This is a genomic window from Sinorhizobium fredii USDA 257 (assembly GCF_000265205.3).
Lineage (GTDB): Bacteria > Pseudomonadota > Alphaproteobacteria > Rhizobiales > Rhizobiaceae > Sinorhizobium > Sinorhizobium fredii_B.
Window position 1 is genome coordinate 1,192,231 of record NC_018000.1, and the last position, 917,885, is coordinate 2,110,115.

A 917,885-nucleotide genomic window follows, 5' to 3' on the forward strand; every position below is an offset into this window, starting at 1 on the left:
ATTCTGCTGTGGATGCGTACCGAGCCGAACTATTCCGGCTATTACTGGGGCAGACATGTCTGCCACGGGCATACGCCGAGCAGCAGCAATCCCCGGACCGTCGGCAACAGGACCAATGTCGATTCGGGCGCAGTCTTCGGCGGCGTGCTTTCCTGCGCCGTCTTTGACGACGCCGTGCCGGGCGGGCCGATCGACTTTCTCATTGCCGGCGGCTGAGCGTCCGAGAAGAGGCGGCCAGGTAGCAAATGCCACAATCGCTCCGGCAGCACGAACCGGAGCGATTGTTTCGCGCGAATTCGGTTATGTAATGCGTCGCTCATCTCAAATTTGAGTGTTGACCGTCCACACCGAAGAACTGTAGGCACTTGACATGCGATCAAAATAGGTAGACCGGTCTACATATTGGATGGAGTGTAAGCAATGCCCGAGAAGGCGCCTGCAAGGGAACGCCTGCTGAACGCCGCAGCCGAATTGTTCTACCGCGATGGGGTTGGAGCGACAGGTATCGACACGATTACCGCGCATGCAGGCGTCGCGAAGATGAGCTTGTACAACAACTTCGCGTCCAAGACCGATCTGGTAAATGCCTACCTCCAGGCACGCCATGTCGAATGGCGGGAACTGTATCGAGAGCGCCTCAAGCATGCAAAGACACCTCGAGAGCGCGTTCTGGCGGTGTTCGATTCCTATGTTGACCACGCGGACTTGGCCTATCGGTGGGGGTTCCGCGGATGCGGGCTTCTCAACGCCGCCGCCGAACTCCCGGTCGGCGATCCCGGCCGAGCAACAGTCGCCATGCAGAAGGACGAGGCGGAGCGGCTCTTCAAGCAATATCTATCGGAAATGCACCCCACAGCGGGTGGGGTGATCGCCGAGACAGCGGAACATCTGTCGTTTTTGCTCGAGGGGGCAATGGCTCGGGCAGGCCTCGACGGACATGACGGCAGACTGAAGACAGCGCGCAAGATCGCCATCTCCGTCATGGATCAGCTATCGACCCTCCAGAACCCCGACGCCTGAACCGATGACAGACATTGCGACGTTACCCTTTCGGCGCGCCAGTCAAGTGTGGACGGTCTTCTTCGTTATCCTGCTCGAGGCGGCACTGGTGATTACCTGGAGCGCCGGTTTCGTCGGCATCCGGTTTGCGATCGACCATGCTCCGATCTTTCTGATCCTGTTTTGGCGAAGCCTGGTCTCAGGGCTGGTGTTGCTGCCCTTCGCCCTGACAGTGGGTCCGCCGATCAGGTGGAAGGATGCGCTTTCCCAGGTGCTGTTTGGTGCACTCGCCATGTCCGGGTATCTCGCGGGCTTCGCACTCGCGATCTCATTCGGCGTCCCAACCGGCCTCGTCGCCCTTATCACGGACATGCTGCCCTTGGCGGTGGCGTTCCTGTCATGGCCAATTCTCGGACAGGCCCTAACCGCACGTCAGTGGCTCGGCTCGTTGATCGGTCTGGCTGGAGTTCTGATCGCATCCGGTTGGTCCTTGGATATGGGCAATGTCCCACTCTGGGCCTACGGTCTTCCTGTGCTCGGCACGCTATCGCTTGCATTGGCAACGCTGCTGCAGAAGCGCAGCCCGACGAACACCATGCCGGTCTACCAGAGCCTCTGCATCCAATGCCTCTCGGCTGCCGCAATCTTCGCCCTGTTCGCCTGGCATGAAGGCAGAGTCTCGCCCGTCCTTGATGTTGGTTTTATCGGTGGCATTCTCTGGCTCGTGTTCGTCGCGACGTTTGGCGGTTGGAGCCTCTACTATCTTGCGCTCAGGAAATCCTCCCCTACTCGCGTCACGACGATCCTGTACTTGAGCCCGCCGGTGACGATGATCTGGGCCTGGGTGATGTTCGGGGAACCCCTTTCGTGGGCGATGGCCGGGGGATTGGGCGTTTCCCTCATCGGTATCATCATCGTGGCAAGGTCGCAGAAGGCAGTTCATGTGTAGAACGGTCCGGCAGCCGAAGAGGACCGCTTGCGCCATTGCCGACCCACCGCTGGCTGTTTTGTGGCATCTGCTACACAATTCGCCGAATACGGTTGTGCACCGGTCCGTCCGGCGATAGTTGTGCAATCCACGCGACGCGCGAGACCCTTTCTAAGGAGCCGGCTTGGATACCCTGACGACTGCGCTATTCCCGAAGAAATTCGCTGCCCTGCTGTTCGATATGGATGGCACCCTGCTCAATTCCATGGCCGTCGTCGAACGGGTCTGGGGCGCCTGGGCGGTCCGCAACGGGCTCGACCCCCTTGAGCTGATGAAATCGGTGCACGGCGTGCGTGCGTCGGACACGATCCGCAAGCTTGGCCTCGCTGTCGATCCGGACCTCGAGGCGCACGCGCTTGCGGCGGCGGAAATCGCCGACGTGGACGGCATCGTCGAAATACCCGGGGCGATCGCCTTCCTCAATTCGTTGCCGCCGGAGCGCTGGGCAATCGTCACGTCGGCGCCGCTCGAACTGGCCAAGCGCCGTCTCGCCGCAGCCGGCCTTCCCGTTCCGCACCACATGGTTACCGGTGAGGATGTCACGGCGGGCAAGCCGGATCCGCAGGGTTACCGTCTCGCCGCTCAGAGGCTCGGCGTCCGCGCCGAGGACTGCCTCGTCTTCGAAGACGCCCCGGCCGGGATACTCGCGGGTAGCTCCGCCGGCGCCGAAGTGGCCGTGATCACCGGCGCTCATGCGGCGGCAAACGGAACACCGCACCTGACATTGGAGCACTATGCGGACGTCGAGGCCCGCATCGGCGGCGACGGCTGGCTTTCGCTCCATCGACGCCGGGGCATTCGATTCTAACGAGCAGGCAAGGACACTTCCCTAACGCCACATGCCGCGCATGCGAGCCCGGACATCGACGCGCAATTGCTGCGCCTCACGATGGCCTGCCGCAGCCGAAGTGACAACAGGCCAGGCCGAGCACTCGAAGAATTGCAGAAGAGTTACGGGAATGAAGCGGCTGCGCGAGGCATAGACGTGCCGGTCGCCCTGGGCATTTTGGCCATGCGTGAAAAAGCGCTGCGGCGTGACGAGATGCAGGCTGTCCTTGGCGCGAGTCATGGCGACATAGAGCAGGCGCCGTTCCTCCTCAACCTCCGCGGTGCTGCCAACCCCGAGGTCGGAGGGTATGCAGCCGTCGACGCAATTGAGGACGAAAACGGATTTCCATTCCTGTCCCTTGGCTGAGTGGACGGTCGAGAGGATGAGATAGTCCTCATCGAGCAGTGGCACGCCCGCCTGATCGCTGGTGGCGTCCGGCGGGTCGAGCGTGAGTTCGGTCAGGAAGCGCTCGCGCGACGGATAGCCGGCGGCGATCTGCTCGAGCTGCAAGAGGTCGGCCCTGCGCATCTCGGCGTCCTCATGGATGCGCTCGAGATGCGGTTCGTACCACGCGCGGGCGATGCTGATTTCGGACGGCCAGCCGCTCCGGCCGGCCCGCAAGGTCTGCAGCATGTCGACGAAGGACGTCCAGCCATCACCCGAGCGAGGCGGGGCGGGGATTTCTGAGAGCGCCGCCAGCGGCTCCAAGTCGGCGGCGATCGCATCGAGCACACGCCCGGCCGACTGCGGACCGACGCCCGGCAGCAATTGCATCAGCCGGAATCCCGCCACCCGGTCGCGGGGATTTTGGGCGAAGCGCAAAGCCGCAAGCATGTCTTTCACATGCGCGCTGTCCAGGAATTTGAGGCCGCCGAACTTCACGAACGGAATATTGCGGCGGGTCAATTCCACTTCGAGCGAGCCGCTGTGGTGCGAGGTGCGGAAGAGCACGGCCTGTTGCTTCAGGAGCATTCCGCATTCGCGGTTCTGCAGCACCTGGTCGACGATATAGTTGGACTGATCGGCCTCGTCGCGCACGGTGACGAGCCGCGGCCGTTCGGCCGATTCCCGCTCGGTCCAGAGGTTCTTGGTGAAGCGCTCGCGGGCAAGTTCGATAACCCCATTGGCGGCAGCGAGGATCGGCCGTGTCGAGCGGTAATTCCGATCGAGCGTGATGACCTCCGCAGCGGGCGTGAACGTCGCCGGGAAATCCAGAATGTTGCGCACCGTCGCGGCGCGGAACGAATAGATCGACTGCGCGTCGTCGCCGACGACCGTAAGGCCCCGTCCTTTCGGCTTCAAAGCCATCAGGATCGAAGCCTGCAGCCGGTTGGTATCCTGATATTCGTCAACGAGCACGTGATCGAACCGCCCACCGACATCCTCGGCGAGAACGGCATCGCCCATCATCTGCGCCCAGTAGAGCAGCAGGTCGTCGTAATCGAGTACGTTCTGCGCCTGCTTCGCCTCGACATAGGCGCCGAAGAGCGCGCGCAGCTGCTTTTCCCAGGCGCTACACCAGGGAAAATTATCGCGCAGCACCTCATCGAGCGGCTGTTCCGCATTGACCGCCCGTGAATAGATGGCAAGGCAGGTTGCCTTGGTCGGGAAACGGTTTTCAGTCTTCGAGAAGCCGAGCTCGTGCCGGACGATGTTCATTAGATCGGCGCTGTCTTCCCGATCGTGAATGGTGAAATCCGGATCGACACCGATTTCCGCCGCATGTTCGCGCAGAAGCCGCGCGCCGATCCCATGAAACGTTCCCGCCCAGGCAAGCGCGTCGGAAACGGTGCCGGCTTTTCCGCCGAGCACCTGACTGCAGATGCGTTCGACCCTTCGGCCCATCTCGGCGGCCGCCCGGCGCGAGAAGGTCATCAGGAGGATACGGCGGGGATCGGCGCCATTGACGACCAGATGCGCGACCCGGTGGGCAAGCGTGTTCGTCTTGCCCGAGCCGGCACCAGCGATAATGAGAAGCGGACCAACGGTACTGACGTCCGGCCCGACACCGTATTCGACCGCACTGCGCTGGCGCTCGTTCAATTTTTCCAGATAAGCCGCGCTCATCAGCCCTCGTCCCGCCTCCAGTTGCGCTCGCGCGACGTGAACACCTGTTAAGGCTGCGGGATTGCCGCGAATCGAGCAAGAACGGATAAGGAACATAGCCGCAGTTCGACAGCCTGCAAAGCGGCGCCGCAACTGGCACGCATCATTTCGTTCGAGCGGCTTTCGCTAATGGGTGCTGGTGCGATGCGCGGCAGCACTCGCCGGCTGCTTCGCTTGCTGGCGTCGCGCGAAAGATCGGGCGTTTCTGCGCGCAACTCTCAACGCGGCCAATGTCGGCTGCCACCATCCCCTGGAAAGCGCCTCGGGCCCAGGCTCCCGGCGGGCAGGCCATGTCGCAATGAGTTCGGCAAGGGTCGGGGCGCGCCATCTTCCCCAGACATGATCGACGGTTCGGTCGGCATGAGGATAGTATTCCGCCAGCGCCGCCGCCTCGGCGACTTCGCCGGCGAGTTCGACAAAGACGATGATTCCATACTGCTTTGTTGCAACAGGACGACCTAGGGGCGGTAGATCGTCAGCGGGCAGGGGATAGCGTCGCCGGCGCCGTTCGGCGGCGCGCGCGCTCGCCGCTCTTTGGGCCTCGGAATCTTTTTGCGCCTCGCGGCGGCGTTTCCTTTCCTCGGGCTCGCTTCGTCGCGCCGCCTCCTCGATCTCGGGCCAGCGTCGCAGCAGTTCTTCGTAGGACCGGAAGGGCACGCGCCAGACCCGCAAGTCTTCGTCCCAGTGTGCCCAGGGAATTTCGCGCATCGCTTCGATCACCGATTTCGAATAGGGCGTTCGAACCCGCAGGTCATCGCCGACCTCGAGATACCGGCTGTCGATGGGCTCGAAATCATAAGCGTCGCGGCCTTTGACATCCCCATAGACGTCGTTGCGCTCGGCCTCCCGTGCCAGCCATCGTTCGATGCGACGGGCGGCCATCTTGCCCGGCACGAACCAGCTCTTGCGTTCGTCGTCCCATCGGGCGCGTGGAAACGCCTGGCGAAACCGCTCGACGGCGCTCCGGTCATAGGCGAAGGCCGCGAACTCGCCTTGTTGAGCTTCCTTTCGGCGCCTCCACTGATTGTGCGGAACCATGGCCAGTCTCCACGCTCTCGACAGTAACGTTGCGCTTGGTTGCTTTGTTCGTTTCAAGCGAGATTCCGGCAGCCACGTGCATTTCGGAGCGGTCCAATGGAACCCGCCTCGTCCTCTGCGAGTTTCCCCCTGCACTAGGAGGAACGATGCCCAAGGTCACGGACACGATCAGCTACCCCCAGCCAACGGACCGCCGGTTAGAGTGCGAGCGTGCGCTGGAAGAGGATTTTCAAGTCTTCACGAGCCTGGCGGAGGGCGCCGGTTGGTCGTGGCAAGAGATCGCGCTCGCTCTCATGGAACTTACCGAAGACTATGCCATGGCAATGAGCATGAGCACGAAAAGTGCCGAGAGCAACACCGCCCCATTCCCCGGGAACAAGACCCTGCACTGACGGCCGGGTATATTGAAGAATTGTGCGAGCCGCTCCTAGTCGCGGAAGCAAACCGTCAACAGAACAAAGCAGTGTCCGCATGATTTGCGGACACTGCTTGCCAACGTTGGGGACATTGGTTGCCGCCCCAAGAGTGGGACTGACATCCTTAAATTCATGAAGTCTACAATGGTTCCATTGCGACGGGCAGGCGCCGCCACCCTGCCGTTCTGCTGGAAGTGCGGGAAGCCGGCGATCGAGCGAGCCTGTTCTCAACGGGGCGCCCACACAGGGAAATCAGTCTTTCGGACGTATGCACAGCTTCTTCAGCATTTCGACGTCGCGAACGCCGGATTGATAGACGGAGATCAATCTTGCGGCGATTTCGTTCGCCTTCTCGCCGCTGCTGTCTACGCCCCTTTCCTCCAAGATCTGTTCGAAGATGCTGTGCAGCAGGTCCACCTCCATGGGGCCGAAAGTGCTACACCGGTCGCGAGACGTCGACATGGTTCATCTCCTCTCGACGGGGGCGGATTCGCACATCCGTAACGCCCGAGCATGTGCGGGAAACCTTCAGTGTACCCCTGATTGAGACGAAGACGAGTCACTGCAGGTAGCGGCGTTGCGGCACTGCGCAAGTACTGGTTTGCCCTCGGGAGCAGTGAAGTCTGAGCGTAGCGGACGATCGATCTGGCAATGCTAGAAGACTCCCCGCGGCTCGTCTTCCCTGCTAAGGGATGTGCCGCTGCAACCGTTTTCTCGACAAGATCAGGTGCAGTGATAGCGGCAACCTTTGAACTCTCACCACCATCCTAATTTTTGCATTAACGAAGACGGTCTAAAATCGAAGGATATGGCGAAGGACATCACGCGACTCATAGAACTCTTCGAGACCTCTCCTGTTCTCGTCGCAGCCTACGACGAGTTCGATAGGCTGCGCTACGCCAACGCGGCATTCCGATCAGCCTATTTCATCGAAGCGGATGAGAAGCCCCTCTGGCCGGACTTGATGCGGCGGAATTTCCATGCCCAACGAGGAACCGTCATTCGCGCAGGAGACTTCGAAGAATGGCTGCGATCGACCCAGTCGCGCCGCGGCAAAGTAGGTTTCAGGGCGTTTGAAACCGATCTGTTCGACGGGCGCTGGGTTTGGATGACCGAAACCGTCGAGAAAGACGGGTGGATGCTTTGCGTCGCCACCGATGTGACTGGCCTCAAGGCCAAGACGCGCACGGTACGACAGGACCGGGACCTGGCGATCAAGGCTTCCTACACCGATGAATTGACCGGGGTCGCCAACCGCCGTTTCGTGACGGCGAGAATCGGGGACATGTTGCAGCGGCACGGCGGCAACCAGGCCTCGCCAGGCTGCCTTTGCGTGCTGGACATCGACCGCTTCAAGAGCATCAACGACCAGTTCGGCCATCAAACCGGCGATTCGGTCCTGAGAGACTTCGCCATGCGCATTCACCGTCTGGTGCGGCGGACCGACTGCTTCGGAAGGGTCGGCGGCGAGGAATTCGTGCTCACCCTTCCAGCCACTCCCATTGAGCAGGCCAAGCTGATCCTCGAAAGGATGCTCGCCTCCGTCCGCAAGTCCCGTCCGCTTCAGGAGCGACCCGACTTCGGATATACGTTTTCAGCAGGCATCGCGGGCGCTCAGTCCGGCGATACGGCGCTCAGCCTCTATGCCCGGGCGGACCGGGCTCTATACATGGCCAAGCTCGCCGGCCGCGATCGCATTCACCTGGATGAATCCGATCCCAACCGATCTGCAATTGCAGGATAGCCCAGCCGGCCGGTACCGCGACCGGGACCAATCAAGCGGCGGCCTTGCCTCTTGCCCAACACACATCCGCACCGACGGCTGCCGGCCCGTTCGGTAAGTGGTCCGAATGGATTTCTGCTGGATGCCCTTCCGCGGCCATGGAAGTCAGCGGTACAGTCCTGTACGTAGATAGAAACTTCTCCGTGTTCCGCGCGTTTGCAGAGAAGTTGTTGCCCCGCCCGAAAGGATTGTTCGGGGAGGCCAGCATCACGCGCGTCCGTCACTCCGGGGACTTTCTGACGTGGAGAACCCATGACCGCCTCCGTCGACCATGCACCGGCGCAAGCCAAAGGCCTGCGCCAGTTTCTCGCCCTCACGCTTGGGTCCGTCGGCGTGGTCTACGGCGACATTGGCACCAGCCCCCTCTACGCGTTTCGCGAGGCCCTACGCCCGTTTGCAGCGGGCGGTGTCGACCGAGGAGAGATCATCGGCCTCATCTCCCTCGTCATCTGGACGCTGACGATCATCGTCACGATCAAATACGTGATCTTGCTGCTTCGCGCCGATAACAATGGCGAGGGCGGTACTTTGGCCCTCCTTGCCCTGTTGATGAAGAAGGGCACCAAGTATCCCGTACTGATGTTCTTCACCGGCATTTTCGGTGCCTCGCTGTTCATCGGTGACGCGATGATCACACCGGCGCTCTCGGTGCTCTCGGCCGTCGAGGGGCTGAAGCTTGTGACGCCCGCCCTGCACGATTACGTGCTGCCGATTTCCGTCGCGATCATGGTGCTGTTGTTTGCCGTTCAGTCGCGTGGTACCGGCGCGGTTTCGATTTTCTTCGGGCCGATTACACTCATCTGGTTTCTGGTCTTGGGCGCTGTGGGTATCGTCCATATTGGCGACGATCTGGCGATCCTGGGAGCTTTCAACCCCGTGCACGCCGTTGTTTTCTTATGGAATGCCGGTCTCGTCGGGTTCATCGTTCTTGGAGCGGTGTTCCTGACGGTCACCGGGGCAGAAGCCCTCTATGCCGATCTCGGCCACTTTGGGCGCGCGCCGATTCAGGCGGCCTGGGCCGCGGTCGTATTTCCGGCGCTGACCTTGAACTATCTCGGACAAGGCGCTTTCGTGCTGTCGCATCCCGAGGCCATTTCCGATCCATTTTTCCTGATGTTTCCGAGCTGGGCCTTGTTGCCGGTGGTGATTCTTGCCACGCTTGCGACGATCATTGCCAGCCAGTCGGTGATAACCGGAGCGTTTTCGCTGGTGCGGCAAGCGATCCATCTCGGATTCCTGCCGCGGTTCGAGATCTGCTACACCTCGGAAACGCATACGGGCCAGATTTATCTGCCTCTGGTCAACACCGCGCTCCTGACCGGCGTGCTCGTCCTCATGTTTGTATTCGGCAGTTCCGAGTCTCTCGCCCCCGCCTATGGCGTATCGATCACCGGCGCCATGCTGATCGACACGGTTCTTGCGTTCGAGTTCGTTCGCCGGCAGTGGGGCTGGGCGGTGTTGACTGCGGTTGCGATCCTGCTTCCCTTGTTCTTGCTGGAAATGGTCTTTCTCGGCGCCAACCTTTTCAAGATTCACCACGGCGGGTACGTGCCGATCCTCTTCGCCGGAACGATGATCACGATTATGTGGACCTGGCGGAGGGGCGTGGCGCTTCTGCGCGAGAAGACGGCCCGTCTGGAAGTGCCTCTCGACCAATTCATTGCCGCGGTCGAACGAAAATCCGTGCACGCTCCGGTGGAGGTGCCGGGAACGGCGATCTTCCTGACCGCCACGCCGGAGACGACCCCATCCGTTCTCCTGCACAACATCAAGCACAATCATGTGCTTCACGAGCACAATGTCATCCTGACCATCAAGACCGCCAGGGTGCCCTATGTCGCGGAGAAGGACCGCTACACGCTGACGAAGCTCTCCGATCGGTTCAGCAAGCTGGAGCTGAGATTTGGCTTCATGGACGACCAGAATGTCTCGAGGGCGCTGGCGCGCTGCCGCAAGGAGGGTTTCAAGTTCGAGATCATGTCGACGTCCTTCTATCTCGGCCGGCGCAAGCTTGTCGCGGATCCCGCCTCCGGCATGCCGAGATGGCAGGACAGGCTGTTCATAGCGATGGCGGACTCGGCGATCGATCCGACCGACTACTTCCATCTGCCCGCCAATCGCGTCGTCGAGTTGGGGGAACAGGTGATCATCTAAACGCCGAGGTCAGGGGAGAGGGCTTTCGCTGGAGATCGCCCACTTATGATCTCCCGGGTGGCGAAAGCCTCTCTTGCGTGAGCGGGGAATAGACCTTGGCGCCGGGCGTTTTATCGCCCGCGACACCCAGCACCAGATAGGCGACAATGAGGCAAACCGACAGTAGCAAGACGCCAACGGCAAAAGCCGATGAAGCCTCAGTCTCTTGGGCTTGCCAATCCTTCCTGCTGAACATGGGAGCCTCCCATAAAATGGGGAAGGGTGACCCGTCGCCGAGGACGAGTCTGGGGGTAGGTGCATCGAACGTGAGTTTTGGCCCGCTCGCCTCGCGAGTTGTTTGATAGCTCCGTCTGAAGAGCTCGGCCCCTCCGCATCAAGGCTCGCACAGCGGGCTCCATAGTCAAGGATTAGGCATGACCCGAATGGGCAAGGAAGCATAGAAATAACGGGTCATTTCATCGCGGCCGCATCCTGTGCTAAGGGTCGGACATGTCCTTGGAGCACGTGGAATGTATCGTCGCGGGAGCGGGTGTTGTCGGGCTTGCCGTCGCACGCGCCCTGGCGCTGGCCGGGCGCGAGGTAATTATCCTCGAAGCTGCCGATCGCATCGGTAGCGAAACCTCGTCGCGCAACAGCGAAGTCATCCACGCCGGTATCTATTATCCGCCGGGCAGCGTGATGGCACGCCTGTGCGTGGAGGGCAGGGGATTGCTTTATGCCTATTGCCGGGAGCGCGGCATCCCGCACAGGCAGTGCGGGAAGCTGATCGTCGCGACCTCTGAACCGGAGCTGGAACAGCTACCGGCGATCGCCGCAAAGGCGGCAAGGAATGGCGTGTCGGATCTCAGGGAGATCTCGGCTGCGGAGGCGCACTCCCTCGAACCGGCGCTTGCCGCAAACGGCGCGCTCCTGTCGCCCTCGACCGGCATCGTCGACAGTCACGCCTATATGCTGTCGCTGCTTGGCGATGCCGAGAACGCTGGGGCGGTTCTCGTTTGCAACAGCCCTGTCGAGCAGGGTCGGGCGACCCAGCGCGGCATCGTCATCGACGTCGGCGGCGCCGAACCGGTGAGCATCAGCTGCCGCCTGTTGATCAACGCTGCCGGCCTCGCCGCACCGAAGCTGGCCCGCCGCATCGACGGAATGCCGCCTGCGCTCGTGCCGAAGGAATATTTCGCGAAGGGGGATTATTTCTCGCTTGTCGGAAGGGCGCCTTTCTCGCGTCTGATCTATCCCGTTCCGGTCAAGGGAGGCTTGGGGATCCACCTGACGCTCGACCTGGCCGGCCAAGCCCGATTCGGTCCGGATATTGAATGGGTCGACACGCTGCACTATGAAGTCGATCCGGCAAAGGCCCCGCTTTTCTATGCCGGGGTGCGCCGCTATTTCCCCGACCTGAAGGATGGCGCATTGCTGCCCGCTTATTCCGGTATCCGGCCGAAAATCGTACCTCCCGAAGTGGCCAGCCAGGACTTCGTTGTTCAGGGTCCTGCCGTGCACGGCGTCCCCGGGCTGATCAACCTGTTCGGCATAGAATCGCCCGGCCTCACCGCGTCTCTGGCTCTGGCAAATCTCGTGGCAGAAGGCTGAGACGAGTTCGAATTCAGCGCCGGCCCGGAAGCGATCCGATCATTGCTGAAAACCCTGCCGAAAGGGCCGAGAGCTCATCGCCGAGCATCACAAAACTTGGCGCCAGCGACAGTGCTGTCTCCCGCAGTCTCGGGTTTGCTGCCGGAACGGCCCAGCGCTTGCCGGCGCGGGTGGCGACGGCGGCGATGTGGCGAAGATTGTCGAGATCGTCGTCCTTGGCGGCGAAGCGGGCCTGATCGATGCCGAGGCGCGGGTCGAAAGCTTCCGGCAGACACGGAACAATCGCCGCACCGAGCTCGTCGAAGACTATGTCGAACTTATCGCCGACCTTCTCGAAGATGGCGGGGAGGCCCGTCAGGTGGATATTGCCCAGCGCCTCGGCGTGGCCCAGCCGACCGTCGCCAAGATGCTGAAACGGTTGATCTCCGAGGGCTACATCCAGCAGCGCCGCTATCGCGGCATCTTTCTCACCGAGCGGGCCGGAAGCTTGCCGAACTTTGCCGCGAGCGGCACCAGATCGTCGAATCCTTCCTGTGCTCGATCGGTGTTTCGCCCGAGACAGCTCGCATCGATGCAGAGGGGATGGAGCATCCAGCCCGGAGACGCTCCAGGCATTCAAGCGCTTCCTTGCCCGGACGACCTCGTCGCGGATCATCGCACAGGGTTGATCCATCTCAACCATGATCGTCAGCCGGGGCTCGGCGGGTTTTTGCCTGATTCCCGCATTAGAGCACTTAGACCCGAGTATAGGTCGTCTGCTCCTCGTTGGTATCCGATCCGTCCTCCCGATCAATAGGCAGGTCGGGCAGCGTGCTGCTATCGTCAGCGTACATCCTCCCACGGGGCCGTTCCCCAAGCGCCAAGAATGGACGGGCGGCACCTCAAGAGGCGGAGTCGCCATGAGCAAGCCAGCAGCTATTCTTCTCGCACTCGCCATCGCTAGTCCGGCAGCGGCGCATGATGCGACGCCAACGGCGGCACAGCCTAACGGATGGACATATCCGTTCTCCTGTTGCAGCGGAATGGACTGCCGCGAAATTCGAGATCAAGCGGTTCTCGAAGGCCCCCGAGGATATGTCATCAAGCTCACTGGGGAGCTCATCATGCCACGGGATACTCGCATCAAGAGCAGCCCGGACGGGCAGTTTCACCACTGCACGGTGGCCGGCGAGCCCACCGGCCGCACCCTTTGCCTCTTCGTTCCTCCGCGCTCCTTCTAGGGATTGTGACCATGACACAGGAACTCAATCGCATCGAAATCGATCTGGCCCCGCTGCAACTTGTCTCACGGCGCATGTCCGAAGGCCGGACCACTGTACCGAGCGATCCGCTCTACATGCCGTCAGACTATCCATCACCACCGAATGCTCACGCTGAAGCGCATTTGATGACCTTTTCCGTCACGCCCCGCGAACCCATCGCGCGCCTCGGAACCCAGGCTCTGCACCTCCAGACGGGCGCGTTTACCCTGTACGTGACCGGGACGCTGTTCGGTCTTTCGTTCTACTCAATCGAACTTGTCCGCCTTGTAGAGGGCTTTGAGGAGCTTTACCGTTCGGAGCGTTCCTCGACCATACATTAAAGGGGGATTGGCGTCTTTAAAAGGGTCTCTTCGTCCGCGCTTGCATCTCGAGCTTGACCCCGCTGCTCTGTCTTGGGGCGCGCGACGGCGTATTGCTCCCGATCGCCGCGACCCACCTTCTGTCGTGCGACTTAAAAAAACATCGATCCGCTCACTCGTTCTCGGCGGCCGTCCTGCAGCGCCGCGTCTTATCGGGCGCCCAAAAGGTCGCTGTAGCGAACACGCGCGGCCGGTCGCGCAGCTTGCTTGAAATAAATAAAAGACCCCTCCCGGGAACAGGGAGGGGCTTGAAAGGGGGCCAAAAGAGAAAATGGCCCCACGGGAAGCAGTCCCGCGACCATAACATCGCACTTCCGCCATCACCATTGGCTGAAAGGATGGATTGGACACCGAGGTGGAAGGGATAACCTATACGCGGGTCCATGTGTTCTTATACGAACTTAAGAGTCTTGCGGCTTTTCAGACGCCTGCCTCAGCTTGTCCGCCATGCGGGCGAGTTCGGGCAAGGACTTGGCACGCATCTTCTGCATGACCTGGCTACGGTGGACTTTCACCGTTATTTCGCTCACTCCCAGATCGGCGGCGATCTGCTTGTTCAGCCGTCCCGCCACCACCAAAACCATCACCTCGCGCTCCCGAGGGGTCAGACTTTCGTAACTTGCATACAACGTCGCCAAGGCCTTTTCATTCTCAAGCCAAACCCGGTCGCGGGCCAGGCCGACGTGCACGGCGTCGAGTAGATCCTGATCGCGGAACGGCTTGGTCAGGAACTCGATCGCTCCCCCTTTCATCGCTTGGACGGACATGGGAATGTCGCCATGCCCGGTGATGAACACGATCGGCAGCCGAATGTTTTCCCGCGATAGCTCTCGTTGAAATTCGAGGCCGCTTTGTCCCGGCAGCCGGACGTCCAGCACGAGGCAGGTCGGCCCGTCGGGTCGACCAGATTTGAGGAAGTCGTTCACTGAGGCCAGGAGTTTCACGTCAAAGCCGACGGATCGGAGCAGGCTGCCAAGCGCCTCGCGGATGGCCGGATCATCATCTATGACGATGACAGTTGCGGGCACCTCGGTCATGTCATCGCCCCCCACGGGGAACCGGCGCTTGCGGGAGCGAGCGGTCTGCACCCGCTGAAGCCCCGGGTGAAGCCCAACCGGCAGAGCGCCGGTGACGCGATGTGGACACTCCCCTCTCTCCCTCAGCCAGTCACGAAACGAAGCCGTCTCGCACATGAGAATGCGCTCTAATCATCTCAGCCACAAGGCCCACGAGGCGATCGAGCGCCCGCCATGGCGTGGCGCCTTATGCCGGCTGACTCGCCGGCTCGCCAAATGGCAACAGCGGCCAACAATCTCTGCAACCGCAGCAGTTCACGTGTCGCAGCGACCACCGGTTTTTAAGAAGCTATGGCTGAGGCTATACCATCGTATAGCTTCCACTGCCTTTGTCGCCCTTACAGGCTGATGTAAGTTACGACCTGAGCCGCAACGCTAGATTTTTTGCAGGACGCCTATCGTGAAGTTGGAGGCGGCAGTGCCAACCAAGAAGCCTCTGATTGCGATTGTCGATGACGACCAGTCGATGCGCGAAGCTACCAAGGGCCTCATGAGGTCGCTGGGATTTGACGCCGAGGCTTTTTCATCCGCCGATGATTTCTTGAAATTTCCGCATCTCCGCCGCACGGACTGTCTGGTAACGGACATCCATATGCCCGGAATGAGTGGGCTTGATCTGCACCGTCGACTGGTTGCGTTGGGCGAGAGCATTCCAACCGTCCTGATCACCGCCTATCCGGACGAAACCGTGCGGGCGCGTGGGTTGGGTCCCGATATTATCGGCTACTTGGAAAAGCCGTTTGACGAGCAGGATCTATTGAATTGCATCCGTTCAGCGCTGGCTCGCGGGAGCGAAGGCGAAGGCGATTGACGATGACCGCTATGCCAGGCATGTCGACGATGAGACAGGGGGTGTCGGCCGGACCGACCACCTCATGGCGGCGTTTGGCCGGCCCGCTCGCCCGGCGCTGTACAAGAGGGCATGGCGTTGGTTTCCCGCGAAACAACGCTAAGAGAGAACATATCCGGTCAGGTTGAGCGGTTTCCGAGCGGTCGCAGTCGCGGCGCGATCCCAGAGGAAATCGCCGGAGAAGGCGACGTGTTCCCATCCCACCGGCGAGGTGTGGGTCAAGAGGTCGTCTGGGGCAATTTCGCCTTCTGCGCGTAGGTGCGCCACGGCGTCGGCCATATAGATAGAGTTCCAATAGACGATCGCCGCAATGACGAGGTTCAAACCTGACGCCCGGTACTGCTGGGCTTCATGGCTGCGGTCGATGACGCGCCCCTGCCGGAATGTGTAGATGGCCTGCGCCAGGGCGTGGCGTTGTTCGCCTTTGTTGAGCCCGGCGTGGCATCGGCGGCGCAGTGCCGGATTCTTTAACCAGTCAAGCATGAACAGGGTCCGCTCGACCTTGCCGATTTCCTGGAGGGCGATATCCACCTGGTTCTGACGCTCATAGGCGGCAAGCTTCCGCAACATCACCGAGGGCGCGACATGGCCGGCCTTGAGCGAGGCGACGAGCCGCATGACGTCATCCCAATGTTCGCGGATGACGTCGGCACGGATGCGTTTTCCGAGAAGCGGCGCGATCGTCTGGTAGCTCGCAGGGTGGTCGATCGGGATCAGCCGCCGGTCCGGAAAGTCGCGCAGTCTCGGGCAAAAGCGGAAGCCGAGCATGGCGCAGAGCGCAAACACATGATCGGTGGCGCCGCCGGTGTCGGTGTAATGCTCCATGATTGAGAGATTGCTCCCGTGGTGAAGCAGGCCGTCGAGGACATAAGGTGCCTCGTGCGTCGTCGCCGAAATCACCTTGACGTGATAAGGGCCATGCTGGTCGGAGACGTGAGTGTAGAAGCTGAAACCGGGATCAACGCCGTAGCGGGCGTTGATGTCACCGCCTGAGGCGCCGCGCTTTGCGCCGCGGAAGAACTGCCCGTCCGAGCTTGAAGTCGTGCCATCGCCCCAGATCCGTGCGATCGGCAGGCGATGTTGAGCGTGATGATGGTGGCGAGCGCTGCGCGATAGGTATCCTCGCGGACATAGGCATCCTGCGTCCAGATGAGCTGGTCGCGGGTCACGCCCTGGCTGGCAGCCGCCATCCGGGAGAGCCCAAGATTGGTGGCATCGGCCAGAATAGCGGCGAGAAGGGCACTCTCGTTGGGACAGCGTTCGGAGGTGCGCAGTTTGTGAAGGCCGCCATGAAGCCGGTTTCGCGAGCGACTTCATGCAGGAGTTCGGTGATGCGAATACGCGGCATTAACGCGTCAAGCCGATCGGCAAGCGCTTCTGCTTCGCAGGGGACTGCGGTCTTGACCGACGAGATCTGCAGCCGATCCTCGACAAAGCGTACGCCTTCGAGCTGGTCCCGTTTGAGGCGCTGCGCAAATTTCTTCAGCCGCCAGTCGAGCTCGCGGCCACGTTGTTGGAGCCATTCATCGGCGGCCGTGGGCAGTCCGAGGTCGGCAACGATCGGCGCGGCGGCTCGCTCCGGCAGGAGATAGCTAGAATCTTCGCTTGGCGCAAGGCGTCGATCACCCCGGCGGCGATGACTACGCCCTTGTCCGTGCCCCAGGCCGCCCTGGCGGCCGCCTCGATCATGAAGGGGATATCTGTCCTGGCCGCCCCGCGAAGCCCATACGCGCCCGCGAGCTCACGGGCGTGATCCGTCATCGTCTGTTCCCGACCCGCATAATCGGCGAGAGCGGCCGCCGGTATGTCGAGCTGCTCGGCGATGGAGGACACCAGTTCTTCGGGAAGCCCGGCGGAGCTCTGAAGAATCTGAGCGAGAGTCATGCCAGGTGGCGAAACAGCGCAAGCTGAAGGGCAACGCCGAGGCGATTGCGGTCTTCCCGCCGCAGCCGGACCTGGTCGATGTCGTGCGGCTCAAGCGTGTAGAGCCGGGCCAGGTCATCACGGTCGATCGGGATCCCCAGCAATTGTTCCCGCTCGGCTTCGCTCAGCAGTTCGTGCTTGCGCATTGGCGGTTCTCCCGGCGTCCATAAAAGGCTTCACAAGTTCATGGACAGACTGGAATAGAGAGACATATTCTGTGGACGGAATCACGGTGTTCCGATACACGCAGCTTCGGTTGTCCACAGAACGGTCGTTTCGGAGACAGGAAAATGGGGGATATTCTGGGTTACGCGCGTGTGTCCACCGGCGATCAGGATGTCGCCAGTCAGACCATGCGCCTTGAACAGGCCGGCGCCATCAAGGTCTTCACCGACGTCAAATCCGGGAAAAGCATGGACCGGCCTGGCCTGGCCGAATTGCTTGCCTATGCCCGCATGGGCGACACTCTAGCGGTCGTGCGGCTCGATCGCCTCGGGCGATCGCTGGCAGAGTTACTCGAAACGGTAAAGATGCTACGCGAGCGGAAAATCGACCTTCTTAGCCTCGAAGAGAAGATCGACACGTCATCGGCAGCCGGCGAACTCGTATTCCACGTATTCGGCGCCATAGCACATTTTGAGCGGCGGCTGATCTCGGAGCGGACGAAGGATGGCATTGCCGCCGCAAGGGTGCAGGGGAAGCGGCCAGGCCGTCAGCCCCTGGACATGAAAAAAGTTGAGGCAGCCATGAAGCTCGTCAGCACCGGAATGCCACCAGTTGAAGCCGCCAAACAGCTCGGCCTTGGTCGTTCGACCGTGTATCGCGAAATGCGCCGACTGGGTGTCAGCCGAGCTGCTTAGCGCTTGAGCACATCCGCATCCTTTTCGATTTCCTCCCTCTCAACAATCGAGAGTCAGCTCCAGTTCGTCCGGTTGTCGACGATCCCGAGAGGATCGAGATGCGCCTGGACACGCTCGGAAAGCGAAGTTGCGTCTCGACGTCATTCTCGCATGCGCCGTCGGCGACGGAGGACTTTGGTCGTGTGCGTCCTTGCACCGCCGAGCTCTTCGGCAATCACAATCTCGTTGGTGACCGTCTTCACCACGTCCGGGCCGGTTACGAACATCTAGGAGCTGTCGCGAACCATAAAGATGAAGTCAGTCATAGCGGGCGAATATACCGCGCCCCCGGTGGATGCGGGCGCCGCGGGAGTCGTTCAATCCGATGACCGGAGCCCCGTTCTCCATAAACTTGCAGATCTTCTGAGCGTGGGTCTCAGACAATGATCCGCCCAACACGGTAAAGTCCTGCGAGACGATGAGGCCTGCCGAGCGTTGATGGTCCCCCATCCCGTTACACGTACATTCAAACTCTTCGAACGATCCCTCGTCCAAGACCGCGAGGACAGAACGTGGTAAACTTTTTTGCGACAGGAGCTTGCCGTAGGCGAGCTAGCTCTACGAACGCGACGTCATCATCCGGCAAAAAGCGCTGCTGAGAGGGGTGCTTTGTTGCCGAGCAATGACGGGACAATCGAAAGTGCCACACAGCCGGCGAGGCCTGACAGAAGGCGCTTGCCCGTTTCCTTGCCAGAAATACCTGACCTGACAATGGCGACCAATGCTGGCTTCCGCATTCAAAGCGCTCCAAAAGTGGGAGAATAGCGCCATGTCAAATCGTCTTGTTTTCTCTCTGTTACTCGTCGCGATGAGCATCGTGCTGGTTTGGGCGTTTCGCCCGCCGCCTGTGATTTTCAGCGGTTATGAAGTCGCCCCCGCAGCGCAGCAACGGCCCAGCCCGAAAATCCAACCGAATGCTAGGGGCATCATTCGAACCGATGTTGATGGATATCCAAGGAGGTGTGCCGGAGCAATCGTGTCGAGGACCACCACCCTCTCGCTACGATCTTAAGTCCTCCCTAGCCCGCAAACCGTGACCATCCCACACAGATGTCGGTGGCATGTTGAACCGAGTCTGGAACGTGGCGCATGGCTGTACACTGCCTGCATAGGTGTTCCGTGGAAGCACTGTTCTCCGCGGGCCAGTTCAAGGATTGCGGCCGGAAAACTCAATTGTTCCGCCACATCTTGAATAGACCGCAATTGCCGCGCATCCTTCCAAGGTCGACTTAGGCCAGCTTGGCTTCTCGCGGCGTCAGAGACCCGACCCGCCACTTTTTCCCCTGTTCGATTGTCGTGACGGTGTGTCCTGCCGCGTGAACGCGGCGGTTCTGACGCATCCACTTTCGACAGAAGCGAGTTCGCGTGCCAGCGACGCCGGCAGTGCCTGTGTCGAAAGGAGATGACATGTTCAACCGAACGAAACACCGCACAATCCACTTCGACCGGCCTTTTTCATTGCCGGGCGTCGATGAGACGATTGCCGCTGGTGACTACGAAATCGATGACGACGAGGTGCTGATCGAGGGGCTTTCCTGGGCCGCCTATCGCCGCGTCGCCACCTTCATCAACCTGCCCGCGACGGTCGAGAACCGCTACCGCATGCGGTTGATCCAGATCGAACCCGACGACCTGGCGCGTCTGGTCGCCCTTGGCGGCGCCGAGATTTCGAACACGCCAAAACAATGAGGGCAATGACCATGTCACAACATCGCTACCCCGTAGGACTCTCCGTTCGCCTTAGGGATCGCAGTCATCTCTCGCCGCGCGCGGCGGAGACTTACCGCATCACGGCAAGGATGCCCCTGCGGGACAACACGCCCCAATATCGAATTCGCAATGAAGAGCTCGGACAGGACCGCGTCAGCGCTGAGAGCAATCTTGAACCGATCGACTGGGGCATGACCCGTAGCCGCTGAGGAGATTGCCATGACCTATGTCTTGCGCCTCAGTGTGCCAGAACTGTCCTCGCGCTCTTGTTCACCGCTAGGGTTGGTTCCCGGCTTGCTTATTGTTGGCCCACAGAAAACTATGGTGAGGGGTGACCTTGAAGGATTGAACCGCTGTGGAGACGCCCTCTCGGTCGCCGCCTGTTTCCAGTGCCCCCAAAATGTTACTGGACCGGCCCTGCCTAGCGGAGGATGATCCTTATTTGAGCTGCCCCGTATTGCGAGATTGAGAATATTAGTTCGCCCAGTTAATCTTCGTGACAAAGTCCGCGGTTTTGGCGGGCTTTGTTTTATGCGAAATTTCGGAAATAGCTTCATATTATCTTTCGCTCCTGCACCTACCAGAAGACGTCGTACAACGTAAAATAGGCGACCGCCCCGAGCGCCAATACAAACGAAGAGCGAATCAGAACTCAACCGGTCTGAAACAGTATCCAAAACTCCCGACATGCGATTTCATTGACTTTCTCCCGTGTCGTTTTTTCATCGTTTGATTATTTCGATGTTTCTCCCGGCAGGCCGTGTAGATGTGGGTCGTCCTCCTAGTGTGACCTTACAAACCACTCGAATACGCGCCGAAGGGTGCGCACCTCGGTCTCGCTCAGGGCTGCGACAATATCGTCCGGGTAGCCGCGCATCGCTTATTCCGGAGCCGCTCGGGGGGCATTGAGAGCGCGCAGCGCCCGCGCAGCATTCTTGGGGCTGAGCCCCTCCATCGTCCAGCAGCCTACCCTTGCAACCTCTCCCGTAAAGACGTGGTAGATCGTATAGGTGCCGTCTCCCTCGAAACGGCGGCCATATTGATAAAGTCGTCCGGATCTGTCGGGCGCACCGCCTTCAGACTCCCATGCACTGATCGCGAGCGCGTGCTCTTCGTGTTTGCTTTTCATCTTGTGACCCTCCTCGGGGCGTGTCGCCACTGTTCTTTAGCGAAGGGGTGCCATGCCCCATTCAATCTCCAAATCATCTTCCCCGCTGACGCGCCTTGGCATCATCGCGGATGCATACCGGGGAAATATTTGCTCGAATTCTGAGGCGTACCGACAGGCCGATAAGCCGGATCAATGGTCGGTGAGTCCAGCGCCTCTGATGAAGCGAAAGGCCGAACTGGCCCCAGAACAAAGTCCAATCTATATAAGCTGATTGAGGCTTTACTACGTTTTCTAAAAACAAGGCCACCCATGCATGAAAAAAAGCCGCTCCGTACCGGCATTGCTACATTGATGTATAATAATCTTCCGAAGAAGAATGATGTGTACCCAAAGTTATTCGTGACTTTTAATTTTGGTATATTTTCTAACAAACATTGTTGATGTCTGTTTACATTAGCTAATTTAGAGAGCACTGTAGAAAATCTGGATTGCCATTGGCTCCTGGTCGGAGCGCGGGCCCGTAACGATCCCGATAATCACCTGATTAAAGGGAATGAAACCATGACACTCGATCAAATTCTTGAACGGACAAAGCCCTACGCGATTGGTTTAGTCGTTGGGCTTATCGCCGCGCCAACCATCGGCTTCAACGCTGGATGGATTACCACTACCACTGCCAGCACCCTGGCGGCAGAGACGGCCAGAGTGGATGCGCTTGCGGGGATATGTTCAACTGCCGCAGGGCGAATGGCTACTGCCAGCAGCACCGACCTCGCAACATTGAAGGGCTACGACAACCGTGCAAAGCGCGACGAACTCGTAGCAGGCATTATGGCCGATATCCAAGTTCCAGCGGACGTCCTCGGCAAGGTCAGCACGAGTTGCAGTCGCTCACTATCCTGAAGCGCAGCGGACGCCGCGCTTTGGGCCCAACCAGAACGAAAAAAGGAGGTCGCTATGAAAAACCTCATCCCCGCCCGCTTCTATACCTACGATTTCACGCGCTTGTTCGTATCGCTTGCCTTTACTCTGGCGATTGCCGTGATTGTCTATTCGGTCCTGTTCGGAGGCATCCTGTAGTCGTCTGATCATGCGTGCGTCCGCCCTACGAAGCTGGAAAGCATCCTGGACGGACGTTCGGGGTGCAGCGCGTTGAGCAGAAGCTGGTAAGTTATCCCGACATTAGCTCTTTCAGGCGCGTAAAATGGACCTGGCAATGGATGAGTTGGTTGGGACTTTATCCATGACACAAGCTCAGGCTTTCGCCTTCGCCATTCTGATCGGCCTGATGGTCGCTTTCATATGGGGACGGCTTCGCTACGACCTCATTGCAGTTCTCGCGCTGCTTGCCGCAGTTTTCACCGGCATCGTGCCGCACAAGGCAGCGTTCTCCGGCTTCGGGGACGACATTGTCATCATTGTAGCCAGCGCGCTTGTCGTAAGCGCCGCGATTGAGCGCAGTGGTGTCATAGGGGCATTCCTCCATCGCGTCGCGCCCAGCGTGACCTCCGTGCAGGCTCAGGTTGTTATTCTCGTGACGACCGTCTCGGTTCTCTCCGTGTTCATCAAGAACATCGGCGCGCTGGCGATGATGATCCCAGTCGCATTCCAGATGGCGCGCCGGTCGAAAGCTTCCCCTTCGTCCTTTCTCATGCCGATGGCGTTCGGTTCATTGCTTGGCGGGCTCATGACCCTCATTGGCACATCGCCGAATATTGTCGTTTCCCGGATGCGCGAGGAACTGACGGGCCGACCTTTCAACATGTTCGATTTCACTCCTGTCGGCTTAGGGCTTGCCGCAGCGGGGGTAGTCTTTCTGGCGTTTGGCTACCGACTGCTTCCCTGGGGACGCGAGGCGGTCCCGACAATGGAGAAGGCGCTTAACATCAAGGACTACATGACAGAGGCACGCATTACTGCGAAGTCGACGGTTCTCGGCAAGTCGATCGGTCATTTGTCGACCTTGTTGGACGAGGAGGTCCTTGTCACCGGCCTTGTTCGCAACCGGGTCGAGCGCCTGATGCCACGGCCGGACGCCGTCCTTCGTCAGGGCGATATCGTTCTGTTGGAGGGAGACCCTCAAGCGTTGGAGCGAGGCATCAGTCGCGCCCGTCTGGAACTGGAGGGGCACGACCGCCCCACGGAAGCAAAAGGAGTCGACGAGGAGATTGCCGGAATTGAGGTAGTGATCGGCCCGAGATCGGTTTTGATCGGGCAAACCGCCAAGCGCTTGGCGCTACATGACCGTTTCAATATCAATCTTCTCGCGGTGAGCCGGAGCAGCAAGCGCTTCACCGAGCGTTTGCGCGACATCGCGTTAAGACCAGGCGACGTTCTCGTTTTGAAGGGCGATCTGGTACTTCTCCCGACCAGGCTGATGGAACTCGGTCTTCTTCCGTTGGCCGGGCGTGAGATCCGCTTGGGCAATCCGCGAAAGGGCCTGATCCCGGTGCTGGTCCTGGCTGGTGCCATGCTGCTAACGGCATTAGGCCTGCTGCCCGTTGCCACAGCCTTCTTTGCTGCTGCTGTCCTGACGGTACTGCTCGGTTCACTTTCGCTTCGGGAAGCTTACGACGCTGTCGATTGGCCCATCCTGATCATGCTCGGCGCTCTCATTCCAGTCAGCGAGTCGATCCGTACGACCGGTGGTGCTGACCTGATCGCCGGCGGCCTCGCTCAGCTCTCCACCACCTTGCCCCCCTACGGCGCGCTTGCAATGATCATGGTGGCAGCAATGGCGGCGACGCCGTTTTTGAACAATGCAGCCACCGTTCTCGTAGTTGCCCCGATCGCGGTAACGCTTGCTCAGCGCCTTGGCTACAATCCGGACGCCTTTCTGATGGCAGTCGCGGTGGGGGCGGCCTGCGATTTTCTCACGCCTGTCGGACACCAATGCAATACTTTGGTGCTGGGTCCGGGCGGTTATCGCTTCGGCGACTATTGGAAGTTGGGACTGCCGCTGTCGTTCATTGTGGTCTTGCTGGGCGTGCCTCTGATCCTGTGGTTTTGGCCGCCCGTTTAGCGCGCAAGCGTCGTTTCAATTCTGATTTCAGGTTCACCATGGCGTCGGCCTAAAGTCTGCCCGTAAGGACCAGAATGAGCAGAACGATCGCCACGACGCCGAGGACACCAATGCCGCCGTGCCCGTAACCGTAGCCATAGCCTCCGAATCGTCCACTAAACCCGCCCAAGAGAAATATTATAAGAATAATTAGAAGTATCATTCCCAAGGACATGTCTTTTCTCCATCTAGTTCTATTCGTCGCGATCGAAAAATTCACGTCCTCACCAAAATTGAGCTCGATCGCGTCTCATCCCGTCGCACTTGAAAAGATTGACAAGCAAAAGCGCCGCAATGATGGTTCATGCACCAAATAATAATATACAATATATTATGAATATTGGAATTTATATAACGCCTAACAACTAGATGTATATTGGTTGGAAACAAGCAGGCTGCCAGTCGCCGTCGCTTCGAAGCAGTCGTCTGCTGTGCGATTGCGACGAAATCTGCCCCACTTGATGTCCGTGCATGACTATGAGCGAGGTAGTTGCGATTGTCGACGAGTGTCTGGAGTAGAATCGCAAGGAACCGGAGCAGTGGTCATGAATCCTCTAAGCAGACTGGTCGAGCAGCTTCTGGGCATCGGCGCACTTGTGCTGTTGGCGATTGGTTGCGCTCTCGTCCTTTGGCCCTTCCTCTCGGCAATAATGTGGGCCGCGGTGCTTTGTTTCTCGACATGGCCTATCTACCGCCGATGTGAACGTGCTGTCGGAGGCAACCGGGCGGCTGCCGCCGCAGCTATGACGATGCTGGCCGTCTTTGTTGTGGCCGCACCGCTTGCTTTCCTCGTCACGGCGCTCGCCGACGATATAAGGAACCTGGCCGAGGGAATAACGCGCGTCCTAGAGCAGGGCCCCTCAGCTCCACCAAACTGGGTGAAAGGCCTGCCGATTGTCGGTGAGGGTGTGGCCGCTTACTGGGAAAACTTTACTCATGACGCTCCCGCCTTTATCGTTGAGCTCAAAAAACTGACCGGCCCTGTCACCGATATTGCTCTCGCTGGCGGTGCAGCTTTCGGCATCGGCCTGCTGGAACTCGCGCTAAGTATATTCATCACCTTTTTCCTGTTTCTGCACGGCCGACGCATGATCAGTTTCATGCGTCAAATCGGTGAGCGGATTGCCGGCGCTCGCGCCAGAAGGTTGCTCACGATTATTGGCATGACCGTGAAAGGTGTCGTTTACGGCATGATCGGAACCGCACTCGCCCAAGGGCTGTTGGCCGGCATCGGCTTCTGGATCGCCGGCGTGCCGCAGTCGCTATTACTGAGTTGCCTGACGTTCTTGCTCTCGTTTGTGCCTGCGGGACCGCCGTTCGTGTGGGGGCCGGTTGCACTCTGGCTTCTCATGCAGGGTTCAGTTTGGTGGGGCCTCTTCATCGCTATATGGGGCCTGCTTCTCGTCAGCAGTATTGACAACTTCCTACGACCATATCTGCTCAGCCAGAACATCAATCTGCCCGTGCTGCTCGGTCTGTTCGGGCTCGTTGGCGGTGTCCTGGCCTTTGGATTAATCGGGCTTTTTCTCGGGCCGACCCTGCTGGCGGTGGCCTACAACCTCTTTCTCGAGTGGGTTGCAACGGAACTCGAAGAGCGAATGCTATCGGCGTCGCCTTCTGTTGCGCCTGACCACTTGGAAGCCGATCCAAGGGATTGAGTTGACGGATCTCCGTTTCAGAAAAGGGTCCGGCTCGGCTGATCCTCGCAAGCGGTTCCGGCGCCACGCTCCACGCCGCTTCCTCCCGGCGCCGCTTAACAACGGGCTGGCTGCCGCCGGCTTGATACAGTCTCTGCTTTTCTCCGGCCAGATTGGCTCCCAACTTAATCAATTGATCAAAATGCGAGCCGGTCGATGTCTAAACGCCATGCTGCCGCCTTCGTTCTCCCAACGCCTCTCATCCTCTTTTTGAAGCGGATCGGCGATCGAAATAGGCGAAGAAGGCGAGGAGAACACCTTGATCTGGCGCATGAGCGAGGCTGAAAGCGCCGCTTCCGAATGAACGCCATCCTGGAAAGCTGTGATGAGATATCTCGCCGCATCCTGCCTTTTTTCTAGATGCCAAGCATTATCGATGTCAAACAGTCCTGTTGTGTCAAGTACACGCTTCAACATCTTGATGTTGAGCGAGGTAAGGTATTGCTGGGTCAAGGTGGAAGACATGCTGTCCTCCTTCAATTGGGGCATCTCGGCGGAACTCCGCGGGACCGTGAGGCGTGCGCTAAAAATTTTGGCCTTGATCACAGCATGGACCTTTCCGAGAGAATTACAATGGAAACCGGCCCACACACGCAAATCCGACGTTTTCTGGCACCCGCGCATGCGGTCCCGGTTTCGTGCTAGGATGAAGGGTAGATTGCGGTCATCCGCAAGCATCGAGGACGTCGACTGAACGGAGAGATCTGGACGGAGCAACGCCAATGAGATTGCGCGAGATGCTACCCAGTGAATGCAGCATACTCATCTCCGAGCAGCGCGTGGCCCGGCTTGGATGTTGCCGTGATAATCAATCTTATGTTGTGCCGATATACTATGTCCGAGCAGAGGGCCAAATTTTCAGTTTTTCGATGCCGGGAAGAAAGATTGAATTCATGCGGAGCAATCCGCTTGTATGCGTTGAGATCGAGCATTCCACTGATCAGCACCGATGGAAATGCGTAGTCATTGAGGGCAGGTACCACGAATGACGCGGAGAAGAAGCACGCGTGGGGCATACTGAACGTTTACAATGATTGGTGGGAACCAGGTGCCCTTAACTGGGGCGCGGATGAAAAGCCACCTCCCATTTTTTTCGCCATCAGCATAGACAAAGTGACGGGCCGTGAAGCGCTTGTGGGTTAGTTCGTTGTCAAGCTGCTAGTCAGCGAATACCTTAAACCGGATCGCCCGGAGACTATCCGAGTGCCATGTGCCAACGAACCTATTTGTTTCGATCGATGAGAAGGCCTGCCACCAGGTCGATTTGTTGCTGCTGCTGCTTTTCAATAAGGGATTTTAGTTCAATGTCACGCATCTGATCCAGCTTGTCATGCAGCGCCATGATCTCAATTTCCGCCTTCAGATTGACCTCATAGTCGTGTGCCGCATCGACCCTGTCTTTGACCGAGTGCCTATTCTGGCTCATCATGATCACGGGTGCCTGAACGGCAGCCAGCATCGATAGAATGAGATTGAGAAAGATGAAGGGATAAGGATTGAAGGCGCGGGCTGTTGCAAGTACATTCGCTCCGACCCACAGCGCGAGTACAGCGCGAAGGTGATGATGAAGGTCCACGAGCCGCCGAACTCGGCCACTTTGTCCGCCAAACGTTGTCCGGACGTCAGCTTCTCGTCAAAAGAGCGATTCGAGTCCCGCGTTATCGCGCGCCGGGCGAGATGGCGTCGAAAAACCGCGCGTTCCCGATCGGTGAGCAACTCGACCGGCCTTCCCAAATAGCGGCTCGCACTATCGGCAATCTCTTGCCGTTCGTTGATGTTCTCTTCCGTTTCCCTGGACATATCTTCCTCCATCCCGTCGTCTTAGGCGCTCGCCAATTGCAGCCTTCACCCAGTCGCCGGTTCCGCAAGGAGCAACAGTCGCATGCAGAACGGTCACTCCAAAGCTTGAACCTTCACTCCGGCAAACCTTTTCCGTCAGGTTGACAATGATCCGCGCAAGCTCAGACCAGCACGGTAAAATCGGAATTTTACTCCGCTTTCAATCAGTAATCCGGACTCCGTCGGGTTTACCCGAATGAGCTGCGCCGATGCGCCCGCGATCGCGGTTTGAACATCGCCAAGACGGGCGGCCACTATGTCGCCGGCGTCTTTCGCGAGTTGAGGGCAGTCAATCGCCGATCCAGACTATAGAACGCGGATCGGCATCCTGCTGCGGCGTGCTGGTCCTGATCGTAGCGGCCGTGCTGCCGGTCGGAACGAAGATCGGCAAGGGGCCCGCTTTCGCTATGAACCCGCCGACGGAGGGAGCTGGACTACCGTCTGCCAGGGGACGTCAGCCAGGTCAACGCAACAAAGCCGAGGGCTGCCGAGATGACGGAAGCGCCGAGGACGCCGAGCTTGACGGAATTTAGAAGCTCGGGCTCGAAGGCAAGCTCGGCAATGAATAGAGCCATGGTGAAGCCGATCCCGGCAAGCAGGCTTCCGGCTGCCAGCAGGCTCCACGGGAGCTCGTCTGGACGAGTCCCGAGGCGGAGTTTCACGGCGAGGAAACTGAAGAGCACAATGCCAACGGGCTTGCCGACCACGAAGGCGGCGACAATTGCGATCGTGAGGGGAATGTCGAAGTTTGCGTCCGCTATCGGAACGCCGGCGTTGGAGAGGGCAAAAAACGGCATGATCACGAATGCGACCCAGGGATGGAGAGCAATCTCAAGACGCTCAATCGGCGACAGTGCCTCGCGGGTCGCGACGCCTGCGCGATGGAGGTCGCTACGTGCTGCCGTGCCGCGGCTCCAATGGTCGCCGGGCGGATAGGCGCTCACGCGGTCGAGGATCGCATGGAGGCGGGTGTCGCTTACCCAGCTGCGCGCCGGCGTCATTAATCCAAGAACAACTCCGGTAAGCGTCGCGTGGACGCCCGATGCATCGAATGCCAGCCAGATGCCGCCACCTATTGCGAAATAGACAGGAATGCTGCGGATGCCCAGACGCGCGATTGCGGCTACGACGGCAAGTCCGAGGCCGGCGACTCCGAGTGCGACCCAATTCAGGGCTTCGCCATAGCCGATCGCCACGACCAGGATGGCGCCGACATCGTCGAAGATCGCAAGAGAGAGCAGGAACAGCCTTAAGCTCCCTGGTATGCGCGAACCGAGCATCGCAAGGCACCCGATGACGAAGGCCGTGTCGGTGGACATCACGGTGGTCCAGCCGCTCGCACCCGGCCCGCCGCCGACAAGCAGCGAGAACAGACCGGCCGGCACCGCCATCCCCCCAAAAGCAGCGGCGACAGGTAGTGCGGCCATACGCGGGTTGCGTAACTCCCCCAGCACCAGCTCGCGCTTCAGCTCAAGGGCGATGACGAAGAAAAAGAGCGTCATCAGACCGTCGTTGATCCAGTGCTTCAGCGAACGGGAGAGCTCAACGTCGCCAACTTTGACGCCCGCAGGCATCTCCCACAAGGCGAGAAACGACGACGACCACGCGGTGTTTGCGAGGCCTAACGCCCAGAGCGTGCTGAGCAAAAGTATAATGCCCGCCGTAGCCTCGATGCGGAGAAACCGCATGAACGGCTTGGTGAGCCGATCTGCCGGTTCCCTGGGAAGCCGTGAGAGGCTGTCATTCATGCCGTGAACCGCTCCCTGCGTTTTGATCGCGACGGGTAAATGTTCCCAGCGGCTATTGCCAGGCCGGCACCTCATAAGTCCACACCCGGAACGACTTCAGGACGTGCGGCCCGAACGAGTTGATGAGGGGGACATCGGCCGCGTCACGGCCGCGCGCAACGACGATCCGGCCGACACGCGGCGTATTGTTGCGCGGATCGAACGTGTGCCATTCATCGTCCAGGAAGACCTCGATCCAGGCACTGAAATCCATCGGGTCGACGACCGGGACGCCGATGTCGCCGAGATGACCGTTTATATAGCGTGCGGGAATGTTGAGACAGCGGCAAAGCGTGACCGCAAGATGCGCGAAGTCGCGGCAGACACCAACGCGCTCATGAAAGACTTCGAAGGCCGTCCGCGTCGACCGGGCCTGCATGTAGTCGAAGCGGATATGCTCGTGGACGAAATCGCAGATCGCTTGCACACGACCCCAACCGGGTGTGACCGCGCCGAACATGTCCCAAGCGCTCTGGCTGAGACGGTCGGTCTCGCAATAGCGGCTGCCCATGAGGTAGGCGAGGCAATCGTCCGGCAACTCCGGCACTGGGAGTTCCTGGGCGGCTGGCAGCACTTTGTCCGGTTTGCCGTCGTCCTCGATTGTGGCATCGCCCCATATCGTCAGGTCACCCGCCGGTGCGACAAGCCGCCGGCATCGGTTGCCGAAGAGATCGCGATAGGTCGACGTCGGCACAGCAGGGGCGGTGAATGTCGTTTCAGGAACCCGGATATCGGCCGCGCGATCCTCGTGGACCGACAGCAGGCATACCAACGCGGCCGGCTGCTGGAAGTTCAGCGTGATCTCATAGCCGTAGCGGATCAGCATCTGGAGCACTCTAACGGAAATCGGCGGCGGTCAGTGTGTAGAAATCGCGGCGGCCACCGGAATAGGCCTTGCGTGCGACATCGTAGATGGACAGGCGCAACGCGTCGAAAGCAGAAAGGAGCTTCGATTCCGAGATTTCCGACGTGCCCAATTCGGCATCCGCTATCACCAGTGCCTCGGCCTCGACGAAGAACCGCACCTCGAACATACCGTCATGGCCGATGAAACGGACGGCGTTTCGCTTTTCATCGAGGCTGCGGCTCGCATTCGGAAATAACAGCGTCATCCTCAGCGAGCCTCTGTTTCGCGCGACGCGGGCCGCGCTGGTGCCGATAAGCTGATCCGCTTTATCCGCCGCTCTATATAGCGGAGGTCATCGTCGACATGCGCCGGTGCACCTATGGACACGTGGTAGATCCGCCAGGGGCGATCCATTTCAATGTGGCGGCCATGTTCCATTAGCTCGGGGGCTAACGTCCCACCTTCATTTTCCCAGATGCTGATCGCAAGCGCATGTCGTCCGGCTTCAATTTCATTGCAGAGGGCGTTCATGGTGGTGGCCTTTCATCAAGATTTTCGATGGTGTCGAGCCTGCGTGAATGGATCGTGCTCCCATCACCGTCGGTGATGGTCACGCCGTCCGGACGCTGCGGCATGTCGAGCGTCCTCAAAAGCTCCAGCGCAATCTCTATCGCCTCGTCGAGATCGGCAGCTTCCGCGGTTTCGCGGCCGACGATCGCATGCGCGTCGTCCGCATCCCGAATGCGGTAGAACGCAATCACGATCTTCATCGGTCATTGGGCAGAAGGTCGTAACCGTCAGTTCCTGCCCTTGTCGAGCGAGGCGCTGCCGTTCGCAGCCGGCTTGATCTGGTTGCCGAACGTCTTTTCGATGAGAGTGGCGCCTTCATCGGCGGACGACATGCGCACCGGTTCGAGCCCGTCCTGCGTCGTCACCCGCTCATGACGTGCGCCGTCGTTTCGAATGCGGTATTGCGGCGAACCGCCGCTCTTCGGGAGCGTGCCGGTGATGTGATAGATGTCCGCCTGCAAAGCCGATCCACAATACCCGCGCTTGAGCCGAACAGCTTGACCGACGGTAAAGAGATGTGTGGCGGCGTCGCGACGGACCGGACGGCCATTGCGTTGCAGAATGTTTGTAGTGGTCATATTGCTTGTAGTCCTTTTTGGAGTGCGGCTTCGAGATCAGCCGGATTGGTCGGCATCATGTATTGCGTGGATCTTGGATGCCCCGCGGGCATTGGATGAAGGCACGAGACGTTGCCCGGCACATGGGAGGCGTCTGCGTAGTGCGACTGGTCATGACGGCGCTCCGCGCAGAAGCACACGAGGCGGCCCTGCATCCTCTGTCTGCCCAACCGAAACGAGCCGTGATCAGCGCTCGAGTGTCTGTGCCAGGTTCGAACGAAGCGACACTGCGCGTCCGATCGGCGTAAGGCATTCGCATCAAAGTTCGTGGTGAAGGGCGGGGGTCCTCTGACGCCGCGCAATTGGGCTAGTCTTATATGTGGGCCTCAAATCGCTTTTAAACAAGATCATCCGTGCACCAACGCCGTTCAGGCACTGTTCTCAGTATCCCATGCCGCCCATGCCGCCGTTACCGGCCGGCCGTGCAGATTCTCTTGAGGGAATGTCGGCGATCATCGCTTCGGCAGTGATCAGAAGTGCCGCGATTGAGCCGGCATCCTGCAAAGCGGTCCGCACGACCTTCGCCGGGTCGACGATGCCGGCTTTGATCATATCGACATAGGTCTCCGTCTGCGCGTCAAAGCCCAGGTTGTAATCCCTGCTGTCGGTGAGTTTTCCCACGACGATCGAGCCTTCGACACCGGCGTTCTCGGCGATCTGCCGGATCGGGGATTCAAGTGCCCTGAGGACGATCGAGATGCCCGCCGTGACGTCCGCATTCGCTCCGGTCAGTCCGACCAGGACCGACCTGGCGCGCAACAGGGCAACGCCACCGCCAGGAACAATGCCTTCCTCAGCCGCGGCGCGCGTGGCGTTCAGCGCATCGTCGATGCGGTCCTTCTTTTCCTTGACCTCGATTTCGGTCGCGCCGCCGACGCGGATGACCGCGACTCCGCCGGCGAGTTTCGCCAAGCGTTCCTGCAGTTTTTCCTTGTCATAGTCGGCGGTCGTCTCCTCGATCTGTGCCTTGATCTGCTGGATGCGCGCCTGGATGGTCGCTTTATCGCCGGAGCCGTCGATGATCGTGGTGGTGTCCTTCTCGATCAGCACGCGCTTGGCGTGGCCGAGCATGTCGAGCGTGACGTTCTCGAGCTTGATGCCGAGATCCTCGGAGATCAGCTGGCCGGCCGTGAGGACGGCAATGTCTTCCAGTATGGCCCTGCGGCGGTCGCCGAAGCCCGGCGCCTTGACGACCGCGACCTTCAGGCCACCGCGCAACTTGTTTACGACCAGCGTCGCCAGAACCTCGCCCTCGACATCCTCGGAGAGGATCAGCAACGGTTTGCCGCTCTGCACGACCGCCTCGAGTATCGGCAGCATCGCTTGCAAATTGCCAAGCTTCTTTTCGTGGATGAGGATGTAGGGGTCCTCCAGCTCCACGCGCATCTTCTCGGCATTGGTGACGAAATAGGGCGAGAGATAGCCGCGGTCGAATTGCATGCCCTCGACAACGTCGAGCTCGGTCTCGGCAGTCTTGGCTTCCTCGACGGTGATGGCGCCTTCATTGCCGACCTTGTCCATCGCCTTGGCGATCATCTCGCCGACTGTCGCGTCGCCATTGGCGGCGATGGTGCCGACTTGGGCAATCTCGCCCGAGGACTTGACCGCCGTGGCGCGCGCCTCGATTTCCTTGACGACAGCAGCGACACCAAGGTCGATGCCACGCTTGAGATCCATCGGGTTCATGCCGGCGGCGACGAGCTTGGCGCCTTCGCGCAGGATGGCGGCAGCGAGCACCGTCGCCGTCGTGGTGCCGTCACCGGCGAGGTCGTTGGTCCTGGAGGCCACCTCGCGCACCATCTGCGCGCCCATGTTCTCGAACTTGTCGGCCAGCTCGATTTCCTTGGCAACGGCGACGCCGTCCTTGGTGATGCGCGGCGCGCCATAGGCCTTGTCGATGACGACATTGCGGCCCTTGGGACCCAGCGTCACCTTGACGGCGTTGTTGAGCAACTCGACACCGCGCAGCATGCGATCGCGCGCATCAGTGGAGAATTTGATTTCCTTGGCAGACATTATGTTCGTCCAGTTCGGTCTCGAGATTGCGGGGTCGGAAATCGACCGTCAGGCAGCTTTCTTGGCCGCGACGGTCTTTTGGAGGCATGAGTTCGGCCTTCTTCATGATCAGAGTTCCTCGCCGTCGACCTTGACATCGGTGCCGGACCATTTGCCGAACGGGATCGGATCACCGGCCTCAACGTCGAGCGGAATCAGCTTGCCGCCTTCATTACGTGCCCCGACCAACGGCGATCACGTCGCCTTCCTGCGGCTTTTCCCCGTCAATGTCGGAACTGATGATCCCGTCCTTGGATTTGCGATCGCCTTCCGCGCGCCGGATGACGACACGGTCATGGAGTGGACGGAATTTCATAGAGATTCTTTCTGCGGCCGGCGCATAGGGCGACTGCAATCCTTATATATCACGATTGGAACTCGATTGATAGGAGTGCCAAGAAATATTATTTTACACAAGGAATAATGTTGGAAAATATAAGTCAGTAATCTCTGAACAAGACCGCCGTGAGTTCCAATAAATATACAGAGATTATATTGCGATGTCTCCCAAGTTGAACCACTACTCGACCAGATTGGCGGTCCGATCGGACAGTTTACTGCCGACGCTGCCTATGACGGAAAGCCAACCTACGACACCGTCACCAATCACAGCGCTGCTGCCGCCATCGTCATTCCGCCACGCGCCAACGCGATCGAAGCAATCGACGGTCGACCTCCCGGCCAAAGGGACCAGCATATCGCCGCAATCAGCAGAGACGGCCGGATGAAATGGCAGGCCTCCAACGATTACGGCAAACGCTCGCTGGTCGAGACCGCCATCGGGGGATACAAGTCCATCATCGGGCGACGTTTGCGGGCCCGGTCGCCTCCCGTTCAGCAGACCGAAGTCGCCATCGGCTGCGCCGTCTTAACCGAATGCTTGCCGGCGCACGCCCGAAATCCGTCCGCCGGACGGCAGCCACGGCTTAGTATGCCTCTTCAAAGATACCCATCCGCTCAAGTCCGGATCCATGCACTAAAGCCATGTCGCGGTAACTTCCCTCGGTTCTCAGCGCGACAATTACGTCGGCATCGGTCCGGTTGCGATGAGGTCATAGGGGGAAGCGGACGGGTCCATCACTCGATGGGCTGTGCGAACTCCACACGGTACGGTAAACGGCGGCCGGGATGCTTATCTCGCGTCGATGGGACCGACGCGAGCGTTCTGTGTCGCGCCCACGCCGCCCTTCCCTTTATAGAACTCAGCCATATTTACACCTTCACTGCCGGAAGGCGGTTCAAAGGGTCCTGGGGCATGTCCATAATAATCAGCATCCTGATCACGGTCCTTGTCATCGCCTTGGTGCTGTACCTCGTGCAAAAACTTCCGATTGACTCGACGATGAAGCAGATGGCTCAGATCGTCGTTGTAGTCGTCGGCATAGTCTCGTTGCTCAGCTCGCTGAACGTATTCTGATTAGGGTTTGCCACTACTCGACTCAGCCGACGCCACCGGCCGGGAGTGCTCAGGCCGCTTTCCCGCCTTTGCGGTGCGGATTGGGCGAAGGCGTCAACATACCTGCGCGCCAGCCGGGCTTGAAATTCGCAAAAGGCTCGTTGTCGAACTGCTGAACCGGCTCGCTTGAGCCGTGCTGGAGCAGTTCATTCCGGTCCTTGGTCGCTTTTGCCCGCCGCCTCCTGCCATCCGCGTCATCGCCACTCCTGCCTTGAGTTTCCCTGCGCAGCGGTTTATCGACTGCGCCGCCTTGATTATCCCATTCTTCAAGCGAATCCCTCATCCGCGCCGCGGAAGCAGGATCCGGGGTGTCTACGTCGAAACCCGCCCCGGACGACCTGCCGGTCCATTCCTCGCCGGTCGGGTGGGAGCATATTGCCTTCTCTGACGACTTCCTTTGGGATCGAGCCGAAAGGTGACTGGCAGAAAGCCGCTGATCCTGTCGATGAAGCAGCGGGCAGCGTGACGGGGTTCTGGCTTCGTTCCCCATTAGCGTTGCTTAGCGTACTTTAAACGCGCTGCCCTCTACAAGCGCTCTCGTCCGGGTCTGAAGGCAGGGCGAACTGAAATACAGCGCCCCAAGGCTCGTTCGCCCCGGCCCATAGCCGCCCCCCGTGCGCCTCGATGATCGAACGGCAGATGGCCAAGCCCATGCCCAGACCCTCCGCTTTCGTCGTATAAAACGCCTCGAACACCTGCTCCAGGCTCTGCGGCTCCAACCCGACGCCGGTGTCCTGTACTTCGACCAGCACGGCGCCGGATGTGTCGGCTCGGGACCTGATCAGCAACTCGCGTGGCCGGTCCGCCACCTTCTTCATAGATTCGATACCGTTCATCACCAGGTTCAAAATGACCTGCTGCAACTGGACCCGGTCGCCTGCAACAGGCGGGAGCTCGTGCGCCAGTTCGGTTCGCAGCAAGACGCGCTGACGGCGCACCTCCTCATGAACGAGGACTACCGACTCTTCGATGAGGCCGTTCAGGTCCACCTGCGCCGTGACGCTGGCTGTCTTCTTGAGGAGCGCGCGCACCCGGCCGATCACCTCGCCGGCCCGATGGCCGTCCCGGACGATACGCCCCAGCGTCTCGCGGGCTTCGTCGAGGTTGGGGGGCTGGGTCGCGAGCCAGCGCAGGGCGGCGTTCGCATTGGTCACCACGGCGGCCAGCGGCTGGTTGACCTCGTGGGCAATGGAGGAGGTCAGCGCGCCCATCGTCGTCACGCGTGTGACATGCGCGAGCTCCGCCTGCGCCTTCTGCAGCGCCTCCTCGGCCCGCTTTCGGTCTTCAATGTCGACGAGAAATCCATACCATTTGAGAATGTCTCCGTGCTCGTCCCGGAGCGGTACGGCACTTTCGAACCACCAGCGATATTCGCCGTCGGACGCACGACAGATACGCACCTCGGCCTCGAAGGGGCGGCCCGTGGCCAAGGACATACGCCACTTCGACATGTACTGCTCAAGGTCGTCTGGGTGAAACCGGGATTCGGGCTTCCAGTTCTCCGCAAACGATCCCTCCAGGGACAAGCCTGTGAATTCCTGCCAACGCCGATTGATGAAGTCGACACGGCCGTCGGGCAGGGCGGTCCACACCATCGCCGGAACTGTCTCGATGACCTCGCGAAGCTCCTCTTCACTCCTTCGGGCAGCCTCTTCGGCGCGCTTGCGCTCGGTGATGTCCTCGCACACGATCAGGATGACGGGTCGCTTCTTGACCACCATCGCTCTTGCCGTCTCGCGAACCCAGAGCATCGAGCCGTCCTTGCGAAACTTGCGCAGCTCCCAGCTCATGGCGCGGCCGAGATGTTCGAGACAGGTGGCCGCATGCCTCTGGACGGCGTCGCGATCCGCCTCGTGAAAGATGTCCTGTACGGGACGGTCGATCAGTTCGTCGACCGTGTAGCCGAGCTGCTCCGCCCCAAAGGGATTGACCGACACGATGGTGCCAGTCGCGTCCACCATGAAGTACATCGTCGGATTGTTCTCGAATACGGCTCTCCACTGCTCCTCGCTGTCTCGCAGTGCCCCTTCCACCCGCTTGCGTTCGGTAATGTCCTGGATTGTGCCAAACATGCTGCGCGGCCGGCCCGACGCCTCTCTTGTCAGATCGCCCTGGCTGTGGACGATGCGCACCTCGCCGGTAGGCCTCACGATTCGGTACTCCAAGTCGTACCGAGATTCGCCACGCACTGCCTTGGCCGCGGCCTGGCTCCAGAACGACCGGTCTTCCGGATGTATCCGCTCAACCGCTTCGGCAAGACTGACGACCGCGGTCGCGCGCGGTGTCAGCCCGAAGATGCGGTATGTCTCGTCCGACCAAGTGAGACAGTCGGTGCTGAGATCACGCTCCCAATAGCCAACATGGGCAACGCGTTGAGCTTCTGCGAAATTGGCTTCGCTTCGCCGCAGGCCCTCCAATGTCTCCTTGAGACGGGACGTCATGAGAGTGAACGCCTGGGCAAGCAGGCCGACTTCATCGTTCCGGCGCAGTTCGGGCACGTCTCGCCAGTCCCCCTTTGCGATCGCGTGCGCTGCCTGGGTCAGGGCAGTCAGCGGCCGTAAGGTGCGTCCAACCAGCCCTAGTCCGAGGAGGACGAAGACGCCGACGATGACAGCGCCAACGCCAATCGAGAGATAGGCTGCACGATAGACAGGCCTCAGGAAATCCGCGGCTGGCACCGCCGAGATGATGGTCCAGTCAAGAGCGCCGGGCCCCTCAACGCGATCAACCGCCGCATAGATCCGGCCGCGCTCAGGGTCACTGAAAGAAAACACATGCAGTCCCGCTGACGAGGACCCGGCGACGCCGGCGTGCCGCCCAAGATAGCGCGCGGTTTCACGAACGATGGGATCGGTTGCTTTCGACGCCTGCAGGCGCAGATGTCCGCCGTCCGCTCCGATTGTGACGGGCGACACTCCTCCGGACGCGCCGATCAAATGTCCGCTGGCGTCGATGATGAAAGCCCGCCCATTCTCGCCGATCTCGAGCGTCTGCAAGAACCTGGAAAGTTGGGCCAGGATGAGATCGATCCCGCACACCCCGACGAAGTTGCCGTTCCTGTCCAACACTGGGGCGGAGAGCGAGATGCCCAGTATCGGCTCGACGAGACCGAGATAGGGCTCGGTCCAGTACCGTTCGCCCGTCTCTTTCGCCTTCGAGTACCAGATCCTCCGACGAGCATCGAACGCGCCTTCCGACTTTCGCAAACGGCCGATCCTGCCGCTTGGCAACGCTTCGAACTCGCGCACGGCGCCGGCGCGAAAGTTATCGGTCATCAGAAACACGGAGTTCGAGTCTGCCAGTCGCCCGACCGAAACAAGCCCGCCGGCCTCGTTGCCGAAAAACATCCAGTCGATATCGGGTTCCTCGGCCAGCAATGCATGGAGCTCTCGCGCAACAGCATGCGGGTCGCTGAGTGACAGGTCGTGACGAACAAGAGCGTTGGCCAACCGCGACACCGCCTTGTCGGCACCGCGCACCAAATGATCGACGTCGCGATGCACAGCTTGCGTCACGTCTCGGATCAGGCGCTCGGACATGAACGAGACAATGGCGTTTCCCGTCCAAAACCATAGACCGGCCAGGACCAGACTTAGAACGAGAACGACGCCGGCGACAGGGAAGATCAAACGGTGTCGCAACATGATTGCCGAGTTCCCCAGGCAGCCAGATGAATATTCTATGTTACTTATATTGCTCCCATGGCTGCCCGTCGGCAATCCGCGGCTCGCCACCCGGCGCGAAAGTCCGGTGATGGGTTCAGAGTTGGCGTCGATGGAGGTAGTGAGAGGTCGCTCGTCGTGGATGATGGCGATCTTGGCGTTAGTAGTATCGACGTTCGTTTGTACTCATCTTTGACGAGGTCAATCGGCGATGAGGAGGCTGATCTGGCTCAACACAAACGATCAGCGGCCAAGTTCCATAATTTAGCTTATGCGATCTTGGTGTGTAGCGGCATTTTAGAGATGCGACATATGAGCCAGTTAGAGATGCGACAGTCGTCGCCTCTTGGGAGGCTGGTCAAACGTCAACGTTTGGAAGGAAGACTGGCGACGTGAAGCGTGGTTGAGACCATGAGCGTTCGGAGTCGTCATGTCTTGTTTGATCACCATGTCGCAGAAGGAATTGCATCGTCTTGAACTCATCCAGCGGATTCGCGGCCGCAGCCTGAGCGTCGTCCAGGCGGCCGAACTGCTCGGCCTCAGCCGCAGTCAGGTCCACCGGCTGCTGCAAGCCTATGACCTGGCCGGCGCCGACGGTCTTGTCTCGAAGAAGCGCGGCCGGCCGAGCAACCGGCGTCACAGCGAGGATTTCCGCAACCTGGTGCTCGACCTGGTGCGTGAGCATTATGCGGATTTCGGACCAACCCTGGCGGCCGAGAAGCTGCTCGAACGCCACCGGATTGCCGTCAGCAAGGAGACGCTGCGTCAGTGGATGATGGAAGCCGGCCTCTGGGTGTCGCGACGCGAGCGCAAGAAGCGGGTCTTCCAGCCGCGCGGCCGGCGCGATTGTTTCGGCGAACTCGTTCAGATCGACGGCTCGCTTCATTGGTGGTTCGAGAACCGCGGCCCCAAATGCGCCCTGCTCGTCTATATCGACGATGCCACCGGCAAGCTCTTGCATCTGCGGTTCGCCGGATCGGAGAACACCTTCGACTATCTGCACGCAACGAAGGCCTACTTGCAGCAATGGGGCAAGCCGATTGCCTTCTACAGCGACAAGCATGGCATTTTCCGCACCACCCATGCTTCCAAGAAGGACCGGACCAGCGGCCTGACGCAGTTCGGGCGGGCCCTTTATGAGCTCAACATCGACATCATCTGCGCCAATACCCCGCAGGCCAAGGGGCGGGTCGAGCGCGCCAACCAGACGCTGCAGGATCGTCTCGTCAAGGAACTGCGGCTGCGCGGCATCGACACGATCGCGGCGGCCAATGCCTATGCGCCGGAGTTCATGGCCGACTTCAATCGTCGCTTTGGCAAGGCGCCGCGCAATCCGAAGGACATGCATCGGCCGTTTGCCGCGCATGAGAACCTCGATGGCGCGATGTGCCGCAAGGAGATCCGCAAGCTGTCGCAGTCGCTGACGCTGCGCTATGACAAGGTGATGTTCATTCTCGATCCGACAGATCGTGCAGCGGCGCTGGCCGGTAAGAAGGTCATCGTTTGCGACTATCCCGACGGACGCCTCGAGATCACAGACGGGGAAGCCACCCTGCCCTACAGGACGTTCGACACGCTGCGCTCGGTGCACCGCTGCGAGGTGGTTGAGAACAAGCGCCTTGACGACATGCTTTCGATCGTGGCCGAGATGCAGGCCGGACGACAGCAACAGCGCAGCAACGGCGGGCCGCGCCGCACCGGCCAGACGGACCATATGTTCGGCATTCGCGACGGCAGCCAGAGCAACGGCTACCAAAAGCGCGGCACGAAGCCTGGCCGCAAGACGGATTTTACCAAGGATCCGGTGGTCATCGCCCGACGCCAGCAAGCCCTTGCGCAGCTGAAAGCGGCGGAGTGATCGGGATGTCCAAGCTAAAGTTTATCTTGCAGCTGGAGCCATCCGCCGCCGACCGGGCTATGCAACCCTGACCAGCTCCACCCGGTCGGCGGCTTGCGCCTTCGTACTTGGTAAATATAGCAACTTGCAAACGCAGTACTAAGGAATAAGATGGTGTCGCATTTCTAAGTTGACTACTTTGTCTCATCTTTAAATAGCTGTGACATTGTGTGTAGCGGGGGTGCATTCTATTTCCAAGTGCGACATGCCAATAAAACAATGGCTTGTCCCTTGGAGTTTTTGTATGTCGCAGTGCTATTCGCAGCTCGCCCTTCCCGATCGCCGACGTTTGCATCAGCTCATGGAACGCAAGGTTCCTGTCGGTGAGATCGCCCGGCAACTCGGGCGCCATCGCTCGACGATCTACCGCGAGCTGAAGCGCAACACCTTTCATGATGCCGAGTTTCCCGAATACAGCGGCTATTACAGTGGCATCGCCAACGACCTCTCCAAGGAGCGTCGGCGACGTCTGCGCAAGCTCAGGCGCCACCCGCAGCTGCGTGAGCTGATTATCGATCGACTGAAGGCACTTTGGTCGCCGGAGCAGATCGCCGGCCGCCTGCTTGCCGACGGTGTGAGCGCGGTCCGTGTCTGCACCGAGACGATCTACCGCTTCATCTATTGCAAGGAAGATGATGCGCGGGAGCTTTATCAGCATCTGCCGGAAGGCCGCCGTAAGCGCCGCCCACGCCGCTCCCGCAAGCCCCGCGACGGCTCGATCCCGTTTGATTGCAGGATCAGCCAACGTCCTGATTTTATTGCCGATCGCTCGCAGTTCGGACATTGGGAAGGCGATCTCCTGATCTTCCGGCGCGACCTCGGTGAAGCCAATGTCACCTCGCTGGTCGAGCGCAAAAGCCGCTACACGGTGATGATCAAGAATGGCAGCCGCCACTCTCGGCCGCTCATCGACAAGATCGTCGATGCCTTCTCACCGCTACCCGCCTTTGCCCGGCAGGGCTTCACCTTCGACCGTGGTACCGAGTTTCGCGGTTTCAGGGCTTTGGAAGATGGGATCGGCGCCAAGAGCTGGTTCTGCGATCCAAATTCACCGTGGCAGAAAGGTGCGGTCGAGAACACCAATAAGCGCATCCGCCGCTTTGTGCCGAGCGATACGGACCTATCCGCTGTCAGCCAGCAGCACCTTGTCGCCCTTGCCCACCATCTAAATTCGCTGCCCAGGAAGTGCCTGGCTATCGGACACCAGCCGAGGTGTTCATGGCGCATTTGCGCGAATGCGCGTAGTGCCCTACCCTTCACACGTCAATGTTGCACTTGGATTAGATTCCCCACCGCAAAGTTAAAGTGTCCTGTTGCTGCAATGTAAGAATGTCACTCTTCCCGCGTTTTCAATGACGTGGGAGATTGCGGATGGGATTGATTGCAATGAGCGAGCGCGACCTGCAGCGGATCGAGGTTTTGTCGAAGGTCGTCGACGGCCGGACGACGATCGTTTCGGCGGCCAATGTCCTTGCGCTGAGGCCGGCCACCGAGGTGCTGCCGACATGGTGAATGTCATCGACTATGTCGGCGATTGATTCCAGTATCCGGAGCTTCTGGTCTTCGAAAAGACCGGGCCATGCCGGATCACAATCAAGGAGCTTTATTGCGTTCATGGGTCGCCGTTCGGATCTCGCGCCACGACCGTGCCAGATTCGCACGACCTCGGAAACAAAATGTCCATCGAGGCCCGCCTACCCTTCCCTTCCTCCGATGTCATGATCAGCTCTCAAACCTAAAGCCCAAAGGCGCCCTAACGATCAGGCTTTGCACGCCCATCAATCCGCCTGATCAGGGCTGGTCGTCGCTGCAAAAGGCCATCCACCGGCTTCGCTCGACGAGCGGCGGCGCTGCTTGTTTGTGCGGGCACGGAGATCCGCCTTGCTGCAACGCACAATACTTCATCAGTAAAAGCTAATGCCCATTTATTGAGCATGTTCAAAAAGACGGATTTTCTCATTTAATTTCAATTATATGCGGCGTAATTCCCGGAACTGGCACGGCACTTGCTTTTCTATACTTGCTTCGGTCAACGGCGATTTGAAGCGAGCTCAGGCGTCGATAGCGCCTGCCAAGGACACCGGCGTCGCAAGGGCTTTGCATCCAAAGGGATTCCTCCCAGTCCCAGGAGCGCAATGTTCGAGCGGCGTTTTTTTGTCGGTTTTCGACCGGCCAACAAATTGAGGGAACGTGCGCATGACCAAGACTTCGATCGGCAGTCTCACCCGCCGCAGCCTGCTCAAGACGACCGCGACGGCCGCCATGGTCGGTGCGGCAAGGACGCTCCTTCCCACCGGGGCCTTCGCTCAGGGCGCCGGTCCGGAGACTTCAAAGGCCGTGCTCGGCTTCATCGCTCTTACCGATTCCGCCCCGCTCATCATCGCCAAGGAAAAGGGTTTCTTCGACAAGTACGGTATGACCGAGGTCGAGGTGGTGAAGCAGGCCTCCTGGGGCACGACCCGCGACAACCTGGTGCTCGGCTCGGCCGGCGCCGGAATCGATGGCGCCCATATCCTGACGCCGATGCCCTATCTCATCTCGACCGGCAAGGTGACCCAGAACAACCAGCCGCTGCCGATGGCGATCCTTGCCCGCCTTAATCTCGACGCGCAGGCGATCTCGGTCGGCGCGGCCTATGCCGATCTGAAGGTCGGCCTCGACGCCTCGGTGCTGAAAGACGCCTTCGCCAAGAAGAAGGCCGGTGGCGAGGCCGCGAAGGTCGCCATGACCTTCCCGGGCGGCACGCACGACCTCTGGATCCGCTACTGGCTCGCCGCCGCCGGCATCGACCCGGACAAGGATGTCGAGACCATCGTCGTCCCGCCGCCGCAGATGGTCGCCAACATGAAGGTCGGCACCATGGACTGTTTCTGCGTCGGCGAACCCTGGAACGAGCAACTCGTCAACCAGAAGATCGGCTACACCGCCGTCAATACTGCCGAGATCTGGGCCAAGCATCCGGAGAAGTCCTTCGCCATGCGCGCCGACTGGGTCGAGAAGAACCCGCGCGCCGCCAAGGCGCTGGTCATGGCCGTCGAGGAAGCCGCGCAGTGGTGCGACGACATGGCGAACAAGGACGAGCTCGCCAAGATCGTCGGCAAGCGCAGCTGGTTCAACGTGCCGCCCAAGGATATCGTCGATCGGTTGAAAGGCGAATACGACTACGGCAACGGCAGGGTCGTCGAGAACAGCCCGCACCTCATGAAGTTCTGGCGCGACCACGCGTCCTACCCGTTCCAGAGCCATGACGCATGGTTCCTCACCGAGAACATCCGCTGGGGCAAGCTCGCGCCGGATACGGATATCAAGGGGCTGATCGCCAAGGTCAACCGCGAGGACATCTGGCGCGAAGCGGCAAAGGACCTCGGCGCCGCCGACATCCCGGCCTCCACCTCGCGCGGGCCGGAGACCTTCTTCGACGGCAAGGTCTTCGATCCCGCAAATCCCGAAGCGTACCTGAAGAGCCTGGCAATCAGCCGCATCGCCTGATCCCGCATCGGCAGCCGGATCCCCAACCCGGCTGCCTTCGATCAAACCCGTAGGAGAACGGCATGTCCGTCACCAATCTCAAGCTCAAACCGCAGGCGACGCCGCAGACTTCGGCTCAGGTCATCGCTCTCGGGCAGACGGCGAGCCGCGGCATCGAAGGCCGCCTGTCGCGCTTTGTCACCCAGACTGTCACCAACCTCTTGCCGCTGCTCGTCACACTGACGTTCTTCACCCTTGCCTGGCAGCTCATCTGCTCGTCGCCTGAATCGAGCCTGCCGGCCCCGTCGCGCGTCCTCGAGGAAAGCTGGGAGCTGATCGCACATCCCTTCTACATCGGTCAGGGTGTCGATCAGGGTCTGTTCTGGCACGTGTTCGCTAGCCTGCAGCGCGTCGCGCTCGGCTACGCCATGGCTGCGGCGGTCGGCGTCGCGCTTGGGACGCTCGTCGGCCAGAGCGCGCTCGCGATGCGCGGCCTCGATCCGATCTTCCAGGTGCTGCGCACCGTGCCGCCGCTCGCCTGGCTGCCGCTTTCGCTCGCCGCCTTCCAGGACGGCACCCCTTCGGCAATCTTCGTCATCTTCATTACGGCGATCTGGCCGATCATCATCAACACCGCGGTCGGCATCCGCAACATTCCGCAGGATTACCAAAACGTCGCCAAGGTGCTGCGACTGAACGGCCTCGAATATTTCGGCAAGATCATGCTGCCGGCCGCTGCCCCCTACATCTTCACCGGCCTTAGGATCGGCATCGGTCTCTCCTGGCTGGCGATCGTGGCGGCCGAGATGCTGATCGGCGGCGTCGGCATCGGCTTCTTCATCTGGGACGCCTGGAACTCGTCGCTGATCAGCGACATCATCGTGGCGCTGATCTATGTCGGCATCGTCGGCTTCCTGCTCGATCGCCTCATCGCGCTGATCGGTCGCGCCATTACTCGCGGCACAGCAAGCGCCTAAAGAAAAGGAGGCCTTCCATGGCCAAGAGCTATCTTTCGCTTGAACTCATCGACAAGACCTTCGAACGCGGCGGCACGCGCACCGAAGTTCTGAAGCAGGTCTCCCTTACTGTAGACAAGGGCGAGTTCATCTCGATCATCGGCCATTCCGGCTGCGGCAAGTCGACCCTGCTCAATATCGTCGCCGGGTTGACGCAGGCGACAACCGGCGTGGTGCTGCTCGACGACAAGGTCGTCGACGCGCCGGGACCGGATCGCGCTGTCGTCTTCCAGAACCACTCGCTGCTGCCGTGGCTGACGGTCTATGAAAACGTCCGGCTCGCCGTCGACAAGGTGTTCTCTGCGAAGCGCAACAAGCAGGAACGCCATGAATGGACCATGCGCAACCTCGAGCTGGTGCAGATGGCGCATGCCGGCGACAAGCGCCCCTCTGAGATCTCCGGCGGCATGAAGCAGCGTGTCGGTATCGCGCGGGCGCTTGCCATGGAGCCGAAGGTGCTGCTTCTCGACGAACCGTTCGGCGCGCTCGACGCTTTGACCCGGGCGCATCTGCAGGACCAGGTCATGCAGATCCACGCGACGCTTGCCAATACCGTCCTGATGATCACCCATGACGTCGACGAAGCGGTCCTGCTTTCCGACCGGATCGTGATGATGACCAATGGGCCGTCGGCACGTATCGGCGAAATCCTCGATGTGCCGCTCGCCCGCCCACGCCGGCGCATCGAACTCGCCTCCGACCGAACCTATCTGAAATGTCGCGAAGCGGTGCTCAAGTTCCTCTACGAGCGCCATCGATTCGTCGAAGCTGCGGAGTGACTGCCCCGTTTTGCATGTTCCTTAAAATCGGCTTCGATTTTAAGGAACATGCAGCAGATGTCGTGAGATCAAAGGCCGTGCCTTTTAGCCCACGTGGATACCCGAAGACACCGCAGTTTCAGTCGACGCTCAATTGGCGGCGAAGCAATAGAAGAGGCCGTCCCCGCCGGTGCTCTTGAAGGCCTCTATCGTGCAGCCACCGCGCGTCGGATGTGAAGAGTTCCACGATTTGGCCGCCTCCGAGTCGTCCAAACCGGTGCGGTCGCTGTGACCAACGATTGCAGCACCCTCCGCACCGCCCATGGTCCAGTTGCCGCAGGTTTCGGCGGCAGCGGTTCCATCCGGCCTGGTGCCGGTCAGGATGTCATGGCGGTTCGGGGTGTCGCCCCGCCCGTTGATGACCTCGCCCTTTTCATTGAGCGCGGTTTGTTTGGTCAGATTGTTGTTATCGCCGTGCAGCGAGGCGACATCGTCGGCGATCTTCTCGCCCTTGGCATTGTGCCAAGGTCCCGCACCGATGCGATCCTTGGCGTTCTCGCTATCGGTGGACAGATAGGCCCGCCAGGTCTTGCCCGTTGAGCCGCCGGCGGTCGCAAGCGCGCCACAATGTGCGTCGGCGCCAGCAAGTCCGCCGAGATCGCCGCCATTGCCCGGATTCGCGCTGGTGGCAAAGAAGCTCATCGACGTGTCCTGGGCATTGGCTGAGACGACCGAACAGGCCAATAGGGTCGCAATTAGTGCCATGCGTTTCATGGCGAACCTCCCTTGGATTTCCGAGGTATCAGCGTATTGCCTGCACGGGCGAGCGTAAAATCGAATTCTCGTGAGGAAGCCGGACGCAATGCGCCTGCCGCGAGTCCTTCTCCCGCCACGTGGGCGGGTGCTGGTCGGCGCTACGTGCACCACCTCAGCTCCGTTCGAGCCGCACGACCATTGCGTCAAACGGAGCCGGCTTCCCTCTTCTCTGCCACCCACCGAGGCTGTGTGAAAACTCCCGCTCATGATAGTCTACCTCCAGTTGAGCGGGGGATTCGGCATGGCGGGTTTCATCGAGGGTAAGGATCGGCGAGAGCAGCTGTTCTTGCCGGAATGCCTCGATGATTATGTCACCGAAGACAACCCGGCCCGCGTTGTCGATGTCTTCATCGATGAGCTGGATTTGCGTGCAATGGGCTTTGCCGCCGCGGCGGCGACTGGGCGGCCGGGATATAGCCCGGCAACCATGCTGAAGCTCTACCTCTATGGCTACCTCAACCAAGTGCAGTCGAGCCGGCGGCTGGAGCGGGAGGCGGGCCGCAACGTCGAACTGATGTGGCTGATGGGTAAGCTCGCGCCCGACTTCAAAACGATCGCCGATTTCCGGCGTGACAACGGCGAAGCGATCCGTGCGGTCTGCCGCCAATTCGTGCTTCTGTGCCGCAAGATCGGCCTCATCGCGGGTGGCACGGTTGCGGTCGACGGCAGCCGATTCAAGGCGGTGAACACACGCGACAAAAACTTCACGCCTGGCGCGATCCGCCGACGTATGGAGCAGGTGGATGCCAGCATTGAGCGGTATCTGGGCATGCTCGACACGGCCGACCGGCAGGAGGATGACGTCGCACAGATGCGGGTCAGCCGGCTGAAGGAACGGCTGGACTCGCTGCGGCGGCAGATGCGCGAGTTGCAGGCGATGGAGCAAGCGGTCCAAGACGCGCCGGACCGCCAGATCTCACTGACCGATTCCGATGCGCGGGCCATGGCAACGAGCGGCAAAGGCACCGGCATGGTCGGCTACAACGTGCAAGCGGCGGTCGACGCCGAGCACCATCTGATCGTCGCGCATGAGGTCACCAATGTCGGCCACGACCGGTCCCAACTTGCCAACATGGCTCAGCAGGCCAAGGAAGCGACCGGCGTCGAGGAACTGACAGTCCTGGCCGATCGCGGCTACTTCTCCGGTGAGGAAATCGTTGCCTGCGAGGCAGTTGGAGCGACGCCGATCGTGCCCCGACCGTTAACATCCGGGGCGAAGGCGGACGGTCGTTTCGACAAGCAGGACTTCATCTATCAGCCAGAGACCGACAGCTATCGCTGCCCGGCAGGCGAACAACTGATCTGGCGCTTCACCGCGGTGGAGAAGGGTCTGATCCTCAGCCGTTACTGGTCGAGCAACTGCGGCAGCTGCGCCATCAAGGCAAAATGCACGCCGAGCAAACAGCGGCGCATCACCCGCTGGGAGCATGAGGCAGTCCTGGAGAAGATGCAGCGCAGGCTGGACGAGATGCCGGACGCGATGCGGATCAGGCGCAGCACCGTCGAGCACGTATTTGGCAGCCTCAAAGACTGGATGGGAAGAGACCACTTCCGGATGCGAAGGCTACGAAATGTCGGAACGGAAATGAGCCTCCACGTCCTCGCCTACAACATCAAGCGAGCCATCGCCGTCCTCGGCGCTCCCGCGTTGATGGGTGCAATGAGAGGGTGAGACCGTCTCGACCTCGCACGCCGCAACCTTGAAGATTCATGTCCCGCCCAAAAACGCGTTTTCACACGGCCTCCACCGGTAGAGGACGTCGGGCTCCCTCTCTTCGTTCCGGCTGCCGTCCGTCTCCTCGACTGCGACGAAGCCATGGTTCTCGTAGAAGCGCCGCGCTCCCCAGTTGCGTTGAAAGGTCCAGAGCGACAGCTCACAGGCGCCCGTCCGAGCGACCCTCAGAAGCGATGCTCCAAGACCACGACCTTGATGCGCCGGCAAAACATAGAGCTGATCGATCCATCCCGGCCGGAACGCAACGATGCCGACCAATCCATCGCCACCGAATATTCCCCAGACGGAACAGTCCTGAAATACTCTGTTCCTGAAGAACCAGCTGTCCTCTTCCGGCGTGTGGAGCCCCGCAAGCGACGGAAGGCGTTCATCGAATGAAACTCGCAGCACGCGCGCCGCTTCATCGGCGAATTCACGCCCAAGCCGCACCGGTCGAGATATATCGGCATTCATTCCACCGGCTCCACGCAAAAAGCTCAAGTTACAGGCATCGAAGGAAAGGCTTCGCAATGCTCAATCATGAATGGGAATGCGCCTCCCAACAGGATTCTACCGCCGGTGCTCGCAAGTCTAGTCCGCGGCCTTTCCGAGCGTATCGGCGACGTAGGCACCGCGTTTACCCATCGGCAACGGTTCTCCTGTGGTGGAATCGACAGCAGTCTGATGTTCGAGCTCGGCGTTGAGGAGAGCGCCTGTGATCAGGATCACCATGGAAATCCAGACCCACATCATGAAACCGACCAGCGCGCCAAGCGCGCCGTAGGTCGCATTGTAGTTCGCGAAATTTTCCAGATAGTAGGAATACAACCATGAAGCTGCCAGCCACAACAACGTGCTGAATACGGCACCCCAGTTCAGCCACCGCAGTTTCGCCCGCTCGCGGCTCGGCCCGTAGCGATAGATCAGGACAGTGCCGAGGGTGCCGAGGAGCAGAATGGCTGGCCATCTCGCCACCCTGGTCAGGATCTCGATCCAGCGATCCAACCAAAGATAGGCAAGCAAAGCCGGAATGACGCCGATCGCCACGATGAGGACGATGGCAAAGAGCAGTGCCGCAAAGGTGAAGGCGAGGCACAAGAGCGTTCTTGATACGATGCCTCTCTTCTCTTTTTCTCCATAGGCGACGTTCATGGCGTCAAACAGCGCCGAAATGCCGTTGGCCGCACTCCACAGAGAGATCAACAGGCCGCCGATAAAGCCGAGGCTGAGGGTCGATGTCTTCTGCGTGGTAAGAGCCTTCAGCTGATCCGTGATCATAGCGTAGGAGCCGGGCGGCAAGAGCTCGTCCAATACCGCCGTATGGGTTCCGATGTCGGACGGGTTCGCGATGAACCCGTAAAGCGAGACCAGCGCACCTAAAGCCGGAAACAGCGCCAGCAGAAGGTAGAAGCTGACCCCTGCCGCGATGAGGAAGACGCGCTCCTCGGAGATCTCCGACATCACCCGCCAAAATACGTCGCGCAGCCCTTTCGCCGGTATTTGTTCCGGCACGGCTGCATTGCGCCCCCTGCCCGGCTCGGCGGCTTCCAAAGTCTTTGTAAGATCGGCCTCTCTTGGGCTCATAGAGGAGCGTCCGGTGCTTTTTTCTGAGCCTCATATACCCGCGATATGCCCAACGCTCGGGAAAACTGCTTGTTCCGGTGCTTGCTCGGATTAGGTCATCCAAGGAGGCCGCGCTGCGCACCCCGACAATCCGTTTGCGGGACGCGGCAACGCTCGTTGCGGCAACGCTCGTTCAAGGGGAATGCGGACCTCTCTTCTGGATCAGTCTTGCCTTATGATGCGGACAGTATTTTCCGACAGCCTTGGCGGCGCAAAAGAGATACGGGCCGCCGCTGTTGATCGGCCAGATGCACTCGCCAGGCGACAGCTCCTCGAGGCGTTTTGCAAAGGGCAAGCGCTGCACATCATAAGCGTTTGCCGAGATGAATTCTCTCTGGTACTCGTTCATCGGTGACTTACGCGCTACATTTTTCGTCGAGCCCGACCGACCTTCCGATCAGGTTCTCGGAGATCGATGCCGCGCCCGACCTGCTGCCATCTGTCAGCCCGGAAGCAGCGTGACGACCATGACCGCGGCGACCACGGCAAGCGCAGCGATGAGCGCGATCAGTTCGATCATCATGTAACGCTGCATGTCGCGACGCATGCTACTTCCTCCACGTCGTTGTGAGGTTGAAAGTAAACGCTTTAGAACCGCAATTGTTCACGCGCGTGGGCGCACCGTTGCGCCAGCTTTCCGACGCCCAGCTAAAAGGATGCCCCTCGCCTTAGGCGAGGCGCTCATGTGGAAGGTGTACAGAACGGTTAATCGGCTGCCTCTATTCCGGGAACGGTATTGCCCGTCAACATCCGCACCAGGGCGAGCTCGCTCCTTACACCCTGCTGATAAAGGTGAATAAGCATCCTGCCTATCTTCGCACCCTCCTCACTTTCCGGCTCCAGCTCCCTAGAGGAACATGCATAGACATGAACGCGCCGGAGCATCGAGATTTCATGATCGTCAATGGCGAGATCCGAAAAGCGCATGCGCATTTCCCTTTGATCCTCCAATCAAAGAACTTTGTTGATCATCCTATGATATTGGTGCGCCATGCTCCTGATTCCAGATCTCCGTTTCATCAGCGAACGCTGTGGGCTGCCGACGGGGAACGACACGCCTGACGGACGCGTTTCCGATTGATCCTGCCGCGCGTTATCGGAGCCATCATGTCCATGAACACCCCAAAAACCCTCGATTCCGATCCAGCTCTCAACGCGTCAAGCCGCTGAGGTGCGGGATAGATGGAACGTTACGACGTAACGCTTGGACTCCTCGGGCTGGTGATCCTGCTCACCGCCTGGATTCCCATGGTCTTTCGCCGCCTGCCGCTTTCACTGCCCATCTTCTGCATCGCAATCGGCGCTCTCGCCGGACACACCATTCTTACACCGCTCGTCGATCTCGCCTCATTCGACAGCCGATTTGTCATAGAGCATATGACGGAGTTCACCGTCATCGTTGCACTGATGGGTGCCGGACTGAAGATCGATCGCCCCATCGGCCTGCACAGTTGGGTTCTCACTTGGCGGCTTCTGGGGATTGCGATGCCGTTGGGCATCGCCGTGATGGCCGCCGGCGCCTCCTTGATTCTGGGTCTTGGTGCTGCGTCGGCCATTCTGCTGGCCGCCTGTCTGGCGCCGACCGATCCGGTCCTGGCGAGCGATGTCCAGGTGGGGCCGCCGCAGACCGGGACGGAGGACGAGGTTCGGTTCGCACTCACATCCGAAGCCGGCTTGAACGACGGTCTGAGCTTCCCATTCGTCTACTTGGCAATCGCGATCGCACTCGCCTCCGATCAGCCTGATTGGTTCGCCGATTGGCTGCTCTTCGACGTTTTGTGGCGGCTCCTTGCCGGGGTGGTGATGGGGTGGATCATTGGCAAGGTGTTAGGCTTTGCCACATTTCGCCTGCCGAAAGGGGCGGCGCTCGTACGCACAGGCGACGGCTTCGTCGCATTGGGAATTACCTGCCTAGCCTACAGTCTGACAGAACTCGTCCACGGCTACGGTTTCGTTGCTGTGTTCGTCGCCGCGCTCTCCTTCCGCACCGTCGAACGACACCACGAATTTCACAAGGAACTTCACGACTTCTCCGAGCAGATCGAAAGGCTGCTGATGATGGTGCTTCTCGTCTGTTTCGGAGCTGCCGTGAGCCTTGGGCAATTCATCGCCGACCTCGATTGGCGCGTCGTCGCCTTTGCCCTGTTTGTGCTGGCGATCGCCCGACCGGCCACCGGATGGGTGAGCCTCCCGTCGACCTTGCCCAAGGGAGAAAGGGCCGCCATCGCCGTGTTCGGGATCCGCGGCCTCGGCTCGATCTATTATCTCGCATTTGCAACCGGGATGGCCCGCTTCGAGGATCTTGGCGTAATGTGGTCCGCTGTCGCCTTGATCGTGCTGATCTCCATCGTCACGCACGGGCTGACCGTCACTCCGGCGATGCGCTGGCTCGACAGGCGGCGGAGAGTCGCTGGCAAGGCCTAGCGGGTGAAGCCACAGGCCCTGTCGAAGTCCCAGAACCCCGCCGGGGGCACGCATTTGGCAGCAATGAATGCATCCCCTCGGCAGACGGTGGCGAATGACGGCCCGGCCTGCTGCCTCGTGGAACGTCTCGACCTGACGATGTTCTCGTCACACCTGCAACCTTGAACATTCGTTGCGAAAGCTCTTACCTTGTCGGAGTGGAGGCCGCAGCTGCCTCTTGTTGTGGTCCGACCGACGCACGTTCAGGTCCGCGCCGCTAAGCTGTTTAAGGAGGGACGCTTGTCATTGCTCAATGCGCTTGAAGTCGTGACCCTGTTTGTCGATGAGATCGACGGGGCAAAAGCCTTTTACCAGAAGGTTTTTGACCCGGAAGTGGTGTACCAGGATGAAGTCTCCTGTGTCCTGAAGTTCGACGGCGCCATGATCAATCTGCTTCATGCCTCGCAGGCGCCAGAGCTCGTCGAACCCTTGCCGGTGGCGCCGGTGAATTCGGGCGCGCGTGTGCTGCTCACGATCAAGGTCGCCGATGTAGACGCTGTATGCGCCAGCCTTGAAGGTCGAGGCGTGAGGCTGCTGAACGGCCCTATCGATCGCCCTTGGGGACGCCGAACCGCAGCATTTGCGGATCCCTCCGGCCATGTCTGGGAAATCGCTCAGGAACTGCGCTGAGCGACGAGCCTATCCGTCTCCCGCTTCGGCTCGTTTCGGCACGAAGCGTTGTTCTGTACGAGGACCATATGACAGATACGACGCACCAGAGCGCCCGCATGCTTGCCGGACGGTGCCTGTGCGGCGCTGTTCACTATGCCGTCACCGACGCGTTCCGTTATGCGGCAAACTGCCATTGCACGGATTGCCGGCGGACGACCGGGTCCGCCTTCAAGCCGTTTGCAGGCATCGAGCGCGAGCAATTCGCTGTGACCGAAGGGGCCGATCAACTCCGGTTCTACGGCGACGACAACGCGCACGACGCCCGCTGCGGCCAGTGCGCATCTTTTCTCTATTCGGTCGTCCGCGATGGCGCTTATGTGCATGTCGCGCTCGGCTCGCTCGCCGACGAACCGACGATCCGGCCGAGCGAGCACATTTTCGTCGGCTCGAAAGCGCCCTGGTTCACGATCACCGACGACCTGCCGCAATATTGGGCTCACGTCGCAGATGGGCCGCCGATCAATCGCTGAACGCCAAGCTGAGATCTTCGGTGCGCCGCATCCCGGATCCTGAGGGCCGCCGACATAGACAAGTAGCAGCACCCCGGTATCGAGAGTATATTTCGACGAGGAGGCACCATGCGCCGACCTCACGTATTCGCTCTCGTCCTGGCCTATGCGCTCGGCTTTCCGGTTCAAGCGGAAGTTCTGATCGGCGTCGCCGGGCCGATGACGGGAAAGCTTGCCTGGACCGGCACGCAGTTGAAGCGCGGCGCCGAAATGGCCGTCGCTCAGATCAATGCCGCCGGCGGCGTGCTCGGCCAGCAGATCCGACTGATCGTGGCGGACGATTTCTGCGATCCACAGCAGGCCGTTGCCGCCGCCCAGAAGCTGGTCGCCGACAAAGCCGTCTTCGTTGTCGGACACTACTGCTCCGGAGCGTCGATCCCCGCATCCAAGATTTACGCCAAGGCCGGCGTGTTGCAGATTTCGCCGTCCTCGACCAATCCGACGCTGACCGAGCAAGGCCACGCCAACGTCTTCCGGGTGTGCAGCCGTGACGATGCACAGGGCCTGAAGGCGGGCAATTACCTGGCCGATCACTGGGGTGACAAGAAGATCGCTATCCTTCACGACGGCACGACCTATGGCAAGGGTCTCGCCGAAGAGACGAAGAAGCAACTGAACAAGCGCGGTGTCAACGAAGCGATCTATCAAAGCTACGAGCCGGGGAAGGACGACTACTCGGCCGAGATCGCGGCCTTGCAGACGGCAGGGATCGCGGTGCTCTATCTCGGCGGCTATCATACGGAAGCAGCGCTTATGGTTCGTGCAGCGCGCGAGCGCGCCTATCCGGTGCAGGTCATCTCGGGTGACGATACGGCGACCGAGGCATTCGGCCTCATCGCCGGCCCGGCCGCCGAAGGAACCCTATTCACTTTCGTTGCCGACCCGCGTCGCAATGCCGAGGCGGCGGACGTCGTCGAGCGCTTCCGGGCCGAGAATTTCGAGCCGGACTCCTGGACATTGCACAGCTACGGCGCTGCCGAGGTGTGGGCGCAGGCGGTTCAGAAGGCGGGATCGCTCGAACCGCAGAAAGTCATCGCGGCGCTGCGCAAACATCAGTTCGATACGGTGCTCGGCCGCATCGATTTCGACGATAAGGGCGATCTCACCGTTCAGAACTGGGTGTGGTATGTTTGGAAGGGTGGCGAGTACGTGCCGCTGGAGTAACCAGCGCTGACCGCAGCAGCTCGCATTTGAGAAGAAATCCGTGCAGACGATGTTGACCGCCTCAGCCGGAGCGAGGGGTTGCCGCGATGCTTGATCGTCTCGGCATTCGCGGTCGTCTTCTGTTCGCCTTCTTCGGCATCAGTGCCTTTGCGGTGCTTTCGACCGCGGGCGCGCTGTACGCCTTCCTCCAACTGAGCCAGGTGCTCGAACGGGTAACGGAGCGCCGCGCCCCGTCCGCCCTTCTATCGCTCGAACTCTCCCGCCATGCCGAACGCGTCGCTGCCACCGCCCCGGCAGTCCTTGCTTCGACCAGCAGGGCCCGGCACAGCGAGGTGTCGGCCGCAATCGGCAGCGAGATGACGCGCCTGGAGGAACTGCTTGCTGCCCTCAAAGGAACGGCGCTCAGTTCGGCGGTCGTCACCGAAATCGAAGACGCGGCAGTGGGGCTGCGGCGCAATCTGAACGCCCTCGATGGTCTCGTCACCGCCCGCTTGGCCGCGGTCGCACGGAAGGAGGAGCTGCTGCGTCGCTTGTCGGCGACAACGAACGCCAGTCAGCGCCTCATCGCGCCAGGCATTCTCGTGATGAACTCCAAGGTCCCGCGGTGGCGGGCAGCCACGGTCGATCCAACGCTCTCACCCGAAGCGGAAGCTGCGGCGGCGAGAGATCTGGCGCGGGCGATCGCGGCCTATATTCCGCAACAGACGGCGCAGCGGGAGATCGCGGCCATCAACGACACGCTTCTGCAAGCCGCGGTCGTGCCGACATCGGGCGACCTGTCGTTGCTTTCGTTTCCCCTGCAGCGCTCGGTCGGTGCGCTGGAGGCAGTCACCCCTGAATTCGACGAGCAATTGCGCAAGCGCTTCCGCCAGCTTGTCGACGAATTCAAGGCGCTGATCGACGGCCCCGGAAGCATCCCGTATGCGCGCGGCGAAGAACTTGCAGTCCTGGCCGAGGGCGAAAAGCTGGTGGCGGAAAATGATCAGCTCTCGCGCAAGCTGACGCTTGCCGTGGACCGCCTCGTGACGGCGGCGCAAAGGGAGATCTCCGAGGCGGGCGCGGAAGCGGCGACAGTGCGGCGCTACGGCACCGGCATCGTGCTCGGCTCCGCCCTGCTCAGTCTGCTGAGTTCGATACTGATCGTCTGGCTCTATGTCGATCGCAACCTGCTTGCCCGTCTCGCAGGTCTGAGCCACAGCATGCTTTCCATTGCCGCCGGCAATCTACGGGTGGCGTTGCCGGAGACCGGCAGCGACGAGATCGGCCGGCTGGTCAAAGCGCTCCGTGTCTTCCGTGACACGGCGATCGAGTTCGAGGAGAAGAACCTCCGCGACGTCGCCGAAGCCCGCCAACGCCTGATCGATGCGATCGAAAGCATTTCCGAAGGATTCGCTCTTTACGACGGCGAGGACCGGCTTCTTCTCTGCAACAGCCGTTATCGCGAAATTCTCTATCCGGGCATGGATGATGCGGTCGTCTCCGGCACGAGTTTCGAGGCGATCATCCGCGCGGCGGCAGAACGCGGCCTGATCGAGGATGCCGTCGGGCGGGAGGACGAATGGATCGCCAAGCGGCTCGAGACGCATCGCAACCCGGCCGGGACGCTCCTCCAGAGACGCGAGCCGGATCGCTGGGTGCAGATCAGTGAACGCCGGATTTCGGGCGGCGGCACCGTGGCCGTCTATTCCGACGTAACGGAGCTGAAGCGTCGCGAGCAGGACCTTTCCGTGAAGTCGGCGGCCCTCGAAGCGCTCTCAAGCAAGCTTGCGAAATACCTCGCGCCGCAGGTCTATAGTTCGATTTTCAGCGGCCGGCAGGATGTCAGCATCGCAAGCCAGCGCAAGAAACTGACCATCTGCTTTTCCGATATCGCCGGCTTCACGGAAACGACCGACAAGATGGAATCCGAGGAACTCACCCAGCTCCTCAATCAGTACCTGACGGAAATGTCCAAAATCGCGCTCTCCTTCGGCGCTACGATCGACAAATATGTCGGTGATGCGATCCTGATGTTCTTCGGAGATCCGGAGACAAGCGGTGTAAAGGAGGACGCCATTGCCTGCGTTTCGATGGCGCTTGCAATGCAGAAGCGCATGGCCGAACTCGGTGAGGCCTGGCACAGCGCTGGAATTGAAACGCCGCTCCGCTGCCGGATCGGCATTCACACGGATTACTGCACCGTCGGCAATTTCGGCAGCGAAGACCGAATGGACTACACGATCATCGGCGGCGCCGTGAACCTCGCCGCGCGGCTGGAGCAGGAAGCGGAACCTGGATCGGTCCTCATATCCTACGAGACCTACGCGCAGGTGAAGGACGTGATCCATTGCGAGGAAGTGGGACGAGTCCGTGTCAAGGGCATAGCCTATCCGATCGCGACCTTCAGGGTCGTCGACTTCACGGTCAATGTCACCGCCGCTTGCGACGCGATCCACAAGGAGTTGCCGCATCTGAAGCTGGATGCGGAGCCCGATCTCATGTCGTCCGGCGAGCGTGAAGAAGCCGCGGCGACACTCCGCGAGGCGCTGAACAGGCTCTCTCGATAAACGGCTGTTCACCATCCAAGGAACATGTTCCATCCGACCCTTGTTGGAGCGGTACAGCTTAGGCACGCATTCTCGCCAACGACCGAAGGAGCAAGGATGAGAGTGCTTGTGGTAGGAGCTTCCGGCCTGATCGGCTCGGCCGTCTGCGCGAAGCTTCTCGAGCGCGGCATTGCAGTGGTGCGCGTGGTCCGACCGGGCTCTTCCCGGCCGTGGCCGGGCGAAACGGTGGAACTCGATCTTGCGCTCGCTATCCAGCCAGAAGACTGGCTGCCACATCTCGCAGGCATAACCGCCGTGGTGAACTGTGCAGGCACACTTCAGGATGGACCGGGCGAAGATACGGCCGGCGTCCACGTCCGCGGTCCCTCAGCCCTGTTTCATGCCTGTGAACGGGCCGGTGTCCGCCGCGTCATACACTTTTCCGCGATGGGCGTCGAAACGGCGCAACCCTCCTCATTTTCGCGCACCAAACTCGAAGGCGACGAGGCGCTGATGGCCCGCGATCTCGACTGGGTCATTCTGCGCCCCTCCGTCGTCCTCGGGCCCGGCGCCTTTGGCGCCAGTGCGCTCTTCCGGGGCCTTGCCGCCTTGCCCGTCTTGCCGCTCATGCCGAATACCGGGCTTCTTCAGGTGGTGCGCCTGGAGGATGTTGCGCGCACCGTCGAGATGTTCGTCCATCCTGGTGCCCCTAAGCGGCTGGTCCTGGAGGTCGCAGGGCCGGAGGCGCTGTCCTTCGAAGCTGTCGTGAGGGCCTATCGGCAATGGCTTGGCTGGCGCCCTGCCCGCGTCCTCAACATACCTCGTCCGCTCGCAGATCTCCTCTACAAGCTCAGCGATCTTGCCGGAGCGCTCGGCTGGCGTCCGCCGACGCGGAGCACGGCACAAAAGGAGATCACGCGCGGCGCCACGGGCGACAACCGGGCCTGGTCGGAGAACACGCAGATAGAACCGACAGCGCTCTCGGCGGCGCTGACGAGAACGCCCGTTTCGGTTCAGGAAAGATGGTTCGCCAAGCTCTACCTCCTGAAGCCGGTCATCTTTGTCGTTCTGTCGCTGTTTTGGATCAGCACCGGCGTCGTATCGCTAACGGTCGGTTACCAGATCGGCATCGACCTCATGGAGCGCACCGGCGCTGGTGTTCTCGCTGGTCCGAGCGTCATCGCCGGAGCGATCGCAGACATCGCCATCGGGCTTGCCATTGCGGTTCGTCGAACGAGCCGCGCCGGGCTCTACGGTGCCATTGGCATCTCCCTCTTCTATGCGGTGGCCGGGACGATCCTGCTTCCGGAATTGTGGCGCGAACCGCTCGGCCCGCTTATGAAGATCTGGCCGATCATTGTGCTGCACCTCGCCGCCTTAGGGATCCTGGAGGAGCGATGATGCTCTATTTCGTTCTCAAGTACCTGCACATGATCGGTGCCTCCGTGCTGTTGGGCACGGGCGCGGGAATTGCGTTCTTCATGCTTGTGGCGCATCGCACCGGTCGGGCCGAGACGATCGCTGCCGTCGCGCGTATCGTCGTTTTGGCGGATTTCCTGTTCACGGCCACCGCCGTCATCCTGCAGCCGATAACGGGGATCGCGCTTGCCTGGCATGTCGGCTATTCCCTGACGGAGGGATGGATCCTGCTGTCGGTCCTTCTGTACCTGGTCACCGGTGCATTTTGGCTGCCTGTGGTATGGATGCAGATGGAACTGCGCAGGCTCGCAGAGGTGGCCAGCAAGGCCGGCGCCCCATTGCCGAAACGATACCATCGGCTGTTTCATCTGTGGTTCGCCTTCGGCTTCCCGGCCTTCGGCGCGGTTATGGCGATTTTCTGGCTGATGATTGCCCGGCCGACTATAGGGTGGTGAGTAAAATGATGCCGCGGTTGCGCCGAGAGTGGCGGCTTCGCGGGGCAGAGCTGCATCTTGGCAGCGGTCACCGTTGACCGCGCTTTCGGGAGGAACGAATCTTATGATCGTCGTGCGCCCCGCCACGAGCGAAGAAGTGGATGCTCTTGCTCAAATTGGCCTTGCGGCCTGGTGCAAGGGGATAAAACCGCTGGTCCCGACGGAGGTTGCGATCGCGATCGCGCGGGACAATCCCTTCTTGCCATTTCTCCTGGAGATGGGATCTAACATCCTGGTGGCTGACATCGACGGCCAAGCTGCCGGGATAGGAGCCTGCGAGCAGGCGGACGATACGATCAGCGATATCTGGGTTGCTCCGGCATTCGAGGGCCGAGGTGCCGGATCGGCGCTCGTGAGGGCGCTCGAAGCACAGATTCGCGAGCGGGGACATACCGAAGCTCGCATCGAAGTGGCCGCTGCAAATGAACGAGCGCTCGAGCTCTATCAACGCCTTGGTTATCGGCAGCTTTGGAGGAAGGTCGTTCTTGATCCCGTGCTGCGAATGAAACTGGAGAAAATCGGCCTGGCGCGGCGGCTTTCATCCGTGTGAACGAGCGAGCCGGCAGCCACGGCCTGATGGCCCGCTCAAGGTTCGCCAAAGGCCTCCGCCAAATCATTGTGCGCGGTAACTGCGGCGATCTCCCCCTGTGCCATGGCGACGCCCATCTGGTTTAGACCAGTCACCACATCGCCGATCGCGTAGAAGCGCTGGATATTGGTGCGTTGATGTTGATCGGTCAGTATCCGCCCCTCCTCGTCGAGCTTGGCGCCAAGCGACCGCGCAAGCAGGGACCGAGGCCTGCAGCCAAGCGCCGAGTACACGGCCACCGCCTCCATCGCTACTCCATCCATGAATTCCAACGCAATGCGATCTTCGGGAGCGGGTCTGTGGTGGGCCAAGCGCGCTGTGCTCAGTCGAACAGGCGACTTGATATCTGCTGAACTCACGCCCTCCAGTTCGGCACCCAACGTCGCCACCGTCACGTCGTCGGTGAACGACAGCAGAAACGCGGCTTCCTTCATCGCCCGCCGGCTGTGGCCGATGACGACGACAGGAGCGCCATTGATCTCGTACCCGTCGCAGATCGGGCACAGCCTGAGATTTCCCTTTCGCACCAATTCCGTTGCATCGGGCCAGGGCGGAAGAACATCAACCAGACCTGTGGCGCAGATGATTGCACGGCCTTGGAAGGTGCGTCCGGCTGCTGTGCACCGAAAGCCGTCATCGATCGGCTCCAACCGGTCGCCACGGGCGACAACATGTTCCACGCCATATCTGCTGGCTTGATCATGCATGCGGTCAAGCAGCGCCTGGCCGGCTACGCCATCCGGAAAAGCCGGATGATTGTACGAGCGCGGGATGAGCGAAGCGCGACTCTTCCCCTCGTCGACGAGGACCACACGGCGATTGAGGCGCGCCAGATAGACGCTTGCGGCAAGACCGGCAGGACCTCCACCCAGAATGATGCAATCAAACATGAAGTTACGACGCTTTGCTCACCCAATCACTGATCTGGCGTTCCTGGCCAACTGGCGCTGTGAACGGCGCAAGTCGCCAGTTGTTCCTCGAGACCGCCCGTTCTCGCGAGATGTTGCGTAGCCCTACTCGCCGCGCCCTATTCTTGTGCGCCCGCGAGGGGCTTGAACGCGGGCGCGTTCAGAGGTTCGCCATCGACCGAGAAGTGGGAGCCATGGCATGGACAGTCCCAGCATCTTTCGAAGCCATTCCAGTGCACGACACAGCCGGCGTGGGTGCAAGTCGCGGAACGAAGATGGAGTTCGCCGCCGTCGTCGCGGAAGGCGGCAAGCTTTGTCGTGCCGCGGCGAATGAGCCCGCCATCGCCCGGCTTCAACTCATCGACCGAAGACAATTCCCCGCCGGTGAGATGTTCGGCGAGATTGGCCGGCATGGTGAGGTTTTCGGAAATGTATTCGCCAGCTGCGCCGATCGAAATACGGTTGGGCTGATAGACGCCGGCCCAGCTATTTTCGCGCCCGAGGATCAGGTCACGCAAAATAAGTGAACCAGCGACACCGTTCGACAGCCCCTCACCGGAATCGCCGGTCACCACGAAAATGTTCTCGTTTCCGGGATTGCGGCCGATATAGGCGAGGTGGTCCACCGGCTCCATGACTTGACCGGACCAGGCATGTTCCGGATCGCTCATCTGCGGGAAATGCGCCCTTGCCCACTCGGTAAGCCTCGCTATCCGCTCTGGCTGGTCGTCGGCCTTTCCCGTCTTGTGGTCCTCGCCACCGACAATCAGCCAGTCGTGCTCATCGCCCACCGGCTGCAGGCGCACATAGTGGTAGGGATCCAGCGTGTCCCAATAGAGCGCATCGACAACCGAGCCGCTTGGGACGCGGCCGGCAATGACATAGGTGCGGTATGGCGCCTGCTTCGTGTGGATCGCGATCCAGTCGTTGATCGGCGAGTTGGTCGCGATGAGCGTCGCTCGCGCGCGGATTTGATGATCGTTTTGCGTTCGCACGATCGTTTCGCCGTCCTTCTCTTCGACGCTCATGACCGGTGTGTCGGCGTAAATGCGCCCGCCCTCTCTTTGAATGCAGCGCATAAGCCCCTCGAGATACTTGAGCGGGTGGAAGCGCGCCTGATTCAGGAACCGGAGACAGCGGTACTCGCGACCGTCAGCCGCGGCCGGCATTGTATCCCAGGCGACGTCGGAGAAGCCCAGGCTGTGACAGGCGTCGATTTCCCGCTCCAAGAGAGAAACGTCGTCGTCCGAGGCAGCGAACAGATAGCCATCGATACGCCGGAAATCGCATTCTATCTCTTCGGTCTGCTGGATTTGTTCGACGCGATCGAGCGCAGCGATTTGGCTATGGAGGTAGTGCCGGGCCTCGTCACGTCCACGTATGCCGATGAGCTTGTGGTAAAAATCGTCGAGGACGGAGGCGAGGTGTGCGCTGGTTCGAGCGGTCATGCCTCGACCAATGGCGCCCCGGTCCGCGACAATCACGGATTGCCCTTGGCGGCACAGCTCATAGGCGGTCGAAAGGCCAGCGATGCCGGAACCGACCACCACCACGTCTGCCCGCTCATTGGCGGTCAGCGGTTGCGCCTGCCACTCGCGGACTGTTGCCATCCAAAGGGAAACGCTGCGTTCGGCATTCACGTTCATCAGGTCAAATCTCCTTCGAAACGAACCGCGTTCGCTGGGAAATGTTCCTCCGGTGACGAAGCGCCTGGCCTGTGTCTTGCACACCGACACCCTAAAGCACGGACCGCGTCGGACTGCCGCGCGTCGCCTGCCCCGGTTTATGCGGGTTTGAAAACAGCCTCAGTTGCACTATGCGTTCCATTAGGCGGCGGCCCGAGTGTCGATTCGTGGTCGCCGCGGAATGGATTGAGATGTGAGATGCGGGCGGAGCGAGCTCCGCATTTCTGCGTGTTTCGTGGAGTCGGGCCGTTTGAACGGAACAAGCAGAAATTCAATGTGCCGCAACGGCCTGTGTGCGTTTGAGAAGACGCGCTCCCCTGTGGGGGCAAGATTGGAGGTTGCCAGTTTGCGGTGCAGCGGCAAGGCCGTCGGATTGGTCGTTCTCGCGTTTCTGTCCCTTGCAGGCTGCACGACCCGTGAAGGAGTCCACGTTCCAACAGGCGCAACGATCGTGCCGACGGAAAACGCCCTCGTCCTGCCGCCACCAGGGGGGCCAGCGGTCTTGAACGTGGTCGAGCGGCGCTTTGGCAATGGCGTCGAGCAGGATGTCAATTTGCACACATCCGCTTCAACACCCGGACAGAATTACTTTCGCGCCACATTCTTCGAACCTACGGGTGCGGGCTTCAACCAGAAAACGGCCGCCTACTCGGCCGTTCGCGCACTGGAGATGATGCGCGAGGCGAGGCGCGCCATTCCGGGCGTTCCGCTGGCCCAATCGCCCTACTTCCTTCAGAACAACTACGGACCCTTTGGCTATGCCTTCGGGCGTGGGCGCGGCGGCGACGCTTGCCTTTATGCGTGGCAGCAAATACGTCCACCGGAAAGCCAGCGCTCTCCACTGCGGGATTACGGCACCATCCAGGTACGGCTCCGCTATTGCGCGGCCGGGGCCACGGAGAACGAACTGCTGAGTGTCGTCTACGGCTATACGATCAGCGGCACCGTCGGCGACCCGGCATGGAACCCCTACGGGGCACCACCGGCTGTCGACGCCGGGCTCGGACGAACGGGCAGTCCCATCTATCGCACGGAGATGCCGTCGGGCGACCAAGCGTCTGAACCCGAAGGGAGGAGACGAACGGAGGCGAAGGCCGTGGTTCGAACGACGACTGTGGTTGACAAACCGGACGTTATACCTCAGGCGGTCGTGACCCCGCTGCCCGCGCCGCAAGCCGAAGGAAGCCTGCCGACCCCAGCAGTTTCCACTGGCGCGGTAGGCACTGTCGTGGTTCCCCTGCCGACGTGCACACCGCTGGGAGGTACGGTCTGCCCTTAACAACCGCGCTAACTCGAGCCTGCTATGGCGCTCGACGGGTCGTCCGATCCGGCTTGTTTTTGTAAACGATCGCCAGCGGCATGAACGCCGCTGTTGGAAGGCAAATGTATGAGTAAGGTCGCTACTCTTGCCGCATGGGTCATCATATCCCTTTGCCTCGTCGCGCTCATCACGCTGCCCGTCAACCTGCAGACCCAGTTGATCGCAAGCGTGCTTGTCGTGACGTTCATGGCGCTTATCAAGCTCCTGGACGCGGGCGGCAAATGGCGGCTCATTGCGCTAGCCTTCGGTAGCGCCATGGTGCTGCGTTATGTCTATTGGCGTACGACGAGCACCTTGCCGCCGGTCAACCAGCCGGAGAATTTCATTCCGGGCTTCCTGCTTTACCTAGCGGAAATGTACAGCGTCATGATGCTCGCCCTCAGCCTCTTCGTGGTGGCCATGCCGCTTCCGCCGCGGCCATCGCGTTCCGCGACGCCGGGCAAATACCCGAAGGTCGACGTTTTCGTGCCGTCCTATAACGAGGATGCGGACCTGCTTGCCAACACGCTTGCGGCGGCCAAGGGCATGGACTATCCGGCCGATAAGCTGACGGTTTGGCTGCTCGATGACGGCGGCACCTCGCAGAAGCGCAATTCCACCAATCTCGTCGACGCCCAGCGTGCGGCCGCACGACACCGGGAACTGCAGAAACTCTGCGAGGAGCTCGGCGTGCGCTATCTCACCCGCGACCGCAACGAGCATGCGAAGGCCGGCAATCTCAACAACGGGATGCTGCATTCGAACGGCGAGTTGATCGCCGTCTTCGATGCCGACCACGCTCCGGCGCGCGACTTCCTGCTCGAAACGGTCGGCTATTTCGAGGACGATCCGCGCCTGTTCCTGGTGCAGACGCCGCATTTCTTCCTCAACCCGGATCCGCTCGAGCGCAACCTCAGGACCTTCGAGAAGATGCCGAGCGAGAACGAGATGTTCTACGGCATCATCCAGCGCGGTCTCGACAAATGGAATGCCGCCTTTTTCTGCGGCTCGGCAGCCGTACTGCGGCGCAAGGCGCTGGAGGATACGAGCGGCTTCAGCGGACTGAGCATCACCGAGGACTGCGAGACGGCACTGGCACTTCACGGGCGCGGCTGGAACAGCGTCTATGTCGACCGTCCCCTGATCGCCGGATTGCAGCCGGCGACGTTTGCAAGCTTCATCGGCCAGCGCAGCCGCTGGGCGCAGGGGATGATGCAGATCCTGATGTTCCGCTTCCCCTTGCTCAAGGGCGGCTTATCCATACCGCAGCGCCTCTGCTACATGTCGTCGACGCTGTTCTGGCTGTTTCCGTTCTCGCGGACGATCTTCCTCTTCGCGCCGCTTTTCTACCTGTTCTTCGATCTTCAGATCTTCACCGCCTCCGGCGGCGAGTTCCTCGCCTATACGCTCGTCTACATGCTCGTGAACCTGACGATGCAGAACTATCTCTACGGATCGTTCCGCTGGCCGTGGATATCCGAGCTCTACGAATATGCGCAGACCGTGCATCTGCTGCCGGCGGTCGTTTCGGTCCTGCTCAACCCGCGCAAACCGACATTCAAGGTGACGGCAAAGGACGAGTCCGTCTTTGAGAGCCGGCTTTCCGAGATCAGTCGGCCGTTCTTCGTGATCTTCGCCGTCCTCCTTGTTGCCTCGGCGCTGGCCATTTACCGGGTCTATACGGAGCCCTACAAGGCGGACATTACGCTCGTCGTCGGCGGCTGGAATCTTCTCAACCTCATCATGGCCGGCTGCGCACTCGGGGTCGTCTCCGAACGCGGCGAAAAGGCAGCCTCGCGGCGTGTGAAGGTCAGCCGGCGCTGCGAATTCTCGTTCGGCGAGCAGACATATCCCGCAACGATCGAGAACGTTTCGGCACACGGGGCGAGAGTCCAGGTCTATGGCCTTCCCACCGACGAGCTCCTCATCGATGTGAGAGGGCAGATCCGCTTCCAGCCCTATAGCGGCGACGGTACGTTCGAAACGCTGCCGGTCAAGATCAGGAATATCGAGACCGACGGCGATTTGACGATCGTCGGCTGCCGCTATCTGCCGGAAATCGCTCGCCACCATAGCCTGGTCGCCGACCTCATCTTCGCGAATTCCCAGCAGTGGAGCGAGTTTCAGCGCATGCGGCGCGGCAATCCAGGCCTGGTGCGAGGCACGCTCTGGTTCCTCTGGCTGGCCCTTTATCAGATGAGTCGCGGCCTCATCTATTTCTTCCGCAGCATAAAGTCCGAGGCGGGAGCGAACAAATGAAGCACGTGCTCGCACTCCTGATGATGTTCTTGGCCGGGTCGCAGGCGGCGGCACAGCCCTCCCCCTTCGACATGTCGGGCGAGCGCCCCGCCGAACAGCCTGCCGCGCCGCCGGTGGAAAAGGCGCCGCAAAGACGTGACGCCGAGCAAAGCTCCGGCAGCACCGAGGCGAGCGCGCCTCACCCGGCGGCCGAGCCGTTCCGGCGCTTCATCCTGCCGTTTCCGACCTTGTCGCTCGCCGGTGAAGCGGACGAGCGCGCCTGGTCCATCTATCTGACGCCGGCGCAGGCTGCAGCCGGCCGCAAACTCACCTTTGCCTATCAGAACGCGATCGTCGTTGCGCCCGAGACATCCGTCCTGTCCGTTCTGGTGAACGGCAAACTTATCGGCGAAGCACCGGTCCAGGCCGCCGACGAGCCGCACGACCGTAGCTACGACATACCGCCGGGCCTGCTGCGTACCGGGTCGAACGAGATCCGCTTCCGGGCTCGGCACCGACATCGAACCGACTGCACGATCCAGTCGACCTACGAACTCTGGACAGAGATAGCCTCCGACACCGCCTTCATCGCGTTCGAGGGGGAGCAGCCCAGAGCCTTGAGCGCGATCGAGGACATTCAGGCGATCGGTACAAACGAGAGCGGGCGAACCCAGTTTAATATCGTGGTGCCCGCTCTGGAGCAGCCGAGCCGCGTGCCGGTATTGATGCGGCTGGCTCAGGGCCTTGCCTTGCTCGGACGCATGCCGGCCCAATCGATCGTCTTTAGCCGCGACATGCCGGACCTCGACAAGCCTGGCGAACTGACGATTCTTGCCGGCACGGCAACGGAACTCCAGCCTCTCCTCCTCTCGCTGCCGGCCGAGGCGGCGACCAGCACGGTTGCCGTCTTCGCCGAATCCGAGACTGAACATGCGCCGGTTCTCGTCCTCAGCGGCCCCGACTGGGCGGCCGTAGCGGCAGCGATCGAAACGGTCACCGCGGCCACGGAGCGCCCCTCGGATATCTCGCGCGACGTCATCAAAACGGAACGCTGGCGGCTGCCGCAAACGCCGCTGATATTTTCCGGCAAGAGGCTGCGTTTTTCCGAACTGGGCGTCGCCACAAGCGAGTTTCCCGGCCGCCGGTTCCGGACGGCTCTCCAGGTGGCAATTCCTTCCGACTTTTATGCCGATGCTTATGGCGAGGCCACCATCCTCCTCGATGCGGCCTATACGGAGGTGGTGCGCCCCGGCAGCCGGATCGACGTCTACGTGAACGGCAACATAGCCACGACGGTTGCGCTCGGAGCGTCATCAGGCGGGATCCTTCGTCATCTGCCGATCAATGTGACGCTGCGGCATTTCCGTCCCGGAGCCAATCTCATTGAACTGGAAGCTGTCCTGCTGACCGAAGCCGACAAAGTATGCGCGCCCGGAACCGCCGCTTCTTCCGAGCCGCGCTTCGCCCTGTTCGACACGTCGGAATTTGCGATGCCGGATTTCGCCCGCGTCGCACGACGCCCCGATCTGGCCGCAACGTCCGGCTCGGCCTATCCCTACCGAGGCAGCGCCGATCCGGTGGCGCTCTATATCGACAGGGCCGATGCAGACACGCTTTCGGCGGCCGGCACCTTCATCGCGAGACTGGCAGTTGCCGGCGGACGGCCGATGCAGGTGGAGACGATCGCCGATCCGCTCGTCGCTGACGGCAGGCAGGCGCTGTTCATCGGCGCCATGCCGCAGCTCCCGAAGATGGTGCTGACGCAGGCCGGGATCGACACGGCCACTCAGGCGACCTGGGGGAGCGCGAAGGACGTTGCCCAGGGGCGCAACACACAGACCGCGCTCGATGAGTGGCAGACGCGCTTGAAGGGCGGTGGCTGGCGCAGCGCCATCGTCGATGTCGAGAGTTGGATCAAGGACAATTTCGACATTTCCTTGAATTCGCTGCGGCTGATACCGGAGGCCGAGGCGCCCTTCGCTCCGCCAGACACGGCGACCCTTCTGGTGGCGCAATCGGCCAATCCGGCTGAGAACGCCACCTGGACGGTGGTGGCAGCTCCCTCGCCGAAGTTGCTGCGCGAGGGCGTGGCCGCGATCGCCGACACATCCCGATGGAGTGAGATGTCCGGGCACATTGCGACCTACGAGCCAGTCGACGACAAGCTGACCACCACTCCGGCTCGTCGCTTCAGCCTGGTCGAGACGCAGCCGCGGTCCTTTTGGAACTATCGCCTGATCGCAGCGAACTGGCTGTCGACGAACATCCTCTTCTATGCGGTACTGCTCGTCAGCCTTGCAGTGATGCTCGGCCTGGCAACCGCCGTGCTGCTTGGCAAACTGGGGCGCCGACCATGAGATACCTGTTGATATTCGCGCTCCTTATGGTGGTGTTAGTCAGACCGGTCGAAGCGGATGAGAGGCAGGCAAGTGTGAAGGCCGACGCCTGGGTGGAGTACAAGTCAAAGTTCCTCGATTCGAGCGGGCGCATCCTCGACGATGCCAATGGCAATGTCAGCCACAGCGAGGGACAGGGATACGGCCTGCTCCTGTCGTTCCTGGCAAACGAACCTGCCGATTTCGAGCAGATCTGGTCCTTCACCCGTCGCGAGCTTCTGTTGCGCGACGACGGGCTGGCCGCCTGGAAATGGAGCCCGGATGTTGATCCCCATGTGACCGACGTCAACAACGCGACGGACGGCGACATCCTGATTGCATATGGTTTGGCGCTCGCTGCTGAGCGCTGGAGCCGAAGTGACTATTCGCAGGCGGCAGTCACGATCGCCAAGGCTATTCTCGACAAGACCGTCATCGATCACGGCGGGCGCACACTGCTGCTGCCCGGCGTCGCGGGGTTTTCCGCCTCTGATCGCGACGATGGCCCCGTCATCAATCCCTCCTACTGGGTCTTCGAAGCACTGCCCGTGCTCGACCGCGTGGTTCCTTCGCCGAAATGGCGGGCGCTCGGAGCGGACGGCAAGGCAATGATCCAGGCCATGAAATTCGGTCCGCAGGACATGCCGGCCGATTGGGTGAGCGCCAAAACGACACTCAAACCGGCCGCCGGATTTCCGCGCGAATTCGGTTTCAATGCCCTGCGCATACCGCTTTACGTTATGCGCGCGGAACAAGCGGACCGTGAGTTGCTGCTGAGGCTGCAACGTGGAATGTCAGGCCCGGATGGCGAGCTTGTGACCCGCGATCTCGAAACCGGGGCGGTGCGCGCGACGCTGACGGATCCCGGTTATCGGTTTATTAACCATATTCTGGCCTGTGTGCTTGAAGGCACCAAGGTGCCAGAGGACGCCAAGGCGTTCCACCCGACGCAATATTACCCTTCGACCCTGCACCTGCTGGGACTGTCTTTCGTGGAGGAAAAGCATCCGGAGTGTTTATGAAGTTTCCAGTCATAGCGTTCGCAGGAGTGACCGCGACGGTGATCGGCATCGCCGGCCTCGCCGACGGCGACCAGCTGCGCAAGGGCTTTGGAGACCTCATGGCCAGTGCCGCACCGGAGCTGGCCGCTACCTTCGGCAACGATAGCGGAAAAGCCGCCAGAGAGACCGGTTCGCGCGAGGTCGCGCAGGCGCAGACGCCGCCACAAGCAGATGCGCCTCCGGCCGATGAGCCGCCGGCGGTCGACGAATCGGCGCTGCGCTATTTCGCCAGCCAGGGCGACACTGCCCGTCTGCAGGCGGAAATTTCGCGTCTTAGAGCCCTCTATCCAAACTGGACCCCTCCGCAGGACCCCTTGGCCGTCCCTCGCAACAAGGACATACAGCTCGAATCCATGTGGCAGCTTTATTCGGAAAGCCGCTACGCGGAGGTACGCAGAGCGATTGCCGACCGGCAGACAAGAGAGGCCGGTTGGCAGCCGCCAGCCGATCTCCTCGAGCGCCTTGACGTCGCCGAGGCTCGCGCTAGGCTCATCAATGCCTCCGATCTCAAACAACATGAGACCGTCATTCAGGTCGGCGCCAACACGCCCATCCTGCTCACTTGCAGCGAGGTGGATGTGCTTTGGCGCGTTGCCGAGGCTTTTGCGGCAACGAAGCGCGACGGTCGGGCGCGCGATGCCTATCTCTACATTCTGAAGAATTGCGACAGCGAACCGGAGCGGCTCGCCACCCTGCAGAAAGCTGCTGCCGCCCTGCCCTATGCCATTGTCCAGGAACTGCTTTCCTACGAGAGACCGAACGCCTCCGGAGCGCTGGAATTCGAAAGCATCCGCGACGACCTCTCCCGTCGCTTTGTCGCCGAGGGCGAAGACGACGCAACACTCACCGTCGACCCGAAATATCTGCAGCGGCTCGAACGGCTCGTCGAGACGCAACGTATGGCGTCGGATGCGCTGCTGCTCGGCTGGTACCAACTGCGCCGCAAGAACATGAGCGCGGCGGAGCAATGGTTCCGGCGTGCGCGCGACAAGCAGGATTCCGCCTCCGCCTCGCAGGGGCTGGCGCTCACCTTGATCGACCGCAAGGCCCCGGAAGAAGCCGAGAAGGTGCTCTATCGCTGGCGCGAAGCTTCGGCCGACGCGCACGCGACCTATATGGCGGCGACCGCCAATCTGCTGGCGATCGAACCGCCGGTCGCTCTCGCCGGCGAAGTCCTCCAGCGCATAGCGCAAGAGACGATGAAGGCGCGCGACCCGGCAACGGCGCAGCAGTTCGGCTGGTATGCCCGAACGCTGGGTCAGCCGCAGACGGCCCTTCAATGGTTTTCGACGGCACTGCGCTGGAAGCCGGATGATGAGCCGTCGGCCTATGGTCTGGCGATCACCCGTCAACAGCTCGGCGACACAGCCGGCGCGGCCGAGATCCAGCGGCTTTGGGCGGGACGTTCGGAGCGGATCGCTCGCCTCGGCGAGCCGGAAAAGCCGGCGGAGGCAGGCCAGGTCCCAGGCCCCGCGGCGCAACGCGCACAGCCGATCGCACCGGAAAGTCGACGCCCGGCCGTCGATGTCGTTCGTCGTCAAACCGGTCTGCCTGCCCGCGTCGGCACTTCGCCGCGTCAACTCGTGCGAAGGCCGCTCGGGTGCCGCGAGACGCTGGACCCGAACCGGCTGCCGCCGCAGGCGGCGCTGGCGCGGGGATGGTGCCTGATGGACATGAACCGTCCCCTCGAAGCAGCCGGGGCCTTCGAGGTTGCGCTGCGCGCCTCCGCGTCTGCGGTCAGGGAAGATGCCGCCTACGGCCAGAGTCTGGCCTATCTCCGCGCCGGGCTGACCGGCAAGGCGGCCGTCGCCGCGACGAAGTCGCCGCAAAGCCGTGCGCGCGTGGCCGAACTGCAGACCGCCATACTGACCGACCGTGCGATCGCCGCCTTCGACGCCGGCCGATACCGGGAGACCCTGATATTTCTCGATCAGTTGAGGCGGATTTCCAGCGAGCGCACCGACCTGATGGTGCTGCGCGGCTATGCCCATCTAAGGCTCAACCGCTTTGCCGAGGCGAAACGCATATTCGAAGCAGCCGCCGCGACCGGCAACCGGGACGCCCGGCGAGGTCTTGCGGACGTCAATAGGGAGCAGGAGGTCTGGCCGAACAAGTAGTAGGCGGCGCCTCCGATTGCGATGCCCCTGGGCTTCCCCGCCAGCTGCCCTACTTGCTTAGCAAGGCTTCTCCCCAATGAAGGTTGCGCCATGCTCAAGTGGGCTCTTATTTTCCTCGTCATATCGCTGATTACGGGTTTTCTCGGCTTTTCCGGCGTCTCCGCCGCAACGGCAGGCATCGCCAAGATCCTCTTCTACTTGGCACTGGTCATATTCCTGATCTTCCTGATCCTTGCCCTCATGGCCGGCAGCGCCGTGGTGTAGCCTCATCTTGCCCTAGACCCCTTCGGAGAGGCACAAGGGCGGTCTGAAGGTGCGGGGCTTAGAGGATAAGATCTTGAGGTTTTCGCGGAGAGCTGGCCAGGACCAGGACCAAGCCGCCGGCCGATCGATGCAGATCGCACTCGCGCCGGGATCGGCAGCGATCGCGCAGCCTTCCCGGCTTCCGACGCTTGCCGCAACGGCCGCGACGGTTGCCGTTCTCTATTTCGCCAGCGAAGTGTTTCTTCCATTGGCGATCGCCCTTCTGCTCACCTTCGCACTGGCGCCCGTGGTTTCGCGGCTGCGGAGAGCCGGTTTGCCCCGCTCGGTCGCCGTTATCGGGACGGTCGCGACAGCCTTCCTGTTCCTCTCCGCATTCAGCGCCATCCTGGCCGTGCAGGTCAGCGAAGTTGCGCAGAACCTTCCTACCTATCAATACAACATCATCGAGAAGATCAGGGGACTGAAGGAGGCGGGATCGGAAAGCCAGATTCTCGAACGCCTAGGTCGCGTCGTGGAAAGGATCAGCACCGAAATCAGCCGTCCCAAGCCCGAAACGCGCGTATCGCCCGAGCCGCCCCCTGAGCAAAAACCGCTTCTCGTGGAGATATTTTCTCCTGAGCGCCCGATCGAAACGCTGAGGAATATCATCGATCCCCTGCTCGGGCCGCTGGCCACGGCTGGTCTGGTCATTGTCGTCGTCATCTTCATGCTTTTCGAAAGGGAGGAATTGCGCGACCGCTTCATCCGGCTGGTCGGCTATGGCGACCTGCACCGAACGACCGAAGCCCTGCAGGACGCCGGCGCGCGGGTCGGCCAGTATCTGCTCATGCAGATGGTGGTGAACATCACCTATGGGATACCGCTTGCCATCGGCCTCTGGTTGCTTGGCATACCGAATGCGGTCCTCTGGGGAATGCTCGCCATCGTGCTCCGCTTTGTCCCTTATATCGGCCCCGTCATCGCGGCAGTCCTTCCCCTCTTCCTCGCCTTCGCTGCGGCTCCCGGTTGGAGCCTGCTGGTGTGGACGGCCGCCCTGTTCATTGTCCTCGAACTCCTCAGCAACAATGTCGTCGAACCCTGGCTTTACGGTTCGCGGACCGGCCTTTCGCCGCTTGCGATCATCGTCTCCGCGATTTTCTGGGCCTGGCTCTGGGGTCCGGTTGGACTGGTGCTGTCGACGCCGCTGACAGTTTGCCTCGTGGTGCTCGGCCGCCATGTCCCGCAGTTCGAGTTCCTCGAAATCCTGTTGGGCAACGAGCCAGTGCTCGATCCCAAGGAGCGGCTCTATCAACGCTTGCTGGCCGGCGATCCGGATGAGGCGACCGACAACGCTGAAGAAATGCTCGAGGAGAAATACCTCGTCGAATTCTACGATACGGTGGCAATTCCCGCCCTGCTGCTCGCCGAACACGACCGCGCCCGCGGCGCACTCATCGATCTGCAGGCGGAGCAGATTGCCCAGAGCGCGCGAACGCTCGTCGCCAATCTCGAGGAAATCGCCAGCGAAGAGGAAGAAGAGGATGAGGAAGAAGACGCCGGCGAAGAGACCGGCGACGGAGACGATCAGACCGACGACTATGATTTGCCTCTCGGAGATGGGAAATCCGTCCTCTGCATCGGCGGACGCGGCGATCTCGACGATGTGACGGCGGCAATGCTCGCCCAGGTTATCCGCATCCAAGGAGCGGACGTGGCCTCCGCGAGCCATAAGGACCTGAAGCCGGGCACGATCCGAACCCTTCCCTTCCCGGGGCGCAACGCGATCCTCGTGAGCTTTCTCGATCAGGATTCGCTGCGTCATGCCAAGTTCATCGTGCGACGACTGAAACGCATTGCGCCGCTGGCGCGGATCGGCATCGTGCTCTGGCGGGAGGACGGTGCGTCAAGAGCCGACCTGGTCGAAGAGTTGCAGGCGGATTTTGTTGTGCCTGCAATCGCCGAGGCCGTGCGTGAGGCCCTTTCCGACGCGGTCGCCCGGCCATTGAAGGCGGTGCGGGCGAAGATTGCCCCGCGTCACCAGGCGCGCAGACGGCGGGGCTCGGCAGCAGCGAAAGCAGCTCCCGCCGACCAGGACGCGGTATAGACCGCCGCGTTTCAGATCAGGGTATCACGCAGCGCAGGCGGCCGCGTCGCGCGAGGTCGGCAGGCCGGCGGCGCGGGTTCGTTCCATCAGCGCCTCCAGTATCGCGCGGTCCTGGAATAGCTCCTGGCCAACGAGATACTCGGAGCGGTCCGCGAAGCGTCTAATCCGGCGAGGTAACCTGCTGCAGTTCGTCTGAAACCCGCCGGAAAGATGGCTCCAAAACTCAGCGAAAAGCTTAATTGAGCGCGGCCGTCTCCAGGCTTTCACACCGAAACTCGCATCCGCAGGGCAAAAAGCGTATAAAGTTCATAGCTATGTCCCGGGAGCGTCCAAACGCCCGGAACGTTCCGACAGCGCTGGAGTTCTGGGTACTCGGGGTAAGAACCTGGAGTGAAGTCATGGAACAGATGAACGCGCGCAAACTTGCAGACGAATATCTGCGTCTCGGCGGCCACCGTCGCGTGGTCATCGACGATAACGAGACGTCGATCAGGAACTGGGAGCCCGAGCCTGACGAGGCCGAGGCATTCTGGAAGACCAATGTGGAAACGCTCAGCCCTGAGCGACAGCGCGAAGTAGAGCTCCTTCTGCCGACGATCAATCGTGCCTGAGCAACGCTGTCTTCGAGGTCCTTCCTGGCAGTTGGAACCGAAAAACTTCGTTCGGAATTGTAGCTGAAGAACCGCGTGCATCGAATGCGACGGACGCGGCGGCCGGAACCATGAACATGAAAACAGCTCGGGAAGCCAATTTTGATCTGACGCTCCCTGCCGCCGGCGAATGGTGGACGCAGCACCGTGGCCTGTCGCCGGTCGTCGCGACCGCCATTCACAACGGCCACGCGATGCGCGACGCGGTGAAGCGCCTCTGTAGACTCAGCGAGGAAGAGCGCCTTCGCGAGGAGGATCCGTTTACCGAGTTCATCATCCGCGATGTGCCGAACCGGACCGTCGTTCACCGGTCGCGCTTCGAGGTCGATGTCAACCGGCCGCGCGACGGCGCGATCTATCTGCGGCCGGAACAGGCCTGGGGTCTCGACGTCTGGTCGGGCGAACTGCCCGGCGAGATCACCGATGCGTCGCTCGCCATGCACGACGAATACTATGCGATGCTGAAATCGTACCTCCGCAGCATCGAACGCTGCCACGGACGTTTCGTCGTCCTCGACGTGCACAGCTACAACCACCGCCGAACCGGTCCGAAAGCCGAGCCGGCGCTCATCGCCGAAGCGCCGGACGTCAATATCGGCACCTTTTCCATGGACCGGAGGAAATGGGCACCGGTGGTCGATAGTTTCGTGGAAGCGGTGCGGTCCTTCGACTTTCCCGGCGGACCACTCGATGTGCGGGAAAACATCGCCTTTCAGGGCCGTGGCTACCAGGCACGCTTTATCCACGAGCATTTTCCGGAAACGGGCTGCGCGATCGCTGTCGAATTCAAGAAGATCTTCATGGAGGAATGGACCGGAGAACCATTCGCCGAAACACTCGGCGCCCTCAGAAAGCTGCTCGCGTCGACGCTGCCAGTGCTCGCCGACACATTGGAGTCGGCACGATGAAACAGGCAAGCGCAGGTGTCTCTGCGGCACGGAGCAACCTGGATTGGCTGGCCGACGTGCTCGTGTCGATCGAAGAGGGCAAGGCGGTGCGGCAGGAGCTGCCGAGCGGCGGTCGCCTCCACATCGATCGGGCCCTGCCCTTTCTCTGCGTCCATGTTTCGGATGACGACCGTGCTCCCGTCGCACGCGAGATAACCCAGGCGAACGCTTCCTACCTGATCGCGCAGGACAGAGCTACCGCAGCGGCGATCGTGGAAGCCGTCGGAGCACTGCTCGAGCGCCGCTTCGGAGCGTTCATGGTGATCGAAATGGGGGAACTCGCCTCTGACGAGTTGCTCACCGACAAGGCGCCTTTCCTTCCGCCTTTCACAATCGAAGTTACGGCAGGAAAAGAGGCGCCCATCCGTGCAGCCGCACGAGCCTTCATCGCGGCCTTCGAGGCGATCCAGGTCAAGTTCCGCACGCCGCGGGTCGAAATCCGCTACTGGTCGGAAGAACGGAGAGCTGCGGGCGAAGCGCTCGATATTCCGTTCCCGTTGATGCGCGTGCGCTTTGCGCCGGTGTACCGCCAGCAGGAGTCGGACAAGATCTATCCTGAGCTTCGCGAGCGCTTGATCGCTGCCCTCTTCGATGCAGGCCTGCGCGCCTTTGCGGCATTCGCCAGCGCAACGGGGAGCCTGGCCACCTCCACGCATCGCGCCCTGGGGCGAAAGGCCTTCATCGACGCCGTCGTGCGCACCGACCGTTGCATCGACGAGGTTGCATCCACCTTCGATTTCCTGCTTGCCGTGACGCCGATAAACGCCCAGGCCGCATGGACAGAATTTACCGCAAGCGGTTGCGGCCGCGCGCCGCGATTTCTTTATCGGCCTCTGACCCTGGAGGTAGAGGCGGCGAAGCGAAAGCTTTTTTCCATTCCCTTCGAGCACCTCGAGGATCCGGTGCTTTATCAGCTTTACCGCGAGAAGCAGCAGGAGCTCGATCTCCAACTCTCGATGCTTTCTGCGCGGGAGACGGCAAAATTCACCGAATTCGGCCGTGCGCTTTACGGTCCCGTAGAGGCCGCACTGCTGCGGGCGGCAGGTGAAGTCCTCGCCCGCACCGACAAAAGCGGTACCGAGGCCGGCGGTTCCGCGTCGTCAGTCAGGGTGTGCGCCGATTGCTACTTCGTCGAACGCCGGGCGCGCGAAATGATCGCCGAATATGCGCGCCGCTGCAGTGACTTCGAGGCGCGCGTTGAAGTGCGGGACGATCTTCCTTCAGGCTTGCTCGTATCGGGCAGACGATTGCTGATCGCTCGAAGCACACTCATCCCGGTCGATCGTGTCGAGGCGATCCTCAGCCACGAGATCGGCGTTCACCTGCTCACCTATTTCAACGGCTCCGCACAGGGCCTGCGCCTCTTTCGCTCGGGTCTCGCCGGATATGAGGGCATGCAGGAAGGCCTGGCGGTCTTTGCAGAGTTTCTGTCCGGCGGAATGACGGGCGAACGACTTCGCCTGATCGCCGCGCGGGTGATTGCCTGCGCCGCCATGCTCGACGGTGCGGCTTTGCCGGAGGCCCACCGGCTTCTCATCCACGAGCACGGATTGCCGGAGACGGATGCCTTCAATGTGGTGCTGCGGGTCTACCGCGGCGGCGGCCTCGTCAAGGATGCAATCTATTTACGGGGGCTCCTGCAACTGCTGGACCATCTGGCAGATGGTGGGGTTCTCGAACCTTTCTGGATGGGAAAGATCGCGGCCTCGCACTTCGGGGTCATGCAGGAACTCAGTGCGCGCGGCCTGCTCGGCGGACCAGCGGTGCGTCCCATGTTCCTCGACCATCCGCAAGCACCGGCGCGGCTTGCGAGAGCGCGAACGGGAATGTCTCCCCTTGACCTGTTGGACAATTAGGAGCCGTCGATGCGCATCGCCTTTTTCGTCAACTCCATCGAGGGCGAGACGACCTATTATACGACGACGTCGCTGGCGCTGGCGGCACTCTCCCGCGGGCATGAGGTTTGCTACGTCACGCCCGGAGATTTCGTGCTTCGGCCGGACGATAGCCTGCTCATCCGCGCGACCACCTTGAGCGGCGCCAAACCGAAGAAGCCTGAAACGTTGCTCACGAGCCTCAAGAGCGCGCAGGAGAAGGTTACCACCATGGACATAGGCGAGATCCAGGTGCTGTTTCTTCGAAACGACCCATCCGAGGACGCTGACCGGCGCCCTTGGGCGGTCTATGTCGGCACCAATTTCGGACGGTTGGCCGCGGCTCGGGGTGTCATCGTGGTCAACGATCCGGACGGCTTGGCGCTGGCGCAGAACAAACTCTATTTTCAGGAGTTTCCGGAGACCGTTCGGCCAACGACGATGATCTCCAGGAGCATCGAGGAAATCCGCAGCTTCATCGAAGACCACCCGGACGGGGTCATCCTGAAACCGCTGCAGGGCTCCGGTGGCAAGAATGTCTTTAAGATCCAGTCCAAGGGCGAGGCCAATCTCAACCAGATCTTCGAAGCGGCGAGCGGGGCCGGATACCTGATCGCCCAGACCTATCTCCCCGACGCGGTCGGCGGCGACATCCGGCTTTTCCTGATGAACGGGCGACCGCTCGAGCGCAAGGGGGTCCATGCCGCTTTCCGCCGCGTGCCGGCGAAGGGAGACGTTCGCTCGAACATGCATGCCAGCGGCACGGCCAAACCGGCCACCGTCACGCCGCAGATACTCGCCATCGCTGAAAAACTCCGGCCCAAATTGATCAAGGACGGCATGTTTTTGGTCGGACTCGACATCGTCGGCGATCACGTCCTCGAAGCCAACGTCTTCACCCCTGGCGGGCTGCCCGAGATCGCAGCGATTCACGGCGTGGATTTCAGCGAGGACATCATCGGAGCACTGGAGGAAAAGGTACGGATCCAGCAGCTCTATCGGGGTGCCATATCCAACCGAACGCTGGCAACGCTTTGATACCCAGCGCCGTGACTACCCTCCGTAGAGTTTGAGGCGGAATTTTCCGTGGATGAACGCCGGCGCCAATAAATGTGAGTTTACAAAAGTAATATTATATGATTTTTTCTCGACAGCTGCATGGAAAGCAGCTTTCTTTGGGAGGAAATCATGAAATTCGTGAAGGCACTTGCTAGTGCAACGATCCTTGCTGCCTGCACCTTTGGCAGCGCCTCGGCCGCCGACCTCGTTGTCGGATTTTCCCAGATCGGATCGGAGTCGGGCTGGCGCGCCGCCGAGACGACGCTGACGAAGCAGCAGGCCGAACAGCGCGGCATCGACCTGAAATTCGCCGATGCGCAGCAGAAGCAGGAAAACCAGATCAAGGCGATCCGCTCCTTCATCGCCCAGGGCGTCAACGCAATCCTTCTCGCGCCGGTCGTTGCCACCGGCTGGGACGAGGTCCTGCAGGAAGCCAAGGACGCCGAAATTCCGGTGATCCTGCTCGACCGCACCGTCGACGCATCGAAGGACCTCTACCTGACGGCCGTGACCTCCGACCTCGTGCATGAAGGCAATGTCGCCGGCAAGTGGCTGGTCGATACGGTGGCCGGCAAGCCCTGCAACGTCGTCGAACTTCAGGGCACGACCGGCTCTTCGCCGGCGATCGACCGCAAGAAGGGCTTCGAAGCGGCGCTCGCTGGCAAGGACAACCTGAAGATCGTCCGCAGCCAGACCGGCGACTTCACCCGCACCAAGGGCAAGGAAGTCATGGAAAGCTTCCTGAAGGCGGAAGATGGCGGCAAGAACATCTGCGCGCTCTACGCCCATAACGACGACATGGCCGTCGGCGCCATCCAGGCGATCAAGGAAGCCGGCCTGAAGCCGGGCAAGGACATCCTCGTCGTCTCGATCGACGCCGTTCCGGATATCTTCCAGGCCATGGCCGCCGGTGAAGCCAATGCCACGGTTGAACTGACGCCGAACATGGCAGGCCCTGCCTTCGATGTGCTCGCCACCTACCTGAAGGACGGCAAGGAACCAGCCAAGTGGATCCAGACGGAATCGAAGCTGTATACCCAGGCTGACGATCCGATGAAGGTCTACGAGGAAAAGAAGGGGCTCGGTTACTGATCTCGTTTACGGCTCGCGCGGCACACCCGCGCGGGTCCCCTGTTTCGCGGCGCCGGTTTCGACCGGTCGCCGCGGAAAGAACGCCTGATCCTTGGCGAGGAATGGTGCGCATCCGTCCCAACGTGCGTTTGCGCCGCCTTCCAATGCAGAGACGGTTTCCATGCAGACCAGCAACGACAATATCCTTTCGGCCGTCCGGATCGAGAAGGGGTTTCCCGGAACGAAGGCTCTCGACAAGGTCGATTTTCACCTGCGGCGCGGCGAGGTGCATGCGCTGCTCGGGGAAAACGGCGCCGGCAAATCCACGCTCATCAAGTGCCTGACCGGCGCCTATCGGCGAGACGGTGGCAGCATCCTGCTCGACGGCGCAGAAGTCGATCCGCGCGACACCTTCGAGGCCCAGAGGCTGGGCATCGGGACCGTCTATCAGGAGGTCAACCTCCTGCCGAACCTTACGGTCGCCGAAAATCTCTTCCTCGGACGCCAGCCGCGCCGCTTCGGCATGGTCGATACGCGGACCATGAACCGCAAGGCCCGCGAACTGCTCGCCGAATACGAACTCGATCTCGATGTGACGCGGGATCTCGCGACCTATTCGGTGGCAATCCAGCAGGTCGTGGCGATCGCCCGCGCCGTCGATCTCTCCGGCAAGGTGCTGATCCTCGACGAGCCGACTGCAAGCCTTGACGCGCACGAAGTTGCAATGCTCTTCCGCATCGTCCGGCGTCTCAAGGCCCGCGGGCTCGGCATCATCTTCATCACCCACTTCCTCGAGCAGGTCTACGAGATTTCCGACCGCATCACCGTATTGCGCAACGGTCAGCTCGTCGGCACGCGCGACACGTCCGACCTCAACCGGCGCGACCTGATCGCCATGATGATCGGTCGCGAGCTCGCGGCCGAGATCCATTCCGCTCGCGCAACCACTGCCGAAGGCCGGCTGCGCTACCGCTTCAGGAATTACGGCCGCCGCGGCCGCATCAATCCATTCGATCTCGACGTTCGGGCCGGCGAGGTCGTCGGCATCGCCGGCCTGCTCGGCTCGGGACGCACGGAAACGGCCGAGGTGCTTTTCGGCGCCCACCGCGCCGACAGCGGCACTGCGGAGATCGACGGCCAAACGATCGATCTGTCGTCGCCGCGGGCGGCCATCCGCCGGAAATTCGGCTTTTGTCCGGAGGACCGCAAGACGGCCGGTATCGTCGGCGACCTGTCGGTCCGCGAAAACATTGTGCTCGCCTTGCAAGCGAGACGCGGCTGGACGCGGCCGCTCTCGCGCGCCGAGCAGAACCGGCTGGCAGACCACTATATTCGCGCGCTCGACATCCGAACTGCCGACCGCGAGAAGCCGATCAAGCTGCTCTCCGGCGGCAACCAGCAGAAGGCCATCCTCGCCCGCTGGCTTGCGACCGAACCCGAATTCCTGATCCTCGACGAGCCGACGCGCGGCATCGACGTCGGCGCGCATGCCGAGATCGTCAGGCTGATCGAGAACCTGCGCGAGAAGGGCCTGTCGCTGATCGTCATCTCATCCGAAATCGAGGAGCTGGTCTCCTACAGCACCCGGGTCGTCGTGTTGCGCGACCGCAGCCATGTCGCCGAACTCGGCGGAGACCGTATTACCGCGCATCAGATCGTCGAAGCGATTGCCGCGGCCAACGAGCGGGAGGCATCGTGACATCGACCGTCCGGACCTATCTTACCCGGCTGCTGCCGCAGCTGATTGCGCTGGCGATCATTCTCGCTGCGATTTCAATAATTTTCCCCGGTTTCCTCAACCTTCAAATTCAGAACGACCGACTGTACGGCAGCCTGATCGATATCCTCAACCGCGGCGCTCCCGTCGTATTGGTGGCGATCGGCATGACGGTCGTCATCGCCACCAAGGGCATCGACCTCTCGGTCGGGGCGGTCATGGCGATCTGCGGAGCGGTGTCCGCCTCGCTGATCACCTCCGGCCATTCACTTGCCGAGACGCTGCTCGTCACGCTTGCCGTCGGCATTCTTTGCGGCATCTGGAACGGCATACTGGTCGCCGTCCTCGATATCCAGCCGATCATCGCGACGCTGGTGCTGATGGTCGCCGGCCGCGGCATCGCCCAGCTCATCACCGAGGGCGCCATCCTCACCTTCAACGATCCCGGCCTCATCTACATCGGCAGCGGTTCCTTCGCTTGGCTGCCGATGCCGGTCATCATCTGGCTGGTCTTCGGGGTCCTGGTCGCGCTCGTCGTCCGGAAGACGGCACTCGGAATGCTGGTCGAGGCGGTGGGCGTCAACAGGCAGGCGAGCACGCTTTCGGGCGTCCTCACGCCGGTGCTGCTTGTCGCCGCCTATGTTCTTTCCGGCCTGTGCGCGGCAATCGCCGGGGTTATCGCCGCCGCCGACATCAAGGGTGCCGACGCCAACAATGCCGGGCTCTGGCTGGAGCTCGATGCAATCCTCGCGGTCGTGGTCGGTGGCACATCGCTGCTCGGCGGACGCTTCAGCATCGCCGCCTCGGTGCTCGGCGCCATCATCATCCAGTCGATCAACACCGGCATTCTGCTTTCGGGATTCCCGCCGGAATTCAACCTGATCATCAAGGCGGCAATCATCGTCTTCATCCTTGTGCTCCAGTCGCCGCGTTTCCGCGCCGCCTTCACATTCGTGAGCATTCCCCGCGCCGCCGGCAAACCGACCGAGCGAGAAGCAAAATGAAGCAGAAATATCTTCCGCTTACGGCAACGATCTTGATCTTCCTTCTGAGCTACGCCCTCTGCGTCGCGCAGTACCCGAACATGCTTTCGACGCGGGTGATCGGCAACCTCCTGACCGACAACGCCTTCCTGGGCATTGCCGCCGTCGGTATGACCTTCGTCATTCTTTCGGGCGGCATCGACCTCTCAATCGGTTCCGTCATCGCCTTCACCGGGGTCTTCTTGGCGGTGGTTCTGGAACACACCAGCATGCATCCGCTTGCGGCCTTCGTTTTGGTGCTCGCGATCACGACACTCTTCGGAGCATTGATGGGGGCGATCATCCATTATCTCGAAATGCCGGCCTTCATCGTCACGCTTGCCGGCATGTTCCTCGCCCGCGGCATGGCCTTCGTGCTGTCGATCGATTCCATCCCGATCAAGCATCCGTTCTATGCGACGCTGAAAGGCCTCTATTACAAGCTGCCGGGCGGAGGGCGGATCACCGTCATCGGCGGTTTGATGCTGCTCATCTTCGCCGCTGGCATTCTCATCGCCCACCGGACCCGTTTCGGCACGAATGTCTACGCGCTTGGCGGCGGCACTGCGACGGCGAAACTCATGGGCGTGCCGGTCGCCAGGACGACGGTCAGCATCTACGCGCTTTCGGGACTGCTTGCGGGTCTCTCCGGCATCGTCTTCTCGCTCTATACGTCGGCTGGCTATTCTCTTGCGGCCGTCGGCGTCGAACTCGATGCAATCACCGCGGTTGTCATCGGCGGAACGCTTTTGACCGGCGGGTCCGGCTTCGTCGCCGGGACATTGGTCGGCATCTTCATCCAGGGCCTCATCCAAACCTACATAACCTTTGACGGCACGCTTTCGAGTTGGTGGACCAAGATCCTGATCGGCCTGCTTCTCTTTGCCTTCATCCTTCTGCAGAAGGGGATCATCCGCCTGTCCCGCCCAGAACGGCAGCACGCATGACGAGGTGGAGGGCCGCCTAGATGCCGTCGTCGGGTTTCGGCAATCAGCCGGGCAAGAGGACCAGCCACCGGCTCGTCGTCGACGAGCTTGGCCAGGCGATGGTCTCCGGCCAGTTTGCCGTCGGCGAGACGCTTCCCGGCGACACCGACTTAGCCGCGCGCTTCAACGTCTCCCGCACGGTCCTGCGAGAGGCAATGAAGACGCTCGCCGCCAAGGGCCTTGTCGTGGCGCGGGCGCGGATCGGCACGCGCGTCATGCCGCGGGCCAACTGGAACCTGTTCGACGGCGATGTGCTCACCTGGCATTTCAATTCCGGCGTCGACGAGGAATTCCTGCGCCATGTCAGCGAAGTGCGCCTCGCGCTCGAGCCCTATGCCGCAAGCCTTGCCGCCCGCCGCGCGACAGATGCGGATATTGCCTGGATGATGCGGCTTGCCGTAGCCATGGCAGACGCCGGTCACAGCGGCCAGACTCTCGCGAAAGCCGACCTCGATTTTCACCTGCGCCTGCTGGAGGCCTCGCTCAATCCGTTCATGCGGTCTGTCGGCAGCTTGATCGAGGCCGCGCTTGTCGGCGTCTTCAGGCTCACCAGCCCGTCGGCGGATGACAGCGAAATCGACCGGGTCGCCATGGCACATATCCGCATCGTCGAGGAGATCGGCCGCCGCAACGAGCAAGGCGCGCGCAGCGCCATGGAACACGTTATCCGGGTCGGACAGGAACGGCTGATCTTGAATCTGAGGGCGCGAGAGTCGTCCTCATAAACTCTGCAGGCTTGGTCGCCGCGCCCGTGTCGGCAAGGCCGCGAAGACCGGCGCCCTTTCCGCCTCGATCCGATTCCCCGTCGCCGCATCGAACAAATGCAGTTGCTTCGGATCGATCGCAAGGCCGATGACGTCGCCGCTTTTCACCTCGCCGCGTCCGGTCTCGACCACGGTCAGTTCAGGCTGCGTCGCCGAGGTGACGTAAGTGGCAGAGCCGGTCGACTCGACGACGCCGACGGGGATATCGAAAGCCCCCTCGCCGGCGGCGACGATCCTCACATGCTCCGGGCGGATGCCGACCGTGACGGCGAGACCGGGCGGCAGACGAGTGGCAAGCGCCAGCCTGGCCCGCGTCCTGTCAAAATCGAGGATCACGTCTGCCCCTCCCTCACCGACGACAGCCGGGATGAAATTCATTGCCGGCGAACCGATGAAGCCTGCGACGAACCTGTTGGCAGGTTTGTCATAGAGGTCGAGCGGCCGTCCCTGTTGCTCGATGACGCCGTCGCGCATGACGACGACGTGGTCGGCCATGGTCATCGCCTCGATCTGGTCGTGCGTCACATAGACCGAAGTGGCGCGCAGCCGATCGTGTAGCGCCCGGATCTCCTTGCGCATGTGCACGCGAAGTGCGGCGTCGAGATTCGAAAGCGGCTCGTCGAACAGGAAGGCCTTCGGATGGCGGATAATGGCGCGGCTCATCGCCACCCGCTGGCGCTGGCCGCCGGACAGTTCGCGCGGATAGCGTTTCATCAGATGCGAGAGGCCTGTGGTCGCGGCCACTTCTTCGGCAGCCTTGCGCGCCTCCGCCTTCTTCACGCCGCGGATGCGCAGGCTGTAGGTGAGGTTCTCCTCGACGGTCATATGCGGGTAAAGCGCGTAGGACTGGAAGACCATCGCGACATCCCGCTTGCGCGGCGGGACATTGTTCATCAGGGCACCGGCAATCTTCATCTCGCCGGCGCTGATCTTCTCGAGGCCCGCGAGCGAGCGAAGCAGCGTGGACTTGCCGCAGCCGGAGGGACCGACGAGGGCGACGAAGGTCCCTTCTTCAATCGCGAGGTTGATGTCCTTCAGCGCGTGGAACGCACCATAGTATTTGTTGACGCCGTTGAGCTCGATCTGAAGGGTCATTTGAGGGCTCCCGATGTGAGGCCGGAAACGATGCGGCGCTGCAAGAGGACGAAGGCTGCGAGAACGGGCGTCACGTAGATCGTCGCGTAAGCCATGATGTTGTTCCATTCATTGGTGTTCGGCCCCATGAAGGAGTTGAGGCCGACGCTTGCGGGCTGCAACTCGACCGCCTGGATCATCGATTTCGAATAGACGAATTCGCCAAATGCCTGCATGAAGATCAGGATGGCGCTGACCAGGATGCCGTTTCTCGCAAGTGGCAGGACAATATTGAAGAAGGCGCCGATGCGCGAATTGCCGTCGACGAGGGCCGCCTCTTCGAGCTCCATCGGGACACTCATGAAGGTCGCCCTGACGAGCACGACGAAGAAGGGCATGCTCTTTGCGGCGATCGCCAGGATGACGGCGAACCGAGGCGTGTCGAGCAGGCCGAATTGCGAGAAGCCGACGAAGATCGGAGTCACCATCAGCGAGGCGGGCAGCACCTGAAGCATCAGGATCAGGAACAGCCCGACATCTACCCAGACATTGCGGTAGCGCGCCAGTGCATAGGCGCAGCCGACGCCGAGCACCGCGATGAGCGAGACGGCGCCGGAGGCGATGACCAGCGAGTTCCAGAGATAGCGTCCCATGTTGCGGCTTTGCCAGACGTATTCGTAGATTCCCCATTGCGGTTCGCTCGGCAAGAACTTCGGTGGTGTCGCGAACATCGCCGATCCGGTCTTCAGCGCGGTGATGTACATCCAGTAGAGCGGGAACAGGTAGATGGCCGCGAGCACGAGCGCGACGGCGAACATCAGCCGATTGCGGAAGGTGTCACTCATCCTCGGACCTCGTGGCGGGTGGAGCGCACATAGACGACGGAAGCGAGCATCACGAAGACGATCATGATCACCGAGATCGTTGCGCCCTTAGCGAAATCATATTGGCGGAAGGAGAGGTCCCAGGCCCAATATTGCGTAACGTTGGACGAGTTGTTCGGTCCGCCGGAGGTGATCGCGGCGAACAGGTCGAACTGCTGCAGGGTAAAGATCAGGCCGAGCGCGATGATCGCGCCGATCGTCGAGCGCATCATCGGCAAGGTAATCGTCCAGAAACGTTGCAGCGCGTTGGCTCCATCGAGCTCCGCCGCCTCGAAGAGATCCTTCGGTATGCCCGAAAGCCCGACCGAAAGCAGGATCATGTTGAACGAGGTACCGAGCCAGATATTGGCGATAATTACCGCCCAGAGCGAATAGTTCGGATCGGAGCGCCAGAAGATATTGCCGTCGGTGACACCGATTTCCCGCAGGAAGAAGTTGAGGACCCCGAAATCGCCGGAGAGGATCCAGTTCCAGATCGCGCCAACAACGAGGCCCGGCATCACCCAGGAGACGAGAAAGAGGCCGCGCAGCCAGGAAGCGCCCGGAAAATTCATCCAGAAGAACAGGGCAAGGCCGAAGCCGATGACGAATTGGCCGGCAATCGAGGCGCCGACGAAAAGCGCCGTATTAAGGAGAATTGGGCGGGTTTCGGGCTGCGAGAAGAGGTCTACATAATTCTTCAAGCCGACGAACGGCCGCGAGAAGCTGCCGAGGCTGAACATGTCGACCTCCTGGAGGCTCATCACCACGTTGTAGACGAGCGGCAGCCCGGACATGATGAACAGGAAGGCGAGCGGCAACAGGACGAGACCGATGTCGAAACCTTTGCCGTCCGTCACGCTGGCTAGAATTCTCTTCATGGGCGATCCCTGCAGGCGATCCCGGCCGCGGCCGGAGATCGCCTCTCTCGGGAGGAAATTCAGGCGGATGTAAGAACCCGCCGGTGAATGGCGTCGCCGGCTTGCACCCGACGCCTTCTCAGCCTAGGACCGCCTTGATCTTCTCGGCCGCCTGATCCAGCGCTTCCTTGGAACTCATCTGGCCGGTCAGGGCCGCCTGAATAGCGTCCTGGATCGCTTTCGAAATCTTCGGCCATTCCGGATGCGGGCCGCGGGGCTTGGCATATTTCAGCTGCTCCACGAAGACCTTGAGAGCGGCATCCTTCAACGGCACGCCGGCCGGCGGGATGGAGATGTCGGAGCGGGCCGGCAACTGGCCGAAATCCTTGAACATCCGGTCGTCCTGCGAGACGAAATATTCCAGCACCTTGAAGGCCTCCTGCGGGTTCTCGGTGTTCGAGAAGATCGCCCAGTTGAAATCCCCCATCGCCGAGGAGCGTTCCGCGCCCGCTTGCGGCACGGGGAGCAAGGCGACACCCCAATCGAACTTCGCCTCCTTGAGCATGCGATCGAGTTCCCAGGGACCGGAGATCGCCATTGCGGCATTGCCGGAATTGAAGGTACCGGTCGAATCCCATTGGCCGCGCGTCAGCGAATCCGGCGAGGCGAGCTTCTCGTCGAGGATCGTCTTCCAGATGTCGAGCGCCTTGACCGCACCTTCGGAATTGATGTGGTCGTAGCTGCCACCCGCCATCTGCGCCCAGGGCAGGAACTGGAAGGTGCCCTCCTCGTTCGCCTTGGCCGAAAAAGCGAGACCGTAGACATTCGCGGCCGGGTCCGTCAGCTTGCGCGCCGCCTCGACGAGTTCGTCCCAGGTCTGCGGCGGCTTGTTGGGATCAAGACCCTTCGCCTTGAACAGGTCCTTGTTGTAGTACAGGGCGATGGTATTTGTCGCCTTCGGGATGCCGTAATATTTGCCGTCCCACGTCACGGAGGCGAGCGGTCCGGGAAAGTAGTTCTCCGGCTTCACCACCGAGGATTTCGAAATCATGTCGGTGAGGTCGAGAAAGGCGCCGCGCGAGGAAAACAGCGCGTGCTCCGGATTGTCTACGGCGATGATGTCCGGTGCTTGGCCGGTCGAATAGGCGCGCATCGCCTCGCTGACCACGTCGTCGAACTGTATCTGCCGATATTCGACTTTAATTCCTGTGTTGAGCTTGTTGAAATCGTTGATCAAGTTCGGCGCTGGCTGAATATCTCTGTCGAGCGACCAGACACTGATCGTCACGTCTTCCGCGCTTGCGGAAAAAGCCGGCAACGAAAGGCTGGCAAGGGCGAATGCGCCCAGCATTGCATATCTGCTGATACCCATGGACTCCTCCTCTCATGGTTCTCCCGCAGCCGGCATCCTCCATGCCGGCCGTCAGGCATGTCACGTCTCAAGCAGGGTCGACGACGAAGTCACCTCCCCGGCAGGTCTTCAGATAGTTGAGCGCATGCACCTGGCCGGTCATTTCGAGCGCGTCGCGATAGACCGGATCGTGCCAGCCTTCGATGTCGATCGAGCCGGACCAGCCGGCGAGCCTCAGCTCGGAAATGATGTCGGTCCAGTTGCTGTCGCCGAAACCCGGCGTGCGCATGAAGACGAATTTCTCCTTGCCGAAGATGCCGTGCTCGCGGATGACGTCCCAGCGGATCGTCGCGTCCTTGCCGTGCACGTGGAAAATCTTGTCTGCCCATTTGCGGATCTGCGGCAGCGGATCGATGAGATAGACCATCTGGTGGCACGGCTCCCACTCGAGCCCGATGTGATCGTCCGGCGTCTCGTTGAAGATCAGCTCCCAGGCGTCGGGATTGTGGGCGATGTTCCAGTCGCCAGTCGCCCAGTTGCCGTCCATGGCGCAGTTCTCGAAGGCGATCTTCACGCCCTTGTCGGCGGCACGCGCGGCGAGCTCTCGCCAGACCTTGCGGTAACGCGGCAGGCTGTCGGTAAGCGGCCGGTTGCGGATGCGGCCGGTAAAGCCCGCGACACAGGTCGCGCCGAAATGGTGGGCATTGTCGATGCAGTCCTTCCAGCCCTGAAGCGTCTGCAGGTCGATATCGGTCTCCTCGAGCGGATTGCCGAACATGCCGAGGGTTGAGATGGTGATGTCACGGCCGCCGATCGCCTCGCGGCAGCGCTTGCCGAGTTCGGCAAGGTTCTGCCCGTTGGTGGTCTGCCAGAAGAACGGCTCGAAGCTTTCGAAGCCCAGGTCGGCGATCTCGGCGATGCGTTTCGCCGCCTCGCCCTTGGTGGCGCTGACCATTGTGCCGATGCGGATGGACTTGGCGGGATTGCTCATCGGATGCCCCGTTCAGATTGTCACGCGTTGCCGGGTACGGGCGCTCTCGATCGCCGCGAACACCATGGCAAGGCTGTTGATATTGTCGTCGCTCGCCGTCTCCGGCTTCTGCCCGCTGCGGATAGCCGCGACAAAATCGGCAATGACGCTGGCGTGGCCGTGCGTTTGCCGCGGGTCGGCGGGCTCCGGAATTTCGAGCGGAACCGGTTCGCGCAGCAGGCCGTCGCCATCGGCGACCGTATTGGCACGAAAGCTTTCAGCGCCGTCCCAAAGCAGGGTGCCTCGCGTTCCGGTGATACGCCACGCGCTCTCCCAGCTCGTATTGGCGCCCTCGGCGCACCAGGAGCCGCGATAGGTGAACGTGACGCTATCCGAGAGCTCGAAGATAGCGGTCGCGGCTGCGCCGTGCCGATACCAGGAGCCGCGCGGGTTCTCCTCATGGCAATAGACGGCGAGCGGCTTCTTGTCGGCGATGAAGCGGGCGGCATCGAAGGTGTGGATCGCCATATCCAGAAGCAGCACATTGTCCATCTCTTCGCGGAAGCCGCCGAAATGCGCACCGACGAAGAAGTCGCAATGAATGCCGGTCAGTTCCCCGAGCCCACCCTCTTCCACGAAACGGCGGATGCGCCGGACGCCGGAAATGAAGCGGCGGTTCTGCACCACCGCGTGCAACCTGCCCGCCTCGTCGGCGAGGCGGATCAACTCCCGGCCGGCATCGAGCGAAGCGGCCATCGGCTTTTCGCTGAGCACGTGGCAGCCATGCCTGAACCCGGTGGCGACCACGTTACGACGGGCGGCCGGTACGACAATGTCGAAAAGAATGTCGGGCGTCGTTTCGGCAAGCACCGCGTCGAGATCGGATCCGATAACGACTTTCCCGAGGTCGAACTCGGCAGCTAGCGCGAGGGCGACCTCCGGCTTCACGTCGACAAGGCCAACGATCGCGATCGCCGCCTGAAGGTCGGGGTCCGCGGCGATCGCCTTCACCCACCCTCTGGCCATGGCTCCGCACCCGCACAGAACAGCGCGCAAGATCACGATTCTCCTCCCACAAACCTACGATTTCGCCTTGCTTCGGCGGCCGTAAACGTTTACGGAACTATGCGGAGTTTCCGAAACATGTCAATAGGGAATTCGGAACCGCGCGTGGGCAGAGGAGGAAACGCTCCGAAATGAAGGGCATTCGGCGGCTTGCGCAGCATCTCGACATCTCGATCGGAACGGTCTCCCGAGCACTGAACGGTCGTCCCGACGTCAACGAAGAGACGCGCAAGCGGGTGCTGGCGGCCGCCCAGGAACTCGGCTATGTGCCGAACCAGTCGGGGCGAAGCCTGCGCCAGGGTACGACCAACATCATCGGCTTCATGATGCAGACCGGCGCGGAGATCACCGGTCAGGGCGATACCTTCTTCATGAGTGTCTTCGATGGGGTCCAGGCCGTCTTCGCCAGGCACAAGCTCGATCTCGTCGCCCTGCTCTGCTCATCGCAGGAGGACCCGGCCGACTACCTGCGCCGCGTCGTGGCCCGCGGCTTTGCCGACGGGGTGATCCTTTCCGCCACGCAACGGCACGATCCCCGTGTCGAACTGCTTTCCGAGCGCAACATTCCCTTCGTCACCCTCGGCCGAACCCTGACCGATGCCGGCCAGCCCTGGCTCGACCTCGATTTCGAGGGCATGGCGCAGGCTTCGATCGATCGGCTCGTCGCGCGCGGGCATCGCCGCATCGCCATCACGCGGCCGCACGACGACGTCAACCTCGGCTATGTCTTCGTCGAACGTTGCCGCGAGGCACTGGCGGCGCACGGCCTCTCCCTCGATGAGGACCTGATCTTTCGTTCAACTCCCAACGAAGCCGGCGGATATGAGATCGGCCGCGACATTCTGGCACTCAACGAGCGTCCGACCGCAATCGTCCTGATCAACGAAACGATCGCGATCGGCTTTTACCGAGCCCTGTCGGAGGTCGGCGTCCGACCCGGGCGCGATATCGCGGTCATCGGGCGCTACAGCCCGCATGCCCAGTTCCTCTCGCCGTCACTCACCTGCTTCCGGCTGTCGCTGCGTGACCTCGGCGTTGCGCTCGCCGAAACGCTGCTGTCGACCATGCCCGCCTTCAGGCATCACTATCCGCACACGACGTCGAGCAGGCTCTGGCCAATGGAACTCGTCGAAGGCGCAAGCGATGCTCTCGACGCCAGCATTGAGTAGCCAAGCGGCCCGCCTGCAATTACAGATTGTTTTCTATCATGCGCAGCCGGCAAGACGTTAATTCGCCAGATTTGAAATGTAACGCCGGCTGATGCGGATCATTTTTGATGATCCAGCCGTTTGTAAGCATCAATGAACGTTGCCCGCCCCGAGCCCTGTCTCGCGTTGAGAGAATTGGCGGCCGTCCTTTGTCGATCACGATGTTCCGCGTTGGTTCGACCGAAATCGAGAAAGTAATTCGATTCCAAACCATTAGCGCGGATTTCGAATGTAGTGTCTTCTCTTTCGACTTCCGCTGTAGAAGGAGATCGCAATGCGCGGATTTTTCTTTTTGCTGGTCGGATTGTCGATAAACACCTTTGCTTATGCTCATGATGCGCCGAGCGGCTGGAAATATCCGAACTCCTGCTGCTCGAATTTCGACTGCCGTCACGTCAACCAGACGGCGGTAAGCGAACGCCCGCAGGGCTACATCATCAACGCGACCGGCGAGGTCCTTCCTTATTCCGACAGACGAGTGCGCATATCGCCGGACGGCGAATATCATTGGTGCTCGGCGGCGGGCGAAGACCACGGAAGAACGATCTGTCTGTTTGTCCCGGCGAGAGCCTACTGAGAGCTCCGAGCACCTATCCGACGAGTCAGAAATACATCGTCATGACGATGTCCTGATCGAAGTCGCCGAAACCCTTGCCGAAGATGTTCAGTCCGCCGGGGTTTTCGGCCTTTTCATCGATGCCGATGCGGAAGCGAATGGAATGGTGGTCGGCGATGCCGAGCGACGTGATCGTTTGGGTCGACACCAGGGCGCCGTCGATCCAGGTGCCCCGGTCGTCGATGCTCCAGGTCTTGAGCTTGCCATATTGAGAGCCGCTGAGTTTCCACCAGGCCGGTGAATAGAGGCCGCGGCGGTCGCCGTAATCGCCGGGCGAAGTCCAGTGACCGGCCTTGATGCCATTGATCCAGATCGAGATATCGGAAGGCCAGTTGGCGTTGGTGGCAGGTGTTTCGGAACTCAGTTCGGCGGAGAATTCTATTCTGCGGACCGGTCGCCCGGTTACCTTGGCGTTGTTCGGAAACTTGTATTCCACATAACCGCGCGTGAACCAGAGGAGGGCCGCCTGCATGCGCTGCGGATCGAGAAAGACCTCCTGGACATCGAGCATGCCGATGACATTGTTGACGGAGCAAAGGCCGCAAGGCGCTTCCGCTTCGAATTCCGTGAAAAGGCCGATCGGCATGCTGACAGTCACCACCTCGTCCGAACGGCTGGTCCGATCGTCGAACCGGATCAGGATCTCGCCATAGATGCTCGAGCAGAGCTTCTGGTTACCCTTGGACGCCTTCATCGTATGCGTCTGGATGAGGCCGGCGCTTTCCAGCGCCTTGAGGTTCGTCGCGGTCGTCGACTGCGGCAGACCCATATGGGCCGCGATATCGTTGACGTTCAGCGGCCCCTTCTGGCGCAACAGATTGAGAATTTCGATCCGCGTCGCGGAACCCAGCGCCTGGACAACCTCGACATCCTTGATCGGGTCCACTGTTAGAAGCTTCGTCTCCATTCTCTGCTATTGCTGCTCCGGTTCAGGCGCTGGCCGATCCCTGTAGATAACACGCCGATCCGCCAATTGTCGCATTGTTTTCATTTCGGAAACGACGCCGACGAGCCATGTCGCATGCGCCGAAAACCAGCTTCATCCCTTTATGCCCGACGACAGCATCAGCGCCTGCGTCACCCGTTTTTGAAACAGGAGATAGGCAAGCGCGACCGGCATTGCCGCGAGAATGGCGACTGCCATGTCGCGCGCATACTTCACGCCAAAGGCATCGTCGACCTGGGTGATGCCGACGGTGACGGTCATCATCTCTTCCGAATTCGTCACCAGGAAGGGCCAGAGAAAGGCGTTCCAGGCCATGATGTAGGTGATGATCGCAAGCGCCGTGGTGATGCCCCAGTTGAGCGGCAGGTAAAGCCGGAACAGGATCTGGAAATCGCCGCATCCGTCGAGCTTCGCCGCCTCGCGCAGCTCCTTCGGCACGGAGTCGAAGAACTGCTTGTAGACGATCACCACCACGGGAATGATCAGCTGCGGCAGGATGATGCCGCCCCAACTGTTGATCAGCCCGAAACGATACATCAGCACGAATTGCGAAACGACGAGCGCCTGCGAGGGAACCATGAAGCTCGCGAGAATGATGCCGTAGAGGAGCCCCCGCCCGGGAAAGACGATCTGCGACAGCGCATAGGCGCACATTACACTGATCAGGATGACGATGATCGTGACGCTCACCGAGGTGACGAGCGAGTTCACGTACCAGGCCGCAAGATTGGTCTCGAACAGGGCGAAATAATAGGCCGAGAAGTTGAAGACATCCGGAATGAAGGTCGTCTTGGAGACGACCTCGTGCTCAGCTTTGACGGAGGTCACGACCGCCCAATAGATCGGGAAAGCCCACATGCAGGCGACGGACAGCGTGAGTGCCAGAAGCAGGATATTGCCAATGCTCTTGCGTTGCATAACCTAGCGTCCCCTAACGCGCAGAAGCTGATACTGCAGCACCGAAACGGTGACGATGATCAGGAACAGGAAGACCGCCACCGCCGAACCGAGACCGCCATGGTTCAGGCGGAATGCCTCGCGATAGACGAGTTGCAGCAGTACATAGGTCGAGTTGAACGGACCGCCTTCCGTCATCAGGTAGACCTGATCGAAGATCTTGAGCTGCAGGATGAGCTGTAGCGTGAGCACGAGGGCGGTAACGGGCCAGATCAGCGGCCAGGTGATACGCTGGAAGCATTGCCAGCGCGTCGCGCCGTCGAGCGTTGCCGCCTCGTAGTAATCCGCCGGAATGTTGCGCAAACCGGCAATGAAGAGCAGCAGGTTGAAACCGTTGGTCCACCAGATTGTGACCAGCGCCACCATCGGCATCGCCCAGATGGGATCGCGGAAAACGCTGATGCGCCGGCCGGTGAAGAACTCGATCAGATATTGGGCGATGCCGAATTGCTGATCGAGCACCCACTCCCAGATCTGCGTGACTACCGACACCGGCAGGATATACGGTAGGAAGAACAGGACCAGCACGAGGCTTTGCAGCCAGCCCTTGAGGCGGATGACCATCAGCGCCAGGCCAAGACCGATCAGCGTGTTCGGCACGACGGTCAGCACGACGAAATAGCCGGTATTCCACACCGACGTGAAGAAGAGTTTCTGATTGAGCAGTTTGGCGTAGTTGTCGAAGCCGACCCACCGGCCTTCGCCGATCAGCGGCGCGTCGGTGAAGCTCAAGGCGAACATATTGTAAACCGGATAGGCAAAAACCGTCAGGTAGGTGATCACGAACGGCGCGATCATCAGAACGGCGGTCAGCCCCTTGCTCCGTCTCTCTTTCATCAACACCGCAACCGTCCTCCACTGCCGCCGGCAAGACCGACCGGGGCTCGCCCGATCGGTCTCGCGCACCATCGGCCCTACATCTGACTCTTCAGTTCCTCGCGCAGCTGCTCGATGGCATCCTGCGGGTCGAGCTGGCCGTTCAGGGCGGGCACGATGAAGTTCTGCGTTGCCTCGTAGATCGGCCCACCGACGCCGGCGAGCGGCGAAACGGGGTCGAAGACAGCGGTGTCGGCGAGCTTGGCATAGGTTGCATTCGGTTGCATCGCCTTGAACTCGGCGCTTTCGGTCACCGGCTTGTAGGCCGGGATATGTCCGGCGCCTGCCCAGGCGAGGCTATGCTCGTTCATCCAGGCGACGATCTCGAGCACGGCCTTGAGTTTTTCCGGCGCAATCGGCCTAGCTTCGCTGTTCGGCACGGCAAAGGCATGCGAGTCCGCCCAGGTCGCCTGTTGCCCCATCAGTACCGGAATTTGCACGGCGCCCCATTCGAAGCCGAGATTGCCGGTCTTGGCGAGGTCCACCATCGTCGGCACTTCCCAGACGCCGTTGATGTGCATCGCCGCCTTGCCCGAGGTGAAGAGCGCGATCGAGGCCTCGTAGGAAATCAGCTGCGGCGAATATCCCGACGACACCCAATTGGCCATCGTCGTCAAGGCCTTCACCCCGGCATCGCCCGGCAGGATCTCGTCGCCTTCGATGAATTTGCCGCCCTGCTGGGAAAGCAAGGTGTAGAACACCCGCCACATCGAACCGCCCTCGTCCGTGTGCAGCGAAAGCGGATATTGGACCTTGCCGGTCGCCTTGATGTTTTCGAGCGCGGCGTTGAAATTCTCCAGACCCTCGAGCCCCTTCGGCAGCCCGTCCTCGCCCAGCAGGCCGGCCTCTTTCAGGATTGTCTTGTTGTAGTAGAGAACGATGGAATGAACGTCGAAGGGAATGCCGTAGACCTTGCCGTCGGCCGTCGCCGACTCCCAGCTCGCCTCGACATAGTTCTCCTTCTTGATGCCCGCCGCGGTGAGCTCCTCCGGCGCGAGAGGCCGCAGGATTCCCGACGGGATCGCCAACGGAAAGCGCGACAGGTGATAGGTCATGACGTCCGGCTGCTGGCCGACGGCCGCCGAGGTCTGGATCTTGCTGTAGAACGGAACGCCCCATTCGAGCGTCGTCGCCTTGATCTTGATGTCGGGATGGGTGTCGTTGAACTCCTTGATCAGCGCCTTCATGCGAACACCGTCGCCGCCGCTCAAGAAATCCCACCAGGTGATATCGGTCTGCGCATAGGCGGCTGCGGAAGGCAGGATCGCCAGGGCACTCGCAACGGCAAGTCTCAGTAGCTTTTTCACGTCTCTCTCCTCCTTTTCATGCCCAGTCTGGCGGCTCACGCCGCATTGAAGTCTGGCGGCTCATGCCGCATTGCTCATCGCCCGGACTCCTCCTGTCCGAACGACACGCCGCACTATTGGTGCCGCGCGTGTTCGCTGTGTATCTGATTTTCGGATATCAACGCAGGCGTTCACCCCGCTGGCTGAAGGCGAACATCTCCTTGGGGGCGAGGCTCAGGCGGATCGCCTGCTTGGGATGCGGCCGCTCTTCGCCGCGGCATTCAACGGTCATCTCCGCGCCCGTCGCCGTCAGCGCATGCAGGTAGCCGATTCCACCCAGTTCCTCGATGAACTCCGCCGTCGCCTTGAGAGGGACGCCTCCCTCCCTGTCACCAAGCGCGATATGTTCCGGTCTTACGCCCAGGAATATTCCCTCGCCCAGGGGAACACCGGCTCGCGCCGGAACGTCGAAGGGAACGCCGGGAGCATCCTCAAGCTCGACCGTCAGCTGGCCGGCCGCTGCAGACGTGACCCGCGCCTTCAGGAAGTTCATGGCCGGGGAACCGATGAAGCCCGCGACGAACATGTTGTCGGGATTGCGATAGAGTTCGAGCGGCGCGCCGACCTGCTGGACAATGCCCGCCTTCAGGACGACGATCTTGTCTGCGAGCGTCATCGCCTCGACCTGGTCATGGGTGACGTAGATCATCGTTGCGCCGATCTGGCGATGCAGGCGGGCGATTTCCATGCGCATCTTCACCCGGAGCTCTGCATCGAGATTGGACAGCGGCTCGTCAAACAGGAAGACGCGCGGCTCGCGGACGATCGCCCGGCCGATCGCCACACGCTGGCGCTGTCCGCCGGAAAGCTGGTTCGGCTTGTGGCTCAGATAATCTTGAAGCCTGAGGATATCCGCCGCAGCCCTGACTTTCGCCTCGATCTCCGCCTTGGGACGCCGGGCAATCGAGAGACTGAAGGCCATGTTGTCGAAGACGGAGAGATGCGGGTAGAGCGCATAGGACTGGAAGACCATGGCGACGCCACGCTTCGACGCCTCCCTTCGGGTGACATCCTCGGCCTCGATCCTGATCTGTCCGCCAGTCGTCTCCTCTAGCCCGGCGATCATGCGCAAGAGCGTCGATTTCCCGCAGCCGGACGGGCCGACGAAAACGGCGAACTCGCCCTGCTCTATCTCGATGTCGACATCATGGATCACTTTCACGGCGCCGAACGACTTGCAGACGCCGGTCAATTTGATTCCGGACATTGAACCTCCCCGATGGTTACGTCAGGTCCAGGGCAGTTCCTCCAACCGACCCGGGCCAAAGCCGGCTCATGCCGAAGCGATGGACAACAGAACGAAATGATAGGATCTCGGCGGCAGCGATCCGACGAGGGAGCCGGCCTCGTCGACCGCAAGCTCCCTCCCCGGTTTGGGCACGATCCGGTTCTGATCGCCGACCGAATTGCTCGCCTTGAGGTCGTCTCCCTCAAGCATGTGATGCTCAAGAATCCTGGCCTGCTTGAAGCCTTGAAGATCGAGCGTGATGCCAAGCGGCTCGTCGAGGCTGCGATTGACGGCAAAGACCGCGATCGACTTCCCATCGTCCTGCAGCACTGCGGAAAGATCCAGGAACGGCACGTCCTGCGCCACATCGCAGTCGTAAGTGGGACCCGAGGTCGATACGTTGAGCGCCGTACCGCGGCCGTATTTCGAGGCATATTGCAGCGGATAGTAGATCGACTGCCGCCAGGCCGGCCCGCCGGCCTTTGTCATGATCGGTGCGATGACGTTGACGAGCTGCGCCATGCAGGCGATCTTGACGCGGTCGGAGCGGCGAATGAAGACGTTGAGCAATGAGCCCACGAAGATCGCATCCTCGAGATTGTAGAGCTCCTCGAGCAGCGGCGGCGCCTCTGGCCAATCCCAGCTGGCGATCCTTTCACCATCCTCCTTGCGATTGTGATACCAGACATTCCACTCGTCGAAGCAGATCTTCACATCGCGTTTCGAGCGCTTCTTGGCCTTGATGTAATCGATGACGCCGCCGATCGTGACGATGTAGCGGTCGAGGTCGATCGCCTTGGCGTAGTAGTTGAGGGTGTCCTGCTCCTCGTTGCCGAAGTATTTGTGCAAGGAGATGTAGTCGACGCTGTCGTAGCTGGCGTCGAGAACTGTCGCCTCCCATTCCGGGTAGGTCTTCATCTTGTCGTTCGATGAGCCGCAGACCACGGTCTCGAGGGTCTTGTCGAAATATTTGAAGGCCTTGCTCACCTCGTTGGCGAGATGGCCATATTCCGCGGCGCTCTTGTGCCCCACTTGCCAAGGACCGTCCATTTCGTTGCCGAGGCACCAGATGCGGACGTTGTGCGGGTCCTTGTAGCCGTGCTTGGCGCGCAGGTCGCTCCAGAAGGTGCCGCCCGGATGGTTGCAGTATTCGAGGAAGTTGCGCGCGTCATCCAGGCCCCGCGAACCGAGATTCATGGCGAGCATCATTTCAGTGCCCGCCAGCTTCGCCCAATCGGCAAACTCGTTGACGCCGACCTGGTTGGTCTCACGCGTCCGCCAGGCGAGGTCGAGGCGCACGGGACGTTCGGCTTTCGGACCGATGCCATCCTCCCAGCGATAGGCGGAGACGAAGTTACCGCCCGGATAGCGCACGATCGGCATGTCGAGATCGCGAACCAGCCCCAGAACATCCGACCGAAAGCCCTGCTCATCCGACTTCTCGTGTCCGGGTTCGTAGACACCGGTGTAGACGGCCCGGCCCATATGCTCGAGGAAGGAACCGTAGACGCGCTTGTCGATGGTCGAGATGGTGTATTCGCGGTTGACGGTCGCTTTCGCTCGCATGGGTTTCCTCGTTCATTGAATTCGATTTTCTGCGAAGCTATCCTGTATGATTTTTCATTTCAACTATTTTGTTTTATATCGTTATTTGTGATATAAAAACCGCGATAGGCGAGTTTCGCGAGCCGCTGCGGAACGATCCCGCTGGCAATTGATTGTCCAGATATCCTCGTGTGCGCTGGCCGCGTCGCACTTCGTCAATCGAGGCGATGTGAAAGCAGCCGCTGGCGGCGTACAGTCGATCTCGGCATAATTTGCCGACGGCGCTATGAAGCGCCGGAACTGGAGGGCAGGCACGGCAGGAGCGTTTCGCACATGGGTTGGTCCTTCAGGATTGGAACGATCGCCGGGACGGCACTTCGCGTGCACGTGACCTTCGCGCTGCTCCTCGTCTGGATATGGGTGATGCACTATAGAGCGGGCGGCACGGCCGCCGCGCTAGAAGGCATCGCATTCGTCCTGGCCGTCTTCGCCTGCGTCATTCTGCACGAATTCGGCCATATCGCCGCGGCGCGCCAATTCGGCATCAAGACGCCGGATATTACTTTGCTTCCGATCGGCGGCGTCGCCCGGCTTGAACGCATGCCGGAGGAGCCGGGGGCGGAGTTCGTGATTGCGATCGCCGGACCGCTGGTCAACGTGGCGATCGCCGGCGTCATCATTCTCTTCCTCAGGACCTCCGTCGGAATGGAGCAGCTTGCCGGCATCGAGGACCCGCATATGAGCTTTCTGTCGCGGCTCGCCGGAGTGAATATCTTTCTGGTGCTTTTCAACATGATCCCGGCCTTCCCCATGGATGGCGGCCGCGTCCTGCGTGCCGCGCTTGCCTCGCGCTTGAGCTGGTCGCGCGCCACGCAGATCGCTGCCATGATCGGCCAAGGTCTCGCCTTCGTCTTCGGTTTCGTCGGCCTGTTCTACAATCCGCTGCTGATCTTCATCGCAATCTTCGTCTATCTGGCAGCGACTGCTGAAGCGCAGAATGCCCAAATCCGCGAGGTCTCCGGCAGCGTTCTCGTGAGCGACGTGATGATTACCGAATTCGCGACGCTCGATCGGACTGCAAGTATCGACGAGGCCATCGAAGCCCTGCTCGCGACGACGCAGCGCGAGTTCCCCGTCGTCGATGCCTTCGGCCATTTCGAGGGCCTGCTCACGCGAAACGATATGATCCGGACCTTGAAGGAGAAGGGTGCGGCAACGCCGGTCGTCCAGGTGATGCGCCGTGACGTGCCAAGGATTCACTACCGCAAGCGCCTGGAGGAAAGCCTGCGGCTCATGCAGGAGGCGAGTTCGCCCGCAGTCGCGGTCGTAGACAGCATGGACCGTCTTGTCGGACTGATGACGCATGAAACCATTGGGGAAATGATGATGGTGCGCGCGGCCGCGGACGGCAGGTTCCGCTTCGGCCACTTGCGGCGACCCAAGCCCGAAAGCCGCACCTGAGCAATCCGCAACGCGCTACTGCATGTTTCCTCAAATCGTAGCCGATTTAAGGACAAAAATACGCAGCAATCCAAGAATGCCACGCTGTAGGCTAGTTGGTCCCCGCAGGTAGGCGAGGCGCCAGGAAGGCTACGCATATAAAGACAAAACCGATCAACTTCGCGGCGGCCACCGTCATGTGGCCGGCCTCCCAGCGGAGCCGTACGGCGGCGAAATCCGGCGGAATGGGACCGGGTTTCCAAGTCGCCAGTATCGCATTGGCCGGCGCGACGATCGTGAACCACGCGGCCAGGCCGGCGGCGAGCAGAACCGCGCCGCCCAGTGCGAACCAGAATGCCGGCCTCTCATTTGCGAGAAGATAGGTCAACAAGAAGGCGATCAGAATGGATCCGACGTCGAGCGGTGCGCCGACTTTCGCGAACAGGGCGAACTGGCCATTGAAGACCGTCGCCTCCCGCCAGAGTTCCGGTGACCATACGGTGAGCCGCGGCGGCGCTTCGAGGACGTGAGCGAAGGAAGGACCCAAACTCAAAGCGGAGAGAAGGAGCGACGCGAACGCTGTCAGGTAAAGGACCATGACTTCAATCCTCTAGTTCAAATCTCTGCTGCGAACCCGAAACCTCATCGCGCCATGGTTGTTCCGAGAAGAGGTCCCAGAACGCCCTGGATGACCCCTTCACGGAATGTTGTTGAAGGGAGCCTCGATCCGGGGGCGGCTTTGCGGGTACTCTTGGCCGGAAACGGAAACATGGTTTCGAGAAGTGAAGACGTTCGGCCCCCTGCCCTTCGCGCTCCTGCTCTTCCTCGCACCGGCCGAGGGCTTCGCTCTGGATATGCCTCGTTCCGGCCATGCGGTGTTTGATCGCGCCGTCGAGCTCGTCGTCGATAATTTCTATGACGCATCCGCGCTCGATCGTTTCAGCGCCGCGGTCCGCAAGCAAATGGAGGATGACCGCGGGTCGCTGACAGCCAAGAGCCCGGAGGATCGTGTCGACGCGGCGGTCGAGAGCGTGCTCGCCAGCCTCGGCGTGTCGCATACCGGCCGCTTCACCTCCGACACGATCGACTATTACGAACTGGCCGACATATTCCGCTTCGCCATCCGCAGCGATATCAAACGGCTGTTCCCGCCGGACGGCGAGGTTCGTTATGCCGGGATCGGCATGGTCACCCGGCACGAAGACGGGCTGCATTTCGCCAGCGATGTCTATGATGGGGCGCCTGCCGACCGGGCAGGTATCCGGGTGGGCGACGAGATCCTCTCGGTAGACGGCCTGCCTTACCGCGAGATCGCATCTTTCCGGGACAAGGTCGGGCGCACCGTCGACGTCCGGCTGCGCCGGCATCGGGAGGCACCGCCAATCACCGTCACGGTCGCCGTCGAGCGGCTGCAGCCGCTGCGCACCTTCGAGAAGGCGATCGAGAGCAGCATCGCAGTCACCGGACCGGAGGGGCGGCGCATCGGCTATCTCCGCCTCTGGACCCTCTCCACCCGCGACGGTCTGGACATCGTCGCCCGCGAGCTCGCCAGCGGCCGCCTCAAGGACGCCGATGGCGTCGTCGTCGACCTGCGCGGGCGCTGGGGCGGCGGCCCGCCGGACGCGGCAGACCTTTTCGTCGGCGGGGTGCCGACATTCCGGCTGATCTCGCGGGACGGCAAGGACATGCTTGGCACCGTGCGCTGGCGCCGGCCGGTGGTGGCGATCATCGATGAAGGATCGAGAAGCGGCCTCGAACTCTTCGCTCATGCCCTGAAGGTGAATGGCATACCGCTTGTCGGCTCACGTACGGCCGGCGCCCTGCTCGCCGGCCGGGCCTTTCTTCTTCCCGATGACAGCCTCCTGGAAGTGGCGGTCTCGGATGCGGTCATCGACGATGGTCTGCGCCTGGAAGGTCGCGGCGTCGAACCGGACATCACCGTGCCCTTCAGCCTGCCCTATGCGGACGGGCGCGATCCGCAGGTCGACGCCGCGATGGAGGAGATGCAGCGCATTCTCGCCAAGGGCTGATGTGGCTCCGCCATCCGTAGAGCCGCTATTCGCTCTGACGGAAACTGCGGATGCGATCGAACAGTACGGCGAGCACCGTCGCGCCGCCGATGAAGGTCCCCTGCCAGAAGGCGTTGATGCCGAGCAGGCCGAGACTGTTGCGGATCACCTCGATCAGCGCCGCGCCGATCAAGGCGCCGGAAGCGGTGCCGAGCCCACCCGCCAGGTTGGCGCCGCCGATGACCGCCGCGGCGATGACCTGAAGCTCCATACCGGCGCCGATATTGGTGGTGACGGCGCCGAGCCAGCCGGTCTGGATGATGCCGGCAACGCCCGCCGAAAGCGCCGAAATCATGTAGACGGTAACCTTGATCCGGCGGACCGGAACGCCGGTCAGCGTCGCGGCGTGCTCGTTGCCGCCGATCGCAAAGACGTAGCGGCCGAACTTCGTCCAGCGCAGAACGAAGCCGGTGAGAAGCGCAAGCACAATCATGTAGATCACCGGATTGGCGATCCCGAAGAACCAGGCACCGCCGCCGAGCGCCAGGAGCGTGTCGTGATCCGGGCCGAACTGGAAGACGACGGTGTTGTTGGAGGCGACCATTGCGAGGCTTCGGGCGATCGACAGCATGCCGAGCGTGATGACGAAGGGTGGAAAACCAAGATAGGCGATCATGACACCGTTGAAACCACCGATGAGGAGGGCCGTGCCGATCGAAGCGGCAATGCCGACCTCGATGCTGTAGCCGGCATTCATGACCACCGCGAGTACCATGCTACAGAGACACAGGACCGAGCCGACCGACAGGTCGATGCCGCCGGTGATGATCACCAGCGTCATCCCGAGGGCAATGATCGCCACGAAGGTGAAGTTGCGGGTGATGTTGTAGAGGTTCTTCGGCGTCGCGAAAGTGTCCGTCGCGACGGACAGGAAGAGGCAGGCCAGAATGACGGCGATCAGCACCCAGAACGTCTGACTGGACAGAACCGAGGTGACCCAGCTCTGCTGTCTCTGCCCGATCGCCCGATCCAAGGTAATTGCCATGACCGACCTTCGCTTTCCCCGCGCTGTCTTGATTATACCTGTTCGATCGCGCCGGTGATCAGACCGGTGACCTCTTCCGGTGAACTTGCCGCAATCGCCTTGTCGGCAACCTTTCGGCCGCGCCGCATCACGATGACACGATCGGCAACGTCGAAGACGTCCGGCATGCGGTGACTGATCAGCACCACCGCGATGCCACGGTCGCGCAAATGGCGGATCAGATTCAGCACTTCGGCCACCTGGCGGACGGAGATTGCCGCAGTGGGTTCGTCCATCAGCACGATCTTCGCTTCCGAGAGCATGGTGCGGGCGATCGCCACCGCCTGCCGCTGACCGCCGGACATCTGCTTGACCAGATCGCGTGGGCGGGTCTCCGACTTCAGCTCCATGAAGATCTCACCGGCGCGCCGGTACATCGACTTGTAGTCGAGAACGCGCAACGGACCGACTCCGCGGCGCAATTCACGTCCGAGAAATACGTTCGCCGCCGCAGTCAGATTGTTGCAGAGCGCCAGGTCCTGGTAGACAATCTCGATGCCATGCTGGCGCGCTTCGATGGGGCGATGCATGACAAGTTCGGCACCGTTCAGACGCATGGTCCCGTGGCTCGGTCGATAGTTGCCGGCGATCATCTTGACGAGAGTGGACTTGCCGGCGCCATTGTCGCCCATGAGGCCGACGACCTCGCCGGCCTGAAGCGCAAACGAAACGTCGTTGACCGCCTGGATGGCGCCAAAATGCTTGGAAATATTGGCGAGCTCGAGAACCGCCACGCTAGCCTCCCGATACCTGAATACCGCCGTGCCCGGGTCTCCTCCCCCAGGTTAATGCGATTCCATTTACGCAAATGCGCGGAACAGCGTCAATCGTCCTACAAATAAAGACGTATATGCGCGCGAACGCATATTGTATTACAAATATTCGTTGACGCGCGAAGCGCGCGGATATTACCTATCAGCAGGAGGAGAGCATGCTGATCCTTGTCACCGGGGCAACGGGCAAGGTCGGACAGCATCTCATCGCTGGGCTGCTTGACGATCCTCGTTTTCCCAAGGCGCGCATCCGTGCGCTTTGCCACAACCGCCTGCGTGCCGAAACAGACCGTGTCGAAGTGGTCCGCGGAACGATCGCCGAGCGCGACGTCGCCGCCCGGGCGCTCGCCGGGGTAACGCATGTCGTCCATCTCGCCACCTGCAAGGAAACTCCAGACAGCGTCATGGACGTAACGGTCAAGGGGTTGTTCTGGCTGCTCGAGGAATTCCGCGCCAGCGAGACCGCCCGCCAGTTCATCCTCATCGGCGGCGACGCCGGCGTCGGCCATTTCCACTATCGGCACGACGGGCCTGTCACCGAGGCGACGCCGCATCGGGCCTATCCGGGCTGCTACGCCCTGTCAAAGGTCCTCGAAGAGGTGATGCTGGAGCAGTATGGCATTCAGTACGGCCTCAACGGCTGCTGCCTGCGGGCGCCATGGATCATGGAGAAGGATGATCTCAGGTTTTCTCTGTCCTTCGGCGACGATGTGTTCGGCGGCCCGGTCTGGAAGGACCTCGTTCCGGAAGCCGACGCGAGACGCTATGCGATGGACGGCACGGTGCCGTTGCTGCTCGACGCCGACGGGCGACCGCTAAAGCGCAACTTCGTCCATGTCGACGATCTTGTCTCGGCGATACTGGCGGCGATCGATCATCCCCGGGCGGTTCGGCAACTCTTCAACATCTCGATGGATCGACCGGTCGATTATGGCGACGTCGCCGCCTACCTCGCCCGCACGCGCGGTCTTGGCTCCGTCAACATTCCGAGCCGCTTCCATTCCAACTGGATGGACAACAGCAAGGCCAAATATCTGCTGGGCTGGCAACCCGGCTACGATCTCGAGAAGCTTATAGATTCGGCCTGGCAATACGAGCGCTCGGAGGAGAATCCGCGCATCGTCTGGTATCCGGGCTGATTGGTGTCGCGGACACGGGGTGTCCGTGCGTTGCAAGGGAGGAAAGCATGAGGAAGGCATTATTGCTAGCCGCAGCCGTCCTGGCGTTCAGCGCCGGAACCGCTCTGGCCCAGAAGAAGCAGCTTGTCATTGTCGTGAAAGGCCTCGATAACCCGTTCTTCGAGGCGATCAACCAGGGCTGCCAGAAGTGGAACAAGGAAAACCCGGATTCGGAATACGAATGCTTCTACACCGGCCCTGCCTCTACATCCGACGAGGCCGGTGAGGCGCAGATCGTCCAGGACATGCTGGGCAAGGCGGATACGGCGGCGATCGCCATCTCGCCCTCAAACGCCAAGCTCATCGCCCAGACACTCAAGACCGCGAATCCGACAGTCCCGGTCATGACGCTCGATGCGGATCTCGCAGCCGAAGATTCGGCGCTGCGCAAGACCTATCTCGGTACGGACAATTACCTGATGGGGTACCGCATCGGCGAGTACATCAAGAAGGGCAAGCCGAATGGCGGCAAGATCTGCACCATCGAAGGCAATCCCGGCGCCGACAATATCCTGCGCCGCGCCCAGGGCATGCGCGACGCGCTGACGGGTCAAAAGGGGCTGACGGAGCTCAAGGGCGAAGGCGGCTGGACGGAAGTTGCCGGCTGCCCGGTCTTCACCAATGACGACGGCGCCAAGGGCGTGCAGGCAATGACCGACATTCTTGCCGCCAATCCCGACCTCGATGCCTTTGGCATCATGGGCGGGTGGCCGCTATTCGGCGCGCCACAGCCTTACCGCGACCTGTTCAAGCCGATGGCCGACCAGATCGCCAAGAATGAATTCGTGATCGGTGCTGCCGATACGATCGGCGACGAGGTGGCAATCGCCAAAGAGGGTCTGGTGACCGCCCTCGTCGGGCAGCGTCCCTTCGAGATGGGCTACAAGGCGCCATCGGTGATGATGGACCTGATCGCCGGGAAACCGGTCGAGGATCCGGTCTTTACCGGTCTCGACGAATGCACCAAGGACACGGTGGACACCTGCATCCAGAAATAGAGCTTAAGAGGGAGGCCGGCGGCGTGACGTCGGCCTCCCTAAGCCCGCTCAGATCTGCCAGTCGGCGTCCAGCTGATAGGCCTTGATATAGTCGATCTTCATCTGAGACCCGTCGACGAGCCCGTCACTCGGCGTGCCGGCGATACCCCCGACCGCCAGGTTGACGAGCATGTACATCGGGTCGTGCATGTCCGAGGGTGTGTCGGCACGGGCAATCGCCGCATCGTCGAAGTACCAGACAATCTCGTCCTCGGTCCAAAGCACGCCGTATTTGTGGAAGCCGCTGGTGTCAGGCACCTTCACTGCGCTCGCGATGCTGGTCTGCGAGCCGGTCTCGTTGGAATGCACGGTGGCGATGATGGTATTCGGATCCTGCCCGCGCATCTCGACGACGTCCAGTTCCGGTGGCCAGGAGCCATCGGCGGGCAGAAGCCAGAAGGCCGGCCATACGCCCTGGTCGTCCGGCATGTCGGCGCGGACTTCGAAATAGCCGTAGGTCTGGGCAAAGGACGAATGGGTCGTGAGCAATCCGGACGTGTAATCATAGCCATTAATTTGGGCTTGGATGGCTTCGGACGCCGGCGCGGCCTTGATCGTCAGAACGCCATTGCTGACGGAAAACGGGTTGGCGGAAGCGGTCGGCTGGTAGGTCGGATTGATATACCATTGCAGTTCGCCGTTTCCGGAAAGCGTGCTTCCCTTCTCCGGCGCCCACCAGAACTTTGGATCCCAGACGCCGCTATCGCCGCTACGCAGCTGAAGCGTGTTGAACTCGTCCGAGAAAGTCTGCGTCAGCGCGGAGCGATCGAGGCTCAGCCGAAACTGGTGCGCCTGCAACTGATCGGCAGTGGTGTTGGCGAACACCAGGCTCTCGCCGTCTGCCAAAGCGAGGCGCAAATTCGACCCCTCCTGGCTCGCATTGGCCAGAATCTGCTGGAAGGAGGTAAACCCATAGCCGTCCAGACGAACGGTGTCGTCGAAGTTGAAATCGGTAATAAGGTCCGTGCCATTGCCGCGCGCGAACACGAAGGTGTCGGCGCCACCTGCGCCGATCAGCACATCGTTGCCGCCGCCGCCATCGAGCGTCTGGGTTCCCGAGCCGCCCTTAATGATGTTGTCCGTGTCATTGCCGAAGGCAAACCGGCCGCTGCCGGTGACGGTCAGGTTCTCGAAATTCTGCGGAAGCGTGTAGCTCATCCACGTATTTATCGTATCGACACCCTCGCCTGCCGCCTCAGAGGCCCGATTGATCCCAGAATAGAGATAGTAGATGTCGTCACCCTTGCCGCCGATCATGGTGACATTGACGGAACTGTCGCCCCACATGGAATCATTGCCGGCGGTCCCATAGAGCGTAGGCCCCGATCCGGTTGCGGAAAACCAGGCCGTCGAGCTTCCGCTGTAATAGAGCGGCTTGCCCACGGCATTCAGCACAGTTCTGCTCATCGCATCTCTCCAGGTTTGATTGGACTCCTCCTCCGCAAGGCCCAAGGGCCATACCCTCCGCGGCGAACCTACCACCAGCGGTGGGGCTCCACACCCCTACGTCTTTTAGGGCGTTTTGGAACAATGCTCCGATCAGCGGCGTTGTCTGGCGTTATGCGGCGCGCGGAGGGAACTATGTGCAGTGCGGAGACGCTGCCCAAAATCGCTTTGGGCGATCTTAGTATCTTGCGGTCATCGGATTTTCGTGCAGCACTCGATGCACTGGCCGTGGCCGTCTACACGACGGATGCGGACGGCTTCGTCACCTATTGCAACCCAGCCGCAGTCAGTCTCGCGGGGCGCGAGCCGGAACTCGGCCAAGACCGCTGGTGCGTTAGCTGGAAGCTTCGCCGGCCCGATGGCACACCGCTGCCGCACGACGAATGCCCGATGGCAATGGCGCTGAAAGGGCGACAGCCCATCCGGGGAGAGGAACTGGTGGCGGTTCGCCCCGACGGGTCGACCGCGTTGCTCCTCCCGCATCCGACACCGATCTTCGACGAGTCTGGTGAACTTACCGGCGCGGTCAATCTCCTCGTCGACATCACCGACCACAAGAGCGCAGAAAAGGACTCCCGCTATCTGGCCGCAATTGTCGAATCCTCGGACGACGCCATCGTCGCCAAGGATTTGAACGGCATCATTACGAGTTGGAACAAGGGTGCCGAACGGCTGTTCGGATATACGGCCGACGAAGTCGTGGGCAAGTCGATCACCATTCTCATGCCGCCGGGTTATGAGAACGAGGAGCCCAACATCCTCAGGCGCATCCGCTGCGGCGAGCGCATCGATCACTACCAGACGACGCGCCGCCGCAAAGACGGCAGTCTCGTCGATATTTCGCTGACAGTCTCGCCGGTCCGAGACGCTCTGGGGCGGATTGTCGGCGCGTCCAAGATCGCCCGCGATATCACCGAACAACGGCAAGCCAGCGAGACGCTGGCGGCGCGTTTGCGCGAACAGGCGGCGCTCTACCGCCTCACCGAGAGGCTGCACCGGGCCCAGGACATCTCAGAGGTCTACGAGGCGGCGCTGGATGCCATTCAGGGCGCGCTCTGCTGCCACCGGGCCTCCATTCTGCTTTTCGAAAGCTCCGCAAAGATGCACTTCGTCGCCTGGCGCGGTCTTTCGGCTGAGTATCGGAACGCCGTTGACGGGCACTCTCCCTGGACGTGCGAGGAGCGGGACCCGGAGCCCATCTTCCTCCAAGACGTTGCACAAGCTGAGGCCCTGACCGCCCTTAGGCCGACCATCGAGGCGGAAGGTATCGCAGCACTCGGCTTCATCCCACTCGTCGCAGAAGGCAGGCTCATCGGCAAGTTCATGACCTATTATGATCTGCCGCATGCTTTCACCGACAACGAGATCGACCTGGCATTGACGATCGCCCGGCAGCTCGGCTTCAGCATTCAACGTATGCGAGCCGACGAGGCGCGTTGTCTTGCGGAGCAGCAGTTGCGGCGCAACGAGGCAAACGAACGGGCACGCGCCGCCGAATTGATGGCAATCATGGAGGCCGTGCCGGCCTCCATCTGGATCTCACGGACGCCCGATTGCCGTGTCATCAGCGGCAACCGAGCCGCCTATGAGCTCCTTCGGCAGCGACCCGACACGAACCTGTCGCTGTCGGCCGCGCCCGGCGAGCGCCCCGACAGCTTCCGTGTCTTCTCCATGGGAAAGATGCTATCGCCCGACGAGCTCCCGGTGCAGCGTGCGGCGCGCGGCGAGGTCGTGCCGAACTTCGAGGAAGAAGTCCGCTTCGAAGACGGGACGTCGCGTCACCTGTTCGGGAATGCGACGCCGCTGCGGGACGCCGCCGGCGACGTGATCGGCGCGGTGGCGGCATCGGTGGACATTACCGAGCGCAAGCAGGCCGAAGAAGCGCTGCAGGAGAGCGAACGCCGGCTGCAAATCGCCCTCGGCGCCGGCCGGATGGGGGCTTGGGAATGGAACATTGGCACCGGCAAGGTCGTATGGTCGCCGGGCCTCGAGGCGCTTCATCATCTCGAACCGGGAACTTTCGGTGGTACGCTTGACGATTTCAAACGGGACATACATCCCGATGACCTTTGCCTCGTCGAACTGGAGATCGCCAGGGCGATGGAGTCCCGCCAGGATTATCATGTCGTCTACCGGATCAGGCTCCCTGACAGAAAGATCCGCTGGATGGAGGCGTTCGGGCAGTTTTCGCCTCACGGTGCCGCGAAGCCAAGCAAGCTGGCCGGCGTCTGCATGGATATCACCGAGCGCAAGGAAGCCGAGTCGCAGCGCAACCTCCTGGTCGCCGAGCTCAGCCATCGCGTCAAGAACACACTTGCAATCGTAAGCTCGATCGCGCGCCAGTCCTTCTCCACCAATCCGGATGTGCATGACGCGCATCGGTCGTTCGATGCCCGCATCAGGGCCCTGGCGCAAACGCATACGCGTCTCGCCGAAGCAAGCTGGTCAGGCGTCTCGTTGGAAACCGTGCTTTTCGACGAGTTGGCTCCCTATCATGATGACGGCAAGAACAACGTGATGCTCTCGGGCCCGCAAACGATGCTGCCGCCGAAATACGCCCTGACCCTCGGCATGGCGGCCCACGAACTAGCCACCAACGCCGCGAAGCATGGTGCGCTTTCCGCGAAGGCTGGCAGCGTCCGCATAGAATGGTCGGCGGACCGGGAATCCGATCGGCTCAAAATCCGCTGGAGCGAATCGGGCGGCCCGGTCGTCGTCGCCCCGAAACGCAACGGTTTTGGCCGCCTGCTGCTGGAACGCGTGCTGGCCTCCGACCTTGGCGGCGAAGTCCAACTCGAATTCGCGCCGCAAGGCCTGGTCTGCATGATCGATGTCCCCTACCCTCGCGAACCCTTCCCATGACAGCCACGCAGCCATGTCGGGTCTTCGTCGTCGAAGACGAATTTCTGGTGGCACTGCAAATCGAGGACGATCTGATTGCCGCCGGATATTTGGTGGTCGGCCCGTTCACCAGCCTCAGCACATCGATCGCTGCCTCGCGCGCCGAGAGGTTTGACGTGGCGACACTGGACCTCAACCTGCGCGGCGAGTTGGTCTACCCGCTCGTCGACGAGCTGCTCGAACGCCGGGTACCAGTCCTGCTTTTGACCGGCTATGCCGTGTCGGATCTGCCGGAGCGCTTTCGCTCCCTGCCGCGCCTGACCAAGCCATTCGACGGCAGCGAGCTCATCAGCAGAGTCAGAAGCCTTGTTCCCGCTGCATGAGCCCCGGTAGGAAGCTTGCGTCGAACAGTTCGCGCGCATAGCTGTCATGGGCGACGCCGTGCTGCAGGTCGTTCTTCGTCAGTTCGTCAACGAATATCCCGTCCTTCATCACAAGCACCCGATCGCACATGTGGGCAACGACGGCGAGATCGTGACTGACCAGCACGAATGTCAGGCTCCGCTCCTCGCGCTGGTCCGCCAACAGGTTGAGGACTTCGGCCTGGATCGAAACGTCGAGCGCGGAGGTTGGCTCGTCGAGCAGCAGGATCGGCGGGGAGAGGATCAGGGCTCGGGCGATCGCCACGCGCTGCCGCTGGCCGCCGGAGAGCTCGTGCGGGAAACGATTGGCGAAGTCGGCCGGTAGACCCACCTGCCGCAAGGCCTGCAGCACCCTCTGCCGATCGTCGCGATATCCCATCGCCTTCAAGGGCTCGGCAAGCGCCATGCCGATGCGGTGGCGCGGATGGAGCGAACCGTAAGGGTCCTGAAACACCATCTGCGCCAGTTTGAGCTCTTCGCGTCCGCGGACCTTTTCGACTTCGCGCCCTTCGAACCAGATGCGCCCTGTCCAGCCGCGTTCAAGCCCGGCCAGGGAACGCAGGAGCGTGGACTTGCCGCAGCCGGACTCCCCGACGATGCCGAGGGTCTCGCCCCGCGCCACCGAAAGACTGACCTCCCTCACGACGTGATGGCGGTTCTCGCCGTGGCCGAAGGCGACATCGAGCTTCTCGACCCTGATCACGCTATCTTCTCCCCGATGCTGTCGAGCGCCTGGCGGTCCATAATGGCGAGCCGCCGCACGGGATGCCGCGCGTCCGGCATGGCCGCGATGAGGGCCTGGGTGTAAGGATGCTGCGCCTTGTCCAGGCTGGTCAGTTCCTCGACGATCCGGCCGCGATACATGACGATGATCCTGTCGCAGAAGCTCGCGACCATCCGGATGTCGTGGCTGATGAGGATAAGGCCGGAATTGTTCTCGCGCACCAGTTCGTCGAGCAGAAGGAGGACGTCCTTGCGCACGCTGACGTCCAGTGCGGAGGTCGGTTCGTCGGCGATAACGAGTTTCGGCCGCGCGATCAGCATCATCGCGATCATGACGCGTTGGCCCATGCCGCCCGAGATCTGGTGCGGATATTGCCGCATCACCCGGTCGGGATCGCCGATCCGCACCCGGATCAGCATGTCGCGCGCCGCCTTGAGCGCGGCCTTGCCCTTGAGACCGAGATGCAGCCGGGCCGACTCGGCGATCTGCTTGCCGATCGGCACCACAGGGTTCAGCGAATAGCGCGGATCCTGCATGATCAGCGCCATGTCCTGCCCGCGCAGCCGGTCCATCTGCCGCTCCGTCTTGCGGAGGATCTCCTCGCCGCAGAAGGCCATCTTCCCGGCGGTCACCCCGGCCTTGGGCGGCAGGAGCCGCATGATTGCCCGGCCGGTCGTCGACTTGCCGGAGCCGGATTCGCCGACGATGCCGACGCGCTCGCGACCAACGTCGAAGCTGACATCGGTGACGGCTGCAATCGCGTCTCGGCCGAAGCGAACGTTCAGGTCGCGGATGGAAAGGATCGGCGAAGCGTCACGATCGGGCATGGCGTGGGTCCATGATGTCGCGGAGCGTATCTCCAACGACGTTGAAGGCGAGGCTCGTCAGCAGGATGGCAATGCCCGGCATCACCGCCACCCACCAGAAATCGAGCATGAACTTGCGGCCGCTCGAGATCATGGCACCCCATTCCGGCGCCGGTGGCTGGGCTCCAAGGCCGAGGAAGCCGAGCGACGCCGCCGTCAGGATGATGCCGGCCATGTTGAGCGTGAGGCGCACGATGACGGAGGGCACGCACATCGGAGCGATGTAAACGAAGAGGATCCTGAGCGGGCTCGCTCCATAGAGACGCGCGGCCGCGACGTAATCGGCGTTGCGGACCACCAGCGCCTCGGCTCGGGCAAGACGGGCGATCGGCGGCCAGGCGGTGAGCGATATCGCGATGATCGCCGTCGAAAGGCTGGCACCGAGCGCCGCTGCGAAGGCAAGTGCCAGGATCAGCGACGGGAAGGACAGCACGATATCGGTGGCGCGCATCAGAATCGCGTCGGTCCGCCCGCCGAAGAAGCCGGAGACGATGCCGATGACCAGCCCGATCGGCCCGACAATGATCGAGACGAAGAAGATCGTCTGGATAGTGATGCGGGAGCCGTAGAGAAGACGGCTAAAGATGTCGCGCCCGAACTCGTCGGTTCCTGCGAGATGCGCGAGGCTCGGCGGCTGCAGCGCGTTCGACAGCGCTTGGGCGGTTGGATCATAGGGGGCGATCAGCGGCGCGAAGGCGGCCACCACCAGGAGCAAGCCGATAGTTGCGAAACCGACAAGACCGAGCGGCTCTTCGGCAAGCTTGCCGACGGCGCGACGGAGAGCGGAAAGCATGCGCGCCATAATGCCCGGCGAACGCAGCATCTCGGCATCGGTCTGGATCGCGTCACTCATCGCGCCACCTCCCGGGTCCGCGGATCAAGAACTGCATAGGAGATGTCCGCAATGAAGTTGAGCAGCATGAAGACGAATCCGACGATGATGGTTGCCGCCAGCACGGCGTTCATATCCCCGATCATCAGCGCGTTCGTCATGTATTGGCCGATCCCCGGCCAGGAGAAGACGATCTCCGTCACCACCGCTCCCTCGAGAAGATTGCCATAGGAAATAGCGAGCACGGTGATGAGCTGGACCGCTATGTTCGGCAGCACATGGTGCGCGACCGTGCGGGCCGGTCCCGCACCCTTGGCACGCGCGGCGATGACGTAGTCCTGGCTCAACTGCTCCAGCGTGAAGCTGCGGGTCATGCGGGTGATGTAGGCCATCGCCATGTAGGCGAGGATGGCGGCCGGCAGGATGATGTGCGAAAGGGCGTTCCAGAAAATCTCGGTTTCGCCGACCAGAAGACTGTCGACCAGGAGCATGCCGGTGACCGGTTCGACCATGCCTTCGTAGAAGACGTCGATCCGGCCCGGGCCGCCGACCCAGTTGAGCGTCGCATAGAAGATCACCAGTCCGACAATCCCGAACCAGAAGACAGGAATGGAATGGCCAACCAGAGCCACTACGCGGGCGAACTTGTCGATGAAGCTGTCCCGGAACAGCGCGGCCGCCAGTCCCAAGGGCACGCCGACGACAGCCGAGATGATGATCGCCAGCGTCGCCAGCTCGAAGGTTGCCGGAAAAGCCTGCAGCATGTCGCTGGCGACCGAGTTGCCAGTGAGAATGGCCTGACCGAAGTCGCCCTGGAACAGGCCCTTAAGATAGATGAAGAACTGCTGGTAGAGCGGCAGGTCGAGGCCGAGCCGCACGCGCATCGCCTCGTAGGCGGCCGGATCCGCCAGCTCGCCGACGATCGCGCCGACCGGATCGGCCGGCAGGACACGGCCGATGACGAAGGTGACGCAGAGCAGGATGAACAGGCTGACGATGAGGTGCAGGACGCGCCGTGCCAGCTCGATTGCGGTGAGTTCCTTCATGGCCGTGCCCCGACGCCGTTAGTCGGACGTCTTGGTGACGCCTTCGAGGCGCGTCAGCTGGTTCGGATGGCCGACGTAGTCCTTGACCCGCGCATTGACGACGATCGGCTCGAAGCGCTCGAAGAGCGGCAGCACCGCCGGCTTCAGCTCCACGAACTTTTGCTGCATCTCGACATAGAGTTCGCCGCGTTTTTTCGCGTCCGGCTCGAGCGACGCCTTGGCCGTCAGCGCTGTCAGCTCCGGAATGTCCCAGGCCGAGCGCCAGACGAAATTGCCGGCGTTGTTCGCTTCCTTCGAATTGTCCGGATTGCTGGAGAACTGTTCCATGGAGCCGAGCACGTTGGGCATGTAGGCGCCCGTCTGAGGAATGAGCAGGTCGAAATTGCGGGCCCGGTGATCGGCGATGATGTCCGAGCCGTTGCCCTGCTGGATGTCGATCTTGATCCCGACCTGGCCGAGCGAGCCCTGGATGGCGGTCGCAAGGTCGATGCGCGGCGTTTGCGCAATCGTCTTCAGCGTCAGCGAAAAGCCGTCCGGATAGCCCGCCTCCGCCAGCAGCGCCTTGGCCTTCGCTGCATCGAAGTGCCAGTCTGGATTGGGGACGGCATATTCGTAATCTTCCGGCACCGGCACGTTACGGACCCGGCCATAGGGCCCCATGATCGTCTGCTCTATGCCCTTGTAGTCGATGCTGTAGGCGATCGCCTCGCGCACCTTGGGATTGGCCAGATATTCGTTGCCGGCATTCATCGACAGAACGTAGAAACCGCCGGTCGGCACCCGCTGGACCTCGAAGCCCTGCTGGCTTTCGAAGGTCTTCAGGTCCGCCGCGCTGAGGGCGCTGGCGACATCGATGTCGCCGCGCTCGAGCATGAGGCGCTCCACCTGGCTCTCCGGCACGTGACGCACGATGACGCGACGCATATGCGGAGCGCCGCCCACATAATCCGCGTTCGCCTCGAGAATGACCATTTCATTGGGCGTCCAGCGCTTCAGCGTGAAGGGGCCGGAGCCTGCCGAATTGGTACGCAGCCAGGCGTTGCCGTAGTCGTTGTTTTCGACGTGGTTCTTGACCTCGATGCTGTCGACAACGCTCGCGACATTCATCGCCAGCCGGTAGAGCAGCAGTTCCGCGGTGGTTTCACCGGAAAGGTCGATGCGCACCGTCTTCGGGTCCACCGCTCTGACGAGCTTGTCAACATTGTCGGCCTTGTAGCCGATGCGCTTGAAATTGGCCGCCGCCGCCTGATCCATCTTGAGCAGTCGCGCCAGCGAATAGACCACATCGTCGGCCGTAACCGGGTTGCCGGAGGCGAAAGTCGCCTCGCGTAGATGGAAGGTGATGCCCTTGTCATCGATCTCCCAGCTCTCGGCGAGTTGCGGCAGGATCTTGCGGGACCTGTCCGTCTTCACCAGCCGGTCATAGAGATTGGACATGATCTCGATGGCCTTCGCTTCGGTCGCCTGCTGCGGATCGAGCGACAGAACCTGGGCAAGCGACGTGCCGATGACCAATTGGTCGTCGGGAGTTGCAGCGTTTACGCTCGGCGCAGCGAAGCCCAGGACGATTGCCGCGGCCCCTGCAATGAGGCCCTTCGAAAAATGCTTCATTGAATCTCCTCCCTGACTTAATATAGAAGACGTATTATGTCGCTCCTATGTCATATGATGACTTAGCGAAATTCGGCGGCATTGGCAAGCGCCTTACGACTGCGGGTGTGAAAAAGCAGGGTACATGACGAGGGGACGATGACGGGCGGAAGACAGCGACTGGCGCAGCAGGTGATCGACGAGTTGCGCCGGCAGATCGAAGCCGGCCGATTGAAGGAGGGCGACCAGCTGCCGACCGAGCCGCAATTGGAGGCGAACTTCGGCGTGAGCCGCACGGTGGTGCGCGAAGCGATCGCCGACCTGCGCGCCGCCGGCTATGTCCGCCCCATCCAGGGCAAGGGCGTCTTTGTCAGCGATCCCAAAGCGAACCAGCGCTTTACGCTGACCCCCGTGGAGATAAGAAGCATCCCGGAAACCCTTGAACTCCTCGAGTTCAGGCTGGCCACCGAGAGCGAGGCCGCGGCGATTGCCGCCTATCGCCGGACTGCCGAACAGGAAGCGGCCATCGCCGCCGCCAACAGAAAGATGGCTCAATTGATCGACGAGGGGAAGCCAACTGTCGAGGCCGATTTCGAATTCCACATGGCAATCGCCGCTGCCACCAACAACCGATTCTACCTGGATGTCATGCGGCAATTCGGGCCGCGCGCCATTCCCCGTAGCCAGGTCACGACGCTGCCCGAAGCCGCAGACAAGGCCTATCTGCTTAGTGTCCACGCGGAGCACGGCGAAATTCTCTCGGCCATTGAGGACCAGAATCCCGAACGTGCCAGGCAAGCGATGCGCAACCATATCATCGGCAGCCAGCGCCGCTATCGGCGTCTCGCCGAGCAATAATCCGCTCGACAGCTCTAGCAAATTCATATTATGTCATATGACATCTTGGAATTGGCATGGAAGGAGGTCTGTCCGTGTATGTAGGAACGCAGGTCGCTGCCCGCGACGACGAGGATTACCGGGTCTACGCCCAGCTTGGCGTCAAGAACATCTGCGCCGATCCGCCGGGTCCACCGGCAAGCTGGACCCTGGAAGACCTTGAAAGGCACCGCGACCATGTCGAGAGCTTCGGCCTGGTGCTCGACATGGTTCAGCTTCCCCTGCCCTCGAAACCCATCGAGAAAGCCTCCTATCCCGACATCCTGCTGGCAGGACCGGAGCGCGACCGCCAGATCGACGCCGTCTGCCGCATGATCGAGAACTGCGCCCGGGCCGGCATTCCGTCGGCAAAGTACAATCTGAACCTGATCGGCATTCCCCGCAGCGAAATGGAGCGCGGCCGCGGCGGCTCGATGAACGAAGCCTTTCGCTGGGAGCGAGTCGACCAGAGCGCCGCGCCGGGACTTGCCGGCGTGCTGTCGGAGGACGAGAACTGGGAGCGCATCGACTATTTCCTGGAACGGGTCGTGCCGGTTGCGACAAGCAACCGGGTGCGCATCGCCTGCCATCCGCACGATCCCTACACGCCGCCCGGCTATCGCGGCGTGACGCGCGTTCTAGGGACGGTCGAAGGTCTGAAGAAGTTCGTACAGATGCACGAGAGCCCCTATCATGGCCTGAATTTCTGCCAGGGCTCGATCGGCGAGATGCTGGACAATCCGCGTGAGGAGATCGACGAGATCATCCGCTGGTTCGGCACGCGCGGCAAGATCTTCAACGTGCACTTCCGCAACATCAGTGGCGGCAAGCTATCCTTCATGGAAACCTTCCCCGAGGAAGGCGACATGGATATGGTGCGCTCGCTGAAGATCTATCGCGAGGTCGGATACCAATATATGGTGATGCCCGACCACGTCCCGACGATCAGCGGCCGCGACCCGACCGGCGTCGCCTTCGCCTTTTGCTACGGTTATATCGCGGCGCTCATCCAATCGCTTTCCGCCTCATAAGTTGCAAGCCGTCCCAAGCTCATTCCCAAGCGGCATTCTCGGGAACGGCTCTTCCGACCGGCAGATAGCGTCCCCTATTTTGGAGATGCACGATGCGGCGTTCCCTGCTGACACAAGCGTTCCTTCGTGATAATATGGTATCCCATAATACGTCGCGAGCGGAAAGGGAACGTCCCATGAGCGTGTCTGATCAGCCGATGCGGGTTCTTCGTCCGGAGAAGACACTTCGCGAGCTTGCGCTGGAAAAGATGCGCGACGCTATCGTCAACATGCATTTCAGGGCGGGCGAACGGCTTGTCGAGCGCGACCTGTGCGATCAGCTCGGCGTAAGCCGGACGATCGTCCGCGAAGTGCTGCGCCATCTGGAATCGGAAGGCCTTGTCGCCATCCAACCGAATCGCGGCCCGATCGTCGCCGAGACCACCCCGGAAGAAGCCCGGCAGATCTACGAAATCCGCGGCGTGCTCGAAGGCATCGCTGCCAAGGCCTGTGCCACGCAAAAGGACCCGCGCGTGGTGGCCGAGCTCGAGCGCATCCTTGCGCGCATCCGGGCAGCCTATGCCGCAAATGAGCTGCCCGCGGTCCTCACCGCCACGACGGATTTCTACCGCACGCTGTTCGAAAATTCCGGACGCCATGTCGCCTGGGGTATCGTCAATTCGATCACGGCAAGGATCAATCATTTGCGGTCGATGACGATCAAGACACCCGACCGCAACAAGCAAGGGCCGGCCCAGATGCAGAAGATCATCGACGCGATCAAGGCCGGCGATGGCGCGGCGGCCTACGAGGCGGCCAACGTGCATGTCACAAATGCCGCGGCGATTGCCGAGGCGCTTCTGGCCGAGCAGCAAGGCGGGAACAGAGGATAGAGCGATAACTGAGCTGATTGGGTTGTTGCTGAGACCACCGGCTATTACGGCAGTAACATCTCGGCCCACCCGGGTTGCACCCCTCTGCCTGCCGGGCATCTCCCCCACAAGGGGGGAGATCAGCGAGCGGCGAGCTCCCCCATCCCTTTTTCTCGAAGGAGTTAACCTCATCGCAGCAATGGGCCCTGGCGCACAGCGGTCCCACCTCCGCAATCCCCCCTGTGAGCCCACAAGGGGAATGGCCGGCAAGGCAGAGGGAGGTGTTAACACCCGCTTTCCGGAATTTCCGCCTTTTTAGCAGAAGACGTGCGCCGTCGCCGGATCGAAGCCAAGCCAGACGCTATCACCGCGGTTGAGGCTGGAAATCGCCTCATGACCGAACGGAAGGCGGACCGCCAGAGCGTCACCCTTCGCAGTCTGAGTCGCGACATGAATGTTGTTGCCGAGAAAGGTGATGTCGCTCACCGTGACGGGAACCGCGGTCGAGCCGCCCGGCGCCGATCTCGTCAGGCTCAGGCGTTCCGGTCGCAGCATCAGCGCCGCCTTGCCTCCGGGGACCGGCCGGCCATGAACCGGTACGTTTGGAATGACCGTCGCTCCGGCCAGCGCGATATCCGCCTTGCCATTTGCGGCCGTCACCAGATCGCAGGGCAGGAAATCGCTATCGCCGATGAATTCGGCGACGAAGCGGGTCGTCGGATTAGCATAGAGTTCCGGCCCCGTGCCGATCTGGTCGATGATACCCTTCGAAAAGACGGCGATCCGATCGGAGAGCCGCAACGCCTCCTCCTGGTCATGCGTGACATAGAGGACCGTCACTTCCGTCTGCTGGTGGATGCGGCGGATCTCGTGCTGGATCTCCTCGCGCAGTTTCTTGTCGAGGGCGGAAAGCGGCTCGTCCATCAACAGCAGCGGCGGGTCGTAGGCAAGCGCGCGCGCCAGCGCGACGCGCTGCTGCTGTCCGCCGGACATCTGCGCCGGCTTGCGGTCCTCGAAGCCTTCGAGCCGCACGAGCTTCAGCATGTCGCGCACCTTGGCGTCGACCTCCGCCTTTGGAAGCCGCCTGACCTTCAGCGGGAAGGCAATGTTCTCGCCGACGGAGAGATGCGGAAAAAGCGTATAACGCTGGAAAACCATGCCGATATTGCGCTTGTGCGACGGCGTCGACAGCAGTGACTGGCCGTTCAGCACGATGTCGCCGCGGGTCGGATCCTCGAAACCGGCGAGAATATAGAGCGTCGTGCTCTTTCCCGATCCGGATGGCCCGAGAAAGGTCAGGAATTCACCCTGCGCCACGTCGAGATTGACGTCGTGGACGGCGGTAACGGGTCCGTATTCCTTGCGGATGCCGCGGATTTGCAGGAAGGGTTTGCTCATGATTTCAATCCTTTGCGAACGAGGGCGACAAGCACCATCAAGAGCACGGTGAGCAGGATGAGAAGGGTGGAGGCGGCGGCGACGACAGGCGTCAGGTCCTGCCGCAAGGTCGCCCAGACCTTGACGGGAAGCGTCTGCAGCGTCGGGCTCGCCATGAAGATTGCGACGACCACTTCGTCCCATGAGGTGAGAAACGAGAAGATCGCCGCCGAGAAGATGCCGTGGCTGATGGCCGGCAGCGTCACGCGGATTTTCGCCTCGAATGGGGACGCACCGCACAGCACGGCGGCGTCCTCGATCGATTTGTCGAATCCCTCGAGCGCATTGGTGATCGACAGGATCGAGAAGGGCAGTGCCAGCACCAGATGGGAAATGACGAAGCCCGACAGCGTGCCGTTGAGGCCGATTTGCAGGAAAAAGGCGTAGAGCGCCACGGCGAGAACGACGACGGGCAGGATCATCGGCGTCAGGAACAGGGCTTTCAGCGCCTCGCGAAACATGAAGCGCGCGCGCGTCAGCCCAAAGGAAGTGACGAGCCCGAGGAGGACCGAAAGAACCGTGACGATGATTGCGATCTGGAAGCTCGTCCAGGCGGACTCCAGCCAGCGCGGATCGGCGAGAAGCTCCCGGTACCATTGGAGCGTCCAGCCGGGCGGCGGAAAAATCAGCCATTGCGACGAGCCGAAGGACAGCGCCGCGATGAACAGGATGGGCAGGAGCAGGAAGGCGGCTGTCAGCACCGTGATGCCGATCAGAACCAGCTTCCACCAGCCGAGACGATCGAAATTCAGGAGCATGTCAGCGTCCTCCCATCCGGTCTGTGCCGAAGAAGCGGAGCTGCACCGCATAGAGCGCCAGGGTGACGACCAGCAGCACCAGGGCCGCAGCACCACCCATGCCCCAGTTGACGAGCGACTGGACGAATTGCGCGATGAGTTCGGCCAGCATCATGTTCGCCGTGCCGCCGAGCAGCGCCGGGGTGACAAAGTAGCCGAGCGACATGACGAAGACCATCAGCGCGCCGGCCGCCATTCCGGGCATCGCCAGCGGCAGGAGAACGCGCACGAGCGCCTGCCAGCGGTTGGCGCCGCAGAGCGCCGCCGCCTGCAGGATAGCCGGATCGATCTTCCTGATGACGCCATAGAGGGGCAGGATGACGAAGGGCAGCATGATGTAGGTCATGCCGATCGTCACGCCCGTCAGATTGTTGACGAGCGGAAGCGGTGTGTCGATGAGGCCCAGACCGACCAGCAGCTTGTTGACGACGCCGGTGCGCTGCAACAGCACCATCCAGGCATAGGTGCGCGCCAGCAGGTTGGTCCACATCGACAGAAGCAGGATGGCGAAGATCACCGAAGCGAAGCGGCTCGGCATCACCGCTAGCGCCCAAGCGACGGGAAAGCCGATGACCAGCGAGACGAAGGTGACCAGGCCGGAAACCAGGAACGTGTTCGCGAATATCTTGAGATAGGTGGAGGAGCCCAGCAGTTCGGCATAGTTTCCGAAGCCCGGCACGGGCTCCGAGACGCTGCGCGCCAACAGAATGGCGACCGGCACGACGAAAAAAAGGACCAGCAGGCCGAGCGCCGGCAAGGTCAGATCGAAGTCCGTGAGCGTCAGGCGTGCAGGGACGTTCGATCCTGCCGCCTTCGCGTCGGTGCGCGACAACATGGCTGTCTCTCCCATTAGCGGGCACGAGGGACGCTCCTCGCGCCCTCACGCCAGATCGGCGGCAAGGACGCCTGGCGCCCTCCCCGCCTTTTCTGTTTATTTCGCTTGCCAGGCGTACCAGCGCTCGCCGATCGCGTCGCGGTTCTCCGCCCAATAGTTCATGTCGGCATTGACCTGACTCGCCGTCTGCGCATCCGGCAGCGATTTCGCCAGTTCCGCGTCCATCAGCTTCGGGGATTCGAGATTGATGGGCGCGTAGCCGGTGGCCTTGGCGAGATCGGCTTGCGCCTGGGCAGACGTGGCGAGCGCGATGAACTGCATCGCTGCTTCCTTATTCTTCGCGCCCTTGGGCACGACGAGCGAGTCGGCGGCGGTGATGTTCTGCTCCCAGGAGGTCTCGACATTGATGCCGCTCTGCGCCAGCGCCGTCATGCGGCCGTTCCAGACACTGCCGAAGGGCGCCTCAGCGGAAGCGAGCAGCTGCTGCGACTGCGCTCCGCCAGACCACCAGATGATGTCCGGCTTGATCGTGTCGAGCTTTTTGAAAGCGCGGTCGAGATCGAGCGGATAGAGCTTGTCGGCAGGCACGCCGTCGGCAAGCAGGGCCGCCTCGATGACACCCGGCGCCGACCACTTGTAGAAGGCGCGCTTGCCAGGGAACTTCTCCGTGTCGAAGAGATCCGCCCAAGTCTTCGGGCAGGCGTCGACCGCATCCTTGTTGCAGCCGATCACGAAGGAATAATAGAAGCTGCCGACCGAATAGTCGGTGACGAAGCGCGGGTCGAGCTTAGACTTGTCGATCACCGAGAAATCCAGCTTCTCCAGCAGGCCGTTCTTGCCGGCCTGAGCGGCGTAGTCGCCCTCGACATCGACGACGTCCCAGGTGACGGCGGCCGCCTCGACCATGGCCTTGAGCTTGCCGTAGTCGGTCGGTCCGTCCTGAAGCACGTTGATGCCGGTCTTTTCGGTGAATTTCTCGGCCCAGGCGATCTTCTGCGCGTCCTGCGTCGTGCCGCCCCAGCTCGAAAAGACAAGATCCGCGGCCGTCGCCGGCATTGCTGTTGCAATTGTCGCGGCAGTGGCCGCCAAAACGAATATCTTCTTCATGTTCCCTTGCTCCGTGGTCCGGTTTTGCTTGGTTGTTCTATGACGCGCTGCCGCCTGTCGGCGAAAAGCGCGCCGCCTTCATGATCTTGTTCTCCGCGACTTCTATGAGGTCGCGTATCTTGGGGAGGAACGCCCGCCAATCCGGGTCTCCCATGAGTGCAGCGCGACGCCTCTCGCGATCGTCGAGGCTCACATAGGCCCAGATGTGGACGATCTCGTTGATCGGCCCGATCTCGGAGAAGAAGTAGGCGACGAGTTCGCCGAGATGCTTCGTCTGGATGGCGATGCCCTCTTCCTCGACCACCTTCAGGTAGGCGGGAATCGCGCCGTTCTTCAGCCGATAGGTGCGGATCTCGTAGAACATCGCCGTCACCGCATCACGAAGGGATCGGGGATGGGCTCGTCCGACGTCCTGAGCCAGACGGTCTTCGTCCTTGTGTAGTCGAGGGCGGCGGCCATGCCGCCCTCGCGGCCGTGACCGGAAAGCCCGAACCCGCCGAAGGGCGCGATCGGCGACACTGCCCGGTAAGTGTTGACCCAGACGATCCCGGCGCGGATCCCCTTCATCAGGCGGTGCGCCCTGGTGAGATTCTGCGTGAAGACCCCCGCCGCTAGGCCGTAGCTGCTATTGTTGGCGAGGGCGAGCGCCTCCGCTTCCGTTTCGAAGGACAGCACCGAAAGGACGGGTCCGAAAAATTCCTCCTCGAGCGAGGGCGAGGCGCTGCCGTCGCAATCGAGAATGCTCGGCCGATAATAGTAACCGGCACCTTCGGGTGCGTTGCCGCCCGTGATCAATTTGGCGCCGGCGGCGAGCGAGCGCGCGACCAGCGCCTCGATATGGTCGCGTTGACGCCGTGTCGCGAGTGGCCCGACTTCCGTCGCCATGTCGAGCGGGCTGCCGATGCGGACCGCTTCCGCCTTTGCTTTGAGGATTTCCAGGAAGTGATCCTTGACGCTTTTCTCGACGATCAGCCGCGAACCGGCGACGCAGCTCTGGCCGGTCGCGGCAAAGATGCCTGCGACCTGGGCATTGGCCGCACTCTCGAGATCGGCGTCCGCGAAGACGATGAAGGGGGACTTTCCGCCGAGCTCGAGCGAGGTCGAGGCGAGGTTCTCTGCCGAATTGCGCACCACATGACGCGCCGTTTCCGGCCCCCCGGTAAAGGCGATATGATCCACCTTGGGGTGACGGCTGAGCGCGGCGCCGCAGGAGGGGCCGAAACCGGTGATGATGTTGACGACGCCGGCCGGAAAGCCCGCCTGGTCGATGAGCCGGGCAAATTCGAGGAGCGGCGCCGGCCCGTCCTCCGAGGCCTTCACCACCATGGTGCAGCCGGCAGCCAGGGCCGGGCCGATCTTCACCGCCGACAGGAACAGCTGGCTGTTCCAGGGCACGACCATGGCGACGATGCCGATCGGTTCGCGGCGCAGCCAGACATCCATGTCCGGCTTGTCGATCGGCAGATAGGAACCCTCGATCTTGTCGGCGATCCCGGCATAATAGCGATAATACTCGGCGACATAAGCGATCTGCGCCGAAGTCTCGCGGATGATCTTGCCCGTGTCCCGCGTCTCCAGTTCAGCAAGTTTCTGGGCGTTCTCGGCGACGAGATCGCCGAGCTTGTAGAGAAGCTTGCCTCGCTGCGTGGCGGTCAGTTTGGACCACGGCCCTTCGTAAAGAGCGTTATGCGCGGCCTCGACGGCGCGATCGACATCGGCTTCCCGCGCCTCCGGCATCTCCGCCCAGGCGGCGCCGGTCGCCGGGTCGATGCTTTCGAACCGGGCTTCGCCATCTGAAAATTCGCCACCGATGTAAGACTGGAACCGCTGCATGTGCCCTACTCCGCAAATGCCGGCATGACCTCGGCGATGAAGCGCTCGAGCGAGGCCTTCTTGCGCTCGAAGCTCATGCCCGTATCGATCCAGAAGGAATATTCGTCGTAGCCCAACGCCTCGTAGGCCTTCAGCCGAGCGATCACCTGATCGGCAGTTCCGACGGCGAGGTTCTTGCGCATCACCTCCGGTGAGACGATGGCGTTTTCCGCCATCTCCTCTTCGGTGATGGTTTCGATGAGGCCCTGTCGGATCGGCCTTTCGTTTTTGAACCAGGCAAAGAAGTAGTTGTAATAGACGCTGAGCTCCTTGGCCGCCTGCTCGAGATCGGCTTCGTCGGTGCCTACATAGGCATGCTGCAGCAGCATGATCTTCGGGCGCTCGATCTCCGGCTTCTTGGCGCAGGCCGCCTCGAAGCGCTCCATCAGGCTGGCGATCTCGCCGTCGCCGTTCCAGAGCGGCGTGACCTGCACGTTGCAGCCGTTGGCGACCGCGAATTCATGGCTGTTGGGGTCGCGCGCCGCAACCCAGATCGGCGGATGCGGCTCCTGCACGGGCTTCGGCGCCGAGGTCGTCGACGGAAACGTCCAGAACTCGCTCTCATGCGCGTAGTCGCCTTCCCAAAGCCCCTTTATGGCAGGAATGAGCTCGCGCATCCGCTGGCCGGCGCCCCAGGCGTCGAGCCCGGGGGCGAGCCGATCGTACTCGAAACTGTAGGCGCCACGGGCGATGCCGATATCGAGCCTGCCCTCGGTGATAATGTCGGTCATCGCTGCTTCGCCGGCGAGCTTGATCGGATGCCAGAATGGCGCAATCACCGTGCCGGTACCGAGCCGGACATTCTTCGTGCGGCGGGCGAGATCGGCGAGGCTGAGGAACGGATTGGGCGCGATGGTGAAACTCATGCCGTGATGCTCGCCGGTCCAGATGGCCGAGAAGCCGCCACGGTCGGCGATCTCGCAGAGCTGGATGAACTCGCGGTAGAGGCTCTCGTCCGTCTGCCCGGGGTTGAGGCGCTCGAGATGCACAAAAAGCGAGAATTTCATGGGTCAGGCCTTTCTGGCGAAGGGGTGAACCTTGCCCTGTTTCTCATCGCCGACATAAACGCCGAAATTGCCCAGCGCGCTCTCGGCTGCAAAGCGCCTCAAGAGATCGGCGGTGGCCGGATTGTCCATGTTGTCGAGCGGCAATTCCGCAAGGGGAACAAAGCGTCCGGCCTGGGTTTCGCCGGGTTCGGCGCCGGCGCGATAGACGATGTGCTGGTGACCGGTCGTCTTGTTGTCGTAGACCGAATAGAGAAAGCCGACCTCGATCGCCAATCCCGTCGTGGCCGTCAGATAGTCCTGCAGCACCGCCAGTGCCTCACCGCCCTTGAGGGCCATTTGCGGCAGGCGCCAGCGGCCGTCGGCCTCCGGGATCAGCAGGACCGCGCCGTCGCGCTCGACGACGGCGGCAATCAGCGGGGCGCCCTCGGCGGCGGCCGAGACCGCCTTGCCGGACAGGCCCGGCGTGATGTAGCTGCCGCGCGCAAAGCCGAGCCCGGCCATGGCGCCGTTCTCGAAGGCCTCCACGCGGCCGATCAGGATGGCGTGGTCGCCTGCGTCGACAATCTCGTTCAGCGAACAATCGAACCAGGCGCTGACGCCGGCCAGGATCGGCGCACCATGCGGACCGCGCTTCCATTCGACCGCCGCGAACCGATCCTCCACCGGTTTGGCAAAGGTGTTGGACACGGCTATCTGCTTTTCCGAAAGAACGTTGACCGCAAAACCATTGGCTGATGTCATCGTCGCGAAATTGCGTGAGGTCTTGGCGATGCAGACGAGCAGAAGCGGCGGGTCGATCGACACCGATGCGAAGGAGTTCGCGGTAAAACCGATCGGATTTCCGGACGCGTCGTTCGCCGTGACGACCGTCACCCCGGTCATGAATGACCCGAAAGCGTCGCGCAGTGTGCGCGGGTCACAAGAAGCTGCTGTCATGACTTCTCCCCTTCCCTTGAGAGCCAGTCCGCGAGAATCGCATTGACCGTATCCGGCGCCGTCAGATTGACCATGTGGCGGTGCCCTTCGATGATATGCGCCCGGCCGCACGGCGCCGCGACGGCCATGGCAAGCGCCATTTCCGGCGTCGAGTTCGGGTCCTCCGAACCGGTCAGGAACAAGGCCGGACAACGCACCTGGGGCCAGCGCGCAGCGTAAACATTGTCGCCATGCGCAAAGGCATTATAGGCGGTCGCATAGCCTTCAGGGTCGACCGTCTGCAGCCAGCTTCGCGTCAACTCATAGAACGGCGCAGTTTCGCTGCCCTCGCCGAACCAGCGCTTCAGCGGCCCATCGACATCGGCCGCACGCTCGCCGATCGTCAGGGCCCGGGCGATGACGGCTGCCTTGGCATCAGCGTCGCGTAGGTAGACGCCATTGAGAAGCGCCACGCGGCGGATGCGTGCACCAAATGTGGCCGCCGCACCGCCAGCGATCAGCGCGCCCATCGAATGGCCGGCGAGATTGACGCGGTCCAGCTTCAGATCGTCAAGAAGGACGCCCAGCCAGGCGACGAAATCCTCGAGCTTCGCGTCAGCATCCAGCCTGTCGCTCTCACCATGTCCGGGCATGTCGACGGCAATGACGCGGTGCCGGGCGGACAGGGCGACAACCTGCGGCGTCCAGGCTTCGAGCCGCATGCCGACCCCGTGGATGAGGACAAGCGGTTCGCCATGACCGATCTCCACATAGGCGGTACCATGCGCCGTTCGAGCTCGCCTGGCACCGAGACCCGTGAATTCTGTTCGCTCAGATTGAAGCATCGTCGTGGTCCAGGACTACGGCGTCAAACGCCGGCCGGGTTGGCGACATCCTGCCCGAGATCCTTAAGATCCTGGTAGCGGTCGCCAATGCGGTGATGCGGACGTCCGCCCACCGAGGCGCCAAGCGCAACGACGATCTCGTTTGCCGCCGGCGCATCGGCGACGGAGGTCTGGATGGTCAGGTAGTGCGAGCGACGCCCTTCATCATTCTTGTCCATGAGCGGGATCATCAAGGCGGCGTTTGCCGGACCGCGTGTATTGCAGAAGGCGAGGTAGGATTTGGCGCCGACGGCTTGGCGGTAATGATTGCCGAAGCGCAGCGTGTGGATCAGCGCCGATGCATGCTCGACCTCGCCGTCGAGACCGACGATCGCCGATTTTCCATAAGCCTCGACCGCCTCGCCCGACCCGACCGCGTCGATGATCATCCTCGTCAGTAGTTCACCAAGAACCGGCGCAGCGGCATGAATTTCCGGCTTCAGGTTCTCGACATAGCCGGCGCCGGCCCAGGGGTTCTTCACCACGGCTATGGCCGAATAGAGCTTCAGCGGCACGGGCGCAGTCTTTCCGCCTTCGATCAGCGTCGTCTCCACCTGCAGCAGCGTCTTACGGATTTCGATGGGCATCGCCGTCTCCTCAATCTCTATTACATAGTATGGTATGCCATAATACTGCCAAGTCAAGGGGCGTTTTGAGGATGCAGAAGGCGAGGAAATTCAGCGTCATGAAATGAAAAACCCCGCTCGGGGGCCGAGCAGGGGCTGTCGATTGGTGGAATTTTTTTTTGAAGCTTCAGCCCATCCGTTCCGAAGCGTAGGATCCCGGGCTCGGCGGGAAGACCACGACGCGGTTGCCGTTGATGAAGCAGCGGTGGTGGATATGGGCATGGACGGCGCGGGCCAGCACCTGGCTTTCGACGTCGCGGCCGATCGACACGTAGTCCTCGGCCGACTGCGCATGGGTGATGCGGGCGATGTCCTGCTCGATGATCGGCCCCTCGTCGAGGTCGGCGGTGACGTAATGCGCCGTCGCGCCGATCAGCTTGACGCCGCGCTCATAGGCCTGCTTGTAGGGGTTGGCGCCCTTGAACGACGGCAGGAACGAGTGGTGGATGTTGATGATCCGCCCCGACATCTTCTTGCAGAGCGCATCCGACAGGACCTGCATGTAGCGGGCCAGCACGATCAGCTCGGCACCGGTCTGCTCGACGAGCTCCAGCAGCTGGGCTTCGGCCTTCGGCTTGTTCTCCTTCGTCACCTTGATGCAGTGGAAGGGGATGTCGTGGTTGACGACGACCTTCTGGTAGTCGAAGTGGTTGGAGACGACGCCGACGATGTCGATCGGCAGAGCGCCGATCTTCCAGCGGTAGAGCAGGTCGTTCAAGCAATGGCCGAAACGCGACACCATCAGCAGCACCTTGGTGCGCTCTGACTGGTCATGGAGCGCCGTTTCCATCGCGAATTTCGCGGCAATCGGCTTCAGCCCTTCCTCGATAGCGGCGCGACCGACGCCTTCCTCCGAGATGAAGCTGATGCGCATGAAGAACAGGCCGGTTTGGAGATCGTCGAACTGCGAGCTGTCGATGATGTTGCAGCTCTGTTCAGCGAGATAGCCGGAAAGCGCCGCAACGATGCCGCGGGTGGATTTGCAGGTGACCGTCAAAACGTAAGTGTGCATCATTCGTCCTTGCTGTCGCGTCTGTAGGCGCTCGGCCCATTGCATGTTCCCTAGATCGCAGCCAATCTAAGGATAAAACATGCAGCAATTCAAAGTCCAACAGCGACCTTTATGCGCCTGATAAGACGCGCGGCGCTGTAACTATCACCTTGCAGGAAGCGCCGTCTGCTCCTGTGCGTCGATCTCCTTGAGAAAATCCTCCAACTCGCCCGGCGCTATGCCGACCAGATGCGCCTTTTCCGGATAGGCGCGGGATCGTACATCCTCGGCATATTCGCGGAAAGCGACGATGCGCTCCTGCTGCAGCCGTTCGAATTCGGCGGCAAAGTCGCGGTAGACCTTGGCATGGCGCGGATAGTGGCCGCGATTCTGCCCGAGCACGTCTTCGGCAAATAGATATTGCGCATCACATCCGGTACCCGCGCCCATGGAGAGCATCAGCAGCGACGTGCGCTGCGAGATCGCGGTTGCGACTTCGGCGGGCACGACCTCGATCTCGGCCGCGAAGGCGCCTGCCTCTTCGAGCGCCTTGACCTGGCGCCAGATCTCGAGCGCGCTTTGCGCCGTCTTGCCGACGGCCCTGAAGCCGCCGGTCCAGGTCGCCTTGGACGGGATCAGCCCGACATGACCGCAGACCGGAATGCCTTCCTCGCGAAGCCGCCTGACCGTCGAAAGACCGGCGGCACAATAGACGGCATCGCCGCCGGCCCGCATCGCCTGGAACGCGCCGCGCAGATAGTCCTCGGCGGTGACGAAGTCGCCATATTCCAGGCCCGGAAAGGCGAAGACCGTAGGCGCCGCCTCGCGGAATTGCGGCCCGAGCAGCGCCGGCGGAACGGATACGAGGTCGATACCGGCCTTCTCGGCGGCTTCTGCCTCCTCCAGCGTCACGACGCGCAGCATGGTGAGTTGCCTCTTGCCCTTGATCGACAAGAGATCGGCAACGGTCGGTCGACGGTGTTTCATGGAAATCTCCGGATGAATGCTTGAAAAGCGCGAACTCGGGCGGGTTTCAGGCCGCCAGCAGCTTCTTGAGCTTGGTTTCAGGCGAGGACAGCGCCGCCGGGTCGGGCCTGCTGCCCGCGGCGATCAGCATTTCCGCAAGGCGAATGTCGCGGGCGACCGCATTGCCTGGCCCGATGCCGCTCGCGGCGATCAGCCGGCCCTCGCCGTCGAGGTGGAACAGAATGAAAGCGTCGTCGGTGAGCTGGCGCCGGACGGTCGTCGCGGCGCCATCGGCGAGGCCGGCGATCTGCAGGGTCAGTTCGTATTGATCCGACCAGAACCACGGTACGCTTGCGAGAGGCTCGGCCGCGCCCATCAGATTGGCCGCAGCGAGCGCTCCCTGCTCCTGTGCATTGCGCCAAGCTTCGAGCCGCACCCGCCGACCGTCATAGTGCGAGAGGGGAAAGGAACAGCAGTCGCCGGCTGCATAGATGTCGGGGTCCGATGTCCGGAGCGTCTCGTCGACAGCAATGCCGTTTTCGATCAAAATCCCGGCAGCCTCTGCAAGTTCCGTATTCGGGATCGCTCCGATGCCGACGACAATGAGATCGGCGGGCATACAGGCGCCCTCGGCGAAGACGACGCGCGCGCCATCATCATCCGCCTCGAGCGTCGCGATGCGGGCGCCGCAAACGATCTCGACGCCTTCCTGCCGGTGCCGCTCGGCAACGACGGCTGCGATCTCCTCCGGAACGCTGCGAGAAAGGACGCGCGGCAAGCCCTCGATGAGCACGACATCGGCGCCGAGCTTGCGGGCCGTCGCAGCAAGTTCGAGACCGACAAAGCCTCCGCCGATGATGGCGAGCTTTCGCCCGGGCCAAAGGGCGGCCCGGATCGCCAGAGCGTCGGCGTGGGTCCGGAGCATCCGGATGCGCTCGGCGTTCCCGCACACGCCTGGAAGGGCGCGTGGCCGGGCGCCGGTCGCAAGCAGCAGCCGATCGTAGTCAATCGTGCGACCCTCCGCGAGCCTGACAACCTTCTGCTCACGGTCGATCGCCTCAACCGGGACGCTCGTCAGTACGGCAATTCGAGCCTCCTCGTAGCGCGGGGCGTCGGCCACCAATTTCGGCGGCTCGGCGCCGACGAGCCCGTGCTTGGAAAGCGGCGGCCGCTCATAGGGGAGATGCGGCTCGGCGCCAATCAGCGTGATTTCGCCCTGGAAACCTTTCTCCCTGAGGGCAAAGGCCGCCCTCGCGCCGCATTCGCCGGCGCCGACGATAACGATATGGCTCATGTTCTCCTCCCCTCGCGGCTGAAGCGTCGGGCCGCGTGCTCAGGAAATCGCAATGAAGACGCTGCCGGCCTCGAGCTTGACCGGATAGGTCTTCAGATTGACGCAGACGGGAGCACCTTTGGCCTGGCCGGTCTTGTAATTGAAGCGGCCGTTGTGCTTCGGACATTCGATGATGTCGTCCATCACCAGGCCGTCGGCAAGGTGGATGTGCTCATGCGTGCAGAGACCGTCGGTGGCGAAATATTCGTCATCGGGACTGCGGTAGACGGCAAACGTACGGCCTTCGTGATCGAAGCGGATGACGTCTTCTTCATCGATATCGTCGGCGGCGCAGACCTCGACCCAGTTCGAGCTCATTGGTTTCCTCCATTCGATGCAGTGAATGCGATTTCCGGCTTTTCGTCGCGCCTACTCGGCGGCGACCGGCTCGCTGTGGAACTCTTCGCGATAGGGCTTCGCCGTCGGCGGAAGTTCGCGCTTCAGGAAATAGTCCTCGTTGCACAATTGCCGAAGAAAGGCCGGGATCATCTCGCGATAGCCGTCGAGGATCGACGGATTGGCCGCGGGCAGGTCGTGCTTGATCATCGCGTGCAGCTTCGGCAGCGCGTGATAGGGCACCATCGGGAACATGTGATGTTCGACGTGATAGTTCATGTTCCAGTAGATGAAGCGGCTCACCGGATTCATATGGACCGTGCGGCTGTTCAGCCGGTGGTCGGTGACGTTGTCGGCGAGGCCGCCATGCTGCAGAAGGCCCGTCAGCACGTGATGCCAGGCGCCGTAAAGCCGCGGCAGGCCGATCAGCATCAGGGGCACGATGGAGCCGAGATAGATCGACAGACCGATGGTCGCGACATGGATGGCGAGCCAGATGCGGGCGACGAGGATCGCCTTCGGCCGCTCCATCTCCGGAATGAAGGTCTTTTCCGCGGCGCTGATGACGCCTAAGGCGTTCCGCACCATGTCGATGACGGCATACCAGACATCGATGATACCGAAGAAATTGAGAACGAGACGGAGAAGATCCGGCGGCCGCATGACGGCGATTTCCGGATCGCGGCCGACGATGACAGTGTCCGTGTGGTGGCGGGTGTGACTCCAGCGCCAGGTCACCGGGTTGCGCATGATCATGAAGCAGGCGATCTGATAGACGGCGTCGTTCATCCACATCGTCTTGAAGGCCGTGCCGTGGCCGCATTCATGCCAGCGGCTATCGGAGGCCGAGCCGTAGAGGACGCCATAGGCGAGGAAAAACGGCACGGCGAACCAAGTGCCCCAGAAATAGATGCCGAGGCCGCCGAAGAGAACCATGCTGCCGAGCCAGATCGAAGTATCGCGGATGGCGGGACCATCCTCGCGCTTCATCAGTTCCTTCATCTGCTTGCGCGGAACCTCGGTATGGTACCACTCGGCCGCGGCAAGGCCGTTCGCCACTGCCGCCTGGGCATCGCGGCCCAGCAGGCTGTAATCCCGTTTCGTCGGAACCGTCGTCATCCCTGCCTCCCGAGGCGCGCTCCGTTTGCGCTTCCATCTGATGCGAAGAGAATAAGTTGACTTTTGACAGCTCTCAAGGCAGTCATGATATATTCTCTCAAAACACATCAGAAAGACGACCTCATCAATGAGGTAATGCTGTCAGGGAGGCGCCAAATGAGCAGCAGGCCAACGATCGCGGATCTGGCGCGCGCCGCGGGGGTTAGCGTTGCGACGGTGGACCGCGTCCTGAACGGGCGTCACCCGGTGCGCGAGGAAACGGCACGGCGCGTCTATGACGCGGCAAAGGCGATCGGCTATCACGCCGTCGGCCTGCTGCGGCAGCGCGTCTTCGAGGACCTGCCGCAATACCGGCTTGGCTTTCTCTTGCAGAAGCCGCAGCAAGCGTTCTATCAGGCGGTCGCGAAGGAAATGGAGAATGCGGCGTTGACGCTGACCAACGTCCGTGTCGTTCCGCAGGTCGACTTCGTTGCCAATTCCACCCCCGCAGGGATTACCGAGAAACTCAAGGCAATGGCAGCGCGCAATCAGGCGATCGCCTTCGTCGCCCCTGACTATCCGGCCGTGACGGCCGCGGTCGAGGATCTGAAGCAGCGCGGCGTTCCGACTTTCTCGTTACTCTCCGATTTCGCGTCCGGCGTACGCGAAGGCTATATCGGCCTGAACAATCAAAAGGTCGGGCGAACCGCCGCCTGGATGATCGCCAGGGCGGCGGGCCGGCCGGGCAAGGTTGCTGCCTTTATCGGCAGCCACCGCTTCCTCGGCCACGAACTGCGCGAGATCGCCTTTCGCTCCTATTTTCGCGAGAAGGCGCCCGAGTTCGAGGTGTTGGACACGATGGTGAACCTCGACACCGCCGAAATCACCCATGAGGCGACGCTCGACCTCCTGAAGCGTCACCCGGACCTTCTCGGCTTCTACGTCTGCGGCGGCGGCATGGAGGGAGCGATTTCGGCGATCCGCGAGGAGAAGCTCGTGGGCAAGCTGCTCGTCGTCGTCAACGAGCTGACGCCGGAGTCACGCGCAGCCCTTGCCGACGAGGCGGTGATCATGGCGGTGGCCACGCCGGTCCAGTCCCTGGCGCGAGAGACGATCAAACTGATGATCGGCGCCATCGACCGGGGCACCGCCGGCGTACCCGGACAGACCATCCTGCCCTTCGACATCTTCACGCCGGAGAATATCTAGCGCCCCATGGCATCCTGCTTTTCCTACCGAAATTTTCCGGTCAAATGATCTCAGGGTGACTGTTCTCTCCCTCGGCAAAAAGCTAAGACATCACAACCGATAGGCGAGTCAAACGCCAAGACTCGGAAACTATCATGCTGGGTCCACCGGAAGCATCACACGGCGGAGCGGCGCATAGGAGAGGGTAAGAATGGCAACCTTGAATTTCTTTTTTCCGGGAGGGAAGTATCCGCAGAGCTATACGCCGGCGATACCGGGGTTCGTGGGCTTCAATCCGCAATTTGGCGACCTGGCCGATCTCACGACCGCCACGCTCATAAGCAAATCCTCGACACAGATCCGTTTTCAGCTCGACAACGGCCTCAAACTGGCGATCACAGGCTCCGGCTTCACCTTCAACGCAGCCGGCCAGGCTACCGGCGGAACGATCACAAAGTTCGACCTGTTCCAGAACAATGGCACCACGCTCGTCCAATCGCTGACCGGGCTCAGCCTGTCTCTGGTTCTCTTCGAAGACGCGGCCGACGCTTACGACCCCTTGGGCTTGGAGCAATGGCTGCTGAGCCGCAACGACACCATCAACGGCTCCGCCGGCAATGAGGACATGTACGGCTTCGGCGGCAATGACGTACTCAAGGGAAACGGCGGCGATGATTATATGGAAGGTGGAGCGGGCAAGGACACCTATGACGGCGGCAGCGGATTTGACGAGGTGAGTTTTGACGATGCCTACTGGAATGCCAATGCGTTCAAAGGAATCGTGCTCGACGCAGCGGCCAAGACAGTCACTGATCCATATGGGAACAGCGAAACCTTCGCGAATATCGAAGCTTTCAGAGGAACGCAGTTTGCCGACAGCATGAAGGGTTCGTCCCTCGGCGAGGCGTTCATCGGTCTCGGCGGACGCGACACGATTGATGGAGGCGGTGGCTTCGATTTCGTGGGCTATCAGCGCGATGCGGACTTCGGCGGCACGGCCGGCGTAACCGTCAATCTCTCCACCGGCGTAGCCACCGACGGCTTTCGCAAGCAGGACAAGCTTATCAGTATCGAGGGTGTGCGCGGCACGAACTTTGCCGACAGCCTGACGGGCAGCTCGGTCGCCAACATCCTAAGAGGAGAAGGAGGCAACGATCTCCTCGCCGGCGCTCTTGGAAACGACACCTTGCTCGGCGGCGGCGGAAAGGACGCGTTCCTTTTCAACTCAACGCTGAGCGCCTCCAATGTCGACTTGATAGACGATTACAGCGTCGCCGATGATACGATCCGTCTAGAGAATGCGATCTTCACCGCAATCACCGGAACCGGAACACTGACCGCGGCGCAGTTCGTGAAGAACACCGGTGGAACGGCGGCGGACTCCAGCGACCGGATCATCTACGAGACGGATACCGGGATGCTGTACTACGACAGCAACGGCAGCGCGTCCGGGGGGCGGATACATTTCGCCACCATCGACCCGAATCTTGCGCTGACATTCGCGGATTTCTTCGTTGTTTGACCCCAATGGGCGGCGTTCCTACGGCCGCCCCATAGTTCGCCTCGATCAGCAGTTTTTCGGATCGCCCGCAGCCGAACAGCGAGGCCCGTCCTTCGGCTTGGGAACATCGCCCTGCCCCCTCACGTTGTAAGTCACGCCGCCAGCGGACAAATGCAGGCGAGGCTTCATGAGGAGGTTGCGTGGGCAGATCCGTGAACGAAAAACGAAATGGTGCCCCGCTCATCCATGGTGCCGACGATCTGCCGTCGGTCACGGTCGACGATTACAATATGGGACTTCGTTCCGGCGACGGCTTCCTAGGCGACAGGGCCAACAAATTCGCCTTTCAGGAAAAGCTCGGTGCCTGGCGCAAGCGCGTGCGCAAGGGCGGTGAAGACCCGCTCGGCAAGACGCCGACCGGCGACCTGTCGAAAAAGCAGATCGATGCATTCCTGCTCGGCGACGACAAGGAGGCGGCCGCCCTGGTCATGGGAGCTGTCGACGAATTTGCAGGCGAACTCGCCGTCGTTCTCGGGAAATTCCTGCAGCAGAAGAGCTGGAAGAATACCGAGCGGGTGGTGATCGGCGGCGGCTTCCGTGGGAGCGCCGTCGGTGAACTGGCAATCGCCCGGGCGATGGTGCTCTTGAAGGCCGACGGTCTCAAGATAGAGCTCGCTCCGATTGTCCATCATCCGGATGACGCGGGACTTATCGGCGCCGCCCACCTCATGCCGAGTTGGATGCTGAAGGGACACAAGGCCATGCTCGCCATCGATATCGGCGGCACCAATGTTCGAGTGGGCATCGTCGAACTGCGCTTGAAGGAAGAAACGGACCTCTCAAGGGCCAAGGTCTGGAAGTCGGCCATCTGGCGCCATGCGGATGACAAGCCTAATCGGAGCGCGACGATCGATCGTCTCATCACCATGATCGATAAGCTGGTTGCCAAGGCGGACAAGGCGGGGCTGGCGCCGGCACCGGTGATAGGCGTGGCCTGCCCCGGCGTCATCAATGCCGACGGATCGATCCTGCGCGGCGGACAGAACTTGCCGGGCGGCAACTGGGAAAGCGAGCACTTCAACCTGCCCGTCGTCCTCAAGAAGGCCATTCCTCAAATCGGCGAAGAGGAAACCTTCGTGATCATGCACAACGACGCCGTCGTTCAGGGGCTCTCGCAGATACCCTTCATGCAGGACGTCTCGGGCTGGGGAATTCTGACGATCGGCACGGGCCTCGGCAACGCTCACTTCAGCAACAAACCGGAAAATCGCAATGCCACCTGAGCCGCGCTGCCGTTGCCTTTCCGGCAGGGGCTCCTAGCTACCGAAATGACAACTTCTTGAAGGGATCGCACTGGATGAACCGGAATGGCCTCTATCTCATCATCGCTGTTCTTGCCGTGGTTGCGATTGGACTGGGCATCTATGTCTACCGCGAGGAAAACAAGCCAGGCGTGGAGATCAAGATCGGCGAGCAAGGTCTTTCGGTAGAGGAGAATTGAGGACACTCGTTGCCGTGTGAACTTTGGCAAGTCGTCGCTTGCCGCGCGGCCCTCCTTTCCCGCGAAGCTATTTTGAGGGGAAGAACTCCCAACGCCGTACCGTCTCTGGCACTCTCTGCCCGTGCTCTTACTGCGGATTAGCTTGTGGGCGATGCTTCGGCGTTCAGTTGAACGTATGCAGCTTTATTTTCAAACTGCCGTCGCTTTGCCGCTCGAAGACATGTGTGGCAACTCCGCCCCATGGTTGATCTTTGCCCTCGGCATCCTTGCCCTTGGCTGACCACTTTGCTGCCCCGTAGATCAATTTGTCGTCACCATCAGCCCTTATCACCTCGAGCTTGTGACCGGTCGCGCCGCTGCCGAAGATGCCGCTGAAGAACTTTTCAACCCCAGCAGGTCCTTCGATCACATCATGACTCGGGGGAAGGAGAAGTGCGTCCTCAGTATAGAAGGTGGCAACTGCCTTGGCGTCTCCCTTTCCGAATGCCTCGTCCCAAGCTGTGTAGGCGGCCCTGACATCGTCTTCGAGAGGACCGCCCTGAACCTCCATTGACGAAATCAGAATGGAGCATGCTGCAAGCGCAACTCGCCAACCAACGCGTGTCGTTGACATGGCCTTCCTCCTTTACTTGTTGTTATGCTCCTGCTGCCTAAGTATATCACGGCTAGTGTAGTACATATATCTTCTTGCTATTCGAACTCGGAGCGAGGCGATGAAGGCTGATAGTCGACAGGCGATCTTCAGCCATTGGACTATCCAATCCCGGCGCGGTTATCCCCGTAGGGGAAGTCGACTCGGGGCGAGCCGCTGAGTGTGCCCTCACCACCCATGCCAAATATCTGATTTACCGATACCGCCTTTCAGGTTGTTGGCGGTCATCACCGCTGGGACTTCGCCAGCGCCTGTTGTGGTAGTGTCGCGGTGTTCGATGCTGCGCGACTCGCGACGCTAGAGCCTCTTGCATTTTTATCTCATGCGCTGGAGCCGCCATGTTCGACCTGATCATTCGAAACGCCAATCTTCCGGACGGTCGCAACGGCATCGACATCGGCATCAGAGATGACAGGATCGCCGAGGTGACGACAAGGATCGGAGCGACGGCCAAGGAGGAAATCGACTCGACCGGCCGGCTCGTCACGCCGCCCTTTGTCGATCCGCACTTTCACATGGATGCGACGCTGTCGCTGGGGCTGCCGCGCATGAACCGCTCCGGCACGCTGCTCGAAGGCATCGCGCTTTGGGGCGAACTGCGTCCGACCTTGACGCGCGAGGCGCTGGTCGAGCGGGCGCTGCGCTATTGCGATCTCGCAGTCTCGCAGGGACTTCTCCACATTCGCAGCCATGTGGATGTCAGCGATCCGCGGCTGGTGACCGTCGAAGCGCTGCTCGAGGTCCGCGACAGCGTGGCGTCCTATATCGACCTGCAGCTCGTTGCGTTTCCGCAGGACGGCTATTACCGCTCGCCGGGTGCCGTCGAGGCCCTGAACCGGGCGCTCGACATGGGCGTCGACATCGTCGGCGGCATTCCGCATTTCGAGCGCACCATGAGCGACGGGGCGGCGTCGGTGGAAGCGCTCTGCCGGATCGCCGCCGAACGCGGATTGCCCGTCGACATGCACTGCGACGAGACGGACGATCCGATGTCGCGCCATATCGAGACGCTGGCCGCGCAGACGATCCGTTTCGGCCTTCAAGGGCGGGTTGCGGGATCGCATCTCACCTCGATGCATTCGATGGACAATTACTACGTCTCGAAGCTCATCCCGCTGATGGCCGAGGCTCGGATCAACGTCATTCCCAACCCGCTGATCAACATCATGCTGCAGGGCCGGCACGATACCTACCCGAAGCGTCGCGGCCTGACGCGTGTGCGCGAACTGATGGACGCCGGCCTCAACGTCTCCTTTGGCCATGACTGCGTGATGGATCCCTGGTACTCGATGGGCTCGGGCGACATGCTCGAAGTCGGGCACATGGCGATCCACGTCGCCCAGATGGCCGGCATCGAGGACAAGCGGAAGGTCTTCGATGCGTTGACCGTCAATTCGGCGAAGACGATGGGTCTGGCGGGCTATGGTCTCGAGAAGGGCTGCAATGCCGATCTCGTCATCCTTCAGGCGTGCGATCCGCAGGAAGCCCTGCGGCTGAAGCCGAACCGTCTTGCCGTGATCCGCCGCGGCAAGGTCATCGCCCGCACGCCGCCGCGCGTCAGCGAGTTGCGGATCGACGGCCGACCCTCAAGCGTGGACGGCTCCGAATACGCACCGAACTTCGGGGGCTGACCTTCTCTTCCATCGGTGTTGCCCATCGCGAGGCTGCGGGGGCGCGCTGTCTACTGCGCGGCCGCCCGTCTCGGCGAACCTGCCACCAGCCGCGCATAGGCGATCGCCGAAAGCATGTTGACGTGGTTTGCCTTGCCGGTTCCGGCGATATCGAAGGCCGTTCCATGATCCACGGATACGCGGTCGATCGGCAGTCCCAGCGACACGTTCACCGCCGTGTCGAAGGCGACGAGTTTGATCGGAATGTGGCCCTGATCGTGATACTGCGCCACGACGAGATCGAAAGCGCCGTTATAGGCACGCGCGAAGACCGTATCGGCGGAGATCGGGCCGGTGACGTCGATGCCCTTGGCCCTCGCCTGCTCGACGGCGGGCGCCAGGAAGCGCGTATCCTCGTCGCCGAAAAGGCCGTTTTCGCCGCAATGCGGATTGAGACCGGCAACGGCAATGCGCGGCTTGCGGCCGATCCGCATGAAATGGTTGTGGCCGGCCTCGATCGTCGCCAGCACCCGCTCGACCGTCGCCCGCTCGATGGCGCCGCGGAGCGACACATGGGTGGAGACGTGGATGGTGTTGAGCCGCTCGGACGCAAGCAGCATGAACGAGCTCTTCGAGCCGGTCAGGTGCGCAAGAAGGCCGGTGTGGCCATCGAAATGATGCCCGGCGAGGTTCATCGCCTCCTTGTTGATCGGCGCGGTGACGATGCAATCGGCCTCGCCCACCTGCGCCATCTCGACAGCGCGACGGATATAGCGCACCGAGGCCTCGCCGGCCGTGGCGCTCACCTTGCCGATCTCCGGCAAGGAAACGTCGATCGACACCTCCTCGACCAGAACGGCACCGTCCATCGGTCGCGTTGCGAAGTCTACAGCCGCCGATGTCGCACGCTTGGCCCGCTCCAGCGCCTCGATATTGCCTACGACGGTGAAGTTCGCGAGCTCCTTGCGCGGCAGTGACGCTAGCGCCTTGGCGATCACCTCCGGCCCGACGCCGGCCGGATCGCCGAGCGTGATTGCGACGCGGGTGTCCTTGCCCATGCTTTCCTCCCCGTTCGGCGTGCTAGTAGGCCGCCTCGTAGATTGCGAGAATATCGGCGCGCGACAGATCGCGCGGATTGTTGTCGAGCAGTCGCCGGATGGCGAAGGCATCGTCGGCCATCGTGCCAAGGTCGTTGGCGAGCACGCCGAGCTGGCGCAGCTTCATTTCTATGCCGAGCGAGGCGCAGAACCCATGCGCCGCATCGAACACCGAGTCGACGTCCTCAGAGGCCGGCAGGCCCAGCGCCTCGAGCACCGCCCTCGTCTTTTCAGGCACGGCGGGGGTGTTGAAGGCAAGCACATGCGGAAAGATCAGCGCATTGGCGGCACCATGGGCGACATGCCAGCGCGTGCCGAGCGGATAGGCGAGCGCATGGCCACCGGCCGTATTCACCGGCCCGAGGCAATAGCCGCCGTAGAGCGAGGCGAGCGACAGCCCGGCACGGGCCTCCGCATCGTTGCCATCACGGACGGTGCGCGCCAAATAGCGGCCGACGAGCCGCACGCCTTCAATCGCATAGATATCAATGGCTGGATGCGCCTTCCGGTTGGTGAAGGCTTCGACGCAATGCGCGAGCGCGTCCACGCCCGTCGCGGCCGTGACCTTCGGCGGCACGGTGAAAGTGAGCGCCGGGTCGATGACGGCGATGTCGGCGAGCATGTGGATGCTTTCGACGGCGAGCTTGGCCTTCGTTTCCGGGTCGGTGACGAGAGCCCGAATACCGGCTTCGCTGCCGGTTCCAGAGGTCGTCGGCACCTGGGCAAGCGCGACTTCCCGCTGCCCGACAACTTTGCCTGCGCCGACGACATCGGTGAGCCGCTGCGATGAGCCGGACAGGACGGCCGCGAGCTTGGCAAGATCCATGGCGCTACCGCCACCCAAGCCGACGATCAGATCGGCCTTGGCACCTTCCGCGGCCGAAAGCACGCGATCGAGGTCGGTCGTATCCGGCTCGGCCTTGACGTCGCCATAGACGGTCACCTCGCCGGTAAGCCCGAGAACTTCGCTGCGCGTCGCATTGAAAGCGTCGGAAATCACCAGAACGCGCCGGTATCCCTTGCTCTCGGCCCAGGCGCCGAGCCTCGGCGCAACGCCGGTGCCGAACTCGATCAGAGCCGGCCTCACCATGGAAATGGGCCTATCCAGATTGCTCATCCGATCGATCCTCCCTGAACTCGACGACGCGAAGCGCGCTAAGATGTAAAGTTGTTATACTTCATGTTATCAAATGGCAAGAGCAGCGACGGAGATTTTGTCCCATGATACGTCATATCCTGCACCTTCGAATTCAACGGAGACGCGAAGGCGATTGTGATTATATCGTTGTAAACAATGATCATATTGGCGACGGTATCGCTGCGGCCGGCGACGATTCAACGGTTAACTGAACCAAACTCCGGCGGACGCGGCTGACGCCGTTACACTTGTCAAGTCGCGCCGTCGGGCTGCGGCCAACCGGGGTCAGCTAGCTCTTTCGAGAAAGTCCGGATCCAATCGGACGTATTTGATCGCCCGTCGGAAATAGGTGTAAGCGACGTGCAGCCGGCCTTCCGCGTCTTCGACAATGGACGGATAGGAGAATTCGCGATTGAGCGAATCCTTCGAGTTGTTGCTGAGGCAATAGCCATCGCCGGTATCGAGGTCGATGCGGCGCGGGAATGTCCGGCCGCCGTCGGTCGAAAACGCAAGACTGAGCGGCGCACGGGGCACCCCCCAGACGGCCGGGCGGGCGGAGGCGACTGCTTCAGCGGAACCGCTGTCCCCCTCGCCCTCGATCTCGTCATAAAGCGAGTGACGGCGCGCATCCGACATCGACGCATTGCTGTGGTTGTAAACCATAGCAATGGCGCCATTTTTCATGCGGATCGCCTGGATCGACGAATTGTTGTTCGGCAGGTCCACCGGCTCCGGGGCTGTCCAGTGCGTCCCCGCATCGCTCGATTGACTTCTGAGCACATGGGTGGCGAAGCGGTTGCGGTAGAAAGCGACCAGCGCGCCGTTCTCGACCGGGACGATACTCATATGGACCGCGCCGGTGCTGTCCGGCACCTCCGCCATCGTCCAGGCCTTGCCCTGGTCGCGCGAGATCAGCACGGCGGCGCGATCAATGGCACCGGTCCAGCGTCGGCCCGCCTCGCCCATACAGCGAAAGATCGGCAGCAGCCAGTCGCCTGCACCATTCACGATGATCGGCTGGCGTACGAAAGTGCCTGGAATGTCGCAAAGCACTTCGGTCGGACCGAAGGACTTGCCGCCATCCTCGGAAATGCGGCGCTTGACCACCGCGCCGTCCTGGTGTCCCGAGGTCTGCGAGGTAAAGAGCAGCCAGACGCGGCCGTCCGGCGCCGTAAAGATCAACGGGTTTTGCTCGGACTTCTGCGGGTCGTCCGACATCTTCTCCGGGTTGGTCCAGCGGCGCGCGCCGGGTTCCAGCCGCGACATGTAAACCGAGATATCACCCATGCCTTCCATCGTTCCGCCGAACCAGACGCATGTCAGCGTGCCATCCGGTAGGAAAGAGAGGTTGGCGGCGTGGTTTTGCACGCAGGGTGATGGAAGGTAGGCGTCGTAACGGCCAGGCTCGGTCGGGCTCGGGACCATCTCGCCCGTCATCCGGGACGGAACCTCGTGCGGTTCCAGTGCGGTATAGGCCATCCGATCCTCCCTTAATCCAATGCCGCAAATTTCGCGGCAAGATCGGCGCGCTCGCTGTCGTTCAGCGGCATGAGCGGCGCGCGCGTCCGAAACCATGCGTCCTCGCCGCGCTTCAAGGCAACCATCGCCTTGACCGTCGGGATCTGCACATAGGAATTCGACAGCGTGCGATAGGCGTTGATACGCGCCTGCGCCGCTTCGACCTCGGCCGCCCTTGCCGCGTCCGAGACGTGATCGAAGATCAGCCGGAGGCAATCGGCGACGAGATTGGACGTTGCGGTGATGCAGCCCGCGCCTCCGGCCTTCAGCAGCGGCAGAAGCAGGGGATCGGCGCCGGCGAGTACGGAAAAATTCGGCAGTTCCGCAACAAGCGCCTGCATGTTGGCGAAGTCGCCGGAGGAATCCTTGATGCCGACGATCGTCTCGGGAAAGGCCGACGCAAGCCGCTTGATGAGGGGGAACGACAGCGGAATGCCGGAGACCTGCGGGATGTGATAGAGGATCACCTTCAACCGACTATCCGAGATCTTTTCAACGATTTGCGAATAGGCTGCATAGACGCCCTCGTCGCTGACCTCCTTGTAGTAGAAGGGCGGAAGCATCACGACTTTCGTCACCCCGAGCGATAGCGCATGTTTCGTCAGCGCCACCGTTTCCGGTATGGCGGCAACGCCGGTGCCGGGCATCAGCCGATCGGCGGCAATGCCGGCCGCAAGGGCGCTCTCCAATATCGCTCTGCGCTCGTCCTGCGAAAACGAATTGGCCTCCCCGGTCGTGCCGAGCAGGGCAATTCCGTGGCAGCCATCGTCAAGCAGCTTGCCGCAATGATCCGCAAAAAGCGCGAGATCCGGATCGCCGTTCTCCTTGAGCGGCGTCGCCGCCGCGCAGTAGACACCGGCCACCACATGTTTTCCGTGCATCTCTACCTCCTCCGCTGTCGCGGGATGCGCTGCCGGCCTCCCAAATTTGTCAGCCGCCGTCCTCGGGACCGCATTTGGCGGTCCCATGGCGCCCTATATCGCCGCCTTTTGTGTTTGACATTGGCCTTGTTGTCAATATTGAATTCCGAATACCAATTTTTACCTCGCAACAAATGTTTGATTTACTTGCACTATTTTTCAGGACCGATCTCGACGGCGAAAGCCGATGCAATTTTTGTTGACATATTTACAATACGGGTGAAGTCTAAGGCCAATCAGAGCGCTACATATCCGGGGAGAGCGGAGGCGCTCGGTTTCACGCACGGGAGGAAGAAATGAACAAACGGAACGATCTCGACTCCGCAATGACGGGCATCTCGCGGCGCGATGCCCTCAAGCTCGGCCTCGGTGCCACCGTGGCCCTGACGATCGCCGGCATGAATGCGCGCATTGTCCTGGCGCAGGAAGGCCAGGTGCTGAAGGTTGCCAACCCCGCCTTCAATCAGGACTGGTCGCCGCTGCGTGGCGGCGGTGTTCCCTATCGCTGGAATTCGATCTGGTGGGCCTCGCCGATGTTCTTCGACAGCGAGGGCAAGATCCACCCCTATGTCTTTACCAGCTGGGAAGGCTCCGAAGGCGACAAGGTCTGGACCTTCAAGATCGATCCGAAGGCAACTTTCTCCGATGGCAGCAAGATCACCGCCGAGGACGTCAAGGGTTCCTGGAACGTCTCGGCTATGCCGAACACCAAGAGCCAGCGCGCCGATCAGGTGTTGAGCAAGGTCGCGGGCTTTGCGGAAGTGAGCGGCGGCACCGCCAAAGAAATTTCCGGCATCGCGACGCCCGATGAAGGGACCGTCGTCGTGACGCTCAGCGAAGCGGACCCGATCTTCTTCATGCGTCTCGCCAACCACATCGCGCCGATCACCAAGGCCGAGCAGTCGCGTGGCGAAGATGGCGAGGAGATCGCCGACTGGTACACGCCGGACAGTGGCGCCGTCTATTCCGGGCCGTTCAAGCTGACCGCGATCGACATCGACGCCGGCACCCTGACCTTCGAACCCAACGAGAATTTCTTCGGCCCGAAGCCGAAGCTGGCCCGCATCGAGATCAGTTCGATCGAGGACAACGTCACGGCGACGTCGCTGTTGAAATCCGGGGAGTTCAACGCGCATACGGAGCTCGTCACCTCGACGATCATCCAGGACCTCGGGCCGGAATTCGCCTCCGGCCCGATCATCCCGACGAGCCAGCATTTCTGGTTTAACACGGCGCGCAAGCCGATGGACGATCCGAAGGTCCGCGAGGCGCTGATCCGCGCCGTCGATCGCGACGGCCTGATGAAGGCCTCCTTCCCCGATGGCCCGCACAAGAAGACCGACCAGATCCTGAACTCCGTGCCCGGCGCCGACAATTCCGGCTTCGAGCCATATCCCTACGATCCGGAAGGCGCCAAGAAGCTGCTTGCCGAGTCGAGCTATGGCGGACCGGAGAAACTGCCGAAGCTGCTCTTTGTCGGTGTCTCCGGCCCGGCGATCGAAGCGGCTGCACAGTTCATCGCCGAGCAATGGCGCCAGAACCTCGGCATTTCCGCCGTCGACATGAAGCCGCAACAGGACGCCTATGCCGGTCCCGACCAGAATGCGGTGCAGATTTTCCGCGACGACGTCGGCACCCGCGTGCCGGATGCCGCCTCCTACCTGCAGGGCTCGATCGCCTCGACGTCCTCGAACGCCCAGAACAAGCTCGGCGGCTACAAGAACGACAAGGTCGACAGCCTTCTGAAGGAAGCATCGACCAAGGCGGCCGATGATCCGCAACGTGTGGCACTCGCCCAGGAAGCCCAGAAGGCGTTCCGCGACGACTGGGCCTTCATCCCCTGGTATGCTCAGGCGATGTCGCGCTGGGCCACCGCCGAGGTCAAGGGCATCGACAAGAACCTCGACTGGCAAGTGGCAAAGCCGTGGGAGATTTCGGTCGGCTGAAATGGCCGGCTGCTGTCGAACTTAACCGGGAAACCTCGCGCGAAGGCCCTGGGGCCTTCGCGCTCGAGTAAGCGCATAGGCCGCGAGCTTCGTCTTCCGTAGCGATCCTCGCGTTAAACGGCCGGCACAATGACGCCCTTGGGGCCGGCTCAGGCAAAGCATGACGTCCGGCAGCCACCATGGCGGGGCTGACCGGCACCATGCGGGAGGAACAAGCGACATGCTGCGTTACGTCGCGACACGGTTTGCCATCTGGATACCATCCGTTCTGCTGGTGATGATGGCCGTCTATGCACTAGCCTTTTATGGCGCCGGCGACCCGATCAAGCTGATCTTCCTGCGTGCCCCGGGCGACGTCGCCTATAACCCGGAACGCATCGAGGCGATCCGCGAAAGCGCCGGCCTCAACAAACCTTTCATCGAGCAGTTCGGCTACTACGTCTGGAACCTGATCCAGGGTGATTTCGGGAATTCGCTCAGCTCCGGGCGCTCCGTCTGGGCGATGATCAAGGCCGCAGCGCCGGTCTCCTTCAAGCTGGCGCTCTGTGCCATCGTGCTCACCGCACTCGTTGCAATTCCGCTCGGCATGATCGCGGCGCTCAATCAGAACCGCCGCCTCGACTACATCATTCTCGGCTCGGCCCTCTTCCTCTGGGCCATCCCCGCCTATGTCGCAGGGCCGCTGCTGATGGTCGGCCTCATCGTTCTGCTCCCCGACGCCAAGATCCCCTATGGCTGGGGCGGCGCCTTCGACATCCGCATCATCCTGCCCTTGATCGTGCTTTCCTTCCAGCCGATCGCCCTCATCATCCGCCAGACGCGCGCCGCGGTCATCGAGGTACTTTCCGAAGATTTCGTCCGCACCGCGCGGGCAAAGGGCGTGCCGGAGATCGTCGTCGCGATCAAGCATATCCTCAGGCCGGTGCTGACGCCGGTCGTCACCCAGCTCGGTCTCATCATGATCACCATCGTCAACGGCGCGATCTTCGTGGAACTCGTCTTCGGCCTTCCGGGCCTCGGCCGCCTGACCGTCAAGGCGCTGACCAATTCCGATTATCCGGTGATCCTGGCGATCACCCTCATCGGCTCGTTCCTGGTGATGATCTCCAACCTGCTGGTCGACATCCTCTATCCGCTGCTCGACCCGCGCGCCGTCGATGCCCGGAGGAGCCGCTGACATGTCCGTCGTTCAAGCCCCGCCCGCCCCTCTCCTCGACGAAACGCCGGTCAGCCTGTGGCGCGATGCCTGGTACCGGCTGAAGCGAAACCGTCTGGCGATCTTCGGCCTCTGCGTCATCGTGCTGCTCGCCTTCGTCGCCCTGTTCGGCCCGTACCTGACGCCCTACGACTTCCTCGGGCAGGATCTCGAGGCGCGCAATCAGGCGCCGTCGCTCGCCCACCTCTTCGGTACCGACGATCTCGGCCGCGACGTCTTCAGCCGCGTCGTCTACGGTACGAGAACCGCCTTTCTCGTTGCTGTGGTGGTAACGACCATCGCGGTTGTGCTGGGGACGGTGCTCGGCGCGGTCGCCGGTTTCTTCGGCAATCCGTTCGACCGGGTGATTATGTGGCTGACCGACGTGACCATGTCGGTGCCGAACCTGCTCCTCGTGGTCGTGATCAACGCGTCGCTGAAGACGCCGATCGCCCAGTGGATGGAGGCGCGCTATCTCGAAACCCTCAATCCCTTCTATCGCGAGACGGTGTGGATCGATTTCCTTCTGGTCTTCGGCTCCATGGCGCTGATTTCCTGGCCGCCCTATGCGCGCCTGGTGCGCGCCCAGGTGCTGTCGATCCGCAGCCGCCCCTATATCACCGCCGCCCAGGCACTCGGCCTTTCCAACCGCATCATCCTGACGCGTTATGTGATCCCCAACGCGCTCGGGCCGCTGATCGTCGCCGTCAGCGCCGGCCTCGGTACTGCAATGGTGCTCGAAAGCGCCTTCTCGTTCCTCGGCGTCGGCGTCAATCCGCCGACCCCGAGTTGGGGCAACATGATTTCGGATGGCTTGCGCGTCTGGCAGCACTACCCGCATCTGCTTGCGGCACCCGCGGCCGTTCTCGGTCTCGCATCCGTCGCCTTCTCTTTCCTCGGCGACGGCCTCAACGATGCTCTGAACCCGCGAGGCAGCAAATGATGAGTGCGAAAACGGAAAATCGCCTGCTCGACATCAAAGGGCTGACGATCGAAATCGAGACGCGGAGCGGCCCCGCGGTCATCGTCGACGGTATCGACCTTCACGTCGACAAGGGCGAGACGCTCGGCGTCGTCGGCGAGTCCGGCTGCGGCAAGAGCCTCACCATGCTGAGCCTGATGCGGCTGTTGCCCAACAAGATCCGGGTCGCCAAGGGCGAAGCGCAGTTCGACGGTCGTGACTTGCAGACGATGTCGAATCGGGAGCTCAGGAAGGTGCGTGGCGGCGACATCGGCTTCGTCTTCCAGGACCCGATGACCTCGCTCAATCCGGTGATGCGGATCGGCGACCAGCTTGCCGAACCGCTGATTTATCATCGTGGCATGAGCAGACGAGACGCGCGCAAAAGAGCGATCGAACTGCTGCGCCTGGTCGGCATTCCCGGGCCCGAAGAGCGCATCCAGGCCTATCCGCACGAATTATCCGGCGGCATGCGCCAGCGGGTGATGATCGCCATCGGTCTTGCCTGCGAGCCGAAGCTCTTGATCGCCGACGAACCGACAACGGCGCTCGACGTGACCATCCAGGCGCAGATCGTCGATCTGGTGAAGGGCCTGCGCGAAAAGCTCGGCATGTCGGTGGTCTGGATCACCCACGACCTGGCGCTGATTGCCGGCCTCGTCGATCGCGTCGTCGTACTTTACGCTGGCACCGTCGTCGAGGATGCACCGGTCGACGAGCTCTATGCCAATCCGCGTCACCCCTATACGCGCGGGCTGCTCGCCTCTATCCCGAAGCTCTCCGATCAGCCGGCATCGCGTCTGAACTCGATCGGCGGGACACCGCCGGAACCTGGCCGCAGGCCCGAGGGCTGTCCCTTCGCGCCGCGCTGTCCGCTGGCCATGGATGTCTGTCGCACGCATGTGCCGAAGCTCGAGCCCATCTCAGCCGCGGGCAGCCACCGGGCCGCCTGCTTTGCCGTCGAAAAAGCCCGGGAGGCCGCCTGATGGGTGCTCAGCCACTTCTGAAGATCGAAAACCTGGTGAAGCACTTCCACGTCCGGCTCGGCGCCTTCGGTGAACGGTCGGCGACCGTGCACGCCCTCGACGACATCAGCCTCGATATTCTCGAGGGCGAGACCTTGAGCCTCGTCGGCGAATCCGGCTGTGGCAAGTCCACCACCGGCTTCACCATCCTCAACCTGCACCGGGCGACGTCCGGCAAGGTTCTCTACAAGGGCCAGGACCTGACCGCACTCGACGAGAAGCGGATGCGGCCATTCCGGCGCGATCTGCAGATCGTCTTCCAGGATCCCTATTCGACGCTCAATCCGCGCATGACGGTCGGCGAAGCGATCGGCGAGCCGATCCTCTTCCACAAACTCGCGACCAAGGCCGAACTCGAGAAAAAGGTCGCGGCACTGCTCACCGATGTCGGCCTGCCGCCGCGCTTTGCCTCGCGCTATCCGCACGAGCTTTCCGGCGGTCAGCGCCAGCGCGTGGTGATCGCCCGGGCGCTAGCCTGCCAGCCGAAATTCATCGTCTGCGACGAGGCGATCTCGGCCCTTGATGTGTCGATCCAGGCCCAGATCATCAACCTGCTCCTCGATCTGCAGGAGAAATACGGGCTCACCTACCTATTCATCGCCCACGACCTGGCTGTCGTGCGGCACATCTCGACACGCGTCGGCGTCATGTATCTCGGGCGCTTAGCAGAGCTTGCCAGCCGCGACGAGCTCTTCGAGACGCCTCTCCACCCCTATACGAAGGCGCTGCTTTCGGCCGTGCCGGAGACCGATCCGGAGCATGAGCGCAGCCGCAAGCGGCAGATCCTCGAAGGCGACGTGCCGAGCCCGCTCGCGCCGCCCTTGGGTTGTCGCTTCCATACGCGTTGCCCGATCGCCATGGAGGTCTGCAGCCGGGTGGTTCCGAAGTGGAAGGAGGCGCGTCCGGGGCATCTCGTCGCCTGCCACGCCGTGAACGGCGAATAGAGCCATGGCCATTCGCGTCGCCATCGTTGCCGATGACCTGACGGGCGCCCTCGATACCGGAACGCCCTTCGTCGAGGCGGGGCTGAGCGTGGCCGTAGCGCTCGACGTCGGTGCGATTGAGGCAACGATTGCGACGGGCGCGGAGGTGGTCGTCGTCAATACGGTGTCACGCGCGCTCGATCCCCTCCAGGCTGCAGACCGCGTCAGGCAGGCAACGGCCGCCCTTTGCCGCCCCTCGCCCGAATTCGTCCTGAAGAAGATCGACTCGCGGCTCAAGGGCAATGTCGCGGCCGAGAGCGCAGCGCTCGCCCTTGCTTTCGGCCGCCACCGCTTGGCTGTCGCTCCTGCCGTGCCCGACCAGCGACGCTACACCCGCGAAGCCCACGTCGTCGGCTTCGGCATCGCCGAACCGCTGCCGATAGCGCCGCTCTTCTCCGGTCCCGCATTGGACGTTGAGATCGCCGACGCGGCCTCTGACGAAGACCTTGATGGCATAGTCGAAAGCCTTGACTGGTCTTTGACGATCGCGGTCGGGGCACGCGGCCTCGGGCGCGCGCTTGCCCGGCGGCTCGCCCGGCACGCGTCGCCGACACCTTTCGAACCTTCGGAGCGGACGCTCTTTGCCTTTGGATCGCGCGACCCGATCACCGAAGCGCAGATGGCGGTGCTTCTCGAGAGCGACCTGATTGCCAGTCACTGCAATGCACCGGCAGGCGACGTGCCGGCCGACGGCGATCCGGCACGGCTGCCAATGCTTCTGAGATGTACGGGCGCGTTGACCGACCCATCGGAGATTGTGGCGAAACGCTTTGCCAAGGGCGTTTCGCGCATCGTCGCCGCCACCATGCCAGACATGCTGATGATGGGCGGCGGCGACACGGCCTATGCTATCCTGCGGTCGCTGGGTGCTGGCGTCCTTTTGCCGAAGAGCGAGATCGAGGCCGGCATCCCCTGGTTCGAGACAGTGCGCCCGAACGGCGGCCGGATGCGCTGCGCGGTAAAGTCGGGGGGCTTCGGCAATGCGCAATCTCTGCTAAAGGTTTTGCAGGATGCGCCGGATTTGCGGTACGTCGGGCGATGAACAGGATGGATAAGAGAATGGCGGAGAATGTCGGCGTTGGCCAGGAGGCGGCAGCCGAAGCGAAAACCGAACGCGGCAAGTCGGTGAAACTCGTCGACCGCGTCTTCGACCAGTTGCACGAGCGGATTCGCACCGGCAACTACGCGCCGGACTCGCGGCTTCCGGGCGAACACGAACTCGCATCGATGCTGGGCGTTTCCCGCCCCGTCGTGCGCGATGCGCTCGGCCGCCTGCGCGAACAGGGCATGATCTATTCGCGTCAGGGCGCCGGCACCTTCGTCAGCGCCCAGGTCTCGGCCGCCGCCCAGCTTGCCTATTCACCCGTCAAATCGATCGCCGATATCCAGCGTTGTTATGAATTCCGCCTGACGATCGAGCCCGCCGCCGCCTACTATGCCGCCCAGCGACGCGACGAGGCGGCGATCGCAAGAATCGCGGCGGCGCTTGCCGAACTGCGCGAGGCGACCAGCCATCAGTTGCACCGCACGGACGCCGATTTCCTCTTTCACAAAGCGGTCGCCGAAGCGGCGAACAACCACTACTACACAGCCTCGCTCGAAGCCTTGAGAGCCCACATCGCCGTGGGCATGCACCTTCATGGCCTGTCGCTGATGGGTCCGCGGCCCGGCCTTGAGCAGGTCTACGAGGAACACCGCCAGATCTACCGCGCCGTTCAAGAGGGCCGCGCCGAAGACGCTCGCGAGCTGATGCGCAAACACCTCGAAGGTTCGCGCGATCGGCTCTTCGAGGGCAGGGTCCTCGATCTTTCCTTTTAGGCAAGAAGAAACTCAGCGAACGAAAAAGCCCGGCACAGAAGTGCCGGGCAAGAAGCAGGGTTTTGGCAATCCCTGCGGGGAAGCTAGGTTTGGCGGAGTTCGCGGATGCCGGCGGCTGCGGTCGATCAGTCCTGATCCTCCAGCCGCCCCACCCTTCGGAGCCTATCGCCCATAGGCACCGGCCGGCGCACCCTCGACGGCGCGCCGCTTGAACTGGCGGATCGACGCGTTCATCCAAATCATCGAGATCGCGACGATCGCGAAGAGCAGCATGAAACAGCTCGACCAGAGGCCGGTCCAGTCCTTGAGGAAGCCGAAGGCGACCGGCAGGATGAAGCCGCCGAGGCCGCCCATCATGCCGACGACGCCGCCGACCGCGCCGACATGCTCCGGATAATAGGCGGGAATGTGCTTGTAGACGGCCGCCTTGCCGAGACTCATGACGAAGCCGAGCACGAAGGTGACGCCGACGAAGACGACCGGAGTGATCTGGAGCAAGGTGCCGCCCTCAGGCACGGAGAGAATGAGCGTTGCCACGGCGGACACGGCGAACATCGCATACATGATCTTGCGCGCGCCGATCCTGTCGGAAAGCGCGCCGCCATAAGCGCGGAAAATGCTGCCGGGAATGGAGTAGGCCGCGGCGATCATGCCCGCCGTCTCGATGTTGAAACCGTAAACGCCAACCAGGTAACGCGGCAGCCAGAGCGCCAGGGCAACGAAGCCGCCGAAAGCGAAGAAGTAGTAAAGCGAGAAGCGCCAGACCTGGACATTCCTGAGCGGGGCGAATTCGCTGAGGAAGCTCCTGCGCGGCTGGTTCACCTCGCGGCGGGCGCGGAACTTCGGGTCGTCCTCGGTCGTGAACCAGAAGACGATTGCGGTGAGCAAGAGCACGGCCGCCCAAACCTCTGCAACCATTTGCCAGCCGAATGCAACGAGAACGAACGGCGCCAGGAACTTGGTCACCGCCGCACCGACATTGCCGGCACCGAAGATGCCGAGTGCCGTACCCTGCTTTTCCGGCGGGAAGAACGGCGAGACATAGGCGACGCCGACGGCGAAGGAGCCGCCCGCAAGGCCGACGCCGAGGCCGGCGAGCAGCATCTCGGGAAAGGTCGTTGCATGGGCAAGGAGGAAGGTCGAGAGTGCGGCCGCCACCATGGTGACCGTATAGACTAGCCGACCGCCATAGCGGTTGGTCCAGATACCTAGCACGATGCGGATCAGCGAGCCGGTGAGGATTGGCATGCCGATCAGAAGACCGAACTGCGCTTCGCTGAGGCCAAGCTCCTGCTTGATGCGCACGCCGATGATCGAAAAAATCGTCCACACGGCAAAACAGATGGTGAAGGCGGTCGTCGAGACCCACAGGGCGCGCGCCTGTTGCTTTGCTGTAATCTTCTGTGTCTCGTGAACAGCGGACATAGCTTCTCCCGGCGCAACAGCGCCATTCGATCGTTGATCCTGGAAATGCCCCGAACAAAGCGCCTCGCTTGATCAGCGATTGGCGCTTCCACCGTGCTTAAGCAACTTTGCTTCTGGTGCGCGACATTGGGCACCGCCGGCGACCTGCTCGGGCTTGGTTTTACGAACGCAAGTGACGTGCCAACTGAAGACTTCCCGGAAAATAAACGAATTCAAATAATTGCACTGCGAGGCAGCCAAGGCCCGCGGTTGATGTGCTCAAATATTAGTCCGCCACACCAGCCGTGATGAATTAATGGGCATGAACTAGGAGCCCATCTGCATTTAGGTTCGGCGCAGCCAGTTTGCGCCTTGCAATGAGAGGCCGGACCGAAGTGCAGACCTTGTTCGGTCTGCCGGACGGGCAGGCGCTTATGGCGGTCTGCCCGGCAAAATCGGTACAAAATACGCGACGAATATCCAGGCTGCGCTGCAACACTCACCGTTCGAGCGCGGGAAAGTAATTTAGTAACCTTTATAATGGATTACGTGCATTTAAGTCATGTGCATGCTTTGGTTGCAAGACCTTGCAGGCATCGATGGCGAACGAACGCGACCACTGCCGCGCGAATGACTCGATCGGTACTTCTCACAGCTTTACCGGACAGGGGACATGACGACTTCCTGGATTTCGTTTGACAGGAGGATCGGATGAACCGAATTTCAATTTCTCTCAAAGCGTCGCTCGTCGGCGCCTTCGCCTTGCTGCTGCTGCTGCTTGTCGGGCAGGGCCTCTTTGCTCTGTCACTCGTCGGCGGGGTCTATCAGGACGTCGGGACTCTGGCGACCCGCTGGGTGCCCAGCGTCGACATCACCAACAAGATCAACACGGCCATTTCTGACCTTCGCGGCTCGCAAAACCGCCATATTGTGAACCGCACCGACGCCGGCATGAAGCGCGCCGACGAGGCAATCGCCGCCGACCTCAAGAAGCTCGTCGAGAGAATGAAGATCTATGACGGGCTGGTTTCCGGATCGGAAGAGCGCGCGCTCTACGGCAAGTTCAAGGACGTGCTCGCCACCTATCTGAAGCAGCATGACGAGCTGATCGCGATGTCCCGCGCCGGCAAGAAAGACGAGGCCGGGGAGTTCCTGACAAGCGCCATGCGTCAGAGCTATAATGAACTGGATAAGCTCGCCGACGGCTTCCGCGATATCAATCTTGCCGGCGCGAAACAGAGCTACTTAGATAGTACGGCCGATTTCGCCAGCGCCCGCCTCACGACATTCGTGCTGCTCGGCATCGCCTGCCTTTCCGGACTCGGCGCCATGGCCTTTGCAATCGTTGGCATCTCGCGGCCGATCAATCGCACGACCGAGGTGATGCGCACGCTTTCTGACGGCGATCTCTCGGTCGAGATCCCCTTCACCGACCGGACCAACGAAATCGGCGAGATGGCGCGGGCCGTCGAGGTGTTCAAGCAGAACGGCATCAAGGTTCGCGAGCTGAACGCCCAGGAAGCGGCGCTGCAGGCGAAAAGCGCCGACCTGCAGTCGAGCATCGGTCAGGTCGTCTCGGCGGCGGTTGCCGGCGACTTCACCAAGCGCATCAGCAAGGCCTATGAAAACGCCGATCTCGACCGCTTCGCTGCCCAGGTCAACGAGCTCATCACCTCCGTCGACCGCGGCGTTGCGGAGACCCGCCGCGTCATCGCGGCGCTGGCCAAGGGTGATCTGACCGAAACGATGCGCGGCGAGTTCCAAGGCGCCTTCGGCGAGCTCAAGGACAACGTCAATCAGACGATGACGAATCTGCGCTCGGTGCTCGGTGAGGTACGCACCGCGATCGACACGATCAATGGCGGCGCCGGCGAGATGCGCATTGCCTCGGGCGACCTCTCGAAGCGCACCGAGCAGCAGGCCGCCTCCCTGGAAGAAACCTCCTCGGCGCTGGAGGAGATCACCGCCGCGGTGAAGAGCTCGACCGAGCGGGCGCTCGAGGCAAGCCACATGGTCGACGAGGCGCGGAAAAGCACCGAGCAGTCGAGCGCCGTCGTCAAGGATGCGGTCTCGGCGATGGGCAAGATCGAGCAGGCTTCCGGCGAAATCGGCCAGATCATCAACGTCATCGACGAGATCGCCTTCCAGACCAATCTCCTGGCGCTCAATGCCGGCGTCGAGGCGGCGCGCGCCGGCGAGGCCGGCAAGGGCTTCGCCGTCGTTGCCCAGGAGGTGCGCGAGCTGGCACAGCGCTCGGCCAATGCCGCGAAGGACATCAAGGCGCTAATCTCGCGTTCGGGCGAGCAAGTCGGCGCTGGGGTGAAGCTGGTGACGGCGACCGGCGCGGCGCTGACCCTCATCGAGAGCCATGTGATTAAGGTCAACGAGCACGTGCATTCGATCGCGACTGCCGCGCGCGAGCAGTCGACTGGACTGTCGGAGGTCAGCACGGCGGTCAACCAGATGGACCAGGTGACGCAGCAGAATGCGGCGATGGTGGAGGAATCGACGGCGGCGACTAACCGACTGGCCGACGAGGCGGCGAACCTCGCCCGACTGATCGCCCGCTTCCAGCTCGAAATCGGCGCAGCACCGCGCGCTGCCGGCGCCGGCACGCGGCCAGTCGCCTCACCCGCTCGGGCCCTCACCCGTAAGCTCGCCGGCGCCTTCGGCGGCCGTGCGGCAACAGCCGCCGCCGCGGATTGGGAGGAGTTCTGACCGGGGGGCCGTCTCTTTCCGGAAGGCAGGGCAACCAGCAATTCTGCACGATAGTCGATCCACGGGTCCACGAAGGGGCAGCGGCAACGCCGTTGCCCCTTCGCCGAGAACCGGCTGTTGCCCTCGGGAATCGCAACGAAACCGCCAAGCGCCTGCAGCAGGCCGAAAACGATGCCGAAGGCGAGAAGTCTGCGTAGGAAAGACTCGCCGCGAGGGTATCGGCGCTCGCGCCAACGCTTCTAGATAAAAACGCCTTCTAGATAAAATGGAATTACCAGATGGACCGCTAAGGCGAAGGCGAGGCCGAGCGGAACCGCCGCCGCGAATACCGTGCTCGCAGCCGCCGAGGCGGCAGAGTGGCGGCCAGCGCCAAGGTGACGGGCCAGCAAGGTGGCGAGACCGAAACCCAGCCCCTGCCCCACGGCCGAGACCGTGAGGAAAAGCGGCATGACGAGGCTGACGCCTGCGAGCGCCTCCGGTCCGAGAGCGCCGACGAAGAGACCTTTGATCGTATGGTGCCCGGCACTCGCGGTAAGTGGCTTTCCGAGCGGAGGTGATGACGGTCGCACCCGACCTCGCGTGGAGGGGAGGACCAGGCATCGAACACTCAGCTGGCCCGGTCGGGAACCGCTCGCGCGCGATTTCGTTCTCCCTTGTGACAAACGGAGTGTTGTACGATGTTCACCCGAAATGATCGCCAAACGCCTGAAAAGCGGGCCTCAGTCAGCTTCCCCATCGGGGTCCTGCTGCTCGCCATTTGCGCCATCTTCGTCTACCTGACGATCGGCGGCGGCCTCTTGGAGGACGGAACCGACGCGGTTGTCTACACGCCGCAGGTCGCAGACACGACCGGTAGGTGAATAGCCTGGGTGCGAAGGTCCGACAAACGGTCGCGCGTCACCATCAGGCAAATCATTTCTGTAGGAACAATCGCAAGAACAGTGGGTTGTGCCGTCATATCAGGAGTTCCAGACGATGACACCCGACCCTCTTGGCCCCGGCCCCGGCCCCGGCCCCGGACCGGGAATAATCCCGCCCAATCCGGTCCCGCCGCTCGGCATTCCCGATCCGCCGACAAAAGAGCCGCAACCGGACAAGCTTCCCGACGAAGAGCCCGGTAAGCCTCCACGGGAAACGGAAGAACCTCCAAACGCGACCGAAAAAACCGGCGGTTTCCTGTAAGTCATCCGCTGTTGCAAGCGTGCGCGCTGACAAGACACCAGCCCGTTCCGGGGTCGCATCAATACAAGCGGCGATAGACGCTTGGGAACGAAGAGCATCGGCGGCAGTTAGGTGCGCCAAAAGCCAAGGGACGCCGACATGTTCAAGGCATGGAACGAATGCGTCATCGTGGATTTACCCGCTCTCGACGGTGTCCAGATCGTCTGGACACCGGCTGAAGCGGCAAGATTGCTCAGCGAGCATTGGCCGGTTACCCACGGGCGCGCCTACAACACTGCCCTTAACGCCTGTACCGATGCCATGCTGGGAACGGCCTCAGACGATCAGGCGCGGCGGACCTTTATCGCCGCGGTCGAGGAGGCGAAAATCAGGATGATGCGGTGAGCCCACCACGCGCGGGCCGCCGCCCGCGCCAGAACCATCAACGCTCGTCGTCCGTCACCTTCGGGGGAACGCGGCCGGTATGGTGGACAGGATTGTCCTTTCCGCCTGCTTCAGTCGGCTTCTCGCGCCGCTCCGCAGTTCCGCTTCTGGCCGGCGGCTCGTCAGCCTGCTTGGTGCCGGACTCCTGAGCCTGATCTGACAAGGGTTTCGGCTCCACGGGCATCTCCTTCAAATCCGGCTTCCACGTCGGAGACGGCATCGGTTGATTTGTGAGCTCGTCGCGCTTGGGATTGCTCATCGTCGTGATCCTCCTGCTCAGAGATTGAACCCCCGGCCCGCCCGAAGGTTCCTTGGCGCCGTCGGGCGTCTCGCAGATGGAACCTATCTTTTGACAAGTCCGTTCGGGTGGCGCCAAACTGCTCACAAAGGAGCGATTTCACGTGGCGAAGGACGTTTCGGCCGAGGTAAGAGAAGCTCCAGATCAATTGCTGACGGCGCGACGCTCGCGGGCATTCGTCATCCTTGTCGCGATCGCGGCCGGAATCGTCGTCTGCTACCTGTTGGCCCTGCCCTTCCTGCCTGCCCTGACCTGGGCCTTGGTCCTTGCGATCATGTTCCACCCGCTTCACCGGCGGATCTCGAAGGACCTGCGCTATCCGGAAATCGCCGCCGCCGCGACCGTGGCAATCGCCGCTTTCATTGTCGCCGTGCCACTCACCTTGATTGCCGAGCGGCTGGTCAATGAGGCTGCCAGAGGCGCGCAGATCGTCGCGGAAGCGCTGAGGACCGGGAGTTGGCGCGATACCATCGCGAGCTATCCGCGCCTCGGGCTGGTCCTGCTCTGGATCGAAACCCAGCTTGACCTTGCCGGCCTCGCAGGCAATGCCGCAACACTGCTTACCAATTTCAGTGCGTCCCTCGTCCGCCGCTCGGTGGCGCAGATCGTCGATGTCGTCCTGACGTTCTACTTCCTGTTCTATTTCCTGCGCGACGGGCGCGAAGCCTTGAACATGCTCAAGAACTACTCTCCTCTGGCCTCCGCAGAGATGAACAAGCTGTTCCTTCGCGTCAGCGAAACGGTCCATGCGATCGTTTTCGGAACCTTCGCCGTGGCGGTCGTGCAGGGGATGTTGGGCGGTCTGATGTTCTGGCTGCTTGGCCTGCCGTCGCCGCTGCTCTGGGGTCTGGCCATGGGCCTGCTGGCGATGGTGCCGGTTCTCGGCGCCTTCATCGTCTGGGTTCCGGCCGCGCTGTCGCTCGCCTTGACCGGTGAATGGGGCAAGGCGTTGATCCTGACAGTCTGGGGAGCCGGCGTGGTCGCGACGGTGGACAATCTGCTCTATCCGATGTTCGTCGGAGATCGGCTGAAGCTGCACACGGTGTTGGCATTCATGAGCATGATCGGCGGTATCATCGTTTTCGGGCCGGCGGGATTGGTGATCGGGCCGGTGATCTTCACGATGACACTGCTGTTGCTCGACATCTGGCGCGCGCACAACAAAGAAACCGACATATAGTCAATCGCCGCATCGTCCATGTCAGCTTCGCTACCGCAGAACTGCGGTTGCGTCGTTGCCATGGAGTTGCTCCGCCCTCCGCGCGCCTCCTTTGGCAGGCGGCTCGATTTCCAGCTCCACCAGGATCGGGAGATGATCGGATGCGACCCGCGCCAGCGCACTGCTGTGCACCTTGCACCCGCCCACGCCTATCCCTTTGCCGACGAAGACGTGATCGAGCCGCAGGAGCGGCAGTCGGGAGGGGAAGGTTGGGCGCGGCTTGGCATTCGACTGGAGTTGCACGTCCTTCATATGCGCGGCCAACAGCTTGTAGGCGGCCGAGCGTGCAATGGCGTTGAGGTCGCCCGCCAGGATCACCCGCGAGTCCGCCTGCGCAATTCCGCCGAGCCAGCCGGGGCCGAGCAAGGTCGTTGCCTGACGGACCCGTTCCGAACCGCGCAGCCCGAGATGCGTGACGATGACCTGAAGCGTGACGTCAGCGAGCTCGATCTCCACCCAGAGCGCACCGCGCGGCTCTCCGGACGACGGCAGCACGCCCGCCTTGACCAGGCGCATCGGCAAGGCCGTCAGTACCGCATCGCCGTACCGCTCGTCTTTCAGGTGAAGGGCGGGATGAAAATGCGCCTCCATGTTGAGGTGCGTGGCGATCATATGCGCCTGGTCCACGCCGCCGCTGCGAGCACGGCCGACGTCCACCTCCTGCAGGGCGATGATGTCGGGCCGGCATTCGCTGATGACCGCGGCGATGCGCGCCGGGTCGAGCTTTCGGTCGGTCCCGAAGCAGCTGTGGACGTTGTAAGTCAGGAAACGTAGCGGTCGAGGCATGATCCAGTTTCGGCCCTGTCTTGCCGTTCGGGAACACGCGAGACCTGCTTTTCGTTCCGATGGACGGGCACAGGAACGAGGCCGATGCCGAAGAAAATCATTGCCAGACTATTTATAGTCGCTGCCATTGGCGTCGCTGCCTGGCTGATCTACCGGACACTCCGCCAATATACGTTCGACGAAATCGTCCGCTCCGTCCTGCAGATCCCCCTTGCGCATCTGTTGGCGGGGATCGCCTTCGTGTTCCTCTCCTATTTCTGCCTGACGCTGTTCGACACGCTCGCGGTGCGCTATGTCCGTCAGAAGCTCCCCTATCGTCACGTGGCGCTCGCCTCCTTCACCAGCCTGTCGATCGGCCACAATGTCGGCGTCGCAGCCCTGAGCAGCGGGGCGGTGCGATACCGATTCTATTCACGCTGGGGATTGAGCGTCGAGCAGGTCGCGAAAATCATTCTCTTCTGCGGCGTCACCGTCGGCCTCGGGCTCATGACCCTTGCCGGTCTTTGTTGCCTGATCATGCCGGGGAGCGTCGCGCAAATCATCGGCTTATCGGAAAGCGGCGCTCTATTTCTCGGCATCACCTGCCTCGCCGGCGCGATCGGCTATGTGACGCTCTCCGGTTTCTTGCGCGGTTCGCTTCGCCTGTTCCGCTGGTCGTTCGAAATGCCGCCGCTCACGATTGCCGCCGGCCAGGTCATCGTCGGCACCGCCAACTTCCTTTGCGTCAGCGCCTGCCTGCACCAACTGGTGCTCGCGTTCGGAAACGCCGGCTTCTTCGAAACCGCGACGGCCTATGTCGGCGCCAATCTGACGGCGCTCGTCAGCCACGTCCCGGGCGGCATCGGTGTGCTAGAGGCAACGATTGCCTTTTTGCTCGGGCAGTCTGCGAGCATCGGCGCACTGATCGCTTTCAGGGCGATCTATTTTTTCCTGCCGCTGCCGCTCGGCTTAATTTCGCTGTCGATCGCGGAGTTGCGTCGCTGGGACAATGCAAGGAGCCTGGAAAGCAAGGCGAAAAGCTGAGCGACCCAGCGCCTGAGCAGGGCGCGGGTACGATGGAAGGGCCTGACCGGACTGTGCGGATCGACGATGTCGGTGGCCCAGACAAGAGCCGTCGCACCCTGGTTTTCGATCCCGTCGAAAGCCCGCAGACCGCGCTGACCCGTGCTCAGCCCGTCGACGACGGCGACGAGAGAACCGGTTTCCTGCAACATCCGTTCGACCTTGCTCGGCTCGACGTCGAGATGCTCCGCCAGGAGCGCGTTGCGCATGCCTGCGATCGCGGCACTTTGCTCCTCGTTCGCCGCCTCCACGGCGACGTCGCACTCCGTGTCGAACCCTTCCGAGCGATGGTTGAAGTTCGATGAGCCGACACGGAGGAACCGCTGGTCGATAACGACCACTTTGGAATGAATAATGACCTCCTGTTCCGAGCCGTCCGCTGCCGGGACGACAGGGTAGACGACCCGCAGCCTGCCATGGCGATCAGTCTGCTTCAGCCGCCGGATGAGGCGGTCGCGATTGCCGCCCATCACCACCCTTTCGAGAAAGCCATGCGAGCTGCGGGTGGTAACGACGATGATCTCCGGACCGTCGGGCTCCTGCAGTCGCTGGCCCAGCAGCTTACCGATCCGATGCGAGGCAAAATACTGGTTCTCGATGTAGATGTGGCGCCGGGCGCTGCGCAAAGCATCGAGACTGAGCCGCAGCGCCTCCTGTCGGCCCCGTCTTTTGCCGAATCCCGGCTCGGTGCGGGCGATGGCAATCCGGCAATCCGTCAGAACCGGCTCAATGCCGCGCGGCCATGCGACCGCCGTTGAACTTGGAGCGCTTATGGCTTCGCCGACCGAGGACTTCCAGCGGGAGCGGCAGAGATCTCCGATCGCTCGGCTCGCCTCCCCTTCCAGCAGCACCTGGATGTCATGCACCGGATCGTAGGCATTTCCGTCCGGATCGCGGCGCAGGTCATTCTCGGCCAGATGATCCGGCGTATCCCAGCGCCGCGCGGTCAGATCCATGCCGCCGGCGAAAGCGATGCGGTCGTCGATCGACACGAGCTTCTGGTGATGGGAGCCGCGCAGTGCACGGTGGCTGGCGAACCGAAGCTCGATCTGGGAATGCGAAGCCCATTCCTGCCTGCGAAACAACCGCAGCGACTTTCCCGAATAGATCGGCCCCATCGCCCAAATCAGGATTTGAATTCTAAGCTTCGGCTTTTGCGCCACCAACCGCTCCAGCTTCGTGCCGAGCGCCTCGGCGTCCGGATCGTCCGGACGCAGCTTGATGCGTGGATCGAAATCCCATCCGGTGATCCAGACCTGCTCTTCCGCCTGTTCGAGCACTCGATCGAGACAGGCATAATAGGCGGCCCCGTCGATGAGGAAGGACACCCGCTCGGCGGGCGCGCTGCGCCAGATATTCTTCGCTTCTCTGATGATCGGTCGGCGTGCCCGGCGCCATCGGTTGGGCGGGCTTCCGGTGAAAGCGGTCTTCCAGGCCAAGCTTTTTTTCCCATCGGTGGCGACTGCAAAAAGAATCCATTTCAACCGAGATTGTTCCCGTTGCACCTTCGCGGAACAAAGCTCGCGCGAATGGTGTTGTGCCGCAAGAGATGTCAAACCGACCCGCCATGCCTCTGCCCAACGCGACATACCGGCTGCAATTTCGAAACGGGATGGACTTCGAGAAGGCCGTTGCGTTGATCCCGCATCTCGCCGGGCTCGGCATCTCTCATCTTTATGCCTCGCCGATATTTTCCGCGGTTCGCGGCTCGACGCACGGCTACGACATCGTTGACTTCGACGAGATCGATCCCGTTTTGGGCGGCCTCGACGGATTTCGCCGGCTCGCCAGCGAGCTGAAAGCCCATGGGCTTGGGGTCATCCTGGACATCGTGCCGAACCACATGGCCGCGCATTTCGAGAACCGCTGGTGGCACAGCGTCGTCGAATGGGGCCGGTCGAGCGGCTTCGCCGGTCATTTCGACATCGACTGGCGGCAGCCGCTCACCCTGCCATTCCTGGGCGGGAGCTTCGAGGAGGAGCTCGCGGCTGGAAAGATACGGCCGGCATTCGACCGCGACCGGAACTGCCTGGCCTTCTCCTATCATGACGCGCTCTATCCTCTCAATCCGGGCTCCTATCCGGTCGTTCTTGAAAATTGCAGTCCCGCTCTCGACAGGCTTATCGCCGTCGCCAACAGAGCGGAACCGAGCGATGCGGCAGCCTTTCGCGCCGGGATAGCCTCGGCCGTGGAGATGCCCTCGGTCGCAGCCGCCCTGGACGAGCATCTCCAACGCGTCACCGCCGACAGGCCGTTCTTAGAGCGGCTGCACCAGATGCAATCCTGGCGGCTCACAAGCTGGATAACCGCACGGGACAATCTCAGCTACCGGAGGTTCTTCGAGATAGCCGGCCTAGTCGGGCTGCGCGTCGAAGATCCGGCCGTCTTCGAGGCCACCCATCGATGCGCCCTTGGTCTCGTCGAGGCCGGTATGGTCGATGGGCTCCGGGTGGATCACATCGACGGGCTTGCCGATCCCGAGGATTATCTTCATCGGCTGCGTGAGCGCGCCGGCGAGCACACATATCTCATCGTTGAGAAGATATTGGAAGCCAGCGAGCTACTGCCGGAGAACTGGCCGGTCGATGGTACCACCGGCTACGAGTTCATTTCGACTCTCGCCGAGCTCCTCACCGACGAGCCTTCCAAGCTTTGGAACGACGGCCACCGATCCGCGACGAAGATGGCCGTCACCGCATGCAAGCTCCAGGTGCTGCGCCACAATTTCAACACTGAAGTCAAAAGGCTCGCCGGACTTGCGGCTTGCCTGCCGGACGATGATGCTCCATCGACCGACGACAAACGGATGGCCGAGGCCATCCGTTTGTTGATCGCGGCGATGCCTGTCTACAGGACCTATCTCAGCGGTCGCGGCGCAAGCGAGCGCGACCGGCAGATACTCGGCGAGATCGCGTCCCAGGCGCGCGCTGCCGCACCGGAGGTCGGCGCTGAGATCGCTACGATCGTGGCTCGCCTGAAGTCGATTGACGGCTGCGCGGATCGACAACTGGCGGCCCAGTTCCGGACGCGCTTTCAACAGTTGAGCGGCGCCGTCATGGCCAAGGCGGTCGAGGATACGTTCTTCTATCGCCGAGGCGACTATCTCGCCGCGAACGAGGTGGGGGCTGCGGCCGACTGGACACCGCGTGGCGTCGACCGCTTTCATGAGAGGATGCGGGAGCGCGCCAGCAAAAGCCCCAGCGGCTTGTCGGCGACATCGACCCATGATACGAAGCGTGGCGAGGACGCACGTGCCCGGCTCCATGTGATCAGCGAGGCGCCAGAGCTCTGGGCCGCCGCAGTTGCCCGCTGGCGCGACATGAACCGCGCTCGCCATCAGCAGGGAGCCGACGCGCCGGAAGCATCGGTCGAGCAGTTCCTGTACCAGAGCCTGCTCGGCACCTGGCCCCTCGAGCCGCTGAGTGACCCTAAGGATCTCGCCTTCTTGCAAGAGCGCATGTCGAACTTTGCCGTAAAGGCGCTCCGCGAGGCCAAACTGAGGACGAGCTGGGACTCGCCCGACGAGCAATATGAAGCGGCGGTCACCGCATTTCTGCGCGACATGCTCGATTGGCGGCACCGAGAGTTTCTCGACGACTTCGAGAAAACGGCCAAACCGTTTGTCCATGCCGGGCTGATCAACAGCCTTTCGCAAACGCTGGTGAAACTGACTGCGCCGGGCATTCCGGACATTTATCAAGACAGCGAGCGCCTCGATCTCTCGCTGGTCGATCCCGACAACCGCCGCGCTTTCTCACCGCGGCCCTCGCTGTCCGAACTGCCGCAACGGCCGACGATCCGCGACTTCGAAGACTGCAAGCAGGCCCTGATCGGGCTTTGCCTGAACTATCGCCGCGGCAGGGGTGCGGAGCTCCTGGCGAAGGGCGGATATCTCCCCCTGGACGTCCAAGGCCCCGCCGGCCGACACGCGGCTGCCTTCATGCGCTGCGCGCAGGATGGTCTTTCCGTCACCGTGGTCCCGCGGCTTGTCTTCCGCCACCTTGATGGGGACAGCCTGTTCCTGCCCGCCGGCCTTTGGCAAGACACCCATCTCCTCTGGCCCGAAGACCGTGCGCCCACACGATTGCGGAACCTCGCAACCGGTGAAACCGTCGAGCCTCGGCACAGCATCCCAATGAGGGAACTTCTCGGCAGCTTCCCCGTCGCGTTCCTCTTTCCGGAATGATCCTGGCCGGACTCTCAGCGAACCCGGCGGAACCAGTCCTGCTTCTGCAGGGCCTTGATCCGGTCCAGATCGAAGTCGGCGAGTACGAGCTCCGGCTGCGGTCCGCTCGTGGCGAGGACCTTGCCCAACGGATCGACGGCAAATGACCGCCCGTCATCCTTGGGCGCCGGATAGTTCGCTACGGCCACGCCAAGGACGGACTGGAAAGCTAACGCCCGCACCCCTGCGACGCGCACGTCCCCGATCGCCGGATCGTCGACCAGCGGACAGCTGTTCGGAACGAGAATGAGCTCGGCGCCGTCTCGCACGAGGTCCGAAGCGACGTCCGGAAACTCCCGATCCATGCAGATCGTGATGCCGATAGCGACCTCTCCGGCAGCCGTACTAAGCCGGGCTACCCTCGAGCTCTCGCCGGCGGCGCAGGCCTCTTCCGGAATGTCGAAAAAGCAGATGTGCCGCTTCCTCTGGTGGAGGAGCACGTCGCCATTGCTGTCGATCAGGACGGCCGAGTTGAAAGGCTTAGGGTCGCCGCACTCGAGAAAGGTCGCCACGACCGCCAGGCCGTTGCTGCGCGCCGCCTGCCGGAAACGCTCCACATAGGAGCCGTCGATCGGCACCGCCGCTTCGATCCAAGCCCGCCGGGCGGCCTCGTCTTCCGGATCGAAGCGGCTGTACCCGTTGGAAAACATTTCCGGAAAGACGACGATGTCGGCGCCTCTTGCGGCTGCCGACGCGAAGAGTGCGTCGACATCCACATCATTCGTCACCTGCGCCATCGCGACACGAAGGGACTTGCCTGCCAACGGAATTCTCCCAGTGACCATTTAAACCAGCAGGCATCTAGGGGCTGTTCGGGCAGAATCAACGCTCAGACCCCTATGCTGCGCCTCGTGGCCAGAACAAAGAGCGCGCTGGCAAGCGTTGCGGCGGCACAATAGCTGATGGCGCCAAGCGGTCCGAGGCCGTCGACGAAGAGACCACCCAGAACGGCTCCGCCGGCAATCGCCACCTGAAAGGTCGCGACGATCAGACCGCCAGTGCTCTCCGCATGGTCCGGCGCGGCACGCACCATCCAGGTCTGGACGGCCACCGGCAAGGCCCCGAAGGCGAAACCCCAGAGGGTCACCGCGCCGGCCGAAACGAGGTCATTCGAACCGAAGACCACTAATGCCAGCGCCATGGCCGCGATGAGAAGGGTGCCGAGGCTGACGGCGGCCGTGATGCTGCGCTCGATGATCAGGCCGCCTGCAAGATTGCCGAAGAAGCCGCCAACGCCGTAGGCGAGCAGGATCAGCGAGATCGCCTCGATGCCAAGGGCAGGCACTCTTTCCAGGAAAGGGCGCACATAGGTGAAGCCGGCGAAGTGACCGGAGACGAAGAGCAGGACGGTCACGATACCGATGCTGATGCTCGGCCGGCGCAAGAGGTCGAACAGGAGCTTGAGGCTCGGCGCCGATTGCGGCGGCAGCCGCGGCACGCTTGCCATCTGCACGAGCAGGGTGACGGCGCCAAGTGCTGCCGCTACCAGGAAGGTGACGCGCCAGCCCCAGAGGTCGCCGATATAGGCGCCGAGGGGCGCGGCGCAGACCGTCGCGAGCGAGACGCCGGTGAAGATGATCGACATGGCGCGCGGCACGAGACGCATCGGTACGAGGCGCAGCGCAATCGCCGCCATCATCGACCAGAAGCCGCCAAGCCCGATCCCGAGGATGACCCGAGCGGCAAGCAGCATGGTGAGATTGGTGGCGAATGCCGCCAGCAGGCTGGAGAGGATCAGGGCAAGGGTGAAGCCCCACAGAACAAGCCGGCGATCGAAGCCGCGGGTGACGATCGCGATGGTTGGTGCTGCGATGGCGCCGACAACGGCGGTCGCCGTGACCGTCTGTCCCGCCGTGCCGTCGCTGATGCCGAGATCGGCCGCCATCGGGGTCAGGATGCTCGCAGGCAGGAACTCTGCGGTCACGAGTCCGAACACGCCGAGCGCCAGTGAAATGACGCCGGCCCAGGCCGGCTCGCTGCGTTCGTCGGTCGCATCCGCCACAAGGGACGCATCGATGCTTGTCGCTATGTCTGTCATGGGGAATCTCCAACAATCCGGGTCCTTCGTTAGATAAGCCGTGACGTCATGGACATTCCATGTTAGAAATTCCGGAATGCTTGATCATTCGTCCAAATTTCCGGCCGCAACCGCGGACGATTCCCTCACGGAGATGCTACGAGGCCTGCGCCTCGACGGCGTCGATTACGGCCGCTGCGAATTGGCGGCGCCCTGGGGAATCCGTTTCCCGCCACAGGAGGCGGCGCGGTTCCACTTCATCTGCGGCGCCTGCTGGCTGCGTGTTCCGGGTGGTGAGTGGATCGAATTGAAACGCGGCGACGCGGTGCTGCTGCCGCGCGGGATCGAACATGCGCTGGCGAGCGCGCCGGGTGAGCCTCTATCGCCGCTCGAAGCCTATTCCGTCCGCGAGGTCTGCCACTGCGTTTACGACGTCTGCGGAGGCGGGCGGGGCGAGACGACGATCCTGTTCTGCGGCAGCCTGACATTCAACGTCGATGCCATGCACCCCCTCTTGCGCATGATGCCCGACGTGATGCGCATCGATGCGCTGACCGCCAGCGAGCCGGCGATCCCGCACCTGCTCGACGCGATGGCGCGTGAAGTGGGTGCAAGCCGCGTCGGCTCGGGCGGCGTGCTGGCGCGCCTCGCCGATGTGCTCGCCGCCCTGATCATCCGCTCCTGGGTGGAGCACGGATGCGGCGACACGAGCGGCTGGATGGCCGCGGTCCGCCATCCGGCCATCGGCCGCGTCATCGCCGCCATTCATCTCGATCCCGAAAAGAATTGGACGGTGGATTTGCTCGCCAAGGTGATGGGCGCCTCGCGATCCGGCTTTGCCCAGCAGTTCCATTCCGTGGTCGGCGAAACGCCGGCGCGCTACCTGACGCAGGTGCGCATGCATCAGGCGCGGCAGTGGCTCAGCCGCGATCGGATGCGGATCTCGGTGGCGGCGCGGCGCTTGGGCTATGACTCGGAGGCGGCTTTCAGCCGCGCTTTCAAGCGCGTCATCGGCGTTCCGCCCAGCCACTATCGCGGCGCCGAGGAGCCCAAGATCGGTATCGGAAGCGACCGGTAAATCCGTAAACGCAAACACCCGGCATTGCTGCCGGGCGTCAACGCCGCACCGCACGAGGGAGGATCACGAGCGATGCGGAAACGGAGCTCTATTTACCGGCGTCGAGGCGATCGATTGCCTGGACATTGCCGGCCGAAGGGCCGTGCGGATCGAATTCGGAGGCGAGCCAGGTATCGACGATCGATTTCGCCAGCTCCGGGCCGATCACCCGCGCCCCCATGGTGATGATCTGCGCGTTGTTGGACTTCGCCGCGCGCTCGGCCGAATAGGTGTCGTGGGTAAGTGCCGCTCGAATGCCGGGCACCTTGTTGGCGGAGATGCAGACGCCGATGCCGGTGCCGCAGATCAGGATGCCGCGGTCGTTCTCGCCGGCCGTGATCGTCTTTGCGACTTGCTCCGACAGGTCCGCGTAGTAACCCGCCTGGCTCAGATCCTTGATCTCGACGTCACTCCGCGCGGCGAGATGCGCGGCGATGACGTCGAGCAACGGCTTGCCTGCACTATCGGCTCCGATCACGATTTTCATGGGGTTTCCTTTCCGCACTTGTTTTAATCCCTCAGCTGGTCAGATCGCGCCGGCGACACGCTTCAGAATGTCGAGATAGCCACCGACCTCCCAGGCGGAGCGGCCGATGAAGAGGCCGTCGATATAGGGCTGGGCCATCAGTTCCTCGCAGTTGCCGGGATTGACGCTGCCGCCGTAGAGCACCGGCACAGCGACGCCGAGCGCGGCCTCGGCCACCTCGGCAATCCGCCTGTGGCGGGCGTCGGCATAATCGGCGGTCGCCGGGATGCCGTTGACGCCGATCGCCCAGACGGGCTCGTAGGCCAGCAGGATCGACGCCCGCTTCGCGTCACCATCAAGGAAGGCGAACGCTCCTTCCACCTGACGCTTCAAGACCGCATCCGCCTCGCCCGCCTCCCGCTCAGTGAGCGTCTCGCCGATGCAGATCAGCGGAACGAGACCGTGCCTGACGGCCGCCGCCGTCTTGAGACCGACGGTGCGATCGGTCTCGCCGAAGTGTTCGCGGCGCTCGCTGTGACCGAGTTCGACGAGATCGAGGCCGCAATCCTTCAGCATTAAAGGAGAAATCTCGCCGGTCCAGGCGCCGGCATCCTCCCAATGCATGTTCTGCGCGCCGACCTTGACGCTCGTCGCCTTCAGTCGCTGCTTGACCTCGCGGACCGTGGTAAAGGGCGGAATAACGAAACGCTGGATGCGCAGGTCGCGCTCCGCGTCGGCCGCCGCCAGGCCATCGGCGAAGGTCAGCGCCTCCGCAAGCGTCTTGTTCATCTTCCAACTGGTGCCGACCCAGAGCCGCGATTTGCTCATGCCTCTTCCACCATTTTCCGATTGCTGACTGTGATGAGCTTGACACCGGCATCGCCGAGCGCTGCAGCGTCGCCTTCCGAGACCTCGCTGCCGGTCAGCACCACATCGAAGACGTCGAGCCCGGTCAGGAAATGCCGGGCCGAGCGCCCGAACTTGCCGTGATCGACGAGCAGGTATTTGCGCGTCGCCGATTTCACCATCTGCCGCTTGGTCTGCACGACCTCCTGGTCCTGGTGGAAGGCGGTCGCGCCTTCGATTGCGGAGCTCGACAGGAAGGCGACGTCGGCGCGCAGCGAGCGCAGCGCCTCCTCGGTGACGATTCCAAAGAAGCCGTTGAATTTCTTGCTGTACTGGCCACCGAGCGCGATCAGGCTGATGCCCGGGGCGCCCGATAGTTCGGCAATGACGCCGAGATTGTTGGTGATGACGGTGAGCGGGCGGATGTCCTTGAGACAAGCGGCAATCGCACCGGCGGTGGAACTATCGTCGATGATGACGCTCTGGCCGGGTTCGATCAGCGTCGCCGCATGCTCGGCAATACGCCGCTTCTCGGCCGTGGCGATCTTCTCGCGATAGCGGAAATCGCTTTCGAACTGCGAGCTCGACTGGATCGACGCACCGCCATGGACCTTGCGCAACAAGCCGCCCTGCTCGAGATCGTCGAGATCGCGATGCACCGTCATCTTGCTGACGCCAAAACGAATGGCGAGGTCTTCGACGGAGGCCGTTCCCGCCTCCATCAAAACGTCCATGATCGCCTGTCGCCTGGCTTCCAGTTTCACTGCCATCGTCCTCTTCGGTACGGACCTGCCTCCGTAACCTAAGCAGGAAATAACATACCGATGTGATTTTTCAACTCACGATTTGATATTTTGTTACATTTCAATGTGATTTTTATCGCCGGGTTACCCCCGTATCGATGTAAGGTTCCCAGAATTCCACCGACTCGCGGATCATCTCGACCACCCGGTGATCCGTCGGTTCGCGTTCGCGAAACGAAAGTTCGAGGCAGATCTCGTTGTCCGTCCCGCCCCCCCTTCTGACGGCATCAAGCAGCCGCTCGGGCGTGATGCGGCCATCCTTGTTGTAGGCGGCTGTAAAGGGCCAATGGCCGCCCTTGTTCATCGACGACTGCTTGATGTGGATGATCGGCGATTGCCGCGGAAAGGCTTCCGCCCAGGCATAGGGATCGATGTCGGCCGGGTTGTTCGACGTCACGTCGCCATGGTCGATATCGACCATCATCTTCATCGGGATCGGCAGCTCGGCCCGCGCGAGACGGCGGTCGAGCTCACGGCAGGCCTCGATCGTATGGCCGAATTCGCGGCCGACCGACATCGGTTCCCAGAAGACATAGGAGAGGCCAGCCGCCTTGGCGTGCTCTGCCACCTCGCGCCAGCAGTCGATGGCGATCGCCATCAGGTCCTCGCGCCGCACCGGATCGTCGTAGTCCCTCAGGGTGAAGATCGCGAACTGCGTACCGATGCCGGAAGCGCCGAGCTCGGCCGAGATGTCGGCGAAGGTCTTGAACCAGTCGACATAGTAGCGTCGCACATCCGGGTCGGGATGGCCAAAATGGTTGAGCCGGCCATAGGGGCCCGTCATCCCGGAGGTGATCTTAACGCCGGTGCGGGCGAGTGCGGCTCGGAATTGCCGGGTCACCTTGCTGACCGTCGCCGCCGGCCAGCCCGGATTGACGAATTCGTGAGTGAGTTGCACATAGCCGATTCGGATCTTCTCGGCGATGGTGTCGATCAGGTCGTCCGGCTCGGCGAAGCGGTTGACGAGGGGATTGGTGTTGAGCGACAGCGTGAAGGCCATGGCCGGTCTCCTGGCTACCAGAGAAATTGCGGGAGAATGAAATCGGGCATGGCAGCGTGCTCGGCGAAGAGCCGCCGGCGCTCATCCTCCGACTGGTGCTCGAGAATGCCGGTGGCGACCAGCACCGAACCGAACCCGGCGGCGGCCGCACCGGCGATGTCATGCTCGACGCTGTCGCCGATAGCGCAGACCCGCGCCGGATCGGGCCGACCGAGGAAATCGAGCGCGAAGTCGTAGATGTCGGGGAACGGCTTGCCGATCCAGCGGACCTTGCCGCCGAGCCCTTCATAGCGTTCGGCGATGCGCCCGGCGCCGAAGGCCAGACCGGTCCTCGTCAGCATCAGCTTGTCCGGGTTTGTGCAGAGGCAGGGGACACCGCGCCGCGCCGCGGGTCGAAGCAGGTCCTCGTAATGGACAAGCGGGTGGACGTCGCCCTCGCTTCCCGCAAGCAGCACGATATCGGCCTCCTCGCCGCTCTCGGTCCGGACGAGATCGAGGCCCTTCAGCGGCGACAAGTCGCCGTCGCGGCTGATCAGCAGGCATTTACGCGTCTTGCCCTCTGCGGCCGCCCCTTCCCACTTCAGGAGCTGCCAGGCGACCTCCCCCGACGTCAGGAACCAGTCCCAGCTGCCGGGCTCGAAGCCAAGTTCTGCCAGGCGGCGGTCGTTTTCCGCCGAGCGCTTGCCGGAATTCGATAGGATGATGACCCGCTTGCCAGCCTGCTTGAGGCGGACAAGCGTCTCGGCGGCACCCGGATAAGGTTCGCGTCCGTCTCTCAAGACGCCGAACTGGTCGACCAGGAAGGCATCATAGCTGTCGGCGATCGCCGACATGCCGGGGATTGTGCGGATGGCGCTCATAGCACGCCCGCCTCCCTTGCGCCGGAAAGCGCAAGCCGCGCCGTGCCGGTGGCCGCCTCCTCGGAGCGCGCCGGCGGGAACGGTACGCCGAGTTTGCGCGCGCGGATCGCCGTCCAGGCCGGGTTCCTGGCGCCGCCGCCGACGGTGCGGACTGAGCGAAGGCGGGGGCTGCCGAGCGATACGAGCCGCTCATAGGCGAGGCTCTCGACCCCGGCGATCCCCTCGAAGATCGCCTTCAAGAATTCCCCGTCGTCGGCCGGGCGCGGCGTCATGCGCGGCATAAGCTTGGGATCGGCGATCGGAAAGCGTTCACCGGGTTTCGTCAAGGGGTAGAAATCGAGCCCCGTCTCCGTATTGGGATCGATCGGCGCCGAAAGTTCGGCGATCCGCTCGGCGCTGAAATGCGCGGCAAGCACCGCGCCGCCCGTGTTGGAGGCACCGCCGGCAAGCCACATGTCGCCGATCCGGTGGCTGTAGAGCCCATAGTCCGGGGCAAACAGCGGCCTGTCCGACAGCATCTTCACCGTCAAGGTCGTGCCGAGCGCGCTGACGCCGTCGCCCGGCTTGTCGGCGCCGGTGGCCAGGAATGAGGCGCAGCCGTCCGTTGTCCCGGCAACGACAACCGTATCGCCCGGCAGTCCGAAGGCTTCCGCCGCCGCCGGCGAGATCGTCGCAACGGGCGCGCCGGCCGGCATGACGTCCGGCAGCAGTTCGGTCCTCGCACCGGTGTGGGCGAGCCAGTCAGGCCAGCATCGGCTGACCGGATCGTAGCCGCTCTTCAGCGCATTGTTCTCGTCGGTAACGTCGTAGAGGCCGGTAAAATGCCCGGCCAGCCAATCCGCCTGGTGGATCACACGGAAGATGCCGGGGAGCGGTTGAAACGCCAGCAGCTTCGCGAGGCCGGAGGTTGGGCCATGCGCGGCGCTTTCCTTTGGAGCATGCGCGGCAATGCTGTCGAGGATGGCAAGGTCGGCGATCGGATCGTTATACATCAGTGGCGTCGCGAGCGGCGCTCCGTCAACGCTGACCGGCAGCATCGTGCCGGAGGTGCCGTCAATGCTGATCGCACGCACGCGCGCCGGATCGATCGCCGCGAGCGTCTCCAGAAGGGCCGCCTGCAGAGCCTTCCACCAACCGAGCGGATCACGATGGTCGGAGGAGAAGGCGGCAAGTTTGGCGGTGCCCGACGCGACGATCTCGCTGACGCCGTCCATCGCAACGGCGCGGACGCCGGACGTGCCGACATCGATGCCGAGGACGAGTCTGCCTTCCCCGCTCATTGCAGCACCTGCCCGGCCCGGTTCAGCTGCTGGCGGTATTTCTCCGCATCCCAGCCGAGCAGCTCGGCATTCTCCGCGTCCGTCAGATAACGCAGTCGCGCGTTTGCCGGAATGCGCGAGGCTACATCCGAGAGGCAGCGCGCCATGGCGAGCGCGCCGGCGGAGGCGTCCTTGAGGACCAGTACGCCCTTGCCCGGAAAAAGAAGAACCGGCGGCAGGGTCTCTCCGGCGCCGCGAAAACGCTCCTCGAGCGAAAGCGCCGTATCCTCCGGAGCGGCGATCACCGACCCCTTGCCGAGAAAGATCACATGATCGGGATAGAGGCTACCGCCGGCAGCAATCCTGCAGCTCTCGAGATCGGTTGCGGCGTCGTGCAGTCTTGCGTCTTCGGGGAGGCGATAGGCGCTGTTGACGGCAAGGCGCGACAGCGTGGGCAGATCGGCAGCCGGAGCCGTGCGGACGAGCCCGGCAAAACGATCCGAGACGTCGACAAGAAGAAGCGCTGCATCCTCGATCGTATCGCCGGCAACCGCAAGCCCGTGATTGCCGAGCACCAGCACGGAGGTGTCCGCGTCGATCCGTTCGCCGATCGCCCTGGCGAGCGGCAGGCCAGGACGGGCATAGGGAACGAAGGCATGAGGAATGCCGGCAAGCCTTTCGGCCGCGATGGCCGCAGCATTGGTCTGCACCGCGGCTGCGATCGTCGCGACGCAATGAACGTGGAGCACCACCTTCTGCGGCATCAGCGCGTGCACCGTGGTCTCGATCGACGGCCTGAGTCCGGAAGGGTTGAGCGCCTCGATGACGAAATCCTGGGCCTTCTCCGCCGCCGGATCGTCCTGCTCCAGGGCGTCGAGCAACGGGTCGAGCGCGACCGGCACCATAATATCGCGCTTACTGGCCTCGGCTAGCCAGAGGCCCGAAGCCTTGATCCAGAGGGTGTCGCCCTCCTTGATCGAGGTGTTGCCGCCCGCGCCCTGGACGAGCTCCGGATCGGCGCCGATGCGAGCTGATAGATCCAGAAGCGCTTCGAATTCGGAGCTTCGCAACATCGCCTGCCCCTTTCTCATGCTGCTGCCTGCTGGCCCTCGAGCCAGCCGGCGAAGGCCCGCTTTTCGGCTTCGCTCATATGAAGGCCATGTTTCGTGCGGCGCTCGAGCAGATCTTCCGCCGTACGCGCCCATTCGGTGTCGATCAGGAAGCGGGCTTCGCGCTCGCGGAAAAGCCGGCTGAAGGCCGTGCCGAGCTCCTCGATCGAGGTGGCGCCGCCGATCAACGCGTGTGTCCGCGTGCCGTAGAGCCGGGCATAGTGCTTGGCGAGATCGGCAGGCAGCCAGCGATAGCGGGCGCGAAGCTCGCCGAGGAACTGGTCAAAATCCGCATCCGCCATGTCGCCGCCGGGCAAGTGGGCACCCGCCGTCCAGGCCGGCCCGATCTTTGAAAAGAATGGCTTCAGCCGCTCCAGCGCATGTTCGGAGAGTTTGCGGAAGGTGGTGATCTTGCCGCCGAAGACGGAAAGCAGCGGTGCCTCTCCATTTGCCGCATCCAGCTCGAAAATATAGTCGCGCGTCACCGCCGAAGGGTTCTGGGCATTGTCGTCATAGAGCGGCCTGACCCCGGAGAAGCTCTGGATGATGTCCGTATCGGTGAGCTGCTGCTTGAAATAGCGGTTCACCGACTTCAGCAGGTAGGCGATCTCGCCGGCATCGGCCGCGACGTCCTCCGGCCGTCCCTCGTAGGGAATGTCGGTAGTTCCGATCAGTGCCAGATCGTTCTGATAGGGATTGACGAAGATGACGCGCTTGTCGGGATTCTGGACGAGATAGGCCTGCCGCCCCTCCCAGAACTTCGGCACGACGATATGGCTGCCCTTGACGAGCCGAACGCTGCGGCGCGAGTTGAGCCCGGCGACCCGGCCGATCACGTCGTTGACCCAGGGGCCGGCGGTGTTGACAATGCAGCGCGCCTTGACCTCGGTCTTGGCGCCGGTCTTTGCATCGGTCAGCTCGACATGCCAGAGATCGCCGCGGCGGCGGATGCTGGTACAGGCGGTGCGCGTCAGGACCCGGGCACCCCTCTTCGCTGCATCGAGCGCGTTCGAGACGACAAGCCTGGCGTCGTCCACCCAACAGTCGGAATATTCGAATGCCTTGCCATAGGCCGGCTGGACCGGAGCGCCTTCCGGCGCGGTCCTGAGGTCGAGCGTCCGGGTGCCCGGCAAGCGCTTGCGGCCGCCGAGATGGTCGTAGAGGAACAGGCCGAGGCGGACGAGCCAGGCTGGGCGGTCGACCGGATTATGCGGCAGCACGAAGCGCATTGGCCAGATGATGTGCGGCGCCGATTCCAGGAGCACCTCGCGCTCGATCAGCGCCTCGCGTACCAGCCGGAACTCGTAATATTCGAGATAGCGCAAGCCGCCATGCACGAGCTTTCCGGATCGCGAGCTGGTACCCTGGGCAAGATCGTCCTTCTCGCAAAGCAGGACGGAGAGCCCCCGCCCCGCCGCGTCGCGGGCAATGCCCGCGCCGTTGATGCCGCCGCCGATGACGAAAAGATCGTATGTCCCGGTGTCGCTCATCGCCGCCCTCAACACGGATTGACCGGCGGCAGGCCGGCGATGTAGCGGCGCACCTCTTCCGCCGCCATTTCGGCTGCATAGGTGACGGTTCGGACCGAAGCACCTGCGATGTGCGGCGTCAGGGTGACGTTGGGGAGCTTCAGCAACGGCCAGTCTTCCGGCACCGGCTCGACCGCGAAGGTCTCCAGCATGGCGCTCGAAAGGTGGCCGCTGACAAGGTTTTCATGGAGCGCCTCATAGTCGCAAAGCGGCCCGCGTGCGGTGTTCACGAAGATCGCCCCCGGCTTCATCTTCGCGAAGGTCTCCGAGTTCATCATGTTCCGCGTTTCTGCGGTGACGCGCGGATGCAGAGTCACCACGTCCGATCGCGCCAGCAGGTCGTCGAGCGAAACGTGCTCGACACCGGCATTGCGGTCCTCGGCGCTGAGCTGCACATAGGGATCATGGACGAGCACCCTGGTGCCGAAGGCGCGCAGCAGTCTGACAACCTTGGTGCCGATGTTGCCGTAGCCGATGACGCCGACGGTCATCTCCGAAAGCTCCCGCCCGGTGCGGTCGGCGCGATAGAGATCGCCGCGCCATTCGCCTCGCCTCAGCGCCTCGTGGCCCACCCGGATCAGCCGCGTCTCGGCCAGGATGGCGCCGATCGTGAACTCCGCCACCGCACTCGCATTGCGGCCGGGCGTATTGACGACCCGTACGCCTGCATCGCGGGCGGCATTCATGTCGATATTGACCGGACCGCCGCGCGAGACGGCGACGAGCTTCAAGTTCGGCAGTTGCGAAAGCATCGCCCGCGACACGGGCGCAAGCTGCGTGACCAGGATTTCGGAGTCGCCGATGAAATCGACGATTTCGTTCGGCTTGCCGAGATATTCCTTCAGTCCATCCATGCCCTCGATCGCATAGCCATGTTCCATCGCCACGTCCGGCCAGGGCTGTTCGAGGGTGCGGATCTCATGCCCGTCGCCGCAGGCCGCGACGATCTTGTCGCGGAACACATCCGGCAGCATGAACCGGTCGCCGATGATGGCTATCTTCTTCATTTCGGTCTTTCCTGTTGATCTGCCGATCCGGCCGCGTGGGAGAGCGCGTGCCAGACTGGCCTGAGCGCGAGGCGCGACTGCTGGTAGGCGGGGAAAAGCGCGTCATAGCGACGGACGAGCGCCGCGTCGGCCGGTTCGGCCGGTCGCTGGTGCGGCCGCACCCACTCGCCGACGCAATCGGCCATCGAAGGATAGATGCCGAGCGAAACGGCGGCGATCATCGCCACGCCCGCGGCACCCGCCTCTTCGCGTTCGCTGGTCTGGATGCTGGCGCCCAACGCACCGCCGAGGATGCGGCGCAAAGAGGCGCTCCGCGCCGCCCCGCCGGTCAGGCGAATGCATTCGGGCAGCGGCCCCATTTCGGCGTAACAATCGCGGGCCGCAAGGGCGAGGCCGTCAAAGACGGCGCGCACCATGTCGCCGAAGCCGTGGGTGCTGGACAGCCCCACGAAGGAGGCGCGCGCCGAGGCGTCGACGAAGGGCCCCCGCTCGCCGGCTTCGGAAATATAGGGCTCGAAAAGAAGCGGCGTGCCCTTCGCTTCCTGCAGCCAGCCATCCACATGCGCCAACAACTCGCCCTTGGACTTCTCGACCCCCATTCCCTTGAGCACGCCGCCGGCGATCGAAAGGATCCAGTCGATATTGAGCGTCGCCGCCATGTTCGACTGCATCTGCGTATAGGTGTTCGGGATCGGCATGCACATCGTGTAGCCGGTCAGGTCCCGGTTGAGCCGAACGTCATCGGCGCTCGTCGCCAGGCGCATATGCATGCCGGTCGAGCCGATAATCGAACAGCCGGCGTCGGTCCCCGGGTCATAGAGCCCGGCGCCGAGCGCCGTGCACACCACGTCGACATAACCGAGCACCACGGGCGTCCCGGCCGGGAGGCCGGTCGCCGACGCGGCGGCCTGCGACAGCGGATGATGCGATGTTGCGCCATCGACAATTTCCGGCAGCAGGTGCTTGAGACTTTCTAGGCCGAGAAAGGAAATCACCGCATCGCAATATTGGCGCGTGCGGAAATCGCCGAAGGTGAAGTTCGCCTCCGATGGATCGGTGGCGCGCTTGCCCGTGAGGTTGAAATAGAGCCAGTCCTTGCAGTGGAAGGCCGTGGTCGCGCCGGCAAGCATCTCCGGCGCATTGTCCTTCATCCAGCGCAATTGCGGCCCCTGCTGGCAGGCGGCGAGTCCGGAGCCGGTGCGCGAGAACCGCTCGACATCGCCGCTGTCGCCACGCAGCCGCTCGACCGTCTCGCTCGCACGTGCGTCGAGCCAGAGCCAGCCCTTGCCGACCGGCTCGCCGACGCTGTCGATCATCCAGGTGCCGTCTCCCTGACCGGTCACCGCGATCGCAGCAACACGGCCAGGGAGGTTCTCGATCCTGGTCGAAAGCTCGACCAGGGTTTTCACGGTATCCGTCCAGGTGCGGCGCAGGTCCTGGACGCTGCCGGTGCGCCCCACCGCCTCATAGCTGTTCGGAACGGCTGCCATGGCGATCTGCCGACCGCCGAGGTCGAAAGCCACCGACTTGATGACCGACGTCCCCGCATCGATGCCGATCAGGATGTCGCGCATCAGGCGAGCTCCTCTCCATGCGAGATCGCCATACCGCTGTCGCCATCGAAGACGTGGAGGCTCGCCGGTTCGAGGCGGATTCCGATCGGCTGCCCGACCTCGAGATTTGTCCGATCGTGCTCGACCAGGACCAAGGTGCCGCCGGCGAAATCCGCGGCGATATGCGTCTGGTCGCCAAGCCACTGATTGACGGCGACGCGGCCGGTGACACCGTCGGGACTGCGCTTGACCGCATAGGGCCTGACGCCGAGAACCACCCGCTGGCGTTTTGTCAGCGCGTCGCGGACAGCATGCGAGAAATCGGAAGCCGCGTAGTCGAGCCGGATACCGTCCTTGAGCCCAAAGGCAAGGCGGCTTTCGGAGGCCGTGACGCTCGCCTCGAAGATGTTCATCGGCGGTTCGCCGACGAAGGTACCGGTGAAGAGATTGGCCGGCCGCTCCTTGATCCGCTGCGGCGTGTCGAACTGCTGCAGCACGCCGCCTTCCATGACGGCGATGCTGTCGGCAAGCGCATTTGCTTCGGTCTGGTCGTGCGTGACGAGAATGGCGGTCAGGCCGCGTTCCTTGATGTAGTGCTTGATGCGACCGCGCAGCACGGCGCGCAATTGCGGCTCGAGCTGCCCCATCGGTTCGTCCAGCAGGTGCAGGCTCGCGTCGCGGATCAATGCCCGCCCCAGCGAGGCGCGCTGCTGCTGGCCACCGGAGATCGAGCTCGGATAGCGGCCGAGTATATCCTCGATCTCGAGCAGCTTGGCGATGCTCGCCACCTTCTCATCGACAGTGCTGTGCGACAGCTTCGAAGCCTTGAGCGCGAAGGCGATGTTTTCCCGCACGGTCAGCGGCGGATAGAGCGAATAGCCTTCGAACGCCATTGCCACATTGCGGCGAACCGGCGGGAATGTCTGGATCTCGCGGCCGCCAAGCGAGATCTTGCCGCGCGACACCGCCTCGAAGCCGGCGATCATCCGCAAGGTCGAGGTCTTGCCGCAGCCGGACGAGCCAAGGAGCGCGATGATCTCGCCCTTTCTGACATTCATGCTGAGTTTCTTGACGGCGTGGACGCCGTAATCGATCGGGCCGTAGAACTTGTCGACGTCCTTCAACAAAAGCGCGATGTCGCTCATGCCGCTTCTCCATTGCGCTTGGAGGCAACCTCCGATGGCCGCATCAGCCGGCCGCTTTCCTTGTCGAACAGCAGGGTCGCCCGGCTGTTGACGGCAAGGTGCGCGGGTCCGGCCACCGGGCCCGGCGTTCCGGCCGGACGCGAGACAAGGATTTCCCGGCCGCGCGCGGTCAGCGTCAGGGTCACGGTCTTCTCGTTCAGCGGCGTTTCCGCCTCCACCCTGACGGGGATCGCACCCGGCGCCGAGGCTTCGGTGAAGGCGATGCTTTCCGGCCGGATGCCGAGGACGCACGATTTGCCGACGATTTCCGCCCCGAAGCCTGGCAGGCGGAGGCGGACGCCGGAGAGTTCCGCGAAGGCGCCGTCAGGGCCGCGCTGCGGCACGACGTCGAGCAGATTGATCGTCGGGTCGCCGAACAGCCGGGCGATCTCGATCTCCGCCGGCGTGTTGTATATGTCCGCCGGTGTGCCGACCTGGCGCAGGCGTCCCTCAAACAAGACGGCGATCCGGTCGCCGAGCGCCATCGCTTCCTTGTAGTCCTGGGTGACGTAGATGACCGTCGCGCCCTGCGCGGCGAGAAGCCGGGGCAGTTCCAGGCGCATCTCGAACCGCAGCTTGGCATCAACGTTGCGCAAAGGGTCATCGAGCAGCAGCAGCGGCGGCGAGCCGACCAGCGCGCGGGCAAGCGCCGTGCGCTGCTTCTGCCCGTTGGAAAGCGCCTTCGGATGGTGAGTGAGCACGTGGTCAATCTTCAGGAGCTTCGCCACCTTCTCGACCCCGGCAGCGATCGCCTCCTTCGACGACCTGCGAGCCGTCAGTGCGCTGGCGATATTGTCGAAGGCGCTCATATGCGGGAACAGCGCGAAGTTCTGGAAGGCCATGCCAACGCCGCGATGCTCCGCATCGACGTCCGTCATGTCCTCGCCGCCAATCAGCACCCGGCCCGCGTCCGGATCGATGACGCCGGCGACGAGCCTCAGAAGCACCGTCTTGCCGGCACCGGACGGGCCGAAGAGCACCAGCCGCTCGCCATCGCCGACATCGAGCGAGAGGTCGTCGAGGACCGTCTGGCTCTTGTAGCGCTTGACGATGTTCTTCAGTTGCAGGGTGGTCATATGCGATTATCCCTTCACCGCACCGAGCGACAGGCCCTCGACGAGGTAGCGCTGGGCGTAGAGTGCGAGAGCAAGCGTCGGCGTGATCGACAGCACGATGGCCGCGGCGATCTGGCCGTATTGGATGCCCGAGGCGGTGACGAAGGCAAGCGCGCCGACCGTCACCGGCTGTTTGTCAGCCGATGCCAGCACCAGTGCGAAGACGAAATTGTTCCAGGCGAAGATGAAGGCGAGCAGGCCGGCCGCCGCGATCCCCGGCCCCGCCAGCGGCAGGGCGATCTTGCGGAAGGTCGCGAACCAGGAATGGCCGGCGATGCGATAGGCATATTCGACATCGGCCGAGATGTCCTCGAAATAGCCGCGCACGATCCAGAGGATGAGCGGCAGGCAGATCAGCTGGTAGACCCAGATGAGGCCGAAATAGGTGTTCGAGAGACCGAGCCACTGGAAATATTGGGTCAGCGGCAGCAGCACGAGCAGAGGCGGTGCGAAGCGGAAGGAGAGCAGCGTGAAAGCGATGTCCTCCGAACCCCTGAACTTGTGCCGCGCGAAAGCGTAGGCGGCGGGTACGCCGAGGAGCAGCGCCACGGCAACTGAGACGACGGAGAGGAATACCGAGTTCCCGAGGTTGCGCATGAAGGCGATGTCGAGCGTTCCGGCGGCGGTCTGCAGCCTGCCGGTGATCAATGCCGCATAATTGTCGAGTGTCGGCGTGAAGACTACCGATGGCGGTATCCTGAGAATCGTCTCGTTTGTCTGGAAGGACATCAGCAGGATCCAGACGATCGGGAACATGAAGAAGACGACGACCAACGTCAGGGCGACGCCGCGCAGGGCCCGTTCGAGCGGAGACATGGTTTCCATCTTGACCTCCTACGCCTCGCCGCGGGCGCGTTCGCGCAGCCGTAGCCAGTTCTTGATAAAGACGTTCGACAGCGCGTAGGTAATCGCCCACAGGATGATCAGCAGCGCGGCGGAGCGGCCGACATTGGTCGACTGGAAGAAGTTGAGATAGGCCTCGACCTGGAAGACGGTCAGCGTATCACCCGGGCCACCCTGGGTCATCGCATAGATGATGTCGAACTGCTGGATCGAGTCGAGCAGCCGGAAGAGCGTCGCCGTCAGGATATAGGGCGTCAACATCGGCAGGGTGATGCGGAAGAAGACGAAGGTGCGCGGTACGCCGTCGAGCGCCGCCGCCTCGAAGGGCTGGGTCGGCAGCGAGCGCAGGCCGGCCAGCAACAGGATCATGATGAAGGGCGTGTAGACCCAGATATCGACGAGTACGACGGTCAGGAGCGCCGTGTCCGGTGAGGATGCCCAGCGGAAGTTCTCCAGTCCGATCAGACTGGCGAAATAGCTCAGGATCCCGAAGCCGGGATTGGTCATCAGCTTCCACATCAGCGCTGCCAGCGCCGGTGCCGTCATCAGCGGCAGCAGCAGCATGATCGAGATGAAGTTGTTCACGGTCGAGCGCCGCTGCAGGAGCAGCGCGATGCCGAGGCCGAGCAGAAGCTCCAGGATCACCGTGGTGCCGGCATAGAGCAGCGACACCCTGAGCGTGTTCCAGAAGCCCGGATCGGTGAAGAAATTCAGATAGTTCTCACCCCAGTTGAACTGGCGTGCCCAGGGCTGGCTCAGCCGGTAGCGCTGGAAGGAATAGACCACCGCCGAGAAAAACGGGATCAGGATGCCGATGCAGACGAGAAGCGCCGGCAGGGAAAGCACATAGGGCAGAACCCTCTTGCTGATCCTGAACCCGCGGGTCCTAGCCCCGGGTTGCGTCACTGAAGCCATGGCCAGCTCCGTTCAATTGCTTGTCGATGGCGATGAAGGGGCCGGCCGCGGCCGGCGCAGCCAGGCCCCCTCCTCGTATGCCCGGTTAACGTCAGTGGACCAGTCCGCCCAGGGACAGACCGGCATCGCCGCAATCAGCCGAGACCAGCTTCCGCAAGCTGCCGGTTGATGCTTTCGGCGAGCTTGTCGAGGCCCTCGTCGACCGGCACTTCCTTCGCCACCATCTTCTGGAGCGTCGCCGCCCATTCGGTGGTGAGGTCGAAGAACAAAGGCTGGGCGGTGAAGTGGATCTTGGCGCCCGGCGCGGAAATGTCGTGCATCTCGACATAGCCCGGATAGCTCTTCTTCAGCCGTTCGCGGAAGATCTCGTCCTTCCAGACGGAAGCCCGAACCGGATTGACGAAATCCATCTTGGTCGCGCCGAAGATCGCGTGCTCGAGGCCGCTCGCCCATTGCAGGAAGTACCAGGCCGCATCCTTGTCCTTGGAGAAGTTGGACATCGACAGCGACCAGATCCAGATGTTCGGCGTCGGTGCCGATGCGGCCGGATTGGCGGCGAAGGGCGCATAGGCGAGCTTGCCGGCCATCTTGTTATCGCCGCCGTTCATGAAATAGCCGAGAATGTCGGCGTCGTAGATCATGGCGGAGGCGCCGGCGCCGAGGTCGGTGCCGACCTGATACCAAGTATAGGTCGACCAGTCCTTCGGGCCGCTTTCCTGGATCATCTGCACCCACTTGGCGTGGAAGGCTTTCGACTCCGGCGTGTTCATCGCGGCCGATAGCTTGCCGTCGGCCGAAACGTTCAGGTCCTTCTGGCCGAAGTTCGCGTAGCCGGAGAGGAAGCCCGGATGGATGGTGGCCCAGGAACGCGAGCCGCGCACGCCGATGCCATAGACGCCACCACCGACGTCCTTGGTGAGCTTTGCGGCGGTCGTCAGCAGTTCATCGAGGTTCTTCGGAACACCGACCCCGACCTTGTCGAACATCTCCTTGTTGTAGGAGAGGTTGTTCTGCTCATAGCCCCACGGAATGCACCATTGCTTGGCGTCTTCCGAACCGAGCGCGCCGCCCGGCTGGCCGTTCCAGGCGCAGGATGCCTTGACGCCCGGCAGGAAATCGTCCCAGCCATATTGCGGGTTGGTCTTCGACGCATCCTTGATCCACTCGTTGAGGTCGGTGATCCAGCCGGCCGGACCGTAGGTCCAGGTCATGTAGGCACCGGTCATGAAGGCATCGTATTCCGTCGAGCTCGATGAGAGCGCCGCCGTCACCTTGTCGAAATAGACGTCCTCCGGGAAGACGTCGTAGGTGACCTCCATGCCTGTCAGGTCCTTGAAGGCCCGCAGGTTGGCGATCATAGCGTCGGCATAGGGATGCTTGTTCAAGAGCAGCTTCACCGACTTGCCGGAATGCGCCTTCCAGTCGAAGTCGGCGGCAAGCGCCTCGGTCGACATCATGTTGAACAAAGTCCCTGCGGTGCCGGCCGTCAGACCTGCCGCACCCAGGCCCTTCAGCAGGCCGCGGCGGTCCACCTCCCCGCGCAGGAATGCGCTTATGAGGTCTTTCTCCTTTTCATACATCTGTTCTCTCCTCCGTTGCGGGTAAGAATGCTCCGCTGAGCTGACCGGCTACCCGACCGGCATTGCCTCCCGGCCGCGGTGGTTTCCTCCCCTTACCGCGGCCTCAAATGTTGCCCGCTAGACGGCGAGCGCTTGCGCCGTTCGCTCGTCGGTGATGAGCCCGTTCAGGAGCCCGCTTTCGAGCACGGCACGGATCGCCCGTGCCTTGATCCTGCCGCCGGCGACCGCCACGGTGCGGCGGTACCGCAAGTCCTCCCGGCCGAGCGTGAAGGTGCGGTTGGAAAGCGCCGTCTCGATCGGCCTGCCCTTCGCGTCGAAGAAGTGACCGAGCAGTTCGCCCATGGCGCCGCTTTGCTGGATGTCCTCGATTTCGCTCATCTCGATCATGCCAGTCGCGACCAGCGATGCCTCGCGCTCGGCCGTGCCGATACCGACCATCAACAAATCGGCCGACTTCGCCAGTTCGAAGACCTCGCGAACGCCCCGCTGGCTGAAGAGCACGTCGCGGTCCTCCACCGTGTTGGCGAAGAACGGCACCGGCATCACATAGGCTTCCGCACCGGTGCGTTCCGCCAGACGGTGGATCACGTCGTGCGGATTGGCCGAGAATTTGCGCGTCAGGCCGCCGAGCAGGGAGACGAAGCGCGTGTTGTTGCTGGCGGTGCGCGGCAGGTATTCGACGCAGGCGGCAAGCGTTCGCCCGTGGCCGACACCGATCAGCGCCGTCTCGCCGCGCTCGATCTCCCGCCTCAAAAACTGTGCCCCCGATATGCCGAGCGCCTTCAACGGCAGGTCGTCGCTGTCGAAATCCGGCACCACCTCGCAGTAGTCGAGACCGTAGCGGCCGGAAAGCCTCTGCTCGAGCTCGACGCATTCGGAAACGTCGCCATCGATATAGACCTTCACCAGGCCTTCCTGATTAGCCCTCATGATCAAGCGGTGGGCTTTCAACGAGGTCAGGCCCAGGCGCTTGGCGACTTCCGCCTGCGTCAACCCGCCGGCGTAATGCAGCCAGGCAGCTCGCGTCGCCATGCTTGCCTCATCATCTCGAACCGCCAATCCCCCGATGATCGCCATTGCTCCACCCGATGCTGCGCCGCGTGATAATTTTTGCATTGCATGATATTTTTATCGCCTTCTGAAAGAAATTTCATGTTCTGCAAAAAATGTCAACAGCCGGAGAGTTGCAGGAGCCGGTTACGAACAATGGCCGGTCTATGCCTTAGCGAATGCCCGATGGAGGAGCATTCCAGTGGACACTGGAAAATCCGCCGCTTAGTCCCGCCGCGGATAATCGAACTCAGACGGTCGTGAGCAGGGTGACGTGCAGTACCTCGATGCTGAAGAGCTGGGTGTCGCAACGGACGACACAACGAAGCAGTGTCGCCCGTCGAAGTGGACCGGACCGCGGCGATCGTCGATCTGCTACGGGCCGCGCGGAAACGTCACTCCCGAAGCGCTTCGCGGACACGCTCCCGGGCGGCGTCGTGCGCTTCCAGTGCGGCAGCACCCGTCCTATCCATCGCTTCCTGTGCCGTCCCGATTGCGTCGCCGACCGCAGCATTCGTCTTCGCGGCTAGGCTGCTGCGCATTTCGTCCGCCGCCTCGCCCATGGCTTCGTCCTCGGTGTCCGTGTGGGGCAGCGCCGCCCCGATCGCCGCGCCGACGGCGAAGGCAAGCGCCCCGCCGACGAGCGGCTGATCGCGGAAATGCTGGAGGATCGCCGCATTCAAACGTGCGCCCTGATCTTCCAGCGATCGGCCGGCCGACTGTACGCTGCCAGCGAGAGACCTGCCGGTCTCCGCAATGGAGTCGGACATGCGGCTCGCCGAAGCACTCACCTGTTGCCATGTCCTGGACGCCCAACCGGAGGCCTCGTCGAACAGGGCACCGGTCTCGTCCCTTATGTCTTCGATCTGCTTGCCGGCTGCGTCGGCAAAGCCGCGATAGACCTTGCCGCTCTGGTCGACGAAATGACCGGCGCGGCGCCCGGCAGCATCCGTCATCGCCCTGAAGCGATTGCCGCTTTCATCGGCGAACTGGCTGTAGCGCTCGCCGAAGCTCTCCTCGACCGGACCGGTTCGTTTCACCGAACCCGCGACTGTCGCGAGCGGATACTCGTCAGCGGCATTGTCCGTGAATCGTGGCGCGCGTGAGCCCGGATTGGCGAGCAGCCAGGCGAGGCTTACCCCCATCAGCGCCACGGGTAGGGGATTTGCCTTCAGTGCCACGCCGAGATTGCTCAGATATTCAGCGCCGCCGCTCGTCTTGGCATAGTCGAGCACCTCGTCCATCAGTTGGCCCGGCGACATGCGCTCCTGGATGGCGTGGAGCTTTTCCTCGATCCGCTGGCGATCGGCCTCGATCTCTCGCTGCAGTTCGGCGGCCGAGTGCGTGTGGGAATAATCGTTCATTGCACTCTCTCCTTAACAACGTCGATGTCGCGCTGCAGCGAACTGGCCGTTCTCTCGAACTTGAGACTGCTGCCCCGCAACGTCGAGAGACTGCGCGAGATCATCGCCCAAGCGAGGAGTGCGATTGCGACGCCTATGACGACAGCCGACAAGGCATCCGCGTTTGGTTCGGTCACGCCCTGTGCGACGAGAAAGGCGGCCAATCCCTGGACGGCCGCGCTCAACAGCACGCCGATGGCACCGATCGCGAAGATCAAGCCGATGAGAAGCGTCTCCAGGCTGCCTATCGCCCGGTTCACATTCTCGGATGCCTCGGCCTTGGCCAGATCGATTTCCTTGCGGAAGAGTCCAGATATGTCCGCCACCAGCCCGGTCATGAGTTCCGACAGGGGGCGGTCGTCCCGATGATTAGCCATTGCGCCGATCCTCCTCAAAATTCCACCCGCCTTCACCGGGTTTGTTGCTTGCCGATGGCGATGGCGACGGCGACGATGGTTGGGAAACGCTCCGCCTGCTGCGGCGATGAGCCGAGGCCGTCAGAAAGCGACTGGCGGCCAATCCGGCGATCGCCGCCATGCCCAGAAAGGCGAGCGGCTGTTTTCGGCCGAAGTCTTCCGCCATTCCGGCAATGTCGCTGAGGTCGCGACCCTCGATGTCGCGCGCGAAACCTTGCAGCGAACTGCCCATCTGTTTGGCATATCGGCCGAGCGCCCTTTGGTCCGTCTGTTCGAGTTCGCCACCGACTTTCTCAAGGGCCATGGCGACGCCGCTCAGTTGGCGTGCCGTCAGGTTTTTCTCGTCCTCGGCGATTCGGCTGACAGCTTCCTTCGCTTCTTCTGTCCGCTCATCGGCAAATTGCCGGAGCTCATCCAGATCCTCGCGCACGGCTTGCTGCAGCGACCGGTCCGTGGCGCCCTCGGCTCCGCTTGATCCCGCGCCAGGCTGACTGCCGGCACGTTCCGGCGTCGTTGCAGGCCAACTGGGTTGGTCACCCAGACCGCGGCCGCTTGTCTCATTGTTCATTTTGGCTCCTCCCGTCGCGAAACGCGACTGTTTATGTCATTCAAACCAGCCACTTGCAGCCTTGTTCCATAGAGGCAAGGTGAGGTGCGCAGCCGGCGCCGTTCCACGCCTGGGTGGCGCCAGTGCAGTGGCCATCGGCTGGTCAAAAATGATCTGGCGCTCTCGTTATCCTGGGCGCTCACTTATTTCCCCGAGGGCCGGAACAAAATTCGGAGGCTGTTGTTAACGAACATTCGCGGGCGCCCGCGGGGCCCCGGCGCGCGTGCCAAGGGAAGCGCCATGTCTTCTGCGATCGTCGACCCTCCGGTCCCCGAGCCGCCCGAATATTCGGTTGCGGCATCCACTTCCCTGCAGGAGCGGCGCCCGAACACCTTGAAGCATGGTGATACCTTCGCCGTGTTCGACCACAACGGCGATGCCTATTGCGGATCTGGCAGCCCCGAAGGGGTGTTTCATCGCGATACCCGCCATCTCTCCCATCTTGCCGTGACGATCAATGGCACTCGACCATTGCTCCTCTCCTCGACGCTCAGAGACGACAACGCGACGTTGACCTGCGACCTCACCAATCCCGACTTTCTGGACGAGAGTGGCGCTGTCGCCCTTGCCCATGATTCGATCCATCTCAGGCGATCCCGCTTTCTCTGGAATGGCACCTGCTACGAACGGATTTTGGTGCGCAACTTTCACGAGAGGCCGCAGCAGATAGAAATCAGGCTGGCCTTTGCGGCCGATTTTGCGGATTTGTTCGAGGTCCGCGGCAAGCAGCGCAAGCTGCGCGGGCAGATGCATCCGCCGACAACCAAGCGGGGCGAGGTTCATCTCTCCTATACTGGTCTCGACGGTCAGAAGCGGACGACCCGCCTCGGCTTCGATCCGCCGCCCTCGCATCTGTCGGCAGCCGAAGCGGTTTACGAGATCGGTCTTACACCGGGTCAAAGCCGAACGCTGTTTTTGGAGATCAATTGCCAGCGTGAGCCGGCGATCACGATCGGTCACAGGTCGTTCTTCTTTGCGCTGAGGGATGCTAGGCGGGCCCTGCGCTCATCATCGGGACGGGCGGCGTCGATCGTGAGTTCGAACGAAGTCTTCAATGAGGTCGTCCGCCGCAGCATATCCGACCTCTATATGCTGATCACCGACACCAACGAGGGGCCCTATCCCTATGCGGGGATTCCCTGGTTCAGCACGGTGTTCGGCCGCGACGCGATCATCGCCGCAATCGAAACCCTGTGGCTCGATCCGGAGATTGCGCGAGGCGTTCTCGCGCATCTCGCCGCCAACCAGGCGACGGATTTCGACCCCCTGTCGGATGCCGAGCCAGGCAAGATCCTGCACGAGGTTCGCTTCGGCGAGATGGCCGAATTACGGGAAGTGCCGTTCCGCCGCTATTATGGCAGCGTCGATTCGACGCCGCTTTTCGTGATGCTGGCCGGACAGTACCTGCAGCGTACGGGCGACATCGCAACGATCCGGACGATTTGGCCGAATATCGAGGCTGCGTTGAAATGGATCGATGACCACGGCGATCGCGATGGCGACGGCTTCGTCGAATACGGCCGCCGGACCGAGGAGGGGCTCATCAACCAAGGCTGGAAGGACAGCCACGACTCCGTCTTCCACGCGGACGGGACGCTCGCCAGAGGGCCGATCGCCATTGTGGAGGTACAGGCCTATGTCTACGGCGCCTGGGAGGCAGCCTCGAGGATGCTCCGGGTTCTGGGTCAAGAGGATCGGGCCATAGAGTTCACCCGCCGGGCCGACGATCTGCGGCATCGTTTCGACTCGGTCTTCTTCGATGCCGAGCTCGGCACCTATGTGCTCGCCCTCGACGGCGACAAGCAGCCCTGCCGAGTCCGCTCCTCCAATGCCGGCCACGCCCTGCTCACCGGACTTGCCATTCCGGAGCGGGCCGAAGTGGTCGCAAAAACGCTGATGTCCGGCGCCTCGTTTTCGGGCTGGGGAATCCGCACCGTGCCGGTCACCGAAAGACGTTTCAATCCGATGAGCTACCACAATGGCTCGGTTTGGCCGCATGACAACGCGCTGATCGCACTCGGTCTGGCACGTTACGGCTACCGCCAGCAGGCCGGCCGGATCTTCGAGGGCCTGTTTGCCGCCTCGACTTATATCGAGCTGCGCCGCCTTCCGGAACTCTTCTGCGGTTTTCCGCGCCAGCGCGCCCAGGGCCCGACCTTCTACCCGGTCGCCTGCAGCCCACAGGCATGGGCCGCTGCAGCGCCCCTGTCGCTGATCCAGTCCTGCCTCGGAATTGAATTCTATACGAAGCAGATGCAGATCACTTTTGACACGCCCTACCTGCCCGATTTCATCGAGGAGCTCGAAATCGGGAACCTGCAGATCGGCTCTGGTTCCGTCGACGTTGCGGCAAACCGTTCCGGCACACGGGTCGTCATCGACGTCATCGAACGGCGCGGACATGTGCGCGTCGTAACGCTCATTTGACTGACCAAATCGTGGGTGCGGGCGGCGTAGTGATTTTTGATGTGGCGGGGCAGAATGCGGAGCCCGGAGGCTTTCCGCCCTTCGGACGAAGGGCGGAGCTCGCGCGGGCGAGGAAAAGCTTGAGCGCCTTTCACCCGCAGGCGCTTCACTTTTAGAAGCGATCAGCGCGTGCGCGCCACTTTCTTCGGCGAGGGCAGAAGGCCTTCCCGCTGCAGTTTCTTGCGCGCAAGCTTGCGCGTGCGGCGAACGGCCTCGGCCTTTTCGCGAGCACGTTTTTCGGAGGGCTTTTCGTAGGCGCTGCGCATCTTCATTTCGCGGAAGACGCCTTCGCGTTGCATCTTCTTCTTGAGAACGCGGAGAGCTTGGTCGACGTTATTGTCTCTGACGAGTACCTGCAAAATACATCCTTTCCGTGTCGATGAGGTTACTACATGATCCCGTCAATAGAACCGACGGGTGGCAATTCAAAATGCTACAGCGACCTTGGCGGGGTTACCGACCACGTTGGCGCTGAGGGCAGGCATTTCACTTGGCTGTCCTGACGCGCAACGGCTTGAGCCAGGGCTTGCCTGCGACCGCTGCCGCCGGACTGTGTGCCTTGGCCGGCAAGGCCGTTTCCGAAGCATCGATATCGTGTTCGAAGATGCGACGTTCAAAGGTCTCGGTACCAAACCGGACGCGATACTGCGCTTCTCCGTGTTCGGCTGCGGGCAGAATGCCGACGATGCGGCAGGTCCTGTTGGCGGCCAACGTGCGCACAAGGTCGGCCTTCAACACGACCGTATCGCCAACATTGTAGATGTTCCGGCTCATCGCATCTCCTTCGTCTGTGCCCTTCGGGGCACAAGCAAAAAAGGCCGGGCGTTACCCCGACCTCCTCTTGAGCGCCGCGCGTCCTTTTCGAACACGCAAGGCGCTCCGTCATTCAAACGCTCCCTGCCAGTACATCCGTGGTCAGCGGAGGCGAATGACGAATTATGCAGCTCGCAGATTGTCTGCCGAGCTCTTGCCGGACCTGTTGTCGCGGACGATGTCGTAGGTAACTTTCTGACCTTCGACGAGCGAGCGCAGTCCTGCTCGTTCAACGGCGGAGATGTGGACGAATACGTCCGTCGAGCCGTCGTCGGGCTGGATGAAACCGAAACCCTTGGTGCTGTTGAACCACTTTACGGTGCCTGAACTCATAACAATTTCCTTTCAATGATGAGATTACGGGCAAATAATCACCCGAGTGGATCGATATTTGAAAGGAAATCTGACGAAGCGCTTCGGCGCGTAGACAAAGGTCACAAGCAATGTTCGACGCGGTATATATAGACGCTGCCTTGAGATATGCAATGGCAAAACCAAATTTAATGGCCCAACTCGTCTGGGCATTACAGAAATGACAAACAAGCCGCTGTTTCTAAATCAGAAATTATGTCTCCCGGAAATAGCGGAAGTGGCGAATTGCGGCTCGCCGTCTCCCTTTGCACTCAGTCGACGACGGGGTGAAGCCGGTTCGCTTCGCCACGCAGAAGCAGTGCCTTTACTTCTAGGGCAACGAAAACCGCATGCTCCGTCACCTGAGGCAGACCCATCAATTCACCGAAGGTGCCACGCGCCAGCGGCCCGGCGATGAAAAGGTTCGGCTCCACACGCCGGTCGGCGCCAACGGCCCGAGCGTGAAGATCGCAGGCGATCCCAAGTCCGGTTTCGCAAACGGTGAGCACCCCTCCCTTCTCGAGGCCAGCCAGGAAAGGCTGGGACTTCAGGATCCCGCCATGGGCCGGGCCGGTGGTCACGACGATCGCGTCCACGATAATGCTGCGCAATGCGTCTAGACCCCGCTGCCTGAGGTCGACCCTGATCTCCCCGCCATCGATCGTAGCCGATGCTACCGAGGCGGAAAGAATTTCGAGCCGGCCATTCTCGATCGCCTGGTCAAGCACATCCTCGACCTGCGGTGCTATCCGAAACCGATGCACGTCCCAATAGACCCGCGCCAAACGGGCGATGCGGCGACGCTCGACGACTGGCAGGGCCTGCCAGATCTGCTGGCCCTGCGCCCGAACGGCATCGATGACCGGGTGCCAGCTCAACCCCCGTTGCCGGGCGACCCGCAGCGTCCGGCGAATGCGGCGGAGAAGCTCGGAGGCGCGGGTGACCGGCTCGGAGACGAAGTCGCCGAACGGGTCTTGCACGACGGCCGGATGACCGCGGGACCGCAAGCCGCGCCGCGATATGGAGATGACCGGACCGCGGTGGCCTCTTTCGGTGAGAGCGGCGACCACGTCTGCCGCCGTTAGACCGTTGCCGACGACCAGGACCCGATCTGCCGGCGCGATCCCATCCAGAGCATTGGTCCTGGTCGAATCGGCAACCAGTTTTGGAATAGACGAAATCGGCAGCAATGCCTTCGGCAGCGACGGCGGCGGATGGGAGACCGCAAGAACGACGATGTCGGCGACGAGCACCTCCGCATCCTCCGCAAGGATCGTCCATCGGACTTGAGATCGCTTGACGCCGAGCACCCGCTTGCGCCGATGCTCGATCAGCCCGCCCGCAAGACAAGGAGCGAGCTCGGCCGCGACATAGTCGCCGAACACCGATCGGCGCGGATAGGCTACGCCCTCGGCGCTGCAGGCGACCGGATCGGTGGCGAGCGTGTCAGCCCGGACCAGATAGTCTGCAAAGCTTTCCGGCTCGTCCGGATAGAGACTCATCTTGAAGGCCGGCACATTGATGCGATGCGCAGGCTCCGCCGTGTCATAGGCAAGACCAGCACCGAGCCTGGCGCGCGGTTCGAAGACGACGATACGCGCCCGACGCTCCGCGCCCAGATTGCGTGTGAGATGTAGTGCAACGGCGGCGCCGCTGAAGCCACCTCCGATGATCGCCACGATCGGTAAGGGCCTGAATTTTCGCATGCCGCACCCTCGCAGTTCTCCGGCGCTCGAAGCGCGGTCGGACGGGTGGAACGCTAGCGTGCCACGGGCGGCCAAAGGCGCAATGCCAGCCTCGCATGCGGTGCGGCCGAAGGAAAGATGTCGCACGCGTCTCTGCAGCGATCGCCGATCGCGCCTACGATCGGGCCTCGCCCCGCAAGATCGAGGCGATCGCTCCGGCGACGGCTTGCGCCTGCACCCGGATATCCGGCACCGCGGTGATCTCCCAGAACTGGCCGGCCGTCAATGCGCCAACGGCATACAGGCCGGGCTGCGGCTCCTCGTTTCGGCCAAGGACGCGCGAGGCCGCGTCGACGGAAAGACCGAGACCGAGCGCGTCTGGTGTGATCAGCCCCTGCCGCTGCATGTGCTGCAGCAGCGGCGAATGGGCGACGCCGGCGCGCTCCATGCCGGTGCAGTTGACGATCCAATCCGCATTGAAGGAAAGGTGCCGGCCGCTTTGCCTCTCCCTGTAGCTGACCGACGCCCCGCGCGCGTCCTCCTCGATCGCCTCGAGAAAGCCGGCGTGAACTGTGACGATGCCGTCTTTCCGCAAGGCATCGAAACGCGCGGCGACTTCCGGGGCGATGCGGTGGCGATGGGCGTTCCACCAGGCAAGGCCATGGCGCAGAAACCGGGCGCGCTGGTCTCTCGTCAACGACTGCCAGAGCCCTTGCGTGATCGGCCGCAGGCCATCCATCAGGCCACGCCAGTCTGCTGCGAACCTGCCGGCGAAAGCCGGAAAGCAGGGCGCTGATGCCGCGCGATGGCGCAAGCCCAGTTTGGAGAGCCGGCGAGCGCTCGCCGGCCGGCGCATGCGCACGCGGCAAGAGGCCCCGGCGCGACAGCACGCGAATGGGACCGCGATGGCCGTGAACCCTGAGTGCAAGCACCTGGTCGATCATCGTCAAACCTGAGCCGAGAATACAGATCCGGTCTCCACGGCCGACTTTCGAAAGCCAACTCAGCCGCCAGGGGTTGCGCACGATCCGCCTTTCCGCGCCAGCTTCGATTTTGCCGCGATCGAGCGGCAGGTCGGCATTGCCGACCCCGAGACAAAGCACAACGTTACGCGCCCTCAGCTCAGCGCCATTGTTGAGATGAAAGACCATCCCCGTGTCGTTGCATTGGACGCAATTCGTCACCTTTGCCTTTACGAAATCGAAGCGGGCGCGTCGATCGTCATCGCGCAACAGCGCGGCCAGCCGGTCGCGCAGATAGAGACCGTAATCTCCGCGCGATGCAAAACCGTCGGCTGTCGCCTGCCGCCCGTGCCGTTCAAGCCATTGGACGAAATCGTCCGGCTCCTCCGGAAAAACGCTCATGCGACCGGCGGGCACATTCAGACGGTGGACATAGAACTCCGTCCGATAGGCGGTTCCACGCCCGAAGCCGGGATCGTCGCCGACGACTGTTATCGAAGCGGAGGGCGGCAACAGCCGAAGAAGGTGGATCGTTACGGCGATCGCCGAAAATCCCGAACCGACGACAGCGACATCGTAGAGCAAGAGCGCCTCCTGATGGTTGTCACCATTTTTCCAGGCGCGCGAACGCCTCTGTGCGCGCCATAATACAATGACCGGTGCAGCAGAGTATATCTACAGAAAATATCAAATTGAAGCCGCACGGAGTCGAAAACTGTCCTACACGTTAGGCCAGCGTCTTCCGATGCGAACCGATCAGCGTTAACGCGCCAGCCACCCGCCGTCGAGGGCGAGCACCTGCCCGGTCACATAGCCGCTCGCAGGCGAAGCAAAGAACAGAACGGCAGTGCTGAGATCGCTCGGCTCGCCCCATCGGCCGCAGGGAATGCGCTCGAGGATCGCCCGGAAGCGCTCCGGATCGTTGCGCAGCGCTTCGGTGTTGTCGGTCGCCATATACCCCGGCGCGATCGCGTTGACGGTAATTCCCTTGGCAGCCAGTTCGTTGGCCATGAGCTTGGTCAGCCCGGCTACGCCATGTTTGGAGGCCGTGTAGGAGGCGACGCGGATCCCGCCCTGGAAGGAGAGCAGCGAGGCGATATTGACGATCCGCCCCTGGACGCCCCGGTCGAGCATATGCCGGACGACCGCTTGAGAGAGCACGAAGGTGCTCTTCAAATTGATGTTGAGGACGTCGTCCCAATCCTCTTCCGTGAAGTCGGTGAAGTCGGAGCGGCGGATCTGCCCGGCATTGTTGATCAGGATGTCGACCGTCGCGCCGACTTCAACGAGGCGGGCAAACATCTCCGGGATGTCGCGCGGATTGGTGAGATCGTAGACGACCTCTTCAAATCGCCGCCCGAGCGCCTCGACCGCGCGGCGCGTCTCGGGCATTGCCTGCGACCCCAGCCCGATGATATCGGCGCCGGCGGAAGCAAGCGCCAGGGCCAGCCCCTGCCCCAGGCCGGTGCGCGCGCCGGTAACCAGGGCACGCTTGCCGGAAAGGTCGAAAAGGCCGGCGCCCGCGGTCATCGGATATCTCCCATCGGCACGAAATCCATGTCCTTGAAGGACTTGTTGTCGCCCGCCATGCTCCAGATGAACGCATAGGACGAGGTGCCGGCGCCGCAATGGACCGACCAGGGCGGCGAGATGACCGCCTGTTCGTTCCTGACGATCAGATGGCCCGTCGCTTCCGGCCGGCCCATCAGGTGAACCACGAAAGCGTCCTGCGGCACTTCGAAATAGAGGTAGGCCTCCATCCGCCGATCATGCGTATGCGCCGGCATGGTGTTCCAGACGCTGCCCGGTTCGAGGCGCGTCATGCCCATCAGCAATTGGCAGCTCGGCATGACATCCGGGTGGAAATATTGGTAAAGCGTCCGCTTGTTCGAGGTCTGCCCGTCGCCGAGATTGAGCTCGATCGCTTCCGTCTTGCGGATATGCCGGGCCGGAAAGGCGGCGTGCGCAGGCGCGCTGTTGATGTAGAACTTGGCAGGCGCCGAAGCATCGGCGCTTTCGAAGTAGACATCCCTGGTCCCCATGCCGAGGTAGAGCGCGTCTTGGAAGCCGACTTCGAAAACCGCGTCGTCCGCTCGGACGATCCCCGGACCGCCGATGTTGATCAGCCCCAGTTCGCGTCGTTCCAGAAGGAATTCGCCACCGACGACGCAGGCCATGTCCTCGCCGAGGCTGATCGCCTCCCGGTCCGGCATAACGCCGATAAGGAGAAGGCGATCGTAATGGGTATAGACGGCGTTCGCGCTTCCCGGCGTAAACAGTTCCTCGATCAGGAAGTTCTGCCGCAACGCGCTCCCGCTCATTGCTTCCGACTGCGAATAATGAACCGCATGGCGAACAGTTATGGACGACTGCATGGCATTCCTCTTCTTCTTGCCTTGATCGCGGGGACGACGCGCCCGCCGATCGGGCGCGTCGTCCAGAGCCTGGGAGGGCTTAGTCAGAATGGCGCTTACTGCGATGCCCGGGCCTCGTTGATCTTGCGCACGTCATCCTCCAGGACCTTGTAGGTTTCCTCGAGAGACAATTCGCCGACGATCAGCTGGCTCATGCGCTGCACGATCTGCTGATACATCGCCGATCCGCCCTTCTGGCGCTCGAAGTCGCGCGCGGCCTGCGGCACGTTCTTCCTGTTGTCGAGGAATACCGCCATGGCGGACTTGGCGTTCTCGCTCGAAAGCTTGTACTGCGGGTCCTTGATCTCGGCGCCGGTCAGGATGACATAGTTTTCGGCGATCTCCCGCTGGATCTTCTCGGAGCCGAGAAACTCGATGAACTCGGCCACCGCCTCGGGATGCTTGGTCCGCTTGAAGCCGACGATCGCCGTGGCACCGGGCATGGCGTAGCATCCGACCTCGCCGCAGGGCGCATTGATCGCCGTCCAATCGAAGGCATCGCCGATCTTCGTCTGGAACGGATTGACCATCCAGTTGCCAGCCAGATAGGTCACGACGTTGCCGTTGACGAACTCGTCACCCATGTTCTTGTACTGCGATCCGCCGGCCGCGCCCCACATCTCCTTGGGGAAACTGCCGTCCTGGGTCCAGGCATAGACGTCAGCGATATATTTCTTGGCCGCCTCGTCCGGGAAGCCGAACTTGCCGTCCTTCACGTAGGTCGAACCGTAGGAGAAGGCCGCGCCCGAGAAGCGGTGGCCCGAGCGGTCCATGGTGAACGGTATCTGCACGCCCGTCGCCTTTGCGACCCGCCCCGAGGCTTCGACGATCTCCTTCAGCGTCGCCTTCGGCCCTGGCAGGGGCTCGCCGGCCTGCTCGAACAGCGTCTTGTTGACGAAGGGCAGATTGAGCGTCTGCGACGCCACATAACCATTGATCGAATTCGGCTCGTTGATCGCCGGCAGGCGCAGCTGCTCGAGGCTTGCGCCGTGGAGCGTGGCGTAAGCTTCCGGATCCTTCATGTAGGGACGCATGTCCAGGTAATAGGGCGCAAGCTGCCAATCGGTGATCTTGGCGAGATCAGGGCCCTCGCCGACCGCAAGCTGCACCGGCAGCTGCTTGGCGACGGCGTCATAGCCGGACGACACGAAATTCACCTTCACGTCCGGATGGGTGCTCTCGAATTCCTTGCTGAGCTCGGCCATGCGCTGGACATAGCCCTGGTCGTCATCCGTGAACAGGAATGTGATCGTCTTTGTTTCGGCCTGAGCCGAGGCCACGCCGACGAAGCTGGCGATTACTAGTGCACTGACGCCCGAAAGGAGCTTCGGCATGCTCATCCTCCCTTATGAAAACATTTTCATTAAATCGAACCGGAACTCCTCTCCCAAGTCGATTTTCATGTTTTTGCGACTTGACAGCGCAAACGTCAAGCTGTTTGTTCGCGGAAACTTCACGGCGAGGTGCTTTCCGCGCCGTTCTGGCAATAATGAAAACATTTTCATACGATCGACGGGAGGCGGTCTATGTTGGGCAATTCTCCGATCGAGACAGTGTCTCTTGATCCGACCTATGAGGTCGCAAAGGGCGAGACGGTCACCGCCTGGATTGTGTCCGACCTGATCAGCTCCGGCTTCCCCGGCACCGCGGCGCCGGCGGAGGATCGCGTCAACTACCGCTTCATCAACGGCTTCGTCGATGTGGGCGACCTGCCCTGCCGCAAGGCCTTCTGGGCCGAGATGGTCGGCCGCGCGATCGAACCGGAATGCGACTGGCCGGCGGCGCGTCTGAATCTGCCGGGGTCGAACCGCCGCGTCGAGTTCACCGGCTTCTGGCATGTGCCGACCCATATCCGCCGGTGGCTGAAAGGCACCTTCCGATCGGAAGCCCCGCGCCGGCTTCACCTCAGGCTCCGGACCTGCGGCGGCGTGCGCATCTGGGTGAACGGCGTGGAGCAGGTGCGCTTCGAGCCTTTCCGCCGCAATGTCGAAAGCACGTCCGACGTGACGCTCGAGCTTCAACCCGGCGACAACGAGATCCTGCTGCACACGGAGGATCTCGCCGAAAGGGACACGATCTGGTTCTTCGAGCTCGAGCTCCTGGACGAGGCGCCGCTGACGGTCACCCTGCCGGTTCCCCTCGACAGCGATGAGGTCGGCCGCCTTGCATCACTCGTGCGCGACGTCCGGCCGAGCCGCGACGTCTTCGTCGGGTCGGCGCTCGAACTGGTCTTCGACGCCCCGCCCGGACGCGATCTTCCGCTTGTCGTCGAAGTCTATAGCCATGGCCACGACCGGGCCGTTCTGGCGCGCGCCGCGGCGACCCTCGGTGCAGCCGAGACGCGGCTTGCCATCCCGGAAATGCTCGGCATTCCCGACGGCTATCACGGCGTACGGCTGACGATCGGATCCGGCGCAGGCACCGTCACCCGGGTCGTCGACTCGGCTTTCCTCGGCCGGCTTTCGCCGGACACCGCCGCCGTGAGCATCGCGGCGCGAAAGCGGGCGGCCCTCGATTTCGGTGCACGTTGCGGCGCAGAGCGCATCGGCCGGGCCCTCGCGATGGTCGCCGCCGGCAGCGACGACAGGACAACGATCGATCGGATCATCTCGGCGACGCTGATGTCGATCGACCGCCGCGAGGATTGCTCCGACTTCGTCCTGGTGCCGCTGCTCTGGCTCGTCCGCGCCTATGGCGAGCGTCTTGGTCCGGAGACGGTCGGGAAGATCCGGGCAGCGGTCCTCGGCTACCGCTACTGGGTGGACGAGCCCGGCAACGACGTCATGTGGTTCTGGAGCGAGAACCATGTGCTGTGCTTCCATGCAAGCCAGTTGCTCGCCGGCGATTTCCTGCCGGACGCCGTCTTCGAGACTTCGGGGCGGACCGGACGCGAGCAGGCGGCGCTCGCCAAGGCACGGCTTCGTCGATGGTTCGACAGCGTCAAAGCGCATGGCTTGGCGGAATGGAACTCGGCCGCCTATTACCCGATCGACTTTATCGGCCTTCTGGCACTCGAGCATTGGGCCGAGCCGGAGCTTGCGGGCCGTGCCCGGCACCAGCTCAATCTGATCTTCGAAATGATCGCGCTGCATACGCTCGCCGGCGTGCCGGCGGGCTCGCAGGGGCGTGCCTACGACAAGGAATTGCGCGCCGGACCGCTAACCGAGCTCGCGCCCTTCGCCGAGGTCGCCTACGGTGAAGGTTGGCTGAACGGCGGAGTCGCCTCGCTGCCGATGTTCTGCTGCTCGAACTACATCCCGCCGGCCCATCTTGCTCGGCTGGCGCGGCTGGAGGCCGGCCGTGCCATCGAGGCGCGATACGCCCAGGGGCTGGATGCCGGCAAGCTCGTTCTCTTCAAGAACGAGGCTGCACAGCTTTCCACCGTCGTCGACCACAAGACCGGCCAGAAGGGGCACCAGCAGCACGTCATGGACATCCGCCTCGCCGGCCATCCGATGGCGCGGCTCTGGGTCAACCATCCGGGTGAGGACGACCCCTGGGGTACCCAGCGGCCCTCCTATTGGGCAGGCAGCGGCATCCTTCCGCGTGTCGCCCAGCACCGCGATTTGGCGCTGATGATCTTCGACACGCAGGACCACCGCAACGGCTGGACGCACGCTTATCTCGGACGCGACGGTCTCGACGGCATTCTGATCGAAGGCAATTGGCTGATCGTTCGCTCGGGCGCCGGCTTCGCCGCCCTTCACGCCACCAACGGCATCGCGATGGTCACGAAGGGTGCCACGGCCGGACGGGAGCTCCGCTCCGAGGGACGTCTCTGCGGCTGGATCGGCACTGTCGGCTGCGGCAGCGACAACGATTTCGCACGTTTCCGCGAGAGGATCCGCTCGACCGTTGTAGTCTTCGACCGCGATCGACGCGCGCTCTCGGTCACCCCTCCGGATCGGCCGGCGTTGCGGCTCGCCTATGACGGCGCCTTCTCGCTCGGCGGGGAGCCGCTGGTCTTCGACCACGAGCAACCGAAGCCCGAAATCACGTTCGACAGCGCCCGTGTCGCAGACCCGGGCAGACCGCCTCTTTTATTCATGAGTGGACCATGCAGATGAACCAGATCAGCATCGAACGATCGACGCTCAAAACCCAAATCGACAAGGTCGCGGCCGCCTTCAGCCGTTTGAAGGGCATCAAGGAAGGCCTCGTCGGCGCGGATCATGCCGGCGGCATCCAGTTCGACGAATGGGACTGGGAAGTCGGCGTCGGTCTCTATGGCTTCCTGCGCCGTGCGATCGCCACCGGTGACCGCAAGGCCATCGACGATCTCGTCGCCTGGTATGCCTGGCAGATCGAACGCGGCCTGCCACCGCGCCAGATCAACAGCTCCGCGCCGATGCTGCCGCTTGTGATCCTGACCGAGCATGTCGACCGCCCGAATTTTCGCGCGCTCGTTGAGGACTGGGCCGACTGGCTCGTCAACAGCCTGCCCAAGACCGAGGACGGCGGCTTCCAGCACGTGGTCAAGGAGCGGCTGAACGATGGCGAGCTCTGGGACGACACGCTGTTCATGGCCTGCCTGTTCCTCGCCCGCGCCGGGGTCATCTGCGATCGCCGCGACTGGATCGACGAGGCGGTCTACCAGTTCATGATCCACACGCGCTATCTCTCCGACCCCGCCACCGGCCTCTGGTATCACGGCTGGACATTCAACGGCCGCCACAACTTCGCCAAGGCCTTCTGGGCGCGGGGCAATGCCTGGATCACCGTGGCGATTCCCGAGCTCTTCGAGCTCGTGCCCTCGCTCAACCCGAGCGACAGGCGTTTCCTCTCCAATGTGCTTGCCAGTCAGGTCCGCGCGCTCAAGCGCCATCAGCGTGACGACGGGATGTTCCACACGCTCGTCAACGATCCCACCTCGCCCGTCGAGACGTCCGCCACCGCGGGCATCGCCTACGGCATCCTGCGCGGCATCGAAGCCGGCATCCTGAGCAAGAACGATCGTGTTCATGCCGAAAGGGCGCTGATGGCGGTGCTCGGGCAGATCGATGCGGAAGGCGTCGTGCAGGGTGTCTCGGACGGAACGCCGATGGGCCACGACCTCGACTTTTACCGGCGCATCCCCAACCTGCCGACCCCCTATGGCCAGGCGTTGACCATGCTGCTGCTGATCGACGTCCTCCTCGAGGGGGATGCGAAGCCGTGACGACGCCGCAGGAAATCGGCATAGAGGCAACCGGCCGCGACGCGACCGCCGAGATCCAGTCGGCGATCGATCAGGCCTCCGTGCGCGGCGGGGGCCGCGTATCGCTTCTGGCGGGCGAGCATGTGGCAGGCGGACTTGTCCTCAAAAGCGGCGTCGAACTGCATCTCGCCTTGGACGCCGTGCTTCGCCCCATTCCCGACTACGAGGCCTATCGCGACACGACCGTCAGCGTCATCGCCGAAAAATCCAACAGGGGGATGATCGTCGCCCGCAGCGCCGAAAACCTGCGGATCACCGGCCCTGGCAAGATCGAGGCGGGCGGCGAGCATTTCATCAGGGGCGACGACCCGGACGTCGGCACCTTCATCCCGGCGGAGTTCCGGCCGCGGGTGATTGTCTTCGAAGGCTGCCGAAATGTCGATCTTGACGGGCTTGAGGTGACCGGCTCGCCGATGTGGACCCTGCATCTTGCCGATTGCGAGGACGTCGTCATCCGCAACGTCACGATCGCGAACGACCGACGGCTGCCGAACACCGATGGCATGGTTCTCGACGCCTGCCGCCTCGTGCTGATCGAGGATTGCGTGATTTGGACGGCCGACGACGGCATCTGCCTGAAGACGAGCGCCGGGCCGGACGGCAAGGCGATCGGGTCCTGCGAGGATGTGACGGTGCGCCGTTGCACGGTCTCGAGTCTCAGCTGCGCACTGAAACTGGGCACGGAATCCCACGGCGATTTCCGCAACGTCGTCTTCGAGGATTGCCAGGTCAGAGAGTCCAATCGAGGGCTTGGAGTGTTCTCGCGCGACGGCGGCCAAATGAAAAACATCCGTTTCTCGCGGATCGAGGTCGATTGCCACGAGACCCTCGACGGTTTCTGGGGCTCCGGCGAGGCGCTGACCGTAACGGTTGTCGACCGGCGTCCGGAGCGCCGGGCGGGTGCCGTCGAGAACCTGCTCGTGGAAGAGATCAGCGGCCGCATGGAAGGCGCGATCAACCTCGTCTCCACCTCCGAAGCCGGCATCCACAATGTCGCGCTTCGCGCAATCACGATCACTCAGGAGCCCGGGCCACTCGGCACCGGCCTTCGCTACGATCTGCGGCCGACCTTCGCGGACATCGCCCCAATCACCGAGGCGGCGGGGCGTGCCAATGCCTGGACGCGCGGCGCCGACGGCCGGATCGTCGGCCTTCTGGACTATCCGGGCGGTATGCCCGCGATCTACCTGAAAGGCGTCGAGGGGCTGATTGCGCAGGATGTGGCGGTCAAGCGTCCGGCGCCTCGGCCGTCAGGCTGGAATGCAACGGATATCGTCGAAGAGACAAACTAACTGAACGGGACGGGAGAAGTGCGGCGCGCTTATCGCCCGCATCCCGCTCCAACGTCTTAGACTCGATTACGTCCATGATTTTCGGTCGAACCGACCCAAACCATGGTGACCTACCGGGAGCAAGCGATGGGCGATCTCAAGCTTACGAATCTCAACAAGTCGTTCGGCGCGGTTGACGTCCTGCACGACGTAAACCTGCAGATCGACAATGGCGAATTCGTCGTCTTCGTCGGTCCCTCGGGCTGCGGCAAGTCGACCCTGTTGCGCATCATCGCCGGTCTCGAGGACGTCACTTCCGGGTCGATCGCCATCGCCGGACGGGATGTCAGCGTGTTTTCGCCGGCCGAGCGAAAGATCGCCATGGTTTTCCAATCCTATGCCCTCTACCCGCATATGAGCGTGCGCAAGAACCTCGCCTTCGGCCTCGAGAACCTCAAGTTCAAGCGGGCAGAGATCGACGCGAGGATCGCGGAAGCCGCCCGCATGCTGGCAATCGAGCCCTATCTCGACCGCAGGCCGAAGCAGCTTTCCGGCGGGCAGCGCCAGCGCGTGGCGATCGGCCGGGCGATCGTGCGTGACCCGGACATCTTCCTCTTCGACGAACCGCTCTCCAATCTCGACGCGGCGCTTCGCGTCCAGACCCGCGCCGAGATCACCAAGCTGCGTCGCGCGATGAAGACGACGATGATCTACGTCACCCACGACCAGGTCGAGGCAATGACCATGGCCGACAAGATCGTCGTGCTCAGGGCCGGCCGCATCGAGCAGGTGGGAACGCCGCTCGAGCTCTTCGATCATCCGCGTAATCTCTTCGTCGCGGGCTTCCTCGGCTCGCCGCGGATGAACATCCTCAAGGGCGGGATCGTGATCGGCGACGATCGCAGCGTGTTGGTCGATGTCGGCTACGGCACCCTGCTCAGGAGCGACGTCGATCCCGCCACCGTCAGCGCGGGACAGGAGGTCCTTGCCGGCGTCCGGCCCGCGCATTTCGCCCTTTCCGACGGCGAAGGCCTGCCGTTCGAGGTCCAGTATCACGAGAGCCTCGGGACGGAGACCTACATCTATGGCAACTTCCAGGGGCAGGCGGAGCAGATCATCGTCCATCGGGCCGGCCATTTTGCGCCCTCGCCCGGTGCCGTTCTGAAGATCATGCCGCTCGAGGACCGCCTGCATGTCTTCGATCCGGCTAGCGAGCTCGCGTTCGCCCGCACCGGGCGCGGGAGGGCCTGACCATGGCTCGGGCGACAGGACTAGCGGACCGCGCACTCGACCTCGCCATGGCGCTCTTCGAAGCGCCGATCAACGCCGTCGAGCGGCTGATCGGCAAGGGACGGATGCCCTATGTCTTCCTCGCGCCGAACCTGGTGCTCTTCGGCATCTTCACCTTCCTGCCGATCGCCATCGCCATCGGCTACGCATTCACCGGCGGTACCGAGCTCCTGATCTCGGACCGACCCTTCGTCGGCCTCGAGAATTTCCGCAAGCTCTTGACCTGCGACAGCTACCTCGTGCCAGGAAGCTGCGAGGAATCGCTCTTCTGGACGGCGATCTGGAACACGCTCTGGTTCGTCGGCTTCAATGTCGCCGCCACCCTTCTCGTCGCCCTCGTCACGGCTCTGATCCTCAATCGGGCGATCGCCGCGCGCGGCTTCTTCCGGGCGATGTTCTTCTATCCGGTTCTGCTGTCGCCCGTGGTCATCGGCCTGATCTGGAAATGGTTCCTGGACCGCAACGGGCTGCTCAATGTCTTTCTGCAGATGCTCGGCGTGCCGCCGGAAATTTTTCTCCTCGACGTCGGCTGGTCGCGCTTCTTCGTGGTCGTCGTCTCGGTCTGGTTCCACATGGGCTTCTACACGCTGATCCTGCTTGCCGGCCTGCAGGCGATCCCCAAGGACCTCTACGAGGCGGCGGCGATCGACGCGGCCACGCCGTCTCGCACGCTGTTCCGGATAACCCTGCCCTTGCTCGGCCCGAGCCTGCTCGTCGTGCTGCTCCTCTTGATGATCCGCTCGGTGCAGATCTTCGACGAGGCCTGGGTGCTGACCAATGGAGGCGGCCCCGGCACCGCGAATACGTTCCTCGTCCAATACATCTACCAGATGGCCTTTGCCGGCGACCTCAGGCTGTTCGGCCTCGCGTCGGCCGCCTCCGTCCTCATGGGGCTGGTGCTTCTGGTGCTCACCCTGGTGCAGCTGCGCCTGGGCAAGAAGGTGGAGTCCTGATCATGTCCGGCAATGTCAGCGCCATCGGCTTTTTCACCCGCACCCGGCGCGCCGGCCGGATCGACATCACCGACATCCTCTCCTGGCTGTGGCTGATCGGCGGAACGGTCGCCGTGCTCGTGCCGGTCCTCTGGGCCGGCATGTCCTCGCTCAAACCGGAGGCGGAGATCACCCGCTTTCCGCCGACGCTGCTGCCGCGCGCCGCCGTGCAGGTGGAGGTTCAGGGCTTCGACAAGCCCTTGAGCCTCTGGAACGTCACGGCCGATGACGAGACCCGGGAAATGGCCATGGTCCGCCGCATCGGGCTCAAGGCACAGATGGTCGATCCGCAAAATCCCGGCAAGCCGGTCAGCGTCGACACCAGGACAATTTCACCGGTCCAGCGGCTGACGGTCGCGACGGAGAACTACACGGATCCCCTGACCCGCTTCAGCTTCCTGACCTTCCTCAAGAACTCGGTCTTCGTCACCTTCGTCGCCACGCTGCTGACGCTGATCGTCAACGCGCTGGCGGCCTTCGCCCTGTCGAAATACCGCTTCCGCGGCGATAAGACCATTTTCGTGCTGATCATCTCGACGCTGATGATCCCGCTGACGGTGGTGATGGTGCCGGCCTATCTCGTCATCGTCGGCGTCGGCCTCGTCGACAATCTCTGGGGGGTGATCATCCCGACGGTCGCCTCGCCGACCGGCGTGTTCCTACTCAGGCAATACATGCTCACCATTCCGGACGAGCTGATCGAAGCGGCGCGGGTCGATGCGGCAAGCGAGTTCCGCATCTTCTGGCGCATCGTTCTGCCGCTGACCGCCCCGGCGCTCGCGGTTCTGGCGATCTTCTCGGTGCTTTGGCGGTGGAACGACTTCCTCTGGCCGTTGATCGTCTTGAGCAGCCGCGAGAACTTCACCCTCCAGGTTGGGCTCAATGCCTTCCAGGGCGAGTTCTCGGTGCAGTGGCACTATATTCTCGCCATGACCTTCCTGAGCCTTGTCCCGGTGACATTGGTGTTCCTGTTCCTGCAGCGCTACATCACGACCGGCATCGCCGGCACGGGCATGAAATAAGGATTACGCCCTGAGCCTCGGGGGCGCCGCGATGCTGCCCCTCAGGATCAGCCGGCAACCGAGCTCGAGCCGATGGGCCGGGCGCAGCGGATCGTTGGCGATCAGACGTTGCTCGAGCAGCGAGAGCGCCGCCGCACCCAGGCGGTCGGCCGGCATCTGGATGGTGCTGAGCGGCGGCGCGCTGAACTCTCCCGGCACGATGTCGTCGAAACCGAGCACCGAAACATCCTCCGGCACGCGGATGCCGGCTTCGGTGAGCGCCTCGAGGCAACCAAGCGCCAGATTGTCGGCGGCACAGAAGATCGCCGTGGCGCCCCTCAGCTTGTCGTCCGCCTTCAAGAGAGCGCGGATCACCTGCTCGCCATGCCGTGGCTCGTAGCTTTCCGCGACCACGACCATATTCTCCGGCGCCGGCAGGCCGGCAGCCAGATGGGCATCGACATAGCCGTCGTAACGCCGCCGGATCGTCGTGCGCCCCTGCCATGTCAGGTGCAGAATGCGGCGGTGACCGAGCGAGAGCAAATGCTCGGTGCCGAGCCTCGCCCCGAAACGGTTTTCCACCGTCACGGTATCGACCAGCATCGAGGGGTCTTCACCGTTGAGGATGACCATCGGCTTGACGAGCGTCGAAAGCGCCCGGATGAGTTCCGGTCTGTCGTCGTTCAGGACGAGGATGCCGTCGACATTCTCGTCCTCCGCTGCCGCGCGCACCTCGGATGGATCGAGGCGCGTGCTGGCGCTGACGAAAGGGACGATGCGGATCCCTCGCCTCTCGCATTCGCGCCGCACCCCATTGAGGATCGTCCAGCTCACCATGTTGAGGTCGCTCTGCGGCGCCGCGTCGCTCGTCAGGGCGAGCAGAACGATGCGCACGGTCGCGATCGTCGCCTTTTTCCGCCGGCTTTCGAGATAACCGAGCCGGCGTGCGGATTCGAGGACCCGCTCGCGCACCTCGACAGTCAGCGGCGCGGTGCCATTCAGGGCATGCGACGCCGTACTGAGCGAGACCCCCGCCTCACGCGCCACGTCCTTGAGATTGGTTTTTCGCTCCACGATCCGACCCGTCCACCGTCCTGCCCTGCTGCATGCACTTGCCTTGGATCTTTTAGGCCGGTGCCCCCACGGTTCCTTCCGAAACCGCACCCTGCAGATTGTGGAGGCGAGCGTAGAGACCGTCCGGCCGCCGTGCAAGTTCCTCGTGCGACCCCTCCTCGATGACGGTGCCGTCCTTCATGACGACGATCTTGTCGGCGTTGACGACGGTCGACAGCCGGTGGGCGATGACGATCACGGTGCGCCCGCTCATCGCCTGTTCGAGGGCCTTTTGCACGGCTGCCTCGGACTCGGTGTCAAGCGCCGAGGTCGCCTCGTCGAGCAGCAGGATCGGCGCGTTGCGGACCAGCGCACGGGCGATCGACAGCCGCTGGCGCTGGCCGCCGGAAAGGGTGATCCCATGTTCGCCGACCGGGGTGTCGTAGCCCTCAGGCTGCGCCAGGATGAAGTCATGCGCATAGGCGAGGCGGGCGGCCTCCTCGATCTCGGCGTCGGTGGCGTCCGGCCGGCCGTAGCGGATGTTGTCGCGGATCGAGCCTTCGAAGAGATACGGCTGCTGCGAGACATAGGCGAGGCCGTTGCGCAGCGACTGCTTGGTGACGCCGGCAATATCCTGGCCGTCGATGAGGATCTGCCCGGACAGCGGATCGTAGAAGCGCGGGATGAGGCTGATGATCGTCGACTTGCCGGCCCCCGACGGGCCGACCAGCGCCGTCGTCTTGCCGCCTTCGGCACGGAAGCTGACGCCTTTGAGGATCTCCTCGCCGTTGCCATAGGCGAAGCGCACGTCGCGCAGTTCGACCGTCGCCTCGCCGAGCTTCAGCTCGGTGGCGTCGGGGCGGTCGCGCTGATGCGGAACCGTGTCGAGGATTTCGTAAATCATCCGGGCGTTGACGGCGGCGCGCTCCAGCGACACCTGCAGCCGCGCCAGGCGGCGCGCCGGGTCATAGGCCATCAGCAGCGCGGTGACGAAGGCGAAGAACGCGCCCGGCGGCACGTTGCCGTAGATCGAGCGGAAGGCGGAATAGGCGAGCACGCTGGAGATCGCCAGGCCGGCGAAGGTCTCCGTCATCGGCGCGGTGCGCTCGCTCAGCCGTGCGATGCGGTTGGCACGGTTCTCGGCCCGCTCGATGATCGTCTCGACCTTGCGGCGCAGTTCGTTCTCCATCGTGAAGGCCTTGACGATGGTGATCCCCTGGATGGTCTCCTGCATCGCGCCGAGAACGCGGCTGTTGACCTCGACCGCCTCGCGGGTCGCCAGCCGCAAGCGCTTGGAAATATAGCGCAGGCCGAGCAGCAGCGGCGGCGCGACGAAGAACACGATCAGCGACAGCAGCCAGTCCTTGCTGAACATGACGCCGACCAGGCCGACCAGGGTCAGGAAGTCCCTGGCGATCGAGGTGACCGTCATATTGAGCACGTTGCGGATGCCGCTGACGTTCTGGCTGATCGTCGCGGCAAGCTGTGCCGAGCGATGCTCGTGGAAATAGCCGCCACTGAGCGCCATCAGATGCGCATAAAGCCGGCGCTGATAGCGCGCCACGATGTTGTTGCCGATCTTCGAGAGCGCCACCGCCTGGCCGTAGGTCGCCAGGCCGCGCAGCACGAAGGCGGCGAAGATGGCGCCGCAGATGGCCAGGACGATATCGGCCCGCCGGTTGCCGAAGGCCTCGTTGATCCAGGTTTCCATGATCCAGGCCGTGAAACCCGTCGTGGCCGCCACGACGACGAGACAGGCGATGGCAAAGGCGTAGCCGCGGATGTGGTCGCGGCCGTTTTCGGCGATGACGCGTCGCAGGATTCCGGTGATCGTCTCGGAGTCGACCGCGTCATGCTTTCGATTCTTGACGTTCAATACGCCCCTACCTGTATCGATCCGCGGCCCGCAGTGCGCGACGCCGCCCGTTAGGCTCTATAGGGCTCTGCCGTCTTTTTGGCGAGCCTGAACGGCAGCCGATTCGCCAGCTTTCTCAGCGGCGTCCCTCAGTTGCAACACCGTCTCGCGGCGCGAGGCAGGCCGTTTTTCCGCCAACGCTGGACAGGCCTGCCGTATCGGCGAGCGGCTCTACGGGCTGCCAACATTGATAAGCGGCGGTGATGTTTAGGTCTTCACGCCCGCCGTGAAAGGAGACCGGGTTGCGGCGAGAGAGCTCTCAATTGAGCTCGCCGGTCGGCCGGCCGCTGGTACGGTGCGAGCGCGGCGCGGACACTTTCCTCTCCACACACCGCGGCGGGATGCGCCAGAATTCCGGCAAGCTTCGTGAGCAATTTCGCGCGCATCCGCCCGAGCTTTGCATCGTTCGCGCGGCGGCTGAAGGCGAACACCCGCAGAAAGCTCTTTTCTCCGGTACCATCGACGCAGACGAGTTCCTCGAAACCTCGGCGATCGGTGACGACGAAATTGCCGGGATTTACATCCATCATCACGATGTGGAGTCGACAGAAGCTTTCGAAGAGCTCGTCGATCATCTTGAGATGTCTTGCGGTCAACTGGCCCGAAAACGCCAATTCCCTCAGGGTGGGAGCCAGCTCCCCGTTGCCCTTGGTGATCTTTTCCACAAGCAGACCGAGACCGTAATCGGTATGAGCGAAACCGAATATCCTCGGTATGGGAAGTTCGACGCCATCGGCAAGGGAGAACTTTCTCGCCTGCTCAAGGAACTCATCGACCTCCCGTTGAAACGTCCGATACGCCCCGAAGCGCTTGAACCTGTTGAGGAAACGGAGCCCCCGCTTCGATTGGCGCGCGCCACCCTCTCCCCTCGATTCCGGCTTCAGAACCTTGATCAGAACATTGGGATAGAGCTGGTGAGCGAAGATGCTGCGCTGATGTCCCGCGGCGCATTGGCGCCAACCCGCAAGTTCGATCCTGCCGTCGAACATCTTCCTCTCCCGGATTGTGACAGTTTTATTACAGAACAGTGTCGCGGGACAGAATTCAATAAAGCCGTGCTCTCCGGATTTATTTCTACCGTGCATAGTATGTTGTAGTTGCAGTTTTGCCACTACGTCGAGCCGCCTAAATCGATCGTGCAGAGCTGCAGACGATCGTCACCATACTGCCGGCGGCGGGCGGCCGGCACCGAAGGAGGTTGACACGCCCGTTTGCAGATGAGAACATATAGTGAACAAATCGGAGGCTCCTATGACCCCTACGCAAGAAGTTATCGAGCGTGCAATGGCGGCAGTCGCCGCTGTCCGTCGGCAACGGGAACGTGATCAGGAGCGGCGCCGGCAAACGTTCGGACGTATTCAGCTGGGACTTCCGCTGCCTACGCTCAAGCGCGGCGTGCAGCTGTCACTGCAACTGGAAAAGCGCCCGCAGCGCGGTGGCACTGGCCCAAGCTAGGCGGTGCGCGTTCGCCCGAAGGCGCGCAGCATCAGGTTTACGGAAACCGCCACCTTGTCGATATCCGGAACATCCTGGGAATAATTTCCGGTATAGAGCTTGATGATCATCTTGTCGCGCTCGAAACCGCGCAAATCGAAATAGAGATGCAGGTAGTAGCGCCGCTTGTCGCCGGAACGGCTGATGTCGCCGCGCCGCTGGGTCACCTGCTTGAGCTCTGTCTGAAGCGGCGCGAAGCCTTCGAGGTTCAAGGTGACGTGGGTGGACTTGAACCGCACTTCGCTTGGAACCGCCACCACCGCCTTGTCGAGCGAAAGGCTCATCAGGCGTCCCGTGCTGCCGTCGACCTCCGCGGCTTCATCGAGCTTGAAGGCCTGGAGGAGCCGGCGCGGCTTCTCGAAGCAGATCAACGAGGCGATGATGAGCACGACGATGTTGATGCCCGACCAAAGCGCAGCAATCGTCGAGAACGACCCCTCGATATGCGCGGTCTCCGGGACGATATTGACCAGCAGCCCAGCCGCCGTGACGACGATGAAGGCGGCGATCCAGATAAAGGTATAGACATCGAAGAGGTTTGCCTCGTTGCCGCTGCCCTTGGGGGTCACCTTGAAGGGTTTTCCGAACGGCCGCACCAGGCTCGAAAGTACCGTCGGCAGCATGCGAAAGGTCGCGAAAGTGCCGACGGCGGTGGAGACCAGCGGCAGGTAGCGGGTCGGTGCCAGCCAGAGCATCAGCAGGAAATAGGCGGTCAGCAGCGGCACCTGGTTCGAAACGTAGTCGGCGACACCGGTGAAATAGAGCGGCAGGGCGCCGGACCAGAGATAGACGATCGGCACCAAGAGCACGGCGAAGCGAACCAGATATTGCACCAGCCAGGACATCGGCAGGAACATGATGCGCTGGAAGAGGGAGAGGCCCGGCCCGCGCAAGGGACCGTTATGCAGGTAGAGCGTCTGGATTCCACCCTGGCACCAGCGTTCACGCTGGACGAAATAGCCGGTCAGGTTCTCGGCTGCCAGGCCCATCGACAGGCGTTCGTTGAGATAGCGGGTCTTGTAACCCTTGTTGAGCATCGAAAGCGTCGTCAGCAGGTCTTCGGTAATCGACTCGGTCGGGAAGCCGCCGATCGTATCGACTGCCCTGCGGCGCGCGATAGAGCAGGAACCACAGCAGAAACTCACGTCCCAACCGTCGCGGCTCGGCGCGATCTCATCGAAGAACAGCCGCTGTTCATCCGGCCATATATTCTCAAGACCAAGATTGGATTGCACCGGATCGACATTGAAGAAATGCTGCGGCGTCTGCACGATGCCAATGCGCTCGTCCAGGAAGAACGGCAAGGTGCGTCGCAGGAAGTGGCGATAGGGGACGAAGTCCGCGTCGAAGACGGCGATGAAGTCACCGGAGCTGACCCGCAAGCCATTGTTCATGTTGCCGGCCTTGGCATGGGCATTGTCTCTGCGCGTCACATGGATCGCGCCCCGCCCTTCACAAAAGGTCCTGAGCCAGTCGCGCCTTCCGTCGTCGAGCACATAGACCCTGAGCTTGTCTTTCGGATAGTCGAGCGCCAGCGCTCCGACGATCGTTCGTTCCAGCACGTCGAGCGGTTCGTTATAGGTTGGTATGAAGATGTCGACGCTTGGTAGTTCGCTCTCCGGCCGCGCGAAGAACGCCCGCGCAAGCTCGTCCGCCTCGACGCTGCGGTCGATATAGCGGCTCATCAAAATGAGGAACAGCACGACCTCGGAGAAGGCGAGGAGCTCGACGATGAAAACGAACCAGACCCAATAGAAATTGGCGCCATCATTCGGATAGGGGAGAACGGTTTCGGTGAAACGCCAAACCATGTAGCGCAGTGCCACGGCCGCGACGAAAGCACAGGTAATCGACCGCGCCCAGCTTTGATGACGCGACCAATTTGATGGTCCGAGCAGGAAGAAGGCGATGACCAGCAAGGTCGGCGCCAGTGCTAAAAGAGATTGAACCACAGGCCTTCAAACCACCGCGTCAGACGGAAATTGCGTTTGGAGAAGCGCACCTGCGCCGTTCGTCCCACCTGGCAGAAATTGGCGAAGTCGGTGTTGAGCACCGATGGTGTCAGCGCGACGCGGATTCGTGCACTGCGCTCGTCGGTTTCCGGCTCATTGGCGGCAAGCGAATCTTTCTCAACGACCGCGGAACTGCCCTTGACCGCTTGTACCCGGCCTTTGAAGACATCTCCGCGACCGAATAGCCGGACCTCCGCTTCGCGGCCGGGATAGATCTCATCATAGTCGACCTCAGGTACGAGAATATCGACGAACAGTTCGCGGCAGTCGAGGATGCGCACCATCTCGTTGTTCAAAATGACGTTGGAGCCGCTGACAACATTCCTGCTCCAAACGACGCCGCTGAACGGCGAAGGAACCGTTGCCGACTCGAGGTTGCGGACGCGCTTCTCCTCCACATTCATCTGCTGTGCGGTCTGAATTGCCCGCGTCTCGTTCTCGGCAATGCGGGTATTGAGATCGTTGATGCGAACGATCACATCGTCCTGGCGCTGCCGGGAATAGGGCACGTCATTCTGGCCGTCTCCCATGACGAAAATGCCCTGTCGGACAGCATCGAGGCGCTGCTGCAGCAAGTCGACAGTCAGGTTGCTGATCTCGACCTCGCCGCCCGCTGCGGCGCCGGCGGCCTCGGCCGCCTCCACCATCTTGCGCGTGAAGATCCCCTTCGCCTCCAGTTCCTGCCGACGGTCGAGGTCAACCTTTGCCACCACGTCCTGTGCGCGAGATACCTCAACACGCTTCTGGAGAATTTGCAGCTCCCGCTGGAGGCTGGCAATGGTGGCACCCTGGAAGACGCCCATCCGTTGGGCGAGTTCGTCGCGCATCCGGGTGAGTTCGTCGCGCTCCCGGCGCAGCGCCGAGACGCGCTCGACCGCCGTGCCATGCTCGGCGCGAAGCGACGCAAGGACGGAGCGGTTGACCCGCTCGTTGCGAATGGCCGCGATGGCTTCGCCTTCCGCCACAGGCGTGCCGATCCTCGGCGGCGGCTTGAAGATTTCGCCATCGATAGGCGCATTGATGATCGCAAAGCGGGCATTGACGGTTCCATCCAGGCTGGTATAGCCGGTCAAGTCGGGCAGCAGAACGGCAATGGCAAGCGCCAGGAGCAGAATGCCGACCGATATACGCGTAATACGATGGTTCAGGATCACCTTGGCCGTCCCTACTCACTGCCCTGACCCGATTTCCCGCACTGACGCGGGTGAACACTCCATCGGCCTGCCTGGGCGCAACTCGCCGGCACGATTCACCCCATGTTGCCACCCGCCAGAATTTATCGTCATTCAGCGTTGAACAACCCTCAAATTTGCAGGTTTTGGTAGTGCGAACATAAAAAAGCCAATGTAGGCCCCGCATGACCGAACGCTTTTTCGACCCATGTCGCCAACGCAAGCGCCTTCAGAAAACGGTTGCTCGTCAAGCGCGCGGCATTGACCAGGAAAATCGCCGCGATAACTTTCTGAACGAAGGGTTGAACTGGCCGACAAAACTAAGTGGGGATTGTGGCCGGTAGCAGCACCTTCAAGCGAGCGCAAATACAAAGGCAACGGAGGCCGGCATGCCTGACATGGATGCGACGAAGTCTGCCTCATCTTCGGCCGAGAGCGACTTTCTCGCCCATACAGAAGAGCTCGTCTCCTTTTACGACGAGAGCTTCCATCTCGTCGACTGCTCGGCGAAACACAGGAAAGCCTATGGGGTCGACACGCTCGTCGAGGCGACCCTGTGGCACGTCTACCCGGAACTACTGGGTCCCAAGACCAAGGCCGCGATCGATTTCGTCGCGGCAAACGGTATTCCGCGCAGCATCGAGATCACCGACGCAAGAGGGCGCGTCCAACGCACCCTGGTCGTCTTTCGCACCGAGCGCGGCATCGGCGTCGCGGAAGCTCAAAGCGACTCCACTTGCCGCGAGACGTCCACCCAAAGCGAGAGCGATCGCGCCCTCCTGCTTCACCAGGCGACCCATGACGTTTTGACCGGACTGCCGAACCGAAGGCAGTTCAGCGACCAGTTGCGGGCCGCGCTGCCGGTGCCGAACGGCGCCAAGCTGGCGCTCATGCAGATCGATCTCGACGACTTCAAGCCGATCAACGACACGCTCGGGCACGGCGCCGGCGACATGGTCCTCAAGATGGCGGCGGAACGGATCAAGGGCGTGCTCAGGGAGCGTGAGCTTGCCTATCGGCTGGCCGGCGACGAATTCGCCGTCATTCAGTGGAAGCTTGACCAGCCAAGGGAGGCGGAGCGCCTTGCCGAGGCAATCGTCAACGCTTTCAAGGAGCCGTTCACCATCGACGGCATCAACCTGTTCGTCGGAGCGAGCGTCGGCATCGGCATCGCCCCGGCGGACGGAAACGAAATCGAACAGTTGATGAAAGCCGCCGACATCGCGCTCTACGCGGCGAAGAAGGATGGCCGCGGTCGGGCAAGGACATTTACCCGTTCGATGCTGATCGTGCTCGAGCAGCGCGAAATGCTGCGTCGCAGTCTGCGCAGCGCCCTGCAGGAGGGGCAGTTCTTCATCGAATACCAACCCTTCGTGAAGCCGCGCGCGTCGGTTGTCGGCTTCGAGGCGCTGCTGCGGTGGCGCCATCCGCTGGTCGGCATCATCCCTCCAAGCGTCTTCATTCCGATGGCCGAAGCCGACGGGCTGATGAGCGAGATCGGCCAGTGGATGCTGGAACAGGCCTGCCGGGCCGCCATGACCTGGCCGCCTCATTTCACAATTGCGGTCAACCTCTCGCCGGCGGAATTCCTGCACGAAGGCCTCACCGATCGCGTCGCCCAGATCCTCGATCTGACCGGGATCCGCGCCGACCGGCTCGAACTGGAAATCACCGAGTCGGTGCTCCTCGAACGCACCATCAACAATCTCGATACGCTCAACACCTTGAGCCTGCTTGGCGTTCAGATTTCTCTCGATGACTTCGGCACCTACTACTCCTCGCTGAGCTACCTGAAGAACTTCCCGTTCGATACGATCAAGATCGACCAGTATTTCATCAAGGATCTTGAACATGACGAAAAGAGCCAGACGATCGTTCGGTCGATAATCGCGCTCGCCCACGGGCTGGGCATGGACGTTACGGCCGAGGGCGTGGAGACGGAAGGCCAGGCCGCCTGGCTTCAGAAGGAGGGCTGCGACCGTCTGCAGGGCTACTTCCTGGGCTTCCCGCTACCCGCGGCAGCGATCGGCGATTTCCTGCGCAAGTCGGGGGCCATCCCCCTGGCGGGTGCTCTCAGGACCTGACGGGCTCGAAATAGCCGGAGAGTCTGGCCATCGCAGCCGGTCGGATATAGTCATGGGAGTGAGCGAATCAGGATTCGCTCATACAGTCGGAGAAAGCAGCATGAACGCAGCCCAAAGGCAGTCAGCGGAAACGAAGTTCGAGCCCCTGCTCCAGTTCGAGATGGAGATGGGAACCTTCCTGTCCGATTGGCACCATTGCGATCAGTTGTCGACTTACATGGCGCGGATGATCAGTCACAACCGGACCGATCCGTTGCGACATTCGAACTTTTTCTCCTCCGCGCTCAACGAACTCCTGGAGGTATCGTTTCGCGGCGGCTTGCCGGAGGGCCGCATCGGCTGCGCCGTCTATCGGCATGGTCCAAAGGAGCGTGTGAAACTCTCCTTTCCCTGCCCGCCCGGCCAGCGACAGTTCTTCCGCGAGGCGGTCGCGAAAACCCATCGGAACGACGCATACGCGCGTTACCTGGACGCTCTTTCAACCGATCTTGGCCCAAGTCGGGAAGCCATCCTGTTGGATCTGGCGATCAATTTCGATGCCGAGATTCGTCTCGAAGAAGAAGGCCCCCCGACGATCACCATCATTGTGGATCTCCCCCTTGAAGTAATTGTGAGTTGAGTACGGCAATGCTTGCAGCGCCCTTTCAGGCAGAATTCGACGCCAACAGCCAGGAGTTCTCCTTTGCCGGCGTCATCCGTCCGCGCTCCGTCGACGAGATCGCTCACAGCATTTCGACGTTCAGGAACGCCATCGAAGAGGCCCGCGGCGTCCTCTACATCAATGTGAAGCGCCTCGCGCAGATGAACAATACGGCCTTCCACGCCTTTTCGCGCGTGGTCCTGGACGCCTGCCGCGCGCGTTCCGATATCCGCTTCGTCGTCGTCACGTCGAGCGTCGTCGGCTGGACCGAACGGATGTTCCGGCATCTCGGCAAGATCGAACCGCAGATCACCGTCGAGGTCTACGATTCGAAGTTCTATCCAGGTCAGAGCTTCGTCGAGGACACCAGCTTCATTCCGATCCTGCGCACGCAAACCAAAATGACCTGGCGCCACGAGCGCAAGATCCTGCCGCGCCACGGCATGCGCCCGGGAATCGTCATGGCCGACATCTGCTGCGGCATCGGCGACTTCGCGGTGCTGGTGCGCAAAGAATTCCAGCCGGCACGCATCGTCGCGCTCGACCACTCCAAGGCAAGCCTTGCCTATGCCCGCGACGTCGCGAAGAATTTCGGCATCTCGGATATCGAATATTCCTATGGCGACGCATCCGAGATGCTGCTCGAGGACAATCAGTTCGACCTGGTGACCTGCCGCCATTCGCTGCAGATCTTCAACCAGCCGGACCTGCTGTTGAAGGAGCTCTACCGGATTTGCAAGCCCGGTGGACGCGTGTACATCACCAACGAGAAGAATTCGCACTGCCTTGGCGAACCGCGAGCGCAGAGCATTCAATGGACCTATAATGAGGTTGCCAAGCTGTTCAGCCATTTCGAGATGGATGTGGAACTCGGGCCGAAGAGCCGCCGCTATCTCGCCGATGCCGGATTCGATGACATCCGCGTCGAATCCTTCATGGTCACCAATCTCGACGGGGACCCGCAGGACTTCGCCGACATCATAACCGCTTGGGAGAATGTCTATGCCGGCGAGATGGCCGTGAAGCGCGGCGACCCTCCGGAATTCATCGAGCGCTTCCGCCAGGGCTTCCGCGATCACATCTTCGCGGCCCTCCACCCCAAGGGCTACGCTGGCTGGCCGATCTGGGCAGCATCGGGGCGCAAGCCGCTATGAAGCCGTTCGACCAAGGGACCACCCGCCTCGGGTTGCGCTCGTTCCGCGCCAAGTTCATCCTTGTCGTCGGCGGGGCCGTGCTCTTCGATCTGCTCGTCACCGGCGGCCTTGCGCTCTGGAACGTGCAGAGGCTTTCGCGCGACGCGACCGCACAGGTCGGCCAAGGGCTGGAGCAGGCCAATCAGGACTACATCCGTTCCTATGCGGAAACGACGGCTGCTCGCGTCAACCTGCTTCTCAACCAGGTGCACTCCGACGTCGGCACGCTGGCGGGCGTGCTCCAGGCGCAGATCGACCGTCCCGTCAGGAAGTCCCAGATCGGCGAAGCGATGGCACGGGGCGCCCCCGGCACCGTGACCGTCACCTATGACGAAAAAGGCGGATGGGCCCAGAACCGGCCGGGCCCCCTTTCGGTCGTCAGCGTCTGGGGATATCTGCTCGATGCCAACCACGCCCCCTTGCCAGAGGTCCAGACGGACATTGAGAACAGCGCGGTCCTTGACCTGGTCGCTCCGAGCCTGCTGGCCAACGGTCAATCCAAGCTGCAGATGTACTATATCGGCCCGAAGGAGCGGCCGATCTTCCGAACGGCCCCCTATACGGATCAGGCCCAGACATTCGACCGCTTGTATCCCGGTCATAACCAGGCCGAGTTCTGGCCGTTTTTTTTCCCCGGTCTCTACGAATCGTGGGAGCAATGGGCCAAGAACCCCGCGTCTCGTCCGGTGAACAGCGACATCACGCAGACGGCGCCCTATACGGATGCGATCACCGGCAAGCTGATCGTCAGCTTCTTCCAGCCCTTGTGGTCGCGCGACCGTGACCGGGTAGCCGGTGCCGCAGGCGCCGATATCACCCTCGACCAACTGGCAGAGATCGTCGAGAACGTCCGGGTCGCCGACAATGGCTTCGGCTTCCTCACCATGTCAGACGGCAATGTCGTCGCCATCAACCCGGTCGGCGAAAAGGTGATCGGCCTCCAGTCGTCGAGCGACACCAGCAGCCAGGGGGTGACGGGTCTCGATCGCTCGCTGCGCAACAGCGCACAAGCCGCAATCGCCAAGTTGCCGCTGGATCAGGACGGCCTGTTGCAGCATGTCCTGCTCGATGAAAACGGCGAGAAGGTGCCCTATCTCGTCGTCCTGAAACAGCTGCAGCCGTCGAACTTGTGGGTCTCCGGCCCAGTTCGTCGTGAATCAATGTTGCTCGGCGTCGTCGTGCCGGAGCGTGAAATCTACGCTTCGCTCTTCGCCGCGCAGGCCGGCATTACGAAAGCGACGAACAGGATCCTGATCTACCAGGTCCTGGCGCTGCTCGTGTCGCTGCTCTTCGTCACCTCGGCCGTTTTCGCCATATCGAAGCGCATCACCGGCGGCATCAGCGCGCTCGCCGACGCGGCCCGGCGCATCCAGACCAAGGACTATTCCGTCCGGGTGGATATTCCGACGCGCGACGAAGTAGGGGAAGCGGGCGCCGCCTTCAACCGCATGGCCGAGCAGATCAGCTACCATACCGAGAATCTGGAGCAGCTTGTCGAGGACCGGACGAAGGAGATCGAAGAGGCAAACCTGCAGATCTCGGCGCTCAACGAGCAGTTGCGCAGCGAGAACGTGCGCCTCGGCGCCGAGCTGGACGTCGCCCGCCGAATCCAGATGATGGTCCTGCCGAAAGCGGCTGAACTCGAGGAAATTGCCAACCTCGATATTGCCGCCTACATGCGGCCCGCCGACGAAGTCGGTGGCGACTATTATGACGTGCTGAGGGACGGAGAGCGGCTGAAGATCGGCATCGGCGACGTGACCGGTCACGGCCTGGAAAGCGGCGTCCTGATGTTGATGGTTCAATCGGTGGCCCGCGCGTTGCAGGAGGCCGGCGACATGGATCCGTCGCAGTTCCTCAACCGGGTGAACCGCGCCCTTTACAAGAACATCGTCAGAACCAACGCGAACAAACATCTCTCCCTTGCCTTCCTGGACTATGACGGAACCCGTCTGATGCTTTCCGGCCAGCATGAGGAACTGATCGTGGTGCGGGGCGCCGGGAGCGTCGAGCGGATCGACACGCTCGACCTCGGCCTGCCGATTGGCTTGGAGCCTGATATCTCGCCCTTCGTAGCAACCCAGGAGGTCGCCTTTGCCCAAGGCGACATGGTCATTCTCCACACTGACGGCGTGACCGAGGCGGAGGGGCCGAACGGAGAGCTCTTCGGTATCGAGAGGCTTTGCGAAAGCGCTCGTCGTCGCCACGGCCAGAGCGCTGAGGACGTCAAAGCGGGAATTCTCGAGGATCTGATGGCGCATATCGGCACACAGAAGATCCACGATGATATAACAGTCGTAGTGATGAGACACAGGTAGGCGGATGACGACCTTATATGGAATGGCAGACTTGGCCGTCGGTACGGGCGAAAACGTGACGACGCTTCGGCTGTTCGAAGGACCGTTGGACCTGAGCTGGAAGCATTGCGCGATGACCTCGGATTTCGTCGCCGAGTTCGTCGCGCTGCGTTATCGGACATCCCGCAACCTTTATAAGGAGGTGCGGCACAATATCGGCTATCTGACGAACGAGCTCATCGAAAATGCGGTGAAGTTCCGAGCCTCGGGCGAAATCGTTGTCGAGGCCGCGGTCGCGTCCAATGCCTTTCGTGCTAAGGTCTCCAATTTCGTCGACAAGGAAACGGCGCAACGCTTCCAGCATCTGCTCTCCGAGATCACAACGGGGGATCCGGGCGAGCTTCTAATAAAACGGATTGAAGAGAATGCATCAGGCGCGAGCCCCAGCGGCTCGGGACTTGGCCTCCTGACACTCATGAGCGATTATGGCGCTCATTTTGCCTGGGTTTTCGGATCCGGCGAACAGGAGAGCCGGATCCCGCTGGAGACCTATGCATCGATCACAGTCCCCGAACCCTCGAATTGATGGCAGCGAAAACCATGGAAATCAAGGAAGAAGAGTACCGCGTTTGGTCGGAGGGCAAGGACATCTACTTCGATGGGACCATGCGGCTGCCGAGCACGGAGGCCTATGCTCCGATTTATTCCTTGGTGATGAGCATTCTCGAAGCCGAACCGGACCGCCTCACAGTCGACGTCACCGGCTTGCAGTTTCTCAATTCGTCCGGCATCAATCTGCTTGCCAAACTGACGATCGAGGCGCGCAAGAGGCCGAACATTCAGTTCACCGTGCGCGGAAGCTCGGAGTTCCCCTGGCAATCCAAGTCGCTGCCGAACCTCAAGAAGCTGCATCCGGGCATTGATCTTCGGCTCGGCTGAAATCGGGCCGCGCGATTGCGCCGCACATCATTCCCAATCAGACCAGCTTGGACTCACAGCCTCGACGCGCCGTCAGTTGCCGAGCGTCTTCAGCCAGTCGCCTATCGTCGATCCTCGGTGCCGCTCGACCGGAGCGGCCGGTGCGACAGGGCGCTCCGCTGCCGCGGCCTTTCGGATTTCCCGCGGGCTCACCCCGAATTCGTGGCTGAAGGCGCGGGTGAAATTGGCGGCGACGTCGAAACCGGCAGCCTCGGCGATCTCGGCGATCGGCCGGCTGTCGGCCGAATCGCTGAGCGCCGCATGCGCCTGCTGGAGCCGACGCCTGCGGATATAGTTGAGAACACCACCGCTCGCTTCGAACAGTTGGTAGAGCCGGGTGCGCGAGATGCCGATCGCTCGGGCAATAGCATCCGGCGTCAGATCGGCCGAATGCAGGTTGAGATGAATATATCGATGCGCCCGCTCCATCATTCCCTTGTTCGTCTGTTGCCCCGCGGCATCTGGCTTCGCCGACGAGGCGACGCAAGCGACGACCATGTCGTGCACAGTGCGGACGATCCGCGGTATCTCCTCCGCCGTCAGACGATCGAGGCGCGGCTCGACGCCGTCGATGTAGTTGATCAATAGGTCGGCCAGATTGCCCGACAATACCAGATTGTTGGTTTCGCCGAGCACGGCGGCGTCGTCGGCGAAAAGCTCGTAGGGCATGAACAGCAGAACGGCGTCCGCTGCTGTCGTCCGGCCGCGAAACGGATAGCCGAGCGAGCGGAACACCAGCCTGTCGGGCCCGTTCTCAGCAACTCGGCGATCGACTTCCGTCCAGGTCATGCCGCTGCGAAGCAGTTCCACATACCAGTGGTCGATCGGGCTGGCGCGCAGCATCGCCTGCGGGCGCAGGTAGCTGTGGCCCGGAACCCGCTGTTGAACGATGAGCAGATTGCCGCAATGCCATGCGGTCTGCTCAGCGACAAACCCGTCCTCCGGCGGAACGTTGTCCGGCAATCTGACCTCGACCAGGGACGCCATGTGGGCTCGCCAGGTCTGAAACTGCGCCGCCGGTGGCAGCTCACGCGTCGAGAAATGCAAGGGTGTCAGCGCCGCCAGCGCGTCCGATCGCGGGATAGGCTGAACCGAGGGCTCACGCGGCCAACGGCGGCGTTCCGACTGCGCCTGCGTCGCAGGCGCCCCGGCATGATCCTCTTCCGACTCGGCCCCCGTAGAACGATCACGCATACAGACTCTCCCGCCCTCGAATGCAGGCGATTACACGTTCTGGGCGTGGCTACCTACACAGCCGCATCGATGTATGGCGTCGTGCGGAGCCCACTCAGCACTTAGCAGAGCCTAGTTCTACGCCATTTTTAGTAGAAATGCACGGTCCGATAATTATCGGGATTGCAGGATAATGACAATCGCCCCGGTCAGTTGTAATCATACACTCATAGACAACGCCAAGTATTGAGTAAGGGCGCTGTTAATATCTTGGTTGTATATAATTTTTATTACCAAATCATACTGTCCCACTGGGTTGTTTACTGCAATGCATGTTTTAAGTTTTTGGGGCCACTTATGCATTATATGAAAAATGTACTCAGCGGTAATTTAGATAAATTTGTAGAAAAAGATAAAGTATTGCGTGTTCCGGGCATCCCGAAACGGATTCTGGTAACTGGCGGCGCAGGTTTCCTCGGGTCACATCTTTGCGAACTGCTTCTCGAGGCAGGACACGAGGTCATCTGCGCCGACAATTTCTCGACCGGGTTGCGCCGGAATATCGAGCCTCTGAAGCGCTTCGACCGCTTCAGTCTCGTTGCCCACGACATCGTGCAACCGATCGACCTTGAGGTCGACGAAATCTACAATCTCGCCTGCCCGGCATCGCCGCCGCATTACCAAGCCGATCCCATTCATACGACCAAGACGTGTGTGCTCGGCAGCCTCAATATGCTTGAGCTTGCGGCACGCTACGGCGCGCGAATCCTCCAGGCCTCGACGTCGGAAGTTTACGGCGATCCGCAGGTCCACCCGCAGGTGGAGAGCTACTGGGGCAACGTCAATCCCTTCGGCCCTCGCTCCTGCTACGACGAAGGAAAGCGTTGCGCGGAGACCCTGTTCTTCGATTTCCACAAAGCTCATCAGGTTGCGATCAAGGTGGTCCGCATCTTCAACACCTATGGCCCGCGGATGCGCCCGGATGACGGCCGCGTCGTCTCGAACTTCATCGTCCAGGCACTCAAGGGCGAAGACATCACGATCTACGGCGATGGTTCGCAGACCCGCTCCTTCTGTTTCGTCGATGATTTGATCGACGGCTTCATTCGCGTCATGGCCTCTCCGGCATCGCTCACCGGGCCGATCAATCTCGGCAATCCTGGCGAATTCACGATCGGCGAACTCGCCGAACAGGTGATCGAACTGACCGGCTCGCGATCGAAGATCGCATATCGGCCGCTACCGGTCGACGACCCACGCCAGCGCCGCCCTGATATTTCCCTTGCCGAACGGGAGCTGGGCTGGCGTCCCGAGGTCGAGCTTGCAGCGGGCCTTGTTCGGACGATCGACCATTTTGAAGTGCTTCTCACGCAATCGGACGAATTCATGGAGGTCGCGTAATGACCGCGCCACGCATTCTGGTGACCGGCGGCGCCGGCTATATCGGCAGCCATACCGCAAAGCTCCTTCGACTGGAGGGTTTCGAGCCCGTCACCTATGACAATCTGACGACCGGCAACCGCTCGTCGGTACGCTGGGGACCGTTCATCGAGGGGGATATCCTCGACTCCGCGCATCTCATCGAGGTCATCGAGCACTATGCGCCGGACGCGGTGATCCATTTCGCTGCATCGGCCTATGTCGGCGAATCCGTCGCCAATCCCGCGAAATACTACCACAACAATGTCTGCGGGACGTTGTCGCTGCTCGACGCCTGCAGGCGAACAGGGCTTGGAAGAGTGATTTTCTCTTCGAGCTGCGCCACCTATGGCGTGCCGGCCGTGCTGCCGATCGACGAGGCGATGCCGCAGCAACCGATCAACCCCTATGGCAGAACGAAGCTGATCGCCGAACACATGCTGTCCGACTACGCTGCGGCCTTCGGCCTCTCCTATGTGGCGCTGCGCTATTTCAACGCCTGCGGAGCCGATCCGGAGGGTGACCTCGGCGAGTGGCACGAGCCGGAGACGCATCTCATTCCGCGGGCGCTGATGGCCGCAGCCGGCCGGATCGGCAAGCTCGAAGTCTTCGGCGACGATTACGACACCACCGACGGCACCTGCGTGCGCGACTACATCCACGTCGCCGACCTCGCGCAGGCGCATGTGCTCGCCTACCGGCATCTTGCCGAGGGCGGCAGCAACCTTGCCCTCAACCTCGGGTCCGGCCGCGGATTTTCGGTCCGCGAGGTCCTGAGCACGATCGGCGAAGTCACCGGACGGGATGTCCCGGTGGCGATCCGCCCCCGTCGGGCCGGCGACCCGCCGATCCTCTACGCCGATGCGAAGCTTGCTCGCGAGGTGCTGGGCTTCTCACCGCAATATTCCGACCTCAAGACCATCGTGCGCACCGCTGCCCCATTCTTCGGTCTGGAGGCGCGCCCGTGACCCACCCGTTCACCAGGAACACCACAGGCTTCGGCGACACGGCCGACGAACCGCTGCTGGTGCCAGTCCTGACCGGATATCGCCGGGCCGAGTATCTTGTCGGGGCGGCCGCCTGGCTCGCCGCACTCGCCTATCTCTGGGTCTGGTGGCTGGAGCCACGCCATCACTGGGACCTCTTCGGAAGCCTCATGGTGACCGCCGTGCTCGCCTGGATAACCCTCCTGCCCGGCTATTTCATCGCCGTCTTCTATCGCGCCAGGAAGCCGAACGGTCCCTTGCGGCTGCCGGCTGCCAGCCGCGTCGCCATGGTCGTCACCAAGGTGGCCTCCGAACCCTTTGGTGTCGTGGCCGAGACGCTCAACGCAATGCTCGCCCAGGACGTGCCGCACGACACCTGGCTTGCCGACGAAGACCCTTCTCGCGAAACGCTCGACTGGTGCGGCAGGCACGGCGTCTTCGTTTCCACCCGCAATGGCCGCGCCGATTATCATCGCACCACCTGGCCGCGGCGCACCCGCTGCAAGGAAGGCAACCTCGCCTTCTTCTATGACCACTACGGTTACGACCGCTACGACTTCGTCGCCCAGCTCGACGCCGACCATGTTCCGGAGCCCGGCTACCTCTTCCAGATGCTGCGTCCCTTCGCCGACCCGAAGGTGGGCTATGTATCGGCGCCGAGCCTATGCGACAGGAACGCCGCCGAGAGCTGGTCGGCGCGCGGAAGGCTCTGTGCCGAGGCGAGCATGCACGGCGCGCTCCAGGCCGGCTACAATGGCGGTCTGGCCCCGCTCTGCATCGGCTCGCACTACGCCGTTCGCACGGCGGCCCTGAAGGAGATCGGCGGTCTCGGTCCCGAGCTTGCGGAAGACCATTCGACGACCCTGATGATGAACGCGGCCGGCTGGCGGGGCGTGCATGCCCTCGAGGCGATCGCCCATGGCGACGGGCCGCGCACCTTCGGCGACCTGGTCACGCAGGAATTCCAGTGGTCGCGCAGCCTGGTCATGCTGCTGCTGCAATACACCCCCGGCCTCGTCGGGAAGCTGCCGCTCCGCCTCAGGTTGCAGTTCCTGTTTTCTCAGCTCTGGTATCCGCTTTTTGCGCTATTCATGGCGCTGATGTTCGCGATGCCGGTCGTGGCCCTTGTCCGCGGCGAAAGCCTCGTCGACGTCACCTACCCGGACTTCCTGGCGCATTTCGCACCGCTTTCGATCGTCTTGATCCTGATGGCCTATCGCTGGCGGGCAACCGGGACTTTCCGGCCATGCGACGCGAAGATCCTGAGCTGGGAATGCATGCTCTTCCTCTTTGCCCGCTGGCCGTGGGCGCTGATCGGGACATTGGCTGCAGTCCGAGACTGGCTCACCGGATCCTTCGTGGATTTCCGCGTCACCCCGAAGGGCACTTCGGAAGTCGACCCGCTGCCCTTGCGCGTCCTCGTACCCTATGTCGGCCTCGCGCTCGCAGCGGTCCTTCCGGTCCTCTTTATCGGCGATGTCGGCGAGGCCAAGGGCTTTTATCTCTTTGCGATCATGAACTCCGGGACCTATTGCCTGCTCCTGATCGTCATCGTCCTCCGGCATGGACGGGAGAACAGGATCGCCGCGGCACCGCGCTTCTATCGTCCGGCGATGGCGGCAGGACTCCTGTCGCTCGTCATCCTGCCCGGCATCGCAACCGCCGAGCACGGCAGGGACAGCCTTGAAGCGCTCTCCTGGGGATCGGATCACATTCGGCTCTTCGAGGAGCGCTACTCGGTGGCGGGTGCAGGCGGAGCGACCTCGCGCAAGACCGTGTTCCGGCCGCAATGGATCTTTCTGCCGGAGGATCAGCCGCATGCGGAGGACAGGCCATGACAGGACGAATTCGACTGCGCCGGTTCGGCTCGGCCTCGCAAGGCTCGCCGAACCAAAACCAGGAAACACACAGCAGATGGAGGAATAAGATGGACAGGACATCAAGGACAATCGGCTTCGCCATTGCCGGGCTCATGCTTTCAGGCGCCGTTCTGGCGGCGAGCCTGCCCGGTGGCCCTGCCGAAAATACTGCTGAAACAAAGCAGAAGCGGCCGATCCTCACCCAGGACTCGATCACCTTCGGCGCCTATGATCCGCAGGGAGATTTCTCGGAGCGTTCAGCTTCCCGGATTGAGCATCTCTTCTTGCCCTGGGAAGACGTCGATCTCAGCACTTTGAACGCAGCCGATGAATATGCCCATGCGCGCGGACGTACGCTGATGATCACCATCGAACCCTGGTCGTGGTCGCCCAAATGGCGCCTGTCGTCGCGGGGGCTGCTCAAGAGCATCCTCGGCGGGGAACGGGACCGGAACATGGCCGCGGTCTGCTCGACCGCGGCTACCCTCAAGAGCCCGGTCATCATCCGCTGGGGGCAGGAAATGGACGAGACGGATAACCAGTTCTCCTGGGCGCACTGGCAAGGCAAGGATTTCGCCGCGGCCTTTCGGCGGATAGTGAAGGTCTGCCGCGCGCATCTAACGACCGCGAAGTTCATGTGGTCGCCGAAGGGCAATGAGGGGCTCGACGCATTTTATCCCGGTGACGACGTCGTTGATATCATCGGACTCTCGGTGTTCGGCTATCAGAGATACGACCGCGACAAGACCGGCCGCGACCAGGGCTTCGTCGAGCGGCTCGCGCCAGGCTATGAGCGCGTCAAGAATTACGGCAAGCCGATCATGGTCGCCGAACTCGGCTATGAAGGCGACGTCTCCTATGTGGGGAGCTGGGCCCAAAGCGTCGCGAAACGGCACGCTGAGTTCCCGGCGCTCACCGCCGTCGTCTACTTCAACGATCGAGAGATCTATGACTGGCCGGACGGCTACGGCCGGCCGGACTGGCGCGTCGCACTTCAAACAACCGATCGATAACCATAGTTTAGAAAGGACTAAGATATGTCGACATTCCGCCCATTGCTCCTGACAGTCGCCTTTGTCCGCAGCATCGGTGCCGCCGTAGTGGCACGTGTTCATGCGTGGGCGGACGCCGAACTCGCCACGCTGCGTCGCGGCAACCATGTGGGCGACCGACTGGAGGCGATCCGGATCAGGATCGGCGAGTGACCCGCACCACGCCCGCCGTGCATCTTTTCCGTACCAGGTCGCTGTCGCTCTTCGAAATACTGCATGTTATCCTTGGATCGCCTGCGATTTAAGGAAGCATGCAGTAGGAGTTGCGCATTCCCGAGGCCGACGCATAATCCGGCTCCGCAGATGAGCCCCGGCCCCGGCGCGCAACTCCGCCCTTATCTCAGGAAGCAGCTGGATGTCCGTCCGAACCCGCTCGGCGTGCAGATATAAGGGGCGCGACCGAGATAGGTGGTGCGCACCAGTTTGACCGCCCGCTGGGTGACGGCGACCTGCTTGTTCCTGACCGGCTTCTTGCCCGGCACCGCATAGCCGACCTGCTTGTTCAGCGAAGCGGTCTTGATGCTCTGGTCGGTCGTGGCGGAGCATCCCGTAAGCGTCGCTGCCACGAGCACGGCAAACGCGCACCGCACGACCTTACCGCGGTTCCCGTATGTCCCGGACGAAATCTTCCCTTGCGCTTGCACGGCTCGAACTCCCTTTAGACCTGATGGGGAGCACGGTATCCGCGAGGCTTTAAGTCGCCGTGCAGAAAATACTTACAACTCGAGCGATCCGGCCGAAAACCGGCCGCTCATATTCTCACGCTTCCACGGCCCGAGGGCTAGACGCGGCGGCCGTTCGCATCGACGACGACTTCGCCGTCCTCTTTTGCGAACGCGCCCTGCTGCCCTTGCGGCAGGATGTCCAACACCGTTTCCGACGGGCGGCACAGTCTTACCCCGAGCGGCGAGACGACGATCGGCCGATTGATCAGGATTGGATCCTCCAGCATCGCGTCGAGGAGTTGTTCTTCGGTCAGGGCCGGATCGGAGAGCCCGAGTTCCGCAAAGGGCGTTCCCTTCTCCCGCAGCAGGTCGCGAGCCGACAGGCCCATCCGCGCAATCAACTGCTGAAGCAGGGCGCGGCTCGGCGGCGTCTTCAGATATTCAATGACGTGCGGTTCGACCCCGGCGTTGCGGATCATCGCCAGCGTATTGCGAGACGTGCCGCAGGCAGGATTGTGATAGATGACGATATCGACAGGATTGTTCATGCGACGTCGGGCCTCTTCGAAGTTCCGCTTTCCTATCGCCCGATTGCCGCCGAGCTTGGCAGCGAGTCTCGATCGCTCAAGACCTCGACGGGAAATGCCGCGAAGGCAGCATGCGGAGGTTCATGTAGCGCAGCCTGCCGGCGAATGCGAGACGCTTCTTGATTCTGCGCAGGCGCCGGCGCAGGCGGGGCCACAATGGCACCCTTGTCGCAGGAAGTCAGGCCGCGACGCCAACCGTGTAGCTTGCCTGCAGCACCCCACCGTCGAGCTTTTCGAAATCGAAAATGAAACGCGCCGCATTGCTCGATGAGAACACCGTATCGCCGCCGTTCATAGTGGCGCGCACTGGTCGCGCCGCATAGTCCGGGTGGCCCTGATAGACGAGGTCGCTCAAGGCATCGTCGAAGAGAAGCTGGCTGACCAGCAGTTCGCGGTCGCCGAGAAGAACGCGCAGGTGGATATGGACGGCACGGCTCGGATACCAGCCGGGATAGACGGTGAGGAAGCTGACGACGCCATTGGCATCGCTGATCTGCCGGCCGCGCAGGAAGCTCGTGCCCCTCGCCACGGCGTCATCGGCATTGCACATTGCCGCCGCCTCGCCCGAATAGACGCCGCGGACGTCCGCATGCCATATCTCGACATCCGCTCCCTCGACCAGCTTGCAAGTCGAAGCCTCGACGAGGCGAAGGCTGATACGGGTCGGCAGTCCCGCCACGCCATCGGTCACGTCGCTGCGGATCGGCACATCGTTGGTGTGGCAGGGCCCGAGCGTCTGGGCGAGCGTCGCGATGCATTGGGGCTCGGCGCGGAAGATCGGCTCCGGCAATGCGCTGGAAATCCCCGCCGTGCCGCCTGCGCGAAAGTCGGACACCCTCCAGTCGAAGCTGTGGCGCGATATGGGCGCGCCGCCGCCACCGCTGCCGCGCGCCACGAAGACGGCACCCGCTCCGGCCAGCAGCGCGCCGCCGCCGAGAATGATGGTTCTTCGTTTCATAGGCATCGGAGCGCTCCGTTCATCGTGTCGAGGTGCGACCGACTGATAGCGTAATCCGGTCTCAGACCGAAGTTACGCTTTTGTAATGCCAAAACGAAGAGGCCACGCTCCGACGGACGTCACCGGCGGCCGCCGGAAGCCGAGGCTTGCGCCGCAAATCGCGGAGCGGACTGGTCCTCGAAAAGGTCTGGCATCAGATCGGCAAGCCGGATGAGCATGCCGCTCTGTGCGCTCTTGAGCGCGGCGATGCCACAGAGAACCGAAAGGGCGCCCGCCCGTGCACCGGCCCGCTGCCCGAGCGGATCGGTGATGCCGGGCTTGAAGATCATGTTGCGCATGCGGTCATCGCCGCCGTAGTGACCGCCCGAGGAATGCGGCACCTTGATGCGCTCGACGGCCGGCTGGCCCTTCGGGAAGTTGCGAACGAGCAGGATGACATCCTCCGGCGGCGTCTCCCAGGGCTGGTCCTCGTATTGACGCAGCTCGATCCTGCCCTTCGTGCCGTTGAAGGCGATGTGGTGACCCTCGATCGGCTGGAAGGTGTTCAGCGAATAGGAGACGTGGACGTCGTTGCGGTAGCGGATGTTCGCGACCATCGTGTCGGGAACGTCGATGTCCTCGCGGAAGACGCATCCGTCGCGGAAATAGCCGTCGATCTCGGCGGGCTGTTCGTAAAGCGCGTCGAGGAATGGATCGGCTCCGATGTCCAGATAGAAATCGCAGCTTTCCTTGTGGGGACAGAGCTTGCAGCGCGGGCCGCGGAAAAGGCCCTTGCGCCCGTACACCTGCAGCTCGGCAAAGGCGCTGACCGTGTCCGGCTCGCTGTCGAGATACCAGTTCAGAAGGTCGAAATGATGCGTCGCCTTGTGGACGAAGAGGCTGCCCGAGCGGTCCGTGTAGGCGTGCCAGCGGCGGAAATAGTCGGCCCCGTGGTGGGTATCGAGATACCAGTGGAAGTCGACCGAGGTGACGCGGCCGATTTCGCCGGCGTTGAGTACTTCCTTGATCCGTGCCGCCGTCGGCGCGAAACGGTAATTGAAGGACACATCCACCCGCCGCCCTGTGCGCTTCTCCGCATCGAGAATACGGCGGATCTTCTCGACCGTCGTCGCCATCGGCTTTTCGGTGATGACGTCGGCGCCGGATTCGAGCGCCCTGACGACGATATCGTCATGCGTGTCGTCCGGGGTGCAGACGATCACCAGATCCGGCCGCGTCTCGGCCAGCATCGTGTCGACATCACCATAGATCGGCGCATTGCTGGCGATCATCGTGCGGGCACGCTCAGCACGCAACGCGTTTGTATCGGCTATGGCGACGAGATCGACGAAGCCGCGCCACCCGGCGAGAAGATCCTTGCCCCACATGGTGGTGCCGCGGTTGCCGGTGCCGACCAGCGCAAAACGACGTTTGTCATCCATCATCTCTCACGCAATCCTGTCTGGAGTCGCGCCGCGCGACCGGCGGCAAAAAGAACAACATGTAAATTTAGAATACATGTTACCGATCGATACACGAGGAAGTCAACCCGGATGCGTACCAAAGCGATCCCTTGCTTGTAAGAAGTATATCCGAGTTGGTCATCTCAGCAGCAGTTTCGGAAGCGCTCGACGCAGGTGGCGATGACCTCCTCGGCCGGGCGTTTCCACCAGTTCTCGGCCGAGAAGATCTCGACTTCCTGAGCGCCAAAAAAGCCCGCCGCCTCGATCTGGCCGCGGATGCCGTTGAGATCGATGACGCCGTCCCCCATCATACCGCGGTCGGTCAGCATGTCCCTGGTCGGGACCAGCCAGTCGCAGATGTGATGGGCGAGGATCGCCTTCAAGCGGCCCGCCCGGGCGATCTGGTTGGCGAGATCGGGATCCCACCAGACATGGTAGACGTCGATCGCGACGCCGACGCCTGGACCCAGTCTTTCGCAGATATCGAGCGCCTGGCCGAGCGTGTTCACGCAGGCCCGGTCGGCCGCATACATCGGATGGAGCGGCTCGATCGCCAGCGGCACGCCCGCGGCGCGCGCGTGCGGCAGAACGGCAGCGATTCCCTCCTCGACCATCCGGCGCGCCCGGTCGATGTCCCTGGAGCCACCGGGCAGGCCGCCGACGACGAGGACCAGGCAGTCGGCGCCGAGCGCCGCCGCTTCGTCAATCGCACGCCTGTTGTCGTCGAGCGCCTTCTCGCGCCCGAGAGCCTCCTCCGCCGGAAAGAAGCCGCCGCGGCAGAGACCGGTCAGTTTCAGTCCGTTGGAACGGACGATGCGTGCGGCCTCGTCGAGACCGATCGCCGCCACTTGGTCGCGCCAGGGCGCAATCGCCGTGATGCCGTGCTTCAAACAGACATCCACGGCTTCGGCAAAGCCGCATTGCTCGCGGATCGTCGCCAGATTGATCGAAAGACCCTCGACCTGCATGATGTTCTCCTCCCGGTTTTGTCAGCCTGCCATCGACGCCCAGTCCGGCTCGACCGCGGAGCCAAGGCCAGTCGCCCGCAAGACGGATGCAAAGGTGATTTCGCCGTTCCGGACGGCGAGACGCGCACGTCCGGCGGCGTTCTCGTAAAGATCGCCATGGGCGGCAAGGTAGGCGGCCTGCTCCGCCCTCGGCGCCCGGGCCATGCCGTCGACATAGTGATGGCCGTTGCGCTCGATATGCCCGGCGCCGATGAGCGCTGCCAGCACGAGGTCCTGCTGAAGGCCGAGGCCGGCCTGGGTCGTCAGGTCCTCGGCGGACATGAAATAGCGGGCGTTTCCGGCCTCGCCGTTCCATTTATCGACGCGGGCGCGGTTGATCAGCGACCGGTAGAAGCCCTTGCAGGACTTCGACGAGATGCCGGCATAGCCGAGTTCGCGGGCCCGCAGGAAGGATCCGATGTCGCCGTCGGATTCGTCGATCTCGAGCGGCAGGCGCGCGGCGATCGCAGCGACCGATTTCGACAGCGCTTCCGCACGCGCGATCGGCTGTTCGAAGAACAGAGCGGAGGCCCGCAATCTTGTCAGGCGCGGCTCTTTCTCGATCCGGTCGAGAAGGTCGGCGACGACCTCGCCGTTTTCGAACTGCTCGTTGCCGTCGAGCGTCACCCTATACTCTTCGGGGATGCGATCGAGCACCGCGGCGATCGCAACCAGACGCTCGGCGTCTTCGGCGGGGCGGCCGGAAACCTTGATTTTGAAAGTGCGGTGGCCGTAGGCGGCGATCACCTGGTCCAGCGACTGCGGCAGCCCATCCTCGAGCCGCTGCCCGGGCCCCAGCTCGGATGCGCTCAAGGCGTCCGCAAGGCCGACCGTATGGCGGACGGCAAGCGTCGACGAGGAGCCCAAGCGCGAAAGGAAGCGGGTAAGATCGAAGCCGCCAAGATCGGGCGCTGTGGCATCGGTGATCCCGAGCAGATTGCCGGTTACCGCCTCCACAGCGCCAATGCCGTTCGTCCGGCAGAGGGCATCGATGATGGCGCGGTTGACAAGGGCCAGCCCGTAGGAGGCGACAAGGCCGGGCAGACCATGTCTTGCTGCAGCCCAATGATGATCCGCCTCGGCGGCGGCGTGCAGACCGAAAGCCGTGTTCGCTTTGAGCGATCGCAATCCCTCGATCGCCAGGCGAAGCGACCGACGGAGTTGCTCGACATTGTCGTCCGGCGACAGTGCCGGGTTCTTGTCGAACCATTTCGGCATCATCATCTCGCCCGACCAGCCGGCGGCAGAGCGGCCTCGCTCGTCCTCGATCCGGACCCGGACGAAAGCCTGCGGCGCGCGCTCGACGCGCGCCACGCCGAAGCGGAAGGCAAAGCGGAAATCGACCGGCCGCTCGAAAAACTCCGCTTCAACGAGCTTGACGCGAGGGGCTTCCGTCATGGCCGCGCCTCACGCCACGCCATGGACTGCGAGCACGCGATTCATGCGCGAGATCGCGACGTCCGGATCGGCGAGCGCCCCGGCCCTGTCCGCCAGCCGGAAGAGTTCGGCAAGATGGGCAAGCGAGCGCGCGCTCTGCTGGCCGCCGATCATCGCGAAGTGGTCCTGCAATCCGTTTAGATAGGCGAGGAAGACGACGCCCGTCTTGTAGAAGCGCGTCGGCGCCTTGAAGATATGCCGCGACAGCGGCACGGTCGGCTCGAGCAATTCGAAGAACGCGCCGTTCCGCCCTTCGCCCAGTGTCTCCAGCGCGGCCGAGGCCACGGGCGCAATCGCATCGAAGATGCCGAGCAGCGCATCCGAATGGCCTTCCTCGTCGCCGGCGATGAGTTCGGCATAGTTGAAGTCGTCGCCCGTATACATGCGCACGCCCTGCGGCAATTGCCGCCGCATGACGATCTCCTTCTCCTTCGAAAGCAGCGAGATCTTGATGCCGTCGACCTTTTCGGCATGCGCCGCGATGACTGCCAGACAGGTCTTCATCGCCTCCCTATGGTCGGCATTGCCCCAATAGCCTTCGAGGGCCCGATCGAACATCTCGCCGAGCCAGTGGATGATCACCGGCTCCTTTACCTGCGAGAGAATCCGGTCATAGACGCGGACATAGTCGTCCGGACTGCTGGCGGCGGCGGCGAGCGCCCGGCTCGCCATCAGGATGACCCGGCCGTTCTCCGCCTCGATCGCTTCGATCTGGCTCTCATAGGCCCTGACGATCTCGTCGATCGTGACCTCCGGGCCGGGTGCGAGATGGTCGGTGCCGGCGCCGCAGGCGATCAGCGCGCCGGGGCGGCTGCGTGCTTCAGCGAGCGCCCGGCGGATGAGCTCGCGCGCCTCAGGCCAGCCAAGCCCCATGCCGCGCTGGGCCGTGTCCATCGCTTCCGCCACCCCGAGGCCTAAATCCCAGAGGCGATGGCGGAAGGCGAGCGTCCGCTCCCAGTCGATCGCCGGCGTCAGCCACGGGTCGTTGTCGGCGAGCGGATCAGCGACCACGTGCGCGGCTGCGAAGGCGACCCGCGGGAAGGCAGCCGCCTCTCGCTTCCTGAGGGGAACCGGCCGGCCGGTGAGCTCGTAGCGGGCCAGCCTGCCTTCTAGGGGAAGATCGATGCTCGCCATGGCTTAGAACTCCAGTGCCGGTACGTCGAACCAGCGGCGCTCGGCCCAGGACTTCAGACCCAGCTCGGCGAGCTGGACGCCCTTGGCGCCGGCCTCCAGCCCGTAGGGCCAGGGCGCGTCCTCGGCGACGTGGCGCAAAAACATTTCCCATTGGGCCTTGAAGCCGTTGTCGAAAACCTGCGTGTCCGGCACCTCGTCCCAGGTATTGTAGAAATCGATCGTTTGCGGCTGGTCGGGATTCCAGACCGGCTTCGGCGTGTTGACGCGGTGCTGGGTCCAGCATTTCGTCAGCCCGGCGACGGCCGAGCCATGCGTCCCGTCGACCTGGAAGGTGACGAGATCGTCGCGGCGCACCCTGACCGTCCAGGAGGAATTGATCTGCGCGATCACGCCGCCTTCGAGCTCGAAGGTCGCATAGGCCGCATCGTCCGTGTCGCAATCATATGTCCGGCCCTCTTCGTCGACGCGGTTCGGGATATGGGTGGCGCCAAGGCAGGAGACGGCGCGGACTTCGCCGAAGAGATTGTCGAGCACGTAGCGCCAGTGGCAGAGCATATCGAGAATAATGCCGCCGCCGTCACCCTTGCGGTAGTTCCACGACGGACGCTGGGCCGGCACGCCCCAATCGCCTTCGAAGACCCAATAGCCGAACTCGCCGCGCACCGAGAGGATCTTTCCGAAAAAGCCGGAATCCTTGAGCAGCGCCAGCTTGCGCAGGCCGGGAAGGAACAATTTGTCCTGCACCACGCCGTGCTTCAGGCCGGAGGCGCGGGCCTTGCGCGCCAGCTTGACGGCGATCTTCAGATCATCGGAAATCGGCTTCTCGCAATAGACGTGCTTGCCGGCGTCGAGCGCCCTGCCGATCAGCTCGGCGCGCATCAGCGTCGTGCCGGCATCGAAGAAGATCTGATCGTTAGGATCGGCAAGAGCGGAGTCGAGGTCGGTCGACCAGCGGGCAATGTTATGGCGCTTCGCCAGTTGTTCCATCTTGTCGCGGTTGCGCCCGACGATGATCGGATCGATTTCCAGTCGTTCGCCGGACTTGAGCGTGATCCCGCCCTGGTCGCGAATGGCCAATATCGAGCGCACCAGGTGCTGGTTGTAGCCCATGCGGCCGGTGACGCCGTGCAAAATGATCCCCAAACGTGGCATGCGGTATCCTCCCTGACAGGCCTCGTGGGAGCGGACCAGCCCTCCCAAGCCAGTAACTAAACGGTTACTTTGTGACAGAGATAAATCCTACTTGTCAACATTAAAAACGACATGACAGCGATTCAGCGGCGAATGGAGGCCAGAGTGACCTGGACGATGTGCCGCTTCCAGGCGTCGAGATTGGCCTCATCCATGAGGTCGCGGCCGAAAATCGTCGTCAGCGTATGCTGATTGGAGAGGTAGAAATAGCCGAGCGCGGCGATCGTCAGGTAGACGTTCAACGGATCGGCATCGACCCGGAACAGGCCCTTCGCCTTGCCTCGATCAAGCAGGTCGGCGAGCTTGTCGATGAAGTGCGAATGCAGTTCCTTGAGCCGCGTCGACTGGCGCAGCCACCGGGCCCGATGCAGGTTCTCGGTACCGAGCAGACTCAGAAACTCCGGATGCTCGAGGAAGTACTTCCAGGTGAACATGGCCAGCTCCGCCACCCCCTGCTCAGGAGACAAATCGCTGAGGTTCAAGGATTTTTCGGCTGTTCGGATGCCGATATAGGCCTCCTCGAGAACAGCAAGGTAGAGTTGCTCCTTGTCGCCGAAATAGTGGTAGAGCATCCGCTTGTTGGTGCCGGCCCGCTCGGCGATCGCATCGACGCGCGCGCCGCCGATGCCGTTCTCCGCGAACTCGACCGTTGCAGCCGCAAGGATCGACGCGCGCGTGCGCTCGGGATCGCGCTGCGCGGCCCGCTCCGCCCGTCCGCCATTGCCCGCTTTTCTAGCCTTTCCTTCCGCCTGCAGCTTGTCCATATCCGCCACCTCCGGCACCACTTGCCATCCATGGCAATCGATGCGACATTGTAAAAAAATCTTACAAGATAATGATACCATCGCACACAACTGCTTGACAGGACCATTGCTTGTCCATAACTTGTAACCAATTAGTTATTTGTTGCAAGAGGACGACATCACGGAACGTTGTGGAGGCGTTCCGGAGGGAGGAGGAACAGATGACAATGCGCATGACGAGACGCAACGTGCTCGCCGGAGGGGCGGCACTTCTTTCATATTCCATGCTGGCATCGAGCGCGCTTTCCCAGGAAGCACGGCTGCGGATGCTCTGGTGGGGCTCGCAGGCCCGCGCCGACCGCACCAACAAGGTCAACCAGCTCTTTCAATCGGAAAATCCCGGAGTCGCAATCAACGGCGAGTTCCTCGGCTGGAGCGACTACTGGCCGCGGCTTGCGACCCAGGTCGCCGGCCGCAATGCGCCAGACATCATCCAGATGGACTATCGCTACATCGTCGAATATGCCCGGCGCGGCGCACTTGCACCGCTCAACGATTATCTCGGCTCCGTGCTGAAGGTCGAGGATTTCGACCAGGTGCAGATCGAGGGCGGCAGTGTCGACGGCAAGCTCTACGGCATCAGCCTGGGCGCGAACTCGGCAACGATGCTGGTCAATACGGTCGCCTTCGAGGAAGCCGGCGTCGAGCTGCCTACCCCCTCGACCACCTGGGACGAGATGGCCCGGATCGGCGCCGAGATCACCAAGGCCGGCAAGCGCAAGGGCTATTTCGGCCTGTCGGACGGCAGCGGCGTCGAGCCGCTACTTGAAAACTGGCTTCGTCAGCGCGGCAAGGCGCTTTTCACCGCCGAGGGCAAGATCGCCTATGACGCGAACGACGCGGCCGAATGGTTCTCCATGTGGGCGGCTATGCGCGAGGCGAAGGCCTGCGTGCCGCCGGATATCCAGGCGCTCGACCAATTCAATGTCGAGACGAGCCCGTTGTCACTCGGAAAGGCGGCAACATCCTATGCCCACTCCAACCAGCTGGTCGCCTATCAGGGCATCAACAAGGACAAGCTGGCGCTCCGGAGCCACCCGCTGATCGGCAAGGACGCGAAAGGCGGCCACTACCGCAAGCCGTCGATGTTCTTCTCGGTCTCGGCACAGACCAAGGATCCGGAGCTCGGCGCCAAATACGTCAACTTCTTCGTGACGAACCCCAACGCCGCCGAAGTCCTCGGCGTCGAGCGCGGCGTGCCGGAATCAAAGGCCGTGCGCGAGGCACTGGCACCGACGCTCGACGAGCTCGGCCGCGCCGCACTCGACTACGTCTCCGGTCTTGGCCCGCTCGCCGGTCTCCTGCCGCCGCCGCCGCCTTCCGGTGCCGGCGAGGCGGAGCTTGCGCTGCGCACCGTCGCCGAACAGGTAGGTTTCGGCCAGCTCGATGTGAAGCAGGGCGGCGAGACCCTGGTGAACGAGGTCACCCAGATCCTGTCGCGAGGATGAGGAGCATGGCTGCCGTGCAGGATTCCGCTGTAGCTATCGGTGCGGGCGCCAGGAGGCGCCCCGCCGCCCAGGGCCGCTTAGCCGCCCTCTGGACGAACCACGGCGCCGGCTACATGTTCCTGTTGCCGTGGCTCGTCGGCTTCTTCGGGCTGACGCTCGGACCTGCCGTCGCCTCGCTCTATCTGTCCTTCACCAGCTTCGACCTGATCCGCTCTCCGGAATGGGTCGGGGCCGCCAATTACGTCCGCATCGCCACGGCCGACCCGAAATTTGCCGCCTCGCTCAAGGTGACCTTTCTCTATGTGGTGTTGTCGGTCCCCTTCAAGCTCGCCTTCGCGCTGTTCGTCGCCATCCTTCTCGATCGCGGCGTCAAGGGCCTCACCGTCTATCGCGCCATATTCTACCTGCCGTCGCTGCTTGGCGGCAGCGTGGCGATCGCCGTGCTCTGGCGGCAGCTCTTTGCCGGCGACGGCCTGATCAACAGCCTGCTCGCTCAGTTCGGCATCGAGGGCCCGAGCTGGATCTCGCATCCGGACTATTCGATCTGGACCCTGGTCGTCCTCAGCGTCTGGCAGTTCGGTTCGCCGATGATCATCTTCCTCGCCGGCCTTCGCCAGATCCCGACCGACATGTACGAAGCGGCGAGCCTCGACGGGGCATCCAAGTTCCGGCAGTTCTACAAGATCACCCTGCCGCTACTCACCCCGGTCATCTTCTTCAATGCGGTAGTGCAGACGATCGAGGCCTTCAAGGCCTTCACGCCGGCTTTCATCATCTCCGGCGGCACCGGCGGACCTATCAATTCGACGCTGTTCTACACGCTCTATCTCTACCAGGAAGCCTTCGGGAACTTCCGCATGGGCTATGCCTCGGCGCTCGCCTGGATCCTCGTGCTGATAATCGGGCTGTTCACGGCCTTCTCGTTCCTGACCTCTCGTTACTGGGTGCATTACGATGACTGACGCGACCATGAGCTCGATCACCGCGCCGCCCCCACCGCCGGCCGGTCGCCGCAGCGCCCTCGGCTCCGTGCTCATCCATGCCGGACTGATTGCGGCGTCCTTTGCCATGCTCTATCCGCTCTTGTGGATGGTCTCGGCATCGGTCCGGCCGGAGGACGAGATCTTCGCCTCGACGACGCTCTGGCCTTCGTCGGTGGATTTTGCCTCCTATGTGCGTGGCTGGTTCGGCCTCGACGTCAGCTTCGGACGGTTCTCCTGGAACTCGCTGGTCATCGCGGGCCTGACGGTGATCGGCAATGTCGTCGCCTGCTCGCTCGCGGCTTACGCCTTTGCGCGGCTTCGCTTCGCCGGCCGCAATTTCTGGTTCGCGATGATGCTCGGAACGATGATGATCCCCTATCACGTCACGCTCATCCCGCAATACGTCCTCTTCCTCGATCTCGGCTGGGTCAACACTATCCTGCCGCTGGTCGTGCCGAAGTTCCTGGCAAGCGACGCCTTCTTCATCTTCCTGATGGTGCAGTTCTTCCGCGGCATTCCGCGCGAGCTCGATGAGGCGGCGATGATGGACGGCTGCGGCCCCTGGCGCATCTACTGGAAGATCATGCTGCCGCTTTCGCTGCCGGTTCTCGCGACGGCGGCGATCTTCTCCTTCATCTGGACCTGGGACGATTTTTTCGGGCCGCTGATCTACCTGAACGACATGAACACCTACACGATCCAGCTGGGCTTGAGGACCTTCGTCGATTCAAGCAGCACCTCCGACTGGGGCGGCCTCTTCGCCATGTCGACGCTGTCGCTCGTGCCGGTGTTCTTCTTCTTCCTGTTCTTCCAGCGCCTGCTGATCGAAGGCATCGCCACCACCGGCATGAAACGCTGACCGACGGAGTTCAAACATCATCATGACCGAATTGCGTTTCGCCGCCGTCGGCCTCAACCACAACCATATCTACGGCCAGGTGAATTGCCTCGTCCGGGCCGGCGCCCGCCTCGTCGGCTTCCACGAGCCGGACGATGTGCTGGCCGCGGAATTTGCCGGCATTTACAAAGATGTGCCACGCCTCGCCACGCTCCAGCAAATCCTCGAGGACGAGAGCATCAGCCTCATTACTTCAGCGGCGGTCTCGGCCGAGCGGGCGGAATTGGCGATCCGTGCCATGCAGCACGGCAAGGACATTCTCGTCGACAAGCCGGGAATGACGAGCCTCGACCAGCTGGCGAAAGTCCGCCGGGTCCAGGCCGAGACCGGGCGGATCTTTTCGATCCTCTATTCGGAGCATTTCGAGAGCCCGGCAACCGTCAAGGCCGGCGAACTCGTCGCTGCCGGCGCGATCGGCGAGGTCGTGCACCTTGTCGGCCTCGGGCCGCACCGGCTGCGGAAGGAGACCCGCCCCGACTGGTTCTTCCGCCGCTCCGATTACGGCGGCATCCTCGTCGACATCGCCTCGCATCAATGCGAGCAATTCCTGTTCTTCACTGGCGCCAGCGATGCGACCATCCTTTCGGCGAGCGTCGACAACCGCAGCATTCCCGACAAGCCGGAGCTACAGGATACCGGCAACATCCATCTTGCGACGGCGAGCGCCACCGGCACGATCCATGTGAACTGGCTCACCCCGCGCGGCATGCCGACCTGGGGCGACGGCCGGCTCTTTATCGTCGGCACGACCGGTACGATCGAGGTGCGCAAGACCGTCGATCTCGCCGGCCGCGGCGCGGGAAACCACCTCTTCCTCGCCGATCGGGGCGGCGTCGAGCACATCGACTGCGCGAGCGTCGAGCTGCCCTTCGGCCCCCAGCTCCTCGCTGACATCCGCGACAGAACCGAAACCGCCATGCCACAGGAGCGCTGCTTCAAGGCCATGGAGCTGGCGCTTCGCGCCCAGGCAATCGCCGAACAGAACCGGGAAAAGAACTGACATGAGCGTAAAGACAGTTGCCATCATCGGCTGCGGTATCGGACGGTTGCACATGATCGAGGGCTACCTGCCGCATCCGGACAAATTCCGCGTCAAGGCCATCTGCGATCTCAACGTCGAGCGGCTGAACGAATTCGGCGACGAGTTCGGCATCGAGCAGCGCACCACCTCCTTCACAGAAGTGCTTGCCGACGAGACGATCGACATCATCGATATCTGCACCCCGCCCGGCATTCACCTCGAGCAGGTGGTCGCGGCCCTTGCCGCAGGCAAGCACGTCATCTGCGAAAAGCCGCTGACCGGTTCGCTCGCCGGCGTCGACAAGATCATCGAAGCCGAGAGAAGCGCCCGAGGCGTGCTGATGCCGATCTTCCAGTATCGCTATGGCGACGGCATCGAAAAGGCGAAGCGGATCATCGAGGCCGGCATTGCCGGCAAGCCCTATGTCGGCTCGGTCGAGACCTTCTGGCTGCGCAAGCCGGAATATTACTCGGTCCCCTGGCGCGGAAAATGGGAAACGGAGCTTGGCGGCGTGCTGGTCACCCACGCGCTGCATCTCCACGACATGCTGCTGCACCTCCTCGGCCCCGTCTCGAAAGTGTTCGGCCGCGTCGCGACGCGCGTCAACGATATCGAGGTCGAGGATTGCGCGTCGGCAAGCCTGCTCATGCAGAATGGCGCCTTCGTGTCGCTCTCCTGCACGCTCGGCTCGCAGGAGCAGATCAGCCGGCTGCGGCTGCATTTCGAGAATGTCACCTTCGAGAGCAGTCACGAACCCTATACGCCAGGCAAGGATCCCTGGAAGATCATCGCGGCCAACGAGGCGGTCCAGGCGCAGATTGACGAGGTCATCGGCAATTGGCAGCCGGTCTCGCCCCGCTTCACCACCCAGATGGCCCATTTCCACGCCCACTTGAACGGCGCGGCTCCGCTCCCGGTGACGACCAAGGACGCCCGGCGGGCCCTGGAACTGGTCACGGCGATCTATCAGTCGGCGGATACGGGGCGGGAAATATCGCTGCCGATCGGGCCGGACAGTCCAAAATACGCCGATTGGCGCGCCAACACGCGATAAGCGAAGGCGAGGGAGGAATTCGAAATGGCAACCAGCGTCGTTCTTCAGAAAGTCGAGAAACGCTATGGCGCGCTCGACGTGATCCACGGCATCGATCTTACCATCGATCCCGGCGAGTTCGCCGTCTTCGTCGGTCCGTCCGGCTGCGGCAAATCCACCTTGCTCAGGATGATCGCCGGGCTCGAGGAGATCACCGGCGGCACGCTGATGCTCGACAACGACCGGATGAACGAGGTGGCGCCCGCCCGGCGCGGCATCGCCATGGTGTTCCAGTCCTACGCGCTTTATCCGCACATGTCGGTCTACAAGAATCTTGCCTTCGGCCTCGAGACGGCGGGATACAAGAGGACCGAGATCGAGCCGAAGGTGCGCCGCGCCGCCGAAATCCTGCAGATCGAAAAGCTCCTCGACCGCAAGCCGAAGGCGCTTTCTGGCGGGCAGCGCCAGCGTGTGGCGATCGGCCGGGCGATCGTCCGCGAGCCGCGCATCTTCCTCTTCGACGAGCCGCTCTCCAACCTCGACGCGGAACTGCGCGTGCAGATGCGCGTCGAGATCTCCAGGCTCCACCGCGATCTCGGCAATACGATGATCTACGTGACCCACGACCAGGTGGAAGCCATGACCATGGCTGACAAGATCGTCGTGCTGAACTCCGGCCGCATCGAGCAGGTCGGCGCTCCGCTCGATCTGTACAACAACCCGGTCAATCGCTTCGTCGCCGGCTTCATCGGCAGCCCGAAGATGAACTTCCTCAAGGCGCGGATCGGCGGCGTATCGGAAAACGAAACGGCAGTCGAAGTCTGCGGCGGCACGATCCGCCTGCCGCGGCACCTCAGCGGGGCAACGCCGGGACAAGAGGTCACCTTCGGCATTCGCCCCGAGCATCTCGCGGCCCGCGACAGCGGCATCGCGCTTGCTGCCGTCAATGTTGAGCTCGTGGAAAACCTCGGCGGCGAGACCATGCTCTACGGCATCACCCCCGATAGCCAGCAGCTGACCATAGCGCTCGAAGGCCAGCAGAAGGTCGAGCGCGGCGCTAATCTCTCCGTCTATTTCGAGCCCGCCCGCTGCCACGTCTTCGGCGCGGATGGCAGGGCGATGTAGGGTGGTAACGGCTCTGCGATCGGTGCGATAAAAATTGCCAATGTGAGGCGATCCGACGAGAGCGGCCGAGGGTGCAGGACCGATTTGCGAACAAGTCAGCGGACCAGTCTCGCTATGGTCGTGGAGATTGAAGAAGAAAAAGCCGCACTTCCGATCGGCGTAATTTGCAAGCTCGAGCTAGGCCGAGCTTTTTTGTTGCTCGCGGCGCTGCGGCTGTAGCTCGAGTGGAAGACCTTGAATTGCGTAGCGCGACAGCGATGAGGTGCACGGTTGTCTGTGCTTGCCGGCTTTGCCCAGTTGATACTCGAGCTTCGCCGCCAGTCCCGATCGTGAGTCGACACCCGCCAGGAACAGTTTCGTTACAAGCAAAGCGGCCGTGTTAAAGAATCGCGGATCATCGACAAGGACGCTGGCGTCGTAGCCAGCCTCGTCTAAGACTGACTGCATCATCTTCGTGATATGTAGCGTACGATGGAAGGCATGGCCTGCTCCTTTGTTGGGCCCGGGTGTCTAGCCCTCAGCAGTACGGCCGTGAAATCTGCTACTTGTGATTGCACCTTGCGCCTTTGTCATGGAAATAGCAACCGCCTCCGGGTTCATTTGTGAGGCGGGCCTAGCCACCGATTTGGCGAAACACGGCATGGTTCAAGAAACCGGAATCGCCCCTCTACAGTGCATACGTCTTTCAGACGCACAAAGCACGGCTCTCGGAGACGAGTACTGCTCCGTAAACAAGCATCGACCAGACGATTAGAGGATGCTGCTTCCGGACAGGGAGGAATAGGCAACCACAGCAATTGCGAGAATAAGCGCAAGCCAGACGAGCGGGCGCGTGTAATCATAAGTCTGGAAGCTGGCGGGAATGAAGTTTTTCACAAGAAACCTCCTAAGTGTTTGGGTACTTGAAGCGCAGCGACGCTGCGCGCCTTCCGGATAAGAGCGACTGCAGTTCGGGCTGAACTTGCCGAGAGACCCGCCGGAACTTGATCTATCAGGTGGATTATCGGGATCGTTGCAGGCCGGCGCTCAGACCGGAGGCCCTTGGCAATCAGGATATTTCACCCTGCGCCTTAAAATAATTAATGTAAACAGGGGAATACACTAAGAGCGAAATATATTTCTTAACTATCCAGCCGAATGTTCGCATCGCAAAGCTTTTCTCTCTGAGAGATATTTTATCTTTGTATATATTTACGGCCGCTATCCCATATTTTTTCAGGACGACCGCGGATTTAAATCGAAAAGAATCTCACCACAGCCACAATCATGATATACAAATAGAGCATCGTTCTAAGGCCAGCTTGGCTTTTTGCTTCGTAAGAAGCTGCAGACCCGCCAAACTCACCGATCCTCGATCCTGAATATCTGCAAGGGCAAAGGAGCCGGAGGTTCCGTCGTGCGAAGGAGCCAGGTCGGCTGCTCCCTGGACTGGAGCCAACCCAGCCAATTTTGGCTGAACCTCGCAAACTGCGTTCGCGACAGGAAGGAGGCAACATGTTTGCCCGGACCAAACACCGAAGAGTGCATTTCACGGGGCCCTTCTGGATTCCAGATCTCAGCGAGATGGTGCCTCCCGGCGACTACGACGTCGATGAGGACGAGGAGTTGATCGAAGGTATATCCTGGCTGGCTTATCGCCGGGTAGCGACCTTTATTAGGCTGCCGGCCACGGCCGAGAACAAATTTCGAATGCGTCTGTTGGCAATCGCTCCCGAGGAGCTTGAACGTCTCATCGCGGTCGATCGTCACAGAGCCGCAATCTCACCGTCACCCAAATCGTAAGGCGACAATCAATGCGCAACCATCGATTCCCAATCGGTCTGTCAGTTCGGCTTAAGGGTCGAGAATATATTTCGCCTCGCGCGGCGGAGACCTATCGTATCACCGCCAAACTCCCGTTGAGGGACGACTCGCCTCAATATCGCATCCGCAATGATGAACTCGGGCAAGAACGCGTGAGCACTGAAGACAATCTGGAGCCAATCGAATGGGGCGTGACGCCCCTTCACTAAAGGAACCCTTGCCGCACAGGCGAGCCGCCCGTAGGAGGCCATAAGATGAATAGCCAGCACGAAGAGCACGCGCTTGCCATCAGCGTCTGGGAATCGGAAGGTGGGGCCCCCAATAGATCTGGACGGCGTTATCAATATGGTCGCCGTTTCGAGGGAAACCGGACTTATACGATCTATCACGTCTTCACGGGAGAAGCTGCAGAGATAGGCCTTTGGAGGATGGTGGGACTGAGCCCCAGAAATGCAGCGCGAGCGCTGCGCATTCTCAATAACCCACAACAGGCTTCAGATTAGCAATGCGCGGGTATTCGAACGATATCGTTGCAGCTCTGAGCGAGGCCGAAGTGAACGCTCTGCGGACCGTATACGAAACCGTTTGTACCGAATTCGGAATTCGCCGAACGGGGCCACGGTTCAGGGGCTTGCAAATTTTCTGATGGCCGAGTTTCCGGTTCTATCCATTGGACGAAGACACGCTGCTCGCGGCCGCGCCGGCGTTCTGCCTCAGTCAGGAGCAGGCAACCGGGGCAAGGATACGTGAGCTCATCTGAGAGAGACAGCTCCAGATCCGCCCTCTGCTGCGAGAACGACAACAGCAGAAATGAGAGAACTCCATGAAATCGGATATTGGAAATTTCGGATGCGGTTTCAGGCCGGTTGAGTTCCTGATCCGCTTCTATCTCGTGATGGCCCGTGCGGCACCCAGCCACCTTCGAAAGACGGCGCTAATTTAAGATAGGCGATCTCACTGCGCTGCGTTAGAATCGACCCGGACCGCCGATCTGCCAGTCCGGAGATGGCGCATCCCTAGTGGCAACTCTATGAAACAGAGACTAGCTGCAGTCCTGGCGGCCGATATGGCAGGCTATAGCCGGCTGATGGAGACCGACGAAGCAGGCACGATCGCCCGCCTCAGAACGCACCGTATTGAATTGATCGATCCCGCCATCGCAAAGAACGAGGGCCGGATCATCAAGACGACGGGCGACGGCATGCTGGTTGAATTCCAGAGTGTGACCGACGCAGTGAAATGCGCCGTGGAGATTCAGCAGCGCATGAAGCGGCGCAATTCGGACGTGCCTCCGGATCGGCGGATCGAATTCAGGATCGGCATCAATCTCGGCGACATCATTTTCGACGACGACGATATTTTCGGCGACGGCGTGAATATCGCCGCCCGCATCGAGCAACTGGCCGATGTGGGCGGCATCTGCGTCACGGCTGCGGTGGCGACGCAGATTGCCGACCGACTCGAAGTTCCCATCGAGGATTTGGGCGAGAAGACGCTGAAGAATATCAGCCGTCCTGTGCATCTTTATCGTATCGGGATCGAGGGCTCCGCCCTGCCTGCTCCGCAAGAGAAGGACGCGAAGCGAGCCGTCTCCAAGCCCTCGATCGTCGTGCTACCGTTCGACAACATGAGCGGCGATCCCGAGCAGGAGTTTTTCGCGGATGGTTTGACCGAGGATATCATCACCGAGCTGTCCCGCCGTCATGAGCTCTTCGTCATCTCGCGCAACTCCAGCTTCGTCTACAAGAACCAGCCCGTGAACGTGCGCGAAGTGGCCGAGAAGCTTGGGGCGCAATATCTGGTGGAGGGCAGCGTCCGGAAGATCGGCGACCGGGTGCGCGTCACGGTCCAACTCATCGACGCGGCCACCGATGCCCATGTCTGGGCCGACAAATACGACCGAAGATTGGACGACATTTTCGCCATCCAGGATGAGGTGACGGCGGCGATAGCGGCCACGCTCCCAGGGCGTCTCGAGGCGGCCCAGCGAGACCAACTCGCCCGCACGAAGCCGGGGAACATGGCCGCCTACGAATGTGCCCTCACAGCCAAGGTGCTGCACCACCGGAACACCCTCGCAGACAATGAGCAGGCCCAGGCCCTGATAGCCAGAGCACTCGCACTCGATCCGGGCTATGCGCATGCGCATGCCTGGCGGGCCTGCATCCTTGGGCAGGCGTGGGTGCACGGCTGGTGCGAGGACAAGGACGCGGTTTGGGCCGAAATCGTTGCCGAGCTGGAACGGGCGCTGGCGCTCGACGATAACGACGCCGACGTGCATCGCATCCTCGCCGCCGTGAACGTCAACAACAACGAGCTGACGACTGCACGTTATCACCAGGAGCGCGCCCTTGCGCTCAACCCCAATTACGACCTGGTGGTCGTCCAGCAGGGCGAGCTGTTGACGTGGCTCGGCCGGCCGGAAGAAGGGGTCGAGTGGATTCGCAAGGCCATGCGGCTCAATCCTCATCATCCGGAACGTTTCTGGAGCCACCTCGGAAAGGCACATTTCTCCGCGCGGAGGTACGGCGAAGCGATCGAGGCATTCATGCACCTTTCGGTGATGGACCACGTCCAGCACGCTTTCGTTGCCGCCTGCTACGGCTGGCTCGGCGACGACATTGCCGCCGCTGCGCATATGAAAAAGGTCAGAGCGCTCGCCCCCGACTTCGACCTCGAATCCTTCCTCGCCACGTTGCACTACGTCCAGGAATCCGACACGCAGCACATCCGCGACGGGCTTGTCAAAGCCGGTGCGGACGCCGGCTTGTCAGCGACGGGCGACATCGCGGCGCGATAGAGCCTTCTCAGACGAAGTCGAAGACCCGGCATCACGCCGCTGTCACGAATTCGTTTCAGGCGGCGGGGCGATGTAGGGCGGCTGCGCAATTCAAGGGGCGGATGAGGACGCCATCAAAGGATCCTCGCGAACCGCCTCGACGAGGAAGTCGAGGGCGACCCTGACGCGCAGCGGCAAGTTCCGTCGCGATGGATAGACGACATTGATCGGCAGGCGGGTCGGCGGAAAATCCGGCATCACGTTCACCAGCCTGCCTGCCTCCATGTCGGGGCATGCTAGGATATGGGAAAGCACCGCAAGGCCGCTGCCCGCCAGCGTCGCGCGATGGACGGCCAGCGCATTGTTGGCGATCAGCCGAGGCGCAATCCGTACGGCAACCTCCTCCGCCCCGCTGGAAAACGACCAGGTACGACCGTCGCCGGCCCGGCTGTAGCAGATGCATTCATGGGCACTGAGATCGTTGGGCTCTTCCGGTGCAATTCGTCCCTTTAGGTAGGAAGGCGCTGCGACGAGAAAGGCAGTCGTCCAACCGATCCGGCGGCACATCAGGCTGCTGTCTGCAATCGGTCCAAGGCGCACCTCGAGATCAATTCCTTCCCCAACCAGATCCGACGGTTCTTCACGGAAGATCAATTCGACGGAAAGCCCCGGATGGCCGGCAAGCAGCCCCGCGAGGCGATCGCTCACATAGAGCCCGAGCGGCGCGGGAAGAGTGAGCCGTACTTTCCCTGATGCCATTGCTCCTTCGCTACAGCTGGTCTCTCCGAGGGAGTCGACTGCTTCGACGACCCTGAGCGCCATCGGGATGATTTGCTCGCCTTCGACCGTCAACGCCACTGCGCTGGTCGTGCGATGCAGAAGGCGTGTGTTCAGATGCGCTTCCAGCGCCGACACCTGCCGGGACACGGCCGGCTGCGTCAGATTGAGGTCGACCGCCGCTGCGGAAAACGAACCGGTCTCCGCTACCCGCAGAAAGGTTCGCAGCGCGGATACGATGTCCATCCTCAACCCCCATGCTTTTTCCGAATAAGGCTTATGTCGCGGGCCTAGGCAGGAACGGCTTTACTGTCCAGATAATACGGATATCTTTTATCCATAAGGATATCAAATATCCTTAATTAAGGAGAGAAAAATGAACCAGCGCCTGAACTACGCCCAGCAATCGCCGGAGCTTTTCAAGAAGCTCTCTGAACTCAGCATGGTCCTGAAAGACAGTGTCATCGAGCATACGATCCAGGATCTCGTTCATATCCGGGCATCGCAGCTAAACGGCTGCGGATTTTGCCTCGACATGCATGTGAAGGAAGCTAAAATCCACGGCGAAAGCGAGTTGCGTCTTTACCACGTTGCAATCTGGCGGGAGTCGAATCTCTTCGTCCCGCGTGAACGCGCTGCACTTGCCTGGACCGAAGCCGTAACGAGGCTGCCCGATGGCGGCATCCCCGACGAACTCTACGAGCGGGTGCGTGGTCAGCTTTCAGAGAAGGATATCTCGGACCTGACTTTCTCGGTCATGGTCATCAATGCCTGGAACCGCGCCAGCATCGCCTTCAGGACCATGCCCGGTTCCGCTGACAAGCTCTACGGCCTCGACAAGGCCGGCCTGAACTAGGTCCTCGCGCTTTCGCTCCACCAATGCGGCGCGAGAACGGCTGCCGTAAACGGAGAAGTCCTATGAAAATCGTCATCATTGGCGGAACCGGCCTCATGGTTCCAAGACAGTCGACCGCCTGGGCAAGCAGGGTCACGAGGTGATCGCCGCCTCGCCAAACACAGGCGTCAACACCATCACCGGCGAAGGCCTGGCCGAGGCGCTTGCCGGCACTGACGTGGTGATCGACCTCGCCAACTCGCCGTCCTTCGAGGACAAGGCGGTCATGGAATTCTTCGAGACCTCTGGCCGCAACCTGCTTGCGGCGGAAAAGGTTGCCGGGGTCAAGCACCACATCGCCCTTTCGGTCGTCGGCACGGAACGCCTGCAGGAGAGTGGCTACTTCCTCGCCAAACTTGCCCAGGAAAGACTGATCAAGGACTCCGACATTCCCTACACGATCGTTCACTCGACGCAGTTCATGGAGTTCCTTGCCGGTATTGCCCAGTCCGGCACGGTCGGCGACACGGTGCACCTGTCCCCGGCCTTCGTGCAGCCGATCGCCTCCGACGATGTGGCGGATGCCATGGCAGCCGTTGCCCTCGCTCAGCCCGTCAATGGCACGATCGAGATTGCCGGGCCCGAGCGGTCGCGGCTCAGCGACCTTGTCGGTCGCTATCTCAAAGCGATGGGCGACGCCCGCAAGGTCGAGCCTGATCCGGAGGCACGCTATTTCGGTGCCCGGCTGGAGGATGGCTCGCTCGTTTCCGACAACAATCCGCGCCTTGGCCGGATCACTTTCGAGCAGTGGTTCGCCACGTCCGCGCGGAAATAGAGCAATTCCAGGAAGAGTGTGCAGCGGTTTTCCGCCCGGAATTTCGGGATTTCGAAGACCTGGAGCAGGTCAGTGTTTCAGTGAAGCATGAACCGCTCCAGACCGCTGCCCCGATGCGCGAGAACCCACGAAAGGATTTTCGAAATGATCAAATCGATCGTAGCCACATTTGCCGTCACGGCAACGTTGTTCGGCACCGCCGCAGCCCAGCACGCCGGCCAGGAGGCTAAAGTCACGGTCGTCTATGAGCACGAGCTGCCGAACGTTCCGGGCAAGAGCATGAAGGTCGTTCTGGTCGAGTATGGTCCGGGTGGATCTTCCGAGGCCCATACCCATCCGGATTCCGCCTTCATCTATGCAAGGGTACTGGAAGGCGCCATCCGCAGCCAGGTCAATGACGGCCCGGTGACGGTCTATAAGGCCGGGGAAAGCTGGTCCGAGGTGCCGGGCGACCGCCACAGCGTCAGCGAAAACGACAGCACCACAAATCCTGCTAGACTGCTGGCCGTGTTTGTGGTCGACACCGGTGAGACGGAACTGGTCCTTCCCATGAAGTAGTGGACGCAGGCCGGGTGACATTCGCGTGCCCGGCCCTGCCCCCGTGAGGGACGAGTAGCCAACGGAACGAGAAACCATTGCCAGCGAGCCCTGCCATGTCCGATCAACTTTCGCTGCCCTTCCTCCTGATCAACCTTCTTGGGATTGCCGGCATCATCGTTTGGCATCTGCAGGGGCGCGGCCGCCCGACCGCCCGGTTGATCGTCCAGATCCTGTTCTTTGCCGCCATGACCGCCATACTCGGCTTCAGCGGAATCCTGCCGCACCGGGTGGACGAGACACATCTGAGCGGGTTGGCAGCATTTCTCGCTATGTCTGCAAGGGTCCTCTGGTGGACGCATCTCGCTTGGGCGACCATCGGATTTGTGCGCATCTACATCGTTCTGGACCGACGGCCGAGGGAAGCGCGTCTGTTTCAGGATCTGATCATTGGCGTCGTCTATCTCGGTGTGGCGCTGTCGATCATGGGCTTCGTCTTCGGTGCGCCCATCGGCACGCTGACCGCAACCTCTGGCGTGGTCGCCATTATCCTGGGCCTTGCGCTGCAGAACACGCTTGGCGACCTGTTCTCGGGCGTCGCGCTGACGCTTGGGCGGCCCTTCGCCATCGGCGACTGGATCCAGCTCGACGACGGCACCGAAGGACGTGTCGTCGAAAACAACTGGCGCTCCACGCATCTGCTCACGCTCGCAAACAACGTCGTGGTCCTGCCGAACAGCGTACTGGCAAAGGTTGGGCTGACCAACCTCAGTCGTCCCGACGAGACACATCAGGTCTTCGTGACCGTTCGTATCGCGGCAACGCATATGCCGCACTTTGTCGAGGAGGTCCTGCGAACCGCGCTAGAAGGCTGCGAGCGGATCGTCCAGGATCCACCGCCAAGCGTCGGTCTCAAGGCGATCGACGCGGTGGCGATCGAGGCGGAGCTCCTGTTTCGCGTGGTCGGCCCGGCCAACCGGACGCCGGCGAGAAATGAAGTGATCGATCGGGTGGATCGTCACTGCAAGGAGAGCGGTCTGTCGTTCGCAATGCCGCCCCAGAGTTATCTCTACGCGCTCACTGGCCCCGGCAAACAGCCGCAGGCGGCCATGCATTCACGCTCATCCGGCACGCTCTAACACCCATTCGAAGCTGCTTTTCCAAAGCTCCGCCGGAATCTCCTTCGCCAAGGTTTCGGCAAGATCGGACAGCCGGACGCTGCGGAGCTTTTCGCGCCATGCTTCGTCGGCCTCCCACATCACACGCGCCACCGCGCAAGGCGCGCTTTCGCAATAGTCTTGCGGGCGGCACGGGTTGTTTGCCCGGATATTGTTGCAGACGAAGGTGCGTGCCTTGCCCTCCACCGCCTCGACGATATCGAGGAATGTCAGCTCGGCCGGTGTCCTGGCCAGGCGATAGCCACCCGAGGGACCCAGCGTCGTATGGACAAGCCCCGCCTGCGACAGGCTCTGCAGAGCCTTGGACAGATATTCCTTCGGCACACCATGAAACTCGGCAAGCGCCTTGGTCGACAGATAGCGGCCCTCGGGCAGGCCGGCGAGGATAGCGCAGCAATGCAGTGCCCATTCCACTTGGCTTTTCAGTATCATAGATGCATTACCGGATCATGCGGAACAGCTATTACGGATAACAGATATCCCTATTTGTCGATTGTGTAAACACGCTCTACGCATATCATAGGTTGCATTCGGTCCACGCATGCTGAGCGGCAAATACGGCTCCAGGCAAAGCGGAGACGTTGATGAAGCGACACTCGGAAAATGACGGGGCGTTGAAGCCCAAGAGTTCGAGGCTCTACCCACCGCCCTTTCCACCCCGAACGTCCTTTCGAGCGACGGTTCGGCGTTTGCCGAATTTCGATCGGGTGACCGAGGAGCGCTTGATTGGACGAGGTCTGCGGACTTACCTTGAACGTTCCACGAGCCTGCCCCAGCGCGCAGCCGAGGTGGAAGGCTCGGCGAGACAGAGGGAGGTTCATCATGAGAATTGCATTTCTAGTTGCAGTCGGCTGGATCGGATCCTCCGGGATCGCCTCCTTTGCTTCGGCAGAGGATGCGCACACGCTGGTCACTCCCGATGACGCCAAGTGGGCCCCGGCCCCCAAAATGCTTCCTGCCGGAGCAGAAACAGCGGTCTTGTTCGGCGACCCCACCAAGGAAGGTTTGTTTGCGCTTCGGCTCAAAGTGCCTTCGGGCTATGTGGTCGCACCGCACACGCATCCTGCGGATGAAGTGGTCACCGTCATATCGGGGACCATCAAATTTGGAATGGGCGAAGCGGCCGATCGGAGCGCTGCCAAGGCACTGCCTGTAGGAAGTTTCTTCGCATTGCCGCCCGGCATGGCGCATTTCGCTTACTTCGACGAAGAGACTGTCGTCCAAATTACCACCAATGGCCCGTGGGGCATCAAATATGTCAGTCCGGCGGACGATCCTCAAAAGTCGCAATAACCAGTGGCGGCACGGTAGGCCAACTGCCCCGCCACCGCGCGGGCGCGGCATGACAGCGCCGTGCGTCATTTCGGACGCGGCCAAAGGAACTGACGGCAAAAACGATCTGTCACCGTTGCGAGGCTGCTGAGGGAGCAGTCAGCGGAGAAAAAATCGCCGTGCATGTCACATTGGCCGGATCCTGTCTCGTCATGGTGTCGTAACCAACAAAGGAAAGCCACCATGACCGCCAAACTTGATCCTTTGGCCGCTGCCCCTTCCCTCATGAAGAACTGGATGAGCACATCGATGGCCGTCGCTTCGAGCCTCGAGCCTACGCTTATCGAACTGGTCAAGATCCGCGCATCGCAGATCAACGCCTGCGCCAACTGCATCAACATGCACACGGCGGAGGCCCGTGCGAAGGGCGAGACCGAGCAGCGGATCTATCTGTTGTCGGCCTGGCGCGAGGCCCCGTGCTATACGGATCGCGAACGCGCCGCGCTCGGGTGGACAGAGGCCCTGACGCGGCTGTCGGAAGGACATACGCATCAAACAGCCTATCAGGCCCTGAAGGCGCATTTCACGGAGGAGGAGCAGGTGAAGCTCACGCTGATGATCAATGTCATCAACGGCTGGAACCGCATCGCGGTCGGCTTCGGTCTGTGGGTCGATCCGGCAGCGGCAGCGGCCGCCGCCAAGGCGGTCGCCTGATGGCGGGCGCCGGGCACGAAGATGCCGCACTGAGCTTCGATCCGCTGCGTCCGAAGCTCATGCGCGTCGCCTATCGTATGCTCGGCTCCGGCGCCGACGCCGAGGACATTGTGCAGGAGGCCTTCATCCGCTGGATGGGGGCCGACCGCGTTGCCGTGCGAGAGCCGGAGGCCTTCCTGCGTCGTACGGTGACTCGGCTCTGCCTCGATCAGCTGAAATCGGCACGGCGCCAGCGCGAGACTTATGTGGGGCCCTGGCTACCCGATCCCGTCGTCGAGGAAGAAGAAGACCAAGACGTCACGCTGCCGCTGATGCTGGCACTGGAGCGCCTCTCGCCGCTCGAGCGCGCGGCCTTCCTGCTGCATGACGTGTTCGGACTGGCATTCGAGGAGGTGGCGGCGACCATCCAGCGCGACCCGGCTGCCTGCCGGCAGCTCGCCACCCGCGCGCGCACCCATGTCCGCGAGGCGCGACCTCGCTTCCGTGTCGAGAAGGAGCGTGGCATCGAGCTCGCCAAGGCATTCTTCACCGCATCGCGCAGCGGAGACATGAAGGCGCTCGGTGCCATGCTGGCGGCCGATGTCAGCATCCATTCCGACGGCGGCGGCAAGCGCCCGGCGGCCATGCAGCCGGTCATCGGATTCGATGCGGTGATGAAGGTGCACGAATATCTGGCGGTTCTGTTTCAGAAGAACGGCTCGAATCTGGTACGTGCCGGCTTTGTCAACGGACTGCCCGGTTTCGTCACGCTGGAAGCCGATGGTGAACTCCAGACGACGGCACTCGAAATCGAGGACGGAAAAGTCGCCGCGATCTATGTGGTGCGCAACCCCGACAAGCTCAGGCACCTGCACTAGATCATTTCATTATTTGAATGAATGAAGTGATCCAACCCTTTGAAACTACGCAATTCCAGACGGAGAACCGTTACACACTTTTCCTGGAATTGCTTTAGGCTGTGGGGCGAGTTCAGAAGAACTGCGGGGAAACATGGACCCGGCCGACGCATATCATCGGCCGGTCACTCAAATCAAATTTCGGCAGGCAGGAAGTCCGAAACCGGCACCTGAAGGGCTATGGCGATTCGCTTCAGTTTTGCCGGATTGTTGTCCATGCCGCTTTCAATTTCGCTAATTTCAGCATTGGCGAGACCACAGGTGACGGCGAGATCCTCGATGCTGTAGCCAACGGCTTCACGAGCGGCCCGGACGCGAGCGGCGATATCGCCGCCGAGTATGGCAGAGGCGCTGTGGCCAATGCTGGAGGGTGAAATGGACATAAATGTCTCCTTCTCTTGGCATGAAATTCTAGCGAATTCGCGGTTGAGTGCGGGTGACACGCGCCTTGGGACAAGCGGTAACGTTTTATGTCAATGTTGTAACATGAACAAGCCGAAATGACCGGTGCTGCTACGATTGCGCTCCCAAGGCGATCACAGTAGCGATGCCGCGCACCCCCAATAGGCAGCAAAACCTGTTTCCATGGGGGCCGGTTGCCCGTAAACTGGCTGCATGGTTGTTACTGATTTGGCTGCATTTCAGCACCTACGGATATTCAGTCGTATTTTTGCCTTGAACGGGCTGCCGCCCGCCCCTGAATGCGGGCATTTGATCGGCAGTCTCCGACCGTCCCGACTTTTACAGGATGTGCAATTGCCGACGATCCTGGAGCGGGGCATTGACCTCGTTGATTCGGTATCGCTGCGAGCCTGCGTCCACTGCAGGACCGACCGAGATCGCAAAAACCCTGAACCGTCTGTTGGTGCGTCGTGCTTGCCGATCAGTCCGGCGTACCGACCGTCGGGTTAGGCCCGACAGGCTGTGCCCCTCGAAGGGAGGAACTGACGATGAAGAAACCGCCCGGCAAGAAGACCGCGCCCCGATCGCCGGCCGCACCGCCAGAGGGCAGCAGCATCTGGCAGCAGTTCGACATGATGCGGCGTGCCTTCGTCGCCTCGCCGCTTCTGAAGCCGATCCTGTGGCTGACGGCCGGCAGCTTCACCGTCATCGTCGTCACCGCGATCGGGCAGATCATCCTCAACCGCTGGTACAGGCCTTTCTTCGACGCGATCGAACGGCGCGACCTCAATGCCTTTTTCTATCAACTCATGCTGTTCCTCGTCATTGCCGGCGTTCTCCTGGTGTTCAACGTCACCCAACAGTGGCTCAACCAGATGGTGCGCCTGAAGCTGCGTGAAGGATTGACATTGGACCTGATCGGCCAATGGATGCGGCCGCGGCGCGCCTTTCGGCTCGCAAATGCGGGCACAATCGGCGTCAATCCCGATCAGCGAATGCAGGAGGACGCCGGCCACCTCGCCGATCTCACTACCAGCCTCGGCTTCGGCCTTCTGCAATCGTCGATCTTGCTCATCTCCTTCGTCGGCGTCCTGTGGTCGCTCTCAGCCGGCTTCGCCTTCCAGATCGGCGACAGATCCCTGGAGATCCCCGGCTACATGGTCTGGGCGGCGATCCTCTACGCCGGCTCGGCCTCCTGGCTGAGCTGGCTGGTCGGACGCCCCCTGATCCACTTGAACGGCGAGCGCTATGCGCGGGAGGCCGATCTGCGCTTCTCGATGATGCACGCCAACGAGCATATCGACGGCATTTCGCTTGCGGGCGGCGAGGCGGGAGAGCGCCGGCGGCTGGAACTCGATCTCGCCGCGGTGCTCAGCGCCATGCGCAACATATTCCGCGCCGAAATCAACCTTGGCTGGGTTCAGGACGGCTATGGCTGGGTCACGGTCGTGGCGCCCATCCTCGTCGCCGCGCCCGTCTATTTCGCCGGGAACATCAGCTTCGGCGGCCTGATGATGGCGGTCGGCGCCTTCAACCAGGTCCACACGTCGCTCAAATGGTTCGTCGCCAATGTCAGTGCCATCACCGACTGGCGGGCAACACTGCTGCGCGTCGCCGCCTTCCGCCGCGCGCTGATCGTGGCGGACACCCTGCACGACAAGGAAAAGCGGATAGAATTCGTCGAAAACGACAGAGGCAGCCTGACATTCGACAATCTCGAGGTGGTCTCGCCGTCGGGACGAACGAGGCTCGCCGAGCCCCATATCGAGATCGCCGTCGGGCAGCGCGTCATCATCAGCGGCGATCCACGCGCGGGCAAGACATTGCTCTTCCGGGCCCTTGCCGGTCTCTGGCCTTGGGGCAGCGGACGCGTCGGTCTGCCCGCCGACGATGACGTCGCCTTCATACCGCGCGACCCCTATTTCCCGCGCGGCCGGCTGCGCAATGCGCTGGCCTACCCTCGCCCCGAAGGCTTTGCCGACTCGGAGATTGTCGCCGCCCTCTCGAAAGTCGGTCTCGACCATCTTGCGACATCGCTCGACCGCGAGGCCAGGTGGGAGCGCGAACTCAGCGACGACGATCAGCGCCTCTTGGCTTTCGCTCGGCTGCTCCTGCAACGGCCGCGCTGGGTAATCATCGATGAAGCGCTCGAGACCATGGACAGCGATGCACTGAAGCTGGCGCTGTCGATCTTCGAGACCGACCTCAAGGAAACGGCAGTCGTCAAGATCGGCCGCACGCCACGCAATGGCGCGCTGTTCTCACGCGTCATCCATCTCGTCAAGGATGCCGAAGGCCCGGCGTTGAAACCGGTCCCCCTCGACGCAGGCGTGCCAGAGTTGGAAATGGCGGGGTCGAGCGCGCCTTGATTGCTCGCGGCTACACGCCGCGCCTGTTGCCCCAGATCAGCACGTGCAGTTGCGGCAGCACGCGCGCCTCGAACCATTTGTCCGCGATGACCTTCTCGACCAGCCAGCGCATCCGCTCCGTCACGCCCTCGATGTCGATCGGCGCATCATCGTCATCCGGCGGTGGCGGTGTGTGGTTGCCCGGCTGCAGATAAATCGGCAATTGCGGATGGCGGGCCGCCGCCGCCCGTGCATAGGCGTAATCGGCCTCGTCGAAGACGACGATCTTAATCACTGTCTGCGGCTTGCCCCCAACCATCCGAAGACAGGCGTCGAATGCCTCCCAATCCGTCTCCATGCCGCTCGAGGGCGGTTTCGGGCTCAACACCAGCATGTCGAGTTCGGCGAACCAGTCGCGGGCGACCGAGCCTTGTGTCTCCAGGGCGAAACGGTAGCCTTCCCGATGACCGCGGGCGATCAGCTCCCCGAACGGCTGGATCGCCGGATTGCCGCCGGAAAGCGACACCGTCAAAGGCATGCCTCCGGAAAGCCGGGTGACTTCGCTCCAGACTTCCTCTGTCGTCATCGACCCCCACTCATCGCGATACGCGCTGTCGACGGCGTGCAGGCTATCGCACCAGGAACAGCGGTAATCACAGCCGCCGGTGCGGACGAATACCGTCGGCAGGCCGATCAGCGCGCCCTCGCCCTGGATCGTCGGGCCGAAGATCTCGCTGACGCGGATCTCGGCGGGTCGCATGCCGGTCATGGCCGATATTCCGCCCAGGTCTTCGCCGTCTCGCTGACCCGCACCGCCGTCGTCTCCGGCAGCCGCGCCTTGCACCATTCATAGAAATGCTGCGCCAGGCATTCCGCCGTCACCCGGTCATGACCGAGCACGTCGTTCAGGTGGCGGTGGTCGAAGGCCTCGTCGATATAGTGCTTCAGCGGGGCAAGCTCGTGATAGTCGCGCACGAAGCCGTGCTCGTTGAGCGTTGCGGCCGAAAGCTCCACTTCGACGACATAGTTGTGCCCGTGCAGCCTTGCGCACTGATGCTCGGGCGGCAGGCTCTTCAACTGGTGCGAGGCGGAGAAGTGGAATTCCTTGGTGATGCGGAACATCAGCTCACCTCCTCGGCGGCGAAGGCGCGCGTGGCCGCGACCCAGAAATCCGGATCCTCATATTCTGTCGGGTCGGCGACGCCGGCGAGGTGAAAAGCTTCCCGCCGCTCGACGCAGGTGCCGCAGCGGCCGCAATGGCGCGTGCCGCCTTTATAGCAGGACCAGGTCTCGGCAAAGGGCGTGCCGTGTTTCGCGCCGTCAGCGACAATGTCGGCCTTCGATACGTTGACATAGGGCGTGTGGAGGGTGACGTCGGCATATCCTTCCAGCGCATGATTCTGCATTGTCTGGAAGGCATTGATGAAGCCCGGCCGACAGTCGGGATAGATGAAGTGGTCGCCGCCATGCACGGCGGCCGCGACCGCATCGGCCTTGCGGGCCGCCGCGACGCCGAAGGCGATCGCCAGCATGATCGCGTTGCGGTTCGGCACGACCGTCGCCTTCATCATCTCTTCCGCATAATGGCCGTCCGGCACATCGACGTCGTCGGTCAGTGCCGAACCGGTCAGATGGCGGCCGATCTCGCGAATGTCGATGATCTGGTGCGGCACGCCGAGGCGCTCGGCACAGGCGGCGGCGAAGTCCAGTTCCTTGCGGTGCCGCTGGCCGTAGTCGAACGACAGCAGGCCGAGAAGCTCATCTTCCGCCGCGATCCTGTGCGCAAGCGAAACGGAGTCCAATCCGCCGGAGCAGATTACGATGGTTTTCATGACAGGTGTCCTTGTTTTGACCGGGTAGGCTGCGACCGGAGTGTTACCTGCCGGCCTTTTAGAGCCTTTCATGCCCAAATGAAAGGGATGTTTGGAAAGACACAAAGGTTGTCACTGCTCCCCTGAAATTGGACAATCACCAATGAGTGCAGTGATACTGAGCGAGGCCCGAGACCTTTCCCCAGGCTGCTTCGTTCTTCTGCTACACAGGCGACAATCAGCGATTGCTTGGCTATAGTTGCCCTCGACTGATGGACACAGGCGCTGCCACGCCACGTCCGCGAGGCACGTTAAGGTCGTTGTCGCATATCGAGTTTTTGCGTCGTTCGGATGTATGGGAGGTATATGTCGGTTTTCGGTCTCAGGCCCAGCAATGGCGTGGTGCTTGCCGCGATCCTGGTGCTGGCGGCCCTGTTCCGTTTGCATGACGTGCAGCAGCCACTGGTCGATGCCTTCAGTTGGCGCGAGGCCAGCACGGCGATGATGGCCGACAACTTCTTCCAGCGGAGCTGGAACATCTTCTTTCCGGAGGTGAGCTGGACCGGGCCGGGGCCTGCCTATCAGGGTCGCGAGCTTCAGGTGATATCTTATATCACCGCCCTGCTCTATGCCGTATTCGGTTGGGACGAGGTGCTGGGGCGGCTCGTCGCCATCGCCTTCGGCGTCTGGGGCGTCTTCGCACTGCACCGGCTGATCGAGCGCATCTGGGGCACGGCCCACTCCCATGCCGGCGCCTTCCTGCTGGCGATCATGCCCGGCTCGGTGATGATCGACCGCTCGTTCCTGCCAGACCCGGCGATGCTGTCGCTGGTGATAACAGGCGCATGGCTCTATGTGGCCTATCTGCAGAACGACCGCTTACCGCTCCTCGTTGCCGCCGGGCTGATCACCACCATCGGCGTGCTCGCCAAGCTGCCGGGGATCGCGGTCGTCGTGCCGATGACCTATGCGACCTTTCTCATCCTGCACCGGAGAGGCAAGCTCAGCCTTCGCCGCATCCTGCAGATCCTGCCCGTCGCACTTATCGCCGGCGCGCTCATTCTCGGCTACTATCGCTGGGCCCACTATGTCGGCACCAACTATCCGCCCTATCACATCGCCGGCAGCGGCTACCTCTGGAGCGATGGGCTCGCCAAGTTTTTCAGCGAGGCCTTTTACATTCCGGCAACTTGGAAGATCGCCAGCAACTGGCTCTTCACCCTGCCCGTAGTGATGCTTGCGGGGATCGCGCTCTTGACCGCACCACCGACGGCGAATGACCCGACGCCCGTCCGCGCGCCTTGGTTCTTCCATGTCTGGCTCGCCGGCGCGGCGCTCGTCTATTTCTTCGCCGCGCGCGAGATCAAGACCAATCCCTGGAACTTCCATATCTTCAACGTGCCGATGGCCGCACTTGCCGGGCGCGGGCTGATCCTGTTGATCGGCATAGGCGGCGAGCAGGCGGGGGGTATCCGGTCGCGCGCGCTGCGCTTGGCGGCGATCGCAGCCGTCGTCATCATCGGCGGCAGCATCCCGGGGCTCACGCTGATGAAGACGCCCTATGCCGATTCCGGCTACAAGCTCGGCACACGGCTCAGCGAACTCAGCCAACCCGGCGATCTCGTCATCACCGCCACGCCCACGATCGGCGATCCGGTGGCGATCTATTACAGTCGCCGCCGCGGCTGGGTTTTCCCGCCGGGCGGCGGTGACAACGATTGGTCGATGCTGATCGAGGACGAGGACGCGATCCGGGCGCTGGAGGCGCTGCGCGCCCAGAAGGCGACCTGGTTCGGCATCACCAAAAATGCGCGCGACATGCAGCGGCGCAAGCTCATCGAATACAACAGGGGGCTGATTGCCCATCTCGACGGGACTGCCGAGCGCGTCGTCGATGATGACACGATGCTGATCTACCACCTGGCTCCTCGCGTCGATGCCGCGTCGAATTGAGGGAAGGCTCCGGTTTCGACTGAATTGCAGCCGCGAGCTTGCGACGTTCGACGCGCGGCTTAACTTGGCCCCTCACCCAAGATGCAATTCCAGGAGAAGTGGAAATGGTTCCCCCCGGAACCGCGTCGCTCTAAGCGGTCGGGGCATTTCATTTATGAATGGCCGGCCGCGCAAGAAAATTCCTCTTACCCGGCCGGCGGTGCGGTTGCGACGAGCCTCACTCAGCCGTCGCTGAGCACGAGCCCTTTGGTCAGTTCCAGTGCCTGCCTTTCGAAGAGGCTCCGGTAGATGCCGCCCTTGAGGCGGATGAGCGTGTCGTGATCGCCCTCCTCCGCGATGCGGCCCCGATCGAAGACCAGCAGGCGGTCGAGTGCCCGCACGGTCGACAGCCGATGCGCGATCACCAGCGTCGTGCGGCCGGTCATCAGCCGTTCCATAGCCCTCTGGATCAGTACCTCGGATTCCGAATCGAGGCTCGACGTCGCCTCGTCGAGGATCAGGATCGGCGCATCCGCCAGGAAAGCCCGGGCGATGGCGACGCGCTGACGCTCGCCGCCGGAAAGCTTGACGCCGCGTTCGCCCACCAGTGTCGCATAGCTCTTCGGCAGGGCCGTAATGAAATCGTGCGCGCTCGCAAGACGTGCGGCCTCCTCGACCTCGTGCTGCGTCGCGCCGGGGCGCCCATAGGCGATGTTCTCGGCGAGCGAGCGGTGAAACAGCACCGGCTCCTGCTGGACGATGGCGATCTGCTGGCGCAGCGAGGCCTGCGTGACGCCGGCAATATCCTGCCCGTCGATGCGGATCTCGCCCGACTTCACGTCGTGGAGCCGCTGGATCAGCTTGACGAACGTCGTCTTGCCCGAGCCGGAATGGCCGACAAGGCCGACCCGCTCGCCGGGGCGGATCATGACCGAAAACCCGTCATAGAGGGGCGACCGATGGGCTCCGTAGTGGAAGGTCACATTTCGGAACTCGATCTTGCCGTCGGTGATCTGGATCGGCCGGGCAGCGGCGCGGTCTTCGATCCCAAGCGGCTGGGCGTGGATGGCAACAAGCTCCTCCATGTCGTTCACCGAACGCTGCAGGTTGCGGATGTGCATGCCCACCTCGCGCAGATAGCCCTGCAGGATGAAGAAGGCGGTGAGCACGAAGGTGATGTCGCCGGCGCTGACCTTGCCCTCGGCCCAGAGCATCAGCGCAAGACCGAAGATCGCGGCGCGCAGGACGAGGAGCATCGCGCCTTGCGCCGTACCATTGAGTGTCGCGCGCGACCAGGTGCGGTCGGTCCGGTTTTCCCACTTGCGCAGCACCCGGGCGAGTCGGGCGTCCTCGCGTTTCTCCGCCCCGAAGCCCTTGACGACGACGTTGCAGCTCACCGCGTCGGCGAGCGCGCCGCCAAGACGCGTGTCCCAACTATTGGCAAGGCTTGCCATCGGCGCGACATAGCCGAGCGAGAGCGACAGCGTAACCGCGATGAAGAGGACGGAGCCAAGTCCGACGATCGCGCCCATGATTGGCCAGTGCCAGGTCATCAACGCCGTCGAGCCGATGAGCATGACGATCGAGGGGAACAGGGCGACGAGCAGCGTATCATTGAAGAGGTCCAGCGCCCACATGCCGCGCGTGACCTTGCGCACGGTCGAACCGGCGAAGCTGTTGGCATGCCAGTCGCTGGAAAGCCGCTGAATGTGATGGAAGGCGCCGGCGGCGATGTCGGACATCATCACGAGCGTGAGGCGCACGATGCTCATGAAGGCGACATGTCTCAGGACGATGGCGCCGAGCGACAGGACCAGCAGGATCAGGAAAGCCGAGACCGCGGCATTCCAGGCGATCGCGTCGGTGGCCGCACCGGATACCACCGCATCGACCAGCCGACCGGAATAGAGCGGCGTCAGCACATCGGCCAGCGTGGACAGCAGCACGACGCCGAGAATGCCTGCAAGCCGCACCGGCTGCTTCTTCCAGTGCGCCCAGGAAAAACGGAAAACATTGCGGAAGGCGCGATCACGCGCCGCAAAACGAGTAAACGCCATATGACTTGCCCGGTGGCAACGCACCGGCCTCAACATCTGATCAGCAAGGGATGCCGCCCGGGAAGAATGCGCGTGCGACATTGATGGAACGGCGCCGTCTCCGAAAAAGGAGGGGCCGGACGGTCTGGGATCCGTCATGCAATCAGGAAGCGCAGGCGCTTCCGTTCACGAGGTCAGGATCGTGGACCGCCCCGTAGGGAGAAGCAATAGCCTGTCATCGTAACCTCCCTGTTCTGATTGCTGGAGGACCGCTTATAGTTGAAGTCGTCTTCCGTGCCAAGCGTCAATATTGCATTCGTCGCGATGCCACGGCAAAGTGCTGCATGTCTGCCACAGTTGCGGCGCCTTCGCCGATGCGATCCCGAAGCGAACCACCGTTCGGCGTTGTCTGAAGCGCCATCTTTTGCAGAACTTTCACACTGTGTTGGAAAATCGCCGCTATTGGTTGCGAAGCCTAATGCCGTTCCATTCCATTTTCTGAAGTCATTCCCTGAGGTTGCCCAGTGCAGAACAACAACATCCTCGTCGTCGGCGGTGCCGGCTATATCGGCTCCCACACCTGCCTCCGACTGGCCGAGAAGGGCTATACCCCCGTCGTTTTCGACAACCTTTCCAACGGACACGAGGAATTCGTCCGGTGGGGCGTGCTGGAGAAAGGCGATATCCGTGATCGGCGGCGCCTCGACGATGTGCTGGCCCGCCATCAGCCACGCGCCGTCCTGCATTTTGCCGCCATGATCGAGGTCGGCGAATCGGTCAAGGATCCGGTCGCCTTCTACGACAACAACGTCATCGGAACGCTGACCCTGCTGTCGGCAACGCTTGCCGCCGGCATCGAAGCTTTCGTCTTCTCGTCCACCTGCGCCACCTATGGCCTGCCCGACAGCGTACCTATGGACGAAACGCACAAGCAGGCTCCGATCAATCCCTATGGTCGGACCAAGTGGGTCTGCGAGCAGGCGCTCAAGGACTACGGCCTCTACAAGGGCCTGCGGTCGGTGATCCTGCGCTATTTCAACGCTGCCGGCGCCGATTTCGAGGGCCGCATCGGCGAATGGCATGAGCCGGAGACCCACGCGATCCCGCTGGCGATCGACGCGGCGCTCGGGCGACGCGAAGGCTTCAAGGTCTTCGGAACGGACTATGAGACGCGCGACGGTACCTGCGTGCGCGACTATATCCACGTCCTCGACCTCGCCGATGCGCATGTGCGCGCCGTCGACTACCTGCTCGAGGGAGGCGACAGCGTCGAACTCAATCTCGGCACCGGCACGGGGACGACCGTGAAAGAATTGCTCGCGGCCATCGAAAAGGTCTCCAAGCGACCGTTCGAAGTTGACTATGTCGGACGCCGCGAGGGCGACTCGACGACGCTCGTCGCCAACAACGACAAGGCCCGACAAGTGCTCGGCTGGGAGCCGCAATACGACCTGGCGGCAATCACCGCGTCGGCCTGGAACTGGCATTCGCGCCGAAACGGTTGAGCTCCGACTCGCCGGGCCTAAAGCGGGATGAGGAAAAGTGTGTGCGGTTTTCCGCCCGCATCCCGCTCTAACTTCTTGGAATGGATCCGGATTTTGATCGACCCGACCAAAATCCGGATCTATTCGGCAGCAGGCCCGGCGACAGCGACTGCTGGAGGCGGCGTCCGCCCTCGCTGAAGCAGCGGGCGCTCGAGAAACAAATAGGCCGCGATACCGAGAAGCGTCCCCGCCACGATCCCGAGGGACATCGAAATTGCCGGGTGGATGCCGAGCATGTTCGCTGCCTTGGCGACGACCGAGATCGCGAAGCTGTGCCACAGATAGATCGAATAGGAAGCGTTGCCGAGCAGGCTCGGCAGGTTCAGCATCGGCACCCGGCCGGTTGCCTCGATCGACAGCGCTCCTAGAACCAGCAGGACCCCCAGCGGCCCGGTCGTCCGTTCATCGAAGGGAAGATGAAGGGATCCGATCAGTGCGAAGCCGCCAAGCGAGCAGGCGATCAAAAAAGAACCGATCGCGGGCCGCGGAACCCTCCGTCTCAGCCAGAACTCGCCGAGGATCATGCCGGCGACGAATTCGAGGATGATCGGCCGCGTGTACGTCAGCCACAGGGCATTCTCGACGGGCACAAGCAGTCCGATCGCCGCCAGCGCCACGAACAGACCGGCTATGGCCGGCAGGCGCCATTGGCGCGGCAGCAGCAGAGAGACGGCGAACACGCCATAGAAAAGCATCTCGAAATTCAGCGTCCAGCCCTGCACGAGCACGGGCCAGATCTCGCCGCTGCTCGGCGAACGGGTCGGGATGAAGAACAACGACGCCAGGACATGGTCGACGGTCAGCACCATGTTGGGAAAAAGCCCTGCCAGCGCGCCGGCAACCATGACGGCTGTCGCAAACCAGTAGACGGGGACGATGCGGCGGATGCGCTCCCACATGAATTTCGCCGGGGTCGCAGGCCGTCGATCGCTGATGACCCACATGATGAAGCCACTAATGACGAAGAAGACGTCAACGCCGGCCGCACCGATTGCAAAATGGTGGCCGGTCTTCTCTGCGGCATGAAAGATCACGACCGCGAGCGCTGCCGCCGCCCGAAGATACTGGATCGCCCGGATCGTTCCCATCGCCCCCTCTGACCGTGATATCACATGCTGAGCCGCGGCCGATAGGCCGCCGCATGCCCGTCGCCTGGCCAAAGCCAGGCCACCGCCTGTCGGCGGCGTGCGATCGTCAATTTCCCTGCAGTGAAATACAGCAGGAACGACCCGACATGGTACGGGTTCATCACGTCGATCTCGACAAAGGAGCGAATGAAAAGCAGCATCGCGATGCCGAACAGCACCATGGCTTCCGCATCACGATCTTCGGACAGCAGGCGGTTCAATTGCCCGAACACCGCCGTGAGCAGCAACATGGTGAGCAGAAGGAGCCCAACCAATCCCGTTTCGACGGCGGCCTCAATATAGGTGTTGTGGAAGTGGAAGCCGGAGCGCGCAGTGATGTAGAACTCTTCCCACAGGCGCTCCGCTTCGGAAAATCCCTGCACCCAATAGGCCTGATAGCCGATGCCGAAGATAGGGGAAGCCTGTGCCGCTTCGATACCTTGCTGCCACAGATAGGTGCGTCCGGTGAGCGTCGAATCCTTGCCGAATGCGCCAAGGACGAGATCGGTGGCACCGGCATAGATCAGTGCCACGGCGGCAATGCTGCCGAACGCCGCCAGGCCGACGAAGAGACCTTTTCGGCTCGCGGGCCTGAGCGCGGTGATCGCCCGCATGCCGACGCAGAGCCCAAGGATCACGACCGTCGTCAGCACCGACGTGGCCGATTGCGAGGCAAGCAGCGAATAGGCGGCGATTGCTCCCGCGCCCGCCGCGGCCGTCCGCCAAACGCCTCGTTCGCCCAGGACGAAGATAGCCATGAAGGCGAAATAGATGCCGAGCGAGGCATAGAAGCCCAACTGGTTCTTGGAAGCGAATGCGCCGACGAAGCTGAACGTGCCGTCGAGCGGGTCGTAGTGGTAGACGCCGAAAAGCAGCGAGTAGACGAGCACGATGGCGACGCCCGCAATGGCACCGCGGCAAAGCGTGCGGATGTCGATCACCCGCATGGCAATGAGCGCGCAGACAATTTGGCTCAAATACTGGATTCCGGTGCGCAGTGTCACGCCGGGCGCGGCCGACCAGAACATCGAAAGGCAGGCAAGGATCACAAAGGCGAATATCCAGAGACACTTGCCGTAATTGCCCAGCACTCTCCGGTAATCGACGAGAACGAGCGGCAGCCACAGTCCGTAATAGAGAAGGACGGAAACCGGCCCGAACCGGGTCGAGTAGGCGAAGACGAACAGCGAAAGGGCAACGGCCGCGGTGCCGTAAAGCCCGTTCGCGTCAGGATCTATGAGGCTCGCCTTCCGGATCCTCATGCACTCACCGCATCGCAACTGCGGCATTGACCTTGATCACGTCACCGGGAAGCACCGGCGTGGTCTCGGTCGCCGCGATCTCCGTCGACTTTCCGTCCTGTTCGCGGATGATCGAATAGGTGATGTTCTCAGCCTGCTCATCCAGCTGCGCCGCCTCGGCCGATTGCATAAGCGCCTCGGTCATCAGGTCCCGGCTGGTGCCGAGCTTCAGCGTGAGCGTGTCGAGCTCGGCCTCGGTGTTCTGCAGTTCCTGGGCGAGTTGCGCATCCCAGTCATTGCGCAGATTGGATTCGTCCTGTGTCGCCTTGCTGATGTCCTGCTTGGCCTTGAGCGAGGTCGTATCGATGTCGAGAAGCTGCGACTGCACGTCCGCAACCCGCTGTTCGAGGGAGAGCTTGCGCTGGCTCAGGGCCAGGCCCTTCTCGGCAAGGCTGTCGACCTTCTCCAGGTCCTCCGTCGCGAGCTCGAACTGGCGCTGTTGCGTTTCGGACTTCTTTGCCAGCGAATCGATCTCGCTCTGCAGCAGGGACTTGAGATCCGCCAGGGCGGCGAGCTGGCGTTCCTGCCGCTTGTCGCGCGATACCATCAGCGCCGTCTCGCTTTCGAGCAGCTTGTCCACCGCGGGAACGTTCTTGAGCTCCTCCGGCAGCGTGATCTTGTCTTGATTGGCGATTTCCGCCTGAAGGCGGGCTCGACGGATGAGCAGCCGGTTGCGCTCAGAGACCTGGACGGAGGAATCGCCATTCGCAGCAATATAGTCGCGGGCAAAGCGCTGGCCGCTCTCGGCCCGACGCAACCCGCCGCCAAGGCTGATCGCCTTGAGGACCGTCAGATTGGGAGCGTAAGGATACTCGCCCGGAGTTTCGACCTCTCCGTAAAGATAGACCGGGCGGTACTGTGCCATCTCGACCGAGGCGGTCGGCCGGTCGCGAAGCCCGAAGAGCTTCTGCATCTTGATGCCGATATCTTCCGCAACCTCCGTCGTCGTCCGGCCCGAAGCCTGCAGATCGCCGACGAAAGGCAGCGACACGTTGCCCGAGGCGCCGACCGTGTATTCACCACTGACAGCCGACCAATCCCGGACCGCCCCCTCGGCGGTCTGCCATTCGGCAACGCGGATCCGCAATTTGTCCATGACGCCTAGCCTATAGTCGTCCGCCCGGGCCATGGCCGCACCGGACAGGAAAAGCGCCGCGCAGAGTGCGAGGCGGGCGAAATGGAAAAGCTTGCGGGAGCCGGCAGGCGCCCCAGGAACTCTGATCAATTGCATATGGATTACCCGTTGCTTGACGTCGTGCTCAACCGCGAGCGGGCGTCAAGGTTTCAGTAGCTGCCGCGGGAGAGGCAGACGGCGGGGATAGTTTTGAAGACGATGACAAGGTCGGCGAGGAGCGACCAGTTCTGGACATAATGCGTATCGAAGGCCACCCGGGTGGCGTAGGACACATCGTTGCGGCCGCTGATCTGCCAAAGGCCGGTCAGGCCAGGACGCGAGCGCAGATAGAATTCCGCCGCCGAATCGTAGAGCTCCAGCTCATCTTCGACCACTGGACGCGGGCCGACGATGCTCATCTCACCACGAATGATGTTGAGGAGCTGGGGCAGTTCATCGAGGCTGAGCTTGCGCAGTACGCTTCCGACGACGGTGACACGCGGATCGTCTTGCAGCTTGCGGGTCGCGCGCCATTCTTCGTAGGCGGCAGGGTTCGACTTGAAGAACTCCTGCAGAACCCGATCGCCATTTTCCATCATCGTGCGGAACTTGAGGCACTTGAAGGTCTGGCCGTTATGGCCGATTCGGCGATGGCCGTAGAAAATGCTGCCGCCATCCGAGAGCTTCACCAGCGCCATGATAAGCAGGAAAAGCGGACTGAGGGCGATGAGTGCCAGAATGGCGGTAAGAATGTCGAAGCTTCGCTTGGATATCCCGCCGATCGGCCGGATCGCACCGGTCTCCTGGGGAATAAAAAAGCCGTACTGGCCGAGCGAGTCGCGGACTTCATAGAGGTGACTCCATTTACGTTGGCGATTGTCGGTCCCGAGGGACGGGGCGTCATCTAGCGCGAGTGTATGGTGAGAATTTGTTTTTTGAAGGCGGAATGATGGCAGCACCCATGCGCAGTGCCGCAAGGCGTCTTGGCGGCTGTGCCGCTGTGACACTATTACCAATTCTTAAGTATACGGATTGGAGAACACGCCTAAGATAGATTGGCGTGGCATCACCACATTCAAACATCGGCGCACGTCCATTATTTGCGATACCTAAAGTATTGTATTTGACGCATCAATTTTTCACTCACGACGACGGCGACTATCTATGGGTACGATTAGACAAGCCCCAAATTCCTCGCTTTTGTTGCATTGCATCAATTTATTGCACCGCACATATTCTCCACCATCCGCCCGGTCGCCTGTAACAAAAGTTGATCGGGAAAAATGGCACTGACAAAGACAAAAATCGCAACAATCAGAACGCGTTCGCATTTTCCCCTGTGAATTTAGGGGCCGCGGGAGCGAGTCATCTTGACCCTCGGATTTCGCGGAAAAATAATCCCCTAAATCTGTCGAACATATCGTTGATTGTATCGTTAACCCTCAGACCCATTCGAATTGCTCCGTCTACCTAAAGATGACGGAAAGCTTTTCCGGTTAGGAGCTGTAGCCACAAAGTTGCATTTTGCAGGTTGAAGAGACAAGCGACCGCTAATATAGTGAGAACAGGAGCGAGGGCGGGAGTGCGATGACGGTTCCATCAGAAAACCAGAAAGCGGGGTAGGCAATGTTTGCACCACGCTTCGTCTTGAGCATGTTCGGCGCGTTGGCGGCGTTTGCCATCGCAACCTATTTCCTTACCGGGTCGCTCGCCTCCACGGCCATCCAGACGCTGCTTTGTGCCGTTCTGATACAGGTCGGATATTTTCTCGCCGTGCTTTTCCTGGTGTGGAGAGAGGCGCGCGAGCGCCGAAAGTTACACCTCGGCAAACTACCGGCAGATTCAATGAATGACGAAAAGCAGGCGAGCAAGATTTCTCTGCGCCGGCTGAACCGACCGCCCCACTTCAATTCCTGACCCAGGATCTCTCGGCCCATTTCGCACCTGCGAAAAATTCTTGCCCTTTGACGCGTTTGCGACATGATCGCGATGCATGTTCCCACGTGCCCGCTCCGGCACAATGCGTTCTTCCAGGCGCACAAGGTCGCTGGGGCACATTGAATCGCTGCATGTTTTTTCCTCAGATCGGCTCCCATCGAAGGAAACCATGCGGCAGGACCCGCGCAACAAGACGCATCCGATGACTTGCTGGAGGCCCTTATATGACCGCAGCCGCGCCGACGAATGTCTGCATTATCATTGCCGCCAAGAACGCCGCCGACACGATCGCCAGGGCCATCGTCTCTGCGCTCGCCGAACCGGAGGTCGCCGAAGTCGTCGTTATCGACGACGGCTCGGCCGATGATACCGCAGCCGTCGCTCGCGCCTCAGCCGACGGCAGCGGACGTTTGAATGTCGTCCGCTTCGAAGAGAACCGCGGGCCGGCCGCAGCCCGCAACCACGCGATCGCTGTCTCGAAATCTCCGCTTCTCGGCGTCCTGGATGCGGACGACTTCTTCTTCCCGGGGCGGATGCGCCAATTGCTTGCGCAGGACGACTGGGATTTCGTAGCCGACAACATTGCTTTCATCGATGCTGGACAGGCGACCGGCGCAGAGCGGAAGATCGACCGCTTCGCGCCCAGCCCTCGCCTTCTCGACCTCGTCGGTTTTGTTGAAGGCAATATATCCCGGCGCGGCGTACGGCGTGGCGAAATCGGCTTCCTGAAGCCGCTGATGCGGCGTTCGTTCCTGGACGAATTCGACCTCCGCTATAATGAGACATTGCGCCTCGGCGAGGACTTCGACCTCTATGCCAGAGCGCTCGCGCGCGGCGCGCGATACAAAATCATCCATAGCTGCGGTTATGCGGCGGTGGTGCGGGGCGATTCCTTGAGCGGCAAGCACCGAACGATCGACTTGCGGCGTCTCTACGAAGCCGATCGCGCCATTCTCGCCGAGGCCCACTTGAGCGGCAATGCCGCCGCAGCGATGCGGCGGCATGAACGCCACATTCGCGGCCGCTACGAATTGCGGCACTTCCTGGATCTCAAGCGCAATCAGGGAATCGTCAGTGCATTCGCCTATGCCCTGGCACACCCGGGCGCCCTCCCCGCTATCGTCGGCGGAATCGTCGGCGACAAGACCGAGCACCTTCGACGTACCCGGTCGCCCGCTCCGGTGGCGCTCGGCGGAACGGGCGATGTCCGCTACCTCCTCGACGGCCTTGCCTTGGATCGAGCGGAATAACGCACAACTGTGGAAGCGGGAAAAGGCCGCGGGTCGGCAGCTCGCGACTCTCACCCCTCCGCGTCGCCGCGATCCGACCGATCCTGTTGCGCCGGCGGGCAGCAGGAACGCTTTTCTGCGCGCAGCGTTACCCCGGCATGGTCAACAACTACCGGGATATCGAAATGAAAGGCATTGTTCTCTGGCTGATGGGTGTTCCCCTGATTGTCATCGTCCTGCTCTACATGTTCGTCTTTTGATCTCAAACCCAGTGGGATGACTTGCCGAACGGAACTGAAGGGGCTGACGCCCCTTCAGCGGCTACTGCGAATATCCACTGGTCTCGAGCGCCTCCCCTAGTTTTTCAAGGATGCGAACCGCAATCCGCCTGAGCTAAGTTCATGCCCAGAACAGGGGCTGGATGGACGCATGGTCGGCAGTCGGATGACCGCAAAGACCCTCACCCGAGGACGCTCCCGCCCGCAAGCAGGAAGAGTATCGCCGTCGTTTCCGACGAGGCCGGTTACGATAGCCCTTGTTCTGCTGAGCACGATGGGCGATGCCGCAGGGGTGGGGTCGATCATCGGCAACGCCTTCGTCATTGATGGCGATACTATTGAAATTGCAGGCGAGCGCATCCAACTTTACGGGGTGGATGCACCGGAAGATTGGCAGTTCTGCCTCGACGAAACCGGAGCAGACTATCGGTGCGGCAAGGAATCGTCGCTGGCTCTGGACGCATTTCTGTCGGCATCGCGCCCCACCCGCTGCGAATTCGCCGGCCGCGACCGTCACGGTCGTTATCTCGGCACATGCTTCCGAGTGGACGGGAGAGACGTCAACCGCTGGCTGGTTGAATCCGGCCATGCAATAAATCGTGAAAACCACGACAGAGGGCTGTACGCCGCCGCACAGGAAATGGCACGATCGCTCCGAGCCGGAATGTGGCGAGGGCAATCCAGAATAGACGGATCCCGGAGCGTTGCGGAAGAGTAAACCGAGGGTTTTCCTCGCTAGGTGGCAAGTGAGAGTCAATGATCGTCGAGTTCTGGGTATTATGCGCCATCGCGACCGCGGTCGTCGCTGCGGTTAGGGGTGGACACAGTCTTCTGTGGCTGCTGATCGGTTGCGTTCTGGGCCCGGTAGGCCTGCTGGCAGCAATCCTGAAGCCTTCTCTTAAATCGAAAGAACCGATCGTCGCGGCAGAGCGTCAGGCTGAACTCGACGAACTGAAGAAGCCCCTCCGGGAGAGCAATCCCCACACGATCTCGGCCAGGCCCAAGGACGAATAAGCCGGTCGAAAATTCGTCTCCGGCGAGACGGTTTCACGTGTTCGCAAAAAACCCGCCGATCACGCGGCGGGCTTGCTTTGGTACTGAAAGCACTAAAGTATGCAGCCACTATTGCCGTAGGCGCGGAATATTTCCAGTAACATTTTAGGGGCTTTCTAACCTCGGAGCCGTGGCGCGCTCGGCAATCGTCGCCGCAGGAAGGCCTTCACGCGCCGGGCCTTCTGTTCGACAAGCAGTCGAGAATGCGAATCGATTTATCTCGTGTCGCAGCAGCCCCGACAGGAAAGCCTCGCCTCATCCTTGCCGCATTTCCCCTTGGCAGTTGCCGAAAGGCCGGTTCCACACCGGGAAAACCTTGTCCGTTTAGGAAAATTCACAGCCTCTGCGCACAACCCGTAATTGCCCCCAAATTTTGCGGGGCACACTTTTCGCAACATGCGAGGAAACAGGGATTTATCCTGGATGGCCGCCGCATGCAGATGCGGGCTCGTTGTCGAAAACTTCGCCGCTTGGGTGCGGTGCAGCATGGCTTCCCTCAATTTTCTGCTGCACCGCCATATTTTCTCTTTGCAAATGCCCTAGTTTATTCGCCGTGAGCTTAAGTTTGCTCCGTTGAAACGGCGCTGCGAAGCGCCGCCCGATAGGAGTGACCGATATCGTAAGTATGGGCGCTTATGTCTCGACGCAGATCGACCTCGTGCGCGTTGCGCTGCTCTGGGGCGCCGCATTCGCGCGCCGTCTCCACAATCCTCAGTCGAGCCTCGCTCGGGCCTTGATGATCCCCCCGGACCGAATTCGCAGCAAAGGCAGCAAGACAATGAAATCCGACCACTATGGGCGCCTGTGGTGCCTCGCCCTTGTCACGGCACTTCCCCTCACTTGCAGCGTGAGCAGCGCCACGGCGCAGGAGGGTGCCAACGGTGCCTCCTTCATGGATGACTTCGACAAGCTGGACAGCAAGATCTGGTACGTCTCGGATGGATGGGACAACGGCGCCCATCAGAACTGCACCTGGTCGAAGAAGCAGGTGAAGGTCGTCGACGGGATACTCGAACTGGGCTTCGAGGAGCGCAAGGAAGGCAAGCGCAATTTCGCCTGCGGCGAGATCCAGACGCGCAAGCGCTTCGGCTACGGCACTTACGAGGCGAGGGTCAAGGCGGCCGACGGTTCGGGCCTCAACTCGGCCTTCTTCACCTATATCGGCCCGACCGACAAGAAGCCGCATGACGAGATCGATTTCGAGGTGCTCGGCAAGAATACCGCGAAAGTGCAGATCAACCAGTATGTGTCGGCGAAGGGTGGCAACGAGTTTCTGGCCGATGTGCCGGGCGGCGCCAACCAGGGCTTCAACGACTATGCCTTCGTCTGGGAGAAGGACCGGCTACGCTACTACATCAACGGCGAGTTGGTCCACGAAGTCAACGATCCCGCCAAGATACCACCCAACGCGCAAAAAATCTTTTTCAGCCTGTGGGGAACGGACACGCTCAGCGATTGGATGGGCACCTTCTCCTACAAGGAGCCCACCAAGCTCCAGGTCGATCGGGTCGCCTTCACGGCCCCTGGCGACGAGTGCCAGTTCGCCGAGTCGGTCGCCTGCCGACTGGATTGACCGCAATCTGAGCAATTGACCATTTAGCGAGCAACTGCAACATCATGTTGCGCTGCACAAAAAACTGAATTAAGCTCGGCCCGGGCTGAGCAGGGAAACGGATGTTTTCATGCTGCAGATACTTTACCTGGCACAGGATCTTGCCGACCCCGCCGTGCGGCGCAGGACGCTGACGCTGGTCGCCGGCGGTGCCAATGTCACGCTGGCGGGCTTCCGCCGCAGCGGCAATCCGCTCGCGACGGTGAGCGGCCTCGAGCCGATCGAGCTCGGAACGACGGCGGACGGCCGCTTCGCGCAGCGGGTCGGCGCCGTCGCCTCAGCCTGCCTGTCGCTGAAGAGCAGGCTTGGACATCTTCGCAAGCCTGACCTGATCATCGCCCGCAACCTCGAAATGCTGGCTGTCGCGAAACGCGCCGTCACGCTCTTCGGCGGTGATGTTCCGATCGTCTACGAGTGCCTCGACATACACCGGCTGATGCTGCGCAGGGATATGGTCGGGCGGGCGCTGCGCGCTGCCGAAGCGCGCCTCGGGCGGGACGCCCGTTGGCTGATCACCAGTTCGCCGGCCTTCATCGAGCATTACTTCCGCCCTCTTTCGGGCATCGAGGCGGCGCCAATGCTGCTCGAGAACAAAGTCCTTGAACTCGACGGGAGCACGCTTCCGGCGGCTGTCCCCGCACAATATCCGCCGCCTGGCGCGCCTTGGAAGATCGGTTGGTTCGGCGCGCTGCGCTGCCGCAAGTCACTTGGTCTCCTCGCCGAATTTTCCCGCAAGATGGAAGGCCGCTACGAGGTCGTTCTGCGCGGTAGGCCGGCCTATTCGGAATTCAGGGATTTCGACGGCTTCGTGCAAAACGAGCCCTTCATGCGGCTTGGCGGCGCCTATCGCAATCCGGAGGACCTCGCCGAGATCTATGGCGACGTCCACTTCACCTGGGCGATCGATTTCTTCGAGGAAGGCCAGAATTCCTCCTGGCTGCTGCCCAACCGGCTCTACGAAGGATGTCGTCATACCCGCATCCCGATCGCCATGAAAGGCACCGAGACTGCGCGCTTTCTCGCCGTGCGCGGCATCGGTCTTGTGCTTGAGGAGGCCAATGCCGACAACCTCGCTGCGCTTTTGGGCTCGATGACGCCTGACCACTTTGCCGAGGCCGCCGATCGCATCGCCAGGTGCCATCCGGCCACCTGGGTGTTCGATCGGTCGGATTGCGAGACACTGGTTCGACGGCTGGCGACGCTCACCGCCGATGCACCGCAAACGATCATTCCAGCCGCTGCCCTTGCGGAAGCCCGTCACAACGAAAGTGGATTGCTATGACCGCGGACAGTCCGGCATCGACATCAAGCCTCATCGTCATACCCTGCCTCAATGAAGCGCTGCATATCGAGGCGCTCATCGAGAAGCTGCGTCCCTCGCTTGGTGTCCTCGATGCGAACGTCGTCATCGCCGACGGCGGCAGTACCGACGGCACGCGCGAGATCGCTCGCCGCCTTTCAGAAGAGGATCCGCGCGTCCTGTTCCTCGACAATCCGAAGCGAATCCAGAGCGCTGCCGTCAATCGGGCCGTCGCCGAGTTGGGGTCCGGGTTCGACTACCTGATCCGCATCGATGCGCATGCGAGCTACCCGGACGATTATTGCGAGCGTCTCGTGGAGGACGCGCTCGCAACCGGAGCCGACTCGGTCGTCGTCGCCATGCAGACCGAAGGTTTCAGCACCTTCCAGAAAGCGACGGCCTACGCCCAGAATTCCAAGCTCGGCAATGGCGGCTCCAAACACCGCACGGGTGCTGCCGGTCACTGGGCCGAGCACGGCCATCATGCCCTGATGCGCATTGCCGCCTTTACGGCGGTCGGGGGGTATGACGAGTCCTTCAGCCACAATGAAGATGCCGAACTGGACTATCGCCTGGCAAAAGCCGGCTACCGCATCTGGATGACCGACAGGACCAGCATGGTCTACTATCCGCGCACCCGGATCGTGCCGCTGTTCAAGCAGTATTTCGGCTATGGCCGCGGCCGGGCGAAGAATATCCTCAAGCACCGCGCCATGCCCGGCCTCCGGCAGATGCTGCCGCTTGGCGTAGCGCCCGTCGCGTTCGGCGCGCTTCTTGCCATCGTCAACTGGGCGGCGATCGTCCCCTTCGGTGTCTGGGCAGCGGCATGCCTCGGCTACGGCGTCTGGATGGCGGTCGGCCAGCGCAACCCCTACGGGCCGCTCGCGGCGATCTCGGCCATGGTCATGCATCTGGCCTGGTCCGCCGGCTTCTGGCGGGAGATTCTCGATGTCCGGCGGCGGGTGGCGGGATGAGCGCGACCCTTCAGATCGACATCGGCATCTGCACGTTCCGGCGGCCCGAACTCGCCGCGACGCTGCGATCGCTCGCGGCAATGACCGTACCCGCAAGGGCCACACTCCGCGTCATTATTGCCGACAACGACGCCACGCCGAGCGCCCGGGCGCTCGTCGAGGAGCTGCGGCCGGAGATGCCGTTCGACATCACCTATTTCCATTGCCCGGCCTCGAACATCTCGATCGCCCGCAACGCCTGTCTCGACAACAGCACCGGCGACCTGCTCGCCTTCATCGACGACGATGAGACCGCCTCGAGCGACTGGCTGGTGCGCCTCCTCGAAGAGGCGCAGGCGACCGGCGCGGACGCAGTTCTCGGCCCGGTCCGGGCCCACTACGCGCCCTCGGCCCCCGCCTGGATGCGCCGTGGCGATTTCCACTCGACATCGCCGGTCTGGGTCAAGGGCGAAATCCGCACCGGCTATACCTGCAACGTCCTGCTCAGGCCCAAGGCTCCGTCGCTCCATGGCCGCCGCTTCAAGCTTTCGCTCGGCCGGAGCGGAGGCGAGGACACGGACTTCTTTACCGGCATGCATGAAGCCGGCGGAACGATCGCCTTTGCCGAAGATGCCTGGGTATATGAGCCGGTGCCGGAAAGCCGGGCCTCGCTTGCCTGGCTTGCCAAGCGCCGTTTCCGCTCCGGCCAGACCCACGGTCGGCTGCTGACGGAAAATGCGCGCGGCGGCCAGCCCCTCAACCTTGCGCTCGCCGCCTCGAAGGCTGCCTTTTGTACATTCGCAGCGGTTCTTTGCCTGCCCTCGCCTGTCCGGCGAAATCGCTATGCGCTGCGCGCCGTCCTGCATGCCGGCGTGATCAGCGGTCTCCTCGGGCATAAGGCGCTCGAGCAATATGGAGCGGCCGAGGTGACCTCCCAATGAGCGCGCCCATCAACGAATCTATGAACGAGCTTACCCCGGACGTCACATTCGTCGTTGCCGCCTACAATGCCGCCGACACGATCACTCGTGCCGTCGCCAGTGCCCTTGCCCAGGAGGGCGTCGCGGTCGAGGTGATCGTCGTCGACGATTGCTCCTCGGATGCGACCGCCGCTCTGGTCACGGCGATCGACGACCCTAGAGTCCGGCTCATTGCGCTCGAACGCAACCGCGGTCCGGGCGGGGCCCGCAATGCGGGCTTCGAGGCGGCACGCGGCCGATGGATCGCCGTTCTCGATTCCGATGACACGGTGCGCCCCGGACGGCTGGCGCGCATGATTGCGCGTGCCGAAGCGACCGGAGCGCAGATCGTCGTCGACAATCTCGACGTGCTGTCGCTCGACGGCAGCAATGTCCGGATGTTCGAGGACGCCGAGCTCGAGGCGCTGCCCGAACTGACGCTGCCGGCCTTTATCGAGTCGAATGTGATTTTCCGCTCCGAACACAATTTCGGCTACATGAAGCCGGTGTTCCAGCGCCGCTTCCTCGCCGAACATGGCCTTTCCTTCGACGAGTCGCTGAGGATCGGCGAAGACTACATCCTGCTTGCATCGGCGCTTGCCTGCGGCGGGCGCTGCGCCGTCGAGCCCTCGACCGGCTACACCTACCACATCCGCGAGGGCTCGATCTCGCGGGTGCTGAAGCTCGAGCACATCGACGCGATGATGGCGGCCGACGAGACGTTCCTGCACCGTTACGCGCTCGATCCGCTGTCGCAAAGGATGCAGCGCAAGCGTGCGCGCGGATTTCGCCAAGCGCGCTCGTTTCTTCTCCTCATCGAGCACCTGAAATTGAGATCGTTGGCTGGAGCGCTGAAGACCGCGCTCGCCGACCCGCTTGCGCTTCGGCATCTCAGGATGCCGATCGCCGCGCGATTGCGCCGCCTGGCGGCGCGGGCGCCGCAACCCGCCCCGATCACGGTGTCGGCTGAACGATCCCCGCTGGGCAATGATCCTCACACAAGCAAAGGATAACAAAATGGACCGCATCAGGACCGTCAGGAAAGCAGTGATCCCGGTCGCAGGAAACGGAACGAGGTTCCTTCCCGCGACAAAGGCCGTGCCGAAGGAAATGTTGACGATCGTCGATCGCCCCGTCGTCCAATACGCGGTCGACGAGGCGCGTCAGGCCGGCATCGAGCACATCGTCTTCGTCACCAGCCGCAACAAGCAGGTGATCGAGGACCATTTCGACGACTCGCCCGAACTTATCTCGTCGCTGTCGCGCTCGGGCAAGAACGCGCAAATCTCCGAGCTCGAAGCCATGTTGCCGGCGGCCGGCTCGGTCAGCTTCACGCGCCAGCAGGCGCCGCTCGGCCTTGGCCACGCCGTCTGGTGCGCGCGCGACCTGATCGGCGACGAGCCCTTCGCATTGCTGCTGCCGGATATGGTGTCCTTCGGGGCGCGCGGCTGCATGGCCGGACTCATGGACCTCTATCGCGAGGTCGGCGGCAACGTCGTCGCGGTCGAGCAGTGTGCACCCGAAGAGGCGTCGAAATATGGTATCGTCGGCAAGGGAGAAACCGTGCGCCACGGTTTCTCGGTGTCCGAGATGGTGGAAAAGCCGCCGGCGGGCCAGGCGCCGTCCAACTATTATCTCAACGGCCGCTATATCCTGCAGCCGGAGATCTTCTCCATTCTCGCGCACCAGACGCGCGGTGCCGGCAACGAAATCCAGCTGACCGACGGCATGCTGACGCTTTCGGCGTCCCAGTCCTTCCACGCCCATCCCTATGAAGGCCGCACCTTCGACTGCGGCTCGAAGCAGGGCTTCATCGAGGCCAATGTCGCCTTCGCGCTCGCCCGCGCCGATATCGGCGACATCGTGTTCGAATCCGTTCGTGAGATCGTCCTGTCTCACGAAAGCCGCATCCGGGCGGCATAAGCGCAAACCTTCGGCGGCCGAAAACGGCCGCCGAAGCTGCAGCGCCGCGCGTCTGATCAGGCGCGCAAAGGCCGCAGCACTTTGAAAGACTGCATATTTTTAAGAATATGCAGGAGGACCGGAGAAAAAGATGAACAGAACGGCCCCCATGAAACAGAGAAGTGTACCCTTGAGCGTTGTGCCTCGCGAAGAGCAGTCGGACGGCTTTATCGATCTCGACCGTCTGCTGGCTGTCGTCGTCCGCAGGGCAAGGCTCGTTGCGGCTTTTGTGGTGCTCTTCATTCTGCTGGGGGCCGCGTACCTCTCGTTCGCGACACCATTCTACACCTCGCTGACACAGATCCTCCTCGACGACAACCTGTCGAAATACGCCGAGGAAGAACCGGTGCCGACGAACAGCCAGATGCTCGACACACAGATTGCCAGCGCGGTCGAGATCCTGAAATCCGGGGAACTTGCGCTGCGCGTGGTCGACAAGCTCAACCTTTCGGAGAACGATACGCTCGTCAATCCGCCCCGATCCCCCGCCACCGTCGTCAAGGATTGGCTGAAGACGGCGACCGGTCTCTTTTCCGGCGGCCCGGGTGTCTCCGAGGAAGCGGCGCGAAACGGTCGCCGGCTGAAGGCCGCCGCCCTCCTGCAGCAATCGCTCTATGTGGAACGCGTCGGCCGCAGTTCGGTGATTGCGCTGTCCTATCGCTCGAGCGATCAGCAGCTTGCTCGAAATGTCGTCAGTACCTATGCCGCCGCCTATCTGACGGACCAGCTGAACGCCAACTTCGAAGCGACGGAACGGGCCTCGGTGTGGCTGCAGGAGCGGCTTGCCGATCTTCGGCAGCGCTCGCAGGCGGCCGCTCTCGAGGTCGAACAATTCCGCAGCGCGAACGGGCTGACCGCCGCGCGCGGCGAACTGATGTCCGAACAGCAACTCTCCGATCTAAACAGTCAGTTGATCGTCGCCCAGGCGGACACGGCCAGCGCCTCGGCGCGGTACGAGCAGTTCAAGTCGATCATCGATCAAGGGCAGGACGCCGGCGTCAACAATGCCACCATCTCTCCCAAGGAGGGTGACAATTCGGTGATCCGCGATCTCAGGACGCGTTATCTCGCCATCGGCAAGCGCGAGCAGGAGGTCGCCCAGAATTTCGGCGAGGACCACCCGCAGGCGGTGTCGCTCAGGGCCGAGAAGAGTGACATCGGACGGCAGATCTACCAGGAACTGCAGCAACTGACAGCAAGCTACAAGAACGAGTTCGAAGTCGCGCGCTCGCGCGAGGCCTCGCTGCGCAAGAGCATCGAGGGAATCACCGGCAAAAACTCCGACGCCAGCAAGTCGCTCGTGCAGTTGCGGGAGTTGGAGCAGAAGTCGGCGGCGCTGAAGACGCTCTATGAATCCTATCTCGGCCGCTATGAACAGGCGACCCAGCAGCAGTCCTTCCCGATCGCCAAGGCACGCGTTATTTCCGAGGCCGGCGTCCCGACCGCACCGTCGAGCCCAAAGAAGACCATGACGTTGGCACTTTCGGCCGTGCTCGGCCTGATGGTCGGCGGCGCCTATGCCGCGTTCCTCGAGTTCCGCGAAAGAACCTTCCGTCTCGAGGGTGAAGTGCGTTCCGTGCTCGGGCACCGCTCGCTCGGCTACGTTCCGCTCATCGGCACGCGGACGAAGAAAACGACAGAGCTGGTACGCGCCCGCTTCGGATCGGACCGGCAGCCGCACGATCCATCCCATGAGGCCACCCCATTCCAGCGTCTCTCTCGCGTCGTGCTCGACGCACCGCGATCCGCCTTCGCGGAAACGTTCCGGAATGCCAAGCTCGCCTGCGATCATATGCTGCCGGGCAACGAGAGCCGCGTCATCGCGATTGTCTCCGCCCTTCCGGACGAGGGCAAGTCGATCGTCGCCGCGAATTTCGCGGCACTCTTGGCCTCGAGCGGCAAGCGGACCCTGCTGATCGACGCCGACATCCGCAAGCCGGGGCTCACCCAGATGATCACGCCCGCCCCGCGCACGGGGTTGGTCGAGACGCTCACGGGAGAGGCGACCTGGCCTGCCGGCGTCAAGGTGGATCAGCGTACGAAGCTCGCGATTCTGCCGGCCGGCGGCGGAGCGGCGGATCGCAGGCACCAGAGCAATGAGTTGCTCGCCTCCCCGGCCATGGCGGGGCTCATCGAGAATGCCCGCAACTCCTTCGACTACGTCGTGGTCGATCTCGCCGCCCTTGCTCCCGTCGTCGACGCGAAGGCCTTCACGCCGCTCGCCGACGGCGTCCTCTTCGTCGTCGAATGGGGCCGTACGCCATCGAGGCTCGTTCGGGACCTGCTCAATTCCGAGCCGCAGATCGATGCGAAGGTCCTCGGCGTGATCCTCAACAAGACCGATATGGACGAACTCGAGAAATATAGCGATTTCGGCGGGGCGGAAAAATATCGGCACCGCTACGGCAAGTATTATATCGAGCAGGGTATCACCGACAACCGACACACTGCCGCTTGACCAACGGACAAGTGGCCGTCGGATGGCGGCCGCCATACCTGCGGTCGAGGCGAATGAGCCAGGTAGCGACCTTTACTGCCTCACCGAGGCCACCATTCATGAAAATGGTGGACCGGTCCCCGCCCCTCTCCCACCTTCAGCCTGTCGGCGGCGGAGATCGCCGCGTGCAGATAGGTCTTCGCGGCGCCTGCCGCCTCGGCGAGTGACTGCCCCATGGCAAGACCGGCGGCGATGGCGGCCGAGAGCGTACAGCCGGTGCCGTGATCGTTACGTGTCTCGACGCGCCTGGCGGGGAACCGGATGAGCCCAACGCCATCGAAGAACAGATCGGTGGCGTCGCTGCCCTTCCGATGCCCTCCCTTGATCAACACAGAGCTAGCGCCCGACCTCATCAGCGCTTCGGCCTGGCGGGCCATCTCGGCTTCGTCCTCAGCAATCGGGCGGCCGGTGAGAAGTGCCGCTTCCGGCAGATTGGGCGTGACGACGATGGCCAGTGGCAGAAGCTCCTGCGCGAGCGCGGCCATGGCATCCGGCTGCAGCAACGGGTCGCCGGAGGTTGCAACCATCACCGGGTCGACGACCGCTTTTCTGTCGAAGCGGCGCAATCCTTCGGCGATGGCGATGATGGTCTCCCGGCGCGAGACCATGCCGATCTTGACCGCCTTCACGTCGAGATCGGAAAAGACCGCGTCGATCTGTGCGGCCACGATATCTGGCGAGACGTCCTCGACGGCGATCACACCCTTGGTATTCTGAGCCGTGATCGCCGTAACGACGCTGGCGCCGTAGACGCCAAGGGCCGAAAAGGTCTTGAGATCGGCCTGGATACCGGCCCCGCCGCCAGAATCCGATCCGGCAATCGTGAGGGCGATCGACGGGAAGGTAGAATGAGGCAGCATTGTCGATCTCCCAATTGGAGACCCAGGTGAAGGCGAAGACGTCGTGAGGGAAGCCTCTTTCCGTTCCTACGCCGGCATGACCCGGATCAGGTTCAAGGGTCCGGCTTACCGCCGTCTCAGCGCCGCTCGGCGCTCCCCTCGGAATGGCGGCATTCTATGCGGCAGCGGTGCTGCGGTGTCAACGTGGATATCGACTACCGATGCTTGCGGCCGAGCCTGAAATCGCCAAGAGGAAGATTTTTCTCCGAATCCTCAAAATCACGCTGCGGCTATTTCCCTTAAGGCCCGCGATCGCGCGTTTCCTCCTCGAAAACTCCGTTGTTTGCGCTATCCTTGGGCATTCCCGCCGACCCGAAAGGAGCAAGCCATGAGCCTCCGCATCAACGAAACCGCCCCTGATTTCACCGCCGAGACGACGCAGGGCACGATCAATTTCCATGAATGGATCGGCGACGGCTGGGCCGTCCTCTTCTCGCATCCGAAGAATTTCACGCCCGTCTGCACCACCGAACTCGGCGCCATGGCCGGGATCGAAGGCGAATTCCGCAAGCGCGGCGTCAAGATCATCGGCATTTCGGTCGATCCGGTCGACAGCCACGCGAAATGGAAGAACGACATCAAGGTCGCAACCGGCTTCGATGTCGAATATCCGCTGATCGGCGACCGGGATCTGAAGATCGCCAAGCTCTACGACATGCTGCCGGCCGGCGCCGGCGACACGTCCGAGGGCCGCACCCCGGCCGACAATGCCACCGTGCGCTCGGTCTATGTCATTGGACCGGACAAGAAGATCAAACTGATCCTCACCTATCCGATGACCACCGGCCGCAACTTCAACGAAATCCTGCGCGCCATCGATTCCATCCAGCTCACCGCCAAGCACCAGGTCGCAACGCCGGCAAACTGGAAACAAGGCGAGGACGTCATCATCACGGCGGCCGTATCCAACGAGGACGCAATTCAGCGCTTCGGCTCGTTCGATACCGTACTGCCCTATCTTAGGAAGACCAAGCAGCCGACCGCCTGAGGCTGTTCCGCGCACGCCGGTCGAACCGACAATCGCGAAAGGCTCGTTCAGCCTTTCGCGACTTCCCGTGATCCAGCCACCCGACATCGGCTCGCCGCAGCCGTGGTATCAATCGGTTTTCACCGCGCTTACGATCTCCGCCAGAACGCCATGCAATGCGTCGCGATATCCGTTGCGCGCCGAGGGGCCGCTCTCCTCGGACGTCATGACGACGGTGAGCTTCAGCGCCGGGACGATGTAGAGCATCTGGCCACCGTAGCCCCAGGCGAAGTGAACGGTCTCGCCGCCGATCTGCCGGGCGAACCAGCCATAGCCGTAGGCGTCGCCGGAAAAGTAGGAGTTCGTGCGCGGTTGCCACGAAAGATCGATCCAGTCTGCCGGAACGACTTGCCGTCCATCGGCCGTCCGACCGCCTTTGCGGTATAGCTCACCGAAGGCGAGCAGTGATCTTGCGCTCATCGCCATCTGGTTGCCGCCGAGATAGATGCCCTGCGGATCGCGTTCCCAGGCGCCGATCCTGAAGCCCTGAACCGGGCCGAGCCAATCGCGCGCGAGCGCGAGCGTCGACTTGCCGCCAACCTTCGTCAGGATCGCCGAAAGCAGATGCGTGGACGCCGTCGAGTAGAGCATCCGGCCGCCCGGTTCGTCGGCGAAGGGCTGTGCGAGCGCGAAACGGACCCAGTTGCGGCTCGACACCCAACGGCCGTAATTCGGGCCCGACAGGCGGCCAAGTCCGGCCTGCATGGAAAGCAGGTTTCCGATCGTGATGTCGTTGACCCGCGGGTCCGCCGACGAGGGCAGATCTTCCTTCAGAAGCGGCGCGATCTTCTGCTCAGGGCCGTCGAGAAGACCCTTGTCGATCGCGATTCCGACGAGTGCCGAAATGATCGATTTCGATGCGGATTTGATATTGGTCGACTCGCCCGGCGCGTGGCCGCGATAGCCCTGTTCGGCGATTGTTTCACCGTCACGCGCGACGATGACTGTCTTCAGGGGTCTCAGCTCGTCTCGGTCGGCAAGCCCCTTCAGCAGTTCCGGAACCGCAGCGGGCTGTTCGGCCGCAGCGGACGAAAGCGAAAGCAAGAGCGATAGGACGACGGCCATCAACCTGATCATGCTTCCGCACCTAATGCGAACAGGCGGTGAAATCATCACACGCGCCCACAACTCACGACGAATTGAAAGGGTTTCTCTCCGCGACCCAGCCCCACCCGTCCTGCCATTTTCAGGCACGATGGGTGGCGAGCAAGCCAATGACCTCTTCATCGGTCAACTGCTCGAAATCACGATAGAAGTAGCCGATCGCGCCCAACATCCGCGGTTGAATCGGACACACGACTTCATCCGCCTCCTTCTCCAGCTCGGCGATGGCACTGGGCGGTGCGACCGACACCGCGACGACGATTTTCGCGGGCATCCGCGCCTTGAGCCCGGCCACGGCGGCCCGTATGGTCGCGCCGGTCGCAATCCCGTCATCGACGACGATGGCGACGCGCCCGGCGATCTCCAGCGGTGCGCGGCCGGCGAAGTATCGAGGCGGCGGCGTTCGATGTCGGCGAGCTCCCTCTGACAGATGGCGTCGAACTCGGCGTCCGAAATCCCGGCAAGGCGGATCGTCTCCTCGTTGCGGACGACCGCCGGCCTGCTGCCGTCGATGACCGCGCCCATGGCGAGTTCCGGCTGCCACGGGACGCCGATCTTGCGCACCAACAGGAGATCGAGCGGAGCGCCGAGTTGGCGCGCAACCTCCACCGCAGCGGGCACGCCTCCGCGGGGCAGGGCCAGTACGACGGCCTCCTGCCCGCGGTAGGCATCTAGGGCCTTCGCCAATTCCTTTCCCGCTTCCGAGCGATCCGAGAAACGCACGGGCCGTGTCTCCCTTCCTGTTCGAGTTTCGTGCCGCGCAGCCGCTGTCGAGGCACTGCTGAAGCAGAGATAACCGCGCCGTTCGCTTCGAAGTTCCGGATTTGGCGGCTGTGATCACCGCAAGTTGAGCCGTCCATCGGGGCGCTGCTCCAGGACTGTTCCGAACCGACCGCTCTCACGGGCAAGCGTTTCGCTGATCCATTCCAGGTCCGATCCGGAGGGATCGACAAGGCTGAAGCCGTGAGCCTGCAACGGCACGATCTCCAGGGCCAAGAGATCGCCAGCCTGATCGATGTCGGCGAAGTACATCAGGCGCAGATCGCTCCTGAATTCCGCATAGCCGGAGATCCCCTCGTAGTCGTTGATGAAATCGCCGCAGCCATAGAGGATAAGACGGTTGCGGTAGAGTTCGATCGCCTTGGCGTGATGCGAGGAGTGTCCGTGAACGATCGAGACATCCGCTTCGTCGATGAGCGCGTGCGCGAAGTCTCGCTGGGCGGCAGGCACGTCATGGCCCCAGTTTGGACCCCAGTGGATCGATACGACCACCACGTCGTGCGGCCTCTTGATGTGGCGGATATGTTCGGCGAAGCCACTTGTGTGGAGCGGGTCGAGAGAGGGCAGGAAATTCACACCTGCCCTGCCCTCACTAGCCGCCCAGCTTGGAGGCACGCCGCTTGTCGGGGTCGCGAGCGCGAATAGCAGGAGGCGCCCCTCGGTACCGATATCGAAGGCCGCCGGCTTACGGGCCTCGTCGAGGTCGCGTCCAGCGCCGGCTGTCACGATCCGCAAGCGCTCCAGCGTTACCAATGTGTCGAAAAGCCCGGCCGTGCCCCAATCCAGAATGTGGTTGTTGGCGAGCACGCAACAGTCGACGCCGAAGGCAGCAAGACAGGAGGCGTTTTCCGGACTCATGCGATAGTTGATGCCCTTTGGAACATGGTCCTCGCTGCGGGTGATGGCCGTTTCGAGATTGATGAGGCGGAGGTCCGGCTGGGCGCGAGCGCATTCGTCAAGCGCTACGCCCCACACCAGAGCCGGGTCCATCGGCGCAGGTATCGGACCGTTTGCCTTCTCCGCCAGGCGGACATAGTCGCGCGCCGAGCGAATATAGCTCTCGTACAGGATCGGATCGCATGGAGCGGGCAGGACCTGATCGATGCCCCGTCCGGTCATGACGTCGCCGCACAGGAAGACGCGGATCGTGCCCTCCCTTGTGCGTGAGTCGGAGAAAAGCTGGCTGGTCGTGCTCATGCTTGCCGACCTCTCTGCGCGCCATTCTACGAAGCTCGCCCCGGCAAGGAAAGGTCGCTCGACCGCGCGCGATTTCAATGCGCGGCCGATGGCCCGAGAGCCACGCCTAGTCGAACTTCCCGCGAGCATCTGCCTGACCCAGGACCCAATATCCCGATGCCTTGACCCAACTCAGCGGATAGCCTCGCTCGTCGACAATATGCCAGCGGATTGACCGGGTCACGGCCGCCTCGGCGGCGATCCAGACGAAGGTTCCCGGCTCGATGTCGATCGTCTTGACGGCGGCGAGAAGCGCCTCGGGATCCGCGGCCCGGGAGAGCGGTCGATGGACCCAGAGCGCAACATAGTCCGCCCGGGTTTCAAATCTCTGATGTTCCTCCGGCCCTGTCACCGCTGCGATGCTGGTGATGCGCCTACCGGCGGCTGCCTCTTCGATCCGCCGGCCGATCGCCGGCAGCGCCGTCTCGTCGCCGATCAGCAGCCATCGTTCCACGTCGGGCGAGACCACCGCCGATCCGCGTGGTCCGGCGACCTCGAGCCTGTCACCCAGCTGCGCCCAAAGCGCCCACAGCGTTGCCGGGCCGGCGTCATGAACGACAAAGTCAATCGCAAGTGTGCGTGAACGTGCATCATAGCGTCATGGCGTATAGTCGCGCCGCTCAGCCTCCCCGGAAGAGGACGGCACAAGGATCTTGACGTGGTCGTCAGGCGACAGGCTCCGGAAGTCCGCGAGATCATCACCGGTCAAGTTGACCCGCAGCATGCCTGGGGTGAGTTGAACGACGCTCGTGACCGTCAGAAGTCGCCGCTTCAGTTCATGACGGACACGCTCGATGCGAGGTGCGGCAGATACGGATGCTGAATCAACGGGAACACCCATAGCATCGCGCTGGACCGTGGCGGCGAAAACACGCCCGGGGTTAAATCGAGGCTCCTTTGCCTCTTCTAACGGCACCCTGCACAACATTTGCGCAGACATCAGAGGCGACAGGCATCTCATGAGGAAAAGTGACCGGCAGCCCCATCTTTCCGCTTGTAAAGCCCTGTGTCGTTGCATAATCGCGCGCCAACCAAACCATAAAGCGATGGCGACAGACGGTAGCCACTTCGACTGCGGCGCGATCGTGAGCTATCGGGCCATCGCGGCGGTGCCACGGGGAGGATGCGACGGGTTGCATATCTTCATTTCTCTTTGGGAAATTGGCGATGCAAGGGCAAAGGCAGGGAATGAAACTCTCATATCTGGGCAGCGACGCCGAGGAACTGTCGGATGTTCTGACGCGCTGCATTGGACCCGTCAGGGTGCAAAGGCCGCTGAACACGGATTTCTCCTATAGCTATGAGTTCGTCGCCGCCGGCCGCGTTGCCTTCAGCCGCGTGACGTCGCAGGGCAGTCTGAGTATAGGCCAGAAGGACGAGGTGCCTAAGCTCCTCATATTGCTCCCCCTGCACGGCTCCGCCTGCGTGAAGATAGGGCGAAATGAGAGCCTGATTTCCAAACCGGGCCAGGCAGCGATCCTCGACGGCAACAGACTGTCCGAACTGCAGATCGAGGGAGACCGCAGCCACCTATCGCTTGTCATCGACCAGGAAGACATTTTCCACCGCCTTCGTGGCGGACTGGAACGGCCGGTCTATGGTTCGCTCGACTTCGTGCCCGAACTCGACCTTGCAGATGGGGCGGGCCAGATCATCTTGAGGCTGTCACAGATCATGGCGGCTTCCCTCGGGGCGGAACCCGCGATGCGTGACATGCCCAACGCGCTTTCCTATCTCTCCGGAAGCATCGTTAACCTGCTGGTCGATACGGTGCCGCATCGGTTCTCGGCGGCCTTGAGCCAGGGCGAGTGGCTGCCGTCCCCAAAGCACGTCAAACGTGCTGTCGACTTCATGCACGCCAATCTCTGTGCGCCAATTTCGATGACCGACATCGCAGGGGCGGCCGGCATCGGCGTTCGGTCTCTGCAGGAGGGCTTCAAGCGGTTCAAGGGCACGTCGCCGATCAGCTATCTCGCCCAACTGCGAATGGAAGCGGCCCACCGCGACCTTCGACAAGCGGATCAAAGGGTCTCCGTGGCGGAGATTGCCCGCAAATGGGGTTTCAGGCATATGGGTCGTTTCGCGACCGAATACCGGAAATGCTATGGGTGCCCGCCTTCCGAAGCGCGAAAAGGACGACCGCACGCGTTGGAGCCGGGAGAATAAGACATAGGCGGCGCGGCTAAGCCGCACCGCCCAAAGACCGACTTTTCCCTGCGTGCACGGATCGGCATGATCAGTGATAGCCCGCATTGCCTGTAAAGAGATCATTCAGCTTGTAGGCCACCTCGGTCCGGTTCGTTGCCTTCAGCTTTTTCATGATGTTGCGAATATGGACCTTTACGGTGCTTTCGCGAAGATTGAGCTCATAGGCGATGATCTTGTTCGCCTTGCCCTTGCGAAGCGCTTGGACGACTTCCGCTTGCCGAAGCGTGAACATGCCGGCCATCGGCTGGGCTTCCGGCCTTTCCGTCTCGATCAGATGCCGTACGGCGAGAACGCTGCTGGCCGGCAGGAAGATTCCGCCTGCTACCGCCAATCCGATCGCTTCGATGCAAACCTCCACACCAACGGACGTAGGGATATATCCGCGCGCACCGCATTCGAGCACCCGCAAGATCTGGCCGAGATCATCGATGTCGGACAGGACGACGACCGGGAGCGGCCGGAACTCGGCGGCAAGCTTTGCGATCTCGGCCGCGACATCGGCGACTTTGCGGGCGCCGATATTGAGGAGAACGGCTCCGACTGACGGGCAGGTGCCCTTCTTCTCTCGCCATTCATCGACAGAACCGAAGGCGCCGACTTCCATACCAAGACCATGGGTGGTCAGGGTCCTCGCCAGGCATTCTCGGTCCAGCGCCCTGCTATCGAGGACAAGTAGACAGCGTTTGTCCACCCCCTCCGTCTGCTGCATTTCGCCGTCGCTGGCACGATGTGTGAGGCTGTTGGAGCCGCTCGGCTCCTGCGCAAATGCCGGCGTTTTCTCAAATCTTGAAATTGAAGAAGCCATTGCAAATCCCCTTAAACATATGGTCCCAATGGAGGCAAATTCCTCAGACCGAGCGTTCTTCTAGAAAATACTCTGAATACTACTTTATAATTAATACTTTTGGCGTCACCCTTTTGGAATAACCTTCTTTTAGACACTGAGTTATCAAAAATATACATGTAATACACGATAGTCTAGTAGAACACCCCCAAAAAAATGAAGGGATGCACACGAAGATCGCGCCGCCGCGTCAATGGCGCAACGATAGCCGACTGGCTCGTGGCGCGACCACGGGGTTCCCGGCCGACCAAAGTGATCCCCTAAAGGCGTGGGCGACCGGATAGAGACGGTTCCTGGCGGAGCAAAATGGGAAGGCAGTCTCTCCCCTCGAATGAGCAGTACCACGACATCCACCCCCCGACCTTCAGGCGGAGCTTCGGATTAAGAGACGCAGTGCGGCTTTTGACAATTGACGAAATGAGAGGATGCCTACCGCCTTCGAAGGCTGACCGGGTATCTGCCGATCCACCTTTCGTGGTACCCACAGCCGAGACTCGGACGCAGCAGGCGGCCGGTGCTCCGGCGTTGGCGCCGTCGGGCTCCGACAGGGACGTGCTCAGATCGTGGAGCGGAACTCCTTGAGCGCCGATGATTTCCGGTCCTGAAAGTTGCGGTACCTGGCCGCTGCCTCAGTTCGGTTATGAGCACCCAGCTTGGTGATGATGTTGTGCAAATGGATCTTCACGGTGTGTTCCGACAACCGAAATTCAGCCGCAATGAGCTTGTTCTGCAGCCCGCGTGAAACCATCTCGAGAATCTGCAGTTCGCGAGCCGTCAACTCGGCAACGCCATCGCCCTCAATCCGCGCGCCCGCGGAAACCCCGTTATGGGACGGCAACGGGGGGCCGCTTCTGCTTGCCTGAAGCATGAGCTCGGGCGGAAAATACGCGCCGCCGCAAAGCATCAGCCGGATCACCGACAGCCATACATCAAGCTTGACGTTCATAGGCAGCATGCCACGGACCAGGGGCGACCCCAGAATCTCGGCGAAGGACGAATTCTGGCCATGTCCATGCGGCTCGATGACGGCCGTAAGAGATTGCGGATGCAAGCGCAAAATTCGTGTCGAGGCTCCCTCAACGTCCTTCATCAGGCCGATGTCGACAAGAAGCAACGACACCGGATGCGAGAAGGTCCGGCATGCCGCATCGACATCGTCGACCTGTTCGACGAGCACCCATGGAAATTCGCGTTCCGTCGCCTCGATCAACCGCTCCGAAACACTTCCGGCGCTCGATACGATCAGAATGACGCGTCGGGGCTCGGCCCGCCGTTTTCCGTATGCAAACGCCCCGGCCCCAATCTCACCCCGCTCAGCCACGTTTCGCAAAGCCATACCCCTCACTCGCTCTATCGATCGGCAACTGCTGGTCGATTGAACCTGCGCAAATCACGTCGCTTCGGCGAACTCTAGCCCACGGCGCGCCCAGTCGCGACGACGCAAAAGGTGTGAGCTATCCGTTGAAAGGTTACCAGGCGGCGGAGCTTTGCCCTGCTCTGCTTCATCCAAATGAACGAGACAGTACCGCGGCGACATCCATCCTGTGAAGCCCTGGGACGTTCCGCAAGCCGCAGATAGGACGGAGAGCGGCGAGGTGCCGCGGATTTTAACAAGCCTGCTGATGTGGGATGAGAACGTGAAAGTCTAGTTGATCAGGACTTCAAATGCTTGGCTTCATCGGTTTCGCCACGCGGCGAGATTGGCGACGCTCGCGAATTACTATCCCGAAACGCCGGTAGACTTGACGCACTCGAGCCCAGTGACCGGATTTATTGACCATCGCCCGCAGGAGTGGAGCCCTGGAATTTACTTGACGACATACGGAGCGATCGACCTGCGATGGTAATTCGCCTTCACGCTTCGAAAGCCTTCTTTAAAAGAGCGTAGCTGCCCAAGGTACCATCTGCCACTCGTGCTGGCCGTGAACTGCGCCCCTGGAAAGCGGAGGGGCATCAAGGATGCGCAAAGCTGCACCGAAAGAGGTACGTACTTTCCCATTTAATTGCTTCAATAGTACGCATTTTTCTGCACTATTCACAGTGTTGCAAATGAATGATACTTGTTTTCGTGATTATTGCCATCTTATTTAGGAATTTTTCATCACGCTCCTTCTGCAGTAGTCAATGCTTTATTGTGATTTTATTTAAGACTTTTTTCGAGGCGAGTGTGGTTAACGAAACAGGCGCATTAAGCAAATCTGCAAGACGCAAGCCCCTCAACCGTAGCCGAGGTTTGACGAGTTGCCGAGGGCTACGGCCATGAACTCACCGAGCCCGGAAGATGGCGGCGGAGCCCCAACCAAGCCTGCTCACGAGGGCACTGGCGACGAACCCCGCGCTACGGAAACAGAAGCGCGGTCGCCGCAAGAGCGGCACCTTGTCATCATCGACGGGCGAGCTCTCTGGCGCGACAGCCTGGCGCGAAACATCGCCGCCGACAATCCCGGCTGGTCTATTCTGACGTTCGAGTCCTCCGAGGTATGGAGGCGGCAACGCGAGGAAGACACGCCGCCGGCGGCAATCCTGTTGAACATTGCGGACAAGAGGATCGATGATCCGGCTGTTGAACAAGAAATCACGATACTCGCATCCGAGTTCGCTCCGGCTCCGGTGATCGTCCTGTCGGACAGGGACGATCTGACACAGATCGTGAAAGCACTGGAATGCGGAGCAAAGGGGTATATTCCTTCTTCTGTGGGCGTGGATGTCTGTATCGAGGCCATCTCGCTTTCGCTCGCGGGCGGCATCTTCGTTCCGGCGAGAAGTGTGTTCGCGATGCGTCACCTGTTTGAACCCGGGGGCGCCGCCGAGCGGCCACTGGCTGGTTTGTTCACCGAGCGCCAGGCGGAGGTGGTGGAGGCGCTGCGGCGTGGAAAGGCGAACAAGGTCATCGCTTACGAGCTCAACCTTCGGGAAAGTACGGTAAAGGTTCACGTCCGCAATATCATGAAGAAGATCAAGGCGGCCAATAGGACCGAGGTCGCCTACAAGATCAACGATCTACTCCCCGATTATCCCTCGGTCGAGAAACCGTCGAGCACTGCCGGTGTTGATCCCGACAAGAGGCGCCGCGACTAGATTTTGCATGCGGGCGCTCAGCCTCGCCTTCGCGCGAACGAGCTGCTGTGCATATTGGTAGCGAATGCCGCATCGGTTTCCGCCATGGCCTCCCACAATGGCGCGCGCGGCGCCCCGTGCGTCCGTCAGGGCAGCACTCGCTTCTTGGACAAAACCACAAATGGTGACGGCCGCCGCATCCACTACTAGATAGTTACTTGCAAGTATTGCCTCCATCTAGAGATGTTCCGCGCCGACTGGCCAAGAAGCACGCGCCGTAAAGCAAGTTCGCTTGCAGGTAGATTGCCTCGTCGGCTTCCGGAAACTCAATATCCGCTGCGCGCAAATTCTGTCCGTATGACGCCGAGATGTCTTTGCCGTGCGATATTTTTGTGGAGCTTTAATTCTCCCGGAAGGACGAATAGCGCCGTGCGATTCTTCATTCGCAGAGAATAGCGTGGGCGGGATAGCTTCATGCACCGGGGAAGTGGAAGATACGGTAGCGCGGCAGCGGCGGCCGACGGCCCATTTCAGGTTTGCCCTGTGGTCAGCCCGCCCCCGCCGAGGGAGGGAAGCAGCGAAGTGGACAGGATTTCTATTGCAGCCACGTCGTTTCGCGGCTTCGATCCGGACGAACTCGCAGCCGTCCTGTCCACGCCCGCTTCCCCAATCAAGGTCGAGAGGCTGAGCGGTGAAGCTCTTTCGTTTGACTGCGAATTCTTTTCGACGGGGACGATATCATTCGGCAGCTGCGCCTATGAAGGCGAATTGGAGTGCAAACGGCAGGCGGCAAGCGACAAGCTGCTGATTTTTCTGCCGACACGAGGAGCCGCCCTGTTTGAACCCAGCGGCAGGGAAATCTGGTCGCGGCCCGGCCAGGGAACGATCGTCGATGGGGCGCGCAACGAAAGCGTCCGGCTATATGGTCCCCGTCGACACCTCACCTTGTTCATCGATCACCGCAAGATCGCCAACCATCTGATCAACATGCTGGAGCGGACGATCAGCGGCAATCTCGAATTCCACCCGCATATCGATCTCACCGCGGGACCAGGGCTGGCCCTGGCACAACTTGTCGAAACTACATGCAGCGGTCTGCGGGGTGACGCCCCCCTGCGGCAATCCCCCTTGGCTCTTGCGTCGCTCGGCGATGCGGTAACCCACCTCATACTGGAAGCCGCACCGCACCGCTACTCGGACCAGCTGTCCAGCCCCGTACCCCTGCCGGCGCCGCGACATGTGAAATGGGCGATCGATTTCATGCATGCGCACATCGCGGAGCCGATCACCATGGCTGATATTGCTGCGGCGGCGAAGGTGAGCGTCCGCACCCTGCAGCAGGGATTTCGACAGTTCCGCCTGACCACGCCCATGGCTTATCTGCATGAATTGCGATTGACCGCCGCCCACCAGGATCTCATGAACACACATGAGGCCCAAAGCGTCGCCGACATCGCGCTGAAATGGGGATTCACCCATCTTGGCCGGTTTGCAGCCGACTACAGGAAGCGCTTTGGCCTGTTGCCTTCGCAAACGATGCGAAGCGGCAAGCGCTGAAGGTCGAAAGGATGGCCGTCCGGACTCCTGAAGAAAGCGGTGACATCACTCGACCTGGACAGAAAGCTCGCCTGACACCAGCCTGTTACCAAAGGAACCCACACTACTTAGAGCGGTCGATAGACAGGAATGGCGCCAATTCGGTGCGCCAGCAATCGAACGAAGAACCTGCCGATGACGCCCGAACGTTTTGCCGAATGTCTCGCCAGTTTGAGATGGACGACGATCGATCTCACATCCGCGCTCCAGTGCCAGCTTTCGTGGGTCGAGGCCATGGAAAGCGGTCAGGCAGAAATTCCTGAGGACCTGGCGCGCTGGCTGGAAGGCCTTGCCAGGTGCCATGAGGCCGCGGGGATTCCGACCGGCTACCGCGACGTTGCGCATTTTTGACATGAGGCGCGCGCGTCGGCCATGCTTGATGAGCCTCCCACGCCGCCTCCCGTCCAGGTTTAACCGACCCGCGCGCCCGTGGCGTCGAAATACCGCCTACGCTCGGAGGGCACCGACAGCCATACCGTCGATCCTGACGGAATGTCGTCGCCTTCCCGCAATTCCACCACGACATTCTGCGCATCGCCGAGCCTGCAATAGACATAGCGCGTGCCCCCGAGATATTCGGTGAACTCCACGGTCGCCTGCACCGCATCAGGTCCGCCGGCGACGATCCGGGTATGTTCGGGCCGCATGCCGAAGACGATCCGTTCGCCGGCTCGAAGCGAGTCCAGGCGGGCCTCGATCTCACAGCCGGCAACCCGCACCTTTCCCGAGCCGCTCCATTCTGCATCCAAGAGGTTCATGCGTGGCGAGCCGATGAAGCCGGCGACGAAGGTGTTGACGGGGTTCTCGTAGACCTCGCGCGGCGTGCCGGTCTGCTCGATCCTCCCGTCACGCAGGATGACGATCTGGTCGGCGAGCGTCATCGCCTCCGTCTGGTCATGCGTCACATAGATCATCGTGTTGCCGAGTTCGCGATGCAGCCGGGCGATCTCGACACGCATCGAGACGCGCAGTTCGGCATCTAGGTTTGAGAGCGGCTCGTCGAACAGGAAGACGTCAGGCTTGCGGACGATCGCCCGGCCGATTGCCACGCGTTGGCGCTGGCCGCCCGACAATTGGCCCGGCCGCCGGTCGAGCAGGTGATCGATCTTGAGGATTTCGGCGGCTTGCCCGACGCGCCGCTCGATTTCCGCGCGGTCGGTCCGCGCCAACTTCAGTCCGAATGCGAGGTTGTCGCGCACGCTCATATGCGGATAAAGCGCATAGGACTGGAAGACCATGGCGATGCCGCGCTCGGAGGGGTCGAGATCCGTAACATCGCGCCCCCTGATGGCGATTTCCCCGTCGCTTACCTCCTCGAGCCCGGCGATCATGCGCAACAGCGTCGATTTTCCGCAGCCCGACGGACCGACGAACACGGTGAAATCGCCGTCCCTGATCGTCAGATCGATGCCGTGAACGACCTGCAGCGCGCCGAAGCTCTTGCGCACTCCGTTGAGTGCCACACCGATCCTATCCCGTTCCGTCATCTAGCCGCCACACTTCTCGGCTTGCAGCCAGACGAGCATTTCGCCCGGTGCGCGATTGTCCCAGAGGTGGTAGGGCACCAGGCGCAGCCGCGCGGGGCGCCTTGCCGCCGGCGTCGGGCGATAGAGCGCGGCCCCCCAGTCCGCCGTATCCTCGCGCTCGACCGGCAGTTCGACGGCGACCGCACCCTCGAGGTCCTCCAGGGTCGTCGACGTCGTTTCAGGCAGATCCTCCGGCACGACGATGGCGTTGAGATCGCCGCCATTATCGATCTCCTCGGCACAATAGACCAGAGGCCCGCGCAACAGTGCAATGCGGCCGGCATCCTGCCGGACCTTTGGATTGGCGAATTGCGGACGCAGTTTCAGCGGCAAGTCAATCGAAACCGCGTCGCCATCGGACCATTCGCGCTCGATGCGAGCATAGCCGTCCAGCGTGACGTGTTCGAGGTCGATACCGCTTCCATTTACCGAGATGCTGGCGCCGTCGGCCCATTCCGGAATGCGCAAGGACAGGGCGAATTGCCTCGGCTCTTCGAGTTCGAGCCGGATCGAAACCGCACCCTCCCACGGATAGTTGGTGACCTGCCGCAACGTGACGTTCGAGCCGTCCAGTTCCAGCCGCGCCGTGCTCTCCCCATAGAGATGCACCGCGATTTCGTCGGTCGCCACACCGTACATGTAGGCGCCTACCGAGGCGACAAGCCGGGCAATGTTCGGCGGGCAACAGGGGCAATTGTGCCATCTCCAACGATGATGCTTGCCGGTGCTCTCCAGTGGATTGTCATAGAAGAAGGTCTTGCCGTCGAGCGAAAGGCCGCTGAGCGCCCCGTTGTAGAGCGCCTGTTCCATGATGTCGGCAAAGCGCCGGTTCGGTCCGCGTCCGAGCATGCGGCTCGCCCAGAAGACCAGGGCGACCGAGGCGCAGGTCTCGGCATAGGCGGTGTCGTTCGGCAGGTCGTAATAGTCGGTGAAGCCTTCATTTCTGGCTGAAGGGCCGATGCCGCCCGTCACATACATCTGCTTGGTCGTCAGGTCGTCCCAGAGCGTTTCGAGCGCGTCGGTGAGCGTGTCGTCCTTATACTCGGTCGCCAGATCGGCCATGCCGGAATACATGTACATAGCGCGCACCGCGTGGCCGACGACCTTCTTCTGCTGGCGCACCGGCTCATGGGATTGGCTATACTCGTGGGTCTTATGCACGTAATCCTTCGGTGAACGCCCATCGCGGATCGCCTCTTCCGTGAAGAAGTGCGGCTCCTGGCCACGCTCGTCGATGAAGAACTTCGAAAGATCGAGATACTTCGTCTCGCCGGTCACGCGCGCCAGCTTGACGAGCGCAAGCTCGATCTCCTGGTGACCGCAATAACCGGGAATCTGCCCTTCGCCGTGGCCGAATATGTCGATCATGTAGTCGGCAAAACGGCACATCACGTCGAGCAGCTTGCTTTTTCCGGTCGCCTGGAAATAGGCGACTGCCGCCTCGATCAGGTGCCCGGCGCAATAGAGCTCGTGGTGATCGCGCAGGTTGGTCCAGCGCCGATCCGGCTGCACCCTCTGGAACCAGGTATTCAGATAGCCGTCCTTATCCTGCAGCCGTTCATACATGTCGATGATCTCATCGGCCCTGGCCTCCAGCCGCGGATTGGGCTTGCGATAGAGCGAGTAGGCAATGGTTTCGATCGACTTCGCCAGGTCGCTGTCCCAGAACATCTGTGTCGTTCCGCCCCAGGACTGAATGGGGATGACGATGCCGGGGTTGGGATGATTGACGTCGACGGCGCGCAGCATTCCCGCTTCGACGCAGCGGTCAAGCAGGATCTCGGCCGTGGCATTGCAGACGGCATCCTGCCACTTGCCCCAGAATCCCCCGACCCGGACATCCGGAACGGCCACGGGCCTGAACTGACGGTCCTTCTTACTCATGATGTGCCTTTCTCTCGTTATTTGACCGCGCCGGCCATCAGCCCGCGCATGTAATAGCGTTGCAGCAGTAGGAAGACGATGAGGCAGGGTACCACCATGACGGCGACCCCCGCTTGTACGGCGCCCCAGTTGATGGTCCCTAGACGGCCGGCGCGCACGGCCATCATCAGGACCGGCAGCGTGTAGTTTTCGTTGCTCGAGAGCAGCACCAGGGCGGCGAGGAACTCGTTCCAGGCATTGAGGAACGCAAAGATCGACACCGTAGCGACGCCGGGCATCACCAAAGGCAACAGCACCCGCACCAGCAGCTTCAGGTCGCGCGCGCCGTCGATGCGAGCCGCCTCTTCGATCTCCTTCGGCACGGCGTCGAAGGCGTTGCGCATCATGAAGACCGAGAACGGCAGCTGCAGCGTGACATAGACGAGCATCAGGCCGAACAGCGAATTGTTGAGTCCCAGCCGCGCCAGGATGATGAAGAGCGGTGTCAGGATCGACTGGAACGGGATCATCAGCGTCGCGATGATCAGCACGAACAGCGCGTTCTTCAACGGAAAGCGGTAGCGCGAGAAGCCATAGCCGGCAAGCACGCTGACGACGACGGTCAAGACCACAGTCCCGAGCGACACCACCAGCGAATTCATCGTGTGCTGCAGGACGCCGGAGCCGAAGCCGTCGAGGATGCGATAGGCATCGAAGCTGATGCCCGAGACCGGCCATGGCGGCAGCGGCGGCAAGCCGGATTCGCTGCTCGGCCGAAACGATGCCAAGAAGCCGATGACGAACGGCGCCAGGAAGAAGAAGGCCGTGCCGATGCCGATCCCGTGATAGGCGATCCGATCGCGCAGCGCCTTGCGGGCGCGGAGTTCGCGGCGCGTCCTCATGGCCTCTCATCCCCCACTTTGAGCAGCCAGAGCTGGAAGATGCTGATGGCGACGAGGATGGCGAGCAACGCGATCGAAAGTGCCGCGCCGTAGCCCAGATTGAAGGACACGAAGGACTGGATGAAGATGTAATAGACGACGGAAATCATCCGGTTTTGCGGACCGCCGCTGGTCATGATGTAGAACTGGTCGAAGGCAAGGATGGAGCCGGTCACCGACAGGATCAGCGCCAGTGCCATGGTTCGTCGCATCAGCGGCAGGGTCAGATAGCGGAAGCGTTGCCACCGGCGGGCGCCGTCGATACGGGCGGCCTCCGTCAGTTCCGCCGGTATCGCCTGGAGCCCTGTCAGCAGGATGATCATGGTGAAGCCGGCAATCTTCCAGACAACCATGACAATGATGGTCAAGAAGGCCGTATCGAAACCGGCAAGCAGGTTGATGCGGCCATTGGTCAGCCCGAGCCATTGCATAAGCGGGGCAAAGAGGCCGCTGTCGACATTGGCGAGCCAAACCCAGAGCAGCGAGGCCGAGGCCAGCCCCACGACGACCGGCAGAAAGATGATCGTTCGATAGGCGGGAACCAGCGGCCGCTGTTTTTCGACGAAAATCGCCAGCGGAAAGGCCACGGCGAAGATCGCGAGGGTGACGATGATCGTATAATGTGCCGTAAAGCCGAGCGCCGTCATGAAGCGTGCGTCGCTTACCATGCGCACATAGTTGCCGAAGCCGATCCAGGCCGGCTTTCCGAGCAATGGCCATTTGTGCAGGCTCATCCAGACGGTGAAGAGCACCGGCAGGACAAAGAATACCGTGACCAGCGCCATCGCGGGCGCGATGTAGAGTAGGCCGCGCCAGCCGGAACGCTTCCTCTTCCTGCGACGCGGCGACGGGGATGCGATGCCCGAGATCGTCATAAGTGATTTCTTCGGTCCTGTTGCGGGTGCTGGAAGGGCAAGGCGCCCTTCCAGCGTTAAAGGCTACTGGCCCGCGTCGATAATCGACTGCATCTCGGATTGCGCATTCGAGAAGGCGCCGTCGACGTCCTCGCCGTAGATCGCCGCATTGATGAAGGTGGCCCAAGGGCCGTTCGAGCTGTTGATCAGGTCGTTGAACTGCAGCGTATAGGGCGTCTTTGCGACTGCGATGGCATCGATGCCGACCTTGAGGCGCGGATCCAACCCTTCGAGAACCTCACCGGCGATGTCGCCGCGAGTCGGCAGGCTGCCGTATTTCGCCATGATCTTCTGGCCCTCCATCGAATAGGTGAATTCGAGGAACTTCTTGACCGTCTCCAGCTTCGGCGTTCCCTTGGTGACGACGAAGTTGTCGCCGCCGGCAAACGACGAGGGCTTGCCGTCGACGCCCGGGATCAGCGTGACGCCGAAGTCGATCTCCGGATGCTGGGTGACGAGCGTGCCTATGGCGAACGCACCGATGCTCTGCTGGCCGATCTTGCCGTTTGTGAAGGTCAGGAAATTGACGCCGTTGTCGCTCGCAGAACCAGCGGGAACCGTGTCCTTGGCGACGAGATTGCGGTAGATGTCGATCGCCTTGCGCATCTGAGGCGTGTCGAGCGTCGCCTTCTTGCTGTCGGCAGAGAGGATGTCTACCCCCGCCCCCCAGACCAGCGGCGTGAAGGTGAAGATCATGCAGCCGCCGCAGCCGCCGCCGGAGAAGTAGAAGCCGTAGGTGTCGCCGCCGAGCGCGCGGATCTTCTCGGCGTTGGCCGTAATCTCCTCCCAGGTCTTCGGCGCTTTTTCCGGATCGAGGCCGGCCTTGCGGTAGAGCTCCTTGTTCCAGGCGAGGATCGAGGTCTCGACCGAAAGCGGCAGACCGTAGATCTTGTCCTCATAGGTCCCGAGCTTGACATGCGACGGCGAGAGCGCGTTGAAATAAGGGAGCGATTTCGCCCATTCGCTCAGGTCTTCCAGCTGCCCGGCGGCGGCGAAGGCCGGCGTGTAGATCAGGTCGAGCGATAGCGCATCCGGCGCCTGTCCGCCGGCGATAGCGGTGGCGTATTTCTGCACAAGCTCGGAAAAGGGAACTTCGGTCAGTTCCACCTTGTCCTCACCGGCAGCATTGTAGGCCGTGACGACTTCCTTGAAGGAGTCGCCGATGCCGGAGCGAACCCACATGCTGATCATTTCGGCAGAAGCAACGGAGAGCCCCAGCCCGTAGGCGAGCGTCGTTGCGGCAAGCAATCTCTTCAACACTGTCCATTCCTCCTCTTGACTGGAGCCGCATACACGCGAGCTCCCTCCTCCTCGTTCAGTCGCACTCGGTCAGCCGTGCTTAGGCAGGCGTACCGGCCCCACCACAAGATTGCCGGACCACAAGCTTGCAGGGCAGCTTGCGCAAGCCCGGCTGGGCCGTCCTACCCTCTGCAAGGGCAAGCACCATCAACCCGGCCTCCCTGCCGAGTTCCTTCAAATTCATGTCGATCGTCGTCAGGGGCGGGCGCGTCTGCTCGGCAAGGATTTCCCAATTGTCGAAGCCGATGACGGAGACGTCGTCCGGGACCTTGACGCCGCGCTCTCGAAGCGCGTCGATCACGCCGCGAGCAATCTGGTCGTTACCGCAGAAGATGCCGTCCGGCAGCCTTTCACCGGCGTTCCACAGTTCGGCGATGGCCTCGTGGCCCCAGCGCTCGGACCAGACGCCGTAAAGGACGGGCGCATCCCCGCCCGCCTCCTTCGCGAAGGCGCAGGCGCGCTCGCGCACGGAAACGAAATCCTCAGGCCCGGTGATATGCACCAGGCTGCGACGGCCGATCTTCTTGAGCCAGGCCGCGGCAAGAGCCGCGCCGTGGGCATCGTCGGCCGTGAATGTCACGCTTTCCGGCGCCCCGGCAGTAAAGGCATAGACGACTGGCACCGGCAGGCCAGCGAGATCGACCGGGAGAGACCTGTCGATCCGCTTGCCTGTCGCGATGATGCCGTCCACCTGCTTGTCCAGCATGGCATCGACATGGACCTTGCCGAGGGCGGGATCGTCTTCGATTGCACAGAGGAAGACCGAGACGCCGTGGTCGACCAACGCCTCCGAAACCCCCGCCATGACGGGCAGGGTGAAACGGCCATAGGTGTCATTGGTTAGGAGACCGATGGTGAACGACCGGCTGGAGAGCAGCCCCCGCGCCAGCGCGTTCGGCCGGAAGCCGATTTCGGCGGCCATCCGTTTGATCCGCGCCCGCGTCTCGGCGGCCATGCGGCCGTTGTCGTTCAACGCCTTCGACACTGTCGAGACGCTGACGCCCGCCACTCGCGCCAGATCGTGAATCGTCACGCGCCCGCTTCTGGATCGCTGTGTCGTCAAATCGGTCTCCCACCCAAAGCGTGTTTGAGAAAACCTTTTCGCAGGGACGATGTCAATATGAGAAAACGTTTTCTCGCATTACTGACATTGTTGAGTTTCCTCAGCGATCGTAGTGAATACCCGACAGTAAACTTCGTTGCGCCGCCTGCTTTCCGCTCCCGCCCACCACGCACCACATATCGGCGCAAGGCACTGTCGGCCCGGGATGGTTCGCGCTCCGACGCTTCATCGCCGCAAAGCGAAATCGTTGCGAACTGGTGGTTGGGCCTTTCCTTCCGCTTTCACTCCCATAGGTAAAGCTTCGTAAGCCAACGCAACGGAGCGGAAATACATGTCCTTACTGATCAGCGTGCTTGTGACATTTCTCGTCGTCATCCTGGTGCTTTACCTCGTCAACCGGCTTCCGCTGGACGGACGCACCAAGCAAATCGTCCAAGCCATCGTGATCATTATCGGCGTCTTGTCGTTGCTGAGATATCTCGCGGTATTCTAGCTTGGTCGCCCTTTGGCCCGAACAACCAGTCGGGGGCCCGCGAGTTCGGATCGGTGTCCGTCGCCCGTCCAATTTTGACTTCCGTATCGCGTGTCGCTCGGGCGAACGACACCGCAGAAAACACTGTCGCAGTTCGCCAACGCCACTCGCAATAAATGGAATCAAGCAATTGGGTTGCGAATCACCCTGTTCAAGGGTGATTATGGGCTGTGTTCACTGATCTCTGATTGCAAAGCAGACTGGCCGCTCCAATAATCGAGTCGAGACCGTCAATCAAAGATGGTCTCCAGTGTCGGAGGAACTATTCAATGAACAGAAACGTGATCATCGGTATCATAGTGGTCGCGATTGTCATCCTCGCGGTAATTTTCCTGATGCCGGGTGGCACCGAACAGACAGCCGAAACGCCCCCGGCGCCGGCCCCAACAGAACCCGCGCCTGCGCCTGCGGCACCAGAACCCGCACCCGCAACGCCCGCGCCCGCGACACCGGAACCCACTACTCCGGCGCCTACTACGCCCACGCCTACTACGCCCACGCCTACTACGCCCGCGCCTACTACGCCCGCGCAATAGACCGCCGGGCTACCGTTCTGGAAGCCTCGCGCCCGCTAGGGCGCGAGTGCTTGTTTCTTTGCTTGATCTGCCAGAGGACAAGAGAGTTGCGCTTGCGTCGCCGATGTCGTCGCGAGCGGTGCTACGCTGCGATCTGTCAGTCCGTCACGGCGTGGATGCCCAGCATATGGACGGTCTCCGCCGGCCGCTCTGTTTCGACGGGGTAATCCTCGATGCTGCCGCCCCTTCCCCACCGTGCGGCAAGGTTCATCAGTTCTTCCTGTTCCTTCCTGAGCCGATGCCAGGCAAGGATATCGTCGGCATGGGCGGCGTTCAGCCGCGGATCGTAGAAGCGGTCGATTCCTTCACCGGCATCCTTGCGGGCGGCCTCCATCCGCTGCTTCAACGCGTTCGCCTCGTCCTTCAACAGAAAATAGCGGCGCATCACGGCAATCAGCGCAAGATCGTTCGGACTGGCGTTCAAGAGCGTTCCTCCGCGTTGTTGCTGACAACCATTTCGCCGGGAGGCATTCCCGGCTCGCCGTGGCCTTCGCCCGAAACTGTGACGCTTTTCCGGCAAAAAATGCAGAAGCAACATCTCTCTCGCATGGACCCAGGATGACTTCGGCATCACGCCAGCGGATCCGGCGGGAGAAGGCGACGCCGGCACTTTCCGCCTTGACCTGTGCAGTGGCAAGCATAGGCGCGCGTGCGGGATCGCCATGCCTTGGGGTAAAACAAAGACGGCCCGGCATGGATTGCCGGGCCGTCCCATTCCTATAGTGGCGATCGAACCTACGCGCGCAGCCGCCCGCCCGCCAAAGTCTCCCCTTGCGCCTCGCGCCGGTTGTGGCGAATCGACGACCAGAGCGAAAGGCCGATGAGACCCGCGCCGCCAAGTCCGGTGATGACCTCGGGAATATGCATAAACGTCTGGAAATACATCACCACCGAGAGGATCAGGATCGCATAGAAGGCGCCATGCTCCAGGTAACGATATTGGCTGAGCGTTCCCTTTTCGACCAGCATCACGGTCATCGAGCGGACATACATCGCGCCGATGCCGAGGCCGATAGCGATGATGAACAGGTTCTGGGTCAGGGCGAAGGCGCCGATGACACCGTCAAAGGAGAAGCTGGCATCGAGCACTTCCAGATAGAGGAAGGCGCCGAAGCCGCCTCTAGCCGCAGCGCTCATGGTCTGCTCCGTGGCGTCCAGCAGGCCGCCGACGATCTCGACGATGAGGAACGTCAGCAGCCCGTAAACGGCCGCATGTACGAAGGCGACCGCCTCATCTCCCTCGAGCAAGGTCGAGAAGCCGAGAATAAGCGCCAGCACAAAGGCGATCTCGACGCCCCTGATGGTCGCAAAGCGCGCCACCTTGCGCTCGAGCCAGGCGATCCAGTGCACGTCTTTCTCATGGTCGAAGAAATAATTGAGACCGACCATCATCAGGAACGTTCCGCCGAAAGCGGCGATCGGCAGATGCGCATCGTGCATGATGCGGGCATATTCCTCTGGGCGGGCCGCAGCGAGGATGACCGCATCGATCGGGCCGATATTTGCCGCGATCACCACGATCAATAGCGGAAAGACGATGCGCATGCCGAAGACAGCGATGATGATACCCCAGGTGAGGAACCGCTGCTGCCAGACCGGCGTCATGTCCTTGAGCTTGTTGGCGTTGACGATGGCATTGTCAAAAGACAAGGAGATTTCGAGAACAGCGAGCACGGCACAGACGAAGAAGACCGTCATCATGCCGCTGAGGGTACCGGTCGATTGCCAACCGACCCAGGCGCCGAGAACGAGACCGGCAGCCGTAGTGAGAAAGGCCCACTTGAAGTAATCAAGTGTGCCTGTTTGCGAGCGCGACTGTGTCATTGGCGAACCTCCCCTGCCCGCGAGCTCGTCGCCTTTGCGAAAGGGAGATTGTTGGAAACAAAAGAACGCACGGCCGAACGGCTACATGCGTGGAGCATAAGTTGAATTGTCATGGTAGCGTTTTTCCGCCGGCTGATTTGCTGGCGGTACCGACATCACGAGAGCGCCGTAAAAACTCTCGCCAGAGGGGCCCGGCACCAATGTTCCTCCCGCGATCCGATGTCTGAGAGCGGGAGCGTTTCTTTACTTAGCGAGATCGGGCTTCGCGTCAAGAGTTCACCTTCGTCTCTCGCACGCGCACGGGGCGTGTTATCGCCATTTGCGCGGGAACCAAAAGCCGGCTCCAACAGTTTGATTTCCAGCGGTAAACCAGTGGCGAGGCAAGGCATCATGCACTGTTTCTGGTGGGAAAAGAGCGTCGAATTGGAGCTCGGTGAAACGGGCGGATATCGCGCCGTGAAGAGTACGCGGGAGGCCGTCGAATGCCTGCTGTTGCGTTGGCCGCAGCGCGATGGCCACGCGCTTGCCGCCGCCAAACGGACTTGCCTCCAGGCACTGGACGGCAAGATCAAGACCGAGAAAGCCCGCCGGGCCTTCATCAAGGCGGCGGAGGAGGCCCACATCTCGATTCGCAGTCAATAGAAGCGCATAGTCTCAGGCGCTACGTGTAAGAGCGTCGAAATAGGCAGTTCGTGACGCCGAGGAGCACCTGCAGCGCCGCGCGTCTAAACGCACAAAGGCTCTTCAAATGTTCCTTATCCTTGGATCGGCTCCGGTTTAAAAACATGCAGGAGGGGCGAAAGGACGCCATGCTTGAGATTCCATGGAACGAGCCCGTCAACCTCAACATGCTGGACGGCAAGTGCCGCACCGTCATTGGGCCGCTCGACGCGATGAAATGCCTGCAAAGCGAATGGCCGGTGCGGCATGGTGCCTATTACGGCTGCGCCGTGCGTGCATGCAACGCGGCGCTGAGGCACCGGAAGAGACCCGAGGACGCCCGCGCCGCTTTCCTTGCCGCTTCCCGCGAGGCCTTCCTGACGATCGTCACCGGGACGGGGCAGGACAGCGGTGGCAATGCACATCGGCGCGTGGAGTGAACGTGGCCGCGCGGTATGGGCCGCCTTCTCCTGCCCCCGATCTCCTTGCTGAGGACGCGATCGCCACATCGATCCGGGAACTCTTTTTTGGTTTCAGGCATTTACAGCGAGGCGACGTGAAGCGGTTTGCCGCTTCGGCACCGGAACAATTCGATGATCATCGCAATGCATGGGACGGGTCTCTCGCATGGTGAACAACTTCAGCAGATTCTCCACGGCGGTCGCAGAATATTCCGGCAGGCCGGTCACTTTTGTGATCGCGGTTGCAACGGTCGCTCTCTGGGGCATGACCGGACCGTTCTTCGATTTTTCCGAGACATGGCAGCTCATCATCAACACCGGCACGACGATCGTGACCTTTCTGATGGTCTTCGTTCTCCAGAATTCGCAGAATCGCGACGGCACCGCGCTCCAGGCGAAGCTGGATGAGCTTATCCTGACGAGTGAGGCCGAAAACCGTTTCATCGGCATTGAAAAACTCGATGATCGGGAGTTGAAGCGCCTCAGCGAAATCTTGAGGGAGCACGCGGCGAGCGAGGACGATCAGGCGCTGCACAGGAAGATATCCAAGGCAGCCGGGCGAAGGCCGCGACGGGCCGAAGCCCGGTAGCCGGCGGGCCTAGGGCCTGTTGAGATTCATCTGGAGTTTATGACGGCTGCTGCGAGATGGATGATGGCGTTGAAGCTCTGGTCGGTTTTGTCGGCGCGCATGGCGATGCGCTTGAATTCCTTGAGCTTGCAGAAGAAGTTCTCGATGACATGACGCCATCTGTACATCTCGGCGTCGAACTGCAGTGGCTTGGCGCGGCGCGGATGCTGGGAGATGACAACCTTGGCGCCGCGTTCGTCGAGGTCGGCGATGATGGTGTTGCTGTCGAAGGCCTTGTCGGCGATCAGCGCGCCGAAAGCGACGCCGTCAATGAGCGGCGGCACGCCGACGGTATCAAAGCGGTGGCCGGGCAGCAGGACGAAGCGGACAAGGTTGCCGAGCGCGTCGGTCAGCGCGAGGATTTTGGTAGTCATGCCGCCCTTGGAGCGGCCTATGGCCTGGCTCTGAGTCCCCCTTTTGCGCCTTGGCCGTGGCGGTGGACCTTGATGATGGTGGCGTCGACCATGGCGTATTCCATGTCGGGCTCGTCCGAGCAGGCCTCGAAAAGCCGCACGAAAACATCGGCCTTGACCCAACCACGGTATCGCTTGAAGACGGTGTTCCAGTTGCCGAAGAAGACGGGAAGATCACGCCACGGACTGCCGGTACGCACCACCCACAGTACCGCTTCGATGAACCGTCGGTTATCGCTGCCGCTTCGCCCGGGGTCCGTCGGCTTGCCCAGACAGTGCGGCTCCATCTTCGCCCATTGGGCGTCAGTCAATACGAATCGTTCATCCGAAGCTTGAATCATAAACAAGCCGCGGCGGGAATCCTGAATCTCAACAGGCCTTAGTCGGTGGAACTAAAGACAACACGTGGCCGTTTGCCTGAAAGGCAAAGCACCACAGGAAACGCAAACCGGCTTCCGCTCGGTCGATGATGTCAACATTCGACCCGCGCCTGGAAGCGCGACCAGGAGGATAAGCATATGCACGTTGTCGGCACGCAGGTTATTCCGGAACAGGGCGGCAGGGCCGGTTTTACGGTTGAATTCGTCGGTGAGGGAGGTGAGATCGTATCGGTATCCCTACGCAACGACGCCTGCCGCAGCCTCAACCGCATGAATGCGGTGGAGCGGGCGAAGGAGGTGATGATGGAACTCGCCACTACCGAGACCACCGCTCTCGAGAACGGCGAGGCTCCGGAAGGCCAACCGAATATGCGCCGCAGCGCTCGCTTCAACAAGGATACCGACGAGATGGAACGACAGCTCGACGAGGGGCTCGAGGACAGCTTCCCGGCCAGCGATCCCGTTTCGGTGACGGCTTCCACGATTCCGACCGACCGCGCGAAAAAGCACTAGCCATGGTCGGCCGCTCGTCTGTCGCGCTCGTCACCGGCGCGGGATCCGGCATCGGCAGGGCTACGGCACTCATGCTCGCCGCAAGAGGCACCAAAGTAGGCCTGCTGGGGCGTACGCGGCCCGAACTCGACCAGGTTGCCGCCCAAATCAGCGCCGAGGGCGGGCAGGCGCTCGTCCTTGAGGCAGACGTTTCCGAGGAGACGCCGATGCGCGAAGCGGTGGACGAACTCGTCTCCGCGTTCGGTGGTCTAGACATCGTCGTCGCAAATGCCGGCATCAACGGCGTTTGGGCGCCAATCGACGATCTGAAGCCGTTCGAATGGGACGAGACGATTGCCGTCAATCTGCGCGGCACCTTTCTCACCCTGCACACGACGGTCCCTCATCTGAAACAAAACGGCGGCGGCGCCATTGTGGTCGTCTCTTCGATCAACGGGACACGGACCTTCACGACGCCGGGCGCCACAGCCTACACGGCCACCAAGGCCGCCCAGGTCGCCATGGTCCAGCAACTGGCTCTGGAGCTGGCAAAGCACCAGATCCGGGTCAATGCCGTCTGCCCGGGGGAAATCGACACCAGCATCGCAGAGAATACGAGCCTGCGCCACGAGCAGGAAACCGCGATACCGGTCGAGTGGCCGGATGGACAGGTTCCGATTACCGGCGGCGAGCCCGGACGCAGCGAGGACGTCGCAGAAGTCATCCGCTTCCTCGTCTCGGACAATGCGCGGCACATAACCGGCAGCCCTGTCTGGGTCGACGGCGGCCAGGGGCTGCTGCGCTAGAGTCCCGCCACACTACTGCAGTTTCCTTAAAATTGTTGCCGATTTAAAACATGCAGCAATTCAAAGTGCTACAGTTGTCCAAAAAGAAGCCCCGCCGGGGTGGCGGGGCCATTATCCGCATCAGCACTATGGAACGCCCGGATCCGTAGGGGCTTGCGGAGAGGGAACTATTCCGCGCGTTCCGGTGGCCAAACCGGAAGCGCACCGAATTGTTCCCGGCAATGGGAAATAATTGTGGTCTCTGTTAGCGGACAAGTGGCAGCACAGGGACCGGACGAAGGAATCGTTAACCATCTTGCCGATAGAGCTTTCCCGGAAGGCGAGCGCGGGGTGATTCGATGGAAGTTGAAGTAAGCGAGCGGACGAGTGTGTTCAAAGCCGGCGGGATCGTCGCATTTCCGCTCGAGGCGCGCGCCGGCGAGATCGATCGCTGCGCGCGGGAGCTCGATCGGCTCCATGGAAACGCCGCTCTGCAATTCTGGAAAGCAGAGTGCCGGAAGCTTGCTGATGAGCTCGCGCAGTTTGGCCTGGGGGAAAACGAAATCCGGAGCCAGGTCCTCGCGTTCCAGGCGGAAGTCCAGGCCGCCATCGCGCGCCGTTACGAGCCGCCTGCCGCCGGGCGAAACCGTTCCGACAGCAGGACATGATGATCATCGACAGGATTGCCTGAAACGCCCGATCGCGCGCCTTCATTCACCTGTCCAGCTATGGACGGCGAACTGGGCCTCCTCGGCCGCCTTGATGAAGGCGGCGCGTGCGACATCCGGCTCGTCCTGCCCGTCGATGACGCGGTCACAGGCGGCAAGTGCCGCGCTTCTGGCGCCCCCGTCGCCATTCGGTAATGGCCAATGGTTCTTGAGGCAAAGAAACGCATCGCGTGTGCTTTGCACACGAAGCACGCGGTTGGGTGCCTCCAGGATCACCGCTTCACTCCACAGTCGGTCCTGCGTCAGGCCGGGCATGGCGACATTCCTTCAAGCTGCTCGTTTGCCGGTTCCTGGCGGGACATGCCGTCAAGCACGAGGCCGCCGAGTTCCGGGCTCACGCGAATGATGTCCGCCAGCGCGATGATACCGGCAGCGTGGCGCTTTTCGTCTACCACAACGAGCTGCCGTATCCTCAGATCGTGCATCTTCTGAGCGGCGAGCAGGATGCTGTCTCCTTCTTCGCAGGATTCAGCCGCCACCGTCATGAATTCGAACACCGCCGTCGATGTCGATCGTCCTTGGGAAACGACCGAGGTAAGGATGTCGCGATCGGTTACGATCCCGAGGATCGTCCCCACCCCCGGAACCTCCACCGGCAATGCGCCCACTCCGGTCTCCTTCATCAACCGCGCCACGGACTGTGCCGTGTCCGTCGGCGAGACTGTATAGATCTGGCGAGACATCACGTCGCGGACGCGAATCGCCTTTTCCTCATGGCCGGCCATCTATGAGGCTCCTACCGTTGACCGAGGCCGGCACCGCGATTTCTTCGTCTGGCGATTTCTTTAGCGTGAGATCGACCTGGCGTGGCACGGTGACCTGGGGTTGCCATGAGTTCCGTGGCGCCTTCTTAGTAGGATTTGGATTTTCAGGCGGCCGGGCAAACCTCGGACGCATTTTCTTCGCTCGTTGTCGCACGATTCAATCCCTTCTGTTGACGTGGACCTGCGCGGCTGAAACCGCGGGCTTGTTGTTAACGCGCGAACAGAGAGTGCGGTTCCCCACAAATTGCTCGGCTTTGCTGACTACGCCGTTCGAGGAGCGTCTGGATCCAGCGCAGCTCGCATCGCAGCGGCCCGCAGGATGGCGGTAATCTCCGCCGTCATCGCGTTTTGTCTCGCGAAGGCCTCAGAGGGAACGATCCCCGGATCTTCTTCATGATCCTGGACGATGCGGGTCTCGTCGAGGACGCGGTTGATCTCCGGCCACACATCCTCGTGGCGCGCGAGAGCCGAGAGGACGGCAATCAGAATTTCCCGGTGGGCTGCCAGCTGAAATTCCCCATTCTGCATCGTCGCCTCCCGCAATAACGTGAAAGGACAAGAAAAGCGGCATGGAGGCAGTTCCGCCATGCCGCGCTCTTCGAATTATTGGACAACCTCCACTACGGCGCGCGTCTTAGGATTGATGATCACGCGCTTCTCGTTCACGATCGCATAGGCAAAATCCGGCTGCTCGGGAATCGTATGGATCTCGACGGTTTCCGGCAGGGGCTGTCCAACGACGATCTCCCCCTCAAAAGTCACGGACGGCGTCTTCTGCTCCATTACATAGGTTCTGACCTCGCCCGGCAGCACAACGGTCGTTTGAGCGATCGCCGATACGGGGAGCATGAGGGCGGCACAAATCAAGGCAAACTTCTTCATGGTTTTCTCCTTCCTAAGGCCTACCCAACCGGGAGCGACGGCATTTGGTTCCCGCGGGCGTTTTGGCCGTTGACGCGCCAAACAGGGAGGTCCGTGACCTCGGCTGAGGCGGAGAGACGCAGAAGAAGCGGCAGAATGCGCTGGCGGACGGGCGATATCAACGCAGTGCCGGTGTCAACCGCCGTGAATTGTCCGCCTTCTAGGAACCAAAACCGCGGACAGGCATTTTCCTTCGCGTCACCAAAAATACTCACGGCCAGAAGGGCGATAGTCGATATGCCTGCCACCGCCGGTCACGCGTCGCAGCAATCACCACACATTGAAGAGCAGGTCGTCGACCTGATACCGGCATTGCGGGCCTTTGCCCGGACTTTCACGTCGGCGTCATTCGAGGCTGACGATCTGGTGCAGGAAACCCTGCTTCGCGCCCTGCGCAGCATCGATCAGTTCGCGCCGGGTACGAGCCTCAAGTCCTGGCTGTTCACGATCATGCGCAATGCTTTCCGCACGCAATACAAGATCCGCACGCGCGAAGGCCCGGGAAGCACCAACTGTGCGGAATTGCCGATCCCGACAGCTCCCTCCCAGGAGTGGTGTGTGCTCAACGGCGAGCTTCGGACGGCCTTGGGTTGTCTTTCTCCCGAGCACCGCGAAGTTCTGGTGCTCGTTGCCGGTTTCGGCATGAGCTACAAAGAGGCAGCCGACATTTGCGATTGCGCAATCGGAACGATCAAGAGCCGACTAAGCCGCGCTCGCGATGAATTGACCGTGCAAATGCACGGGAACCCCTTGAACTAGAGGATGGTTGCGCACCTACAGCCGCGCGTCCAGACGCGCAAAGGTCGCTGTAGCACTTTGAATTTCTGCATGTATCCTTGATCGGCGACGATATAAGGATATATGCAGTAGGCCCGGTCACTTCCTGCGCGCGTTGAGCGCTTCCTGCAACTGCTGCGCCAGTTCAAGCAGACGTTGCGGCACCGCCTCCTTCTCGATCTTGCCCAACAGGAATGCGATCCGCTCCTCGACGGCCATGTCTGCGTCCGCATCTGCACGGGCTTTGGGTTCGCTCATTCGTCCGTCCTTCTTACCGGGGTGCCAAACTTAAAATATGGTCCGCGGTTCCTGGTGTAAATCACCAAAACGAAGCCGACACGAAAACCCTATCCCCTTGAATTCGGAACGTCTTTGCCGCCAGCGGCGTAGACGGTCCTTCACCCTCCGAAGGTTCGCGGCGCTTGAATGGGAGCAGCAAATTGGGCTCCTTTGCGGCGCCTTCAAGACTTCGAAACGTGTTCCTTCTTGCCCTTGCGCTTGGTCGACGCCATTTCCTCGAGCTCCTTCTCGCTCATGGACTCGGCCATGCCCTTGGAGGCTCCCTTGAGTTCACTTTTCTTCATGTCGCCGCGCTTGGCCGCGAGTGCGGCGCCGGCTGCCTTTTGCTGTGCCTTCGATTTTGCAGGCATCTCTCTTCCTCCGCTCAAGCGACGGCACGGCCCGGAAGACCCGCCGATCTTGCGACATTCCGCTCCGGCTATCGATGATATCGAGGCCCTCGGAACCGGCGAGATCGAATTATGTTCCGCGACCGGTGACTGGCTTAGGAGATGTTTTATTCGCGCTCGGTGAGGCTCGTCGCCAGGATCTTGTCTATCCGTCTGCCGTCCATGTCGACGATCTCGAACCGCCAGCCATCGAACTCGAAACACTCGCCGGCATCAGGCAGATGCCCGAGGATGTGCAGCGCGAAACCTGCGATCGTGTGATAGCCGCCATCCTGCGGCCGCTCGTGCAGCTTCAGCCTGTCAAAAGCGTCATGGGCCGGCATCATGCCGTCGATCAGCAGAGACCCGTCCTCGCGTTCTACCACCGCCCGCTCTTCCGCCTCCAGATCCGGCAGCTCGCCGGCGATCGCCTCCAGGAGGTCCGTCTGCGTGACGATCCCTTCGAGGCTTCCATATTCGTCGACGATCGTTGCGAGGCGAACAGGCGCGGACTTGAACCGCTCGAGAACGCGGAAGACCGGCGTTGCCTCGTGCAGGATCAACGGTTCGCGAATGACGCCGAAGAGGTTCACCGACTTGCCGTCGAGCAATTGATCGAGCAGGTCCTTCTTCAGCACCATGCCGATCGGCTCGTCGATATTGCCCCTGCCGATCAGCAATTGCTCGTGCCGACAATCCCGGATCGTCCTGAGAACATCCGCCGGCGGATCGTCGGCATCGATCCAGTCGACGTCGACGCGCGGCGTCATGAAATCGGAAATACGGCGATCGCCAATGCTGAAGATGCGTTGCACAAGTTCCTGCTGGGCTTCATCGAGGAGCCCGGCTTGATGGCTTTCCGCAACGATGAGCTTCAGTTCCGCGGGCGAGTGCAGCGAGGCCTCACCCGCTCCCGGACTCAAGCCAGCGAGGCGCAGCACGAAATTGCCAAGGCCATTCAGCACGAGGATTGCCGGTCGGAGCAGAAACAGGAACAGACCAAGCGGCCGGACGACTGCAAGCGCCGTACCCTCACTGCGCTGCAGCGCCAGGCTCTTCGGCGCCAATTCACCGAGCACGATATGAAGCGCGGTGATGATCACGAAGGCGATCACCGAGGCGATGGCATGCGATCCGGCCACGGCCCAGAACTGCGGCAGCACCGCCAGCAAGGGTTCGATCAGATGGGCGAGCGCCGGCTCGCCGATCCATCCGAGGGCGAGCGACGAGATGGTGATGCCGAGCTGCGTCGCGGCGAGATTTGCGTCCAGATTGTCGACGGCGTGCCGAAGCGCGCTCGCATTCATGCGTTTCTGCGTCACCAGTTCCGCGACGCGGCTGCGCCGGACCGAGACCAGCGAGAATTCGGCCGCGACGAAGAACCCGTTCGCGGCCACGAGCAAGAACACCGCCATGATTCCGAAGAAATCGAACAGGCTACTGTCAGGGTTCGGCATGTTCTCCTCTCGGCCCGAGCGGCCAGCCGTTTTCACCGAACAGGGAGTTTAACACGCTGTTTAGGCGGGCATGCCGTCAAATCGCCAAGCACAACACCTCTCTCCGAAACCTCGCAAGGTGCGGCCAAGGCGAATGCCCATCGGAGCCGATGTCCTGACCCTAGTCGTTATTGATCTCGAGCGTCTTGCTGAAGATCAGCGCGGCGATCGTGCAGAGCGCGCCGGAAAGCAGATAGTAACCTGCAAAACTCAAACCGAAACGGCTGGTCAGACCCAGCGCCACCAGCGGCGCGAAGCCCGCACCGATCAGCCACGACAGGTCCGAGGTGAGCGCGGCACCGGTGTAACGATAGGCCCTGCCGAAGCGCGACGCGACAGCACCGGCCGCCTGGCCAAAAGAAAGGCCGAGGAGGCTGAAGCCGACGATCACGAAGGCATTCCTGCCGGTGGCACCGGCCTCGAGCAGCATCGGGGCGATAAAGCTGAAAATCGCGATCAACACGGCGCAGACGCCGAGGTGGTAACGGCGGCCGATGCGATCCGCGACGAGCCCCGAGGCGACGATGGCCAGGATCCCGCAGATCGCGCCCAGGAACTGCACGATCAGGAACGAGCTCGCGCCATGATCCGTGTAGATCTCCACCCAGCCGAGTGGAAACACGGTGACGAGATGGAAGAGCGCAAAGCTGGCAAGCGGCACGAAGGCCCCGATGAGCACGTTGCGCCCATGCAGTCGCAGCACTTCGGTGACCTGCCTTGCCTGCAACTCGTGCTCTTCCAGCAAGGTCCCGAATTCCTTCGTCATCACAAGGCGCAGCCGCGTAAAGAGCGCCACGACATTGATCGCGAAGGCGACGAAGAACGGGTAGCGCCATCCCCAGCTGAGGAAATCGGCCTCGGAAAGCGACATCAGGAAAAAGGCAAAGAGCGCACTTGCCAGCATGAAGCCGATCGGTGCACCGAGTTGCGGGATCATCGCGTACCAGCCGCGGTGGTGCTGCGGGGCGTTGAGCGCGAGCAGCGAAGCGAGACCGTCCCAGGCGCCGCCGAGTGCGAATCCCTGCCCCAGCCGAAAGATCGCCAGCAGGAGTATCGACCACGCCCCGAGCGTTTCATAGCCCGGAAGGAAAGCGATCGAAGCGGTCGAGCCGCCGAGAAGGAAGAGCGCGATCGTCAGTTTGACGCCGCGGCCGTAGGTCCGGTCGATCGCCATGAAAACAAGGGAGCCGACCGGCCGGGCGATGAAGGCCAGCGCGAAGATGGCGAAGGAATAAAGCGTCGCGGTCAGCCGGTCGGGTGCGAAGGGAAAGAAAAGCTGCGGGAAGACGACGACCGAGGCAATGCCATAGACGAAGAAGTCGAAGAATTCGGCGGCACGCCCGATAACGACGCCGATCGCGATGTTACCCGCCGATACCGGCCTATCGTCGTGAATGCGCCGCGCGTCACGCTCCATCGAAGAAGACGACGGGCCTAGGGACTGTTGCGTCACACTGCTCATGAAAGGCCTCCCACCACTCGGAGCCGCTTTGCCCGGCGCCCCTCAGAGGGGATGTTGATCAATCATCCGATCATATCAAGTGTTGAATTGCGAAATTGCGGCTTGCCGTAGTAAAAATTCCGCTCTTCCGGGACAGACTAACCGGCAGCCGACGTACCCCGACTTCACGCCGCAATGCACAAGATTGCTGCGGTGCGACTAAAAACCTCATACCGTTCGAACCACTCCTACTTTAGTCGCAGGGCGGTCGTCATCAGAAAGGGCTCAGAGTCGTGCCAGCATTTCTGAAGTTTATCCGCCGCATCACCCTTTTGCCGCCGCTCTTGCTGCTTGCGGGCTGTGACTTGGTGGTCATGGCTCCCTCCGGCGACGTCGCCGCGCAGCAGCGCGATCTCATCGTCATATCGACGGTCCTCATGCTGCTGATCATCGTGCCGGTGATCTTCCTCACGCTTTTCTTCGCGTGGCGCTATCGCGGCTCGAACACGACCGCAACTTACGATCCCGATTGGCATCATTCGACGGCGCTCGAAGTGGTGATCTGGTCGGCGCCGCTCACCATCATCATTGCGCTCGGCGCCGTCACCTGGATCAGCACGCACAAGCTCGACCCCTACCGCCCGCTCGATCGGCTGGATTCCGAGCGCGCCGTGCCGGCGGACGTCAAGCCGCTCACCGTCGAGGTCGTGGCGCTCGACTGGAAATGGCTGTTCTTCTATCCCGAGCAGGGGATCGCGACGGTCAACGAGCTCGCAGCACCTGTGGACGTACCGGTCAAGTTCAAGATCACCGCCTCCTCGATGATGAACTCGTTCTATATCCCGGCGCTTGCCGGCCAGATCTACGCAATGCCGGGCATGGAGACGAAGCTTCACGCGGTGATCAACAAGCCGGGCGACTATGAGGGCTTCTCTGCCAACTATAGCGGCGACGGTTTCTCGCACATGCGCTTCAAGTTTTACGGGGTCGACCGGCAGGGTTTCGACGACTGGGTGGCGCGCGTGAAGGCGCAAGGCACCGCGCTCAACCGTGACGCCTATTTGAAGCTCGAAAAGCCGAGCGAGCGGGAACCGGTCCGTTACTTCGCCACTGTCGAGGCGGGCCTGTACGAGGCGATCCTCAACCTGTGCGCTACGCCGGGCAAGATGTGCATGCATGAAATGATGCACATCGATGCGATGGGCGGCGGCGGCAAGGAGAGTGCCGGGAACCGAGAAAAACTCGAATACGACAACAGGCACGCCCTCGAAGAGGGAGCTGGTGCCGCGACTTTTCCGGCCACGGGAACGCCCGCGCGCAGCCAGGAGGAACCGCAGGGTACCAACGGCGCCAACGAACCGATGCAGCACGACATGCCCGGGATGGGAGGACACGAGGGACACTCGACCCCGGGCATGCACGAGGGCGGCGATCCGGCACCGGCGCAGCTCAGAAATTGAACGCTGGCGCGCTAGCGTCGCAAAGACACCAACGAACGGGTTTTTCCATGTTCTCCGATCCAGATCTCCTGAAGTTCGTCTTTGGCCGACTGACCCTCGAGGCGATCCCCTATCACGAGCCGATCCTCGTCGCGACATTCCTCGCCGTCGCCGTCGGCGGCATCGCGCTCGTCGGTCTGATCACCTATTACCGGTTCTGGGGAGCGCTCTGGCGCGACTGGCTGACCAGCGTCGACCACAAGAAGATCGGCATCATGTATGTCATCCTGGCGCTGGTGATGCTTTTGCGCGGCTTCGCCGACGCGATCATGATGCGCCTGCAGCAGGCAATGGCCTTCGGCGGCTCGGAGGGCTACCTGCCGCCGCATCACTACGACCAGATCTTCACCGCACATGGCGTCATCATGATCTTCTTCATGGCCATGCCGTTCGTCACCGGGCTGATGAACTTCGTCGTGCCGCTGCAGATCGGCGCCCGCGACGTGTCCTTCCCGTTCCTCAACAATTTCAGTTTCTGGATGACGACCGCCGGGGCGATCATCATCATGCTGTCGCTCTTCGTCGGCGAATTCGCCCGCACCGGCTGGCTCGCCTATCCGCCGCTCTCCGGCGCCGACTATAGTCCGGGCGTCGGCGTCGATTATTACATTTGGGGACTGCAGGTCGCCGGCATCGGCACGACGCTGTCCGGCATCAATCTCATCGCCACCATCGTGAAGATGCGCGCGCCGGGCATGACGATGATGAAGATGCCGGTCTTCACCTGGACGTCGCTATGCACCAACGTGCTGATCGTCGCGACCTTTCCGGTTCTGACGGCGACGCTCGCGCTGCTGTCGCTCGACCGCTATGTCGGCACGAACTTCTTCACCAACGACCTCGGCGGCAATCCGATGATGTATGTGAACCTCATCTGGATCTGGGGCCACCCGGAGGTCTACATCCTCGTTCTCCCAGCCTTCGGCATCTTCTCGGAAGTCGTCGCTACCTTCTGCGGCAAGCGGCTCTTCGGCTACGCCTCGATGGTCTATGCGACGGTCGTCATCACCATCCTCTCCTATATCGTCTGGCTGCATCACTTCTTCACCATGGGCTCGGGCGCCAGCGTCAACGCCTTCTTCGGCATCACGACGATGATCATCTCGATCCCGACCGGCGCGAAGATGTTCAACTGGCTCTTCACCATGTATCGCGGCCGCATCCGCTACGAGGTGCCGATGCTGTGGACGGTCGGCTTCATGGTGACCTTCGTCATCGGCGGCATGACCGGCGTCCTGCTCGCCGTGCCGCCGGCCGATTTCGTGCTGCACAACTCGCTGTTCCTCATCGCCCATTTCCACAACGTCATCATCGGCGGCGTGGTCTTCGGGCTGATGGCCGGCGTCGTCTACTGGTTCCCGAAGGCCTTCGGCTTCAGGCTCGATCCGTTCTGGGGCAAGATGTCCTTCTGGTTCTGGCTGATCGGCTTCTACTTCGCCTTCATGCCGCTCTACGTGCTCGGCCTGATGGGCGTCACCCGCCGCGTCAGCCAGTTCGAGGATCCGTCGCTGCAGATCTGGTTCCTAATCGCCGCCTTCGGCGCCTTCCTGATCGCGCTCGGCATCCTGTCCATGCTCATCCAGCTCGTCGTCAGTTTCGTCAAGCGCGAGGAATTGCGCGACACGACGGGCGATCCGTGGGATGCCCGCACGCTCGAATGGTCGACCTCTTCGCCGCCGCCGGACTACAATTTCGCCTTCACGCCTGTCGTCCACGACCAGGATTCCTGGTGGGACATGAAGAAGCGCGGCCACAGCCGTCCGCTCGCCGGCTTCAAGCCGATCCACATGCCGAAGAACACCGGCACCGGCGTCATCCTCGGCGCGATCAGCGTCGCCTTCGCCTTCGGGATGATCTGGTATATGTGGTGGCTCGCCGGGCTCTCCTTCCTCGCCATGATCGCGATCGCGATCGGCCACACCTTCAACTACGACCGCGACTTCTATATCCCGGCCGAGGTTGTCGTCGAAACGGAGGGCAAGCGCACCGAAATGCTTGCCAGCGAGGTGGTAGGACCATGACCGAGCTTACCGACCACGCCCTACACGAAGGCCAGGCGCCGACCTTCTACCTGCAGGAAGAGCATCATCCTGAAGGGAGCACGATGCTCGGCTTCTGGCTCTACCTGATGAGCGACTGCCTGATCTTCGCAGTGCTCTTCGCCACACACGCCGTCCTCGGCCGCAACTATGCCGCCGGCCCGTCGCCGGCCGACCTCTTCGACCTGCCGCTCGTCGCCGTGAACACCTCGATGCTGCTCTTCTCGTCGATCACCTATGGCTTCGCCATGCTGGAAATGGAGAAGGCCAACAGGAAGGCGACGCTTGTCTGGATGGCCGTCACCGCCCTATTCGGGATCGCCTTCGTCGGGCTCGAACTCTACGAGTTTGCGCACATGATCCACGAAGGCGCCGGGCCGCAGCGCAGCGCCTTTTTGTCTTCCTTCTTCACGCTCGTCGGCACCCACGGCATTCACGTGACGTCGGGCATCGTCTGGATGTTCGTGCTGATGGCTCAGGTGACAAAACATGGCCTGATCCTGGAGAACAAGCGCCGGTTGATGTGCCTGTCGATGTTCTGGCACTTCCTCGACGTGGTGTGGATCGGCGTCTTTTCCTTCGTCTATCTGATGGGAGTTCTCGGATGAGCACGCACGCACCTTCGCATGAGGATGCATTTGAGGCCCATCATGGCCATAGCCACGGCCACGAGGCCGGTCACGGTACGCTCAAAAGCTATATGACCGGCTTCGTCCTCTCCGTCATCCTGACCGCCATTCCCTTCTGGCTGGTGATGGCCGACGTCCTTGACAGTCCGGTCCTGACCGCGGTCATCATCATGGCGCTCGGCGCCGTCCAGATCGTCGTGCACATGATCTTCTTCCTGCACATGAACACCCGATCGGAAGGTGGCTGGACGATGATGGCGCTGATCTTCACCATCGTCCTCGTCGCCATTGCGTTATCCGGCTCGATCTGGGTCATGCATCATCTCAACGTGAACATGATGTCCATGAGCCCGGAGATGATGAAGAACATGCCGTGACAAAGCGGCTTCAGCTTCGCCCCTCACCCCAGCCCTCTCCCCGCGAGCGGGGAGAGGGGACAAGAACGGCGCGGCATATCCCTTCTCCCCGCCTGCGGGGAGAAGGTGGCGGCAGCCAGTTGAGGGGCGGCACTGATCCAAGCCGCATGCATTTTGACCTCCCCTTTTCAGTCGGCGACACGCAATGAGCAATCCCGAAACCGCGCCTCCCTCGCGCTCCCGGCTGTCGCTCGCGATCCTCAGCGTTATCGGACTTCTTCTGATCGTCGGTCTGCTGGCACTCGGCACATGGCAGGTCAAACGTCACTACTGGAAACTCGATCTGATCGCCCGGGTCGAGGAACGCATCCATGCAGCGCCCGTCCCCCCACCGTCTCGAAACGACTGGGCGAATGTCGGCGCGGCGCGCGACGAATACCGACGAGTGCGGGCCCGTGGCCACTTCCTTCACGACAAGGAAACGCTGGTCTATGCCGCGACCGAACTCGGCGCCGGATACTGGGTGATGACGCCGCTGGCGCTCGACGATGGCCCGACCGTGCTCGTCAATCGCGGCTTCGTGCCGACGGAGAAGCGCGCCCCGGCGACTCGGTCACAGGGGCAAATATCGGGCGAGACGGAGATCATCGGCCTCATCCGGATGGACGAGCCGGAAGGCTCTCTGCTGCGTTCGAACAAGCCTCAGGAGGAGCGCTGGTACTCCCGCGACGTCGGCGCAATCGCCGCGGCGCGCGGCCTTTCCGACGTGGCGCCCTACTTCATCGATGCCGATGCCACGCGCAACCGTGGCGGCCTTCCGGTCGGCGGGCTGACGCGCGTCGTCTTTTCCAACAACCACCTCGTCTATGCGATTACCTGGTACTGCCTGGCTGCAATGGTCGGCGGTACGATGATCCTTGTCTGGCGGTCCGGGCGAAACGGCCATGCGGAAGGCTAAGCCGCCCGCATCAAGCCTCGAACGTCAATTGACGGAATTGAGGGTCATCGACGTGCCGGCGGCCGCAACGTTCAGTCCGAGCTGCCCGGTAACGCTGACCGTCTGGAGATGGATGGAACCGGAGGTGCCGCCGACGAGCACATTGGCGCCCACGCCGGCGCCGATGGTTGCCTCGGCGGTCGCGCCCTTGTAGAGCCCGCTGAGGGACCCGTGGTGGTAACCGGCCGTCGGCGCGAATACCGCCCAGAGCAGCCGGCTGCGCATGGTAAAGCCGATATCGACGCCGAGCTTGCGTATCTCGCCGGTATAGCGATCTTCGATCTCATCGCCGCCGAGCGAGCGGAAGACGCATTCGATCTCCTTCGACGAGCCTAAAACATAGCCGGCGCCACCGCCGATATCGCATTCGAGATAACCGATCTTGACGCCGTCCTGGTCGTCCAGCACGGGCGGCGGCGCGGGCTCCCGGTAGGGCGTAAGGTCGGCCGCATGGGCAGTCATGCCGGCGAGAGACAGCGACGCTGCGGAAAGAGCCGCGACAAGATTCGTTTTCATGCAAACTCCCTTCTCGGACCGGCGGCCAGGCTCGCCAATCCGACAATACATTCAGCAATTGGTGGCCCGCATCGCACAAGATGGACGACGCGCGCGTGTAAGACCGCGGCACAGTTCAACTCCATTGAGACAATTCGGGGGCGTGTTTGTGGCCGTCACCAGCTTTTTGCGTGTATCTATTGCGGCCCGAAGCGCGTACGTCTTCCCGGGAAAGCTTCTATCCCCCGTTCACAAGATCGAGGATGAGCTGGTGAATATTGCCGCCGTTGCTGAGTTCCACGCGGTCGAAATCTCGGCTCTGCTGGCGCTGCGCATTGGAGAGCGCCCCGAGTCGCTTCGTCATCTCCTTCTTGATCTTGCGGCATTGCGGGTCGCCGGGAACCGTGAGCCCCACGGTGGCGGCCTCGATCTTTCTCACCATCTCCTTGATGAACTCGCCATGCACCAGTTCGTGCTTGTGCACGCCGGCGATGAAGGCTTCCCAATGTTCCCCGGTGGCGCCCGGCAAGGGCTTGGCCGGTTTCGGTAGGGTGTAGGTGATGGCAAGCTTCGGCAGCGCCGAAACGAGAACGCAGGCATCGCCCTGAGCCTCGTATTTTCGCGACCAGGTGAGCTTGAAACTCGTATGCGCGATGGCGCGCGTCGGTCCGAGCTTCGGACCGCGCTCACCGATCGAGGCATAGAGTTCCGGACCGGATTGGCCGGCGATTGTGTAGCTCTGCACCTTCTCGACTGCCTGCCAGTCCGCATTGGCTGCCGACGGTTGAAATGCCAGACAGGCAAGTAGATGAAAAAATCGACGGCCTCTCGTCACGCGAATATCCCCGACCGACCTCAGTTGATTGCGGCCGGAAACTAATGGGCACGCGTCTGGCTTTCAATGACCGATTTCGCGCCAGCCGCTCAAACGCTGCTCAAGAGAAGGCTGGTTTCGCTGTTGGCCACGCCATCGATCATCCGCACCTCGCGCAGGATGCGGTCGAATTCGGAAAGGTTCGCGGCGCGTATATTTGCAACCAGATCCCAATTGCCGTTGGTCGTATGCAGCGAGTGGATTTCGGGGATGCCGCGCAGCTTGCGGATGACCTGGGTCGTCGATTTCCCGACGACCTCGATCATCATCACCGCCTGTACGGTGTTGAGGTCGTAGTCCTCGCGGATGCGCACGGTGAACCCCATCAGCGTTCCGGTTTCGGTCAGCCGGTCCAGCCGGTTCTGCACCGTGCCGCGCGCGACGCCGAGCGCGTCAGACAACTTCGACAGCGAAGCGCGGCCGTCGACGCGCAGGTGAGCGATGATCCGGCGGTCCAGATCATCCGGCGTATACTTCGCAATGCCCGTAGCTCTCGATGTCATAGTAAAATTGTTCAATCTAGCTGACAAAACTGATCAATCTCGTGACGAAAATAGCACAGCTTTGCGCTTTCGACCAGCAGCGCCTGTCAGTACCCTTCTAAGATGTTCAGCACATGCAGGAGGAACCTCATTGCTCTCACCGCTCCCGTCCGCCAAGGCCATGGTGCCCTTCGTCAGCGTCGAGAACATGATGCACCTCGTCCACCACCTCGGTATCGAGATCGTTTTGGCGGAGCTCACGGATGCGATCGAGACGGATTTCCGCCGATGGGAGAGTTTCGACAAGACCCCGCGCGTCGCCAGCCATTCGCGTGACGGCGTGATCGAGTTGATGCCGACCTCCGACGGCGCCGTGTACAGCTTCAAATATGTCAACGGCCATCCGAAGAACATCGTCAACGGGCTCCAGACCGTTACCGCCTTCGGCTTGCTTGCCGAGGTTTCAACCGGCTATCCGGTGCTGCTCACGGAAATGACGCTGTTGACGGCGCTCAGAACGGCCGCGACCTCGGCGATGGCGGCGCGCCACCTGGCGCCGAAGGGCGCACGCACCATGGCAATGATCGGAAACGGCGCCCAGGCCGAGTTCCAGGCGCTGGCGATGAAGGCCGTCTGCGGCATCGACACCATTCGCCTTTACGACATCGATCCTCGCGCGACCGAGAAGACGGCACTGAACCTCGCGGGCTCCGGCCTCGAGATCGTCTCCTGCCCCTCTGCGCAAATGGCGATCGAGGGTGCGGAGATCATCACCACCTGCACGGCCGACAAGCAGTTCGCGACCATCCTCACCGACAACATGGTCGGCGCCGGTGTCCATATCAACGCGATCGGCGGCGACTGCCCCGGCAAGACGGAGTTGCACCACGACATCCTGCTCCGCTCGGACGTCTTTGTCGAATATCCGCCGCAGACCCGCATCGAAGGCGAGATCCAACAGATGGCGCGGGATTTTCCCGTGACCGAGCTCTGGAAGGTCGTCACAGGCGCAGCGGAGGGCCGGCGCGATGCGAGGCAGATCACGCTCTTCGACAGCGTCGGCTTCGCCATCGAAGATTTTTCGGCGCTCCGTTACGTGCGCGAGCGGCTGTCCGGCACCGACTTCTATCAGAATCTCGACATGATCGCCGATCCGGATGATCCGCGCGATCTGTTCGGAATGCTGCAGCGCGCGAAATAAGCGGCAATTGCTCCACTATTCCATTCAGGCTGCCACCGCGGTTGTGATGGTGCGGCAGCAAGCCGGATCGCCGACAAGGCGGCGGGGGATCGTCGCCCCGCTGGAGCGCTCCGGCCGGCGGGTGACCGGCATTACTGCCTCTTGAGCCGCGCCAGGGCCTCTGCCGCCTCCTTGCTCAATGGATGGTCCGGATGGCGGCGGATGAAGCGCTCATAGGCTTCCACCGTATTCTCCGCCTTCACCCGCTCGAATTCCGCCCGGACGGCCGCCTCATGATCCGGAGGCTCCTGCATGTCCACTCCTCTTGCCTTTGTCGTTCCTGATGCAGTAGGAGCGGAGAATACTGCTGCCAGAATCATCGCGGCAAAATACGGCACCACTCTCAGGAACGGCACGATTCTCTCCAATCTTATTGAACTCGTTACAGTAATCGTAGGCATTCGGAGCCTAACGTCGCCGGCACGATCTGCGCTTTTTGGAGCCGAGGCAACGGCCCTGCGCTCTTATGATAGGAATTTGGCATGAGCGGCACCGGTAAGACCGTCAAGACTTTGAAAACCACCGGCAACACTCTGATCGACGGAGTGCTGTCGGGCTATGCCTGGACGGGAACCATCACCTATGCCTTTCCCACGTCGCGCAGCAGCTACAGCTACAGCGGAGAGAAGGACAACGGCTTTGCAGCAGTTTCCCAGGCACAGATAAACGCCGCGCTCTTCGCGATGGAGCAAAGCTTCGGTTCGGCCGCCAATGACGGTTTTTCCGTCGAGGGCTTCACCAATGCCAATTTCACCTCCGGAGGCGCATCCAGCGCGACGGTCCGGTTTGCGCAGTCGAACGAGCCGGACACTGCGTGGGCTTACCTGCCGGGCGGCTATGCTCAGGCTGGCGACATTTGGTTCGGCACCACCTATGCCGGCACGGTTGCCGATAATCGCAAACCGGTCGCCGGAAACTACGCGTGGCACACGCTGCTGCACGAACTCGGCCATGCACTTGGCCTGAAGCACGGGCACGAGGTAGAGGGAGCCTTCAAGGCTCTGCCTTCCCAATACGACTCGATCGAATATTCGATCATGACCTACCGGGGCTATGTCGGGGGCTCCGGCTACTACTATGAACAATACGGCGCGCCGCAGACCTTCATGATGGCTGACATCGCCGCCCTGCAGGAAATGTACGGCGCCGATTTCACTACCAATAGCGGCGACACGGTCTACAAATGGACGCCCGGCAGCGGCGCCACACTCGTGAACGGAGCAGTCGGCATAGCACCGGGCGCCAACCGCATCTTCGCCACGATTTGGGATGGCGGCGGCAACGATACCTACGATCTCTCTGCCTATGCAACGGGCCTCAAGATCGACTTGCGGCCCGGCAAGGCCTCGACTTTCAGCATCGACCAGCTCGCCTGGCTCGGCGGCGGCTCCAACAAGGGCTTCGCCGCGGGCAATATCTTCAATGCCCTGCTCTACCATGGCGATGCGCGCTCTCTAATCGAGAACGTCAAAGGGGGGTCGGCGGGTGACACGATCACCGGCAATCAGGCAGCGAACGCTCTATGGGGCTATAGCGGCAACGATGTGCTCAGCGGGGAGTCCGGCAATGACTCGCTCTACGGGGGGGCCGGGGCGGACAAGGTCTATGGCGGCAACGGCAACGACGCCCTCTATGCCGAGTCGAATAATGACGTGCTCTACGGCGGCAGCGGCGCGGACAAGTTGACCGGGGGTAGCGGCGCCGACACGTTCCAGTTCAAGGCATCGTCGGAAAGCACCGTTGCCGGCTCAGGCCGCGACACGATCTACGACTTCCTCGCCTCTGAATCCGACCGTATCGACCTTTCCGCCATCGACGCCGACACGACCACGACCGGCAATCAGGGTTTCACCTTTGTCGGAACCGCCGCCTTCAGCGGCAAAAAGGGCGAACTTCGTTACGACCGAGCGTCCTCCGACAGCTATATCTATGGCGACGTGAACGGCGACAAGAAGGCCGACTTCGCCATCCACCTCGATGACGCGGTTACCCTGCAGAAGGGCTATTTCATCCTCTAGCGGGAGGGATAGCTCGCATTCAACTACCGCGGCGTGGCGAAACCTCCTCGGCGTCGCGGCCGAGTGAAAGTATTTTAACGAGGCGCTCCGAAGTCGCTCTGTAGCGCTCTGCGCTGCTGATCCCGCGAGGGAGCGAGGTTGTTCCCTCGCGGGGAGCAGCATTCTTTTTCGCTGATCTTCAGATCTCGCGAACGCTAATCGAAACTTTGCTTTTCCATTCTCCGCCGACACGGGACTGGCCTTGTGCAGGAGCGCACGAGTTGGGCTGCGATTGACAACTGTCGCCCTCCGGATTATGAGTGACGAAATAGGAAATTCGTCAATCATAATCCGGAATGCGAGCCCATGACCGAACCGGCAGACAGCAGCATCGACGCGACCAGGCAGGAAAACATTGCGCGGATCCTTGAATCCGCCGAGCGGCTTTTCCGGCACTACGGCTACACCAAGACGAATGTGGCCGATATTGCCCGTGATCTCGACATGTCGCCCGCCAATATCTACCGCTTCTTCGCCTCGAAGACGGAGATCCACCAGGCACTTTGCGACCGCATGCTCGCGGCGAGCTATCAGCAGGCCTATGAGATATCCCGCCTCGCCTTAAGCCCCTCCGAGCGCCTGAGGCGCTATGTGCACGGGCAGCACCAGATGACGGTGGAGACCATGCTGGACGAGCAGAAGGTCCATGAGATGGTCGTCGTGGCGATCGAGCGGGACTGGCACGTCATCGAGAAACACATCGACCGCCTCGACAAGCTTCTTGCCGGCATTATTCGCGAGGGCATCGAGGCCGGCGAATTCGCCGAACAAGATCCGGAAGTTGCTGCCCGATGCTTCGGTGCGAGCATTGTCACCCTCTGTCACCCGCAGATCGTCGCCCAGTGTCTTGCCAAGGACAATCGCCCGACCCCGGACGAGCTGATCGAATTCGCCATCAAAGCGCTGAAGAAATAAGAGCGGCGCCGCCGCCAAATACCGGATCAGGAGTCCGAACGATGTTTTCACCGAGAGCTTACAACCGGCCGCTCTTTGCCCGTGTCCTGGCCCTGATCTCGCTTACCGCCGTCCTCTCCGGCTGCGCGGAGGAAAAGGCGGAAACGAAGGAGATCATTCGGCCCGTCAAGGTGATAGAGATCGCCGGCATGGGTGAGGCCCGCCAGCTCGACTATTCCGGTGTGGTGAGGGCACGCACCGAGATGACTCTCGGCTTCCGTGTGGCCGGCAAGATCACCGAGCGCCTCGTCAATGTCGGCGACCGGGTGAAGCCGGGCGATCTCCTCGCTCGCATCGATCCGACCGACTACCAACTGACCGTAAATAGCGCCGAGGCAACCCTCTTCGCCGCCGAAAAGCAGGTGCAGACGACTTCGCTGACCAAGGCTCGGGCCGAGCAACTCTTCACCAAATCATTCTCCTCAAAGGCCGAGCTCGACCAGGCGACTCTCCTCTATGATCAGGCGGTTTCCACGCGCGACGCGGCCGCCTCGAGCCTCAGCCAGGCGAAGAACCAGGTCGCCTATGGGAATCTCAAGTCGGACCAGATCGGCATCGTGACGGCGATCAATGCCGACATCGGCCAGGTCGTCGGCGCCGGTACGGCGGTCGTAACCGTCGCAGTCGACGGCGAGAAGGAAATCGAAGTTGCCGTTCCGGAAATGGATATTGCCGAATTCAAACCCGGCAAGACGGTAAAGGCGCGTTTCTGGTCCAACGACATGCTCACCCTCGACGGCCATGTTCGGGAAGTCTCCGGCAGTGCAGAACGGCAATCCCGGACTTTCTTGGTTCGCATCAGCCTGCCCAACGATCCGCGAGTCTTGCTCGGCATGACCGCAACCGTCGAGGCGGCTGCCGCCAGTTCCGAACCCCTCGTCGCCATTCCCCTGAGCGCGCTTGCGCAGAAGGACGGCAGGGACATCGTCTGGGTGGTCGATCGCAGCGCCTCGACCGTCCATGCCCGCCCCATCGGGCTCGCCGATTACGCCGGCGATCAGGTGCGCATCGCCGTCGGGTTGCGACCGGGCGATCTCGTCGTCGCAGCCGGCACGCAGTTCATGGCCGAAGACCTGAGGGTCAAGCTGCCCCTCGCCGAGCAGCAGTCCGCCCGCGCCGAAACGCGCGAAATCCTCCGCTAAGACCAATCAGCAGAACGGAAATACGCCGATGCAAGCCTCCACCGGGGAGAAGAAACCGTTCAATCTGTCGCGCTGGGCGATCGGTCATCCGAGCATCGCGCGTTTCCTGTTCGGGCTGATCATTATCACCGGCGCGCTCGGTCTCGTTCGCATGGGGCAGCGCGAAGATCCGGAATTCACCTTCCGCACCATGGTCGTGCAGGCCGTCTGGCCCGGCGCCTCGATCCAGGAGATGCAGGACCAGGTCGTCAACAAGATCGAGCGCAAGCTGCAGGAAACGCCGCATCTCGATTTCGTCCGCTCCTACACGCGCGCCGGCAGCGCCATCATCACCGTTCAGATCGAGGGCGATACGAACGCCGACGACGTTGCCGATGCCTTTTACCAGGTGCGCAAGAAAGTGGGGGACATTGCCAACGAACTGCCGGACGGCGTACTCGGTCCGTATTTCAACGACGAGTTCGGCGATACCTTCATCACGCTCCACGCGATCAGCGGCGATGGCTACAGCTATCCCGAACTGAAGCGTTTCGCGACCGAGGGCCGCGACATGCTCCTGACGACGACGGGTGTCGAGAAGGTCGTCATCCTCGGCGACCAGCCGCAGAAGATCTATATCGATGTTTCCTCCAAGCTGCTCGCCGCCCGCGGGCTGACGCTCAATGACCTGCGCAACGCCGTCGCCGGCCAGAACAATGTCGATCCGGCCGGTACCGTCGAGACGGGCCCCCGCTCGGTTCGCATCTCCGTCGACGGCGATGTCAGGCGTGCCGAGGATATCCGCGAACTGAGGCTGCGCGCCGGCAATGAGACGATCCGGCTTGCCGACATCGCGACCGTCACCGCCGGTCTTGAAGACCCCTATTCGCGCAAATTCCGCTTCAACGGCCACGACAGCGTTCAGATCGGCGTCGTGATGGCCAAGGGACACAAGGTTACCGACGTTGGCAAGGCGGTGGAGGCGACCTACGAGCGCTTCGAGTCCGCCCTTCCCTACGGCGTCTCGGTCGAACAGATCTCCAACCAGCCGGAGGTGGTGACCGAGGCGATCAGCGAATTCAGCCACGCGCTCGTCGAGGCATTGATCATCGTGCTCGTCGTCTCCTTCCTGTCGATCGGCTGGCGCTCTGGTCTGGTGATCGCCATCGCCATCCCGCTGGTGCTCGCCGCCACCTTCGCGATCATGTACGAGCTCGGCATCGACCTGCAGCGCATCTCGCTCGGGGCACTGATCATCGCGCTTGGCCTGCTCGTCGACGACGCGATGATCGTTGTGGAAATGATGGAGCGGAAGCTCGAGGAAGGGCTGGTGAAAATCGAGGCGGCGAGCTTTGCCTATTCCTCCACCGCCTTTCCGATGCTGACGGGCACGCTGATCACCACGGCCGGCTTCATTCCTGTCGGCTTCGCCGAATCGACCGCCGGCGAATATGTCCGTTCTCTCTTCTACGTCGTCGGCATCGCGCTCGTCGTGTCATGGTTCGTGGCCGTCTATTTCACTCCCTGGCTCGGCTACATGATCCTGAAGCAGCGCCACCACGCCGGCACCCACCACGATGCGTTCGACACCCGCTTCTACCGGCGCCTCAGGGCGACCGTCGGCTGGGCGGTGCGCCACCGCGTCATCGTGCTCGTGATGACGCTCGCAACCTTCATGGCGAGCCTCTGGGCGTTCCAGTTCATTCCGAAGAACTTCTTCCCGCAGTCCTCGCGGCCGGAGATTCTGGTCGATCTCTGGCTCCCGGAGGGCACGAGCATCGAGGAAGTCGAAAGGCAGGCCAAGGCGCTCGAGGCGCGCATGATGGGCGACGAGGACAAGCGCTTCATCGCCACCTATATCGGCGAAGGCATACCGCGCTTCTTCCTGCCGCTCGACCAGCAGCTCCGCAATCCCAACTTCGCGCAACTCCTCGTGATGGCGAAGGACGAGACGGCCCGCGAAAGGCTGATCGTCAAGTTGCGGACGATCCTTGCCGCAGATTTTCCGTCGATCCGCGCCAAGGTCGACCGCCTCTTCCTTGGCCCTCCGACCGGCTGGCCAGTGCAGATCCGGGTGATGGGGCCGGATCGCCAGGAGGTGCGCCGCATCGCCGATCAGGTGAAGACGAAGTTCCGCGAGAATCCGCTGCTCGGCGCGATCCATGACGACTGGCTGGAGCCCGTGCCGGCGATGAAGCTGGTGATCGACCAGGACCGCGCCCGCGCCCTCGGCGTCACCTCGCAGCGCATCCGCCAGATGCTGCAGGCGGCGATGTCCGGCGCTCCGCTCGACGATTTCCGCGATGGCGAAGAGACTGTCTCGATCGTAGCGCGAGAGCCGGACGGCAATCGCCAGCTGCTTTCGGCCGTCAACTCGGTCTATGTGCCGACGGATTTCGGCAGCTTCGTGCCTGTGTCGCAGGTTGCCAAGGTGGTTCCGGTCATGGAGCAGGGTATCGAATGGCGACGCGATCGCTTGCCGACCATCACCGTGCGCGCAACGCTGCCGGACGGCATCCAGCCGAACGACGTGACCCAGCAGATCTACAACGAATTGCAGGGTCTCAGGGACGGTCTTTCTCCCAGCTACATGGTCGAGATCCAGGGCGGGGCAGAAGACAGTGCCGAGAGCCAGGCGTCGATCGCAGCAAAGGCGCCGATCATGCTGCTCGTCATCGTCATCCTGCTGATGGCGCAGCTCCAGCACTTCGGCAAGTCGATGCTGGTGCTCGCAACCGGGCCGCTCGGCATCATCGGTGCGGCTGCGGCCTTGCTCATCAGCGGCGCCCCGTTCGGCTTCGTCGCCATCCTCGGCGTCATCGCGCTGCTCGGCATCATCATCCGCAACTCGATCATCCTCGTCGACCAGATCGACCAGGACATTGCGGCGGGGATGGAGCGCTCCGAGGCGATCATCGGCGCTGCGGTACGGCGCTTCCGGCCGATCGTGCTGACGGCGCTGACCGCCGTGCTCGCGCTGATCCCGATCTCGCGCGGCGTGTTCTGGGGACCGCTTGCCTATGCGATGATGGGCGGCATCCTCGTTGCGACCGTGCTGACGATCCTGGTGCTGCCGGCCGGCTACGCACTGTTCTTCGGCAAGGAGCCCAAGGCGCGCGAACCGGAGGGCGAGGCCGCCGAGCCGCGGCAGGAGGCGGCCGAGGATCGCGCCGCCTACCCCGCACCTATTGCCGCCGAATGACCTGTACTGTCATCGGCTCCGCGGCGCTTGGAGCGGGATGAGGAAACGTGTGCGCGGTTTTCCGCCCGCATTCCGCACCAACGTCTACTGCATGTCTTCTCAATCGGCGACGATTTAGAAGACATGCAGTAGGATCGAAAAGCCTGACTTGCGGCGCGCATCTTCGATCGCGCCTTGAAGCCGGACAAAGTGCAATCGGCCGCAGCCGGTGGCCCTTACTCTTCGAAGGCCATTGCCGGGGTCGGTGCGGCGTCCGTGGCGACCAAGGCCTTGACGAGCGCCACGATCTTGCGCCGGACCTGCGGGTCGCTGAGCCGGGCAAAGGCGCGATTGAGTGCCACGCCCTCCTCGGTGGCAAGGAACTGCAGCATCTCATCGCTGGAGGTCACCGCGGCATTCTGCTCCGAGCCATTCAAGCTTTCGGGACCGCCTTCGAAGAAATAGGACACCGAAACGCTCAGGACCTCGGCGGCACGCTGGAGACGGCTCGCACCGACGCGGTTCAGGCCCTTTTCGTATTTCTGCACCTGCTGGAAACTGACGTCGAGCGCCTCGCCGAGCTTTGTTTGACTCCAATCCAAAGCCAATCGGCGCAAGCGGATGCGATTGCCTACATGGATGTCGATCGCACGGGGTTCTTTCTTGTTCGGTCTGGCCTGCATTCGTTCTTGTTCCCACCTTTTTGCGGCGTTGCGTTCAATGACGCAAGTGCCGTGATTTCCCCGCACGACACCACGCTCAGTAGAAGCCAGCGCCGCCGGGAGTAGTTTTCAACTTAAATTCACGACTTCCTTGAATATGTCGGACGGCTTACAAAAGACATATGGAAACAAGCTCTCCAGTATCCGCATAGCGCATGGCCTATCCCGAAGACGACGCTTTCCGTCTGCGAGGATTAGTTCGCTGGTCGCCATCGATGCTCTCTGCACAGGCATGAACATTGCGGCTCGCCGATTGGCCAGCCAAAGTGAGTCGGCTCGGCTGCGCTATCAGTCGCCCGCCACGGTCCGCGACGCCGCTGCTTGGATCGCTACGATGCTACGGTTGATTTTGAACTTTACGAACTTGGCCGAAAACGGTCGATCGATGGTGCACGCTGGCGCGGCCGGCGGAATCTTGCACGCCCTTCACGTTCGAGTACCCGCAACCTGTGAGCGAAAAGTTCTCCTCCTGGGCGACGCGCTCAGCAATTCTTGCGAAATCCGGCTTCGTTTTTCGTTTTTTGGATATCCGGCTTCATATAACCGTTTACGGCAAAGCTAATATACGCTTATTTGTACGACAATTGCGGGCGCGGAGAGCACCCTTGAAAGGGAGGTGGCGTGAACCTGATACGTGAAAATGTAACCCAAGGCGCTACCCTGCAGGGCGCCGAGGCTTTTTCGGGACTTTGATGAGGTACGTCCCTCATCGCCCGGCATTCCGCATCGTCAAAGCAGATGCCGACGAAATGTCCGAGCATTATGCAAGAACATTGTCACCCGCCAAGGTTGAACCCTTGGACGGAGTCGGTCCTATCTCGGTCGAGGACCGGCACTATTCTGCCGGGCCTTTCAGCATCTGGGCGGGCATGTGCCATTCGGGCATGAAAGTCACGTTCTCGCAGCCCTCCGACGCCTTCGTGCTCTACTTGCCGCATTCGAGCACCATGGAGATCGACGTCGGCCGCAAACGGCTTCTGTCGACCCCGGGAACCGCCATGGTCGGCAACATGGCGCAGTTCGAAAAACTGACAATCCACGAGAACCGCGGCCATATCGGCATCGCCTTCGACAAATCGGCGATGGTCGGCCAGCTCAGTCAGCTCCTCGACGCCCCCGTCCTGGGAGATATCGACCTTTGTGCGACCTTGGAAACGGGTTCGGCCATCGGCTCGCGGCTTGCCGCTCTCGGAGGCCTGCTCTGGGATTGTTTCGACGTCGCGGGCGAAGACCGTGTTTCGACGACGGCGACCACGCATCTTTTTCAGGCAGCAATGGTCATGATCCTGGAATCGCTTCCCCACAACTACAGCGCCCGACTGCACAAGCCAATGTCCCCTGCCATGCCACGAAACCTGAAACGGGCGATCGAATACATGGTTGCCAATATCGCCGAACCCATGAGCGTTGCCGATATCGCCCGGGAGGCAGGCACGAGCGTGCGCGCCTTGCAGACCGCCTTCCAGCAGTTCAAGGACACGACACCCTTGAATTTTCTGCGCCATATGCGGCTGGAGGGTGTTCGCAAAACCCTTTCCGACGATGCCAATACGCTCTCGATCGCGCAGGTGGCACGCGCCTGGGGCTTCACCCATATGGGCCGGTTTTCCGCGGTCTACCATGATGCCTTCGGCCAGACGCCGTCCGAAACGGCCAAGCTTCACAGCCGGTGCGGCATCGGCGTTCCTCCGTCACGATCAAACCGCTGATACCTATTCCGTGCCCGAACGGCGAACCTGCGCTGTCGGACGAAGGCGCTTGCACCTCCTCAGTCGTTTTGTTGCGCGATCCGGATAGCCAAGCGCCAATCGGCTAGCCAAACACGACGCTAATTTACCCCCGAATAATATTTCCCCAGCACGATCGGCACGCGAAGTAACGGAGCTGGTCACTAAAACATGCATTTCGATTTCGGCGTTTTCCGTCGGTTGATCGCCAGCCGAATGTCAACCATAGCCAGCGACAGGAGCGGCAATGTCGCCCTGACGGTCGCAGTCTGCATCATTCCGATGATCCTCGCCGTCGGCGCCGGCCTCGACTATACGCGCGCCTACAACGTCCAGAGCAGGATGCAATCGGACCTCGACGCCGCGCTGGTGGCCGCCATCAAGGAGATCGACGAATACGATGAGGACGAAATCGCCGAAAAGATCAAGGAATGGTTCGACGCCCAGTCCGAGAAGCAAGGCGCCACCTATGATCTGACGGAGATCACCGTCGACAAGAGCGGCCACACGATCACCGCCAGCGCAAGCGGAACCGTGCCGACGACGCTGATGACCTTGGCCGATATCAAGACCGTTCCGGTCGGCGTCATCAGTGCCATCGAGGGGCCGGCAACGTCCTACCTCGAAGTCTACATCGTCATCGACAAATCACCGTCGATGCTGCTGGCCGCGACAAGCAAGGACCAGGCAATGCTGCGGGCCGACAAGAATATCACCTGCGAGTTCGCCTGCCATGACACGAAGGATCCAGTGAAGAAGAACGGCTCCGTCATCGCATCGACCTACTACAACTACATTAAGAGCCTCGGTGTAAAGCTCCGAACAGACGTGGCGCTCGACGCCGTCGAAGAGGTGCTCGACATGGTCGACGCGGCGGACGAGGACCATGCGAGGATCAAGGTCGGTCTCTACAGTCTCGGCGAAACCATCACCGAGGTCCTCGAGCCGACCTATTCGACCAGCACCGCGCGGAAGAAACTTTCCGACGATGATGCCGGCCTGACGAGCGCAACCTCCACCACCTCGACCGACTTCGAGACCTCGCTCGAGGCTCTGCAGGACAAGGTCGGGAAAGGTGACGACGGCAGTTCGGCCAGCAAGCCGCTAAAACTAGTGCTTTTGCTAACAGATGGCGTCCAGTCGCATCGCAACTGGGTTATCAACGACATCCCGAAGGGCACTAAATGTATTAAGAAGAACGCCGCCGGAACGTGTATCCGACACACCTCCAACGCTGGTAAGAACTGGGGGATTGTGACGCCTCTTAACCCCGACTGGTGTGGATACCTCAAGAATGACGACGCCACAGTGGCCGTCCTCTATACGGAGTACCTCTCCATCCCCGATGATTGGGGATACAACGATACCCTTGACGACACGATGGCGAAGAGCAGGTGGACCTCCACCTGGGGCGGTACGCTGCATAGCGGCGTCAGCAGCAGCATCAGCAGGCACGACTATATCCCGATCGCGCTGCAGGACTGCGCCTCCTCTGCCGATCTCTTCATCTCCGCCGCCTCCGAAGACGAGATCACCGCCGGCCTTTCCACCCTCTTCAACCAATATCTGACTTCGGTACGGCTCACCCAATGAAGAGCCGTTCGAAGATCACCCTTTTGCGCCGGCTGCTGGGCGACCGGTCGGGCGTGGCCGCCATCGAATTCGCGCTTCTCGCGCTGCCGCTGTTCACCATCATCTTCGGCATTCTCGAATGTGCGGCGATGTTCTTCATCGACTCGGCCCTCGATGCCGCGGTTCATAAGGCCGCGCGCCTCATACGAACCGGCCAGGCGGCTGAGGGCAATATGGCGCTCACAGGCTTCAAGACGGAGGTCTGCGGCAACCTGCTCTATGTGCTCGACTGCGAAGACAAGCTGCTGGTGGCCGTCGATACGCTCACCGACACCTCCTCCTCCGGCGCGATGAAGGCGATCAACAGCACCGGCGCCGTGTCGATCACCGAAGGCTTCGAAATCGGCAAGGGCAGCGATTACGTGATGGTCCAGGCTTTCCTTCCCTGGAAGCCCGTCGTCAGCCTCTATTCGCTTTCGAGCTCGACGCTCGCGGACGGCAGCTACCTGATGGGCGCCTCCGTCCTGCTGCGCAATGAACCGTTCTGAGGATGCCCGCATGACACCAATCGCCAAGAGAACAGTCGCCCTCCTGCGGAATCGCGACGGAGCTTCCGCGATCGAATTCGCGTTCCTCTTTCCGATCATGCTGCTGCTGCTCGCCGGACTGGTCGATCTCGGGCAAGGCCTGACGGTGCACAGAAAGATTAACCAGATCGCTTCGACGAGCAGCGAGATCATCGCCATGCAAAGCAGTTGGACCGAGGCGAGCGTCGAATCGATCCTCGACGGCGTCAGCACCATCGTGCAACCCTATGATACCGACGAACTCGCGATCCTCCTTTGCGTTCTCGACATCGGCAGCAACGGCAAGGCGACCGTGAACTGGTCTGCCGCCTATGGCACGACCGCCCTCTCCTCAGGACAGGACTCGCCCGTCGAGGTGCCAGAGGAACTAAGAACGGAGGACGTGCAACTGGTGGTGACGCGTGTCCAATACAAATTGGATACGATCTTCTCCGGCCTTTTCGAAAGTTTCACGGGCGGCGGCGATTACGAATATGACCAGCACTTCTTCATCCGGCCCCGAAACGGCAACACGATCACCTACAGCTAAGCATGAGGTCGTATCGAACGACGTCGCAGAAGATTTCGCTAATCGACCGAAATTCTAGGCGCCACAATACACACGTAGACTAGCCACGGTTGCGCCCTATCTTTACCTATCCCAGGCCGAATTACACGATTTAATACACACCAAGCAACATTGCACTCTATTGTTGCTGTTTTACTATGTGTTCCACACCGACCGCAGGCTCTCCGCGCAATAATGCGTTAACCGTACACCTTCTTCGCAATGCGGATATCGATTTAAACTTCCAACTGTAGCCTAACGCCGGCCAGTCCGCTTACACTCCTTCTCGTGGGTGCAGGGCAGCCTTGGGCATGATGCCCTGGGTATCGTGCCAGCGGCTTGGCTTGCCGCTGGCACGTGCCGCTTTCGGCGGCGGGCAAAGCTTTCCGCCTCTCGCGCTTCAGCTGCAGATTGCTCGGCCCGAGTGTCTCGATTCTTTGTGGCCCGCACCCTGGCGCATCAGGCAGCGCGGCGCGCCCGCCCGCCATTCCCGTTCACCTGAAACCGTTCGGCAATTCTGTCGAGATCGAGCACCTCCTCGCTGAGCGCGCGGCAGGCGGCATTCGTCTCCTCGACCATGGCAGCGTTCTGCTGCGTGACCTGGTCCATCTGCTGCAGAGCGGCATTAATGCCATCGAGCGCGGAGGATTGTTCGTCGGCGGCGGTGACGATGGCGCCGATCAGGCCGCTTACCTGCAGCATATGGCCTTCAATGCCCGTCAGCGCCGAACCTGTCTGATTGACGAGTTCGACGCCGTCCGCAACCTCGCGGACCGAGGTTTCGATCAACGTCTTGATTTCCCTCGCCGCATTGGCCGAGCGGCTGGCAAGTTCGCGAATCTCCTGCGCGACGACCGCAAAGCCCTTGCCGGCCTCGCCCGCCCGCGCCGCCTCGACCCCTGCATTCAACGCAAGCAGGTTGGTTTGGAACGCGATCTCGTCGATGACATTGAGGATTTGCCGGATACGCGTCGAAGAACCTGCGATCCGTTCCATCGCCGCAACGGCATCGCGGACGACGGCCGCAGAGCGTTCCGCTCCGTCCTTGGCAGTCCGCATCACCAGGCTTGCTTCCCGGGCGCGTTCCAGCGAGTTGCGCACCGTCGCGGTGATCTCATCGCAGGCGGCGGCCGTCTGCTCCAGCGACACGGCTTGGTGCTCGGTGCGCTTTGCCAGATCGTCGGTGGCGCTGGCGATCTCCGACGAACCGGAACGCAGCCGGCTGGTCGCCTGGAGCACGCCGGAAATGGCTTCGGCAAGCTGCCCGACGCTGCCGTTGAATTCGCTGCGGAGCCGTTCGAATTCCGGGGCGAAACGGGCGTCGATTTGCGCCGTGAGGTCGCCGGTCGAAAGCCGCCCCAGTCCCCCGCTCAGTCGATCGATGACGGTTCGCCGCTCCTCTTCCTCGGCTGCCCGCTGTTCGCGGAGAACCCTCTCCTGCTCCTCCTGGCGGCGGCGCTCCTCCTCCGCGCGCTCACGCATGCTGCGGCGTTCGATGGCCGCCTCGCGGAAGATGGCGACGGATTTCGCCACCGCGCCAATCTCATCCGTGCGATCCGAGAAGGGCACGGCCCGGCCGTAGTCGCCCCCGGCGAGCGTCTCCATATAGGACGACATCGCCGCCAGCGGCTGGACCGCACGGCGGCGAAAGTACCAGAGGCCGGCGGCGAGCAGCGCGACCGAGATCACCGAACTTGTCGTCGCCGCCATGGACAGCTGGTCCGTTTCCACGGCTGCGGCGGCTTCCTCGCCCGCCTGGAAGGCGACAGCCATCTGCACCAGTTCGTTCACCGCAACTTCGTGATGATGGAAGCTATCCTTCAAGGCGCCCAGCGCCTGACCAACGGCGGCACCGTCATTTGCCTGAAGCGCAGGAAGGAACTGCTTTTCCATCACCTGCCAGAAGAGGTCGGCCCTGCCGAGCACCTCGGCCTCCAGCTTCCCCATCAAAGCATCGGGCGCGGATGAAGTCTTCCAATAGGCCCGCCGCTCGTCATAGGCGCGCTTCAAGGCGGTGATCTTTTCCTGATTCTTGGCGGCGAGTTCCGGACCGGAGATCGCTTCCATGGCGAGCATGTAGGATTCGACTGTGTACAAGGGCGGCGGAAGGATATCAGCGACGAGATCCTTGCCGTAGACGATCTGCGTGTAGACCGGACCGTTCACCCTCAACTTGTCGAAAGCGTATGTCTTGATGCCGATCGAGACCAATAGGCCGACCGCAATGATTCCTCCGAAGACAATCATGCCGCGTGCAATATTGAGTTTCATATGTCTGCCCCGAATACGCCTTCCCCGCAGGGAACCCTCGCCAAAAATGCAGAAAACAATCGTCCGAATGCCGAAAAACGGCGTCGGCATCTCTTGAGAACAGGTGGTCATGCATCGCCGGTTCTCGCGATGCGAAATGCCCTTTACCGCAGCAGCAATCATGCTTGCGCCACACTATTTAGTTGCACTCCATCGTTGCGGAATGGTTAAGAGCCGCGGCAGGTCCGAACTAAATCGATATTAACTGCGTGAACCGGATACTGAGGACGTCGTTTGTGTCTCCCTCAGACGCACGACGATGGGTTGGGTGCGACTGCGCTTCAGGGCCTGTCGAGCACGGCGACCAGGAGATCGATTGCCGCAAAGACATCCATCGGCTTCCAGTCTGCCGGGTTGCGGTAGCTGGGATAGAGACCGAGCACCGCAGCGGTGAGTTGGTCGGCCGTCGGTCTCGCCACGGCGCGGCGTGCCAACGCGAATTCGGCCCTTGGGCCTGCCCTATCTTCCGTCAGCCCCCATCCGGCATAAAAGGGCACCGCGTAGCAGCGCACCGGTATTCCTCTCAGCAGCGCATCGAAGCCGACCTGGCTGGAAACGGTCCAGACCTCGCCGACGACGTCGAGGATCGAGGCGACTGACACCTTGTCGGCGAGCAGAATAACGCCAGGAGTGCTGGCGGCACGCTCCGTCAGGTAACCCTTGCGATGGCCCGCCATGACGTCCGGATGGGTACGGACGACGCATTGGGCGCCGCTCGCCAGCGCGTCGTCCAGCATTCGATCGAACGAGCGGCGGCTGCCGAGTGCGCGTGACACCGAAACATCGCCGAGGACCTGATCCACCAGGAGGATCCGCCGTCGGCTGCTCGGCTCGATCGCCGGTTGGCGATGCGGCAGGTTGTTGTATTTGGAAAGCCTGTGTTCGACCATCCGCTCCCCGATGCGCTGGCCGAATGCGTCATGTCCGCCGCCTGCGGCCGCGGCGATCAACAGCTCGAGCCGCGACGCCTTGCCGCCGTCGACGGGCAATGCCAGATCGTCAGCAATGATCGAAACCGGCGCAGCTCCGTCCTTGCCGAGGCCGACCGAACGCAGGAAACCGTCCTCGAGGTGCCAGTGCGGCAGCCGCCGTGCGCGGGCGATCGCCATTGCCGTCTTTGCGGGGACACGCCCGCCCCAGGAGACGATGCCCTCGATACCGGGCGACAGCGTCGAGGCGAGCGTTTGGCCGCCGAAATAGCGCCCGAGCCATGGAAAGGCCTGACGGACGAAGAAGGTCGCACCGAGGCGGCTGCCCGGCCCTGGCCACCAGGTCTTGCCGACGCTTTCGGGCAAGCTATCCATGCTTTGCGACACCCCATGCAGCTTTCGGCCGATGCGCGTCCTTCGACCGCCCTGCCGATCCGGCACCAAAAATCAGGTTAGGCCGGGAAATGCAATCGCTAACTCGGCGCGCCTCGCCGGGAGCGTCAGTGACCAACTCAGCTGTCGTCGAGTTCCACGAGGAAATAGGTCGTCGGCCCATAGGGCGTGTCGTTCGACAGACGGAAGGTGACGGCGCCTGTGCCGCTGCGCACCGGCGGATAGACGGTACCGTCCAGGCCGACCGGCGATATCCTCCACTTGGCGGCCCCTCTCTCAAGCGCCAGATCGACATGGCCCTCGCGGATCAGCACCGGAAGTGTGCCGAAATCCTCGATCACCTTTTCCTCGCTGTCGCGGAAGATCATCCCGCTGTTCCGGGCGTCCGTTGCGAAGATCAGCAGCATACGGCGGCTTTCAGCGAGCGAGGGCTGGCGATCGATGGCCGCCAGGGCAACGAGCCCGTCTCCATCCGCCTGCTCGATGCTGAGAACGCCGAGATCGATCGGCTCGCGAAGCGAGGAGAAAGCCGCCGCCTCGGTCGCCGGCGTCGAAATCCGCAACTGCCCGGCGCGGCGATCAAGGACGATCTGCCCGGTGTCGCTCTCGTAAATGCCGCTTTGCGTGCCGGTCTTATTGTTGCGAGGCAGCGAGCGGCTATCGCGAAGAGCTGCCAGCACGTCGTCTGCACCCTGTGTACGCGGCTGCGCGACGCCGATGGCGTAGTCGTCGACACGATCCGCAGGAACGAGGCCTATGCCGCCGATCAAGGCGAGTTCGGTGAGGCGCTCGGGCTCGCGCGCCTGCATGTCCTCGCCAAGATCCTCCCCGCCGCGCACGGCAAAGCGAATGGTAATCCCGGAGGTCGCCACATCGCCGCGCCGGTATAAAAGGGCCGCCAGCGTCTCGCCGGCCCGTGCCACCGGATCGAGCGCGATCGCATAGGGAAGCATCGCCTTCTTGTGCGGATAGGGTTCGCCATAGGCAAGGACGATCGGCCCATGGCCATGCCGGCACAGCACGTCCCAGCCCTGTAGCGATGCATAGGCTGGCAGCACCAGCCCCGCCTCGTAGCGGTAGCGGTTCCAGAACAGGTGGTCGTACTCGCTTACGATGAAGGGCTTTCCGAACCAGCGCGCCGCGGCGATCATTCGCATGTAATTGGCACCGTCGGCGATGGAACTCACCTGCCGGAGAGCGCTGCCCGGCGCATAGCCGCCGACCCAGTCATGATAGGTGTTCATGGTGACCACTTCGAGATCGCGCCTGCTGAGCGCGGTCTGAAGGGTAGGCCAGTTGTTGTAGGTGCTGATCAGGCCTCTATAGCCGAGATCGCGCAGTATCTTGCTCATCCGAGCGGTCGACGCTCGCTCCAAGTCGGTGAAGAATGCCTGCAGATCACGCATGCGGGCGCTGTCGGCATAGCGATCGGGCGGAAGCCGGACCGTACCCATTTCCAGCCGTTCGTCGGCGCCAAGCTCTCCCCAAGTCTGGGCGAGTTGTCCGGTCGAGGCGTAGTGCTTCGCAAGCCACTGGTTGAAAGGCGCGGCAAGCGCCGCGTCATAAGCGGATTCGCCCGGACGGTCATGCACGACGCCGTCGAACTCGATGCCGTTTTCGTTGGCGAGGATCACCAGCGCCAACGCATCGTCGCGGATGGGCGCGACACCGGTATAGGGATTGACCCTCCCCAGGAACTTCTCCTGCAGCGTCCTCCAATGGGCGAAGGCCTCTTCATCCAGGTGCAGGCGCAACTTGAGATCGCCATTTGCATCCCAGCGGTCGTCATAACCGCCGTAGGCGCCGCGTGGCGACGAGAGCCCGTCGACGATCCAGTAGATGCCGTTGCGCTTCAGCGCCGCGAGCAGGTAGTGGATGCGGTCGAGGGTTTCCGGATCGAAGTCGAAATCCTTCTGCCGGCCGAACATCAGGCTCGCATCGGTAAAATGCAGCCGCGCTATGTTATAGCCGTGAAGCGCCAGTTGGCGCGCGTAGCGCTCCGCACCGTCATGATCGGGAAAGCCGCCTGAGGCCGGGCTCCAGGCGAGCGAAGCGCAGAGCATCCGCAGCGGCTTTTCCGGCGACTTTGCATAGGCCAGGCGCCCGCCCCCGCCCGCGACCAGGCGGTGCTCCGCGTCAATCGCGCCATTGGGCAGGAAGCTGGAAAAATCGAGGGGACTTCCCGATTGGACCTCCAGCGAGACGTCGCGGACAGGCACCCATTCGTCTGAGGCATCGGCCCGCTGCATATGTGCGCCAAGGAAGATTACCGCCGCGGCAAGCAGTAAACGCATCGTCACGCCGGATTTCCAAGGATTCTGCTCTCGATCGGTTCGTTGGGTTGGCGACGGCTTCCAAGCATCCCGACGGGCAACGCTGCCGCGTGGAAAAACCAGGCGATGACCGTGTAGAGCCCCATGCCGAGGCTACGCTTCTTGATACTCGCCAGCGCAACGACACCTGCGATCATGGCGAGGACGGCTCCGATCGCTGCAACCTTGTTCGGGAGGAAGACAACCAGGCAAACACAGAACAGCCACCAGAGATGCACGAGCCCCCAGAGCCTGAGTTCGGGCAGCTCGCGCAGGAGCTGGAGGAAATAGGGCTTGCCGAGCGAAGCACGCAAGAGCTCGCCGATGCCGTAGAGATATTTGCTCTTCCAGCGACGCACGAGCAGCCGGTAGGAGTTGACGGTGTGGCCAAAGTGCTGGACGAACCGCCGATCAAGGCGGTGAAGCCACCAGCCGGCGCTCCTTAGGCGGATGCCGAGATCGAACTCCTCATAGCCGTGCAGGTTGCGATCCGAGAGGTAACCGACATCTTCGATGGCGCCGCGCCTGTAAAGCCCGCCGCCATTCATGCGGTCGATCGACCCCGTGCGATTTTCCGGGGCGTTGCGGTGGACGCGCCGGGCAAATTCCAGGTTGGCGACGTGCATCTCCTCGACGTGGCCGGTCACGCCCGCGACAGTCGGGTTGTCGTCGAGGAAGCGGACGGCCTCGTCGAGAAAGCCGGCATCCAGCAGCATGTCGCCGTCGATGAGGCAGACGTAGTCGTGGCGGGAATATTGAAAACCGAGTTGCGGCCCGATCCCGCAGCTCGGACGCGCCGGCGGGGTGATCTGCGCGATGACAATCGGATATTGCGAGGCGATTTCGACCGTGGCGTCCGACGATCCGCTGTCGGCAAGGATGACTTCGCCCTCTTGACCCTGAAGCGCCGCCAACGCGCTCTCGATCGTTGCGGCAATACGCTTCTCTTCATTCAAGGTCTTGATAATAACGGATATCGCCAAGAAGGCCCCCAGAAAGATTGCGCCGTGTTCCGCTCGCCGCGCCCATGCCGCCAAATGCACTAAGCCGAACGTTCTACCTGCGATGGTTTGAGTTTTGGTTTATTTTGCCAGCCTCGCAAATGCCTCCAGTGGCGAGCGGCAAACAAGGCTGCACCGACACCGCACGCTGCACCGGCCATCTTGACCGCAACGTCCTCCATCCGCGCGTGGCGGTCAGCCGACAGCATCTGCAGCAATTCGAAACCGACCGCCGCTCCAAGCACCATCCCCAGAACAATTGGGAGCCGTCGCGGATAGGCGGTCACGAAGAGGAAGCCTATCAGCCCGTAGGCGCCGAACCGCTCGACGTGAACCCACGTCCCAATACGCGGCCGCATGCCGATCGGCGACAGCGTCGAATAGGCGACCAGCGCCAGCAGGAGCCATGCGAGAACCGTGGCCGCGCGCCTGATATCCATGACCCGCTGCCTGTTACTAACGGCCATCTCGCCGCATTGCGCTCGGCTCATCTTGCAAGCGCTCGATAGATCGCAAGGGTCTTTTGCGCCACACTTGCCCAACTGTGGGTCGATTCCACGTGGGCCATCTGCGAACGGACCTCGTCGTCACTGGGGGGATTTGCAATCTTTCTGGCGATCGCAGCGGCAAGGGCATCTATGTCGCCGAGCGGGAAATAGTCGGCCGCCGGCAGGCTGAGTTCGCGATTGGCGACGATGTCGCTTGCCAGGACCGGCAGGCCATGAGCCATAGCCTCCAGCAGGGCGATCGGCATGCCTTCGTGACTGGAGGGCAGGACGAACAGTGCCGCATTGGCAAAGAGTTCCGCCAGCCTGTCGCCCGATTGGAAGCCGGTCATGACCACGTCGGGCACGCTATCGGCCATCGCCCTCACCTCATCCGCATAGGGCGTCTCGAACTCCGCACTACCCGCCAGGACGAGCTTGACGCCGTTACCGCCCAGAAGTGCGAATGCCTGGACGAGATCGGTCTGGCGCTTTTCCGGAACGAGCCGCGCCGCAAGCAGAATGTAACGGCGGCGCGTGAGGCCGAACTCATCGAGTATGCCGGTTCCGGCGCGCCCCGGCGAAACAGCGACGCCGTTCGGGACGAAGGCAACCGGCACCTTGTAGCGCTCGCCCATTGTCTTCACGATTTCCTTCGAAATGGCGATCCGCCCATGCGCAAGCCGCATGCCCATGCGCTCCCCAAGCTTCAGCATGCGCTTGGCGAAGGTGCCCCATTTCTGCCGGTCATAATCATAGCCGTGATGCGTGACCACGACCCTCATGCGCAAGAGCCTCGCCAGGGGAACCAGCAAGGCGGGGCCGATCGCATGGATATGCAGGACGTCCGGCCGGCGCAGCGCGGCGAAACAGACGCCGACGAAGGTGTGGACGATGGCCTCCAGCGCCGTCAGCCGCGGGGCCCAGAGCGGGAAGACGCGAATTCCGCCCCAGGCGTAGGGCGAGGTTGTCGAAAGATAGCGCTGTCGGCCGATGACGTCGACGCTCCAGCCAAGGGCCACGAGCCTGGCGGAAAGCATCTCGACATGTTTCTCCACGCCGCCCTGCACGTCCGGTATCCCGCGCAGGCCCAGCATCATCACGCGCGGACGCGCAGCCGTATTCGCAAGGGACGGGAGAAAGCCGTCGAGCTCCTCCGGCGATAATGCCGCGCCGCCTAGGCCGGGGGATGGCCCCTCGAGCAGCGCGGTCGTCGCAGCGGTCCCAGCATGGACGGAGAGGTGCTTTTCGGGAAACCGCTCGCCGCTGCCACGTGCCGCATGGATCGACGTCGCCGAACCCCTCGTCTGCTGCGGACCGTGATCTCGCGAGACTGCAGTCTGACTGCTCATGGTTGTACCTGTCCCGAAAGTTCCCTTTGGACAGCTTTTACGGGAAGAACACTTTCGCCCGGCGTAAGAACATCGCTAAACTTTTAGGAGAGTGGCCGAAAACCAGACGTCGGGGCTTCAGCGTCTTCTGCGCCGGCGTTCCGAAGCCTCGCAGCGGGAGAGCGGCCGCGTTGTATCCGCAGCGGCATTGCTGCCTAGGCACCCAGCGATGCGTAGAGATCGAGAGTCCTCGCCCGATAGGCCGCGGCGGAAAATTCGCTGGAGATCCAGGATCGACCCTCCGCTCCCATGCGGCCGCGCGCGCCAGGCGAAAGCGCCGCCATTTCGCGCAGCGCCCTTGCGAGTTCTTCCGGCTGCCCGGAGGCCGCCAGCAGCCCGGTTTCGCCTTCCCTCACCATCTCCGGAATGCCGCCGATCGCCGTGCCGATGACCGGGCGCTGCAGCGCATAGGTTTCGAGGACGCTGATCGGCGCATTCTCGTACCATTCCGACGGAAGCACGAGGGCGCGGGATTCACCGATTAGGCGGTGCAGCTTCTCGCCGGAGAGATAGCCGGCGAAGGTGACGTCGGCACCGAGTTCGGCCGCCATTCGGCGAAGGCTCGCCTCTTCCGGGCCGGTCCCGGCGACGACCAGCCGCTCTCCCGAAAGAGCGATCGCCCTGATCAGCGTCGCCAAGCCTTTTTCCGGCGCCAGGCGACCGGCGAAGACAAAATAGTCACCCTCCTGCCAATCGGTGCGAAAGATCGAAACATCGACGAAATTGGGTATGTGGACCATCTTATCGTGCGGCCAGCCCCATTCGGCGAGCTTTTCCAGATAGAAGCGGCTCGGCACGACGAGGCGATCCACCTTTTCGCGATAAAGTCCGAGCAGACGATGCACCATCGTTTCGGCCAGCACGACGGCGCTCAGGGGCACCGAATCCTTGACACAGCGATGGCGGAGCACGTTGTAGATTTTCCCACCCCGACAGTCTTCGCAGACCTTTCCGTCGCGAAGCATCTTGTAAGAGGGGCAGGCGAGCTTGAGGTCGTGAACCGTCATGACCACCGGAATGCCTGCGGACTTCAGGGTGGAGAAGATCGCTGGCGACAGATGGTGATAGACATTATGGGCATGCGCGATCGATGGGCGCCTGTGCTCGATCAGCCGACGGATATTGCGTTGGGCTTCGAGCGAATAGATGACGCTTGCCGCCTGAACCGCCTTGCGAAACAGACCAGTCCGCCGGCCATATTCGATCTCGGAGACGAAATAGTCCGACCAGGGCGAATGCTCGTTGCTGTCGTGCCGCATGGCGAAGGGCACGACGTCCCAGCCGACTTCGCCGAACATGCTCATATGATCGAAGAAGACCGCCTCCGCTCCGCCGCGGCGATAGAAGTAGTTGTTGATTGCCAGCAGGCGCTTCCCGGCCTTCTCGACTTCAGGCACCGCGGCCCCCTACCAATTGATCCGGTCGAGCACCTGGTCGACCGGTAGCACGCGGCATCCCTTCTCGACGGCATAGCGGACGAGACGGTCGAAGGTTTCCGGCGTACAGCCATAGGGGGTCGGCCGCGGCGCGATGTCATGCGTGAAAAAGATGAGCCAGCCGGGCGCATCCACCAGCTCGTCGATCCATCGGCTCAGCGCTTGGGCATGCTGCTCCGGCTGGCGGATTTCGACGGCCTTGAGCATCAGCGGATCCACGGATCCTCGATTAATGGCCTCGCCGCCGGCGCGGCAGGACCGATACCGCCGGCGCAGCTCGGGACGGGCCAAGGGCCAGCCGGCGTTATAGGGGAAGGCGAAATTGGACGCGGGCGGCGCGACGCCGACGCTTTTCAGGTACTTCGCATTGCGGTCGAGATCGGCGGCGAGGCCGCCCGCGGTGCGTACTCTGCGGTGCGCAAAAGTGTGGCAGCCGATCTCGTGCCCACGCGCCAGCAGTTCGCCGCATCCCTCCGGCGTGATCAGCGTCCGGTCCTTTTCCACCTGCCCCGCTAAGCCGCCGGCGATGTAGAAAGTTCCACGAACGTCGTATCGCTCGAGAATCCCCGCCCCTTCGTGAAGCGCGCTGTCCGGCACGTCGTCGAAGGTGAAGGACACGAGCGGTACGTCCGTTTCCAGCTTGCGCCGCGTCCGAACGAACTGCCAGATAGCCCGGTTGGCCAGCCTGTCGACGAGCCCGCCGATCTTTCCTTCCACGTCAAGCATGAGCGACACGTTTCCTTATTTCGGGGACGGCACCGTCCGCCAGCGCGGCGCTCGATTGCAGGTGCAGTCCGTAGAGAGCAAAGACGAAAGTGAACCAGAGAAAGCTTCCGCCTTCGAAGAAGAGGGTCTCGAGACCGGCGTGGAAGATCGTGTAGAGCCAGATGCGGACGTAAAGTCGTGTCAGAGGCGCTTTCTCGCGGTCAGGCGCGATGCGGGAAATGTCGCGAAGCGGCAGCAGGATAAGCCAGACCAACGTCAGCAAGAGCCCCGGGAAGCCGGTGGTCAGGGCAATGTCCAGATAGGAATTGTGGCCGTTCGCCGCCGCGACCGCCCAGGTCTCAACCGAGCCGCCGCTATAGACCAACTCCTCCGTCTGCCAAAACGCCCTGAAGCCGTACCCGGTCAGTGGCCGCTCGGCGAGCGCCGAGAAGGCGAAACGCCAGATGTCCGAGCGATTTGTGAATGTCGCATCGATTCCAAGACCGCTGATGAACTCGCCAAGCGGCCTGAAGACCGCCGAACCGACGGCAAAGAGATTGAACAGGCCGACGCCGCCGATGACGATCGGGGCACGTAGAGCCCGCATTTTTTCGAAGAGCCAGCCGAGGATCAGGATCGCCGGCAGCATCGCCGTCGAGGTTTTCCCGCCAGTGTTGACGAGAAAAAGGAACGACAGCGTAAAGATCGCAAGGCCCGCAATGCGCGACCAGCCGCGCGCGACGAAAAGCCCGAAGAAAGCGGCCAGCACCATGGCCGAGGCCGCGCTGTTCTTGTGCGGAAAATGGCCGCGCCACAGTCCGGCATTCATCGGCTCGCGCAATTCGGACGCCTGATGGATGGCGAGCGTCGGTTTGAAGAGAATTCCGTAATAGGCGAACCCCAGCATGATCAGGCTGCCGATCCCCAGCATCTTGGCGAAGTGGCGCTCGGACGCGGGAAGCAGCAGATAGATGCTGGCATTGACCGTCATCATCGTCGAGAGAACGATGCCTTTGATGCCGAGCATCGGATGGGCGGAGATCAGCGAGACGAGGAGGAACCAGAAGTAGAGGATGGCCAGAAGCATGCGGGGCTGCAGGATGATTTCCCGCATCGGATGCAGCAGGCCATAGCCGAGCATGCCGGCGGACAGCAGCAGCGCCAGGATCTGATTCAGGCGATTGGAGTTGCCGGCAGAAGGATCGAGGATCGCCTCGCCCGTCAGATCGACAAAGGGCGTGATCGACACCCACAGAAAGAGAAAGGTCGCCAGGAAGAGGAAGGCGCCGACACGCATCCTCAAGCCATCAGGCGCACTGGTCTCCGCATAGGCAGTGCTGGTCATTGCCGGCCTGGCTCCCTATCCGGCCGCCGGCCGCTGACCGCGGGCATAGTTCCACAGGCCAAGCGCCAGCGCGAGCCCGATACCTGCGGCGAGACCGAGCGCGGCGCCGACGACGAGCAGAATCGCGGTCCGCGGCGGCCAGCTGCGCGAATTCGGCGGCATGGCGCGCGAAATGACGCGGATATTGGTCGTATCGATCTGCTGGCGCTCGGTGATCTGCTGGGCACGCGCCAGGTGGGTTTCGTAGATCGCCGCCTTAGTGCGCGCGTCGCGCTCGAGGTCGCGAAGGTGGACCTGCGCCTCGTTGTCGGTGAAAACGTTCGACTGTTCGTCGTCGGCCTTCGCTCTCAAAGCGCCGAGCGACGAGCGTTCCCCCTCGAAATCCGCCTTGGCGCGCTCGGCTATGCGCCGCGCTTCCTGGTTTATGCCGGCCTCGAGCGTCGCGCGCTCGGAGCGCGCCGCGGCAAGGCGCGGATGCCTTTCGCCATAGGTCAGCTGCATCGCACCGATCTGCTGCTGCAGGGCGTTGTACTGCTGGCGGAGGTTCGTCATGTCGGCCGATTCGAACACCGAGGCGCTGGTCGTCTGTCCTTGCGCGATCGCCGCACTCATCTGCTTGTAGCGCGTCTCGGCCTGGATGAAGCGCTGTTGTGCACCGAGCACTTGGGTATTGAGTTCGCTCGAGAGCTGATTGCTGACGAGCTCGCCATTTGCGGACAACAATCCGTTCTCGCGCCGGAAATCCTCGACCTTCCTTTCCGCCTCGGTGACGTTCCGGCGCAATTCATCGAGCCGCGCATTGAGGTTCTGCGCCACGCGGCCGGCGCTCTCAGCCGCCGATTGGAAGAGTTCCGCTTCGAAGGCGTCGACGATCGCGCCGGAGAGGGCGACGGCCTTTTCCGGTTCCTCGCTCCAAACCTCGAGAACGACGACGAAGGAGCGCTCCTCGCGACGAGCTTCGACCCTTTCCGACAAGGCGCGAATGGCCGTCAATTCCTTGTCGGCCTTGCTGTCTCCCGCTGAGAACAACGCCATCAAAGCCGCCAGCGGTGACGGTTTGACGAATTCGGTATCGTTCGTCAGCGCAAGCTTGTCGATGACGCGCTTCAGGACGTTGCGCGACGTCAGGATCCTGAGCTTGCTTTCGACCTCCAGCAATTGTGCGTCGCGCTGCGGATTGCTGGTAAAGACGTCGTCGCTGACGACGTTGAGGTTGGAGGGATCCACGACGAGGTCGGTATAGACTGTGTAGCGCGGTATCGCCGTCACCGCATAGGCAAGCGTGGCGGCGACGCAAAGGACGAACGCAAGGACAATCCACCTGACCCCGTCGCGCAGCCAAAGGATGACGTCGTCGATGCCGACGCTGCCAAGCCTGTGAAGCTGCGGAAAATACGCGCCGACGATCGGGCGGCTGGGCTGGACCACTGATACTGCAGGGGCAACATCCGGCTCTTTCTGGTCAGGAATTTCCCGCGCCTCAGGCAAAGGCGCCGTTTCCTCGTCCATTGCCGGAACGAGGTCCAGCAGCGAGCCGCCGGCGGCGCGCCGCGACTGACGCGTCTCCACGCGCAATCCTTGCTCTAAGGGCTCGCTCCGCCGATACATCCGTTTTTCCCCACGCATGCCCTTGAAGCCACCGAAGAGCACTGCCCTGCATTGCATCTCCTGTTAAGAATTAGGAGCGCAGGGTGAATATTCCGTTAAGACCTCCATGCGGCCGGTAACCTTTGGCGGGTTCAAAAATCGGTCAATAGCCGGCTCCAGCTTTCCGACGCGAGGCCGCCGATATAGATGTCGTTGCCGAGCGCCGCCTCCTTGATGTCGGCGTGGCGGGTGACCATGCAGAAATAGCCGCGGTGGCGGAAGCACAGCCACCGCTGGCGCGAAATCGCGTTCATCAGGAACGGCTGTGCCATGCCCGTGGCGACCGCATAGCCTTCCGCGTCGAGACAGGCGAACATGGCCGCCGTGACATCGGCTTCGCGACCTTCTTCGCAAAGCACGTTGAGAACGCTCGCCATGCCCCCGGGCTTGCCGAAGAAAAGGAAAGCCCCGATCGTGCGGCCGTCGTTGCGTATGACCTTCCTCGACTGCAGCACCCCGAGGCTCTTGTTCATCGAGGCGATGTTGACGAGCCAATCGAACTCGGATTTCGACCAAGCGGGACGGATTGAAAAACGCTCAAGCATCGGCGCGGCGCAGCGGAGAAATTCATCCAGGCTTGCTGCCTGCACGTGGCAGCCCGGCGCGCCGAGCGGTCTTGTTGACGGGCTCCATCGGCGCAGCACGCGATCGATCGACCGCAGCGCGCCGAGGACGAGACGAGCTTTGAGCATCGGAATGCGCCGCCCTGCAAGGATGGCGACCGCAGCGAGTGGCCGGAGGAAGCGCTGCCATTCTAGGCTCTGGATCGGCAGGATGACGCCTCCGCCGGCAACGCAATGGTCGGCACTTACCGGAGAGGAACTGTCGGAGAAGCAGAGATCCTGGCGCGCCGCCCGGACGCCGCGAGCAAGACGCGCGGCGCCCGCCGCTGCGGCCTTGCCGTCGACCATGAAGGCGCAGAGGAGGCGCGCCACGATCCGGCGGCCATCGACATCGAATTCCATCGGCACGGAAAGAATGGCGCTATCGATGTCGCCGTTGCCGTTCTCATGCACGACGCCGCCCTTTTCAGGCGAATAGAACGGGCTTCCGAAGAAAACGGTCTCGATATACCGGCCCAGATCCTCCCCGGCCGCACTGTCGCGGCGGCGGAAGACCTTGTTGAACAGCCTTCCGATCGCCGGGATATCGCTGCGTGCCAAGGCGCGCGTGCCGGGGCATTGCGGTTCCACGACGGTCGCCGGATGAAGCACAATCTTCCGCAATTCAATTCCCATGCACGACTCCCGCCTGAAACTCGCGAGCTGCCCGCTCCCGGTCGCGCCGCACGAAGCGCAGAAAAACGCCCCATGTAGCTACCACCATGGCGATCTCGATGACGTAGAAGGAGATGAAGGTGCCGGCCGGCGGGGCGTACCAGCTCGCCCCTGCGGCAAGCCCGGCCCCGACGATGCTTCCGAGCCCCATGACGGTGGCGCGGGGGGCGTGGTAGCCCGAGGCACCCAGGGCTTCCACTGCCACCGACCAGATGGCGAGCGGCACCACAACCCATGCGAGGCCCCGTACGAAGCCGACGAGGGAGACATATTCGTGCCCGAACAGATGGGGCAGGACCGGCGCCAGCACGAAGACCGTCAGCGCCGCTGCAAGGCCGATGCCGGTCGCGGCGGCAAGCACGCGGAGCACCCGGTGCAAGGCGTGGTGCAGGCCGGCTGTGGTCATCCGCGCCGAGCCCGGATAGATGAGGCGATTGAGCGCCTCGACGGACAGGAAGCTGCTCTCGAGCATCCGCCTTGCCACGCTGTAGCTCGAAACGATCTCGGCTGTGGTGACGAGGCTCAGGACGAGCAGGTCGGCGTTCTGCCTCAAGGCGCGCAGGATGAACGGAATGCTGAAATAGAGGCCCTGCGGCAATTCCTCCCGCACGATACGGTAGCGCGGTCCGCCGAGGCCCTTGATCGCCCAGAGACAGGCCAAAGCGACCAGGACGTGGCAGATGAATTGCCAGACGGCCCAGGACGCCACGGTCGAGACGCCGAAAACCAGACATGCGAGCGCCGCCGCTACGGTGCGCGCGACGGCGAAGCCGACGACCGCCATGTTCGCGGATGCGAAATCGGAATGGGCGATGAAGATCTGTTCGACGAGAACGATGATGCGGACCAGGACGATGTTGGTGAGCAACATCAGCGCGATCACTGCAAAGTTGTCGATCGGCTCCGGTGAAAGTGCGAAGAAGAACGGCAGCGTGACGGCGCCGGCGAGCATGAGGACAATCCCGCTTGCCGCCGTGAGCAGGATATTGTGGCCGAGCATGTCGGGATAGATCGTGCGATCCCTCGCAACGCGCCGTACCAGGCATTCCATGGCCCCCAATCCGCAGAGATGTACCGCGATGCTGGCGACGGCGGTAATGGCGACGAAGACGCTGAATTCGTGGACGCCGAGAAAGCGGGCGAGGATCGCGAAGGTGAGAAGCTGCGCCGCGGAACCAAGGACCAGACTGCCGCCGGATGCGACATAGGACAGGATCATCGGCAGGAAAGGCTTGTAGCCGCGCGATTCCGTTAAGCCTTCCGAAGACATCCGCCCTGCCTTGTCGATTTGTGCCACGGGTTCGGCACCCGAAAGATCGTCCCTTGGCACGACCCTTCCGTCGATTCCCCGTGGTGCAGACTAAAGGGCAGAGATGATTGGGCGGTTAACATACGCCCATCAATTGTATTTCAGCTTCCGTTTACCCGAGTGCGCTAGTGTCCGCGGGACCCGAAAACCATCCGAAAACTAAGGAGTGTTCGTGCTGCAGGGCGACAATCTTCCTGACGTCAGCCTGGCGAACAGCCATTCGCCTCGCCTCGTCCGCTTCATGGACATCGAACTCGAACTCGCGCCCGACGTCCTCGTGCCGCGCGAAGAGACGGAACTACTCGGCCGGAACGCCGTTGCACGCCTTCACGAGCAGACCGGCCCGGTTACGATCATCGACATGTGCTGCGGCTCGGGCAATCTCGCCCTCGGGATCGCCGCAGCCATTCCACTTGCGCGGATCTGGGGCGCCGACCTGACCGACAGTACCGTTGCGCTCGCCCGCCGCAACGTCGAGCGCCTGTCGCTTCAAGAGCGCGTCCTGATCCGGCAGGGCGACCTTTTCGCGGCGCTCGAAGGAGACGACCTCGAAGGCCGGGCCGACATGATCGTGTGCAACCCGCCCTATATTTCGACGGCCCGTCTCGAAGGCGACAGCGCCCATCTCCTCGAGAGCGAGCCGCGCGAAGCCTTCGACGGTGGTCCCTACGGCATTTCCATCCACCAGCGGCTGATCCGCGATGCCGACGCCTTCCTCAAGCCGGGCGGCTGGCTTCTGTTCGAGTTCGGCGAGGGGCAGGATCGGCAGGCAGCAGCCCTTATCGCCCGAGCCAAGGCCTACGAGGCGGTGAGTTTCGCGCATGACGCACAGGACAAGCCGCGCGTCGCGATCATCCGGAAGCTGGGCAGGTCCATGGACGACGGACGGGTGAGATGAGCGACATCCGTCCGCTCACGACTGCCGATATACCGGCCGTTGCCGGACTGTTTCAAAAGATCTTCCGCAACGGCGACCGGGCTCCGCCGCCGGCGCTCGTCGATTATCTCCGCCACTTGTACCTGCAAGCGCCGGGCTATGACCCCGAGATCGCGCCGCTCGTCCACGTCAATGACAGCGGTCGCATTTCCGGCTTCGTCGGCGTCAACACGCTGCCGATGAGCTACAAGGGCCGACGCGTGCGCGCCGCGATTTGCGGCGCGCTGATGGTCGAAGGCCGCGAGAGCGACCCGATGGCAGGCGCCCGGCTTCTGAAGGCCTTCCTGGCCGGCCCGCAGGACCTCTCCTTCAGCGAAACGGCGAGCGAAGTCTCGACGCAAATGTGGACGCGGCTGCGTGGTATCGTCCTGCCGCAATACAGCCTCGACTGGGTGCGCGTCCTTCGCCCGGCCAGCTTCGCGCTCGACCTTGTGTCGCGCCGGATCGGCCCGGCGCGCGCGCTGCGCCCGCTGGCAAGCGCTTTCGACGAGCGCTTTCGCGGAAAGATGGGGCGCGGCGATCTGCGTTGGTCGGCCGTGCCCAAAGAGGCCAGCCTGCCCGCAACGCTCCAGGTCGCCGACATCGATGCTGGATCCTTTGCCGAGCTCTTCGCGCCCTTGATCAGGCAATTCGCCGTGCAGCCCGCCTGGGCGGAGGTTCAGTTCGACCACATTCTGGAGGACGCAATCGATAAGCCAGAGTTCGGCGAGCCCCACTTCGCCGCCGTCAAGACGCGCAACGGGGCACCGATCGGGGCGTTCTTTTACCATTTGAGGCAGGGTGGAACGGCGCGGGTTCTGCAACTGCTCGCCCTACCTGGGCAGGCAGGTCCCGTCCTCGACTGCCTGATCGATCATGCAGCGACCCGCGGCGCAGCAGCTTTGTGTGGCCGCACGCAGCCGGCCCTGCTCGAAGCGATGATGGGCCGCCGCATCGGCTTCGTCCATGCGGCCTCGACCGTCGTGCATTCTCGCGACGAGGAACTCGTCGACGCCTTCCGCCACGGGCAGGGCTTCGTAAATGGCCTTGCCGGAGAGCATTGGAGCCGCCTGATCGGCGGCTCCTTCGATAGTTAGCCAGGGAAGTCGGCCTTGTTAGGCCGCGCGCACGCTCGCATTGAGCGGAATCTCGATGTCGACTTCCAGGGTCGAGACGTTTTCGCCCCGATCCATCTTGACGGTCACCTTGTCACCATCGACCTGCACATGCTTGGCGATGACGGCGAGGATCTCCTCCCGGAGCACCGCCACAAGGTCCGAATGCCCGACGGAAGCCCGCTCGTGGGCGAGCAGCACCTGCAGGCGCTCGCGCGCCGTCGGCGCGGATGTCTGTTTGCTGAAGAACCGGAATATGCTCATGCTGCCCTCCGTCCGAACAGTTTGCCGAAAAGCCCGCGCTTTTCGCCCGGAATGGTCATCGGCACCGTTTCGCCGGCAATCCGCCGGGCGGCGTCGAGATAGGCAAGCGCCGGAGCGCTGCGGCTGTCGGCAAGGGTGACCGGCGCGCCGAGGTTGGAAGCGCGCAGCACGTCGGTGCTTTCGGGCACGATGCCGAGCAGCGGGATCGACAGGATCTCAAGAACATCGTCGACCTTCAGCATGTCCCCGCGCTCGGCGCGGGCCGCGTCATAGCGGGTAAGCAGCAGATGCTTTTCCACCCGCTCGCCGCGCTCGGCGCGTTCGGTCTTGGCGTCGAGAAGGCCGATGATGCGATCCGAATCGCGAACCGACGAGACTTCCGGATTGGTGACGATGACGGCGATGTCGGCGTGCCGCATGGCAAGCGTCGCGCCGCGCTCGATGCCGGCCGGGCTGTCGCAGATGATCCAGTCGAAGTGCTTCTTGAGCTCGGCCATCACCCGCTCGACACCCTCGGCGGTCAGGCTGTCCTTGTCCCGGGTCTGCGAGGCCGGCAGCAGAAAGAGCGTCTCCAGCCGCTTGTCGCGGATCAGCGCCTGCGGCAGCTTGGCATCGCCCTGGATGACGTTGACCAGATCGTAGACGACCCGCCGCTCGGCGCCCATGACGAGGTCGAGGTTGCGCAGGCCGACGTCGAAATCGACGACAACCGTCTTTTCGTTCCTCTGCGCCAGCGCCGCGCCAAGCGCGGCGGTCGATGTCGTCTTGCCGACGCCACCTTTACCTGATGTAACAACGATTACTTTCGCCATCTTCCCGCTCCTGTATGCTGGCCGGCCGCCGGCTCAGTTAAGTCTCTCTGCCATGATCGAATCGCCTTCCAGCCAGAGCTGGACGGCCTGTCCGCGAAGGTTGGGGGCCATGTCTTCCGCAGTCTTGTAGACGCCATCGATTGCCAGCAACTCCGCTTCGAGCCGACGGCAGAAGATGCGCGCCGAAGCGTTGCCGACCGAGCCTGCCAGCGCCCGCCCCCTGAGCGTTCCGTAAATATGCACCGACCCGCCGGCGATGATCTCCGCACCCGAGGCGACCGATCCGACGACGGTGACATCACCCTCGGGAAAGATCACCGACTGGCCGGAGCGCACGGGCTCGCGGATCACGATGGATGAGATCGCCCTTGCCGCTTGCGGCTCCATCTGCAGGCTCGACGCCGCAGCTTTGGCCGAAGCAGCGCCAACCGGTTCGACGGTCGGTTCGGCCGGAATTTCGATGTCCGGAGCCGGACGACCGCCCTTCATGGCCGGCGGCATGCCCGGCTCGAAAAGCGACGGACGGCCGCCTTCGATGCCCATGATCCGAACGTTGCGCTTGCCAAGCTCATCGATCAGGCGCTTCAGTCCAGCCCGGTCGATTTCGAGGTCTGCGACATCGAGAACGACCGGTCGCCCCAGGAAAAACCCCGCGGACCGCGAGGCCAAATCATCAAGCCGGGTGAGCCAAGCGTCGAGCGGCGGCTCCGGTGAAAGCACCAGCGCCAGGAACGAGCGGCCCTTGATGCGGATCGAGCGGGTGTCTGTTAGCACTTTGGTCATCTACGTTAATTTTTCGTTGCCCAAGATGTAGGCGAGTCACGGTTAACAAATGGTTAATTCCGCTACCCTGCCCGGGGCTGGAGGCGCGCAATGTGACGCCCGGAGAAGCCGATCAGACGGCCGATCAACGAAGATGACAGTGAAAGCACCCAACGGCGGTCGCGGGAGCTACCCCTCTGGCCGGCAGGCCAGAGGGGGTTTTACACCCGTGTGTTCGGCGAGACCTGGCGTTCTCAGATCACTCGCCGATTTCCGCGACAGGCTGCACAAGCTGCGGCCCGAGATGCAGGTAGCGAGTCGCCTTGCGTTTTGCGGCGATGTCCGCCCAGACGCGGTCGACCTGCGCTGCCGAGAGATCCGCGGCACGGCCGACATCTTCGGCGCTCAGGCCGGTGTTGAGACCGTAGAGGCAAATATCCATCCGGTCGTAGGGGAGCGAGAAATAGAACTCTTCCTGCGTCTGCTCGAGCGAATAGGTGTCGGTGGTCGGCGGCCGACGGCAGATTTCCTCCGGAACGCCGAGATAGGCGGCGAGCGCGTAGACCTGCGACTTGTAGAGATGGGCGATCGGCTTGACGTCGGCGGCACCGTCGCCGTTCTTGACGAAGAAGCCCTGGTCGTATTCGAGCCGGTTCGGCGTGCCGAGCACCGCGAAGTTCAGCCGGTCGGCGTGATAATATTCCAGCTGCTTGCGGGTGCGCTGCTTCATGCTGGTCGCGGCGACGATGCCGAGATAGACGGAGGGCGGCATGCGTAGCTTCGTCCGTTTGCCCCCCGGGTCCTGCACCACCAGCGAGGAGATGTTGTAGCCGTCGCCTTCGAGCGCATTGGCAATGACGATCTTCGACGCCCAACCCGGTCCATAGTCCGGCACCAATTCGCGAATGAAGGCGTCACGCCGCTCGTAACAACCCATGGCGGCAAGCGTCGGCCCTATATCTTCGACGATCGCCTCGACCCCGAAGGTCTCGGCCACCAGCCGGCCGAGCCGCAGGCTTTCCGGATCGGAATCATTTTCCGGCATAAACAGGCAGAAGACGTTCTTGGCGCCGACGGCGCGCACGGCGAGCGCCACCGAAACGCTTGAGTCGATGCCTCCCGATAGGCCAAGGACCAGCCCGCGCTTGCGCATGCCGCGCAATTGGGCGCGCAAGGCCGAAACGACTCGCTCGGTCTCCGCAGCTTCGTCGATCCTCAAGGTTTCGGCGGAGAAAGCGAACGTCTCCTGATCGGGGCGAATGTTCATTCAGCGGCCTCCAATGTTTCGGCCGCCAGCCTGCGGCTCACCTTGCCCGTATCCGTCTTAGGGAGCTCGGCGCGGAATTCGACGATCTTCGGCACCATGAAGTCCTCGAGGTGACGCGCGCAGTGGCGGATGACGTCCTTTTCGCTGAGAGTCGGGTCGGAGAGGACGACAAGAGCGCCGATCGCAGCCCCAAGCACCGGATCGGGAACGCCGATGACCACCGCCTCGGCGATGCCCGGATGGGCGTGCAGGACGGTCTCGACCTCCTTCGGCGCCACCTTCTCGCCGCGCGTCTTGATGATGTCGTCCTTGCGGCCGACGAAGTAGAGGAAGCCCTCGTCGTCAGTGCGGAAGAGGTCGCCTGTATAGAGCACCTTTTCCCATGGATTCGGGCCGGGGCGCAGCATGCGCTCGGTGGCCGCTTCGTTGCGCCAGTAGCCCTGCATGACATGCGGCCCGCGGATCACCAACTCGCCGGGAACACCCGGCGGCACGCGTTTCCCCTCGTCGTCGACGACGAAGGCTTCGGTGTTGGGAATGGCGATACCGACCGAGCCGGGCCGGCGATCGAGTTCGTCCGGAGGCAGATAGGTGCAGCGCTTGCACTCCGTCAGGCCGTACATGGAATACAGCCGAGCTGACGGAAAAAGCTCCCGCAAGCGGGCGATATGCGCCGGCGGAAGCGCTGCGGCAGTGTTGGAGATATAGCGCAGGCTCGGCAGGAAGCCGGGTTCAAGGTCGCGCATCTGCAGGATCATCGCGGCCATCGTCGGGACCAGCGGGAAACCGGTCACGCCTTCGGCACGAATGCGTTCGAAGATCGTCTGCGGAAAGGCGAAGGATTTTTCCAGTACGAGTGTGGCGCCGAGTCGGATCGTCATCAGCAACTGATAAAGCCCGTAGTCGAAAGCCAGCGGCAGGACGTTGAGGATGATATCATCCGGCGTGTTGCGGAGATAAGCGGTGATCGACTCCGACGCCGCATCGATATTGCGATGCGTCATCATCACGCCCTTCGGGCGGCCGGTCGATCCGGACGTATAGATCAGCATGGCGAGATCGACGTCGATGCCGCCGTGAAGGACGCGCAACGGCTCGGCCTTCAGGCACTGCTCGAAGGATGCCGCACCTTCCGCCGTGCGACCGACCGGCGCCGCGGTCGAGGCGACGAAAAGCGGCCTTCCTGAAAGCGCGCGCGCCTCCGCGACTATCGGCATCAATTTTGCCTGCGTCAGGATCGCCGCCGCCTCGCAATCGGCAATGATATAGGCGAGCTTGTCGGCCTTCGTGGAGGCGTTGACCGGGCTAAAGGTCCCGCCAGCCTTGAGGATCGCGAAGATCGCTACCGCCGCTTCCCAGCAGTTATCCATGAACACCAGAACGCGGTCGTTGGCATTGACGCCGCTTGCGGCGAGAGCCGCGGCAAGCCGCGACGAAAGATCGTCCAGCTCCTTGTAGCTCAGCCGTTTCCGATCGGTGACCAGCGCCGTCTTTGCCCCTTGGGCCGCGGCGTTCCTGATAAGGAAATGCTCGAACCTCATGTTCGTGATGCCCCGCCCTAACCCCTCTTATGCCGTAACCGGCACGGCTTTCGCCGCGATGAAGGCCGAGATGCGCGCCAGCGAATCGAGATTCGCCGGGACGATATCGGCATCCGCCATTGCGATCCCGAACTGGTCCTCGATGAAGGCGACGAGTTCCAGAACGCCGGTCGAATCGATGATGTCGTTCTCGATCATCGAGGCCGTATCGGCCAGGTCGTAGGAAGTATCGCCAAAGAGGAAATTCTCGATGATGAAGGTCCTGACCTTCTCCTTGATCGCTTGCGTCATGTGTTCTCCTTTCGCTGTTTCCGTTTCAGGCCGCTTCGGCCTTGCCGATGCCGGCGCCGGTGAATGTCTGCAGCCACAGCTGCGTCGAGAGAATGCCGACGAAGGCGGCGTTGTCGCGGAAGCCCGAGGCCGGGCGCGCGCGGCATTTCTCGTAGAGCTTCGTCACCGCCCTGACATTGAAGAGGCCGCCCTCGGCGACCGCATCCTCGCTCAAGGCGCCGCGGACGTAATCGAGCTCGCCGGGGCCGCTGAACGAATGGCTGTCGGGTGCGCGATAGGGCTGCTTCACCCGTTTGCCGATCACAGCCGGCAAGAGGTCCTTCGTCGCTTCGCGCAGGATATGCTTCTCCGTGAGGCCCTTGAGCTTCATTTCCGGCGGCAGCTTCGCCGCAAACTCGACCAGCCGATGGTCGAGGAAGGGGAAGCGGCCCTCGATCCCGTGGGCCATCGCCATCCGGTCGCCTTGGCTGGAGAGGATGTAGCCGGGCAACAGGAAGCGGCTTTCGAGATATTGCGCCTGGTGCAGTGGGTGCCATCGACCGAAATCCTGTGGCAGCCGGCCGATCAGTTCGTCAGCCGCATCGTAGTCCTTCAGTTGCGCACGCAGGTCGCCGGAGAAAAACAGTTTCGTCGCGGCCGTGCCCTTGAGGCGCGGGCGATGCGAGAAGAGGAGGTCGTCGAGCGGCGCGTCGCCGGCGCCGAAAAAGGCGGCGAGATATTCCGGCGATTGCTGCTTGAGACCCGGCAGATAGGGATAGAGCTTGCGGAAGAGATGCGGCCGGATGTGCGAGCCCGGCTGCCGTCCGCAGAAGCGGCGCACCCGGGCTTCCTTGAAGATGTCGTAGCCGGCGAACACCTCGTCGGCGCCCTCGCCAGTCAGCACGACCTTGAGCCCCGCCTCCCGAACCAGCCCGGACAATTGATAGAGCGGGGCCGGCGCCGTGCGGATGATCGGCCTCTCGGTGAAGCGGATGACGTCCGGAAAGGACTTTGCGATATCGCCGGTGCGGCAAGCGATCGCGCTATGCTGCGTGCCGAGCGCCGCAGCCATTTCCAGCTGGAAGGCACTTTCGTCGTGTTCGGCGCTGTCGAAGGTAACCGAGAAGGTCCGAAGCCGCTGCGGCGTCATGCCGGCGGCCAGCGCCGAGACGATCGAGGAATCGAGCCCGCCGGACAGATAGGCGCCGACTGGTACGTCGGCCCGCATGCGGATACGGGTCGCGTCGGTCAAGAGGGCGCGCAACTCCTCTGCGGCACTTCCTTCGTCCACGTAGACCGGCGGCTGATCCCGGTCCGGATATTGCAGTTGCCAGTAAGGTCTCGTCGTGACGCCATGCTGATCGACGGTCATCAGGTGCGCCGGTTCAAGCTCGAGGATGTTGCGGAACGGCGTGCGGGGCGCGATCGGCGCCCAGAGGGTGAAGATCTGGTCGAGCGCGATCGGGTCGATCTCCGCCGAAACGCCAGGCACCTGAAGGAGCGCCTTGACCTCGGAAGCGAAGTAGAACGTGCCGCCATACGCGGTATAGAAAAGCGGGCGCACACCCATGCGGTCCCGCGCCAACATCATCCGGCGGCGACGGGCATCCCAGATGGCGAAGGCGAAATCGCCGTTGAGCAACGACACGCACTCCTCGCCCATCTCGTCATAAAGGTGGAGGATGACCTCGGTGTCGCTCGAGGTGCGGAAGCGGCGGCCCTTGGCGCGAAGCTCGTCCCTGAGCTCCACATAGTTGAAGATTTCGCCGTTGAAGGCGATCGTCAGCTCGCCGCTCGCATCAGACATCGGCTGCTGGCCGTCGCCGAGCCCGACTATGGAAAGCCGCACATGGCCCAGCCCTGCTTCGGGCGCAATGAAAATGCCCTGCTCATCCGGCCCCCGATGCGCAATCGCGGCCGTCATGCTTTCGAGAAGCGCCCTTCCGTCCCGTATCGAACCAAAATAGCCGCTGAAACCACACATATGAAAATCGCTCTCACGCCCGCAACCGCGTTGAATGTATAGATGGAATGCGCGGAGCAAGAGTTAACCCGCTCTAGATTTCTCTAATGATGGTAAATAAATCAACCGGGGGCACATCGAATATTGAAGATAGGGGAATTGTAACTCCGAGACTTCGCCGTGTATATAAATTTAAACTTTATGGGTTTTTTGCTAAATTTATACTTAAGCACCCCAGATGAACTGCGCACGATCAAGCCATTGGGCACCCGGCGGAGCGCCGACGAAGAACGTGGTTTCCTTTTTATTAAGAAATTCGGTCCAATTTTCGCAGTCGAAGCGCAATATCGTTCGGAGCGCATGATGAGCTACGATTGGACCGGCGAACGCACGCGCCGGATGAAGATGATGAAATACGGCATCGCCATTGTGCTGACGGTTGGCCTGATTCTTGCTGCCACATCCTGGACCTTGCAGTCCATCTGACGATGGTGCATCGCGCTCCCGCTGGCCTGATAGCAAGACACGGGCTTGGACATCTTTCTGTCTGTCCGATGTAACCTATAGCTCGAATTATGTAAGTTCTAAACCTTGACGAGTGCCCCCTCCGGGAGTGGAATCCTGTCTGAGGCACACTGCCTGAGGCCGTCGAATTCGCACTCGCTGCGCGGCGGCCTCCCCAGTTCGAGGGGGCGATAGGTGGACCCGCCGCATAACCGATCAGCAGCTGCGTGGTTCACCTATTTGTCCCGGAATTGCAGCGGCGCGGCGCCACTGGCGTTCGGTAGCAATTATCGGCCGCATCCGCAAATGGCACGGAACCAAGAATAGCGTTTGCGTGTTTCCTGACGCAGCGCGAGGAGGTCATATGCAGCCAAGATTCATGTCGACGGAGGTGTTCCTGCGCTTCGAAAAGGAATGGCAGCACCTCCGTCGCGCCGTGCACAAGTTGGAGATCGAGGCCAATCGGCCTGATGAGCAAAATATTGACGACACGGCCGGCTCCGAACTTGCCGACCCGCTCGCGGGCCGGATTAAATCTTCGTAATCTATTGAAATAACACTAGACGCGCGCCCCGCTTGTTCTAGATGCTTGTTGCGCCATCGGTAGCCTCGTAGGTCTCCGATGCGCGTAGGAACGAGATCACCACGATCCCGCTTCCGCGAGAGGAGCGCAGCCGATGTCTAGCCGGGTCCTCATCGCAACGGTTGCTGTGGGCTGCACGTTGGCCGGCATTGCCATGGCACCTGGCTGATCCTCGGCGCGATCCTGACGATTTATATCGTGCTTGGCATTCTCTACGAGAGCTGAATCCACCCGCTGACGATTCTTTCCGGCCTGCCGTTGGCAGCATGCGGGGCGCTCCTGGCGATCGGTCTTGGCGGCTTCGACCTGCCGATCATCGCGGTCATCGGGCTGTTGATGCTGATCGGCATCGTCAAGAAGAATGCGATTATGATGATCGACGTGGCGCTCTCGCTGCAGCGCGACGGCCTCACTCCCGGAGATGCGATCCAACGGGCTTGCCTGATGCGGTTCCGGCCGATCCTGATGACGTCCCTCGCCGCGCTGATGGGCACGCTACCTATCGCGCTCGGCAGCGGCGCCAGCGCAGAACTGCGCCAGCCGCTGGGCGTCGCCGTCGTCGGCGGCCTGCTCGTCTCGCAGCCGCTGACGCTGTTCGTGACGCCGGTGATCTACCTCTACATGGAAGCCCTCGCGCGCGGCATCAAACGGCTGTTCGAGCCGCGAAGGCCGCAGACGGCCGTTTCGTGATCAGGACAGTCCGTGGGTGGCATGCGACAGGGCCCGTTCGATGCCGCGCAGTTCCGCCAGCCCCTTCAGCCGGCCGATCGCCGGGTAGCCGGGCTGGGCGCCGCGGGTGAGATCGTCGAGAATCTCCTGACCATGATCCGGCCGCATCGGAATCTGGTGATCCGCCCGTCCGGCGGCGCGCCGGCGCTTCTCCTCGACGAGCAGTTCGGCGATCACCGCTACCATGTCGGCGTCCCCCTCCAGATGCTCGTCCTCATAGAACGAACACAGCGTCCGCTCCTCCTCGCGGCGAACATTTCGGAGATGAACGAAATGAATGCGGGGCGCGAACTGGCGGACCATCGCCGGCAGGTCGTTGGCGGCGCGGGCGCCGAGCGAGCCGGTGCAGAAGGTGACGCCATTGGCCGGGCTGTCGACCTCCCGCAGCATGAAGGCATAGTCCTCGGCGGTCGAGAGAATGCGCGGCAGGCCGAGCAGCGGCCATGGCGGATCATCGGGATGGGCGCAGATATTGATGCCGACCCGTTCGGCGACCGGCGTCACTTCGGCAAGGAAATCGACGAAGTGCCGTTGCAGCTTGTCACGGCCGACGCCGGCATAGGTCTCTAAGTGCTCCCGAAGCTGCGGCAGGCTGTAGCCATCGGCGGAGCCCGGAAGCCCGGCGCCGATATTGCGGGAGAGGCCAAGCCGCCGCTCCTCGGTCATCTCGCGGAAGCGCCGCTCCGCTTCTTCGCGCGTTGCCGCGTCATAGTCTTCGACCGCGCTCGGCCGCTGCAGCAGATAGAGGTCGAAGGCGACAAAATCGATCCGGTCGAAGCGCATGGTCTTGGCGCCGTGACGGGTGGTCCAGCGCAGGTCGGTGCGCGTCCAATCGAGCACCGGCATGAAATTGTAGCAGACGGTGCGAATACCGGCCGCCGCGAGGCGCCGCAGCGTCTCCTGCCAATTGGCGACGTGCTCGCGCCAGGGACCGGTCTGCGTCTTGATGCTTTCCGACACCGGGACGCTTTCGACCACCTCCCACTCCAGGCCGCACTCGCGCACCTCTCGCTGCCGCCTTTCGATCTCCTCGACCGGCCAGACGTCGCCGGTCGGGATGTGATGCAGGGCGCTGACGATGCCCTGCGCGCCGGCCTGCGCCGCGTCCCGGACACTCACCCGGTCCACCGGTCCGAACCACCGCCACGTATGTCGCATATGAACTCCTTCCGAGCGGGACGAGGTAAAGTGCGAGCGGTTTTCCGCCTGCATCCCGCTCTCTTAGAACCAGGACAGAAAAGTCAGTTGCACCTTGCAGGCTGCCGTGCGGTCGCCGGCCTGCTCGAACGCCTGGACCGCCTGATCGACCGGGAACGCATGAGAAATGATCGGCCGGACATCGATTGTGCGGTCGGAGATGAGCGCGACGGCCTGAGCGAATTCATCGTGGAACCGCTGCGATCCGATCCACCGCAACTCCTTGCCGACAAGTGCATTGAGCGGCACGGTGATGTCGCCCGTGACCCCTACCTGCACGATCAGGCCGCGCGGCCGGACGGCAGCGATCGCCCCGCGCAGCGCCGGCTCGGCGGCGGAGCACTCGAAGACGACGTCGAACTGGCCCTTGTCGATCTCATATTCGGCCAGACCCACCGGCTCGCGGCCGACGTTGACTACCCGCGTCGCGCCCATGGCGCTTGCCCGCCCGAGCGCCGCATCGGCAAGGTCGGTGACGACGATCGCCTTCGCTCCCGCGTGGCGGGCGGCCGCGACGACGAGCGCACCGATCGGCCCGGCCCCGGTGACGAGCACCTGTTTGCCGGTGAGGTCACCCGCCTGCGCAACCGCGTGAAGGCAGACGGCCAGCGGTTCCGCGCAGGCCGCCTCGCCGGCACTGACAAGAATCCCCGCCGCAAAACACTGGCGGGCCGGGACGATAACCCAGTCACGGAACATGCCCTGCGTATGCGGCAAGCGCATCGCGCTGCCCATAAACTGCATGTTCAGGCAATGGATTGTCAGTCCTTCCTGGCAATAGCGGCAGGTGCCGCAGGGCTGGCTCGGATTGACCGCTACCAGCTCGCCGATCGTGAGCCCGGAGACGCCAGCCCCGAGCGCTGCGACACGGCCCGCTGCTTCATGACCGGGGATGATCGGCTCGCGCACCCGGACGGGACCGAAGCCGCCGTCCTGATAATAGTGCAGATCGGAGCCGCAAATGCCGCCGGTCGCCATCTTCAAGAGGACCTCGCCTTCCCCGGGTTCGGCGACCTCCGTGACCTCCATTCGCAGGTCGCGCCGGCCGTAGAGCCGGGCGACACGCGCCTGCCTGATTGCTCCCGCCATCATCGGATCAGCCCGACTGCACCAGGTAGCCACAGCGTGACCGCCGGGACGAAGGTGATCAGGATGAGTGCGATGAACAGCGGCAGGAGCCAGGGCAGGATCGCCATGGTCGTCCGCTCGACCGAAAGCTTGGCCACCCGCGACAGCACGAAAAGCACCATGCCGAGCGGCGGGTGAAGCAGGCCAATCATCAGGTTGAGGGTCATGATCAGACCGAAATGCACCGGATCGATGCCGAATTGAGCCGTCAAGGGCAAGAGGATCGGCACGAGGATGGTGATCGCCGCGATCGTGTCCAGGAAGCAGCCGACGAACAGCATCAAGAGGTTCACCAGGATCAGGAACACCCACTTGTTGTCGGTGATGGTCAGGATCGCACCCGAGAGCAACTGGGCCGCCTGGCTGACGGTGAGCAGCCAGGCAAAGATCGAGGCGGCGGTGACGATGAACAGCACGGATGCGGTCGTCTCGATCGTGTCGAAGGTCGCCCGGGCAAGCGTCGACATCGTCATCGTCCGGTAGCGAACCAGACCGAGGAACAGCGACCAGAGAACGGCGGCCACGGCCGCTTCCGTCGGCGTGAACCAGCCCATCGTCATGCCGCCGATCAGGATGACCGGGGTCATCAGCGCCATGACCGCGGAGAAATCGAAGTACCAATCAAGCGCGAGGAGCGCGAGAAGGGCGAGGCCGACGGCGACGTTCAACGAGAGGCCGGCCGACATCAGGAGGTAGATGACGACAGGCACCGCAAGCACGACGACCACTTCGAGCGAAGCCGACAGCAGACGCTTGATCTCGAAAGGCGTGTCCGAACCCCATCCTCGTTTGTAGGCAAAGACCGCCACCGTCAGCATCATCAGCACGGTCATCACCACGCCGGGCACGATGCCGGCCATGAACAGCGCGCCGATCGAGACGTTCGCCATCATGCCGTAGATGACGAAGGGCAGCGACGGCGGAAAGATCGGGCCGAGCGTCGCCGACGCGGCGGTGACCCCGACGGCGGTTTCCACCGGATAGCCGTGATCTTTCATCGCCTTGATCTCGATCGTACCGATGCCGGCGGCATCGGCAAGCGCCGTGCCCGACATGCCGGAAAAGATCACCGAGCCGATGATGTTGACCTGCGCCAGCCCACCCTTCATCCAGCCGACGAGCGCAACGGCGAAGGAATAGATGCGGCCGGTGACGCCGGCTGAATTCATCAGGTTGCCGGCCAGGATGAAGAACGGCACCGCCAAGAGCGGAAAGCTCTCGACGCCGGCGATCATCCGCTGTGCCGCGATGATGTCGGGCGCGACATTGTAAAAGACCAGATAGAGCACCGACGCCACGGCCATGGAGATGGCGACGGGCACACCGACCACCATCAGCACGAGAAACGAACCAACGAGCAGGAGCATGGATCAGCCCTCGACCTTCTGGAATTCCTCGGGCTTTTCGAGAACCGAATAGCCGCGGCGTTGATTGGCGACGAAGACCTGGATCGAGCGGACCAGCATCATCACGAAGCCGGCCATCACGCTGTAGAAGACGATGTTGCGCGGCAGATCGACCGTCACCATGCGTTCATGGGCGACGATCGACACGTAGCGCCACATCAGCCAGCAGCCATAGGCAAAGAAGCCTATGCGCACGAGATCGACGAAGATCGCCATCGCCCGCGCCACCGGCCCCGGTAAATAGTGATAGAGCACGTCGACCTGGATGTGCCGCGAGACGCGCACGCACATGACGGAGCCCAGGAACACGACGCCGATCAGGCAATTGGTAGCGATCTCCTCCGTCCAGGCGTAGGAATCATTGAGCACGTAACGGGTGAAGAATTGCAGGAACACGCACCCCGTCATTATCCAGAAGATGGCGAGCGTCACCCAATCCTCGAAGGCATAGCTCGAAATATCCGCGGCGGGCGGGGCCTCGTCGAAGGAATGGGCAATTTCCTCCGGCGTCACTTGCAAGTGGACTTCCTGGGACATGGCGATCATCCGGCAAAGGGTTGGCGGATAGCCGGCCGCATGGCGTGCGGCCGGCATCTAGGATTCACTTGACGGCGCGGATGGCCTCCCAGTCTTCCTTCTTGTAGCCGAAGTCCTCCAGCGCCACCTTCTCCATCACTGTCGACTCGAAATCAGCCTTGTCGACTTCGCTCACGTCGATGCCGCGCTCCTTGAAGGTCTTGACGAGAGCGTTCTCACGCTCCTCGATGATCTTGGTGCCGCGCTCGGCAGCCTCCTGCATCACCTCTGTGAAAATCTGCTTGTCGGCATCGGAGAGCTGCGACCACAGCGACTTCGAGACGACCGTGTTCAGGTGATCGACAATGTGGCCGGTCAGGACGATATGCTTCTGCACTTCGAAGAACTTCTTCGCCTCGATCGTCGTCAGCGGATTTTCCTGGGCTTCGACCGTGCCATTCTGCAAGGCCAGATAGACCTCGGCGAACGCGATCGGCGTCGTATTGGCGCCGCAGGCCCGCGGCATGGCGAGATAGGCCGGGACATCGGGCACGCGCATCTTCAGGCCCTGCATGTCGGCGCATTTGGCGATCGGCCGGTTCGATGTGGTCTGGCGCGTGCCGTAATAGGTGACCGCGGTGATGTGGTTGCCGGAGGCCTCCTCGTATCCCGCCGCCAGGCGCTTGAAGACATCGCTCTTGGTATAGGCGATCAGATGGGCGGGGTCGCGGAACGTATAGGGGAAATAGGTGACGCCGATCGGCGCATATTCGCGCGCCGCGAAACTCGAACCGGAAATGATGATATCGACCGTGCCGAGCTTCAAACCCTGGTTCAGATCCGCTTCCTTGCCGAGCTGCGAGGCCGGATAGACATCGACCTTGTAACGTCCCTCGGTGCGCTTGCCGATCTCCTCGGCGGCCCAGACGGATTCGGTATGGAACGGCTCCGAGGTCTCGTAGACATGCGCCCACTTGAGCACGGTCTGGGCCTGTGCGGCGAGGGCCGAACCCAGGATGGCGGCGGTTGCGCCGAATAGCGTTAACAGTCTGGCCTTCATCTTCTTTCTCCTCCCAAAGTGAAATCAATGCATGCTTTACTAATTTTCGGCACGCCTCCATGCGGCCGGTATCGTGCTGTCGGACGACTCCTCCCCGAAGCTGGCCGACAGGCGAAGCTGAGATTGATCGAGATGCGCGCGCATCGCGGCCCGTGCGGCAGCCGGATCGCCCGCGGCAATCGCGTCGCGGATGGCGCGATGCTCTTCCATCGCGGCCCGCCAGGTCCCGGTGTTCTCGAAATAGCTGGCGAGCTTCTCGAAATAGGGCGTCATGCGCATGTCGTGGATGCTGCCGACGAAGCGGTTCAGCGTCTGATTGGCGATGATGCTCGAGACGATGACATGGAACTCGCGATCGATGGCGAGCGCCTGGCGCCGATCTTCGAGCGCGGCGGCCATCCGCGCGAGGTTGTCGTCGAGGACTTCGATATGTTCGGCGCGCGCCAGCCGGGCCGCCTCCTCGGCGATTGCGCATTCGACCACGGCCCGGGCCCTCAGCAATTCGAACGGACCCTCGAAATCCTCCGGCGGCACATCGGCCGAGAGGGCATGCCGCGCCGTGACATAGATGCCCGACCCCATGCGGATATCGATGAAGCCTTCGACCTCGAGCACGATCAGTGCTTCCCGAACGGTCGGGCGGGACACCCCCAGCTTCTGCGCAAGCTCCCGCTCAGCCGGAAGCCGGGAACCAGGCGCCAGTTCACCCCGTTCGATCAGGCCTCGCATCTGGTCCGCCACCTGCCGATACAGGCGGCGCGATTCCACGGCAGAGAACATCGCATCCTCGCTGCAGGCCACACGGCAGGTTCGCGGCTGGTGGCCAAGTGGTCATACCAATTGGCATAGAATACGCGCGGCGTTTCTAAAGTCAATTGTTGTTGTTGTTGTTCAAAACAACGGGGTTCGGCTCACTGCAGCGAAAAGGGCATCACCACGATTCCTGCCACTCCGGCGGGCATATGTGAGCTCGTTCCGCCAGATCGGCAAGCCGCGCGTGAGCCCGCGCCGCCGCTTGGCGGAGGATCCTTTGAACCGGAGGATGTGGAGGTGGACGGGTGCGATCGCCTCCAAGGTGAACGCTGACCCGGATTACGCAGCCTGCGCCGCGTCAGCTGGCTGCTGGCCTCCAATATAGGCGATCAGGTCCCTGATGGTGATCAAGGGAAGCCGGTGCGTTTCAGCGAACAGGACGAGCTCGGGAAGCCGAGCCATCGTTCCATCGTCGTTGGCAACTTCGCAAATGACGCCCGATGGGGACCTGCCGGCGAGGCGTGCTAGGTCCACTGCGGCCTCCGTATGCCCCGGCCGGCCGCGCACACCCCTGGGATGCGCCCGCAACGGGAAGATATGCCCAGGCCGGGCGAAATCCGCCGGACGCGCAGCGGGATTCATGAGGGCTTGAACCGTCGCGGCCCGATCGGCTGCGGAAATCCCGGTGGTGGTTCCGGGCAGATAATCAACGGAGACTGTGAATGCAGTTTTATGCAGCTCGGTGTTTTGCGGAACCATGAGGGGAATTTCGAGCGCTTCAAGACGCTCTCCTTCCATCGCAACGCAGATCAACCCACGGGCGTGCTTCATCATGAAAGCGATCGTTCCAGCCGTTACCGCGTCCGATGCCACGATGATGTCGCCTTCATTCTCCCGGTCCTCGTCATCGACGACGACGATTATGCCGCCGCGCGCCAGTGCCGCGATTGCGTCTTCAATTCTCGAGATTGCCATTCCATTTGCCTTTCAAGGGTAGCCAGCATTGGCGTTAAACCGCGGCGTTTCAGCCGCTATTCATCCCTTGGGCGAACAAGCCCGCGCCGCCCGGTAAGGAGCGGTTTTGCAGGCATTGTCCTCTTCCATCCGGACTGTAACCGTCGGCCCCGGCCTCTCACCGGGTCTGCTGACCCTCCACTATCTGTGGAAGCGCTCGCGGGCTCCCGGATCGCTCCGGATACCGCCGGTGGGGATTTTCACCCCGCCCTGAGAACAAACGTAGATAAGGAATTCCTGCGGTAAAAAGCAAGAGGCCGGCTCCGGCCGGCCTCGCGATATTTACCAGCAGCAGAAGCCACCATCGACCAGAAGGTCGACGCCGGTAACGAACGTCGCCGCATCCGAAAGAAGAAAAACGGCGGGCCCGACCATCTCGTCGACCGTCGCCATGCGCCGCATCGGCGTCTGCTCCTCGAAGAGCTTGGTCTGATGCACCATTTCCGGCCGCGTGTTCATCGGCGTGGCCGTGTAGCCGGGGCTGATCGTGTTCACGCGGATGCCGCGGCCCACCCATTCCATCGCCATCGATTTCGTCATATGGATGACGCCGGCCTTTGAGGCGTTGTAGTGGCATTGGTTCAGGCCACGGTTGACGATTACGCCGGACATCGAGGCGATGTTGACGATCGACCCGCGGCCGTTCTTCAGCATCGCCCTGGCTTCCGCCTGGCAGGACAGGAAAACGCCTTTCAAGTTGACGTCCATCATCGTCTGGAATTGGCTTTCCTCCATTTCCTCAGCCGGATTGGCATTGGCGATGCCGGCAGCGTTGACGGCGAGAGTGAGCGCGCCCAGTTCGACTTCCGTGCGGGCGACCGCCTCGTTGAGCGCCGCACCACTGGTCACGTCGGCGGCGATCTGGATGCTGCGGCGCCCCGTGCTGGCGATGAATTCCGCCGTCTTCGCGAGCCCATCGTCGGTGCGGCGATCGAGCAGAGCAACCTCCGCCCCTAACTGCGCCAGCCCCATAGCGATGCGTTGGCCGATGCCGCTGCCAGCGCCCGTCACGAGGGCGACGTTTCCGGAGAGATCGAATAGCTTGGGCGCGTTGAGCGTGATTTCGGACATGATGACCTATTCCTCGTTTAGATGGTTGCCAGTTCCATGACCGAGACGTCGTTTGCCTCCTTGCGGTCGAGGATACCGGTCTGTCTGCCCTGTGCCATGACCATGATTCGATTTGAGACCCCGAGAACCTCTTCGAGATCGGAACTGACGATGATCACCGCGACGCCCTGCTGGGCGAGATCCATGACGAGATCGTAGATCGACGATCGAGCGCCGACGTCGATGCCGCGCGTCGGTTCGTCGAGCACCACGACCTGCGGCTTGCGCGCCAGCCATTTGGCGAGCACCACTTTCTGCTGGTTGCCGCCGGAAAGCTCGCCCGCGTTCTGGTGACCGCGGCCTTTCACGCCGAACTTCCTGATGTACTCGTCGGCGAACTGGTGGAGACGGCGCGAGGAAATCCAGCCCTTGCGAGCGATTTCTCCGAAGTTGGCGTAGCCAATGTTCTCCGCGATCGAATGATCGAGCACCACGCCCTGAAGCTTGCGGTCCTCCGGCACGAGAACGATCCCATTGCGGATCGCGTCGATGGGCGAGCGGGGCGTGACGGCCTTGCCATGCAGGAGAACCTCGCCACCGGAAATCGGATCGGCGCCGGTCAAGGCGCGTACGAGTTCGGTGCGGCCGGCGCCCATGAGGCCGGCGATGCCGAACACTTCGCCCTTGCGGACTGAAAAGCTGATATTCCGGAATGCATTCGTCGGCGAGGTGAGGTTGCGCACGTCAAGCGTCACCTCTTCCTGAGGCGCCGGCAGGGCGGGGAACATGCGCTCGAGCGAACGCCCGACCATTGCCTCGACGATGGTGCGGATTGGCACATCGCCGCTGTCGAATTCCTTCACCTTGGCACCGTCACGCATCACCACGATGCGATCGGCGATCTGGCGGATTTCCTCCAGCCTGTGCGATATGTAGACGAGGCCCACACCTTCCGACTTCAGCCGTGCGATCTGCTGGAAGAGGAGTTGGGTTTCTTCGCCGCCCAGCGCGGCGGTCGGCTCGTCCAGGATCAAAAGGCGGGCATTGAGCGTCAACGCCTTGGCAATTTCGATGAGTTGCTGCTTGCCGGTCGAAAGGCCCTCGACGAGGCGGTCCGGCGAGATATCGAGACCGAGCCGCTTGAGTCCGCTGCGCGCCCGTTCCTCCATGGCCCTGCGGTCGACCCGACCCGCCTTCATCGGATAGCGGCCTACGAAAACGTTCTCCGCGATGGACAGCTTCGGGAGCAGTTTCAGCTCCTGATGGATCATCCCGACCCCCTCGTCCATCGCAGCACGGGGATTGGCGGGAGCATAGGCTGCCCCAAGCCAGGACATTTCACCGGCGGACGGCTGCACGGTGCCGGAAATAATGTTCGACAGGGTCGACTTTCCGGCACCGTTTTCACCGAGTAGCGCCACGACCTCTCCCGGATAAATGTCGAGGTCGACACCGTGCAGGACCTCGATCGGACCGTAGGACTTCTGGATTCCACGGAGCGACAGGATAGGAGAGCGGGTTGTCATGGCGCTTCAGCCTTTCGTATCGAGACAGGTTACGGGTGACTCTTCACGAATTCCGGAGCGTTCTCGCAGGTCGTCAGCACGGCATTTGGGGTCTGTCGCTCTTCCACCTTCTGGCCGGCGGCCACGGCAAGCGCGGATTCAACGGCAAGAACGCCCATCCTCTGCGTGCTCTGCGTGGCAGTGGCGATGAACGGACCCTTGCACTTGGCAAGATATTCGAGAGCAGAGACGTCGCCGTCATAGCCGCCGATGATGACCTTGTCGGAGAGATTGGCAACGTCCACGGCTTTGGCCGCACCCATCGCCAGGCCGTCCGCCTGGCCGAAGATGATCTTGATGTCGGGGTTTGCCTGCAGCATGTTCTGCGCGATCGAGAAGCCCTCGTCGGCCGACCACATGTTGCTCCACTGCTGGGAGACGAGTTCCACGCTCGGATTCTCATCGATGGCGCGCTTGCAGCCCGTAAAGCGGTCGACTTCCGGCGTCGTGCCCTTCTGGCCGTGAATGATCGCCATCTTGCCCGATCCGCCAGCCTTTTCGATGATGTGCTTGCAGACGGCATAGGCGGAATCAACGCTCTCGCCGGCGATGAAGGTATCGCCCGGCGCACCCTCCGGAACGCGGTCGACATTGATCACGGGGATGCCAGCTTCACGGGCAAGGCGGGTCGGCACGGCAGCAGCGGCCGCACCGGCCGGAATGTAGATGAACGCGTTGATGTCCTGCGTCATCAGGTCCTGCACCTGGCTGACTTGCGTGGCCGTGTCGTTCTTCGCATCGACCACGACGACGTCGATGCCCTTTTCCTTCGCGTATTTCTCGACGCCGAGCTTGATCTGGTTGAAGAAGTCCGCCTGAAGGTTCGGAACGGCGAGGCCGATCTTCTTGACCTCCGCGGCAGATGCACCGAGCGGGGACATCAGGACCGCAGCGGTGGTTACCGCCAGCAGCAGTTTGGTCAATGTCATGGTTTCTCCTCCTTTGGTGGATTTCCCGGCTTTGCAGGAGGCCACCTCCCTTTTGCCGGCCCGCACCATTGCGGACCGTTTTCACTGCCCCGCCTTCGCCTTCGCGAACGGGGCGAACAGACTATTTCCGCTTGCGATAGGTCTCGGCGGTGACCGCCAGGACGATGACGCCGCCGATGATCACCTGCTGCATGAACGGGGATACGCTCAGCAGGTTGAGTCCGTTGCGCAGAATGCCGATGATGAGCACGCCAATGATGGTGCCGCCGATTCCGCCCGTGCCGCCGGACAGCGACGTGCCGCCGATGACGACCGCGGCGATGGCGTCGAGCTCGTAAGAGACGCCGGATGAGGGCTGGACCGAGTCCAGGCGCGCCGCCAGAACCATGCCGGACAGCCCCGCCAGGAAGCTGCACACAACGTAGACAAGCACGGTCGCCCGCTGGACGTTGATGCCGGCAAGCCGCGCCACTTCGGCATTGCCGCCGATGGCGTAGAGGGTGCGCCCGCCGTGGCGATAGCGTTGGTAGAGCAAGCCGACAACGAAGACCACCAGCATCACCGCCACCGTCAGCGTCAGGAAGCCGCCGAAGCGCACGATGGCCATCGTGTTGAACCAGGCCGGAAAACCGATGATCTGCTGGCCGTCGGTGATCATGTTTGCAAGGCCGCGGGCAATCGACATTATGGCAAGCGTCGCGATGAAGGCGGGCACGTTGAAGCGCGTAATGAGAACGCCCGCGACCAGGCCGTTCAGCGAAGCGGCCAGCAGAGCGAGCGGAATGGCCAGCCACATCGGCACGCCGGCAACGACGTTCAGATAGCCGAGGACCATCATCGCAAGCGCCATGACCGAACCGACGGCAAGGTCAATGCCGCCGATCAGGATGACCAAGGTCATGCCAACGGCCATGATGCCCAATACGGTGATCTGATCGAGCACGTTGAGGAAGTTTCTGATCGAAAGGAACTTGTCGCTCGCGAAGGTGAGAAACAGACACAGGACGATGAGACCGATCAGCGGACCCGTGGCCCCTCTCATCGAGGCAAACATCCCGCCTGCGAACCCTTGTCTTTGCGTCGCTGTCGCAAGCATGGCGCCCTCCTCTCCTACTTCGGCCTCCTCAAATCAGCTTAAGCATAAATATTCATGGCCGTCTGTAAATGCGTACACGATTGAAACGTGTTGTGTCAATATTGTTTCGCTGTCGCAAATCGCGTTTTCCCGCTTGACACGCCGCCATAGCGTGTAAATATATATATCTCTGTATATTTATTCACTACGAGGAATTCATGCAGCCGAACGATCTCGACCGCATCGCTCGACAGATCCGACTTCGCGATCTGCAGGCGGTTTTCGAAGCCGGCGCTGGCCATATCGGCGGGGAAATGTCCGCCATCGACATTCTGACGGCGCTCTATTTCCGCGTGCTGCGAATCTGGCCCGATGAGCCGAAGCATCCGGACCGTGACCGTTTCGTGCTGTCGAAAGGCCATGTGGCGCTGGCGCTCTATGTGACGCTCGCCAAGCGCGGCTTTCTGCCCGAGGAAGAGATCAGCACGTTTCTGAAGCCGCATTCGCGACTGAATGGACATCCGAACTGCAACAAGGTTCCGGGCGTCGAGACCAATACCGGGCCGCTTGGCCACGGACTGCCAGTCGCGGTTGGCATGGCGAAGGCCGCCAAGCTAACCGACGCCAAGTACCGCACCTATGTCATGACCGGCGACGGCGAGATGCAGGAAGGATCGAACTGGGAGGCCATCGCCGCAGCGGCCCAGTTCGGCCTCGACAATCTGACGCTGATCATCGATCACAACCGCTTTCAGCAGGGCGCCACGCTGAAGGACACCAACGACCTCGCCCCCTTCCCCGCCAAGCTCAAAGCCTTCGGCTGGGATGTCACCGAGATCAACGGCAACGCCATGGATGAGATCGTTCCGGCGCTGGAATCGCGCAGCAACCGCCCGCACTGCATTGTCGCTCACACAAACAAGGGCCACGGCATTTCCTTCATGCAGGACAAGGTCGACTGGCACCACAAGGTGCCCAACGCCGAACAATACGAGATGGCCGTCGCTGAGCTTTCGGAGGTCCTGTGATGAAAGACGTGATGAGCTCTCCCAAGCTGCACGACTGCCGCGATGCCTTCGTTGCCGTGCTGGAACGCCTTGGCGCCGACGATTCCAGGATCGTGGCCGTCTGCAACGACTCCGTCGGCTCCTCCAAGCTCGGAGGGTTCAAGTCCAAGTGGCCGGAGCGACTGGTCAATGTCGGCATCGCCGAACAGAACATGGTGGGCGTCGGCGCCGGCCTTGCCAATGGCGGGCTCCTGCCCTTCGTCTGCGGCGCCTCCTGTTTCCTGACCGGCCGGTCGCTGGAGCAGATCAAGGCCGACATCGCCTATTCCAACGCCAATGTGAAGCTGATCGGTATTTCCTCCGGCATGGCATATGGCGAGCTTGGCCCCACGCACCATTCCATCGAGGATTTCGCCTGGACGCGCGTGCTGCCGAACCTGCCGGTGATCGCACCCTGCGACGCGATCGAAACGGCCGCGGCCGTCGAATGGGCTGCCCACTACGACGGGCCGGTGTTCCTCCGTCTGTCGCGGGTCGGGGTTCCGGACGTGCTGCCGGCCGGACACAGGTTCGAACTGGGCAAGGCCAACCGGCTGCGCGACGGCGACGCGATCACCCTCGTCGCCAACGGCACGCTGACCCACCGCATGCTGAAAGCGGCCAACCTCTTGGCGGAGCAAGGGATCGAGGCGCGTGTGCTGAACATGGCGACGGTCCGCCCGATCGACGTCGAGGCGGTGGTGGCCGCTGCCCGCGAAACCGGCGCCATCCTGACGGCGGAAGAACATTCCATCATCGGCGGCCTCGGTTCGGCCATTGCCGAATTCGTAGTGGCCGAAGCGCCCGTGCCGATGAAGATCCTCGGCGTTCCGGGCATCTTCGCCCCCACCGGCTCGGCCGAGTTCCTGCTCGACGAATTCGGCATGTCCCCCGCCGCCATTGCCGAAGCGGCCGTGGCGCTGATCGCACGGAAGTCTTCACGCGTCTGATATTGCGCGTTTAGAGTTCGTGCCGGGCGCGGCAAAGCCTCCCTGTCGCCGCGCCCCACCATTTCTTCCGGAGCCGCCATGACGACCGCCATTCTCGCCATCGACCAGGGCACAACGAATTCAAAGGCCGTGCTCGTTTCGACGAGCGGAGAAATCCTGTCGCGCGGTTCGTCTTCGGTCGGCATCGAGCACCCGCAGCCCGGCTGGGTGGAGCAGAGCCCGCTGCGCATATGGGAATCGGTGCAGGAGGCGATTGCCGCCTGTCTGCAGGCCGGGCCCGCCGTCGACGTCCTGGGCATCGCGATTTCCAACCAGCGCGAGTCGGTCACCGTTTGGGATGCCGCAACGGGCAAGCCGCTCGGCCCGGTGGTGAGCTGGCAATGCCGCCGCAGCGCGCCGGTCTGCGCCGAACTGATCGCGGCGGGCCACGCCGCCCGCGTCCAGGCGCTCACCGGCCTCCCCATCGACCCGATGTTCCCCGGCCCCAAGATGAAATGGCTGCTCGATCGCGTCCCCGCCGGACACGACGTCCGGTTGGGTACGATCGACGCCTGGCTGATCCATTGCTTCACGGATGGCGCGGTGCATGCCTGCGACGCCGCCAATGCCGCCCGCAGCCAGCTTTACGATCTCAACCGCCAGGCGTGGAGCGACGAGCTCTGCGACCTGTTCGGCGTGCCGAAATCCACCCTGCCGGAGGTGCGGGACAGTGCGTCCCGCTTCGGCGTGACCAGAAATGTGCCCGGGCTCCCGGACGGTATTCCGATCGCCTCGGCTATCGGCGACAGCCATGCAGCGCTCTTCGGGCACGGTGCCTTCAATCCCGGCGACGGCAAGGTGACCTTCGGAACCGGCTCGTCGATCATGACGACGCTGCCCCGCTTCGTCGCGCCGCACCAGGGCATCACTACGACAATCGCCTGGTCGATCGGCGGCCAGCCGACCTATGCCTTCGAAGGCAATATCCTCGTCTCGGCCGCAGCTCTGCCATGGATGGTCGAGATGCTCGGCCTGCCGGATGTGCAAGCCCTGACCGATCTTGCCGCAACGGCTGAGCCCGGCGGCCCCGGCTTCGTGCCGGCCTTCGTGGGCCTCGGCGCACCCTATTGGCAGGCGGATGCACGGGCGCTGTTCTCCGGCATCACCTTCAACACGACCCGCGCCCAGATGGCCCGCGCTGTGACGGATTCGATGGCCTTTCAGGTCCATGATGTCTTCAAGGTCATCTCGGCGCAGTCGCCGACGCCGCTCGGTCACCTCTATGCGGATGGCGGGCCGAGCAAGAACACCTTCCTGATGCAGTGCGTGGCCGATACTCTGAACCAGGTCATTACCCAGTGCGACGCGCCCGAGGCCTCCGCCCTCGGCGCGGCCTATCTGGCGGGTCTTTCATTGGACGTCTGGCCCGATCTTGCCGCCATTGCCGCGCTGCCGCGCGCCGGCAATGCCCTTGTTCCGCGTGCTTGCGACGCCACGGAAAGGCTTCTGGTCTGGCAGGACGCAATCTACCGCTCGACCCTTTCGGCGCCTTCAACTATGAGTGAATAAAAATTCACCCTGGAGGACCCAATGGGACGGCTCAACGAGCTGCGACTGATCGCCCGAGTTGCGCAGATGTATCATGTCGAAGGCAAACGGCAGGCAGACATTGCCGAGATCATGCACATGTCGCAGGCGACCGTTTCGCGCATGCTGAAGCGGGCCGAGCAGGAAGATATCGTCCGCACCACCGTCATTCCGCCGCCCGGCACTTTCGCCGAACTTGAAACCGCGCTGCGTGACCGATACGGCCTGACCGAGGCGATCGTCATCGACTGTTCCGAGGACCGCGACGGCGCAATCATGGCGCGAATCGGCGAGGCAGCCGCCCATTTCGTCGAAGTTACCCTGCAGCAGGACGAGATCATCGGCGTCTCGAGCTGGAGCCAGACAATCCTGCGCATGGTGGACAACATCCACCCGCTGAAGAACGCCAAAGCCAAATACATCGTGCAAATCCTGGGCGGCATGGGGGACGCGTCGGTCCAGACTCACGCCACGCAGCTGACGGCGCGTCTTGCGAGACTGACCGGCGGCGAGCCGCGGCTGCTGCTCGTTCAGGGCATCACCTCCTCGCGCGAGGCAAAACTCGTCATGCTGGCCGACCCGGTCGTGCGCGAGACGATGGACCTATTCGGCCGCCTCAGCCTTGCGATCGTCGGCATCGGTGCGGTGGAGCCGTCCGAACTCCTCGCCCGCTCCGGCAACGTCTTCTCCCGTCAGGAACTGGCCATGCTGAACGAGGCCGGCGCCGTCGGCGAAATTTCCTTCCGCTTTTACGACAAGGATGGAAAGCCGGTTGAAACGCCGCTCAACGAGCGGGTAATCGGCATTTCGCTCGAAGATCTCAGGAAAGCCGACCGCGTCATGGCATTGGCGGGCGGCGAATCGAAAACCAAGGCCATCGCAGGCGCCCTGAAACTGGGCGTGGTCGATGTGCTCGTCACCGACAAGTTCACCGCAGCAAGGCTGACGGCCTGATCTTACCCGAGATCAGCCATTGGCCTGCTCGCGCATTATGGAGAAAAGACCATGAGACGTTTTGCAGGCCAGACGATTTTCGTCACCGGCGGTAACAAGGGAATCGGCCGCGGCATCGCCAAGCGCTTTGCCGATGAAGGCGCCAAGGTCGCGATCGCCGCGATCGAGAACGACACGCCGGCGGCCGCCGAGGCGCTCGCGCAGGAAACCGGCGCAGACGTGATCGGCCTCGTGCTGGACGTGACCGACGCCAAGGCCGTGCAGGACGCCTACGGCGCGGCCGAGTCGAATCTCGGCCCCATCGCCGTTTCGGTGCAGAATGCCGGCGTCATCACCATCACCAAGGTCGAAGACCTCACCGAGCGCGAATGGGACCTGAACCTCGACGTCAACACCAAGGGCGTGTTCCTGTGCTGCCAGGAGGCGATCCGCCGCTTCCGCGCCAGCGGCACGAAGGGCCGCCTGATCAACACCGCCTCCGGCCAGGCCCGCCAGGGTTTCATCTACACCCCGCACTACGCCGCCTCGAAGTTTGGCGTCGTCGGTCTGACGCAAAGCCTTGCCAAAGAACTCGCCCGCGAAGGCATCACCGCCAACGCGATATGCCCCGGCATCATCCACACCGAGATGTGGGACTATAATGACCGGGTCTGGGGCGAAATGCTCGGCGAATACGGCCCGGGCGAACTTATGGCCGAATGGGTCCGCGGCATTCCGATGGGCAGGGCGGGAACGCCTGCCGAAGTCGGCGCCCTCGTCGCTTTCCTGGCGTCGGAAGATGCCGCTTACATTACCGGACAGACAATCAACGTCGATGGTGGATTGATCATGTCCTGAGCTTGGGTCAACAGGTCTCACGCCTCCGCCGGACCATAGAGGCCGAGTTGGTCGAGCAGCGCCCGCTGCCGGTCGGCACTTTCGACCAACAGGCCGGTGTAGCGATCGATGATCCGGCCGCGATGGTCCGGATCGGATACGGCGGAGAGCGCGCCGACGATCGCCGCGACCTTTTCCGAGGTTTGCCGCAGTTCCTTCAGGAGCTCCGCCTTGCCACCGACCTCGGTGACCGCCTGCTTCGTCACCCGGCCGATGCCGGCGGGCGTACGGCTGCCGGCCGACACGTAGCCCTCCGGCAGGTCACCCTTGAGATTGGTGACCGACTTGAAGCGGATGACGTCGAAGATCTGGTCGACCGCCTGCTTCGCACCGGTCACCCGCGAAGGATGGTCGGTGTCCGCGGCCGCATGCGGCAGCAGCTCCAGCTTGCCCTTGTGACGCTCTTCGAGCGGCAGGTAAGGCAGCATTGGTCCGCTGAGCCTGCCGGTCGCGGCGTCCTTGAAGAGGTCGGCGTCAATCGCCGCATGCACGATCTTGCCGGAGGTCAACGCCGCGTCGAGCGCGGGGGCATCGACGACCTCGCCCCGGTCGTAGTTGACCAGCACCGCGCCGTCGTTCATCGCGGCGAGCACCGTCCCATCGACGGTTCCGGCATTGGAATAGATACCGGTCGCCGCATCCAGGCGTCCAAGTCCGATATGGACGGAGAGCACGTCGGCGCCGCTCGCCGCTGCAACCGGATTGGCGGCATATTCGAAGCCTTCCGCCTCGATCCAGCGCTTGTGATGCTCGCGGGCGTAGACCGCCACCTTCATGCCGAAGGCCTTGGCAAGCTTGGCGACTTCCCGGCCGATATTGCCGTAGCCGAGAATGGCAATCTTTCGCCCCTCGAGCTTGGCGGTCGGAAAATCCTTGAGCTGACGGCCGGTGTCGAAGTCGCCGTCCACGACCATCCGGTGCAGCCTGTCGACCGGCAGGTCGGGAACGACCCTGAGGATCGCCTTCATCGCCATCTGGGCGGTCGCCCGGCTGTTGATGCCCGGCGTGTTCATCAGCGGCGCGTCGCCGCCCTCGCCATTGCCGCCACCCCAGGAGGCCGAGCCCATGTTGCCGGTGCCGGCGCCGATGCGCACGCCGCCGAGCGGGAATACGGCGGCCTTCGGGATGAAGGTCGCAGCCGCGATCAGCGCGTCGTACTGGCCCTTGTCGGTCTGCGGCAGGATCTCCGTTTCGGTGCTGAGATTCGGCTGGTAGAAGAAGTGGATGCGGCCCTTCTCGAGCGCCGACCGGTCGCCGAGCGGCGCGAGATGGAAGACGCCGCCCTTTTCCTCGATATAGGCCTTGATTTCGCTGTGATCCGGCTGGCCGTCGGTGCCGAAGCGCAGGCCGACCAGATCGGCGATCAGCACCGTATAGGCGCGCGCCGGATCGTCCTTGCGGACAGGCCCGTCCACCTTGGCCGGCGCCTCGAAAGTGACGCCGTTCTTCGCCAGTTCCTCTTCGAGAACGACGATCTTGGCGCGCAGATAGGCGTATTGCAGGTTCTCCAGCAGTGCGACGACATCTTCCGGCTCGCGAATGCCGCCGACCCAGGCGCGGTAGTCTCCGGGCGTTCCCGGGAAGGCATTGACGTAGCGGGCGGCATCTAGGCCGGGCTCATATTCCCCGTTCGGATGGGTAATGCCCTCATAGCCGAGCAACTGCTTCGAACGGGCGATGATGCGGGCGTGAATGTCGGGATCGGTGATGCCCTCGTCTTCGACCTTCAGCAGCGTCACCGCCGCGCCGCGCCGTTCGGCATCGGTGACGGTCAGCGACAGAAGCGGATGCGACCTGACCCACTCGTCGATCACCTTGCGATTGGCGGCAGAGCGGCGGTTGAGCTCGACGACAGAGCCGACCCGAGCCTCCGACTGCAAAAGGCCGAAGGTGGTCTCGGCAAAGGCGAGCGCGCTGTAGGTGTTGATGACGCCGCCGAGCATGCGGTCTTCGGCGGCATCATAGAATGGCCCGGCATCGACGGAGCGCCTGGCGGAAAGCGGCTGCCGGGGATCGATCGGCGGCGCAATCTTCAGCTGGCGCGGGATCGCCCAGGCAGGATCCTGCTGGTTCTTCTCGATCAGGGCCAGGGCATGCGGCGTGAAGGACGCGACAAAATACCCGGACACGCCGCCGATCGCCTTCTGGAACGGCATGAACAGGCAGCACTTCGCCATCACGGCTTCGACCAGTCCGGGCTCCCACGGCATCGCGCCGAGCATCGAGGTGGCATCGAACACCGCATGGCGGTTTGCCGGATCGCCGTCGAGCCAGTTCAAAAGCTCGCGGACCTCGGCGCTGGTATAGGCATTGGCCCCGGTCGTCTCGTGGCCGACACCGACGAAGATCGAAACGCCGAGGGCGGAGAGCTCGGCTGCCGTCGGGATCACGCCTTCGGAGCCGGCGAAATGGATGCGGCTCTCGCAGCCCTTTTCGGCAAAGCGCTGCATCTCGATCAGCTGGGTGGCCCAGGACTGGCGGAAGAAGCCGGCGGCTTTCGACGGATCGCTCTCTGGCTGCGGCGTATCGACATAGACGCGTTGGGAGGCGTCATTGGCGTTCATCAGGTGCTGGACGCAGACAGTGTAGCCGCTGTGGCCACCGCCGAGCCCCACTGCCATGCGGTTCGTCTTCGGAAAGCCGAAATAGCGATGGATCGCCCGCATCATGTCGGTGAGGATCTTATCTGCCGGATAGCCGCGGTGCATGCTGCGGGAGATCTCGGCGGTGGTGAAGCCGCCAATGTCGTTGCCCCTGTCGTCGAACTTGCGATAGGTCTTCTCGATCCAGGTGTCGAAGGCGATGCGCCGCAGGCGGCTGTCCACTTCGTCGGTGGTCGCATCGGTAATCGGGCCGACGCCAAAGAACGGGTTCGACGGCAGCCTCGGCGCGCCATCCCGGGTCAGTTGGAGTGCCGTCAGTCGCTGTTCCTGCATCTGCGCGATATTCGTCATGATCTGCCTTCTGTTTTCGAGGCGTGAGAATGCGCGGATAGTGGATCTAACACGTCAGAAAAAAGACCCCATATGCGTCGAACAGCACGCGGAATGCGTCATCGGCCCACGCCTGTGGTGAGGGATTGCTGCCGCGCCGGCGCTGGCAGCTCTCGAACGCGGGCACGATCCACGGCGGAGTGCAGCACGATGGCGCGGATTCCGCACGCAACCGGGCCGCCGGTCCATACAAAGGAACTCCAAAGGCCGGTCGCCGTTTTCCTCTCGGGGACCACCTCACGGGCCCAGAAATGGAGGATCAGCAAATGGCACAGGAAAAACCAATCGGCTCCGCTGTCCCGCGCGGCGTCGTCGATACCAAGACCGGCACGGTCGGCGCTCCCAATCAAAAGAGCATGGAAGAGGAAGTCCGGTGGCTTCGTGATCAGGTCGATGCGCTGAAAGACACGCTCGCCGATCTCGGCATTCCCTCCGGCAGGGCGGTCGCCAATACGGTCAGGGACACGGGCCGCAGGGCCGGAGAGATGGCAAGGGAGCATCCGGCCTGGACTGCCGTCGCCTTGGTTGGCCTCATCGGCTTGATCCTGGCAAGCACCAGCCGTCCGTCCTGGTACGCACGGCGCTCCTCGCGCATCGAGGACGTGATCTCCGACATCGAGGATCGTTTGAGCGAGTTGAAGGAGCGCTACTGGTCGAGTGGCTGGCGACCCTGGTAACAGGGCCGCTTCCGGGGATCGGGAAGGATCGACAATTCGCGAGCGCACGAGGCTAAAACAGCGACAGCCGCGGCTTGGCTTCCACGTGCTTTTTTTGAGCCAAGCTGTCGGTTTCCAGCAGGCCGGCACGTCTTCATGGCATTGGACATGTCAGAGGAGATTGTTCGATGCCCAGGATTGTTTCTCATCTCTGGTTCGCCAAGAACGCTCGCGAAGCGGTGGATTTCTATGTCTCGCTCATTCCGAATTCAGCCATTTCGGGCGAGACGAGCGTGCCCGCCGAGACGCCGAGTGGGCCTCCCGGCAGCGTCAAGGTGATCGAGTTCACCTTGGACGAGCAGAATTTCATCGCGCTGGAAGCCGGACCTCTCGATCCCTTCAACCACGCCTTCTCGATCCTGGTCGAGTGCGACAGTCAGGAGGAAATCGACCGCATCTGGAACGCCTTCCTCGCCCATGGCGGCGAGGCGGAGCAATGCGGCTGGCTGAAGGACCGCTGGGGTCTCTCCTGGCAGATCGCGCCGCGGGTTCTCGGCGAGATGATGTCCAGTCCCGATCGCGACCGAGCCAAACGCGCAACCGAAGCCATGCTCGGCATGGTGAAGCTCGACATTGCCGCGCTCGAGCACGCCTTTGGGGGAACGCATTGAGCTCCGTTTCTTGGGGTGCGTCGATTGGATCACGAATTCGTGGCTTCAGCGCCTCTGCAAGCAGGTTCATTATCCGCCCGATCACTCCCGCAAAGGCAATGAGGAGGGCGACCGATGGCGTTCACTCGGCGCGCGACCATTCAGGGGCTCGGTCTCGGCATATTGCTGCCGCTCGCGCCGCGGCTGGCCTTTGGCCAGTCGGCCGGCATCCTCACGAGGCCGATTCCGTCAACGAAGGAACCGATGCCGCTGGTCGGTCTCGGTACCTGGATCACCTTCAACGTCGGCGACGATCCGGTGCTTAAGGACGAATGCGCCGACGTGATCGCCGCCTTCTTCGAGGCCGGCGGTCGGATGATCGATTCCTCGCCTATGTACAGCTCTTCCCAGCCAACGATCGGCTACGGGCTTCGCAAGCTCGGCTATCCGAAGCACCTGTTTTCCGCAGAGAAGGTCTGGATATCGGATCCGGAACAGGGAGGCCCGCAGATCGAGGCGTCGCGCGCCTATTGGGGTGTCGACAAATTCGACCTCATGCAAGTCCACAACCTCGTGTCCTGGGAAGAACACCTGCCGGCTCTCATTGAAATGAGGGCCGCGGGAAAATTGCGCTATGTCGGCATTACGACATCGGAGGAGCGCAGACATCGCGAGATCGAAAGGATCATGGCAAGCCAGCCGATCGATTTCGTCCAGGCCACCTACAATATTCTCGACCGCAAGGTCGAGGACCGCATCCTGCCGCTGGCGCAGGAAAAAGGCATCGCCGTCATCGTCAACCGGCCGTTCCGGCAGGGCGAGCTGATCCGCCAACTCGAGGACGAGCCGTTGCCGGACTGGCTCGCCGAGACGGGCGCCCGCAACTGGGCGCAGTTCCTGCTTAAATTCATCATCTCCCATCCGGCGGTGACCTGCGCGATTCCGGCAACCACCCGCGTCGACCACGTACGCGAGAACCTCGAGGCCGCAAGCGGCAACCTGCCGGACGAGAAGATGCGCCGGCGCATGATCGACTATGTGGAAGCGCTGTGAGCAGCCTTCCGACTGACCGGGACGCTGGCTGATGTCGGAATGGGCGACCTACACGCTCTCCGACTTGCTGATGTTCTCGCCGCGCGTCTATTTCCGTCTTATCGAACGCTACAATCAGGACTTCTGGCCGCTGCAGCTTGTTTTCGTCGCCGGCGCATTTCTTGTCCTGGTATCGGCAGCGACGCGCGTGCCGCGCGCCCGTGTCGCGATCTTTCCGCTGCTCGCTGCAGCCTGGCTGTTCTGCGCCTGGCAGTTTCTCTGGCTGCGCTACGCGGCGATCCATTGGGGCATGTCCTACGCGGCAGCCGCATTCCTGTTACAGGCCGGATTGATGGCCCTGCAGCCCGGCGCGGCGGGACAGGCCGGCCCGCCCGTAAGCCGGCTGCGGCACCGCGGCGGCATCGGCGTCATGCTTTTTGGCTTGCTCGTCTATCCTTGCCTCGCCCTGTTGGCGGGGCGCTCCCTCGCCTCGGCCGAGACATTCGTGATGATGCCGGATCCGACGGCGACGACGACGCTCGGCACCGTGTTGGCGATCTCCAGTAAGCGGAGCTGGCTGCTTCTGCCGATCCCGCTTGTCTGGTGCGCCTTCAGCGGCCTGACCCTCCTTGCACTGGAGGATGCCGGTGCCTGGGCGCCATTCGCCGCCATCATCGCAACCCTCGTCCTCCTGCTGGCGGGACGGCGCTGACGATATTGGCGCGGTTGGTCACTCCTTGACCGCGCCCGTCATCGAGGAGACGTAGTAGTCAACGAAGAACGAATAGAGGATGACCACCGGCAGCGAGCCGAACAGCGCGCCGGCCATCAGCGCGCCCCATTCGAACACGTCGCCGCGCACCAGTTCCGTCAGCACACCGACAGGGACGGTTTTGTTCTCCGACGACTGGATGAATGTCAGCGCATAGATGAACTCATTCCAGGAAAGCGTGAAGGCGAAGATGCCGGCCGATATCAGTCCCGGCACGGCGAGCGGCAGGATGATCCGGACAAGAATCTGCCAGCGTGTCGCTCCGTCCACCAGCGCGCTTTCCTCCAGTTCGAACGGGATCGAGCGGAAATAGCCCATCAGCAGCCAGGTGCAGAACGGAATGAGGAAGGTCGGATAGGTAAAGATCAGCGCCAGCTTGGAATCGTAGATGCCGAACTTGAAGACGATGAAGGCGAGCGGGATGAACAGGATCGACGGCGGCACCAGATAGGCGAGGAAGATCATCAGCCCGACAGGCCGCGAGCCGGTGAAGCGCACCCGCTCGATCGCATAGGCCGCGAAGATCGACGCCCCCAGCGAAAGGATCGTCGAGCCGAGAGCGACGAGCATCGTGTTCCACAGCCAGCCCGGATAGGAGGTCTCGAAGAGCAGATATTTTATGTGATCGAGCGTCGGACCGACCACCCAGAAGGGGCTGTAATTGTTGTAGTCGGTGAGCTGCGAATTCGGCTTCACCGCCGTGATCGCCATCCAGTAGAACGGGAAGAGCAGCACGAAGACGAAGACCGCCATCGGCAGGTAGAGCGTGACGATCCGGCGCGGCAGGCGGTTGAGATAGCTCATGCCCTCGGCGGTATCGGTGAGGACCTCGTCTTGCATTTTCGTGGTCGTGTTCATCTTATCCTCCCGATCTCAATCCTGGCCGCCCTGCTGCCATTTGCGGCGCTGCAGGCCGAAGAAGCTGAACATGATGGCGGCGAGCAGGAAGGGCACCATGGCGACGGCGATCGCCGCCCCTTCGCCGAGCTGGCCGCCCGGAATGCCGCGCTGGAAGGAAAGCGTCGCCATCAAATGGGTGGCGTTGACCGGCCCGCCCTTGGTCAGCACGTAGATGAGCTGGAAATCGGTGAAGGTGAAGAGCACCGAGAAGGTCATCACGACGGCAATGATCGGCGTCAGCATCGGCAGGGTGACGTAGCGGAAGCGCTGCCAGCTGGTGGCGCCGTCGAGCGAGGCCGCCTCCTGCAGCGACGCCGGGATCGTCTGCAGCCCGGCAAGCAGCGAGATCGCCACGAAGGGAATGCCGCGCCAGACATTGGCGGCAATCACCGAGGCACGCGCGTTGGTCGGGTCACCGAGGAAATTGATCGGTCCGTCGATAAGGCCGAGTTGCATCAGCGACCAGGATATGATCGAGAATTGGGAGTCGTAGATCCACCAGAAGGCGAGCGCCGAAAGCACCGTCGGCACCACCCAGGGAAGAAGGACGATGGCGCGGAAGAAGGATTTGAACGGCAGGTTTTCGTTGAGCAGCAGCGCCAGCCACAGGCCGAGCGCGAACTTGAGGATCGACGCCACGAAAGTATAGAGCAGCGTATTGAAGACCGAGAGCCAGAAGACCGAATCCCGTGCCAGGAACGCGTAGTTCTCTAGGCCGATGAAGATGCCATCGCGGCCGATGCGGGTGTCGGTGAAGCCGAGCCAGACGCCGAGCCCCAGCGGATAGGTGAGGAAGCAGATGAGAAAGACGGCGGCCGGCAGCATGAACAGCAGGCCGAGCACATTGTTGTTCTGCATCAGCGAAGCCATGGCAGATGGCGGCTTTCCGGACGACGTGATGGACATCGAATTTCTCCGGCCAGGAAATGGGTTCAGAAGCAGAGCCGGCGGCCTCGCCGCCGGCGTCATCGGTGGTCGCGGCGGCCGACAGGCCGCCACGAGGGATCAGACGCGATAGTAGCGGTTCGCCCGTCGTTCGGCCTCGACAACGGCGTCCTCAGGCGTCATTTGGCCGGTCACTGCGGCTGCGAACATGTCGACCAGGACGTAATCCGCCATAACGCCTGCCGAGGCATAGCCGAGCGGACCGGCATAGCCATTCGGCCGAAGGGTCTCGGAGGCCTTGGCATAGGGCGCATGGATCGGGTCGGAGGTCCAGACCGGGTTGTTGGCGAACGCCTTCAGCGGCTGGCAGCAGTAGGCACTCGAACCCTGGATCCAGGCATTCATCTGGTCGGCCTCCATCATGAACTTGATGTAGGCCTTGGCCGCTTCCGGATATTGGCTGTGGCTGAAGAGCAGGATCGAGCTCGTCTGGTGCAGTTCGACGCTCTGGCCGACCGGGCCGATCGGGAAGTTGGTGGTGCGGATGTCCGCCGCCAGCTCGGCGAGCGCCGCGTCCTTCTTGGCAGCATAGTAGAGCGAGACGCCGTTCGCCGTCAGCGATACCTGGCCGGCGAGGAAGGCGCGGTTGTTGTTGATGTCGAGCCAGCTTTCCGTGCCCGGAATGAAGGTCTCGTAGAGCTGCTTGGCGTAGTTGATCGCCGCCAGCGTCTCGGGGCTGTTGATGGTGACCTTGCCGCCTTCGTCGACCATCTTGCCGCCGTGGCTCCAGAGCAGCCAGTGGGCGTAGTTGTTGCCGTCGCCGACCGCCTTGCCGTGCGGGAAGCCGGCCGGCGTGCCCTTAGCCTTCATCGCCTTGCAGAGCTCGAGGAAGCCTGCCGTGTCCTTGGGGAATTCACTGAAGCCCGCCGCTTTCATATGACTGTCGCGGTAGCAGACGGCGTTGCCGATCGCCGTCAGCGGCATGGCGATGAACTTATCGTCGCGAGTCGCATAGCCCTTCACGCCGTCGTACCAGCCGCCATATTTGTTGCCGAGGTAATTGGCGAGTTCGGTGACGTCGACGAGCTTGTCCGGATATTGATGCGCATCGTCGAACCAGCACATCACCATATCCGGGCCGGAGCCGACATTCGCGGCGACGGCCGCCTTCGGGCGAATGTCTTCCCAGCTTTCCTTGTCGATGCGGACCTCGACGCCGGTTGACTCGGTGAACTTCTTGGTGTTGGCAAGCCAGGCGTCCTCGTCGCCCTTGACGAAGGGCGTCCACCTCAGAAGCCTGAGGCTTGCGCCTTCTTCCGGCTTGTAGCTCGGCTCGGCGGCTTGCGCGAAGGATGGGCGGATCCCGAGCGGCGAAAGCCCCGTTATACCGGCAATCGCCGCGGAACCTGCGAGAAAGTCACGTCTCTTTATCGGCATTTGGTACTCCTCCTTGAAACAGCGGGAGCATTTCTTCCGCCATTCGCCGTCCCGCTTGGCGAATGCGGCGACCCCGATGCCTGGCATTGCCTGGCATCACCCGCGCGGCATCGAGGAAGGCTCCTCCCCTTCCCCGTCCGCTCGGGCATCAGTCGATTAGTCGCCGCCCGGTTTCGGCGTCGAACAGGTGAACATGGGCGCCATCGATCGCCAGGCGGATCGTTTCGCCGGGCTTGGCAGTCACCCGCTCACGAAACACACAGGTCACCTCGTGGCCGCCGAGCCTGGCGATCATCTGAGTTTCGTAGCCGGTCGGCTCGATCACCACGACCTCGGCCGGAAGACCGTTCGGGTCGAGCGACATGTATTCGGGCCTGAGGCCATAAACGAGATCGCGGCCGCGGGCGGCCGCAGCAGGCCGGGCGACGGGAAGCGCCGTGCCGTCGGCGGTCATGAAGGCCGTCGGGTCTTCGGAGTGAAGCCGGCCGCGAATCATGTTCATTGCCGGCGAACCGATGAAGCCGGCGACGAAGAGATTGGCCGGATGGTCGTAGAGCTCGAGCGGTGCGCCGATCTGCTCGACGATGCCGTCATGCATGACGACGATCTTGTCGGCCATGGTCATCGCCTCGATCTGGTCATGGGTGACATAGACCGTCGTCGTCTTCAGCCGCTGGTGCAATTCCTTGATCTCGGCGCGCATGGCGACGCGCAGCTTCGCGTCGAGGTTCGAGAGCGGTTCATCGAACAGGAACACCTGCGGATCGCGCACGATCGCCCGGCCCATGGCGACGCGCTGACGCTGGCCGCCGGAAAGCTGACGCGGAAAGCGGTCGAGCAACTTCGAGAGGCCTAGAATATCCGCCGCCACGCCGACCCGCTTGTCGATCTCGGCCTTCGGCCTGCTTGCCAGCATCAGCGAGAAGGCCATGTTGTCGGCGACCGTCATATGCGGATAGAGCGCGTAGTTCTGGAACACCATGGCGATGTCGCGATCTTTCGGCGGCAGCCGGTTGACGACGCGGTCGCCGATGCGGATTTCACCGGCAGTGATGTTCTCGAGACCCGCCAGCATTCGCAGCAAGGTCGATTTTCCGCAGCCGGACGGACCGACGAGAATGACGAACTCGCCGTCCTCGATTTCGATGTTCACGCCCTTGATGATGGGAATAGCCCCGAAGGATTTCCGGACATCGACAAAATCCACGCCTGCCATTCGCGTTCCTCCCAAAACTCAATCCTGCTCTGCCTCCATCCCTCAGTGGACGGGCAAAGGCTTTGATCCTATCCGCGACCGACCAGCGGCATCTTCGTTGCCATCACCGTCATCGTCAGCACGTTCGCCGTGAGTGGCAGGCTCGCCATGTAGACGACGGCGTCGGCGACATGCTCGACCGGAATGGTCGGCTCCGCCGCGATCTCACCATTGGCCTGCAGCACGCCGCTGCTCATCCTCTGCGTCATGTCGGTTGCGGCATTGCCGATATCGATTTGCCCGCAGGCAATGTCGAACGGCCGCCCGTCGAGCGCCGTCGACTTGGTAAGCCCGGTGATCGCGTGCTTGGTCGCGGTGTAGGGTGCCGAGTTGGGCCGGGGCGTCGTCGCCGAAATCGAGCCGTTGTTGATGATCCGGCCGCCGCGCGGGTCCTGCGTCTTCATCAAACGGAACGCCTGCTGGGTGCAGAGAAAGGCGCCGGTCAGGTTCGCCGCAACAATTCCGCTCCACTGCTCGAACGTCACCTCTTCGAGCGGCACCGGCGGCACGGTCGAACCGGCATTGTTGACAAGCAGGTCGAGCCGCCCGAACTCTGCCCGGACCGCATCGAAAAGCGCTGCAACCTGGCCGGGATCGCCAACATCGCAGGCGATCGCCCGGACAATGCCGCCGGTTTGCGCGGCGATTTCCGCCACCGCGCGCTGCAACACATCCGCACGACGCCCGGTGATGACGAGGAGGTAGCCCTCGGCGCTCAGTCCCGTGGCGATGCCGCGCCCGACGCCGGAACCTCCGCCTGTCACCAGCGCGATCTTTCCCTCGCCCGATCTCTTGCCCTGCGTCATGTCAGATCTTCCCTCCGAGTTCGTCCTCGATATGGATCCGGATGATCTCGTCGAAGCTGCTTTCGGCCGTAAAGCCCAGTTCGCGCGCACGGCGCGCATCGAAATTCGTCGGCCAGCCGGCGACGATCGCGCCGATGACCGGGTCCGGCTCACGGCGGATGAGGCTCGCGGCCTTTGGGCCGGCAATGCGCTTCAGCGCCTCGATCTCCTCCCCGACCAGCGCGGACAATCCCGGCATGGTCAGGTTGCGCCGCGGGCCGATCCGGCCTGTATCCATTCGCGCCGCGTGGACGAAGAAGCCGACGGCCGAGCGCGGGCTTGCGAACCAGTGGCGAACGTTTTCGTCGACCGGTAGAATAGCCTCCTGCCCGGCAAGCGGCTCGCGCAGGATGTTGGAGAAGAAGCCGGACGCCGCCTTGTTCGGCTTGCCCGGCCGGATGCAGATGGTCGGCAGGCGGATGCCAATGCCGTCGAAAAAGGCGCGCCGCGAATAATCGGCAAGCAGCAATTCGCAGATCGCCTTCTGGGTGCCATAGCTCGTCAGCGGCGTCGTGAAGAACTCGTCACCGATCTTTTCCGGAAACGGCTGTCCGAAGACGGCAATCGAGGAGGCGAAAACGAGACGCGGGCAATAGCGCTCGCGTTGACCCTCGCGGCGGATGGCCTCGAAGAGCGACCGCGTCCCGTCGAGATTGACGCGATAGCCCTTGTCGAAATCCGCCTCCGCCTCGCCCGAAACAATTGCCGCGAGGTGAAAGATGACGTCCGGCCGCGTCGCGACCAGCTGCTCGGCGCTGCGCTCCGATGAGAGATCGAGCGCCAGCGCCGTCGAGATTGCGGAAAACGCCGCAGGAACCGGCGGTTCGATCACATCCACCAGCGTCAGCCGCGCGATCTCGTAGCCGAGGGTGCCCGGCTCGGATGCCAGTTTGTCGACGAGTTTCCGGCCGATCATGCCGGCCGCACCTATGATCATGACATGCATTCGCGGCGAACCTCCTCCGTTCGGCCACACCCGGATCACTCCGGGTTGCGCGTGCTTTTGTGCTTCTGTTTCCTGCCGTTCGCGTCGACGAGCAATTCCTTCGTCGTCTGATAGATGCGCATCAGGTGTTGGTGAAAGGCTGCGACGACCGCCTCGCGGTCGTGCCGCCGCAGCGCCTCGACGATTTCGCTGTGATCCTTGTAACTGGCCTCGATCGCCCCGGGGCGCGACATGGCGCTGCGCCGGTAGTCCATCATGTAAGTATACAGGTCCGTGACGAAGTCCGAGAGCAGCGGATTGCCGCAGGCCCGGTAGATCGCCACGTGGAATTCGCGGTCGCAGATGAGGAAACGCATCGCGTCGTCGCCGCCGAGCCTCTGAGCGTCGAGTAGGCTTTCGAGCTTCTTCAGCGCTTCCTCGTCGATGTTTTCGGCAGCGTCACCGACCACCTTCAGCTCCAGGTGCAGCCGAGCGGCATGGACGTCCTCGAGATCATAGCTGTCGATGGCGTTCGGCGAAGCGATAGTCACCGTCACGTCGCTGAGATCGACATCGGCAACGCGGCTTCGGCTTCCTTGCGACACCTCGATGATGCCGCGCGCCGCAAGCGTCTGAATTGCACCGCGCACCGTCTCGCGGCTGACATGGAGGACGTTGGCGAGCTCCCGTTCGCCCGGCAGTTCATCGCCGGGTCTCAGCATGTTCGTCGCCACCAGCACCATCAGCTTGTCGGCAATCACCTCACGCGCCGTACGGCGGTCGAGGCTGCGCCCCACCTTCGGCATCTGCGTGAGTATCGGACTGCCAGTCATCGGCGCCACTCCTTCACTGATCCACTGGTTGGTCCAGCAGATCAGTAATACGAATAGAGGCCGTCATCGAGCCTCCGGTCAAGGCCAGTTCGTCGCCGCACTGCACCAAAAATGCACGCATTTCTCGTGCGGCGCACCAGGAGCTGCCCGCGGTGGCCGCGAAGGAACGGCGCCTCAACCGGCTGTTTCAGTGATTTAGAGGACTTGTCGGCCGCGGCTATCGGGCCTCAACCGTGGTCATGGCCATCATGGTCGTGATGGGAGGGCAGATCGAGACCGAAGGTGTTGACGAGATCGGCCACCTGATCCGGGCTGAGGTAACGCGGGTTGAGGTTGCGCAGAAGCAGATAGAGCTTCGCCGTTTCCTCCAGTTCCTCCGTGGCGAAGACCGCCGCTTCGAGGCTGTCTCCCGCCACCACCGGCCCATGATTGGCAAGGAGCACGGAAGAATATTTGCCGGCGAGCCCGCGGATCGCGTCGGCGACTGCCGGGTCGCCGGGGCGGTAGTAGGGTACCAGCGCCGTCTCGCCGGCGCGCATGAGATAATAGGGCGTCATCGGCGGCAGCGCTGCGCGCGGATCGATCTCCGGCAGCATGGTGAGCGCAACCGCGTGGGTCGAATGGAGATGGACGATGGCACGGGCGCTGCCGCGTGACTCATAAAGGGCCGTGTGCAGCGGTATCTCTTTCGTCGGTTTGTCGCCTGAGACGAGCCGCCCCTCGGCATCGAGCCGCGCGATGCGGGCCGGGTCGAGAAAGCCGAGCGATGCGTTGGTGGGGGTTACCAACCAGCCGCCGTCGTCGAGCCTGAGCGAGATGTTGCCGGAGGAGCCCGGCGTCAGCCCTCGCTCGAACAGCGATCGTCCGTAACGGCAGATTTCCTCGCGCAGTCGGCTCTCGGACATTGCAGATCCTTTCAATTCAGGCGGTTGCGCCTTCGACCAGTTCGAAGCCGAGATCGACCACCTGGGGCGGCGCGTTGGTGACGACGAGTTCCGCCGCCAATTGCCCCGTCGCAACGCGAGGGGTGCGAATGGTCGACAACGGCTGCGGCGTCACCCGGCCGATATCGAGGCCGTTGTAGCCGAAGATCGCCAGTTGCGAGGGAATCGAAATCCCGCGCGCCAGGCAGTGAAAGTAGCCGCCGATCGCCATATCGTCGTTGGAAAAGTAGACCGCATCGAGATCGACATATCTGGCGAGCAGCCGCTCCAGGCCCAGCCGTCCGCTTTCCACCGACGACGCGCCGGAGCAAATCTCGCGATCAACAAGCGGAGAACCGGCAGCGGCGAGCGTTTCGCAGAAGGCGGCAAAGCGCTTGCCGGCGCGGGTATCGCGATCGAGGTCGTGCCCGACATAGCCGATCCGGCGATAGCCGCGCTTCAGCAGGAACTCGGCACTGGCGCGCCCGGCCGCGCGATTGGAAAAGCCGACGGCCAGATCGACCGCCGTGCCATCGACATCGAGCACTTCGACGACCCGGGAGCCGCTGGCGCGCAGCATCTTCAGCGTGCCTTCGGTGTGTTCGAAGCCAGCGAGCATGACCGCCGTCGGCCGCCAGGCGAGCATCGCGGCGACAAGCGCCTCCTCGCGCTGTGGATCGTAATCGGTGACGGAAAAGACGGCCTGATGCCTGTTCTTCTCCAAAACGCCGCTAGCGCCGCGCAGCACGTCGGGGAAGACGATATTGGAGAGCGAAGGGATCACGAAGGCGACAAGGCGCGAACCGGCGGAAGCGAGCGTCCCCGCGATCCGGTTCGGCACATAGCCGAGCCGCTCGACGGCCTCCATCACCCGCTCCCTGGCCTTGCGCGAAAACGACCCCTCGTTTCTGAGCACGCGCGATACCGTGCTCTCGCCGACACCGGCGGCTTCGGCGACCTCCGCAAGCGTGACCGCGCTCTGCTGCTTGAAATCGAAATCCACGTTAGACCTGACTCTCTGACGGCGGTCGGCCCACCGCAACGTTCCCCGGCGCCAGCGCATCGCCGTCGAATCCAGATACTCCATTTTTTTTGGCAGCGCTACCAATTTTGGCTTGGCAGCGCTGCCGAAGATCGTTACAGGAGAGTGGCAGCGCTGCCATTTATGCCGCACCGTCGGAGCAATTTGCGAGGAGCCCCGGCGAAAATTTCTGGAGGAGGAAATCATGACCCTGGAAACCCCGGCGCCAATCGATGGCGTCTATTCGGACCGGTCGGCGGAGGATCGCGCCTATAGCAAGGTGTTTTGGAGAATTATCCCGTTCCTGATGCTGTGCTACGTGATCGCCTATCTTGATCGCGTCAATGTCGGTTTCGCCAAACTGCAGATGTCGAGCGAGCTTGGCCTTTCGGATGCGGCCTACGGCATCGGTGCCGGTATTTTCTTCATCGGCTATTTTCTGTTCGAGGTGCCAAGCAACGTCATCCTCAACAAGGTCGGGGCCCGGGTGTGGATCGCCCGCATCATGATCACCTGGGGCGTCATCTCCGCCGCTTTCATGTTCACCAGCTCGGAAACCGTCTTCTACATCCTGCGCTTCCTGCTGGGTGTCGCCGAGGCAGGGTTCTTCCCCGGAATCATCCTTTATCTGACGACCTGGTATCCGGCGCATCGGCGCGCCAAGATCATCACCACCTTCATGTCGGCGATCCCGATCTCGTCCATATTAGGCAATCCGCTTTCCGGCCTGCTGATGGACAGTTTCCACGGAACGCATGGCCTTTCCGGCTGGCAGTGGATGTTCCTGATCGAAGCGGTTCCTGCGATCCTTTTCGGTGTGGCCACCTTCTTCTACCTTGACGACACCATTGGGCACGCAAAGTGGCTGACAAGGGAGGAAAAGAAGCTGCTGGCCGCCAATATTGACGCCGAGAACCGGACCAAATCGTCGAGCCCGCACAGCATCACCGGAACCCTGACCGACCCGCGCGTCTGGCGCATGTGCCTCATCTATTTCTGCTTCGTACTCGGACAATACGGCCTGAATTTCTGGATGCCGACACTCGTGAAGGCGACCGGGGTGACCGGGAACCTGAATATCGGCCTGATTTCCGCAATCCCCTATATTTGCACCTTCGTCGCCATGCTGGCGCTCGGGCGCTCCTCGGACCGGTTCCGCGAACGGCGTTGGCACCTCGTCGTCCCGGCTGTCATCGCCGCCGGCGGCTTTATCGCGGCGACCATGGCAACGAGCACCACGCTGGCGATCGTCTGCCTGTCGCTTGCTGCCGCCGGCGCCATTAGTTGCGCACCGCTCTTCTGGTCGCTGCCGACGGCTTTTCTTGCCGGGACAGGTGCCGCGGCCGGCATCGCCTGGATCAACTCGGTCGGAAATCTCGCCGGTTTCCTCGGGCCATTCCTGGTCGGCTATCTCAAGGACTTCACCGGCAACACCAGCGCGGGCATGTATCTCCTCGCCGCGGCTCTCGTCATCGGTTCGCTGGCGGTGCTGGCGGTTCCCGCAAGGACCGTGAACCGGTAAGCTTCCAAATCGGCGCCGCCGGATCCGGCGGCGCTCCCTTTGCCCCATAAGAGCTGGAGAATCTCCGCATGTCATCGCACGCTGAAAGTCCGGGACGCGCCGTCGCAGCGGCTGTGATCGGTCTCGGTTCCATGGGCTTCGGAATGGCCCAGTCCATGAAACGCGCCGGCCTCGACGTCGTCGGCTACGACATCACTCCGGCAGCCGTCGATCGCTTCGCCGCAGAAGGCGGTCGTGGCGCGGAGACCCCCGCCGGAGCGGTTCAAGATGCCGACGTCGTCGTTTCCGTCGTGGTCAATGCCGCGCAGACCGAAACGATCCTGTTCGGGCCGGGCGGTGTCGCGGCGGCCATGAAGCCCGGCGCCGTCTTCGTCTCGTCGGCTACCATGGATCCGGCAATTGCACGCCGCCTCTGCGAGCAGGTCGAGACCCTCGGCCTCCACTATCTCGACGCGCCGATCTCCGGCGGAGCCGCGCGGGCCGCTAAGGGCGAACTGACGATCATGGCGTCGGGCTCGGCCAAGGCCTTCGCCGCCGCCCGTCCGGCGCTCGACGCGATGGCCGCCAAGGTCTACGAACTTGGCGACGCCGCCGGAACCGGTGCGGCCTTCAAGATGATCAACCAGCTTCTTGCTGGCGTCCACATCGCCGCCGCCTGCGAAGCGATCACCTTCGCTGCCAAGCAGGGGCTCGATCTCGACAAGGTCTACGAGGTGATCACCGCCTCGGCCGGCAATTCCTGGATGTTCGAGAATCGCGTCCCGCATGTGCTCGCCGGCGACTACACGCCGCTCAGCGCCATCGAGATCTTCGTCAAGGATCTCGGCATCGTCCAGGACATGGCGCGGGCCGAGCGCTATCCTGTGCCGCTGGTCGCGGCCGCCCTGCAGATGTATCTCGCCGCTTCGGGTTCCGGCATGGGGCGCGACGACGATTCTTCGCTCGCGCGGCTCTACGCCCAGCTTTCCGGCGCCGAGTTGCCCGGCACAAACAAGGCGTAAAGGACGCTTCCCATGCCAGTTTTCGCCGCCAATCTGACAATGATGTTCAACGAGTGGTCGTTCCTCGACCGCTTCGACGCCGCCGCGGAAGCGGGTTTCACGGCCGTCGAATATCTCTTCCCCTATGAGGCGCCGCCGGAGGCTATCGCCGAACGGCTCGCGCGCAACAAGCTGCAGCAGGCGCTTTTCAACCTGCCGCCGGGCGACTGGTCGGCGGGCGAGCGCGGCATTGCCGCCCTTCCCGGCCGCTTCGATGCATTGAAAGCCGATGTCGAGCGCGCACTCGATTATGCGGCCGCAACCGGTGTGAAGCGCCTGCATCTGATGGCGGGTCTGGCCGATTCCTCCGATCCCGAGGCGGCAAACTGCTACCGGCGCGCCGTCACCTACACCGCCGGGCGCCTCGCCGAGAAGGAGATCGACCTCCTGATCGAGCCGATCAACGGCCGCAACATGCCTGGCTATTTCCTCAATGACTTCGGCACCGCCGAGCGTCTGATCGCCGAACTGGGGCTTGCCAACCTGAAGCTCCAGTTCGACATCTACCATCGCCAGATCATCCATGGCGACGTCACGATGGCGCTCCGCCACCTCATGCCGATTACCGGCCATATCCAGTTCGCCAGCGTGCCTTCGCGGCAGGAGCCGGATGGCGAAGAGCTGAGCTTTTCCTATCTCTTCGCCGAGATCGACCGCCTCGGCTACGCCGGTTTCGTCGGCTGCGAATATTCGCCGCGCGGCCGCACGCTCGACGGTCTTGTCTGGTTCAAACCCTTTCTCCGGAGCTGACCCATGACAATCCTGCTCGGATCGATCGCCGACGACTACACAGGCGCCTCCGACCTTGCCAATACGCTGACGAAAAACGGCCTGCGGACCGTGCAGACGGTCGGCATTCCCGACCCGTCGCTCGCCTTGCCTGAGGTCGACGCGGTGGTCGTTTCGCTGAAGATCCGCTCGATAGCCGCCGATGAAGCCGTCGCTGCTGCAAGCAAGGCGGATCGATGGTTGCGCGATCGCGGTGCCGCCCACGTGCTCTACAAGATCTGCTCGACCTTCGATTCCACCGATCAAGGCAATATCGGCCCGGTGACAGAAGCGCTGAGCCGAGCCGCCGGCGGCGGCATCGTGCTCGTCACTCCGGCCTTTCCGGAAACCGGGCGGACGGTCTATCTCGGCCACCTTTTCGTCAACGGCCAGCCGCTCAACGAAAGCCCGCTCAAGGATCACCCGCTCAATCCGATGCACGACGCCAATCTGGTGCGGGTCATGGCCCGGCAGTCGCAGGGAAGCGTCGGCCTCATCGACCTGCCGACCGTCACAGCCGGACCCGCTGCGGTCAAGGCGCGGCTCGATGCCTTGCGCGGCGAGGGCATGACCGCGGCAATCGCCGATGCGACCTCAGAACGCGACCTTGAAACGCTCGGCGCGGTGGCGCTGCGGACGCCGGTGTCAACCGGCGCGTCCGGCCTCGGCCTCGGCCTCGCGCGCGCAATCGCGCGCTCCGGTCGCGCCTCTTCAGCAGGCGCCGCCACGTCGAACGCGGTTCGACCCGTCGGAGGGCTTGCTGCGATCGTCGCCGGCAGCTGCTCGGCGGCAACGCTCCGGCAGCTCGACGTGGCCGAAGCGGCTATGCCGGTGCTGAGGCTCGACACCGAGAAGTTGCTCAAGGGATCCAACGAGATTTCCGCGGCGATTGCCTGGGCCGGAGAGCGGGTCTTGAAGGGCCCGGTTGCCATTGCCGCTAGCGCCTCGCCCGATGTGGTGTCACGTCTGCAATCGCAATACGGGCGGGAGGCGTCCGGTCACGCCATCGAGACCGCGACCGCGACGATTGCCAGCGAACTGGTGGCGCGCGGCGTCAAGCGCCTCGTCGTCGCCGGCGGCGAGACCTCAGGTGCTACGGTCGACAGGCTCGCCATCCCCGCCTTCCTGATCGGCCCCGAGATCGCCCCCGGCGTGCCGGTCCTTCGTACTGTCGGCAACGCCCAGGGCGACATGCTGCTGGCGCTCAAATCCGGCAATTTCGGCGGCGAGGATTTTTTCGCCGCGGCGCTGGCAATGATGCACTGAGGTCCGAAATCTTCGCGCTCACTCTGTCGGCAGCTGGCGCGCGCTCCATTCGCTTTTCGGAATGGCCTTGCCGAGGGCAAAGCTGAAGGAGACGACCGACCTCGTCTCCGAATTGACCTCGCATTTGAAGTCGATCGCGTACCATTTCGACCGGCTGCGGAAGGCGCCACCGCTGGCGGTGAGGCCGGAAGCCGAAACCAACCCGCCGACGGGGCCGAACGGAACAAGCATGTCCGGAAAGGCATCGGGCCTCTGGCGGCGCACCTGTTCGAGCGCCTCGATGGTGCAAAGCTGCACGACGCGCCTCTTCGGCGGCAGCCTGCCGATCGCCTGCTTGACGCGCGGGTCGGACAGGGCATCTTGCGAATAGAGTTCCTTCGCTTCAACGAGGTCGTCCGACTGAAGCTCGGAGGCGGCCTCCGCCAATTTTTGCCCCACATCCGCCTTCGCTTCCTCCGTCACTGGCTTCTCCCGGGGGACGGGCAGGCTTTGCGGCGCCGGTCCGGCATCCTCCGCCTTGTTCACTGCGTCCTCGGCGTCGACGCGCAACTCCGCTAATGCCGTCTTCGTTTCCGACGGCTTGCCGGCGCTCTCCGTCCTGGCGGCGGGACTCGCTTGCGCAGGTTTTTGTTCCTGCTTCTCGGCCCTCGGCGCCGCGGGCGGCAATTGCGGCTGCGGGGGCTTCTCCTTGTCAACCTCAGCCGAAGCGGATTCGAAGACCTGCGGCTGTGAGCCGGACTGTTCCTTGCTCACCTCCTTCGGCTTTTGCAGAGGCTTTTCCTCCGGCTTTTCCTCGCGCTTCGGCGGTGGAACGAGCTCTACATTGATGCTCTCGTCCTTTGCCGGCGGGGAATGCTCGGGCAGCCTCACCAGCAGCAGGAAGGCCAGCGCGAGATGCAGGGCGACCGAGGTCGGTACACCCCACCCGGTTTCGCCCCACATTTTCCTGGCCGACTGCAGCATTGCTCAATAGATCACGGACTCGATGGCCCGAAACTAAGAGCTTGATGGTCTCGCAACAAGTGTGGAGGCGATCATGACGGTCAGGCATATTCGACCCGGTAGGGCGTATCGAAGAAGTGTTCCTCCAGATTGCAACCTTCACCGCCGCGATCGACGACAACGAAATCGGATACTCCGTGCAGCGGCGTCAGAATGCCGTGCCAGACGTTGCGGGCGATATTGACGCCCTGGCCAGGCGCGGTCTCGAAGGCGATCGGCTCGCCCGGCCTGCCGCCCTCATCCGGAGCGACGACCACAAGGAAAGAGTTTTCCGTCAACGGCACGAAGGCCTGGCTGCCGAGCGGATGGCGCTCCACCATCTTGAGCGGCAGCGGAATTTCATAGGGCTCGCCGCGCAGCAGGCTGATCAGGGCGCGCGCCTGCGGACCGGTCGTCTCGACCGTTGCGAGATCGTGGTAGCGGATGCATTTGCCGGCGTTGATGGCGAAGCTTTTTGCCTCGTCGGGTTCGATCACATCGCCGAACGGGGCGAATTCGACCCGCGACAGGGGCCGGATCGGCAGGGATTTCATCGCGTTTCCTTCCGTCTGTTGTCGTTTGTCCCGGTTGCGCTCATTGGATCAGCATCGCCCGGAAGTCGTTGACGTTGGTGCCGGTCGGCCCTGGCTTGAAGATGTCGCCGAGCGCATCGAAGGCCGACCAGCTGTCGTTGCGCTGGAGCAGCGCCGCCGCGTCGATCCGCTGCCTGAGGAGCCGGGTGATCGTCGTGTCGTCGGCGAACGCGCCGGCATTGTCTTCCGAGCCGTCGATTCCGTCGGTGTCGGCCGCCAGCGCCGAAATCCCGCCGACGCCGTCAATGCCGAGGGCGAGCGACAACAGGAACTCGCTATTGCGGCCGCCTCTGCCGGCACCGTTTACCGTCACAGTGGTTTCGCCGCCCGAAAGCACGACGACCGGCTTCCTGAATGGACGGCTGCGGGTTGCCACCTCGCGCGCGATGGCGGCATGGACCAGCCCGACATCGCGTGCCTCGCCCTCGATCGAATCCGAAAGAATGATCGCTTCGACCCCGCCCGCCCGTGCCTTGGCCGCGGCAGCCTCCAGCGAGACGCCGGCCGACGCGATCAGCCGAACTTGATTTCGGGCAATACGTGGATCGTCGGGCCTCGGCGCATCCGCCGCCTCGCTCGCTAGCCACGTCAGCACACCTTCTGGCAGTGCCAGGCGATAGCGCTCGACGACCTTCAAGGCGTCCGCGCGCGTACTGTCGTCGGCGAGCGTCGGACCGGAGGCCACCAGCGCCGGATCGTTGCCCGGAATGTCGGAAACGACGAGCGACACGACCCGCGCCGGATAGGCTGCGGCGGCCAGCCGCCCGCCCTTGATGGTCGAGACGTGCTTGCGCACGGCATTCATCGCCCGGATCGGCGCACCGGACGCAAGCAGCGCGCGGTTGACGGCGATCTCGTCGTCGAGCGACAGCCCCGCCGGCGGCAACGGGAGCAGCGCCGAACCGCCGCCGCAGATCAGCGCCACGACAAGGTCGTCCTCTGTCAGGCCACTGACCTCGGCGAGCAGACGCTTCGAGGCCTGTAGTCCACTTTCGTCCGGCAAGGGATGAGAGGCTTCGAGCACTTCGATATGCCGGCAGGGAACGCCGAAGCCGTAACGCGTCACCACGGCGCCGCTGAGCGGCCCCGGCCACAGCGCCTCGAAGGCCTGCGCCATCTGCGCTGCACCCTTGCCGGCGCCGATGACGACGGTGCGGCCTTTCGGCCGCTCCGGCAGATTGGCGGCAAGGACGCGCGCCGGATTGGCGGCAGCAACCGCACAGGTGAACAAAGACTGCAGGAATTGACGCGGATCGGCGATGGCGACCATTTTTCCTCCCGTTCGCAAAAGCCCGGGCGGCGGCTCCTCCTTCCGTCGCCCGGGTGCATGATTGCCGTAGTGGATGGGGACGCCCGCCCGGCGGATCATGCGCGTCTAGATCACGATGATCTTGGGTCGAAACGACCCAAGATCATAAACGGTGATCGATTCCAAAGATCAGAGCGGGATGCGGGCGGAAAGCCGCACACACTTTTCCTCGTCCCGCGCAGCTTCAGGCGACCTCGTGGTTCGCCATCCGCTCGAGCGCCCGGACCAGACCGGAATGGTCGAGCCCGCCGTCGCCATTGGCGGCGCAGTTGTTGAAGAGTTCCTGGGTCGCCGCGGTGTTCGGCAGCGAGATGCCTAGGCTTTTCGCTCCCTGCAGCGCCAGGTTCAGATCCTTCTGGTGCAGCGAGATGCGGAAGCCCGGCTCGAAGGTCCGCTTGATCATCCGCTCGCCATGCACCTCGAGTATTCGCGAGGAAGCAAAGCCGCCCATCAGCGCCTCGCGAACGCGCGCCGGGTCTGCTCCCGCCTTCGAGGCGAAGACCAGCGCTTCGGAAACCGCCTCGATCGTCAGCGCGACGATGATCTGGTTGGCAACTTTGGTGACCTGGCCGTCGCCGCAATCGCCGACGAGCGTGATGTTCTTGCCCATCAGCTTGAAGAGCGGCAGGGCGCGTTCGAAGGATTCCTCCGTGCCGCCCGCCATGATGCTGAGCGTGGCATTCTTGGCACCGACCTCGCCGCCCGAGACCGGCGCATCGATATATTCCGCCCCCGTTTCGCGGATCTTCCTGGCAAATTCCTTCGTCTCGATCGGCGAGATCGAGCTCATGTCGATGACGAGCTTGCCCTTGCCGAGACCGTGGGAGACGCCGTTCTCGCCGAAGAGAACGTCCTTCACTTCCGGCGTGTCCGGCAGCATCAGGATGATCGTGTCGACGGTCTCGGCGAGCGCTTTCGGCGTCTCGACGAACCTGAGACCATGTTCAAGGAGCTCCTGGCGCGGCGCGATGGCGAATTTCGAGGTGATGATGGTGTGGTCGGCATCCTGCAGGTGGCGCGCCATCGGCGTGCCCATGATACCCAGTCCGATGAAACCGATAGTTGCCATTGTCCTTAGCTCCTGATCTTGATGATGTCTGCGGATTGCCGGCGCTTATGTTCAGTGCCGAGCCAGCCGAGCCCTTCCGCGGTGGTCGTGCGCGGCTTGTATTCGCAGCCGATCCAGCCCTGGTAGCCGGCGGCCTCCAGCGCGTCGAAGACGAAGGGATAGTTGATCTCGCCGGTGCCCGGCTCGTTGCGGCCGGGATTGTCGGCAAGCTGGACGTGGGCGATCCGCTCCGCATGGCGCTTGTAGGTGCCGATGAGTTCGCCCTCGGTGCGCTGCTGGTGATAGAGATCGTATTGGATGAACAGGTTGTCGCTGCCCACCTCCTCGATGATCGCGGCCGCCTCACCGACGGTGTTGAGATAGAAGCCCGGAATGTCGAAGCGGTTGATCGGCTCGATCAACAGGCGGATGCCGTGCTTGCCGAGCTCAGCAGCCGCGAGCTTCAGATTGGCGACAAGCGTCGTGCGCAGTGCGCTCTCCGGCACGCCGTCGGGTGCGATGCCGACGAGGCAGTTGACCTGTTTGCAGTCAAGCGCCGTCGCATAGTCGATGGCGCTCGCGACACCCCGGCGGAATTCGTCGATCCGATCCGGCAGGATGGCGATGCCGCGTTCACCCTTCGCCCAGTCGCCGGCGGGAAGATTATGAAGAACCTGAGTGAGACCGTGGCGCTCGAGGGCGGCACGCAGGGCCATCTTCTCGAACTCGTAGGGAAAGAGATATTCCACCCCTTCGAAACCGGCCTTCGCGGCGAGCGAAAAGCGATAAAGGAACGGCGCCTCGTTGAACAGCATGGTCAGGTTTGCTGCAAATCTCGGCATGCGGTTACTCCTCCGTTGGAAAATCATTCAGTCGAGCAGGGCGGCGATTGCGGTCGGCGCGTCCTCGCCGCGCGCGGCAAGCTCCTCGAACTCGACGACGGCGTTGATGTCGGCGCCCATGGCGATGTTGGTGACCCGCTCGAGGATGAATTCGAGGACGACCGGCACCTGATGTTCCTCCATCAGAGCCTGCGCCCGTTCGAAGGCATCGGCGAACTCATTGGGGCTGCGGACCCGGATAGCCTTGCAGCCGAGGCCCTCCGCGACGGCGACGTGATCGACGCCGTAACTCTTTTCCGCGTCGCCGCTCGCATTGATGTTGTCGAAGGCGAGGCTCACCTCGAAATCCATGTCGAAGCCGCGCTGGGCCTGGCGGATCAGGCCGAGGTAGGAATTGTTGACGACGACATGCAGGTAAGGGAGCTTGTGCTGCGCCCCGACGGCGAGTTCCTCGATCAGGAACTGGAAGTCGTAATCGCCGGAAAGCGCGACAATCGGCCGGTTGGGATCGGCAGCGCGTACGCCGAGCGCTGCCGGCAGGGTCCAGCCGAGCGGACCGGCCTGGCCGCAATTGATCCAGTTGCGCGGCCTGTAGACGTGAAGGAACTGCGCGCCGGCGATCTGGCTGAGGCCGATGGTCGAAACGAAGCAGGTGTCGCGGCCGAAGGCCCTGTTCATCTCCTCGTAGACGCGCTGCGGTTTGAGCGGCGTCTGGTCGAAGTGGGTCTTGCGCAGCATGGTGCGCTTGCGCTCGCGGCATTCCTCCGCCCAGGCCGACCAATCGCGCAGCTTCCCGGCGGTCTTCCATTCGGTCGCGACGTCGAGGAAGAGCTTGAGTGCGGCCCCCGCATCCGAGACGATGCCGAAATCCGGCGCGAAGACGCGGCCGATCTGCGTCGGCTCGATATCGACATGGATGAACTTGCGCCCCTCCGTATAGGTCGGGACGTTACCGGTGTGGCGGTTGGCCCAACGGTTGCCGATGCCGAAGACGAAGTCGGAAGCAAGCAGCGTCGCATTGCCGTAGCGGTGCGAGGTCTGCAGGCCGCACATGCCAGCCATCAGCGGGTGGTCGTCGGGGATAGTTCCCCAGCCCATCAGGGTCGGGATGACCGGGACGCCGGTGATCTCGGCGAACTCGGTGAGCAGGTCCGACGCGTCCGCATTGATGATACCGCCGCCGGCAACGATCAGCGGCCGTTCCGCCGCGTTCAGCATGGCGATCGCCTTTTCGGCCTGGGCTCGGCTCGCGGCGGGCTTGTAGGGCGCGAGCGGCTCGTAGGTCTCCGGATCGAACTCGATCTCGGCCATTTGGACGTCGACCGGCAGATCGATGAGCACCGGCCCGGGCCGGCCCGAGCGCATCAGATGGAACGCCTTCTGGAAAACGAAAGGAACCAGCGCCGGCTCCATGACAGTGACCGCCCATTTCGTGACCGGCCCTGCGATCGCGGCGATGTCGATCGCCTGGAAATCCTCCTTGTCGAGGCGGGCGCGCGGCGCCTGGCCGGTGATGCAGAGGATCGGGATCGAGTCTGCCGAGGCCGAGTAGAGGCCGGTAATCATGTCGGTGCCGGCTGGCCCTGACGTGCCGATGCAGACGCCGATATTGCCGTGCTTCGCCCGGGTGTAACCCTCGGCCATGTGCGAGGCGCCTTCAACGTGGCGGGCAAGAATATGGCGGATCGAGCCGCGGGCTCTCACCGCCGAATAGAGCGGATTGATCGCCGCCCCCGGAACGCCGAAGGCGCAATCGATCCCCTCCTTTTCCAGAACATGAACCGCTGCATCGACAGCACGCATCTTGGCCATGACAACTCCTCCTGTTTAATGGAAACATAATCCATAAATTGGCCTCGTCAACATAAAAATGGAATTAATTGCCATTATATGGAAATTGCAGGAAGCGAGATCTATGCGCGGCACTGGTCAAAACCGCGCGTCGCCGCTATTGGCTAATGAGAGAGTCGTGACGGAGAATTCGCGGTGGCGGTGGTTTCGGAGCAAACAAAAGGCAAGCGGGGCCGGAAGGCGGGCGCCAATTCGACTCCGTCCTCCGTTCAAGTGCTCGACCGCAGCCTGGCGCTCTTCAGCCTCGTGGCAGATCGCGACGGTTCGACATTGACCGACCTGGCCGATGAGACGGGGCTCGCGCCATCGACGATCCACCGCCTGCTGACCTCGCTTTCGAGCCACGGCATGGTCGCGCATGATCCAGATACAGGCGAGTGGACGATTGGCGTGAGGGCCTTCGAGATCGGCAACGCCTTTCTGCGGTTCCGCAAGCTCGGCACGATCAGCCGGCCTTTCCTGAAGCGTTTGATGGACGAAACCGGCGAAACGGCCAATATCGGCATCGAGGACGATGGCGACGTCGTGTTTATCTCGCAGGTCGAAAGCCATGCGCCGATGCGTGCCTTCTTCCGCCCCGGACGGCGCGGACCGAGCCACGCCTCCGGTATCGGCAAGGCGATCCTTTCCACTTGGTCGGATACGGAAATCGCCAAGACGCTCGGCGGCAAGACGCTGACGCATTTCACCGACCGGACGATCGATACGTTGCCGGGGCTGATCAGGAACATCCAGGATATCCGCAATCGCGGCTGGTCGATCGACGACGAGGAACACACGCTCGGCATGCGCTGCATCGCCGCTCCGCTGTTCAACGAATATGGCGAGGCGATCGGCGGCATCTCGATCTCCGGGCCGTCGGTCCGCATCGACGACAACAGGCTCGAAGCACTCGGCTCGCTCGTGCGCCGGACGGCTGACGAGCTGACCCGCGCCATCGGCGGCCACCGGCCGGGAGAGAGCTGAGGCGCCGCTACCCGAACATTGACTCGGTCGCCTCCAGGAAGCTCGCGACCACCGGACCGCGGTTTGGCCGGCTGAGGACGTAGACATCGGCTTCCGGTGCGGGATCCGCAAGCGGACGATAGACGACACCGGGACGCGAGAGATTCCGGATGCATTCCGGAACGAGCGCCACACCGAGACCTGCGGAGACCAGACTGGTCAGCGAATAGGATTCGACGACCTCATTGGTGATGTTCGGCACAAAGCCTGCCGCGACGCAGCAGTCGTGCAGATAGCGGGCGAAACGGGAGTCCGCCAGGCGGAGAAAGACGAAGCTTTCCTGCCGCAGTGCCGCGAGTTCGACCGTTTCATGGCGGGCGAGCGGGTGATGTGCCGGCAGTGCGACGCCTACCTTTTCGTGCCAGGCCACCTTACCGACGAGTTCGGCATTGTAGCGCGGCTTGCGCACGAAGCTGAGGTCGGTGCGGTGCGAAAGCAGTGCCAACTCCTGCGCCTGCGGGTCCATTTCATGAATGCGGACGAAGACACCCGGCCAACGGTCGCGGAACCGCGCTATGAGGGTCGACAACTGACCGAGCAGGACCGAGCCGGTCGTGCCGATATTGAGCATGCCCACCTGGCCGGACCCGATGGCGCGCGCCTGATGCGTGGCATGTTCCACCTGCCCGAGGATCATCCGCGCTTGCTCGAGAAAACTGACGCCGGCCTCGGTGAGTTCGACATGCCGGCTCGTACGCTCGAAGAGGCGCGTGCCGACCTCTTCCTCCAGATCCTTGATCTGCTGGCTCAAGGGCGGCTGCGAGATGTTCAAGCTCCTTGCCGCCGCCGTAAAACTCGCCGCCTCGGCGACGGCGATGAAATAGCGCAAATGCCGTAGCTCCATCGCAACCTCCCACATTTTCGATATGATAAACATCTCGATCAAGTTAAACAATATATTGGACATATCGGTTTCATTTTGTTCCCATCGCTATTGATAGGCCGGGCGTCGCACGAGGAGGGTGCACGCCCTTGAAACGGTCCAAATCCATGAGCAGGCGGCGGCAGGCGCAACGGCTTCCGCGATTGCCAGTCGCAGCGCCCGGCTCACAGCGTTTCTGGGAGGAAACAAATGTCCAGGTTCAGCAGGTCCTTGTTCGGACAAGTCATCATCGCGCTCGTCCTCGGTATCCTTGTCGGGGTCTTCTGGCCGCAATTTGCGGCGCAGCTGAAACCGCTGGGAGACGGCTTTATCAAACTGATCAAGATGGTGATTGCGCCTCTGGTCTTCGGCGTGGTCGTGCACGGCATCGTCGGCGCCGGGGACCTTAGAAAGGTCGGGCGGGTCGGGCTCAAGTCGCTCATCTATTTCGAAGCCGTGACGACGCTGGCGCTCGCGCTGGGACTGATCGCGGCCTATGTCTTCGGCCCCGGCCACGGGATGAACGTCGATCCGACGACGCTCGATGCAAACGCCCTGGGTGCCTACACCGAAAAGGTTTCCCAGGTCACCGGCACCGTCGACTTCCTGATGCGGGTCATCCCGACGACGATTGTCGACGCCTTCGCCAAGGGCGATGTCCTGCAGGTGCTGCTGATTGCGGTGCTCTTCGGATCGGCCCTTGCGCTCGTTGGCGAGCGCGGCAGGCAGGTTGCCGATCTGATCGATCAAACGACTCAGGTACTCTTCAAGGTGATCGGCTTCATCGTCCGGCTGGCGCCGATCGGCGTCTTCGGCGCGATCGCCTACACGGTCGGGAAATACGGCATCGGCTCGCTGCAGCAGCTCGGCTATCTGGTCGTTCTGCTCTATGCGACGATCCTGCTGTTCGTCTTCGGCGTCCTCGGCCTGATCATGCGGATTGCCGGGTTCAGCATCTTCAAGTTCCTCGGATACTTGCGCGAGGAGTTGATGATCGTGATGGCTACCGCCTCCTCCGACAGCGTTCTGCCGCAGATCATGCGCAAGCTCGAACGGCTCGGAATCAAGGATTCGACTGTCGGCCTGGTCATTCCCACCGGCTATTCGTTCAACCTCGACGCATTCTCGATCTATCTGACGCTCGCGGCCGTGTTCATCGCCCAGGCCACCAATACGCCGCTGGCATCTGGCGACCTTTTGCTGATCCTCGGCGTGGCGTTGCTGACCTCGAAGGGCGCGCACGGCATACCGGGCTCCGCCATCGTCGTGCTGGCGGCAACGCTTTCGGCCATTCCGGTCATCCCGGCCATCGGCCTAGTGCTGGTCCTGTCGGTTGACTGGTTCGTCGGCATTGCCCGAGCCCTCGGAAATTTGATAGGCAATTGCGTCGCCGCCGTGGTCATTGCCGTCTGGGAGGGCGACATAGATCGCGAGCAGGCGCACCGAGTGCTCAACGGCGATCAGCCCGCAAACCCAGGGCCTGCACCTGTGCTCCACACCCCCGCAGCCGGCATAAGTGATGTCGCCGTCCCGGCTTCGGCCATCGCCCATTCCATCAACAGCCGTTAGTGCCAAAGCCGGTTCGAACAGACACTTCAACAGGTAACGAAAAAATGCAGAGCAACTATTATTTCCCCCAAGGCGGTCACCCGCCGCAATCCAACCTGCTGACGGATCGGGCGGTGTTCACCGAGGCCTATGCGATCATTCCGAAAGGCGTGATGCGCGACATCGTCACGAGCTATCTGCCGCACTGGACGAACACGCGTCTCTGGGTGCTTTCGCGGCCGCTGTCAGGCTTCGCCGAGACATTCTCGCAATACATCATGGAGGTCGGGCCCTCGGGAGGAAGCGATCGACCCGAGAGCGACCCCCGCGCGGAAGCCGTGCTGTTCGTGGTTGACGGGGACTTCCGCCTGACGATCGGCGGTGAAACCCATCGGATGCAGCCTGGCGGCTATGCCTTCATCCCGCCCGGCGCCGAATGGAGCCTCCGCAATGATGGTTCCACGCCGACCCGGTTTCATTGGTTCCGCAAAGCCTACGAAAAGGTGGAGGGAATCCCCCTCCCCGAACCTATCGTCACCAACGAAAGCGAAATCACTGCCACGCCGATGCCCGATACGGACGGTCGCTGGGCGACGACCCGCTTCGTCGATCCTTCGGACATGCGTCACGACATGCATGTGACGATCGTCACCTTCGAGCCGGGCGGCGTCATCCCCTTCATGGAAACCCATGTGATGGAGCACGGCCTCTACGTTCTCGAAGGCAAGGCCGTCTATCGCCTCAACGCCGACTGGGTCGAGGTCGAAGCCGGCGACTATATGTGGCTCAGGGCCTTCTGCCCGCAGGCCTGCTATGCCGGCGGACCGGGCAAGTTCCGTTACCTGCTCTACAAGGACGTCAACCGCCATATGGCGCTCGGCACGCCTGGCCGGTTCGCCTAAGGCTGGAGCCGCTCGAGCCGGGACGCTTCGTTTCCGGCTCGCATCAGCCGATATTGCGGGTTCGACGGATAGGCCATAGCTTGGTCGCATGGCGACGTCCAAGCTAGAAGCCTACCGCAAGAAGCGGGATTTTTCGAAGACGCCGGAGCCGGTCGGCAGCCCCGCCGGCGGCGGCAACCGTTTCGTCGTGCACAAGCATCATGCGACAGCGGACCATTATGACCTGAGACTTGAGGTCGGCGGCGTGTTGAAGAGCTGGGCCGTGCCCAAGGGCCCCTCGCTCAACCCCGCCGACAAGCGTCTGGCGGTCGAGACCGAAGATCATCCGATCGAATATATCGACTTCGAGGGCGTCATCCCGGAGGGCGAATATGGCGCCGGCCCGATGATCGTCTGGGACACCGGCGTATGGGCGCCGATGGAGGACGTCCAGAAAAGCCTCCAGACCGGCGCCTTCAAGTTTCGCCTGGCCGGTGAAAAGCTGAACGGCGGCTGGATGCTGACGCGGCTGAAGCCCAGGCCGGGGGAAGAGAACCAGACTCACTGGCTTCTCTTCAAGGAACGCGATCCTGCCGCCGATCCCTCCACCGACATTCTCGCCGCCCGGCCGGAAAGCGTCAAATCCGGCCGGCGGATCGAGGAGCTTCTCGAAAAGGCGAAGCCAGCGGCCAAGGCGGTGAAGCTGAGGCCGGGCGCCCTTGCCGGTGCGACAAAGGCAACGGCACCGACACGCATCGAGCCGCAGCTTGCCATACAGACGGCGATTCCGCCTGGTAGTGCCCCCGGGCGCGAGGTCTGGCTGCATGAGATCAAGTTCGACGGCTACCGCACGATGGCGCATCTATCCGGCGACGAGGTGCGCCTGATCACCCGCGGCGGCCTCGATTGGACAAGGCGCTATGGCGATGTGCCCGAAGCCATTCGGCGGCTGCCGTGCCGCGACGCTGTCATCGACGGCGAAATCGTCGCGCTCGACGAGGAAGGCATCAGCCGTTTCGCCCTTCTTCAGGAAGCGCTGTCCACCGGCGCCGACAACCGGCTGGTGTTCTATGCCTTCGACCTTGTCTATCTTGACGGCTGGAGCCTCGTGAATGTCCCGCTCGAGAAACGCAAGGCGCTGCTCAAACAACTGCTCGCCGCGCAACTGTCCAGCCGCTCGGCCATCCAGTTCAGCGATCACGTCGTCGGTGATGGACGCGCCTTTTACGAGCATGCGTCGGAACTGGGCCTCGAGGGGGTCATATCGAAACGTGCGACAGCTTTCTATCAGAGCGGGCGCTCCAAGACCTGGACCAAGACGAAGGCACTGAAGGCCGAAGACTTCGTGATCGCCGGCTATACCATGTCCGAGGCGGCCGAAGGGATCGCCGCGCTGGCGCTGGGCGAGTGGGTGGACGGCGAACTGCAGTATCGCGGCAAGGTCGGCACGGGTTTCGACGCGGCCATGCTCAAGCAGTTGCTGGCACGATTGGAACCGCTGCGCGCCGGGGCCGCCAAGATCGAGGGGGCGCCGAAGGAGATCAACTGGGTCCGTCCGGTGCTGACGGCGCGCATTCACTACGGCAATCGCACGACAGACAACGCGCTCCGTCATCCCGTGTTCAAGGGGCTTCGCGAGGTCGAACTCACGGCTCCCGTTTCGGGCCAGCGAAAACGGCTGATTTCCGACGCGGACCTCGCCAGCATCTCGATCACCAACCCGACCCGTCGGCTGTTCGGCAAATCCGGGCCGACCAAGCTGGATCTCGCCGTCTACTACGCCATGGTCGGCGATTTCATGCTGCCGCATATCCTCGGACGCCCGGTTTCGCTCGTCCGCTGCCCGACGGGCAAGTTCGCGGACTGCTTCTTCCAGCGGCACCCCTTCACCGGCATGCCGCCTTCGGTGGCGAGCTTCGAAGCCATGAGTTCGGAGGGCGAGACGAAACGCTACCTTTCGGTCGAAGACGCCAAAGGCTACCTGGCACTGGCGCAATTCGGCGTGGTCGAATTCCATTCCTGGGGCTCGACACGGGCGCGGCTCGAGAGACCCGACCGGGTCGTCTTCGACCTCGATCCTGGCGAGGGCATCGGCTGGCGCGAAGTGGTCGAGGCGGCCGTTCACATAAAGGGGGAGCTCGAGGCGCTCGGCCTCATTCCTCTCGTCAAGACCTCGGGCGGCAAGGGCGTCCATGTCGTCGTGCCGATCCGCCCGAAGCTCGACTGGAAGAAAGTGCACAAGGCGACCGGCGATATTGCCACCCACCTCGCCTCAACGGCGCCCGAAAGCTTCATCACCACGATGAGCAAGGGCAAGCGCGTGAAGCGCATCTTCATCGACTTCCACCGCAACGCCCGCGGGCACACGGCAGCAGCACCCTATTCGCTTCGCGCCCGCACGAATCTGCCGGCCTCTACGCCCTTAAGCTGGACCGATCTTGAGACTATCGACGCTCCCGAGGATTTAAATTATTCTTCGTTACCTGGCCTGTTGGCCATGTCCGGCGATCCCTGGGCCGATATCGACGACTGTGCACGGGATTTGCCTATGCTTGCCAATGCGGAAAAGTAACCCGGTAGAGCACCGCGCAGGAGACACTTATGGCACCCAGGGCAAGTTGGAAGGGTTATCTGAGGCTCAGCCTCGTGAGCTGTCCCGTACGGCTCTATCCCGCCACGACCACCAGCGAGCGCATCACCTTCAACCAGCTTCACAAGGAGACGCACAACCGAATCAACATGAAGCCGGTCGATCCGGAGCTGGGCCTCGTCGAACGATCCGACCTGGTGAAGGGCTATGAATACGAGGACAAGAAATACATCGTCATCGACGAGGCCGACCTCGAAAGCGTCAAGATCGAATCCAACCACACGATGAACATCGAGGCCTTCGTCGACGAAGGTTCCGTCGACGTGATCTATCAGGACGCGCCATATTATCTTGCGCCGGACGGTGCGATGGCCGAGGAGACCTTCATCGTTTTGCGGGAAGCCTTGAGGCGGGCCGGCAAGCTCGCGATCGCGCGCCTCGTGCTTTCGGGCCGCGAACGGGTGATCGCCATCGGCGCACGCGAGACCGGCATGTTCGTCTGCACGCTCAGAAATCCCAATGAAGTGCGCGGCACGGCCGAATATTTCGGCAACATCCCGGTCGGCAGTCCCGATCCGGAAATGCTGCAGCTCGCCGAGGCGCTCATTCAGCAGAAGACGACGACCTTCGATCCGAAGAACTATGAGGATCGTTACGAAGCTGCGCTGATGCAGATGATCCGCGAGAAGCTCAAGGGCCACAAGCCGATCATCGCGGCCCCGCCTGAACGCGGCAACGTCATCAACCTCATGGATGCGCTGAAGGCGAGCCTGTCGCAGGCGAAGCCGCCAGCGAAAAGCAAGAGCAAGACGGAGCCCGCTGCCCAAACGGGGGCGAAGAGCACCCCGGCCAAGCCCGCTGCAAAAAAGCCTAGCGCACAGAAGAAGGCCTGATGGCGGTCGCCGGCAAGACATTCGGCATCGTGGGCGCGCTTTCAGCCTATCCGCGGCGGCTGATCGCGCGAGAGGTTGAGCGCCAAGGGGGGCACTTGCGGCGCGGCGTCACGCGGCAGACCGCCTATGTGGTCTTCGGCCGCGGCTCGCTCACGAAGACGACCGATGCGGAGATCGAGGCTCGTTTCGAACGTGAGGCAGATTCCGGCCGGCGCCTGCTCAGCGAGAACGGCTTCCTTCGGCTGCTGGGCCTGGCAACAGCGTCCGAGACATCGGCGCTGCCGCGGCAATCGCTGATCGATCAAGCGAAGATCGCGCCTCGCTTCTTCGATCTCCTGTCGTTGTTCGACGCCTTCGAGCACGACAGCGAACCCTATTCGTTCCGCGACGTGATCCTCGCCCGCAAATATGCGGGACTGATCGCCAGTGGTGCCGGCTGGGGGGCGATCGCGCGCTCCGTCCATCGCTCCAGCCACGTCGCCTCGCTGACGGCGCTGTCGCTACATCATGAGGGGTCGAAGACGATATACGCGCGACGCGCCGAGGGCTTGAGCGAGCTCGACGGGCAATTGCTGCTCGATCTCGGCGCAGTCGAGGAGGCGGAACTCGAGGAGCTTTTCGCGCAGGCGGAAGAGGCCGAAGAGACCGGCAACTACGATGATGCAGCCGCGATCTACCAGCGCTATCTTGCCATCGATCGCAGCGACTCGGTCGCCGCTTTCAACCGGGCCAACTGCCTGAGGGCCGCCGGCCGCGAACTGGAGGCGGCGCATGATTACGCCCGGGCGATCAAACTCGATCCCTCCTTCGCCGAGGCCTGGTTCAACCTCGCCGGGCTGATGAGCGAGCGAAGCCGCATCGACACCGCCCGCCGGCATCTCGAAAAAGCGATCGGCCTCGACGACGACTATGCGGATGCGATCTTCAACCTGGCAAAACTGGAGTTCGACGCCGGCAATCTAGCCGAAGCGCGCCACTGGTGGATGCGCTATCTGGAACTCGACAAGGACTCCCAGTGGGCCCGCACCGCCGAACGCGGCGTGCAGTTCGTGAACCTTCATCACTTTCCCAAGGCGCCGCACGTCTGATCAGGCGCGCGCAGGTCGCTGTGGCTTTGGATCGCCGCATGATCTTATCGCCGGATCGCCCCGTTTACGGAATCATGCAGAGGACGGCTGACTGCCATGGTCGGAAAATTCCTGTTCGACGGACCGGAGCATGCGCCGGTCACCATTCTTCTCGCGCACGGCGCAGGCGCACCGATGGATTCACTGTCTATGTCCGCAACCGCCAAGGCGCTCGGCGAAGCAGGCTTTCGCGTCGCCCGGTTCGAATTCGGCTACATGGCGGCGCGGCGCACGGACGAGCGCAAGCCCCCGCCCCGCGCCGAAACCCTCAATCCGGAATACCGGGCGGCCGTCGCCGAGCTCGGCGCGAAGGGTCCGCTTATCATCGGCGGTAAGTCGATGGGCGGGCGCGTCGCCAGCATGGTCGCTGACGAGCTTCATGCGAGCGGGGAGATCGCCGGGCTGCTCTGCCTCGGCTATCCCTTTCACCCACCGGCCAAGCCCGAGCAGCTTCGCACCAGGCATCTCGCCGACCTCCGAACACCAACACTGATCTGCCAGGGAACTCGCGACGAGTTCGGCACGAGGGACGAGGTTCAGGGTTACACGCTATCCGAAAAGATCGAATTCCTCTGGCTCGAGGACGGCGACCATGACCTGAAGCCGCGCAAGAGTATCTCCGGCTTCTCGGCCGCCGACCATCTGAAGACTCTGGCTGATACCGTTAAACGATGGACCGATGGCTTGGTCCCCTGAATCAGCCATGAAGATCGCCACCTTCAACATCAACGGCGTGAACAAGCGGCTCGACAACCTCCTGGCCTGGTTAGCTGCAGCCGAGGCTGACGTCGTCTGCCTGCAGGAGCTCAAGGCGACGGACGGGCAATTTCCAAAAGCCGCGATCGAGGCCGCGGGCTACGGCGCCGTCTGGCGCGGGCAGGCGGCCTGGAACGGCGTCGCGATTCTGGCGCGCGAAAGCGAACCGGTCTTGACGCGCGCGGAGCTCCCCGGTGATCCTTCCGATACGCAGAGCCGCTACATCGAGGCGGCGGTGAACGGCATTCTCATCGCCTCGCTCTACGCCCCGAACGGCAATCCGCAGCCAGGGCCGAAATTCGACTACAAGCTCGCCTGGCACCAGCGCCTTGCCAGCCACGCCGCGGAGCTGTTCGAGACCGGCCTACCAGTGGTGCTTGCCGGCGACTACAACGTCGTTCCCGAACCCCGCGACATCTACCCGACCCGCTCCTATGACGAAAACGCCCTCGTGCAGCCGGAAAGCCGCGCCGCCTTCCGGCAGCTGCTCGACCAGGGCTGGCTCGACGCGCTGCGAAAACTTTATCCCCAGGAGCAGCTCTTCACCTTCTGGGATTATCGGCGCAACCGCTGGCAGCGCGACGCGGGCCTGCGCCTCGACCATTTTCTCCTCAGCCGCAAACTCACCCGCCGCCTGACCGGCGCCGGCATCGACCGGGATGTCCGCGGGCAGGAAAACGCCAGCGATCACGCGCCCGTGTGGATCACCTTGAGAGACTAGCCGAGACCGACAGCCAGAATTTTGGTCTAGCGGTTCCCCGTTTATCGTGCACCATAGCTTCAACCACAGGGAGGCGAGCATGACCAAAGCGAATGTGGGTTTCATCGGGCTCGGGCTGATGGGCCAGGGCATGGCGACAAACATACTGAAAAAGGGCTGGCCGCTCTCGGTCATCGCGCACCGCAACCGGGCACCGGTCGAGGCGCTGGTCGCGGCAGGCGCGAAAGAGGTGAAGTCACCACGCGAAATGGCGGAACGGTGCGAGATCATCGTGCTCTGCGTTACCGGCTCGCCCGAAGTGCTTGCCGTCGTCGAAGGTGCGGACGGCATCACCGCTGCCGGCAAGCCGCTGACCATTATCGATTGCTCGACTTCCGATCCTTCGGTGACGACGAAGCTTGCGCAGGATCTCGCCCAAAAGGGCATTACCATCATCGATGCGCCGCTCAGCCGCACCCCGGCGGACGCCGCCGCCGGCACGCTCGACGTCATGGTCGGCGGTGCTGAAGACGACGTGCGCCGCGTCTGGCCGGTGCTCGAGTGCTTTGCGGGCCGCATCGTCCATACCGGCCCGACCGGGACCGGGCACACGATGAAGCTGCTCAACAACTTCCTGTCGATGGGCTACGCGGCGCTCTATTCCGAGGCACTGATGCTCGGGCAGAAGGCCGGCCTCACGCCGGAGATCTTCGACAGCGTCGTGCGCGGCGGTCGCATGGACTGCCCTTTCTACCAGACCTTCTTCCGCTGGGTGCTGGAGCGAGATCCGAACGCCCACAAGTTCGCCATCCGCAACGGCTTCAAGGACATGACCTATCTCGCCGCCTTCGCCAACGCCGCCGGGGTCGCCAATCCGATCGGCGCGGCAGTAAGAAACTCCTTCGCGCAGGCCGTCGGGGCCGGACGCGGAGAGGACTATGTGCCGATGCTGTCGGACTTCATCGCGCAGGCGAACGGGATCAAGTGAGCCTTTGAAACCAAGTTAACTGGCTCGACCGGGCTGCTCACCTCGAGCAACCCATTCGTCGCATCGCAAGCTCAATGACAGAATCCAATCATTGGGGAATTATATTTCTTGCAGGAATGCAATGCCGCGGCGTGACTAGCGCTTTGACTGTTCCCTCCTTCACGGTGAATGTGGTCACGACCGGAAATGGAACAAACGTTCCGAACCGCCGTGGCAACTATTCCAAATGTTCCTGGAGGACCCATCCATGACAACCCTTCCCTTCGCCCTCAACCACATGGCCGCGCCGGGCCTTCCGCTTGATGCCTTCTTTGCGCTGGCGAAGTCGCTCGGAATCTCGGCGGTGGAGATCCGCAACGACCTCTCCGGTAATGCCATCCTCGACGGAACGAAGCCTGAGGAGGTGAAGGCGCTTGCCGAAAAACACGGGCTGACGATCATCTCGATCAACGCTCTGCAGCGCTTCAACGAATGGAACGAGGCACGCCAGGCGGAAGCGCGCGAGCTCATCTCCTATGCGCGCGATTGCGGCGCCAAGGCGCTGGTACTGGTGCCGGTCAATGACGGCAGCGGTCAGAAGGACGGCGAGCGCCAGGCGAATCTGCGCATCGCCTTAAAAGCACTCAAGCCGCTGCTCGAAGCGGCCGGCCTCATCGGTCTTGTTGAGCCGCTCGGCTTTGAAATCTGCTCGCTGCGCTCGAAGAGCGAAGCCGCCGAGGCAATTCGGGACATCGGCGGAGCGACCTTCCGTCTGGTGCACGACACCTTCCACCATCATCTCGCGGACGAGGACGCATTTTTCCCGGACCTGACCGGTCTCGTGCATATTTCCGGCGTCAGCGACGAGGGTGTTGCCGTCTCCGAGATGCGCGATCGGCACCGGGTTCTGGTCGATGTCGCGGACCGGCTGGACAATGCGGGCCAGATACGTCGCCTGCGCGCGGAAGGTTATCAAGGACCCTTCTCGTTCGAGCCTTTCGCGCCTTCCGTGCACGCCCTGAACGATCCGGCCAAGGCCCTTCTCGCGAGCATGGACTACCTGCAGTCCCGCACATGATCGCTTAGCGCGCGCGAAAGCGCGGAAATCCGCCCGGCACCGCAAGATGTACTTGACGGCGCTCGGATAAAATGGAATACATATTCCGTAATAACAAATCGATGGTTTATTTGTTCCGTTTTCGCGGAGGCGCAGCGGGAGTGCTGCGTCCGACCAGAATGAGCTCGATCAGAGAGTCGAGTTTCCGGCGAAAGAGAGGGTGTGGCCGGCACCAAAAGTGGAGGAGAAAGTACACATGAAGAAATTCATTTTGGGCACTGCGATGGCTGTCATGATGTCGACGGCCGCGCATGCGGAGACGATCGGCGTCTCGATGGCGCTCTTTGACGACAACTTCCTGACGGTTCTGCGCAACGGTATGCAGGACTACGCCAAGACGCTCAACGGCGTGGAGCTGCAGATCGAGGACGCACAGAACGACGTCGCCAAGCAGCAAAGCCAGATCCAGAACTTCATCGCCGCCGGCGTCGACGCCATCATCGTCAACCCGGTCGACACCGATGCGACCGCCGCCATGTCGAAGATCGCAGCGGACGCCGGCATTCCGCTCGTCTACGTCAACCGCGAACCGGTAAACATCGACACCTTGCCGGAAAAGCAGGCCTTCGTGGCTTCGAACGAAGTTGAATCCGGTACGCTCGAGACACAGGAAGTCTGCAAGCTGCTCGGTGGCAAGGGCAAGGCTGTCGTGATGATGGGCGAACTCTCCAACCAGGCCGCTCGCATGCGCACCAAGGACATCCACGACGTTCTCGCCACCGACGCGTGCAAGGGCATCGAGATCGTCGAGGAGCAGACCGCCAACTGGTCTCGCACCCAGGGCGCCGACCTCATGACCAACTGGCTGTCCGCCGGCCTTGAGTTCGACGCCGTGATTGCCAACAACGACGAAATGGCGATCGGCGCCATTCAGGCGCTGAAGGCTGCCGGCCGGTCGATGGACTCGGTCGTCATCGGCGGTGTCGACGCCACGCAGGACGCGCTTGCGGCCATGGCTGCCGGCGACCTTGACGTGACCGTGTTCCAGAACGCCGCCGGCCAGGGTCAGGGCTCGGTCGATGCCGCACTGAAGCTCGCCAAGGGCGAAGCCATCGAGAAGAAGGTCTACATCCCCTTCGAACTCGTCACGAAAGACAACCTGGACAAATATCAGGCCAAGAACTGATCGTTCCTTCCGGGAGCGCGGCCGGAGCCGCGCTCCCATTCGAAACAAGTCCCGCCCGAGGCCTGGACGGGCCGATCAAAAGGCCTATTCCGCCCGCCGCGTGGACGTTCCGGCCAATGCCGGAAAATGGGGAGGCAATGAGAATGACGCTCAGTCCCACAACGATGGCAGCCGTGCGCGCCAGCGGTGCCATACCCAATGCCGAATATCTCCTGTCCGCCGAGGGTGTGCGCAAGGAATTCCCCGGCGTCGTCGCGCTCGATGACGTCCAGTTCAAACTGAAGCGCGGCACCGTGCACGCGCTGATGGGCGAGAACGGCGCCGGCAAGTCTACCCTGATGAAGATCCTCGCCGGCATCTACCACCCGGACCAGGGCGAGGTGAAGCTCAGGGGCGTCGACATCCAGCTGAAGTCGCCGCTCGACGCGCTCGAAAATGGCATCGCGATGATCCATCAGGAACTGAACCTGATGCCCTTCATGACGGTCGCCGAAAACATCTGGATCCGCCGCGAGCCGAAGAACCGCTTCGGCTTCGTCGACCATGGCGAGATGCGCCGCATGACCGCCAAGCTCTTCGAGCGGCTGAAGATCGACCTCGACCCGGAGATCGAGGTACGCCACCTCTCGGTCGCCAGCCGGCAGATGGTGGAAATCGCCAAGGCGGTCTCCTACGAATCCGACGTCCTGATCATGGACGAGCCGACCTCGGCCTTGACCGAGCGCGAAGTCGCGCATCTCTTCGAGATCATCCGCGACCTGCGCTCGCAGGGCATCGGGATCGTCTACATCACTCACAAGATGAACGAGCTGTTCGAGATCGCCGACGAATTCTCGGTGTTCCGCGACGGGAAATATATCGGCACGCACGCGTCCAGCAATGTGACCCGCGACGACATCATCCGCATGATGGTCGGCCGTGAGATCACCCAGATGTTCCCCAAGGAAGACGTGCCGATCGGCGAGGTCGTTCTTTCGGTCAAGAACCTGACGCTGAACGGCGTCTTTCATGACGTCTCCTTCGATGTGCGCGCTGGCGAAATCCTCGGCGTTGCCGGCCTCGTCGGCTCGGGCCGCTCGAACGTTGCCGAGACGCTCTTCGGCGTCACCCGGGCAAGTTCGGGCACGATTTCGATCGACGGCAAGCAAGTGGTGATCGACAATCCCAATACGGCGATCCGCAACCGCATGGCGTTCCTGACGGAGGACCGCAAGGACACCGGCTGCCTGCTGATCCTCGACATCCTGGAGAACATGCAGGTTGCCGTCCTCCAGGACCGGTTCGTCAAGCGCGGCTTCGTCTCCGAAAAGGAGATTACCGCGGCCTGCGAGGAGATGAGCCGCAAGCTGCGGGTGAAGACGCCGAACCTGCAGGAGCGCATCGAGAATCTCTCGGGCGGCAACCAGCAGAAAGTCCTCATCGGCCGCTGGTTGCTCACCAATCCGCACATTCTCATCCTGGACGAGCCTACCCGCGGCATCGACGTCGGCGCCAAGGCCGAGATTCACCGGCTGGTGACCGAGCTCGCCCGCAACGGCGTCGCGGTCATCATGATCTCGTCGGAAATGCCGGAAGTGCTCGGCATGAGCGACCGGATCATGGTCATGCATGAAGGCCGCGTCACCGGCTTCCTCGACAGGGCAGAAGCCACCCAAATCAAGGTCATGGAACTTGCCGCACGCTAGAAGCGCGCGAACGCCGACCGCAGGGAGGAAAGACAATGGATACCAATATCGCTGCACATAGCGCGAGTTCGACCCCCGCCCGGTCGAGACGGCGCTTACCGCCCGAGCTCAACATCTTCCTGGTGCTGATCGGGATCGCGCTCGTCTATGAGGTTCTCGGCTGGCTCTTCGTCGGCCAGAGCTTCCTGATGAATCCTCAGCGCCTGACGATCATGATCCTGCAGGTGTCGGTGATCGGCATCATCGCCGTCGGCGTGACACAGGTGATCATCACCGGCGGTATCGATCTTTCCTCGGGCTCCGTGGTCGGAATGACGGCGATGATCTCGGCGAGCGTCGCGCAAGCATCCACCTGGCCCCGCGCGCTCTATCCCTCGCTGACCGACATGCCGGCGATAGTGCCGATCGGACTTGGCCTCGGCATCGGCCTCCTTGCCGGGTTCATCAACGGACAATTGATCGCCAAGACGAAGATCCCGCCTTTCATCGCCACGCTCGGCATGATGGTATCGGCGCGCGGTATCTCCAAGTGGTACACCAAGGGACAGCCGGTCTCGGGCCTGACCGACCAGTTCAACTTCATCGGAACGGGCATCTGGCCGGTCATAGTCTTCCTCGTCGTCGCGCTCATCTTCCATATTGCCTTGCGCTATACCCGCTACGGCAAGTTCACCTATGCGATCGGCGCCAACGTCCAGGCGGCGCGCGTCTCCGGGATCAATGTCGAGGCGCATCTGATCAAGGTCTATGCCATCGCCGGCATGCTCGCGGGCCTTGCAGGCGTCGTCACCGCAGCCCGTGCCCAGACCGCACAGGCTGGTATGGGTGTCATGTACGAACTCGATGCGATCGCCGCGACCGTCATCGGCGGCACCTCGCTCACCGGCGGCGTCGGCCGTATCACCGGCACCGTGATCGGGACGATCATCCTCGGCGTGATGACCTCTGGCTTCACCTTCCTGAGGGTCGACGCCTACTACCAGGAGATCGTCAAGGGCTTGATCATCGTTGCCGCCGTGGTCGTCGACGTCTATCGTCAGAAGGGTCGCAAAAAGACGTAAGGAACACTGCTCTCCCAGTGAAGTACCTGGCCGGGATGAAGAAATTCATCCCGGCATTTTTGTCTTCTCCTACCATATCCGGGCGATATTCTTGCCGCTCGACATATGCTTGCCTTGCAAGGCAGCTCCGTAGACTCCGCCGTGGCAATCGCATTGCCGATAGACTATATGAGCCGCATCCAAACCTATCGGAGAATTATCATGTCATCGCAGCGCAAGCTCGCGAACCAGATTCAATCGCGTTTCGCTCGTCAGCTCTGGAACGAGCTGCTGCGGGTTCAGACCCGCGACGCCGCATCTCTTCTCGAAGCCCGCGACCGCCAAGAGGGCGAGGATCGTTCGTAACGGCTTCGCGGCTGCCCGTCAGGCGGTCCACGTCTCGGCCGGCTGACCGTGACTCGCCCGCCGCTTCAGCCCGCCGGAAATCTCACGGCGACCTTCAGGCCGCCGCCCTCGCCGTCCTCAAGCCGCATCGTTCCGCCGTAGAGCGCGGCGATCTCGTCGACGATCGGCAGCCCGAGCCCCGTGCCGGGCGCCTCGTTGCCGCCGCGCCGGAAGCGCTTCAGCACGGCCTCGCGGAGCTCCGGCCTGATGCCCGGTCCATTGTCCTCGACCTCGAGCACGACCTCCTTGTCCAGGCCTGAGACGCGCACCGTCACCTCCGCCCCTCGCCCCGCATAGAGCAGCGCATTGCCGATGAGGTTCTTCAGGAGTTCTCCGACGAGCAGCGGCTCGGCCCGGATCCAATTCTCCCCCTCGCCGGCAAAACCAAGATCGATCCCGACCTCGCTGGCGGCCGGCACGTGCTCGGCGGTGACGCTGCGTGCCAGCTCGGCCAGTTCGATCCGCTCCGATCCGCGTGCCTCGTCCTTCGCCGCCGCATCGATCTTCGCCATCAGCAGCAATTGCGCGAGGATGCGCTCGGCATTGGCGACCGCCTCATCCGCCTTCGAAGCTGCAGCCAGCGCTTCCTCGACCGTCGCCGCCCGGCGGGCGAGCGCCAGCTGCGTCCGGATGATTGCCAGCGGCGTGCGCAACTGATGGCTGGCATTGCCGGTGAAATGGCGAAGCGCATCGAGCGCCGACTGCAGGCGCACCATGAAGGAATTGACCGTGTCGACCAGCTCCTGAACCTCGCTCGGCACCCGTTCACCGATCGGATGGAGGTCGTCGGGGCTGCGTTCGGCGATCGCGTCACCGAGCCGGTAGAGCGGCCTCAGCGAGAAGGTCACCGCCACCCAGACGATCAGGGCAGCACCGGCGATCATCAGTCCGAGGCGGAGCGCCGAGTGCAAGAGGATCGTCTGCGTGAGCTGGCGTCTGGCGATCGTCGTCTCGGCAACGGTGACGACGAAGGGAACGGAATTCACACCGGTGGAGGCGGAGCGGCGAAGCACTGCGAGACGGATGGGTTCGCCACGGAAGATCGCATCGGCAAAGCTCGTCGACTGGCCGGCGGCCTCGGGAAGCGACGGCAGGGTCTGATAGCCGGTGATGAACGCGCCCGGCGGGCCGTCGACCCGGTAGAAGACCCGATCCTGCGCGGCCGAGGTCAGCATTTCCAGCGCGACATAGGGTATATCGACCTGAAGCGTGCCGTCCTCGGCGACAACCACCCGTTCGGCAATCGCCAACGCCGAGCCCGCGAGCACTCGATCCGAGACGACGTTCGCCGTCTTGACCGCTTCCCGATAGGTATCCATCAGCGCGATGACGCCGATCACCGCGGTCGAGATCAACAGCCAGCCGAGCAGCCTGCGCCGGAGCGAATAGACGACGGTCCTCATTCGGAGTTTGCCGCCTTGTCGAGATAGTAACCGATGCCACGGGCGGTGCGGACCGTCAGGCCGTAGGGCGCCAGGCGCTTGCGCAGCCGGCTCACATATTGCTCGATCGCATTGGGGCTGAGGTCGTCATCGAGGCCGGTCAGCGATTGAACGATCGCGTCCTTGGCGACCACCTTGCCGGCGCGCATGAAGAGGAGCTCGAGGAGTCCGAGCTCGCGCGCCGGAATTTCGATCGGCACGCCGTCGGCGGAAAAACTGCGGGCATTGAGATCCAGCGAAACGTTGCCGTAGCTGACGATCGAACTGCGCAAACCGGCCTGGCGCCGGAGCAGCACCCGCACGCGGGCCTCGAACTCGCCGATGTCGAAAGGCTTGATCAGGTAGTCGTCGGCACCGAGATCGAGGCCCTTGATCCTTTCTTCGGGCGAGCCGCGCGCAGTCAGGATCAAGACGGCCGCGCGGTTCTGCCTAGCCCGCATGGAGCGCAGCACGTCGAGCCCGTCCATCTCCGGCAGGTTCAGGTCCAGGATCACCAGATCGAAGCTCTCGGCGGCGGCGACGGCATGCGCCGACGTCCCGTCGTTCACCACGTCGACGGCATAGCCGCTGCCGCGCAAAAGGGTCGAGAGACCCTCTGCCAGAGCCTGATTGTCTTCAACGAGCAAGATTCGCAATTGTCGCTTCTCCCCGCCTCACCTTATCGGTCGCGACCTTGCTTGTGAACGGCGTCCAGCTAAGGCATTGTGCAAATATGCGCTTGTTGATTTCTTTCGCTTTTTGGTTGTTTTTCGCCCGGCTCGCGTGTGCCGCGCCGGTGTTCTTCCCGGCCGTTTCCGGCGATGCGGCCGCCCCCGTTCTCGTCGTCTATTCCTCGCTCGACGAGCCCTTGGCGCGACCGATGATCGTCGGCTTCCAGAAGGCCAATCCGGAAGTCGCGGTGCGCTACGAAGATATGCTGACCGGCGAGATCTACGATCGGATCGTCCAGGAGACCGATGCCGGTCAGAAGACGGCCGATTTTGCCTTTTCTTCCGCCATGGACCTGCAGGTGAAGCTCAGCAACGACGGTTATGCCCAGCGCAGCGACCTGCCGATGAGCAGCCGCTGGCCGGCATGGGCGAACTGGCGCAACACGGCCTATGCCTTGACCTTCGAGCCGGCGGTGTTCGTTTATCACAAGCCGAGTTTCGCGACGGAACGGCCGCCGGCGACGCGCGCCGAATTTGTCGAGTACCTGAAGCGCGAGGGAAGCGATGTCTTCGGCCGCATCGGCACCTATGATATCGAGCGCTCGGGCGTCGGCTTCCTCTTCATGGCCCGCGACCAGGAACAATTCGGCGACATCTGGAGCGTCATCCAGGCAATGGGTGCCGCAGGCGTCAAGCTCTATTCGACCAGCCAGGCGATTCTCGAGCGGGTTGCGGACGGACGCTTCGTGCTCGGCTACAATATTCTGGGCTCCTACGCCGCCGACTGGGCCTCGCGGCATCCCGATGTCGGCATCGTGCTGCCGAAGGACTATACCGTGGTGATGTCGCGAATCGGCCTCGTGCCGCAGGCGGCCGCCTCTCCCGATCTTGGTCGCCGCTACCTCGAATTCTTCATGTCGAAGGAAGGCCAGACGATCATGGCGCGTGAACTGCAGATCCCGGCCGTCAGCCCGGAGGTCGCCGGCGAGAACACGGCCAATACCATGCAGGAGATGCTTGGCGGGCAATTGAAGCCGGTGCCGGTTAGTCCCGGACTGATGGTCTATCTCGACCAGGTGAAACGCGCCCGGCTGATCGCCCGCTGGAACGAGATGCTCAGACTCCAGTGAATATTCCCGGAGCCGAAACAAACCGTTTACGAGCTAGCGGGTTGATGTCAGGTTAATGTCAGCTTTCTATGTTGGTTTAGCGCCGCTGGCAACCCGTGGAGGCGGAATGCCAGCAGCGCATCGGGAGGAAATCACCAATCCGGTCGGAGGTTGCCGCTTCTAGGTCAGCCGCCCGTTTCTCCCGTTCGCGAAAACAATCACCGCGCGGACGAACCGCGCCTACGGAGGACCGACCTTGAAACACTTCTTCCTCGCATCCATTCTCGCCGGCGCGCTGGCGCTTCCGGCCTATGCCGCCGACTACACGATCATCGCGCCGGCCAATCCCGGCGGCGGCTGGGACCAGACCGCTCGTTCGCTGCAGACCGTCATGCAGCAGGAAGGCATTTCCGGCAATGTGCAGGTGCAGAACGTGCCCGGCGCCGGCGGCACGATCGGCCTGGCGCAGTTCGCCAGCCAGCAGAAGGGCAACCCGAATGCGCTGCTCGTCGGCGGCTATGTCATGGTCGGCGCCATCCTCACCAACAATTCGCCGGTCACCCTCAACGACGTCACGCCGATCGCGCGCCTGACGGGCGAATACGAGGCGATCGTCGTTCCGGCCGCTTCCGAGATCAAGACGATGGCCGATCTCGTCGAAGCCCTGAAGAAGGATCCGGGCGCCGTTTCCTGGGGTGGCGGCTCGGCAGGCGGCACTGACCACATCGCCGTCGGCCTCATTGCCAAGGCCGCTGGCGTCGATCCGACCAAGATCAACTACATCGCCTATTCCGGCGGCGGTGAGGCGCTTGCTGCGATCCTCGGCAGCCAGGTGACGGCCGGCATCTCCGGCTACGGCGAATTCGAGTCGCAGATCAAGGCCGGCACGCTCCGACTGATCGCGGTCTCGAGCGCCGAGCGCCTTCCGGGTATCGACGCTCCGACGCTGAAGGAATCCGGCCTCGACGTCGTCGTCGAGAACTGGCGCATGGTCGCCGCCGCTCCGGGCCTTACCGACGAGCAGAAGGCTGCCGTTTCGGCGGACGTCGAGAAGCTCGCCAAGTCTGCCGGCTGGCAGGAGGTGCTGAAGACCAAGGGCTGGCAGGACACCTACCTCGCCGGGGACGCCTTCAAGGAACAGCTCGCCAAGGACGTTTCGGCAACCGAAGCGGTCCTCAAGGACATCGGACTGGTCAAATGAACAAGGGAGACAACCCTTCCGTCGAAACGCGCCGCCCTGATCGGGCGGCGCTGATCATCGCCGTCGTGCTGGCTGCGATTGCCGGCGTGATCTTCTGGGATGTTTCTCGCCTTACGGGGCTCGCCGGCTACTCGCAGGTGGGCCCGACCACCGTGCCTTACGCGATCGCCTGCTGTCTTATCGTGCTTGCCATCTGGACGGCTGTCGAGGGGCTGAGGGGTGACTTCGTCGAGCGTGAGCCGCAGCAGCTCGGGCCGGTCGCCTGGGTCGTCGGCGGGCTTGCAGCGCAGATGCTGCTGCTCAATACGCTCGGTTTCTCGATTGCGACCGGCATCCTCTTCGCCCTGACGGCGCGCGGCTTCGGGAAGCGGCAACTCTGGCTGACAATTCCCTTCGGGATCGTCGCCAGTTTCCTTGTCTGGACGATATTCGCCAAGCTCCTGCAACTGTCGCTGCCGGCAGGACCGCTTGAACGCCTGCTCTTCTAGAAAGGCAGACACTTATGGGTACTCTTGACTTCCTTTTGCAGGGGCTGCTGGTTGCTGCCCAACCGATGAACCTGCTCTATGCGTTGATCGGCGTCACACTCGGCACGGCCGTCGGCGTCCTTCCTGGCATCGGTCCCGCCCTGACGGTCGCGCTCCTGTTGCCTGTGACGTACCAGCTCGATCCTGGCGGATCGCTGATCATGTTCGCCGGCATCTACTACGGCGGGATGTATGGCGGTTCGACGACATCGATCCTGCTCAACACGCCCGGTGAAAGCTCCTCGATCGTCACCGCCCTCGAAGGCAACAAGATGGCGCGCGCCGGCCGTGGCGGCCCCGCATTGGCAACGGCGGCGATCGGCTCGTTCGTCGCTGGTCTCATTGCAACCCTGGGGCTCGCCTTCATCGCTCCCTATATTGTCAAGCTGGCACTCGTCTTCGGCCCGCGCGAGTATTTCGCCTTGATGGTGCTCGCCTTCGTGACTGTCTCCTCGGCATTCGGCGACTCGACGCTGCGCGGCCTCACCTCGCTCTTTATCGGCCTGACGCTCGCCTGCATCGGCATCGACCAGCTGACCGGCCAGGCGCGGCTTTCCTTCGGGGTTCCGGATTTGCTCGACGGCATCGAGGTGACGACGCTCGCCGTTGCCATGTTCGCGATCGGCGAGACGCTCTACATCGCCGCGCAGGGGGACAAGGGCCCCGACAAGGTCGAGGCCGTTCGCGGCTCGGTCTGGATGAGCGCCACGGATTGGGCGCGTTCCTGGAAGGCATGGCTGCGCGGCACCTTCATCGGCTTCCCGATCGGCGCGATGCCGGCCGGCGGCGCCGAGATCGGCACCTTTCTCTCCTATGCGACCGAGAAGCGCCTGAGCAAACATCCGGAGGAGTTCGGGAATGGCGCGATCGAAGGCGTCGCCGGTCCGGAAGCCGCAAACAACGCGTCTGCGGCCGGCACGCTGGTGCCGCTCCTGACCCTCGGCCTGCCAACCTCGGCGACGGCGGCCATCATGCTTGCCGGTTTCCAGCAATATGGTCTTCAGCCCGGGCCGCTGCTCTTCGCGACCAATCCGCAGCTCGTCTGGGGCCTGATCGCCAGCCTGCTGATCGCCAACTTCATGCTGCTCGTCCTCAACCTGCCGCTGGTCGGCCTGTGGGTGAAGCTGCTGACGATCCCGAAGCCCTGGCTTTATGCCGGCATTCTCCTGTTCGCGACGCTCGGCACCATCGGCGCCAATCCCTCGGTCTTCGAACTTGGCATGCTGCTCGCCTTCGGCCTGCTCGGCTACATTATGCGGGTCTTCGGCTACCCGATCGCGCCGGTCGTCGTCGGCCTGATCCTCGGGCCGCTCGCCGAACAGCAGTTGCGCCGGGCGCTTTCGATCAGCCAGGGCGACATTACCGTGCTCTTCACCTCGCCGATCGCGGCGGTGCTGCTGGTGATCGCGACCTTGGCCTTTGTCGTGCCACTGATCTTGAGGGCCCGCGGCCGCGGCGAAGTTCTCGCTCAGCTTGCTGCCAGCGAAGACTGATCCCTTCCGCCTCCCAAGGCGCTTCGAGGAGCGGGACGAGGAGGGGCAGCCGCGCCCCGCTCAACACCAGGCCCGGTTGGCAGACCGCCAACCGGGCCTGCTTTCGTTGCATGGCTGGGGTGAGGTTTTGTGCATTGCAAAACAGCCCCGCCGGGCTCATCTTTTGCTCATCGAATTGAGAAAGAAAGTGAGCAAAGACAATGACTAGCAAGAACCGCATGGGCTTCATCGGCCGCGCCTTCGCCGTGCTCGGCGCAGCGAGCGCCGCAGCAGCGGCAGTCGAAGGTCACCGCCGCCCGAACGCCCGCGACCTCCACACCCTCGGCATCAATCCTGCCAACTTCCCGGATACCCGCCGCGGCTGATGCGGCGCCGCACAATTCGCTCTGGCGACTGAATATGTTGGTGGGCGTTAAAACCGCGCCCGCACGGTGGCGCGAATGGTCCGCCCAGGGGACGGGAGCCCCTCGGCCATGTCTATCTCGGTGTCGAATAGATTCAGCACTTGCGCTCCGAACTCCAGGTGACCGCTCGCCGATTTCCAACTGATTGCCGCGTCAGTTGTCTTGTAGGCTTCCAGTTCTGGTGCAACGGGATTGTCATCCTCGTCGTAGTACTGCGAGCCGACTCTTGGACCGACAAACGTCTCTGCGACAGTCACCGCTACGCGAGAGGGGTGCACGTAAGTCAGGCCGACCTGGGCCACGTAATCCGGTACGAGCGGCACCCTGTAGTCGGAATTCCAAAAGGGCGTGTTGTCTTTAGTCTCGTTCAGCGTTAGCGAGCCAAAGACCCCCAGGCCATCGCCGACCCAATAATTCGCGCTGAAATTCAACCGCTCGATCTCACCATCCGATGTAATAAAGGTCGTCATCAGATCCTCGGGTTCGAGAGTGAGGCCATTGAACCGCTGATGCTGGTATTCGACAGCCGTAAAAAAGCGCTCGCTCCACTCCGCATCCCAGCGAACGGCTGCCGTGCGCGTTTGTCCGCTCGAATAGAGAGACAGTTGAAGCGGGGCCAGGCCAACCGTCGTCACAGGTGATAGGGTGTGGTTGGTTAGGAACTGGGTGTCCTGCCGGTAGTAGCCCCGAAGCCAGTGCCCCTCGATGGGGGACCACGCGACGCCTGCGCGCGGGTCGACTGGTCCCCAAATCCCGGTTTCGCCGTCGAACCGGGTGACGTACGCCCCGCCTTGGAACTGAAGATCCTGGGATACTTCCAGCATGCCGTCGAGATAGACGCGGGTCGCGTTGCTTTCCCCGGAAAATTCACCAAGATCTTCAACGCCACCCGAGCTCAAATTGGTCGCTGTCTGAGAGATCCAGAACTGAGAGTGCGCAGCCTCTGCACCGTAGCGAACGGTGAGTGGACCGATACCGAATAGATGACTTGCACCGTACGCAATGTCGTCATCTTCGTTCCTTTCGTTGATCCGGTAGACTATCCGGGCGTCAAAATCTGTTACCCGGAACTGTCTCCGAGTATCGACATCGCTCGTTACAGCGAAGGCTTGGATGACATTCCGGTCAGAGATGGTGTGGCTCCATGCACCGCCAATTGTATTGTCACGAATTCCGACCTCGTTGAATGGAGCCGGGTTCCATATTTGACCAGGATAACCGATCTCTTGCCGGAGATTGTTTCCAAACAGGAAGACACTATCGGCGAGGGTGGGTCGAAGACCGAGCTGAAAGAGGGCACCGTCGAAGTCGTCGGCATCGTTTTCGCGCTCGAACTCCGGGCGCGATATTTGGCCCTGTATGTAATAGCTCAAGGGAATGGCACTGTAGCTCGTGCCTTGAAGAAGGACATCACTGCTCCAGCCAGGACCCGCACCACTGTCGAGGAGCGCGGACCCGATCGCGGCTTCAAAGAAGCTTCTCCGTTCGAGCGAATTGCGCTTACCCTCCGAAGCGACCGCCAGCGGATCAAAAAGAAGGCCTTGCATCTGCAAGGAAGTCGACGTTGCACCGAATGGGAACCGATCCAAGCCAGAAAGCGGTTCTCCGACGAAGGGGCTGAGCTGTCCGCTTGCCGCCTGGTCAATGTAGCTCGTTGATCTGAACGGATCGAAGGAGCGATCCGCGTAATACTGGCCCCATTCGCGCAGTCCGATATTTTCGAGGGTGACCCCAAGAAAGGATGCGGCCTGCCGGTTTGCGTCATAGCCGCTGTAGTACCCTCCGCGCGCCTGCCGGCGGCGAAGCGCCTCGCGGGCCTCGACGATCGCTTCGTCGGCGCGGTACTGGTCAATGGCTATGCCGGAGCGGATCAACGGGATTGACGGATTGTCCGGATCAAACCTGTCGGCATTATCGAGGGCCTGGGCCGCCTCCTCCTTCGCCCCCAGTTGATAGCTGCCGATCGCCAGACCGATCAGGCTATCGCCGTAAGTCGGGTTCACAGCAGAAGCTTCGAGCAGCGTCTTCTCCCCCTGCTCAGTCTTTCCGATCCGCAAGAGATATCGGCCCTTGGCCGCGAGGACCGCATAGGAATGAGGATCCAGCGCTTCCGCCTTGTCGATCTCCGCCTTTGCCGCCGCCAACTGGTCATTGTCCATCAGGAAGCGCGCATAGTTTGCGTGCAGGACGGCATTTTCCGGGTTCAACGCGATGGCCCGTCGATGCGCCGCGTCCGCTTCGACGAGCGCGTTGCGGTCACTCTGCGTGATTCCCAGTTCATTCCAGACGGCATCATTGCCCGGCGCCACCTCCGCGGCGCGTTCCAGGTCGACGAGCGCGCCATCAAGGTCGCTCGAGACCGACGCACGGAAGCGAGCACTGGTCAGGAGATAGGCGGGTTCATCCGGATCAATCGCTTTGGCGCGGGCAAGCGCCTCCCTTACTTCATCGCGGCGGTCGAGCTCAAAAGCGAGGTCTGCGCGCATCGCAGGCAACCGTGCATCATCAGGAAAACGGCGCTCGGCCGCTCTCAATATCTCAATCGCTTCGGCCGGACCAAGTGCGTGGGAAGCCGCCGCGGCCCGCATCAATGCCGCGGTGGGATCGTCGGCATAGGCGCCCTCTGCCGGCGGCGGGACTTCGCGATCGGGATTGGCCAAGGCCTCGGCGAACCAGCGGCCGTAGATTGCCGATGCCTTGCGATCTCGGGGTAGTGCGGGCAAGGCTGCGGCGAATAGCCGGCTCGCGTCGCCATAGCGCTGCTCCAGTCCGGCGATCATCGCTTCGACGAGCTTGGCCCGCGCTTCGAGATGAGTCGACAGGGGTCGCCGCAGTTCGCTCAGCGCCTCCTGGGCCGCTGCCCTGCCGTCATGCGCCAGCGCCGCTTCCGCGAGCGCGAGCCAGTCCTCATCGCTGCGTTGGACCGGCGGCTTGGCAAGGATGCGCTTGCGTTCGGCACGAGTGTCGGGGCCACCCAATCCGCTTGCCGGCAAGCCTGCGAAAACACCGCGCAGTTCCGAATAAAGCAGGACCTGCTCGCGCTCCTTGAGATTCACGAGTATATATTTGCGCGGCGCCTGGCCAATGGATGCAACCGCGCCCTCCCCCTGATTGACCGTCACGGAACCCTGGGCGTTCTTGAGTTCCACGCTGCCTTCCAGCACCGAGAGCGTGGTATCTCCATTGCCGCTTACGCTGAGCGTCCAGTCGGTCCCGCGGATTGCTGCGGCGGCCGAGGGCGTATCGACAGTGAGGCCGCTGCCGCCGCGCTTGGCCCGCGCCCAAACGACACCGGACGTGAGTTCAAGCTCGCTGCGGGAGTCCTCGCCAATCGTCTTGACGAGAAGCGTCGTATTGCGCCCCATGCGCATCTGGGTGTCGTCGGAAAAGAGCAGTGCAAGGCTGCCGGACGCATTCGTCCGCAGAATATCGCCTGCAAGCAGGTCCTGACTGACCTCCACGCTACGCCAGCCTTCGATGTCGATGAAGCGAATCTCCTCGCCGGACTTGCGGGAAATGACGGATCCCTCGGCGGACGTTGCGCGCGGAAATACCTCAGCCGCAGTTGGCAGCCCGCTTGCCAGCACCGCAAGTGCTGCAACCCACAGTCTCAGCTTGTGCATCGGTAAACTGCATGATGAATCCCCGCCTCTAAATGTTGGGGGAATGGGCTGATTGTCAACGGCCCGGTGAGTTGAGACTTCGAGAAACACAACCAATTTCGGGCACAAGTCTCCATCGGACCACCGGCGCTCAATACTTGGAGGCACCGGAACGCCGATGAAGCAAGCCGCAATTGCGGAGCTTGACCCGCAGCACACCCGTGCCATCCTGCTCTGATGATCAATGCTGTGCTTCTGGATCTTGCCGGCGTCATCTACGACGGCGAGAGGGCCGTGCCCGGCGCGTCAGACGCCGTCGCCCGCCTGCGGGCGGCCGGGCTCCCCATCCGCTTCGTCAGCAACACGACCCGTTCGAGCAAGCCAACGATTCTTGCCCGTCTCGCGAAACTGAGGCTTTCCGTGGAGGGGAACGAACTCTTCACGCCGGCCGAGGCCGCCTGCGACTGGCTTCGCGAGCACGGTCGAGCGGCGCATCTCCTCGTCCATCCCGATCTCGTTTCCGAGTTCCAGGATCTGCCGGCTGACGGCGGCATGGCGGTCGTCGTCGGCGACGCCGGCGATGCCTTCGATTATCCGGCGCTGAACGCGGCCTTCCGGAAGCTGGTCGACGGCGCCGAACTGCTGGCGCTTGCGCCGAACCGCAGCTTCAAGGATGCCGATGGGAAGTTGAGCCTCGATGCCGGAGCCTTCGTCGCGGCGTTGGAATTCGCCAGCCAGAGACAAGCAATCGTCCTCGGCAAGCCGGCGCCCGGCTTCTTTCACTCTGCTCTCGCAACCGTACCCTGCACGGCCGCGGAAGCCGTCATGGTCGGGGACGACGCGGAAACGGATGTTGCCGGTGCGCTAAGCGCCGGTCTGGGTCAGGCCCTGCTGGTGCGCACGGGAAAATACAGGGAGGGGGATGAAGCGCGATTTGCGCCGTCGCCGACCGCAACGGTTGGCGACATCGTGGCAGCCGTCGAGTGGATTCTCGCGAGGCGGAGCGGCGCCACATAAAAAAGCATGGCGCCGACCCTGGGTCGACGCCATGTGAGGCTTGGGAGTAATCAGGCTACCTTGGAAACCTGCGTCGGAACGCTGGAAATCGTCTTCAGCACCTGGGAAGCGATCTGGTAGGGGTCGCCCTGGGAGTTCGGGCGGCGATCTTCGAGGTAACCCTTGTAGCCGTTGTTGACGAAGCTGTGCGGAACGCGGATCGATGCGCCGCGATCGGCAACGCCATAGCTGAATTTGTTCCACGGCGCCGTCTCATGCTTGCCGGTCAGACGCATGTGGTTGTCCGGGCCGTAGACGTCGATGTGGTCCTGCAGGTTCTTCTCGAAGGCAGCCATCAGCGCTTCGAAATAGTCCTTGCCGCCGACTTCACGCATGTAAGCGGTCGAGAAGTTGCAGTGCATGCCGGAGCCGTTCCAGTCCGTGTCGCCGAGCGGCTTGCAGTGGAACTCAATGTCGATGCCGTATTTTTCCGTCAGGCGCTGCAAGAGGTAGCGTGCCATCCAGACTTCATCGGCAGCCTTCTTGGAGCCCTTGCCGAAAACCTGGAATTCCCATTGACCCTTGGCCACTTCGGCATTGATGCCTTCATGGTTGATGCCGGCAGCCAGGCAGATGTCGAGATGCTCCTCAACGATCTTGCGGGCGACATCACCGACGTTCGAATAGCCGACGCCAGTGTAGTACGGGCCCTGCGGCGCCGGGTAGCCCGTTTCCGGGAAGCCGAGCGGGCGGCCGTTCTTGTAGAAGAAGTATTCCTGCTCGAAGCCGAACCAGGCGCCTTCGTCATCGAGGATCGTGGCGCGCGTGTTCGACGGATGCGGCGTCTTGCCGTCCGGCATCATGACCTCGCACATGACCAGCACGCCGTTGGTGCGGACCGGATCCGGATAAACCGCCACCGGCTTCAGCACGCAATCGGAGCTGCGGCCTTCGGCCTGATTCGTCGAGCTGCCGTCGAAGCCCCAGAGCGGAAGCTGCTCGAGCGTCGGGAACGCGTCGAAGTCCTTGATCTGCGTCTTGCCGCGGAGATTTGGTACGGGCGTGTAGCCATCGAGCCAGATGTACTCGAGCTTATACTTGGTCATTAGCGAATCTCTCTAACGTGGTGCTGCGAGGTTTGAGCAATTCCTGGTGCGGACTCGCACGGCAAACGTGCTCGACCACCAGGGATCGTCTCCCCTCAAGCATTAAGCGTGCCAACTCGACGATCGGTAAGACTCTTTTTTCGGTCGGCAGAGATTCGGACGGGGTTGCGAGGGACCGGCGGCAGGGGTAGTGGCGGGCGGCAAATTTCCGCTTGAGGCGCCGGTGTCTTGCCACCCCGTTGATTTTGCTGGATATCCCGCCCCTTCCTTAGGACCGGCCCTCCGGCGTCCGCATCGGGCGGCACGGGAGCAAACGCCGCAAAATGCGTCAGTTGCGCGCAGCTGCCTAAAAAATCCCACCGAACACCCTCCCTCAAATGCAGCCAGGCAAGAGTGCTCGCTATTCCGGCACGCAATTGAACGAATTTTCGGCAATTCGCGTAAATGATGTGCAATTTGTGCCGCGGCGTACTATCTTTCTCGACAGAACTGACTGGAGACCAGAGCATGGCCACGAGTTTTCACGGCAAGACCGCGACGATCTTACAGTTCCCGACACGCATATCCCGGAAGGCCGAGGATCGCCATTTTGAGGCACAACGGAAGGCGGAGCTCGCTTCGTCGGACGTGTGCGCGGCTGCCATTGACGGCTGCTGGTACCACGAGGAAGCGGTTCGCGAGGAAACCAGCACCAAGCACTGAGCCGCGAGCTATTGTCATCGGCGCCCGCCGGCCGCGGTGTAGCCTAGTCACGCCGTAGGAAATGCAGGCTGCCGGCGAGGTCGGAAACGACGAGTTGCCTTTCGTCCCAGACGAGCACCGAAACCGGCCGTATCAGGCCATCGAGGATGGTGCTTCTGTTCTTCGTGGCCGCATTGATCCTCAGCAGTCGGCCACTGCCTTTTGCGAAGCCTTGCTTCTGATCGTAGGTCCCGTGCTCGAGCACGAGCATTGCTCCATCGCCCGCAAAGGCAATCGCCACCGGCGCATTGAGGCCGTCAGCCTCAAGCCGCGCTTCGGACGCGCCTCCGGTTGAGATCGAAACGACCTTCCCTGCCCCGGCAAGGAAGGGAAATCCGCCGAAGAGCGTGACATAGAGGCGTCCCTTATAGAGAGCGATGCCGGTTGGCACCGCATCGACCTCGTAGTCGCTGCCCGCCTCGAATTCCGTCGGCGAAAGGCGCTGCAGCGTATCTGCCGCCTGTGGCAATCGCCGGAAACTGATGAGCGTTTTCTTTCGTCCATTGGGCTCAACATGCTCAACGCTGTTGCGCGCCGCGTCGACGACATAGAAGCCCTGGTCGGCGGCGACGAAATCGAACGGGTTCCAGAAATCATTGCTGATGACCCGCGTCCTGCCCGCGGCATCGATCGCGACCAGGCTGTGGTCAAGCCGATCTTCATCGGCATCGGTCGGCTTCCACCCTTGGGCGACGATGAGCTCGCTATCGACACGCGCGGCACGGTACGGCCCAGTCGGGTCGCCGATCACGTCCGGCCCGTGGGGAAAGACGGGACCGAAAGCGACCAGTCCCCCGTTTTCGTCGCGGCGATATAGGCGACCACCCGCGAGATCGGTAACGAGCAGGCTCGCGCCATCACGCGCAAGGCCGGCAAATGCGGCACCGGGGACATGGACCGTCTTGAGCCGGTAGCCCGCCGTCGCCACGAGTTCGGCACCGGCACTCCCCGCCAGAAGCAGGACCGCGGCGGCGGCGATCAAGGCGAGGAGCGGACGCATCGGAAACCGCCATTCGCTGCGAAACGGAAGTCGGGATCATAGGCGAGCCGGTAGGTGGTCGACGTGTGGCGCGCGTCGCTGTTCCACGACCCGCCGCGTAGCACGCGATGGTGCCGCACGGCGGTGGCAGATGCTCCCGTGTAAGGCGCATAAACGTCGCTGGTCCATTCCCAGACATTGCCTATAAGGTTGAGCACGCCGTCCGGGCTGGCGCCGCTGGCGAAGGCATCTGCCGGTGCCGTCATCGGATAGCCATCTCGGTCGTCACCGGAGCAGCAGACTTCGGCGCCGATGTTGGCCCGCGCCTCGTCGCGGTTCGGAGTGCCCCAAGGTAAAGCATTGCCGTCGACGCCCCGCGCCGCCCTCTCATATTGCTGCTCCGACGGCAACGCGAGGCCGTAGTGGCGGCAGAAGGCATCCGCATCGCTCCAGCTGACGCCGACGACCGGGCGGTCGGCGAGCCCGAGGATCGGATGGTCGGCATAGAAAGCGCGCCGGTGACCGGTCGCCGCGACGAAGGCTCCGTATTGCCGATTGGTTATTTCGGTGCGGTTGATCGCGAAGGCTCTGCCCTCGACCACGCGGCGCGGGCGTTCGTTTTCCGGGCCGTCGTCGCTGCCGAAGACGAAGGGGCCGGCCGGAATTTCGACGAGGGGATTCCCGGCGATCGGTTCGTGACCAGTAGCGAGCGCGCCGGATGCCATGACGAAAGCGATTGCCGCTACCCCTGTTTGATAGCAGCGAAAACGACGTATCCGGCCACACCCCCCTCTGCCCTGCCGGGCATCTCTCCGACAAGGGGGGAGATTCGCAACAGGCACCACCGGTGCGTCACTTGCAACTCTCGCCGCATGACTGGCGCGGTGGGGGAGAGGAGCCCGGGGGGCCGCCTCAGGCCGATCTCCCCCCTTATCGGAGAGATGCCCGGCAGGGCAGAGGGGGTACGGGCGCCCGCCCTGTGCCCATCCACATCCAGCATCTCAACGATTAGACGGGAAATCGACACGTCGCTCCGTCTCCGCATCGAACAGGAACATGCGGTCTGTCTCGATCTTGACGCCGACGCGCTGATCGATCTGGCCGGCGAAGTTCTTGTCGGCACGCAAGGTCATGAGCCGGCCGCCGAGCTGCAGGCTGACAAGGGTGTTCTCGCCGGTGAGTTCCACCGAGTAGATCGGCGCGACAAGGTTGACGTCCGGATTCTCCGCTGGAGTCACATGGACGTCTTCGGGGCGTATTCCGAGCACGGCACGCGGAATGCTGACGCGCCCCGCCCCGCCGACCCGCAAGCCGTCGCTGGCAAAGACTCCGTCCTTCACCTCGCCGGGAATGAGATTCATCGCCGGCGAGCCTATGAAGCCGGCGACGAAAAGGGTGCGCGGATCGTTATAGATTTCCCGCGGCGTTCCAAGCTGCTCGATCACGCCCCTGTTCATCACCGCGACACGATGGGCGAGCGTCATCGCCTCGATCTGGTCATGGGTCACGTAGATCGTCGTCACCTGCAACTCGTGCTGCAGATGCTTCAGTTCGGCGCGCATCTGGGTTCTGAGCTTGGCGTCGAGATTGGAGAGCGGCTCGTCCATCAGAAAGACGCGCGGAGTGCGGACGATGGCGCGCGCCAGCGCCACGCGCTGGCGCTGGCCGCCCGACAGTTCCTTCGGCAGGCGCTTGAGCATCGTATCGAGCTCGACCCGTCGCGCCACCTCGGTGATGCGGCGCGCGTATTCCTCCGGCGGCACTTTGCGGATCTTCAGCGGGTAGCCGATATTGTCTTCGACACTCATGTGCGGATATAGCGCATAGGACTGAAAGACCATCGCGACGTCGCGATACTTCGGCAGCACGTCATTGATGCGATCGGCGTCGATGTAAATATCGCCGGATGTCGCCTCCTCGAGACCGGCGACCATCCGCATCGTCGTCGTCTTGCCGCAGCCCGATGGGCCGAGCAGGACCAGAAATTCCTTGTCGCGGATCTCGAGATTGAAATCGTGGACGGCGACGAACTCGCCGAACTTTTTTGTCACATTGTCGAACCGGACGGACGCCATGGCCCTCAACCCTTGACCGCGCCCAGGGAGAGCCCCCGGACGAGGTGCTTCTGGACGATGAAGGCAAAGATGACGATCGGCACGCAGGCCATGAATCCGGCGGCGCTGATCTCCCCCCAGTAGGTGCTGTATTGCGTCACCCGCCCGGCAATCCCGATCGGCAGCGTCTGCGATTGCTCGGTCAGCGTGATGACGAGCGATAGCAGGAATTCGTTCCACGAGATAATCAGGCAGAATATGGCAGTCGCCGCGAGCCCGGGGCGAGCGAGCGGCAGCGCTACGTGCAGGAAAGCGCCCCAGCGCGTGTCGCCGTCGACGATCGCCGCCTCTTCCAGCTCGACCGGGAGATCCTGGAAATAGCTCTTCATCATCCAGGTCGCAAACGGCAGGTTGAAGGCGGTATAGGCGATGATGAGCGCCGACTTCGTGTTGAGCATGTCGAAATAGTTGAAGAACAGGTAGAGCGGGATGATGCTGACGATCGGCGGCATCATCCGCGTCGAAAGAATCCAGAACGAGATCTGCTTGCGCCACTGCCAGGGGTAGCTGAAGCGCGCCAGCGCATAACCGGCCATGGTGCCGAAGGTCACGGAGATGGCGGTCGTGCCGACGGCGACGAGGAAGCTGTTCAGCGCATAGCGCAGGAAGGGGCGCTGGATGAAGGCTTCGTCGTAATGCTTCAGCGTCGGGTTGCGCGGTACCCATTCCGGCGGCACGGCGAAAATGTCGATGTCGAACTTGAAGGAGTTGGCCGCGATCCAGTAGACGGGAAAGAGGGTCGCGACCAGCGCGACGAGGATCGCCAGGTAGGCGGCAAGACGGAGTAGGGTCTCTCGGGTGCGGCTGCGTGTCCTGATCGTCGCCATCGTCTCACTCCGCCAGACGCATGCGTTTCATGAACCAGGTGCTGAGCAGGATCGTGACGAACAGCACGAAGAGCGATATCGCCGCCGCATAGCCGGGATCGGCGAAGCGATAGGCGACCTGGTAGATATAGAGGCTCAGGACCTTGGTCCGGTCTGCCGGGCCTCCGCCTGTCAGGATGAAGACGAGGTCGAAAAGGCGCAGCGCATCCATGACGCGCAGGAGCAGCGCAATGGCGATCACCGGCTTCAGGAAGGGCAGCGTCAGGTCCCAGAATTGCCGCCAGGACGAGGCGCCGTCGAGTGCTGCCGCCTCGTAGGGCTCGACCGGCAGGCTTGCCAGGCCCGCCAGCATCAGCAGGAAGATGAACGGCGTCCACTGCCAGACATCGGCGACGATGATCGAGAACATGGCAAGGTTCACGTCGCCGGCCCAGGCCTGGAGGGGAAGGCCGAGCTGGAACATGATCTCGTTCAGGACGCCGAATTGCGGCTCGTAGATGAGCTTCCAGGTGATTGCGACGGCGATCGGCGGCAGCATCATCGGGATCATCAGCACCGTCTTCAGGAAGCTGAGCCGCCGGATGAACCTGTCGAGGAGAAGCGCCAGGCCGAGGCCGAGAAGGAATTCGAGCGCCACCGCGACGATCGTGAACACCAAGGTGTTGCGGAGCGCCACGTGGAATTGCGGGTCGGAAAGCAGCCGGGCGAAATTGCCGATGCCGACGAATTCCCAGGGCAGGTCGGGATTGGGGCTGATCCGGTGCACCGCCGCATAGAACATGTAGACACTGGGAAAGATCGTAAGGGCCAGCAGGATGAGCACGGTCGGCGCGAGCATCAGATAGCGCAGATGACGCTCCCTCCAACGCTCCAGACCCCCTCCCGGTCGGAGCGACTTGGCGAACGTGCCCTTGTCAGCCCTCAACATCGGCCCTCCCCTGACACCTTCCGTACCTATTTCAGCTCCGGCCGCACCGCAGAAAATTTCACCGATCACATGAGCGGGGCGGAGCCCCGCTCATGTCGACAATTGCCTACTTTAGACCGGTTATCTGCTCGACTGCGGCCTGCGAACTCTTCAGCGCCTCCTCCGGCGAGATCGTCCCGGCGACCGCCTTCGAAAGCTCGATGCCGAAGGCATTCTCGATCTCCGGCCACTTCGGATGGCGCGGGCGCGGCGTCGACGCCTGGATCGCCTCCATGAGCACCGGATAGTGGCGGAACTGCTCCTGCTTGGTCAGTTCCGCATCGGTGAAGACCGAGGTCCGAACCGGCGGATTGCCGCGTTCGGCTGAGATCTTGATCTGCTCGGCCGTGGTCGCCCACATCATGAAGTCGAAGGCTTCCTGCTTGTTCTTGGACGCCGCCATGATCCCCATCGTCCAGTGACCGATCTCCGAGCTACCCGGCTTCGTGCCGGCGGGAATCGGGCTGTAGGAAATCTTGCCGACCATCTTCGACTGGCTCGGGTCTTCGAAGGTCGCTACCCAGTTCGGCCAGTTGATCGACGACGCTGCGGTGCCGGCGGCAAGGGCGGTGCCGACCTCGTTGGCATTATAGCTCTCGACGCCCTTCGGCGACACGTCGCGCAAGGCCATGAACGTCTTCATCGCGGCGGCGCCCTCGGGCGTGTCGATCGTCACCTTGGTGCGGTCCGCGTTGAACATGTCGGCACCGTAGGACCAGAAGATCGGCATGAAGTCGGCAACGACCGGGTTACCCTGGCCGCCGCGGAAGACATAGCCGAAATAGCGCCCGCCGCCCTGCTCGGTCAGAGCCTTGGCGGCCTTCAGCACGTCGTCCCAGGTCTTCGGGGACTCGACGCCGGCTTCCTTGAACTTGGCCGCGTCATAGAAGAACATCTGGGCGTTGCCCACATAAGGCAGGCACACATAAGGCCCCGAGTTATAGGGGTTGCGACAGATCGCCAGCGACTTCGACAGGAAGTCGTTGTCCGGCCCTTCCACCCCGGCGGCCTTGAAGTAGGGCGTCAGGTCCTCGAGGTGACCGTTTTCCGCAAAGAACGGTATCCACGGATCGTCCATCAGGATGATGTCGAATACGCCGGACTTGGTTGCCCCGGCATTCGCACCCTGTTCGAAAACGTTGGCATAGGGCGCCTGCACCGTCTCCACTTTCGTGTTTTTCAGCTTCGCGTAGTCGGCCGCCGCGGCCCTGAGACCGTCGCCTTCACTGCCGGAAGGCACGAGAATCGTGATATCGGCCCAGGCAGACGCACTGATCGCGAGCGCAGAGGCCGCGACAGCCAGGGCCAGACAGAATTTGCGCACCATTGAACACCTCCCAATCCGAGCTCTTCACGAGACCACCTCATGGGGTCCCGATCGATCCGGCTTGGCGGAGAGGCTGTTGCAACGTTCATGAAATCCGGCCCACAACGGGTCCGGCTGTCATCGGGCTTCTCCACAAGCCGACGTTGCTCCCGACGCAAATCTACCACATTGCGAGCAATTAAGAGAGGGTCGTATTAGCTACCGCTTTTGTTGCAGCTTGCCAGCCTTGCGTTCGGCGGAAGAGGCGGACTATCCCATCACATAGCGAATGGTTTTGGATATCCGGGCGAGAACGGGAGGCCTCGAAGAGGCGACAAGCTTCCACGACAGCACCGCCTGCGCCATGCGCTGCGGCAGGACCCCTACCGACAGGAACCAGGCCGCCAGCATGGCGCGGCGGCGCAACGAGACGTTCATTTCCATGCTGGCCGCGGCGCCGGCCGCAGCCAGCGAAAGCCTCGAATCCTCCGCCACCGGATGTCGCTCACGGTCCACGCAGAGCGAAGCCAGACGTTCCTCGATATGCGTCGGATCGCGCAGATTGGCGTCCGGGGGCACCTCCAGCCCAACCTCCTCGGCCTGGTGTGCAAGGGCTTGCAGCCGGTGAAAATCGTGTTCGACGCGCCATCTGGCCCTCTGGCCCAGCTTCTCGGCGAAAATCGAATGGTTGTTTCCGTGCATGCGGTAGGCACCGAGGCAAGTCTCGATCGACTTCACCTTCCCGTAAAGCGGTGCCAGGGTGACCAGATAGCCGTCTGCTCCCTGTCGGAATTCGTGCTCCGGCACCGGCATGACGCTCTCCAGCGCCGAACGGGCAAAAGCCAGCCCGCTGGTGACCGTGGTCTGGTAGCGCGCCCGGCGCAACAGGTGCGGGGTGACATCGCCAGAGTCGAACGGCACTTCGGGCGGCGGGAATACGTCATTGACGTGCTCACACTGGTCGACGATATGCAATCTGAATTGCATCTGGGCGGTATCGTCATCCCACTGAGCGACAATTTCGGACACAGCGTTCGGGTAGAGGTAATCGTCCGCGTCGAGGAACAGGACAATCGCGCCGCGACTTGCCGCAAAACCGGTGTTGAACGCTGCACCGTGACCGCCATTCGCCTTTTTCATGCACGGCTTAATCCGAGGTCCATAGGAAGCGAGAACTTCGGCGGAATGATCGGTCGAAGCGTCGTCGACGACGATCACCTCCACGTTGCCGTAGCTTTGGTCGAGTGCGCTATCGATCGCCCGGCTCACGAATTGCGCATAGTTATAGTTCGCAATGATGATGGAGACTGGAAGACGGTCTTGGATGGAATGCATCGCATTGAACCTCGCAGATCTGCTTTGGTCGCGGCGAACCTTCTCATTCAGGTCCTTGGGGAGATGCCCGTTCTGGAGTGCAGCCAATCTGGATGCGACAGAGCATTGGCCTGAAGCATTGGCCAACGGGCGGCGAAGATCGTCCTTGATCTAAGTTCGAGGGTCGTCAGTTTTGTGGCAATTGAATGACCTTCAAAGCCGGACGGCATGTCCGACTGCTGCTCGGACGCCTGAATCCGGGCGGCCCTTCGAAGAATCTTCAAGCGAAATGATCCGGATGGTGCTGCCGAAGAGCCTCGACATCGGGAATGACCGCGCCGAGGTGGCGCATCATCGCCGCTGAGGCACGGTCCACGTCATGTGCCGCTATCGCGTCGCGGATCGCCACGTGTTCGTCCACGACGGTTGTCATGCGACCGGGTACAGGCAGTGTCAGCCGGCGGGCGCGGTCAATCTGCAGCTTGACCGTTTTGACAAGGGTCCAGATGCCGGGATAGCCGGCGATCGCGGAAATGGCCCCGTGGAACGCCTCGTCCTCTTCGTAAAAACGTGAAGCCTCGCCCAGGGCTGCATGCGCGCGCTGGCGGGCGATGATCCTATCGAGACGGTCGAGATCCTCAGCCGTGGCGATTTGCGCCGCACGTTCGACGGTCGTGCGCTCCAGCGATTTGCGAATGACGACGGCCTCGGGAATGGCAGAGAGCGGAATTGGCGAGACGAAGGTGCCCGATTGCGGGAAGATCTCGACGAGGCCCATTTCCGCGAGCCGCAGAAGCGCCTCGCGCACCGGCGTCCGGCTGACGCCGAATTCCTCCGCAATGCGCTTTTCCTGCAGCGGCATTCCCGGCTTCAACTCAAAGGACACGATGGCCGCATGGAGCCGCTGATAAATGACGGCCGCCGTCGTCACCCGGCGCAGCTTAATTTCATTCGACCGATCGGAACCCTGATGCCGCAACCCGCACCCGCCGCATTTGACACGATTTAGCATACTAGTATATCAATTTGCCCGTGCTGCCAATCGGACGCGGGGAGGAAGAGCACCATGCGGCTTTCACGACGGACGCTCGACCGCCTGCCGCAAGGCGTAAAAAAGCCTGACTACGATCCGTCGCGTGTGACCATCGGCATTGTGCATCTCGGTATCGGCGCCTTTCACCGCGCCCACCAGGCGGCCTTCACCGAGGGGCTCCTTGCGGGGGATCCCTCCTGGGGCATCTCAGGCGTCTCGCTCCGCAGCCCCGATACGCGTGATGCTCTTCAGCCGCAGGACGGGCTCTACACCCTCAAGATTCAGGACGGCGAAAGCGAACAGCTGCAGGTGATCGGCAGCGTCGTTGAGCTGCTGTGCGCACCGGAGGGTCCTGAAGCCGTTCTAAGCCGGATGGCCGATCCCGCTACGCGCATCGTTTCGCTGACGATCACCGAGAAGGGCTATTGTCACAACCCAGCGACCGGCACGCTGGACGAAACGCATCCCGACATCGTCCATGATCTAGAGGACCCGCGGCAGCCGCGCTCGGCGATCGGCTTCATCGTCGAGGCGCTTGCCAGGAGGGCAACGGCCGGCGTCGCTCCGTTCACCCTGCTTTCCTGCGACAATCTCCCATCCAACGGCCAAGTGTTGAATCGTGTGGTGACGCGCTTCGCGGAACTGCGGGACCCGGCTCTGGGCAAGCTGGCGCGACGCGTCGCTTCGCCTTCCACCATGGTTGATCGGATCGTGCCGGCGACCACTGACAGCGACCGGGACACCATCGCGACGGCGCTTGGGCTCGAGGACGCCTGGCCCATTATGACCGAGCCATTCCGGCAATGGGTGATCGAGGACGATTTCACGCTCGGCCGCCCGCCTTGGGAAAAGGCGGGAGCCGTCTTCGTAGACGACGTCGCCCTGTTCGAGATGATGAAGCTTCGGCTGCTCAACGGCAGCCATTCGACGCTCGCCTATCTCGGCTATCTGGCCGGTGCGGAGACGGTGGCCGAAGCCATGGCGCTTCCCGGGATGGAGCCGCTCATCGAGGGGCTGATGCGTGAGGAAGCCACGCCGACCCTGCCGCCCCTTCAGGGTTTCGACCTCGCCGCCTACCGCAGCGACCTCCTCCGGCGGTTCCGCAATCCAAAGCTCAGGCACCGGACCTGGCAGATCGCCATGGACGGCTCGCAAAAGCTGCCGCAACGCCTTCTCGGCACGATCCGCGACCGCTCGATGGCAGGCGCCGGTTACGAGCGGCTGGCGCTCGGCGTCGCCGCCTGGATGCGGTACGCGCGAGGGCTGGACGAGGCGGGCAATCCGATCGACGTCCGCGATCCGCATGCGGCGCGCATCGCCGGACTCGTCCGGGACATCGCCGAACCGGAGCAGATCGTCGACGCCTATCTGACGATGCGGGACGTGTTCGATGCCGATCTGGCGACCAGCGCTCCACTCCGCCTCGCACTCGTCAAGGCTTTGACGCGGCTCTTCGAAGAAGGCTCGGCGGCGATACTCCGCGCGTACGCGCGGTAGCGAAGCAAGAGGGGCCTCACGACGGTCGCGCGGTCGGAAATCCAGTCTTCACCCCGGTCTGCACCGGCCGCAGGTGCTAAGTCCCTCCCCCTTGTGGCAAGGAGTTGGGGAGGGGCGAACTTTGGGGTCGGCGCCGGCTTGCTTCGTCGGCTGTAAGCGCCGTCTCGCGGGTGCCGGAGACGATGATCTCCAGCACCTCGTGCTCATCGGTGTTCCTGATATAACGGTCGCCGACATATTCGCCGCGCTTCAGCACCATGACCCGGTCGCCGACGGCGAAGATGTCGACGAGTCGGTGCGAGATGATGATCTGGGCAACGCTTTGCCTCTTCAACTCGAGCATGGTCTCGAGCAATCGTTCGGTCGCCATCACCGAAAGGTTGGCGGTTGGTTCGTCGAGGATAACGACGCGCGGCTCGAACGAGATGGCGCGGGCGATCGCCACGGACTGCTGGCGCCCGCCCGAGAGGCTTTCGACCTTCTGGTAGACCGAGTTCACGTCGACCTTGAGCCGCTTCAGCACCCGATCGGCCTCCGCATACATCGCCCGCCGGTCGACGAAGGGGCCTTTCAGCGGCCAACGGCCGAGGAAGATGTTCTGGCCGACATCCATGTTTCCGCAGAGCGCGAAGTCCTGGTAGATCATCTCGATGCCGGCGTCGCGGCTCTCATGCGGGCTCTTGAACTGCACCGGCCGTCCGGCAACGAGGATCTCGCCCGTATCGCGCTGATAGGCGCCCGTCAGGATTTTCATGAGCGTCGACTTGCCGGCCGAGTTGTCGCCGACGAGGCCGAGAATTTCGCCGGGATAGAGGACGAGATCGACCTTGCGCAGCGCCTGCACGGCGCCGAAGGCCTTTTCGATGCCGCGCATTTCGACGATCGGCGGCGGCGATTGCGTATCAACCATGGCTGCCCGCTCCTGTTGTCGCCCGCCTCGCCAAGCGCGCACGCAACGTTCCGAGGATGTTGGCCTGGCGCACCCATATGTCGATCAGCACGGCGACGATCAGGATGACGCCGATGAAGACGTTAATCCAATGCTGCGGCATGGTGAACCCCTGGACGTTGAGTTGCAGCAGCGCCCGGATCAGGGTGATCACGGCCGCTCCGGCGAGCGCGCCGATCATGGTCCCGTGGCCGCCGAAGATCGACCCGCCGCCGATGATCACCGAGGCGATGGCGTCGAGTTCCCGGAACTGGCCGGCAACCGGGTTGAAGCTGCGGAAATAGGCGACATTGATGAGCCCGGCCATGGTCGCGCAGAGCGCCGCCAGCATCAGCGAGAGGAAGCGTATGCGGCTGGTGTTGATGCCGGCATAGGCCGCCGCCCGGAGGTCGCCGCCGGTGGCGCAGACCTTGAGGCCGAACGGCGTATAGGCGAGCACGATGCCGGCGACCACGGCGACGAGGAACATCCACACCGTCTGGACGCTGACGACCTCAGTGACGGTGCGGACGATACCCGGCGGCAGCAAGACGCCGAAATAAAGGAGGACGTCGCTCAGCTTGCGGCCGATGAGATTGTAGGCTTCGGTCCAGCCGGTCAATTGCTGCCCGGCAACGAACCAGGCTGCCAAGCCGCGGGCGATGTAGAACATGCCGAGGGTGGCGATGAAGGAGGGCAATTTGAACCCGACGGTCACGGTGGCGTTGACGAGCCCCGCGACCATGCCGGCGACGAGGCCCATTGCGATCGCCGTCATCGGATCGGCGCCCATCACTTTCAAGAAATATGCCGCCGTGCTGCCGGCAAGCGCGAGTACCGCACCGACCGAGAGATCGATGTCTCCGGCCGCGATCACGTAGGTAAGCCCGATCGTGATCAGCGCCAGCTCCGTATAGTTCAGCAGGATGGCGAATGTATTGGAGAGGTTCCACCAATAGTCCGGCCGAAGCACAAGTCCCGTCAGCCACAGAACGGCGGCCAGAATGATGGCGAGCGCATCGCGCCGGGCCAGGAATTTGCCTAACCCCGTGGTCGACAGCGCCATGTCCGCCGCCATCGCTCCCTTGGTCTGGACGCCCTCGAGGGCAACGCCACCCATTTCCATGGCCGCAGGCGGCTGCCGCCTGCGCAGCCAGGCCCAGAAGCGGCCCAGCACCTGCCGGCGAATGAGATAGGGTTCGATGAGTACGGCGACGACGAGGAGAAGGCCGAGGAAGACCAGGACTGCGCCTGCCGGCAGCGTATAGCGGGCGCCGACCGCAATGCTCTCGCCGTCAATGACGACGGTGCGCGTGATCGGCCAGCCCTCGCGCAGCACCTTGTCGATGAGCACGACCAGTCCCGCGCCAAGGCAGGATCCGACGACCCGGCCGCGGCCGCCGAGGATCGAGGCGCCGCCGATGATGACCGAGGCGATCACGGTGAGTTCCCAGCTGACGCCGTAGAGCGGGGTCACCCCCTTGTCCTGGGCGGCCGCCAGGAGCGCGGCGACGGTCGCCGAGAGCGAAGAGATTAGATAGGCTCGGATACGCACCCAGTTCGCCGGGATTCCGGCATAGACAGCCGCCTGTTCGTTGCCGCCGGTAGCGAAGGTCTCATAGCCCCATCGCGTCTTGGCAAGCACGATCGCCCCGACCACAGCGGCGATCGCGAAAATGGCGATCTGGTTGTTGAAGCCGAGGACATTCGTCTCCCCGAGGTGAAAGAAAGACGGGTATTCCCTGGCCTTGCCCGAATAGTAGATCGCCTGGCCATGCGTCAACGCCAGCACGAATCCGCGGCCGATGAACAACATCGTCAGCGTGGCGATGAAGGCGGGGACTTTCAGGATCGTGACGAGCACGCCGTTGAGGAGGCCGATTGCAGCGCCGAGGAACAGGCAGAGGATGATGGTGGCGGCGATGCCTAAATCGACAAAGCTCGGCGCGAAAAGCCGCGCGAAAACGACCGCGATCAGCCCGTAGGTGGAGCCGACGGAGAGATCAAGATCCTTGTTGACAATGACGAAGGTCATACCGACAGCGATGATCCCGACGCGGGAAGTGTCGCGAAGCAGCGCGTGGAGGCCCTCGGTCGAACCGAAAAAGGTCGGGTTGACGACCGCTCCGGCCAGGTAGAGCAGCGCAATGAAGACGAGGAGCCCGCCCTCCCAGCTGCCGGCGAGTTGGGAGGGAGCCCGGCCGAGCGATGCCGCCATGGTCGGTGTCAACGTGGTCGGTGTCATGTGGACGTCTTCCGCTTGCTAATCGCACGATGCGTCCGATCGGTTCGTGGCGGAAGCGGACGCCCTACCCCCTCTGGCCTGCCGGCCATCTCCCCCACAAGGGGGGAGAATGCGTGTGGCGACGCCCAATGCCCGACACGCTCTGCGTCGCCAAACCTTTCTGTGGGGGCGATGAGCATGCCGCGAATCCTCTCCCCCCTTGTGGGGTAGAGTGCCGGCAGGCCAGAGGGGGCAGAGCTGGTCGCCATCATCGCTCTCGCTGCATTTCGGCCTTCAGTTCTCGAACCGTTTGCCGACCTTGGCGACGTTCTCCTTCGTCACAAGCTGGGCGCGCGTGTCGAGGTTGGCGGCCGAGATGCCGCGGTCGATCTGCAGGTAGAGCTGCATGACCGGCCAGAAGCCCTGCAGGAAAGGTTGTTGGCCGAGCGAGCCGGTCAGGTTGCCGGCGGCGATACCTTCCTGCTGTGCCGGGCCGAGGTCGAAGCCGAAGGCGCAGAACTTGCCCGTCCAGCCCATCTGCTCCACCGCCTTGACGAGCGGAGGCGTGAAGACGTTGTTGGCCGTGAACGCGCCGACCACGTCGCCGCGCGATTCGAAGAGCGTCACCAGCGCGTTGACCGGATCGTTCGGGTTGGTGTCGATGCCGACATTCTCAGGCCCGGCATCGACCTTGAAGGCCTCGAGCTTGCCGGCGTCCTTCAGCGTCTTGACGATCGCATTGAAGGCGGCGGTGACGCGGTTGTTCACCTCGATGTTGCCCATGGCGGTCGATGACGGCAGCAGGATCGAGCCGCTGGTCTTGCCGCTGTCGAGCAGGCATTTGGCGAGCGCCTCGCCGCCGATCGCCGCTGCCGAGGCATCCTGGCCGGTATGGCTGATGCCGCTGCGGTTGAGTATCGTCTCATCAAAGGAGTTCGTCGTGGCAACCGGTATGCCGGCCGCTTCGGCCGCCTTCACGATGTCGTTGTAGGCGCCGACCTGCGGCGTCGTCATGATGATGCCGTCGATTTTCGGATCGCGGACGATCTGGTTGAGGATCTCTATTTCGCGCGCCGGGTCGTCCACCGGCGATTCCGAGCCGAGCAGCAGGATCTCGGCGCCGATCATGTTGCCGGCAACCTTCGCCCCGACATAGACCGGATCGAAGAAACCGTTGCCGGCCGTGTGGGTCACGATCGCGAAGGTCAGATGACCATCGGCGGAATGAAAGTCTTTGGTTTCCGGAGCTTCCTTGGCGGCGTCTTCGAAATTGTAGCCGCCGACGGCTTTTTCGACGCTTCCCGATTGCGCAAATGCAGATGTGACGCCAACTGATAACGCCGCGGCGGAGACCGCGGAGAGCAAAATTCGCCTCATGGCTTTCCTCCCTCGGATCACGCCAGTGCTGGTTTTGACAACCGGAGCCTGCGTGATCGCTTCCCAATGGCTAGAGTGGGATACGGGTGAAAACCGCGTACACTTTGCCCCCTCCCGCTCTCAGTATCAGCGGGGCGAAAGCGGTTCGAGCGCAGTCGTCGAGAGGTGCGCCGAAGGCTTCCTCCCATTCGCCTATATTCTGCGCAGTTCGAGCACAAGTAAATGGCGACTTTTCGGGCGGCTAAACGGGCCGCCCTCCGCCGTTTTTTCCCGGACAGGCGAATCCCGCAGGCGATATCCGTTTCACGCAGCCTTTTTGAACTCCGCCATTCCGGACAGTTGATGGACAGGTTTATAAGCACAACTTCCCGTCCCCGCGAGCGCTATCTGCTCGCGATCATTCGAAAGGGATATGAATGGAACGGCGTGAATTCCTCCGGGGCCTGGCCTTGCTTGCCGCTTGCCCGCTGTGCGTCAAGACGGCTTACGCCGCCGAAGGCGTGCATTGGAGCTATGAAGGCGAAGAGGGCCCGGAGCATTGGGGCACCTTGAGCAAGGAGAACAGTGCCTGTTCGGCCGGCTCGCAGCAATCGCCGATCGACATCACGGGCGCGATCAAGGCCGACATCCCGGATCTCGCGACCGACTGGAAGAGCGGCGGCACGATCCTCAACAACGGTCATACGATCCAGGTGAAGGCCGCCGGCGGCACGTTCAAGCGCGGCGACAAGACCTACGATCTGGTGCAGTACCATTTCCACGCGCCGAGCGAGCATCTGGTCGACGGCAAGAGCTTCCCGATGGAAGTGCATTTCGTCCACAAGAATGCCGAAACCGGTGCGCTGGGCGTACTCGGTGTTTTCCTTGTCCCCGGTGTGGCGAATTCGACCTTCGCGAGCCTCGCGGCGAAGTTCCCGCAAAAGGCCGGCGAAGAGGTTGCACTCGACGCCGTCGACCCGAAGGGCCTCCTGCCTTCCTCGCTCAAATACTGGGCCTATGAGGGATCGCTCACCACACCGCCCTGCAGCGAGATCGTCGACTGGATGGTGGCGATGGAACCGATCGAGGTCGACCAGGCCGACATCAAGAAGTTTACAGCGCTCTATTCGATGAATGCACGGCCGGCTGTCGCCGGCAACCGCCGTTACGTTCTGAGCTCCAGCTGATCAGCGCTTTCAGCGGCCGTCGCTTCTCCTGACGGCCGCCGGCCCACCCCGGCAGGCTTGCCTTGCCGGGGTGGTTTCCTTTCCCGCCCTCAGCGATGCTTGCGAAACGCGCCCTTCGCTGCAAATGTCCTCCTGGACAAAAAGAGCCAGCAACGAGGGCATAATGTTCGATCTCAACGGCAAGACTGCGCTGGTCACAGGCGGCGGACGCGGGCTCGGCCTGGAAATGGCAAAGGCGCTCGCCAAGGCCGGCGCCTGGACGGTGATCAACGGCCGCAACCGGCAAAGCCTCGCAGAGGCGCGCGAGCGGCTTGCCAGCGACGGTGTTGCGGTCGGCATCGCGCCTGGCGATATCACCCGGGATGTCGGAGCGATCCTCGCCGAGGCGACCGCGAGGACCGGCCAGCTCGATATTCTCATTCATGCGGTTGGCGAGCGGGACAGGCGGGGCACCGATGCGATGGAGCCGGAGGATTTTGCGCAGCTCCTGAACACCGATCTGACCGCGGCCTATGCCGTCGCGAGGACCGCCCTTCCGCATCTGCAACGTTCCACGGCCGGCCGGCTGATCTTCGTCACGTCGATCGCCGCCGTCGCCGCCCGGGCCGGCGACCCGGCCTATACGGCGGCCAAAGGCGGATTGTCGGCGCTGACGCGCTCGCTTGCGGTCGAGCTCGGCGCCGACAATCTGACGGTCAACGCCATCGCGCCCGGCTGGTTCGCGACCGAGACCAACGCGCATCTCGCCGCCGACCCGGCACTCCAGGCCTTCGTCGAGGTGCGCATTCCGCTGAAACGCTGGGGACGCCCCGAGGAGATTGCGCCTGCCGCCGTCTTCCTCGCCTCACCTGCGGCAAGCTTCGTCAACGGCATTACACTTACCGTGGATGGGGGCATGACCGTGCAGATGTGAGGCCGTCCCCACCAACCCTGAGCTGATGCGTTGGTTTGCGGCGACCCCCGCTATCGCGGAACAACAACTGCGAGCTGCGTGGGGCAGCACCCCCCTCTGCCCTGCCGGACATCTCCCCACAAGAGGGAGATCGGCTGGAAGCACCGCCCCGCTTGACACTTAAATCGCAAATGCCACGTCATAAAGTCTAGCGGTTGGGTTGAAGGGCAATTGTTGAACGAGAGGTTGCTGCTTGCCAATCTCCCCCTTGTGGAAGAGATGCCCGGCAGGGAAGAGGGGTATCAACACGGCCTACGCGCTTTGGACGCGCAAGCGCACGCCTACCCGCCCTTGACCTCCTCATGGCCGCGCAGCATGCGGATCAGGCCGGAGAAATCCTCTCCGCCATGACCGAGCTTGTCGAAGAGGCTGTAGAGCTGCGCCGCCTGCGCGCCCATCGGCGTCGTCGCACCGCTGGCGCTTGCCGCTTGCTGCGCCAGCATCAGGTCCTTGAGCATCAGGCTCGCCATGAAGCCAGGCTTGTAGTCGTTGTTGGCCGGCGAGGCCGGCACGGGGCCTGGCACCGGGCAATAGGACGTCAGCGACCAGCACTGGCCGGACGAGGTGGACGCCACATCGAAGAGCGCCTGGTGCGACAGGCCGAGGCGTTCGGCGAGCACGAAGGCTTCGCAGACCGCCGCCATCGACACGCCGAGTATCATGTTGTTGCAGATCTTGGCGGCCTGCCCGGCACCGGCATCGCCGCAATGAACGATCTTCTTGCCCATCGCTTCGAGCAGGTGCTTGCCGCGGGAAAAGGCACCGTCGCTGCCGCCGACCATGAAGGTGAGCGTAGCAGCGGCCGCCCCGGCTGTACCGCCGGAAACCGGCGCATCGAGCGACGGGCAGCCGGCCTTGTCGGCGAAGCCGTGGACCTTGCGCGCACTTTCGACGTCGATCGTCGAACTGTCGATGATCAGCGTGCCCGGATCGACGAAGCCGAGCAATTCGTCCCAGACATAGATGACGTGCGATCCCGCCGGCAGCATGGTGATGACGCATTCGGTTTCGCGCACCGCCTGGGAGATCGATCCGGCGACGGAAACGCCCGACTTGGCGGCCGCGTTGCGCGAGGCTTCCGACAGGTCGAAGCCGCTGACTGCGTGGCCCGCCTTCACCAGATTGGCGGCCATCGGGCCGCCCATATTGCCAAGCCCGATAAAGGCGATCTTCGTCATCTTGCCTCTCCTCCTTCACTCACATCTTGCGTCCAGGGCGCCCTCCGAGGCGCCGTCGTGCTCAGCCGCCGGCAAAAAGCGGCGCGCCGTTATAGCGTTCGAAGCGCGCGAGCATTTGCGGCGTGACCTCATGAAGCCCGATCGACCATTTCGGATTGCGATCCTTGTCGATCACCGCGGCGCGCACGCCCTCGTAAAAGTCCGGGTTCGACAGCATGGCGACGCAGCCCGCATATTCGCGCTCGAGGCACGCGTTCAGCGTCGCGCTGTCGCGTCCGGCTCTCAGCAGCGACAGGGTGAGCTTCAGGCTGATGGCCGAGCGGGTCTTGAGGAGTTCGACCGTCTCACGCGCGAAGTCCGAGCCGTCTTCTTCGAGAGCCGCGAAGATTTCCTCGACCGTCTCGTAGGCGAAGCAGCGATCGATGAGCGCAACATGATCAAGCAGAGCCGAGGCCGGCGCCTTCCCAGATACGGCGCGGATCGCCGCGGAAACATCCTCCGCGGTCGCCGACGGCGGCAGATCGACAAGCGACGCTATGAGCGCGTTGACGTTCTCGGACAGGACGAAGCTGTCGGCGAGCCGCGCGTAGATAGCCGCCGCAGCACCGACATCGCGGCCGGTGAGACCGAGGTAGGTGCCGAACTCGCCCGGCCCGCGCGGCAGGAGCCAGGTCGCCCCCACGTCGGTGAAATAGCCGATCCCCGTTTCCGGCATGGCGAACCGCGTTCTCTCGGTGACGATGCGGTGGCTGCCGTGGGAGGAAATGCCGACGCCGCCGCCCATGACGATGCCGTCCATGATGGCGATATAGGGCTTGCGATAAGCAGCAATGCGGCTGTTGACGATGAACTCCTCGCGCCAGAATTGCGCCCCTTCCTCGGGCCGTTCGCGGCCGCTTTCGTAGATCATGCGGATATCGCCGCCGGCGCAAAGGCCACGCTCGCCCTCGCCCGTCACGAGGACGGCGGCAATTGACTGGTCGCGCTCGAATTCGGTGAGCGCCGCGTCGATCGCCCGGATCATCGCCTGGTTGAGGCTGTTCAGCGCGCGCGGCCGGTTGAGCCGGAGCCTGCCGATCGCGCCTTGGCGTTCGACGATGACGTCCGGTAGAGCGGTCTGCATCTCCATGGAGTGCCCTTCCTATTTCCGTCCCATGACGGCGCGCGACACGATCAGCCGCATGATCTCGTTGGTGCCTTCGAGTATCTGGTGCACCCTCAGGTCCCTGACAATCTTTTCGACGCCGTAATCGGCGAGATAGCCATAGCCGCCATGCAATTGCAGCGCGTCGTTGGCGACGGCGAAGCAGCGGTCGGTGACAAAGCGCTTTGCCATGGCGCAGAGCTTGGTCGCGTCCGGATCCGCGGCATCGAGCGCTGCGGCCGCCCGCCAGAGGAAGGTGCGGGCGATCTCGAGATCGGTCGCCATGTCGGCAAGCCGGAACTGCAGCGCCTGGAATTCGCCGATCGCTCTGCCGAAGGCGTGGCGCTCCTGGACATAGGCGAGCGCCTTGTCGAAGGCGGCCTGGGCACCGCCGAGCGAGGCGGCCGCGATGTTCAGCCGGCCGCCGTCGAGGCCGGCCATGGCGATCCTGAAGCCTTCGCCCTCGGCCCCCAGCCGGTTCTCCGCCGGCACGCGGACATTGTCGAGCATCACCGCCCGCGTCGGCTGGGCATGCCAGCCCATTTTCTTCTCGTTGGCTCCGAAGGTGAGGCCGGCCATGTCCTTGTCGACGACGAAGGCGGAAATGCCCTTCGGGCCCTCCTCGCCGGTGCGAGCCATGACGAGGTAGCGCCCGGATTCGCCGGCCCCGGAAATGAACTGCTTCTGGCCGGTGATGAGATAGGCGTCGCCGTCGCGCACGGCCTTGGTCTTCAGCGCCGCCGCGTCCGAGCCGGAGCCGGGCTCCGTCAGGCAGTAGCTCGCCAGGATCTCCATGGTGAGGAGGGGCGGCAGCAACCGCTGGCGCTGCTCTTCCGTCCCGTAGCGGTCGATCATGCCGGCGCACATGTTGTGGATCGATACGAAGGAAGCGATTGCCGGGCAGCCGGTCGCCAGCGCCTCGATGATCATCGCAGCGTCGAGGCGGGCCAGCCCTGTCCCCCCGACGTCGTCGCGAACATAGATGCCCGCCATGCCGAGGGCGGCGGCGGAGCGCAGCGTCTCCACCGGAAAATGCTTCTGCTGGTCCCACTCGATGGCATGCGGCGCGAGCTCGTCGCGCGCAAAGTCGAGCGCCATCGCGCGGATGGCTTCCTGCTCCTCCGACAGGCGAAAATCCATATGCATGTCCTCCCTGACCCGCATAGTGACGATGTGGCGCTGTAGTTACACCAAATCTCGAACAGGCACAGACGCAAATTCTCACAGTATCTGTTCAAAAACGAACAGGCCGCGAGAACGAGGCAGCTTAGCTCTCACTCAGACGATACGGCAGAGAGCCGCGCATGTCATGGTCGACGATCAGCTTGCGTTTCAGCGGCGGCACGGCGCGGCTGGCGCAATTGCTGCGCTCGCAGATGCGGCAGGAAATGCCGATCGGATCGAAGGCGGCGCGGTTGCCGAGGTCCATATCGTCGGCATAGACGAAGGCGTCCGCGTAGGAGATTTCGCAGCCGAGCGCCAGCGCATAGCGCGGATGCGCAGCGCGGTAGCCGCCCCCGCCTTTGGTGATCTGGGTCGCGAGACAGAGATAGCGCACGCCGTCCGGCGTCTCGGCGAGCTGGCGGATGATGCGGCCCGGCGTCTCGAAGGCCTGGTGCACGTTCCAGAGCGGGCAGGCCGCGCCGAAGCGGGCGAATTGCAGCTTGGCGGCACTGTGTCGCTTGGTGATGTTGCCGGCCCGGTCGATGCGCGCGAAGAAGATCGGTATGCCCTTCTGCCCGGGCCGCTGCAGCGTCGACAGCCGATGGCAGACCTGCTCCAGCGAGGCTCCGAAACGGGCGGCGATGAGTTCCATGTCGTGACGGAGTTCCCGCGCCGCCTTGAGGAAGGGCTGGTAGGGCAGGACGAGCGCGCCGGCGAAATAGTTCTGCAGGCCGATGCGGCAGATCTCGTGGGCTTCCTCGGTGCGGAAGCCGGCGCTGCCGGCAATCCGGTCGATTTCCTCGCGGGCGTGTAGCTGGGCGATCTGCAGCGCCAACTGGAAGTCACGGGTCGGCGCCGGGGCGTAGGGGTTCAAGGTCAGGATCCGGGCGCGCGGATCGAAGCGGCGGATGGCCTCGTCGCCGACCGCACCGCGCACGACACGCACGCCGTGCCGCTGTTCGAGATAGCCAGTCAGTGCGGCGTGATTGTCGCCCTCCCCGAGGACGAGGTCGCCCGCCAGCCGCTCGGCCAGCGTATCGATTTCGTGGATGTAGTTGTCGACAAAATGGAAGAAGTCGCGCACCTCCTCGTAAGGCGTCGTCTCGACAAAGGAGGCGTCGCGGCCGATCGTATCGTCGATGCTGGCGAGCTGTTCGCTGTTGCGGCGATAGGCCTGGTGGCACTTGATCAGCGCATGCGCCAGCCCCGGAGCGTTCTGCGTGACGAGCTTCAGCTCCTGCAGGCTCGGGAGATAGGTCTCGAAGAGCGGATCGCTCAGCGCCTCCGAGAGGGCCGAGAGCAGCCGGTCGCCCTCGCCGGTGGAAAACTCGGCGATGTCGATCTGGAACTTTTCCGCAAGCGCGAGCAGCACCGCCGCCGAGACCGGGCGCTGGTTGTTTTCGATCTGGTTGAGGTAGCTGGTCGAGATGCCGATGCGCTCGGCGAACTGTCCCTGCGTCGCGCGGTTTGCTTCTCTGACTTCCCTGACCTTGCGGCCGATATAGAGCTTGCCGATCGCCATCTTCGCAACTTTGCAATTTACATATCGCAATATTCTATATTCCACATTTGCACATGATCGACCGTTTTGAAAGTCGGCCTTCAGCGCTATTGCGATCCTGCAGCGCGTGCGTCTGATCAAACGCGCAAAGGTCGCTGTAGCACTTTTGAATTGCTGCATGTTTTTATCCTTAAATCGGCTACGATCTAAGGAAACATGCAGTAGCGAAGCCTCTGCACAATCAGCAAAAAATGGGAGGAGAGCGATGCGCGCCATACTTGAACAGGTCGAGGCCCGACGGGCCGAGGCAAGAGCCGGCGGCGGCGAGCGCCGTGTTGCCGCGCAGCACGACAAGGGCAAGCTCACCGCCCGCGAGCGCATCGACGTGCTTCTCGACGAGGGATCCTTCGAAGAATACGACATGTATGTGACGCATCGCTGCGTCGACTTCGGCATGGAAAGCCAGAAGGTGCCGGGCGACGGCGTCGTCACCGGCTGGGGCACGATCAACGGCCGGCAGGTCTATGTGTTTTCCCAGGACTTCACCGTGCTCGGCGGCTCGCTTTCCGAGACACATGCGCAGAAGATCTGCAAGATCATGGACATGGCGGCGCGCAACGGCGCCCCGGTGATCGGCCTCAACGACTCCGGCGGCGCACGCATCCAGGAAGGAGTCTCCTCGCTTGCCGGCTATGCCGAGGTCTTCCGCCGCAACGCCGAGGTATCCGGCGTCATCCCGCAGATCTCGGTGATCATGGGTCCCTGCGCCGGCGGCGCGGTCTATTCGCCGGCGATGACCGACTTCATCTTCATGGTGCGTGACAGTTCCTACATGTTCGTAACCGGCCCGGACGTGGTGAAGACGGTGACTAACGAGATCGTCACGGCGGAAGAGCTTGGCGGCGCCCGCACCCATACGAGCAAGTCCTCGGTCGCCGATGGCGCCTATGAGAACGACATCGAGGCGCTCGAACAGGTGCGCCTGCTCTTCGATTTCCTGCCGCTCAACAACCGCGAAAAGCCGCCGGTCCGGTCCTTCCATGACGACCCCGCACGCCTCGAGATGCGTCTCGACAGCCTCATCCCGGAAAGCGCCGCCAAGCCCTACGACATGAAGGAACTGATCCTCGCCGTGGCCGACGAAGGCGACTTCTTCGAGCTGCAGGCGGATTTCGCCCGCAACATCATCATCGGCTTCATCCGCATCGAGGGCCAGACGGTCGGCGTCGTCGCCAACCAGCCGATGGTGCTCGCCGGCTGCCTGGACATCGACTCGTCGCGCAAGGCAGCCCGCTTCGTGCGCTTCTGCGACGCCTTCTCGATCCCGATCCTGACGCTTGTCGACGTGCCCGGCTTCCTGCCCGGCACCGCCCAGGAATATGGCGGCGTCATCAAGCATGGCGCCAAGCTGCTCTTCGCTTACAGCCAGGCGACCGTGCCGATGGTGACGCTGATCACCCGCAAGGCCTATGGCGGCGCCTATGACGTCATGGCCTCGAAGCACATCGGCGCCGACGTCAACTATGCCTGGCCGACGGCCGAGATCGCCGTAATGGGCGCCAAGGGCGCGACCGAGATCCTCTATCGCTCCGAGCTCGGCGACCCGGAGAAGATCGCCGCCCGCACCAAGGAATACGAGGAGCGCTTCGCCAATCCCTTCGTCGCCGCCGAGCGCGGCTTTATCGACGAGGTGATCATGCCGCACTCCTCCCGCCGTCGCATCGCCCGCGCCTTCGCCTCGCTTCGCAACAAGCAGCTCGAGACGCGCTGGCGCAAACACGACACAATTCCGCTGTGATGGAAATCATGGGACCGAAGCCGCCATTTCGGATCATGCCTGAAGCCGCCAGCCGCGATCACCGGCCGGTGCTGCGGCACCTGGTGATGACTGCCCTCTCCGGCGTGCTCGCCGGGGCGATTGCCGCCGGGGCGCTGATGATGCTCGACGTCGGCTCCGTCGGAACCCTGGTGGCGCGCTCGACCGACCCTTTGCGTGCCGCTGCGACGGTGGTTGTGCCCTTCGCCCTTATCGGCGCGGCTGCGGGCGCCGCGATTGGCTTGCTGCCCTATTTGCGAAAACTCCGGCGATGACGCGACAGAAAGAACTCAAAGAGAAGCGTATGTTCAAGAAAATCCTCATCGCCAATCGCGGCGAAATCGCCTGCCGCGTCATCCGCACCGCCAAAAAGCTCGCCATTGCGACCGTCGCCGTCTATTCGGATGCCGACCGCGACGCCATGCATGTGCGCCTGGCGGACGAGGCCGTGCATATCGGCCCGTCGCACTCCAGTCAGTCCTACATCGTCATCGACAAGCTCCTCGAGGCAATTCGCGAGACCGGTGCCGATGCCGTCCATCCGGGCTACGGCTTCTTGTCCGAAAACGCCGCCTTTGCCGAGGCGCTGGAGAAGGAAGGCATTACCTTCATCGGGCCGCCGGTCGGCGCGATAAGGGCGATGGGCGACAAGATCACCTCGAAGAAGATTGCCGCCGAAGCGGATGTCTCGACCGTTCCCGGCCACATGGGGCTGATCGACGATGCGGACGAGGCCGTGCGGATCGCCTCGGACATCGGCTATCCGGTGATGATAAAGGCGTCGGCCGGCGGCGGCGGCAAGGGCATGCGGATCGCCTGGAACGAGCGCGAGGCGCGCGAGGGCTTCCAGTCGTCGAAGAACGAGGCGAAAAGCTCCTTCGGCGACGACCGCATCTTCATCGAGAAATTCGTCACCGAGCCGCGCCATATCGAGATCCAGGTGCTCGGCGACAGGCACGGCAACACACTTTATCTCGGCGAGCGCGAATGCTCGATCCAGCGGCGGAACCAGAAGGTCATCGAGGAGGCGCCCTCGCCTTTCCTCGACGACAAGACGCGCCGCGCCATGGGCGAGCAGGCTGTCGCTCTCGCCAAGGCCGTCGGCTATCACTCGGCCGGCACCGTCGAATTCATCGTCGATGCCGCCCGCAACTTCTACTTCCTCGAGATGAACACCCGCCTGCAGGTCGAGCATCCGGTGACGGAGCTTGTCACCGGCCTCGATCTCGTCGAGCAGATGATCCGGATCGCCGCCGGCGAGAAACTCGCCTTCCGTCAAGACGACGTGAAGCTCGACGGCTGGGCGATCGAAAGCCGGCTCTATGCGGAGGACCCCTACCGCAACTTCCTGCCGTCCATCGGCCGGTTGACGCGCTACCGCCCGCCCGAGGAGGGCCGGCAGGGCGACGGCACGATCATCCGCAACGACACCGGCGTGTTCGAAGGCGGCGAGATATCGATGTATTACGACCCGATGATCGCCAAGCTCTGCAGTTGGGGACCGGATCGGGCGACGGCCGTCGAGGCGATGGCGGATGCGCTCGACGCATTCGAAGTCGAGGGCATCGGCCACAACCTGCCCTTCTTGTCGGCGGTGATGCAGCAAGAGCGATTCCGAGAGGGGCGGCTGACAACGGCCTATATCGCCGAGGAATTCGCTGAAGGCTTCCAGGGCGTCGCGCCGGACGAGACATCGGCGATAAAACTCGCCGCCGTAGCGGTCGTCATCAACCAGGCCCTGCAGGAACGCGCCAGCCAGATTTCCGGGACGATCGGCAACCATCGTCGGGTCGTCGGCCAGGAGTGGGTGGTGAACTTTGCCGAGCGCGAACTCCAGGTGACGGCCGGCGTCTCGGCCGACGGCGCCCATGTCCGCTTCGCCGATGAAAGGGCGATTTCCGTCGCCACCGACTGGGTACCCGGCCGCACCCTCGCCACCTTCAACATCAACAATCAGCCGATGGCGGTGAAGGTCGACCTCGCAGGAACCGGGATCCGCTTGCGCTGGCGCGGCATCGATGTGGTCGCTCGGGTGAGGAGCCCTCGGGTCGCCGAGCTTGCCCGGCTGATGCCCAAGAAGCTGCCGCCGGACACCTCGAAGATGCTGCTCTGCCCGATGCCCGGCGTCGTGACGTCGATCGCCGTCAAGGCCGGCGAGACGGTCGAGGCCGGCCAGTCGCTCGCCGTCGTCGAGGCAATGAAGATGGAAAACATCTTGCGCGCGGAGCGGCGCGCCAAGGTGAAACGCGTCGCGATTGACGCCGGCGCGAGTTTGGCGGTGGATGAGTTGATCATGGAGTTCGAGTGATGGCGGCTGTGCGGGCGGAAATTGCGTTTGCGGGGTCGACACCCCCCGCCCTGTCGGGAATCTCCCCCACGAGGGGGGAGATTGGCAGGAAGCAAGCTACCCCATTCCTCGATTTGACAACGTCGGCCGCATCGGAACAGTTTAAAGTGGCGCAATACCGCGCCTCCCCTATCTCCCACCTTGGCGGGGAGATGCCCGGCAGGGCAGAGGGGGGTGCCGCCGACTCCGACGAAATACGCGCATGGATGGAGTGGCGTCGATGACTGACAAGACCCGCAAGGACTGGGAAACCCTCGCCGAACGCGAGCTGAAAACCTCCCCCGAAAACCTCGTCTGGCACACGCCGGAAGGTATCGAGGTCAAGCCGCTCTACACGCGTGATGACCTTGAAGGCATCGGCCCGCTCGACTCGGTGCCGGGCTTCGAGCCCTTCCTGCGCGGTCCCCGCGCCACCATGTATGCCGGCCGTCCCTGGACGATACGGCAATATGCTGGCTTCTCGACGGCGGAAGCATCCAACGCCTTCTACCGCAGAAACCTTGCCGCCGGCCAGCAGGGCGTTTCGGTTGCCTTCGATCTCGCCACCCATCGCGGCTATGACAGCGATCACCCGCGCGTCGAGGGCGACGTCGGCAAGGCGGGTGTGGCGATCGACTCGGTCGAGGACATGAAGATCCTGTTCGACGGCATTCCGCTCGAGAAGATCTCGGTATCGATGACCATGAACGGCGCAGTGATCCCGATCCTCGCCTCCTTCATCGTCGCCGGCGAGGAACAGGGCGTCTCCCGCGACAAGCTCTCCGGGACCATCCAGAACGACATCCTCAAGGAGTTCATGGTTCGCAACACCTATATCTACCCGCCGGAACCGTCGATGCGGATCGTCGCCGACATCATCGAATATACGGCGAAGGAGATGCCGAAGTTCAATTCGATCTCCATCTCCGGCTATCACATGCAAGAGGCCGGCGCGACGCTGGTGCAGGAGCTTGCCTTCACGCTGGCGGACGGGCGCGAATATGTGCGCGCCGCGCTTGCCAAGGGGCTGAACGTCGACGACTTCGCCGGGCGGCTGTCCTTCTTCTTTGCGATCGGCATGAATTTCTTCATGGAAGCGGCAAAACTGCGCGCCGCGCGGCTGCTCTGGACGCGGATCATGAAGGAGTTCCAGCCGAAAAAGGCATCGTCGCTGATGCTCAGGACCCACTGCCAGACCTCCGGCGTGTCGCTCGCCGAGCAGGATCCCTACAACAACATCATCCGCACCGCCTTCGAGGCCATGTCGGCGGTGCTCGGCGGCACGCAATCGCTGCACACCAATTCCTTCGACGAGGCGATCGCGCTGCCGACCGAGTTTTCCGCCCGCATCGCCCGCAACACGCAGTTGATTCTCCAGCACGAGACGGGGGTGACGAAGGTCGTCGATCCGCTCGCCGGCTCCTATTATGTCGAGAGCCTGACGAACGAGCTTGCTGAAAAAGCCTGGGCGCTGATCGAGGAGGTGGAAGCGCTCGGCGGCATGACCAAGGCGGTCAATGCCGGCCTGCCGAAGCGACAGATCGAGGAGGCCGCGACCCGCCGACAGGCCGCGGTCGACCGGGGCGACGAGGTCATCGTCGGTGTCAACAAGTATAGGCTCGATAACGAAGAGCCAATCGATATCCTCGAGATCGACAATTCGGCCGTCCGCACGGCGCAGATCAAGCGGATCGAGGAGACCAAACGCCGCCGGGATTCGCGCGAAGTGACGGAAGCGCTCGGCGCGCTCACCGAGACGGCGCGGAGCGGCAAGGTCAATCTGCTCGCCGCCGCGGTCGAAGCCGCCCGGGCGCGCGCCACCGTCGGCGAAATCTCCGATGCGATGCGGCAGGCCTTCGGCGATTACACCGCTATTCCCGAAGTCGTCACCGACATCTACGGCAAAGCCTATGAGGGCGACCCGGAGCTTGGCGTCCTTTCCGGGCGGCTCGGCGAGGTCACCAAGCGGCTCGGCCACAAGCCGAAGATCATGGTCGCCAAGCTCGGCCAGGACGGGCACGACCGCGGCGCCAAGGTGATCGCCTCGGCCTTCGGCGATATCGGCTTCGACGTCGTCGCCGGCCCCCTGTTCCAGACGCCGGACGAGGCGGCCGAGCTGGCGCTCGCCGAGGAGGTCACCGTCGTCGGCGTCTCCTCGCTCGCCGCCGGCCACAAGACGCTGATGCCGCAATTGGCCGCAGCGCTAAACAGACGCGGTGGCGAAGACATCATCGTCGTCTGCGGCGGCGTCATTCCGCGGCAGGACTATCAGTATCTGATGGACAACGGCGTCTCCGCCGTCTTCGGCCCCGGAACCCACGTGCTCGATGCGGCGCGCGCGGTGCTCGATCTGATCGAAGGCAAGCGCCGCAACGTTTGAAGACGACAGATGCAGGGCAATCCCAGCAGCGCTCGCCGCGAGGCGAGGACCGTGATCTGCACGCGCCGGTCGGGATCCCGCCGACTTGGCCCGCTTTACCTCGGCCCGTTTTGAACTACTATCATCGCTGTAGCGGATAACTGCGTCCGCAAAGGCTACCGCCAGAGGGAACGCATGCATATCGGCAAACCCCAAGTGGCGATCACCCGCATTTGCCATGCAACTGCGGACAGCGTCGAGGTGCGCGGCCAAGATCTCTGCCGCGACCTGATGGGACGGCTGAGCTTTACCGAGTATTTCTACCTGCTGCTGACCGGCCGGGAACCTACGGACAATCAGCGCTACTTTCTCGATCTGCTGCTCATCGCCATCGCTGAACACGGCATGATGCCGACGGTTCAAGCGGCGCGGATGACGCTCGCCGCCGAACCGGACTCGCTGCAGGGCGCCTTGGCGGCAGGACTGCTCGGCTGCGGCCCTGTGCTGGTCGGAACGTCGGAGCGATGCGGCAAGCTGCTGGCGCAGGCGCAGGCTCGCGTCTCGTCCGGCAACGACCCCAAGGCGGTCGCCGTCGAAATGCTGCAGGACATCCGCAAGGCCGGCGGCAAGCTGCCGGGCTTCGGCCATCCGGTGCATCGCCCGACCGATCCGCGCGCCGAACGTATTCTCGAGCTCGCCGACGCGCGCGGCATCAGCGGACCGCATGTGCGCATGGCGCGGGACCTCCGCGCCGCGGCTGCCGAGGTTTGGGGAAAGCCCCTGGTGATGAACGTTTCGATGCCGATCGCCGCCGTGCTTCTGGATCTCGAGTTTCCCGTTGCGATGATCAAGGCGGTGCCGTTGCTGGCCCGTGCGGGCGGTCTTCTCGCCCACCTCGCCGAGGAACAGCAAAACCCCATCGGTTTCACCTTGGCGGCGCATGCGGAAGCGGCAGTCAGCTATCAGAACGACGAGGGCGGCGGCTGATCATGCTCGAGCCCGATGTCGAGACGCTCCCCTGGCGCGACCAGATCCGGTCGGATGACGCGCTCTACCGAAACCAAGTCGCATACCTCATGGCGCACTCGCGCTTCTATCAACTGAAGCTCCGGGACGCAGGCTTCGACACGGCCGAAAAGATCGGCGGACTTGACGCGATCGCCGATCTTCCCCTGACCGCGAAAAGCGAGATCCGGGCGAGTTGCAGTGAAGCCGAGCCGATGGGGACCCATGTAGCAACCTCGATGGACCGGATTGTCCGCATCTTCTCGACAAGTGGAACGACAGGGACGCCGAGCTATATTCCCTTGACGGCGCAGGATCTCGACAATTGGGTGACGACATCCACCCGCAGCTATTCGGCCTCGGGGATCGCCCAAGGAGAGGCGATCGTTTCGACCTACAACGCCGGGCCCTTCGTTGCCGGCGCAGCGCTCGGCGCCTTCGACCGGCTGGGCATGTGCCATATCCCGGTCGGCACCGGCAACACCGAGCGGCTGATGGCCGCCATTCGGCTGTTAAAACCCTCGGCAGCGGTGATGACGCCATCCTACGCGGCCTATCTCGCCGAATGGGCCGCCGATCGCGGCTTCGATCTCAAAGGCTCAAGCGTCCGTCGGCTGCTTGTCGCCGGCGAACCCGGCGGCGGCGAGCCGAAACTGCGGGCGCGCCTTGAAGAAACATGGGGCGCAAAGGTCACGGAGGCCATGGGCATCGGCGACATCGGTGTGTCGCTGTGGGGCGAATGCGAGGAACAATGCGGCATGCATCTTGCCGCCCGCGGCTTCGTTCATGCGGAACTGATAGATCCCGAAACCGAAGCGCCTATCGCCCTTGAAGATGGCGCAAAAGGCGAGCTGGTCCTCACTCATCTTCGCCATCAGGCCGCGCCGATGCTGAGGTTTCGCACGCGTGACCATGTCAAGATCTGGACATCGACCTGCCGGTGCGGGCGTACCGCGCCGCGCGTGCGCTGCATCGGCCGGACGGACGACTTGCTGATCGTCCGTGGCGTGAATGTCTTTCCTTCAGCTATCCGGGACGTGGTGAACGAGTTTGCGCCGACCGTCAGCGGCGTCATCCTGATAACGCCCGCCGCCGCCGGCGCCAGACAGGAGCCGCCCTTGCCTGTTTCGGTGGAACTCGCCAGCGATTGCCAAGACGCCCCGGAGCTTGCCGCCAGGATCCAGAAGCGCATCCGCGACGTGCTCCTCGTTTCCACGCGGATAGACATCGTGCCCTGGGGAACGCTCAAGCGCAGCGAATACAAGTCGAAACTCGTTCAGCATCAATCGGGATAAGGAACAGCGGAGCGGCTTTCCGCCCGCTGGAAAGAAGAATGGGAGGCTGGCAAATGCGAAAGCTTCAATCGCAGGGGGTCCATCACATCACGCTTGTCGGCGCGGACCGGCAGACATCGATCGACTTCTGGGAGGGCATTCTCGGCATGCCCTTCATATTCGAGCAGCCGAACCTCGACAGGGCGTCGGAAAGCCATCTCTACTTCGACCCGGGCGACGGGCGGCTCATCACCGTCTTCACCGACGAGAACCGCAGGCCCGATCCGAAACGCACATCGACGGATATCGGCTGCGTCCACCACATCGCGTTTGCCGTCTCGCGTGCGACATTCCACCAGGCCGTCGAGCGCCTCGACGAGCGGACCATCAAGCACAGCGGCGTGAAAGATCGCGGTTTCATGGACTCGATCTATTTCGAGGACCCGCTCGGCCTCCTGGTCGAACTCGCCTCCTATCGCTTCGAGCCGCCGGCCGGCCACACCCATGCCGATGTGCTGATGGAGGCGCACAACATCAGGCTGGCGCGCGGCGACTACGCCATCGCCGAAGTGCACCTCGCCGATGCGATCGAGGCGCTGGTCGAGAGCGCGCGGCCGACGTTGTCGGCTGACCGCGCACCGAAGGACCCATACGGATCATCATGATCGCGGCAGTGTTCAATACAACCTACGGAAACAGAGGGAGGAACGCAGATGGCAACGACAAAGCTCAACGTGATCAAGCCCAGCGTCAACAACATGACGGTGCGGGTGTTTCTGAGAGCGGCAAAGCTCGACTTTACCGAACATGATGTCTACGGGCAGACGCGCTCCGCCGAATATCTGGCGCGGGCGCCTTCGCACCTGACGCCGATGATCGAAACGGCGGACCTGCCCAAGGGCGCGCTCTGGGAAAGCTGCGCGATCATGCAGTATCTCTGCAACAAGCACGGGCTCGACCAGTTCTATCCGAAAGACCCCGAATCGCGCGCGATGATCGACAGCGCCATGTTCTACCTGATCGGCACCTTCTATCCCTATCTCGCCCGGGCGACCTACCCGGCTCTGAATTTCCCCCAATATCCGGGCGAAGTCGGCTTCAGCGACGCGGATGCCGAAACCAAGGAACGGGCACGCACGGCCGCCGCGGAGGCGCTCGCCGAACCGCTCGAGGTTTTCCGCGTCTTCTATATGGGCGACAAGCCGTTCATCGGCGGCGACAGGCCGTCGATCGCGGATATAAGGCTTGCCTCGACGCTCGAGTTCCTGGCGGCGATCGATTACGCTCTGCCGGACTGGGCGAAGACTTATGTATCGGCGATGGAAAAGTCGCTTGGCGAAGCTTACAGCGAGCCGGCCGCCGACGTCCGCGGCTATATCGACTATGTGAAGTCGTTGTAGGTATGCGCTTCACCAGACGAGGAGGATTATGCCGGTTGCGCCGAGCCCCAGTGTCCAGAGGCGATCGAAATTGATCCATGCGGAGCGCAAGCCCGCGAGGCCGACCCAGCTAAAGACGACCAAGGCAATTGCCGCGATCACGGTAAGCATGGCGCCGGTATGGACCGCCACGGCCGCAAGCGAAACGGAAAGCGAGCCGGCCATGCCGACCCGATCCGCAAGGCACAGGCTCAGGACCGAGGGCACCAGCATCAATCCGGCGCCATGGCTTGTCGCCATCAGGAAGGACCAGGCCGCAAGCCCGGCCATGCCGGCGCGCATGCCGACCCTGACGCGGTGGCGGTGTCCGTAGATTGCCAGATAGCCGGTGAAAGCCAGGATGAAGGCGGCGGCGACAAGCTGCAGGCTGCGCAGATCCATGACTGCCCCGAATGCGACCATCACCGCGAGCACCGTCGCGATGGACGCGGCATGGCCGACGGCGATCGGCAGAAGAGACAGCCAAACGGTCCGCGCACTTTGCCGATGCAGCCCGAGCGCCACGGCGAAAAGCCAGCCCATCGCCGGGTTGGCGCCGTGAAACGCCCCGAGACCGGCCAAGGATAGCCAGGGCCAGAAATCCATTATCCACTCCGGCGGGACATAGTTCTGCTCCTCAGGGATAGCAGTAGGAATCGGAGGAGCAGTCGCCACCTTCGAGCCGAACCTGATGCGGGCGGTGGCCCTTTGGCCAATCCACGAAGAAGGCGTCGTCGAAGGAAATGCCGCCATTGTCGCCGACATCCAGTTTCACCATCCAGCCGTCGATACCCTCCGGATAGAATTGCGGATCGATGGCGCCGTAGAGCGAATTGGTGAAATAGACCCGCTTGCCGTCGCGGCTGATTTCCACCATCTGCGGTCCACCATTCAGGGCGCCGTTCGATGCCTTCGGGTGGGTTGAGCGCGAGACGATCCCGCCGATCCGCACCCGGCCGGTCTCTTTCGGCGCAAGAGGATCGGAAACATCGTACTGGATCATGTCGCCGGTGCCCCAGCATGACACGTAGAGGAAACGGTCATCCATCGAGAGATCGATATCGGTCACCAGCGGCGCGACCGCATTGAAGCCCTTGAGCACGGGTGGCAGAAGATCCGGATCGGCGGGCTCCGCCGGGATTTCGATCACTTTCTTGACGGCCCACTGGTTGCCCTCGCGATACCAGGTCCAGATCGACGCGGAGAGGTCCTTGAGGCTGATGACGCAGCCGACGAAGCCGTAGGCCTTGGTCGGATCATGGGCCGGGCGCAATTCGAAGACGAGCTGATGCTCCTCGCCGAAATCGATCTCCTGCAGGTGCTTGCGCGTATGCAAATCCCAGAAATGCAGCCTGCGGCCGTACTGCGAGCCGAGAAGCACTTCCGGAACGAGACCATTCTCGAAGGTATCGGGCGTCCCCCATTCGCTGGTGATCAGCGTGTCGTGACCGAGATGCCACCAGAAGTCATAGGCGAGCTTCTGCGGACCGCGGTCCATTTCCCATTGCCCAAGCACGTCGAAACTGTCGTGGTCGAGCAGGAAGATGCCGCCGGGCGCCTTGCCGTCTCGATCCGCGAGCGCATTGACGTAGATGCCCTCGGGCCCACAATGGGTCGTATGCAGCCGCGAATAATTAGCCCGTTCGGCGATCTCCGCCGGCTCGATGACTCGGACGATCTGCGGGTTCCGAGGATCGGGCTTTGTATCGATGATGTGCAGCCGCGACGATCTCAAGCCCGGCACGACGAGATAGCGGCGCTCGACATGCGGATGCGGCGCGTTCGGACACAGGCAGGACGAGCAGGCATTCCAGCCGAAATGGTGAAGCTCGTCGCCGACATTCGGCATGTCCACCTGCCCGACGATCTGAGAATAGCTCGACGATGCCGGGTCGACGTCGACGACGGCGATCGCGTCCGGTCGTTGCCGCTCGGGATCGAAGGCGGCGACATAGGCAAGCGTCTCTTTCGGCGCCTTGGCAGCCATGCGCGGAGATGGATAGAAGGAGGGATCGGGTCGCCACGTCGTCATTTCGTTTCTCCCCAGGGAGACAATGCGTGGATCCTGATGCAAGCTTAGTAGATGCGGCAGAAAGTCGTCGGAAATGCGGCGCCTTTGCCTTATTTGGGATCGCGGTGAGCGGAGGCAAAGCAAGACAGATGGAAGAATTCGAATTCGACGCGGAGCTCTGGCTCTATCCGGGCAAGGGCGGCTGGCATTTCGTCACGCTGCCGGCAGACATTGCCGGGCAGATCAAGTTCTTGGCCGAACCGAAAAAGCGCGGATGGCGGAGCGAAGCTGTGAACGTTAGTACGGGCAGGACCGAATGGACGACGTCGATCTTCCCGGACAAGGCCTCGGGTTCCTTTCTCCTGCCGGTGAAGGCGGAGGTTCGGCAGAAAGAGAAACTGGCCGCCGGCCAATCCATTCGGATCAAGCTGTCGTTGGACGACGCTTAAGTCTCGATCCGGAGCTTCATCCGGTCGGCGGCAAAGCGGCTACGGGCGTATTCGACCGGCCGACCGTCGAGGTCGGCATTGACCGAACGGGCTTCCAGGACGATCGCTCCCGGTGAAAGCTGGAGCAGCGCAAGTTCGTCTGCATCGGCGTGCCGCGCGACGATCTCCGTCGAGGCGCGGACATAGTCGCTGAGCCCCTGGGCGGCGAAGGCCCTGGTGACGGAGCCGAGGCGGGCATATTCCTCGGCCATCCGGGGGAAACGATCTGCGGGAAAATAACTGATCGACACCGAGAGCGGGCGGCCGTCGCCGCTGCTGACGGTACGCAATTCGACGAGCGGCGTGCCGGGTGAAAGGCCAAGCGCCGCAGCAATCTCGCCACTCGCCGGCACCTGGCCGTGCGCCAAGAGGCGGGTGCCGATTTCCTTTACCTGCCGACCAAGCCCCTGCGAGAAGCGGGTGCGGCGGGAGATCGGATAGGTGACCCTCTCCTTGCGCTCGATCAGCGTGCCGCGGCCCTGCACGGCACGCACCAAGCCCTCGTCGGCAAGCGCCGCCAGCGCGGTGCGCACCGTGTGGCGGTTGACGCCGAACTCCTGCGCCAGTGCCGTCTCGGGCGGCACCATGCCTATCGCGTCGTAGTCGCCATTGCTGATTGCCAGCCGTATGCGGTCGGCGATCTGCCTCCAGAGCGCTACGCCCGTCTGCCGCTCGACCGTCTTTCTGACTGCCACTTTTGCCACCGATGTCACAAGCCTGTCATTTCCGAACGCTAGGGAATGGTATAAGATGTATAGTTGTCTAGATCAATAGACATTTTAGGTGAAGCGAATGGACGCGAAGCAGAAACATGATACCCCGCCGGAAGCCGCGGATCGCAAGGAAGGGATGCGGCTTCTGGCCCGCGCCACTCTTGCGGAATTGTCCGCCGCCTGGGAGGCGATCTCCGACAAGCCGGAGGTGGCGCCGGTGCGCGGCCCGGAGACGGGGCTCGTCATGGTGCGCGGCCGCATTGGCGGCGGCGGCGATCCCTTCAATCTCGGCGAGGCGACGGTGTCGCGCGCCACGATTCGGCTTTCGACCGGCGAGGTCGGCCACGGCCAACTGCTCGGCACCGACAAGGAGCACGCCCGCTATGCGGCAATCTTCGACGCACTCCTTCAGAACGAGGCTCGCCGCCCGGCGGTCGAAGCGCTGCACCGGCTGATCGCCGCCCGTCTCGAGGTCGAAGACCGACAGAAAGCCGAGGAAACGGCGGCGACCCGTGTGGACTTTTTCACCATGGTGCGGGGAGAGGATTGATGACCCCACATTCGCAAATCTACGCCGGCGCCTTCGCCGACCCGGTATTCGCGGCGCAATCCGTCTTCCGCTCGCTGATGGACAGTTTTGCCCGACCGGGCAGCCTCGGCCGCCTGCCGGCTTCGGCCTTACCGCCCTCGCCTCTTGGTAACGCGAGCGGCGCGGTGGCACTGACGCTCTGCGACCACGACACCCCTGTCTGGCTCTCGCCGGCGCTCACCAAATCCGCCGTCCCGCAGTGGATCGCCTTCCATACCGGCGCAGGCATAGCCGAGGCCAAGGACGAGGCGCGCTTCGCCTTCGTCGAGAAGGGGGCAGCGGTCCCTGGCTTCGACCAGTTCGCCCTCGGCACGCAGGAATATCCCGACCGCTCGACGACGCTGGTCGTCGAGGTCGAGGCACTGACTGGCGGTGCGCCGCTGGTCGCCCGTGGACCGGGTATCAAGACGGAGACAGTCGTCGCGCCAATTGGGCTGCCGGACGTCTTTCTCGATTTCTGGGCTGCCAACCGGGCGATCTTCCCGCACGGCATCGACTTGATCCTGACGGCGGAGGACGCGGTGCTCTGCCTGCCGCGCACGGCCAAACTCGAGCGGGAGTAAGAGCATGTACGTAGCCGTCAAAGGCGGGGAAGCCGCCATTGCCAACGCCCACCGCCTGCTTGCCGACCGCCGCCGCGGCGACCGGTCGCTGCCGTCGATCACCATCGAGCAGGTGGTCGAGCAACTCGGCCTTGCCGTCGACCGCGTCATGGCCGAAGCCTCGCTCTACGACCGCGCCCTTGCGGCTCTTGCCGTGCGCCAGGCCCGCGGCGATATGATCGAGGCGATCTTCATCCTGCGCGCCTACCGCACGACGCTGCCCCGCTTCGGCTATTCCGAGCCGGTCGACACCGCGAACATGAAGGTCGAACGGCGCGTCTCGGCGACCTACAAGGATCTGCCCGGCGGCCAGCTTCTTGGCCCCACCTTCGACTATACCCACCGCCTGCTCGATCCATCGCTGATCGGTGAAGAGCCGGTCGCGGCACCGGCCGTGAAGGAGCCCGGCGAACACGTCATGCGCGTCTCGGACATTCTCGATGGCGAGGGTCTGATCGAAGGCGACGGAGAGATGCCGTACGGTCACATGGCCGGCGACCTGACACGCGAGCCGATGGAGTTCCCGATGCCGCGCGACCTGCGCCTGCAGGCGCTTGCCCGCGGCGACGAAGGTTTCCTGCTGGCGCTTGCCTATTCCACCCAGCGCGGTTACGGCCGCACACATCCCTTCGTCGGCGAGGTGCGGATCGGCGAGGTCGAGGTGGAACTCGATCTGCCGGAATTGGGTTTTGCCGTTTCGCTTGGGGTCATCCGTGTCACCGAATGTCAGATGGTCAACCAGTTCAAGGGTTCGGCCAAGCAGCCGCCGCAGTTCACCCGCGGCTACGGCCTCGTCTTCGGCCAGAGCGAGCGGAAAGCCATGTCGATGTCGCTCGTCGACCGGGCGCTCAGGACGGACGAGTTCAGCGAGGACATCGTCGCCCCGGCACAGGACCAGGAATTCGTCATCTCGCACGCCGACAACGTCCAGGCGACCGGCTTCGTCGAGCACCTGAAGCTGCCGCATTATGTCGACTTCCAAGCCGAGCTCGACCTGGTCAGGCGCATGCGCCGCGAATATGAAGCCGCCCGCGTCGGCGGCGGGGACGGCATGAAGGAGGCCGAATGAACGACCTCGCCACTTACAATTTCGCTTATCTCGACGAACAGACGAAGCGGATGATCCGCCGGGCAATCCTGAAAGCCATCGCCATTCCGGGCTACCAAGTGCCGTTCGCCTCGCGCGAAATGCCGATGCCCTATGGCTGGGGCACCGGCGGCGTTCAGGTCACCGCCTCGATCCTCGGACCGAACGACGTGCTGAAGGTCATCGACCAGGGGGCGGACGACACGACCAATGCGGTGTCGATCCGCGCCTTCTTCCAGAAGGTCGCCAATGTCGCCGTCACCACCAAGACGATGGAGGCGACGATCATCCAGACGCGCCACCGCATTCCCGAGGAACCGCTTCGAGAGGGCCAGACACTCGTCTACCAGGTACCGATCCCGGAGCCACTGCGCTTCCTGGAGCCGCGCGAGACCGAGACGCGCAAGATGCATGCGCTCGAGGAATACGGTCTCATGCATGTGAAGCTCTACGAGGACATCGCCCGCAACGGCCATATCGCCACCACCTACGCCTATCCGGTCAAGGTCGAGGGCCGCTATGTCATGGATCCCTCGCCGACGCCGAAATTCGACAATCCGAAAATGCACATGTCGGAGGCGTTGCAGCTCTTCGGCGCCGGCCGCGAAAAGCGCATCTATGCAGTGCCGCCCTATACGGAGGTCGTCAGTCTCGATTTCGAGGACCACCCCTTCGAGATCCAGAAATTCGACAAGCCCTGTGCGCTGTGCGGCGCCGAGAACGTCTATCTCGACGAGGTGGTGCTCGACGACAAGGGCGCGCGCATGTTCGTCTGCTCCGACACCGACCACTGCGAAGACCGGCAGGCGCATGGCCATGCCGGGCCAATGCTCGCCCGCCCTCAGCACGAACGCAAGGAACCTGCAGAATGAGCGCCGTCCCGCTTCTCAAAGTCAAGGACGTTTCGAAGTTCTATGGAAGCCGCATCGGCTGCCGCAATGTCTCCTTCGAGCTCTATCCCGGTGAGGTGCTCGCCGTCGTCGGCGAGTCCGGCTCCGGCAAGACCACCCTGCTTTCCTGCCTTTCGACCCGGCTGATGCCGAGCTCCGGCATTATCGAATACCACATGCGCGACGGGCAATACCGCGATCTGACCCATATGGGCGAAGCCGAACGGCGCTTCCTGATGCGAACCGACTGGGGTTTCGTCCACCAGAACCCCGCCGACGGGCTGCGCATGACCGTTTCGGCCGGCGCCAATGTCGGCGAGCGGCTGATGGCGGTCGGCGACCGGCACTACGGCAACATCCGGGCGAGCGCCAGCGACTGGCTGAGGCGCGTCGAGATCGGCGAGGACCGGATCGACGATCAGCCGCGTGCCTTCTCCGGCGGCATGCGCCAACGCCTGCAGATCGCCCGCAATCTCGTCACCTCGCCGCGCCTCGTCTTCATGGACGAGCCGACCGGCGGGCTCGACGTCTCGGTGCAGGCGCGTCTCCTCGATCTGGTGCGCGGTCTCGTCCATGACCTCGGCCTTGCGGCGATCATCGTCACCCACGACCTCGCCGTGGCGCGGCTCCTCTCCCACCGGATGATGGTGATGAAGGACGGCGCCGTCATCGAACAGGGCCTTACCGACCGGGTGCTCGACGACCCGCGCGAGCCCTACACGCAGCTCCTCGTCTCCTCCATTCTGCAGGTCTGACGCATGATCCCGAAAAGTGAAATCCGGTTTTCGGACAAGATCATGCGCAAAGGAAAATAAGTCATGGCTACCCCCCTTGTCGTTTCAGAAGTCGCCAAGAGCTTCACCATGCACCTGCGCGACGGTGTGCGCCTGCCGGTCGTCGCCAATGTCTCATTCTCGGTGAGGTCCGGCGAATGCGTCGTGCTCGGCGGCCCCTCGGGCGTCGGCAAGAGCTCGATCCTCAAGATGCTCTACGGCAATTACGGCGTCGACGAAGGCCAGATCCTCATTGCGCATGACGGCCGGCTCGTGAACCTGGCGGACGCCGAACCGCGCACCGTGCTCGACGTGCGCCGCACCACGCTCGGCTATGTCAGCCAGTTCCTGCGCGTCGTGCCGCGCGTCTCCGCCCTCGACATCGTCGCCGAACCCTTGCAGGCGCGCGGTGTCGTTGCTCAAGAGGCGCGCGAGCGCGCCGCTGAGTTGCTGGCGAAGCTCAACCTGCCGAAGGAGCTCTGGGCTTTGCCGCCCGCTACCTTCTCCGGCGGCGAGCAGCAGCGCGTCAACATCGCCCGCGGCTTCATCACCGATCACCGGATCCTACTACTCGACGAGCCGACCGCCTCGCTCGATGCGAAAAACCGCGCCGTGGTGGTCGGGATGATCGCCGAGAAGAAGGCGCAAGGCACGGCGCTGGTCGGCATCTTCCACGACGAGGAAGTCCGCGACGCCGTCGCCGACCGCATCATCGACGTTTCCGAGTTTTCGCCGAGAAAGCACGCCGCATGAGCCGGAAGCTTGGTCTCGAACCCTTCATTCATCCGACCGCCAGCGTCACTAAGTCGACGCTGGGGCGCTACACGGAAATCCAGGAGCGCTCGCGCCTCGACGAGGTGGAGTTCGGCGACTATTCCTACATCATGCAGGACGGCTCGATCTGGTGCGCGACGATCGGCAAGTTCGTCAACATCGCCGCCGCCGTGCGCATCAATGCCACGAACCACCCGACCTGGCGAGCGACGCTGCATCATTTCACCTATCGCGCGCCGATGTACTGGGACGACGCCGAACCGGACCACGATCTCTTCGCCTGGCGACGGCAGAAACGCGTGACGATCGGCCACGACGTCTGGATCGGCCACGGCGCGACGATCCTACCCGGCGTCACCGTCGGCAATGGCGCGGTGATCGGCGCCGGCGCTGTCGTCTCGAAGGACGTCGCACCCTATGCGATCGTCGGCGGCGTGCCTGCCAAGCTCATCCGCGAGAGATTCACGGCCGAGGTGGGCGAGGCCATGGACCGGCTCGCCTGGTGGGACTGGGAGCATGGGAAACTGCGCCGGGCGCTGGACGACTTCCGCGAGCTGACGGCGGAAGAGTTTTTGGTCCGATACGGGTAGCGACAGCACCACGCCTCAGCCGCCCGCACGGGCCCCTCCCCACAGGTGGAGGGGCTCGGCGCCTGCCGCAGCCGTCTGCCATTTTCAAGCTTCCCGTTGAGCACAAGGTCGACATTGAGCCGGAAACGCGCGGCCAGAAAGCCCCTCCCCCTTGTGGGGAGGGGTTGGGGAGGGGTCTTTTCAAACCTCCTCCGCCACCTTCAAGAAATCGCCCGCAACCCTTGCCACCAGCGCCAGCGAAATCGCCCCGGCGTCCGGATGGCCGATGCTCTTTTCGGCGAGCGGCCGCGCCCGGCCGAGCTTCGGGGTCAGGCTCGACGTCGCCTCGGCGGCGTCCTGCGCGGCTTTCGCCGCCGCCTTCCAGGCATCGATGAGCGGCTTGCCCGCGGCGACCACTCTTTCCAGCGTCTCTACGAACGGCACCAGAGCATCGACGAGCGTCTTGTCGCCGACCTGGGCCCGGCCAAGCCGGGTGATGCCGTCGAGGGCCAGACGGGCGCCTTCGACGACTGCCGTGTCGCTCACCTTCTCGTCGTCGGAGAATGCATTGCTCCAAGATCGCAGTGCAAGCCCCCAGATCGCACCGGAGGTGCCGCCGGCGCGGTCCGCCCAGGCATCGCCTGCGGCGGCAAGCACGCTCGCCGCGCCTGCGCCTGCGGCGACCGCCGCATTCGCGGCCTCGAGGGCGGCGGCCGAGCCGCGCCGCATACCCTGCCCGTGGTCGCCGTCGCCGGCAATGGCATCGATGCGGCCAAGCTCCTCTTCGGCCGCCCGCAACGCGTCGGCGATCGTGCCGATCAACCCCGCAATACACTTGCCGCTTGCCCGGGATCCTTCCGAGGCGATACCGAAGCTTTGCGGCCCTTCGGCATCGACGATCTCGTCCGTCGCAGGCTCGGCGGCGATGATCGTGCCTTTGCGCAGCACCGGCGCATCTGCGGGCGCGCGCCACAGCGCTTCCAGTTCCTCGTCGAGCCAGAGAAGCGTCAGCGAGCAGCCCTGCATGTCGAGGCTGGTGACGAATTCGCCGCATTCCGGATCGACGACCTCGAGGCCCGCGTCTGCCAATTCCTTGGCGACCGCTGTCCAAAGCACGAAGAGCTCTTCGTACTTGGTCGAGCCGAGGCCGTTCAGGACTACCGCGACCTTCCTGGTGCCGGCCGGCCGCTCGGCAAGCAGCTTGCCGGTCAGGAGTTTTGCGAGATCGCTCGCGGTCGCGGTCTTCTCCTCGCTGATGCCGGGCTCGCCATGAATCCCGAGACCAAGCGCCATCTGCCCCTTGGGAACGGCGAAGAGCGGACCAGGCACGCCCGGCAGGGTGCAGCCGCCAAAGGCAACGCCGAACGACACCGTCCGGTCGTTGGCAAGACGCGCCAGCCGTTCGACCTCGTCGAGTGATTTGCCCGCCTCGGCGGCGGCACCGGCGATCTTGAAGACGACGAGGTCGCCGGCGATGCCGCGGCGCTTGGCCGGCGTTTCGACCGACGCGCTCGCCACATCGTCGGTCACCGGCACGACACGCACGTCGATGCCTTCCGAGCGCAGGCGCTCGGCCGCGACCCCGAAGTTCAATACGTCGCCCGCGTAGTTGCCGAAGCCGAGCAGCACGCCGCCGCCCTGGTCCGCGTGGCGGCAGACGCGCGCGACGGCAGCCGTCGACGGCGAGGCGAAGACGTCGCCGGCGACTGCCGCATCCGCGAGCCCCGGGCCGACATAACCGGCAAAGGCCGGATAGTGGCCGGAGCCGCCGCCGATGACCACGGCCACCTTGCCTCTCGGCACCTTGGTGGAGCGCACCACGCCGCCCTTCACCAAGCGGACGTTGCGGGCATAGATCGCTGCGAAACCGGCGAGCGCGGTGGTGGCAAAATCTTCCGGAGCGTCAAAGATCGTCGTCATCGCTTCAAAATCCCTGTTCGCGAGGCAGGATGCGCCTCAGATAATCGCGGTTGGCGGCACTGACCGAAAGGCCGTCACCACCGTAGTGCTCGCACAGGAACGGGCTCTGAAATCCATGCGCCAGCGCCATGCGGATCGCCGCACGGTAGTTGATGACGCCGAATTCGAGCGGGGCCGGGTGTGTGACGATGAGCCCCGATGCCGCATCCTCCGTGCGGTTGTAGTTCTTGACGTGCCAGTATTTAGCAAAGGGAGCAACCTTTGCCATCATCTCCTGCCAATGTTCGACCGGGCGGTGCAGACGGATGAGGTTACCAAGATCGGCGTTGATACCGACATTTGGCAGCCCGACCTCCTCGACGAAGCGGACCGAACTGTCGGCCGTTCCGAGATAGGTGTCCTCGTACATTTCCAGCGACACTTCGACGCCAACCTCTTCCGCATGGTGGCCGAGCTCGCGGACCCGCGAAACCGCCGTCTGCCAGGTCGCGGCGTCGTCCGGGTTCTTCAGCCCATCGACGGTCCAGAACCAGAGCACCTTCATCTGCGCCTCCGTCAGCGGACCGAAAAAGCCAAAGGAGACCGAGCCTGCGCCGACAGCCGCGGCGGTCTCGATGACCCGGTGTCCATAGGCGAGATATTCCTCGCCATACTTGGGGTCGATGAGGCTGCGACGCGACGTGGAGATCGCCGGAATGGTGAGGCCGAGTGATCGGGTCAGACCGATGAACTCTTCGAGCCGATCACGCGAAAGATCGGCGAGCCGGATCCAGCTGTCGGTCGGATCGAGTTCGGTAAAGCCGGCGTCCACCACGTCGTGGAGCGTTGCCGCCCATTCGTCCACCGACTGGTCCTGCACGGACCGGCCGTCCGGCAGCATGTTCGGATACTGGATCATCGCGGCCGCGATCGGCCAGCTGTCACGGTTCCATTTGCGTGGCGCCATGGCGAACTCCTTCAAAGATTTGGATCGTATTGGCGGCGGCCGGATCAGGCGGCCGCGTTGCCGTCGCCATGCGAAGCGACGTCGTGCCGGCGCTTGCGCAAGGTGCCGACCAGCCAGAAGGCAAGTGGGGAGAGAAGCAGCACCAGGCCGAGCGTCATCAAGCCGGCAACCAGTGCGTTCGACCAGAAGATGCTGAGGCTGCCGCTGGACATCAACATCGACTGGCGGAAGGCATCCTCCGCCTTGTCGCCGAGCACCATGGCGAGAACCAGCGGCGCCAGCGGATAGTCAAGCTTCTTGAAGACGTAGCCGAGCAGGCCGAAACCGATCACCAGGAAAATGTCCGAGATGGAATTCGCGACCTGATAGGCGCCCGAGAAGATCACCGCAACGATGATCGGCCCGATGATCGAAAAGGGCACGCGCAGGATCGAGGCGTAGAGCGGCACGGTCGCAATGACCAGGAAGACGGCGACGACGTTGCCGAGATACATCGAGGCGATCAGCCCCCAGACGAAATCCGGCCGATCGGTGAAGAGCATCGGGCCGGGCGTCAAGCCCCAGATCATCAGCCCGCCCATCATCACCGCCGCGGTTGCCGAACCCGGCACGCCGAGTGCCAGCATCGGCAGCAGCGCCGAGGTGCCGGCCGAATGGTCGGCCGTCTCCGGCGCCACGATACCGCGCGGATCGCCCTTGCCGAACATCGACTTGTCGCGCGCCGAACGGCGAGCAACGCCATAGCTCATGAAGGAGGCGGCAGTCGGGCCGGCCGGCGTGATCCCCATCCAGATGCCGATGACCGTCGAGCGGGCGATCGTCAGCCAGTAGCGCGGGATCTCGATAAGCGTGCGGCCGATCTCGGCAAGCTTGACGCGCGCCTTGATGCCTTCGAAGCGCAGGCCCTCTTCGGTGGTCAACAACAGTTCACCGATACCGAAGAGGCCCATGACGGCAATCAGGAAGCTTACACCCTTGATGAGTTCCGGAATCTCGAAGGTAAGCCTGAGATTACCGGAGATCGTGTCCATGCCGATCGAAGCCAGAGCGAAGCCGAGCATCATCGAAACGAGCGTCTTGAAGGGCGATTGCGCGCCCATCGAGATGAAGCTCGCAAAGGCGAGGAAATAGACGGCGAAATATTCGGGCGAGGAGAACTTGAGCGCGAAATTCGCAACCCAGCCCGACAGCAGCGTGATCATCACGACGCCGGCGAGGGCCCCGAGGCCGGCCGACACGAACGCAAGCGTCAGCGCGCGGCTCGCCTGGCCGGCCTTGGCCATCGGATACCCGTCGAAGGTGGTGGCGACGGACGACGGTTCGCCCGGGATGTTGAAGAGAATCGACGTCGTCGAGCCGCCGAAGAGTGCCCCCCAATACATGCAGGAGAGCAGAATGATCGCCGAGATCGGATCCATCGAGAAGGTGAGCGGCAGGAGCAGCGATACGCCGTTCGGCGCCCCGAGCCCGGGCAACACGCCGACGAGGATTCCGAGCGTCACGCCCACCATCATCAAGAGGAGGTGGTTCCAGCTAAGGATGTGGCCGAAGCCGTCGATCAGAAGACCGATATTTTCCATGCATTCCTCCCGCAGGCAGTGCACTCGGCCGGGTCAGTAGATCCCGAACCAGGCCTCGACCGGTCCCTTCAGCAGCGGGACCTGGAAGCCGATCTCGAAAACGACGAAGAAGACGAGCGAGACGCCAAGCCCGGCCGGCAGGGCGATCCACCATTTGTAGCGGCCCTGGAAAAGCATCGTCGCGGCGATGTAGAGCGCCGTCCCGACATAGAGGCCGAGCCAGGCGGCGACCGCGCCGAAGGCAACGAGCGGCAGCAGGAAAGAGGCGACCACCTTGGCGCGCCCGGCATCGATGAAGACCTCTCCGGTGCGCCGGTGCTTGAGGAATGCCTGGGCGATATTGACAAGGCTGCCCAAGACGATGAGGAGGCCGATATAGAAGGGGAAATAGCCCGCATCCGGCCCCATCTCGGTCCAGCCGGCGCCGATATCGAGCGAGCCGTAGCAGACGGCGACGCCGAAGGCGCCGGTCAGGGCCGCGACACCAAGCTCGACCGCGAAGCGGGAGACCCCATTCGCACTGTTCTCACTCATGATCGTAACCTTTCGAAACGCTGGCGGGCGCCTGAAGTGGGATAGCGAGCATGTCCGCCCCGCTTTCCGCTCAATATCGGGCGCCCGCCAGAGAATTGCCTCAGTTGGCGAGCCAGCCTTCGCGCTTCAGCACTTCGCTGACCGCGGCGCCGTCCACCTCGACGGCGGACTTGAGCTCGTCACCGCTCAGATAGACCGGCGACTGCGACGTGTCGGTGAGATATTTCGCCCATTCCGGGGTCTCGGAAACCTTGCGCAGCACATCCGCATAGAACTGGACGACATCCTGTTCGACACCGGCCGGCAGCCAGACGGTGCGCGGCATGGAGTAGTTGTCGATCGGAATGCCGGCTTCCTTGCACGTCGGGATATCGCTCCAGCCCTTGTCGCCGGCGACCTTGGTCTCGCTCGAGAGCTTCACACTCTTGAAGACACAGAGCGGCTTCACCATACCGGCCTGCCATTGGCCGAGGTTCTCGCTCGGATTGTTGACATTGGCGTCGATATGCTCGCCGGCAAGCTGAACGGCCGCCTCGCCGCCGCTCTTGAAGGGGATGTAATTGATCTTGGCTCCCGTGGCGTCGTTGACCATAGAAGTGAGGATCTGGTCGACATCCTTCGACTGGCTGCCGCCGATCTTCAGCCCGCCTTCCTTCGCCTTGGCGACAAAGTCCGCGGCGGTCGCGTAGTCGGCCTTGCCGTTGACCCAGAGGACGAATTCATCGGATGCGAGGGCGGCGACCGGCGTCAGGTCTTTCGCCTCGTAGGGCACCTTGGCGCGAACCGGCAGCAGATAGGCGTTGTTGGTGCCGAAGGCGAGCTTGTGGGCGTCGCCCTTGTAGCCGGCCGTGTAGACGAAACCTTCCGCGCCCCCGGCGCTGCCTTTGTTGGTGACGACCACCGGCGACTTCATCAGTTCGTATTTAGCGATGATCGCCTGGATGGTGCGCGCGAAAATGTCCGTGCCGCCGCCGGGACCGGCGGTCACGACGAACTCCACCGGACGGTTCGGCTCGAAGGCCGAGGCCGGCGCGGCAACGCCGAAAGCGGCGGCCATGATGCATGCTATAGAGACGGATTTCTTCATATGTGGTCCTCCCGTTGAGTTGGATCCGGCGCAAGACCTCCCCTGACGCCGGTATGGTATGAAAGCGCGCGAAATTCAGGCGGCCGCCGAGAGGCCGCTGTTTTTCCTCGCCATGCGGGCCGCAAGCAGGATCGCTTCGCGGCTGGCGCCGACATCGGCAACGCCCTTGCCGGCAATGTCATAGGCCGTGCCGTGCGCTGGCGTGCAGAGCGGAAAAGGCAGGCCGCCCATCATCGTCACGCCCTTGTCGAAGCCCATCAGCTTCATCGCGATCTGGCCCTGGTCGTGGTACATGGTCAGCACCGCCTGGAAGCCTTCCTTCAGCGCCCGGACGAACACCGTGTCGGCTGGAAACGGCCCATCGACGTTGAAGCCGAGCGCCTTCGCCTTTGCGACGGCGGGCTCGATGATGTCGATCTCTTCCATGCCGAAGCTGCCGCCGTCGCCGGCGTGCGGATTGAGCCCGGCGACAGCGATCCTCGCGTCATCATGGCCAGCGTTCCTGAGGCAGGCCCGGGTGAGCTCGAGTTCGGCAACAATGCCTTCCACTGAAAGGCTCCGCGCCACTTCCGACAGCGGAATGTGCGAGGTGACGCGGGCGTTCCATACTTTTTCGAGAACGTTGAACTCGCGGACCTTCCCGGTGAAGGAAAGCACGTCGGCGACGAAGCGTATCTCGTCGTCATAGCCCGGATAGGCAAAGCGCATCGCCTTTTTGTTGAACGGCGTAAAGCAGACGGCATCGGCCCGGCCGGCATGCGCCAGTTCCAGCGCCACGCGGAAATTCCGGGTCGCAAACGCACCACCGGCAAGCGTCGCCTCGCCGCGCACCACGTCGGCCGGATCAAGATGCTTGAGATCGACGAAGACATGGCGAGACGTCCCCACCTCGTCGAGCGCATCGAGCGATGCCGCCTCGAGATCGAGCTCGACGCCGGCGACCTTCGCACCCTCGTCGAGAACGCGCCGGTCGCCGATGGCGATGATGTGCGCCGCCTCGCGAACATCGCCGAGCGCAAGCAGCCGCGCCGTCAGTTCCGGACTGATCCCTGCCGGATCGCCCATGGCAAGGGCGATAACGGGACGCCGTCCCTTCGCTTCAGCCGCACCATTGCTCGTCATGTGAGATGTCCTCCGTCGTCATACCTCGGGCACTGTCATACGTTATTCAAAATTCTGCATCAAGTCTTTTGTATTCTGTATGCAGCATTTTCTGTTGACGGTAACGAGGGCTGTCTCCATGCTTGAATGAGACACCGCTGATTCAATCGAGTGGTCGAGGGAACAGAGACCGGCTCACGGTCGCAGCGCAGAACGGGAAAAATGAACGAAATCACACCATTGGAGCGGCGACCCGACGGCGGGCATGGGCCGATCCGGCGCACCGCCCTGCACGACACGCTGGTCAGCCACTTGCGCGACATGATCATCGAGGGCGATCTTCCGCCCGGCACCCGCCTGCACGAGGGTCAACTCGGCGAACAGCTCGGCGTGTCGCGCACGCCGCTCCGCGAGGCGATCAAATATCTGGCGAGCGAGGGCCTTGTCGAGCTCGTGCCGAGCCGCGGCGCCGTCGTCAAGCGCTTCAGCGCCAAGGACGTCAAGGACATGCTGACGGTGCTGCAGACGCTCGAGGAACTCGCCGGGCGGCTCGCCTGCGAAACGGCAAGTGATGCGGGGATCGCCGAGGTGCGGGCGCTGCACGACGAGATGGTCCGCCGCTACAAGGCGGCTGACCGGCTGCAATATTACAAGCTCAACCAGCAGATCCACACGGCGATCGTCCAGCTTTCCGGCAATGCAGCGCTGGCCGACATGCACGCCGTGCTGCAGACGCGGCTGAAGCGCATCCGCTTCATTGGTCACGAGGGCCCGGAGAAATGGGCCGCCGCCGTCGCCGAGCACGAGGAGATGATCGCCGCCCTCGAGACCCGCGATAAGGTAAAGCTATCGGAGGTGTTGGGGCGGCATCTGACGAATGCCTGGGAGCGCGTGCGCGATTCGGTGTAGGCAACGTTGTTGGCCATTGCATCCGCATAAACGAGCTCCGCGCGATTGCGGAGCTTGTTTCGATTACGCATGCGTCAGAACTGCGAGTAGGCGTTCGCAACGGCTTTGGCGTTTCCTGCTCCGGCTTGCTTCTGCAACGCGAGAATCGCGTCACGCAGGACGGGGTTGGCTGCGATGGCTTTATCCGACGGATCCAGGAGTGCTGTGCCCAGGAGCTTCGTCAGCGCGCCCCCCTCGTGACTGGCTGCTCTTGCCACTGGATACACCGTGGCAGCTACAACCATTAGGCGACAAAGTGTTTTGAATTTCTCTCTTCGAGAGCTCTCATTTTAGAGAAGTTTGCCGGAATTCCGCAAAGCTCCGCTACAAGAAGCAGTCAGGTCACCGCCAGGAGACCGACAAAGGCGAGCACCGTTACAAGCAATCCGCGGAAGGCGAGATTGACGAAATGATACTTGCTGCATGCGATTGCCGAAAGGGCATCCGCATTCTTGAAATATTGCCGGAACAAATAGGACATATCCCCATGGTCCGCAGCTTTCGAGAAGGAATCACGATGGGCGGTCCAAGCTCCCCAGAATAGCGTTGTTGCGGTCGCACTCTTGCGCGGCAGAACCACGAGGATTGCACACACAAGGGAAAACATCGAGGCGAGCGCCAACGCGGCCGATAGTATCACCGGAAGGATTTCACCCTGCGCATACCGGCTCCAGGTAAAGACGCTCCGGCCTTCCTCCGAGCTGACGAGGAACGCGAACATGAAGGTAAAGATATACGCGGCCTTCTGGTCAGACATCTTGATCTGGTCATAGAAGACGTCGTTGATCTTGCGGATGTGCTCGTAATAGGCGGTCGACGGAGCGCTCTGCTCCTTCCCTCCACTTGGCGGATCAAGCTTGTAAATGTCGGCCCCTGCGTCCATGCGTGTCCCCTCGCCCTCTCGCCGACTCTTTACTACACGCGCATGTCGATAACATATGCCCAAAACTGGGTACTTGACTTTTCTCCCCTGCAAATCCACTGGATTCACTATAACGAGGGGCATATCGCGAGATGCGGAGAAGAGTAACGGGGGCATTGCTCGGCGTGATGGCGTGCTTTGCGCCATTTTCGGCGTTCGGCGAGCCGGTTCCGCGCCCCGACCCCGTTGCCGGTTCGGTCATTGCGCGAAAATCCGGCGAAGAAGTGCGCTTCGTCGATGTCTCCAATTGGCGCTCCGTCGACATTGCGCAGGATCTCCTCCCCGGCGACCTGCTGCGCACCAACGCCACCGGCTCGCTCGCCGTGCTTTTTCGCGATCGCACACAGATTCGCCTCGGGCGCAATACGGCGCTTCGCGTCAAGCAGATCGGCACGGGCGAGACCAATCTCGAACTGGAATCAGGCACGATCTGGGCCCGGGCCGAGCGCGGAGGGCAGGGCTTGGTGATCGATACGCCGGCGGCCGCCGCCGCCATCCGCGGCACGGACTGGACGCTGACCGTCGGCGCCGACGGGAAGACCTCGCTGACGGTACTCGAAGGCGTCATAGAGCTTAGCAATGCCCATGGCAGCGTGACGGTAATGCAGGGGGAAGGCGCCGTCGCCGCGATAGGCAGCGCGCCGACCAAGATCGTCATCGTGACGCCCAAGGACCGCGAACAGATGCTGTTCCATCTTGCGCTCCGCGACGCCTTCGTTCTGATGCCCGCCACAACTCTCCGCGCTCCAGACATGCGGCGCCAAAGGGAGCGGATCGAGGCGCAACCAGAAGTCTCACGCTCGGCCGAAGACTGGCTGACGCTTGCCGAGATTTACCTGTCGCTCAACGGCCGGCAAAAAGCACAAGCCGCACTTGACGCGGCGAGGCGGCGAGGCCTCGATCGCTCCCAGAGCGCTCGAGCCGGGCTTGTCGATGCGCTCACCGCAGGCTCCCAGGGCCGCTACGCCGATGCGGCGAAACTCTTTGATCAAAGCGCGCGCGGGTTGGACGCAAAGCGCCGGTCAATCGCCGCTTACGGCGGATATTTTGCCCGAGCACTCGCCAATCCCGATCGGGTGGAAAACCCGCCACGCCAAGCGGTCGGAGCCTATGGCGCATTCGCAAAGGCGTTTACTGAAGGCTTTCGCACCGATGTTCGCGCCGCGGTTGAGACGCTTAGGAAGGCGGAACTGCAATATCCCGACGACCCGACCCTCCCAGCCGTGCGAGCACAATTCGCCATGTTGATCGACGATCGCGACGAAGTGCGCGATGGTATCGAAAAGGCGCTGAAGATCGATGCGGATGATCCCTACGCGCTTGAGGCCCGCGCGAAGTATCGCTTCAACATCGAGAATGATCGAGACGGTGCCCTCGCCGACCTAGAGCGTGGCCTGAAAGCGGCGCCAGGGGACCCATCAATCTGGAACTGGCTTGGTGCCGTACAGGACGAACGCGGTGACACGCGTGCTGCTGAATACGCCGTCAAGAAGGCAATTGAGCTGGACCCCCAAGATCCCAGCTATCACGCCAACCTTGCCCTGATGTACCTGGGCGAGTTGAGGCTTGCCGAGGCAAAGCGCGAGATAGATGCGGCGCTCGCCATCGACCCTTCTTTCGATCTCGTGCTCATCGCACGCGGCCGCTATCACCTGCAGAATGGAGACGTCGAGAAGGCAATTCAAGACCTGCTTGCCGGCTCGACGGCCAACCCTGCCTATTCCAATGCTCAGCTGCTGCTTGCCGCAGCGCACTACGAGAAAGGCGACCGGATACCTGCGGACCAAGCGCTCGACAATGCCGACAGACTCGACCCAAACGATCCTATCGTCTCCCAGGTACGCACGATCGTTTCGATCGATGACTATGATGCCGATGCCGCCATCCGCTACGCCCAAGAAACGATGCGGCGAACCCGCGCAAAGGGTGGCGACACAGCAGCGATTGGTGCAAACCAGCAAGCGGGCTCGGCCCTTAACAACGCCTTCCGTTTGCAAGGCCTGGATGCTTGGGGGCAATATTACGGCGACGCAGTATTCGACCCCTTCTCGAGCGCCAGCTATCTGGACCAGGCAATCCGCGGCAGCGTCAATCCCTTGTTCAACGGATATAGCTTCAGCGTTAGCCCAATTACCAATGCGCAAAACCCATCGACCTTCGCGGCGCTCTTCCAAGGGCTTCTTCTCGACCCGCATTTGCTGGCTTACCGGGCACGTGCGACCGATCTTTATCGAACGCCCTTCTTCGAGATCGATCTCGGGGGCGGCCCCACCTTAGAGGACGGTAACACGGGCTGGATTGGCGAAGCCGAGATCCGGGGGTTCGCGTACTCCCCCTTCCCGGTCAGCGTCTTCGGCAATTTCCAATGGGAAGAGCCGCGCGATACGATAGACCTCGGAGGCGGGCTCGAGATGGATCGCGAAACACGGTTGATCGGCGGCACCGGCTATGTGACGGCTACTCCGACCCCCGACGACAGAGTGGTCGCCTTCTTGAACATGGCAGAGGTGGACGACAGCCGCAATATCTTCGACATTCCCCATCCGATGCTCGTCCCGTTCAACGGCGACAGCCTAAATGGCAATAATGGATCAAATCTCAACTCTGGCGTCGCTTGGAGCCACACATTCGGCTACCAGAACATTGCCAATGCCGCCTTCTTCTTCAACGACACGGAAACCGTCGAGACTTCGCGGTTGCTTTTCTCCGACATCCCCTTTCCGGATATTGAATATCTCCGGAGGGAGCAGAGACAGACGACTTACATCGGAGCTCTGAACCACCTTTACGGAGACGGTGATCTGACCTGGCGCTACGGCTTGGAGGCCGGCGCCGTAACTCAAAAGGAGAAAACCGAGTATTGCAACCTTCTCCCTCCGGCGATACCATTGAGCTCCGCGACTTCATCCGCCACGGCGGGAGTGATGAAGGCCTATGTCGATGGGCTCTATGAGGTCACCCCGGACCTCAAAGTCGAGGGCGCCCTCTTTGCCCGCTACATAGAGCACGTCAATGACAACAACGTCCGGCTGGAACCGAAGCTCGGCATCGCCTGGGCACCCGCCGAGGGTCACTGGCTGAGGGCGGCCGTACAGCGCGAGGGCTATAACCTCGATGTCGCCACGCTCGCGCCAGTCGGCATAGTAGGCCTTCAACCGAACCAGTTTCTCATCGGCGCTGGGGGTTATGCCGATACGTTCGCGTTCCGGTGGGATGCCGAATGGAATGACCGGCTCTTTACCGCTCTCGACTATCAGCACCAGGAAATCCGCGACGGTTCCATCGACTTCCCCCTCTCGACGAACGATTACGACTTCCGTAAGGCAAGGGTCGATCGCGTTGCTCTGACTGCCAACCTGGCGCTCAGCCATGGGTTCGGACTCTCTGCTACTGCCGCCCACACGCGGAGCAAGGACTTTTCGCCGGCTAATCCCGCTGGTGAACTGCCATTACTCCCGGAAAACGCCGGTCAGGTAGCACTGACCTGGGTCAACGAGGCAAACATTCGGACGATGATTGCCGCCAATTACGTGGGGACCAGGTCGCAAGGTTCGACGAGGTTGGACGACTTCTGGACCCTCGACGCATCACTCTTATGGGAGCCTTTCGACAAGCGGTTCGAGGTCGAACTCGCCGGGTTCAACCTGCTTGACGAGGAATTCGAGCTGCGCGACGGTCTTCCCGGCTGGGGCCCCACCGTCAAGGGCACCGTCAAAGTGCGGTTCTGATGCACGCACCTCGCCCAGCGCTCACCCGTAAGCGGCTTTCCGCGATCGTCGATCGAATTCGTCACGGGCCACGCCGAGCAAAGCTTGTCGCCCTGACGGTCTTCGTCGCCGCCCTCGTCTCGCTCGCCTCGCTGACCGGCAGCTGGTCGCTCGCCGACCTGCGCGCCTACGACTACCTCTCGATCATCGGCCGCCCGCCGCTCCCCGAAAAGGGCCCCATCATCGTCGCGATCGACGAGCCGTCGATGGCGGAGATCGGCAGCCAGTGGCCCTGGCCGCGCGCCCTGCACGCCCGGCTGATCAGATCGTTGAGAAAGGCCGGCGCACGGGCGATTGCGCTCGACGTCATCTTTGCCGAGCCGGCTGTGGACCCGGAAAACGATAGGGCACTGGCCGAGGCACTTGGGCCGGACGTGGTGCTTGCCGGCGACCAGACGCTCATCCAGACGCCGCAAGCCGAACAGTTCGTTCGCACCGAACCGCTCGCGCTCTTCACCGAGAAAGGCGCAAAAGTGGGCATCGCCTCGGTCAATCTCAGCGGCGACGGCACGCTCAGGCAAATCCCCGCCTATCCGGACGGCTTCGCCGTGACGCTCGCGACCATTGCAGGGGCAGATCCCCAGACGCCGCAGAGGCGGACCTTGATCCAGACCTTCGGCGCGGCCCGCACCTATCCGACCGTTTCCTACTATCAAGCGCTCGATCCCGAGAACTTTCTGCCGGAGGGCACGTTCCGCGATCGCGTCGTGATCGTCGGCTTGAGCCTGCAGAATGCTCCGTCGATTGCCGATGGCGGCGCCGACGCCTTCGCAACCTCCGACACGGTCTTTTCGCGCGGCCTCGTCGCCGGAGCAGAGATCCAGGCGACCATCTACGACAATCTCATCCACGGCCTCGCGATAGAGCGAGCGGGGGCGCCGATTGCCGTATCGGCGGTGCTCCTCGCCGCGCTGGCAGCCGCGCTCGCCGTCTTCAAATCGACCAGCTGGAGGACGCTCGGCTACGGCGCCGGCGCGCTTGCGCTGATCTTCCTCGTCAGCTACGGCCTGATGCGCTTCGGTCATCTGTTCATTTCGCCACTCGGCCCCGGCCTTGCCTTTCTAAGCGTTGCGGTCGGCCAGGCGGGCATCGACTATGCCGAGGAGCGCCGGCGCCGCCGCGAGATCACCCGTGCTTTCTCGCAATATCTCTCGCCGGCGCTCGTCGAACGGCTGGCGCAGGATCCGTCGCAACTGAAGCTTGGCGGCGAAAGACGCACGCTGACGATCCTCTTCTGCGACGTTCGCGGCTTTACGACAATTTCGGAAAATATGAAGGACGACCCGGAGGGGCTGACGACCCTCATCAACCGGCTCTTGACGCCGCTGTCGGAGGCGGTGCTCAACCGAAGCGGCACGATCGACAAATATATCGGCGACTGCCTGATGGCCTTCTGGAACGCACCGCTCGACGATCCGGATCATGCCGTCCACGCCGTGCAGGCGGCGCGCGACATGCTCGCCGCGCTCGAGCAGCTGAACGTAGAACTCGAAGCCGAAGCCAAGGCGGCCGGGCGACAGCCGAAGGTGCTTCGCATCGGCATCGGCATCAATACGGGCGAATGCGTCGTCGGCAACATGGGCTCCGCCCGCCGCTTCGACTATTCGGCGCTGGGGGACGCGGTCAATCTCGCCTCCCGCCTCGAGGGCGCGTCGAAGGACTACGGCATCCCCCTGCTCCTTGGCGAACGCACGGCCGGGCTCGCCACAGCCAAGTTCCCGATCGTCGAGATCGACCGCATCACCGTCAAGGGGCGGAGCACGGTCTCGCCGGTCTTCACGCTGACCGAGGGTGCCTCCGAAGCCGCGCTAGCCCAGCACCGCGGCTATCTAGACGCGAAATACCGCGACGCCACCGGGATCGACGAGGCCCTGCTCCATGCGCTCAAGTCGGCCCTGCCCTCGCTCGAGCACTATTACGAACGTGAGGGCGAGCGGTTGACGGCGAGGAAACGACATAGCGCGACAAACGATCCTATTTAGGCAAGGCCGCCCCCATGAGCCCACAGGATCGTAGCGTCTCCGGAACGTGATTTACAGCCATTGGTGCTGAAATATTACAAGTTGTTCATGGAGACGATTTGCCTTCCCGACCACTTTCGGAGGAAGAACCCCCAAAGTCGAGAATTTCTAATATTTCTTGAAGGAGTTACACCGCGGACGTCGAAAATTTGACGGAACTTTGTCAAAGAAGGCCGTGGAAACTTTATTTATTGTTAATGTGACTTGCAGCGCCTGCAGGTCCACTCTTTACATCGAGGCTGAATACTGCCGGCGACCGAAAGGATCGCGACGCGACGGTATGAGACAGCCCCGATCGGAAGCTTCTTGCTTCCCCCGTTTCAAGGAGACGCAAAATGCGCTCGCTCATCACAACATCCGCAATCGCCGCCCTCGCTCTGTCGCTCGCCACAGGCGGCGCCTTCGCCGCCGGACGGCACGAGGGTACCACGTCGACGGGTCCCGAGAACGGCGACTACTACCAGGGAATATTCGCCAACGACGATGTTGCTCCTCCCGCCCCGGCCGCCCGGCCGATGACTTCCGTTGTCGTCGTTGAACAGCCGCGGCTCGCCAGCATCCTCCACGAACTGCGCGCCGCCAATCACCGGATGGATGCGGAGCGCACCTCGGGCAAGCTCAGCTCCGTCGCCTTCGGCAGGTTGCGCCGCGAGGAACAGAACATTCGCGCCGACGCCACCGAGGTCGCGGCGAAGCATGACGGCAGAATACCGACGTCATCCTATGCGCAGTTGCAGCGGGACGTGCACCGACTCGACTGGAATATTGCCCGCTCGGCTTGATGCCTGACGCCGCTGCATGATCGACGAGAATAGCAACTGCCGGACCGTTTCTCAGGAAGCGGTCCGGCACTTTTCCACCGCCCTCAAGCGGCGCCCAGACGCCGGATATTGCCGGCGAGTTCCGTGGCAAGCCTCAGTGCCGCCGCGGTTGCGCCGACGATCTGCGGCAGGAGTAGCCATTCGAGCGTCCAGGCGGAACCGGAACGCTCCTGCTCGTGCACCACGGCCTGGTGGATGCCGGAAATTTGCGTGGCATTGAAGCGCGCCAGCGTCACCAGCACCTCGGCGGCGACCGGGTTCTGCTTGTGGGCCATGGCGGAGGACGAACCGCCGCCGGCCAGCACGATCTCGTCGCCCGCCTGCGCCATCAGGGCGATGTCCTGGCCGAACTTGCCGAGACTGCCGGTGATCAGCGAAAGCAGGTGGGCGAAATCGGCGATCGCGGCGCGCTGGCTGTGCCATTGCGGACAGTCGATCAGCGCCAGCTCCTCCGCCAGCGTCGCACGGACCGCGTCCGCCTTGTCCTTGAGCTTGTCGAGCGTGCCGGCCGCACCGCCGAATTGCACGGCGAACAGGTCGATATCCATCGCGTCGAGCCGGTCCTGATGGTCGAGCAGCGGCTCGATCCAGCTGCGCATTCGGTCCGCCACGGTGATCGGAATGGCCGCCTGCATGCGCGTGCGGCCCATCAGCGGACGTTCGCCCCATTGCTGGGCACCTTCCTCCAACACCGCGACGATTTCGCCGAGGCGGCCGGAAAAAAGCTCGCCGATCGCCTTCAGGCGCAGCACCAGGCTGGTATCGACGACATCCTGGCTGGTGGCGCCGAAATGCACGTGCTCCGCCGCCGCTTCGCCGACGGCGCGCCGCAACTGCCGGACGAGTTCCGGCACCGCGACACCGTCAGTCGCCATTCCGCGCCGCAAGGCCGCGACATCCGGGGAAAAGGCGCGGCAAGCCTCGGCGATCCGGTCGGCGGCCGCGTGCGGGATCACGCCATGTTGCGCTTCGGCCCGCGCCAGCGCCGCCTCGAAAGCCAGCATGGCGCGGATATCCGCGGCCGCGGAAAACTCCGCCGCGACCGCTTCGTCGCCAAGAAGACCGGAAAGATAGGGATGATCAAAGGCCGAATAGGTCATTCCACGTCTCCAGGATCTGGCCCTTCGGGGCGCCGACAAGCACGCGACAACGGCGATGGGTCGCCGATGATCATATGTCCAGGAAAACCGTTTCCTTCTCCCCCTGGAGATGAATGTCGAAGACATAATTAGGCGCCTGACCGCCGGCGACAAGCGTCTCGGCCCGATGGCGATGCTCGATTCGGGCAAGCAGCGGATCCTCGGCATTCGCCGCCGCCTCGTCCGGGAAGTACAGGCGCGTGTGGAGCCCGATATTGATTCCGCGCGCCACGATCCAGAAGGTGATATGCGGCGCCATCAGGCGGCCATCCTTGAACGGAACACGGCCGGGCTTGACGGTTTCGAACACGAAGGTGCCGTCCTCGGCGCTCGTCGGGCAGCGGCCCCAGCCGGTGAAATTCGGGTCGGCGGCTCCGCGCATTTCCGAAGGCGAATTGTAAAGACCGGCGGCATCCGCCTGCCAGATTTCGATCAGCGCGTCCTTGAGCGGGGCGCCCGCGCCGTCGATCACCCGGCCGGTCACGGTGATGCGCTCTCCAAGCGTCTTGTCATTGACCATCGCCGACCCGAGGTCGCGTTGGTAGACGCCGGACAGTCCGCCGAAATTCGGCGTCAGGCCGATGTGGACGTAGGGTCCAGCCGTCTGCGAGGGGGTTTCCTTGAGGTAGCCCAGATCCTGTACCATCGGTTCCCTCCCTCAATTGCCTTCCGGCCGGTTCTCGAACAACGTCGAGCGGCGGCCGCGCAGCACGATGTCGAACTTATAGGCGCGCGCATCCATCGGCATGGTGTTGGCCCAATCGAGCGGCGCGATCAATTGCTCGATCGCCCCGCGGTCGGGGATCGTGCCGACGATCGGGCACTTCCAGATCATCGGGTCCCCTTCGAAATACATCTGGGTAATCAACCGCTGGGCGAAGCCGTGACCGAAGATCGAGAAATGGATATGGGCCGGCCGCCAGTCGTTGACGCCGTTCGGCCAGGGATAGGCGCCCGGCCTGATGGTTCGGAAACAGTAGTAGCCGTTCTCGTCGGTGATCGTCCGGCCACAGCCGCCGAAATTCGGATCGAGCGGCGCCAGATAGCTTTCCTTCTTGTGACGGTAGCGCCCACCGGCATTCGCCTGCCAGAATTCGAGCAACGCGCCGGCAACCGGCCGGCCGCGCTCGTCGAGCACCCGGCCGTGCACGATGATGCGTTCGCCGATCGCGCTTTCGCCGGCCTTGGCGAAATTGTGGATCAAGTCGTTGTCGAGTTCGCCAAGCACCGAATGGCCGAAGACCGGGCCGGTGATTTCAGAAATCGTGCTGTCGAGCGAAAGCAGCGCCTTCTGCGGCGAACGCAGCACCGACGTCTTGTAGCCGGGCGCGAAGGCCGGCGGATGCCAGTTCCGGTCCCGCTGGAAAAAGGCGCCCATCTCGGGCCGGCGATTTTCTGTGTCGGACATCGTCACTCCCCCTTCGCCCTTGCGGCATCCATTTCGCCGAGGACCTGCTTGGCGATCTTGATGGCGTGATTGGCGGCCGGTACGCCGGCATAGATCGCCACATGCAGCAGCGCCTCGCAAATATCCTCGCGCGTCGCCCCGGTGTTGGCCGTGGCTCGGACATGCATCGCCACCTCCTCGTCCTGGCCGAGGGCGGCCAGCAGCGCGATGGTGACGATCGACCGCTCGCGCTTCGTCAAGGCCGGGCGCGACCAGACATGACCCCAGGCCGCCTCGGTGATCAGTTCCTGGAACGGCTGGTCGAATTCCGTCGTGGCGGATTGGGCGCGGTCGACGTGAGCGTCGCCGAGAACGGCACGGCGCGTCGCCATGCCCTGGCGGTAGCGGTCGGAGGATCTGTCAGTCATGGGCGGCATCACGCATCGGGTTTGTCTCCAGGCAATAGGGACTTGAAAAAACGCAGGAGCGTTTCGGTCAGCGCCTCCGGCTGCTCGACGCAGGGGATATGCCCGGCATCGCGAATCACCTCGAAGCGCGCGCCGGGGATGAGCCGAGCCGTCGAGCGCACCAGATCGGGCGGCGTCGAACCGTCCTGGTCGCCGACGACGCAGAGCACCGGCACGGCGATCTTCTTGGCGGCTTCGGTGTAATCGGCGTTGCGGATTGCCACGCAGGTGCCGACGTAACCCGGCACCGGCTGGCGGATCAGCATATTGCGGTAACAGGCGAAGGCGACGTTCTCAGGCCGTCGAAAGGCCGGCGTGAACCAGCGCTCGAGCACCGCGTCGGCAACTGCGTCGATGCCGTGCGCCTCGATCGCCGCGATGCGGGCGTCCCACATCTCGGTCGTGCCGATCTTGTGCGCCGTATCGGCAAGCACGAGCGCCTGCACCAGATCGGGGCGGCGCTGGTAGAGCGATTGCGCGATGAGGCCGCCGACCGAAAGTCCGCAGATGATGGCGCGCTTGACGGCGAGCCGGTCGAGAAGCCCGGCGAGATCGGTCGCATGATCCTCGATCGAATAAGGTACCTGGCCAATATCCGAAAGGCCGTGACCGCGCTTGTCGTAAAGAACGATGGCATAATCATCGGAAAGGCGGGCGACGACGTCGCTCCAGATGCGGAAATCCGTGCCGAGCGAGTTGATGAAGACAAGCACCGGTTTCTCGGCAACGGCGCCGATCAACCGATAGTGGATGGCGATGTCGTTGATGCGGGTGAATTGCACGGTAGGTCTCCTCACCACCAAATTGGCCATTTCATATGGTTAGGTAAAATGATATTTTGCGCCGATCCATTAACTCCTGAGTTATGTTTCGATGATCGACACGCGCATCAAGTTTCGTCATCTGCAGACATTTGTCGAGGTCGCACGGCAGAAGAGCGTCGTGAAGGCCGCCGATCTTCTGAATGTCACCCAGCCGGCGGTCACAAAGACGATCCGCGAGCTGGAGGAGGTCCTGGGCGTCTCGGTCTTCGAGCGCGAGGGGCGCGGCATCAAGATCACCCGCTACGGCGAGGTGTTCCTGCGCCACGCCGGCGCGGCGCTGACGGCGCTTCGGCAAGGCCTCGATTCCGTCTCCCAGGAACGCTCGGGCGATGGGCCGCCGATCCGCGTCGGCGCGTTGCCGACGGTCTCGACCCGCATCATGCCCCGCGCCATGGGGCTCTTTCTCGAGGAGAAAACCGGCGCCCGGATCAAGATCGTCACCGGCGAAAATGCAGTCCTTCTGGAGCAGCTGCGGGTCGGCGATCTCGACCTCGTCGTCGGCAGGCTCGCCGCGCCCGATCGAATGACCGGCTTTTCCTTCGAGCACCTTTATTCCGAGCAAGTGGTGTTCGCCGTGCGCGCCGGCCATCCGCTTCTTTCCGGCAAGCAGTCGATCTTCGCGCACTTAGGCGACTATCCGGTGCTGATGCCGACGCGGGCCTCGATCATCCGCCCCTTCGTCGAGCGCTTCCTGATCGCCAACGGCATTGCCGCCCTGCCGAACCAGATCGAAACCGTCTCCGATTCCTTCGGCCGTGCTTTCGTGCGCTCGAGCGACGCGATCTGGATCATCTCCAACGGCGTCGTCGCCACCGACATCGACGACGGCCTGCTCGTGGCTCTGCCGATCGACACCAGCGAGACGAAGGGACCGGTCGGCCTCACCATGCGGACCGACGCGATCCCGTCGCTGCCGCTTTCGATCCTGATGCAGACGATCCGTGAAGCGGCCGAGACGGTGACGGCCAAGGGCTAGCTGCAACCGCGTCGCGCAGGGATGTCGTGACTCAGCCGTGCGAGGGGACACCCGAGGCAAGAAGGGTGCGGCCTCGTATCAGCAAGTAGATGGCCGGCGCTGCGGCAATGCAGATTGCTGCCACCGCCGACCATGCTAACGAGGCGATCCATGCACTGGAAGAGGGTGAAGTCGACGCCCGCCTGTCTCGGATCCGACCAGCCCATGAATTGCGAATAGAGGGCGACGAAGCCGAGTGCCATAACGCCCGACGAGGAGAGAATTGCGACGCCGATGACGATCGATTTCGGCGCGCTGCCCGTGAAATCGAAGGAGGCGAGGGCAAGAAGCATGGCGGTCTGCAGCAGAATGGCCAGTGTCAGCACAAAATTCGCGCCGAGAAGACGGACCGCCGCACCGCCGATCAGCGCCCCGGCAAGACCTACCACCATGCTGCCGAAGCCGTTCAGAACGCCGACAGTCGCGAGATCGAAGCCATTAGTCGATGAGGAAGGGGCCGAGCATCGAGAGCCCCCATTTCTGCGCGGCGACGTAGACTGCCGCCACCACGAGGCCCTTGCAAACCGCCGGGCGCTTCAGCGCGGCGACCAGCGATGGCGCATGATTGCGCACCTCAAGAGCGCCTCGTGTCGCAGGCCCGAAGGCGAAAGGCAGACCGAGGAGGAAAACGACGCCTGCCATGAAAAAGACTGCGGCGACCAGCCGTAGCGGTCGACGAGGACGAGAAAAAGCCCCGCGCCGATCGCCGAGCCGAGATAGGCGCCTCCCACCTGGGTGGTATTGCCCCAGCCGTGGTGTTCCTTGGCGAGCGTCTCCACCGCATAGCCGTCGCAGGCGATGTCGACCGTCGATGTTACGAAGGCGACGAGGATGAGTGAGACCAGCACCGGCATCAGCGGCGAAAGACCGGTAAGCCCGATGACAACAAGGCCGGCGGCGCAAAGCCAACCGCCGACGGCGACGATGACGCGCAACCGGTTGCGGCCGACACGCGGCAATCGAAACCGTTCCACATAGGGCGCCCAAAGGAACTTCAGCGCCCACGGCAGCACGGTGAGATAGACGAGGCCTATCTGATCGAGGGCAGCCCCTGGTTGCGCAGCACGGTCGGCAGGCCGAGCATGGTCAGCCCGCCAATGACGCTCTGGGCGACATAGAGGCCGCCGACCGTGAGAAAGACCACGGCCGGCGAATCGCGTGCGGAAGTAGCGTCGAGCGCCAGCATCAGAAGCGGTAGCGCACGCTGCCGACGACCTTGCGGCCCTCGTCGAAATAGCAGAAGCCGGTGGTGCATATCTGCTTCACCTCGTCCAGGAGGTTGGTGGCGTTGACCTGCAGGCGGACGCCGTCCATAGACGGATTGAGCTTTCCGAGATCGTAGCGCAGCGATGCATCGACGAAGGTGCGCGCCTCGTTGTCGAGCACCGGCGTGTTCTGGTTGTCGCCGAAGCTGGAGCCGAGATACCGGACGCCGGCGCCCATCCCCAGACCTTCCAGCGCGCCGCTCTGGAATTCGTAATCCGCCCAGAGCGAGAATGTGTGGTAGGGCGTGGAGTTCAGCTGGTTGCCCTCTGTCTCGGCAGTGAGCTTGGTGATTTTGACGTCGTTGTAGGAATAGGCGGCAATCAGGCTTAGGCCGTTGTCGAGCGAAGCGGTCGCTTCCAGTTCAAACCCGCGGGACCTCAAATCGAGCTGGCGCAGCAGGTTCACGCCGGAAGAGGTCTCGTAAACAGAGGCGTTCTCCTGGTCGATGTTGAAGAGCGACGCGGTGATCAGTGCGTTGTGATCCGGCAGCGCGTATTTGACACCGACCTCGACCTGCTCGCCGATCGTTGGCTTGGCCTGCTGCGAAGCGCCGCCGGTCGCCAGGATCACGCCCGGATTGGCGACGAAGGACGTGCCGTAACTGACATAGGGCATGACGTTCCACGGCGTCACGTAGCCAAGCCCAATGCGCCCGGTCGTCTCGCTGTCGTCGCGCGAATAGTGCGCGAAACCGGCGAAACTATCGGTGGTGAACTCGCTGTTTAGCCAGTCGTGGCGCAGGCCCGCCATCAGCCGCCAAGCGCCATATTCGATCTGGTCTTGAGCGTAGATGCCAACCGAGTTCTGCCGCTGGGTCTCCTTGTAGGTGGTCTCCGGCACGTAGGTAAAATCGTCCGTGAAGAGATCCGGTCCGGATCCCTGCAGCGACTTGTACTTCATGTAACTGTGGTCGACGCCGGTAATGAGCTGGTGGTCGAGCGCGCCGGTTTCGAAGTCGGTCTTGAGATAGGTGTCCGACGCAACGCCGCTGTTGTCTTCGTTCACGATGCCCGGAAAATCCGCGTAGACCCATTCCTGCTGCGTCGACAGATCCGAGAATCGCAGTTTGTGATAGAGCGTCACGTTGTCGGAAAGCGCATGCTCCAGCTCGTAGCCGATGCGCGCTTGCTCCTGGTCGAAATCGTTGAAACGCTCATCGCCGCCATAGACGGGTGTGGCGCCGATCGACGTGCCGGCCGGGCCGTACCGGTTGATGTAGCCCCAGGTGCCGCCCGTCGTCGAATCCATGTACTCGCCGAGCACGGTCAGCTTCGTGCCCTCGTCCGGCTGCCAGGTCATGGCAGGGGCAATGAAGAGACGGTCGTCCTTGATGGCGCTGATCTCGCTGCGTGCATCGCGGGCAAGACCGGTCAGGCGGTAGAGCACCGTGTTCTCCGCATCGACCGGACCCGAGAAATCGAACGCGCCCTGCACGCGGCCGTAGGAGCCATACTGCATCTCGACCTCGCGGAACTGTTCCTCCGTCGGCCGCTTCGAGATGATGTCGACGATACCGGCGGAGCTGCTCGCGCCATAGATCGATGTTGCCGGGCCGCGCAGGATGCTGATCGCCTCGACGCCATAGGGTTCCAGGCGAAAGAGGCCGTTCGGGCTGCTGATCTGCCGCAGACCGTCACGGAAGATACCGGTATAGGTGAGGTCGATGCCGCGCACCTTGAAGGCGTCGAAGCGGGGTTCGGCGCCGTACTGGCCGATTCGCACGCCGGGCGTGTAGCTCACCGCCTCGCTGAGGTTCTGCGGCTTACGGTCGTCGAGCTGCTTGCGGCTGACTGTGGACATCGATTGGGGAGTCTCGGCTACCGGCGTATCGGTCTTGGTGGCCGTGCGGCCGGACTTGGCGACATAGCCCTCCGTCTCGACGACACCCTCCACGCCCTCGGTGCCTTCGCCACCTTGGACGACCAGCGTCTGCAGCGCCGTCGCGCCATCGCTCGCGGCCGCAGGCGAGGCGGTCTGCGCCTGCGCGAAAGCGATGCCGAAGAGCGTTGATGCGCCTGCAAGCGCAGTGGTTGCGGCGAGCCTCCGTACGCCGCTGAGTGATGTCGATGTCATGGTGGCCCTTTTCCGAATTCCAGGCACGCGCCTGCCCATCGTCCGCCTGGATGTCCCCCGAGACGGCCGCGCAAGCATTGTTGAGTAAATAATTCATGTTTCCGATAAGAGAAAACTGCCCGCCATGCAATGCCGGATTTCGAAAAACCTCAATGGAAATTGGGGGGAGAATCGCTGCGTCGCGACTGTCACGCACACCGGTGCCACGCCACAGCTTGGAGGTCGTCGGAAGGCAGAGGCTTCGCGCCTCAATCCGCCCGAGGTGGTGAATCGGAGCGGCAGGGCTGCCGGCTACGGATTTCGCGCCCGGACCGACGCGTGCCTGCCCGGGCCACGCTTGAAGGCAGCCGGCTAATACCCCCTCGCCGCGCCAGCGCCGATGCGGCTGTCGGCGGCGCCGTTGTAGCGGGCGCCACCGCCGGCCCCGATCTCGCCCATACTCTCGCCGCCGACGAGGATACCGGTCGCCTGTCCCCAGATCGTCCAGTTCTCGTCGATCTTGACGTCGTGGCCCATAGCCGAGAGCAGCTTCAGTGTGTCGGGCGAAAGCGCATAGGGCTCCATGAATACCTTGTCCGGCAGCCATTGGTGGTGGAGGCGCGGCGCGTCGACCGCTTCCTGGATATTCATGCCGTGATCGATGACGTTGAGGATCGCCTCCAGCGTGATGGTGATGATGCGTGCGCCGCCGGGACTGCCGATCACCATGAAGGGCTTGCCGTCCTTGGAAATGATCGTCGGGCTCATCGAGGAAAGCGGCGTCTTGCCGGGCGCGATCGCATTCGCCTCGCCCTGCACGAGGCCGTAGAGATTGGGCGCGCCGGGCTTGGCGGTGAAGTCGTCCATCTCGTTGTTGAGAAGGATTCCGGTTCCAGGCGCCACTACGCCGGCGCCGAACGAGCCGTTCAGCGTATAGGTGACGGCGACCGCATTTCCCTCGTCATCGATGATGGAATAGTGCGTCGTTTCCTTGCTTTCGCCGAAACCCGCCGGCATCAGCACCTCAGAGACGCCGGCCTTGAACGGGTCGATCTTGTCGCGGATCTCCTTGGCATAGGCCTTGTCGACCAGCTTGGCGACGGGGTTCTCGACGAAGTCGGGGTCGCCGAGCGCCGTGTTGCGATCGACATAGGCATGCCGCATCGCCTCGATCATCGCATGCACCGTCTCGGCCGAGCCGTAGCCGAGATAGGAGAGCGGATAGCCTTCGAGGATGTTGAGGATCTCGCAGATGATCACGCCGCCCGAGGAAGGCGGCGGCGAGGAGACGATGTCGTAGCCGCGGTAATTGCACTTCACCGGCTCCAACTCGCGCACTTGATATTGCTCGAAATCCTTCTTGGCGAGGATGCCGCCCTTCTCCGCGCTCGCCTTGACGATCTGATCGGCGATCGCGCCCTTGTAGAAGGCGTCCGGCCCCTTCTCGGCGATGCTCGCAAGCGAGGCGGCGAGATCGGCTTGGACCAGCCTGTCGCCGACCGCAAAGGACTTGCCGTCAGCCTTGAGGAAGATTGCCGCCGCGGCCGGGTCCTTGGCCAGCCGCTCGGTTTTGCCGATGAAGGAATCGACATCGCCCTGCTCCAGCTCGAAACCTTCGCGCGCCAGCGTTATCGCCGGCTCGATGAGCTCCTTCAGCGGCCGCGTGCCGTAGCGGCTGCGGGCGAACTCGAAGCCCGCCACCGGACCCGGCACGCCGACGGCGAGATAGCCGTCGGTGCTCCGGCCCTTGACGAGGCTACCCTTGTCGTCAAGGTACATCGTCTTCGTCGCGGCAAGCGGAGCGCGCTCGCGGAAATCGAGAAAGGTCGTCTTTCCGTCCTTGAAACGGATGGTCATGAAGCCGCCGCCGCCGATATTGCCGGCGGTCGGATAGACGACGGCCAGCGCATAGCCGACGGCGACTGCCGCATCGACCGCATTGCCGCCCTTCTTGAGGACTTCGACACCGATGTCGGAGGCGAGATGCTGGGCGGTGACCACCATGCCATGCTCGGCCTTGACGGGCTCTGGGGAAGCGGCGCGGCCCATCTGCGGCGAGACCGTACCGCATGCGAGAAACAGGGCAAAGGACAGGCTCTTCAAGGCGGAACTGCGCATGCTTTCCTCCTGGACTGGCGTGGGACTACGGAAAAAGCGCGGAGTTGTCCGCCTGCGTCCCGCTTGTCCAACTATTGGGCTATTCGATGATGAAGTGTAGCATCAGGCGTTGCAGTCAAGTCCCCTCAATCGCCGGAATACCGTTCCTCGAGCCAGGGATCGCCGCGCATGTGATAGCCGTTCCGCTCCCAGAATCCGGCCGTGTCGCGGCTGCGAAAATCGATACGGGTCAGCCATTTGGCGCTTTTCCAGAGATAAAGATGCGGCACGACGAGGCGCATCGGCCCGCCATGCGACCGGGTGATCGGCGCGCCTTCCCAGGTCGTCGCAAGGATTGCGTCTTCGGCGGCGAAATCGGCAAGCGGCAGGTTGGTCGAATAGCCGTCGAAGCTCGTCAGCATGACGTATTCCGCCTCCGTCTTCGGCATTACCCGGTCGAGAAGGTCGCGCGTCGAGACCCCCTGCCAGCGATTGTCGTAGCGCGACCAGGTCGTCACGCAATGAATGTCGGAGAGGGTTTCGCTCTGCGGCAGCGATTGGAAGGCCGCCCAGTCGAGCGAAAGCGGGTGTTCGACCGCCCCGGTCACGTCGAGCCGCCACCTCTCGATCGCGATATGCGGCTGCTGCCCGAGATCGAGAACCGGCCAGTCCTTGACGAGGTGCTGGCCGGGCGGCAGGCGCTCGGTTTGGGGGCGCGCCACCCGTCCGGTCAGGAACTTGCCGTCCGCCGCCCAGCGTCGTTTTGTAGAGGTGAGTTTCGTCTCCGGTACCGGTTCGTCATTGTCCATGATGCACCCGCCGTCGCTTCCTCAAGTTGTGGCCGATTTGAGGCCCGGAATGCCGCCGCGTCAAGCAAGCCTTTCAGGCCAAATCGGCATCTACGCCTTTCGAGCTAAACCAAATGGGCGAGGCTTGGTTGACTATCGGCTTCCCCCATGACAGTCTTTGTTGCAGTGCAGCAAACTCGCTTTGTCGCATGGTTACCCTGCTTGGTGGAGGTTCACTCTCTTGCGGCCGGATGAACAGCCTTCCAAATCCCTGGCTACGCCCGCGTCGGCCCTGCGGCCATCGCTCAGGCACGCCCCGAAATCGCAGGTTGCGCCGACCCGGCGCCGAGCGACCCAACAATTGCCGTCATTCTGGAGTTGATGCCTTTCGCCTCGCCCGTTCGGGTGGAGCGCCAGCGGTCACGACGAAACGTCTCTATGAAGGAGAACAGCGTATGAAGGTTCTGTTTGCCGGCGGAAACGGATATTATCCCGAATTCAGCGGCGGCGTTCAGTCGAGCACGCACCACCTCGTCCAGCAATTGCGCGAGCGTGGCCACGAGGCGGGGGTCCTGGCGGCTCTGTTCGGCGACGGCGTGTTCGGCTTCAAGCAGCGCGTCAAGCTTAAGTTGTCCGGAGAGCGCGGCGTGATGGACAGCTTTCCCGGCTATCCCGTCGTTCGCGCCTGGCACCCGTGGGAAGCGGCGGCCTTCGCCGTGAAGAAGCTGCAGCCCGATATCGCCGTTGTGCAGTGCCACAAATCCGTGCCGATCGGCAAGGCATTGCAGGTCCACAATGTGCCGCTGGTGATCTACCTGCGAAACGTCGAGTTTCACGAGCTCGCCGGCGATTTGCGCGAACTGACCTCTGCCTCCTACATCGCCAATTCGGAATTCACCGCCCGGGCCTACAAGGAGAAATTCGGCATTGATTCGGTCGTGATCCCGCCGACGATCAACCCCGAAACCTACACGACCCGGACGACACGCGACTATGTGACCTTCATCAACCCATACAAGGAGAAGGGATTCGAGCTGGCGGTGCGGATCGCCGGACAATGCCCGGACATTCCCTTCCTCTTCGTCGAAAGCTGGAAGCTTTCCGACGACCACCGGGCGGAAATCGAGAAGATCATTGCGCCCTTGAAGAATGTGCGGCTGGAAAGCCGCACCAGCGACATGAAGACCGTCTACGGCCGAACGAAGATCCTGCTTGCGCCGAGCAAATGGGAAGAGGCCTGGGGACGGGTGGCGTCCGAGGCCCATTGCAGCGGCATTCCGGTCGTCGGCTCGCGACGCGGAGGATTGCCGGAGGCAATCGGCGAAGGCGGTATCGTTCTCGACTATGATGCGCCGCTCGAAGATTGGACTGGCGCCATCGGGCGCCTGTGGAGCGACGATGGCGAATATCAGCGGCTGTCGCAGGCCGCCTCGGTTTTCGCCACGCGGCCGCTCATGCAGCCCACCCGGCAATTTGCGGCCTTCCTCGAGGTGCTCGAACGCGCCGCCGCGAGCCGCCCCGCTCAACTCAAGGCCTCTTGAGACGGCATGCGGGTCGGATTCGTCGTCGGTCAGTTTCCGATGCTTTCGGAAACCTTCGTCATCGGCCAGATGGCCGGCCTGTTGCGGCGCGGCTTCGAGGTCGACGTCGTCTGCAACGGCATCTCGGATTACAATTTTGCGGATCGCCAGGAGGAACCGCTTGCGACGCTTCTGGCACGAACGCGTGACTGGTGGGGCCCGGCCGCGCGCCTTCGTCCGGCCATAGGCCGGCTGCCGCCGAAGCTCTACGACAAGGCCTCCACCGCGCTCGACATCTCATCGGTCGCCAGACTGAATCAATGCGACGTCATCGTCGCCCATTTCGGCCACAATGGAGCCCGCGCCGCGCGCCTCAAGAAATGGAAACGGCTCGCCCCGCCGATCGTGACGATCTTCCACGGCTATGACGTCGGCGTGCCGCTCAAGGAGCGAGATCTCGACCGCTATAACGACCTGTTCGAGCAGGGCGCACTCAACCTGACGGTAAACGACTATTTTCGCCGCGTGCTCATCCAGGCGGGGGCGCCGGAGGCGAAGGTCGCCGTCCACCATATGGGGATCGACCTCAAGAAGATCCCCTATGAATGGAAATCCTGGCGCGGCGCGACACTGCAATTGGTTTCCGTTTGCCGGCTGGCGGAGAAGAAGGGCGTGGAATACGCGCTTCGGGCGCTGGCCCGGCTACACGCGGACGCGCCGGCACTCGACTGGCACTACAGGATCATCGGCGACGGCCCGCTCCGGCCGCAGCTCGAAGCGCTTGCCTCCGAACTCGGTATCGCCGGGCAGGTCTCCTTCCTCGGCAGCCTCCCTCACCAGGAGGTCAAGGAATGGCTGCGGCGCTCGCACGCCTTCGTCCTGCCGAGCGTCACCGCCCCGAACGGCGACGTCGAGGGCATACCGGTGGCGCTGATGGAGGCGATGGCCGCCGGGCTGACGGTGGTGAGTTCCACCCATTCGGGAATTCCCGAACTGATCGAGGACCGGAAGACGGGCTTTCTCGCCGCCGAAAGGGACGTCGAGACGCTGGCGAACCGGCTGCGCTTCATCGCCGAGCACCCGGACGACTGCGAGCGCATCGCTGCGGAGGCCAGACGAAAAGTCGGGGCCGAGTTCGACATGGAGGCCCTCGACGATGATTTCGCCGCAATCCTTAGTCGATTCTCCAGATCGAGGCTTGCTGCTTGAATAAAGAAAACATTCAGTTCGGCCGCGTCGCCCTTCGCGGCGGGCTGGTGACCGGCGGCGCACAGGTCGTGCGCATGGTCATCCAGTTCGTCTCGGTCGTCGTGCTCGCCCGCTTGCTGGCGCCGGAGGATTTCGGCCTCGTCGCCTCGGTGAGCCCCATCGTCGCCTTCGTCGGGCTCTTCCAGAATCTCGGCCTGCAGCAGGCGGTCATCCAGCGCAAGGAGATCGGCGAAAGAGAGCTCAACCAGGTCTTCTGGATCAGCACCCTCGTCGGCCTCGTCTGCACCCTCGTGGTCGTCGCCCTTTCGCCCGCCGTGGCCGCCTTCTACAGCGACCAGCGGATGACGGCGATCGCCATTGCCGCGGCGCTGCCGCTGCTGCTCGGCAGCCTCGCAGCCCTGCCGCTCGCGCTCATGAACCGGCATCTCAAGTTCGGGCAATTGGCGCTCAACGACGTCTATGCGGCGGTCGTGGGGCTGCTGGTCACCGCCACGGCCGCCTATTTCGGCATGGGCTACTGGTCGCTGGTGATCGGCCCGGCGGCGTCGGCCGCCGTAGCGCTTCTTGCGGCCTGGTGGGCGACGCGATGGATGCCCGGCCGGCCGGCGTTCAGGATCGACCGCGACATCATCTCCTTCGGCGCCAATCTCACTGGCTTCAATCTTGTCAATTTCTTCTCGCGCAATCTCGACAACATCCTGATCGGCAAGTTCTCCGGACCGGTCGAGCTCGGTTACTACGACCGCGCCTACAAGCTCCTGCTCTTCCCGCTGCAGAACATCACCCAGCCTTTGTCGCGCGTGATGATCCCGCTGATGAGCCACATCCAGGAGGACAAGGCGCGCTTTCGCGATATCTATCTGCGCACCAACTGGCTGCTGGCCGCGGTCACCATGCCCGGTATTGCGGCACTGACCTTGGCCGCAAAGCCGACCGTCAGCATCCTTTTCGGTGAGCAATGGCTACCGGTCGCGCCGATCTTCGCTTGGCTGGGGGTCGCCAGCCTCATGCAGCCGGTTTCGAGCACCACCGGCTGGATCTTCATCTGCCAGGGCGAGACGAAGACGATGTTCCGCTGGGGGATCTATTCGTCGCTGACGACGGTGCTTTCCTTCGTCGTCGGCCTGCAATGGGGCGCGATCGGTGTCGCAGCCGCCTATGCGATCAGCGGCTACGTCCTGCGCGTCCCGGTGCTTGCCTGGCTCCTGCAGCGGGTCGGGCCGGTCTCGGCCAAGGACTTCCTTCTCGTCCAGGGTCTCTTTCTCATCTCGGCGCTCGCCGCCTGGATCTGCTACCGGCTGCTGCCGGACGTCCTGACCGGCAGCTCCGACTTCCTCGCCCTCGCCTCGGCGGTCTGCCTCAACTACGGGCTGGCGCTCCTGTTCGCGCTGGCCTTACGCCCGCCGCGCCAGGTCCTGTTCGACATCCTCTCGAAGGGGCTTGGCGCCCTTCGCCGATGAGTTGGCGATCAGCGGGCGGATAAGATCCGCCGCCGACATCGCCGAGGCATGTTCCTCGAGCACGGCCTTGAGGCTGACCTCACGATAGCGGTCGAGATTGCCAGCGAAGCGATCGAGCTTGCCGAGCGCCTCCTCCGGCGTCACCGTATCGATATCGAGCAGCACGTCCTCGACGCCGATGCGCTTGGCAACTTCCTTCGTCTTGAACTCGTAGGCGATCGGCAGCACCGGCGTGCCGACGCAAAGCGACATGATCATCATGTGCATGCGGGTCGCCACCACGAAATCGAGCTCCTTGGCGATCGCCATCAGCTGTTCCGGCGTGTGGAACGACGCGTCGACAGTGACATGCTTGGCGATTTCGGGTGCCAGGCCCGAGACGATCAGGTTGGCCGTCTTCGAATCGTCATGCGCATATTCCGCCACGCCCTGGCAGGTCGAAATGAAGGTGACCTGCTTGCCATGGTCGCGCACCAGCTTCGTGGCGATGTCGCGCACCGATTCGATGTAGCGGCCCATGCCGCCGTCGCCACCCTGGACGTAGTGCCAATGCCGCACGGAAATGCCGACGCGGCCCGTGGGCGCCGGCCGGCCGATCGTCAACAACGCCTTGATCCGCTCCACATCGGCGAGCGCAAAGACGGAATCGGCCACCACATGGCACTTCGAGGGATCGTCGACGAGATCGAGGATGTGGTCGCGCGAACGGACGTCGCGCAACAGGATCAGCGGGCTGCGGGCGAAAATCGGCGGCAGGTTCCGGCGGTTGTAGGGCTTGGCGAAAGGTCCGAGCGACTGCGTGAAGAAGATCGTCCTCTTGCCGAGCATCTCCGCAAGCTTGAACTGGTTGATGCGCCGCTCGAGCGAATAGTTTTCGACGAGATAGGTGCCGCCGGTGGTGATCACCATATCGGCGTCCCTGTACAGCGCCAGGCTCTCTCGATCGGTGTCGCTGAAGAAACGCCTGTCGAGATAGTTGCCGCTGCCGAGATGACGCAACGCCTGGAAGACGGCCTGGTTATAGACCTGCTTCAAGGCATTCTTGACAGTATTGTCGTCATATTTGTACTTGAAGATCGATTCGGACGGCAGTTTCCGAAGCTCGATGTCCGGATACTGTTCCTTCGGATACAGTCGCGCGGCGACTTCCGGCTGGCTGTCGAACACCAGGAACTCTAGCTCCTCGTTCGCTATCGATTTCAGGATGTGCCTGATTGCCAATAAAATGGCCGCGTCGCCGGTGTTCAAGCAGACGGTATTTTCGACTACAACTTTCATGTTCAGTCATCCCCGTGTGTAAAGCCTTGCAGACATGGGAGGAATGTCGCCGGCTTGCAGCTTGCGAGAGGTATCGTCCGCATCCCACGGACAACCCGCAATAGCGTTCTGTCGCGAAGTTTTGGTGAATTCATGGCCGTTCGACGAGACGTCGTTCAATTGCCGGGACGCCGGCGGTGGGATGGCGCCAATAGCGACCCTCCGTGCGGTCGATACGCGGCTTTCCGTATCGACCCAAATCCGCCCGAAGGACGCATTGGAGTATCCGCTCTTACGCGACCGCTCCTTGCTCTTGAGCAGCCCGCGCAGCCCGCATTTTCGCATACCGGGACAGCGCGATCTTGATTGCGACGAGGATGGGCGCGGCTATGACAAACAGCAGCGCGACAGCGTTGAACGCCGTGTCGAAGGCAATCACGGTGGACTGACCTGTCACGACCCGGCCGAGAAGGCTGGTCGCTGCCCGGCCAGCGGCCGCGGCGTCCATGCCTTTGGCCGTCAGCATCGCGGTCGTCGTCGCCAGCCGCTCGATGACCGCGGGGCCCCCTGCGGTGACATTGGCACCGAGGACCGCGACATTGGCGACGACATTATGGTCGATCAGCGTCTGGAGTGCGGCCACTCCGATAAGCCCACCCAGCTGACGGCCGGTATTGAAGAGGCCGATGCCGGAGGCGAGATTTCGGTTGTTGAGGTTGCCGAAAGCGATCAGCGTGATCGACAGAAACAGGAAGCCAAGGCCAAGGCCGCGCAGCAGGATTGCTGCCATCATGTCGTCCGCGCCGCTTTCGCTGGTCGATCCGGACAGCATCCACATCGCGACCATGATCATCAGGATGCCGAACGGCACCGTGGCGAACGGCGGAACGCGGCGCACCTGCATGAGAAAGGCGGCCAAGAGAAGTGCGCCGACGAACAGCGCGCCACTCGGCAACAGCAGCTGGCCGGCATCGGTCGGCGTGAACGCCAGGACGGACACGGCAAAGGACGGGATCAGGAAGGCGCTCCCGAACAATGCGGCGCCGGCGACGAAACTGACGATCAGGGCGAAGCAGAAATCGTCCGATTGGAACAGGGTGAAGTCGAGCAGGCCCTCGCCCTTGGCCAGCACTTGTTGGCCGAGAAAGGCCAGCAGGGTGGCGGCGCCGATCACCGTCAGCCACAGGATGCGCGGTTCCTCGAACCAGTCCCATCGGCTGCCCTGGCTGAGAACGTAGGTGAAGCAGAACAGCGTGACGCAGATCAGCGAGAAGCCGATCCAATCAAACGGACGCTGCGCGGGCTTGGTGGGCATCGGGCCGTCGGCGATCAGCAGAAGTCCGGCAGCCGCGAGCGCCAGCGGAACGACACTGAAGAAGATCCATGTCCAGGATTGGCTGTCGATCAACCACCCCTGAAGGGCAGGCGCAATGGTCGCGGGGGCGACAACCGACCCCATCGCGAACAGGGCTTGGAGGATCGGTTGGCGGGACCGCGGATAGGCGAGGAAAATGATCGCCTGGCCACCGACAAGCAGGACGCCGCCGGCGAAGCCCTGGATAATTCGAAGTGCGACCAGCAGGTCCAGCCGGGCGGTGACGGCGGCAATGCCGCACGCCATGCCCATGGCGAGCGTTGCGCCGATGATCAGGCTCAGCGGACGGACTCGGTTCATCAGCCCGGGGGCGGCGATGAAGCCGATGAGCTTGAGAGCGGTGTAGCCGATATCCAGCCAGGCGAACTCGTCAGGCGTTGCATAGGTGTCGCCGATGATGTCGGCGCGCCCGAGCGACAGGACGGTGCTGGCGATCGCCTCGGTCAGCGTGGCCAGCACTATGCCCGCCACAAGCAGGGCGCCGGCCGTCGATCCGTCGCGGCTCGGCGGGGCAGTGAGGACCCTGGTCATGAGCCGCCTCCCGGCGCGATCTCGACACGCGCGGACAAGCCGGGCACGAGGCGGCCGGGCAACGGATTGCTGGCAAACCTGATCTTCACCGGAACGCGCTGGACGACGCGAACGAAGTTGCCGGTGGCATTGTCCGTCGGCAGCAAGCTGAAGGCGGAGCCGCTGCCGGGCGCAAAGCTGTCGACCACGCCTTCAAGCGCCCCGTTCGGATAGCCGTCGATGGTGATACGGACGCGCTGGCCGGGCCGGATATGTTCGAGCTGGGTTTCCTTGAAATTCGCCACGACCCAGACATCGTTGACCGGAACGATGTCGAGCAAGGCGGCGCCCGGCGCAACGAGCCGGCCGATGCGGACCTGACGGTTGCCGATAACGCCGCCGACAGGCGCGCGCACCACGGTGCTGTCGAGATCGATCTGGGCAAGATCGCGCGCCGCCTCTGCCTGCGCCACGGCGGCAACGGCCGCTTCGCGCTGGGCGGCAAGGACGGCCATACGCTGCTGCTGCGCCTCTACCGTCGCGGAGGCGGCCGACACGTTCGCCTCGGCTCTCGATCGCGCCGCGTCGCTTTCATCGACATGGGCCTGGCTGATGGTGTTGCTGCGGATCAGTTCGCGGCGGCGCTCGTAGGCCTTGGTCGCCAGATTCATCTCGGCCACGGCCGACCGTCTCTGGGCCTCCGCCTGCCGGATGAGCGCATGCTGAAGCTTTGTCTCCGCATCGACATTGACGAGCCGAGCCGCCGCCGCTTCGACGTTGGCGACCGCTTGGGCAAGCCGTGCGCGGTAGTCGCGATCGTCGATCCGGAACAGGATGTCGCCCGCCTGGACGGCTTGGTTGTCCTTGATATCTACCGCCGTGACGTAACCCGCAACCTTCGGAGCGAGCGAGGTCACATCGCCGCGGACGTAAGCGTTGTCGGTCGACGCCTCGCCGCTCGAGCGAGCCTTGGCCCATCCGCCAGCCACAACCACCACGGCGCCGAGGCACAGCAGCAGGCCGATCATCTTTCTCTTGTTCTGCCGCGTCCCGACAGTTCCGGTCCCGGAACCTCCGCCGGTGACGTAGGCAACCTTGTTCTCAAGCGAATCCATTTTCTCATGTCCTGTTGAAGGCGCAGCCCGGAACCGGGCCGCCGCCTGACGGGTCCGTGGGGAGCTTCAGTTCGCGGCTTGCTGCGCGAGCCAGTCCTCGAAACGGATCGCGCCGATGCGCGGGTTCTTGCCGGGGGTCAGCGATTTATCGTCCAGAACGGCGCCGAAGTAGCGCGCGTGGACGTCTGGCACGACCTTGCGCGTGTCCTGCGTTGCGCTGAGGAAACGCCGGACCACTTCGTCGAGCGGGATCGCCTCCGGACCGGCGACTTCGACCGTGCCGTTGACCGGCGGTGCGACGGCGACTTCGGCGAGCGCCGCCGCCACGTCTTCAGATGCGATCGGTTGGAACAGCGCCGGCGATAGGCGGATCTCCTCGCCGACGGCGGCCGACTCGGCAATGCCGCCGACAAATTCGAAGAACTGCGTGGCACGCAGGATGGTGTAGGGAATGCCGGACGCCTTGATGAGGTTTTCCTGCGCGACCTTCGCCCGGAAATAGCCGTTCTCGGGAAGCCTTTCGCTGCCAACAATGGATAGGGCAACGTGGTGGCGCACGCCGGCGGCAGCTTCGGCAGCCAGCAGGTTGCGGCCCGAGGTCTCGAAGAATTCGAGGACGGCCTTGTCTTCCCACACCGGCGCGTTCGCCACGTCGACGACAATCTCGGTGCCATCCATCGCTTCGGCCAACCCCTCGCGGGTGATGGTGTTCACACCCGTGTTGGGGGCGGCGGCCAGGACGTCATGGCCGCGCTCTCTGAGGTTCTTGACAAGTTTCGATCCGATGAGGCCGGTGCCTCCGATGACGACGATCTTCATGGCTTCTCTCCGCTTCTGTCGACCGCACCCATTGCCGTCGACTTGATGGAGAGTGCCTGCAAGCTTGCGGGAAGTCCTTGCGGCGTGCTTGAATTGACCTTGAGGGAAGCTTGGTTATTCGTCCAAGACGGATTGCCCGACGGGGATGGATTCTCTAACCAGGCGTTGCCGTGCTATCGAATGGACGGGAACATTCGCCGTTGCCCCGGCCATGAAGCCGACGGCACCCGGCCGAGGGACACGCGACGTGCAATTCGCATTTGGAGACTACGTGCTCGACCCCGAGCGCCGGGAACTCACCCTGCGCTCGCAAGTCGTGACCGTCGGACCGCAGGTTTTCGACCTATTGCTGCATCTGATCATGAACCGTGACCGCGTCGTCAGCAAGGACGATCTGCTGCAGGCGGTATGGAGCGGCCGGATCGTCTCGGAATCGACGATCACCAGTCACATCAACGCGGTTCGCAAGGCCATCGGCGACAGTGGCGAAGAGCAGCGCCTGGTCCGAACAGTCGCCCGCAAGGGCTTCCGTTTCATTGGCGAGATCGGGGAAGCGCTACAGACCGGCGGCGCAGGTACTGTCGGACACGCCTCCAGCGAATCGAGCGAGCCTCCCTCCGCGCTTGTCCTTCCGGACAAGCCCTCGATTACCGTCTTGCCCTTCCAGAACCTGAGCGGCGATCCGGAGCAGGAATATTTCGCCGATGGCGTGGTGGAGGATATCATTGCCGCCCTGTCGCGTATCCGCTGGCTGTTCGTCATCGCGCGCAATTCGAGTTTTACCTACAAGGGCAGGGCGGTCGACGTGAAGGACGTCGGCCAGGAGCTTGGCGTGCGCTACGTGCTGGAGGGTAGCGTGCGCAAGGCGGCAAACAGGGTGCGCATCACCGGCCAGCTCATCGACGCCACGACCGGAACGCATCTCTGGGCGGAGCGCTTCGAAGGCACGCTTGACGACATTTTCGAACTGCAGGACCGGATGGCCGAAAGCGTCGTCGGCGCGATATCACCACAGCTCGAACGGGCGGAGATCGAGCGCGCCAAGCGCAAGCCGACGGAAAGCCTGGACGCCTACGACTATTATCTGCGCGGCATGGCGAAGCTGCACAGCGGAACAAGAGAAGCCATCGAGGCGGCGCTGCCCTTGTTTTACAAGGCCACCGAGCTCGACCCGGAATTCGCATCGGCCTTCGGCATGGCGGCCTGGTGCCATTTCTGGCGCAAGGTGAACGGCTGGATGGCCGACCGCCCGAGCGAGATCGCCGAGGGTGCGCGGCTGGCGCGGCTGGCGGTGGAGCTCGGCCGGGAGGATGCGGTGGCACTGACGAGAGGCGGGCATGCGCTCGCCCATCTGGTCGGCGACCTCGACAGCGGCATTGCGCTCATCGACAGGGCCGTGCTGCTCAACCCGAACCTCGCCCCCGCCTGGTTCCTCGGGGGCGCCCTGCGCGCGCTTCGCGGTGAAACAGACGCCGCGATCGAACACTTGGCTAATGCCGTTCGCCTGAGCCCGCTGGATCCGGAAATGTTCAGGATGCAGGTGGGGATGGCGCTGGCACATTTTTTTGCCGGGCGCTTCGATTTCGCTACGGCCTGGGCGGAAAAGGCGCTGGGAAACCTGCCCAGCTTGCTCCCGGCGGCCGCCCTGGCGGCGGCGAGCCACGCGCTTGCCGGACGGACGGACAAGGCGAAGCAAGCGATGCAGCACCTGCGCAGCCTCGATCCGTCGCTCCGCGTCTCCAATCTCAGGGACTGGCTCCCGATTCATCGCCCGGAAGATCTGGCGCGGTTCGCGGATGGATTGCGGCTGGCCGGGTTGCCCGAGTGACCGCGGCACGATGCCGTCCCCCAAAGTGTCCACTTTTCTCGATTGGGTCGCAACGCCGCAACTACTGCACCAGCGGCCGCAGCGCGGCCTGCATCTCCCGGAGCATGGGCAGGTAGCATTCCCCCAGATCGGAAGCGGCAACATGGGCGGCAGGCGCCCCGATATTGAGCGCCGCTACCACCTGTCCGCGCGCATTCATCAATGGAACGGCAATTGAACAAAGCCCGAGTTCGAGCTCCTGGTCGATGACCGCATAGCCCTGCTCGCGCACCCGTCGCAGTTCCGCGATCAATTCGTCCGGATCTGTCTTCGTCCGCGGCGTGTTGGCCTTGAGTTCGGTGCGGCTGAGGATCTCCCGCGCCTCAACTTCAGGAAGTGCGGCAAGGAGCACTCTTCCCATCGAAGCGCAATAGGCGGGAAGCCGCGAGCCGGGCATCAGGTTGATCGACATCACCCGGCGCTGCGAGGCGCGGGCCACATAGACGACCTCCGTGCCATCGAGCACCGAGGCCGAGGCGCTTTGCCCGGCCCTTTCCGAGAGCTGGTCGAGATAGGGCTGGACGATCGCCGGCAGCGGCGTCGCCGAGAGATAGGCGTGGCCGAGCCGCAGGATCTTCGGCGTCAGGGTGAAGAACTTGCCGTCATAATCGGCATAGCCGAGTTCCGCGAGCGTCAGCAGCGAGCGCCGCACGGTCGCACGGTCGAGGCTGGTGCGTTTCGATGCCTCGGCAATCGACAGTCGCGGCTGCGCCTCGCCGAAGGCTTCTATGACTTTCAAACCGCGTGCGAAGCCGCTGACGAAATCCGTTTCCCGCATGATTCTCCCCCTCATCAACTCGCTTTTATTTTGTGCGATATACGAACAAATGTCAAATATCGCACAAAATATTTGACGATCGACGGAAATGAGCGTTTATTCCCGGCAATCGCCGCTGCCGGACGCCTATCCGTTCGAGGCAAGACGCACCGCCAGGCGGCAAATAGAGGAGGAATTGGATGGCTCGCATAATGTCGCTCGCCGACGCGGTGGCGGAAAACGTCCGGGACGGCGACACCGTCGCCATGGAGGGCTTCACGCACCTCATTCCCTATGCTGCCGGTCACGAGGTGATCCGCCAGGGCAGGAAGGATCTGTTTTTAGTCCGCATGACCCCGGACATCCTCTACGACCAGCTGATCGGCGTCGGCGCCGCCCGCGGCATGAAATTCTCCTGGGGCGGCAATCCCGGCGTCGGCTCGCTGCACCGCTTCCGCGATGCGGTCGAGAACCAATGGCCGCGGCCGCTCCAGATCGAGGAGCACTCACATGCGGCGATGGCCAACGCCTATGAGGCGGGCGCGGCGAACCTGCCTTTCGCCATGCTGCGCGGCTATATCGGCGCCGACCTGCCGAAGGTGAACTCCAACATCAAGAGCGTCACCTGCCCCTTCACAAACGAAGTACTCGCCGCCGTCCCGGCGATCCGTCCCGACGTGACGATCATTCACGCTCAGCGCGCCGACCGCAAAGGCAATGTGCTGCTCGAAGGCATCGTCGGCGTCCAGAAGGAGGCGGTGCTTGCGGCGAAGCACTCGATCGTCACTGTGGAAGAGATTGTCGAGGAGCTCTCGCCGCCCTCCCCCAATTCCGTGGTGCTGCCGACCTGGGCGGTAACCGCCGTCGCCCATGTACCCGGCGGCGCCTTCCCATCCTACGCGCATGGCTACTATCCGCGCTCCAACTCCTTCTACATCCGCTGGGACGAGATCGCCCGCGACCGGGAGAGCTTCACCGCCTGGATCAAGGAGAACGTGCTCGACGCGAAGCCCGAGGATTTCGCCGAGCATGCCGCAAAGTCGGCCAAGGCCGCGTGAGGAGGAGACGATGACGGATTTCACGCCCACCGAAATGATGACCATCGCCGCGTCCCGCGAGCTTTCCAATAACGACGTCTGCTTCGTCGGCATCGGCGCGCCTTCGGCCGCCTGCAACGTCGCCCGGCTCACGCACGCGCCCGACATTACGCTCATCTATGAGAGCGGCACCGTCGGCACCAAGCCGGACGTGCTGCCGCTGTCGATCGGCGACGGCGAGCTTTGCGATACGGCGCTGTTCACCGTCTCGGTCCCGGAAATGTTCCGCTATTGGCTGCAGGGCGGCCGCATCACCACCGGTTTCCTCGGCGGTGCGCAGATCGACAAATTTGCCAACCTCAACACCACCGTCGTCGGCCCCTATGATCGTCCGAAGGTCCGCCTGCCGGGTGGCGGCGGCGCGCCGGAGATCGCCTCCAATTGCGGCCGCATCTTCATCACCATGGCACTTTCGAAGCGGGGTTTCGTCGAGAAACTGCCCTTCGTCACCTCCATGGGTCATGGCGAGGGCGGCGATCATCGCGAGAGGCTCGGCATGAAGACCAAGGGACCGACGCGCGTCATCACCGATCTGTGCATCCTCGAGCCCGACCCGGTGACGAAGGAACTGACCGTCGTCTCGATCCATCCCGGCGTCGGCCGCGAACAAATCATCGAGAATTGCGGCTGGGCGATCAAATTCGCCGCGTCCGTCATTGAGACGCCTGCGCCGACCGAGACGGAGCTTTCGGTGCTGCGCGACATCAACGCCCGCACCAAGAAGGCCCATGAGGGTACCGGCACCGGCAAGGAGGCAGCCTGATGCGCGACGCTTACATCTGCGACTATATCCGCACGCCGATCGGCCGATTCGGCGGCGCGCTCGCCGCGGTGCGGGCCGACGACCTCGGCGCCGTGCCCTTGAAGGCGCTCGCCGAGCGCAATGGGTCGGTCGACTGGGAGGCAGTCGACGACGTGATCTTCGGCTGCGCCAATCAGGCGGGCGAGGACAACCGCAACGTTGCGCGCATGTCGGTGCTGCTTGCCGGGCTGCCGGTCACTGTTCCCGGCACGACGATCAACCGGCTTTGCGGTTCCGGCATGGATGCGGTGATCGCCGCTGCCCGCGCCGTCAAGGCCGGCGAAGCTGAGCTGATGATCGCCGGCGGCGTCGAATCAATGTCGCGGGCACCCTTCGTCCTGCCCAAGGCCGACAGCGCCTTCTCGCGGCACGCCGAAATCCACGACACGACGATCGGCTGGCGCTTCGTCAATCCGCTGATGAAGGCGCAATACGGCGTCGACTCGATGCCGGAGACCGGCGAGAACGTCGCCGAAGACTTCAAAGTTTCGCGCGAGGATCAGGACGCCTTTGCGGTACGCAGCCAGGCGAAGGCCGCGTCCGCGCAGGCAAGCGGCCGTCTGGGTAAGGAGATCGTCGCCGTCACCATCCCGCAGAAGAAGGGCGAACCTATCGTCGTCGACCGCGACGAGCACCCGCGCGCCACGACGATCGAGGCGCTTGCCAAGCTGAGGGCACCATTCCGCGCAGGCGGCAGCGTCACCGCCGGCAACGCCTCCGGCGTCAACGACGGGTCGGCGGCGCTAATCATCGCGTCGGAGGCGGCAGCAAGGAAACATGGACTGAAGCCGATCGCCCGCATCCTCGGCGGCGCCACCGCCGGCGTGCCGCCGCGCATTATGGGGATCGGCCCCCTGCCCGCCTCCAAAAAACTGATGGCGCGGCTCGGCATGACGCAGGACCAGTTCGATGTCATCGAACTCAACGAGGCCTTCGCCAGCCAGGGTCTGGCAGTGCTGCGCGAGCTCGGAATTGCCGACGACGATCCCCGCGTCAACCGCAATGGCGGCGCGATCGCGCTCGGCCATCCGCTTGGCATGTCCGGCGCCCGCATCACCGGCACCGCGGCGTTGGAGCTTGCCGAGACGGGCGGGCGCTATTCGCTCTCGACCATGTGCATCGGCGTCGGCCAGGGCATCGCCGTGGCACTGGAGCGGGTCTGACGCGGCCCGCTCGTTTTTGGCGACGGGCTGACTCGAGGGGCGGCTCCAATCGCCCCTCACCCTAGCCCTCTCCCCGCAAGCGGGGCGAGGAGACATTTGCGATCGCTTCGTCTTTCTTCAGCCGCACCGACTGGGGCGAGCGGGTACCGCGAGTCTGCTTCGCCCCCTTGCAGGGAGATGGGGGCCGGCAGGCCGGATGAGGGGGACCATTCAACTGCACATCGCGAGAACGCCTGCTAATGGGTGATCTGAAATCCGACAGGTGGGCGAACGGAGGAAGCGTCCTCACTCGCGACGCTGGCCACCGAAGCGCCCGGCGGCCCTTTCCAGAACTGGGCAAGCATCGTGTCGATGGCCGCATCCGGCCCGGAGATCAAAGCCGTCACCGAACCGTCGCTTTCGTTACGCACCCAGCCTGTTAATCCAAGCCGCTCCGCCTCGTCGCGCGTCCAGACGCGGAAGCACACGCCCTGCACCCTGCCGGTGATGCGGACCAAAGCCACCTTGCGCTCCTCCGTCATGGCCGCCTCCTCGTTCTTTCTTTGCGAATCTGGCGCAGAATGCCGCGAAGGCAAGCGCTGCGAGCTCGTCACCCGCCTACGCCTCGCCCTATCGTTGTCGCAATTTTCCGCCATGTTTTTACCGGCCAGATAAATTTTTGTGTTTTTGCTCTTGCAATTGCTGCATTGCAACATTATTGTATGACTTATCGGTAGAGCACTCCTCCTCCCGGCTCTATCGAGGGATCGGCAACCCTCCTCCTCCCAGTTGCTGATCAGGATCGAAGGCCCGGCGCACCTCCTCCCGCGCCGGGCCTTCTCTTTTTCCAGCCGAAATACAGTCCCGTATTCGCCCGAGAGACACGGATCGCCTATTGGCGGCTGCAGACGCTCGGTGGATCGCTCTGGTTTCGGAGGAAAGCCGGCGGTAATTTGGGAACGTTTCAGGAGTTAGGGCATCCAATCCGCGACAAGGAGCCGATCATGCCCGTTGCCGAAAATCACCGTTCGCTCAATCACCCGCGATCCGCGCCGGATATCGAAGGATTCCGCGCGATCATGCAGGCGCACAACCGCAAGCTCTACCGGATCGCTCGCAGCATCCTGCGCAACGACAGCGACGCGGAAGACGTGCTGCAGGAGGCCTATGTCCGCGCCTTCACGCGGTTTCAAGATTTTCGCGGCGACTCCACCGTCACGACCTGGCTCGCGCGCATCGTCATCAACGAGGCGCTCGGCCGCCTGCGAAAGCGGCGACGCCAGATGAGGCTCGTCGAGGATATGCGGCAGTCGCATCAGGCCGAGGTCATTGCCTTTCCCCTCAATTCGAACAGCAACGATCCGGAAAGAACGATGGCGCAACGGCAGATTCTCGATCTGGTCGAAAAGCTGACGGATCATCTTCCGGACACCTACCGGACGGTGTTTGTGCTGAGGGTGATCGAGGGGATCGGCAACGAGGAGACCGCCGCGTTGCTCGGTCTACGGCCGGAAACCGCCCGCACCAGACTGCATCGGGCCCGCCACCTCCTGAAAGAACAACTGGAACGGCAGATCGGCCCCGTCCTGCTCGACGCCTTCCCCTTTGCCGGTAAACGCTGCGAGCGTTTGACCGCAGCCGTCCTCGCCCGCATCTCGCATCAATTGGCCGAACCAAGCCGCAGATAAAACGGGAACGTTCCAAGCCGCGAAGCATCCAAAGCACGTCAACATAACGCTTTGATCTTCGAGGAAGGAACATCCCATGACCATCCGACTGACGACCGCGGCAACCGTCATTGCCCTGCTCTTTGGTGCCAATGGAGCGATCGGCGCCGACAAGCCGACGGATCCGCAGATTGCCCATATCGCCTACACGGCCGGCGTGCTCGACATCGAGGCGGCGAAACAGGCGATCGCCATGTCGAAGAACAAGGCCGTCGTCGAGTTCGCAGAGACCATGGTGCGCGACCACGACGCGGTGAACAAACAGGCCCTCGATCTCGTCAAGAAGCTCAACGTTACGCCCGAAGACAACGACACAAGCAAGGCTCTCTCTCAAGCCGCCGAAACGAAGCGCCAGGAACTGGCGAAGCTTTCCGCCGCGGAGTTCGACAAGGCCTATGTCGAGCACGAGGTCGCTTATCACAAGCAGGTCAATGGCGCGCTAGAAACCCTGCTGATCCCGGCCGCCCAGAACGGAGAACTAAAGGGTCTGCTCGAGACCGGGCTGAAGCTCTTCCAGGGCCATCAGCAACATGCGGAGCATGTCGCGACCGAATTGAAGTGAGCGCGGAAATGTTGCCAACGCGAGCAGCCATTCTCGCTCTCATGTTGGGAGCGGCCGCCGTCGCCGCTCCTTCGCAGGCCGAAACCATTGAGGTGACGATCGATCGCCTGGTTTACGCGCCCGCAGAAATCGAAGCCAAAGTGGGCGATGAGATCGAGTGGGTGAACAAGGATGCCCTCGTCCACACCGCCACCCTGAAAGGCGGTGCAGAAGTGCTGCTCCCGGCCAAGAAATCAGGCAGCCTTCTGCTGCAAGAGCCCGGCAGCTTCGATTATATCTGCCGCTATCATCCCAATATGAAAGGCCGCATCACCGTGCGGCCCTGACCTGCAACGGCCGGCGTTTCTGCCGGCCGTCCGCGATCCGGTTTTCAATGCACGCCGAGGAACTGCTTCAGTTCCGGCGTCTGCGGATTGGCAAAAACCCCATCTGGCGGACCGATTTCGTGGACGCGTCCCTGGTGCATGAAGACGACGCGCGAGCAGACGTCACGGGCGAACTTCATTTCATGCGTCACCATCAGGAGCGTCATGCCCTCGGCGGCAAGCTCGCGCACGACGGCCAGCACCTCCGCCACCAGCTCCGGATCGAGCGCCGAGGTGATCTCGTCGCAGAGCAGCGCGATCGGCTGCATGGCAAGCGCGCGGGCGATCGCCACGCGCTGCTGCTGGCCGCCGGAGAGTTCGTCCGGATAAGCGTCGAATTTTTGGCTGAGGCCGACGCGCTCCAGCATCTTGCGGGCCATCGCCTCCGCTTCCGGCTTCGGCGTCTTGCGAACGACCATCTGCGACAGCATGACATTGCCGCCGACCGTCAGATGCGGGAAGAGGTTGAACTGCTGGAAGATCATGCCGACCTTCAGCCTCAGCGCCTTCAAGTGCGCTTCATCGTCGAGAAGCTGTGCTCCGGCGACCGAAATCGCGCCATCGCTGATCGTTTCGAGCCCGTTGATGCAGCGCAACAGCGTCGACTTGCCCGAGCCGCTTTTGCCGATGATGGCGATCACCTCTCCGGGCTCGACATCGAGATTGATGCCCTTCAATACCTCGTTCGACCCAAAGCTCTTGCGGATGTCAGTGATTTCGATGAGCGACATTGAGCTTCCTTTCGAGAATCTGGCTACTCTTCGACAAGGGCCAGCAGAGCGCGAAATAGATAAGGGCCACGAGGCCGTAGACGGTAAAGGGCTGGAAGGTGGCGTTGGTGACGACGGTGCCGGCCTTTGACAGTTCGACGAAGCCGATGATCGAGGTGAGCGCCGTGCCCTTGATTACCTGCACGGAAAACCCGACGGTTGGCGGCACGGCAATCCGCATCGCCTGCGGCAGGATGACGTAACGCATCTGCTGCAGCCGCCCCATGCCGAGACTGGCCGACGCCTCCCACTGCCCCTTGGCGATCGCCTCGACGCAGCCGCGCCAGATCTCGCCCAGGAAGGCGGCACTCCACAGGATCAGCGCCAGGACCGCCGCAAGCCAGGCCGGCACGTCGATGCCGAAGAGGCCGAACCCGAAGAAGGCGATGAAAAGCTGCATCAGCAACGGCGTGCCCTGGAACAGCTCGATGTAGTATTTCGCTAGCGCCCGCAGCCATTTACGCCGGCTGATGCGTGAGAAAAGCAGGACGAGCCCGACGAGGCCGCCGCCAATGAAGGAGACCAGCGACAGCGCGATCGTCCAGCGGGTGGCGAGCAAGAGGTTGCGCAGGATGTCCCAGATGGTGAACTCGATCATCGCGCCGACCTCCTCGGAAAGATCAGCCAACCGACCATCCCCAGCATTTGACGGAGCAGGATGGCAAGCAGAAGGTAGACGGCGGTCGAGATCATATAGGCCTCGAAGGCGCGGAAGGTCCGCGACTGGATGAAATTGGCGGCAAAGGTCAGGTCCTCGGCGGCGATCTGCGAGACGACGGCGGAACCAAGCATGACGATGACGACCTGCGAGGAGAGCGCCGGCCAGATTCGCTCAAGCGACGGGATGAGAACCACATGTCGGAAGGTTTCGAAGGGCGTCATGGCGAGGCTGGCGCCCGCCTCGAACTGGCCCCTCGGCGTCGCCTGGATGCCGGCGCGGATGATCTCCGAGCTATAGGCGCCGAGATTAACGATCATGGCGAGATTGGCCGCCTGGAGTTCGCTGAGCTGCACGCCGAGCGACGGCAGACCGAAGAAGATGAAGAAGAGCTGGATCAGGAACGGCGTGTTGCGGATCAGTTCCACATAGGTGGCGACCACCGGCCTCAGCCAGGCGGGGCCGAGCGCCCTCACCCAGGCGCAGACGATGCCGAGCGAGATGCCGGCCACCGCGCCGACGGCGATCAGTTGGATCGTAATGCCGATCCCCTTGACGATCTGCGGGTAGTATTCGAAGAGCCAGCCGAATTCGAATTGGTAATTCAAAGGCGCACCCCTGTTTGCAAAGCGAGATGGCGCCAGCCCTTGGGCGGAGTTGGCGCCTGCCTCGTGATCAGAGCTCGGCCGGCAGATCCGCGCCGAGCCATTTCTGCGCAATGGCGTTCAGGCTGCCGTCGGCCTTGGCGGCGGCGATGATGCCGTTGACCTTCTCGAGCAGCGCCGGCTGCTCCTTGGAAAGGCCGATATAGCAGGGCGAATTCTTGATCAGGAACTTGAGCTCCGGGCGCTTCGGCGGGTTCTTGGCGAGGATCGCCGCTGCGACGACGTTGCCGGTGGCGACCGCTTCGACCTGACCCGAAAGGAAGGCCGAGATCGTGCCGTTATTGTCCTCATAGCGCTTGATGACCGTATCGGCCGGTGCGACCTTGGTCAGTTCCAGATCCTCGACGGCGCCGCGGGTAACGCCGACGGTCTTTCCGGCAAGCTCTTCCGGCTTCGTGGCCACGAAATCGGCCGGCGCGAAGACGCCGTTGTAGAAGGGCGCGTAGGCAGCGGTGAAGTCGATGACCTTTTCGCGATCCGGGTTCTTGCCGAGACTCGAAATGACGAGATCGACCTTGTTCGTCTGCAGATAGGGAATGCGGTTGGCGCTGGTGACCGGCACCAGCTCGACCTTCACCCCGAGCTTCTCGGCGATCAGATTGGCCATGTCGATATCATAGCCGGCCGGCGTCATGTCGGGACCAACGCTGCCGAAGGGCGGGAAGTCCTGCGGTACGGCGACGCGGATCGTGCCGCGGGCGGTGATGTCGCCGAGTGCATCGGCTTGCGCCACGGAGCCAAAGCCGACCGCAGCGGCCATTGCCGTCATCGCGATGAACAATCTTCTTGAAAGCATTGGGTCATTCTCCTCTGTTGATTTCATGGTTTGGATTTGCGGGGTGCATTCGAAGGCGCAATCGGCGTCTGCGGCGGAAGCGAGAGGGAGTGTCTGAGATCAGCAAGCGGATCGGGACGGCGGGTGAGATCCAGCCCCGTCTCCACCTCGTCCAGATGCTCGACGGAAAGTGCTGCTGCCTTGAGGAAATCCCCCTCCTCCATCGCCGCGACGATGCGGCAATGACCGAGATGCGACTGCATGGCATGGAAATCGGACTGATAGAGCAGAGAGATAAGAATGGTGCGCGCCGTCAGGTCGCGCAGGATCTCGACGAGGGTGGCGTTACCGGAGAGTTCGGCGATGCGGATATGGAAGTCGCCCATCAGGCACGTGAGGCGCTGCCGGTCGCCGGCGGCAATCGCCAGCTTTTCCTCGGCAAGATGTGCATGGAGCGTGTCGCGGCCGCTTTCGGTCAGTCGGTCCATGCTGCGCAACAGCCCCGCCTCGATGACACGGCGGGCCGCGTAGACCATCATCGCCTCTTCGGCCGAAGGCTCGACGACGAACCAGCCGCGCCGTGGGCTGACCTTGACGATGCCGCGCTGTTCGAGCCGCATCATCGCCTCCCGCACCCTAGTGCGTGACACGCTGAAGAGGCTGGCAACCTCGCTTTCGCCCAGCCGCGTCCCGGGCCGAATACGGGCGGACAGGATGCCGGAGACGATGGCTTCGTCGATGCCGGTCTGACCGTTCTGTTGTGGCGACAAATCTTGCATACAAGGTTGAAGAGCAAGTGGCGTGCCAAGATCATGCAGTGTGTTTTTTCGGCGGCACGATCCGCCCAATGCCACCTGTTTAGGCGAACAGCGGTCCGCCCATCAGCATCTGCTTATCTTTTCATCAAATGGACCAGCCCATAAAGCAGCAGGTTGCGCTATGCCGGAGGGGCTAGTCACCCTCCCACTGGCGCAGCACAACGACCTCCTCGGCCTTGCCGGGCCAGACATGCACCGCATAGTGATCATCCCCCTCAAGGCCGTTTTTGCTCAGCCTGCCAAGTCCGCTCGATACCACCATGGCACACAAGGGACCGGCGGGAACCGCAACAGGGCGGGCGTCCGGCAAATAGTCGTTCAGGCCCGCGATGACGATTTCGCCCGATGTGTAAAATCCGCCAATGACGACATGGTCCGCATCTTCGAGACCTATTTTCGGCTGGTGCTGGTGCAGTTCGACGATAAGTCGGACGCCGTGTTGCGTGCAGTCATAGCGATGAGGCTCTGTTCCCCCACGAGCAGTCGGGCGCCGAGGTCCCCCGCTGTCCAGTTCACAGCGAGATCCGAGCCGCTCAATGCATCCGCGACAAGGAACTGATGATAGTCAGCCAGCACGCTGTCATCGAAAAGGATCGTCATTGGGAAACCCCTTTGCTCAATCCATATCGCCTTCGTCGCTCTTCACTGCCTGGTCGCGGTTGCCATAGATGATCTCGCGCTTGCCGACATGGTTGGCCGGGCCGACGAGGCCGTCCTTCTCCATGCGTTCGACGAGCGAGGCGGCGCGGTTGTAGCCGATGCCGAGGCGGCGCTGGATGTAGGAGGTCGAGCATTTCTTGTCGCGCAGCACGACCTTGACCGCCTGCTCGTAGAGTTCGTTGCCGTCTTCGGCGGCAATCGCACTCTTGTCGAAGACGGCGCCTTGATCCTCTTCCGCCTCTTCTTCCTCTTCGTCCGCCGTCACGGTCTCCAGGTATTCGGGCCGGCCCTGTGTCTTCAGATGCGCCACCACATGCTCGACCTCGAGGTCAGAGACAAAGGGGCCGTGGACACGGGCGATGCGGCCGCCGCCGGCCATGTGCAGCATGTCGCCTTGGCCCAAGAGCTGTTCGGCGCCCTGCTCGCCGAGGATGGTGCGGCTGTCGATCTTCGAGGTCACCTGGAAGGAGATGCGGGTCGGGAAGTTCGCCTTGATCGTGCCGGTGATGACGTCGACCGACGGTCGCTGCGTCGCCATGATCAGGTGGATGCCGGCGGCGCGTGCCATCTGGGCGAGCCGCTGGATCGCCCCTTCGATCTCCTTGCCAGCGACCATCATCAGGTCGGCCATCTCGTCGACGATGACGACGATATAGGGCATCGGCGCCAGATCCATCTCCTGCTGCTCGAAGAGCGGTTCGCCGGTGCCCTTCTCGAAGCCGGTCTGCACCGTCGCCAGGATCGGCTCACCCTTTTCGCGGGCGGCGGCGGCGCGCTGGTTGTAACCGTCGATGTTGCGCACACCGAGCCGCGACATCTTGCGATAGCGGTCCTCCATCTCGCGCACCGCCCATTTGAGCGCCATCACCGCCTTCTTCGGATCGGTGACGACGGGCGTCAGAAGATGCGGAATGCCGTCATAGACGGAGAGCTCGAGCATTTTCGGGTCGACCATGATCAGCCGGCATTCCTCCGGCTTCAGCCGGTACAGCAGCGACAGGATCATCGTGTTGATCGCCACCGACTTGCCCGAGCCGGTGGTGCCGGCGACGAGCAGATGCGGCATCTTGGCAAGCTCGGCGATGACCGGCTCGCCGCCGATCGTCTTGCCGAGGCAGAGCGCCAGCTTGCAGCCGGTCCTCAGAAAGTCGTCGGATTCGATCAGTTCGCGGAAATAGACCGTCTCGCGCGTCGCATTCGGCAATTCGATGCCGATGACGTTGCGGCCGGGCACCACCGCGACGCGGGCCGAGAGCGCCGACATCGACCGGGCGATATCGTCGGCAAGGCCAATGACGCGCGAGGATTTGACGCCGGGTGCCGGCTCGAATTCGTAGAGCGTGACGACGGGCCCGGGGCGCACATGGATGATCTCGCCCTTGACGCCGAAATCCTCGAGCACGCTTTCGAGAAGGCCGGCATTCTGCTCGAGCTGCTCCTGCGTCATGAAGAAGCCTTGGCCCTGCGGCGGCTCCTGCAGCAGCTCCTTAGACGGAAACTCGTAACCGTCGCCGACTTGATGGCGTTCGCTGGTGCCGATCGGCGGAAACGGCGAAGAGGAGCGCTGCACGACGGCCGGCATGGTGATCGCAGCCTTGGTGACCGGGACATCGGGGCCCGGCACCTTCTCCTCGGCTTTGACAGCCTCGACCTGCGCCGGCGCAGGCGCTGGCAAGGGTGCGGCCGCCACGGCATCTATTTTCGGCGCGTTATCGACGCTCGCGGACGGAACAGGTGCGACCACGGCCGTTGCAGGCCGGCATTCGACCACGCGGAACATCGAGGTGATTGCCGTTGGCGGCAGCGGACGGATTTCCACCGACGGAGCGGCGGGCTTCGGCGCCGGCGCCAACTGCACCGGCACTTTCGCCGGTTGCTTCGCCGACTCGGCGGCGATCCGAGGGACGGCCACCATTTCGAGCGGCATGAATTCGAAGAAAGCGTGATCGGAGAGGCAGGAAAGACGGGCATTTGCCCCGTTACCCACGACGATGTCGGAAGTGTCGGGTGCTGCCCCGACGTTGGCAGGGGTTATCTGGGCCACCTCCACGTCACTGACCGCAGGCGCCAACGCCTCTTGCGTTGCGGCGGCCGCGGATTCCTCGTCCGTCGCCGCCTGCGCGGCGGTGCCCGTATCGCGCGCCTGCGCGGCACGCCAAGAGGGAAGCTGCTGCAACAGCACCCGCAGAAGTTCCGAGGGACTGTGTGCCGGCGCCTCGGATTCGGGCCCAGCGGGTGCCCCGTCGACGGCCGCCGTTTCAGCGACGACCTCTTCCTCCGCAACCTCGATCGCCACCGCCTCGGCCTCGCTTTCATCGGCCAACGGCGCCCGGCGCTTCATGAATTCGCGCTCGGGCGTGCGGGTAAAGCGGACATTCGGCGACAGGAAGAAATGGCTCTCCCAGCCGTCCCCGTCCGATTGGCCGGTGATCTCGGCAAGGGTTGGCAGCGGATCGTGGGTCGAGGCGGTGACCTGGGCTGGCGCGTAAGGCGATCCGTGGCCGTAAAGGCGCGCGGCGCGCCCCGCATATCCGCCATCGTCGCCCTGATGGCCGGCCGGCCGGCGTGGCGCTACCGGCGCCTCGAACAGGTGATCGTGCGCGGCCGCCTGCGTCGCCTGGGCGTGCGTGCCGCCAGGCGCTCCCGGATGCGGATGCTCAAAATCATCCGCCTCATCTGCATCATGCAAAGCTGCCGTCGAGAAATTTGTCCGGGGAATACGCATGGCCTGAAACTCGAAATTCATCATCGAAAGGGCTGTCCCTAGCGAATAGGAAATGAAGGTTAACAACTCCCTTCCAGAGACTTCGCCGAATGGCCCCCACTGCCCGCCGCAGAGGATCACAGGCGTCGCTTCCCGGCCGCTCGCTCGAGGATTTCCGGGGTTTCGACACGAAACTCCGCCGCAGAGGATCGCCGATCAATTTCTATTTCAGGTCAGGAAATTCTGCCGTCGGCGGTAAGGCCGCCTGGGACCGGCCCAGGCTCGAACCTCGCCTGGTCAGGCCATCGCGAACCGCTCAGGTGCTATTGAGTTTTCCATTCATCCCGTTCGGATAAAAGCCACCCTTGGTCGCACCCTCCTGATCGGTGAGATAGACGATGCGCAACACCTCTTGCGGCGTGCGGGTGAAGGCTATCGCATCCGGCGTCGAAGGGACGATGTTCGCCTTGCCCTCCACCTGGATGCCTTGGTCCTTGTCTTCCGATCCATCGATCTTGTCGCGCGCATCGGAGACCGCGTTCGCCGCCTTCCAGGCTTGCTCGCCCATTCTATAAAGCGTCGAACGGGCCATTCCCATGTGGTAGGCCTCAACCGCCAGAATTCCGGCGGCGGCGGCGAGATAGTCCTCGTTCTTCAGAACTGTCGCAGCGCCGGCATAGGCGGTGACGCCGACATCCTCGAACAGCATGCCGCCGAGCACGAAGTTCATCTCGTTGCCGAAGGGATCGAAGGTCTCGCCCAGCCCTGCCGCCTTTGCAACGGCCGCAAAGCCGGCATCAAAGTCGATGGTCGGCCGAGGCACGGCATCGGCGCCAAGCGTTTTGCGGTAGAACTTCACATGAGCAAGTTCGTTTTCCGCCACTTCGCTCATGAACTCGCCAATTGCCGGAGTTTCGAACGATATCTGCTTGCCGCCGGTTACGGCGCCGGCCTCCGCACCCGCATCGGCATCGTCGATCCCTTTACCGGTCGTGCCGCGCAGGTAATACTCGGCTTCCATATATTCGAGGTTGAGCGCGAACTGCAGTATGTCCTCGTCCATCAGGTCAGTTGGTTCATCCGCGCGCGAGACACGTACGAGGCCCGCGGTCGAGGCGAGCGTCGCTCCGAGGCCCAACTGCAGCAGGCGACGGCGCGGAAGTAAAAGAGAAGGCATCACACGGATCATGGCTTCCTCCGAAGCCCGCCCGGCGTCAGTTTTGGCACCCTGGATCAGGCGGGCCAATCGGTGTCCAACATCATCAACGATGAAAAGTTCCGGCCCTCGTTGCACATAGCTGAATTGATCGCTTGACGGGCAACGAATACCGGACGGCCGCCGGCGTCGTGACGTCCGCCCGATTACTTAGTATCGCCTTAGTCGGCCCCTAGGTGTTCCCTTGTGCGTCGCAACATAGCGCGCGGCAGTAACCTTTAGTTGCTCACAAGGACGAAGTGTACTGATGGCTGACTATGATCCCCGCAAAACTCGAATCGATTGTCTGGATGGGCTCCGCGGCCTGGCGTCCCTCTGGGTGATGATCGGCCATGCGCTGTTGCTGACGGGCTGGCGTCTGCCGGTTCTCTCGGAGCCTGATCTCGGCGTCGACCTCTTCATCATGCTGTCCGGCTTCCTGATGGTATTTCACTATCAGCTACGTGCCGGTAAGGAGCCGTGGGAACTGACCTCGACTTGGGTCACCTTCTGGGTTCGGCGTTTCCTGAGGATTGCGCCGCTTTATTATCTCCTCCTGGCAGTTGCCTTCATGCTCGGCGCCTGGCTGTTCGAATCGCGAATGGTCATCGACGCCTTCCTCGATCGGACGCCGCAATCACCGCAGCGTTATCTGGATAACGGACTGACGAACGGGCTGATGCATGTCAGCTTTCTTTTCGGTCTCTCTCCAGACTACGCATATAGGACTCCCCTGCCGGACTGGAGTATCGGGCTCGAAATGCAGTTCTATGCGGCCTTCCCCTTCATCATGCTTCTGCTCAAGAAGTTCGGCTGGCTGAAGGGCGCGCTGTTCACTGCCGTCCTTGCCGCCGTGATCGTGTCGGCGGCGAGCCTCTTGGGCGTTCACTTTCCAATGCCGGCGTTCCTGCCCCTGAAGATGCACATCTTCCTTTGCGGAATGCTTTTGGCGCTTGGTCTTCAGGCGGATGGATCGAAGGCTGTTCTCCACGGCGGGGCCGCCATGGCGCTCGCCCTTCTGCCGATCGGCGGTGACATGACGGCGACGAAGATGATGATGCGGGTCATGCTTGTCGGCGTTTTCTTCGCCCTGCTCTATCATCGCCTGGTCGGCGACGCGCTGGGTGTCGCCCTTCGTGCCGTCTCCTCATCTCTAGGCAACAGGTTCTTCCACTGGCTCGGGGAACTGTCATTCGGGGCCTATCTCTGGCACCTCATCTTTCTGCAGCCGATTGCCGCCTATTTCATCGGCACGTTCGGCGACACGATCTCACCGCCGGCGCGCTTCGCCGCGGTGACTGTCCTTCTGGTGCCTTTGGTTTACACGGCTGCCTGGATGACATTCGTCGCGGTCGAGAAACCGGGTCAAAAGCTCGCCAAGCGCTTGGTCAACAGACGGAAACCTCAGCCGGTCAGGGCATGAGCGTCTGAACCTAGCCGTCCGACGATCTCGGGGGTGAAGTCGACGGGATTGGCCGTTTTCACTTGAGGTCGAGAGACCAGGTCTGTCCCACAAGGTCATGACCGAAGGAGTGGTGCGGCGTTTCGTCGATCAATTTGAAACCGGCCCGCTCGTAAAGGCGGCGGGCCGCGACAAGAACGCTGTTCGTCCACAGCACGAGCCGCTCGTACCCGACTGCGCGAGCACGCTCGATGCAGGCGTTGACGAGCATCGCTCCGACGCCCGCCCCACGCGTATCCGGCTCGACGTAAAGCAGGCGGAGCTTGCCCATTCCCGGCTTGTCCCCGCGCACCAGGAAAATCGAACCGACGATACGGCCGTCGATCTCGGCAATCCAAGCCGCCTCATGGGTCTTGTCGAATGACTGGACGAAATCGGCGAGGATGCGCGCGACCAGAGCTTCATAGTCACGAGTCCAGCCATACTCCTCGGCATAGAGTATCGCTTGGCGATGGATGATCCAGCCAAGGTCGCCGGGCTTCAGATCGCGCAACACGATCCCCGAGATTGGACTGTCTTCGAACACCTGCCCGATAGTCCTGGTGGCCGAAAGCAGGCTCGAACGCTTACTCGGCGGCAGCGTGTCGAGCAGCGTGCCGATTGCGTCACGCGTGTTCGCTTCGAGCGCGGCGAACGCATTACGTCCGGCGCTTGTCAGCGAAAGCGGCCGACCACGACCGCCTAGCGGGTGCTCACAGGTCTCGATCAATCCTTTCTCGGCGAACCGCTTCAGCGTCCGGCTGAGCTGCGCCCGGTCGAGGTCGAGCGCCCGCGTGATCTCGGCGGCCGTGGGGTCTGTTCGGTGAGCGAGTTCATAGAGAATGCGCGCTTCGGTCAGCGTGAAGGGGCTTTTGTCGAGGTGAGCGTTCAGCAGGCCGAGGCGGCGCGTGTAGAGCCGATTAAAGGCGCGCAGCGCCGCAACGTCCTGATCATGATTGGGAACTGACATGGGGCTACATCTCATGTTGACTGAGTCAACAATACATCACGTTGACGGAGTCAACAATACGTGGTCCGATCGCCGTAAACTGCTTCCGACCACCGCCAAGAAAGGCACCCGACATGAGCGACAACCCTGCACTTCAGAGCGGCCTAGCCCTCATCGGCCGCCTGCTTCTCGCCGCCATTTTCCTCTCGTCCGGCTTCGAAAAACTAGCCGATCCCTCCGGAACGATCGGCTATATCGCGGCGGCCAACCTGCCCCTGCCTTCGGTAGCCTATGTTGTCGCCCTTGTGGTGGAACTCGGCGGAGGCATCCTTCTCGTCCTCGGCTATCAGGCGCGGTTGGCGGCACTCGTCCTTGCGGTCTTCACCCTAGCGTCGGCTCTCGGCTTCCATACCAATTTCGCCGACCAGAACCAGATGATCCATTTCATGAAGAACCTCGCGATGACCGGCGGATTCCTGCAGATCGTCGCCTTCGGCGCGGGCGCCTTCAGCCTGGACGGACGCGCCGGTCGCGCCTGAGCCAGAAATCACGTCAGAAATCAAAAATTCTCCGGCGTGATCGTTAGAAACCGCACCGGCTCGGGGCTCACCTCGACGTCGATCAGCCCAAGCGACCGCAATGTCAGGTCGATTGAGCGCCGCGCCTGGATCTCCGGCGCCTGGTCGAGGACGATCGACATGACGCCGTCGCGGAGAGCGCCACGCGACTGTTCGGAAAGTTCGTGACCGACCCATAAGATCCTGCGCGAGGCATGCTCCTTCAGCACCGCGGCGACAGAGCGGTTGTCACCGCCGGCGGTGTAGAGCCCGACGATCTCCGGGTCGTCGCGGAGCGCCCCACGCAGCAGTTCCATCGAATTCAGGTCGTCGTCATAGTCGAACATCACCTGCTGGAAGCAGTGATCGCCGTCACGGTCGGCGAGATAGGAGGAGAAGCCGCGGATGCGTTCCTTGTGGTTCTCGTAGGCGCCGCTGTGGCAGAGCGCCACGAAGGAACCTGACCGGCCGACGAGCATCCTCGACGTGTAATAAGCGGCCGTCCGCCCCGCAGCATAATTGTCGATCCCGACATAGGGGAGTTCCGGCGCCGGTCGTGTCATGATTTGCACCACCGGCGTGCCGTGGCTCGCGGCCGTCCTCAGGCTTTTCACGACGTCCGGATGGTCGGGAGCCACGACGATCAGCGCAGAACGGCGAACCGCCGGATTGACGATGTAGTGGGCGAAGTCGACCGGATCGTTCTCGCGGGCGAAGGTGCGGTGAACGGTGATGCTTTTGTCGAGCAGGGCTGCGATCCGCTCGAAGGCCTGGTTCATGCGCGAGTAGAAGCTCGTCTCGGGCCGGACCAGGATGACCTCGATCCTGATTAGCCCGCGATGCGTTTCCGGCATACTATGCCGGTAGTCCAGCTTCCGGACTGCTAGGAACACCCTTTCGACCGTTTCCGGACGAACCCCGCCGCGACCGTTGACGACGCGCTCGACCGTCGCGGTGCCGACGCCGGCCTCCAGTGCCACATCCTTCAAGGTCACCTTGGTCACCGCGGTCCTTCGTGAGATCGCCTCGTCGACTCGGCCTTTGGACGACGCCAAATGATCAAATTTGATCAAGGAAGCTTTAGGGCAAACTGGCGCCCGGCGCTAGTCTCGTGACTGTTCGGGAGGAACAAAGGATCGAGACCGATCTGGAACCGAGAAGGACGATCCGGATGCTCTGGCGCGCCGGATTTGGAGGAGCACCGATGAAGATCGCACTCGACCCCTATATGCATCGTCACCTCGGCTTGCATGATCTGTGCCGCAAGGCGGCGGAGCTCGGCTATGACCATATCGAACTGTCGCCGCGCGACGACTTCCTGCCCTGGTGGGTGCGGCCGCGCGCCCACAAGGAGCGGATCGCCGAATTCAAGTCGGCGCTGAAGGACCACGGTGTCAAGCTCGCATCTATCCTGCCTATGTATCGCTGGGCGAGCCCGCATGAGGACGAGCGCCAGGCGGCTGTGCGCTACTGGAAGGAAGCGATTGAGGTCGCCGTCGAGATGGGCTGCGACACGATGAATTCCGAATTCGGCCGCGGCCCGTCGCCCGACCGTAGCCATCGCTCCAACTGCTGCGGCGGCATGCACACGCACGAGCACAGCGAGGCCGCCTGGTGGCGCTCGATGGAGGAGCTCGTGCCGGTGTTCGAGAAAGAGGGCGTGACGCTCAACATGGAGCCGCACCCGGAAGACTGGTGCGAGACGCTGCATCCGGCGATCGACATGCTGAAGACGATCGGCTCGAAAAACGTCAAGTTCCTCTATTGCGCCCCGCATACCTTCTATTTCGGCGACGACATGTCAAAGATGATCCGCGATGCCGGTCCGCTGATCGCCCATGTGCATGTGGCCGACACCTACAACCACAAGGCCTCTTCCGGCCTGCGCTACATCGTCAATCCGCCCGGCGCCAAGGTGACGATCCACCAGCACATGGACATGTACCAGGGCGAGATCAACTGGGATGTCTTCTTCTCCTCACTCGCCGAGGTCGGCTTCGACGGCATCGTCACGGCCTGCGTCTTCGGCTGGGAGGAGCGTGCCGATGCTTCCGGCCGCTTCATGCGGGCCGAGATCCAGAAATACGTGGACAAATACTGGCCAGCCAAGCGCGGCTAGCCACTGCAGACCATCATCATCGAGGAACAAAGCCGTGAGCATCACGATCACGACCGCCCCCTGCTGCTGGGGCGTCGACGACGTCAAGAATCCAAACCTGCCCGCCTGGGAGCGGGTCTTCGACGAGGCGGCGGCGGCCGGCTATGGCGGTCTGGAACTGGGCCCCTACGGCTATATGCCGCTCGACTCCGAGCGGGTCGCCAAGGCGCTCACCGACCGCAACCTCTTCATCGTCGCCGGGACGATCTTCGACGATCTCGTCTCGCCGGAGAACCGCGCCAATCTGCTGCGCCAGACGGACGAGATCTGCGCCGTCATCACCCGGCTGCCGCAGCCGGAGCAAGTGCCCGGTGAGCGCTTCAAGACACCCTATCTTACGGTTATGGACTGGGGCCATGACGAGCGGGATTACGCTGCCGGCCATTCCGAGCGCGCGCAGCGGCTCTCGGATGAGGAGTGGCGCGGCATGGTCGCCAACATCAAGGCGATCGCCGAACTCGCAAGCAGCAAATATGACGTGCGCGCCGTCATCCACCCGCATGCCGGCGGCTATATCGAGTTCGCCGACGAGATCGAGCGGATCGCCAGCGACGTGCCGGCGGAACTCGCCGGCTTCTGCATCGATACCGGTCACACCTATTACGCCGGCATGGATCCGGTCGAGACGCTGAAGGAATATGCCGACCGCCTCGACTATGTGCATTTCAAGGATATCGACGAGACGGTCTTCCGCCGTGTGCTCGGCGAGAAGATCCGCTTCTTCGAGGCCTGTGCCCAGGGCGTGATGTGCCCAATCGGCCGCGGCGTTATCGATTATCCGGCGGTAAAGCGCGCGCTCGAGGAGATCGGCTACCACGGCTTCATCACCGTCGAGCAGGAGCGCGATCCTTTAAGCGTCGCCGGCAGCCTCGCGGATGTGAAGGAAAGCCGCGATTATCTGCGGTCGGTCGGATTTTAGTGGCGACGTTTTACCCCCCCTCTGCCCTGCCGGGCATCTCCCACAAGAGGGGAGATTGGCCAGCATCGATCTCTTCGCCGGCTGGAACGGCCAAGCTCCAGTGCCGTCACTCTCCTGCACCGAACTTAACGCTGTGGGAAAGATGGAAGAGGGAGCCCGCACCTTGCCGATCTCCCCCTTGTGGGGGAGATGCCCGGCAGGGCAGAGGGGGGTGAAACGCGGCACCGGCAGAAAAGCAACGGTGGGAATTCAAAACAAACAGGAACGGGACAATGTCGGTGAAGAAAACAAGGCCGATCCGCTGGGGCATGGTCGGCGGCGGACGCGGCAGCCAGATCGGCTATATCCATCGCTCGGCAGCGCTCCGGGACGACACCTTCGCGCTCGTCGCCGGCGCCTTCGATATCGACGCGGAGCGCGGCCGCACCTTCGGCGTCGAGCTGGGGCTCGATGAAGCGCGCAGTTATCCGGATTACCAGACGATGTTCGCCGAGGAGACCAAGCACGCCGACGGCATTGAGGCGGTCTCGATCGCCACACCGAACAATACCCATTTCGCCATCTGCAAGGCCGCGCTCGAGCATGGCCTCAACGTTGTCTGCGAAAAGCCGCTCTGCTTCACCGTCGCGGAAGCCGAAGAACTGAAGGCGCTTTCGAAAGCGCGTGGCCTAATCGTCGGCGTCACCTACGGCTATGCCGGCCACCAGATGATCGAGCAAGCGCGCGCCATGGTGAAGAACGGCGATCTCGGAGAGGTCCGCATCGTCAACCTGCAATTTGCCCACGGGTTCCACAGCGCGGCGGTCGAAGAACAGAACCCGTCGACGCGCTGGCGGGTCGATCCGAAATTCTCCGGTCCGAGCTATGTGCTCGGCGATGTCGGCACGCACCCGCTCTATATTTCCGAGGTCATCCTGCCGCATCTGAAGATCAAGCGGCTGATGTGCGTCCGCCAGAGCTTCGTCAAGAGCCGCGCTCCGCTTGAGGACAATGCGGTCACCCTGATGGAATACGATAACGGCGCCATCGCCAATGTCTGGTCGAGCGCCGTCAATGCCGGCTCCATGCACGGCCAGAAGGTGCGCATCGTCGGCTCGAAGGCGAGCATCGAATGGTGGGACGAGCGGCCGAACCAGCTGTCATACGAGATCCAGGGCGAGCCCATCCGCATCCTCGAACGCGGCATGGATTACCTCTATCCGGAAGCCCGGCTCGACGACCGTATCGGCGGCGGTCACCCGGAAGGCTTGTTCGAAGCCTGGGCCAACCTCTATCGCCGTTTCGGCCTGGCGATCAGCGGCAACCGCAGGCTTGCGCCAGAGGGCATTGAGGACCTGGTCTTTCCGGGTGTCGATGCCGGATTGGAGGGTGTGCGCTGGGTGGAGAACTGCGTCCGCTCGGCCGATGCCGGTGGCGTGTGGGTGGAGTACGAGTAGGAGGGACGGCGGAGGATTTCCGCCCATCCTGTGACCGGTTTATGTGGCTTGGAATAGCCCCTCCCTGCCCCTCCCACAAGGGAGAGGGGCTCGTAGGCGTCACCGCTTCCCCAACTCAGCGTCTCCGCAATCGGCGGCGGTGCTGTCATGTGTGTAGGACGCCGCACGGAAGCTTTCCGTGGGGAGGGGTTGGGTGGGGTTCCGGACGCGCCGTATTGTGAGGGCAACTCAAAAACGCGCGTCGGCAACAATCTAAGACTTCTGATTTTTCACAAAGCTTGCGTGCCATTTCGCCAGCATCGACACCGCCTCCTTGATGAAGGACGGATGAGTGCCGGGCAGGAACTCGATTCTCGGGGCCTTGCCCTCAAGCTTCAACCGCGCAAAGACCCGCCCCGCCTCATCCTTCAGTTCCTCCGGCTTTTCCGGCGCGGGCCTGTCGCTCTGAGACAGGCAATTGAAGACGAGTTGGAAGCGCTGGTCGGTATCGGCGGCGCGGAAGCGTGGCGAGGCGATCTCCGCTTCCGCCGTGTCGCGCCTCTCTGCCCCTTCCAGCAAGGTGCCGATCGCCATCCAGCGCTCGCGGCCGGCTTTCGGCGCCGGGCCGATGGCGCGGGCAAGTTCATGCGGCACGCTGTCGGCGACCTGAAGGAGGCGCGACAGCTCGCTCTTCTGCACGGCGAGCGCGTCGCCGATCACCTTGCGGTCGAAGCCGCGGGTGGCAAGGGCGGCGGCGAAAAGCGCCCGCTCGATGAAGGAGAGGTTGCGCCGCTCGGCGTTTTCCTTGCCTTGGGCCAGCACCAATTCGTCGTCGGACAGCGGCCGGACGATCGCCTTCACCTGAAGCTCGAGCCGGCGCACGGCCTTCAAGCGGCGATGACCATAGGCGGTCTGGTAGTGCCCCGGCTTTTCCGGATGCGGGCGGACGAGGATCGGCGATTGCTGGCCGTTGTCGCGGATGCTCTCGATGAGCGCCAGGAAATCCGGATCGTCGACTTCGCCGTCGGTCAGCCGGTCCTCGACGAAGGAAGCTTCGACGAGCGCCGGATCGAGCGCCACGACGCGCTCGCCCTGGGTCAGCGCTTCGCGGAGCGAGCGCGCCTCTTCGGCCTCGCGGGTGATGCTGCCGAGCGAAAGGCCCATCGCCTTGACCGCCCCTGACGCCGCGCGCGGTGCGCCGGCCGGCTGGCCGTTGACAGGTGTCAACTCCGCTGGCCCCGCTTCCTGGGCTTGTGGCGTGGCACCAGGAGCACCGCCCATGAACAGTGCCCGCAATTCGTTCTTCCGGTTGTTGCCAGCCATGTCTTAGCGCCCCCAGGCCGCGTGGATGAGAGCCTCGATCTCGCCATTGACGGCGTTGAGCGACTCGATCGCCCGGTCATAGGTGGCGCGGGTGAAGTTCTCGCGGCCGACCTCATAGAGCGTCTGCTTGGTGAGGCCCGCGTCCGAGATCGCCGTCGACTTGACCATGGCCGAGGTCAATACTCGGTCGCCGAAGAGCGAGCGCATGAAGCCGACGATCTGGGCCTGCGGCCCGTCATTCGGTTCGAAGCGGGTGACGAGGTAACGCAGGAAGTCGAAATTGAGCTCGCCGCCCGCCTCGCGCACGACGCTCAGGAGGTCCGAGGTCATGTAGAGGAACTGGTTCATGGAGGCGACATCGAGCATCTGCGGATGCACGGTGACGATGACCGAAGTCGAGGCGCAGAGTGCCGACAGCGTCAGGTAGCCAAGCTGCGGGGGGCAGTCGATCACGACGATGTCGTAGTCGTCGGCGACGCTTGCGAGGGCCGCCTGAACGCGGGCGAAGAACAGCGGTCCCGCATCGGTGCCGTTCTGCCGCGCGCTCAAGGCCTGCGGCGTCGTGTGCTCGAACTCCTGCAGTTCCAGATTGCCGGGCACGAGATCGAGGCCGTCGAAATAGGTCTTGCGGATGATGTCCCTGAGCGGCCGTGCCTCGGCGTCGTAGCGGATCGCGCCGTAGAGCGTGTCGTTGCCGGTCAGGTCCAGTTCCGGCTGATAGCCGAACAGCGCCGATAGCGAGGCCTGCGGATCGAGATCAACCGCCAGCACCCGATGGCCGGTCAAAGCGAGATATTGCGCCAGATGGACGGAAGAGGTCGTCTTGCCGGAGCCGCCCTTGAAATTGGTGACGGAGATGACCTGAAGATGCTCGCCCCGGGCGCCGTCGCGCCAATTCACGTAGCCGCGCGCCTTGGCGGCATTGCCCTTGGCGAGCGCCTGTTCGGCGAGATGCCGGCGCAGCGCATTGATGTCGGAAAGCGAATAGGAACGCCGCCCGCCAATGCCGGTGTCGGGCTGCGGCCCCTCGCCCGCCAGCGACAATTGCCTGAGATAGCCGTCGGAAACGCCGATCAGCTTGGCCGCCTCGCCGGAAGTGAAGCTCCGGAGCGTCTTCATCGCCGTCGGCGCGAACAGGCGGTCGCGCATCGCCTTCAACTGCTCGGAGAGCGCCCGCGCATCCGCCGCAATCGCCTCGTCGGCGGACCTTCGAGACGCAGCGCCGGCGGTCGCCGCCTTGTCGATTGCGCTTGCGGCGTCCACGGCCGATCCTGTCATGTCCATGGTCAAATCCCCTCGTGCTTGGCGCAAATCGCGCCTCGAGCCGCAGGCGAATGGCAACAGCCATCCCCCCCGCCGGCCGCACAGATGCGCCCGCCGCATTCCCTAACAGAGCAATCGCTGAACTACGCTGAAATATGGAATATGCGATCTGTTCCGTTACAGGAATGATTCATCCGCTGATTCGCGTCAAGCCATTTCTCCCATCGCGGCCCTGCCGCTAGGCGCGATAGGTGTAAGTCTCGATCGATTGAGGCTTCATTTCGATCGAAAAGCCCGGCCGCTCAGGCGGCATATAGGCGGCATTCCTGATGACGCACGGGGCGACGAAGTGCTCGTGCAGGTGGTCGACATATTCAATCACGCGGCCGTCCTTGGTGCCGGAAACGGCGACGTAATCGATCATCGACAGGTGCTGCACGTATTCGCAGAGACCCACTCCGCCGGCATGCGGCCAAACAGGCAGCCCGTATTTTGCCGCCATCAGCAGCACGGAAAGAACCTCGTTAAGACCACCCAGGCGGCAGGCGTCAACCTGCACGATGTCGATGGCGCCCTCGGCTATGAACTGCTTGAAGAGAATGCGGTTCTGGCACATCTCGCCGGTTGCGACCTTGACCGGGGCGATCGCCTCGCGGATCTTTCGGTGGCCGGCAACATCGTCCGGGCTCGTCGGTTCCTCGATGAAGAAAGGCTTGGCGACAGCCAGCGCCTTCACCCACTCGATCGCCTCCCCCACCTCCCAGACCTGGTTGGCGTCGATCATCAGATAGCGGTCGGGACCAAGCACCTCGCGGGCGATCGTCAGGCGGCGTAAGTCATCGGCGCGGTCGCGCCCGACCTTCATCTTGATATGGTTGAAGCCCTGGTCGACCGCCTCCTGCGCAAGCCGCCTGAGCTTCGCGTCGTCGTAGCCGAGCCAGCCGGCGGACGTCGTGTAGCAGGGATAGCCCTCCTTCTCGAGCGTCGCAATGCGCTCCGCCTTGCCCGGCTCGGCGCGCTTGAGGATGTCGACCGCTTCCGCGCGCGTCAGCACGTCGGTCAGGTAGCGGTAGTCGACGATGTCGGCGATCTCCTCCGCCGGCATGTCGGCAATGAGACGCCAGACCGGCTTGCCGGCCTCCTTGGCGATCAGATCCCACACCGCATTGACGATCGCTCCCGTGGCGAGATGGATCGCGCCCTTCTCCGGGCCGATCCAGCGCAGCTGGCTGTCGCCGGTCAGGTGCCGCCAGAAACGGCCGGGCTGCGCGCGAATAGTCTCGATCTCCTGGCCGACGACAAGGTGGCGCATGGCCTTGATCGCCATGCAGCAGATGTCGTTGCCGCGACCGATGGTGAAGGTGAGGCCGTGGCCGGCAAGCCCCGGCCGGTCGGTGTCGAGGATGACGTAGGCAGCGGAATAGTCGGGATCAGGATTCATCGCGTCCGAACCGTCGAGGCTTTGCGAGGTCGGAAAGCGCAGATCAAAGACGCGGAGATCGACGATGCGGGTCATGGCATGCTCCTGATGCGTTCGGCCGCCAACTGGGCGGCAAGCCCGGATGGTATCACTTGGCGGCAACGACATGCATCCTCGACCCCTCCGGAGAGATCGAGCGACCGTGACGTCAGCGGCTCGGCGGCGCGCGGCCGTAAAGCAGCAGCATCACGACGATGACGACGCCGTAGACGATCTGCCGGCCCGCCTCCGGCATCTGCATGACCGAGAGAATCGACTGTAGCAGCGTGATCAGGATGACCCCGGCGACCGTGCCGAGATAGGAGCCGCGGCCGCCGAGGATGGACGTGCCGCCGAGCACGACGGCTGCGATCGAGGGTAACAGATAGGCGTCGCCCATCGCCTGCGCCGCCTTCGAGGCATAGCCGGCAAGCAGCACGCCGCCGAAAGCGTTCAAGCCGCCCGAGACGACGAAGGCGATCATAACCACGCGTCTTGTGCCGACACCGGAGAGGAACGCCGCGCGCTCGCTGTTGCCGATGCCGTAGACCGCCCGGCCGAAGGCTGTACGCGTCAGCAGGAAGATCATCGCCGCGCTGACCGCAAACCAAACGAGAATGGCGTTCGGAACGCCCGGCACAAGTGCGCCGGTCGCCAGCCACCGTACGGCATGCGGGGCTGAATCCTGCGGCGAGAAGCCGCCGGTGTAGACGACCATCAGTCCCTGCGCCACGACATTGGACGCCAGCGTCACGATCATCGAAGGAATGCGCAGATAGGCCACGCCCAGGCCGTTCAAGAGGCCGAAGGCCATGCCGCAAAGCACGCCGGCCGGAATGGCGACGGCGACTCCCATGTCGCCGAAACCGGCAACGGCGCAGGCCATCATAGCCCCCATCGTCATGACCCAGGGCACCGAAAGATCGATGTGCCCGAGGAGGATGACGATCATCATGCCGGCGGCCACGACGCCGAGGAAGGACGCGACCTTGAGCTGCTGCAGCAGGTAGTCGGGCGAAAGGAAATTGCTCGAATAGAGGCTGCCGAGAAGAAGCAGGAGCAAAATGCAGCCGAAAGCGGTGAGCACGGCCGGATCGGCGCGGCGGAGAAAGCGCGGCAGGCGCGCCTTGACGGACAAGCGGCTTTCGGATGTCTGGCTCATTGAAACCAGTCCAGACGGTTTCGGACGCGCAGCAGCGCCAGCGAGCCGATGCTGACGGCGATCATCAGCACGATACCCTGGAGCAGGGGCTGCCACAGCGGATCGACGTCGAAGGCAAACAGCATGTCGCCGGTGGTTCGGGCCGCGAAGGCGCCGAAGATCGCCCAGATGGCGCTGCCGCGGCCGCCATAGAGCGAGACGCCGCCGAGGACGACAGCGGCGATCGACCAGAGCGTATAGGCGCTGCCGCTCGCATAGGCCGCCTCGCCGGTGTAGGTGAAGAAGGTGAGGAACAGGCCGCCCATGCCGGCAAGCAATCCGCCCAGGAGATAGGCCGCGAACTTGCCGCGCCGGATCGGCACGCCGGACATGAAGGCGGCCGGCTCGGAAGAGCCCGCCGCATAGGCAGCCCTCCCGGCCACAGACCGCTTGAAGGGCAGCCAGACAACCAGGACGACCGCTGCCAAGGCGATAAGGCTCGAGGGAATGACGCCGAAGAGCCGGCCGGTCAGGGCGTCGGCGAGATCCTCGTTGACGGAGCCGCCGGGGAAGGGCCGGAGCAACAGCGCCAGGCCGAAATAGACGGCGCCGGTTGCGATGGTCGCGACGATCGGCTGCAAGCGTCCGTAGATCACCAGCATGCCGTTGATTGCGCCGCAGAACGTTCCGGTTGCCAGCACAGCTGCTACACCAAGGCTCGTCGGTACCGCTCCGCCGATGACGATCCAGGAGGCGAGGCAATTGGTGAGCACCAGGATCATGCCGACCGACAGGTCGATCCCGGCGGTGATCACCACCAGCGCCTGCGCCATGGCGACGAAGGCGAGCAGCACGCCCTTGTTGGCGGCGGTGTGGACGACGTTGGCCGTGAACCCGGCCGGATGATTGGCGACATAGACGGCAAACATCACGAGGAAGATCGCAAGGCCCGTCAGCGTGCCGCGCTGCTCATTCAGCCAATAGCGCCATTCGCTCATGTCGCCGTTCCCTCCTGTCGTTCCTCGACATTGAGCGCGCTGGCGATCAGTGCCCGTTCGTTGATCTCTTCGCCTGCGAGTTCGCGCACGACCCGGCCATCATAGAGAACCAGGACCCGGTCGCAGCAGCCGATCAGTTCGTCATAGTCGGTCGAATAGAATACGATCGCCGCACCCGCCTCCGCCAGCCGCCGAAACAACCGATAGAGCTCCTGTTTGGTGCCGACGTCGATGCCCCGCGTCGGATCGTTGAGCAGAATGATCCGCGGCTTGCGCATCAGCCATTTGGCGATGACGACCTTCTGCTGGTTGCCGCCCGAAAGGGCGCCGACGGCTGCATCGAGCCCGGCGGTCTTGATCTCTAGTAGCCGCATCATGTCATCGATCAGTTGCTCCTCCCTGCCCCTGTCGATCACTCCGCCACGGGCTATGTGGTCGAGGGCGGCAAAGGACAGGTTCTCGCGCACCGTCATCGGCAGCATCAAGCCCTCGGTCTTGCGGTCCTCGGGAATGAGGGCCATGGAGAACGGCGGTTTACGCGCCGCCGACGGGCCGCCGATCGTCACCGGCGCACCGTCGACGAGTACCGAGCCGCTCATGCCCCTGAGCACGCCGAAGAGCGCGAGGAGCAGGAGCCGCTGGCCCTGGCCCTCGAGCCCGCCCAGCCCGACGACCTCTCCCTCACCGACGGAGAACGAAACATCGCGCAGCCGATCGCCCCAGCCGAGATTGCGGCACTCGAGCACGGGCGTCTTTCCCGGCTCCCCCGCGCGCTTCTGCCGCGGCGGGAAGACGTTGCTGTATTCGCGCCCGATCATCATTTCGACGACTTCGCCGTTGGTCCGGGTGCCCGCGCGGAAGCTCTCGACGTTGCGGCCGTTGCGGAACACCGTGCATGTGTCGGCAAGTTCGGCGATCTCATGCATGCGATGCGAGATGTAAAGCAGCGCCAGACCTTCGGAACGCAAGCCTTTCAGCACGGCAAATACCTTGGCGACATCGCCGGCCGTCAGCGCCGAAGTCGCTTCGTCGAGGATCAGGATGCGCGGCCCGGAGGCCAGCGCCTTAGCGATCTCGACCATCTGCCGGCGCGACAGGGGCAGGTCCTTCACCATGGCGCGCGGGTGTATGTCCCCGGCGCCGGCCCGGGCGAGCGCCTCCTCCGCGATCGCACGCTGGGCCCGGCGATCGATCAAGCCGAAGCGGCGCGGCGGATTGGAAAGGGCGATATTGTCGGCGACGCTGAGATCCGGGATCAGCGACAGTTCCTGAAAGACGCAGGCAATGCCCGCGGCAGAGGCTTCGGCCGGCGAGCCGAACACGGCCTCCCGGCCGTCGAGCAGCATGCGGCCCCCGTCCGGCGCCACCACCCCGGCCATGATCTTGATCAGCGTCGACTTGCCAGCACCGTTCTCGCCAAGGATCGCGTGGATGCGGCCAGCTTCCACGTCGAGATGAGCATTTTCGAGGGCGCGAACCCCGCCGTAACGCTTCGATACGCCCTCGACCCGGAAGAGCGGGGGCGTCGCCTGTATCTCAGCCATTGCCATCCGTCGCCTCGGCTCCCGACCGGTTGCGCAGGCCGCGTGCTGACGCGCGCGGCCCGGTGTTCAGGCAAATCCCGCGGGGACTACTCGTTTTCCTTCGTCTGACCCATGATCTCCTGCGCCGTGAAGTTGATGCCGCAGGTCGGGAAGGCGTTGCCGACGAAGAAGTTGTCCGACTGGTCGGGATAGAAATCCTGGCCCTCCTTGAAGTTCGGATCCTCGACGATCGCCAGCGGCAGCTTGATCGACTGCGGCACCACCTGCCCTTCGAGCGCCGCGATCGCCGTCTTGATGGCAACTGCGACCTGAGCAGGACCTGTGCCGGCCGACGAGCACTTCAGACCCTCGGCGGCGTGCTTGGCGCAGAATTTCCGGAAGCCGTTTTCCGTCTCGCCACCGAACGGCACGAAGGGGTGACCGGCGTCGATCATCGCCTGCACGACGCCGGTATCGCCGCCCTGCGCGGTGATGCCGTCAAACTTCTTGTGAACGGCAATCGCGTCTGCCGTCGCCTTTTGCGCCGTCGGATCGTCCCATTTGCCGATAACCTCGACGACCTCCCACTTCTTGCCCGTCGCGGCGAATGTCTCCTGGATGCCGTTGTGCCGATCGGTATCGACGGACGTACCGGGGACGCCGCGAACCTCGAGGATCTTGCCGCCTTCCGGCAGATGCTTAGCGAGCCAATTGGCCCAAAGCACGCCGAGGCCTTTCTGGTCGACATTGACGTTGATGGCGTCCTCAGTGTCCAAGATATTGTCGAAAGCGACGAGAACGACGCCGGCTTCCTTCGCCCGCTTGATGACCGGCCCGAAGGCGGTCGGGTTCTGGGCATTGACGATGATCGCGTCATAGCCGGAATCGATGAAGTTGTTGATCGCCGATATCTGCGCCGGCACGTCCTCGCCGGTGGAAACGACCTTGAACTCCTTGAGCTTAGCGGCAACGTCCGGCTGCGCGGCATAGGCCTTGGCCGTCTGGATCATCTGGATGCGCCAGGTGTTGGCGATGAAGCCGTTGGCGAGCGCGATCCGGTAGGGACCATCCTTTTTCGGGAACTTGAAGAATTTGGTTTCGGCCGACCATGGCGCGAAACAATCCGGTTCGGCCGCGGGGCCGCTGACGATTTCAGGTTCTGATGAGGCGGTGGTGGATAGAAGTGCGAATGCAGCGACCGCGAGAATGCCGCTGACGAATGTTCTGGTCATCGATTTCCCTCCCGTTATCATGCGGGGACAGGGCATCGAACGGGTGTCGATATTGCCCGCAGACATGTCTGCGGGCTGAAGCAAAAGAACGTCGAACGAACGCAGTCGAATTGCTCCAGGACACTGCAAAGCACCCTTTACACCTGGGCAAGTGCTTCAGTGGCCGATCCGGCACGATTTATCGATACGCGAGTCCAGTGACGCCAGACAGGCTCCTCCCGAGGGCGTCCGGTGGAAATGGTAGCGCTACCAATAATTTATGTAAAGCGCGCTGCGGACAAGGTCGAAGGAGCAGCATGTCCTCACACGTGGAAACAGCGCAGCTTTTCGGGCCACGCTGCTTCGCAACTCTCGGTTCAGCCTGGCTGTCCAGATCGTATCGGCTGATTGAAGCGCTCGGCGAAGGCCTCGATCGACCCGCGGCCGAACCGCCTCAGGCGCCGTCGCACCAGCACGGACATGACGCGTGCAGCGGTGGAAACGGTCATCTCGTCGAGCGGTCCCGTGCCGCTCCAGGGCTTCGTCAGCCGGTCCGTGACGATGCCGAGCAAGTTGGCGGGCATGATGTCGGTGCAGGGTCTCATCCATTCGAAGACGGCGCTGATCGGCACCACCTTGCCTTCGAAGGAAACGATCGGTTCGGGCATGTCTTCGTCCCAATCGTCATAGGCTTCGAGCGCATCTCTGAAGAGAGTCTGCAGGGTGATCGGGGCATGCCCTTCATAAAGGGCGGGCAGGAAATTCGTCATTAGGGTCTCCTCCGCGTGGTTAGGCCGGAAACGCGAAATGGCCAATTCTGTCAGCGATAACGGATTGTGATGTTCCTTCATAAAACGTGCATCGTGAGTATGGTTCAAAGCAAAGCGCCGTGCAAACGCAATCGATCAAAGAAGTGGATTTTCCGTCGCAAGCCGGCGACACGGCATCGCGACACCGACGCAAGTCCCTGAACTGACTGAAAGAATCTCGGACCTGTGGAAAACAGCTAGACCGTCAGATGCCGGCGCGCTTCCGGCATATTCAGCGACTCCGCCGGCCCCTCGTGCACGAAGGCGCCGCGGTCCATGATATAGACCTGGTCGGCGAGCTCCCGGCAGAAATCGAGATATTGCTCGACCAGCAGGATCGCCATGCCGGTGGAATCCCTGACATATTTGATCGCCCGGGCGATGTCCTTGATGATCGACGGCTGGATACCCTCAGTCGGCTCGTCGAGCACCAGGATCTTCGGGCGGGTGACCAACGCACGGGCGATCGCCAACTGCTGCTGCTGGCCGCCGGAAAGGTCACCGCCACGCCGGCCAAGCATCGTCTTCAGAACCGGGAACAGGCTGTAGATATCGTCGGGGATCAAGCGGTCGGCCCGGTTCAAAGGCGCATAGCCGGTCTCGAGATTCTCCTTCACCGTCAGCAGAGGAAAGATCTCGCGGCCTTGCGGCACGTAGCCCACGCCGTGCTTCGCCCGCCGGAAGGGCGGCAAGCCATCGAGCGGCGCGCCGTTGAAGGAGATCACACCACTTGTCACCGGATGCTGACCGGTGATCGCCCGGAGCAGGCTCGATTTGCCGACGCCGTTGCGCCCTAGCACGCAGGTGATCTTGCCCATCTCGGCCTTGAACGAGACATTGCGAAGCGCCTGGGCGGCGCCGTAATGCAGGCTGACGTTTTCGACGCTCAACATGGGTACAGTTCCTTCCACTCGCGCTCGGCTTATCGGCCGAGATAGTTCTCGATCACCTTCGGATCGTTGCTGACGAAATCGATCGAGCCTTCCGCCAGCACCGAGCCTTCGGCAAGGCAGGTGACCTTGACGCCCAAATCGCGGATGAAGCCCATGTCGTGTTCGATGACGACGACGGAGCGTGTCTTGGCGATTTCCTTCAGGAGGAGCGCGGTTTCCGCCGTCTCCGCATCGGTCATGCCGGCGACCGGCTCGTCGACAAGCAGCAGTTCCGGCTCCTGGGCGAGCAGCATGCCGATCTCCAGCCATTGCTTCTGGCCGTGCGACAGATTGGCGGCGAGATCGTCGCGTCGCGCCGTCAGCCGCACGGTCGAAAGGATCTCCTCGATGCGGGACTTGTCCTCGCCCGTCAGCCGGTAGAACAGCGTCGCGATGACGCCGCGGCGACGGTTCAGCGCCAACTCGAGATTGTCCCAGACCGTGTGGCTCTCGAACACGGTCGGTTTCTGGAACTTGCGGCCGATGCCGAGCTGGGCGATCTCCGCCTCGTCCTTCCTGGTCAAGTCGATGTCGCCATTGAAGAAGACCTCGCCCTCGTCCGGCCGCGTCTTGCCGGTGATGATGTCCATCATCGTTGTCTTGCCGGCGCCGTTCGGGCCAATGATGGCGCGCAATTCTCCCGGCTCGACGATGAAGGAGAGCGAATTCAGCGCCTTGAATCCGTCGAAGGAGACGGAGACGCCATCGAGATAGAGCAGGCTTTTCGGTTTCTTCTCGATCATGGCGATCACTCCGCAGCCATCGGTTCGGCAGCCGGCAGGCCCGCCTCTTTGTCGTTCTCGCCCTCCTTGCGGGCGGCATCGCGATGGGCCTGGCGCCGGCCGACATAGTGCTGCGCCGTGCCGACGACGCCCTTCGGCAGGAACAGCGTCACAAGCACGAAGAGCCCGCCGAGCGCGAAGAGCCAGAATTCCGGGAGGGCGGCGGTGAAGATGCTTTTGCCCCCGTTGACGAGGATCGCGCCGATGATCGGGCCGATCAGCGTGCCGCGGCCGCCGACCGCCGTCCAGATGACCACCTCGATCGAATTGCCGGGCTCGAACTCTCCCGGATTGATGATGCCGACCTGCGGCACGTAGAGCGCGCCGGCCACACCCGCCATCATCGCCGAGACGATGAAGGCGAAGAGCTTCATGTGCTCGACGCGGTAGCCGAGGAAGCGGGTGCGGCTTTCCGCGTCACGCAGGGCCACCAGCACCTTGCCGAATTTGGAACGCACGATGCCGGAGGTGATGACGAGCGAGAGGGCAAGTGCCAGCGCCGAGGCCGCGAAGAGCGCGGCGCGAGTGCCCGCCGACTGGATGTTGAAGCCGAGGATGTCCTTGAAATCGGTTAAGCCGTTATTGCCGCCGAAGCCCATGTCGTTCCTGAAGAAGGCGAGCAGCAGCGCGTAGGTCATCGCCTGGGTGATGATCGACAGATAGACGCCGTTGACCCGCGAGCGGAAGGCGAACCAGCCGAAGACGAAGGCGATGAGGCCGGGCACCAGCACAACCATCAGCGCCGCGAACCAAAACATGTCGAAGCCGTACCAGAACCAGGGCAGTTCCTTCCAGTTGAGGAACACCATGAAGTCAGGCAGCAGCGGATTGCCATAGGAACCGCGCGCGCCGATCTGACGCATTAGATACATGCCCATCGCATAGCCGCCGAGCGCGAAGAAGGCGGCGTGGCCGAGCGAAAGGATGCCGCAGAAACCCCACACGAGGTCGAGCGCCAGCGCCAGGAGCGCATAGGTCAGATATTTGCCGAAGAGCGACACGAGATAGGTCGGCACGTGCAGCGGATGGTCCGGAGCCGTAAGCAGATTGAGCGCCGGTACGAGCACGGCAAGCGCCAGAAGAATTGAAACCGCGATGACGATCGTGCGATCCAGCGATTTGATGAGAAAAGAGGTGATCATGCTTCCACCGCCCGGCCCTTGAGTGCGAACAGCCCGCGCGGCCGCTTCTGGATGAACAGGATGATCAGCACGAGCACGAGGATCTTGCCGAGCACGGCGCCGGCATACGGCTCCAGGAACTTGTTGAGGATGCCGAGCGAGAAGGCGCCGACGAGCGTCCCCCAGAGATTGCCGACGCCGCCGAAGACCACGACCATGAAGCTGTCGATGATGTAGCCTTGGCCGAGGTTCGGCGAGACGTTGTCGATCTGCGAGAGGGCCACGCCCGCCATGCCGGCAATGCCGGAGCCGAGCGCGAAGGTGAGCGCATCGACCCAGGGCGTACGGATGCCCATCGAGGAGGCCATGCGCCGATTCTGCGTCACCGCCCGCATCTGCAGGCCCATCGGCGTCTTCTTCAACAGGAACAGAAGCGCGGCAAAGACAGCGAGCGCGAAAACGATGATCCACAGGCGGTTCCATGTGATCGTCAAGCCGCCGAGCTCAAAGGCGCCGGACATCCAGGACGGGTTACCGACCTCGCGATTGGTCGGCCCGAAGATCGACCGCACCGACTGCTGCAGGATCAGCGAGATGCCCCAGGTAGCGAGCAGCGTCTCAAGCGGCCGGCCGTAGAGGAAGCGGATGACGCCGCGTTCGATCGCCAGGCCGACCGCCCCGGTCGCCAGGAAGGCAAGCGGCAGCGCGATCGCCAGCGACCAGTCGAAGAGACCCGGGAACGAGGTGCGCAGAACCTCTTGCACCATGAATGTCGTGTAGGCACCGAGCATCACCATCTCGCCATGCGCCATGTTGATGATGCCCATGACGCCGAAGGTAATCGCAAGCCCAATCGCCGCAAGCAGCAATACAGAGCCGAGCGACAGGCCGTACCAGACATTCTGGCCGGCAGCCCATAACGCCTGCGTCTGTTCGATGCTGGCGAGCGCCGCCTCGATATCCGGCTTGAGGGTCCCGTCGGCGGAGCCGAGCGCGGCGGAAAGGATGGAGAGCGTCTCGCGCCCGCCGTGTTCCGTGAGAAGCCGCACCGCCTCCTTCTTCTCCCCGGCCGGCCGGTCCGAAATGATGAGGGTCGTGGCGCGTGCCTGTTCCAGGAGGGTGCGAACCTCTCCGTCCTTTTCGGCCGCAAGCGCGTTCTCGATGGCCCCGAGCGCCTCGGCATTGGGCGACTGAAGGACCGATTGCACGGCCTTGAGGCGGGCATTCCGGTCGGGGCTGAGAAGCGTCAGACTGCCGAGTGCCGTGCGCACCGCGCGCCGCACGCTGTTGTTGACCTTGACCTTCGAGAGCGCCGCCTTTGGCGCCTCGCCGGCGCCTTCGCCGGTGACCGGGTCGGTGAGCGCCAGGCTCGAACCGCTCTCCTTCGTCAGGAACACCCGGTCGTCCGACTTGCGGGCATAGAGATTGCCTTCGCCGAGCGCTTCGAGGATGGGCACGACCTTGGGATCGCCGGTCTTCGCCAGGGCGGCGATGTGCTCATCCATGTCGGACAGCTTCGCCTCAGCCAGCGCGTTCACCAGATCACTCAATGCCTCTTCCGCCCGAAGCCCGGTCGGGACTGCGCTGAAGAGGAAGAAGGCAACAAGCACGGTTTGGATGATGCGGGACATTGGCCATCTCGCTTGGTTCGCGTCGCCTGCCGTTGAACAAATCATGGCAACCGCCGCTGTCGGGCCGGAATTGCAAAGTCCCTCCGTCCGAATGGAGGCCGTCGGACGGAGGGTATTTCATGCTATCGGTTCGTCATGAAATCACGAGCCCTTGCCGCCGCACTTGCCCGTTGCGACATTGAAGTTGCCGCAGGACATCGGAGCGCGCCAATCCGAAATCAGGTCCTTGGAGTCCGGCAGGTAATCGGACCATTCGTCGCCGACGACCAGGCCGGGCGTTTCCCAGACGGTCTCGAACTGGCCATCCGACTGGATTTCGCCGATCAGCACCGGCTTGGTGATGTGGTGGTTCGGCATCATCGTCGAATAGCCGCCTGACAGGTTCGGCACCGAGACGCCGATCATCGCGTCGAGCACGGCGTCGGTGTCGGTGGTACCGGCCTTTTCGACCGCCTTCAGCCACATGTTGAAGCCGATATAGTGGGCTTCCATCGGGTCGTTGGTGACCCGCTTGTCGTTCTTCGTGTAGGCCTTCCAGGTCTTGATGAATTCGGCATTGGCCGGATTGTCGACCGACTGGAAGTAGTTCCAGGCGGCGAGATGGCCGACGAGCGGGCCGGTGTCGAGACCGGCAAGCTCTTCCTCGCCCACCGAGAAGGCGACGACGGGAATGTCCTCGGCCTTGATGCCCTGGTTGCCGAGTTCCTTGTAGAAGGGAACGTTGGCGTCGCCGTTGATCGTCGAGACGACAGCGGTCTTCTTGCCGGCCGAGCCGAACTTCTTGATGTCGGAGACGATCGTCTGCCAGTCGGAGTGACCGAAGGGCGTGTAGTTAATCATGATGTCCTCGGGCTTGACGCCCTTGGCGATCAGATAAGCTTCGAGGATCTTGTTGGTGGTGCGCGGATAGACGTAATCGGTGCCGGCGAGCACCCAGCGCTCGACTTCTTCGTTCTCCATCAGATAGTCGACGGCGGGGATCGCCTGCTGGTTCGGCGCGGCACCCGTATAGAAGACGTTGCGCTGGCTTTCCTCACCCTCGTACTGGACGGGATAGAAGAGGATCGAGTTCAGCTCCTCGAAAACCGGCAGCACGGATTTGCGCGACACCGACGTCCAGCAGCCGAAGACCGCCGAGACCTTGTCGACCGAGACCAACTCACGCGCCTTTTCGGCAAACAGCGGCCAGTCGGAGGCCGGGTCGACGACGACCGCTTCGAGCTTCTTGCCGAGCAGTCCGCCCTTCTTGTTCTGCTCGTCGATCAGCATCAGCATAGCGTCTTTCAGCGTCGTCTCGGAGATCGCCATGGTTCCGGAAAGCGAATGTAGAATGCCGATCTTGATCGTGTCCTCGGCGGCAAAGGCGCCGTTGAACGCGGTCGTCGAAAGGACGGCAGCGAGGAATGCGCCGGTGACGCGTGCCCTGTAATGCATCTGATTGAACCCCTCTAGCTCTGGTCGCCGCAACGGAGTGTTCGTTCTCCTTGGCCGTTGCTTGCGGGATCATCGGGCAGGCGCGCTGCACTGCACATACGTCATTCTACGTAGGTGCCGGGGGGAAGAAGGAAGCTGCTATCGGCAATCCGGCTCAGACCACCGGCTTGCCCTTTGGGGCATTGCTCGGCTGCAGCAGCCAGGTCATCAGGAAAAGCGCGCAAACGGCGCCGATCAGCTCGGCGGCGATGAAGCCGGGAAGATCGAGGGGGCGGATGCCGGAGAACGTGTCGGTCAGCGATCGGGCGAGCGCCACGGCCGGGTTGGCAAAGGAGGTCGACGCCGTGAACCAGTAGGCAGCGGTGATATAGAGACCGACCAGCCAGGGCACGGATTTCTGCTCGAAGCGGATGCCGGCGAGAATGGTCGCGACGAGCCCGAAGGTCGCCACCCATTCGGCGAGCCACTGTCCTCCCCCGGTGCGCACCTTCGTCGACCATTCCAGGACCGTGTGATCGAACATCAGATGCGCTGTGATCGTGCCGATGATGCCGCCGGCGATTTGCGCCGCCACGTAGCCGACGAGATCGCGCTGTCGCAGGGAACGCGACAGCGCGAAGATCAACGATACGGCCGGATTGAAATGGGCTCCGGATATCGGCCCGAGAATGGTGATCAGCACTACCAGCATCGCACCCGTTGCAAGCGTGTTTCCAAGCAGAGCGAGAGCTGTATCCTGCGTCAGCGACGCGGCCATGATGCCAGAGCCGACAACGGTGCCAACGAGCATCGCCGTGCCAAGGCCCTCCGCGACGAGGCGGCGGGAGAGATCGAAAGATGACATCAGGGCGCCTCGGACGGGCGGGGCGTGGAGCCTTCGAGCCGGCCGATCTCGTGGAGCTTCGTCTCGAGCGCGAGCTTATCAAGCGAGGCGATCGGCAGGGCCGCGAACACCGATATGCGGTTCTTCAGGTATTTCGCGGCAAGCGCGAAAGCGCTTCCCTTCTCGACATCGGATCCCTCGACGGCGGCGGGGTCCTCGATCCCCCAGTGCGCCGTTGCCGGATGTCCGATCCAGACCGGGCAGGCCTCGCCGGCGGCGTCGTCGCAGACAGTGAAGATGAAGTCCATTTGCGGTGCGCCCGGCTCGGCGAATACGTCCCAGCTCTTCGACGAGAATCCCGTGGTGCGATAGCCGAGCGCTTCAAGCGTCTTCAGGGCCCAGGGATTGACTTCCCCTTTGGGCTGGCTTCCGGCCGAAAAGGCCCGGAAACGCCCCTTCCCCTCCACCTCGAGAATGGCTTCCGCCATGATCGAGCGCGCGGAATTGCCGGTACAAAGAAAGAGGACATTGTAGATTCGCTCATCACTCATTGGCATTTCGCCTCCACGGTTGGCGCACAGCAGGCCGCGACGGCGGCTGCAGGTGCACAAATTTCAGGATGGCCGCCACAGCAGTCTTCCATCAGGAAACGGATCAGGCCGCCCAGTGCCTCGAAATTGGCGGAGTAGATGATCGATCTCGACTCACGCTGCTGGCTGATCAAGCCCGACCGTTCCAGTTCCTTCAAATGAAACGAAACGTTGGACGGAGAAACATGCGCAGTCTCGGCGATCGCACCGGCCGGCATGCCGCCCGGGCCCGCGATGACGAGCATGCGGACAATCTGCAGGCGGGTCTCCTGCGAGAGCGCGCCGAAGGAAACGAGCGCTTGACGTTCATCCATACTTCAACAATCCTTGAATTATTGAAACGAGGAATAACGCAGATGAGCGCGCCCGACAATACCAAAATTCGCAACGACGACATCTCGCTCGGGCTTCTGCTTGAGACTCTGGCTGGGGCGAGCGAACTTCCCCTCGTCTTTCACTATGACGACCGGCCAGTCAAAGCCGGCTACCACGTGACGGAAGTCAAGGCGGCGCAGTTCGCGGCGCTCGATTGCGGTGCCAATCCGGAAGCCTGGACCGAGATCTTCGTGCAGCTCTGGGATGTGGACGGAGAGGATCGCGCACATATGCCGGCCGGCAAATTCGCCGCGATCATCCGGAAGGTTTCGGAGCACGTGCAGCTCGAAGAATCGGCGAAGCTCACATTTGAAGTCAGCGATGGCGTGCGCCCGATGCAGCTCTACTGCGCCTCTCTGCCAAAACTGCGCGACAACGCCGTGCATGTGGAGCTCGCGCCGAGGCCCGCGAGCTGCAAGCCGCGCGATCGTTGGCTTGCCGAGGAGAGAAGCAAAGCGATAGCCTGCTGCGGCCCTGCCTCATCGAAGAGTGCCTGCTGCCCGTGATTGATGGGCGTGCGTCTATTGCTGACAGATTTTACGTTGCCATTTTCGTGACACTCATCTCGCAGGCTCTCAAGAGCTCGATCCGTAATGCGGCAGCGACGAGCGAGATAAGGAGTGCGCCAACGAGCGATATCCGGTGCTCACAAATATCCGGTCAGGGATGGCGCCCGATCCCAGGCAGCGTGCCGGCCATCCTCGTAGACGATCGGCGCATTCGCCAGCTCCTCGTCGCTCGCGTCGTCGAGGCAGGCGATGTTCACCGCCCCAGCCCTCACCTGAAATAAACGGCGCTCTGCTTACCACTAGCCCCGATTTGACGATCGTGGCGACCCGTACAGGTTGGCGCAGGTTCGGCGCGAGGGCGAACGGTATCGCAGTATGATGCCGTAGGGCACCTTCTAGAGATCACGCTCGCCCATGACGGCCAAGGCGATCGTCATGCTTCAATTGCTCGACCACCTCTACTTCTCATGTTCTAGCGACGCCGTTGGATGTGAAATATAAATCCCGCCTTTAAAATTCGTTTAAAAGTAATACTTGAAAAATAGACTGGACCGGAAAGTCGTTCTCTGGTTCTATCTTGGCGTACTGTTTCCCAATAGCAAGGGCGTAGAAATGGCTTACGACTGGGATGGAAAGCGCACACGTCGGCTCCAAATGCTCAGGTTCATGGGTGCTCTGGCCATACCTGCTCTGCTATTCGGCTCCGCCATTGCGGCACAGCAGTGGATCGATACGGATGGTCCGGCCGTAAGGACGGTTCACTTTCGATAGATCTCCAGCGAAGCTGCACCCTTTCAAATCAGACTGAAAGCCAAGGGCACAAAGGGTCTCCGTCGCATCGGGTGGCGGAGGGAGGGGGAATGATGAATTCAGCTCAAACCTTGAGTTTCGATCCAATTGGGCCTGACGAGTTGGCTATGATCGGAAAGGCCTTCCAAGACGAGCTGCAAAGGCGAGCCTTGCCCCGCAAGTCTGAAGAAGCTGAAGCGCTCGCCGCAAAGCTGATCAACGCTTATCAATCCGGGATTCGCGACGACCTTGGCTTGAGTATTGTCGCCGGGCTGTCCTGAGGCGCAGCGCGCCGATGGAGCTTTTGAGCGAGTTGGATCCTCAGCATTTTGATTTCTTCGTCGAGTGTTGCCGCTTCATGGAAGAACAAGTCGCGTGAAGACAAGGTTTGCGAGCTTTGATTGTACTTTGGGGCGACAGCGCTCTGCGCAGCCACGCGGGCGTTGGCTCTCTTCCCACGTTCTCGACGCTTGATCCGCGGTTTGATAACTCCGGCCGCCGATAGCCAATTCACAGGGGATCGCGTCCATTCGATCCTGAGAAAAGCGAAGCGTTCGCTGCGAGCAGGGCCGAAAGGCGGTTCGCGACCGTGCGCACTGCCTCGCGTTCCCGTTCGTCATCATGCAGTACGATCCATATATGATGGCCGAGTTCTTCGATCACCTTCCCCGCCCGAACAAAGGCTGAATCGCCATCGCCGATGAAACACGGCATGACACCGATGCCTGCTCCCGCCTTCACCAAATCGAACATCATTCGCGCAGAGTTTACCCAGTTCGTAATGTATCGGCCCGGCTGTTCAAATGCCCACCGCATCCATGGCTGGTTGGCGACGTCCGTGCCGAGCGAAACCCAGTTGCAATGGTGCCGGTAGTCGAATCCTTGGGCGCAGTAAGGCGCGTATGCGACGGCGACGGAACGCCGGATCGCGACATTGCCCATCTGCGGCCGCTCCGCGGAAAGTCCGATGTCGGCGTCGCGGTGTGTGAGGTCGACGGCGGCCTCGGATGTCTTGAAGCAAACGCGAAAAGCATCCTGCGGCGTCCAAAGATGTCGCAAGCTTACCGCCGTGAAGCAAGACAGCGTGCTGTCCGAGAGAAGCCGGACGATTGGCATCGAATGCACCATCTCTCGCCAGTCGACGATGTCCCGCGCTGCCTCATGCATCGCCCTCACGCGGTTCACCAATATTTGCCCGTCCGGTGCGAGCTCGTAGCCTGTCCGCGCTCGCACGAATAACGCCCGGCCCGTGGCGCGTTCCAGCGCCAGCATCCGCCGCCCAATAGTCGGCGCACTGATGCCGGTCTTCTCGGCAGCACCCGCGAGCCCGCCTTGCTCGGCGACGTGCAAGAACAGACGAAGATCTTCCCAGTTTTCGACTTTCATCCGTGAAAGATGCCTTTCGTTTATAGGTCTACAGGTGCATGCCTTCGCGAACCACCTTTTCGGGCAACGTTACAAGCCCGGAGAAACGAGATGCTCATTCAATGGACGATTCTATATAGGGAGCGGGTAAGCCAACAGCGCAAAAAGAAAGTAGACGCCTTTGCCGATCCGCTCGACGGTGCGGAATGGGAAGGTTTCGGCTGGTTCGTAAAGCGGATCGAGAAGTCTGCGGAGCGTCGTTCGGCGGCTGACTGCAAATGGAGAGGCGCGCCAGATGCGGCGAGCCGTACGGAACGCCCTTCTCGGCGGCCCTCTTTATCGCAATCTTTTCGATGCACTGAACGAGCGAGATAACGGTCCGACATGGAGCTCATGGGTGGGGATGCGGACATCATCGCCGCCGCCGTGCAGCACCAGTTCCTTGAGCTGAACGAGTTCGCCGTCGAACCACAGCGAGGCGCAGGTGTCAGCGAAATGCATCCGGCCAAGCTGTCGCTTGGCAGATGGGGCGCTCGAGGCTATCCCGCGACGTCCCGGCGGATGGTGACGGAGTATCTCGCCAAGAGCGTATTTTAACGATCGGGCAGTGCCAGCCGGATTGCCGGCTGCCGAAAAACGAGGAGAACTTTCCATGACTGCCGCTCGGATAAGGACGGCGATAGAGAACCGTGACGTGTGGAATTGTTCCGCCGTGATGAAGGACGCCGGGGAATAGCAACGTCCGCGCTTGGCGCAACCAAGCGCGCTATCAGCCAACGATTTCGGAAATATTCAGCTGGCGCAGCAGACCGTAGCACCGTCGTCGCTGCCGTTATTGATCCCGTCGTGCGTACTTTTGTCCCCAGGCGTGAGGATCTCGTCGGGGCAACCACCTACCGGATCACCAGGAAGAGTTTCGCCCCGCCGCGAAACAGATCGAGTGCGATCGTGCCGCCGGCATGCTTTAAGGCCGCCGCGAGTTCCGCCACGGTCGCGATAGGCCGGCGATTGACGGCAACGATCACGTCGCCCGTGCGCAGACCCGATCGGGCCGCAGCACTGCCATCTTTAATGCTGGAAACAACAACGTTGCCGGCCGCATCCTGGAACTCAGCGCCCTCGAGGCGAGCGGGCATGGCGTCGGATTTGGCAATTGCCTCCTCCGGCTCGATTCGCATAGTCACCGTTTTGCGATCTCGATCGCGCCGATATTCGATTTCGATTTCCGATCCGATCGGAGCCAGACCAACACGATTGCGGAGATCTGCCGAGCCTGTGATTTTGCGATTGTTGACGGCGGTGATGACATCGCCGGCTTGAAGGCCTCCCTGTGCCGCCGGCGAATTCTGCTCAACGCTGCCGACGACCGCGCCGGAGATCTCCTCGATGCTGAGCGCTTCGGCCAGGTCGGGCGTCAGGTCCTGAGCGGAGATGCCGATCCGGCCACGCCGCACCTCGCCGTGCTCGACCAGTTGCCCCATCACTGCGGAGGCCATTGCGATCGGAACCGCAAAGCCGATGCCGACATTGCCGCCGGTCGGCGCGATGATCGCGGTGTTGATGCCGACCAGCAGGCCGTCCGCGGTCACCAGAGCGCCTCCAGAGTTGCCGGGATTGATCGAGGCATCCGTCTGGATGAAGTCCTCATAGCCCTCGACATTGATGCCGCCACGGCCAAGGGCGCTGACTATGCCGGAGGTTACGGTCTGACCAAGCCCGAACGGATTGCCGATCGCGACAACCGAGTCGCCGACACGCAGCGCGCCGGAATCTCCGAACGAAAGCGCCGTCAGCTTGTCCGCGTCTATCTTCAGCAACGCTATGTCGGTTGCCTCGTCGCTGCCGACCAGTTCGGCCGTGAAGCGGCGGCGGTCCTTCAGGGTGACGGCAATCTCGCCGGCGTCCGCGACGACGTGGTGATTGGTGAGAATATAGCCTTTGTCGGCGTCAACGATAACGCCGGAACCGGCGCTAAGCCGCTGCTGCGGCTGCTCAGGCAGGTTGAAATAGCGGCGGAAAAACGGGTCGTTGTAGAGCGGGTTGGTTTCCGTGGGTGTGCGAGACCGCACTGCAATATTGACGACCGCCGGCGTGACCTCCTCCAAGACATCGGCGAGCGATCGTGGAGTGCTTGCCGAAATGGCGGCCTGCGGCTGCGCCGCCGGCAACGGCGCAGGAACGAGGATGAGGACGAGTGCGGCGAATACGCCAACGGATTTCGACGAACGCGTGGTCATTTTGGGCCCCGACTTCTTCAGATCCTCTTTCGGGCGGGTAGCGGCCCTCGGGTCCGGCCTCATCGGAGCCACGTGTTTGGCTCCTGCCACCTGCACAGTCCAACCTCCAAGACGCCGCACCCACTCCGGCGCAGCGCCTGCTTTGTTTCACCATCTACCGAGCGTCCGCGCCCCGTCAGGGCGCGGACTTTCCGGCGCCGTCAGAAGTCCATCCCGCCACCCGGCATTGGCGGAAGCGGTGCTTCCTTCTTCGGCTTCTCGGCGACCATCGCCTCGGTGGTAATCAGCAGGCCGGCGACCGAGGCCGAGTCCTGCAACGCGGTACGAACAACCTTAACCGGATCGATTACCCCTTGATCGTAAAGATCGCCGAACTCGTTGGTCTGAGCGTTCCAACCAAAACCAAATTCGGTCTTCTCGCGCAGCTTGCCGACGATGATCGAGCCCTCGGCGCCGGCATTCTCGGCGATCTGGCGCACCGGCGCCTCGACTGCACGGCGGACGATCTCAATGCCGTGTTTCTGGTCGGCATTCTCGGTCTCAACGCTGTCCAGTGCCTTGACGGCTCTCAGCAAAGCGACACCGCCGCCGGGCAGCACGCCCTCCTCGACCGCCGCCCGCGTGGCATGCATGGCGTCGTCGACGCGGTCCTTGCGTTCCTTCACCTCGACCTCGGTCGAGCCGCCGACGCGGATGACGGCAACGCCGCCAGCAAGCTTGGCCAGCCGTTCCTGCAGCTTCTCGCGATCATAGTCTGACGTGGTTTCCTCGATCTGCGCCTTGATCTGAGCGACGCGGCCCTGAATCTCGCTCTTTGAGCCCGCACCGTCGACGACGGTGGTGTTTTCCTTCTCGACGACGACCTTCTTGGCGCGGCCCAGCATATTGAGCGTCACGTTCTCGAGCTTGATGCCGAGATCTTCAGAGATTGCGGTTCCGCCGGTGAGGATTGCTATATCCTCCAGCATCGCCTTACGGCGGTCACCGAAACCCGGAGCCTTGACAGCTGCAACCTTCAGGCCGCCGCGCAATTTGTTGACGACGAGCGTCGCCAGCGCCTCGCCTTCGACATCCTCGGCGATGATCAGAAGCGGCTTGCCCGATTGGACCACGGCTTCGAGAACCGGAAGCAGCGCCTGCAGGTTGGAGAGCTTCTTTTCATGGATCAGGATATAGGGTTCCTCGAGTTCAACCCGCATCTTGTCCTGGTTGGTGACGAAGTACGGCGAGAGATAGCCGCGGTCGAACTGCATGCCCTCGACGACTTCCAGCTCTGTCACCGCGGTCTTGGCTTCCTCCACGGTGATGACGCCTTCATTGCCGACCTTCTCGACCGCCTCGGCGAGGAAACGACCAATCTCGGTGTCGCCATTCGCCGAGATCGTTCCTACCTGGGCAATCTCGTCGTTTTTGGTGACTTTACGCGCGTTTGTCTTCAATTCCTCGACGATGGCCTCGACGGCCTTGTCGATGCCGCGCTTCAGGTCCATCGGATTCATGCCCGACGCCACGGCCTTCGCACCTTCCTTGACGATCGCCTGGGCGAGAACTGTCGCGGTGGTGGTGCCGTCCCCAGCGATGTCACTGGTCTTCGAGGCAACCTCCCGCACCATCTGGGCGCCCATGTTCTCGAACTTGTCCTCCAGCTCGACTTCCTTGGCGACGGTTACGCCGTCCTTGGTGATGCGAGGTGCGCCGAACGACTTGTCGATAACGACATTTCGCCCCTTGGGGCCGAGCGTCACCTTGACGGCATTGGCGAGGATATCGACGCCGCGCAGCATCTTCTCTCGAGCTTCGGAATGGAATTTCAGTTCCTTGGCAGCCATTTTCCTACTCCTTCCTGAGGCAGAATTGCTTGTCTGGCATGGGTTCTGATCGGCACTAGGCTGCGTTTCTCGCTGCGGTCTCGACCTCGATCACGCCCATCACGTCCGTTTCCTTCATGATCAGCAGATCCTCGCCATTGAGCTTGATCTCGGTACCCGACCATTTTCCGAACAGGATGCGATCACCCACTTTCACATCGAGCGGCCGCAGCTGCCCGCTGTCGTCGCGCGACCCCGGGCCGGCGGCGACGACCTCACCTTCTTGCGGCTTTTCCTTCGCCGTGTCTGGGATGATGATGCCGCCGGCCGTTTTTTCCTCGGCCTCGATGCGGCGAACCAGGATTCGATCATGCAGGGGACGGAACGTCATGTCTCTCTCCTCATGGACAAACAGATTTTCAAGAGATCCTCCGCGCCGCATTCGGAGTGAAGCCGACGCGGGGCGCCAAGCCTTTCGGCCTCGCGCGCAAATCGATCTGGTTTCTGATTTTTCGAGATTCAAGAGGCCGCTGAAAATTTTTAGCACTCGAGGCCACCGAGTGCTACCGGCATGAGTTGTTGGGGCTATTTCCATCCAGGGCCGTTAAAAAAGGCGGCCTTCTCCCTTATGGGAGAAGGGAAGGCGGCGCCCGGGGAGGGACCATAGTTTGGATACCGATGTCATCATTGTGGGCGCCGGGCCGGCCGGCCTCGCCGTCGGTGCCTGCTGAGACGGGCGGGGCTCAATTTCATCATCCTTGAAAAGGCGCATGAGATCGCGCCAGCCTGGCGGCGCCACTCGCCAGCCCCCCGATCTCGGCCTCTATCTGGTCGGTTTCCACAATCCGGTCACCGGCCTGCTCAGGGAGATCGGCGGGGAGGCGGTTGCGGTGACCGCTGATATCGAGCGGCGGAGCAGCACAAGATGAATGCGGCGGCATTTTCGTCGAAAGATGGTTGGTTCCTAGAATCGCGCAGAGGCGCTCCTGCGAAATGCGTCGGCTCGAATCACAGACTTGCCTCACTCGCATGCCGGAGAATGGCCGGCGCGCTCGGCCCTGCCGGGGTCGTCCTGACCGCCGCAATCCAAGACGTCGTTTACAAGTAAGTGAGCGTATATGGGCCCGAAAGGCAGAGGAACAAACGCGAGTTCGACGCCGTTTCGGATACTTGAACGGTAGAAGCTTCGAGGCCAACTGAAATGGCACCCCGCTCGTTCTGGAAAGGTTATCTGAAACTATCGCTCGTCACCTGTCCGGTGGCGATGACGCCTGCCACCACGGAAAACGAAAAGGTCCGCTTCCACACGCTCAACCGGAAAACCGGCAATCGCGTCGTCAGCCAATATGTCGATGCGGTGAGCGGAAAATCTGTCGACGAAGATGACGAAGTCAAAGGCTATCAACGGGGCGAGGATGACTTCGTGCTGCTTGAGGACGAAGAGCTCGAAGCCGTTGGACTGGAAAGCACCCGCACCATCGACATCGACATGTTCGTGGAGGCCGATAGCATTCGCTGGATCTGGTACGACAAGCCCCACTACCTCGTTCCAGACGACCCCGTCGGTGAAGAAGCTTTCTCGGTGATCCGCGACGCGATGGCCTCCACTGGCACGGTCGGGATCTCGCGGCTCGTCATGTATCGTCGCGAGCGCGCCGTGATGCTCGAGCCACGAGGCAAAGGGATCGTCCTATGGACACTTCGCTATGGTGACGAGGTCAGGAAGCCCGAAGAGTTCTTCCGCAATATTGATGACGGCGATACCGATCCCGAACTGATGCGGCTTGTCACGACCCTGATCGAAGAGCGCAGCAAGCCGTGGGATCCGGATATGGTAGGCGACCCCGTCCAGGCGCGCCTCTTGGACATTATTTCCGCTAAGAAGAAAGGCAGGAAACGGCCTGCCAAGGCTAAGGCTGAGGAAGCGGAGCGCCCGAGCAACGTCGTCAACATCATGGATGCGCTGCGCAAAAGCATCAGCTCAGAAAAGAAGAAAAAACCGAAGGCTTAGCCACCCACTCGATCAATCCGGCTCGGCGACGCGATACTTGAATCGATCGCGAATATAGGAGTTGAAGAAGCGGCCCTTCGAGAAAGCCCTTCTAAAGGCAGCGTATGTCTCGGGAGGCACGTTTTCGTAGTCATAACGCTTTTCGTTCGTCAGGAGCCAAACCGACAGCGTCCGCGTCTCAGCGTCGTAATCTGCTCTTTTTATCAGATGCGACGGCATTGCTCACCGCTTCAAATCAAAAGACCTGTCTTGCCCGGTTGGAGGCGATCAGGCGGCCTTTCGGCGCCCGGCCTTCGGCTCCTTGAGCGGAATGGCGGCTGCGCGAAAATCTGCCCATGGATCGGCGCTCAAGGATTGAAGGCGCGTCGGCGTGTTCTCCACCGTGAAGTACGCCGGACCGATGCCAGGGGCCAATTCGTCCCAGGAGAGCGGCATCGACACGGCCGCACCCGGTCGCGCCCGCGTCGAATATGCTGCGACCGCTGTCGCTCCACGCTGATTGCGAAGATAGTCGACGAGGATTTTTCCGCGGCGCTTCGATTTGGTGATCGTCGAGACGAAGCGGTCGGAACTGTCGGACGCCATCGCGTCCGCAATCGACTTCGTGAAGGCCTTTACGGCCGGCCATTCAGCCTTTGGGATCAATGGTGCCACCACGTGAAGTCCCTTGCCGCCGGACGTCTTGACGAAGGGTACAAGGCCGGCCGCTTTCAGACGGTCTGCCGTCTCGAAGGCGGCGTCGATCACCGCTTCGAAAGGCACGTCCTCGCCCGGGTCAAGGTCCATGATGATCGTGTCGGGCTTTTCCCAATCCGCCACGGTCGATCCCCACGGATGGATTTCGAGAACGGCAGACTGAACGAGCGCGATCAGGCCATCGAGGTCTCTGATGCTCAACAGCTGTTCGTCGGGTGGTTCTTTCGGGTCGTTCACCAGAACGATGTTGGGATTCAGGCCTTTCCAGGCGTGCTTCTGGAAGAACTGCTCTCCGGTAATTCCGTTGGGGCATCTGACCAATGCCAGCGGGCGACCGACGATATGCGGTCCGATAAAGCGCCAGACCTCGGCGTAATAATCGGCAAGCCCCTCTTTCGTCACCCCCTCATCCGGCCAATAGAGCCGGTCAGGGTGGGTGAGCTTCACGGTCCGACGCGGAGGCTTGGGCTGCGTGCCAGTGGACTTGGGCGTTTCGCGGACGATTTCGCCGGCGAGCCTGTCCTCACGCAAGCCCCTGAAAGAGGCGTGGCGAAGATGGCCGTCAGCAGTCCAGGCTCTGAACTCGACCTCTGCCACAAGCTCAGGCTTGACGTATCGGACCTGGCGCGCATCCTCCGCGCTTAGGCGTGCCGCAAACGGACTTTCCGACGTCCTCAAGCGGTCAAGTCTCTTGAGGAGATCCTCCGCAAGCGCCGCGGTGAACCCCGTTCCCACACGGCCTACATGATCGAGCTTGTCGCCGTCATAGACGCCGAGCACCAGTGAGCCGATCGCCTTTCGCGACGTGGTCGACGGCACGTAGCCGGCAACAACGAATTCCTGACGCGCCGAGCACTTGGATTTTACCCAGCTCTTGTTCCGACCGGTCCGATAGGGGGCATCGCGCAGCTTTGAGACGATACCTTCGAGGCTCAATCTGCAGGCGTGACTGAGGACCAGGCGGCCTTCCTCCTCAAAATGACTGCTGAAGCGGACGATCCCGTCGTCTTCGCCGATCAGTTGGTCGAGCAACTCCTTCCGTTTGATCAGTGGCAGGGCGCGCAGGTCGTAGCCATCGAGATAAAGAAGGTCGAACACATAGAAGCGGAAGCGATCGCTGCGACCCTCGCTCAAGTCAGCTTGCAATCCCGAGAAGTCCGACGCGCCGGATCCGGTTTCGACGACGATCTCACCATCGATCAGCGCCGTTCCGACGGGCAGCGCCTGCAACGCCGACACCAGAGCCTTGCCGAACCTCTTGGTCCAGTCGAGCCCGCTGCGCGTGAGAAGCCTGACACGGCCGGCTTCGATCCGCGCCTGCAACCTATAGCCGTCGAACTTGATTTCGTGAAGCCAGCGCTCGCCGGCCGGTGCGGAAGAAACAAGCGTCGCCAATGAAGGCTCGACGAAATCCGGCAAGGCGGCCGCTTTGGCGCCCTTGATCTTTGAAGGATCAGGGACATTCATGACGGCTTCGGGCTCCTGCTCTTGAGGAGCGGTCGTTTTCTTGCTGCGAGCCCTCTTGCGGATCCTGCCGGTCTTCGACGACCAGCCGGGCTCTTCACCCGCAACGTCCTTGATTTCGCGGCCGGTCAGTACCGACTCGGGCCGTTCCTCCAGAATATCGGGGTCTTCCTCCGATCGCGCCGCCTGGTCGTCACCCTTGATCAGCAGCCAGTTCTCCCGTTTTTCGCGCGGCTTGCCGGCCATGCGAACCAGATGCCAGCGCCCGCCGAGCTTTTCACCACTGAGTTCGAAGTCGAGGTGCCCCTTCGCGTAGCCCCGTCGGGCATCGCCGATCGGCGACCAGGTGCCGCGATCCCACAGGATGACGGTTCCGCCGCCATATTCTCCCTTTGGAATCGTCCCCTCGAAATCTCCGTACTCGAGAGGATGATCCTCGACGTGAACGGCCAGCCGTTTCTCGCCAGGAATGAGGCTCGGCCCCTTGGTGACGGCCCAGCTCTTCAGAACTCCGTCCATTTCCAGGCGGAAGTCGTAGTGGAGGCGTGTCGCGTCGTGCTTCTGGACAACGAAACTGTTGCCGGCCCGGCGCGCCTTGCGGCCCTTCGGCTCGGGCGTCGAGTCGAAATCGCGCTTCTCTCGGTAGAGATCGAGACCCATGGCTCAGCTCGCCTTGCGACGCGGGGACGCTTCCTTTGTCTTCGCCCCGCGGGTGGGTTTCTTTTTGGCCTGGGTCGTCGCCTTGGCCTTTTTGGCGTGAACGCCGGCGCTCTGGCGCAACGCCTCCATCAGGTCGACGACTTTTTCACGCTTCGGCTCCTTGCGCGGCTCGATCTTGTTGCCTTCGAGTTTGGCTTTGACCAGTTCGGCAAGTGCGGTCTCATAGCGATCGTCGAATTTTGCTGGATCGAACTTTCCTCGCTTCGTCTTGACGATGTGCTCAGCAAGCTCCAGCATCTCGCCCTCGATCTTCAGATCCGGCACCCCGTCGAATGCTTCTTCGGCCGAGCGAACCTCGTAGTCGAAATTCAAGGTCGTCGCGATCAGACCGTCCTCGTAGGCGCGGATCAGAAGTGTGCGGACGCGCCGAAACAACACTGTTCGCGCGATGGCAGCGACTTTCTTCTTTCGCATGCCCTCGCGGATCAGAGCGAATGCGTCTTCGGCGTGGCTCTTCGTCGGAGCAAGATAGTAGGGCTTGTCGAAATAGACGTCGTCGATATCGCCGCAGGCGATGAAGGCCGAGATCGACAGCGTCTTGTCGCTTTCGGGAACCGCCGCCGCAACCTCCTCGGGCTCCAGCACGACGTAATCCTCGGATCCGACCTCGTATCCCTTGACCTGATCCTCCTTTTCGACCGGCTTTCCCGTCTCGCTATCGACGAATTGCCGGTGAACACGATGCCCGGTGGCACGGTTGATGGTGTGAAAGGCAATCCGTTCCGAGGTCGACGCTGCCGTGTAAAGCGCTACAGGGCAGCTCACCTCAGCGACTTTCAGGTACCCCTTCCAATTTGCTCTCGGCGCCACAACGCGGCCTCATCTTGGAAAAGGCGCGGCAGACAGTCCGCGCAACAGACTCGACGTTTCGGAACGTGGAGGCGAGAGGTTTGTTCCGTTTGGAAGAACGGCAGAGCGCGGATGGCGAAGTGGCCGCATCGATGTGCGGCGAGACGCAGGTCCTCCGGCCGCCGCTAGAGTGGGTAGCGGTGTCGTTGACGATCAAGCGCTCGCCATGCTCGGCGCGAAACATCTCGCCCATTGCGGTCTTTTCGGCGGCTTGTCCACGTAGGGGGTAGCGCGAGCGCCTTCGGCACGTCCTTCTGATTATGGCCGTAGATCACATCATAGGACGCGCGGTCGCTCTCGCCGACTTCCTTCTGCGAATGAATTCAAGAGGATCGCCGCGCCGGAGCACGGTTCTATCCTCTATTTCGCCTTGTTAGTGGAGAGGAAGTTGTCTGCCCTACGGGCAATAAGGAACCCGCCGAAGCGGGTTTCTTGTCGATATTCCAGATTAGGATAACCAGTCCCATCTCTGGCGGCCGTACCAATCATCGAGGTCACGCCGAGCGCGATCCTTTTCGATCCCGTAGCGTTCTTGGATCTTGCCTTCGAGCTGGTCGCGGTTACCCGCGATCTGGTCAAGATCATCGTCAGTGAGCTTGCCCCACTGCTCTTTGATTTTGCCCTTTACCTGTTTCCAGTTTCCTTCGACGCGGTTCCAATCCATTGCGAATATCTCCTAGTCTTGAGATTTGCCATGAGGACAAAACTCGCAACATGGGCGTTGGTTTCAAGCCGTTTGCGACTACGCCAACACCGCTGCCGGGAACGACTTTTGGAGAGACGCCACTCGGTGGAAGCTCATAGCCGCCAGGTTGGGAACTGACGTTTGACCTTGCTATCGTATATCCGTGCCCCATGTTGAGAGGGTCTATTTGGCGGCCAACTGGCTGAGGAGAGCCCGCCCTCATGAAGCCAATGAACGAAGAGCACCTTGCGGTTCTGCGCAGGCACATGGTCGAGGTGATCGCAATCTATGCTGACCTTGCAAGCGAAGAACTCGGCAAGGCGGCGCTCGATGAACGGGTGATGGCAGCGATGCTGCGGGTGCCCCGACATCTCTTCGTGCCCGCTTCGGCAGCGCCCCTTGCCTATCAGGACATGCCACTGCCGATCGGCTTCGATAAAACCGTGTCGCAGCCATTCATGGTCGCCCTGATGACCGATCTCCTTGCTCCCCAACCGCATGAGGCAGTGCTCGAGATCGGCACCGGCCTGGGCTACCAAACCGCAATCCTGGCGCAACTCGCCGGGCAGATCTGGAGCGTCGAAATCATCGAGGAATTCGCAAGCCACGCCGAGGCTCTCCTACAGCGCCTCGGCGTGTCAAATGTCGGCATCCGTGTCGGAGACGGGTCTCGCGGCTGGCCCGAGCGCGCCCCATTCGACAAGATCCTCGTCACGGCGGCGGCCGAGGAGGCGCCGCCGGCTTTGCTTGGGCAGCTCAAACCAATGGGCCGTCTGGTTCTTCCTTTGGGCTCTGAAGAACAGTTTCTGACTGTCATCGACAAGAATTCGGCAGGACAACTCGAGGCGCGACAACTCATCCCGGTTCGGTTCAGCCGGCTCGAGGCGGTCTAATGCGAGGACATCTGGCGTGACGGAGCCGTTTCGATTGCCAGGCCACATGCAAGGCGGCGCCCGTTCTTGATGAGCTCATGCGTCCCGATCAAAAAATCTGTGACTGAGGACTTCATGATCTGCCTGGAGGACGGCAGGAAATTAAAGTCGATCGCGGCACCTGGTGGAAGCACGCTCTCTCGCGCAGCAACGCGCCGCTGTCAGCGCATCAGTCCGGCCGAACGGAGTGCCCTTTCGATCACCGACTGAATGTCTCCCTGCCAATCCGACTGTGATCGGTTGGCTGCATGAGCTGGTCGGGCGGGCTTGACGTAGGCAGCTCTTTCCCGCCGGCGCTGGAACGACGGCGTCAGGCCCCATAAGCGCGCTATGTGGAGGGTAGAGGAAATTCCTGCGTCGAGCATGTACGGCGCGGTGTGTCCGTAGCCGGATGCGACGTCGATTGGTGTCCCATGGCCCATGGCGTCTATGAGGTAAAGCTCAATCGCGTCCCTCCCGGATTGATCTCGCCAGGCCATCCTTTTGTGCCCGTCGACCGTTTCCACCGACGAGGGGCTGGTTGGGACGCGATGGACGCCGCTCCACTGAGCGATGATGGCATTGGCGTTCGCCTCCGCGACGGTCCTGTCATTGGTGCCATGCCACACCGATATCGTCGGCCAGGGACCGCGATGAGGCGAGGCCCCGGACAGCCGCTTTTGCAAGCGTTCCGGATTGGGGATGCCGTGTCCGCGCATGCGGTCGAAGGCTTCCGGGACTGATGTAGCAGCGGCATAGGGAAGGCCGGCGATGATTGCGCCCCCGGCGAAAATCTCGGGATAGGCGCAAAGCGCGGCGTTCGCCATCGCGCCTCCCGCCGACAGCCCGGTGATGTAAACCCGGCGACGGTCGATGCCATGGTCGGCGATCATGGTCTCCACCATCTGCCGTATCGAGTGGACCTCTCCCTCGCCTCGGCGAATATCGCTCAGGTTGAACCAGTTGAAGCACAGGTTGGGGTTGTTGGCGTGGACCTGCTCCGGATAAAGGACCGCGAAACCGAAATCCTCAGCGAGTTTGGACCACCCGGATGCGTGATCATAACCGGCCGCGTTCTGCGTACATCCATGCAGGACCACGACCAACGCCGGCGCTTCGGCCAGCCCCTCAGGAACATGGTACCATGCTTCCAAAGCTCCGGGATTTGAACCGAAGCGTTGCAGCCGAGACAGGTTCGAGGTTGCCGCAGTTGCGTGGCCGCTCTTAGCTGTACGAAATCTGGCAAGTCGCTCCAGTGTGTCGGAAAGGGATCGCATGTCGCCTCCTCGCTGTCGCCATCTGGAGATCACCGGTGCTACGCGGCAGATATCTTTTTGTTGCGCTGCACAATATTCCAGTTCGGCTGCCTTGTCCTTTAAAAATGACATGCATTGCACATTCCGCCGAAACTCAGCGGAATGGACGCTGATTTCGCTAAGACGGTTTGTGAATAGATTTTCACCTCAGCGCCTGGTGCTCAACAATCTATGCCGAGGATAAGAAGTTCGTTGCTGCTGGTACGGCAGACAGAGTACCCTCCTGATGCAGGGCACCTTGGAGGAAGCCATGCAACAGGAGCAAATCCGCCTCACCGGCGCAAGGGAAACCTTGCTGATCACACTCCAAGCCAAGGCAGCCGAAAGCGCCATGCCGGATTCGCTGCTGCGCGACCGCTTCGCCGCGGATGCGTTGCACCGTATCGATCAGGGCAGCCGGCATCTTAAAGTTGGTCACGACATGACCATCGGCATCGCGCTGCGCGCCTATATGCTCGATCGCTGGACGGAGGCATTCCTTCAGCGCTGCCCGGAGGCGACTGTTGTCCATCTCGGCTGTGGTCTCGACAGTCGCATCTTCCGCATAGATCCTGGGCCGGGAGTTCGCTGGTTCGAGCTGGATTTCCCCGATGTCATCTCCTTGCGCCGGCAGATCTACCCCGACCGTGCGGACTGCGCGATGATTGCCTGCTCGATCGTCGAGCACGGCTGGATTGCGAAACTTCCCGCCGACAAGCCGGCCATGATCGTCGCCGAGGGCGTTCTGCCTTATCTGGAGGAACACCAGGTTGCGCAGGTTCTGCGGCGGATCGCCGGCCACTTCCCCTCGGGGGAGATAGCCTTCGATGCCTATAGCAGCTTCGCAATCCGACTGCTGCGCTTCAATCCGGCGATCCGCGCCACCGGCGCCTGTCTCAATTGGGCGCTCGACGACCCGGCAGAGGTAGAGCGCCAGGTACCGGGACTAAAGCTCATCGAGGATCGTTCGGATTGGGACACCGGACAGGTGGCGCGGATGTCACCGCCCGCCCAGATCGGGCTGCAGCTCTTCAGCACCATCCTGACGCCCTATCGTATGGGGCGCCTGGTTCGATATCGCTTCTGAGATTCGCGCCATGGCCAGACAGGGCCACGCGCCTCCCGAACACTGACGAGTTGAGCTTCTTCTACGCAAATTGATGTGCCGTCCTACAGCGCAACTGCCCTGGAGGCCCATTTAAGAGAGTCCCGAAAGGCTGACTTGCACAGACCTGAGAAGCAGCGCACCATCATAAATAGTAATACTTCCATCGTCTGCTCCGATCGACGACACCTCGCTAATCCCCGTCGGCGATCGGGATTGATCGGCATCAACGACTGCGGCGGCAAGGCTGAATGGAGTTTCGCGATGAAGACGTGTGACGGACCAGTTTTGGCCGCAGACCGCGCGACGAAAGCAGGGTTGGCTAGCTCGATAGCGGCACAATCGGCGCTGCCATGCGAAGACGAGGGCTCGGGCAGCGAAGCATTCCGTGCAATTGATCGGATGCGTGAGGCTCTGAGTGCAATGGCGACAGGAGGTCTTTCACCAGCCGCGTTGACACTCGCCTTTTTTGACTGGTCGATCCACCTCGCATCGGCTCCGGGAAAGCGCATGGAACTTGCCGATAAGGCAGGGCAGAATTGGGGCCTTCTGCTGACTTACATGGCTGCAGCCGCCACGCGTCCGGACGCGCCGCCCTGCAGTCAGGCGCTGCCGGGAGACAACCGGTTTCGCGCGGAGGGCTGGCAAAAGCAACCCTACACAGTCTGGGCGCAGGCTTTCTTGCTGTGCCAGCAGTGGTGGCAAAATGCTACGCGCCACGTCCCCGGCATGACACCGCACCACGAGGACGTCGTCTCCTTTACCGCGCGCCAGTGGCTGGACGTGTTCTCGCCGTCCAACATTCCCTTCGCCAACCCGGAAGTGATCCACAGGGCAATGGAAACGGGCGGGGCGAATTTCACGCATGGATTCCGCAACTGGTTCGAAGACGTCGGCCGGCTGGCCATGAGGCAACCTCCGGTCGGGACGGAAGCGTTTCGCGTAGGATGCGATGTCGCGGCCACGCCTGGAAAGGTTGTCTATCGAAACCACCTGATTGAGCTGATCCAGTATGCGCCCGCGACGGAGGACGTCATCGCCGAGCCGATCCTGATCGTGCCGGCCTGGATCATGAAATACTACATCCTCGACCTTTCACCGCATAATTCCCTGATCCGCTATCTCGTGGCGCGGGGCCACACCGTGTTCTGCATTTCCTGGCGCAATCCGACCGCGAAGGACCGCGACCTCACACTCGACGATTACAGGCGATTGGGAATCCTGGCCGCGCTTGATGCCGTCAGCGCCATCGTTCCAGAGCGCAAGATTCACGCAACGGGCTACTGTCTGGGGGGTACGCTTCTAGCGATCGCGGCGGCCGCGATGGCGCGCACCGAGGACCAGCGTTTCGCATCGATCACGCTGTTTGCCGCCCAGACGGACTTCTGCGAACCCGGCGAACTGGCGCTGTTCATCGATCACAGCCAGCTGCATTTTCTCGACAGCATGATGTGGCATAGTGGCTGTCTTTCCGCCGATCAGATGGCGGGGGCATTTCAAATGCTGCGCACCAACGATCTCGTTTGGTCGCGCCTCGTCCACGACTACCTGATCGGTAAACGCATGCCAATGACCGATCTCATGGCGTGGAACGCGGACCCAACCCACATGCCCTACAGGATGCATGCGGAATATCTGCAGCGCCTCTATCTCGACAACGAACTTGCCGCCGGCCGTTTCATCGTTGACGGACGCCCGGCTCACCTCCAGAACATCTGCGTTCCCATGTTCGTCGTCGGGACGGAGCGAGACCATGTCGCACCGTGGCAGTCCGTCTACAAGATACATTATCTCACCGACACCGACGTCACTTTTGTGCTGACAAGCGGGGGTCACAATGCCGGCATCGTCTCCGAGCCAGACCATCCCGGCAGAGGTTTTCGCATCGCATTGACACGTGAGAGCGATTCCAGCGTCAGCGCGGACGAATGGGCCGCGGCAGCCATATCGAAGGACGGCTCATGGTGGCCGGACTGGGTCGCGTGGCTCGCCGGCCATTCAGCGCCGGAACGGGTGGCACCGCCGGACATCGGCGCTCCCAGGAAAGGCTATCCCCCGATGGATGATGCCCCCGGCACTTATGTGCTTCAGCGGTAAAGCCAATTTTAAGGCAGTGGTTTACCGGCCCCGCCTAGTCGGCCAGTTGAGCGGCACAGGAAAACTTTGCCTCGGCGGAGGGGATTTACAAAGCCGCGGCTCGCTCGGGCGGCGAGACAGCACGCCAAAGGTTGATCTGACAACCTTGCGCCAGTAGGCCGGCACGCCCACGCTGCAGCGCAATTGGGTACCGACGGAGTGGGTCAGGGATCCGACTTGCGATAATTATGCCGGTCGCTTACCGGGCGACACTACCTCGATTAATGGGCGTTACCGCTTTATCAAACCAGCGCCCAGTCGACGTGAGGCTGATGTAAGATCCGGCCGGGGCGGCTTGGCGCGTCCCAAGACGTCGCTGCATGCGAATGACGCTTCAATGCATGCGGCTATGAAGGAATTTTTTGCCCAATCAGAATACTGTGGGTGATGCAAAGCGGCGCGACAGGCTCGCACGGCTCGGGCCTGCTGCCCGCCATGCATCGGCCATTCGTTCTCGAGGAAATCAAGCGCGTCGTAAGGGCCGCAGAACTGTCGCTTCATGCCGTTTTGCAGCGTCACCGACAGCGCAATGCCCCATGGCACTTCTTTCATTTTCGGACCTCCTGAAAGGCCGTATGCAGAACCGCCAACCCATCCACTTCGTTCCTGAGGATAAGTGATTCTTCACTCCTGGTCACGTGGGCGAAGCTTTCACGGGGAAGGGCATTTCCGCGTCTGAGAAGCAATTGCCGGGAATTCGTTGCTGGCGCAGGGTGGCGCCTGGCCCATGATCATGTGCCGTTCAGGTCACCTGCCTGCAGGAAAAGATGGCGACATTATCCGAACACGGGAAGTCCAAGTGCCACCGTGCCTTCACAGGCTACTCCCCGCGAAACAGCTTCCACTTCGTGGGTCGGAACGCGATGCGGGTGCGGTCGGCCGAGGACGTGCGCTCGGGCGGCAACTCAATCTCGATCGACGGCTGTATCCTTCCAAGGTCCAATTCGAGGTGGCGGGTGCCAGCGACGCGACGGCTCGCCGTGATGCGACCGGCGAGACAACCAGCGCACCCCTCCATGAGCTCGACGTCGTGCGGGCGGAAATAGAGGGTTGCCGGACCATCCGACTCGTTTGAGCGCAGGCCGATAGCCAGGTTTTTAAACCAGATGGCCGATAAAACCATAGACGAAGGGCGAGACCGGGTGATCGTAGTTCTCGTCGGGCGTGCCGACCTGCTCGATCGCGCCCTTGCTCATGACGACGACGCGGTCCGCAAGCTCCAGCGCTTCTTCCTGGTCGTGGGTGACGCCGTCGGTCGGGCTTTCGAGACCGGCGATGAGCCGGAGCAGCGTCGTCTTGGCCGAGGCGGACGGGGCGAGCAGCGCGATCAACTCGCCGGAGCGGATATCGAGCGAGACATCGACGAGCGCTGGGAAACGGCCGAACTCCTTGCGTAGGTTCTGGATGCTGACTTCCATGGATGCCTGCACCTTTCAAAGGCGGCGGCTGGCAGCAAACTTGTCGCTGGAGCGAAGCTTGCTCGGCTGCCAAGCACATCAAGGCTATCGGCCCGGCGTATAGATCCGGTCGAAACTCCCGCCAGCGCCGAAGAATTTCGGCTGAGCTTCCTTCCAACCGCCGAATTCGTCAATGGTGACAAGTTTGAGATCGGCGAAGCGGGCCGTGTCCTTGGGATCCGCCAGTTCCGGCTTGAACGGCCGGTAATAGTGCTTGGCGACGATCTTCTGGCCGACGTCGCTGTACAAATAGTCGAGATAGGCTTCGGCCACCTTCCGCGTTCCTTTGCTGTCGACATTACCGTCGATGAGGGCCACGGACGGTTCGGCTTTGATCGAAATTGACGGCGTGACGATCTCAAACTCATCGGGGCCGAGTTCCTCGAGGGCGAGATGGGCCTCATTCTCCCAGGCGAGCAGCACGTCGCCAAGGCCGCGCTGGACGAAGGTGGTCATCGCCCCCCACGCGCCGGTGTCGAGAACCAGAACATGCTCGAAGAGTCGCGCCACATATTCCTGCGCCTTGGCCTCGTCGCCATTGTTAGCACCCCGTGCCCAGGCCCAGGCGGCGAGGAAGTTCCAGCGGGCGCCGCCCGAGGTCTTCGGGTTCGGGGTGATCACCTGAATGCCTTCCTTGGTCAGGTCACCCCAGTCCTTGATGCCCTTTGGATTGCCCTTGCGCACCAGGAAGATGATCGTCGACGTGTAGGGGGCGCTGTCGTTTTCCAGTCGTCTTCTCCAATCGACCGGGATCTTGCCGGTCGCCTGCGCAATCGCGTCGATGTCGGCTTCGAGCGCCAGCGTCACCACATCGGCTTCGAGCCCATCGATCACCAATCGCGCTTGTTTGCCCGAGCCGCCGTGTGACATATCGATCGTCACCGTCTCGCCGCTATCCGCCTCCCATTTTTCAGCGAAAGCGGCATTGAATTCCTTGTAGAGTTTCCGAGTCGAGTCATAGGAGACGTTGAGGATCGTCGTCTCGGCGAGAGCGAAGCCAATAGAGCCAAGCTGCAAGATTCCGACCACAAGCGCTCGTTTCACAACTCCGGCAAATTTATTCGCTCCCATGTCGGCCTCCATACTTTACCAGGCGAAACTAGCCTCCGAACGCCAGGCGGGAAAGCCGAGATAAATGCTCGCGCCGCAGGCAGCCGAGGTAACCGCTTTCGCATGTTTAAGGTGCCAGCGACGACGCACCTCAAGTCGACATCCCGTGCAAAACCACGAGCGTTCGCAATTAACTTCCGTCTGCCGACGCCACATAGGCAGAGCGAGCCCGTTCGAGCACCTTATCGTCAGCAATTGACGAACTCGAAGGATGTTCCCCATGAACTATTTTGCTGTAGACCGATCGGCCGAAGACGAGGACGAAGCTAGGTGGAAGCGGTTCGTCCGGCCTAGCTTGCCTTCTCGTGCCGCTTTGATCACCCTGTTGATGAACTCCAGCTTCTCTACCACGGGCGGCGGCAGGACGAATGGATAGATGTCGCCCTGTCCCATTGAGCGCTGGAACGTGTTCAGCGCCAAACTAATCGGCACCCACGCGCCGACTAACTGCTGGGCACTTTCGGCGCGGTACGGATCGAACTTTACCTCTGCGTCGAGATCATGATGCCGGAACGGTTCGATCGAAAGGCCGAACGCGCGGGCCGATTCCAGCGTATCGACGATGTGGAAGAAATGCGCCCAGCACTCCGCGAAATCTTCGGCCGGATGGCAGCTCGCATAGCTCGAGATGAAGCGCTGTTGCCAATCAACAGGGGGTCCTTCGCTATAATTCTTCTGAAGCGCCGCGTCGTAGTCCTGACGTTCGTCGCCAAACAGCTGGCGCGCCCCGGAGAGCATGTCGCTGCCTTCGACGAGTTGCTGAAAGAAGAAGTGACCTATTTCATGCCTGAAGTGGCCGAGCAGAGTGCGGTAAGGCTCTCCCATCGAGACGCGGACGGTCTCGCGCACCACATCGTCCGCCTCAGCGGCGCGAAGGCTTATGAGGCCATCCTCGTGTCCGGTCACCGCGGGGACCCGATGGCCAAAATCGTCAACGGCATCTTCCAGGAAGTCGAAAACGAGCCCACCGTCGGGATCGGTAGCCCGATCAGGACAGGGAATGGCAAAGCGCAGGATCGAGTAAAAGAGATGACGTTGAGCGGCGCCGATTTTCTGGAATCGCGCGAGACCCTGCGGCGTGTCGGTGTTCGGGATGAGGCGGTTATAGCGGGCGGGAATGGCGAGCGGGTTTGGATCGTCAGCATCGACAAGCCAGTTGCTACCATCGATCGGTGCGTTGGCGCAGAACTTCCAAAGCTTGTCAGGCCGCGATGTGATCCGCCAGAGGCCTTCGCCCGCGTTGGTCAGAGTGTGTAGCGTCAGCGTGTCGGCGACGAATCCGACAGGTGCGTTGTTCGCGCCTACGCTAAAATGGTTGTCGAAATAGAGCGGCAATCCGCTCACATCGCATTGATAAAGCCGCATGCAGAACCCCGGGTGTTCAGCTGGTGCTGGTAAACGCGCGAGGCAGCGAAAAGATACTTCGGCTGATTTGCCTGGAAGCTGCGGCTCCTTTGGATGCGAGGATGGATCGGCATAATATAGCGGCGCAATCGGCGGCCGCGGAGGCCGTTCGCGAATGGCATCGGCGTAAAGCTGCCGGCGGCGTGACAGCCTGGTCTACTCAAAGGCACTGCTCGATGTGACGAGAGAAAAGGAAGAGGCCCGACTGAGGATCGTGCAGTTCGTGCCTGGTGACAACCGCGAAGCAAGGCAGAAGTTGACCTACCTAGCTGCGTATCTTCTCGCGACGCGTGGCTCGTTGAAGGTGCCCGAGATGGAGGCTGTGATGCGCAGGACCAAACCGATCTCATAGGCACGAGCAAATGAAGAAGATCCACCCCCGGCACTTTCAAGGCCTAGAGCCCAGATTCTTCCGTTCAAGCTGCGTTCATGCAAAACGCGCTATAAATCATTGAAAGATAAGACGATGGTGGCTGCCCAACAAAGGCTGGCAGGCGCTTCAACTATGCCCGGGAACCGGAAAAAGCCGGAGTAAAATCAAACACCGGACGTGGCATGACGCCTTCCTCCCAGGGAGTTGAAAACGTGAAACGCACCCTTTTGAAAATTGCCGCGACCGGTATGCTCTTGCTTGCTCCGGCGATCGCTCAGGCGGCAGAAGGCTTCGCGACGGCAAACGTCAATATGCGCGCCGGCCCAAGCACAGCATATCCGGCGATCACCGTGATTCCGGCCGGCGAATCCGTTGAGATCTACGGTTGTCTTGCCGACGTGCCGTGGTGCGACGTGGAGTTCTATGACGGCCGTGGCTGGGTGCACGGCCGATATATCCAGGCGCTTTATCAACAGCGCCGCGTTTATGTCGGTCCTCAATATTATCGCCCGCTCGGTATTCCCGTCGTTGTCTTCAGCTTCAGCAGCTATTGGGATCGTCACTACCGCGACCGTGACTTTTATCACGACCGCGATCGCTGGCGCCGCGGACCGGACTTCTATCGCGGCCCGGATCGCCGTGCGGAACCTCCACCCAGCCGCAGACCTGAATTCGAGCCAAGGCCAGCTCCGCGCCGGGAATTCGAGCCTAGATTGGAGCGGAGGCCCGATATTGGGCGTCCCGCTGAAAGACGCCGGGAGCTTGGCGATCGCCCGGATCGCCTTCCGGATTTCGATCGCGCGCCCAACCGCAGGCCTAATGTCGACAGACCGCCGGACTTTGACCGTGATCTGCGCCGCGGCGGCGATCGCAACCGGCGGAACTTCGAGCGTGGGGGCGATGATGGCGATCGCATCATCCGTCGCGGCGACGACAATCGTGACCGCAGGGGTGGTGACAATGACCGCCGCAGGCCGCAGCGACGTGTCTGCGAACCCGGCGAACCGGGTTGCCGGAACTAGTGTGGCCCGGGTGCGGACAATCATCACATCGGGCCGTTGCTTGAATTCGCGCACAGCTAAGTCCAGAGACCTCCCTCTAGTTTATTTCGCTGCGGCACGTACGTCCGAACCGAAACTGAACCCGGCGTTGTAGGAGGCGGTCGGTATTAGCATGCTCATGCATGAGCATCAGTTCCGAAGTTCGGTTGCCGGTGTTTAGGGCGCGAGAAGCACTGCGACCATTCAGAAAATGACTAGCTGGTGCCTTCTCCATCCTGAGTTCCGGCGTTTGGACCAAGCGGGTTTTTTGATCCCTCCGCCATGAAAGGAAACGGACCGCTCCGAAGCAGCACCTGAGTGAAGCGAAAGCTGGCGCTGAAGGTATTTTGAGCGTGAGTGCGGCCGTCTGGAGGATTAATATGGGCAAGGAGCGACTGCCTTTTTTCTTGAAGGATACGGGACCGGAGGTTGTCCATGTCCACGCACGCATTAGACCATCCGCTGCAGCCGGGCGACCTGGCTCCGAACATTGTGCTCGATGCGATCTCACGCGAGGGCAAGATCGCACTTGATGATTTTCGCGGTCAGAGCCCATTGTTGATCGGTCTGTTTCGAGGCCTGCATTGCGCGTTCTGCCGGCGCCATGTCGCGGCAATGGCACAGCTCAATCCGGCCCTGCGCGAGAAAGGCGTCCAAACTCTGGCGGTGGTAAACACCCCGGTCGAACGCGCCCGACTCTATTTCCGCTATCACCCAATCCCCGGACTTCTGGCTGCATCCGACCCGGTACGGGCCTCGCACCGGGCCTTCGGCTTGCCCGGCGTCGGGGCGGATGCGGTCATGTCGATCTTGATCGATCTTCCGGGCGAGCTGCCCCAGCCAATGGGTGTGATCGAAATGGATGAGTTTCTCAACAGGAAGGAAGGGTATGAAATCACGGAAGCCGACCAGCAGATGATGACTTTCGACCAGGAGCAGCTTGTCGGTCAGTTCCTGATCGACCGCGAGGGCATCGTGCGCTGGAGTTTCACCGAAGTCCTGGAGAGCGGGCTCCAAACATTCAAGGCACCCAATCCTGGGGAATTGATGTCAGCAGCTTCCGAGGTTGCAACTTAATAGTTGCTGAAGAACTCGCTCGAAAACGGCTGGCGCCACACATTGGCGGCGCTTTCAGGTTTCGACCTCCCCAATCCGCCACGAATTCCCAGACCTGCTTGGCAAACACCAACCCCGCACCACGCCAACATCCGCGGTCCCCGCTATTACCACTGAGGGACAACAATCATTGCCAGCAGGACCCCAGCCTCAAGGGGGCGCGATCATCCCGGAATCCCGGGCGCAATCATCTCGGAACAAAGGGGCGGCTTCATCGGAATCGGCAGGCTCCCGCCGGCTAGAACTCTCTCGCCCCCATCAAATTCACGTTCAGGCGGTTCTTGTGGCTGCTGCAGGCCCAGATAATTCGCCGTCTAAGTCCGCCTATTGTTCACGGTCGACTGAGAAGACGCGTAGCGCTGCCGCCGCTCGGCGCCACAACATTCATGCCGACACTTCGGTCAGTGCGTCAGCGCCACGGGGTGCGGAGCGAGGCGATATCGGCGTCGCTCCGAAGTAGCGCGACGCCGCCTCCGTCCGGTTGCGCACGTTCATCTTCTTGTAGATGTTGCGGACATGCACCTTGACGGTGTTTTCGGAAAGCCCGAGACGATCGGCGATGATCTTGTTCTGCGTGCCCATGGATATGAGATCGAGAATCTGGATCTCGCGCGTCCTGAGGAGGCCTTGGGCAAAGTCGGTCTTGCGTTCCATATCGATGTCTTCCGAAGGCGCCTGTTGCGCGACAACGCCGTCCCCTGCGAGCTCTCTCGGCGCCAGGCGCCGAAGCAACGCGGCGGGAAAATGCTCGCCGCCCTTCATCATGAGATCAATGGCGGTGAGGCATACGTCGAGATTGAGGTTCAGCGGCAGCACGCCGTGAAGCAATCCTTCGTCGACAAGTCCAGCAATCGATGAGTCGAACTCGTCCGCATTCTGCACCATCAGGCCGATCGCGGCCTTCGGATAGAACTCGTGGATCGTCCTCATGATCGATGGAAGTACTGCCACCGGCAGGCGGTAGAGCATCACCAGGCTTACGTCGATAAGATTGCCGTCCATAAGACCGTCGGAATCGGAAAGGCTTACGATGTCTTGATCTTGAAAACGCGCGCTGATCGCCTGTGTCAGACATTCGGCGAACAGGTCGGTTTTTGCGAGCATTACAATCTTGCTTTTCTTCGGCAGTACATTGTTGCCATCTTCAATATTGCTCAAGGTCGAGCTTGTTCGGTCCATTTATCCCTCCTTGGCACTCACTATGTTTTTCGGGTTCTGTGGCGCCGTCCAAGAATCCTTTATTTACGTATCGTTCCTGTGCCTTCAAATTAATGATTACTGAAACCAAGTACATCATCTTAGCTATTCGAATCAATACTTTGCTCTAATTGTTTTTTATCGATACAACCTTCGAGCGCCATTGTCATTATCTCCCAGTTCTGATAATTATCGCGCCGTTCATTTCTACTCAAAATGGACTAGCTCAGATCGCCCTCAACCAGTGTACAGTGCCTGAGGAGCGATGCTTCTTTTGTGGCAAGTCAAAGCGGTTCGGACAGAATGTTGCGCCCACACTCGCCCCAAGACAGTAAAACACTTTCCTTGACCGGATATCTGGAGCGCTGGACGGCCCACTCGTCTAGTCTCAGATCAGGCTGAGGGCGCGGAGGTGCCAGTTCCAGCCCCGCGTCCGCATGCGAGGATGCAGGCAAACCGAGGCGCCTCGTCCGGCCTGCCGGCCACCTCGCCCCGCCTGCGACCGCCTGAAGCTGCTGAGTAGAGAGCATCCCGCCCGGTGCACGCCAAGCCGGCTTGTCAGTGAACAGTAGTTTAACACGCCTGGAGCCGGGCGCCCTTAGCGTAGGATCTCGGCTTTCCCCCCAAGCGATCCCATGTCCGCGAGTTCAGCGGCGCCTACATCTCACCGGGCGTCATCATCGCACACGAGGCGGCAGTGCCGGACAAGCGCCCGCGCTGGCGGGCAGAAATGTCCTGGAGTACTTCCACCCTGAGTTTGATCGATAGCCGATCGGTGTTCGTCACCCATTCGTCGTCCTCCAAAAACCGCTTGCATTGTCGAAGCGATCTATCTATTTTGCGACCAGTTGCAGTTTGCAATCAGTCTCAAGGAGTCGGATCGATGAAGCTCTACTCAGCGCCCGGTTTCACCAGCTTGGCCGACCATATCGCGATGCTGCAGGCTGGAATTCAGTTCGACTTGGTCAAGGTCGACCTCGAGACCAAACAGATTGAAGGGGGCGGCCGTTACACGGAGATCAACCCGACGGGATATGTGCCTGCCCTTATGTTCGACGATGGTGAGGTGCTGACCGAGAATGTCGCGATCGTGGCATGGATCGCCGATCGCGCACCGGAGCTCGCGTCGCATGGTCACCTGGGCCGGTACCGCCTGCTCGAGATGCTGAGCCTTATCGCGACCGAGATTCACAAGCGCTTTCCCACCTACTTGTCGCTTCCGGAGGATGTGAGGGAGCCGACCGGCCAGCAAATATTGCACTGGTTTGGCTTCGTCGCGGGCCGATTGGATCGGGGCTACCTTTTCGGAGAGACCTTTACGGTTGCGGATGCCTACCTCTTCCAATTGGCACGGGGTGCGGCTCAACTCGGGTTCCCTCTGCCCCAACCGTTTGGCGATTACATCGCACGGATCGAACAGCGGCCTGCGGTGCAGGCGGCGCTACGCCGCGAGGGCCTCGCATGAGTGCGCTAGTGATCCGCACTGATGGGGTCGAGCTCGCGACGCAGAGCTTCGGCAATCCAACCCATCCACCGCTACTTCTCATCATGGGCGGGATGGCGTCCATGCTGTGGTGGCCAGACGAATTCTGTCATCAGCTTGCCGAGCGGGACCGTTTCGTCATCCGCTATGACCAGCGCGATTCCGGTCTTTCGACGAAGTATCCCCCCGGTCAGCCGGGCTACACCTTCGACGACGCCGTCGATGACATTTTCCGCGTGCTCGATGGCTACGGGATTTCGAAAGCCCAAATCGTCGGCTTTTCCCTCGGCGGCATGGTGGGCCAGGTCGCTGCGCTAAAGAGTCCGCAGCGCATCTTTTCCCTGACGGCGATCAGCACCTCGCCGGTCGGAGTGGACACGTCCGACCTTCCGGCCAGCGGCGAGGCTTGGATGGAACATATGTCCGTGGAGGCGGACTGGTCGGACCGGGCAGACGCGGTCACGTACCTGGTCGAGGACGCGCGCCTGACTGCGGGGACGGCGCATCGGTTCGACGAAGCCGGGACCCGCGCCTTCATCGAACGGGATTTTGACCGGCCCGGAGGCTATCTCAGCACCACCAACCACAGCATCCTCTTTGAGGTCGGCGAGAGGTGGCAGGGCCGCCTGAACCAAATAAAAGTGCCTCTTCTCGTCGTTCATGGCACAGCCGATCCGATTTTTCCAGTTGAGCACGGCGAGGCACTCGCGCGAGCGGTAGCCGCCGACCAGGCATTGGAGCGGCTGCGCGATTTGCTGGAGGCGCATATGACCACGGAGGGCGTACTCTTTGACTCGCGTTCGTGGATCATTACTGCGCGCAGGGCGTGAATCGGAGCCTAAGACGGGTGGCTGTACGCGCTTTTTCCCTGTAGCGCCGACCTTCTCGCGGCAGATCCTCATGCTGGGCCCGCGGCGCTTGTCGCCGCACGACATATCCAGGAACAGCCAGCCGCAGCCGGGCAGGAACCTAGCCCTTCGTGCGGCAGGACGAAGAAGCCTTCAATTGAAGGCATACCCAGGACCAAGGTGACGGCGTTCGGGTCCCGCCACCGGACAAGCGAGGTCGAGCTTGTCGTACGGCCGATCAATCACCTCAACCTTCGGGCGGCAGATCGGCCGGGTTCCACACGACCTCCCACAGATGCCCGTCCGGATCGGTGAAATATCCGGCATATCCACCATAGAATGTCTTTTCGGCAGGTTTTACGATCCGCGCTCCGGCACCGGCTGCCTCTTCCATGACCTCGTCCACTTCGCTTCGGCGGGAGACATTATGGCCGATCGAGAACGACGTCGCGCTGGCTGGGGCCTTCGGCAAGCCGCTGTCATGCGCCAGGTCGTCCAGAGCGAACGGCCGTCGCCGGCGAACCCTTCTTGTGAAAGGACGAGTGTCTCCAGGCCGGACACAATGCTCATGTCCGCCTTGAGGATAATCGAACAGGCGACCCTGCAATCGAGCGCAATCGACGGGGCTGTCAGTCGGTCTTGCGATTGGTTTGAGCTTTCGCTGACCCCAACACCGCCACGGAATTGCCGACCAGCTGTACTCGAGACCGACGGGACTCGAACCCAAGCAGGAGCGATGCCGTCAGCTTTGCCAGGGATCGACTAAAACAACGCCGGTACCTTCGAAATCCCTGGTGTAGCGTGTGACCACGGTCATGTCGTGGACCAGCGCCGTCGCGGCAATCAATGCATCCGCCTCCTTGCGGCGATCCGGAATGTGCAGGTGCGCGCAACGTGTCGCAACCGCGTCGTCAATCGGCAGGATGCGGCCAGCGAATTCCGGACGCACACGACTGTCAAGCCAGGCGCGCAGCCGAGCGCCCTGTGCTGCGTCCCGGCGCCGCACGCCGAGCATGCCCGGCTCCAATTCAAGAATCGTGATGGCCGAAATGAAGAAGCGCACCGCATCTTCCGCTCCGACCCACGCTACCACATTGGAATCGGCTTTGCCGTCACCGATCTTGCGCAGTTCGGACACGACATTGGTATCCAGCAGGTACCTCAAGAGAAGTCCATACCCCGGGGTCTAATTTCGATGCGGTGCGGCTCGAACTCGATCGCCGAGAGGCCCGGCATGGCGAGAGCGTCAACGAGGCTGCGGTGCTTGCCGCTCAAGCGCTCGAATTCGTCGTAGGTCATTAAGACATGAGAAGGCTTGCCGCGATCGGTGATGATAACGGGACCGTTTCTGGCTGCCTTCTTAGCGCTACTGACGTCGTGATTCAGCTCTCGGCTGGAAAGGGTCGTGATGCTCATGGCGCACCTATATGTAGGTATTTACCTACATATAGCATGAGAGGCACAAATAATAAGCGGCCGATCTATGCCGGCCCCGGCCCACGGTGTTGAATGGCACACCTATCACGGGCAGCTGTCCTATGCGGTACTCGGGTACTGCATACGTCCAGGTTCCAGGGGATGCATTATGCGATCTTCGAAGCACAAGACGAGAGCTTCCCGAGATCAAATCCGCACAGTGGCTACAACACCGCAAGTAATAAGCTCTGGAAAGTGCCAACGCTGACAAATTTGGGAGCTAAGGTGCAGGCCCTTTCGCAGAAAGCAGTTTAGTCGCTTCGCGTCGAGACAGACGATCGGCAATCCTTCTGCTTTGAGCGCATGACAATGCTAGGTCGATTACGATCCGCTCTCCAGTCCTATGCGGATCGCATTCGGCGCCTTGGCTTTGGCACCCAAAATGCCCTCCGGGGTCGAAAGGCAGGTTCCCTGTCAAACGATCTTGCCATCGCTGCCAATGACGCACACGTGTGTGATGTCCTGCGACACGTCCAGTCCGACATCCCCTCACCTTCCTGAGTTCGAAAATTTCGATTGGCAGAGCCAGCGTCCATTCCGGCGCAAAGCCAATGCCAAGACCAGCGGAAGCCAACGACACCAGCGAAAGAGTTTGGTCTCAGGTCTGCTTTATCCGGTTCAGATAGCGAGAAATCCTTTGAGGGACTTCACGCTTTGAAATGAACGGTCACTTAAAATGACTTCCTATTACGGGTTATTACGGTCATGTGGATTATCCAAGCTCGTGTGAGCCATCGATCGACGACTAACGGACCAAAGAGTGATTGCATGGAAAATCCGGTCGCATTGAACCGCATCGCCGAAAACAAGGTCTTTCGTAAAGGTGATGTTTTCGTCCTCTTCGGCGAACTATTCGGTCGCGGATATGCGACTGGCTTGCTCGAAGAAGCCCGGCGGGCTGGAATGGAGATCGTGGGAATCACGGTCGGGCGGCGCGCCGAGAACAACGCACTGCGGCCTCTGGACGCCGAGGAACTCTCTGCCGCCGAGGCCCGATTGGGCGGCAGAATTATCAACATACCTCTTATGGCTGGCTTCGATCTCGACGCTCCGGCAGGAGGCCCCACTCCGACGGATCTCCTCGCAGCCATGACGCTGGAGAGCTGGGAACATGACACGCTCGACTGGGACTACATCAAACAGTGCCGGGACATCGCCACCGCACGGTTCACGAATTCGCTTTCGCAGGTCATGGCCGTTCTCGACGGAATGATTGCCGACGGCCGCAATGTCTTCTTCGCCCATACAATGGCCGGCGGCATCCCGAAGGCTAAGGTTTTCCTGGTCGTCGCCAACCGGATCTACAAGGGACGCGGTCCCCGCCACATGTCGTCGCAAGCGCTGCTCGACAGCGACATGGGCAAGCTCATCCTGCAGAACTTCGACGAAGTCTCCGCAATCACCTTTCAACATCTTATCGACTTCAGCGCGGGGATCCGTGAGCGCGTGGAGGCATCGGGTGGTCAGGTGCGGTATACGGCCTACGGTTATCATGGAACCGCAGTCCTGATTGACGGGAGTTATCGCTGGCAGACCTACACCAACTACACCCAAGGTTACGCCAAGATGCGGCTCGAATGCATCGCGCAAGAAGCCTGGGCAGCGGGCGTCAAGGCAACCGTCTATAACTGTCCCGAGATCCGGACCAATTCGTCCGACGTATTCACGGGTATCGAGCTTCCCCTGATACCGCTGCTGCTCGCCTTGAAGAAAGAGAATGGTGGCCAATGGGCCGAGGACCAGTGGCAGGCATGCCAACAGCTTCTGGCAGACGGCTTCACAATGAAGGATGTGTTCCAAAAAATTACCGATATGCAGGCCAACGAGGTCATGCGTCCATTTTACGACTTCTCGGCGTGGCCCATGGCAAACAGCCAAGCACAGTCCGATCTGACCATCGGCACGTCCAACGAGATCACGCAGATGCACCGGGACAGCAAGGCGATGATCAGCGACCTGCTGAGTGCTCTCGTGGTGGAAGCGACCGGGCAGCTAATTTTTGGCGAGTCCTCAGATCCCTCCGGCCCCGTCCAGTGGCTCAACCACGATATCGTGGCGCGCCGACTTAACGCTTCCCACCTGCAATGGAAGTCTCCCGTGCCGTTGATCGCGCAAGGGTCGAAAGATTCTCATCTTGAGTTGGCATGACAGCTTCCCGGTGCAGCTTGGAAGTTGGTTTCTCTCAGGGCCAAGGGGATTCGAGAGTCCGGCAAGAGAGCGCCAATTGCTGTTGTTTTCCGACAGTCTCAGCCTGCAGAAATTTCCAGCTTCTATTCAGTACCCAATACCTCTTGTAGCAGGCGGTAGAGACGAACGGTGTAGTTCCAGCACCCTTCGCCCCTCTCGGGGCAAAGCCGATGCGGTTGCCGGCCGAGACAAGCGTTACCAGCGAGACGGCGTCGTCACAGCTATAGGCGATGTTGCCTGTCAGACTATGTTTCTCGAACACCTAGGTGGCCCCACCCCAAGGACATGTTCCCGGCGATAAATTATGCGATCTTCTGAGCACAGAATGAGAAACATCCTCGCAACGTGCCGTGCACGGCGCTCGTGAAGAACGGCTCCCTTCCACCCAATTGCGGACAATCGAGAACCGAATTGCGACCTGCTTGGACTTAAGAGCCAGTTTTTCAAGCTCGCGCCTTTAACAAGGCGAACTGCAGACCCCGCGTTCAGGCTAGGCAATTCATACGGCGCCAACGCTGTCACCAGCCGCGGAGGAACACAAGGACTACACTCCGATCAGATTTGACGTAATCTCTTGATTGCCGCTCCAACTTCGTACATGCTGCGTTGCACAACAATAGCGGCAACAACTTCGGGGCGCAGGCGCTGCAACCTGAAAAATGGATCGAGCATCTGTTGCCCACTCGACTGGAGCCATATAACGAGGGTGTACGCGAGATGCTTCGAGACATGGCGTTCTATAAAAAGATTATCGCCGCAGGTGTAGTGGGACTGGCATTTGTCGGCGTGTTCGATGCTCTGAAGAACCTGCCGGTGGTTTCGGGCTGCACGTTCTATGGGCGTTGCAGCCAAGGCGACATTGCCGAACCGCCAACCGATCTCGGCTTTGATCCCGTGGCCCAATGAAAATGCGCGAAAACCCCATGATCGTCTACGACGGCGATTGCATCTTCTGCCAAAACTACGTGCGGTTCATGCGATTGCGCGAGACCGTGGGTCCTGTCGAGTTGATCGATGCACGCTCCGGCGATCCCAGGGTCGCCGGCTTCCAGAGGCAGGGCTTCGACCTCAACGAAGGGATGCTCTTCGTCTTCGAGAACCGCGTGTATCATGGCGACGAAGCTGTCAACCTGCTGGCGATCCTCAGCTCGCCTTCGTCGCTTTTCGGCCGGCTTAACCGTGCGATCCTGTCAAACCGCACAGCGGCGCGGGTGGTCTACCCGCTGCTCAAGTTTGGGCGCCGACTGACCTTGCGGCTTCGTGGTCGATCGCTTATCCCCACTGACCTCGACCAGTCGACCAAGGTGGGCAACGGCTGGTAACCCGATAAGAGCGGCGGGCGGCGGGCTCCCCAGCATGCCAGCGCACCCGATCACCGAAGTCGACCACAGACTGATTTCAATGCGTGCAGACCTTCGGTCGCGAGAAATCGACCAGCTTGAAGATCAGCAGCTTTCGCTCGAGCAAGCCTGGCATCTGACCAGCCAAGGTCACTGCAGTCGCGCGCGTCACAGTTTCCCCATCTTTCACGTAGGTGACCCACGCCTCCGGCTTCCAGCGGAGCTGTTTCTTGATCTCGTGCAGGATGTGATAATTGCCGGCGCGAGATTGCTGTACGAGGTAGAGCTCTGAAGAGTCGATGATCTTCACGACCTCGTTCTGGTAGTTGAAGAGATATGGCGGGCTGGAAAAGAGCAGGTGGTTGGTCTCGCCACCTTCCGTGTGCAGATTGCTGAACATGTTGATCGAACTTTCGGTCTTGAGACCGACATAGGGAGAGAGGCAGGAAAGAAAGAACAGGCCCGGCACCACGTAGACCCAGGCCGGCGGGCGTGGCGCCGAAACATTCTCGCAAGGCAGGTTCTGCAGCGCCACATAAGTCAGCCCAATCATCCCAACTCCGCCGACGACGGACCAGACGAGGATCCATACGGAGTGGACGACCATGTCGAAAGTAGGCTCGGGATACACCAAGGCAAGGAGCATCACGACGGCGACTGCAAGAACCATCAGCGCCGCACCGGGGATCAGGGTACCAACCCGTCCAAACTGTTCGCGTAGTGTATTCGCAGCCGCGACCGAAATGCCGTAGAGCTGTTTGCTGGCCGGCATTGGGATGCTCAGCACGTAAAGTGCAAAGACCAAGCTCGAAAAATCCATGTACCAGGAATAGGCGGAGATCGGGATGACGTAGTGGAAGACGAGCGCGAGGATGAAGCCGATCGCGAAATAACGCTTCCAGTAGAGCGCCACGATTGCGATCGCCTCGATGATAAAGGTTGCATATATCGCCAGATATCGGCCGAACAAATTGTCTTCGAGACCGAACGGCCGGGCGAGTGGAACGTACAGCCCAACTGCGCAACTGACGGATGGATCGAGGAAGTCGGTGTTGATCTTGTGGAAGATACCGTAGAAATACATGATCGCGAGCAGGGCTCGAGCGACGACACGAACCTGGCTGTACAGCGCCATACGATCGATGGCCGCCCTGCCGCCGGCCTTGAGGTAGAGCACCGCGGCGCTGAGCAAGATCGCCCCGTTCATCACCGCCGTGATGGTTTTGTTGTTTGAAGCCACCGGCAGGCGAAGCCCATACAACAGAAGCGAAACGGCGACGAGAGCCAGCAGAAATCCAGTGCGCCGCGGATAAAGCAGCAGCAGGAGGCTGAGAAGGACGACGGACCAGCTCAGTAGCGTATACGCTGGCCCCTTGTATCCAATCAGTGAATAAACATCGCCGACAATGCTGAAGATCGCTGCCATCGCCCAGAACGGCGTGAATGCAGTCAGACCGTCATAGGTGTAGGCCAGGCTTCTGACACTGGAGCGTTTGCGTGGGCCAAAACTCAGGAACGGTATTGCGCTCGCCATCATCGATGAATCCACTTGAACGGCATTTTTTTGCTGGGGAAGCAGAGGACTGATTGTACCGCGCCCATTCTTCCCACGATTTCAGTTGCACACTTGAAGGCGCGTTCGTCGCCGAAAGGTTCCCCGCCGACGAGCCAGCTCCTGTCGTTTGCGGCAGAGGTTTTAAATTAGACAACTGGCAATTGTAAATGGTTCTTCAGCTGTGAATTGAGGCAGGCTTCGGCCGCGCACGATGGTTGCAGCCCGTCCGTACGAACGACGCAGCCGTCTTACGACCTCTGGTAGACGCTACTACGCAAAATGCTGCACAGCAACATTCTCTTGTGCAGAGCGGCATAACTTTTACGTCCCGGTTGCACCGCAGCACACATCCCGGTAGTTTCAACACATTATCACCTGCAGTCGGCGGAGGGTTTGGATTTGAAAGCCAGCGCATTCGATCCGCCCGAAGGATCGCTCCGCCAGTCCGTCGGTCGAGGCGCTGTCGTCACCGGTTTGGCTCAAGCGGTCAAGATTGCAACGCAGATCCTTTCGGTCATCCTCCTTTCACGCCTGCTGTCGCCGCAGGATTTCGGCGTCGTGGCGATGAGCGCGCCCGTTCTGGCGTTTGTCGCGCTTTTTCAGGATTTTGGCCTGACCCAGGCAACCGTGCAGAAGAATTCCATAACGCACGAGGAGGTGAACTACCTCTTCTGGGTTAACGTCGCCGTTAGCGTGGCGCTCGCCTGTCTCATGGTGGGTATGGCCCCTCTGATTGGTCGCTTTTACGGCGAGCCTCGAGTGGGGCCTCTCATCGCTGCAATGGCTTTGCAGATCATTGCCTACGGCCTCGGGGCACAACATCTGGCCCTCCTCAATCGGCGCATGGTCTTCGGTCGCCTTGCGATGGTGGAGATCGCGAGCGCAATTGCGGGCCTTTGCGCCGCCGTCGGCTGGACCTTCGTCGACCGCTCCTATTGGGCACTTTACGCAGGCACGCTGACGAGCGCCGTGTTGCCGACGCTCTGTTACTGGGCCAACTCCCATTGGCGCCCCGGCCTCAGCCTGAAAGCCGACGGCGTCGGCGTCTTGCTGAATTTCGGTGCCGGGATCACTGGCTTCAACTTCGCAAATTTCTTCGCCCGCAATCTCGATAATATCCTGATCGGCAGATACTGGGGCGAGGCTCAACTCGGGCTCTACGACCGCGCCTACAAGCTTCTTCTGTTTCCCTTGAGCCAGCTTGCCAATCCGCTCTCGAAGGTCATGGTGCCGGCGCTTTCGCGGATGACGAACGAGCCCGACCGCTACCGCAGCGCCTACCTTCGCGTCATGCCCCTTATGCTGGTCGTGGCGCTTCCGGGCGTGGCAGCGGCGATCGCGACTGCCGATCTGCTCATTCCGTTCGTGCTGGGAGAGCAGTGGCGGGAAAGCGCAGGCATTTTTCAGGCGCTCGGCTTCGCCGGCCTGTTACAGCCGCTCAATAATCCGGCCGGCTGGCTGTTCATCAGCCAGGGGCGATCCGGCGACTTCATGCGCTGGGGCGTCATCACGGCAGTGACCTCGGTCCTGGCCTTCCTGATTGGCCTGCCCTACGGCGCGCTCGGAGTCGCCGTTGTTTACGCGCTGAGCGAATACCTGCGGACGCCCTTTCTTTGGATCTATGTCGGCAAGAAGGGGCCGCTGAAGTTCGCCGATATGTTTCGCGCTGCAAGCCCCTTCATCCTTGGCTCGCATCTCGCCCTGGTGGCCGCCTGGCTTTCGAGGCCGCTTCTGCCGGATCATGCCATTCTCGCCGTTGCCTGCGCCGCTGTCCTCTCCTATGCAGTGACAATCGCGGTCGCGCTGCTGTTTCCCTCTGGCCGCCAATCGCTCGGCGAAGCCCTGAAGCTTCTGCCCGAACGACTGATCAAACCGACCGACCGGGGATCGAGGTGAGCGCTGCCGGCGCGACCGACCGGCATACGCCAGTTAAGCCGGCTTCCTCATCCTGCTCTTGAGTGTCTGGTAGCCGGTTTCGCCCAGGACGGTTCGCGCCATGGTCTTAAGCATGGCTTTCCGGCCTTCGGAGGTCGTTGCCTGCTTCAGTTGCTCCGACAGCCACAGCATGTCCGGTGAGATCATCAGCTGAGACTCGATGCACAGCACCGGCTTTCCTGAGAGCTTTGCAATGTTTACCGCCTGATCGTGCTCGCTTTCGATGAACAGCACGGCATCCGAGCGCTTGTAGAAATCGGCTTTGAACCGGCCATGGGCGGCAAGCCTTTGGCGTTCTGCCTTACTCGGAAGATCAAGCATGACGAGCTCGCCATAATCAACACCCTGCGATGCCAGCCAGGCCTCCGTCTGCGGCCGATATTTTTCCAGACGGCTGGTCACCAGATAAGCGATCTTGCGCGTCGGCACATGTAGCGGCCGCGCCTGTGCAAGGAAGCTTAGATAGGCCGGGCCATCGTCATTTTCCTGATGCGTCGGATCGAAACACAGGACGCCGTCGATATCGACGCAGCTCTGCCCGAGAAACTTGTGATGCATGACGTTCCATTGGAACAGCCGCGGCTGCGGCACCAGCTCGAATACGAGATCGGCTTCGTCGTAACGCTCATAGGTACCGTAGACGGCAGCGAAGATCAGCTGATCACGGGAAACGCCCGCTGCCGCCGCCCTTACCCTCGCCTCCCGCATGGCGCTACCGCCATTGATGCTGTCATCGAGGATCAGTATCCTTCGCATCTCTGCCATTGTGCGTCCAAGAGCGGCCGATCTCTTGGTGATTCCGCTGGAAAAGACCTTTCCGGCGACAAAGCTATCCAGATCGGTCATCTGAATGTTCGTCGTCAGGCTGAAGAGATTGGCGGCCAGCATTCCGCTGCGCGGTATACCGACGACCAGGTCGATGCCAGCGGGTAAGCGGTGGAGATTCCTGGCGATCGTGGCATTCATGTCGACAATCGATCGATAATGCATCTTGCTGCACCCCTGGGTAGCATCGGTTGACACGCTAAGCCGTTTCAAAATTCGCAAATGGATTCACGCAATGCTGGCTTCCCGAAAACGTGACGGGTTCATTCGGCCCACCCCGCCAGGCGTAATCCGTGAGGAGATGGAACTCGGTCAGCAACCACCGCTCGAACCGCTCCAGACGCATTGCGTCGTCAGCGGGCAGCAGCGGGCGAGCCATGCCTCCCAATCGCAACCCTTCAAACAGCGTGGTCGCGTCGGCCAACTTCTCCGTCGGGAAATCCCAAGGGTTGCGCTTCTTGAATTCCAGCGTGAAGGCTCGCAGATGGTCATCCGAAATGGTGACGTCATCGAGATATTTCCTCAGGGTAGCCCTCACCAAATCTTCCTCGGAGAACGATCGGACCGCCGCATAGGCAAGCGCCGTCGACGCGAGACCTCCTCCTGCCAAGCCAAGCACCGCGCGCCTTGAAAGCCCTCTCATTGCCGATTTCCTTCACATGATGAGACTTGCTGCCCGCAGCGAAAGGGCGGCCGCGGTCAGGCTAGGATTGGCGCAGGAACAACTCGGAAAGGTGCTCGTGCCCACGATCAGGAGGTTGCGAAACGAGTGATGGACCAGGTTGCGATCGACGACGGAATCGGTTGGATCCCTTCCCATGCGCAGCGTGCCTTGGACATGCGATTCCGTTCGCCGCAGACCGCGGTCGATAATCTTCTCGACCGGCAACGGACGAAGAAGGTCCGGCAGCTTTTCTCGGGCGCGCGCCATACCCTCGACCGCATAGCTGGCCGGACCCTTATAGTGGATGAAGGCGTTGTCATTTTCGTCGAGGCGGACGGAATTCTCCGCCTCGAGCAGGTCCTCGGTGACGATCACCAGAGGTAGCGTCTGTCTGAGTCGCCCCTTGTCCGGACGCAGCCCATGCTGCCAGCGATTTTCGAAATAGACGAGAGCTGCGGCATGCCTGGATCTGTGATCCCCGTCATAGAGGCCGAAATTCAACCCCGTGGTGATCGTGCTGCCGTCGAAGTTGTCGACTCCATCGAGATAGACTTCCATGTTCCAGCCGTAGGACTCGTGTAACCCGTGTCCAACGAACTCACCATCGAGATCCGATCGCAGCATGATCGCGGCGCTTTGGATTCCATTAGCGCCGAGGATGAAGAGGTCGCCGGTAACCACGTACTCCTTGCCGCCATGCCGAAATCTGACGGCGCGAACCGAGCCTGCGGCATGGTCCAGCCGACGAACTTCCGATCCCAGGCAGACCGCCACGTCCGGATGCTCGAAGACATGCATCAGGCCGTTGTTCGCCGTGAACTTCGCGTCCGCCGGGCAGAGCCAGCAGCGAAGCGATGCACAGCAGGACGGACGCTGTTGCGTCGCCAATCGCGCGCGTGCGGTCGGCATGACAAAATGCTGATCGGGCTGATCCGCTTTCATCATCCGGTCTGGCGTTGACATGCGATGGGGCGGCTGGGGAAAGGCCATCGAACGCGGCATGATCGTAGCCATGTCCGGATCTCCCGAGATCGACATGATCGTCTCCGCCTGACAATAGAAAGGCTCCAGATCGTCATACGTCATCGGCCAATCCTGCCCGACCCCGTAAAGGCTCTTCAGCCGGAAATCGTTCGGATGCAGCCGCGGCGTCTGGGCGAACCAACAGTTTGTCCCCCCGCCAAGGCCGATGGTGTAGTTCCACGGCTTGGGGGAATTGCTCCGGTAGGTCTCCTCGTCCTTCAGATCCGTATTGGCTCCATGCTCGAGTTGCCAGGCGTGGGAATTGTGTCGCCCCCATTCCAGCAGGAGAACACGGGCTCGGCGACGCTTCTGAAAAGCGTGCAGGAAAAAAGCCGAGCCGAAGCCGGAACCGATGACGACGACATCGAAATGCTCTCCGGCGACCTGCTCGGATCGAACATCGAGGACCAATTGACTAGCCTTTCTTCGAAAGCGGGAGGCAACAGGGCGGCCGTTCCCGGCACACCGTCCGGGAGTTCAAAGCCCACGCGATGCAGCCGGTTTTCTGGCGTCTACACCCTAGCCTCCACGCGAGAAGCAGATGGCAGAGACAGTTTTGACGATGATGCGCAGGTCCGCCACCAGCGACCAGTTCTCGACATCGCGGCGTTCAAGTGCGGTCCAGCCAGCGTCGGAGCCATTCTCACTCCTGCTCGCACACGGACCGACCAAGCCTGGGCGCAATCTCCCATAGAAATCCGCGGCATCCCGGCACATCTGCGGTTCACCTGGCGCGAGTGGGCGAGTCCCGACAATGCTCATATCGCCGCGGAGAATGTTGATGATCCGCGGCAGCTCGTTGAGACCAAGCTTCACAAGAACCGCCCCGACGGGCGTAAGGTACGACTCGTATACGAGCGGCAGATGGCTCGTCCTTGCGGCAGTAGCCTGCGCGCTGTTCATGGTCTCGCTGGTGGTGCGGAACTCCAAGCAACTGAACACACGCCCGCCTCGCCCGACGCGTGGATGGGTTTGAAAGGGGGAACCCCGATCAGCAACCATGACAAGAATGCAGATCAACAGGAACAACGGGCTGAGAAGGACGAGAACCAATGAGGCGCCCGCTAAATCAAACCCGCGCTTTACTACGCGACCGACGGGATATCGGGGCGCTCGTTGGAAACCCCGAATTAAAACAATACCCCTCATTGCACAACCCCAAGCGGTATTGACTATCACAATGCACCTTAGCAAAAAAATTCCGCATTGCAACATAAAGTTTGGTTTTTCGCGTGCGCAAGGACGCGGGTAGTATTCCGAACTGCAAACGGCAGCTTGGCCGCCGTCAGCGCACGCTGATCTCGTTTGCGACCGATCGCCGAGCAGAGCGTTCTGGCGTGAAGTTCGAACGAACTTTCCGAGATCGCGGTCGGAGCACGGAACGGCCGAAGCCGCCGAAGCGTTCTGACAAGCGGCGGGAAACCGCCAACGAGCGTCTTGCCGCCCACTTCGCAAAGCCTCTGCGACCAAATACGGGGGGCGCTGAGCGGAGCGGCTCCAGAACGGAGGAATTTATGACCGAGAATATCGCTGAAAAGTCCTGCACGCCCTGCCGCGGCGGCATACCGCCGCTGACCAGGGACGAAGCCGCCGGATACGTTTCGCAGACACCAGGCTGGGATCTCCTTGACGACGGGCATCTGATCCGCCGCAAGTTCAAGTTCGACGATTTCAAACAGGCGCTGGCCTTCGTCGACAAAGTTGGGCAGCTGGCGGAAGAGGAGAGGCATCACCCCGACGTCTGTTTCGGCTGGGGCTATGCGGAGATCTCGCTGCAAACCCATAAGATCAAGGGCCTGCACGAAAATGATTTCATTTTGGCGGCGAAGGTCAACCAGCTACCGAGATCATCCTGAATTTCAAGTGAGGCCGGCTTGCAAAATCGGCCTTGCCGCGACTGCGCCTTTTCGGGAATAGGATTGCCGGGCGTCGGCACCTCTGGGGCGGGGTTTACCACCACCTGTTTTCCGGTATGCGCTCTATCGCACATGTATCGCGAAACGCGCGTGGCATGTGCATCGGACCTTTGGCCCATATTAGCCCGGACTAAAGTCCCGCGAACCGCCCGAGGGGGAACTTCAGAACGCAATCTTCGTTCTCTCCCCTGCTGAAGGGAGCGAAAGGATGTCTCTCCGCGATGGCCACGAAACGCATTCAACCGCATTCCCGATCAGCCTGCTTCTGCTCGCAGTAGGCGCCATCCTGGCCTACTTGGCGATTGCTGGGGCTTGGTCTGAGACCAGGACCGAAACAGCCGTCTACACGCCGCAAATTACAGATAAATCGAAGCCGCACTGAGATCGGGCCGCGACTTGGAAACTGGACACGGGACGACGCGAAAGGCCCCTTCTTTCAGGAAGCCATCACAGTGGAAAGTTTCGCTGCGTCGGGTTGGGAGGAAACCGCAATGGCCAAGCGTTTAGCAAAGACGATTTCGCCAACGAAAGACAAGGAGGCCGAGCTTGTCGAGCAGGTCGTTTCAGATTGGTGCAAAATGCATCAAGTGGATCCGATAAGCCATACGGCTGTGATGGAGGGACTGAGAGTTCTCTACATGATCCGAGAGTTTGATATGACCGACAGAGAGGAGCTTCTGAAGGAATTAGCAGCGAGCGACGAGGACGGCCCTTGAGCCACGTCAAGTCACCGCGGACGGGTAGAGCACCTAAAGCGCACAGCGTGCGATTCGCCTTCAGCATACTGCGCACAGCTCGTATTCACCCCCTGATCGCATCGGCTGCCAGGCTCCAAACGGAAGATGAAGATGGCCAGCCGCCGCTCCAGCACGACATTTGCTATTCAAGTGGTTCGCATGCCGTCCTAGACCAGCCACTCCGCTGCAGCGATGGCTAGCGCCAAAAACAGAGCTGGCGCGCCGAGCCGAAATAACAAGTGCAACATTTGAACGCGCCTTCGATTTACGCCGGCGGAGTGCATTCGACCGATCCTTCAGTTCATGCTCCACGATGAAAAGGCGCCCGCTGGTAGGCGGGCGCAATCGCATGATGCCTTTTGCTCCGCTTTGGGGCACGCTTTGCATGCGGGGCAATCGAACATAACGACTCTGGCTCATGACGGTTCCACATCAGGCCATCCTCTTTCGATTGCGCCGACCCCCGTCATCTCGGTTGAAGATCATCACCGCCGCCTACACCGGAAGTGGTAAGCTCATCGTCAGCCGTTAATCGGAACAATCGAAGAGTGAAATTCCCGCAGGGATTACAAGGGCAGATAATGTCAAGCTCAAACAGAAAACTTGGGAGAAAATGACGATGACCACCAAGGACCGAGGCGCGCAGATCAATGAGGCGAGGCGTCATGTGCTCGGTTTAGCTGTGGCGATAGGAGCCCGGATTGTCACGCTGGGCGCACCCGCTGCAACAATACTTTCGGCGTCCTCGGCCGAGGCCGGCGGCAAGGCCTGGTGGAAGATCGGAGGACGGGGCAAGGGCCATGAAGCGGCGCCCGGTAAGGGTAATGGTAATGGTAATGGTAATGGACCAATGTGTCTGCTGAGCGGCACTTCCATCAAGACACCAGCGGGCGAGACATGCATCGAGGACCTTCGCATCGGTGACCTTGTCGAAACAGTGCGTGGTCAAGCGCTGCCGATCAAGTGGATCGGTCGCCACGTCTACCGCCGAAGCGGTGCGAAATGGAAAGGGGCCGTGGTTCCGGTCCGCATCGCGCGCTTCGCCTTGGACGAGCACACGCCTCGCAGGGACCTTTATGTCACGCGCGGCCACGCCCTGTTCGTGGACGGCGTTCTCATCACAGCTCAGGATCTCGTCAACGGTACCTCGATCAAGCAGGCCCTCCCCGATGCGCGAGACACGATCGAGTATTTCCACATCGTGCTCGACAGCCATGAAGCGGTGCTGGCTGAAGGAGCTCCGGTTGAGACCTTCCTGTTGGAGGACCGCAACTACGAGCGTTTCACGAACTTCGTAGAATTCGCACGGCTCTATCCCGACGACGTCGCAGCCACAATGACACCGTTCGCACCAATCGTCGGCTATGGCTCCAGGGAGCACCTCAAGGCGCTGTTGCGTTTAGCTTCGCCTCGGCTCATTCGGCCGTCGCCGCTCCAGCAAACTTACGAGCGAATTGCGGCACGTGGAGTTGAACTCGCCGGCTGATCCGGCTGACAAGGATGAGGAGTGTCCACGCCGGCTAGCCCCCGCATCCGGCGTGGCACGGGCCCCAGAGCATGGCCCACAAATCCCTCCGGTCAGCTCTGGGGCCCGGTCCGCTCGGAAGCCGCGTCCGGCGTCTCTACTCCAGCCCCCAATTAGAGTCGAGCGGGAGAGACCTGCCTTGAATCATCTTTCTGATATCAATGACATGACTGATGACGAGCTGCGGGAGATCTGCATGCTGGCGGTCGGCGTCTGCGCAACCGACGAAGCGATGGACGAGTCCCTGCCGCCTTTTTGGGGCGAGGTCTTGAAGGAGGTTCTTGCACGCGGCTGGGGCGGTAGCCGCGAGGCGATCATCAGAGACACGATGCTGGAAATCGAGTGCTTCCGAGGAGGATCGTCCGGAGCCGCATAGGAGCGCAGCTATTCTCCAGCATCCTGCTTTCGATTGCCTTCTCGCTCGGCAATCCGCGTGACTAGACCGAGATAAGCACGTCTCACCTCACTATCGTTGATCCGGGCGAAACCCCGATTGAGAGCACGCCCCATCGGACTCGAGACAAAGTCCGCCAACGATCGGCCGGCGCTCAGTCTGGCGTTACCACTGTCGTCTCTCGCGGACGGGATCTCGAAGAAATACGAAAGCGGGACTTCGAGCACGTTTGCAATCGACTGGAGCCGGCCTGCGCCAACCTTGCTGCGACCGGCCTCGTATTTTTGCACCTGCTGGTATGTCACGCCAAGTGCCTGCCCGAGATCGGTCTGTGACATTTCCATCGATACTCGCCGTGCACGAATTCTGCGGCCAACTTCGGCATCAATTGGATCTGGCTTTCTTTTCACCCGGGGGCTGCTGGACAAAGGAATCTTTCCTGGAGATTGAGCCCCAGAGCGGCGCCGAGAAGGGACTATTGGGGCTCTGCTCTGGGACCGTTGCGGGTCCATGCGACCAGCGGCTGCCAGGCGCCCGGGACTCGCAATCTCTTGCAGAAGGCGTGGAGACCTTGGGCAGGTGATGATGCGGAAGAACCCCAGAGCTCCCCAGAAGGGGTGACGAGGGCGACGCTCTGGGGGTCCCACGTCCGACGCCTTCTACGATATTTTCAGAGAGCACCGTCAGCAAGCGGCCTCAGACCTTTGGCCGTCGGCATTGGACCTCTGGCCATACTCGTCGGGCCAAAGTCCTATGGAAAGGAGATGGCTGGGCTAGAAAACAGGCCATGTGCACAAGGCGGGATGTCGCTACGGTGTTCATCGTAGTCGCAGCGGCACTCGCCGGACTGGGCTCGATCGCGACCATCACGACGACGGCAGATGAAATTGATGATCAAAGAGCCCTGCAACGTCGGGAGCCGTGCAGCGCGGCAGCCGCCAGAGGAAATCACCACCAGGATGAAGGTTACCGCCGCGCCCAGGAAGCTACCGAACTTTGTCTCCGGGACGAAAGCGTCAACTCGATGTAGAGTTGACCAGCCACATCGCGGGACGCCGGCGCTGCTCCCGCGATGCGACGCGAAACAAGAAACACCGGCAACACACCGATGGTGGCGGTCGACGTATTGCAGGCGCATATCCGCGAGAACGGGTTCCTACTTCGAACCAGATCTACATTGGCGCGTTAATCAGATCACCTACATGCGGAGAACTGATAGTGAATCAACTGCTTTTTCGAATGGCTGATTTTCTTTCTCGCCCTCCCGGCTTCTATTTCGTGATCCTCGCGATGGCTGGCAGCACCGCCTTCATACCTTTCGGCTTCACAAACGTCATCACCTATGCTCTGTCGGTCGCAGCAATCGTGGTCACCAGCATCGTCTTGATACAAGGCTACCGCGACACGGCGGCGATCCACGCAAAGCTCGACGAAATCATCGTGTCAATGCGCGAGACCCGGAACGAGGTGGTCGGCCTTGAGCACGAACAGCCGGAGCAGATTTCGGCGGCAGTCAAGCGGCTCGAAGAGGAAGCTGACGGACAAGACCAAGCCAGGACCACTATCTAGCGGACTTCATATATGCTCCTCAGTCCTCGCCGCCTTGCGAGAAACTTTCATTCGGCCTGACGAGCCGCCGGCTCCGCGCAGCGGCAGCCGACGCAGATCGCGACCGTCGATGACTTCCGCCAACGTCGCCGCCGCATGCAGGCGGTCATTTCGGCCAGCCCATGGCGATGTCGTGGGGCCCGATCCACGCGCCAGGATCTTTGAAGTCGATATTGCCGCGCGCGGTCCCCTCCGACGCGTTCATGAAGAACCTGTAGGCCAGGACTCCCGAATGACCTTCGGCTTCGATCCGCTTTGCCAGCGCGCCTACCGCACTCTCGAAGTCTTCCGGCGGCATCAAGCTCCGGGTCGTCGAGGGTCAGTCGTGACTGGGTGAGGCTGTCACGTGCAAGACGCGCTGGGAAACGCCCCCTTCGATACGCCGGTCTCGGAGCGGTCGCTTCGACAGATGAGCCATTTGACAATGGAAGCGAGAATGACGACGGCGAGGTCGTGTTGGGCGGACCAGCGAGGTTCAGAGGACCTATTAGCTCGCCGGCGCCTTTCCCGTCGATGCTCGCTCGACCAAATGACAGGCGAGCTCCACGCGGCGCGGCGGCATGGGCAGGCCGGAAAGATTGTCGCGCAGCAGGTCGAGCGCGATCGAACCGATCTCGCGCATCGGAATGTGCATCGTCGTCAGCGGAGGGTTGAGAAAAGCCGCCTGCGGCAGGTCGTCCATACCCATCACCGAGACATCGCCGGGTACCGAGAAGCCCAATTGCCGAATGCCGATCATCGCGCCCACGGCGAGGCTGTCGCCAGCAGCCAGCACCGCCGTGAAATCCAGCCCCCGGGCCGAAATCCGTTGGGAAATCGCCTGCGTCGCCAGTTCCGGTAGCCAGTCGTCGACGGGGACGATCAGATCATCCGTTGCCAGCAGTCCTTTCGCCAGCAGTCCATCGCGCCAGCCTTCGAAGCGCCGCTCGATGGTTCTGCGGCCGGGCCGCATGAGAAAGAGGATGCGGCTATGGCCGAGACCGATGAGGTGATCGGTTGCCAGCCGTGCGCTCGAGCGGTTGCAGGGGGTGACGCTCGATAGCCTCATGAACGGGTCGTCACCGTTGAGCAGGACCACTGGCTTGTCGAAGTCGCGCGTCGCGGCAAGCATGCCCTCGTCATCAACGGTGAGGAACAGCAGGCCGGCGACCTGGTCGTCTTGTTGGGCCTCCTTCAGCACGGCCAATTCCTCGTCCCGATCCGCGATCGGCCGGGTGACGATCTCAAGGCCGAGTGTCTGCGCACGATCCTTCAGGCCCTCGAGCACGTAGAGGGTGAACTGGTTGCGCACATAGTCAATCATTGCCGCGCTCGATGCGGCGAGTATGACCTTCTGACCGGCAACCGCCGTCGGGATGACATAGTTCGCGTTCTTTGCCGCTTCGAGGACCTGATGGCGGATCTCCGGGCGAACACCTTTTTCGCCGGCCAGAGCGCGTGATGCCGTGCTGAGAGAAACACCGCATGCCGCTGCGATGTCCTCAAGACGGACACGCTTGCTCTTCTTGCCACGCTTGCCGGATGGCGGTTTCGCGATCACTTCACTGCTCCTTTTCGCAATCATGGGAAAAATTTTCAGATTGCGCAAGAAAAAACCTCGTGGCTTTATTTTCTCCGAGGAGCCGCGCAAGCGGTGTACATGGGAGGAACGTCATGGGTCCGAATGCCCGCGATATTCGCGTTGGTCTCGATCGTCTTGTCGCCGGCATGACCGGCCTCAAGCATGAGGGTCGTTTTCACGAGCCGAACCTCGACGGGACCGCTGGTGACTACATCAGCTTCGACAGTTGGGAATGGCCACAGGGCGTCGGTCTCTACGGCCTGATCAGACTCTGGCTGTTCACCGGCCGCGACGATCTACGCCAGCTCGTCGAAAACTGGTATGAAGCAAGGCTTGCAGCGGGCCTGCCCGAGCTCAACGTCAACACCACGGCGCCGATGCTCGGCCTCTCCGTGCTTTGGGCAAAGACCGGAAATCCGCGGTGGAAACCGGTGCTCGACGGTTGGGCGGACCGCGTGATCGCGGAAATGGGGCGCACGCCGGAAGGCGGCTTCGAGCATCATGTCTCCGATAAAGTCAACGACAACGAACTGTGGGACGACACGCTCTATATGGTGGCGCTTTTCCTCGCCTCCTACGGCCACGCGAGCGGCCGGCGTGAGCTCGTCGACGAGGCTTCGCGACAATTCCTCGTCCATGCCCGCTATCTATCCGACCCTCAAACCGGCCTCTGGTTCCATGGCTGGACGTTCGACGGGCGGCACAATTTTGCGCGGGCACGCTGGGCACGCGGCAATGCCTGGATCACCGCCGGCATTCTCGATTTCTTCGACCTCGCCGAGATCGCCAATCCGGTCAGGACCTTCCTTGAAGGAGTCCTTATCAGCCAGGTCGACGCGCTTCTGCCACTGCAGACCGCATCTGGCGCCTGGCGCACCCTTCTCGACGACGCGAGTTCCTACGAGGAGATCTCGGCCACCGCGGGGATCGGCTACGGGCTGCTCAAGGGCCACCGCCTCGGCCTCGGCACACCCGCCTGGCAGACTGCCGGCTTGAAGGCGCTCGAGGCAGTCATGAACAATATCGACGAGAACGGCACCGTGCTCAACGTCTCCTACGGGACGCGCATGGGCCATGATCTCCAGTTCTATAAGGACATCCCGATCCAGCCGACAGGCTATGGGCAGGCGCTGGCGATCCTGTGCCTTTCCGAAGCCCTCCAGCATGTCGGTGCAGAAGGACAGGCGGTATGATGATGAAGATTTTGTACGGGGCCGGCCCTGAGGACATCAAGGGCTACGATACGGAGCGTCTGCGTCGCGAGTTCCTGATCACGGACCTCTTTGCCCCGGATGCGGTAAACTTCACCTACACCCATGTTGATCGTCTGCTGATCGGCGGTGCCGTGCCGGTCGCGAAAAGCCTGACCTTCGGATCCGGCGCCGAAATCGGCACGCCCCATTTGCTGTCGGCACGAGAGATGGGCGTCGCCAACCTCGGCGGCAGCGGCACGGTCATCGTCGACGGGCAGGAATTTACGCTTCAAAACCGCGACGTTCTCTATGTAGGACGGGGTGCAAAGGAAATCACCGTAGCGAGCCAGTCCGCCGATGCGCCGGCGCGCTACTACATGAACTCCGTTCCGGCTGGCGCCGATTTCCCCCACCGGCTGATCCCGAGGCAGGAAGCCAAGCCGCTCGACCTCGGCGACGCCAGGCGGTCGAACAGACGCCGCCTCGCGATGTACATCCATCCGGAAGTGGCTCCCTCCTGCCTGCTGCTGATGGGCATCACGGATCTGGCCGAAGGCAGCATCTGGAACACAATGCCACCGCATCTGCACGAGCGCCGCATGGAGGCCTACTGCTATTTCGACATGGCAAGCGAAGACCGGATCATCCATCTGATGGGCCGTCCCGAGGAAACGCGCCACCTCATCGTCGCGGACGGCAACGCGGTGCTGTCACCGGCGTGGTCGATCCATATGGGTGCCGGCACCGGACCCTATGCCTTCGTCTGGGGCATGACCGGAGAAAATCAGGAATACAACGACGTGAACCCCGTTGCCGTGGCTGAGCTCAAATGACCGATACGACGTTCCACCTGAAGAAGAATCTCGCCGCGGGCGAAGCCATCCGCTACTGGCAGCTTGGCGCGATCGCCGAGGAGCGTTTCGACGTGCCGGACCAGCCTATGAATGGCGAGATGGATCCCTTCTTCTTCCTGACCAAGCACAAGAACTTCATTCCCCACGAATATCCGTGCCGCACGATCTTTGCCGAGCGCTATCGCGGCAAGCGGCCGGACGTACGCGGCGCTTTCGAAGCCACGCGCTGGTGGTTGCCGTTCGGCTCGCCGCGGCTCGATCTCTCCGGCTTCTGGTTCCGCCCGACGCGGCTGTCGACCTGGGCGCGGACCTATATCGAGGCGGAAAACGCCGGGACGGCGAAGGTCCGTCTCGGCACCTGCGGCGGGGCGGTCCTCTGGATCAACGATGCCGAAGCGGGCTGGATGGCCCCCTATAGCCGCAATCTCGAGGCTCGGGCCGAGTACGACCTGCCCTTGAAGGCCGGGCTCAACAAGGTCGAGATCTTCTTCGACGACCTTGCCGAGCGCGACGCCCGCTACTTCTTCCAGCTCGACTACCTCTCGGGTCCCGTGGCCAGCGTAGCGCTCCCCGTTCCTTGCGAGAGCGAGGCAGCAAGCAGGATCGAGGACGTGCTCGACGGCATGCACTTCGACCGCCCCGCCTATTTCGAGGGCGACATCACGCTGCTTTTCGCCACACCGCTCCCGCTTGACGTCGGGGTCAATGTTGCCGTCGAAGGCGATTTCATGTCGACCGAGCGTTTCGACCACGACTTCGTGCTGAAGGCCGGCGAACGGCGCCTCGTCATCGGTCCTACCGAGAAGGCGCCAGCCGATTTCCGCCATTTTCGCATCACGCTCGATGCCGGCGGCTTCGTCGCATCGCGCTCGCTGGGCGTGGAGATCTGCCACGCCGGCCGACAGGGTGAAGCACCGTCGTCGCTTGCGGCTCGCATCACTGAAACGCTCGACGAGGTTTCCGAATTCTCCGAGCGCGACACAGTGCGCGCCTTCGCGCGGCTGGCGAGCGGGCGCCCGGGCGCGGACACCGACGCGATGATCGAAGAGATCCTGCCGTCGATAGAGGATTGCCACGACTGCGCCGATTTCTCGCTCGTGCCGCTGATCTGGTCCCGCACAGTCTGGGGCAAGGATATCGGCGAGCGGACGCGCGCCCGCATCGATCATGCCATTCTCAACTTTCGCTACTGGATGGACGAGCCAGGCAACGATGTGCAGTGGTACTTCTCCGAAAACCATGCATTGCTGTTCCATACCTCGGCCTATCTTGCCGGCCACCTTCTTCCGGGCGCCACGTTCCGCCGCTCCCGCCGCAAGGGCGAGGAGCAAAGGGCGGTCGGCGCAGCCCGGGTGAGGGCTTGGCTCGACCATTTCGAAGCCTGGGAAATGGCGGAATTCAACTCCGCGCCCTATTTCCCCATCGACCTCAAGGGACTGACGGCGCTTGCAGCGCTTTCGCCCGATGCCGACATCGCCGAGCGTGCCAGGAAAGGTATCGTGCGACTGTGCGAGATAATTGCCCGCTCCGCCCACCACGGCATGATCACCGCCGCCCAGGGGCGCTCCTACGAACACACGCTCTGCGCCGGCCGCTCGCTCGAGCTTTCGGCCGTCGCGCGCCTGCTCTGGGGCAAGGGCTGGTACGGCCGCCGCGTGCACGCGCTGCCGCAGCTTGCCGTCTGCCTGCGAGATCACGGCCTCGTCGTGCCGGAAAGCCTGGCAGCGGTTGCCTGCCACCAGGGCGACGAGCACCAGGAATGGCGCTTCGCCCAGGGCGAAAACCGGTTCGCCGCACTCTATCACTACAAGGGACGGAATTTCGCGATGGGCTCTGCCAGCCACTACCGCTGGCGCGAGTGGGGCTATCAGGAGACCGTTCTGCATCTCAGGATCGGCGAGCGTCCGGAAGCAGCGGTCTGGATCAATCATCCGGGCGAGACGATCCAGTTCGGGTACGGCCGACCTTCCTTTTGGGGTGGTTGCGGCGCCCTCCCTCGCGCGCACCAGTACAGAGGGTTGGCCGTACTCGACTTTTCGACCTTCGAGGAGCAGCCTGATTTCACCCACGCCTGGTTCCCGATCGCCGAGTTCGACGAGAGCGCAATAAGAGGCAAGCGCGCCTTCGCGCGTAGTGGACGCGGCGCCGTCGCCCTCATCGGCAGCGGTGACCTGGAACTGGTGCAAGTCGGCCCCTCGGCCAAGATGGAACTGCGCCAGTACGGCCGCAAGACACGCTGGATCGTCCGGGTCTGCGACGCCACCAGGATCGAATCCGTCGAAACGAGATTTGCCGGCCTTTCGGTGGAGGAGACCGAGGAGGGCACGCTTGTCATCGATGATCCCGATTACGGCCGTGTGGTGTTCCGCAAGGACGGATCGACGTTGGCCGAGGGCCGCACAATCGCACCGCTGGATTTCCCGGTCGCCGGCGAGGTCGCCATGCTGACCGCGGGATGACGATCCGGGCGCCGGTCGGGAGAAACCGGTGCCTGTCCAAAAGGCGAGCGGGAGAAGGCTCGCGCATCAAGAGGAGGAGGAGAAGATAATGACCAAGACAGGGACAATGCTCGCGGCTTTCGCCGTCGGACTTCTGACGTCCACGGCCGCAATGGCCGGCGACGTGCGCATCATGTGGTATTCGGACGGAGTCGAAGGCGAGGTCCTCAAGGATCTGCTCGACCGCTTCATGAAGGAGAACCCGGGGATCAACGTCATCCTCGACAACGTCTCCTACAGCGTCGTTCGCGAACAGCTGCCTGTGCAACTCGAGGCCGGAAACGGCCCGGATATTGCGCGCGTCACCAACCTGAAGGCCCAGAGCCAGCACTGGCTTGATCTTCGCCCGCTTGTTGCCGATGCCGCCTACTGGGACGCGAACTTCGGCGACCAGGCCGACTGGATGCGCCCGGACGGCTCCACCCAGATTTCCGGCTTCATGACGCAGATCACCATCGCCGGCGGCTTCGCCAACAAGACGCTGTTCGACCAGGCCGGTGTCGCGATCCCGGGCAAGGATGCGACCTGGGACGACTGGGCGAAGGCGGCGAAGCAGGTCGCGGAGAGCCAGCAGGTGCCCTTCCCGATGGCGCTCGACCGCTCGGGCCATCGGCTTAGCGGACCGAACCTCTCCTTTGGTGCCAACTACATCGGTGCCGACGGCAAGCCGGCGCCGCTTGACAAAGGCTCGAAAGCCTTCCTCGAAAAGTTCGTCGGCTGGATCGCCGATGGCACCATGAGCAAGGACGTCTGGGTGTCGGCCGCCGGCTCCACCTATCGCGCCGCCGCCGACGACTTCATCAACGGTCAGCTCGTCTACTATTATTCCGGCTCATGGCAGATTCCGAACTTCTCCACCAAGATCGGCTCGAACTTCGACTGGGTGGCGACGGGCAGCCCCTGCGGACCGGCGAACTGTACCGGCATGACCGGCGGCGCCGGGCTCGTGGCGGTCAAGTACACGAAGAACCCCAAGGAAGTCGCCAAGGTGATGGACTACCTCGCCCGCGAGGACATCGTGAAGGAATTCTCGGAGCGCACGTTGTTCCTGCCCGCGCATAAGGGCGTCCTTGCGAAGGGGCTCGACTTCAAAACCGACGACCCCCAGGCGAAAGCTGCGCTCGCCGAATTCATCGACGCAAGCAAGACGCTGTCCGATCTCGCCCGCAAGCTGCCCGGCTGGCACTGGTCCGATACGGTCTATGGGGCCCTCGTCACCCGTGTGAGCCAGGCTGCCGCCGGCGAGATGCCGCTCCAGGAGGCGGTCACCCGCATCGATGCCGACATTGCCGCCAAGGTGAAGGATTCGGGTCTCTAGACACGGTCACCAAAACGCGGCCGACGGCACCAAGCCTCCAGGACGGAGTGCGCCGTCGGCCACGCGCCATCCGCGCGCCACAGCACGTTGAAGCGCCAGATACCGGGCTGTGACGCAACTTATGGTCACTCGCTATCTGCGTCGTCAGGGAGGCAAACGATGAAGGCAGAAACTCCTAGACCGACCGGCTCGGGTTTCGGCGAAGCGATCATGATCCCGGTCCGTCTCGCGATGGGCCTGATCGACGCACCCCTGCGCTGGGTGCAACGCAAGCTTGGCCTTGGCGGCATGGCGGCCTTTTTCCTGCTGCCCAACATGCTGATCTTCGGCATCTTCGTGCTGCTGCCTTTCTTCATCAACTTCGCCTATTCGATGACCGGCGGAACGGCGCTCTTCCTCGACGACCGAACCTTCGTCGGCACGGATCAATACGTCCGGCTTTTCGATTGCTCAAACTATCTCGACCCGAATAGCTGCACCGAGGACACCTTCTGGACCGCCGTCGGCAACACTGCCTGGTTCGTCGTTCTGCAGGTGACGCTGATGATCCTCTTCTCGCTCGTCACCGCGCTGATCCTCAACCGCGAGCTGATGGCGCGCAGCTTCTGGCGAGCCGTCTTCTTCTTTCCCGTCCTTTTGTCCCCCGTCGTCGTCGGCCTGATCTGGAAATGGATCCTGCAGCGGCAGGGCCTGTTGAACTTCGCGCTCTACGGCTTCGGGTTCCAGCCTTATACCTGGCTCAACGACCGCAACTGGGCCTTTGCCGCAGCGGTCGGCGTCTCGATCTGGGCGCATATGGGTTTCTACACGCTGATCCTGCTTGCCGGCCTGCAGGCCATCCCGAAGGATCTCTACGAAGCAGCCGAGATGGACGGCACCCGGCCGGCGCGCGCCTTTTGGCGCATCACCTTGCCGCTGCTCATGCCCAACCTGCTCGTCGTCATCGTGCTCGTCCTCATCCGAGCCGTGCAGATCTTCGACGAGGTCTACGTCCTCACCGGCGGCGGTCCGGGCACCAGTACGCTCTATCTCACGCAATACATTTACGAGACCGGTTTTGCGACGCAGTTGCGAAACCCCGGCCTTGCCGCAGCCGCGTCGATCCTCATGGGCGTCGTGCTCATCGTCCTGACACTGATCCAGCTTGGACTCGGCCGCTCCAGTGAGAAAAATGGGAGCCGCAAATGAGCAGGATTGCCGCATTCATCTTCCGACGCAAAGGCCGCAACGGCTGGCACTGGACGGATATCGTAACCTGGATCTGGTTGGTCGGCGGCCTTTTCATCATGTTCGGCCCTGCCGTCTGGCTCGTCGGCTCGTCCTTCAAGTCGCCGGCGGCGCTCGCCGAATTCCCGCCGACGATCCTGCCCTATGTCACCCAGAAGGCGACCGTCGACGGCTATGACAAGCCACTTGATCTCTACGACGTGACGCTGCCGGACGGCAACAAGGCGGTTTTGGCCGAGGTCCGCCGCATCGGCGTCATCAGCCAGATGGTCGATCCGGAAAAACCGGGAGAGATCATCAAGGTCAACATAGCGCAGCGCAAGCCGGTCAGGACCATGGCTTTCGCGACGACCAACTATACCGAGCCGTTCATCCATTTCGACTTCGTGCGTTACCTCTGGAATTCTGTCTTCGTGACTGTGACGGCAACGCTGATCACCCTCGTCGTCAACTCGATGGCAGCCTTCGCGCTCAGCAAATACGAATTCCGCGGGCGAAGCTTCGCAATGCTCCTGATCCTCGCGACGCTGATGGTGCCGCTTTCGGTCATCATGGTGCCGCTTTATTCGATCGTCTCGGCACTCGGCCTCTTCAACAACCTCTGGGGCGTGATCCTGCCGACGGTGGCAACGCCGACCGGCGTATTCATCCTCCGCCAGTACATGCTTACAATTCCCGACGAATTGATCGACGCCGCACGCATGGACAAGGCCTCGGAGTGGCAGATCTACTGGCGCATCGTCCTGCCGCTGACGGCGCCGGCTCTTGCCGTTCTTGCGATCTTCTCCGTCGTCTGGCGCTGGAACGATTTCCTCTGGCCGCTGATCGTGCTGTCGCGCAAGGAGCTCTATACGTTGCAGGTCGGCTTGAGCATCTATTCCGGCGAACTCAACGTGCAGTGGCACTTCATTCTCGCCATGACCGTCGTGACCATGATCCCGGTCGTTCTGGTCTTCATCTTCCTGCAGCGCTTTATCACCACCGGCATTGCCGGAACCGGACTGAAATAAGGGGGGCACCATGGGCCACATCAAGCTCAGCAACGTGACCAAGTCATTCGGCGCCGTCGACGTGCTTCATGACATCAACCTGGAGATCAAGGACGGCGAGTTCGTCGTCTTCGTCGGACCGTCCGGCTGCGGCAAGTCCACGCTCCTGCGCACGATCGCGGGCCTGGAAAAGCCGACGGGCGGCGAGCTTGCCATCGACGGCAAGGTGGTCAACACGGTGCCCGCCGCTGATCGCGGGCTCGCCATGGTCTTCCAGTCCTACGCGCTCTATCCCCATATGAGCGTGCGCCAGAACCTCGCCTTCGGCCTCGAAAACACCAAGATGCCCAAGGACGAGATCGCCGAGCGTATCGCCGAGGCGGCGCGCATGCTCGAGATCGAGCCCTATCTCGATCGCCGGCCCGGCCAGCTTTCCGGCGGGCAGCGCCAGCGCGTCGCAATCGGCCGCGCAATCGTGCGCCGGCCGGTCGGCTTCCTGCTCGACGAGCCGCTGTCGAACCTCGACGCCGAACTCCGCGGCTCGACGCGCGCCGAACTTGCGGCGCTGCACGCTCGCCTTTCAGCCACGATGATCTATGTGACCCACGACCAGATCGAGGCGATGACGCTCGCCGACCGGATCGTCGTGCTCCGCGCCGGGCGGATCGAACAGGTCGGCACACCTCTGGAGCTCTATAACCGGCCGGCAAACCGCTTCGTGGCCGGCTTCATCGGCTCGCCGCACATGAATTTCCTCGAAGGCATGGTCGAAGCGGTTCCTTCGCAGAAGGCGATCGCGACACTCGCCGGGGGGCATCGGCTGGAGCTTCCGGTCGGCGCCGACATCGAAACGGGATCGCGCATCACCCTCGGCGTCAGGCCGCAGCACATCGCCCTCGGCGCCGGCGACAACAGCATTCCGGCAAAGGTCAGGCTCGTCGAGGCGCTCGGCTCGGAAACGGTGCTGCATGCCGACGTCGCCGGACAGAAGGTTCTGGTCGTCGCTCCCGGCCAGCACGACCTTTCGCCGGGTGCCGACATCGACCTGTCGCTATCGGCCGCCCCTATCCATCTCTTCAACGAAAGAGGGCTTCGCCTTGAACGCGCTGTTTGATCTTACCGGCAAGACGGCACTCGTGACCGGCGCCCGGACGGGCCTCGGCCAGGGAATGGCATTGGCGCTCGCACGGGCGGGCGCCAATGTCGCGGCGCTCGGCTCCTCGCCGATGGCACAAACAGCAGAGCTGGTTCAGCAAGCGGGCGTACGCTTCCGCGCCCTGCAGGTTGACCTGTCGAAGCCATTCGACGCGGCCGCGCTTGTCGACGAGGTCGTAACCGCCTTCGGCGGCATCGACATCCTCGTGAACAATGCCGGCATCATTCGCCGTGCCGACCTCCTCGACTATACCGAGGAAGATTGGGACAGCGTCATCGACGTCAATCTGAAGGCTGTATTCTTCCTGTCGCAAGCGGTCGCCCGGCACATGGTAGGGACCGGACGCGCCGGGCGGCTCATCAACATCGCCTCCATGCTGACATTCCAGGGCGGGATCCGCGTCCCGGCCTATTCCGCTTCGAAGCACGGCGTCGCGGGCCTCACCAAGGCCATGGCGAACGAACTGGCCCCGCATGGAATAACCGTTAACGCCATCGCCCCGGGCTATATGGCAACCGACAACACCGAGGCGCTGCGCAATGATGCCGAGCGCAACGCCCAGATTTCGGCACGCATCCCGATGGGGCGCTGGGGCACCCCGGGCGACCTGAGCACCGCGGTCCTCTTCTTTGCCTCCCCAGCCTCCGCCTATGTGACCGGTACTGTGCTCCCTGTCGACGGCGGCTGGCTGGTTCGCTAGTGCTGCGTTCTTCCGAGGGCTACCGTCCAGCGAAGCTCTGCCATCAATGCGAAGCCGCCGTACCCGATCCAGGCCCTAGAAGAATCTCGGCGCGCGAAGCAAATTGAATCTAAGTTGAATCTATAGTTATTTGATACCGCCGGATGCCTGACAGCGTTTGGAATTGGCACGCGCAGCCGGGCTGGGAAAGACGCGGCCATCAACGCCCGCTGAACCACCGCCTCCAGTTCGCAAGAAGATTGGTCTCGAGTTTAGACTGAGGCTGTGGGTCTGGAATAAATGTCGCAAGCGAGCATGTCACGAAGGCGGAGCCCGCCGGACTGAGAAACCAATCCATGCAGGCGGATGGAGTCCGTCCGCGGCTTTCAACCACGAGGAGGAGAAGACTATGCCAGGCAAGAAGATTCTCATGCTTACCGGTGATTTCACCGAAGAATACGAAATCTTCGTCTTCCAGCAGGCCATGGAGGCCGTCGGTCATACGGTCCATGTCGTCTGCCCGGACAAGAAGGCCGGCGACATACTGCGGACCTCCCTGCACGACTTCGAAGGCGACCAGACCTACACCGAGAAACTCGGCCACAATGTCGTCATCAACAAGACGTTCGCGGAAGCAGAAACTCAACTCGACGAGTATCACGCCGTTTACTGCGCCGGTGGCCGCGGACCGGAATACATCCGCACCGACAAGCGCGTGCAGGCCATCGTGCGGCATTTCCACGAAAAGCAGAAGCCGATTTTCACGATCTGCCACGGCGTACAAATTCTGGTCGCCGTCGACGGTGTCGTGCGCGGCAAGAAGGTCGGCGCTCTGGGCGCCTGCGAGCCGGAAGTCACGCTGGCCGGCGGCACCTATATCGACCTCTCCCCCACCGAGGCCTATGTCGACGGCACGATGGTATCGGCAAAGGGCTGGACGGCCCTTGCCGCCTTCATGCGGGAGTGCCTTAAGGTTCTCGGCACCGAGATCTACCACAATTGATGGACTGCGAGCCCGGCTCACGATCGTGCGCCAGGCTCCGTCTTCCCGCAGGAGTTTCGCCCGCCGCTATAGCGCGCCGCGGTTCCAGCCGCGCCCTCTGTTGCCGAACATCTCGTATCCGTCCTTCGTGACGGCGAGCGTGTCCTCGAGCTTGATGAAACCGCGCTTCGGGTGAAGCATCGTCGTTTCGACGGAAATGACCATGCCTGCCTCCAGAGGTCGATCCGCGTCGACGCCTTCATAGGCGACCGGGTGGTTGGTCATCAGGAAAGGTGCTTCGTGGCTGATGAGACCCATGCCGTGGCAGAAGAAGTCGGTAAAGGCGGCCGAAGGCGAGCTTTTCAAAACCTCTTCCGCCGCCGCAATCATTTCGCGGCCCGAAGCCCCGGCCGTGATCCTGGCGAAGGCCGCCTGCTGGATCGACTCGACTTCAGCTAACAGATCCTCGAGCTCAGAATCGGGCTCGCCGAGCACGCCCATGCGGCAAAGGTCACCGATATAGCCGTGATAGTTGCCGCCGGAATCGATCGAAAGCACCTCGCCCTTCGCCCACGCCTGCGGCGAGGCCGCACGGTTGTGACTGGCGCCGAGGGTCAGCAGGCAATACTCGAAATGCAGGCCGCGATTGGTCTCCTCCCGCCTGAGGCGTTCAATGATCTCCGCCTTGGTGGATCCCTCCCGTGCCGCCGCGATGGTGGCGAGCATGGAATCGGTGATCAGCTCGGAGGCAAGCTTGAGTTTTTCCAACTCCTGCGGCGTCTTGATAGCGCGCAGTCGCTCGAGCGTGTGCGTCGCGTCCACAAAACGCGAACCCTCAAGACGAGAAGTAAGCAGGTCCCGCGCATCGGAGGGCAGGAAGGGCGGCTCGATGCCGATGCGAGCACCCGCCTTGCCGATCTTCTTCAGGTGCTCGACCGCGAGCGCTGCCGCATCGAGCGTACCCCAGGTCGCAGTATGGACGGCGGGCGTCCAGAAGGGGTTGTTCTGATGTTCTCCCCCTTCCATGCGGTTGCCAACATAGGCTGAGTGCTCGGGTGAGCCCTTCTCATAAACGACGATCGGCAGATAACGGCTGTGGCCGATCGCATCCATTGCGGCGAAGAAGATGAACTTGTAGCCACCCAGCAGGTACTGCGTATTGTGCTTGGAGGTGGCGAGCAGCACGTCGATACCCGCCTCCTCCATCAGCCTGTCGAGTTTCGCCGCATCGAAGGGCGGTTCCGCCGCCTGCGCTTCGCTTGGACTGATGTTCACGGGTTTTCTCCTGTGCGCCTTCAGGTAACAGGCGGGATTAATCGGAAATCCGGCAGGTCGCGAAGCGCGCGCTCGGGGCCGGCAGGCGAATAGACGACAAACAGTTGCATAGGACCGGATCCCGTGTTCTTCGTCGAGTGGAACCGGCTTTCCGGTACATAGACCGTGCAACCGGGCCCGACCTTCTGCGTCACCGGATTACCGTTCTCGTCCTCCACCATTTGTTCGCCCTCGCCCGAAATGACGAAGATGATCTCCTCAGAGCCGGGATGATTGTGACGCGCATGCCCCTCGCCGCTCGGCAAGTCCACCACACCACCCGAGAAGCGCTCGGCCCCGTTGACCTCCGGCGCGACGGTAAGCGCAAGCCGACCCCAGTCGAAGCCGAAGCTCGCTACATCCATCGGGTAGAGAAAATATCTGTCCTTCGCCATGCCGCGGCCTCCTCCGCATCTTTGCCTCGCTTCAGACCACCGTACCGATGGCAAGCGCCTTGAAGTCTTCCGTCTGCTTGCGGATCGCCACCTCGGCAGGCAGGCGCTCCATGGAGCTTGCGCCATAAAAACCATTGCAGCTTGGGCAATGATCCAGGATGTAGCGTGCATCTTCCGGCATCGAAATCGGGCCCCCGTGGCAAAGCACGATGACGTCCTTCCGTACTGAGCGTGCGGCCGCCGCTATCGCGTCGATCTCCCTCACGCAGTCGTCAAGCGACATCGCGGAAGTGGCGCCGATCGCGCCGCCCGTGGTAACGCCCATATGCGCGACGACGATGTCTGCACCCGCCTTCGTCATCGCGATCGCCTCTTCCTCATTGAAGACATAGGGTGTCGTCAGCAGGTCCAGCCGGTGGGCCTCGGCGATCATGTCCACCTCAAGACCGTAGCCCATGCCGGTCTCCTCGAAGCTCCGCCGCATCCGTCCGTCGAAGAGTCCAATGGTCGGGAAATTCTGTACGCCGGAAAAGCCCATGGCCTTCAGTTCCGCGAGAAACTGCGGCATGAAAACGAATGGGTCAGTGCCGTTGACGCCTGCGAGTACCGGTGTCGCCTTCACGACCGGAAGCACCTCCAGGGCCATTTCCTTCACGATCTCATTGGCATTTCCATAGGCGAGCAGCCCGGCCGCCGAACCACGGCCCGCCATTCGGTAGCGGCCGGAGTTATAGATGATGATGAGGTCGATGCCGCCCGCCTCCTCGGCCTTGGCCGAAATCCCCGTGCCGGCCCCACCTCCGACGATCGGCTTGCCGGCGGCGATCATGCCGTGGAACTGTTCAAGAATGGTCTTGCGGGGGATTATTGGCATCGGTGTCTCTTTCAGGAGTTGGCGATATCTCGGTAGGCGGCGACTGCGGCCTCGGCGAACTGCGGATCGTTGATGTGGAGCGGAAGCCGTTCGATGCGGCGCGCGTCGATTCTTTCGACGGTGGTTTCCAGTGCCTCGAAGAGCGCCGCATCCGCGGCAGGATCGAAGAAGGCGCCGCCCTCGATATCGAGCGCCGACACGCCTCTCTCCGGAATCAGGAACCGGAGCGGGCCTTTGCAGAGGTTCAGCTTTGCGCCAATCCACCTTCCGATCGCGGCGCACTCCTCCGCCGACGTGCGCAGGAGCGTGACGTTCGGATTGTGGCGGTATAAGAGCCGGCCGGCATAACGCTCCGGCACCGTCTCGGGCGCCCAGAAGTTCACCATATCCAACGCCCCGACGGAGCCGACATAGGGCAATTCGGTGCGCACAATTGCGCCGAAACGATCCTCCGTCGCCGGGAGAACGCCGCCGAAGAGGAAATCGCAGACCTCCGTCGTCGTGATGTCGAGCACGCCGGAAAGAAGTCCGCTGTCTGCAAGCTTCTCCATCGTGCGTCCGCCGGTGCCCGTGGCGTGGAAGACCATGCAGTCATGGTCGGCCTTCAGTCGTTCGACGATGGCAGTCACACAGGGCGTCGTCACGCCGAACATGGTAAGGCCGAGAGCGGGCTTCGAGGCCGTTTCCTTCACCGGCCCCTTCGCCATAGCGGTGATCGCCTCGGCGGCGTTTTTCAGGATCATGCGGCTTAGGCGGTTGAGCCCAACCATGTCGGTGACCGACGGCATCATGATGATGTCGGAGACGTCGACATAAGGCGCCGTGTCGCCGGAGGCGAGCGTCGACACCATGACCTTCGGTAGCCCGAGCGGCAGCCTACGCATGCCGGCGGTGATGATCGACGTCCCGCCGCCACCACCGATGCCCACCACGCCGGCGACGTCTTCGCGTTCGGGAAGGAACCGCGCGAAGGCCTCGCCCATCGCGGCGACCGCTGTTCCCCGGTCGTCGCCGGAAAGCACCGCGGCGGCACCGTCCGGATGCGCGGCGGCCACGGTCTCGGCGGAGATGTCGACCGTAATCGTGGGACGACGCGTACCGACATCGACGCGGAAGGGTCGGCCGCCTGCCGCCTCGATCTGGGCCGCAAGATAAGCGAGTTCCTCCCCTTTCGTGTCGGCCGTGCCGACGACGTAGATGCGTTTCATCTCTCCTCCCTGGCGGCTCTGGCCCTCCTCTGCCTTGAAAAGCCGCCTCATGCCCGCCGGTTTGCCGGCTCTTGCAAAATTATGAGATGTGCGTATCGTAAAGACATGGATGTCTCACGTCAACCGAGCGAATCCTCCGCACGCGCCGAACGCGGTCCCCGAGCCCGCACGCGCAAACTCATGTTGGAAACCGCCACACGGCTGATGCAGTCCGGTATCACCCCCTCGGTGAGCGAGGTCGCGGAAGCCGCCGAAGTCTCGCGCGCCACGGCCTACCGCTACTTTCCGAGCCAGGCGGCGTTGGTTCATGCGGTGGTGGACGAGGCGCTCGGCCCGATCCTCGATTGGCGCTCCGAAGCACCCAATGCGCTCACCCGCGTTGCCGATCTGCTGGCCACGGCCATGCCGCGCATCGACGAATTCGAGGCGACCTTCAAGGCTGCTCTCAAGCTTTCGCTTGACCAGTGGGCACAGCGCCAGGCCGGCACACTTGGCAACGAACCCCAACTCACGCGCGGCCACCGCGTCGAACTTCTGCGACAGGTCACCGTGCCACTCGAGGGCAGGGTGTCCGCCGAGGCCCGCGAGCAGCTCGCTCAGGCGCTCTCGCTGGTTTTCGGTGTCGAGGTGCTGGTTGTGCTCAAGGATATTTGGGGCCTCTCGGCCGAACGCGCGCAATCCGTTGCAGAATGGGCGGCGGCGGCCTTGGTCGAGGCGGCGATTCGGGAGGCGCAAACCACGAGATGATATCCCGCACGTCGGCCCAACGGAAACTGGTATAGCCAATTTGATTAAAATGCGTGTATGGCGCTCGCGGACAGGTCTTCCGGAAGTGAACTGCCGGTAAGCATGTTAAGTTAACTTCCGTAGGATCGCGGCCTTGCGAGCGGTGATCTCAGGCAAAAGACAACGAGACTGGGACCTTGACGCTCGCTGACTTTGGTAATACCAGATTGGTACTGCGGCCCGTCGGCGCTTGAGATCTGACACAAGGCACAAGGGTCGAGGAGGACCCGCCCGCAGAAGCGCCAATCAGGAGGATTTGACAAACGGACCGCCGCGGTAAGGCGGGTGGCGTGTACAAAAAGGGGAGGAAATATTATGCGCAAGACAGTGGCCGGTCTGATGGCCGGTATCGGTTTCATGTTTGCCTGCGGAACACCCGCGCAGTCGCAAGAACTGACGATTTTCTGGGCCGAATGGGACCCGGCAAACTATCTCCAGGAGCTTGTAAACGAATACGAGGCCGAGACCGGCGTGAAGGTCACGGTCGAAACGACCCCTTGGGCGGACTTTCAGACGAAGGCCTTTACCGAATTCAACGCCAAGGGCTCGGCCTACGACATGGTCGTCGGCGACTCACAGTGGATCGGCGCCGCATCGGAGGCCGGCCACTACGTCGACCTCACCGAGTTCTTCAACAAGCACAAGCTAAGCGAGGTGATGGCTCCTGCCACGGTGAAATACTACTCGGAGTATCCTGCGAACTCCGGCAAGTACTGGTCGATCCCGGCCGAGGGCGACGCGGTCGGCTGGTCCTACCGCAAGGACTGGTTCGAGGACCCGAAGGAGATGGAAGCCTTCAAGGCAAAGTATGGCTATGACCTCGCTCCGCCGAAGGATTGGAAGCAGTTGCGCGACATCGCCGAGTTCTTCCATCGTCCGGACCAGAAGCGCTACGGCATCGCGATCTACACCGACAACTCCTATGACGGTCTGGTAATGGGTGTAGAGAACGCCATCTTCTCTTTCGGCGGAGAACTCGGCGACTACAGCACCTACAAGGTCGACGGGATCATCAACTCGGAGAAGAACGTCAAGGCCCTGGAAACCTACCGCGAGCTTTACGGTTTCACCCCTCCTGGCTGGGCCAAGTCCTTCTTCGTCGAGAACAACCAGGCGATTACCGAAAACCTGGCCGCGATGAGCATGAACTACTTCGCCTTCTTCCCGGCGCTGGTCAATGAAGCATCGAACCCGAACGCGAAGGTCACCGGCTTCTTTGCCAACCCGGCCGGCCCGGATGGCGACCAGTATGCCGCTCTCGGCGGCCAGGGCATTTCCATCGTCTCCTATTCCGAGAACAAGGAAGAGGCGATGAAATTCCTCGAGTGGTTCATCAAGGACGAGACGCAGAAGCGCTGGGCCGAACTCGGCGGTTACACGGCGAGCGCCAAGGTCCTGGAGTCGGAAGAGTTCCAGAACGCGACGCCCTACAACAAGGCCTTCTACGAGACCATGTTCAAGGTGAAGGACTTCTGGGCAACGCCCGAATATGCCGAGCTGCTGATCCAGATGAACCAACGCATCTACCCTTATGTCACGGCCGGCCAGGGCACGGCAAAGGAAGCGCTCGACGCTCTCGCCAAGGACTGGAACGCGACCTTCAAGAAGTACGGCCGCCACTAACGGGTAAGACATCGCGGGAGGGGGCCGGCTCCCTCCCCATTTCTTCATCTCTGCACGGAATGGTGCTGGCGCCGGACGCGGGGTCGCGGTCAGGAAATGCGCAACAGGATGGCGCAAGTGCGCCCGACGTTGGGCTCTCGGAGGAGGAGCACATTGGCCACCGTGGTTATGACATCGTTGGATTCGAAGTCGCGCGCTGCTTCGCGGGGGTTGAGCGACATCAAAATTCGCAATCTTTTCATTATTCCGACGATCCTGTTCCTGATCGTCTTCAATATCTTCCCGTTGATCTACTCGCTCGGCTATTCTTTCACCGACTTTCGTGCTTCGACGAACGCGCCGGCCACCTTCGTCGGCCTGCAGAACTACCGGGAACTGCTGAACGACCCCTTCATCTGGGCGAACTTTGCCATTACGGCGAAATACGTGATCGTGTCGGTTACCGGTCAGGTTGTCGTCGGTTTCGGCACGGCGATGCTGCTCAACCGTGAGATTCCGTACAAGGGTCTGATCACGACACTGCTTCTGCTGCCGATGATGCTGTCGATGGCGGTGGTCGGGCTCTTCTGGAAGCTGCTCTACGATCCATCCTTCGGCATCATCAACTACGCTCTCGGCCTCGGCTCTTTCGAGTGGCTGGCGAATCCCGACATGGCACTCTACGCTGTCGCCATCACCGATATCTGGATGTGGTCACCCTTCGTGATGCTGCTCTCGCTCGCCGGTCTCTCGGCCGTACCGAGGCACCTTTACGAGGCGGCGGCCATCGATCGCGCGGGACCGTTCTATACCTTCTTTCGCATCACCCTGCCGCTCGTGGCACCGATACTCATGATCGCCATCATCTTCCGCACGATGGAGGCTTTCAAGACTTTCGACCTCGCCTACATCCTGACGAGCCAGCCGACCACGGAAGTGATCTCGATCCGCCTCTATAAGATGGCGTTTCAGGAATGGCAGACCGGGCGGTCCTGCGCACTCGCCTACATCGTGCTGATCATGGTGCTCGCGATCACCAACATCTACGTCAAATATCTCAACAGGGTGAAGGAGCGCTGAGATGGCGGCCGTCCAAACTCGCTCCGAGCGCGCGCTGAACCGGGTGGCGATCGCCGCCGTACTCGTAATCACGCTGCTCTTCCTCGCACCGATCTACTGGATCACGTCCACGGCCTTCAAACCGCGCAACCTCGCGACGACCATCCCACCGACGGTCATATTCGAGCCGGAGATCTCGCCCTTCGTGAAACTCTTCACCAAGCGCTCTCAGTTGCGGACAGCACCGGAGCCGGAAGACTATGCCGCCGCTCCCTGGTGGGAACGGCTGGTCTTCGACGGGGGTGAAAAGGTCGTGCGCTCGGGACGCGGCGAGGTACAGTTATCCGGCTATCCCAACCGCTTCATGAATTCGCTGATTGTCGCGATCACCTCTACGGTGCTCGCCGTTGGCATGGGTACCTTCACGGCCTACGGTTTCTCGCGCTTCAAAATGAAGGGCGAAGCGGACCTGTTGTTCTTCATTTTATCGACACGCATGCTGCCGCCCGTGGTCGTAGCAATCCCCATGTTCCTAATGTACCGGGCGGTCGGATTAAACGACACCCACTGGGGTCTTATCATCCTCTACACCGCCTTCAATCTCTCCTTCTCGGTCTGGCTGATGAAAGGCTTCATCGACGAGATTCCGAAGGAATACGAGGAAGCGGCACTCGTCGACGGCTACACGCGCCTGGAAGCCTTCTTCAAGATCGTGCTGCCAGAGGCGGCCACGGGCATCGCCGCGACCGCCGTCTTTTGCTTCATCACGGCGTGGAACGAGTATGCTTTCGCGCTGATCATGACGAACCGGCGCGCGCAAACGGCGCCACCCTTTATCCCAAGTCAGGTCGGCTCTGGCCTTCCGGATTGGACCGTCATTGCCGCAGGTACCTTCCTGTTCCTGCTACCGGTCGCCATCTTCACCTTCCTGCTCAGGAACCATCTCCTGCGCGGCATGAGTTTCGGAGCGATCCGCAAATGACGTTTCGTGCCATAAACCAGAAGTTTCTCGAGCCGGGCTCACAGCTCCTGATGATATTCGGCATCATCGCGCTGTGCCAGCCATGGAACCTGTTCCTTCATCGCTACGGACTGACGATGACTTTAGTCGGGCTGATTGCCTTCATGATCACGTCGAAGGTCCCGCCGGAACAGAAAACTGACGAGAGCAGGAACCCATGACGCAGATTGAACTACGCGGCATTGAGAAGCACTTTGGTGCCGTTCAGGTCATCAAGAACCTCAATCTCGCCATCGCCGACAACGAGTTCATTGTTCTGCTCGGCCAGTCCGGCTGCGGCAAAACGACGACCCTGCGCGCGATCGCCGGGCTCGAAACGATCGACGAAGGCGACATCCTCATCGACGGTCAGCCGGTACAGAACATCAAGGCGTCGCACCGGGACATCGCCTTTGTGTTCCAGTCCTTCTCGCTCTACCCGCACATGACGGTCTTCGAGAATATCGCCTTCCCGCTTCGCGCCACGCGCGGCAACCGTGCGGATATCGAGCGCGAGGTTCAGGCGGTTGCAAAAACGCTGCAGATCACGCACCTGCTCGCAAAAAGGCCCTCCGCTCTTTCGGGCGGCGACATGCAGCGCGTGGCGATCGGCCGGGCACTCGTCCGGCGTCCCAAGGCGATGCTCATGGATGAGCCGATCGGCGCGCTCGACGCGAAGCTCCGGGAAGAGATGCGCGCCGAGATCAAGCGGCTTCACATCAAACAGGGCTCGACTACGATCTACGTGACCCATGACCAGGTCGAAGCCATGTCCCTCGCCGACCGCATTGTCGTCATGCATGAAGGTGTGCTGCAGCAAGTCGGGAGCCCCCATGAGGTCTATGCTCGTCCTGCCAACATGTTCGTCGCGCAATTCGTCGGGAGCCCGGTCATGAACATGGCTGAGGTGACGGTTTCCGAGGACGCCGGGCATGCGCGCGTACTGATCCGAGGTGCTCCAGCCGCCTTCGATTTTCCGTCCAGTCTAACGGCCCAGCTCGCGGCCGCCGGGGCCGAAAACGGCAACCTCACCCTCGGCGTGCGACCTGAAGGGGTTCTCGTCTCGCGAGAAGCACGTGAGGGCTTCGTGCCCGTCGAGGCCCATATCATCGAACCGCTCGGCTCGCATGACATCATAGACCTGCAGGTTGGCGAGAAGATGCTGCGCGCAAGGACGAAAAGTGGCTTCGTACCTAGACCCGGCGAGGCCGTCTGGGTTCGGATAAATCCGGCTCAGGCGCATTTCTTCGACAGCTCGACCGGCACATCTTTCGGGATCAGGCTCTGATGGCGCATATCGAACTCAAAGGCATCACCAAGACCTTCGGAAGCCACACTGCCCTGAAGGATCTCAGTTTCGAAATTGCCGACGGAGAGTTTTTCGTGCTGCTCGGCGAGACGGGCGCCGGCAAGACGACGACTCTCAGGCTGATTGCCGGGCTAGAGAAGCCGACCGGCGGACAGATCTTCATCGATGGTGAGGACGTCGCCGACTGGGGCGCCGCCGAACGCGACGTGGCGCTTGTGCTGCAGCAATATTCGCTCTACCCCCGCTATACGGTGCGTGAGAACCTCGAATTCCCACTCAAACCTCGCATCCGGCGGGTCGAACCGGCCGAGATCAAGGAGCGTGTCGCCCGCGCCGCGAGGACGCTCCGCATCGAGCATTTGCTCGACCGCAAGACGGACCGCCTATCCGGTGGCGAGATGCAGCGCGTTTCCATCGGTCGGGCCATCGTGCGCAAGCCGCGCGTCTTTCTGATGGACGAGCCTCTTTCCGCCCTCGACGCCAAACTGCGGGAGGCGCTGCGCACCGAGCTCAAGAACCTCCAGATGAATCTCGGGGCAACCTTCCTCTTCGTCACCCACGATCAGATCGAGGCCATGTCGATGGGCGACAAGATCGGCGTACTCAACAACGGCCAGCTCGTTCAGACCGGCACGCCGCAGGAGATCTACCGCAATCCAGTCAACACTTTCGTTGCACGCGCCGTCGGCTCGCCGCCGATGAACCTGATCTCGGGGAGGCTTGCGGGCAGCGAGGCTGTCGCGGACGAAGGCTATCGCTTGCCTTATGGCGCGGCGCTCGGCATTGCGGTTGACGGGCGGCCCCTCACCTTCGGCATCCGCCCTGAGGATCTCTTCCTCGAAAGCGGCGCACCCGGCGAAGCCCGCGTCCACGATGTCGAGAATCATGGCGTCGAGAAGATCGTCACGCTTCGCACAGGCAACCACTTCTTGCAGGCGACGGTGCCGGCTCAGACCGACCTCGAGATCGAGCAGTCTGTTCGCTTCTCCTGGAACCCGGAAAAGGTCGTGCTGTTCGACGGCGGAAGCGGAGTGAGCCTGCGCCACTCTGGCTGAGTCCCGATCGACAACGGCCAGCTGGCCACAAATGAGCGATTGCGGCAGAAGAGCCCCGCCATCCAGAGGGGGCGAAGTCGCCATGCCTTACGCCGGGAACCGTCGCCTATAGTGTTCGACAACCTCAGGGTTGCGGAGATTGGTGGGCAGCCTGCCTTTCAGGACGCGGATTGCTTCGGCCGCAGCTCCCGTTCCCATGCGCATCATGCTTTCCTCGGTGATGCCGGCGAGATGAGGCGTCACGATCACATTGTCGAGCCGGAAGTAAGGATGCTCAAGCGGCAGGGGCTGTGTAGAGAACACGTCGAGGGCCGCGCCGCCGATACGGCCCGCTTCCAGCGCCTCGATCAACGCTGCATCGTCCACGACGAGGCCGCGCGACACGTTTACCAGGAGCGCGTCCGGCTTCGTGCGCGCTATTCGCTCGCGGCTCATAAGGCCGGTCGTCTCGGGTGTAAGCGGACAGCAGAGAACGACGATGTCCGCGATGGAAACCAGGTCGTCGACCGAGAGAAAGCGCACACCGTCCGGCAGGCTTTCCGGCGAGCGGCTGTTGGCAACGATCTCCAGCCCAAACCCGTACTTCGCGATCCGGAAGACCGCCTTTCCCACATTGCCCATGCCGATGATGCCCATGGTGCGTCCGGCGAGGTCGAGTGCTCGGTCCGAGTGAGTTCGCCCAGCACTCCAACCCCTGCTTCTGAGATCGCGGTCCATAGGACGGAACTGGCGCAGCAACGCAAGCGTCACCATGAACACGTGCTCCGCAACAGTCGGCGCATTGACGGCCGGCACGTTGGCGATAAGCACGCCGGCCGCCGTGGCCGCGTCATAGGGAATCATGTCGAGCCCCGCGCCATGCCGGACTGCCGCACGCAGGGCCGGTACGTTTCCGAAGAAGGCGGGCGGAATCGGCGCGCGCACGATGACAATCTCCGCACCCTCGCCTTCACGAAGCAACGTCTCGGGATCGGCGGCGGACGCGACGCGGAGATCACCCGCCGCTTTCAGCATGGCCTCGGCGTCGCGGTGCAGGGGATGGGTCGAGAAAATGAAACTCATCGGCCTCCTCATTGCCGACCGGGGACTACTCCGCGGCTGTCGCAGGCCCGCCGATGAGGCCCTTCCAGTAGCTTTCCGCGCCCTGCAGATGCGCATTCATCAATGCTTGGGCGAGATTGCCGTCGCGTGCGAGCAGCGCCTCGTAGATACGGATGTGCTCCTCGTGCGAGCGGCGGCTGCGGGCGATATCCGCGAAGTAGATGGGTAGCCGCTGCTCGCCCATCGTGTAGTAAACGCTGCAGACGCGGTAGAACACGCTATTCTTCGTCGCCCGCACTATCTCCAGATGAAAATCCCTGTCCTCGCGCGCGAGGCCCTCGCCTGCAGCGATCCTCGCCTCGGAAGCGGCGAGAATCTCGCGCAGGCGTTCGTAGTTCTCCTCCGTCGCCCGCGCGCAGGCGAGTTCCGCCGCCTTGATCTCGTGGATCTTGCGGAGCTCCACCGTTTCGTAGATCACGATCGGGTCCAGTGGCACGCCGGCACGCGCAAAGAGTGCTATCGCCTCGACGCTCGCCTCCGTCGTCGTCAGATAAATGCCCGACTTCGCCCGGCGCTCGACAATGCGCATGGCTTCCAGGATTGCCAGAGCCTCCCGGAGCTGCCCCCGGCTAACGGCGAAGTGCTCGGCGAGCTCTCGCTCCGATGGCGTTCGCCCATTGCTGCTCGAAGTCGTAAATAGATGGGCCGCCAGATCGGAAAGCAGATTGTTTTCTTTCATGGTTACAGTCTTTGCGCATGAGTCTCCAGGACGCGTTCGTTTATCGTAAATCCCAGGCCGGGTTTATCAGGAATTTCTATCATCCCGTCTCTCACAGCCAGGGTCTCCTCGACGAGGTCGTGGATCATCGGGTTCGCGCCAACCGAGTATTCGATGACAAAGCTTGCCGGGGAAGCCGCGCAGATGTGCAGGCCCGAGAAGAAACATGGGGCGCCGGCCCACAAATGCGGGGCGAAACGGAGGTTGAAGGCACTGGCGATCGCACCAATGCGCATGGCTTCCGTAATGCCGCCGCAGAAGGCCGGATCGGGCTGGAAAATATCGGCCGAGCGCAGCACCGCAAGGTCGCGGAAGGCGAAACGCGTGGCCTCGCTCTCGCCGGCTGCGATCGGCACCTTTCCAGCGGCGCGCACTTCCGCCATGCCGGCCTTGTCGTCTGCGATCACCGGCTCCTCGAACCAGGCGAGATCGCAATCCTGGACGAGCTGGATGAAACGTTTCGCGTCGGCAACCGTATAGGTGCCATGCGCATCGACCATGAGATCCACCGAGGGGCCTAGCGCCTTGCGGGCAGCACGCACGCGGGCGGCCGAGACATGCGGCGCGCGGTCCATTGCGCCGACCCTCATCTTGACCGCCTTGAAACCGCCAGCGGCAATGTAGGACTGCAGCTGGCTGCCGATCTTTTCGGCACTCTCCCACCCGCCGGAAGCATAAGCAGGCAATCGGTCCGCCTTGCGCCCGCCGAGAAGCTTCCATACCGGCACGCCCAGCGATTTGCCAAGAATGTCCCACAATGCGATGTCGACCGCACTGATCGCGGCAATGGAGAGGCCCCGGCGCGAGAGTTCCGGCATCGCATGACCCGACATCGCCGCCGTTTCGTGGCGCACGCCGTTGTAGAGCATCTCCCAGATTGCGGAGATATCGCCGGCGTCGCGGCCGACGAGCCTCGGCCGCACCTCATGGTTGAGCATGTGCACGAGCGCGCCGTAAGTACCCGCGCTGCCCGCAGCATTCTTGCCCTCACCCCACCCCACGATCCCGTCATCTGTTTCTATGCGCAGGATCGCCGCGTCGAAGGTTGTCACGCGACCGAAATCGCTGCGATGCTGCCGACTCGCTTCGATGGGTATGCGAACCCACCAGGCTTGGACGGTCTTGATACGCATTTCGCCTCCCCAACCTCGCGGCGCGCCGGCCGCAGGGCATGCGCGGGACCGGCCCTCACTTGATCAGCGGCAGGATGGTCTCGGCGGTGATCCGCATCTGATCGTCGTAGAACTTCTCGGTCAGCAGGCTCGATCCGTGGTCCTGGATGAACTTGAGCTGCTCCGGCGGTATATCGACCGGGCTGCGCTCGACCATGTCGGGATATTTCGCCGCCGGCGTGCGGTCGACCGGAGCGACGAACTCATTGGTGAGAGCGCCGCCGTAGCCGATCTCTTTCAGAGTGGCGACGATCTTCGGCCAGTCGAGATGACCGAGGCCTGCCGCAAAGCGGTTATTGTCCGCCACGTGGAAATCGAAAAGCCGCTTTCCGGTGAGCCTGATCGCCTCGTACATGTCCTCCTCCTCGATGTTGAGGTGAAAGGCATCGAGGCAGACACCACAATCCGGATGCACCGCATCGGCGAGCGCGAGCGCCTGGGCGGCGCGGTTGAAGAAATATGTCTCGAAACGGTTGAGTGGCTCGATCGCCAGCCGGACGCCCTTTTTCTGGGCGTGGGCGAAGCATTCCTTGGTCGCATCGACGACCCACTTCCACTCCTCTTCCTCGGTACCGTCCGGAACGACCTTGCCGACGGTCGCCGGTACAAGGGTGAGGATCTCGCCTTCGAGTTCACTCACCATGGTGATGACGCTCTTCACGTAGTCCACGGATTTTGCGCGCTGGCCCTCATCCTTGGCCGCGAGGTTGCGCTCGCCGAGTGTCAACGTCACCGCGCCCCAGCAGCGAATGCCGTGTTCCTTGAGGAGTGCGCGAGTGCCATTGATGTCGTACTGGGCCGGCTCGCCCGAAATCTCGATGCTCTCGTAGCCGTACTTCTTGATGCGGTTCAGCGTAACGGCGAGAGGCTCCGCCCGCATCCAATTGTGCGTCGAAAGGTGCATTCATGTCCTCCCAAATCGTCGCTGCCCCCGCACCGACGGGAAATGCGGGACCTTTTTTCTTTACGGCCCCATCTGGTTTGGCCAATTTCTCCCCTTAAGAAGGTCTATCGCAAATTAACGTCACCCGCAAGCCATCCACAAAGCCCGACCTAACGCCACGTTTTCCTCGTTTCTCCGGATTCTTGGCGCATTTCGGTCGATCGCCACCTCTTGGAAATTACCTGTCGGCTTGACCAAGTCTGCACATTTGGTATGACCAGACTGGCTGCACTCGAAAAACTGGAGGGGATGATGAAGGTCGGCATGTGCATGTTTCTCTGGACCACGAGCGTCGGGCGGAAACATGAGGCGCTACTCCGGGACATCAAGGCGACGGGATTCGACGGCGTCGAGATTCCGATCTTCGAAGGCGCACCGGACGATTACCGGCGGCTCGGCGCGCTGCTCGACGTCATTGGACTGGAGCGCACTGCCGTCTCCGCGATGAGCGACCCTTCCATGAACCTGATCTCGTCTGATCCAGCGGCACGCAAGCGCGGCATCGCTTATATGCAATGGGCTATCGACTGCGCATCCGCGCTCGGTGCGGACACATTGAGCGGACCGCTACACTCTACGCTCGGCCATTTCTCCGGCACCGGGCCGACCGCTGCGGAACTGAAGCGGTCCATCTCCTCGCAGCGCACGATCGGCGATCATGCCGTTGAGCGCGGCGTCACCGTTGCGCTCGAGGCGCTGAACCGCTTCGAATGTTATCTCTTTAACACGATGGACGACCTTGCCGGCCATATTGATGCAATTGGGCATCCGAATATTCGGGCCATGTACGATACGTTCCACGCCAATATCGAAGAAGCCGACCCCATCGGAGCCTTCACCCGTAACAAGGACCGCATCGTACATGTCCACATCTCGGAGAACGACCGCGGCGTGCCGGGCCGGGGGAACATCCCCTGGACCGAGACCTTCAAGGCGATCCGCGCAAGCGGCTATGACCAATGGCTGACGATCGAAGCCTTCGGCCGTGCACTAAAGGAGCTTGCGGCTGCAACGAAGGTCTGGCGCGACTTTTCCGAGACGCCCGAGGCCGTCTATCGCGATGGATACCGTCACATCCGCGAGGGATGGCAAGGAGTTGCGTAGTGCGAAAAGTAAAGTCGCGTCTGCGGCGCTCGAACATCGGCCATGCCTCCGCCTCGCTCGTCGAGCCCTTCGCCTCCAGCGCCAGCAGATCGCGGCAATCCGCAACTTCAGTCGCTCGTCCGCGACGCCAGTCTCCCGCCAAACTATCGCCGGCATCCCCGACCGCGAGAAAACTGTCATCTGTCTATCCGCTTTCGGGCAACCTGCGCCCCGGCAGCTTCTCCTTCACCCGGGTGCATTGAAAAGAGGTAAGGCGCATGACGGGGCCGGCCTCTGCTCGAAATCACAGAGGCTAACTGTGAAGCGCCTCCCTGACAGCTTCGTACAGTCTCCGCGCCTGATCGCAGCCCGACCGAGGAAGGGTCTCCATTCCACCCTCTCGCGACCTGTAAGGAACGTGGAAGATCGACCCAAGGCGACGTCCACGCTTACGTCTGTGAACAGCAGCACTGCGCCAACAGCGGACATTCCTGCACACAGATCGCCCGCATGACGGCAACGACGACTCGGGGCCGCTTAGAGCCGCCGTTGCCGCCCCTTCCTTATGAGGTCATCAAATCGATGACCCGCATGATCGCGACCGCACTGCTCGCGTTCTGGGTGCCTTCTGTTGTATCGGCGTTAGCGCAGGTCCAAACGTCACCCTTCTTGACTGTGAATTTCTTTCCGTTCTGAATGACTGAAAGTTCTCCCTCAGTCATGTGGCAGAGCATGTCGTTCTTCATCACGTTGTCCGGCGTCTTCGCGCCGGGTTGGATAACAACATCGCGCAGCTTGACCATTTTATAAGCCGGTATGACGGAAGCCCGCTCACCAAGCGCAACAACTCTGACACCGGGACCGACCTCCTCACCCTCATCCGGGCCGTAGGTCTGGGCGGCTGCTGGTGTCACCCAAGCGATCAGAGGTGTGGCGGCCATTGTAAGACCGAGCGCGAGTGTGGATCTACGATTGACGGCTTCCATTGCTTCCTCCCTAGCCAATTTGTTCCGGAAAAAAGTATGCAACCAATCAGTGTTGAGCCGCTTCCACTAAGAGTCAACGGGAACATCCGATTTGGACTGTCTCGCCCACGCTCGTGGGCGAGAGGCTCCGAGAGATCGACAAACCGCTGGGGTCCTCGTGCGAGGCGCGTTCGCACCGGCCGGGCGTCGACTTCGATTGATGTCCGGTCTTGGCCCCGAACGCGACGTTAGAGTAGTCGATTAGCAATAACTGCTCCTGGCGCTCTTTGCTCGTTTCGATGGGCGAGTTGAACGGAAAAGTTCCACCCGACCGAGACGATCGGAAGCCGGCAACATGCCGCCAGTCCGGGATGTCGATTCCGATCCTCGCCTTGAAAGGATTCGAACCGAAGACCAGTCGTCAGTCTCGTGTGTGTGGGCAGATGGTTGGTCATGTCGGCATCTCCGCAGTCCCTCGCAATGCCATTCTCCATGCACGTTCTGCGATAGCCGCCCCTCCCCTGGCTATCGCCGTTCCAGTTGTGTTTTAGGAGCGTCACGGTGGCATTGCTGCGCGCTTTTGGACGCACGCGCACTGCATAGTCGCCGTTCTCGAGCGAACTACTCGGCCAGCCGCGCAACTGTTCCGCACCGATGCAGCCGCTCTCTGCCTCGCGGCGCCCGCCGCAAAGAAGCAGTACCGCATTGAAGCGCCGCCGGGGGCAGTGAGAATGCTGGGGCCCCGAAATTCCCACTTGTATGGCGTGGATTGGGCACACGAGGAACTAGCTGCGGCCGTCGGCTCGGGCGGGCGGGCGACGCAGAAACTGCACACAGGCGACAAGGATGACTGCGAGGATGTGTATTGACGCTGCTTTCAAGCCGTTCAATCCGAAGTTCAGGAAACAAAGCACGCGATTTTGAGAACGTCGGTGTCGTTCTCCCAGGCCACATCGGCGCCGACGGGAACGAAGACGCCATAACCCGGGCCACAGCTAAAGGTCCTGCCATGGGCCTGACGCAGCCTTGCTGCTCCGGAAATAAAGCGCATCAATTCATGCTTTGCATGTGAGGCAGACCGACGCCGATAGGGCGTGGACGACCATAGCATGAGGGTTAGCCGGCCGTCGGTGCGTTGATAAAGGATCTTACTCTTGCACTCTGGAGTGTCGGTGAGCAGCACATCGTTGCCCGGAGATCGGCTAGGAGATAGCTCGAGCTCAGGATCAATTTTGATTGCTGTCGGAACACCAGATTCGCTTTCAAGCAACCACAGAAACTCCTTCGCGAAGGATTCATGATAGATCCAACGATGAGCTGTGCCCGCAGAGATGAAAGCCGTGTCGCCGGCCTGGACCGAAATCGTACCTCCGTCTGCGAGCTCAATCGTCGCCCGCCCCTGCTGTACTGTCAGAAGCTCGTCTTTCCACTCACTCTTCATCTGCGTCGACGCTGGGCAAAACAGGGACGAGCCCACGACTATGCCAGCGTCAAGATCTTCGTACAGGATTTCGCGTTGCTCAATTGGTGGGCTTGGCTCTCGCAATCCTCTCGTTGCGCGGTGCGCCACGCTAATGCCGTGGCCGGTCCAGTCCAGTTCGACGACCTCGCTTGAGTGGTTCATGTTGCCTCCACTAGTGTTGTGATTGTAGAGCTCGGACAATCCTCTGACATCAAGCCTTGCGATCTTGGTACCAGTCGGTGAACCGATACCAGGTATATGCAGCTGCAAGAGCAGCCGGGCGGGCGGTCGGGATCAGGAACCGTGCTGGTAGCCCCGCCATCGGCAGCGGTGCGCTCACGCGCTGGCGTTCGCCGATTGCTTTTGCGACAAGCTTGCCGGCGTAAGGTGCGGTCGCAACACCATTCGCCTGGTAGCCGAGCGCATAATAAACGCTGGGTTCTTCTTCGAACTGGCCGAGTGAAGGCGTGAGTTTTTGCGACAACGCGACCACCCCCCTCCAGAAATAGTCGAACGAAACGCTTCTCAGAGTCGGAAAAATGCGTGCAAACTCCGAAGACATCCGCTGACGGATCTTCTCCATCGACTGAACGTTACCTGATACATCCCCGCGAGCGCCGAAGAGGATTCGGCGGTCAGGGAGCAATCTGTAATAGTACACCAACGTTCGCGTGTTGATGATTGGCGACTCTGAAAGCCAATTCTGCCCTGCAAGCTCCTCTCTAGAGAGCGGACGCGTGACAAGGATGTTCGATATCGCCGGAAGTATCCGCCCTGCGATGGAGGGATGAAGGCGATCGCTGGTATATCCGTTCGTTGCGACGATCACTCGATCAGCCAGAACGGTTCCGCCAGCGGTGACCAAACGATGCCGCGACCCTTCGCGCTCCCATTTCACGACGGGGCTTGAGGAGTAGAGTTCCGCGCCGCGCCGCTCGGCCGCGCCAGCAATGCCTAGGCAGTAAGATAACGGATGAAGGGCGTGCCCGACATCCATGTGAAGTCCACCGAATGCTTCAGTTCCGTTATGAACCGTGGAGCGAAACTCGTCTGCTTCGAGAATCCGGCACGGGACCTGGAAGTGGTTCTGTAGCCTGTCGGCGTAGTCCCGCAGTTTAGGCATGCGATTTGGGTGATGCGCGACTGTGTACCAGCCTCGACCTTGGGGCTTAATGTCAAAGCCCTCCTCCTCAGCCAAGGCCTTCGGCAACTTGGACGCCTCGACGGAGGCTGCGAAGAAGCGCTTTGTCTCCTCTAGTCCAAACCGCCGCACCAGTTGCGCTACACTGAGCTTGCTCGCGGGAATATTGACAAACCCGCCGTTTCTTCCGGATGCGCCCCACCCTATCGAACCGGCGTCCAGTACAACGGCCCCGATACCATAGTCTCTCGCTAGATGTAGCGCTGCGGACGAGCCGGTGAAGCCTCCTCCAATGATCGCCACCTCGGTGCTGACCGTCGATTGCAAGATGCGCTCCGCGGGCCGAGTGACGGTGGCCTCCCAATAAGACGGTTCTCGCTCGTCGAAGCGGTAGAGCGACTTGTCCAGTATCGTTTCAGTCATGGCTATGTCCTAAGCGTGGCGCGAGTGCCAAACAATTAATCCAAACCTTACAGAAAACATATAAGCTTTGCGAGTTGAGTCAACACGACTGCCCTTAAATTGTGCAATCCGCAGGAAAACTCCGTGATGAGTTGAGGCTCTGCTGTGAGAGCCGCATGGACCACGGAACCAAAGCAGAATTTGCATTCGGTCAGGCGTTCGAAAAAACGAGTTGAATGTTCGAAAAATTTAACATAGCGTCGCGAAGCTGGCTCGCTGCACAACAAAAACACAAGGGAAACGGCTGCCAGCAAAGTTACACCAGTGATGGGATTGCCGTGTGCACGCGAATTCCGCGATGCGACCGGGGCGCGAAGCTATGAGCTTTCAGTCAGCGCTCTCAGGAGAAATTAGAGGAGAAACGCAATGAGCTTCGTCAAAACGGCCGAGCAGGTTAAAGAAATCGAAGACCTGATGGCACGAGGTCAATTTACAACCGAATCCGTAACTGTGGAATTCACCACCACGAAGGAATTCGTCCGCTCGGTGCTGGCGCCCTGCTTCGAGCCGGCGGACGAACCGATCGCCTATGCCAACGTTTCCCGCTGGCAGAGCGCCCTTTGCGGGGAATTTGACTGCGGCATCATTTACCTGAAGTGCAAGTACGGAGAGCATGAAGGCACGACGATGCTGACGCTCTTCGTCAGCGGTGACTCACCGGTGACGATCGGCCGGGAGCTCTGGGGAGAGGGGAAAAAGCTGGGGACCGCTCAGCTTTATTTCGATGGTCAGCAGGCATACGGCTACTCGGAGCGCAACGGTGTTCGTCTTATCGAGATCAACGCCGAATTTGGTCCGGATCTGGGACCAACGAAATCCAATAACTCACTCGACTTCGAACTGAAAGCGCAGCCACATCCGTCTGGACGAGGCTTCCAGAACGGCGTGAATCTCGTGTGCCTGCAGATTGAGGAAGACTACAGGGTCACGCGCGAAGGCACCGCCACTCTGAAACTTGCAGGCAGCCCGTTTGACCCGCTCGATACGATTCCGGTCGTTTCGGTTGGCAAGGCATACTATGCGGAAGGCGCTTCCTGCTGGACCGTGCCATTTGTGCACGAGCTGGAAAATCCAGACGCCTACAAGCCGTTTATCTTCGGCCAGAAATACGACGATTTCCGTCTTTTCCCGAAGGCTGCGCGCTTCAAGTAAAGCGAGCCTTGGCAGCTATCTGAATTTTGATCAGCGAGCGGCTTTCCCTTGGGGATCGCCGCGAGCGCCTTGGCGTGCCGACCGCGGCATGATCGCGTCCAGGCACTGCTGAACGATCGCGCTGAGGAGGACGCGAAAATGAAAAATGTCAAACTTGACACCGGAGCAGATCAGTGGCGCGCGCTTGCCCTGTGCTTCTCAGTAACGCTGGCGATCTTTATCCCTTACGTCGGCTACGCCACTCAGATCCCCGCGATGATGCAGGATCTCGGCATGACTTACACTATGGTTGGAACTCTGGCGTCAGCCTCAGCCTTGGCGGGGGGGATAGTGGTGGCCTTTGCCGGTGTGTTGGTTGACCGGTGGGGGGCAAAGAACGTCACCGTTCTCGGTCTCGCAATCAACGTACTTGGCCAGATCGCGTTTGCCTACGCGCCGACATACGAGACGATGCTTCTTGCCCGCCTTCTTCAGGGGGCCGGCATCCCTCTGTTGTTCCTTGGCCCCTACACGCTTGCCATGCGCTGGGCGGAGAGTTCCGACCGGCTCGGCATCTTCATGGGCACCATGTTGGCCACGGACGGCATTGGGACGGTCGCAGCGCTTTACGGTTATGCGATCATTCTCCAAGACTACGGCTGGCGTAGCGGATCATTGATTGGCGCGGCGATTCTCGTGTTCGCAACCGTCGTCGCTTTTGCAATGCTGAAAGAGCCTCCCGATTATCGGCAGTCTAACGTGACGCGAGCTGCGTCGTTTGCCGAGACAATGGCCAACTATGTTGGCGTAGTCAGCCATCGAAACGTTATCATTGCTGCGCTGTTTTTGACCGGCGTATGGGGCACCTACTCCATCGCCATTTACTGGGTGCCCACGATCCTCATGGAAGAAAACGGCTGGACAGAGCAGGCATCCGGTATCGTCGGTTCGCTTTACCCGTTGGTCGGTATGATCTGCGCAGTCGGTTTTGGCCTGATCTCCGATCGTGTCGGTCGTCGAAAGCCGCTGATCTTGATCTCGGGCATAGGAATGACCGCCTCTTTTGTGGGCGCAGCTTTCGCACTTTGGTCGCAGCAGTACTGGCTGCTCGCAACGATGCTTCCGATTTCGGGCCTGTTCGCATACGGCGGCCTCCCATTGGCATACTGCCTCGCGGCTGACTCCGTCGGCGTCGCGCTCGCGGCAACTGCCAATGGTTTCATCATGGGTGTCGGCTTCATCGTCGGCGGGGTCCTCTACCCTCTCGTTCTCGGTTACGTGAAGGACGCCACATCGCTGTACACGGTTGGCTTCATCGCCGCGGCCGCATCACTGATCCTTCTGAACGTTGCCGCTGTTCTGGCTGCCAGGGACGCGAAGACCTCAAGCGCCGAGACGGCCAACGCGATCGCATAATCATCAACCTTCCCAAGCGGAAATGGCGCAGGCCAAAAGAAGAAATCCAGGGAGCTGGATTTCGAAAGGAGCATACATGTCACTTCACCAAGAGTTTGACCGACTTTCTGGGACGCTTTACGTCGACGGCACATATCTCAAGAGCCAGTCCTCTGAACGAATTTCGGTCATCGATCCCGCAACCGAAGACCGACTTGCTGAAATCGCGAACGCGGCGGAAACCGAAGTTGAGAACGTTCTCGATATAGCAAATATTGCCCGCAAGCGGTGGCTCTCGATCGATCCCCGCACTCGCGCCACGATGCTCCACGAGGTAGCTGCTCGAATTCGACGCGACAAGGCGATCTATGGCTACTTCATGACGCGGGAGGTAGGTAAGCCGTTCAAGGAGTCCGTGGACGAAACATCGTGGTGCGCAACGGCAATTGACTATTATGCGGAACTCGGCCGAAACGAGGTGGGTCGGATTGCAGGAGCTACCGTTCCCGGCCAGTTTCACTTCTCGATTAAGGAACCGCTCGGCACGGTCGTTATCATCCTTCCCTTCAATTTTCCGCTGGTTCTCCTGTGCTGGGAACTTGCGGCTGCTCTTGCCGCTGGGAACTCGGTAATAATCAAGCCGCATGAGCAGACCAGCATCACAACGCTCAAGTTCATGGAGGTCTTCGCGGACCTACCGAAGGGCTTGGTCCAGGTTGTTACTGGCGGTCCACGCGTTGCCCAACATCTCGTGAAAAGCAAGAAGACGCACTGCATCGCCTATACCGGTTCGGTACCGATTGCGCAGGAAATCATGAAGGTGTGTGCGGAAACCTTCAAGCCCGCACTGATCGAAGCCTCGGGCAACGACCCCTTCATTGTCATGCCGTCGGCTCCGATGGATGTTGCCGTTCGAGCCGCTGCCTTTGCCGCCTATCTCAACTGCGGTCAGGTTTGCACTTCCGCCGAACGTTTCTACGTGCATGACAGCATTCACGACGAGTTCGTTGAACAACTGGTTGCCGAAACAAAGAAGTTGCGCATCGGCAACGGGCTTGAGAACGTCGACATCGGCCCTATGGCAACCGTCCGTCAAAGGGATCGCTTCGAGGCGCTTCTTTCGCGTGCGCGACAAGAAGGCGCAAAGTTCGCGACTGGAGGCGGTCGCCCTTCAGGTCTTAATCATGGCTGGTTCATCGAACCGGCTGTTTTGACGGATGTTTCACCTGACGCCGAGATCATGAACGGCGAATCCTTCGGTCCTGCCGCCCCGATCTGCAGGGTTAAAAGCTTTGATGAAGCTCTTGAACTGGCAAACCGCTCGGAATTTGGCCTCGGCGCAAACCTCTATTCCCGCGATATGGGCGAGATGATGCGAGCGGTCAACGAGGTGGATTCGGGGATTCTTTGGATCAACGCTCCTGTTCTCGACAACGACGCATTGCCGTTTGGCGGACGTAAGCTCTCCGGTATTGGTCGCCAGCTGGGCCCTGAGGGCCTCGCCCAGTTCCAGTCATCAAAGTTCGTGATGATCGACCCGGCTGCCGCGCCCCAGGATTTCTGGTGGTTTCCCTACAGTGAGGAAGAGTCATACGAGCACGCCAAAGCGAAGTAATCCGCAGCGCACGGCCAGCCGTTACCGGCTGGCCGTGTCCAAGCAAGAGGGGATAAGAAAATGAATGGTACTTCTTCCGAACTGGCTGAGGAGCTCCGTCAGGAGACGGTTATGCCAGCCACCGCGAATAAGGTCGGCGTCGCTAGCGTGGTCGTACTCGGCTTGTCGGGTCAACAAATCATTCCGTCAGCACTCATCGGCGCTGCGTACTTACCGTTGGAAAGCGGAAACGGAGCTTGGTTGTCGATGCTCTTGGCTATGTGCGCGACTCTCTGCGTCATGGCTGCCGTCAATATTTTTGCACGCCGGTACGTCGTAACCGGTTCGATGATGTCATATGTCGGCCTGGCTTTTGGTCGCCGGTTGGAAAGGCTCGTCGCCGCGTCATATCTCCTGGGATTCCTGATCGCGTGCGGTGCCGTGACCGCAAGCACAGTCATGTTCACGAGCAGTTTCCTGCAGAGCATTGGCTTCGAACCCGCGAACGCCGGTTGGTTTCAGTCGCTTTCAGCCATCGCAATAGCCGGCTTGGCAGGTGCCTGCGCCTGGCGCGGGCTTGACGCATCGATTTCGCTGACTGCCTGGCTTGCTTTCCTGTCGCTCCCGCTGGTTCTTGCAGCGACTATAGGAGCGGCGGCGAACACCGGGCTTGACCTTCATTCCCAGTTCGTACTTGCCGATACGGATTGGCACAGCGTTATCCGCGGTGCAATCGTCGGGCTCGCCTATTTTGTCGGCATCGACGCGCTTGCATCGCTCGCTGCGGAAACGAGAAATCCGAAGAAAAATGTGCCCATCATCTTGAACAGCGTACTGCTTATAACTGGCGTCGCATATGTGGGCATGCTCTTCGTCTGCACGCCGATCATAAACGCACACGTTGCTGAGTTAAACGAGGGCATTTCTCCCACTGCGATCATCACTCAGGTTGCCGGAATGCCCTACCTCCAGAAACCAATCGATCTTCTGCTGATTGGCGCAACCTTCGCAAGCCTCGTCGCCTTCATCAACTACGGCAGCCGCGTTTTCGCGACAGCAGCGCAAAACAAGTTCCTGCCGGAAATATTCTCGAGAATCCATCCGCGGTTCGGCTCCCCAACGGGCGCGACAGTGTTGATGGCGGCGCCTGCCGCAGGCATTCCGGTCGCCCTCCAATACCTGGCCTCGTCTCCCCCGCTCCAATCCACTGCCTACCTATCGACACTCTACTCTTTGTTCTGGGTCGGGCCGTACATCATTCTTTGCGTCGGTGCGGTCAAGGAGGTGTTCAAGGAAACCAACCGCTCGCCACTTCAGATTGCTGTCGTGTTGGTCGGAATGATCGTTTTCTTTTGCTTGTTCGTCGATAGCTTCATGACCGGAGCCGAGGGCGTAATGCAATGGCTCCCCTACATCATGATCGGCCTCGTGTTTGCTGGTTACATCGTTTTCAACATCAACGAAGCTTTCGCCTCACCGCAAAAGCCCAAGAAGTAAAGGAAGTGTACCATGGGTTATGTTTGGACATCTGAGCAGATCGCCCAGTACCGCAGGTACTATGATGACATCAGAACACATCACACCTACACATATGTCAGGTTTCGGACAACAGAGAGGTTTGTCCGAAGCGTTCTGCCGCCATGCTTGGCGCCTGCTGATGAGCCCATCGTCACAATCGGCTTCATGTCTTTCATGGAATGGATCGAAGGTGTCTCGAACCGTGCGGGACGTGATCGCGCGATGATCATTGGCGTCAACGCCAGACACGGCGTGATTGAAGGAAGCTACTATCTCACGGTTCTCGAGACGGAAGAGGTCAACATCGTCACCGGACGCGAGTTCTGGGGAATGCCGAAAAAGCTCGGCACCGTCGATTTTTTTGATGACGGTGAGGAGTTTCACGGCTTTGCTTCCAGAAAGGACTTCCGTCTCGTCGAGTTAACGGCAAGCCTGGGTGATCAACTTCCGACCACGGCGGAAGATGAGAAGGAATTTTACTTCGACCTACGGGGATATTTCGGCGTCAATGCATCAGACGTAACCCGACCCCAGCTCGTTGTTTTTGAGAATTCGACTGCAACCAAGCGGCTGCGAACGATCACCGATGCGAAATTGAAGCTGACTGGATCCCCTTGGGATCCCGGCGTATCGACCATACCGCTCGAGGGTTTCATCGACGGCGGGCATCTGGGCGGCGAAACATCCTACATTATCAAAGATGTGGTTGAACTCGAAAACGATGGCAATGACTACACACCTTACCTGATGGGTCGCTTGTACGACGACTGGCCGGACGTCCGTTCACGGAGATAGTCCGGTTGACGCGGACGTCGACGATGGCTAGTCGACGTCCGCAGATTGACGGCCGCGAGATGCGCCGCGGCGGTGACGCCGGATCGGACCCGCCAGCAGCGGCCGAGCCACGGCGCGTGCACCCACAACATTCCAGGCAGCGACGGCGACGATCGCCAGCAGCACCGGGGGCAGATCGTCGACCCGCCTCAAATGCTGTGCCATTCCTTGAGCCTTTCGTCTTCGTCCCAGTCGAGATCGTAGACCAGCGGATCCTTGTCCCGCCGGGTCGAACAGTAAGGCGCTCTCACCTCAGCCATTGCAGCTTCGGAGCGTGCGAGCACAGGGTCAGCGAACTCGGCGGGCCGGGATCCGAGACATTTGCCCCTCCCCGTCCCCCGCCGCTTCGCCCGTCTCGACAGCCGGCTCGGAAGCAACGCCCTCAGCAGTGGGGCTCGCGTCAGTCTCCCCCGTGACCCTGCTCTTAAACCGCGCACACTGCGCAGACCCTCGGGACTGATCGGGACATTAATGAACTATCGACAACCGTCTCCCGTAAGGTATCCCTCCGGCGGGGACCGCCTTGCGAAGTTGCGCGTCTCCCGTGAGTCTGCGCTCTTAAGAGTGGACTTAAGAGCGCACTGAGCAATTCATGGGACATGCAGTTTTGCTGACGGGACCAGAGCGGCGTCGGCGATGGTCGTTGGAAGATCGCGCGCAGATACTGGCGGAGGCTTTCGCGCCAGGCGCGGTGGTTTCTGAAGTTGCACGCCGCTTCGAGGTTTCGACTGGCCTGATCTACACATGGCGCCGGCAAGCTTTGGTCCAAGAGGCCGAGCCCGCCTTTGCGCCAGCCAAGCTGGTTGGCTCTGCCAGCAGTGATGCGGTCGAACTGGCCATGGCAGTGGACTTCCCGAACGGCGTGAAGGTGAGAATTGGCTCAGCGGCGCCATGCGACCTGGCAGCCGCGATCATGCGAGCGCTCAAATGATCCCGATCAGTTCCGGGGTGCGGGTGTGGATCGCGAGCGGTCACTGCGACATGCGCAAGGGCATGCAGGGTCTGGCGCTGCTGGTGCAGGAGGGCCTCGGTCGCGATCCGTTTAAGGGCGACGTCTTCGTCTTTCGCGGTCGTAGCGGCCGACTGATAAAAGCCCTTTGGCATGATGGGATCGGCCTATCATTGTATGCGAAACGGCTCGAGCGCGGCCGCTTCATCTGGCCGGCGACGGAGAGTGGCGCGATCGCGCTGACCGCCGGTCAGATGTCCTATTTGCTGGAGGGGATTGATTGGCGAAATCCGCAGCAGACCTGGCGGCCGACCAGCGCCGGGTGAGCCGTCCGGAGCCGAATATTCCGGGACAAGTTCTTTGAAACGCTAGGCAAATCAGGGCTTCTGTGATTCACTTCGGACATGGAAAACGGCCCTGATTTGCTTCCCGACGATGTTGCTGCCCTGCGGGCAGAGCTCATCGCGGCACGCGCCAAGGGCGCCCAGATCGAGGCTGAACTTGCCGTTGCCAAGGCCAAGGCGTCGGAGGATCTTGCCGTCATTGCCCGGCAGAAGTTGCGCATCGAAAAGCTCGAGCGGCAGCTCTATGGCCCGAAGGGGGAGCGTCGCGCCCGGCTGATCGATCAGATGGAGTTCCAACTGGCAGAGTTGGAGATGGCGGCGACCGAGGACGAACTCGCTGCCGACATGGCGGTGGCGGCCACCGTCAATGTCGGCGGCTTTACCCGCAGCCGGCCGGTGAAGAAGCCTTTCCCCGATCATCTTCCGCGCGAACGCGTCGTCGTGCCCGGTCGCGGTGACCGACTGCGCAAGTTGGGTGAGGACATCACCGAGACCCTCGAGGTCGTTCCGCGCCAATGGAAAGTGATCCAGACGGTGCGCGAGAAGTTCACCTGCCGCGATTGCGAGAAGATCAGCCAGACTCCGGCCCCTTTCCATGCCATCCCGCGCGGATGGGCCGGCCCCAATCTTCTGGCGATGATCCTGTTCGACAAGTTCGGCCAGCATCTGCCGCTCAATCGTCAGGTCGAGCGCTTCGAACGCGAAGGCGTTTCCCTCAGCCTGTCGACGGTGGCCGATAGCATCGGCGCTTGCTGTGCCGTACTCGATCCGATCATCAAACGGATCGAAGCCCACACGTTTGCGGCAGAGCGGTTGCACGGCGACGACACGACGGTCCCGGTCCTTGCCGCAGGGAAGACCGATACCGCCCGAAGTTGGGTCTATGTCCGCGACGATCGACCGTTCGGCGGCACGGCCGCACCGTCGGCGATGTTCTACTATTCCCGTGATCGCGCGGGCGAGCACCCGCAGGCGCATCTCGCCGGCTATGGCGGCATTCTGCAGGCGGACGCCTATGGCGGCTATACCAAGCTCTATCTTCCGGATCGAAGGCCCGGCCCGATAACGGAAGCAGCCTGCTGGGTCCATGCGAGGCGGCCCTTTTTTGCGATGGCCGACGCCGAGGCGAATGCGCGCCGAAGAGCGCAGGGCAAGAAGGCGCTCGTCATATCGCCGATCGCGCTGGAAATGGTGCAACGGATCGATGCCCTGTTCGACATCGAGCGCGAGATCAACGGTCAGAGCGCGGAAGTCCGAAAGGCCGCTCGTCAGGATTGGAGCCTGCCTCTGGTTCTCGTCCTGGAAGCGTGGATGAAGGGTCAGCGTGCCAAGCTGTCTCGCAACGATGATCTCGCCAAGGCCTTCGATTACCTGCTGAAACGCTGGCCTGCCTTCACCCTCTTCCTCGACGACGGGCGTGTCTGTCTCTCGAACAATGCCGCCGAACGCGCCCTGCGCGGCATAGCGCTGGGCAGGAAATCCTGGTTATTCGCTGGATCGGATCGCGGCGGCCAACGCGCCGCCGCCATGTACAGCTTGATTGTCACGGCCAAAATGAATGACGTCGATCCGCAAGCCTGGCTCGCCGACGTGCTTCACCGCATTGCCGGTTATCCCGCGCATCGGATCGATGAGCTCTTGCCCTGGAATTGGCAGAGCGCGTCGCCGGCGGCGCACAAGCTGGCGGCCTGAAGATGCCGGCTTCTCTGGTCCGCCTGAAGGTCACCCTCGACCACGTCGAACCGACGGTGATGCGGCGCGTTGTGGTGCCGTTCCGCATCAAGCTCCATCGCCTTCACGAGGTGCTGCAGGCGGCGATGGGCTGGACCAACAGCCACCTTTACGAATTCCGCATCCGTGACGTCGGCTTTGGTCTGGCTGATCAGGACTGGGGAGATGGCCCGCTCGATGCGCGCAAGATCTCGCTGCTGGCGGCAATCGAAGATATCGGCGCGAAATCGTTCAAGTACCTTTACGACTTCGGCGACGGCTGGACGCACAGCATCAAAACCGAGCGCACGTTCCCCGTCATCGGATTTGCGGAGCCAATGCTCCTCGAAGCAACCGGACGCTGCCCTCCCGAGGACATCGGCGGGCCATGGGGCTATCAGGAGTTCCGCGAGGCTCTCGCCGATCCGACTCACGCGCGGCACGCCGAGCTCGTCGAATGGTGGGGCAGCGAGGATTACGATCCGGGCAAGGCCAACTTCGCCGAGCTCAACAAAGCCGTCGATGATCTGGCCGCAAAGTGGGCCCGCAAATCACGCCGAAAAATCTGAAAGTCCTTCAGGCTGCGGTCTTTGCCGGATGCTTACCCCGTAAGAGCCAAGAGAATGCGATCTGCGATCGCACTCTTAGTTATTCGGAAAAGCAAGCCCGGCGATGAGCGCGCTATCAGTGGATTTCGAGAAAGAGATCTGGAAGTCGTCCGTTTTAGGCGCTGACACGGCGAGTTGCCGCCCCCAACCCTTTCGGAGCCTGGTGAGGCTTCCAACGCTCTAGAGCGCGTGACAGACACTCACGCATATAGTGGTCGATCGGAGCAGCACGTCTTCGGGCGGTATCTACGTGCAGCATCAAATGCTCGCCGGTGGCAAGGACCACATCTTTCGCTGCATCCACGACGTACTGATAAATGTGCAGTCTAACGTCGTCATACCCGATCATTTCCGTAAAGACACGCAGAGGGGTTCCCGTCCGGCATTCTCTCAGGTTTCGTAAGTGTCCTTCAACGGAGAAGAAGCTGAACCCCTTCAGCCGGTAGTCCTCTGTAAAGCCCATCGCGCGCAGAAAGTTTTCACCTGCATCAGCGAGCACCTTATAGTACTGCCACTCAGTCATGTGGCCGTTGTAGTCAATCCACTGGTGGTCGACGGTCGCCTCGAGCGTCAGAAGTGCGTTCTCTTGAGGTCTTTCATCTACGGCTGTTGTTGTGAAGGTCGGGCTCGGCATGTCAATCGAGCCCTATCAGGTCGGCGTCCATGTCGATAAAAGCTCCCTTCACAACATTGATCTTGGCTACGACACCGCTTTCCTCAGCGATAATGGATTGCTCCATTTTCATGGATTCCATGATTGCAACGACGTCCCCGCGATTGATGCGATCTCCCTCGTTGACGCAAACCTCCAGTACTAGGCCTGAAAGAGGGGCTTTGACACCAATACGGTAGCCCGGGAAGTCGGCACTGTCCTCAGCAAAGTCCTCCACACGTTCGATCAACGACGCCTGCTGAGTGGAGGGCTGATCCTCTAGCTTAAGCGCTTCCTCCGACAGCCTACCTATTTCCGCGTCAATCCATCGTGTGTGGACGACGAACTCTTGCGGATAAGTCGCAACGAATTCATCCCGGTTCAGGATCGTACGATGAAGCGGGATGATGGTCTTAACTCCTTCGAGTTTAAGCTCAGTCAGTGCTCGGGACGCCCGTGCCAGCGCCTGACCGCGATCACGGCCCGTAACGATGAGCTTGCCAACAAGGGAATCGTAGTAGGGCGGGATCGTGTCGCCTTCAGCATAACCGAAATCCACACGTACACCCGGGCCTCCAGGGAGTTGGAGTCTCTTGATCTTGCCGGGGACGGGACGGAAATCGGCCCACGGATCCTCCGCGTTGATGCGGAACTCAATTGAATGGCCACGCACCGCGACATCCGTGAACAGCAAGGGTTTTCCTTCGGCAATGTTGAACATCTCACGAATGATGTCGACACCGGTTATCTCTTCGGTGACAGGGTGTTCGACCTGCACCCGAGTGTTGACTTCGAGGAAGTAGATCTCGCCCTTCGCTGTTACCAGGAATTCGCAGGTAGCCGCGCCACGGTAATCAACTTCTTTTAGGATACCAATCGAAGACTCCTTCAATTGCTTCAGCTGGACATCGGAGAGGAAGGGCGCCGGCGCCTCCTCGATAAGTTTTTGTTGCCTGCGCTGTAGCGTGCAGTCGCGTGTCGCAAGAACAGCGACAGTGCCGTCGGCATCCGCAAGACACTGGGTTTCCACGTGCCTGGCGTGCTCTGCGTAAACTTCGACGAAGCACTCGGGACGCCCAAATGCAAGCCCCGCTTCCCGCTCGGCTGCCGCGATCTGCGCCTCTAGCTCATCGACGGCACGCACGATACGCATGCCGCGGCCGCCTCCACCGTTTTGAGCCTTAATAATAATGGGCAAGCCGTTGGCTTCGATGAACTCATGAGCTCGTTCGACTGTCAGGTTTCCACCTTCCAGAGAGGGCAGAAGGGGCGCTCCCACCTTACGGGCGATCGCGCGCGCTCTCACTTTATCGCCGAGTTGACTGATTGCTTCAGCTGGCGGACCAATCCAGACAAGACCCGCAGCCTCAACGGCCGCCGCAAAGATTTCGTTCTCAGAAAGCAGTCCATATCCGGGATGAACCGCATCCGCACCGCTCCTCGTCGCGATGTCGAGAATTGCGTCCTGGTTAAGGTAGGTTTCAAGGGGCGAGTTTCCCTTCAGAGGGTATACCTCATCCGCCGCGCGAGCATATAGCGCCTGTATATCGGCCTCGGAGGCAATGGCAACCGAGCCGTATCCGGCGTCCCGGCAGGCGCGCACGATCCGCAGAGCGATTTCACCACGATTTGCAATCAGAATCTTTTTCATATCGTCCCCGCGACATTAACGATCAATCAGCACGGCTGCATCGCGTTTCCACGTCAGCCAGACCTTTGATCCGAAGGGCGGTATATGCGACTTGGCGCACTCTACCAGCAGAGTCTCACCTCCTTGTTTGGAAACGGTAACGAGGCAGCGGCTTCCGAGGAAGAGCTCTTTCTCGATCTTGACCGGGATGGGCGGCGCCATCTCAGGTCCCGCGCTTTCCGCATCTAGGAGGATGAGGTCTTCGGGACGCAGAACAAGCGAAAGAGCGCCACCATTTGATGATCTGACGCTCGCGGCCGGAATCGGTATTTCGCCGAACGAGGTGTTTGCCGTTGGCACATTTCCCGCCATTCCCGACAAGTCGGCGATCTGAATGATGTTCGCCTCTCCTAAAAAACGCGCAACGAAGCGCGACTTCGGTCGGAAATAGAGCTCGGCCGGAGTGTCGTATTGCAGGATTGCGCCGCCGTCCATGATGGCGATTTTGTCGGATAAAATGAAAGCTTCTTCCTGATCATGCGTGACATATACCGTTGTGATTCCGGTGCGCTGCTGGATCTCGCGCAGGTCTGTTCCGAGCTGTTGGCGCAGGCGGCGGTCGAGAGCGCCCATCGGCTCGTCCAGCAGCAAAAGAGACGGCCGATACGCCAACGCGCGCCCAATTGCGACACGTTGCTGTTGACCTCCGCTTAGTTCGCCGACGGCTCGTTCGGCTACGTGCGGAAGCTCGATTAGCTCGAGGATTTCCGTGACACGCGCTCGTCTTTCATTCTGCGACCATTTATGCAGCTTCAAAGGATATTCGATGTTCTGCGCAACGGTCATATGTGGAAATAGCGCATAGTTTTGAAAGACAAATCCGATATTGCGAGATTGAACGGGAAGCGAGGTTACTTCTTTATTGCCGATGGAAATCTTGCCGGAATTTGGCGTAAGCAGACCGGCTATCACCCTCAGAAGCGTGGTCTTGCCGGATCCAGAGGGCCCGAGCAGCGTACAAAAAGCACCGGGCGGAATGGTGAGACTGGTTCTCTTCAGTCCAAAGTAGCCGTTCGGAAAACGAACTTCGACGGCATTCACATCGATGCCGTTCGCACCATCGTCCGGTGCGCTAGCGGGGCCGGCCGCCTCCCCTTGCGTGCGCTTCACCATCATCCCCTGTTCCCTGTCATTTACTCCCGAGAAGCCGACGCAAGATGTCGTCGCACTACCTGCTCGAGCCATATCTTAGGCGAGGACCATGTTTTGGCAATACAGACGTTATAAAAAAATCCGGGGCCACCTTGCCAATGGCGACGTTTTTGTTACAGTTGTCTTGCAACGGCCAACGGAGAGGAGGACCGTATCTATGGGGAATTTAATGAGAACCACCGCCGCAATGGCGATCGCAACGGCCATTTATCTGCCCTTCGCGGGCCCGGGTGCGGCCGCAGAGGTACTTCCGGCTGAAGTCAAGTCGAAGGTGTCGGGGGAGTTGGTTTGGCACGATGCTTCGGGAGGTGCGACGACACGGGCTCGCGAAGAAACGGTCATCAAGGATTTTGCGGCAGAGACCGGCATCACGGTGAAGGGTGACTTCAATTCGGACATGACCAAGTTCTTCGCGGCCATGGATAGTGGCGCGAGCATCCCGTGGAGCTTTGTCGAGTTTCCTACCAAAGGCGACTTCATCAAGGCTCGAGAGGCCGGGTACCTGCAGAAGCTTGATCCAACCATTGTCGATTTCACGAAGATCGGTGAAGCTTCACACGACGAATATGGCGTCGAGGTACTCCGTTACGGTATCGTATTCACCTACAATACGGAGAAGTTCAAGGGCGACAACGTCCCGACCAGTATTGCCGACATCTATGACCTGAAACGCTTTCCGGGAAAGCGTTGCCTGTTCAAGTATCCGCAGTTTGGGGGAGTGTTGGAATCTGCCCTCCTCGCCGATGGCGTTTCGAGAGATCAGCTTTACCCTCTGAATCTCGACAAGGCTTTTGCCAAGCTTGATACGATCAAGTCCGAAATCCTGTGGTGGTCGAACGGTGATGACGCAATCCGCCTTTTGTCGAGTGGCGAGTGCTCGATGGGGATAGCGTGGAGCGGTCGTGTCTATGGTGCCGTCAGGAACGACAAGGCGCCGCTTGCTATCAAGTGGGACAACTCTCTGTATTCGCAGGCCGTTTATGCTGTACCTGTCGGCGCACCAAATGCTGAGGCCGGGCAAGCCATGATTGCTCATTTTATCGCCGACCTCGAGGGCCAGAAGGCGCTGGTCGAGCAGATCACCTACACGACTGATGTGGCCGGCCTCGACAGTTCTTCCTATGGTAGTGATCTGGCGCCGTGGATCGTCGCCGGAGACAATGCTAAAAAAGCTATTGAAGAGAACGCTTCGTATTATGCTCAGCACATCACGGAAGTGGTCGATCGCTTCAACCGATGGGTTGCGCTAAACTAAAAGAAGGACCGGTATGCCTCGCTTGGTAGATCATAACGAACGACGTAAGCAGATTTGCGATGTTCTGTTGGATATTGTGTCTGAGGCAGGAATCGGCGCAGCCACGATAAGAGAAGTTGCAGAACGGTCGGGGTGGTCTACCGGCGTGATCGGCCATTACTTCAACAATCGTCAAGATCTGCTCCTCGGGGGCTTGCGCCGAGCTGCTGAGATCCTCGCTGAACATAATACACGTGTATTAAAAACGTTGGCGGGGATTGCCGCGCTGGAGCAGATTCTTGAAGGCAGCATCCCGCTGGACAAACGCCGGCTGGCGCTATGCCGCATCTTCTTCTTCTTCTACGTCGAAGGCATGACGGAGGAGGATCTGCGGCAGGAGCTGGAAAGCTATCTTGTTGGTTGGCGGAAATCAGTAACACGGGCGATACGCGACGCCCAGGCTCAGGGAGATCTCCCGGCTGAACTCGAACCAAAGCGTATCGCAGCGGACTTGGTCGGACTGGCTGATGGTTTGAGCATTCATTCACTCTTGGATCCGCGAGTGATGGCCCAGCTGCAAGAGCACTCGCCAGTACGATACTGGATACGACGCTTGGCAGCGGGACTGCCAGCCGACCAAGAGGGTAACCCCGCCCACGTGACGAAAATCGCAGTCGCGTAGCAAGCACGACTGCTAATCAGTTGGAACGAAAATGCTGGATAACACCGCATCTACCCTTGGGTGGACTGTATCTTCTATTCTCGGCGATGCTGGCCCACAGGCACTCCATAATCCAAACAAGCTCGCCCTGGTTTGGGAGAATGGAGCGCTTACCTACGAGCAGCTGCGCAAGAGGTCGCTTGGCCTGGCTGGGGCCCTGCGCGCCATGGGTCTCGAGACGGGCGATCGGGTTGCGTCTCTTCTCTTCAATCGTGGCGAAATCTTTGAGCTCTATTTTGCTTGTGCCTTTGCCGGCCTGACCTTGGTCCCCATTAGCTTCCGCCTGACAGCCAGTGAAATTGCCTTGATTGTCGACGATAGCGGCTCGAAGGTCGTCTTTGTCGAAACCGAACTCTCGGTCGTTCTTGACGAAGCCGTGAGGAAGACTTCCAAACCACCTAAGATCATCACGCTCGATGCGACGGCGGGCGGAGACGAATACGAGGCGATAGCAGAAGACCATGCACCGCTGCCGGCGGCCATCCCGCACGACGACCAAATGATCCTCTACACCTCGGGGACGACCGGAAAGCCGAAGGGAGTGGTGATGCGTTCCCTGGCGATCATGTGGTGCGCCATGCAGCAGGTAGCACAGTTCAGGATTACCCGCGACACGGTAATGCTCTTGAACGCGCCCATGTATAACACTGCAGCGATGAATGAGAGCTCGATCCCCACATTCCTGACGGGTGGAACTGTAGGAATCATGCCAAGCCGCGGCTGGAGCGCAGAGCGCTTGGGCGAGTTCGTCGCAAGATGGGCCGTCACGCACGCCCTTGTTTTCCCGTCCATGTTCAGAAGCATGATCGAGGCTGACGATCGCAATCCGCTGCCGCTGCAGTCGATGAAGTGGTGGTACACGGGGGGCGAAAACTGCCCTCCGGCTTTGATTGCGGAAGTCCGTCGCCGCTGGTCGACCATCCACCTCGCTATCTCGTACGGCTCCACCGAATCTGGCCTGCCTACGCTAATCGAAGGCGATGATATCGAGCGGCATCCGGGCTCAGTAGGACGCTGCGTGCCGGGTCAATCGATCCGACTCCTCGATGCCGACGGCAAGGATGTCCCGATCGGAAGCGTTGGCGACGTGTGGACGGCAGGCCCATCGGTTATGCGCCACTATTGGAATGCGCCTCAGTTGGATGCCGAAACCGTTCGTGATGGTTGGCTTAAGATCGGCGACCTTGCGACGATGGACGAAGAGGGCTGGATCTATATCGTCGGCCGCAGCAAAGACCTTATCATCTCCAAGGGACAGAACATCTATCCAGCCGAAATCGAGAACGTCATTCGCCAGCATCCCTCTGTCATCGACGTAGCCGTCGTGGGCTTGCCGGACGAAGAGTTCACCGAAGTTGTCTGCGCCGCGATCGTGCCTCGAAAGGACATCGCCGTCTCCAAGGAGGAAATCCTGGCGTTCCTCCTGACGAAGTTGGCGTCGTACAAGAAGCCGCGTCACATCCTCTTCATTGATACTTTCCCGATACGCAACGCGACCAAGGTGGACAAGAAGGAACTGGCGAAGGTCTGCGCCGACCTGTTGGCCAGTTGAGGAGGAATCAATGACACGAGAAATTAGCCCTGAATGGAAAGCGTTGCTGTCAGAACTTGAGCGTCGGCGCGAGATTGCTCTCGCCTCGGGCGGCCCTGAGCGAATCGCCCGAGAGCACAAATACGATCGTTCGACGGCGCGCGAGCGGATAGCCAAGATCTCCGATCCAGGCACTTTCCTGGAAATCGGTACGTTTGTTACGACACCGACCGAGGACGGCTCACTACTCGCTTCGACCTTCGTCTGCGGTCTTACCGAGATCGACGGCCGTCCGGTCGCAATCGGCGCGGAAGATTACAGCGTAGAAGGCGGAGGAACGGGTGTTCATCTTGCCCGCTACAAGGGCGGATGGGGCGGTTTCATCGAAGAATTCGCGATCGGCTATAAAGTCCCGCTGGTGATGCTCATCAACGGTGTAGGTGGGTCAGTCATCCTGCAGGATCAGATCGGCTATCCCGAGCTGCAATCGGCAAATCCGACCTATCCTATGTTTGACCTGCTGGAGCAGGTGCCAGTGCTCGCCGCGGTCCTCGGCCCGACCGCCGGAAGCTCCGCAGCGCGCGCCCATATTTCCCATTTCTCCGTCATGACCTCCGATAACGGCTGCCTGTTCGCCGGTGGGCCGCCGGTGGTCAAGCAGGCCCTGGGCCTCGACATCGACAAATTCGCGCTCGGAGGCGTTGCCGTACACACGCGCGCCTCTGGTCTTATCGACAACCATGCCGACAATGAAGATGCGGCACTCGCACAGATCAAACAGGTACTCGCCTACCTGCCGGATAACGTCAGCACACGCCCGGCCGTTCAGCATGAATGGCGGGCAAACGACCAAGAAGACCTGCTGACAATCGTATCACCAACCCTTAGGCGCGCCTACGACGTCCATGCGCTGGTTCGCTGTTTGGTGGACCAAGACACGTTCTTCGAAATCGCACCCGACTATGGCCGCTCGCTGCGCACCGGCTTCGCCCGAATCGAAGGTCACACGATTGGCATTCTCGCCTCGGATGCTCGCTTCGTGGCAGGTTCACTTGATGTGCAGTCCTCGCTGAAGCAGGCGAAGTTTGTCGAACTTTGCGATCGTTTTCATATTCCGATTGCCTATCTAGTCGATGTTCCCGGCTTCCTCGTCGGCCCGAAGGCCGAGGAAGCAGGCGTCCTCAAATTCGGCGCGATGGCACTTCGCGCGATCCAACAGGCAAAGGTGCCAGTCATTACCGTCCAGGTCCGCCGGTCCTATGGTCTCGGCGGCGTCGCTACGGGGAGCCGTAACCCCATGAGCATCCGCCTGGTATGGCCGAGTGCTGCTTGGGGCGACATGCCGCTCGAAGGTGGTGTCGAGGCAGCCTTCCGCGCTCAGCTTGATGCCGCCCCGCCCGAACGGCGTGCCGAACTAAAGGCTCAGCTGACGCAGCGGTTCGAGGAGCAGACCTCGATCTGGCGCGCCGTTGAAAATTTTGGCGCCGAAGAAATGATCGACCCACGCGACACGAGGAAGTACCTCGCGCGGCTGATCAAGCTCGCCTATCGCAAAACGCTGGAGACGTAGCTTCATGAGTTACGTCTCCGTTACCTCACCAGCAGGAAAGTCGCACCGAGCATTTTGGGCACGCTTCGCTCTCCTCTTGCCGGCGGTAGTCATTCTCGGTCTCTCCCTTGTCTGGCCCCTGGTGACGATCCTTCTGCGAAGCTTGCATGAAAAGGGGCGCGCGAACTTCTCGGATGCCTTTTACTTCGGTCACTATGCGGCGATCGTTCAGGATGACCTGCTCCGCCAAGTCGCCCTTCACAGCGTAATGCTCGCATTTGTGTCGATGATAGTAACGGTCGCCCTCGCCTTCCCCGCCGCGTACATCATCTCGCGTCTGTCGCGGCGGATATCGTCACTGATGATGATCCTCATTCTGATGCCTTTCTGGGTCTCGATCATCGTCCGGCTATTCGCCTTCACAACCATTCTCGGGCAACAGGGTATCATCAACTCCGCGGCCAGTTTCCTCGGTGTCGGTCCGCTCCCATTGCTCTACAACACCTTCGCTACGGTCCTCGGGATGGTGGCCTATCTGCTTCCGTACCTGATCCTGATCCTGGTATCGGCGATGATGTCGATCGACACATCGTTGCTGACGGCTGCACGAACAATGGGGGCAAGCGAACGCCGGGTGTTCACCGACATCTACTTCCCGCAGATTCGCCCTGCGTTGCTCGGCGGTAGCGTTCTGGTTTTCGTGCTCGGCCTCGGTTTCTTCCTGACACCGGCGATCCTGGGAGGACCCCACAATCTAACGATTCCGATCTTCATTCAGCAGCAGGTTCAGAATTACCAATGGGGCAAGGCTGCAGCGATGGGAATCGTTCTCCTCGCCGTTTCCGTGATCGGCTACATGATCGCGTTGAAGATTGGTGGCAGAGGAATGCTATCGCCTGTTCAGCAGGGCTCCCGAGGCGCGGCTGCCCGAGATCCTCTCGGGCCAACGCTCGTCACCGCCCTATGTGCAGTGATCCTGGTTTTCGATCTCATGTTGCTGATCCTGCCGTTGCTCGTCGTCATTCCTACTTCGGTGACGGAAACGACCCAGATTCAGTTTCCTCCTGTGGGTTTCACAGGCAAATGGTTCATCGAAGCTGTCACGTCGTCGACATGGATCGATGCGTTTCTCAAGAGCATGCGCGTAGGCGTCCTCACAGCAATCACTGCAACCCTGTGCGGACTGGCCCTAGCGCGCGTCGGCACTCGATCTAGGTCGTTGATGCTGAAGATGTCGATCCAGACGGTTGCCATCATCCCCCTGATTGTTCCCGTGATCCTGCTCGGGATCGGCATCTATGACGTACAGGGCAAGCTCAGATTGCTTGGCACGGACCTCGGCTTGATCATCGCCCATTCGGTGCTGTGCTTACCATTGGCCTTCCTGGTCCTGGCGAACTCGCTCGCTGCGGTGGACATCTCGATCGAGCAGGCAGCTTGGACAATGGGCGCGAGCAACGCACGGGCCTTCCTAGGTGTGGTCGTTCCGATTGCTATGCCTGCCGTGACAGGTGCCTTCGTCATCTCATTCGTGACGTCGTGGGATGAGGCGGTGCTCGCCATGTTCCAGACCGAACTCGACAAAACTCTTCCGGTCACAATCTATTCTTTCCTGCGAAGCGGCATCACACCCGTCGTCTCCGCCGTCGCAACGATTGTTATTGTGCCGGTTCTCATCGGATCAATCGTCATCGCATTTCGATCGCTCACAGCCGGTCGCCGTGCACCGAAAGAGAGTACCTGAACCCATGCCCAAGGAACGTTTTCCCAGCGGTGCCGCCGCAATCGTCGGCGCCTTTGAATCTCCACGTCGAAAGGCGCCTGGGATCCACCCGTACCAGATTCATGCAGAGGTTGTCGCCGAGGCTCTGGCGGATGCCGGTTTGACGCTTTCCGATGTCGATGGCTTTGCCACCGCCGCTTCGTTTCCATCCGAGGCCGGGTGGCAGCTCAACGTCGTTGAAGTTGCAGAGTATGTGGGCATCAACCCGTCTTGGGTCTGCAGCACCGATATCGGGGGAGCTGCTCCGCTGAGCCACGTCGGCAACGCGGTCGCGGCGATTGAGGCGGGCCTCTGCCAAACTGTCGTCATCAGTTATGCATCGTCGGGTCGGTCTTGGCCGCTCCCTGCGACTGACTTCAACACCGGTCAGACAGGTCCCGGCGAATTGGAAGTTCCCTATGGTGTCTCGACCATCTCGGCCTATGCGCTGGCCGCGACGCGCTACATGCACCAGTACGGACTTCGATCGGAAGAACTAGCTCAGATCGCTGTCCAGGCACGTCGCTACGCGAACCTTAACCCGCAGGCTATGTACCGCGACCTTATCACAGTCGATGACGTACTCTCGTCACCAATGATATCCACGCCCCTTCGAAAGCTCGATTGCTGCGTGGTTAGCGACTCCGGCGGAGCGATCGTCGTCACGTCGAAAGAACAATCTCGCGACACCCGCCGAGGCGGGCCTTTGGTTCTCGGCTTCGGCGAAGCGGTCAGCCATAGCCAGATGAACCAGATGCGTGACCTGACGACGACAAGCGCGGAATTCTCCGGTCGTCGCGCGTTCGAGTCGGCTGGCTTGAGTCCGAACGATATCAAGGTCGCCCAGATCTATGACTCCTTCACCATCACCGTGGCGCTGTCGCTCGAGGCGCTTGGCTTCGTGCCAAAGGGTGAGGTCGGCCGCTTCATCGCTGACGGCGGAATTGCCCCGGGCGGTAGGCTTCCGATCAACACCGATGGCGGCGGTCTCTCATCCAACCATGCCGGTCGACGGGGAATGTTTGCAATCATCGAAGCGGTCCGCCAGCTCCGCGGAGAAAGCCCGGGACTGCAACTAGAGAATTCGGAGCTTTGCCTCGTCAACGGAACCGGTGGCTGGTTGTCGGCAACTTCGACCCTCATCCTTGGAGGAAATAATGTTTGAGATGACCTCTGTGCTCCCCGTGCACAATGCAATTTCGGAGCCTTGGTTCGACGCAATCAATCGCGACGTCCTTCTTCTCCAGAGGGATCCGCTCACGGGCAGCGTTCAGATGTATCCGCGCGCCAGAGTCGTGGGCTTTCCGGAACGCGAGCCGGAGTGGATCGAAGCGTCTGGCCGGGCCACGCTCCATTCCTTCACAGTGGTTCACAGGTCGGTACATCGCGAGTTCTCATCCCTGACGCCATTCGTCATCGCGCTCGTCGATCTTGAAGAAGGTGCACGCATGACGAGCTGGATCGTGGATACGCCTATCGAGAACATCCGCTGCGACATGGCGCTGAAGCTCGTTTTTCGCGAGATCCACTCGGGTCTCAAAATGCCCTGCTTTGTTGAGGCTTGAAGATGGAAGTTGTTTTTAGGGATATTGAAGAAGGTGCTGCCTTCGTATCGGCGGGGCGGACTGTCACTGAAGCTGATATCGTGAATTTCGCTGGTCTGAGTGGAGACTTTAACCCCCTTCACATGGACGAGGAGTGGGTGCGTGCGAACACAAAGTTTCCTACGAGGATCGCTCATGGGTTGCTGGTTCATTCGATCGGCGAAGGCCTGACCTGCGCCGAACTTTCAGGATGGAAAATCCTCGCATTCCTTGAAACTCAGCGGAAGATGCTTCTGCCGGTGCTACCTGGTGACCGGATTTCACAGCGTTACACCGTTAAATCGAAAAAGCCGAGCTCGAAGGACCCCTCCCGCGGAGTTGTGGAGGTCGAGGTCGCCATTACCAACCACCGCGGCGAGGTCGTTCAAGAGGGCTACAACAAATATCTGATCGGAGGAGAGGGCTGATGCGTGGTTTGGAAGGTAAGATCATCATTCTGACGGGTGGGGCGCAAGGTATCGGCAAGTCCACGGCTCTCCGCCTCGCGGAAGAACGCGCAGTGGTTATCGTCGCAGATCGTAACCTCGAAGGCGCCGAAGCGGTCGCGGCGGAAATCCGTTCGAGCGGAGGAAAGGCGAGATCGATTCAACTGGATGTATCGAGCAAGCAGAGCTGGCAGGATGCAGTGGCGACATTAAAGGACGAGCACGGCGGTGTTGACGGTCTCGTCAACAATGCTGGTGTGACCCGCGACAAATCGCTCCTGAAGATGGCTGAGGAAGACTGGGATCTTGTCATCGACGTCAATCTGAAGGGGGCATGGCTGGGCTGCCAGGCGGTAGTGCCCCTGATGGTCGGCCGCAATGGCGGTTCCATTGTCAATCTGTCGTCTGAGTCCCGCTGGGGCGCGTTCGGACAGTCGAACTATGCTTCCGCAAAGGCCGGGCTCGTCGGGTTGACACGCACGGTCGCACTTGAACAGGCCCGAAACGGAATTCGGGTAAACGCCATCGCACCGGGTACCACTATGACACCGATGGTCGAAGCTGTTCCGGAAGATATCCGCAAGGGTTGGCTAGACAACATCCCTCTGCGGCGTGAAGCACAGCCATCTGAGATAGCGGCAGCGATCGTGTTCCTGCTCTCGGATGACGCAAGTTATGTTACTGGCCAAATCCTTGGTGTGAATGGTGGATCTGCACTTTAGCATTCCGGTACAGCTGCTGCTTGCTCCGCGATTGGAGCATGTTCCCGTACGCTGTCCCAGAGACAGCACGGAGGAACGGATTGCGGATGCAGCACCCACTGGGTGAATCTGCGGGGTTCGAGCAGATAGCTCCAGGTACAAACCGGGCACTGCAGACGCAGTTTGTGCGAGTCGGGCAGCTCGTCAAGGCCTTCCTGTAAGGTGACTGCCGGTGGTGGTGTTGCCAATGCGGCACGCAAGCTCTCGCCTTCCGCCGCGCTATTCGCAGATTGGCTCAAGCAATCGGTTCGTTACGGCCGAGCGCAGCTCGTCATTAGCCCGCTCAAACTGGAGCAAATGCCGGGAGGCGAACGCTTCGTCTCCCGGCTTCGTACGCTTCAGCCGCGAACTCGTTCCCCTTTGGCGTCATACCATGGTCCGAACTGGACCTCGACCGGGTACCGTCTCATGGCGACCTCGACTTCCCAGGTCCCGCCTGCGAGCCAGTCTTTCGTGACGCCCTCGTCATTCGAGACATAGCCGAGGCCGAGCGAAGCCTTGATCCGGTGACCGTACGCTCCGGACATAATCGATCCGATGATCTTGCCGTCCCGCAGCAGAGGTTCGTGGTGGAAGAGCATGGGGGCGTCGCCGTCGGACACGACGTTCACCTGCACCAGCCGTTTCTTGACGGTGCCCTGCTCCTTCTGGCGAAGAAGCGCTTCGCGGCCGATGAAGCCGCCCGGCTTGTCCATAGCGACGGCAAAGCCAAGGCCACCTTCGAAGGGCGTATCCTCTTCGCCAATGTCATGACCCCAGTGACGATAGCCTTTCTCTATTCGCAGCGAGTTCAACGCGAAGAAGCCGGCATTCCTGAGACTGAGGTCCTTGCCCGCTTCGGCAAGGACGTCGTAGACATGCGCGGCTTGCTCGGCCGGGACATATAGCTCGTATCCAAGCTCTCCGACGAAGGTCAGTCGGCTAGCGCGAACACGGGCGTAGCCGAGATCGATCTCGCGGCTGTAACCGAACGGAAAGGCCTCGCTCGAGAAATCATCAGGGGAAACACGCGACATAAGTTCGCGCGACTTCGGTCCCCAGATTGCAAGCATCGCCAAGCCCGAGGTCACATCGGTAATGTACACACGGGCGTGGTCGGGAACGTGGCGCTTGAACCAGGCGAGGTCGCGTCGTTGCGAGACGGCCACCGTCACCACCATGAAGGATTGGTCGCCAAGACGCGTAACCGTAACGTCTGCCTCGATACCACCCGCTTCATTGAGCCACTGAGTGTAGACGACGCGACCAATCTCGACGTTGCAGTCGTTCGCGCTGATCCAGTTCAGGGCCTTCAATGCATCCGGGCCTTCGACGAGATATTTTACGAAGCAACTGTGATCGAAGAGGGAAACATTCTCCGCCGTATTGCGGCATTCGACAGCAACATTCTCAAACCAGCTTGGCTTTGCATACGAATATTGAATATTGGCCAGCTCGTCCGGCGTACCGTAGAAGCCAGGCCGTTCCCACCCAGCAAGCTCGGTCATGAAGGCGCCGGATGCAAGCAGACGATCGTGAAACGGAGAGCGGCGAACGCCGCGGGCGGTTGTGAACTGACGGCTCGGCCAATGCATGTCAAAGTTAAGGCCAAGCGACTCGACTGTCCGTTCTTCGAGGTAACGACGATTGCGCTGGAAGCTTTGAGTGCGTCGGATGTCAACGTCAATAAGATCAACCGGAGGGCGGCCGTCTCGAATCCAAGCTGCCAAGGCCTTGCCTACGCCGCCCGAAGACAGAATGCCGATAGAGTTGAAGCCCGTTGCGCAGAAAAGGCCGGCAACTTCAGGGGTTTCACCGAGAAGGTATCTGTTGTCTGGCGTGAAGCTTTCCGGGCCGTTGAAGAAGAGCTGCATCCCCGTACGCTCAAGCAGCGGAACACGGACTGTCGCAGCCTCGAGATGCGGAGCGATATGATCAATGTCCTCGGGAAGCGTATCGAAGCAGAAGCTTTCGGATATCCCCTTTTGACCCCATGGCTTTGCAACCGGTTCGAAGAATCCAACCAGAAGCTTACCTGCATCTTCCTTGTAATAGGTCCACTCGTCCGAGAGGAACAACACAGGCAGGTTCCTGGGAAGGCCGGGGATCGCTTCGGTGACGACATAGAAATGCTCAGCCGCGTGAAGCGGGATGTTTACGCCGATTTTTGCGGCAAGGTCGCGAGACCACATACCACCGCAGATGACCACCGTGCGGGCTTCGATTTTACCGTTGTCGGTCATGACGCCGACGGCCTTGCCATTCTCGACCAGGACTTGGTTGACGAGCAGATTCTCGATAATACGAGCCCCACCCATACGGGCGCCCTTGGCGTAGGCCATCGTGACATCCGCGGGGTTCACTTGTCCGTCATTGGGGAACCAGAACCCACCGACCAAGCCGTCGGTATTGATGGGGGTCCAACGTTCTTTGATTTGGCCGGGAGTGACAGCCTCAACGGGAAGACCGAAGTTTCTTCCCATGGATGCTCCACGAGCGAGCTCTTCATAGCGAGCTTGATTGGTAGCAACGCGAAGAGAGCCGGACCGGCGGAAGCCGGTAGCCTGACCCGTTTCCGCCTCGAGCTGACCGAACAACTCTCCCGTATATTGGGCAAGCTCTGTCATCTGACGTGTCGCACGAAGCTGTGTGACCAGACCCGCAGCATGCCAAGTGGTGCCGCTCGTCAGTTGGCGCCGCTCGCACAAAATGACATTTGTTATACCGAGTTTCGTGAGGTGGTAAGCTATGGAGCAGCCTGCAATACCGCCGCCAACAATGACGACGTCGGCCCTCGATGGAATGTCCATTACTCGATTCCTTCTTTAGGGTATTAGTGCATCCACCCGTCTCCAACCGCGAGCGCCTTGGCCCTGGCCGCCCCCTCTTGCGATCGTTGCTTTTTCCATAGGAGACAGGTTCTCATCAAAGGTCACTCAGCCTTCCACGCTTTGCCAAAGAGCGTTTCACCAGGCCTCGTTAACAGCGATCATAGCAACACAGATGTTGAAACTCTACAGAAAATATGCTGAGTTTGCATTCGAAAATGGCTTCGCGCTTCATCCGTCAGAGGAACGAGAATTGCTGAATAACGAAATCTCGCCGCCCAGGACCGACGCCGTATCGCGTGGTGTCGGCGTCACCACACAGGTTTACGCGGGGAATCTGGAGATTTGGGATGTCGAGACGCCGAATGCGACTTTACCAACAAGGTACGGGTCAAGGCGCTGGACAAGGGACTGATCCTGCTCACCTGCGGCGTTCATGGCAATGTCATCCGCTTTCTGGCACCGACCACTGTCGAGGACAACGTATTCGCCGATGCGCTCGACATGCTCGAAGAAACATTGCGCGAATGCGCGAAGGAGGCCTAATCCATGGCTATTTCGGAAAAACTCCTCTCCAAGCTCAAAGACCCATCGCTGGTCAGCGACAAGGCCCTTATCGCCGGCGAATGGGTGGCCACGAGCGACAGCGGCAAGACCTTCGAGGTCACCAACCCGGCAGATGGCGATGTGATCGCCACGCTTCCCGACATGAACCGCGCCGAAACGGCGCGCGCGATCGAAGTCGCCTACAAGGCGCAGAAGGCCTGGGCCAAGAAGACCGGCAAGGAGCGTGCGGCCGTGCTCCGCAAGCTCTATGACCTGATGGTGGCGAATGCCGACGATCTCGCCGCAATCCTGACTATGGAAATGGGCAAGCCGCTTGCGGAGGCCAAGGGTGAAATCCTCTATGGCGCCGCCTATCTCGAATGGTTCGGCGAAGAGGCCAAGCGCGTCTATGGCGACACGATTCCCGGCCACCAGCCGGACAAGCGGATCATCGTCATCAAGCAGCCGGTCGGCGTCGTTGCTGCCATCACGCCGTGGAACTTTCCGAACGCGATGCTCGCGCGCAAATTCGCGCCGGCCGTCGCCGCGGGCTGCGCCATGGTGTCGAAGCCGGCCGCTGAGACGCCGCTTTCGGCCCTGTCGCTGGGTTTGCTCGCTGAGCGCGCCGGCCTTCCGGCCGGGATTTTTAATGTCATCACCTCGGAGGATTCACCGTCGGTCGGCAAGGAATTCACCGAGAACGACAAGGTCCGCAAGTTGACTTTCACCGGCTCGACCGGTGTCGGCAAGATCCTGATGCGCCAAGGTGCCGAGCAGATCATGAAGCTCGGCCTCGAACTCGGCGGCAATGCGCCCTTCATCGTGTTCGACGATGCGGATCTCGATGCTGCGGTCGAAGGCGCCATGGTCTCGAAATATCGGAACAACGGGCAGACCTGCGTCTGCGCCAACCGCCTCTACGTCCAGACCGGCGTCTATTATACCTTCGCCAAAAAGCTGGTCGAGAGAGTCGCGGCGATGAAGGTGGGCGACGGTTTCGAACCTGGCGTGAATGCCGGCCCGCTGATCACCGAGAAAGCTGTCGAAAAGGTCGAGGAACATATCGCCGACGCGCTCGAAAAGGGCGCCAAGGTGGCTGTCGGCGGCAAACCGGACGCCCGTGGCGGCCTCTTCTTCCAGCCGACCATACTCACCGGGGTGACCACGCAGATGAAGATTGCGCGCGAGGAGACCTTTGGTCCGGTCGCGCCGCTCTTCAAGTTCGAGACCGAGGAGCAGGTGATCGAAATGGCCAACAACACCGACTTCGGCCTCGCCTCCTATTTCTACTCGAGGGATGTGTCGAAGATCTTCCGCGTAGCGGAAGAACTCGAATATGGCATGGTCGGTATCAATACCGGCCTGATCTCCACGGAAGTGGCGCCGTTCGGCGGCATCAAGCAGTCCGGCCAGGGCCGCGAAGGCTCGAAATACGGCATAGAGGATTATATCGAGATCAAGTATCTCTGCTTGAGTGTTTGATCTTTTTGCCGTCGTCGGCTTCGGACTCGTCGCCTGCGGCTGCCAGTCTAGAAGGTCGGAGGTGTATTGACCCATACCAACCGACAAGGCTTGGTTCCGACAGATCGCCAAGAATGGGCGCGATGACTCTCAAAATAAATAGCATCCCCCTCGTTGAGGGTTGCAAGACCGAGGCCTTCAACCTCAATTTCGAAACTGCCTTCAAGAACGCGAATAAACTCCTCGCCCTCGTGTCGATAAAAGCCTTCACTTCCGGCGCCAGGAGCCAGGGTCCACTCTTGGCAATCCATCATCCGCGGCCCTGAAGCCAGTTCCCTAATTTGAATACCCTTTCCGAGTGAGGGCAGTTGCCGCCCTTCCCCGCTTCGAACGACGGCTTTACCGGTTTCAACAGGACTTGCTGTCAGCTGCGTTACGGTAACGCCGAGGGCTTCCGCGATCGCCCGCAGGAGAGGCACGCTCGCCCCGCGGGAAGTTCGTTCAAGTGTACTAAGCGTTGATGGAGAAACATCGACCCGCTCCGCGAGGGCGGTGATCGTGAGCTTTTTCTCCCTGCGCAAGCGCCTGATTTCGTGACCTAGCCTAGGCGGAGGAAGTTGTTCGTTCGCTGCGTCCAACGCCACAGGAGTTGTGTCATCCAACGAGGATTTGATTGCTGCGAGGTTCAGTCCTTGAACCGATCGAAGTCGAACGATCTGATGGATGCGAGCGAAGTCATTCTCACCGTAGAGACGGTAACCGCTCGGCGTTCGGGATGGAGCAATCAGACCGTGCTGCTCCCAGAGCCTCAGCGTCGCCGGTGGAACCCCTGTCGCGGCTGAAACTTCCGATACTTTGTATTGTTTGCTCATTGCATCCTTGCTCGACATGTCCCGCTCAAGTTTGCTACGCAACAACTTTGCTAATATCAACTCCCTAGCTCAATATGGCTAGGGGCCAGGCGATAAGCCTCTCGCGGGGGTCCGTGTGGTCCGCCTTCCGAAAATTACATATTGGGATAGACCGGCCCCTCGCCGCCCTGCGGCGGCACCCAATTGATGTTCTGGTTCGGGTCCTTGATGTCGCAGGTCTTGCAGTGCACGCAGTTCTGGGCGTTGATGACGAAGGTCGGCTGGCCGTCCTTCTCCACCCATTCATAAACGCCGGCCGGACAGTAGCGCGACGAGGGACCGGCATAGACGTCGTATTCGGAGCGCTTCTGCAGCTCCCAGTCCCTGACCTGCAGGTGGATCGGCTGGTCTTCCTCGTGATTGGTGTTCGACAGGAACACCGAGGAGAGCCGGTCGAAGGTCAGCACGCCGTCCGGCTTCGGGTAGTCGATCTTCTGGTGCTTGGCCGCCGGCTCCAGCGCTTGGGCGTCGCTCTTGCCGTGCTTCAGCGTGCCGAAGAAGGAGAAGCCGAAGAGCTGGTTCGTCCACATGTCGAGGCCGCCGAGCGCGACCCCGACTGCCGTGCCGAAGCGCGACCAGAGCGGCTTGACGTTTCTGACCTTCTTCAGGTCCTGGCCGATGGCGCTCTCGCGCCAGCCGCGCTCGATCTCGATCGGCTCGTCATTGGCGCGACCGCTAGCGATCGCCGCCGCCAGTTTCTCCGCCGCGAGAATGCCCGACAGCACCGCATTGTGGCTGCCCTTGATGCGCGGCACGTTGACGAAGCCGGCCGAACAGCCGATTAGCGCGCCGCCGGGGAAGGAGAGCTTCGGCACCGACTGGTAGCCGCCCTCGGTGATGGCGCGGGCCCCGTAGGAGAGCCTTTTTCCCCCCTCGAAGGTGCCACGGATCGCCGGGTGCGTCTTGAAGCGCTGGAACTCCTCGAAGGGATGGAGATAGGGGTTCTTGTAATTCAAATGGACGACGAAACCGACGGCGACGAGATTGTCTTCGAGGTGATAGAGGAAGGAGCCGCCGCCGGTCTTCATGTCGAGCGGCCAGCCGAAGGAATGCTGCACGAGACCCGGCTTATGGTTCTCCGGCTTCACCTCCCAGAGCTCCTTGAGGCCGATGCCGAATTTCGGCACGTCGCGGCCTTCGTCGAGCTTGAATCTGGCGATCAATTGTTTGGCGAGCGAGCCGCGCACGCCCTCGCCGATCAGCGTGTACTTGCCGAGAAGCGCCATGCCGCGGGCGAAGTTCGGCCCCGGCTCTCCGTTGCGCTCGATGCCCATGTCGCCGGTGGCGACGCCGATCACCGCGCCCTCGTCGTTATAGAGCACTTCGGTTGCGGCGAAGCCCGGATAGATCTCGACGCCGAGCGCCTCCGCCTGGGTGGCGAGCCAGCGACAGACATTGCCGAGCGAGACGACATAATTGCCGTGATTGTTCATCAAGGGCGGCATCAGGAAGTTCGGCAGGCGGATCGAACCGGCCGGACCCAGGAAAAGGAAATGGTCGTCGGTGATTTCCGTCTTGAACGGATGGTCCGGCTCGTCGCGCCAGCCGGGCAGCAGCCGGTCGATGCCGATCGGATCGACGACGGCGCCCGAAAGGATATGCGCGCCGACTTCGGCGCCCTTCTCCAGCACCACGACCGAGAGCTCGGGATTGACCTGCTTCAGCCGGATCGCCGCGGCAAGCCCGGCCGGACCCGCGCCCACGATCACCACGTCGAATTCCATGCTCTCGCGTTCGGGCAGTTCTTGTTGTTCGGTCATGAGGCATTCCCTAAAACTTAGTTGTTGTTAAATGAGGGAGGTGCCACGCCTGCTGAGAAGGCCGCTGCTCGAACCGCGTTTGCCATTAGCATTGCAATTGTCATTGGACCGACGCCGCCAGGGACAGGTGTGATGGCTCCAGCGATCTTTTCGACTGCATCGAAATCCACATCGCCAACCAGACGTGTCTTCCCCTCCCCATCCTCAGCCGCCGCGATGCGATTAATACCCACATCGATTACGGTCGCATCTGGCTTGACCCAGTCCGCCTTTACCATCGCGGGCCTTCCGACCGCAGCCACCAAGATATCTGCTGTTCTGCAAATCGCAGGCAGGTTCTTTGTGTGCGAATGCGCCATCGGCTTGCCAAAGAGATTGGACCTTCCAATGACAACGGCGTTGAGACCGGCTAAGTCTCGGCCATGGATGCAACCCACCAGCGCCATTACGCCCGCAGGCGTGCAAGAAACCAGACCCGTCTTCAGGTCACCTGTTGCAACCTTGCCAGCGTTAACGACATTCAGACCATCGACGTCCTTTTCCGGACGGATGGATTGGACAATCGCTTCACTATCAAGGTGTTTTGGCAGCGGAAGCTGCACCAGAATGCCGTGAACAGCCGGATCCGCGTTTAGGCGCTGAACCAGCAGCGCTAGTTCCTTCTGAGTCGTTTCAGCAGGCAAAGTGTGCTGAACAGACGTGAAGCCGCAGTCCTTGGCGACGCGGCTTTTGGCGCCCACATAGGCGTGACTTGCGAGGTCATCACCAACGATGACGACAGCAAGTCCTACCGTCACGCCAGCATCGTCCTGCAGCGCCTTTGCCCTATCTTTCACAGTCTCGATGACGGAAAGCGCGACTTCCTTACCATTGATCAGCCGTGCCATAGCTTACCCCATCCGCTCGGACGCGTAACTTCCCGGGCTTGCCGGAAAGACGACTGTGCGGTTGCCGTTTATGAACGTGCGGTGATGGATATGAGCGTGGATGGCGCGGGCCAGCACCTGGCTTTCGACATCCCGGCCAATCGATATGTAGTCTTCCGAAGATTGAGCATGTGTGACGCGGACAACGTCTTGCTCGACAATAGGACCTTCGTCGAGGTCGGCGGTTACGTAGTGCGCGGTGGCCCCGATCAACTTAACGCCGCGCTCGTAAGCCTGCTTGTACGGGTTGCCACCTTTGAAGGACGGTAGGAAGGAGTGATGTATGTTGATGATCTTACCGGACATCTTTTCGCAGAGCTGGTCGGACAGAATCTGCATGTAGCGCGCCAGCACGACGAGTTCGGTGCCTGTCTGCTCGACAATCTCCATCAGCTGCGCTTCAGCATGTGGTTTATTCTGTTTCGTCACCTTGATGTGGTGGAAAGGAATGTCGTGATTAACGACAACCTTCTGGTAATCAAAATGGTTGGAAATTACGCCGACAATGTCGATCGGTAGTGCGCCTATCTTCCACCGATAGAGCAGATCATTGAGGCAGTGTCCGAACCGAGAGACCATCACGAGGACCTTCGTCCGCTTGTCACCCCGGTGGAACTGGTAGTCCATCTCGAACGTCTTTGCGACAGTACCAAACTGCTCGATGATGTCGGTCTCTGTGGCGCCGACTTCCGCTATGAAGCTGATACGCATAAAGAATTTGCCAGTTTCCAGATCATCGAATTGCGAGCTGTCGACGATATTGCAGCCTTTTTCTGCCAGGTACCGGGAGATCGCAGCGACGATTCCTCGCGCGGAATTGCATGACACGGTGAGTACGATATTGTTTCTTACCACTTGCTGCTCCATAGGGTGGGAAAACCAACAGGCCGGCCTTTGGACCCGCAACTGCGTTTTCGATTGCGTTTGGCCCTTAAGGCGCGTCCTGGAGTTCAGGGAGAATTTCGAAGAGGTCGCGGACGAGGCCGTAATCTGCGACTTGGAAGATCGGTGCGTCCTCGTTGTTGATGGCAAACGATGACTTTTGAGTCTTTCATGCCGGCGAGGTGCTGGATGGCCCCGGGTGCCGACTGCGACATATAGGTCCGGAGCGACGACGTTGACCGTCGGACCTGACCTGCCAATCATTTGGCGTGTATCCGGCATCCACTGCCGCTCGCGAGGCGCCGATAGCGGCACCCAGCTTGGAGGCGACAGGTAGGATCACCTCGCGGAACTTCTCCGCTGAACCTAGTACTCGGCCGCCTGAGATGATGATCTTGGCCGAGGTGAGTTCGGGCCGCTCGCAGAACGAAAGAGCATTGGGGACATAGTTGGAGAGCTTGGAAGAAAGAGCTGCCGTTGAGATATCCTCAACGGCAGCAAGTTGGCCTCGGGAGGCCGGGGAAAAGGAAGCCGTGCGTGCGGTGATGAGCTTCTTTGTATCGGTTGCCCGCATCGTCCAGATAGCATTGCCGGCATATATCGGCCGCTTGAAGGTGTCGGGCGAGATCACTTCGATGATGTCGGAGACCTGAGCGACATCCAGGAGTGCCGCCACGCGCGGCATGACGTTCTTGCCGCTCGAAGTGGCGGCGATGATCGTGTCGTACTTTCCGGCTGGCGACACAATCAGATTGGTGACCGGCTCAGCCAGCACCCTCACGTTTGCGTCTATCACTCGTTTTACCGAAACCAGTATTTTCATCGAAAGACCTTGTTAACAGCGCATGCTGGAACTGATCCTTACAGACTTTCTGTAATGTTAGACGCCGAGTCAAGCCCCTTCAGAGGGCCGGTTGCGACATCGTCGGGATAATCGAATGGAGCCTGTCACGTGCGACGGCAACACAGTGCGCGGTTGGTTACACAGAAGGGAACGCTGAAGGACAGTTAAGCAAATGAAATCGCTGGACCAGGGCCCAAGCCTCTTGGGAATCTGATTGGCTAGATGTCCGATTTTTCGAACACTTAGCTTTTCGTTTGGGTCCAACAGTCTATATAGGTTTATGCAGTATGATATTAAGTGGAGATTTGACGTGAAGGCACGTGGGGCGGCGAGCGAACTTTCTGATGGCAATGAGGTGGCGTCGGCAAAGACCCGTACGAAAGCTGAGGCAACCGATCTGGCGGTGGGCGCACGCCTGAAGGCGGTTCGTGAGCAGGCGGGTCTCTCGCAGCGGGAACTGGCCAAGCGCGCTAACGTCACAAACTCAACCGTTTCTTTGATTGAGCAGGAATCTCACGCACCCTCTCTCGCGTCTTTGCACCGGATTTTGAAGGCAATTCCCATTTCAATGGCAGACTTCTTTGCTCTGCCCGTCTCCAAGCAGAACGTGTTGTTCTATGATGCGGATGACCTCGCCGTCGTGACGAGAGGCAAGGTCGACATGCGGGTCATGGGTAGTGAACGTCGCGATAAGAAACTTCAGATGTTCATCGAGCACTACTCGCCAGGCACAGATACCGGCAAACCAGCTATCGCTCATGAGGGCGAAACTGCGGCGCTTATTCTAGAGGGTACAGTTGAGCTCGAAACGAGTGAGGGCGTAAGGCGAATTGAAGCCGGCGGCGGCTTTCACATCCTAGGGGCAGAGCCTTACAGATTGAAGAATGTCGGAAAAACGGTAGCGGTTGTGGCCTGCGCCGTCACACCTCCAATGATCTAATCAGAATGTGATAATCGCCCTCTCAAGTGGTAGTTCGTTCGGTCTTCCGGTCTTCCGTCTCTTCCGGGGAGCGGCCCGGCGCCGCTCATACGCCTCACGCCAATGCGGCACCGCCCGAAATAGCCAGCGGCTGTGTTGGCTATCCGATTGCCATGCCAGAAGTCAGTTAAGTTGAGGAGTACCAGGCTCAATCCACCTTGGCGTTGAGATAACCTGCTGTCATGCCACCATCGAGCACCTGAACCGCTCCGCTTGTGAACGTTGCTTCCTGCGATGTAAGATGCGCGATCAAATTCGCAACATCCATGGCCGTCCCAGCTCTTCCAAGAGGCGTGCGCGACAGCTGAAACGTATTCTGGTGGGTGCCGTCGTGAGGATTCTCCGTCATGGGATCGACGACCCCACAACTAACGATGTTGCATCTGATTCCCTGGCGGGCGTAGTCGAGCGCCATTGTCTTGATCAATCCTACCAAGCCATGCATCGCCGCCGACGCAGCTGGAGAGCCCTGCAGCCCTGCTACGCTCCCCCTAGCGCTCACCGCGACAAAGGATCCCCCGCCCTGCAATAGATGCGGAATAGCATTTTTAGCAACCAAGTAAGCGCTTGTCAGATTCGCCTCAATGCAGCGCGTCCATTCACTCTCCTCAAGGCGGTGAACCTCGCCGGGTGTTCGCAGGGTGGATGAGATAACGACCGTTGTTATCCGGCCGAACTGGGAAACGGTCTCCTTGACAGCCGTCGCGACGTCAGCCGCAATGTGGGCATGCCCCACCAGTCCTATTGCTCGCGCCCCGCGCGCTTGAAGCTGCCCGATCACGTCACTCACCGCTTGCGGATCATGATCAAAGATAGCTACGCGAGCGCCCCTTTCCGTCAAAGCCACTGCTGCATGTACACCGATCTCGGACGCGCCGCCGGCGATCAAAGCAACTTCATCAATATTGTTTACTTTTCGTAAGTTGGTCATGTCTTCCTCTGTATCTTAGCGTGGTTGACGCCCTCAGTTAGGTCCCACGGCAGCTAGTCAGCTGAGAAAAGGCCAGCAGAGCCAGCCCCGTCTACTACGAAGACACTTCCATTCATGAATGATGCGGCAGGCGAGCTCACGAAGTCCACTGCCCCCGCAATCTCGTCTGGATCAGCAAAACGGCCCATCGGCACGACGCTGAACCAGTATTCTGCCTCTTCAGGAGAGGCACGAAGGTATTCGTCCATCATTGGCGTGCGCACATTGCCAGGACAAACAGCGTTTGCCCTGATCCCAAGATGGCCGAAATCCAACGCGAGGCATTTCACGAGGCCGACAACCGCGTGTTTTGATGCAGTGTAGACTCCAAATCCGCTCGTGCCGAGTATTCCAGCATCTGATGAAATGACGACGAAGCTGCCTTGTTTCCTTTTGACGAAGCGGGCGTAAGCTGAGCGTGCCGACAGGTAAACGCCCTTAGCATTCACACCCATGACGAAGTCCCAATTTTCCTCAGGTTCGTCGATTACCGTTCCTAATCGCTCAACCCCAGCGCAGGCTACGACGATATCCGCGGTGAACCCCTGCGACTCAAACTTGTTGAAGGCTTGCTCCAACGAACCGCTGTCCGTGACGTCCGCTACAAGCGGGACTGCCTGACCACCCGCTTCTTCGATCAATCTTACTGTGGTCGCGATGCCCTCAGCATTACGATCAAGAACACCTACGGTGCTGGTTCTGGAAAGCCGAGTGCATATCGCTCTGCCGATTCCGGATCCACCTCCTGTCACGATGCTGCCAGTTCGAAACCCGTTGGTCATTCATAGCTCCCTGTGTCTGTCTAAGTGAAACCACCGCGCCTTGCGGAACGCTCCCGGTAGATTGGCCACGCCGCCAGATGGCAGCGCGATGGTGCCGAGCGACCGCGGCCTGCGACAGCCGATCGCCGTGAAATATGGGCGGATTAGGCAATTGGCTTTGCCACCGCGTCCAAGCCCAAGTCGGCTGTTTGAATGATCGAGAACTCCCGGCTCAAATCTTGGTTTAAGCAGAACAGCCAGTAGAGCAATGCACCGACGGGGATGCCAACGAAGAATGCGACGTCAACGCCGCCAAAATATTCAGCGACAGGTCCTTGGTAGAACGACAGATACATGAAAGGGATCATGGCAACGAACGCAAGCGAGTATGCTGTTATTCCGCGCCAGTTCCACCTGCCGTATATTCCCACAGGATTGAAAATCTCCGCGATCGAGTATCTTCCTTTCCGGACAACGAAGTAGTCGACTAGGTTCACTGCCGTCCACGGCGCCATCAGATAAGCCAGAACGGCGAGGATCGTGTAGAACGTGGTATTGATGAAATCGGTAGGAAGCAGGACTCCAACGATCGTTGCAGAAATGCCGATGATTGCGTTCATTCTGATGCGGAGGCTCCGCGTCGGCGAAGTCGAAACCACACTGTCCATCGCCGTGATCAGCGTAAGTGCGCCGCCATAGACACACATGCCGTTGAAGATCAGTAGCGCGACCCCTCCCACGAGCAGCAGGACCGCACCGAACCCCGGCACGATAAGGTCCCCCGATTGCTGAAGAGCCAATGTTAGGCTGTCCTTTGGAAATAGTGCAGCGCCCACTGCGCCGACAGCTTCCATGGAGAAAACGCCGGCGCCGGCGCCGAACGCGGTGTAGAGGATGATCGATCGGTGGCTCGTCGTTGGGGGCATGTATCTGGAGTAATCCGACACGAAGAATGCCCAGGACAGCTGATATGCCAACGAAGCGGACACAACCATCAGGAACGGCGTAAATTGGAAGGTTCCAATTATGGTGACTTGTTCGGCTGGAAAGCCCACACCAAAGACAATCCCGAACGTAAAGATCGCAAGAACGACCAGAAGTACAATTGTTGTATAGCGTTGACCAACGTGGAGCCAATGGTATCCGAAAATCGCGAAGATGATAGATGCGAAGCCCAGGACGACTCCTGACGAAGGAGCAGATCCTAATCCCAGTTGCTCGGCCGTAGCGCCCATAAGGTTGACGTTGAGAACGACGTAGCCCCAATATACGAGAACGGCGACAAGCCAAATGAAGATCGCGCCGTAGCGGCCGAATTGGGGCCGCGTCTGGACCATCTGCGGCAGTCCGAGGTGCGGACCTTGGCTTGCATGGGCGGCGACCGGAAGTGTCCCGAGCACGGTCCCCAGAAGGAGGCCGATCAATGTCCATGTGAGATTGAGCCCCAGCGAAATTCCGATTGCTCCTGTCGCGAGGCTGAGGAGCTGTGCGCTCCCAGCGAACCATATCGTAGCTTGATCAGACAAACGCCCATGTCTCTCTGAAATCGGGACAAAGTCGATCGACCTTGTTTCGATCGCCAGGGCGCTTCTCTCGGAGCTCGATTGTATGTTCATTTTTGGCTGTGCATTCATGTGGTGCCTCCCTCATCGCACGGCACGCGCTCATCCGAGGTCGGAAGATCAAATCTTCCACCGGCTACTCGTATCGGATCTGCGCTGTCTGTCTGCCCTGCTTTCCCCTCTGACGTTGCAGGACAGCAGTATGCTACGTTTGTTTTTTCACACAGGCAATATGATTTTTCGCACACTCAACGACGATGAGAATCTGCGCTTCAGAAGGTATGTAGAACACCGCTCTCCCCTCGCCCTACCACCTTATGCACCTTGAACGGACGCCTGCTTCCAAGGGCATCACAGTGGTAGTTCTGCATAGCCTCTCCCATGGTAAGCGAATGCTCGTTCGCTGGTAGCTCTCTATTCAAGGCCATGGATGCACTCGGAATTGAAAAGAAACTGATCCCGATGCGCGGCGGCACCGATGGCGCGGTCTTTCGACCAGAGGAATATCGGTACCGAACTTCTTCACCGGCGCTTACGACTTCCATTCGCGCAACGAGTTTCTACCGATACCATGCATGAGCGGCTTGATCTCTTTATTCGACTGTACGCGGCGGTCGCTGAAGAGCTCGGGTTCCCCAATTCCATGGAAAAAGCGCGAGCTGTCATGTCTCTGATGGATTGCGCCGCGAGTGACCAACCGGGAGCTCGCCAGCCGTGTCGGTCTGTCGCCAAGCGCCTGCCCATCGTGGCCATCGATCTCGATCGCATCACGCACAATGTCCAAGCATACTTCATGGTTTGCATGGACAACATCCGGCCCGAGAAGGGTCCGCAAGAGCTAACCTTCCTCCCAAAAGCCAGCCTCCAGTACCACAACGCTCCAACAACTGACGGCTGTGTACCGCGGTTCTCGCCGACATCGCCCGACGGCAAGACGGAAAGGATGCCGTGTTTGCGCCATGATCGCCCTGCATCGTCCATCCCGCCCGCTCGGGTGACCAGAATGCCAAGCTCGCCGCCGCACCTTGGACCGCTAAGTGATAAGAGTCGTGCATGGTACCTGGTCGAACTCTTCGTGCCAGATCCTTACAGCTGGAGCCCCTTATGACCGCAGCCGCGCCGACGAACGTCTGCATTATCATTGCGGCAAAGAATGCCTCCGGGACGATCACGAGAGCGATCTCCTCTGCCCTCGCTGAGCCCGAAGCATCAGAAGTGGTCGTCGTTGATGACGGTTCGACGGATGGTACCGCGGCGGTTGCAAGTGCTGCCGATGATGGGACCGGGCGGCTGAATGTCGTCCGCTTCGACGCGAATCGCGGGCCGTCTGCAGCTCGCAACCATGCAATTTCGATTTCGCAGTCCCCCCTTCTCGCGGTGCTAGACGCGGACGATTTCTTTTTTCCCGGCCGACTGACGCAACTGCTTTCTGTGGACGGTTGGGACTTGATCGCTGACAACATCGCCTTCATCGATGCTGCGCAAGCGGCGAGCGCGAGTGCTAAAGTTGGGCAGTTCGCGCCCAGTCCGCGCCTCATTGATCTTGTCGGATTCCTGGAAGGAAATATCTCGCGGCGCGGCGCCCGCCGTGGTGAAATCGGCTTCTTGAAACCGATTATGCGACGCGCTTTCCTCGAAGAACACGGGCTTCGTTACGATGAAACATTGCGCCTCGGCGAAGACTACAACCTCTATGCACGGGCGCTCGCAAGGGGCGCACGCTACAAGATCATCAAAAGCTGCGGCTACGCCGCCGTCGTGCGCGGCAACTCCCTCAGCGGCAGCCATCGCACGATCGACTTGAAGCGTCTGTATGAGGCCGATCGGGCAATGCTTGCTGAGGCCTGGTTAGGCAGCGAGGCCGAGGCTGCGTTGCGCCGGCACGCACGCCATGTCCGGGACCGCTACGAATTGCGGCATTTTCTCGACCTTAAAGAACGAGAAGGTTTCACGAGCGCCATCGGCTATGCGTTGAAGCATCCCGACGCCCTACCGGCGATCGTCGGCGGCATCGTCGCAGACAAAGCGGAGCGCTATCGGCGGCCACGATCGCCGGCGCCGGTTGCCCTCGGCGGCACTGGAGAGATCCGCTACCTGCTTCAAGATTAGGTACAAGCGTCTCAAGTCTCGTGCAGACGATGACCCAGTGGGATCCATCAGCCGGGACGACAACTATCCAGCCGCCAATTTCTTCTCGCGCGCCGCCCTGAGCCTCGCAAAGTCGTCGCCAGCATGGTGCGACGAGCGGGTGAGCGGACTCGAGGCGACCATCAGGAAGCCCTTGGTGTAGGCGACCGTTTCGTAGGACTTGAACTCCTCGGGGGTCACGAATTTCTCGACCTTGTGGTGCTTGCGGGTCGGCTGCAGGTATTGGCCGATCGTCAGGAAGTCGACGTCGGCGGTGCGCAGGTCGTCCATCAGTTGCAGCACCTCGTTCCGCTCCTCGCCGAGGCCGACCATGATGCCGGACTTGGTGAACATCGACGGGTCGAGTTCCTTGACGCGCTGCAGGAGCCGGATCGAATGGAAATAGCGCGCGCCCGGGCGCACGGTCAGATAGTTGGACGGCACGGTTTCGAGATTGTGGTTGAAGACGTCGGGCTTGGCGGCAACGACCCGCTCGAGCGCGCCGGGCTTGCGCAGGAAGTCGGGCGTCAGGATCTCGATGGTCGTCGCGGGAGACGCCTCGCGGATCGCGAAGATCACCTTCTCGAAATGTTCGGCGCCGCCATCCTCGAGGTCGTCGCGGTCGACCGAGGTGATGACGACGTGGCTCAAGCCCATCTGCTTGACGGCGTTGGCGACATTGGCGGGCTCTTCGGGATCGAGCGCGTTAGGCTTGCCGGTGGCGACGTTGCAGAAGGCACAGGCGCGCGTGCAGATCTCGCCCATGATCATGAAGGTGGCGTGCTTCTTGTCCCAGCATTCACCGATATTCGGGCAGCCGGCCTCCTCGCAGACGGTGACGAGGTTGTTGCCCTTCACGATCGAACGGGTCTCCATGTAACCCTTCGAGGTCGGCGCCTTCACGCGGATCCAGTCCGGCTTGCGCAAGACTTCCGTGTCCGGCCTGTGCGCCTTTTCCGGGTGGCGAACGCGCTGAGCCCGGTCCGAGACCGCGTCGAAAACCGTTACCATCTGCCTTCCTTCATTGCATCGAGCAAGCGGCCGAGAGCCCCGACACTTTAACGACACGAGGCCCCTCCTACTTGCCCCCTACCGAACAACTCTGGCTGCCTTCTTAAGGCGACACGATGGCGTGCGAGCTAAAAATCCACCTCGATCGCGGTTCCTCTAGAGACTGCGTGCGCGACAGCGGCCGAAGCCACCGCGAGATCCTGGAGGGCAACTCCCGTGCCATCGAACATTGTGATCTCTTCCGGCGACGAACGACCCTTGTGGCGACCTGTGATGACCGCACCAATCTCGACAATGTCGTCCTTGCTGATCAGCCCCTTTTCAATCGCGTGCTGGCATTCACCGATCGTGACGGCCTGAGCGACTTCATCGGTGAACACCGTTGCTGCAGCGATAAGTTCGGCATCCATCTCCTGTTTGCCCTTTGTGTCCGTCCCCATACAGGCGAGATGTGTACCGGGGCGAACCTGAGAGGCCTTGAGGATCGGGGCAAACGACGAGGTAATCGAAATGATGACGTCCGCTTCATCACCCAGACGGTCGAGATCGACAGTCTCGAAAGGAAGCTCCAGTTCCCTGGCGACTCCTTCGAGACGGCTCAGCATCTCGGGGTGCAGATTCCACGCGAGGACTTTCTCAAAAGGCCTCTGCTCCACCGCAGCGCGCAACTGGTACGTCGATTGATGCCCTGCGCCGATCATGCCAAGCACCTTGGCGTTCTTACGGGCAAGATACTTGATCGAGACAGCCGAGGCTGCCGCCGTCCGAAGCGCAGTGACCAGATTGCCGCCAACCACCGCACGGCACCTGCCGGTATCAGCGTCAAACAGGAAGACGGTCGATTGGTGGTTCGCCAGCCCATTTTGAACATTGTTCGGCCAGAAACCACCGGATTTAAGACCAAGAGCCAGACTGTCGCGGTCGAACCCCGATTTGAAACCATAGAGCGCGTCCGCATGGCCGATTGCCTCGCGAATGACAGGGAAGTTGTAGGCTGACCTTTTGGCCATGGAGGCGAAGACCCCTTCGACCGCCACAAGGCAATCAGCGGGGGTAATCAGTCCGGCGATCTGATTTTCCGGTACGATAATCATGTAACTTCCGATTGCTGCAAAGTGGGGCAATACCCCTTTGATGGTCAGTAGGCCTTACCGCGCGCCGAGACCGGCCACAGCGTTTCAACCCGGCCGTTGCGCACGCCGACATACCAATCGTGAACATTGCAGGTCGGGTCGCAGTGGCCAGGAACCAAACGGAGCTTTTCATTGATCTTGAGCACACCGTTCGGATCCTCGATGACGCCATGCTCATCCGAGCATTTCACGTATTTGACGTCAGTGCGGCCATAGACGAACGGGAGTCCGGAATCGACCGACTGCGCCTTCAATCCGGCGTCGCAAATCGCCTTGTCCGACTTCGCATGGCTCATCACGCTGGTGAGAATGAACAGGGCGTTTTCCCATTCGCCTTGATCGATCCGGTTGCCACCCTCATCGCGGATGCGGCCATAATCAGCATCCATGAACGCGTAGCTGCCGCACTGCAGTTCGTTGTACACGCCGGAATTGCTCTCGAAATAATAGCTTCCGGTGCCGCCTCCGCTTACCAGTTCGGGCTCAAGGCCCTCAGCCTTCAAGGCCGCGACCGCATCCTTCACCTGGGCAATCGCGACGTCGAGCTTGGCTCTGCGGTCTTCGTAGTTGTCGATGTGCTGCATGGCGCCTTGATAGGCCTGAATGCCAGTGAACTTGAGACCCGGAGCGCCGTCGATGGCTTTGGCAAGCGCCACAACCGCGGCGGTGGTGGTCACGCCGCACCGGCCAGCACCGCAATCGATCTCGACAAAGCACTCGAGCGTTGTCCCGTGCTTCTGTGCCGCTGCCGACAGTTCTGCGACATTGGCCAGATCGTCGACGCAAACGATAATGCGTGCATCCTGCTTGGCGAGGCGGGCCAGACGATCGATCTTCAGCGGATCGCGGACTTGGTTCGACACCAGCACATCCTTGATTCCGCCGCGCACGAACACCTCTGCCTCCGACACCTTCTGGCAGCACACACCAATCGCGCCACCGAGTTCCTGCTGGAGACGCAGAACATCGACCGACTTGTGCATCTTGCCGTGTGCCCTGTGGCGCATTTTGTGCGCCTTGGCATAGTCACCCATCTTGCGGATGTTGCGTTCGAGGGCATCGAGATCGAGGATCAGGCACGGCGTCTGGATTTCATCGACGCTCATTCCGGGAAGAGCCGGTACATCGTAGCCGACTTCCATGCCTGCGAACTTCGCTTCCATGTTCATCTCTCTTTCTCTCCCTTATTGCCAAGGCAACTTGTCAAGGTCGACGTTGCCGCCGGTGATGATGACGCCGATACGCTTGCCGGCGAACAGATCCTTGTTCTTCAAGATGGTCGCGAGCGGCACGGCACTGGAGGGCTCCATGACGATCTTCATCCGCTTCCAGATGAGCTTCATCGCGTCGACGATCTCTTCCTCCGAGGCCGTCAGGACGTCGGTGACGTGGTTCCGGACGAAGTGCCACGTCAAATCCTTGAGAGGCACCTTCAGGCCGTCAGCCACAGTAACTGGTGCGTCGTCGGCGATGATGTGCCCGGCTTTGAAGCTCCGGTATGCATCATCCGCCTGCTCCGGCTCGGCTGCGTAGATTTTTATGTGCGGCGCCAAGTTCGACAGCGTGAGGCAGGTCCCCGAAACCATGCCGCCGCCGCCAATGGGAGCAATCACCGCTTGGAGTCTGGTGACCTGTTCGATCAGTTCTTTCGAACAGGTTGCCTGACCGGCGATGACGCGCGCGTCGTTATAGGGATGCACGAATTCCGCACCGGTCGCGGCGAGGACTTCGGCAAAGACCGCTTCGCGGGAAGTCGTTGACGGCTCACACTCGACAACCTTGGCACCGTAGCCGCGAACAGCATCTTTCTTCGCTTGCGGCGCGGTACGGGGCATGACGACGGTGCAAGGTATTCCGCGCCGTCCCGCCGCAAAGGCGAGGCAGGTCCCATGATTGCCCGAGGAATGGGTGGCAACCCCCTTTGCCGCCTGCTCGTCGCTCAACCCGAAAACGGCGTTCGACGCGCCGCGGACCTTGAAGGCTCCGGCCTTCTGCAGATTCTCGCACTTGAAGAAGAGCTCCGCCCCAGCAAGGGAGTTGATGAAACGCGAGGTCAGAACCGGCGTGCGATGAATGTGCGGCTTGATCCGCGCATGTGCTTCATTCATGTCGGAAAGCGTCGGGATATACATCTTCATAGCCTCTCAGGCGGCTCCGTTGCCCGCTGAAACTTGGTTGTTGCGGTAATAATCCTGGGCGGCGGCAACCCCCGAACCGAGCTTGATGGCGAGGCCGAGATCCGCCATGACCATCTCCGCCGTCGCAATGCCAGAAAGGGCCATCACGTCCGTCAGGCTGCCGAGATGCCCGATGCGGAACACCTTGCCGGCGACCTCTCCCAGCCCAACACCGAAGGCGACGTCATATTTCTTCGCCGCGTGGGTAACGACGGACGTAGCGTCGAAGCCGTCAGGGGTTCGAATTGCGCTGACCGTGTCCGAGTAAAGGTCCTCGCTCATCGCGCAGAGCTCAAGACCCCAGGCACGCACGGCCGCACGGATTCCCGTTGCAATGCGGTTGTGGCGCGCGAATACGTTCTCAAGGCCTTCCGCCAGCAGCATCTCCGTCGAGACCTTCAGGCCGTTCAGGAGGCCGACGACGGGGGTATAGGGGTAGGCGTTGTTCTCATAGCTCTTCGACATATCGCGAACGTCGAAGAAAGTGCGGGGCAGCTTCGCCGTTTCGATCGCCGCCAAGGCTTTGGGAGAGAATGCGGTGATCGCCAGCCCGGCAGGCAGCATGAAGCCTTTCTGCGAGCCGGTCACAGCAACGTCGACGCCCCAATCGTCCATGCGAAACTCCATTGAAGCAATGGAGCTGACCCCATCGACGAACAACATGGCCGGATGGCGAGCTGCATCGAGGGCGCGCCGAAGCGCGGCGATATCCGACTTGACGCCCGTTGCGGTCTCGTTGTGCGTGACCAGGACAGCCTTGATCTGGTGCGCCTTGTCTGCGGTCAGCATTTCCTCATAACGATCGACCGGGGCGCCGCTGCCCCACGGCGTCTCAATGACACTAACGTCGAGGCCATGCCTCTGGCACATGTCGATCCAGCGATGGCTGAACATTCCATAGCGAGCCACGAGAACGCGGTCGCCGGGACTGAGAGTGTTTGTGATCGCCGTCTCCCATCCACCGGTGCCCGTTGCAGGGAAAACGAAAATCGAGGCTGATTGGGATCTCACGACCTTTTTTACGCCTGCGAGAGCGGGCCGCAAAATCTCTCCGAACAAGGGCGAGCGATGGTCGATGGTCGGCATATCCGACGCCTTACGGAGCACCTCCGGCATATTGGTCGGACCTGGAATGAAGACCGGGTTTTGCAGGTACATTGGGGCGTCCCTCCTAGAGCTGGAAAGAGTGGTAACACGCCGGCGGTTTGGGGTAAATTTTTTTGAAACTGTTTTTCAAAATGATGAGTAATCAAACTTGTTTAAACAATATCATAGGCTTATAATTTTTCATTGTGAGAATTGATTTTTCACGAGTGCCATTGAATGATGGTGATGACATTGGTGAGGTGCAATGATGCAGGTGGTAAAGCGGCGAAGAGGTCGTCCGAAAGCATTTAATGCTCCGGAGTCCCCGAGCGTCATTCAGTCCCTCGATCGGGCTTTGGACGTGCTAGAGGCTTTGGCCTCGCCCGAGGGACTGACGCTATCGGAACTTGCCGCCCATCTCGGTCAGTCGGCCGCCACAATGCATCGGGTACTCTCGACGCTGGAACGTCGTGAATTCGTCGAGATCAGCCCCGATCGGCAGGTCTGGCACATCGGCCCCGAGGCCTATCGGCTCGGCTCCGCGTTTCTTCGTCGTACGAACGTCGTCGAACGCAGCCGCCCGATCATGCGGGAGTTGATGCTGGAGACAGGAGAAACCTCGAACCTCGGGATCGAGAAGGACGGCCATGTCCTGTTCATCAGCCAAGTCGAAACGCACGAATCGATCAGGGCATTCTTCCCGCCAGGGACACTGTCTCCCCTGCATGCCTCGGGAATTGGAAAGGCGTTGCTCAGCACATATGACGACAGCCGCCGAACATCACTTTTTAAGAAGAGCACTTTGGAGCGCTTCACCGAAAATACGGTTCGATCGATCGCTCAATTGGAGGAAGAACTGCGCGTCACGAGAGACCGAGGCTATGCGTTCGACGATGAGGAGCGAACCAAGGGAATGCGTTGTGTTGCAGCCCCTATTTTGAATGTGCACGGCGAAGCGGTGGCGGGCATTTCCGTTTCTGGCCCAACCCATAGAATGCCCGACAGACAAGTGCAGAAAATCGGAGAACGAGTACGTAATGCTGCGACAAAGGTTTCGCGGCGTTTGGGAGCGCCATAGCCGGAAGTCCTCAATACCAAAACACTTGTGTCTCCTCGCATTTCCTTCGTGGAGAGGTGGCGATGCTACGAGGTTTCGGCCCACCTGTGGCCCAGTCGAGCAATTCGACGGTGTGAACAAGAGGTATCGTGGTCCCGGAGCCGATCTGCATCATGCAGCCAATGTTGCCGGCACTGATTACCTCAGGGTGGGTAGCTTCGATCGTCGCTAATTTTCGAGCCTTGAGTTCAGAAGATATCGCCGGCTGCATGAGATTGTAGGTCCCAGCGGATCCACAGCAGATATGACTGTCACGAGGCTCCACGACTTCGAAGCCTGCCGCCCGAAGCAGGTCTTTCGGGGCGGAACGAATCTGCTGCCCGTGCTGCAGCGAACAAGCAGCATGATAAGCCACGCGCAGCGGATCAGCGTGTACCGGGTCGTCCAACCCGAGTTCGGACATGATTTCGGTTACATCTTTAGCGAGAGCCGCCACACGAGCTGCGTCGTCGGCGACTGGATCGTGTCGCAACAGATGGGCATAATCCTTCACCGTCGTTCCGCAACCCGACGTGTTGATGACCACCGCGTCCAGGCCTTCACCATCGAGTTCGCGGATAATCGCACGAATGTTCACCGCGGCCATTGCATGACTTTCTTCGACCTTGCCCATGTGGTGCGTCAGGGCACCACAGCAGCCGATGCCCTTCGGGACCACGACCTCGCAGCCATGGCGGCGTAGCAGCCTGATCGTGGCATCGTTTATATCCGTATTGAGGGCACGCTGCGCACAGCCAATAAGCAGGGCAACGCGCTTGCGTCGTGAACCGATCGCCGGAAAGCTTTGAGGTCTGTCATTCTTGCTGGCCGGCGGAATACGATCGGGGGCCATCTCCAACATGGCCCTCAGGCGAGGGTCTGGGAGTAATTTCCTGAAAGGGCGGGCCAGTCTGGCACCAATCAGCGCCAGCCGAAACCGACCGGGATACGGCAGAATCTTTGCCAAAAGCCAACGCAGAGCTCTCTCGTCCCACCGGCGTTTGTAGGTCTTCTCGATGTACTCGCGCGCATGATCGATCAGATGCATGTAATGAACACCCGAGGGGCAGGTGGTCATGCAGCTCAGACAACTGAGGCAGCGGTCGATATGCGTTACTGTTCGCTCGTCAGGGGCCTTGTTGTTTTCCAACATGTCCTTGATCAGATAGATGCGGCCCCGCGGACTATCGAGCTCGTCACCAAGCACCTTGTATGTCGGGCAGGTCGCTGTGCAGAAGCCGCAATGGACGCAAGACCGAAGAATCTCGTTCGAATGTCTCGTGGCGGGATCGGCGAGTTGCGTATCGGTGAAGTTTGTCTGCATCTCATCTATCCATCAATCCCGGATTGAGAATTCCGGCAGGATCAAAAGTCCGGCGCAATGCAACTGAAAGCCGAGCTATGCAGGCTCCTTCGGGCGGAAAACTGTCACTGTTCGGCAGCGTCCCGCTTCGCAGCAGCATAGCTTTCCCCATGCCGGCTGCGTGGCGGACCGCAGAGCCATCGGCACCACTCTCAAACCAAATCAATCCGCCACCCCAATCCAGCGACATGTCCCCGCCGAGTGCATGCAAACGGGCCACAACTGCCGGAGCTTCACTCGGCTTAACCAGAATCCGCCAAAGCGGCACATTCGAGCCAGCAAAGTGGTGCAGATCGCGCAATCCACGCCAGAGCATCCGGCTGTCAGCCTCGCTCACTATGTCAATCTCTCGATCGCGGAAGAGGGCGGATAGCCGCTCGCGACGATAGTCGACCTGCGGGGAAAGCCCCTCTATCCTGAGCCAGGCAGTGCCGGACCGAAAGGCGGCGCCAGACACTTCGAAGGGCGTGGCGAGCGCCGTAGCAAAGATTTCGATTGCCCCTTTCACGGAAGTGCCATGAAAGGCCAGCGTCTGTTGACTTTCCGCGACGGGCAACGTTTTCAGCACCACCTCGGTCAACACGCCAAGGGTTCCGTGAGAGCCGCAGAGCAGTTTGCCAAGGTCCAGCCCAGTGACGTTCTTCATCACCCTGCCACCATTCTTGATGACCCGCCCTCTGCCATCGACGAACCGCACGCCAAGGAGATGGTCTCTACAAGCGCCCGCATGTATTCGGCGGGGGCCGGAGATGTTGGCGGAAACCATGCCACCAACTGTTGGAACTCCCTTCGTCTCGAGTACCTTTCTATGGTCCATTGGTTCGAATGCGAGCCCCTGGCCCTCGGCCGCAAGTGCTGCCTCGATTTCCTCGATAGGCGTTCCTGCGCGCGCAATCAGCGTCAGAGCGCCGGGCTCATAGGTCACGATGCCGCTGAGACGTCGTGAGGTGAGGGTCTGATCAGCCGCGATGGCCTCCGATTGGAAACGGGTGCTTCCGCCGACGACACGCATGGGGGCGGCCCGCGCATAGCTTTCGGCAATGAATCCAGCCAGTTCCGCTTCGCTGGTCGGGGAAACGGCTGCCGCCGCATTGTTGGTTTGGGTGTCAGTGAATGTCATGGGCATCTCGACGCTGCGTCACGATGCGGCTGACTGACTTCGAGTGGGAAGACCTTGGCTGGATTGAGCAGCCAGGCGGGATCGAAGACGCTCTTGATTTCCATCTGAATGGCCAGGTCATCGGCCGTATATTGTTTCGTCATGAGATCGCGCTTCTCGATTCCGACCCCATGCTCGCCGGTCAGGCAGCCTCCTACGTCCACGCAAAGCCGAAGAATGTCGGCACCGAATTCTTCGGCTCGCTCGAGCTCACCGGGTGCGTTCGCGTTGAACAAGATCAACGGGTGCATGTTGCCATCGCCTGCGTGGAATACATTGGCGACCTCCAAGCCATAAGCTTTAGACAGCTCGCCAATACGCTTAAGTGTGTGGGGGAGTTTCGAGACGGGTACGGTTCCGTCGAGACACAGGTAATCACCGAGCCGGCCCATCGCCCCAAATGCCGATTTGCGCCCCTTCCAGATCGCCAGGCTTTCCTCGGCAGTTCGGCTGGCACGGAACTCCACCGGGTTCAACTCCTCGGCGATCAAACGGATGCGTTCGATTTGATGGTCGATTTCGGCCTCGGATCCCTCGACCTCGACAATCAGCAAGGCGGTGCAATTTGGATAGCCGGCTTTGACGAAGGCCTCGACCGCGCGTAGGCAAACGTCGTCCATATATTCGATCGCCACGGGCAGCAGACCCGATCGGATAATCCGTCCCACGCACTCACCAGCCGTTTCGGCGCTGTCGAAGCCGATCAGCACGGGCCGTGCGCCTTCGGGCTTTGGCACAATCCGGAGCGTTGCTTCGGTCACAATGGCGAGCTGGCCCTCCGACCCGCAGATCAAACCGAGGAGGTCGAGTCCTGATGTACCCAGGAGTGGGCCGCCAAGCTCAATGATCTCGCCCGTTGACATGACGATCCGGACACCCATCAGATTGTTCGTCGTAACGCCGTATTTTAGGCAGTGGGCGCCGCCGGAATTCATCGCGATGTTACCAGCGATCGTGCAAGCAAGCTGCGACGAGGGATCCGGCGCGTAGAAGAAGCCGTCAGCTTCCAGTTCGGCGCTCACGGCGAGGTTCGTGACGCCCGTCTGCACACGAATGAAGCGGTTGGCGGTGTCGACCTCGAGGATCTCGCGCAGGCGCATTGTGCCGATGACGACGCTGTCGGCGGTCGGCAAAGCGCCGCCGGCAAGTGAAGTGCCTGCCCCACGGGGAACGACGGGTACGCGCAACTGATGGCAGACGCGCATGGCAGTCGCCACTTCCTCGGTTGTGCGCGGTAGTACAACAGCAAGAGGCGGACAGCGGTACGCGGTTAGCGCGTCGCATTCGTAGGCCCGTGTTTCCTCCGCGTTTGAGATGACAATACTTGCCGGTAGGGCAGCCTCCAGCGCTGCTACGATTTGCGGCGCTCTCGCAAGGACGCCGGCATCCGGTTCGGGCATGGCTATGGTTGACATGATGGTTTCTGTCCCGTGATCTTTAAGAAAGAGATGGGATGCCGCCATTGCCGTGAATGCGGCGCATACAAGTTTTATGTTGCCGAGGAGTCATGATTGCGCAGTCCGTGTGGAAGAATGACCGATAGAGCCAATGCAAGCTCTTTCGCTCTTCTTGCCGCTCTTCCTGCGCTGCAAGGCTGCGAGAACTGCTCTTTCCGACTTGAGAAGGTACGCCTCCAGTTGACGCACCGCTTCCGTTATGTGTTCCGCTTGGAGCAACGCGATGAGGGAGGCGTTCCTCTCGATGGAGAGTTGATGCAGATGGGCCGTGTCTTCCAATTGATGAAATACCAATCGGAGTTCAGCCAAAACCAGATCGAAATACACGCTCAGTTTCGGGCTATCGCATAGCTCCACCATCGCCCGGTGGAATTGAAAATTGATCGCCCCCACGCGCTCCCAGTCGCCGCTCTTTCTGGCGGCGTCAGCCTCGTCCGCGAGCGCACCCATGCACGCCAGCGCTGGATGGCCCGGAGTTGAAGCCTGGACTGCAGCCCTTTGTATAGCGCCGCGCACGCGATAGATGTCCATCACCATAGATTCGTCCGGAGCGGCAACGAAGACGCCGCGATTGGGAATATGCGTGAGTAGGCCTTGGCTGGTCAGCAGCCGGAACACCTCCCTAAGCGTATTGCGCGAAATCTCGAGCTCGGTGGCAATCTGCTGCTCGGAGAGCTTCTCGCCTGCGGCAAATCGGCCCTCGATCAGCATTGTCCTCATCCGTGCCGCTACCTTTGCAGTAAGCGGCTGAACGTTTTCTTCCACTGCTGTCATAGGCTCCCCACACGAGTTCGCCATCAGGTGGCTGCTGGACTTGCTCTACTGGAGCATCAGCCGATGGTCGCCAGTTCCGCACCGAGGCTGACGACCGAGCCGGCTTCGGCCTTGACGCGAATGCGGCCCGTCTTCGGTGCAAGAATGCGGGTTTCCATCTTCATCGCTTCGATAACGGCGACAGCGTCGCCTTCCGCCACTTCCGCCCCGTCACCGACCAACCATTGCTGCAACGTGCCAGGGATCGGGGCGGTGACGCCGCCGTCGCTTACAGACGGTGCCGCCTGCTGCACGAGCTGTGGGGCGCCCAGACCGGAAAAAAGTGCAGCCGGAAGGCCGATGGTGTGCCGCTTTCCATCGATCTCGATGAAACTGCGTATGAGCCCACTTTCTGCTGGATCGACGCGGGGAGAAGGGGCCAAACCGTGAAACTCCGTCTCGATCCAGTTGGTGAAGACGCGGAAGCCATCCTCGCCGGTGAAATCGCGCTCATCCAGCACCGCCCTGTGGAAGGGCAGCACGGAGGCGACCCCCTCGACACGGAATTCGGCCAGCGCCCTTCGAGCCCGGATAAGCGCTTCCTCGCGGTTGGCGCCCGTGACGATCAGCTTTGCCATCATGGAATCGTAGAGGCCGGGGATTTCAGATCCGGTCTCGACGCCAGCATCAATGCGCACGCCAGGCCCTGCAGGGGCGCGGAAGCGGGTGATGAAGCCCGGAGTCGGCAGGAACCCTCGCCCGGGATCCTCGGCATTAATGCGGAACTCGAAGGCATGGCCGCGCGGCTCGGGTGTGTCCGTGAGCGTAAGCGGAAGGCCGTCGGCGATGCGCAACTGCTCGATCACGATGTCTACACCGGTTGTCTCCTCGGTCACCGGATGCTCGACCTGGAGACGGGTGTTTACCTCGAGAAACGAGATCACGCCGTCTTGGGACAGCAGGAATTCCACCGTCCCTGCCCCCGTATAGCCGGCTTCCACGCAGATGCCGCGGGCGGCGTCGTGGATGCGCGCTCGCTGTTCCGCGGTGATGAAGGGGGCCGGAGCCTCTTCCACGAGCTTCTGGTTGCGGCGCTGCAGCGAGCAGTCGCGCGTACCGAGGACGACCGTATTGCCGTGGCTGTCGGCGATGACCTGCGCCTCGATGTGACGAGGGCGGTCGAGGAATTGCTCCGCATAGCATTCACCGCGTCCAAAGGCCTCCTTCGCCTCGCGCACGGCTGAATCGAACAGTTCGCCGACCTCTTCCAGCCGCCAGGCCACCTTCATGCCGCGGCCGCCGCCGCCAAAAGCCGCCTTGATGGCGAGCGGCAGACCGGCTTGCTTGGCGAAGTCGACCGCCTCGGCAGCCGAAGCGAGCGGACCGTCCGAACCTTTGACGAGCGGCGCCCCGACCTTGGCAGCGATCCGGCGAGCTTCGACCTTGTCGCCGAGCGCTGTTATGACTTCGGGTGCAGGCCCTACCCAGGTGAGGCCCGCGTCGATGACTGCTCGCGCGAATTCCGCGCGCTCCGACAGGAAGCCGTAACCGGGATGAACCGCGTCGGCGCCGGCGCGGCGGGCAATTTCGAGGATCTTTTCGATGTTGAGATAAGTCTCCGCCGGGCGGCCGGGACCGAGGCCGTAGGCCTCGTCGGCGACCTCGGCATGGAGCGATGCCGCATCGGCATCTGAATAAATGGCGACCGAGGCGACGCCGTAATCGCGCGCGGCCCGGGCGATGCGGATGGCGATTTCACCGCGATTGGCGATGAGCAACTTTTTCATCGGTCGGTATCCTTCACATGCGGGTCGAAGGCGGCGATCGGATTGAAACGGATGCGCGCGCCGATTGGGATCTGGCCAGCCAGGTCAAGGTGATGGGTTGCCACCACGCCGATCACCGGATAGCCGCCGGTCAGGGGGTGGTCGGCAAGGAAGAGCACTGGCTGGCCGCTGTGTGGCACCTGTATCGAGCCGAGCGCCGTGCCTTCGGATGGAAGCTCCGCCGCGTCGCGTCGTTCAAGCGCTGCGCACCCCGAGAGGCGCACGCCGACGCGGCTCGATTCGGCAGTGACCTCCCAATCCTGCGAGAGAAATGTCTGCACGCCTTTGTCCGTAAACCAGTCGGTTCGCGGGCCGAGCACTACGTCAAGAGACACGCTCTCCTCCGCGCGCGGCAGGTGTTTCGGTTCGGGCCGGTGCGGGTCGACGGCGCATGCCGGACCGTTCGCTGGAACGAGCACATCGTCCATCGCAATCGCCGGTGGCCCGATCTTCGCTAGCGTGTCGGTCGAGGCTGAACCGAGAACAGGCTCGACAAGGAAGCCACCGCGCAGTGCCAGATAGCTGCGCATCCCTTCGCTTGGCACGCCGAGCGTTAGCTCGTCGCCGGCATCGAGCGCGAACGGGCGAGCGAAGGGGGCGGAGACCGCGCGGCCGCCGGCCGTGCGTATCTCAAGCGGGCACGGCGCGCCCGTTAACGCGAGCGTGACTGGTCGGTCGGCCCTGAGCGCGAAGCCGCCGAAAGTTACCTCGATCGCCGCGGCGTCACGCGGGTTGCCGACGCAAAGGTTAGCTTCGCGTAGCGCGGCGCGGTCGAGTGCGCCGGATTCCGAAACTCCCTGATCTGCCCTCCCCGGACGCCCGAGGTCCTGATAAAGAGCCGGTCGGTCCGCGCGGATGACGCGCAACCCCTCTGCCGGCGGCGCGGCGTCCGCCTGCGGTTCTGGCACGGAGGCCGGCACGAGGGCGCCCTTGGCCATGTCGCGAAAACGCACGCGATCGCCGGGGGCAAGCAGCGCCGCCCGGGGGCGGGCTGTATCCCACATGCGCACGGGTGTTTTGCCGAGCAGCTGCCAACCGCCGGGGCTGTCAGTGGGGTAGATGCCACCGAACTTGCCGGCGATCGCCACGGAGCCGGCCGGAATGCGCACCCGCGGGGCCTTGCGGCGCGGCACGTCGAACGCGGGATCATCACAGGTCATGTAGGCGAAGCCGGGCGCGAAGCCGGTGAAGGCTACGGTATAGGTCGCCTCTGTGTGGCGGCGGATGAGCTCTTCCACCGACCAGCCGAGGAGTTCGGCAACGTCGCCGAGGTCCTCGCCGTCGTAAGTCACAGGGATGTCGAACGTCTCGCCCTGCCGCGCGCTCCGCATCGATAGATCGATTCGCGCAACGAATTCCTCGATCGCGGGACGATTCGTGGCGAGCGGATCGAAGCGGATCATCACGGTGCGTGCGGCCGGAACGAGCTCCTTCACCTCCTCCGGTCCGGCGGCCAACAAACGGTCGAGCAACGTCAACGTCGTTTCCAGGTCGTCCAATTCGACCAGGAGAGCATCAGCGCCGGCGGGCAGAAATCGTAGGCGGTCAGCCATTGGCGGCAACCTGGATCAACCCGGCGAAGGGCTTCAGCTCGACACCATTTTCGATGAGCCTGTCGCGCAAGCTGCGGGCGAGTGCAACTGCGGAGGGCGTGTCGCCGTGGATGCAGATGGATTGGGCTTCGATGACGATCTCCGTGCCATCGATGGCGGAAATCCGACGCTCGCTCACCATGCCCAGCATCCGGTCTGCGACGAGCTCCGCATCGTGAATGACCGCACCGGGCAGCCGGCGGCTGACAAGGGTGCCGTCGGCATTGTAGGAACGATCGGCGAAGGCTTCGCACACGACCGTCAACCCGGCCGCGCGGGCACGCTCGACGATCGGGGCCCCAGCGAGCGCCATCAGAATCAGCGACGGATCGACAGCCTTGATTCCGGCGATCACGTCATCGGCTTGGCGAATATCGTTGGAGATAGTGTTGTAGAGCGCTCCGTGCGGCTTGACGTAGCGGACTGCGGTGCCGGCAGCCTTCGCGAGTCCCTGCAGGGCGCCGATCTGGTAGATCGTGTCGCCCACGAGTTCGGCGCTCGACGGGTCCATGTTGCGCCGGCCGAACCCGACCAAGTCTCGATAGCCGATATGGGCGCCGACCGAGACGCCGCGCCGCGCGGCCTCGCGTAGAACGGCAAGGATGCCCGCCGGATCGCCTGCATGAAAGCCGCAGGCGATATTAGCACTGGTGACGATGCCAAGCATCGAGGTGTCGTCACCCATCGGCCAGGGGCCGAAGCTTTCGCCGAGATCGCTATTAAGATCGATGACTGCCATTGTCTTAGCCTGTTCGAGTGGTTGCTTGGCGCGATCCTACGGCGGCTCACGAGTTCATGACGTTTCGTGGCCGTCCGTTAGGATCCGACCTTTGGTTTGCACGAGTGCCGATTACCCATCGCTGCGCATCACCCGCTTTGGCCTTCTTTGCCGCTAACGCGCCTGGATGCGTCGTCATCATTGTGCTGCAAGCTCCATGATCTTGACCTGATCGGCTTCAGCGCGATCCAAGATGCCGGACAAACGACCCTGCCGTATCGTCATGACACGGTCACTCATGCCGAGGATCTCGGGCATCTCCGAAGAAATCATGATCACCGCTAGACCTTCACTGGCAAGATTTGAGATCATGCGATGGATCTCCGCCTTAGCGCCCACGTCGATACCGCGGGTAGGCTCGTCGAGAATAAGGATGCGCGGCTTCGTCAACAGCCAGCGGGCAATAAGTACCTTCTGCTGGTTGCCGCCGGAAAGATTCAGGATCAACTCTTCCATGTTTGGGGTCTTGACGCGCAGCGCGCTTGTCATTGCCGCGCAGTCGCGGAATAGGCATTTCTGATCGACGAAGCCACGCCGGACATAGCCGCTGCGCAGAGCCGCCATCTGCATGTTCTCCTGGATGTTGAGGAGCAGAAAACAGCCGGACTCCTTGCGTTCCTCAGTGAGGAAGGCCATGCCGTGTTCCATGGCGACAGCAGGCGAGTTCACAACCACCTTCTTGCCACCAATCTCGATGGTACCCGAGGTCGCCGGAGTGACGCCAAAGATCGTCTCGGCAATATTGGAGCGACCCGATCCAACCAGACCCGCGATGCCCAGGATCTCGCCGGCCCGCAAGTCGAAAGAGATGCCCTCGAAGACCCCGGCCAGTCCGAGATTGCGGGCTCTCAGCACGACCTCGCCGATCGGCGCGGGTGTCTTCGGAAACATCTGCGAAAGCTCGCGACCAACCATCATTCGAATTACGTCGTCGCGGGTGACCTCGTTGGCGGCTTTAGTCGCGATGTACTTGCCGTCACGAAAGATCGAGACCTCATCAGCGATTTCGAAAAGCTCGTTCATCTTGTGAGTTATGTAGATGATCCCCTTTCCCGATTCCCTCAGTGTTCGGATGATCCGAAAAAGGTGCTCGACCTCACGCTCGGTCAGAGTCGAGGTAGGCTCGTCCATGATCAGGACGTCTGATTCATAGGAAACCGCCTTTGCGATCTCGACCATTTGTCGACTGGCGACCGAGAGCTTACCCACCTGCTCGTCCGGGTCGATATCGATCCCGAGCCGGTCGAAGAGCTCCAGCGTGCGGCGGCGCAACTCGTCGTGGTCGATAAATCCGAATCGGTTCTTCGGCTCGCGGCGAATCCATATATTCTCCGAGACGGTCATCGGCGCCATGAGGTTGAGCTCTTGGTGGATCATTGCGATTCCGTTGTCGAGCGCGTCGAGCGGGCTGCTCAGCCGGATCGGCTGGCCGCGCCACTTAAACGTTCCGGAATCCGGCGTGTAGATACCGGCAATGATCTTCATCAATGTCGACTTGCCGGCGCCGTTCTCGCCCATGAGCGCATGCACGCTGCCGCGGCGGACCCGGAAAGAGACGTTGTCGAGCGCAACGACCCCGCGAATTCCTTGCGGACGTTTTCGACCTCCAAGAGATACTCGGAGTTTGGCAGCGCACCGGTTTCGCGAACGACCTTTATGGTAGATGGTGACAGCATGCTGGTTAGCCTTTCACGCTCCGCCCTTCGGCATTGGACTTGACAGAAGTGATGCGCCGCAACGTCGATACCCGCCTGAGACCGATCGGCTGGTTTATGATGTACTCATTGGCGATCTGATTCATTCTTTTCCCCTCTGCACTTGGGTGTCCGGCCGCGTGCTGTTGATACGGACCACCCCCTCCTTGCTGTTCCTCTAAGCAGACTGCCGGATCGTCAGCGAAAACGGCAGAATGACGTTGCGGTTGTGATCGTTCGCTGCGTGCGGCTCGTTGATCAGCTCCGCAATGGCAGGGCCGAAGTCGAATGCCGGAACCTTGACGGTCGTGAGCCAAGGAGCGAGCCACTCGTTCACACGATTGTCGTCGAAGCCAAAAATGATCAGGTCATCGGGAATCCGCATGTTCTTCTCCATGGCAGCCCGATAAACACCGTAGGCGATCATGTCGTTGGCGCAGAAAACTGCGTACCGACGGCTGCGGTCAGCCAGAAGAAGCGAGCCCCGTTGGTAGCCGGCCTCCATCGTGAAAGCGCACTCGAACTGGAGGACTTGGCGCATTTCGCCGGCACCTGCGAGAAAGCCCTCAAGGCGTCGACTGCTTCCCGGATAGTGTCGCGGCCCGTGGATTGCTACACAGTTCTCGTAGCCTTGCTCGATGAAATAGCGACCTACCGCGAAACCAGCGGCGAAGTTGTCAATTCCGACATAGGGAGCGACAATGCCGGGCGCGGGCCGGCGATTCACGAATATCAAGTTGTTTTGCCGCTCGGCCATCTCACGCAGCCGCGGCGTATCCATCGCACCTTGCAGAACGATGGCTCGCGCCCGCAAGCCCTGCGCATCGGCGAGCAGGCGGTCCTGCTTTTCAGGGTTTTCAGCCGTGTTCGCGAGCACCAATGAAAGGCCGATACCCTTGAGCGCATTCTCGACCGACGCTGCAACATCGGCGGTAAACAGGTTGGTTGCATCGGGCACCAGCATCACCACCACCCGGCTGTTCGCCAAGCGAAGCGAGCGCCCGATCTCCGAAGGGGTGTAACCGAGCTCCTCTGCAGCACTGCGCACACTCTCAAGGGTTTCAGGAGCAATCGCGCTCGTCTTCCCCGTGAAGAACCGCGAAACCGTGGCGGTCGAAACCCCCGAAAGGCGTGCTACATCGCGGATAGTCGGCGGCTTGGCCATTTCATTTTGTCCAGATGTCCGAGGATGTGCGCGATCATCCTACCTTACGTGCCTAGTTTCCATCGCGGGCAGGGTTTTTCGTTCGGCGAATTTTCACCTTTCAACCTTGCTCTGCCCTTCGACCGGCTAATGTGCCACATTGAAGTTGATGAATCCCGTGATGTAAACGTGTACACTAGGCAAATCGGCAATGTCAACGATTACATCGAGCGCCCTTTCGAGAAGCAAAGCAAATTAGACGGCGATTCAGGACGGAGGACACCGGCTTTGGCCAGGGCAGTCCGGCAGCGTGGCGCAATTGAGGATCACAAGCGCACGCCCATCAGGTGCGACTAGGTAAATTTTTGCGAGTCCCTGCTCTCTTCTAAGCAGACTTTCTGATCGTCAGCGCAAATGGAAGAATAACGTTCCTATTTGGATCGTTCGGGGCGATCGGCTCATGAATGAGCTTCGCGATGGCAGGGCCGAAATCGAACGCTGGGACCCTCACAGTGGAGAGCCAAGGTGCCAGCCACTCGTTCAATCGATTGTCGTCGAAGCCGAAGATCACAAGATCGTCAGGTACCCGCATGTTCTTCTCCATCGCGGCGCGATGGACGCCATAGGCAATCATGTCGTTGCCGCAGAATATCGCATATCGGCGGCTGGGATCAGCGAGTAGCAGCTGACCTTGCCGGTAACCCGCCTCCATTGTGTACGCACTCTCAAATTGGAAGACCGGACGCACCTGCCCGAGTCCTGCGAGAAATCCATCAAGGCGCTCAGTACTGCCGGAGTAATGGCGTGGTCCGTGGATCGCAACGCAATTCTCATAGCCGCGCTCAACGAAGTAGCGCCCGACCGCAAAACCCGCGGCGAAGTTGTCGACGCCCACGTAAGGAGCGACGATCCCTGGAGCAGGCCGACGATTAACAAAGATAAGGTTGCCCTGCCGCGACGCCGTGTCACGCAGTCGCGGCGTATCTATAGCACCTTGGAGCACAATTGCCCGCGCCCGCAGACCTTGCGCATCGGAGAGTAGCCGGTCCTGCTGTTCCGCGTTTTCGGAAGCGTTTGCCAGCACCATCGACAGCCCGAATTCTTTAAGCGCCTGTTCGACTGACACGGCAACGTCCGCGGTAAATGGATTTGTTGCATCGGGGACCAACATCACGACCACACGGCTGCGGGCTAGACGAAGCGAGCGCCCAATCTCTGATGGCGTATATCCGAGAGCCTCAGCGGCATTGCGTACACTCTCGATGGTCTCGGGCGCAATCGCATCCGTTTTCCCGGTAAAATATCGGGAAACTGTGGCGGTCGATACGCCCGAGAGGCGTGCCACGTCGTGGACAGTCGGCGGCTTGCTCATCTAACTCGCTCAATTCAAGAGAAAATTTCTCGCTGTGCCACGTTTGAGGCCAATCGGGGCCGTATCGCGGCGTGGCATTTGATCAAGTAGATTGACTAGCGTCAACGATTACATTCGCAGCGCGTATCTCGAGAATGAATCCGAAAGGCGGCTGCCTCGGTTACCGAACCCGTTGGGTGAGACAGACGAGGTGTTTCGTCGCTCTCGTCTGGTTGCACCCAGCGCTATGACGCACGGCAGGTTTCTGGTTTTGACCGATCGCGGCCAGAAAGCGAGCGAAGCAAGGCTCCGACAACGACTATCAAAGTTGAGCACGTGAGCCGATTGGTCTTGTCATCGAGGCTATTCACGTTAGCCGTAGAATGCGGGACGCAATTCAACCGTGAGATGCGCTGTGGTGTCAGTGTCGAGCGCCGCCACGATCTGTTCCGCAAGCGAGGTCGTGACGTAACCGTCCCATGCGCTAGCACCGTCGTTGGGCTCACCGCTCCTTACCGACCTTACCCAAGCGTTCATCTGAGTCGCATAGGCATTGCGGAAGCGCGGTATCCAATTGTCCGGGTAGGCCGAGCTGTGCTGACCCGAAACATTCCTGACAGTGGCAGTTGGGAGGGCAGTTTCTATGGTTCCATTGCGCCCGACGAGTTGCGAATGCACATGATAACCGTAGCCGCAGTTCATGAAGATCTCGGTTGAAACGATTTCCTCCTGGTCGGTCTGCATTGTGATCATCAGCGGGTCACCAACCGGCCCCGAATGGACCCGTGCCGACACCATCTCCGAGCCGAGCAGCCATCTACTCATGTCGATCTCGTGGACAAAGGCATTCGTTACCGACATAGGTCCGCTGAACCATGCAGGCACGACCGGATTGCGATGGACATTGTGTAGGATGACCGGTTTTCCAATTTCCCCTTCTTCACACAGACGCTTCATCTCTACATAAGGCGCATCGAAGCGCCGCATGTAACCAACTTGAACCAGTCTCCGCCCTTTGGCGACCTCTGCCTCGACGACTTGGAGCGCCTCGGCCGCGGTGAGTGCGAGCGGCTTTTCACACAGCACCGGCTTACCTTGTTCGATGCAAGCGAGCACAAGGCTTCCATGCATCGCATCCGGTGCGGCGATCACGATGGCTTGGACATCATCGGAATTGATCAGGGCGAATGGCTCCGTGAACACCTTACTTCCGCCGCCTGCGGCACGGGCTCGGCCTTCATCAGCATCGCAAACGGCGGCAAGATGCGCCCCGCTGGTCTCCTCGCGCACAATGCGGGTATGTTCGGAGCCCATCACTCCGGTTCCAATTACACCGATCGCGACGCTCATTTCGTGCTTATCCGAGCGGAATTGCGGGTTAACGCCAAGGAGTTTTCGATGTTTGTTGTCATTTCCTTGTCTCTCACTCCCCTACTGAGTCGTTGTTCCTGCGCGTGGCGGCTGCGGGTGACGTGCTAGCGCGAAGGTTCCTTTTCACCGGCAGCGCGTTAGCCCGCAGTTTCTGACACCACGTCTGAAACTCATAGTGTTCGCACGATGATGTTAACGTATACAAAATTCAATTTGCGTGTATGTCAACGATAACAATCAGTTTACACTGAAGAGAGCAATCCTTGTGGTAACTTCTACCGACCGGCTCCTGAGTAGTCAGTTTAGAAGTCCGGCACGTGCCCCGCGCTCGCGGCGCGGTGGAAATCATGTCGAGGTAGGATGCTCAGTCTTAGAAGCCTGGAAGTCTTTTATTGGGCAGGATGCCTGCGCAGCTTCTCCAAGGCAGCAGAGAAGCTCAACACCACTCAGCCGACAATCTCACAACGGGTCGGGGCGATGGAGGAAGCCATCGGCGAACCCTTGTTCGATCGAATGGCAAAACCCATAGCCCTGACAAGGGTCGGACGCACTCTCTTCGGCCATGCAGAATTGCTTCTGCGGCAGGTCGCCGTCATGGAGCGCGATCTTGAACTCAACCGACACCTTCACTGTAGGATACGCCTTGGCGTTTCGGAGACTATTGTTCAAACATGGCTTTCGCGATTTCTCGAACAGGCCTCGCGGCGGTTTCCAAACATGGACTTCGACATGACGGTGGACGTCACGCCGTCGATGCGCGTTGCCTTGCAAAAGGGTGAAATCGACATCGCCCTGATGCTTGGCCCCGCTGTCCTCGAGGGTTTCACCTGTGTAAAACTGAAGGACTACCCTCTGCGGTTCTATGCGATCCCTGGACTTGTCCCAGACGAACTGCTCACATATCAGAAAGCCTCCGCCGTCCCTATCTTGACCTATCCTCGCAATACCTACCCGTTTGACTATCTCCGGGAGCTGGTATTCCAAAAAACCGGTCGACCCCCTCGGATCTTCGCGAACTCATCAATCTCGACAATCGAGAAACTGGCGCTCGACGGCATAGGCGTCGCACTTGTTGCAGAGGGAACGCTCGGCGCGGCAAGGGACGACAAGATTCTTCAGCCTGTTCCAAGCGAAATAGAGCTCCCGCCTTTAAAATTTTACGCGTTCTACCCGTTGGGCTTCGGTAGTGAAATGCTTGAGGAACTCGCGGCGATCGCGCAGCGGGTTGCTAGTGACGACCCCCACGCTGAGTGAAAGGACGCATTCGATTTCCTTATGCCGCTCGATCACGGATTATAATTTTACTTTAAGTCATTGCTGAGCTTGTCTTCGAGCGTACACAGACTGTGGAGCTTCGGGTGACAGTTCAGCCTCCCAACCATTTCGAACCGACTGCAGAGTCAATCCAAGCGGCTCGGGATCGTATTGCGGAATACGCGGTGCGTACGCCGATCCTGGAGAGCCAAGAGCTGAACCGCCTGGTTGGAACACGTGTGCTTATCAAGCCGGAGAACCTGCAACGTTCCGGCTCCTTCAAGCTTCGCGGTGCCCTGAATAGGGCGTTGCAGCTTAACGCGGCGCAGCGTGATTGCGGCATTGTTACGTGGTCCTCAGGCAACCACGGATTGGCAATCTCCTTTGTAGCCAAAGAGCTTGGAATCAGAGCGACTGTTCTGATGCCTTACGACGCTCCCAAGACGAGGGTCGAGGGTGTCCGACAAAACGGTGCGACCGTCCGGCTCTACGACAAGACAAAGGAAGATCGCGAAGAAATCGACGCGCAAATCTCGGCCGGGAGCGGTGCTGTCATCGTGCCGCCCTATGACGATCCGCACGTCATCACGGGCCAGGCGACCCTGGGTGCGGAAATCGCCCATCAAGCTGGTGAATTGGGTATGTCAATTGATGTTGCGCTATTTTCGTGTTCCGGCGGCGGGCTGGTTTCGGGTGCTGCTTGCGGCGTCCACACTCTCATGCCACGGGCGACAATCTATAGCGTTGAAGCCGCAGGTTTTGACGGGATGGCTCTTTCGCTTGCTACCGGTGAATCACGAAAAGCGCCCGCACTTGGCACGTCGATCTGTGACGCGCTCCTGGTTCCTGCTCCAGGGAAACTGACATTTCCGATATGCCGAAAGCATCTCGCTGGAGGGCTGTCCGTTGTCGACGACGAGGTGAAGGAGGCTATCCGCTTCGCGTATCGTGAATTGAAGCTCGTGGTCGAACCGGGGGGCGCGGTGGCTCTGGCCGCTCTGTTGGCCGGCAAGATCGATATCACAGGAAAAACCGCGGCGATCCTACTCAGCGGCGGCAATGTCGATGCTGAGAAGTTCGCTGCATATATCACCACCTCGTCCGAAGCCGGGATATGACATGCTTGACCTACACAGCCCTAAGGGCGAAAAAATCGCGCAAACCATCGAAAATTTCATGACGCTTGATCTCACGGGCGTCGGGCTGATCGGCAGGATTTATGACGCGCTTCAAAAGCGCCAACCGGGCCCGGCTTGCATGATGGCTGCCAAACTGATTTGCGACCGGGTGCGAGACTATGGCGGCCCGATTGTCATTGCCACAGGCTTTCCCGAGGGGGCCGGTGTTCCTGAGACCGATGGCCCCGTGGGCGCCGCGCTCCTCGCCCGTGCATTCTTTCTGGGGTTGGGTGTTGAAACGGTCATCCTGACAGATGACGACTGGGTCGAAATGATGATCGGGACTTGCCGGGGGGCCGGCCTTTCTCCCCTTCCCTTCCCCGAAGACGGTGTGATCCAGTCGGTAGACTTCATTCGACCGGTCTACATTCGCAGCGTGCCGAAAGACGATGCGGGCTGCCAGGAGATTACGAACTCTCTGCTCGATGCAACCAAACCATCCCTCGTCCTCTCGATTGAGCGCCCAGGAAAAAATGATCGTGGCCTTTATCACGGCCTCGGCGGACGGCCGCTCGACGGGCTTGTGGCCGATCTTGATCAATTTTTCCTTCGTGCGAAGTCCAAGGGCGTTCCGTTTGTTGCTATCGGCGATGGGGGAAACGAATTGGGTATGGGCGTGATCGCAGAAGAGCTCAAGTCCTTCTCACCGAAGGCTAACGACAGCGGCCACCCGGGACGGGGCGGTGTCGCAGCGGCAACAGCTGCCGACCAACTGATCGTTTCAAACGTCTCCAATTGGGGTGCCACCGGGCTTATAGCTGCTCTTTCGGCGCTGCTTGAAAAGCCTTCGATCTTCCATGACGGCGAACTGGAGCGCAGGTGCATAGAACAATGTGTTTCGTTCGGCGGTGTCGACGGCATGTTCATGGGGCCGGAACCGGCAGTGGACGGCATTTCCGCTACCGAGTGGGCAGGTCTTGTGACCACATTGCGCAACACGCTTGAGCGCCTCGCCGGCAGGGTCGTGGGCTGGAAAGGCGATAGCGGCGATTGGCGTCAACTGAAGTGAAAACGGGGGTAGGTATGGGATCGTTGATGCGCGCTTGGCCCGTCTCGGTCTGGAGCTTCCCGAAGCAAACCCTCCTCAAGGGAACTATCTTCCCTTCGTCCAATCGGGTCGCCGGCCAGGGCCCGCGCAAGGGTGGTCAGCTAATCTATAGGGGCGTCATCGGCGGTTATTTGACCCTACGGATGGCCCGTTGAATACACTGGCACAGTTGTGCTCCGCCTGCAGCGGTGACGTTGATCGGGTCGTTCGGCTCGTCCGACTCGCGGGCCTAGTCCTTGCACTGATGATTTCGAAGACCAGGCAAAGGTGCTCAACGCAGCCTCAGATCTGACGTGCAATGTTCTGGGGGAGGCAGGCCGTCACGTCCGGGTTGCCTCGGGGACGCGCGCGCTTCCCTCGGGCATGGCCGTGGAAATCGAAGCTGTTGCCGAGATTCGCTAGTGAAGAGAGAGCGCTGCCAAAGGTCCGACCTAACGGGGTTGGACTAGACTTAGACTAGAAGTGCATCGGATCAACGCCGCGTCCACGGCTGAAACAGTGCCCAAACCAATAACTGAGGCCCGAGCCGACGCCCGAGGCCTCGATTACGAGCTCCGCCCCTTGCCGAAGGTGGCGAATGCGAGCGAGGCCGTCCGACTGCAGTGTCCTCGCAGGCGATATCCGCTTCTCGCCTCAGGATCGGGAGAGATCAAGCGGGGTTTAGTCTTCATCGTTCCCATAAATGCCTGGATGGTGTTGAAACTCCTGCCGCAACGGCATTGGTTTTGCTTTTGCGGAACCAATGCTGTAGGCGGCAAGGACAGCCTTCAGGGCTATTGGACGATAGCGCGCCGAGAGATCGGGAGCTTTCTCACAGCCTTTATCCATGTTGGAAGTCATCCGACGGTCCTTTAAGCTCACTCATCCGGTAAACGATTGCTGTGGCCCGCCCGAAATTTTGACTTTCGGCCGGGCCAGGCTGTATATGAGCATCGCAATTCGTGATCCAAGCCGTACCCAGGCTCAAGAGATGCGCTTGTATTTATTGAGTGTGACCGATTGGATCCATTGGCCCGCCTTCGCACCGAATGCCTTCATTGAATCCGTGTTGTTGTGCAGGTCAAGCGACTGCTCATCCTCCCAGATCTCATAAAATACGAACTCTCCGGATCGCTCGAGCGACACGTGCAGATCGTACTGGACGAACCCCGGTTCCGTCTTTGCAAAGGAAACGAGCTCTAGCAGGGCTTCGCGGAGTTGATCCTCCTTTCCTTGATGCGCGATAACCGTTGCAACGACGACAAGTTTTTCTTTCATGTTTCACCTGTTTTTCAGAGGTTTTTAGCCGGTTAATTTCGGGGTCAAGCATCAGCTAACTGCGGTTGGGGCTCGATGGATACTTTTGACCGAATTGAATTTGCGATGAAGCATCCCTTGTGCGCGCGGTGATGCAATCGAGCCAAAGTCTCTCGATCTGGCTGCTTCTCCGCGCTGAAGGATACTCTGGGTCGAAGGGTGATCGACGATACCCAGTGGAAGCCCACAGGACTTTTCGCGACGGTGCCGATTGCTTCGTCCGCATAGGTGCTGACTTTATAACCGCTAGCTTCGCAGATCGCGAGGAAGTACAGCATGTGGCAACTTGCGAGCGCAGAAACGAGCAACTGTTCTGGATCGGCCAGCTCGCTGTTGCCCAGATAATCCGGGGCTGCCGAAACAGGTATGCTTACTTTTGGGCTGATGATGGACTGATGGTCGCGGCTGTACGTGCCAGGTTGTTTGCTATGCTCAGTCGCGGTCCATTCAATGCGAGCGGTGTGTTCAGACATGCTGTGCTCCCGATATGATTGATTTCAAGGATGGCAGGCAATTTGCCTGGAGCTTCTTCACCTGACGGACTGTGAGTCCGCTGACAGATCGGTGACCAGCATGAAGCCCGGCTCATGTGTGATCGCCAGATCGAGTTTCGCCTGCTGAAGCGCCAGCTGCGGCGTCACGCCACAGGCCCAGAAACCGAGCATGTCACCCGGTTCGATGACCGGCGGATCTCCGTAATCCGGTCTGTTGATGTCTTTGATGCCAATCTCGGCGGGGTTTCCTATGTGAACCGGGGCGCCGTGGGCGAGTGGGTAACGTTCGGACAAGATGATCGCCTGGATGGTGTCGGCCGGCCGGAATGCTCGCATCGACACCACCATCGAACCGGCAAATGGCCCTGCAGGGCTGGTCGGCAGGTTCGTTGCGTACATCGGAACGTTGCGATTGGCACTGATGTGACGGATATCGATCCCGGCGCGAAGGATGGCGCTCTCGAACGAGAACGAGCAACCAAGCGCAAAGGTCACCAGATCGTCTCGCCAAATGTCAGAGAGGTTTTCTACTGTCTCCGTGTGCACGCCAGATCGGTAGACGCGATATCGTGCCACATCTGTGCGAATGTCGATCGAACCCAATTCAGGCAAGCCCGGATTCCCCGGCTTGCCAATGCCAAGCAACGGGCAACTCTTAGGATTGCGCTCGCAAAACATATGAAAGTCGGATGCATGCCGTTCAGGCAAGATCACAAGATTGGCTTGCATGAACCCCTCGGCAAACCCGGTGGTCGGGACGCGAAGGCTCCCTTGGCGGATCAATTGTCGAACTTCGGAAGCCGACATTGATGCTTTTGCTGCAACTGACTCCATTGACATGCGAACCTCGTATGCAGGGAAGGACGTATCGGACTTAGTGTTGCTGTAATGCTGACACCATCACCTCAGCGATCGCTATGTCGGCATCCACCGGTCCCCCCGACGCGCCAACTCCCCCAATGACGGTCTTGCCGTCGTGGACCGGCAATCCGCCGCCGAAGACGACAAATGGCCTGCGTCCGCCGAGCGCATCAAGCCCATAGAGCGCTGCGCCTGGCTGCACTATTTCGAGCCAGTTTCCGGAAGGCGAGCGCAGGGCCAGAGCGGTATATGCCTTGCCTTGCGCAATCTCGACTGTCGAAAGTGCGGCGTCGTCCACACGCAAGAATGCCATCAGGTTGCCGCCGGCATCAACAATCGCAAGAGAAGAAGGCTCTCCAAGCTCCCGTGCTTTCGCCGCGCCGACCTCAATGGCTTTGAGCGCTGATTCATGCGTAATCATCTTGGCCATTTTCGTACCCTCGCCGTTGACCTTAGTTGTAGATGCCGCCATCGACATTGATCGACTGAGCAGTGACATACGAAGCCTCATCCGAGGCGAGATAGACGAACAACGGAGCCACCTCTTGCGGCGTAGCTTGCCGCCCAAGCGGAATGACTGTCGGAACCAGGGCTTCCTGCTTGTCCCTGCCGCCAATATAGTCGATGGCCGGCTGGTTGAACGGCGTGTCGATCCATCCGGGGCAAACAGCGTTTACGCGTATTCCGTCGCGAGCCAATTCGAGGGCAAGCGTTGTGGTCAACCCGATTATGGCCGCCTTCGATGCGGAATAGGCTAGCAATCCCGGGGCGCCGCGCTTGCCGGCCAGCGACGACATCATGACAATCGAGGATTTGCCAGCCTCGCGGAGATGTTTGACGGACTCGCGCGCAAAGATGAAATTTGCACGCACGTTGATCGTGAAAACCTTGTCCCAATTGCTTGTACTAAAGTCTTCGACTTTGCCGGAGAGTTGGACGCCCGCATTCAGGCACAGTGTGTCCATCCCCTTCATCCACGCGACTGATTGAGCGATCGCGGATTTGATTTCCTCTTCCTGCGAGATATCCGCTTTGAAGAAGCGAACCCGCCCGCCAAATCGCTTTTCGACTTCGGAGCCCTTGTCCGCGTCGATGTCGACTACGGAAACAATCGCGCCTTCCGCAACGAAGGCCTCAAGTATGGCAAGACCGATATTCGCTACGCCTCCCGTCAAGAGAACGCGCTTTCCTGACAAACGTCCGGACATGGATTTGCTCCCAATTAGATCACTACCGACCAGTTCACTTCACACTTCGGGCACCGGTACTACGCGTGCTCACCCGTGCTGGATGTTCTCCATAATGGCTTCGTTGACGGCGGAGGATGCCTCCATCTGCGGCATGTGGCCGGCGCCCGGGATGATGCGCAGCTGGACATTGCCGGGCACTTCGGCTTGCTGCGGCACCGGGACGATCCCATCGCGCTCGCCCCAGATGAGCGTCACCGGGCACGTCAACGCCTGAAGCTGGTCGCCGATCGACTGCAGCTGGCCATTGTCGTCGGCAATCGTGTCGGCGATCGCCGACAGCGCCTCCGGCACACCCTCGAGCCGCTTGAAGCGAAGCGTTCCCTCGACCATGTCGCTGGTGATCTTCGACGGATCGGCGAACAGCCGCTCCAATACGCCGAGCAGCGGGCGGCGGCGCTCCGCCGCAACGAAGTCGACGAGGAAATCCCGGCTGATCTGGCGGCTCAGCCCGATCGGGGCGATCAGCGTCAGCGAACCGACGCGCGAGGGCCGATTGGCGGCGATCGCCGCGGCGACAGCACCGCCGAAGGAGTGGGCGATGAGGTGAAGCTTGCCGGGCGCGACCGCTTCGACCGCCGCTTCCACGGCAGAGACGATCTTCGGGAAGACATCGCCGCCCGCGATCGGCGACGACGCGCCGTGTCCGGGCAGGTCGATGGCAACCACCCGCATGTTTTCGGCGAGTGCCGACTGGTTGAACAGCCATGTCGAAAGATCGCCGCCAAACCCGTGCAGCAGCACCACCGTCTCGTCGCCCTGCGGTCCAGCTTCGAGAACGTTGACGGCACCCCCATCAACAGCGATCGTTCGCGGCACGGGGACGCCGCCGTCGCCTTCGTCGCCTGCACCAAGCCGGTCGGCATAGCTTGCGATGAAGGCGTCGATCTCTTCCGACGTCGCCGCCGCCTCGGCGATCACCCCGGCCAGGGCACCGACCGGCGCCGTCGTTCCCTCTTTGAGGACGATGCGTCTCAGCGTTCCGGTGGCGGCGGCTTCGACGACATTGGTGACCTTGGTGGTTTCGATCTCCAGGATTTCCTGACCGCGCGTGACATGCTCGCCCTCGCCGACCATCCACTGGGTGATCTTGCCCTCGGTCATCGTCATTCCCCATTTGGGAACGGTGACTGCCTCGATTGACGACATCGTGGTCTACCTCTTGATAATGGAGGTCGCGGCCTTCACCACGGCATCGGCCGACGGGATATAGGCGTCCTCGAGATTGGGGGCGTAGGGAACCGGCGCATGCGGCGCCGTCACCAGCTTGATCGGCGCCTTCAGCGCATCGAAGCATTTGTCGGCAAGCAGCGCCGAGATATCGGTGGCGACACTGCAGCGCGGATTGGCTTCGTCGACGATGACGACACGCCCGATCGTCTCGGTGAACTCCAGCAGCGTGTCTTCGTCGAGCGGCGAGGTGGTGCGCGGGTCGATGATGCAGGCGGAGATGCCCTCGGCCGCCAGCTTGCGGGCGGCCTCTTCGGCGACCTGGACCATGCGGCCGATGGCGATGATCAGCACGTCCTTGCCGTCACGCGCCACCCGCGCCTCGCCGAAGGGGATCGTGTAGGCGCCGTCAGGCACTTCCCCCACCGTGTCATAGAGCATCTTGTGCTCGAGGAAGATCACCGGATCGTCGTCGCGGATCGCCTGCAGCAACAGGCCTTTGGCGTCATAGGGGGTCGACGGTATGACCACCTTGAGACCGGGAATGTGGGTGAAGATCGGATAGAGCGCCTGGGTGTGCTGCGACCCGGAGCGGCTGCCGGCGCCATAGGTGGCGCGGATGACGAGCGGCGTCTTGGCGCGGCCGCCGAACATGAAGCGGAACTTCGCCGCCTGGTTCATGATCTGATCGAGGCAGACGCCGGCGAAATCGACGAACATGATTTCCGCGATCGGGCGCAGGCCGGTCAGCGCTGCCCCCGCCGCCGCGCCGATGAACGCCGCCTCGCTGATCGGCGTGTCGCGAATGCGCTCCGGCCCGAAGGCGTCGAGCAGCCCGCGGGTGACGCCAAACGGACCACCCCAGGCATCCTTCACCCCATTGGCGCCGGCGCCGCCGGTCAGATCCTCGCCCATCATGATGACGCGCGGGTCGCGGCCCATCTCGAAGTGAAGGGCTTCGTTCAGGGCCTGCCGAAATGATTTCTGTGCCATCGTCGCGGCTCCTTACAAATACTTCACGTAAACATCGGTGGTGAGCGCGGCGAGCGGTGGGAACGGCGCCGCTCTGGCCGCACTGACGGCACGGTCGATCTCGGCTTCGACCGCCGCGTCGACGGCATCGAGCTCTGCCATCTCGACCAGCGACACCTCCTTGACGCGTTTGCGGAAATTGCTGAGGCAATCGCGCTCGCGACGCATCGCCGCCTTCTCTTCGGGGGTGCGGTAGGTGTCCGGGTCACCGCTGTAGTGGCCGTAATAGCGCGGCACATGCACGTGCAGCATCGTCGGGCCGCCGCCCGCCCGGGCGCGCTCCACCGCCTCGCCGGCCGCGGCATAGACGCTGAAGACATCGGTGCCGTCGACCTCGATGGCGGGGATGTCGTAGCTTTCGGCGCGGCGGGTGAAGCTGCCGGCCGATACATACGCGTTCGCCGTCGCCTCGCCGAAGCCGTTGTCCTCGATGACGAAGATGATCGGCAGCATCCAGATCTTGGCGAGGTTGAAACTTTCCGACATCACCCCTTCGTTCATGGCGCCGTCGCCGGCAAAGGCGACCGCCACCTGCCCGGTCCCGAGCAGCTTGGCGCTCAACGCCGCGCCGCAGGTGATCGGCGCTCCGGCCGCGACGATGCCGTTGGCACCCAGCATCCCCTTGCGAAGATCGGCAATGTGTTGCGATCCGCCCTTGCCGCCGCAGGTGCCGCTGGCACGGCCGAACAGCTCGGCCATCATGCCGTCGATGTCGACACCCTTGGCGATCGAGTGGCCGTGACCGCGGTGCGTCGAGGAAATGTAGTCGTCGTCGCGAAGCTGCAGGCAGACGCCGACCGCACTTGCCTCCTGCCCGGCATAGAGGTGGGTGTTGCCGGGGAATGTCGCCCGTCCCCATTTCCTGCATCACCCGCTCCTCGAACCGGCGGATCGTCCGCATGGTCCGATAGACGTTGATGAGCTGCTCATGTGATAGCTGCAAAGCAGACATTTGTCCCTCACTGACATTTCGCGGTTCGGCGACTCGTTTTACGAAGCGAATTTCCGCTACCGGCATGCATGTGGCTGCGGTTGCCTTCGTTGCCGTCAGGCCCTTGTTTTGCGCGAACGCCTGTACTGATCGATGACGACGGCGGCGACGATGATCATTCCCTTGATGATCTCCTGGTAATAGGAGCCGATCTTGAGGAAGGTGAAGCCTGAGGTGATGACGCCGAGAATGATTGTGCCTATCACCGTGCCAGTGATGCGACCGACGCCGCCGGCAAGCGAGGTGCCGCCAATCACCGCGGCCGCGATGGCATCGAGCTCATAGGCAACACCCATAGTGGGCTGGGCGGAGGCCGCACGCGCCGCGGTCACTACTCCGGCAAGGCCGGAAAGCAGGCCTGCGATTGCATAGACCTTGATGAGATGCGAGCCGATATCAATGCCCGAGACTCGCGCGGCCTGCGGATTGGCGCCGACCGCATAGGTGAACTTGCCGTAACGCGTATAGCGCAGAGCGATATGCGAGATGATCGCAACGGCAATGAAGATAAGTACTGGCAGCGGCAAGGGGAAGCCCAAGATGAAAAAGCTCTTGCCGAGCCACGTAAAGTCGGGATTCAGCAGCCCGATAGGCTGACCAAGTGTGTACCACTTGGCAACGCCGCGGGCGCATACCATCATTCCTAAAGTGGCGATGAAAGGCGGAATGTTTGTCTTGGCGATTATCAAGCCATTGATCAGACCGGCAAGCAAGCCAACCAAGAGCCCTGCTAGAATTGGCCAGATCGGAAACAGGTCCGTCAGGGCAGGATAAAAGGGCGCGCACGTCTATCGAGCTTTGAGCAAGAGAAGCCGCCACCATGGCAGCGAGACCAACCACGGAGCCCGACGAGAGATCGATACCACTCGTGATAATCACCTGCGTTACGCCAACGGCAAGAATACCGATGACGGAGACCTGAAGAATAATGATCGACAGCCGCTGCTGGTTGCCGAGGAATGAACTTCCAACAAAAATCCAGCCAAGGAGCTCGAACATGAGCGCGATACCGACGAGCACCACGGCCGTCGACATTTCGTTCCCAAGCTTTCTTTTCGCTGCCGGCTTTTGTGCCACGGCCGTGGCTCCAGAGGGCGTAGTCATTGCGAAGGAACCTCCGCCTTAAGAGTTGTTGGAGTTAGCTTTTGCATTTTGGTTAGCCGTCCACCTTGCATTTGGCCAAACTCGTCTGGCCGGATGTGCCGCCGTTTGCGGCACATCCGTGGTCAGCGATCAGTTCTTGCTGAGGTAGGTGTCGACGTTAGCCGCGTTCACCAGTTCAAACGGAATCCAAACCGGAGATTCGACTTTCTCGCCCTTGGCAAGTTTAATGGCGGCATCGACCGAACCGGCGCCCTGCCCCACCGCGTCCTGGAAGACGGTGGCGTCGAGATCGCCGCTCTTCACATAATGCATCGCCTCCTTGGTGGCGTCGATGCCGGCCACGATGACATCTTTCATCTCCCAACCGGCCGCCTTGAGCGAGTTCATGGCGCCCAGTGCCATGTCGTCGTTGTTGGCGACGACCGCGACCGGCTTGTAGCCCGCCGTGATCCAGTTGGTCATCAGGTCCTGCGCCTTCACCGGATCCCAGTTTGCCGTCTGCTCGTCAATGATCTTCATGAAGTTGCATTCCGGCGTCGCAACGACGTCGTGGACCGCCCGGCTACGCTCTTCGGCGGCGTGTTGGGCGAGAACACCCTGAATGATCAGAATGCCGGCATCCTCGGTCTTGCCCTCTTCCTTCAAAACCCGGCAAACTTCTTTGGCTTGCAGCGTGCCGGCGTCGATCTCCTTCGAGCCGATGAAAGCCGCCTCCGAGCCGAGCTTGTCAAGGTCGCTCGGCGTGTTGTTGACATAGACCAGCGGAATGCCGGCGTCGGCCGCCATTTTCGTGATCGTCGGCGTCGCGGTGCTCTCCACGACGTTCACAATGATGGCGTCGACCTTGGCGGCAATGAAGTTCTGGATCTGCGACAGCTGTTTGTTGACATCGGCGTCAGCAAACTCGATCTGCAGAGGCTGGTTGGTCTTGGCGGCCTCGTCCTTCATCGCCTGAACCATCACCGCCAGGAACGTGTCGTTGGACGCAATGGTCACCCCGATATCGCCTGCATAAGCCGACGACGCCGCGAGAAACATCGCAGTTGTTCCAATAATCATTCGCTTCATTTCTATTCCCCTTTTCTTGTTCGGGTGTCCGGCAGCACCCAAGATCATCCGGACCGTCCTCCTCCACTGAGGAACGGCTTATGTTAACGATTACATGGCTAGGTCGATTTTGGCGCGTTTGCTGCGTCGACCAACGGCTTGAGATATTCCATCGAGACCCGCGCTACCCAGTCCGGCTCGATGCCCCGCTGGTGGAAACCGCATTCCATCGACAGATAGCCGTCGAAGCCGGTTTCCTTCAGCGCGTCGATGAGCGCTGGGAAGTCGCCCCTGCCCATGCCCGGAGGCAGTCGGTTGTTGTCCGAAGCGTGGATATGGACCAGGTCCTTCCCCATCGCATATACATAATCGCTCATCACCTCCTTCTCGGTGATGACGTGATGGCTATCGAACATCAGCCGGACGTTCGGCTCACCGACGTCCTTCATCATGTCGATGGTGTTGTCACAGGTGTTGACGATGTTGCTGTCTTCCGGCGTTGGGCTCAATGACGATCTCGACGCCGAAGTCCTGCGCGAAGCGGGCGATTTCCCGGATCGCCTCGGCTGCCCAATCCCACGCCTGCCGGTACGTCGTGCCGAAGATAAACCACCCGGGCAGGCAGATCAGCCGCTTGCCGCCCCAATCGGCGGTGAGCTGTACCATTTCCTTGTAATGATCGATCGCCCACCGACGCTCTTCCGGAATCGGAGACGCGACATTGTTGCCAGGCCCGCCGCCGTGCGCTGGCAGCATGGCCGCCAGCTCCAATTCATAATCCTTGAGCATCTTGCCAAGGTCCTTGCGCCTTTGCGCGCTCAGAGTCGGCGGAAAGACATGCGGGCTGGCCGCGCCGATTTCGATCGCGTCATACCCGATCTTCTTGATCCGCTTGATGGTCTCCTCAAGCGTGTAGGCCGGCAACCAGGTCGGGTTACTCGCATAGGGCCAGGTGTGCATCGCAAGCTTGATCGTCATGGGACCACTCCTCAGGCAGCAGACTGCTTGATATCTTCCCAGGCGCCCTTCTCTCCCGAGACGAGAATGGCTTCGGCAATGCGCTCGATCTGCACGCCGTCCTTGAAGTCCGGCGAGGCCGGCTTATTCTCGGCAATCGCCTTGAGAAAGTTGTACCATTCGATTGATTTGATATCGATATAGCCCTGCCCCATGCCCGCAACCGGCCACAGCTTGTCGCCGAACGGCTGGTTCGGTCCGGAATAGATGGTGCGAAAGCCGAAAGCATCGGCCGGATCATCGGCAAAGGCTACGCGAAGCTCATTGAGGCGCTGGTAATCGAATGCAATCGAGCCTTTGGTGCCGTGGATCTCGAAGCCAAGCTGATTATGATGGCCCCAAGAATTGCGCGTCACTTCGATACTGCCGTGAGCCCCGCTGGCAAACTTGATCAGAGTGAGCGCAGTATCGTCGACGTCGACCTTGCCCTTTTCCGAGGAGGCAGCACCACTTTGGCCAAAGAACCGCCCGAGAGGCAATGGCCGTTCCGGAATGAAGGTCTTGACGATAGCGTTGACCGAGGCGAACTCGCCGACCAGAAGGCGCGCCGCATCGATCACATGCGTCCCGATATCCCCGATCGTACCTGAGCCGGCCTTGGCCTTGTTGAAGCGCCAAGACAGAGGTGCATTCGGGTCAGCGCCCCAATCCTGGAGGTAGTAGCCTCGGAAAGTGAGGATATCTCCAATGCGCCCCTCATCAATCAGCCGCTTTGCCATCTGCAGAGCCGGCGTGTGACGATAGTTGTAGGAGACCATCGTCACTACGCCAGTCTCGCTTGCCGCAGCAAGCATCGCTTCCGCTTCCGCGACCGTCATCGACATCGGCTTTTCGCACATAACGTGCTTGCCGGCCTTTGCGGCTGCGATCGCGATCTCGGCGTGCGTGTCATTCGGAGTGCAGATATCGACGATATCGATATCGGGGCGCGAGACCACCTCGCGCCAATCGGTCGCATACTCAGCGAACCCATACTGTTTGGATGCCTTCTGCGCCATCTCCTCGTCGATATCGACGATGACCTTGCGTTCGATCTCGATCGGCGCACCGAAGAGAATTGGCACCACCGCTGTGGCAATCGAATGGGCCTTGCCCATGAAGCCTGTACCGATCAATGCAACGTTCAGCTTTTTCACCTTCGTCTCCCCATTCGAGCCTGCAGCGCGCCCCGGCTGCGGTAAATATTATCGACCAGGCCGCCGATTTTCCTTATGTAAACGTGTACACCACAAAAAAACTTGCCGTGTCAACGATTACATGATAGAAGGTTGGTACAAAGTTTCGGCGAGATCCCAATCCGGAGGGAACCGAAACGGAGGAGGAAAGTAACCAAAGGGTCGCCCTTGAGATCTTCGTCTGAGACGATTCCTCAGTCGGTCCTACTGCTTGAGGGAAGGCAGCGCACAGCGCTTTTGTGCGGAATGGGGAGGAAGTGAATGCTTCAACAACATCGCATTGGCCTTGGCGGCCGCGTCGCAGTCTTCGTTGTAGTGTCCCTTTTGTTGCTGGGCGGGTTCGTAAACCTTCAAGGGACGATAGGGATTGTGACCCACGAGCTCGTTAGAATGAGCGAGATGAGGACACAACTAGCCGAAGCAAAGCTGTCAGCTTTCAAACATTACCTGAACTTTTCGCGTTGACATCCAGCGTCGCGACAGCTGCGATGATTGAGCGATGTAATCGTTTGTCAAGGCCAGGAAACGATTAATGTGTACGTTAACAGCAAGCGCCGGCTGTGAAGCCTGGTACTTCGCTCGAATATGTTATCGATGAGCGCGGAACCTGTTGTCCACCCGATTTGAAAGATCTCGTTTGACGAGGAGAACCGAGGGCTTGGAAAGATGTTGGCCGATCGGTTGAGTGCCGAGAACGTCGAACTGCAAGAGACTGGGACTGGTCTGAGATCACACGAAAACGGTCTCAGGCGGGGCTTTAGCTTAGATTCAAACGATGAGTTTTTGAAAGACAAGAGTCGCTGTCACGTTGCAAGGTCATGAGCAAGGATCCCACAAAGTTGGGCGGATGCTCAGCATTTAAGCTGCCCGAGGCTTTTGAGGCTGTGTCGACTTGCGGCTAGCTCATCAACACACCCACTCATCCCGCAGTGGCTGCCACCATCAATGCTTAGCATGCTGCCCGTGGCAAAATCTGCCTCCGTGGTGACAAAGAGGACGAACTTGGCAATCTCGTCCGCACTGGCGAACCGCTTCAGGGGAACCTGTGCGACCGTGTTCTCCCGAATCTCGGCGGTACCGCCAAACCACTCCAGTTCGGCCTTCATCATGGGCGTCTCCACCGGGCCAGGGCAAACGCAATTCAGCCTGACTTCGGGCGCGAGTTCAAGGGCGAGCGCCTTCATCAGGCCTACCAGCCCGGCCTTGGACGCGCAGTAGTGGGCAAAGTTCGGCATGCCTTTGACGGAAAGGTTGGAGGCGATGGCCACAATGCTGCCCTGCCCTCGCTCTCGCATTCTGAGTGCACAATCACGTATCACGTAAAAGGCCCCTGACAGATTGACGTCAATGTGCTGCCGCCATAGTTCAGGCGTCAGATCCTCGATTGCCGCTGGGGTTACAATGCCCGCGGCGTGGATCAGGTAATCGATACCGTCAAGTCTTTCCCAAGCTGCACCGACTGCCGTTGTTGCACTCCCTTCGTCGGAAACGTCAGTGGCGATCGGGATGGTGCCGCAACCCAGATCGCGCGCAATTTCCTCGAGGAGACCCACCCGACGGCCGGCTATCGCTACCTTGACACCGCAACTCGCCAGTTGACGAGCACAGGCCAAACCAATGCCCGACGTCGCGCCAGTTACGAGCGCCGTTTTCCCCTCCAGGTGTTTTTCATTGGTCACCTCCCTCATTTCAAAGCTGGCCTATCCCTCGACCGCTTTGACTTGAATGACGGCCAGCGGAGGGAACCCACAATCAGATTCCTGACGATCGCTGGATGTTCTCCATAATGGCTTCGTTGACGGCGGAGGATGCCTCCATCTGCGGCATGTGGCCGGCGCCCGGGATGATGCGCAGCTGGACATTGCCGGGCACTTCGGCTTGCTGCGGCACCGGGACGATCCCATCGCGCTCGCCCCAGATGAGCGTCACCGGGCACGTCAACGCCTGAAGCTGGTCGCCGATCGACTGCAGCTGGCCATTGTCGTCGGCAATCGTGTCGGCGATCGCCGACAGCGCCTCCGGCACACCCTCGAGCCGCTTGAAGCGAAGCGTTCCCTCGACCATGTCGCTGGTGATCTTCGACGGATCGGCGAACAGCCGCTCCAATACGCCGAGCAGCGGGCGGCGGCGCTCCGCCGCAACGAAGTCGACGAGGAAATCCCGGCTGATCTGGCGGCTCAGCCCGATCGGGGCGATCAGCGTCAGCGAACCGACGCGCGAGGGCCGATTGGCGGCGATCGCCGCGGCGACAGCACCGCCGAAGGAGTGGGCGATGAGGTGAAGCTTGCCGGGCGCGACCGCTTCGACCGCCGCTTCCACGGCAGAGACGATCTTCGGGAAGACATCGCCGCCCGCGATCGGCGACGACGCGCCGTGTCCGGGCAGGTCGATGGCAACCACCCGCATGTTTTCGGCGAGTGCCGACTGGTTGAACAGCCATGTCGAAAGATCGCCGCCAAACCCGTGCAGCAGCACCACCGTCTCGTCGCCCTGCGGTCCAGCTTCGAGAACGTTGACGGCACCCCCATCAACAGCGATCGTTCGCGGCACGGGGACGCCGCCGTCGCCTTCGTCGCCTGCACCAAGCCGGTCGGCATAGCTTGCGATGAAGGCGTCGATCTCTTCCGACGTCGCCGCCGCCTCGGCGATCACCCCGGCCAGGGCACCGACCGGCGCCGTCGTTCCCTCTTTGAGGACGATGCGTCTCAGCGTTCCGGTGGCGGCGGCTTCGACGACATTGGTGACCTTGGTGGTTTCGATCTCCAGGATTTCCTGACCGCGCGTGACATGCTCGCCCTCGCCGACCATCCACTGGGTGATCTTGCCCTCGGTCATCGTCATTCCCCATTTGGGAACGGTGACTGCCTCGATTGACGACATCGTGGTCTACCTCTTGATAATGGAGGTCGCGGCCTTCACCACGGCATCGGCCGACGGGATATAGGCGTCCTCGAGATTGGGGGCGTAGGGAACCGGCGCATGCGGCGCCGTCACCAGCTTGATCGGCGCCTTCAGCGCATCGAAGCATTTGTCGGCAAGCAGCGCCGAGATATCGGTGGCGACACTGCAGCGCGGATTGGCTTCGTCGACGATGACGACACGCCCGATCGTCTCGGTGAACTCCAGCAGCGTGTCTTCGTCGAGCGGCGAGGTGGTGCGCGGGTCGATGATGCAGGCGGAGATGCCCTCGGCCGCCAGCTTGCGGGCGGCCTCTTCGGCGACCTGGACCATGCGGCCGATGGCGATGATCAGCACGTCCTTGCCGTCACGCGCCACCCGCGCCTCGCCGAAGGGGATCGTGTAGGCGCCGTCAGGCACTTCCCCCACCGTGTCATAGAGCATCTTGTGCTCGAGGAAGATCACCGGATCGTCGTCGCGGATCGCCTGCAGCAACAGGCCTTTGGCGTCATAGGGGGTCGACGGTATGACCACCTTGAGACCGGGAATGTGGGTGAAGATCGGATAGAGCGCCTGGGTGTGCTGCGACCCGGAGCGGCTGCCGGCGCCATAGGTGGCGCGGATGACGAGCGGCGTCTTGGCGCGGCCGCCGAACATGAAGCGGAACTTCGCCGCCTGGTTCATGATCTGATCGAGGCAGACGCCGGCGAAATCGACGAACATGATTTCCGCGATCGGGCGCAGGCCGGTCAGCGCTGCCCCCGCCGCCGCGCCGATGAACGCCGCCTCGCTGATCGGCGTGTCGCGAATGCGCTCCGGCCCGAAGGCGTCGAGCAGCCCGCGGGTGACGCCAAACGGACCACCCCAGGCATCCTTCACCCCATTGGCGCCGGCGCCGCCGGTCAGATCCTCGCCCATCATGATGACGCGCGGGTCGCGGCCCATCTCGAAGTGAAGGGCTTCGTTCAGGGCCTGCCGAAATGATTTCTGTGCCATCGTCGCGGCTCCTTACAAATACTTCACGTAAACATCGGTGGTGAGCGCGGCGAGCGGTGGGAACGGCGCCGCTCTGGCCGCACTGACGGCACGGTCGATCTCGGCTTCGACCGCCGCGTCGACGGCATCGAGCTCTGCCATCTCGACCAGCGACACCTCCTTGACGCGTTTGCGGAAATTGCTGAGGCAATCGCGCTCGCGACGCATCGCCGCCTTCTCTTCGGGGGTGCGGTAGGTGTCCGGGTCACCGCTGTAGTGGCCGTAATAGCGCGGCACATGCACGTGCAGCATCGTCGGGCCGCCGCCCGCCCGGGCGCGCTCCACCGCCTCGCCGGCCGCGGCATAGACGCTGAAGACATCGGTGCCGTCGACCTCGATGGCGGGGATGTCGTAGCTTTCGGCGCGGCGGGTGAAGCTGCCGGCCGATACATACGCGTTCGCCGTCGCCTCGCCGAAGCCGTTGTCCTCGATGACGAAGATGATCGGCAGCATCCAGATCTTGGCGAGGTTGAAACTTTCCGACATCACCCCTTCGTTCATGGCGCCGTCGCCGGCAAAGGCGACCGCCACCTCGCCCGGTCCCGAGCAGCTTGGCGCTCAACGCCGCGCCGCAGGTGATCGGCGCTCCGGCCGCGACGATGCCGTTGGCACCCAGCATCCCCTTGCGAAGATCGGCAATGTGTTGCGATCCGCCCTTGCCGCCGCAGGTGCCGCTGGCACGGCCGAACAGCTCGGCCATCATGCCGTCGATGTCGACACCCTTGGCGATCGAGTGGCCGTGACCGCGGTGCGTCGAGGAAATGTAGTCGTCGTCGCGAAGCTGCAGGCAGACGCCGACCGCACTTGCCTCCTGCCCGGCATAGAGGTGGGTGTTGCCGGGAATGTCGCCCGTCCCCATTTCCTGCATCACCCGCTCCTCGAACCGGCGGATCGTCCGCATGGTCCGATAGACGTTGATGAGCTGCTCATGTGATAGCTGCAAAGCAGACATTTGTCCCTCACTGACATTTCGCGGTTCGGCGACTCGTTTTACGAAGCGAATTTCCGCTACCGGCATGCATGTGGCTGCGGTTGCCTTCGTTGCCGTCAGGCCCTTGTTTTGCGCGAACGCCTGTACTGATCGATGACGACGGCGGCGACGATGATCATTCCCTTGATGATCTCCTGGTAATAGGAGCCGATCTTGAGGAAGGTGAAGCCTGAGGTGATGACGCCGAGAATGATTGTGCCTATCACCGTGCCAGTGATGCGACCGACGCCGCCGGCAAGCGAGGTGCCGCCAATCACCGCGGCCGCGATGGCATCGAGCTCATAGGCAACACCCATAGTGGGCTGGGCGGAGGCCGCACGCGCCGCGGTCACTACTCCGGCAAGGCCGGAAAGCAGGCCTGCGATTGCATAGACCTTGATGAGATGCGAGCCGATATCAATGCCCGAGACTCGCGCGGCCTGCGGATTGGCGCCGACCGCATAGGTGAACTTGCCGTAACGCGTATAGCGCAGAGCGATATGCGAGATGATCGCAACGGCAATGAAGATAAGTACTGGCAGCGGCAAGGGGAAGCCCAAGATGAAAAAGCTCTTGCCGAGCCACGTAAAGTCGGGATTCAGCAGCCCGATAGGCTGACCAAGTGTGTACCACTTGGCAACGCCGCGGGCGCATACCATCATTCCTAAAGTGGCGATGAAAGGCGGAATGTTTGTCTTGGCGATTATCAAGCCATTGATCAGACCGGCAAGCAAGCCAACCAAGAGCCCTGCTAGAATTGGCCAGATCGGAAACAGGTCCGTCAGGGCAGGATAAAGGGCGCGCACGTCTATCGAGCTTTGAGCAAGAGAAGCCGCCACCATGGCAGCGAGACCAACCACGGAGCCCGACGAGAGATCGATACCACTCGTGATAATCACCTGCGTTACGCCAACGGCAAGAATACCGATGACGGAGACCTGAAGAATAATGATCGACAGCCGCTGCTGGTTGCCGAGGAATGAACTTCCAACAAAAATCCAGCCAAGGAGCTCGAACATGAGCGCGATACCGACGAGCACCACGGCCGTCGACATTTCGTTCCCAAGCTTTCTTTTCGCTGCCGGCTTTTGTGCCACGGCCGTGGCTCCAGAGGGCGTAGTCATTGCGAAGGAACCTCCGCCTTAAGAGTTGTTGGAGTTAGCTTTTGCATTTTGGTTAGCCGTCCACCTTGCATTTGGCCAAACTCGTCTGGCCGGATGTGCCGCCGTTTGCGGCACATCCGTGGTCAGCGATCAGTTCTTGCTGAGGTAGGTGTCGACGTTAGCCGCGTTCACCAGTTCAAACGGAATCCAAACCGGAGATTCGACTTTCTCGCCCTTGGCAAGTTTAATGGCGGCATCGACCGAACCGGCGCCCTGCCCCACCGCGTCCTGGAAGACGGTGGCGTCGAGATCGCCGCTCTTCACATAATGCATCGCCTCCTTGGTGGCGTCGATGCCGGCCACGATGACATCTTTCATCTCCCAACCGGCCGCCTTGAGCGAGTTCATGGCGCCCAGTGCCATGTCGTCGTTGTTGGCGACGACCGCGACCGGCTTGTAGCCCGCCGTGATCCAGTTGGTCATCAGGTCCTGCGCCTTCACCGGATCCCAGTTTGCCGTCTGCTCGTCAATGATCTTCATGAAGTTGCATTCCGGCGTCGCAACGACGTCGTGGACCGCCCGGCTACGCTCTTCGGCGGCGTGTTGGGCGAGAACACCCTGAATGATCAGAATGCCGGCATCCTCGGTCTTGCCCTCTTCCTTCAAAACCCGGCAAACTTCTTTGGCTTGCAGCGTGCCGGCGTCGATCTCCTTCGAGCCGATGAAAGCCGCCTCCGAGCCGAGCTTGTCAAGGTCGCTCGGCGTGTTGTTGACATAGACCAGCGGAATGCCGGCGTCGGCCGCCATTTTCGTGATCGTCGGCGTCGCGGTGCTCTCCACGACGTTCACAATGATGGCGTCGACCTTGGCGGCAATGAAGTTCTGGATCTGCGACAGCTGTTTGTTGACATCGGCGTCAGCAAACTCGATCTGCAGAGGCTGGTTGGTCTTGGCGGCCTCGTCCTTCATCGCCTGAACCATCACCGCCAGGAACGTGTCGTTGGACGCAATGGTCACCCCGATATCGCCTGCATAAGCCGACGACGCCGCGAGAAACATCGCAGTTGTTCCAATAATCATTCGCTTCATTTCTATTCCCCTTTTCTTGTTCGGGTGTCCGGCAGCACCCAAGATCATCCGGACCGTCCTCCTCCACTGAGGAACGGCTTATGTTAACGATTACATGGCTAGGTCGATTTTGGCGCGTTTGCTGCGTCGACCAACGGCTTGAGATATTCCATCGAGACCCGCGCTACCCAGTCCGGCTCGATGCCCCGCTGGTGGAAACCGCATTCCATCGACAGATAGCCGTCGAAGCCGGTTTCCTTCAGCGCGTCGATGAGCGCTGGGAAGTCGCCCCTGCCCATGCCCGGAGGCAGTCGGTTGTTGTCCGAAGCGTGGATATGGACCAGGTCCTTCCCCATCGCATATACATAATCGCTCATCACCTCCTTCTCGGTGATGACGTGATGGCTATCGAACATCAGCCGGACGTTCGGCTCACCGACGTCCTTCATCATGTCGATGGTGTTGTCACAGGTGTTGACGATGTTGCTGTCTTCCGGCGTGGGCTCAATGACGATCTCGACGCCGAAGTCCTGCGCGAAGCGGGCGATTTCCCGGATCGCCTCGGCTGCCCAATCCCACGCCTGCCGGTACGTCGTGCCGAAGATAAACCACCCGGGCAGGCAGATCAGCCGCTTGCCGCCCCAATCGGCGGTGAGCTGTACCATTTCCTTGTAATGATCGATCGCCCACCGACGCTCTTCCGGAATCGGAGACGCGACATTGTTGCCAGGCCCGCCGCCGTGCGCTGGCAGCATGGCCGCCAGCTCCAATTCATAATCCTTGAGCATCTTGCCAAGGTCCTTGCGCCTTTGCGCGCTCAGAGTCGGCGGAAAGACATGCGGGCTGGCCGCGCCGATTTCGATCGCGTCATACCCGATCTTCTTGATCCGCTTGATGGTCTCCTCAAGCGTGTAGGCCGGCAACCAGGTCGGGTTACTCGCATAGGGCCAGGTGTGCATCGCAAGCTTGATCGTCATGGGACCACTCCTCAGGCAGCAGACTGCTTGATATCTTCCCAGGCGCCCTTCTCTCCCGAGACGAGAATGGCTTCGGCAATGCGCTCGATCTGCACGCCGTCCTTGAAGTCCGGCGAGGCCGGCTTATTCTCGGCAATCGCCTTGAGAAAGTTGTACCATTCGATTGATTTGATATCGATATAGCCCTGCCCCATGCCCGCAACCGGCCACAGCTTGTCGCCGAACGGCTGGTTCGGTCCGGAATAGATGGTGCGAAAGCCGAAAGCATCGGCCGGATCATCGGCAAAGGCTACGCGAAGCTCATTGAGGCGCTGGTAATCGAATGCAATCGAGCCTTTGGTGCCGTGGATCTCGAAGCCAAGCTGATTATGATGGCCCCAAGAATTGCGCGTCACTTCGATACTGCCGTGAGCCCCGCTGGCAAACTTGATCAGAGTGAGCGCAGTATCGTCGACGTCGACCTTGCCCTTTTCCGAGGAGGCAGCACCACTTTGGCCAAAGAACCGCCCGAGAGGCAATGGCCGTTCCGGAATGAAGGTCTTGACGATAGCGTTGACCGAGGCGAACTCGCCGACCAGAAGGCGCGCCGCATCGATCACATGCGTCCCGATATCCCCGATCGTACCTGAGCCGGCCTTGGCCTTGTTGAAGCGCCAAGACAGAGGTGCATTCGGGTCAGCGCCCCAATCCTGGAGGTAGTAGCCTCGGAAAGTGAGGATATCTCCAATGCGCCCCTCATCAATCAGCCGCTTTGCCATCTGCAGAGCCGGCGTGTGACGATAGTTGTAGGAGACCATCGTCACTACGCCAGTCTCGCTTGCCGCAGCAAGCATCGCTTCCGCTTCCGCGACCGTCATCGACATCGGCTTTTCGCACATAACGTGCTTGCCGGCCTTTGCGGCTGCGATCGCGATCTCGGCGTGCGTGTCATTCGGAGTGCAGATATCGACGATATCGATATCGGGGCGCGAGACCACCTCGCGCCAATCGGTCGCATACTCAGCGAACCCATACTGTTTGGATGCCTTCTGCGCCATCTCCTCGTCGATATCGACGATGACCTTGCGTTCGATCTCGATCGGCGCACCGAAGAGAATTGGCACCACCGCTGTGGCAATCGAATGGGCCTTGCCCATGAAGCCTGTACCGATCAATGCAACGTTCAGCTTTTTCACCTTCGTCTCCCCATTCGAGCCTGCAGCGCGCCCCGGCTGCGGTAAATATTATCGACCAGGCCGCCGATTTTCCTTATGTAAACGTGTACACCACAAAAAAATTGCCGTGTCAACGATTACATGATAGAAGGTTGGTACAAAGTTTCGGCGAGATCCCAATCCGGAGGGAACCGAAACGGAGGAGGAAAGTAACCAAAGGGTCGCCCTTGAGATCTTCGTCTGAGACGATTCCTCAGTCGGTCCTACTGCTTGAGGGAAGGCAGCGCACAGCGCTTTTGTGCGGAATGGGGAGGAAGTGAATGCTTCAACAACATCGCATTGGCCTTGGCGGCCGCGTCGCAGTCTTCGTTGTAGTGTCCCTTTTGTTGCTGGGCGGGTTCGTAAACCTTCAAGGGACGATAGGGATTGTGACCCACGAGCTCGTTAGAATGAGCGAGATGAGGACACAACTAGCCGAAGCAAAGCTGTCAGCTTTCAAACATTACCTGAACTTTTCGCGTTGACATCCAGCGTCGCGACAGCTGCGATGATTGAGCGATGTAATCGTTTGTCAAGGCCAGGAAACGATTAATGTGTACGTTAACAGCAAGCGCCGGCTGTGAAGCCTGGTACTTCGCTCGAATATGTTATCGATGAGCGCGGAACCTGTTGTCCACCCGATTTGAAAGATCTCGTTTGACGAGGAGAACCGAGGGCTTGGAAAGATGTTGGCCGATCGGTTGAGTGCCGAGAACGTCGAACTGCAAGAGACTGGGACTGGTCTGAGATCACACGAAAACGGTCTCAGGCGGGGCTTTAGCTTAGATTCAAACGATGAGTTTTTGAAAGCAAGAGTCGCTGTCACGTTGCAAGGTCATGAGCAAGGATCCCACAAAGTTGGGCGGATGCTCAGCATTTAAGCTGCCCGAGGCTTTTGAGGCTGTGTCGACTTGCGGCTAGCTCATCAACACACCCACTCATCCCGCAGTGGTGCCACCATCAATGCTTAGCATGCTGCCCGTGGCAAAATCTGCCTCCGTGGTGACAAAGAGGACGAACTTGGCAATCTCGTCCGCACTGGCGAACCGCTTCAGGGGAACCTGTGCGACCGTGTTCTCCCGAATCTCGGCGGTACCGCCAAACCACTCCAGTTCGGCCTTCATCATGGGCGTCTCCACCGGGCCAGGGCAAACGCAATTCAGCCTGACTTCGGGCGCGAGTTCAAGGGCGAGCGCCTTCATCAGGCCTACCAGCCCGGCCTTGGACGCGCAGTAGTGGGCAAAGTTCGGCATGCCTTTGACGGAAAGGTTGGAGGCGATGGCCACAATGCTGCCCTGCCCTCGCTCTCGCATTCTGAGTGCACAATCACGTATCACGTAAAAGGCCCCTGACAGATTGACGTCAATGTGCTGCCGCCATAGTTCAGGCGTCAGATCCTCGATTGCCGCTGGGGTTACAATGCCCGCGGCGTGGATCAGGTAATCGATACCGTCAAGTCTTTCCCAAGCTGCACCGACTGCCGTTGTTGCACTCCCTTCGTCGGAAACGTCAGTGGCGATCGGGATGGTGCCGCAACCCAGATCGCGCGCAATTTCCTCGAGGAGACCCACCCGACGGCCGGCTATCGCTACCTTGACACCGCAACTCGCCAGTTGACGAGCACAGGCCAAACCAATGCCCGACGTCGCGCCAGTTACGAGCGCCGTTTTCCCCTCCAGGTGTTTTTTCATTGGTCACCTCCCTCATTTCAAAGCTGGCCTATCCCTCGACCGCTTTGACTTGAATGACGGCCAGCGGAGGGAACCCACAATCAGATTCCTGACGATCGCTGGATGTTCTCCATAATGGCTTCGTTGACGGCGGAGGATGCCTCCATCTGCGGCATGTGGCCGGCGCCCGGGATGATGCGCAGCTGGACATTGCCGGGCACTTCGGCTTGCTGCGGCACCGGGACGATCCCATCGCGCTCGCCCCAGATGAGCGTCACCGGGCACGTCAACGCCTGAAGCTGGTCGCCGATCGACTGCAGCTGGCCATTGTCGTCGGCAATCGTGTCGGCGATCGCCGACAGCGCCTCCGGCACACCCTCGAGCCGCTTGAAGCGAAGCGTTCCCTCGACCATGTCGCTGGTGATCTTCGACGGATCGGCGAACAGCCGCTCCAATACGCCGAGCAGCGGGCGGCGGCGCTCCGCCGCAACGAAGTCGACGAGGAAATCCCGGCTGATCTGGCGGCTCAGCCCGATCGGGGCGATCAGCGTCAGCGAACCGACGCGCGAGGGCCGATTGGCGGCGATCGCCGCGGCGACAGCACCGCCGAAGGAGTGGGCGATGAGGTGAAGCTTGCCGGGCGCGACCGCTTCGACCGCCGCTTCCACGGCAGAGACGATCTTCGGGAAGACATCGCCGCCCGCGATCGGCGACGACGCGCCGTGTCCGGGCAGGTCGATGGCAACCACCCGCATGTTTTCGGCGAGTGCCGACTGGTTGAACAGCCATGTCGAAAGATCGCCGCCAAACCCGTGCAGCAGCACCACCGTCTCGTCGCCCTGCGGTCCAGCTTCGAGAACGTTGACGGCACCCCCATCAACAGCGATCGTTCGCGGCACGGGGACGCCGCCGTCGCCTTCGTCGCCTGCACCAAGCCGGTCGGCATAGCTTGCGATGAAGGCGTCGATCTCTTCCGACGTCGCCGCCGCCTCGGCGATCACCCCGGCCAGGGCACCGACCGGCGCCGTCGTTCCCTCTTTGAGGACGATGCGTCTCAGCGTTCCGGTGGCGGCGGCTTCGACGACATTGGTGACCTTGGTGGTTTCGATCTCCAGGATTTCCTGACCGCGCGTGACATGCTCGCCCTCGCCGACCATCCACTGGGTGATCTTGCCCTCGGTCATCGTCATTCCCCATTTGGGAACGGTGACTGCCTCGATTGACGACATCGTGGTCTACCTCTTGATAATGGAGGTCGCGGCCTTCACCACGGCATCGGCCGACGGGATATAGGCGTCCTCGAGATTGGGGGCGTAGGGAACCGGCGCATGCGGCGCCGTCACCAGCTTGATCGGCGCCTTCAGCGCATCGAAGCATTTGTCGGCAAGCAGCGCCGAGATATCGGTGGCGACACTGCAGCGCGGATTGGCTTCGTCGACGATGACGACACGCCCGATCGTCTCGGTGAACTCCAGCAGCGTGTCTTCGTCGAGCGGCGAGGTGGTGCGCGGGTCGATGATGCAGGCGGAGATGCCCTCGGCCGCCAGCTTGCGGGCGGCCTCTTCGGCGACCTGGACCATGCGGCCGATGGCGATGATCAGCACGTCCTTGCCGTCACGCGCCACCCGCGCCTCGCCGAAGGGGATCGTGTAGGCGCCGTCAGGCACTTCCCCCACCGTGTCATAGAGCATCTTGTGCTCGAGGAAGATCACCGGATCGTCGTCGCGGATCGCCTGCAGCAACAGGCCTTTGGCGTCATAGGGGGTCGACGGTATGACCACCTTGAGACCGGGAATGTGGGTGAAGATCGGATAGAGCGCCTGGGTGTGCTGCGACCCGGAGCGGCTGCCGGCGCCATAGGTGGCGCGGATGACGAGCGGCGTCTTGGCGCGGCCGCCGAACATGAAGCGGAACTTCGCCGCCTGGTTCATGATCTGATCGAGGCAGACGCCGGCGAAATCGACGAACATGATTTCCGCGATCGGGCGCAGGCCGGTCAGCGCTGCCCCCGCCGCCGCGCCGATGAACGCCGCCTCGCTGATCGGCGTGTCGCGAATGCGCTCCGGCCCGAAGGCGTCGAGCAGCCCGCGGGTGACGCCAAACGGACCACCCCAGGCATCCTTCACCCCATTGGCGCCGGCGCCGCCGGTCAGATCCTCGCCCATCATGATGACGCGCGGGTCGCGGCCCATCTCGAAGTGAAGGGCTTCGTTCAGGGCCTGCCGAAATGATTTCTGTGCCATCGTCGCGGCTCCTTACAAATACTTCACGTAAACATCGGTGGTGAGCGCGGCGAGCGGTGGGAACGGCGCCGCTCTGGCCGCACTGACGGCACGGTCGATCTCGGCTTCGACCGCCGCGTCGACGGCATCGAGCTCTGCCATCTCGACCAGCGACACCTCCTTGACGCGTTTGCGGAAATTGCTGAGGCAATCGCGCTCGCGACGCATCGCCGCCTTCTCTTCGGGGGTGCGGTAGGTGTCCGGGTCACCGCTGTAGTGGCCGTAATAGCGCGGCACATGCACGTGCAGCATCGTCGGGCCGCCGCCCGCCCGGGCGCGCTCCACCGCCTCGCCGGCCGCGGCATAGACGCTGAAGACATCGGTGCCGTCGACCTCGATGGCGGGGATGTCGTAGCTTTCGGCGCGGCGGGTGAAGCTGCCGGCCGATACATACGCGTTCGCCGTCGCCTCGCCGAAGCCGTTGTCCTCGATGACGAAGATGATCGGCAGCATCCAGATCTTGGCGAGGTTGAAACTTTCCGACATCACCCCTTCGTTCATGGCGCCGTCGCCGGCAAAGGCGACCGCCACCTGCCCGGTCCCGAGCAGCTTGGCGCTCAACGCCGCGCCGCAGGTGATCGGCGCTCCGGCCGCGACGATGCCGTTGGCACCCAGCATCCCCTTGCGAAGATCGGCAATATGCATCGATCCGCCCTTGCCGCCGCAGGTGCCGCTGGCACGGCCGAACAGCTCGGCCATCATGCCGTCGATGTCGACACCCTTGGCGATCGAGTGGCCGTGACCGCGGTGCGTCGAGGAAATGTAGTCGTCGTCGCGAAGCTGCAGGCAGACGCCGACCGCACTTGCCTCCTGCCCGGCATAGAGGTGGGTGTTGCCGGGGATATCACCGGTCCCCATTTCCTGCATCACCCGCTCCTCGAACCGGCGGATCGTCCGCATGGTCCGATAGACGTTGACGAGTTCCTCGCGAGAGAACTGTAAAGCCGACATTCCAAACTCCCTTGTTTATAGCTTGGCGCGTAGAGCTGCCTTTCGCCTGTTCGCCGGTCACCATTGAGCGTTGATGCCGTGTGCCGGTTCTGATCTCGGCTGCGGTTGACCAGAACGCGATCAACCGCAGCCACTGGAATCCACCCGACTTGGGAAGGTGGACCACCGCACCCGCATGCTGACGTCAGAAGTCAGCCGAAGAAGCCCTGCAGCTCACGCGCGAGCGCGTCGGGTTGCTCTTCCGCCAGATAGTGACCGCAGGACTCTATTGCGGTCCCCCGGACACTGGTTGCTATCGTCTGCAATTGTGCAACCAGGTCCGGCATCGACCCTTGATCGGCCCTCACCGCGAGAACGGGCATCTCCAGCTTTCCCTTGGCGCTGAGTTCCCGATTTTGCTGCGCCGACAACGTTACGGCGCGGTAGTAGGCGAGCCCGCCCTTGAGCCCGCTGTACTGAAAGACGCGGAGATACTCTTCGAAGTCGGCATCGGAGAACACCTGCGGATTGGCCGCTTTGCGCTGCAGGAACCAGTTAAGATAGATGTGCTCCCGGCCTTGGATGAGTGCCTCCGGCAAGTCGGCAACGTTGTGGAAGGCGACGTGCCACGTCCGCCATGCCACGTCCGAGGACCAAGGCAGCGCGTCGGGAAGACTGATGCCAGGTATTCCCGTATCGAGGATGGCCAGCCCTTTAACGCTGCTTCCGTAGAGCGCTGCGTAGGGATATGCGACCCAGGCGCCGATATCGTGGGCCACCAAGAAGTGGCGATCGATACCCAGTTTCTGAACAAGGCCACGGGCGATCTTCGCGATGCTCATCGTATCACAGCCGCCCATCGGGCGATCGGAGTCGCCCTGTGCAGGCAGATCGGGCGCGATGATCCTGTAGCGCGCGCCGAGGATCGGCATAATCTTACGCCAAGCGTACCAGCTTTGGGGAAACCCGGCGAACAGAAGCACGACTTCGCCATCCTCCCGCCCGCCACTGACATAGTGCAACCTGACACCGTCCACAGTTGCAAAGCCGCGTTCGAAACCCTCGATCCCGGTTTCTGGCCACTCTTGTCTTTCAACCATCGCGCTCTCCCACTCATAACTATTGTCTCAATGGCGTCTTCGCCCAACTCACAGACCGCTTCCGCAATTCATCGCGGCGCCGAGGTCTTGCCGATGCCCATCGGCAAGACCCAAGCCACCAAACCTTCAGAACGGGTCGCGTGCGGCGGTCAGCCAGCCGCCGTCCATCACGTAGGCGCTGCCGTGGACGTAGTCCGCATCATCGCTTCCGAGGAAGGCTGCAAGTTTTGCGATCTCCTCAGGCTGGCACCACCGGCGAGCCGGCACCTTGCTGATTGCAAGGTCCATGTCTGGAGAGGCAGCATTGTGCTCAGGCAGGGCAAGAGGAGTGGCGGTTGCTCCCGGGCAGATGGAATTTACCCTTATGCCGCGCGCGCCGTACTCAAAAGTGAGCTGCCGTGTCAAACCTATGACACCGTGCTTTGAAGCGGTATAGGCTGAACCTCCGCCGGCAGCACTAAAGCCGGATGTCGAAGCCGTATTAATAATGGCGCCTTTTCCCTGCGCCAGCATTTGCGGGATGACCGCTCGCGACATCAGGAATGGTCCGGTGAGGTTCACCGCAAGGACCCTGTTCCATTCGTCGAGGCTAACTTCATGAGCCGGAGCATGCCCGTCGAGAACGCCCGCATTGTTGCAGAGAAGATCAATCCGACCCCAGCGCGAAATGACGGCTTCCACTCCGTTCTGCACGCTCTGCGGATCGCTGACGTCGACCTGCAGCGGATATGCCATTTCTGGCTTTTCCAGATTTTCGACCGTTTCCGCCGCTCCGCCCATATTGATGTCAAAAGCGGCGACATAAGCCCCCCTGGACACAAACTCGCCTACCATCGCCCGTCCCATGCCGGATCCGGCGCCGGTCACGACAACTACTCGACCACTATAGCTATTCACCGCTAAACCTTTCCTCTTCTTGATTACTGTTCTCGCAGCCACAGCGTGCAATCGTTTGGCAGATGCTCTCGGCGCGAACCTGCCGTGGCTGCGTGCTACTAACTAATCCTCAATTCGGCACCCGAGCTCGCTTGAGAGCGTTTCGCCAGCTCGCCACCGTCACCGTTAGCAAGCATGCAAACAAAAGCAGCGAGAAGACTGCGTTGACCGAAGGCGTGAACCCAAATCGCATCTGGTTGAACACCCAGATCGGCAACGTCGGTGAACCACCCGAAAGGAACAGGGTGACCATGACGTCATCGGCTGAAAGGGTGAGACCGAGAAAAGCGCTGGCCACGATCGTTCCCCTGATCATGGGGAACAGAACGTAGGCAAAGCTTTGCCACCGGTTGGCCCCAAGGTCCAACGAAGCTTCCATGAGGCTTGGATCGATGCGCCGCAGCCGCACCAACAATAGAAGCAGAGTCACCGGCATGACGAAGCTCATCTGCCCAACAACAATGCGCGTGATACCGGACGGGATACCGAACAGTTCTGTCCCCAGCACCATCTCGATGCCCAGGACGACGCCCGGGGTGGCGATGGGAAGGGCGAACGCCATTTCATAGAAACGCGCTCCCTTCAGTCTGGCGTAGTGCACGATCAGAGCAAATGCCGTGCCGACTACGACCGATACTGATACGACACACGCTGCAACCACAAGAGAGCGCCGCGCAGCCTCGATCAGGGATTGGTCCTGAAGAAGTTCGTGGTACCAATGCAGTGTCAGCCCCTGAACCGGAAAAACCTGCAAGTTTGCCGAGTTGAACGAGAACAGCACGATGATGGCCAGCGGCGCGTACAGGTAGGCGATAGCCGCGACAAGACCGAAGGCGCCAAAACGGCGACCCAAGCGGGTCGCAGGGTTCGCCGCAGGCGCAACCGCTTGATCAGACTCTCCGCCGACCATGACCCCCTTGGAAGGACACAGAGCGATGATGACGCCAAGAAGCAAGCCAGCGCTCAGCATCAGAGCAACGGCGACAGCCGAGCCGTAAGGCCAGTTGTTTGCAAAGCCAAATTGTGTGGAGACGACCACCCCGAGGGTCGTGCCATCAATCCCACCGATCATCGCCGGAGTGACGAAATCGCCAACAGTCACCAGAAACGCCAGTGAAAAGCCTATCGCCAGGTTTCTGCGCGTAAGCGGCCAGACAAGATGGACGAAGGTCTGAAAGGCGGTAGCGCCGGAGTCTTCGGATGCTTCGAAGAGGTCCCGCGGGATCTTCTCGAACGCCCCCATAGTCGAGATGAAGATGAACGGAACCGAGATGTAGGCGAAGACGATAACAACTGCAGTCGGGCTGTAGAGAAACGCTTCCGATGGCGCGTCCAGAACTCCGCTGGACACCAGCGCCGCATTGAGCACCCCCGACTGGCCTAGGATTACCCGCCATGCAAAAATTCGCATGAGGAGGCTGATCCACAGCGGGATTACTATAAGCATTGTCAGTAGGGTTTTGTTCCGCCCTACGACCCGGCCAACATAAAAGGCGAGCGGATACGCAATCATGGTTGCGAACACGCAGGCTATGAAACTGTACGACAGCGTGCGCCACAGCAAGGCCCAGAAGCCTGCCGAATTCCAGATCCGCGCGTAATTCGTCAGTGAGGGTTCAAAGAGGATGACACCCGCCGAGGACTTGAGAAAGCTCGTTCCTATGAGAAGGAGGTTCGGCAGGATAACGATGAGGAACAGCCAGGCCACCACGGGAACGCTTGCGAAACTGAAATTCAGCGGCAAGCGTCGCCGGAACATGCGCTCTAGAGACATTGTCGCGACGCTATCAGTCATAAAACACCTGCGTGTTTACGAGATCGAAGGCGACCTGCACCGGTTGACCGGGCGAGAAAGTTGAGTCTCGTGCGGCTGGCACGGTTCCGATCAAGCTGAGACCACCGCAACGGACATTGACCTCACAATTCGTCCCCAGGAAAAGGACGTCTTCGACTATTCCCGGGATCGCGTCGGGCGAACGCCCTGCTCCGTTCAGAGCCTTAACGTGCACTGCCTCGTACCTTATGGCCATCCGCGCCGTTCCGCCTCTATCGGAGGTGAGGCCGGCAATTCTGGTCCCCTCAATCGTGCCAGCGTAGCCATCGCCCGTCGGTTCGAAACGAACATGAATAAGGTTCGACCGCCCGACGAACCTGGAGACGAACTCGTTTTGCGGCGCAAAATAGATTTCGCGCGGCGTACCCAGTTGGGCGATCTTTCCGTCATGCAGGACGACGACGCGGTCAGACATAGACAGCGCCTCGCCCTGATCGTGCGTGACATACATGAACGCGATTCCAAGTTCCTTCTGCAGGGCAACCAATGTGTGCTGCATCTGCTGGCGCAGACGTAGGTCAAGAGCGGCAAGGGGCTCGTCCAGAAGAAGAAGTTTTGGCCGTGAGACGATGGAGCGCGCCAGAGCCGCTCGTTGACGTTGCCCCCCTGAAAGTTGATGCGGCAGCCGGTCCGCAAAGGTCGACAGTTCGACAAGGGAGAGCGCTTCCTCTGCCTTCTTCCGGCGGTTTGCCTTGTGCTCGCGCTGCATCCGCAGGGGATACTCGACATTTTCCCGCACCGTGAGGTGCGGGAACAATGCATAGCTCTGGAATACAGTGCGAACGTCCCGCTTAAAGGGCGGAACAGCGTTCATCGCCTCTCCTTCCATCAGAATCTGCCCGTTGTCAGGCCTTTCGAAGCCGGCGACGGTTCTGAGGATGGTGGTTTTACCGGATCCGCTTGGCCCAAGTATCGAAAAAAACTCTCCGGGCTTCACCGAGAATGATACCTTGTCGAGCGCCGGCTTTTGTGCGCCCTCATAGGTTTTCGATACTCCGGCAAGCGAAAGTACCGGGCCGGTTTCACGTGTTCCCATGGCCAGTCTCCAGAGCTAACTTGAGCCGATATCAAAGGGTGCCGGCGAGGAAATCATTCCAGATCTGGATTCGACGCTCGACATCTTCGGGCTCTCGGAAGAACACGAGGTTATCCTTGAAATTCGGGTCTTCGGAGTCCGGGATGTTCGTGTTCTTCAGCTCTTCTTCAGTAAGCCCTGCCTTGAGGGCGTCCGCGCCAGTGAGAATGCCGTTGCTTCCGGAGAATTTCATGAACCTCGCCTGCCAAGGCAGCGACATGGTGTCATCAAGGAACTTATAAACGATATCCCGCTGCCCCTTGGGCGTCACGAACGTGCCTTCGATCCAGGAAGGCGTGCCTTCCTTAGGCAGCGAGTACTTTGAATTGACCCCCTTTTTCTTAAGCGAGTTCACAACAGCGACATTGTGGCAGTAGCCGATCACCGCCTCGCCGGAGGCGTAAATGGTAGCCGCATCGTCAAAGCCGCGCGTCACCACCCGCACCTGCTGCCTCAGTGCACGGAGCGCGTCGGTGACCCTTGTAAACTCTTCTTCGGTCAGGCTGAACGGGTCCTTGGCTCCGACATAGAGTGCGACCATCGGAATATTAACGGTAGCGTCATCGAACGTCGTCACCTTGCCTTTGTAGCTTTCGTCCCACAGGTCACCCCAAGTCGTGGGTGGCTCTTTGATCACATCGGCATTGTACTGAAGTGGCTGCGTGCCCCAGTGGAGCGGGATGCCCATAACGGTACCGTCGACGGAGAGAGGCTCCTTCCAGTTCAGACCAGGAAGGACATTTGCAACATTGGGAACTTTGGAGATATCGAACGGGCCGATTTGTCCTGCCGTCTTGAGACGCCCGGCTGTGGAAGCCTCGGAATAGACCACGTCGGGCTTCACAGCGCCGGATTGGAGTTGCGCGAAGACTTCGTCAAGCGAAGAGATGACGACGGGTTTTATCTTAACGCCGCCATTGGCCGCTTCCCATTCGGCTATCCAATCAGGCTCATGATAGGTCTCCCATGTAAGGAGGGTGATCGGTTCCTCGTCCGCCCAAGCGTTTCGAATGATTGCCGGCGCGAGAAGCGAGGTGGCTGCGATGGCACCACCTGCTTTCAGGATCGTGCGGCGAGTAGCCGACTGCTGCATTTTATCGGACATTTTTTTGATCCCCTTTATATCTAACTAACGGCAGTTAGATTGCCTCCAAATCGCGGCCAGAGTCAATCTCTTTTGAAATGATGTCTTCCAAGACCGGACTGGGGAGAAGCTGGCCGTCTCCTAAGAATTGCCAGAGCGGAGACATACATATAGATGAAGCCGTAAGCAGCATTGTTAGCGAACGCTCAAAGCCGCCATTTTGTAAGGACCCTGTAGATGACTCTGCCGCCTCGAGTTCAGCAAGCGTGTGATGAGATGCGCCGCCACCTCGATCAATTTAACTGGACCAAATTGACCAACGGGCGTCGCCAAGTTCTTGAAGCTTTTCTCGAACTTGCAACAACGCAAGGTTTCTCTGGCGTAACGATGAGAGGACTTGCCAAGGCTCTCGATGTGAAGGCGTCCAGTATCTATTTTCATTTTCCGGACGGGCGAGATGAAATCGTCGCCCAGACGCTGCGATGGCATTATCACTGCTGGGGTTCCGCGATCCTCAGCGCTGTCGAGAACAGCGCTGGCGTGGGCGAATTTTGGGACAGCATGGTCCGGACACATGTGAAGCGGCAGCTCGAACTTCCAGAAAGCGATCTATGGGACATACTCGTTGCTACAGATCGTATTTGCGGTTTCCTACAGCCAGGAATTCGGCAGGAAATTGAGCACTGGCTGCAATTGTGTGTGCGAATGTACGAGGCAGCGGCCTGCGAAATGGGCTACAAGAATTGTGAGGTTTCGGCGCGGGCCATCATGAAGCTGCTCGATGGTGTTAGGTCATGGTGCGACTGGTCAGGACCAGGCAGCGATCTCGAAGCGTGCACCGCGCGGGCCATCGCGATGTCGCGCGCTATATTGGCGTCGCAGTCTGATCAGGCAAACGCCTCCATAGATCGCGTGGGGAGTGCGAGCACGGCGCCAGCCCGATCAAGCCGGCGATGATCTATGCCACTGATCTATAAATCAGAAGGAATCAACTCGCGGTTCGCTTCCTGTCGGGTTGTGTGTGAGCAATCAGGTCCTTGATTGTGCAGAAAACTCGAGCGGGTGCCGCGTGGCCTCGGCGTCGGGTTGCTGCCTGGGCAGCAAACATAAATGGCGGCAACTAAGCTATGCCAATCCAAGTAGTGCCCTGGCTTCCTTAGGTGTCGCCAGTTCGCCCCCTAACAGGCGAATTATCTTGGCGGCTTTCTCGACGAGTTGCGCGTTCGATGACGCCACAAGACCTTTTTCCAGATAAAAATTATCCTCCAGACCGACGCGCGTATGCCCACCCATGAGGTGCGCCTGCGCGACAATCGAAAATTCTGCACGGCCAACCCCGAAAGCCGACCAAAGCGCACCATGCGGCATCGCGCCCAAGAAATAGGAGAGCATCTGCGCCGTCGCTGGAGCACCCCACGGAACGCCGAGAGCGAACTGCAGGAAGCTGTCTTGAGGGATCGTTCCGGCCGCCATCATCTTTTGAGCCAAGGCAAGGTGACCGGGCTCAAATATCTCCAGCTCGGGCTTCACACCTGCGAGCATAATACCTGCCGCGATTTGTTCGATCTGTGCCGGCGTGTTGACGAGTGCACCTCGGCCGAAATTCAGTGAACCCATGTCCAGACTGCAGATTTCGGGCTTCAGTTCCACTATGTGACGAACCCGTTCAGCCGGCGGCCTTACATTCGATCCGGCGTCAAAACCGTTAGTCGTTTCGAGACTCGGAACAAACCGGCCTCCCGGGCCGGTGGTGAGATTGATAACGACGTCAACGCTGGCGCCACGGATCCGATCGACCACTTCCTTGTAGTGATCGAGTTCCATACTCGCCTTGCCGGTGTCAGGATCACGTACATGAATATGTACAATCGCAGCACCCGCCTTTGCCGCATCAACCGCCGCAGTTGCTATCTGTCGCGGCGTTACCGGCACTTGCGGATGCCGTTGTACGGAATCGTCACCACCTGTGACAGCGCAGGTGAGTATCGTAGGTGTTGTCAAGCTCCCCTCCTACTTTCTGATGAACCCACTGGAATCGACGTGACAGCTCATGCTCGAAGTCGCTTGGGAAAGGTCAGCACGGAAACGAGCCTTGACAAATTGCTGACGTTTTCCAGCTCAAGCATCTGCCCCTCGATTTCCTTGATCTCGTCGCTCGAATACAGGCCCGCAAAATCCATGCATTTCTGAAACTTGCCGACTACTTCCGAAGATCCGAAGCGGCTGTTTGCGGGTTCGCCCGGCGAGTCATGGCAAAGCTTCTCAAACACACGGCCATTCTTCATTTTGATGGTGATGGGGCTATCGAAAGCTTCCACGCCCCCTTTTGGCCAGTCCTTGTGAACCGTGACGGTAACCCTGCTCCTAGCCTCTTGCCATTTGGGATCCACGGCCTTTTCATCCGAAAAACTGTCAAGGAAGACCGTGCCTTCGAGGAAACAAGCGACGGTAGCATGAGGCAAGCTGAATCGCGCCTGTTCTGCGCTAACGGGCTGGTCGTACTTTAGTATCTGCGAGTGCGTTACGTTTATCCCATGATCCACACTTTCGACATCCTCCCAGCGAAGCCCGTGCTCGCGTATCAGTTCCAAGAGGCCGTCCATGTTTCGGTGCTTGAAGAAGCAGCATGGGTATTTCTTGATGCCGACATGATAGATTCGGTACCCGTCGCCGAGTTCAAGGTCGAACGTCGGCGTATCAGCCCATAGCTCCCCGAAGCCGTGCGTGCCTTCAAGGATGTCTGGTTGCCCGACATAGCCGAGTGAGGCGAGCTCCGCCGAGCAGACGCCGTCGCGGCCGGCAAAACCGGCCTCGATGATGTGCGCGCCGCTCCCAGTCTGCTTCAGGAGACCGGCCGCTTGGGAAACGGCCAAACTGATCGCAGCAGTCGTCTGCTCAGGATCGAGATTCATCAGCTTGGCCGCCGCGACTGCATTCCCGATGGTGCCGAGAGCGGCCCAGCTTGCCCATCCCTTCTTCATTCCTCGGTCGAAGGCGAGCCCAAGCCGGGCAGCCACCTCATACCCAAGAATGAGTGCTTCGAGCAGCCGCTCCCCCGAAAGCTCGTACTTTTCACTCAACGCGAAGACAGCCGGCCAATGTCCGCAGGAGTACATGGTCTCCGGGAAGCTGTCGTCCTCCAGTTCGGTTGCGTGGGCAGAATTGGCGTTGGCAATCGTTGCGTATTCCACCGGAGCGCGGAAACCAGCGCCGTATACGCCAGCTTCGGCATGACCACCTTTGCTCTGAACGTATTTGATGATCGTCTGGCCGACTTTCATCTTCGTGCCGGCGAGGTTCATGCCGACATGGCTCAGCCCCAGAAGCTTCGTGTATTGGACGACGTCCGAAGGCACATCTGAAAGGGACGTTGCGCGAACGAATTCGGCGATATCGCGTGTAGTAGTGGCTCCCATCGTCTTCTCCTCCCACGTTCCGATTTTCGGCACAAAATACAGCTTATTGCAATTATGTCGGTATTTGCCCTAGTGTCAACTCGATCAGTGATGACAAAATCTAAGCTGGATTTGACAAGCTCGAGCCAGCATGCAATATACCATAAACCTAGACGCTGTATCGTTTTTCGGGACAAGGCAACGTTTTACCTCCATCTCGCGACAAAGCGCGCCGTCCCGGCTGGCTCATCGCACCGAAGATTCAGGGGGGCATAATATGCTCGAAGTGAAGCAGTTGTTTGCGGGATATGGCCGTCTGACGGCCCTCAAAGGCATCAACCTTACTGTCAAACAGGGTGAAATCGTGTTCGTCGTCGGCCCCAACGGCGCAGGAAAGTCGACATTACTTAAGACCATTGCAGGCCTTATGTCTCCAAGTTCGGGCGAGATTTTCTTTCAGGGTAGCCGCATCGACAGGAAGGTTCCGGAGCAACTATGCCGTAGCGGACTCGCGCTCATTCCTGAGGGGCGTCACATTTTCAAAACACTGACGGTTCAGGAGAACTTGAAGGTCGGTTCGATGATCCGAAGAAACTCCGCTGAGGTGCGGGCGGACCTGGAGACCATCCTCGACACGTTTCCCATTTTGCGTGAGCGCTTCAATGGCATAGCGGGACACCTTTCTGGCGGTGAACAGCAGCAGCTGGCTATCGCCCGCTCAATTCTGCAGCGCCCTTCTCTACTTATGATTGATGAACCGTCGCTGGGATTGGCACCGTTGGTCATCGATCAAGTATATGAAAGTTTGCGGACCCTTAATCAGTCGGGCCTGACGCTACTTATTGTCGAACAGTCAACCGCTAGGATCATGGAGCTCGCCTCTCGCATCTACGTTGTTCGAAACGGCGATGTGGTGCTAGAGGGAACGCCTGATCAATTGGCAGACGGCCGCGCCCTGGATGCCGCGTATTTCGGTTTTGCTTCGGCGACGGCTTAGATATCGAATGTGCCTCTCACGCCGCAGGCTCTGCATAGCTGGCATGCAAGGCCCAGTCGGCGGCACTGAGCCGACCTGCGGCAAGTTTACGTTGATGCCAGTAGGGGTAGAGGTAAGGGGGAAGGCTGATGTCATTCAATCGAGCGAGCTCGCCCGGGCTTAACGTTACATCGACGGACGCGATATTTTCCAAGAAATGCTGCTCGGTGAGGCCGCCCACCACTACTGAAGTGACCCCTGGCCTGCCAAGCACCCAGGCCAACGCAACATGCGACATCGGAATACCGCGCGCGTCGGCTATGTCCCTTATGACATCGGTAATGCGCCAGAGACGCTCCTCGTCGCGGATCGGCGGCCCGTTCCAGCTGACATCGTCGCCGCACCATTTCGGCGGGTTTTCTTTACTGAAGAGGCCCGAAAGGAGCCCGGACGTTAGAGGGCTCCAAACCATGATCCCGACACCTTGATCGACAGCAATCGGAAGCAACTCGTACTCTGCCTCACGCGCTTCCAATGTGTAGTGAATTTGTTGGGCGATGAAGCGTGGGTAGCAGCGCATTTCGGCAACATGCAGCGACTTCATGACGTGCCACCCTGAGTAGTTGGAACACCCAGCGTACCGAATTTTGCCTTGCCGCATGAGCGTGTCCAGTGCCTCGAGTGTCTCCTCTATGGGTGTAAGCCCATCCCATTCATGCATCAGATAGAGGTCGATGTAATCGGTACGTAGCCTTTCGAGGCTCCGTTCACATTCGCGAATTATGTGATAGCGCGATGCACCCTCGTCGTTAGGTCCGTCCCCGACGCGCATACGCGCCTTCGTCGTGATGAGTACCTGATCGCGCCAACCCAGGAGGACCTCGCCCAGAATCGCCTCTGACCGTCCGCCCGTATACATGTTGGCTGTGTCGAAAAGGTTGATACCGCCGTCAACGCAGACATTCACCAAACGCCGCGCCTCTGCTAAGCTATGCGCCTCTCCGAAAGACAGCGTCCCCATGCTTAGAGCGGACACTTTCAGCCCGCTGCTTCCCAGATTTCTGTACTGCATGCTCCTTCTCCATGTTCGCCAAGCCAAATCCAGAGCCAACACGAGCTCGTCCGCGAATTAGCTGGAGAGCGCTATATTCTCACTGCTGCCGGCATGCAGACAGCCGGCACTGCCAGCCAGCAGGAACGGAAGATCGAGGACTAGATCCGCAGTTCTCACCCGCTGTCATCAGCAGGCTCGGTCCAAATCCGCCCTCTCCGTGGAGGAGCTCGGTCGTTGTTTACCACGCAACCCGCATGCATGACGGCACCATGCGAGTGCCAATGGTGTTGCTCGGAAGATTTATGGTTCCGTTTTTCGGCACTTTGTCCTGAAGAACTAAACATGGTACGGTAGTCGAGTCAACAGTTTCCAAGCCTCAGCGGTTGCACGGCAAGACTACGAGGGGCTGTAGCGCCGACATTCAAACGTGTTCCAAGGATCGCTTCATGCCATCGAGTTGCTCGTGGAGAGATCCTTGCGTATTCCTGGAAGGGTCGCTTGAACAGCCGTTGTTCTGTCGGACTTGGTGACTGTAGGCCAATGGCCTATTTCGGCGAGCGGCTGGATGTCGACAAAACCCCCGGACTTCAGTCGCCGTTGATCATGGCTGGGAACGGCCAGTAATTGGAGCTTGGCAACGCTCGCGAAAGCACTTGCGACGCTTGAATTGAGGTGGCGGCAGAGGCGAGGTGTAGCTTTTTTGCCAGGCCAGTAATTGGAGCTTGGATGAGCGTTTCGTCGCGTGCTCTGGTGGAACAAAGAGTCCGTATGTACCGCATTTCGAGGCATCGCATCGAATTATGATACATATGGCGGTTTGAGTTTTCGTCAGATTGGGTGTGGAGGCGAGCGGCCAATGGACGTCGCTGGCCTGCTACCGGTCTAGTTCCGGAGGAGTTTGGCGAAATTCCTGCTGCGTCACCCGCGCAACATCCCTTGACAAGTCCCGCACCTAAGCTTCTAATGTCATTATTTAGCACAAAGTACCGTTTTTCGGGACGAACTGGACAAAGGTGAACTATGAGCATCAGCGTCGGCGTGGATGTAGGCGGAACTTTTACCGATCTTTTTATGATGGATACGGAGAGCTTGGAGTTCCGCACCACCAAGATTCCCACAACGGTCGATGATCGGTCCCGGGGATTTTTGAACGGCCTGGAGACTATTGGCGCGCGACCTGCCACGATCGACTGGCTCATCCACGGCACCACGGCCGGCACGAATGCCGTTCTGGAGCGTAAGGGTGCGCGATGCGGTCTGATCACGACTCGCGGCTTTCGGGACGTCCTTGAGATAGGTCGCAGAACGCGCCCGAACGCCTACGGTCTATCGGGCAGCTTCGATCCCTTGATCGAACGCGATTTCCGTCTCGAAGTCTCCGAGCGGATCGATTCCCGCGGCAACGTTGTCGTTCCGCTCAACGAGGATGAGGTACGGGCAACCGCTCGTCGGTTGCTGGAGATGGGCGCCGAAGCGCTGGTCGTGGTCTTCCTGCATTCCTACATTAGTGATGATCACGAGGCGCGGGCGGCAGAGATCGTTCGGGAGATCTGGCCCAATGACCACGTCGTAGCGAGCCACGAAGTCATACGCGAAATGCGGGAGTTTGAGCGCTCCAGCACCGCTGCTATTCACGCGTCGATTGGGCCTGTGGTCAGCCGTTACATCTCTGATGTCGCAAGTCAGCTGAAGCAGAACGGTTTCAGGAACGAATTGCTCGTAATGCAAGCAAACGGCGGAATGATGGCTTCCTCGCTCGTAAGCCGCCATGCCGTCCAGACAGTTATGTCGGGCCCGGCTGCTGGTGTTCTAGCGGCAGCAGCCATCGCCAAACGCGCGGGGATCGACAATCTGGTTACCGGGGATATGGGTGGCACGAGCTTCGATGTCGCAATCGTATCAAACGGCGAGCCAATTGTATCGTCTGAAAAGGATCTGGCCTACGCCGTTCCGATCCGCATCCCAATGATCGACATTCATACGATCGGCGCTGGTGGTGGCAGCATTGCCCGCTTGGACAAAGCAGGCATGATACGCGTCGGTCCAGAAAGCGCCGCCTCGTTTCCCGGGCCGATCGGCTTTGGGAGGGGAGGCAGCGAACCCACTATTACGGACGCCAACTTCCTGCTCGGGCGACTGAATCCGAGCGTGGTCACCGGTTCGGCTGTGGCGGCCCCCCTGGACAAGATTGCCTCTACGCTCGAAGACCGAATCGGGCGCCAGCTTGGCTTCGATGCTTACCAGACAGCGGCGGCAATCCTGGACGTCGCAAATGCTGAACTCGCGGGAGCCATTCGGCTGGTGTTGATCGAAAAAGGCCACGACCCTCGTGATTTCGCTCTAATGCCATTCGGCGGCGCTGGGCCGCTGCATGCGGTATCGATCGCGCGCGATCTTAGCATTCCCCGCGTTCTCGTCCCGCGCTACCCAGGTCTTAATTCGGCACTTGGCTGCGTCCTCGCCGATGTTAGGCATGACTTCGTTCAGACAGTCAATGAACCGCTGGGCGGGCTCAACCGCAACTCCATTCAGAACTTACTTGCCGAGCAAGAGCGCGCCGGCCGTGATCTGCTCGAGCAGGAAAAAGTGAGTGTTGCCCATGTCGAGGTGTCGCACGAGTTCGATCTTCTTTTCCGTGGTCAGTCACACACGCTACGTGTGCCGATGCGGGGGTCGCACTTCGATCCCGAGGCTTTGGAGGCGAACTTCCTTGCCACATATCTGGCACGGTACAATCTATCCTTACCCGAGATGCACCCGACACTCGTGAATGTGCGTACAACCGTTATCGGCGTGCGGGAACGGATAGACCTCGGCATCTTCAGGCCGAAGCCGGGCAGACTGGAAGATGCCATTACCGGATCGCGCGACGTCTACTTCGGTGATCGGTGGATTAAGTCGCTGACATACAATCGCGACAAGCTGCCCGAGGGCTCCGAAATTAGCGGTCCTGCAATCATCGAACAGCCCGACAGCACATTTGTTCTCCACCCGGACGCAACCGCCAAAGTCGACGATATTGGCAACCTTCTCGTGCATGTTCACGGCTGAACCCCGCCCTGTCACTGAGGAAAACTGAAGATGTCCAAAGCCCTACAGCGCGACGGCGCAGTCTCCATGCTCGCAGATGTCGACCCCGTCACCCTGACGGTCATCGAGAAAGGTCTTCAACAGGTTTGTACCGAGATGGATCTTGTGCACGAGAAAACTTCGTTCTCGCCGATTATCTCGGAAGCGTACGATCGCGCAAACGGCATCTACCATCGCGAGGATGGCCGAATGATCGCTCAAGGCGAATTAGGTTTGCCCATCTTCTTGGGGCAACTCGCAGTCACCACCAATACGGTTATAAGGACCAGGGACGATCTAGTCGACGGTGACATTGTCATCATGAATGACCCCTATTTGGGCGGCTCCCACCTAATGGACGTCAGGATGATCCGTCCGTTCTACTATAATGGCCGTCTGTGGGCCTATCTCTCCAACGTCGGCCACTGGCGGGACACCGGTGGAGTCGTTCCGGGAGGGTTTACGACTCGGTCGACGGAGATCCATCAGGAGGGCTTACGCATCCCCCCCATCAAGCTTGTGAAGGCGGGCGAGATGCAGGATGACGTGCTCCAGCTCATCCTTAACAACATCAGGGTGCCTAACGATTCTCTTGGCGACGTAAAGGCGCAGATTGCAGCGCTCAGCGCCGGCGCGAAACGCTTGACCGCTCTGCTTGACCGTTACGGCGAGAACCTTGTGGACCAAGCCATTGCCGAATTGGAAGTGCGCTCCGAACGCCTGATGCGATCCCACATCGAGACGATTCCCGACGGCGTCTGGAGCGCGGTCGCTCATGTTGATAGCGATGGGATCGTGAACGAGCCGCTGACAATTCGTGTGAACCTCCAAGTTTCTGGATCTGACATGCAGGTGGACTTCGCGGGCTCGAGTGCGCCGTGCGCCGGACCCTTGAACACCGTGTGGGCGACTACGCTCAGCGCCGTTTACATCGCGCTGAAGCATATTTTCCCAGATGTTCCGATGAACGCAGGTTGTTTCCGCCCTATCCAGGTGGAGGAGCCGCGCGGCACCTTCCTCTATGCCGAATACCCTAGTCCTACAGCGGGTTCGGCGGCCGAGGTATCACAGCGCATTATTGAAGCCATCTTGTTGGCGCTCGCACCGGCCATACCCGATAGGATCTTCGCTCCGCCGGCGGGAACAAGCGGCAATCTCAGCCTCGGCGGCGTCGACCCATTAACTGGTGAGAACTACGTCATGTATTATTTTTCCGGCGGAGGCTACGGGGGTTGGTATGACGGTGACGGTATTAGTAACGGCTGTGCCACTATTGGCATTTCCAAGACGCAACCGGTCGAGGTTCTGGAGCTTCGCTATCCCGTGATCTTTGAGCATTATTCGCTTCGAGAGGATTCGGGTGGGGCCGGAAAATATCGAGGGGGATTGGGCGTCGATTATCGAATGAAGCTCCTGAGGGGAACGGCAACGGCCTCATTCATGATGGACCATGGACGGCAGGGCCCACCCGGCACGCTTGGTGGGCTCCCCGGGGCTGCGAACGAAATTGTCGTCTCTCGCGATGGTCAAGCCGAGATACCCGAACACATTTCAAAGGGAGAAGGATATGTCATGCGACCAGGAGATTGGATTGATGTGAAAACCCCGGGTGGAGGAGGATATGGAGATCCTTGCGAAAGAGACTGCGGTCGCATAGCGAAGGATGAGAAGAGTGGTTACCTGGCTCGAACGAGCAGCTTTATGCCCTCGCCGGGTGAATAAAAGTGGGCGGCTTTGACACGATCAAAGTCGCAGAAAGTTCGAGTTCCAGGGGGAAATATTCCTATGCGATTGAATGGCAATGTCGTAGACGAGCTGAATCGCTCGATAGATCAATTGAGGCGCGAATTCGCGCAAAGAAATCCGCTGAGCGAACGCGCTGCTCTCGATGCGAGGCGGGTTCTCCCAGGAGGCAATACCCGATCTGTGCTGTTTTACGAACCGTTTCCGCTGACGATCCTATCCGGAAAGGGGGCCGACATAACCGATCTGGACGGCCATAGCTATGCCGATTTCGTCGGCGAGTTTTCCGCCGGATTGTACGGCCATTCGGATGCAGTCATTCGGAAGGCCATCATCGACGCGCTCGATGATGGCACCGTTCTCGCCGGCCCCAATCGATACGAGGCAAAGTTCGCGGAATCCTTGCAATCTCGTTTTCCCAGCATGGAACTCCTGCGCTTCTGCAATTCCGGTACTGAGGCGAACATCCTTGCCCTCGTTACCGCGCAGTATTTCACGCGCCGGCGCAAGATCATGGTTTTCGAAGGTGCATATCACGGCGGCGTGCTAGTTTTCCCAATTGGTGGAAGCCCGATTAACGTGCCGTTCGATTTCATCGTCGCTCCCTATAATGATGGCGACGCGGCTGCGAAGCTTATTAAAGAAAATCAAAACGACCTTGCGGCCGTCATCGTCGAACCAATCTTGGGCGCGGGCGGAAATCTTCCGGGCACGACCGATTTCTTTTCCGCTCTCAGGCGCGAAACTGAAGCTGTCGGAACGCTCCTGATCTTCGACGAAGTCAAGACCTCGCGTTGTGGCGCTGCCGGAATGCAGGGCCGGATTGGCATCAGGCCAGATTTGACGACCCTCGGCAAATATCTTGGCGGAGGGTTGCCGATTGGTGCGTTCGGTGGGCGTACCGACATCATGGATCACTATAATCCCTACAAGCCTGACTCACTACGCCATGCGGGGACCTTCAACAATAATGTTTGCACGATGGCCGCTGGACTCGCTGGTTTGACGAAGGTGTTTACGCCTGAGCGTGCTGACGTCTTTCATGAGGAAAGCGAGCGGCTGCGACTGGAGTTCCAGCGGATCGTCGATCTCAGTTCCGTGCCGTTGTGTTTCACAGGTCTCGGATCGCTCTGTACACTTCATCTTGCTGGAACGCCGCTTCAGGAAGCGGCAGATGTGACACCGCTTAGCCGTCGGGTCGGCCTTCTTTTCCACATGTACGGCTTGCTGAACGGCGTCGCCGTCGCCGGGCGCGGAGACTTCTACCAATCTCTTCCGATGACTGCGGCACATCGCCAAGCAGCAAGCGCGGTCCTTGCCGCGTTCGTTGGCGAATATGGAGAACTAATCTCCAGTCTCGCGGAAGAGAATGCGCGGGCACTCCCGCGAAGCGCTTGCCTACAGCGCATATCTACCAATCGTCAAAGCAACGCGTGATTACGGGAGAAATGTGGTGGACGAGACTTCGGCCAAGAGCGCATTTGATCAAGCCATGAAGAATTACAAACCTGAGTTTGGCAAGTTCTTTCTGGCGCAGTTGCTGGCGCTCGATATTTCGTACCCCGATGATAGATGTGTCATCCGCTTTCCTGTGCACGACTTCCTCTTCAATCCGCAGGGATCGCTGCACGGCGGGGTCGTTGCCACGGTGATGGATATTTCGATGGGGCATCTCCTCCATCGCAGCTATGACCGCGCCGGTACGACAATAGAAATGAAGGTTCAGTACATGCGCCCGATAAATGCTGGAACCGCTGTCTGCACCGGACAGTTCTTGAAGCGCGGGAGGAGTATTGCGTTCCTGGAGTCTCGCCTTGAGGACTCGTCAGGAGCACTGGCGGCTATCGCCACATCAACGTGGAAGTGCAGCAAACCGGGTCAGAACGAGAAAGAGATCGCTGAGCGCATCTGAAATCGATCAGGCAACCGTCGAGCGCTGGGCGATGCCGCGTCCTCCGGGTTGATTCGTATTCCAACTTGATCTTGTCCGAAGGTGCGAGGTTGCAATGCGGCCAGCTTTTTGGAACTATGTCCTAGATTTCTGGGTTTGCAACGGGGCTGACTGAGCGGTTATTGCATTCGTCAGAAGCGTGGCGTGACAATGCGTAAGGAGGCAAATGCGATGACCGAAGAGTCCGATTCGGCGGCGGGACCACTTGAACGGTATATTTCCTTCCTGGAACTCATCGCAGCATTCCCTGGCGAGCTTACAACCGCAGATGTCGCGCACGCGCTGCAACTACCGAAATCGACAGCCCACCGGCTGCTGCGTGTCCTGAGCCGCTCGGGCCTTGTCGAGGGTGGAGATCACAAGGAGCGCACCCTTTCACTTGGAAATCGACTGACGCGGCTCGTGTATGCTGCTGGCCATGCAGATTGGATCGAAGCTGCAGTTCTGCCAACGCTCGTTCAAGCAACGGCGAAGTTTCCAAATGCCTCTATTTTTGTGTCTCGACTGGCCGGCCATCGCGTCTTTGTCGTTGCCTCGGCCGCAGGTGATCCACGCTGGAAAAGCTATGTCATACCGGGCCAAGAGTTGCCTCCCCATGCCGCAGCGAGCGCCAAAATCATTCTCGCCCATCAGGACCCATCGATATTAGACAAGGCACTGGAGAGGCCTTTGCAGGCTTTCACCCGGAACACGGTTACCGATCCTGGCATCGTCAGGAAGGAGATAGAGGAAGCTCGCAATGAGGGCTTTGCAGCTTGCGTGGAGTGCATTCACGAGGGGATGTCAGCATTATCGGTCCCGATCCACATACCGACAGACGGGGTCATTTACTCGGTTGGCATCACTGGCCCTATAACGCGCGCGATCACGGAAGATCGTGCGTCTATCGTAGCCCTGCTGCGGGAAATCGCTAAGGCCCTGACACCCATCCTTTCGCTGCGCGGGCGTACTGGAGGAAAGGCGGCGTGATGTTCACGCTGCGAAGGAATGATGGTCAGTCCTTCACGCCGGTCGCGAATGCTGCGGCCCATGTCTCGCCATAAGCCTGTTATAAATCCGATCCGCGGACAGGCGGAACGTGTACTAGCTTGCCTGGATTGAAGGTCGTCGAAGGGTCCAGTGCTCTCCGAACGCGCTGCATCAGGGATAAGGAGGTGCGATCCTTGTAATGCGCCAGAAGCTCGATCTTTGATTGGCCGATGCCGTGTTCCGCGCTGATCGATCCTCCCAGTGTCGTAACGAGGTCGTAAACTGCCCGGTTGATGCAATCCGCGTCTTCAGCGGGGGCCAAAACATTGAAGTGTATATTGCCGTCTCCGACATGCCCGAATGCAATCGGCCGTGCATGGGGGACGTGAGTTCTTACAGTTGCTGGAGCTCGCGCCAGGAAATCGGAGATACGCGAGACTGGGATCGAGATGTCGTGCTTGGCGCTTGGGCCATGGCGGCGCTCGGCTTCTGTGATCTCGTCGCGCAGACGCCAAAGCTCCACGCGCTGCTTCTCGCTTTGCGCCAGCACTGCATCCATTGCAATGCCGATTTCAAAAGCGCTCGCCAGGCTTCTTTCGACGATATCATCGAGGACCACTTCCTTCACCGTCGCGGAAACCTCCGCCAACACGTACCAGGGGTAGGACTGTTCAAATGGATCACGTGCTTCCTCCACCACTCCGAACACGAGATCGAGGCAGACGCGCTCGATCAGTTCAAAGGCGGTCAGTGAGTCTCCAAGTTCCGATTGGAGATACCTTAACAAGCGAACAGCTGCCGCTGGCGACGGAACGGCGATAAACGTCGTAACGCATGAGTGCGGCAACGGGAAAAGCTTGATCGCGGCCGCCGTGACAATACCGAGAGTGCCTTCCGAACCAATGAATAGCTGCTTGAGATCGTAGCCGGCATTGTTCTTACGGAGTCGCTGAAGCCCGTTCCAAATCGACCCGTCGGCCAATATCACCTCAAGGCCCAAGACCAGCTCACGCGTCGAGCCGAAACGCAGAACGTTGGTTCCCCCGGCATTTGTAGAGACTATGCCGCCAATTTGCGCGCTTCCTTCCGCCGCAAGACTGATCGGTAACAGCCGACCAGCAGTCCTAGCAGCCGCCTGCGCGTTCTGAAGAATAACGCCGGCCTCCACGACGATCACGTTGTCGAGGAGATCGAGGTCGCGAATTCGATTGAGGCGCCTCAACGACACCACGATCTGCTGCGACCCCTCATGCTTGGTGAGTGGCACGCCGCCGCCGACCAATCCAGTGTTGCCGCCCTGCGGGACGACCTTCACGCCATGGGCTGATGCGATCCGCACCGCGACGGCCACCTCGTCCGCTGTGGACGGCTCCACAACCCCAAGCGCCGTTCCGCGGTACCGGCTCCTCCAGTCCACGAGATAAGGAGCCATGTCGTTTGCGTCGGTCTTGATGGCCGAATGCCCGAGCGCCGATCTCAGCTCTCTCAGAAAGGGTTTCTCGTGCAGTTTAAAAACCTCCTGCTTCGGCAGCTACCGGGAGGCTCCCGGCCCCGCCGCCGCTAGATTTCCGATTAGTAGCTATGTTCGTCGTATGCCACAGGCGCCGCCACATTGCCGCGCACATGATCAATGGCCTTGCGAACCTCCGCCAGATACTCGGTGACGGTTGCAAGGTGAGCGGGATTGACGCCTTGCTGAATGGCTTTTGGTTCGCGCATGCGCCCTCGTAGCCAGCCGCATTCTTCGAGGCGATCCGCAACGGCATAAATGTCGAGCTTGGGGTCGCTGGTTGCAAACGAGATCAGATTGCTCTCGCCATTCGGCGTCAGGCAATAAATGTCGGGAATTGCATTCAAGCCTTCTATCAACTGCATGGTGGCATCCATCGTGAGCTTCGCCGCCCGAAGGTAGCCCTCCACGCCGAGAAAGTGCATCACGGCCCAAGCGGACGCGATCGCTCCGCCGGCCTTTGTTCCAAGGAAGGTAGGGGTGGAATAAGTACCACGCGGCCAGCCGCTGAAAGAGAAGCGTTCGTGTTCTTGATCCTCGACATCTCGATAGAGCACGACGCTTGCACCTTTAGCCGCATATCCGAACTTATGAATATCCGCCGACAGGCTGGATACGCCAGGCACGCGGAAGTCCCACTCGGGAATTGGATACCCGAGCCGCTCGGCGAACGGCGAAAGAAATCCTCCCCAGCAGCCATCCACATGAAGACGCAGGTCTCTTTCTTGCGCCAGCCTTCCGATCTTGCTGATCGGATCGAAGGTTCCAAATGGATAATTCGGCGCAGACGCAAAGAGCATCATCGTCTTTTGGTCGATCGAAGTGCGCAGGAGTGCAGGGTCTGCCCGGAATTCAGCGGTGTGCGGTGTCCGCCTGATATCGACGCCCAGGAGTTGACCAGCCTTGTCGAGGCAAGGGTGAGCGGTCTCGCAAGCCACGATGTTGTAGCGTCCATCTGGCTCGCCGCGCCTGTGCCGCGTCAGGTCGCGCGCGGTCTTGACCGCCATGAAAATGCTTTCGGTTCCACCCGACGTGAAGGAGGCTCCGGCGGCCGCGGGTGCGTTGAAGAGCGATATCGCCATCGACTTGATGTCGTCGGTCATCAACTCGAGGCTCTTGAAGGCGCGGCCGGCGCCCAAGCCGTTTTCGGCTATGTATTCGCCATAGGCCTCGCGCTGCACATCAAGGGTCTCGTCGTCGACGAAGTAGGTATAAGAGGGCACCCGTCCAGCGCGCCAGTCGAAGTCGAGCGACTTCATCTGCCTGAGCTCCTGCATTATGACGTCTCTTTCCAAACCCTTTGCCGGTATCTGCTTCATCTCGCGTTATCCTGAATCTGCCCGCTTTAGCTGCGGGACAACCTCGAAGTGAAAGTAAGGGGCACTCTGCGCTGGCGCGATAGTTCCGAAGCCGGCTAGGCTCTTACGGAACTTGTGTCTTCAACATCGTTCACAAAGGCTGCACCGTCTTCCTCAGCCGTTTTTAGGCTAGGTGCCTCCGGTGCTTCGGCTGCGTGGTTTGCCATTGACCAAGGCAAGCTAAGTTCTCGCCCGCCCATAATCCCGCCCTTCCGAAAGACCAGGATCAGTAGCATGATGACGGCGAGGATCAGCTCCTGCGACCCCGGTGGGAAAGCGATGTCCATGGCCCCAAGCTGAAAGCCTGCTTCCGCGCGGCGGAAGACATCGATCACAACACTGATAACAGCCACGCCTAATACTGTCCCTGCGAGGCTTTGCATGCCGCCAATCACGAGCATCGCCACGATCAAGAATGTCTGGTTCAGGAAAAAGGTCCCGATTGAGACGGTGCCCGTGAAATGCGCAAAAAGGACGCCGCCAAGTCCTGCCACGAAGCCGGACAAGGTAAAGGCAAACAGACGCGTCCAATAGAGGGATATGCCCGAAGCGGCGGCGGCTATTTCATCCTCACGCGTAGCCCTTAGCATGAGCCCCCAACGTGATGTCTGGTAAAGATAGGCGATGACAATAGCGACGAGGGCACACGCTAAAGCGACCCAGATCGTCACGTAGACGGGCAGGCCCACGATGGTTGATGTCCCCATCGTGACGCTATCCCAATTGGAGTAAACGACATTTAGGATGAAGAGGAGCGCGAGCGTCGAGATCGAGGCGCCTAGGCCAGTAAGCCGCATCAGGACTAGCCCCGACAGAAAGGCGACGCCTCCTGCCAATCCAATCGACGTCAGTGCCGCCGGCAGAAGGGGGAACGTATTGTCACGCAGAAAGGCAGGCAGACCAGACATAGTTATGGGCTTTAGCATCTGGCAGCACGTCTGCCATGCTGTCGCATAGGCGGCGATCGCACAAAAAGCCATATGCCCGAATGAGACGATCCCGGAATTGCCCACGAATATGTATAGGCCGACGGCGAAGACGAGGCGTATCAACGCTTCTGTGGCGACGCGGTGCACGCTCGGCGAGGTGAACTGTGCAAGGAGGAGCACTGCGATCAACAACGGGACGACCAAGCCAATAACTGGGAACATGAGACGGACCAGGCGCATCACACTCTCTCCTTGGCAGCGCTCGTCACGATCAGACCCTGCGGACGCACGAGCAAAATGAGAATGACCAGCGCGAAAACACCGGCATCGCGAAAGGCACGCATGTCCTCCGGGAGATAGGATTGCAGTAGGACGCTGACGATCCCGACGATGAACCCGCCTAGAACGGCGCCGGGCAAGGACCCCATTCCCCCGATAACTGTGGCGAAGAACGCGTAGACGACGAGCATCATGCCCAGTCTGATGTCGAGCATCCCCGTCTGTATCACGAAAAGCAACGATATGGTGCCGCCCAGGATACCGCTGATCGCGAACGCGATGGCAATGACGCGGTTGGCCGGCACACCAAGCAGTCGAGCCATCTGGAAGTCTTCAGCCGCTGCTCGCAGCTGGACGCCAAGTGACGTCTTCTTGAGGAACAAGACCAAGGCTATCAGCAGCGTAACCGCGACCGCCATCGTCAGGAGTTGCACACCAGGAACCCGGATTCCGAACAGCTCCACGGCCCGAGTGAGCGATTCGCCTATGCTGACTGCTTTCGGGCGCCCGCCATGCAGCAGAGTGAGGAGACTTTGCAGGAAGTAACTCACGGCGAAGGACGAAATTAGAAGGGTCGTCGGATTGGAACTGCGCAGTGGACGAAAGGCGATGCGTTCGGTCAATAGCGCCAGGACAGTGACGGTCAAGACAACGCAGCCGATCATCAGTGCCGGCGGCAGGGCGCCAAACAGCAGCGGAGGTGTGATCGACGCAGTTGGCACGACGAGCGAATAGGCACCTATGGTAACGTAATCGGCCTGGGCGAAGTTGATGAGCCTCATCACACCGAAAACCAAGCCAATGGCGAGCGCGACGAGAGCATAGAGACTGCCAAGGGCGATCGCGTCGATGAGGACTTGCACAACGTTGGTCATGAGACATCCTATATTACTGCATCTGCGCGAGAGGTTTTGTGTCCGAGATATGCGCGCAGCACATTCGGATCCATCTTGATCTGTTCTGGAGTGCCTTCTGCCAGGCTCTTGCCGCCGTCCAGAACGTGGATCCGCTGACAGACACCCATGATGACTTGCATGTTGTGCTCAATCAGCAGCACGCCACATCCGAAGCGTTTCGGAATTCCAGTAATGGTCGCCATTAGCTGCTCGCACTCTCGATCGTTCATGCCGGAAGCGGGCTCATCGAGCAGTGCAAATGACGGCTGTACGGCTAGTGCGCGTGCGATGCTGATACGTCTTTCGTCGCTGTAAGGCAGTGAATGGCAGAGGCGATCATGTCCTCGGTTATAACCGATCCATTCGAGTATATCTCGGGCTTGGTCCGTGGCAGACGTGTTCGACAGACCAATGCCGAGACCAGCGACGGTAAGATTTTGCAGCACCGTCAACTCGCGGAAAAGCCTCGCGGCTTGAAAACTGCGTGCAATACCTGCTTGCGCCATCTTTCTTGCCGACAGTGCCGAAACATCTTCGCCATCGAGACTAACGACGCCGGGACTTGGGCGTTGGAACCCACTGAGAACATTGACCATAGTGGTCTTGCCGGCCCCGTTCGGCCCAATAAGTCCCAGTATATCCCCGGCCTGTAGAGTGAGATCGACACCGCGCAGCGCTTTGATGCCACCGAAAGCAACATGTATGTTCTTGGCCTCAAGGACCTGTTTCCTACGTTGACCCATAGCTCCACCTTACGAGGTGCCGTCATAAAATCTTGTGTCCGCCCGCGTGGGCGGACACAGTCGGACATTCGCCCCTCTATTGACCTACGCGGAAAAGGAGCTTCATGTCGGGAAGGAAGGTGTTCCTGAACATTTCCACCGCCCGAAACGAACCGTTTTCAACCTTCATGATAAGCTGAGGCCGGTTGATTTGGATATGGAGCTGGTCGGTATAAGTCGTCAGACCAGCGGTGAAAGGTTCGTCCTTGTACTGGTTCATCACGGCAAGAACCGCTTGCGATTCCGTCGTTCCGGCCTTTTCGACCGCACGCGCCCATTGTTCGATCGAACTGTAGCCAAGCACGGCGAATGACGAGGTTGGATCTTCGTTCCAACGCTGCTTGAAGGCAGTCAAAAACTCTCCGATCTCCTTGCGCGGGTCGTCTCCATAAAGCGACATGATTGCGGGAATGTAGAACTCTTTGAGATCGGGCAGTGCGCCGAGCCAGTAATTGTCGGTCATGCCGGTCAACGAGACGATCGGGGTGTCTATACCAGCGGCGCGGATCTGGCGGATCGCGGATGCTCCACCCGGGGTGTAGGTGCAGAGAAAGATGACATCAGGAGCCGTCCCGAGACCCTTGAGGCGGGTGATTTGTGAAGCGATCGAAGGATCGTCATTCTTGAACGTGTCGGAACCGAGGAGTTTCCCACCCAGATCATTCCATCCAGCGCGATAACCCGCGCATCCCGATTTGCTATATTCGATTGATACGTCTTCGAGAGCATAAGCATTTCGGTGACCCATGACTTTGTAGGCATATTCAGCCATGACGATGCCTTGGGTCTGTGCGGCGGTATGCGCCGTAAAGACCAGCGGGCCCACTCCCTGCACACCCATTTTCGGGTCGCCTGCACCGGGTGAAATGGCAATAATGCCGGCGTTTTGGGCCGCCAGCGCCGCCGGAGCGCCGTAATCATAGTCTGTCGGCACAATCATCATTTCCGCGCCCCAGTCGAGGAGCGATGCGCCCGCCGTTCCCGCGAGCGTCTGGTCGGTCTTGGTGTCGACAACCCGGTATTCGATTTGGCGGCCAAGTAGACCACCAGCCTTATTGATCTCCTCAATCTTAAGCACAGCCGCCTTGAACGGCCCTACGTCGTAGTTTGCCATCCATCCAGACTGAGCAATCGCGAAGCCGATTTTGATCGGCTCCTTATCCTGCGCGAAGGCGCTTGCCGCGAACGCTGCCCCAAGAAGCGCGCCAAGCCCCCAACCACGTGCCGTGAAATACATCGACTACCTCCCTTAGTCCTGAAAAACGGAACTTCGTCCCGTTCTTCAGTATGTCACCACAGGTTCACGTTCTTGTCAAATGCGCAATGAGGACATCAGCTGGTTCTCATCTGAGGTGAAACCGCGACGCAGCGGGAGCTCTCTTGCTTGGATTGACCGCGCGGCCAACCTGCTCTTCCGCATCGTTTGTGGAAGCGGCTGGACGATCGCGATCCAGGGGGAAGAAAACGAGTTCGGCGAGGTTGCTGTCGCGGGGTAGGAATTGACAAGAGTTGGGAGCGCCTGTTCCACGCAGAGATCGGCTTGCCGATCGAAGAAGGCGAGACGATCATGGCGGCGCTGCACTGCGCGGTGGTAAACCGCTGGCCCGACCTCGTCCCCCTCTTTCGTCAGGTCTGCCCGGATCGTCACACGTTTCGCCGCGCCAGACCCAAACCCTCGGCACGGTCGAGGCGCGCAATCCCCGCCGAGTGCGGTGCGGGATTGCCACTCGGGGATGGCCCGCGCCTTCGAAGCGCTGAAAGAAATCTGTCCCGATAAGACGACGCTCGAATCGATGGAAATGACAGCACGACTGGGAGGCATGAAGCCGTGCCGGCAGGCGGCGAAAGTGCTGGCCGGAATTCCTACCTCTCGATCCAACCAAAACGCATGCCACCGTGCGCAAGCGCGCCCAGGATTGGCGAGCGCCGGACGCTCGAATTGCACAGGAAGAACGACGCGCAAGGTCTCACCAAACGGAATAACGGAGCCAGCTCGATACGCATCTTCCCTGTAACCGCCGCAGAGAGCTCGTCATCAGCATTGAACGGTTCATTTCCGCGGCGCCCATTCCAATTCAGCACAAACTTCAAGCTCGCTGTGGCAGATGGACCGCGGCGGTCGGGGCAAGCGCGCGGCCGGCTATTGCCACTAACGCCGGCCGACGCTGATGGGATCCGCCAAGCTCAAATGAAGATCGACGCAGGCTTGGCTTGCCGTCGTTTTCGGTCGTATCGCCTACACGCCGACTACGAGGCTCGAGCAATTGCTCCCGTGAACCTGGCAGCCACCGAAGTCTTGACAAACATCAGGCTGCCTAGCCTGCGGCTTTAGCCGGATTATTGTCTAGATTGCCAACTCCCCACCGTCGATCCGGAACGTGGTGCCAGTAACAAACGAGGCCTCGTCAGATGCAAGATATGTGAAGAGACCTGCTACCTCTGCCGGGACGCCCATTCGGCGCATCGGAACCGTGGATTGAAGAAATTCGTCGCGGAAGTCGTGTGCATCGCGACCGAAACGTGCGCTCATGACTTCGAGATCGGAGAAATTAAGCGCCGTGTCGATTTGACCGGGCGCCACGGCATTGGCGGTAATGCCATATCGCGCCAGTTCCATACTAATAGCCCTCATAAGAGCCATGACGGCGCCCTTGCTAGCCGCATACGCTGTCGACGGCGCGTGTCCCTCACCTCGTAGACCGGCAATCGATGACGTTGCGAGCAGTCGCCCTCCCTTGCCTGCCTCCACCATTACACTAGCGGCTGCACGGAGCGTCATCATCACGCCAATAAGATTGACGTCGATAACCTGCATCCAGGACTCGCGAGACCCGTGAATGAAATCCTCGATTTTACCAATCCCGGCATTGGCGACGCAAATATCGAGCCCGTTGAACGCGCGTGCGGCCTCAATTGCGCGATCGATATCTGCCGCAACGGTTACGTCACCTTGCACCCACGTGAGCCGAGGATCGGGCGAGCTGGCTTCCACTGCGCGATCAAATGCAACAACCTTCGCACCCTCGCGCAGAAATCTCTCAACGGTGGCCCTGCCGATGCCATTTCCAGCACCGGTCACGATGGCAACTTTGTCTTGAAGAACGCCCACTTGGAAATTTCCTTTCTACATTAACTGATGCTGGTGTTCAGCTCGCTTGCGGCGGTTCGTAAGGCGAACTATTTTGTTGGGGATCATCGGTGTCCTCGACGAACAGGACGTCATCCGGGCTCCAGCTCAGCACGACAGCTCGACCTTTATCCGCAACACCAAACACCTCGGCGGCTGCAGATACATTGAGAAGCGCACCACTCTCCGACCGAACAAGCAGCTCGTAGTTCAGCCCGGTGAACACCGCGCGTTCCACCGTTCCCTTGATCTCGTTTGTGGCCCCTGTGGGAGCACCCGATGAAAGTCGCGCTCGACCGCGCGGCAACACTGCTGCCAAGCGCGAATGCTGCGGGATGGCCGGCTGCACTCGTCCTTCCAAGACAATCCCCAAAGCCTCCAGGCGCGCATGAACTCCATCACGGCGGGTGGATCCCTTTACGATCGTACCCAGATTGATGAACCGAGCCACGTGGGTCGAGCGGGGGTTGCGGTAGAGCATTTGCGGAGTGTCAATCTGTGCGATCTGCCCGCGATCCATAATTGCGATCCGATCGGCCATTGCGCAGGCTTCTTCCTGATCGTGCGTGACATGGATGAATGTCGTGTTCGTCTCCCTTTTCAAGGTGACGAGTTCCTCCTGCATTTGGCGACGAAGGGTTAGATCCAGGGCGCCGAGCGGTTCATCCAAGAGCAACACCGACGGCCCATTGGCGAGCGCGCGGGCCAGCGCCGCCCGTTGCTGCTGTCCGCCCGACAGTTCGGAGATTTTCCGATTTTCAAGCCCCCCGAGGCCCACCATCCTAAGCGCCTGAGACGACCGGTGATCTTGTTCAGAGCGCCGAGCGCCAGTCATTTTCAATCCAAAGGCGACATTGGCACCCAACCTCAGGTGGGGAAATAGTGCATAGCTTTGGAAGACGGTGTTCGTCGGACGCCTATATGGCGGCGCAAAAGTCACATCTTTTCCGTCGATGAACACAGTTCCGGCATCAGGCTCGACAAATCCGCCGATAATGCGAAGAGTGGTGGTCTTGCCGCACCCGCTTGGGCCAAGCAAAGCAAAGAGTTCCCCCCTCTCCACCTCGAAGGAGATGCCGTTGCTCCCTTCCCCGAGAGCTGGACCTTGCTGTCCGGCGTAGCGTTTTGACAGGTTCGAGCATCGCAATGCAACGGACATTGTCTCAATCCTTGTGTTTTTGGAAATCACTGGGAAACGTTTTGGATGGCATTAGGCGCAGGCACCGACGGACCACCTTTACCCCGTGTCGCAAGCAGCGCGCCCATTATCAAAAGAGCGAACGACACAAGGACAAGCGTCACTGATAACGCCACCACCGCAGGCGTTACATTGAAACGCAACTGACCGAATATATAAAGCGGGAGGGTGCTGTCAGCGCCAGTCACAAGCGCTGTCAGGATGAACTCATCCATGGATAAGGCGAAGGAAATCAATGCGGCGGCCACTATACCTGGCAAGGCTTGCGGCACCGAAACCCGCACCAGAGCCGTCACCGGGGGCGCTCCGAGGTCCATGGCCGCCAGTTCGAGGTTTGGATCGAGACCTTCGAGACGGATCAGCACAAGTAAGGTGACGACGGGCAGCCAGAGAATGGTGTGGCCGGTGATAATCGTCCAGAGCCCACGTTCGATGCCGAGAGCATTGAGGCCGATGATGATCGCAAGTCCAAGCAGCATGGGCGGGAGAAAAAGCGGAACGGAGATAATCGCCAAACTTGCCTGACGCCATCGGCCGTAACTTCTCGCGAGTTGTACCGCCGCAACCGTGCCGAGAACGACGCTGATACTGACAGACGCGAACGCTACGATCAAACTGTTGCGCAGGCTTTCCAGGAGAAGTGGATCATCCAGGATCGCCGCAAACCAGCGGAGTGTGACGCCGTTAAAAGGGAAGCCGATTGACGTGTTGTCGTTGAGGGCCAGCACGAGGAGAAGCCCGATCGGTGTGTAGAGAAATGCGAGGAATGCGATTGCGTACGCCTTGAGCACGGGCGATCTGGATGGATTGAATTGGCGTGAGAACGTTCCGATCTGGGCTGCTCCGCCTGTCACCTGACGGAGCACGAGCAGGAGCACAAAAACGATGACGAGGAGAATTAACGCCAACGCTGATCCAAAACCCCATTGAACCGAGGAACCAAACTGACGCTGGATGATATTTGAATAGAGGTATCCATCGGTCCCGCCAATCAATTGGGGCGTCACATAGTCGCCCAAGATTGTGATAGTGCTGAAAACGAAACCACCGATAATACCCGTTCGAGCCACAGGCAGAGTCACATAAAAGAGTCCCTGCCAAGGGCGTGCGCCCAGATCCGCTGCCGCCTCCAGAATGGTTGGATTCGTGCGCTCCAGCGCAATAAAAGCCGAAATAACCATTTATAGGTCATTCGAATGTTAACGTATACAAAGGGGCATAGCGCGGGAATGTCAACGATTACATAAGGGAATTTTCAACGCCGTATATAAGGACGTAAGAAATGGAATGCTGCCGTCGCGTTCGAGCGGCAACAGAAAACATAACCCGAAGGTGTCTGCGCGAAGCTCGGGGCTATTTAAGCAAACGTTTCGCTGGATCTCGAGGCGCGACAATGGGAACCGAGCGTCCCCCCCCGATCACGATTCCTCAATCTTTCGGGGAAAAGGGCCTCAGGGGCCTATGGGACCCCTTCCGTTTCGGCTCGTGTGAAGCAGTCTCCCGCCAACTGCAACGGCTACCCGACGCTTTGCATCAAAGAAGGCTATTGCTTCATCTAAATTTGGAACCGTAAGGCCGAAATGAACGGTAAGGAGAAAACCTGGAAGTCCTCTGGACATATCTACTCTCCTCTCCATGTCCTCGGCTCCGAAACCGGTCTCGCGCAGGGACCAGCTAGGAAACAGGGGCTTTCCAATCTGCCTACGAGGTCCCCGACTAGATTCTGAGACGCTTGCGATTGTAGTATTTCCTGCCGGCATAAGTACCGACCGAGGACGTCGAACTACGCCTAGCACTAGTCGTCGCCACAACGTCAGTCGTCTGCCGGAAACTGTCCGACCGTCTCACATTGGAGAACTGCCGATTTCATCCTTTCCCCAAATTGGCGTCTGGGGCACCCAACTCCGAATGGATTACTCTGGCCAGCCGTCGAACCCAACAGCGAATAGCCACCAACATCAACGATTACACCATGGGTTTTTGCTTAGGCGGCGCGGAGGCCGCCCTTGCTTGCGTTTGAAAGCAACCCGCATACCATTATGGGACGCGACGAACGGCCTGGATATCGGCTATCGCATCGATCGCATAGAGGTAGCTGCGAAACCCTAGGCCTGCAATAACGCCGTTGGCCACCCTGGAGACGTGGGAACTATGCCTAAAGGGCTCTCTGCTATGAATATTTGAAATGTGAACCTCTATGACAGGCTCCTCCACTATTTTGAGGGCGTCAGCTATCGCAACCGATGTAGTCGCCCAAGCACCGGGGTTGACCACCACCGAAGCACCTCTGTCTCTCGCCTCCTGAATCCAGTCTATGAGGAAACCTTCATGATTAGTTTGGCGGAAGAAAAGCATTTCGAGGCCATGTCGCGCTGCCCGCTCTCGGCACATAGCCTCAATGTCCTGCAGCGTTGTCGTTCCATAAACCTCAGGCTCTCGGCTGCCTAACAGGTTCAAGGAAGGTCCGTTCAGTACGACAATAGACGATGCCATCGCATACCCCCTCACAAGATTGCTTGCGCCAGGACAGGCTGCAGAATCTGATTAGAAGCATACCTGACAAGTGGCCCGTCCTTGTCGGTTTCTGCCCAGACCTTTTGCCATTCTTCGTCCTTGAGAAAGGCCGCCCATTTCTGGTCGCGCTCGGCCAGGTTCTCCCATTCGATCATGTAGATCAATTGGTCATTGGCTTCACCAATTGCCACAGTCCAAAAACCAACAGGCTTGATCCCCAGACGTTTGAAAATCTCAATCGTATGCTTCTCGAATCGTTGAACAACTTGCCCCAATTTCTTCGGCGCAGTGTGATAAACTCGGAGTTCGTGGATCATGGTTTTGCTCCTTCTATTTTAGGTTAGCCTGGCTTATGGCCGCGGAGGTAAGGCGGACAGTCTTTGCGCCGGGTCTTTTGTCGGCGTGACGAGCGGCGCACGGACGTGGCCTTCCTTCGAACGTCCTGGCCACGTGAACTCACGGCCTGCCATGATGCCATCCTTTCGAAATATCAGGATCAAGAGCATCAGAGTTGCGAGTATCAACTCCTGTGATCCGGGAGGGATTGCGACATCGATAGACCCGATGGAGAAACCGGCCTCGGCGCGTCGAAACACATCAGTCACCGCGCTTATGACCGTAACACCAACCACCGCGCCGGCGAGGCTTCGCATTCCGCCCACCACCAGCATCGCCACGATTAGAAACGTGTGGCTCAGGAAGAATGTGCCGATTGAGACTGTCCCGGTGAAGTGCGCAAACAGAACACCAGCCAGTCCGGCGACAGAGCCGGACAACGTGAAAGCGGCAAGGCGCGTCCAGTAGAGCGACAAGCCTGAGGCTGCCGCGGCCACCTCATCCTCACGCGTCGCTCTCAGCATCAGGCCCCAGCGCGACCTCTGAAATAGGTACGCAATCACAATGACGAGGACGGCAGCCGAAAGAGCTCCCCACGCCGTCACGTAAACTGGCAACCCCACAATTGTGGAATTACCCATGGTGACGCTGACCCAATTGGAATAGATAACGTTGAGAATGAACAGGAGGGCAAGCGTCGAGATCGATGCGCTAAGGCTGGAGAGCCTCATCAGTATTAAACCTGACAAGAATGCGACTCCAGCCGCGAGGCCAATCGACGTCATTGCTGCTGGAAAAAGCGGGAACGTATTGTCCCGAACAAACGCTGGCAAGCCCGTCATCGTGATCGGCTTCATCAATGCGCAACAGGTCTGCCATGCCGTTGCATAGGCAGCAATCGCACAGAATGCCATATGTCCAAAGGACACGATGCCAGAGTTACCTGCAAAGATGTAAAGTCCGACCGCAAATACGAGGCGTATCAGAGCCTCTGTCGTCACTCGCTGGGTGCCTGGCGAGCCAAACACTTCGATGACGAGTACCACGATCAGCAACGGGATTATCAACGCCAGAACTGGGTAGAAGCGTTGGATTAGTTGGACACGACGCATCAGACTCTTTCCTTAGCAGCACTTGTCACGATCAGGCCGTGGGGCCGAATGAGAAGTATCAGGATGACCAACGTAAACACTCCGGCATCCCGAAAGGCGCGAACCTCCTCCGGCAGGTATGCCTGCAAAAGAACGCTTACGATTCCGACGATGTAGCCACCAAGCACGGCGCCTGGCAAAGACCCTATGCCGCCGATCACGGTTGCAAAAAACGCATAGACGGTCGGCATTAGGCCCATTCGGATATCCAGTGTGCCAGTCTGGATCACGAACAACAGTGAGATGGTGCCACCCAGGATGCCACTGATAGCAAAGGCGATCGCGATCACACGATTGGCTGGTACGCCGAGCAGACGTGCCATCTGAAAATTCTCGGCGGCAGCCCGGAGTTGGACGCCAAGCGGAGTTTTCTTGAGAAACAGAACCAAGGCGATCAGGAGTGTTAGCGCGACCCCCATAGTTACCAGTTGTACGCCCGGAATGCGGATACCGAAGATTTCGACCGCGCTGGTAAGCCCTTCTCCGATACTAATGGTTTTGGGGCGCCCGCCATGGAACATCAGGATCAAGCTTTGCAGAAAATAGCTTACCGCGAACGAGGAGATGAGCAGCGTGGTTGTGTCGGTATTTCGCAAGGGACGGAACGCGAGCCGTTCGGTCAACAATGCGAGTAATGTCACTGTGAGAGTGACGCAGAATATCATCGCCACTGACGGCAAAGCACCGAACAGCAAAGCCGGCACAGCGGAGGTCGACGGAATGACAAGCGAATAGGCGCCCACCACGATGTAGTCGGCTTGAGCGAAATTGATAAGCCGCATCACGCCAAACACTAGGCCGATTGCAAGCGCTACAAGGGCGTATAGGCTCCCGAGAGCGATGGCATCAATCAGTACTTGCACAAAGTTGGTCACGGTAAGCCCCTAAATGATTGCATCTTTGTGTGAGCCCTTGTTTCCAAGGTAAGCGCGTAAGACGTTTGGATCTTTCCTGATCTCGTCCGGGGTGCCTTCAGCAAGGCTCTTCCCGCCGTCGAGCACATGTATCCGATGACAGACGCCCATAATGACTTGCATATTGTGTTCGATCAGCATGACGCCACACCCAAAGCGACGAGGGATGTTGACGATTGTCTCCATAAGTTGCTCGCACTCCTGATCATTCATGCCGGAAGCGGGTTCATCGAGAAGGACAAAAGAGGGCTGTAGTGCGAGCGCCCGAGCGATGCTTATCCGACGTTCGTCACTATACGGCAGTGAATCGCACCTGTGGTCGGGGCCGTGTCGATAACCGACCCAGTTCAATATATCTTCTGCCTGCGCGACAGCGCTCCTGCGGGACAAGCCAATGCCAAGCCCAGCTACAACCAGGTTTTCCGTTACCGTAAGTCCACGGAACAGCCGTGCCGATTGAAAGCTCCGTCCGATGCCGAACTGTGCCATCTTGCGCGCTGACAATGCCGAAATGTCTTCTCCGTCGACAACGACGGCGCCGGGCGCGGGCTTTTGAAAGCCTGTTAAGACGTTGACCATAGTGGTCTTGCCTGCGCCATTTGGGCCGATCAGCCCCAAAATGTCACCCGCACGCAGGGCGAGATTAACACCACTGAGCGCCCGAACCCCGCCGAAAACGACGTGTATGTCCTTCGCCTCAAGCTTTTCCTTACGAGCCTTCGTCATCGTTGTACTACAATCTCCGCTATCTAAATGAGCGCCGCTCTCTAGGTCATAACCGGGGATGGCACACCAAATCTGGAGTGACCGCGCTTCGGGCTCCATGCGAGAAAGACACCCAAACACGGCGCCGTGTGCATGCGGACTTTCTCCAGGCGAGAAACTGCGTCACCGCCGAGCTGCCGCGCGCAATAGGTCGCTGCGCGCGGCGCTTATTCCAACTCGGGTTCACTGACCGCTTCTCAGAAGCAGTTTCAGATCCGGTACGAACTCGTTGCGGTACAATTCTTGTGGACGGAAGGCCCCGTTCTCGACCTTCATGATGAGTTGCGGACGGCTGACCTGGATGTGGATCTGATCGGTGTAGGAGGTGGGTCCACACGTGATGGGCTCATCGCGAAACTGGTTCATCACCGCCAGGACCGCGTCCGATTCAACGGATTGCGCCTTTTCCACTGCCCGCGCCCACTGCTCGATTGCGCAATAGCCCAGAACCGAGAACTCCGTGATGGGCAGGGCGCCCCAGCGAGCCTTATATTTTTCAAGGAAGGCATTGATCTCCGGACGCGGGTCACCGCCGTTGATCGACATCAGCGTGGGTACGTAAAAGTCCTTCAGTCCGGGAACCCCGTTGAGCCAGAAATTGCCGCTCATGCCAGTATCCGACAAAATCGGCAAATCAATTCCCGCAGCTCTGATCTGGCGAACCGCAGAGGGACCTTCAGGTAGTGAACTGCACATGAAGATGAAGTCAGGCTCCTCCTGCAGTCCCTTAATTCGCGTTATCTGAGCGGCGATGGATGGGTCTTCCTTTTGGAAAGTGTCTCTTCCCGAAAGTGAGCCTCCAGCGGCTTTCCAGGCCGCGACGAAGCCCGCACATGACGACTTCGTGGCCTCCATGGAAACATCCTCAAGCATGTAGGCGGTCTTCATGTTCAGCTTCTTGAAGGCGTATTCGGCCATGACGATGCCCGCGGCCTGGCCGGCAGTGTGCGCCGTGAACACATACGGACCAACGCCCTGTGCGCCCATCTTGGGGTCGCTCGCACCGGTCGAGATGGCGATGGTGCCCGCGTTCTGTGCGACCAGAGCGGCCGGAGAGCCCATGTCGTAGTCGGGAGGCACGATAAGTACATTGGCGCCCCAATCGACAAGGGAGGCCGCAGCACTGGTGGCGACGGTTGGATCGGTTTTCGTATCGATCACGTTGTATTCAATCTGACGCCCCAACAGTCCGCCGGCCTTGTTGATTTCCTCAATTTTAAGGACCGCCGCTTTGTGCGGCTCTTCATCGTAGGCCGCGAGCCAACCCGAAAGAGCAGTCGCAAACCCCACCTTGATTGGCTCCTCCGCCTGAGCAACAGAGGCCCAGCCTGCAAGTGCAATCGCCAGACCACTTACGCTTAGACGCACAATAGGTCGCATGTTCAATTTCATCGTCGTATCCCCCTTTTCGTTTGTTAAGATTTGAGTTGCCGCGTGTCGTGCAAGCTGCGCACGACACCTAACCTCTTCAGCGACGCCACTATCGCCATCACAAAATGACTGCGATGCGATCATCGACAAGCTTCAAACGATCGTCACCGAGAACGGCCGCAAGAACGGCACTTCCAGCGCACACATGCCTCATTGGCCGATTTTTTGAAACGCTACTTGAGGGTGGAATTTTAACAACCGCCGTGCGGCTTGAAGCCTGAGAAACAAGTCGGTTCAAGTCTCACCATTGGTAGTTCACCCTCTTTTGCCCTGGTTCGTTTTTATAAGAAACTCAGGTTGTTTAGGGGAGGATATAGCGATATCTGGCAGACGAAAGGTCCAAAATTCACGAAAATGAAAGGACCAGTTAACCCGCGACGGTCAGACTGGTTTTGCCCAGACAATTGTCCTGGGGCTCAAAAGCCTCCGTGGCCCTGGCTGCTGTCGATGCTCGGTCGAATGGATCGTGAAGCTGTTCAGTCCGCGACTGCTCCGAGAAAGCAAAGCAAGCGAGGCCATCATATCGCTAGCGAAGGCGGTAAAACTGCCGATGCTCCAGCGCCAAACCAAGGAGCCCGCCTGCCATTGAACGCTTTCCCCAATGCGCGCGAGCACAGGCGTTCCTGTTGTCGCGTGAGCGTACCAGCGCATCCCTCGATGACGTCCTGGGAAGTGGTGCGGTAGGAGCGGTAGCGATCAGTGTTTTTCCGGTCGGGCCGGATAAACCTGATGAAGAGACCACCGATGGCCGACGATTTGATGAACCTGCGCTTGCTTGTTGAGACTACCGGGGACGCGGTTGCTGCCGGAGATGATCGCCTTTGCAGCCGAGAAATGGTGGCGTTGGACGTGGGCGTGAAGACGGGCGCGACCTATTGCGACGGAACATCTTTCGGCTTATCCACCGCACCGGCTACCGCGAGCGCGACTAGGAGACGCGTGTCTGGACCGTGGGACTGCATATCACGACGCTTCGCCCCGGCAGCTAGTTCCCGCGCTTTTTCGAACGTTGCCGCATGGCCGGCATGGCGGGCGCATCATCTCGGACGCCCATGAAGTGGATCAAGGCCGCCGTCATCGAGATTCTATCCCGCCACATGGCAGAGGTGCCGGGTCCAATTTATGGAACGCGCTGGCCTACGCCGGAAAGAACGGCCGAAGCGTCTCCGCCTTCATCGCCACGGGTTTACCCAGGCATCAAGCGGTCTATGCCGCGTCAGATACGAAACCAAAATATGCCGCATCCAAGTCACGTCCGTCCGTCAGTTTGTCCGGTGTGCCTTCCAGCACCACGTTACCGTTCCGAAGGACGTATATACGGCTAGCGAGTTCCATTATTCTTTGCGTGGACTGCTCTACGATCAGTAGCGTCAATCCGTTTTGATTCAACTGGCGCAAGCTCTCATAGACCTGGTCTATTACCAGCGGAGCCAGGCCAAGGGAAGGCTCGTCAATCATCAACAGGGAAGGACGCTGCAGGATGGCCCGGGCGATCGCAAGCTGTTGCTGCTCTCCCCCTGAAAGGTGACCGGCAACGCCGTTGAAACGTTCTCGCAAGATGGGAAAGGTATCGAGCACCATCTCCATATCCGCCCTCACTTCGGCGGAATTTTTCCGCACCAGCGTACCGACGAGCAGGTTTTCCTGTACGGTTAGCGTCTTGAATATGTGCCTGCCCTCGGGGATAAGCGCCAGACCGCTCCGGCAGATGCGCTCGGGTGCATTCCCGGCGGTGCTCTTGCCATGAAAGGAGACATTACCTGACACAGGGGAAATTAGACCGGAAACCGCCTTCAGGAGTGTGGATTTACCCGCTCCATTCGGGCCCACCACGAAGACGATTTCACCTTTGCGGACAGTTATGTCTATTCCCTTAAGTGCAGTGAGACGACCGTACCCCGCAACGATCTGCTGGACTTCGAGCATGCGACTCTCCAATTTAGACGAGGATACGATCGGGATCTGCATCTGAATTCCCGATCGTATCGCGGTTCACCTTCCTGCATAGGGAGGCGGTGGACTCAAGCGGTCTTCTGACCAGCCATTGGTTTACATCCCGCACTGAAGCAACGCGGGCGCTACAGGTAGTCTACGATCCCACCTTCCACCCGCAGCGAAGCGCCGGTCGTGGCCGAGGCCTGCATGGAGCAGGCATACACCACCATGTTGGCCACCTCCTCGCCCGTTGCCGCGCGGCGGATAATTGAAGACGGCCGACTTTTCAGGACAAACTCGGTTGTTAGTGCCTCGACGGACCTTTCAGAATTCTCGTCCGCTCCGAGCATGGCGGCCACTCCCTCCGACACCGTCGGGCCGGGTAGAACCGAATTCACGGTAACGCCGGTGCCCGCCATGCGTTTGGCAAGCCCACGCGCCATGGACAAGATTCCCGTCTTCGTAAAGGCATAATGGATGGAATCCGCTGGAACGTTGAGAGCCGATTCAGACGAAATGAATATGACCCTGCCCCAACCCTTCTTCTGCATGCCAGGCAGGTAGGCCCTTGAAAGCCGAACACCGGAAAGGACATTGACTTCGAAGAGCCGCTCCCACAACGCATCGGAAGCCTCGAAGAAATCTTGGGGCCCATAGATGCCCACGTTGTTGATCAGCATGTCGCAGGCTGGATAAGCGCTGACTAGTCCGGCACATCCCTCTGCCGATCCGAGATCACCAGCAAAACCCGCAACCAAGCCGTTTTGCTGTATGTCCCCTATAGCAGCCACCGCCCGGTCAACGGCCTGTTGGCTGCGTCCGTTGATGACGACATTTGCCCCGCTTGCGGCGAGGCCCTTTGCTATTGCAAGGCCAATGCCCGCGGTCGACCCTGTTATGATGGCTGTCTTGCCGGAAAGATCTATTTTCAAGTTCCGCCTCCCTAACCACGTTTACACTTGGCCCGTGCTTACCCTTCGCGCCAGCGGGCCCTGGGCCGCATCTGTGTCGCGTTAGCTGATGAAGTCTTTCCTTACCTTGCACACATATGTGGATTTCGGGTTCATGATCTGAGTCGCGCGACCTTCCGCGATCGACGACAGCAGCATGTAGGCATCCGGCTCGGAGAAACCGTACTCATCGGCCAGCCAGTAAATCATCTCACGATAAGCGACACGCATCGCGTCTTCGAGAGGTCGACCCAATCCGACCGTACCAATATGCGTCGCGTCTTCAAACCGGGGCCATGTCATGCGTGTCGGCCGATCTTTGATATCGATTGCCAGCGTAATACGTGCGCCGACATCGATCGCGCCTACGCCGCAGACTTCGCCATCTCCTTGGCGGGCATGGCAGTCCCCGATGTAAAAATAGGCGCCATCCGCATTGACCGGCAGATATACGGTGCACCCCGGCCCCATCTCCTGCACGTCAATATTCCCACCATGCTCCCCATTATCGAGGCTCAAGATGCTACCGTAGGCAGGAGCCACGCCAATAACACCGGCCATAGGCGCCACAGGAAGAGTTCTCTTCTCGTCCCAATGGACGAGGCCGTCTGCGATCCGAACCGGCTTAAACCTCGAGAACTTTTTATCGCGGTTGAAAATCCACTCTTGGAACAATCCACTATGCGGCATCAATCCCGTCAGCCCAATCTCGTCCAGCTCCATGGACTTGATTCGCACACAGATCATCTGACCGGCTTTGGCCCCCTTGACTTCGATCGGCCCGGTTAGCGGATTGAAAAAGGGGTAGCGGAAGTCATCAAGGCTCAACTCCGCTTCAAGCGACGTGACAAGCCCGCCATTATAAGCAATTTCGCATTCGACCGTGACGTCTTCACCAGGAGATATTTGAGCGACAAACTCGTCCGCCGTGGTCATTTGATATTTTAAGTTTTCTTTCTTAATCACCTTCGTTGTCATCAGCGTTCTCCATCTAAGGCTGCGGGGCGGCTTCGAGAGCTAAAGTCGATCGCCGGAGAGGCAGCGCACAAAATCCAGTGTCCGAATGAAGACGTTCGCGCGGCTGGTTTGGCTCTCATTCGAATGTACAAGCTGATTCCGCGTGTTCGCGCACCGCCGTCCATTGCAACGCGCAGCCCGCACCAGGCTGGTCTGATACCTGGAACTTTCCACGTTTTATGGTCGGAAACTCTGTCAGAAGCTTTCGGATGGGGTCAGTCCCCGTGTGTTCAGGGATGTATTCCACGGCCATGACTGTTTTTTGCGCGCACGCAATGTGGAGATGCAGATAGGGGAACACGTGAGGAAGAACCCGTCTTCCGTGAGCGGCCGCAAGTGCTATCGCATTCATCGCTGCCATAACACCTCCGCTTCCTGTTGCATCCACGCGCAGGACATCGACATTTTGCACAAGATCAAGGAAACCATAAGGATCAAGGACATCCTCGCCAACGGCAACCGGTGTCTTCAGCTTCGCCCGAAGTTCACCGGCGAGACGCCATTGCTGCGGAAGAAAGGGATCCTCGATAAAAGCGAGATTGCAGTCATCAATCCGCCTGCACGTTTCCAGCGCTTCAGAGATTGACCGCCACGACCAGTGAGTATCCACGGCCAAATTGGCCTTGCCGGCGAACCTGGAGGCAAGGGCGTGAATATATCTAGTATTCGCTGCGACATCCGGCCCTTTTATCATCACCTTCAGTAAGGTCTCATCGTCCCCGCAATGGCGTTCAATCTCGTCTTCGATTTCCGCTATCGCACGTTCTGCATAGGAAAAGCCGACGACAGGCATTGCCGGCACCTCGGTGCGCAAGCCACCCAACAAGATGTACAAGGGAATTCCGGCGGCTTTTGCCGCAATGTCCCAAAGGGCGACATCGATCAGGCTGAGGGCTCTGACGTAGCCTGCTCTTGCAGGTATGTGAGCTGTCTCGAACTCCAAATTGAAGGCTTGTCGCATCAGGGCATCTCGCCCGATCAGGCGCGGCGCAATTATCTGCAACGCCTCGAACAAGTTGCTGCCGCTCCTGTATCCTATCGAGAAACCTTCCACCCCCGCGTTAGTCACGACGCGCAAGCAGACGTAGTCGCGGCTTTCAACCCGAACCGAGCCGAGAAGGACGGGTTTTTCGAGCGGGAGCCTGCAAACAGCGAGCTCCACTCGGTTGATCCTGATACCGCCCCTCGTCATCGGTACTGCCCTCCTCAATCTGGCATCTGGCCACAGGTGAATCGGCGAAATTCACTGGAGACCTGCGGCTTTACTCAGTTTTGCGTCACAGGCGCCTCAGCGTTGGTCGTACCGCACAGGCTCGCCATGCCAGCCGCTTTTGCGCTTGTTCCAGTAAGTCTCGCGAATCTTCTCGCTAATCGGTCCCGGCCGGTCATTGTTCATGATCCGGCCGTCTATCCGGCTTACGCCGATCACGCCGCCTGCGGTCGATGTTACAAAAATCTCGTCGGCATCGCGGAACTCTTGGGCTGAGATCTTGCGGGCCTCAACCTTGATGCCAAGCTCCTCGCAAAGTTCCAGAACGGATCGGCGACTGATGCCCTCGAGCATATTGTGGTCCGGCGTCGCGACGACTCCGTCGACAACGATAAACACGTTGAAACCGGGGCCCTCTGTGACATTACCGTTCAGGTCGAGCAGAACCGGAAAATCCGCGCCCTTCTCTTCTGCCTCGAACATCGAGATGTTCATGTCACCCCAATGAAAGTTCTTGGCAGTGGCATCGACGCACTCGTGCGGGATGCGAGGCGTGGACGAGATCATCATATGTATGCCCCGCTCGATCTTTTCGGCGGGAACGAGCGTCGAGAAAGGCGCCGCGTAGCACGCAAGATAGTTTCTGGCCTTGGCCGGATGCCGGATGCCATGCCCCGCTTGGCCACGCAGGCAGTCCATTGCGACATACGCACTACGCAAGCCCGACAATGCCATCAGCTTGTGCAGGATCTCGCGGATCTCCTCGTCGGTTTCCTTTGGCGTAAACCGGTAACGCTCAATCGAGCGACGAAACCGTGCGATGTGATCGTCAAGCCGGAAAAAGACTCCATCCCATACACTGACGACGTCATAAACTACGTCCGACCGACGGTAAGCCCAGTCTGTCACCGGGACTCGCGCCTCCGCAATTGGCATGAATTTGCCATCGAGATAAGCCGCGCCTGTAGACCATTGATTAACTTGGCCCTCTTCGGGCTTATCGCGGTAGTCGACACTGACCATAATTGGCATCCTCTCCTATTCTACACTCGCCGCAAGCTATAATATTCTCCAGACAACAATGGTGCAATTTTACAAACCCGCGACCACCGATCTGCATATATTACAACATAATTCGCTATTCTTTACGTAAATCCGATGTTAAAACCCACACCCGCATGAACGTATACAAGATGATCGTCGCTAATGTTCATTTTGAAGCGCATGCGCGGCCACGCCATAGCGGTATTTGACAGTATTATGCTCCATATGTCATAAAGACACGGGCAAAGCGTCCGTATCCAGTTTTAGCTTTCCCAAGGAAGCTAGTTCCGAGATTGGATGCGCGAAAGGTCCAGTTTTTTGCGAAACAGACGGTCCACTTCTCACGCAGTCCGGCTGCCGGTCGATGCATTTTCGATAGATCGGGAAAGCCGAGAGCCAATTCAGCAACAGATTTATACGGCCCTGCGCGACCTTATTCTGCGGGGGGTGCTGACACCGGGCCTCAAACTCCCATCGTCAAGGGAGCTTTCAAGAAACATTTTGGTATCGCGGAACACGGTGGTGCGCGCCTATGAGCAGCTGAACAGTGAGGGATATGTCGAAACGCGACACGGAGCAAAGACCTATGTTGCGAACATTCCCCCTCCCAGCTCTTCGGTGACGCGGCAAGACATGCCCGAGAAAACCGGTCACGTATCCCGCTTCGCCCATGCATTCGACACAGAAACCAGAATCAATTTCGATGCTGACCGTTCGGCATTGCGCCCTAGCACGCCGGACATCGCGGTGTTCCCGTTCAAGACGTGGAACAGGCTTTTAGGCAGACATTTGCTGCATCCGAATGTGGATCTCTTCAACTACAACTACGATCTCGGTTACCCGCCCCTGCAAGAAGCGATTGCAAGATATGTCCAGGCTTATCGAGGGGTCGTGTGTGAACCTCGGCAAGTTGTCGTCACGAACGGCGCGCAGGCGGCGCTCGATCTGTTGTCACGCATTCTGTTGGAGGATGGAGATGTCGTTTGGATGGAGGAGCCGGGTTACGTCAACGCCAGGCTGGTATTCAGCGCAGCAGGCGCCGAGATTGAACCGCTGCATGTCTCCGAAGAGGGCTGGGAGCTTCAAAGCGTACCTCACGGCAACGTTCGGCTGATCTATACGACGCCCTCCTGTCAGCACCCCCTCGGATTGAGTATGCGTGTCGAACAGCGATTGCGCTTGCTTGAAATTGCCAATCGAAATGCTGCATGGATCATCGAAGATGACTTCGACAGCGAGTATCGGTTGTTCGGCAGATCGATTCCAGCAATGCAGGGGAATGATAATTTTGGACTCACGATATACGTGGGTACTTTTGCAAAAACGTTGTTTCCCGCAATCCGAGTCGGGTTCATGGTCGTGCCGCAGTCAATTTGCGAACAAGTCAAGCGAGCTGCCCTCTATTGCGGCCAGCAGGTCAGTTTGCCACTGCAAGCCACGCTCAGCGATTTCATCATGAACGGACATTTCGCTAGTCACTTGCGTCGCACAAGGCGCCTGTACGCTGAACGACGCGAGGCATTTCTGAACTTTGGCCAAAAATATCTAAGCGAGTGGATGGAACCTTTTGAGGCCGACGTTGGGATACAGATCGCATTCCGTTTCAAGCGCCCTCTCGACGATGTCGCAATCGCCAGCAAGGCGAATGATGTGAAGCTGAATGTGATTCCACTTTCAAGATATTACTATCGCGAACCCGTTCGCGGCCTGTTACTGGGTTACGCTGCAATCGACGAACGCGCAATGCAATCCCACTTGGCGCTGCTTGCGGAAGTAATTGAAAAACAAGCTTCCTAATGGCGTACAGATTGCCGCGCGATATGCGAATCCAGTGTCGCGCTGGGCCAAGCCAACGTTAACATTTGTTCCGCCGGCGCGTTTTTGGTTTCGTCGCAAGCACGTTGCGTATCGCAAAGCTAGAATGGATCCTTGAAACTCCTGGCAGGGTCGACAGTATCTCCTTGTGGATACGCTCGAACTCGTCCGCATTAGCGACCTCGACGCGCAGGAGATAGTCCGAACCTCCGGTCATCAAAAAACACTCACGGATTTCCGGATGCTTGCGCACCGCAGCCTCGAAGCGATCGAGGTGATCTTCTGTCTGCCGTTCCAGCGTGATGTTGATGATGACGGCAATAGTTGTCTCGACATTCGCCGACTCCACCAGTGCCGTATAACCGCGGATGACACCGGACTGCTCCATCAGCCTGATGCGCCGTAAGCAAGCGGACGGAGAAAGCCCGACGTCAGCCGCCAGGCTTGCATTGCTCCTGCGCGCATCGAGCCGCAGCAGTCGAAGAATATTGCGGTCAATCGCGTCAAGCGCAGCCATTGCAGATCATTCCTTTTGTTCGCTGTTTCTTTCATAGTTCATGGATCTACGCAATAATCGATCAACCTTTCTCCGGAAATTTGACGATCATTTCACTAGGTTCCCCCAATAATTGGAGACCGGGAATGGACAGCGCGAGTCAGGATTACAAGCAAACCAGAACGACCGGCTTGGGCGGCGCGTCGGGCTACCTGACGATCGACCTCAGAGCCCTCGCCCGCAACTATGAGAAACTGGCTGCCGAGGTTGCACCCGCGCGCGCAGCGGCTGTCGTCAAGGCCAACGCCTATGGGCTCGGCGCTGATCGGGTCGCCACGAAGCTCTATGAGCACGGCTGCCGCCATTTCTTCGTCGCTCAGTTCCTGGAAGCCCTGCACCTGCGCCCATTTCTCGCTGCCGACGCCACGATCTTTGTCCTGAATGGCCTTCAACCTGGCAATGAGGTCGCCTGGGCCTGGGACGGCATCGTTCCGGTCATCAACTCGCTGGAACAATGGCAGCAGTGGGCCCGAGCCGCCCAAGCACTCGGGCGCGGGCTGCCTGCGGTGCTGCAATTCGACACCGGGATGTCGCGCCTTGGCGTGCCGCCGGAAGAACGGGCGGCCCTTGCCGGCCTGCTGAGAGCAAGTGACGGGATCGATGTCCTGTCCATCATGAGCCATCTCGCCTCCGCCGATGATAGCGCGAGCGAGCAGAACGGCGACCAGCTTGCCGAGTTGAACCGCATCGCGGCGGATTTCCCCGAATTCGATTTATGCTTCGCCAATTCGGGCGGTGTCTTCCTCGGCGAGGCCTATCATGGCGTGCTCGCTCGCCCCGGCATCGCGCTCTATGGTGGCGCGCCGACAGTTGGCATGCCGAACCCCATGGAACCGGTTGTGCAACTTGATGTCGCCGTGGTGCAGACGCGCACGGTGCCAGCCGGCACGCGTGTCGGCTATGGCGGCGCGCATATCACGACGGGAGAAACCCGCCTCGCAACCATCGCCGCCGGTTATGCGGATGGCCTTCCGCGCAGCCTGAGCGACCGGGGCGCGGTTTATTGCAACGGCATCCGCCTGCCGATCCTCGGCCGAGTGTCTATGGACAGTATCACCGTCAACATCTCGGCCCTGCCGGAAGACCGCCTGCGCCTCGGTAGCCTCGTGGAAGTCATAGGGCCCAACCAAACGCTCGAGGACGTCGCTCGCGACGCCGGCACCATTTCCTATGAAATCCTGACCGGTCTCGGCCATCGCTATGAACGGCGATACCGCTGAACCCATCTTTCTTCCAGTGAGGACATCATGAAAGTTATCGTTCTCGGCGCCGGCATCGTCGGTGTCACGTCGGCCTATCAACTTGCCAAAACCGGGCACGAGGTGACCGTCATCGACCGCCAGCAGGGGGCGGCGCTGGAGACGAGCTTTGCCAATGCAGGCGAAGTCTCCTTCGGCTACTGCTCACCCTGGGCCGCGCCCGGTATACCGATGAAGGCAATGAAATGGCTGTTTATGGAGCACGCACCACTGATCCTGCGCCCCAAAGTCGATGTCGCAATGTTGTGCTGGCTGGTGAAGATGTTTTCGAACTGCACATCCAACCGCTATTCCATCAACAAGAGCCGCATGCTGCGCCTTGCCGCCTACAGCCGCGTCTCGCTCGCCGAGTTGCGCGCCGAGACCGGCATAACATATGACGAGCGCATGCAGGGCACGCTGCAACTGTTCCGCACGCAGCGGCAGCTCGACGCTTCCGGCAAGGACGTCAAGGCGCTCGCCGCCGACGGCATTCCCTATGAAGTTCTCGATCGAGACGGCTGCGTCCGCGTCGAGCCGGCACTGAAACATGTGCGGGACAAGATCGCAGGCGGCCTACTGACGCCGAAGGACGAGACCGGCGACTGCTTCAAATTTACGAATGCACTCGCAAAGAAGGCGGAAGAACTCGGCGTGCATTTTGCCTATGGCACCGAGATCAAGGGACTGGACGTCGAGGCCGGTCGGGTGTGCGGCGTCGTTTCCAACAAGGGAAAGCTCGTCGCTGATGCAGTGGTCGTCGCCCTCGGCAGCTATTCGCCGCTGCTGGTACGACGGTTCGGCATCCGCCTGCCAGTCTATCCGGTCAAGGGCTATTCGCTGACTATCCCGATTACCGATGCCTCGCGCGCTCCGGAATCGACGGTGATGGACGAGACCTACAAGATCGCCATCACGCGCCTCGGCGACCGTATCCGTGTAGGCGGCATGGCGGAAATCTCCGGTTACACCAATGATCTCGGCCAAGCCCGCCGCCGCACACTCGAACATTCCGTAACCGACCTATTTCCCGGCGGCGATGCTGCCAAGGCCTCGTTCTGGTCGGGTCTGCGCCCCATGACGCCGGACGGCACGCCGGTCATCGGTCCGACGAAGATTGCCGGCCTCTTCCTCAACACCGGCCACGGCACGCTCGGCTGGACGATGAGCTCAGGTTCGGCCCGCGTAATCGCCGACCTCGTCTCCAGCCGCAAGCCCGAGATCGACGCAACGGATCTCGCAGTCGCCCGCTACACCTGACACATCTTCACTCCACCACACGGGAGTCAACTGGTCGTGTCCGGCCAGCTTCCGATCCGCCAATCGCACCTGCCCAACGATGCGTTCACCTTGCAGCCATCGCCCAAAAACCGGCTCGGTGGTAAGCAGTTCGTCCGCTACGGAACCACCGCAACCCCCACCCGAAGCAACAAAAAACCCGCCGAAAAACTGACGGGTTTGTCGGTGATCTGGAGAGGCATCGCCCTCTCTCTCTCTCTCTCTCTCTCTCTCTCGTTTCCTCGACTCAGGCAGCATCTGCAGCGTCGGCCGACTGCTCTTCGACGAACTTGATCAAATCCTTAATGGTGATCAACGGCATCCCGTGCGTCTCGGCGAAGACAATAAGCTCCGGAAGCCTTGCCATCGTTCCATCGTCATTGGCGACTTCGCAGATCACTCCCGAAGGGGCTTTCCCGGCAAGACGCGCAAGCTCGATTGCAGCCTCCGTGTGTCCCGGACGGCCGAGCACACCGTTTGGGTGGGCCCTGAGGGGAAATATGTGGCCCGGTCGTGCGAATTCCGCCGGTTGGGCGGCGGGATCCACCAGCGCCTTGACCGTCGCTGCGCGGTCGGCGGCGGAAATGCCAGTGGTGGTTCCGGGCAGGTAGTCTACGGAAACCGTGAAGGCCGTCTTGTGCAGTTCGGTGTTCTGCGGAACCATCAGCGGGATCTCAAGCGCATCGAGTCGCCTGCCCTCCATCGCCACGCAGATAAGTCCGCGGGCATGTTTCATCATGAACGCGATCGTCTCTGGCGTCACTGCCTCAGAGGCGACGATAATATCGCCCTCGTTCTCACGATCCTCGTCGTCCACCGCAACTATCATGCCGCCGCGCGCCAGGACCGCTATTGCGTCTTCAATTTTTGAGATTGCCATTTCATGCCTTTCAAGGGTTGCCGTTATCGGCGTCTCAATCCCTTGGGCGAACAGGCCCACAGCCGCCATGTCAGGGGCGGTTTTGCAGACATGTTCTCTTCCATCCGGACTATACCGTCGGCCCCGGCATCGCACCGGGTCTGCTGACCTTCCACCTTGGAGTGGAAGCGCTCGCGGGCTCCAGGAAATTCCTGATACCGCCGGTGGGGAATCTCACCCCGCCCCGAGAACGTTATTCAGATAATCAGGGGCCCGTTCCAATTTCAAGAAGAAATCCGTCATGAATCTGTCCGAATGCGCAAAGGCATTCTAAAAGTTGCTTGAACGCCATTGCATTATTGGTCGGCCGGCAATTGTGAACCCTGCGTGCTCCACCGGTCCGAAGCTTTTGCCGCCCTGCCGCAGTCATCGTTGACGCTGCTGGCATTGTCACATTGCCGACGAGACACAGCCTGGCCTTCCTCCGCTTGAATGCCTCCGACGATAAAGCTCGTGCGATCGCTTGCGGAATGCGCAGACGCACCAACTGCCGGTGCCACCTGTGATCGCAACTATTCTATCGAGCGAGACCGTGAGCGAAGCTGTTAAAGCCTCGCTCCGGCCATGTTGGTGCCGTCCAGTGGCTTACACAATCGACTGACCGGTGGCGGCCCAGTCCTTTGTGAACTGCTCAAGCCCCTTGTCTGTCAGCACATGGTTGGCAAGACCCTTGATGACATTCGCAGGGATCGTCGCGACATCTGCGCCCGCCAAGGCGGCGTCCTTGACGTGGTTGGCAGATCGGATCGACGCAGCAAGGATCTGGGTCTCAAAATTATAGTTGTCGTAAATCTGACGGATGTCGCGGATCAGCTCCATGCCGTCAGTGTTGATGTCATCAAGGCGACCAACGAACGGGGAGATGTAGGTAGCTCCGGCCTTGGCGGCGAGAAGCGCCTGGTTTGCCGAGAAGCAGAGGGTTACGTTGGTACGAATGCCCTTCTGGGAGAAGTGCCTGCACGCCTTTAGACCATCAAGGGTCAGCGGAAGCTTGATCACGACGTTTGTGGCGATTTTGGCAAGCAGCTCGCCTTCGTTGACCATGCCCTCAAAATGCGTCGAAGCAACCTCCGCAGAAACAGGTCCGTCGACGATCGAGCAAATTTCCGCAATGACTTCCTTGAAGTCCCGGCCAGACTTGGCGATCAGGGATGGATTGGTCGTCACCCCATCCAGGAGACCGTAGTCGTTCAGTTCCTTGATCTCGGCAACAACGGCGGTGTCTACGAAAAACTGCATTAGATATTCTCCTTGCTGGCCATAACGGCCTTTGCCCTCGCCACGATGGCATCTTTGGTAATTCCGAACTCGGCGTAGAGCCGTTCCGCGGGAGCGGAGGCTCCAAATCCAGACATGCCGATGACGTCATCTTCGGAGGCGACGTAGCGCGTCCATCCGAACTTCCCTGCCGCCTCGACGCCCAGGCGCGGCGCGCTACCGAGAACCTCGGCCTGGTATGCTCGCGGCATCTGGTCGAAGAGTTGCCAGGATGGCATCGACACGACAGCGACCGAATAGCCTTGGCGATGCAGCTCCTCGGAAGCCTCAACCGCAAGCGCGACCTCAGTGCCGGTAGCGATGATTGTGACGTCGCGACCTTTCCCAAAGTGCCGAATGACGTAAGCGCCCTTTGCGCTGAGGTTTTCGTTGGAAGAGTCCAGTCTGAGCTGCGGCACGTCCTGGCGCGAGAGAGCGAGCAACGTAGGGACGTGGCGAATGCGGATCGCAATCTCCCAGGCCTCCAGCGTTTCCACCGTATCGGCCGGGCGCATAACATTGAGGCCGGGGATAGCTCGCAAGGATGCCAGGTGTTCGACCGGCTGGTGAGTTGGACCATCTTCGCCAAGACCGATGGAATCGTGGGTCATGACGTAGATGACGCCGAGCTTCATCAGCGCAGAGAGACGGATGGCATTGCGGGCGTAATCGGAGAACATCAAAAATGTGCCGCCGTACGGAATAAGTCCGCCATGAACGCAAAGGCCGTTCATTGCCGCCGCCATCGCGAACTCGCGGACACCGTAGCCAATGTACCGACCAGCCGCCTCGCGAGTGTATTGTGTATCAACTGCCTTCACGCGGGTGAGGTTCGAACCGGTCAAGTCGGCCGAGCCGCCGATCATTTCAGGGACGCTTCCGGCTAGCGCCTCCAAGGCCATCTGGCTGGCCTTGCGGGTGGCAGCCTTCTTGGGTTCGGCGAAGAGATCGGCTCGCGCCTTTTCGATCGCGCTGTCAAAACCCTGCGGCAGCTTTCCTTCCACTCTCCGGGTGAACTCCGATTTGAGGTCGTGCGGTTTTGAGTGAAGCAGTTCTTCCCATGCCTGGCGCTCTTCGCGTCCGCGTTGGCCGACAGCTCTCCACTGGTTAGCGAGGTTCTCCGGAATTTCGAACGGAGCCTCGCGCCAACCAATCACTTCCTTCGTCGTCGCAGCTTCGGCGCTTCCAAGTGGGGAACCGTGGACAGCGTAAGTTCCTGCCTTGTTGGGTGATCCGAACCCGATCACAGTCTTTGCCGCAATCAGAGACGGCTTGCTCGTCTCCGCCTTTGCCTTCTGCAGCGCGGCATCAAGAGCGTGTGAGTCATGACCGTCACAGGACTGTACATGCCAACCACATGCCGCGAACCGAGCAGGAATATCTTCGGAGAAGCTAACCGAGGTAGGTCCATCAATCGTTATCTGATTATCGTCGTAGATGACAATCAGCTTGCCGAGACCAAGGTGCCCGGCGAGCGAGATCGCCTCCTGACCAATCCCCTCTTGAAGGCAGCCGTCGCCTACGAAGACATAGGTGCGGTGGTTGACCAGATCGTCGCCAAACTCGGCCGCCAAGCGCTTTTCGGCAAGCGCCATGCCGACGGCCGTCGCGATCCCCTGCCCCAGTGGCCCGGTTGTCGTTTCGACGCCCTTGGCATGACCATATTCTGGATGCCCCGCCGTGATTGATCCCCATTGACGGAAGTTGCGAATTTCCTCGATGGTCATGTCCTCATAGCCGGTGAGATGTAGCAGGCCGTAGAGCAACATCGATGCGTGGCCATTAGACAGGACGAAACGGTCTCTGTTCGGCCAATCCGGAGCGCTGGCGTCAAATCGCAGATGTTTCCTGAACAGTACCGTTGCGGCATCGGCCATTCCCATGGGAGCACCCGGGTGACCTGACTTTGCCGCTTCGACAGCATCGATAGCCAAAGCGCGTATGCAGTTGGCCAGCGCGAAATTCTCGGGATCGATTTTCGCCTTCTCGGCGACCAATGAGACAGACATAGATTCTCCGTTTGCTAACCAGACGGCTGCATCGATTTGCGGCTAGTAAGGATTTTTGCCCGGATTGAACGGGCATCCGGTTGAATCGTTAAGCGTTCAGCGCTTCCGCAATTGCGGAGAAATCAGAGGCTTTGAGCGAAGCCCCGCCGACGAGTGCGCCATCAACGTACTCAATCGCAAAGATTGACTCGGCATTTGATGGCTTTACCGAGCCGCCGTACAGCACCGAAACGGAACCACCATCGTCCCCAAACCGCTTCTTAAGGGCGGCATGGATCGCAAGATGGACTTCAGCAATCTGGGCTACAGTAGGCACGCGTCCCGTACCAATCGCCCACACGGGCTCATAGGCAACGACAGTGTTGGCCGATGTTGCCGTCTCTGGAGCGGAACCGGCCAGCTGCCGCTCGATGACGGCAAGCGTTTGGTTCGCATCCCTTTCGCCTTGAGTTTCGCCAACGCAAATGATCGCCACCAAGCCGCTCTGGATTGCCGTCGCGGCTTTTGCGGATACCAGTGCGTCGGTCTCTCCGTGTTCGGTCCTGCGTTCCGAGTGCCCCAGGATCACGAATTTCGCACCAGCATCCAGAAGCATATCTGCTGAGACGTCTCCGGTAAAAGCTCCGGATTTTTGTGCGTGGCAATCTTGCGCGCCAATCAGGAGCTTCGATCCTTTGGATGCGGCGCATGCTCGCTCTATGAGCGTGAATGGGGGGATGACGACCAGGTCGCAATCGAGTCGGTCCGCCGTGGTCGTCATCGCCATGACCTCTTCTAGGGAGGAAGAGAGGCCATTCATTTTCCAGTTTCCTGCGACTAGCTTCCTGCGCATAACGATCACCAGCAGCAGAACCCGCCGTCGACGAGAAGGTCGACACCGGTCACGAAACTTGCAGCATCCGACAGGAGGAAGACGGCCGGGCCGACCATTTCATCGACCGTCGCCATGCGCTGCATCGGCGTCTGCTCCTCGAACAGCTTGGTCTGGTGCACCATCTCGGGTCGAGTGTTCATCGGGGTGGCCGTATAGCCAGGACTGATCGTATTGACACGGATGCCGCGCCCTACCCATTCCATCGCCATCGACTTCGTCATGTGGATCACGCCGGCCTTTGAGGCGTTATAATGGCACTGGCTGAGGCCGCGGTTGACGATCACGCCGGACATCGAGGCGATGTTGACGATCGAGCCGCGACCGTTCTTCAGCATGGCGCGCGCCTCCGCCTGGCAGGAGAGGAAAACGCCTTTCAGGTTGATGTCCATCATCGTCTGGAATTGGCTTTCCTCCATCTCCTCCGCCGGGTTCGCATTGGCGATGCCGGCCGCATTGACGGCGAGGGTCAGCGGGCCAAGTTCCGCCTCGGTGCGGACGACTGCTTCGTTGAGCGCCGCGCTGCTGGTCACGTCCGCGGCGATCTGGATGCTGCGGCGCCCTACCTTCGCGATAAAATCTGCGGTGGTTGCGAGGCCATCGTCGGTCCGGCGGTCGAGCAGCGTGACATTTGCGCCGCATTGCGCCAGCCCCATGGCGATGCGCTGGCCAATGCCGCTGCCCGCACCGGTCACCAAGGCAACATTTCCGGAAAGATCGAACAATTTCGGCGCGTTGAGAGTGATTTCAGACATAAACATTCTTCCCTGTTCAGATCGTCGCCAGTTCCATGACCGAGACGTCGTTTGCGTCCTCGCGGCTCAGGATACCCGACTGCTTACCCTTGGCCATGACCATGATGCGGCTGGATACACCGAGTACCTCCTCGAGGTCCGAACTGACCACGATCACGGCTACACCCTGCCGGGCGAGGTCCATTATGAGATCATAGATCGATGAGCGGGCACCCACATCGATGCCGCGTGTCGGTTCGTCCAGCACCACGACCTGCGGCTTGCGCGCCAGCCACTTGGCGAGCACGACCTTCTGCTGGTTACCGCCGGAAAGCTCGCTCGCATTCTGGCCGCCGCGGCCCTTGACGCCGAATTTCCTGATATAGTCCTCGGCGAACTGTTGGATACGGCGCGAGGAGAGCCAGCCGCTAGAGGCGATCTCGCCGAGATTGGCGTAGCCGATATTCTCCGCAATCGAATGATCGAGCACGACTCCCTGAAGCTTGCGGTCCTCCGGCACGAGAACGATGCCATTGCGGATCGCGTCGATGGGGGAGCGAGGCGTAATGGCCTTGCCGCGCAGGAGCACTTCCCCGCCGGAAATAGGGTCGGCGCCGGTGATGGCGCGCACCAGTTCGGTGCGACCGGCGCCCATGAGGCCGGCGATGCCGAAGACTTCGCCCTTGCGTACGAAAAAGTTGATGTCGCGGAAAGCGTTGGAGGGTGAGGAAAGGCTCCGGACCTCCAGCGTCACCTCATCCGTGGGCGTCGGAAGCGCCGGGAACATGCGCTCCAGGGAGCGGCCGACCATCGCCTCGACAATAGTGCGGATCGGCACGTCGCCGCTGTCGAACTCCTGCACCTTGGCGCCGTCACGCATGACGACGATGCGGTCGGCGATCTGGCGGATTTCCTCGAGGCGGTGTGAAATGTAGATGATGCCGACCCCTTCCGCCCTCAGCCGTTCGATCTGCTGGAAGAGAAGCTGAGTCTCCTCGCCACCCAGCGCGGCGGTCGGTTCGTCGAGGATGAGGAGGCGCGCATTGAGCGTCAGCGCCTTGGCGATTTCGATGAGCTGCTGCTTGCCGGTCGAAAGCCCTTCGACAAGGCGGTCGGGCGAGATGTCGAGGCCGAGCCGGTGAAGGCCGCTGCGTGCCCGATCTTCCATCGCCTTGCGATCGATCCGGCCCGCCTTCATCGGGTAGCGGCCGACGAACACGTTCTCCGCAATGGAGAGCTTCGGAAGCAGCTTCAGCTCCTGATGGATCATGCCTACCCCCTCGTCCATCGCGGCGCGGGGATCGGCGGGAGTGTAACTTTTGCCGAGCCAGGTCATTTCTCCGGCCGAGGGCTGGACGGTGCCGGAAATGATGTTCGACAGGGTCGATTTTCCGGCACCGTTTTCACCGAGCAGCGCCACGACTTCTCCCGGATAGATGTCGAGATCAACACCGTGGAGAACCTTGATCGGGCCGTAGGACTTCTGAATTCCACGGAGCGACAGGATGGGAGAGCGGGTCGTCATGGCGCTGCTGCCTTTCGGGTCTGAATCCGGGTTACGGGTGGCTCTTCACGAATTCCGGCGCGTTCTCGCAGGTTGTCAGAACGGCGTTCGGCGTCTGACGTTCCTCGACCTTCTGGCCGGCGGCGACGGCAAGCGCGGATTCGACGGCGAGGACGCCCATCTTCTGCGTGCTCTGGGTCGCGGTGGCGATGAACGGACCCTTGCACTTGGCAAGGTATTCGAGGGCCGAGACGTCGCCGTCATAGCCGCCGATGATCACCTTGTCCGAGAGATTGGCGACATCGACCGCCTTCGCAGCGCCCATGGCGAGGCCGTCGGCCTGGCCGAAGATAATGGTGATGTCCGGATTGGCCTGCAACATGTTCTGCGCGATCGAGAAGCCCTCGTCCGCCGACCACATGTTGCTCCACTGCTGGTCGACCAGCTCGACGCCCTTGCTCTCGTCGATGGCGCGCTTGCATCCAGTGAAACGGTCGACTTCCGGCGTCGTGCCCTTCTGTCCGTGGATGATCGCCATCTTGCCCGCGCCACCGGCCTTCTCGATGATGTGCTTGCAGACGGCGTAAGCGGATTCGACGCTCTCGCCAGCGATGAAGGTATCACCCGGCGCGCCTTCCGGAACGCGGTCGACGTTGATCACCGGAATGCCAGCTTCGCGGGCAAGGCGGGTCGGCACAGCAGCGGCGGCGGCCCCGGCCGGGATATAGATGAACGCATCGATGTCCTGGGTCATCAGGTCCTGCACCTGACTGACCTGGGTGTTCGTGTCGTTCTTCGCGTCGACGACGACCACGTCAATGCCCTTCTCCTTGGCGTGTTTTTCGACGCCGAGCTTGATCTGGTTGAAGAAGTCAGCCTGGAGGTTCGGAACGGCAAGGCCGATCTTTTTTACCTCCGCAGCGGCCGCGGGAGACGCAAGCACCGCAGCCGCGGTTGCTGTCATCAGGAGTTTGGACAACTTCATAGTTTTCTCCTCCGAGTTGTTTGGTGGCTTCCTGTCCTGGCAGAAGGGGACCACCCACCCTTTTTGTCGGCCCGCACCATTGCTGACCGTTTTCGATGCCCAGCCGCGTCCGCGCAGGCGGGGCGAATAATCGTTACTTGCGTTTGCGGTAAGTCTCGGCGGTCACGGCGAGCACGATGACGCCGCCGATAATGACCTGCTGCATAAACGGGGAGACGCTGAGCAGGTTGAGGCCATTGCGCAGCACGCCGATGATCAGCACGCCGATGATGGTACCGCCGATGCCGCCAGTGCCGCCGGAGAGAGAGGTGCCACCGATGACAACCGCCGCGATGGCGTCGAGTTCATAGGACACGCCCGAGGACGGCTGCACAGAGTCGAGGCGCGCCGCGAGCACCATGCCAGAAAGACCGGCGAGCAAGCTCGACACGACATAGACGAGCACGGTTGCACGGTTCACGTTGATGCCTGCGAGTCGAGCAACTTCAGCGTTGCCGCCGATCGCATAGAGCGAGCGCCCGCCATGACGGTAGCGGAGATAGAGCAATCCGACGATAAAGACCACCAGCATCACGGCTACGGTTAGCGTCAGGACGCCGCCAAAACGAACGATCGCCATTGTATTAAACCAGGCGGGAAAGCCGATGAGCTGCTGTCCGTCGGTGATCATGTTTGCAAGGCCGCGCGCAATCGACATCATGGCGAGCGTCGCGATAAAGGCCGGCACGTTGAAGCGCGTTATGAGCAGCCCCGCGACAAGGCCATTGAGCGAGGCAACCAGCAGCGCGAGTGGGATGGCCAACCACATCGGCACGCCCGCCATTATGTTCAGATAACCGAGCACCATCATCGCCAGCGCCATGACGGAGCCGACCGCAAGATCGATCCCGCCGATCAGGATGACCAATGTCATGCCTACGGCCATAACGCCAAGCACCGTGATCTGATCGAGCACATTGAGAAAGTTCCGGACCGATAGGAATTTGTCACTTGCGAAGGTCAGGAAGAGGCACAGGACGATGAGACCAATTAAGGGCCCGGTTGCACCCCGCAGCGAGGGCAGCACTCTTCGGCCGACCACATCGTGTGTTTTCGCTAGCGCCACCATAAATCCTCCTTCTCCAGCTATCTGCAGGCTCCCCACCGAAGCTAGCATAAATATTCACTAGTGTCTGCAAATTCATACATTAGCATTGATCGACGTGTCAACGAATATTCTTGCGCCCAGGGAAATTGGTTACAGAATGGGTTTGGCGCTTGACAACGCCGCTCAATCTGCAAACATATTGCGTAGTGTATAAATATTCCGTATGAGAGGTAACATGCAGCCGAACGATCTCGACCGCATCGCTCGACAGATACGCCTTCGCGATCTGCAAGCGGTTTTCGAAGCCGGCGCCGGCCACATCGGCGGGGAGATGTCCGCAATAGACATTCTGACGGCGCTCTATTTTCGCGTGCTGCGCATCTGGCCCGAACAGCCGAAGCATCCGGAGCGCGACCGTTTCGTACTGTCGAAAGGCCATGTGGCGCTAGCGCTCTATGTGACGCTCGCCAAGCGTGGCTTCATAGCGGAAGAAGAAATCAGCACATTCCTGAAGCCACATTCCCGCCTGAACGGGCATCCGAACTGCAACAAGGTTCCGGGCGTCGAGACCAACACAGGCCCGCTTGGGCACGGCCTGCCGGTTGCAGTCGGCATGGCGAAGGCCGCCAAGCTGACCGGCGCGAATTACCGCACCTATGTCATGACCGGTGACGGCGAGATGCAGGAGGGATCGAACTGGGAGGCGATCGCATCGGCCGCGCAGTTCGGCCTCGACAACCTGACCCTGATCATCGACCACAACCGCTTCCAGCAGGGCGCGGCGCTGAAGGACACCAACAACCTTGCTCCCTTTCCCGCCAAGCTCGAAGCCTTCGGCTGGGACGTCACCGAGATCAACGGCAACGCCATGGACGAGATCGTGCCCGCGCTGGAGCGCCGCGGCGAACGCCCGCACTGCATCGTCGCCCATACCAACAAGGGCCACGGCATTTCCTTCATGCAGGACAAGGTCGACTGGCACCACAAGGTGCCGAATGCAGAACAATACAAAATAGCCGTGGCTGAGCTTTCGGAGGCCCTGTAATGAAGGATGTGATCCCCTCTCCCAAGCTGCACGATTGCCGAGACGCCTTCGTTGCCGTGCTGGAGCGCCTGGGCGCAGATAACCCCAAGGTCGTGGCGGTCTGCAACGACTCCGTCGGCTCGTCCAAGCTCGGCGGCTTCAAGTCCAAATGGCCGGAACGGCTGGTTAATGTCGGCATCGCCGAACAGAACATGGTGGGCGTGGGCGCGGGCCTTGCAAATGGCGGGCTGCTACCCTTCGTCTGCGGCGCCGCCTGCTTCCTGACCGGCCGGTCGCTGGAACAGATAAAGGCCGACATCGCCTATTCGAACGCGAACGTGAAGCTGGTCGGAATATCTTCCGGCATGGCCTATGGCGAACTTGGTCCGACGCACCATTCCATCGAGGATTTCGCCTGGACCCGCGTGCTGCCGAATCTGCCCGTGATTGCGCCCTGTGATTCGATCGAAACGGCCGCGGCCGTGGAATGGGCGGCTCATTACGAGGGTCCGGTCTTCCTGCGCCTGTCGCGCGTCGGCGTCCCGGATCTCCTTCCGCCGGGTCACAAGTTCGAGGTGGGCAAGGCCAACCTGCTGCGCGACGGCGACGACATCACCCTTGTCGCCAACGGCACGCTGACCCATCGCATGCTCAAGGCGGCCGATATCTTGGCTGAACAGGGATTCGAGGCTCGCGTCCTCAACATGGCGACGGTCCGGCCGATTGATGTCGAGGCCGTGGTGGCTGCCGCCCGCGAAACCGGCGCCATCCTGACAGCCGAAGAACATTCCACCTTTGGCGGCCTTGGTTCGGCAATTGCAGAATTCGTGGTGGCCGAAGCCCCAGTGCCGATGAAGATCCTCGGCGTTCCGGGCATCTTTGCCCCTACCGGTTCGGCCGAATTCCTGCTCGACGAATTCGGCATGTCGCCTGCCGCCATCGCCGAGGCGGCCGTAGCATTGATTGCACGCAAGTCTTCCCGCGCATGATTGTGCGGGTTTAGATTTCGTGCCGGGCGCGGCCAACCCTCCCTGTCGCCGCGCCCCAATTTCTACCTGCCGGAGCCACCATGACAACCGCCATTCTCGCCATCGACCAGGGCACCACGAATTCCAAGGCCGTGCTCGTTTCCACCAGCGGGGAAATCCTGTCACGCGGCTCTTCTCCTGTTGGCATCGAACATCCCCAGCCTGGCTGGGTCGAACAGAGTCCGCTGCGTATTTGGGAATCGGTGCAGGAAGCGATCGCCGCCTGCCTGCAGGCCGCCCCTGTTGTGGATGTCCTCGGCATTGCAATATCCAATCAGCGCGAGTCCGTTACGGTGTGGGATGCCAGCACGGGAGAACCGCTCGGCCCGGTGGTGAGCTGGCAGTGCCGCCGCAGCGCGCCGACCTGCGCCGAACTGATCGCGGCGGGTCATGGCGCGCGCGTCCAGGCGCTTACGGGACTTCCCATCGATCCGATGTTCCCAGGCCCGAAGATGAAGTGGTTGCTCGACCGCATGCCCGCCGGTCACAGGGTCCGGCTCGGAACGATCGACGCTTGGCTGATCCATTGCTTCACGGACGGCGCGGTCCACGCATGCGATGCCGCCAACGCCGCCCGCAGCCAGCTCTACGACCTCAACGGACAGGTCTGGAGTGACGAACTGTGCGGCCTTTTCGGTGTGCCGAAATCCGCCCTGCCGGAGGTACGCGACAGCGCCGCGAGTTTCGGAACGACGAAGAATGTGCCAGGCCTCCGCGACGGTATTCCAATCGCCTCGGCCATCGGCGACAGCCATGCCGCCCTCTTCGGCCACGGTGCCTTCAATCCCGGCGACGGCAAGGTGACCTTTGGCACCGGCTCGTCGATCATGACGACCCTGCCCCGCTTCATTGCCCCAGAGCGGGGTATTACCACGACGATCGCCTGGTCGATCGCCGGAAAACCAACCTATGCGTTCGAGGGCAACATCCTCGTCTCGGCCGCCGCCCTGCCCTGGATGGCCGAGATGCTGGGCCTTCCGGATATACAAGCCCTCACCGATCTCGCCGCAACCGCTGAGCCCGGCGGGCCGGGCTTCGTGCCGGCTTTCGTCGGCCTCGGTGCGCCCTACTGGCATGCTGATGCACGAGCACTGTTTTCAGGCATCACCTTCAACACGACCCGCGCCCAAATGGCCCGAGCCGTAACCGATTCCATGGCCTTTCAAGTCCATGACGTCTTCAAGGCGATGTCCGATCAATCGCCGACGCCACTCGGTTGTCTCTACGTCGATGGCGGGCCAAGCCAGAACACTTTCCTCATGCAATGCGTGGCCGACACGCTGAACCACGTCATCATCCAATGCGACGCGCCCGAGGCCTCCGCCCTTGGTGCGGCGTACCTCGCTGGCCTTTCGCTGGGTGTCTGGTCCGATCTTGCCGCGATCGCGGCCCTGCCCCGCGCCGGCAATCCCATCGTGCCGCGTGCCTGCGATGCTTCAGATCGCCTACTGGTTTGGCAGGACGCGATCTACCGCTCGACCGCTCCGGGTTCTTCAACTATGAGTGAATAAAAATTCACTCCCGGAGGCCCCCATGGGACGGCTCAACGAGCTGCGACTAATAGCCCGCGTTGCCCAGATGTACCATATCGAAGGCAAGCTCCAGGCGGAGATCGCCGAGGTTATGCATATGTCACAGGCCACCGTTTCGCGCATGCTGAAGCGGGCCGAGCAGGAAGACATCGTGCGCACGACAGTCATCCCGCCGGCGGGGACATTTACCGAGCTCGAATCCGCGCTGCGCGAACGCTATGCGCTAACGGAGGCCATTGTCATCGACTGTTCCGAGGACCGCGACGGGGCGATCATGGCCCGCATCGGCGAGGCCGCAGCCCACTTCCTCGAAGTCACCCTGCAGCAGGACGAGATTGTCGGCGTCTCGAGCTGGAGCCAGACCATTCTGCGCATGGTGGACAACATCCATCCGCTCAAGAACGCCAAGGCCAAGTACATCGTCCAGATCCTCGGTGGCATGGGCGACGCCTCGGTGCAGACCCATGCCACGCAGCTCATGGCGCGACTGGGACGGCTTACTGGCGGCGAGCCGCGGCTCCTCCTCGTCCAGGGTATCACCTCCTCGCGCGAGGCAAAGCTCGTCATGCTGGCCGACCCTGTCGTGCGTGAGACGATGGACCTCTTCGGCCGTCTCAGCCTTGCCATCGTCGGCATCGGCGCGGTCGAGCCGTCCGAACTCCTCGCCCGCTCCGGCAACGTCTTCTCCCGTCAGGAAATGGCGATGCTGCACGAGGCGGGCGCGGTTGGCGAGATCTCCTACCGGTTCTATGACAAGGACGGAAAACCGGTCGAAACGCCCCTCAACGAGCGCGTCATCGGCATTTCGCTGGAGGACCTGCGCAAGACTGACCGGGTTATCGCACTGGCGGGCGGGGAATCGAAAACCCAGGCCATCGCCGGTGCCCTGAAACTCGGCATCATCGATGTGCTTGTCACCGACAAGTTCACCGCAGCACGCCTCACGGCCTGATCCATTCGGATCAGTCCTCGGCCTGCTGCGCTTTATGGAGGAAAGACCATGAGACGTTTCGCAGGCCAGACGGTATTCGTCACCGGGGGCAACAAGGGCATCGGGCGTGGTATCGCCAAGCGATTCGCCGACGAGGGCGCAAAGGTGGCCATCGCGGCGATCGAAAAGGACACGCCTGCGGCCGCCGAAGCGATTGCCAAGGAGACCGGCGCCGAGGTGATCGGCCTTGTGCTGGACGTTACCGATGCAAAGGCCGTGCAGGAGGCATATGGCGAGGCTGAGACGAAGCTCGGCGCCATTTCCGTTTCCGTACAGAATGCCGGGGTCATCACCATCGCCAAGGTCGAGAACCTCACAGAGCGCGAATGGGACCTCAACCTCGATGTTAACACCAAGGGAGTCTTTCTCTGCTGCCAGGAGGCAATCCGCCGCTTCCGCGTCAGCGGCACCAAGGGCCGTCTCATCAATACCGCCTCCGGCCAGGCTCGCCAGGGCTTCATCTACACCCCGCACTACGCCGCCTCGAAATTCGGCGTGGTCGGCCTGACGCAGAGCCTTGCAAAGGAACTCGCCCGCGAAGGCATTACCGTGAACGCCATTTGCCCCGGCATCATCCACACCGAGATGTGGGACTATAACGACCGTGTCTGGGGAAAAATGCTTGGCGAGTACGGTCCCGGCGAACTGATGGCTGAATGGGTCGAAGGCATCCCTCTGGGCCGAGCCGGTACGCCCGCCGAAGTCGGCGCGCTCGTCGCCTTTCTCGCCTCGGAAGATGCTGCCTACATTACCGGCCAGACCATCAATGTCGATGGCGGCTTGATCATGTCTTGATGCGCGATTCACACTGGCCACACGCGGCTCCAGCTTGTGCCCGAGCAAGCGCGCGTCGATCATTACCGGCGAACAGAACGTCGATTTGATTTCGGATCTGATCGGCAAGATGGATGAGCAAGGGCTGGATCGCGTTGAGGCCGCTTCAGAGGCGCAAGCGAAGTGGATGGTTCATGTCGCCGAAGTGGCGGCAGGCACGCTCTATCGCGAGGCCAATGCCTGGTATACGGGTCGAAACGTTCCAGGCAAGAAGGTAGTGTTCATGCCTTATGCAGGCGGCGTGGGAACCTACGAACGAATCTGCGAAAGTGTGGCGGCCGACGGCTATCGGGGTTTCCTGATTGATCCAGCGCAGACGCGCGCTTCAGCGCCCAGGACAACTGCCCAAAGCGCCGCATACTGAAACCTGCCAAGAAGTCAGGGGCAATGCCACCGCCCTGACTTCCGTCACGGATTTCCGAAGCGTGGCAGTCTCGCGTCGAACTGATAGCGATTGCGATAACCTTTGCTGGGGCGCGACCGACTTCAGAGAAGAAGAAGAAGAACTCGATCCCGACAAAGAGACCACATCAACCGGTCTGCGGAACAGGTGATACCAGACCATCACCGGTGTTCTACAATTGCATTCCCAGGCACGGAAAGTCCAAGCCGCGCCAACCCGGAAAGAGCTCCGATTTAACCGCCAAGCGAGACCAATTTCGCCGCGGCGAGGTTCGCCGCCTGCAGCGCCTCTTCGATCACCGCGCCTTTGGCAAGCTCCGCGGCGAGAACGCCGGTGAACTCGTCTCCGGCCCCGTGGGTGCTCACGAGCTCGACCTTGATCGGTTCAATCGAGAACTCCTCGCCTTGGTTCGTGGCACAGGCGACCCCATCTCCGCCAGCCGTCACCACTGCCACCGGAAACTTCTCGGCCAACAGCTTCGCGGCATTCAACGCTCCCCGCAGCGTGTCAACCACCGCAACATCGGCAAATTGCTCCGCTTCGATGGCGTTGACGACGATGATGTCGACCAACTTCGCCAGCTCCGCCGAGAGAGGACGGGCCGGCGCGGCATTGAGGATGACCCTGCCCCCGGCGGACTTCATGGCGCGGGCGGCCGAAACGTTGGCGTGTTCCAGAACTTCGTTCTGCAGCACAAGCACTCCGTTGCCGGTGAAGAGTTCCGCGGCCCCGCTCACGTCTGATTGTCCGAGGGTCAGGTTGCTGCCTGAGACGATAACCGCGCCGTAATCGCCCTCGCTGTCGAAGATCGCGACGCTCATGCCGCTTCCGACTCCGTCCACGATTTTCACGAACCGGTGGTCAACGCTGTTTCGACACAGGTTCTCTGCCAGGGCACGGCCGAATTCATCGTCGGCGACCGCGCCGATCATAGAGGTCCGGATGCCTGTCTTGGCCGCCGACACAGCCTGGTTGCCCCCCTTGCCACCGCACTTCGGATGCCACCGGTCCCCGGTGACTGTCTCACCTTTTCGAGGGCGCGCGGGGCCATGCACCATGATGTCGTAATGCAGGCTTCCGAAGACGACGACGGAGGGGGATGCGGTGGTCATGCGAGCTTGTCCCTGCGTTTCGAAGCGACGGCGGCCATTGTCTTTTCGAGATTCCTCTCAGCGGCCTGGTAGTTTCGCTGGGCCACCGCCACAAAGAGCGCATCGAGTATGTTGAGCTGCGCGATCCGCGCCGCCGCGTTCTCGCCCATCAGCGGCGAGCCCTGTGCCGTGGAACACAGAACGATGTCCGCGATCTGGGCGAGCGGCGAGCCGCCGTAGTTGGTAACGGCGATGGTTCGGGCCCCGGATTTCCGCGCAAGCTGGATCGCGTCTATGACAGCCGTGGTTCTGCCGGAGTGAGAAAACCCGATCGCCACGTCATCCGAGCTAAGCAGCGAGGCTGACATCAACATCATGTGTGAGTCGTCCTGGACGTTGGCACGGACACCGATCCGCAGGAACTTGTGCGCAACGTCCCGCGCGATCTGGGCGGAACCGCCGACACCGTAAAAATCACGCTGTCGCGCCTTCGCCACGAGATCGGCGGCATGGTCGAACGCCTCGACATCCAGGATCGCCAGGGTTTCCTCCAGCGCGTGGATGGACGTGCGGAAAACCTTCTGGATGATTTCCTTCGTGCTGTCCTCGGGCGAGAGTTCTTGATGCATTTCGGCGGTCGGCAGTCTGTTGTAGCTCGAGACTGCAGAGCGGAAATCCCGATACCCGTTGAAGCCCAGCTTCTTCGTGATCTTGACGACCATGGCTTCGGATACACCGGCTTCCGCAGCGAGGTCCTTAAGGGCCGTTTCCTCGGAAAAATCGCGCAGCCCGAACACCGTTTCCACGACACGCGCCTCCAAAGGGGTGAGCTGCGGCATCATCATCCGGATGCGCGGGCCCACCGCCTTGAGATCATTTGCAGAATTCATCCTCTTCCCCTTGTGACGCGATCGATCATCATCGCGACGAGGATAATAAGACCGGTGGCGAGAAGTTGATAGAATGCCTGGACGTTCATCAACGTCAGTCCGTTGCGCATGGCTCCCAAGATGATCGCACCGAGGATCGTGCCGATAACGCTGCCCTTGCCGCCCATCAGGGAGGCGCCGCCGATCGCAGCCGCGGCGATCGCGTCGAGTTCCCAGAGATTCCCGAGGATCGGTTCGGCGGCGCCAAGCCGGCCGATGAGAATCATCGAGGCGAGCGCGGCCAGAACGCCCGAAATCACGTAAGCCGTAATCTTGGTGACGGCGATGGGGACACCAGCGATGTACGCAGCCTCCTCGTTGCCGCCCACCGCCAGAAGGTATTCGCCAAGCGGCGTCTTCTTGAGCAGGACCCAGGCGAGCACGGCGACAATGGCGACCATGATGACCGAGTTCGGAATGCCCATTAGAGTGCCGTTGAACAACGCGCGGAAGGCGGGCGGGACGCCGAGCACGGGATTGCCGCCCGTGTAGATGAGCGCGATCGCACGGTAGGTGCTGAGTGTTCCGAGTGTCACGATGAACGGCTGCAATCCGGCGTAGGCCACCAGGACGCCGTTGACGAGTCCGCACAGGGTGCCGATCCCCATGCCTGCGAGGATCGCAAGCGGAACCGGCACGCCGGCCACGAGGAGCTTGGCAGTAATCACGGCAGCGATGGCCGCCGTAGGGCCGACCGAAAGATCGATGCCGCCGGAGATGATGACCAGGGTCATGCCGAGCGCGAGGCACGCGTTGATGCTGGATTGCTGCAGGATGTTCAGCAGGTTCCGATGTGAAAAGAAATCGGGGGCCAACAGGCCAAAGATAACCATGATGGCGATCAGCCCTATCAATGTGCCAGCGTCCCGCACCGAGAACGATCCAAAAATCTTAGACGAAGGCACCGAGGTATTCTGGATTGCGTCAGACATGGAGGAGTTCCTGTTGGTCATGCCGCGCCAATGCGGCTGTCGGCCTTGCCGACCGCATAGGAGACGATCGCTTCCTCGGAGAGCTGATCGCGGCCCAGCTCTGCGACGATCCTACCGTCGCGCATGACGAGCACGCGGTCCGACACTCTCATCACTTCCGGAAGCTCGGAGGAGACGACGATTACCGAGTGGCCTTCGGCCGCCAGCTCTTCGATAAGGTGGTAGATTTCCGCTTTTGCGCCCACGTCGATGCCACGCGTCGGCTCATCGAACAGCAGGATGCGGGAGCGCGCCGCGAGCCACCGGGCGATGATCGCCTTCTGCTGGTTGCCTCCGCTGAAGAGCTTGATCGGTCGATCAAGCTGGAACGGCCGAAGGTTCACGCGCTTCATCAGGTCTTCCGCCGTCCGCTTCAGCTTGCGGTGTTTTATGATGCCGGTGCTCGAGAACCTGGCCATCGATGGCAACGCCATGTTGCTCGTGACCGACCGCCCGGGGATGATCCCCTCGCGCTTGCGCTCTTCCGGAAGCAGGCCGATGCCGGCGGCGATGGCGGCGCGGGGGTTCGAAAGTGTTAACGCCGTTCCGTCGATCGTCACCGTGCCGGACGTCACCCGGTCGGCGCCCGAAAGCGCCCGCAGAAGTTCGGTCCGGCCGGAGCCCACGAGGCCGGCTACGCCAAGGACCTCTCCCTTGTGAAGGTCGAAAGAGACGTCACGAATGCGATGGGACGAGAGATCGCGGACTTCGACGCTCACCGTCGCCGTGGCATGCGAACGATGTGACTCCGCCAACAGCTCGCGGCCAACCATCATCACGATGACATCGTCTGGGGCCGTTTTCCTGAGGTCGACCCCGGTGCTGACGACCTTCCCGTCGCGCATGACGGTTGCACGCTGGCAGACGCGAAAGACCTCGTCCATCTTGTGGGAGACGTAGATGATCGAAATCCCGCTCGTGGCGAGCCGCTCGATGATTTCCGCCAAGCGGTCGAATTCGCTCGGAGTGAGACTCGAGGTCGGCTCGTCCATGGCGATGATGCTGGCTTTGTCGAGAAGCGCACGTGCGATTTCGACGACCTGGCGCTGCGCGACCTTCAACGAGGAAATCGGCGCGGAAGGATCAATCGACGGATCGATCATCGCCAAGGCTTCAGCCGCGCGACGCTCCTGTTCGCGGCGGTCAACGATGATGCCGCCGAGCCAGGTAAGGGAATGACCGAGGAACATGTTCTGGGCGACGGTGAGGTGCGGAACCTGCTGGAGTTCCTGGTGGATCATTGCGATGCCGGCCTGGCGGGCACTTTCCGGCTTCCTGAAGTGGCAGGCCGTGCCATCGACTTTCACCTCGCCCTCTGTGGGACGGAAAACGCCCGAGAGGATTCGAAGAAGCGTTGACTTGCCGGCGCCGTTCTCGCCAAGCAGGGCATGGATTTCTCCCGGTGCAACGTCGAACGACACGTCCGACAGCGCTTTGACGCCGGGGAAGACCTTGGAAATGTTCTCGAATGCAAGTCTCGGAATAGCCATGGAAACGAACCTTTGAATTCGGACGGTCGGCAGCGCCGACCGTCCGGCTTAGGAGGCGTTTACTGCCCGGCGGCCTTCATGAGCACGGCGCGCACGTCTTCGCCCTGGAAGTCCGTGATGTTGTCCTTCGTGATCAGCGCCTGGGGTGTGGCGACGACGCGCGGCAGCTTCTGGCCGGAAACAAGCCGCAGCGCGACTTCCATCGCAACTTCACCCGTCAGCACCGGGAAGCTGTCGACAGTACCTGTGAGTTCGCCTGCTTCGATCGACTTGTAGGCGTCGGAAATACCGTCGGTGCCAAAGACGACGACCTTGTCCTGAAGGCCGACGGCCTTCACCGCCTCAACGACGCCAAGCGCCATGCCGTCATTGTTGCAGTAAAAGCCGACGAGATCGGGATGCTGCTGCAGGATATTGGTCGCCGCGTCGTAGGACATCTGCCGATCCCAGTTGCCGGGCACGCTGGCGACCACGCTGAACTTGCCGCCTTCCTCGATCGTGCTCTTGAAGCCATCGGTGCGCTGCACAGCGGCGTAGACGCCTGCCTGACCTTCGATGATTGCGACCTTGCCGCCGTTGGGTCGGTTCTCGATGAACCACTTGGCGACGCGGACGCCGTTGTCACGCTGGACGTTGCCGACATAATGTTCGGCCTGCGGGATCACTGCATCATTGACGTTGACAACCGGCACGTTGGCGGCCTTCGCCTGTTCCATGACGGGCTGGAGGTTCGCGTCGGTTTGCGGCGAAACGAGGAGCACGTTGTAGCCCTGGGTGACCATGCCTTCAGCGATGGTGAGCTGGCCGAGCTGGTCGCCTTCGCTCTGGGCTGCCTGGTAGGCGACGCTGACGCCGACCTTGTCCGCAAACTTCTTGTAACCCTCGCCGAGCGAGCGCCAGTATTCGTTGGTCAGCGTCTTCGAGACGCCCCCGACCTTGAGGCCTTCCGGCAGCTTGGGAAGCGCGCCGAGCTTGGCCTCGAGCTCGGACCAGTCCATGCGATCAGGCTCCGAGTCCGAGTTGAGCGGTTTCAGGTCCTGCGCCGTCGCGATGCCAGCACAAAGGGTGGCGGCGAGAGCCGCAGCTAGAATTCTTTTCATGTCTTCCTCCCGGTGGGTTGATGTGGTCAGTAATCCGCGCCGAACATCAGTTCCTGCACAATGGCCTGCGTGGAAACGGAGTCCTGTCGGTCAATCGCGCTTGCCAGGCGATTGTCCTGCTCGAGGCGGTCGACGACCTTCAACATCCTTTGGACAGTCCTGATGTTGACCTCGCATTCATGGACCGGATCGAGACCGGTCAGATCGGGAAAAGTGTCGAAGTAGATCGCCCCCTCATAGCCGTCGCGGCGTATCTGGCGAAGCAGTTCGACCGTCTGGAGCGTATGCACCGCGCCGACCATAAGACCGTCGTCGCGCTTGGCGTAGCCGTCGTTGAGATGGACCCCGAGAACCCGGCTGTGACGGGCGATAAGTGCCGCGGCGAAGGCAGGCTGCTCGTCGGCATAGAGGACATGGGCGAAGTCGAGCGTGACTCCGAGGTTCCTCGCACCGACTTCCTTGATGGCCAGAAGCGTCGTCGCGGCATCCGGCATGAGACTGTAGGAGCGCGGCTCGTTCGGCTTGTACTCGATGGAGATCAGGCAATCCGTATCGTGCTCACAGACTTCACGGATTCCGTCAATTTCGTGTTGCCACATCTTGGCATAGTCTGCCTGAAACGCGTAATCGAAGCCGTCCTGGCCGAGCCAGATCGTCATCAGGTTCGAACCCGCTTCACGCGCGGCATCGATCCCTTTCTTGGTGAGATCGATCGCGTCGCGGCGGACGTCTTCAGCTGGATGGGTGAACGCACCCAACTTGAACGCAGGGTTCGTATAGTACCGCATGGCGAAGCCATTGATCGAAAGACCAAGATCGCCCAGCTTCCGCGAGAGTTCCGCCGGGTCTTCGCTCACATGGTCGGGATAGTTTAGGTCGAGGTCAGTCAGACCCTCCACGCTTGCGGCCCGTTCTGCCATCTGCATGACGGAAGGCTTTCCGGACTGCCCCGGCCACGCAATGTGCGCGCCGGATGCGAACGAGTTGAGGCGTGTTGCGAAACGTGTCGGGTTCAAGGCATTCGTCCAATTTGTGAAGTTATGCACTACTTCACATCTTTTCGAACATTTGTAAAGCGGAAATAGCGATACGATGCACAGAATTCGTTCCGCGTAGCGAGAGCTTTTGTCGTCGCGTTGATGCGCGCCAGCCGATGGCTTTGTTGTCGATCATGCCGCGCAGCCACCGTAGACGGGCCGCCTTGCGGTAGGCGTCGCGGTTCTGCTCCGAGAATAATCAGGTGACAAACTCCGGGCGCTCGTCCTCGGGGCCGAAAAGGCTTCGACCGAACAGGTATCTTCGGGCGATTGCTGCGACCGGTCACGGCAATCCACAAGACCGGTCAAGAGCGGCTGTTCATCCGCTCGAACAGGGCCTCACCCATCCGGCGCGTGTGGGCGAAGATACCAACGAGGATCTCGTCCTTATGCTGCGCCAACGCTTTAGGCGAACTCTTCCGGAGAGACAATCATGTGGCTCGCCTTCCTTCGCTGCGCGTACCGCCGCCCAGGCTCGTATCGACAACCGGTGGGGCGATCTCCACCACCCTGATGCCTGTCGATTTCAAGTGGTGACGCAGGCTGAGCGTGAAGGAGTGGATCGCGACCTGGTGGCGCAATAGACCGGCACTTCCGCCATCGGCGAGAAGGCGAGGCCTGAGTTTATGCTGATGATGAACGCCTGCCCCTGCTGCCTCAGGGTGGCCGGCAGCTCGGCGGTCAGATGGATCGGCGCCGTGAAGTTGATCGCCACTTGATCGAGAATGTCGATCACCGGATGACGACATCGAGGGTCGGATGGTCCGCCTTCAGCCACTCGACCATCGGCCGGCGGCTCTCCCTATCGGCAAACGTCGCAAATGCGAGTGACGAGTCCAGGCACTTCCTCTTGTGCCTTCCGAAGAGCGCGGTTTCGCTTCTGCCGCATATGATGACTTGATTGCCTAGTTGAGCAAGGAGCCGTGCGAGCGAAAACCCAATGCCGGTCGCGCCGCCAATGACGAGAATTGTGTTTCCTGTGAGCTTCATAGGACCGAACGAGGAGATGCTCGCGAAGAAAGCCGTTGTTCCAAAGCCCAGGCTGGGCGGAGTAACGGCTAAGGAATACACCAATCAGCAGACTCGTCATGGCCGAGGACAACCTGTTTAGGCTCCACATCTAGCGGCACCTGTGCAGCCGCTAGTCCCGCAGCATCGGGTTCCCTGCTTCGACACTGACGGTGGCGGTCTTCCGCGTTCGCCGACGCCCGATTACCTTTGCGCTGGACCGGCATGCTTTTTGCTGAACATCATAGCAAGTGGCTCTCGGCGAGCATCGATGTCGGCTACGTCCGGCGGTTTTCGCGCCGCGGGCCAACAAGCGCATATGGCGAAGAGCGGTCACGGCCACCATCGACTCCATTTTGGTCTGTAGCAGGGCAGAAGAGTTTGATAGGTTCGGCTCTGTTGCCGCAGCCAGGATTTAAGGCGGGGCAACGCGACCGGCTACCTGGGTGTTAGCGCCTTCAGCCAGGTCGCTACAGCGACTGCCCCGCCGTCCGGGTGTCCGACCGCGCGCTCGCCGAGATAGCTCGCACGACCGAGGCGAGGCCGCATCGTTTTCGTCGCGTTTGCTCCGGCGATCGCCGCATCGATCGCCGCGCGCCACGCTTCTTCGGGCGACTTGCCGCTAGCCAAACCAGCCTTCAGTGCATCCGCTGCTGGCCTTAGGGCGTCCACCATGGTCCTATCTCCGGGCTGGGCGCCGCCAAGCTCTGAAATCGCGTCGACTGCGAGCGAAAACGCGTCGGACCAATCCTTGGCCGACGGCAAGGCAAGGTCGGCAAGGCGGCGGGATGCCCGAAGCAGGCCCGCGGCATAGAAAGGCCCGGAGCTCCCTGCAATCGACCGACGAAGCGCATTGCCGATCGACGCCAGCCCGGTTGATGGATCGACGAAATCGGCGGCCGAAAGCGCGAGGATGGCTTCGCCGCCTCTCTTCATGCTCGCCCCCAGATCGCCGTCACCTGCAATGCTGTCCAGCTTGGTGAGCTCGTCCTCGGCGGAGATCGCAGCATTCGCCGCACGCGCCGCCAATTCGCGCACTTGCAATCCTTCCGCCGTCGGCGACGTGGCGTGCGCACTTTCAGTGACCACAGGCTTCAAAGGCTCGGCCATCGCTCGGTGTGCGTTCACTCTTCCCTTACCCGGCCAGGAGGATGCCTCCGTGGGCGCGTCAAGTAGATCAAGCAGCATGTCATCGAGGTACATTACCGACAGGGAAAATCCCGGCATGTCCAGTGCAGACAGGAACGTGCCTGCCCAGGCCCGTTCAGCGGCAACGCCGTGCGCCTGAAGCCCCGATATCGCGGCTCGGGCGACGATGGACAACTCCATGGGCGGGGTCGATCCGAGGCCGTTCACGAGAAGCGCGACGCGATCCCCCCGGATGAAAGGACGATCAGCATCCATCGTCTCAAGTATCAGTGAACAAAGATGATCGGCCGAAACGATCGGCATTCGGCGGATGCCCTGTTCGCCGTGAATGCCGAGCCCCACTTCAATCTCATCTTCGCCAAGCTCGAAACCGGGTTTGCCGACGGCAGGAAGCGTGCAGGCGCCGAGAGAGACGCCCATGGAAGCGATGTTGTCGGCAGCGTAACGCGCCAATCGGGCGACCTCCGCCAGTGGAAGGCCCTTTTCAGCGGCAGCCCCCGCCACTTTATGGACCAGAACAGTCCCAGCGATGCCGCGACGACGTTCTTTCGGGACGCTGTTCCTCAAAGCAACGTCGTCAGACACGACCACGATATCGACAGGAATCCCCTCGGCACGCGCGAGTTCGGCGGCCAACCCGAAATTCAGGCGGTCCCCAGTATAGTTCTTCACGATCAGCAGGGCCCCGGCCGGCCCGCTGGCTGCTCTAATGGCCGAAAGGACCGCGTCCGTGCTCGGAGACGTGAAAACATCGCCGGCGACCGCGGCGGTAAGCATGCCGCGACCGACGTAGCCCGCATGCGCCGGCTCGTGTCCGCTCCCCCCACCCGATAGGATCGCAACCTTCCTCGCATTCGCCTCGGCGAGATCGGATTGAACGACGACGTTCTCGTCTGGCAGAATGGCTATATGCGAGTTGAGGGCGACAGCTCCTTCGAGCATTTCCCGAACGACGCTGGTGGGATCGTTGATCAGCTTCTTCATTCTTCTCTCCACTCCTCTCATTCCGCGTGGGCGAGCACCGACCGCTCGCTCTTGGGATCGAAGGCATGGACCGTGTTTGGCCGGTGGACCAGCGTGATGTCGCGTCCGACTTCGACATCCGGACCGCGTTCGAACTGCGCCGAGACGAGTGATGAGCCAACCGCGATCTGGATCATGACCTGGGAGCCAAGCGGCTCAGTCAGTTCGATCCGCCCCTGGATAGTTCCCTCGCGGCCGGCGACACTTTCTGAGGCGGGCGAAAGATGCTCGGGCCGGATTCCCGCGAGGATCGGGCCGCTTCTCGAGCCAAGTGCGCCTTTGACCGCGCCGTCCGGTCGCAGGCCGAAGCCTGGTCCGGTCAGCAGGCCTGACCTATCGATCACGGCGTCGAGGAAGTTCATAGGAGGACTTCCGATGAACCCGGCGACAAAGCGGTTAATTGGTGTGTCATAGATGTTTTGCGGCGTGTCTATCTGCTGGGCGACGCCGCCGCGCATGACAACGATACGATGTCCCATGGTGAGGGCCTCGAGCTGGTCGTGAGTGACGTAAAAAGTAGTGATCTTGAGCCGCCGGCAGAGCTTCACGATCTCAGCACGCATCTCGATGCGCAGCTTCGCGTCGAGGTTCGAAAGTGGCTCGTCCATGAGGAAGACCCTCGGCTCCCGGACGATCGCCCGCCCGAGGGCGACACGCTGGCGCTGCCCCCCGGACAGCGCGGCGGGTTTGCGATCGAGAAGGGCGTCGATGTCGAGCGCCTTCGCCGTACGACGAACCTGTTCATCGATCTTGTCCTTCGACCATTTCCGCACCTTGAGGCAGAAGGCCATGTTCTCGTAGACGGTCAGATGCGGGTAGAGCGCGTAATTCTGGAAGACCATCGCCACATCGCGTTCAGATGGTGTCTGGTCGGTGACGTCTTCGCCGTCGATGCGGATCGCTCCCTGTGTGGACCCCTCCAGACCGGCGATCATTCGCATCGTCGTCGTTTTCCCGCATCCCGAGGGGCCAACCAGGACCACGAACTCGCCGTCCTCGGTCACGAGGTTGAGGTCCTTGACGGCGGAAAAAGCGCCGAACGATTTGTTCAGGTCCTGAATTTCGATTACGGACACGTGTCGTCTCCCATTGGATAATGCTTCGGACGCTCCCGACCGTCCTAAGCGCGGCTCGGGAAATCCTTCGGTTCGAAATGTGCGTGGTAGTGGTCGTCGTAGAAGGCCGTCCAATCTGGGTCCGGCTCGACCGTTTCAAGCCGTATGCTGCCGGCAATATCGACCCTTCTGCCCGTGCCTTCAGCCGCCAGCAGAGCCGCCCCGACGACGGCCGGCTCCTGCTCGCTCAGCACCCGTATCGGCATCCCGTATATGCTCGCTCTGAGCTCGAGCAGGCTTCGCGACCGGCTCCACCCGCCGGTCGCGTAGATCGGGCCATCCTTCACCCCGGCTGCTCTCATGTGGTCTAACATCTGTCTTGCGGTCAGGCTGGCTGATTCCAGAACCGACCGTAGGCTGCGGCGCGGTTCTGGAGTGGACAGCAACGGTTGGGGGGCGCCTGGTTTTCCAGGCATCCTCGGCAAGTCGAGAAACGCCCTTATGTCCACGCCGTCCGCTTGCAACGCCTGGACCGCCGCGGAAAATTCGAACACTCCGAGACACGCGACTCCGACTTGCGCATGGAGCGGCACCATGAACGCAATGAACGGGTCGAAATGGTCGAGCGGGAACGATAGCGTCTCCCCGTAGACAACATTCGCAGTGCCGATGGAATCGACCCGAGCGGCCGGGTCGACCCTCTGGATCACGGAGGCTGCGACCGGATGGTCGTGGCCACCGGCAACAACCAGCGTCTCCTTTGAAGCTGCGCCGCTGTCGAGAAGAGGTCCGGACACTACCGGGCCGACGATCTCCCCCGCCCGCAACACGGGCGGCAATTCCGGAGCGCCACAGAAGTCGAGAAGTGCACGAAGCCATTCCCGCTTGCCGACGTCATAGCATCCAGTGCGAGAAGCCAGCGTTTCACTGATGAATGGGCGACCCGTCCAGACCGAGGAAGGGTAGTCGGTCAAGGCGAGCCAGCAGCGAGCCCGCGACATCATCTCGGGTTCGTTCTGCCGTAGCCAGAGCCACTTCGCGCCCGTCCTTGTGTGGTCCATGCTTACTCCAGCACGTGGCGTCGCCGCCGGGCTTGAACGAATGCCCTCCGCCTGCCGGATCGCGCGGCGGTCGAACCATGGAATGGCGAGGCCCAGCGGCAGCAGGCGGTCGTCCACGCAGAGGCCGTCTTCGCCGATTCCGGTCGCGGATATGGCTGCGAGAGGAATGTTCCTGCCAACCGCCGACCACCCTTCGATGATCAGCTTCTCAATCGAATCGACCAGGACAGCGGGATCGGTCGCGCCGGCGGCCGATCCCCCTTGCGTCGGAATGGCGCGTGTCCACACCGGGCGACCTGTCAAATCGGCTATCGAAGCCTTGAGGTTCGTCGTCCCTATGTCGATGCCGCAGACCAGCATTTGCGCCTCCCAACGATCAAGCCTTACCAACGGCGCGTGTACTTCTCGCGGGTGATGCGGGCCATCTCAGCGATGACTTCCCTCGCGTCGGCCGGTGGACGCTGCCACACCTTGCGGCCGACAACGACGCCCTGCGCACCCGCGGCGATCGCGTCTTCGACATCGCGCAGTGTCGAAGCCGCATCGCCACTGAGCGGTCCGCCCGCGACAACGACCGGGATATCAAGTTCCGCGCAGAGCTTGGCGGTCGCATCCGGGCCTGGGAAAGTGATCTTGATGATGTCCGCTCCGAGATCGTACCCGATTCGAGCTACCTCCAACTCCTTTTCAACGATTTCCGGAGAACGCGGCGTGTTGAGGAAGACCGGTTCGACCATCACCGGCATGTGCCACTTCGAGGCCTCGGAAACGACCTCGCCGATGCGCTTGCAGTATTGCACCTTTTCGACGTCGTTCACGTTCCAGGGGAGCAGGAGCTTGACGCAATCGACGCCCATGCGGACGGCGTCCTCCACGCTGGTGACGATCGCGCCGGTTCCGGTTTCGGACGCGCTCGTCGGCCAGAACGCATCGATCGCGAGGACTCGCGACATCGCCGGCGCACGGGCCAGGTCGACTTCCGAGGCTTTGACAATGCCCGTGCTGACCATGAAGCCTGTGATATCCTCGTTGAGGAAGCGACGCATGACCTCGACAGGGGCCTCGAGCGACGGCACCCGGCCCCAGACCAGGCCATGGTCGATCGGGACGATCAGCGCCGCGCGGTCTTCGCGGAAGACTCGGTTCATGCGGTAGCTGGTGGAATAACGATTGGTCACGGGTTCGCTCCTTGTAGAGTGGTGGCAATCTGCCGTTAGGAAAACAGAAGTTGGGTTTTGACCGATTTTCCGGCCTGCATGCTTTGAACGGCTTCTTCGAAGCTCCAGACAGGAAAGCTCTCGCCAATCAGCAGTGCAGCCCGGACCTTGATATCCGTCATCAGATCGACAGCCGCGCCGAACTTGTCGGCGCAGGAGTTCGAGCCGATGAACCGGAATTCCCGTTCGTAGAGTTTGAACGGGTTAAAGCGCGCTTCGGCGTGCTCGTCGTGCACTCCGACCTGGACCAGGGCGCCCGTCTTCTCGATGAGCTGCAACGCCTGCTTGAGCGCTGCAGGCACTCCGGCGGCTTCGAAGACGACGTCGAAAAGCTCGCCCTGAAGGGCATCCGGCTGTCGTGCATCCTCGATGCCAACCTGGCGCGCGATCTCGAGCTTTCCGGCAGCCGGGTCCGCCAGCGTGACGCTGCCGGCGCCAGAGACTTGTGAGGCTATCGCGATCAGCAGACCCATGGTGCCGCCTCCGAGGACCAGCACGCGGCGGTTGTCTATCCCCTGAGCGGATTCGACCGCGTGCAGGGCACAGGCCAGCGGTTCTATGAGCGCCGCCACGCCGGGACCGATCGATTCAGGGACATTGAACGCGTTACGGCTCGGAACCACGACGTATTCGGCCGCCGCGCCCGGACGCCCGACGCCGATTGGCGTCAGGTGGATACAGAGGTTTGGCCGCCCGGCTTTGCACCACCGGCAGGCTCCGCAAACGACGTTTGGATCGACGGCGACAAAATCGCCCTCCTTGACGTTGCGGACATCGCTCCCGACCGCGACGACATGGCCCGCAAATTCATGGCCGGGGGTGACCGGATAATTCGTGCCGACAAACCCGTGCTTCAGCATGTGAAGATCGGTGCCGCAGATCCCGCAGCAGACGGGTTTGACAAGAACTTCCCCCGCGCCGATCTTCGGTACTGTCGTCTCTATAACACTGATCTGGTGGTCCTTGGTTATCCGAACGGCGTTCATCTTGCCCTCAGGCGGGCCGCCGAACAGCTGGTCAAAACTCATCTTACTGCTCCGAATGTAAGGCCACGGGTCAGGCTCTTCTGTGCGAACCATCCTGCTGCAACAACCGGGACGTTGATCAGGGTTGCAACGGCTGCGACCTGCGCAGTGTAGAGCTGACCGAAGCTGAGGAATTTCTGAAGAAAGACCGGCAGAGTGCTAACGGTCGTCGTCAGGTTGAGCGCGAGAAAGAACTCGTTCCAGGCAAAGATGCCGCACAGGAGCGCCGTGGACGCGAGGCCAGGCTTGATCAGGGGGATGATGATCTGCGTCATCTCCCGGAAGCGCCCCGCTCCGTCGACCTCGACGGCGTCGAACACGTCACGCGGGATTTCCACCATGAATGAGCGGATCATCCATATCGCCAGCGGCAGGTTCATCGAGACGTACACAATGATCAGCACGGTGGACGTGTTCAAAAGGTCGAAGGTTCGGGCGACGAGGTAGATCGGCACGATACCGGCAGCGATCGGCATCATCTTCGTCGAGATGAAGAAGAAGAGGACGTCGCGCCATTTGGGGACCGGCCGCACCGTCAGAGCGAAGGCTGCCGGGATGGCAAGCACGATGACGATTGCCGTCGAGGTCAGGGTGACCAGCACGGAGACGGTCAGGAAGGCAGCAAAGTCGTTCTCGAAGATGCGTTGGTAGTGCTCGAGTGTCGGGGTGAAGAACAGCTTCGGCGGATAGCTGACGGCGTCCTGCTCGGTCTTGAAACTCGTAAGGATCATCCAGCCGATCGGCGCGAACATCACGAAGGTACCAAGCCAAGTGAGAGCGGTCAGCAGGGCATCGACGCGGCTGGCTCGACGAAGACTCATGCCCGACCTCCTTCCTTGAAGATTCCGGAGACGACGCGCAGCATCGGCACCGTCAGGGCGATCGCAAATGCCAGGGCGATCATGCCGAAGGCCGAAGCGCGCCCGAGATCGAAGGCGCTGAAGGCCTCCAGGTAGACGTAGTAGGACAGGTTCGTGGTCGCATAGGCCGGGCCGCCGTTGGTGAGGATGGCGATCGCGGCAAAGTTCTCGAGCACATACATCGCTGTCAGCAGCGCCGTGAGTTCGATGAACGGGCGCAGATGCGGCAGCATCAGGCGGCGGAAAGTGTAGAACCGCCCGGCGCCATCCACTGCGGCTGCCTCCGCGACTTCGGTCGGAAACGACTGCATTCCGGCAAGCAGGATCAGCAATGCGAAAGCGGACCACTGCCATGTCGTCAGCAGGATGATCGTCAGCCGCGGGTATTGGCTGATCCAGTTGACCCGGCCGAGACCGACCGCGTCCGTCATCCAGCCGAGGATACCGAAAGTCGGATCATAGATTCCGGTCTTCCAGAACAGCGCAGCAGCCACCGGCATGATGAAAAAGGGCGTAATGGCGAGCGTGCGCGCAATCGTGCGCCCGCCGAACTCCCGATTGAGGCCGGCGGCGAGCAGCCCGCCGACGATCACGGATGCGATCACGATCGACCCCGTCATAACAACAGTGTTGAACACGGCTTTCAGGAAGACGGCATCATTGAATGCATTCAAGAAGTTGCGGAACCAGACGAAGCGCGGGGCACTTGTGGACACCAGGTTCCAGCGCTGCAGGCTGTAGTAAAGGGTGATGATGAATGGCAGCTGGGTGACGCTGAGCACCACGACAAGAGCAGGAAGCAGCGGAAGGCGATCCCACCAGCCCTTGACGAAGGCGCTGCGCACGCGTGACGCGCGCTTTCCGCTCTGCAGTGACAACGACAAAGCCATTAAAAGATTCCGCATGTTTGATCGAGCAGGGATGTTCGGCGAGCCGCAGGGAGGACTGCGGCCCGCCAGGGCTGCACTACTTTATGTAGCCCGCGTCGGTCATGATCTCCCGGATCTTCTCCTCGCTCGCGGCGATGGCCTCGTCGGCGCTCATCTGACCACTGATTGCGCCAGCGAGCTGCTGGGAGGTGAAATCGCCGATCTGCTCGAATTCGGGGATCGTCACGTACTGGACGCCGGTATAGGGAACCGGATCGACGGTCGGCTTCAGCGGGTCTGCAGCACTAATCGAAGCCAACGTCAGATCGGCGTAGTCGCTGGTCGCCTTCTGATACTCCGGAAGCATGTAGGTGGATTTGCGCGAACCCGGAGGCACGGTGCCCCAGCCGGCTTTCTCACCAGCAAGCTTGATGTACTCCTCGCTGGTAAGCCAGGAAATCAGCTCCCAGGCGGCGTCTTGATGCTTACTGGTCTTCGGAATGGCGAGACCCCAGGCCCAGAGCCAGCCAGAACCATTCTTCTCCTTGATGGGCGCCAGGGCGAAACCCACGTTGCCCTTCACCTCGGGCGAGGCCTGATCCAGCACGGGACCTGCGAAAACCGTGTCGTCGTACCACATCGCCGCCTTGCCTTGGGTGAACAGCTGCAGGCATTCCTGCCAGCCGTCCTTCGCCGCGTCGGGCTGGCCGTGCTCCTTGAGCAGATTGACGTAGAAGTTGATCGCGTCCTTGGTCTTCGGGGCGCTGAGCTGGGGTTCCCAGTTTTCGTCGAACCAGCGGCCGCCGAAGGTGTTGATCACCGTGGTGAGCGGCGCAAGGCTTTGGCCCCAGCCCGGAATGCCGCGCAGGCAGATGCCCGCGGTGTTCGTCGAGTCATCATCGAGTTTCGCGGCAAACTCCGCGATCTGGTCCCAGGTCGGCTGCTCCGGCATTGTCAAGCCGGCCTTTTCGAAGAGATCCTTGCGATAGAACATGAAGGATGACGAGCCGTAGAAGGGCGTCGCATACATGTCGCCCTTGAAGGAGACGAGGTCCCGGATCGGCTTGATCAGGTCGTCGGCATTCCATTCCTTGTCGTTGGCGACGTATTCCTGGCTGAGATTGGTGATCCAGCCCTTTTCTGCCCAGAGAGGTACTTCATACGCGCCGATCATAACGATGTCGAACTGACCGGAGTTCGTCGCCACGTCCTTGAGGACGGTTGGTCGAAGCTGGTTTTCAGGCAAGGTCTGGAACTTGACCTTGATGTCAGGATGCTTGGCGTAGAAGTTGTCGATCAGCTTGGCAGCGGTCTGCATCTGCGGATTTGCGGCGAGCGCGACGGTGAGCGTGACCTCCTCCGAGTGTGCCGCAGGCGCAGCAAACACTCCGAGAGCCACCGAAAGCGCAAGCGTGCTCACGCGCGAACCGGCACAGGCGGTTCGCCCCTTAATCGTAGACATTGAGACTACCTCTCTCCCACTAAGATCCGACCTGATTGTCGGAACCTCCCATCGGCGACACTTCGCGCTGTCGCCTTACAGTAGGATCGTCTCCATTCTCACGTTCCTACTGTAGGTCTTGTACGTACATAAATCGAAGAAAAGCGTCAATGCGTTTGTTGGTTGCGGCCAAAAAAATATCGAAAGGATGAAAATGGACGAGCGCGAGAAACCGCTGTACGGTATGTGCGTACATAACGGCCCCATATGATGAATCAATGGAAACAATCAATCGCACTTCCGCCGAGCCATATTATCTCCAGCTCGCGCGCATTCTCGAGAACCAGATCAAGAGCGGAAAATTCAAGGCGGGCGATCGCGTCCCCGGCGAGACGGAACTTTGTCGGTCCTTCGACCTCGCCCGCTCCACAGTGCGCGAAACTCTTCGCGCGCTTGAGCAGCAACGACTAATTCGCATGGTGCCCCGCCGTGGCGCCTACGTGAACGATCCGAACGATAATCAGTGGAAGCTCCAGGTAACCCAAGGCTTTCTCGAGACGGAGGCGCACTCCCCTGACAGATCCATTGACACCGCCGTCATACAATCCGGATTCGAGCCGCTCCCCTCCTTTGCGTCGAAGGCTCTCGGACTGAACGATGGCGAGCGCGGATTTGTGCTGGAGCGCGTGCGCCATATCGACGGCAAGGCGGCTATGCACTCGACGAATTATCTCCCCGCGGATGTGGGAGCGGTCCTAATCGGCAAGCCAGTCCTGGAGGGCAAGGCATCCCTCAACCAGACACTCCGCCAAGCCGGCTTCTCGATCTTTGCGGCGCGGCGGGAGGTGGCTGCCATAGCAGCTCCGGCCGACACTGCGAAAGAGCTTGGCCTGGCTCGCGGTGCTCCAGTGCTGCTGATCCAGTCGACATCGCGCGGCGAGGACGGACGCCCCTTCGACTTCTACCGCTCCTTTGTCCGGAGCGACGTCGTCACCATTTCGGTCGACGCCGAAGCGCACGGCGAGCCAGCCAGGGGCGATGCCTAACACCGGAAATGACCAGTGCTCGCTAGTGAAGGCGTATACGAGGCTTCGGCAATTCCGGCAAGCGCTACGGCCCTGGCGCATTCGAATGAGCGTCGCCGAATCGCCCACATCGACACCAAACCGGAAACGAAAGTTCACCGGGTTCGTCAGCCGGGCTCCCGTTGCACGAAAGACGCGTCTGGAGGCCTGGTCCGCTCACGCGTTCAGCACCTTTCCGTAGGCGTCGAGCACGCTCTCCTTCATCATTTCCGAGAGCGTCGGATGCGGGAAGATCGTGTGCATCAACTCCTCTTCCGTCGTCTCCAGGTTCATGGCGACGACGAAGCCCTGGATCAGTTCGGTCACCTCTGCGCCGACCATGTGCGCGCCGAGGAGTTCGCCGGTCTTCTTGTCGAAGATCGTCTTGATCAGGCCCTGGTCTTCGCCCAGCGCGATCGCCTTGCCGTTGGCGCCGAAGCTGTAGCGGCCGACACGAATGTCGCGACCGAGTTCCTTGGCCCTGGCTTCAGTCAGGCCGACGGAGGCGACCTGCGGGTCGCAATAGGTGCAGCCCGGGATCTTGCCCTTGTCGAGTGCATGGACGCCCGGAACACCGGCGATCTTTTCGACGCAGATCACACCTTCATGCTCGGCCTTGTGTGCGAGCATCGGCGGGCCGGCCACGTCACCGATCGCGTAGATGCCGGCAACATTGGTCTTGCCGTAGCCGTCGGTGACGATGCAGCCGCGGCTGGTCTCGACGCGCAGCGCCTCGAGTCCAAGATTCTCGATATTTCCCTGGACGCCGATGGCGGAGATCAGCCGGTCCGCCTTGATCTGCGTGACTTTGCCGTCCTTCGTCTCGACATGGGCGGTCACGTCGTTGGCGCCCTTCTCGACCTTCGTCACCTTGGCGTCGGTGAAAATCTTGAGGCCGCGCTTCTCGAGTTGCTTGCGGGCGACGGCGGAGATCTCCGAATCCTCGACCGGCATGATTTGGGGCAGCAGCTCGACGACCGTCACATCGACGCCCATGGACCGGTAGAAGCTCGCGAATTCGATGCCGATCGCGCCGGAGCCCATGACGAGCATGGTCTTCGGCAACTCCTCGGGCTTCATCGCTTCGAAATAGGTCCAGATCAGCTTGCCGTCCGGCTCGATGCCGGGCAGTGCCCGCGGCCGGGCGCCGGTGGCGATGATGATGTGCTTGGCCGTGTAGGTGCCCTCGCCCTTTACCCCCTTCGGAACGGGGTTCTGCGGCTGGACGGCTGGCTTCGACGGCGCGCCGACGGCGATCTCGCCGGGCTTGGTGAGCTTCGCCTCGCCCCAGATCACGTCAACCTTGTTCTTCTTCATGAGGAAGGCGACGCCGCCGTTCAGCCGCGCCGACACGGCGCGCGAGCGGGCGACGACATCCTTGACGTTGGCTGTCATCTTGCCTTCGAGCGTCAGGCCGTAGTTCTTGGCGTGGTTCGCATGGTCGAGGATTTCGGCGGAACGCAGCAGCGCCTTGGTCGGGATGCAGCCCCAGTTGAGGCAGATGCCGCCCAGGTGCTCGCGTTCGACGATCGCCGTCTTCAAGCCCAGTTGCGCCGAGCGGATGGCGGTGACATAGCCGCCCGGGCCCGAACCGATAACGATGACGTCGTAGGACATGAGCATTCCTTGAAAAAAAATGGGGGACGCGCCTCGGCTCGACTGCGCCGCGGTAGCGATCCCCCAGAGTTGCGGGAGGAAACTAGACCAGCATGCCCAATGGATTCTCGATGAGCGCGCGGAACTTTGCGAGAAGCTCTGCGCCCAGCGCACCATCCACGGCACGATGGTCCGTGGACAGCGTCACGCTCATAACCGTAGCAACGCCCAACTCCCCTTCTGCGGTTACCACCGGCCGCTTCTCTCCGGCGCCGACCGCCAGGATCGTGGAGTGGGGGGGATTGATGATCGCAGCGAATTCCTTCACGCCGTACATTCCGAGGTTTGACACCGCTCCCGTGCCGCCCTGGTATTCGTTGGGCTTCAGCTTTCCTGCCTTGGCACGCACGGCCAAGTCCTTCATTTCGTTCGAGATGGTCGAAAGGCTCTTTTGCTCCGCCTGGCGGATGATAGGGGTGATCAGTCCACCGGGGACGGAAACCGCCACGCCGACATCCGAATGGCTGTGGCGCACCAGATGCTCATCCGTCCACGACACGTTAGCGTCCGGAACACCCGCCAGGGCTAGTGCATAGGCCTTGATGACGAGGTCGTTCACCGAGAGCTTGTAGGCCGGCACGCTCTCGCCCAGCGGCGCCGCAGCATTAAGCTCCGCGCGCAATTTCAGGAGCGCATCGAGCCGGCAGTCCGCCGAAAGGTAGAAGTGCGGAACAGTGCTCTTGGCCTCCACGAGCCGTCGGGCGATTGTCCGACGCATGGAGGTGTGCGCCTGAAGCTCGTAGGACCCATCGGGAAAATGCCGAAGCGCGTTCTCACCTACGATGTTATCGCCGGCCTCCGATCTGCCCGATGTCCGCGTGGGCTCCGCCTGTACCCAGGCATCAGCAACGCTGTTGGAAATCGCCAGCACATCGGCACTGACGACGCGGCCATGAGGGCCGCTCCCGGCCAGTGTGGCAAGATCCAGTCCGCGTTCCCGCGCGAGGCGCCGTGCGAGCGGCGTGGCGCGGACTGCGCTTCCAGCTTTCCGTTCGGCTGCTTCCTCTGCGGCCGGCGTCTTCGCCTCGGATACGGGCAGCGGACTTTCGGCGGTGGCCGACGGCGAAAGGGGGACGGCCGTCTCGTTGACGGCCTCTCCCTCGGCATAGATCCACGCGACGGCCGAGCCGACTGCGATATCCACGCCTTCCTTGCCGGTCACGTTGCGTAGGACTCCGCTTGCCGGCGCGTCGATTTCCATAGCCGCTTTGTCGGTCTCGATCTCGAAAAGGACGTCGCCCTCCTTCACGGCGTCGCCCTCACCGAAGAACCACTTCGAGATCCTGCCCGTGGCCATGTCCATGTCGACCTTCGGCAAAATGACTTCGGTGGCCATACTATCGCACTCCCCTAACAAGGCCGCGGGCCGCATCGATTATGTCCGGCACCTGCGGGACGGCAGCCTTTTCCAGCTCGGGATTGTAGGGGATCGGCGTCTCGGACCCGCCGAGGCGCAATATCGGAGCATCGAGGTAGTCGAACGCCTCACTTTCGGCGATCATCGCACTGATCTCCGCGCCGACACCAAGCGTTTTCACGCCCTCGTAGACGCAGATCAGCCGAGAGGTCTTCTTCACGCTGGCGATCACCGTTTCCCGGTCGATGGGGCGGATTGAGCGAAGATCGATCACTTCCGCGCTCACGCCCTCGCCGGCAAGCACTTCCGCAGCCTCCAGGGCCTTGTGAACCATGATCGAAGTTGCGACGATCGAAACGTCGCGCCCTTCCCTGCGGACCTCCGCCTTGTTCAGCGGCACCGTGTAGTGTCCCTCCGGAACCGGCCCCTTCATCTTGTAGAGCAGCTTGTGCTCGAAGATCATGACAGGATCCGGATCCGCCACGGCAGCAAGGAGCATTCCTTTCACGTCATGCGGCGTCGCCGGCTGAATGACCTTCAGCCCCGGCACGTGGCCGAGCCATGCTTCCAGGCTCTGGCTGTGCTGTGCGGCAGCCCCGGTTCCGGAGCCGGCGGGGAAACGCATGACGAGTGGAACGGACACCGCACCGCCAAGCATGTAGCGCATCTTGGCCGCCTGGTTGACGATCTGCTCCATTGCGAGCGCGGCGAAATCGGAAAACTGGAATTCGAAGATCGGTCGCAAGCCGGTGACCGCTGCACCGACGGCGACACCTGCGCCGCCAAGCTCGGAAATCGGGGTATCCATGACGCGGTCGGGGCCGAAGCGGTCAATCAGATCGCCCGTCACCTGAAAGGCGCCGCCATAGACGCCGATGTCCTCGCCCATGAGGATTACGCGCTCATCCGATTCCATGGCGATCGCCATGGCTTCCTGGATGGCTTGGGAGTAGCTGATTTCTCTGACTGACGCGTTCATGTCATGCCTCGAGCGTGTAGACGTTGTCAGCGAGGCCATCGATAGACGGCATCGGGCTCGCCTTCGCGAACTCGATGCCAGCGTCGATTTCCTGCTGCACACTGCCGCGGATCGCCTCTAGCTCGTCCGACGTCGCGATCCCGAACTCGATCAACTGGGCCTCGTAGCGCTTGATCGGATCCCGATTAGTCATCCAGTCGTCGATCTCATCCTTGGTGCGATAGCGATTGCGGTCACTTTTGGAATGTCCGCGATACCGATAGGTCTTGCATTCGATGAGCGTCGGTCCGTCGCCGCGGCGGGCCCGTTCAACCGCCTCATGCGAAGCCTCGGCGACGTCCGACAATACGTTGCCGTCGACGATCACACCCGGCATGGAGTAGGCGGCCGCGCGATCAGCGACGTTCGCGGCCGCAGTCGAGCGGGCGGTCGACGTCGACATGCCGTAGCCGTTGTTTTCGCACACGAAAATGACCGGAAGCTTCCAAATGGCCGCCATGTTCAGCGCCTCATGGAAGGCACCCTCGTTGTTCGCGCCGTCACCGAAGAAGCAGACGACAACCTTGCCGGTGCGGAGCCGCTTTGCGGTGAGAGCCGCGCCGACAGCGATCGGAAGCCCGCCCCCGACGATCCCATTCGCGCCAAGGTTCCCGGTCGACACATCGGCAATGTGCATCGACCCGCCGCGGCCCGCACAGTAACCGGTAGTCTTGCCAAAGAACTCTGCGAACATCCGCTTCACTTCGGCGCCCTTGGCGATGCAGTGGCCGTGCCCGCGATGGGTAGAGGTCATCTGGTCCTCGTTGACAAGAGGCATGCAGATCCCCATCGCGCTCGCTTCCTGGCCGATGGAAAGATGCATCGTCCCGTGAATAAGTCCGCGCATATAGCACTCTTCGGCTCCTTCCTCGAACCGGCGAATGAGGTGCATCTTTCGAAGCGCATCGAGAAGCTGCTCGCGTTGGTATTGGCGGTAGATGAAGGGCAGATTTTTGGTCTCGGCTTCCACTTGCATCGCCCGGGCGCGTCCCGACATGATCAAGCCTCCCTTCCATAAACGAGCGTATCCTGCCGCGCGCGGAGTTCCGCAATACGCGAGCCGGGCGCAACCGACGCGTTCTGATAGGTAATAAGCTCTCCTTTACGGATCGGCTGCATGACGGTACCGCCCTGAAGCAGGCCGCACGGGATTGCCGAGGAGGACCGAGCCTCCGGCGCCGTCATGATCCAGGCCCGATAGGAGTACTCACCGATGGCATCGAGCGTTTCGCCGGGCGAAAGGTCCTTCTTGGCGACCGCGCAGACCTCCGCGACCGGGGTCGAGAGCGGCACCATGTCCGGCTTACCGTAAAGCACGACACGCGCACAGGTGAGCGGGACCTCGAGCGAGGTGAGGTGATAGGGGCGATGGAAGGTGAAGTAGGGCCCCTTGCCCATCTTGAGGTCTTCCATGCGCTCGGAAATGCGCGGATGCGACATGTCGGCGACAACGAAAACGCCCGGCGCCACACCCTTGCCGATGGAGTAGTCGACCACACCCGCCTTCGAGAGGACGCCCCCGTCCCTCTCCGGGATCAGGACTGAGGAAAGCTTGTCCAGCGTGGCCGCTGGGCCATGCATGCCGGGCTTGTCAGGGACTAGTCCCGTGGCATTCGCGATCGCAGCCATTTCAACCATTGTCTTGGAACCGTCGACGAACTCCACGAGCATGCGGACATTCATGTTCCGGCGCGCGGCCTCCTCGGCATAGTCGTCTGGAACAGCATCGACGTTCAGCGGATTGTTCTTGCCCTTGCCGGCCGCAACGATCGGATGCCCCATGGCCGACACGAACTCGATCAGCTCAATGCATGAAGATGGCTCGTCACCCGCCCCGAGCGAGTAGGTCACGCCAAGACGCTCGGCTTCGCTCTTGAGATAGGCGCCGATCGTCACATCGGCCTCAACATTCATCATCACCAGGTGCTTGCCGTGCTCCATGGCGGCGAGACCGATCTCGGCGCCGACTGCGGGCACGCCGGTAGCATCAATCACCACGTCGATAAGGCCACTGTTGAGAATGTTAGCCGAATCTGCGGTGATCGCGACCTTTCCGCTCTCGATGACTGCGTTCAGATCCATCGAACTGGCCGCGTCGCGATGATGCCCCCCGGATTGGTAGGCGATGTCCACTGCCTCGCGCGCCCGGGCAACGTTCAGATCGCAAATCGCGCCAATTTCGATGCCTGGCATGTGGGCCACACGGGTGACGATGTCGGTGCCCATTTCTCCACTGCCGATGAGGCCTACGCGGATAGGCTTTCCTGCTTCCTCGCGACGCACGAGGTCACGCGCAAGCCCTGTTGGTGCAACATTGATGGGCATTTCAATCCTCCCAAATCACTATCGGCGTCCTTCGTATTGTACATTTGTGATTTCGTCAATATATTTGTTCTAGCAATGTGACCTCACAAGCGCGCCTGTGAGAAGTTTGCTCAACGCGAGAAGCCGTGATTGCGATTATATTTCAATTGGTTGTATGAATTGTCCTAAGAAAATTGTAGGGAGGGCTTCTGACTACGCCGCGAAGTCGGCTGGCGACCGATGTTCAATCAGGCCATCGCGTGCGCGATGCTGGTCAGCCGGCCTGTCTTCCCGGCTCAAAATTGGTTGGAAATCCCATTATCCCATTGGTATATCTGGGACATCTTCGGTTCTATCTTGAACCGGTATTGACGGCCATCGCCTCACCACACACATGCGATCCCGCACGGTGGGCACGGCATCATTGACAGGCGCGCCTTGTGGGCCACCCGGATCACGGGCAACCCGATGGAACAAATATCAGTAAAACAACAACAATGTTCCGTCGTGCCGGCACGGCGTTGCTGATCGACGCCTCACCCCCTCCGCCGGAACGATATGCCGGGACTATATATCGGCCTCTTCCGACGCCGACAGCAACGCCTTGGCCGTTTGTTCATCGGTTACCAGAGTGGTGGGTTTTATGGTGGTGAGAGAGGCCAGGAGCGCCTGCAGTTTTTCCGGGCCGCCAGAGATCAGCACACGCTCCGGCGTGCGACGCAAGCGATCAAGGTTCACCGAGATCACGCGGGAATTCACCTCGTGATCGATCACGTTGCCCTGCTTGTCGATGAAGTTGTAAAGAACATCGCCGACCGCGCCCGCGTCGATGAGAGAGCGCCGGTCAGCCTCGCTAAGATAGCCCGTGCGATAGCTTGTCGTAAGGGCTGAAATCCCGCCGACGGACAAAAGGGCTACGTCGAGCTTGTCCGCCATCTCGAAAATGGCCGCAAGCCCGCACCTCTCGAGCAAAGCATGCTTCGTTTCCGGACTGTCGACTACCGCCGGCGCAGGAACCAGGAAACCCTCGCCCATGAATAGTTCAGCGAACTGCCAGGCAAATTCGGCTGGATTGAAGCGCCGCGCCGCAGAGATACCACCCAACAAGGAGACGACGCGGAAGTCTTCGAGAGTCGCCCCAGCAATGAAGGGCAGCGTATTGTAAAGGGTTCGTCCCCAGCCCACGCCGACCACCATCCCCGATTTCATCATCCCGGATATGAGCGTGCCGGCGGCGGCGGCGATGACTTTCGTGGGGTCCCCTTCGGGATCACTGAATGGCGCGACAATTGCCCGCCTGACTCCGAAGACGGTCTCAAGCTCCCTTTCGAGCGCCACCATGTCAGAGAGCGGCGACGAAATGGAAACGCGGACCTCGTTGCGACGCCGCGCCTCAGCCAGTAGCCGGACGACCATCACGCGATTGATGCCAAGCTGACTAGCAATGTCGTTCTGCGTGTAGTTCTCCACGTGATACAGCCACACGACGCGAGCTCGCAGTCTCTCAGACTCACTCTGAGCCATTACAACTGGAGACGTGATCTGCATTTGCATTCCTCATGGGTTCTACAGGCGTAGCGGTCGATAGCACACTGTTGCCGCGATTTCACTCCTCCTCCTGGGGGACGCGAACGGCAAGGGCTCAAGAACAGGGGCGGTTTCCGCCAAAACAGCGACGCGCTCCCCCGTCAGCCAGCCGCCCCGCATTCCCCTGCCATCGTTCCAGCAACAAACTGATTTTCGCACATATTACCGTCCGACACCATTGATGTTCGCGTTCTGGCCGCCAAAACGGCGGAGAAAGTGGTTGACATCGGGCAGATGATGAACACATTGTATTTTTTGTTGGCAATTGTTCCGTCGCTTGTGAGCGAATGTCGACACTGCAATGGCACGGAATGGAGGCCGCGCCAAAACAGTCTTGCCTCCATGGGCATTCAACTGGTTAGTTTACATTGGGGAGGAACAGTTAATGACTATCTTGAATACGGGTGTGTCGCGCCGCAACTTTCTGCGGCAGACCGCAGTGTTGGGCTTGGCCGCAGGTGCGGCTTCCAGCCTGAGGCTGCCGGCCTTCGCCCAGTCCGATCTTCCGGATATCCAGTCCATTCTCGACAAGATCTCGGTTATCGACTACGTGCGGGAGGACTACCGCAAGCTCTACTCGATGTCAGACGAGCCGTTGTGGGATCCGGCAAAAGACTGGATCAGAACGGTCGATTGGGAACAGGTACGTTCGGAGCAAGTAGGTAAAACCGTCCGCTTCGCCGTCGGAGCAGCAGACCAGGAGTCGGCGGCTGAGGGTCTGAAGCCGTTCGAACAGTTGTCCGGTATCAAGGTGGAGCTTGTTCCGATCCCGGACGACAGCTTCTACGACAAAGCCGTTTCTGAGTTCATTTCAGGCAACGCTACCTTCGACGCGCTGCAATTCTTCTCTCCGTGGCTGGGTGATTTCGCCGGTCCGGGCTTCCTGTACGAGCTTACCGAGTTCGCCGAAAAGTGGAAGCTCCCGCTGGACGACTTCTACGACACATACCGCCTCAACTATGGCTATTTCGGTGGAAAGCTCGTCGGCATTCCGTTCGATTGTGACATTCAGATGGTGCACCTTCGCAAATCGATCATGGAGAAAATCCTTGGCGGACCGATCGATCGTGCGAACTCCGTTCCGAATTATGATGAGCTGATCCGCATTACCGCCGAAGCGAACAAACTCGGCGGTGGCGTGTCGGGCGTCGGCCTGATGGCGGCGCGTGGCTTCTGGGCTACCTACACTTGGGAGCACATCGCCGCACAGGCCGGGTTGAAGCTCTTCGACGATCAGTGGACTCCGCAGTTGACGAGCGATGCCGGGATGAAGGCCATGGACATCATCATGGCGCTTCAGAAGAATGCCATCGAGGGCGTTTCGGGCGCCGGCTGGGGCGAAAACCGCGCCGCCTGGCTCGGCGGTCAGGTTGCGGCCAATATCAGCTGGCAGGACAGCGGCACCCAGGCCATGCGCCCGGACCAGTCGAAAATCGTTGATGATTTTGTGACCATCTATGAGCCGCGGATTTCGGGCGGTGTGTTCGCTCCGCCGAACATTGCAGGCTCGACATCTTGCGTCGCTGCTACCTCGCAGAACCCTGAAGGCGCGTTCCTAATGCTCGCCTTCCTTACAACCTCCTCCATCATGGCCATGAATGAGGCCAACGCCAACGGCGTGGCCCCCGGCTATCGCTCCGTGTTGGCGAATGAGCGGTTAAGAGCGGTCAGCCAACCTGCTAAAGTCTGGGCGGATAGCCTTGAACATGCATGGTGCGCGCCCCGTCTTCCGGGCATGTTTGAGATGGAACAGGCTCTCGGCAACGAAATTAACCGCGCAGTTACCGGCCAGATCTCCGCCAAGGAAGCTCTTGAGAACGGTCAAGCGGCTTGGAAGAGTATCATGGAGAAGAACGGCGTCTCAGGCGGCAACGGCTCCGTCGCGTATGCAGACGTGGCACCAGGCATGTATGTTGGTGGCGGCAAGGCATTGCCGTTCTAAATCCATGGCACATTCAACGCAAACACTTGAAAAGGGGGCGGCCAAGGCCGCTCCCGCTGCAGCGGTGTACTCGGTCCGCCGCCCTCGCTCGGCGACCGCTAAGAAGATGTTTCCCTATCTTCTTGTCGGACCCGCGGTCCTGTACCTGCTTGCGATCACGCTCTACCCTGGCCTGTTCGCTATGTATCAGAGCCTTTTCGTCGTCAAGTTCGTGAACTGGTCGTGGGCCGGCCTCGGGAACTACACGCGCATCATCCAGGATCGGGAATTCTGGGCTGCACTCGGCAACACTGCGATTATAGGCGGCCTGTCGTTGTCCCTCCAGACAATCATAGCAATGACAGTTGCGTTCTTTTGCTACCGCGATCCATTTGTACGTGGCTGGCGGATCGTCTTCCTGATGCCCATGCTGTTCATGCCGTCTGCGGTAGCATTCATCTGGAAGCTCGCCTTCAACGACGGCCGCGTGATTTCCGATCTGCTAATGTCGGTCGGATTGGCGTCGAACAATGTCGATTGGCTGTCGTCCGTATGGCTGGCGCGGCTGACCCTCATTGTTGCCGATGTCTGGCAGTGGACTCCCTTCCTCTTCATCATCTTTGTCGGTGCCCTCCAGGGGCAGGACGAGGAAATTGAAGAAGCCGCTCGGCTCGATGGGGCAAGCTGGTCGAGCATCTTCTGGAACATCTCGCTTCCGATGATGCGGCCGATCATCGTCGTCGCGGTAACGCTGCGAGGCATCGATATCACGACAATGTTCACCAATGTCTACATTATGACCCAGGGCACACCTGGCGGCGCGACAGAGACAATGAGCTACTTCATCTATCGCCAGGGCTTCCGGATGTTCAACTTCGGTTATGCATCCGCCGCCTCTGTCCTGATGCTCCTCATCACGATTGTCATCGCCCAAACGATCGTCAAGCGTGCATTCAAGTCAGGAAAGTCGTGACATGGCCAGCATTCGCAAATCCGGTGGTGACAACCTTCTTGTCCGCTACATCATCCTCGTCAGTTGGGCGTTGGTCTGCGTGGTGCCAATCCTGTGGTTCCTGACGATCGGCTTCCGCCCGCGCACCGAGATCATTGTTCCAGAACCCATCTATTGGCCGACCTGGAGCCTGGATGCATGGCGCCTGCTTGTAAGCGATTGGCCCATCGCGCTCTACCTACGAAACTCGATTCTGGCTGTAGCCGGGTCCGTCGTCATCGACCTTGTTCTTGCGATCCCCGCAGCCTTTGCGCTTGCTCGATACGAGTTCAAGGGCCGCGAAGACATCGGCTTCTATATCCTTTCCACGCGGATGATGGCCCCGGCGATCGTCGCTGTGCCGATCTTCTTCCTGTTCAAGAACATCGGCCTGCTCGACTCCGTCTGGGCGCTCATGCTCATCTACGCGGCCATCAATCTCAGCCTCGTGACCTGGATCATCCGTAGCTACATGCTGGATATCCCGAAGGAGCTCGAGGACGCGGCGCGGACCGACGGCGCAGGCGACCTGACCATTCTGTGGGAAATCATGATCCCGGCCTGTCTGCCCGGCATCATTACAGCGGCGGTCATCGCGGCCATTTTCGCCATCAATGAGTTTCTCTTCACACTCCTCATCGCCTCGACGTCGAAAGCCTACACGATGTCGGTTGCGCTCGCCAACTTCACCGGCGGCTCCGATGGGGTGATCTACAACGCAATCGCACTTGTCTCGTTCATCGCCTTCGCGCCGATCCTGATCCTCGTGATCCTGATCCAGAAGCATCTTTCGCGCGGGCTGACGATGGGTGCCGTGAAAGGATAAACCATGGCTTCCATTCTACTCAAGAACGTCGTCAAGAGCTTCGGCTCGTTCGTCGGCGTACAGGACATGAACCTCGACGTTGTCGACGAAGAGTTCCTGGTACTTCTGGGCCCATCTGGTTGCGGAAAAACGACGACCATGCGGATGATTGCTGGCCTTGAACACCCGACGGAAGGCGAGATCCACATCGGCGGCGAGTTGATGAACGAAATCGACGCCCGTGACAGGGACGTGGCCATGGTTTTTCAGGGATATGCCCTTTATCCGAACATGTCGATCTACGAGAACATCCGCTTCCCGCTGAGGATGCGTCAGGTGCCGAAGGCAAAGCATGATGACCTCATCCGGCGCGCGGCGGAGATGGTCGAATTGGGTCCTTTCCTGGATCGCAAACCTGGCGCCCTCTCAGGGGGACAGCGCCAGCGTGCGGCACTCGCGCGTGCAATCGTGCGTCACCCGCAGGTATTCCTCATGGACGAGCCTTTGTCCAATCTGGACGCGAAGCTTCGTGCCAGCATGCGCGTACAGATCAAGCATATGCAACGCGAACTGAGGGTGACCACTGTGTACGTGACCCACGACCAGATCGAGGCGATGACGCTGGCAGATCGCATCGTGATCATGAACAAGGGCGTCATCCAGCAAATCGGGGCGCCGGACGACATCTATTCGAACCCGGCCAACACCTTCGTGGCCGGCTTTATCGGCTCGCCGCCGATGAACCTCATCCCCGGCACGGCACAAAACGGCACCTTCTCAGCCGCGGGCGTTAGGGTTCCTTGCCCTGCAAGTCTCTCCGGAAACATCACGCTTGGCGTCCGTCCGGAGGACTGTCAGGTTGGCGGAGACAACCTTCAGGGGCAGGTCTACGGGGTGGAGCCCACGGGCGACATCACCTACCTCACAGTACGCACGGGAAACAAGAACATCGAGATCAAGACGGGGCGTGAATTCCGCGCCCCAATCGACAGCGCCATTGCCGTGGGTTTTGACACAAGTCGCCTCTACTTCTTCGGCGAAGACGGCAATCGAGTTGGGGTGAATTGATGTCGACGACATTCGATCTCAGCTGCGTAGGCTTCTACACCTTCGACGCCCTCTGCCGGCCGGTAGCCAACATACCGCGGGGTGGCCAGACATATTTCGTGGAGGACTATACACTTGCGGTCTCGGGCGCGGCGGGATCTGCCGCCATCGTCGCCGCCAAATACGGCCTGCGCGTACAGGCGGTCGGAGGTGTCGGGTACGACGACATGGGAGATTGGGTCCGCATGAAGCTCAGCTCATACGGGGTGGACATACGTATGATGCAGCGCTGCGAGGGCTTCTCGACCTCTTCCTCGATCGTGACCACGCGTCCGGACGGCACGCGGCCGGCCCTGCACAAACGGGGCGCCACGGACGCATTCTACGTATCAGATTCAGACATCGATGGATTGCTCGACACGAAAATCCTGCATATCGGCGGCGTTGGCCTCATGAATCGCATGGATGACACCGGCAGGACGGCGGAACTGATGTCAGAGGCGCGCCGTCGGGGCGTGATCACCACTCTTGACGTTTTCGCTTCGACGCCGGAAGACCTTCCGAAGGTCGAGGCTCTTCTTCCCCACACCGACTATTTCCTTCCATCCGAAGAGGAGGCCAAGGCGCTATCCGGATTGAGGGAGAACCGCGACCTTGCCCGCTTCCTGCTGAGCAGGGGCGCCGGGTGCGTCATCCTGACACTTGGTGCCGATGGCGCCTATTATGTCGACCAGACGGGCCTGGAGTTCCATTCTCCAGCCTTCCAGGTTGAGGTAAAATGTACCTGCGGATGTGGAGATTGCTTCAATGGTGGATTTGCCACTGGCCTCGTCAAGGGCCTTTCTCCCTATTTCGCGGTCGAGCTCGGCCAAGCGTCTTCGGCGCTTAACGCGACTGGTCTCGGAAGCCAGGCGGGCGTTGCAAGTTACGAGGCGACCCGACGATTTATAGAGTCCACTCCGAGACGCGGAGGAGCTATGTTGGCGGAAGCCGGCGTAGCGAAAGCGATGCAGTAGTGTCATGGGGGTAGGTCATGGGCGTGCGGCCACAATTCGCTCCAGACGCAGCGCAACTGAAGGACGTGCTGCGTGGATTGCGATATGCTTTGAGGAGAGGATGTGACGCCGTGCAGGAGACGGCGCCGACCAAGCTTCCTCCCCCTGCTTCCAGGATCGCGTTGACAGCACTCCGGGAAATGGGCCTGCTTGCTCGCAGCGTCGACCAGATGGTAAGCAGCGTCGTACATACGGTTTTCGGCGAGGTGACGCTTGGATCTCACAAGCTCCAGGACATGATGGCGCCTGGTGGGCAATCGGAGGAATTCTCCGCTGTATTCTACGAGACGATGAAAATCGTCCTCAGCCAGCTGGGCGCCAGCAGGGCGTTGGTCAGCCAGAGCGCCGGGCGAAAGGCCTTTGGCCAGGTCACGTCTCGCGATGCACCCGAGACTTTCGCCGCGCAACTAGCCCTCCAGCTTCTAAGGGAAGAGCCTATCAGGATCGACTATCTGGACGCCCATTCCCCCGTCTCGAAGGAAGCCGTCGCGCAGGTGGCCGTCTTCTCCGTCTTGCTGTACCTGCTGTCGGACCGCGACAACGGAGATTACGCGAAGATGATTCAGGCCGCGACCAATCTAGCGACTGCGCTTCAGGACGAGATTTCACAAGCCTTCCGGACGCAGAACGTCGCCGTGCTGTCTTCACTTTTTGGGAGGTACGCGGCCCATGTTTGATCTTTCCCAGTTGATCTCGCATCTGCCGCCGACGAACAAGCCCCTGCGGATCGCTGCGAGACAGCTCCACTGGTTCAGAACGGCGTTCGAAGCGCATGCGAAATTGTGCGGTGAGCTCATGGGATGTCGCTTTCAGATCGACGAGCTGAAACTTGCGCGTGCCTTTGTCCGTTGCCTGAAAAACATAGAGCAACAAAGGCCGGCTAAGAAAACCGAACGCCGCGAGTTCTTCGAATTTGCTCCGTCGCTGATGTTGAGCGAACTCATAGCCGAGATGCCCCTCGTTGCGACCACGCCTCGACAGCAGGCCGCTCACGGATCTGCCGCCGAGTTTTGGCCCGAAGGCTATGTCGCCACGACGTTCTGCCTCACGGTATACGCAGCGACAATCGATCAGGAATTCCACGCGGAGATCGAGATAGACCAGGTAATCGATGACCTGCGAAGTTGGTGGTCTTTCCGAGAGAACGCCAACGAGGATACAAGCTATGCGGCTGGTTTCCTCCAGAAGGTGCTTGGCAACAAGCCAAACTGGGCGATGCCGGCAAACTTCGCGGCCCGCCGCCGAAGTCCGCTGTGAAGATTTGACGGCTGTTGCAGAGCAGATCGTTCTGTTCGCGTACTGTCCACTGGCCGGCGAAGTCAAATCCGATCTTCAACCAGGGCATTCGGAGCCTGCGATGGTCGCCCGACTGTATTGAATAATGATCGGAAGCTCCCGACGGAGATTCTTCCTGCAGCCGGCCAGCGCTCGTGGTAGCGATTGGCGCACAGCTGCCGCCGACGCTCCGTTTCAACGCCGACCCAACGAAGACGCATACATGCGACCGTCCTTCGTGCCTTCTAGCTATACCGTGGACATGCTGCGAGCGTGACACGTTTGCAGAGTGGCGTCGATTTCATACTGCTGGCGGGTGACATCCCACCCAAGGATTTCGGCGGCGATCTCCGCCGCCTCCGTGATTACCGCAACGGAAAGGCGGCCGGAGAGGGCGATGTCGGTGCGGCGGAACAGGAGGTCGGTGAGTCGGCCCACGCATTCGTTCCGGCAGATCCAGGCGAGCTCAACCCGGCCGTAGGCGGGCAGCGACCGCAGTGGACGGTCTCCGTTCGCTCCCACCGCCTCCGCCACCAGCCGGGCGCGGGTGCCGTAACGGCGCAGCAGGTCGGCCGCGGCCTCGCGCGAGCGTGTGCTTTGCGAGAGCGCGTCGACGAAGCCCCGGGCAGCATCCGCGTCGCCGGGATAGTCGCGTCCGCCGCCTATCGGCATTTCCCGTGTCGACGCACGACGTCTGCGGCCGAGAAGGCCGAGCACGAGGTCGGCGGCCTCCTCCGAAAAGCCGCGATAGGTGGTCCACTTGCCGCCGATCAATGAAATGAGCGGGGTGCGGCCGTCCGGCATCACGTCGCGCACGATCGTATGGTCGCGGCTGACGGCACCCGGGTCGAGGCCCTCGCTCCGCGGCAGCGGGCGGACGCCACAATAGGCCATGATGATCTCCTCCGGCCGAATCTCGATGTTGGGGAAGACCGCGCGCGTCACCGACGAGAGATAGCGACGCTCCTCCGCGTCGCAGACGGAGCTGTCCGGATCGTCGACGGGAATGTCGGTAGAGCCGATGAGTACATTTCCCATGAAGGGATAAAGCAAGTTGACGCGGCCGTCGGCCGTGCCGAAATAGACCATCCGGCCGCTGAGCGCCCTGTGGAGCCTCTCATTGCGGACGATCAGGTGCGAGCCCTTGTTGCCGCCCATGTGCCGCGTCTCGATGCCGAGCGCCCGATTGACCGCGTCAATCCACGCGCCGCCGGCATTAACGACGACGTCGGCTGTAACCGTCGCCCTTTCGCCTGTGAGCGCGTCGGCGAGCACGACGCCGCCCCGGCCGTCACCCGAAGCGGCGACGTGGTTGAGCGCGACTGCCTGCGGGCTATCGCCCATGCCGTCGATGAGGAGTTCCAGGCCGAGCCGCTCGGCATGGGTGATGCGGCCCTCGTAATAGATGCCGGCGGCAACGATATCTTTGGTGAGTTCCGGCATCGCCACACGTATCGCGCGCTTCAGCCGCATTCGGTGGTTGGGCATGGTGCGGAAGTGCCGGCCGAACAGATCGTAGAGGAGCAGTCCGATTTCGGTGATAACCGCACCCCGGTCGTTGAGCTTCGCCTTCAAGCCGAAGAAGCGCTTGACCGAAGGCACGATGCCGCCGAACCAGGACCGGACGGGCAGCACCGTCTCGAGCGGCTTAACGTAATGCGGCGCGTTCTTCAGGAGCAGGTTGCGCTCCATCGCCGACTGGCGTACCAGGCGGACCTCCCCCGTCTCCAGATATTTTATCCCGCCGTGGATGAGTCGTGAGGGCGCCGCGCTCGCGCCGGAACAGAAGTCGCCCTTGTCGACCAGCAGGCAATCAACGCCTTGCGCCGAAAGGTCGCGGAACAGGCCGCAGCCGTTGATGCCGCCACCTATGATGACGATGGGATAATGCGCCTTCAGCGCGCCGAGGCGCCCTGCCATTGTCGCTCCGAACGTCATGCGTTGATGACAGCGACCTTCACGGCGCTGCCCCCCTCGGCTGTCTGAAGCGCAATGCCGATGTCCTTGAGCTCGAAGCGGTGGGTCAGCATCGAATCGACCTCGACGCGGCCGGAGGCAATCATGTCGAGCGACTTCTCAAACTGCAGGCGGTTCAGCCCGAAGGAGCCGGTGACGAGCAGCTCGTTGTAGTGGATGAGATTTACGTCCATCGTCGCCATTTCGGCGGAGGAGAAGCCGGCAAAGAGGCTCACACTGCCCCGGTGGCGCACGAGCGAGAGGGCGTCGTTAACCAGTTTCGCAACTCCGATCGCGACGATCAGCTTGTCGGCGCCGAGCCCGTTCGTGCTTGCGTGCACGATCGCCCGCAGATCCTCGTTGACAGGATCGATCGCGATGTCGGCGCCGGCGGAGATCGCCGCCTCACGGCGCGATGCGCTCGGCTCGCTGACGATGATCCGATGGGCGCCGGACAGGCGCGCGAGCTTGATGTGAAGCAGGCCGATCGGGCCGGAGCCGAGGACGACCACAGTGTCGCCCACGTCGATGCCGATCTTCTCTTGGCCGTTCAAAACGCAGGAGAGCGGCTCGACGAGGGCCGCCGTCTCCCAGCTCACGTTCTCGGGGATGTGGAAGACGTTGCGCGCCTGGATAGCGCGAGCTGGAATGCGGATGTACTCGGCAAACGCACCGTCGAGCTCGTAGCCGATCGCCGTCAGGTTCTGGCAGATGTTCTCGTAGCCGCGCTTGCAATAGTCGCAGTAGCCGCAGGGTATGGCCGGACAGACGGCGACCGCCGCGCCGCAGGAAAAGCCGCCGTTGCCGCCGGTGTCGACGATCTCGCCGGCGAATTCGTGGCCGATTATCGAGGGATACCGAATGCCGGCGGTTTTGCGGCCGCGGAAGATGCGGATGTCGGTGCCGCAGACTGTGGCCGCGCGCACGCGGATGAGAAGGTCGCCCGCCGCCAGCACAGGGTCGGGCACGATTTCGAACGATAGGTCATTCGGTGCTCTGAGCAAGCCAGCCTTCATCGGCATCTCCTTAACTGATGCACACATGTACGTTGCTGTGAACAAATATGCAAGCCCACAATCGCTTAACCCGCTCTAAGCCGAAGCTTGCCCGACTTTCATCCACCCCACCGACGTGCTTTTTCAGTTCGATAACAGCCGCATATGCGCGATCGTCGCGCGATCTCCAAAAGTGGTTGACATCAACATAAAATATCGCACATTGTATTTTGTGCATTTATAAATGTTCGACATTGACGAGAGGGCGGGCGAGGCGAAGGGCTTGCGGCCGCGCCCGCGGCGAAATCTCGGAGACCGCCGCCGGCGCGAGGCTGCCGCCCGACATAGTTTTCAACTGGGAGGTAAAAATGAAACTGTCCAAACTTCTGACGACCGCAGGCATCATATCGATGGTGGCCGCTCTCAGCGCGACCGCCCAGAGTCAGCAGGACCTGATTAAGCCGATCGGCAAGGAGCTGACGGTCGTCTTCATACCCAAGGTCATCCATCCCTGGTACGAGGTCGTAGCAGAAGGCAGCAAGTTTGCCGCCGAGGAACTGGCAAAATCGGGCATTAAGGTCAACGTCATCTGGGACCAGCCGCCCCAGGCCGACGTCGCCGACCAGAACCAGCGCATCGAGACTAATATCGGTCGCAAGCCGGACGGGCTCGCCGTCGCCTGCCTCGACCGCGCCACCAACGTGCAGCTTCTCACTGAGGCGCGCGAGGCTGGCATCAACGTCATCACGTTCAACTCGTTCTGCGACGAGAAATTCCCCTTCGTCGGCCCGAAAAGCAGCTATCAGGACGGCCACGACCTCGGCGAGTTCCTGGCCACGCACCTGAACGGCAAAGGCAAGGTTGGCATCCTCTCTGGCAGCCTCACGGCCTCCGACCACGTCGAGCGCATCCAGGGTTTCAAGAAGGCGCTGGAAAGCTATCCGGACATTACCATCGCGTTCGAGCAGCCAGACAACGACGTCCTGGAGGAAGCCGTCACGCTCACGGAGAACGCGCTGCAGGCGAATCCCGACATCGCCGGTATCTTCGGCTCCAATGCCTCCAACCCGATTGGCGCTGCGCGGGCGGTCAAGAACGCGGGACTCGTCGGCAAGGTGGCGATCGTCGGCATGGACGATCTGCCTGAGGCGGTCGATTCGGTCTGCGACGGCACGATTACGGCGCTAAAGGCGCAGCGCCAATGGGACATGGGCTACTGGGCGGTGAAGTACCTCGTCGCCATGAATGAGAACCATACGACACCCTTTTTCCACGACACCGGTTCGCGTTTCATCACCAAGGAAGACTGCAAATAACCCTTAACAGGGCGGGGCGCGTAACGACGTGCCCCGTTCCGGAGACGCCGGCCATGACGCAATACATCTTCGAAGCCCGTGATATCGCCAAGTCCTACGGCGTTGTTCATGCCCTCAAGGGTGTCTCGATTGGCATTCACGCAGGCGAGGTCCACGCGATCATCGGCGAGAACGGAGCGGGCAAGAGCACCCTCATGAGCATCTTCTGCGGCAGGATAAGGCCAACCTCCGGGACGCTCTACCGCACCGGCGAACAAGTCTCCTTCGCCCGCCCGCTCGACGCCCAGAAGGCCGGTATCGGCATAGCCCCGCAGGAAATCAACCTCGTGCAGGAGCTCACTGTCGCGGAGAACATCATGCTCGGCGCCTACGAGACTGCGGGGATCGCGATCGACTGGCGGAAGACGCGGCAGAAGGCGCTTCGCCACCTCCTCGAGATTGATGACTCAATCGACCCGCGCAGCAAGGCCTGCCGGCTGAGCAAGGCGCAGCAGCAGCTCGTGCAGCTCGCCCGCGCCGCCGCGAGACGGGCGCGCATTCTCATCCTCGACGAGCCGACGGCGGCCCTCACCTCGCACGAGACGGAAAAGCTCTTCAGCTACGTACGGCGCTTCCGCGCTGAGGGCGGCGCGGTCTTCTACATTTCCCACCGCCTCGGAGAGATCCTCGAACTTGCCGACCGCATCACGGTGCTGCGCGACGGCGCCTATGTCATCGAGCTCGATCCGAAGACCACCACCAAGGACGAAATGGTGCGCCAAATGGCGGGACGCGTCGTCGGGCGCGGCAATCCCGCCCCGCATATTGGCCTCGAGAAGCGCGACGTTGTGCTAAAGGTCGACAATCTCACCCGCCATGGCGAGTTCGAGAACGTCAGCTTCGAACTCCACCGCGGCGAGATCCTCGGCGTTTCCGGCCTCATCGGCGCGGGGCGCACGGAGGTCGCCAAGTGCATCTTCGGCCTCACCCAGGCCGACATCGGCACCGTCGAGCTGTTCGGCGAGCGCCTCGACGCGCGCAGGAGCCCGCTCGACTGCATCGCCAGGGGCCTCGTCTACCTGCCGGAGGAGCGCAAGCAGGAAGGCATTTTCCCGCTGCTCAGCATCGCGGAAAACATGACCCTGCCCTCACTTGACCGCTTCAGCGGTCTGCTGCGCATGCGTAACGCTGACATGTTGCGCGAGGTCGACGGCTTCGTCGAGCGCCTACGCATCAAGCTCGGCGCGCCCGCCGACCCGATCACCAGCCTAAGCGGCGGCAACCAGCAGAAGGTGATCATCGGCCGCTGGCTGATGCGCAACGCCGGCGTCCTCATCATGGACGAACCCACACGCGGCATCGACGTCGCCGCGAAATTCGAGATCCAGAACGAGCTGCGTCGCTTCACCGACCGGGAAGGGCTGTCGATCGTCTTCATCTCCTCGGAACTGGACGAAGTACTCGACGTTTCGGATCGCATCGTCGTGATGCACGAAGGCAAGGTGAAGGGAATCCCCACCGCCTCCGCGGCCACGCAGGAATCGCTTCTACAGCTTGCCATGAGCTAGGCATCGGAAGGGCCAAGATATGACACACGACATCACCGTTTCCTCTGCCCAGGTTCAGCCCAAGCGCGCCGGCCTCCTCACGCGGTTCTGGCAATGGGAGGCGAGCGGCATCCTAGTCGCACTGATCGCCTTGATGGTCGTCCTCTCGCTGGCGACCGACAACTTTCTTTCGACCTATAACATGTCGGTCGTCGCACGGCAGGCGGCCTTCGTCGGTCTGGTCGCGCTCGGCCAGACGCTCGTGCTGCTCGTCGGCGGCATCGACCTTTCGGTGGGCGCGACGGCGGGCCTTTCGGCAATCGTGGGCTCGCTGCTGCTGACCGTGTTCGGCGTGCATGCCTACATGGTCATTCCGCTGACCATGACCTTCGGCCTCTGCCTCGGCTTCATCAACGGATTCTTCGTGGCGGGGCTGCGCCTCAACCCCTTCATCGTCACGCTCGCCACCTGGGAAATCTTCGCGGGCCTCACCATGGTCATCACTAAGGGCTATCCGATCCGGCCGCTCGGAGAGAACTTTGGCGTCTTCGGCAAGGGCGAGATCCTGTCCGTGCCGATCCCGGTCCTCATCTTCCTCCTTTCCGGCGGCGGTTTGATCTGGCTTTTGACGCAGACGCGCTTCGGCCGCAACATCTTCGCCGCAGGCGGCAATCGCGATGCGGCCGTCCTCGTCGGGATCCGCGTCAAGTTCGTGGAATTCGTCGTCTTCGGCCTTGCCGGCATGTTCGCCGCGCTCGCCGGCATCCTGTTCGCGAGCCGCATGGACGCGGGCCAGCCCTCGGTCGGTGAGGGGTGGCTGATGGGCGCGATCACCGCGGCGATCCTCGGTGGAACCAGCCTGCGCGGCGGCCAGGGCTCGATCGTCGGCACGATGCTCGGCGCAATGCTGCTCACCGTACTCGCCAACGGCACCGTTCTGCTCAACGTATCCGGCTTCTGGCAGCGCGTGATTGTCGGCGGCGTCGTGCTAATCGCCGTACTGGTCGATCTCTTCCGCCGCCGCAACTGAGCGCGATCACACTTGCAGCAATCGCCGGTTCCGTCCTTTATACGCAGCCTAGATCAAACTGACGAGAGAGTGCGAGAGTGTCTGACTTGAACGAGGATCTGCGGACCCGAGCCGCCTGGCTATACTACAAGGAGGGCCTGACACAGGATCAGGTCGCCCAGGAGCTCGGCATGACGCGCACGCGCGTGCTGCGCATGCTGTCCGCCGCGCGTCTTGACGGCACGGTGCAGATCCGCGTCCTCTCCAAGCACAGCCATTGCGTCAAGCTGGAGCGGGAGCTGGAGCGCAAGTTCAAGGTCGAGCGCGCCATCATCGTGCCGATGCCGCAGAAGCCAGACATGGTGCCGGAGATCATCGGCACCGTGCTCGGTGAGTACCTGACCGACCTGCTCAGCGAGAACATGACGGTCGGCCTCGGCTGGGGAAAGACGCTGAGCTCCTGCTTGCCGTCGATCCCGCAGCAGCAGCATGCCGGCGTTTCGGTGGTGTCGCTGCTCGGCGGCCTCACCAAGGTGAGCTCCTTCAACCCCTCGGAATTCGCCTGGCGGCTCGGCGACCGGCTTTCAGCCGAAAGCTTCCTGATCGCCGCCCCCGTTTTCGCGCCGGACGAGCGGACGCGCGACGCGCTTCTCAACCATCCGGGTATCCGCGAGGTCTTCCGCCGTTCGGAGAACCTGGACATCGCCATTGTCAGCGTGGGCGACCTCTCGCCTTCCTCCACCTTCGCAAGCTACGGCCTCCTCGAAAAGGAGGAGATGGTCTCGTTGCAACGGGCCGGTGCCATCGGTGACATTCTGTGCCGCTTCATCGATGTGGAGGGCCGTGTCATTGACCATGATGTCAACCGGCGCGTGGTCGCGGTCGACCCGCATTCCTTGCGCTCTGCGCGCAAGATCGTGTTGGCATCGGGCGGCTGGCACAAACTTGCGGTCTTCCGCGCTGCCATGAAACTTCTGTCCCCTCATGTGATCTTAACGGACGAGCAGGTCGGGGAGAGCTTGCTGGACAGCTGAGGCGATTCCGGGAGGAACGCGAGACATTGCATGTGACGGTGCGGCGGTCGAGTTGGGCCGGCGTGGCGGAGCCTTGTTGACATCTATCGGCGTCGTTCGCGCGAATGCGCCAGGTCGGGAGGACCACGGAATGCAGTACGACTATACCTCAATCGGCTTCTACACATTCGATTGCCTCGGCCGGCCGGTCACGGCAATCGCGCCGGGAGGCAACACCTATTTCATCGATGAAGTGACGATGGCCGTGTCCGGGGCGGCGGGGGCGGCGGCCATCGTCGCGGCGAAATACGGCATGAGGGTTTGCGCTGTCGGCGGAATCGGCGACGACCTGATGGGTGAATGGGTCATCCGCCGGCTGGGCGAGTTCGGCATCGACACGTCGATGATGCAGCTCTGCCCCGGTGTCGGCACCTCCTCCTCCATCGTCACGACCCGGCCGGACGGCCAGCGGCCAGCGCTGCACATGCGGGGTGCCACCGGCGCCTTCGTGATCGATGAGAAGGACTATGACAGGATCCTCGATGCGAAGATCATCCACATTGGCGGCACCGGACTCATGGATAGGATGGACGGCGAGCGCAGCTTCCGCCTCATGGCCGAGGCCAAGCGCCGGAACCTTATCACCACGCTCGACGTCTTCGCTGCTGACCGCAAGGACATGGAAAACGTCGCCGGCCTGCTGCCCTATACCGACTATTTCATCCCCTCCATCGAGGAAGCGCGAGCGCTGTCGGGTCTTCAAATGAAGGAGGACATCGGCATCTATTTCAACGACCTCGGCGTGCAGTGCACGATCATGACCATGGGCGAGGCCGGCGCCTACTACCATCATGCCGACGGAACCCGTTTCCACATGCCGGCCTTCGAAATCGACGTCGTCTGCACCTGTGGCTGCGGGGACGCGTTCAACGCCGGCTTCGCCGCCGGCTTGCTCGAGGGTTACGGCCCGGAGGAGGCGACGCGGCTGGCGCAAGCCTCCTCCGCCCTCAACGCGACCGGCCTCGGCAGCCAGGCCGGCATCGTCGACCTCGAAACCACGCTCGCCTTCATCGAGGGCGCGCGCACCAAGGCGGTCGTCCAGCAGGCCTGATCCTCCTCTCACTTGGGCCGGCGATCAGCATCGGCACGAGCGTTGCAAGCACAAAACCAGCCGGAAGCACCATGGTACTCTCCTTCATCACCGGCGCGCAGAGAAGTTGCACGCGCCGTGTCCGAAAGCAACGCCGAGGCCGCTGGCGAGGATACGAGCGATCCCAGCCACACCGGCTTGTGCATTCCTTTGCCCATGTTGGCCGCTCGTATTTCCTACAATTTCGCTGCCGGAACGCTGCCGATAGGATCCGGTTCTCCGATTTGAAGAGTCAAGCTCGAACCACAGAGCAAAATGGCAGCAAACCGAAGCATTCTCCCCATAGTCGATCACCGTCGACTGTCACTGTCGCTGAGAACGCTGCAGACAGCGAAGCATCGCGAGGAGCTTCACCCTGCACTGGACGAACTTTGTGTGCGATACGGCGTGTCACACATGACATTCCTTGTGGTTTGCAGCGGCGGCAGATCGGCCTTGTACCCATTCTACTGTACGACCTATCCAGATGCGTGGACCGAGATTTACGTCGACAAGCACTACTTCGACACAGACCCGGTGATTGACGTCGTTAGGTGGGGTTTCATGCCGGTGGACTGGTCCTCGCTCGATCGGCGGCCAGCACAGGTCTACCGTTTGTTTAAGGAAGCGCGTTCGTACGACATCGGCCCCCATGGGTTGTGTCCCGTCGAGTGGTGTAACTCGGCGGTAGCGAAGCCGCTCGGGAGCGCGCCCTCAACAGCGCTGTAGCGAGCGAGCGGCTAGCAGCGGTCATCGATGTTCCCCGGTAGGGTCGGGTTGCTCACACCAACCTGATTCGAAGGAAGCACCGATGACCGATGCCATGATGAACCTGCGCATGCTCGTGGAGAAGACCCCCGACGCCGATATTCTGCGCGAGATGATCGGCTTTGCCGCTGAACGGCTGATGGAGATGGAGGTGGGTGCCTCCACCGGCGCCGGCTATGGCGAGAAGAACCCGTTGCGCACGGCCCAGCGCAACGGATATCGCGACCGGGACTGGGAGACGCGAGCCGGCACCGTCGAGCTGCGCATCCCCAAGCTCAGGAAAGGCACCTACTTCCCTTCGTTCCTGGAGCCGCGGCGCATGGCTGAGAAGGCGCTGACGGCGGTGATCCAGGAGGCTTACATTCAGGGCATCTCGACCCGCTCGGTCGACGACCTGGTCAAGGCCATGGGCATGAGCGGCGTCTCCAAGAGCCAGGTCAGCCGGCTCTGCGAGGAGATCGACGGCAAGGTGAAGGCCTTTCTCGACCGGCCGATCGAGGGCGACTGGCCATATCTGTGGGTCGATGCCACCTACCTGAAGGTGCGCCGCGGCGGCCGCATCGTCTCCGTCGCTGTGATCATCGCCGTCGGCGTCAACACGGACGGCCGGCGCGAGGTGCTGGGCATGGAGGTCGGCACATCGGAAGCCGAGCCGATCTGGACAGAGTTCCTGCGCAAGCTAACTCGGCGTGGCCTGCGCGGCGTCAGGCTCGTCGTTTCCGATGCCCACGAAGGCATCAAGGCGGCGGTTTCCAAAGTTCTGTGCGCCACCTGGCAGCGCTGCAGGGTTCATTTCGCTCGCAACGTGCTGGCGCATGCCGGAAAGAGTGGCCGTCGTGTCGTGTCGGCCTTCATTGCCACCGCCTTCGCCCAGGAGACGGCAGAGGCGGCAAGCCTGCAATGGCGCGCCGTCGCCGACCAGATCCGCCCGAAAGTGCCGAAGCTCGCCGCCATCATGGACGAGGCCGAGCACGACGTCCTCGCCTACATGAGCTTCCCCAAGGAGCACCGCGTCAAGCTACACTCGATCAATCCGATCGAGCGACTCAATGGCGAGATCAAGCGGCGCACCGAGGTCGTTGGCATCTTTCCCAACGACGATGCCATCGTCCGCCTCGTCGGCGCATTGCTGCTTGAACAAAATGACGAGTGGGCCGTGCAGCGGGCTCGCTACATGACACTGGAAACTATTAGCCAGATGAGTGATGATCCGCTCATCAGCCTGCCGGCAGTGGCACGCTGATCAGTCCGGCCTACGCCGGAGAGCACGGCGACCAAAGCCGTCAGTTACACCACTCCAGTGGGCACGATCTTGACGAGCTATTGGCGGGCGAGCAAGGAGTAGCAGCGAATCGCTAAAGGTCGAACGACGTCTCTGATTTTGCGGCCGCGCCGCGTCGCAGCCGTGGTTGAGCAGACTGCAACACAGGACCGCTCAGCACCACGGCGGCTGAATTGTGGGCAGCGAAGCAAGGGCTCACAATCGGCCTGAAGAGCCTGCACCCCTCGGTCCTGAGGCTGATCAGCCCGTTCATCGTCTCATCGCACCAACAAAAGAGGCTCGGGGCGAACGTGCCACCACGAAAGCACTCCGGCGCGAAGATTCGAGAGTTCGCCTGCGCGACCTGAAGAGGGCGCGCGATCGGGAATGGCTGCAACCTATGGCCATCACAACGGATTCCGTCCTTGGCGCAGCGTCGGCGCGTTCCAAGCGCTCCCCAGCCCTCACGTGAAGCGTCTTATGATCCTAAGCAGGCGGTCGCAGGATCTCGCGAGTTGCCTTTGCGGCGCTGTTGCGAGCCCTAAAAGCAAGCCGGACTTTGCGGAATTCGGCGACGCATACCAGACGGAGAGCGGTGCCGGGGCCATCCCGAATGCCAGCGTCTCCCGTGCGATGGCAATGTCCGGCCTGCCGTCTGGCAGGCGCAGCAGCACGGCCAGACCGGCGATAGCCGCCTCCCCGGCACTCGGCGGAAGGCATTTCAGCAAGGCGTCGCGTTGGGCGGAGTAGACGCGCTTCGTGCGCCTCAAATGCCGCATGTAGTGGCCATCGCGCATGAATTCGGCGGTTGCGAGCTGCACCGCCGGCCCCGGAGGCGGCGCAAGACAGGCCGCGACCTCCGCAAAACGCGATGCCAGCGCAGGCGGCGCGACGAGAAAGCCGAGCCGCAGCGCCGGGCTGATGGTCTTGCTGAAGGAGCCGATGTGGACAACGCGCCCGGCGCGATCAAGCGAGGCAAGCGCCGGTGCCGCGCGGCCATTGAGCTGCAATTCACTAAGATAGTCGTCCTCGATGACCCAGGCTTGCGTCTGGGCCGCCCAGTCGAGCAGGCGCAGTCTGCGTGCCAACGACAGGGTGGGCCCCAGCGGCGCCTGCTGCCCCGCTGTCACGACGACCAGCGCTGCATCCGGGGCATGGTGGAAGCCATGGCCGACATCGATTCCATCGGCGTCGATGGGAATCGGCGCGAGCGACAATCGCGCGAGCTCCAGGCCGCGGCGGGTGAACGGGAAGCCGGGATCCTCCATCCAGGCTTTCCGCCCTTCGAGGGCGAGCACGCGCAGTGCCAGTCCGAGTCCGCTGGCGAATCCGCCGGTGATGATGACCTCGGATGGGGAACACTCGATGCCCCGCGCGACGGCAAGATAGCCGGCGATCTCCCGCCGCAGCTCCAATTCGCCGCGCGGGTCGGGATAGATCGCCGGAGCACTCGATTCCGCGCGGACGGCCTGTGAGCGGATCCTGGCAAAGAGTGTCGCAGGAAAGGTTTCCAGCGCCGGCACACCCATCTGAAAGATTGCCGGCCCCGCCGTCATCTCCAGATACCGCTCTAGGAACGAGCCGGGATCGGGTGGCTGCTCGACCCGGGCGATGGCGGCGGGCCGATCCGCAACGCGGGTTCCGCCCGCGCGCGATGCGACGATGAGCTGGGCGGCGGAGAGTTTCTCGTAGGCCGTGCGCACTGTGCCGCGGGCAACGCCGAGCTGGGCCGCGAGATCCAGCCAGGAGGGTAGCCGCGCGCCCGGCGCGAGCACCCCGCTTTCGATCGCGGTGCTGATGCCCTTGCGGATCTGCTCGGTCAGCGGCGTCTTCGCGGACCGGTCGAGTTCCAGTTTCAGCGGCTGGTCCATGCTCTCTTGGTACACGATTTTTGCTGGTTCTTGGTGCTTTTTTTAGAACCAGAAAGCCGTCATTTCTTGGGGGCAAGGAAGAAACGTCATCATGACGATACGCAAAGGAGAACCGTCACATGACCATACGATCTTTGATTAGCGCGACCTGCGCCGCCCTCGCAATCGCCACCGCGATGCCTGCCGCGGCGCATGACCCCGGCGACGTTGTCACGCCCCATTTCGAGCGGGCGATACCCAACATTCCGGGCAAAACGCTGACCGCGCTCATCGTCGACTACCCGCCGGGCGGAACCTCGGCCCCGCACAGGCACGCGGGCTCGTCCTTCATCTTCGCCTACGTCCTCTCCGGAGAAATCGAGTCGAAGGTGAATGACGGCCCGACGCAGATCTACCGCGCCGGCGAGAGCTGGTACGAGCCGCCGGCGGCCAACCACCTCATCAGCCGCAATGCGAGCAAGACCAAGCCCGCAAAGCTGCTCGCGGTCTTCGTCGCCGACAGCGAAGAAAAGGAACTGACCACCAACATCGAGTGAACCGACGTTCGTCGACAAAAACAACTTTAAGGAATCAACCAAGTGAGCAAACGTCTCGACTACAACCAGATCGCGCCACCCGGCATCAAAGCGCTTGGCGGAGTCTACGGCTACATCATGCAGAGCAGCCTCCCCTCGGAGCTGGTCGATCTGGTCTATCTTCGGATCTCGCAGATCAACAACTGCGCCTACTGCCTCGACATGCACACCCGCGACCTTTTGAAAAAAGGGCAGAAGGTCGAGAAAATCGCGCTGGTGCAGGCATGGGCGGAAGCCGGAAATCTCTTCGACGAGCGTGAGCGGGCAGCCCTCGCCTGGGCCGAAACGGTGACACGCGTGGCCGAGACCAACGTGCCGGACGAAGCTTACAAGGCCGCGCATGCCGTGTTCGAGGAGCGCGAACTGGTCGATCTGACGATCGCGATCGGCCTGATGAACACCTACAATCGCCTGGCGATCAGTTTCCGCAAGACGCCACAGGCTGCGCTCGAAAACTAGGACGGGCAAAGCGCCCCAACCAAGGAGTTGGCTATGAAGATCTTTATCGCAGGTGCCACTGGCGCCGTCGGCCTGCCGCTTGTGCGGGCGCTCGCGACGCTTGGCCATCAGGTGACCGGCATGACGCGCCCCGGTCAGGGGCCGGATCGTCTGCGCGAGCTCGGGGCCGAGGTGTCTTTCGCCGATGCCTTCGACCGCGAGGCGGTCCACAGAGCGATCGAGGCGGCAGCGCCGGACGTGGTGATCGATCAGCTCACCTGGCTTCCGGCCAACCCCACCGACATCATCAAGGCGATGCCTGACGATACCCGCCTCCACCGCGAGGGAGGCGCCAATCTCATCGCCGCGGCCGAAAAGCTGGGAGTCCGCCGCTACATCATGCAGTCTCGCGGCTTCTACCTGGACGGGCCGTCAGGAGGGCTTGCGGACGAGACCGCGAGGCTGAGATACGACGCTCCCGGCGAGATCGGCGAGAGCACGCGCACGATCGGCGCCTATGAGGACCGGGTGCTCGCCTCGCCGCTCGATGGCGTCGTGCTCCGTTACGGCTTCTTCTACGGTCCCGGCACCTGGTACCGGCCGGACGGCGCCATTGCGGATCACGCACGCAGGGGCGAGTCGGCAATCATCGGCGACGGCAATGGCGTCTGGTCCTTCGTGCACATTGACGACGCTATCGCCGCGACGGTCGCCTCGGTGACGGCCGAGCCGGGTACCTACAATGTCGTCGACGACGATCCCCTCCCCGTCGCCGAATGGCTGCCGGCCTTCGCCCGGTGGGTCGATGCGCCGGAGCCTCAGCGCGTGAGCGCGGAGGACGCGCTGAAGACGGCGGGCGAGGAAGCGGTCTACTACCACACCCGCCTGACCGGTGCCTCCAATGGCCGGGCGAAGGCTGAACTCGGGTTCGCGCCGCGACCGCTTCTGTGGAAGGGTGCTTGATCGCTGACAGGGGCAACCGGATGAAGTCGGCCCACGCTTTTCGGCTGTTTCGTCGAAAGCGCGGGCTGCTGCCGCTTCCAAAAAAAATGAACTATCATTGGAGGCAGCCAGGCACGGACGTTCGGAGAGAACCATGGCACCGAAATTCGGCAAGGATGAAGACTTGCATGCTTATCGCGAGATGCTGCTGATCCGTCGTTTCGAGGAGAAGGCCGGCCAACTCTATGGCATGAGCCTCATCCGCGGCTTCTGCCACCTCTACATCGGCCAGGAAGCCGTCGTCGTCGGCATGCAGATGGCGACGAAGGAAGGCGACGAGGTGATCACAGGCTACCGCGACCACGGCCACATGCTGGCCTGCGGCATGCACCCGAACGGCGTCATGGCCGAGCTCACCGGACGCCGCGGCGGTCTGTCGAAGGGCAAGGGCGGCTCCATGCACATGTTCTCCAAGGAGAAGCACTTCTACGGAGGCCACGGCATCGTTGGCGCCCAGGTGTCGCTCGGCACCGGCATCGCCTTTGCCAACCGCTACCGAGGAAACGGCAATGTCTGCCTGACCTATTTCGGCGAGGGTGCCGCCAACCAGGGCCAGGTTTACGAGAGCTTCAACATGGCCGCGCTCTGGAAGCTGCCCATCGTCTATGTGATCGAGAACAACCGTTACGCCATGGGTACGGAGATGAGCCGCGCCTCGGCGCAGACCGATTTCTCGAAACGCGGCGTGTCCTTCGCCATTCCCGGCGAGCCGGTCGACGGCATGGATGTCCGCGCCGTCCACGCGGCGGGGCAGAGCGCCATCGAGCATGCCCGCACCGGCAAGGGGCCTTACATCCTCGAGATGCACACCTATCGCTACCGCGGCCACTCCATGTCCGATCCGGCGAAGTACCGCTCGAAGGACGAGGTGACCCGGGTCCGCGAGGAGCAGGATCCCATCGACATCGTACGCCGGCGCCTTCTGGAGGATTGGAAGCTGACGGAGGACGAGCTGAAGGCCATGGACAGCAAGGTGCGCGAGACGTCAACGAGGCGTCCGATTTTGCCACGAATGATCCCGAGCCCGACCCGTCGGAACTCTATACGGAAATTCTGCTCTAAGTTCTTCCGAAAGTAATACGGGCCGGGACCAGACCAACCGAGCCGGCCGCGCTGGCCCTCAAGGATTCCAGGCCGACAGGAAAATCAGGTCAGGATACGCTGGAGCAGTACGCGAGGCCGTTTGCTGAATGAGCGAGTTTCTCACGAGCATATCAGGCATTGTCCCCGTCGCCGCCGGCTTGGAGATCTGGGCGAGTATGGCTTTGATCGCGGCGCTGGGATTTGTTCTCGGTTTCGCGATGAACCGCGGCTCGATCTGCACCGTCATCGCCGTGAGGGAGTTGGTATTGGAGAGGAGGCCAGCGCGTTTCATCGCTCTGGTCGAATGTGCCGCCTGGGCCGCCCTCGTCTACGCAACCCTCGAAACGGCACCGATTATGCCAGAGGGCTGGTCGTCACTCGGCTACTTGGTGCCCGCAGCCATTTTGCTTGGAATCGGCTCTTATGTGAACGGCGCTTGCGTGTTCGGGTCTGTTGGGCATCTCGGCAACGGCGAAATCGAATTCGCGTTCACGTTTCTCGGCATCTATGCGGTCGTTTACATTGAATCTCTGCTCGATCTGCTTGCAGATCGGCCGGCGATAGATGCTGCCCCATCGCTTGGGGCGGCCCTTTCGGCGCTTCTACTGCTGGCCATCGTTACTCTCAGGCTTGGAGTGTCACACAAATCCACGTCTCGTTTCCGACGCCTGACGCTGTCGATGGGTGCGGTCGGCATCACTTCTTCGATCCTGGCGGTTCTTGCGCCCGGGTTCTCGCTCACCGCATCGTTTGGACCGATCGCTTCGATACCCGTCGCGGGCGCCTTGGTTTCGTTGAGCATGTTCGGCGGCAGCTTCGTCTCCGCGAGACTCAGGAAGCATGGATTCATGCTGAAATGGCCGACAGTGAAGACCATGCTCAAGAGAACGCTCGCGGGCATGCTCATGGGATTGGGTGCGCTGCTCATTCCCGGTGGGAACGACACGCTGCTGCTGATTGGTCTTCCCGCGGGAGCCTGGCAGGCAGCGCTCGCCTACGGGCTGTTCGTTGCGACCCTCGCCGCACTTATTGTCAAACTCGGTTCGATCGCAAAAGCTTGGTCATGACGCTCGACAGAAGACCGCCGCCGCCGTTGGATGGTATTATGACATAGGGCTAAAGTTAGGGAGAGGATCGATGAGTGGCACGTTGCACCCGCTTCTGCAAGAAGCTCTGGAAGCGCATGGCGGGCACGACCGCTGGCGCAAGTTCAGGGGTATTGCCTCGACCATACGGACTGGTGGAAAGTTATGGGAGCTGAAAGGCGCTCCTTTGATCCCTGTGCCGCGGCGCGCAACAAGCGAGTTTCTCCGCCAGTGGACCCGAGTCACTCCGTTTGGAGAACCCGACTGGGCGATGACCTGGACTCCCGAGCATGTGGAGATCACTGCTGGAGATGGCTCGATTGTCGCCGAGCGAAACAACGGGCGTGAAGCGTTCGATCGCAGTTTCAATGGACAATGGGACCCGCTGAACCTCGCCTACTTCAACGGCTATGCCATGTGGACATATCATACGACGCCGTTTGTTTTCGGCGAGCCCGGCTATGAAACACGCGACGTTGCCCCGATCGAGACCGAAGGTGAGAGGCTTCGTGGCATAGCTGTACGTTTCCCCGAGTCCGTGCATAGCCATACGCGGGAACAGCGGTTCTACTTCGGCGTGGATGGATTGCTGCGCCGTCACGACTATACGGTTGATGTGTGGGCGGACACGCCCGCCGCGCACTTCATTTCTGGTTACGTCGACGTAGACGGGCTGAAATACCCGACTCGCCGTAGCGTGTACGCTCTCAAGCCGGATGGCACTCTCGACCGCGATTTCAACGCCGTCACAATCGAGCTGTCGGACTATGCGCTGTTCTGAGTCGACGCTGCCGCAACAACTGTGTTGTTCGCTACGGCTATATTCGAGATCAGTGACAGTGGGAAATCGCTCTTAGAGGGCGTGAGGCCGGTGAACCCGCGGAAGACCGGAGGTACGATGCGAGCCCGGGCCGAACCAGTCACCCAGGAAGAGACCCGCCTGAGCCGCGCACCATCGGCGACGCCGCGGCGGGCGTTCGGAGATCAAGTTTCACCGTGCATTCGATTACCGCCATCCCCTCCCCGGGTCGGCGGCGTCAACCGTTCTGCCGCCGCGAGCAATTGCTGCGCCATACGTTTGGCTTGCCGGGTGGGCTCGGAGACGCGAGTGATTTGCGCAACGGCGACCGCCCCCTGGTGCAGGAGGTTGATCTCGGCCGCGATCCGCTTCGGCTCGGCAAACCGCGCCGCATGGGCGAGTTCCTCCAAATAGGCGAGCGCCAAGCGCTTGTGCATCAAGGAAGCGCGAAACACGGGATCGATCGTGTCCTTGTGCTCTCCCGCCGCGCTCATGAACATGCAGCCGCGAAACTGCTTGTCGCGGACCGTGGTTTCGAGGAAATCGAACGTCGCCAGAAGGCGTTCGACGGGGTCGCTCGTACGCTGCTCGACAAAGGCACGCATAGCAAGGCGATCGTCCTCGTCGCGCCTCTCGAGCGCGGCCAGGATCAGGTCTTCCTTGGTCTCAAAGTGCCGGTACAGCGTCGTTTTGGCCACGCCCGCTTCGGCGATGATCAGATCGATGCCCGTCGCGTTAAAGCCGTGCTGGTTGAAAAGCCGGAGGGCTGTGTCGAGCAAATGGCCACGGATTTCTGAACGACGCATCGCATCCTCAATCGTTTTGAAACAGATCAGTACCGATACATAGCGACACCGAAGACCTGATGCAAGACTCGGGATGCTGTCTTGGGATCTCTGCGCACGAGATTGTGAAGAACTCCGGTCATCCGCCTTCAGGAATATTACGCGGGCAGAAACAAATGGTTATGAGAACTAGCGAGTCCCCGAAACTTCTCAAATCAGAGACGGCGGCGGAGATTTTCCCGAACGCCATTGAAAAACGATACAGATCTGTATACTTTGTTAAAGGAACAATACCGGTCTGTATTGATTTCGGAACAGCCCATGAAAAGCGCAACATGAGGAACGCACCATGTATTTGACCCATATCCTTTCGAAAATTCGCGCCCACCAACGCTATCGCCGGACCCTCCGCACCTTCACGCAATTGAACGATCACCTGCTCGAGGATGTCGGCATTTCCCGCAACGAGATCGACGTCATCGCGCGCCGGCAGTACGACCAATGAACCAAGAGTCTGCGCGACGTCCGACCCACGGACCGTGACGCAGAAGGAGATCGCCTTATGAACACGCATCGCACTAGGGTCCTTATCATTGGGGCCGGACCGGCTGGCTACACGGCCGCCATCTACGCTGCCCGTGCAAACCTGAAGCCGCTCCTCGTAACCGGCCTGCAGGCAGGCGGCCAGCTCACCATCACCACGGATGTCGAGAACTATCCGGGCTTCGCCGAACCCGTTCAGGGACCCTGGCTCATGGAGCAGATGCGACAGCAGGCGGAGAATGTCGGCACCGAGGTGGTGTACGATATCATCACCTCCGTCGACCTCTCCGACCGCCCGTTCCGACTCGAGGGTGACTCCGGCGACACGTACATCGCCGATGCGCTCATCATCGCAACGGGAGCCCAGGCCCGTTGGCTTGGCCTTCCCTCGGAACGGACATTCAATGGATTCGGTGTCTCGGCCTGCGCGACCTGTGACGGATTTTTCTATCGCAACAAGGAGGTGGTCGTGGTCGGCGGTGGCAACACTGCGGTGCAGGAAGCGCTTTACCTGTCGAATCTTGCCTCCAAGGTCACAGTCGTCCATCGCCGTGGTCGTTTCCGTGCGGAGCCAATCCTGCAGGACCGCCTACTCGCTAAACCGAACGTCGAGGTTATCTGGAACCACGTCATCGACGAGGTTGTCGGCGAGCAGGAGCCGAGGAAGTCGGTGACCGGCGTTCGGATCCGTGACGTGAACACGGACGACGTGAAGGAGCTAACCACGCACGGCCTTTTCGTCGCGATCGGACATGATCCAGCGACCGCTTTGTTTCGCGGCCAGCTCGACATGGATGAGGCCGGCTACATCAAGGTCGGCTCCTGGTCGACGAAAACGACCGTCCCCGGGGTGCTGGCTGCCGGCGATGTCATCGACCCGGTATTCCGTCAGGCGATCACCGCTGCAGGCATGGGAAGCATGGCGGCCCTGGAAGCCGAGAAAATCTTGGCCGAGCATTCACCCGATCCGGCCGTCCGGCCGATCGTGCCGCGTGAAGCGGAGATGGTTGGAGCGTAAGTGTAGGGAATCACCCGACCACGCGCCGGCCGCCTGAGGAAGCGCCGACCCGCCCACCCGCAGTTCATCTGCGGAGGACCGCGCTTTCCCAACGCCTTCCGGCTGCCCTTGCATTCGGACGGTGCCAGAGTGACAACCGGTGTCCGGCCGCTGCCAGTGTCTCGCTTGCCGAGATCATGGCCGTTCAACCCAAGCCAAGCGAGACCGATCCATGGACATCAATCAGGTCAGGTACTTTCTCAATCTGGCTGAAACATTGAACTTCACCGAAGCCGCGCGTCGAAGCGGAGTCTCGCAGCCCAGTCTCACGCGGGCAATCCAGCGCCTCGAGGAAGACTTGGGCAGTCCGCTGATCTATCGCGACGGCAAGGACAGCCGCCTAACCGGGCTCGGCCGCGACGTCCAGGCCGAGTTCATGCGGATTGAGCTCGCGCTTAGAAACGTGCGCGAGCATTCCGAAAGCACGGTGCTCGGCCGGCGCCGTATTCTCGATATCGCTGTCGCTCCGACCATCGGCCCTGCCGCATTTGCCGCATTCTTTGACGACGCGCTTGGCGCGCTTCCTTCGGTGAAGATCAACATGCATCAGCTATTGGCCGGCGAAGGCGCGAACGAAGTGCTTTCGGGCAAGTATCACGCCTGTATCCTGCCGCGGGCTCCCCGTCCCAACCCCAAGCTCAACGTCGTGCCGCTCTTTCGCGAGCCGTTCCTCCTCGCCTGCGCGGAGAGCCATCCGCTGGCGGGCAAGGATGTCGTCAGCACCGACGCGATCGCCGCCTATCCCTATGTCGACCGGCTGGCCTGCGAGTTTCACACCGAGATCATCGAGCACCTGATGGACCATGACGCGGTCATGCAGCCGCGCTTCAGTGCCGACCGCGAGGACTGGGTCCAGCAGGTCGTCGCCGAGGGCCGTGCGATCTGCATCATGCCCGAGCGGTCCATCGTCGTGCAGGGCATCGTTACCCGTCCGGTGGAAGGGATTTCCCTGGCGCGCGAACTGGTATTCGTGACGGTCTCCGGCTCCGGCACACCACTCGAGATCCGCAAGATCGCGCAGCTGGCGGCTCGGCGCGACTGGTCGTGAGCGGGTGCTACCGTAGCGCGGCTATGGAATCTATGCACATCCGATATTGGGAATCCTCATGACCGCTCGCCATATTCAGGCAACAAATCCAGCAACGGAGACAAGGGCAATGACCTATAGAAAGACCGACGAAGCGGTCAGCAAGCTTACGCCCGAACAGTATCGGGTGACCCAGCAGAATGGCACCGAACGCCCCTTCACCGGGGAGTATACCGACAACAAGAGGCCGGGAATCTATGTAGACATCGTTTCAGGCGAACCGCTGTTCGCCTCGGCCGACAAGTTCGATTCCGGTTGCGGCTGGCCGAGCTTCACCAAGCCGATCGTACCGGCAAACGTCAACGAACTCAGGGACAACTCGCATGGCATGATCCGCACCGAGGTCCGCTCTGTTCATGGCAACAGCCATCTCGGCCATGTGTTTCCCGACGGCCCTCAGGATCGGGGCGGCCTACGTTACTGCATCAATTCCGCCGCACTGCGGTTCATTCCGCGCGAGGAAATGAAGGCCGAGGGCTACGGCGGCTATATCAACCAGGTGGAGGATATCTGAATGACCAAGAGAGCTGTTTTGGCTGGTGGCTGCTTCTGGGGGATGCAGGACTTGATCCGCAGGCTGCCCGGAGTAATCAAGACCCGCGTGGGCTACACCGGCGGCGACGTGCCGAACGCGACCTACCGCAATCACGGCACCCACGCGGAGGGGATCGAGATCATCTTCAATCCCGAGACGATCAGCTACCGGCGGATTCTGGAGCTGTTCTTCCAGATCCACGATCCGACCACGAGAAACCGCCAGGGCAACGACATCGGTCTCTCCTATCGATCGGCGATCTACTACGTCGACGAAGAGCAGAAGCGAATAGCCGAGGAGACGATCGCGGACGTCGACGCATCGGGCCTTTGGCCGGGCAAGGTCGTGACCGAAGTCGAGCCGGTGGGAGACTTTTGGGAGGCGGAGCCGGAGCACCAGGATTATCTGGAGCGCTATCCCAACGGCTACACCTGCCATTTCCCGCGCCCCAACTGGGTCCTACCCCGGCGGCCGGCCGAGTAAACGGCCCGGAGATTTTCGTGATCTTCGAGCGACTCCGAGGGGCCTTGCGGATACGCCGGGCTCCTCGGAAAAGCACTCGGGCAGTTTCGACACCCCTACCAGGGCTGCGCTGCGCGAGCTACGCTGACCAGCAACTCGAGCGTTGACGACTTCCGCCTAGTCGGCAGCCGTTGCAGATGTAGGATGATTATCCTGCAGCGGAGGGTCGTCACTATGGCATTCAATACGCAACGGCTCCAATTTTCCGGTCATTCCGGCGCGACGCTTAGCGCCCGCCTTGATCTGCCAAATGGGCAATCGCGCGCCTACGCGCTTTTTGCCCATTGCTTCACCTGTTCCAAGGACCTGGCGGCAGCGCGCCGGATTGCAGCGGAGCTTGCGCGTGAAGGCATCGCTGTCCTGCGTCTTGATTTCACGGGGCTGGGATCCAGCGAAGGCGAATTCGCTTCGACGAATTTCTCGTCCAACATTGCCGACCTTCTTTCAGCCGCCGACTATTTACGCCACCATTATCAGGCACCAGCGTTGCTGATCGGCCACTCGCTCGGCGGCGCAGCGGTCCTCGCCGTCGCCGGGGACATTCCGGAAGTGCGCGCCGTAGCCACCATCGGCGCGCCGGCTGATGTCGGCCACGTGTTGAAGAACTTCGGAGCGAGCCTCGAGGAGATTGAGAAGAACGGAGAGGCCGACGTCGATCTCGCCGGGCGCACGTTCCTTATCAGAAAGCAATTTGTCGAGGACACGCGTGCGCACCGCATCAAGGATGCTGTTGGGAGGCTGAGAAAGCCGCTCCTCGTCCTTCACGCGCCGCTGGACCATACGGTCGGGATCGAGAACGCCACGGAAATCTTCGTCGCGGCCAGGCATCCGAAAAGCTTCATCTCGCTGGATAAGGCCGACCACCTGCTCACCGACCCTGAGGACGCGGCCTTTGCCGGACGGATCATTTCGGAATGGCTGACACGCTATCTTGACGCCGACACGCCGCAAGGCGCGGGGCCGATCGAACATGTCCGCGTGAGGGAAACGGGCGAAGGCAAGTTTCAAAACGCGGTTCAGGCCGGCGGGCATCGGCTGTTCGCCGATGAACCCGAAAGCGTAGGCGGGCTCGATTCCGGACCATCGCCCTACGACTTCCTGGCGATTGCACTTGGCGCCTGCACCTCGATGACGCTGCGCCTCTATGCCGGCCACAAGCAGCTGAAGCTCGGACGCATCGGCGTCGACGTCTCGCATACCAAGATCCATGCCAAGGATTGCGAGGAGTGCACCGAGACGGAACGTGGCGACAGCGGCAAAATCGACCGTTTCGAACGCGTCATTTCCATCGAAGGCGAGGTCTCGGAGGAGCTTCGCGAGAAGATCGTCGAAATCGCCGGCAAGTGCCCGGTCCATCGCACGCTTGAAACAGTGGCAAAGATAAAAACGGTCGTGAAGTAAGGCGCCTAAGTGACAGGACGATAGCACCAACTTCGATGATCTCTTGGGCCGAGCATGTCGCGCGCGTCTCGACGACGATGCAAAAGCCAAAAAACGGCTCCTGTTTGGAATTTCTGGCGTTCCGCTCTTTTCGAAGAGTCGGCTTCTGGCGCGCATTGCTGTCAGCCAGCAAGTTGCCCACCGCTTTCGCTCACGGCCCGACTGAGACGATCGGAAGCCGGCAAGATGCTGCCCCGCCCGGGATGTCGACTCCTATCCCTCGCCTTGAATGGGTCGACCTGTCGACGGTGCATTTGTCGCTCCTACCGCAGCTTCGCGGCAATGCGGGCGCTGCGTTGGATGTGATTTCATCTCCGATGCCAGTTCTTGTCATTGATCCTGCGCGCAGCAGGTCACTCGTGCGCAAGCAATGTCTTTCCCGATGCAAATTGGCGATCGTAGAAAATCCGCACTGACAGAACAACGCCGGCGATCAGCACAACCACCCCAGCCACTTCGATCGTGGTTGGCCAGCGGGCATGTACGACAAGTCCTCCGATGACACCGAAGGCAGTTTCCGAGACGATCAATTGCGCGGCCAAGGCAACCGGCAGGCTCCGTGATGCAATGTTCCAGGCCCAGACGCCGCCTACGGTTGCCAGCAGCGCGAGGGACACACCCCAAGCATATAGGCTGCCAGCGGCACTCCAGCCGAATCCCAATGTTGGAAGCTGGAAGAGGTCCATCGCGGCACCGACAGGATAAAACGCCAGCATCAAGACGCCGCCTCCGACCAGTATCAGCGCTGACCACACACCGGAGGGCATTTCTGGCCGGGCGGCGAGTGCAGCCTGATTGGCAAGGGCGAACCAGACCCAAAGTCCCACGGCAGCGAGAGATAACGGCACGCCAATCCACACTGATTGGACAGAGTTCAATCCTCCGGCCGTGAATGCCGTGCCATTGACAAGAACCAGGCCGACCAGCACCAGCGCCAAAGGCATCATAAGTAATCGCCATGGCATTGATCCCTGGCGCTGATTACCGATGACCATCAATACGATCGGGACCAGACCGAGAAAGGCGGGAGCGATGACTGGGCCGGCAAAGATGGCCGCTCCCGTCACTGCCAGGAAGTAGCCGACATATCCGACGAAGGCGAGCCAGATGGCTTGCAGGCAGTTTTCAAGCGTGAGGTGGCGCATGACGCCCTTCTCGGAAACCATGATGTAAAGCCCGACGAGCGAAGAAACGACGTGCCGGACTAGCGCAAAATCAAAGGTGGAATAGTTACCGATGATGAACGGCACAACGAAGTTGAGCGAAAAGGCAAAGGCCGCAAAGAGAGCGGCTGACACGCCAACATAAAAGACCCTGTTCATAGGGGCATCCCTTTGAAGTTGCGTCACTGGAAATTTGCTTGCGGTGACCCTGGCGGCTTTGGTTAGCAATCAAGCGAGACCCTTGATGAGGAAAATTACCGGCCGCGAGCCTGTGGCGGTACTCAGCGAAAATGAGAACCATCCTCTCGATGCGCACCGATCGGACCATGATCCGGATACGATTCACCAGACGGCTGCGCCTATTCAGCAGAACTGATTTCTCATATCCTCAACATCGAGGCTTCCAATCGTAGGGACGTTATGGATCGGCTTGATGCAATGCGGGTTCTGCTTGCGGTGGTTGACGCCGGGAGCTTGTCGGCGGGCAGCCGGAAGCTGAATGCGCCGCTGCCGAGCGTCAGCCGCAAGGTCGCCGATCTGGAGCGATATCTCGGCGCAAACCTCATCATCCGAACAAGCCGCAACCTGCAGCTTACCGACGCCGGTCGCGACTATGTCGATGCGGCACGCAAGATCATCGCCGATCTGGAGGAGGTCGAACGCAGGGCCTCAGGCGAATATCAAACGCCACGGGGACTGCTCACCATCACGATGCCTATCGAGTTTGGCCACCGGTACGTTCTGCCGATCGCACTCGACTTCATGAACGAGCATCCGGAGGTGACTTTGAACCTCCTGTCCCTCGACCGTTCTGTTCATCTCGCCAACGAGCAGGTCGACGTCGCCATCCGACTTGGCGAGTTGGCCGACAGTTCGCTCTACGCCGTCAAGGCCGGCGAGTTCCGCCTGTTGACCTGCGCAAGCCCGGCCTATCTGGAACGGCATGGCGTTCCCCAACATCCCACCGAGCTCACCAATCATGACGGAATCATGTTCCACAACCGGTCGTTCTTCTGGAGTTTCGAGGTCGACGGGAAGTCTGTCGAGGCGATGCCACGCAGCCGGATCGAGGTCAACACGGCGGCCAGTTGCGTCGCAGCCGCGCGAAATGGAGCCGGGATCGCCCGCCTCTTCGACTACCAGGTTCCGGAGGAAGTGTCCTCGGGCGCGCTCGTGCAGATCTTGAGGGATTACGGCGGTAGGCCCAAGCCGATCCACATTGTCTACTCGCGTCAGGGGCTACTCGCTCTCAAAGTGCGTGCCTTCATCGATTGGACGCTCCCCCGGCTTCGCGCGGCTTGCAGCAATTATTGCGATGTGCGGTCATCGGAATGAAGCGCGCATCTCCTCGACCGTCCTCTCCAACTTCTGGAGATGCGGGTAATGGCCGGTGTCAGGGAGAATTGAAACTTCGGCCCCGAGCCGTTCGGCGAGTTCTACCCCCATTTCCTTCCTGATGTAGAGATCCTTCTCGCCCCATACCACCTTTACAGGGGTCCTTAGCTTGTCCAGATTGGCTTCGAAATACTGCTGGTCCCTGGTGAAATGCGTGTAATAGCTCGCAAAGGCGTCAGCTGTCGTCAGCGCGCCATAGGACCAGCCACGCGCCATGTCGCTCCGAACCCGGCGGAGAGCTCGAACTGCACCTCCTTCGCCAGCCCTCTCCTGAAGGCGTTCTCGAGAATGTCCGCGCGGTTCTTGTTGAGCTGCTCCCGTGCCTGAGCCGCTGACCGCCTATCCTTCAGCTTCTGCAGGCTCTCATACATGTAATGCGGCCGATCGAAGGGCGCGAAGTCGCCGACGATAATGGTTCGTGCAATGTCGGGCTTCTCCAAGCTCAGCAGCAGCGCCGGCAGGGCTCCGATGTCCGTGGCATAGATCGTAAGCTTGGACCGGTCGATGTGAGCCTTCTCGATGTAGCCGTCAAGGACACGTGCATAATCCATCGGCGCATAAGAAAAGCGGTCCGTCGTCGGCCGCGACGAGAACCCGAAGCCGGGCCAATCGAAAGCGTGGACCTCGTAATCATCGGCGAGAGCCAGGGAAACTTCCTTCCAGGCATAGATCGTTTCCGGGAAGCCATGCAGGAAGAGGACGGTCCCCTTCGGGTCGAGACTATGAACGACCGACCTTCTCAGTGTGATGTCGTTGTCGATCTGAATGAAGCTGATATCCGCTTTCGGTTGATGCGAGCGGTCCTCGGCATATGTCACGGTCGCGATAGAGGAAATGATCGCTGCGGCGGCAAACAGCCGTCGAAGGGTGGCCATTGTCATGTCAGTAGCTCCAGCTTCGTCGCGTCAACGGACAACGCGGTCGACCTGCGCCTGAAGGCGCGGGCCGACCAGCAGGATGACGGGGACGACGATGAGGTAGGCGATGCTCCACGAGCGGAGCCATGTCAGGACGAACCCCCTCGAGAAGCCCAGGTTGAGCGCGAGCAATGTGAAAGAGATCAACCCTGTCGTTACGATACCCATCGACAAGGCGAAGGCGATCTTGCGTTTGAAATGCGTGTCCATGTCGGTCTCCCCGGTTCGAGGTGAAATGGGGATCGCCTCAGGGGTTACGATCCCGGATTCTGGCTTCGAAGATCGCGCAACGTCGGCACCGGCGGTAGCGGGGGAACCTGAGAGGCAGCTTCTTGAATCCGGCAAGTTCTCAATTGCGAGGAAACCGTTAGACCGATCGCGAAGGGGCACCCGTCAATGTCGGCGCGGCACGATCACGGGAGGATCTGCGCCACGCGCTTGAAGCCCTTCGGGAAATCCTGACAAGCGGCCGCCGGCTGTTCGACACGATGATCTGATCACGCAGCAGCGCGACCGACACGATATCATCATCATTGGCGCTGGCGTCATTGGCCTGGCCACCGCCTTGCGGCTGGCCGCCCACGGGCGCGACGTAACGGTTCTCGACCCGAACGAGCCCGGGTCCGGCGCGTCTTACGGCAATGCCGGCACGATAGCCAATTACGCGCTTATTCCGGTCGGGTCGCCCACGGTACTGAAAAGTCTGCCGCAGTTGCTGTTCGGCCGCGACAGTCCTCTCTCGATAACGCGCTCGGCGTTGATCCCCCTCATGCCCTGGCTGTTGCGTTTCGCCTATCAGTCGCTGCCCGGCAACGCGGCTCGCAATGCCGGCGTCATCGCCGCGCTGCTCGAGCAGTCGCTCTCAGGCTGGATCGAACTCGCCTCGGAGGCCAAAGCCGATGACCTTCTGAGCCAGAACGGCTGTCTCTATGTCTACGACACGGCAAAAGCCGCTTCCGGAGCCGCCGCTGACATCGCCTTGCGCAAGAAAGTCGGTATCGCGCAGGAGATCGTTTCGCCCGACGACGTGGCAAGGTTGGAACCGGCACTGCCTGCCTGCGACGGTGGCGGGTTTTCCCAGACGCCGTAAACCTCACGGATCCAGGCGCCATGATGCGCCGGCTAACAATAGCGGCCGATGTCGCTGGCGTGACTTTCGTTCGAGCGAACGCAACCGGGATCGATCGCGGCGTCGAGGGCATTCGGGTCTCTTGTGCTGCCAAGAGTTTCCTCGCCCGCCACGTCGTGATTGCCGCCGGCGCATACTCCAAACGCTTTGCAGCGCAAGCGGGCGACCACATCCCGCTCGACACGGAGCGGGGATATCACGTCGAATACGACATGCAGACCCCACCTGTTTCGCGGCCGGTCTGTCCGGTTTCGCGCGGGTTTTATCTTGTGCCTATGACCGGCAGGCTCCGCGTCGGAGGCACGGTCGAACTCGGCGGCCTCGAAGCACCCATCAATCCGAGACGCATTGCGCTGCTCGACCGCGGTGCGAAGGCGCTGTTTCCGCATCTCGGCCCGGCTGACCGCCAATGGCTCGGTTTCCGATCATCCCTGCCGGATTCGATACCGGTGATCGGGCCATCCCGTCACGGCAACGAATCGTCTATGCTTTCGGCCACGGACATAGGCCTAACCATGGCACCGGTAACGGCGCGCCTTGTGCAGCGGACGCTGGCCGGACGAGAGTCCCCTGAACCGGTCGCTGGCGCGTCACCCAGGTCGCGGGCAGATGTATCGCAAACCAGAGCCTCCCGGCAGCGCCCGCGCGAGAGCAAGCCGCCCAGTTCTGCCTTTCGCCTGATTGGCCAGGAGAGACGCGAATATCCCGTCGATACATCTATGCGATCTTCTGAGCAATCGACCGGCACCCATGGACCGCTGTGGACATAGTCTGTGCTGCTGCGGGTGACGCGAAAGCGCCGCGCATCCGAAAGGACACACGGCGCCCCTGTTGCAAGCGAGACGTCAGATCTGTCTCACTGCGGAGTGAGGTCGAAGCCGAACCACTTTTCCGAAAGGCGCTTGATCGTGCCGTCCGCCTTGGCTGCGGTGATGGCATCGTCGAACATCGCCTTGAGCTCCGTGTCGCTCTTGCGCAGCCCGACCGAGCTGCCGGCGCCGAGGAAGCCGCCCTGGAAGCGCGGACCGACGATGGTCATGTCGGCATTCGCCGGCTTTTCGGCCGCGGTCTTCAGGTAGCCCATCGAGGCCATGACGAAATCGACGCGACCGGCGACGAGATCGAGGTCGTGCTGTTCGGTCGTCTTATATTCGCGCACCTCGACGACATCCTTCAGATATTCGTCGATGAAGCGCGCCGCGATAGAAGCGCTCTGGACCCCGATCGTCTTTCCTTCGATGAGCGGTTTCAGTTCCTCAGCCGCCTTGCGTGCGCCCGCCTCGTTGGAGGCCAGCGAGAAGAGTTCGCCCTTCATCGGCAGCGTTTCGAGGTCGCTGCCCTTGAGGGTCGCGAAAGCCTGGCCGGTGCTGCCGTAGGACATCGAGAAGTCGATGACTTCCTTGCGCTTTTCCGTCGCCGACATGCCCGCCATGATGGCGTCGAACTTGCCGGCGTTGAGCGCCGGAATCATGCCATCGAAGGCCTGCGGGATGATGGTGCATTCCACCTTCATGTGATCGCAGAGATATTTGCTGAGCTCGATCTCGTAGCCGTCCAGCGTGCCGTCCGCCTTGGTGAGGTTATAGGGCGGGAAGGCGCCTTCGGTGGCAATGGTGATCTTCGTCCACTTCTTTTCCTCGGCCTGCGCCGTCGTGGCGAGAAGCCCCGTGGCAACGGCGAGCGCCGCCATCATCGCGGTCGTTTTCTGCATTTCAGTATTCCCCTTTTTTGCTGTGGTGGTTGGTTGGCTTTTTCGGCAGATCAGGCCCCTAATTGCTGATGAACTGCCGGAAACGTTCGGATTTCGAGCTGGTGAAGACGTGCTCGGGCGCGCCCTCCTCCTCGATCGCGCCCTTGTGCAGGAAGACGACGCGGCTCGAGACGTCGCGGGCGAAAGCCATCTCGTGGGTGACGACGAGCATCGTCCTGCCCTCCTCGGCAAGCCCGCGCATGACGCGCAGCACCTCGCCGACGAGTTCCGGATCGAGCGCCGAGGTCGGCTCGTCGAAGAGCATCGCCTTCGGCCGCATCGCAAGTGCGCGAGCGATCGCCGCGCGCTGCTGCTGGCCGCCGGAAAGATGGGCGGGATAGTGGTTGCGCTTGTCGGCGATGCCGACCTTGGCAAGCAGCGCCTCGCCTTCCTCGATCGCTTCCTTGCGCGGCCGCTTCAGCACGTGGACGGGCGCCTCGATGACGTTCTCCAGTACCGTCTTGTGGGACCAGAGGTTGAAGCTCTGGAACACCATGCCGAGTTCGGAGCGGATGCGGTCGACCTGTTTCTGGTCGGCCGGCCGGCTCCTGCCGTCGCGGGTGGACTTCAGCCGGATTGTCTCGCCGGCCACCGCGATGGAGCCGGAATCCGGGACCTCCAGCAAGTTGATGCAGCGCAGCAGCGTCGATTTTCCGGAGCCGGACGAGCCGAGGATCGAGATCACCTCGCCCTCATGCGCGTCGATCGATATTCCCTTCAGCACCTCGATGGGGCCAAAGCTCTTGTGCAGGTCCCGGACGCTGATGGCGACCGGCGGCGCGGCTTTTGCGGTCATGTTCAATGGGTTTCTCCCTTCAGCCGGCCGGAGACGGGCAGCGGCTGGCGCTGATGCGGGCTCAACTGGTATTCAACGAAGGCGATGAGCCGGGTGAGCAGGAAATTGATGGCGAGAAAGATCGCGCCGGCGACGACGAAGACCTCGATCACCCGATAGGTTTCGGAAATGATCTTGGCGGCGACGCCGGTAATCTCCATGAGCGTGATGATCGAGGCGAGCGAGGTCGCCTTCACCATCGAAATCATCTCGTTGCCGTAGCCGGGCAGCGCCTGGCGGATGGCGAGCGGCATGACGATGCGGCGGAAGATCATCAAGCGCGGCATGCCGCAGGCGCGCGCCGCCTCGACCTGCCCGTGCGGCACCGAAAGCAGCCCGCCGCGAATGATCTCGCTCGCATAGGCTGCCGTGTTCAGCATCAGCGCGAGCACCGCGCACCAATAGGGCTCGCGCAGCACCGGCCAAAAGATGCTGTGACGCACGGCGGCGAATTGGCTGAGGCCGTAATAGATCAGGAAGATTTGGACGAGCAGCGGTGTTCCGCGAAAGACGAACACATAGGCGCGTGCGAACCAGTCCAGCACCAGGATGCCCGACACGCGCGCAAGCGCAAGAGCGAGAGCCAGAACCGAGCCGAGAGCGATTGCCGTCGCGGCGAGCTCGAGCGTCAGCGGCAGCGCCGCGAGCAGGCTAATGAGGGTTTCGGAGGCAAAGGCGAAATCCATCAACCCCTCCTGACGCCGCGCGAGAGCCAGCGTTCCGAGGCGTTGAGAAAGGTGCCCGAAACGGTGGAGATTGCGAGATAGATCATCGCGGCGATGAAATAGAAATCGAACGGCAGACTGGTCGACCCGGCGCCGATCTGCGCCTGGCGCAACAGCTCGACCACACCGGTGACCGAAACGAGTGCGGATTCCTTCAGCACCACCTGCCAGACATTGCCGAGCCCCGGCAGGGCGTGGCGCAGCGTCAGCGGCGCGGTGATGCGGCGGAATTTGAGCACCCGCCCCATGCCGCAGGCGGTCGCCGCCTCAAGTTCGCCCGGATGGACGGCGCGGAAGGCACCGCGGAAGACTTCGGTCTGCTGAGCGCCCGAGGTCACGCCGACGGCAAGCGCGCCGGCAGCGAAGCCCGGGAAGCTCACAAAGCCCTCCGCCCCGAAGAACTGCCCGACGGCCGTAACGACCGCGCTGCCGCCGAAATAGAAGAGGTAGATGACGAGCAGGTCGGGTATGCCGCGCAGGATGGTCGTATAGGCTTCGGCAATTAAACGGGGGACCGGGCCTCCGGATATCTTCGCCCAGGCGCCGAAAGTGCCGATGACGCTGCCGATCGCAAGACCTGCAAGCGCAATGAGGATCGTCATCCATGCGCCGGCGGCGAGCGCTTGGCCCCAGCCGTCTGGCCCGAAGCTGACGATGTCGAAGAGACCGGGGCTGTTCATGGGGAGGATGTTCCTCTTCCGGAGATCCCGGGGATTAGGCTGTTCATGACTGGCTATCCGCTGTGCGGGACCGGCGGGCTCTTAGGAGCGCTCGCCCGCCTCGTCTCTGTTAGAAGGAGGGGGTCAGGTCCAGCTTGCTCCATTTCTCGGAAAGCGATCGAATGACCCCGTCGGCTGCCGCCGACTTGATGGCGGCGTCAAACTTCTCCTTCAGCTCCGTCTCGCCCTTGCGCATGCCCATGGCGACCTCGGTCGCCAGCATCGCTCCCTTGATGAGCGGGCCGGTCATGGCGAGATCCTCATTGCCGGGCTTCGCGAGAATCGACGTTCCATAGACACCGCTGTCGAAACCCGCGTCGATCCGACCGGCCTTCAGATCGAGGTCGCGCTCGCCGGATGTCTTGTAGGTGCGCACTGTTACGGTGTCTCCGAAATAAGCCCGGATCAGCTGCTCCTGGCTCGTTGCCTGCACCACGCCGATCGCCTTGCCGTCCAGAGCCTCGCCGATCGTCTTCATGACCGGATCGGCCTTTTCCTTGTCGTTGAGATTGAGCCGTTCACCGGTCATCGGCAGTTCCGGCACGGGGCCGCCCTTGGTGATCAGGAACGTCGCAAAGCCGCTCGCATAGGGGACAGTGAAATCAACGACCTGCTTGCGCTTTTCATTGATCCCGAGCGTCATGACCAGATCGAACTTGCCCGCATTCAGGCTGGGAATGAGGCTCGTCCACTCGCCGGTAATGAGCTCGCATTCCACCTTGGCGCGTGTGCAGAGATCCATGATGAGATCGACGTCGAAACCCGTGAGCTCACCCTTGGAATCAAGCGCGTTCCACGGCGGGAAGGCACCTTCGATACCGACTCTGACGTGGGTCCAGTCCTTTGCCATAATGGCCGACGCACTGAGCGAAAGTCCGGCCACGAGAACGGCCGCAATAAATCTGCTTCGTTTCATCTTCTGTTCCCTTCGTTTTTTGCCGGCCTTCATTTTCTTGGCCGGTTTCTGATGATCGGGCGTGGCCTCAATGCGTCTCCGCGACGGCTGCCAGCGCAGCATGGGCTTCGCGCAGGGCATGGCTGATAAGGTTCCGGCTCTGCCTTGCGTGCACCCCGTAGAACGGCAGATCGGGTGAGCCGTGCGGCAGCCTCGCGAACTCGCGCAGCCCTTCGAGCGACGGCCAGGCCGGATGCGGCAGCGCGCTGTCGTGGCTGAAGCGATTTCCGCTCGTGTAGTTGAGCGGCACGAGCAGGCGCGAGGCGCGCATCAGGGCGCGGTTGATAGCTCGCGCGACCTCGCCCTGCGCCCCGCGCGCCATCCGGTTCACCGCCTGCGCTGCCCGCTCAAGCGCATCGAGATGCGCAAGCAGGCTGGCGATGTCCATCCGGGCACCGAGCCGCTTCTGAAGGTCGAGGAGTTCCTCCCTCATCGAGGTCGCATAGACGGCGTAGTCGAGCGGCAGCACGGGGGTCGTCAGCAGGCGCCACAGCACGCGAAGCACGATCGATGTGTCGCGCCGCAGATTGTCGAGGTCGATGTGGTCCGCCGTGTCGTGCGGCGTATGCCACCACCAGCCGAGCGAGGTCAGCATCTTGACCGGACCCGGCGGCTGGTGGCTGAGACTGCCGAACATCGACGGTATGCCGATCCCCCAGAACGACTGGTCCGCGGCGCGGCCGTGACGGCGGCCGGCATGCCGTTGACCGCTGACGGCTTCGACCGCTTCCGCAGCAACGGATTTTAGCTCGTCAATGACCGCCGAATTGGTGAGCACGCTCGCCCCCTCGCCGCCAGTGGAATCGACGTTCACATGCGCAACGCAGCGCCGCTCGAGCTCGTCCCAGTATTCGTCCGCATACCAGGCCGACCCGGAATAACGGCCATGCGAGTGGCCCGACCAGAAGCAAAGCCTCAAGCCGCGCTTCCACATGCTGCGCCGCTCGGCGAGCAGCCGTGCCGCCTCGAGCATGGTGGCATTGGCGCCGCCATTGTCCATCACACCGTAGTGCCAGGCATCGTGATGACCCGAAAACAACACGAAGGGCGTATCATCCCCTGCTTCTTCTTCCGCTGACAATTCGGCGACGAGGATAGGCGTCTTGCGCCAGCCAGTGTTCACCTCGGCTGAGAGCCAGACCCGCGCATTCTCTCCCGCCAGGCATTGCGCCCGCAGCCTTGCGCCGTCCTCACGCGCGATCGTGCAGACGACAGTGGTCGGAAGCATCGATCGCGTGTGCTGCGAGGGACTGCCCCACACCGGCGAAATGCACATTTCGTAGAGATGTTCGTTCGGGCTGACATGAAGCTGGCCGGCAGCGCCACGTGCGCTGGCAAGCGCCGCTACTTCCTCCGTGGCGATCCCGTCAACAAGGACGATCCGTCCCCTAACGTCGGCTTTTGCGAACGCCGCCTCGTCACCCAGGCCGACATAGACGAGCGGCGCGCTGACCCCGTCGGCGGACGTCGAAGCCGACATCGAATGCGTGATGCAGCGCAGGTTCTCGCCATTTGCCTCGACGCGCGCACTTCCCGGAAGGCTGATATAGGCGTCGTGCGTGAGAAGCTGCGTGCGATAACCGTAGGACGCCATCTCGCGCTCGAGATAACGGAAGCTCTCCAGTTCCTCCGGTGATCCCGAAAGCTTGATGCGCCGGCCGAACTCCTCGATATGGGCGGCCAAACAATCGGGGTTCGGCTGAAGGGTGAAGCTATCCATTGCGCTTCTCCGGCAGCGGCGGATCGACATCGTCCGGGATAGGGTTGATGAAGGGCGTGCCATCGAGCCGAGCGGCGTGGTCGGTCTTCGCGGCGGCGATGAGCTCCGGTTTGAGAATTAGATCCAGCGCGGTGCTGGCCATCACCTTTGCCGCATGTTCCATGCCCTTGTGGGCGGCCGGCAGCTTGCCCTGAGCCACCAGCTGCCAGGAGTGCCCTGGGGTTCCGATCGCGTAGGTGGCGCCGCGCATCTGGACGGTGGGCACGACCCAGCTCACCGTGCCGACATCGGTCGAGCCGACAAGCGTGCCATTGCCGCTCTCGGGCGGGAAGATCGTGTCGCAGAGCGCCACACCCTTGCGCAGCTTGAGTCCGAATCGTTCGAAGGAGGCGGCGATGTCGTCGGCGCTGAACGTCTCCTGGAATTTCGCCGCGGTTTCCCGATCGGCGTCGTCGAAGACGGGCGGGCCTAGCCGCTCGATCTGCGAGTGCATCAGTGCTTCGAGCGGCGCGTTGCCGATGAGATTGGCGTCGCCACTGACGATCTGGCTGCGCACGGTCGTTCCCGTCATCAGCGCCGCACCCTCGGCCACATTCTTGACACGCGCCAGGAGGTCCGCCAGTTCCGGCAGGCTGCGCGCCCTGATGAGATAACGCACTGTCGCGCGCGCCTGCACCACGTTCGGCGCATGGCCGCCCGTGTCAGTGACGGCATAGTGGATCCGCGCCGTCGAAGGAATGTGCTCGCGCAGGTAGTTTATGCCGACACTCATCAGCTCCACCGCATCGAGCGCGCTGCGGCCGAGATGCGGTGATGCGGAGGCATGCGAAGCCCGGCCGCTGAAGTGGAAGTTGATCTCGTTGCAGGCGAGCGAGATCGGATTGTTGACCCCCGCAAAGGGAGCCGGATGCCAGGAAATGGCAATATCCACATCGTCAAAGACACCGGCGCGTACCATGAAGCCCTTGGACGAACCGCCCTCTTCCGCCGGACAGCCGTAATAGCGTATTCGCCCCCTAATGCCGTTGGCTTCGAGATAATCCTTGACGGCGGTTGCCGCCATCATCGAACCTGCACCGAGCAGATTGTGCCCGCAGCCATGGCCGTTGCCACCGGCAACCAGCGGTCGCTCTTCGGCCACACCCGCATGCTGGCTGAGGCCGGGCAACGCATCGAACTCGCCGAGGATCGCGATCACCGGGCCACCTTCGCCCGCCTCCCCCATCACCGCCGTCGGCATACCGGCGATGCCGCGGGCGACCCGAAAGCCCTCCGCCTCCAGTACCAGCGCGTGTTCGGCCGAGGAGCGGTACTCCTCATAATTGGTCTCCGGCGTGTCCCACACGCGGTCGCTTAAGGAAAAGAAGGCCTCTCGCTTCCGTTCGACGAGCTCCCACACGGCATCCGAATTTTTCATCGTTTACTGGCTTTCACATCAATGATATCCAAAATTGGCGCCAATTTATGTGAATATTTTAGTGCACGCAAGAGCGCTATAGGTGTAAAATTCGGGTATCCGGACCAGATTTTTACACGGCCTTGCAGTGGCTGCATCTTGGATAGCGGTCAGGCGCAATGGCAGACTAAGGTACTTCTGAGGGGAGGCTGTATGAACAAAGTGAGACAGCGGGAAGCGAACAATGCGACGCCGGTCGATGTCACGGACCTGATTCTCAACGACATCCAGACCGGTGTGCTCGCGCCCGGTTCGTGGCTAAAGCAAATCGATCTGGAACAGCGCTACCAGTGCACCCGCCCCGAGGTGCGCCGCGCGCTCGACCGGCTTGCGCAACGCCGCCTCGTCGAGCATGTGCCGAACCGGGGCTATCACGTGTTCGAGCCCGATGGCCGGCAGGCGACCGAAGTCAGCGAAATTCGCATCCTGCTCGAAACGGGCGTGGCGGACAAAATCGCCGCGAACGCTTCGACGGCGGACGTCGATGCCCTGCGCGAACTAGCGGGTCGCTTCGACAAGCTCATCCTCGAAGGCACGCCGATCGAGCTCTATGAGGCCAACCTCGCTTTTCACTATCGGCTGCTTTCACTTTGCGGCAATAGCGAGCTTGTGAAGCTCGTGACCGAGATCCGCCAGCGCACCTCCTCTGCACCGGTGTCGCAATGGAAGACGCGGGCCCGCATCGAGCAGTCCTCCCGCGAGCATCATGAAATGGTCGATGCGATTGCCGCCGGCAATACCGCTGCTCTCAAGGACGCGATTTCACGCCATATCCGCCAAGGTTGATCGTAAACGATTCACCGCCTCGGCCGCTCACCGAAAGTTCTTCGGATCGTAACCGTCGCACGCTCAGAAAAGGCCCGCCGTAACCAAGTTCCAAGCGATACATTATGCGATCTTCTTAGCCCAGAACGTGAACATCCTCGCAACAAGTGTCATTTGCCATTTAATTAGGGTCTTCCTCAATTTGTGTGGTTCACTCGCTGTTAGACATGATGCCGCTATGAGCGGGCATGCGAACGAAAACGAAATGGTCGCCCGGCCCAGGGGTCAAAGTTCTGGGTGTCGCGCTCACTGTTGATGACAGCTGGGTTGTTTCCGCTGCCGGACCAGCGTTCGGCATTTGCCCCGATTGTGGAGGGCGGACCCAAAATCGGCGCGGCTGGACCAACAGAAGCCTTCAAGATCTGCCGGTCCAGGGCAAGACCGTAAGGGTGAAGCTTCGGTTGAGCCGCTTGCGGTGCGCGCATCAGAAATGTGAACGACAAACGTTCACCGAGCGACTGCCGATGATTGCTTCCCCTTATGCGCGCCGGACAAGGAGGGTCTCGGAGATTGTCGGTCTGCTCGGCCATAGCGCAGGCGGCCGTCCCGGCGAGCGCTTGATGCGACGGCTCGGCATGCCGGTCAGCGACGACACGATCCTGCGGCAGCTGAAGCGGGATGCCGCGCTCGTTTCCTGCGATGCCACGATCCGGGTCGTTGGCATAGATGATTGGAGCTGGCGGCGATCGTGGCGCTACGGCACGATGATCGTCGACCTGGAGCGCCGAGCGTGGCGAGTGCGGCGCGATGGCTGGAGCGGCACCCTTCTGTCGAGATCGTCAGCCGAGACCGATGCGGGCTGTACGCGCAAGCTGCTCGCGAGGGTGCGCCGCAAGCGCGTCAAGTCGCTGATCGGTTCCATCTCATGCAGAATCTGCGGGTCGCAATCGAGGAGCAGATGAGCCTTTCCGGCCGCGCCACGGGACGAGCATTGCTGCCGGATAAAAGTGTCGGAAGCGCGCAAATCGATCCGATTCAGGATGATCCGCACGTTGACGCAACGCACCGCCGCCGGGTGCGTCAGGCTCATCAACAATCACGGCAGGCGGTGTTCGATACTGTGCACGCTTTGAACAAGGAAGGTCTGTCTTATGCGGAGATCGCACGGCGCACCGGCTACGGCCGGCGCAGCATCGCGAAATGGCTGACTTTCGAGACGCCACCCGACCGACAGAAGGCGGCGTTGAAGCCGACATCGCCCCTATACTTCGAGGCGCATCTCGCCGCGTGCTGGAAAGATGGCAATCGCTGCGGACGGCATCTGCTCCACGATATCACATCGCGGCTACACGGGCAGTTTCTCGAATCTCGAGCGGCTTCTCGCAAGCTGGCGCCGCCCGGAGAGGTCGGCCAAGGACAGCGCGTCGCCCGCTACGATCAGATCGCATCAACCGGGCCGCGATGCTGTCCCGATACGCGATCCCGAGACCGGCCATGTGATCTCGCCGGTGGTCGCGGCTGCCCTTTGCATCAAGCCGCGAAGCATGCTGACGATCAGTCAGGCGAGAAAGGTCGATGCCTTGAAACAGGGCTCGCCTGAGTTCGCTTTGATGCGCAGCCTTGGCATGCGCTTCCGCGGAATCTTTCGCAGCCGCGATCCGGGCAAGCTCGACAGCTGGATTGACGATGCCGTTAACTCGGGTTTGGTCGCAATTGAGCGGTTCGCACGCGTCCTGCACCGCGATCTTGACGCCGTCTACAACGCCATCGAACTGCCCTGGGGCAACGGCCAGGCAGAAGGCCAGATCAACCGCCTGAAGACAATCAAACGCGCGATGTACGGCAGAGCTGGCCCGCAGCTCCTCAGAGCACGCATACTGCCGCTCAACAACACTCATCACCACACAAAGTGAGGAAGACCCCATTTACGTGCCAAGCGACACACGAGATTGATGGCAAAACGCCGGAAAATCTCGGTTTCGCCCTCCAGCGCGGCGCGAGCCGGCGGGAGCGTCGAGGGGTGAACCCCTCGCAGCCGGGCGGCCGGTCGATCCGGCCAGCAGGCTTATGGAACGTGGTGACAGGCCTCCGTCAGAACGGAGGCTCGGCGCTTACACGGCCGTCTTGCTCGGCCAAGATCACCTCGCGTTCGGCCTGGGCGAGTTCGAGTTCGGCCTCGATCTGGCGACGCTCGTCAGCGTCGACGGCGTTCCGCAGCTCGGCGCGCAGTTCTTCGATGTGCTGTTCGATGGTCATCGTCGTCATCTCCTGATGTTTGAGAAGGATGACGACCGCGGGAGTGGCGACAGGGCAGGGTCAAGGAGCGCGAAGCGACCGCACCGCGGCGGGTGGGGGAGCCGAAATGCGCCAGCATTTTGGGGGAACCGCTCGTCCTTGAGGCTGCCCTTTCACCACGGCAAAATGGCACCGTCTGAGCAGACCCTACCTCTCGTTTGGACCGAAAAGCCGGAAACCGGCTCGTTGCCAGTTTCCGGCTTCTGCGATGAGGGTTGGCCCGCTTGGCGAGCGGGGCCGGTAGCTCCTCGGTCCCGGTTCGGGCCGCGCCCTTAGCGGCCCCAATGGCTGTCGCAAAGACCGGGACAACCGGGCCCCATCTCACAAGGCCGGAACAGCCTTGGGGGCTGGGAGGAACTTTGTTGTTCCGCGAGGATGGCGGCCGGGCCGCCAGGGAAGAAAGTTCTGGAGGGCCGTTGCGGGAGGACGATCGAGGCGAAGCCGTTCTCCGATCAGACATGCCTCATGGAGCCCGCGGAGGGCGCGTCAGTGACAGCGGTGGGTCGCCCCGGCACGGGGGCAACTCGCTATCCTCCGGCCACCGTCATGGCCGTTCCAAGGCGCACCAGGCCGAGCCGAATAGCACTGGCACATATGCCTCAGCGCCTGCAATCGATGACAGTCGGCCCGACAGAACCGAGCAGCCGGCGATTCAAAACCAACCCGCAACGAACGCCACAAGCTCATCGAAGACATCGGAATGGCGCGCCACCACTTCTTATGGGTTCCTCCCGGCCGGAGGGGACGTCCGGCCCCACTCGTCCGGGTACGAATCTCCGAGTGCGCTATCTGATCCGGCTGATCTCGGTGAGCGATTTGCGGCGCGCGATGAACTCGCGGAGGAGGGGAAGGAAGAACGCTTTGCTGAACCTCCCGATCGGAGGCTCGGGCTCGATGTAAAAGGAGCGGCCAACGATGTCGGTGTTGAATGCATCGAGGATGATCCAGAGGCGCAGGTCTGCATCGAGGCCGGCCCGCCGCTTCTCCATGGCCGGAATTTCAGCCGCGAAGCGAGCCTGCTCGGGCTGCTTGGTGGTGATCGGGAAAAACAGAACCAGGTCGCCGTCAGGTCGGGCAAGCCTCACGCCGACGGCGACTGGCCGATCCTTCCGCCCCTCTGTCTCCCCTTTTCGGGCTTGCCGCGCAAATAGGGATAACGGATGACCGTCGCGGTCTGGATGCCATCATAGCTGCTCATCGGTTGGTCTCGTCGGTTTCCGCATAGGCGTCCACCGCCGCCTCGAATTCGTTGAGCAACTCGCCCGGCATGGTTTCGAGTGTGCCGACTGAACGGGCATCGGATTGCCGCATCAGCCGTTCGTAGTCATCGATGTTAAGAAGGACGAGGCGCGGCTTGTTGCGTTGGGTGATCGTGACCGGATGGCGCAACGCCTCGGCGATGATATCGCCGGACTTCCGGGAAAGATCGCTTGTCGAATAGGAACCACCGGTGCGGTGCATGTTGATCTCCAGATGTGTTTGCCGACTGCACCATAACATCGGAACTGGCGCAAATCCAGCATTTACAGCATTGTTGTAAATGCTGTGCATTTCATCGGTTAAAGCCCCGCCTGGGCGGCGGGGCTTTAACCGAGAATATCAGTCCCGGTTCGGGCGCGACCAGATGAGCTGGAAGCCATCTTCGCCCTCGACTTCGTCAGCGTCGCGTAGATCGGAGCCGGAAAGCTCGGGTCGTCGAGCTTGACCGAGAGGTAGTCACGGTCCTGCTCGGAGCGCTTCTGCCAGGCGGCGCCCAGTTCGACGGCACCCGCGTAAATGCGGAAGTGCGGGCCCTTGTCCGAGGGATTTTCGATGCGGGCGATGCGAGCCTTCACGTTCAGGGCGAGGGTGCGGATCGAGCCGTTGAAGCCGTTTTCGGTAGAGCTGAAGGTGCCGATGGTAGCCATTGTCATGTTCCTTTCGTTGTTTCGGGCCGCGCCCTTCGCGGCCTCGATGGCTGTCGCAAAGACCGGGGACGATCGGTCCGCACCTGAAAGGCCGGAACATTGTGGAGGGCGGGCAGGAAGAACTTTGTTGTTTCGCGAGGAATGACGGCGGAGCCGTCAGGGGAAGAAAGTTCTGGAGGGCCGTTGCGGGAAGACGATCGAGGCGAAGCCGTTCTCCGGTCAGACATGCCTCATCGAGCCCCCGGAAGGGAGCGCCGGCAACAATGAGGAGAAGGAGCAAGACACTGGCTGCCCTCGCGCCTTCGATCGAATCTGTCCAAACGGCTCATAGGTGAAACCGCTCCGGATGCCAGGGCGTTTGCCGCGAACACCTCCGTATCGAGCTCCGCAAAGGCGCCAGTTGCGTAGATCCATACGCGGGATATCGTTGCAGCACGATTGGGTCGCCCAAGAGGATCCTTGCGCAAGCAGACAAAACCGTTCACCGCTGAAATCAAGCCGTCGCGCAAGCCGAAATCCGGCACACAGAAGATGTCGATCTGGGGCAAGTTGGACTTGCGAACGCGTGACGATCTCCAGGTGACGACCGAGCCGGTGGGAGAGCCGGCCACCGCCGTTGGCGGCGGCCAGTCCTGATTACGCAGAACCGAGAGCTACTTTGAGCGCCTCAAGCCGCCCGCCGATTCTGCTCTTCAGCCGGCTGAAGATCGTGAAGATAGGCAACGGCACGCTGGGCATGCGCCGCGGCGTGGAAGATCGCCCGCTTGTCGCCCGATAGAACGGTCAGCCAGGACTGAAGGTAGGACGCGTGATCCGGCCGCGGCTCGAGTTCGGGCGCGATACCGAGATCGGCGCACAGGAAGCAACTGCCAAGCTCGGCAATGAGCTCCTCGCAGGCTCGCTCGCTCTTATCCTTGGCATAGCGGGAGAGATCACGGCCGACGCGGCTGGCTGGCGCCGTCCAGTGGGTGGCCTCATGGCTCAAGGTCGCATAATAGCTCGCCGCATCCCTGAAGCTCTCGAACGGCGGCATCTGGATGAGATCGGCGGCAGGCGCGAAAAAGGCCTGGTTTCCGCCATGGCGGATTACCGCGCCGGTGTTTCGGAAGAAGCGGTCCACATGCGCAATGCGCTCGACGGGATCCAGCACAGGATCTGGGCGATGATAGTACAGGTCGGGCAACCCGTCGATCTGCTCGACGTTGAAGACGGTGTACGCCTTGAGGAACGGGATTTCCCGCTCGATCTCGCCGCCGTTGCAGTCTGTTTCTGACTTGGTGAAGCGGCTCGCGAAGACGATCGTGGCGCCGCTCTCGCCCTTGCGGACGGCCGATCCCAGTTCGAGCGCCTGCTTGAATGTCATCCACACCGGCGAGGAATAGCCACGCGCCACGCCCTCCGACCAAAGCAACAGCACATTCATGCCCGAATAGGGCTGGCCGTTATGGCGCAGCGGCCGCGTGATACGGCCGTTCGTATTTGAGGGCATCGCGTTGAAAGTACGCCAAGCAACACTAAGGGCGAACAAAGCAGGATTATGCGTATATTCCGGCCGCTCGGCGGAAGGCCCTCGTTGACGCACATGCGGATTTGATCAGGCGCGCTCGCGCATTTCGGGTTGCCTGGGCCTATCCATCAGATCCTTCACGTATCAACTTCATGGAATTATGGGAGTCCGAAGCCGACCTGGACCGCGGCCTAGTGGTTTATGCCGCCGACCCTCATAATTACACGCCCCTGACCGGCAATATCCTCGGCAATTCGGTGGATAGGCTCGGCGTCGCTACGCTTAACCACATTGCCTTCGATTACAATGCTGCCGCCCAAAACACGGTACGATAAACTCGTCACGGCGAATGGCACTCCCGATGCGATCGCGCAACGGACAGATGCAATGAGGGACGCCGAGCCGGAGCCTTGGCAATTCTGCCGGCGTAGATCATGTGTGACCAGGACGATGGCAACCTCCCTAACCCTCAAATGCGCAAACGCTAAGTAACCAACGTTGTTCCAGGTGCCGACAATTCACACAAAGATCCGCGTACAGAGATCCGCTGCCTTAACTGACGTATTGGGGTGGTCAGTCATCGAGGCGCGGAAGGCACAATAGGAATATGCGAATGCCACTTTCCGTGAGGATTGCGCTCATCTGCCCGTTTGCGGCGGTATGCCCGCGCTCTGTTAAGAGCGGTCGCACGCACGTAGGATGAGGGCGTCGACCTCTATGGCAAGACATCGCCCAAAATGATTCTGGCGGACATCTTGCCGATGGCAGTTCCGGGATCGATGCGGTCAAGAACATTCTTGCTCAATCTCCAGTGCCGGTGAACTTCATAAACGGCGTTTCCCGAGCGCCTGCTGACTGGTGCGAGACCGGAGCCGGCGTTCCTGGTGACGAAGCCGTTCAATGCGGGTGAAGATTCCGTTTATCGGCGTGAGTTGGAGTCCGCCAAGCCGCCGTTCTGACATATCACTGCGACGGCTCGAACTAATTCAACCGTTGTGAGTTTGTTGTATAGGCGCAAACTCCGGAGAAAACGCATATGGATTGGAATCGGGTCGAAGGCAATTGGAAGCAATTCAAAGGTAAGATTAAGGAGCAGTGGGGTAAGCTCACTGACGACGATCTCGACCAAATCGCCGGTAAACGCGACCAGCTCGAAGGCAAAATCCAAGAACGCTATGGTCTTGAGAAGGACCGCGCGAAGAGGGAGATTGACGACTGGTACAGCAAACAGGACGACTGGTAAGGGTCCCGCTCTGGCATAATCAAGACCCCGCTGTCGGCGGGGTTTCTTATTCGCTCGGTTTGGGCTCTTCCACTGTTCCGTTTGTGCCTGATCGGCGCACACTGATGTTGCTCGCCATTAGTGGGTCTTGCCGAACTACTTGGTGTACAGAAACCTGCCTAGATGTGGAGCCTCAACAGGTTGTCGTCGGTGAGGCCTAGTCTGCTGATCGGCTTGGATTTTAAGCTGCCGTGGGGGCGATGCCAATTGTATCGGTAGAGCCAGATCGGTAGGTCGGCGGCCCGCTGCTCCGATGTTTTGTGGGCCTTGGCATAGGCCCATTCGCGCAGAGCGGTCTGGACGACACGTTCGGCCTCGCCATTGGTCTTGGATGTGCTTGACGGCGAGCCGCCGCAGCGCCTTGGCGCAGCGATGGGAGCGCAAGCTTGTGCCATTGTCGTCATTACGCGATGGACCTTGACGCCATGGGCCGTGTGAAGCGCAAGGCATTGAAGAGAAACCGGAGGCAGGAGCGCCGCGTTTCGTCGGGAAAGATTTCCGAAAGGATTGGGCGGCGGCGCTGGAGGTGTTTCGAGCCTCATTGCAGCGCCGGCGACAAGGACAACCGGCAGGCGGCACGAAACGCGGCATCATCCCGGTCCTTCCGCACAAGGCCAATGAGAAACAAAAGCCGGGCTTCTTCGCCAAGGCCCTTTACATAGGACGCGCCCGCATCGAACAAGCCGTCGGCGAGCTCAAACGCTTCAAACGCGTCGCCCTACGATGCGAGAAGACGAAGCGAAATTTCGCTTCCATTTTCGCACTCACAGCAGGCTTCATCTTGGTCAAATCCGTCCACACCGCCCAATTCACTGAGGTCGTTGGAACTTTCGATCGTTTCATGGCGTTTCCGGGTTCCTGAACATCCTCCAAGGGGTGGGACCATGCGACGTATTCTGATTGCTCTTGCAGCTACTACGATGATTGTTGGAGCGGCTGCCGCGCAGACGGCGGAAACCACGACCACCGAAACCTTCATCGCCGCCAAGCCGACCGACGTGCTGAGCTACAATCTCGTCAATCTCAACGTCACCAACAATGCCAACGAGTCGATCGGGGAGATCAAGGATCTGGTCCTCTCGGAAGGTCAGCTGGCCGGATATATCGTGTCGGTCGGAGGTGTCCTCGGGATGGGCGAGCGCTACGTTGTTGTCAGCCCGAAGGCTGTCAAAATCACCTACGTCGAAAACGACAAGAAATGGACGGCTGTGATGGACGCGACCAAGGATCAGCTCAAGGCGGCCCCCGAGTTCAAATACGAAGGCCGCTGGAAACGCTAACTCCCGAAAGACGGCTACGCTGCTTTAGCATCGTTCCGTCATTCTCCTATAAGGACACGTTGAATGGCCCAGACTCTTAACCCCGCCGCACCTGGTGTCGGTGATACACAGGAGGCACTAGAAAAACAGATCGCGACGCTTCGCAATGAAGTGACAAAGATCAACAAGATCCTTGCGGAACGAACTGTCGGCGTTTTTGATCAAGCGCGCGAGCGGGCATCCGATCTTTACAATGACGCGTCGAACACGGCCGCGCGCGCAGCGAAGCAACTAGGCACGCAGGTCCAAGCGGTATCAGAGGTCGCTCGAAAGAACCCGGGCGCCACAGCGACTGTGCTTGGCGGGGTCGGCATTGTCAGTTTTCTGCTGGGCGTGGCTGTCGGGCTGACTTTGGCGGATACGCGCCGCCGTTGGTATTGATTCACACTGTTCAAAACTAGGACCGGATAGTCCCAGTTTCTTCCACTTACAAGAAGGCAAGATTGCTCTCCTCATGCAGCAAAACAATACCTTGTACCTGATCATTGGCGGCTTCGTTGTCGCCGTCATAGTCCTGGGCGTCTACCTCTATCGCGAGGAAACGAAGCCGGCCGGCGTTGAACTCCGGCTCGACCAGAATGGCGTTTCGGTCCAGGAAAACTGAGTGCTGAGCGGATCTGTCAAGCTCCGGGATCGACCGGGAGCGGAGGCCGTCAACCCCATCAGGTCAGCTTCAGGGACATCTGTTGAGCGCCCCGATTTCTGCCGATGCGATCGAAGATTTCGTTCGTCAATCATCAATGGAAACTCAATAGACGACGCTCCGCCGCTTTACGCAGAGCGTCGGCTAAACGACCGTTGAGGAGTTGGAGATCGCGGTAATCAACTGCGCTATGGCGAACGGCTTCTCAAGCACGATACTGTTTGGAACGCCCTTCGACGGCCAGTCAACCGCGCCGTGTCCACTGATGTAGACGACAGCTACCTCCGGGTCGATCTCCCGGGCAGTGCGCGCTACCTCCCAACCGTCGACGGCCCTATCCGAGAGCATGATGTCAGTGACCACACCCTTGGCTGCGCCTTCTGCGCTCCTGAGGTACTCCATGGCCTCGTTCCGCTGGAGAAGGCGATGACATTGAAGCCTGCCTCGGTCAGCGCTTCTTCAAAGTCGAAGAGTAACAGCCCTTCGTCTTCCACAAGCATAATCGTAACCGGTTCCATGGCCTTCGACCGTTGCAAGCCCATCCCAATGGCGGGAAACGCAGGCGAAGAGCAACCGTTCCAATGCAACTGAGTCTCCTTTGGACGTTCAATAGGTGACCGTCAACCGCGTCGCTGTAAGTGCCGGCCGGCGAAGTCGCCACCTCGTTTCGTGTCCATGTCCATCCGACCCCTTTGGTGTCTCTTATGTCGGCGTCGTCACCGGGACAAGTAGACGATCGATCACCACGTCGCTGCGTTCGTGAGCTTGATTGTGTCAAGGAGAACGAACTCACGTCAGCGGTATCATGCGTAGCTCAAAATGGAACAAAACCGGGTGCCAAACGTTGTCCAAGGTTGGAGTACAATCACGAGAAAAGCACCGTTCTAGGTACTCCTAGGAGACGTCTATGGATATTACCACGCTTCTCATCATAGTTCTGATAGTTATTCTGCTAGGCGGCGGCTTCTACGGACGAGGACGCTGGTATTAAAACCACGCCAGGATACTTTACTTGTCCACGGAGAAATTTTGGGATTCCGTCAAGCTGCGGTACCACACTGTAGTACAAAACAGCGCTGCAACGGGTCGCCCCATTAATTGAGGTCCACTTTATCCTGCGTCTTGGACGCGAGAGAAGAGTTCAAGAGATATCAGATTTGCTCAGTGGGGTGCCTGCGTTCCTCGACTTCAGCGGTGGTCCACTCAAGGAACAGGCTGTAGGCGACCGCCAACAGCGTTGGCCCAAGGAATACCCCGATGAAGCCAAAGGCGACGACGCCACCAAGGAACCCGAAAAGGCCGAGCAACACGGGCAGGCTGTTGGTCTTGCCGAGGACGTAGGGTCTGAGGACGTTGTCGATGCTGCTGACGAGAAGCAGACCCCATGCTGCGACGAACAGGCCCCACCAAACGGCTCCCTGGACAAAAAACCATAGCGCCACCGCGCCCCACACAAGCGGGGGGCCTATCGCCACGAACGACAGGACAAACGTAAGGAAACCAAGCAATAGCGCCTGAGGCACACCGGCGATCCAGAAACCAATGCCGGCCAGGACGGCCTGGGCGAGGGCCGTGCCGATCAAACCGTAAATGACGCCTTTGACGGTCCCGCCGACGACCGTGAGCAGTTTTCGAGACCGGAGGCCGGCGAACCTTTCGCCAACTTCGCGCACGTAGGCTGCAATCCGCCGACCGTGAAGGAAGAAGAAAAAGGCGATGAATACGCTCATCCCGAGTTCTAAGAGCCCGGCGCCGAGTACCGCTCCGCTGGCTACTGCCAAGTTTGTGGCGGGGCCGATCAGCTTCTTGAGCTCAATGATGAACGCGGGCGCATTGTGGGCCAAGCTCTCCCAATAGGCAGCCACGTTTTCGCCAATGACCGGCAGTCCTGCGACCCAAAGCGGTGGCGCCGGGGGCCCCTGCTCGAGAATCTGGTTCACCGCCGTGAGCAGGTTGCTTACGCTGTCGGTCAATGACGGCACCATCACGGCGAACGGTGCGACGAGAACGAGGGCAACCAGCAACGTCATCACGGCGGCCGCCAGGCTTTTATTGCCACCGACTGCCCGCTCGCACCTCTGGTAGACCGGCCATGTTGAGAAACATATGACCGCCGCCCACAGGATGGCTGAGAGGAAAGGCTGGAGGACGAGAGCGCAACCGAGCGCAAGTAGAAGAAGGGCGCCGACCCCGAGAATTTGTTCGATTGGCTTACCAAGGAATATCATGACCAATCAGTCTTGCTGCGGCCTAGCCTCTGCCCGCGCATAGTCCATACTCGGGATGGCCGTCTCCAGTTCACTCAGTCGGTAGCTTAAAACTAAGCAACAACGAAGCCGCCGACAAGGTGTTCAAACGAATGAGGCTCCGCATTGCGGCACCTCGGGCCTACGCGCGGGAGTTGGCGGTGCATTGCGACAAATTTGCTGCCACGCACCGGTTGTTTCTGCCCGACGTTCAATTGGATCCCGAATGCTGCAGGGGCGACGCACCGTCATCGGAAGCACAGCGACGCCAGCCGATCAGCTAGTACTCCAGCCATTCATGACTGATACAGACAAGCGACATGTCCACGTTGCTAGAGAAGCGGGTCTTCTCCTGCAGAAATAGAAGCTCTGCTTGTGCTAGTCCCTGGCGGACAGCACTCTCAGCCAGCCGCAAAGCTTTCGCCCTATCCTCCTAGAGCTGGACGTGACTTGCGCGCGGCTGCGTCACGTCGGAGACTTTGCCTGTCTGCCCATGTCCCGTTGCTGGAAAGAAGAAATCTCATGCCTGTAGTCGCCTCGTTCATATACCGAGACGGAAAGCGCGCCGAAGAACTGCCGCTCTCCCCCATGCCGATTTCCTTCAAAGAGGGTGAATTCGCATGGATCGGCTTGCATGCGCCGACGGCCGAGGAGATGGCGGCCCTTCAAGAGGCCTTCGGGCTTCATCAGCTTGCCGTCGAGGATGCGCTCAATTCGCAGCAGATAGCAAAGGTGGACATTTACGGCGAACAGTTGTTCGTGGTCGCCAAAACCGCGCACCTCGAAGGCGACAAGATCCTCTACGGCGAGACGTCGCTGTTTGTCGGGCGGCACCATATCATCTCTGTCCGGCAGGGCTCTGCACGTGCGCATACGGAGCTTCGCTCGCAACTGGAGGCCTCTCCCCAATTGTTGCAGAGGGGGCCGGACTACGTGCTGCATGCGATCATCGATTTCATCGTCGATGGCTATCTCCCGGTCGTTCAGACGATCGAGGACAAAGTGCTGGCGATGGAAAAGCACATGCTGGTGGCGTTTCTCGGGCGCGAGGAGATCCGCCGAATTTTCCGTCTGCGCCGACAGGTCATCCTGTTCCAACGGATTCTTGGTCCGATGTCGGAGGTCGTCGGCAAACTGGTGCACCTAGATTTGCCGTGCATTGATGAGCACGCAAGACCTTATTTCCGCGATGTGCACGACCACGTCAGGCGCGTTGACGCTATGGTCAGCGGTCTGCGTGAGGTCATCACCTCGGTTTTTGAGGCCAGCAACCTGCTGGAGCAGCAGCGGCAGGGGACAATCACCAGACAATTGGCAGCCTGGGCTGCCATCCTCGCCGTTCCGACGGCAATCGCAGGAATCTACGGGATGAACTTCCGAAACATGCCGGAATTGGACACGCGGTACGGTTATTTCGCGGTGCTTGCAACGATCGCTGCGCTTTGCTCTTTCCTCTTCTACCGGTTCAAAAAAGCTGGCTGGATCTGACCCTCACTTTTTGCATGCGCACCTTGAGGACGTTGAAAGTACACCACACAATGTTAAGGGCGAACAATGCAGGATTATGCATATATTCCGGCCGCTCGGCTGAAGGCCCTCGTTGAAGCCATGCGGATTTGATCAGGCGCGCTCGCGCATTTGGCTGCCTGTGCCATCAGAGCCTTCACAGATCAATGTAACTATGGGAGTCCGAAGCCTGGACCGCGCCTAGTGGTTTATGCCGCCGACCCTCATAATTACGCGCCCCGGACCGGCAATGTCCTGGGCAATTCGGTGGATCAGCGCGGCGTAGCTACGCTTAACCACATTGCCTTCAATTACAATGCTGTCGCCCAAAACACGGTACGATAAATTCGTCACGGCGAATGGCAGTTCCGATGCGATCGCGCAACGGACAGATGCAATGAGAGACGCCGAATCGGAACCTTGGCAATTCTGCCGGCTTGGATCATGTGTGACCAGGACCATTGGCAACCTCCCTAATCTTCAAATTAGCAAACGCTAAGTAACCAACGTTGTTCCAGGTGCCGACAATTCAAAGATCCTCGTACAGAGATCCGCTGCCTTGTGTCGTTGTAAAAGAGTAAATGCCACGCGCTGGTGATCTTCATAAACGACTTTTCCCGAGCGCCTGCTGACCCCGACGGTCTTGACCCACACTTCACCGGTCGGATGGGAGCACATCGCTTTCTCCGGCGATTTCCTTTGGGATCGTGCCGCGAGTGCGACCGGTCGGAAACCGCTCAACCTGACCGGAAATCAGCGAGCAGCGTGACGGCGTTCAGGCTTCGTTCTACCTTAGCGTTGCTTAGCGGGAAACCAACGCTGCCCTCCCTTTGTGCGATTCCGGGCCGACGGCATCAGCAAGGAACGCCGTCGGCGGCTGCGCAAGGCGCAATCGCTGTCATTCGTTCAGCGAGACAGTAGACGTGTAAGGACCTCGACCAGTTCCTTTTCCGTGAAGGGCTTCTTCAGAACGGGATGATCGCGGTAACCATCTCTCATATCGTGACCGCTATATCCCGTTGAGAAAACGAACGGAACGCCGTGAGTGCCGAGCGCTTCAGCGACGGCATAGCTGTTACTGCCATTCAGATTCATATCCAGCATAGCAACATCAAAGATTTGCGCATCAATCGCCGCGAGGGCCTGATTGACCGTAGCTGCAGCAGTCACGGACTCGCATCCGAGGTCGGCCAGCATGTCTTCTATCATTATGAGGACCAGCATTTCATCCTCGACAACGAGGACGTGAAGACCGGTAAGCAATTTATCCATCACGAGCCTTGCGGTGCAGGGAAATTGATTGTGCAAATCAGGCCGTCCGCCCGATAGTCGAGGTTCACCGTGCCTTCCAGTTCGTGAGGCAGACCGCGCTCGAGCACCCGCGACCCGAACCCTTTCCGGGACGGTGGCGTCACAGGCGGGCCATTTTTCTCCTGCCAGCGCAGGAGAAGCCTGTTGCCCTCGGACGACGGCTCAATCATCCATGAGATCAGGACTGACCCGGCCGTGTTGGAAAACGCGCCGTACTTCACGGCATTGGTCGCGAGTTCGTGGAACGCGATGCCGAGCGCAAGGGTGACTTTCGGGGAGACGCGGATGTTGCTGCCCGTGATAACAAAGTGCTCTGACCTTCCATTTGCAACACCGAACGGCTCCAAAGCCGCCTTGATCAGATCGAACAGTCCCGCACCTTCCCAATTCTCGCGGGTCAACAGGTCGTGCGACCTGGAAAGGGCAAAGAGGCGCGACTCGATGGATTCCCGGATCACGTTGGGATCAGAAGTATTCCGCAAAGCCTGCCAGACAATCGACTGCACCGTGGCAAGGGTGTTTTTCACGCGATGGTTCAACTCGTCGATGAGCATCCTGGACTGGGCTTCCTCCTGCTTGTGATCGGTGAGATCCACGAAGGAGGCGAAATGCTGGACTATCTCGCCGCTCTTGTCCCGAACCGGACTGATGAGGATCGCTGACCAGAACTCGCTGCCATCCTTGCGACGGTAGCAAATCTCCGAACCGCCTTTGGTGGTGCCCGCAAACGCGGCATTAATGCGCGCCTGCGCCTCGGGATCGGTGCCCCGCGCCATCAGGAAGTCCAGCCTCTGGCCAAGCACCTCTTCCCGGTCATATCCGGATAGATCGAGAAAAGCGTCATTGACAAAAATTATCGGATCGCCGCGCTCCTTTGCGTCCGTAAACAGCATCGGCATTCGTGTCGATTCAGCAGCGACGACGAATGGCCCAAGGTCCCTCCGAAAGCTCTCGACTTCGGCCTCAGCAACTTTCTGGCCCTCGGACTTGATTATTATTTCAGGCATGCCTTGGCTTTGTCTGGTTGTTGAGCGGACCGCAGCCAGTCAGCGACTTCATAAACCGCGATAAACCGCGCAGTATTTTAGAGAAATCTGCCGCCACTGGGAAAGAAGCTATGCCTTTCCTCTTAGCGGCCATCTGCCCGAATGAACACCAAAACAGAAATACGGCTTGAGGGGTCAGTACCAGCGACCGCGGCCGAACCAGCCGCCCCCCAACAGAACAAGGATCAACAATATTATGAGAAGCGTGGTGACATCCATGCGAGTCTCCTTGAGTGCTCCAGAAACCCCTCGCAGCCATCATCGCTGAAGGGGGTGCCGGGTCGACGCACTCCGATCTTGAACAACGTTCTTCACGCTTTCTTGTTCCAGTGGAACGAATAGACATGCACAGTAAGATCAGTGGCGAAGATTTTCGCCTGCCGGGCCTCTGGACGCCTGCCTGGGAGTGGCCGAGAGCGATCTCTCCTGACATTTAACCTAAGGGAACCGAAAACAATGCGTGCTGCCGTCATGCAGGATCCGGCCGACATGATCGTCAGCCCTACCGCCGGAGGCCGATTCGCCGCAAGCCGGTTACCTCTGCCCCGGCCCCCCCTTGCGTCTGCCATTCCGACCCACTGGCGGCCGTGATACTCACCGTCTCGAAGTGGAAATCGCTCTATCAAGTCGGCGACGGGCAAGAGATCGGGCGCTTCCGCTAGAGCGCGCGCCATGGCTTCATTCTGGGGATCGCGGCATCCAAAATTAAAACTAAGGCGATCGACACGTTTTCCGGGCTCCCAGGTCACCGCCACGGACGCATGATCCGTAGCTCGTAATTCATTGACGTCGTTAACTTCCGATCAAATCCTGGCGTTAGGGGTTCCTGAACTTCCTCAAGGAGCGGGTCCATGCAACGTATTCTGATTGCCCTTGCAGCTACGACGATGATTGTTGGAACGGCTGCGGCGCAGACGGCTGAAACCACCACCACCGAAACCTTCGTCACCGCCAAGCCGACCGACGTGCTGAGCTACAATCTCGTCAATCTCAACGTGACCAATACTGCCAATGAATCGATCGGGGAGATCAAAGATCTGGTCCTCTCGGAAGGTCAGCTGGCTGGCTATATCGTGTCCGTCGGAGGGGTCCTCGGGATGGGCGAGCGCTACGTTGTCGTCAGCCCGAAGGCGGTCAAAATCACCTACGTCGAAACCGACAAAAAGTGGACGGCTGTGATGGATGCGACCAAGGATCAGCTCAAGGCGGCCCCGGAGTTCAAATACGAGGGCCGCTGGAAACGCTAGTTCGCAACGACGCCGGAGGTTCCGTTCCGGAACCTCAACCTTCTAAGTACGCCGCTACCGAATCCAGATCGCTTCGTGCCACCGAGATCTCGACTGAGCAGAGCGGAGCTTAATCGCTTTTCTCGAGAAAGGGTTCCTCGACGTTGTCCCCTCGGCGTCACGACCTCATCGCCAAATATCATGCCGATGAAATTGCGCGTGACACCCTCCTGCCTCTCGATTTGAACGCCGGCAGCAACCGCAAGCGTCGTTGCGAAGGCAAATACGGCATCTCTGCGAACGCGATCGCCGCCTTTCATGCCTATCCCGAGCTGTGCAGGAATTTTTGTGAAGCCATACCTGCCGTCGCGCGGTACACCGATGAAGTCGGTAGTTAAGCCGAAAGGTTCGGCTTCCGCACTCTCGCGTGCCAAGGAACCCGCAAGCACAACAACAGCGACGCGCATGAGAAGACGTTTAAGAAGTGAATTCATGGATTACCTTTTCTTCCAGCAGGCCGCGTTTTGCGGCAGCCGGAAAGCGAACACGCCCGCCATTAGAAAAAGCCCCGCACGGTGGCGGGGCAAGTCCGCATAAAGCGCGATCTTCAACGTTCTGATCACATCGGCGGCATCGACGAGACCATCGCTGGCGACCGTCTGCCGCAAGGCGTCAGGTATTTAGACCCCCTCAGCCACTCCGCGCTGCGACAGAACTTGTACCAGACTGTCGCAATCGGCGTTTTGGCCCGCAAGCAAGGTTACCGGATCAACAACTCCTACACCGACGCCCACAGCATTTGCAGCCGCCCAAGCCCAATCTTCCTGGGCTCGTTGGAGAAGTCTCGGAGCCTCCGCAGCAATGCACGCCCGTCCTGAATGGACAATCTCAGCTGATGGCACGCCCTGAAGGCGCTCGGATACTTCCGCCTGCAGCGGTCCTATGACAAGGATGGCGAAGAGATAGCTTATGAATTCGGACACTACATTCTCCCGGTTGTTCCGGGAGAGATATAAGGGTGGGTGCAGACCGGCACCAGAGGGACGAGCGTGACCTTGCGAAAGTAAACCTCTCTGAATCCGATTGAGATGATCGCAAGTTAGCGAGCGGTCAGCTCTCCTGAGCTCGCTATACTCTTCATTGCCTCGTGAACGGCCGAACAATGCCTTTCTTAAATGGCATCCATTAGCTGCGAGAACTCATTATTTATTGCTCCTCGGGGACCGGACCGATCTCTGAATTTCCACTAGTCTCGTTGGCAACTCGCCTCATTGCGCGCGCCAGGCGCCGGATTCGGAGCGCCCGATTCATTTCACCACCAAATATGAGAACCAATGCCGCCAAATAGATGAAGTACAACGCTGCTATTACACCGGCGATTCCGGCGTAGTAGCTTGCATAATCGGCAAAGCGGGCAAGATACCACGAGAAAATTATCGCCAACGATAACCAGACCAGAACTGTGAAGAACACACCAGGCCATATATTGGAAAAGTGTGTCCGGCGTGCAGGCAGAACGATATGTGCTGCGAACAGCGCCACCGTCAGAATAGCGGCAGCGGATGGATATCGCATCATTTCGAATGCCGAAAACGTAGGCTGGAACCCGGGAAGAAGCCGATTAGCCAGCGAACCCAATAAGGGGGCCAGCACCAACAGGTAAGCGACGATGACGAATACGAGCCCACCTCCGACCACCACCAGGACCTGAAGGATATAGATCCACAGAACAGATCGATGTTCCTTAATGTCGTACGCGCGGTTGAGTCCCACACGGACGCTGTCGACCCCACCTACCGCAAACCATATTGTGAGAAAGATGCCGATCCCGGCTATGCCGCCGCGCCGTTCTGTGACCACAGCGCGAACCTCCGAAACCAGTGTGTCCACCAATGGGGCCGGAACGATCGCAATTAAAAATTCGATAAGCCGACTCGCCATTCCGGGATCGCCTATGAAAGCAGTAAGCGAGCTGATAAAAATCAGAAAGGGAAACATCGCCAACACGGGTCGAAAGGCGATATTTCCCGCCAGAGACATTGCCTCGTCGTCCCAGAGCCGAAGCACCGCTTCACGCAGGACCGCTTGTGCCGAGCGCCAGCCGCGACCTCGTAACAATTCAGTCGCATCTTCGCTGAGAATGCCAGAATGGCTGTTGCCTTCATACAGTCGGCCGCCAGGATCATCACTCAAAAGGTTCACTCGAGCCTGTCGATAGACTACCCTTCGGGCGCGGACGATTTATGGGGTTGATACGCTGACAAAGTGCGGGCGTCTTCACAGCTAGGCGATCGGGGCTACAAAAGGGATGCCCATCGATGGGTGAGACACGAGCGCAACCGATAAGCACCATCGTCATCATTATCTCCCAAAAATGCAGAAATACGGCTCGGAAATGCCATTTCAAGCCGATCACCACGGCCTTCTGATCTTTTTTCTTTTCTCATTTTGGCTTGGGAAACGGACGAGCCGAAGGTGGCAATTTCGGTCATGAGAGCTGATGGGCTGCTATGCAGCTGCGCCGAAATTTCCAGCACTGAGCGGCCGGACCTGCTTTTTCACCAAGTTCCTATGAAGGCCGCACCTGCCAGCAGCGCACCGGTTTGAATGTTCGCCGAAACGGTCAGGGAGCGCTGTGCCTGAAACTAATCGTTGCGCGTGTGCCCTGACCCGGAGTGGAGATCACTTGGAGATCAGCTTTAGAGTTTTCGCGCAGCGATTGCGCGATCAACTCGCCAAGCTTGCCGTGTTTGGGCCAAGTCTCCCCCTCAGGGAGACCTATTCCGTCGTCCGCAACGATCACACGATAAGCACCATCCTCAAAGGTGCTTCGCAGTGTGATTACCCCTCCTTCTCGCCCGGTGAAAGCATGCTTGAGCGCATTGGTGAGCAGTTCGTTGACGACCAGCCCAGTTGGCATGGCGACGTTAATCGAAACAGGATAGGGGTCAATTTTCATTGTCAAGGCTGACCCCATCGCAAGCGTTCGACGCCATGACGGCCGATGCGATCTGACTGATATAGATGCCAAGATCGACATTCTGGCCGCTCTCTCCCCTTGCCAGGGCCTGATACAGGGTCGTCAGTGCTTCAACCCGGCCGGCCAACCTTTCGAAGGACCGTGTGTCTGGGGCCGGGTTGCTGCGTGCTTCGAGGCGGATTAGTGTCGTTATCATCTGAAGGTTGTTCTTCACACGATGTTGCAGCTCCCGAAGTAGGAGATCCTGCTCTTTGATACGATTTTCGAGCTCCTCGCGTTCGGCCTGCTTGTGCTCGGTCACATCCACAAGTGCGACGAGGCGGAAACACGGCGTTCCCTCATCGTCTTCAACCACGCTTGAATAAACGTCGATTATGATCGTCGTGTCCCCCGCACTTCTTTTGAAGGTTCCAACGCGATCGGTCTGAATGACGACGGCTTGACCGAGCGATGACACCTCCTGCGCGACGGCAGCCTCTGCTTCAAGCACGCCCCACTCTCTGTTCTCAACCTCCGCCGCGGTCAACCCTGAGAGGCTCTCGAACTCAGGGTTGGCGTAGATGATCCGCTCGCCCCGACTACCAATTTTAGAGATGACGAGAGCGATCGGCACTTGATCGAGAAATCGTTTGAATTGTTTGTTTTCGAGAGCTTCCGCCATATCGGCATTGCCGAGAAGTCGGTCGACTTGTTCAGGCAAATGGTCGGAGGTCATTTCGAGTCCCCAGTTAGGAATAGAAGTGTAACAGAAACATCGAAGTGCCAAAATGCGTCAGGAGCAATATCGGCGTGCGCTGGTATCATGACGCCGTCGTTTGATACTCGACACAAGAAGCCCCCAATTATCCCTAACAAAGTATGGTTTTTGGAGTTATGGCGGCTCTGCGACATGTACAAGGTCCGCTCCGGGGCCTCGGCGTGAATTTGCGCGCCGAACGAACTTCAGCTCGGGGTCGCACGAGACCTTCGGTCATCCAGATTTGCGGTCGTGGATCGAGCGGCCGCCTCCCCTCGCCCTCTTCGCGCCGTGAATACACGCCGCGACCGAATCCAGATCGGTTCTGCCACCGAAGGGGATCGATCTCGACCGGACAGAGCGGAGCTCAATCGCTTTTTTCGCCGAGCGTATCGGCCACATAGGCGTCGCGCTCGCCCATTTTCTGGGGCTGGCCAGTCGTGGAATCGCGCGCCGTCTGGTGTTCCAATTCGGCGTTGAGCTCCGCCCCGATGATGATGATCATCGTCGATACCCAAATCCACAGCATGAAGCCGATCAATGCGCCCATTGCGCCGTAGGTCGCGTTATAGTCCGCGAAGTTATCGATGTAGAATGAAAACAGAAGCGACGCTGGGAACCAGCAGAGCGTGCTGAACGCCGCGCCCCAAGTGAGCCACCTCAGCTTCGGTGGATCTCGATCGGGCCCGTATCGGTAAACCAGGGCTATGGCGGCGCCAATCAGCAGCAAGAGCACGGGCCAGCGCGCAATCCTTGCGAGCCTTTCGAGCCATTGGTCGAGCGGCAGAAAGGCAAGGGCTGCCGGCAAAACCGCGATGGCAGCGATCAGCACGGCCGTGATCAGGAGACCACCCGCCGTAAAGCCAAGGGTAAGCAGCGTCAGTCGGATGAAACCGCGCTCTTCGACTTCGTCATAGGCGATGTTCATCGCCTCGAAGAGTGCTGCCACCCCGTTACGTGCACTCCAGAGTGCGATGAGCAGCCCGGCAATGAAGCCGATGCTCAGACTGGAGGTCTTCTGTGACGTGATGGCCTGCAACTGATCCGTCACAAGCTGAAGTGATTGCGCCGGCAGGATGCCCGCCAAAAAAGTGATCTGCTCGCCAATGGCGGCCGGGTCGGAAATGAGGCCGTAGATAGATACCAGCGAGGTCAGTGCCGGAAACAGGGCGAGAAGAATGTAGAATGTAACGCCGGCCGCGACGAGCGCCACCCGGTCTTCGCTGACCTGCGAGACCACGCGCCAGAAAATGTCACGCAGGCCGCGCGCCGGGATGTCGCCGGGGGTAGCAGCGGTCCGTCCCCTCCCCGGATCCTCCCGTTCCGCAGCCTCTTCTTGGTTTTCGTGGGGATTCATTTTACGACCTCATAGCCGAGCGTTCCAAAGAAGTGGCCACTCGGCTCGCGCGGTGGGCTCGATGCTTTCTGGCTAGTGAGTTTCCATACAAACGGGCCACTGTATGCCTTGTTCCGTGGGTACGCGGGGTGAGGACAGGTGAAAGATTTCTGGCCTCAGATCGAATGCACGAAGGAAATTGTCTACCGAGGTCGTAATGCCGTGCCTCCCGTGCTCTGCGGGTGCGGGAACATTTTCCTGCCGGCACCGTTCAACGCGGCAAATGTCGCGGCGAGCTCCCGTGAGGCGGCCATGGATATGAGGAAAGCAGGCAAAGCGCGGCTGTTTTTGGCGGTTCCTGAACTGCGTGAAAGCGCCTGGATGAGTGGCGATCTGGTCTTCATGAAGCTCTGCGAGGAATACAAGCGTGCATGTCTACGTCGCGACGCTCTTCGATGTTCCGTGCGTAGCGACGACTCGGCGCTGATTGTGACCGAGCAGCAGTGTCATGATTTGGAAGCTGCTACCATCGACTACGTCAGAGCACACGTCAGTTTCCCAGGTCTCGTTTAATCGACGGCGGGACGACGGGTTATCTTTGGCGTCTCTCAGAGCGACGGCGGTTCGCTCTACGGGCGATAATGAAGACGGCCTGCCAACTCTGACGCGTGAACTCGCTGCTGATTTGTCGCACTTTTCGAATTTACCCTTCAAATTCAAGGATTTCGGTAGTGAAACCTTATGCTACCCGTAAGTTTGGGTAAGGGGCGACTAATTGGACAGGATGCGGATTCACACGTCATCAAGCCAGGCCAGGTGAAGGTGTGCTCTTCCAGTCGCTTATAGGCCATCACCATGCCGCTGCCGTCCCAGTAGATCAGCCTTAACCGGTCCGCCTTGCGTGATCGGAACACGAATACTGTTCCGGTGAACGGGTCCTTGCGCAGCTCGTTCTTCACCAGCGCCGCCAACCCGTCATGGCCTTTGCGGAAGTCCACCGGCTTCGTCGCCACCATGATCCGAACGCGGTTCGACGGAAAGATCATGCCGAGACCGCTAACGCACGCGCGATGGCTTCGGCGGCGCTTCGCTCGTCCGCCGTTGGGGCCGCATCGGCACTCGCGGCAAGGAGCGCGTTGATCTGTTCGAGGACGAGCGGCAAGCTATCGGACACTTCCTTCTCTTGGCTCGCCAGAAGCGAGCGCGCGGTTACAGGCCTCAACCACGCCTTTGAGCTTCCAAGTGTCGAAGCTTCTCCGTCATGCAATGGAAGCGAAAGCCCAGAGTATCGTTTCTGGTTCGGGCTTTTCCTGAAGCTGATGAAGCGCGAGCACATAGGCTGGGCTTGAGGCTCACGTGTCGGCTAACTGAGGAATGCTTCAGCGGGGGTTCGCGGCAGGCCAGGCATATTCCCGATAGAAGGTGCGCAGCCACGTGCAGGATCGACTCGATGAGTCTGCCGACCGATTTCATTGTAGAGCTGATCAGGGCGGCAAACGAGGTCGATCGCCTGACGGACTAGAGATAAGCAGACTCTTTGATCGCTTCATAGACGCTGTCCGCGACATGCGCGAGCAGACTGGCAGCGTAGGAACCGCCATAGTGCACGGGCCTTCTAATCGATCTGCGGACACGCTGGGCCGATCGTTGGGTTGTTCGCTAGCGCGGCCACAGCGATCGGCCGTCGAAGAACCAAGCTGCGCGTTCCTGCCCGTTTAGCAGCAGGCGCTCGATCATCGACCTGGAGCGGTCCAGCTTTGAGGGATAGTCTAGGTCACCCTCGAGTTCGACGACTCGGATGTTGATAGTTTTGTAGCGTGCGCCGAGCGATGGATACTCGGCGAGCAGCTCATTGATTTTCGTAATGAAATACAATTCCTGACTGAGCGCCAGGTTGCCAGACAGCTCATTGCGGCGATCGATGATCTCTGGCATCGCCCGTGGCTCGTGTTTCCGCTGCTGTGGGTTGATCTGCACTACCCAGATTTCGTCGGGTCGCTCCGGCAATTCGGTGAATTCGCGCACAGGCGGATTGCGGCTGAATAGCCCATCCCAGAAGAGAGTGCCGTGAGCCTGCACGGCACGGAAGAGCGGAGGAACCGCGGCCGAAGCGAGCAGCTCATCATAGGTCAAGCTCTCGCCTTCAAATGCCACGCCCAAGCCGCGAATGATGTCCGTAGCCCCAATCAGGAGCTTCGGCGTCGCGCGACTATGCGGCTCGCTTGGCAACGACGCAAGGTCGAGGTGACGACTGAGAAGCTCGCGCAGCCGCGGCTCGGCCACAGGACTATAGAAGTAAGGGCTGATCTCGGCGCTGACCGGGAGACGCGCCGACGACACCGCCCAGAAATTGGCCACCGCATCAAGGATGTCATGCACCTCGAGGTCACGCCAAAAATCCATCAGCCGGCGCCCAGCCTCGTCCGCCCCACTGCGGATCAAGCCGGACCACACCAACGCGGCGCACATCGCGCCGCCGGACGTCCCACTCAAGGCAATGAGCTGATAACGATCACGAAACTCAGGCGCCAGTAGGCCACTCAGCACGCCGGCCGCAAAGGCAGCATGGCTACCTCCTCCTTGGCAGGCTATTGCGATTTTAGGAGCCAGCGACATGAGAATCACAACTCTCGTTACGTTCGTTAACTTACGTGCCCGCGATAGTAGCGGCGGTGCTTGTCGAAGACTAGATCACAGCCTATTCAATTCGCTCGTTCGGCGATTCTGTCTGCGCCTAAACCAAAGGTAGGGCCCCCGCCGAACTCATCGATGTCAAAGATTCCGCCGGCTGGTCTCGGTGGCACTGGCCAACAAGACAGCGCGTATTGCCTGGGCATTGCTGGCGCGCAACCAAGCCTATGTCGCTTGCGCTGGCGCCACATAACAGGATCTTCCGTTCGGCAATACGGAGTAGCAAGCTGGACGGTAGGTAGCGAGGGGTGATGAGATGTGATGGCAAAACCGGTCGAACCGGGGATTGGATTAATCCGAGATTCTCAAGGCGCATCGAGCGCGCTAATTTGATTGGAACCCGATCCGCGGACTTCATCAGGGCCTGCGGCCATATGCGCCGCCTTGCGAAGGCCAGACACATGGCTTGCACCCGACCAGCGGCATCACAGATTTTCTCTCTTGCAACAAACGGCCGCTCCACACATGAGAACCGAGGGCTCAGATTCTCCAATTAAATGCCACTGCCTGCATGAACTGCAGCATTCTCACATTTACGTGCCAAGCGACACTTCTCTCCTTGGGTACGGGGATTAGGAGCATGGCTTCCTCCTGGTCACATGTATGAGCAACCGCTAAGGAGCAACCTTGTTCCAGCCGTCGACGCCCACGCTGAGGGGTGCTTGGCTCGCCAAGATCGGCGAGCGCATATCTAAATTGCGGCCAAGCTCCTCCAAAGAAAAAACACGGAACATTTTTCGGTGCTGAGCATTATGGGACCACCAGGGCTAGCCTTTCGATCGGCGCGTCCGCTTTTTTGGGCGGGCGCTTTTTCATCGCGAGCGCTCAGCTCAATGCAGAGAACAATCCATGTCCAATCTTGCAAAGACGCCTCGCCAGTCGAGATACCAGTCAGGCGTGCATTACGACTTGGCGGAGTTCATGGCTGCTTACAATTTGACCCCGCCGGAGGCCCGCGACCTGTTCGCGCGTTTTGGTCCGTCAAAGTGCGAACTAGACTTATTGATGAAGGCGAAGCGAGCATGGGAGGACGGGAAAAAAATCCGTCAATGAAGTAAGCGGAGTCGATGTGTGTTCGGCTGTCGCAGGAACAACCGAATGGGAGAATGAAGATGGCAAAGTCCCCGAAAGACCTCAATGATCTTTTTCACGAGACGCTAAAGGACATCTACTACGCCGAGCGGCAACTGCTGAAGGCCTTGCCGAAGATGGCGCGAAGCGCCCAGTCCGCGGAACTCAAGACCGCCTTCGAGAAGCATCGCGACGAGACCGAGACACACGTCGAGCGACTGAACCAGGTGTTCGAAATCATCGGCAAACCCGCGAAGGGCAAGACCTGCGACGCAATCATCGGCATCGTCGACGAGGGCAAGGAGACGATAGAGGAATTCAAGGACACGGTCGCCCTTGACGCGGGGCTAATCTCGGCTGCCCAGGCGGCGGAACACTACGAGATCAGCCGCTACGGAACGCTGGTGACCTGGGCAAAGACACTTGGCCTCAACGATGCGGCCACTCTGCTGGCTCAGACCCTGGCCGAAGAAGAGAACACCGACAAGCTGCTCACCAAGCTAGCCGTCGCCAGTGCCAACGTAAAGGCCGCCTGACGACTTCGAAAGGCTGGACCTGCCGAATAGGCAGGTCCCAAATGCTGCTCTGCGAATTCCTTCTTAAATCTACTGAGCTCCAGCTTCATCCGTAAGCGTAGCGCAATCGCCGCGTGCCGACGGCATGCCGTCCCGAACAGACTGGCGGGACGATCTGGCAACCTCTTCGAGGCAGCGACTGTCTGATCCCTTTCGGCAGCAAGCCGGGCGGCGCGCGGCCACGGTCCACGCATCATCTACCATAGACTCGCCAAAATCAGTTTGCCGTGCGCCGAGCGCTACACCGTGCGAGATCGAAAAAACCGGCGAAAGTTCAGGAAAAATGTCAGGGAAGTCCATGCGGCCCCGAAGAGCCAACCAAGGGCCAGTGCGATTGCGGCGACAATCTCCAACAGCAGGTCCCCGAGCCGGATCGCTCCTTTGCCAAACAGCCGTATGACGCCGGCCGTCTGATCTCCCATCCCTTTTGCCAGAGACTCGAAACGGCGAAGCTCGGCAGGACTGTCGGCCCGTTCGATGACTTTGAATACCGAGCGGATACCCGCCCTCTTTTGGATGCCGCTTATGCTCGAGGAAGCGATCCGAAGCTCGTCGATTGCGGCCGGCATTAACACGCCGTGGAACTGCCTGCGGATCGCAGAGGTGTCAATCGGCCAGGCTTCCTTCACAGCCCCGTCAAGCTTCGAGAAATCGAGTTTCCTAACGTCGTCGATTGTAAGACCCGATACCGCGCTCGTCAGACGCGGCAGGCCGGAGAAAGAGACCTTCGGCGCCGGCATCGTCGTCAGGCCCTTCTTCAAGGCACCAACGTCAATGGCGTCGCCGGCCGACCGCACGAGGCGGTCCGCCAGCTTGCTACTCAGCTTGCGCGCCTTATTGGCGTTCTTCAGGACTGACGCTCCGGCATCGAACGCGCCTGTGCCTGGAGCGAGCATTGCAATTCCAAACAGGGAGGCGCCGAGAGTGAAACGGTCGTAATCGTCGCCGACGAGAAGCTTGCTGCCCTCCGTATAGGTGTCACGGACGTCGCCGAAAACGAAATAGTCGGCTGCGACTGCACCGAAGATGCTGGGTATCGAATCGACTTCACCGGAGATGAAGCCTTGGGCGAACCCCGTCGAATTCCGCCATACTGCGTCGGTCATCGGTTCAACGGTCGAGGCAATGACCTCGGGCGGAATGCGATGGCCGAGTTCCTGTCCGATCCTAACCAGATCCGCGGCATCGGAAAATTCGTCCGCTGCAATGGCGGCCCGGATTTCATTCACGAGCACTCCTGTTGAAAGGCGCTGCAGCCGGTAACGCGTGATGCTTTCTGGTTCGTGGTAGACTATCAGTGGCAATGCGCCCGCGAAGGGCGACGCGTAAAAGGCGATCATCGACCCAGTGAGAACTGTCGCCGACACCGCCAGACGTACTGCAGAATGGAGTCGACGGAGCATCTGAAGCACCGTTCGCCCGCTGTTCGCGAACGAGTTTGAGTCGAGCCATCACCATACCCTCAGCACCCCGCACTGTGATAGCTGATCGCAGTTCAAGTGTTGTTACACGATGGCAACCGAGCAGAAACGACGGCTAAATCGGCGGCCACCGGTCGCAGTTCGCAGCCCGGCTCGTGCAAGATTTGATTGCCCGCCTCGAGGGAAGCTCGAAGGCGTCGCGCCGTATGCGCTCGCCAACGCGGACCGGCTTTGGAAAAGGCCTCGGTATCATCGGAGAGCCGAAGTGTAGAGCGACAATCTGGCTGAGATCACGTATTGCCGCACGTAACGATGCTCCCCGATATTCGTACGTTGCCTCATTCATTTTGCTCCCGGGTTGGGGCGAAGGAGGCCGGGCGCGGAGATGGCAGGGGTTTCGCAGCGCCTGGCCTCCTTCGCGAGCGCCACGGCACCTCAGTGCGGCCTTGCGATTTGGTGGATCGGCGGCTCCTTGTTCAAGGTGCCAAACAGCAACGCGTCCGCCTGTTCGCTACGCCAGACCTTCAGCCGGCGCTGAAGTGTTCGAAGCAGCTTGTCGGGGTAATCGCCGGGATACTCGGCCTGCAGACGTGACAGAAGTTCACTGCCGGTTCGCCATGGTTCGGCTTCGAACCAACTTCGCAAGTCGGCGGTCGCCTTGACGAGAGGGTCAGGACGCCGCCGTCCTCTTTTGGCCTTTACAATCGGACGATCCGTCGGCCGGGTAGCTCCGTCCTTCCAGGCCGTCCGCAAACTCGCGAGGAAAAGGTCGATCGGCTGAGCTACCCCGTCAGTGCGCATGGCCGGCGGCGTGTCGGCAAGCGCAGCGAGTCGCTCCTGTAGGGCGCGAATATCGCGCAATAGCAGGACAGGATCGAGCCCTGCGTAGATTTCCTGCAGACGGGAGCGGACTGCATCTGACGTGCGAGCGTCGGCAATCAGACGCTGATGCGGCGTGGCTGGCGGACTATACGTCTTGCGCACACGAGCGCCGTCGCGCTGCTTCGCGATCAATTTGAATGATGGCTGAAAGAAGTTTACGAACAGCCGTGCTGATCGGTAGAGCTTCGCTAGCAGCGTGGCGGCCTCCAGTCCCTCGAACCGACGATATCCAACCATCCTGCGCACGACGGCGCCATTCTTCTGCTCGACAAAGGCCTGGTCGTTCTTGCGGTAGGGGCGGCAGCGCGTGAAGACAATGTTGGCGGCGTCACAATAGGCCTTCAACGTCTCGTTCATGAAGACGGTGTCGTTGTCCGTATCCAGGCCGAGAAGCGCGAAGGGCAGTTGCTTGCGCAATTCTGTGAGCACACTGCTCAACAGTGTCTGTTCGCGAACCAGCAGCGGCGCACATTCCGTCCAGCCAGTCGCGATGTCGGTGAGAACAAGGGTTTGGATGAAGCTGCCGCGAGCCGAAGGGCCGCAATGGGCGACGAGATCCGCCTCAACGAAGCCTGGCGCCGGATTGTCCCAATCCGCCGACGTTCTAATGGGAATGCTCCGTCGCAGGGCGTGCGCCGCGGGCCGCCGTCGAGGGCGTCCCAAACCCTCTCGGATCGGTCCCAGCGTCCTGTCGATCGTGGCCGCGCTCATCGCCAGCAATTTGCCGCGGATCTCAGGCGCGAGGTTAAAATGACCGTGCCGTTCCATCGCCTCGACAAGGACGGGTAGCAACGCCTTCAGCCGCTTCCCACAAACCCGATCAGACGCCTCCCACAGCAATATGAGCGCATTGCGTTCCGCTTCATCATAAACCCGCGGCCGCGCTCGCCGACCTGTAGGCTCTCTCCCGTGGCGCCGCAGCAGGCGCATCGCGTGCTTGCGGTGAAAGCCCGTGATGACGACGAACTCATCCAGAATTCTCGCCTTCTCCGTTCGCGTCGAAGCACGATAACGCTCCGAAACCGCCGCCGTCAGTTCTTTCCTCGTCGCCATGCTCAGCTGTCCCATAGTCGCCCCTGTTCATACCCCTCGGTAGGGAGCAAATTATGTGAGGCAACGGTTGAGTATTCGGGAACAGTTTCGACGAGGCAATGCGCGTCTCATCTTGGTTGTCGCGCTGCACCGAAGTGAGCGAGGTCATCCGTGCGCCCGCAACAGCCCAAAAAACGACCCCACTTACCGGTATCGCGAACGCCATGTAGCTTGAGGCCGCGGTCGGCATCTCTGCGGGCCGTCCAGCGCCTGATCGCGCGCGTGATGAGCACGACTTCCATGCCGCTCGGCGCATGTCGAAGGCAGAGCGCGCCCACCTGCCGCTCTCTTGGGTATCGCTTGAATGTTTTGTAGCTCAATACGTCGATGTCCTAGAATACCGAGGCAGGCCGCTCCAGACCCCACAGACGCATGAGCTCGTTGGGGCCTGAAATGCCCGCGTCTAGAACGTAGGGATCAGACGCTCGGCCAGTCTTTCGCTTCGAGCTTCGTACGGGCAACCCATGTCCGAAGCCCTGTAGCGAATAGAATGACACTTGGCGTTCGCTCTTTCTGTCCCATCGCACGAGCGTGCCCCACGGCTTTTTCACCGAGCGACCCATCGCGGCTTTCATGCCGATGACATCGAGCCACTGGGAGGCAGAGGCCTCGGCGTTGCCGGGATGTACGACCCTGTCGCGGGTTCCTTGCCAAATGGAAACATGCGGCCACGTCTTCTGCACGGGGGAAACAGCCCTTACAAAATTGCCCCAGTCAGCGGGCGACCGGGCGATGCCGGACTTCATCGCGCGCATGGCCGAGATCGCATCCCTGGCAGCCCCGTAAGGCATCCCAGCAAATATCGCGACACCCGAAAAGAGATTGGGGTAGATCGCGAGCAAAGCTGCTGTCAGTCCGCCGCCCGCAGAAAGTCCAGCCACATAGACACGCGATCGATCGACACGGTGACGCCTGCATGCGTGGTCAATCATTTGCCGGATCGACATGACCTCGCCGCGGTCGCGGGCGACCGCGCTTGGACGAAACCAGTTGAAGCACCGTTGCGCGTTGTTCGCCTCCCGCTGCTGCGGATAGAGGAGGAGAAAACCCGTTGAGCGGCGAGCTTGGAGAACCCGCTAGCGATATCTAAGCTCTCAGGGGTCTGCCCACATCCGTGAAGGATCACGACGAGTGCCGGCTTCGCAGGGAGCCGCCTGGGTACGAAGAGCTTCATTCCGAGGCGTCCGGGATTACTGCCAAATCCTGTTACATCCGTGAGAATAGGTTTTGGGGCTGAGGGGCGTCGTTTTTGCTGCGGTCCGACCTTCTCCGGAAGGCGCAGCAGCGACGACTCGACGAGTCGTCGAAACTTCTTCTGGGTCTTAAGTATCCGCGAAAAGGATTTTGGGAGTCTAAATGTCACTTGCACATCCTTGTGTTGACGTCCTCGACGCTCTCCCGCGGCAAGCGCCGCCATCAAAGACAATATCCTACTTAAAGGCCTCGGAGCGGAGGCGCTCGCCCGCGAGGCTGCCAGTACAAGAGGTGCCCGCTGGCTGGGGCCAAAAAACTCTTCCCCGATGTCGCATTCTAATAGCTGTTGGCGTGCATCCACCGCGGCTGTGACGATAAAAAGCGCCCGCTGATTAAGCGGGCGCAGTCGCATGGGGCCTGTTCACTCCGCTTGGTAACGATTCTGAATCGGGTCGGTTCCATCCACTTAAGCTGGTCGTCTTTTGATGGCGCTAGCCTAGGGTGCAATTGCAGTCCCTCGAGATCGACGGAGGTCGGGCAGCATCGGGCCAACAGGGGCCTGCCTTCATGCAGCAAAACACCGAAGGTGAATTGGGCGAGCGCGTGAGGAGAACATCCGAGTGGACATGCATTTCAGGATCGGACCACTTGCTCAAGTACTGCGAGCAGGCGCCGCTCCTCAGTTGGCTTGGCGACATTGGGCGCGCTTGCCATGATCTCTCCGCCGATAAGTTCCGGTTTGCTGTAAGCGCTTGCCACGACGAAGGGTACGTTCTGCGCGCGCAGCGCCTCCGCCAGCAGTGTGACGCTCCCGTCCCGTAAGGTCACATCAAGGAGTGCCACGCTAGGTAGCTCGTCGCCCAACAGACTAAGCGCCTCCTGCACCGTTGTTACCGACCCGAGCACCTGCCAGCCGCGCCGCTCAAGCAGCAGCTTGAGATCGATCGCGATCAGGAACTCGTCCTCCACGATAAGCACGGTCTTGCGCATGAGACAGTCTCGATGTCATGAGACCGATCCTAACGGGGCGACGATCTCGACTCTCAAACCCGCCGGTGCATAGTTCAGTTCCACCCGTCCGCCCAATTCGCGGCTGACAGCGAACTCGATGAGCTGCGTGCCGAACCCGGAAGAGGCCGGCGGCGTAACCGAGGGGCCGCCGCTCTCCTGCCAGACCAGCCGTAGATGTGGCGCGCTCGCTTCCGCGACCTCCCAGCGGACGCAAACTTGTCCGGTGGGGATCGAAAGCGCTCCATATTTAATCGCATTGGTCGCGAGTTCGTGCAGGATCAGGCTCAGCGACATGATTTGCTTCGACGCGAGCGGTACGGGCGGGCCGGATTCGACATGAACCCCTGTCGGACCTTCTGAATAGGGCGCAAGCGTTCGTTCGAGCACCTCCTGAAGGTCAGCGTCGCCCTCTTGCGAGTAAGCCGCTTCGTGGGCCTGCACGAGCGCATTGAACCGGTCGAGGAAAGCGTCGCGGTATTCCTCGCCGGAGCGGCCCGCCGCTGTCGTCTGGCGGGCTATTGCCTGGACCAAGCCGAGCAGGTTCTTCATGCGATGCCGCAGTTCGCCTAGGATCACATCCTTTTCGGCCTCATGCTGGCGTCGCTCCGTCGCGTCCACGATCGAGAGCAGCAAGGTGCGGCTGTTGTTGTCGGGATGGAACAGCCGGTGCGCACTTACGAGCATCGTCCGCCGACCGATGTCCGGAAATTCGTGCTCTACCTCATAATCCACCACCGCCGTGCTCTTCGGGATCACCTCATCCAGAAGGCGGCGCAGCTCAGGGACGTCCCATTGCCGGTCGCCGAGATCATAGATGTGCTGCCCGATTGTCTCGTCTCGGTCGACTCTGAAAGTAGTAAGGAAGGACCGACTGGCGGACCGGACGCACAGGTTCTGGTCAAGGACAAGCAGCGGGTCCGGGAGTGTGTCGATTATGCCTTGCGCCTCGACATGGCCGTTCCGCAACAGGCGATAGAGATCTTCCAGATTCATCGCTATTCCCGTACGTTCACTTTCTCAGGATATTACTACATGCCGGGATGGGCATGCAAAGGGCCTTCCGGATGAAGGGCGCCCGGCTGATACTCCTGGGCGACGGCTATCGCCTTTTGCAGACGGCAGACCTGCAGTAGCCGCCGTGTCCGACACCTCGCCCTTGAAGGGATCTGACCCCTTGGGCCCGGGGACCAGCTCGTCTCTCGGTAAATGCGGTTCAGTCCCGACGTCCGAAGGAGACTTAAACTCCAGCGATACGCTCAGGGGGTGATTTCAGTTCCTTTACGGTCGGCATGATCTTCACCGGAGATGGTCGCCTACAGATTGCCCCGGTCCAAATAGACGACCTGGCGCTCACCTGCGTGTCATTGCGCACAGGCGGAATTTGTCGCGGACCCGAGATGCGTCCATACCTTACCCGACGGCACTCTCACCTTTGTCAAATGCCGGTGGAACTAATCGCCGGCCGAGGGGTTTCTAGCGCGGGGATAAAACCCGGTCTTCGGAAGAGGTAAATACATGAAAAATATGATTCTTGTTGCGGCAGCGCTGATGAGCGCTGTGGCCACGGCGTCGCTTGCGCAGACGACACCTTCCGCAGAAGGAAACACGCCTGCCGTCGCAACGCCGGACTCGCAAAACCCAACGGCCCCGGTTGAAGGCGCGAACAGCTTCACTGAAGCGCAAGCGAAGGAACGGATCGAAAAAGCCGGATACACCGGCGTCGCCGGACTGAAGCTCGATGACAAAGGTGTGTGGCAGGCAACTGCAATGAAGGACGGAAAAACAGTTTCCGTCGCTCTCGACTACCAGGGCAACGTAACTGCGCAATAGACGGCCAAACGTCCGCAAGCAAAAGGGAGAATGAATATGAGAACCGTGACAGGTCTCTTCGACGATTATGGAGATGCACTCGACGCAGTAAGCGATTTGGAAGCGGCAGGTGTGCCTTCCGATGACATCAGCATAGTCGCAAACAACACAGGCGACCGGTACTCGACCGACAGCTCAGACGCGGGCGAAGGTGCCGCCACCGGAGCTGGCCTCGGAGCTGCCGGCGGCGGCGTGGTCGGCCTTCTGACGGGGCTCGGCCTAATGGCAATCCCCGGAGTCGGACCTGTCGTGGCCGCCGGATGGCTTGCGGCCACTGCCGCCGGTGCGGCAGCAGGTGCGGTGGCCGGCGGCGCGGCCGGAGGTTTGATCGGCGCTCTGACGGACTCCGGGGTCGATGAAGAGGATGCCCATGTTTACGCCGAGGGCGTTCGCCGCGGAGGCACTTTGGTGACGGCAAGGGTTGATGACAGCCTGGCACTCAAAGCCGAAGGAATCCTGCAGCAACGCGACCGCGTCGATCCTGCCGCCCGCAGAAGCATTTATGCTCAAGAAGGGTGGTCGCGGTTTGACGAAAGTGCGGACCCATACACGCTCGATCAGATTGAACGCGAGCGCGAGCGTTACCGCGCTATGATGCCATAGTGGCATCGACTAATCGGTGACGGCGCCGATGGGCGCCTTCACCAATGTCTCACCGGAAACTCCATGCAACCAAACGCCCTGCGGAACGTTGCCGTTAGTCCGAGTACAGTCAAGAACCACCGTGCAGAGCGATGGAGACGACGGGTACTGCAGGGGCCCAGAGGGATATCATCACGCTTTTGATTATTGTTCTTATCATTCTCCTCCTAGGTGGCGGTTGGTACGGCCAAGGACGCTGGTACTAGGCAGCCCCAGAGACCGAAAATCTCGTCGTCCCCGGGGTACTCGGCTTCCTCGAGGAAATCGCTTACTCGAAAAGAGAACGGCCGATGGTTGCCCGCCTCAGCGCCAGAAACCGCCTCGTGTCGACAAAGATATCGTGTGCTTCCGCCGCATCGTCCAGAAGCTTTTCCTTGTCGGCCGCACTGAAGAGGTCCTCCGCACCCGTCATATTCGTAAGATCGAGCTTCGACAGCAAATCGGGAGCGGTCGCAAGATCGTTCAAGCTACCGAGTTGATCCTGGAGTCCCTCCATCGCCGTGATGAACTTTTTGTGGCGTTGGGTTTCCGCCTTGCTGTGATAAAGAGAGCCGAAAAACTCCGCCGCATAGCGCAGTTTCTTTGCGGAAATGCGCAGTTCATGACGGCTCTCGTCATCGAGATCGATCAGATTGTTGCCTCCCTTCGCCACTTTCTTCCAGAGCCTGTCCAGTACGTTGGAGGCGAAATTCCTTGCTGGCTCAACGAGCAACGCCTCGCCCATCTCGTTGCTCCGCCAGTTCTTGATGGAAATCCATTTGGCGAGGTCGATCATCAACGAGCGGGCGCGCACGGAAGAAAAGGCGGCATCAACCGCCCCATAGGGATCGTTGCGCGCCGCTTGAAGGCGGCTTGAAAAGCCTTCATCCGATGCGCGTTTGATGATAACGTCAATGTTGCGCGCATCGCCGAGTTCCGAGGCGAGCCAGCGCAACTCGTCGCGCATGTGGTCGAAGCGGCTGTCGGCAAACAGCGACTTGCAGATCGAGAAAAGCGAGCGCAGTCGCCGCAGCGATACACGGGCCTGATGCAAGGCGTCGGCATTGCGAGACCAGGACAAGGCCATTTCGTTGAGACGAAACTGCTTGAGACATGCTGCGGCTAAGTGAGCGAAAGCCGTGGCTGCATTCATGTCGGCTGTCAAGGGAATGGCGCTCGCTTTGATGGCACCGGGTGCGGGGCCAAGCAGACGATAGCCGCGCTCCGCTTTGCTCAGCACGCCGATATGCGCGGGGGTGATCAGATTGACCTTTTGGGCCAACACAAACAGCGCCGTCGGCGAGCCGTTCTTGCTTTCCAGTTCGATTTCGCACAGGGGTGCCTGGCGATCCGCTGCAACGACTTTTCCAAGATTCAAAGCAACTTCGACCGTGGCGTCGCCTTCCGTCACGCTCCAACGATGCCTCTTGACATGAACCTCAAAGATGGGCGCGAGGTTATCGCCAGTCCCTGCAAGCAGAGGCTTGATCTCGGGATCATCGAGGATTGGGACGGTTCTAATTCTACTCGGCGGCGGGCGCCTTTATGTGGACAACGGGTTTGACATTGGCCGGCTGTCGGCCAGGCCTATGAGCCGGCTTCGAACTATGTCGATCCCTCGCCACGAGCGTGCTGGCGATCATTGTCGTAATTTACATCTATCGGGTGGCCACATTTTTAAAGGAGCCAGGTCCAAAGCTCCCGAAGGCGAGACGCTGGCCGCTGTTGGCTCTACTATGATGCTGGTCCGCGCGCGTTGCGCGCCGCTCCGGGAAAAAGCCAGTCGATTTCCGCAGTTACGCATGAGCGATCGTCGAAATGGATGGGATGTCTGAAAAGGTCGCACTCATAAAAGCGTCGGCCCCTCTCTGCTAAAAGGGCGCCAAGAGAAAACCTGTTCCGGCAGGCGCAGGAACAGGTTGCACCAACCGCAGCTTCAATGCTTTAAGTCTTGTCGACAGCGTCTTTAACTGCGCCCTTTAGCTTTCCCTTGGCTTGCTGGGCACCGCCCTTTGCCTCTTGCGCCGCGCCCTTGGCGCGGAGCGAGTTGTTGTCGGTTGCATCGCCTGCGGCCTGCTTGGCCTTGCCAACGAGCTCATTGGCCTTGCCGGCCACTTTGTCCTTTGCACTGCCCATGCGGGGTCTCCCGATTTGGAGGACGCGACTTGCGCCCCCACAGGCGCTCGAACGAGCGGCTCGGCGCTTTGTTCCCATTTGATCTGGATCAGGCGGCACGCATCAGCACCAGGCTCCTCCAGCCGTAAGCTTTGGCTTTACCGATATCCTCGCCCTTTACCTGGAATCCGAAGTGGTCAGCTCCACAATCCAACTTGGGCCTGCGGGTTCGGGAAGCTTAAACCCAACCGGCCCATCATCGGATTGAAGGGATCAGGACTTCGTTCCGCGTGGTGGACAAAGGACCGAGGGCGCTGGCCGTTGCCGCGGCCATTGTGAGGCTTGCTATTACCGCATGCGACTCGCTCACGATGCCGTTCCACTCGATACATTATGCGATGTTAGAAGCAGATAACGAGAGCATCGCCCACAACTAAGTCGGCTTCCGGGTCAACGCGATGGGCGCCCTCTTGCCGCGGCCCCACAGGATGAAGGCCACGAGAGGAAGCAGGATGAAGTTGAGCGGAAGGGCCGCAAATTCACCACGCGTGGCATGGAAGATGATGGCGCAGATTTGCAGCAGGATGCAGCCAAGTGCTGCAAACACAGTCAGACGCGGCTGGATCCGGGTAAGAGCGGGCAAGAGGATGCCGATCCCACCCGCCACATCGATGAAGCCGGTGAAGCGCAACAGCCTTGGATATTCGACGGGCCATTGAGTCTGCCACATAGTGGCCAGAGCCTCGGCGGGCATGAAGAGCTTCTGGAAACCGAACAGAATGAAGGCGGCGAACATCAGCGTCTGAACGCTCCAGAGGCTGATCTGCAGTATTTTGCCTGCAGGCGCGATGGAGGTGGATAGAGTGCTTCCTTGCATGTGGGAATCCTGTTTCGATAAGACGGTGGCGATCCGGGCGATCTGCGCCCGCGCGGCGGTAACGGCATTCGCGGCGCCGTTGGGACCGCGGTTCACGCCTTCGACACGGATCACCTCGACATCGGTGATCCCTATGAAGGCAAGAACGGACTTCAGGTAAGGCGTGGCATGATCAAGTGCCGCCGCCGGGCCTTCGGAGTAGATCCCGCCCGAGGCCAGCACGATGTAAGCCTTCTTGCCTTTGACCAGCCCCTCAGGGCCGCTAGCGGTGTATTTGAAGGTCTTGCCTGCCGGCCGATATAGTCGATCCAGGATTTCAGGTTCGAGGTGATGTTGAAGTTGATAACGGCGGTGCCAATTGCCAGCGTATCTGCCGCCAGGATCTCTGCCACCAGTTCATCCGACAGGCGGATTGCAACGGCTTCCGCAGCGCTCAGGGCCTCGGCCGGTTTGTGGATCCCCGGCGGTGAAGCCGCTGTCTATATGTGGCAACGGGTTGGTGGCGAGGTCACGGTGAAGAAGCGCGCCGGCAGGATTCGCCGCCCGCAACCGCTCGGCAAGCTCGACGGCGATCTGGGTCGAGAATGAGCCAGGGCGCGGGCTGGCGGTGAGAAGCAGGATGGATGGCATGTATTTCCCTTCCGAAAGAAAGCAGCAAGTAAGTTGCCGAAAATATAAAGCTGGATTCCCATCGCGAAAACTGTGATAAATTCGGACAAACCTATCGATAGGATCGATGAGATATGCAGCCCCATCCGACCTTGGATCAGTTTCAGGTATTCCTTACCGTGGTGGAAAAAGGCAGTTTCTCGGCCGCATCCCGCGCCCTCAATCGAACGCAGTCGGTCATCAGCTATACGATCGCCAATCTCGAGGCTCAGCTGGGAGTGGCGCTCTTTTGCCGTTCCGGCACCAAACGGCCGCAGCTTACGGAAGCTGGCAGATCCATCCTCGAGGACGCTCGCCGGTTGCTTGGCGATCTCGACCTGATGCGGGCTCGTGTAAGGGCCTTGAATGACGGCCTCGAGGGAAAGCTGAGCATTGCCATCAGCAGCGCTGTGCCATCGGGCATCGTTGTCGATGTGCTGCATGCCTTCCGAAACTGTTATCCGACCGTGTCCTTGAATGTGACGGTCGGCACGCTTGGGATCGTGATGGATGCGGTCATCAATGGCAGGGCGGCCGTCGGCTTCGGCGGTTCCATGGCGACGGGAAACATTCAGATCGTTTCCGAACGGATCGGCCAGTCGGCGATGATTCCCGTTGCGGCCCCGGACCATCCCCTTGGATTGCTGGGTCGGCCAATAACTCTTGCCGACGTCAGGGACGAGACGCAGCTCGTCGTATACGATGCCTCAGGGCTGACGAAGGGGCGGGATTTCAACGTGTTCTCCCTCCAGACATGGCGCATCAGCGATAACGCAACGAAGCACTTGTTTATCCGCGGCGGCTTGGGCTGGGGTGGGCTTCCAGCATCCCTGGTCAAGGATGACCTCGCCAATGGCCGCCTTGTCCATCTCCAGTTTCCCGCTTTCGACCAGGGCCAGTACCCGATCTACGCGATCCACAATGATTCAAACCCGCCAGGGCCCGGCGCGAGGTGGCTTACCTCCGAGTTTCGGGCAAGGCTCTCACGCGAGGCAGAGGGGGCTTTACGATGTCCGCTCCTGCATGACGGGCCTGTTCCATGACCTCATCCACCTCGCTGCGGTGGGAGACGTTGTGGCCAATCGAGAAGGCGGTGCTGCTCGTGGGGGCTTTCGTCAGACCACTATCGTGAGCCAGGTCGTCCCGAGCCCAAATTGCAAGTTTTACGCCGCTCGAGATCGAAAAACGCCACGGCGCCATGCTCGAATTCGCGGCCCACGATCCCTTGGGTCGGCAATCCCAGTCCGTCACGATAGAAAGCGAGAGACCGCTCAAGATCTGCCACGCCAAGCGTCAGTACAGAAATTCGGGCCTTCATGGGCAATCCTCCCGTTCGCTCGTGGCTTGGCACATCTGGAGTCGCGCCGTGCTTGCACCCAAACAATTGTCGAAGGAGTGCAAACCGTGAGCGACCCAAATATCACCAGGAAGGCCTTGATGGGACCACCTCCCCACAGCCATCCAGCCGGCTTTTAGAATGCGGTGCGGCCGTCGCTCCTGGATCGCTGCTCCCGATCATCAAGCGCAAAGTGGAAAACTTGGCAACGATGCCTGAGGAGGCGCTCGAGGAGGCGGGCAACATGCTGGTCAGCGGTCTAAGAGCGCTGGCGCCAGGATGTGATGTCTACAGACAAAAGATCGTCGTCGGCTAACGCGCCAACGAACAATCCCGACAGAAAAGTCAGTTGAGGTGCCGCGACGTCTCGACATCGCCATCGGACTTCTGGAGAATGAGCTTGCTGTTCACCTCCCCGAACAGGCGGCTCACTCAACCGTGCTTTACTTTGCTTCAGCAAGATCCTGCCCAAGACGGGAGAGGCAGTCGGCAACCTTGCGTTTGGCCGGCTTCGGAAGGGGCAAAATCGGACGGGGCGGCTCGGCTTGGCAGACGCCGAGCAAGCCGGCGATGGCATAGACCGACCGAAGGCTGGAGAACTGCTTGAAGAGATCCCAGATCGGGCTCAGCGCGGCATCGACCCGGCGCGCCTCTGCAACATCGCCAGCTTGAGCCGTCCTGACGATCCGAAGGCAGACGTCGGGCATGATTCCGCCTAGTACGCTGTACCAGGTATCGGCGCCGCAGATCATCGCCTCCGTGGCGTTCCAGTCGCCACTGTATCCGATTGAAAAGTCCCCTGGCGTGATCCCTCTCTGATCCGCGAGATGGCCCCCGATTTCGTCGCTTTTGTCCGTTGGGTTTTTGATAGCGACGATGCCCGGTACCTGGGCCAAGCGCCCCACGAGTGTCGGCGTGAAGCGGAAATGGGTGGTTCCCGGGTTGTCATAAATGACGATTGGCAGGCGGCTTTCACGTGCCACCGTGGAGAAGTGTTCGAGGACCTCATCCTCTGTCAGGGGGGCGTAGGAAACGGCGGCAAGCAGGCCGGCCGCGGCGCCCAAGGCTTTCGCATCCTGAGCCAACTTGACTGCTTCATCGGTCCGCAAGGCGCCGACGCCCGCCACGACAGGGACAGTCCCCGAAGTTTCCTCGAGAGCTGTATCAAGGGCGCGGCGGCGCTCCGCGCGGGACAGGTACATGTAGGTTCCGGTGCTACCGAGGAGACCGATCGAATCGACCTTAGCAGTGCAGAGTCGGGCAATAAGTTTGCGCAGTGCTTCCGCATCGATCTGGCCGTCGTGATCCATGGGCGTGATGGGAAACGCGGATAGCCCGCTCAGAATTTTCATTTCATACTCCGGGATTTGTCTCAAAGCCCTGCCACGTCATAAATCTTGCAGAGCCTGACGCAGATCAGCGATGAGATCGCTGACATCTTCAAGGCCGACCGAGAGACGGACGAGGTCCTCCCCGACCCCTTCGATCAGATGAGCATCTTTCCGGATCGACTGGCGCGCTCGAGTGATGCTGGCTGGATGATAGATGAGGCTGTCCGTGTCGCCCAGACTCACGGCGCGTGTCAGCAACTTCAAGCGGTCCAGCATTGTTCGTGCACCATCGAAGCCCGCATGAAGGCCGAAGGCCAGCATGCCGGACCCTTGCGCCATCTGCTTGCGGGCTATTGCATGATCGGCATGCGATTCCAGGAAAGGATAGCTCACCCAGGCGACGGCTGGATGCACCTCAAGCATCTGCGCGATCGTCAGAGCCGAGGCGCTGTGCCGGTCCATCCGAAGCGACAGCGTTTTCAGGCCGCGCAGGATCAGGAAGGCCGAGTGCGGTGAAAGTGTCGCCCCGGTGATGTAGCGCAGGCCGGTTTCGTGCAACGTATGAAGCGTTTCAGCGTCTCCAAGGAGCGCACCGCCCAAAGTATCGCCGTGCCCATTGATGTATTTCGTCAGCGAGTGCAGCACGATGTCGGCGCCGTGCTCGAGAGGGCGCTGCAGCGCCGGCGAAGCAAAAGTGCTATCGACGGCAACCTTTACATTCCGCGCATGGGCGCGCTCTGCGATGGCGGAGATGTCGAGAATGGCGCTCAGGGGGTTTACGGGCGTTTCGAAGTAGACCAGCTTGGTCCTATCCGTGATTGCCGCGTCAAGGTCCGACGGTTCGGACAAATCTACGGGAACGACCTTGATCCCGAAGCGAGGCAGGCCATGCTCCACCATGGCAACGGTATTCGAATAGAGCGTCTTATGCACGACGAGCTCGTCGCCCTGCGACAGCAGTGAGAGGATCAGGGTGCCGAAGGCAGCCATGCCAGTCGACACCACAAGCCCTGCCTCAGCCCCCTCGAGGTTGGCGAGCCTCTTCTCAAGGATCTCTGTGGTCGGGTTATATTCGCGGGCATACAGCCTGCCTCCGAGCGCTGCGGCAGCATCATTTGCCTCGACGCTCTCAAAGCCATAGGTCGATGTCAGGAAGACCGGTGGCTGGACTGCTCTTGAAAAGGCAGCAGGATCGAACGCGTGATGGATTGCGCGGGTGTCAAATCCAAGACCCGCGCCATGCGACAGATCGGAGTGGTCCTGGACATTGTCTTGTTCGCTGCTGCCAGTCATTGGTTCGCGGTATCCTCTTTGCTTCCGACCACACTGGCAGCATACTGGTCCGCAAGAAATATCCAGTTCCGCGGAAAGAAAATGGTCCAGTTGGAAAGTCAGGCGACACCCGAACGCGCAAGGAAGATGGGAGCACGCCAGATTTACGAGGCGCTCAGGGATCAGATCTTGGGCCGCGTCTATGAAGCTGGTGGCCAACTACCGTCATCTCGAAATCTGTCGAACGAGCTTGGCGTATCGCGAACGACGGTGACAGTCGCCTATGAGCAGCTTGCGGCAGAGGGCTTCGTGGAGCTGCGCCAAGGCGCCCGACCGCGGGTTGCAGCGTTGCCATTCGGGCAGCTTCCGACGGGTGCCGCGCCGAAGCAGCAGGGTGCTCAGCCCCTGTCGGCCTATGGCGAAAGACTTCGGGCGACGCCACCATGGCTCGATTATTTGCCCAACTCACTCATGGTTGATTTCCGTTACGGAGACCTCGCTCCATCCGATTTTCCGGCGCTTGCCTGGAAGAAAGCTGTCAATGCGGTCATCGCTCAGCGACCGAGCCGACTTGCCTATGATGACCCGCGAGGATCGCGGCGTTTGCGGCAAGCCCTGCAAGGGTATCTTTGGCGCGCCAGAACATTGCAGTGCGATCTGGAGCAAATCATCATCGTGAACGGATCCCAGCAAGGCTTAGACCTTTGCGCGCGGCTTCTGCTCGACTATGGCAGCGAGTTTGTCATCGAAAACCCCGGCTATCGAATGGCTCGTCAAATCTTCGCCAGCACCGGCGCCTCTCCGGTCCCCATTGCCGTCGACGGCGAGGGTCTGAAGACCGAGCTCTTGGAGGGCGTGCGGGCCCGTCTGGCCTATGTCACACCTTCGCATCAGTTTCCGCTTGGCGGCGTGATGCCGATTTCTCGCCGTCATCAGCTTCTCGAATGGGCGCGGGAAAACGACACTTACGTGATCGAGGACGATTACGACAGCGAATACCGCTACGATATCAGCCCGGTGCCTCCGCTCCAAAGTCTGGAGGCTGGAAGCAACGTCATTTATCTCGGTACGATCTCCAAAACGCTCTCCCCGATGATGCGCATCGGCTATCTCGTTGTGCCACCAGAACTGCAGGACGTTTTTGCGACTGCCAAGCAACTGTCGGACAGACACTCGCCGGCGACGGAGCAGGAAGCCTTGGCGTCTCTGATCGAAAGCGGCGGTTATGAAAGCCATGTGCGCCGCGTACGGCGACTGAACAGAGACCGGCGTGAGACATTGTTGAACGCGCTGCAGCGCGCATTCGGCGAAGGGATCACGGTGGAAGGCGCCGACGCCGGACTGCATGTTGTGGTCTGGTTCAACGGGCTGCTGAAGTCGTCCGAGACGGCTTTGCTGGAAACCGCGCGACGCGCCGGACTCGGAGTTCATGGCATCTCACCTCTTTATGAGCCGCAACCAGACGAGGCGACGGCGGATAGGCTCGGGCTTGTTATGGGGTATTCAGCCTTGACCCCGCGGCAGATCGAAAAGGGTGTTCAACTCCTGCTCGTAGCGGTTGAAACAGTGAAAGCCAATTCTGAAGTAAAGTTCGGCTTAGCCGAAACCGAGGCAAACGCGCGAGGCGTTGCCAGCATGACAGCCACTCGTATCCGAAGTGGAAACTGGACCAGCAACATGTGATCAAACTGGCACTGTCTGGAAGACCAGTTCCCCGCCAAAGTTCAGGGAGGCCCGCGACTGGTACCGTGATCGTTTTTGCCTTTCTAGACACGAGCACCAGCACGCCGGTGGAGGAAGCTGAGATGGTCTTCAATTGAAGGTCCGGATCGAGGCTTGATGAGGCTGATCCATGACTTGGCACGGTAGACTGCTCCACATCCATATTGCACCTGCGGCTTCCTACGAAATGGAAGAACTAGCGGAAGCGCAACTCATTGCGGGACGTGGGATTGTTGGCGACCGATACTATCTCGGCACTGGCACCTATTCCCCGAAACCCGACGTTCGCGAAGTCACGCTGATCGAGGTTGAGGCTCTGGAGGCAATAGTCAACGGCGAGCCAAAGATCCCGGGCTTCAGAGCCGAGCTCGCACCCGAGGATCATAGACGCAATCTGACGACCCGCGGCGTCCCGCTCGGCCATCTCGTCGGCAAACGCTTCCGGGTCGGCGAAACCATTCTTCGCGCAGCGCGGATGAACTTCCCCTGCAAATATATCGAGGAATTACTCGGCATTCCCGGCCTCTACGAAGGCCTGCTGAACCGCTCCGGTCTGAACTGCGCGATCGAGGTGGGCGGCATCATCCGCCCAGGTGACCCGATTCTTCCGATGGACGAATAAAGCAACATGGCATCTCCGCGTATCATCATGAAGCTGAAGGTTGTCGTCACCCGAAAGGAACCGGGCGATGTCCTCGTCGTGGAGCTCCAGCATCCGCGCAAGCCTTCGCTGCCGCCCTTCGAACCGGGCTCGCACGTCGACGTCCATCTGCCCGACGGACGGGTCCGTCAATATTCGTTGTGCGGCGACCCGGCCGACCTCAGCCGGTACACGATTGCGGTGAAGCGCGAGCCAGAAGGCCGTGGAGGCTCGGCCTGGCTTCATGATGACATTGGCGTTGGCACCGAATTGCCGGTCTCTGCGCCGCGCAATCATTTTCCGCTGAAGCAAGGAAATGGGCCGGTCCTGCTGTTGGCCGGTGGGATCGGCATCACGCCTCTCCTGGCGATGGCGGGCGTTTTGAACGGGCAGGGCAAGCCATTCGAGTTGCATTACTTCACCCGCAGTCGGGCGGTCGCACCCCTTTTGGCGGAGATTGAGCAGGTTATCGACAGAAACAAGCTCAGGCTTCACTTCGACGACGAGCCTGAGACAAGACAGGATATCGAAGCCTTGCTATCGACCCCTCCCAGCGACGCGCAGGTTTATTACTGCGGTCCACCGGGGTTTATGGCGGCCATCGCTCGAGCCACCGAACACTGGCCTGAGGGTTCCGTCCATTTCGAGGCGTTCCAGCCGGCGATACTCGACGATGCTCCACAGGAGCCATTCACAATCATCCTGCGCAATGGGACAGAGATTCCGGTTCCGGCCGACACTTCGGCGCTGTCGGCAATTCGCGCGGCTGGGGTGTTATTGATGGCATCTTGCGAAAACGGCGTGTGCGGGACCTGCGAGTGCGGCATCCTGGAAGGTCAGCCGATCCACAGGGATGCGGTCCTGTCCAAGGACGCCCGCGGCCACCGGTTCATCCCTTGCGTATCGCGTGCAACGGGTGTGCTGCGGCTTGATCTGTGAGGCATGGCTCGGACGGAAGGACGTTGGCAGGGGAGAAGTGGATGAGACCAGAACTAAGATCTTGAACGAGATCGAGCGATGCGTCTCCTGGCTCGCTGCGTGGACTATCCACCATGCCAACCACATTCGTAAAGGCGACGAGGTGAAGGTCGGCGGCCACCAGGCGTCTTCAGCCTCCCTGAGCACGATCATGACCGCGCTCTACTATTCGGTGCTCAGGCCGCAGGACCGAGTGGCGGTCAAGCCTCATGCCGCCCCGATCTTTCACGCCATACAGTATCTGGCGGGCAATCAGACCCGCGAAAAGCTGGAAAATTTCCGTGGGTTCAAAGGCGCCCAGAGCTACCCGTCGCGCACCAAGGACGTCGATGATGTCGATTTCTCAACCGGTTCGGTAGGCCTTGGTGTTGCGCAGACCCTCTTCTCATCACTGGTGCAAGACTACGTGTCAGCCCATGGCTGGATGAAGGAACGTCCTGAAGGCCGCATGGTCAGCTTGATCGGTGACGCTGAAATGGATGAGGGCAACATCTATGAGGCGCTGATCGAAGGCTGGAAGCAAGGACTGCGGAACTGCTGGTGGGTTGTCGACTACAATCGGCAGTCGCTGGATGCGGTCGTTCGGGAGGGGCTCTGGCAGAGATTCGAGCAGATATTCAAGAACTTTGGGTGGGACGTGGTGGTCTTGCGACATGGAACCTTTCAGGAAGCAGCCTTTGCCGAGCCGGGAGGCGAGAAGCTACGGGACTGGATCGAGCAGTGCCCCAACCAGCTTTATTCCGCATTGACGTTCCAAGGCGGTGCGGCCTGGAGAAAGCGGCTGCGGGATGAGATCGGCGATCAGGGCGCCGTCACGGCATTGATCGAGCGTCGTTCTGATGACGAGCTGCAGGCCCTGATGGTCAATCTCGGCGGACATGATTTGCCGAACCTTCTTGAGGCTTTCGAAGCGGCCTCGCGCCACGACCGCCCGGTCTGTTTCATCTGCTACACGATCAAGGGCTACGGCTTGCCGCTCGCTGGCCACAAATATAACCACGCCGGGCAGATGACACCCTCCCAGATGGACGCCTTCCGGCAGCGCATGGGTGTGCGACCCGGCCAAGGATGGGAGAAATGGGCCGCGGCGACAATGCCTGCCGCAGAGCTTGAGACCTTTGTTGCCAAGGCTCCCTTTTTCAGCGAAGGCCGGCGTCGGTTTTCCGTACCGGCTGTTCCAGTTCCGGAGTCGTTACCCTCGCCCGCCCAAGGCGGCAAGCCGGTTTCGACCCAAATGGGCTTCGGTCAGATCCTGAATGAGATCGCGCGTCATGATACGCCGCTGGCCGAACGTATCGTTACGACCTCGCCAGACGTCACCGTATCGACAAATCTCGGACCGTGGGTCAATCGGCGCGGCCTCTTTGCTCGTGAAAGCATGGCCGACATCTTTAAGGCCGAGCGAATCCCCTCAACCTATACCTGGGAGTTCGGGCAGAAGGGCCAGCATCTCGAACTGGGTATTGCCGAGTCGAACCTCATGATCATGCTCGGGGCACTTGGCCTCTCGCATTCGATAAACGGCGTGCGTCTACTGCCGATCGGGACCGTGTACGATCCATTCATATACCGGGCAGCCGATCAGTTAAACTATGCCTGCTACCAGGATGCGCGCTTCCTGCTCGTCGCCACGCCCTCGGGTGTGAGCCTCGCCCCCGAAGGTGGGGCTCATCAGTCGATCGGCACTCCGTTGGTCGGCATGGCGCAGGACGGGCTGTGTGCCTTCGAACCCGCTTTTGTCGACGAATTGTCGGTTATCATTCGCTTCGCGTTTGACTACATGCAGCGCGACGGCGAAGGCGATCCCGACGAGACCACCTGGCTGCGCGACCAGACCGGCGGATCCGTGTACCTGCGTCTTTCCACCCGCCCGCTGGAGCAGCCTTCCCGTGACATGATCACCGATCTGGCGCGTGATTATCGTCAATGGCGCCTACTGGTTACGCCCACCCGGACCGAACGCCAGCGTGATCATCGCATACCAGGGCACCGTCGCCCCGGAAGCAATTGCGGCAACCGGTCTTCTGGCCGAAGACCGGCGTGATGTCGGTCTGCTCGCAATCACGTCGGCAGACCGCCTGAATGCCGGCTGGCAGGCAGCCGAGCGCGCCCGCCAGCGAGGAGCGGTCGATGCGATGAGCCACATCGAGCGTCTGTTGGCGCCGTTGTCGCGGGACTGCGGGATCGTCACCGTGATTGACGGCCACCCTGCCACGCTGGCCTGGATCGGTGGCGTCTACGGACATCGCGTCAAGGCACTTGGGGTCGAGCATTTCGGCCAGACGGGGACCATCGGGGACCTGTACCGGCATCATGGACTTGATACCAATGCCATAATCCATGCAGCTCAAGCTGTCAGTGTCGGGCGCGATATTCGTTATCTAAAAGTGCTCCCTTAGAGGTTAGCCAGCGGATCGAAACGCCGGTCATTTTCAGTCAATGATTGGCTCTGTCTCGAGTAGCCTCCGAACGGCGGAAACCGGCATCGACCGCGGCGGTGAGCCCAGCGAATGCGGGTGAGGTCAGCGTTCCCGATGATACATTATGCGATCTTAGAAGCACAGAGCGGGAACTCATGCTAGCGTCCGGCAGCAGTCACTTCGCAGCCGCGAGCCGGCGGGACATGGCCGCCGATCTGCGCCGCCTTGACCGTCGAGGCGATCGCCGAGATGGTGACGAGGCTGCGGTCACGCAAGCGCCTTCGGACCATCCTCATCGTCCAGGTGGATATCATCGCCTCTCACCTTTTCGCAAGTTCGCGCGCCTCTGGCCTCTGCCCTACATTGTGTAAGCTTCGCAAACTTTGGCCGTTTCACGTTCGCACTCGAGGCCGGACCGCAGCCTTAGGCGGCGGGCCTTTACAGCGCGTTGGTGCCCCTTGATTTCCAGAGCCACCGTGGCCGTCTCCACCAACGACAGGCCGTCTGGCGGACTGCCGACCTCGAATGACACGATCAACTCCGACGGCTGCGCGCCTCCGCAAAGCGCGGCGGCGATGTTGACGGTGTCTCCGAGGATCGTCGCGTCCTTTCGCTCGCCAGCTCCGATTTCGGCCTCGACCAGATTGCCGTCGTGTATGCCTATGCCGACCTGTCGAGGGAAGTCGCGCTGGCGCAGCCGGGTCAGCATCTCGTTTGCCGCTCGCCAGGCATTCTTCCTTCGATCGTTGCCCTCGAACCAGGCCACGAGACCATCGCCCAGGAGGCGATCGACGTCACCGCCATGAGCGATGACGGCCTGGAATCCGATATTTGCAACCGCGCAGACCAACGCTGCAGCTTCGTGCGGCGTCGCCGCCTCGGCAAAGCTCGAGAAGTCGCGAATGTCGAGGAACAGCACCGACGCATTGATACGCCGCGGACCGCTCGACCGGGCTTCTGCACGCCGGCTAACATTCTTCGAAACGAATCGCGCCAGCGAGGCATGGGCCTCGTTCAACGCGGCGGTTCGGTGGTCGATTTCGGATTGCGCCTTCGAGACGAACAGGATGGCCAGGCCGATCGAAATGACAAAGACGGAGCCGACCCCTCCGAGCCAGAGCAACGTGTAGGTGGAAAGCGCGCGTTCCCAGTTTGCAGATGCCTCCGCAGTGACCACGACCAGCGGCGGTTCTTTCGAACTGGCTTGGATCTTGGTGGCCACCAGCCAATGCATCGACGGTCCATCCTGCTCGCGGAACAGAGAGACGCCATTTTTCACGCTCTTGTATTCGCCAAGGCTCAAATCTCGACAGCCGCGATCTGCCGTTCCCGCGATAAGGGAACCGGACGCATCGAGAATGACGGCGCACAGCCAGTTCATTTCCTCGGCTTCGCTTGACAGGGCCGAAGACGCCACCGCCACCTCGCCCTTGGTCGCGCCCAGTTGGCGTGCCAGCCATGCCGCCGGATCGGCACGCTCTGCAGTGCCGACCAAAGCAGTGTGCCAAGCTGCTGCCTGGGATTCATAAGCATATTCGGCGCTGCTTGAGAGCGCCTGCGCGAATGCAAACAGCAAGCCGAGCAGGGCGGCAGCAAGCGCCGGCAGCACGAGCAAGACGAAGCGACGTCGCAACTGGTAGGCCGAGCGCGGGGAGTTTCGCGCCGTTTCCTGTTGGTGAGCGGCCGTTTCGGCAGTGGCGCCGCTGACAATCAGAGCGGCGCCTTGCGGGCGCCGTTCCTGGTTCGGCTGAGGTTGGTTATCGCTTCGGCGCAGCAGGCTCACGACGCCTTCGCATCCGAAAGGTCAAGCCGTGTCTTGCGCTCGCAGCGCGAGCCGATGAAAACGACCCCCGCAAGAAGAGCGAAGGCGACAAGCGACGTCTCAAGCGTTCCGAGCTCGAGACCGCCATGGGTGTGTTCTTTGACTAGGAAGTCGCCGAAGGTCGCACCGAATGGACGGGTGAAGATGAAGGCCGGCCAGAAGAGGAGGACGGCGTTGATCTTGGTGAAGTAGTGGAGCGCCAGGATCACGCCAATTAGGGCCGAGCATACCAGGGCGCCCTGTACGAAATTTAGGCCAATCGGGTCGATCAAAGCATCGCCGAACGCGGTACCGAGGCTATTGGAGAAGAGCACAGCAATCCAAAAGAACAGCTCGCTGTCCTTGGCGACGATGGGCTCGACGCTCAACGTCCGCTTGCGCCAGTACCAAAGCGTCAGGGTGATAGCCAGACCGGCGACCAGGATCGTCGAGCCGAGCACGTAGCCGAGCCCGAACGTACGGTCCATCATATCCGAGATTTCAGTGCCTGTAGTGGTGGTGGCGACGATCGCGGCCCAGAACAGGGCGGGGTGGAAGGCGTTGGACCGGATCTGCGTGAGCAGGACGCCGACAAGCAGCGCGACCGTTACGAAGAAGCCAACAACATAGCCGAGCCCCAGGGTTTGAGCGATAAAGTCTCCGGCAGTTTCGCCGAGCGTGGTGGCGATGATCTTTGCGATCCAGAAGGACGCAGTGATCGCTGCGACCTTGTTTGGGGTGTCTGGTTGAACCATTTTCGTCTCCCGTCCGCTTGAGTGCTTGCGGACACCTGTCCGCGACGACCCAAGTTGCACGGGCACTTTCACCCAGGCGTGGCCGTCAACATACGGATATGTAAAACTTGGTTTATTGGCGCGCAGGCGCTACTTTCTCCGCGTTCGGCTTTGCGCGCGATGCTTCTACACACCCATGGGAATCCAACCGCTGTCCTGGCGTTATGCCGGTCGCGCGAGAACTACGCCGACGCTTTTGATGCTGATGCTTTCGAGCCACTTTCGGCCCCGGGCCACCAGGCAGGAACCGCGCGGTGACGCAGACCCGGCCGATTTTCGACGGGTTGCAAGCTGGAGAGTGACGGGCCGCTACTCGAAACGACAAACGTCCGAGACATGGACCGGGCATTCCCGAAAGCAAGCGGGCGAACCTTCTGCGCCGCCTCTACGTCTGGAAAATAGCCGCACGACGGCCAAGATCCCTCGCCCATTGGCCATTGTCGATGCGCTGCGGGCCCAATGTGCGAGGCAGCCGCAAGCTCCTCCTTGCCGATAAGAGGGAGTAGGTTTGAACCGATCAATACACCCAGAGGACTGTTGGCAGATGTCCGTGGGCATGAAGGTATTCGGATATCTCGACCAGCGGGAAGATCATCAAAAAGAAGCAGGCATCAGACAATGTCCGCCAAATTGCTTTCGGCGAGAAAGTGGTTTTTGTCTGGTTCTTGGTATGACGACAGCTTGGGCCAGAATAACGGCGTCCGACTTGCGTATGCCTCTATGCCGGACCAAATCTGGTTCGCAAATAGTGCTCCTCCTGTCGCGCGGTCTTGAAGAACACGACGTATGTGGTCACACCGAATAGACCGGCCGTGGCAATTGATCCAAACATCAGACCTGTTCCAAGAGACCCCAGTGTTGAGAAGAGATAAAGCGGATTCCTGCTCATCGAGTAAGGACCGGTCACAACCAGTTCGGTGTTTTTGCGGCCGCCAACGTAGAGAGTGCTCCAGAGCCTACCAAGAACGCAGAGAAGCACGAGCGCAACTCCGATGAACTCGATCATTTCGTGAATAACTGAGGCTTCATTCCATGCCGGACGTGTCAGCAATAGACCAATGATGCCACCCGCACCGAGAAAGCGAAGAATTCGCAGCCGTTTGCTTTGATCCACTGGCCGCTGTGTGCCGGAAGGAAGAACCTGTCCTGTCATGCTATGAACCTCCGACGCACGTAATCAGAACGTGAGTTTCTGGCGAACTGCGAATTATAAGTTGGGTGAAAGTAAAATAGCGACTGACGGCCCTCGGCCGGAGGGGCGTGTAATTACAGCTTTCATAAGAACTTCCGATCGAACGGCTCTCGCGCCGTTGTTCGAGGCGCCGAAAACGCTATCCGCCATCGGCGCAACAGTTGTAGAGGGGCGCCTACAGTCCTCTTGCCGGCAGCATACCGTTTCGTAAGAACGTCTTTTGAGCATTGAATTGCGGGTGATCGAAACCGCCTTACGAATTTGTAAAATTTCGATCAGGTCTGGGACACAATATTGCGCGATTTATGCACCGAAGAAGGGTTACCGGTGGCAGGATAACGGTGGAGTCGGACGGCAATGCGCATTCTCGTCATCGAGGACGACCAAAAGACATCGGAATACATTTTGAGGGGCCTGTCCGAAGCGGGTCATGTCTGCGATGTCATCGAGGACGGTCGTGACGCCCTCTTTCAGGCCAGCCGTGAGCCATACGACGTCATGATCGTCGATCGTATGCTGCCGGGTCTGGACGGACTTTCCCTGGTCAAGGCGATCCGCGCCGCGAAGGTGAAGACCCCGGTGTTGTTCCTGACAGCGGTCGGCGGCGTCGACGACCGGGTGGAAGGACTTGAGGCGGGCGGAGACGATTACCTCACCAAGCCCTTCGCCTTCTCGGAGCTGCTCGCCCGCGTCAACGCACTTTGCCGGCGCCCTCCAGTTCAGGATCAGAAAACGCTTCTTCGTTTTGCCGATCTGGAAATGGACATTGTCAAGCGACAGGTTCGACGCCGGGGGCAGACAATCGATCTTCAGCCGCGGGAATTCACACTGCTCGAAGTGCTGATGCGGGCAGAAGGAAGGGTGCTGACGCGGACGATGCTTCTGGAACGCGTGTGGGATTTCCACTTCGACCCAAAGACCAGCGTCGTCGAAACACATATCAGCCGGCTAAGAGCGAAGATCGACAAGCCCTTCGACATTCCGCTGCTCCACACAGTGCGCAATACCGGATATCGCCTCGATGCGCGCCGCTAGACTGTTGCGGAGCACGCCCTTCCGTCTGGCGCTCACATTCGGCTTCCTCTTCATCCTGGCATTCCTCGTCACCGGCACCATCATTTACGCAATGCTGAAGCGGGAACTGGCGGAGGCGCTCGACGTCTCCGTGCGCGAGACCTATTCGGTGGTAGCCTCCACCTACTCATCCGGCGATCTGGACGATCTTTCAGCGGCGATCAATACCTACGCCGGGCTTAGTCGGTCTGACGATCAGGTGTATCTGTTGCTCGACGACAAGGGCGAGCGGGTGGCCGGCAATTTTGGATCCGTGTCTATTGCCGATGGCTTGTCGACCGTTAGCGCCTCGGATCTGGGACTGAAGGGCGACGAGCAGTTTCGAATAATGGCCGGCAACGTCGGCAGGTATCGGTTCGTTTTCGGCCATAGTTTCGCGGAAACCGACGAACTCGAGGAAACCGCACTAGCGAGCTTCGCTTGGGGCGCCGGCGTGATCGTCGCCCTCGCCTTCGGCGGCGGGGCCATCCTCGCCAACCGCGCCCAGCATCGGCTGCAGGGTATTGCGCGCGCAATGAGCGAGGTGTCGAACGGCAATCTTTCTCCACGTATTCCGCTGAGCGGGAACGGCGACGATATCGACGTCGTCTCCAAGGACATGAACGAGGCGCTCGATCGTCTGTCGGCGCTAGTCGAGGGCATGCGCCAGGTCAGCGCTGATATTGCCCATGATCTGAAGTCGCCACTCAACCGCTTGCGGATGACGATTGAGCAGGCCATGCAGCAAAGCGAGCGGGGCGAAGATATTCAGGATCGTCTCGTCGAAGCGCGCGAGGAGAGCGACCGGATCAACGCTACATTCGAAGCCTTGCTGCGCATATCGCAGATCGAGGCCGGCGCCCGAAAGACGCGATTCCGACTCCTCGACCTGATGGATGTCATGCAGTCAGTTTCCGAGATCTATCGCAGCGTCGCCGAAGATAACGATCAGGAGCTGGAGTTCATATCCGAAGTCAAGCGCCCCTGTATGATCGTCGGGGACCGTGAGTTGCTCACTCAACTTTTCGTCAATCTCATCGAAAATGCGATCACCCACTGCCCCCCGAAAACGCTGATCACGATGAAGCTCGCGGTGGATGGTCGCAGCTTTCGCGCCACCGTTGGGGATGACGGGCCGGGCATTCCGGCCGACGAACGCGAGCTCGTGTTCCGGCGCCTTTATCGGCTCGACAAAAGCCGAACGACGCCCGGTAGTGGCCTTGGCCTTAGTCTCGTGAAGGCAATTGCCGATCTGCATTCCGCCAGCATAGTGCTCGAGGACCGCAAGCCAGGCCTCGATGCAATCCTCCGTTTTCCTGCGCAACAACTGGGATGAACATGAAGAAATTTTCGAATGTGCTGGCCGGCGCCGCCGGCGCGGCCGCCCTGCTTTTCGGCGGCTACCTAGGCGTTCTCCAACTCACGGGCAATTTCCACGCAGTTCTGCCCAGGGAGCTTTACCGATCGGCGCAGCCGTCGGCCGCCGACATCGCGAGCTATGCACGGCAATACGCAATCAAGACGATTGTGAATCTGCGCGGCAAAAGCAAGGAAGGCTGGTATCAGCAGGAAGTCGACGCTGCTAATCGAGCCGGCATTGCTCATATCGATTTCCGGCTGTCGGCCTCCAAGAAGGTTTCACCAGATGAGGTGCGGCAATTGATTGCGTTGCTGCAGGACGCCCCAAAACCGATCCTCATTCACTGCCAGGCGGGGGCCGATAGAACGGGACTGGCCTCCATGATCTATCTTCAGCAGATCGCGGGCGTCGACGAAGAGACCGCGGAACGGCAGTTATCTGTCCGCTACGGCCACATTGGCATTCCCTACGTTTCCGCAGCCTTTGCCATGGATGAAAGCTGGGAGGATTTCGAACGGATCATCTTTGGATTGGCGAGTTGAATGGTCTGAAGCGACCGCCCTTGTTTAGCTGTGTGGATGTTATTTAATCGCCGTGTGCATCGCTCGTCGAAGACCATCGAGCATCACGGGTACGGCAGCTCAGCAAGGCCTCCTACTGAGAAGATTTCCGCATCTAGCAACGCAGGCCCGCCACCCGTTCAACTTCCACGCCTTGAAGGGATCAGAACCAGCGACCCTGTTGTTACGAAATCCCTCCGTCTCTACTTCCCAGTAGCGCACATCAGCTCGGCGTGGATGGAACGACCGATTTGGGGCCGACTGCCGACCGTCCGCTGCTAGGAGGTGCAACACGAAAACCGGACACATGGCCGCCCGATGCCAAGGTCTGAAATTGGCACCAAAGACGACCTTTAGCTCCGCTGCTCTCGACGGTGGTAGCGGGTGGACTGCGGAAGTTCGGCTGTCTCGGCCGATGAGACCGGAATGTGCCCAACAGCGGCCATCGCGCCAAATGGCACAGTTTATATCTCCAAGCGGCCACACTCACATTCCACCCAGAGGTCCCTGTGAAGAGGCTATCCGGTTAGCCCGGTCGCTGAGCCGGACGCGGGCACTCGTGCGGCACGTCTCCGCAAATGCTCCCGAAACAAGGTTCGGAGGTCTCGAAAGTTCCCGAAGCCGAGGAAGCCAGCGAGCCGGACGACGGTCGCTGGAGACACCGAACAGGCAAGCGCCACCGAGTTGGAACGTAAGCGCGAATTTCCCCGCACCTTCTGTGATGGTGTGAGCTTTGGCATTTGGTGTCCACCTAAAGGAGGTGGACACCAAATGATGGAAGAAGGTCAAAAGCTTGTCGTGCGACTCGTTGGTCGGAATGGACGACGCCGGTTCGATCCAGCATCGAAAGACCGTCTTATTTCGGCCTGCCTTGAACCTGGCGCATCAGTATCGAAACTTGCGCTCGAACATGGGGTCAACGCGAACCTCGTTTGGAAATGGATAAAGAAGGCCAAGGAGTTCCGTGCTCTGCCGCCGTCTTCGACATCGGCTTTTCTTCCGGTTCAGATCACCGCGGCGAGCAGCCTGCCAATGCAGAGCAGCGCGTTTGCGTTGGAGATGCCTGCCACGGATGGTGAAGAGCGACGATCGCAATCGGAGAGGATCGACCGGCTGTCCTCTCCAGCCAAGGTGAGCGCGTCACTGCCGAACGGTGTGAAGCTGACGCTGGAATGTAGTGATGTGGACGTGTTGGCAGCAATAATCGGAGCGTTGGGTCATGTTCAGACTGGGCGCTGACCTTCAGGTCTACCTGCATCGCGAACCGATCGACTTTCGGGCTGGCATCAACAGCCTTGCAGTTCTGGTCCAGGAGACGATGGCGCTCGATCCGTTTGCTCCAGCGGTTTTTGCGTTCTGCAATCGCCGTCGCGACCGGATGAAGCTCTTGTTCTTCGACCGATCGGGCTTTGTGCTGGTCCTGAAGCGGCTGACCGAGGACAAGTTCCGATGGCCTCGCCGTGAGGTGGCGGTGGTCACGGTGACGACCGAGCAACTGCACTGGATCCTCGACGGCATCGATATCGATGCGATGGTCCGCCACCCGGTGCGGCAGTATCAGGTCGCCGGCTGAGGGTGGCGAATTGAGCTGTTGACGTAGGGTAGCGGTTCAGATTCAAAACTACGATGAATCGAACCGGCGAACCGAGCGTTGCAGAGCTGATGGCGCAGTTGGCGGCCAATGCTGCCGAAATCGCCGCGCTGAAAGCCGAGAAGGAAACGCTCTCGCAGCGGGTCGTCAAGCTGGAGGAAGAGCTGGCGCTTGCACGGCTCCATCGCTTTGCGCCGCGCAGCGAAAAGCACGTTGATCGCATCTTCAACGAAGCCGAAGAGGCTGCGGACGAGGATGGAGCGGACAGCCACGAGAGCGAGGTCATCGACATTCCGGACACAGGCCTGCCGCCTGTCGAAAGCACGACGGGTCAGAAGCGTGGCCGCAGACCACTACCGCAGAACCTGCCGCGCGAGCGCGTCGAGTATGACCTTCCCGACGATCAGAAGGCTTGTCCTTGCTGCCGTGGGCAGATGCACCGCATGGGCGAGGCCGTTACCGAGCAACTTCATATCGAAGTGAAGGCGAAGGTCTTACAGAATGTGCGGTTCAAATATGCATGCCGCCATTGCGACCGCACCGGGATCAACACGCCTGTCGTGACCGCGCCGATGCCGGTGCAGCCCTTGCCGGGCAGCATCGCCACGGCCTCGACATTGGCCTTCGCACTCGTTCACAAGTACGTCGACGGCACACCGCTCTACCGTCTGGCGCAGACCTTCGAACGCGCCGGTGTTCCTGTCAGCCGTGGTGCTCTCGGCCACTGGGTGATCGGTTCGAGCGAGAAGCATCTGCATCGCATCTATGACGCGCTGAAACTGCGGCTCAGGTCGCAACCCCTCATCCATGGCGACGAGACGACCGTTCAGGTCCTGAAGGAAAAGGACAAAGAGGCCACCAGCACATCGTATATGTGGGCCTATCGGAGCGGCGACGACAGTGACGAGCCGATCGTGCTTCTCGATTATCAGCCGGGCCGCGGCCAGATTCACCCCCAGACCTTCCTCGGCGATTACCGCGGCATATTGATGAGCGATGGTTACACCGCCTGGCGCACGCTGGATGGCGCGATCCATATCGGATGCATGGCCCATTCGAGGCGGCGCTTCGTCGATGCCCTCAAAGCCAGAAAGAAAGGCGGCGGTCCGCCCGAGCAGGCTCTCCGGTTCTTCGAACAACTCTATCGGGTTGAAAGGCAAGCACGAGACAAGAAGCCTGATGCCGGCGAAACGAAGGCCGACAGCGTTCGCCGATTCCGACAGCAACACAGCATACCCGTCCTGACCGCTCTCAAGGTATGGCTCGACGAAATCGCGCCGAAGGTCATGCCGGACACCAAGCTGGGCGATGCTGTATCCTACACCCTGAACCAGTGGGATTATCTGACGCGCTACACAGACGATGGCAGGATGCCGATCGACAACAACATCTTGGAGCGCGACATCAGAGTTTTTGCGACCGGCAGAAAGAGCTGGCTGTTCAGCGATACCACCGACGGAGCCAAGGCCAGCGCCGTCATCTACAGCCTCATGCTGACCTGCCGTGCCTGCGGCGTCGAGCCGTTGACGTGGTTGCGCCACGTCCTTACCGAATTGCCTCAACGCGCGGGCGATGCTGATATCGACGACTTGTTGCCCTTCAACTTCACACAGACTGCCACCGCCTGACCAGATGCCGTTCCCAACGCAAGACGATCCGTCGAAATCGCCGGCGTCAATGTGCGGGGAAAATCGCGCTTACGTTGGAACTACCAAAAGCGATTAGTTCCGGCGTGACAAGTGCTCGGCGGATAACCCGTTCAAGCCGATCTGGGAAGACGAGTTGTCTCGAGGCAATCATCGACTTCAGCTCCGAAAGGCTGCTTGGTGGTACACCTTCGTTCCGGTTTCGCATAATCTGCTGTTTTCCAGATGTGAGCGACATCGGCAGTGCTTCGTTCGACCGTCAGATTGCCTGCGGCTTGAAGTCACTCGGCGCGACGGGCATCACCCCCTTGAGCAGCGCGACCGATTTCTCCAACCCTTCGAGGCTATTGAGCAGCACGTCCTCGTGCTCGATCGACAGCCAGCCGTCATAGCCTGCCAGTTTCAGCCGGTAGCAGAACTGTCGCCACCACTCCTCGCCATGGCCGAAGCCGAGGGTGATGTAGGACCAGCTTCGCGCCGGAATGTCCATCAGCGAGCCATTCTCGAGGAGCGAAGTTGTCGCCTGGACAGGCAAGTTGAGCATCGTGTCCTTGGCATGGACGTGATAGACGGCCTCGCCGAGTGCTTCGGCGGCGACGAGAGGATCCGCGCCCATCCAGAACAGATGCGATGGATCGAGATTGGCGCCGACAATCGGGCCGACGGCCGCCCGGAGCTTCAGAAGCGAGGGAACGTTGTAGACGCACTGGTTGCCGTGAAGCTCGAGCGCGATGCGCTCGACGCCGCAATCTTTCGCGAGAACGACGATTTCCGTCCAGAAGGGTAGGAGCTTTTCCTCCCACTGGTAACGCAAGATCTCTTGCGTTTCCGGCGGCCAGGAAGAGACGACCCAATTCGGCATCAGATCGTCTTCACGTCCTGCCGGCAGTCCGGACATGGTGCAGACGGTCTTGATTCCCATCTCGCCGGCGATGCGGATCGTGTCCTTGAGGCACTCGCCCTGTTCGGGTTGGGTTGGATGCAAGGGATTGCCGTTGGCATTCAACGCAATGATCTCGAGCCCGCGGGTTTCGAAGGCGCGAGTGAAGGCGCGGCGCGCATCGGCGCTAGCCTTCATGAGTTTCAGGTCGAAGTGGGGCGCTGTCGACCAGCCGCCCGTGTTGACCTCTACGCCCGAGACACCAAGGCGCGCGGCGTTGTCGAGAAGCCCATCGAATGTCATTCCGCCGAGGCTGTCGGAAACAAAGCCGAGTCTCATCTCTTAATCCTTTAATGCTTGTAGAGGGACGGCTTTTCCGCCCTTGCAAGGGCGATGCGCTCGCCACTCACGAGGGCATCGACGCCCGCTTCCGCAACGCGCGCTGCGCAGTAGCCGTCCCAAGCGTCTGCCGCGATTGGAGGGAATTTCCCGGTTCGGACGAAATTGAGAAAGGCCTTGTTCTGAAGCCGATAGGCTTCCGCAAATCGCGGCCTCCAATCCGGCGCATAACGCTCGTAGGACATGAGCCGGCCGTTCTGTCGCGTATGGATCGGCGCGTTGAGAAAGACTGACCCCTTTTCGCCGATGAGCTCACCGCGGACGTCATAACCGTAGGCGGCGTTGTTGTTGATCTCGATGTTGACCAACTGGCCCTTGTCGGTCTCCAGGACCATGAAGACCGGCGCTCCCGTCCTGGAAGCATCTATCCCGGCTGGCTGGAAGACGGAGATCGCCTTGTAATCGGCGCCGAGGACGAACCGGGCGACATCGAACTCGTGGGGGGCAGAGTTGGTGATAGCCATCTGGCCCGTGAAGTTCGCAGGCGCTTCCACGTTCCGGTGGAAGTTGTGCATCATGATCGCGGCCCCGAGCGAGCCGTCGTCCAAGGCCGCCTTCATGTCGCGATAGGACGGATCGAAGCGACGCATGAAGCCTAGTTGGACGAACTGCCGGCCGCGGGACACTTCCGCCGCGATGACGTTCTGGCACTCCTTCGAACTTTGCGAGAGTGGCTTCTCGCAAAGCACCGGCTTTCCGGCTTCGATGGCTGCAAGCGCAAGCGGCGCATGGGTTTCGTCGGGGCTGGCAATCAGAATGGCATCAACGTCATCGCGTCTGATGGTGGCAAGCGGATCGTCCGAGACGTCACCTGCCCCGTATTCGTCGGCCGCCTCGCGCGCGCGCTCCTGCGAGGCGTCGCACACAACCTGCAGCGAGGCTCCCGGAAGATCTTCAGCGACAATGCGGGCGTGATCGGCCCCCATGATACCCGCGCCTATGATCGCTACTCTGACAGACATTTTTAACCCTCTACTTGCGAAGCGCCCATTGCCGCAGCGATCGGTCGCCGTAGGCGGCGAGTACCACGATGAGACCAAGGACGAGGATGAACCATTGTGGACGGACGCCCGTAACCACGAGATAGGATTGGATGGAGGATAGAACGAAGGCCCCCATCAGCGCACCTGGCAGCGAGATCCTGCCGCCGGCGAGCAGGCAGCCGCCAAGCACGCAGGAGGCAATTGCCTGCAGTTCCATCAGGCGTCCCATCGAGCCGTCTGCGAAGCCAAGCTTGCCGGCCTCGAGCGTGCCAGCGAAACCCGCCAACATGCCGCATAGGACAAAAGCGGACAGTTTGATGCGATCAACGCGAACGCCACGCGAATGCGCGCTTTCGGCAGACCCGCCAACGGCGAGAAGGCGGTTGCCGAAAGGCGTTGCTTTCAACGCCACCAGGAGAATGACGGTCAAGCTCATGAGCCAGTAAAGCGCGGTGTTAAAGCCCAGGAAGTCACCGCCGCCGAGGACGAAGTAGGTCCAGCCCTTGCGCGCTGCATAGGGAATAGAGAATGAAAATCCCTCGGTCAGAGCGATGGCGATGCCGCGGAAGATCATCAGCGTCCCAAGCGTGATGATGAGGGATGGCGTGCCGGTTCGGGTGATTAGAAAACCGTTGAACAGTCCGATCGCGGCGCCGACCAACACCGCAGCAACTGCGGCGATCGACGGGTCAACCTGAGCCGCAAGCCAGAGGTAGGCCAGCGCCCCCATGCCGAAAGTCGAACCGACTGAGATGTCGATCTCGCCCGTCCCGATCACCAGAGCGACGCCGAGGCTCATCAAACCCAACGTTGCCGTCACCTGCAGGATGGTGCCAATATTGTAGAGATTGGCCCACCGACCGTCCGATGTTGAGGCGAAGATGACGATCAGAACGGCGCCGATCAGGAAGATCCCGATCTCCGCGTGACGCCGAATGAGAGGCTTGGCGGAGGAGAGAGCCATCAGACCGCCTCCCGCTTTTCCACGACGCGCCCGCCCTGGCGGATAACCTCTTCGAGTTCTTCCGCCGTCATGGAATTCGTCGTTGCGTCCGCGACCTTTTCGCCATTCTCCATGATCACAATTCGGTCGGCGAGCTTGTGCACCTGGAAGATGTCGTGGGTGATGTAGATGACCAGCAGGCCTTGCTCCTTGAGCTGGACGGCGAGCTCGTTGACGTGCTCGCGTTCGCGTACCGACAGATGGTTCGTCGGCTCGTCCATGATGACGACCCTGTTCTTGAATTCGACCGCGCGACCGATCTTCACGGACTGACGTTCTCCGCCTGACAGGCGTTCCACCTCGTCGTCCGCGGAGACATTTCCACGCAAGCCGAATTGCCGGATCACGCGTGTAGACTTCTCTCGCATCTTGCCCATATCGAGGAAGGGGATGCCGAGAACACGCTTGACCGGCTCGCGTCCGAGATAGAAATTGCGCGCGATCGACAGGTTGTCGCAGAGGCCGACGGACTGCTGGATCGTCTCGATCCCCTGGTCGATCGCGAGCTTCGGGTGAAAT

The 917,885-nt window shown here is 61.4% G+C and carries 821 protein-coding genes, 42 pseudogenes and 3 riboswitches (2 of these 866 only partly in view); of the genes and pseudogenes, 379 read left to right on the forward strand and 484 right to left on the reverse strand.

The genetic code is table 11. The features are described from left to right. The 4 genes from USDA257_RS05475 to USDA257_RS05490 form a co-directional block, all read left to right on the forward strand. Positions 1–216 carry the 3' end of a metallophosphoesterase family protein gene (locus USDA257_RS05475; RefSeq protein ID WP_014761901.1) on the forward strand. Its footprint begins 438 nt before the window's first position, so 216 of the gene's 654 nt are visible here — the last part of the coding sequence; the start codon falls outside the window, past its left edge; the stop codon is at positions 214–216. A gap of 204 nt (positions 217–420) precedes the next feature. Next, complete coding sequence (locus USDA257_RS05480; RefSeq protein WP_014761902.1) at positions 421–1,020, forward strand: TetR/AcrR family transcriptional regulator; 600 nt, start codon at positions 421–423, stop codon at positions 1,018–1,020. 4 nt (positions 1,021–1,024) lie between these two features. Beyond that, positions 1,025–1,948 (forward strand): DMT family transporter, encoded by a 924-nt coding sequence (locus USDA257_RS05485; RefSeq protein ID WP_014761903.1) that lies wholly within the window; start codon positions 1,025–1,027, stop codon positions 1,946–1,948. A 220-nt stretch (positions 1,949–2,168) separates the two neighbouring features. Continuing rightward, positions 2,169–2,795 carry an HAD family hydrolase gene (locus tag USDA257_RS05490; protein WP_420135949.1) on the forward strand — a complete coding sequence of 209 codons (627 nt, stop codon included), beginning with the start codon at positions 2,169–2,171 and terminating at the stop codon, positions 2,793–2,795. A 21-nt stretch (positions 2,796–2,816) separates the two neighbouring features. Here USDA257_RS05490 and USDA257_RS05495 read toward each other — a convergent pair whose 3' ends face one another. Both USDA257_RS05495 and USDA257_RS05500 read right to left on the reverse strand, forming a co-directional pair. Next, positions 2,817–4,883, reverse strand: a complete 2,067-nt coding sequence (locus USDA257_RS05495; RefSeq protein WP_014761905.1) for an ATP-dependent helicase — start codon at positions 4,881–4,883, stop codon at positions 2,817–2,819. 165 nt (positions 4,884–5,048) lie between these two features. Then, the gene (locus USDA257_RS05500) at positions 5,049–5,960 is read right to left on the reverse strand and encodes a DUF5710 domain-containing protein (protein WP_014761906.1); all 912 of its coding nucleotides are present in this window, start codon (positions 5,958–5,960) and stop codon (positions 5,049–5,051) included. Between the two features lie 146 nt (positions 5,961–6,106). Between USDA257_RS05500 and USDA257_RS05505 the strand changes: the two genes are divergently transcribed. Beyond that, positions 6,107–6,352, forward strand: coding sequence for a hypothetical protein (locus USDA257_RS05505; protein ID WP_041413930.1), 246 nt, complete (start codon positions 6,107–6,109; stop codon positions 6,350–6,352). A gap of 276 nt (positions 6,353–6,628) precedes the next feature. Here the strand turns inward: USDA257_RS05505 and USDA257_RS05510 are convergent, their stop codons facing one another. Continuing rightward, a complete protein-coding gene (locus USDA257_RS05510; protein WP_041413931.1) occupies positions 6,629–6,838 on the reverse strand; it encodes a hypothetical protein in 210 nt (69 codons plus the stop codon). A gap of 346 nt (positions 6,839–7,184) precedes the next feature. Between USDA257_RS05510 and USDA257_RS05515 the strand changes: the two genes are divergently transcribed. Together USDA257_RS05515 and USDA257_RS05520 are read left to right on the forward strand one after the other, a co-directional pair. Continuing rightward, complete coding sequence (locus USDA257_RS05515; protein WP_041413932.1) at positions 7,185–8,120, forward strand: sensor domain-containing diguanylate cyclase; 936 nt, start codon at positions 7,185–7,187, stop codon at positions 8,118–8,120. 291 nt (positions 8,121–8,411) lie between these two features. Beyond that, positions 8,412–10,313 carry a potassium transporter Kup gene (locus USDA257_RS05520; protein WP_014761909.1) on the forward strand — a complete coding sequence of 634 codons (1,902 nt, stop codon included), beginning with the start codon at positions 8,412–8,414 and terminating at the stop codon, positions 10,311–10,313. Positions 10,314–10,356: 43 nt separating this feature from the next. Here USDA257_RS05520 and USDA257_RS05525 read toward each other — a convergent pair whose 3' ends face one another. Next, a complete protein-coding gene (locus USDA257_RS05525; protein ID WP_041413933.1) occupies positions 10,357–10,548 on the reverse strand; it encodes a hypothetical protein in 192 nt (63 codons plus the stop codon). A gap of 254 nt (positions 10,549–10,802) precedes the next feature. Here USDA257_RS05525 and USDA257_RS05530 point away from each other — a divergent pair, with 254 nt between their 5' ends. The 3 genes and pseudogenes from USDA257_RS05530 to USDA257_RS05540 all read left to right on the forward strand — a co-directional run bounded on the left by USDA257_RS05530 (position 10,803) and on the right by USDA257_RS05540 (position 13,485). Next, positions 10,803–11,903: an NAD(P)/FAD-dependent oxidoreductase gene (locus tag USDA257_RS05530; RefSeq protein WP_014761910.1), complete on the forward strand. Its 1,101-nt coding sequence runs from the start codon at positions 10,803–10,805 to the stop codon at positions 11,901–11,903. Between the two features lie 196 nt (positions 11,904–12,099). Continuing rightward, positions 12,100–12,571 (forward strand): annotated as a pseudogene (gene mntR / locus USDA257_RS33540) (manganese-binding transcriptional regulator MntR). Between the two features lie 563 nt (positions 12,572–13,134). Then, a complete protein-coding gene (locus USDA257_RS05540) occupies positions 13,135–13,485 on the forward strand; it encodes a hypothetical protein (RefSeq protein ID WP_014761912.1) in 351 nt (116 codons plus the stop codon). A 440-nt stretch (positions 13,486–13,925) separates the two neighbouring features. On the opposite strand, the gene USDA257_RS05545 is transcribed toward USDA257_RS05540, so the two are convergent. Next, on the reverse strand, positions 13,926–14,561 hold the full coding sequence (locus tag USDA257_RS05545) for a response regulator transcription factor (RefSeq protein WP_014761913.1): 636 nt from the start codon (positions 14,559–14,561) through the stop codon (positions 13,926–13,928). Between the two features lie 457 nt (positions 14,562–15,018). On the opposite strand from USDA257_RS05545, the gene USDA257_RS05550 reads away from it, so the two are divergent. Beyond that, positions 15,019–15,411, forward strand: coding sequence for a response regulator transcription factor (locus USDA257_RS05550; protein ID WP_041413934.1), 393 nt, complete (start codon positions 15,019–15,021; stop codon positions 15,409–15,411). 138 nt (positions 15,412–15,549) lie between these two features. Here USDA257_RS05550 and USDA257_RS38370 read toward each other — a convergent pair. The 3 genes and pseudogenes from USDA257_RS38370 to USDA257_RS38705 form a co-directional block, all read right to left on the reverse strand. Further along, positions 15,550–17,095, reverse strand: a pseudogene (locus USDA257_RS38370) (Tn3 family transposase); the annotation flags it as partial. Positions 17,096–17,100: 5 nt separating this feature from the next. After that, a pseudogene (locus USDA257_RS38700) lies at positions 17,101–17,334 on the reverse strand (DUF4158 domain-containing protein); the annotation flags it as partial. Then, a complete protein-coding gene (locus USDA257_RS38705) occupies positions 17,331–17,519 on the reverse strand; it encodes a DUF4158 domain-containing protein (RefSeq protein WP_014761917.1) in 189 nt (62 codons plus the stop codon). The pseudogene USDA257_RS38700 and the gene USDA257_RS38705, both read right to left, overlap by 4 nt. 144 nt (positions 17,520–17,663) lie before the next feature. Between USDA257_RS38705 and USDA257_RS05560 the strand changes: the two genes are divergently transcribed. After that, the gene (locus tag USDA257_RS05560; protein ID WP_014761918.1) at positions 17,664–18,233 is read left to right on the forward strand and encodes a recombinase family protein; all 570 of its coding nucleotides are present in this window, start codon (positions 17,664–17,666) and stop codon (positions 18,231–18,233) included. 133 nt (positions 18,234–18,366) lie between these two features. Here USDA257_RS05560 and USDA257_RS35875 read toward each other — a convergent pair. Then, positions 18,367–18,806 (reverse strand): annotated as a pseudogene (locus USDA257_RS35875) (carboxyl transferase domain-containing protein); the annotation flags it as partial. Positions 18,807–19,679: 873 nt separating this feature from the next. Here USDA257_RS35875 and USDA257_RS05570 point away from each other — a divergent pair. Beyond that, entirely contained in the window at positions 19,680–19,961 is a 282-nt protein-coding gene (locus USDA257_RS05570; RefSeq protein ID WP_014761922.1) for a hypothetical protein, read from the forward strand. A gap of 11 nt (positions 19,962–19,972) precedes the next feature. Then, on the forward strand, positions 19,973–20,191 hold the full coding sequence (locus USDA257_RS37600) for a hypothetical protein (protein ID WP_080605750.1): 219 nt from the start codon (positions 19,973–19,975) through the stop codon (positions 20,189–20,191). 671 nt (positions 20,192–20,862) lie between these two features. Here USDA257_RS37600 and USDA257_RS05580 read toward each other — a convergent pair. After that, complete coding sequence (locus USDA257_RS05580; protein ID WP_014761923.1) at positions 20,863–21,111, reverse strand: hypothetical protein; 249 nt, start codon at positions 21,109–21,111, stop codon at positions 20,863–20,865. 543 nt (positions 21,112–21,654) lie between these two features. On the opposite strand from USDA257_RS05580, the gene USDA257_RS05585 reads away from it, so the two are divergent. The 3 genes from USDA257_RS05585 to USDA257_RS05595 all read left to right on the forward strand — a co-directional run bounded on the left by USDA257_RS05585 (position 21,655) and on the right by USDA257_RS05595 (position 24,115). Beyond that, positions 21,655–21,996 carry a hypothetical protein gene (locus tag USDA257_RS05585; protein WP_014761926.1) on the forward strand — a complete coding sequence of 114 codons (342 nt, stop codon included), beginning with the start codon at positions 21,655–21,657 and terminating at the stop codon, positions 21,994–21,996. A 54-nt stretch (positions 21,997–22,050) separates the two neighbouring features. Beyond that, positions 22,051–22,173 carry a hypothetical protein gene (locus USDA257_RS38375; protein WP_014761927.1) on the forward strand — a complete coding sequence of 41 codons (123 nt, stop codon included), beginning with the start codon at positions 22,051–22,053 and terminating at the stop codon, positions 22,171–22,173. 163 nt (positions 22,174–22,336) lie between these two features. Beyond that, positions 22,337–24,115 carry an SLC13 family permease gene (locus USDA257_RS05595; protein WP_014761928.1) on the forward strand — a complete coding sequence of 593 codons (1,779 nt, stop codon included), beginning with the start codon at positions 22,337–22,339 and terminating at the stop codon, positions 24,113–24,115. Positions 24,116–24,164: 49 nt separating this feature from the next. On the opposite strand, the gene USDA257_RS33555 is transcribed toward USDA257_RS05595, so the two are convergent. Then, positions 24,165–24,329: a DUF3309 family protein gene (locus USDA257_RS33555; RefSeq protein ID WP_065998867.1), complete on the reverse strand. Its 165-nt coding sequence runs from the start codon at positions 24,327–24,329 to the stop codon at positions 24,165–24,167. Between the two features lie 370 nt (positions 24,330–24,699). Between USDA257_RS33555 and USDA257_RS05600 the strand changes: the two genes are divergently transcribed. Beyond that, entirely contained in the window at positions 24,700–25,812 is a 1,113-nt protein-coding gene (locus USDA257_RS05600) for an AI-2E family transporter (RefSeq protein ID WP_014761930.1), read from the forward strand. A gap of 168 nt (positions 25,813–25,980) precedes the next feature. Here the strand turns inward: USDA257_RS05600 and USDA257_RS05605 are convergent, their stop codons facing one another. Further along, a complete protein-coding gene (locus tag USDA257_RS05605) occupies positions 25,981–26,316 on the reverse strand; it encodes a hypothetical protein (RefSeq protein ID WP_144051900.1) in 336 nt (111 codons plus the stop codon). Between the two features lie 272 nt (positions 26,317–26,588). Here USDA257_RS05605 and USDA257_RS38710 point away from each other — a divergent pair, with 272 nt between their 5' ends. Next, complete coding sequence (locus USDA257_RS38710; protein ID WP_223843442.1) at positions 26,589–26,840, forward strand: pyridoxamine 5'-phosphate oxidase family protein; 252 nt, start codon at positions 26,589–26,591, stop codon at positions 26,838–26,840. A 233-nt stretch (positions 26,841–27,073) separates the two neighbouring features. Here the strand turns inward: USDA257_RS38710 and USDA257_RS05610 are convergent. The 9 genes and pseudogenes from USDA257_RS05610 to USDA257_RS05650 form a co-directional block, all read right to left on the reverse strand. After that, positions 27,074–27,651: pseudogene (locus tag USDA257_RS05610) on the reverse strand (DUF1003 domain-containing protein). Between the two features lie 473 nt (positions 27,652–28,124). Next, entirely contained in the window at positions 28,125–29,438 is a 1,314-nt protein-coding gene (nhaA, locus tag USDA257_RS05615) for a Na+/H+ antiporter NhaA (protein ID WP_041413937.1), read from the reverse strand. A 52-nt stretch (positions 29,439–29,490) separates the two neighbouring features. Next, on the reverse strand, positions 29,491–30,303 hold the full coding sequence (locus USDA257_RS05620; RefSeq protein ID WP_014761934.1) for a transglutaminase-like domain-containing protein: 813 nt from the start codon (positions 30,301–30,303) through the stop codon (positions 29,491–29,493). Between the two features lie 10 nt (positions 30,304–30,313). Continuing rightward, a complete protein-coding gene (locus USDA257_RS05625; protein WP_014761935.1) occupies positions 30,314–30,589 on the reverse strand; it encodes a DUF1488 domain-containing protein in 276 nt (91 codons plus the stop codon). Between the two features lie 2 nt (positions 30,590–30,591). Beyond that, positions 30,592–30,855: a hypothetical protein gene (locus USDA257_RS05630; protein WP_041413938.1), complete on the reverse strand. Its 264-nt coding sequence runs from the start codon at positions 30,853–30,855 to the stop codon at positions 30,592–30,594. Beyond that, positions 30,852–31,094 (reverse strand): hypothetical protein, encoded by a 243-nt coding sequence (locus USDA257_RS05635; RefSeq protein ID WP_014761936.1) that lies wholly within the window; start codon positions 31,092–31,094, stop codon positions 30,852–30,854. Before USDA257_RS05635 ends, USDA257_RS05630 begins: the two co-directional genes overlap by 4 nt. A gap of 27 nt (positions 31,095–31,121) precedes the next feature. Beyond that, on the reverse strand, positions 31,122–31,472 hold the full coding sequence (locus tag USDA257_RS05640) for a hypothetical protein (RefSeq protein WP_014761937.1): 351 nt from the start codon (positions 31,470–31,472) through the stop codon (positions 31,122–31,124). 420 nt (positions 31,473–31,892) lie between these two features. Further along, positions 31,893–33,527, reverse strand: a complete 1,635-nt coding sequence (gene groL, locus USDA257_RS05645) for a chaperonin GroEL (protein ID WP_014761938.1) — start codon at positions 33,525–33,527, stop codon at positions 31,893–31,895. A 48-nt stretch (positions 33,528–33,575) separates the two neighbouring features. Beyond that, positions 33,576–33,882: pseudogene (locus USDA257_RS05650) on the reverse strand (co-chaperone GroES). Positions 33,883–34,065: 183 nt separating this feature from the next. Between USDA257_RS05650 and USDA257_RS33565 the strand changes: the two are divergent. Together USDA257_RS33565 and USDA257_RS37030 are read left to right on the forward strand one after the other, a co-directional pair. Next, positions 34,066–34,496: pseudogene (locus USDA257_RS33565) on the forward strand (transposase); the annotation flags it as partial. Positions 34,497–34,821: 325 nt separating this feature from the next. After that, a complete protein-coding gene (locus USDA257_RS37030) occupies positions 34,822–34,983 on the forward strand; it encodes a Thivi_2564 family membrane protein (protein ID WP_086017997.1) in 162 nt (53 codons plus the stop codon). Between the two features lie 49 nt (positions 34,984–35,032). Here USDA257_RS37030 and USDA257_RS37605 read toward each other — a convergent pair whose 3' ends face one another. Together USDA257_RS37605 and USDA257_RS05660 are read right to left on the reverse strand one after the other, a co-directional pair. Further along, a complete protein-coding gene (locus USDA257_RS37605; RefSeq protein ID WP_014761943.1) occupies positions 35,033–35,305 on the reverse strand; it encodes a hypothetical protein in 273 nt (90 codons plus the stop codon). 226 nt (positions 35,306–35,531) lie between these two features. Further along, complete coding sequence (locus USDA257_RS05660) at positions 35,532–38,666, reverse strand: PAS domain S-box protein (protein ID WP_014761944.1); 3,135 nt, start codon at positions 38,664–38,666, stop codon at positions 35,532–35,534. A gap of 448 nt (positions 38,667–39,114) precedes the next feature. On the opposite strand from USDA257_RS05660, the gene USDA257_RS05670 reads away from it, so the two are divergent. The 3 genes and pseudogenes from USDA257_RS05670 (at position 39,115) to USDA257_RS37610 (ending at position 42,093) form a co-directional block, all read left to right on the forward strand. Beyond that, positions 39,115–40,542: an ISNCY family transposase gene (locus USDA257_RS05670; protein ID WP_014761945.1), complete on the forward strand. Its 1,428-nt coding sequence runs from the start codon at positions 39,115–39,117 to the stop codon at positions 40,540–40,542. Between the two features lie 283 nt (positions 40,543–40,825). Next, positions 40,826–41,826: pseudogene (locus USDA257_RS05675) on the forward strand (IS30 family transposase). A gap of 126 nt (positions 41,827–41,952) precedes the next feature. Further along, a complete protein-coding gene (locus tag USDA257_RS37610; protein WP_014761947.1) occupies positions 41,953–42,093 on the forward strand; it encodes a hypothetical protein in 141 nt (46 codons plus the stop codon). Between the two features lie 11 nt (positions 42,094–42,104). Here USDA257_RS37610 and USDA257_RS38280 read toward each other — a convergent pair. Beyond that, positions 42,105–42,197 (reverse strand): annotated as a pseudogene (locus USDA257_RS38280) (GrpB family protein); the annotation flags it as partial. A 580-nt stretch (positions 42,198–42,777) separates the two neighbouring features. Here USDA257_RS38280 and USDA257_RS05685 point away from each other — a divergent pair. The 3 genes from USDA257_RS05685 (at position 42,778) to USDA257_RS05695 (ending at position 45,844) form a co-directional block, all read left to right on the forward strand. Beyond that, positions 42,778–44,070, forward strand: coding sequence for a CmpA/NrtA family ABC transporter substrate-binding protein (locus USDA257_RS05685; RefSeq protein WP_014761948.1), 1,293 nt, complete (start codon positions 42,778–42,780; stop codon positions 44,068–44,070). A 62-nt stretch (positions 44,071–44,132) separates the two neighbouring features. After that, positions 44,133–45,026, forward strand: coding sequence for a nitrate ABC transporter permease (gene ntrB, locus USDA257_RS05690; RefSeq protein ID WP_014761949.1), 894 nt, complete (start codon positions 44,133–44,135; stop codon positions 45,024–45,026). A gap of 17 nt (positions 45,027–45,043) precedes the next feature. Continuing rightward, on the forward strand, positions 45,044–45,844 hold the full coding sequence (locus tag USDA257_RS05695) for an ABC transporter ATP-binding protein (protein WP_014761950.1): 801 nt from the start codon (positions 45,044–45,046) through the stop codon (positions 45,842–45,844). A 129-nt stretch (positions 45,845–45,973) separates the two neighbouring features. Here the strand turns inward: USDA257_RS05695 and USDA257_RS05700 are convergent, their stop codons facing one another. Continuing rightward, entirely contained in the window at positions 45,974–46,597 is a 624-nt protein-coding gene (locus tag USDA257_RS05700) for a hypothetical protein (protein WP_041413940.1), read from the reverse strand. A gap of 283 nt (positions 46,598–46,880) precedes the next feature. Between USDA257_RS05700 and USDA257_RS05705 the strand changes: the two genes are divergently transcribed. Continuing rightward, positions 46,881–48,311, forward strand: coding sequence for an IS1182 family transposase (locus USDA257_RS05705; RefSeq protein ID WP_041414986.1), 1,431 nt, complete (start codon positions 46,881–46,883; stop codon positions 48,309–48,311). A gap of 36 nt (positions 48,312–48,347) precedes the next feature. Here the strand turns inward: USDA257_RS05705 and USDA257_RS05710 are convergent, their stop codons facing one another. The 3 genes from USDA257_RS05710 to USDA257_RS05725 all read right to left on the reverse strand — a co-directional run bounded on the left by USDA257_RS05710 (position 48,348) and on the right by USDA257_RS05725 (position 50,909). Continuing rightward, positions 48,348–48,827 (reverse strand): GNAT family N-acetyltransferase, encoded by a 480-nt coding sequence (locus tag USDA257_RS05710; RefSeq protein WP_014761953.1) that lies wholly within the window; start codon positions 48,825–48,827, stop codon positions 48,348–48,350. A gap of 117 nt (positions 48,828–48,944) precedes the next feature. Then, positions 48,945–49,937 (reverse strand): YihY/virulence factor BrkB family protein, encoded by a 993-nt coding sequence (locus USDA257_RS05715; RefSeq protein WP_014761954.1) that lies wholly within the window; start codon positions 49,935–49,937, stop codon positions 48,945–48,947. 744 nt (positions 49,938–50,681) lie between these two features. Further along, entirely contained in the window at positions 50,682–50,909 is a 228-nt protein-coding gene (locus USDA257_RS05725; protein ID WP_014761957.1) for a hypothetical protein, read from the reverse strand. A 249-nt stretch (positions 50,910–51,158) separates the two neighbouring features. Here USDA257_RS05725 and USDA257_RS05730 point away from each other — a divergent pair, with 249 nt between their 5' ends. From USDA257_RS05730 to USDA257_RS05765, 8 genes are all read left to right on the forward strand, one after another. Next, entirely contained in the window at positions 51,159–52,400 is a 1,242-nt protein-coding gene (locus USDA257_RS05730; RefSeq protein ID WP_014761958.1) for a cation:proton antiporter, read from the forward strand. Positions 52,401–52,679: 279 nt separating this feature from the next. Beyond that, positions 52,680–53,069, forward strand: a complete 390-nt coding sequence (locus tag USDA257_RS05735) for a VOC family protein (protein ID WP_014761959.1) — start codon at positions 52,680–52,682, stop codon at positions 53,067–53,069. Positions 53,070–53,137: 68 nt separating this feature from the next. Beyond that, the gene (locus USDA257_RS05740) at positions 53,138–53,581 is read left to right on the forward strand and encodes a GFA family protein (protein WP_014761960.1); all 444 of its coding nucleotides are present in this window, start codon (positions 53,138–53,140) and stop codon (positions 53,579–53,581) included. A 108-nt stretch (positions 53,582–53,689) separates the two neighbouring features. Continuing rightward, positions 53,690–54,784, forward strand: a complete 1,095-nt coding sequence (locus tag USDA257_RS05745) for a branched-chain amino acid ABC transporter substrate-binding protein (RefSeq protein ID WP_014761961.1) — start codon at positions 53,690–53,692, stop codon at positions 54,782–54,784. A gap of 86 nt (positions 54,785–54,870) precedes the next feature. Continuing rightward, entirely contained in the window at positions 54,871–57,330 is a 2,460-nt protein-coding gene (locus USDA257_RS05750; RefSeq protein ID WP_014761962.1) for an adenylate/guanylate cyclase domain-containing protein, read from the forward strand. A gap of 96 nt (positions 57,331–57,426) precedes the next feature. Further along, complete coding sequence (locus USDA257_RS05755) at positions 57,427–58,710, forward strand: SDR family oxidoreductase (protein ID WP_014761963.1); 1,284 nt, start codon at positions 57,427–57,429, stop codon at positions 58,708–58,710. Next, positions 58,710–59,183 (forward strand): DUF2269 family protein, encoded by a 474-nt coding sequence (locus tag USDA257_RS05760; RefSeq protein WP_014761964.1) that lies wholly within the window; start codon positions 58,710–58,712, stop codon positions 59,181–59,183. The genes USDA257_RS05755 and USDA257_RS05760 overlap by 1 nt, the downstream gene beginning before the upstream one ends. A 103-nt stretch (positions 59,184–59,286) precedes the next feature. Beyond that, entirely contained in the window at positions 59,287–59,772 is a 486-nt protein-coding gene (locus USDA257_RS05765; RefSeq protein ID WP_014761965.1) for a GNAT family N-acetyltransferase, read from the forward strand. 35 nt (positions 59,773–59,807) lie between these two features. On the opposite strand, the gene USDA257_RS05770 is transcribed toward USDA257_RS05765, so the two are convergent. Both USDA257_RS05770 and USDA257_RS05775 read right to left on the reverse strand, forming a co-directional pair. After that, complete coding sequence (locus tag USDA257_RS05770) at positions 59,808–60,701, reverse strand: NAD(P)/FAD-dependent oxidoreductase (protein ID WP_014761966.1); 894 nt, start codon at positions 60,699–60,701, stop codon at positions 59,808–59,810. Positions 60,702–60,838: 137 nt separating this feature from the next. Next, a complete protein-coding gene (locus USDA257_RS05775) occupies positions 60,839–62,365 on the reverse strand; it encodes an FAD-dependent oxidoreductase (RefSeq protein ID WP_014761967.1) in 1,527 nt (508 codons plus the stop codon). A 541-nt stretch (positions 62,366–62,906) separates the two neighbouring features. On the opposite strand from USDA257_RS05775, the gene bcsN reads away from it, so the two are divergent. From bcsN to USDA257_RS05860, 16 genes are all read left to right on the forward strand, one after another. Further along, positions 62,907–63,683 (forward strand): cellulose biosynthesis protein BcsN, encoded by a 777-nt coding sequence (gene bcsN / locus USDA257_RS05780; RefSeq protein WP_014761968.1) that lies wholly within the window; start codon positions 62,907–62,909, stop codon positions 63,681–63,683. 108 nt (positions 63,684–63,791) lie between these two features. Next, positions 63,792–65,963 carry a UDP-forming cellulose synthase catalytic subunit gene (gene bcsA / locus USDA257_RS05785; protein ID WP_014761969.1) on the forward strand — a complete coding sequence of 724 codons (2,172 nt, stop codon included), beginning with the start codon at positions 63,792–63,794 and terminating at the stop codon, positions 65,961–65,963. Then, positions 65,960–68,299, forward strand: coding sequence for a cellulose biosynthesis cyclic di-GMP-binding regulatory protein BcsB (locus USDA257_RS05790; RefSeq protein ID WP_014761970.1), 2,340 nt, complete (start codon positions 65,960–65,962; stop codon positions 68,297–68,299). The genes bcsA and USDA257_RS05790 overlap by 4 nt, the downstream gene beginning before the upstream one ends. Continuing rightward, positions 68,296–69,339 carry a glycosyl hydrolase family 8 gene (locus USDA257_RS05795; protein WP_014761971.1) on the forward strand — a complete coding sequence of 348 codons (1,044 nt, stop codon included), beginning with the start codon at positions 68,296–68,298 and terminating at the stop codon, positions 69,337–69,339. Before USDA257_RS05790 ends, USDA257_RS05795 begins: the two co-directional genes overlap by 4 nt. Beyond that, on the forward strand, positions 69,336–71,495 hold the full coding sequence (locus tag USDA257_RS05800; RefSeq protein WP_014761972.1) for a hypothetical protein: 2,160 nt from the start codon (positions 69,336–69,338) through the stop codon (positions 71,493–71,495). The genes USDA257_RS05795 and USDA257_RS05800 overlap by 4 nt, the downstream gene beginning before the upstream one ends. Positions 71,496–71,585: 90 nt before the next feature. Then, positions 71,586–71,759: a DUF1328 domain-containing protein gene (locus USDA257_RS33575; RefSeq protein ID WP_014761973.1), complete on the forward strand. Its 174-nt coding sequence runs from the start codon at positions 71,586–71,588 to the stop codon at positions 71,757–71,759. A gap of 70 nt (positions 71,760–71,829) precedes the next feature. Then, positions 71,830–73,842, forward strand: a complete 2,013-nt coding sequence (locus USDA257_RS05810; protein WP_041414989.1) for an AI-2E family transporter — start codon at positions 71,830–71,832, stop codon at positions 73,840–73,842. Between the two features lie 398 nt (positions 73,843–74,240). After that, positions 74,241–74,453, forward strand: a complete 213-nt coding sequence (locus tag USDA257_RS05820) for a hypothetical protein (RefSeq protein ID WP_041413943.1) — start codon at positions 74,241–74,243, stop codon at positions 74,451–74,453. A 110-nt stretch (positions 74,454–74,563) separates the two neighbouring features. Further along, positions 74,564–75,400 carry an N-formylglutamate amidohydrolase gene (locus tag USDA257_RS05825; RefSeq protein ID WP_014761976.1) on the forward strand — a complete coding sequence of 279 codons (837 nt, stop codon included), beginning with the start codon at positions 74,564–74,566 and terminating at the stop codon, positions 75,398–75,400. After that, the gene (locus tag USDA257_RS05830) at positions 75,397–77,295 is read left to right on the forward strand and encodes a flavohemoglobin expression-modulating QEGLA motif protein (protein ID WP_014761977.1); all 1,899 of its coding nucleotides are present in this window, start codon (positions 75,397–75,399) and stop codon (positions 77,293–77,295) included. The genes USDA257_RS05825 and USDA257_RS05830 overlap by 4 nt, the downstream gene beginning before the upstream one ends. Positions 77,296–77,304: 9 nt before the next feature. Next, positions 77,305–78,351 (forward strand): glutathione synthase, encoded by a 1,047-nt coding sequence (locus USDA257_RS05835; protein ID WP_014761978.1) that lies wholly within the window; start codon positions 77,305–77,307, stop codon positions 78,349–78,351. 150 nt (positions 78,352–78,501) lie between these two features. Next, positions 78,502–79,464 (forward strand): galactofuranose ABC transporter, galactofuranose-binding protein YtfQ, encoded by a 963-nt coding sequence (gene ytfQ / locus USDA257_RS05840; RefSeq protein WP_014761979.1) that lies wholly within the window; start codon positions 78,502–78,504, stop codon positions 79,462–79,464. Positions 79,465–79,624: 160 nt separating this feature from the next. Further along, positions 79,625–81,142, forward strand: coding sequence for a galactofuranose ABC transporter, ATP-binding protein YtfR (gene ytfR / locus USDA257_RS05845; protein WP_041413944.1), 1,518 nt, complete (start codon positions 79,625–79,627; stop codon positions 81,140–81,142). Beyond that, a complete protein-coding gene (locus tag USDA257_RS05850; protein ID WP_014761981.1) occupies positions 81,139–82,164 on the forward strand; it encodes an ABC transporter permease in 1,026 nt (341 codons plus the stop codon). Before ytfR ends, USDA257_RS05850 begins: the two co-directional genes overlap by 4 nt. Then, complete coding sequence (gene yjfF / locus USDA257_RS05855; protein ID WP_014761982.1) at positions 82,161–83,129, forward strand: galactofuranose ABC transporter, permease protein YjfF; 969 nt, start codon at positions 82,161–82,163, stop codon at positions 83,127–83,129. Before USDA257_RS05850 ends, yjfF begins: the two co-directional genes overlap by 4 nt. A gap of 20 nt (positions 83,130–83,149) precedes the next feature. Further along, the gene (locus USDA257_RS05860; RefSeq protein ID WP_014761983.1) at positions 83,150–83,893 is read left to right on the forward strand and encodes a FadR/GntR family transcriptional regulator; all 744 of its coding nucleotides are present in this window, start codon (positions 83,150–83,152) and stop codon (positions 83,891–83,893) included. Here the strand turns inward: USDA257_RS05860 and USDA257_RS05865 are convergent. The 6 genes from USDA257_RS05865 to USDA257_RS05890 all read right to left on the reverse strand — a co-directional run bounded on the left by USDA257_RS05865 (position 83,888) and on the right by USDA257_RS05890 (position 90,076). Further along, the gene (locus tag USDA257_RS05865) at positions 83,888–85,027 is read right to left on the reverse strand and encodes an ABC transporter ATP-binding protein (protein ID WP_014761984.1); all 1,140 of its coding nucleotides are present in this window, start codon (positions 85,025–85,027) and stop codon (positions 83,888–83,890) included. The two genes, USDA257_RS05860 and USDA257_RS05865, sit on opposite strands and share 6 nt — an antisense overlap. Then, positions 85,024–85,851 (reverse strand): carbohydrate ABC transporter permease, encoded by an 828-nt coding sequence (locus tag USDA257_RS05870; RefSeq protein ID WP_014761985.1) that lies wholly within the window; start codon positions 85,849–85,851, stop codon positions 85,024–85,026. The genes USDA257_RS05865 and USDA257_RS05870 overlap by 4 nt, the downstream gene beginning before the upstream one ends. Beyond that, positions 85,848–86,750 carry a carbohydrate ABC transporter permease gene (locus tag USDA257_RS05875; protein WP_014761986.1) on the reverse strand — a complete coding sequence of 301 codons (903 nt, stop codon included), beginning with the start codon at positions 86,748–86,750 and terminating at the stop codon, positions 85,848–85,850. Before USDA257_RS05875 ends, USDA257_RS05870 begins: the two co-directional genes overlap by 4 nt. A 118-nt stretch (positions 86,751–86,868) precedes the next feature. Continuing rightward, positions 86,869–88,101: an ABC transporter substrate-binding protein gene (locus tag USDA257_RS05880; RefSeq protein ID WP_014761987.1), complete on the reverse strand. Its 1,233-nt coding sequence runs from the start codon at positions 88,099–88,101 to the stop codon at positions 86,869–86,871. 67 nt (positions 88,102–88,168) lie between these two features. Next, positions 88,169–89,071 (reverse strand): sugar phosphate isomerase/epimerase family protein, encoded by a 903-nt coding sequence (locus tag USDA257_RS05885; protein ID WP_014761988.1) that lies wholly within the window; start codon positions 89,069–89,071, stop codon positions 88,169–88,171. 12 nt (positions 89,072–89,083) lie between these two features. Then, positions 89,084–90,076, reverse strand: a complete 993-nt coding sequence (locus USDA257_RS05890; RefSeq protein WP_014761989.1) for a Gfo/Idh/MocA family protein — start codon at positions 90,074–90,076, stop codon at positions 89,084–89,086. Between the two features lie 170 nt (positions 90,077–90,246). Between USDA257_RS05890 and USDA257_RS05895 the strand changes: the two genes are divergently transcribed. Together USDA257_RS05895 and USDA257_RS05900 are read left to right on the forward strand one after the other, a co-directional pair. Beyond that, entirely contained in the window at positions 90,247–91,284 is a 1,038-nt protein-coding gene (locus USDA257_RS05895; protein ID WP_014761990.1) for a LacI family DNA-binding transcriptional regulator, read from the forward strand. Positions 91,285–91,597: 313 nt separating this feature from the next. Beyond that, on the forward strand, positions 91,598–91,900 hold the full coding sequence (locus tag USDA257_RS05900) for a hypothetical protein (protein WP_014761991.1): 303 nt from the start codon (positions 91,598–91,600) through the stop codon (positions 91,898–91,900). 25 nt (positions 91,901–91,925) lie between these two features. On the opposite strand, the gene USDA257_RS05905 is transcribed toward USDA257_RS05900, so the two are convergent. From USDA257_RS05905 to arfA, 6 genes are all read right to left on the reverse strand, one after another. Further along, a complete protein-coding gene (locus tag USDA257_RS05905; RefSeq protein WP_014761992.1) occupies positions 91,926–92,846 on the reverse strand; it encodes an ArsR/SmtB family transcription factor in 921 nt (306 codons plus the stop codon). 132 nt (positions 92,847–92,978) lie between these two features. Further along, positions 92,979–93,803 carry a carbohydrate ABC transporter permease gene (locus USDA257_RS05910; protein WP_014761993.1) on the reverse strand — a complete coding sequence of 275 codons (825 nt, stop codon included), beginning with the start codon at positions 93,801–93,803 and terminating at the stop codon, positions 92,979–92,981. Between the two features lie 3 nt (positions 93,804–93,806). Continuing rightward, complete coding sequence (locus USDA257_RS05915; RefSeq protein WP_086018041.1) at positions 93,807–94,682, reverse strand: carbohydrate ABC transporter permease; 876 nt, start codon at positions 94,680–94,682, stop codon at positions 93,807–93,809. 74 nt (positions 94,683–94,756) lie between these two features. Then, positions 94,757–96,025, reverse strand: a complete 1,269-nt coding sequence (locus USDA257_RS05920; RefSeq protein ID WP_014761995.1) for an ABC transporter substrate-binding protein — start codon at positions 96,023–96,025, stop codon at positions 94,757–94,759. Between the two features lie 157 nt (positions 96,026–96,182). Further along, positions 96,183–97,271, reverse strand: a complete 1,089-nt coding sequence (locus USDA257_RS05925) for an ABC transporter ATP-binding protein (protein WP_014761996.1) — start codon at positions 97,269–97,271, stop codon at positions 96,183–96,185. A 66-nt stretch (positions 97,272–97,337) separates the two neighbouring features. Continuing rightward, positions 97,338–98,858 (reverse strand): arabinosylfuranosidase ArfA, encoded by a 1,521-nt coding sequence (gene arfA / locus USDA257_RS05930; RefSeq protein WP_014761997.1) that lies wholly within the window; start codon positions 98,856–98,858, stop codon positions 97,338–97,340. A 312-nt stretch (positions 98,859–99,170) separates the two neighbouring features. Here arfA and USDA257_RS05935 point away from each other — a divergent pair, with 312 nt between their 5' ends. Further along, entirely contained in the window at positions 99,171–100,298 is a 1,128-nt protein-coding gene (locus tag USDA257_RS05935) for a site-2 protease family protein (protein ID WP_014761998.1), read from the forward strand. A 91-nt stretch (positions 100,299–100,389) separates the two neighbouring features. Here USDA257_RS05935 and USDA257_RS05940 read toward each other — a convergent pair whose 3' ends face one another. Then, positions 100,390–100,875 carry a hypothetical protein gene (locus tag USDA257_RS05940; RefSeq protein WP_014761999.1) on the reverse strand — a complete coding sequence of 162 codons (486 nt, stop codon included), beginning with the start codon at positions 100,873–100,875 and terminating at the stop codon, positions 100,390–100,392. Between the two features lie 256 nt (positions 100,876–101,131). Between USDA257_RS05940 and USDA257_RS05945 the strand changes: the two genes are divergently transcribed. Beyond that, positions 101,132–102,307, forward strand: coding sequence for a S41 family peptidase (locus USDA257_RS05945; RefSeq protein WP_223843443.1), 1,176 nt, complete (start codon positions 101,132–101,134; stop codon positions 102,305–102,307). A 25-nt stretch (positions 102,308–102,332) separates the two neighbouring features. On the opposite strand, the gene USDA257_RS05950 is transcribed toward USDA257_RS05945, so the two are convergent. Then, on the reverse strand, positions 102,333–103,331 hold the full coding sequence (locus tag USDA257_RS05950; RefSeq protein ID WP_014762001.1) for an ABC transporter permease: 999 nt from the start codon (positions 103,329–103,331) through the stop codon (positions 102,333–102,335). A 32-nt stretch (positions 103,332–103,363) separates the two neighbouring features. Next, the gene (locus USDA257_RS05955) at positions 103,364–104,104 is read right to left on the reverse strand and encodes an ATP-binding cassette domain-containing protein (RefSeq protein WP_014762002.1); all 741 of its coding nucleotides are present in this window, start codon (positions 104,102–104,104) and stop codon (positions 103,364–103,366) included. A gap of 197 nt (positions 104,105–104,301) precedes the next feature. On the opposite strand from USDA257_RS05955, the gene USDA257_RS05960 reads away from it, so the two are divergent. Together USDA257_RS05960 and USDA257_RS05965 are read left to right on the forward strand one after the other, a co-directional pair. Next, complete coding sequence (locus USDA257_RS05960) at positions 104,302–105,282, forward strand: NAD-dependent epimerase/dehydratase family protein (RefSeq protein WP_014762003.1); 981 nt, start codon at positions 104,302–104,304, stop codon at positions 105,280–105,282. A gap of 47 nt (positions 105,283–105,329) precedes the next feature. Further along, the gene (locus USDA257_RS05965) at positions 105,330–106,319 is read left to right on the forward strand and encodes a sugar-binding protein (RefSeq protein ID WP_014762004.1); all 990 of its coding nucleotides are present in this window, start codon (positions 105,330–105,332) and stop codon (positions 106,317–106,319) included. 48 nt (positions 106,320–106,367) lie between these two features. Here the strand turns inward: USDA257_RS05965 and USDA257_RS05970 are convergent, their stop codons facing one another. After that, complete coding sequence (locus tag USDA257_RS05970; protein ID WP_014762005.1) at positions 106,368–107,765, reverse strand: family 16 glycosylhydrolase; 1,398 nt, start codon at positions 107,763–107,765, stop codon at positions 106,368–106,370. A 174-nt stretch (positions 107,766–107,939) separates the two neighbouring features. Between USDA257_RS05970 and USDA257_RS05975 the strand changes: the two genes are divergently transcribed. Together USDA257_RS05975 and USDA257_RS05980 are read left to right on the forward strand one after the other, a co-directional pair. Further along, entirely contained in the window at positions 107,940–110,666 is a 2,727-nt protein-coding gene (locus USDA257_RS05975; protein WP_014762006.1) for a PAS domain S-box protein, read from the forward strand. Next, on the forward strand, positions 110,663–111,028 hold the full coding sequence (locus USDA257_RS05980; RefSeq protein ID WP_014762007.1) for a response regulator: 366 nt from the start codon (positions 110,663–110,665) through the stop codon (positions 111,026–111,028). The genes USDA257_RS05975 and USDA257_RS05980 overlap by 4 nt, the downstream gene beginning before the upstream one ends. Here USDA257_RS05980 and USDA257_RS05985 read toward each other — a convergent pair. From USDA257_RS05985 to USDA257_RS06005, 5 genes are read right to left on the reverse strand one after another with little or no spacing between them, the layout of a single operon-like run. Beyond that, positions 111,003–111,770, reverse strand: a complete 768-nt coding sequence (locus USDA257_RS05985; RefSeq protein ID WP_014762008.1) for an ABC transporter ATP-binding protein — start codon at positions 111,768–111,770, stop codon at positions 111,003–111,005. The two genes, USDA257_RS05980 and USDA257_RS05985, sit on opposite strands and share 26 nt — an antisense overlap. Further along, positions 111,767–112,618, reverse strand: a complete 852-nt coding sequence (locus USDA257_RS05990; protein WP_014762009.1) for an ABC transporter ATP-binding protein — start codon at positions 112,616–112,618, stop codon at positions 111,767–111,769. Before USDA257_RS05990 ends, USDA257_RS05985 begins: the two co-directional genes overlap by 4 nt. After that, on the reverse strand, positions 112,605–113,480 hold the full coding sequence (locus tag USDA257_RS05995) for an ABC transporter permease (protein ID WP_370057309.1): 876 nt from the start codon (positions 113,478–113,480) through the stop codon (positions 112,605–112,607). Before USDA257_RS05995 ends, USDA257_RS05990 begins: the two co-directional genes overlap by 14 nt. Before the next feature lie 26 nt (positions 113,481–113,506). Next, complete coding sequence (locus tag USDA257_RS06000; RefSeq protein ID WP_014762011.1) at positions 113,507–114,535, reverse strand: ABC transporter permease; 1,029 nt, start codon at positions 114,533–114,535, stop codon at positions 113,507–113,509. Between the two features lie 18 nt (positions 114,536–114,553). Further along, positions 114,554–116,146: an ABC transporter substrate-binding protein gene (locus USDA257_RS06005; RefSeq protein WP_014762012.1), complete on the reverse strand. Its 1,593-nt coding sequence runs from the start codon at positions 116,144–116,146 to the stop codon at positions 114,554–114,556. Positions 116,147–116,284: 138 nt separating this feature from the next. On the opposite strand from USDA257_RS06005, the gene USDA257_RS06010 reads away from it, so the two are divergent. From USDA257_RS06010 to USDA257_RS06020, 3 genes are all read left to right on the forward strand, one after another. Continuing rightward, the gene (locus USDA257_RS06010; RefSeq protein WP_014762013.1) at positions 116,285–116,983 is read left to right on the forward strand and encodes a FadR/GntR family transcriptional regulator; all 699 of its coding nucleotides are present in this window, start codon (positions 116,285–116,287) and stop codon (positions 116,981–116,983) included. Positions 116,984–117,057: 74 nt separating this feature from the next. Beyond that, positions 117,058–118,032: a mannonate dehydratase gene (locus tag USDA257_RS06015; RefSeq protein ID WP_014762014.1), complete on the forward strand. Its 975-nt coding sequence runs from the start codon at positions 117,058–117,060 to the stop codon at positions 118,030–118,032. A gap of 176 nt (positions 118,033–118,208) precedes the next feature. Beyond that, positions 118,209–118,904: a GntR family transcriptional regulator gene (locus USDA257_RS06020; protein ID WP_014762015.1), complete on the forward strand. Its 696-nt coding sequence runs from the start codon at positions 118,209–118,211 to the stop codon at positions 118,902–118,904. 294 nt (positions 118,905–119,198) lie between these two features. Here the strand turns inward: USDA257_RS06020 and USDA257_RS06025 are convergent, their stop codons facing one another. The 15 genes from USDA257_RS06025 to USDA257_RS06095 form a co-directional block, all read right to left on the reverse strand. Further along, the gene (locus USDA257_RS06025) at positions 119,199–120,281 is read right to left on the reverse strand and encodes an ABC transporter ATP-binding protein (RefSeq protein WP_014762016.1); all 1,083 of its coding nucleotides are present in this window, start codon (positions 120,279–120,281) and stop codon (positions 119,199–119,201) included. Then, on the reverse strand, positions 120,278–121,078 hold the full coding sequence (locus USDA257_RS06030; RefSeq protein ID WP_014762017.1) for an ABC transporter permease: 801 nt from the start codon (positions 121,076–121,078) through the stop codon (positions 120,278–120,280). Before USDA257_RS06030 ends, USDA257_RS06025 begins: the two co-directional genes overlap by 4 nt. A gap of 1 nt (position 121,079) precedes the next feature. Next, positions 121,080–121,952, reverse strand: a complete 873-nt coding sequence (locus USDA257_RS06035) for an ABC transporter permease (protein ID WP_014762018.1) — start codon at positions 121,950–121,952, stop codon at positions 121,080–121,082. 96 nt (positions 121,953–122,048) lie between these two features. Then, a complete protein-coding gene (locus USDA257_RS06040) occupies positions 122,049–123,059 on the reverse strand; it encodes an ABC transporter substrate-binding protein (RefSeq protein WP_014762019.1) in 1,011 nt (336 codons plus the stop codon). A gap of 37 nt (positions 123,060–123,096) precedes the next feature. Next, the gene (locus USDA257_RS06045) at positions 123,097–123,423 is read right to left on the reverse strand and encodes an NIPSNAP family protein (protein ID WP_014762020.1); all 327 of its coding nucleotides are present in this window, start codon (positions 123,421–123,423) and stop codon (positions 123,097–123,099) included. A gap of 5 nt (positions 123,424–123,428) precedes the next feature. Next, positions 123,429–124,892 (reverse strand): aldehyde dehydrogenase, encoded by a 1,464-nt coding sequence (locus tag USDA257_RS06050; RefSeq protein WP_014762021.1) that lies wholly within the window; start codon positions 124,890–124,892, stop codon positions 123,429–123,431. A gap of 5 nt (positions 124,893–124,897) precedes the next feature. Further along, positions 124,898–125,938, reverse strand: coding sequence for an LLM class flavin-dependent oxidoreductase (locus USDA257_RS06055; RefSeq protein WP_014762022.1), 1,041 nt, complete (start codon positions 125,936–125,938; stop codon positions 124,898–124,900). Between the two features lie 3 nt (positions 125,939–125,941). Then, on the reverse strand, positions 125,942–126,874 hold the full coding sequence (locus USDA257_RS06060) for a flavin reductase (RefSeq protein ID WP_014762023.1): 933 nt from the start codon (positions 126,872–126,874) through the stop codon (positions 125,942–125,944). Beyond that, the gene (locus USDA257_RS06065; protein ID WP_014762024.1) at positions 126,871–127,698 is read right to left on the reverse strand and encodes an alpha/beta fold hydrolase; all 828 of its coding nucleotides are present in this window, start codon (positions 127,696–127,698) and stop codon (positions 126,871–126,873) included. The genes USDA257_RS06060 and USDA257_RS06065 overlap by 4 nt, the downstream gene beginning before the upstream one ends. Before the next feature lie 23 nt (positions 127,699–127,721). Continuing rightward, entirely contained in the window at positions 127,722–128,324 is a 603-nt protein-coding gene (locus tag USDA257_RS06070) for an amino acid synthesis family protein (RefSeq protein WP_014762025.1), read from the reverse strand. Between the two features lie 166 nt (positions 128,325–128,490). Then, the gene (gene purU / locus USDA257_RS06075; protein ID WP_014762026.1) at positions 128,491–129,375 is read right to left on the reverse strand and encodes a formyltetrahydrofolate deformylase; all 885 of its coding nucleotides are present in this window, start codon (positions 129,373–129,375) and stop codon (positions 128,491–128,493) included. Between the two features lie 144 nt (positions 129,376–129,519). Then, positions 129,520–130,341 carry a 3-methyl-2-oxobutanoate hydroxymethyltransferase gene (locus USDA257_RS06080; RefSeq protein WP_014762027.1) on the reverse strand — a complete coding sequence of 274 codons (822 nt, stop codon included), beginning with the start codon at positions 130,339–130,341 and terminating at the stop codon, positions 129,520–129,522. Between the two features lie 46 nt (positions 130,342–130,387). After that, positions 130,388–131,614, reverse strand: coding sequence for an NAD(P)/FAD-dependent oxidoreductase (locus USDA257_RS06085; RefSeq protein ID WP_014762028.1), 1,227 nt, complete (start codon positions 131,612–131,614; stop codon positions 130,388–130,390). A 39-nt stretch (positions 131,615–131,653) separates the two neighbouring features. After that, entirely contained in the window at positions 131,654–131,971 is a 318-nt protein-coding gene (locus USDA257_RS06090; protein ID WP_014762029.1) for a MocE family 2Fe-2S type ferredoxin, read from the reverse strand. A gap of 51 nt (positions 131,972–132,022) precedes the next feature. Continuing rightward, positions 132,023–133,108, reverse strand: a complete 1,086-nt coding sequence (locus USDA257_RS06095; protein WP_041413947.1) for a fatty acid desaturase family protein — start codon at positions 133,106–133,108, stop codon at positions 132,023–132,025. 156 nt (positions 133,109–133,264) lie between these two features. Between USDA257_RS06095 and USDA257_RS06100 the strand changes: the two genes are divergently transcribed. From USDA257_RS06100 to USDA257_RS37035, 4 genes are all read left to right on the forward strand, one after another. Then, on the forward strand, positions 133,265–134,296 hold the full coding sequence (locus tag USDA257_RS06100; RefSeq protein ID WP_014762031.1) for a LacI family DNA-binding transcriptional regulator: 1,032 nt from the start codon (positions 133,265–133,267) through the stop codon (positions 134,294–134,296). A gap of 190 nt (positions 134,297–134,486) precedes the next feature. Continuing rightward, positions 134,487–135,797 carry a calcium-binding protein gene (locus USDA257_RS06105; protein ID WP_014762032.1) on the forward strand — a complete coding sequence of 437 codons (1,311 nt, stop codon included), beginning with the start codon at positions 134,487–134,489 and terminating at the stop codon, positions 135,795–135,797. Between the two features lie 179 nt (positions 135,798–135,976). Next, positions 135,977–137,059 carry an ROK family protein gene (locus USDA257_RS06110; protein ID WP_014762033.1) on the forward strand — a complete coding sequence of 361 codons (1,083 nt, stop codon included), beginning with the start codon at positions 135,977–135,979 and terminating at the stop codon, positions 137,057–137,059. Positions 137,060–137,133: 74 nt separating this feature from the next. Next, the gene (locus USDA257_RS37035; protein WP_014762034.1) at positions 137,134–137,277 is read left to right on the forward strand and encodes a hypothetical protein; all 144 of its coding nucleotides are present in this window, start codon (positions 137,134–137,136) and stop codon (positions 137,275–137,277) included. 163 nt (positions 137,278–137,440) lie between these two features. Here USDA257_RS37035 and USDA257_RS06120 read toward each other — a convergent pair whose 3' ends face one another. Then, a complete protein-coding gene (locus USDA257_RS06120; RefSeq protein ID WP_014762035.1) occupies positions 137,441–137,827 on the reverse strand; it encodes a YybH family protein in 387 nt (128 codons plus the stop codon). A gap of 440 nt (positions 137,828–138,267) precedes the next feature. Between USDA257_RS06120 and USDA257_RS06125 the strand changes: the two genes are divergently transcribed. Beyond that, positions 138,268–139,560, forward strand: a complete 1,293-nt coding sequence (locus USDA257_RS06125) for an amidohydrolase family protein (RefSeq protein WP_014762036.1) — start codon at positions 138,268–138,270, stop codon at positions 139,558–139,560. Between the two features lie 50 nt (positions 139,561–139,610). Here USDA257_RS06125 and pdxA read toward each other — a convergent pair whose 3' ends face one another. The 4 genes from pdxA to USDA257_RS06145 form a co-directional block, all read right to left on the reverse strand. Next, positions 139,611–140,597: a 4-hydroxythreonine-4-phosphate dehydrogenase PdxA gene (gene pdxA, locus USDA257_RS06130; protein WP_014762037.1), complete on the reverse strand. Its 987-nt coding sequence runs from the start codon at positions 140,595–140,597 to the stop codon at positions 139,611–139,613. 22 nt (positions 140,598–140,619) lie between these two features. After that, positions 140,620–141,753 carry an iron-containing alcohol dehydrogenase gene (locus tag USDA257_RS06135; protein WP_014762038.1) on the reverse strand — a complete coding sequence of 378 codons (1,134 nt, stop codon included), beginning with the start codon at positions 141,751–141,753 and terminating at the stop codon, positions 140,620–140,622. Between the two features lie 306 nt (positions 141,754–142,059). Next, complete coding sequence (locus USDA257_RS06140) at positions 142,060–143,253, reverse strand: sialidase family protein (RefSeq protein WP_014762039.1); 1,194 nt, start codon at positions 143,251–143,253, stop codon at positions 142,060–142,062. 11 nt (positions 143,254–143,264) lie between these two features. Continuing rightward, positions 143,265–144,173 carry a dihydrodipicolinate synthase family protein gene (locus USDA257_RS06145; protein WP_041413948.1) on the reverse strand — a complete coding sequence of 303 codons (909 nt, stop codon included), beginning with the start codon at positions 144,171–144,173 and terminating at the stop codon, positions 143,265–143,267. 335 nt (positions 144,174–144,508) lie between these two features. Between USDA257_RS06145 and USDA257_RS06150 the strand changes: the two genes are divergently transcribed. The 7 genes from USDA257_RS06150 to USDA257_RS06180 all read left to right on the forward strand — a co-directional run bounded on the left by USDA257_RS06150 (position 144,509) and on the right by USDA257_RS06180 (position 152,140). After that, positions 144,509–146,158 carry an ABC transporter substrate-binding protein gene (locus USDA257_RS06150; protein WP_014762041.1) on the forward strand — a complete coding sequence of 550 codons (1,650 nt, stop codon included), beginning with the start codon at positions 144,509–144,511 and terminating at the stop codon, positions 146,156–146,158. A 220-nt stretch (positions 146,159–146,378) separates the two neighbouring features. Then, positions 146,379–147,335, forward strand: coding sequence for an ABC transporter permease (locus USDA257_RS06155; RefSeq protein ID WP_014762042.1), 957 nt, complete (start codon positions 146,379–146,381; stop codon positions 147,333–147,335). A 1-nt stretch (position 147,336) separates the two neighbouring features. Further along, positions 147,337–148,296 (forward strand): ABC transporter permease, encoded by a 960-nt coding sequence (locus USDA257_RS06160; RefSeq protein ID WP_014762043.1) that lies wholly within the window; start codon positions 147,337–147,339, stop codon positions 148,294–148,296. Further along, positions 148,293–149,300: an ABC transporter ATP-binding protein gene (locus tag USDA257_RS06165; protein WP_014762044.1), complete on the forward strand. Its 1,008-nt coding sequence runs from the start codon at positions 148,293–148,295 to the stop codon at positions 149,298–149,300. Before USDA257_RS06160 ends, USDA257_RS06165 begins: the two co-directional genes overlap by 4 nt. Continuing rightward, complete coding sequence (locus tag USDA257_RS06170; RefSeq protein WP_014762045.1) at positions 149,300–150,283, forward strand: ABC transporter ATP-binding protein; 984 nt, start codon at positions 149,300–149,302, stop codon at positions 150,281–150,283. Before USDA257_RS06165 ends, USDA257_RS06170 begins: the two co-directional genes overlap by 1 nt. 4 nt (positions 150,284–150,287) lie before the next feature. After that, complete coding sequence (locus tag USDA257_RS06175) at positions 150,288–151,364, forward strand: four-carbon acid sugar kinase family protein (RefSeq protein WP_014762046.1); 1,077 nt, start codon at positions 150,288–150,290, stop codon at positions 151,362–151,364. A 17-nt stretch (positions 151,365–151,381) separates the two neighbouring features. Next, the gene (locus tag USDA257_RS06180; RefSeq protein WP_014762047.1) at positions 151,382–152,140 is read left to right on the forward strand and encodes a FadR/GntR family transcriptional regulator; all 759 of its coding nucleotides are present in this window, start codon (positions 151,382–151,384) and stop codon (positions 152,138–152,140) included. 162 nt (positions 152,141–152,302) lie between these two features. Here USDA257_RS06180 and USDA257_RS06185 read toward each other — a convergent pair whose 3' ends face one another. Continuing rightward, positions 152,303–153,565 (reverse strand): MFS transporter, encoded by a 1,263-nt coding sequence (locus tag USDA257_RS06185; RefSeq protein WP_014762048.1) that lies wholly within the window; start codon positions 153,563–153,565, stop codon positions 152,303–152,305. A 690-nt stretch (positions 153,566–154,255) separates the two neighbouring features. Here USDA257_RS06185 and USDA257_RS06190 point away from each other — a divergent pair. Further along, the gene (locus USDA257_RS06190) at positions 154,256–156,262 is read left to right on the forward strand and encodes a HAMP domain-containing methyl-accepting chemotaxis protein (RefSeq protein ID WP_014762049.1); all 2,007 of its coding nucleotides are present in this window, start codon (positions 154,256–154,258) and stop codon (positions 156,260–156,262) included. A 239-nt stretch (positions 156,263–156,501) separates the two neighbouring features. Here the strand turns inward: USDA257_RS06190 and USDA257_RS06195 are convergent, their stop codons facing one another. Then, positions 156,502–156,831, reverse strand: a complete 330-nt coding sequence (locus USDA257_RS06195; protein WP_014762050.1) for an MATE family efflux transporter — start codon at positions 156,829–156,831, stop codon at positions 156,502–156,504. A gap of 108 nt (positions 156,832–156,939) precedes the next feature. Here USDA257_RS06195 and USDA257_RS06200 point away from each other — a divergent pair, with 108 nt between their 5' ends. The 3 genes from USDA257_RS06200 (at position 156,940) to USDA257_RS06210 (ending at position 157,828) form a co-directional block, all read left to right on the forward strand. Continuing rightward, complete coding sequence (locus USDA257_RS06200; RefSeq protein WP_014762051.1) at positions 156,940–157,122, forward strand: hypothetical protein; 183 nt, start codon at positions 156,940–156,942, stop codon at positions 157,120–157,122. A gap of 115 nt (positions 157,123–157,237) precedes the next feature. Further along, positions 157,238–157,444 carry a hypothetical protein gene (locus USDA257_RS33585; RefSeq protein WP_080605757.1) on the forward strand — a complete coding sequence of 69 codons (207 nt, stop codon included), beginning with the start codon at positions 157,238–157,240 and terminating at the stop codon, positions 157,442–157,444. A gap of 138 nt (positions 157,445–157,582) precedes the next feature. After that, positions 157,583–157,828, forward strand: a complete 246-nt coding sequence (locus USDA257_RS06210) for a DUF982 domain-containing protein (RefSeq protein WP_014762053.1) — start codon at positions 157,583–157,585, stop codon at positions 157,826–157,828. 37 nt (positions 157,829–157,865) lie between these two features. Here the strand turns inward: USDA257_RS06210 and USDA257_RS06215 are convergent, their stop codons facing one another. Continuing rightward, positions 157,866–158,126: a hypothetical protein gene (locus tag USDA257_RS06215; RefSeq protein ID WP_041413950.1), complete on the reverse strand. Its 261-nt coding sequence runs from the start codon at positions 158,124–158,126 to the stop codon at positions 157,866–157,868. A 142-nt stretch (positions 158,127–158,268) separates the two neighbouring features. On the opposite strand from USDA257_RS06215, the gene USDA257_RS06220 reads away from it, so the two are divergent. Beyond that, entirely contained in the window at positions 158,269–159,345 is a 1,077-nt protein-coding gene (locus USDA257_RS06220; RefSeq protein WP_014762055.1) for an AI-2E family transporter, read from the forward strand. A gap of 30 nt (positions 159,346–159,375) precedes the next feature. Here the strand turns inward: USDA257_RS06220 and USDA257_RS06225 are convergent, their stop codons facing one another. Next, positions 159,376–160,170 (reverse strand): endonuclease/exonuclease/phosphatase family protein, encoded by a 795-nt coding sequence (locus tag USDA257_RS06225; protein ID WP_014762056.1) that lies wholly within the window; start codon positions 160,168–160,170, stop codon positions 159,376–159,378. Positions 160,171–160,254: 84 nt separating this feature from the next. Here USDA257_RS06225 and USDA257_RS06230 point away from each other — a divergent pair, with 84 nt between their 5' ends. Next, positions 160,255–161,193 carry a lysylphosphatidylglycerol synthase domain-containing protein gene (locus USDA257_RS06230; protein ID WP_014762057.1) on the forward strand — a complete coding sequence of 313 codons (939 nt, stop codon included), beginning with the start codon at positions 160,255–160,257 and terminating at the stop codon, positions 161,191–161,193. Here the strand turns inward: USDA257_RS06230 and USDA257_RS06235 are convergent. Beyond that, entirely contained in the window at positions 161,091–162,716 is a 1,626-nt protein-coding gene (locus USDA257_RS06235; protein ID WP_014762058.1) for a phospholipase D-like domain-containing protein, read from the reverse strand. The genes USDA257_RS06230 and USDA257_RS06235 overlap by 103 nt on opposite strands. An 83-nt stretch (positions 162,717–162,799) precedes the next feature. Here USDA257_RS06235 and USDA257_RS06240 point away from each other — a divergent pair, with 83 nt between their 5' ends. Continuing rightward, on the forward strand, positions 162,800–165,418 hold the full coding sequence (locus USDA257_RS06240; protein ID WP_041413951.1) for a malto-oligosyltrehalose synthase: 2,619 nt from the start codon (positions 162,800–162,802) through the stop codon (positions 165,416–165,418). 14 nt (positions 165,419–165,432) lie between these two features. On the opposite strand, the gene USDA257_RS06245 is transcribed toward USDA257_RS06240, so the two are convergent. Together USDA257_RS06245 and USDA257_RS06250 are read right to left on the reverse strand one after the other, a co-directional pair. Next, the gene (locus USDA257_RS06245; RefSeq protein WP_014762060.1) at positions 165,433–166,221 is read right to left on the reverse strand and encodes a carbon-nitrogen hydrolase family protein; all 789 of its coding nucleotides are present in this window, start codon (positions 166,219–166,221) and stop codon (positions 165,433–165,435) included. 65 nt (positions 166,222–166,286) lie between these two features. Continuing rightward, positions 166,287–167,495, reverse strand: a complete 1,209-nt coding sequence (locus USDA257_RS06250; RefSeq protein ID WP_014762061.1) for an MFS transporter — start codon at positions 167,493–167,495, stop codon at positions 166,287–166,289. 76 nt (positions 167,496–167,571) lie between these two features. Between USDA257_RS06250 and USDA257_RS06255 the strand changes: the two genes are divergently transcribed. Continuing rightward, complete coding sequence (locus USDA257_RS06255) at positions 167,572–168,552, forward strand: AraC family transcriptional regulator (protein ID WP_014762062.1); 981 nt, start codon at positions 167,572–167,574, stop codon at positions 168,550–168,552. Between the two features lie 88 nt (positions 168,553–168,640). On the opposite strand, the gene derI is transcribed toward USDA257_RS06255, so the two are convergent. The 19 genes from derI to USDA257_RS06350 all read right to left on the reverse strand — a co-directional run bounded on the left by derI (position 168,641) and on the right by USDA257_RS06350 (position 188,097). Then, positions 168,641–169,078, reverse strand: a complete 438-nt coding sequence (gene derI / locus USDA257_RS06260; protein WP_014762063.1) for a D-erythrulose-4-phosphate isomerase — start codon at positions 169,076–169,078, stop codon at positions 168,641–168,643. Positions 169,079–169,117: 39 nt separating this feature from the next. Continuing rightward, a complete protein-coding gene (locus USDA257_RS06265) occupies positions 169,118–169,885 on the reverse strand; it encodes a triose-phosphate isomerase (RefSeq protein ID WP_014762064.1) in 768 nt (255 codons plus the stop codon). After that, entirely contained in the window at positions 169,882–170,667 is a 786-nt protein-coding gene (locus tag USDA257_RS06270) for a DeoR/GlpR family DNA-binding transcription regulator (RefSeq protein WP_014762065.1), read from the reverse strand. Before USDA257_RS06270 ends, USDA257_RS06265 begins: the two co-directional genes overlap by 4 nt. Positions 170,668–170,779: 112 nt before the next feature. Further along, the gene (locus USDA257_RS06275) at positions 170,780–171,706 is read right to left on the reverse strand and encodes a sugar phosphate isomerase/epimerase family protein (protein WP_014762066.1); all 927 of its coding nucleotides are present in this window, start codon (positions 171,704–171,706) and stop codon (positions 170,780–170,782) included. A gap of 14 nt (positions 171,707–171,720) precedes the next feature. Then, entirely contained in the window at positions 171,721–172,566 is an 846-nt protein-coding gene (locus USDA257_RS06280; RefSeq protein ID WP_014762067.1) for a TIGR01459 family HAD-type hydrolase, read from the reverse strand. Further along, complete coding sequence (locus tag USDA257_RS06285) at positions 172,563–173,846, reverse strand: FGGY-family carbohydrate kinase (protein WP_014762068.1); 1,284 nt, start codon at positions 173,844–173,846, stop codon at positions 172,563–172,565. Before USDA257_RS06285 ends, USDA257_RS06280 begins: the two co-directional genes overlap by 4 nt. Then, complete coding sequence (locus USDA257_RS06290) at positions 173,843–174,898, reverse strand: class II aldolase/adducin family protein (RefSeq protein WP_014762069.1); 1,056 nt, start codon at positions 174,896–174,898, stop codon at positions 173,843–173,845. The genes USDA257_RS06285 and USDA257_RS06290 overlap by 4 nt, the downstream gene beginning before the upstream one ends. Before the next feature lie 14 nt (positions 174,899–174,912). Then, positions 174,913–176,424 carry a glycerol-3-phosphate dehydrogenase gene (locus USDA257_RS06295; RefSeq protein WP_014762070.1) on the reverse strand — a complete coding sequence of 504 codons (1,512 nt, stop codon included), beginning with the start codon at positions 176,422–176,424 and terminating at the stop codon, positions 174,913–174,915. Positions 176,425–176,432: 8 nt separating this feature from the next. Beyond that, the gene (locus tag USDA257_RS06300) at positions 176,433–177,470 is read right to left on the reverse strand and encodes a 2-hydroxyacid dehydrogenase (protein ID WP_014762071.1); all 1,038 of its coding nucleotides are present in this window, start codon (positions 177,468–177,470) and stop codon (positions 176,433–176,435) included. After that, positions 177,467–179,044, reverse strand: coding sequence for an FGGY-family carbohydrate kinase (locus USDA257_RS06305; RefSeq protein ID WP_014762072.1), 1,578 nt, complete (start codon positions 179,042–179,044; stop codon positions 177,467–177,469). Before USDA257_RS06305 ends, USDA257_RS06300 begins: the two co-directional genes overlap by 4 nt. Further along, a complete protein-coding gene (locus tag USDA257_RS06310; protein WP_014762073.1) occupies positions 179,044–180,168 on the reverse strand; it encodes an ABC transporter ATP-binding protein in 1,125 nt (374 codons plus the stop codon). The genes USDA257_RS06305 and USDA257_RS06310 overlap by 1 nt, the downstream gene beginning before the upstream one ends. Further along, positions 180,165–181,283, reverse strand: a complete 1,119-nt coding sequence (locus USDA257_RS06315; protein ID WP_014762074.1) for an ABC transporter ATP-binding protein — start codon at positions 181,281–181,283, stop codon at positions 180,165–180,167. The genes USDA257_RS06310 and USDA257_RS06315 overlap by 4 nt, the downstream gene beginning before the upstream one ends. A 6-nt stretch (positions 181,284–181,289) precedes the next feature. Next, positions 181,290–182,147 (reverse strand): carbohydrate ABC transporter permease, encoded by an 858-nt coding sequence (locus tag USDA257_RS06320; RefSeq protein WP_014762075.1) that lies wholly within the window; start codon positions 182,145–182,147, stop codon positions 181,290–181,292. A gap of 9 nt (positions 182,148–182,156) precedes the next feature. Further along, entirely contained in the window at positions 182,157–183,080 is a 924-nt protein-coding gene (locus USDA257_RS06325; protein WP_014762076.1) for a carbohydrate ABC transporter permease, read from the reverse strand. Between the two features lie 134 nt (positions 183,081–183,214). Beyond that, entirely contained in the window at positions 183,215–184,660 is a 1,446-nt protein-coding gene (locus tag USDA257_RS06330; RefSeq protein WP_014762077.1) for an ABC transporter substrate-binding protein, read from the reverse strand. Between the two features lie 117 nt (positions 184,661–184,777). Then, positions 184,778–185,737, reverse strand: coding sequence for a sugar-binding transcriptional regulator (locus tag USDA257_RS06335; RefSeq protein ID WP_014762078.1), 960 nt, complete (start codon positions 185,735–185,737; stop codon positions 184,778–184,780). Positions 185,738–186,105: 368 nt separating this feature from the next. Then, the gene (locus USDA257_RS06340; protein ID WP_014762079.1) at positions 186,106–187,074 is read right to left on the reverse strand and encodes a DUF3618 domain-containing protein; all 969 of its coding nucleotides are present in this window, start codon (positions 187,072–187,074) and stop codon (positions 186,106–186,108) included. Next, positions 187,071–187,490 carry a phage holin family protein gene (locus tag USDA257_RS06345; protein WP_014762080.1) on the reverse strand — a complete coding sequence of 140 codons (420 nt, stop codon included), beginning with the start codon at positions 187,488–187,490 and terminating at the stop codon, positions 187,071–187,073. The genes USDA257_RS06340 and USDA257_RS06345 overlap by 4 nt, the downstream gene beginning before the upstream one ends. Next, positions 187,483–188,097: a hypothetical protein gene (locus USDA257_RS06350; protein WP_014762081.1), complete on the reverse strand. Its 615-nt coding sequence runs from the start codon at positions 188,095–188,097 to the stop codon at positions 187,483–187,485. The genes USDA257_RS06345 and USDA257_RS06350 overlap by 8 nt, the downstream gene beginning before the upstream one ends. A gap of 279 nt (positions 188,098–188,376) precedes the next feature. Here USDA257_RS06350 and USDA257_RS06355 point away from each other — a divergent pair, with 279 nt between their 5' ends. Next, the gene (locus USDA257_RS06355; protein ID WP_014762082.1) at positions 188,377–190,563 is read left to right on the forward strand and encodes an amylo-alpha-1,6-glucosidase; all 2,187 of its coding nucleotides are present in this window, start codon (positions 188,377–188,379) and stop codon (positions 190,561–190,563) included. A 161-nt stretch (positions 190,564–190,724) separates the two neighbouring features. Here the strand turns inward: USDA257_RS06355 and rpsU are convergent, their stop codons facing one another. The 8 genes and pseudogenes from rpsU to USDA257_RS06395 all read right to left on the reverse strand — a co-directional run bounded on the left by rpsU (position 190,725) and on the right by USDA257_RS06395 (position 198,161). Beyond that, a complete protein-coding gene (gene rpsU, locus USDA257_RS06360; protein ID WP_014762084.1) occupies positions 190,725–190,961 on the reverse strand; it encodes a 30S ribosomal protein S21 in 237 nt (78 codons plus the stop codon). Positions 190,962–191,088: 127 nt separating this feature from the next. Continuing rightward, the gene (locus tag USDA257_RS06365; protein WP_014762085.1) at positions 191,089–191,376 is read right to left on the reverse strand and encodes a hypothetical protein; all 288 of its coding nucleotides are present in this window, start codon (positions 191,374–191,376) and stop codon (positions 191,089–191,091) included. 162 nt (positions 191,377–191,538) lie between these two features. Then, entirely contained in the window at positions 191,539–191,748 is a 210-nt protein-coding gene (locus tag USDA257_RS06370; RefSeq protein ID WP_014331580.1) for a cold-shock protein, read from the reverse strand. A gap of 290 nt (positions 191,749–192,038) precedes the next feature. Beyond that, positions 192,039–193,472 (reverse strand): FAD/NAD(P)-binding protein, encoded by a 1,434-nt coding sequence (locus USDA257_RS06375; RefSeq protein ID WP_014762086.1) that lies wholly within the window; start codon positions 193,470–193,472, stop codon positions 192,039–192,041. Between the two features lie 154 nt (positions 193,473–193,626). Continuing rightward, positions 193,627–194,998, reverse strand: a pseudogene (locus USDA257_RS06380) (FAD/NAD(P)-binding protein). 177 nt (positions 194,999–195,175) lie between these two features. Further along, positions 195,176–195,943 carry a 2-dehydro-3-deoxy-D-gluconate 5-dehydrogenase KduD gene (kduD, locus tag USDA257_RS06385; protein ID WP_014762088.1) on the reverse strand — a complete coding sequence of 256 codons (768 nt, stop codon included), beginning with the start codon at positions 195,941–195,943 and terminating at the stop codon, positions 195,176–195,178. Then, positions 195,940–196,788 carry a 5-dehydro-4-deoxy-D-glucuronate isomerase gene (kduI, locus tag USDA257_RS06390; RefSeq protein ID WP_014762089.1) on the reverse strand — a complete coding sequence of 283 codons (849 nt, stop codon included), beginning with the start codon at positions 196,786–196,788 and terminating at the stop codon, positions 195,940–195,942. The genes kduD (USDA257_RS06385) and kduI (USDA257_RS06390) overlap by 4 nt, the downstream gene beginning before the upstream one ends. A gap of 95 nt (positions 196,789–196,883) precedes the next feature. Beyond that, complete coding sequence (locus USDA257_RS06395; RefSeq protein WP_014762090.1) at positions 196,884–198,161, reverse strand: ABC transporter substrate-binding protein; 1,278 nt, start codon at positions 198,159–198,161, stop codon at positions 196,884–196,886. A 192-nt stretch (positions 198,162–198,353) separates the two neighbouring features. Between USDA257_RS06395 and USDA257_RS06400 the strand changes: the two genes are divergently transcribed. From USDA257_RS06400 to USDA257_RS06425, 6 genes are all read left to right on the forward strand, one after another. Continuing rightward, complete coding sequence (locus tag USDA257_RS06400) at positions 198,354–200,894, forward strand: hypothetical protein (RefSeq protein WP_014762091.1); 2,541 nt, start codon at positions 198,354–198,356, stop codon at positions 200,892–200,894. Then, on the forward strand, positions 200,891–201,985 hold the full coding sequence (gene bglB, locus USDA257_RS06405; protein ID WP_041414995.1) for a beta-galactosidase BglB: 1,095 nt from the start codon (positions 200,891–200,893) through the stop codon (positions 201,983–201,985). Before USDA257_RS06400 ends, bglB (USDA257_RS06405) begins: the two co-directional genes overlap by 4 nt. Continuing rightward, positions 201,982–203,316 (forward strand): polygalacturonase PglB, encoded by a 1,335-nt coding sequence (gene pglB, locus USDA257_RS06410; protein ID WP_014762093.1) that lies wholly within the window; start codon positions 201,982–201,984, stop codon positions 203,314–203,316. The genes bglB (USDA257_RS06405) and pglB overlap by 4 nt, the downstream gene beginning before the upstream one ends. 126 nt (positions 203,317–203,442) lie before the next feature. Continuing rightward, positions 203,443–204,546 carry an ABC transporter ATP-binding protein gene (locus USDA257_RS06415; protein ID WP_014762094.1) on the forward strand — a complete coding sequence of 368 codons (1,104 nt, stop codon included), beginning with the start codon at positions 203,443–203,445 and terminating at the stop codon, positions 204,544–204,546. A 2-nt stretch (positions 204,547–204,548) separates the two neighbouring features. Next, entirely contained in the window at positions 204,549–205,538 is a 990-nt protein-coding gene (locus tag USDA257_RS06420) for a carbohydrate ABC transporter permease (RefSeq protein ID WP_041413952.1), read from the forward strand. A gap of 2 nt (positions 205,539–205,540) precedes the next feature. Then, positions 205,541–206,599: a carbohydrate ABC transporter permease gene (locus tag USDA257_RS06425; RefSeq protein ID WP_041413953.1), complete on the forward strand. Its 1,059-nt coding sequence runs from the start codon at positions 205,541–205,543 to the stop codon at positions 206,597–206,599. Positions 206,600–206,602: 3 nt separating this feature from the next. On the opposite strand, the gene USDA257_RS06430 is transcribed toward USDA257_RS06425, so the two are convergent. The 3 genes from USDA257_RS06430 to USDA257_RS06440 all read right to left on the reverse strand — a co-directional run bounded on the left by USDA257_RS06430 (position 206,603) and on the right by USDA257_RS06440 (position 210,658). Continuing rightward, the gene (locus USDA257_RS06430) at positions 206,603–207,652 is read right to left on the reverse strand and encodes a LacI family DNA-binding transcriptional regulator (protein WP_014762096.1); all 1,050 of its coding nucleotides are present in this window, start codon (positions 207,650–207,652) and stop codon (positions 206,603–206,605) included. Between the two features lie 52 nt (positions 207,653–207,704). Continuing rightward, on the reverse strand, positions 207,705–209,507 hold the full coding sequence (locus USDA257_RS06435) for an ABC transporter ATP-binding protein (protein WP_014762097.1): 1,803 nt from the start codon (positions 209,505–209,507) through the stop codon (positions 207,705–207,707). Between the two features lie 254 nt (positions 209,508–209,761). Continuing rightward, positions 209,762–210,658 (reverse strand): YrbL family protein, encoded by an 897-nt coding sequence (locus tag USDA257_RS06440; protein WP_223843397.1) that lies wholly within the window; start codon positions 210,656–210,658, stop codon positions 209,762–209,764. Between the two features lie 139 nt (positions 210,659–210,797). Here USDA257_RS06440 and USDA257_RS37620 point away from each other — a divergent pair, with 139 nt between their 5' ends. Next, on the forward strand, positions 210,798–211,001 hold the full coding sequence (locus tag USDA257_RS37620) for a hypothetical protein (RefSeq protein ID WP_041413954.1): 204 nt from the start codon (positions 210,798–210,800) through the stop codon (positions 210,999–211,001). On the opposite strand, the gene USDA257_RS06450 is transcribed toward USDA257_RS37620, so the two are convergent. Together USDA257_RS06450 and USDA257_RS06455 are read right to left on the reverse strand one after the other, a co-directional pair. After that, the gene (locus tag USDA257_RS06450; RefSeq protein ID WP_014762099.1) at positions 210,998–212,992 is read right to left on the reverse strand and encodes a glycosyltransferase; all 1,995 of its coding nucleotides are present in this window, start codon (positions 212,990–212,992) and stop codon (positions 210,998–211,000) included. The two genes, USDA257_RS37620 and USDA257_RS06450, sit on opposite strands and share 4 nt — an antisense overlap. After that, positions 212,974–214,206: an HlyD family secretion protein gene (locus USDA257_RS06455; protein ID WP_014762100.1), complete on the reverse strand. Its 1,233-nt coding sequence runs from the start codon at positions 214,204–214,206 to the stop codon at positions 212,974–212,976. Before USDA257_RS06455 ends, USDA257_RS06450 begins: the two co-directional genes overlap by 19 nt. A gap of 407 nt (positions 214,207–214,613) precedes the next feature. Between USDA257_RS06455 and USDA257_RS06460 the strand changes: the two genes are divergently transcribed. The 6 genes from USDA257_RS06460 (at position 214,614) to USDA257_RS06485 (ending at position 221,377) form a co-directional block, all read left to right on the forward strand. Continuing rightward, positions 214,614–216,308, forward strand: coding sequence for a putative bifunctional diguanylate cyclase/phosphodiesterase (locus USDA257_RS06460; protein WP_014762101.1), 1,695 nt, complete (start codon positions 214,614–214,616; stop codon positions 216,306–216,308). Between the two features lie 100 nt (positions 216,309–216,408). Continuing rightward, positions 216,409–216,927 carry a hypothetical protein gene (locus USDA257_RS06465; RefSeq protein WP_014762102.1) on the forward strand — a complete coding sequence of 173 codons (519 nt, stop codon included), beginning with the start codon at positions 216,409–216,411 and terminating at the stop codon, positions 216,925–216,927. Continuing rightward, positions 216,924–218,102, forward strand: coding sequence for a class I SAM-dependent methyltransferase (locus tag USDA257_RS06470; RefSeq protein WP_041413955.1), 1,179 nt, complete (start codon positions 216,924–216,926; stop codon positions 218,100–218,102). The genes USDA257_RS06465 and USDA257_RS06470 overlap by 4 nt, the downstream gene beginning before the upstream one ends. Next, complete coding sequence (locus USDA257_RS06475; RefSeq protein ID WP_014762104.1) at positions 218,099–220,459, forward strand: SpoIIE family protein phosphatase; 2,361 nt, start codon at positions 218,099–218,101, stop codon at positions 220,457–220,459. The genes USDA257_RS06470 and USDA257_RS06475 overlap by 4 nt, the downstream gene beginning before the upstream one ends. Before the next feature lie 4 nt (positions 220,460–220,463). Beyond that, positions 220,464–221,024, forward strand: a complete 561-nt coding sequence (locus tag USDA257_RS06480) for a slr1658 superfamily regulator (RefSeq protein WP_014762105.1) — start codon at positions 220,464–220,466, stop codon at positions 221,022–221,024. 14 nt (positions 221,025–221,038) lie between these two features. Beyond that, positions 221,039–221,377, forward strand: a complete 339-nt coding sequence (locus USDA257_RS06485; protein WP_041413956.1) for a slr1659 superfamily regulator — start codon at positions 221,039–221,041, stop codon at positions 221,375–221,377. Between the two features lie 72 nt (positions 221,378–221,449). Here the strand turns inward: USDA257_RS06485 and USDA257_RS06490 are convergent, their stop codons facing one another. Further along, positions 221,450–222,610 carry a helix-turn-helix transcriptional regulator gene (locus tag USDA257_RS06490; RefSeq protein ID WP_014762107.1) on the reverse strand — a complete coding sequence of 387 codons (1,161 nt, stop codon included), beginning with the start codon at positions 222,608–222,610 and terminating at the stop codon, positions 221,450–221,452. 336 nt (positions 222,611–222,946) lie between these two features. Here USDA257_RS06490 and USDA257_RS06495 point away from each other — a divergent pair, with 336 nt between their 5' ends. From USDA257_RS06495 to USDA257_RS36560, 5 genes are all read left to right on the forward strand, one after another. Beyond that, positions 222,947–223,990 carry a UDP-glucuronic acid decarboxylase family protein gene (locus USDA257_RS06495; protein WP_014762108.1) on the forward strand — a complete coding sequence of 348 codons (1,044 nt, stop codon included), beginning with the start codon at positions 222,947–222,949 and terminating at the stop codon, positions 223,988–223,990. Then, complete coding sequence (galE, locus tag USDA257_RS06500) at positions 223,990–224,976, forward strand: UDP-glucose 4-epimerase GalE (protein ID WP_014762109.1); 987 nt, start codon at positions 223,990–223,992, stop codon at positions 224,974–224,976. Before USDA257_RS06495 ends, galE (USDA257_RS06500) begins: the two co-directional genes overlap by 1 nt. Further along, on the forward strand, positions 224,973–226,832 hold the full coding sequence (locus tag USDA257_RS06505; RefSeq protein ID WP_014762110.1) for a glycosyltransferase family 2 protein: 1,860 nt from the start codon (positions 224,973–224,975) through the stop codon (positions 226,830–226,832). Before galE (USDA257_RS06500) ends, USDA257_RS06505 begins: the two co-directional genes overlap by 4 nt. 89 nt (positions 226,833–226,921) lie before the next feature. After that, positions 226,922–227,866 (forward strand): glycoside hydrolase family 26 protein, encoded by a 945-nt coding sequence (locus tag USDA257_RS06510; RefSeq protein WP_041413957.1) that lies wholly within the window; start codon positions 226,922–226,924, stop codon positions 227,864–227,866. Between the two features lie 24 nt (positions 227,867–227,890). Beyond that, complete coding sequence (locus USDA257_RS36560; protein ID WP_153297022.1) at positions 227,891–228,058, forward strand: hypothetical protein; 168 nt, start codon at positions 227,891–227,893, stop codon at positions 228,056–228,058. 182 nt (positions 228,059–228,240) lie between these two features. On the opposite strand, the gene USDA257_RS06515 is transcribed toward USDA257_RS36560, so the two are convergent. The 9 genes from USDA257_RS06515 to USDA257_RS06555 all read right to left on the reverse strand — a co-directional run bounded on the left by USDA257_RS06515 (position 228,241) and on the right by USDA257_RS06555 (position 237,090). Then, entirely contained in the window at positions 228,241–228,549 is a 309-nt protein-coding gene (locus USDA257_RS06515; RefSeq protein WP_014762112.1) for a hypothetical protein, read from the reverse strand. Positions 228,550–228,686: 137 nt separating this feature from the next. Next, positions 228,687–229,118, reverse strand: a complete 432-nt coding sequence (gene arsC / locus USDA257_RS06520) for an arsenate reductase (glutaredoxin) (protein ID WP_014762113.1) — start codon at positions 229,116–229,118, stop codon at positions 228,687–228,689. A 217-nt stretch (positions 229,119–229,335) separates the two neighbouring features. After that, positions 229,336–230,121, reverse strand: a complete 786-nt coding sequence (locus USDA257_RS06525) for an intradiol ring-cleavage dioxygenase (protein ID WP_014762115.1) — start codon at positions 230,119–230,121, stop codon at positions 229,336–229,338. A 113-nt stretch (positions 230,122–230,234) separates the two neighbouring features. Continuing rightward, entirely contained in the window at positions 230,235–231,539 is a 1,305-nt protein-coding gene (locus USDA257_RS06530) for a Gfo/Idh/MocA family protein (RefSeq protein ID WP_014762116.1), read from the reverse strand. Positions 231,540–231,700: 161 nt separating this feature from the next. Further along, positions 231,701–232,525: a sugar phosphate isomerase/epimerase family protein gene (locus USDA257_RS06535; protein WP_014762117.1), complete on the reverse strand. Its 825-nt coding sequence runs from the start codon at positions 232,523–232,525 to the stop codon at positions 231,701–231,703. A 21-nt stretch (positions 232,526–232,546) separates the two neighbouring features. After that, positions 232,547–233,962 (reverse strand): enolase C-terminal domain-like protein, encoded by a 1,416-nt coding sequence (locus USDA257_RS06540; protein WP_014762118.1) that lies wholly within the window; start codon positions 233,960–233,962, stop codon positions 232,547–232,549. A 9-nt stretch (positions 233,963–233,971) separates the two neighbouring features. Continuing rightward, the gene (locus USDA257_RS06545; RefSeq protein WP_014762119.1) at positions 233,972–235,135 is read right to left on the reverse strand and encodes a dihydrodipicolinate synthase family protein; all 1,164 of its coding nucleotides are present in this window, start codon (positions 235,133–235,135) and stop codon (positions 233,972–233,974) included. Between the two features lie 3 nt (positions 235,136–235,138). Then, positions 235,139–236,287 carry a Gfo/Idh/MocA family protein gene (locus USDA257_RS06550; RefSeq protein ID WP_014762120.1) on the reverse strand — a complete coding sequence of 383 codons (1,149 nt, stop codon included), beginning with the start codon at positions 236,285–236,287 and terminating at the stop codon, positions 235,139–235,141. Between the two features lie 122 nt (positions 236,288–236,409). Next, the gene (locus tag USDA257_RS06555) at positions 236,410–237,090 is read right to left on the reverse strand and encodes a TetR/AcrR family transcriptional regulator (RefSeq protein WP_014762121.1); all 681 of its coding nucleotides are present in this window, start codon (positions 237,088–237,090) and stop codon (positions 236,410–236,412) included. Between the two features lie 200 nt (positions 237,091–237,290). Here USDA257_RS06555 and USDA257_RS06560 point away from each other — a divergent pair, with 200 nt between their 5' ends. The 6 genes from USDA257_RS06560 to USDA257_RS06585 are packed head-to-tail and all read left to right on the forward strand — an operon-like array spanning position 237,291 to position 243,637. Next, positions 237,291–238,577, forward strand: coding sequence for an ABC transporter substrate-binding protein (locus USDA257_RS06560; RefSeq protein ID WP_014762122.1), 1,287 nt, complete (start codon positions 237,291–237,293; stop codon positions 238,575–238,577). A 5-nt stretch (positions 238,578–238,582) separates the two neighbouring features. Beyond that, on the forward strand, positions 238,583–239,539 hold the full coding sequence (locus tag USDA257_RS06565; RefSeq protein ID WP_014762123.1) for a carbohydrate ABC transporter permease: 957 nt from the start codon (positions 238,583–238,585) through the stop codon (positions 239,537–239,539). Then, complete coding sequence (locus USDA257_RS06570) at positions 239,532–240,419, forward strand: carbohydrate ABC transporter permease (protein ID WP_014762124.1); 888 nt, start codon at positions 239,532–239,534, stop codon at positions 240,417–240,419. Before USDA257_RS06565 ends, USDA257_RS06570 begins: the two co-directional genes overlap by 8 nt. A gap of 22 nt (positions 240,420–240,441) precedes the next feature. Beyond that, positions 240,442–241,458, forward strand: a complete 1,017-nt coding sequence (locus tag USDA257_RS06575; protein ID WP_014762125.1) for a Gfo/Idh/MocA family protein — start codon at positions 240,442–240,444, stop codon at positions 241,456–241,458. A gap of 1 nt (position 241,459) precedes the next feature. Beyond that, the gene (locus USDA257_RS06580; protein WP_014762126.1) at positions 241,460–242,533 is read left to right on the forward strand and encodes a Gfo/Idh/MocA family protein; all 1,074 of its coding nucleotides are present in this window, start codon (positions 241,460–241,462) and stop codon (positions 242,531–242,533) included. A gap of 24 nt (positions 242,534–242,557) precedes the next feature. Continuing rightward, the gene (locus tag USDA257_RS06585; protein ID WP_014762127.1) at positions 242,558–243,637 is read left to right on the forward strand and encodes an ABC transporter ATP-binding protein; all 1,080 of its coding nucleotides are present in this window, start codon (positions 242,558–242,560) and stop codon (positions 243,635–243,637) included. Between the two features lie 177 nt (positions 243,638–243,814). Here the strand turns inward: USDA257_RS06585 and USDA257_RS37625 are convergent, their stop codons facing one another. After that, positions 243,815–244,087: a hypothetical protein gene (locus USDA257_RS37625; RefSeq protein ID WP_014762128.1), complete on the reverse strand. Its 273-nt coding sequence runs from the start codon at positions 244,085–244,087 to the stop codon at positions 243,815–243,817. A gap of 300 nt (positions 244,088–244,387) precedes the next feature. Beyond that, positions 244,388–244,513, reverse strand: coding sequence for a hypothetical protein (locus USDA257_RS38380; RefSeq protein ID WP_041413961.1), 126 nt, complete (start codon positions 244,511–244,513; stop codon positions 244,388–244,390). A 618-nt stretch (positions 244,514–245,131) separates the two neighbouring features. Here USDA257_RS38380 and USDA257_RS06600 point away from each other — a divergent pair. The 3 genes from USDA257_RS06600 (at position 245,132) to USDA257_RS06610 (ending at position 248,240) form a co-directional block, all read left to right on the forward strand. Continuing rightward, positions 245,132–245,419: a hypothetical protein gene (locus USDA257_RS06600; protein ID WP_014762129.1), complete on the forward strand. Its 288-nt coding sequence runs from the start codon at positions 245,132–245,134 to the stop codon at positions 245,417–245,419. 11 nt (positions 245,420–245,430) lie between these two features. Next, the gene (locus USDA257_RS37630) at positions 245,431–245,649 is read left to right on the forward strand and encodes a hypothetical protein (RefSeq protein WP_014762130.1); all 219 of its coding nucleotides are present in this window, start codon (positions 245,431–245,433) and stop codon (positions 245,647–245,649) included. An 821-nt stretch (positions 245,650–246,470) separates the two neighbouring features. After that, a complete protein-coding gene (locus tag USDA257_RS06610) occupies positions 246,471–248,240 on the forward strand; it encodes an adenylate/guanylate cyclase domain-containing protein (protein WP_014762132.1) in 1,770 nt (589 codons plus the stop codon). A gap of 90 nt (positions 248,241–248,330) precedes the next feature. Here USDA257_RS06610 and USDA257_RS06615 read toward each other — a convergent pair whose 3' ends face one another. Next, complete coding sequence (locus USDA257_RS06615; RefSeq protein ID WP_014762133.1) at positions 248,331–249,242, reverse strand: LysR family transcriptional regulator; 912 nt, start codon at positions 249,240–249,242, stop codon at positions 248,331–248,333. Between the two features lie 130 nt (positions 249,243–249,372). Between USDA257_RS06615 and USDA257_RS06620 the strand changes: the two genes are divergently transcribed. The 4 genes and pseudogenes from USDA257_RS06620 to USDA257_RS06635 all read left to right on the forward strand — a co-directional run bounded on the left by USDA257_RS06620 (position 249,373) and on the right by USDA257_RS06635 (position 252,342). After that, positions 249,373–249,852 (forward strand): carboxymuconolactone decarboxylase family protein, encoded by a 480-nt coding sequence (locus tag USDA257_RS06620; protein WP_014762134.1) that lies wholly within the window; start codon positions 249,373–249,375, stop codon positions 249,850–249,852. A 62-nt stretch (positions 249,853–249,914) separates the two neighbouring features. Further along, a pseudogene (locus tag USDA257_RS06625) lies at positions 249,915–250,666 on the forward strand (SDR family oxidoreductase). Between the two features lie 144 nt (positions 250,667–250,810). Beyond that, positions 250,811–251,224: a cupin domain-containing protein gene (locus USDA257_RS06630; RefSeq protein WP_014762136.1), complete on the forward strand. Its 414-nt coding sequence runs from the start codon at positions 250,811–250,813 to the stop codon at positions 251,222–251,224. A 95-nt stretch (positions 251,225–251,319) separates the two neighbouring features. Beyond that, a complete protein-coding gene (locus USDA257_RS06635) occupies positions 251,320–252,342 on the forward strand; it encodes a mechanosensitive ion channel family protein (protein WP_014762137.1) in 1,023 nt (340 codons plus the stop codon). Here the strand turns inward: USDA257_RS06635 and USDA257_RS06640 are convergent. Then, complete coding sequence (locus tag USDA257_RS06640; protein ID WP_014762138.1) at positions 252,325–252,813, reverse strand: RrF2 family transcriptional regulator; 489 nt, start codon at positions 252,811–252,813, stop codon at positions 252,325–252,327. The genes USDA257_RS06635 and USDA257_RS06640 overlap by 18 nt on opposite strands. Positions 252,814–253,203: 390 nt before the next feature. Between USDA257_RS06640 and USDA257_RS06645 the strand changes: the two genes are divergently transcribed. From USDA257_RS06645 to USDA257_RS06655, 3 genes are all read left to right on the forward strand, one after another. Next, complete coding sequence (locus USDA257_RS06645) at positions 253,204–253,674, forward strand: cupin domain-containing protein (RefSeq protein ID WP_014762139.1); 471 nt, start codon at positions 253,204–253,206, stop codon at positions 253,672–253,674. Positions 253,675–253,896: 222 nt separating this feature from the next. Next, complete coding sequence (locus USDA257_RS06650) at positions 253,897–254,367, forward strand: carboxymuconolactone decarboxylase family protein (protein WP_041413963.1); 471 nt, start codon at positions 253,897–253,899, stop codon at positions 254,365–254,367. After that, the gene (locus tag USDA257_RS06655) at positions 254,367–255,224 is read left to right on the forward strand and encodes a sigma-70 family RNA polymerase sigma factor (protein WP_041413964.1); all 858 of its coding nucleotides are present in this window, start codon (positions 254,367–254,369) and stop codon (positions 255,222–255,224) included. The genes USDA257_RS06650 and USDA257_RS06655 overlap by 1 nt, the downstream gene beginning before the upstream one ends. A gap of 173 nt (positions 255,225–255,397) precedes the next feature. Here the strand turns inward: USDA257_RS06655 and USDA257_RS06660 are convergent, their stop codons facing one another. Then, a complete protein-coding gene (locus USDA257_RS06660; RefSeq protein ID WP_014762141.1) occupies positions 255,398–255,646 on the reverse strand; it encodes a helix-turn-helix domain-containing protein in 249 nt (82 codons plus the stop codon). 567 nt (positions 255,647–256,213) lie between these two features. On the opposite strand from USDA257_RS06660, the gene USDA257_RS06665 reads away from it, so the two are divergent. Beyond that, positions 256,214–258,034 (forward strand): ABC transporter ATP-binding protein/permease, encoded by a 1,821-nt coding sequence (locus USDA257_RS06665; protein ID WP_014762142.1) that lies wholly within the window; start codon positions 256,214–256,216, stop codon positions 258,032–258,034. A 10-nt stretch (positions 258,035–258,044) separates the two neighbouring features. On the opposite strand, the gene queE is transcribed toward USDA257_RS06665, so the two are convergent. Genes queE through queC form a run of 3 tightly spaced genes read right to left on the reverse strand, consistent with a single transcriptional unit; the run spans position 258,045 to position 259,845 of the window. Beyond that, a complete protein-coding gene (gene queE, locus USDA257_RS06670; protein ID WP_144051902.1) occupies positions 258,045–258,782 on the reverse strand; it encodes a 7-carboxy-7-deazaguanine synthase QueE in 738 nt (245 codons plus the stop codon). Further along, entirely contained in the window at positions 258,779–259,135 is a 357-nt protein-coding gene (queD, locus tag USDA257_RS06675; RefSeq protein WP_014762144.1) for a 6-carboxytetrahydropterin synthase QueD, read from the reverse strand. Before queD ends, queE begins: the two co-directional genes overlap by 4 nt. Continuing rightward, positions 259,135–259,845, reverse strand: a complete 711-nt coding sequence (gene queC, locus USDA257_RS06680; RefSeq protein ID WP_014762145.1) for a 7-cyano-7-deazaguanine synthase QueC — start codon at positions 259,843–259,845, stop codon at positions 259,135–259,137. Before queC ends, queD begins: the two co-directional genes overlap by 1 nt. Before the next feature lie 345 nt (positions 259,846–260,190). On the opposite strand from queC, the gene USDA257_RS06685 reads away from it, so the two are divergent. Beyond that, the gene (locus USDA257_RS06685; protein ID WP_144051903.1) at positions 260,191–261,777 is read left to right on the forward strand and encodes an ArnT family glycosyltransferase; all 1,587 of its coding nucleotides are present in this window, start codon (positions 260,191–260,193) and stop codon (positions 261,775–261,777) included. A gap of 221 nt (positions 261,778–261,998) precedes the next feature. Here the strand turns inward: USDA257_RS06685 and USDA257_RS06690 are convergent, their stop codons facing one another. Further along, positions 261,999–263,813 (reverse strand): ABC transporter ATP-binding protein, encoded by a 1,815-nt coding sequence (locus USDA257_RS06690; protein WP_041413965.1) that lies wholly within the window; start codon positions 263,811–263,813, stop codon positions 261,999–262,001. A gap of 503 nt (positions 263,814–264,316) precedes the next feature. On the opposite strand from USDA257_RS06690, the gene galE (USDA257_RS06695) reads away from it, so the two are divergent. Further along, positions 264,317–265,297, forward strand: coding sequence for a UDP-glucose 4-epimerase GalE (galE, locus tag USDA257_RS06695; protein ID WP_014762148.1), 981 nt, complete (start codon positions 264,317–264,319; stop codon positions 265,295–265,297). A 119-nt stretch (positions 265,298–265,416) separates the two neighbouring features. On the opposite strand, the gene USDA257_RS06700 is transcribed toward galE (USDA257_RS06695), so the two are convergent. From USDA257_RS06700 to exoY, 4 genes and pseudogenes are all read right to left on the reverse strand, one after another. After that, positions 265,417–266,424 carry an acyltransferase family protein gene (locus tag USDA257_RS06700; RefSeq protein WP_014762149.1) on the reverse strand — a complete coding sequence of 336 codons (1,008 nt, stop codon included), beginning with the start codon at positions 266,422–266,424 and terminating at the stop codon, positions 265,417–265,419. Between the two features lie 20 nt (positions 266,425–266,444). Further along, positions 266,445–267,725, reverse strand: a complete 1,281-nt coding sequence (locus USDA257_RS06705; RefSeq protein ID WP_014762150.1) for an O-antigen ligase family protein — start codon at positions 267,723–267,725, stop codon at positions 266,445–266,447. Positions 267,726–267,729: 4 nt separating this feature from the next. Further along, complete coding sequence (locus USDA257_RS06710) at positions 267,730–268,995, reverse strand: polysaccharide biosynthesis/export family protein (protein WP_014762151.1); 1,266 nt, start codon at positions 268,993–268,995, stop codon at positions 267,730–267,732. 53 nt (positions 268,996–269,048) lie between these two features. Then, positions 269,049–269,728: pseudogene (gene exoY / locus USDA257_RS06715) on the reverse strand (exopolysaccharide production protein ExoY). 776 nt (positions 269,729–270,504) lie between these two features. On the opposite strand from exoY, the gene USDA257_RS06720 reads away from it, so the two are divergent. The 12 genes from USDA257_RS06720 (at position 270,505) to USDA257_RS06775 (ending at position 282,620) form a co-directional block, all read left to right on the forward strand. Beyond that, positions 270,505–270,795 carry an exopolysaccharide production repressor protein gene (locus tag USDA257_RS06720; RefSeq protein WP_014762153.1) on the forward strand — a complete coding sequence of 97 codons (291 nt, stop codon included), beginning with the start codon at positions 270,505–270,507 and terminating at the stop codon, positions 270,793–270,795. Positions 270,796–271,040: 245 nt separating this feature from the next. Then, positions 271,041–272,066, forward strand: a complete 1,026-nt coding sequence (locus tag USDA257_RS06725; RefSeq protein ID WP_014762154.1) for a glycosyltransferase family 2 protein — start codon at positions 271,041–271,043, stop codon at positions 272,064–272,066. Between the two features lie 86 nt (positions 272,067–272,152). After that, positions 272,153–272,305 carry a hypothetical protein gene (locus USDA257_RS36900; protein WP_153297023.1) on the forward strand — a complete coding sequence of 51 codons (153 nt, stop codon included), beginning with the start codon at positions 272,153–272,155 and terminating at the stop codon, positions 272,303–272,305. A gap of 292 nt (positions 272,306–272,597) precedes the next feature. Continuing rightward, entirely contained in the window at positions 272,598–273,041 is a 444-nt protein-coding gene (locus USDA257_RS06735; protein WP_223843398.1) for a thermonuclease family protein, read from the forward strand. 38 nt (positions 273,042–273,079) lie between these two features. Further along, the gene (locus USDA257_RS06740) at positions 273,080–273,337 is read left to right on the forward strand and encodes a hypothetical protein (RefSeq protein ID WP_014762157.1); all 258 of its coding nucleotides are present in this window, start codon (positions 273,080–273,082) and stop codon (positions 273,335–273,337) included. Positions 273,338–274,154: 817 nt separating this feature from the next. Beyond that, positions 274,155–274,949, forward strand: a complete 795-nt coding sequence (locus USDA257_RS06745; protein WP_041415000.1) for an endo-1,3-1,4-beta-glycanase ExoK — start codon at positions 274,155–274,157, stop codon at positions 274,947–274,949. Positions 274,950–275,058: 109 nt separating this feature from the next. Further along, complete coding sequence (locus USDA257_RS06750) at positions 275,059–276,270, forward strand: glycosyl transferase family 1 (protein WP_014762160.1); 1,212 nt, start codon at positions 275,059–275,061, stop codon at positions 276,268–276,270. Beyond that, positions 276,267–277,262 (forward strand): glycosyltransferase family 2 protein, encoded by a 996-nt coding sequence (locus USDA257_RS06755; protein ID WP_014762161.1) that lies wholly within the window; start codon positions 276,267–276,269, stop codon positions 277,260–277,262. The genes USDA257_RS06750 and USDA257_RS06755 overlap by 4 nt, the downstream gene beginning before the upstream one ends. Then, positions 277,259–278,182 carry a glycosyltransferase gene (locus USDA257_RS06760; RefSeq protein WP_014762162.1) on the forward strand — a complete coding sequence of 308 codons (924 nt, stop codon included), beginning with the start codon at positions 277,259–277,261 and terminating at the stop codon, positions 278,180–278,182. Before USDA257_RS06755 ends, USDA257_RS06760 begins: the two co-directional genes overlap by 4 nt. Then, positions 278,179–279,213 carry a glycosyltransferase family 2 protein gene (locus USDA257_RS06765; protein WP_014762163.1) on the forward strand — a complete coding sequence of 345 codons (1,035 nt, stop codon included), beginning with the start codon at positions 278,179–278,181 and terminating at the stop codon, positions 279,211–279,213. Before USDA257_RS06760 ends, USDA257_RS06765 begins: the two co-directional genes overlap by 4 nt. 4 nt (positions 279,214–279,217) lie before the next feature. Next, positions 279,218–280,123 (forward strand): UTP--glucose-1-phosphate uridylyltransferase, encoded by a 906-nt coding sequence (locus USDA257_RS06770; RefSeq protein ID WP_014762164.1) that lies wholly within the window; start codon positions 279,218–279,220, stop codon positions 280,121–280,123. A 130-nt stretch (positions 280,124–280,253) separates the two neighbouring features. Continuing rightward, positions 280,254–282,620, forward strand: a complete 2,367-nt coding sequence (locus USDA257_RS06775) for a polysaccharide biosynthesis tyrosine autokinase (RefSeq protein ID WP_014762165.1) — start codon at positions 280,254–280,256, stop codon at positions 282,618–282,620. A gap of 80 nt (positions 282,621–282,700) precedes the next feature. Here the strand turns inward: USDA257_RS06775 and thiD are convergent, their stop codons facing one another. Next, on the reverse strand, positions 282,701–283,519 hold the full coding sequence (thiD, locus tag USDA257_RS06780; RefSeq protein WP_014762166.1) for a bifunctional hydroxymethylpyrimidine kinase/phosphomethylpyrimidine kinase: 819 nt from the start codon (positions 283,517–283,519) through the stop codon (positions 282,701–282,703). 46 nt (positions 283,520–283,565) lie between these two features. Further along, a riboswitch (TPP riboswitch) is annotated at positions 283,566–283,668 on the reverse strand. Positions 283,669–283,886: 218 nt separating this feature from the next. On the opposite strand from thiD, the gene USDA257_RS06785 reads away from it, so the two are divergent. Beyond that, a complete protein-coding gene (locus tag USDA257_RS06785; RefSeq protein WP_014762167.1) occupies positions 283,887–284,546 on the forward strand; it encodes a peroxiredoxin in 660 nt (219 codons plus the stop codon). 108 nt (positions 284,547–284,654) lie between these two features. On the opposite strand, the gene USDA257_RS06790 is transcribed toward USDA257_RS06785, so the two are convergent. Beyond that, complete coding sequence (locus tag USDA257_RS06790; RefSeq protein ID WP_014762168.1) at positions 284,655–285,662, reverse strand: serine hydrolase domain-containing protein; 1,008 nt, start codon at positions 285,660–285,662, stop codon at positions 284,655–284,657. 109 nt (positions 285,663–285,771) lie between these two features. After that, positions 285,772–286,119: a phosphoribosyltransferase family protein gene (locus tag USDA257_RS38490; protein ID WP_332908275.1), complete on the reverse strand. Its 348-nt coding sequence runs from the start codon at positions 286,117–286,119 to the stop codon at positions 285,772–285,774. Between USDA257_RS38490 and USDA257_RS38495 the strand changes: the two genes are divergently transcribed. Continuing rightward, a complete protein-coding gene (locus USDA257_RS38495) occupies positions 286,059–286,364 on the forward strand; it encodes a hypothetical protein (protein WP_332908278.1) in 306 nt (101 codons plus the stop codon). The two genes, USDA257_RS38490 and USDA257_RS38495, sit on opposite strands and share 61 nt — an antisense overlap. 162 nt (positions 286,365–286,526) lie before the next feature. Here USDA257_RS38495 and USDA257_RS06800 read toward each other — a convergent pair whose 3' ends face one another. Together USDA257_RS06800 and USDA257_RS06805 are read right to left on the reverse strand one after the other, a co-directional pair. After that, complete coding sequence (locus USDA257_RS06800) at positions 286,527–287,666, reverse strand: CapA family protein (RefSeq protein WP_014762170.1); 1,140 nt, start codon at positions 287,664–287,666, stop codon at positions 286,527–286,529. A 106-nt stretch (positions 287,667–287,772) separates the two neighbouring features. Beyond that, positions 287,773–288,546 (reverse strand): annotated as a pseudogene (locus tag USDA257_RS06805) (siderophore-interacting protein). A 347-nt stretch (positions 288,547–288,893) separates the two neighbouring features. Here USDA257_RS06805 and USDA257_RS06810 point away from each other — a divergent pair. Continuing rightward, entirely contained in the window at positions 288,894–289,871 is a 978-nt protein-coding gene (locus USDA257_RS06810) for an AraC family transcriptional regulator (protein WP_223843399.1), read from the forward strand. A 70-nt stretch (positions 289,872–289,941) separates the two neighbouring features. On the opposite strand, the gene USDA257_RS06815 is transcribed toward USDA257_RS06810, so the two are convergent. Both USDA257_RS06815 and USDA257_RS06820 read right to left on the reverse strand, forming a co-directional pair. Continuing rightward, positions 289,942–290,718 (reverse strand): response regulator transcription factor, encoded by a 777-nt coding sequence (locus USDA257_RS06815; RefSeq protein ID WP_014762172.1) that lies wholly within the window; start codon positions 290,716–290,718, stop codon positions 289,942–289,944. A 595-nt stretch (positions 290,719–291,313) separates the two neighbouring features. Continuing rightward, positions 291,314–292,093 carry a response regulator transcription factor gene (locus tag USDA257_RS06820; protein ID WP_014762173.1) on the reverse strand — a complete coding sequence of 260 codons (780 nt, stop codon included), beginning with the start codon at positions 292,091–292,093 and terminating at the stop codon, positions 291,314–291,316. 923 nt (positions 292,094–293,016) lie between these two features. On the opposite strand from USDA257_RS06820, the gene USDA257_RS06825 reads away from it, so the two are divergent. The 3 genes from USDA257_RS06825 to USDA257_RS06835 all read left to right on the forward strand — a co-directional run bounded on the left by USDA257_RS06825 (position 293,017) and on the right by USDA257_RS06835 (position 295,761). Further along, positions 293,017–293,835 carry a LuxR C-terminal-related transcriptional regulator gene (locus tag USDA257_RS06825; protein WP_014762174.1) on the forward strand — a complete coding sequence of 273 codons (819 nt, stop codon included), beginning with the start codon at positions 293,017–293,019 and terminating at the stop codon, positions 293,833–293,835. Positions 293,836–294,396: 561 nt separating this feature from the next. Continuing rightward, positions 294,397–295,371, forward strand: coding sequence for an AraC family transcriptional regulator (locus USDA257_RS06830; RefSeq protein WP_144051904.1), 975 nt, complete (start codon positions 294,397–294,399; stop codon positions 295,369–295,371). A 174-nt stretch (positions 295,372–295,545) separates the two neighbouring features. After that, positions 295,546–295,761: a hypothetical protein gene (locus USDA257_RS06835; protein WP_041413967.1), complete on the forward strand. Its 216-nt coding sequence runs from the start codon at positions 295,546–295,548 to the stop codon at positions 295,759–295,761. Between the two features lie 59 nt (positions 295,762–295,820). On the opposite strand, the gene USDA257_RS06840 is transcribed toward USDA257_RS06835, so the two are convergent. From USDA257_RS06840 to USDA257_RS06865, 6 genes are all read right to left on the reverse strand, one after another. After that, positions 295,821–296,897, reverse strand: a complete 1,077-nt coding sequence (locus USDA257_RS06840; protein ID WP_014762178.1) for an ABC transporter ATP-binding protein — start codon at positions 296,895–296,897, stop codon at positions 295,821–295,823. Next, entirely contained in the window at positions 296,898–298,820 is a 1,923-nt protein-coding gene (locus USDA257_RS06845; RefSeq protein WP_041413968.1) for a glycoside hydrolase family 127 protein, read from the reverse strand. It lies immediately after the preceding gene. A 17-nt stretch (positions 298,821–298,837) separates the two neighbouring features. Beyond that, the gene (locus USDA257_RS06850; protein ID WP_041413969.1) at positions 298,838–299,701 is read right to left on the reverse strand and encodes a carbohydrate ABC transporter permease; all 864 of its coding nucleotides are present in this window, start codon (positions 299,699–299,701) and stop codon (positions 298,838–298,840) included. Further along, the gene (locus USDA257_RS06855; RefSeq protein WP_014762180.1) at positions 299,698–300,615 is read right to left on the reverse strand and encodes a carbohydrate ABC transporter permease; all 918 of its coding nucleotides are present in this window, start codon (positions 300,613–300,615) and stop codon (positions 299,698–299,700) included. Before USDA257_RS06855 ends, USDA257_RS06850 begins: the two co-directional genes overlap by 4 nt. Before the next feature lie 63 nt (positions 300,616–300,678). After that, positions 300,679–301,914 carry an ABC transporter substrate-binding protein gene (locus USDA257_RS06860; protein WP_014762181.1) on the reverse strand — a complete coding sequence of 412 codons (1,236 nt, stop codon included), beginning with the start codon at positions 301,912–301,914 and terminating at the stop codon, positions 300,679–300,681. 79 nt (positions 301,915–301,993) lie between these two features. After that, the gene (locus tag USDA257_RS06865) at positions 301,994–302,986 is read right to left on the reverse strand and encodes a LacI family DNA-binding transcriptional regulator (protein ID WP_332908271.1); all 993 of its coding nucleotides are present in this window, start codon (positions 302,984–302,986) and stop codon (positions 301,994–301,996) included. A gap of 361 nt (positions 302,987–303,347) precedes the next feature. Here USDA257_RS06865 and USDA257_RS37045 point away from each other — a divergent pair, with 361 nt between their 5' ends. Next, positions 303,348–303,509, forward strand: a complete 162-nt coding sequence (locus USDA257_RS37045; RefSeq protein WP_014331478.1) for a Thivi_2564 family membrane protein — start codon at positions 303,348–303,350, stop codon at positions 303,507–303,509. 711 nt (positions 303,510–304,220) lie between these two features. On the opposite strand, the gene USDA257_RS06875 is transcribed toward USDA257_RS37045, so the two are convergent. Together USDA257_RS06875 and USDA257_RS06880 are read right to left on the reverse strand one after the other, a co-directional pair. Beyond that, positions 304,221–304,547 carry a hypothetical protein gene (locus USDA257_RS06875; RefSeq protein WP_041413970.1) on the reverse strand — a complete coding sequence of 109 codons (327 nt, stop codon included), beginning with the start codon at positions 304,545–304,547 and terminating at the stop codon, positions 304,221–304,223. Between the two features lie 311 nt (positions 304,548–304,858). Further along, the gene (locus tag USDA257_RS06880) at positions 304,859–305,947 is read right to left on the reverse strand and encodes a DUF475 domain-containing protein (RefSeq protein ID WP_014762185.1); all 1,089 of its coding nucleotides are present in this window, start codon (positions 305,945–305,947) and stop codon (positions 304,859–304,861) included. Positions 305,948–306,337: 390 nt separating this feature from the next. Here USDA257_RS06880 and USDA257_RS06885 point away from each other — a divergent pair, with 390 nt between their 5' ends. The 3 genes from USDA257_RS06885 to USDA257_RS06895 all read left to right on the forward strand — a co-directional run bounded on the left by USDA257_RS06885 (position 306,338) and on the right by USDA257_RS06895 (position 307,657). Beyond that, positions 306,338–306,589: a DUF982 domain-containing protein gene (locus tag USDA257_RS06885; RefSeq protein WP_014762186.1), complete on the forward strand. Its 252-nt coding sequence runs from the start codon at positions 306,338–306,340 to the stop codon at positions 306,587–306,589. A gap of 167 nt (positions 306,590–306,756) precedes the next feature. Next, entirely contained in the window at positions 306,757–307,047 is a 291-nt protein-coding gene (locus USDA257_RS06890) for a DUF982 domain-containing protein (protein WP_014762187.1), read from the forward strand. Between the two features lie 187 nt (positions 307,048–307,234). Beyond that, positions 307,235–307,657, forward strand: a complete 423-nt coding sequence (locus USDA257_RS06895) for a low affinity iron permease family protein (protein WP_014762188.1) — start codon at positions 307,235–307,237, stop codon at positions 307,655–307,657. Between the two features lie 26 nt (positions 307,658–307,683). Here the strand turns inward: USDA257_RS06895 and USDA257_RS35880 are convergent. Beyond that, positions 307,684–308,450, reverse strand: a protein-coding gene (locus USDA257_RS35880; protein ID WP_144051969.1) for an IS5 family transposase whose coding sequence is annotated in 2 segments (ribosomal slippage) — positions 307,684–308,105 and positions 308,105–308,450 — 768 coding nt in all. Because the reading frame shifts where the segments join, the coding sequence is not laid out codon by codon here. A 177-nt stretch (positions 308,451–308,627) separates the two neighbouring features. On the opposite strand from USDA257_RS35880, the gene USDA257_RS06910 reads away from it, so the two are divergent. The 3 genes from USDA257_RS06910 to USDA257_RS06920 all read left to right on the forward strand — a co-directional run bounded on the left by USDA257_RS06910 (position 308,628) and on the right by USDA257_RS06920 (position 310,434). Continuing rightward, complete coding sequence (locus tag USDA257_RS06910) at positions 308,628–309,002, forward strand: hypothetical protein (protein WP_014762190.1); 375 nt, start codon at positions 308,628–308,630, stop codon at positions 309,000–309,002. Between the two features lie 2 nt (positions 309,003–309,004). Next, positions 309,005–309,787 (forward strand): SDR family oxidoreductase, encoded by a 783-nt coding sequence (locus tag USDA257_RS06915; protein ID WP_014762191.1) that lies wholly within the window; start codon positions 309,005–309,007, stop codon positions 309,785–309,787. A gap of 338 nt (positions 309,788–310,125) precedes the next feature. Beyond that, positions 310,126–310,434, forward strand: coding sequence for a DUF6074 family protein (locus USDA257_RS06920; protein WP_041413973.1), 309 nt, complete (start codon positions 310,126–310,128; stop codon positions 310,432–310,434). A gap of 42 nt (positions 310,435–310,476) precedes the next feature. On the opposite strand, the gene USDA257_RS06925 is transcribed toward USDA257_RS06920, so the two are convergent. The 4 genes from USDA257_RS06925 to USDA257_RS06940 all read right to left on the reverse strand — a co-directional run bounded on the left by USDA257_RS06925 (position 310,477) and on the right by USDA257_RS06940 (position 312,140). Then, positions 310,477–310,749, reverse strand: coding sequence for a DUF982 domain-containing protein (locus USDA257_RS06925; RefSeq protein ID WP_014762192.1), 273 nt, complete (start codon positions 310,747–310,749; stop codon positions 310,477–310,479). Next, complete coding sequence (locus tag USDA257_RS06930; RefSeq protein ID WP_014762193.1) at positions 310,737–311,219, reverse strand: CBS domain-containing protein; 483 nt, start codon at positions 311,217–311,219, stop codon at positions 310,737–310,739. The genes USDA257_RS06925 and USDA257_RS06930 overlap by 13 nt, the downstream gene beginning before the upstream one ends. 300 nt (positions 311,220–311,519) lie before the next feature. Continuing rightward, positions 311,520–311,786 carry a hypothetical protein gene (locus USDA257_RS06935; protein WP_014762194.1) on the reverse strand — a complete coding sequence of 89 codons (267 nt, stop codon included), beginning with the start codon at positions 311,784–311,786 and terminating at the stop codon, positions 311,520–311,522. Between the two features lie 75 nt (positions 311,787–311,861). Continuing rightward, a complete protein-coding gene (locus tag USDA257_RS06940) occupies positions 311,862–312,140 on the reverse strand; it encodes a DUF1236 domain-containing protein (protein ID WP_041413974.1) in 279 nt (92 codons plus the stop codon). A 276-nt stretch (positions 312,141–312,416) separates the two neighbouring features. Here USDA257_RS06940 and USDA257_RS06945 point away from each other — a divergent pair, with 276 nt between their 5' ends. Beyond that, positions 312,417–312,938: a sigma-70 family RNA polymerase sigma factor gene (locus tag USDA257_RS06945; RefSeq protein ID WP_041413975.1), complete on the forward strand. Its 522-nt coding sequence runs from the start codon at positions 312,417–312,419 to the stop codon at positions 312,936–312,938. 117 nt (positions 312,939–313,055) lie between these two features. Here the strand turns inward: USDA257_RS06945 and USDA257_RS37050 are convergent, their stop codons facing one another. The 4 genes from USDA257_RS37050 to USDA257_RS06960 all read right to left on the reverse strand — a co-directional run bounded on the left by USDA257_RS37050 (position 313,056) and on the right by USDA257_RS06960 (position 316,582). Then, a complete protein-coding gene (locus USDA257_RS37050) occupies positions 313,056–313,214 on the reverse strand; it encodes a hypothetical protein (RefSeq protein WP_014762196.1) in 159 nt (52 codons plus the stop codon). A gap of 203 nt (positions 313,215–313,417) precedes the next feature. After that, positions 313,418–313,606, reverse strand: coding sequence for a DUF3008 family protein (locus USDA257_RS06950; RefSeq protein WP_014762197.1), 189 nt, complete (start codon positions 313,604–313,606; stop codon positions 313,418–313,420). 146 nt (positions 313,607–313,752) lie between these two features. Further along, positions 313,753–315,081 (reverse strand): hemolysin family protein, encoded by a 1,329-nt coding sequence (locus USDA257_RS06955; RefSeq protein WP_014762198.1) that lies wholly within the window; start codon positions 315,079–315,081, stop codon positions 313,753–313,755. A 160-nt stretch (positions 315,082–315,241) separates the two neighbouring features. After that, positions 315,242–316,582, reverse strand: a complete 1,341-nt coding sequence (locus USDA257_RS06960) for an MFS transporter (RefSeq protein WP_014762199.1) — start codon at positions 316,580–316,582, stop codon at positions 315,242–315,244. Positions 316,583–316,854: 272 nt separating this feature from the next. Between USDA257_RS06960 and cyoA the strand changes: the two genes are divergently transcribed. From cyoA to USDA257_RS06985, 5 genes are all read left to right on the forward strand, one after another. After that, complete coding sequence (gene cyoA, locus USDA257_RS06965) at positions 316,855–318,021, forward strand: ubiquinol oxidase subunit II (protein ID WP_014762200.1); 1,167 nt, start codon at positions 316,855–316,857, stop codon at positions 318,019–318,021. Between the two features lie 47 nt (positions 318,022–318,068). Further along, positions 318,069–320,081 (forward strand): cytochrome o ubiquinol oxidase subunit I, encoded by a 2,013-nt coding sequence (gene cyoB, locus USDA257_RS06970; RefSeq protein ID WP_014762201.1) that lies wholly within the window; start codon positions 318,069–318,071, stop codon positions 320,079–320,081. Further along, positions 320,078–320,707, forward strand: a complete 630-nt coding sequence (cyoC, locus tag USDA257_RS06975; protein WP_014762202.1) for a cytochrome o ubiquinol oxidase subunit III — start codon at positions 320,078–320,080, stop codon at positions 320,705–320,707. The genes cyoB and cyoC overlap by 4 nt, the downstream gene beginning before the upstream one ends. Further along, complete coding sequence (gene cyoD, locus USDA257_RS06980; protein WP_014762203.1) at positions 320,704–321,105, forward strand: cytochrome o ubiquinol oxidase subunit IV; 402 nt, start codon at positions 320,704–320,706, stop codon at positions 321,103–321,105. Before cyoC ends, cyoD begins: the two co-directional genes overlap by 4 nt. Before the next feature lie 184 nt (positions 321,106–321,289). Next, the gene (locus tag USDA257_RS06985) at positions 321,290–322,042 is read left to right on the forward strand and encodes an SURF1 family protein (RefSeq protein ID WP_014762204.1); all 753 of its coding nucleotides are present in this window, start codon (positions 321,290–321,292) and stop codon (positions 322,040–322,042) included. Positions 322,043–322,066: 24 nt separating this feature from the next. On the opposite strand, the gene USDA257_RS06990 is transcribed toward USDA257_RS06985, so the two are convergent. From USDA257_RS06990 to USDA257_RS07000, 3 genes are all read right to left on the reverse strand, one after another. Continuing rightward, positions 322,067–322,597: a DUF992 domain-containing protein gene (locus USDA257_RS06990; RefSeq protein WP_014762205.1), complete on the reverse strand. Its 531-nt coding sequence runs from the start codon at positions 322,595–322,597 to the stop codon at positions 322,067–322,069. Positions 322,598–322,814: 217 nt separating this feature from the next. Further along, a complete protein-coding gene (locus USDA257_RS06995; protein WP_014762206.1) occupies positions 322,815–323,411 on the reverse strand; it encodes a DUF922 domain-containing Zn-dependent protease in 597 nt (198 codons plus the stop codon). Positions 323,412–323,500: 89 nt separating this feature from the next. After that, positions 323,501–323,953, reverse strand: coding sequence for an Lrp/AsnC family transcriptional regulator (locus USDA257_RS07000; protein WP_014762207.1), 453 nt, complete (start codon positions 323,951–323,953; stop codon positions 323,501–323,503). 130 nt (positions 323,954–324,083) lie between these two features. Between USDA257_RS07000 and USDA257_RS07005 the strand changes: the two genes are divergently transcribed. Beyond that, positions 324,084–325,133: an ornithine cyclodeaminase gene (locus USDA257_RS07005; RefSeq protein ID WP_014762208.1), complete on the forward strand. Its 1,050-nt coding sequence runs from the start codon at positions 324,084–324,086 to the stop codon at positions 325,131–325,133. A gap of 131 nt (positions 325,134–325,264) precedes the next feature. Here the strand turns inward: USDA257_RS07005 and USDA257_RS37055 are convergent, their stop codons facing one another. Continuing rightward, positions 325,265–325,426 carry a hypothetical protein gene (locus tag USDA257_RS37055; protein WP_014762209.1) on the reverse strand — a complete coding sequence of 54 codons (162 nt, stop codon included), beginning with the start codon at positions 325,424–325,426 and terminating at the stop codon, positions 325,265–325,267. Between USDA257_RS37055 and USDA257_RS35885 the strand changes: the two genes are divergently transcribed. The 5 genes from USDA257_RS35885 to USDA257_RS07025 all read left to right on the forward strand — a co-directional run bounded on the left by USDA257_RS35885 (position 325,425) and on the right by USDA257_RS07025 (position 332,506). Continuing rightward, positions 325,425–325,658: a hypothetical protein gene (locus tag USDA257_RS35885; protein WP_144051905.1), complete on the forward strand. Its 234-nt coding sequence runs from the start codon at positions 325,425–325,427 to the stop codon at positions 325,656–325,658. The two genes, USDA257_RS37055 and USDA257_RS35885, sit on opposite strands and share 2 nt — an antisense overlap. Then, the gene (locus USDA257_RS07010) at positions 325,655–327,190 is read left to right on the forward strand and encodes a M10 family metallopeptidase C-terminal domain-containing protein (protein WP_014762210.1); all 1,536 of its coding nucleotides are present in this window, start codon (positions 325,655–325,657) and stop codon (positions 327,188–327,190) included. The genes USDA257_RS35885 and USDA257_RS07010 overlap by 4 nt, the downstream gene beginning before the upstream one ends. Positions 327,191–327,535: 345 nt before the next feature. Further along, the gene (locus USDA257_RS07015; protein ID WP_014762211.1) at positions 327,536–328,144 is read left to right on the forward strand and encodes a TetR family transcriptional regulator; all 609 of its coding nucleotides are present in this window, start codon (positions 327,536–327,538) and stop codon (positions 328,142–328,144) included. A gap of 41 nt (positions 328,145–328,185) precedes the next feature. Further along, positions 328,186–329,325, forward strand: a complete 1,140-nt coding sequence (locus USDA257_RS07020) for an efflux RND transporter periplasmic adaptor subunit (RefSeq protein ID WP_014762212.1) — start codon at positions 328,186–328,188, stop codon at positions 329,323–329,325. Positions 329,326–329,353: 28 nt separating this feature from the next. Further along, entirely contained in the window at positions 329,354–332,506 is a 3,153-nt protein-coding gene (locus USDA257_RS07025; RefSeq protein ID WP_014762213.1) for an efflux RND transporter permease subunit, read from the forward strand. Between the two features lie 215 nt (positions 332,507–332,721). On the opposite strand, the gene USDA257_RS07030 is transcribed toward USDA257_RS07025, so the two are convergent. Further along, entirely contained in the window at positions 332,722–333,168 is a 447-nt protein-coding gene (locus tag USDA257_RS07030; RefSeq protein ID WP_014762214.1) for a helix-turn-helix domain-containing protein, read from the reverse strand. Positions 333,169–333,899: 731 nt separating this feature from the next. On the opposite strand from USDA257_RS07030, the gene USDA257_RS07035 reads away from it, so the two are divergent. From USDA257_RS07035 to USDA257_RS07050, 4 genes are all read left to right on the forward strand, one after another. Then, entirely contained in the window at positions 333,900–334,916 is a 1,017-nt protein-coding gene (locus USDA257_RS07035) for an AraC family transcriptional regulator (RefSeq protein WP_014762215.1), read from the forward strand. Between the two features lie 189 nt (positions 334,917–335,105). Beyond that, complete coding sequence (locus tag USDA257_RS07040) at positions 335,106–336,527, forward strand: TadE/TadG family type IV pilus assembly protein (RefSeq protein WP_014762216.1); 1,422 nt, start codon at positions 335,106–335,108, stop codon at positions 336,525–336,527. Continuing rightward, positions 336,524–337,054 (forward strand): TadE/TadG family type IV pilus assembly protein, encoded by a 531-nt coding sequence (locus tag USDA257_RS07045; RefSeq protein ID WP_014762217.1) that lies wholly within the window; start codon positions 336,524–336,526, stop codon positions 337,052–337,054. The genes USDA257_RS07040 and USDA257_RS07045 overlap by 4 nt, the downstream gene beginning before the upstream one ends. 10 nt (positions 337,055–337,064) lie before the next feature. Beyond that, entirely contained in the window at positions 337,065–337,622 is a 558-nt protein-coding gene (locus tag USDA257_RS07050; RefSeq protein ID WP_014762218.1) for a TadE/TadG family type IV pilus assembly protein, read from the forward strand. A gap of 477 nt (positions 337,623–338,099) precedes the next feature. On the opposite strand, the gene USDA257_RS07055 is transcribed toward USDA257_RS07050, so the two are convergent. The 12 genes from USDA257_RS07055 to USDA257_RS07110 form a co-directional block, all read right to left on the reverse strand. Then, entirely contained in the window at positions 338,100–339,911 is a 1,812-nt protein-coding gene (locus tag USDA257_RS07055; protein ID WP_014762219.1) for a methyl-accepting chemotaxis protein, read from the reverse strand. Between the two features lie 320 nt (positions 339,912–340,231). Continuing rightward, positions 340,232–341,254 carry a capsular polysaccharide export protein, LipB/KpsS family gene (locus tag USDA257_RS07060; protein WP_014762220.1) on the reverse strand — a complete coding sequence of 341 codons (1,023 nt, stop codon included), beginning with the start codon at positions 341,252–341,254 and terminating at the stop codon, positions 340,232–340,234. A gap of 137 nt (positions 341,255–341,391) precedes the next feature. Further along, positions 341,392–343,566, reverse strand: a complete 2,175-nt coding sequence (locus USDA257_RS07065) for a hypothetical protein (protein ID WP_014762221.1) — start codon at positions 343,564–343,566, stop codon at positions 341,392–341,394. A 2-nt stretch (positions 343,567–343,568) separates the two neighbouring features. Further along, positions 343,569–344,567 (reverse strand): glycosyltransferase family 2 protein, encoded by a 999-nt coding sequence (locus tag USDA257_RS07070; protein WP_014762222.1) that lies wholly within the window; start codon positions 344,565–344,567, stop codon positions 343,569–343,571. Positions 344,568–344,626: 59 nt separating this feature from the next. Then, positions 344,627–345,025 (reverse strand): VanZ family protein, encoded by a 399-nt coding sequence (locus USDA257_RS07075; protein ID WP_041413976.1) that lies wholly within the window; start codon positions 345,023–345,025, stop codon positions 344,627–344,629. Between the two features lie 47 nt (positions 345,026–345,072). Further along, a complete protein-coding gene (locus tag USDA257_RS07080; RefSeq protein WP_014762224.1) occupies positions 345,073–346,422 on the reverse strand; it encodes a glycosyltransferase family 4 protein in 1,350 nt (449 codons plus the stop codon). 194 nt (positions 346,423–346,616) lie between these two features. Continuing rightward, a complete protein-coding gene (locus USDA257_RS07085; RefSeq protein WP_014762225.1) occupies positions 346,617–347,858 on the reverse strand; it encodes a glycosyltransferase family 4 protein in 1,242 nt (413 codons plus the stop codon). A gap of 9 nt (positions 347,859–347,867) precedes the next feature. Next, the gene (locus USDA257_RS07090; protein ID WP_014762226.1) at positions 347,868–348,623 is read right to left on the reverse strand and encodes a polysaccharide deacetylase family protein; all 756 of its coding nucleotides are present in this window, start codon (positions 348,621–348,623) and stop codon (positions 347,868–347,870) included. After that, the gene (locus USDA257_RS07095; protein WP_014762227.1) at positions 348,616–349,947 is read right to left on the reverse strand and encodes an O-antigen ligase family protein; all 1,332 of its coding nucleotides are present in this window, start codon (positions 349,945–349,947) and stop codon (positions 348,616–348,618) included. Before USDA257_RS07095 ends, USDA257_RS07090 begins: the two co-directional genes overlap by 8 nt. A gap of 15 nt (positions 349,948–349,962) precedes the next feature. Continuing rightward, a complete protein-coding gene (locus USDA257_RS07100) occupies positions 349,963–351,555 on the reverse strand; it encodes a GumC family protein (RefSeq protein WP_041413977.1) in 1,593 nt (530 codons plus the stop codon). Positions 351,556–351,686: 131 nt separating this feature from the next. Then, on the reverse strand, positions 351,687–352,832 hold the full coding sequence (locus USDA257_RS07105; protein ID WP_014762229.1) for a hypothetical protein: 1,146 nt from the start codon (positions 352,830–352,832) through the stop codon (positions 351,687–351,689). Beyond that, a complete protein-coding gene (locus USDA257_RS07110) occupies positions 352,822–354,141 on the reverse strand; it encodes a lipopolysaccharide biosynthesis protein (protein ID WP_041415009.1) in 1,320 nt (439 codons plus the stop codon). The genes USDA257_RS07105 and USDA257_RS07110 overlap by 11 nt, the downstream gene beginning before the upstream one ends. Before the next feature lie 211 nt (positions 354,142–354,352). Here USDA257_RS07110 and USDA257_RS07115 point away from each other — a divergent pair, with 211 nt between their 5' ends. Together USDA257_RS07115 and USDA257_RS07120 are read left to right on the forward strand one after the other, a co-directional pair. After that, positions 354,353–355,078, forward strand: coding sequence for a N5-glutamine methyltransferase family protein (locus tag USDA257_RS07115; protein WP_014762231.1), 726 nt, complete (start codon positions 354,353–354,355; stop codon positions 355,076–355,078). Further along, positions 355,075–356,193, forward strand: a complete 1,119-nt coding sequence (locus USDA257_RS07120) for a hypothetical protein (protein ID WP_014762232.1) — start codon at positions 355,075–355,077, stop codon at positions 356,191–356,193. Before USDA257_RS07115 ends, USDA257_RS07120 begins: the two co-directional genes overlap by 4 nt. An 18-nt stretch (positions 356,194–356,211) precedes the next feature. Here USDA257_RS07120 and minE read toward each other — a convergent pair whose 3' ends face one another. The 7 genes from minE to asnB form a co-directional block, all read right to left on the reverse strand. Next, entirely contained in the window at positions 356,212–356,475 is a 264-nt protein-coding gene (gene minE, locus USDA257_RS07125) for a cell division topological specificity factor MinE (RefSeq protein ID WP_014762233.1), read from the reverse strand. After that, a complete protein-coding gene (gene minD, locus USDA257_RS07130; RefSeq protein WP_014762234.1) occupies positions 356,472–357,287 on the reverse strand; it encodes a septum site-determining protein MinD in 816 nt (271 codons plus the stop codon). Before minD ends, minE begins: the two co-directional genes overlap by 4 nt. A gap of 33 nt (positions 357,288–357,320) precedes the next feature. Continuing rightward, entirely contained in the window at positions 357,321–358,070 is a 750-nt protein-coding gene (gene minC / locus USDA257_RS07135) for a septum site-determining protein MinC (RefSeq protein ID WP_014762235.1), read from the reverse strand. Between the two features lie 238 nt (positions 358,071–358,308). Next, on the reverse strand, positions 358,309–359,316 hold the full coding sequence (gene nadE, locus USDA257_RS07140) for an NAD(+) synthase (RefSeq protein ID WP_014762236.1): 1,008 nt from the start codon (positions 359,314–359,316) through the stop codon (positions 358,309–358,311). Further along, positions 359,313–360,857 carry a class I adenylate-forming enzyme family protein gene (locus USDA257_RS07145; protein WP_014762237.1) on the reverse strand — a complete coding sequence of 515 codons (1,545 nt, stop codon included), beginning with the start codon at positions 360,855–360,857 and terminating at the stop codon, positions 359,313–359,315. Before USDA257_RS07145 ends, nadE begins: the two co-directional genes overlap by 4 nt. Before the next feature lie 27 nt (positions 360,858–360,884). Further along, a complete protein-coding gene (locus tag USDA257_RS07150; protein ID WP_014762238.1) occupies positions 360,885–361,148 on the reverse strand; it encodes an acyl carrier protein in 264 nt (87 codons plus the stop codon). A gap of 25 nt (positions 361,149–361,173) precedes the next feature. Then, positions 361,174–363,111: an asparagine synthase (glutamine-hydrolyzing) gene (asnB, locus tag USDA257_RS07155; protein WP_041413978.1), complete on the reverse strand. Its 1,938-nt coding sequence runs from the start codon at positions 363,109–363,111 to the stop codon at positions 361,174–361,176. 159 nt (positions 363,112–363,270) lie between these two features. Between asnB and USDA257_RS36905 the strand changes: the two genes are divergently transcribed. The 3 genes and pseudogenes from USDA257_RS36905 to USDA257_RS07170 form a co-directional block, all read left to right on the forward strand. Further along, the gene (locus USDA257_RS36905) at positions 363,271–363,576 is read left to right on the forward strand and encodes a hypothetical protein (protein ID WP_162531109.1); all 306 of its coding nucleotides are present in this window, start codon (positions 363,271–363,273) and stop codon (positions 363,574–363,576) included. A gap of 397 nt (positions 363,577–363,973) precedes the next feature. After that, positions 363,974–364,138, forward strand: coding sequence for a hypothetical protein (locus tag USDA257_RS07165; RefSeq protein WP_014762242.1), 165 nt, complete (start codon positions 363,974–363,976; stop codon positions 364,136–364,138). Positions 364,139–364,339: 201 nt separating this feature from the next. Then, positions 364,340–364,867 (forward strand): annotated as a pseudogene (locus USDA257_RS07170) (efflux RND transporter permease subunit); the annotation flags it as partial. Here the strand turns inward: USDA257_RS07170 and uxuA are convergent. The 11 genes from uxuA to USDA257_RS07225 form a co-directional block, all read right to left on the reverse strand. Then, positions 364,868–366,064 (reverse strand): mannonate dehydratase, encoded by a 1,197-nt coding sequence (gene uxuA / locus USDA257_RS07175; RefSeq protein ID WP_014762244.1) that lies wholly within the window; start codon positions 366,062–366,064, stop codon positions 364,868–364,870. It lies immediately after the preceding pseudogene. Positions 366,065–366,127: 63 nt separating this feature from the next. After that, positions 366,128–367,195 (reverse strand): L-idonate 5-dehydrogenase, encoded by a 1,068-nt coding sequence (locus USDA257_RS07180; RefSeq protein WP_014762245.1) that lies wholly within the window; start codon positions 367,193–367,195, stop codon positions 366,128–366,130. Next, positions 367,192–368,598, reverse strand: coding sequence for a TRAP transporter large permease (locus USDA257_RS07185; protein WP_014762246.1), 1,407 nt, complete (start codon positions 368,596–368,598; stop codon positions 367,192–367,194). Before USDA257_RS07185 ends, USDA257_RS07180 begins: the two co-directional genes overlap by 4 nt. A gap of 3 nt (positions 368,599–368,601) precedes the next feature. Further along, complete coding sequence (locus tag USDA257_RS07190) at positions 368,602–369,174, reverse strand: TRAP transporter small permease (protein ID WP_041415011.1); 573 nt, start codon at positions 369,172–369,174, stop codon at positions 368,602–368,604. A 64-nt stretch (positions 369,175–369,238) separates the two neighbouring features. Continuing rightward, positions 369,239–370,213 (reverse strand): sialic acid TRAP transporter substrate-binding protein SiaP, encoded by a 975-nt coding sequence (locus USDA257_RS07195; protein ID WP_014762248.1) that lies wholly within the window; start codon positions 370,211–370,213, stop codon positions 369,239–369,241. A 39-nt stretch (positions 370,214–370,252) separates the two neighbouring features. Next, entirely contained in the window at positions 370,253–370,993 is a 741-nt protein-coding gene (locus tag USDA257_RS07200) for a FadR/GntR family transcriptional regulator (RefSeq protein ID WP_014762249.1), read from the reverse strand. A gap of 312 nt (positions 370,994–371,305) precedes the next feature. Beyond that, positions 371,306–371,941: a 3,4-dihydroxy-2-butanone-4-phosphate synthase gene (ribB, locus tag USDA257_RS07205; protein ID WP_014762250.1), complete on the reverse strand. Its 636-nt coding sequence runs from the start codon at positions 371,939–371,941 to the stop codon at positions 371,306–371,308. A 113-nt stretch (positions 371,942–372,054) separates the two neighbouring features. Continuing rightward, a riboswitch (FMN riboswitch) is annotated at positions 372,055–372,202 on the reverse strand. A 60-nt stretch (positions 372,203–372,262) separates the two neighbouring features. Then, positions 372,263–373,051: an SDR family oxidoreductase gene (locus USDA257_RS07210; RefSeq protein WP_014762251.1), complete on the reverse strand. Its 789-nt coding sequence runs from the start codon at positions 373,049–373,051 to the stop codon at positions 372,263–372,265. A 17-nt stretch (positions 373,052–373,068) separates the two neighbouring features. Next, positions 373,069–374,556 (reverse strand): sugar ABC transporter ATP-binding protein, encoded by a 1,488-nt coding sequence (locus USDA257_RS07215; protein ID WP_014762252.1) that lies wholly within the window; start codon positions 374,554–374,556, stop codon positions 373,069–373,071. A gap of 29 nt (positions 374,557–374,585) precedes the next feature. After that, positions 374,586–375,524, reverse strand: coding sequence for a substrate-binding domain-containing protein (locus tag USDA257_RS07220; RefSeq protein WP_014762253.1), 939 nt, complete (start codon positions 375,522–375,524; stop codon positions 374,586–374,588). Between the two features lie 121 nt (positions 375,525–375,645). Further along, complete coding sequence (locus USDA257_RS07225; RefSeq protein ID WP_014762254.1) at positions 375,646–376,620, reverse strand: ABC transporter permease; 975 nt, start codon at positions 376,618–376,620, stop codon at positions 375,646–375,648. Between the two features lie 197 nt (positions 376,621–376,817). Between USDA257_RS07225 and USDA257_RS07230 the strand changes: the two genes are divergently transcribed. The 5 genes from USDA257_RS07230 (at position 376,818) to USDA257_RS07250 (ending at position 381,952) form a co-directional block, all read left to right on the forward strand. Next, positions 376,818–377,627, forward strand: a complete 810-nt coding sequence (locus USDA257_RS07230; RefSeq protein ID WP_014762255.1) for a transketolase — start codon at positions 376,818–376,820, stop codon at positions 377,625–377,627. Continuing rightward, positions 377,627–378,595 (forward strand): transketolase family protein, encoded by a 969-nt coding sequence (locus USDA257_RS07235; protein WP_014762256.1) that lies wholly within the window; start codon positions 377,627–377,629, stop codon positions 378,593–378,595. The genes USDA257_RS07230 and USDA257_RS07235 overlap by 1 nt, the downstream gene beginning before the upstream one ends. A 78-nt stretch (positions 378,596–378,673) precedes the next feature. Beyond that, positions 378,674–380,143 (forward strand): FGGY family carbohydrate kinase, encoded by a 1,470-nt coding sequence (locus tag USDA257_RS07240; RefSeq protein ID WP_014762257.1) that lies wholly within the window; start codon positions 378,674–378,676, stop codon positions 380,141–380,143. A gap of 21 nt (positions 380,144–380,164) precedes the next feature. Further along, the gene (locus USDA257_RS07245; protein WP_014762258.1) at positions 380,165–381,115 is read left to right on the forward strand and encodes a sugar-binding transcriptional regulator; all 951 of its coding nucleotides are present in this window, start codon (positions 380,165–380,167) and stop codon (positions 381,113–381,115) included. 51 nt (positions 381,116–381,166) lie between these two features. Then, positions 381,167–381,952: an SDR family oxidoreductase gene (locus USDA257_RS07250; RefSeq protein WP_014762259.1), complete on the forward strand. Its 786-nt coding sequence runs from the start codon at positions 381,167–381,169 to the stop codon at positions 381,950–381,952. A 17-nt stretch (positions 381,953–381,969) separates the two neighbouring features. On the opposite strand, the gene USDA257_RS07255 is transcribed toward USDA257_RS07250, so the two are convergent. Continuing rightward, a complete protein-coding gene (locus USDA257_RS07255; RefSeq protein ID WP_014762260.1) occupies positions 381,970–384,945 on the reverse strand; it encodes an NAD(P)-dependent oxidoreductase in 2,976 nt (991 codons plus the stop codon). Between the two features lie 305 nt (positions 384,946–385,250). Here USDA257_RS07255 and USDA257_RS07260 point away from each other — a divergent pair, with 305 nt between their 5' ends. The 4 genes from USDA257_RS07260 (at position 385,251) to USDA257_RS07275 (ending at position 388,034) form a co-directional block, all read left to right on the forward strand. Beyond that, positions 385,251–385,661 carry a hypothetical protein gene (locus USDA257_RS07260; RefSeq protein ID WP_014762261.1) on the forward strand — a complete coding sequence of 137 codons (411 nt, stop codon included), beginning with the start codon at positions 385,251–385,253 and terminating at the stop codon, positions 385,659–385,661. Positions 385,662–385,828: 167 nt separating this feature from the next. After that, on the forward strand, positions 385,829–386,311 hold the full coding sequence (locus USDA257_RS07265; RefSeq protein ID WP_014762262.1) for a VOC family protein: 483 nt from the start codon (positions 385,829–385,831) through the stop codon (positions 386,309–386,311). Between the two features lie 114 nt (positions 386,312–386,425). Further along, positions 386,426–387,343: an aldo/keto reductase gene (locus tag USDA257_RS07270; protein WP_014762263.1), complete on the forward strand. Its 918-nt coding sequence runs from the start codon at positions 386,426–386,428 to the stop codon at positions 387,341–387,343. A gap of 31 nt (positions 387,344–387,374) precedes the next feature. Next, complete coding sequence (locus USDA257_RS07275) at positions 387,375–388,034, forward strand: DUF6064 family protein (RefSeq protein ID WP_014762264.1); 660 nt, start codon at positions 387,375–387,377, stop codon at positions 388,032–388,034. A gap of 18 nt (positions 388,035–388,052) precedes the next feature. Here the strand turns inward: USDA257_RS07275 and USDA257_RS07280 are convergent, their stop codons facing one another. From USDA257_RS07280 to USDA257_RS07320, 9 genes are all read right to left on the reverse strand, one after another. Next, positions 388,053–388,952 carry a carbohydrate ABC transporter permease gene (locus tag USDA257_RS07280; RefSeq protein WP_014331333.1) on the reverse strand — a complete coding sequence of 300 codons (900 nt, stop codon included), beginning with the start codon at positions 388,950–388,952 and terminating at the stop codon, positions 388,053–388,055. A 15-nt stretch (positions 388,953–388,967) separates the two neighbouring features. Continuing rightward, on the reverse strand, positions 388,968–389,900 hold the full coding sequence (locus USDA257_RS07285) for a carbohydrate ABC transporter permease (protein ID WP_014762265.1): 933 nt from the start codon (positions 389,898–389,900) through the stop codon (positions 388,968–388,970). A 99-nt stretch (positions 389,901–389,999) separates the two neighbouring features. After that, a complete protein-coding gene (locus USDA257_RS07290; protein ID WP_014762266.1) occupies positions 390,000–391,316 on the reverse strand; it encodes an ABC transporter substrate-binding protein in 1,317 nt (438 codons plus the stop codon). A gap of 148 nt (positions 391,317–391,464) precedes the next feature. Then, positions 391,465–392,532, reverse strand: coding sequence for an ABC transporter ATP-binding protein (locus USDA257_RS07295; protein WP_014762267.1), 1,068 nt, complete (start codon positions 392,530–392,532; stop codon positions 391,465–391,467). Between the two features lie 68 nt (positions 392,533–392,600). Next, positions 392,601–393,377 carry an SDR family oxidoreductase gene (locus tag USDA257_RS07300; RefSeq protein WP_014762268.1) on the reverse strand — a complete coding sequence of 259 codons (777 nt, stop codon included), beginning with the start codon at positions 393,375–393,377 and terminating at the stop codon, positions 392,601–392,603. Position 393,378: 1 nt separating this feature from the next. Beyond that, positions 393,379–394,362: a D-erythronate dehydrogenase gene (gene denD / locus USDA257_RS07305; protein WP_014762269.1), complete on the reverse strand. Its 984-nt coding sequence runs from the start codon at positions 394,360–394,362 to the stop codon at positions 393,379–393,381. Positions 394,363–394,397: 35 nt separating this feature from the next. Then, positions 394,398–395,174 carry a FadR/GntR family transcriptional regulator gene (locus tag USDA257_RS07310; protein WP_014762270.1) on the reverse strand — a complete coding sequence of 259 codons (777 nt, stop codon included), beginning with the start codon at positions 395,172–395,174 and terminating at the stop codon, positions 394,398–394,400. A 227-nt stretch (positions 395,175–395,401) separates the two neighbouring features. Beyond that, the gene (gene otnC, locus USDA257_RS07315; protein WP_014762271.1) at positions 395,402–396,079 is read right to left on the reverse strand and encodes a 3-oxo-tetronate 4-phosphate decarboxylase; all 678 of its coding nucleotides are present in this window, start codon (positions 396,077–396,079) and stop codon (positions 395,402–395,404) included. Between the two features lie 16 nt (positions 396,080–396,095). Further along, positions 396,096–397,100, reverse strand: a complete 1,005-nt coding sequence (locus tag USDA257_RS07320) for a LacI family DNA-binding transcriptional regulator (protein ID WP_041415012.1) — start codon at positions 397,098–397,100, stop codon at positions 396,096–396,098. Between the two features lie 223 nt (positions 397,101–397,323). On the opposite strand from USDA257_RS07320, the gene USDA257_RS07325 reads away from it, so the two are divergent. The 4 genes from USDA257_RS07325 (at position 397,324) to otnK (ending at position 401,714) form a co-directional block, all read left to right on the forward strand. Continuing rightward, complete coding sequence (locus USDA257_RS07325) at positions 397,324–398,640, forward strand: MFS transporter (protein WP_014762273.1); 1,317 nt, start codon at positions 397,324–397,326, stop codon at positions 398,638–398,640. A gap of 68 nt (positions 398,641–398,708) precedes the next feature. After that, the gene (ltnD, locus tag USDA257_RS07330) at positions 398,709–399,641 is read left to right on the forward strand and encodes an L-threonate dehydrogenase (protein ID WP_014762274.1); all 933 of its coding nucleotides are present in this window, start codon (positions 398,709–398,711) and stop codon (positions 399,639–399,641) included. 12 nt (positions 399,642–399,653) lie between these two features. Then, positions 399,654–400,430, forward strand: coding sequence for a 2-oxo-tetronate isomerase (gene otnI, locus USDA257_RS07335; RefSeq protein WP_014762275.1), 777 nt, complete (start codon positions 399,654–399,656; stop codon positions 400,428–400,430). Between the two features lie 3 nt (positions 400,431–400,433). Continuing rightward, complete coding sequence (gene otnK / locus USDA257_RS07340; protein WP_014762276.1) at positions 400,434–401,714, forward strand: 3-oxo-tetronate kinase; 1,281 nt, start codon at positions 400,434–400,436, stop codon at positions 401,712–401,714. Positions 401,715–401,732: 18 nt separating this feature from the next. On the opposite strand, the gene USDA257_RS07345 is transcribed toward otnK, so the two are convergent. The 6 genes from USDA257_RS07345 to gcl all read right to left on the reverse strand — a co-directional run bounded on the left by USDA257_RS07345 (position 401,733) and on the right by gcl (position 408,299). After that, positions 401,733–402,677 carry a DUF930 domain-containing protein gene (locus USDA257_RS07345; protein ID WP_014762277.1) on the reverse strand — a complete coding sequence of 315 codons (945 nt, stop codon included), beginning with the start codon at positions 402,675–402,677 and terminating at the stop codon, positions 401,733–401,735. A gap of 80 nt (positions 402,678–402,757) precedes the next feature. After that, the gene (locus USDA257_RS07350; RefSeq protein WP_014762278.1) at positions 402,758–403,249 is read right to left on the reverse strand and encodes an ureidoglycolate lyase; all 492 of its coding nucleotides are present in this window, start codon (positions 403,247–403,249) and stop codon (positions 402,758–402,760) included. Positions 403,250–403,289: 40 nt separating this feature from the next. Next, entirely contained in the window at positions 403,290–404,558 is a 1,269-nt protein-coding gene (locus USDA257_RS07355) for a glycerate kinase type-2 family protein (protein ID WP_014762279.1), read from the reverse strand. 223 nt (positions 404,559–404,781) lie between these two features. Beyond that, positions 404,782–405,666 (reverse strand): 2-hydroxy-3-oxopropionate reductase, encoded by an 885-nt coding sequence (locus USDA257_RS07360; protein WP_014762280.1) that lies wholly within the window; start codon positions 405,664–405,666, stop codon positions 404,782–404,784. A gap of 5 nt (positions 405,667–405,671) precedes the next feature. After that, positions 405,672–406,487, reverse strand: a complete 816-nt coding sequence (gene hyi / locus USDA257_RS07365) for a hydroxypyruvate isomerase (protein ID WP_014762281.1) — start codon at positions 406,485–406,487, stop codon at positions 405,672–405,674. 27 nt (positions 406,488–406,514) lie between these two features. After that, complete coding sequence (gcl, locus tag USDA257_RS07370; protein WP_014762282.1) at positions 406,515–408,299, reverse strand: glyoxylate carboligase; 1,785 nt, start codon at positions 408,297–408,299, stop codon at positions 406,515–406,517. Positions 408,300–408,473: 174 nt separating this feature from the next. On the opposite strand from gcl, the gene USDA257_RS07375 reads away from it, so the two are divergent. Beyond that, a complete protein-coding gene (locus USDA257_RS07375) occupies positions 408,474–409,304 on the forward strand; it encodes an IclR family transcriptional regulator (RefSeq protein ID WP_014762283.1) in 831 nt (276 codons plus the stop codon). A gap of 7 nt (positions 409,305–409,311) precedes the next feature. On the opposite strand, the gene USDA257_RS07380 is transcribed toward USDA257_RS07375, so the two are convergent. After that, positions 409,312–410,187, reverse strand: coding sequence for a LysR family transcriptional regulator (locus tag USDA257_RS07380; RefSeq protein WP_014762284.1), 876 nt, complete (start codon positions 410,185–410,187; stop codon positions 409,312–409,314). Between the two features lie 228 nt (positions 410,188–410,415). Here USDA257_RS07380 and USDA257_RS07385 point away from each other — a divergent pair, with 228 nt between their 5' ends. From USDA257_RS07385 to USDA257_RS37060, 13 genes are all read left to right on the forward strand, one after another. Next, a complete protein-coding gene (locus USDA257_RS07385) occupies positions 410,416–411,774 on the forward strand; it encodes a C4-dicarboxylate transporter DctA (protein WP_014762285.1) in 1,359 nt (452 codons plus the stop codon). A 44-nt stretch (positions 411,775–411,818) separates the two neighbouring features. Then, positions 411,819–412,655 carry a bifunctional allantoicase/(S)-ureidoglycine aminohydrolase gene (locus tag USDA257_RS07390; protein ID WP_014762286.1) on the forward strand — a complete coding sequence of 279 codons (837 nt, stop codon included), beginning with the start codon at positions 411,819–411,821 and terminating at the stop codon, positions 412,653–412,655. Between the two features lie 88 nt (positions 412,656–412,743). Further along, positions 412,744–415,206 carry a DNA ligase D gene (ligD, locus tag USDA257_RS07395; RefSeq protein WP_014762287.1) on the forward strand — a complete coding sequence of 821 codons (2,463 nt, stop codon included), beginning with the start codon at positions 412,744–412,746 and terminating at the stop codon, positions 415,204–415,206. 29 nt (positions 415,207–415,235) lie between these two features. After that, complete coding sequence (gene ku, locus USDA257_RS07400) at positions 415,236–416,117, forward strand: non-homologous end joining protein Ku (protein WP_014762288.1); 882 nt, start codon at positions 415,236–415,238, stop codon at positions 416,115–416,117. Further along, positions 416,117–417,205: a tetratricopeptide repeat protein gene (locus USDA257_RS07405; RefSeq protein WP_014762289.1), complete on the forward strand. Its 1,089-nt coding sequence runs from the start codon at positions 416,117–416,119 to the stop codon at positions 417,203–417,205. Before ku (USDA257_RS07400) ends, USDA257_RS07405 begins: the two co-directional genes overlap by 1 nt. Before the next feature lie 96 nt (positions 417,206–417,301). Beyond that, entirely contained in the window at positions 417,302–417,940 is a 639-nt protein-coding gene (locus USDA257_RS07410) for an alpha/beta hydrolase family protein (RefSeq protein ID WP_014762290.1), read from the forward strand. A gap of 7 nt (positions 417,941–417,947) precedes the next feature. Continuing rightward, positions 417,948–418,721 carry an exodeoxyribonuclease III gene (xth, locus tag USDA257_RS07415; RefSeq protein WP_041413981.1) on the forward strand — a complete coding sequence of 258 codons (774 nt, stop codon included), beginning with the start codon at positions 417,948–417,950 and terminating at the stop codon, positions 418,719–418,721. Between the two features lie 79 nt (positions 418,722–418,800). Then, the gene (locus USDA257_RS07420) at positions 418,801–419,688 is read left to right on the forward strand and encodes an NAD(P)-dependent oxidoreductase (protein WP_014762292.1); all 888 of its coding nucleotides are present in this window, start codon (positions 418,801–418,803) and stop codon (positions 419,686–419,688) included. A 247-nt stretch (positions 419,689–419,935) separates the two neighbouring features. Further along, a complete protein-coding gene (locus USDA257_RS07425; RefSeq protein ID WP_014762293.1) occupies positions 419,936–420,745 on the forward strand; it encodes a TIM barrel protein in 810 nt (269 codons plus the stop codon). Between the two features lie 235 nt (positions 420,746–420,980). Further along, the gene (locus USDA257_RS07430) at positions 420,981–421,910 is read left to right on the forward strand and encodes a sugar ABC transporter substrate-binding protein (RefSeq protein WP_014762294.1); all 930 of its coding nucleotides are present in this window, start codon (positions 420,981–420,983) and stop codon (positions 421,908–421,910) included. Between the two features lie 143 nt (positions 421,911–422,053). Beyond that, complete coding sequence (locus USDA257_RS07435) at positions 422,054–423,595, forward strand: sugar ABC transporter ATP-binding protein (protein WP_014762295.1); 1,542 nt, start codon at positions 422,054–422,056, stop codon at positions 423,593–423,595. A gap of 35 nt (positions 423,596–423,630) precedes the next feature. After that, the gene (locus USDA257_RS07440; protein ID WP_014762296.1) at positions 423,631–424,656 is read left to right on the forward strand and encodes an ABC transporter permease; all 1,026 of its coding nucleotides are present in this window, start codon (positions 423,631–423,633) and stop codon (positions 424,654–424,656) included. A gap of 201 nt (positions 424,657–424,857) precedes the next feature. Beyond that, a complete protein-coding gene (locus USDA257_RS37060) occupies positions 424,858–425,001 on the forward strand; it encodes a hypothetical protein (protein ID WP_162832915.1) in 144 nt (47 codons plus the stop codon). A 65-nt stretch (positions 425,002–425,066) separates the two neighbouring features. Here USDA257_RS37060 and USDA257_RS07450 read toward each other — a convergent pair whose 3' ends face one another. Both USDA257_RS07450 and USDA257_RS07455 read right to left on the reverse strand, forming a co-directional pair. After that, positions 425,067–426,443, reverse strand: a complete 1,377-nt coding sequence (locus USDA257_RS07450) for a sensor histidine kinase (protein WP_014762298.1) — start codon at positions 426,441–426,443, stop codon at positions 425,067–425,069. Next, on the reverse strand, positions 426,440–427,117 hold the full coding sequence (locus USDA257_RS07455; RefSeq protein WP_014762299.1) for a response regulator transcription factor: 678 nt from the start codon (positions 427,115–427,117) through the stop codon (positions 426,440–426,442). The genes USDA257_RS07450 and USDA257_RS07455 overlap by 4 nt, the downstream gene beginning before the upstream one ends. 77 nt (positions 427,118–427,194) lie before the next feature. On the opposite strand from USDA257_RS07455, the gene USDA257_RS07460 reads away from it, so the two are divergent. The 5 genes from USDA257_RS07460 (at position 427,195) to USDA257_RS37065 (ending at position 431,827) form a co-directional block, all read left to right on the forward strand. Continuing rightward, positions 427,195–428,262, forward strand: coding sequence for an ABC transporter substrate-binding protein (locus USDA257_RS07460; protein WP_014762300.1), 1,068 nt, complete (start codon positions 427,195–427,197; stop codon positions 428,260–428,262). A gap of 235 nt (positions 428,263–428,497) precedes the next feature. Beyond that, entirely contained in the window at positions 428,498–429,442 is a 945-nt protein-coding gene (locus USDA257_RS07465; RefSeq protein WP_014762302.1) for a Bug family tripartite tricarboxylate transporter substrate binding protein, read from the forward strand. Next, entirely contained in the window at positions 429,439–429,930 is a 492-nt protein-coding gene (locus USDA257_RS07470; protein ID WP_014762303.1) for a tripartite tricarboxylate transporter TctB family protein, read from the forward strand. Before USDA257_RS07465 ends, USDA257_RS07470 begins: the two co-directional genes overlap by 4 nt. Positions 429,931–429,944: 14 nt before the next feature. Next, positions 429,945–431,462: a tripartite tricarboxylate transporter permease gene (locus USDA257_RS07475; protein WP_014762304.1), complete on the forward strand. Its 1,518-nt coding sequence runs from the start codon at positions 429,945–429,947 to the stop codon at positions 431,460–431,462. 200 nt (positions 431,463–431,662) lie between these two features. Next, positions 431,663–431,827 carry a hypothetical protein gene (locus tag USDA257_RS37065; protein WP_014762305.1) on the forward strand — a complete coding sequence of 55 codons (165 nt, stop codon included), beginning with the start codon at positions 431,663–431,665 and terminating at the stop codon, positions 431,825–431,827. A 47-nt stretch (positions 431,828–431,874) separates the two neighbouring features. On the opposite strand, the gene USDA257_RS07485 is transcribed toward USDA257_RS37065, so the two are convergent. After that, positions 431,875–435,579: a FecR domain-containing protein gene (locus USDA257_RS07485; protein ID WP_223843445.1), complete on the reverse strand. Its 3,705-nt coding sequence runs from the start codon at positions 435,577–435,579 to the stop codon at positions 431,875–431,877. A gap of 126 nt (positions 435,580–435,705) precedes the next feature. On the opposite strand from USDA257_RS07485, the gene USDA257_RS07490 reads away from it, so the two are divergent. Next, positions 435,706–436,485 carry a TIGR01458 family HAD-type hydrolase gene (locus tag USDA257_RS07490; RefSeq protein WP_014762307.1) on the forward strand — a complete coding sequence of 260 codons (780 nt, stop codon included), beginning with the start codon at positions 435,706–435,708 and terminating at the stop codon, positions 436,483–436,485. Positions 436,486–436,535: 50 nt separating this feature from the next. Here the strand turns inward: USDA257_RS07490 and USDA257_RS07495 are convergent, their stop codons facing one another. Next, positions 436,536–437,570: a glutamine synthetase beta-grasp domain-containing protein gene (locus tag USDA257_RS07495; protein WP_014762308.1), complete on the reverse strand. Its 1,035-nt coding sequence runs from the start codon at positions 437,568–437,570 to the stop codon at positions 436,536–436,538. 507 nt (positions 437,571–438,077) lie between these two features. Between USDA257_RS07495 and USDA257_RS07500 the strand changes: the two genes are divergently transcribed. After that, positions 438,078–438,272: a DUF2735 domain-containing protein gene (locus USDA257_RS07500; protein WP_014762309.1), complete on the forward strand. Its 195-nt coding sequence runs from the start codon at positions 438,078–438,080 to the stop codon at positions 438,270–438,272. 43 nt (positions 438,273–438,315) lie between these two features. On the opposite strand, the gene USDA257_RS07505 is transcribed toward USDA257_RS07500, so the two are convergent. The 8 genes from USDA257_RS07505 to USDA257_RS07545 form a co-directional block, all read right to left on the reverse strand. After that, positions 438,316–439,311: a ScyD/ScyE family protein gene (locus USDA257_RS07505; RefSeq protein WP_014762310.1), complete on the reverse strand. Its 996-nt coding sequence runs from the start codon at positions 439,309–439,311 to the stop codon at positions 438,316–438,318. Next, on the reverse strand, positions 439,290–440,015 hold the full coding sequence (locus USDA257_RS07510; RefSeq protein ID WP_041413983.1) for a formylglycine-generating enzyme family protein: 726 nt from the start codon (positions 440,013–440,015) through the stop codon (positions 439,290–439,292). The genes USDA257_RS07505 and USDA257_RS07510 overlap by 22 nt, the downstream gene beginning before the upstream one ends. Before the next feature lie 276 nt (positions 440,016–440,291). After that, positions 440,292–441,365, reverse strand: coding sequence for an ABC transporter ATP-binding protein (locus tag USDA257_RS07520; protein WP_014762312.1), 1,074 nt, complete (start codon positions 441,363–441,365; stop codon positions 440,292–440,294). Between the two features lie 5 nt (positions 441,366–441,370). Continuing rightward, positions 441,371–442,231: a carbohydrate ABC transporter permease gene (locus tag USDA257_RS07525; protein ID WP_014762313.1), complete on the reverse strand. Its 861-nt coding sequence runs from the start codon at positions 442,229–442,231 to the stop codon at positions 441,371–441,373. A 4-nt stretch (positions 442,232–442,235) separates the two neighbouring features. Continuing rightward, positions 442,236–443,159, reverse strand: a complete 924-nt coding sequence (locus USDA257_RS07530) for a carbohydrate ABC transporter permease (protein WP_014762314.1) — start codon at positions 443,157–443,159, stop codon at positions 442,236–442,238. Positions 443,160–443,265: 106 nt separating this feature from the next. Then, a complete protein-coding gene (locus tag USDA257_RS07535; RefSeq protein ID WP_014762315.1) occupies positions 443,266–444,525 on the reverse strand; it encodes an ABC transporter substrate-binding protein in 1,260 nt (419 codons plus the stop codon). 249 nt (positions 444,526–444,774) lie between these two features. Next, positions 444,775–445,839, reverse strand: coding sequence for a glycosyltransferase family 2 protein (locus USDA257_RS07540; RefSeq protein ID WP_014762316.1), 1,065 nt, complete (start codon positions 445,837–445,839; stop codon positions 444,775–444,777). Positions 445,840–446,098: 259 nt separating this feature from the next. Continuing rightward, the gene (locus USDA257_RS07545) at positions 446,099–446,797 is read right to left on the reverse strand and encodes a GntR family transcriptional regulator (RefSeq protein ID WP_014762318.1); all 699 of its coding nucleotides are present in this window, start codon (positions 446,795–446,797) and stop codon (positions 446,099–446,101) included. An 87-nt stretch (positions 446,798–446,884) separates the two neighbouring features. On the opposite strand from USDA257_RS07545, the gene USDA257_RS07550 reads away from it, so the two are divergent. Next, complete coding sequence (locus USDA257_RS07550; RefSeq protein WP_014762319.1) at positions 446,885–448,348, forward strand: mannitol dehydrogenase family protein; 1,464 nt, start codon at positions 446,885–446,887, stop codon at positions 448,346–448,348. 76 nt (positions 448,349–448,424) lie between these two features. Here USDA257_RS07550 and USDA257_RS07555 read toward each other — a convergent pair whose 3' ends face one another. The 3 genes from USDA257_RS07555 to USDA257_RS07565 form a co-directional block, all read right to left on the reverse strand. Beyond that, positions 448,425–449,258, reverse strand: a complete 834-nt coding sequence (locus tag USDA257_RS07555) for an ATP-binding cassette domain-containing protein (protein WP_014762320.1) — start codon at positions 449,256–449,258, stop codon at positions 448,425–448,427. Beyond that, positions 449,251–451,521, reverse strand: coding sequence for an ABC transporter permease (locus tag USDA257_RS07560; protein WP_014762321.1), 2,271 nt, complete (start codon positions 451,519–451,521; stop codon positions 449,251–449,253). The genes USDA257_RS07555 and USDA257_RS07560 overlap by 8 nt, the downstream gene beginning before the upstream one ends. A 273-nt stretch (positions 451,522–451,794) precedes the next feature. Then, on the reverse strand, positions 451,795–452,877 hold the full coding sequence (locus USDA257_RS07565; RefSeq protein WP_014762322.1) for a substrate-binding domain-containing protein: 1,083 nt from the start codon (positions 452,875–452,877) through the stop codon (positions 451,795–451,797). Between the two features lie 416 nt (positions 452,878–453,293). Here USDA257_RS07565 and USDA257_RS07570 point away from each other — a divergent pair, with 416 nt between their 5' ends. Both USDA257_RS07570 and USDA257_RS07575 read left to right on the forward strand, forming a co-directional pair. Next, on the forward strand, positions 453,294–454,043 hold the full coding sequence (locus tag USDA257_RS07570; protein WP_014762323.1) for a carbonic anhydrase: 750 nt from the start codon (positions 453,294–453,296) through the stop codon (positions 454,041–454,043). Positions 454,044–454,206: 163 nt separating this feature from the next. Continuing rightward, positions 454,207–454,956 (forward strand): SDR family oxidoreductase, encoded by a 750-nt coding sequence (locus USDA257_RS07575; protein WP_014762324.1) that lies wholly within the window; start codon positions 454,207–454,209, stop codon positions 454,954–454,956. Between the two features lie 320 nt (positions 454,957–455,276). Here the strand turns inward: USDA257_RS07575 and mmsB are convergent, their stop codons facing one another. From mmsB to USDA257_RS07595, 4 genes are all read right to left on the reverse strand, one after another. Continuing rightward, a complete protein-coding gene (gene mmsB, locus USDA257_RS07580; protein WP_014762325.1) occupies positions 455,277–456,173 on the reverse strand; it encodes a 3-hydroxyisobutyrate dehydrogenase in 897 nt (298 codons plus the stop codon). Between the two features lie 61 nt (positions 456,174–456,234). Further along, positions 456,235–457,302 carry an enoyl-CoA hydratase/isomerase family protein gene (locus USDA257_RS07585; RefSeq protein ID WP_014762326.1) on the reverse strand — a complete coding sequence of 356 codons (1,068 nt, stop codon included), beginning with the start codon at positions 457,300–457,302 and terminating at the stop codon, positions 456,235–456,237. A gap of 12 nt (positions 457,303–457,314) precedes the next feature. Beyond that, positions 457,315–458,457, reverse strand: a complete 1,143-nt coding sequence (locus USDA257_RS07590; protein WP_041413985.1) for an isobutyryl-CoA dehydrogenase — start codon at positions 458,455–458,457, stop codon at positions 457,315–457,317. Between the two features lie 127 nt (positions 458,458–458,584). Next, positions 458,585–460,003 carry a helix-turn-helix domain-containing protein gene (locus USDA257_RS07595; protein WP_041413986.1) on the reverse strand — a complete coding sequence of 473 codons (1,419 nt, stop codon included), beginning with the start codon at positions 460,001–460,003 and terminating at the stop codon, positions 458,585–458,587. Positions 460,004–460,247: 244 nt separating this feature from the next. Here USDA257_RS07595 and USDA257_RS07600 point away from each other — a divergent pair, with 244 nt between their 5' ends. The 8 genes from USDA257_RS07600 to USDA257_RS07640 all read left to right on the forward strand — a co-directional run bounded on the left by USDA257_RS07600 (position 460,248) and on the right by USDA257_RS07640 (position 470,162). Next, positions 460,248–461,780, forward strand: a complete 1,533-nt coding sequence (locus USDA257_RS07600; RefSeq protein WP_014762329.1) for an acyl-CoA carboxylase subunit beta — start codon at positions 460,248–460,250, stop codon at positions 461,778–461,780. Between the two features lie 8 nt (positions 461,781–461,788). Further along, positions 461,789–462,073 carry a hypothetical protein gene (locus tag USDA257_RS07605; RefSeq protein WP_014762330.1) on the forward strand — a complete coding sequence of 95 codons (285 nt, stop codon included), beginning with the start codon at positions 461,789–461,791 and terminating at the stop codon, positions 462,071–462,073. Between the two features lie 29 nt (positions 462,074–462,102). Continuing rightward, on the forward strand, positions 462,103–464,106 hold the full coding sequence (locus tag USDA257_RS07610; RefSeq protein WP_041415019.1) for an acetyl-CoA carboxylase biotin carboxylase subunit: 2,004 nt from the start codon (positions 462,103–462,105) through the stop codon (positions 464,104–464,106). 259 nt (positions 464,107–464,365) lie between these two features. Beyond that, positions 464,366–466,504 (forward strand): methylmalonyl-CoA mutase, encoded by a 2,139-nt coding sequence (scpA, locus tag USDA257_RS07620; protein ID WP_014762332.1) that lies wholly within the window; start codon positions 464,366–464,368, stop codon positions 466,502–466,504. A 174-nt stretch (positions 466,505–466,678) separates the two neighbouring features. After that, positions 466,679–467,470 carry a citryl-CoA lyase gene (locus tag USDA257_RS07625; RefSeq protein ID WP_014762333.1) on the forward strand — a complete coding sequence of 264 codons (792 nt, stop codon included), beginning with the start codon at positions 466,679–466,681 and terminating at the stop codon, positions 467,468–467,470. 2 nt (positions 467,471–467,472) lie between these two features. Further along, a complete protein-coding gene (locus tag USDA257_RS07630; RefSeq protein WP_014762334.1) occupies positions 467,473–468,783 on the forward strand; it encodes a phenylacetate--CoA ligase family protein in 1,311 nt (436 codons plus the stop codon). Positions 468,784–468,836: 53 nt separating this feature from the next. Next, the gene (locus USDA257_RS07635) at positions 468,837–469,427 is read left to right on the forward strand and encodes a VOC family protein (RefSeq protein ID WP_014762335.1); all 591 of its coding nucleotides are present in this window, start codon (positions 468,837–468,839) and stop codon (positions 469,425–469,427) included. Positions 469,428–469,475: 48 nt separating this feature from the next. Next, positions 469,476–470,162 (forward strand): glutathione S-transferase family protein, encoded by a 687-nt coding sequence (locus USDA257_RS07640; RefSeq protein WP_014762336.1) that lies wholly within the window; start codon positions 469,476–469,478, stop codon positions 470,160–470,162. A gap of 9 nt (positions 470,163–470,171) precedes the next feature. Here the strand turns inward: USDA257_RS07640 and USDA257_RS07645 are convergent, their stop codons facing one another. Further along, a complete protein-coding gene (locus USDA257_RS07645; protein WP_048657456.1) occupies positions 470,172–470,789 on the reverse strand; it encodes a hypothetical protein in 618 nt (205 codons plus the stop codon). Between the two features lie 28 nt (positions 470,790–470,817). After that, a complete protein-coding gene (locus USDA257_RS07650; protein WP_014762338.1) occupies positions 470,818–472,212 on the reverse strand; it encodes a selenium-binding family protein in 1,395 nt (464 codons plus the stop codon). Between the two features lie 26 nt (positions 472,213–472,238). Here USDA257_RS07650 and USDA257_RS07655 point away from each other — a divergent pair, with 26 nt between their 5' ends. Then, on the forward strand, positions 472,239–472,640 hold the full coding sequence (locus USDA257_RS07655) for a DUF1905 domain-containing protein (RefSeq protein WP_014762339.1): 402 nt from the start codon (positions 472,239–472,241) through the stop codon (positions 472,638–472,640). Here the strand turns inward: USDA257_RS07655 and phnF are convergent. After that, positions 472,637–473,383 carry a phosphonate metabolism transcriptional regulator PhnF gene (gene phnF / locus USDA257_RS07660; protein ID WP_014762340.1) on the reverse strand — a complete coding sequence of 249 codons (747 nt, stop codon included), beginning with the start codon at positions 473,381–473,383 and terminating at the stop codon, positions 472,637–472,639. The two genes, USDA257_RS07655 and phnF, sit on opposite strands and share 4 nt — an antisense overlap. 88 nt (positions 473,384–473,471) lie before the next feature. Here phnF and phnG point away from each other — a divergent pair, with 88 nt between their 5' ends. The 7 genes from phnG (at position 473,472) to USDA257_RS07695 (ending at position 478,697) form a co-directional block, all read left to right on the forward strand. After that, complete coding sequence (phnG, locus tag USDA257_RS07665; protein ID WP_014762341.1) at positions 473,472–473,942, forward strand: phosphonate C-P lyase system protein PhnG; 471 nt, start codon at positions 473,472–473,474, stop codon at positions 473,940–473,942. After that, on the forward strand, positions 473,942–474,544 hold the full coding sequence (phnH, locus tag USDA257_RS07670) for a phosphonate C-P lyase system protein PhnH (protein WP_014762342.1): 603 nt from the start codon (positions 473,942–473,944) through the stop codon (positions 474,542–474,544). Before phnG ends, phnH begins: the two co-directional genes overlap by 1 nt. 4 nt (positions 474,545–474,548) lie before the next feature. Beyond that, the gene (locus USDA257_RS07675; RefSeq protein WP_014762343.1) at positions 474,549–475,652 is read left to right on the forward strand and encodes a carbon-phosphorus lyase complex subunit PhnI; all 1,104 of its coding nucleotides are present in this window, start codon (positions 474,549–474,551) and stop codon (positions 475,650–475,652) included. Beyond that, positions 475,649–476,542 carry an alpha-D-ribose 1-methylphosphonate 5-phosphate C-P-lyase PhnJ gene (locus USDA257_RS07680; protein ID WP_014762344.1) on the forward strand — a complete coding sequence of 298 codons (894 nt, stop codon included), beginning with the start codon at positions 475,649–475,651 and terminating at the stop codon, positions 476,540–476,542. The genes USDA257_RS07675 and USDA257_RS07680 overlap by 4 nt, the downstream gene beginning before the upstream one ends. Further along, a complete protein-coding gene (gene phnK / locus USDA257_RS07685) occupies positions 476,539–477,315 on the forward strand; it encodes a phosphonate C-P lyase system protein PhnK (protein WP_014762345.1) in 777 nt (258 codons plus the stop codon). The genes USDA257_RS07680 and phnK overlap by 4 nt, the downstream gene beginning before the upstream one ends. A 63-nt stretch (positions 477,316–477,378) precedes the next feature. Then, positions 477,379–478,086 (forward strand): phosphonate C-P lyase system protein PhnL, encoded by a 708-nt coding sequence (gene phnL, locus USDA257_RS07690; RefSeq protein WP_014762346.1) that lies wholly within the window; start codon positions 477,379–477,381, stop codon positions 478,084–478,086. Continuing rightward, positions 478,083–478,697: a DapH/DapD/GlmU-related protein gene (locus tag USDA257_RS07695; RefSeq protein WP_014762347.1), complete on the forward strand. Its 615-nt coding sequence runs from the start codon at positions 478,083–478,085 to the stop codon at positions 478,695–478,697. Before phnL ends, USDA257_RS07695 begins: the two co-directional genes overlap by 4 nt. A gap of 180 nt (positions 478,698–478,877) precedes the next feature. Here USDA257_RS07695 and USDA257_RS07700 read toward each other — a convergent pair whose 3' ends face one another. The 6 genes from USDA257_RS07700 to USDA257_RS07725 form a co-directional block, all read right to left on the reverse strand. Further along, positions 478,878–480,596, reverse strand: coding sequence for a dihydroxyacetone kinase family protein (locus tag USDA257_RS07700; protein ID WP_014762348.1), 1,719 nt, complete (start codon positions 480,594–480,596; stop codon positions 478,878–478,880). Positions 480,597–480,600: 4 nt separating this feature from the next. After that, a complete protein-coding gene (locus USDA257_RS07705) occupies positions 480,601–481,542 on the reverse strand; it encodes a sugar phosphate isomerase/epimerase family protein (protein ID WP_014762349.1) in 942 nt (313 codons plus the stop codon). Positions 481,543–481,586: 44 nt separating this feature from the next. Next, positions 481,587–483,122 carry a tripartite tricarboxylate transporter permease gene (locus USDA257_RS07710; protein ID WP_014762350.1) on the reverse strand — a complete coding sequence of 512 codons (1,536 nt, stop codon included), beginning with the start codon at positions 483,120–483,122 and terminating at the stop codon, positions 481,587–481,589. Positions 483,123–483,155: 33 nt separating this feature from the next. Further along, on the reverse strand, positions 483,156–483,656 hold the full coding sequence (locus USDA257_RS07715) for a tripartite tricarboxylate transporter TctB family protein (RefSeq protein WP_014762351.1): 501 nt from the start codon (positions 483,654–483,656) through the stop codon (positions 483,156–483,158). A 100-nt stretch (positions 483,657–483,756) separates the two neighbouring features. Further along, the gene (locus USDA257_RS07720) at positions 483,757–484,743 is read right to left on the reverse strand and encodes a tripartite tricarboxylate transporter substrate binding protein (protein ID WP_014762352.1); all 987 of its coding nucleotides are present in this window, start codon (positions 484,741–484,743) and stop codon (positions 483,757–483,759) included. Between the two features lie 75 nt (positions 484,744–484,818). After that, a complete protein-coding gene (locus tag USDA257_RS07725) occupies positions 484,819–485,865 on the reverse strand; it encodes a 4-hydroxythreonine-4-phosphate dehydrogenase PdxA (protein WP_014762353.1) in 1,047 nt (348 codons plus the stop codon). Between the two features lie 201 nt (positions 485,866–486,066). Between USDA257_RS07725 and USDA257_RS07730 the strand changes: the two genes are divergently transcribed. Beyond that, on the forward strand, positions 486,067–486,753 hold the full coding sequence (locus USDA257_RS07730; protein ID WP_014762354.1) for a GntR family transcriptional regulator: 687 nt from the start codon (positions 486,067–486,069) through the stop codon (positions 486,751–486,753). Positions 486,754–487,129: 376 nt separating this feature from the next. Here USDA257_RS07730 and USDA257_RS07740 read toward each other — a convergent pair whose 3' ends face one another. Beyond that, positions 487,130–487,675 carry a Pycsar system effector family protein gene (locus USDA257_RS07740; RefSeq protein WP_014762355.1) on the reverse strand — a complete coding sequence of 182 codons (546 nt, stop codon included), beginning with the start codon at positions 487,673–487,675 and terminating at the stop codon, positions 487,130–487,132. A gap of 131 nt (positions 487,676–487,806) precedes the next feature. On the opposite strand from USDA257_RS07740, the gene USDA257_RS07745 reads away from it, so the two are divergent. From USDA257_RS07745 to USDA257_RS07755, 3 genes are all read left to right on the forward strand, one after another. Continuing rightward, entirely contained in the window at positions 487,807–491,442 is a 3,636-nt protein-coding gene (locus tag USDA257_RS07745) for a FecR domain-containing protein (protein ID WP_014762356.1), read from the forward strand. Next, positions 491,442–493,463 carry a CHASE2 domain-containing protein gene (locus USDA257_RS07750; RefSeq protein ID WP_014762357.1) on the forward strand — a complete coding sequence of 674 codons (2,022 nt, stop codon included), beginning with the start codon at positions 491,442–491,444 and terminating at the stop codon, positions 493,461–493,463. Before USDA257_RS07745 ends, USDA257_RS07750 begins: the two co-directional genes overlap by 1 nt. Before the next feature lie 374 nt (positions 493,464–493,837). Then, entirely contained in the window at positions 493,838–494,284 is a 447-nt protein-coding gene (locus USDA257_RS07755; RefSeq protein WP_014762358.1) for a hypothetical protein, read from the forward strand. 83 nt (positions 494,285–494,367) lie between these two features. Here USDA257_RS07755 and USDA257_RS07760 read toward each other — a convergent pair whose 3' ends face one another. The 5 genes from USDA257_RS07760 to pcaD all read right to left on the reverse strand — a co-directional run bounded on the left by USDA257_RS07760 (position 494,368) and on the right by pcaD (position 498,098). Further along, positions 494,368–495,423 carry a 3-carboxy-cis,cis-muconate cycloisomerase gene (locus USDA257_RS07760; protein WP_041413990.1) on the reverse strand — a complete coding sequence of 352 codons (1,056 nt, stop codon included), beginning with the start codon at positions 495,421–495,423 and terminating at the stop codon, positions 494,368–494,370. Positions 495,424–495,493: 70 nt separating this feature from the next. Further along, complete coding sequence (gene pcaG, locus USDA257_RS07765) at positions 495,494–496,108, reverse strand: protocatechuate 3,4-dioxygenase subunit alpha (RefSeq protein WP_041413991.1); 615 nt, start codon at positions 496,106–496,108, stop codon at positions 495,494–495,496. Between the two features lie 12 nt (positions 496,109–496,120). Next, positions 496,121–496,870: a protocatechuate 3,4-dioxygenase subunit beta gene (pcaH, locus tag USDA257_RS07770; protein ID WP_014762360.1), complete on the reverse strand. Its 750-nt coding sequence runs from the start codon at positions 496,868–496,870 to the stop codon at positions 496,121–496,123. Positions 496,871–496,872: 2 nt separating this feature from the next. Then, a complete protein-coding gene (gene pcaC / locus USDA257_RS07775) occupies positions 496,873–497,277 on the reverse strand; it encodes a 4-carboxymuconolactone decarboxylase (RefSeq protein WP_014762361.1) in 405 nt (134 codons plus the stop codon). An 8-nt stretch (positions 497,278–497,285) separates the two neighbouring features. Beyond that, the gene (gene pcaD, locus USDA257_RS07780) at positions 497,286–498,098 is read right to left on the reverse strand and encodes a 3-oxoadipate enol-lactonase (RefSeq protein WP_014762362.1); all 813 of its coding nucleotides are present in this window, start codon (positions 498,096–498,098) and stop codon (positions 497,286–497,288) included. A 91-nt stretch (positions 498,099–498,189) separates the two neighbouring features. Here pcaD and pcaQ point away from each other — a divergent pair, with 91 nt between their 5' ends. Beyond that, the gene (gene pcaQ / locus USDA257_RS07785) at positions 498,190–499,116 is read left to right on the forward strand and encodes a pca operon transcription factor PcaQ (protein ID WP_014762363.1); all 927 of its coding nucleotides are present in this window, start codon (positions 498,190–498,192) and stop codon (positions 499,114–499,116) included. A gap of 122 nt (positions 499,117–499,238) precedes the next feature. On the opposite strand, the pseudogene USDA257_RS07790 reads toward pcaQ, so the two are convergent. The 4 genes and pseudogenes from USDA257_RS07790 to USDA257_RS07805 form a co-directional block, all read right to left on the reverse strand. Next, positions 499,239–500,341, reverse strand: a pseudogene (locus USDA257_RS07790) (MFS transporter); the annotation flags it as partial. After that, positions 500,341–502,494 carry a TonB-dependent siderophore receptor gene (locus USDA257_RS07795; protein ID WP_014762365.1) on the reverse strand — a complete coding sequence of 718 codons (2,154 nt, stop codon included), beginning with the start codon at positions 502,492–502,494 and terminating at the stop codon, positions 500,341–500,343. The pseudogene USDA257_RS07790 and the gene USDA257_RS07795, both read right to left, overlap by 1 nt. A gap of 351 nt (positions 502,495–502,845) precedes the next feature. Beyond that, a complete protein-coding gene (gene ggt, locus USDA257_RS07800) occupies positions 502,846–504,591 on the reverse strand; it encodes a gamma-glutamyltransferase (protein WP_014762366.1) in 1,746 nt (581 codons plus the stop codon). 125 nt (positions 504,592–504,716) lie between these two features. Next, on the reverse strand, positions 504,717–505,379 hold the full coding sequence (locus USDA257_RS07805; protein WP_014762367.1) for a sulfite oxidase-like oxidoreductase: 663 nt from the start codon (positions 505,377–505,379) through the stop codon (positions 504,717–504,719). 434 nt (positions 505,380–505,813) lie between these two features. On the opposite strand from USDA257_RS07805, the gene USDA257_RS07810 reads away from it, so the two are divergent. The 3 genes from USDA257_RS07810 to USDA257_RS07820 are packed head-to-tail and all read left to right on the forward strand — an operon-like array spanning position 505,814 to position 509,547. Further along, positions 505,814–506,899 carry a glycosyltransferase gene (locus USDA257_RS07810; protein WP_014762368.1) on the forward strand — a complete coding sequence of 362 codons (1,086 nt, stop codon included), beginning with the start codon at positions 505,814–505,816 and terminating at the stop codon, positions 506,897–506,899. Between the two features lie 6 nt (positions 506,900–506,905). Next, entirely contained in the window at positions 506,906–508,087 is a 1,182-nt protein-coding gene (locus tag USDA257_RS07815; RefSeq protein ID WP_014762369.1) for a glycosyltransferase, read from the forward strand. Further along, on the forward strand, positions 508,084–509,547 hold the full coding sequence (locus USDA257_RS07820; RefSeq protein WP_014762370.1) for a lipopolysaccharide biosynthesis protein: 1,464 nt from the start codon (positions 508,084–508,086) through the stop codon (positions 509,545–509,547). Before USDA257_RS07815 ends, USDA257_RS07820 begins: the two co-directional genes overlap by 4 nt. On the opposite strand, the gene USDA257_RS07825 is transcribed toward USDA257_RS07820, so the two are convergent. The 4 genes from USDA257_RS07825 to USDA257_RS07840 all read right to left on the reverse strand — a co-directional run bounded on the left by USDA257_RS07825 (position 509,482) and on the right by USDA257_RS07840 (position 514,623). Further along, the gene (locus USDA257_RS07825; RefSeq protein WP_014762371.1) at positions 509,482–510,825 is read right to left on the reverse strand and encodes a polysaccharide pyruvyl transferase family protein; all 1,344 of its coding nucleotides are present in this window, start codon (positions 510,823–510,825) and stop codon (positions 509,482–509,484) included. The genes USDA257_RS07820 and USDA257_RS07825 overlap by 66 nt on opposite strands. Before the next feature lie 271 nt (positions 510,826–511,096). Further along, entirely contained in the window at positions 511,097–512,710 is a 1,614-nt protein-coding gene (locus USDA257_RS07830) for an MFS transporter (protein WP_014762372.1), read from the reverse strand. Next, positions 512,707–513,804: an HlyD family secretion protein gene (locus USDA257_RS07835; protein ID WP_014762373.1), complete on the reverse strand. Its 1,098-nt coding sequence runs from the start codon at positions 513,802–513,804 to the stop codon at positions 512,707–512,709. Before USDA257_RS07835 ends, USDA257_RS07830 begins: the two co-directional genes overlap by 4 nt. Before the next feature lie 66 nt (positions 513,805–513,870). Further along, on the reverse strand, positions 513,871–514,623 hold the full coding sequence (locus USDA257_RS07840) for an SDR family oxidoreductase (RefSeq protein WP_014762374.1): 753 nt from the start codon (positions 514,621–514,623) through the stop codon (positions 513,871–513,873). A 247-nt stretch (positions 514,624–514,870) separates the two neighbouring features. Between USDA257_RS07840 and USDA257_RS07845 the strand changes: the two genes are divergently transcribed. Beyond that, positions 514,871–516,451, forward strand: coding sequence for a winged helix-turn-helix domain-containing tetratricopeptide repeat protein (locus tag USDA257_RS07845; protein ID WP_014762375.1), 1,581 nt, complete (start codon positions 514,871–514,873; stop codon positions 516,449–516,451). A gap of 61 nt (positions 516,452–516,512) precedes the next feature. On the opposite strand, the gene USDA257_RS07850 is transcribed toward USDA257_RS07845, so the two are convergent. Next, on the reverse strand, positions 516,513–517,268 hold the full coding sequence (locus USDA257_RS07850) for an IclR family transcriptional regulator (protein ID WP_014762376.1): 756 nt from the start codon (positions 517,266–517,268) through the stop codon (positions 516,513–516,515). 179 nt (positions 517,269–517,447) lie between these two features. On the opposite strand from USDA257_RS07850, the gene USDA257_RS07855 reads away from it, so the two are divergent. From USDA257_RS07855 to pcaF, 3 genes are read left to right on the forward strand one after another with little or no spacing between them, the layout of a single operon-like run. After that, positions 517,448–518,305 (forward strand): CoA transferase subunit A, encoded by an 858-nt coding sequence (locus USDA257_RS07855; RefSeq protein ID WP_014762377.1) that lies wholly within the window; start codon positions 517,448–517,450, stop codon positions 518,303–518,305. 10 nt (positions 518,306–518,315) lie between these two features. Continuing rightward, positions 518,316–519,107 (forward strand): CoA-transferase subunit beta, encoded by a 792-nt coding sequence (locus USDA257_RS07860; protein WP_041413992.1) that lies wholly within the window; start codon positions 518,316–518,318, stop codon positions 519,105–519,107. Continuing rightward, entirely contained in the window at positions 519,107–520,309 is a 1,203-nt protein-coding gene (gene pcaF, locus USDA257_RS07865) for a 3-oxoadipyl-CoA thiolase (protein WP_014762379.1), read from the forward strand. Before USDA257_RS07860 ends, pcaF begins: the two co-directional genes overlap by 1 nt. A 236-nt stretch (positions 520,310–520,545) precedes the next feature. Here pcaF and USDA257_RS07870 read toward each other — a convergent pair whose 3' ends face one another. Further along, complete coding sequence (locus USDA257_RS07870; RefSeq protein WP_041415024.1) at positions 520,546–520,830, reverse strand: acylphosphatase; 285 nt, start codon at positions 520,828–520,830, stop codon at positions 520,546–520,548. 462 nt (positions 520,831–521,292) lie between these two features. On the opposite strand from USDA257_RS07870, the gene USDA257_RS07875 reads away from it, so the two are divergent. The 3 genes from USDA257_RS07875 to USDA257_RS07885 all read left to right on the forward strand — a co-directional run bounded on the left by USDA257_RS07875 (position 521,293) and on the right by USDA257_RS07885 (position 522,903). Beyond that, positions 521,293–521,976 (forward strand): RNA polymerase sigma factor, encoded by a 684-nt coding sequence (locus USDA257_RS07875; protein WP_014762381.1) that lies wholly within the window; start codon positions 521,293–521,295, stop codon positions 521,974–521,976. Between the two features lie 76 nt (positions 521,977–522,052). Beyond that, entirely contained in the window at positions 522,053–522,577 is a 525-nt protein-coding gene (locus USDA257_RS07880) for a DUF4142 domain-containing protein (protein ID WP_014762382.1), read from the forward strand. Between the two features lie 8 nt (positions 522,578–522,585). Further along, on the forward strand, positions 522,586–522,903 hold the full coding sequence (locus USDA257_RS07885; protein ID WP_014762383.1) for a cupredoxin domain-containing protein: 318 nt from the start codon (positions 522,586–522,588) through the stop codon (positions 522,901–522,903). Between the two features lie 44 nt (positions 522,904–522,947). Here the strand turns inward: USDA257_RS07885 and USDA257_RS07890 are convergent, their stop codons facing one another. The 8 genes from USDA257_RS07890 to USDA257_RS07925 form a co-directional block, all read right to left on the reverse strand. Then, positions 522,948–523,673, reverse strand: coding sequence for an amino acid ABC transporter ATP-binding protein (locus USDA257_RS07890; protein ID WP_014762384.1), 726 nt, complete (start codon positions 523,671–523,673; stop codon positions 522,948–522,950). Next, positions 523,651–524,310: an amino acid ABC transporter permease gene (locus USDA257_RS07895; RefSeq protein WP_014762385.1), complete on the reverse strand. Its 660-nt coding sequence runs from the start codon at positions 524,308–524,310 to the stop codon at positions 523,651–523,653. The genes USDA257_RS07890 and USDA257_RS07895 overlap by 23 nt, the downstream gene beginning before the upstream one ends. Next, positions 524,307–524,978 (reverse strand): amino acid ABC transporter permease, encoded by a 672-nt coding sequence (locus USDA257_RS07900; protein ID WP_014762386.1) that lies wholly within the window; start codon positions 524,976–524,978, stop codon positions 524,307–524,309. The genes USDA257_RS07895 and USDA257_RS07900 overlap by 4 nt, the downstream gene beginning before the upstream one ends. Before the next feature lie 67 nt (positions 524,979–525,045). Next, on the reverse strand, positions 525,046–525,831 hold the full coding sequence (locus USDA257_RS07905) for a transporter substrate-binding domain-containing protein (protein WP_014762387.1): 786 nt from the start codon (positions 525,829–525,831) through the stop codon (positions 525,046–525,048). A 23-nt stretch (positions 525,832–525,854) separates the two neighbouring features. Continuing rightward, entirely contained in the window at positions 525,855–526,589 is a 735-nt protein-coding gene (locus tag USDA257_RS07910; protein ID WP_014762388.1) for a GntR family transcriptional regulator, read from the reverse strand. A 429-nt stretch (positions 526,590–527,018) separates the two neighbouring features. Continuing rightward, positions 527,019–527,228, reverse strand: coding sequence for a hypothetical protein (locus tag USDA257_RS35895; RefSeq protein ID WP_014762390.1), 210 nt, complete (start codon positions 527,226–527,228; stop codon positions 527,019–527,021). Between the two features lie 16 nt (positions 527,229–527,244). Continuing rightward, positions 527,245–530,013, reverse strand: a complete 2,769-nt coding sequence (locus USDA257_RS07920; RefSeq protein ID WP_041415026.1) for a DNA translocase FtsK — start codon at positions 530,011–530,013, stop codon at positions 527,245–527,247. A gap of 295 nt (positions 530,014–530,308) precedes the next feature. Further along, entirely contained in the window at positions 530,309–531,181 is an 873-nt protein-coding gene (locus USDA257_RS07925) for a ferritin-like domain-containing protein (protein ID WP_014762392.1), read from the reverse strand. Between the two features lie 274 nt (positions 531,182–531,455). Between USDA257_RS07925 and USDA257_RS07930 the strand changes: the two genes are divergently transcribed. Beyond that, entirely contained in the window at positions 531,456–532,610 is a 1,155-nt protein-coding gene (locus USDA257_RS07930) for an acyltransferase family protein (protein WP_014762393.1), read from the forward strand. A 58-nt stretch (positions 532,611–532,668) separates the two neighbouring features. Here USDA257_RS07930 and USDA257_RS07935 read toward each other — a convergent pair whose 3' ends face one another. After that, a complete protein-coding gene (locus USDA257_RS07935) occupies positions 532,669–533,598 on the reverse strand; it encodes a bifunctional helix-turn-helix transcriptional regulator/GNAT family N-acetyltransferase (RefSeq protein ID WP_041413994.1) in 930 nt (309 codons plus the stop codon). A gap of 113 nt (positions 533,599–533,711) precedes the next feature. Between USDA257_RS07935 and USDA257_RS07940 the strand changes: the two genes are divergently transcribed. Further along, the gene (locus USDA257_RS07940) at positions 533,712–534,116 is read left to right on the forward strand and encodes a DoxX family protein (RefSeq protein ID WP_014762395.1); all 405 of its coding nucleotides are present in this window, start codon (positions 533,712–533,714) and stop codon (positions 534,114–534,116) included. Between the two features lie 20 nt (positions 534,117–534,136). On the opposite strand, the gene USDA257_RS07945 is transcribed toward USDA257_RS07940, so the two are convergent. Continuing rightward, entirely contained in the window at positions 534,137–535,138 is a 1,002-nt protein-coding gene (locus USDA257_RS07945) for a LacI family DNA-binding transcriptional regulator (protein ID WP_014762396.1), read from the reverse strand. Positions 535,139–535,338: 200 nt separating this feature from the next. Here USDA257_RS07945 and USDA257_RS07950 point away from each other — a divergent pair, with 200 nt between their 5' ends. From USDA257_RS07950 to USDA257_RS07960, 3 genes are all read left to right on the forward strand, one after another. After that, positions 535,339–536,253 carry a sugar phosphate isomerase/epimerase family protein gene (locus USDA257_RS07950; RefSeq protein ID WP_014762397.1) on the forward strand — a complete coding sequence of 305 codons (915 nt, stop codon included), beginning with the start codon at positions 535,339–535,341 and terminating at the stop codon, positions 536,251–536,253. A 34-nt stretch (positions 536,254–536,287) separates the two neighbouring features. Further along, positions 536,288–537,211, forward strand: a complete 924-nt coding sequence (locus USDA257_RS07955) for a sugar phosphate isomerase/epimerase family protein (RefSeq protein ID WP_041413995.1) — start codon at positions 536,288–536,290, stop codon at positions 537,209–537,211. A gap of 272 nt (positions 537,212–537,483) precedes the next feature. Further along, the gene (locus USDA257_RS07960) at positions 537,484–538,647 is read left to right on the forward strand and encodes a Gfo/Idh/MocA family protein (protein WP_014762399.1); all 1,164 of its coding nucleotides are present in this window, start codon (positions 537,484–537,486) and stop codon (positions 538,645–538,647) included. Between the two features lie 252 nt (positions 538,648–538,899). Here USDA257_RS07960 and repB read toward each other — a convergent pair whose 3' ends face one another. The 16 genes from repB to USDA257_RS08040 form a co-directional block, all read right to left on the reverse strand. Beyond that, positions 538,900–539,949: a plasmid partitioning protein RepB gene (repB, locus tag USDA257_RS07965; RefSeq protein WP_014762400.1), complete on the reverse strand. Its 1,050-nt coding sequence runs from the start codon at positions 539,947–539,949 to the stop codon at positions 538,900–538,902. A 3-nt stretch (positions 539,950–539,952) separates the two neighbouring features. Beyond that, positions 539,953–541,233: a plasmid partitioning protein RepA gene (repA, locus tag USDA257_RS07970; RefSeq protein ID WP_014762401.1), complete on the reverse strand. Its 1,281-nt coding sequence runs from the start codon at positions 541,231–541,233 to the stop codon at positions 539,953–539,955. Positions 541,234–541,450: 217 nt separating this feature from the next. Then, positions 541,451–542,728, reverse strand: coding sequence for an L-fuconate dehydratase (locus USDA257_RS07975; RefSeq protein WP_041413996.1), 1,278 nt, complete (start codon positions 542,726–542,728; stop codon positions 541,451–541,453). Between the two features lie 112 nt (positions 542,729–542,840). Further along, a complete protein-coding gene (locus USDA257_RS07980) occupies positions 542,841–543,833 on the reverse strand; it encodes an ABC transporter permease (RefSeq protein ID WP_014762403.1) in 993 nt (330 codons plus the stop codon). Then, positions 543,830–544,810: an ABC transporter permease gene (locus USDA257_RS07985; protein ID WP_014762404.1), complete on the reverse strand. Its 981-nt coding sequence runs from the start codon at positions 544,808–544,810 to the stop codon at positions 543,830–543,832. The genes USDA257_RS07980 and USDA257_RS07985 overlap by 4 nt, the downstream gene beginning before the upstream one ends. After that, positions 544,807–546,360 (reverse strand): sugar ABC transporter ATP-binding protein, encoded by a 1,554-nt coding sequence (locus tag USDA257_RS07990; RefSeq protein WP_014762405.1) that lies wholly within the window; start codon positions 546,358–546,360, stop codon positions 544,807–544,809. Before USDA257_RS07990 ends, USDA257_RS07985 begins: the two co-directional genes overlap by 4 nt. Before the next feature lie 80 nt (positions 546,361–546,440). After that, on the reverse strand, positions 546,441–547,565 hold the full coding sequence (locus USDA257_RS07995) for a sugar ABC transporter substrate-binding protein (RefSeq protein WP_014762406.1): 1,125 nt from the start codon (positions 547,563–547,565) through the stop codon (positions 546,441–546,443). A gap of 356 nt (positions 547,566–547,921) precedes the next feature. After that, positions 547,922–548,314 carry a hypothetical protein gene (locus USDA257_RS08000; protein ID WP_014762407.1) on the reverse strand — a complete coding sequence of 131 codons (393 nt, stop codon included), beginning with the start codon at positions 548,312–548,314 and terminating at the stop codon, positions 547,922–547,924. 236 nt (positions 548,315–548,550) lie between these two features. Beyond that, complete coding sequence (urtE, locus tag USDA257_RS08005; protein ID WP_014762408.1) at positions 548,551–549,246, reverse strand: urea ABC transporter ATP-binding subunit UrtE; 696 nt, start codon at positions 549,244–549,246, stop codon at positions 548,551–548,553. A gap of 29 nt (positions 549,247–549,275) precedes the next feature. After that, positions 549,276–550,028: an urea ABC transporter ATP-binding protein UrtD gene (urtD, locus tag USDA257_RS08010; RefSeq protein ID WP_014762409.1), complete on the reverse strand. Its 753-nt coding sequence runs from the start codon at positions 550,026–550,028 to the stop codon at positions 549,276–549,278. A gap of 5 nt (positions 550,029–550,033) precedes the next feature. Beyond that, the gene (urtC, locus tag USDA257_RS08015) at positions 550,034–551,209 is read right to left on the reverse strand and encodes an urea ABC transporter permease subunit UrtC (protein WP_014762410.1); all 1,176 of its coding nucleotides are present in this window, start codon (positions 551,207–551,209) and stop codon (positions 550,034–550,036) included. Then, the gene (gene urtB / locus USDA257_RS08020; RefSeq protein WP_041413997.1) at positions 551,206–552,819 is read right to left on the reverse strand and encodes an urea ABC transporter permease subunit UrtB; all 1,614 of its coding nucleotides are present in this window, start codon (positions 552,817–552,819) and stop codon (positions 551,206–551,208) included. The genes urtC and urtB overlap by 4 nt, the downstream gene beginning before the upstream one ends. 141 nt (positions 552,820–552,960) lie before the next feature. Further along, on the reverse strand, positions 552,961–554,253 hold the full coding sequence (gene urtA, locus USDA257_RS08025) for an urea ABC transporter substrate-binding protein (RefSeq protein WP_014762412.1): 1,293 nt from the start codon (positions 554,251–554,253) through the stop codon (positions 552,961–552,963). A 154-nt stretch (positions 554,254–554,407) separates the two neighbouring features. Further along, a complete protein-coding gene (locus USDA257_RS08030; RefSeq protein ID WP_014762413.1) occupies positions 554,408–555,097 on the reverse strand; it encodes an aquaporin in 690 nt (229 codons plus the stop codon). Continuing rightward, a complete protein-coding gene (locus USDA257_RS08035) occupies positions 555,097–555,627 on the reverse strand; it encodes an arsenate reductase ArsC (protein ID WP_041413998.1) in 531 nt (176 codons plus the stop codon). Before USDA257_RS08035 ends, USDA257_RS08030 begins: the two co-directional genes overlap by 1 nt. Beyond that, entirely contained in the window at positions 555,624–555,980 is a 357-nt protein-coding gene (locus tag USDA257_RS08040; RefSeq protein WP_014762415.1) for an ArsR/SmtB family transcription factor, read from the reverse strand. The genes USDA257_RS08035 and USDA257_RS08040 overlap by 4 nt, the downstream gene beginning before the upstream one ends. 42 nt (positions 555,981–556,022) lie before the next feature. Here USDA257_RS08040 and USDA257_RS08045 point away from each other — a divergent pair, with 42 nt between their 5' ends. Then, on the forward strand, positions 556,023–556,547 hold the full coding sequence (locus tag USDA257_RS08045) for a DUF6428 family protein (RefSeq protein ID WP_014762416.1): 525 nt from the start codon (positions 556,023–556,025) through the stop codon (positions 556,545–556,547). A 140-nt stretch (positions 556,548–556,687) separates the two neighbouring features. On the opposite strand, the pseudogene USDA257_RS33645 reads toward USDA257_RS08045, so the two are convergent. Further along, positions 556,688–556,810, reverse strand: a pseudogene (locus tag USDA257_RS33645) (GFA family protein); the annotation flags it as partial. Between the two features lie 600 nt (positions 556,811–557,410). On the opposite strand from USDA257_RS33645, the gene USDA257_RS08050 reads away from it, so the two are divergent. Beyond that, positions 557,411–557,620, forward strand: a complete 210-nt coding sequence (locus tag USDA257_RS08050; RefSeq protein WP_041413999.1) for a hypothetical protein — start codon at positions 557,411–557,413, stop codon at positions 557,618–557,620. On the opposite strand, the pseudogene USDA257_RS37635 reads toward USDA257_RS08050, so the two are convergent. The 6 genes and pseudogenes from USDA257_RS37635 to USDA257_RS08075 all read right to left on the reverse strand — a co-directional run. Next, a pseudogene (locus USDA257_RS37635) lies at positions 557,566–557,841 on the reverse strand (hypothetical protein); the annotation flags it as partial. The gene USDA257_RS08050 and the pseudogene USDA257_RS37635 sit on opposite strands and share 55 nt — an antisense overlap. An 8-nt stretch (positions 557,842–557,849) precedes the next feature. Beyond that, positions 557,850–558,725: a LysR family transcriptional regulator gene (locus USDA257_RS08055; protein WP_014762420.1), complete on the reverse strand. Its 876-nt coding sequence runs from the start codon at positions 558,723–558,725 to the stop codon at positions 557,850–557,852. 360 nt (positions 558,726–559,085) lie between these two features. Next, a pseudogene (locus tag USDA257_RS38950) lies at positions 559,086–559,211 on the reverse strand (RHE_PE00001 family protein); the annotation flags it as partial. 386 nt (positions 559,212–559,597) lie between these two features. Next, the gene (locus USDA257_RS08065; protein ID WP_014762422.1) at positions 559,598–560,941 is read right to left on the reverse strand and encodes a DegQ family serine endoprotease; all 1,344 of its coding nucleotides are present in this window, start codon (positions 560,939–560,941) and stop codon (positions 559,598–559,600) included. A 200-nt stretch (positions 560,942–561,141) separates the two neighbouring features. After that, on the reverse strand, positions 561,142–562,770 hold the full coding sequence (gene groL, locus USDA257_RS08070) for a chaperonin GroEL (RefSeq protein ID WP_014762423.1): 1,629 nt from the start codon (positions 562,768–562,770) through the stop codon (positions 561,142–561,144). Positions 562,771–562,825: 55 nt separating this feature from the next. Next, positions 562,826–563,140, reverse strand: coding sequence for a co-chaperone GroES (locus USDA257_RS08075; RefSeq protein WP_014762424.1), 315 nt, complete (start codon positions 563,138–563,140; stop codon positions 562,826–562,828). A gap of 379 nt (positions 563,141–563,519) precedes the next feature. Here USDA257_RS08075 and USDA257_RS35910 point away from each other — a divergent pair, with 379 nt between their 5' ends. Together USDA257_RS35910 and ku (USDA257_RS08085) are read left to right on the forward strand one after the other, a co-directional pair. Then, positions 563,520–563,678, forward strand: a complete 159-nt coding sequence (locus USDA257_RS35910) for a hypothetical protein (protein WP_014762425.1) — start codon at positions 563,520–563,522, stop codon at positions 563,676–563,678. A gap of 272 nt (positions 563,679–563,950) precedes the next feature. After that, positions 563,951–564,760, forward strand: coding sequence for a non-homologous end joining protein Ku (gene ku / locus USDA257_RS08085; protein WP_014762426.1), 810 nt, complete (start codon positions 563,951–563,953; stop codon positions 564,758–564,760). A gap of 12 nt (positions 564,761–564,772) precedes the next feature. On the opposite strand, the gene USDA257_RS08090 is transcribed toward ku (USDA257_RS08085), so the two are convergent. The 4 genes from USDA257_RS08090 to USDA257_RS08105 all read right to left on the reverse strand — a co-directional run bounded on the left by USDA257_RS08090 (position 564,773) and on the right by USDA257_RS08105 (position 569,153). Continuing rightward, positions 564,773–564,979, reverse strand: coding sequence for a KTSC domain-containing protein (locus tag USDA257_RS08090; protein WP_014762427.1), 207 nt, complete (start codon positions 564,977–564,979; stop codon positions 564,773–564,775). Between the two features lie 48 nt (positions 564,980–565,027). Further along, positions 565,028–567,580, reverse strand: a complete 2,553-nt coding sequence (gene ligD / locus USDA257_RS08095) for a DNA ligase D (protein WP_014762428.1) — start codon at positions 567,578–567,580, stop codon at positions 565,028–565,030. A 3-nt stretch (positions 567,581–567,583) separates the two neighbouring features. Continuing rightward, positions 567,584–568,450, reverse strand: a complete 867-nt coding sequence (gene ku / locus USDA257_RS08100) for a non-homologous end joining protein Ku (protein WP_014762429.1) — start codon at positions 568,448–568,450, stop codon at positions 567,584–567,586. A gap of 487 nt (positions 568,451–568,937) precedes the next feature. Beyond that, positions 568,938–569,153, reverse strand: a complete 216-nt coding sequence (locus USDA257_RS08105) for a CsbD family protein (RefSeq protein WP_014762430.1) — start codon at positions 569,151–569,153, stop codon at positions 568,938–568,940. 242 nt (positions 569,154–569,395) lie between these two features. On the opposite strand from USDA257_RS08105, the gene USDA257_RS08110 reads away from it, so the two are divergent. Beyond that, entirely contained in the window at positions 569,396–570,067 is a 672-nt protein-coding gene (locus tag USDA257_RS08110) for a protein-L-isoaspartate(D-aspartate) O-methyltransferase (RefSeq protein WP_014762431.1), read from the forward strand. A 200-nt stretch (positions 570,068–570,267) separates the two neighbouring features. Here the strand turns inward: USDA257_RS08110 and USDA257_RS08115 are convergent, their stop codons facing one another. After that, the gene (locus tag USDA257_RS08115) at positions 570,268–571,362 is read right to left on the reverse strand and encodes an extracellular catalytic domain type 1 short-chain-length polyhydroxyalkanoate depolymerase (RefSeq protein WP_014762433.1); all 1,095 of its coding nucleotides are present in this window, start codon (positions 571,360–571,362) and stop codon (positions 570,268–570,270) included. A gap of 289 nt (positions 571,363–571,651) precedes the next feature. Here USDA257_RS08115 and USDA257_RS08120 point away from each other — a divergent pair, with 289 nt between their 5' ends. Both USDA257_RS08120 and USDA257_RS08125 read left to right on the forward strand, forming a co-directional pair. Beyond that, positions 571,652–572,467 (forward strand): class I SAM-dependent methyltransferase, encoded by an 816-nt coding sequence (locus USDA257_RS08120; RefSeq protein ID WP_014762434.1) that lies wholly within the window; start codon positions 571,652–571,654, stop codon positions 572,465–572,467. Between the two features lie 282 nt (positions 572,468–572,749). Beyond that, complete coding sequence (locus USDA257_RS08125; RefSeq protein WP_014762435.1) at positions 572,750–574,582, forward strand: PHA/PHB synthase family protein; 1,833 nt, start codon at positions 572,750–572,752, stop codon at positions 574,580–574,582. Between the two features lie 270 nt (positions 574,583–574,852). Here USDA257_RS08125 and USDA257_RS33670 read toward each other — a convergent pair whose 3' ends face one another. The 4 genes and pseudogenes from USDA257_RS33670 to USDA257_RS08145 form a co-directional block, all read right to left on the reverse strand. After that, the gene (locus USDA257_RS33670; protein ID WP_080605543.1) at positions 574,853–575,173 is read right to left on the reverse strand and encodes a DUF982 domain-containing protein; all 321 of its coding nucleotides are present in this window, start codon (positions 575,171–575,173) and stop codon (positions 574,853–574,855) included. Positions 575,174–575,441: 268 nt separating this feature from the next. Continuing rightward, positions 575,442–576,039: pseudogene (locus tag USDA257_RS08135) on the reverse strand (TOBE-like domain-containing protein). A gap of 84 nt (positions 576,040–576,123) precedes the next feature. Further along, positions 576,124–577,149, reverse strand: a complete 1,026-nt coding sequence (locus USDA257_RS08140; RefSeq protein WP_014762436.1) for a sulfate ABC transporter substrate-binding protein — start codon at positions 577,147–577,149, stop codon at positions 576,124–576,126. Between the two features lie 264 nt (positions 577,150–577,413). Beyond that, positions 577,414–578,553, reverse strand: a complete 1,140-nt coding sequence (locus USDA257_RS08145) for a zinc-binding metallopeptidase family protein (protein ID WP_014762437.1) — start codon at positions 578,551–578,553, stop codon at positions 577,414–577,416. A gap of 624 nt (positions 578,554–579,177) precedes the next feature. On the opposite strand from USDA257_RS08145, the gene USDA257_RS08155 reads away from it, so the two are divergent. Together USDA257_RS08155 and USDA257_RS08160 are read left to right on the forward strand one after the other, a co-directional pair. Beyond that, positions 579,178–579,987, forward strand: a complete 810-nt coding sequence (locus tag USDA257_RS08155; protein ID WP_014762439.1) for an SH3 domain-containing protein — start codon at positions 579,178–579,180, stop codon at positions 579,985–579,987. A 453-nt stretch (positions 579,988–580,440) separates the two neighbouring features. Beyond that, the gene (locus USDA257_RS08160; protein ID WP_014762440.1) at positions 580,441–581,082 is read left to right on the forward strand and encodes a peroxiredoxin-like family protein; all 642 of its coding nucleotides are present in this window, start codon (positions 580,441–580,443) and stop codon (positions 581,080–581,082) included. Between the two features lie 423 nt (positions 581,083–581,505). Here USDA257_RS08160 and USDA257_RS08165 read toward each other — a convergent pair whose 3' ends face one another. Further along, positions 581,506–582,300, reverse strand: coding sequence for a helix-turn-helix transcriptional regulator (locus USDA257_RS08165; protein ID WP_014762442.1), 795 nt, complete (start codon positions 582,298–582,300; stop codon positions 581,506–581,508). 901 nt (positions 582,301–583,201) lie between these two features. Here USDA257_RS08165 and USDA257_RS08170 point away from each other — a divergent pair. Together USDA257_RS08170 and USDA257_RS08175 are read left to right on the forward strand one after the other, a co-directional pair. After that, positions 583,202–583,783 carry a glutathione S-transferase N-terminal domain-containing protein gene (locus USDA257_RS08170; protein ID WP_014762444.1) on the forward strand — a complete coding sequence of 194 codons (582 nt, stop codon included), beginning with the start codon at positions 583,202–583,204 and terminating at the stop codon, positions 583,781–583,783. After that, the gene (locus USDA257_RS08175) at positions 583,780–584,631 is read left to right on the forward strand and encodes an alpha/beta fold hydrolase (RefSeq protein ID WP_014762445.1); all 852 of its coding nucleotides are present in this window, start codon (positions 583,780–583,782) and stop codon (positions 584,629–584,631) included. The genes USDA257_RS08170 and USDA257_RS08175 overlap by 4 nt, the downstream gene beginning before the upstream one ends. Positions 584,632–584,896: 265 nt before the next feature. Here the strand turns inward: USDA257_RS08175 and USDA257_RS38285 are convergent. The 3 genes and pseudogenes from USDA257_RS38285 to USDA257_RS08190 form a co-directional block, all read right to left on the reverse strand. Further along, positions 584,897–585,145 (reverse strand): annotated as a pseudogene (locus USDA257_RS38285) (VOC family protein); the annotation flags it as partial. Between the two features lie 246 nt (positions 585,146–585,391). Then, positions 585,392–585,814, reverse strand: coding sequence for a type II toxin-antitoxin system VapC family toxin (locus tag USDA257_RS08185; RefSeq protein WP_014762447.1), 423 nt, complete (start codon positions 585,812–585,814; stop codon positions 585,392–585,394). Beyond that, entirely contained in the window at positions 585,811–586,065 is a 255-nt protein-coding gene (locus tag USDA257_RS08190; protein WP_014762448.1) for a type II toxin-antitoxin system Phd/YefM family antitoxin, read from the reverse strand. Before USDA257_RS08190 ends, USDA257_RS08185 begins: the two co-directional genes overlap by 4 nt. An 828-nt stretch (positions 586,066–586,893) precedes the next feature. Here USDA257_RS08190 and USDA257_RS08195 point away from each other — a divergent pair. The 3 genes from USDA257_RS08195 (at position 586,894) to USDA257_RS08200 (ending at position 589,634) form a co-directional block, all read left to right on the forward strand. Next, on the forward strand, positions 586,894–588,273 hold the full coding sequence (locus USDA257_RS08195) for an enoyl ACP reductase FabMG family protein (RefSeq protein ID WP_041414002.1): 1,380 nt from the start codon (positions 586,894–586,896) through the stop codon (positions 588,271–588,273). A 645-nt stretch (positions 588,274–588,918) separates the two neighbouring features. Next, positions 588,919–589,218 (forward strand): hypothetical protein, encoded by a 300-nt coding sequence (locus USDA257_RS35920; protein WP_014762450.1) that lies wholly within the window; start codon positions 588,919–588,921, stop codon positions 589,216–589,218. Between the two features lie 17 nt (positions 589,219–589,235). Further along, a complete protein-coding gene (locus tag USDA257_RS08200) occupies positions 589,236–589,634 on the forward strand; it encodes a DCC1-like thiol-disulfide oxidoreductase family protein (RefSeq protein WP_196777088.1) in 399 nt (132 codons plus the stop codon). Between the two features lie 76 nt (positions 589,635–589,710). Here USDA257_RS08200 and USDA257_RS08205 read toward each other — a convergent pair whose 3' ends face one another. Then, positions 589,711–591,189, reverse strand: a complete 1,479-nt coding sequence (locus tag USDA257_RS08205) for a hypothetical protein (RefSeq protein WP_014762452.1) — start codon at positions 591,187–591,189, stop codon at positions 589,711–589,713. Positions 591,190–591,606: 417 nt separating this feature from the next. On the opposite strand from USDA257_RS08205, the gene USDA257_RS08210 reads away from it, so the two are divergent. Beyond that, positions 591,607–593,103, forward strand: a complete 1,497-nt coding sequence (locus USDA257_RS08210) for a lipopolysaccharide biosynthesis protein (RefSeq protein WP_014762453.1) — start codon at positions 591,607–591,609, stop codon at positions 593,101–593,103. A gap of 33 nt (positions 593,104–593,136) precedes the next feature. On the opposite strand, the gene USDA257_RS08215 is transcribed toward USDA257_RS08210, so the two are convergent. The 4 genes from USDA257_RS08215 to USDA257_RS08230 all read right to left on the reverse strand — a co-directional run bounded on the left by USDA257_RS08215 (position 593,137) and on the right by USDA257_RS08230 (position 596,869). Beyond that, entirely contained in the window at positions 593,137–594,132 is a 996-nt protein-coding gene (locus USDA257_RS08215; RefSeq protein WP_014762454.1) for a phosphoribosyltransferase family protein, read from the reverse strand. 34 nt (positions 594,133–594,166) lie between these two features. Beyond that, a complete protein-coding gene (locus USDA257_RS08220; protein ID WP_014762455.1) occupies positions 594,167–594,610 on the reverse strand; it encodes a hypothetical protein in 444 nt (147 codons plus the stop codon). Positions 594,611–594,622: 12 nt separating this feature from the next. Beyond that, the gene (locus USDA257_RS08225; RefSeq protein WP_014762456.1) at positions 594,623–596,065 is read right to left on the reverse strand and encodes a GMC oxidoreductase; all 1,443 of its coding nucleotides are present in this window, start codon (positions 596,063–596,065) and stop codon (positions 594,623–594,625) included. A gap of 108 nt (positions 596,066–596,173) precedes the next feature. Beyond that, entirely contained in the window at positions 596,174–596,869 is a 696-nt protein-coding gene (locus USDA257_RS08230) for a sugar transferase (protein ID WP_048657360.1), read from the reverse strand. Positions 596,870–597,168: 299 nt separating this feature from the next. Here USDA257_RS08230 and USDA257_RS08235 point away from each other — a divergent pair, with 299 nt between their 5' ends. The 4 genes from USDA257_RS08235 to USDA257_RS08250 all read left to right on the forward strand — a co-directional run bounded on the left by USDA257_RS08235 (position 597,169) and on the right by USDA257_RS08250 (position 600,208). Continuing rightward, positions 597,169–597,510, forward strand: a complete 342-nt coding sequence (locus USDA257_RS08235; protein WP_014762459.1) for a 4a-hydroxytetrahydrobiopterin dehydratase — start codon at positions 597,169–597,171, stop codon at positions 597,508–597,510. A 551-nt stretch (positions 597,511–598,061) separates the two neighbouring features. Further along, entirely contained in the window at positions 598,062–598,286 is a 225-nt protein-coding gene (locus USDA257_RS08240; protein ID WP_041414003.1) for a hypothetical protein, read from the forward strand. A 640-nt stretch (positions 598,287–598,926) separates the two neighbouring features. Next, on the forward strand, positions 598,927–599,793 hold the full coding sequence (locus tag USDA257_RS08245; RefSeq protein ID WP_014762461.1) for a Hint domain-containing protein: 867 nt from the start codon (positions 598,927–598,929) through the stop codon (positions 599,791–599,793). 178 nt (positions 599,794–599,971) lie between these two features. Further along, positions 599,972–600,208, forward strand: a complete 237-nt coding sequence (locus USDA257_RS08250) for a hypothetical protein (protein WP_014762462.1) — start codon at positions 599,972–599,974, stop codon at positions 600,206–600,208. An 8-nt stretch (positions 600,209–600,216) separates the two neighbouring features. On the opposite strand, the gene USDA257_RS08255 is transcribed toward USDA257_RS08250, so the two are convergent. Next, positions 600,217–600,654 (reverse strand): helix-turn-helix domain-containing protein, encoded by a 438-nt coding sequence (locus USDA257_RS08255; protein ID WP_041414004.1) that lies wholly within the window; start codon positions 600,652–600,654, stop codon positions 600,217–600,219. Positions 600,655–601,040: 386 nt separating this feature from the next. Between USDA257_RS08255 and USDA257_RS36910 the strand changes: the two genes are divergently transcribed. Both USDA257_RS36910 and USDA257_RS08265 read left to right on the forward strand, forming a co-directional pair. Continuing rightward, the gene (locus USDA257_RS36910) at positions 601,041–601,256 is read left to right on the forward strand and encodes a hypothetical protein (RefSeq protein WP_014762464.1); all 216 of its coding nucleotides are present in this window, start codon (positions 601,041–601,043) and stop codon (positions 601,254–601,256) included. 188 nt (positions 601,257–601,444) lie between these two features. Beyond that, entirely contained in the window at positions 601,445–601,795 is a 351-nt protein-coding gene (locus tag USDA257_RS08265; RefSeq protein WP_041414006.1) for a low affinity iron permease family protein, read from the forward strand. A gap of 145 nt (positions 601,796–601,940) precedes the next feature. Here the strand turns inward: USDA257_RS08265 and USDA257_RS36730 are convergent, their stop codons facing one another. Both USDA257_RS36730 and USDA257_RS08275 read right to left on the reverse strand, forming a co-directional pair. Beyond that, a complete protein-coding gene (locus tag USDA257_RS36730; RefSeq protein WP_014762468.1) occupies positions 601,941–602,132 on the reverse strand; it encodes a hypothetical protein in 192 nt (63 codons plus the stop codon). 189 nt (positions 602,133–602,321) lie between these two features. After that, on the reverse strand, positions 602,322–603,398 hold the full coding sequence (locus tag USDA257_RS08275) for a LacI family DNA-binding transcriptional regulator (protein WP_048657459.1): 1,077 nt from the start codon (positions 603,396–603,398) through the stop codon (positions 602,322–602,324). A gap of 89 nt (positions 603,399–603,487) precedes the next feature. On the opposite strand from USDA257_RS08275, the gene bglB (USDA257_RS08280) reads away from it, so the two are divergent. The 9 genes from bglB (USDA257_RS08280) to USDA257_RS08320 all read left to right on the forward strand — a co-directional run bounded on the left by bglB (USDA257_RS08280) (position 603,488) and on the right by USDA257_RS08320 (position 614,312). Continuing rightward, positions 603,488–604,588: a beta-galactosidase BglB gene (gene bglB, locus USDA257_RS08280; protein ID WP_014762470.1), complete on the forward strand. Its 1,101-nt coding sequence runs from the start codon at positions 603,488–603,490 to the stop codon at positions 604,586–604,588. After that, positions 604,585–605,421: a 5-dehydro-4-deoxy-D-glucuronate isomerase gene (kduI, locus tag USDA257_RS08285; RefSeq protein ID WP_014762471.1), complete on the forward strand. Its 837-nt coding sequence runs from the start codon at positions 604,585–604,587 to the stop codon at positions 605,419–605,421. The genes bglB (USDA257_RS08280) and kduI (USDA257_RS08285) overlap by 4 nt, the downstream gene beginning before the upstream one ends. Beyond that, positions 605,418–607,901 carry a hypothetical protein gene (locus USDA257_RS08290; protein WP_014762472.1) on the forward strand — a complete coding sequence of 828 codons (2,484 nt, stop codon included), beginning with the start codon at positions 605,418–605,420 and terminating at the stop codon, positions 607,899–607,901. Before kduI (USDA257_RS08285) ends, USDA257_RS08290 begins: the two co-directional genes overlap by 4 nt. 88 nt (positions 607,902–607,989) lie before the next feature. Then, entirely contained in the window at positions 607,990–609,258 is a 1,269-nt protein-coding gene (locus USDA257_RS08295; RefSeq protein ID WP_014762473.1) for an ABC transporter substrate-binding protein, read from the forward strand. 159 nt (positions 609,259–609,417) lie between these two features. Next, the gene (locus USDA257_RS08300) at positions 609,418–610,446 is read left to right on the forward strand and encodes a carbohydrate ABC transporter permease (RefSeq protein ID WP_014762474.1); all 1,029 of its coding nucleotides are present in this window, start codon (positions 609,418–609,420) and stop codon (positions 610,444–610,446) included. Continuing rightward, on the forward strand, positions 610,443–611,495 hold the full coding sequence (locus USDA257_RS08305) for a carbohydrate ABC transporter permease (RefSeq protein ID WP_014762475.1): 1,053 nt from the start codon (positions 610,443–610,445) through the stop codon (positions 611,493–611,495). Before USDA257_RS08300 ends, USDA257_RS08305 begins: the two co-directional genes overlap by 4 nt. Before the next feature lie 10 nt (positions 611,496–611,505). After that, positions 611,506–612,588 carry an ABC transporter ATP-binding protein gene (locus tag USDA257_RS08310; protein ID WP_014762476.1) on the forward strand — a complete coding sequence of 361 codons (1,083 nt, stop codon included), beginning with the start codon at positions 611,506–611,508 and terminating at the stop codon, positions 612,586–612,588. Beyond that, a complete protein-coding gene (kduD, locus tag USDA257_RS08315; protein WP_014762477.1) occupies positions 612,572–613,330 on the forward strand; it encodes a 2-dehydro-3-deoxy-D-gluconate 5-dehydrogenase KduD in 759 nt (252 codons plus the stop codon). The genes USDA257_RS08310 and kduD (USDA257_RS08315) overlap by 17 nt, the downstream gene beginning before the upstream one ends. 388 nt (positions 613,331–613,718) lie before the next feature. Further along, positions 613,719–614,312: a DJ-1/PfpI family protein gene (locus tag USDA257_RS08320; RefSeq protein WP_014762478.1), complete on the forward strand. Its 594-nt coding sequence runs from the start codon at positions 613,719–613,721 to the stop codon at positions 614,310–614,312. Positions 614,313–614,378: 66 nt separating this feature from the next. Here the strand turns inward: USDA257_RS08320 and USDA257_RS08325 are convergent, their stop codons facing one another. The 4 genes from USDA257_RS08325 to USDA257_RS08340 are packed head-to-tail and all read right to left on the reverse strand — an operon-like array spanning position 614,379 to position 618,082. Further along, complete coding sequence (locus USDA257_RS08325; RefSeq protein WP_014762479.1) at positions 614,379–615,566, reverse strand: M24 family metallopeptidase; 1,188 nt, start codon at positions 615,564–615,566, stop codon at positions 614,379–614,381. A gap of 20 nt (positions 615,567–615,586) precedes the next feature. Further along, positions 615,587–616,000: a cupin domain-containing protein gene (locus tag USDA257_RS08330; protein WP_014762480.1), complete on the reverse strand. Its 414-nt coding sequence runs from the start codon at positions 615,998–616,000 to the stop codon at positions 615,587–615,589. Positions 616,001–616,031: 31 nt separating this feature from the next. Continuing rightward, positions 616,032–616,874, reverse strand: a complete 843-nt coding sequence (locus USDA257_RS08335) for a phosphoenolpyruvate hydrolase family protein (protein ID WP_014762481.1) — start codon at positions 616,872–616,874, stop codon at positions 616,032–616,034. A gap of 11 nt (positions 616,875–616,885) precedes the next feature. Beyond that, on the reverse strand, positions 616,886–618,082 hold the full coding sequence (locus USDA257_RS08340) for a Tm-1-like ATP-binding domain-containing protein (protein ID WP_041415037.1): 1,197 nt from the start codon (positions 618,080–618,082) through the stop codon (positions 616,886–616,888). Positions 618,083–618,187: 105 nt separating this feature from the next. Between USDA257_RS08340 and USDA257_RS08345 the strand changes: the two genes are divergently transcribed. From USDA257_RS08345 to USDA257_RS08375, 7 genes are all read left to right on the forward strand, one after another. Then, complete coding sequence (locus USDA257_RS08345) at positions 618,188–618,829, forward strand: TetR/AcrR family transcriptional regulator (RefSeq protein WP_041414007.1); 642 nt, start codon at positions 618,188–618,190, stop codon at positions 618,827–618,829. A gap of 354 nt (positions 618,830–619,183) precedes the next feature. Continuing rightward, positions 619,184–620,491, forward strand: a complete 1,308-nt coding sequence (locus USDA257_RS08350; protein WP_014762484.1) for an ABC transporter substrate-binding protein — start codon at positions 619,184–619,186, stop codon at positions 620,489–620,491. A 153-nt stretch (positions 620,492–620,644) separates the two neighbouring features. Then, positions 620,645–621,550: a carbohydrate ABC transporter permease gene (locus USDA257_RS08355; RefSeq protein WP_041414008.1), complete on the forward strand. Its 906-nt coding sequence runs from the start codon at positions 620,645–620,647 to the stop codon at positions 621,548–621,550. Between the two features lies 1 nt (position 621,551). Beyond that, the gene (locus USDA257_RS08360) at positions 621,552–622,511 is read left to right on the forward strand and encodes a carbohydrate ABC transporter permease (RefSeq protein WP_014762486.1); all 960 of its coding nucleotides are present in this window, start codon (positions 621,552–621,554) and stop codon (positions 622,509–622,511) included. Further along, positions 622,508–622,711 carry a hypothetical protein gene (locus tag USDA257_RS08365; RefSeq protein ID WP_014762487.1) on the forward strand — a complete coding sequence of 68 codons (204 nt, stop codon included), beginning with the start codon at positions 622,508–622,510 and terminating at the stop codon, positions 622,709–622,711. The genes USDA257_RS08360 and USDA257_RS08365 overlap by 4 nt, the downstream gene beginning before the upstream one ends. Next, entirely contained in the window at positions 622,708–623,817 is a 1,110-nt protein-coding gene (locus tag USDA257_RS08370) for an ABC transporter ATP-binding protein (protein WP_014762488.1), read from the forward strand. Before USDA257_RS08365 ends, USDA257_RS08370 begins: the two co-directional genes overlap by 4 nt. Next, positions 623,817–624,893: an ABC transporter ATP-binding protein gene (locus USDA257_RS08375; protein WP_014762489.1), complete on the forward strand. Its 1,077-nt coding sequence runs from the start codon at positions 623,817–623,819 to the stop codon at positions 624,891–624,893. Before USDA257_RS08370 ends, USDA257_RS08375 begins: the two co-directional genes overlap by 1 nt. An 87-nt stretch (positions 624,894–624,980) precedes the next feature. Here the strand turns inward: USDA257_RS08375 and USDA257_RS08380 are convergent, their stop codons facing one another. Genes USDA257_RS08380 through USDA257_RS08395 form a run of 4 tightly spaced genes read right to left on the reverse strand, consistent with a single transcriptional unit; the run spans position 624,981 to position 628,788 of the window. Beyond that, positions 624,981–625,955: an NAD(P)-dependent oxidoreductase gene (locus USDA257_RS08380; RefSeq protein WP_014762490.1), complete on the reverse strand. Its 975-nt coding sequence runs from the start codon at positions 625,953–625,955 to the stop codon at positions 624,981–624,983. 25 nt (positions 625,956–625,980) lie between these two features. After that, positions 625,981–626,673 carry a FadR/GntR family transcriptional regulator gene (locus USDA257_RS08385; protein ID WP_014762491.1) on the reverse strand — a complete coding sequence of 231 codons (693 nt, stop codon included), beginning with the start codon at positions 626,671–626,673 and terminating at the stop codon, positions 625,981–625,983. A gap of 2 nt (positions 626,674–626,675) precedes the next feature. Beyond that, positions 626,676–627,845, reverse strand: a complete 1,170-nt coding sequence (locus tag USDA257_RS08390; protein WP_014762492.1) for a mandelate racemase/muconate lactonizing enzyme family protein — start codon at positions 627,843–627,845, stop codon at positions 626,676–626,678. 55 nt (positions 627,846–627,900) lie between these two features. Next, entirely contained in the window at positions 627,901–628,788 is an 888-nt protein-coding gene (locus tag USDA257_RS08395; RefSeq protein WP_014762493.1) for a sugar phosphate isomerase/epimerase family protein, read from the reverse strand. Between the two features lie 291 nt (positions 628,789–629,079). On the opposite strand from USDA257_RS08395, the gene USDA257_RS08400 reads away from it, so the two are divergent. Further along, complete coding sequence (locus tag USDA257_RS08400) at positions 629,080–629,931, forward strand: sugar phosphate isomerase/epimerase family protein (protein ID WP_041415039.1); 852 nt, start codon at positions 629,080–629,082, stop codon at positions 629,929–629,931. 542 nt (positions 629,932–630,473) lie between these two features. Here the strand turns inward: USDA257_RS08400 and USDA257_RS08405 are convergent. The 3 genes from USDA257_RS08405 to USDA257_RS08415 form a co-directional block, all read right to left on the reverse strand. After that, on the reverse strand, positions 630,474–630,896 hold the full coding sequence (locus tag USDA257_RS08405) for a hypothetical protein (protein WP_014762497.1): 423 nt from the start codon (positions 630,894–630,896) through the stop codon (positions 630,474–630,476). Between the two features lie 877 nt (positions 630,897–631,773). Continuing rightward, positions 631,774–632,499, reverse strand: coding sequence for a cupin domain-containing protein (locus USDA257_RS08410; protein ID WP_041414009.1), 726 nt, complete (start codon positions 632,497–632,499; stop codon positions 631,774–631,776). Positions 632,500–632,548: 49 nt separating this feature from the next. Then, positions 632,549–633,901 carry an NAD(P)/FAD-dependent oxidoreductase gene (locus tag USDA257_RS08415; protein WP_014762500.1) on the reverse strand — a complete coding sequence of 451 codons (1,353 nt, stop codon included), beginning with the start codon at positions 633,899–633,901 and terminating at the stop codon, positions 632,549–632,551. Between the two features lie 405 nt (positions 633,902–634,306). Between USDA257_RS08415 and USDA257_RS08420 the strand changes: the two genes are divergently transcribed. From USDA257_RS08420 to USDA257_RS08440, 5 genes are all read left to right on the forward strand, one after another. Continuing rightward, a complete protein-coding gene (locus USDA257_RS08420; protein ID WP_014762501.1) occupies positions 634,307–635,092 on the forward strand; it encodes an acetoacetate decarboxylase family protein in 786 nt (261 codons plus the stop codon). Between the two features lie 138 nt (positions 635,093–635,230). After that, a complete protein-coding gene (locus tag USDA257_RS08425) occupies positions 635,231–636,487 on the forward strand; it encodes an MFS transporter (RefSeq protein ID WP_014762502.1) in 1,257 nt (418 codons plus the stop codon). A 76-nt stretch (positions 636,488–636,563) separates the two neighbouring features. Continuing rightward, complete coding sequence (locus USDA257_RS08430) at positions 636,564–638,081, forward strand: aldehyde dehydrogenase family protein (RefSeq protein WP_014762503.1); 1,518 nt, start codon at positions 636,564–636,566, stop codon at positions 638,079–638,081. A gap of 60 nt (positions 638,082–638,141) precedes the next feature. Next, positions 638,142–639,557: an APC family permease gene (locus USDA257_RS08435; protein WP_080605545.1), complete on the forward strand. Its 1,416-nt coding sequence runs from the start codon at positions 638,142–638,144 to the stop codon at positions 639,555–639,557. A 12-nt stretch (positions 639,558–639,569) separates the two neighbouring features. Then, positions 639,570–640,373, forward strand: a complete 804-nt coding sequence (locus tag USDA257_RS08440; protein WP_014762505.1) for an acetoacetate decarboxylase family protein — start codon at positions 639,570–639,572, stop codon at positions 640,371–640,373. Positions 640,374–640,400: 27 nt separating this feature from the next. Here the strand turns inward: USDA257_RS08440 and USDA257_RS36575 are convergent, their stop codons facing one another. Continuing rightward, a complete protein-coding gene (locus USDA257_RS36575; protein WP_014762506.1) occupies positions 640,401–640,577 on the reverse strand; it encodes a hypothetical protein in 177 nt (58 codons plus the stop codon). Then, the gene (locus tag USDA257_RS37505) at positions 640,562–640,672 is read right to left on the reverse strand and encodes a DUF1612 domain-containing protein (protein ID WP_150111323.1); all 111 of its coding nucleotides are present in this window, start codon (positions 640,670–640,672) and stop codon (positions 640,562–640,564) included. Before USDA257_RS37505 ends, USDA257_RS36575 begins: the two co-directional genes overlap by 16 nt. Positions 640,673–641,055: 383 nt before the next feature. On the opposite strand from USDA257_RS37505, the gene USDA257_RS08445 reads away from it, so the two are divergent. The 4 genes from USDA257_RS08445 to USDA257_RS08460 all read left to right on the forward strand — a co-directional run bounded on the left by USDA257_RS08445 (position 641,056) and on the right by USDA257_RS08460 (position 643,984). Then, positions 641,056–641,343, forward strand: coding sequence for a transposase (locus USDA257_RS08445; protein ID WP_196777089.1), 288 nt, complete (start codon positions 641,056–641,058; stop codon positions 641,341–641,343). Next, the gene (gene tnpB, locus USDA257_RS08450; RefSeq protein ID WP_041414013.1) at positions 641,340–641,687 is read left to right on the forward strand and encodes an IS66 family insertion sequence element accessory protein TnpB; all 348 of its coding nucleotides are present in this window, start codon (positions 641,340–641,342) and stop codon (positions 641,685–641,687) included. The genes USDA257_RS08445 and tnpB (USDA257_RS08450) overlap by 4 nt, the downstream gene beginning before the upstream one ends. A gap of 78 nt (positions 641,688–641,765) precedes the next feature. Beyond that, on the forward strand, positions 641,766–643,397 hold the full coding sequence (gene tnpC, locus USDA257_RS08455) for an IS66 family transposase (RefSeq protein WP_014762509.1): 1,632 nt from the start codon (positions 641,766–641,768) through the stop codon (positions 643,395–643,397). 2 nt (positions 643,398–643,399) lie between these two features. Further along, positions 643,400–643,984: a plasmid pRiA4b ORF-3 family protein gene (locus tag USDA257_RS08460; protein ID WP_014762510.1), complete on the forward strand. Its 585-nt coding sequence runs from the start codon at positions 643,400–643,402 to the stop codon at positions 643,982–643,984. 154 nt (positions 643,985–644,138) lie between these two features. On the opposite strand, the gene USDA257_RS08465 is transcribed toward USDA257_RS08460, so the two are convergent. From USDA257_RS08465 to USDA257_RS33175, 3 genes are read right to left on the reverse strand one after another with little or no spacing between them, the layout of a single operon-like run. After that, entirely contained in the window at positions 644,139–644,657 is a 519-nt protein-coding gene (locus USDA257_RS08465) for a thioesterase family protein (protein WP_014762511.1), read from the reverse strand. 1 nt (position 644,658) lies between these two features. Beyond that, the gene (locus USDA257_RS08470; protein ID WP_014762512.1) at positions 644,659–646,326 is read right to left on the reverse strand and encodes an acetyl/propionyl/methylcrotonyl-CoA carboxylase subunit alpha; all 1,668 of its coding nucleotides are present in this window, start codon (positions 646,324–646,326) and stop codon (positions 644,659–644,661) included. 15 nt (positions 646,327–646,341) lie between these two features. Continuing rightward, positions 646,342–647,481: an ABC transporter ATP-binding protein gene (locus USDA257_RS33175; protein WP_014762513.1), complete on the reverse strand. Its 1,140-nt coding sequence runs from the start codon at positions 647,479–647,481 to the stop codon at positions 646,342–646,344. Between the two features lie 205 nt (positions 647,482–647,686). Between USDA257_RS33175 and USDA257_RS08480 the strand changes: the two genes are divergently transcribed. From USDA257_RS08480 to USDA257_RS08520, 9 genes are read left to right on the forward strand one after another with little or no spacing between them, the layout of a single operon-like run. After that, a complete protein-coding gene (locus USDA257_RS08480) occupies positions 647,687–648,772 on the forward strand; it encodes an extracellular solute-binding protein (protein ID WP_014762514.1) in 1,086 nt (361 codons plus the stop codon). A gap of 13 nt (positions 648,773–648,785) precedes the next feature. After that, the gene (locus tag USDA257_RS08485; RefSeq protein ID WP_014762515.1) at positions 648,786–649,433 is read left to right on the forward strand and encodes a TetR/AcrR family transcriptional regulator; all 648 of its coding nucleotides are present in this window, start codon (positions 648,786–648,788) and stop codon (positions 649,431–649,433) included. A gap of 31 nt (positions 649,434–649,464) precedes the next feature. Then, on the forward strand, positions 649,465–651,024 hold the full coding sequence (locus USDA257_RS08490; RefSeq protein WP_014762516.1) for a class I adenylate-forming enzyme family protein: 1,560 nt from the start codon (positions 649,465–649,467) through the stop codon (positions 651,022–651,024). Between the two features lie 10 nt (positions 651,025–651,034). Beyond that, positions 651,035–652,573, forward strand: a complete 1,539-nt coding sequence (locus USDA257_RS08495; RefSeq protein WP_014762517.1) for an acyl-CoA carboxylase subunit beta — start codon at positions 651,035–651,037, stop codon at positions 652,571–652,573. A gap of 4 nt (positions 652,574–652,577) precedes the next feature. Further along, on the forward strand, positions 652,578–654,296 hold the full coding sequence (locus USDA257_RS08500; protein WP_014762518.1) for an ABC transporter permease subunit: 1,719 nt from the start codon (positions 652,578–652,580) through the stop codon (positions 654,294–654,296). 4 nt (positions 654,297–654,300) lie between these two features. After that, positions 654,301–655,479 carry an acetyl-CoA acetyltransferase gene (locus tag USDA257_RS08505; protein ID WP_014762519.1) on the forward strand — a complete coding sequence of 393 codons (1,179 nt, stop codon included), beginning with the start codon at positions 654,301–654,303 and terminating at the stop codon, positions 655,477–655,479. Further along, a complete protein-coding gene (locus USDA257_RS08510; protein ID WP_014762520.1) occupies positions 655,472–655,879 on the forward strand; it encodes a Zn-ribbon domain-containing OB-fold protein in 408 nt (135 codons plus the stop codon). The genes USDA257_RS08505 and USDA257_RS08510 overlap by 8 nt, the downstream gene beginning before the upstream one ends. Positions 655,880–655,881: 2 nt before the next feature. Further along, positions 655,882–656,325, forward strand: a complete 444-nt coding sequence (locus USDA257_RS08515; RefSeq protein ID WP_041414016.1) for a MaoC family dehydratase — start codon at positions 655,882–655,884, stop codon at positions 656,323–656,325. Continuing rightward, complete coding sequence (locus USDA257_RS08520) at positions 656,325–657,065, forward strand: SDR family NAD(P)-dependent oxidoreductase (RefSeq protein WP_014762521.1); 741 nt, start codon at positions 656,325–656,327, stop codon at positions 657,063–657,065. The genes USDA257_RS08515 and USDA257_RS08520 overlap by 1 nt, the downstream gene beginning before the upstream one ends. Positions 657,066–657,442: 377 nt before the next feature. Here the strand turns inward: USDA257_RS08520 and USDA257_RS08525 are convergent, their stop codons facing one another. Beyond that, positions 657,443–659,893 carry a GcvT family protein gene (locus tag USDA257_RS08525; protein ID WP_014762523.1) on the reverse strand — a complete coding sequence of 817 codons (2,451 nt, stop codon included), beginning with the start codon at positions 659,891–659,893 and terminating at the stop codon, positions 657,443–657,445. Positions 659,894–660,280: 387 nt separating this feature from the next. On the opposite strand from USDA257_RS08525, the pseudogene USDA257_RS08530 reads away from it, so the two are divergent. After that, positions 660,281–660,457: pseudogene (locus USDA257_RS08530) on the forward strand (4-aminobutyrate--2-oxoglutarate transaminase); the annotation flags it as partial. A 3-nt stretch (positions 660,458–660,460) separates the two neighbouring features. Next, on the forward strand, positions 660,461–661,939 hold the full coding sequence (locus USDA257_RS08535) for an NAD-dependent succinate-semialdehyde dehydrogenase (RefSeq protein ID WP_014762525.1): 1,479 nt from the start codon (positions 660,461–660,463) through the stop codon (positions 661,937–661,939). 47 nt (positions 661,940–661,986) lie between these two features. Here the strand turns inward: USDA257_RS08535 and USDA257_RS33685 are convergent, their stop codons facing one another. From USDA257_RS33685 to USDA257_RS08560, 5 genes and pseudogenes are all read right to left on the reverse strand, one after another. Then, entirely contained in the window at positions 661,987–662,808 is an 822-nt protein-coding gene (locus USDA257_RS33685; RefSeq protein ID WP_080605548.1) for a MerR family transcriptional regulator, read from the reverse strand. Positions 662,809–662,924: 116 nt separating this feature from the next. Continuing rightward, complete coding sequence (locus USDA257_RS08545; protein WP_014762527.1) at positions 662,925–664,589, reverse strand: electron transfer flavoprotein-ubiquinone oxidoreductase; 1,665 nt, start codon at positions 664,587–664,589, stop codon at positions 662,925–662,927. 17 nt (positions 664,590–664,606) lie between these two features. After that, positions 664,607–665,476: a bifunctional methylenetetrahydrofolate dehydrogenase/methenyltetrahydrofolate cyclohydrolase FolD gene (gene folD / locus USDA257_RS08550; RefSeq protein ID WP_014762528.1), complete on the reverse strand. Its 870-nt coding sequence runs from the start codon at positions 665,474–665,476 to the stop codon at positions 664,607–664,609. Positions 665,477–665,479: 3 nt separating this feature from the next. Then, the gene (purU, locus tag USDA257_RS08555) at positions 665,480–666,370 is read right to left on the reverse strand and encodes a formyltetrahydrofolate deformylase (protein WP_014762529.1); all 891 of its coding nucleotides are present in this window, start codon (positions 666,368–666,370) and stop codon (positions 665,480–665,482) included. A gap of 76 nt (positions 666,371–666,446) precedes the next feature. After that, positions 666,447–667,169 (reverse strand): annotated as a pseudogene (locus USDA257_RS08560) (FAD-binding protein); the annotation flags it as partial. Between the two features lie 382 nt (positions 667,170–667,551). On the opposite strand from USDA257_RS08560, the gene USDA257_RS08565 reads away from it, so the two are divergent. Beyond that, positions 667,552–668,181 carry a helix-turn-helix domain-containing protein gene (locus USDA257_RS08565; RefSeq protein WP_223843405.1) on the forward strand — a complete coding sequence of 210 codons (630 nt, stop codon included), beginning with the start codon at positions 667,552–667,554 and terminating at the stop codon, positions 668,179–668,181. Between the two features lie 187 nt (positions 668,182–668,368). On the opposite strand, the gene USDA257_RS08570 is transcribed toward USDA257_RS08565, so the two are convergent. The 3 genes from USDA257_RS08570 to USDA257_RS08580 all read right to left on the reverse strand — a co-directional run bounded on the left by USDA257_RS08570 (position 668,369) and on the right by USDA257_RS08580 (position 671,585). Next, entirely contained in the window at positions 668,369–669,151 is a 783-nt protein-coding gene (locus USDA257_RS08570; protein ID WP_014762532.1) for an SDR family NAD(P)-dependent oxidoreductase, read from the reverse strand. 53 nt (positions 669,152–669,204) lie between these two features. After that, a complete protein-coding gene (locus tag USDA257_RS08575; RefSeq protein ID WP_041414018.1) occupies positions 669,205–669,972 on the reverse strand; it encodes an SDR family NAD(P)-dependent oxidoreductase in 768 nt (255 codons plus the stop codon). Positions 669,973–670,115: 143 nt separating this feature from the next. Then, positions 670,116–671,585 (reverse strand): purine-cytosine permease family protein, encoded by a 1,470-nt coding sequence (locus USDA257_RS08580; protein ID WP_014762534.1) that lies wholly within the window; start codon positions 671,583–671,585, stop codon positions 670,116–670,118. Positions 671,586–671,927: 342 nt separating this feature from the next. Here USDA257_RS08580 and USDA257_RS37655 point away from each other — a divergent pair. The 3 genes and pseudogenes from USDA257_RS37655 to USDA257_RS08590 all read left to right on the forward strand — a co-directional run. Next, positions 671,928–672,187, forward strand: a pseudogene (locus USDA257_RS37655) (hypothetical protein); the annotation flags it as partial. Between the two features lie 15 nt (positions 672,188–672,202). Further along, a complete protein-coding gene (locus USDA257_RS38715; protein ID WP_161623527.1) occupies positions 672,203–672,355 on the forward strand; it encodes an AsnC family protein in 153 nt (50 codons plus the stop codon). Positions 672,356–672,617: 262 nt separating this feature from the next. Continuing rightward, complete coding sequence (locus USDA257_RS08590; protein WP_014762536.1) at positions 672,618–673,622, forward strand: glycosyltransferase family 2 protein; 1,005 nt, start codon at positions 672,618–672,620, stop codon at positions 673,620–673,622. Between the two features lie 63 nt (positions 673,623–673,685). On the opposite strand, the gene lipA is transcribed toward USDA257_RS08590, so the two are convergent. The 5 genes from lipA to bhcA form a co-directional block, all read right to left on the reverse strand. Beyond that, positions 673,686–674,651, reverse strand: coding sequence for a lipoyl synthase (lipA, locus tag USDA257_RS08595; RefSeq protein ID WP_014762537.1), 966 nt, complete (start codon positions 674,649–674,651; stop codon positions 673,686–673,688). Positions 674,652–674,779: 128 nt separating this feature from the next. After that, positions 674,780–675,745 (reverse strand): iminosuccinate reductase BhcD, encoded by a 966-nt coding sequence (bhcD, locus tag USDA257_RS08600; RefSeq protein WP_041414020.1) that lies wholly within the window; start codon positions 675,743–675,745, stop codon positions 674,780–674,782. Positions 675,746–675,789: 44 nt separating this feature from the next. Next, positions 675,790–676,953, reverse strand: a complete 1,164-nt coding sequence (gene bhcC, locus USDA257_RS08605; RefSeq protein ID WP_014762539.1) for a 3-hydroxy-D-aspartate aldolase BhcC — start codon at positions 676,951–676,953, stop codon at positions 675,790–675,792. Between the two features lie 15 nt (positions 676,954–676,968). After that, positions 676,969–677,916, reverse strand: coding sequence for a beta-hydroxyaspartate dehydratase BhcB (gene bhcB, locus USDA257_RS08610; protein WP_014762540.1), 948 nt, complete (start codon positions 677,914–677,916; stop codon positions 676,969–676,971). A 12-nt stretch (positions 677,917–677,928) separates the two neighbouring features. Further along, on the reverse strand, positions 677,929–679,119 hold the full coding sequence (bhcA, locus tag USDA257_RS08615; RefSeq protein WP_014762541.1) for an L-aspartate--glyoxylate aminotransferase BhcA: 1,191 nt from the start codon (positions 679,117–679,119) through the stop codon (positions 677,929–677,931). A 196-nt stretch (positions 679,120–679,315) separates the two neighbouring features. Here bhcA and bhcR point away from each other — a divergent pair, with 196 nt between their 5' ends. Further along, positions 679,316–680,125 (forward strand): HTH-type transcriptional regulator BhcR, encoded by an 810-nt coding sequence (gene bhcR, locus USDA257_RS08620; RefSeq protein WP_014762542.1) that lies wholly within the window; start codon positions 679,316–679,318, stop codon positions 680,123–680,125. Positions 680,126–680,135: 10 nt separating this feature from the next. Here bhcR and glcF read toward each other — a convergent pair whose 3' ends face one another. The 11 genes and pseudogenes from glcF to USDA257_RS08680 all read right to left on the reverse strand — a co-directional run bounded on the left by glcF (position 680,136) and on the right by USDA257_RS08680 (position 694,610). Then, complete coding sequence (gene glcF, locus USDA257_RS08625; protein WP_014762543.1) at positions 680,136–681,467, reverse strand: glycolate oxidase subunit GlcF; 1,332 nt, start codon at positions 681,465–681,467, stop codon at positions 680,136–680,138. 1 nt (position 681,468) lies between these two features. Continuing rightward, positions 681,469–682,632 (reverse strand): FAD-binding protein, encoded by a 1,164-nt coding sequence (locus tag USDA257_RS08630; RefSeq protein WP_014762544.1) that lies wholly within the window; start codon positions 682,630–682,632, stop codon positions 681,469–681,471. Further along, a complete protein-coding gene (locus USDA257_RS08635) occupies positions 682,623–684,080 on the reverse strand; it encodes an FAD-linked oxidase C-terminal domain-containing protein (protein WP_014762545.1) in 1,458 nt (485 codons plus the stop codon). The genes USDA257_RS08630 and USDA257_RS08635 overlap by 10 nt, the downstream gene beginning before the upstream one ends. Before the next feature lie 90 nt (positions 684,081–684,170). Further along, on the reverse strand, positions 684,171–684,833 hold the full coding sequence (locus USDA257_RS08640) for a GntR family transcriptional regulator (protein WP_231698930.1): 663 nt from the start codon (positions 684,831–684,833) through the stop codon (positions 684,171–684,173). A gap of 119 nt (positions 684,834–684,952) precedes the next feature. After that, positions 684,953–686,662 (reverse strand): acetyl/propionyl/methylcrotonyl-CoA carboxylase subunit alpha, encoded by a 1,710-nt coding sequence (locus USDA257_RS08645; RefSeq protein WP_014762547.1) that lies wholly within the window; start codon positions 686,660–686,662, stop codon positions 684,953–684,955. Continuing rightward, a complete protein-coding gene (locus tag USDA257_RS08650; RefSeq protein ID WP_014762548.1) occupies positions 686,659–688,254 on the reverse strand; it encodes a 5-oxoprolinase subunit B/C family protein in 1,596 nt (531 codons plus the stop codon). The genes USDA257_RS08645 and USDA257_RS08650 overlap by 4 nt, the downstream gene beginning before the upstream one ends. Continuing rightward, positions 688,247–689,032, reverse strand: coding sequence for a LamB/YcsF family protein (locus USDA257_RS08655; protein ID WP_014762549.1), 786 nt, complete (start codon positions 689,030–689,032; stop codon positions 688,247–688,249). The genes USDA257_RS08650 and USDA257_RS08655 overlap by 8 nt, the downstream gene beginning before the upstream one ends. A gap of 177 nt (positions 689,033–689,209) precedes the next feature. Then, positions 689,210–690,747 (reverse strand): annotated as a pseudogene (locus tag USDA257_RS08660) (sugar ABC transporter ATP-binding protein). 196 nt (positions 690,748–690,943) lie between these two features. Beyond that, positions 690,944–691,930, reverse strand: a complete 987-nt coding sequence (locus USDA257_RS08665) for a LacI family DNA-binding transcriptional regulator (RefSeq protein WP_014762552.1) — start codon at positions 691,928–691,930, stop codon at positions 690,944–690,946. A gap of 364 nt (positions 691,931–692,294) precedes the next feature. Further along, positions 692,295–693,281: a LacI family DNA-binding transcriptional regulator gene (locus USDA257_RS08675; RefSeq protein ID WP_014762553.1), complete on the reverse strand. Its 987-nt coding sequence runs from the start codon at positions 693,279–693,281 to the stop codon at positions 692,295–692,297. 351 nt (positions 693,282–693,632) lie between these two features. Beyond that, complete coding sequence (locus tag USDA257_RS08680; protein ID WP_014762554.1) at positions 693,633–694,610, reverse strand: Gfo/Idh/MocA family protein; 978 nt, start codon at positions 694,608–694,610, stop codon at positions 693,633–693,635. A gap of 381 nt (positions 694,611–694,991) precedes the next feature. Here USDA257_RS08680 and USDA257_RS08685 point away from each other — a divergent pair, with 381 nt between their 5' ends. The 3 genes from USDA257_RS08685 (at position 694,992) to USDA257_RS08695 (ending at position 698,072) form a co-directional block, all read left to right on the forward strand. Next, positions 694,992–695,885 carry a LysR family transcriptional regulator gene (locus tag USDA257_RS08685; RefSeq protein ID WP_041414022.1) on the forward strand — a complete coding sequence of 298 codons (894 nt, stop codon included), beginning with the start codon at positions 694,992–694,994 and terminating at the stop codon, positions 695,883–695,885. Between the two features lie 104 nt (positions 695,886–695,989). Continuing rightward, a complete protein-coding gene (locus USDA257_RS08690) occupies positions 695,990–697,003 on the forward strand; it encodes a threonine ammonia-lyase (RefSeq protein ID WP_014762556.1) in 1,014 nt (337 codons plus the stop codon). A gap of 1 nt (position 697,004) precedes the next feature. Then, entirely contained in the window at positions 697,005–698,072 is a 1,068-nt protein-coding gene (locus tag USDA257_RS08695; protein WP_014762557.1) for a DUF4392 domain-containing protein, read from the forward strand. Between the two features lie 699 nt (positions 698,073–698,771). On the opposite strand, the gene USDA257_RS35935 is transcribed toward USDA257_RS08695, so the two are convergent. From USDA257_RS35935 to USDA257_RS08860, 30 genes and pseudogenes are all read right to left on the reverse strand, one after another. Next, positions 698,772–698,951, reverse strand: a complete 180-nt coding sequence (locus USDA257_RS35935) for a hypothetical protein (RefSeq protein ID WP_014762558.1) — start codon at positions 698,949–698,951, stop codon at positions 698,772–698,774. Between the two features lie 123 nt (positions 698,952–699,074). Further along, positions 699,075–699,368, reverse strand: coding sequence for a putative quinol monooxygenase (locus USDA257_RS08705; protein WP_014762559.1), 294 nt, complete (start codon positions 699,366–699,368; stop codon positions 699,075–699,077). Between the two features lie 44 nt (positions 699,369–699,412). Then, a complete protein-coding gene (locus USDA257_RS33700; protein ID WP_080605550.1) occupies positions 699,413–699,880 on the reverse strand; it encodes an OsmC family protein in 468 nt (155 codons plus the stop codon). A gap of 57 nt (positions 699,881–699,937) precedes the next feature. After that, positions 699,938–700,741, reverse strand: a complete 804-nt coding sequence (locus USDA257_RS08715; protein WP_014762560.1) for a putative hydro-lyase — start codon at positions 700,739–700,741, stop codon at positions 699,938–699,940. A gap of 34 nt (positions 700,742–700,775) precedes the next feature. Continuing rightward, positions 700,776–701,192: a GlcG/HbpS family heme-binding protein gene (locus USDA257_RS08720; protein ID WP_014762561.1), complete on the reverse strand. Its 417-nt coding sequence runs from the start codon at positions 701,190–701,192 to the stop codon at positions 700,776–700,778. Positions 701,193–701,214: 22 nt separating this feature from the next. Further along, the gene (locus USDA257_RS08725) at positions 701,215–701,970 is read right to left on the reverse strand and encodes an SDR family NAD(P)-dependent oxidoreductase (RefSeq protein ID WP_014762562.1); all 756 of its coding nucleotides are present in this window, start codon (positions 701,968–701,970) and stop codon (positions 701,215–701,217) included. A 69-nt stretch (positions 701,971–702,039) separates the two neighbouring features. Continuing rightward, positions 702,040–703,158 carry an acetoin dehydrogenase dihydrolipoyllysine-residue acetyltransferase subunit gene (locus USDA257_RS08730; RefSeq protein ID WP_014762563.1) on the reverse strand — a complete coding sequence of 373 codons (1,119 nt, stop codon included), beginning with the start codon at positions 703,156–703,158 and terminating at the stop codon, positions 702,040–702,042. A gap of 6 nt (positions 703,159–703,164) precedes the next feature. After that, the gene (locus USDA257_RS08735) at positions 703,165–704,172 is read right to left on the reverse strand and encodes an alpha-ketoacid dehydrogenase subunit beta (protein ID WP_014762564.1); all 1,008 of its coding nucleotides are present in this window, start codon (positions 704,170–704,172) and stop codon (positions 703,165–703,167) included. 12 nt (positions 704,173–704,184) lie between these two features. Then, positions 704,185–705,163: pseudogene (locus USDA257_RS08740) on the reverse strand (thiamine pyrophosphate-dependent dehydrogenase E1 component subunit alpha). Between the two features lie 95 nt (positions 705,164–705,258). Continuing rightward, positions 705,259–706,306: pseudogene (locus tag USDA257_RS08745) on the reverse strand (ABC transporter permease). Between the two features lie 129 nt (positions 706,307–706,435). After that, positions 706,436–707,374: a substrate-binding domain-containing protein gene (locus USDA257_RS08750; protein ID WP_041415053.1), complete on the reverse strand. Its 939-nt coding sequence runs from the start codon at positions 707,372–707,374 to the stop codon at positions 706,436–706,438. Between the two features lie 98 nt (positions 707,375–707,472). Then, positions 707,473–708,250: pseudogene (locus USDA257_RS08755) on the reverse strand (sugar phosphate isomerase/epimerase family protein). A 92-nt stretch (positions 708,251–708,342) separates the two neighbouring features. Beyond that, positions 708,343–709,506 (reverse strand): Gfo/Idh/MocA family protein, encoded by a 1,164-nt coding sequence (locus tag USDA257_RS08760; protein WP_014762568.1) that lies wholly within the window; start codon positions 709,504–709,506, stop codon positions 708,343–708,345. Positions 709,507–710,396: 890 nt separating this feature from the next. After that, complete coding sequence (locus USDA257_RS08770; RefSeq protein ID WP_014762571.1) at positions 710,397–711,233, reverse strand: SDR family NAD(P)-dependent oxidoreductase; 837 nt, start codon at positions 711,231–711,233, stop codon at positions 710,397–710,399. 64 nt (positions 711,234–711,297) lie between these two features. After that, on the reverse strand, positions 711,298–712,425 hold the full coding sequence (locus tag USDA257_RS08775) for an acetoin dehydrogenase dihydrolipoyllysine-residue acetyltransferase subunit (protein WP_014762572.1): 1,128 nt from the start codon (positions 712,423–712,425) through the stop codon (positions 711,298–711,300). 6 nt (positions 712,426–712,431) lie between these two features. Further along, positions 712,432–713,439, reverse strand: a complete 1,008-nt coding sequence (locus tag USDA257_RS08780; RefSeq protein WP_014762564.1) for an alpha-ketoacid dehydrogenase subunit beta — start codon at positions 713,437–713,439, stop codon at positions 712,432–712,434. A 12-nt stretch (positions 713,440–713,451) separates the two neighbouring features. Beyond that, positions 713,452–714,430, reverse strand: a pseudogene (locus USDA257_RS08785) (thiamine pyrophosphate-dependent dehydrogenase E1 component subunit alpha). Between the two features lie 95 nt (positions 714,431–714,525). After that, on the reverse strand, positions 714,526–715,572 hold the full coding sequence (locus USDA257_RS08790; RefSeq protein WP_041414027.1) for an ABC transporter permease: 1,047 nt from the start codon (positions 715,570–715,572) through the stop codon (positions 714,526–714,528). A 129-nt stretch (positions 715,573–715,701) separates the two neighbouring features. Then, positions 715,702–716,640 carry a substrate-binding domain-containing protein gene (locus USDA257_RS08795; protein WP_041415053.1) on the reverse strand — a complete coding sequence of 313 codons (939 nt, stop codon included), beginning with the start codon at positions 716,638–716,640 and terminating at the stop codon, positions 715,702–715,704. A 98-nt stretch (positions 716,641–716,738) separates the two neighbouring features. Continuing rightward, positions 716,739–717,596, reverse strand: coding sequence for a sugar phosphate isomerase/epimerase family protein (locus USDA257_RS08800; protein WP_014762575.1), 858 nt, complete (start codon positions 717,594–717,596; stop codon positions 716,739–716,741). Positions 717,597–717,607: 11 nt separating this feature from the next. Beyond that, positions 717,608–718,771, reverse strand: coding sequence for a Gfo/Idh/MocA family protein (locus tag USDA257_RS08805; RefSeq protein ID WP_014762568.1), 1,164 nt, complete (start codon positions 718,769–718,771; stop codon positions 717,608–717,610). A 956-nt stretch (positions 718,772–719,727) separates the two neighbouring features. Then, complete coding sequence (locus USDA257_RS08820; protein WP_014762576.1) at positions 719,728–720,480, reverse strand: SDR family NAD(P)-dependent oxidoreductase; 753 nt, start codon at positions 720,478–720,480, stop codon at positions 719,728–719,730. Between the two features lie 80 nt (positions 720,481–720,560). After that, positions 720,561–721,688 carry an acetoin dehydrogenase dihydrolipoyllysine-residue acetyltransferase subunit gene (locus USDA257_RS08825; protein ID WP_014762572.1) on the reverse strand — a complete coding sequence of 376 codons (1,128 nt, stop codon included), beginning with the start codon at positions 721,686–721,688 and terminating at the stop codon, positions 720,561–720,563. Positions 721,689–721,694: 6 nt separating this feature from the next. Next, a complete protein-coding gene (locus USDA257_RS08830) occupies positions 721,695–722,702 on the reverse strand; it encodes an alpha-ketoacid dehydrogenase subunit beta (RefSeq protein ID WP_014762564.1) in 1,008 nt (335 codons plus the stop codon). A gap of 12 nt (positions 722,703–722,714) precedes the next feature. After that, on the reverse strand, positions 722,715–723,692 hold the full coding sequence (locus tag USDA257_RS08835; RefSeq protein ID WP_014762577.1) for a thiamine pyrophosphate-dependent dehydrogenase E1 component subunit alpha: 978 nt from the start codon (positions 723,690–723,692) through the stop codon (positions 722,715–722,717). A gap of 191 nt (positions 723,693–723,883) precedes the next feature. Beyond that, a complete protein-coding gene (locus tag USDA257_RS08840) occupies positions 723,884–724,771 on the reverse strand; it encodes an alpha/beta fold hydrolase (RefSeq protein WP_014762578.1) in 888 nt (295 codons plus the stop codon). A gap of 126 nt (positions 724,772–724,897) precedes the next feature. Further along, a complete protein-coding gene (locus tag USDA257_RS08845) occupies positions 724,898–725,668 on the reverse strand; it encodes an SDR family NAD(P)-dependent oxidoreductase (protein WP_041414029.1) in 771 nt (256 codons plus the stop codon). Positions 725,669–725,777: 109 nt separating this feature from the next. Then, complete coding sequence (locus USDA257_RS08850) at positions 725,778–727,502, reverse strand: ABC transporter permease subunit (protein ID WP_014762580.1); 1,725 nt, start codon at positions 727,500–727,502, stop codon at positions 725,778–725,780. Beyond that, positions 727,495–728,577, reverse strand: coding sequence for an ABC transporter ATP-binding protein (locus USDA257_RS08855; RefSeq protein WP_014762581.1), 1,083 nt, complete (start codon positions 728,575–728,577; stop codon positions 727,495–727,497). Before USDA257_RS08855 ends, USDA257_RS08850 begins: the two co-directional genes overlap by 8 nt. A gap of 31 nt (positions 728,578–728,608) precedes the next feature. Further along, positions 728,609–729,721 (reverse strand): extracellular solute-binding protein, encoded by a 1,113-nt coding sequence (locus tag USDA257_RS08860; RefSeq protein ID WP_014762582.1) that lies wholly within the window; start codon positions 729,719–729,721, stop codon positions 728,609–728,611. 216 nt (positions 729,722–729,937) lie between these two features. Here USDA257_RS08860 and USDA257_RS08865 point away from each other — a divergent pair, with 216 nt between their 5' ends. Continuing rightward, complete coding sequence (locus USDA257_RS08865; RefSeq protein ID WP_041414030.1) at positions 729,938–730,657, forward strand: TetR/AcrR family transcriptional regulator; 720 nt, start codon at positions 729,938–729,940, stop codon at positions 730,655–730,657. A gap of 168 nt (positions 730,658–730,825) precedes the next feature. Here the strand turns inward: USDA257_RS08865 and USDA257_RS08870 are convergent, their stop codons facing one another. Beyond that, on the reverse strand, positions 730,826–731,701 hold the full coding sequence (locus USDA257_RS08870; RefSeq protein WP_014762583.1) for a 3-keto-5-aminohexanoate cleavage protein: 876 nt from the start codon (positions 731,699–731,701) through the stop codon (positions 730,826–730,828). Between the two features lie 47 nt (positions 731,702–731,748). Beyond that, positions 731,749–733,149, reverse strand: coding sequence for an MmgE/PrpD family protein (locus USDA257_RS08875; protein WP_144051912.1), 1,401 nt, complete (start codon positions 733,147–733,149; stop codon positions 731,749–731,751). Between the two features lie 223 nt (positions 733,150–733,372). Between USDA257_RS08875 and USDA257_RS08880 the strand changes: the two genes are divergently transcribed. After that, positions 733,373–734,092 carry an ABC transporter ATP-binding protein gene (locus USDA257_RS08880; RefSeq protein WP_014762585.1) on the forward strand — a complete coding sequence of 240 codons (720 nt, stop codon included), beginning with the start codon at positions 733,373–733,375 and terminating at the stop codon, positions 734,090–734,092. Positions 734,093–734,108: 16 nt separating this feature from the next. On the opposite strand, the gene USDA257_RS08885 is transcribed toward USDA257_RS08880, so the two are convergent. Next, positions 734,109–735,143 carry an aldo/keto reductase gene (locus tag USDA257_RS08885; RefSeq protein WP_014762586.1) on the reverse strand — a complete coding sequence of 345 codons (1,035 nt, stop codon included), beginning with the start codon at positions 735,141–735,143 and terminating at the stop codon, positions 734,109–734,111. Between the two features lie 1,002 nt (positions 735,144–736,145). Here USDA257_RS08885 and USDA257_RS08890 point away from each other — a divergent pair. From USDA257_RS08890 to USDA257_RS08910, 5 genes are all read left to right on the forward strand, one after another. Beyond that, on the forward strand, positions 736,146–738,176 hold the full coding sequence (locus USDA257_RS08890; RefSeq protein ID WP_014762587.1) for a hydantoinase/oxoprolinase family protein: 2,031 nt from the start codon (positions 736,146–736,148) through the stop codon (positions 738,174–738,176). Positions 738,177–738,206: 30 nt separating this feature from the next. Continuing rightward, complete coding sequence (locus USDA257_RS08895) at positions 738,207–739,916, forward strand: hydantoinase B/oxoprolinase family protein (RefSeq protein ID WP_014762588.1); 1,710 nt, start codon at positions 738,207–738,209, stop codon at positions 739,914–739,916. 63 nt (positions 739,917–739,979) lie between these two features. Then, on the forward strand, positions 739,980–741,374 hold the full coding sequence (locus USDA257_RS08900; protein ID WP_014762589.1) for an aspartate aminotransferase family protein: 1,395 nt from the start codon (positions 739,980–739,982) through the stop codon (positions 741,372–741,374). A 16-nt stretch (positions 741,375–741,390) separates the two neighbouring features. Continuing rightward, positions 741,391–741,849: a PaaI family thioesterase gene (locus USDA257_RS08905; RefSeq protein ID WP_048657363.1), complete on the forward strand. Its 459-nt coding sequence runs from the start codon at positions 741,391–741,393 to the stop codon at positions 741,847–741,849. 210 nt (positions 741,850–742,059) lie between these two features. Further along, complete coding sequence (locus USDA257_RS08910; RefSeq protein WP_041414031.1) at positions 742,060–742,857, forward strand: IclR family transcriptional regulator; 798 nt, start codon at positions 742,060–742,062, stop codon at positions 742,855–742,857. A 79-nt stretch (positions 742,858–742,936) separates the two neighbouring features. Here USDA257_RS08910 and USDA257_RS08915 read toward each other — a convergent pair whose 3' ends face one another. From USDA257_RS08915 to USDA257_RS09015, 20 genes are all read right to left on the reverse strand, one after another. Next, positions 742,937–744,289 (reverse strand): FAD-binding oxidoreductase, encoded by a 1,353-nt coding sequence (locus USDA257_RS08915; RefSeq protein ID WP_014762592.1) that lies wholly within the window; start codon positions 744,287–744,289, stop codon positions 742,937–742,939. Between the two features lie 140 nt (positions 744,290–744,429). Further along, a complete protein-coding gene (locus USDA257_RS08920; RefSeq protein ID WP_161623529.1) occupies positions 744,430–745,626 on the reverse strand; it encodes a pyridoxal phosphate-dependent decarboxylase family protein in 1,197 nt (398 codons plus the stop codon). A gap of 155 nt (positions 745,627–745,781) precedes the next feature. Beyond that, positions 745,782–746,894 carry a branched-chain amino acid ABC transporter permease gene (locus USDA257_RS08925; RefSeq protein WP_014762594.1) on the reverse strand — a complete coding sequence of 371 codons (1,113 nt, stop codon included), beginning with the start codon at positions 746,892–746,894 and terminating at the stop codon, positions 745,782–745,784. After that, positions 746,894–747,808, reverse strand: a complete 915-nt coding sequence (locus tag USDA257_RS08930) for a branched-chain amino acid ABC transporter permease (RefSeq protein WP_014762595.1) — start codon at positions 747,806–747,808, stop codon at positions 746,894–746,896. The genes USDA257_RS08925 and USDA257_RS08930 overlap by 1 nt, the downstream gene beginning before the upstream one ends. An 8-nt stretch (positions 747,809–747,816) precedes the next feature. After that, the gene (locus USDA257_RS08935) at positions 747,817–748,572 is read right to left on the reverse strand and encodes an ABC transporter ATP-binding protein (protein WP_014762596.1); all 756 of its coding nucleotides are present in this window, start codon (positions 748,570–748,572) and stop codon (positions 747,817–747,819) included. A 76-nt stretch (positions 748,573–748,648) separates the two neighbouring features. Next, complete coding sequence (locus USDA257_RS08940; RefSeq protein ID WP_014762597.1) at positions 748,649–749,848, reverse strand: ABC transporter substrate-binding protein; 1,200 nt, start codon at positions 749,846–749,848, stop codon at positions 748,649–748,651. 1,107 nt (positions 749,849–750,955) lie between these two features. Beyond that, entirely contained in the window at positions 750,956–751,720 is a 765-nt protein-coding gene (locus tag USDA257_RS08950) for an SDR family NAD(P)-dependent oxidoreductase (protein WP_014762599.1), read from the reverse strand. 37 nt (positions 751,721–751,757) lie between these two features. Continuing rightward, entirely contained in the window at positions 751,758–752,897 is a 1,140-nt protein-coding gene (locus USDA257_RS08955) for an ABC transporter ATP-binding protein (RefSeq protein WP_014762600.1), read from the reverse strand. A gap of 26 nt (positions 752,898–752,923) precedes the next feature. After that, on the reverse strand, positions 752,924–754,117 hold the full coding sequence (locus USDA257_RS08960) for an ABC transporter permease subunit (protein WP_041414034.1): 1,194 nt from the start codon (positions 754,115–754,117) through the stop codon (positions 752,924–752,926). Between the two features lie 856 nt (positions 754,118–754,973). Then, positions 754,974–755,429: a type II 3-dehydroquinate dehydratase gene (gene aroQ / locus USDA257_RS08965; protein WP_041414035.1), complete on the reverse strand. Its 456-nt coding sequence runs from the start codon at positions 755,427–755,429 to the stop codon at positions 754,974–754,976. Positions 755,430–755,440: 11 nt separating this feature from the next. After that, positions 755,441–755,767: an NIPSNAP family protein gene (locus USDA257_RS08970; RefSeq protein WP_014762603.1), complete on the reverse strand. Its 327-nt coding sequence runs from the start codon at positions 755,765–755,767 to the stop codon at positions 755,441–755,443. Between the two features lie 33 nt (positions 755,768–755,800). After that, the gene (locus tag USDA257_RS08975) at positions 755,801–756,898 is read right to left on the reverse strand and encodes a branched-chain amino acid ABC transporter permease (RefSeq protein ID WP_014762604.1); all 1,098 of its coding nucleotides are present in this window, start codon (positions 756,896–756,898) and stop codon (positions 755,801–755,803) included. Next, positions 756,898–757,812, reverse strand: coding sequence for a branched-chain amino acid ABC transporter permease (locus USDA257_RS08980; RefSeq protein ID WP_014762605.1), 915 nt, complete (start codon positions 757,810–757,812; stop codon positions 756,898–756,900). Before USDA257_RS08980 ends, USDA257_RS08975 begins: the two co-directional genes overlap by 1 nt. A 9-nt stretch (positions 757,813–757,821) precedes the next feature. Continuing rightward, positions 757,822–758,577 (reverse strand): ABC transporter ATP-binding protein, encoded by a 756-nt coding sequence (locus tag USDA257_RS08985; RefSeq protein WP_014762606.1) that lies wholly within the window; start codon positions 758,575–758,577, stop codon positions 757,822–757,824. A gap of 222 nt (positions 758,578–758,799) precedes the next feature. Continuing rightward, on the reverse strand, positions 758,800–760,008 hold the full coding sequence (locus USDA257_RS08990; RefSeq protein WP_014762607.1) for an ABC transporter substrate-binding protein: 1,209 nt from the start codon (positions 760,006–760,008) through the stop codon (positions 758,800–758,802). A gap of 1,245 nt (positions 760,009–761,253) precedes the next feature. Next, positions 761,254–761,973 carry an ABC transporter ATP-binding protein gene (locus USDA257_RS08995; protein WP_041415064.1) on the reverse strand — a complete coding sequence of 240 codons (720 nt, stop codon included), beginning with the start codon at positions 761,971–761,973 and terminating at the stop codon, positions 761,254–761,256. Between the two features lie 152 nt (positions 761,974–762,125). After that, a complete protein-coding gene (locus tag USDA257_RS09000) occupies positions 762,126–762,914 on the reverse strand; it encodes an SDR family NAD(P)-dependent oxidoreductase (RefSeq protein WP_014762609.1) in 789 nt (262 codons plus the stop codon). Between the two features lie 81 nt (positions 762,915–762,995). Next, the gene (locus USDA257_RS09005; protein ID WP_014762610.1) at positions 762,996–763,910 is read right to left on the reverse strand and encodes an acetamidase/formamidase family protein; all 915 of its coding nucleotides are present in this window, start codon (positions 763,908–763,910) and stop codon (positions 762,996–762,998) included. A gap of 115 nt (positions 763,911–764,025) precedes the next feature. Then, entirely contained in the window at positions 764,026–765,141 is a 1,116-nt protein-coding gene (locus tag USDA257_RS09010; protein ID WP_014762611.1) for a mandelate racemase/muconate lactonizing enzyme family protein, read from the reverse strand. Positions 765,142–765,237: 96 nt separating this feature from the next. Then, on the reverse strand, positions 765,238–766,182 hold the full coding sequence (locus tag USDA257_RS09015; RefSeq protein ID WP_014762612.1) for an aminotransferase class IV: 945 nt from the start codon (positions 766,180–766,182) through the stop codon (positions 765,238–765,240). Positions 766,183–766,500: 318 nt separating this feature from the next. On the opposite strand from USDA257_RS09015, the gene mocR reads away from it, so the two are divergent. Continuing rightward, on the forward strand, positions 766,501–768,000 hold the full coding sequence (gene mocR, locus USDA257_RS09020; protein ID WP_014762613.1) for a rhizopine catabolism transcriptional regulator MocR: 1,500 nt from the start codon (positions 766,501–766,503) through the stop codon (positions 767,998–768,000). A 58-nt stretch (positions 768,001–768,058) separates the two neighbouring features. Here the strand turns inward: mocR and USDA257_RS09025 are convergent, their stop codons facing one another. Beyond that, positions 768,059–768,535: an Lrp/AsnC family transcriptional regulator gene (locus USDA257_RS09025; RefSeq protein ID WP_014762614.1), complete on the reverse strand. Its 477-nt coding sequence runs from the start codon at positions 768,533–768,535 to the stop codon at positions 768,059–768,061. Between the two features lie 125 nt (positions 768,536–768,660). On the opposite strand from USDA257_RS09025, the gene alr reads away from it, so the two are divergent. Further along, complete coding sequence (gene alr / locus USDA257_RS09030) at positions 768,661–769,794, forward strand: alanine racemase (RefSeq protein ID WP_014762615.1); 1,134 nt, start codon at positions 768,661–768,663, stop codon at positions 769,792–769,794. Between the two features lie 27 nt (positions 769,795–769,821). Next, a complete protein-coding gene (locus USDA257_RS09035; RefSeq protein ID WP_014762616.1) occupies positions 769,822–771,072 on the forward strand; it encodes a D-amino acid dehydrogenase in 1,251 nt (416 codons plus the stop codon). Between the two features lie 265 nt (positions 771,073–771,337). Here the strand turns inward: USDA257_RS09035 and ribB (USDA257_RS09040) are convergent, their stop codons facing one another. From ribB (USDA257_RS09040) to USDA257_RS09075, 8 genes are all read right to left on the reverse strand, one after another. Further along, positions 771,338–771,970: a 3,4-dihydroxy-2-butanone-4-phosphate synthase gene (gene ribB, locus USDA257_RS09040; RefSeq protein WP_048657466.1), complete on the reverse strand. Its 633-nt coding sequence runs from the start codon at positions 771,968–771,970 to the stop codon at positions 771,338–771,340. A gap of 88 nt (positions 771,971–772,058) precedes the next feature. Further along, positions 772,059–772,205, reverse strand: a riboswitch (FMN riboswitch). A 389-nt stretch (positions 772,206–772,594) separates the two neighbouring features. After that, a complete protein-coding gene (gene fsa / locus USDA257_RS09045; RefSeq protein ID WP_014762618.1) occupies positions 772,595–773,248 on the reverse strand; it encodes a fructose-6-phosphate aldolase in 654 nt (217 codons plus the stop codon). After that, complete coding sequence (gene tkt, locus USDA257_RS09050) at positions 773,248–775,275, reverse strand: transketolase (protein WP_014762619.1); 2,028 nt, start codon at positions 775,273–775,275, stop codon at positions 773,248–773,250. Before tkt ends, fsa begins: the two co-directional genes overlap by 1 nt. A gap of 88 nt (positions 775,276–775,363) precedes the next feature. Continuing rightward, positions 775,364–776,074: a triose-phosphate isomerase gene (gene tpiA / locus USDA257_RS09055; RefSeq protein WP_014762620.1), complete on the reverse strand. Its 711-nt coding sequence runs from the start codon at positions 776,072–776,074 to the stop codon at positions 775,364–775,366. A gap of 38 nt (positions 776,075–776,112) precedes the next feature. Then, positions 776,113–776,901 carry an SDR family oxidoreductase gene (locus tag USDA257_RS09060; RefSeq protein WP_014762621.1) on the reverse strand — a complete coding sequence of 263 codons (789 nt, stop codon included), beginning with the start codon at positions 776,899–776,901 and terminating at the stop codon, positions 776,113–776,115. 16 nt (positions 776,902–776,917) lie between these two features. Further along, positions 776,918–778,405 carry a sugar ABC transporter ATP-binding protein gene (locus tag USDA257_RS09065; RefSeq protein WP_014762622.1) on the reverse strand — a complete coding sequence of 496 codons (1,488 nt, stop codon included), beginning with the start codon at positions 778,403–778,405 and terminating at the stop codon, positions 776,918–776,920. A gap of 31 nt (positions 778,406–778,436) precedes the next feature. Then, entirely contained in the window at positions 778,437–779,369 is a 933-nt protein-coding gene (locus USDA257_RS09070; protein WP_014762623.1) for a substrate-binding domain-containing protein, read from the reverse strand. Positions 779,370–779,502: 133 nt separating this feature from the next. Further along, positions 779,503–780,477 carry an ABC transporter permease gene (locus USDA257_RS09075; RefSeq protein ID WP_014762624.1) on the reverse strand — a complete coding sequence of 325 codons (975 nt, stop codon included), beginning with the start codon at positions 780,475–780,477 and terminating at the stop codon, positions 779,503–779,505. Positions 780,478–780,691: 214 nt separating this feature from the next. Between USDA257_RS09075 and USDA257_RS09080 the strand changes: the two genes are divergently transcribed. From USDA257_RS09080 to USDA257_RS09105, 6 genes are all read left to right on the forward strand, one after another. Then, positions 780,692–781,501 (forward strand): transketolase, encoded by an 810-nt coding sequence (locus tag USDA257_RS09080; RefSeq protein ID WP_041414036.1) that lies wholly within the window; start codon positions 780,692–780,694, stop codon positions 781,499–781,501. Next, a complete protein-coding gene (locus USDA257_RS09085) occupies positions 781,501–782,469 on the forward strand; it encodes a transketolase family protein (RefSeq protein WP_014762626.1) in 969 nt (322 codons plus the stop codon). The genes USDA257_RS09080 and USDA257_RS09085 overlap by 1 nt, the downstream gene beginning before the upstream one ends. A gap of 80 nt (positions 782,470–782,549) precedes the next feature. Further along, positions 782,550–784,019 carry an FGGY family carbohydrate kinase gene (locus tag USDA257_RS09090; protein ID WP_014762627.1) on the forward strand — a complete coding sequence of 490 codons (1,470 nt, stop codon included), beginning with the start codon at positions 782,550–782,552 and terminating at the stop codon, positions 784,017–784,019. Between the two features lie 22 nt (positions 784,020–784,041). Next, positions 784,042–784,992 carry a sugar-binding transcriptional regulator gene (locus USDA257_RS09095; protein WP_014762628.1) on the forward strand — a complete coding sequence of 317 codons (951 nt, stop codon included), beginning with the start codon at positions 784,042–784,044 and terminating at the stop codon, positions 784,990–784,992. A gap of 48 nt (positions 784,993–785,040) precedes the next feature. Continuing rightward, positions 785,041–785,826 carry an SDR family oxidoreductase gene (locus tag USDA257_RS09100; protein WP_014762629.1) on the forward strand — a complete coding sequence of 262 codons (786 nt, stop codon included), beginning with the start codon at positions 785,041–785,043 and terminating at the stop codon, positions 785,824–785,826. Between the two features lie 34 nt (positions 785,827–785,860). Next, positions 785,861–786,229 (forward strand): hypothetical protein, encoded by a 369-nt coding sequence (locus tag USDA257_RS09105; protein ID WP_014762630.1) that lies wholly within the window; start codon positions 785,861–785,863, stop codon positions 786,227–786,229. Between the two features lie 272 nt (positions 786,230–786,501). Here USDA257_RS09105 and USDA257_RS09110 read toward each other — a convergent pair whose 3' ends face one another. From USDA257_RS09110 to USDA257_RS09180, 16 genes are all read right to left on the reverse strand, one after another. Further along, on the reverse strand, positions 786,502–787,380 hold the full coding sequence (locus USDA257_RS09110; RefSeq protein WP_014762631.1) for a ribokinase: 879 nt from the start codon (positions 787,378–787,380) through the stop codon (positions 786,502–786,504). Next, positions 787,377–788,249: a MurR/RpiR family transcriptional regulator gene (locus USDA257_RS09115; protein WP_014762632.1), complete on the reverse strand. Its 873-nt coding sequence runs from the start codon at positions 788,247–788,249 to the stop codon at positions 787,377–787,379. The genes USDA257_RS09110 and USDA257_RS09115 overlap by 4 nt, the downstream gene beginning before the upstream one ends. Beyond that, a complete protein-coding gene (locus USDA257_RS09120) occupies positions 788,246–789,220 on the reverse strand; it encodes an ABC transporter permease (RefSeq protein ID WP_014762633.1) in 975 nt (324 codons plus the stop codon). The genes USDA257_RS09115 and USDA257_RS09120 overlap by 4 nt, the downstream gene beginning before the upstream one ends. Positions 789,221–789,237: 17 nt before the next feature. After that, the gene (locus tag USDA257_RS09125) at positions 789,238–790,749 is read right to left on the reverse strand and encodes a sugar ABC transporter ATP-binding protein (protein WP_014762634.1); all 1,512 of its coding nucleotides are present in this window, start codon (positions 790,747–790,749) and stop codon (positions 789,238–789,240) included. A gap of 59 nt (positions 790,750–790,808) precedes the next feature. Further along, positions 790,809–791,849: a sugar ABC transporter substrate-binding protein gene (locus USDA257_RS09130; protein WP_014762635.1), complete on the reverse strand. Its 1,041-nt coding sequence runs from the start codon at positions 791,847–791,849 to the stop codon at positions 790,809–790,811. A 26-nt stretch (positions 791,850–791,875) separates the two neighbouring features. Next, entirely contained in the window at positions 791,876–792,865 is a 990-nt protein-coding gene (locus tag USDA257_RS09135) for a sugar phosphate isomerase/epimerase family protein (protein WP_041415070.1), read from the reverse strand. A gap of 547 nt (positions 792,866–793,412) precedes the next feature. Beyond that, a complete protein-coding gene (locus USDA257_RS38385; RefSeq protein ID WP_269845042.1) occupies positions 793,413–793,622 on the reverse strand; it encodes an SDR family NAD(P)-dependent oxidoreductase in 210 nt (69 codons plus the stop codon). Further along, positions 793,619–793,876 carry an SDR family NAD(P)-dependent oxidoreductase gene (locus USDA257_RS38720; protein ID WP_370057294.1) on the reverse strand — a complete coding sequence of 86 codons (258 nt, stop codon included), beginning with the start codon at positions 793,874–793,876 and terminating at the stop codon, positions 793,619–793,621. The genes USDA257_RS38385 and USDA257_RS38720 overlap by 4 nt, the downstream gene beginning before the upstream one ends. A 456-nt stretch (positions 793,877–794,332) precedes the next feature. Then, on the reverse strand, positions 794,333–796,027 hold the full coding sequence (locus USDA257_RS09145; protein WP_014762639.1) for a dihydroxyacetone kinase family protein: 1,695 nt from the start codon (positions 796,025–796,027) through the stop codon (positions 794,333–794,335). Positions 796,028–796,044: 17 nt separating this feature from the next. Then, positions 796,045–797,142: an ABC transporter ATP-binding protein gene (locus tag USDA257_RS09150; RefSeq protein ID WP_014762640.1), complete on the reverse strand. Its 1,098-nt coding sequence runs from the start codon at positions 797,140–797,142 to the stop codon at positions 796,045–796,047. Between the two features lie 44 nt (positions 797,143–797,186). Next, positions 797,187–798,542, reverse strand: coding sequence for an FGGY-family carbohydrate kinase (locus USDA257_RS09155; protein WP_014762641.1), 1,356 nt, complete (start codon positions 798,540–798,542; stop codon positions 797,187–797,189). Positions 798,543–798,565: 23 nt separating this feature from the next. Next, positions 798,566–799,360, reverse strand: a complete 795-nt coding sequence (locus USDA257_RS09160; RefSeq protein ID WP_014762642.1) for a class I fructose-bisphosphate aldolase — start codon at positions 799,358–799,360, stop codon at positions 798,566–798,568. Positions 799,361–799,395: 35 nt separating this feature from the next. Continuing rightward, positions 799,396–800,427, reverse strand: a complete 1,032-nt coding sequence (locus USDA257_RS09165; protein WP_014762643.1) for an alcohol dehydrogenase catalytic domain-containing protein — start codon at positions 800,425–800,427, stop codon at positions 799,396–799,398. Further along, positions 800,424–801,245: a carbohydrate ABC transporter permease gene (locus USDA257_RS09170; RefSeq protein ID WP_014762644.1), complete on the reverse strand. Its 822-nt coding sequence runs from the start codon at positions 801,243–801,245 to the stop codon at positions 800,424–800,426. Before USDA257_RS09170 ends, USDA257_RS09165 begins: the two co-directional genes overlap by 4 nt. Next, positions 801,242–802,174 (reverse strand): carbohydrate ABC transporter permease, encoded by a 933-nt coding sequence (locus USDA257_RS09175; protein ID WP_196777090.1) that lies wholly within the window; start codon positions 802,172–802,174, stop codon positions 801,242–801,244. Before USDA257_RS09175 ends, USDA257_RS09170 begins: the two co-directional genes overlap by 4 nt. Before the next feature lie 76 nt (positions 802,175–802,250). Then, positions 802,251–803,615 carry an ABC transporter substrate-binding protein gene (locus tag USDA257_RS09180; RefSeq protein WP_014762646.1) on the reverse strand — a complete coding sequence of 455 codons (1,365 nt, stop codon included), beginning with the start codon at positions 803,613–803,615 and terminating at the stop codon, positions 802,251–802,253. Positions 803,616–803,872: 257 nt separating this feature from the next. Between USDA257_RS09180 and USDA257_RS09185 the strand changes: the two genes are divergently transcribed. After that, positions 803,873–804,640, forward strand: coding sequence for a GntR family transcriptional regulator (locus tag USDA257_RS09185; protein ID WP_014762647.1), 768 nt, complete (start codon positions 803,873–803,875; stop codon positions 804,638–804,640). A gap of 195 nt (positions 804,641–804,835) precedes the next feature. Here the strand turns inward: USDA257_RS09185 and lpdA are convergent, their stop codons facing one another. The 6 genes from lpdA to USDA257_RS09215 all read right to left on the reverse strand — a co-directional run bounded on the left by lpdA (position 804,836) and on the right by USDA257_RS09215 (position 812,541). Beyond that, positions 804,836–806,281, reverse strand: a complete 1,446-nt coding sequence (gene lpdA / locus USDA257_RS09190) for a dihydrolipoyl dehydrogenase (protein ID WP_041414037.1) — start codon at positions 806,279–806,281, stop codon at positions 804,836–804,838. Positions 806,282–806,357: 76 nt separating this feature from the next. Beyond that, positions 806,358–807,650, reverse strand: coding sequence for a 2-oxo acid dehydrogenase subunit E2 (locus USDA257_RS09195; RefSeq protein WP_014762649.1), 1,293 nt, complete (start codon positions 807,648–807,650; stop codon positions 806,358–806,360). 1 nt (position 807,651) lies between these two features. Beyond that, the gene (locus USDA257_RS09200; RefSeq protein ID WP_014762650.1) at positions 807,652–808,650 is read right to left on the reverse strand and encodes an alpha-ketoacid dehydrogenase subunit beta; all 999 of its coding nucleotides are present in this window, start codon (positions 808,648–808,650) and stop codon (positions 807,652–807,654) included. Between the two features lies 1 nt (position 808,651). Further along, positions 808,652–809,686, reverse strand: coding sequence for a thiamine pyrophosphate-dependent dehydrogenase E1 component subunit alpha (locus USDA257_RS09205; protein ID WP_014762651.1), 1,035 nt, complete (start codon positions 809,684–809,686; stop codon positions 808,652–808,654). A gap of 2 nt (positions 809,687–809,688) precedes the next feature. After that, positions 809,689–811,014 (reverse strand): NAD(P)H-dependent oxidoreductase, encoded by a 1,326-nt coding sequence (locus USDA257_RS09210; protein ID WP_014762652.1) that lies wholly within the window; start codon positions 811,012–811,014, stop codon positions 809,689–809,691. 546 nt (positions 811,015–811,560) lie between these two features. Continuing rightward, complete coding sequence (locus tag USDA257_RS09215; RefSeq protein ID WP_014762653.1) at positions 811,561–812,541, reverse strand: sugar-binding transcriptional regulator; 981 nt, start codon at positions 812,539–812,541, stop codon at positions 811,561–811,563. 424 nt (positions 812,542–812,965) lie between these two features. Here USDA257_RS09215 and USDA257_RS09220 point away from each other — a divergent pair, with 424 nt between their 5' ends. The 7 genes from USDA257_RS09220 (at position 812,966) to USDA257_RS09250 (ending at position 819,656) form a co-directional block, all read left to right on the forward strand. Continuing rightward, positions 812,966–814,522, forward strand: a complete 1,557-nt coding sequence (locus USDA257_RS09220) for an ABC transporter substrate-binding protein (RefSeq protein WP_014762654.1) — start codon at positions 812,966–812,968, stop codon at positions 814,520–814,522. A gap of 4 nt (positions 814,523–814,526) precedes the next feature. Continuing rightward, the gene (locus USDA257_RS35940; protein ID WP_014762655.1) at positions 814,527–815,474 is read left to right on the forward strand and encodes a carbohydrate ABC transporter permease; all 948 of its coding nucleotides are present in this window, start codon (positions 814,527–814,529) and stop codon (positions 815,472–815,474) included. 1 nt (position 815,475) lies between these two features. After that, positions 815,476–816,318 (forward strand): carbohydrate ABC transporter permease, encoded by an 843-nt coding sequence (locus USDA257_RS09230; RefSeq protein WP_014762656.1) that lies wholly within the window; start codon positions 815,476–815,478, stop codon positions 816,316–816,318. 3 nt (positions 816,319–816,321) lie between these two features. After that, positions 816,322–817,365, forward strand: coding sequence for an ABC transporter ATP-binding protein (locus USDA257_RS09235; protein ID WP_014762657.1), 1,044 nt, complete (start codon positions 816,322–816,324; stop codon positions 817,363–817,365). Beyond that, positions 817,365–818,360 carry a carbohydrate kinase family protein gene (locus tag USDA257_RS09240; RefSeq protein WP_014762658.1) on the forward strand — a complete coding sequence of 332 codons (996 nt, stop codon included), beginning with the start codon at positions 817,365–817,367 and terminating at the stop codon, positions 818,358–818,360. The genes USDA257_RS09235 and USDA257_RS09240 overlap by 1 nt, the downstream gene beginning before the upstream one ends. A gap of 110 nt (positions 818,361–818,470) precedes the next feature. Beyond that, a complete protein-coding gene (locus USDA257_RS09245; protein WP_223843408.1) occupies positions 818,471–819,076 on the forward strand; it encodes a hypothetical protein in 606 nt (201 codons plus the stop codon). Then, entirely contained in the window at positions 819,069–819,656 is a 588-nt protein-coding gene (locus USDA257_RS09250) for a hypothetical protein (RefSeq protein WP_041414038.1), read from the forward strand. The genes USDA257_RS09245 and USDA257_RS09250 overlap by 8 nt, the downstream gene beginning before the upstream one ends. Before the next feature lie 267 nt (positions 819,657–819,923). Here USDA257_RS09250 and USDA257_RS09255 read toward each other — a convergent pair whose 3' ends face one another. Both USDA257_RS09255 and USDA257_RS09260 read right to left on the reverse strand, forming a co-directional pair. Next, positions 819,924–821,594, reverse strand: a complete 1,671-nt coding sequence (locus USDA257_RS09255; protein ID WP_014762661.1) for a glycerol-3-phosphate dehydrogenase/oxidase — start codon at positions 821,592–821,594, stop codon at positions 819,924–819,926. A 14-nt stretch (positions 821,595–821,608) separates the two neighbouring features. Continuing rightward, complete coding sequence (locus tag USDA257_RS09260) at positions 821,609–822,646, reverse strand: zinc-dependent dehydrogenase (RefSeq protein ID WP_014762662.1); 1,038 nt, start codon at positions 822,644–822,646, stop codon at positions 821,609–821,611. 347 nt (positions 822,647–822,993) lie between these two features. On the opposite strand from USDA257_RS09260, the gene USDA257_RS09265 reads away from it, so the two are divergent. The 7 genes and pseudogenes from USDA257_RS09265 to USDA257_RS09295 all read left to right on the forward strand — a co-directional run bounded on the left by USDA257_RS09265 (position 822,994) and on the right by USDA257_RS09295 (position 830,629). Next, positions 822,994–823,941, forward strand: a complete 948-nt coding sequence (locus tag USDA257_RS09265) for a substrate-binding domain-containing protein (protein ID WP_014762664.1) — start codon at positions 822,994–822,996, stop codon at positions 823,939–823,941. A 53-nt stretch (positions 823,942–823,994) separates the two neighbouring features. Next, the gene (locus tag USDA257_RS09270; protein ID WP_014762665.1) at positions 823,995–825,488 is read left to right on the forward strand and encodes a sugar ABC transporter ATP-binding protein; all 1,494 of its coding nucleotides are present in this window, start codon (positions 823,995–823,997) and stop codon (positions 825,486–825,488) included. Positions 825,489–825,507: 19 nt separating this feature from the next. Further along, positions 825,508–826,497, forward strand: a complete 990-nt coding sequence (locus USDA257_RS09275) for an ABC transporter permease (RefSeq protein WP_014762666.1) — start codon at positions 825,508–825,510, stop codon at positions 826,495–826,497. A 77-nt stretch (positions 826,498–826,574) separates the two neighbouring features. Continuing rightward, complete coding sequence (locus USDA257_RS09280; RefSeq protein ID WP_014762667.1) at positions 826,575–827,510, forward strand: sugar-binding transcriptional regulator; 936 nt, start codon at positions 826,575–826,577, stop codon at positions 827,508–827,510. 130 nt (positions 827,511–827,640) lie between these two features. After that, the gene (locus USDA257_RS09285) at positions 827,641–828,600 is read left to right on the forward strand and encodes a carbohydrate kinase family protein (protein ID WP_014762668.1); all 960 of its coding nucleotides are present in this window, start codon (positions 827,641–827,643) and stop codon (positions 828,598–828,600) included. Between the two features lie 321 nt (positions 828,601–828,921). After that, positions 828,922–829,278 (forward strand): annotated as a pseudogene (locus USDA257_RS09290) (autoinducer binding domain-containing protein); the annotation flags it as partial. Positions 829,279–829,429: 151 nt separating this feature from the next. Beyond that, entirely contained in the window at positions 829,430–830,629 is a 1,200-nt protein-coding gene (locus USDA257_RS09295) for an IS256 family transposase (RefSeq protein WP_014761859.1), read from the forward strand. A 482-nt stretch (positions 830,630–831,111) separates the two neighbouring features. Here USDA257_RS09295 and pdxR (USDA257_RS09300) read toward each other — a convergent pair whose 3' ends face one another. Beyond that, positions 831,112–832,518: a MocR-like pyridoxine biosynthesis transcription factor PdxR gene (gene pdxR / locus USDA257_RS09300; protein WP_014762671.1), complete on the reverse strand. Its 1,407-nt coding sequence runs from the start codon at positions 832,516–832,518 to the stop codon at positions 831,112–831,114. A 119-nt stretch (positions 832,519–832,637) separates the two neighbouring features. On the opposite strand from pdxR (USDA257_RS09300), the gene USDA257_RS09305 reads away from it, so the two are divergent. From USDA257_RS09305 to USDA257_RS33710, 6 genes and pseudogenes are all read left to right on the forward strand, one after another. After that, positions 832,638–833,054 (forward strand): cupin domain-containing protein, encoded by a 417-nt coding sequence (locus USDA257_RS09305; RefSeq protein WP_014762672.1) that lies wholly within the window; start codon positions 832,638–832,640, stop codon positions 833,052–833,054. A 42-nt stretch (positions 833,055–833,096) separates the two neighbouring features. Then, entirely contained in the window at positions 833,097–833,552 is a 456-nt protein-coding gene (locus USDA257_RS09310) for a carboxymuconolactone decarboxylase family protein (protein WP_014762673.1), read from the forward strand. Positions 833,553–833,585: 33 nt separating this feature from the next. Then, the gene (locus USDA257_RS09315) at positions 833,586–834,494 is read left to right on the forward strand and encodes an NAD-dependent epimerase/dehydratase family protein (protein WP_014762674.1); all 909 of its coding nucleotides are present in this window, start codon (positions 833,586–833,588) and stop codon (positions 834,492–834,494) included. A gap of 133 nt (positions 834,495–834,627) precedes the next feature. Next, a pseudogene (gene pdhA / locus USDA257_RS09320) lies at positions 834,628–835,595 on the forward strand (pyruvate dehydrogenase (acetyl-transferring) E1 component subunit alpha). A 128-nt stretch (positions 835,596–835,723) separates the two neighbouring features. Next, positions 835,724–836,683, forward strand: coding sequence for a YeeE/YedE thiosulfate transporter family protein (locus USDA257_RS09325; RefSeq protein ID WP_041414039.1), 960 nt, complete (start codon positions 835,724–835,726; stop codon positions 836,681–836,683). Positions 836,684–836,753: 70 nt separating this feature from the next. Beyond that, complete coding sequence (locus USDA257_RS33710; RefSeq protein ID WP_014762677.1) at positions 836,754–837,482, forward strand: hypothetical protein; 729 nt, start codon at positions 836,754–836,756, stop codon at positions 837,480–837,482. Between the two features lie 203 nt (positions 837,483–837,685). Here USDA257_RS33710 and USDA257_RS09335 read toward each other — a convergent pair whose 3' ends face one another. Continuing rightward, positions 837,686–838,306, reverse strand: a complete 621-nt coding sequence (locus USDA257_RS09335; protein ID WP_014762678.1) for a TetR/AcrR family transcriptional regulator — start codon at positions 838,304–838,306, stop codon at positions 837,686–837,688. 328 nt (positions 838,307–838,634) lie between these two features. Between USDA257_RS09335 and USDA257_RS33720 the strand changes: the two genes are divergently transcribed. The 6 genes from USDA257_RS33720 (at position 838,635) to USDA257_RS09360 (ending at position 843,430) form a co-directional block, all read left to right on the forward strand. Further along, positions 838,635–838,790 carry a DUF1127 domain-containing protein gene (locus USDA257_RS33720; RefSeq protein WP_014762679.1) on the forward strand — a complete coding sequence of 52 codons (156 nt, stop codon included), beginning with the start codon at positions 838,635–838,637 and terminating at the stop codon, positions 838,788–838,790. Between the two features lie 57 nt (positions 838,791–838,847). Further along, positions 838,848–839,846 (forward strand): thioredoxin-disulfide reductase, encoded by a 999-nt coding sequence (gene trxB / locus USDA257_RS09340; RefSeq protein ID WP_014762680.1) that lies wholly within the window; start codon positions 838,848–838,850, stop codon positions 839,844–839,846. 211 nt (positions 839,847–840,057) lie between these two features. Continuing rightward, entirely contained in the window at positions 840,058–840,933 is an 876-nt protein-coding gene (locus USDA257_RS09345) for a LysR family transcriptional regulator (RefSeq protein ID WP_014762681.1), read from the forward strand. A 109-nt stretch (positions 840,934–841,042) separates the two neighbouring features. Then, complete coding sequence (msrB, locus tag USDA257_RS09350) at positions 841,043–841,486, forward strand: peptide-methionine (R)-S-oxide reductase MsrB (protein WP_041414040.1); 444 nt, start codon at positions 841,043–841,045, stop codon at positions 841,484–841,486. Next, positions 841,487–841,990, forward strand: coding sequence for a peptide-methionine (S)-S-oxide reductase MsrA (msrA, locus tag USDA257_RS09355; RefSeq protein WP_014762683.1), 504 nt, complete (start codon positions 841,487–841,489; stop codon positions 841,988–841,990). A gap of 213 nt (positions 841,991–842,203) precedes the next feature. Then, positions 842,204–843,430, forward strand: coding sequence for a bifunctional alpha/beta hydrolase/OsmC family protein (locus USDA257_RS09360; protein WP_014762684.1), 1,227 nt, complete (start codon positions 842,204–842,206; stop codon positions 843,428–843,430). Positions 843,431–843,822: 392 nt separating this feature from the next. Here USDA257_RS09360 and USDA257_RS09365 read toward each other — a convergent pair whose 3' ends face one another. Continuing rightward, complete coding sequence (locus USDA257_RS09365; protein WP_014762685.1) at positions 843,823–844,791, reverse strand: DMT family transporter; 969 nt, start codon at positions 844,789–844,791, stop codon at positions 843,823–843,825. A 261-nt stretch (positions 844,792–845,052) separates the two neighbouring features. Here USDA257_RS09365 and USDA257_RS09370 point away from each other — a divergent pair, with 261 nt between their 5' ends. Further along, a complete protein-coding gene (locus tag USDA257_RS09370; RefSeq protein WP_014762687.1) occupies positions 845,053–845,967 on the forward strand; it encodes a LysR family transcriptional regulator in 915 nt (304 codons plus the stop codon). Here USDA257_RS09370 and USDA257_RS09375 read toward each other — a convergent pair. Both USDA257_RS09375 and USDA257_RS09380 read right to left on the reverse strand, forming a co-directional pair. Then, a pseudogene (locus USDA257_RS09375) lies at positions 845,956–846,908 on the reverse strand (alpha/beta fold hydrolase). The gene USDA257_RS09370 and the pseudogene USDA257_RS09375 sit on opposite strands and share 12 nt — an antisense overlap. Before the next feature lie 24 nt (positions 846,909–846,932). Further along, on the reverse strand, positions 846,933–847,154 hold the full coding sequence (locus USDA257_RS09380; RefSeq protein WP_014762688.1) for a DUF2798 domain-containing protein: 222 nt from the start codon (positions 847,152–847,154) through the stop codon (positions 846,933–846,935). Positions 847,155–847,509: 355 nt separating this feature from the next. On the opposite strand from USDA257_RS09380, the pseudogene USDA257_RS09390 reads away from it, so the two are divergent. Then, positions 847,510–848,843: pseudogene (locus tag USDA257_RS09390) on the forward strand (NAD(P)/FAD-dependent oxidoreductase). Between the two features lie 86 nt (positions 848,844–848,929). Here the strand turns inward: USDA257_RS09390 and USDA257_RS09395 are convergent. The 7 genes from USDA257_RS09395 to USDA257_RS09425 all read right to left on the reverse strand — a co-directional run bounded on the left by USDA257_RS09395 (position 848,930) and on the right by USDA257_RS09425 (position 856,194). Continuing rightward, complete coding sequence (locus tag USDA257_RS09395; protein ID WP_014762690.1) at positions 848,930–849,784, reverse strand: transporter substrate-binding domain-containing protein; 855 nt, start codon at positions 849,782–849,784, stop codon at positions 848,930–848,932. Positions 849,785–849,842: 58 nt separating this feature from the next. Next, entirely contained in the window at positions 849,843–850,619 is a 777-nt protein-coding gene (locus USDA257_RS09400) for an ABC transporter ATP-binding protein (RefSeq protein ID WP_041414041.1), read from the reverse strand. A gap of 2 nt (positions 850,620–850,621) precedes the next feature. Next, entirely contained in the window at positions 850,622–851,344 is a 723-nt protein-coding gene (locus USDA257_RS09405) for an ABC transporter permease (protein WP_014762692.1), read from the reverse strand. After that, complete coding sequence (locus USDA257_RS09410) at positions 851,344–852,063, reverse strand: ABC transporter permease (RefSeq protein ID WP_014762693.1); 720 nt, start codon at positions 852,061–852,063, stop codon at positions 851,344–851,346. Before USDA257_RS09410 ends, USDA257_RS09405 begins: the two co-directional genes overlap by 1 nt. Before the next feature lie 109 nt (positions 852,064–852,172). Further along, the gene (locus USDA257_RS09415; RefSeq protein ID WP_014762694.1) at positions 852,173–853,018 is read right to left on the reverse strand and encodes a transporter substrate-binding domain-containing protein; all 846 of its coding nucleotides are present in this window, start codon (positions 853,016–853,018) and stop codon (positions 852,173–852,175) included. 67 nt (positions 853,019–853,085) lie between these two features. After that, entirely contained in the window at positions 853,086–854,777 is a 1,692-nt protein-coding gene (locus USDA257_RS09420) for a M28 family peptidase (RefSeq protein WP_014762695.1), read from the reverse strand. Beyond that, positions 854,770–856,194 (reverse strand): M20 family metallopeptidase, encoded by a 1,425-nt coding sequence (locus USDA257_RS09425; protein ID WP_014762696.1) that lies wholly within the window; start codon positions 856,192–856,194, stop codon positions 854,770–854,772. The genes USDA257_RS09420 and USDA257_RS09425 overlap by 8 nt, the downstream gene beginning before the upstream one ends. Positions 856,195–856,386: 192 nt before the next feature. On the opposite strand from USDA257_RS09425, the gene USDA257_RS09430 reads away from it, so the two are divergent. Both USDA257_RS09430 and USDA257_RS09435 read left to right on the forward strand, forming a co-directional pair. After that, positions 856,387–857,019 (forward strand): GntR family transcriptional regulator, encoded by a 633-nt coding sequence (locus tag USDA257_RS09430; RefSeq protein ID WP_014762697.1) that lies wholly within the window; start codon positions 856,387–856,389, stop codon positions 857,017–857,019. Positions 857,020–857,246: 227 nt separating this feature from the next. Continuing rightward, positions 857,247–858,911: pseudogene (locus USDA257_RS09435) on the forward strand (ISL3 family transposase). 178 nt (positions 858,912–859,089) lie between these two features. Here the strand turns inward: USDA257_RS09435 and USDA257_RS37075 are convergent. The 4 genes and pseudogenes from USDA257_RS37075 to USDA257_RS09450 all read right to left on the reverse strand — a co-directional run bounded on the left by USDA257_RS37075 (position 859,090) and on the right by USDA257_RS09450 (position 861,200). Further along, positions 859,090–859,254 (reverse strand): hypothetical protein, encoded by a 165-nt coding sequence (locus USDA257_RS37075; protein WP_014762701.1) that lies wholly within the window; start codon positions 859,252–859,254, stop codon positions 859,090–859,092. Positions 859,255–860,078: 824 nt separating this feature from the next. Continuing rightward, positions 860,079–860,378: a hypothetical protein gene (locus USDA257_RS36740; protein ID WP_014762702.1), complete on the reverse strand. Its 300-nt coding sequence runs from the start codon at positions 860,376–860,378 to the stop codon at positions 860,079–860,081. 109 nt (positions 860,379–860,487) lie between these two features. After that, entirely contained in the window at positions 860,488–860,754 is a 267-nt protein-coding gene (locus tag USDA257_RS09445; RefSeq protein WP_014762704.1) for a type II toxin-antitoxin system prevent-host-death family antitoxin, read from the reverse strand. A 138-nt stretch (positions 860,755–860,892) separates the two neighbouring features. Beyond that, positions 860,893–861,200 (reverse strand): annotated as a pseudogene (locus USDA257_RS09450) (DUF736 domain-containing protein). A 459-nt stretch (positions 861,201–861,659) separates the two neighbouring features. Here USDA257_RS09450 and USDA257_RS37080 point away from each other — a divergent pair. Beyond that, complete coding sequence (locus USDA257_RS37080; RefSeq protein WP_014762706.1) at positions 861,660–861,836, forward strand: hypothetical protein; 177 nt, start codon at positions 861,660–861,662, stop codon at positions 861,834–861,836. Positions 861,837–861,867: 31 nt separating this feature from the next. Here USDA257_RS37080 and USDA257_RS09455 read toward each other — a convergent pair whose 3' ends face one another. Beyond that, complete coding sequence (locus USDA257_RS09455; RefSeq protein ID WP_014762707.1) at positions 861,868–862,689, reverse strand: ArdC family protein; 822 nt, start codon at positions 862,687–862,689, stop codon at positions 861,868–861,870. A 170-nt stretch (positions 862,690–862,859) separates the two neighbouring features. On the opposite strand from USDA257_RS09455, the gene USDA257_RS36580 reads away from it, so the two are divergent. From USDA257_RS36580 to USDA257_RS09465, 3 genes and pseudogenes are all read left to right on the forward strand, one after another. After that, a complete protein-coding gene (locus tag USDA257_RS36580) occupies positions 862,860–863,042 on the forward strand; it encodes a hypothetical protein (protein WP_153297024.1) in 183 nt (60 codons plus the stop codon). 366 nt (positions 863,043–863,408) lie between these two features. Further along, positions 863,409–863,609, forward strand: a pseudogene (locus USDA257_RS33740) (response regulator); the annotation flags it as partial. A gap of 134 nt (positions 863,610–863,743) precedes the next feature. Next, positions 863,744–863,950 carry a CsbD family protein gene (locus tag USDA257_RS09465; protein WP_014762710.1) on the forward strand — a complete coding sequence of 69 codons (207 nt, stop codon included), beginning with the start codon at positions 863,744–863,746 and terminating at the stop codon, positions 863,948–863,950. A 158-nt stretch (positions 863,951–864,108) separates the two neighbouring features. On the opposite strand, the gene USDA257_RS35420 is transcribed toward USDA257_RS09465, so the two are convergent. Next, positions 864,109–864,384: an integrase core domain-containing protein gene (locus tag USDA257_RS35420; RefSeq protein WP_420135946.1), complete on the reverse strand. Its 276-nt coding sequence runs from the start codon at positions 864,382–864,384 to the stop codon at positions 864,109–864,111. A 489-nt stretch (positions 864,385–864,873) separates the two neighbouring features. Here USDA257_RS35420 and USDA257_RS09480 point away from each other — a divergent pair, with 489 nt between their 5' ends. The 3 genes from USDA257_RS09480 (at position 864,874) to USDA257_RS37085 (ending at position 865,912) form a co-directional block, all read left to right on the forward strand. Continuing rightward, complete coding sequence (locus USDA257_RS09480; RefSeq protein WP_014762713.1) at positions 864,874–865,269, forward strand: PRC-barrel domain-containing protein; 396 nt, start codon at positions 864,874–864,876, stop codon at positions 865,267–865,269. Between the two features lie 63 nt (positions 865,270–865,332). After that, positions 865,333–865,689, forward strand: a complete 357-nt coding sequence (locus USDA257_RS09485; protein WP_014762714.1) for a hypothetical protein — start codon at positions 865,333–865,335, stop codon at positions 865,687–865,689. Positions 865,690–865,762: 73 nt separating this feature from the next. Next, positions 865,763–865,912, forward strand: coding sequence for a hypothetical protein (locus tag USDA257_RS37085; RefSeq protein ID WP_014762715.1), 150 nt, complete (start codon positions 865,763–865,765; stop codon positions 865,910–865,912). 183 nt (positions 865,913–866,095) lie between these two features. Here the strand turns inward: USDA257_RS37085 and USDA257_RS09495 are convergent, their stop codons facing one another. Together USDA257_RS09495 and USDA257_RS09500 are read right to left on the reverse strand one after the other, a co-directional pair. Further along, positions 866,096–866,353, reverse strand: coding sequence for a response regulator (locus tag USDA257_RS09495; protein ID WP_014762716.1), 258 nt, complete (start codon positions 866,351–866,353; stop codon positions 866,096–866,098). A 749-nt stretch (positions 866,354–867,102) separates the two neighbouring features. Continuing rightward, the gene (locus USDA257_RS09500) at positions 867,103–868,179 is read right to left on the reverse strand and encodes an AI-2E family transporter (RefSeq protein ID WP_014762717.1); all 1,077 of its coding nucleotides are present in this window, start codon (positions 868,177–868,179) and stop codon (positions 867,103–867,105) included. A 540-nt stretch (positions 868,180–868,719) separates the two neighbouring features. Here USDA257_RS09500 and USDA257_RS09505 point away from each other — a divergent pair. Then, positions 868,720–869,685 carry a magnesium and cobalt transport protein CorA gene (locus tag USDA257_RS09505; protein ID WP_014762718.1) on the forward strand — a complete coding sequence of 322 codons (966 nt, stop codon included), beginning with the start codon at positions 868,720–868,722 and terminating at the stop codon, positions 869,683–869,685. A 924-nt stretch (positions 869,686–870,609) separates the two neighbouring features. On the opposite strand, the gene USDA257_RS09515 is transcribed toward USDA257_RS09505, so the two are convergent. Both USDA257_RS09515 and USDA257_RS09520 read right to left on the reverse strand, forming a co-directional pair. Further along, positions 870,610–870,975, reverse strand: a complete 366-nt coding sequence (locus tag USDA257_RS09515) for a response regulator (RefSeq protein WP_014762720.1) — start codon at positions 870,973–870,975, stop codon at positions 870,610–870,612. Then, positions 870,975–872,021 (reverse strand): HWE histidine kinase domain-containing protein, encoded by a 1,047-nt coding sequence (locus tag USDA257_RS09520; protein ID WP_014762721.1) that lies wholly within the window; start codon positions 872,019–872,021, stop codon positions 870,975–870,977. The genes USDA257_RS09515 and USDA257_RS09520 overlap by 1 nt, the downstream gene beginning before the upstream one ends. Positions 872,022–872,911: 890 nt before the next feature. On the opposite strand from USDA257_RS09520, the gene USDA257_RS09525 reads away from it, so the two are divergent. After that, positions 872,912–873,307, forward strand: coding sequence for a PRC-barrel domain-containing protein (locus USDA257_RS09525; protein ID WP_014762722.1), 396 nt, complete (start codon positions 872,912–872,914; stop codon positions 873,305–873,307). Here the strand turns inward: USDA257_RS09525 and USDA257_RS09530 are convergent. From USDA257_RS09530 to USDA257_RS09550, 6 genes and pseudogenes are all read right to left on the reverse strand, one after another. Continuing rightward, complete coding sequence (locus USDA257_RS09530) at positions 873,304–873,780, reverse strand: hypothetical protein (protein ID WP_041414044.1); 477 nt, start codon at positions 873,778–873,780, stop codon at positions 873,304–873,306. The two genes, USDA257_RS09525 and USDA257_RS09530, sit on opposite strands and share 4 nt — an antisense overlap. 186 nt (positions 873,781–873,966) lie before the next feature. Then, positions 873,967–874,269: a hypothetical protein gene (locus tag USDA257_RS38725; protein WP_014762725.1), complete on the reverse strand. Its 303-nt coding sequence runs from the start codon at positions 874,267–874,269 to the stop codon at positions 873,967–873,969. Between the two features lie 223 nt (positions 874,270–874,492). Continuing rightward, positions 874,493–875,479 carry a YihY/virulence factor BrkB family protein gene (locus USDA257_RS09540; RefSeq protein ID WP_223843410.1) on the reverse strand — a complete coding sequence of 329 codons (987 nt, stop codon included), beginning with the start codon at positions 875,477–875,479 and terminating at the stop codon, positions 874,493–874,495. A gap of 104 nt (positions 875,480–875,583) precedes the next feature. Next, positions 875,584–875,778, reverse strand: coding sequence for a hypothetical protein (locus USDA257_RS35960; protein WP_014762726.1), 195 nt, complete (start codon positions 875,776–875,778; stop codon positions 875,584–875,586). A gap of 131 nt (positions 875,779–875,909) precedes the next feature. Continuing rightward, positions 875,910–876,981 (reverse strand): annotated as a pseudogene (locus USDA257_RS09545) (sensor histidine kinase). Positions 876,982–877,369: 388 nt separating this feature from the next. Next, on the reverse strand, positions 877,370–878,359 hold the full coding sequence (locus USDA257_RS09550; RefSeq protein ID WP_014762728.1) for a YihY/virulence factor BrkB family protein: 990 nt from the start codon (positions 878,357–878,359) through the stop codon (positions 877,370–877,372). Positions 878,360–878,497: 138 nt separating this feature from the next. Here USDA257_RS09550 and USDA257_RS38730 point away from each other — a divergent pair, with 138 nt between their 5' ends. Further along, a complete protein-coding gene (locus USDA257_RS38730) occupies positions 878,498–878,911 on the forward strand; it encodes a hypothetical protein (protein ID WP_370055979.1) in 414 nt (137 codons plus the stop codon). A gap of 236 nt (positions 878,912–879,147) precedes the next feature. On the opposite strand, the pseudogene tnpB (USDA257_RS09560) reads toward USDA257_RS38730, so the two are convergent. Continuing rightward, positions 879,148–879,384: pseudogene (gene tnpB / locus USDA257_RS09560) on the reverse strand (IS66 family insertion sequence element accessory protein TnpB); the annotation flags it as partial. A gap of 23 nt (positions 879,385–879,407) precedes the next feature. On the opposite strand from tnpB (USDA257_RS09560), the pseudogene USDA257_RS35430 reads away from it, so the two are divergent. Continuing rightward, a pseudogene (locus USDA257_RS35430) lies at positions 879,408–879,572 on the forward strand (WGR domain-containing protein); the annotation flags it as partial. A gap of 425 nt (positions 879,573–879,997) precedes the next feature. Here the strand turns inward: USDA257_RS35430 and USDA257_RS09570 are convergent. After that, positions 879,998–880,954 (reverse strand): patatin-like phospholipase family protein, encoded by a 957-nt coding sequence (locus tag USDA257_RS09570; RefSeq protein ID WP_014762732.1) that lies wholly within the window; start codon positions 880,952–880,954, stop codon positions 879,998–880,000. Positions 880,955–881,878: 924 nt separating this feature from the next. Here USDA257_RS09570 and USDA257_RS09575 point away from each other — a divergent pair. Together USDA257_RS09575 and USDA257_RS09580 are read left to right on the forward strand one after the other, a co-directional pair. Further along, complete coding sequence (locus USDA257_RS09575) at positions 881,879–882,082, forward strand: hypothetical protein (RefSeq protein WP_041414046.1); 204 nt, start codon at positions 881,879–881,881, stop codon at positions 882,080–882,082. Between the two features lie 59 nt (positions 882,083–882,141). Beyond that, complete coding sequence (locus tag USDA257_RS09580) at positions 882,142–882,636, forward strand: YciE/YciF ferroxidase family protein (protein ID WP_014762733.1); 495 nt, start codon at positions 882,142–882,144, stop codon at positions 882,634–882,636. 278 nt (positions 882,637–882,914) lie between these two features. Here USDA257_RS09580 and USDA257_RS09585 read toward each other — a convergent pair whose 3' ends face one another. The 5 genes and pseudogenes from USDA257_RS09585 to USDA257_RS09605 form a co-directional block, all read right to left on the reverse strand. Continuing rightward, positions 882,915–883,904 carry a transcriptional regulator gene (locus tag USDA257_RS09585; protein ID WP_223843411.1) on the reverse strand — a complete coding sequence of 330 codons (990 nt, stop codon included), beginning with the start codon at positions 883,902–883,904 and terminating at the stop codon, positions 882,915–882,917. A 627-nt stretch (positions 883,905–884,531) separates the two neighbouring features. Next, complete coding sequence (locus USDA257_RS09590) at positions 884,532–886,046, reverse strand: integrase (RefSeq protein ID WP_041414048.1); 1,515 nt, start codon at positions 886,044–886,046, stop codon at positions 884,532–884,534. Positions 886,047–886,402: 356 nt separating this feature from the next. After that, positions 886,403–887,068, reverse strand: a pseudogene (locus tag USDA257_RS38505) (extracellular catalytic domain type 1 short-chain-length polyhydroxyalkanoate depolymerase); the annotation flags it as partial. 829 nt (positions 887,069–887,897) lie between these two features. Then, on the reverse strand, positions 887,898–888,254 hold the full coding sequence (locus USDA257_RS09600) for a response regulator (protein WP_014762737.1): 357 nt from the start codon (positions 888,252–888,254) through the stop codon (positions 887,898–887,900). Positions 888,255–888,269: 15 nt separating this feature from the next. Further along, positions 888,270–889,268: a sensor histidine kinase gene (locus tag USDA257_RS09605; protein WP_014762738.1), complete on the reverse strand. Its 999-nt coding sequence runs from the start codon at positions 889,266–889,268 to the stop codon at positions 888,270–888,272. 522 nt (positions 889,269–889,790) lie between these two features. Between USDA257_RS09605 and USDA257_RS09610 the strand changes: the two genes are divergently transcribed. Together USDA257_RS09610 and USDA257_RS09615 are read left to right on the forward strand one after the other, a co-directional pair. Next, positions 889,791–890,105, forward strand: coding sequence for a PepSY domain-containing protein (locus tag USDA257_RS09610; RefSeq protein WP_014762739.1), 315 nt, complete (start codon positions 889,791–889,793; stop codon positions 890,103–890,105). Between the two features lie 36 nt (positions 890,106–890,141). Beyond that, positions 890,142–890,747, forward strand: a complete 606-nt coding sequence (locus tag USDA257_RS09615; protein ID WP_014762740.1) for a general stress protein — start codon at positions 890,142–890,144, stop codon at positions 890,745–890,747. Positions 890,748–891,054: 307 nt separating this feature from the next. On the opposite strand, the gene USDA257_RS09620 is transcribed toward USDA257_RS09615, so the two are convergent. The 4 genes and pseudogenes from USDA257_RS09620 to USDA257_RS36745 all read right to left on the reverse strand — a co-directional run. Next, positions 891,055–892,287 carry a CYTH and CHAD domain-containing protein gene (locus USDA257_RS09620; protein WP_080605552.1) on the reverse strand — a complete coding sequence of 411 codons (1,233 nt, stop codon included), beginning with the start codon at positions 892,285–892,287 and terminating at the stop codon, positions 891,055–891,057. A 422-nt stretch (positions 892,288–892,709) separates the two neighbouring features. Beyond that, the gene (locus USDA257_RS09625; RefSeq protein WP_014762742.1) at positions 892,710–892,901 is read right to left on the reverse strand and encodes a CsbD family protein; all 192 of its coding nucleotides are present in this window, start codon (positions 892,899–892,901) and stop codon (positions 892,710–892,712) included. Positions 892,902–893,313: 412 nt separating this feature from the next. Continuing rightward, positions 893,314–893,757 carry a DoxX family protein gene (locus USDA257_RS09630; protein ID WP_041415087.1) on the reverse strand — a complete coding sequence of 148 codons (444 nt, stop codon included), beginning with the start codon at positions 893,755–893,757 and terminating at the stop codon, positions 893,314–893,316. Between the two features lie 27 nt (positions 893,758–893,784). After that, positions 893,785–894,387, reverse strand: a pseudogene (locus USDA257_RS36745) (FMN-dependent NADH-azoreductase); the annotation flags it as partial. A 113-nt stretch (positions 894,388–894,500) separates the two neighbouring features. Here USDA257_RS36745 and USDA257_RS09640 point away from each other — a divergent pair. Next, entirely contained in the window at positions 894,501–895,448 is a 948-nt protein-coding gene (locus USDA257_RS09640; protein WP_014762745.1) for a LysR family transcriptional regulator, read from the forward strand. On the opposite strand, the pseudogene USDA257_RS37665 reads toward USDA257_RS09640, so the two are convergent. The 3 genes and pseudogenes from USDA257_RS37665 to USDA257_RS09650 form a co-directional block, all read right to left on the reverse strand. Next, positions 895,405–895,723, reverse strand: a pseudogene (locus tag USDA257_RS37665) (VOC family protein); the annotation flags it as partial. The gene USDA257_RS09640 and the pseudogene USDA257_RS37665 sit on opposite strands and share 44 nt — an antisense overlap. Before the next feature lie 461 nt (positions 895,724–896,184). Further along, positions 896,185–897,093, reverse strand: coding sequence for a dihydrodipicolinate synthase family protein (locus tag USDA257_RS09645; protein WP_014762747.1), 909 nt, complete (start codon positions 897,091–897,093; stop codon positions 896,185–896,187). A gap of 36 nt (positions 897,094–897,129) precedes the next feature. Beyond that, entirely contained in the window at positions 897,130–898,365 is a 1,236-nt protein-coding gene (locus tag USDA257_RS09650; protein ID WP_014762748.1) for a trans-sulfuration enzyme family protein, read from the reverse strand. An 81-nt stretch (positions 898,366–898,446) separates the two neighbouring features. Here USDA257_RS09650 and pdxR (USDA257_RS09655) point away from each other — a divergent pair, with 81 nt between their 5' ends. The 4 genes and pseudogenes from pdxR (USDA257_RS09655) (at position 898,447) to USDA257_RS09670 (ending at position 904,083) form a co-directional block, all read left to right on the forward strand. Next, on the forward strand, positions 898,447–900,027 hold the full coding sequence (gene pdxR / locus USDA257_RS09655; protein WP_080605553.1) for a MocR-like pyridoxine biosynthesis transcription factor PdxR: 1,581 nt from the start codon (positions 898,447–898,449) through the stop codon (positions 900,025–900,027). 169 nt (positions 900,028–900,196) lie between these two features. After that, entirely contained in the window at positions 900,197–900,688 is a 492-nt protein-coding gene (locus USDA257_RS09660; protein ID WP_014762750.1) for an MOSC domain-containing protein, read from the forward strand. Positions 900,689–900,694: 6 nt separating this feature from the next. After that, a complete protein-coding gene (locus USDA257_RS09665) occupies positions 900,695–901,645 on the forward strand; it encodes a PDR/VanB family oxidoreductase (protein WP_014762751.1) in 951 nt (316 codons plus the stop codon). 37 nt (positions 901,646–901,682) lie between these two features. Continuing rightward, positions 901,683–904,083, forward strand: a pseudogene (locus tag USDA257_RS09670) (transketolase). 179 nt (positions 904,084–904,262) lie between these two features. Here the strand turns inward: USDA257_RS09670 and USDA257_RS38390 are convergent. From USDA257_RS38390 to USDA257_RS09685, 4 genes are all read right to left on the reverse strand, one after another. Beyond that, positions 904,263–904,394, reverse strand: coding sequence for a hypothetical protein (locus USDA257_RS38390; protein WP_014762752.1), 132 nt, complete (start codon positions 904,392–904,394; stop codon positions 904,263–904,265). A 68-nt stretch (positions 904,395–904,462) separates the two neighbouring features. Then, positions 904,463–905,887 (reverse strand): adenylate/guanylate cyclase domain-containing protein, encoded by a 1,425-nt coding sequence (locus USDA257_RS09675; protein ID WP_014762753.1) that lies wholly within the window; start codon positions 905,885–905,887, stop codon positions 904,463–904,465. Next, positions 905,884–906,660, reverse strand: a complete 777-nt coding sequence (locus tag USDA257_RS09680; RefSeq protein ID WP_014762754.1) for a COG4705 family protein — start codon at positions 906,658–906,660, stop codon at positions 905,884–905,886. Before USDA257_RS09680 ends, USDA257_RS09675 begins: the two co-directional genes overlap by 4 nt. Positions 906,661–907,417: 757 nt before the next feature. Continuing rightward, positions 907,418–907,852: a methyltransferase family protein gene (locus tag USDA257_RS09685; protein ID WP_048657369.1), complete on the reverse strand. Its 435-nt coding sequence runs from the start codon at positions 907,850–907,852 to the stop codon at positions 907,418–907,420. A 396-nt stretch (positions 907,853–908,248) separates the two neighbouring features. On the opposite strand from USDA257_RS09685, the gene USDA257_RS09690 reads away from it, so the two are divergent. From USDA257_RS09690 to tnpC (USDA257_RS09715), 6 genes are all read left to right on the forward strand, one after another. Continuing rightward, positions 908,249–908,926 (forward strand): response regulator, encoded by a 678-nt coding sequence (locus tag USDA257_RS09690; RefSeq protein ID WP_014762756.1) that lies wholly within the window; start codon positions 908,249–908,251, stop codon positions 908,924–908,926. Then, complete coding sequence (locus tag USDA257_RS09695; RefSeq protein ID WP_014762757.1) at positions 908,913–910,280, forward strand: HAMP domain-containing sensor histidine kinase; 1,368 nt, start codon at positions 908,913–908,915, stop codon at positions 910,278–910,280. The genes USDA257_RS09690 and USDA257_RS09695 overlap by 14 nt, the downstream gene beginning before the upstream one ends. 2 nt (positions 910,281–910,282) lie before the next feature. Then, positions 910,283–910,846, forward strand: coding sequence for a dual specificity protein phosphatase family protein (locus USDA257_RS09700; protein ID WP_014762758.1), 564 nt, complete (start codon positions 910,283–910,285; stop codon positions 910,844–910,846). Between the two features lie 789 nt (positions 910,847–911,635). Continuing rightward, positions 911,636–912,103, forward strand: a complete 468-nt coding sequence (tnpA, locus tag USDA257_RS09705) for an IS66-like element accessory protein TnpA (RefSeq protein ID WP_014761245.1) — start codon at positions 911,636–911,638, stop codon at positions 912,101–912,103. Further along, positions 912,084–912,437 (forward strand): IS66 family insertion sequence element accessory protein TnpB, encoded by a 354-nt coding sequence (tnpB, locus tag USDA257_RS09710; protein WP_014761246.1) that lies wholly within the window; start codon positions 912,084–912,086, stop codon positions 912,435–912,437. Before tnpA ends, tnpB (USDA257_RS09710) begins: the two co-directional genes overlap by 20 nt. 53 nt (positions 912,438–912,490) lie before the next feature. Next, complete coding sequence (gene tnpC, locus USDA257_RS09715) at positions 912,491–914,083, forward strand: IS66 family transposase (protein WP_014761247.1); 1,593 nt, start codon at positions 912,491–912,493, stop codon at positions 914,081–914,083. 277 nt (positions 914,084–914,360) lie between these two features. On the opposite strand, the gene USDA257_RS09720 is transcribed toward tnpC (USDA257_RS09715), so the two are convergent. The 4 genes in view from USDA257_RS09720 to USDA257_RS09735 are tightly spaced (at most 11 nt apart) and all read right to left on the reverse strand, a layout consistent with a single transcriptional unit that may run on beyond the window. Beyond that, positions 914,361–915,320 (reverse strand): sugar phosphate isomerase/epimerase family protein, encoded by a 960-nt coding sequence (locus USDA257_RS09720; RefSeq protein WP_014762759.1) that lies wholly within the window; start codon positions 915,318–915,320, stop codon positions 914,361–914,363. An 11-nt stretch (positions 915,321–915,331) separates the two neighbouring features. Next, on the reverse strand, positions 915,332–916,342 hold the full coding sequence (locus tag USDA257_RS09725; RefSeq protein ID WP_014762760.1) for a Gfo/Idh/MocA family oxidoreductase: 1,011 nt from the start codon (positions 916,340–916,342) through the stop codon (positions 915,332–915,334). 10 nt (positions 916,343–916,352) lie between these two features. Further along, complete coding sequence (locus USDA257_RS09730) at positions 916,353–917,327, reverse strand: ABC transporter permease (protein ID WP_014762761.1); 975 nt, start codon at positions 917,325–917,327, stop codon at positions 916,353–916,355. Continuing rightward, positions 917,327–917,885: the 3' portion of an ATP-binding cassette domain-containing protein gene (locus tag USDA257_RS09735; protein ID WP_014762762.1), read on the reverse strand. Its footprint extends 212 nt past the window's final position; 559 of the gene's 771 nt are visible here — the last part of the coding sequence; its start codon lies off the right edge, out of view; it ends in the stop codon at positions 917,327–917,329. Before USDA257_RS09735 ends, USDA257_RS09730 begins: the two co-directional genes overlap by 1 nt.

What these genes read in the sequence shown, in the direction of transcription:
- USDA257_RS05480 (WP_014761902.1), top strand. Translation starts at nt 421, where the DNA reads ATGCCCGAGAAGGCGCCTGCAAGGGAACGCCTGCTGAACGCCGCAGCC.
- USDA257_RS05485 (WP_014761903.1), top strand. Translation starts at nt 1,025, where the DNA reads ATGACAGACATTGCGACGTTACCCTTTCGGCGCGCCAGTCAAGTGTGG.
- USDA257_RS05490 (WP_420135949.1), top strand. Translation starts at nt 2,169, where the DNA reads ATGGATGGCACCCTGCTCAATTCCATGGCCGTCGTCGAACGGGTCTGG.
- USDA257_RS05495 (WP_014761905.1), bottom strand. Translation starts at nt 4,883, where the DNA reads ATGAGCGCGGCTTATCTGGAAAAATTGAACGAGCGCCAGCGCAGTGCG.
- USDA257_RS05500 (WP_014761906.1), bottom strand. Translation starts at nt 5,960, where the DNA reads ATGGTTCCGCACAATCAGTGGAGGCGCCGAAAGGAAGCTCAACAAGGC.
- USDA257_RS05505 (WP_041413930.1), top strand. Translation starts at nt 6,107, where the DNA reads ATGCCCAAGGTCACGGACACGATCAGCTACCCCCAGCCAACGGACCGC.
- USDA257_RS05510 (WP_041413931.1), bottom strand. Translation starts at nt 6,838, where the DNA reads ATGTCGACGTCTCGCGACCGGTGTAGCACTTTCGGCCCCATGGAGGTG.
- USDA257_RS05515 (WP_041413932.1), top strand. Translation starts at nt 7,185, where the DNA reads ATGGCGAAGGACATCACGCGACTCATAGAACTCTTCGAGACCTCTCCT.
- USDA257_RS05520 (WP_014761909.1), top strand. Translation starts at nt 8,412, where the DNA reads ATGACCGCCTCCGTCGACCATGCACCGGCGCAAGCCAAAGGCCTGCGC.
- USDA257_RS05525 (WP_041413933.1), bottom strand. Translation starts at nt 10,548, where the DNA reads ATGTTCAGCAGGAAGGATTGGCAAGCCCAAGAGACTGAGGCTTCATCG.
- USDA257_RS05530 (WP_014761910.1), top strand. Translation starts at nt 10,803, where the DNA reads ATGTCCTTGGAGCACGTGGAATGTATCGTCGCGGGAGCGGGTGTTGTC.
- USDA257_RS05540 (WP_014761912.1), top strand. Translation starts at nt 13,135, where the DNA reads ATGACACAGGAACTCAATCGCATCGAAATCGATCTGGCCCCGCTGCAA.
- USDA257_RS05545 (WP_014761913.1), bottom strand. Translation starts at nt 14,561, where the DNA reads ATGACCGAGGTGCCCGCAACTGTCATCGTCATAGATGATGATCCGGCC.
- USDA257_RS38705 (WP_014761917.1), bottom strand. Translation starts at nt 17,519, where the DNA reads ATGCGCAAGCACGAACTGCTGAGCGAAGCCGAGCGGGAACAATTGCTG.
- USDA257_RS05560 (WP_014761918.1), top strand. Translation starts at nt 17,664, where the DNA reads ATGGGGGATATTCTGGGTTACGCGCGTGTGTCCACCGGCGATCAGGAT.
- USDA257_RS05570 (WP_014761922.1), top strand. Translation starts at nt 19,680, where the DNA reads ATGTTCAACCGAACGAAACACCGCACAATCCACTTCGACCGGCCTTTT.
- USDA257_RS37600 (WP_080605750.1), top strand. Translation starts at nt 19,973, where the DNA reads ATGTCACAACATCGCTACCCCGTAGGACTCTCCGTTCGCCTTAGGGAT.
- USDA257_RS05580 (WP_014761923.1), bottom strand. Translation starts at nt 21,111, where the DNA reads ATGAAAAGCAAACACGAAGAGCACGCGCTCGCGATCAGTGCATGGGAG.
- USDA257_RS05585 (WP_014761926.1), top strand. Translation starts at nt 21,655, where the DNA reads ATGACACTCGATCAAATTCTTGAACGGACAAAGCCCTACGCGATTGGT.
- USDA257_RS38375 (WP_014761927.1), top strand. Translation starts at nt 22,051, where the DNA reads ATGAAAAACCTCATCCCCGCCCGCTTCTATACCTACGATTTCACGCGC.
- USDA257_RS05595 (WP_014761928.1), top strand. Translation starts at nt 22,337, where the DNA reads ATGACACAAGCTCAGGCTTTCGCCTTCGCCATTCTGATCGGCCTGATG.
- USDA257_RS33555 (WP_065998867.1), bottom strand. Translation starts at nt 24,329, where the DNA reads ATGTCCTTGGGAATGATACTTCTAATTATTCTTATAATATTTCTCTTG.
- USDA257_RS05600 (WP_014761930.1), top strand. Translation starts at nt 24,700, where the DNA reads ATGAATCCTCTAAGCAGACTGGTCGAGCAGCTTCTGGGCATCGGCGCA.
- USDA257_RS05605 (WP_144051900.1), bottom strand. Translation starts at nt 26,316, where the DNA reads ATGTCTTCCACCTTGACCCAGCAATACCTTACCTCGCTCAACATCAAG.
- USDA257_RS38710 (WP_223843442.1), top strand. Translation starts at nt 26,589, where the DNA reads ATGCTACCCAGTGAATGCAGCATACTCATCTCCGAGCAGCGCGTGGCC.
- nhaA (WP_041413937.1), bottom strand. Translation starts at nt 29,438, where the DNA reads ATGAATGACAGCCTCTCACGGCTTCCCAGGGAACCGGCAGATCGGCTC.
- USDA257_RS05620 (WP_014761934.1), bottom strand. Translation starts at nt 30,303, where the DNA reads ATGCTGATCCGCTACGGCTATGAGATCACGCTGAACTTCCAGCAGCCG.
- USDA257_RS05625 (WP_014761935.1), bottom strand. Translation starts at nt 30,589, where the DNA reads ATGACGCTGTTATTTCCGAATGCGAGCCGCAGCCTCGATGAAAAGCGA.
- USDA257_RS05630 (WP_041413938.1), bottom strand. Translation starts at nt 30,855, where the DNA reads ATGAACGCCCTCTGCAATGAAATTGAAGCCGGACGACATGCGCTTGCG.
- USDA257_RS05635 (WP_014761936.1), bottom strand. Translation starts at nt 31,094, where the DNA reads ATGAAGATCGTGATTGCGTTCTACCGCATTCGGGATGCGGACGACGCG.
- USDA257_RS05640 (WP_014761937.1), bottom strand. Translation starts at nt 31,472, where the DNA reads ATGACCACTACAAACATTCTGCAACGCAATGGCCGTCCGGTCCGTCGC.
- groL (WP_014761938.1), bottom strand. Translation starts at nt 33,527, where the DNA reads ATGTCTGCCAAGGAAATCAAATTCTCCACTGATGCGCGCGATCGCATG.
- USDA257_RS37030 (WP_086017997.1), top strand. Translation starts at nt 34,822, where the DNA reads ATGTCCATAATAATCAGCATCCTGATCACGGTCCTTGTCATCGCCTTG.
- USDA257_RS37605 (WP_014761943.1), bottom strand. Translation starts at nt 35,305, where the DNA reads ATGAGGGATTCGCTTGAAGAATGGGATAATCAAGGCGGCGCAGTCGAT.
- USDA257_RS05660 (WP_014761944.1), bottom strand. Translation starts at nt 38,666, where the DNA reads ATGTTGCGACACCGTTTGATCTTCCCTGTCGCCGGCGTCGTTCTCGTT.
- USDA257_RS05670 (WP_014761945.1), top strand. Translation starts at nt 39,115, where the DNA reads ATGTCTTGTTTGATCACCATGTCGCAGAAGGAATTGCATCGTCTTGAA.
- USDA257_RS37610 (WP_014761947.1), top strand. Translation starts at nt 41,953, where the DNA reads ATGGGATTGATTGCAATGAGCGAGCGCGACCTGCAGCGGATCGAGGTT.
- USDA257_RS05685 (WP_014761948.1), top strand. Translation starts at nt 42,778, where the DNA reads ATGACCAAGACTTCGATCGGCAGTCTCACCCGCCGCAGCCTGCTCAAG.
- ntrB (WP_014761949.1), top strand. Translation starts at nt 44,133, where the DNA reads ATGTCCGTCACCAATCTCAAGCTCAAACCGCAGGCGACGCCGCAGACT.
- USDA257_RS05695 (WP_014761950.1), top strand. Translation starts at nt 45,044, where the DNA reads ATGGCCAAGAGCTATCTTTCGCTTGAACTCATCGACAAGACCTTCGAA.
- USDA257_RS05700 (WP_041413940.1), bottom strand. Translation starts at nt 46,597, where the DNA reads ATGAAACGCATGGCACTAATTGCGACCCTATTGGCCTGTTCGGTCGTC.
- USDA257_RS05705 (WP_041414986.1), top strand. Translation starts at nt 46,881, where the DNA reads ATGGCGGGTTTCATCGAGGGTAAGGATCGGCGAGAGCAGCTGTTCTTG.
- USDA257_RS05710 (WP_014761953.1), bottom strand. Translation starts at nt 48,827, where the DNA reads ATGAATGCCGATATATCTCGACCGGTGCGGCTTGGGCGTGAATTCGCC.
- USDA257_RS05715 (WP_014761954.1), bottom strand. Translation starts at nt 49,937, where the DNA reads ATGAGCCCAAGAGAGGCCGATCTTACAAAGACTTTGGAAGCCGCCGAG.
- USDA257_RS05725 (WP_014761957.1), bottom strand. Translation starts at nt 50,909, where the DNA reads ATGCGCATGCGCTTTTCGGATCTCGCCATTGACGATCATGAAATCTCG.
- USDA257_RS05730 (WP_014761958.1), top strand. Translation starts at nt 51,159, where the DNA reads ATGGAACGTTACGACGTAACGCTTGGACTCCTCGGGCTGGTGATCCTG.
- USDA257_RS05740 (WP_014761960.1), top strand. Translation starts at nt 53,138, where the DNA reads ATGACAGATACGACGCACCAGAGCGCCCGCATGCTTGCCGGACGGTGC.
- USDA257_RS05745 (WP_014761961.1), top strand. Translation starts at nt 53,690, where the DNA reads ATGCGCCGACCTCACGTATTCGCTCTCGTCCTGGCCTATGCGCTCGGC.
- USDA257_RS05750 (WP_014761962.1), top strand. Translation starts at nt 54,871, where the DNA reads ATGCTTGATCGTCTCGGCATTCGCGGTCGTCTTCTGTTCGCCTTCTTC.
- USDA257_RS05755 (WP_014761963.1), top strand. Translation starts at nt 57,427, where the DNA reads ATGAGAGTGCTTGTGGTAGGAGCTTCCGGCCTGATCGGCTCGGCCGTC.
- USDA257_RS05760 (WP_014761964.1), top strand. Translation starts at nt 58,710, where the DNA reads ATGCTCTATTTCGTTCTCAAGTACCTGCACATGATCGGTGCCTCCGTG.
- USDA257_RS05765 (WP_014761965.1), top strand. Translation starts at nt 59,287, where the DNA reads ATGATCGTCGTGCGCCCCGCCACGAGCGAAGAAGTGGATGCTCTTGCT.
- USDA257_RS05770 (WP_014761966.1), bottom strand. Translation starts at nt 60,701, where the DNA reads ATGTTTGATTGCATCATTCTGGGTGGAGGTCCTGCCGGTCTTGCCGCA.
- USDA257_RS05775 (WP_014761967.1), bottom strand. Translation starts at nt 62,365, where the DNA reads ATGAACGTGAATGCCGAACGCAGCGTTTCCCTTTGGATGGCAACAGTC.
- bcsA (WP_014761969.1), top strand. Translation starts at nt 63,792, where the DNA reads ATGAGTAAGGTCGCTACTCTTGCCGCATGGGTCATCATATCCCTTTGC.
- USDA257_RS05790 (WP_014761970.1), top strand. Translation starts at nt 65,960, where the DNA reads ATGAAGCACGTGCTCGCACTCCTGATGATGTTCTTGGCCGGGTCGCAG.
- USDA257_RS05795 (WP_014761971.1), top strand. Translation starts at nt 68,296, where the DNA reads ATGAGATACCTGTTGATATTCGCGCTCCTTATGGTGGTGTTAGTCAGA.
- USDA257_RS05800 (WP_014761972.1), top strand. Translation starts at nt 69,336, where the DNA reads ATGAAGTTTCCAGTCATAGCGTTCGCAGGAGTGACCGCGACGGTGATC.
- USDA257_RS33575 (WP_014761973.1), top strand. Translation starts at nt 71,586, where the DNA reads ATGCTCAAGTGGGCTCTTATTTTCCTCGTCATATCGCTGATTACGGGT.
- USDA257_RS05820 (WP_041413943.1), top strand. Translation starts at nt 74,241, where the DNA reads ATGGAACAGATGAACGCGCGCAAACTTGCAGACGAATATCTGCGTCTC.
- USDA257_RS05825 (WP_014761976.1), top strand. Translation starts at nt 74,564, where the DNA reads ATGAACATGAAAACAGCTCGGGAAGCCAATTTTGATCTGACGCTCCCT.
- USDA257_RS05830 (WP_014761977.1), top strand. Translation starts at nt 75,397, where the DNA reads ATGAAACAGGCAAGCGCAGGTGTCTCTGCGGCACGGAGCAACCTGGAT.
- USDA257_RS05835 (WP_014761978.1), top strand. Translation starts at nt 77,305, where the DNA reads ATGCGCATCGCCTTTTTCGTCAACTCCATCGAGGGCGAGACGACCTAT.
- ytfQ (WP_014761979.1), top strand. Translation starts at nt 78,502, where the DNA reads ATGAAATTCGTGAAGGCACTTGCTAGTGCAACGATCCTTGCTGCCTGC.
- ytfR (WP_041413944.1), top strand. Translation starts at nt 79,625, where the DNA reads ATGCAGACCAGCAACGACAATATCCTTTCGGCCGTCCGGATCGAGAAG.
- yjfF (WP_014761982.1), top strand. Translation starts at nt 82,161, where the DNA reads ATGAAGCAGAAATATCTTCCGCTTACGGCAACGATCTTGATCTTCCTT.
- USDA257_RS05860 (WP_014761983.1), top strand. Translation starts at nt 83,150, where the DNA reads ATGCCGTCGTCGGGTTTCGGCAATCAGCCGGGCAAGAGGACCAGCCAC.
- USDA257_RS05865 (WP_014761984.1), bottom strand. Translation starts at nt 85,027, where the DNA reads ATGACCCTTCAGATCGAGCTCAACGGCGTCAACAAATACTATGGTGCG.
- USDA257_RS05870 (WP_014761985.1), bottom strand. Translation starts at nt 85,851, where the DNA reads ATGAGTGACACCTTCCGCAATCGGCTGATGTTCGCCGTCGCGCTCGTG.
- USDA257_RS05875 (WP_014761986.1), bottom strand. Translation starts at nt 86,750, where the DNA reads ATGAAGAGAATTCTAGCCAGCGTGACGGACGGCAAAGGTTTCGACATC.
- USDA257_RS05880 (WP_014761987.1), bottom strand. Translation starts at nt 88,101, where the DNA reads ATGGGTATCAGCAGATATGCAATGCTGGGCGCATTCGCCCTTGCCAGC.
- USDA257_RS05885 (WP_014761988.1), bottom strand. Translation starts at nt 89,071, where the DNA reads ATGAGCAATCCCGCCAAGTCCATCCGCATCGGCACAATGGTCAGCGCC.
- USDA257_RS05890 (WP_014761989.1), bottom strand. Translation starts at nt 90,076, where the DNA reads ATGGCCAGAGGGTGGGTGAAGGCGATCGCCGCGGACCCCGACCTTCAG.
- USDA257_RS05895 (WP_014761990.1), top strand. Translation starts at nt 90,247, where the DNA reads ATGAAGGGCATTCGGCGGCTTGCGCAGCATCTCGACATCTCGATCGGA.
- USDA257_RS05900 (WP_014761991.1), top strand. Translation starts at nt 91,598, where the DNA reads ATGCGCGGATTTTTCTTTTTGCTGGTCGGATTGTCGATAAACACCTTT.
- USDA257_RS05905 (WP_014761992.1), bottom strand. Translation starts at nt 92,846, where the DNA reads ATGGAGACGAAGCTTCTAACAGTGGACCCGATCAAGGATGTCGAGGTT.
- USDA257_RS05910 (WP_014761993.1), bottom strand. Translation starts at nt 93,803, where the DNA reads ATGCAACGCAAGAGCATTGGCAATATCCTGCTTCTGGCACTCACGCTG.
- USDA257_RS05925 (WP_014761996.1), bottom strand. Translation starts at nt 97,271, where the DNA reads ATGTCCGGAATCAAATTGACCGGCGTCTGCAAGTCGTTCGGCGCCGTG.
- arfA (WP_014761997.1), bottom strand. Translation starts at nt 98,858, where the DNA reads ATGCGAGCGAAAGCGACCGTCAACCGCGAATACACCATCTCGACCATC.
- USDA257_RS05935 (WP_014761998.1), top strand. Translation starts at nt 99,171, where the DNA reads ATGGGTTGGTCCTTCAGGATTGGAACGATCGCCGGGACGGCACTTCGC.
- USDA257_RS05940 (WP_014761999.1), bottom strand. Translation starts at nt 100,875, where the DNA reads ATGGTCCTTTACCTGACAGCGTTCGCGTCGCTCCTTCTCTCCGCTTTG.
- USDA257_RS05945 (WP_223843443.1), top strand. Translation starts at nt 101,132, where the DNA reads ATGCCTCGTTCCGGCCATGCGGTGTTTGATCGCGCCGTCGAGCTCGTC.
- USDA257_RS05950 (WP_014762001.1), bottom strand. Translation starts at nt 103,331, where the DNA reads ATGGCAATTACCTTGGATCGGGCGATCGGGCAGAGACAGCAGAGCTGG.
- USDA257_RS05960 (WP_014762003.1), top strand. Translation starts at nt 104,302, where the DNA reads ATGCTGATCCTTGTCACCGGGGCAACGGGCAAGGTCGGACAGCATCTC.
- USDA257_RS05965 (WP_014762004.1), top strand. Translation starts at nt 105,330, where the DNA reads ATGAGGAAGGCATTATTGCTAGCCGCAGCCGTCCTGGCGTTCAGCGCC.
- USDA257_RS05970 (WP_014762005.1), bottom strand. Translation starts at nt 107,765, where the DNA reads ATGAGCAGAACTGTGCTGAATGCCGTGGGCAAGCCGCTCTATTACAGC.
- USDA257_RS05975 (WP_014762006.1), top strand. Translation starts at nt 107,940, where the DNA reads ATGTGCAGTGCGGAGACGCTGCCCAAAATCGCTTTGGGCGATCTTAGT.
- USDA257_RS05980 (WP_014762007.1), top strand. Translation starts at nt 110,663, where the DNA reads ATGACAGCCACGCAGCCATGTCGGGTCTTCGTCGTCGAAGACGAATTT.
- USDA257_RS05990 (WP_014762009.1), bottom strand. Translation starts at nt 112,618, where the DNA reads ATGCCCGATCGTGACGCTTCGCCGATCCTTTCCATCCGCGACCTGAAC.
- USDA257_RS05995 (WP_370057309.1), bottom strand. Translation starts at nt 113,480, where the DNA reads ATGCTGCGTTCGCCGGGCATTATGGCGCGCATGCTTTCCGCTCTCCGT.
- USDA257_RS06000 (WP_014762011.1), bottom strand. Translation starts at nt 114,535, where the DNA reads ATGAAGGAACTCACCGCAATCGAGCTGGCACGGCGCGTCCTGCACCTC.
- USDA257_RS06005 (WP_014762012.1), bottom strand. Translation starts at nt 116,146, where the DNA reads ATGAAGCATTTTTCGAAGGGCCTCATTGCAGGGGCCGCGGCAATCGTC.
- USDA257_RS06010 (WP_014762013.1), top strand. Translation starts at nt 116,285, where the DNA reads ATGACGGGCGGAAGACAGCGACTGGCGCAGCAGGTGATCGACGAGTTG.
- USDA257_RS06020 (WP_014762015.1), top strand. Translation starts at nt 118,209, where the DNA reads ATGAGCGTGTCTGATCAGCCGATGCGGGTTCTTCGTCCGGAGAAGACA.
- USDA257_RS06025 (WP_014762016.1), bottom strand. Translation starts at nt 120,281, where the DNA reads ATGAGCAAACCCTTCCTGCAAATCCGCGGCATCCGCAAGGAATACGGA.
- USDA257_RS06030 (WP_014762017.1), bottom strand. Translation starts at nt 121,078, where the DNA reads ATGCTCCTGAATTTCGATCGTCTCGGCTGGTGGAAGCTGGTTCTGATC.
- USDA257_RS06035 (WP_014762018.1), bottom strand. Translation starts at nt 121,952, where the DNA reads ATGTTGTCGCGCACCGACGCGAAGGCGGCAGGATCGAACGTCCCTGCA.
- USDA257_RS06040 (WP_014762019.1), bottom strand. Translation starts at nt 123,059, where the DNA reads ATGAAGAAGATATTCGTTTTGGCGGCCACTGCCGCGACAATTGCAACA.
- USDA257_RS06045 (WP_014762020.1), bottom strand. Translation starts at nt 123,423, where the DNA reads ATGTTCTACGAGATCCGCACCTATCGGCTGAAGAACGGCGCGATTCCC.
- USDA257_RS06050 (WP_014762021.1), bottom strand. Translation starts at nt 124,892, where the DNA reads ATGCAGCGGTTCCAGTCTTACATCGGTGGCGAATTTTCAGATGGCGAA.
- USDA257_RS06055 (WP_014762022.1), bottom strand. Translation starts at nt 125,938, where the DNA reads ATGAAATTCTCGCTTTTTGTGCATCTCGAGCGCCTCAACCCCGGGCAG.
- USDA257_RS06060 (WP_014762023.1), bottom strand. Translation starts at nt 126,874, where the DNA reads ATGACAGCAGCTTCTTGTGACCCGCGCACACTGCGCGACGCTTTCGGG.
- USDA257_RS06065 (WP_014762024.1), bottom strand. Translation starts at nt 127,698, where the DNA reads ATGCTTCAATCTGAGCGAACAGAATTCACGGGTCTCGGTGCCAGGCGA.
- USDA257_RS06070 (WP_014762025.1), bottom strand. Translation starts at nt 128,324, where the DNA reads ATGCCCATCGAAATCCGTAAGACGCTGCTGCAGGTGGAGACGACGCTG.
- purU (WP_014762026.1), bottom strand. Translation starts at nt 129,375, where the DNA reads ATGCACACTTACGTTTTGACGGTCACCTGCAAATCCACCCGCGGCATC.
- USDA257_RS06080 (WP_014762027.1), bottom strand. Translation starts at nt 130,341, where the DNA reads ATGAAACACCGTCGACCGACCGTTGCCGATCTCTTGTCGATCAAGGGC.
- USDA257_RS06085 (WP_014762028.1), bottom strand. Translation starts at nt 131,614, where the DNA reads ATGAGCCATATCGTTATCGTCGGCGCCGGCGAATGCGGCGCGAGGGCG.
- USDA257_RS06090 (WP_014762029.1), bottom strand. Translation starts at nt 131,971, where the DNA reads ATGAGCTCGAACTGGGTCGAGGTCTGCGCCGCCGACGATATCGATGAA.
- USDA257_RS06095 (WP_041413947.1), bottom strand. Translation starts at nt 133,108, where the DNA reads ATGACGACGGTTCCGACGAAACGGGATTACAGCCTGCTGGGCCGCGAT.
- USDA257_RS06100 (WP_014762031.1), top strand. Translation starts at nt 133,265, where the DNA reads ATGAGCAGCAGGCCAACGATCGCGGATCTGGCGCGCGCCGCGGGGGTT.
- USDA257_RS06105 (WP_014762032.1), top strand. Translation starts at nt 134,487, where the DNA reads ATGGCAACCTTGAATTTCTTTTTTCCGGGAGGGAAGTATCCGCAGAGC.
- USDA257_RS37035 (WP_014762034.1), top strand. Translation starts at nt 137,134, where the DNA reads ATGAACCGGAATGGCCTCTATCTCATCATCGCTGTTCTTGCCGTGGTT.
- USDA257_RS06120 (WP_014762035.1), bottom strand. Translation starts at nt 137,827, where the DNA reads ATGGAGGTTCAGGGCGGTCCTCTCGAAGACGATGTCAGGGCCGCCTAC.
- USDA257_RS06125 (WP_014762036.1), top strand. Translation starts at nt 138,268, where the DNA reads ATGTTCGACCTGATCATTCGAAACGCCAATCTTCCGGACGGTCGCAAC.
- pdxA (WP_014762037.1), bottom strand. Translation starts at nt 140,597, where the DNA reads ATGGGCAAGGACACCCGCGTCGCAATCACGCTCGGCGATCCGGCCGGC.
- USDA257_RS06135 (WP_014762038.1), bottom strand. Translation starts at nt 141,753, where the DNA reads ATGAGCAATCTGGATAGGCCCATTTCCATGGTGAGGCCGGCTCTGATC.
- USDA257_RS06140 (WP_014762039.1), bottom strand. Translation starts at nt 143,253, where the DNA reads ATGGCCTATACCGCACTGGAACCGCACGAGGTTCCGTCCCGGATGACG.
- USDA257_RS06145 (WP_041413948.1), bottom strand. Translation starts at nt 144,173, where the DNA reads ATGCACGGAAAACATGTGGTGGCCGGTGTCTACTGCGCGGCGGCGACG.
- USDA257_RS06150 (WP_014762041.1), top strand. Translation starts at nt 144,509, where the DNA reads ATGAACAAACGGAACGATCTCGACTCCGCAATGACGGGCATCTCGCGG.
- USDA257_RS06155 (WP_014762042.1), top strand. Translation starts at nt 146,379, where the DNA reads ATGCTGCGTTACGTCGCGACACGGTTTGCCATCTGGATACCATCCGTT.
- USDA257_RS06160 (WP_014762043.1), top strand. Translation starts at nt 147,337, where the DNA reads ATGTCCGTCGTTCAAGCCCCGCCCGCCCCTCTCCTCGACGAAACGCCG.
- USDA257_RS06165 (WP_014762044.1), top strand. Translation starts at nt 148,293, where the DNA reads ATGATGAGTGCGAAAACGGAAAATCGCCTGCTCGACATCAAAGGGCTG.
- USDA257_RS06170 (WP_014762045.1), top strand. Translation starts at nt 149,300, where the DNA reads ATGGGTGCTCAGCCACTTCTGAAGATCGAAAACCTGGTGAAGCACTTC.
- USDA257_RS06175 (WP_014762046.1), top strand. Translation starts at nt 150,288, where the DNA reads ATGGCCATTCGCGTCGCCATCGTTGCCGATGACCTGACGGGCGCCCTC.
- USDA257_RS06180 (WP_014762047.1), top strand. Translation starts at nt 151,382, where the DNA reads ATGGCGGAGAATGTCGGCGTTGGCCAGGAGGCGGCAGCCGAAGCGAAA.
- USDA257_RS06185 (WP_014762048.1), bottom strand. Translation starts at nt 153,565, where the DNA reads ATGTCCGCTGTTCACGAGACACAGAAGATTACAGCAAAGCAACAGGCG.
- USDA257_RS06190 (WP_014762049.1), top strand. Translation starts at nt 154,256, where the DNA reads ATGAACCGAATTTCAATTTCTCTCAAAGCGTCGCTCGTCGGCGCCTTC.
- USDA257_RS06200 (WP_014762051.1), top strand. Translation starts at nt 156,940, where the DNA reads ATGTTCACCCGAAATGATCGCCAAACGCCTGAAAAGCGGGCCTCAGTC.
- USDA257_RS33585 (WP_080605757.1), top strand. Translation starts at nt 157,238, where the DNA reads ATGACACCCGACCCTCTTGGCCCCGGCCCCGGCCCCGGCCCCGGACCG.
- USDA257_RS06210 (WP_014762053.1), top strand. Translation starts at nt 157,583, where the DNA reads ATGTTCAAGGCATGGAACGAATGCGTCATCGTGGATTTACCCGCTCTC.
- USDA257_RS06215 (WP_041413950.1), bottom strand. Translation starts at nt 158,126, where the DNA reads ATGAGCAATCCCAAGCGCGACGAGCTCACAAATCAACCGATGCCGTCT.
- USDA257_RS06225 (WP_014762056.1), bottom strand. Translation starts at nt 160,170, where the DNA reads ATGCCTCGACCGCTACGTTTCCTGACTTACAACGTCCACAGCTGCTTC.
- USDA257_RS06230 (WP_014762057.1), top strand. Translation starts at nt 160,255, where the DNA reads ATGCCGAAGAAAATCATTGCCAGACTATTTATAGTCGCTGCCATTGGC.
- USDA257_RS06240 (WP_041413951.1), top strand. Translation starts at nt 162,800, where the DNA reads ATGCCTCTGCCCAACGCGACATACCGGCTGCAATTTCGAAACGGGATG.
- USDA257_RS06250 (WP_014762061.1), bottom strand. Translation starts at nt 167,495, where the DNA reads ATGACAGACATAGCGACAAGCATCGATGCGTCCCTTGTGGCGGATGCG.
- USDA257_RS06255 (WP_014762062.1), top strand. Translation starts at nt 167,572, where the DNA reads ATGCTTGATCATTCGTCCAAATTTCCGGCCGCAACCGCGGACGATTCC.
- derI (WP_014762063.1), bottom strand. Translation starts at nt 169,078, where the DNA reads ATGAAAATCGTGATCGGAGCCGATAGTGCAGGCAAGCCGTTGCTCGAC.
- USDA257_RS06265 (WP_014762064.1), bottom strand. Translation starts at nt 169,885, where the DNA reads ATGAGCAAATCGCGGCTCTGGGTCGGCACCAGTTGGAAGATGAACAAG.
- USDA257_RS06275 (WP_014762066.1), bottom strand. Translation starts at nt 171,706, where the DNA reads ATGGCCTTCACGCTGTCGCTCAACACCAATCCCCTCGTCAACCGCTTC.
- USDA257_RS06280 (WP_014762067.1), bottom strand. Translation starts at nt 172,566, where the DNA reads ATGAGCGCCATCCGCACAATCCCCGGCATGTCGGCGATCGCCGACAGC.
- USDA257_RS06285 (WP_014762068.1), bottom strand. Translation starts at nt 173,846, where the DNA reads ATGAGCGGGGAAGGCAGACTCGTCCTCGGCATCGATGTCGGCACGTCC.
- USDA257_RS06290 (WP_014762069.1), bottom strand. Translation starts at nt 174,898, where the DNA reads ATGTTGCGAAGCTCCGAATTCGAAGCGCTTCTGGATCTATCAGCTCGC.
- USDA257_RS06295 (WP_014762070.1), bottom strand. Translation starts at nt 176,424, where the DNA reads ATGAGCGACACCGGGACATACGATCTTTTCGTCATCGGCGGCGGCATC.
- USDA257_RS06300 (WP_014762071.1), bottom strand. Translation starts at nt 177,470, where the DNA reads ATGAAGAAGATAGCCATCATCGGCGACCGGTTCATGCTGCCGGATGTG.
- USDA257_RS06305 (WP_014762072.1), bottom strand. Translation starts at nt 179,044, where the DNA reads ATGCGCGACATCCTGATCGGCATCGATGCGGGGACGTCGGTCATCAAG.
- USDA257_RS06310 (WP_014762073.1), bottom strand. Translation starts at nt 180,168, where the DNA reads ATGAGCGACATCGCGCTTTTGTTGAAGGACGTCGACAAGTTCTACGGC.
- USDA257_RS06315 (WP_014762074.1), bottom strand. Translation starts at nt 181,283, where the DNA reads ATGACCACCCTGCAACTGAAGAACATCGTCAAGCGCTACAAGAGCCAG.
- USDA257_RS06320 (WP_014762075.1), bottom strand. Translation starts at nt 182,147, where the DNA reads ATGGAAACCATGTCTCCGCTCGAACGGGCCCTGCGCGGCGTCGCCCTG.
- USDA257_RS06325 (WP_014762076.1), bottom strand. Translation starts at nt 183,080, where the DNA reads ATGGCTTCAGTGACGCAACCCGGGGCTAGGACCCGCGGGTTCAGGATC.
- USDA257_RS06330 (WP_014762077.1), bottom strand. Translation starts at nt 184,660, where the DNA reads ATGTATGAAAAGGAGAAAGACCTCATAAGCGCATTCCTGCGCGGGGAG.
- USDA257_RS06335 (WP_014762078.1), bottom strand. Translation starts at nt 185,737, where the DNA reads ATGGCGATCATCGGGGGATTGGCGGTTCGAGATGATGAGGCAAGCATG.
- USDA257_RS06340 (WP_014762079.1), bottom strand. Translation starts at nt 187,074, where the DNA reads ATGAACGATTATTCCCACACGCACTCGGCCGCCGAACTGCAGCGAGAG.
- USDA257_RS06345 (WP_014762080.1), bottom strand. Translation starts at nt 187,490, where the DNA reads ATGGCTAATCATCGGGACGACCGCCCCCTGTCGGAACTCATGACCGGG.
- USDA257_RS06350 (WP_014762081.1), bottom strand. Translation starts at nt 188,097, where the DNA reads ATGAACAATGAGACAAGCGGCCGCGGTCTGGGTGACCAACCCAGTTGG.
- USDA257_RS06355 (WP_014762082.1), top strand. Translation starts at nt 188,377, where the DNA reads ATGTCTTCTGCGATCGTCGACCCTCCGGTCCCCGAGCCGCCCGAATAT.
- USDA257_RS06365 (WP_014762085.1), bottom strand. Translation starts at nt 191,376, where the DNA reads ATGAGCCGGAACATCTACAATGTTGGCGATACGGTCGTGTTGAAGGCC.
- USDA257_RS06370 (WP_014331580.1), bottom strand. Translation starts at nt 191,748, where the DNA reads ATGAGTTCAGGCACCGTAAAGTGGTTCAACAGCACCAAGGGTTTCGGT.
- USDA257_RS06375 (WP_014762086.1), bottom strand. Translation starts at nt 193,472, where the DNA reads ATGCGAAAATTCAGGCCCTTACCGATCGTGGCGATCATCGGAGGTGGC.
- kduD (WP_014762088.1), bottom strand. Translation starts at nt 195,943, where the DNA reads ATGACCGCGGGCGCCGGCCTTTTCGACCTTTCCGGCAAGCGTGCCCTG.
- kduI (WP_014762089.1), bottom strand. Translation starts at nt 196,788, where the DNA reads ATGCAGTCGTCCATAACTGTTCGCCATGCGGTTCATTATTCGCAGTCG.
- USDA257_RS06395 (WP_014762090.1), bottom strand. Translation starts at nt 198,161, where the DNA reads ATGCCGAAGCTCCTTTCGGGCGTCAGTGCACTAGTAATCGCCAGCTTC.
- USDA257_RS06400 (WP_014762091.1), top strand. Translation starts at nt 198,354, where the DNA reads ATGTTGGGCAATTCTCCGATCGAGACAGTGTCTCTTGATCCGACCTAT.
- bglB (WP_041414995.1), top strand. Translation starts at nt 200,891, where the DNA reads ATGAACCAGATCAGCATCGAACGATCGACGCTCAAAACCCAAATCGAC.
- USDA257_RS06415 (WP_014762094.1), top strand. Translation starts at nt 203,443, where the DNA reads ATGGGCGATCTCAAGCTTACGAATCTCAACAAGTCGTTCGGCGCGGTT.
- USDA257_RS06420 (WP_041413952.1), top strand. Translation starts at nt 204,549, where the DNA reads ATGGCTCGGGCGACAGGACTAGCGGACCGCGCACTCGACCTCGCCATG.
- USDA257_RS06425 (WP_041413953.1), top strand. Translation starts at nt 205,541, where the DNA reads ATGTCCGGCAATGTCAGCGCCATCGGCTTTTTCACCCGCACCCGGCGC.
- USDA257_RS37620 (WP_041413954.1), top strand. Translation starts at nt 210,798, where the DNA reads ATGACCCCTACGCAAGAAGTTATCGAGCGTGCAATGGCGGCAGTCGCC.
- USDA257_RS06460 (WP_014762101.1), top strand. Translation starts at nt 214,614, where the DNA reads ATGCCTGACATGGATGCGACGAAGTCTGCCTCATCTTCGGCCGAGAGC.
- USDA257_RS06465 (WP_014762102.1), top strand. Translation starts at nt 216,409, where the DNA reads ATGAACGCAGCCCAAAGGCAGTCAGCGGAAACGAAGTTCGAGCCCCTG.
- USDA257_RS06475 (WP_014762104.1), top strand. Translation starts at nt 218,099, where the DNA reads ATGAAGCCGTTCGACCAAGGGACCACCCGCCTCGGGTTGCGCTCGTTC.
- USDA257_RS06480 (WP_014762105.1), top strand. Translation starts at nt 220,464, where the DNA reads ATGACGACCTTATATGGAATGGCAGACTTGGCCGTCGGTACGGGCGAA.
- USDA257_RS06485 (WP_041413956.1), top strand. Translation starts at nt 221,039, where the DNA reads ATGGAAATCAAGGAAGAAGAGTACCGCGTTTGGTCGGAGGGCAAGGAC.
- USDA257_RS06490 (WP_014762107.1), bottom strand. Translation starts at nt 222,610, where the DNA reads ATGCGTGATCGTTCTACGGGGGCCGAGTCGGAAGAGGATCATGCCGGG.
- USDA257_RS06495 (WP_014762108.1), top strand. Translation starts at nt 222,947, where the DNA reads ATGCATTATATGAAAAATGTACTCAGCGGTAATTTAGATAAATTTGTA.
- galE (WP_014762109.1), top strand. Translation starts at nt 223,990, where the DNA reads ATGACCGCGCCACGCATTCTGGTGACCGGCGGCGCCGGCTATATCGGC.
- USDA257_RS06510 (WP_041413957.1), top strand. Translation starts at nt 226,922, where the DNA reads ATGGACAGGACATCAAGGACAATCGGCTTCGCCATTGCCGGGCTCATG.
- USDA257_RS36560 (WP_153297022.1), top strand. Translation starts at nt 227,891, where the DNA reads ATGTCGACATTCCGCCCATTGCTCCTGACAGTCGCCTTTGTCCGCAGC.
- arsC (WP_014762113.1), bottom strand. Translation starts at nt 229,118, where the DNA reads ATGAACAATCCTGTCGATATCGTCATCTATCACAATCCTGCCTGCGGC.
- USDA257_RS06525 (WP_014762115.1), bottom strand. Translation starts at nt 230,121, where the DNA reads ATGCCTATGAAACGAAGAACCATCATTCTCGGCGGCGGCGCGCTGCTG.
- USDA257_RS06530 (WP_014762116.1), bottom strand. Translation starts at nt 231,539, where the DNA reads ATGATGGATGACAAACGTCGTTTTGCGCTGGTCGGCACCGGCAACCGC.
- USDA257_RS06535 (WP_014762117.1), bottom strand. Translation starts at nt 232,525, where the DNA reads ATGCAGGTCGAGGGTCTTTCGATCAATCTGGCGACGATCCGCGAGCAA.
- USDA257_RS06540 (WP_014762118.1), bottom strand. Translation starts at nt 233,962, where the DNA reads ATGACGGAAGCCCCTCGCGTCAAGCTCGTTGAAGCGGAGTTTTTCGAG.
- USDA257_RS06545 (WP_014762119.1), bottom strand. Translation starts at nt 235,135, where the DNA reads ATGGCGAGCATCGATCTTCCCCTAGAAGGCAGGCTGGCCCGCTACGAG.
- USDA257_RS06550 (WP_014762120.1), bottom strand. Translation starts at nt 236,287, where the DNA reads ATGCCACGTTTGGGGATCATTTTGCACGGCGTCACCGGCCGCATGGGC.
- USDA257_RS06555 (WP_014762121.1), bottom strand. Translation starts at nt 237,090, where the DNA reads ATGGACAAGCTGCAGGCGGAAGGAAAGGCTAGAAAAGCGGGCAATGGC.
- USDA257_RS06560 (WP_014762122.1), top strand. Translation starts at nt 237,291, where the DNA reads ATGACAATGCGCATGACGAGACGCAACGTGCTCGCCGGAGGGGCGGCA.
- USDA257_RS06565 (WP_014762123.1), top strand. Translation starts at nt 238,583, where the DNA reads ATGGCTGCCGTGCAGGATTCCGCTGTAGCTATCGGTGCGGGCGCCAGG.
- USDA257_RS06570 (WP_014762124.1), top strand. Translation starts at nt 239,532, where the DNA reads ATGACTGACGCGACCATGAGCTCGATCACCGCGCCGCCCCCACCGCCG.
- USDA257_RS06575 (WP_014762125.1), top strand. Translation starts at nt 240,442, where the DNA reads ATGACCGAATTGCGTTTCGCCGCCGTCGGCCTCAACCACAACCATATC.
- USDA257_RS06580 (WP_014762126.1), top strand. Translation starts at nt 241,460, where the DNA reads ATGAGCGTAAAGACAGTTGCCATCATCGGCTGCGGTATCGGACGGTTG.
- USDA257_RS06585 (WP_014762127.1), top strand. Translation starts at nt 242,558, where the DNA reads ATGGCAACCAGCGTCGTTCTTCAGAAAGTCGAGAAACGCTATGGCGCG.
- USDA257_RS37625 (WP_014762128.1), bottom strand. Translation starts at nt 244,087, where the DNA reads ATGATGCAGTCAGTCTTAGACGAGGCTGGCTACGACGCCAGCGTCCTT.
- USDA257_RS06600 (WP_014762129.1), top strand. Translation starts at nt 245,132, where the DNA reads ATGTTTGCCCGGACCAAACACCGAAGAGTGCATTTCACGGGGCCCTTC.
- USDA257_RS37630 (WP_014762130.1), top strand. Translation starts at nt 245,431, where the DNA reads ATGCGCAACCATCGATTCCCAATCGGTCTGTCAGTTCGGCTTAAGGGT.
- USDA257_RS06610 (WP_014762132.1), top strand. Translation starts at nt 246,471, where the DNA reads ATGAAACAGAGACTAGCTGCAGTCCTGGCGGCCGATATGGCAGGCTAT.
- USDA257_RS06615 (WP_014762133.1), bottom strand. Translation starts at nt 249,242, where the DNA reads ATGGACATCGTATCCGCGCTGCGAACCTTTCTGCGGGTAGCGGAGACC.
- USDA257_RS06620 (WP_014762134.1), top strand. Translation starts at nt 249,373, where the DNA reads ATGAACCAGCGCCTGAACTACGCCCAGCAATCGCCGGAGCTTTTCAAG.
- USDA257_RS06630 (WP_014762136.1), top strand. Translation starts at nt 250,811, where the DNA reads ATGATCAAATCGATCGTAGCCACATTTGCCGTCACGGCAACGTTGTTC.
- USDA257_RS06635 (WP_014762137.1), top strand. Translation starts at nt 251,320, where the DNA reads ATGTCCGATCAACTTTCGCTGCCCTTCCTCCTGATCAACCTTCTTGGG.
- USDA257_RS06640 (WP_014762138.1), bottom strand. Translation starts at nt 252,813, where the DNA reads ATGATACTGAAAAGCCAAGTGGAATGGGCACTGCATTGCTGCGCTATC.
- USDA257_RS06645 (WP_014762139.1), top strand. Translation starts at nt 253,204, where the DNA reads ATGAGAATTGCATTTCTAGTTGCAGTCGGCTGGATCGGATCCTCCGGG.
- USDA257_RS06650 (WP_041413963.1), top strand. Translation starts at nt 253,897, where the DNA reads ATGACCGCCAAACTTGATCCTTTGGCCGCTGCCCCTTCCCTCATGAAG.
- USDA257_RS06655 (WP_041413964.1), top strand. Translation starts at nt 254,367, where the DNA reads ATGGCGGGCGCCGGGCACGAAGATGCCGCACTGAGCTTCGATCCGCTG.
- USDA257_RS06660 (WP_014762141.1), bottom strand. Translation starts at nt 255,646, where the DNA reads ATGTCCATTTCACCCTCCAGCATTGGCCACAGCGCCTCTGCCATACTC.
- USDA257_RS06665 (WP_014762142.1), top strand. Translation starts at nt 256,214, where the DNA reads ATGAAGAAACCGCCCGGCAAGAAGACCGCGCCCCGATCGCCGGCCGCA.
- queE (WP_144051902.1), bottom strand. Translation starts at nt 258,782, where the DNA reads ATGACCGGCATGCGACCCGCCGAGATCCGCGTCAGCGAGATCTTCGGC.
- queD (WP_014762144.1), bottom strand. Translation starts at nt 259,135, where the DNA reads ATGTTCCGCATCACCAAGGAATTCCACTTCTCCGCCTCGCACCAGTTG.
- queC (WP_014762145.1), bottom strand. Translation starts at nt 259,845, where the DNA reads ATGAAAACCATCGTAATCTGCTCCGGCGGATTGGACTCCGTTTCGCTT.
- USDA257_RS06685 (WP_144051903.1), top strand. Translation starts at nt 260,191, where the DNA reads ATGTCGGTTTTCGGTCTCAGGCCCAGCAATGGCGTGGTGCTTGCCGCG.
- USDA257_RS06690 (WP_041413965.1), bottom strand. Translation starts at nt 263,813, where the DNA reads ATGGCGTTTACTCGTTTTGCGGCGCGTGATCGCGCCTTCCGCAATGTT.
- USDA257_RS06700 (WP_014762149.1), bottom strand. Translation starts at nt 266,424, where the DNA reads ATGGGAACGATCCGGGCGATCCAGTATCTTCGGGCGGCGGCAGCGCTC.
- USDA257_RS06705 (WP_014762150.1), bottom strand. Translation starts at nt 267,725, where the DNA reads ATGAGGATCCGGAAGGCGAGCCTCATAGATCCTGACGCGAACGGGCTT.
- USDA257_RS06710 (WP_014762151.1), bottom strand. Translation starts at nt 268,995, where the DNA reads ATGCAATTGATCAGAGTTCCTGGGGCGCCTGCCGGCTCCCGCAAGCTT.
- USDA257_RS06720 (WP_014762153.1), top strand. Translation starts at nt 270,505, where the DNA reads ATGTTTGCACCACGCTTCGTCTTGAGCATGTTCGGCGCGTTGGCGGCG.
- USDA257_RS06725 (WP_014762154.1), top strand. Translation starts at nt 271,041, where the DNA reads ATGACCGCAGCCGCGCCGACGAATGTCTGCATTATCATTGCCGCCAAG.
- USDA257_RS06735 (WP_223843398.1), top strand. Translation starts at nt 272,598, where the DNA reads ATGGGCGATGCCGCAGGGGTGGGGTCGATCATCGGCAACGCCTTCGTC.
- USDA257_RS06740 (WP_014762157.1), top strand. Translation starts at nt 273,080, where the DNA reads ATGATCGTCGAGTTCTGGGTATTATGCGCCATCGCGACCGCGGTCGTC.
- USDA257_RS06745 (WP_041415000.1), top strand. Translation starts at nt 274,155, where the DNA reads ATGAAATCCGACCACTATGGGCGCCTGTGGTGCCTCGCCCTTGTCACG.
- USDA257_RS06750 (WP_014762160.1), top strand. Translation starts at nt 275,059, where the DNA reads ATGCTGCAGATACTTTACCTGGCACAGGATCTTGCCGACCCCGCCGTG.
- USDA257_RS06755 (WP_014762161.1), top strand. Translation starts at nt 276,267, where the DNA reads ATGACCGCGGACAGTCCGGCATCGACATCAAGCCTCATCGTCATACCC.
- USDA257_RS06760 (WP_014762162.1), top strand. Translation starts at nt 277,259, where the DNA reads ATGAGCGCGACCCTTCAGATCGACATCGGCATCTGCACGTTCCGGCGG.
- USDA257_RS06765 (WP_014762163.1), top strand. Translation starts at nt 278,179, where the DNA reads ATGAGCGCGCCCATCAACGAATCTATGAACGAGCTTACCCCGGACGTC.
- USDA257_RS06770 (WP_014762164.1), top strand. Translation starts at nt 279,218, where the DNA reads ATGGACCGCATCAGGACCGTCAGGAAAGCAGTGATCCCGGTCGCAGGA.
- USDA257_RS06775 (WP_014762165.1), top strand. Translation starts at nt 280,254, where the DNA reads ATGAACAGAACGGCCCCCATGAAACAGAGAAGTGTACCCTTGAGCGTT.
- thiD (WP_014762166.1), bottom strand. Translation starts at nt 283,519, where the DNA reads ATGCTGCCTCATTCTACCTTCCCGTCGATCGCCCTCACGATTGCCGGA.
- USDA257_RS06785 (WP_014762167.1), top strand. Translation starts at nt 283,887, where the DNA reads ATGAGCCTCCGCATCAACGAAACCGCCCCTGATTTCACCGCCGAGACG.
- USDA257_RS06790 (WP_014762168.1), bottom strand. Translation starts at nt 285,662, where the DNA reads ATGATCAGGTTGATGGCCGTCGTCCTATCGCTCTTGCTTTCGCTTTCG.
- USDA257_RS06800 (WP_014762170.1), bottom strand. Translation starts at nt 287,666, where the DNA reads ATGAGCACGACCAGCCAGCTTTTCTCCGACTCACGCACAAGGGAGGGC.
- USDA257_RS06810 (WP_223843399.1), top strand. Translation starts at nt 288,894, where the DNA reads ATGAAACTCTCATATCTGGGCAGCGACGCCGAGGAACTGTCGGATGTT.
- USDA257_RS06815 (WP_014762172.1), bottom strand. Translation starts at nt 290,718, where the DNA reads ATGGCTTCTTCAATTTCAAGATTTGAGAAAACGCCGGCATTTGCGCAG.
- USDA257_RS06820 (WP_014762173.1), bottom strand. Translation starts at nt 292,093, where the DNA reads ATGGCTTTGCGAAACGTGGCTGAGCGGGGTGAGATTGGGGCCGGGGCG.
- USDA257_RS06825 (WP_014762174.1), top strand. Translation starts at nt 293,017, where the DNA reads ATGAACTCACCGAGCCCGGAAGATGGCGGCGGAGCCCCAACCAAGCCT.
- USDA257_RS06835 (WP_041413967.1), top strand. Translation starts at nt 295,546, where the DNA reads ATGACGCCCGAACGTTTTGCCGAATGTCTCGCCAGTTTGAGATGGACG.
- USDA257_RS06840 (WP_014762178.1), bottom strand. Translation starts at nt 296,897, where the DNA reads ATGACGGAACGGGATAGGATCGGTGTGGCACTCAACGGAGTGCGCAAG.
- USDA257_RS06845 (WP_041413968.1), bottom strand. Translation starts at nt 298,820, where the DNA reads ATGAGTAAGAAGGACCGTCAGTTCAGGCCCGTGGCCGTTCCGGATGTC.
- USDA257_RS06850 (WP_041413969.1), bottom strand. Translation starts at nt 299,701, where the DNA reads ATGAGGACGCGCCGCGAACTCCGCGCCCGCAAGGCGCTGCGCGATCGG.
- USDA257_RS06855 (WP_014762180.1), bottom strand. Translation starts at nt 300,615, where the DNA reads ATGACGATCTCGGGCATCGCATCCCCGTCGCCGCGTCGCAGGAAGAGG.
- USDA257_RS37045 (WP_014331478.1), top strand. Translation starts at nt 303,348, where the DNA reads ATGTCCTTACTGATCAGCGTGCTTGTGACATTTCTCGTCGTCATCCTG.
- USDA257_RS06880 (WP_014762185.1), bottom strand. Translation starts at nt 305,947, where the DNA reads ATGACACAGTCGCGCTCGCAAACAGGCACACTTGATTACTTCAAGTGG.
- USDA257_RS06885 (WP_014762186.1), top strand. Translation starts at nt 306,338, where the DNA reads ATGCACTGTTTCTGGTGGGAAAAGAGCGTCGAATTGGAGCTCGGTGAA.
- USDA257_RS06890 (WP_014762187.1), top strand. Translation starts at nt 306,757, where the DNA reads ATGCTTGAGATTCCATGGAACGAGCCCGTCAACCTCAACATGCTGGAC.
- USDA257_RS06895 (WP_014762188.1), top strand. Translation starts at nt 307,235, where the DNA reads ATGGTGAACAACTTCAGCAGATTCTCCACGGCGGTCGCAGAATATTCC.
- USDA257_RS06910 (WP_014762190.1), top strand. Translation starts at nt 308,628, where the DNA reads ATGCACGTTGTCGGCACGCAGGTTATTCCGGAACAGGGCGGCAGGGCC.
- USDA257_RS06915 (WP_014762191.1), top strand. Translation starts at nt 309,005, where the DNA reads ATGGTCGGCCGCTCGTCTGTCGCGCTCGTCACCGGCGCGGGATCCGGC.
- USDA257_RS06920 (WP_041413973.1), top strand. Translation starts at nt 310,126, where the DNA reads ATGGAAGTTGAAGTAAGCGAGCGGACGAGTGTGTTCAAAGCCGGCGGG.
- USDA257_RS06925 (WP_014762192.1), bottom strand. Translation starts at nt 310,749, where the DNA reads ATGCCCGGCCTGACGCAGGACCGACTGTGGAGTGAAGCGGTGATCCTG.
- USDA257_RS06930 (WP_014762193.1), bottom strand. Translation starts at nt 311,219, where the DNA reads ATGGCCGGCCATGAGGAAAAGGCGATTCGCGTCCGCGACGTGATGTCT.
- USDA257_RS06935 (WP_014762194.1), bottom strand. Translation starts at nt 311,786, where the DNA reads ATGCAGAATGGGGAATTTCAGCTGGCAGCCCACCGGGAAATTCTGATT.
- USDA257_RS06940 (WP_041413974.1), bottom strand. Translation starts at nt 312,140, where the DNA reads ATGAAGAAGTTTGCCTTGATTTGTGCCGCCCTCATGCTCCCCGTATCG.
- USDA257_RS06945 (WP_041413975.1), top strand. Translation starts at nt 312,417, where the DNA reads ATGCCTGCCACCGCCGGTCACGCGTCGCAGCAATCACCACACATTGAA.
- USDA257_RS37050 (WP_014762196.1), bottom strand. Translation starts at nt 313,214, where the DNA reads ATGAGCGAACCCAAAGCCCGTGCAGATGCGGACGCAGACATGGCCGTC.
- USDA257_RS06950 (WP_014762197.1), bottom strand. Translation starts at nt 313,606, where the DNA reads ATGCCTGCAAAATCGAAGGCACAGCAAAAGGCAGCCGGCGCCGCACTC.
- USDA257_RS06955 (WP_014762198.1), bottom strand. Translation starts at nt 315,081, where the DNA reads ATGCCGAACCCTGACAGTAGCCTGTTCGATTTCTTCGGAATCATGGCG.
- USDA257_RS06960 (WP_014762199.1), bottom strand. Translation starts at nt 316,582, where the DNA reads ATGAGCAGTGTGACGCAACAGTCCCTAGGCCCGTCGTCTTCTTCGATG.
- cyoB (WP_014762201.1), top strand. Translation starts at nt 318,069, where the DNA reads ATGTTCTCCGATCCAGATCTCCTGAAGTTCGTCTTTGGCCGACTGACC.
- cyoC (WP_014762202.1), top strand. Translation starts at nt 320,078, where the DNA reads ATGACCGAGCTTACCGACCACGCCCTACACGAAGGCCAGGCGCCGACC.
- cyoD (WP_014762203.1), top strand. Translation starts at nt 320,704, where the DNA reads ATGAGCACGCACGCACCTTCGCATGAGGATGCATTTGAGGCCCATCAT.
- USDA257_RS06985 (WP_014762204.1), top strand. Translation starts at nt 321,290, where the DNA reads ATGAGCAATCCCGAAACCGCGCCTCCCTCGCGCTCCCGGCTGTCGCTC.
- USDA257_RS06990 (WP_014762205.1), bottom strand. Translation starts at nt 322,597, where the DNA reads ATGAAAACGAATCTTGTCGCGGCTCTTTCCGCAGCGTCGCTGTCTCTC.
- USDA257_RS07000 (WP_014762207.1), bottom strand. Translation starts at nt 323,953, where the DNA reads ATGACATCGAGAGCTACGGGCATTGCGAAGTATACGCCGGATGATCTG.
- USDA257_RS35885 (WP_144051905.1), top strand. Translation starts at nt 325,425, where the DNA reads ATGTCCACTCCTCTTGCCTTTGTCGTTCCTGATGCAGTAGGAGCGGAG.
- USDA257_RS37055 (WP_014762209.1), bottom strand. Translation starts at nt 325,426, where the DNA reads ATGCAGGAGCCTCCGGATCATGAGGCGGCCGTCCGGGCGGAATTCGAG.
- USDA257_RS07010 (WP_014762210.1), top strand. Translation starts at nt 325,655, where the DNA reads ATGAGCGGCACCGGTAAGACCGTCAAGACTTTGAAAACCACCGGCAAC.
- USDA257_RS07015 (WP_014762211.1), top strand. Translation starts at nt 327,536, where the DNA reads ATGACCGAACCGGCAGACAGCAGCATCGACGCGACCAGGCAGGAAAAC.
- USDA257_RS07020 (WP_014762212.1), top strand. Translation starts at nt 328,186, where the DNA reads ATGTTTTCACCGAGAGCTTACAACCGGCCGCTCTTTGCCCGTGTCCTG.
- USDA257_RS07025 (WP_014762213.1), top strand. Translation starts at nt 329,354, where the DNA reads ATGCAAGCCTCCACCGGGGAGAAGAAACCGTTCAATCTGTCGCGCTGG.
- USDA257_RS07030 (WP_014762214.1), bottom strand. Translation starts at nt 333,168, where the DNA reads ATGCAGGCCAGACCGAACAAGAAAGAACCCCGTGCGATCGACATCCAT.
- USDA257_RS07035 (WP_014762215.1), top strand. Translation starts at nt 333,900, where the DNA reads ATGAGGTACGTCCCTCATCGCCCGGCATTCCGCATCGTCAAAGCAGAT.
- USDA257_RS07040 (WP_014762216.1), top strand. Translation starts at nt 335,106, where the DNA reads ATGCATTTCGATTTCGGCGTTTTCCGTCGGTTGATCGCCAGCCGAATG.
- USDA257_RS07045 (WP_014762217.1), top strand. Translation starts at nt 336,524, where the DNA reads ATGAAGAGCCGTTCGAAGATCACCCTTTTGCGCCGGCTGCTGGGCGAC.
- USDA257_RS07050 (WP_014762218.1), top strand. Translation starts at nt 337,065, where the DNA reads ATGACACCAATCGCCAAGAGAACAGTCGCCCTCCTGCGGAATCGCGAC.
- USDA257_RS07055 (WP_014762219.1), bottom strand. Translation starts at nt 339,911, where the DNA reads ATGAAACTCAATATTGCACGCGGCATGATTGTCTTCGGAGGAATCATT.
- USDA257_RS07060 (WP_014762220.1), bottom strand. Translation starts at nt 341,254, where the DNA reads ATGGATAGCTTGCCCGAAAGCGTCGGCAAGACCTGGTGGCCAGGGCCG.
- USDA257_RS07065 (WP_014762221.1), bottom strand. Translation starts at nt 343,566, where the DNA reads ATGCGTTTACTGCTTGCCGCGGCGGTAATCTTCCTTGGCGCACATATG.
- USDA257_RS07075 (WP_041413976.1), bottom strand. Translation starts at nt 345,025, where the DNA reads ATGGATATCAGGCGCGCGGCCACGGTTCTCGCATGGCTCCTGCTGGCG.
- USDA257_RS07080 (WP_014762224.1), bottom strand. Translation starts at nt 346,422, where the DNA reads ATGAGCAGTCAGACTGCAGTCTCGCGAGATCACGGTCCGCAGCAGACG.
- USDA257_RS07090 (WP_014762226.1), bottom strand. Translation starts at nt 348,623, where the DNA reads ATGCTTGACGTGGAAGGAAAGATCGGCGGGCTCGTCGACAGGCTGGCC.
- USDA257_RS07095 (WP_014762227.1), bottom strand. Translation starts at nt 349,947, where the DNA reads ATGACCAGCACTGCCTATGCGGAGACCAGTGCGCCTGATGGCTTGAGG.
- USDA257_RS07100 (WP_041413977.1), bottom strand. Translation starts at nt 351,555, where the DNA reads ATGTATCGGCGGAGCGAGCCCTTAGAGCAAGGATTGCGCGTGGAGACG.
- USDA257_RS07105 (WP_014762229.1), bottom strand. Translation starts at nt 352,832, where the DNA reads ATGGGAATTGAATTGCGGAAGATTGTGCTTCATCCGGCGACCGTCGTG.
- USDA257_RS07110 (WP_041415009.1), bottom strand. Translation starts at nt 354,141, where the DNA reads ATGTCTTCGGAAGGCTTAACGGAATCGCGCGGCTACAAGCCTTTCCTG.
- USDA257_RS07120 (WP_014762232.1), top strand. Translation starts at nt 355,075, where the DNA reads ATGAGCGACATCCGTCCGCTCACGACTGCCGATATACCGGCCGTTGCC.
- minE (WP_014762233.1), bottom strand. Translation starts at nt 356,475, where the DNA reads ATGAGCATATTCCGGTTCTTCAGCAAACAGACATCCGCGCCGACGGCG.
- minD (WP_014762234.1), bottom strand. Translation starts at nt 357,287, where the DNA reads ATGGCGAAAGTAATCGTTGTTACATCAGGTAAAGGTGGCGTCGGCAAG.
- minC (WP_014762235.1), bottom strand. Translation starts at nt 358,070, where the DNA reads ATGACCAAAGTGCTAACAGACACCCGCTCGATCCGCATCAAGGGCCGC.
- nadE (WP_014762236.1), bottom strand. Translation starts at nt 359,316, where the DNA reads ATGAACATTCGCCCCGATCAGGAGACGTTCGCTTTCTCCGCCGAAACC.
- USDA257_RS07145 (WP_014762237.1), bottom strand. Translation starts at nt 360,857, where the DNA reads ATGAGGTTCGAGCATTTCCTTATCAGGAACGCCGCGGCCCAAGGGGCA.
- USDA257_RS07150 (WP_014762238.1), bottom strand. Translation starts at nt 361,148, where the DNA reads ATGACGCAAGCGATCAAGGAGAAGGTCAGGACCTTCATCATCGAGAAT.
- asnB (WP_041413978.1), bottom strand. Translation starts at nt 363,111, where the DNA reads ATGTGTGGTTTCAGCGGCTATTTTGGTTCGATACGGGACGGAAGGGCG.
- USDA257_RS07165 (WP_014762242.1), top strand. Translation starts at nt 363,974, where the DNA reads ATGTCGACGGAGGTGTTCCTGCGCTTCGAAAAGGAATGGCAGCACCTC.
- uxuA (WP_014762244.1), bottom strand. Translation starts at nt 366,064, where the DNA reads ATGCGACATACGTGGCGGTGGTTCGGACCGGTGGACCGGGTGAGTGTC.
- USDA257_RS07180 (WP_014762245.1), bottom strand. Translation starts at nt 367,195, where the DNA reads ATGATGGCGGGAGCAATCAGGCAGGCGCGTGTCGCCCGGCTCTACGGC.
- USDA257_RS07185 (WP_014762246.1), bottom strand. Translation starts at nt 368,598, where the DNA reads ATGCTCCTGCTCGTTGGTTCGTTTCTCGTGCTGATGGTGGTCGGTGTG.
- USDA257_RS07190 (WP_041415011.1), bottom strand. Translation starts at nt 369,174, where the DNA reads ATGTCCCAGGAAGTCCACTTGCAAGTGACGCCGGAGGAAATTGCCCAT.
- USDA257_RS07195 (WP_014762248.1), bottom strand. Translation starts at nt 370,213, where the DNA reads ATGAAGGCCAGACTGTTAACGCTATTCGGCGCAACCGCCGCCATCCTG.
- USDA257_RS07200 (WP_014762249.1), bottom strand. Translation starts at nt 370,993, where the DNA reads ATGTTCTCTGCCGTGGAATCGCGCCGCCTGTATCGGCAGGTGGCGGAC.
- ribB (WP_014762250.1), bottom strand. Translation starts at nt 371,941, where the DNA reads ATGGCAATCTCGAGAATTGAAGACGCAATCGCGGCACTGGCGCGCGGC.
- USDA257_RS07210 (WP_014762251.1), bottom strand. Translation starts at nt 373,051, where the DNA reads ATGTCCGAAATCACGCTCAACGCGCCCAAGCTATTCGATCTCTCCGGA.
- USDA257_RS07215 (WP_014762252.1), bottom strand. Translation starts at nt 374,556, where the DNA reads ATGACAACCCGCTCTCCTATCCTGTCGCTCCGTGGAATCCAGAAGTCC.
- USDA257_RS07220 (WP_014762253.1), bottom strand. Translation starts at nt 375,524, where the DNA reads ATGACATTGACCAAACTGCTGCTGGCGGTAACCACCGCTGCGGTCCTG.
- USDA257_RS07225 (WP_014762254.1), bottom strand. Translation starts at nt 376,620, where the DNA reads ATGCTTGCGACAGCGACGCAAAGACAAGGGTTCGCAGGCGGGATGTTT.
- USDA257_RS07230 (WP_014762255.1), top strand. Translation starts at nt 376,818, where the DNA reads ATGCAGCCGAACGATCTCGACCGCATCGCTCGACAGATCCGACTTCGC.
- USDA257_RS07235 (WP_014762256.1), top strand. Translation starts at nt 377,627, where the DNA reads ATGAAAGACGTGATGAGCTCTCCCAAGCTGCACGACTGCCGCGATGCC.
- USDA257_RS07240 (WP_014762257.1), top strand. Translation starts at nt 378,674, where the DNA reads ATGACGACCGCCATTCTCGCCATCGACCAGGGCACAACGAATTCAAAG.
- USDA257_RS07245 (WP_014762258.1), top strand. Translation starts at nt 380,165, where the DNA reads ATGGGACGGCTCAACGAGCTGCGACTGATCGCCCGAGTTGCGCAGATG.
- USDA257_RS07250 (WP_014762259.1), top strand. Translation starts at nt 381,167, where the DNA reads ATGAGACGTTTTGCAGGCCAGACGATTTTCGTCACCGGCGGTAACAAG.
- USDA257_RS07255 (WP_014762260.1), bottom strand. Translation starts at nt 384,945, where the DNA reads ATGACGAATATCGCGCAGATGCAGGAACAGCGACTGACGGCACTCCAA.
- USDA257_RS07260 (WP_014762261.1), top strand. Translation starts at nt 385,251, where the DNA reads ATGGCACAGGAAAAACCAATCGGCTCCGCTGTCCCGCGCGGCGTCGTC.
- USDA257_RS07265 (WP_014762262.1), top strand. Translation starts at nt 385,829, where the DNA reads ATGCCCAGGATTGTTTCTCATCTCTGGTTCGCCAAGAACGCTCGCGAA.
- USDA257_RS07270 (WP_014762263.1), top strand. Translation starts at nt 386,426, where the DNA reads ATGGCGTTCACTCGGCGCGCGACCATTCAGGGGCTCGGTCTCGGCATA.
- USDA257_RS07275 (WP_014762264.1), top strand. Translation starts at nt 387,375, where the DNA reads ATGTCGGAATGGGCGACCTACACGCTCTCCGACTTGCTGATGTTCTCG.
- USDA257_RS07280 (WP_014331333.1), bottom strand. Translation starts at nt 388,952, where the DNA reads ATGAACACGACCACGAAAATGCAAGACGAGGTCCTCACCGATACCGCC.
- USDA257_RS07285 (WP_014762265.1), bottom strand. Translation starts at nt 389,900, where the DNA reads ATGTCCATCACGTCGTCCGGAAAGCCGCCATCTGCCATGGCTTCGCTG.
- USDA257_RS07290 (WP_014762266.1), bottom strand. Translation starts at nt 391,316, where the DNA reads ATGCCGATAAAGAGACGTGACTTTCTCGCAGGTTCCGCGGCGATTGCC.
- USDA257_RS07295 (WP_014762267.1), bottom strand. Translation starts at nt 392,532, where the DNA reads ATGGCAGGCGTGGATTTTGTCGATGTCCGGAAATCCTTCGGGGCTATT.
- USDA257_RS07300 (WP_014762268.1), bottom strand. Translation starts at nt 393,377, where the DNA reads ATGACGCAGGGCAAGAGATCGGGCGAGGGAAAGATCGCGCTGGTGACA.
- denD (WP_014762269.1), bottom strand. Translation starts at nt 394,362, where the DNA reads ATGCATGTCATGATCATAGGTGCGGCCGGCATGATCGGCCGGAAACTC.
- USDA257_RS07310 (WP_014762270.1), bottom strand. Translation starts at nt 395,174, where the DNA reads ATGACTGGCAGTCCGATACTCACGCAGATGCCGAAGGTGGGGCGCAGC.
- otnC (WP_014762271.1), bottom strand. Translation starts at nt 396,079, where the DNA reads ATGTCCGAGAGCCGACTGCGCGAGGAAATCTGCCGTTACGGACGATCG.
- USDA257_RS07325 (WP_014762273.1), top strand. Translation starts at nt 397,324, where the DNA reads ATGACCCTGGAAACCCCGGCGCCAATCGATGGCGTCTATTCGGACCGG.
- ltnD (WP_014762274.1), top strand. Translation starts at nt 398,709, where the DNA reads ATGTCATCGCACGCTGAAAGTCCGGGACGCGCCGTCGCAGCGGCTGTG.
- otnI (WP_014762275.1), top strand. Translation starts at nt 399,654, where the DNA reads ATGCCAGTTTTCGCCGCCAATCTGACAATGATGTTCAACGAGTGGTCG.
- otnK (WP_014762276.1), top strand. Translation starts at nt 400,434, where the DNA reads ATGACAATCCTGCTCGGATCGATCGCCGACGACTACACAGGCGCCTCC.
- USDA257_RS07345 (WP_014762277.1), bottom strand. Translation starts at nt 402,677, where the DNA reads ATGCTGCAGTCGGCCAGGAAAATGTGGGGCGAAACCGGGTGGGGTGTA.
- USDA257_RS07350 (WP_014762278.1), bottom strand. Translation starts at nt 403,249, where the DNA reads ATGAAATCCCTGCCGATCCGGCCCCTGTCGCGGGTCGAATTCGCCCCG.
- USDA257_RS07355 (WP_014762279.1), bottom strand. Translation starts at nt 404,558, where the DNA reads ATGGTCGCCATCGCCGATCCGCGTCAATTCCTGCAGTCTTTGTTCACC.
- USDA257_RS07360 (WP_014762280.1), bottom strand. Translation starts at nt 405,666, where the DNA reads ATGGCAACTATCGGTTTCATCGGACTGGGTATCATGGGCACGCCGATG.
- hyi (WP_014762281.1), bottom strand. Translation starts at nt 406,487, where the DNA reads ATGCCGAGATTTGCAGCAAACCTGACCATGCTGTTCAACGAGGCGCCG.
- gcl (WP_014762282.1), bottom strand. Translation starts at nt 408,299, where the DNA reads ATGGCCAAGATGCGTGCTGTCGATGCAGCGGTTCATGTTCTGGAAAAG.
- USDA257_RS07380 (WP_014762284.1), bottom strand. Translation starts at nt 410,187, where the DNA reads ATGGAGCTACGGCATTTGCGCTATTTCATCGCCGTCGCCGAGGCGGCG.
- USDA257_RS07385 (WP_014762285.1), top strand. Translation starts at nt 410,416, where the DNA reads ATGTCCAGGTTCAGCAGGTCCTTGTTCGGACAAGTCATCATCGCGCTC.
- USDA257_RS07390 (WP_014762286.1), top strand. Translation starts at nt 411,819, where the DNA reads ATGCAGAGCAACTATTATTTCCCCCAAGGCGGTCACCCGCCGCAATCC.
- ligD (WP_014762287.1), top strand. Translation starts at nt 412,744, where the DNA reads ATGGCGACGTCCAAGCTAGAAGCCTACCGCAAGAAGCGGGATTTTTCG.
- ku (WP_014762288.1), top strand. Translation starts at nt 415,236, where the DNA reads ATGGCACCCAGGGCAAGTTGGAAGGGTTATCTGAGGCTCAGCCTCGTG.
- USDA257_RS07405 (WP_014762289.1), top strand. Translation starts at nt 416,117, where the DNA reads ATGGCGGTCGCCGGCAAGACATTCGGCATCGTGGGCGCGCTTTCAGCC.
- USDA257_RS07410 (WP_014762290.1), top strand. Translation starts at nt 417,302, where the DNA reads ATGGTCGGAAAATTCCTGTTCGACGGACCGGAGCATGCGCCGGTCACC.
- xth (WP_041413981.1), top strand. Translation starts at nt 417,948, where the DNA reads ATGAAGATCGCCACCTTCAACATCAACGGCGTGAACAAGCGGCTCGAC.
- USDA257_RS07420 (WP_014762292.1), top strand. Translation starts at nt 418,801, where the DNA reads ATGACCAAAGCGAATGTGGGTTTCATCGGGCTCGGGCTGATGGGCCAG.
- USDA257_RS07425 (WP_014762293.1), top strand. Translation starts at nt 419,936, where the DNA reads ATGACAACCCTTCCCTTCGCCCTCAACCACATGGCCGCGCCGGGCCTT.
- USDA257_RS07430 (WP_014762294.1), top strand. Translation starts at nt 420,981, where the DNA reads ATGAAGAAATTCATTTTGGGCACTGCGATGGCTGTCATGATGTCGACG.
- USDA257_RS07435 (WP_014762295.1), top strand. Translation starts at nt 422,054, where the DNA reads ATGACGCTCAGTCCCACAACGATGGCAGCCGTGCGCGCCAGCGGTGCC.
- USDA257_RS07440 (WP_014762296.1), top strand. Translation starts at nt 423,631, where the DNA reads ATGGATACCAATATCGCTGCACATAGCGCGAGTTCGACCCCCGCCCGG.
- USDA257_RS37060 (WP_162832915.1), top strand. Translation starts at nt 424,858, where the DNA reads ATGTCATCGCAGCGCAAGCTCGCGAACCAGATTCAATCGCGTTTCGCT.
- USDA257_RS07450 (WP_014762298.1), bottom strand. Translation starts at nt 426,443, where the DNA reads ATGAGGACCGTCGTCTATTCGCTCCGGCGCAGGCTGCTCGGCTGGCTG.
- USDA257_RS07460 (WP_014762300.1), top strand. Translation starts at nt 427,195, where the DNA reads ATGCGCTTGTTGATTTCTTTCGCTTTTTGGTTGTTTTTCGCCCGGCTC.
- USDA257_RS07470 (WP_014762303.1), top strand. Translation starts at nt 429,439, where the DNA reads ATGAACAAGGGAGACAACCCTTCCGTCGAAACGCGCCGCCCTGATCGG.
- USDA257_RS07475 (WP_014762304.1), top strand. Translation starts at nt 429,945, where the DNA reads ATGGGTACTCTTGACTTCCTTTTGCAGGGGCTGCTGGTTGCTGCCCAA.
- USDA257_RS37065 (WP_014762305.1), top strand. Translation starts at nt 431,663, where the DNA reads ATGACTAGCAAGAACCGCATGGGCTTCATCGGCCGCGCCTTCGCCGTG.
- USDA257_RS07490 (WP_014762307.1), top strand. Translation starts at nt 435,706, where the DNA reads ATGATCAATGCTGTGCTTCTGGATCTTGCCGGCGTCATCTACGACGGC.
- USDA257_RS07495 (WP_014762308.1), bottom strand. Translation starts at nt 437,570, where the DNA reads ATGACCAAGTATAAGCTCGAGTACATCTGGCTCGATGGCTACACGCCC.
- USDA257_RS07500 (WP_014762309.1), top strand. Translation starts at nt 438,078, where the DNA reads ATGGCCACGAGTTTTCACGGCAAGACCGCGACGATCTTACAGTTCCCG.
- USDA257_RS07505 (WP_014762310.1), bottom strand. Translation starts at nt 439,311, where the DNA reads ATGCGTCCGCTCCTCGCCTTGATCGCCGCCGCCGCGGTCCTGCTTCTG.
- USDA257_RS07510 (WP_041413983.1), bottom strand. Translation starts at nt 440,015, where the DNA reads ATGGCATCCGGCGCGCTCGCTACTGGTCACGAACCGATCGCCGGGAAT.
- USDA257_RS07520 (WP_014762312.1), bottom strand. Translation starts at nt 441,365, where the DNA reads ATGGCGTCCGTCCGGTTCGACAATGTGACAAAAAAGTTCGGCGAGTTC.
- USDA257_RS07525 (WP_014762313.1), bottom strand. Translation starts at nt 442,231, where the DNA reads ATGGCGACGATCAGGACACGCAGCCGCACCCGAGAGACCCTACTCCGT.
- USDA257_RS07530 (WP_014762314.1), bottom strand. Translation starts at nt 443,159, where the DNA reads ATGTTGAGGGCTGACAAGGGCACGTTCGCCAAGTCGCTCCGACCGGGA.
- USDA257_RS07535 (WP_014762315.1), bottom strand. Translation starts at nt 444,525, where the DNA reads ATGGTGCGCAAATTCTGTCTGGCCCTGGCTGTCGCGGCCTCTGCGCTC.
- USDA257_RS07540 (WP_014762316.1), bottom strand. Translation starts at nt 445,839, where the DNA reads ATGCATTCCATCCAAGACCGTCTTCCAGTCTCCATCATCATTGCGAAC.
- USDA257_RS07550 (WP_014762319.1), top strand. Translation starts at nt 446,885, where the DNA reads ATGCGGCTTTCACGACGGACGCTCGACCGCCTGCCGCAAGGCGTAAAA.
- USDA257_RS07555 (WP_014762320.1), bottom strand. Translation starts at nt 449,258, where the DNA reads ATGGTTGATACGCAATCGCCGCCGCCGATCGTCGAAATGCGCGGCATC.
- USDA257_RS07560 (WP_014762321.1), bottom strand. Translation starts at nt 451,521, where the DNA reads ATGACACCGACCACGTTGACACCGACCATGGCGGCATCGCTCGGCCGG.
- USDA257_RS07565 (WP_014762322.1), bottom strand. Translation starts at nt 452,877, where the DNA reads ATGAGGCGAATTTTGCTCTCCGCGGTCTCCGCCGCGGCGTTATCAGTT.
- USDA257_RS07570 (WP_014762323.1), top strand. Translation starts at nt 453,294, where the DNA reads ATGGAACGGCGTGAATTCCTCCGGGGCCTGGCCTTGCTTGCCGCTTGC.
- USDA257_RS07575 (WP_014762324.1), top strand. Translation starts at nt 454,207, where the DNA reads ATGTTCGATCTCAACGGCAAGACTGCGCTGGTCACAGGCGGCGGACGC.
- mmsB (WP_014762325.1), bottom strand. Translation starts at nt 456,173, where the DNA reads ATGACGAAGATCGCCTTTATCGGGCTTGGCAATATGGGCGGCCCGATG.
- USDA257_RS07585 (WP_014762326.1), bottom strand. Translation starts at nt 457,302, where the DNA reads ATGGAGATGCAGACCGCTCTACCGGACGTCATCGTCGAACGCCAAGGC.
- USDA257_RS07590 (WP_041413985.1), bottom strand. Translation starts at nt 458,457, where the DNA reads ATGGATTTTCGCCTGTCGGAGGAGCAGGAAGCCATCCGCGCGATGGCG.
- USDA257_RS07595 (WP_041413986.1), bottom strand. Translation starts at nt 460,003, where the DNA reads ATGGCGATCGGCAAGCTCTATATCGGCCGCAAGGTCAGGGAAGTCAGA.
- USDA257_RS07600 (WP_014762329.1), top strand. Translation starts at nt 460,248, where the DNA reads ATGCGCGCCATACTTGAACAGGTCGAGGCCCGACGGGCCGAGGCAAGA.
- USDA257_RS07605 (WP_014762330.1), top strand. Translation starts at nt 461,789, where the DNA reads ATGGGACCGAAGCCGCCATTTCGGATCATGCCTGAAGCCGCCAGCCGC.
- USDA257_RS07610 (WP_041415019.1), top strand. Translation starts at nt 462,103, where the DNA reads ATGTTCAAGAAAATCCTCATCGCCAATCGCGGCGAAATCGCCTGCCGC.
- scpA (WP_014762332.1), top strand. Translation starts at nt 464,366, where the DNA reads ATGACTGACAAGACCCGCAAGGACTGGGAAACCCTCGCCGAACGCGAG.
- USDA257_RS07625 (WP_014762333.1), top strand. Translation starts at nt 466,679, where the DNA reads ATGCATATCGGCAAACCCCAAGTGGCGATCACCCGCATTTGCCATGCA.
- USDA257_RS07630 (WP_014762334.1), top strand. Translation starts at nt 467,473, where the DNA reads ATGCTCGAGCCCGATGTCGAGACGCTCCCCTGGCGCGACCAGATCCGG.
- USDA257_RS07635 (WP_014762335.1), top strand. Translation starts at nt 468,837, where the DNA reads ATGCGAAAGCTTCAATCGCAGGGGGTCCATCACATCACGCTTGTCGGC.
- USDA257_RS07640 (WP_014762336.1), top strand. Translation starts at nt 469,476, where the DNA reads ATGGCAACGACAAAGCTCAACGTGATCAAGCCCAGCGTCAACAACATG.
- USDA257_RS07650 (WP_014762338.1), bottom strand. Translation starts at nt 472,212, where the DNA reads ATGACGACGTGGCGACCCGATCCCTCCTTCTATCCATCTCCGCGCATG.
- phnG (WP_014762341.1), top strand. Translation starts at nt 473,472, where the DNA reads ATGGACGCGAAGCAGAAACATGATACCCCGCCGGAAGCCGCGGATCGC.
- phnH (WP_014762342.1), top strand. Translation starts at nt 473,942, where the DNA reads ATGACCCCACATTCGCAAATCTACGCCGGCGCCTTCGCCGACCCGGTA.
- USDA257_RS07675 (WP_014762343.1), top strand. Translation starts at nt 474,549, where the DNA reads ATGTACGTAGCCGTCAAAGGCGGGGAAGCCGCCATTGCCAACGCCCAC.
- USDA257_RS07680 (WP_014762344.1), top strand. Translation starts at nt 475,649, where the DNA reads ATGAACGACCTCGCCACTTACAATTTCGCTTATCTCGACGAACAGACG.
- phnK (WP_014762345.1), top strand. Translation starts at nt 476,539, where the DNA reads ATGAGCGCCGTCCCGCTTCTCAAAGTCAAGGACGTTTCGAAGTTCTAT.
- phnL (WP_014762346.1), top strand. Translation starts at nt 477,379, where the DNA reads ATGGCTACCCCCCTTGTCGTTTCAGAAGTCGCCAAGAGCTTCACCATG.
- USDA257_RS07695 (WP_014762347.1), top strand. Translation starts at nt 478,083, where the DNA reads ATGAGCCGGAAGCTTGGTCTCGAACCCTTCATTCATCCGACCGCCAGC.
- USDA257_RS07700 (WP_014762348.1), bottom strand. Translation starts at nt 480,596, where the DNA reads ATGACGACGATCTTTGACGCTCCGGAAGATTTTGCCACCACCGCGCTC.
- USDA257_RS07705 (WP_014762349.1), bottom strand. Translation starts at nt 481,542, where the DNA reads ATGGCGCCACGCAAATGGAACCGTGACAGCTGGCCGATCGCGGCCGCG.
- USDA257_RS07710 (WP_014762350.1), bottom strand. Translation starts at nt 483,122, where the DNA reads ATGGAAAATATCGGTCTTCTGATCGACGGCTTCGGCCACATCCTTAGC.
- USDA257_RS07715 (WP_014762351.1), bottom strand. Translation starts at nt 483,656, where the DNA reads ATGAGTGAGAACAGTGCGAATGGGGTCTCCCGCTTCGCGGTCGAGCTT.
- USDA257_RS07720 (WP_014762352.1), bottom strand. Translation starts at nt 484,743, where the DNA reads ATGAAGAAATCCGTCTCTATAGCATGCATCATGGCCGCCGCTTTCGGC.
- USDA257_RS07725 (WP_014762353.1), bottom strand. Translation starts at nt 485,865, where the DNA reads ATGACGAGCAATGGTGCGGCTGAAGCGAAGGGACGGCGTCCCGTTATC.
- USDA257_RS07730 (WP_014762354.1), top strand. Translation starts at nt 486,067, where the DNA reads ATGAACGAAATCACACCATTGGAGCGGCGACCCGACGGCGGGCATGGG.
- USDA257_RS07740 (WP_014762355.1), bottom strand. Translation starts at nt 487,675, where the DNA reads ATGGACGCAGGGGCCGACATTTACAAGCTTGATCCGCCAAGTGGAGGG.
- USDA257_RS07745 (WP_014762356.1), top strand. Translation starts at nt 487,807, where the DNA reads ATGCGGAGAAGAGTAACGGGGGCATTGCTCGGCGTGATGGCGTGCTTT.
- USDA257_RS07750 (WP_014762357.1), top strand. Translation starts at nt 491,442, where the DNA reads ATGCACGCACCTCGCCCAGCGCTCACCCGTAAGCGGCTTTCCGCGATC.
- USDA257_RS07755 (WP_014762358.1), top strand. Translation starts at nt 493,838, where the DNA reads ATGCGCTCGCTCATCACAACATCCGCAATCGCCGCCCTCGCTCTGTCG.
- USDA257_RS07760 (WP_041413990.1), bottom strand. Translation starts at nt 495,423, where the DNA reads ATGACCTATTCGGCCTTTGATCATCCCTATCTTTCCGGTCTTCTTGGC.
- pcaG (WP_041413991.1), bottom strand. Translation starts at nt 496,108, where the DNA reads ATGGTACAGGATCTGGGCTACCTCAAGGAAACCCCCTCGCAGACGGCT.
- pcaH (WP_014762360.1), bottom strand. Translation starts at nt 496,870, where the DNA reads ATGTCCGACACAGAAAATCGCCGGCCCGAGATGGGCGCCTTTTTCCAG.
- pcaC (WP_014762361.1), bottom strand. Translation starts at nt 497,277, where the DNA reads ATGACTGACAGATCCTCCGACCGCTACCGCCAGGGCATGGCGACGCGC.
- pcaQ (WP_014762363.1), top strand. Translation starts at nt 498,190, where the DNA reads ATGATCGACACGCGCATCAAGTTTCGTCATCTGCAGACATTTGTCGAG.
- USDA257_RS07795 (WP_014762365.1), bottom strand. Translation starts at nt 502,494, where the DNA reads ATGACATCGACATCACTCAGCGGCGTACGGAGGCTCGCCGCAACCACT.
- ggt (WP_014762366.1), bottom strand. Translation starts at nt 504,591, where the DNA reads ATGCGCAGTTCCGCCTTGAAGAGCCTGTCCTTTGCCCTGTTTCTCGCA.
- USDA257_RS07805 (WP_014762367.1), bottom strand. Translation starts at nt 505,379, where the DNA reads ATGGACAATGACGAACCGGTACCGGAGACGAAACTCACCTCTACAAAA.
- USDA257_RS07810 (WP_014762368.1), top strand. Translation starts at nt 505,814, where the DNA reads ATGAAGGTTCTGTTTGCCGGCGGAAACGGATATTATCCCGAATTCAGC.
- USDA257_RS07815 (WP_014762369.1), top strand. Translation starts at nt 506,906, where the DNA reads ATGCGGGTCGGATTCGTCGTCGGTCAGTTTCCGATGCTTTCGGAAACC.
- USDA257_RS07825 (WP_014762371.1), bottom strand. Translation starts at nt 510,825, where the DNA reads ATGAAAGTTGTAGTCGAAAATACCGTCTGCTTGAACACCGGCGACGCG.
- USDA257_RS07830 (WP_014762372.1), bottom strand. Translation starts at nt 512,710, where the DNA reads ATGACCAGGGTCCTCACTGCCCCGCCGAGCCGCGACGGATCGACGGCC.
- USDA257_RS07835 (WP_014762373.1), bottom strand. Translation starts at nt 513,804, where the DNA reads ATGGATTCGCTTGAGAACAAGGTTGCCTACGTCACCGGCGGAGGTTCC.
- USDA257_RS07840 (WP_014762374.1), bottom strand. Translation starts at nt 514,623, where the DNA reads ATGAAGATCGTCGTCATCGGAGGCACCGGCCTCATCGGATCGAAACTT.
- USDA257_RS07850 (WP_014762376.1), bottom strand. Translation starts at nt 517,268, where the DNA reads ATGCGGGAAACGGATTTCGTCAGCGGCTTCGCACGCGGTTTGAAAGTC.
- USDA257_RS07855 (WP_014762377.1), top strand. Translation starts at nt 517,448, where the DNA reads ATGGCTCGCATAATGTCGCTCGCCGACGCGGTGGCGGAAAACGTCCGG.
- USDA257_RS07860 (WP_041413992.1), top strand. Translation starts at nt 518,316, where the DNA reads ATGACGGATTTCACGCCCACCGAAATGATGACCATCGCCGCGTCCCGC.
- pcaF (WP_014762379.1), top strand. Translation starts at nt 519,107, where the DNA reads ATGCGCGACGCTTACATCTGCGACTATATCCGCACGCCGATCGGCCGA.
- USDA257_RS07870 (WP_041415024.1), bottom strand. Translation starts at nt 520,830, where the DNA reads ATGACGGAGGAGCGCAAGGTGGCTTTGGTCCGCATCACCGGCAGGGTG.
- USDA257_RS07875 (WP_014762381.1), top strand. Translation starts at nt 521,293, where the DNA reads ATGCCCGTTGCCGAAAATCACCGTTCGCTCAATCACCCGCGATCCGCG.
- USDA257_RS07880 (WP_014762382.1), top strand. Translation starts at nt 522,053, where the DNA reads ATGACCATCCGACTGACGACCGCGGCAACCGTCATTGCCCTGCTCTTT.
- USDA257_RS07885 (WP_014762383.1), top strand. Translation starts at nt 522,586, where the DNA reads ATGTTGCCAACGCGAGCAGCCATTCTCGCTCTCATGTTGGGAGCGGCC.
- USDA257_RS07890 (WP_014762384.1), bottom strand. Translation starts at nt 523,673, where the DNA reads ATGTCGCTCATCGAAATCACTGACATCCGCAAGAGCTTTGGGTCGAAC.
- USDA257_RS07895 (WP_014762385.1), bottom strand. Translation starts at nt 524,310, where the DNA reads ATGATCGAGTTCACCATCTGGGACATCCTGCGCAACCTCTTGCTCGCC.
- USDA257_RS07905 (WP_014762387.1), bottom strand. Translation starts at nt 525,831, where the DNA reads ATGCTTTCAAGAAGATTGTTCATCGCGATGACGGCAATGGCCGCTGCG.
- USDA257_RS07910 (WP_014762388.1), bottom strand. Translation starts at nt 526,589, where the DNA reads ATGCAAGATTTGTCGCCACAACAGAACGGTCAGACCGGCATCGACGAA.
- USDA257_RS35895 (WP_014762390.1), bottom strand. Translation starts at nt 527,228, where the DNA reads ATGACGATCCTTTTCGATGACAGCGTGCTGGCTGACTATCATCAGTTC.
- USDA257_RS07920 (WP_041415026.1), bottom strand. Translation starts at nt 530,013, where the DNA reads ATGCGTATTCCCCGGACAAATTTCTCGACGGCAGCTTTGCATGATGCA.
- USDA257_RS07925 (WP_014762392.1), bottom strand. Translation starts at nt 531,181, where the DNA reads ATGATCCGTGTGATGCCTTCTCTTTTACTTCCGCGCCGTCGCCTGCTG.
- USDA257_RS07930 (WP_014762393.1), top strand. Translation starts at nt 531,456, where the DNA reads ATGGCTGACTATGATCCCCGCAAAACTCGAATCGATTGTCTGGATGGG.
- USDA257_RS07935 (WP_041413994.1), bottom strand. Translation starts at nt 533,598, where the DNA reads ATGTCAGTTCCCAATCATGATCAGGACGTTGCGGCGCTGCGCGCCTTT.
- USDA257_RS07940 (WP_014762395.1), top strand. Translation starts at nt 533,712, where the DNA reads ATGAGCGACAACCCTGCACTTCAGAGCGGCCTAGCCCTCATCGGCCGC.
- USDA257_RS07950 (WP_014762397.1), top strand. Translation starts at nt 535,339, where the DNA reads ATGAAGATCGCACTCGACCCCTATATGCATCGTCACCTCGGCTTGCAT.
- USDA257_RS07960 (WP_014762399.1), top strand. Translation starts at nt 537,484, where the DNA reads ATGTCGGTGAAGAAAACAAGGCCGATCCGCTGGGGCATGGTCGGCGGC.
- repB (WP_014762400.1), bottom strand. Translation starts at nt 539,949, where the DNA reads ATGGCTGGCAACAACCGGAAGAACGAATTGCGGGCACTGTTCATGGGC.
- repA (WP_014762401.1), bottom strand. Translation starts at nt 541,233, where the DNA reads ATGGACATGACAGGATCGGCCGTGGACGCCGCAAGCGCAATCGACAAG.
- USDA257_RS07975 (WP_041413996.1), bottom strand. Translation starts at nt 542,728, where the DNA reads ATGACCCGCATCGTCGATCTCCGCGTCTTTGATCTGCGCTTTCCGACC.
- USDA257_RS07980 (WP_014762403.1), bottom strand. Translation starts at nt 543,833, where the DNA reads ATGAGCCAGACATCCGAAAGCCGCTTGTCCGTCAAGGCGCGCCTGCCG.
- USDA257_RS07985 (WP_014762404.1), bottom strand. Translation starts at nt 544,810, where the DNA reads ATGAGCGAATGGCGCTATTGGCTGAATGAGCAGCGCGGCACGCTGACG.
- USDA257_RS07990 (WP_014762405.1), bottom strand. Translation starts at nt 546,360, where the DNA reads ATGGCAATGGCTGAGATACAGGCGACGCCCCCGCTCTTCCGGGTCGAG.
- USDA257_RS07995 (WP_014762406.1), bottom strand. Translation starts at nt 547,565, where the DNA reads ATGACCAGAACATTCGTCAGCGGCATTCTCGCGGTCGCTGCATTCGCA.
- USDA257_RS08000 (WP_014762407.1), bottom strand. Translation starts at nt 548,314, where the DNA reads ATGACGAATTTCCTGCCCGCCCTTTATGAAGGGCATGCCCCGATCACC.
- urtE (WP_014762408.1), bottom strand. Translation starts at nt 549,246, where the DNA reads ATGTTGAGCGTCGAAAACGTCAGCCTGCATTACGGCGCCGCCCAGGCG.
- urtD (WP_014762409.1), bottom strand. Translation starts at nt 550,028, where the DNA reads ATGATCGAGAAGAAACCGAAAAGCCTGCTCTATCTCGATGGCGTCTCC.
- urtC (WP_014762410.1), bottom strand. Translation starts at nt 551,209, where the DNA reads ATGATCACCTCTTTTCTCATCAAATCGCTGGATCGCACGATCGTCATC.
- urtB (WP_041413997.1), bottom strand. Translation starts at nt 552,819, where the DNA reads ATGTCCCGCATCATCCAAACCGTGCTTGTTGCCTTCTTCCTCTTCAGC.
- urtA (WP_014762412.1), bottom strand. Translation starts at nt 554,253, where the DNA reads ATGCATTACAGGGCACGCGTCACCGGCGCATTCCTCGCTGCCGTCCTT.
- USDA257_RS08030 (WP_014762413.1), bottom strand. Translation starts at nt 555,097, where the DNA reads ATGTCATCTTTCGATCTCTCCCGCCGCCTCGTCGCGGAGGGCCTTGGC.
- USDA257_RS08035 (WP_041413998.1), bottom strand. Translation starts at nt 555,627, where the DNA reads ATGAGTGATGAGCGAATCTACAATGTCCTCTTTCTTTGTACCGGCAAT.
- USDA257_RS08040 (WP_014762415.1), bottom strand. Translation starts at nt 555,980, where the DNA reads ATGGATGAACGTCAAGCGCTCGTTTCCTTCGGCGCGCTCTCGCAGGAG.
- USDA257_RS08045 (WP_014762416.1), top strand. Translation starts at nt 556,023, where the DNA reads ATGAGCGCGCCCGACAATACCAAAATTCGCAACGACGACATCTCGCTC.
- USDA257_RS08050 (WP_041413999.1), top strand. Translation starts at nt 557,411, where the DNA reads ATGATGAATTCAGCTCAAACCTTGAGTTTCGATCCAATTGGGCCTGAC.
- USDA257_RS08055 (WP_014762420.1), bottom strand. Translation starts at nt 558,725, where the DNA reads ATGAAAGTCGAAAACTGGGAAGATCTTCGTCTGTTCTTGCACGTCGCC.
- USDA257_RS08065 (WP_014762422.1), bottom strand. Translation starts at nt 560,941, where the DNA reads ATGACCACGCGTTCGTCGAAATCCGTTGGCGTATTCGCCGCACTCGTC.
- groL (WP_014762423.1), bottom strand. Translation starts at nt 562,770, where the DNA reads ATGGCTGCCAAGGAACTGAAATTCCATTCCGAAGCTCGAGAGAAGATG.
- USDA257_RS08075 (WP_014762424.1), bottom strand. Translation starts at nt 563,140, where the DNA reads ATGACGTTCCGTCCCCTGCATGATCGAATCCTGGTTCGCCGCATCGAG.
- USDA257_RS35910 (WP_014762425.1), top strand. Translation starts at nt 563,520, where the DNA reads ATGAGATCGCGCCAGCCTGGCGGCGCCACTCGCCAGCCCCCCGATCTC.
- ku (WP_014762426.1), top strand. Translation starts at nt 563,951, where the DNA reads ATGGCACCCCGCTCGTTCTGGAAAGGTTATCTGAAACTATCGCTCGTC.
- USDA257_RS08090 (WP_014762427.1), bottom strand. Translation starts at nt 564,979, where the DNA reads ATGCCGTCGCATCTGATAAAAAGAGCAGATTACGACGCTGAGACGCGG.
- ligD (WP_014762428.1), bottom strand. Translation starts at nt 567,580, where the DNA reads ATGGGTCTCGATCTCTACCGAGAGAAGCGCGATTTCGACTCGACGCCC.
- USDA257_RS08105 (WP_014762430.1), bottom strand. Translation starts at nt 569,153, where the DNA reads ATGGATTGGAACCGCGTCGAAGGAAACTGGAAACAGGTAAAGGGCAAA.
- USDA257_RS08110 (WP_014762431.1), top strand. Translation starts at nt 569,396, where the DNA reads ATGAAGCCAATGAACGAAGAGCACCTTGCGGTTCTGCGCAGGCACATG.
- USDA257_RS08115 (WP_014762433.1), bottom strand. Translation starts at nt 571,362, where the DNA reads ATGCGATCCCTTTCCGACACACTGGAGCGACTTGCCAGATTTCGTACA.
- USDA257_RS08120 (WP_014762434.1), top strand. Translation starts at nt 571,652, where the DNA reads ATGCAACAGGAGCAAATCCGCCTCACCGGCGCAAGGGAAACCTTGCTG.
- USDA257_RS08125 (WP_014762435.1), top strand. Translation starts at nt 572,750, where the DNA reads ATGAAGACGTGTGACGGACCAGTTTTGGCCGCAGACCGCGCGACGAAA.
- USDA257_RS33670 (WP_080605543.1), bottom strand. Translation starts at nt 575,173, where the DNA reads ATGAAAGAAGTGCCATGGGGCATTGCGCTGTCGGTGACGCTGCAAAAC.
- USDA257_RS08140 (WP_014762436.1), bottom strand. Translation starts at nt 577,149, where the DNA reads ATGGGAGCGAATAAATTTGCCGGAGTTGTGAAACGAGCGCTTGTGGTC.
- USDA257_RS08145 (WP_014762437.1), bottom strand. Translation starts at nt 578,553, where the DNA reads ATGCGGCTTTATCAATGCGATGTGAGCGGATTGCCGCTCTATTTCGAC.
- USDA257_RS08160 (WP_014762440.1), top strand. Translation starts at nt 580,441, where the DNA reads ATGTCCACGCACGCATTAGACCATCCGCTGCAGCCGGGCGACCTGGCT.
- USDA257_RS08165 (WP_014762442.1), bottom strand. Translation starts at nt 582,300, where the DNA reads ATGGACCGAACAAGCTCGACCTTGAGCAATATTGAAGATGGCAACAAT.
- USDA257_RS08170 (WP_014762444.1), top strand. Translation starts at nt 583,202, where the DNA reads ATGAAGCTCTACTCAGCGCCCGGTTTCACCAGCTTGGCCGACCATATC.
- USDA257_RS08175 (WP_014762445.1), top strand. Translation starts at nt 583,780, where the DNA reads ATGAGTGCGCTAGTGATCCGCACTGATGGGGTCGAGCTCGCGACGCAG.
- USDA257_RS08190 (WP_014762448.1), bottom strand. Translation starts at nt 586,065, where the DNA reads ATGAGCATCACGACCCTTTCCAGCCGAGAGCTGAATCACGACGTCAGT.
- USDA257_RS08195 (WP_041414002.1), top strand. Translation starts at nt 586,894, where the DNA reads ATGGAAAATCCGGTCGCATTGAACCGCATCGCCGAAAACAAGGTCTTT.
- USDA257_RS08200 (WP_196777088.1), top strand. Translation starts at nt 589,236, where the DNA reads ATGATCGTCTACGACGGCGATTGCATCTTCTGCCAAAACTACGTGCGG.
- USDA257_RS08205 (WP_014762452.1), bottom strand. Translation starts at nt 591,189, where the DNA reads ATGATGGCGAGCGCAATACCGTTCCTGAGTTTTGGCCCACGCAAACGC.
- USDA257_RS08215 (WP_014762454.1), bottom strand. Translation starts at nt 594,132, where the DNA reads ATGCATTATCGATCGATTGTCGACATGAATGCCACGATCGCCAGGAAT.
- USDA257_RS08220 (WP_014762455.1), bottom strand. Translation starts at nt 594,610, where the DNA reads ATGAGAGGGCTTTCAAGGCGCGCGGTGCTTGGCTTGGCAGGAGGAGGT.
- USDA257_RS08230 (WP_048657360.1), bottom strand. Translation starts at nt 596,869, where the DNA reads ATGTTGCAATGCGGAATTTTTTTGCTAAGGTGCATTGTGATAGTCAAT.
- USDA257_RS08235 (WP_014762459.1), top strand. Translation starts at nt 597,169, where the DNA reads ATGACCGAGAATATCGCTGAAAAGTCCTGCACGCCCTGCCGCGGCGGC.
- USDA257_RS08240 (WP_041414003.1), top strand. Translation starts at nt 598,062, where the DNA reads ATGGCCAAGCGTTTAGCAAAGACGATTTCGCCAACGAAAGACAAGGAG.
- USDA257_RS08245 (WP_014762461.1), top strand. Translation starts at nt 598,927, where the DNA reads ATGACCACCAAGGACCGAGGCGCGCAGATCAATGAGGCGAGGCGTCAT.
- USDA257_RS36730 (WP_014762468.1), bottom strand. Translation starts at nt 602,132, where the DNA reads ATGCCGCCGGAAGACTTCGAGAGTGCGGTAGGCGCGCTGGCAAAGCGG.
- USDA257_RS08275 (WP_048657459.1), bottom strand. Translation starts at nt 603,398, where the DNA reads ATGATTGCGAAAAGGAGCAGTGAAGTGATCGCGAAACCGCCATCCGGC.
- bglB (WP_014762470.1), top strand. Translation starts at nt 603,488, where the DNA reads ATGGGTCCGAATGCCCGCGATATTCGCGTTGGTCTCGATCGTCTTGTC.
- kduI (WP_014762471.1), top strand. Translation starts at nt 604,585, where the DNA reads ATGATGATGAAGATTTTGTACGGGGCCGGCCCTGAGGACATCAAGGGC.
- USDA257_RS08290 (WP_014762472.1), top strand. Translation starts at nt 605,418, where the DNA reads ATGACCGATACGACGTTCCACCTGAAGAAGAATCTCGCCGCGGGCGAA.
- USDA257_RS08295 (WP_014762473.1), top strand. Translation starts at nt 607,990, where the DNA reads ATGACCAAGACAGGGACAATGCTCGCGGCTTTCGCCGTCGGACTTCTG.
- USDA257_RS08300 (WP_014762474.1), top strand. Translation starts at nt 609,418, where the DNA reads ATGAAGGCAGAAACTCCTAGACCGACCGGCTCGGGTTTCGGCGAAGCG.
- USDA257_RS08305 (WP_014762475.1), top strand. Translation starts at nt 610,443, where the DNA reads ATGAGCAGGATTGCCGCATTCATCTTCCGACGCAAAGGCCGCAACGGC.
- USDA257_RS08310 (WP_014762476.1), top strand. Translation starts at nt 611,506, where the DNA reads ATGGGCCACATCAAGCTCAGCAACGTGACCAAGTCATTCGGCGCCGTC.
- USDA257_RS08320 (WP_014762478.1), top strand. Translation starts at nt 613,719, where the DNA reads ATGCCAGGCAAGAAGATTCTCATGCTTACCGGTGATTTCACCGAAGAA.
- USDA257_RS08330 (WP_014762480.1), bottom strand. Translation starts at nt 616,000, where the DNA reads ATGGCGAAGGACAGATATTTTCTCTACCCGATGGATGTAGCGAGCTTC.
- USDA257_RS08335 (WP_014762481.1), bottom strand. Translation starts at nt 616,874, where the DNA reads ATGCCAATAATCCCCCGCAAGACCATTCTTGAACAGTTCCACGGCATG.
- USDA257_RS08340 (WP_041415037.1), bottom strand. Translation starts at nt 618,082, where the DNA reads ATGAAACGCATCTACGTCGTCGGCACGGCCGACACGAAAGGGGAGGAA.
- USDA257_RS08345 (WP_041414007.1), top strand. Translation starts at nt 618,188, where the DNA reads ATGGATGTCTCACGTCAACCGAGCGAATCCTCCGCACGCGCCGAACGC.
- USDA257_RS08350 (WP_014762484.1), top strand. Translation starts at nt 619,184, where the DNA reads ATGCGCAAGACAGTGGCCGGTCTGATGGCCGGTATCGGTTTCATGTTT.
- USDA257_RS08360 (WP_014762486.1), top strand. Translation starts at nt 621,552, where the DNA reads ATGGCGGCCGTCCAAACTCGCTCCGAGCGCGCGCTGAACCGGGTGGCG.
- USDA257_RS08365 (WP_014762487.1), top strand. Translation starts at nt 622,508, where the DNA reads ATGACGTTTCGTGCCATAAACCAGAAGTTTCTCGAGCCGGGCTCACAG.
- USDA257_RS08370 (WP_014762488.1), top strand. Translation starts at nt 622,708, where the DNA reads ATGACGCAGATTGAACTACGCGGCATTGAGAAGCACTTTGGTGCCGTT.
- USDA257_RS08375 (WP_014762489.1), top strand. Translation starts at nt 623,817, where the DNA reads ATGGCGCATATCGAACTCAAAGGCATCACCAAGACCTTCGGAAGCCAC.
- USDA257_RS08380 (WP_014762490.1), bottom strand. Translation starts at nt 625,955, where the DNA reads ATGAGTTTCATTTTCTCGACCCATCCCCTGCACCGCGACGCCGAGGCC.
- USDA257_RS08385 (WP_014762491.1), bottom strand. Translation starts at nt 626,673, where the DNA reads ATGAAAGAAAACAATCTGCTTTCCGATCTGGCGGCCCATCTATTTACG.
- USDA257_RS08390 (WP_014762492.1), bottom strand. Translation starts at nt 627,845, where the DNA reads ATGCGTATCAAGACCGTCCAAGCCTGGTGGGTTCGCATACCCATCGAA.
- USDA257_RS08395 (WP_014762493.1), bottom strand. Translation starts at nt 628,788, where the DNA reads ATGCACCTTTCGACGCACAATTGGATGCGGGCGGAGCCTCTCGCCGTT.
- USDA257_RS08400 (WP_041415039.1), top strand. Translation starts at nt 629,080, where the DNA reads ATGAAGGTCGGCATGTGCATGTTTCTCTGGACCACGAGCGTCGGGCGG.
- USDA257_RS08405 (WP_014762497.1), bottom strand. Translation starts at nt 630,896, where the DNA reads ATGGAAGCCGTCAATCGTAGATCCACACTCGCGCTCGGTCTTACAATG.
- USDA257_RS08410 (WP_041414009.1), bottom strand. Translation starts at nt 632,499, where the DNA reads ATGAACCACTCAAGCGAGGTCGTCGAACTGGACTGGACCGGCCACGGC.
- USDA257_RS08415 (WP_014762500.1), bottom strand. Translation starts at nt 633,901, where the DNA reads ATGACTGAAACGATACTGGACAAGTCGCTCTACCGCTTCGACGAGCGA.
- USDA257_RS08420 (WP_014762501.1), top strand. Translation starts at nt 634,307, where the DNA reads ATGAGCTTCGTCAAAACGGCCGAGCAGGTTAAAGAAATCGAAGACCTG.
- USDA257_RS08425 (WP_014762502.1), top strand. Translation starts at nt 635,231, where the DNA reads ATGAAAAATGTCAAACTTGACACCGGAGCAGATCAGTGGCGCGCGCTT.
- USDA257_RS08430 (WP_014762503.1), top strand. Translation starts at nt 636,564, where the DNA reads ATGTCACTTCACCAAGAGTTTGACCGACTTTCTGGGACGCTTTACGTC.
- USDA257_RS08435 (WP_080605545.1), top strand. Translation starts at nt 638,142, where the DNA reads ATGAATGGTACTTCTTCCGAACTGGCTGAGGAGCTCCGTCAGGAGACG.
- USDA257_RS08440 (WP_014762505.1), top strand. Translation starts at nt 639,570, where the DNA reads ATGGGTTATGTTTGGACATCTGAGCAGATCGCCCAGTACCGCAGGTAC.
- USDA257_RS36575 (WP_014762506.1), bottom strand. Translation starts at nt 640,577, where the DNA reads ATGGCACAGCATTTGAGGCGGGTCGACGATCTGCCCCCGGTGCTGCTG.
- USDA257_RS37505 (WP_150111323.1), bottom strand. Translation starts at nt 640,672, where the DNA reads ATGGCTGAGGTGAGAGCGCCTTACTGTTCGACCCGGCGGGACAAGGAT.
- tnpB (WP_041414013.1), top strand. Translation starts at nt 641,340, where the DNA reads ATGATCCCGATCAGTTCCGGGGTGCGGGTGTGGATCGCGAGCGGTCAC.
- tnpC (WP_014762509.1), top strand. Translation starts at nt 641,766, where the DNA reads ATGGAAAACGGCCCTGATTTGCTTCCCGACGATGTTGCTGCCCTGCGG.
- USDA257_RS08460 (WP_014762510.1), top strand. Translation starts at nt 643,400, where the DNA reads ATGCCGGCTTCTCTGGTCCGCCTGAAGGTCACCCTCGACCACGTCGAA.
- USDA257_RS08465 (WP_014762511.1), bottom strand. Translation starts at nt 644,657, where the DNA reads ATGCCGAGCCCGACCTTCACAACAACAGCCGTAGATGAAAGACCTCAA.
- USDA257_RS08470 (WP_014762512.1), bottom strand. Translation starts at nt 646,326, where the DNA reads ATGAAAAAGATTCTGATTGCAAATCGTGGTGAAATCGCTCTGCGGATC.
- USDA257_RS33175 (WP_014762513.1), bottom strand. Translation starts at nt 647,481, where the DNA reads ATGATGGTGAAGCGCACGCAAGGGGAGGCGGCCGGCCCCGCTAGCGCA.
- USDA257_RS08480 (WP_014762514.1), top strand. Translation starts at nt 647,687, where the DNA reads ATGAGAACCACCGCCGCAATGGCGATCGCAACGGCCATTTATCTGCCC.
- USDA257_RS08485 (WP_014762515.1), top strand. Translation starts at nt 648,786, where the DNA reads ATGCCTCGCTTGGTAGATCATAACGAACGACGTAAGCAGATTTGCGAT.
- USDA257_RS08490 (WP_014762516.1), top strand. Translation starts at nt 649,465, where the DNA reads ATGCTGGATAACACCGCATCTACCCTTGGGTGGACTGTATCTTCTATT.
- USDA257_RS08495 (WP_014762517.1), top strand. Translation starts at nt 651,035, where the DNA reads ATGACACGAGAAATTAGCCCTGAATGGAAAGCGTTGCTGTCAGAACTT.
- USDA257_RS08500 (WP_014762518.1), top strand. Translation starts at nt 652,578, where the DNA reads ATGAGTTACGTCTCCGTTACCTCACCAGCAGGAAAGTCGCACCGAGCA.
- USDA257_RS08505 (WP_014762519.1), top strand. Translation starts at nt 654,301, where the DNA reads ATGCCCAAGGAACGTTTTCCCAGCGGTGCCGCCGCAATCGTCGGCGCC.
- USDA257_RS08510 (WP_014762520.1), top strand. Translation starts at nt 655,472, where the DNA reads ATGTTTGAGATGACCTCTGTGCTCCCCGTGCACAATGCAATTTCGGAG.
- USDA257_RS08515 (WP_041414016.1), top strand. Translation starts at nt 655,882, where the DNA reads ATGGAAGTTGTTTTTAGGGATATTGAAGAAGGTGCTGCCTTCGTATCG.
- USDA257_RS08520 (WP_014762521.1), top strand. Translation starts at nt 656,325, where the DNA reads ATGCGTGGTTTGGAAGGTAAGATCATCATTCTGACGGGTGGGGCGCAA.
- USDA257_RS08525 (WP_014762523.1), bottom strand. Translation starts at nt 659,893, where the DNA reads ATGGACATTCCATCGAGGGCCGACGTCGTCATTGTTGGCGGCGGTATT.
- USDA257_RS08535 (WP_014762525.1), top strand. Translation starts at nt 660,461, where the DNA reads ATGGCTATTTCGGAAAAACTCCTCTCCAAGCTCAAAGACCCATCGCTG.
- USDA257_RS33685 (WP_080605548.1), bottom strand. Translation starts at nt 662,808, where the DNA reads ATGTCGAGCAAGGATGCAATGAGCAAACAATACAAAGTATCGGAAGTT.
- USDA257_RS08545 (WP_014762527.1), bottom strand. Translation starts at nt 664,589, where the DNA reads ATGACCGAACAACAAGAACTGCCCGAACGCGAGAGCATGGAATTCGAC.
- folD (WP_014762528.1), bottom strand. Translation starts at nt 665,476, where the DNA reads ATGGCACGGCTGATCAATGGTAAGGAAGTCGCGCTTTCCGTCATCGAG.
- USDA257_RS08570 (WP_014762532.1), bottom strand. Translation starts at nt 669,151, where the DNA reads ATGACCAACTTACGAAAAGTAAACAATATTGATGAAGTTGCTTTGATC.
- USDA257_RS08575 (WP_041414018.1), bottom strand. Translation starts at nt 669,972, where the DNA reads ATGACCAACGGGTTTCGAACTGGCAGCATCGTGACAGGAGGTGGATCC.
- USDA257_RS08580 (WP_014762534.1), bottom strand. Translation starts at nt 671,585, where the DNA reads ATGAATGCACAGCCAAAAATGAACATACAATCGAGCTCCGAGAGAAGC.
- USDA257_RS08590 (WP_014762536.1), top strand. Translation starts at nt 672,618, where the DNA reads ATGACCGCAGCCGCGCCGACGAACGTCTGCATTATCATTGCGGCAAAG.
- lipA (WP_014762537.1), bottom strand. Translation starts at nt 674,651, where the DNA reads ATGGTAACGGTTTTCGACGCGGTCTCGGACCGGGCTCAGCGCGTTCGC.
- bhcD (WP_041414020.1), bottom strand. Translation starts at nt 675,745, where the DNA reads ATGATTATCGTACCGGAAAATCAGATCGCCGGACTGATTACCCCCGCT.
- bhcC (WP_014762539.1), bottom strand. Translation starts at nt 676,953, where the DNA reads ATGAACATGGAAGCGAAGTTCGCAGGCATGGAAGTCGGCTACGATGTA.
- bhcB (WP_014762540.1), bottom strand. Translation starts at nt 677,916, where the DNA reads ATGTATATCCCGACGCTTTCCGACATGAATGAAGCACATGCGCGGATC.
- bhcA (WP_014762541.1), bottom strand. Translation starts at nt 679,119, where the DNA reads ATGTACCTGCAAAACCCGGTCTTCATTCCAGGTCCGACCAATATGCCG.
- bhcR (WP_014762542.1), top strand. Translation starts at nt 679,316, where the DNA reads ATGCAGGTGGTAAAGCGGCGAAGAGGTCGTCCGAAAGCATTTAATGCT.
- glcF (WP_014762543.1), bottom strand. Translation starts at nt 681,467, where the DNA reads ATGCAGACAAACTTCACCGATACGCAACTCGCCGATCCCGCCACGAGA.
- USDA257_RS08630 (WP_014762544.1), bottom strand. Translation starts at nt 682,632, where the DNA reads ATGCCCATGACATTCACTGACACCCAAACCAACAATGCGGCGGCAGCC.
- USDA257_RS08635 (WP_014762545.1), bottom strand. Translation starts at nt 684,080, where the DNA reads ATGTCAACCATAGCCATGCCCGAACCGGATGCCGGCGTCCTTGCGAGA.
- USDA257_RS08640 (WP_231698930.1), bottom strand. Translation starts at nt 684,833, where the DNA reads ATGCTGATCGAGGGCCGATTTGCCGCAGGCGAGAAGCTCTCCGAGCAG.
- USDA257_RS08645 (WP_014762547.1), bottom strand. Translation starts at nt 686,662, where the DNA reads ATGAAAAAGTTGCTCATCGCCAATCGCGGTGAAATCGCCATCCGCATC.
- USDA257_RS08650 (WP_014762548.1), bottom strand. Translation starts at nt 688,254, where the DNA reads ATGGCTGACCGCCTACGATTTCTGCCCGCCGGCGCTGATGCTCTCCTG.
- USDA257_RS08655 (WP_014762549.1), bottom strand. Translation starts at nt 689,032, where the DNA reads ATGGCAGTCATCGATCTTAATAGCGATCTCGGCGAAAGCTTCGGCCCC.
- USDA257_RS08665 (WP_014762552.1), bottom strand. Translation starts at nt 691,930, where the DNA reads ATGGCCAAGCCGCCGACTATCCGCGATGTAGCACGCCTTTCGGGGGTT.
- USDA257_RS08675 (WP_014762553.1), bottom strand. Translation starts at nt 693,281, where the DNA reads ATGAGCAAGCCGCCGACTGTCCACGACGTGGCACGCCTCTCGGGCGTA.
- USDA257_RS08680 (WP_014762554.1), bottom strand. Translation starts at nt 694,610, where the DNA reads ATGAGCGTCGCGATCGGTGTAATTGGAACCGGAGTGATGGGCTCCGAA.
- USDA257_RS08685 (WP_041414022.1), top strand. Translation starts at nt 694,992, where the DNA reads ATGCTCAGTCTTAGAAGCCTGGAAGTCTTTTATTGGGCAGGATGCCTG.
- USDA257_RS08695 (WP_014762557.1), top strand. Translation starts at nt 697,005, where the DNA reads ATGCTTGACCTACACAGCCCTAAGGGCGAAAAAATCGCGCAAACCATC.
- USDA257_RS35935 (WP_014762558.1), bottom strand. Translation starts at nt 698,951, where the DNA reads ATGACTTCCAACATGGATAAAGGCTGTGAGAAAGCTCCCGATCTCTCG.
- USDA257_RS08705 (WP_014762559.1), bottom strand. Translation starts at nt 699,368, where the DNA reads ATGAAAGAAAAACTTGTCGTCGTTGCAACGGTTATCGCGCATCAAGGA.
- USDA257_RS33700 (WP_080605550.1), bottom strand. Translation starts at nt 699,880, where the DNA reads ATGTCTGAACACACCGCTCGCATTGAATGGACCGCGACTGAGCATAGC.
- USDA257_RS08715 (WP_014762560.1), bottom strand. Translation starts at nt 700,741, where the DNA reads ATGTCAATGGAGTCAGTTGCAGCAAAAGCATCAATGTCGGCTTCCGAA.
- USDA257_RS08720 (WP_014762561.1), bottom strand. Translation starts at nt 701,192, where the DNA reads ATGGCCAAGATGATTACGCATGAATCAGCGCTCAAAGCCATTGAGGTC.
- USDA257_RS08725 (WP_014762562.1), bottom strand. Translation starts at nt 701,970, where the DNA reads ATGTCCGGACGTTTGTCAGGAAAGCGCGTTCTCTTGACGGGAGGCGTA.
- USDA257_RS08730 (WP_014762563.1), bottom strand. Translation starts at nt 703,158, where the DNA reads ATGTCGTCAATCGAGGCAGTCACCGTTCCCAAATGGGGAATGACGATG.
- USDA257_RS08735 (WP_014762564.1), bottom strand. Translation starts at nt 704,172, where the DNA reads ATGGCACAGAAATCATTTCGGCAGGCCCTGAACGAAGCCCTTCACTTC.
- USDA257_RS08750 (WP_041415053.1), bottom strand. Translation starts at nt 707,374, where the DNA reads ATGAAGCGAATGATTATTGGAACAACTGCGATGTTTCTCGCGGCGTCG.
- USDA257_RS08770 (WP_014762571.1), bottom strand. Translation starts at nt 711,233, where the DNA reads ATGAGGGAGGTGACCAATGAAAAACACCTGGAGGGGAAAACGGCGCTC.
- USDA257_RS08775 (WP_014762572.1), bottom strand. Translation starts at nt 712,425, where the DNA reads ATGTCGTCAATCGAGGCAGTCACCGTTCCCAAATGGGGAATGACGATG.
- USDA257_RS08780 (WP_014762564.1), bottom strand. Translation starts at nt 713,439, where the DNA reads ATGGCACAGAAATCATTTCGGCAGGCCCTGAACGAAGCCCTTCACTTC.
- USDA257_RS08790 (WP_041414027.1), bottom strand. Translation starts at nt 715,572, where the DNA reads ATGACTACGCCCTCTGGAGCCACGGCCGTGGCACAAAAGCCGGCAGCG.
- USDA257_RS08795 (WP_041415053.1), bottom strand. Translation starts at nt 716,640, where the DNA reads ATGAAGCGAATGATTATTGGAACAACTGCGATGTTTCTCGCGGCGTCG.
- USDA257_RS08800 (WP_014762575.1), bottom strand. Translation starts at nt 717,596, where the DNA reads ATGACGATCAAGCTTGCGATGCACACCTGGCCCTATGCGAGTAACCCG.
- USDA257_RS08820 (WP_014762576.1), bottom strand. Translation starts at nt 720,480, where the DNA reads ATGAAAAAACACCTGGAGGGGAAAACGGCGCTCGTAACTGGCGCGACG.
- USDA257_RS08825 (WP_014762572.1), bottom strand. Translation starts at nt 721,688, where the DNA reads ATGTCGTCAATCGAGGCAGTCACCGTTCCCAAATGGGGAATGACGATG.
- USDA257_RS08830 (WP_014762564.1), bottom strand. Translation starts at nt 722,702, where the DNA reads ATGGCACAGAAATCATTTCGGCAGGCCCTGAACGAAGCCCTTCACTTC.
- USDA257_RS08835 (WP_014762577.1), bottom strand. Translation starts at nt 723,692, where the DNA reads ATGTCGGCTTTACAGTTCTCTCGCGAGGAACTCGTCAACGTCTATCGG.
- USDA257_RS08840 (WP_014762578.1), bottom strand. Translation starts at nt 724,771, where the DNA reads ATGGTTGAAAGACAAGAGTGGCCAGAAACCGGGATCGAGGGTTTCGAA.
- USDA257_RS08850 (WP_014762580.1), bottom strand. Translation starts at nt 727,502, where the DNA reads ATGACTGATAGCGTCGCGACAATGTCTCTAGAGCGCATGTTCCGGCGA.
- USDA257_RS08855 (WP_014762581.1), bottom strand. Translation starts at nt 728,577, where the DNA reads ATGGGAACACGTGAAACCGGCCCGGTACTTTCGCTTGCCGGAGTATCG.
- USDA257_RS08860 (WP_014762582.1), bottom strand. Translation starts at nt 729,721, where the DNA reads ATGTCCGATAAAATGCAGCAGTCGGCTACTCGCCGCACGATCCTGAAA.
- USDA257_RS08865 (WP_041414030.1), top strand. Translation starts at nt 729,938, where the DNA reads ATGACTCTGCCGCCTCGAGTTCAGCAAGCGTGTGATGAGATGCGCCGC.
- USDA257_RS08880 (WP_014762585.1), top strand. Translation starts at nt 733,373, where the DNA reads ATGCTCGAAGTGAAGCAGTTGTTTGCGGGATATGGCCGTCTGACGGCC.
- USDA257_RS08885 (WP_014762586.1), bottom strand. Translation starts at nt 735,143, where the DNA reads ATGCAGTACAGAAATCTGGGAAGCAGCGGGCTGAAAGTGTCCGCTCTA.
- USDA257_RS08890 (WP_014762587.1), top strand. Translation starts at nt 736,146, where the DNA reads ATGAGCATCAGCGTCGGCGTGGATGTAGGCGGAACTTTTACCGATCTT.
- USDA257_RS08895 (WP_014762588.1), top strand. Translation starts at nt 738,207, where the DNA reads ATGTCCAAAGCCCTACAGCGCGACGGCGCAGTCTCCATGCTCGCAGAT.
- USDA257_RS08900 (WP_014762589.1), top strand. Translation starts at nt 739,980, where the DNA reads ATGCGATTGAATGGCAATGTCGTAGACGAGCTGAATCGCTCGATAGAT.
- USDA257_RS08910 (WP_041414031.1), top strand. Translation starts at nt 742,060, where the DNA reads ATGACCGAAGAGTCCGATTCGGCGGCGGGACCACTTGAACGGTATATT.
- USDA257_RS08915 (WP_014762592.1), bottom strand. Translation starts at nt 744,289, where the DNA reads ATGGCTCCTTATCTCGTGGACTGGAGGAGCCGGTACCGCGGAACGGCG.
- USDA257_RS08920 (WP_161623529.1), bottom strand. Translation starts at nt 745,626, where the DNA reads ATGAAGTCGCTCGACTTCGACTGGCGCGCTGGACGGGTGCCCTCTTAT.
- USDA257_RS08925 (WP_014762594.1), bottom strand. Translation starts at nt 746,894, where the DNA reads ATGCGCCTGGTCCGTCTCATGTTCCCAGTTATTGGCTTGGTCGTCCCG.
- USDA257_RS08930 (WP_014762595.1), bottom strand. Translation starts at nt 747,808, where the DNA reads ATGACCAACGTTGTGCAAGTCCTCATCGACGCGATCGCCCTTGGCAGT.
- USDA257_RS08935 (WP_014762596.1), bottom strand. Translation starts at nt 748,572, where the DNA reads ATGGGTCAACGTAGGAAACAGGTCCTTGAGGCCAAGAACATACATGTT.
- USDA257_RS08940 (WP_014762597.1), bottom strand. Translation starts at nt 749,848, where the DNA reads ATGTATTTCACGGCACGTGGTTGGGGGCTTGGCGCGCTTCTTGGGGCA.
- USDA257_RS08955 (WP_014762600.1), bottom strand. Translation starts at nt 752,897, where the DNA reads ATGTCCGTTGCATTGCGATGCTCGAACCTGTCAAAACGCTACGCCGGA.
- USDA257_RS08960 (WP_041414034.1), bottom strand. Translation starts at nt 754,117, where the DNA reads ATGGTTATTTCGGCTTTTATTGCGCTGGAGCGCACGAATCCAACCATT.
- aroQ (WP_041414035.1), bottom strand. Translation starts at nt 755,429, where the DNA reads ATGGCATCGTCTATTGTCGTACTGAACGGACCTTCCTTGAACCTGTTA.
- USDA257_RS08970 (WP_014762603.1), bottom strand. Translation starts at nt 755,767, where the DNA reads ATGATCCACGAACTCCGAGTTTATCACACTGCGCCGAAGAAATTGGGG.
- USDA257_RS08975 (WP_014762604.1), bottom strand. Translation starts at nt 756,898, where the DNA reads ATGCGTCGTGTCCAACTAATCCAACGCTTCTACCCAGTTCTGGCGTTG.
- USDA257_RS08985 (WP_014762606.1), bottom strand. Translation starts at nt 758,577, where the DNA reads ATGACGAAGGCTCGTAAGGAAAAGCTTGAGGCGAAGGACATACACGTC.
- USDA257_RS08990 (WP_014762607.1), bottom strand. Translation starts at nt 760,008, where the DNA reads ATGAAATTGAACATGCGACCTATTGTGCGTCTAAGCGTAAGTGGTCTG.
- USDA257_RS08995 (WP_041415064.1), bottom strand. Translation starts at nt 761,973, where the DNA reads ATGCTCGAAGTCCAGCAGATCGTTGCGGGGTACGGTCGTCTCACTGCA.
- USDA257_RS09005 (WP_014762610.1), bottom strand. Translation starts at nt 763,910, where the DNA reads ATGACAACGAAGGTGATTAAGAAAGAAAACTTAAAATATCAAATGACC.
- USDA257_RS09010 (WP_014762611.1), bottom strand. Translation starts at nt 765,141, where the DNA reads ATGACGAGGGGCGGTATCAGGATCAACCGAGTGGAGCTCGCTGTTTGC.
- USDA257_RS09015 (WP_014762612.1), bottom strand. Translation starts at nt 766,182, where the DNA reads ATGGTCAGTGTCGACTACCGCGATAAGCCCGAAGAGGGCCAAGTTAAT.
- mocR (WP_014762613.1), top strand. Translation starts at nt 766,501, where the DNA reads ATGCGCGAAAGGTCCAGTTTTTTGCGAAACAGACGGTCCACTTCTCAC.
- USDA257_RS09025 (WP_014762614.1), bottom strand. Translation starts at nt 768,535, where the DNA reads ATGGCTGCGCTTGACGCGATTGACCGCAATATTCTTCGACTGCTGCGG.
- alr (WP_014762615.1), top strand. Translation starts at nt 768,661, where the DNA reads ATGGACAGCGCGAGTCAGGATTACAAGCAAACCAGAACGACCGGCTTG.
- USDA257_RS09035 (WP_014762616.1), top strand. Translation starts at nt 769,822, where the DNA reads ATGAAAGTTATCGTTCTCGGCGCCGGCATCGTCGGTGTCACGTCGGCC.
- ribB (WP_048657466.1), bottom strand. Translation starts at nt 771,970, where the DNA reads ATGGCAATCTCAAAAATTGAAGACGCAATAGCGGTCCTGGCGCGCGGC.
- fsa (WP_014762618.1), bottom strand. Translation starts at nt 773,248, where the DNA reads ATGCAGTTTTTCGTAGACACCGCCGTTGTTGCCGAGATCAAGGAACTG.
- tkt (WP_014762619.1), bottom strand. Translation starts at nt 775,275, where the DNA reads ATGTCTGTCTCATTGGTCGCCGAGAAGGCGAAAATCGATCCCGAGAAT.
- tpiA (WP_014762620.1), bottom strand. Translation starts at nt 776,074, where the DNA reads ATGAATGGCCTCTCTTCCTCCCTAGAAGAGGTCATGGCGATGACGACC.
- USDA257_RS09060 (WP_014762621.1), bottom strand. Translation starts at nt 776,901, where the DNA reads ATGTCTGAAATCACTCTCAACGCGCCGAAATTGTTCGATCTTTCCGGA.
- USDA257_RS09065 (WP_014762622.1), bottom strand. Translation starts at nt 778,405, where the DNA reads ATGACGACCCGCTCTCCCATCCTGTCGCTCCGTGGAATTCAGAAGTCC.
- USDA257_RS09070 (WP_014762623.1), bottom strand. Translation starts at nt 779,369, where the DNA reads ATGAAGTTGTCCAAACTCCTGATGACAGCAACCGCGGCTGCGGTGCTT.
- USDA257_RS09075 (WP_014762624.1), bottom strand. Translation starts at nt 780,477, where the DNA reads ATGGTGGCGCTAGCGAAAACACACGATGTGGTCGGCCGAAGAGTGCTG.
- USDA257_RS09080 (WP_041414036.1), top strand. Translation starts at nt 780,692, where the DNA reads ATGCAGCCGAACGATCTCGACCGCATCGCTCGACAGATACGCCTTCGC.
- USDA257_RS09085 (WP_014762626.1), top strand. Translation starts at nt 781,501, where the DNA reads ATGAAGGATGTGATCCCCTCTCCCAAGCTGCACGATTGCCGAGACGCC.
- USDA257_RS09090 (WP_014762627.1), top strand. Translation starts at nt 782,550, where the DNA reads ATGACAACCGCCATTCTCGCCATCGACCAGGGCACCACGAATTCCAAG.
- USDA257_RS09095 (WP_014762628.1), top strand. Translation starts at nt 784,042, where the DNA reads ATGGGACGGCTCAACGAGCTGCGACTAATAGCCCGCGTTGCCCAGATG.
- USDA257_RS09100 (WP_014762629.1), top strand. Translation starts at nt 785,041, where the DNA reads ATGAGACGTTTCGCAGGCCAGACGGTATTCGTCACCGGGGGCAACAAG.
- USDA257_RS09110 (WP_014762631.1), bottom strand. Translation starts at nt 787,380, where the DNA reads ATGACCACCGCATCCCCCTCCGTCGTCGTCTTCGGAAGCCTGCATTAC.
- USDA257_RS09115 (WP_014762632.1), bottom strand. Translation starts at nt 788,249, where the DNA reads ATGAATTCTGCAAATGATCTCAAGGCGGTGGGCCCGCGCATCCGGATG.
- USDA257_RS09120 (WP_014762633.1), bottom strand. Translation starts at nt 789,220, where the DNA reads ATGTCTGACGCAATCCAGAATACCTCGGTGCCTTCGTCTAAGATTTTT.
- USDA257_RS09125 (WP_014762634.1), bottom strand. Translation starts at nt 790,749, where the DNA reads ATGGCTATTCCGAGACTTGCATTCGAGAACATTTCCAAGGTCTTCCCC.
- USDA257_RS09130 (WP_014762635.1), bottom strand. Translation starts at nt 791,849, where the DNA reads ATGAAAAGAATTCTAGCTGCGGCTCTCGCCGCCACCCTTTGTGCTGGC.
- USDA257_RS38720 (WP_370057294.1), bottom strand. Translation starts at nt 793,876, where the DNA reads ATGAAGCTCACAGGAAACACAATTCTCGTCATTGGCGGCGCGACCGGC.
- USDA257_RS09145 (WP_014762639.1), bottom strand. Translation starts at nt 796,027, where the DNA reads ATGAAGAAGCTGATCAACGATCCCACCAGCGTCGTTCGGGAAATGCTC.
- USDA257_RS09155 (WP_014762641.1), bottom strand. Translation starts at nt 798,542, where the DNA reads ATGCTGGTCTGCGGCATCGACATAGGGACGACGAACCTCAAGGCTTCG.
- USDA257_RS09165 (WP_014762643.1), bottom strand. Translation starts at nt 800,427, where the DNA reads ATGAGTTTTGACCAGCTGTTCGGCGGCCCGCCTGAGGGCAAGATGAAC.
- USDA257_RS09170 (WP_014762644.1), bottom strand. Translation starts at nt 801,245, where the DNA reads ATGAGTCTTCGTCGAGCCAGCCGCGTCGATGCCCTGCTGACCGCTCTC.
- USDA257_RS09175 (WP_196777090.1), bottom strand. Translation starts at nt 802,174, where the DNA reads ATGGCTTTGTCGTTGTCACTGCAGAGCGGAAAGCGCGCGTCACGCGTG.
- USDA257_RS09180 (WP_014762646.1), bottom strand. Translation starts at nt 803,615, where the DNA reads ATGTCTACGATTAAGGGGCGAACCGCCTGTGCCGGTTCGCGCGTGAGC.
- USDA257_RS09185 (WP_014762647.1), top strand. Translation starts at nt 803,873, where the DNA reads ATGGAAACAATCAATCGCACTTCCGCCGAGCCATATTATCTCCAGCTC.
- lpdA (WP_041414037.1), bottom strand. Translation starts at nt 806,281, where the DNA reads ATGCTCATGTCCTACGACGTCATCGTTATCGGTTCGGGCCCGGGCGGC.
- USDA257_RS09195 (WP_014762649.1), bottom strand. Translation starts at nt 807,650, where the DNA reads ATGGCCACCGAAGTCATTTTGCCGAAGGTCGACATGGACATGGCCACG.
- USDA257_RS09200 (WP_014762650.1), bottom strand. Translation starts at nt 808,650, where the DNA reads ATGAACGCGTCAGTCAGAGAAATCAGCTACTCCCAAGCCATCCAGGAA.
- USDA257_RS09205 (WP_014762651.1), bottom strand. Translation starts at nt 809,686, where the DNA reads ATGTCGGGACGCGCCCGGGCGATGCAAGTGGAAGCCGAGACCAAAAAT.
- USDA257_RS09210 (WP_014762652.1), bottom strand. Translation starts at nt 811,014, where the DNA reads ATGCCCATCAATGTTGCACCAACAGGGCTTGCGCGTGACCTCGTGCGT.
- USDA257_RS09215 (WP_014762653.1), bottom strand. Translation starts at nt 812,541, where the DNA reads ATGCAGATCACGTCTCCAGTTGTAATGGCTCAGAGTGAGTCTGAGAGA.
- USDA257_RS09220 (WP_014762654.1), top strand. Translation starts at nt 812,966, where the DNA reads ATGACTATCTTGAATACGGGTGTGTCGCGCCGCAACTTTCTGCGGCAG.
- USDA257_RS35940 (WP_014762655.1), top strand. Translation starts at nt 814,527, where the DNA reads ATGGCACATTCAACGCAAACACTTGAAAAGGGGGCGGCCAAGGCCGCT.
- USDA257_RS09230 (WP_014762656.1), top strand. Translation starts at nt 815,476, where the DNA reads ATGGCCAGCATTCGCAAATCCGGTGGTGACAACCTTCTTGTCCGCTAC.
- USDA257_RS09235 (WP_014762657.1), top strand. Translation starts at nt 816,322, where the DNA reads ATGGCTTCCATTCTACTCAAGAACGTCGTCAAGAGCTTCGGCTCGTTC.
- USDA257_RS09240 (WP_014762658.1), top strand. Translation starts at nt 817,365, where the DNA reads ATGTCGACGACATTCGATCTCAGCTGCGTAGGCTTCTACACCTTCGAC.
- USDA257_RS09250 (WP_041414038.1), top strand. Translation starts at nt 819,069, where the DNA reads ATGTTTGATCTTTCCCAGTTGATCTCGCATCTGCCGCCGACGAACAAG.
- USDA257_RS09255 (WP_014762661.1), bottom strand. Translation starts at nt 821,594, where the DNA reads ATGGCAGGGCGCCTCGGCGCGCTGAAGGCGCATTATCCCATCGTCATC.
- USDA257_RS09260 (WP_014762662.1), bottom strand. Translation starts at nt 822,646, where the DNA reads ATGAAGGCTGGCTTGCTCAGAGCACCGAATGACCTATCGTTCGAAATC.
- USDA257_RS09265 (WP_014762664.1), top strand. Translation starts at nt 822,994, where the DNA reads ATGAAACTGTCCAAACTTCTGACGACCGCAGGCATCATATCGATGGTG.
- USDA257_RS09270 (WP_014762665.1), top strand. Translation starts at nt 823,995, where the DNA reads ATGACGCAATACATCTTCGAAGCCCGTGATATCGCCAAGTCCTACGGC.
- USDA257_RS09275 (WP_014762666.1), top strand. Translation starts at nt 825,508, where the DNA reads ATGACACACGACATCACCGTTTCCTCTGCCCAGGTTCAGCCCAAGCGC.
- USDA257_RS09285 (WP_014762668.1), top strand. Translation starts at nt 827,641, where the DNA reads ATGCAGTACGACTATACCTCAATCGGCTTCTACACATTCGATTGCCTC.
- USDA257_RS09295 (WP_014761859.1), top strand. Translation starts at nt 829,430, where the DNA reads ATGACCGATGCCATGATGAACCTGCGCATGCTCGTGGAGAAGACCCCC.
- pdxR (WP_014762671.1), bottom strand. Translation starts at nt 832,518, where the DNA reads ATGGACCAGCCGCTGAAACTGGAACTCGACCGGTCCGCGAAGACGCCG.
- USDA257_RS09305 (WP_014762672.1), top strand. Translation starts at nt 832,638, where the DNA reads ATGACCATACGATCTTTGATTAGCGCGACCTGCGCCGCCCTCGCAATC.
- USDA257_RS09315 (WP_014762674.1), top strand. Translation starts at nt 833,586, where the DNA reads ATGAAGATCTTTATCGCAGGTGCCACTGGCGCCGTCGGCCTGCCGCTT.
- USDA257_RS09325 (WP_041414039.1), top strand. Translation starts at nt 835,724, where the DNA reads ATGAGCGAGTTTCTCACGAGCATATCAGGCATTGTCCCCGTCGCCGCC.
- USDA257_RS33710 (WP_014762677.1), top strand. Translation starts at nt 836,754, where the DNA reads ATGAGTGGCACGTTGCACCCGCTTCTGCAAGAAGCTCTGGAAGCGCAT.
- USDA257_RS09335 (WP_014762678.1), bottom strand. Translation starts at nt 838,306, where the DNA reads ATGCGTCGTTCAGAAATCCGTGGCCATTTGCTCGACACAGCCCTCCGG.
- USDA257_RS33720 (WP_014762679.1), top strand. Translation starts at nt 838,635, where the DNA reads ATGTATTTGACCCATATCCTTTCGAAAATTCGCGCCCACCAACGCTAT.
- trxB (WP_014762680.1), top strand. Translation starts at nt 838,848, where the DNA reads ATGAACACGCATCGCACTAGGGTCCTTATCATTGGGGCCGGACCGGCT.
- USDA257_RS09345 (WP_014762681.1), top strand. Translation starts at nt 840,058, where the DNA reads ATGGACATCAATCAGGTCAGGTACTTTCTCAATCTGGCTGAAACATTG.
- msrB (WP_041414040.1), top strand. Translation starts at nt 841,043, where the DNA reads ATGACCTATAGAAAGACCGACGAAGCGGTCAGCAAGCTTACGCCCGAA.
- msrA (WP_014762683.1), top strand. Translation starts at nt 841,487, where the DNA reads ATGACCAAGAGAGCTGTTTTGGCTGGTGGCTGCTTCTGGGGGATGCAG.
- USDA257_RS09360 (WP_014762684.1), top strand. Translation starts at nt 842,204, where the DNA reads ATGGCATTCAATACGCAACGGCTCCAATTTTCCGGTCATTCCGGCGCG.
- USDA257_RS09365 (WP_014762685.1), bottom strand. Translation starts at nt 844,791, where the DNA reads ATGAACAGGGTCTTTTATGTTGGCGTGTCAGCCGCTCTCTTTGCGGCC.
- USDA257_RS09370 (WP_014762687.1), top strand. Translation starts at nt 845,053, where the DNA reads ATGGATCGGCTTGATGCAATGCGGGTTCTGCTTGCGGTGGTTGACGCC.
- USDA257_RS09380 (WP_014762688.1), bottom strand. Translation starts at nt 847,154, where the DNA reads ATGGACACGCATTTCAAACGCAAGATCGCCTTCGCCTTGTCGATGGGT.
- USDA257_RS09395 (WP_014762690.1), bottom strand. Translation starts at nt 849,784, where the DNA reads ATGCAGAAAACGACCGCGATGATGGCGGCGCTCGCCGTTGCCACGGGG.
- USDA257_RS09400 (WP_041414041.1), bottom strand. Translation starts at nt 850,619, where the DNA reads ATGACCGCAAAAGCCGCGCCGCCGGTCGCCATCAGCGTCCGGGACCTG.
- USDA257_RS09405 (WP_014762692.1), bottom strand. Translation starts at nt 851,344, where the DNA reads ATGGATTTCGCCTTTGCCTCCGAAACCCTCATTAGCCTGCTCGCGGCG.
- USDA257_RS09410 (WP_014762693.1), bottom strand. Translation starts at nt 852,063, where the DNA reads ATGAACAGCCCCGGTCTCTTCGACATCGTCAGCTTCGGGCCAGACGGC.
- USDA257_RS09415 (WP_014762694.1), bottom strand. Translation starts at nt 853,018, where the DNA reads ATGAAACGAAGCAGATTTATTGCGGCCGTTCTCGTGGCCGGACTTTCG.
- USDA257_RS09420 (WP_014762695.1), bottom strand. Translation starts at nt 854,777, where the DNA reads ATGGATAGCTTCACCCTTCAGCCGAACCCCGATTGTTTGGCCGCCCAT.
- USDA257_RS09425 (WP_014762696.1), bottom strand. Translation starts at nt 856,194, where the DNA reads ATGAAAAATTCGGATGCCGTGTGGGAGCTCGTCGAACGGAAGCGAGAG.
- USDA257_RS09430 (WP_014762697.1), top strand. Translation starts at nt 856,387, where the DNA reads ATGAACAAAGTGAGACAGCGGGAAGCGAACAATGCGACGCCGGTCGAT.
- USDA257_RS37075 (WP_014762701.1), bottom strand. Translation starts at nt 859,254, where the DNA reads ATGACCATCGAACAGCACATCGAAGAACTGCGCGCCGAGCTGCGGAAC.
- USDA257_RS09445 (WP_014762704.1), bottom strand. Translation starts at nt 860,754, where the DNA reads ATGCACCGCACCGGTGGTTCCTATTCGACAAGCGATCTTTCCCGGAAG.
- USDA257_RS09455 (WP_014762707.1), bottom strand. Translation starts at nt 862,689, where the DNA reads ATGCCCTCAAATACGAACGGCCGTATCACGCGGCCGCTGCGCCATAAC.
- USDA257_RS36580 (WP_153297024.1), top strand. Translation starts at nt 862,860, where the DNA reads ATGGAATTATGGGAGTCCGAAGCCGACCTGGACCGCGGCCTAGTGGTT.
- USDA257_RS09465 (WP_014762710.1), top strand. Translation starts at nt 863,744, where the DNA reads ATGGATTGGAATCGGGTCGAAGGCAATTGGAAGCAATTCAAAGGTAAG.
- USDA257_RS35420 (WP_420135946.1), bottom strand. Translation starts at nt 864,384, where the DNA reads ATGGCACAAGCTTGCGCTCCCATCGCTGCGCCAAGGCGCTGCGGCGGC.
- USDA257_RS09480 (WP_014762713.1), top strand. Translation starts at nt 864,874, where the DNA reads ATGCGACGTATTCTGATTGCTCTTGCAGCTACTACGATGATTGTTGGA.
- USDA257_RS09485 (WP_014762714.1), top strand. Translation starts at nt 865,333, where the DNA reads ATGGCCCAGACTCTTAACCCCGCCGCACCTGGTGTCGGTGATACACAG.
- USDA257_RS37085 (WP_014762715.1), top strand. Translation starts at nt 865,763, where the DNA reads ATGCAGCAAAACAATACCTTGTACCTGATCATTGGCGGCTTCGTTGTC.
- USDA257_RS09495 (WP_014762716.1), bottom strand. Translation starts at nt 866,353, where the DNA reads ATGGAGTACCTCAGGAGCGCAGAAGGCGCAGCCAAGGGTGTGGTCACT.
- USDA257_RS09500 (WP_014762717.1), bottom strand. Translation starts at nt 868,179, where the DNA reads ATGATATTCCTTGGTAAGCCAATCGAACAAATTCTCGGGGTCGGCGCC.
- USDA257_RS09505 (WP_014762718.1), top strand. Translation starts at nt 868,720, where the DNA reads ATGCCTGTAGTCGCCTCGTTCATATACCGAGACGGAAAGCGCGCCGAA.
- USDA257_RS09515 (WP_014762720.1), bottom strand. Translation starts at nt 870,975, where the DNA reads ATGGATAAATTGCTTACCGGTCTTCACGTCCTCGTTGTCGAGGATGAA.
- USDA257_RS09520 (WP_014762721.1), bottom strand. Translation starts at nt 872,021, where the DNA reads ATGCCTGAAATAATAATCAAGTCCGAGGGCCAGAAAGTTGCTGAGGCC.
- USDA257_RS09525 (WP_014762722.1), top strand. Translation starts at nt 872,912, where the DNA reads ATGCAACGTATTCTGATTGCCCTTGCAGCTACGACGATGATTGTTGGA.
- USDA257_RS09530 (WP_041414044.1), bottom strand. Translation starts at nt 873,780, where the DNA reads ATGAATTCACTTCTTAAACGTCTTCTCATGCGCGTCGCTGTTGTTGTG.
- USDA257_RS35960 (WP_014762726.1), bottom strand. Translation starts at nt 875,778, where the DNA reads ATGACCGAAATTGCCACCTTCGGCTCGTCCGTTTCCCAAGCCAAAATG.
- USDA257_RS09550 (WP_014762728.1), bottom strand. Translation starts at nt 878,359, where the DNA reads ATGAATCCCCACGAAAACCAAGAAGAGGCTGCGGAACGGGAGGATCCG.
- USDA257_RS09570 (WP_014762732.1), bottom strand. Translation starts at nt 880,954, where the DNA reads ATGTCGCTGGCTCCTAAAATCGCAATAGCCTGCCAAGGAGGAGGTAGC.
- USDA257_RS09575 (WP_041414046.1), top strand. Translation starts at nt 881,879, where the DNA reads ATGTCCAATCTTGCAAAGACGCCTCGCCAGTCGAGATACCAGTCAGGC.
- USDA257_RS09580 (WP_014762733.1), top strand. Translation starts at nt 882,142, where the DNA reads ATGGCAAAGTCCCCGAAAGACCTCAATGATCTTTTTCACGAGACGCTA.
- USDA257_RS09590 (WP_041414048.1), bottom strand. Translation starts at nt 886,046, where the DNA reads ATGGGACAGCTGAGCATGGCGACGAGGAAAGAACTGACGGCGGCGGTT.
- USDA257_RS09600 (WP_014762737.1), bottom strand. Translation starts at nt 888,254, where the DNA reads ATGCGCAAGACCGTGCTTATCGTGGAGGACGAGTTCCTGATCGCGATC.
- USDA257_RS09605 (WP_014762738.1), bottom strand. Translation starts at nt 889,268, where the DNA reads ATGAATCTGGAAGATCTCTATCGCCTGTTGCGGAACGGCCATGTCGAG.
- USDA257_RS09610 (WP_014762739.1), top strand. Translation starts at nt 889,791, where the DNA reads ATGAAAAATATGATTCTTGTTGCGGCAGCGCTGATGAGCGCTGTGGCC.
- USDA257_RS09615 (WP_014762740.1), top strand. Translation starts at nt 890,142, where the DNA reads ATGAGAACCGTGACAGGTCTCTTCGACGATTATGGAGATGCACTCGAC.
- USDA257_RS09625 (WP_014762742.1), bottom strand. Translation starts at nt 892,901, where the DNA reads ATGGGCAGTGCAAAGGACAAAGTGGCCGGCAAGGCCAATGAGCTCGTT.
- USDA257_RS09630 (WP_041415087.1), bottom strand. Translation starts at nt 893,757, where the DNA reads ATGCAAGGAAGCACTCTATCCACCTCCATCGCGCCTGCAGGCAAAATA.
- USDA257_RS09640 (WP_014762745.1), top strand. Translation starts at nt 894,501, where the DNA reads ATGCAGCCCCATCCGACCTTGGATCAGTTTCAGGTATTCCTTACCGTG.
- USDA257_RS09645 (WP_014762747.1), bottom strand. Translation starts at nt 897,093, where the DNA reads ATGAAAATTCTGAGCGGGCTATCCGCGTTTCCCATCACGCCCATGGAT.
- USDA257_RS09650 (WP_014762748.1), bottom strand. Translation starts at nt 898,365, where the DNA reads ATGACTGGCAGCAGCGAACAAGACAATGTCCAGGACCACTCCGATCTG.
- pdxR (WP_080605553.1), top strand. Translation starts at nt 898,447, where the DNA reads ATGGTCCAGTTGGAAAGTCAGGCGACACCCGAACGCGCAAGGAAGATG.
- USDA257_RS09660 (WP_014762750.1), top strand. Translation starts at nt 900,197, where the DNA reads ATGACTTGGCACGGTAGACTGCTCCACATCCATATTGCACCTGCGGCT.
- USDA257_RS09665 (WP_014762751.1), top strand. Translation starts at nt 900,695, where the DNA reads ATGGCATCTCCGCGTATCATCATGAAGCTGAAGGTTGTCGTCACCCGA.
- USDA257_RS38390 (WP_014762752.1), bottom strand. Translation starts at nt 904,394, where the DNA reads ATGGTCCGAAGGCGCTTGCGTGACCGCAGCCTCGTCACCATCTCGGCG.
- USDA257_RS09680 (WP_014762754.1), bottom strand. Translation starts at nt 906,660, where the DNA reads ATGGTTCAACCAGACACCCCAAACAAGGTCGCAGCGATCACTGCGTCC.
- USDA257_RS09685 (WP_048657369.1), bottom strand. Translation starts at nt 907,852, where the DNA reads ATGACAGGACAGGTTCTTCCTTCCGGCACACAGCGGCCAGTGGATCAA.
- USDA257_RS09690 (WP_014762756.1), top strand. Translation starts at nt 908,249, where the DNA reads ATGCGCATTCTCGTCATCGAGGACGACCAAAAGACATCGGAATACATT.
- USDA257_RS09695 (WP_014762757.1), top strand. Translation starts at nt 908,913, where the DNA reads ATGCGCGCCGCTAGACTGTTGCGGAGCACGCCCTTCCGTCTGGCGCTC.
- USDA257_RS09700 (WP_014762758.1), top strand. Translation starts at nt 910,283, where the DNA reads ATGAAGAAATTTTCGAATGTGCTGGCCGGCGCCGCCGGCGCGGCCGCC.
- tnpA (WP_014761245.1), top strand. Translation starts at nt 911,636, where the DNA reads ATGATGGAAGAAGGTCAAAAGCTTGTCGTGCGACTCGTTGGTCGGAAT.
- tnpB (WP_014761246.1), top strand. Translation starts at nt 912,084, where the DNA reads ATGTTCAGACTGGGCGCTGACCTTCAGGTCTACCTGCATCGCGAACCG.
- tnpC (WP_014761247.1), top strand. Translation starts at nt 912,491, where the DNA reads ATGAATCGAACCGGCGAACCGAGCGTTGCAGAGCTGATGGCGCAGTTG.
- USDA257_RS09720 (WP_014762759.1), bottom strand. Translation starts at nt 915,320, where the DNA reads ATGAGACTCGGCTTTGTTTCCGACAGCCTCGGCGGAATGACATTCGAT.
- USDA257_RS09725 (WP_014762760.1), bottom strand. Translation starts at nt 916,342, where the DNA reads ATGTCTGTCAGAGTAGCGATCATAGGCGCGGGTATCATGGGGGCCGAT.
- USDA257_RS09730 (WP_014762761.1), bottom strand. Translation starts at nt 917,327, where the DNA reads ATGGCTCTCTCCTCCGCCAAGCCTCTCATTCGGCGTCACGCGGAGATC.